Source organism: Aquimarina besae (genome assembly GCF_042434905.1).
In the GTDB taxonomy this organism is placed as follows: Bacteria; Bacteroidota; Bacteroidia; order Flavobacteriales; family Flavobacteriaceae; genus Aquimarina.
In genome coordinates this window covers 1,385,666-2,308,411 of the sequence record NZ_CP170199.1, presented here as the reverse complement: position 1 = coordinate 2,308,411, position 922,746 = coordinate 1,385,666, and the positions used below count along the sequence as shown (strand labels likewise).

Sequence of the window (922,746 nt, the reverse complement as noted above, 5' to 3'; positions counted from 1 at the left end):
TGCATTTATGGTCGCCAATAAAGTGGAGATAATTACAAAATCCTATAAAGATGAACCTGCAGCGCACTGGACTTGTGATGGTTCTCCTACTTATACTATCGAACCTCATGATAAAACCGAAAGAGGTACAGAAATCATTTTACATATCGGAGAAGATGATGTCGAATTCCTTGAAGAATCGAGAATTCGTGAGTTATTGGTTAAATACAATAAGTTTATGCCAGTACCGATAAAATTTGGTACAAAAACAGAAACATTACCAAAACCTGAAGGTGCAAAAGAAGAAGATCCTGCTCCTACTAAAGAAGTAGATAACATTATTAATAACCCAAATCCAGCCTGGACAAAACAACCAACGGATTTGAAAGATGAAGATTATAAAAGTTTTTATCGGGAATTGTATCCTATGCAGTTCGAGGAGCCACTTTTTAACATTCATCTTAATGTAGATTATCCTTTCAATCTTACAGGGATATTATATTTTCCAAAACTTGGTCAGGACATGAATTTCCAAAAGGATAGAATTCAGTTATATCAAAATCAGGTTTTTGTAACGGATAATGTAGAAGGTATCGTTCCTGAATTTTTAACGATGCTTCGCGGTGTTATTGATTCTCCGGATATTCCACTAAATGTTTCGAGATCTTATCTACAAGCTGATGGTGCTGTCAAGAAAATATCTAGCTATATCACCCGTAAAGTGGCGGATAAGCTAAATTCTTTATTCAAAAATGACAGAGAGGATTTTGAAAAGAAATGGAATGATATCAAGGTAGTGATTGAATATGGAATGTTATCTGAGGATAAATTCTTTGAAAAAGCAGACAAATTTGCGCTTTATCCTACCGTTGATGACACCTATTTTACTTTTGAAGAACTACAAGAAAAAATAAAAGAAAACCAAACAGATAAAGATAATAAGCTGGTTATTCTTTATGCTTCTGATAAAGATGCGCAACACGCTTACATCTCTGCTGCAAAAGATAAGGGATACCAAGTACTATTATTGGATTCTCCAATAGTTTCGCATTTGATTCAAAAGTTAGAAACTAGTAAGGAAAATATCTCTTTCGTACGTGTGGATGGGGATCATATTGATAATTTGATCAAAAAAGATGAGGAAACAATTTCTAAGCTATCTGATGAAGAAAAAGAAAGCCTGAAGGCAGATTTAGAAAAGGTAATTCCTGGTGAGAAATATACCGTGCAATTAGAAGCAATGGACAGTTCTGCTTCTCCATTTATGATTACTCAACCTGAGTTTATGCGCCGTATGAAAGAGATGCAGCAAACTGGCGGTGGCGGAATGAATATGTTTGGTAACATGCCAGAGATGTACAATCTGATTGTGAATACAAATCATGATTTAATCACCCAAATAAAGGATACCAAAACAGAAAAAAAGAAAGAACGTTTAATCAAGCAATCACTAGATTTAGCAAGACTTTCTCAAAACCTTCTTAAAGGAGAGGAACTCACAGCGTTTATCAAACGTAGTTTTGAGATGATTAAATAATGAAGAAGCGCTTACGTTTTTGGAACTTTTGATTTTAAAAAGCTACGCTTTAGAACATAGATAATAAAACCGCTTCGCTGTTAGATTCAGTTGGGGCGGTTTTTATTTGTGAACATGTTATTTCTTATTTTATTATTTTTACCACCTTACTACTTTCAATTTAAATAACAAGAATCATGAGAAATATATTTTATCTTTTCATCGTACTACTATTTGTTGGTTTCTTTGCAAATGGACAAGAAATTGTTTCTGGTTATTTAGATCTTAAAAATCCTGAAAATTGGGAAAAACAAGTACAATTGAGTGAAGTGCAACTAAACGGTACTGCCAATGGACACACCTACATTCCCATTGCTTCTTCTTTAGTTTCTAAAGATGGATATTTCTCATTCGACCAAAAATGGTTTGATAGCAATGATCGCATTTATAGAATTCATATTGACCCTACAAAAACATTATCGGGGAATACAGAGATCATTAAAAACGATAAGCTATTCATTTTATCCAAGAATGATTCGATTTATTTTGAAAAAGGAATGTCGCTATTTGACAATTACACTACCAATAATAAGGCGGATAAAGAATGGCAGCAACTAAAAAAATTTGAATCCAAATTCGAAAGTCTACACGATGATTTTGATACTGAAAAGTATTTACTCAGGACTAAAGGTTATGCAAAAGACTCTTTACAGATTCTTTTGGTAAAACTAATAAGTATCAAAAAATTGGATGACAAGAAATTACTTGAAAAAGATATTAAAGAAAATACTGCTTACTATGCTGGTTTATTAAAAGAATTAAAATCCAGTGATATCGACCCGGCTTTATTTGTGTATTTAGAGAATAAACTTTCTTTAATTCATAAAGATAAAATTGAGAAAAAATATTCTATCAGTATGCTTTTTAATGGTATTGTAGGATTACTTATTGTTGGTATGGTTTTTATTGTCCTAAGAAAAAGAAAAAACGATAAGAGCGAATCTTTCATATCTTTAAGTAAGCAAGAAAACACAATCAAAGAGTTAATTATTTCAGGAAAGAGCAATAAAGAAATTGCGAATGAACTTTTTATTAGCGTAAATACCGTAAAAACCCATATCTCTAATATTTACAGTAAATTAAACATCACGAGTAGAAAAGAGTTATTACTTAAAAAGTAACCGATAGCTACCAAATCAATTCATAAACTCCTATCCGGTCACACGATGTTGGTAGCGACTATTTTTTTTCAGTACATTCAAACTATCTACTATAAAGCAAAAAAAACTCCTTCAAAACGAAGGAGTCATACTATGATTTATATTTTGTTTAGTTTTTTACCATTATGGCATTAAACTTACTACAGCATTCTTTTGAGTAATTTCAGTATCTCCTTTTTTATCAGTTACTTCAGTTAATCTGGTAGTTTTTCTTACATCTGTATTGAAACCTGTTTTTTCTAATAAGCTTCTGTAAAATTCAGTTTTGGTTGTATTTACAGTTGAAGCAACTTCCTTCCGAGTATCCTTTATAGTAATATCAAAGTTATTTGCCTTTACCAATGCTTTGAAGAAATCTACTTTAGAACTTTTTATATTCTTAGTTGCCATCTGAGGTTCCTGATTAGCACCTTCTTGTGCTGTGATGGTTAGGGTAGAAAATAAAACTGCGATAGTAAAAAAGATAGTTTTCATAGTATTGGGGGCTTAATGTAACTTTGATTAACTGATGTAAATTTAAGATGAAAAAATAGCGTGTTAAAATAATTTAAAAACTTTTAGATAAAGTGATTTTTTAAACCGACGAAATACACAATTTTTACGGTTTTACCGTACAAAAAATTCGTTATATTGCTCAATTTGTAGGATTTTTTACGGTAAAAATTTTTATTTTTTCTTCAAAATGAGCAGATTATCTAATAATTTAGACATACTACTTTTTTTTAAGAAAAAATTAATAAGGATTCTTATGTATAGAATAATTAATCAATAATCAAATCCATCTTCTTCAATAACCTAAATAATGCTTTTAAACAACTGACATCATATGAGCTTATCTATCTATGTATAGATCTTATTTTTTTTCCTCCTGTCCCAGAACTTTATAACGTTGCATTTACTCCACCAATGTCTTTAAATCTTTGTTACTCAATCTTGATAAAGAATTGAACATAGCAATAATCCTTTAGAAATGATTAAAATCATACCCGTACTAGTACCTTATTACAACTTCTGAAATCCCCTTTATTTTAAATTTTAAGTTTCATTTGATTTCCTAAAAGCTAATCAGTAGAAATGAATACATCTGTTTTTAAAAAGTGGAATCTTATATTAGGTTGGACTGCATTTCTAATCGCTCTTACTGTTTATGTAAAAACAGTAGAACCAACCAATAGTTTTTGGGATGTAGGAGAATACATTTCAACCTCTTCAAAGTTACAAATCGGTCATCCTCCCGGTGCTCCTTTATTTCAAATGATAGGTGCTTTTGCTTCTATTTTTGCCGCTCATCCGGATCAAATTGCATATACCTTAAATATTACATCGGGAGTTGCCAGTGCCTTTACCATACTTTTTATGTTTTGGTCCATAAGCATACTACTCAGAAATTTGACGATTGCCAAGTCTAATTTTACAAAAAGTACTGCTATCACCGTTTTAGGAAGTGCGTTTACGGGATCTTTGGGATTTGCTTTTACCGATAGTTTTTGGTTCAACGCTGCAGAGGCAGAAGTTTATGCGATGGCTACCTGTATTCTTTCTGTTTTATTTTATCTGGGTTTATTATGGCAACGAGATATGCATAAACCCAAGGGAAACAAATGGATTATTGTTATTTCATTTATAGTAGGATTATCCTTTGGAGTACATTTTATGGGATTACTTTCGATCCCAGCTATTGGTCTGTTGTATTATTTCAAAAATTACAAAAACATTACCCTTAAAAATTTTATAGTTGCAAACCTAATCGTTGTTGCCGTATTGTTATTCATTTTTAAGATGCTGCTTCCTTATACTCTCAAATACTTTGGAACTTTAGAGATATTCTTTGTAAACAATATGGGGCTTCCCTTTCACTCAGGAACCATTATTGCCGGTATTAGTCTGATCGTATGTTTTTATCTGGGGCTAAAGTATACCAGAAAAAAATCTTATCCTTTACTCAATACTTGCTTTTTATGCATTCTATTTATTTTGATAGGTTTTTCCAGCTGGTTAATGGTACCCATCAGAGCCAATGCAGGAACTGTAATTAATGAAAACAATCCTAACAATGCCAAAGAATTATTAGCGTACTACAATCTGGAACAATACCCAAAAACTTATTTGTTTTATGGCCCTCAATTCACTGAGATCTATAGCAACTTAGATGAGACTGAGCCATACAAAGATGATAAACCCAAATATGAAAAGGATGCAAAAACCGGAAAATATGTAATTGTCAATGATTGGAAAAATGCAAATCAGAACTTAGACAATCGACACAAAACTTTGTTACCAAGGATGTGGAGTACAGAACATATCAGCAATTATATGTTGTTTAGCGGACCGCTGAAATTCTCTATCAAAGTAGAATATCAAGATGAAAAGGAACTGGTGGATACCGTTATCGATTTCCGAAAGAAATTTGCGTCCGGTGCATTAGACTATAGCGATTATCATAAATTCCTGGAATCATTTGGTCAATTTTTGGATATAGAACCTCCTTCATTCTGGGACAATGTATCCTATTTATTTCAGTACCAAATTAATTACATGTATTGGCGATATTTTATGTGGAACTTTGTAGGGAGACAAGATGATGTACAAGGTAAATTATCCTCTTTACACGGAAATTGGCTTAGTGGAGTTTCTTTTATTGATGAATACCGTTTAGGATCACAAAATAATTTACCCACCAATACAGTAAAAAACAAAGCAAGAAATACCTATTATTTTATTCCGCTAATACTAGGATTGATAGGTTTGGTATTTCAATTTAAGACCGACAAAAAGAATTTCTGGATATTACTTGTATTTTTTCTTTTTACGGGTTTATCACTAAAAATATATCTCAATGAACGACCTTTTGAACCCAGAGAAAGAGATTACGCACTGGTTGGATCTTTTTATGTATTTTCCATTTGGATTGCATTTGGCATCTATGCACTATTTGAAATTTTAAAAGATAAAATTGATGCTAAAAAATCCGCATTTATCGTAATCGTGCTTTCATTTCTCGGTGTGCCTTCTCTATTGATTTCCCAAAACTGGGATGATCACGATCGATCCGAACGGTATACGGCTCAATCCTTAGCAAAAACGTATTTATCATCCTGTCAGAAAGACGCTATTTTATTTTCTATCGGAGATAACGATAGTTTCCCTTTGTGGTATGTACAGGAAATTGAAGAATATAGAACCGATATACGAATTCTTATTACAAACCTCTTAGCTACTGATTGGTACATAGACCAAATGAAAACTGCAGCTTATGAAGGTAAACCAATCCCGTCTCAACTGGAACACGACTTCTATACCTACGGAAACAACGATGCTATTTTTTATAAAGCGGTCACAAAAGATACCATGCTTATTAAAAACTGGATGCGCTGGATCACGTCTGATGATGGTAGAACTAAAGAAAAACTTAGGAACGGAAAAACAGTGTCCACGTTCCCTACCAGAAATATTCGAATACCCGTCGATAAGGAATCGGTATTAAAAAACGGAATTGTATCCGAAGAGGATGCCGACAAAATTGTACCATATATTGATATTCATTTAAAAGGTAATTACCTTCCTAAACATCGACTGGTAATGTTAGACATCATTGCCAATAACAATTGGGAACGCCCTATTTATTTTACCGGCGGTAGTTTTGGTGATGATGACTATATCTGGATGAAAGATTATTTGCAATTAGACGGAATGACCTATAAACTTGTTCCTATAAAAACAAAGGTCAATCCATCAAACCCCTATCAATTAGGTAGAGTTCATACAGATGTGATGTATGAAAACATCAAAGCTTGGGATTGGGGAAATGGAGATAGTACAGAAATATACCACGATCTAGAAACCCGAAGAAATGGAATCTCTTATAGAACAAATCTTGGTAGACTTGCCAACCAATTGATCCAAGAAAATAAAATTGATAAAGCTGAAGAAATTCTGGATTTGGGGATCGAAAAAATGCCTTTAGATTTCTATGAGTTTTATACTCCTTTACATTCTTTTGTGAGTAGCTATTATCAAATTAACAAAAAAGAAAAAGCAAGAGCGCTATGGAAAAAATTAGCAAAAAAATATCAAGAACAGTTGGTATATTTTGCAAACGTATCTTATAAATGGCAAGAGGAAAACTTTGAAAGTATTATGGATAACGTGGCTTATTATAGAGATCTTATCGATATACTGGTAGATGCTGAGGATGAGGAAATACTGGATACCGAAATTGATACTTTTAACAGACATATACATATGTTTCCCAGATTCTTTGCTAAACAGAAAAAATCTCTACCCAGTACTAATTTAGAAGATGAAATAAATCTTTTGAAAGAGTTACAATCTGAGCAGGAAATTGAGTAAATATAGTATCTTGTCTTAGAAATTAATAATTTTTAAAAAGATGCGCTTTATACTATTCATTTTATTGACCGGAACTATTTCTCTATATGCTCAACGAGCAGATATAAACGTGAAAGTTGGTGATCCATTCCCTCCTTTTGAATTAAAAAACTTAAACAATAAAACAATTACTCTTGATGATTTAAAAGGAAAAGTTATCTTTTTAAACACTTGGTTTAATGGTTGCAAGCCTTGTGTAGAAGAGATGCCTGAACTAAATAAACTAAGAGAAAAATATAAAGATCAAGTAATCTTTTTATCTATGACTTTGGATAGTAAAGAGGAAACCAAACAATTTTTAAAAACGCATGACTATAATTTTGAACATCTGGTAGATGCAGAACCTTTTTTGAAAAATGTTCTTGGAAGTAAAGCGTTTCCAAGAAATATAATTATTGACAAAAACACGATAATCCGCAACATCGATTATGGTTTGCCTCATATAAAAAACCCAGGAGAAGAGGAACTAAAAATGGCTGATTACACTTTTTTTGAAGCATCTCTTTTAGAAGTACTATCAAAATAATTTGTTTCTTAGGATATCTAGTATATAAATGAAAAACCTCCTGACCCAAGTTTTCAGGAGGTTTTTACTACTTATCAAAAAAGGATAAGTAATTCCGTTTTAAAAAAAAATCAGTTTTACTTGATTATCCCTTAACAGGTTTTGTAGTTTCTTTTTTACCAATATGTTTAGCATAGAATCCCATCATAGCTTTATACATCGCAATAGAATTTTCTTCTTTACCAAAACCATGACCTTCGTCATATCGAACCATATAAGGCACATCAAATCCTTTTTCTCTTAGTGCTTTTACGATTTGATCAGATTCATCAATATTAACACGCGGATCGTTTGCTCCTTGCACCACAAATAAAGGCTTTTTGATTTTATCGATTTGATAAACCGGAGATACTTCTTCCATAATCGCTTTTTCTTCAGCAATATCCTCATCATACCATATCTCTTTGATAATCTTTAAATATGGTTTCCAATATGGTGGAATCGTCTTCATAAAAGTGAATAAATTAGAGACTCCAACATAATCCACACCACAAGCATAAAGGTCTGGTGTTTTGGTAAGTCCGCGTAACACAGCATAACCGCCGTGACTACCTCCATAAATTGCTACTCGATCTTTATCTATCCAACCTTGATCAATTACATACTGCAATCCATCTTCTACATCATCCATGGCTTTTCTACCGATTTGTTTAAATCCGGTTTCCAGAAATTCTCGACCATACCCTCCTGATATTCTAAAATTAACTTGTAAAGTGGCATACCCTCTGCTCGCAAATAATTGTGCCTCCGGATTGAATCCCCAAGAATCTCTGATGCCCTGTGGCCCACCGTGTGGATTTACAATTAGTGGTACTTTTTTACCATTTATTGCTTCTTTTGGTAAGGTAATATATCCGTGTATCGTTAATCCATCTCTACTTTTGAAGGTAATCGGACGCATCTCTGCCATATCATTCTCCTTGAGCTGTGGCATTAAGTTATACAACAACTTAAACTTATCTTTAACCGCATCATAAGAATAATAAACTCCATACAATTTATCACTTCGTAAAAAGATTAAGTACTTGTCTTCTTCATCTGTCTTACCAGAAATTGAATATTGATGATCAGGAAATTTCTTGGTAATTTTTTTGTGTAATTTTTTGTAATAATCACTTATAGGAACGATTACTCTTTTTTCTCCTTCATATGAGAAATAATCCAACTCATACCCTCTTTTTCTTGATAACGAAAGATTAGACACATCATAATTATCGTTAGAAAATAATTTTTTTATTACTTTATCAGCTTTAAGATCGTATAAATAAATCTGAGCTTTATCTGTTTCCAGATTCGAGACTACATAGGCGTCGTGTGGATTTTCTGTGGCATAATCATAGTTTAGTATTGAAAAGGTATCTTTCCAATTCATTTTTTTAATGATTTCATACTTGCCATCTTCTTTAGCGTAGTAAAAATCTATATTAACACCATCTCTTATTTTACCATATCCTCTAAGGTTACCATCTTTATCAAAGTTATATCCTGATATAGGGTTTGCCGCATCTTCATTTTTAAACAATTGTTTAATTTCTCCGGTAACAATATTGATCTTATAAGGCTCAAAAATCTGTTTATTATTTTTATTCATAGAGATGATCATATGATCTTTATCTTCTTTCAATCCCTCTAGAATATTAACCTGTACACCTTCATAAGGCGTTAATTCTTTCTGATCAGTACCATCTATATTTGCCGCAAAAAGGTGATAATCCTCATTTCCTCCTTTATCCATTACGTACACCAATCGCTCATTATTTGCCCAGCCATATCCTCTTATCAGTTCTTCTTTTTCCTCAATTACACGTGTAACCTTATCGGTTGCTATTTCTTTTACATATACGTGATTTTTATTGTTTTCATCTTTTTCTCTATACGAAAGATATTTTCCGTCTGGAGAAAACTGAAAACTCCTGGCTTTGGGTTTCGCAAAATAATCCTCTACAGAGTATTTGTAGTTACCTTGATCTAAACTTGCCATTTTTTCTAATTCTGCATCAGAAGAAACCAATGCTGGATTCCCTGGTATTGTTTTCTCTGATTTTTCCATTTCTAATGGTAGTTCCATTCCGCTTTGATAAAAAGTTCCTTTTAATTTATTGTTTTCAAGAGATGCTACATATTTGATCCCTGCTTGTTTAAACGTCAAAGTTAATTGATTGTTTTGAAAGACTGTTGCATCCATAGGAATTCCGGTTGCACCTTGGGCAGGGCTATCCATTTTAGAAGATAAAGCTCCTTCATTCGCTTCAATATGAAATACCAAAGGAACCTCTGTACCCTGTACAGATAATTTTCCTTTCCAGGTCCCTATTACCTCTTGTCCGTACGTTTGCATACATGCCATACAAAGTACGATCATACATACACCCAAAAATTTCTTTACTGTCTGTTTCATGTGTTGTTATTTATTGTTATTAAACATAAAGTGAAAAATTACTCCTTGTATTTTAGCAAATACATACTCAATTACTAAAGCTAAATACCTTTGCTATTAAATTGAATATAATTAGTGTAGATATCTATTGAATTAGTAATTGACAAGTGCTTTTTGTTACATTATTTCTGACATTTAACAAAAGAAAATATTTCTTAACTCGCTATTTAGGAATATATCTGTTACAATTTTCATAAAGATTATACTACTATTTATGGTTTTAGTACTTTAGAGTTATAACACAAATAACCTCACCATGAAAAGATTTTTTATAGTATTACTCTCCATTACCATACTTAGTTGTAATCAAACCAAAAAAGAAGAAAACAAGGAATCTGAAGTAAAAGAAAATGTAGACGCTATTCCTGTAGAATCCAATGGTGGAATTGGGGATGGAGCATTATCTATTACTAATCATTTTATTCAAAGTATCGAAAAAGCGCATAAGAAGGATACATTTTTACAACATAAGGCAGTTAGCTTTTATGCCAACATTATTTTTAATGGAAAAGAACATTTGGATGGAAAAATTACAATGCTCACAAATTCATCAAAAATCAGAATTGATAAAAAAGATGACAGTAAGCTTATCTATGATGGAGAAAATGTATACTTATGTCCTGCAGACGCCAATGATAAAGGTGCACGTTTTGATATGTTTACCTGGACTTATTTTTTTGGGCTCCCTTATAAGTTAAGTGATCCCGGCACCCAATGGGAAATGCAAGACGATCGAAAGCTTGATGGAGTTGTCCACAGTACGGCAAAACTCAGCTTTGAGCCAGGAACCGGTGATGCTCCTGATGACTGGTACATTATCTATGCTGATCCAAAAACAAAAGCTCTTCAAGCTGCTGCATATATTGTTACCTTTGGTAGTGATGGTGATACTAAAAATGCTGAAGCTGATCCACATGCGATACAATATAAAGAATTTACAACCGTAGATGATATTCCGTTTGCTACGAAATGGGAATTTTATGGCTGGACGTCTGAAAAAGGAATGACGGATAAACTAGGAGAAGCAACAATTACAGATATTACATTTTTAGAAGACGAAGGTGAATTATTTGATGATCCTGAAAATTCTAAGATTATAGACTGATGCTTTAAGACAAAAAAACACCGCGAAAATCGCGGTGTTTTTTCATTCACAAATTCAGTAAATTTACAATCCCGAAATTACGAATTCTTCCCAGTTTCCTATGGCTGTTCGATTACAGGTCATTTCTTTTGCACCGTTTTCCGAACTTATATATCTACCATTATTTCCTCTTAATGCATATTTGTTTCCATCTCTGCTTACCAACGTAAATTGTTCCCAAGAGCCTATTTGGGTTCTGTTACAGGTGATAGGTTTATTACCATTCTCGCTACTTACGTATTTACCATTGTTTCCCTTAAGCGCTACTTTCCCACCACTAAGTGTTATCAATTCAAACTTCTCCCATCCTTGTGCTGTGGTTCTGTTGCAATTCATAGGTTTACTCCCATTTTCACTACTTACATAGTTATTGTTATTCCCTCTCAATTCGATAATACTACCAGAAGTAACCGGCGGATACATTTTGTTGATTCCGATTACATCACTATTCGAGAGACCATTGCGTTGTGCATTGTAAGTGCTTCCATTGGAACGAACTATGGTAGGTTGGCCATTTTTCGAAAACGCATAAGATCCATACATCATTATACTTCCCAAATCCAAACTTGAAGTATATTCATTTCCATCCTGTCCTTGTTCCAAATATGTTTTAAAATTAAATTCTTTGCCGCTTTGTATATTTTCAAACAGTACTTTTATGTATTGGTCTCTGTCTTTTCTGCTTTGTTCGTGCCATAACCCAATGGCGTGACCAATCTCGTGAATTGTATTTCCGGTAGAACAACCATTAGCCAATGTAATATCCTGTCTTCCACCGATCCGTCCAACATATGATGAACAACCTGATCCACTTTTGAAGTAAACATAATTTGACTGATTCGTACGACGTACAAATCGTAAAGCAGTTTTGGATTCCCAATGAGTAATGGCACTCGTTATTCTGGCTTGATTTGGCAACCCGCTTTGAATTGAATAATACACAGTGTTATTTGGCCATCTGCCACCGACTCTACCAACACCCTTATTATTATCTGAAAGCATAATTTTAATATCACCCTCTAGTATATAATGCTTGTTGATACTTTCTACATCTACCTCATCGCCTTCTAATGTTATTCTAAGTAATTCTCCTGTTTCATCAGGAAAAGCTTGTTCTAACATAAAACTATCATACTGATTTTGCTGATCATCTGCTTCAAACTCCTGCGATTCACAAGAAATGAATAGAATGCTTGTAGTCCAAATTAGAATCGGAATATAAAAACTAAAATATTTTTTCATTGGTTTGATTTGTGTTAGGTTAAAAGTCTTCACTATATTACTAAATAGTTTTACCATGGATGTCCATAAAATACTAAGTGCCTCTAAACATTTAATAAACGAGGTTAATGAAAAAGTATTCGTTATTTGAATATCAGTTAAAAAAGAAAAATATGGAGTATCTAAGTTACTACCCTACTTATTTTTAGAAAACCTAAGCTATAGGATAACGTTAAAATGAAGAATCTTAATTATATTTTTTCGTATCTTTAAAGAACACAACTTATTCTAATTAAAATTCTCTACCATGACTTCGCTATTTAAAAAACTACAGCTTCCTCCTACTCTGGATGAGATACTGATACTTAATGAACCCGAAGGGTTTTGTGAAGAATTGGATTGTCTAAAAGATGTTATGATCAAAGAATCCTTGGTACAGGTATCAGAAGTAGATTTTGCACTGGTTTTTGTTATAGAAAAAAAACAAATTGAAAGCCGAATTGAAACGATATACCCTAAACTCGTTGGAGATGCGATTCTCTGGTTTGCGTATCCTAAAAAAAGTTCTAAAAAATTCACTTCTGAAATAACAAGAGATGACGGCTGGGGAGTGTTAGGTGATTATAATTTAGAACCTGTACGACAAGTGGCTATCGATGAAGATTGGACCGCTATGCGATTTAGAAAAGTGAGTTATATACGAAATATGACCAGAAGCAAAGATTTTGCTCTAAGTAGTGCTGGCAAAGAAAAAACCACCGGAGTTTAATGAATTGGCACTTTTATATCTTATCAGCAGTTTTTATTTTAGCTGGAATTTTTCATTTAATCAAACCGAAGGCATTTATGAGAATTATGCCTTTGTATATTCCATATCACAAGCAATTTGTATATCTCAGCGGTATTGCTGAAATCCTTGCCGGAGTTGGTTTATTGTTTTCTTCAACTAAATTTTTATCTATTTGGGCTATTATTTTGATGCTTATCGTATTTTTCCCTGTTCACCTGCATATGCTTCTAAATAAAAAAGCAAGTCTTAACTTACCGAAATCTTTGCTCATCCTTAGAATATTTCTTCAATTTGGCTTGATTTATTGGGCGTACTCTTATCTCTAAAATTATATTTCAATTTTGAATTTATTTGCTTCTCAAAATGATCCGATAACATTAAAAATGACCGATGCTAATGTTATCTATTATCCCAGTTTTTTTAATAAAAATAAGTCCGATGAGTTATTTAAAACATTACTAGAATCTATACAATGGCAACAAGACGACATCAAGTTATTTGGCAAAGTATATAAGCAACCTAGATTGACAGCTTTGTATGCTTCCAACAAAAAAACGTATACATATTCTAATATTACGATGCAGCCTCATCAATTTACAGATGAACTATTATTTATTAAAAAAGAAATAGAAAATGTATGCCCGGATGTATTTACCACCTGTCTACTCAATCTATATCGTGATGGTCAAGATAGTAATGGCTGGCACGCTGATAATGAAAAAGAATTAGGACCAGAACCTACTATTGCTTCTGTAAGTTTTGGAGAAGAAAGATGGTTTTATTTCAAACACAAAACAAAAAATCTTAAGCAAAAAATTTTATTACAACACGGAAGTTTGCTTCTCATGCGCGGAAAAACACAGGAACATTGGTTACATCAAATTCCAAAATCCAAAAAAATCTCAAACTCTCGAATTAACCTGACCTTTAGGGTAATAAGCTAACCTTAAGGTTATGATAATTTCTATACGATTTGATAGAGACTTCTCGAATAGTCTACCGATCTTACATTATAATGCTCTTTTCCCCGTAATATCAAAGTAATTAGGAGAAAGATAAGATGAATTACACACAGACTCAAAGAGTAGGTATCAAATAAGATGAAGGCCAAAAAAGAAATAAAAAGGAAGCTCCCATTAGCATTTTTTTGGTAAAAAAACCTATGATTAAAAATAATCTAATTATAAATTCTTCAAAGGGAACGTGAGCTGCCAGTGTTTCGATCAGCTCGTAATCAAACAAAGTTGTTTAAGTAAGATATGTTTCTACACTATTTAAAAAATCGGTATAAAAAATCACATTATACGTATTGTGTAACACCAAAAATATTCCATACAATATTCGTACTATTGTATATAGAAACACCCTAAATTTCATCGGAGATTTGTGTCAAAATTTTGTAATCCAAAAATACAATAGCGTTTTCTTATTTGTTAGTATAATGTAAGCTTCAACTTGTACAAACATAAAAACAACTAACTAATTATCAACAATCTTCAACATTTTTGGCAGAGAATACAAGTATAAATCAACCTATTTGTTTTGATTTTATTTTTGTAACTTTAAGACAAAAGACTTGAGTATGAATCGCTATACCTTACACGAAACTTTTGTTGTACATCAATATTCATTTGATAAATGGGAAGCGGAACCGCATAATCATAATTACTTTGAAATCATTTTTGTAGAGAACGGAAGTGGGTATCACACTATTAATGGAGTGAGATTTCGTTATAAGAAAGAAGATATTTTTTTACTGGCGCCTGAAGACACACACCATTTTGAAATAGAAAAACATTCTGCATTTACGCACTTTAAGTTTACCGAACTTTTATTTTCCAGTAAAGTGAACTTACCCGATAGACAATATTGGTTACAAAGAATTGAGCAGTTACTGCACCACCCAAATATTATTCCGGGTGATGTGATCTCGCACGAAGAAGATCGCAGTATTGTATGGGATATTCATAATGTTGTAATGGAAGAATTCAAAAATGAAAAAATATACTATCAGGAAATCATTTCGAATGCTATAAGTACGATCTTAAGTATTATTGTAAGGAATATTTCTGCAAAATACAGTGCTCATAATGGAAAAATAGCTATCAACGATTCAAGAATTGAGCAAATACTTAGCCACATTAGACAAAACGTTTATGACAACGATCTAACGAAGATCAGTTATATGGCAAAAAAGTTTAATATGTCTCAGAGTTCTATCAGTACATACTTCAAAAAAGCTACTGGAGAATCCATTCATCAATACGTAACCAAGTATAAAATGAAGCTGGTGGAATATAGATTACAAAATACCGAATTTACCATTGCAGAAATTGCTTATCAACTGGGATATACAGATGAAAGCCATCTTACTAAAACATTTAAAAAATATTTTTCTATGTCTCCGAAGCAATATCGCAAAGACCTTGCATTGAGTGATTAATTTTCCTTTTAACCAAAAATATCATTTAAAATTTTGGCTAAACGTATCCCTCCTTTTTGTAGTTGAGCTCTTACCGTAGGAAAATGGTTGTACATATATTTATACCCCAATTTCTCTCCTACATTAGCAGATTTATAAACCTTTTTTGCAAGATCCTGAGATTCATAAATCCAATCTAAAACATCACCTTTTTCTATAGCTTCTATCTCGGCGATAGATAATTCGTCTGCATTATCTGCCAATTCTGAATAACTCATTTTATAATAATCAATCATCTCGCTATCCCATACTCTGTGCAGATTAGAGCCTTCTTTAAACCAACGCACCTGAATATCATTTCCTCCTTTATCTTCTCCTCTTCCTACGTGTAATGGTTGGTGTAAATCACCAACAAAGTGTACCAGCATTTTAAGATAAAATTCTTTATCCTCTTCAGAAGAAGTTTCACTTTTTAAAACCTCAATGCATTTTTGGATACCTTGAACTAAATCACCATTCTCACTCGGTTTTTCTTGGCCATATTTCTTGTCGAAAGGAAAATTTAGATAATGCCAAGGGCTATAACCTCTAAAACGATCATCACTTTTAATTTCATCAGCATAAATTGAAACAAAGGCCAAACCCTTCCCATTTAAAAGTTTACTAATATTTCTTTTAGCTTTGTCTGTAAGATAGCTTTCTGCGATCTCACCCGTAACCCGATGTCCTGTTTTTCCCCAATCTTCTGTAATTGAAAATCCATTAAAAGAAACAAGTAACAACAAAAAAAGTATAGCGTATCGTGTATTCATTAGTTTATATTTTGAAGCAAAGATAAAAAAGGGTATGTTAGTGAATCGTTAAATGTTATTTTTATCAGAGAATATCTAAAATAAAATTAGAATTAAAAATATGATATCGTATTTGACGTTTCACAAATACGCATTTTTTAAATCCCCAAATATGAAAATACGGTTTTCAATTTTACTGATCGCCATTTCTACCTTTTGCCTGGCACAAGAGCAAACAGAAAAAGAGTATAACTCTGCAACTGTTAGAGTAAATCGTTTTATAGAAGGAACACTGGCGACGCCTTACTCTGATGATAGTGTGCCTCTAATTATATTTATTATGGATGCCGGTGCTATCAATAGAGAAGGCAATGACAGAATGTCTAAAAACGATGCTTTTAAATTGTTAGCTATTGAATTGGCTAAAAAGGGTATTGCTTCTTATCGATACGACAAGAGACTTTTTAAAATAGATGCCTATGGAATTCAGGAACATGAAATTTCGTTAGACGATTTTATAAATGATGCAAAAGCAACAGTTAACTATTTTAGGAAAAACGGAAATTATACAAAAATTATAATTGCAGGTCATGGTCAGGGTTCATTAGTAGGTATGGTTGCAGCACAAAATGATGCTGACGGTTTTATATCTATTGCAGGAAATGCTCAATCGGTGGATCAAATTGTTATCCAGCAATTAGAAAAGCAAGCGCCCGGGTTAGACAAAAGTGCAGCTGTAGCCTTTAATGACCTTAAGGAAAAAGGAAGAGCTTCAAATTACGATCCCGCTTTAGAATCCATTTTTAGTTATAAGCTACAGCCGTTTATGAAATCATGGATAAAATACACTCCTTCAGAAGAGATAAAAAACTTAGATATTCCTATTTTAATCATGCAAGGAGATAAAGACCTGCAAGTTGAAGTTTCGGAAGCGGAAAAACTAAAGGAAGCTGCTCCTAATGCAGAATATGTAATTATCGAAAACATGAATCACGTTCTCAGAGAGATAAAAGGAAGTAGGCTTGAAAATCATAAATCCTATAATGAGTACTGGCTTAAAATTATGCCTGAAGTTATCGATACTATTATTAACTTCGTAAAAAAATAAATACCTTTTTACATACACTAACCCCAATCAAATTGAATTCACCCCGCATTATTTTTTCTGATATTGATGGAACCCTTCTTAATGCAGAAAGGGAGTTATCAGCGTTAACGATCTCCGAAATAAAACGTGTAAAAGACACCATACCTGTAATACTGATTTCTTCGAGAATGCCAAGTGCTATGACGCATTTGCAAAAAGAACTAGAAATTACGCATATGCCCCTGATCTGTTACAACGGTGGATTAGTATTGGTCGACAAAAAACCCGTACATTCAACATTTATTACTACCGATGTTATAAGCAAACTTCATAAATTTAATGAAGATCATTTATTTCATATTAGCTTATATCACAATGATGACTGGTTTGTACCACAAATGGATTTTTGGGCAAATAGAGAGGCGCAAAACACAAAAGTAACTCCAATTGTGAAATCAACAAAAGACGTTATTGAAATCTGGAAAACCGAAAATAAAGGGGCTCATAAAATCATGTGTATGGGTGATGAAGAGCATATTGATAAAGCGTTTAGTTTTTTAGAAACTAATTTTAGCGATACGCTACATTTATACCGTTCTAAACCAACATATATAGAAGTAGCACATAAAAGTATTTCAAAATTAACTGCAATCGAATTACTACTGGAAACACATTATAAAATTTCTCTATCAGATGTAGTAGCATTTGGCGATAATTATAACGATATTGCTATGCTAAAAGCGGTTGGCACCGGAGTGGCGGTTGCCAATGCTAAGCCTGAAACCTTAAAAATTGCTGATGTTATCACCTTATCCGGAAAAGAGGATGGGGTTGCAACATATATTAAAAACAATATCTGATACTTGTGCTAAGAAAAATTAAGCTGACTAGAATCCTAGTCCTTTACATTGTTGTTCTATATTCTTTCGTGGGTTGCAAATCCACAGAATCTTCAGTAAAAGTAGATACTACACCTATCATCGCTTCTATAGATCTGGTAGATGTAGTTAATGATAAAGTCAAAGTAGAACTAAAAATTACAAATATAAATTCGGACACTATTAGTTACTACCTACCAAAAATTGTTCCCGGAACCTACCAAAACAGTAATTACGGTAAATACATTGAAAGCTTTAAGGCTTTTGATGACCAAGGAAATGAATTATTTGCAAAAAAATACGGCGATAATCGTTGGAAAATTAATAACGCATATCAGTTAAGTTCTATTACTTATTTGGTAAATGATACGTTTGACTCTGAAGAAACACATCAAATATTCTCCCCAACAGGCACTAACATTTTACAAAACAAAAATTTTATACTTAACCTTTATGCTTTTATTGGATATTTTGATAAAATGAAGGAAAGAAAGTACAACCTTTTCATCAAGCATCCAATAGATATGGAAGCATCCACTTCTTTAACCGAATATCTGCCTAAAGAACCAGAGATTGGAGCGCTCTACGATACAGATGTTTTTATTTTTAAGAGATATGCAGATTTGGCAGATTCTCCTATAATGTATTCCATACCTGATAAAGTGACGTTTACAATTAATGAAATCGAGGTGTTGTTAAGCGTATACTCTCCTAATAAAATGCATCGTGCGGCACAGTTGATGCCGCAAATGGAACGAATGATAAGAGCTCAAAAGAATTTTTTGGGATATATTAATACCACCAAAAAATATAGTGTCCTACTCTATCTATCCACCGCCAAAAATGATGATGCCAAAGGTTTTGGCGCATTGGAACATAACACTTCTACGCTAGTCGTACTACCAGAGTCCATACCAATAACAAAGCTCAATGAATCATTGACAGATGTAGTTTCTCACGAATTTTTTCATATCGTGACACCATTGAGCATCCATGCCGAGGAAATTCATAATTTTGATTACAACAACCCAAAAATGTCTAAGCATTTATGGTTGTATGAAGGAACTACCGAATATTTTTCATTGCTATTTCAAATTAATCAGGCACTTATAGGTAAAGATGTTTTTTTTGAACGTGTTTTGGAAAAAATAAACAACGCTAAAAGCTTTGATAACACGTTTTCATTTACAGAAATGAGCGAAAATATTTTACAAGAACCTTATCTTAAAAATTATCGTAACGTATATGAAAAAGGAGCTCTAATTTCTATGTGTATAGATATAATTATGCGAGAAAAAAGTAATGGAGCGTATGGCATTCTTGATCTTATTAAAGGATTATCAGGTAGATTTGGAAGTGAAAAACCTTTTAAGGATGAAGAACTCATTGAAATCATCAAAGAGATCTCGTATCCTGAAGTAGCAAATTTTTTAAATACGCACGTCCTTAACAATACTCCTATCGATTATGGTTTCTATTTGGAAAAAGCCGGGCTGACTTATAACACTGTAGAAATCCCTTCAGGCTATTTTATACATGAACAAGAACCGTTTATCAAAGGTTCTGAAGCGACCAAAGAAGTAGTTTTTACTGATGGTGCAGAACGTAATACCTTTTTGAAGCAATTAGGAATAAAATCCGGAGATGCTTTATTGGGTATCGGAAATAAAAAATACACGATCAAAAATATTTACGATTTATTTAGTGACTCTAGCAAATGGAATATTGGGGATGATATTACTTTTACTATCCAACGTGGTCAAAATATTTTAAAACTAACCTCCAAAGTGATTCAACCTACTGTAGAAAAAGTAATTTTAAAACAAAATCCTACCGCTACAAAGAAGCAAATCGCCATCTTAAAGAGCTGGATTAACGACTAGCTACTCATCTACATCTGATTTCGTTCAAAAATCGTATTTTGCACGCCATCTCATAACAAAAGAACTCACTCTATGGAAAATCCACCTTTTTTCACCAATGATACTATTGTTTTTGGAATTCTATTTCTATGTTTAGGTCTTGTATTTTATACATCATCAATTAAAAAAGGGTTTTGGCAAAGTTTCTATAAGTTTATTCCCGCCCTTTTACTTTGCTATTTTATTCCTGCCATATTTACTTCTCTTGGAATCATTGCTCCCGAATGGAAAGAACTGGATACCGATGGAGAACTTATAAAAAAATCATCCAGCGTTTATTATATTGCTAGTAGATATTTACTTCCTGCTTCATTAGTGTTAATGACATTAAGTATTGATCTAAAAGGAATTTTTAATTTGGGGCCAAAGGCATTGATCATGTTTTTCACCGGAACAGTTGGAGTTATCATTGGTGGGCCCTTGGCTATATTGATTATCTCCATATTCTCACCGGAGACTGTGGGTGGGGCCGAATTTGATGCTGTTTGGAGAGGATTATCAACACTAGCTGGAAGCTGGATCGGAGGTGGTGCGAATCAGGCGGCAATGCTGGAAATTTATCAATATAATCCTGATAAATATGGTGGAATGGTATTAGTGGATATCGTGGTTGCTCAAATATGGATGGCTATATTACTCATCGGTATCGGAAAAAGTAAAAAAATTGATCGCTGGTTAAAAGCCGACAGCAGTGCTATAGAATCTTTGAAAGAAAAAGTATCATCCTATGCCGAGAGTATTACGAGAAACCCAACATTAACCGATTTTATGGTAATGCTTTCCATTGCATTCACTACAGTTGGATTGTCGCATTGGGGTGCTAATGGTATCTCTGGTTTTTTATCAGCTAATTTTGAAATTTTTAATGATAAAAGCTCAGCATTATCTTCTTTTACATCGCAATTTTTCTGGATGATTACCATTGCAACTGCCATAGGAATTTTATTATCATACACAAAAGTAAAACGATATGAGGGTGCCGGAGCCAGTAAAATAGGTAGTATTTTCATCTACATTCTGGTTGCCACTATTGGTATGAAAATGGACTTAACGCAAATATTGAAAAATCCGGGACTTATTGGTATCGGTTTAGTCTGGATGCTCATACACGTTTTGTTACTAATCGTAGTTGCTAAAATTATTAAAGCACCCTATTTTTTCCTTGCTGTAGGTAGTAAAGCTAATATTGGTGGAGCAGCCTCTGCTCCGGTGGTTGCAGCTGCTTTTCATCCCTCTCTTGCTACGGTAGGAGTATTATTGGCAGTATTTGGATATGTAGTAGGAACATACGGCGCAATTTTATGTACTATATTAATGCAAATTGCTTCGGGAAGTTAGTTTTTCAATCGAATTTGTAGCATCTTTGTACTCCAATTTTTAAAATTAAAAAACCATCAATGCAACGATTTTCTTATCTACTATTTATATCTATTCTTATACTAAGCTGTAGCACCCCAAAGAAAAAAGGAAATGTTTCTGTAAGTGGAACGGTAAAGGGACTTAAAAAAGGAACGTTATACCTTCAGAAGATAGAAGATACTATTTTAGTAAATCTGGATTCATTGGTGATTAATGGCGATCCACAATTCTCATTTCAAACTGATGTTGAGGAACCCGAAATACATTATTTATTCTTAGATAAACACGATGGTACTCAGTTCAACGATCGGATTGACTTTTTTGCAGAACCAGGCGAAATTACTATCTATACCTCATTAAATGGTTTTGAAAAAGATGCTGTGATATCCGGAGGTAAGAACCAAACAAAATTAGTGGAGTATAATAAGATGAATAAACGATTCGAAGAAAGAAATCTAAGAATCATTAAAGAAGATTATGAAGCTAAGAAGCAAAATGACGAAGAAAAATTAGCCGAAAATGACAAGGCTTATAAAAACTTGTTAAGACAGAAGTATCTATATACAATTAACTTTGCTATTAACAACAAAAAGCTAGAAGTAGCTCCGTATATAACGCTTAATGAAGTTTTTGATGCCAATATCAAATACCTTGATACAGTAGCAAATTCTTTATCTCCAAGAGTTAGAAAATCAATATACGGAAAACAACTTACCAAATACATTGAAGAAAGAAAAGCCAAAGAGAGTAAAAAGGTTACCGAAAGTGCAGAGAATTAGCTATCCGTTTAGAATTTATTGAAAATATCAATCCAAAGCATTTAACTTTTTGATGTAAAAAGAAGGTAACAAACCAGTATGCTTCTTAAAATATTTGGTAAAAGAATCAGCACTTTTATATCCTAACTCTTCTGCAATACCTTGTATGCTATATGCTCTAAATCGACTGTCTTTTTTAAGACGAACAAGTACATAATTAATTCTTAAGTCATTTATATAAGCATTAAAGGTTTTTTGATAATGTGAGTTCATCACTTTTGACAGATAAGAAGTATTAGTTTTTATCTTCTTGGCAGTAGTATACGCACTACATTCTTGTTTTAGAAAATAATGTTGTTCTTCCAATTTTTTTAGTCCTTGTAAAATATTTGTTATTGTTTCTTCATTGATTTCGTTAGTTTCCTTTTTGGACTTCGATTCATTTTCAGAATCATTTGTTGATATCTGAACGGATTCTTCTTTTTCTATACTGTTTACCAAAGCTAAAAACTGCTCTTCATTTTTGTTTTTTAACTTATAAAAACGAATCAGCATAATCAGTAAAAACAGAATAACCAATAAACCACCGAGAACAAGGTATTTAAGTAAAGAATCTGCAGAACTTTTCTCTGCCTGTAATACCTCTAATTCTTTTTTAAATTCTGCCACTTCTCTTTTTCTAATACCAAGAGATACCGAATCCATAATTTTATCAAAACGAGTATTCGCCTTTTCATAATGCTCATAATAATAATTGGATCGTTCATAATCACCCAACATTTTATACGACTTAGCTAAAAACTTAAAGTCAAGCTTTGAAAAAGAATGTAAAGTCTCTGGGATACTATCGGCATCACCAAATTTTTCGATTAATTCAATTCCTCGCTTATACTTTTTTTGATTATAGTATAATTCCGCCTGAATATAATCTATAAGACTTATTCCACTAAATCCTTTATCTTTCATTTTAGCACTATCAAGATATCTCTCAGCCAAATCAAATTGTTTATTCAATACGGCGGTAGAAGCGACATATGTATACATACGACTGTATTCTGAAGAATCATTTACTTCTTTAATTCTATCTCGATAAAGACTACTGTATTTTGCTAATGAGTCTACTTTTGATATTCCATTGAACCAATAAAATCGATAGATTAAATCCAGTATCTTAATTTTTAATAAAGGGATGTCTTTTTTTATATCCGCAAAGGTTTCAGAACCTCTATCTAAGTCGTAAAAAACATTTTTTAATTGTTTCAGTCCGGCAACCTGATCCCCACTGAAGGTACTGATATAAGCAATTTGTTTTCTGCTATCTACGATTGTGAACATATCATTTTCTTGTATTGCCAGTGACAAAGCCTGTTCATATGATAACAATGACTTTGCCCATATTCCATTATAAAAATGTATATATCCTTCTAGCAACTTTTGTTTAGCTAAATAAACACCTTCTCCATAATTATTTTGCACAAAAAGATTGTAATTATCATATGCCCTTCTATACTCGTCATTTTTAAACCTAATAAAAGAAATTCTTACTTTAATATATAACCACTCAGCCTGAGTTGCGGCACTTCCTCCTGCCATTATCTTATCAGAAAGCAACTGCATTTCTTTTTTAACGACATCAAGATCCGGCTTTTTAATAAAGTAATTCAGTAATTGATAAGAAGTCTTACCAGTAAGTTCTTCAAATTCTGTTATGAATTCCTCTTGAGAACTTTTGTCCTGTCCGTAGCTAACACCAAAAAACAGGATATATAATAAAAACAAAATACGTGGCGGGATCAATCTCATATCTATAGGTATCCGTAACCTGAAAATGTTACAAAAATCAAAGATACCTTTTAATTTTACTTAGCAAAGAAGGATTGCCTATATGTTTTTGTGCAAAAATCGTCCCCAAATTTATAAAAACAGGGAATCCACTACTGAGCTTAATCAAACTTATTAAAAAACAAAAAATCCTTTAAAATAAGCAGCTAACAAGACATTTGGTCTTCCCTATTTTCCTAAAACGAGGTATACTCTACTTGTTCTTTGCATGCCTTTGTCTGTTCTTTGAACTCAGAAAACAACACCAAAAAACACCACTGTATGAAACAGACGAAGCTTTCTCAAAAAATTAAATTAATAAAATTTTTAATAGGTATTGTGGTTGGGATCACAGTGTATATCGCTATTAAAATAATCTTCTAATTATTAAAATCAATCTATAAAAAGAAAACAAATGAATACTATTATAAAACTAATTATAACCTTTTTCCTTGGATTAATAGGCACTATCTCACAAGCACAAGACTTAGCTGGTTCTTGGAAAGGAACATTAACGGTTCAAGGAACTGAGGTAGAGATGATATACAACTTCACAAACAACAATAATCAAATCGATGTTACACTAGATATTCCTATGCAAGGTCTTAGCGGCTTTTCTCTAGATGGAGCTACACTGGATCAAAATAAAGTTTCTATAACATCCAAAAAATTACAACTCAGCTATAGTGGGACTTTAGAAGGTAAAGAAATAAAAGGCACCTATAGTCAGGCAGGACAAAGTTATCCTTTAAATCTTATAAAAACTGAAAAAACAATTCCCGGAAATTCTAGTCTTCCATCGACGAAAGAAGATTTAGCAAAAATTGCAGCTTTAGAAACAGGCGACTTCAAATACTCTGTTGAAGATTTCTATAAAATGCCTGAGGCATCTAATTTTAAGCTTTCTCCTGATGGCTCATATATCTCGTACTTTAAAAGAAATGACGAAGGAAAACGTGATTTATATGTGAAAAACGTACAGAATCAAACAGAAACTTTAGTTGCTGCGCAAAAAGAGGATGTCATATTAGGATATTCATGGGCCACAAATGATCGAATCCTTTTTACACAAGATCGAGGAGGAAATCAAAACTACCACATTTTCGGAGTAGATATAGACGGGAAAAACAAAAAAGAATTAACTCCTTACGAGGGCGTAAAGGCAAGTATCGTTAAAGTATTGAGAGATGATCCTGATCATATAATTATTGAAATGAATAAGGACAACAAAAAGCAGGAAGAACCCTATAAGTTAAATATTAAAACAGCTACTTTAGAAAAACTATATACACATCAAAAAGATGAAGATCCAATACCTTCAGGAGGATATATTTTTGATAAAAACGGTGTATTAAGATCTATAACTCACATTAAAAACGGTGTAGATTTCATTTTAGACTACAAAATAGATAACACCTACACTACAATAGCTAATACTAGTGTAACAAGCGGTGAAGGACTTAACATTATAACCTTTAATTATCAGACTCCGTATCCGCATGACGCTTATATAGTCTCTAACCTGAACACAGATAAATACGAAATTCAATTATTTGATTTAAAGAAAAACAAGAAAATTAAAACAATCCTTGCAAATGCTATTTATGATGCCGCTAATTTGTCTATTTCGAAGAAAAGAAATTACGAGGTTGACTATACAGTTTATAACGGAGCAAAGGTTGAGGTAATACCCGTGAGTAAGACCTATAAGAAAGTAATGAAACGTCTTAAAAAGGAGTTTGGAGACAGACAATTCTATACATCCTATAAGTCGAACGATGAGAACATATATATGGTTACTGTTACCAGCGATAAGATCGTAGGCGAGTATTATATCTATAATGTAAAAGAAGACAGTATAACATTGCTATACAAAGTCCTACCCCACCTTAAAGAAAAGGACTTAGCACCTATGAAACCGATCAGTTTTATCAGTAGAGACGGGTTTACTATCCACGGTTATATAACGCTACCCAAAGAAGCTCTCAAAGGCAAAAAAGTTCCTGCCATAATTTATCCACACGGAGGCCCACAAGGTGTAAGGGATTCTTGGGGATTTATTGCAGACAATCAATTATTTGCTAGCAGAGGGTATGCTACAATAAATATTAATTTTAGAATTTCAGGAGGTTATGGAAAGGAATTTACCAAAGCTGGATTTAAACAAATTGGACGTAATGTTATGAATGATCTCGAGGATGGCCTGGCATATGTGATTGAACAGGGATGGGTTGATCAAGAAAAGGTCGCAATATTCGGTGTGAGTCACGGTGGGTATGCTGTATTGCGTGGATTAACTAAAACACCAAACTTATACGCCTGTGGTATAGACTATGTAGGAGTATCGAATTTGAATACGTTTATGAACACAATTCCAGCCTACTGGGAAAAATACCGAGAATGGTTTTACGCAACCTGGTACAACCCAAATGATCCAAAAGAACAAACTATTATGGATGAAATTTCTCCTTCACTACATACTGATAAAATTATAAAACCTTTATTCGTAATTCAAGGCGCTAATGATCCTAGAGTAAACATTGACGAATCGGATCAAATTGTAAGTAAATTAAGAAATAGAGGGATTGAGGTTCCTTACATGGTAAAATATGATGAAGGACATGGTTTTTACAAAGAAAACAACAGAATAGAATTATACAGAACGATTATGGGTTTTCTAGCTAGTAACTTAAAATAAATTGGATTTAAAATCATATCAATGTTAGAGCCTAAAATTTTCAAACTTTTGGGCTCTGACTAAAAAAATAAATCACTAAAAGAACTTTTACCAAACAACTGCTATAACAGATTTTACTATTATGAAAAAAGAAATAAAACTATCTAAATATCTAATCTATCTATTAATAGGTGTCATAAGTTGTATTATCACCGTCTACATCAAAAAAAATTACTTTATTAGAGATATTGCATATAACTCTATTTTTGAGAAATGTTTACTAATAATAGGGACAATAGTATTATCATTTGTAGTAATAGGAATTCACGAATTAGGTCATCTGATCACTGGTCTTTTTCAAGGCTTTAAATTTCAATTGTTTGTCATAGGTCCTTTAGGTATAAAACGGGAAGATGACAAGACTAAACTATACTTAAATAAAAACCTGGGATATTATGGAGGGATCGCTGCTACTATCCCTTCTGCGGATCACCCAGACAATGCTCAGAAATTTGCTAATGTGATTTTAGCCGGACCCATCACATCTTTATTTTTGGCCATCATTTTGATTAGTATTGGTTATTTTTTTGAAAAGCCTTTGCAATCTCTTTTATATACCTCTGGATTGATATCAATAGGAATATTTTTTGCTACAACAATTCCTTCTAAATCCGGAATGTTTTTTTCGGATAGAAAAAGATACCAAAGACTCACTAAACCGGGAAAAGATCAAGATGTAGAACTTGCATTGTTAAGAATACTAGGTAATTATTCTAAAGATAATTCATATGAGAATGTTCGTAAAAACGACATTGACACTTTAGTTTCCGACGATACTCCTTTTATCCGTTTTTTTGGTCTGTCTACTCTTATATGCTTTCAGTTAGAAAAAAACAGAATTATTGAAGAACAGGTATTAGAAGATTATAGAAAAGTATCCGAGAAAATGCCTAAAAGCATCATAAAAGCTTTTGATAAAGAAATAGAAAAATATAAAGCAAAAATTATTGAGGAAAGACGAGGTATCGTTTAAATTTGTTTTCTCTATAACATCTTTGAGATAAAGACTCCATTCATATGCTGTATTGATAAAAGCTTTTAATCCAGTACAATTCTGGTTTATGAAGTAAATCCCAACTCCTTTTAGAAATTGGGATTTACACTTTGAAGAGCCGATAGAGGGACTCCCTTCGACTGGACTCAGGGTAAACCTCTCGTCCCTTTTATAATTCTAGTCATAAAAAAATCCCAACTCCTTTTAGAAATTGGGATTTACACTTTGAAGAGCCGGTAGAGGGACTCCCTTCGACCACGCTCAGGGTAAACCTCTCGTCCCTTTACAATTCTAGCCATAAAAAAATCCCAACTCCTTTTAGAAATTGGGATTTACACTTTGAGCCGATAGAGGGACTCGAACCCACGACCTGCTGATTACAAATCAGCTGCTCTAGCCAGCTGAGCTATATCGGCAAAGCGGTTGCAAATATAATTTCTGAAATCATATTTGCAAATACTTTTTTAAAAAAAATTATAATGAATTTACTTTTTCGACTAAAGACTTTGCCGTTTTTTCTAAATCTTCCTTGATAGACTTAAAATGCTTTGAGGCATTTTCTACATTTCGGTCACTCACCCTCGCCATAAATGAGTCAAAAGATGTAATAGCCTCGTCAATAATCACTTCTGCTTCTTTTTTGTCCTTATCCGGATTATTTTCTTCCCAGATATACACTTCCTCGATAATATCACCTAATACGTAGTTAATATCCTTCTTTAGGTTTCTTTTATTTGCCATTTCTAATATATTTTATGCAAAATTAGTCTTTTAAACCATTTATCAAACGGTTTTGGTTTTAAATATAGGTCTGTAAAAGTTTTACTCCTTTTGAAACTACATTTATCTCTTTTATTGAAGCAGGAACCAAAATCGTTTCTCCAAATTGCATCCTTATTTCTTGTTCCCCAGCTTTAATAATTGCTTGACCTTGAACACACATATAAATAACAAATGAATCATAAGGTAAGTGAGAAATGAGTACTTCTCTATCTACCTCCAAAATATTTGTGATGAAATGAGGGCAATTTACTAAATCAATAAGCTGATTCATTTTTATTTTGTAATCAACCTTGTAACTAGTATCATTATTAAAATCAATGGCGTCTAAAGCCTCTTTTTGGTGTAGTTCTCTAAAATTTCCATCGGCATCTTTACGATCCCAATCATAAACCCGATAAGTAATATCTGATGTTTGCTGTATCTCTGCTAATAAAACCCCTTTTCCGATGGCATGGATCAATCCTGAATAGACAAAAAAGGTATCTCCGGCAGTTACAGGTTCATAGTGCAAAATATCTTTAATGGTTTTATTGGTCACGTGCTTTTGATACAATTCCGGGCTTACTTCTTGATTGAAACCAATAATAATATTAGCGTCTTCATCTGTCTGAACCACGTGCCACATTTCGGTTTTACCAAGAGAATTATGTTTTTGCCTGGCTATTTCATCACCTGGATGTAATTGTACGGAGAGATCTTCTTTAGCATCAATAAACTTGATCAGTAAAGGAAATTTAGTTCCGAAACGTTTAAAATTCTTCTCTCCAACCAGTTTTTCTTTATACTTAATTAGAAGTTCTTTTAACGTTTTACCAATTAAAGGTCCATTACTTACTACAGAGACATCCTCTTCTACATCACTTATTTCCCAACTTTCTCCAATAGATGAGCCTTTTGATTCTTTTCCTAAAAGATTATTCAATTTAGAGCCTCCCCATATTTTTTCTTTTAGAATTGGTTCAAACTTTAATATGTATAGTGAATCGCTATTCATTCATCATCTCTTTGACTGTTTTAATAGCTTGTTTTAAATGCTTTGAAGCGTTCATACTATTAAATTTAAGCCTTATTACTCCTAGCTTATCCACTACATAGGTTTCTCTACCAGGTAGTACACCAAAAAACCCTGCTTTTACACCAAAAAGCTTTCTAAGATTACCCCTTTCGTCGGATAAAAAAATAAAAGGTAATTTATATTTGTTTTTAAATCTTTCGTGAGACTTCACACTATCTGAACTTATGCCTATAACCTCTACCCCTTCTTTTTTGAAATCCTCATAACTATCTCTAAAGTCACAAGCTTCTTTTGTACAACCCGGAGTAAAGTTTTTTGGATAGAAATAAATCACCAGTGGTTTTTTTCCTACAAACTCATTGCTATGAAAATCACCTCCATCATCTTTTGTAGCGGTAAATTCAGGAATTTTGTCTCCTACCTGTAGTCCCATATCGTTTTATTTACCATTATAGATAACATAGTTACGCGGAGTCTCATAAAGCGTTACCTCAATATCATATTTCTTATCCAGTTTTTTGCGAAGTCTATTCCATATCACTACCGCTATATTTTCTGCTGTAGGATTTAAACTCTTGAACTCTTCTACCTCTTCATTTAGGTTTTTATGATCCATATAATCTTCTACCTCGGATTTGATGTAGTCTTTTAAAATTTTCAGATCAATTAAAAAACCTGTTTCAGGATCAATCTCTCCTATTACTGCAACAACAAGTTCATAATTGTGACCGTGGTATAAAGGGTTACTGCATTTTCCAAAAACCTGAGCATTTTTTTCGTCGCTCCAATCTTTTCTGTAAAGTCGATGTGCAGCATTAAAATGTGCTTTTCTACAGGCTTTTATTTTCATAATATAATGTGTGAATAAAATTTATCAAATATAATCTTAAACCAAGCGGTATATAGATTAGGATTTTTAACCATATCTTCTTTTATGGCTTCTATAGCCATCCATTTCCAGTCCGAAACTTCTTCAGGGTTGATCACAGGATCATTTTCATAGTGTCCAACCATTACGTGATCCAGCTCGTGCTCTGTAAGTCCATTATCAAATGGAGCTTTATAAATAAAAGATATTGTTTCTTTAAGCGGAGTTGTAAACCCCATTTCTTCTTGTAACCTTCTGGTTCCTGCCTCAATATTGGTTTCTCCTTCTCGCTGATGGCTGCAACACGTATTTGTCCATAATCCGGGTGAATGATATTTATGATGTCCACGCTGCTGTAACATCAATTCTCCTTTATTATTGAGAATAAAGACAGAAAACGCTCTATGTAACAACGCTTTTTCGTGTGCTTCGAGTTTAGGCATCAAGCCTATTTGCTCATCATTTTCATTAACCAAAATGACTTTTTCTTCTTCCATTTCTTAGTATTGGCTCAAAACTACGAAATCGTAGTAGCAATTCATAATCTATCCTATTTTTGGCATAAAATAAAGAATTGTTTACGCTTGTTAAATTGAAAAACACCTTATAAATAAGGTGTTTTGAATAGACAAAGAGTTATTCTTGATCTATATAGGGTTATTATGTATTACTTGACAATTATAAATTCACTTCGTCTATTTAACTGGTATTCAGATTTTTTGCAATTAGAATCATTTCCACAGTCATTAACAGGCTGTGTTTCTCCATATCCTTTGCTTGTTAAACGTTCTGCCGAAATACCTTTGGCTACCATATAATCTACTGTAGATTTAGCTCTTTGATCTGATAACCACATATTATACGCATCATCTCCGTGGCTATCGGTGTGTGATCTTACATCAATCTTCATCTCTGGATATTGATTCATAACTTCGATCACTTTAGCCAGTTCTACTGCCGCATCTGGTCTGATATAAGACTGATCAAAATCAAAATAAATAGGATTAAGCGATAATACTTTTGCCAGATCATCTCCAACATCAGCAGATTTTACTTTTTTGTCTAACAGTAGAGGCACATCTATCGTTTCTGTTTTGCCTGGAGTTTCTACTAATTTTTCTACGGTAGTATATGCCTCTTTTTCGGCTCTAACAAAATATTTCGAGCTACATTTTACTAAGTGATTATATGTCGCATCTTCTCCTACTGTAAAACTCTCTAACAAATTGTTACTACTATCATAAATAGAAACTTTCGTTCCAGGTAGTAATTCTTGAGTGTCTTTATCCTTTACAACACCAGCAATTGTAATCTCACAGAAGCTTCTGAGATCTTCTAGCTGCAAAAAGCTGTAAATATCATCTTTTCCTCTTCCTCCCTCTCTATTTGATGAAAAATATCCTCTTTTTGATTTATCATCAACTATAAAAGCAAAATCATCATCCGGACCATTTACAGGTTTACCAATATTAACAACCAGTTTTTCCTCATCTGTTTGTGGGTTAAGTCTGGTAACGTACACGTCTAATCCTCCAAGTCCAATATGCCCATCAGAGGCAAAATATAGGTCGTTGTTAGCACTTACAAAAGGGAACGTTTCCTTTCCTTCGGTGTTGATTCTATCTCCCAAATTTTTAGGCTCTCCGAAACTTCCGTCAGAATTAATAGCAACTTCATAAATATCTGATTGTCCCTCTCCACCAGGCATATCAGACGAAAAATACAACGTCTTTTCGTCTACACTGAGAGCGGGATGCGCCGTAGAATACTGATCGCTGTTAAATGGTAAGTTTTGTGGTGTTGTCCAACCTCCTTGTGGATTCTTATAAGAACGATAGATTTTTAATCTGTTAGTTCCCTCTTTATCATTCCCATATTTTCTACCATCATAATTGTTTCGGGTAAAATATACTGTTTGTCCATCTCTGGCAAAAACGGGGGTAGATTCGTGAAACTTGCTATTTATTTTACTGTCGAACTTTTCTATTTCAGAAAGTTCTCCATTGGTAGGATTATATTCAGCTCTGTAAAGATCCAGAAAAGGTTCTTCGTTCCACTGATGCACACTCTTTTTGAATAATAGTGTATCTCTAGAAGAACTGAAAACTACAAATCGTCCAAAAAATGCAGAACCAAAATCAGTGAATGAAGAATTAATAGAAGAGTTTTCTATTTCAAATCTTCCAGACTGAAAATCTATTCTTTCTAGATAATCTGGTTCTTCCTGAAATAACTGAGCACGTTGATCATCAGAACTTGATTCAACGAACTTTTTCATATATGTATCCGCATCATCGTAACGGCCAACTGATTTTAAGGTCTGGGCATATCTAAAATAATACTCTGGTTCTACTTCGTTTGGATAAGAATTCACTAATTCTTCATACCATTTTGAAGCTTCTTCAAATTGGCTATTGAAATAGTAACTATTCCCTAAGTTTTTATAAAGATCTGCGCTCTTATATCCCTTTTTCACTACTTTGAGATAGGTCTCTTGTGCATCTATATACTCGTATTTGTCATATTGGCTCTGAGCTGCTTTTAATTTTCTCTCTTGAGAAAAGGAAAGGTTTACAAAGAAAAACCCAATAAAAACAAACAATAACTTGTGTAATAATACCTTCATTTCGGTTTGACTATATTTTTATCTAAAATTAATTTATCTCAACTTTAATTTAAAATAGAACGCTATTTATATTTAGGTTCCGATAATTAAAAGAAGCGTGGCGTTAACATTCTGTTATACTTTCTAAACAGTTCAAAACGCAGCATAACTTCATAACTTCCGTCATTAAATTGTGTTCTTCCTAATTCGGTGGTTTCTTTATCGTAAGCAAATCCTATCATCAAAGAGTCTGACACTTGAAATCCAGCCATTGCGCTTAATGCGGCACTCCATCGATAAGCAACGCCCAACGTAAGTTTATCATATAACAAAAAATTAGCAGAAACATCAACTTGTAAAGGAGCTCCAAATACTAACTTACTAAGAACTGCTGGTTTAAATTTCACAGAGTCACTTAGATCAAAAACATGTCCCGCAATTAAATAATAGTTAATTCTTTCCTCAGCAATAAAAGTAGAAGAGTCATTACTTCCTACCGTAGCTTCCTCATCAAAATGATCTGTTTCTAATAAATTAGGCGCACTTAGACCTACATAAAACCTATCTGTATGATAATACAAACCAACCCCTACATTAGGACTTAGTTTATTATCAATATTGTTTTCGAAATTAGGGTCATTGATATCAAATTGGGATAATCTCTGAAAATCAACATTTAGTAAATGCCCTCCGGCCTTTAGACCAAAACTTAATTTTCCTCTTTCCGAAGTAGGTATGGTATACGAAAAGTCAACTCCAAAGTAAGTTTCGTCTGTCGGACCTATTTCATCATTGACAATAGAAAGTCCAAGACCTACTCTATTATTATCTCCTATTGGTGTATTTAGTGTAAGTGTCTGGGTACGTGGGGCTCCATCCAATCCAACCCATTGGCTACGGTGCATACCCATTATACTCATTACACCACGACTACCTGCATATGCCGGATTGACACTAATCGTATTATACATATACTGAGTATATTGAGCATCTTGTTGGGCATTTCCATAATTGGAAATCAAGCCGAGGATAACTAGCATAAATATCGTTAATAGTCTATTCATAAGTATCATAGTTTGATTTAGGGAATAACAAATATATACTATTCCAAATAAAATTTTATCTGTTAATATATAAGTAACCTGCTTTATACGTGTCTACTCCTCTAGCATTTATATATTCTAAAACATAGTAATATGTTCCTACCGGTAATTCATTACTTTTAGAAATGGTAACTCTTCCGTTACTGATTCCTTTAAATAATTCAACACCTGGTTGCTCGTAACCGTCCTCTTCAAATACCTGAACTCCCCATCTATTATAAATTCTAAGTGTATTATTTGGGAAATTTCTAAGCCCAACTATTCTGAATTCGTCATTAACTCCATCTCCGTTTGGACTAATACCTGTGTAAATTATAATAGGATCATCAGGATCTGTAAATACTCCTTCTATAACAGTTACTGTTTCATCCTCAGCATCACCATCATTATCCAGGTCAATATCTGTTGTGTTTGTTGGATCATCAGAAATATCTACAACATCGCTACCATTCGGATCTTGACCTGTTACAATAGCTTGATTGATAACTTCTCCAGACAATACATCTTCTGCTGTTAATACATAGGTAGCTGTAAAAGTCGTAGTATCTATTTCTCCTACCGTCAGATCAATTGGACCACCAGAGATTACAATTCCTACCAGTGGATCCGTAAGAACGATATTGTTAATATCGACATTACCTGTATTTTCTACTGTAAATGTATATAAGATTTCATCTCCAACGTTAGGAAGCTCGTCTCCGTTAACATCTACATAGATACCTGTCTTCGTTAAAGCTAAATTAGGAATTTGAGAAATAGTGGTTATTGTTGGATCATTAGTAGGATCGTTATCTCCATCTTCATCCACTGTCTCATCTCCACTATCAGAAATATCCATAACTCCTATTCCATCAGGATCTTCTCCCATCACCGTAGCGCTGTTTATGACCTCTCCGTTGTTAATATCTATTTGAGATATTGCATAGGTTGCTGTAGCTGTTCCCTGCTCTCCCGGAGCTAAAGTAGATGGAGTAACTGTAAGATTTGTACTTCCTGTAAGTATGTCATCAATAAATATATTATCTACCGTCACATTTCCAGTATTAGTAACCGTAAAAGTATATGTAATTATATCTCCAATATTTGATCCACTTGCGACTCCAGTTTTTACCAATGTTAAATCCGGATCCACATCTAAAATGGTTACGGTTGGATCATTATCTGGAATACCATCTGTAGTACCATCTCCGTTTGGTGTCTCAACACTCTCATCTCCTGCATCCGATACATCACTTACATCATCTGTTCCTGTTGGACTATCTCCCGTAGCTGTAGCACTGTTCTCGATAAACCCTGCATCAATATCAGCCTGGGTAATCGTTTGATTCGCTGTTATCGTGACACTAGCACCGGGAGCTAAACTTGCTATTGGACTTCCAACAATACTACCCGCATCTGCATTCAGATCCTCGATCTCAATATTGGTCACTGTAACATTTCCTGTGTTGGTTACTACAATATCGTACTCGATCACATCATCTAATGCAATACCTGCAACTCGAACTGTTTTGATAACACTTAAACTTGCATTTGGAGTAAGATCGGTAACCGTTGGATCATTATCCGGAATACCATCTGTAGTACCGTCTCCGTTTGGTGTCTCAACACTCTCATCTCCTGCATCCGATACATCACTTACATCATCTGTTCCTGTTGGACTATCTCCCGTAGCTGTAGCACTGTTCTCGATAAACCCTGCATCAATATCAGCCTGGGTAATCGTTTGATTCGCTGTTATCGTGACACTAGCACCGGGAGCTAAACTTGCTATTGGACTTCCAACAATACTGCCCGCATCTGCATTCAGATCCTCGATCTCAATATTGGTCACTGTAACATTTCCTGTGTTGGTTACTACAATATCGTACTCGATCACATCATCTAATGCAATACCTGCAACTCGAACTGTTTTGATAACACTTAAACTTGCATTTGGAGTAAGATCGGTAACCGTTGGATCATTATCCGGAATACCATCTGTAGTACCATCTCCGTTTGGTGTCTCAACACTCTCGTCTCCTGCATCCGATACATCACTTACATCATCTGTTCCTGTTGGACTATCTCCCGTAGCTGTAGCACTGTTCTCGATAAACCCTGCATCAATATCAGCCTGGGTAATCGTTTGATTCGCTGTTATCGTAACACTAGCACCGGGAGCTAAACTTGCTATTGGACTTCCAACAATACTGCCCGCATCTGCATTCAGATCCTCGATCTCAATATTGGTCACTGTAACATTTCCTGTGTTGGTTACTACAATATCGTACTCGATCACATCATCTAACGCAATACCGGCAACTCGAACTGTTTTGATAACACTTAAACTTGCATTTGGAGTAAGATCGGTAACCGTTGGATCATTATCCGGAATACCATCTGTAGTACCATCTCCGTTTGGTGTCTCAACACTCTCATCTCCTGCATCCGATACATCACTTACATCATCTGTTCCTGTTGGACTATCTCCCGTAGCTGTAGCACTGTTCTCGATAAACCCTGCATCAATATCAGCCTGGGTAATCGTTTGATTCGCTGTTATCGTGACACTAGCACCGGGAGTTAAACTTGCTATTGGACTTCCAACAATACTGCCCGCATCTGCATTCAGATCCTCGATCTCAATATTGGTCACTGTAACATTTCCTGTGTTGGTTACTACAATATCGTACTCGATCACATCATCTAATGCAATACCTGCAACTCGAACTGTTTTGATAACACTTAAACTTGCATTTGGAGTAAGATCGGTAACCGTTGGATCATTATCCGGAATACCATCTGTAGTACCGTCTCCGTTTGGTGTCTCAACACTCTCATCTCCTGCATCCGATACATCACTTACATCATCTGTTCCTGTTGGACTATCTCCCGTAGCTGTAGCACTGTTCTCGATAAACCCTGCATCAATATCAGCCTGAGTAATCGTTTGATTCGCTGTTATCGTAACACTAGCGCCGGGAGCTAAACTTGCTATTGGACTTCCAACAATACTGCCCGCATCTGCATTCAGATCCTCGATCTCAATATTGGTCACTGTAACATTTCCTGTGTTGGTTACTACAATATCGTACTCGATCACATCATCTAACGCAATACCTACAACTCGAACTGTTTTGATAACACTTAAACTTGGATCAACAGGATCCTGGATCGTTCCTGTGCCACTCTCGCCACCAACAGTTAAAGTAGTCGTCTCATCGCCCTCATCCAAGGCGTCTGTAACCGTAGGATACGTAACTGTAAAGTCTGTAACTCCTGCCGGAACCGTAATCGTACCATTCACGGAATCAAACGTAACTCCATTACTGAATACCGGTGTATTTGTATAATCGCCAGGGGCTACGGCACTACCATCTGCCAATACAAATGGATACGTAACTGGCTGTGGGGTGCTACCACTCAAGGTAACGGTATGTACTAAATCTGTCCCTTCGGTAACTGTTTCACTACTTACACTAGCAACTGTAGGATCGGCAGGATCCTGGATCGTTCCTGTGCCACTCTCGCCACCAACAGTTAAAGTAGTCGTCTCATCGCCCTCATCCAAGGCGTCTGTAACCGTAGGATACGTAACTGTAAAGTCTGTAACTCCTGCCGGAACCGTAATCGTACCATTCACGGAATCAAACGTAACTCCATTACTGAATACCGGTGTATTTGTATAATCGCCAGGGGCTACGGCACTACCATCTGCCAATACAAATGGATACGTAACTGGCTGTGGGGTGCTACCACTCAAGGTAACGGTATGTACTAAATCTGTCCCTTCGGTAACTGTTTCACTACTTACACTAGCAACTGTAGGATCGGCAGGATCCTGGATCGTTCCTGTGCCACTCTCGCCACCAACAGTTAAAGTAGTCGTCTCATCGCCCTCATCCAAGGCGTCTGTAACCGTAGGATACGTAACTGTAAAGTCTGTAACTCCTGCCGGAACCGTAATCGTACCATTCACGGAATCAAACGTAACTCCATTACTGAATACCGGTGTATTTGTATAATCGCCAGGGGCTACGGCACTACCATCTGCCAATACAAATGGATACGTAACTGGCTGTGGGGTGCTACCACTCAAGGTAACGGTATGTACTAAATCTGTCCCTTCGGTAACTGTTTCACTACTTACACTAGCAACTGTAGGATCGGCAGGATCCTGGATCGTTCCTGTGCCACTCTCGCCACCAACAGTTAAAGTAGTCGTCTCATCGCCCTCATCCAAGGCGTCTGTAACCGTAGGATACGTAACTGTAAAGTCTGTAACTCCTGCCGGAACCGTAATCGTACCATTCACGGAATCAAACGTAACTCCATTACTGAATACCGGTGTATTTGTATAATCGCCAGGGGCTACGGCACTACCATCTGCCAATACAAATGGATACGTAACTGGCTGTTGAGTTATACCACTCAAGGTAACGGTATGTACTAAATCTGTCCCTTCGGTAACTGTTTCACTACTTACACTAGCAACTGTAGGATCGGCAGGATCCTGGATCGTTCCTGTGCCACTCTCGCCACCAACAGTTAAAGTAGTCGTCTCATCGCCCTCATCCAAGGCGTCTGTAACCGTAGGATACGTAACTGTAAAGTCTGTAACTCCTGCCGGAACCGTAATCGTACCATTCACGGAATCAAACGTAACTCCATTACTGAATACCGGTGTATTTGTATAATCTCCCGGGGCTACGGCACTACCATCTGCCAATACAAATGGATACGTAACTGGCTGTGGGGTGCTACCACTCAAGGTAACGGTATGTACTAAATCTGTCCCTTCGGTAACTGTTTCACTACTTACACTAGCAACTGTAGGATCGGCAGGATCCTGGATCGTTCCTGTGCCACTCTCGCCACCAACAGTTAAAGTAGTCGTCTCATCGCCCTCATCCAAGGCGTCTGTAACCGTAGGATACGTAACTGTAAAGTCTGTAACTCCTGCCGGAACCGTAATCGTACCATTCACGGAATCAAACGTAACTCCATTACTGAATACCGGTGTATTTGTATAATCGCCAGGGGCTACGGCACTACCATCTGCCAATACAAATGGATACGTAACTGGCTGTGGGGTGCTACCACTCAAGGTAATGGTATGTACTAAATCTGTCCCTTCGGTAACTGTTTCACTACTTACACTAGCAACTGTAGGATCGGCAGGATCCTGGATCGTTCCTGTGCCACTCTCGCCACCAACAGTTAAAGTAGTCGTCTCATCGCCCTCATCCAAGGCGTCTGTAACCGTAGGATACGTAACTGTAAAGTCTGTAACTCCTGCCGGAACCGTAATCGTACCATTCACGGAATCAAACGTAACTCCATTACTGAATACCGGTGTATTTGTATAATCGCCAGGGGCTACGGCACTACCATCTGCCAATACAAATGGATACGTAACTGGCTGTGGGGTGCTACCACTCAAGGTAACGGTATGTACTAAATCTGTCCCTTCGGTAACTGTTTCACTACTTACACTAGCAACTGTAGGATCGGCAGGATCCTGGATCGTTCCTGTGCCACTCTCGCCACCAACAGTTAAAGTAGTCGTCTCATCGCCCTCATCCAAGGCGTCTGTAACCGTAGGATACGTAACTGTAAAGTCTGTAACTCCTGCCGGAACCGTAATCGTACCATTCACGGAATCAAACGTAACTCCATTACTGAATACCGGTGTATTTGTATAATCGCCAGGGGCTACGGCACTACCATCTGCCAATACAAATGGATACGTAACTGGCTGTGGGGTGCTACCACTCAAGGTAACGGTATGTACTAAATCTGTCCCTTCGGTAACTGTTTCACTACTTACACTAGCAACTGTAGGATCGGCAGGATCCTGGATCGTTCCTGTGCCACTCTCGCCACCAACAGTTAAAGTAGTCGTCTCATCGCCCTCATCCAAGGCGTCTGTAACCGTAGGATACGTAACTGTAAAGTCTGTAACTCCTGCCGGAACCGTAATCGTACCATTCACGGAATCAAACGTAACTCCATTACTGAATACCGGTGTATTTGTATAATCGCCAGGGGCTACGGCACTACCATCTGCCAATACAAATGGATACGTAACTGGCTGTTGAGTTATACCACTCAAGGTAACCGTATGTACTAAATCTGTCCCTTCGGTAACTGTTTCACTACTTACACTAGCAACTGTAGGATCGGCAGGATCCTGGATCGTTCCTGTGCCACTCTCGCCACCAACAGTTAAAGTAGTCGTCTCATCGCCCTCATCCAAGGCGTCTGTAACCGTAGGATACGTAACTGTAAAGTCTGTAACTCCTGCCGGAACCGTAATCGTACCATTCACGGAATCAAACGTAACTCCATTACTGAATACCGGTGTATTTGTATAATCGCCAGGGGCTACGGCACTACCATCTGCCAATACAAATGGATACGTAACTGGCTGTTGAGTTATACCACTCAAGGTAACGGTATGTACTAAATCTGTCCCTTCGGTAACTGTTTCACTACTTACACTAGCAACTGTAGGATCGGCAGGATCCTGGATCGTTCCTGTGCCACTCTCGCCACCAACAGTTAAAGTAGTCGTCTCATCGCCCTCATCCAAGGCGTCTGTAACCGTAGGATACGTAACTGTAAAGTCTGTAACTCCTGCCGGAACCGTAATCGTACCATTCACGGAATCAAACGTAACTCCATTACTGAATACCGGTGTATTTGTATAATCGCCAGGGGCTACGGCACTACCATCTGCCAATACAAATGGATACGTAACTGGCTGTGGGGTGCTACCACTCAAGGTAACGGTATGTACTAAATCTGTCCCTTCGGTAACTGTTTCACTACTTACACTAGCAACTGTAGGATCGGCAGGATCCTGGATCGTTCCTGTGCCACTCTCGCCACCAACAGTTAAAGTAGTCGTCTCATCGCCCTCATCCAAGGCGTCTGTAACCGTAGGATACGTAACTGTAAAGTCTGTAACTCCTGCCGGAACCGTAATCGTACCATTCACGGAATCAAACGTAACTCCATTACTGAATACCGGTGTATTTGTATAATCGCCAGGGGCTACGGCACTACCATCTGCCAATACAAATGGATACGTAACTGGCTGTGGGGTGCTACCACTCAAGGTAACGGTATGTACTAAATCTGTCCCTTCGGTAACTGTTTCACTACTTACACTAGCAACTGTAGGATCGGCAGGATCCTGGATCGTTCCTGTGCCACTCTCGCCACCAACAGTTAAAGTAGTCGTCTCATCGCCCTCATCCAAGGCGTCTGTAACCGTAGGATACGTAACTGTAAAGTCTGTAACTCCTGCCGGAACCGTAATCGTACCATTCACGGAATCAAACGTAACTCCATTACTGAATACCGGTGTATTTGTATAATCGCCAGGGGCTACGGCACTACCATCTGCCAATACAAATGGATACGTAACTGGCTGTGGGGTGCTACCACTCAAGGTAACGGTATGTACTAAATCTGTCCCTTCGGTAACTGTTTCACTACTTACACTAGCAACTGTAGGATCGGCAGGATCCTGGATCGTTCCTGTGCCACTCTCGCCACCAACAGTTAAAGTAGTCGTCTCATCGCCCTCATCCAAGGCGTCTGTAACCGTAGGATACGTAACTGTAAAGTCTGTAACTCCTGCCGGAACCGTAATCGTACCATTCACGGAATCAAACGTAACTCCATTACTGAATACCGGTGTATTTGTATAATCGCCAGGGGCTACGGCACTACCATCTGCCAATACAAATGGATACGTAACTGGCTGTTGAGTTATACCACTCAAGGTAACGGTATGTACTAAATCTGTCCCTTCGGTAACTGTTTCACTACTTACACTAGCAACTGTAGGATCGGCAGGATCCTGGATCGTTCCTGTGCCACTCTCGCCACCAACAGTTAAAGTAGTCGTCTCATCGCCCTCATCCAAGGCGTCTGTAACCGTAGGATACGTAACTGTAAAGTCTGTAACTCCTGCCGGAACCGTAATCGTACCATTCACGGAATCAAACGTAACTCCATTACTGAATACCGGTGTATTTGTATAATCGCCAGGGGCTACGGCACTACCATCTGCCAATACAAATGGATACGTAACTGGCTGTGGGGTGCTACCACTCAAGGTAACGGTATGTACTAAATCTGTCCCTTCGGTAACTGTTTCACTACTTACACTAGCAACTGTAGGATCGGCAGGATCCTGGATCGTTCCTGTGCCACTCTCGCCACCAACAGTTAAAGTAGTCGTCTCATCGCCCTCATCCAAGGCGTCTGTAACCGTAGGATACGTAACTGTAAAGTCTGTAACTCCTGCCGGAACCGTAATCGTACCATTCACGGAATCAAACGTAACTCCATTACTGAATACCGGTGTATTTGTATAATCGCCAGGGGCTACGGCACTACCATCTGCCAATACAAATGGATACGTAACTGGCTGTGGGGTGCTACCACTCAAGGTAACGGTATGTACTAAATCTGTCCCTTCGGTAACTGTTTCACTACTTACACTAGCAACTGTAGGATCGGCAGGATCCTGGATCGTTCCTGTGCCACTCTCGCCACCAACAGTTAAAGTAGTCGTCTCATCGCCCTCATCCAAGGCGTCTGTAACCGTAGGATACGTAACTGTAAAGTCTGTAACTCCTGCCGGAACCGTAATCGTACCATTCACGGAATCAAACGTAACTCCATTACTGAATACCGGTGTATTTGTATAATCGCCAGGGGCTACGGCACTACCATCTGCCAATACAAATGGATACGTAACTGGCTGTGGGGTGCTTCCGCTTAAGGTAACCGTATGTACTAAATCTGTCCCTTCGGTAACTGTTTCACTACTTACACTAGCAACTGTAGGATCGGCAGGATCCTGGATCGTTCCTGTGCCACTCTCGCCACCAACAGTTAAAGTAGTCGTCTCATCGCCCTCATCCAAGGCGTCTGTAACCGTAGGATACGTAACTGTAAAGTCTGTAACTCCTGCCGGAACCGTAATCGTACCATTCACGGAATCAAACGTAACTCCATTACTGAATACCGGTGTATTTGTATAATCGCCAGGGGCTACGGCACTACCATCTGCCAATACAAATGGATACGTAACTGGCTGTTGAGTTATACCACTCAAGGTAACGGTATGTACTAAATCTGTCCCTTCGGTAACTGTTTCACTACTTACACTAGCAACTGTAGGATCGGCAGGATCCTGGATCGTTCCTGTGCCACTCTCGCCACCAACAGTTAAAGTAGTCGTCTCATCGCCCTCATCCAAGGCGTCTGTAACCGTAGGATACGTAACTGTAAAGTCTGTAACTCCTGCCGGAACCGTAATCGTACCATTCACGGAATCAAACGTAACTCCATTACTGAATACCGGTGTATTTGTATAATCGCCAGGGGCTACGGCACTACCATCTGCCAATACAAATGGATACGTAACTGGCTGTTGAGTTATACCACTCAAGGTAACCGTATGTACTAAATCTGTCCCTTCGGTAACTGTTTCACTACTTACACTAGCAACTGTAGGATCGGCAGGATCCTGGATCGTTCCTGTGCCACTCTCGCCACCAACAGTTAAAGTAGTCGTCTCATCGCCCTCATCCAAGGCGTCTGTAACCGTAGGATACGTAACTGTAAAGTCTGTAACTCCTGCCGGAACCGTAATCGTACCATTCACGGAATCAAACGTAACTCCATTACTGAATACCGGTGTATTTGTATAATCGCCAGGGGCTACGGCACTACCATCTGCCAATACAAATGGATACGTAACTGGCTGTTGAGTTATACCACTCAAGGTAACGGTATGTACTAAATCTGTCCCTTCGGTAACTGTTTCACTACTTACACTAGCAACTGTAGGATCGGCAGGATCCTGGATCGTTCCTGTGCCACTCTCGCCACCAACAGTTAAAGTAGTCGTCTCATCGCCCTCATCCAAGGCGTCTGTAACCGTAGGATACGTAACTGTAAAGTCTGTAACTCCTGCCGGAACCGTAATCGTACCATTCACGGAATCAAACGTAACTCCATTACTGAATACCGGTGTATTTGTATAATCGCCAGGGGCTACGGCACTACCATCTGCCAATACAAATGGATACGTAACTGGCTGTGGGGTGCTACCACTCAAGGTAACGGTATGTACTAAATCTGTCCCTTCGGTAACTGTTTCACTACTTACACTAGCAACTGTAGGATCGGCAGGATCCTGGATCGTTCCTGTGCCACTCTCGCCACCAACAGTTAAAGTAGTCGTCTCATCGCCCTCATCCAAGGCGTCTGTAACCGTAGGATACGTAACTGTAAAGTCTGTAACTCCTGCCGGAACCGTAATCGTACCATTCACGGAATCAAACGTAACTCCATTACTGAATACCGGTGTATTTGTATAATCGCCAGGGGCTACGGCACTACCATCTGCCAATACAAATGGATACGTAACTGGCTGTGGGGTGCTACCACTCAAGGTAACGGTATGTACTAAATCTGTCCCTTCGGTAACTGTTTCACTACTTACACTAGCAACTGTAGGATCGGCAGGATCCTGGATCGTTCCTGTGCCACTCTCGCCACCAACAGTTAAAGTAGTCGTCTCATCGCCCTCATCCAAGGCGTCTGTAACCGTAGGATACGTAACTGTAAAGTCTGTAACTCCTGCCGGAACCGTAATCGTACCATTCACGGAATCAAACGTAACTCCATTACTGAATACCGGTGTATTTGTATAATCGCCAGGGGCTACGGCACTACCATCTGCCAATACAAATGGATACGTAACTGGCTGTGGGGTGCTACCACTCAAGGTAACGGTATGTACTAAATCTGTCCCTTCGGTAACTGTTTCACTACTTACACTAGCAACTGTAGGATCGGCAGGATCCTGGATCGTTCCTGTGCCACTCTCGCCACCAACAGTTAAAGTAGTCGTCTCATCGCCCTCATCCAAGGCGTCTGTAACCGTAGGATACGTAACTGTAAAGTCTGTAACTCCTGCCGGAACCGTAATCGTACCATTCACGGAATCAAACGTAACTCCATTACTGAATACCGGTGTATTTGTATAATCGCCAGGGGCTACGGCACTACCATCTGCCAATACAAATGGATACGTAACTGGCTGTGGGGTGCTACCACTCAAGGTAACGGTATGTACTAAATCTGTCCCTTCGGTAACTGTTTCACTACTTACACTAGCAACTGTAGGATCGGCAGGATCCTGGATCGTTCCTGTGCCACTCTCGCCACCAACAGTTAAAGTAGTCGTCTCATCGCCCTCATCCAAGGCGTCTGTAACCGTAGGATACGTAACTGTAAAGTCTGTAACTCCTGCCGGAACCGTAATCGTACCATTCACGGAATCAAACGTAACTCCATTACTGAATACCGGTGTATTTGTATAATCGCCAGGGGCTACGGCACTACCATCTGCCAATACAAATGGATACGTAACTGGCTGTTGAGTTATACCACTCAAGGTAACCGTATGTACTAAATCCGAACCTTCGGTAACCGTAGGACTGCTAACACCTGCAACCACAACAGGCGGAATATCCGTACAAAAATCAAATCCACCAATAGCAGAACCGTGTTGAGATCCTGTGTTACAGGTAGAACAATTTTGCCACACAATTGTTATACTTGCTATTCCATCTAAGTCCACAAAATTCACACCTATCTGGTCATTATCATTAGCTACAGAACTTCCCGTAGCGTCAATTTGTCCATTAACTTCGTTTGATGTATACGAAGGTGTAGCTGAATTTGTAAATGTTGGAAATATTGTATTACCTGCACCATCGGTTGCAGTTATTGTAAATAAGTCTCCGCTACCAGAACCATTGGCATTTATATGATATAAGTCAAATCCTATGGAATATATATTTGTGTTAAATGTTATTGTTTGTGTAATTCCAGTTGCTCCAAAACCACTAGTGAAAAATTCTAAAACTTCAGCAGCTAGATTTCCAGAAGCATTAGAATCTACAGAAGGACTTTGAGTAGAACCCGTAGTAGGCCATGTACCAAGAGTTCCTGTCTCACCAGAAAAAGTATAGGTAATATCTACGCCAGATCCATCAACATCGTTAAAAGTATTTGTTAGAGCACCATCCGGAGTCCAATCAAACTCGTCCGTTCCGTTTGGAGCAAAAGCATCCCATATTAAATTATATACAGTATCATCACAAGCAGGACCTTGATGTAATATCACTGGTGTTGGTGCAGTACAAACATTTCGACCACTATCTGTAACATTAGCATTTGATCCTAACGCATAGTCAACTCCTGTTTCTGTAACCAAACCGTTAGACAAATTAACTGTTGCAGGATCCACAGTTCCAAACTGTCCTCCATCACCACCATCTGCATTAGCGTCATTGTATGCTTCATTAGCGTCACTACAACCATCATTATCACTATCGGTATCTAAGCTATTTACAATTCCATCTCCATCAAAATCACAAGTAGAAGCAACTCTAGAAGGAAACTGAACATCATCAAAACGCACTCTATTAAACGGATCAGCATTTTGTTCATCAAAGAAATAAAATCTAAAAGTATACTGCGTATTTCCGGTTAAAAGAAAGCCTTCTAACAAATTATCAATTGTTAAATAACCATTAGGAGCCAGCATATCCCCAACCTGAATATTAGGAAAAAGAACCACAGGATTTAAAAAGCCCGGGGTATCACTCACTTCAACTGCCATTTTAAAATTACCTGCATTGAACTCCGGATCTGTGTTTGCAGCTGTAAAGAATCCCAGTGAAATCCCATCAAGAAATAAATCCTCTGATGGTGTAAAGGCCAGTTCTAAATAATCATTAGCCGCTTTTGCGTCTACAAAATTACCCGTATCCGCACCTCTAATTAAATATGTAAAAGCATAATCATCTGTTGCTTCGTCTAATCCTGCACCAAAAGTTGCAGGTTGCGAACTTGTATAATAGGTACTTGAACCTGCTGTAAAAGTAGCATCATCAGATTGTCCTCCCGCACCATTGTGGCTCCATTCTATCTGCGCAATAGTACAATTATCTTCGTCCGTATCTAAAATACCATCATTATCATCATCTAAGTCTGTAGTATCCGGAACTGTATCCCCATCCGTATCTTTTAATACAGTAATAGTAACTACGGCTGTATCACAAAAAGAAGTAGATCCCGATGGGCAAATTTGATAGGTTAAAGAGTATGTTCCGGGAGAAACGGTTCCTGCCACATCTACTGAACCTGTTGCGGTATCCAAGGTGATTCCAGGATCATCCGAACTAACTAAAGTAAGATCTATCGTAGCTGTTGTTGGTGTAGCCCCCTCAAAATCATCATTAACCAAGACATTAGCAACTGCCTGCCCTCCTACTCCTTCTACAACAGCCGTTCCTACATCATCAACTGCACTAATATCTATATCACAAGCAGAAGTATCTCCAGAATCTGTCACGGCAGAGGTCGTAGTCTGAGGACTTCCCGAAATAGATGGAACTCCATTAGCCCCCACACCTCCATTTAGTTCTCCATCACCATCTACATCAGTACTAGTAAAAGTTCCACTACCTTCAATAGCATCAAAACAGCCATCCCCATCACTATCCGTATCTAAATGATCAGGATTACCATCTGCGTCACTATTTACTGCAACGCAATAAATCAAATCGTAAAATTGTAAAGTGACATTACCAGCGTTGATAGTTTGCTTGGCAGAAATGATAGTGATAGTCCTAACAGGTCCGGGAATACTTACCAATACGCTGTTTTGTGGAGCATTGGCACCACCGGCAGAACTAACAACACTATTTCCATTAATAGTTTTTCCTGCTCCATTATCGTTTACAACAGATAATGCTATAGGTTGACTACCATCGCTTGTGGCGAAAAAATCTGATCGATCACTATTATCAAGCCCACCCCATTTAAAAACTACATCATAAACAGTTTCCGAGAAAGTTAATGTAAAGTTATAAGTGTCTCCGGCTGTAAAATTGGTATTATTTGCCTGAAGATTCACAAAATCGGTGACACCAACTGTTCCATTTACATTGGAAACACCTGAAGCCCAAGTAGCCCCCCCTTGTAATGACGCCGTAAAAGAAGCATTAACGGTACTAGTAGTACCAGAAACATCAAATGGATATACATCAGGTTGAGTAAACGGATTTGCAGTACTACTAAACGTTTGATTCAATGTTCTTGGTGTTGTAGCACAATTAAGTTCATCGGTATCTAAGATACCATCATTATCGTCATCCAGATCATCTGCATCAGAAACATTATCCCCATCACTATCTCCAGAATTACAAGGATTAATTGATCTATCCGTGACTGCAGGATCGTTAGACTGAGGGCTTCCTGAGACGGTTGGAACTCCTTCTGAATCCACATCTGAAGCATTATTAGCTAAATTATTATCAACAGTTAAATCACTAAATAAAAAATTCCCTCCACCTTCAATTGCATCAAAACATCCATCAAGATCAGAATCTGAACTTAAATAATCCGGATTACCACTATTAGATGTGTTTACAGGATCTGTTGTTGTAGCATTTACATCGTCATCTCCTCCTGTAATATCTAAACTGTTGTCCAAACCATTATCTCCAAAGGGTCCATCTGTTCTTCCGTCGTTATTTGCATCGGTAGCGCCATTAGATAATTGTCCACTTTCTTCTAAATCAAAAATTCCATCATTATCTGAGTCCAAATCCAAATGATTAGGCACACCATCTCCATCAAAATCATATACATCCGGTATTCCATCACCATTAGCGTCTGTATAATCTGTAGTTGAACCATCCCCTCCATTACCATTATCAACAGCATCCATCCAGTTAGGAATTGAGTCTCCATCTTCATCAGCACTAGGCTCATTCCCTCCGGCTTCGATTACATCCAAGATTCCATCATTATCATCATCAATATCACAAAAATCGTTGATTCCATCCCCGTTAACACCGCCATCTTGATTGGAAGTTTCAACGAAATTATAATAAGGGATGATACCTCCTTGCTGTCCCGGACCTGCACCATTGGTTACCCCGTTAGTGTGTGTACCTGCTGTACCACCATCTATAATTACATTTAGATTAGAAGGTAATGTTTGAAGATTATGTAAAAATACTCCTCCACCTCCACCGCCACCTGGACCGTGGTAATTGTTAGTATCCAAGGATTGTCCATTTCCACCGGATACATCAATATCTAAGTCACCAGAATAATTTTTCACATCAAAAGCTACAGAGCCACCGGCTCCACCACCTCCACCTCCATCTGGTGCTCCAGTCGGTGATATCAAAATGGCATCCTCTCCAGAAGCATTTATAGTTTGGTTGTTTCCAACTATTTCAATCGCTCTGATTACCACGATTCCCCCACCGTTGGATGCTTGCGAAGGGTTTCCTGTAGTAACATAACCAGGACCTCCTGCTCCTCCAAAAAACACTCTATTGTCGTTATATTGAGTATCTAAAGCATAACCTCCTAATCCACCAGCTACAGTATAAACTCCATCATCCGGGTCATTTGGAGGATTATTTGCTGGATCTTCGTCACACCAACGGCTGCCACCTATACCTCCAGCTCCATAATTGGCTCCTCCACCTCCGCCAGAGTCTCCAGATACTCCAGATCCTCCTCCATTACCCAGTGGGCCGCGACCCTTATTATTTGTCACATCAGAATCCGCAACACCCCCTCCTTTGAAAAAACTAGAATCGTCAGTTTGTGGAAGTGTATATTGGGTAGTAGGATCCGTACCACAATTATCTACAGAACCATTTGTAGTCATGGCTACTCCATTATATCCTGCACCTCTTGCGTTTATCCCAGCATTGAAAGTTAAGGTTCCTTCCACGAATAAAGCAACAATCCCCCCTTCATTAGTTGTTTCGTCATAAGGAGTTGCCTGAAGGTCACCTACAATATTAACATCCCCTGGAAAAACCGGAACCCGAACCAGTTGAACTAATCCAGCGGTATCATATGATTTTAATAATGGCGCAGAGGGAGTTATAATATTACCTGAAATGCTTTCTATATTAAAAAATTCATAGTTTCCAGCATTTCCTATGTCAGTAATTTGACCTGCAGTAGCAGTGTTAGAACGATCAATAACTGCTCCCTTCAATTGAACGATCAATATCTTATCTCCCACAGAAAACTCCGAAGCATTAGCAACCGTAACTTGATCTAAACAAGCCGGAGAAGTATCGCAAGGATCAGCGCAGCCCCCATCGGTAATACTTACAACTGATTCGTAAGAATTAATAACGCCGCTAATATTTGTTTGTGAGCTGGCACTAAAAGAAAAAATAAAAAATAAAAAACTGAAAAATAAGATTCTGGCCAAAACACAGCTTGACCATAAGAAGATTTGGGTATTTTTTTTCATATGACGATGGTTTTCTTACGTATATACGAAAACGTTAAGGTTTTGGTTTTCCTATATACCAAAAAATTAAAATTAATTGATATAAAGATCTAAATCAAGAAATTCAAACTTTTTTCAACATAATATTACGGTAAAACCGCAATATACATTATATACAAATATCATAATAGATTTATGATTTTAATATCTTTTTTCCCGTATATTTTTTTACTTTTCGATGAAATACACGATTTAAAGGCTGTAAAACATACTCGAAAAACAATAATTTCAAAATCTTTAGTTTTACAGACTTCTACCGGCTTTGTATTATTAAGTAGTATATTTGCAAACTTTAGTAATAGAACAACGATGAAATTCACTGACGAAATAAAAAGACGAAGAACTTTTGGTATCATTTCTCACCCTGATGCCGGTAAGACCACTTTAACAGAAAAATTACTATTATTTGGTGGAGCTATACAAGAAGCGGGAGCGGTAAAATCCAATAAAATTAAAAAGGGTGCGACCAGTGATTTTATGGAAATTGAAAGACAACGAGGTATCTCTGTTGCTACATCAGTATTAGCATTTGAATACCAGGGAGTTAAAATAAATATCTTAGATACCCCAGGGCACAAGGATTTTGCAGAGGATACGTTTAGGACATTGACAGCAGTTGATAGTGTTATTGTTGTAATTGATGTTGCGAAAGGTGTAGAAGAACAAACCGAAAAATTAGTTTCAGTTTGTAGAATGCGTAATATACCGATGATTGTTTTTATTAACAAACTGGATCGAGAAGGGAAAGATGCGTTTGAACTTTTGGATGAAGTAGAACAAAAATTAGGTTTGAAGGTTACTCCTTTAAGCTTTCCGATTGGGATGGGTTATGACTTTAAAGGGATTTATAATATTTGGGAAAAAAACATCAATCTTTTTAGTGGAGATAGCAGAAAAAATATTGAAGAAACTATTGAAATTTCTGATTTATCTTCTCCTGAATTAAATACTCTTATAGGTGAAGCAGCAGCCGAAACTTTACGTGAAGAAATAGAATTAGTGGATGGTATTTATCCTACATTTGATAAAGAAGCCTATCAAAATGGCAGTCTACAACCTGTATTTTTTGGTTCTGCGTTGAATAACTTTGGTGTCCGAGAATTATTAGATTGTTTTGTATCTATTGCTCCCACCCCGAGACCTAAAGAAAGTGATATTAGAGTTGTAAAACCAGAGGAAAAAGATTTTACGGGTTTTGTGTTTAAAATTCACGCTAATATGGATCCAAAGCACAGAGATCGACTAGCGTTTATCAAAATAGTTTCAGGAACATTTGAAAGAAATGTACCTTACTTGCATACCCGACATAATAAAAAGCTAAAATTCTCTAGCCCTAATGCATTTTTTGCAGAAAAAAAAGAGATTGTAGATGTTTCTTATCCTGGTGATATTGTAGGATTACACGATACAGGTAATTTTAAAATTGGAGACACACTCACCACCGGAGAACAATTAAATTACAAAGGAATCCCTAGTTTTTCGCCAGAACATTTTAGGTATATCAACAATGCAGATCCACTAAAATCAAAGCAATTAGCAAAAGGAATTGATCAATTAATGGATGAAGGTGTTGCCCAATTATTTACCCTAGAACTTAATGGACGAAAAGTTATTGGAACCGTTGGAGCGTTGCAATATGAAGTAATACAATACAGATTAGAACACGAATACGGTGCTAAATGTACTTATGAAAATCTTAATGTACATAAAGCTTGCTGGGTAGATGCGGCAGATGAAACGAATGATGAGTTCAGGGACTTTAAACGTGTAAAAAGTAAATTTTTAGCAAAAGATAAACAGGGGCAATTGGTGTTTTTAGCAGACTCTTCTTTTAGTCTTCAAATGACTCAGCAAAAATATCCATCTATCACTTTTCACTTTACCTCAGAATTCTAAAAACTATTTTAAAATAGTTTTTAACTCGTTTTGTAAAAAATAGGTGGTTAGACATTCTTAAAAAACAAAAACTGATTACATAGCAAATATGTAATCAGTTTTTGTTTTACACATAATTTAATTCTATACTAAAAATAAAATGTATCATAAAAATCTATATTAATCTTTTGAGCTATCAAAGGAACGCCTTCCAATTAGAATTTCAAAAAACAATTTGAAATCTGAGATTAAACTCCAAAAAGGGTACTTAAAAGTAGCTGGTTTATTTTTTTCAAAAAAAGCGTGACCCACCCAAGCAAAACCATAACCGGTTACCGGAACTAAAAACCATTTCCAACTCCAACCATAATAAATAGCAACAGCTATAATCACGAATACCAAAAAGGTTCCGATAAAATGTAATGTTCTACTTGTTTTATTTTGATGTTCTGTAAGATAGAATTTATAGAATTCTGAATAGGTTTTTATTCGATCAGACATATAACACGCTATTTAAAAATAAAGTTTAAGATAACAAAAATATAACTCCTTATCAAGCTCAAGCGTTTCAAAAAAAATCCGCTTGGTATTCAACCAGCGGATTTGTATTGTTTGTTATCATTATTTTAAACTATGCCTGCCCTGTCGGACCGAAATTCAAAGGAATTGGAGGTTGTTCATAGTCCTTAATTTCACCATGAGCAGCTTCGAATCGCGATACATTATCCCCTAAAGCCTTTAATAGTCTTTTAGCGTGTTGAGGAGTTAAAATAATCCTACTCTTCACCTTGCTTTTAGGTCTTCCAGGCATAATATTTACAAAATCCACCACAAACTCGGACACTGAGTGATTGATGATTGCAAGATTGCTATATACACCATCCGCGATTGTGTCGTCCAACTCTATATTTAACTGATTCTGTTTTTGTTTCTTTTCATCTGCCATTTTATAATATTTTATTTGAACACATTACGTTCTCAAAACAGAAAGCCTACCAATTGGTAGGCTTTACTGATTAATTATAATTAACTTCTTGTCGTTGTTCCATTCGATCTTCGAATTCCTCTTTAGAACCAACTATGATACTTTCATAATCTCTCATACCAGTTCCTGCAGGGATTCTATGCCCGACGATTACATTCTCTTTTAATCCTTCCAGATCATCAACTTTACCGCTTACTGCAGCTTCGTTTAATACTTTTGTTGTTTCCTGGAATGAAGCCGCTGAGATAAATGATTTAGTTTGTAACGAAGCTCTTGTTATACCTTGAAGTATTGGAGTCGCTGTAGCAGGAGTAACATCTCTTGCTTCAACTAGGTTCTTATCTTCTCTTCTTAATATAGAGTTTTCATCTCTCAAATCTCGTGGTGATATAATCTGACCTGCTTTAAGGTTTTCACTATCACCTGCATCCTCTACTACTTTCATTCCGAAAATAGCATCATTTTCCTCGATAAAGTCCGCTTTATGCACTAATTGATTCTCTAAGAAAATCGTATCTCCCGGATCCTGAATTCTAACTTTACGCATCATTTGACGTACTACTACTTCAAAATGCTTATCGTTAATCTTCACACCTTGTAATCGATATACTTCTTGAACCTCATTCACCAAATATTGCTGTACTGCAGAAGGTCCTTTGATTTTCAAGATATCCTCTGGCGTTACAGAACCATCAGATAATGGCATACCTGCACGAACAAAATCATTCTCCTGTACAAGAATCTGGTTGGATAATTTCACAAGATATTTCTTGATTTCACCAATTCTAGATTCTACAATAATCTCACGGTTACCACGTTTGATTTTACCAAATGATACAACACCATCTATCTCACTAACAACTGCAGGGTTTGATGGATTACGTGCTTCAAATAATTCTGTTACACGCGGAAGACCTCCTGTAATATCCCCAGCTTTAGCCGACTTACGAGGAATCTTAACTAATACCTTACCTACCTCAATCTTTTCATTATCATCAACCATCAGGTGAGCTCCAACCGGTAAGTTATAAGAACGAAGTACTTCGTCCCCTTTACCCATAATTAGAAGTGTAGGTATCTTTTTCTTATCACGTGATTCTGAGATTACTTTTTCCTGGAATCCAGTTTGTTCATCTATTTCTACCTGATATGTTACCCCTTGTTCTACATTTTCGTAAGCAACTTTACCAGCAAATTCTGATATAATAACTCCATTATATGGATCCCACTGGCATATACTTTGGTCTTTTTCAACCATATCACCATCTTTGATAAATAATTGAGAACCATACGGAATAAGATTCGTACTTAATACAATCTTAGTTTTAGGATCGATTACCTTAACTTCAGAAGTACGAGAAATAACAACATCTATATCATTACCCTCAGCATCCTGACCTTTTACCGTTTTCAATTCTTCAATTTCTGCTTTACCAGCAAATTTTGATTTCAATTGATTCTCTTCAGAAATGTTACTCGCAATACCTCCTACGTGGAATGTTCGAAGTGTAAGCTGTGTACCAGGCTCACCAATCGATTGAGCTGCTACTACTCCAACTGCCTCACCACGCTGTACTGTTTTACCAGTTGCAAGATTTCGACCATAACACTTCACACATATACCCTTCTTAGCTTCACAAGTAAGCGCCGAACGTACTTCTACAGACTCGACAGGAGAATTTTCTATCATCTTAGCTGTAGCGTCATCAATCTCCATACCTGCTTCTACAAGTACTTCTTGAGTTAATGGATTTATTACATCTACTAATGATGTTCTACCTGCGATTCTTGCTGCAAGACCTTCAATAATTTCTTCATTTTTCTTTAATGGACTAACTTCTACTCCTCTAAGTGTTTCACAATCTTCAACATTCACAATCACATCTTGTGCAACATCCACTAAACGACGAGTAAGGTATCCAGCATCGGCAGTTTTAAGTGCCGTATCCGCAAGACCTTTACGAGCTCCGTGAGTAGAGATAAAGTATTCAAGAATTGAAAGACCTTCTTTAAAGTTAGAAAGAATCGGGTTTTCAATAATTTCTCCACCTGCAGAATTTGATTTTTTCGGTTTTGCCATCAATCCTCGCATTCCTGTAAGCTGACGAATCTGTTCTTTAGATCCCCTTGCTCCAGAATCAAGCATCATATATACCGAGTTAAATCCTTGCTGATCTTCTCGAATACGCTTCATTGATAATTCTGTCAACTCAGCATTGGTAGATGTCCATATGTCAATTACCTGATTATAACGTTCGTTATTGGTAATAAGACCCATATTATAATTTGCAACGATATTATCAACTTGAGCGTTGGCATCAGCAATCATAGTATGCTTCTCTTTTGGGATAATAATATCTCCCAAACTAAATGATAGACCTCCTCTAAAAGCAAAATTATATCCTAGCGTTTTGATCTCGTCTAAGAAAACAGCCGTTTCCGGCACACTCGTAACTTTAAGGATATCCCCAATAATATCTCTAAGAGATTTTTTGGTCAATACCTCATTGATATATCCAGCTTTTTCAGGTACTTTTTCATTAAATAAAACTCTTCCTGTAGTGGTTTCTATAATCTTAGTTACCAATTCTCCATTTTCATCGATATCTTTTGTTCTAACTTTAATGTTAGCATTAATATCCAATCTTTTCTCATTGTATGCAATGATCACCTCTTCTGGAGAATAGAATGTTAAATCCTCGCCTTTAATTTCTAATTCTGGCGTAGACCTGCGAGACTTAGTCATATAGTATAGACCTAGTACCATATCCTGAGAAGGTACAGTGACCGGTGAACCATTCGCAGGGTTTAAGATATTATGAGAAGCTAACATCAATAACTGCGCTTCTAATATAGCCTCTGGTCCTAATGGTAAATGTACTGCCATTTGATCTCCATCAAAATCGGCATTAAATGCTGTACACACTAATGGGTGTAACTGTATTGCTTTACCTTCGATAAGTTTAGGCTGAAATGCCTGAATTCCTAAACGGTGAAGCGTAGGAGCACGGTTAAGTAATACAGGATGTCCTTTTAGAACATTCTCTAAGATATCCCAAACTACAGGCTCTTTTCTATCTATTATTTTCTTTGCTGACTTAACAGTCTTTACAATACCACGCTCGATTAATTTTCTAATCACGAATGGCTTGTATAATTCTGCCGCCATATTCTTAGGTAAACCGCACTCAAATAATTTTAACTCTGGTCCTACAACAATTACAGAACGGGCAGAATAATCCACACGCTTACCTAATAAGTTTTGACGGAAACGACCTTGCTTACCTTTTAAAGAGTCTGATAAAGATTTTAACGGTCTGTTAGAATCCGTTTTTACTGCAGAAGCCTTACGTGTATTATCAAATAAAGAATCTACAGACTCCTGTAACATACGTTTTTCATTACGTAAAATTACTTCTGGAGCTTTAATTTCCATCAAACGCTTTAAACGATTGTTACGAATGATCACACGACGATATAAGTCATTTAAATCAGACGTAGCAAAACGACCACCATCTAGTGGTACTAAAGGACGTAATTCTGGCGGAATTACCGGAACTACTTTAAGAATCATCCATTCCGGACGGTTTTCTCTATTTTTATTAGCATCACGCAACGACTCTACAACCTGAAGACGTTTTAATGCTTCTGTCTTACGTTGCTTAGAAGTTTCATTATTTGCTTTATGTCTTAATTCGTATGATAACTCATCAAGGTCAATTCGCTTTAAGATTTCGATAAGGCATTCTGCTCCCATCTTAGCGATGAACTTATTCGGATCCGTATCATCAAGATATAAATTCTCTTGAGGAAGGCTATCTAAGATATTTAGGTATTCTTCTTCTGTTAGGAAGTCCATTTTTTGTACAGGCTCTCCTTCTTCATTTTTAGCGATACCTGGCTGGATTACTACGTATCTTTCGTAGTAAATGATCATATCTAATTTCTTAGATGGCAAGCCTAATAAATATCCTATTTTATTTGGTAAAGAACGGAAATACCAAATATGTGCTACAGGCACAACTAAGTTGATATGTCCTACACGATCTCTACGAACTTTCTTTTCTGTTACTTCAACACCACATCGATCACAAACGATCCCCTTGTAACGAATTCTCTTATATTTCCCACAAGCACACTCAAAGTCCTTTACAGGTCCAAAAATACGCTCACAGAACAAACCATCGCGCTCAGGTTTATGAGTACGATAGTTGATAGTTTCAGGTTTTAAAACCTCTCCCTGTGAAGCTGCCAAGATTGACTCAGGAGACGCTAACCCTATCGAGATTTTGTTAAATCTCTTTACTGTATTCTTATCATTATTTCTTGCCATAATATATGGTTGCTTAAGAATTATTGTAATTTAAAATTGAATAATTAGATGATATATTTTGTACCCTTCGACTATGCTCAGGGTACAAAATTTCATCTATATTATTCTTCTAATCTGATATCAAGACCCAGACCTTTCAATTCATGCATTAATACATTGAATGATTCTGGCAATCCTGGTTCTGGCATAGGCTCACCTTTTACAATACTTTCGTATGTTTTAGCTCTACCTATTACATCATCAGATTTAACAGTCAATATTTCACGAAGGGTAGCAGAAGCTCCATAAGCTTCCAGTGCCCATACTTCCATCTCTCCAAAACGCTGACCACCAAATTGTGCTTTACCACCAAGTGGCTGCTGTGTAATCAAAGAGTATGGACCAATAGAACGTGCGTGCATTTTATCATCAACCATATGACCTAACTTAAGCATGTAGATTACACCCACAGTTGCTGGTTGATCAAAACGATCTCCTGTACCACCGTCATATAAATATGTATGCCCAAATCTTGGTATACCCGCTTCATCTGTAAATTCATTGATCTGATCTAAAGAAGCTCCATCAAAAATAGGGGTAGCATACTTTCTACCTAATTTCTGTCCAGCCCAACCTAAAACAGTTTCATAAATCTGACCAATATTCATACGTGAAGGTACCCCTAGTGGATTCAATACGATATCTACCGGTGTTCCGTCTTCTAAGAATGGCATATCTTCTTCTCTTACGATTCGAGCAACAATACCTTTGTTACCGTGACGACCTGCCATCTTATCTCCTACTTTTAGTTTACGTTTTTTAGCGATGTAAACTTTAGCAAGTTTTATAATTCCAGAAGGTAATTCATCTCCCACAGAGATTGTAAATTTCTCTCTACGTAAGTTACCTTGCAAATCATTTTCTTTGATCTTGAAATTGTGAATCAGATCAGCGACCATCTTATTAAGATGATCATCAGTAGTCCAAGTCCCTTTGGTAAGATGCGCATAATCGTCAACACTATTCAGCATTTTTTGAGTAAACTTCTTACCCTTTGGAAGCACTTCTTCTCCTAAATCATTGATAACCCCTTGTGAAGTTTTACCTCCTACGATTACAAATAATTTATCTACTAATTCTGCTTTTAATAATGCAAATTTTGCATCATAAGATCTTTCTAATATCGAAATATCTTCTTTATCCTGAGAGCGCTTACGCTTATCTTTAATAGCACGCGCAAATAACTTCTTATCAATAACAACACCGTGTAAAGATGGTGAAGCCTTTAAAGAAGCATCTTTTACATCACCAGCCTTATCACCAAAAATCGCTCTTAATAGCTTTTCTTCTGGTGTAGGATCACTTTCTCCTTTTGGCGTAATCTTACCTATAAGAATATCTCCAGGTTTGATCTCTGCACCAACACGGATCATTCCATTTTCATCAAGATCTTTGGTAGCTTCTTCAGAAACATTAGGAATATCGTTAGTCAATTCTTCATTACCTAACTTAGTATCTCTAACTTCTAAAGAATACTCATCGATATGAATAGAAGTAAAGATATCATCTCTAACTACTTTTTCAGAAATCACGATTGCATCCTCAAAGTTATATCCTTTCCAAGGCATGAAAGCAACCTTCATATTTCTACCTAAAGCAAGTTCTCCGTTCTCAGTTGCATACCCCTGACATAAAACCTGGCCTTTTTTAACTCGATCTCCAACTCTTACGATTGGTTTCAAGTTTATAGAAGTACCTTGATTTGTTTTACGGAATTTGATCAGGTTATATGTTTTAGAATCACTATCAAAACTAACCATTCTTTCTTCTTCCGTTCTATCATACTTGATAGTTATCTTTTGAGCATCAACATATTCTACTACTCCTTCTCCTTCGGCATTAATTAATACTCTTGAATCCGAGGCTACTTGACGCTCAAGCCCTGTACCCACAATTGGAGCATCTACTCTTAATAAAGGAACAGCCTGACGCATCATATTCGATCCCATCAACGCACGGTTTGCATCATCATGTTCTAAGAAAGGAATTAAGGATGCAGAAATAGATGCAATCTGGTTTGGAGCAACATCTGCATAATTTACAGATGATGGATCAATCACAGGGAAGTCACCTTCCATACGCGCAATTACCTTATCACTTTCTATAGTACCATCTTCTTTTAGAGGTAAATTGGCTTGCATGATTAATTTCTCTTCTTCCTCTTCTGCACTTAAGTATTTAAACTCACTTAAATCTACCTTTCCATCCTCCACCTTTCGATAAGGAGTTTCAAGGAATCCCATAGAATTCACTTTTGCAAATACCGCTAACGAAGAAATCAATCCAATGTTTGGCCCCTCTGGAGTTTCAATAGGACACAGACGACCGTAATGTGTGTAGTGTACATCTCGAACCTCAAATCCTGCTCTTTCTCTAGATAAACCACCAGGTCCAAGTGCAGAAAGTCTACGCTTATGAGTAATCTCTGCTAATGGATTTGTTTGATCCATAAACTGAGATAATTGATTCGTTCCGAAGAATGAGTTAATCACAGAAGATAAAGTCTTTGCATTGATCAAATCGATCGGAGTAAACACTTCATTATCTCTAACGTTCATACGTTCACGAATGGTACGAGCCATACGTGCCAGCCCAACTCCAAACTGCTGTGATAACTGCTCTCCTACAGTTCTTACACGACGGTTAGAAAGGTGATCGATATCATCAATCTCAGCCTTAGAATTGATTAACTCAATTAAATATTTAATGATAGTAATAATATCTTCTTTGGTAAGCACCTGCTTATCCATTTCGATATTAAGACCTAATTTCTTATTCATTCTGTATCGACCAACTTCACCTAAGTTATAACGTTGATCTGAGAAGAATAACTTGTCAATAATACCTCTTGCAGTTTCCTCATCAGGCGGTTCTGCATTACGTAATTGACGGTATATATGTTCTACAGCTTCCTTTTCAGAATTCGTAGGATCTTTTTGTAATGTATTATGGATGATCGCATAATCACCTTTCTGGTTATCTTCTTTATGGAGCAGAATGGTTTTAGCGCCAGAATCCACGATCTCATCTAAGTGATCTTTATCGAGGATTGTATCACGATCTAAAACAATTTCATTACGCTCGATAGAAACAACCTCTCCTGTATCTTCATCAACAAAATCCTCGTGCCATGTATTTAATACACGGGCTGCTAATTTACGACCTAATACTTTCTTTAATCCGGATTTAGAAACCTTCACTTCTTCTGCTAGATCAAAAATCTCTAAAATATCTTTATCTCTTTCGAAACCAATCGCACGAAACAGTGTAGTAACCGGTAATTTTTTCTTTCTATCAATATAAGCGTACATAACGCTATTGATATCTGTAGCAAATTCTATCCAAGATCCTTTAAAAGGAATTACTCTTGCAGAATATAGCTTTGTTCCATTTGCATGGAATGACTGTCCAAAGAACACACCTGGTGATCGGTGTAACTGAGATACAACAACACGTTCTGCACCATTGATACAAAACGTACCACTTGGAGTCATATAAGGAATCGTACCTAAATATACGTCCTGCACTATTGTTTCAAAATCCTCGTGCTCAGGATCAGTACAGAAAAGTTTTAAACGAGCTTTAAGAGGAACACTATAGGTAAGTCCTCTTTCAATACATTCTTGTAAATCGTATCTTGGTGGATCTACAAAGTAGTCTAAAAATTCTAGTACAAATTGATTACGTGTATCCGTAATCGGGAAATTTTCCATGAAGGTATTATAAAGACCTTCGTTTCCTCTTTCTTCAGACTTTGTTTCTAATTGAAAGAAATCCTGAAAGGATTTGATCTGAATATCCAAAAAGTCCGGATACTCAGGTCTATTCTTTACAGAAGAAAAATTCAATCTTTCAGTTTGCGTTGCTAACATCAATGGACGGAATTAAATTAAAATTTAAAAAACAGCGTATTTTAATACTTCATATTTATATACGCAAAATGGTTTAGACCTTAGAGAGAATTCTCCAGGTCTAAACCTCTATGTCAATATACGGTAAGCTTACTTAAGCTCAACCTCTGCTCCAGCCTCTTCTAATTGAGCTTTAAGAGCTTCTGCTTCATCTTTTGCTACTCCTTCTTTAATAGCACTTGGAGCATCATCAACTAAACCTTTAGCCTCTTTAAGACCAAGACCAGTTAATTCTTTTACAAGTTTTACAACTGCTAACTTAGCACCACCAGCTGCTTTAAGGATTACATCAAATTCACTCTTTTCTTCAGCAGCATCTCCGCCAGCAGCTCCACCACCAGCAGCAACAGCTACTGCAGCAGCAGCAGGCTCGATACCATACTCTTCTTTTAATATATCAGCTAACTCATTAACTTCTTTTACTGTTAAGTTAACTAATTGTTCTGCGAAATCTTTTAAATCTGCCATTTTCTATCGTTTTAAATAATTTTTTTAATTGAAATATAATTTGTTAAAAAGTGCGTACTCGCCTAAATTATCCTTCTTTTTCGGATAATGTTTTAAGAATACCAGCTATTGTACCACCACTCGACTTTAATGCTGAAATAACATTCTTAGCAGGTGACTGTAATAAGCCAATGATATCTCCGATAACCTCTTCTTTGGACTTGATATCTACAAGCGCATCTAGAGTTTCATCTCCTACAAAGATTGCTTCTTCTACAAAAGCACCCTTTAATAAAGGTTTCTCTGACTTCTTACGAAACTCTTTGATAACTTTTGCCGGAGCGTTACCGGTTTCAGAAAACATAATAGAAGTATTACCTTTTAATACATTAGGCAATTCTCCAAAATCTTTATCTGAATTCTCCATTGCTTTTGCAAGGAGCGTATTCTTAATTACTTTTAATGATACGTTAGCTTTAAAACAAGCTCTACGTAAGTTTGAAGTTGTTCCTGCATCCAAACCTGAAATATCTGCTAAATAGATATTAGAGTTTTCAGCTAACTGAGCAGTTAAGTCTTCAATTACTTGTGATTTTTCTTCTCTTGTCATAATCGTTTATCTTAATTACCCAGCAAAGTTCTTAGAATCAATCTCCACACCAGGGCTCATTGTAGATGATATATAAATTGACTTTATATATACACCTTTAGCAGCTACTGGTTTTAACTTTACTAATGTTGTTAATAATTCTTTTGCATTTCCTGCGATTTTATCAGCAGAGAATGAAGACTTACCGATTGCAGCGTGAACAATTCCTGTTTTATCAACTTTAAAGTCGATTTTACCTGCCTTTACATCAGAAACAGCCTTTGCTATATCCATAGTTACAGTACCAGTTTTTGGATTAGGCATTAAACCACGAGGCCCTAAAACTCGACCTAATGGACCTAATTTACCCATAACACTAGGCATTGTAATAATCACGTCTACATCGGTCCATCCACCTTTAATTTTATCAAGGTATTCATCTAGACCTACAAAATCAGCGCCCGCTTCTTTGGCTTCTGCTTCTTTATCCGGTGTTACCAATGCAAGAACTTTAACATCCTTTCCTGTTCCGTGAGGTAATGTTACCACACCACGCACCATTTGATTTGCTTTACGAGGATCTACATTCAAACGAACTGCAAGATCTACAGAAGCATCAAAATTTACGTTTGTTATTTCTTTTACTAAAGCCGAAGCCTCATCTAGTGAATAAGCTTTATTCTTATCAACCTTAGCTCTAACTTCTTTCTGCTTTTTAGTTACTTTTGCCATTTTCTACACGTTTTGGATTAAAAAGGAGCTTGTCCCTTTACAGTTACACCCATTGAACGAGCGGTACCGGCAATCATTTTCATAGCGGACTCTACTGTAAATGCATTCAAATCCTGCATTTTATCCTCTGCTATTGCACGAACCTGATCCCAAGTAACACTAGCTACTTTTTTACGATTTGGCTCTCCTGAACCTTTTTTCGTTTTTGCTGCTTCCAGTATTTGAACTGCCGCAGGTGGAGTTTTAATTACAAAGTCAAAAGATTTGTCTTTGTAAACACTGATCACAACTGGTAATACTTTACCAGCCTTGTCCTGTGTTCTACCATTGAATTGCTTACAGAATTCCATGATATTTACTCCGGCAGCACCTAAAGCAGGTCCAACTGGTGGGGATGGGTTTGCCGCTCCTCCACGTACTTGAAGTTTTACAACCTTACTTATCTCTTTAGCCATTTTTCTAATTTTAGATTAGAATTGTTCTATAAAGTGGAAGCAATAAGAACAATTCAGAATATATAATGTAACAATTATTATACTTTTTCTACTTGCATATAACTTAGTTCCAATGGTGTTTTTCTTCCAAAAATTTTAACCATTACTTCAAGCTTACGCTTTTCTTCATTTACTTTTTCTACAGTACCATTGAAACCATTGAATGGACCATCAATCACCTTCACAGTCTCTCCAACAGTATAAGGGATAGCAACGTTGTCAGTCTTAACAGCAAGCTCATCAACCTTTCCTAGCATTCTATTAATCTCAGCTTTTCTTAAAGGAACAGGATCTCCTCCTTTAACCTCTCCAAGAAAACCAATAACACCATTAATGGATTTTATAATATGAGGAATTTCACCAGAAAGATTTGCCTCTATCATGACATATCCTGGAAAATACACTCTTTCTTTATTAATTTTTTTACCATTTCTGATTTGAACCACCTTTTCAGTTGGTACCAAAATTTGAGAAACATAGTCTTCCATCCCCATATGAGCAATTTCACGCTCAATATAATCCTTGACCTTATTCTCTTGGCCACTTACGGCACGAACAACGTACCACTTTTTTGTATTACTAACTTCGGCCATTTTATTATGATTTAACTAAAGTGAAATAATACTCTATTACATTACTGAATACAGTATCAACTCCCCAGATAGCTAAAGAAAAAATAACTGAAAAAATAATAGTAACTAAAGTCAACCTTTGCGCCTCTGGCCAAGGAGTCCAAGTCACGTGATTTTTTAACTCGTTGTATGATTCCGTAATGTAATTTATTAATCCAGCCATCTTATTATTCTTTTCAACAACAGAAAAAAGTCTGTCATTTTAATTTCATTCAATCAGCTTCATTACTGCTAATGAGAGCCATTTAGATTTTCTTAGAATAGACTCAGAAACTCCACTAGACTAAGCTAAGGCTTCTAATCCATTACTATGTAATTCACAGTCTAACTAAAACAAATAGTAACATAGAATCTACTCGCACGGGTTGAGAGGCTCGAACTCCCGACACCTGGTTTTGGAGACCAGTGCTCTACCAACTGAGCTAAACCCGTATACATAAGTCAAGGTATTCGTCGTAACGAATACCTCTCCTTAAATATTTAAATATTTTTAGTCTAAAATTTCAGTTACCTGACCGGCACCTACTGTTCTACCACCTTCACGGATCGCAAAACGAAGACCAACATTCATTGCAATTGGCTGAATAAGCTCAACAGTAATTGTTAAGTTATCTCCAGGCATTACCATTTCAACTCCATCAGGAAGCGCGATGTTTCCAGTTACGTCAGTTGTACGCACGTAGAACTGAGGACGGTAGTTATTATGGAATGGAGTATGACGTCCACCTTCTTCTTTCTTAAGGATATACACCTCAGCTTTGAAATTTTTGTGCGGAGTTACAGATCCTGGCTTAGTGATTACCATACCTCTAGAAATTTGAGTTTTCTCAATACCTCTTAATAGGATACCAGCATTATCTCCAGCTTCTCCTCTATCTAATATCTGACGGAACATCTCGATACCAGTAATAGTAGAAGTTAACTTCTCAGCTCCCATACCGATAATCTCTACAGGATCTCCTGTGTTAGCAATACCAGTTTCGATACGTCCAGTTGCAACAGTACCACGACCAGTAATAGAGAATACATCTTCAATTGGCATTAAGAAAGGCTTATCAATCTCACGTAATGGCTCTTCGATCCAAGCATCTACTTCTTTCATTAACTCCATAACAGTATCTACCCATTTTGGCTCTCCGTTAAGAGCACCAAGAGCAGAACCAGAAACAACAGGTCCATTATCACCATCATACTCGTAGAAAGAAAGAAGATCTCTTACTTCCATTTCTACTAATTCTAGTAACTCCTCATCATCAACCATATCCACTTTATTAAGGAATACAACGATTCTTGGAATACCTACCTGACGTCCTAGAAGGATGTGCTCACGTGTTTGCGGCATTGGACCATCTGTAGCAGCAACCACTAAGATTGCACCATCCATTTGCGCAGCACCAGTAACCATGTTTTTTACGTAATCGGCGTGACCTGGACAGTCAACGTGAGCGTAGTGACGGTTAGCAGTTTGGTATTCTACGTGAGATGTATTAATTGTAATACCTCTTTCTTTTTCTTCTGGAGCGTTATCGATAGTATCGAAATCTCTAGCCTCAGAAAGACCAGCATCTGCTAATACCTTAGTAATCGCAGCCGTTAAAGTTGTTTTACCGTGATCAACGTGTCCAATAGTACCAATATTTAAGTGCGGTTTGGAACGATCAAAAGTTTCCTTTGCCATAATTAATTTATTTAATCTTAGTTATATATTAGTGTTCAATTAATGCTTCTGAACCTAGAGCCAATGACGAGATTTGAACTCGTGACCTCTTCCTTACCAAGGAAACGCTCTACCCCTGAGCTACACCGGCTTTTTAAAGTACACAATGATAAACCAGAGTCCTTCATCAAACATCGAAAGAAAACCGATTCATCATTACTTTTATCTTAAAAATCCAATGCTAAAATTGCATCAAGATTAGCTCTGTATTTTTTTAGAGCGGGAGACCGGGTTCGAACCGGCGACATTCAGCTTGGAAGGCTGACGCTCTACCAACTGAGCTACTCCCGCATTTTACAATTTTATAATTAAAATTGAAGGTTGTGGGGAGAGCAGGATTCGAACCTGCGAAGGTAAAACCAACAGATTTACAGTCTGTCCTCGTTGGCCGCTTGAGTATCTCCCCAATTGTTATCATTATTTTAGAATGAACTTCTAAATTTTGAATGCGCAAAAGTAATCAAATATTTTACAATTCAAAATTTAATTTTAAAAGCATTAATTTCCTATAAAATTAACCCTTCAAAAGAGCCGATGGAGGGACTCGAACCCACGACCTGCTGATTACAAATCAGCTGCTCTAGCCAGCTGAGCTACATCGGCTTTTCAGTATGTTTTTGAACATAAAAAAGTCCGCTATTTCTAACGGACTGCAAATGTATAGAATTTATTTATTACACAAAACAATTTTTGAAAAAAAATCATTAAACATGTGCATTTAATTTTTCCTTTCGTTTCCGTAGTTGTCTTTCTAGTGAACTAACACACTCATCCACACCCTCTTCAAAACTTTTATTTATTTTTTTAATAATAAACTCGTCCCCTGGAACACTCAGTAAAATTTCAGTAATTTTATTTTCCTTACTGCTTGTATTCATTACTTTCAAAAAAACATCGGCATGGATAATACGGTTAAAATGATTCTCCAGCTTATCCAATTTTGCCTGAGTAAAATTTACCAATTTTTGATCGACATTAAAATTTACGGATTGCAAGTTCACTTTCATAGGTGTTATTTTAATTGGTTGAACATATATTTAACGCCTTAAAGAAACAACATAACGAGTTACGCACTACTTTTTATTCCTTGGATGAGACTGCTTATACACTTTTGCTAACTGCGCTATACCCTGATTTGTATACACCTGAGTAGCGGCTAAGCTGGAATGACCAAGTAATTCTTTTACAGCATTTAAGTCTGCTCCTTCATTAAGAAGATGTGTCGCAAATGAATGTCTCAATATATGCGGGCTTCTTTTTATCTTTGAAGATGCCTTACTAAAATAACTATTTATGATTCGATATACAAGTGTTTCATAGATTTTAACTCCTTTTTCTGTTAGTAATAAAAAAGGAAGTTCAGAATCAGCAACAACCCCAGACCTCAACCCAATGTATTTATTTAAAGTAACTAATAATGAAGGTACTAAAGGAATATACCTTTCTTTATTTCGCTTGCCCAGAACCTTCACTTGTCTATTCGATATATCTAAATCCGATAATTTAAGATTAACCAGTTCTATTCTGCGCATTCCGGTTGCATAAAACAACTCTACAATCAACCTATCTCTTACACCTCTAAAATCTTGTACCTTATCCAACTCCTCTAATACATTTCCTACCTCTTGACCAGAGAATGGGATTTGTATTTTTTTAGACACTTTTAAAGCCTGATGTTTTGCCAAAGGATTTTTTTCAATCTGTTCAGATTTGAGCAAAAACTTATAATATGTTTTAAGAGAAGACACTTTTCTGTTTATAGTTCTATTAGAAATCCCCGAATCCACCAGGTGTACGATCCAAGACCGGATCTGAGAGTAATTTGACTCTAAAATATCACTCCCCCCATATTCTTTTTCATAAAAGCCAATAAAAGCTTGTAGATCGGCCTGATAGGCTGAAAGAGTATGTGCAGAATACTTTTTTTCTAAAAACAGATAATCAACAAATTCTTTTATAAACATAAAAAACCATTAGAAAACAAAAGTATAAAACTTTTAGTATCTAATGGTTTTAAATTATCTATACTGAAAAACGAAGTTTGATTTCTTTTAAAAATCAATAAACACAACGTTTCAATTCGTTTTAAATCTCTTCCTGATCTCTTAAGTGCTGAATGTACTGCGCTTTTTGGACCTGAGCTCTACGCTCTACAGAAGGCTTTGTGAACGCCTGACGCTTACGCAACTGACGCATAGTTCCTGTTCTGTCGAATTTACGCTTAAAACGTTTTAACGCTCTATCTATATTTTCTCCGTCTTTAACTGGTATAATTAACATAGTATGTACCTCCTTTCTTTAAAAATTAGGGTGCAAAGATAATACAAAAGTCTTATCTACAAAGCTTTTTTTAAAGGAAGTTAATTATTTGTCTTTTTTTAGAATTTACAACTAGTAAATCTTAAAGCAAAAACAGCTTCCTATGCGCTATTAAAAACTAATAAGAAACAAGAAACTGTATGACTTAGAGTTGCTTTCTACATCCTAACAAAGCAGGAGATGATTACTTAAGAGACCAAACTGTATATCCCTTTGGCGGCGCCTGAATTTTCACCCATCTCCCTCCTTGGGTAACAGGCTCCCATCCAGAATTACCAGTATAATCCTTTATTCTTCTACTTGACCAATTGGTTTGAATCCATCTCTCTTTCCAGGAGTTAGAATTATTGATATACACTATTAAACCATTTTTGCCACCTCCACCATTTCTTCTAGCAATATACTCATCATTATCTGTCCAAAGGTTTGTTGTACTTCCGCCTGCAAGGTTGTTATGTATCCAAATTAAATTGTTTAATTTGTTCTTATCTAACCAATCCTCATAATCTCTGTAAAAAATCGCCGGATATCCTTCGTGAGTTAAAATGTAAGCATATGCTAAAATCTTATTATTGTAAATCTCATCGGTATCGTGGTTAGCCACAAAGGTCACGGCTCTTGTTGCATTTCTTTTCCATAACATATCTCCGCTAAGCGCATTAAGATCATTACCTACAAATGCATCTCTCATTTTATAGTAACACCCAAAATCAAATGCCGACATCTGCGCCTGATCTGTCCACCACTTCAACGTATTCACATTACCATCCCAATATTCTCCTACACCGAATGCACCGGTAGAATTACGAAATTCTTTTGCAACCCAAGGAGCAAAACCTTTCACATAATCAAATCGATACCCATCAAATCCCATTGTATTTTTGTAATATTTAGCAACAGAATTACTTCTTTTCCATAACCAATCTTGAACGTACGTTTTGTTATGACTTAAATCAGGAAAGCCACCGAAAATACCACTATCTGAATTATAAGCCTCATTTGGATGAAAATCATATTTTGTACGGTTAAATTTATTTGATTTTGGATTAAACTTAGTATACGTATTCTTACCAGCAAATTCATTCCACTCTAAATCTCCTCCACTATTATGATTGATCACGATATCGGCAATCACATTCAACCCATTAGTATGAGCACGAGAGATTAAGGATTCTAATTCTGATTTAGATCCAAATCGGGTTTCTGTACTTCCCATTTGATCATATTGCCCGAAATCATAATAATCAAAAGGATCATACCCCATCGAGAATTTACCATTTTGTGCTTTACTTACAGGAGGCAACCATATCGCGTCAATACCTGCATTACTCCAGCTACTAACTTTTCCTTTGACAACGTTCCACCAAGTACCCCCTGCAGGAACATCCCAATAAAAAGCTTGCATCATTACACCTGAACCAATTGTTTTTAGTCCAGCTCTAGTAGAAATGGTTTCATCGGGTTTTACGGATTCTGTCTCTACAGTATCCAAAATCTCGTCTTTACCACACGATACCAAAAGGAGTGATACCGCTAATAAAAAATAAATGAATTTTAAAGTTTTCATAAAAAAAGTGTTTGTGTGTTAATTTTTCTAAATGTAATATTTTTACGTAATACGAAAACGATTGAAGTATTACTCAAACGTTTTCGTGTTGATAAAATTTTAACATTTACACAAAAACAATAGTCAAAAACTACTAATTCATTACTTTTTTGCATTAAAATAAGAGAAATTCGCAAACGACAGCTGTTCCCGAACTATAACAAGTAAACTTTATGGAGTGTCAAAAAGAATCTATATGTTAAAAAAACTGAATTGAGATTGTACTCCTTCTTACCAATAACAATTTTGGCAAATGAAAACAATTTCCGCCAAAACTAATAGAATTGTTCCTTTACCGCGGGTTTGTATTCCTTCTTATCAATAACAATTTTTGGCAAATTGAAAACAATTTTCGCCAAAAACTAATAGGATTGTTCCTTTACCGCGGGTTTCTATTCCTTCTTATCAATAACAATTTTGGCGAATTGAAAACAATTTTCGCCAAAAACTAATAGGATTGTTCCTTTACCGCGGGTTTGTATTCCTTCTTATCAATAACAATTTTGGCAAATTGAAAATAATTTTCGCCAAAAACTAATAGGATTGTTCCTTTACCGCGGGTTTGTAATCCTTCTTATTAATAACAATTTTGGCGAATTGAAAACAATTTTCGCCAAAAACTAATAGGATTGTTCCTTTACCGCGGGTTTGTATTCCTTCTTATCAATAACAATTTTGGCAAATTGAAAACAATTTTCGCCAAAAACTAATAGGACTGTTCCTTTACCGCGGGTTTGTATTCCTTCTTATCAATAACAATTTTGGCGATAATCTCCCTTAAGATTTCAGAAGTGCCGCCTCCTATTGGACCAAGTCTACTATCCCTGAACAGCCTTGCTAATGGATACTCTTCCATATAACCGTATCCTCCTAATAATTGCAGACATTTGTATATTACCTCGTCGGCAATCTTCGTGGACAATAATTTAGACATACTAGCTTCTTTTACCACATATTGCCCGTCGTTAAGTCTTTTTGCTATGGAGTAATTAAATTCTTTACACATTTCTATTTCGCTAGCCATATCCGCTACCGAATGCCTAAGCGCTTGAAATTTATCTATAGTTCGACCAAAGGCTTCGCGCTCACTCATATACTTTATTGCATACTCTAGCGCATATTCCGCTCTAGCGTGCGCATTTATACCCATAATTAATCTTTCTAAGGCAAAGTGCTGCATGATGTAAGAGAACCCTTTATTTTCATCACCCATTAAATTTTCTGCAGGAATCTTTACGTTATCAAAAGCTATTTCTCCCGTATCAGAAGCTTTCCACCCTAACTTATCCAGTTTTGTAGCAGAAATTCCGGGAGTATCCCTATCCATAATAAAAATACTAATCCCTTTGTTCCCAAGTTCTGGAGCTGTTTTTGCAGCTACCACCAAATAATCACTGTAAACACCGTTGGTGATAAAAGTTTTTGATCCGTTTATTATATAAGTATCGCCTTCTTTTACGGCGGTAGTTCTCATACCCGCAACATCAGAACCTCCAAATGGCTCGGATATACAAAGGCATCCGATTTTATCTCCGCTAATACTGTTTCTTAGATATTTTTCCTTGATTCTATCATCACCTTCTTTATTTACATGAGTCATTGCCAGATAGACATGTGCCCACATTGCTGCTGCAAAACCACCGGAATTAATTTTTTGCAGTTCCTCTAAAAATATGACTGTGTAAAAAAGATCTAAATCGAGCCCTCCATATTCTTCGGGATATGCAATACCAAAATAGCCCATTTCGCCGAATTTCTTCCAGATAAAACGTTCTATATCTCCAGTTTTTTCCCATTTTTCAATATGTGGAACTACTTCTTTTTGTAGAAAATCCTTAAGACTTTCTCTAAACAATTCGTGCTCTTCTGTAAAATACATGTTGTTTAATGATAACTTTGATTTATATAGCTAACATATTACTGTAGAAAATCAAAAAAACTCAAATCACGATTTAAGTATTGTCAATTTTCACAGCAATTTTTTCCGATTTTTATTTTAATGTCAAATATAACGCTATTCTATCTATTTTTTCTAAAGAAAAACCTTGAATTTTTCCTAATTCTTCAAAATTAGATATTCCGTTATTTTGTTCAATAAAGTCTTTAATGTCCAACGCAGTTTCAAAATCAAAATAAGGAACTTCCATTAACTCTTTGACAGAGGCCTTATTGATATTGATTTTCTTGATATTGTTTTTTGTTTTAACCGTATAAAGGGCTAAGATTTTATTCCGTTGATGATCGTAGAGCCCTTTTACATCTTTCAATTGTAGATCACTGATAAAACCATTTATATCATCTCTATACTTTATAATTCTTTCTGCTATAAAATCAGGAACTCCTATTTCTTCTTTTAGGATTAGAGATGTAATCTCATTAAGATCTCCTTTATCTGCGAATGGTTTTACAGGAAACCCTTGCTTTTTAAAGGATTGTGATTTTTTGGAATTTTTAACCCAATCCGGAAATTTAAATAATGGAGAGATCACAGATAATAGTGAATCTGAAACTTTGGTAACCTTTTTAAAATCTGAAACTGAATTAATCCATTTGTTTTGGTTTCTAAACTTATAAAGCCTGTCTAGCTCTTCTGTAGATAATCCTAAAACATACCCTTTATGATCAGTTATAAAATTGGGATTAAAGGGTCTTAATTTATAGGATTTCTTTTGTGCTATTGATTCTTGTCTTAATGAATCTATTTTAGATTGAAATTCAGAAAGCTCTTGAAAACTTTCTGAGTCATTCACAGTATCCGGAAAGAAATAAAAACCTAAAAGAAAACCAAAAATAAGTAACGCTAAAAGAAAAATCCCATTCCGGAAACGCCTATGTATCTCGAAATGGGATTTTATTGATTTCATTAATTAGAATTTTGTATTTAGTTTTCCCTTTTTATTGCTGATCTATATTTCCTTAATTCTTCTCGTACTTTTGGTAGTAATAAAGAAACCCCTATTAAATTAGGAACGGCCATTGCAAAGATCATTGCATCAGAAAAATCTGTAACCGCTCCAAGACTTATTGAAGCTCCAATAATAGTAAACAAACAAAAAACAATTTTATACGTTACTATATTCCTTTTTGTTTTTCCAAATAAAAACAACCAAGATTGAAGTCCATAATAAGACCAAGAAATCATTGTTGAAAAAGCAAATAATACTACTGCCACAGTTAACACGTAAGGAAACCACGGAATAACCGAGGCAAAAGCATTCGACGTTAACTGAACTCCTGATGCCGCCCCAGGATCTAAATAATTACCTGTAATTACAATAACCAAAGCTGTGATAGTACAAACAACAACTGTATCAATAAATGGTTCTAGTAAAGCAACTATTCCTTCACTAGCAGCATAATTAGTTTTCACAGCACTATGAGCTATAGCAGCACTACCCACACCTGCTTCGTTTGAGAATGCAGCTCTTCTAAACCCTTGTACTAATACACCCACAAATCCACCGGCTATACCTTCCGGAGCAAAAGCTCCTTCAAATATTGCAACAAATGCATCTCCGACTTGACCAATATTCATTCCTATAACAATCAATGCTGCCAATACGTAAATACCAACCATAAAAGGCACTATCTTTTCTGTAACGGAAGCAATTCTTTTTACCCCACCAATGATTACGATTCCAACAAAAATTGCCATTACCACTCCAAACCAAAATCCAGCACTAGGGCTCTCTATTCCGGCAATATCATTAAATATTTGAGCAGCTTGGTTACTTTGAAACATGTTTCCTCCACCAAAAGAACCTCCTATACAGAATATTGCAAAAAGAACAGCTAAAACTTTTCCTAGACCAGCGATTCCTTTTTCTGTAAGTCCTTTCTTTAGATAGTACATTGGACCTCCATATACAGTTCCATCTTCACCAATATCACGATATTTAACTCCCAAAGTACATTCTGCAAACTTAGAAGTCATTCCTAAAAGCCCAGCAACAATCATCCAGAAAGTTGCACCAGGCCCCCCTATCGTAATTGCAATAGCTACTCCTGCAATATTACCTAATCCTACTGTTCCTGATAAAGCGGCAGTTAGAGCTTGAAAATGAGAAACTTCGCCTTCTTTGCTTTCATCTTTAATAGTGTCTACAATATCACCATCAACGACATTAACGTTAGGCTGTTCCTGACCACTGTGATCATCAACATCATCATATTTACCTCTCACTACATTGATAGCAGTAGCAAATCCTCCTAGATTTATAAACTTAAAATATATAGTAAAAAATGTAGCAAACCCTAATAACATGACAACTACCCACGGAATCCCAACATCACTGGTTACAGGAATTTGATAAAAAATTGCGTTAACAAACCAACCTGTATAGTCTGCAAAAATTTCATTGATCTTTTGATCCAGACCTTTTTCCGTGGTCTCTTGTGCGAATGTTAAAAATGGAATTGTTAGTGTTAAAATTGAAAGAAGAATTCTCTTCATAATGAGTGAGTTAATTGAATTTGATTTTTTAAAAGTGAGCAAGATGCTAAAAAAAACAATTGTTTACAATAATTTAACGATTAAATCTTTGGCGCTGGTTTAAATATTAAACTCTTTATTTAATTGATGGACTTGTTCGGGGCGACCTATAATTACGATCTTGGATCCTGGTTTTAATAAAGTATCTGCACCTGGATTTACTACATATTCTCCTTCGGGTGATTTATACCCGATAATAGAACAACCTGTTTTGGATCGCATATCAATGGTACGTATCGTTCGTTCTTGTTCATCATCAAACATATCTTCAAAAGAAACCTCTTCAATATTAATGGATTTTTTACCCACGATAGAGAGATTATCTAAAAACTCTATTAAATCAGGAACTACAACTAAAGAGGCCATATGGTCTCCTCCTATCCTATCCGGCATAATTACATTATCAGCTCCGGCGAGCCTAATTTTTTTATAGGATGCATCTTGCGAAGCCCTACTAATTATCTTTAAATCTTTATTGATTTGTCTGGCAGAAAGCACTATAAATAAATTATCTGCATCTTCTGGCAACGTACATATCAAAGTGGACGCTTTTTTAATTCCTGCCTCTATTAACACATCATCTTCGGTAGCGTTCCCTTTAAGAAACAATAATGTTTCATTTTGATACCTTTCGATAACACTCTCTTCCTTTTCAATGATAATAAAATTCTTATCATAAGCCGTTAATTTTGCAGCGGCTTGTCTACCATTTCGACCATATCCTACAATAATGATATGATTTTCTAGTTTATTTATCATCTTTTGCATTTTACGATTTTGCACTCTCTGTGGATCATTTTTACGTATAATATATTCTGTTATTACCGAGACCGAATAAGCAAAAATGACTACACTGGTAGATATCAAAAATATGGTAAATAATTTACCGTTTTGATCCAAAGGCTCAACTTCTCCGAAACCAACAGTTGTCATAGTTATGACAGTCATATACAGGGCATCTATCCAACTATAATCAGAAAAATACCGAAAGCCCAAAACACCAATAGTAACTACTACAATCAATAAAATTAGTGCGATAAGTATTTTTGGTCTTCCTGAGTTGTAAAGCTTTATCATAAATCAAATACTGAAGTTCTCTTGGTATACACTAAATCTTTCAATTTCAACCAAAATGCCAAATTAAGATAAATTACAAAACCTAATCCCGCAGTGGCAAAAGTCAGATAAATAAAAAATAATCGTACGTTTTTAGCACGCATTCCTAATCTATCCGCTAACCTACTCGAAACGTAAAATCCGTTTCGCTCTAAAAAATGTCTGAGATTATAAAGCATAACGCAAAATAATTATATTATCCTAAATTACCTTCTCTATTCAATAAATAATTACCTATTGCACACTTAAGACATGCTTTTTTATCACAATAGTTTTTCTTAAGCTGGATCATGGATTGTGAATGTAATGCATCTTCAATTGTAACACCATAACTGGCATACCTATCTGTTATAGTATTTTTCTCTGGAGGCAGTTGAGATAATAGACCAAATATTTCTTCTGAAATATATCTTCCTTGACTTTTTGCATACATAAATTTTAATGGAATAATGGTATTAATTAAAATCAAATGAATGAATGCCTTAGTTAATTTTTTAGATTTACCTAAGGATTCTTTATTAAAAGTATAATGTGTATTCCAAAAATCACTTGCTGAAATATTGAATAATTGATAGAATTCAATAAGATTATCAGTGGCAATTATCTTACTAAAAAGCTGTTCATTCTTATGATAAATATTTGCTAATTGAGATATTCGAATCGTTGGAAAATTGGATGGACGTAATCTAAAGAAATGAAAAGGAAGTACTCCGTAATTCGTAAGGTTGAACTTATTCGTTAAAAAATTATACTTTTTAAGCAATTCTTGAACATACTGCTTATCGGATTGATCATCAAGCAAACCTGCTTGACCATAAAACAATGCTTCTAAATATTCTAAATCTGCCCTACATTTTCTCACTATCGAAAAATCGAAAGAATCTGCTAGACTCAGAAAAGCATCACCATTTACTTTTAAACCAAAATTCTTTGTTAAAAGTTTAAAAAGTACCGCCTCCCAATTATTTGAAGATTTCTGTAATAATTCTGTGATCAGCTTAGATTTTTGTTCTAGTCTTTCTAAATACAATCTTTCTTGCCAATTAAAAATTGTAAAATTAGAAACTTCAGAAAGCTGTGTTTCGCACTGGATCCATCTCCTATCCTGATTTCGAAATAATTTTTGGTATCTATAAAGTATTGTTTCATCTACGTAATCTTTAAGCTGTAGCGTAGGAATAACAGAATTATCTTTTCTAAAGATTTCCATATCGTCTTCCCAAACTACGTGTAATATAACATTATTATAGGCAGGGTCATTCTCGTGATGATGTGTATACCAGTCACTGGCTCTTATATGAATCTCTACATTACCAGCCCATTTCTGATCGTCAATTATTATTTGAGCATTAAAAAAATCCGGCCCCGAGTGCATCTCATTATGATCACCTACCCTCTGAAGAACAACAGGGAGCGAACTTGTAGTTTTTAAATTCGAAAAATTAAATTTTTCATATTTCCATACATAATGTAAAAGTTCTTCATTCATGATCCTATAAATGTTATTTAAGAAATTAATTACAGCTCTAACATCATGTGTATATAATTAATCAAATGTTACCTTAATTACTATACATTTTTAAGCATTGATGATAATGACGAATCAATCATTTTATTTTTTACTACTATTCTATACGTTGATAACGTCTTTATAGTAACTAGCAGCGTCTAAAAACCGTAAAAACAATATTGATATAACACCTTGAAAATCAATTTATTTAATGTAAATTAAAAAATGATTCAACGCTATACTTAACTAAATTTATTAACACAAAATCATTTTTTATGAAAACATTTAAAACCTTCGCTATTATAGCGACATTAACCATTTTATTATTTTCTTGTCAGAATAATGAGATTAATCAGTCAGAAGATATTCAAGAAGTCCCTAATGAGGTCATTTCTAAACTCCAAAAGCTCGGTGTAAACACTACTGGTGTTGTACCACATACTCAACTATTACCAGACGGTCAAAAAGAAGACGGCTGGTTGTCTCACGATATCTTTTTATCACATGATGACATTAAGAACATGCCTGATCTCCCTTCTTCTGAAGAAGAATTTTCGCAAAAACTTTATCGAACAAATAACTTAGTCCGGGTACCCAGCAGTGGACAAAGAGTTATTACGGTAAGAGGGCGCAGCCTAAGCTCAAACTTGAGAAGAGGATTAAGGCGAGCCGTTGCAAACTACAACAACCTCAACCTTAGATTTAGATTAGAATTGTCTTTCGGAAATAATAATGGTGGTAGAGATATTGTGGTATTTAGCAATTCATCTAATGGACAAGGAGGCGTAGCCGGTTTCCCAAGAAATGGAAATCCTTTTAATCGTGTAGAAATAGACGGTGGATCTACAACGCTACCAATTGGCGCTATAGAACATCTAATGACACACGAATTAGGTCATTGTTTTGGTTTAAGACATTCAGATTTTGGAACGCGTAGTTCTTGTCCCCCATTTTTACAAGGCAATGAAGGAGCAGGAAGTATTGGTGCAGTATTTATTCCAGGAACTGATCCAAGCTCTAATTCTCAGGCTTCGGTTATGAGAGCATGTTTTAGAATAAATGAGTCCGGAAACTTTTTCAGACAAGATAGGGTTGGTCTTCGAAGACTATATTGATTTAAAGAAAATAGATTGAATTATGCCGTAAAAGGGTTATTAGCAATAATAACCCTTTACTATTGAAAATTCTTCAAACTACACTTCTTTCACAAAACAAATAGTGGTATTCTCCCTCGAAAAATCATACTATCTGATCACGAATAGTAGTATTTACACCAAAAAACTCTTAAAAAACCCTTAAAATAGGCAAAAATGTACTATTGGTAAGATTTTATGTATTAATGGAAATTATTAGAATGATATCATTTCTTTACTTTGTTTTAGAAATAGGGAAGATAATTTCAAAAAACATAAAGATTTCAAAATCCTAAGCTTAGTTGAGTTTGTGTTAGGTTATAGATGGTTGTCATTTTTTGACGACCATCTTTATTTTACATAGCGTCGTAAAACTATCCTATCTGTATATCTGGATAGATGTCAAATTTATTGAAAAATGCTTTCTTAAATTTAGACGAATTAGAGTAGTTTAAGTTATCCATCACTTCTTTGATAGACAAACCTTCGGTAAAAATCATATTATAGGAACTTTCTAATTTTTTATTGTTAAAAAACTCTAAGGGTGTTTGATCATGGATCTCTTTAAACATATTAAAGAAATTGGTGCGACTCATATGCGCCATAGACGCCAATTGATCCACTCCCACAAATGGTTCGTGAAGGTTGTGCTCCAGATAATTACTCACTTTATAAATATTACCAACCTGTGAACTATTAATGTTAAAAGGATTGCTCTCGGTTTCCCACATCAAAACATCTTTCCAGAATGTTTCTAATAAACGAATTCCTCTTGCAATAAAAAATAGATAATTTTCCACTTTATCGAAGTTGGGAGCAACTATCTGATCAAAAAGTATCGATTGTTTATAAGAAAGATAAAATTTGTTAATATGCTGGTGTGAATATCTAATATATTGATCAACCTTATCTGCCATATTATTATTTTTAAGAAAGTAAGGTTTGGTGTACTTGCTTTTTAATACAATCATGATAGATTTCACATCTGCACCTTGGGGAATATAAACCCTCTCGCCTTGCTGAGCATCCATACACCTCATGTTTCCGGGAGTATATCCATCAGAATAAGTACTAATAATTTCTTTTTTATTTATTTGATGATCTAGCGAATACTTTCTAAAATGTAGAATAATATCTTTCTCGTCAATAGGTTCTCTAACATATTCTATGTCAATATTGGATTTGTAATTATTGATAAAAAGAAAAACCTCTGGAGATATTTTATAATAACTTAGATAACCTTCTCCAATTTCTGGAGGAAAATGAATTCTATCAGTGGTTCCTTCAGGATCTAATTGAGATCTAAAATACTCTCTTAATACATCTATGTCAGAAAAGTCAAACGAATATTTTTGCATAGCCCCACGATTTTATACGAACCACTTAACTTATAGATCAATTTTTTATCATAAAGTTGCGTGATAATTATCTATAAATTCGGCTTAGAGTATAAAAACAACCCCTGTATTAGTTGTTTTAACTAATAAAGGGGGTTTCTTAATATTATATAAATATAAATAATTTATTTTATATGACTGATCACATCGTATTTTGTGATGATATGGTGCTTCCCATTTTCTAAAGCTACGAGAACCGCGGGATTACCATTTTTAATTAATCCGGATATTTCATCTAGAGATGTATTCGCGCTAACTATCGGAAAAGGATCATTCATAATTTCTCTGATAGGAGTATCGCCAGTGTTTTTATCTTCGAGAAAAGCAGTAAACAAAGCACTTTCATCTACAGAACCCACAAAACCTTCACTATCCAGAACTGGTATTTGCGAAATTTGAAATTTACGCATACGTTCGATAGCATGAGAAACCAATTCTTCGGTCTTTACTGTCACCAGAGGTTTTTCTTCATGGTTTTTTACTAAATCGACTGCTGTGGATACTTCTTCTTCCAGAAAACCACGTTCTCTCATCCAATCATCATTAAACATTTTACCTACATATCGGCTACCGTGGTCGTGAAAAAGTACAACAACTACATCATCTTTTGTAAAGTGTTCTTTTAATTGTAATAATCCTTTTATCGCAGCACCGGCACTATTTCCTAAAAACATTCCTTCTTCTTTGGCAAGTCTTTGGGTATAAACGGCTGCGTCTTTATCGGTTACTTTGGTAAACCCATCAATGATTGAAAAATCCACATTTTCCGGTAGAATATCTTCACCGATACCTTCTGTTATATAAGAATAGATCTCATTTTGATCAAACACTCCTGTTTCGTGATATTTTTTAAATACAGAACCATAAGTATCTATCCCCCATACCTTAACATTTGGATTTTTCTCTTTTAAATATTTTCCAACTCCTGATATAGTTCCACCTGTACCTACACCAACAATAAAATGTGTGACCTTACCATCGGTTTGCTCCCATATTTCTGGTCCGGTACTCTCGTAATGTGCTTTTGCATTCGATGGATTATCATATTGGTTTACGTACCAAGAATTTGGAGTTTCTTCTGCCAATCTTTTAGAAACTGAGTAATATGATCTGGGGTCATCTGGTTCTACATTTGTTGGACAAACCATTACTTTTGCTCCTACTGCTCGCAGAATATCCATTTTTTCCTTAGATTGTTTATCTGCCATCACACAGATCAACTTATATCCTTTTACGATCGCTACCAAAGCCAATCCCATACCTGTATTACCAGACGTACCCTCAATAATTGTACCTCCCGGTTTTAATCTTCCATCTGCCTCGGCATCTTCAATCATCTTTAGCGCCATTCTGTCTTTTACAGAATTTCCAGGATTAAATGTTTCGTATTTGGCTAAAACCAAAGCGTCTACATCTTTTACCAAAGCATTCATTTTTACCATTGGTGTATTACCAATAGTTTCTAATATATTATTTGCGTATTTCACAAGCTTATGAATTTATTGTAGTCTCTTCTAATTGTTTTTTATGCGGTGCAAAGATACAAATACAATGTCATTAAGTAAGAGCAAGCTGGCTTATTTAAAACTACTGGAATCTAATCGCTTTCGATGGAGATATTTTAGAGATTACAAATGACGGAATCAACAACATAAGTAAGCACAAAATCATAGTTCCGATATTAAGTAAAAGAATATACCAAAAGTTAATATAAACAGGCGCAGTACTTACGTGATATGTAGCTGGGTTTAGACCAATCACCCCATACTGTTTTTGAATAAATAATAATCCAACTCCGATTAAATTGCCCCAAAACAAACCAAGAAGAATCAAATAACCCGCATTATACAAAAACACTTTTCTGATACTCCAATCATTAGTCCCCAAAGATTTAAGAACTCCTATCATAGGGGTTCTTTCTAAAATTAAAACAAGTAATGCCGTAATCATATTTATTCCAGCAACCAATATGATAATACTAATAATACCAATGATATTAAGATCAAAAAGCTTTAACCATTCAAAAATACTTCCATATTTTAAAGCTATAGTTTGCGCTTCTAAATCCGAAGGAATGCTGTTGTAGACTTCTCTACCCTTTTGGTCTATCTTATCAAAATCATCAATAAATACCTCAAAACCTCCGACTTCACCTTCTTCCCATTTATTCATTTTCTGAATATGTCTAATATCTGCAAAAATAAATTTCTCGTCAAATTCTTGAAAACCAGAATCGTATATCCCTACAATTTCAAAAGCACGAATGTTTGCCGGAATATTTGAACTAGAGTTTTTCTTTAAAAAAACTGTATTAGCTTTATCTCCCACCGCAAGACCTAATCTTGATGAGATATAAGAAGAAATTAATATCTGATTGTTTCTGGGGTCTGTAAAATCCGGCAAAGTACCATCTACTAAATACTCTTTAAAATAGGACCAATTATAATCATTCCCCACTCCTTTTACAACAACACCTTCAAAATTATCCTCTGTTCTTATAAGTCCTGCTTTGGTGGCAAACTCCTGTACGTACGCAATTCCATCAACATCTACAAAATTGGGATAAAAATGCTGATTCCTTTTAATCGGTATCAAAGATTCTATACTATTATTATTATCATAACTGGTAATAATAATGTGGCCATTGAACGCGGCAACTTTTTCTCTAATTTTGCGTTGTAAACCTATACCAGTAGCAACTGTGATCAACATCATTATCATACCAATGGCAATCGCGAAAATGGCAATTTTTATGATTGCAGATGATATGCTACTTTTATGTTCCTTACCTTTGATAAGGCGTTTGGCAATAAAATATTCGAAATTCAAAGTTATCTATGGTTTTAATCAAAAATGCATCCACCTATTTTGCATACAGGTTCAAAAATACATTTTTATTCCTTTTTATGCTGCTTATTTCGTGTGGAAGCGGAACAAAAACTTTAACTCCTACTACTTCTGAAGGTGAAAAGTCTTTTCTTCAGGAAAAAAACATCATTTCTGAAGGTCAAATACAAGATTCACTGAATGTTTTAAAACCAGTAATCGTAGGAGCTAATCAAACAGAACAATATCTACCTATTCTACAGAATAAAAAAGTAGCAATCGTGGGCAACCAGACCTCTGTGATTTTCAAGTATCCGAACCTTAAACCTCTTTTACAAAATGAAGGAATAACAGCTAATGCACTGGATCAATACACGCATCTGGTGGATTCTTTATTATCCAGAAACATAAAAATACAGAAGGTTTTTTCACCAGAACACGGTTTCAGAGGAAAAGCAGATGCCGGAGAACTGGTGGCAGATGGAATAGATATCAAAACAGGATTGCCAATTATTTCATTACACGGTAAAACCAAAAAACCTTCTGCGGCAGCACTTGCTGATATAGAAATCGTAGTTTTTGATATTCAGGATGTTGGTGCAAGGTTCTATACTTATATTTCCACGTTACATTACGTGATGCAGGCATGTGCAGAGAATGCCATCCCATTATTAATTTTAGATAGACCAAATCCTAATGGTCATTATATTGATGGGCCCACATTAGAACCGGAACATGCTAGTTTTGTTGGAGTACATCCAATTCCACTGGTTCACGGGATGACCATAGGTGAATACGCCAAGATGGTAAATGGTGAAGGGTGGCTGGGAAATGATCTTAAATGTGAAATCAACGTAATACCTGTACAGAATTATACGCATAATACCTATTATAGCCTTGCGATAAGACCATCTCCCAATTTACCTAATGATCGATCTATAAACCTCTACCCCAGTCTCGGTTTTTTTGAAGGTACAACGATCAATGCTGGTCGAGGTACCGAAATGCAGTTTCAAATTTTTGGATCTCCGGATTTCCCTATAGAGAAATATGATTTTGCGTATACTCCACAACCTAATTTTGGATCTAAATACCCAAAGCATAAAGGAGAAGTCTGTTACGGAAGAGACCTGAGAGAAACTGAACGCCTTAATGAAATTAAATTACAATGGTTACTGGAAGCCTATCATAATTCGAAAAACAAGGAAAGTTTTTTTAACACAAAATCCTTTACAATTCACGCAGGAACAGAAAAACTACAACAACAAATAGAGCAAGGATACACCGAACGCGAGATCAAGAAGACGTGGAGAAATGATTTGGAAAAATTTAAGAAAATTCGTTCTCAATACCTGCTTTATAAGTAACCAAAAATACAGATCAGAAGACCCCTGTTTTCAGGGATATCAAAAGATGGCAGAATTAATACCTTTGACTATGCCAAAATTATTACACAACATAGTTTTGTATTTTTTATTTATGCTTTGCATGACTGTTACTTCTCAAGTAAAGGATAATAACATTCCACCTTCTTTTGAAGAAGATAGTCTTTTCTATAAAGAAAAGGCGACTATTATAAAAGCTTACGAAGTTTTCAATAGCGATCAAAATCATAAAATCCCAAAAATTGCCCATCATTTACTAAAAACTGTTAAAACCGAATACGCAAAAGCAAATGCTAATTTGTTGCTAGCCTACTTTTATAAGAACAAAACTTTGATTGATTCTTCTAATTACTACGTGGAAGAGTCTTTAAAATATAATACAACAGATAATGATTCTATAAATATTAGAGGAAAAATTGCTGCTTACAATATACTAGGAATCAATTATTTATCACAAGGACTGTATGAAGAGGGTAAAAAATGGCATCAAAAGGGTATTACTTTAACAGAAAAGTACAATGAAGAGGATTTTTACTATACCCATCTGCACGGATTGGCAAGAACCTATACAGAATTAAAAAACTACGAAGAAGCCTTACGACTATACAAAGAATGTCTTTCTTATAAAGAAGACCCGGAAATTGTATACGGAAGTTACATTAACATAGGAGATATTTACACCAAACTAGGTGATTATGAAAACTCTAACAAGTATTTGAAAAAAGCAGAAAAACTGGCATTAACTGAAGATACAAGTATTGCCCTATCTATTATTGCTCTAAACTTAGCAGAGAATTCTAAGAAAACCCGGCAGTATAACTCTGCTATCAATTACTACCAGAAATCTATAGAAATATCTGATAAAAAAGACTTTAAACAAGTCTCATTAGAAGCAAACATAAATTTAGCAGAAGTATTTGTGATCCTAAAAAGATACAATGAAGCCGAAACAATACTCCAAAAATCATTATTAAAAGCTAAAGAACTAAAACTTGCCACCAAACAAATTCACATATACCAGGCGCTTTCAGAAATTGCCGTAAGAAAAAACAATTATAAGCGAGCTTTAGAGTATAATGTTTTGCATAATAAAATGGAGGATTCTATCAATCAGCTTCAAAAGAATAAAGAAATAAGCGAAATTGAAGTGAAATACCAAACCTCTCAAAAGGAAAAAGAAATCAAACTTTTATTAGCAGAAAATTCCAATAGAAACCTCGAATTAGAATTAGAAAGAGAAAAAGCAATTCGAGAAAAAGGATTTAAGAATATCATTTTATATTCATTTCTAGCACTTTTAATCCCTATTATTGGATTACTTGTCACCTATTATCAAAAAATAAGAGCGCAAAGCGAATTAAATCAAAAACAAAAAGAAATCAGCGAACAAAAAATAGCTTCTCTATTAAAAGATCAGGAATTAAAAGTTATCAAAGCTTCTGTAGAAGGACAAGACAAAGAAAGAAAACGCATTGCACAAGAATTACACGATAGTATAGGGGGAAATTTGGCGGCCATCAAACTTCAGCTAAATAATGCACCTAATAAAAATGAAGGTATTCTAAAAAAAATCAACCCACAAATTGATAATACCTATGAATTGGTTCGCAATCTATCGCATAACCTAATTCCGAAAAAATTTGGTAAAAATGGCTTTTGTGATGTTTTGGAAGAATATTTTAACAATATCGGAAGTGCCAGCAATTTAAACACCTCTTTTAGTGCATATCCCAGAGAGGAAATTGATAGCTCTCAGGAAAAAGTAAAAGATGAAAGTTTTAAGATTATTCAAGAATTGATCACAAATAGCATCAAACACTCTGAAGCTACTTCAGTTGAATTACAAATTAATCTTGTAGAAAATACATTGAATATAATGTTCGAAGACAATGGAAAAGGTTTTGATACTGATAAAAACAAAGATGGTATTGGATTTAGAAATATAAAAAGCAGACTTCAAAATGTTTCGGGTAGTTTATATATTGATTCCAGAATACATAGAGGTACCATTATAGATATTTCTATTCCTGTCGATACCAAAAGAAACAGAGATAAGATACTAATATCAGAAGGTTAAACATCTTAATCAATGAAAACAATTAAACAGATCATACCAAATTATGTAAAAGCTACTGCGGGATTGCTCTTATTGATGATTTCTATATCTGTCCAAGCACAGATCGATGGAAAACGAAAATTTCCTTATCCTAATAAAAGTGAAAGAAAAATCATCGATGAACTGAAAGCCTTAGCTGATATTCCTGAAAAGAGAGAAGAAAGTTATCAAAGAGCACATCAACAACTAAGAAAAAATGCGGTCAAAAGTGATCGGTTCAAAGCGGATTTGAGTTTAATCTTATGCTCGTATTTTAGAAGTGTTTCTCAGATAGATTCTATTAAATATTATGCAAAAAAAATAATAGAGTTAAAAGATTTTGGCAATGACACCTTAAAAAATAATATTCACGGACTTGCAAGCTTTACGCTAGGTCAGGCTAACAGCTTAACGGGGTTACCAGAAAAATCAAAAAAATGGTATTATAAAGGGATAGAACTCTCGCAAAAATATAATGACAAACGTGTTTACTACATCAACTCATTTGGGTTGGCAAATATTTATATAGCAACTGATGAGTATGATCAGGCTTTGGAATTACTGGAGAAATGTCAGGAATACAAAGAAAATAAGGAACTGGTTTTTGGCTCTATCGTAAATATTGCAAACATATATGGGTATCAGGAAAAATTTGACAAAGCGATTGAATATTATGAAAAGGCTAGAGAAATTTGTGAAAAGGATAATGAAATCAGCTGTATAGGAACCATTTCTGTAAATATGGGGATTACCTACAAAAAACTTGGAGAACTAGATAAATCTCTTGTTGCTTTTGATAAAGCTTTAGGGATTGCCAAAATGAACAAGTTTGACCGAATGCTTATTATCGGAAGTGTTGAAAAAGGACGTCTTTTGAACGAATTGAATAGAAATCGGGAAGCAGAAGATATTATGTTGGAAGGTTTAGAGGTAGCCAAAAGGATAGGATTCTTAAATGAGCAAGAAAAAATTTACCTTCGGTTAAAAGAGATTGCTATTTCTGACAATGATTACAAAAAAGCTTTAGACTATTATGAGCAATATGATAAAGTTAGCGACTCTATGCAAACGCTTGATAAAGATAAAGAAATTAATGAGCTGGAGGTAAAATACAAAACACTTCAAAAAGAAAAAGAAATACGATTTTTACAAATTGAAAACACCAACAAACAGTTGGAGCTAGCAAATCGAGAAGAAGCCATACGAAACCTGAAACTCAAACAAGAGATTGAGCATAAAGAGAATGAAATTGAAAAGAAGGAAAGTGAAAATAAAATTTTGGCGTTTCAAAACACCACCGAAAAAGCATTGAATGACAATATTATTTTAAAGAAAAATCAAGAACTAAAAGATGCACAGCTTAAGATTCAACGTGATGAAACCACTAGACAAAAGGTCATTAAAAATATTATATTATACTCTTTTCTGATCTTACTTATACCTGTCATTGGGCTATTGATTACTTACTATCAAAAAATAAGGGTACAAAGTGAACTGAGTATAAAACAGAAAGAGATAAATGAACAGAAAATATCTTCTCTTTTAAAAGATCAGGAATTAAAAGTTATTAAAGCCGCCATAGAAGGACAAGATAAAGAAAGAAAACGTATTGCTCAGGAATTACACGACAGTATTGGAGGCAATCTGGCAGCAATAAAACTTCAATTAAACAATTCTGAACATAAAAACAAAACTGTTCTTAAAGGGATAAATTCTCAGATTGATGATACCTACGAATTAGTTCGTAACATTTCTCATGATCTGATTCCGAAAAAATTTAGTAAGAACAATTTTTGCGATGTGTTAGAGGAATATTTCAATAATATTGGCGGAGCCAGTCAATTAAACACCTCATTTAACGCATACCCAAGAAAAGCAATCGATCTTTTAGAGGAGACATTACAGGTTGAGACTTTTAAAATCATACAAGAATTAGTAACTAATACAATCAAACATGCCAAAGCATCAACGATTGAACTACAGTTGAATTTAGTAGAAAATGAATTAAATATTCTTTTCGAAGATGATGGCGTAGGCTTTGATCAGAAAAAAGATGCAGAGGGCATTGGATTTAGAAATATAAGAAGTAGATTAAACAAGATATCCGGAACCATAGATATCGATTCGAGAATAAAAAGAGGAACTATTATTAATATTGAAATAACCAACGTAATTACAACCAGAGATGAAGTACAACCTAATTATAGCTGATGACCATAAAATGTTTTTAGATGGATTGCTAAGCATTCTAAATTCTGAAAATGACTATAATATTCTTCTAACAGCTAAAAACGGAAAACATATTGCTAAATATTTAGAGATCAATCCTGATGAAAAAATAGATCTGATTATAACAGATATTACGATGCCTGAGATGGATGGAATTGCTCTTAATAAGATTATCAAAGAGAAAAATTCAAAAATAAAGACATTGGTGGTAAGTATGCATAACAATGCTGATATGATTGATAATCTAATTGAACATGATGTAGACGGATATGTACCAAAAAATGCTGAAAAAGAAGAACTTCTAAAAGCTATACAAACCATATTAGGAGGCGAAAAGTATTTTTCTCGTGAGATAAAAGATATCTATATGGAAAATAAGTTTTCCAAAAAAAAGAATGAAGAAGTAAAACTTACACAAAGAGAAATTGATGTGATCACATTGATTGCGCAGGAATATACCACTCAGGAAATTGCTGATAAATTATTTTTAAGTAAGCATACGATAGAAAGTTACCGAAAGAATTTGATTGCTAAACTTAACGTAAGGAACCTCGCAGGTTTAACTAAGTATGCTATCAAAATGAATTATATACAGCATTAGTGTAAGATTACACTTCTACCTGAGACTTCTATCTTAAATTTCTGCTATAAGGCTTAGATAAAATGTCGTATTATCATTCGTTGCTGAAACCATTACCGAAACGATAACTTAATATGATCCCGTGAGTATTATTTATAGGAGTGTTTCTTAATGTTTGATTATAATTATAGAGTAATCGCCAATGATTAAACAAATAAAAACCTGCTAAGAAATTGATAGAAGTACTAGTTCTGTATCCTACCCCAGCCTCCATTTTGTTTTTATAATTTACAGTCAAATTAAGATCTGCCTGTATCGGTGCCCCGGAAACGTATTTTACAAGCACATTAGGCTTTATCATTACCTCTTGAAAACGAGATGTAAAAAACCTGTAACCCATATATCCATAGTACGGATTTTCGAGTTCTACATTATCATCGGAAGCCAAAGAGTTCCCCAAAATATTTGCAGCAGAAAAACCTATATAAATATGCTCTCTATTATATAAAATCCCAATTCCTACGGTAGGAATAGTGGTATTGATATTATTCTCAAAATTAGGATCGTTTTGTATTCCTAACTCTAGTAAGTTTTCGTTATAAAGCATCACTCCCCCCGTAATTCCGAAAGACAATACATTTGGGTTATAAGACCACCAGCGGGCACGGTTATAATTATGATCAAAAATAATCTTATATGCATAGGATGCAAATAAACTAGTAGCTGTGGTAACTCCTATCTTATCACTAGAAAATCCAGCACCTAAGCCAACATTTCGAGAATTTAGAGAAGTATTGAAGGTTAATCCTATATTTTGTGGACTTCCTTCAATTTGATTTAAATATCCCCTATTGGTAAGGGTTACATCGGTATTAGGATAAAAACCTGCATGTGCAGGGTTAATGACCACTGCATTGTAATCGTAATTTGCAAAAACCGGAGTTTGCTGACCATAAATTTTGCCTAATAAAAGTCCGTTTGATAGTAAAACCACTATCAATGATATATAGATTTTTTTCATGAATTAGCGTTTTAAAACAAGGAACCCTGTTGATTTTTTTAGATGGTTGGCACCCTCTGTTCTGATATTAAAGAAATAAGTTCCTTCAGGTAAATTATCCGCTCCAAGGCTTCTCTTTCTGTTAGCGGTTCCGCTAAACACCCTCGAAGTATTATTATAACCATTGATCTCAAAAACCAGGTCCCCCCAACGATTATAAATAGATACTTTATTGTTCGGATAGTTTTCAATACCATCAATTTCCCAAAACTCATTGATCCCATCTCCGTCCGGAGAAAAACCATATCTGGTTTCATCTTCAGGTAATTGTTCTACAAATACAGTAAGTGTATCCTCGGCAATACATCCATCATCGCTTATAAATGTAATAGTGTACGAAGTGGTCTCTGTCGGACTTGCGATTGGATCAAAAATCGTGGCGTCGGTAAGACCCGCCTGAGGAGACCATAAAACTGTTCCCGAATCTGGAGTTTCTGCGTTTAATTGCACTTCTTCTCCCTCAGTTATTTCTTCATCATCACCAGCATTTATGGTAACTGAATCAATATTTAGCCTAAAACTACATTGGGAACCATTACCGCTGGCATCCGTGGCTGTTATGGTAATTTCAACCCCTTCTAAAAACTCAGTTCCGGGTGCTGGTACTTGTACGATTTCAGGATCAGGATCTATATTATCTGTTACTGTTACCAAAGTCGAATAATCCGGAATTTCAGTGGTACGGCAGGAAAGAACCTGATGAGATAAACATATGATAACGGGTGCCTCTGTATCGGGAGAAGCAGAAACTATCATTGAACAACTATTAGAGTTCCCACTAGTGTCTGTAACGATAAACTGTATGGTCATTCCATCCACAAAGCCAGTTCCGGCTACGGGTATTTGTTCAACGACTGGATTTGTATCACAATTGTCAATTACCGAAACCAAATTGGAATAATCCGGTATTACAGATCCTACTGCTAATATTTGATCTTGTGGGCAATTGATTATTGGTGCAATTGTATCAGTTATGATTATAATCTGAACAACATTAATACTATTACCTGCTGCATCTGTAATGCTATACGTTCTGATTACTTGCCCGGCTACGGAAGTATCGTCACTTACAAAAGCTACTGTTGGAGTTCCACAATTATCAGACGCATCCGTAACCACAGAAATATCAGGAGCCGGAATATCAGACTCACATTCTACAATAATCGATGGTGGATTACTGGCTGTCGGTGCTGTGGTATCTTCTATAGTAATAGTTTGAGTTACATTGATACTATTACCTGCTGCACCTGTAACGCTGTACGTTCTGATTACTTGACCGGCTACGGAAGTATCGTCACTTACAAAAGCTACTGTTGGAGTTCCACAATTATCAGACGCATCCGTAACCACAGAAATATCAGGAGCCGGAATATCAGACACACATTCTACAGTAATCGAAGGTGGATTACTGGCTGTAGGTGCAGTAGTATCTTCTATAGTAATAGTTTGAGTTACATTGATACTATTACCTGCTGCATCTGTAACGCTGTACGTTCTGGTTACTTGCCCGGCTACGGAAGTATCATCACTTACAAAAGCTACTGTTGGAGTTCCACAATTATCAGACGCATCCGTAACCACAGAAATATCAGGAGCCGGTATATCAGACGAACACTCAACAGCAATTGATGGTGGATTACTGGCTGTCGGTGCTGTGGTATCGTTTATAGTAATAGTTTGAGTTACATTGATACTATTACCTGCTGCATCTGTAACGCTATACGTTCTGGTTACTTGCCCGGCTACGGAAGTATCATCACTTACAAAAGCTACTGTTGGAGTTCCACAATTATCAGACGCATCCGTAACCACAGAAATATCAGGAGCCGGTATATCAGACGAACACTCAACAGCAATTGATGGTGGATTACTGGCTGTAGGTGCAGTAGTATCTTCTATAGTAATAGTTTGAGTTACATTGATACTATTACCTGCTGCATCTGTAACGCTATACGTTCTGGTTACTTGCCCGGCTACGGAAGTATCATCACTTACAAAAGCTACTGTTGGAGTTCCACAATTATCAGACGCATCCGTAACCACAGAAATATCAGGAGCCGGAATATCAGACGAACACTCAACAGCAATTGATGGTGGATTACTGGCTGTAGGTGCAGTAGTATCTTCTATAGTAATAGTTTGAGTTACATTGATACTATTACCTGCTGCATCTGTAACGCTGTACGTTCTGGTTACTTGCCCGGCTACGAAAGTATCATCACTTACAAAAGCTACTGTTGGAGTTCCACAATTATCAGACGCATCCGTAACCACAGAAATATCAGGAGCCGGTATATCAGACGAACACTCAACAGCAATTGATGGTGGATTACTGGCTGTCGGTGCTGTGGTATCGTTTATAGTAATAGTTTGAGTTACATTGATACTATTACCTGCTGCATCTGTAACGCTGTACGTTCTTGTAATAATTTCCGGATTGCTATTGCCATCACTAACATCACTTATAAACGCTACTACCGGCGGTTCCCCACTATTATCTGCTTCGTCTGTAACCACTTCGATATCGGGATCAGGTACCTCGGATGAGCATTGTACGTTAATAGGATCTGGATCGCTTGCAGTTGGATCTTCGGTGTCCGCTCCATCCACAGAAACTTCAAAAGTACATTGACTTTCCTTACCAGAATTATCTGTAACTGTAATTGTAACAGTTGTATTTGCTGTTATAATAGTTCCAATTTCAGGGTTCTGGGCTATCTCAAGGTTACTGTCACAATCATCTGTAGCAGTAACAGAACCTGTATAATTAAGTAAACTAGAGCCAGATGTTATATCCTGATTACCAGGACAAGAAGTGATTTGCGGGGGTTCAATATCCGGATTGTCCTGCCCAAAAATCGTAAATATAGTAGGAGCAGGAGCATCTACATCATACCCAAATGAAGTTTCATATTTTCCAATAATGATATCATCTATATTGTCATTATTAACATCTCCGGCATGGCTTACTTTAATGCTTCTTCCCTCTCCCAAATCCAATCTAATAGAGGTCGTCGCTACTGATGAGGATAAAAGGGATACAGAAGAATCCCAATTATTTTTTCCATATAATATAGAGACCGAACTAAACAATTCAATGACCAAATCGTCTATTCCATCATTATTAAAGTCCCCGGCATATTTACAATCTCTAATTGAATTATCATCAATAACAAAACCATTGACGCCATCTAATGCACTTAGATCAACAACTGCTGGTATTGTATTTCCTCCAAAAACTATAAATTCATTTCCAACCACTAGATCCTGAAATCCATCATTATTAATATTCCCGGCACGTGAAACTTGCGCGGACAAATTTCTACCTGGAAATTCTACTGCAAATCCGTTAGTTCCATCTAGTGTTGACACTTCTACCAATGCTGGAATGTTATTCCCCCCATATATAACATATCTCCTGGCTCCTAAATTTCCTGAAATAGCTATATCATCAATCGCATCACCATTTACATCTCCTATTCCAGCCATTGCAGTACCTCCACTACCTGTGGCTTCCTTAAAACCTCGTATAGTAAACCCATTACTCCCATTAAGCTCATTAACCCTAAGAATTGCCGGAAATGTTTCGGCAGAATCAATACCATATATTATATAACAGTCACCAGTTACACTTCCTGAGCCTGATGTGATAATTGCAATATCATCCCTACCATCGCCATTTATATCACCCAAATTATCAATTACTCTACCTGCATTTTCAAAGTTATTAATCCCAATAATTGTAAAACCATTACTACCATCTAAAGTGGATATAAAAAATTCTCTTGAAAAACCAGATCTTTGACCAAAAATAACATAAGTATACCCCAACTCAGACCCTAAAGTAGTTTTCCTCGCAGGATCACTAACCATAATATCATCCACACCATCACCATTTAAATCTCCGGCACCACTTACAGAAGCTCCTGTTCTTGGTTGACTTGTAAATGGTGTGTCATTTCTAATTATAAATCCATTTGAACCATCTAAAAGACCTAAATTAATGTTAGGAGGAAAGCCCATATTTGTTCCAAAAACAATATATGCTGAACCCTCTCTTGTTATTCTTTGATTATCGTAGGGACCATCGAAAGAGGAATCTATACCTGTCGTTCCTATAATAAAATCTTGAATACCATCCCCATTTATATCTCCTGCATTATCTACATCAAGATCTTCTCCTCCGCCTGCGCGCCCCATAGCAAACTCTCCATACATTACTATACCGTTTTCTCCATTAAGATCACTTACATTAAAAGAACGCGTACTACAATCAATAGTTGAGGATGTTGTTTTAATAGAAACCAAAAAACTACAGGAATTAGTATTCCCAGATTTGTCAGTTACAGAAATAGTTACATCGGTATCACTGGTAATTATAGTTCCCTGAGGAGGAATTTGCATAAAAGTAAGTTCTCCTTCGTATGTGCAATTATCATTAGCAGTACCAAGGAAAGAAATATAATTAGGCAAAGATGAATTAACATAAAGCTGTTGATTTGATGGACAGCTTATAGATGGACTTTCTGTATCACCTAGGTCAAAAGTCCCACCGTAAAAAATGTATGCTTTACCATTTTCTGATATGAAAGATGAACTTCGAATAGCTCCTACTGTAAAATCCGAAATTCCATCATTATTAAAGTCCCCTAAATCACTTACTGCATGTCCAAAACGCTGTCTAGCAAACCTTTCATCTTCAAAAATCTGGTAGCCAACCGTACCAAAGATATCATCTGCATTTATAATATCCGGGTGTGCTGAAGAACCGAAAACAATATAAACTCCTCCACGGTTAGCCGCTCCTCCACGTGTCGCAGAAACTATGATATCTGTAATTCCATCATCGTTGACATCACTTAGACCATCTACAGCATATCCGAGGTTATTAGATGTTACATTTGAAAAAAGTTCAAATCCATCATCTCCTCTTATAGTAACACTGTTAGTACCATTTAAATCCGAAACTGTAAGCAATGAAGGAAAAGAACTTCTACCATAAATTACATAGGCTTCTCCCAGATCTCTTATATTCCTTATCCCATTATTATAATCTTTCCTTGGAGAGCCTATAATAAGATCCGTGATGCCATCGTTATTGAAATCTTCTGCGGTACCAACCGAAAAACCAAAAGTTGCGCCTTCTTCTACCCCAACAATAGAAAAACCATTACCTCCATTCAACATATTCAAATCAACGGATGAAGAAAATCCTGAATCATTTCCATATACTACGCATATTCTACCTACATTAGTTATTACTCCTTCATCATAATTTGGAAATCCTAATATAAGATCATCTATACCATCATTATTCACATCTCCTGCATTACTTACCTTTGTTCCAAAACCAGAAGACTGAGCAAACCCATTAATAAAAAAACCATTATTTCCATCCAAAACTGAAACGTCTAGGCTACTAATTGATGAATTGCCAAAAATAACATAAGAACGACCTGAATTGGAAAAAATGACATCATCTGATGGAGCAGCAATAATAATATCATCTACCCCATCGTTATTAATATCTCCAATACGACTTAAAGCATCACCGAATTGGTCTCTTTCTATATCGGATGAAATAATTATCCCATTGCTCTCGTCTATATCTGCTTCTTCGTATACAGAGGAAAATCCTGAATTTGATCCGAAAATGACAATTACTTTACCAATACCCGATGAAATAGGTACACCTATCATAACATCATCAATTCCATCTCCATTTAAATCCCCTGCCCCATCAACCGATTTCCCTAATTGACTATTTGCGCTAGTTCCTCGAATTATAAATCCATTAATCCCATCTAATGTAGATGGATCAAAAGATTCAATATTTAATCCAGATGCCCCAAAAACCACATAAGCTTCACCAACATCTTCTAAAATGTTGTCTACTGCGGGAGCTCCTATAATGACATCTGCTATTCCATCTCCATTTACATCGCCAGCATCTTTTACAGAAAATCCTAAATCATCCTGAGCATTAATCCCGTTCACTATTAAACTATTTGCGCCATCTAAAATAGACAAAGGTAATTCCGGACATCCTTGTTGACCAAAAGATGAACATACTGTACATAGCATCAGTACATAAGTCAATTTGAAGATCTTTATAAAATAAACAAACTTAAATATGTTTTTCCTTATCATATAGTTAGTTATAATTTAATTTGCAGGAACAAAATTAACCTCCTGCAGATTTAATATAACCACCATAAACCGTAGTTTTAGCAAAAAGGCACCCCCCCTGTATTCAGGGTGTTTTTTTCTAATAAAGTACTATTTGCAATAATGAACTTGTCTGACTTAACTATTATTTTTTATGTCGGATAACTTTAGAAAAACATTTCTCTCACTGTTTTCAGGGTGCTCATTTTCACTTAAAAGGGTGTTCTCTCCGGCTTAGATATAACTCATCTTTGTACTGTAGTTTTTGATAAACTTTACATCAAAACTTAGAATAATAACTAATTACTAACCCATAAAAATATATAGACATGATCTGGGGAATTTCATTGATTTTATTAAGCATTTTAGCAGTACCATCATTATTGCTTTCAAAAAAACCTAACGCAAAAGAACTTTTAGAAAAAATTGAACCATATCAAGGTTGGATTGGTTTCATATTTTGTTTTTGGGGTATTTGGGGAATCATTTCAGCAATCTTAAATCTAGGATGGCTAACTACTTATCCAATTTGGTGGATAACACTATTGGCAGGAAATATTGTTTCCGCAACGCTAGGATTTATGTTAGGCTTTGGACTAATTAATAAATTCTTTCTGTCCAAAAATGAAGCAGCCAAAGAAAAGGCAAACGAATTAAGAGCCAAATTAGCTCCAAAACAAGGAAAACTGGGTGTATTGGGACTTTTCGTTGGAGGATGGATGATCGTAGCTTCTTTCTTATTCTTTACATAAAATGTTAGTTAGTTGAAGAATGGAGAGAGCAAAAGCCTTCCTAAAAGTTTCAATGCTCTCTCCTATAACTAACTAAAGTAAAGTTTTCAGCCAAATAAACATCCGCTAATTAAAACTGATATCTCATGATTATTTTCGGAACAAGTTCTTCGACCATTCATCCGGCAAAACTTGATGGAGGTTGCTGTCCTTTTTGCAAAACTGAAAATCAAATGTGGATTCAGGGATATCGAAAATATTTTCATGTGTTCTGGATTCCATTTTTCCCATTATGGAAAAAAGTGTATTCGATTTGTAGTCACTGTAAAGGGGTGTTTGAAAAACAAGAATTTAAAAGTGAAGAACTCATCCATAGTTTTGAAACCTTTGAAAACCATAAAATTAAAATTCCTTGGTATCACTTTAGCGGTATCATCCTACTATTTGTATTAATTGCACTTCTATCCATTTTACCATTTTTAACCAAATAAAATTTAAACCACACAAATAATTACACTATGAAAACAAAACTCTTAATTCTAACCGCCTTATTTGCTCTAGGAAGTACACTAACCCTTGAAGCTCAAAGGCTCGGGAAAATTGGAAATTCATTAAAGAATCAAGTTAGTAAATCTACAAAGCCACAAAAACTAAACTCATTTAAAAGTACAATTATTAAAAAGATTGGCTCCAAAGAAATTAATGTTCCATATACCAATATCCATAACTTTTTAGACTATATGGATGGAAGCAATCAGGAAAATGTAATCGATGAGGAAAAGAAAGTTCAGGTCTACGTATGGATTCCCGTAGCTGCTAATGAAATGGGGCTAAGAATGGTATCACCAGTAGGAAAAACCAAAGCAAAAAATGCTGTTATATCAAAAGCTTATGAGCAGAATATCAAATCTTCTGATACTTTGGATGTTTCTATTGTCCTAGAGAAATCAAATATCCTCAATGCATCCGACATCAGTGAAGAAGGAGTTAATAACGCCACCTGGAAAGTGGTGGACTCCAATCAAAATGCAAAAGATATGTTGATCGACATTGATTATACCGGAAACACGGGATATACTTCAGAGCGATATATTACCAGAAAAGACGAACCATTATCTGCAATAAGCAGAGGATTATACCGTGTAAACTTTAAAGCTTTTAAATCTGATGATGAAAAAGGAACATTCCTTGGCCAGATAGGATTTCCTGTAAAAATTCCCGGAATTATAATCTCTAAAGATATCGAAGAATTAAAGAAGAAATTAAATCTATAATCCGCTGAAAAACCATTGGATATTCTCATATAATTAAGAGTATGAGAATATCCATTTCTTCAATAATCTTCTAGTACCAAATTTCCCACTACAGGATGAAAAATAATAATTCAAAAAACAAAGATGAAGAGAAGAAAAGTATTCTTGATGATATATTAGGCAATGCCCTTTCTTCCACTAAAAAATATGAAGAGACCACTGCGGGACTTGAAACTAAAAGATGTAAAAGTTGCGGTGCCGCCCGACCAAGCGATACGGATCTTAAATACTGTGATTTTTGCGGAAATCAATTTTACTAAAAACCTAACTAACTCAAAAAATGTCTTTTACCGAAACACAAGCCCAATGGGATGCTTTTCTTACGAAAATAAAGGATCGATTTTATGAAGTCCTCAATAAAACTGAAGCAGCATTACCATTACTTTTTGAGGCTACAGATTTTGAAACCACTACGTTTCATAATGCGTGGCAAGGGATCTATCTGCAGGCATCTGAATTGATATCTAAAATTGATTCTACCTGGTTTGATAAAGTCGAAGACACTTTTCTGGAAGCAGGTGTAGATGACGATGGAATACGGTTAGTTCAAGAACGAAATAAGGGATTTCAGCTTCAGCATAAGCTGGATCAGGAATTAAAATCCTACGAAGTCAGAATTTTTGCAAAAGCTTCAAAAAAACTTCTTTCCGATGTGAAAAATACTCTGGCAAAGGACTTTTGCTGTACACAATGTCAGGCAAAACTTCCTGTAAAAGATAACTTCTTTAGGTCATATTACAGCACCTGCGATTATTGCCAAACCGTCAACACATTCGAACCTGGAACGAAAGCTCGAAACATAGAACATTTTGCCATCAATGCTTTAGGAGAAGAAGCCGCTCTGGAACATTACTTACGCTATGAGGAACTTAAATTTCAGAACTACCTGCAGGATCGAGATGCTTTTGGAAAAGAAGAATTAGTAGCCCAGTATAGAAAATACATTGAAACCTATTTAAAAAAGCGAATCGAAATTATTCCGGATTATCAGGATCGATATGAGAAGGATCTTGAAGCCAAAATGTCATTGGTCATCAATTATTCATAATTCAAAAAGAAAAAATATGTCAAATTCATTTAGTAATCAACTTCGCTCTGTAATCGAGTGGCAAAACCTAACATCTGATATCCTTTTTGAAAAATGGACAGAAAGTGGTGATGAGATTAAAAATGCCTCTAAACTTATTGTTGGACCCGGACAAGGATGTCTTTTTGTATATGAAGGTAAAGTAGAAGGCGTTTTTGAAGAAGAAGGTATGTACGACCTTAAAACAGGTAATATTCCTTTCTGGACAACCATCAAAAATTTCATGTACAAGTTTGAGTCGGCCCACAAGGTAGGTATCTTTTTCTATCGAAAAGCCGAAATGCAAAATATTCGTTGGGGAACTCCTTCTCCGATCACCTATAAAGATCCTGTTTATAATTTTCCCGTTGGTTTAGGTGCCTTTGGTAATTTTTCTTTTCGGGTCACTAAAGCTGTTGAATTTTTTACGAACGTAATTGCCGCCGAAGATTATTATCCGGTAAGAGCGATACAAAAAGTAATTTTATCCAGAATTACACAGCCAATAAGTGATTTCCTTGCCAAAGCATCCTTTAGTTACATTGATATTGACAAGCATCGTAATGAAATTGCGGCATTTTCTAAAACCTCTTGTGAAACCATCTTTGATGAATTAGGCTTCGAACTGCTAGATTTTAGGATTGAAGGAACCAATTTTGATGAAGAAACCAAAACAAGAATAGGCCGAATCGCAGACATGAGTGCTGAAGCGCAGGCAATGAGAGAACTTGGGGTAAGTTACCAGGACTATCAACAGCTTGAAGCACTTAAAAACATGGCAAAAAATGAAGGTGGTGGAAATCTAGGAATGCAAATGGGCGCCGGCCTGGGGATGGGACAAATGATGGGTACTATGATGAATGGTCAGAATAATTATCAACAACAACCTCCCAACCATCAACAAAATACACCTCCACCCGCATCTGTAAATCCGGACGATCCTATGCAAAAACTGGAAAAACTAAAGAAAATGTTTGATGCAGGATTTATCGACGAACAAGAATACAAACAGAAAAAACAAGAAATACTATCTCAATTTTAACAAATAACGAATCACAAAAATCTTATAAAATGGGCAACACGCATAAATTCACAGATCATGACAAAACAGAACAAGGTCAAAAAGCAATTGCACTAGGAATAAAAAACAAACAGACATCTGCTGTGAGTAATTATGATTATACCATAAAGGAAGCGGCAGATTTTAGTTGGCCTGATATCAATCCGGATCTCATAGGTCATATAGAACCCTGGTTGTGTTATAGCAAAAATAATGATGGAACTACCGGAGGTTGGGTAGACTTAAACCAGTTTGCAAACGGACAAGAAAGAAAACTAAATGCTTGCCTACAAACTCTCGGATATCCGGAAGCCTTAAAAATTACCACTGATAAAGCAAGGAGCATAGTAGACGAAATTAGGAGTAGTGAAAATTTTGAGGAAACAGCTCAACAATATGGCTTTAAAAGTAATGAGCATTTCTCTTTAGAAGATCATGTAGCATCTGCTTTAATAGAGATTGAGAAAGTAGAAGGAAAGGCTTACGATGCGGCCGATGATTTTCTGAAGGAGCAAAAAGCAACATTAGATACACAGATGAATACTCATATTGAAGCCGCTAAAGAAGGAGGGTTATTAGACCCTATCAAAGGAATTGATATGGAAACCTGGGCTGCAGCTAATGCAAAAATAGCAGGTGGAATGGACCTGGAAGAAGTTTTAAAAGTGGTAGGTACAGAAAAACCTATTTGGGATGAAGTTTCTGCCGAGTGGACCGCCAGAATGTCTCAGGATACCACCTTTGCAATTTCAAAAGTATATGGTGATGCCTTTATGAACTCGAACATTGGTAGATTTGCAAGTTCAGGAGGAGATCAAACATCTGAAGCATCTACTTCGGCTGGCGGGAGTGCATTGGATAAAGTTACAGAGGATTTCGAATTATATATCAAAATAATGTGTCACCAGAATATGGGTGCTACCCAAGGAAAAGATGCTGTTTCGATACTTAACGAATACGGACTGAATGTAACCGACTGGAGTTCTATAGGAGCACAATGGACTACAAAAATGGCCACCGACACCCGTTTGGCGTTACAAATGGGAGAACTTATGGAAAAATATAATGCTGAATTTGCTTCAGCGACAGCAGGGGATGATATAGATTTCTAGGGTTGTTGTCTATATCGAAATGACCCGAAAGTAATCAAGAAATTCCATCACATTAGATTTAGATACTTGATAAAATCGGGTCATTTATTTTCTTTTAAATAGTATATTTCTTCTTTTAAATAACCGCTTCCCTATTATGAAACTAGACCTTACTGCATCCATAGAAAAACAACTCAAAGCTATTGTTGATGATGCCATCGCATCAGGAAAAATACAGACAGATCAACTACGTATGATCATTATTTCTCCGAACAAAACCTTTGATCTTCTTAAGGTCACTTATAATAATGAATGGGACAAATACTATTATGAATCAGAATATAATGATACAGGTGAAATTGGCTTTATAAATATTGATTCTTGGTTAGACATTGCGGACCGGGCCTTTGAAAATAGAGAACAAATATCAAATGAGTATATTGAAAAAGCTAAAAAATTTGATCATAAATATTACAAATTAAAACCGATACTATCATTTGATCATATCCAGGAAGAACCCTACAAAAGTTTTCTGGTATGTCTTCGAGAAACATTGCTACAACAAATTAGCGATGCTGTCAGTCAAGTAGCTACCTCATATGATCTCAATACGTTTCAACACGTAGTTGGTTTTATAGCCAACAAACTGGTCTTTAAAAAAGGTGGTGATGATGATAATAGAATTATTGCGTTTAATCATCCAAATGGTGCAGGGCCCTTCTATAAAGTGATGTTGAGCTTACCAAATTATAAACTGACCTATCCTTATCTTAAGTTTTACGAATCCGGATTTCATCTATTTTATCCGGAAAGTAACATATATGAAGGCCCGAATGAAGAAAGCCATATCTACACTTATGATATAGATAATTTTACTTATGGATTTCGACAATCCAAAAGAAGGGAAAGAGCGGTTTTTAGACTGAATGATGAATTTGAAGATTGGGAGCTTAGTGGTGGTCATATTGAAGAAGAGGAAGGAGATTTCTCTGAAAAAGAATTTTATGAAGCCTATAATTCCTTTCTCAGCAAGTTCCCTAATAAAAACTTAGATACGGATACGATTCCGGATCCAATTGATCGTCCTAAAGAATTTCAAAAATGGTTGGATATCATGGTTACCAACAACCTGGCAATCACATACGATCATAAACATTCGATTTATGGATACGGAGAAGAAGCTTATAAAAAAGCACTTCAGTTACTTCCGGAAACCCATCAGAGCTATATCAGTTTTAAAAAATTTCTTTCTTCTAAACTGTATGATCAGAGCAGGTATGAAGAAGCTTTGAAGGTTTTGAAGACTATCAAAAACCTTTCAGATCACGAAAAAACCCATGTGTTGGAAATTCTATACTTCCTTGAGCAAAGAGAGGAATTTGATACCATTTATTCCAACTTGGAGAATAATAGCGCAAAAAAAGATGCATTATTGATTAAATGGCTATTTGATATAAAATCTTACAGTAGTGATCCTGATAAAATTTTCAATCTTAAGACAGAAATAACAGCATATCTGGATAGCAAAATAGATTTTGATGAAGCGAACAGAGCAAGAATAGCATTGATCAAAATTTACAGTCTCACAAACGAAAATGAAGAAGCCAGACTACTATTCACAAAGCTCTACCATCCATCTGATCGTTTAATGGGATTATTTTTAAAAATTTCTGCCGACAATCCGTTCATCCTTAATGTCTATGAAGACTATTTAACTAAAGAAGAAGAAAAGAAAAATTTTGAACTCTGGTTAGAAAAACCAACACTAACCATTCCTGAAATTGATAAAAAAGAAATAGATACCGTACTTTTTAAAGACTGTTATTATCCAACCCATAAAATCAAAGACGTAAACTTAAAATGGGCAGTACCAATTGCTCCTTACAAATTTATTGCCGTTAATGATGATGAACAACTTTTTTTAGGTGAGATCACCAGCAGTTATGAGATCATAAAACATCAGGTTATCCAACTTGATAACGATGCATCCTATTCTTATTATTATAGTGATGAAATCATATATATCGCTCAATATAATAAAGGAATCTATAGATATTCTGTTCAGGATAATCAAATTTCTGAATTAAAAGGAATTATTAAAAACAAGAAAGCAGCCACGCGGTACAAAAAGATTGCAGCATCAGATGGTTTCCTGTATGCTTGTAATGATGGTTATTTAGAGATTTTCGACCTTTCGGATCCTACAAAAGATCCGATATCGTCAGAACTTTATATCGATAGTGCTTTCAGTTTATATGTTCACAATGATGTATTAGTGACAATACCGAGTTCACAAATTTTGGTTTTGATAGATATTCATGATAGAACTAATCCAACATATTTATCTTCCATTAAAGATGAGCAAACCTGTAGCAATAAACATGTAGAATTTATTGAAAATTATTTGATTGGAGGCTTTGTCATTGATATTTCCGACCCTAAATCTCCCCAATATATTTGTCATACCTGGGACGAGATTGCTCCTACGTTTTATATTTCAGAAAAACCTGAAATTTCGTTGTATAGTACAGGTGATGAACATTTGTTTAAAACGTTGGTTAAGGATAATGATGGTAAAATAAATGTAAGCAATTGGTTAGAATATATAAATAAAGACAACTTTTATTATGAAAGATTGACCAGTAATTTAGCCACCATGTATAATGGAGATACGGTTATAGGATATACTCCTTATGATATTTGTATCCTCGAAAAAGGAAAAAATCCAAAATACGAAAAGAAAAAATTTGATATTCAGACTATTCTCGAAAATATGGTTTTTGAATGCTTTGAATACATCCTACACAATCATCCTGATTTTAGGATTGGCAAGGTAGTTTTAGAAAAAAAGAGGGCCATGGTGTAATTTCTATCTCTTTTCAGCAATGTTCAAGCATTGCCACTAGGGTGAATATTTTTGATGAACCTAAGCTTCCGATTATATATAGCAATTTTAGTGTTTATGGTTATTTCAGAACTATGTTTGATGTCAATTTTGATAGCCAAGTTATGGAAATGCAATATGATCCTGAGCCGATTATCAAAAAACTTATTGAAAACCCTAATTTCGATACGATTGCTTCCAAACACGTTGCGGTCATCGTTAATGATAAATCACAATATTTACATTTTGCAGATCAAGTATGGAATCCATATAGAGAAACAGTAATTCCTGAAGACCCATCAACCGTAGAAGATATATTGTTAAGCGAAAATGATAATCTTGTCAAAAAGATGTCAAAGGATATGGCGTCTAACGATGAAATCACACAAGAACTTATCCGAATTCTTAACCTCCAACCTATCGAAGAGAACCCCTCTGTTCAAAACAATGCTATTCTTAGTAATAAAGTAATTACTGAAACCTCTGATTTTCAAAAAAACAAGCTTTCCTTTATAGATGGTCCAACCTTAAATATAAAAGAAGAAACTATAGACATTGACAAATTAAAAAATGAGGCTTTTAAGGTTTTAGCTTCTCATCCTGATAGGACAATGGTCAAAAATATTGTTTTAAACGGGGCTACATATGGAATTCCAAAACCAAACCTAACTAAGATCCGTGATCACTATACCCCAAAATCTGGTTACATCTCAATTTTAGCAAATAATTGGTATGGCTTATGGGATGAATTTTCTGAAGACCCCAAAATCAAAACTTTTTTATTGAATGTTATTGAAAAAATTGAAGATGAAAACCTAAAAGCTACCATAGCCTATAAATATAAACTCTTTACGCATCCATCTATCCACAACCACATTCAAGAATTTTTTACAGATAAATATACGGTGTTGGATTATTATCGATATACAGAGGGTGACATCAATATCTCTAAATTACCAATAGAGGCTATTAGACCCTTTGAAAATCAATTCTTAGAAATTCTAAACAAATTCGAATCTGTTGGAGATGATAAATTAGATCGTAGTACTAAAGAAATGATCGTACCCATTTGTGACATGCTTCACAAATTAGGACACGAAAAATTTCCCGAAAAATTATTAGACAAAGTCAATGCTGCCAAAAGAAATAACGAGCAATATGACGATAATTTTTTTGAAGATGATGATTATGAAAGTGAAGAAACTTTCTTATTACGAATGTACAGAAAAATACAAGTAAAAAATATTTTGTACAAATTCGATCCTGCTGAAGAAAACCCCATTTGGGATATAGATCTCCCTCCAGAACCTTATAAAAAATCCTGGTATAATACTCTTGATCTTTTATTAGCAAAGGGGGAAGAAATTTATGGTGTCGATTTCAGAAATGTTTTTATCCAAAAATTATCTGATAATATAGCCAAAGATGAGTGCTATGATCATGATCGGCTCATGGCTTTCAATTTTATTCATTATACGTATAAACATATTCAAAAAAGACCTGAGCTAGCAAGCCTCGCAGAAAAAATAGTAACTGCTATTCAGCAGAATAAAGAGAAATTCTCTGAAGAGATTGATCTCTACAATATCAAGGAAAAAAGCAAGTATGCATTATTACAAGCTGCTTGGAATGATCTAAAAAATGAAGATTGGGATCTGGCAGAAAAAAAGAGCAATGCGATTATACAGATTGATCCACAGCTTGGCCAGGTGTATTTTCTGCAAGCACGTTTATTATGGTTAAAAGAAGGAATTCCTGCATACTTAGCACAAAAAGATGAGTTCATCAAAAAAGCTTCTCACGATGCCGCCGCTCTTGCCAGACTCTATAACCTTACCGGTTGTGCCCTAGATGTAGAAAAACGGTACGAAGAATCGTTACACTATTTTAAAAATGCCGCACTTACTGCCACTAATGAACCCATGTATTTGGCTAACATTGCAGAGATTTATTACAAATTAAAAAATCCGGAAGAAGCTTTGAACTATGTGACAAAAGCAAAACAAAATGGACATTCTTCAGAAATGATGGATGAAATCATTCAAAACAAAGGAATCATAAATCTAAAGGATGCAAAAGATGAAAACTAGTCTCCTACTTATATTACTATCTATTCAAATGACAAATTCTCAAGCGATGAAACCAAATGAAGAAGTAACACAGTTAATAGAAAAAGGTAGAGATCATATAATTGAATTGGCTCTAGATCAAGCACGAAAAAATCTAGCATCTAACATGAACAAAGATGACTTTCATTTTATAACGGTAAAAGCAAGTCACAAAAGAGTATTGATTGATTTTGGATATAATGTAATGTATCTACCTAAAAACACTAGTTACTATTCTGGTATTTTGGTAGAGTTTCCATCAAAATATGTTTCTAAAAGTATCGAAAGTAATGAGGGAGGCAATACTACCTTTTATCGTCCAACATCAGAACATCTGGGCGTTATAAACTTTATAAAAAATCCAAATGGGACAAATACAGATATTTTTAACAAAGGAAAACGATGGTCACCAACGATTATTTACGAAAAAGAAAAACACTACTTGGTAGATTTTTCCGCAAGAGATCCTGAATTAGGTGGAGGATTTTCTAAAGAAGAAATCGATAAAGAAACAGGAGAAGTACTCTCTACTTTAAGCGGTCATTATGCAAGAATACCAGAAGATATAATGCCTTTAAGTTTAACCGGAGAAAAAATAGAAAAAGAGGAGTTTATTGAAATAAGGAATTAAAATACAACCTGTTCCTTATACTATTTAAGTAACCAATGTAAAACTAATTTTGATAAAAATGAATATTAAAAAAAGTATTCCCTTCAAAAATATTTGGGTTTTTCTATTTCTATTACTAGCTGCAGGCTTTTGCAATAACAGGATATTTAGTAACAAAACTATACAAAATCACGTGATCACAAATCAAGAAAAAGAAGAAAAACTTTTGTATGTAGAAATATATGGTGAAAAAGGGAGTAATATAGAAGTTCGACTCAACGATATCCCAATTAGTAAAATATCAATTACGGATGAAGGCTACGGAAATTCTGTTGCTGCTGCTGATCACTATGCAATTACGGGTATCAATACACTTTCTGTATATCCGTTATCTAAAAAAGGTATCACAACAATTCGCTTAGCCAGGTATAAAAGAGGTGATATCACAGGAAAAGATAGTGGCGAAACACTTATTGAAATTAACATCGAAAATGATGACACTCCCGTTCATCAAAAAATAGAATTGCCAGCCAGTAGAACTAGATGGTCCTGGATGGATACCGATCCAATAGATAACGAAAAAGCGAGAGAGGAGGCGATTGCTTTTTCCAAAGCTTTTTATAAAATCCTGCAGCAAAACAATATTGAAAAAATGATTGAAGCGGTAGATCCTTTACTTAATGATGAATTACTTTCTAAACCAGAGACCACAAAAGAAAAAATAGTGGAACAATGGACAGAAGGTCTAAAAATGGCGGTTACAGAAAAAGACGTTTATGATGATATAGACACCATAGAAATAGAATTAATTCCTATAGCCAATGGAAAACTCTTTGAGGTAAAACGAAAAGATGGAAGCTTTTTATTCCGTACATCTGACAACAATGAATATGTCTTAGGATTTAAAGATATCATCGGCCGTAAAAATGGTGTTTGGCAATTTTATCTTTAATCATTCATAAATCTGCATTAATAAAATCAAGGATATGAAAAACATTAAAAAATTAAAAAAACTCTCTAAATCATTCAGAGAACATATTGGACCTCATCAAATTGAAATTCCCAAAAGTAAACATTGGCAGGACATTTCAGGTACCCAACCTGTTTTTATTTTTGATTTTTTTGCTATTGAAAAATCACTTCGATATTCTATAACCTCCTACGTTTCTGAACTCTGCAAGGTGAATCTCACTTCCTTAGACATTTCCTGGATACAGGGACAAAATGAATTTTTAAAAGATGGATTACTATCTTTCTGGTTCTGGGATAAAAATCACTTAATTCCGTTTGCTTTTGTTGGTAAAGAAGCGCACAATGGACCTTTTCATCCAATAGAGGGCGTATTATTTTTAAGCACAACCAAGGAAAAAAAATGGGAAGACATGGAAGTGCTTTTGCTTACTGCCAAAGAAGATGCGGTAATTACAAAAGTAGCCAGCAGTTTTGATGAACTATCGATTCTAAAAAGAAATCCGGATCTTGAACAATCTGAACAAATCAAACAAGAAGGAAATGTGTTGTTTGGAGCAGGAGATTTTGAAGGTGCTGCAGAAAAGTTTTACGAAGCTATGATTGTAGATCCAACAAATCCGAATCCTTACAACAATATGGGAATGATTACACAAGTTGCCAAAATAATGCCAAAGCGAGGTGAATTTTTTGCACAACTCTCATATCTGGTAGATTCAGAATACACTAACGGAATGCGCGGATACAGTGGTTATCCGGCAACTAGAGGAAACTTCAAAAAATCAATTAAATTGATAAAAAAATGCATAGAAATTGAACCATCTGCACAAAACTATGGTATCCTAACCAAGTATTATTTTGTGGCAAAAAAATATAATGAAGCAAGGGAAGCCGGTGAAGAAGCGCTACAATTGGACCCTAATCATCCTGATGTTCTTGACATTATGGCAAAAATTCCCTTATGATACTTCATAAAAAAAAACAAAAATTAATATATGATAAACATATGTAAGGATCTTAATGGCATACAGGAGCATAAAGAACCAATGTATAAGGATCTATGTTTTACATTTAAAAAAATCCTCCTCATTCATATAATATTCTTTAACAGTTTTTCATATAGTCAAAATAAAGAAGTAAATGTAAAAATGAAATACGGATCTATTATAACAGTAAAACTTGGAGCAACAGTCGTTCTAGAGGACGGTCTGTCAATTTGGTTAAAGTCATTCTCGCATAAAACTTCGATACACGACAACATTTCGAAAGCGTCTGCTTATATCGTTTTATCTTTACGTGATGAAGAAACAGACGAATTTTTATCCGTATATGGTGATGATCATCTTAAATCTGAAGAAGAACTCAATTCATTCGAATATACAAGGACTGTTGAAGGAACGGATGGATTTACATATACTACAACAACTAGAAATCACCATAGATTTATCTTTTGGAAAGATTATAAAATCCAACTTAAAGAATTTGAATATGATGAATTCATTAAAATCTTAGTTACCGTCCCTCCTAAGTAATGATAACAATAGATTGAACATCAAATTTTATCTCTATTTAGTTGATTATTAAATTTTAATATATGAATGTAGAAAGCAAAAAATATAATCCTTTTAGTTATGACTAGAACGATACTCTTTCTTCTCATCTTAATTTTAAATAATCCAATGCAAGCGCAAGGTTCGAATTCTGAAATGTATGTTACAGCTGTTGCCGAATTAATTGAAGTTTATTCTACAGGCAAAAGACATGATTCTCATTTATTTACCTTTAAAATTAAAAAAATACTTTCAGGAAACACAAACGATTCTATATTTAAAACACAAGAAATTTTCAATGATTTTGGAGCATCAGACATATTTTTAAAGACAAAATCACACGCATACGATGCTGGACCTATCCGAAGTGAAGATGTAATTATTAAATACGCACCAAAAGGTCGTTTAAAATGGATTGCAGAAAAAAATAGGAGATTTAGCCTGGAAAGTTTAGAGTCACTTTTAGAAGCTTATGCTCAGAAAAACAAACTGAAAGGTAACTACAATATGCTCACCGAACGTGAAGGAAAATTATTTTTTAGTTATGGTGGTAAAAATTGGAAAGTAGCCGTAGAATCCCATACAGGTTCCGGAAATTGGATTATCTCGACAATTGATGAATAAGAATACTTAGGAAGAAAGATTATGAATTTTATCCACGTCGATTACTTTTATGTTCCAATGGCAAGAGCTCTTTCATTTTTTCAACAATATTATACGCTGCAGGACAAATAGCTACATTTTGTATGGTCAAGTTAGAGATTTGATGAAATTTCTTACGATCTGTATGCGGAAACTCTTTGCAGGCTTTTGGTCGCACATCATAGATCAAACAATAATTATCCGAAGCCAAAAAAGCACAAGGTGTTTCTTGCAATACAAAATCTCCATCCTCGTCTTTTTTCAGATATTGATCTTCAAACTGAATAGATTTCATTTTTAAATGCTTCGAAATTCGGTCCACATCAATATCCGTAAACAGTGGCCCTGTAGTTTTACAACAATTGGCACACTCCAAACAATCTGTTTGCTGAAACTCTTTGGTATGCAAATCCTGCATAAACGTATCCAAATTCTTAGGCGGCTTCTTTTTAAGCTTTGCAAAATACTTTTTATTCTCGTTCTGCTTATCTTTGGCCAGTTTCGGTAATTGATCTATGAATTCTTGCATAGCACAAAACTACGAATTATGAATTACGAATTTTCAATTAAAAACTATAATGATTGATAAAGATATTTTTGGGCTTGCTATTAAAGATTTTTACAACAAAAAATATAGCGAAGATATCGTAGTACAAGCTCCGGATTTTGACGATGATATCATACCGGTCCCTTATTTGTTTAGAACGTATGCAGAAATGCCGGAAATAGAACAAAGAGCATTGGATCTCTGTTATGGAGATATTCTGGATGTAGGTTGTGGCGCAGGCAGTCATAGTTTAGTCCTTCAGGAAGATCGAAAACTCAATGTACACGCTATCGATATCTCTGCAGGAGCTATTGAAGTTTGTAAAAAAAGGGGAATCACCAATGCTATAATTCAGGATGTTTTTAATATAGAAGAAAGACAGTACGACACGCTCTTGTTTCTGATGAATGGAAGTGGAATTATAGGAAAACTCATTAATATTGACCACTTTTTTTCTACAATCAAAAAGCTCCTAAAACCTAATGGTCAGATTCTGATAGATTCTTCTGACATTTCTTATTTGTTTGCAGAAGAAGACGGAAGTTTTTGGGTAGATGCTTCTGCAGGCTATTATGGCGAAATGCAATATAAACTGAAATATAAAAACAAAGAATCCGATTGGTTCGATTGGTTATATATTGATTATAACACCTTACAAAATGTTGCGAATGCTCATGGGTTTCTTTGTGAATTGGTATTGGAAGGAGAAAACAGTGATTATCTGGCTAAACTCACTAAGGCATCTGATATCCTTTAGTTTTTAATTTCTGAATCGTTTCATTGTATAAATCTCTACTCCATAGTTCACTAACTTCGGATACCATTAATCTCAAAGAGTCACTTTGGTTCTGAACTTTTTTTTCCACCTCAGAATTAAAAAAATCAGATAATTCCGTTTTTTGTTTGTCACTTAGTTGAGTTCTATCTTTTACCAGTTGTCTGCCTGTTTCGGATTCATAAAATATGATGAGCTGTTTAATATCTTCGTGAGTAAAATTACTGCGATAGACAGATACTAATAGTGATTTAATATTAGTAAGTGCATCTGTCTTATTACTTTGTAATTCTTCCCAAATATTAGATGGAACATTCTGATTGCTATACTGTTGTTGTAACAAGCTAAACATTTGATCAATTGCCCGGTCATACTGCTGTTCGGTTCCGTTTAATTCAAAATATCGAATCGCATCTTCGTGGTATGATCTTTGCGCCAAACTTGTGGTAACTGTTAAAAATAAAGTTAAAACAAAAACTAAATATCTCATAAATTCGTTTATTTACTAACTCATACCTCTGGAAAATCAATTTATATGCAAATTACAAAATTCTTAAGTATCCTTTTATTTACATCTCTTATACTGGTTGGGTGTTCTGATGATGACGATAATAATTTAATTCCCGCGGTTGAGTCCCCGAATGTACAACCTCTTGGAACTTCGGCCAATGATTTGCTAAGTGATACAAATTTTAGAGGATTGACAATAGAAATCGTATCCGTACAAGGCTTTGCTCCTACAACCACAGCAGTAAATACTTTTAGAAATTTCTTAGAAGATCGTCTTTTTAAACCAGATGGCATTACGATAAATCAACGCACAGTTTCTTCTTCAGGTTTATCCCCATTTAATATTGAAAAAATAAAACAAATTGAAACTACTACCAGAACCGCATTCAACGAAGGAGATGAAATCACGGTATATATCTATTTTGCAGATGGCACGAATGACACCGATGATGGTTCCAGAGTCACTTTGGGCACCGCTTATTTAAACACTTCCATCGTTATTTACGAAAGTACATTGCGTAATCTGAGCGCTAATCCTAATGCTCCTATGCTTTCTACTATTGAAGCCGCTACGCTAAATCACGAATTTGCACACTTACTGGGATTGGTAAATATAGGAACGCCTTTACAGTCTCAACATGAAAATACCGTATCCAGAGGACATTGTAACGTACAAAATTGCTTAATGGAGTCTGCCATAGAATTCGGAAACGGAATGATGGACATGCTTGGAAACGGAGTACCAGAACTTGACGCGCTCTGCATTGCCGATCTACAGGCGAATGGAGGACGGTAGTGATTAGTACAGAGTATTAAGTACTTAGTATTCTATATGCGGTTGGCAGCAGTACTAAGAAGGTAGTTTTCACTAGGAATCAAGGGTTAAGAAGTTAAGGAGTTTTTGTGGTATGAGGTATTACTTGCTCCGTACTCATTACTTTTTACTCAATAGTAACTACTACAAAACCTAATACACCTTCTCCCCACCAACATAAGTTGCATGTACTTTGATATTCGGAATCTTATCTTCTTCAATTTCCATGATATTTTCTTCCAGAATCACAAAGTCTGCAAATTTACCTTTGGTAATACTTCCCTTTTCTGTTTCCTCGAAGTTACTGTAGGCTGCCCAGATCGTCATTCCTTTAAGCGTTTCTTCTCTGGTTAATGCATCTTCTTTTTGGAAACCTCCTGCTGGATATTGTTTTAGATCTTTACGAGCTACCGCAGCATAAAAAGTATAAAACGGACTTACATTTTCTACAGGATAATCAGTTCCTAAGGCTAATTTACCCGTTTTATTCAATAATTGTTTATACGCATAGGCACCTTTGATACGTTCTTCACCCAATCGCTCATCTGCCCAGTACATATCACTGGTAGCGTGTGTTGGTTGTACACTCATCACCAAATTATCATTGAGCATTTCAAACTCTTCTGGAGCTACTACTTGTGCATGCTCTACACGCCATCTTCTATCAGATTTATCTTTTAACACCTCATAATAAGTATTCATCACCACTGCATTGGCAGAATCACCAATCGCGTGGGTATTCATCTGAAAAGGAGAACCTGCCAGTCGTTTTGCTAATGCTTTAAATTCTTTAACGCCAATTACCATTGCTCCGTGATGATTCTCCTTATCAGAATATGTTTTTTTTAATACCGCTCCCCTAGATCCCAGCGCACCATCTGCATATACTTTAAAAGAAGATACATTAAGTTTGTCAGTTTTATGAACTCCTTGCTTTAGATACTGATCTACATACGCCGGTACATTGCTCACCATGGCATACATGCGGATTTTTAATTGATCTGCTTTTTGTAAGCTATCAATAACCGCGATCACATCAGGACTTAATCCGGCATCATCTACGGTTGTTAATCCATAACTAAAATTAATTTTTTCTGCATCTTTTAGTGCCGCCACTTGCTCTGCAACCGTAGGTTGTGGAAAGATGGCTTCTACCAACTCCATTGGATTATCGATCAGCACTCCTGTTAGTTTTCCATCTTTTTGAATGATTTCGCCACCTGATACTTTGGTGTCTAATGTTATTTTAGCAAGATTTAGTGCCACCTGATTCACCAACATCGCATGACCATCTACTCTAGTTACTGCAACAGGAGTTTCGGGAAACAAACTATCCAGTTTTTCTTTGGTTGGAAATTCTTTGATCTCCCAATCATTCTGATCCCAACCACGACCGGTGATAAAAGATACTTTTTTCTTATTCTGAAAATCAACGATACGCGCCAAAACTTCATCATAACTGTTAGTACCGGTTAGATCTACTTTTTGTTGTTGTAATCCTAATCCATAAAAATGACAATGCGCATCGATCAATCCAGGCACAATGGTTTTGCCTTGGGCATCTATAGAATCTATAAATGTATAAGTTTTGCTTAGCTCTTCTAAACTACCAACAGCAGTAAATTTATCATCTTTGACAGCAAAAGCTTCTGCTTTGGGTCGTGTATCATCTACGGTATATATATTGGCATTAAAGACCAGTAAGTCCGCTGCTTCTTTAGGTTTTTGACAAGAAATAAATAGGAGTGTACTAAGACTAATAAAAAGTACTTTTTTCATGAGATGTTGAGTTTGAAATGTGTTTGCCCAAAATTAAAGATAAAAATGATGATATCAGGTTTTTATCTTTTTCTTAACTTTTTGGATGGATTGTGGGTTGGTTTTTGGGTTTTCCTCCCTACCTGGCGGATGGCAGGCAGGTCTGCGTATTAGTTGCTATCTTTTATTTTTTGCAAGCATTTCGCCATACCAAATATACAACAACCTTTGGATTCATCACTTAGCTGCTATGATCACATGTATGTTGTTGTAGTATGTTATTTTATTTTAAAAAGTTCTGGACGATGTCTTAAAACTTGAATGTATATTTTGTGGAAATTATTTTGCTCGGGACAAATATAATTTTCGAAATCGTAATTACTGTAGTCAGAATATTTTGCACGTTCAATAACCAATAAAAGCCAGTTTTCATTGTAGTTTTTCGAATACTGTTTTACTTTATTGCTTTTAGATATTATCTTTTCTGTTAACTTTTCAGGCTGAAAATCACTTACCACATAACCTTTACTAAATTGCCAAAAAGAATATCCATTGCTATATTTAATAATAGATATTCTTCTTAAAAATTTAGGTAAATTTTCTTCAATATACAGTGGTGAGGAGTTATTGAACTCAGAAGGAGAGTTATCGTGTAGAAAATCGGCTAACTTGGAACAATAAGTATCTAATTCATTCCCTTTAATCTTTATTTCATCAGCAAATTTTAAATTTACATCTATTAGGCTATTGTATTTCGAATTATAAATCTTCTGCGTTTCGTTAAGTATTTTTTGTTTGAATTGCTCTATTTTCTTGATCTTTTCTCCATTCGTTCTATAAAGACGACTGTGTTCAATACTTACATTTTTATTATTGATCATTATTTCGAAGTCTGGAGGATCGTGTTCAATACTTATCAACTTTTCGGGATCAGCTAAGTCCGAAAAAAACAGGAAATATTCTGTGTGCTCTCTTTCCGTCATTCAAGTCTTAATGTACTACAACTACTGTATAACAGAGATTGTTGTTATTTCCGTTTGTAACTAATTACAAGTATTAAAAACATCTAATTACAAACGAATTCTAACGAAACATAAATTTCCCTAAATAAAAAACCAGCCTGATGTGTCTTGCTGGTTTTTGGTGTGTGACTTACCCTTCGAGCACTTCGAAAGGCTCAGTGTGTTACCTCAGGGTTCGGGATGCTCGAGGACTGAGGCTCTCGAAGTCCGATTTATTTTATAATCGCTGGAAGAACGTACTTCTCTAGTATATTCTCAGGTTGTTGTAATAGTTTTCGGTTTCTGTAATTACCGGAAGTGATTACTACCACTGACTCCAATTCTGGAATCACACAAATATATTGACCACCTGCACCTCTTGCTTCGATCGATGCAATCTTTTTACTTCCTACCGTATAGGTTTTATGCCACCATAAATAACCATATTCATTTTTATCTTTTGCATCTTGCAGTCGTCTGTATTTTTTAAAGGATGCTCCTACCCAGTTTTCAGAAATGATTTGTTTTCCTTTCCACTGACCTTTATCCAAATATAATTGTCCAAACTTCAGCATATCTCTTGGAGTTAAATACATACCGCCTCCAAAATAAGGTGTAGTTGCTGTACTCTCTGTCTGGATGATATAATTGGTAATACCCAACGGAGCAAATAATTTTTCTTCCATATACAACTCTAATGGAGATTGTAACTTTTGATCTAAACTTACACCCAATAAAAATGGATTAGCAGATCCATAATTAGCATATGTTCCCGGATCGTGTGTCATTTTTGCTTCCAACGTAGTTTTTAACCAATAATCAGAACTCTGATAGTTATTCTCTGATGCATCACCATCCACATCTAATCCAGAACTCATCGTCAATAAGTCTTCAAAATTGATCTTTGCTTTTAAAGAATCTTTGGTATACTGAAATTCCTGAGGTATACAATCATATAGTTTTTGGTCTACACCTGCTAAAATTTTATCTTCAATGGCGATCCCAATCATCGCAGAAGAAATACTTTTGGATGCGGATCGCTGATCGTGAGAAATATTGGGGTTGTGTCCATCAAAATAAGCTTCGAAGATCAGTTTCCCTTCTTTGGCAATAAGCACACTATGAGTATTTGGCAGTACTTTATTATTTACTTCATCAATCAACTTGGATAGCAAAACGCTTGATGCTCCAACATCTTCAATACTTGCAGTAGCCCAACCATCAGTAAGCTGCGCTGGTTTATCTACGTTTTGAATTTTGGGGCCACTTGGTTTTAAGGATGATAAATCAATATCAGCACGTTTAAAATCGGTGACAGTTACCGTTTGTTTACCCAATAAAATTTCTAATCTTATGATATCTTCTAAAAGTTTGGCTCTAAATCCAAGGCCTGTTTTGTAGTCTCTAAATACGATAGCTTCACCTTCTTTTTCACTACCATTCACCCAGGTTCCTGTGAATCGTTGATCCCCAAAAAACGGATACATAGCAAGACTACCATCTCCATTATTTTCTACACCTAAATACATAGCTTGTGATTGCAAGTTATCTACCATAAAGGGATTCCAAATACCTTTATATACCTCATCAGTCTTTCGTAAAATAACGTGATACATTAAAATACCGGATTTTATAAATCCAGTGACTGCCGTTTTATCCTCTGTAAAAGAAAGATCTATAAAAATATCATTATCAATACTTCCCTCCAGACGGTTAGTATTGGTCACAGTTAGCATTTCGCTTATTGTTGACTCAGGATTCGTAATTGTGAGCTGACACAAATTAGAAGGCAACTCTTCTAAAACGAGATCAAAGCTTAGGATGTTTGTATGTGCTAATTTGCCTTCCCAGTTCCCTTCATAGGTGCTCACTCCTTTTTGCGAGCAACCTGTTAGTATGGCTGCAAAAAGGAGCACTACCGTCATTACATTTTTAAACATAGTTTTTTACTTTTTATGAGATTCAAAAGTACTTTCTTACTCCTTCAAAAAATTGTATCAGATTAACATGATACCAATTTTATTATAAAATAACGTATTCATACTTGTTCATTCTTCTCGCTATTCTCTTGTTCTAAATTTCCGTAGCTAAGGCTAGGCAAATTCATAACGGCGGTATAGCACAAAAAAGCAACTTCGTTTTCTATACGACATTTTACAAATAAATTGGTATTACAAATTTTTATTCAGGTTTTTTCTGTAAAAACTGGGATTCATTTCAAAATAGGATTTGAACACGCGATTAAAGTGACTCTGATCTGAAAAACCAGTTTCGTAAGCAATTTCGGTTAAGGAGTTTGACGAATCCAAGATCAGAGGAATTGCTTTTTTGATTTTATGTTGTCGGATATATTCGCCAAGACTGGCAGAAAGGTATTTTGGTGCTGCTCTGGAAATATGTACCGGATGTACATTTAATTGATCAGAAAGATATTGAAGACTAAGCTCCGAAGTATCGTAATGTAACAATTCTTGTAATCTAATAATCCAATCAGGAATGTTTTTGGCGTCGCTTCCTTTTATTTCTCCTAACGCTTCACTGATTTGCAACAATAATAACTCTACCGAGACTTCGCTATATTGATCTGAAAGTACAAATTCACGGTATAGTTTTGCAAAAAGTAAATGTATTCTTGGGTTTTCGATTCGTTGACTTCCTTCTAAAAGATTGATAGTTATTCCATTATTTTGGAACCAGTCCTTCTGAAACTCTAAATGAAATCCACCTGCTTTTTCAGAGTGTTTAGATCCGTAATGAGGTTCTTGCCAATTATTAAACATTAAGCTTCCGGATGGACATAAGGTTTTAGTTTTGGTATTACAATCCATCATATTACCTTGTAGCACAAACATAAAATAAGGATTCTCATGATAGTGCCAGGCTGTTTTTTCTACAGTATACTTATATTGAGATAGTAGAATACCATTAAAGGAAACTTCTGAATTTTGCTTTCCATAATATGTTCCCTCTTTTAATATTTTCATTAATTGTTAGACTTTCTGGTCAGGTTATATCTCAATATATGGAATACAAAATTCTGTAAAATTCTAAGATAGCAAATTACGCCGAACTCAGCGCTTATTATAAAAGAAGAATCTATTCATGCTAGTTATAAACCATTGAGAACACCAAACCCTTCAACTTTACTCAGGGTTCGGAATACACGAGGGCTGTACTTCAACTGCGCTCAGCATTCGGGATGTCTGAGGACTGAGACTCTCGAAGTCTGGTTTGTCAACTTTCTGCTACTTCACCTTTGAGAACCTCAGGGTTCGGATTATTCCTCTACAGAAACTGCTATGGAATCAACTACCGGTTCTATTTCTATTTCGGGCTCAGGAAAGTAGTTTTTAGTATTTTCTTCAATTATTTTTTTCAAGCTACTTAGATTTTTATCCTCTTGCTCCTTCATAGAACCAGAGATAAAAGCAACCAATGACTTTGCAAAAATACCATTCCCTTTTACAGTAGACTTTGAAGAAATTGTAGTTTTTCCGTCATTTTCTTTAAAATTTATTTCATAGTCCATATCCATAAAATCCATCGTAAAGGTCATCGCCATATGTTCGTTGGGTTTCAGCGCTGTGATAGTCTCTTCCATCATCATTTCCTCATCGTTATCTTCTACATATACTTTAGAAACAGCTCCAACCGTATTTGCAGTGCCACTTACTAGTTCGGTTCTTTTATATCCCTCGATCCATTTTGGTAAATTGGATTCATCAGACATCACTGCCCAAGCTTCATTGGCAGGCTTATTTACGGTTATTTCATTTTCGTAAGGAACGGATGGTGTTAATAATCCTCTCCCGAAAAATACCAGTGCAAGTATTATAAATAAAATTAGTAGATATTTTAGATATTTCATGTGTTTAGTTTTTATTGGTTGTTGTGAATTTTCTGTCTATCACCTTTGTAATCTTATAAATTTAATCAATTCTCTGCAAAAAAAGAAGCAGTACGTATTTGGATCAAAACCAACCAAAAAAACCATCTAAAACTTTTAGATGGTCTTTTTATATATCATTACTATAAGCAGTTCGAAGCTTTACTTAAAATTCATAAGCTCCCAAATCTATTATACTATTCTGCACTCTAGGGTTTCCTAGAAGATCCATGGTGGTCTCATTGAGCGCATTACTTCCTTTATCAATTCCAACTGCTCCGGTAGTTACTCTAAAGTCACCTTCAATACTTGGTGCGCTCATTGGGTTCAAGGAACTTACAAAATCCGGAGTATTTGTACCTACCGTGCCGTCGATATTGGTACCTCCTGCATTTATGAACTCAACCAAACTATAACCTATTTCAGTCATACTTCGTTCATCATTGTAGATGCTTTGATTAGCAATATCCTGCGTTTCACTTTGATCAAGATTAGCCCAAATGATTGAGTTAAGCATCAATGGCTCCGAATATACATTATACATACCTCCTGCAATATCTTCCGCCCTATTACCTGTTATGGTAACATTAATAAATGTCGCAGCCGACAAATTCGTATTATATATTGCTCCACCTTGAATTGCTACATTACCCGTTATACAAGTGTTAATAACTGTTGGTGAGGATTGAAAATTATACATTCCACCTCCAAATTGATCCCCGGCAACATTTCCTGCAATCAAGCAATTTATCATTGTTGGTGAAGCATTTAAAAAATTATAAACTCCACCTCCGCCTCTTGTGGCATTATTACTAATAAAAGAGCAATTCTCTATGTAAGGAGAAGATCCTCCAAGATTATAAATACCTGCTCCATATTGTCCTTCGTTGTCAATAAAAGTACAGTTCTTTATGGTCGGAGATGACTCCTTGTTAAACATACCTCCACCTCTTTCATAAGGCTCAGGGTCACCGGCATTTCCTTTAGTAATAATAAAACCGTCTAATAGAGCATCTAGGGTTAAATTGTTTGTTGTATTCTGAATTACATTATAACAATTATCAGCAGTCGTATTAGGATCTCCAATTTCACCACTTAGGATTGTTTGATGCACTATCCAGTCTCTTTGATCCAATGCTGTTTCTGTACCTGTAAAACCTCCATATATTCTCACTCCGTCTTTCATAACAAAAGATACGGTCCTATCTGTTTCTGTATCTGGAATATAAGTTCCTTGTGCCACCCAGATCTCATCGCCTTTCAAAGAAAAATCAATAGCTGCCTGCAATTCTGTAAAGGCATTCTCCCAGGATAATCCATCTCCGATACCGCTCGCATCACCAAAAACAAAAATTGTTCTATCAGAAACTTCATCTGTTCCATCACCGTCTCCATCGCCATCCCCATCCGTATTTTCATCTCCATCATTATCGCCTACAGGATCAACATTTCTGTTGTCATCATCATTAGAGCAGGAAAATAAAACAAAAGAAAAAAGGACCAGTAACGTATATCTTGTAACCATTTGTAAAACTCTTATTTAAATGTGAATTAATTGATTATGCCAAATTTATTACTTATTTCTGAAAATAGATAAAGAATTAACAGTATGCACTGATACTCTTAAGAGCTTCAAAGCGCTATCACTTCGAAAAATCACACGCTTCAGGAACTGAGATGTATTTATTTTCGATTTTTTTCATTTCAAAGAATTTGTATATCCACTGTTTCTTTCCTTTTTTAAGAGCATACTGTTCTTTAATAACATCAAAATTAAAATCTTCTTTATCATCAATCTGTTCCCAAGTGAGATACACATAATGATTTGGCATAAATGGTTTATCAAGTTTCTTATCCTTGTGGGTTATAAAATGCATATCTAGCCATTTTCGCTTCTGAGGACTTTTATATTTTTTATTTCTCTCCCTAAGCAGAATATGATTATAAACAGTATCGTTTATAACAGTATCATTTAATTTTTTAAAAAAATATTTTTTAGCTTGTTTACGATTCCATTTTGGGTTTCTTATTTTTTTGACCAAATCACAATTTAAATCAATCCTATTTGCTTTTAAAAACTCTTGCTTATCTAAATAAAAAAAAGTCTCAAAACCTATCTTATGATCAATAAAATGAAATTCTAAATCCGGATTACCTTCGTTAACTATCAAAAGATGATAATCATTATTCTTAGAATTAATCATTGCCACCTCAATAGCTATATGGTCTTCTAGGGATTTCTGCCTTGTAAATCCAATGGTGTAATCAAAAGTATAAGTTCGTTGGGCAACGACAATTTGACTGATAAGAAATATGAGTAGGACTAGTTTAATCTTATTCATTTGGGGACTTTCATTATTTATTGGACCAAAACTAACACATTTACCGTTTTTGTAGATCAACACCTCTATCTTTTTAACTAATTAAGATGATAGGTTAACTTAATAAGTTTTACTATATACTTTCTTTTCTTCAAGCTGGGTTAGTTGCTTACCATTGCCTATAAGAAACTTTGTTGGTAATGTCTCTCGATCATTAAATCGCTGTAGAAATACGATGAAATGCAGATGCGGACCTGTAGACCATCCAACATTGCCGCTATATCCAATATGCTGACCTTTTTTTATAACATCACCTGGCTGTACTTTAGCACCATCTTTTTTGATATGTGTATATTCTGCAAAGGTTCCATCAGAATGGTATACCAGAATATAATTATTAAACTTAGCACAATCAGCATTGGTACAGGTTTTATTAAAACTTTGTTCTACCAGCACTACCCTACCATCTCTGGATGCGTATATAGGTGTACCGACCGGCATCCTAAAATCCAATGCATATTCATTTGCATGAGAAATTGTTCCATTATATCCTTGGGTTACCATATGCTCAGTTCCTTTTTTATAAGGTAAATGATACGCATAATCTGTATCATAGGATTTTTGTAAATGATTGCCGTGATTATAGCGTACACTAAATCCTAATCTGATGGCCTTTTTTCTATCGACTACGGTTAGGTCTGCAATATAGAATTTGGTCGTCTGTTCCGGAACTTCTATAATTTTGATATCGCCAATACTAGAGGTAAGATTCTCTATTTTGAAATCAATTTCTACAGAAACCGGGCAAAACTCACCATTATCTGCATAGATGGTATATCCGTTATCAGTTTCTTCATAATATACCTTAAAGTTTTCCTGGGCCAAAGTGGATACTGTTAGTAGACCTAACATCCAAAAAATAACGCTCTTCATGTTCAATGCATTTCCAATTACAAGGATAAAATAGGGTTTTTATTTGGGAAATACCAATAAAGAAAGTCTTTATCCATTCAAAGATCATTTACAACATACTCAAAAACTCGGGATCGTTGATCTCTTCTTTTATAGCGATCAAAGCTTCCTTATCATTTTGATTTTTGTAACAGTAAGCTTTTACAAAACACTTTAGTTCTTTATTGGCTTCATTTACGGTAAGTTTCTCTAACTTTTTCAATACTTTTTTTGACTTACCAACATATGCTTTACTGAGTAGACGGTGCAATAAAGCTTTCTGTACTAAATTTTCATTTTTACTTTTATCAATAATTTGCTCAAAATAGTTATCACTTACTTTTAAAAAAGCAAATTTCATATTGGTATTTTTTAATGTTCTTGCAGTTTCCTGATAAGCAAGACCCATATTGAAAAGTGCCAAACTACTGTTTCTCTTTTTTACAATCGGTAGTAAGCTCTTAGAAAAGTTTTGAGTAGCCACCGGAATCTTTTTAAACTCATTTAGGTAATGCTTCGCATTAGAAAACCCTCTTTTACTCCATATTTGTTCCTGGGATGCATCCATCAAAACCACATAGGGAATCGAAGTCACATCAAAACGTTCTGACAAAGCTTTTTCCTGATCAATATTGATCTTTAGGAAAACAAATTTATTGGATAATGCGGCCATTTCTTGGGTGTTCCAAAGTTTTTTATCCATTTGTTTGCAAGGACCACACCAGGTTGCCCAAAAATCAGCGATGATCAATTTGTTTTGTTGCAGTGCTATGGTCTGTGCAACTTTGATATCATATACCCAATTGGTTTGTGCAAATCCATAACCTGTAATTAGTAATAACAGCAATACAATTATATTCTTCATAATATAATTTTGGGGATTAATCTCAAGTAATTTTTTATTATTATGGTATCTGATAAATTTTATGTACTCACAAGTAATCAAAACTACCCTCCGGGAAAATGAATAGCATATGGTGTCCATCCACTTTTTCCAGTAGTAGTTTTTTTGTAAACCATAATTCCTTCCAATCCATCGATTTTATCGTAATAGAAAAAAGCATATTGCTTATCCTTACTAAATAAAGGGATTGTGATTGCTATCTTTTTAGAACCTACCTCATATATTTTTGAGGTAGGTTTTGAAATTTTTTTTATGCCCAGTTTTTTTAGGGCTTCTCCGTCTATTAGTATAGGACTTTGTGATCTTATATCAAGCTGTTTGATATAGTATTGAATCTTATGATTATCAAAAAGCTTTTTATAATTATCGGGAAATTTTTTTAAGAGTCCAAATCTTTTAAATTTCTCTTTCCTAAAGAATTCTATAAACCAATCTTCTTCTAATATCCAAAACTCTATCTTTTTTGTTTTATCACTATTTTTTAAAGACACTTTTAGTTCATTCCATAAAAAGTCCTCAATAATATGATTAACCTCATCTTCTTCTTTAATTTCACTATTCTGAGAGAAAACGAGAAACGAGAAATGAAACAATAAAATAACTGATAAAAACCTCTTACTTATATAAAAACTATTCACATTCTTCATATTCTGATGCTGGACTTCCTTTAGGTGTTGCTGATGCTGATCCATATTCACTAGGCTCATTACTTTCTTCTGCTATTAAAATAGCAATTATTTCATCCCGTTTTTCTTCTTCTTGAATTATTTCATGAAAACTCTCAATACCGGTTAATCCAGTCCAAGCAATCGCATCATAAAAATCATCATCAAAATCATATCCTCTTTGTTCACCATAAATCTTTGCTGCGTTAGATATTTGCTCAACCAAATTTGCAATATACTTATGTTGCAAATCTACTGTAGTATCGCCTGTCTCTCGTATTTGTAAAACATCTGTACTTGCCATAAATATAGCATATACCTCTGCTAATTCAGCTAAAGTAGCATCTTCATTGTAATCTAATAAATTGTTATGTGCAGCAAACGATAGTATCGCATGTATATTCTCGTGTATTACTGTTGTAACGATAGATAAGTCCGTACCTTGTGATAAATAATCTTTATCTAATCTAACAGTATATAAACATCTACCAGAACTACAATCAGGATAAATACCAGTTGTTCCCAATTCATTTAAATCATCTTCTATATATTGAAGATCTACTTTACTATTATCGGTATCGAAAATACTAAAAAGTAATGTATTGATATCGGAATTTACATTTTTAGCATCAGCCACAATTAGTTTCTGGCAAGGATCTTCTATTTGAACAGTTATTTGAGTTAAAAACTCCTCACTATTGATAATGGCAATTGCCTGTTCTTTGGTAATTTCTTCATAGGCAAAGTCTTCTGCAATTTCATTATTCGCTTCTCTTGCAATTTCTACTGTAGTAGCATCACTTTTAAAACGCCATAAAAAATTACCCATAGTATTGACTAAATCTTGATTGGCATCAAAAAACAAGGCAAAACGTACTTTAAAATCCGTAATTTCTAAAAATTCTACCAAATCCAATTCATTGATTCCAAATTCTCCGGTTGTATTAGGGCAATCCCCTGTGTCTGTAATAGGGCAATCTTCTGTTTTTGCAATATTACTTTTACTAGCAGGGCAGTCTATAAAAATCCCTGTGGTAACACAAATAGGTCCCTGTGGCCAATCTGGCGGTAAATCCCGACTTCCGCCTGAACATTCTAAAACCACTCTTATTTTGCAACCACCACCGCCTCCGTTGGTGCCACCTGTGCTTGTTCCGCCCGTATAAGGATCCCCTGATTCTCCCGTGTTATCAGGATCAGAGTCATCAGTTCCTGAACCGGATCCGCCACCAAATCCTCCTCCTAACGTATTAGAAGTATCACTAGAAACATTTACCTCTGCACACGGACAAGGCAAATCTACCGATTTAGAAATACCCTGATTTATAAAAGTATCTAAAGAGTATTTGTTTATCTCACCTTCAAATTCATCGATTCGCTTTCTACCAAAGAATAAATCGCTGGCAAATTCCTTGGTCATTTTATATTCTAACACCAAAGCAACCGGATCACTTCCATCTTTTGATGGGTTTACTATTAAATTATAAAAAGTATGTGGCGTGGGGTTGTCCGGATAGATCTTAAAAGTGTAATTGGTATTATCATCGATATCTATTACTTCCATCACATTTTCTAACGGTATTTTACCAAAAGAAGTCTCTACATAACTACCACTACCAGCAGATTTTTGGGGTAACCCATTCATTTTGGTTGCCATAAAATTCTGTAGTGCAGGAACATCACTAACTGATACTGTGTTTACAATCGTTCCTTTTTGATTTACTGATGTATCTTCTATGGTTGTTACATCATCTTTTTGGCATGCCGATAGACATAATAGCACACTGGCTAGTACAACCAAGAATGGTTGTAATCTCACTTGTTTTTTCATCTGTTTAATTTACTTTAGGGCTCAGATGGAATTCTTGTCTAATTGTTAGAATTTCATCCAATCACAATTTAATTTTTACTTAATTTTTCCGGTTGCTAAAATAATTACAAAAAGACATACCTCGGTTACGGTTTTCCGTAAAAATTAACTTTTTTTTCACAGTAGGTAAAACCAAAAACTGTTCCAAAAAAAACAGCTGTTAAATATTTGATAAACAATAATTTAAACATTAAAAAATCTAAAAAAACTGTTCAAAAAAAACCTAACAACCCTCTTTTATCTTAACAATTTCCCTAAAACACGAGGGATATTTTCTTTTAAAAATGTCAGATTTTGGATTTTGTGGGAGTAAAAAGTTCCTATAAGCTGTGGATTCCGGTTCATATAAAAACATCCCTCTAAATCTCCCTTCTAAGGGAGGCTTTTTAGCTCCTCTCCCAAGAAGAAGAGGCTGGGTGAAGATGTTTCTCAAAATAGTAGTGGAGAAAAATTTTACCTGGACAACACTTCGACAACTGTCCTCCTTAAGTTGAATTACTGATTACTTTAGATCTCCCTATACCAAATCCTAACTAATAAATACAAACTAGATCTCGACTCCGCTCGATCTGATAGTACAATTATCAGTAATTAAACTTATACGTCACACCACCTAACACTTGTATTCCTTGCACCGGGAAGTTTACCCAACGCTCGTAGTTTTGCCCGGCAAGATTATTTCCTTTTAGAAAAACAGATAACTTATCATTAAATCGATATCCCAGGTTTACATTGGCATCAAAATAACTATCCAAGGTTATCGTCGCTTCCGGAGTTGGTGGTGCAAAAGCAATAGTTGTATCGATATCATTTCGTTCTCCTACATAAAACAATTGAGCACCGGCAAACCATTGATCTGTGATCTGATAATCTAATAAGGCAGATGCTTTTAGCTCCGGTAAATTCCAAGCTTCCTGCTCATCATCAGTATTATAACTAAAATATTCTGCAGAAACACCGAGCTTAAACTTTTTATTGATATTAAAATTCAGTTCTCCATATCCACTCAGTGTTAATATATCATCATAGCGATAGGCAAAAGAATTTCCGAAGTCATAGCCCTCTAATCGTATGGTTTGTGGTCTATTATTAACGAATAAAGCTTTATCATCTTCAGAGGCATAGCCTCCTCTAAAATTATAGCTTACTACATCAGAGATTTTTCCTTTTAATCCTACATAGGCATCAAATTGATTGTGCGTGGTCGTTAAGAACAAGGTTGGTGAGACGTATGGATTAGCCTTTACTGCATCTCTATAGGTATTTTGCTTTAATCCTCCTTCTAAACCACCGTACGCAATTACAGCTTCATCCAGCAATCGATACGAAGCAGTAACTTTTGGATAGATGAAAAAGTTGTTATCATTATTCTGACTATCAATACTATAAAATACAGCTGCTCCCAGGTTTAGAGTTAAGTTATCTCTCAATACAACCAAACTAGGTTGTATTCCCAAATTAAGAATGCTGAAATCATTAGGTGTTTGTAATACCAAGTCCAGTGGTCGGTCAAAGCTTCCTCCTAAATAATCAATAATAAAATCAGTAGTAATCAATTCGTCTGCAATTTCAAACTCGAATGTTGGTGTAAATACCGCGTGATGTTCTACCGTACTCAATGCATCTCCAAAATAACGATAATTTAGAGAAGCTCGTTTAAAATATAAATCATCAAACTGCAATTTACCTCCCAACTTGGCCCCAAAATAATTCTGTTGGGAGTCAATTGCATCAATTTCTGCTTGTGTCAATACAGGAATTTCCGGCAAGCCATACCAATTATACAATTGGTGCTCTGCTCCTACTTCTATTCCGTATGTAAAATCCTTAGTACGTGATGTGTAATTAAGATCTAAAAAAGTATTATAAAACTTATCATCCAGTTGTACGTCTTCAATCCCCCCTTGTGATGAATTATGATGTAAATACAACCCCATATTATCCGTTCGGTTGATCTGAAAATTACTATAAAACTCTGCTAATACCGAGGTGAAATTACCAAATCCTAAGGTTGCATAATTATCATACAACGGTATTTTTTTGGGTCGATCTATATTAGCTGCTCTACCTTTTGCAGGTGTAAATGTAGAAGCCACAGGAACTGAAAAAATACTATATCGTAGCTGTTTTTTCTTTTGGGTAACAGAATCATTGAGGATCGGCGTGGACTTTACTTTAAACGCATCACTAATTGTTGGTGTATACGTTTTTACAATAACCACACGCTCTGTTTCTATGGTTTTCTCTTCTTCTTTTTCTTTTTCCTGAGAAGTAATTGTAGCAATACCACACGCAAAAACACAGGTAAAAGAAATTAATTTCTTGATATATCTGGACATAAATATCTCGAGTTTATAACTGATTATTATTGTTCGGTTTGGATGGATGAATTAGTTTTTGCTTCTTCGGCTTTGATTTTTTTCAATTCGGATCTAGCCTCATCAATCACATCCTGATAATCCGTGAAGTTTTTGATCACACTTTCTAAAATATAGGTGGCTTGATAGGCATCTTCTAATCCATAGAAATTTTTAGCCATTAGAACTAAGCCTTTGGATCCGTATAATTTATAACCCGAATAGTCTTTTGCTAACTTTTGTACAGTTTCATTAGATGCCTTATAATTACCTTCTTTACTTTTAAAATAAGCATCATAATACAAGGCTTCTGCAGCAAGTTCTCCAGTAGCGATTTTTCTAACCTCAGCATACGCTTGTTTGGCTCTGGCATCATTAGCTGTTTGTAACGCTGCACGTGCAATAAATATTTGTGCATCACTTTTTACGTCATTTTGAATTTTTGGATTGTCCAAAACTTTTTCGGCATATGCGATAGTTTCCTGATAATGCACCAATTGATAATGAGATTTCATTAAATTCGATTGAGCAAATATGATATTTTGTGGAAAATCCGCTATTGCTTCTAGTCGTTCTAAAACCGGAATAGCTTGTGTATAGTTACGGTTTTCCAGATAAATCTGTGATAATCGTGCTAATGCCTGCTCTGTGAATTCCGTCCGTTCTTTTTGTAAAACAAATTCATAATGTGGAATGGTGGCTAGTTTGTCTCCTTGTTTATAAAGCAACTGCGCCAAGTAAAAATGACTCTTTAATGCGTGAAGCCCGTTCGGAAATTCTGCTAGGTACTTCTGAAAACCTGTAATAGCTGCATTATCATTATTCTCTAAAAATTGTTTTTCTGCTGATTCATAAGAAGTGTTATCAAGATCTGCATCTGTTACATCTACAAAACTTAAACCTTTTACCCAGCTAGCATATTCCTCTGTTCTACCTAAATCCACATAGATCAATCTAGCTGTATTTACAGCTTGTACTGCCTCATCCGTCCCAGGATAATCTGCTACTACTTGTTTAAATTTGGTTAAAGCACTACTCCCCTGATCACTATTATAATAAATTAATCCTTGTTTTAGTAATGCTTTGGGCACATAAGAACTCCTGGGCATCTCTTTCACCAATCGATCATATACTGCTATCCCTTTTTGGGTTTGATTTTCAGCAATATACGTATTACCCAGGGCAAAAAAGGCGTCATCGCGATAGGTAGAACGCGTATATTTTTTCAGAAATAGTTCCAAATCACTGATTTTCTTATCATTCTTCTTTACAAAGCCATAACTAATCGCCTTCTGGTAATGGGCATAATCTGAATCCGGACCACCATTTTTTATGGCCTTATTATAAGCTTCCATCGCCGGCCAATATTTACTGGAAATAAAATGACTATCTCCAAGTCTAAGATATGTGTCCGTTAGTCGTATCTCATCAACACCTCTTTTTTTAGAATAGGTATCAAAGAATTCTGCGGCTTGTAAATATTGTTTTAATTTAAAATATGTATATCCTATGTTATAGTCTATTTGGGCATACTCACTGGTGGCTGAAGCACCTTCACTTCCTTTGAATTGTTTAAATCCAATTAATGCTTCTTCAAAATCATTCTGCAAATAATCACATTCTGCTTTCCAATATATTGCTTTTGCGGTAAATCTCGGATCGGTTTGCTGTGCCAACGATTTATTAAAATACACTTTTGCATCTGCATAATTAGCTTCATTAAACAACTCTACTCCTCTAAAATAAGCCACTTTTTGATACACTATTTTATCCTCAAAATTGCGGCTACCCTCTAACAGATCCATCGCTTCTTTATAATTCTTAGAAGTGATATAAGAACTGATCAATAACTCTTGTATTTCTTCTTTAAACTCAGAATTAGGATATGTTTCAGCATAAGACAATAACACTTTTGGAGTGCTCTCATACGAGTTACCAATCTCGTAACTCAGTTTTGCATAGTTATACAAAGCGTCTTCTTTAATTTTAGCTTCAAAATCCATTTCTGAAGCATTTTTAAAAGCATTTAAAGCCTGTTGCTTTTGATTTGTTTTCAGATAAGATTCTGCAAGATGGTAATAGGCATTCTGTGCAGTAGCATTACGCCCATCAACAATTTTATTAAATTCTGAAATAGCATTGATATAATCACCCCCTTTGTAATAGGCATATCCCAATTGATAGTAATCAGTATTGTTCCATTTGCCCTTTCGGCCTTTGTAAGCTTTCAGATACGGAATCGCTTTATCATATTGTCCTAAGTTGAAATAACTCTCACCTATGATTTTGTTTAATTCAGATTTTTCTGAAGGTTTTGATGTAGGTAACTGCCTTAATCCATCATCGATGGCCTCCTGAAATTTTCCGGATTTAAAATTCATATCACTCTGGAAATACGACAAATTCTTATTGTATTTATCCAGATCCTTTACCTCATCAAACAATTTATCCGCTTCCTGATAATTATCTCCTTCATAAGCTATAAAACCAAGATAATACTTTGCTTGCGCACCATACTTGTCTGTTTCTTCGACTTTTGTCAAGAATTTTTTGGCTTCATTAAATCGTTGGATTTTAAAGTATGCATACCCATTATTGAAATTAAATTTTTCTTTTTCAGCACGGCTCATATTACCTTCATCTACCTTATCATACCATTTACGTGCGTACGCGTATTTTCCATTATCAAAATAATAATTAGCCACATCGAGATATGCAGCGTTTCTTTTGATACTAGTAGGATATTGTATCACAAATTCTTCCATCAACGCATCTGCTCCTTTTTGATTAAGCCATACCGCACAATTAGCAATGTAGTAGGTACATTCTGCATCAATATTCTCATCATCTACGACATCCCGAACTTTATCAAACAAGTTCTGTGCTGCCAGAAATTGTTTATTATTATAAAGTTCCAGTGCCTGATTAAACAGTACTAATTCGTGGGTGTAAATTGCCGATTGTTGCGCAGAAATCTTTGAAGATAGGATCGCTACAAAAAGCATCAAAGTGATGTATTTGTTCATGTAAATATTTCTTTCAAGGTTTGAATTCCGGTTTATACCAGAATACCGATTTAATAGAAATCTCAAGGTTTTCCTTGACCAATTTTTCTTAAAGTAAATATCGTTTCCCGCGAATAAATTTTGTGTTAAAGATAGCCTAATCTTCATCTTAATAACGAAATATTTTGGAGATAATTACATCAGAAGCCATTTTTTGAATCAGATATAATTTCATTTATGATTTGCGTATATTTTTTAGCACCTTGCTGGTTTAAATGATCTGCATCATACAAATCTGAATCTTCTAGTCTATAATCATCCCGTAAATTGATATAAGTGGTATTCCTGTTATTGGATTCTAGTGTCTTACAGACAGATTCAATTTTATTCCATTTTTCGGGATTCAAGGCAGTAATGTAATCTTTATGAACTGGCATTTCAACTAAATAAACTTTGCAGCCTATCGCCTTGCATCGGTCAATTATAGATTGAAGTTTGATGATATTTTGGCTAAAATCCATCAAACTATCTTCATGACTTTTTGCTCTTTGTAACGCATGCGTATGTAAATCTATCTGTCCTTTATCAACATAATAAGTACCCCATCCATTTTCATCACAACTAACTATAGTACCTTCTTGTATATATTTCTTTACCAGTTCAGACGACCAACTAAATCTTTTGCAAAGTGCCAAACTGTATTTTCTAATATCAAAGTCAGAGACAATGGGCGCTTTAATATCCATTTGATTATAATAAAAATATTTACGCCAAGTATCACCTTTCACATTTTTGGGCTGACTTAAAGTATAATAACCAATGGTCAGCACGAGATTTTTAAGGCTTGTAAGGCTATCATGATGTTTACTAAAAAGTAATTCATCAAAGTATAAGGATTGACTTATAAGGGATAAATTGAAGGCTTCTGAAGTTATAAATTCTGGGTTCATACCGAAAAAAGCGTGAGAATCTCCCAGTACCAGCGTTTCTATTTCATCATAATGTTTCGTAACCATTTTATGCTTATAAGAATAGTTGGATTCTACCTGGCGATAAAAATATTCTAATCCACCCCACGCGATTATAATGGGTAGTAAAAATAAGAACAACCTTTTCAGAAACTTTTGCATCAAAATTGAAAATAAATAAATGTTTGTAGCTCTGCACCAAAATAAAAAATCATAAAAACAATAAGATAATAAATAAGATATTTTATAGGCTTAAGTTTTATATAGGATATGTCTAACAGATGGCTTCTATCTCTTTGAATCCACTCGATAAAAATGTATAAAACCAAAAACAATAAAAACTTTTTATTTCCTTGAGGCATGGAGAATAATGATTTCGAAAAGATTTGACCTAAATATCCAAAAGCTTCTGTTATTGTTTCTGCTCTAAAAAACACCCATGCTATGGTAACTATAAAGAAAGTAATTCCGATTCTTAAAAGATCAATAAAAACTGATTTTTGGGTTTCAAGCAAGGCTTCTACTTTTGTATACTTACCTACAAAAACAGTAACTATCAATACAATTCCATGAATTAACCCCCAAAACACAAAAGTAAGATTAGCACCATGCCATAGACCACTTACTAAGAAAACAACCAAGATATTGAAGATCAATCTGTAATTTGAAACTCGATTACCTCCTAAAGGTATATACACATAGTCTCTAAACCAGGTAGAAAGTGAAATATGCCAGCGCCTCCAAAACTCTGTAAGGTTCTTTGATAAATACGGAAAATTAAAATTTTTCATTAAGTCAAACCCTAGTAATCTTGCAGTACCAATGGCAATATCGGAATACCCTGAAAAATCTCCATAAATCTGAAATCCAAAAAATATGGCTCCACAAAGCAAAGTACTGCCCGAATAATCTGTATAATTTTCGAAAATATTATTGACGATCAGCGCACAGTTATCTGCAATCACCATTTTTTTAAACAAGCCACCCAAGATTAATCGCAATCCATCTACACTTTTGGTATAATTAAAGATTCTGCTTTTCTGAAACTGTGGTAAAAGATTCGAGGCTCTTTCTATAGGTCCGGCTACCAGTTGAGGAAAAAATGAAACAAATGCAAAAAATGAAACCACATCTTCTGTAGGCTGGATTCTCTTTCGATAAACATCTATGGTATAACTCAATGTCTGAAAAGTGTAAAAACTTATCCCAACAGGAAGAACAAGTTGCACTGAACTGTAAGATATAGGTCTACCGAATAACAAAAAGACCTCTGTAAACGTTTCTATAAAGAAATTAAAGTATTTAAACGCAAAAAGAACACCTAGATTAAAGAATAGACTCACTCCCAAAAGTAGCTTTCTTTTAGTTTCTAAATTGGTTTTCAATTGTCTACCGACTATAAAATCAATAATTGAACTTAAAAAAATTAAGGATAAAAATCGCCAATCCCAAAAAGAATAAAATAGGTAACTAACTATAAGAAGAAAAACATTTTGAATTTTAATGGAGCTGCTAAATACAAACCAATATAACACAAAAACGATTGGAAAAAATAACGCAAAATCAACAGTATTAAATTGCAAAATGTATAGACTATGAATTCTCTGGAAAAATACTTAAAATCAACGTGGATAAAAAAACATTTTTAATAAATACAATGTAGTCTAAACTTTTTACTTTTACTAAAATTAATAAATTCAGAATATCAATCTATGTCCGATCCGGTTTTAAGTCTTAAAAATGCTTCGATTTACCAACGTGAAAGTTTAATTTTATCTGATGTTAATGTAGAAGTTAACAAAGGAGATTTTGTCTACCTCATCGGAAAAACCGGTACCGGAAAAAGTAGTTTTATGAAAACGCTTTATGGAGATATACCTTTAATTGAAGGAGAAGGAAGTATTGTTGATTTTGACTTAGCCACCTTAAAAGAAAATCAAATCCCCTTTCTAAGAAGAAAACTTGGGATTGTATTTCAAGATTTTAAATTACTAAATGACAGAACGGTAAAAGACAATTTACTTTTTGTTCTAAAAGCTACTGGTTGGACAGATCAAAAGGCTATGGACAGTAAGATTGAAAATGTACTGGATAAAGTAGGAATGAAAACCAAAGATTTTAAGTTTCCGTATCAATTATCCGGTGGGGAACAACAACGTATAGCCATCGCTCGAGCATTACTTAATGATCCGGAATTGATACTAGCTGATGAGCCTACCGGAAACCTGGATCCTCAGACTTCTGTTGAAGTTATGGAAGTGCTACAGGACATTAACAAAAATGGTAATACTATCCTGATGGCTACACATGATTATGCATTACTTCTTAAATACCCGTCAAAAACATTAAAGTGTGAAGGAAATAAAGTTTTTGAAGTCGTACAACGAAAAGGATAGCTTTCAAAATAATAAATAAATGCGTTTAATCACCCTTGATGATATAATAGAAACATATACCAAGTTTAGACAACGGGGCTTACCATTTATCACATCCAAACTAAACTTGAATAACATCAAAAGGACAAAGAGCGCTTTTAATGAACTAAATATACAGTCTGCTAATTGGTGGATCATTCCTAAAGTTAGAAAAAGATGGAATACAATAATAACAGGAAACCCTAATACAGAACCAGAAGAATTTGTAATGAAACGTTTTTTTAGAGAAGACAAAAACCTAAAAATGCTTTCTCTAGGCAGTGGCTTGTGTACCCACGAACTTGCTTTTGCTACATATCATAATTTTGAAGAAATACTATGCATTGATATTAGCGACCGCCTCCTCAAACAAGCAAGTATCAAAGCATCAGAAGAAAATCTAAAAAATATTTTCTTTAAAGTTAAAAATTTATATGATTATGAATTTCCGGAAAATTATTTTGATATTGTTTATTTTCACGCATCTCTACATCACTTCAAAGACATTGATCAACTTTTAAGAGAGCAATTAAAAAACAATGGGAAATTAATTATTGATGAATTTGTTGGACCTGATCGATTACAATTTCCTAAACATCAAATAACCAAAATAAACGAAGCTCTTCATTTAATTCCAAAACCTTATAGAAAAAGATTTAAGTTAGACTTATACAAGAACAAAGTTTATGGTTCGGGTATAATTAGAATGATTCTGGCGGATCCTTCAGAATGTGTAGAATCTTCACAAATCACACCTTCAATTCATAACAATTATCAAATATTGTATGAAGCTTCATACGGTGGTAATATATTAGCAAATGTTCTTAAAGATTTAGCGCATCACTTTATGGAATTGGATGAGGAAAAAGAAAAAGTACTTAGTCGACTTTTTGAATTTGAAGATGAGTACTTAAAAAACAACCCTAGTGATTTTGTTTTTGGAGTATATCTAAACAAAAAAAAATGAATAATTGTTTAATAGTCATCTTTTTTATAAACTTGTGGATTTTCTCGAATCCCCTTTTTGAATATTTTTCTTACTCCCATTCGTATTGATGAATCCAGTTTTAGAATTTGGTTTTTAAAATATTGTCCTGGTCTTGCTCTAAAAGTAGTTACGTGAAAAGACTTATCCGAGTCGATTGGTTCTGCAGAAAAATAATAATTAGAAACGCAACAACGCACTTGATCAATTTCTACCTTACTCACAGAATGCCAAGAGTTTTTATGTGTTGCCATCACCACTAGTCTGTTGTACTTAGAATGTATTGTAATAGGATCCTTTTTTAGTCCTTTTGACCATAACTCAAGATTACCACCATGATCATTAGGCCAATCAGGAGAAACATAATATAATAAATTGAGTACTCGCCATAAGTTAACATCCTTATCGTGAGAGTTATCTAAATGAGGGTTTAAAAAATTTCCTTTTCCCATCATAGAAATCCCTCCTGCATACAGGTTTTCGTCAGGTTTTACATTTTTGTAATTACATATATCGCTTATCAGGCTCACAACTCTGCTGTCCTGAAAAGCATACACCACCTCCTCTAGTAAAGGATGATACTTATCCATTTGAGCAGCTACATATTTGTATTCTTTGATACTTTTCTTGACCTTTGCATCCTTAGTTGAAGGAAATTTATCAAAAATATCCTTGGCTATTTCTTCAGGAAGAAGGTTGTCTAAATAAAAATATCCTATGCCCGATCTTGAATGATCAAAGTGATTCTTTAAAACTTCTTCATTATCTTTGAGTTTTAAAAAAATAAGATCGGCTATTTTATCTCTGTTGAGGTGACCCATGTATCCAATTACAAATTTGACCTAAAAATAATTATAAACTTCTAGTAAAGCATCTTAAATGTTATCAATTTTGATCCCTGTTTATAATTATGATGTGACTCCTCTTGTACAAGAACTTTTTCATCAGCTGAAAACATTAGATTGTACCTATGAAATCATTATTCTTGATGATTGTTCGACAAGACCTGATTTGATCAACCTTCATGGAATGGAATTGATTCCCAACTGTTCATACATCATTCAATCCAACAATCTGGGTCGAACAGCTACCAGACTTAATTTAGCAAAGATGGCAAGATACAATTGGTTATTATTTCTAGATGCTGATGTAATGCCGAAACGAAAAGATTTTATAAGAAATCTCCTGAAAAACATCAATACTAATGTTGACATTATTTTTGGCGGTGTTGATTATCAATCCGATGAACCCAATGCTGACATAAAACTTAGATGGTTATATGGTAGAAAAAAAGAAATAAACAGTGTAGACAAAAGGAATAAAAACATCTATACTTCTATTATTTCTCAAAATTTTCTTATTCAAAGAAACATGTGTTTAGAAGTTTTAAAAGAAATTGATTTAAACAGATATGGATTAGATATTTATTTCTCTTATCTACTAGAACAAAAAGAAGCCAAGGTTTTACACATTGACAATCCTACGATACATTTAGGACTTGAAAAAAATTCTTCCTTTTTAACAAAATCAATGCTTTCCATAGAAACAACTTTGTTCCTGCAAAAAGAATCAAAGATTCCTAAAAACTATAGACCTATACAAAGAGCTTATAAGCTTCTCAAAAAAACCTATACTTCTGGTTTGTTTTTTTTGTTAATTTATAAATTTGAGAATCGTATTGTTACTAATATAAAATCAGACAAACCTAGCATATTCCTTTTTGATTTGTATCGATTATATTACTTTATAAAAATTCAAAAATAATTATATGCCATTCTTTTCCATCATTATTCCTCTATATAATAAAGAAAAGCATATCGCTAACACTATACAGTCAGCACTTGATCAAATTTTCACTGATTACGAATTAATTATTATAAATGATGGTTCGACCGACGGTAGTGAGAAAATTGTGAAAAGATTTCATGACAATAGGATACATTATTTTTACACAGAGAACAATGGTGTTTCTAATACTCGAAACTTGGGGATAGAAAAATCAAACGGAAAACTTATAGCTTTTCTGGATGCGGATGATTTTTGGTATCCCAATCATCTAGAAATATTATCTAGATTATTCAAAAAATTCCCAAACGCTGGATTGTACAGTACTTCTTATGAAAAAAGATTTAACCAGAAATCTGTTCTAATAGCCAGCTTTAAAAATATTACTGCCACTAGTAAGTCTTTTAAAATTCTTGATGATTTTTTCGAATCAAGCAGTATTGATTCTATTGCCTCTTCTTCTGTATCCGCTGTACCCAAAAATATACTTATATCATTAAACGGATTTGACCCAAAGATTACACACGGAGAAGATACTGATTTATGGATTCGTATTGCGCTAAAATATCAAGTTGCTTTCGCCACCTATATTACTGCTGTTCATAATCTAGATGCCAGTAATAGATCCAAACAAGTACATATTGCAGAAAAAAAATTCTTAAACTTTTCTAAGTTTAAGAAGGAGGAGCTAACGAATCTATCCTTAAAAAAATATCTTGACTCCAATAGACATTCAATTGCCTTGCAATACAGAGCGGCTGGAGATTTTGATACTGCCAAAAAGTATACTAACAATATCGATTATAAAAACCTTAATTGGAAACATCAATTTCTAATTAGACAACCAAGAGTTATCTTAATAATTTTAAAAAAAATTCAAATTACTATTACCGATTTTTTTGGAATTCATTTATCTAGTTTTAAATAAGACAAATTGATCAAAGTCTCTGATATAATCATCTTCTTGATAAATTTCTGAAGCCAAAACCAAGCAGATGGCTCCAGATGAAAAATTCTCTAATTCTCTCCAAATTCCCGGTTTTATTAAAAGACCTTTGTCCGGTTTATTTAAAGTTACTTTACATTGTTCTATTCCATCGTGTAAAATCACATCAAAACTACCGCTTAACGGAATCAAAAACTGTGATAACTTTACGTGAGCATGTCCTCCGCGTGTAGCATCACTGGGGACATCATATAAATAATACACCCGTTTCGTTGTAAATGGAATGACATCATTCTCAATTACCGCAATATTACCTCGTAAATCTTTTATTTTCGGAATTTCTATGATCTCAATTTCCATATATCTTTAAATTTTATCTCTAGCCTTTAGCTCTTTATACTTTTGGATCCCTTTGATACCATGTAAAAATTTATTTGGTATTTCATTTAGCCGTATATATTTTTTACGAACTAAAAAGAATATATATTTTACCAACCACAAATATGCAATTTCTTTATAATACCTGTATTTTAGAGCACTCCTTGAAAAAATAATATCATCGCTTCCTTGTAGCTTACCAGAAGTTTCTTGAGGGTGAGAAACAATGACAATCGGCACATGAAAAATTTTAACCCCCTTATCATACGCACCTCTCAAAAATACATACTCTTCTCCAGTATTGAAAACGGTATTCAATCCAAAGTATTCATTATATAAAATATTAGCTTCAATTATCTTTGTTCTTTTGAATGTAATAACTAATGTATAAATAGATCGTAATGTTTTTTTAGTATGTAATCCTATTTTTGGATATATCGTAAAAGGCTTTAATTGGTCATCTACAGCTTCAAAGGAAAGGAAATCCATATCTGGATATTTTTGATGGTTCTCTACAATAATATTTTTGAAGTTAGGAACATATTTTGTATCATCATCTGCCATTAAACATACATTCCCAATAGCATTTTTTATTGCAAGATTTCGGCTTTTAGTAGTGCCGCGTTCATAAGAGTTTATAATTCTTATATTCGGCAAAGGAGAAACCAAAATCTTATCTTGATTTGTTTGGTTGATAACAAGTATATTATATTTTCTATAGTCACCCTTTTCAGCAAACATATCCTCGAGAAATATTAAGGTAGTCCTGAACATGGTAGAAATTAATATTTCAAATTCAACGGATCCCACCTGATTATCTTTTGATAGATTCATATGCAAATAAATAGCAATAATAAGTTTTAATTTTTGTTAAAACCACATTTTTTCTCTTATCTTGTTTTTAAAACTATTCCTTAAAAAAAATGCATCATTCTACGTTAGTTTCCGTAATCTGTCTTTGTTACAATCATGAAAGATACATTCAAGAATGCTTAGATTCTATTATTAATCAAACCCATCCTAACGTAGAGCTTATTATTGTTGATGATTTTAGCTTAGATAATTCGAGAAAAATAATCAACGAATGGATTAAGAATTATGATGATATAATCTTCATAGAAAATACGCAAAATTTAGGCAATACCCGTTCTTTTAATCACGCTCTAAAAAGAGCTAATGGTTCCTATATCGTCGATTTAGCAACAGATGATGTTTTATTACCTAATTTCATAGAGAAACATCTAAGCAATTTTAATATTAAAAACAATCTAAATCCAGGTATTTCTTTTTGTAATGTAGAATTAATTGATGAAGAAAATAATCATATCGGATACCATTTTGAGGTAAATGAAAAGAGAGAAGCCATAGAAAAACCGGAGGAAGGAGATGTATTTGCTCGATTACTAGATTCTTATTTTATAAATCCAGTTGGGATGATGATCAAAAAGGTAGTTTTAGATGAATTATGTGGTTATGATGAGTCTTTAGCATACGAAGATTTCGATTTCTGGATTAGATCTTCCAGATACTATGATTATATTTATCTGGATTCGGTTGTTGTAAAAAAAAGAATTTTAAAAAACTCACTGAGCACATTGTTTTTGTCTGGTGATAAAAGACAGAGACGTATGGACAATGCTACTTATATCGTTTGCAAAAAAGCTTTTATACTCATCGAGAATGTTATAGAACGAGAAGCACTTTTAAACAGAATAATTCACGAAATGAAGATTGTTACCAAAAATTTACATTTACAACTATCCCTAAAATATGTTGGTTTATATATCAAGACTAAATTTTTAAAATTTACTCCGGTTTCAATATAAACAATCGATAATTCCCTAAAGACAATTCCAACTCATCATACTTTTTAGATATGTCATTCAAAACACTGTCGTCCTGCGTTAAAAAATAACTATGGCTTTTTTGAATATCTGAATCCAAACTAATATTAGCATATCTAGCAAAGTATCCGTGTAATGGCCATTGATTATACATATTAGGAGAAATGCTTATAGTAGAATTTTCTGGCACAACTTTTATAATTTTCTGCACATCCCTGATTATGTTAACGTCGCTATTAATCGCTCCAAAATTTTTATTTATTTGCAGTATAGCAAGAAATAAGGCACAAACATTTACAATTAGAATAAGATTGAAAAGATTCTTTTTAGTATTTATAAATTCCATCATTTTTAAAAGTAAAGGCTCCATAAGCGAAGCCAATCCAATTGAAAAGATTGGATACACAGTGATAATATAGATGTAACTTTGTTTAAGACTAATCATAACGGGAAATACTCCAAAAAACGATACTATTAAAAAGGGTAGAGATTTTTGGACTTGTTTTCTGGAAAAATGAATTTTTGAAACAAACAATCTTATAAAAATAAGTAACGAAAGAAAAACAATTAATGGTTCACGTATTGCGACCATAAATGATTTTATAATATAGAAACGACTATCTACGGTAACTTCATTGTTCAAACTATTTATGATCTGAATTTCTACATATTTGGTCAAACTATCAGCAGCTTCACCAGATATTAGGTATAATAACAATATTGGTAAAACTGTGCAACTTACCAAAACTGTAGTATCGCTTACTATATCCCTCAAGTTGAATTCTTTTTTGAAAACTCCGATCCAAAATGGTAAAAACCAACAATAAAGACAGGTCAATCCCTTACTTAAAACCCCTGCGGACAGGGCTAAACCTGATAATACTATAAAAAAGTATCGATGTTTTTTCTGGCTTTTGAGATAAAAAATTATTGACAAACAGACAAATAACATCATTGTATTTTCTAAAATATTGTTAGATACAGCCCATCTAACTGCGTATATTGAAAACCAAAATAAAACAGGAACCCAAGCAGTGCTTTTATCATTTCCTATTTCTTTCCAAATTACTATTATGCATAAAAGAACTAACATATGAATACCTAGCCCATAAAAACGTTCTATAAAAATACTATCTCCGAAAATATTAAAAAAAACACTCTGTAATCCTAGTGCCAAAGGAGGGTGCCCGTGAAATTGAGGAGCAATTGTTTCTGTAAAATGAGGATACCAAAATGAACCTATATTATTTGAAAGATTTTTAGAAATAGAGGCATAAATGGATCCATCCATAAACATGCCCTCAGAGAATAAATTATCTGCAATAATGATAAGAAGTAACAATATAATTAGGATATGAAAAACTATATATTTTCTATTACTCATATGAGATGAAATTTTGTAAATAATAAGACTCACCATAATTCAAAAAAGATATCCTTATAACAGAATCTTGAGAGAAAATAACTTTACAGAATCGTGATGCATTATCTAATCTACTACTTACCACCGAAACAGATAGCAAAAACAAATCGCCACTAATTACAACTTACTTCTTATAAAATCAAAGAAATTAATTCTTTTATTTAACAAATAACCAGAATAAAAAATGGAAATAGCAAAAATTAACAAAGCAACCCAGTGTGAGTACAATAAAGAATTATCTAATTTAAGAAAGCAGCCTAGTCCCCCTAGAATAAAAGAAATGATGACCGTTTTGGCAGAAGACATCATAGTAAACTTATATTGTTTATGTATATAAAAATATACGACAACTCCATATATTGTATAATTTAATACTAAAGCTGCACCAATACCTAACAACCCATAAAGCTCATAAAATACAATCGTAACAACAACATTTAAGAAATCTCCTAAAACTTCTGAAAAAAAATAATATTTCCTATCTCCTTTTGCCAGTAACACAAAGCCCAAAGGCCATATAATTGCTCTAATCAGTACTGATAGCAAGCCGATTTTAAGTATTTCTACAACCTGCAAAAGGTCTTTAGTATATAAAATCTGAATGAACCATTCATCAAGCCAATAAAAAAGAAGAATTGCAGGTGTAACAATCAAAACAGCCATTTCTATTTGATTATTAACAAATTCTTTCAATGCACTGTGATCTCCCTGAATAGCCGTTAATCGAGGATAAAAATCAATAGACATTGTAGAGAAAATGATACCTAAATAAGAAATCAGAATAATAATGCCCGCTTCGTAATATCCTAAAACGGCTGAGTCTTCCGTAGTGTTCAGATAAACTTTAATTAAATAAGAGCAAAACTTTCCTAATATTACATTTAGAGATAATAATAAACCTAATGACAATAAAGGTTTCATTTTTATCCATAAAACCTTTTTATCCATTTTGAATGATCCAGCAGTAAAAGTTCTAGTATAATACCAACAGATCATCCACTTAATAAGGCTACCAGTTACAATTACAGGAACAATTCCTTGTATTCCTAGCAAAAAGTATAGTACTACGGTGATCAAAGCAATACAACCACTAGATATCAGATTGACTACAATAATTTTACGCAATAATCTAAATCCTTGTAAAATTGATTCTCTGTAGGTTGTCATATTAACTATGATATAATAACCTGAGAGCCCTACAAACCAATAAAAATTATCTGAAGACCCAAAGGTCCATTTACTAAGAATAGTGCTAAAAATAATGCTCAATATTGCTCCAAAAAGACCAGTATAAAACGCAATTTTTCTAATAATGTACAAGGTTTCAATCTGGCCATTATTATCATTAGAATCTATAGAAGAAATTTCACGAACAGCAACCAGATTTAATCCAAAACTTGAAACCGACTTAATTATTTCCAATGTATTTTTAACCAATCCTAGAACTCCTAATCCAGATGCTCCCAAAAAAATAGCCGTAAATTTCACGGTAAAGACATTAATTAGCATATTAAAAATATGAGTAGAACCAAAAAGCGTTAAGGTTTTTAGAATAGTTTTATGAGAGGTATCTATCTTTTCTTTGAATGAATTCATATTAATCAATTTTACACCCAAAAGAAGTATAGTGTTCCTTAAAACTACGACTCCAGTTTTGCCATCTTGTAAATGAAACATCAGAATGAGACAAAATGCTTTTTATTTGTGATGGTTGAATATCTTTTGTTACATCGCTAGAAATATCAAGCATACCATTATACCATGCCTCATTTAGAATTTTATTAAAGATAAACATATCAAAAACATCAGCATTAGTAGATTGCTCATACTTATTATTAGTGGCTGATGAAACAAAACCTGTTTTTAGCATTTCTGAAGGAGTATTAGCAAACGTAACTTTTTTATGTTCTTTTTTTGTAAACTTCAGCGCATTATAAATTTGCAATCTTTCGTCCACTACATTTTGATGATTATTCCAAAGAGAAAGAAAGTAATCTTTTTTAAAAATGGCTCCTGCAACTGCATAAATAGTATAGTAAGGAAGATGATTTTCAAATTTGCCTATATCTAAAAGTTTCATGATTTTTCTGTAATATGAATTATTGAAACCATAAAATAATAGATTATAAACCCAAGGGATTTTAGAAAACAACTTAGGTTCATAAAAACAAATTCCGTGCTTCTGCTCTATATAATTATTAGAAACTAAATCAGGGTTCCCCAACCAAAATAACTTCAAGAATAAAGTAGACTCTGATCTAAGTACGGTACTTAAATCAGAAATATCCATAGGTGTTACAAACCAATTATCATCCTCAAGTAATAAGAAATATTCTGATGTTTTTTTCACTTCTTCTTCCCAAAAATCAATAGGTATATTCCATTTTGAAGGTTTTACAGCTCCTTCGCAATAGGCTGATTTTTCCTGATAATTAGAAGAAAATACGATAGTAATTTCAGGATGTTTATGTTTTAAATAATCAAGATATTTTTTAGGAGTGCCATCATCCAGTACTTTTATATCAATTGTAGTACTTTTTAGATATCTTTTAATACTCTGAATGCATTTATCCAGATAATAAGGGCGATTAAAAGATTTTATCAAGATCTCCATTTGTTAATCTTTTGGATTACATATTGTATCTCCTCTACAGTTAAACCAGGAAACATTGGTAAAGAAACTACCTCTTCAGTTATTTTTTCGGTAATTTTAAAACGATCTTTTTGATTCACTAAAGGTGCTTTCTGTTGATGAGGAGCAACAGGATAATGAATTAAACATCCAATATGATTGTCCTCCAGATATTTACAAAATTTCTCACGCTGCTGAACTCTTACTACAAAAAGATGAAAAACATGATTATAAGAACCATCCCAAAAAGGAGTCTTCACTAGATCATTATGAATACCATAAATGTATGTGTTTGCTATTTGTCTTCTTAGTGCATTAGTGTTATCCAAATCTGTCAATTTCTCACTTAAAAAAGCAGCTTGTAGTTCATCGAGCCGCGTATTATAACCTACAAGTTCATGTTCGTATTTGTTGACTTTTCCATAATTTCTCAATTTTTGAATGATCATAGCCAGAATGCTATTATTTGTAGTAATAGCCCCACCATCACCAAGACAGCCTAGATTCTTGGTAGGATAAAAGCTGAATATCGTTGCATCTGCTAAATTCCCTGCTTTTTCCCCTACTTGGTTTACTGCTCCGTGTGCTTGAGCAGCATCATCAATTAGAATTAAATTATTTTGACTAGTTATTTGTCTGATTTTTTCCATATCTGCTAACTGCCCATACAAATGGGTCACAACTATTGCTTTAGTATCTGTTGTTAGTGCTTCAGAAATTCTATCTGGGCAGATGGTATATGTTTTTTCATCCGGTTCCACCAATACGGGCTCCAGTCCTGCATGCTTAATAGATAAGATAGTTGCTATAAAAGTGTTAGCTGCCACTATTATTTTATCACCTTCTTTTAGTTTACCCAATTCTACATATCCCTTAAGCAATATTGTAAGTGCATCTAATCCGTTTCCTGTTCCTATACAATACTTAGTACCACAGTATTGTGCAAAAGCATTTTCAAAAGAATCTACCTTTTGCCCTAATATATACTGTCCTGAATCCAGAACAGAATCAAAGGCCTCTTGTAACTGTTTCTTATAAGGAGCATTCATACGATTAAGATCTAGAAATGGTACTTTCATAAATCACTTATTTTTAGCTTTAACCTATAAAAATCCTGTGTGTAAATTTCACAACCCAATTCCTCTTTTTGTTTTAGCAAACCAAAGTTACTTTGAGTTACCGTACCCATATCAAAAAATTTATACCCTTCTTCTTTATATCTTTTAATTAAAGTAATAAAAAGAAAATCCAATGCTCTATAAACCTGACCATCATTTGTAACCGCTCCATATTGAGATTTTACTACCTCTTTGGTTTTAAAAATGGTAATGCCTGCCAACACTTCATTATCCAAACTGATCACAAATTGCTTTATATTCTGCGGAAATTTCTTTTTGAGCAAATGAATCTCCTTAAGAGAATGTACAGGTTTTGTATGATGCTTTTCTTCTAACCTTGGAGTCAATACCTGATTCCAAAAATCAGAAAAATCATCAATCTCCTCAATTACAAAACCTATATTTTTCCTTTTTTCATAATGCTTTAGTTTATTTTTATGGATATTCATAGGCAAACGGTAATCTATCGCCAGATTAAGATCCCGACGATATAATTCTGCACCTAGTTCTGAAAAGAAAAAAGCAAGCTCATTTGAAGGCTTTTGATGGTAAAAACCCGGTATTGATTTGATAATTAAGCTATTAACTTCCCGAGAACGAAGAAAATCGGTCATATCTATAAGAATATTCTTTACCTTTTCTCCTCCAATACTTTTATCCAATATCAACCCACCATAGGTCAGTCCTTGATGAGAATGTAATGCTTTGTTTTTAATATTTGCAGGAAAAACACCAACTAATTTGGTACCATCAAAAATCAATAGTGAAAAATCTTCGAATCTATCCGAATGATATTCCATAAAATCTCTATGAAAAAGGAATGTCCCATTCTTAGAACCATCTATAAAACTATTCCACAAAGAATAGTCTTCTAATTGATATTTCTTAATTGTATACGCTGGCAAAATACTAATTTAAGAAAGTGAAAATAGCCAATTTGTTTGAGTATCCGGAATATTAGCCTTATTTTTAAAGATAGGCAAAAGAGTTATGCTACTTTTTTTACAAAAAGATAATAACAATTTATACCAGCAATTGCCGTGTTAGTAATAATTATTGGCCACGACCAATTGAGTAAAACCCCATAAATTACAAAAGCCACGCACCCCACAATGTTTATAAGACGAAGTTTTTTAATGTCGCTCATTAAAAAGGATACGAGTACCATGAATGATGCGAAATATCCAACTAATTCTGTTATGAAATTTTGATCTAAAAACATAAATAACTGTATTTTATCGATAAAAAAATACATTTTACCGATATTTTAAAGATTTTTACAAGTCCTTAATAGGTTTAAGAAATTACATTTACCAAAGGAAAAAACTGATAGAATAATCAATTTTCCTTCAAAAAACGAATTGATCCCAAAACCATAATTACCCCAAAATTTTGACAAAAAATCCCGAGTTTCCTCGGGATTTTTTCTTTATATATTTTAGAAACCAGATTAAACGATCTTATTTCTTTTACGTTCTACTTCTGTTAAGAATACTTTTCTTAATCGTAAATGATTAGGAGTTACCTCTACATACTCATCTTTCTGAATATATTCTAAAGCTTCTTCTAAAGAAAATTTTATTGCAGGAACGATCTTTGCTTTATCATCTGCACCAGATGAACGAACATTACTCAACTTCTTTGTCTTCGTGATGTTCACAACCATATCATCTCCACGAGAATTCTCTCCTATCACCTGTCCTTCATAAATATCCTCTCCCGGATCTACAAAAAACTTACCTCTATCTTGTAATTTATCTATTGAGTATGGTATTGCAGAACCTTTCTCCATAGACACTAATGAACCATTAATACGACCAGGAATATCTCCTTTAAGTGGTTGATATTCTTTAAAACGGTGTGCCATAATCGCCTCACCAGCGGTAGCAGTCAGTAATTGGTTACGTAATCCAATAATACCTCTAGATGGAACTAAAAATTCACAGACCATACGATCGCCTTTAGCTTCCATACTTAGCATCTCTCCTTTACGCATAGTTACCATTTCTACAGCCTTACCCGATACATTTTCTGGTAAATCAATGGTTAATTCTTCAATCGGCTCACACTTAACACCATCAATTTCTTTAATGATTACCTGTGGTTGTCCGATCTGTAATTCATATCCTTCACGACGCATTGTTTCGATCAGAACAGATAAGTGAAGTACACCTCTACCAAACACTAAGAATTTATCAGCACTATCTGTCTCATTAACTCTAAGTGCTAAGTTTTTCTCTAATTCTTTCTCTAATCTTTCCTTAATGTGCCTTGAAGTAACAAACTTTCCATCTTTACCAAAAAACGGAGAATCGTTAATAGTAAATAACATACTCATTGTAGGCTCATCAATTGCAATTGTCTTTAATCCTTCTGGATTTTCGATATCAGCAACAGTATCTCCAATTTCGAACCCTTCTAAACCTACTAAAGCACAAATATCTCCAGCTTCTACTTTATCAACCTTCATTCTTCCTAAACCTTCGAAAGTATGAAGCTCTTTAATCTTGGATTTCTTGATGGTTCCATCACGTTTCACTAATGAAACCTGCATTCCTTCAGTCAATGTTCCTCTTTGTAAACGACCAATTGCGATACGCCCGGTAAACGAAGAGAAATCTAAAGATGTAATTAGCATCTGTAAAGTTCCTTCTTCAACTTTAGGAGAAGGAATATGTTCCATCACCATATCTAATAATGGTTCTATACTATCTGTTTCTTTCTGCCAATCATCACTCATCCAGTTGTTCTTAGCAGAACCATATACTGTAGGGAAATCTAACTGCCACTCTTCTGCTCCTAATTCGAACATTAGATCAAATACCTTTTCATGCACTTCTTCTGGTGTACAGTTTTCTTTATCAACCTTATTTATTACTACACAAGGTTTTAAACCAAGATCAATTGCCTTTTGCAAAACAAAACGTGTTTGCGGCATGGGTCCTTCAAAAGCATCAACCAATAATAATACACCATCGGCCATATTCAATACACGCTCTACTTCTCCTCCGAAATCGGCGTGACCCGGTGTATCGATAATATTAATTTTTGTTCCTTTATACGTTACAGAAACATTCTTTGAAGTAATAGTGATTCCTCTTTCGCGTTCCAGATCATTGTTGTCCAAAATCAAGTCCCCTGTATTTTCGTTTTCACGAAACAATTGACAGTGATACATTATTTTGTCAACCAAGGTAGTTTTACCGTGATCTACGTGTGCAATAATAGCAATGTTTTTTATAGCAGTCATATACGCCTGAATTTAAGGCTGCAAATGTACGTTATATTTTAATAGGTTTTACACTAAATTAAAAATATTAAAAAATACTGAAAATCAAACACTTAAAACCTGTGCCTGAGGCTATTTATTCTTTGAAACCTAAATTATGTATCAGAACTTTATGATAGGTATTTTACTAACAAAAAAGAAAAATAGATTGACTAGCGCAATAATTGTATTAACCATCTTATTTCTTGTCATATAATCTTTTCATTCAATTAGTAAAACAAGTATCTTTGCGTTCTTAAACTATCGATATGGAACTTTCTAAGATTAAGAACCTAAAAAACCTGGACGCTGATAACTTTTTCCTCCTTGCAGGACCGTGTGCGATTGAAAGTGAAGAAATGGCGTTACGAATAGCTGAAAAAGTGGTAGAAATTACAGCTAAACTAAAAATTCCTTATGTTTTTAAAGGATCATTTAAGAAAGCAAATCGTAGCCGTATTGATAGTTTTACAGGCATCGGAAATGAAAAAGCGTTAAAGATTTTACGTAAAGTTGGAGAAACCTTCCAAGTGCCGACCGTAACAGATATCCATGAAAACAACGATGCTGTCATGGCAGCCGAGTATGTTGATATTTTACAAATTCCTGCATTTTTGGTTCGACAAACAGACTTAGTGGTTGCTGCTGCCAAAACCGGAAAAACGGTAAATTTAAAGAAAGGACAATTTATGAGTCCCGAAGCTATGCAACACGCGGTTAGAAAAGTACAGGATAGCGGTAGTGATCTGGCTATGATTACAGATAGAGGAACTATGTTTGGATACCAGGATATGATTGTTGATTTTAGAGGAATCCCAACAATGAAGCAATATGCGACAACTGTTTTGGATGTAACTCATTCTTTGCAACAACCTAATCAGTCTAGCGGAGTAACAGGTGGCAGACCCGATATGATAGAAACAATCGCACGAGCGGGAGTTGTAACTGGAGTAGACGGTTTGTTCATAGAAACCCATTTTGATCCGGCAAATGCAAAAAGTGATGGAGCAAATATGCTCGATTTGAAATATCTTGAAAAACTATTGAGTAATCTGGTAGCGATCAGACAAACGGTTAATTCGTTATAAACTTTTCGTTTCTGTACGTAAAGGCTTGCTGTAGAATCGCCACAAAGATCTCTTCATTTATTTCCTCAGGTTTCCAATAGCGTAACGACTTTACATATTTTCTTTTGTCCGTCACTAATTTATCCGCGTGATCGGTAAAGTATTGAGCACCCCAAAAACCGACATCAACATATCCTTTTGTTACATTTAGATAACAAACAGGACTCTTGCCTACATAATAAAAAGGCACTTTCCATTTAAATAATAACTCAGCTTCTGGTAATGTAGCTTCAATAATTACTTGCAAATGAAGTAACATAGTCTTAAACGGCTCCGGTTGATTTAAAATATACTCCTCTGCTGGTTTCACGGAATAGCGATTTTGATCAGCTAAATCTAAAAAATCATTTGCACAATTCAATAATTTAATTTTACTTTGTATTTCAAAGTACTTTTAATATGAGCACAGAAGATTATTTAAAAGATATCACAGAGATCAAGGATATGATGAACAAATCATCTCGATTTTTCTCTTTAAGTGGATTATCCGGAATCCTTGCAGGAATCTATGCGATTATCGGCGCAGCTTTTGCGTATTATTTGGTAAGTATCAGCGGAAGAGAATATTTAATTCTGCACGGAAAAATTTTCAATTACATCTTAATTGATCTAATCGGCATTGCTTTTTTAAGCATTGTTACAGCAGCTATATTAAGCAGTAGGAAAGCCAGAAAAAATAATGAAACCCTATGGAACAGTGCTTCTAAAAGATTGCTTACCGCCTTTTTGGTTCCATTAGTTACTGGAGGAATTTATATCTTAATCAAGATCTACAGTAATCATTATGGTCTAACAGGTTCTTTGATGCTTATTTTTTACGGATTAGCATTAGTGAATGCTTCAAAATATACGATTGGTAATGTAAAATATTTAGGGTATGTTGAAATTATATTAGGCTTAATCTGCGCAGTATATCCGGGTTATGGGTTTTGGTTTTGGGTTTTGGGTTTCGGTGTGATGCATATTATTTACGGAAGTTTGATTTACTTTAAGCACGATAGGTAAAAAGAATTTCCAATTTTGTAGAAATAAGAGATGAAAAATATAATCGGCAACATAAACAAAGCATTTGATCATCGGATTCGGTTAGGAATAATGTCGGTTCTGATGGTGAATGAATATGCCGATTTTAAAATGTTGAAAGAGTTATTAGGTGTCACTGACGGTAATTTAGCAAGTCATACCAAGGCATTGGAAAAAGAAGCATACATATTTGTCGAAAAATCATTTATTGGAAGAAAACCTAATACACGATATAGCGCAACCAAACAAGGTCGAGAAGCTTTTAAAAAACACGTAGAAGCCATTGAAAAATTATTAAAACAATAAAAACACACCCAAGAAATACTAATTCGGTAAACCGCATTGTATTTCAATCCCTCTCAAGAGGGAATCAACAAAACATATTTTTTTTATTATTTTACTTTGAATTTCAAAGTACTTTAGAAACAAGAAATGAGATCATTATTATTAGAAATATTATACGAATGGAGTAAAATCCCATATCAAAAATGGTTCAAAAAAGAGGAACCTTGGGATATTTCGGTATCACAATTATTGAAATTCCCAAAAGCCAGTCTTGGGTTTCACTTGGGAAGTTTTCTGCTTCAGCACGATTTCTCACCGCAACCCAAACTCGAAAATCACGATGTATTTCATGTACTAACCAAAACAGGAATTACCGTTCCGGAAGAGATATCCATGCAATACTATCTGTTAGGCAACGGTAAAAAAAGTGCATACCTCTTTACTGTCATCCTTGTTGGTACTCTAGTCTATCCAGACAAATTAAAGATGTTTAGCAATGCTTTTAAAAAAGGTCGAAATGCGTATGCATTCCATCAACTGGATTTCAAAAAATTATTACATCAATCCATAAACACTATACGAACCACATTTTTAATAGCTACCATATGCAAATAAAACAATCCGTAAATCGAAATGCTTTGATCATAGCAACCTTTAGCTTCTTATTTGGCACTATACTTTTACTAATACAGCTGATCACCAATTCGGAAAACATAATAATCTTCGGACTTTTTTATGTTTTGATAACGATGGTTTTAAATAGTATTACGCTTATTGGTGTTTTGGCAAATGCCATTGTAAACTATCATTGCTTTAAAGAAAACCTAAGTACTGTACTCATATTCTTGCTCAATATCCCCATTGCTATTGGGTACTTTCTAATCGTCATTAATAATCCTTTTCATAACGCTTTTTCACAATGAATTCATTCCAAAAACAAGTACCTTTTATCAAAGGATTCAGTATCGCAGTAGCTTTTAGTGTTGTGCTGCTTTTGATAAGAATTATGCGAGTAGAATCTTATTTTTTCTTATTCTTAGTGTGGAACTTATTTCTGGCCTGTATTCCTTACGGAGTAACGACCTTATTGAGCTTTAGCAAAATCCATAAGAATAAATTTCTATTTGCAATAGGTTTTATCTTTTGGCTTGCCTTTTTGCCCAATGCTCCCTACATCCTTACAGATTTACAACATATCCGCCTAAGCACGTTACACTCTGTTTGGTTTGACGTATTACTCATCTTATCGTTCGCGATTAATGGTTTGATCATAGGTTATGCTTCTTTGCGAACTATGCAGGAACTCCTTTATCAATATTTTTCAAAAAAGACGACCTACTTCATCGTTCATCTTACACTCTTTTTATCTGGTTTTGGAATTTATATGGGTAGAATATTACGATGGAATAGCTGGGATTTAATTCAAAATCCACTGGATATTTTGGGCGATATATTTCAGCGAGTCATATTTCCGATAGAACATATAAATACATGGTCATTCACAGTAGGTTTTGGTGGTTTTTTAATCATCACATACCATCTTATCCATTATTACACACAAGAAAATAATTAAAATCAAAACAAAACAAATTTCAAAAGTTATGGAAAATCAAAAACAAAAAAAGTCTTTCGGACAATGGATAAAAACTTCTATCACTGTTCGCATGTTGATGGTAGGCATACTCATTCTGGTATTATTAATTCCCTTATCTTATATCAAAAGCCTGATTCAGGAACGTGCTTACCGGCAAGAAGAAGTAGTAAGCGAGATAAACCAGAAATGGGGAAATGAAGTTTTATTATATGGCCCAATACTGAAAATCCCTTACAAAACCCATAAGTTTAAAAAAATATGGGATGAAAAAACGAAAGCCTATCTGCAGGAAGATATGGTATCAATTCATCATGCTTTTTTCTTTCCGAATACTTTGGATATAAACGCCAATGTTGAATCCGAAAATCTCGGAAGAAGTATTTATGAGTCAGTTGTATATACGGCTGACATGAAGATTAAAGGTTCTTTTATCGCTCCAAATTTTGAAATTCAGGATATCAAGCCGGAGGATGTTTTATGGAATAAAGCGACTATACTTATCAACTCTACCAATGCTAAAGGAATCAGAAGTAATCTTGAATTAAAAATTGGTTCTGAAAATTACCCATTACAATCAAAATATACTCAAAACTCTAACACCAATAGATTTGAAACTAAATTCTTAAAGGAAACATCTTTACCTAAAAACCGTGTAGTAAATTTTGAAATGGATCTAAAGGTAAACGGAAGTGAGCAATTACGTTTTATACCCGTAGGGAGAGAAACCGATGTAGCTATGACCTCCAATTGGGCTTCACCAAGTTTTAATGGTAATTATCTACCAGATACTAAAACCAAAGAAATTACAGAGAATGGTTTTAAAGCAAAATGGAAAGTACTACAAATCAACAGAGAATTTGAGCAGGAATTTTTTGGAGAATTACCATATATTAATTCCTCCGCTTTTGGAGTAAAGTTACTCATTCCTGTAGACGAATATCAAAAAAGTGAACGCGCTACAAAATATGGATATCTGGTAATAGCTCTAACATTTTTGGTGTTTTTTCTCATACAAACCGTAAGTAAAGTACATATTCATCCGTTCCAATATCTAATGATTGGATTAGCACTTACCATGTTCTACACCTTATTAATTTCTATTTCAGAACATTCAAGCTTTCTGTATGCATACGCAGTGGCCGGAATTGCTGTTGTCTTACTCATTTCAATTTATACCAAATCTATCTTAAAAAGTCTTAGATTTATGGGATTTATTGCTGCATCACTAATTGCATTATACACTTTTATTTTTGTGATTATCCAATTAGAAAGTTATGCACTACTGGTTGGAAGTATTGGATTATTCTTAATACTCGGGACTATTATGATGGTGTCCAGAAAAATTGATTGGGGAGAATAAAAATCATAAAACAATATTAAATGATAAGTAGAATGAATATATCAAAAAATAGTTACTACTACATATTTGGGATATTTCTTTTTGTATTGCTAAAATTTGGATTTAGGCAATCGAATTTACAAGATCTCACTTTTTTAATCAAACCTACAGATTCTCTTATAAGTATTATAACGGGATCGACATCAGTATACTTAGAAAATATCGGATATTACCATCAAAAACTTGATATCATTATCGATAAGTCTTGCGCTGGCTTTAATTTATGGACAATTCTGTTTCTATTAATATTATATCCGCTAATCACTTATGTAAATTCGCACTCAATCAAAGTAATAATGATGCCGATAGTTTTATTACTTTCTTTGGTTATTACAATCCTTGTGAATACTTCAAGGATTTTCGTTTCTATTGTTTTACAAAATAAGCTTAGTGAAATTCTACATCTTCAAACTGACTTGATTCATGAAGGCTTAGGCATTCTAATTAATTTATCATTTTTAATACTTACCTATTTAATTATTGATACAATAATCAAAAAATATATCTGTTATGTACAACTTACGTAATCCCAAGTGGTTGCTTCTTATCAATACTCTACCAATTGTATTAATATTCTTACTTTTTTGGAGTCAGTTTACCATCATAAAAAGTCTTCTTGAAAATTCGAATCTCCAATACTGGAAGATATTTGGAAGCATTCTCTTGCTATTAGGGCTGCTAAATTTAATTTATACCACATTTTTAATCGTTCGAAAAAGAGAAGTCTCTTACATTTACGGATGGATTGCCTTATCGCTTTATATTCCCTTTATTTATATATACAGCCAATATTCAGATCAGATCATCCCATTTTCGATACCAAGATGGATGGTATCGGGTAATATTGTTTTATATCTAGGCACTTTTTTAATGCCCTCCTTAGTTTATTCTCTATTTATTATTGTTCTTCAGCTTACATCCAAAAATAAGAATCATAATGCATTGATCAATTTTTTTGCGGCTATCGCAGTTCCCATTTGTTGGTATGTTTTTTCGCAAATCATTATTCCATTATGGCAGCCGTTTGATCACCAATTTGGCATTCACACTATACTCATATTCATTATTATTGGAACATTATTTTTTTTATTTTTTGTGATTCGCGGAGTATATATTTTGACTATAAAAAAGGGGGCAACCTGGAAAAAATATCATCTAATCTGGAAAATCCCTATAGCTATTTTATTTCCTCTTTTAGGGCTAGCTGTTAATAACGGATTATTATTTAATCAATACGGAATAAATGATTCAGGAATTTTTGGAAATTTCACGAGTAGTTGGTTCTACATCTTAGCGGTAATAAATGGAGTTTTGGTATGCTTACCTGATATTAAAAATAACACATACCAAATTTTGGTATTCGCAGGAAGAAGTATAACATTCTCTTATACCTTTTATTTCTTTATGGTTTTCCTTCCTTTTCTCCCTTTATCTGTTATTGCAATTGTGGCAGTTGGAATTGGATTTTTAATGCTTACTCCGTTGCTTCTTTTTATCATCCACGTTCAGGAACTCCTGAAAAATTTTGCCCAACTGAAAAGTCGAATTTCCCTTAATGTACTGCGAGGTACTTTTGTTTTAAGTTTTTTAGTAATTCCTTTATGCATTGCAATTGTCTACAAATTTGATCGATACACTCTAGAGGAAACATTAGACTATGTATATACACCTAACTATTCCGAAAATTATTCAATCGACACTAAAACCTTAAAAAAAACCATTCAAACTATCAAGGAACATAAGAAAAACAGAAATGATGATTTTTTAGCAACACGGCAAATTCCATATTTATCATCTTTTTATAATTGGATGGTACTGGATAATCTTACGTTATCTAATCCTAAAATAGACGCTATCGATCATATCTTTTTTGGAACACCTCCTGAACAACTATGGTATGATCAATTAAGAAATGATCAGGTACATATTTCTAATATACAAAGTGAAAGTAGCTACGATAAGACCCAGGATGTTTGGAAAAGCTGGATTCATCTCGAAATAAAAAATCCCAGTTCTGATAGATTTAAGGAATATGCAACTACTATAAAATTGCCAGATGGAAGTTGGATTAGCGATTATTATTTATATGTTGGAGATAGAAAAGAAATGGGAATATTAGCAGAAAAGAAATCCGCAATGTGGGTGTTTTCGCAGATAAGAAATGAGAATAAAGATCCTGGAATTCTATATTATCTTACCGGCAACAAAGTGGCTTTTAGAGTTTTTCCTTTTACTGAAAATGAAACCAGAAAAACCGGAATCGAATTCATACACAAAGAACCTATTACCTTACAAATTGATAACCATTCTGTAACTCTAGGTAGTGACACAAAGGGAAAGGTCGACCGTACAATAGATATGGCTGGTTTGAGTTATATTCCTTCTAAAATCAAAAACACCTTACCGTCGACACAAAGAAAACCGTATTTTCATTTTCTGGTTGATGCTTCTTCAGGTAAGGAAGATTATATTCATAACTTCAGTGATCGAGTTCAGAAAATAATGAATAAATATGGCGAACAAACTACAGAGGCAAAAGTTAGTTTTGTAAACACCTACACTTCCTCTCATATAACCTTAGATGATTGGAAAAGGGAATTTGCACAACAATCCTTTGAGGGAGGGTTTTATCTGGATAGAGCAATCAAAAAAACCTTATCTGAGTCTTATCAAAATCAGAAAGATTCTTATCCTATCATCGTAGCAGTAACAGACACCTTAAATCATGCTGTGCTAGATAAAGATTTTTCTGACTTTAAGGTTGCATTTCCGGATCACGATAGATTTTATAATCTTACTGAGAATGCTGTGCTCGAACCACATTCTCTTTTAGACAACCCAAAGAAAAAAATAGAGGATTCTATTCCGGTAAGATTTGATCAACAAGTCCTTGTCTATAAACATAAAGATCAATCCGTAACTTATCTTCGTGATGACAATAATCCAAGTATTATTCTCAAAAATGGTTCCTATACCAGTAGCGAAGATTCTATTGCTGAAAAAAAATGGCTTAATGGATTAATAATGCAAGGTATGTGGTTATCTCAGACATTTTTTCCAGAACAGGGAAAAGAAAATTGGCTACAACTGGTAAAAAGTAGTTTTATTTCCAAAATAATGACTCCGGTAACCTCCTATATCGTTGTGGAGAATGATGCACAAAAAGCAATTCTAAAAAGGAAACAAGAACAAATATTATCAAGTAATAAAAATCTAGACATTGGAGAAGACACAGCTAGAATGAGCGAACCTCATTTTTTTGTGTTGGTGGTTTTGTTTGGTATATTTCTCTGGTATAAAAAAAGACAAAAATCGAAAACCTTACTGTAGTAGGTATGATAATAGCGTGTTTCAGATTTTTAAAGCACGCCTTTTTTTAAAACAAAGATTTGTTTCTTTTCGAAATTGTGTTTCAAAAATAAAACCAGTACTTTTCGTTTTTAAATAATTTCCAATCCAGATTGAATTGATCAAATAAAGACACCCATGAAAAAGATCACGCTCACAACACTTATTGCTATTTCTACTTTGTCTATTTTTTCTTGTAAAAAAGATGTTGACAAAAAGATCATCACAGAAGAAATAAAATTCACAAAAGAAGGAGAACTTTCTATTTACTCTGTAAAAGATTCTATACCTACTAAAATTGTTGCCTTAGATATCGAAATTGCTGATAATGATTATGAAAGAGAAACAGGCTTAATGTATCGTAAGTCGATGGAAGAAAAAAGAGGAATGTTTTTTATTCAGGAGAATCTAAGACCTCAAAGCTTCTATATGAGAAACACACTGATTCCGCTCGATATTATTTATGTTGATGATCAATACAAAATTGTGAGTTTTCAAAAAAACGCAAAACCATTAGATGAAACTTCGCTTCCCTCAATAAAACCTGCAAAGTATGTTTTAGAAATCAATGCTGGATTATCGGATCAATGGAATCTTAAAGAAGGGGATTCTATTTCTTTTAAAAGTATCAACTAAAATTACAATAAACATTCCTTAATGGAATGCGATAATGTTGGTTTGTTTACAGCACAATTCACTAGTCAAATATCCCTAACTTTTCCATATATAAGATTTTGAAAATCAAATATCAAAGCATCATATGGATTCAAAAATTAAAAAGGTTGTTCGCGTAGGTTACGGTGCAAAGGGCATAGTATACGCTATAACCGGAATTTTAGCGTTTATGACAGCCTTTAATATGGGAGGTGAAAAGGCAGGGAAACTACAAGTTATTCGGTTTTTAGAAGAGCAATCTTTTGGTAAAATAATCTTGGCAATATTAGGACTTGGACTTATTTGTTACGCTGTTTGGAGATTTATACAAAGTATTTCTGATCCAGAAGAAATTGGAACCGACGGTAAAGGAATCGTAAAAAGAGTTAGTTTTTTTATAAGCGGTGCCGTTTATTTAGCTCTGGGATTCTTTTCTATCATTGAAATTTTTAAGGAGCCTGGTCACACTAATAATTCTTCAAATTTAGGAAATTATTCATCCTATATTTTTATTGGTATTGGAAGTGCACTGGCTATTAAAAGTATATACCAATTCGTGAAAGCTTACAAAGGAGACTTTCTCAAAAAATTCAATATTTCAAAAATATCCAGTGTTACTCTAAAAACACTTTTAAAAAGAATTGGATATGTTGGATTGATTTCTCGGGGTATTGTAATTGCCATAATAGCATATTTCTTTATAAAGGGTGGAATGAATGCTACTTCATCCTCTTCTGGTGAAATAAAAGGAACAAGCGAAGCTTTCTCTTTCATACAACAAAATACATCCGGTCCTTGGATTTTTGGATTGGTTGCTTTAGGACTTCTTTGCTACGGCATTTATATGTTTGCTATGGTAAAATACAGATCCTTTGATGACTAACTCCAAACAAAAAAATCCCTGAGCCAATAACTCAAGGATTTTTTGCTATCTTAAACATAAAGATTTTTACTCTTCAGTTTTCTTCTTTTCTTTTAGTCCAACCTTCTTTACTGTATCATACATTACTGGAGTTGCAATGAATAATGAAGAATACGTACCTACTAGAACACCAATAATTAACGAGAACATAAATCCTCTTAATGGCTCTGCAAAAATGAAGATTGCAATCAGTACTAATAAAGTAGTTAATGAAGTATTCAACGTACGGCTTAGCGTACTGTTTAATGCTCCATTAATATTCTTATCTAAGGTCCAAGTAGTATGTTCTGCAAAATATTCACGGATTCTATCAAATACAACCACCGTATCATTCAGAGAGTATCCAATAACCGTTAATATTGCTGCGATAAATGCCTGATCTATTTCCATATTAAATGGCATAAATTTCCAAGTTAATGAGAATACACCTAATACTACTAAAACATCGTGGAATACAGCAGCAACAGCACCTAAACTAAATTGCCATCTTCTAAATCTCAATAAGATATATAAGAATACTACGATTAACGACCCAATAACTGAAATATAAGCGGCCTGCTGAATATCATCTGCAATGGTTGGCCCAACCTTCATAGAACGCATAATCCCCTCTTGTTTATCTTCATCTCCATTAGAGAATTCTTCATAGTTCATTCCATCTGTTAAGTAAGGCTTCAATGCAGTAAACAAAGAATTAGAAATCTCAGAATCTACAGCTTCGCCAGTTTCATCTACCTTATATTTAGTCGTAATTTTTAACTGATTATTAGCTCCCAAGGTTTTGGCCTGCGCGCTACCAAAGACAGCTACCAAATCCTTTTCTACATCAGACGGAACAACATCCTTAGCAAAACGAACGGTATATGTTCGACCTCCAACAAAATCTACACCTTCATCCAAACCTTGTGTAAATAGAGATCCTAATCCCGCGAAAATGATAACAGCCGAAATAACATAAGCAATCTTTCTTTTTCCTAAGAAGTTAATATTTACATTCTTAAACAAGTTCTTAGTTGCAGCTGTTGAAAATGCCAATTCCTTACCGTTCTTACCATATCCATCAATAAATAATCTAGTGATGAAAATAGCAGTGAATAATGAAGTAAGAATACCAATTAATAAGGTAGTTGCGAATCCTTTAATAGGTCCTGTACCGAAGAATAAAAGAATTAAACCAGTAAGACCTGTAGTTATATTCGCATCTAAAATCGATGATAATGCATTATTAAAACCATCTTTAATCGCATCGACCTGAGACTTCCCTTTAGCCAGCTCTTCTTTAATTCTTTCAAAGATAAGTACGTTTGCATCCACAGACATACCAATCGTTAATACAATACCTGCAATACCAGGTAATGTTAATACCGCTTTTAATCCGGCTAATACTCCAAAAATAAACAAAATGTTTACTACCAAAGCAACATCCGCGAATGCTCCTGCTTTACCATAGTAAAAGATCATCCATATTAGGATCAATACTAATGCAATACCAAAAGACATAATACCACTATCAATCGCTTCCTGTCCTAAAGAAGGTCCAACTACTTCACTTTGTATAATGTCTGCAGAAGCGGGTAATTTACCAGCTCTTAAAACATTTGCTAAATCTTGTCCTTCTTCAACTGTAAAGTCTCCAGAAATTTCACTTCTACCACCTGTAATAGCTCCTTTAGAAACTCCCGGTGCAGAGTACACAATATTATCTAATACAATTGCAATTTGTCCTCTTGTCTGAGAAGCTCTTCCTGTCATTTCTGCCCATTTCTTAGCTCCTTTTCCATCCATCTGCATAGTTACTACAACATTGTTAAGCTGATCGTAAGATTGTGCAGCATCTGTGATTACTCCTCCACTTAGTTCTGGAGTATCATCACGATTTCCTTTTAAGGCATATAGATCTACTCTTTCACCTTCTTTTTCAGGCTTACTCCAAGCAAATTTTGTAAATCGCAACGATTGCGGTAATAAAGCTCGGATGTCTTTTCTGTTAAGGTATTCATCAAATTGTTCTACATCTTTTATAGCAACAGAAAACAATGCTCCCGGAACAGATGGAGCTCCAATTAGATCATTGATTGGATTTACTTGCTCTTCAACATCTGTAGAGTCTTCAGAATCTGCTAGTAATTTTTCAATTTCTGCATCTGCATCTGTTTTTGTAGTATCTACCTGAGCAGAATCGACAGCTTTCTCAGATTCTGCTACTTCCTCTTCAACCTCTTCTTTTGAATCTTTAGCGTCTAATTCGCTCTTCAGCTTATCATTCATTCTTCTTATAAAAAGTCCAAGCTCCTGAGAGCTTTCAACGTCCCAAAATTCTAATTGCGCGGTACTCTGTAAAAGTTTCTTTACACGATCCACATCTTTTGCTCCCGGTAATTCTACCAAAATACGTCCGGATTCTCCCAAACGTTGGATATTTGGCTGTGTAACCCCAAACTTATCAATACGCTTACGCAATACTTCGAATGCAGAAGTTACTGATTCGTCAATTTTTCTTTTTAAAATCGGTTTTACAATATCATTCGACATATCAAAAGTGATGTCATCACTTAAGTTTTTATTTGCAAAAATATCCGGTGATGCTAATTGTGCATCCGGTATTTTTTCAAACTCAATAAAAAAGTCTTCTACATATGTATTTTGACTATTTTTCTGAGTTTCGTCTGCAGCATCTAATGCCTGAATAAAGGCAGGGTTTTTAGAATTATTAGCCAATCCTTCTAAGATATCCCTAACAGAAATTTGTAGAATAACATTGATTCCTCCTTTAAGGTCAAGTCCTTTATTAAGTTCCTTAGCTTTAGCGTCGTTATAACTGAAGTTTGCAAAGATCGGATCCTTACCTATAGAATCCAGATAATTACGTTCTGCTGCTTCTCTTTTCTTAGAGTAATCCTCAACAGTTTCCGGAAATTTATTAATGGCATAAACTTCAGCCTCTTTTTCTTTTGTATATGTTAGGTAAGTAAATGATAATTGGTAAATACATACCAATCCAAATAAAATCGCAAATACTCTAACAAGTCCTTTGTTTTGCATTGTTTTTTATTTTGGTTGAATCTTTCTAATGAATAATTCCAAGAATTAGTCAAAATTCAACAATTATTTAATTAATATTCTATGATTAATAAGCTTTGTCACGATTTGGACATTAGCATATAAAACTCAATGACCAAGAGACCAGATGATCTCTTTCATTACCAGTTTAAATGTTTGATTTTTTGGATTTCTACAATAAGAACTCCTTTAGGAAATAGGTCCGGCTCTTACTTCTGGGATCTTATAAGTAATGTTATCAATAGCAATTGAGATTGCACTGTTAACTTTTTGAGCTAATTTTAGTAAGGCATCAATATGACCGGCTTTATGCTCTGCTACAAAACTATGGCCATAAGAACCAGAAGCTCTATCTTGTTTTTGTTTTACTTCTAAAACATAGATTCCGTTAAAATCTGAATCAAGGTCTGCACTTTTTTGAATTTGATAGACATCCAGATTATAATGTGATGAATCTCCATCAAAAGGGGATGACTTCTGAGTGCTACCTTCATCATAAAAAGCGTGATTCAGAGCGACTTTTCGTTCGTTAGAAAGTATTTTTTTTATACTCTCTACATCTGCATCGCTATAATAGGCAATCTTAAGTCTGCCATTATGTGGTTCTTTTGATATTCTTGTGTTGGTAACTCCTATGGATTCCAATTGCTTCTTTACAATTGCAATTGCATTTTGAGCTTCGAGAGAAGTTACTTCGACATCAGTAAATTCTAGAACAATTTCTTGATTAGGCACAACAGTTTGCTGCTGCATTACAACAAGCAATGCAACTGCTGAAATTAAAATCTTGAAATACCATTCTTTTTTCACGGCGCAAATATAGAAAAATTAAAACTTCATTACTAAAGTCTTTTTATAAATAACAATTAGCATCATACTCATAAACTCTATCGCTCTGCTTTTATTTTATTTCTTTCACCTTAACTTCAACAATACTCATTTTAGGTATTGAACCCGACATCAGGATGTTTGCAAAGTCTTGAGCTTCTTCTACCGTAAAATCTCCAGATATTTCAGAACGACCTGCGTGTATCGGGCCAGCTGATACACCAGGCGCACTGTATACCTGATCATTTAAAACAATGGCGATGTTGGATCGTTCCTGAAAAGCTTTACCTGTTAAGTCTTCCCATATCGCAGCTCCTTCTTCATTCATCTGCATAGAAATTACTGGTCTTTCGAATGAATCATAGTTCATAAAGGCATCTGTCACCACATCTCCGCTAAGCGCAGGTTTACCTAGTCTATTTTTCTTAAGAACATATAAAGGAAAATATCCTGTTCCCTTTTCTTTTATACCCCATAAAAACTTTACGTATCGTTTCTTTGCAGGTAAGGCTGATTCAACTCCCTTCATAGAAAAATATCTATTTACTGTGGCTGTATCCTTTTCTTCTACGGAAAACAAAATAGGCCCTCCCGGATATCCGGATTCTTTGATTAAATCTTGGAAAGGATGTGCAACAGAATCCTTATTTTTTACTTGCTCATAAACCTTTGCAAGAAACGAGAACATTTCTTCATTTTTGTAGGTTTCATAAAAATCCAATTTTCCAGGATTAACTAGATACCTATTAAATCTTTCAGTTTGGTAAAAAGTAGTAACTGTAATCTTGATTTGATTTTTTTCGGGTATCGATAAAAATTCAGAGTTCACAGCAATTTTTTTTAGTCTTTTTTGCAATTTTTGAACGATTGAATTGAGCTCCTGATCTGTATTCACAGTCTCGTCTAATTCTAGAGTGATTTCAATAACTTTATTGGGCTTTGGACCATAATCGCAAGAAATCATTAACCATAACAGCAGGAGGATTCTTGTAGATATTTTGAATATGCTAAAGGATTTTTTGAACATATATATTTATTTAAACTCGTATTATGTATTAGAACTTTGTAATGAGAATTGAAAGCACCATGAAATATGACATTTTCTAAGTTTTAGCATAGCATCGCTATGGTTACATTTAAAAATGTAGGGAAACGGTATATTTTGCAGTGATTTCAAGATGTAATAAATTTTCTAATGCATAATGCGGGTAAAAGACAAAGAGCCACTAATAAAATAGCAGCCCTTATATCTTATCTTGAATTTTGATTGACTATAGTTCTAGCAATCCATTTGTTTTCTTTACTCCTTCTGCACTTTCTGCAAGCTTTTCTTTTTCAGCATCAGTTAGTTTGATTTCTACTACCTTCTCAATACCATTTCTACCTAATACCACAGGTGCTCCAATACATAAATCATTCAACCCATATTCACCTTCTAGTAAAGTAGAACAAGGAAAGATCTTCTTTTGATCGCAAGCTATTGCTTGTACAAGTCCAGAAACTGCCGCTCCCGGAGCATACCAAGCAGAAGTTCCTAGTAAACCTGTAAGTGTAGCTCCACCTACTTTAGTATCTGCTGCAACTTGTTCTAAACGATCTTCTGAGATAAATTCTGAAACCGGCACGCTATTTCTTGTTGCTAATCTTGTTAATGGCACCATTCCTTTGTCACTATGACCGCCGATCACCATTCCATCTACATCAGAAATAGGAGCTCCTAATGCCTCAGCTAACCTATATTTGAAACGCGCACTATCCAAAGCGCCGCCCATTCCTATAATTTTATTTTTCGGAAGATCCGTTGTTTTATGTACCAAATATGTCATCGTATCCATAGGATTACTAACTACTATGATAATTGCATTTGGAGAATGCTCAATTAAGCTAGAAGAAACAGTTTTTACGATTCCGGCATTGATTCCAATCAATTCTTCACGTGTCATCCCTGGTTTACGAGGAATCCCTGATGTTATTACAGCAATATCACTTCCTGCAGTTTTTGAATAATCATTGGTAGTTCCTGTTATTTTGGTGTCAAAACCATTTAAAGAAGCTGTCTGCATCAAATCCATTGCTTTACCCTCTGCATATCCTTCTTTGATATCTAACAATACTACTTCTGAAGCAAAATCCTTAATGGCGATATACTCGGCGCAACTTGCACCTACTGCACCGGCTCCTACTACTGTAACTTTCATTATCTCTATTTTTGAATGTTAATTAAAATTTTTTGCATCGCGAAAATACGAATTCTTTACCGATTTCTTTACTCTTCAAAATGGTTAATTATTGATAAATGATATTGGTCAGAATTCAGATAAAAACTACACTTTTTCTCATAAAAAAAGGTTCGTAAAATTACGAACCTTACAATAAGTTTCATTTTCATTTTACCATCCAAAATTTAATCCGATAGACAGGTTTTGGTAGTTTTGAAGTGTATAATCCAGATTCGCTCTAAAGAACCCTAATTTCACATTAGCACCAATAGTTGCTTTGAGACCCGAAGTTTTATTGTCCACAGAGATTGGATCCTCTACTGTTTGCGAAGCCAGAGGACCATTTTCCACTTGGTAAGTCCCTAAAATATCTGCCGTACTATTTCCTGTATAATATCCAAATCCCCCGTAAAAATTAAACTTTGGAAGCTTTGTAGAAATGATACCACTCACCAACCAGGAATTGGATTTTAAACGGATTTCCTGATCTGCTCCATCTATTCCACTGTCTGCGGTAAAATCATAAAATCCTCTTACATTAGTATATCCGATTAATCCGGAAAACCTAAACGGAAGCCTTTTCCAAGAAAAAATCCAATCTGTCAATTCGTGTTGTACCGCCAATCCATACAAGAAAACTTCGGTGTTTTCTCTGATAGCAATCTTAGGTAAAAATCTTGCCTTAACCTCGGTACTTCTGGAAATCCCCATAGAACCTTGAAGAAATGCTGTAGGTGCAATATTAACTTCTTGTCCACCAATACCGTCTGGCAATGTAATTTCTACCGGAGTTAATTGACCTTGATCTAACACCACAACGATATCTCCTCTATTACCACCAAATGCATTCGCTACAAGTTGACTTGGCGGACCTTCCCTAAATTCAACTCCATCATACTCAGCTGTATTCAGAATAAATGATTGTTTTTCTTCTCTTACAAACGAAAGGTTTCCAACGAAACCTACTTCAAAACGCCATAATTTCTTTACTTCTGCTGTTTTATACCAACCATTGGACATACTATTTACCAATGCTTCTCCGGCAGGAGCGAAGTAATCTGTACTAAAACGCTGCGCGTTTTCAATACCTAGTTCTAACAATTGATCTACATTGGTTTGTGCATATGAAACTTTTATCGAAAGTATCATAAAAAGTAGTATTGTTTTTTTCATCTGCTTGTATATTATTTTTCAATTATCAGATGAAATGTACAAAGCAAAATATTTAAAAGATAAAATACTTTGACACGCTCATTTCATAAGATTTGGGTGTTATAGGCGGAACAATATATAAAAAAATCCGCTATACAGTGTACAACGGATTTCAATCTTAAATTATTAAGAGATACTTATATTATGCATCAATGTTTGCATAGATCGCATTTTTCTCGATAAATTCTCTACGAGGCGGTACCTCATCCCCCATTAGCATAGAGAAGATTCTGTCTGCCTCGGTTAAATTATCTATAGTCACCTGACGCATAGTTCTAAATTCAGGATTCATAGTAGTGTCCCACAACTGTTCTGCATTCATCTCCCCAAGACCCTTATATCGTTGGATCTTAGTATTTTCTCCAAATTCCTGAACAATTCTATCGCGTTGATCATCATTCCACGCATACTGTTTCTTAGCTCCTTTTTTAACTAAGTATAACGGCGGAGCAGCAATATAAATATGGCCTGCTTCAATTAATTCTTTCATATATCTAAAAAAGAACGTTAGAATAAGTGTCGCAATATGACTACCATCAACGTCCGCATCACACATAATTACTATTTTATGGTAACGCAATTTAGAAAGATTCAATGCTTTGCTATCCTCTTCAGTACCAATAGTAACTCCTAGCGCCGTAAAAATATTTTTGATCTCTTCGTTCTCAAAAACTTTGTGATGCATGGCTTTTTCTACGTTTAGGATTTTACCTCGTAAAGGAAGAATAGCCTGAAACATTCTATCGCGACCTTGTTTAGCGGTTCCACCTGCAGAATCTCCCTCTACCAGAAACACCTCGCATAATGCAGGATCCTGCTCAGAACAATCTGATAATTTACCAGGAAGACCACCAATACTCATCACGGTTTTTCGTTGTACCATTTCACGAGCCTTTTTAGCTGCGTGTCGAGCTTGTGCTGCAAGAATTACCTTTTGAACGATAATCTTAGCATCGTTAGGATTCTCTTCTAGATAGTTTTCCAACATCTCTGAAACCGCCTGAGACACAGCCGAAGTAACCTCTCTGTTTCCTAATTTGGTTTTGGTCTGACCCTCGAATTGTGGTTCTTGGACTTTTACCGAAACAATAGCCGTTAGTCCTTCTCTAAAATCATCTCCTGCTACTTCGAACTTTAACTTGTCCAATAATCCAGAAGCATCAGCATATTTCTTTAATGTCGACGTAAGTCCTCTTCTAAAACCCGAAAGATGTGTACCTCCTTCGTGAGTATTAATATTATTAACATAAGAATGTAAATTCTCTGCATAAGAATCATTATAGATCATAGCCACTTCTACAGGAATATCATTCTTTTCCCCTTCCATAGAAATAACATCTCCAATAATAGCATTACGACTGGCATCTAAGAATTTAACAAACTCTTTTAACCCTTCTTCAGAATGAAATGTTTCTGTAACAAAATTTCCGTCATCATCGGTATGACGTTTATCTGTAAGAGTTATGGTAATTCCCTTATTAAGATATGCCAGTTCTCTCATACGACTGGCTAACGTATCGTAATTGTACTCTAATGTCTGCTGGAATATTGTGGCATCCGGTTTAAAAATAACAATCGTACCGTTAAAATCCGTATCACCGGTAGATTTTACAGGATATAAAGGCTTTCCTCTTTCATATTCTTGCTCCCAAACTTTTCCATCTTTGTGTACAATTGCGTGTAAGTGATCAGAAAGCGCGTTTACACACGAAACACCAACTCCGTGAAGACCACCAGATACTTTATAGGAGTCTTTATCAAACTTACCTCCAGCTCCGATTTTAGTCATCACTACTTCTAGAGCCGAAACGCCTTCTTTTTTATGTATTCCAACAGGAATACCACGACCATTATCTTTAGTAGTTATAGAATTGTCTTCATTTATTGTCACATCTATAGCATCACAATGACCAGCCAGAGCCTCATCAATAGAATTATCTACTACTTCATACACCAAGTGATGCAATCCTCTTACTCCCACATCTCCGATATACATGGACGGTCGCATGCGTACATGCTCCATTCCCTCTAACGCCTGAATACTATCGGCTGAATAATTACTTTTCTTTGCTTCTTCGCTCATAAATCAGCTTTAATTAATTACAATTTTTGGTCAACAAACAAAGATAAAAAAAGAGAGAATGGTTCAAAGGATTTTATAAGATATGATTTAAAGAGTTATCAACAATTAGTTAAGAATAGTACGAGAAAACGAAAAAAACCTCTTAAAAGCGATGAAAATGACCTTAAAATGGATTTAAGACTTATTTAATAATTTCTTTTATGAACCAAATGCTCTTACAATGATTTGTAAATAAACATTTTAAAACAAAAAGCACTTTGATATTCGTAATGTAAACAATTTATAAAACATTATAAAATTAAAAACTAACTACTATAGAATTATGATTCAAAATCTTTTACCACAACGCTTTCTCAATCAACCCCTACGAATAATAAAAGCCGACTAATTTGAAGAACATCATTAGCAATATTATCAATTCTTCTCGTTAAAGAAATGCGGTATAAATTCCGTGCAATTAAAACAATGTAAAACACACAATCAACTAATTTATTTTAAAATGAAAACTAAAAAATTGATCAATTTTGGAAAAGCGGCCGTTATTTGTCTAGGGCTTTTTACAAGTTCTTGTACAAACGAAAGTTTTGAAGAAATATCTGGAAACCAAGAGACTGAGTTAGTCAAAAAATTCTTTAATGACGATGTTGTACTCGTTGAAGATTTAGGAGATGGCACTTATTTAGGTGGTGATATTATTTATGAATCCAGACAATTAACGGATCAAAGAATTGGATATGATCCAAATCCCACTCCAGATCAAGAGCTTGATGAAAGACTTGGTTTCTACAGAGGCGTACAAAAGTGGCCTAATAATACTATTATTTATGTTTTTGACGGCAATTTGACCAATAATCAAAGACAAGTTTCTTTAAATTCTATGCAGGAATGGAATACCAAAACTAATATAAAATTTAAAGAAAGAACCAATGAAGACTATTATGTAACCATTACTAACAGTGGTCGTAATTGTAATTGTGCAAGCGCCAACCTTGGTGTTAACGGAAACCGTGGTCGAATTAACATGGGGGTTCAAACCAGCGAAGTAGTAATGATCCACGAAATAGGACATACTCTTGGGTATATTCACGAGCAAACTCGTTCGGATAGAGACAACCACGTAAGAATTCTTTTTGAAAACATACAAAGTGGAGCTGAAAGTCAGTTTAGAAAAAATGAAAACTCTGTAAATATTGGTGCATTTGACATCAAATCTACTATGATGTACGGAGCATATACATTTAGCAAGAATGGGCTGCCAACCATCGTTCAATTAGACGGTACAACGCATCCAAGAAGAAGACCAGAGTTATCCGCAGGTGATATCGCAGGAACTAACCAGATCTACCCTGCCGGAGACGGTGACGGAGGTGACGGTGGCGGTAACGGAACTGATATATGCGATGGAGTTGACGAATGGTCTAGCAATGCTAATTATCGTGTGGGTGATAGAGTTACCTATCGGGGATCTTTATACGAAAGAGATTATTACAGATGGAATCGATTAGGAGCTTGTGGTGATACGCAGATTTCTGATATTTGCGATGGTGTAGCAGCATATAATGGGAATACAAACTACGCTGCTGGAGATTTAGTAACATATAATGGTTATTTATACAAAAAACTAAGCAACGGCGGATGGTCTAATCAAGGTAGATGTCAAAGCAACTAGAAGATCAAGCAACCAAATAATAGTAATAAACAAAAACCCTGGGAATAAATTCCCGGGGTTTTACATCTCAATTAACTCAACTTTCAGCGACTCAAGCTGAAATTCTTAAATTCCTTTTATTTTATTCTACAACTTGATCTAGTAAATAAGCATCATCGTGAACGTTTGCAACCGCTCTTCCGCTTGGATCATTCATGTTTTTGAACGCTTCATCCCACTCTAAGGCTATTTTCGTACTACAAGCTACTGAAGGTTCTTGTGGAACGCTTAGAGCTGCAGCATCACTTGGAAAATGTTCCTCAAATATCGATCTGTAGTAAAACTCTTCTTTATTTTGTGGTGTTTGAATCGGAAATCTATAGTGTGCATTTGCCATTTGCTCATCTGTCACCTCTGTTGCAACAACTTCTTTTAACGTATCAATCCAACTATATCCTACCCCATCAGAGAATTGTTCCTTTTGTCTCCACGCTACACTTTCCGGTAAATAGGATTCAAAGGCTTTACGTATTACCCATTTCTCCATTCTTTCACCGTTGATCATTTTATCTTGTGGATTAATACGCATTGCTACGTCCATAAATTCTTTATCTAAAAAAGGGACTCTTCCTTCAATTCCCCATGCGGCCAGTGACTTGTTTGCACGCAAGCAATCATACATATGTAATTTATCCAGTTTTCGCACAGTTTCTTCGTGAAACTCTTGGGCATTTGGCGCTTTGTGGAAATACAAGTAACCACCAAATATCTCATCTGCTCCCTCTCCAGACAACACCATTTTTACACCCATAGATTTGATAACTCTTGCCATTAAATACATTGGAGTTGATGCTCTAATCGTAGTAATATCATAAGTTTCAAGATTATAAATAACATCTTTAATCGCATCCAATCCTTCCTGAATTGTGAACTTAATCTCGTGGTGTATAGTACCTATGTGATCAGCAACTTTTTGAGCAGCTGCAAGATCAGGAGATCCTTCTAAACCTACAGAAAAAGAATGTAATTGTGGCCACCAAGCGTCTTTGGTATCTCCGGACTCTACTCTTTTCTCTGAATATTTTTTTGCAATTGCCGAAGTAACCGATGAATCCAATCCTCCTGATAACAATACACCATAAGGAACATCAGACATGAGTTGTCTATGTACAGCATCTTCTAGTGCTTGGCGTACTTCGTCAATACTTGTTTGATTATCTTTTACAGCATTAAAATCAGACCAGTCTCTAATATACCACTTGGTCAGTTCGCCTTTTGTACTATCTAAATAATGACCTGGAGGAAATAATTCTATTTTATTACATACCCCTTCCAACGCTTTTAATTCTGAAGCTACGTAAAAGGTGCCGTTTTGATCCCATCCCATATATAAAGGAATAATTCCCATATGGTCTCTCGCTATTAAATATGAATCTTCTTCTGCGTTATATAATGCAAAAGCAAATATCCCATTAAGGTCATCTAAAAAACCTGCTCCCTTTTCTTTATACAACGCTAAAATAACTTCACAATCCGATTCTGTTTGAAAACTGTAAGCACCTTCAAACTGTTTACGGATTTCTCTGTGGTTATAAATTTCTCCATTGGCCGCCAAAACCAACTTTTTATCTTCGCTAAACAAAGGTTGTTTCCCTGAAACAGGATCAACAATAGCTAATCTTTCGTGAGCTAAAATTGCTTTCTCGTCTGCATAAATCCCACTCCAATCCGGACCTCTGTGTCTTATCTTTTTTGACATTTCAAGTAACTGAGGTCTTAAAACTTCTGCTTTTTCTTTTAATTCAAAAGCGCAAACTATTCCACACATATTCTTCTTTTTCTATTAATTGAGAAGTCAAATATGGAATTATCATTACATTATATAAACATAAAACCCTTTATTACTTTTAATTTGTAATATATTTTACTGATTTATTGATTGAACATAACTTTTTATGGCAAAAAAACAAATAAAAGTATCAAGTTGTTATCAAGGTCTTTTAACAGAACTTAAAGACGGGATTAACATTTCGTATATATGTTCAAACATATCTTTACATTGGTTAAAAATTAAAACACGAATTATGAAAAAATCACTCTTATTGGCAGTTATCATGTTTCTGGGAACTGTAGTTTCCATCAATGCCCAAAAATTTGCTGGTCTACAGAAAAGTCCAACAGATATTTCTTACGCTAAAACTGATAGGAATGCTAAACCAGACATCAAAGTTATTTACAGCAGACCTCAAAAAAAAGGTAGAACTATGTTAGGCGATAAAGTTCCATATGGTAAAGTTTGGAGAACAGGAGCTGATGAAGCAACGGAGATCAAACTTTTTAAGGACATGAAATTAGGAGATGAAACAGTAAAAGCTGGAACCTATTCTTTATTCACTATTCCTGGAGAAAAAGAATGGACAATTATACTAAGTTCTGATCTGGATGCATGGGGAGCTTATTCGTATAATGAAAAGAATGATGTCGCAAGAATTCAGGTACCTGCTGCAAAAGGAGATGAGCTTGAAGCATTTTCAATTGCGTTTAAAAAAGTAGACAATGGATATCATATGGTATTAGGATGGGAGACTACAAGAGTTGAAGTTCCTTTTTATATGTAACACTGGAAAATGTAAAAAGTAAAACGAGGATGTCTTTCAACATCCTCGTTTTTATTTTGTTTAAAAAACCTTTTGACTAGAAAGGTTCCATAATTATTTCACTGAAATAATAACTATCGATGGATAGCGTGACTCGACGCTCCTGGTAATTCTTTAAGAAAGTCCATGACAATCCTAAAAGTTAATCTGAATTTAGTGTAAAATAGCCCCATAATATTTCCAATTTATTTAATAGCAAGATACTACCTAAAAGACTTAAAATCAACATTTTTAACAAAAAATGTAAGAACTTTTAGATGTAAAGTAATATTTAATCGATCAACAACATAAATTTTATTTATACTAGTAAAATACATTCCTACATACCTATCAAATTCCATTCAGAAAAACGAAATCGTTTTAAAATAACATAAAAATACAAGTATTTATTCCTATGATTCTCAAAAACTTATATTTGTAATTAGGGTGATTACATTATTATCCATTTATCTATGGATGGCGTGACTACTAGCGGCTGGTAATTGCTTTAAAAAAATTCTTAATCCCTTAATATCTATTGTTAAAATACCGTAAAAAAACTTCATAATAAATTGATTTTTAATTATTTAAACAAAGATAAAACCATACCCCTCTCTTAAATAAAATTTAACAGGCAGAAAATTAAATTTTAGACAAAAGGGTTGATATAAAAGTCAAAATAACAAATATAAAATTACACCGATTGATTTTACAAAGAATTTACCTACAAACTAAAGCAGTTTGCTAGGGGCTTATCCCCCTATTTTTAAAATCATTATCAAAAAATAACTACTGTTTTAAAGACTTTAAAACAGTAAAAAACCTGATTTCACATAATTATACTCAATAGTTTAACACTATTCTTTCTAATATACCCAACAAAAAAGGGATTACCGAAATAGATAATCCCTTTTTACATTTTTGTAAAACACATAGAATTTAAGTTTATGTATCTACTTTATTAGTGTCTTATAACGTAACTAGAAGCCGAAGGCAGTTCTTTAATAAAACTGATAACGGATTTGAATTGTAATCCTAAGATAGTGTAGAAATTTTTCATAGTAAATTGTTTTAAATTATTTACATAAAATTAACAACTACTTTAATGATTTTCAAGGATATACGTTAAAAAGAATCATATTTTTGACAAAAATTACCATATTATCGACTAAAAAAACGAATGTACGAATTTTTTGAAAAAATATGTAATCTTAATCCTACTTTTAAGTTTTATTTGATAAGGGATATTTCCCTAAACATTATGGTAAAACCGTAAATATAATAAACTGTAGATTTAATTTTCATTCAAAAAAGCAGAAAACCGTAATCCCAATATGCTAATTATGGAATATTCAGATATTTATGAGTTTGAAGGGATACCTTCCACTTAGGGTTTTTCATTACATAATCCACTATTAATGGAATTACTTTGTCTCTCACACTCCACTCCGGCTGCAAATACAGTACACAGCTTTCAGAAACCTGATCAGCCTGTTCTTCTGCAAAGTCAAAATCACTTTTATTGTAGATTATACACTTAAGTTCATGCGCTTTAGGGTATATTTCCTTGTTAGGAAGCTTTACCTTTTTTGGTGATAGGCATATCCAATCCCATTGTCCCGTAAGTGGGTAGGCACCTGAAGTTTCGATATGGGTTTTAGCCCCTTTACTTTTTAATCCTTTAGTCAGTGCTGTCATATCCCAGGTTAAAGGTTCTCCACCGGTAACCACCACCACATCACTAAATTTCACAGCATTTTCAACAATGATACTCGTAGCTGTAGGCGGATGCAAATCAGAATTCCAGCTTTCTTTTACATCGCACCAATGACATCCTACATCACAACCACCTATTCTTACAAAATAAGCCGCAGTACCTTTATGATATCCTTCACCCTGTATTGTGTAAAATTCTTCCATAAGCGGAAGCATTTCACCATCATTCACCAATTTTTCTATACTTTCTTGCATAAGGATGCAAAGGTAGATAATAAATTACGAATGATGAACGACGAATTACGAATCTTAAAGCAAGGTTACTTACTTTTAAATTTTATATAGCCTCTTGACTTTGGTTAAAATTTTAATATATAATCATCTTATTTAGATTTGGCCGCAATACACTCAATCTCAATTTTTGCTCCTACAGCCAAACCTTTTGCCGCAAACGTAGTTCTAGCAGGTTTCTGAGGAAAATACTCTTTATATACTTCGTTAAACGCTGCAAAATCATTTATATCGGCCAATATCACTGTACACTTTACCACATTGTTCAGATCTAAATTATGATGCTTTAACACCGCTTTGATATTTTCTAATGTTTGTCGTGTCTCCTGCTCTATGCCTCCAGAAACTAATTTGCGCGTTGTATGATCCATACCAACTTGACCAGAAAGAAAATACAAATCCCTCACTTGAACGATATCCGAAAATGGAGCGTTGACTTTTTTAGGTTCATGGGTTTTATGAAAAATAACCGGAGGATTTGATTCAGAATTTTTCGTGCAGCTAAAGAAAAAAGTGATTAAAAGAATAAAGAAACAAGTTTTATACATTGCAATGAAAATTGAAATTTATCAATTATAAAAGTAAGTTATAATTTTCTTCGCCTCTATAGATTGATTTAAAAATTATACATTTACCTAAAACAAAACCACATTCATTTCTATAGAATAGGTAAGATTCTTATTTTTATCAAAATTTACATCGACTATGAGTAGTACTCAAGAATTCTTTGATCATATACAAAAAGGATACACTACCAAAGGTGATTTTATTGCCTTAGGAGCAGCAATGCTCAATGGAGAAACGGTAACAAATGCTCACGTTAAGATCCCTTTAAAAACCTTAAACAGACACGGCCTAATTGCCGGTGCCACCGGAACAGGTAAAACCAAGACGTTACAGGTTTTGGCAGAGAACCTAAGCGAGCAAGGAATCCCGGTGTTACTAATGGATATTAAGGGAGATCTTAGTGGATTAGCTGCTGCAAGTCCGGGGCATCCCAAAATCGATGAAAGACATGAAAAAATTGGTATCCCATTTGAAGCAAAAGATTTTCCGGTAGAAATTCTTTCACTATCAGAACAGGATGGAGTTCGCCTCAGAGCTACTGTTAGTGAATTTGGACCGGTTTTGTTTTCCAGAATATTAGATGTAACAGAAACCCAAGCTGGTATTATTGCTATTATATTCAAATATTGTGATGATAACAAACTACCTTTATTAGACTTAAAAGACCTTAAAAAAGTACTTCAGTTTGCTACTCGTGAAGGAAAAGAGGAACTAGAAAAAGATTATGGTAGAATATCTACGGCATCTACAGGTGCAATACTTCGAAAAATAGTCGAACTAGAACAACAAGGAGCAGATCTGTTCTTTGGAGAGAGATCATTTGATGTACAAGATTTATGTAGAGTAGATGATGATGGAAGAGGCTTTATAAACATCATTCGATTAACTGATATTCAGGATAAACCAAAATTGTTCTCCACATTCATGCTAAGCCTTTTGGCAGAAGTGTATAGTACATTTCCGGAACAGGGAGATAGTGGTAGACCAGAGTTGGTTATTTTCTTAGATGAAGCACACTTAATATTCAAGCAAGCTTCTAATGCTTTGATGGATCAAATAGAAAGTATTGTTAAACTAATCCGTTCTAAAGGTGTGGGATTATATTTTGTGACTCAAAACCCTACTGATGTTCCAGATGGTGTACTAGGGCAATTAGGATTAAAAGTACAGCACGCCCTTAGGGCATTTACAGCAAAGGATCGAAAAGCTATTAAACTTACTGCAGAAAACTATCCTATTTCTGAATATTATGATACTAAAGAGGTTCTGACATCGTTAGGAATTGGAGAAGCTTTGGTTTCTGCTCTTGACGAAAAAGGTCGACCGACGCCTCTTGCTGCAACGATGCTTAGAGCACCTATGAGTAGAATGGATATTCTTTCGGAAAGTGAATTAAAAAACCTTTTAAATAAATCAACACTCTCCAAGAAATACAATGAAGATATTGACAGAGAAAGTGCCTATGAGATTCTTAATGAAAAAATAGAAAAAGCTGAAGCCGAAGAAGCCAAAGCTGCTGCAAAAAAAGAACGAGAAAAACTAGACCGAAAATCATCGAGCCCACGTTCTGGAAACAGCAGATCAAGCACTACAGAAAAAGCTGTTATCAAAGTGCTCACCAGTGCTACTTTTATTAGAGGCGCACTTGGAGTTTTAAATAAGTTATTGCGCTAAACACAAAACAAATATTTGATTAACCTTGGGAATAATTCACCAATTATGTTTAAAAAAATTAGTTCTATTTTAGTTATCTGTTTTACTATAATAAGTTGTCAGAAAGATAAAAAACAAGATCCCTTCGAGATTTCTTATAATAGGATAGGTAACCTAACAAATACCACAAAAGTAAATCAACTGGACTCTATCTATGCCAATGACTCTATAGTTAAACTTTCTAAAACGGATCAATTCATAAGCGTCTCTGGTGCAATTGAAATTTATGAAAAAGGTGGTGCAAAATTATTAACATTAGAACCTAAAAAGGAAAACGATCCTGCATCTGTAATTGAAAGTATCCAGATTATTGATCCTAGATTTAAAACAGCCTCGGGATTAGCTGTAGGGGGAGTGTTTAAAGACGTGAAAGACAACTACAGTATCTCTAAAATTAATAATATGTTGAGTACTGCAGTAATCTTTGTCGATAGCATACAAGCCTCTATCACAATCGACAAAAAAGAATTACCTAATGAACTAAAATTCAATACAGATCAAAAAATTGAAGCTTCGCAAATTCCGGATTCTGCAAAGATTAAATATTTAATTATTAACTGGGACTAAAATTAATTCTTGACTACTAAACTAATGAGCAAGAAATATCAAATTCAAAAATCTCCTTTTGTAGTACCCACTACAGATGGAAAATTAATCGAAGAACATTTTGGAAAAGCAACTGATGGTAATTCTCAAATTAGCATTGCTCATATGATTGCCCCGCCAGGTTGGAGTGAGCCCTTTCAAACTCCCGAGTTTGATGAATACACTTATATAATTAGAGGAAGAAAACAATTTATTATTGACGGTGAAAAGGTTATTCTAAAATCCGGGCAGTCTATTAAAATAGAAAAAAACACAAGAATCAAATATGCCAATCCTTTTGATGAGGAATGTGAATATATCGCCATTTGCCTTCCTGCATTTTCTATAGAATCTGTACACAGAGAAGAATTATGAAGGAGACCTTAAAAAAGTACATCCCGATGTTGATCGGAAAACAACTTTTATTTTTGTTCTTTTTCAATAAAAAAAAGGCATTACACAAAGCCTTTATCTTATTCTCCACACCTCTCAAAGGGAAAGTGCTACCAGATCAGGAATATTTTCTTGAAGAGGCCGAAGACGAGGTGATTTCAGTAAATGGAAGTTATCTACAAACGTATCGCTGGGCTAATATGGGAGAAACCATTTTGATGGTACACGGCTGGGAAAGCAATAGTCATCGATGGAAAACACTCATAGAAAAACTACATCAACAAAACTATAATATCATTGCGTTTGATGCTCCTGGACACGGTAATTCTTCCGGAAAAAGATTTAATGTCCCATTTTATACAGAATGCCTTCAGAAAATGGTAGAGCTCTACAGACCTAATTACATTATTGGACATTCTGTTGGCGGAATGACTACCATATTTCATCAATATAAATTTCCAAATCCCGAAATAGCAAAACTAGTGGTCCTAGCACCTCCTACTGAGCTTGAAGTAATCATGAAAAATTATCAAAACACACTAAAATTATCTGACAAATTCATGAAAGCTTTAAGTCAATATTTTAAAGATAAATTTGGTTTTCATTTTGAAGAATTTTCTGTTGCCGAATTTGCAAAGAATTTGAACCATTCTGGATTACTGATTCACGACAAGTATGATGACATTGCTCCTTATTCAGGAGCCCAGAAAATTCAGAAAAACTGGTCTAATGTAAAATTTATTACTACCGAAGATTTTGGACATTCATTATTTTTTGATGAAGTAGATGATATGATCATTGAATTTTTGAAAGAATAAATTTTATGATCACCTTTGCACTGTGGAAAAATCAAATTTAATAAGACTTAATAAATTTCTAAGTGAAGTTGGATATTGCTCTCGTCGAGAAGCAGATAAACTAATTGATCAAGGTCGAGTTACTTTAAACAATAAAGTACCTGAAATGGGTACTAAGGTAGCTCCTGGCGATGAAGTAAGGGTTGATGGTGAATTAATCAACAAACCGAAAGAAAAACACGTATATCTTGCTTTTCATAAACCAGTAGGAATTGTCTGTACCACAGCCCAAAATGAAAAAGACAATATTATTGATTTTATCAATTATCCTAAACGTATTTTCCCTATTGGCAGACTGGATAAACCAAGCGAAGGCTTAATATTACTTACCAGTGATGGTGACATTGTTAATAAAATTCTCAGGGCCAGAAACAATCACGAAAAAGAATATATTGTTACCGTAAATAAGCTAATCAGCCCTCAATTTATTAAGAGAATGAGTAATGGTATTCCGATCTTGGATACGGTTACACGCAAGTGTAAGGTCGAGCAGATCAATAAATATGATTTTAGGATTGTACTTACTCAAGGTTTAAACAGGCAGATTCGAAGAATGTGCGAATATTTAGGATATGAAGTTACAAGACTGAAACGTATTCGGATTATGAATATCCACTTGGATACACCAGTTGGCGAATGGCGTTATTTAACAGAAAAAGAATTAAATATTATCAATTCTGATGTAGGAGATTCTAGTAAAACAGAAGAGGCTTCCTTACTTGCGGATAATAAACCGAACAAGAAAACAAACACCTCCAAAGAATTTAATTCAAAAAATCAACAAGGACAGACTCACAAAAACAGAACTTCTACCCATTCCGGAAAACGAAAACGAAGTGACCGAAAACGTTAGGATTCGCTGTTAATTATATCCTAATTCTCAATTCGTGTTATTTATTAATATTCCAAAATAAGTAAATTACTTTACGAATCAATTCATCCTCCCAATGAAAATAATACTGGTAAGTTTACTAATATTTACTTCTATTACGATTAACGCCCAGAGTGAATACGAACCCTCAGCAGCATTCCCTTTTGGAAGACCGAATCCAAAGGCCCCTAAAGAAATAAAAGATTTTCATCCTTTGATCGGTATATGTGATTGTAATTCGCAGACAAGAAATCAAGATCAATCGTGGGCAGAACCCAATAAAATGACCTGGGAGTTTAAATATATAATGAATGGAACGGCTGTTCAAGATCAAACATTGAAAGAAGATGGCAAACATTCGGGTAGTATCAGACAATTTATCGCAGATAGTAGCCGATGGTTTGTTCATTATTATTCTAATACCTCACCTACTCCTATACTTTCTGCTTGGGAAGGCAATAAAAAAGAAGATAAAATTATTTTGTATCGTGAGCAAAAAGCGCCTAATGGCACGGATGGCTTTTATAAAATTAATTTCTATGATATTAATGAAGATGGTTTTAAATGGTTAGGAGAATGGGTAAATACCAATGAAACATTTTCCTTCCCAACTTGGAAAATAGCATGTACAAAACGTAAAGACACCAAAAAACTATCTGATAAGCAGCAAATTGAAACTGTTATAAAATCCTTTTCTACTGCATATCTAAAGCAAGATTATGAAGCAATTGCTCAGATTTATACAAAAGACGCTAAAATATTCCCGAACAATAGTGCTATTATTTCAGGATATGAAGCCATTAAAAAGCGCTGGTCAAGCTCATCAGGTTATACCCCGCTAGAACACCAAATCGTACCAGAAGAAATTGTTGTGCTTGGCGATAACGCTTATGATTATGGATATTATCAAGGTAAAAACAAAAACGATGACGGAACTGAGGTAAGTTATAAAGGAAAGTACGTTGTTGTTTGGAAAAAAATCAATGGTAACTGGAAAATGTATTTAGATATTTGGAATAGGGTACAAGAATAATCTTTACATTCAACGCTTAAAATTACTTAAAACAACTTACACCTATGAAAACACTTTCTCCTTTTCATCTCGCAATCCCAGTAGATAATTTAAAGCTAGCTAGAGATTTTTACAATAACATATTAGAGCTTCCGGAAGGAAGAAGTAGTGATCACTGGGTAGACTTTAATTTTTTTGGACACCAATTAGTGATTCATTATAAACCAAAATCAGAATCCGAAACCAAACATCATAACAGTGTTGATGGTAAAGAGGTTCCAATACCACATTTTGGAATTATTCTGGAATGGGATATCTGGCAAAAATTCTCTAATATGCTTTCCGAGAAAAAAGTAGCATTTGTTATCGAACCTTATATAAGATTTTCAGGAGAAGTTGGAGAACAAGCAACCATGTTTTTTTATGATCCTTGTGGCAATGCTCTTGAGTTTAAATCTTTCAAAGATCCTTCTCAGATATTTGCTAAATAAATTCCGATAAATACTTTTATCTTTTCATGCTCAGAGCGATTTAAATAAACAATCGTTAAAAACAGACCTTTTTTTATTTAAATCTCTGGAATGTTAAAGTTTTACTGCAAATTCTTATTATATTCTGCCCTAATAAGATTACAACAAAAAAAGAATGGATTTTATAGAGCCCCTAAAATACGGTGTACCGTGTTTTTTAGCATTGATTTTAGTCGAATTAACCTACAGTAAGACACACGACCATAAAGATCTATACAACTGGAGAGACTTGAGAGCAAGTCTTACCATGGGAATAGGGTCTGCAATCTTAGGTCCTTTAGTAAAAACCGTATTCTCCATTATTCTTTTTCATTTTGTCTACAATCTTTTCAATCCAGAGATTGATGGCATTAGAACGAATATTATGGGCTGGGAATCATTTGGATTTGCTTGGTATGTTTGGTTGCTATGTCAATTAGCTGATGATTTTACCTATTACTGGTTTCATAGACAGAACCATATGGTACGAGCATTATGGGCAGCTCATATTGTACATCATTCTTCAGACAATTTTAATCTGGGGACTGCTGTTCGTAATGGTTGGTTCACTTTACTCTATAAACCCCTATTCTACATGTGGATGCCTGCAATTGGTTTTGATCCTAATATGGTAATTGTATGTTTGGGTATTGAAGCTTTATGGCAATTTCAATTACACTCTCAATACATACCTAAAATGGGGATTATAGAAAAGATCTTCAATACGCATACGATGCATCAGGTTCATCACGCTAAGAATGTCGAGTATATGGATAAAAACCACGGAGGATTCTTAAACATTTTTGATAAGATATTCGGAACCTGGAAAGAACTGGATGAAGAAATCGAAGTTCAATATGGTGTTACTCACGCCCCTAATTCATACAACCCTTGGGTGATTCTCACCCACGAATACAAAGACATTTGGAACGACACCAAAAAATCTAAAAATTGGTATCATAAGTTTATGTATATTTTTGGTCCCCCTGGCTGGAGCCACGATGGCAGCACGCTTACTGTAAAACAAATGCAGAAAGAACTCGAATTAAAAAAACGGATGAGTACACAATCGTAATCCGTTTTTTATATTTATATTTCTTGCTATGAATTATCAAGAAATTATACGTAGACAAAAAGCTTTTTTTAATACCAACGCTACTAAAGATATATCGTTTAGAATTAAACAACTTAAACTCTTAAAAAGCGTAATTCTAAAAAACGAAGAGCTGCTATATGAAGCTATTTATAGTGATTTTAAAAAATCAAAATACGAAACTTACACTACAGAATTAGCAATCATTTATCACGAGATTGATATTGCCTTAGTAAAAGTTAAAAAGTGGGCCAAAAGAAAACGTGTATCAACGGGTTTAGCAAATCTACCTGGTAAGAGTTACATCATCCCGGAACCTTTGGGAACTGTTTTAGTAATGGGTGCCTGGAATTATCCATACCAATTATCCATAGCTCCTGCAATTGCAGCCATCGCAGCCGGATGCACTGTAATCATTAAACCCAGCGAGATTCCGTCTCACTCTTCTGCAATTATGTCCAAAATTATTGGTGAAAATTTTGATGCGAACTTTTTAAAAGTTATTGAAGGAGGCGTAGAAGAAACTACAGCATTACTAAAAAATAAGTTTGATAAAATATTCTTTACAGGAAGCACACAAGTAGGAAGAATTATCTATCAAGCTGCAGCCAATCATCTTACACCCGTTACGCTGGAATTAGGAGGAAAAAGCCCTGCGATTATAACGAAAGATGTCAATATCGATATGACTGCTAAACGCCTAGTTTGGGCAAAATTTTTAAATACAGGGCAAACTTGTATTGCTCCAGACTATGTGATGGTTGAATCTTCTATAAAAAATGATTTGTTAGAAGCTATCAAGAACCATATAGAAAGTACCAAATACAAAATCGAAAATCAAAATTACACTCAAATTATCAATCAAAAGAATTTTGAAAGACTTCAAAACTTGATTGAAAAGGATAAAATATATTTTGGTGGTGAATCTGACATAGAAAATAGAGTAATATCACCAACCGTGATGATTGATGTTTCTTTTTCGGATAAAGTGATGCAAGAGGAAATCTTCGGCCCTATTTTACCGGTACTATCTTTTGACGATATTGATAATGCCATTACTGATATTAAAACCTTGTCAAAACCATTATCCTGCTATGTTTTTACAAAAAACAAGAACGTAAAAAATAAAATTCTACATGAAATATCATTTGGCGGTGGGGCTGTAAATGATGCAGTTATGCATTTTATGGAGCAGAATCTCCCTTTTGGCGGTGTTGGTAATAGCGGTATTGGCAACTACCACGGCAAAGCAGGTTTTGATACCTTTTCACATTTCAAGGGTATCCTTCAAAAAACGTTTTGGATTGAGCTCAATCTCAAATATTCGCCTTATACAAGTTCTAAATTGAAATGGATGAAGAGGCTTATTGGGTGATATGCTTCAAAAATTAAAATCTACCGATAAAAGAAAATAACGTGGAATCAAGTTACTTTGATAAACTGTGGTTGAAAAATCTGAGTTCTCAATTTGCTCAAAAACGCGATTATCTAACAAATTCTTTCCAATAAAACGTCCAGAAATCCACCTTACGTTTTTTGGTTTATATTTTACACTAAAATCTAAAAAAGAAAAATCTTCTGCTCTTTTTAAATCAGGTTTAAAATAATCAAAGGTAAAAGTGCATAACCAGCCTTTTGCAGGCCTTATGATTGTTCGTAATGAATTCTTAATAGCCTTATTAGCATTAGAATTTTGCCTATCTATAGAGAAGTTTGTTGAAGTGTAAGTGAAAAAATTTTCAAAATTTATAGGAATTCTGAAAGCCGTCTTAGCAAATATTTCTCCGGTAAGGTTGGTAAATTCACCATTTCTTATCTCTGATTGATTAACTACATTCTTAAATTCTGATATGGTATACTGAGAAGACAACTTTAGTGTCGTTTGCATAAACCTAAGGTACCTTTCTACTGATCCATTCATAAACCAACTGTCTAAATTTACTGGAGATTGAAAATAACTAAGGCTTGTAAAATTTGGATTGATCTCTACATTAGACAGAAAAGAATTTTCTTTTGTCACATATCCCACCACTGCTGTTAATTCTATGTTATGATATAAATCATCTAACCTATATCCTACATTATAATTTTGACTCTTTTGAAGTTCAAGAGACCTTTGGTTCATTAGAATTGTCCTATTATCAATCAAAACTCCATTAGAAAACAAATAATTTTCTTCTGGAGTATTTTGTTCATAACTCCCAGAAAAATTGAATTTAGAAACTCTATTGACTGAATAAGTAATATTAAGTGATGGTTCTACAACAAAAGCTTCTTTACTTTGGTTTACCACGCTACTAAAATTATCTTTGATTCTTTGATCTACATATCTAAAAAATATAGATGGCTCTATTTTAAAAGCGTCATTTTCATATGCCACTGATAGCAGGGAAAAATAATTGCTTTTTTGATACACAAAATTGTTTTCAAAATCTTGAAGCTTTACATCATTTTCGAATAAAAAAGATTGATATTGATATTCTTCAACATCTAATCCTGCTGTCAATGCATATTTAACAATTCCCTTCCTTCCTAATAAAACCAATTTATTATTAAAAGTTTCCTTTCTAAACTCACTAAATTGATCATACTCATTTACCACATTCTCTTCAGAAAAGAAATTACCAACAGTATTAAAATTCTGCGGGATATTGTTAGTAGCATAGGATGATATATATTGAATAGCATTGGTGTTATTTAGTTTATGTGTATACTGTAAATAATTATTCAACAAAAAATCTTCAGATCTTAAGCTTGTAATAGAGGGACTATCTTGATTTCTGATAAAATTATTAAATATTTCCTGATCATTTTTATTGAGAGAAACCTTTAATTCTAGTAAAGACTTTTTTGTGGTATTGATGGTAAATTCCAAATCTAATCCTTTTGCGTCAGGTTTTTGTGTAATCTGATTGATATCGGTATAACTAAAATTATCAGTGTTTGTAAAAAAAGAATTTTGAAACTTCTCTTCTCTAAATACTTCATCTTGCAAATAATTCATATTTGCTTTTATTTTTGCATTTTTAGACAACTTATACAGTACATTATAACTTCCATTATAAGCATCATCAATTTTTGAGCGTTTTACCCCCAAAACATTTTGGATAGGACTTACATTAACAATCTGTTTTCCGGTTACATCACTTTCCGGCTCAGAGAACACATTTCCAGCGGTGTCATCAAACAAAGAATAATTACCTGTATTGCTATATGAGAATACACCAAAAGATTTAAGTTCTGATGACACCCCTATTAAAGTAGTTGTGATATCCGCATAATCTTTATCACCATATCCATAACCCGCATTTGCCGTTCCTGAATAATCAGCTCGGTTCTTCTTCAATTTAAGATTTAAAGCAACGGCATTAGAATTTTCAATGTCTTTAAGTAATGGGTTTTTAGAATAATTTTCGATTGCCTCAATCTGATCAACCATGTCAATTGATATATTCTTGGTACCAATCGTATATTTACTACCAAATAAATCATCTCCATCCAGGTTCACCGCAGCAACTTCCTTTCCTTTATAGCTTATTTTACCATTTGCGGCTACTTCTACTCCTGGTAGTTTATTTAGGATATCTTCTACTTTACGTTCTGTACCATCTTTATATTTCTCAACATTAAAAACAACTGTATCTTTTTTTATTCTAAATTTTCTACGCTCAGAAATAACCACTTCATCAAGTTGTGTAGTTTTTGGATACATCGTTATGATAAAATTGTATGCCTTATTTACATCAGGATTCACAATGCTATCTACAACTTTTTCATAGTTTAACGCATTAATCTCCAGATATACAATTTTATCATACTTCTTTTTAAAAGTATAATTGATTGCTCCATTTTTATCCACTATAAAAAACTCCGAAATATTAGAGATGTTTTTATCTTTCTTTACTAAAACACTTGCATTGGAAATTATTTCTCCAGCATATCCTTTTATAGTTCCTTTAATTTCTTGTGATTTAGCACTGAAAGAAATCAGGAGAGCGAAAGTAAACCAACTATATAATTTTAACTTCACTGTTTTAATACATTCTGTTTTTTTACAATTAATAAAAGTATTCACTTATTCCTCATAAAAATCTATTTTTTCTAATGCTTCAATGAGTCCCTCCGGAATATCTATTATTTTTCTTACCCAATGATATTGACCTAGCGCAAAAGAAAATGAAACTGTCCCTCCTTCTTTCTGTAGCATTTCTGCGATAGTTTTTGCTTTTCCTATTTTTAATTCTTCAACATAACGCTTCATAAATTTTTCATAAGCATCATATTCCATGACATCTAGATAGGTAAAATGTTCCTTAATCATATTAGTTAATTTTTCATTTTCCCCCTTTTTAACACTAATCAGCTTAAGTGAGGTTTTTCCTGTTAATTCTTCTACTTCAATAATAAGACCTGGCAATCCATTGAGATTTAAGGGCCCTTTACTTATTGGAATCTGAGGAGTAAACCAAGCTACATATTTTCTTCCGTGAAAATTTAATACTGCTTCCTGGCAAACATATTCTTTAATTTTTTTTGTATTCCCAGTTAACTCCCAATTCAATTTTTTTTGCACATATGAATATCTTGATCCACCTTTTAGTGCAGGCCAAGGTATTCGTACAAAACATTTTTGAGTATTTGTATGCATAATAGTAGAGATATCATCATTGGTGACATAATGCATAAATTCTCCATTTTCATCATATTTGATCCCAGCGTCTCTTTCGTCAAGTATTTTAAAAAAACTTTCATCAGCATCTACAAGTAGTATACTTTCCAATTTTACATCATATGAATCCGTGTATTCATATAATGCAGAATAGGTGTTTTGTGCTAATAATGTGTCTAAGCAAAGTAAAAAGACAAATAAGATATATTTTTTAAAAAATCTCATATTATTTTCTTTCATCAATTGAATATTTAAAACAACATCCAAGAATGTGATAATTATTATTTTATAAACAAAAGGTTTGCCAACACATATAAAATGATTGACAAACCTTAAAAAAGTTATTATTGAATACTAGCAATAATAGCATAAGTTCTAGCAAGACTACAAGCATAACTAGCGTTATTACTTTCAACACAACGTGTCGCCGAAAAACCATTATAGGTTGCTGTACAACAAGCTCCAAAATCTTCATTGGTCTCTAAATTTGCATCAAGAGGCTCGTTGGTAAAACTCATCATTGTTCCGGCCAAGAATAGCCCTAAAAATACTTTTTTCATGTTTAAAAAGTTTTAAATTATTAAAATAGGTTAAAATTATCCAATGGGATAACATATATAAGTGTCTTAACATATGGATATGTTACCACCAAAATGTGAATAATTTTTTCAAGCCCCTAAAATATGTAAATAGCACATAAAAATATTACGGTAAAACCTTAAAAAATAACCGGCCTATTCTTACAAAATAGAGAAATTTCCCTACCTTGGTTTTCATCGCAAAATTCACACTAAAACTTTATAAAATAATTGATCTTAAAACAGTTGTAAAAAAACCATCTCAAAACCGTTGTACTAATAAATGAAACAATATATGAATTTGTGATGCTTTTGGTTGAGTTTGTGAATGCTAACTTTTTGTTCAAAAACGTCAAATTTAGCTCACAACGTGACTACACTTTCTGTTTTTTGCCTTCGAGTAAAGATAAAATATGTTCTTCTATCTCATCAGTGTCCCAAATACTTTCGATGTTATCAAGCTGCATAATTTCGTTCATAATTTTTGCTTGTTGATCACCAATTTCCAAAGCCTCTGCATACGGTCTATGCGTAAAGGTTACTCGTGTATATAAAGGAATCCACTTATCAGGATATTTTTCTGAGAATCTTTTTTCAATTTTTTTCCTTAGTAGAAAATCAGGATCTGCAGTTTTACTGCTCATTTCCATAAAGTTACGATAGGAAAGCTCTGCAATAGCATCTGCACTTGGCTTTCTAACCTCTTGATACTTTTCAAAAATTTCTTGCCAGTCCTCACCATTGTATTCTTCAATAATATCATCAAGGATTGATATATCTTCAAAACCTGCATTAATTCCTTGTCCGTAAAATGGTACAATAGCGTGAGCAGAATCCCCTACCAATGCCACTTTATCCCAATATGTCCAGGGATAACATTTCATGGTTACCAAAGCACTGGTTGGATTATTTTTAAAATCTTTTAGTAATGTGGGCATCAATTCCAACGTATCCGGAAAATGTTTCTTCCAGAATTCTATTACTTTATCCTGATTCTTAAGGCTCTCGAAAGAATTTTGACCCTCGTGTGGCATAAACAAAGTACACGTAAAACTTCCATCAAGATTAGGCAAAGCAATCAACATAAACTTACCTCTTGGCCATATGTGAAGTGAATTTTTATCAAGTTTATGTGACCCATCTTCATTTGCAGGTATACGAAGTTCTTTATATCCAGCATCCAAAAAATCCTGAGAGTAATCAAACCTGCTTCTTCGCTGCATTTTGTGCCTAACTCTGGAAAAAGCGCCGTCACAACCAAAAATCAAATCGTACTGATATTCTTGCCAAGCTCCTTTTTCGGTTTCTCCTGTATATATTTTAGCCTCTGGCAGATTAACATCCCATACTTTTTCATTAAATCTGAATATCACTCCAGATTCTTCTGCCAGCGTAATCATTTTACGATTTAATACTCCTCTAGAAATAGAATAAATAGCCTCTCCTTCTTTACCATAGTACTGATGATATTCGGGCTGACCATTAACGTGCATAGCTCTTTTATCCATAGGAATAGCAAGCTTTCTGATTTCATCCCCTATCCCTACTCTATCCAAAGCTTTCCATCCCCGTACAGACATTGCCAGGTTTATCGAACGCCCACTAAACTCAACCTTTCTTATATCAGGTCTTCTATCAAAAACCGTAACATGATGATTTCGTTTCTTCAAATAGATTGCTAATAGTGAACCGGCTAAACCACTTCCCACAATAGCTATGTTTTTTGCTTGCATACTTTTTTGTGATTCCAGTTTGTCAAAGTATGAAAAGGAACTACTTTGTAAGATCCGAGTTTTAATGTCCTTGACAAACCAGCTCTATTTATTAGAGCTTATGCAAACATTAAAACCTTCAACAAATGTAAAAAAATTATCAATGAATTGTTATTTAAAAGCTTTAATCCCGAATAATAAGGGAAATAATTTGTCTGAGCTCTCAAACATTCCATCTTTATTTTTTATTAAATTCGGAAAAATATTATAAGGCGATTGATCATATTCTCTGAGATACTCTATAGTTAATCCTGCTTCAGACAAAGAAGACACCACCTCGCCTAATCCATGATTCCAGCCATACTCCCTGCTAACCATTTTAGAATTAAGATCGGCATAAGTACCTTGGTATTCCTCATAAATTGCTTCTTTTTGGTGATAACCATATTTAATTTTAGGCATGTCATCAAGATAATCAAACATCCAGACGATCGGATGAAACTCTATCATATAGAATACTCCTCCTTTTTTTAATCTTTCAGCAATCATATGGCCCCAAGGCTTTAGATCAGGCAACCATCCTATTACTCCATAACTCGTAAAAACGATATCGAATTGATCTTTTATGTGATATGAAGTATCTAAAACATTACAGCAAAAAAACTGAGCATTTAATTTCAATTCCGAATTTAGTTTTCTTGCCAGATCAATCCCTTTTTCAGAAATATCGACTCCTGTACATTTAGCTCCCATCCTACTCCAGCTTAATGTATCTTGTCCGAAATGACATTGTAAATGCAACATCGATTTCCCTTCTACATTACCTAGAGCATTTAACTCGTACTTCTTCAAAGAACTTTCGCCATTTTTAAAAGATACTAAGTTGTAAAAATCACTGGATGCGTGTACATCCACTTTCTGATCCCAGGTAGCTGCATTTGTTTTGAAATATTTATGAAATTCGGCTGACATCATAGTCTTGTTTTAGGTTTTTAAATATAGCGAAACATTATAAATTCTTGCACACTTATTAGTCAACGCTAAAAAACCTACCTGTTTCGTTCAAGTCAAATTTTATCAAAACCTTAAGAATTTAGATCGTTTCAAGTATTGCAAGGAGGTTTTAGATTAGTTAATTTTAGGCTAATGAAACTTACCGCACAAAACCTTCAACAAATTCCTGAGTTTATTCAAGTACCTAATTATCAATTGGAATGGTTAATTGATAAATCGATTATTAAAACTTTGGAGCAAGGAAACTATCTTTTTCGGAAAGGAGATCCTATTGATCAGCTTTTTATTGTTTTAGAAGGTAAAATTGATGTGAAAGTTGAGCAGAACGGAAACTATAAACATATAGCTCATATCGATAAAAATGAAATTGGTGGACTACTTCCGTTTTCGAGAGCAAGCTCGGCAATTGGTTTTGGTCAAGTAATTGAAGACAGCAAAATTCTAGCATTAGAAAAATCTTTTTTTAAAGAGATGATTTCTGATCACTATGAGCTTACTGAAAGCTTGGTTCATAAAATGACTACGCGCGTAAGAGAATTTACCAAAGATAATGTCCAGGCAGAAAAGATGATGTCTTTAGGGAAATTGTCTGCCGGTTTAGCTCATGAACTCAACAATCCTGCCTCAGCAATGGTGCGAAGTGCAAAAGCTCTGAAAGAACATTTGGCGAATGTCCCCGAAAAATTTAAAAGAGTAGTTTCTATAAAAGCCACGGAGAAGGAAATAGATATTATTAATGATATTCTTTTTGAAAAACTAAACAACCGACCCGAAAACAACATGAAACTGAAAGAGCGAAACGAAAAAGAAGATGAATTAGAAGAGTGGTTAGAAGATCGTGGTGTAGATAATGGTTACGAATTAACTGAAACATTATTAGACTTTTGTATAGGTATAGAAGCAATGGAAGAAATTTATGAAGCTACCGGACAGAAAAACTTTCCTCACGCTATAGAATGGATCGAAAATGTATTAACTACAGAAAAAATGGTGGATGAAATTGGTGAAGCTTCAGACAGAATTTCGAATTTGGTAAGCTCTATAAAAAGTTATACACATATGGATCGTGCACCGGAAAAAGTATCAACTGACATCCATGTCGGTTTAAAAAGTACACTTACCATGCTCAATCACAAAATGAAAAAGAAAAATATAACGCTCGAAAAAGATTTTCAAGTAAACCTGACCCATCCAAAAATCTTTGTCAGCGAAATAAATCAGGTCTGGACCAATTTATTAGATAATGCAATTGATGCAATGAATCATTCTGGTGTTTTGAAAATAAAAACTTCTGAAGATCAAAAATTTGTAAAAGTCGAAATAATTGATGACGGAGAAGGAATTCCGAAGGAGCATCTCGATAATATTTTTGATCCTTTTTTCACTACAAAGCCTATTGGAGAAGGGACAGGAATGGGTTTAGAGGTAGTGCAAAGAATTGTGAATCAACACACTGGTAAAATAACAGTAGACTCGAAAAAAGGAGAAACCAATTTTACTGTGTATTTACCTAATAACTAAAAAATTCATGAAAAAAATAACTGACATAAAAGGAAGCTTTCGGTTACACAATGGTGTAGACATGCCATATTTTGGATTGGGGGTATATCAGTCAAATAACGACCAAGAAGTTGTTGATGCAGTAGAATGGGCTTTAGAAGCAGGATACCGCCATATAGATACCGCAAGTATTTATAAAAACGAAGAAGGGGTTGGTAAAGCTATACGCAATAGTAGTGTTCCAAGAAAAGACATTTTTGTTGTGAGTAAAGTTTGGAATTCTGATCAAGGATATGATTCAACACTAAAAGCTTTTGATAACAGCCTGAATAGATTAGAACTCGATTACCTTGATCTATATCTTATCCACTGGCCTGTTAAAGAGAAATACAAAGATACTTGGAAAGCCCTTGAAAATCTGTACAAGGAAAAACGAATCAGAGCTATTGGCGTGAGCAACTTTATGAAACATCACTTAGAAGATCTTATGAATAATTCAGAAATTAAACCAATGGTAAATCAGATGGAGTTTCATCCATTTTTAGTTCAGCAAGATCTTATTGATTTCTGTAATCAAAATGGGATTCAGTATGAAGCTTGGTCTCCGATGATGCAAGGAAAGATTTTTGAACTGTCAATTTTGGATGGTTTGGCCAAAAAATATAACAAAACAGTAGCGCAGATAGTTCTAAGATGGAATCTACAAAAAGGAGTGATCACAATACCAAAATCTTCAAAACAACATCGTATCATAGCTAATGGTAATCTATTTGATTTTGAGCTGTCTATAGAAGACGTCAATTACATAGATTCTCTGGATAAAAATGAGAGAACCGGACCGGATCCTGATAATTTCAATTTTTAGTTAGTTTTAAATTAAATTATAATGAAAAAACCTATCATATTTGCTCTTGATGATGATACACAGGTATTACGTGCAGTTACCAGAGATTTAAAGTCAGAGTATCGAAAAGAGTACCGCATAATGAGTACCGAATCTGCTAAGGATGCTTTGGAAGCCCTAGAAGATTTAAAAAAGAAAAACGAAATCGTTGCCTTGTTTTTGGTAGATCAGAGAATGCCCGAGATGCTAGGAGTAGAATTTCTAAAAGAAGCTAAAACTTTTTTTCCCGAAGCAAAGAAAGTACTCTTAACAGCCTATTCAGATACAGATGCAGCGATCAAGGCGATTAATGATGTGCAGTTGGATTACTATCTAACAAAACCATGGAACCCACCAGAAGAAAAACTATACCCCACCTTACACGATTTATTAGAGGCTTGGCAGGTAAATTATCAGCCGGAATTTGATGGGATTAAAGTAATCGGTTATCAATACTCTCCAAAATCACACGATATTAAGGATTTTTTGTCAGGAAATCTATTCCCATTTCAATGGTTAGATGCAGAAACCAGTGACAAAGCCAAAGAAATTATAGAACTGCATAATTTATCACCAACTGACTTACCGGTAATCTCATTACAAGATGGTAGTTGTTTCAAAAACCCGGATATTGTTGAGTTGGCTACGGCACTTGGCTTAAATGCGCATCCACAAGATAATTTATACGATGTAGTAATCATTGGAGCCGGTCCTTCTGGATTAGCTGCCGCTGTTTATGGTGGGTCAGAAGGTCTAAAAACTTTGTTAATCGAGAAACACGCACCTGGTGGTCAGGCAGGAACAAGTTCGAGAATAGAAAATTATCTGGGATTTCCCAATGGTCTTAGCGGTCAGGAATTAACGCATAGAGCCATTACACAGGCCAAACGTTTTGGAATAGAGTTTCTATCGCCACAAGAAGTTACTTCTATCACAGAAAAGGATGGGTATAAAAGTATTTCTCTAGGAAATGGAGAATGCATTAGTGCAAAAAGTGTAGTGATTACCACAGGTGTAAATTATAGAAAACTTGAGGCAGAAGGAATAGAAAATTATACAGGTGCCGGTATTTATTACGGCTCTTCTATGACCGAGGCGCAGGCATGTACCAATAAAGAAGTATACATTGTAGGTGGGGGTAATTCTGCCGGGCAGTCTGCGGTTTATCTTTCCAAATTTGCAAAAAATGTATATATCTCAGTTCGTAAAAAAGATCTAACCAGTGGCATGTCCAGCTATCTCATCGATCAGATAGATGCTATTGATAATATCACATTGTTAAGCCATACCAACGTCACCAAAGCTATTGGAGAAAATGAAAGGCTTACTGCTTTAGAACTAACCAACAGTATAACTTCTGACACCAGAAAAGTAGACGCGGATGCATTATTCATTTTTATCGGGGCCAAACCATATACAGACTGGATTGCCTTGGATATTATAAAAAACGAGAGAGGGTTTATAGAAACGGGTAGGGATATGAATCGTTACAAGAATTTTAAAAAAATCTGGAAAAAAGATCGGGAACCTTTTTTATTAGAAACTTGTAGCCCAGGTATCTTTGCATCAGGTGATGTAAGAGCTGGCGCAATGAACAGAGTGGCTTCTGCAGTAGGAGAAGGTGCCATGGCTATAAAATTTGTTCATGAATATCTAGCAGAAAACTAAGCTGGAAAAACCAAACCTGAAATTTACATATTTGGGAAATTTTGACAACCGGAAGATAAAAAAAGTAACATTTAAGACTTTGTCTTACGTATAAAAACTAGAAACGACTGGGTTCATCTCAAAACTTGTCAAGGTCGTAGAGTAATCTAATGTTGAGATTCTGTATCTAAAAAAACACTCAGGTAAACAGGCGTTAGGGTATAATTATTATATAATTATATCAGAAGAACCTAAAAAATTGGGGGTGATTTAAGAATATAAATTCATAATAAAACATGAAACCTAAAGCTATGTAACATCCTAACGCCACAGATAAAAAACGATATTTTTTTTTGTTACAATTAGTTTTTTTATAACATATTTTATAACCACTAATCATTACATTGTAGGGAATTTAGAATCTAAATCTTGTTTAAAATTTTAGGTGTTTAAACATATCAGAATACTTTCTTTTTAAAAATACATCAAATTTGTAAGCTTTCGCAACTAAATTCGATCTAAAGTAATAACAAAGTGTCTTAAGTTTTATTGATTAAGTATAAGAAATATCTCATTTTTTAAATCAAAAGGAATTATTGACATTAAAGAAGGAAAAACAGACCTTTTAGCCAAGTTATATTTGCCCCAACTTTGTAATATCAAAATGATTATTAACGCGAAAATACTTTTCGAAAAAATACGGGTATGAAAACTTTATATAACAACACCAGAATAACATTAATGATAGTTTTTTTCATGACAGCTTTCTACAGTCAAGCACAAGATAAACTATATAAAACCCAGCTAGAAACTGTATACCTTCAAAATACTAAAGAAATAGTATACAAAAATACGTTTAGCGATTATAACAGTAGTTTAATCGCTTTAAAAAAAATAAATTTTAAAAAAGAAATAAAAAAATCGAAGGGAAAAAACAACTATTTACTTTTTGTTTCTGATAAAAACAATATTGAATTATTCAAAGATTCTTACCTGAAAATCATACGGAAAGCAGCAAACAGAAGTCAAAGTCCAGAAGCTTTCCAGATCTTTTTAAATGATAATCTACCACAATTAGGTCATCAATTCAGCTTAGATAATAATCTCGATAAATTGTATTTTATTTCAAGAAAAGATACCTTTAATGGAAGAATAGACGCGTTACCCAGTGTTCTATAGTAATAACACAAACTCTAACAAACTAAAATGAAGAATGTCTTACCCCTTGTATTAAGAATCGCCGTTGCAATTATTTTAATACAAACCCTTAGATTTAAATTTACTGCACATCCGGATAGTGTATATATCTTTTCTAAAGTTGGCTTGGAACCATACGGTAGAATCGGAATCGGAATCGCAGAACTGATTGCCGGTATATTATTATTAATTCCAAAAACTGTTTGGATCGGAGCTACGTTAACACTTGGAGTTATAGGTGGTGCCATTTTTATGCATCTTACAAAATTAGGAATCGAAATTAATAATGATGGTGGAATCCTTTTTATCACTGCCGTAATAACTTTTATACTAAGTGCGATTATTTTGTGGTTAAAACGAAAAGAAATACAGTTTTTCTAACCTTAGAAATTAATATATCATATAACTAGAACCTCCATTATTGGAGGTTTTTTTATGCCCGGGAAAAATTGACAAGTCTTCGGGAAAAACCAACATTACCAGAGCCATTCTATTGAGTCATCTTTGTACTGTTAATTTAAAATAATATAACAATGACAGCACATAATAAATCAATATTCAATTTAATAGAAATTTTCCGTCAGGGAAAAAGACAGATTATAAAAGGCCTGAATGCAAAAACACATTGTGATCAAAGAAGTCATCACGATTTCTATTGTGACGCCGAGAGGCCTTTTATAAATACCCAAAAATAAAGAAAAGGAAAAATTGACAAGTACTTGGGAAAAACCAACATTTTAAAATGAAGATTGCTGTTGCACCTTTGTCTTGTCAAATTAAAGGACAGTTAAAACAAAATATAAATCCATCCTAAAAAAACAAATTTAGGATATCATAAAAACAGAAATCATGATAACATTTAATGTACCAACAAGAGAAGAAGTAAATACAACAAATCAAGCAATTTTTGATAACCTTACAAATGCACTAGGTTTTGTCCCTAACTTGTTTGCTACCTACGCTCATAGCGAAACTGCTTTAGAAAACTATTTAAACTTATCCAATGCCAAAACCTCATTAAGAGCTAAAGAAAAAGAAGTCGTAAACTTGGCTGTAAGCCAGGTAAACAACTGTTTATACTGTTTATCAGCACACACTGCTATCGGAAAAATGAATGGTTTTACTGATGAACAAATATTAGAATTAAGAGCTGGATATGCCTCTTTTGATACTAAATTGGATGCTTTAGCAAAATTAGCTAAAAATATTACCGAAAATAGAGGTCGTGCAGATCAGGATGTAGTAGAAAAATTCTTTGCTGCCGGATATGACAAAGGAAATCTAATTGACACTATCGTATTGGTAGGAGATAAAACAATCTCTAACTATATCCATAGCACTACACAAGTTCCAGTTGATTTTCCAGTAGCACAACCACTAGAAACTACACTAGCGTAAACTAAATAACCACTAATAAATAACCACTTGCAAATTCTGGGAAGAAAGTATTAATCATTAAAAAATCTTTCTTCTCAGAAAAACCAAAAATCATTTTAAATAATAATAAATATCAAAATCATGAAAAAGTTAATCACATTATTCACATTTGTTTTCGCAATTACACTAAGTGCATCTGCACAAGAGGTTAAAACAGTTTCTTTAGAACAAACTAAAGGAGAATTTACTCAAAAACAGCTTACACTTTCAGAAGGAAGTTATGTTTTTAATATCTCGAACAATAACTCAGGAACAGATGTAGGTTTTGTATTAGTACCGGCGGGAAAAGATGCTTCGGATCCTAAAAATCATATTCAGGAAGCGTATGTAACTAAAGTTGTTGCAGAAGGAAAAACAGAAAGCTCTAAAAAAGTAAGCTTACAAAAAGGTGAGTACAATTACTTTTGTCCTTTAAATAAAACTCCACAATACAAATTGATTGTAGAGTAATTACCCGAAAATAACCTTTATACCATATAGAATACTAGTATATCTAAACCCTAAAACCTTGTTAATTCAATTTAGCAAGGTTTTAGTTTTCTATATTTTAGCCAAAAACTAACTCAAGATGAAAAATATCATAGTATTATCCATATTCTCTTTGTTCATCATAGCTTGTAATCAAAAAACTAAAAAGGAATATAAGTATGAAAATGATACAGAAGAGGTAACGGATTCAGAAACAGTGAAAAGTAAAATCCCAACAACCGCCGAAGCTATTGCAAATGCTAATGGTTTTGAGAATTGGGACAAAGTAAAAGAAATAAAGTTCACTTTTAATGTAGATCGCGATAGTAGCCATTATGAACGTACCTGGAGTTGGAAACCTAAAAAAAGTGAAGTCACCCTAACTACTGAAAAAGATACGATTACCTATAACAGAATAAGTATTGACAGTACTTCATTAAAAGCTGATCAAGGATTTATTAACGATAAATATTGGTTATTAGCACCCTTTAATCTAGTTTGGGATCAAGACAATTTTACATCAGAACACGAGGCAAAAGCAGTTGCTCCTATAAGTGCAAAAGAAATGCAAAAATTTACTATCGTTTATAAAAACGAAGGAGGCTATACTCCCGGAGATGCTTATGATTTTTATTTTGAAGGCGATTTTAAGATTAAAGAATGGGTATTTAGAGAAAAAAATAAAAAAGAACCCTCTTTAATTACTTCCTGGGAAGATTATGAAAATTTCAATGGTATAACCATAGCCAAAACGCATAAACGTAATGAAGGTGATTGGAAACTTCATTTCACCAATATTGAAGTGATTACAGAGTAGTTTTGACCCGGCGAAACCCAAGTATTATGTTTTGGTCCTTTTTGAAATAAAGAAGGTGACCGCCAAAGCTATTAAAGAAGCTACCAGCAAAGCAGTAAAACTAAGTTTTAAACTATCAATTTTAGATAATAATCCTAGAAACGGCGGGCTGACCATAAAACCCAGATAGCCAAATCCCGCGACAAAAGATATTCCCTTTGCAGGAGAAACTCCCCTTGTTTTTCCAGCCAATCTAAATAGTTCAGGTATAATTACTGAAAAACCTAGGCCTACAAGACCGAAGCCCACTATCGATAGTATTAATGTACCACTAAGTACTGCAAAAAAACCACAGGCACTGATCATACATCCACTGATAATTATTGATAAAGATCCGAAGTGTTTACTCACTCCATCGCCAAAGAAACGACCTAATGTCATCATAACCGAAAAAGCTACAAAACCAAAGCCCGAAATTTTCTCTGAAGAAATTTTTACAACATCCTGTATATAAAGTTTACTCCAATGTTCTATTGCACCTTCGCTCCCCATAATTAAGAAAGCAACAACAGTTAGTCCAAATAGTGGTCTTATAAGTGAAAGGTCAAAAGATTTTTTTGAACGTTCTTCTTTCCTTCCTTTCATTGCTATGTATTCTTTACAGACTAATATATTGGTTACAATGACAAATACTGTAGCGCATAACATATGCGTGAAGGGTACTTGAACGTAAGTAATCAACAAACTACCTATTCCTGCCCCAATCACTCCGCCCAAACTAAAAAATCCATGAGAAGCAGACATGATATGAATATCATCCTCCTGCTCAATTTCAGATACTAGTGCATTCATTGCAATATCGGTTAAACAAGCAGATAGGCCAACAACAAATAAAATCAAACAAAGTAAGATATAACTTTGAGCAATAATTGGCATTAGAAATAATAAGGAAAATAATATGATACCAACCAACGTTACCTTACCTACTCCAAATCTTGCTATAATTAAAGAAGCCAAGGGAATCATCGCCAAGGTACCTAATGCAAAACAGAAAAGGGCAATACCTAGTTGTGCATCATCAATTCTTAATTTTTGTCTTACGTATGGAATATAAAGCACCCAAGTGCCTGTCATAATATTTAAGGATGCAAAGACCCATGCCGGTCCGAAATATCGTAATCTCGTAATGATTAAGTATAATGAATTCAATTTTTACTATTTAAATTCTATTTTTAATTCCGAAAAATCATCAAAAATATCCTCTATGCTCCTACAAAATAACCTAAAACCAAATTAAAATATCCCTTTAACATCAAAAACACCTACGTGTTTCATCTGTACTTCCATAAAACAGTTGATTAAATAAATTATCTGGATTTTTTTTCTAAAATTCCGCGTTTCAGAATTTGTCCAAACTCATACATATCTTCATAAGAGCAGTAAAATGGAGCAGGTGCTAATCGAATCACATTAGGTTCTCTCCAGTCTGTTATCACTCCGTTTTTCATCAAATAATCAAAAAGTTTTCTCCCTTCTCCGTGAAGAAAAACTGATAATTGGGTACCACGTTCTTCCTGATTTGATGGTGTAATAATCTCAAAAGTACTATCTACCTCAGCATCAATTTCTTTTAATATAAACTCAAGATAGGCAACAATGATATTTCGTTTTTTGATCAAAGCTTCCATTCCTACTTCATCAAATAATTCTAACGAAGCGAGATAAGGAGCTAAAGATAAAATAGGTGCATTACTCAATTGCCAAGCGTCTGCATTGGGCATGGGTTCAAACTCCGGCTTCATTAAAAATCTTGATTCTCTTTTGGTTCCCCACCATCCTTCAAATCTAGGGATATCTTTTTTATTATGAAATCGCTCATGAATAAAACATCCAGACGCATTTCCCGGACCACTATTCATGTATTTATAACTACACCAAGATGCAAAATCCACATCCCAATCATGTAGTTTTAATTCTATATTACCGGCTCCGTGTGCCAGATCCCAACCAACAAAAGCACCAACGTCATGCCCCGCTTTAGTAATGGTTTTCATATCAAAAACCTGACCTGTATAGTAATTAACTCCACCTATCATAATTAAGGCACACTCCTCTCCTACTGATTGAATCGTAGCCAGTATATCTTCTATCCTAAAATTATGTTCCCCTTTTCGTTTTTTGATTTCTACAATCGCATCATCAGGTTCATATCCGTGAAATCGAACCTGACTCTGCAGCATATATTGATCACTGGGAAAAGCCTTTTCTTCGCAAATGATTTTATATCGTTTTCCCTTGGGTCTATAGAAAGAAACCATCAATAAGTGAAGATTCACCGTAAGCGTATTCATCACAGTAATTTCTGAAGGTTTAGCTCCTACAATTTTACTTAATGGCTTGGCCATACGCTCATGATAATCCCACCAAGGTTTATCTGCATAAAAATGCCCTTCGACCGCAAGCTCTGCCCAATCCTTCATTACTTCATCTACATATTCCTTTGTGTTTTTAGGTTGAAGCCCTAAAGAATTTCCTGTGAAATATATAACCTGCTTACTATTTACTTTAGGAAAAAGAAATTGATCTCTGTAAGATTTTAATGGATCTTTTTCATCTAATTTTTTGGCAAATTCTCTACTATTTTCGAATTGCATTTTTGAGTTTTGATTCAAAAATACAGATTACAGTCGAGATTATATAATCTTTTAAAATTGTCTCTAAAATAATGGGGAAATTACCCTTATTTTAGTATCTTACTAGCGCACTAAAACCAATAGACACAAAAACAAACAGACCTATATCCTGAGTGTCTATAAATGTTCAGGTATACAATATCATCTTAAACTCATATTCTAATGAAAGAATTAAAAAAATTAGACAGTGTAAAAACAATTAGTAAAGAAGTTCAGAAAAATATAAATGGCGGACATTGCCCCCCTTGTGGACCTGGAGAATGTGGCCAAATTATTTTCCCGGGGCCGGATTGGTTTTGCGCGCCTTGCTAGTGGTAACCAATAAGCATTCATCACAGAAAATGTAAAAATTTTTCAATTGCAGTAGTTTTGTATGAGCTACTGTAATTTTTTAATAAGATCTCTACTTTTTCAAAATTATGGTTTTATCTATCCTGTAAAATGGTTTTTAAAACCGATATTGCTTCTTCCTTTTTATTTTGATTTAAATATACTAAAGTCTTATTCCAATATACTGATGATCGGAATTAATTAATATAAATATTAGCTTTGCCAAAAAAAAGTTACATCCATGCACTTTTTACCTGAAGCTTTAGACACCTATGTAGTAAATCATACAGAAAAGGAACCTGAATTGCTACAACAATTGACCCGAGAAACGTATCAAAAGATATTGCAGCCCCGTATGCTTAGCGGTCCTTATCAAGGTCGTGTTTTGAGCATGATTTCTAAATTGATTCATCCAAAGAATATTTTGGAAATTGGCACCTATACCGGGTATTCAGCTTTATGCCTAGCAGAAGGAATGCAAAAGAATGGTGTTCTGCACACCATCGATATCAACGAGGAACTGGAAGATTTTCAGCGTAAATATTTTGATCTGTCTCCATATGGTCGTCAAATATATCAGCATGTTGGTGATGCAACTGAGATCATACCAAATATGGATATAAAATTTGACTTAGTTTTTATTGATGCCGATAAACCCAATTATTCTAAATATTTTGAATTAATCATTAGAAAAATGAATCCAGGCGGTATCATTTTATCTGATAATGTACTTTGGAGCGGAAAAGTAATTGAAAAAGTTGCAGAAGATGATATCTCTACAAACGCGCTCTTAGCATATAATCAGCTTTTGGTGGAAGACCATCGAGTTGAAACTGTAATGCTACCGATTAGGGATGGTTTAACTATTAGTCGAGTATTATAAAAAAAGTGGAATCTAAATCGAATAGATTCCACTTCTCACATATATTAGTAACTACAATTGCTAATTCATATTCTATTGTACTGCTTTGAGAGCGTCGATATTACCAAACCCAAATTTACTATTACGATTAGGATAAAACTCCCCGGCTCTCTTTAACTTATCCAACACTTGAGCTCTAGTCATATTAGGATTACGAGCCCATACCAACGCTGCGATACCAGCTGTCATAGCAGTTGCTACAGATGATCCGCCAACATACGACTGGGCACCATTATTAAATCCTAATACTGGTACAGTTCTACTAGTATTACTTGCTCTTTGCATAATGATGGTAAAGTCAATTTTACTACCATCGTGGCAAATATCACAACGATTATACCCATTATCTTTTAATCCCGTTACCGCTACTGTTTCGCTCATACTCGCCGGGAAGATCACACCGTACCAGTTCGTAAACGTAGTAGAAGTTCCTCCCGCTGCCATAATCAATTTACCTTTACCATAGGCATATCGCACCGCATCTTTTACATTACCAATAGACCAAGGATATCCAATAGACATGGAGATTATTTTAACATCGCTTCTATTGCCTAACGCTTTTAGCGCATTACTGACTCCTTTACGTTCGTGATAATCATTTAAAACCACATCTTCTGTTCCTCTATATGCAACTAAATTCGCATTATAGGCAACACCAACTGGCATAAAATCATTATTTCGTGGAGAAGCTAAGGCGGATGCCATCTGTGTTCCGTGACCACATCTGTCATTAGGGCCATCTACGTTATTTGACCACCACCAAGGAGAATCAATAAATGTTCCGTAACGTTGTACAAATCTTCCATTAGAAGCACCATCATTGAACCCACTTCCTAAAAGACTTTGGTTTGCAGATAGTCCGGTATCTATAAGTCCTACTGTAATACCAGCTCCTGTACTAAGACTCCAAGCATCATCAATATTGTGCTTTTTGAAATTCCAAGGTAATCTTGCATTTGGAGAGATCACACTATAATCACCGCTATTGATGGATTGCCCATTTTGACTGCATCCGGCCGATTTTTGTTGCACCGCCTCTTGCAGATAAAAACCATAACCGTTTGGCTCCAAATATCGAATATTATCCATTGCTTTTAATTCTGAAATAGTTTTAATGTTGGTTATCTTAACATCTAAAACATTTAAAAGCTCATCTTCTGCTACTTGAAAGCTAGAACGTGTTACACCTTCAGTATTCTGGATGGTACTATATATATTCTCTATAATAGTATTTAATCTTGACGATCGCTGTGTGCCATCGATAAAGCTCTCGCCCTTTTCACCAAAACCGATGGTCAATACTTCTCCTCCGTGCATTACCGCGCTGTAAAGTATATTATCCGGCGCAGTGGTCCAATTTAAATCACCATTTTGCTTGAGTTCTGTTTCTATAAACGAATTAATCTCTTCGATTGAAAGGATTTTCTGAGAGGTAACGCTTTCGTCAATAATTTCGGCTGGATCGTCTTTAGAACATGAAACGATAAGGAATAGCCCCAAAATTAGAGTAATAATTTTTTTCATTTTAGTATAAGATTAATGAGTTTGTGTGTTATCGATATTTTAATAGAGATACTTTCCTTAAAAACACCAATAATTATCATTTAGTTAATTTCAGTACTAATTTATTAAATAAAATTAAATTATTATCATATTATTTTGAAGAAATCATAAAAAACAAAGCGTTACTATGCTTGCATAGGAGTATAAAATAGTGTTAGATACCAATGTTTACTAGGGTTCTACGGAAAAAGACTACAAAAAATATTTACTGCAAAAAAAACATCTTTTTTTACTTAGAATGCTAAAAAAATAGCTTTTAGTTTATCAAATTGATAATAACTGGAATACTTAAATTAGAATTTACGTTTTACTGGACCAGTAATTTCCTCGATATCATCTTTAACCTGATTGATTTCTTTTTTGATATCTGTAGTAATAGAGGAAGGAATGTCTGTATCTATACCGTGCTTTTCTGCACTTTTAGTAATTTCAGATTTGATATCATTTGTAGCGTCCTTTACAATACGCATTCCTTTACCCAAACCTCTTGCGATTTCAGGTATTTTATCCGCACCAAAAACCATCACCAATATAAAGACAATAAAGGCTATTTCGGTTCCGCTAATAAATAATGGTAATGTAATCATATCGATACAAATATAGCTACAATTATGTACAGAAAAAAGCCGTTCGTGATCACGAACGGCTTAAATCTATAATTTAAGTTTTTTTTAGCTTATTGGCCTTTCACTTTATCTTTGAATTTATCAAATTTTCCAAGCTTCTTGTTCTGCGGCCAGCTATTATTAGAGGTGTCTATATCGGCTGTTTCCTGATTAGGATCTACAACTATTTTAGAAATTGCTTTTTCTGATGCTATGGCTCTTTTTACAGCATCGTCATTCTTTCTCCAAATTTCTGCCGGATAGGTTATCATTTCAGAAGTTCCATCTTCATAAGTATATTCTACGATTAATGGCATAACTAATCCTCCTGGTTTTTCGAAAGTAACTTCATAAAAATATTTTGGCTCTTTCAAAACTTCTCTCTCCTCTACTGAAAAATTATCGATCAAATATTCTTTGAGTGTTTTAGCATCTTCAATAATATTCCCATTTTTCTTGATAGTCTCATACTCTGCACTGCCTTCTTCTACCATAAATACTAATGGTCCAAAATCTTCGATTTTAGCTCCTCTTGCTGCAGCAAAATCTTTAGCTCTCTGATTTGGCTCTTTTGAAACTACATATTTCTTAACATCTTTTACTCCGATATCCGTATAATCGGTAGTGTAGAACCATCCTCTCCAGAACCAATCTAAATCCACAGCAGAGGCATCTTCCATAGTTCTGAAGAAATCTTCTGGTGTTGGGTGCTTAAACATCCATCTCTGGGAATATGTTCTGAACGAATAATCAAAAAGGTCTCTACCCATTATCGTTTCTCTAAGGATATTTAACCCAGTTGCAGGTTTAGAGTAAGCATTGGAGCCAAACTGATGGATATTATTGGATTGAGACATAATCGGAGAAATAAAGCTTTGATCACCGCTCATATAAGGAACTATCTTGGCTGCCGGCCCTCGCCTGGAAGGATATTTTTTCAAAGGAGTAATCGCATCTGGATACCACTCTCCAAAATCCTGTTCTGCAACATATTGAACAAAAGTATTTAACCCTTCATCCATCCAAGTCCATTGACGTTCGTCACTATTCACAATCATCGGAAAAAAGTTGTGCCCTACTTCATGAATAATGACACTCATCATTCCGTATTTTGTACGATCACTAAACTTACCTTCTTTATCCGGTCTTCCGTAATTCCAACAAATCATAGGATATTCCATTCCTTGATTCTTGGCGTGAACAGATATCGCTTTGTGGTAAGGATAATCAAATGTCATTCTACTATAAGACTTCAATGTACTTGCTACTACTTTTGTAGACCAATCTTCCCATAGAGGATTTCCTTCTTTAGGGTACATAGAAACCGCCATCACATCTTTCCCTCCTATTTTAACCGCCATCATATCCCAGATAAATCGTCTGGAAGTTGCAAATCCGAAATCACGTACATTTTTTGCACTAAGTTTCCAGGTTTTTTTATTTTCAGAAAAAGATTTTTCTTTTGCTTCTGCCTCTTTTTGGGTAACTATTACAACGGGCTTTTCATATGATTTTTTTGCTTTGTTGTAACGATCCATCATTTCTTTTGTAAAAACCTCTTTTCTATTAACCAATACACCAGTTCCGTCTAAAATATGATCGGCAGGCACCGTGATATTCACGTCAAAATTTCCAAACGGTAATGCAAATTCTCCTCTACCCCAAAACTGATGATTTTGCCAACCTTCTACATCATTATATACTGCCATTCTTGGATAAAACTGAGCAATTACATAAGCTCTATTGCCATCTTCAAATTCCTCATATCCGGATCTTCCCCTGCCGTTAACGTGATCGTTAATATTATACCACCAATCGATAGAAAACACAAATTTGGCTCCAGATGCTAAATGTTTTGGCATCTCTACGCGCATCATTGTGCCATTGATAGTATATTGTAAAGGCTTACCTACTGCATCTTTTACAGCAGTTATGTTAAATCCTCCGTCAAAAGGTTCACCTAGGTATTTTCCAACAAACCTACTTGGTGGATCCGCTGCATCTACGCCAGTTGGTTGAATCAACGGAGTTTTTGATTTTTTGGAGCGCATATTCTGATCTAATTGCACCCATAAAAACTCTAAATTATCCGGAGAGTTATTGGTGTAGGTAATAGTTTCTTTACCGGTAAGTTTTTTGTTTTTATCATCAAGCTCGATATCCATCTTATAATCTGCCTGCTGCTGATAATAAGCAGCTCCAGGTGCTCCAGAAGCAGTTCTATACATATTAGGAGTTGCAAACTCATCATACATTTGCTTAAACTTGTTTTGATTTGTATGCCCTAGCTCACGCTTTGGTTGGTCTTCATTTTCGTTTTGTGCATACAATCCAGAAACAAAAAATGTTACTGAAAGAATAAAAAGTATTTTTTTCATTAGAGTGTAATTGTGTTTTGTAATAAATCGCAAAATAGTTGTTTTTTAAAAGTTTAATCATTTATTCACTAAACTTTAACACGCCTGTATCCTTTTCTTTTTCTAAGATCAGACTTTTACGTTTTTTCCCTTTTTTTACGTGAATAATATTCTGTTGTTCTTCAAAGAAATCCATTAGAGCTTGATTGGTTACCGATATTGTTTCGAAAGAAGTCACATTTTCTACTTCCAGATAACACAGTACAAGATCATTATCGTATTCTTTACCAATAAAGCTAAAAACAACCGGTTGATCATTAACTATAATATTCAACTTCTGTTTTAAATATGTCCTCAAGTATTGATCTACTTTGGCTTCTTGTTGTTCTGAAACTAACTCTATCGTTTTATCATATCGTTGTCTCAAGACTTCTTCTAAGTCGTCAATAAATATCCTGGAAATAATTTGTAATGACTTTTGTTCTTCTCTATACTCGATTTGAGTGACACTTACATAGAATTTATGCATTATACTAAATGAACTTAAAACGATCAAAAGTATAGGAAAAATAAATAGTAGTTTCTTCATCTGTAATATTGTAATAGCAAGTAAATGTACTATTTTGACATAAAAAATTATGCCAAAAAACTCCTATTTTATAAAATTGTCGTGTTGCTAATCAATTTCTTTATAATCTTTATATAGTTTCGCTTTTTCCTGAAAGAATTCCAGTAATGATAGTCTTTTTGTGTTTTTTAGTAAGTTTTCGAAGTATTGATCCTCTGAGCAATAGTTGACAAAATCAGAAATCAGGTTTTCGGGCAAACCCAGGTCATCTGTAAAAAATGTTTGGTTAAACGCTGTTTCACCTTTTTCGATCAATGATTCCAAATCTGCCAGCTCCTTTAGCTTTTTGAGCTTCTTCAGTTTCCCATTTAAACTATTTAATAATAAATCGATTGGACCTGAGCTTGCGGTATATATTCTACGTTCCTCTATGGTTGGTTGTTTTATATTTCGAACAGGTAATCCTAAAACCCTTGTATCCAGATGTGGTTGTACTTTAATATCTCTTGTATCCTTATCAATATTTCCTGAAAGGTTTATAGTGCTTATATTGACCTGATCAAGTTTTTGTATAACAGGATATAATTGTATTCTAAAATTACCATTATCCAGATCATTTTCTGAAACTATGACGGAGACAACTTTGTATTGAACCGAAGAAAAAATAATGGAATCATTAGCCTCTGAAGGGATTTCGAAATAGCCATTTTGATCGTTTGTAGCACCTATTTTCTTCGTATAATTTACAATATTGATTGCAAAACCTTCTAAAGAATCGGCTATGATTTTTCCTTTTAATCGTTGCGATTGACCAAAAACATTATTTAAAGTAAAAAGAATAAAAAGAAAAGATAAAATTTTAGCCATAGACTGAATTAATTTATGACTAAAATCCAAAACAGAATTAAACCATTAGTGTTTTACTAAACGATCTTTAAACTTCGTCATATCATTTCAACAGAAAAGACGAAAATCGATCTCAGGTGTTGCGTAATTATTTTAACTACACTATTGTCGTTGTTTATAAGCTTTACTTTGAGAAACCAAGAATTCTATTAAATTCAATTCATTTCCCTCTTCCAAATATGTTTTATTAAGCCCATTTTCTTCAGCAAAAAATATAAAATCATTAATCTGATCTATTTCCAGAGCCAAATTTGTCTTGAAGAATTCGTCATTGTACATTTTTCTGACTTTCACATCGATATCATCAGCAGTTTTGTTTTTATTTTTATCCTTATTTTGAAAAACAACTTTAAAAAGATTTACAAAATTTAGTCCGTAAATCATTCTATCTTCCAGAAAAACTTTATTTTCTAATTCTGAAAGTTCATCAGGTGTCCAATTATAATCTGTATCATTAATTCTGTCTGAAGTAAGTTTAGCCACTTCGTCAATTCCACTCTCTGAAACATCAATTTTTTTCACATCAATCGAAACGTTCCCTAGTAAATCATAAGGTGTTACAATTACTTCTTCCAAAAGATTGACCGATTCGTTTAAAAAAATATTCAATCGCCTATTATCTAACACTCCTTTATCTATTAATACCACAAACTTTTGATATTGCATAGCGATCACCTCTAACTTATCATTGGTTCCTACACTAATTCTAAAGCTACCCTGATTATCTGTGATAGTACCCTTTTTTGTAGTAAGATTGTATACTACTACTCCTTCTACGTCATCACCAATTGGTGCGCTGATCCGGCCATCAATCATAACCCGAGAAGTAATTTGTGCAAAAGAAAAACTTACAGTAACACAGATAAGAAGTAAGGATAATTTCATTTTCATAGGAAGCAGGATTAAATTTGTTTTATGGAAGATACTATATTTTTCATTATGCTAAGAAGATTTCTTTATAAGAAAACGTTAAACTACCTTTACTAAAAAACAACTACATGCAAAATTGTATCATAGCCAGTACTTCTACTATTCACGGAAGTGGTCCATTAGAATATTTATTTGATGCTTTAAAAGAACTTTTTGCTAATTCTGAAGAAATCCTTTTTATTCCCTATGCGCGTCCAGGAGGAATTTCATTGGATGAATACACTATCGGAGTTAATAATATCTTTAAGAAAATTGATAAAAGAATTCTGGGTATTCATATGTTTTCTGATATAACGGAAGCATTTAGAAATACACAGGGAATTTTTACAGGTGGAGGAAACACTTTTCTTTTAGTAGATCAATTGTACCGTAACAAAGTTCTTCAACCGCTTAAAAACGCAATAGAATTAGGTACGCCTTACCTAGGAACCAGTGCCGGAAGTAATATCTGTGGTCTGACTATGCAAACCACTAATGATATGCCAATTGTTCATCCGCCCAGCTACAAAACATTAGGTATTATGCCTTTCAACATCAACGCTCATTATCTAGATCCCGATCCAAACTCTACACACAAAGGCGAAACCCGGGAGACTCGGATCAAGGAATTTCATACCATAAACCCTCAACCTGTTGTAGGACTCCGAGAAGGAAGTTGGCTTAGAATTCATCAAGATGATATAGTTTTAGAAGGTAGTTTATCGGCAAGGATTTTTGAACAAAATAAAACCCCATACGAAATTGTTTCAGGTAGCTCTCTTCTACAATTAAATTAAATTATATTATGGACTATCAGAAAATTCTTGACAGGATTGAGTCTGAAACTTTAAACCGAACTATTACGGGAAAAGTAGCTACTTATATTCCGGAGTTAGCCAAAATTGAGGGTAACAAATTAGGGATGCATTTATACTGTATCAATTCGGGCCACTACGGTTTTGGAGATGAGAATGAACGGTTCTCAATACAAAGTATTTCTAAAGTATTCTCATTAACTTTGGTTATGTCATTATTGGATGACGAGTTATTCGAAAGAGTCCATGTCGAACCATCAGGAGATCCTTTTAATTCTTTAATTCAATTAGAATATGAAAACGGAATACCAAGAAATCCTTTTATCAATGCCGGCGCTCTGGTTATTTCGGATATCTTGGTTTCGATATTTAAGAACCCTCAACAAAAATTCTTAGAATTTATTCATAAAATTACTGGTGATACGACTATCAAGATCAATTCAAAAGTATTTGAATCTGAAAAGAAATACAGTTACCGAAATGCCTCTTTATTAAATCTTATGAAATCATTTGGTAACATAAAAAATGACATAGAAACTGTTTTAGACCTTTACATTTATCAATGTTCGGTAGAAATGTCGTGTAAAGAACTAGCCACTGCATTTATGATCTATGCAAACTCTGGAAAAACCCTTTCTGATGATATTGAAATAATTTCTTCGAGAAAAGTAAAACGAATTAATGCTATTATGCAGACTTGTGGTTTTTATGACGAGGCTGGAGAATTTAGTTTTAGGGTTGGCCTACCAGGAAAAAGTGGTGTTGGTGGCGGAATAGCAGCGATTCACCCAGGTCATTATGCGGTTACGGTTTGGAGCCCACCACTGAATCCAAAAGGTAATTCTGAATTAGGTATGTATGCACTAGAAAGGTTGACAACCTTGACGGGGTTTTCTATATTTTAGAGAGTAAAATTTGCCTCTGGTCACAAAAGCTTTAAATTTACATTAGTAGCAATATAAATACTCAATGAATCAAATACCAAAAAAGAAAACGCTGTATTTCCTAATTATAATGGTTATCGTAACGACAATTACTTACCTTAATCATTTTGATAATGCATTTCATTTTGATGATATGCACACCATTGTCGAAAATCCAAATATCAGAAGTTTAAAAAATATTCCGAATTTCTTTACAGACGGAACCACGATAAGCTCATTGCCTCAGAATCAAGCTTATAGACCAATACTTACTATTTCATTGGCTATTGATTATTGGTTAGGTAATGGATACGATTTGTTTTACTTTCATTTGAGTTCTTTTATTCTATTTTTAATTCAAGGAGTGCTTCTCTTCTTTTTCGCTTTTAGAATTCTCAATATATCAAATAAAGACAAGTTCAATTTCTATATTGCTGGTGCGATTACAGTTTGGTATATGATTCATCCCGCAATGGCAGAAACTATTAATTACATCATTGCACGTTCAGACTTGCAATCTACTTTCTTTGTAATACTTGCATTTGTTCTCTATCAATATTCAAAAACTTGTAAAAAATATTATTTGTATTTGATCCCTGTAATAATTGGTGCATTATCGAAACCCACTGCAATAATGTTTGCTCCATTATTTGTGATCTACGTTGGATTTTTTGAAGAAGAGATTAGCTTTAGAAACATTATCGAATTCTCTAAAAAATCAAAGTTACTTAGAGTTATAAAAGTTTCCTCACCCTCTATTATGGTTTGTGCAGCGCTCTATATTTTTCAGGGTTATATGACTCCAAACTCTTTTAGCACTGGTTCATCAGAAACCTTTAGATATCTAATTACACAACCTTATGTAATTTTCTATTATTTTGGAAGTCTCTTTTTACCAATACATCTAAGTGCTGATACCGATTGGACATTACTGGAAAATATATGGTCTTTTAAGTTTTTCTTTGGCATATTTTTCCTAATAATTCTAATCGTAATCGCGATTTTAACTTTCAAAAAGAAAAGCTACTATCCGATCACATTTGGAATATTGTGGTTTTTTATTGCACTGGCACCTACATCAAGTTTCATTCCATTAGCAGAAGTAATGAATGACCATAGAATGTTTTTTCCATATATTGGATTAACTCTTGCCGTAGGGTATTCTATCTGGCTTTTAATCGGAAACCTTAAAAAAAGATATAAATTTGATATTAAATATGCTGCTGTTATCATTTCCACTTTACTCACGTTATATGGTTTTGGGACATACCAAAGAAATATTGTTTGGCACGACGAAGAAAGTCTTTGGAAGGATGTTACCATAAAAAGCCCGAAAAATGGAAGAGGATTAATGAACTATGGGTTGACAAAAATGGCAAAGGGTGAATACCAAATTGCGGAAGAATACTTCATAAAAGCATTAAAGTATACACCCAATTATCATACGCTTCATATAAACCTTGGTATACTGAATAACGCTAAAGGCAATAAAAAGGAGGCTGAAAAGTATTTCGAAAACTCTATAAAATATGGCCCAGGATTTCATAGTTCATGGTTCTATTACGGACGTTATTTTAGCGAAAACCAAAGAAACAAAGAGGCAATAAGCAAGTTAAATAGGTCATTGGAGATATCACCAAATCATATACCAACCAGACTACTATTGATGGAAAATTATTTAGAGCTGGAAAATTGGAATGAACTGAATAAACTTGCACAGAATACATTATTAATTGATAAAGAGAATAAAAAAGCGCAATCATTTCTATTGGCTAGTGTACAAAAAATAAACAAACTAGATCTGGAAGAAAATGAAATACAAAAAAACCCAACCCCTGAAAAATATCTAGACCTAAGTTTAAAATATTATCAAAACGGTCTTTATCAAAAATGTATACTTGCTGCAGAAAAAGCATTAAAGCTAAACAAAGACTTTGCAGCAGCATATAACAATATCTGTATCGCACAAAATCTTTTAGGCAATTTTGACAAGGCAGTTTTAGCTTGCGATCAAGCAATAGAATTAAATCCAAATTTTCAACTAGCAAAGAACAATCTACAAGATGTATTATCAAGAAAAAGTAAAATTGATGAACTTACCAAATCTTTAGAAGCTAATCCTAGTGAAGCCAACTATCTCAACGTAACATTAGCTTATTATAACTACGGACTTTTTAACAAATGTATAACCTTAGCTGAAGAAGGAATAACAAAACACCCAACGTCAGATAACTTGTACAATAATCTATGCGCCTCATTCAATGCAATTAAGCAATGGAAAAAAGCAATAGATGCAGGTAAGAAAGGTTTAGGGATAAATCCACAAAACACACTTCTTAGAAATAACTATAATTATGCCCTAAGCAATAGCAAACAATAAAACCCATGGATTTAAAATTAACTAAAAAACAAAAATTAGCTTTAGAACTTCTTCTCTTCTTAATAACTCCCTTAGTCTTTTTTATTTTCACCGTGATTAAAAATAAATCTGAACTTCAAGAATCTGAGGGCAACTCCATCATTCAAGAACAAATAGCTGCGCAAGAGACTGATTTAATTAATCAGGGACTAAACTATATAAATAATGGGCAGTATCAATTAAGTATAGAAACGAACTTAAAAATTCTTAAAATTAATCCAAGAAATAAATTTGCTTTAAATAATATAGGATTTGCTTATGCGAACTTAAAGAATTGGGATCAGGGCATTATATACTGCAAGAAAGCTCTAGATATAGACCCAGGTTTTCAACTTGCAAAAAACAATCTCAATTGGATGCTCCAAGAAAAGGATAACCAACCCTAAAAGCCTTCTTTAGTTAATTGCTCTTTTGACCATCTCAAATTATTTTTTGCTAATTGAAAATCAGGACTAAGTTCCAAAGCGTTTTTACAAGCATTGATAGCATCGTGGTATTTTTTTAAAGCATTATATGCTGAACAAATGTTATTGTAAGCAACTGCATTATCTTTATCAATCTTAAGCAATTCCTCACTTATTCTTATACAATCATCATAGTCACCTAATTGATAATATTTAAGACTCAAGGCGATATATTGATCAACAGATAAAGGTTTATCATCAAGTTGTAGAATACTATCTTCTGAAAATTTTAAATTATTCTTAGCTAGTTGAAAATCTGGATTTAATTCCAAAGCTTTTTCGCAGGATTTTGCAGCTCTCTCAAACATACTAAGCGCATTATATGAAGAACAGATATTATTATAGGCTATACTGCTATTAGGATTCAAATCAATAGCTTTTTTAGATGCTTTAATACAATTAACATAATCTTCTTTATTATAATAAAGCAAACCTAGTTGGATGAAACCTTTGGAATCTGGTTTTTGCTTCAGCTGTTCTTGTAGTTTTTTAATACCATCTGGTTTAAAATTATTTTTTACAATAGCACATACAGGTACTTCATCCACATTAATTGAATATACTGAGTTTTCAGGAGGCCAGTTTCTTAAAAGGCTTTTATTATACTTAGCCTCTGATAACAGGACTATAGAATAATCCCAATAAGAAGATTTTTCTGGAGCAATAACGTGATTCAAGTTGGAAGTTTTACCTAAAAAATATGATGCTTTAAGTTGATCACCGTAATATAACCTTACTCTGACAGGTTTCTTATCATCCGATTCGGCATTATTCTTTAACCATTCGACAGCCGGTTTGACAGCTACACCCCAATAGTCAATTTCATATTTACCAAAAGCTCCTTGTATCCCACCAATGATTGGATTATAGTATAAAGAATGAACAGGGTGATTGGTCATTAAAAACTTTAATGGTTGCAATAACAAAAACAACAACAAGATGTAAACAACTCGCCTGCCCATTTTATTATTTTGGAGTATTATTAGCTTGTTATATGCCAGAGAAATCATAACAATTAATGGGGGTGTCAGAAACAAAAACTGACGTGCATTGTCATAATAATTTGGTTTCCCCACAAGAATTAGAAAGAGAGGAAATAAGCCTGTAAACAAAACAACTGAGTATTGCAAAGTTTTAAACTTTTCTGTCTTATAATAGATTACAGGAATTAAAAACACCCCTAAAAAAAGGTGTAACGGGAGTTGTAGATATAATAGGTACTTGATTGGGTAATACCAAGGCATTTCAAAACTGCTCTTCCATTCTCCTTCAAATAATTGTATAGCCTCAAATCCTTTAAAATCCTTTGCTGCGATGAATAATTCAACCAGCCCTGTAAACGGATTAGTTTGTAAATATGGCCATAATATACCTGTACCTAAATATCCCAATAATCCTATAAGGGTAATTTTTAAAAATAACAAAAGGGATTTCTTAATAACCGACTTAGTTAACTTATTTTGATAGTTTTTTACCAACCACCAAAAGAAAACCGCCACCATAATTTGCCCAATAAATACAAGCCCAAATAGCCTGATATTTATTAGTATAGAAATATTTATTATTAAGCACAAAGATCTTTTAAGAGTGACTTCTGGAAGTTCTTTTAACAACTTAACAAGGTGATAAACACAAATAATATAGAAAGTTGCAAATGGAATATCTTTTGGATTATACATTGACTGACCGAACAATAGTGGTGAAAGCAATGCAAATACCAATGCAAAAAAACCTGTTTTCCATCCACCAAGTTCTTTACCCAGTAACCCACAGAAGAAAAACAACAAAACCCCAAATAAGGCACTTAAAAAATTTCTGAATTCATAAACCCCTGTAATCGGCTGATACTGATATAAAAAATTTGCAACTAGATCAAAAAAACCTCCAAAGCCATTCATTCCCCGCACCTTATTTTGTTCGTCGATAGATATGTCAAGAAGATTTCCATGCTCGTCAAGCGGACTTAATGCAGCGGAATTGTCTTTACCTTTAAAATAATCCAAAATCCTTTCCCCATGTTCCTGATGCACTTTAGCATCTTCAATAATACCATAATCAAAACTTAAAATTGGCATTAGGAATACCAGTAGCAAGCTCAAAACAATAAAAGCTGTTTTGTACTTGGTTCTAAGAATGGATGCTAATTTGAGATTCATTATGAATTAATTTTACTGAAGAATCTTTTTATCAATTCGACTATTCGGTCTTGATGTGTCATATCTAGTTCGTAATATAGAGGAAGCCTTACTAAACGATCAGCAAAGTGATCGCAATGAGGAAGTTCTTGCGATCCACTATTCTGACCGTAAAAAGGACTCTTATGCAAAGACAAATAATGGAAAACACAATGAATATCGTATCCTTTTAAAAACGCGATAAACTGTGTTCTTTCTTCAATATCTTTACATACCAGATAAAATAGATGACCATTTACAGATGCATCTTCTGGGATATACGGGAGTTGTAAAAAGTTATTCTCTTCTAATTGCGCCAAGCCTTTCTGATAATTAAACCATAACATTTTTCTTCTGGTTTGAATTTTTGCTAAGTTTTCTAATTGCGCATACAAAAAAGCCGCTGTAACATCTGATGGAAGAAAAGATGAACCTATATCTACCCAAGAATATTTATCTACCTCTCCTCTAAAAAAAGCAGAACGATTAGTTCCCTTTTCCCAAATAATTTCTGCTCGTTTATCAAAACGTTCATCATTTACAACCAGCATTCCTCCTTCCCCTGAAATGATATTTTTTGTTTCGTGAAATGAAAAAGCTGCCAAATGCCCAATACTACCTAACGGTTTTCCTTTATAGTAAGAGTCAATTGCTTGCGCAGCATCTTCAATAACATAAACATTGTGTTTATTGGCAAGATCCATGATCTTATCCATATCACATGCAACTCCTGCATAATGAACCACAACAATAGCTTTTGTTTTTTGTGTAATTAACTTTTCAAGATGATTAGCATCTATATTTGGATTATTAGTATAACTATCTCCAAAAATGATTTTAGCTCCTCTTAAAACAAATGCATTTGCCGTGGACACAAATGTATATGATGGCATAATTACTTCATCTCCCGGTTGTATATCCACCAGTATCGCCGCCATCTCCAGAGCATCTGTACAAGAAGAGGTTAACAGACAATTGCGAAAACCTATTTGTTCTTTAAAATAGGTATGGCATTTTTCTGTATAATAGCCATTTCCTGAAATTTTACCACGAGCAACTGCATCTTTAATATAATAAAGCTCGTCTCCAGTCATATAGGGTTTATTAAAAGGGATCATATTCGATTTATTTATTATGGCTGTCTGAACTCCAAAAAAAATGTGCTTTTTTATCCTTCCATTGCAATTCACCAACTTTTTCCCAGGGTGAATTTATATTTTTTTCAAGCAAATCTCTTTCCCATTGAAAAGATAAAGCTACTTTTTTTCTAACAATTTCAAACTTTTGAATTTTTGATAAATCTACATCATTGCGATGCATCCAAAAAGAAGTATAGTCTATCATACCCTTTCTAAGTGAGTATGCATTTTCTTTTACATAAGGCATATTTACTCTAAAAATCCAATATGCGTAACTACCTCCAGAAACATACCTATCAGCCATTCCTCTCTCATCTAATATTGGAAGTAATTCCCCTTCATATTTTATAGTGTAAACATTGTTATATCCTATTAAATGAGAATCCACAAAAACATCATGATGGGTAATTCCAAAATATTGCTTTGAAATCTTGTGAACCGCTGCATCAAATTTGCCAGACCCAAAAAAATTATGATTTACCTGAATTTGAAGAAAGAAAGCCAAAATCATAACTAATACGAAAAACTTATCCCGTATTTCATGATAAGGAACCCCTTTAAAATCAACAAGTTCTATGGTGCTCTTGTCTTCTGAAATCTGATCTAAGGAGCCAATAAATGTATTTTTGAATAAAACAACTCCGGACAACCAAAGAATAAGATAGCACAGAGGTGACGATTTACAGATTATTGGAAGTAATGCATTTCCGGTATATTTTTTTTGATCAGAATCAGCTAAAATTAAATCACTTTGAAACACTACATCGTCACTTGCAGAAAAACTTTCTTTGCTCTCAACTCTAATTGCTTTGAAAATATCAAGACATTGAATAAGAGTAACAAGTTTAGCTATAGACAAGTTTCTTTTATCATAAAACAAAGTTAGTTTCGGTTGTTTGTTAATTATTTTTTTCCATAATAACCCCCAAAAGGTAACTGGCACCATAATCAAATAAATGGCGACATAGCCCATCGCAAAGTACGGAATAGGAAACTCCATAGCTATTCCTAAATGTAAACCTAAACCTATAAGTAGAAGAAAAACTCTGTATCTCTTATGCCAGAATAAAAAAATGAACATAAACTCAAATAACATAGTTAAGTAGGATAAAAACTTAACTAGAAACTCTTGATTCAAAAACCATTGATTCTCAGAAATAGTTATGTGCGGTATGGACGAAGGCAACCATACTCCCAAGCCTTTAAGCCACATGGGTGAATATATTTTATAGGTAAAAGCAGAGTCAAAATAAAACAGACCTATCCCCACAAATGCAGGTAATAAATAATTTATTTTTGCCACCTTTTCTATTTTATAATTAATTCCTTTTTCAATACACCGAAACTTCATTCGAAGAAAATCTATTGATAACACCTTCTGAATGGGTAGAAATATTAGCAAAAAATTTACTCCGGTATATGTATAAAACATATGATATTCATATGTAGTCATACTGGAAATAAATACTATGGTGAACACATAGTTCAGTATAGCTGAAATTCTTGTGTAATATCCAACAACCAAAAAAGAAATAATGACCATCCACAACAAAAACAATAATGTGGTATCAGGGAAGTTAACATCTAGGTATGGTATTTTATCAAAATAAAGCTGACGGTAATTAAAAATATTGAGGATTTCTAATAGAAAATTAATTCCATAGCCAATTCGGAATATCCCTAACCCAATAGGTGATATTTTTTTAAATAAAAATTGATATAAAAGTCTTAACATACGTTATTCATTTTTATTTTTTATTCAATTTGGCTGGCACCCCGACATAGGTACCTTTTTCAGTGATATCTCTTACTACAACCGCCCCCGCGCCTATTTTCACATTCTGCCCAATGGTAATATTATCGATTACGGTACAATTAATTCCCAAGATTACCTGTTCACCCACTATAATAAAACCAGCTAGAGCCACTCTTGGTGATAAGAAACAATGCGAAGCTATACTGGTATGATGGGCGATTGTGCAACCAATATTCAACAAGACATTATTCTTAATTACAACATGAGCATCAATAGCAGAATTTGGGTATACAATGACACCCTCACCAATTATTGCAGTTGGATCTACCCAACAAGAGGAATGTATAATTCTGGCAAATGGAATTTTGTCTTTATAAATATCATAAAAATTAGCACGTGCCGCCATATGCTTGTATCCAATACCAATCATTAAATGCGTAATTTTTTTTTGAGAAAAACTCTTTAATATATCCTGTGTCCTTCCCAACACGGGACAGCCGGTGATATTTGACTCGCCTGTAAAATCGTCAAAAAAAACAACCTGTTCAAAGTGCTTATCTGTTATTGCATAATGAGCAATTTGTTGACCCAAATGTCCAGCACCAATGATTCCTAAAACACTATTCATAGATATAATTTAAAACTTCATTAAGTGAATCTATTCTGTATGTTGATGACGGAAAAATACAGTCTCTGTCGATTAAAAGTGAATTAATGCCTAGTTTTATTGACGGTTCTATATCTAATTTAATAGAATCTCCAATATAAAGTATTTTATTAGCATCAACATTAATATGCTCTAATGTCTTTTGATAAAAATCTACACTAGGTTTAGCCACTCCTAATTCTTCAGACACTAAAATATCACTAAAAAAAGGATCAAAAAAATGATCTATTTTTTCTTTCAATGTATTATTAAAATTGGATATAATTCCCTTAGGAATTTCTATTTTTTTTAGTATGTCGGTATCAGAAAACTTTTCCCAAGGCAAATAAGAACAACGTTCAAATAATTTTTTCAACAAATCACGGGTTGGAATTACTCCCAATAAATACAGTAATTCAGTATTAAAATAATCATAAAACTTCCTGCTTGTCCTATCAGGAAAATGAATAACCTCAGATAATAGTTTATGTTTTCTCTTAAATTCGATACTTTCTATGAAGTATCCTTCCTTTTCGAGTACCTTTAAAAAGGTACTATAAAAAGTAGGCTTATGCAAAAGTGTTCCTGCAACATCAAAGAGAATGTATTTGTATTTACTCATTTTAATATATAAAGTGTTTAAAAGAATTATCATTAAGGTCTTCAAAAGACGTTGCTTCTGGATAAATAATATCCATCAAGATTCTTATAGCTACGGCTTTGGGATTTTTGATGTTAACATCATCAGGAGATATATCATATAAATACTCTTGCACTGCATATTTTACATCTTGAAAACCTAAATTGTGTCTTATCGAATTTGTACCTGAAATCCTGCAATTTATTTCAAAAGGGTACACCTGCGAAGTACTATCTATTATACTTTGAATATTAAAACTTCCTATAACACCTTTGAGCTTTACGATTTCTTCTGCTATTTCTTTTAATTTATCATCATATGAATTATTCAATATTATTTTAGAGGTTGTTCCATTTTCTAATGTTCTTTCCATAGAACAAACACCATGAATTTCTTGTTTTTTATTTACATAGACCGCGGTAGTAACTTCTTTGCCATTATACAATTTCTGTATCATATAATCGTCCCCCAATCTAGAAATATTTTTTGGGTTTATTATAATACCTCTGGATCCTCTACCTTTCCTAGGTTTTGCTATAACTTCTTTTTCAGAGTTATCGTACTCTTTCGGCAACCAGGATTTAGCAAAAGGAATATCATACTTATCAAAGAGCTTCCAAGTTAAATACTTATCTAAAAATTGTTTTGAAATTTCTGGATCTGATGCCAATATAAAAGTATCTAACTTACCCTTACAGAAACCCAAATAATAGATCTCGTAGTCTGTTGATGGAATAATCATATCCACCTTCTGTTCCTCTACAATTTTTGATATTTCAGTAAGATAATTTTCTTCATATGCATACGGAACCTGATAAGTTTTATCACATAAATGATTCCCCGCAGTAAATGATGAAATATCGCATCCAATTAGTTTTATAGAGAATTCCAAATTTTTGATATTACGTAAAATACCTTGTCCTACATTACCTCCTATACCCGTTACTAATATTGTTTTTGTATCCATAGAGCGGTTTGCCTTAATTGTTCTTTAAAGATATTAGTTCTATTGATACCTAATATTTTGTTAGTACTTGAATTGTCATAAAAAAAGCTTCTACTAGCATCTTCCTTTTTATAAACAATACTTACATCAGGGAGAAAATCTTTAATCATAGTTGCCACTTCATAATTAGAATATGACCTGTTTCCTACTGCTAATAGTGGAATATTCGTTTTTTTTTGCATCGCTTTTTCTAAAATCTCTGCTACATCTTTTACATATACATAATTCTGCATTCTACTTCCATCTCCGTATAAACATATTTCTTTCTTACTTATAGCACTAATAATAATCTCTGGTAAAAAAGTCCCCCGATTCATTCTTTCACCAAATAGGGATGAAATTCTAACATTTATTCCTCCTCCTTTATGATTTTTTACGATTAATTCTGCCCATAATTTCGAAATACCATAGCTGTTTTTTGGGTTTACTGCAGATTCCTCGGTAATAATTTTTCCAGAATTTTCATATAAAGCTACTGAAGAAGCATGAATAATTTTAGCGTTTTGAAATATTTTAGAAATAGTTTTCAATAAGTAAACATTTACCTTGTAGATCTCATTTATCTCTTCTAAACTTTCTTTAAAACTGATATGAGATGTGATATAAAAAATACAATCAACAACAGGCTTCTGTTCTAAAAATTCATTAATCCTTATTTGCCGAAATTTATTAGAGAGTCTATAGCTTCTTTGATGATAAACCTGAATAACATCATCATATCTCGAACTTAATTCAACTAATAAAGCTTGAGCTAAAAAGCTATTGCTCCCAACTATTGCTATTTTCATTTTTGCTTAAATATTAGTAGTATCCTTAATTGAAAAAAGTGGTCGAGATTTTGACTCCCTATAAATGCGCCCTATATATAGAGCCAAAAGTCCTATAAAGAAAAGCTGTATTCCCAATGATAAAATTAGGAAACCAAAAATTGATGGCCAGCCAGGTTGGAAATCTACAAAAAACAACTTCACTATCAATATTACAAACAAAGCTAGTGTTCCTATTAAGGCTAAAAAAATACCAAATCTAACCGCTAACTTTAACGGAAGTTCTGAAAAGTCAAAAATAGCATCAAAGGCAAGATTCATTTTTCTTTTAAAATTGAATTTACTCACCCCTGCAAATCGCTCACGTTGCTCTATTTCTATAACCGATTGATTCATTCCTATATGCATAAATATACCTTCAATGAAACGGTTTTGCTCTTTATACATCAAAAACCTCTCTGCAAAGTCTCTATTAAAAATTCTCATTACCGCTAATCCTCTTGGTAAATCTAATCCAGTGTATTTATCTAGTACGGACCAGAATATTTTTGAAAAAAATCTATTTTTCAGACTGTCTTTTTTTTGTTTTCTTACTCCAAAAACCAAGTCATATCCTTTTTCTATTTCAACAATAAAATTCTTAATTTCTTTGGGAGGGTCTTGTAGATCAGGATCCATATAAATCAAGTACTCACCTTTAGAATAATTAATGCCTGCAGTCACCGCAGCCTGTTTACCGTGATTATATGATAATTCTAACAGTTTAATATTATCATTTTCCTTAGCTTCATCTTTTATTAAATTAACGGTATTATCAGTACTCCCGTCATCTATGAAGATAACTTCGTAGTTAATCTTTAAAATATCCAGCTCCTCAACAACTTCTTTAATAAATTGATTAATCACCTCTTCTTCAAAATATACAGGTACTACTAAGGACAATTTGATATCTCTACTCATAATTATTATTAGAACTTAACCGTCTATTTGTAAATTAGTTTTCATCAGATTTTTAAAAAGCTTTCAGACTTTTTTTTATAAATTAAATTAATTAGTAACTCAATAAAATCAATAAGCATCAAAATCCAGTGCACTAAACCTAACTTCAGAAGATTTAAACTTTCTATTCTTACTACTAAGATCCTTAAAAATTAAATTTAAAGGAGAAGGTCTAAATCTTGAAGGAATATCAAAATAAAAGGATTTCTTCCAGTCTATATTATGATTAATACCAATCCAGAGTCTAATAGGTCTAAAACCTAATGGATGATTCTTATTAGGAACAAACTGTTTTTCTCCAAAATCTCTAAGTACAGCTTGAATAAAGAGATTATCAGTCCTCACCGACACTCTTCCTTTTTTCACGTGATAAGGTAATTCAGGATTTGATAAGCGCCAATGTAAAGAAGCTTCATCCCAAATTCTCTCAAAAATGAAAGTGTCATTCGCATCTTTATATGCAACCTTACCTAAACCAAGTTTAGCTTCCAAACTTCCAGCTAGCTGAAAATCTAATTTTTTCAAAAAACCTGGAGTGCTCTGAGCATTAGCAACTCCAACCACAAAACTATAACCTTCATCAATCGCGAGGTCGTAACTTTTTTGAGCTAGAGTCGTAAACAATCCCTTCCCTCTATGATTAGGGTGAGTTGCTGTATTAAGCGAAAGCAACCCTTTTTCTTCTTTACCATCTATACAAGCTTTTAAAGGCATTAAAGCATAATGAGCTGCTAATTGATCCCCTAAATATGCATTGTAACCGATCATAGGACCAATGGGATTATCGGCATATTGCCAGCGAACAAATTCCTTGGTAAATTTTTTTGTATTTGGAAAAGTCCCCTGAAGAACATTGCTTATTTCCTCAATTGAATTATCATCTGTTTGGATAGGTTTAAAAGTATAATTCATTTATATCCTATATAATCTTAATTTTTTAAATTTATTAATAATAAATCTAAATGTCTTGCATCTATGAATTTTTGATTCAAAAAATATCAATCATTTTTCTCTAAAAGCTCTACAAAACTTTTATATGTAATAATCTTTGGTTGAAAAACATCCATTATTTTGTGCAATCTTGGAAAAACTCCCTTTCGGTTACAATACAAAAGTTGATTATAAATTCTATTATTATCAATTCCCGGATGCATAAATCTTTCTTGATCAGTATCAATATCATAAGGATGAAAATAACTGGTAATAGCTCTGCCCTCTTTAAAATGTTGGCTAAAACTTTTCTTAATCATAAAAAAAGGTAAAAATCTAAAATAAACACCTCCTGAAAATGGGACCTTAAAAAAAGAACTTTTTCGCAAGCTCATAGGTATTTCCCAAAGATCTTCTCCCATTTTCTTAGGTTTTTCACCAAAATTCTCCCACCCATATAGAGGATTCTTAGCAGGAAGTATGGAACTGGAATAAACAAAATTCATATCGGCAAGTACGTCATATGCCCAAGAAGTTTCTTTGGTGATAGAAAATATAGGTGCTCTGTAGCCTATTACTTCATTGGCTCCTGCCTTCAATAAGTTTTCTACATTACGAAAAACATCATCTCTAAACTCACTTTCTGTTTGATTTGTTACCGGAATATGTTGATTTGAATGACAGGCTATTTCATGTCCTTCATCTACAATCATTTTAATGAGATCAGGATAATGTTTAGGAATATTCCCAACAGTAAAAAAAGTAGCCTTAGCGTTATATTGATTTAAAAAAGTTAAATATTCTTCTACCAATGCTTCAACACTTGCCTTATATTGCAATCCGTTTTTTATTCCAAAGCGAACATCCTCTAGATCAATACTAAATAAAAACAAATTGTTTTTCATCAACGATCATTTTAACTTTTAGACTCAATTTGTTGTTTCAATAATGCTATCTCTTGCGCTAACTTTTTATTCTGATCTTGAAGTTTAGAAACAACTACACTTAAGTACAAAAGATAAATAAATATAACAAACACACTAGTAGTAAAAACAAAGTTTGGAGGCTCATAAATTCCAAGCAATCCCGAAACAAAATCCAATCCCTTTCGCCAAAATGAAAAAAGAATCAAAAAAAATGTGCATACTATCCATACCACAGAATATTCTTCCCTTAGCTTACCTTTAATAATCAATCGAATGACAAAAAACGTAAATAATAAGCTAGCTATAATGGCCAAAATCTGAATCTTCTCCATCAATTCTTTTTTGTAGTTAAAAAATAGAAGTTTAATTCCTACTTTCTCCGAAATTTAATTCTTATAAATGTATAAAAAATAGCTAAGGTAACTTTGATCATATAATAAATTGATGAAACAAAATTGATGGAAGAAACACCTCCTTGCCGTTCTTTCATAACAACTGGCGCCTCCACCATCCTAAGATTATTAAGAGAAAATAAAACTATTGATTCAGGTTCAGGATATTCATCAGGGTAATAATCACATACGATTTTTAAAGCTTTTCTATCTATCATTCTAAAACCTGATGTACAATCAGTTATCTTAACATTTAGAATTACCTTATTTAATAACATAAAGTATTTAATTCCTAATCTACGTAATTTCGTTGATTGGAAGCCCTCATTCTCAATAAAACGAGAACCAATAACTACATTAGATTGATTATGAATTAATAAAAACAATTTTTCTATTTGATCTGCAGGGTGTTGCCCATCGCCATCTACCTGAATTGCGTAATCATAATTATTTTCATAAGCATAAATAAAACCAGTTTGAACAGCCCCTCCTATGCCCAGATTAATAGGCAAATCTAAAGAAACACAGGGTAAAGAGTGAATAATCTTAGAAGTATTATCATTTGAAGAATCATTAACCACTATCGGATCTATAACAAAAGTTGAGTTTTGTATTTCTTTAATAGATCTTACAACTTTAACAATGCTTTTTTCTTCATTGTAGGCAGGTATAATAGCTGCAATCCGAATCACTGATAATATGCTTATGTTTAATTACAAATATAAAACAACTAATTAATAACAGAGCTTTTTATTAACACAATGAGTCGTCCTAAAATAGGTTGACGGTTTTTAATAATTTAAATTAGACTAGAGAAGCTATCTTCTCTGGTTTTTTGTTATGTGCAAAATTAGGTGTTTTCGTATTAAGACTAAGGTGAGGTCTTTTATTATTATAAGTATTAATGGATTCAATAATTAATTATTTGAGCTCATTTTGATCCTTGCATTGATATATTAAGAACTCATTTTTCAATATTCCATTAATTCTTTCGGCTAATGCGTTTTGATAGCAATCATATCCATCAGTCACCGATGGAGTCACATCAGTGCGTTTTAATTACTTCTGATATATAGAAGAATAATACTGTAGTCTTCTATCAGAATGATGTAATAATTTAGTTGACTAGTCCTAAATATTAAAAAAGCCTTAACAATACTTGATAAGGCTTTTTTTTGAGCGGGAGACCGGGTTCGAACCGGCGACATTCAGCTTGGAAGGCTGACGCTCTACCAACTGAGCTACTCCCGCCTTTAATAAAGCAAATGTATTGGAATTCTTTAAAAATCAAAATTAAATTTAAAAGTTTTTTTAACAGATTGATTTAAATAAAAAACCCTTTAACATTCTATAAAACCGCAATAATAATTGATTTACAACAGCTTAATTAAAGATTAAAAAATGATAAAAACGTATTTTATCGAAAAAAAATGCGGTTTATCGAATAAAAAAAGTATTTTTGCCTTTAAGAAAATATTAATATATTAGCACATTATCTATTTTTACTGAGACAAATAGCTAATTTTGTTTAAACAAATAAATTACGTAAAAACCCCAATCCAAAAGAGGTAAAACTCTTTTAAAAAGAAATTTCCTACTGCCTATGAAGGTAAAATTACTTCTTTTCATATGTATTTTATTGCCAATTACCTGTATCTATTCTCAGGTAAAAATTGGAGATAATCCTGATCAAATAGATTCTTCTTCTATATTGGAGTTAGAAAGTATTGATAAGGCTTTTGTTTTAACAAGGGTTACCTCTACCCAAATGAACGCTATTACTCCTTTAAACGGTGCTTTAGTTTACAACACAGATGATAATTGTATATTTCAGTACAACAATAATAGTTGGACAAGTTTATGCTCTGGTAACGACAATCAGCAACTAAGTTTTAATAGCACCACAAATATTTTAACCCTTGAAAATGGAGGGGCAGTTGATTTAACTTCATTAATTAATGATCCAGATCCGGACCCAACTAATGAAATACAAATATTAAGTCAATCTGGAAACACGATTACTCTATCTAATGGTGGTGGAAGTGTTAACGAAACAATATCCACCCTTGTAGATAATGGCGATGGCACTTTTACTTATACTTCTGAAAATGGTACGATAACCAATATAGGAGTCGTAGGCGCTACAGGAAATACAGGAGCTACGGGAGCCACTGGAGCAACGGGTGCAACAGGAAGCACTGGTGCAACTGGAAGCACAGGAGCAACAGGTGCAACAGGAAATACAGGTGCAACAGGAAGTACTGGAGCGACGGGTGTAACAGGAAATACAGGAGCAACGGGAAGCACTGGAGCTACAGGAGCTACAGGAGCAACAGGAAATACTGGAGCAACTGGAAGCACAGGTGCTACGGGAGCAACAGGTAACACAGGAGCTACAGGATCAACAGGAAATACAGGAGCTACGGGAAGCACTGGAGCTACGGGAGCAACAGGAAGCACTGGTGCAACAGGTAACACTGGAACTACGGGAAGTACAGGAACTACAGGAAGTACTGGTGCAACAGGAAATACAGGAGCTACGGGTGCAACAGGAAATACAGGAGCAACTGGAAGCACGGGAGCAACAGGAAGCACGGGAGCAACAGGAAGTACGGGTGCAACTGGAAGTACGGGAGCAACGGGTGCTATAGGAAGCACTGGTGCAACAGGAGTAACGGGTACAACAGGAAATACAGGAGCTACGGGTGCAACAGGTAACACTGGAGCTACGGGAAGTACAGGAGCTACGGGAAGCACTGGAGCTACGGGAGCTACAGGAAGTACTGGAGCAACGGGTGCAACAGGAAATACCGGTGCAACAGGAAGCACTGGAGCCACAGGAAGCACTGGAGCAACAGGAAATAGAGGAGCTACGGGTGCAACAGGTAACACTGGAGCAACAGGTAACACTGGAGCTACAGGAAGTACAGGAGCTACAGGATCAATAGGAAACACTGGAGCTACGGGTGCAACTGGAAATACAGGAACTACAGGAAGCACAGGAGCAACAGGAAGCACTGGTGCAACAGGTAGCACAGGAGCTACGGGAGCTACGGGAGCTACGGGAAGCAATGGAGCTACGGGAGCAACAGGAGCTACGGGAAGCACAGGTGCTACAGGAAGTACTGGAGCAACGGGTGCAACTGGAAATACAGGAGCAACGGGAGCAACGGGAAGCACTGGAACTACGGGAGCAACAGGTAACACTGGAGCAACTGGAAGCACAGGAGCTACAGGAAATACAGGAAATACAGGAGCTACGGGAAGCACAGGAGCTACAGGAAGTACTGGAGCAACGGGTGCAACTGGAAATACAGGAGCTACGGGAGCAACAGGTAACACTGGAGCTACAGGAAGTACAGGAGCTACAGGAAGCACTGGAGCAACAGGAGCAACTGGAAGCACGGGAGCAACGGGAAGCACAGGTGCTACAGGAAGTACTGGAGCAACGGGTGCAACTGGAAATACGGGAGCAACGGGAAGCACTGGAGCTACGGGAAGCAATGGAGCTACGGGAGCAACAGGTAGCACAGGAGCTACGGGAAGCACAGGTGCTACAGGAAGTACTGGAGCAACGGGTGCAACTGGAAATACAGGAGCAACGGGTGCAACTGGAAGCACAGGAGCTACGGGAGCAACAGGTAATACTGGGGCTACAGGAAGCACTGGAGCTACGGGAAGTACAGGAGCAACGGGAGCTACAGGTAATACGGGAAGCACAGGTGCTACAGGAAGTACTGGAGCAACGGGAGCAACGGGAAGCACTGGAGCTACGGGAGCAACAGGTAATACTGGGGCTACAGGAAGCACGGGAGCTACGGGAAGTACAGGAGCAACGGGTGCAACAGGAAATACAGGAGCAACTGGAAGCACAGGAGCAACAGGAGCTACGGGAAGTACAGGAGCTACAGGAAGCACAGGAGCTACAGGAAGTACTGGAGCAACGGGTGCAACTGGAAATACAGGAGCTACGGGAAGTACAGGAGCTACAGGAAATACAGGAAATACAGGAGCTACGGGAGCTACAGGGACTACGGGAAGCACAGGTGCAACAGGAGCAACGGGAAGCACAGGTGCTACAGGAAGTACTGGAGCAACGGGTGCAACTGGAAATACGGGTGCAACAGGTAATACTGGAGCAACTGGAAGCACAGGTAGCACTGGAGCAACGGGTGCAACAGGAGCTACAGGAAGCACCGGCGCAACAGGAGCTACAGGAAGTACTGGAGCAACGGGTGCAACAGGAAATACAGGTGCAACAGGAAGCACTGGAACAACAGGAGCTACGGGAGCAACAGGAAGTACAGGAGCAACGGGTGCAACAGGAAATACAGGAGAAACGGGTAGCACTGGAGCAACGGGAAGTACGGGTGCAACGGGTGCGACAGGAAGCACAGGAGCAACGGGAAGCACTGGAGCAACGGGTGCCACTGGAAATACTGGGGCTACAGGAAGTACTGGTGCAACAGGAAACACAGGAGCTACGGGTGCAACGGGAAGTACTGGTGCAACAGGAACTACGGGAAGTACAGGAGCTACAGGAAGCACAGGAGCAACTGGAAGCACGGGAGCTACGGGAAGCACAGGTGCTACAGGAAGTACTGGTGCAACAGGAAACACAGGAGCTACGGGTGCAACGGGAAGTACTGGTGCAACAGGAACTACGGGAAGTACAGGAGCTACAGGAAGCACAGGAGCAACTGGAAGCACGGGAGCTACGGGAAGCACAGGTGCTACAGGAAATACAGGAGCAACAGGTAACACTGGCGCTACAGGAAATACAGGAGCTACGGGTGCAACGGGTGCAACTGGAAATACTGGTGCAACAGGAAGCACTGGCGCGACAGGAAATACGGGAGCAACTGGAAGCACAGGAGCAACAGGAAATACAGGAGCAACAGGAAATACAGGAGCAACAGGAGCTACAGGAAGTACTGGAGCAACGGGTGCAACAGGAAATACAGGTGCAACAGGAAGCACTGGAACAACAGGAGCTACGGGAGCAACAGGAAGTACAGGAGCAACGGGTGCAACAGGAAATACAGGAGAAACGGGTAGCACTGGAGCAACGGGAAGTACGGGTGCAACGGGTGCGACAGGAAGCACAGGAGCAACGGGAAGCACTGGAGCAACGGGTGCCACTGGAAATACTGGGGCTACAGGAAGTACTGGTGCAACAGGAAACACAGGAGCTACGGGTGCAACGGGAAGCACGGGAGCAACTGGAAGCACAGGAGCCACGGGAGCAACGGGAAGCACTGGAGCTACGGGAGCAACAGGTAACACAGGAGCAACTGGAAGCACGGGAGCAACGGGAAGCACAGGTGCTACAGGAAGTACTGGAGCAACGGGTGCAACTGGAAATACAGGAGCAACGGGAGCAACTGGAAGCACAGGAGCTACGGGAGCAACAGGTAACACTGGAGCAACAGGAAGTACAGGAGCTACTGGAAGCACTGGAGCAACTGGAAGCACGGGAGCTACGGGAAGCAATGGAGCAACGGGTGCAACAGGAGCTACGGGAAGCACAGGTGCTACGGGAAGCACAGGTGCTACAGGAAGTACAGGTGCTACAGGAAGTACGGGAGCAACTGGTGCCACAGGAAGTGCAGGTGCAACCGGTGCTACTGGAAGTACAGGTGCAACCGGTGCTACAGGAGATACAGGAGCAACTGGTACTACAGGGAACACAGGAGCAACTGGTGCTACAGGAAGCACAGGAGCAACTGGTGCTACAGGAAGCACAGGAGCAACCGGTGCAACAGGAAATACAGGAGCAACTGGTGCCACAGGAAATACAGGAGCAACTGGTAGTACAGGTGCAACCGGTGCTACAGGTAACACAGGCGCAACTGGTGCCACAGGAAGTACAGGAGCTACAGGAAGTACGGGAGCAACTGGTGCCACAGGAAATACAGGTGCAACTGGAGCAACTGGTAGTACAGGAGCAACTGGTAGCACAGGAGCAACTGGCGCTACTGGAAATACAGGAGCAACGGGAGCAACGGGAAGCACTGGAGCTACGGGAAGCACTGGAGCTACGGGAAGTACAGGAGCTACAGGAGCTACAGGAAGTACTGGAGCAACGGGTGCAACAGGAAATACCGGTGCAACAGGAAGCACAGGAGCTACAGGTGCAACAGGAAATACAGGAGCTACAGGAAGCACTGGAGCAACAGGAAGTACTGGAGCAACAGGAAATACAGGAGCAACTGGAAGCACGGGAGCAACGGGAAGCAATGGAGCAACGGGAAGCAATGGAGCAACGGGTGCAACAGGAGCTACAGGAAATACAGGTGCTACGGGAGCAACAGGTAACACTGGAGCAACTGGAAGCACAGGAGCTACAGGAAGTACTGGAGCAACGGGTGCAACAGGAAATACAGGAGCTACGGGAGCAACAGGTAACACTGGAGCTACGGGAAGTACAGGAGCTACGGGTGCAACTGGAAGCACAGGAGCTACAGGTGCAACAGGAAATACAGGAGCTACGGGTGCTACAGGAAGCACTGGAGCAACAGGAAGTACTGGCGCCACAGGTAGCACAGGAGCTACGGGAGCTACGGGAAGCACAGGAGCTACAGGAAGTACTGGAGCAACGGGTGCAACAGGAAATACCGGTGCAACAGGAAGCACAGGAGCCACAGGAAGCACTGGAGCAACAGGAAATACAGGAGCTACGGGAGCAACAGGTAACACTGGAGCAACAGGTAACACTGGAGCTACAGGAAGTACAGGAGCGACGGGAGCAACGGGAAGCACTGGAGCTACGGGAGCAACAGGTAACACTGGAGCAACTGGAAGCACAGGAGCTACGGGAAGTACAGGAAATACAGGAAATACAGGAGCTACGGGAGCAACAGGTAACACTGGAGCAACAGGTAACACTGGAGCAACAGGTAACACTGGAGCTACAGGAAGTACAGGAGCTACAGGAAGTACTGGAGCAACGGGTGCAACAGGAAATACCGGTGCAACAGGAAGCACAGGAGCCACAGGAAGCACTGGAGCAACAGGAAATACAGGAGCTACGGGAGCAACAGGTAACACTGGAGCAACAGGTAACACTGGAGCAACAGGAAGTACAGGAGCTACAGGAAGCACTGGAGCCAAAGGAGCAACTGGAAGCACGGGAGCAACGGGAAGCACAGGTGCTACAGGAAGTACTGGAGCAACGGGTGCAACTGGAAATACGGGAGCAACGGGAAGCACTGGAGCTACGGGAAGCACTGGAGCTACGGGAGCTACGGGAAGCAATGGAGCTACGGGAGCAACAGGAGCAACTGGAAGCACAGGAGCTACGGGAAGCACAGGTGCTACAGGAAGTACTGGAGCAACGGGTGCAACTGGAAATACAGGAGCAACGGGAGCAACTGGAAGCACAGGAGCTACGGGAGCAACAGGTAACACTGGAGCAACTGGAAGCACAGGAGCTACAGGAAGCACAGGAGCAACTGGAAGCACGGGAGCTACGGGAAGCACAGGTGCTACAGGAAGTACTGGAGCTACAGGAAGTACAGGAGCAACGGGAGCAACGGGAAGCACTGGAGCTACGGGAGCAACAGGTAACACTGGAGCAACTGGAAGCACAGGAGCTACAGGAAATACAGGAAATACAGGAGCTACGGGAGCAACAGGTAACACTGGAGCAACAGGTAACACTGGAGCAACAGGTAACACTGGAGCTACAGGAAGTACAGGAGCTACAGGAAGCACTGGAGCCACAGGAGCAACTGGAAGCACGGGAGCAACGGGAAGCACAGGTGCTACAGGAAGTACTGGAGCAACGGGTGCAACTGGAAATACGGGAGCAACGGGAAGCACTGGAGCTACGGGAGCTACGGGAAGCAATGGAGCTACGGGAGCAACAGGAGCAACTGGAAGCACAGGAGCTACGGGAAGCACAGGTGCTACAGGAAGTACTGGAGCAACGGGTGCAACTGGAAATACAGGAGCAACGGGAGCAACTGGAAGCACAGGAGCTACGGGAGCAACAGGTAACACTGGAGCAACAGGTAACACTGGAGCAACTGGAAGCACAGGAGCTACAGGAAGCACAGGAGCAACTGGAAGCACGGGAGCTACGGGAAGCACAGGTGCTACAGGAAGTACTGGAGCAACGGGTAGCACTGGAGCAACGGGAAGTACGGGTGCAACGGGTGCCACTGGAAATACTGGGGCTACAGGAAGTACTGGTGCAACAGGAAACACAGGAGCTACGGGTGCAACGGGAAGTACTGGTGCAACAGGAACTACGGGAAGTACAGGAGCTACAGGAAGCACGGGAGCTACGGGAAGCACGGGAGCTACGGGAAGCACAGGTGCTACAGGAAGTACTGGAGCAACGGGAAGCACTGGAGCAACGGGTGCAACAGGAAGCACTGGAGCAACGGGTGCTACAGGAAATACAGGAGCTACGGGTGCAACTGGAAGCACTGGAGCTACAGGAAGCACGGGAGCAACGGGAAGTACAGGAGCAACGGGAAGTACAGGAGCTACGGGTGCAACAGGAAGTACTGGAGCAACCGGTGCAACAGGAAGTACAGGAGCAACAGGAAGCACAGGAGCAACGGGAAGTACTGGTGCAACAGGAGCTACGGGAAGTACAGGAGCTACAGGAAGCACAGGAGCAACTGGAAGCACGGGAGCTACGGGAAGCACAGGTGCTACAGGAAGTACTGGAGCAACAGGAAGTACAGGAGCTACAGGAAGCACTGGAGCAACTGGAAGCACGGGAGCTACGGGAAGCACTGGAGCTACGGGTGCAACAGGAAGCACGGGAGCTACGGGTGCCACTGGAAATACTGGAGCTACAGGAAGCACTGGAGCAACAGGAAGCACGGGAGCTACAGGACCTCAAGGAGATCCTTCTACTGATGATCAGTTTGATGACGAAGTACCGTTAAGAACTCCAATAGATGTGAATGGTGTTTCTACAGATCCAAGTCCAGTAAATGAAACAAATGTACAAGAAGTTATTCAAGCAATCGCTCCAATTACATCAAGAGCAGCAAGAGTATTCTATCCTCCTTCAATAGAGATTGATGCTTCAGTTAATGGAACTTTCTCTGTTAATCTTTATTCAATGTATACTGCCCAATTTGGAAGCCCAACTGCGGTAAGTGCAGGCGCTCCAGCTACGGTACCATTGTACGCGGCAACAGATTTATATTATTACGTGACTTTTGCAGATCCTTCGGTATTTGATACAACACCTGGAGCCATGACAATAACTGCTGATGGAGTATTAACATATACTATTGTGGGACAACCAGCAGATTATAATACCCTTATTAATGTAGTATTTGTTGTAAAATAATACAATAGCAGATTGGTTACCAATGAAAGGAATAAGTAAAAACATATATTATCTGCTTTTATTTCTGCTGATGGCTTTACCCAATGTTGATGTATTTGGGCAGGATACATTTTTGGATGATTTTAATCCAGCCATTTATACCGGAAATGATGGGACACAAAATTGGAATGGAGGTTGGACAGAAAATGACTTTGGAGGAACAGATCCTGGAGCAGGAAGCATCCGAATTAATGGAAATCGCTTAAGATTCAGAAATTTCGACTCTTCTAATTTCCTTTTTATTTTAAGAAATTTAGATCTATCAGCTTATACCGACGCAGTATTAACTTTTGACTATGATAGATCGAACGGAAACGAAAGTGTTGGCGCATTCTTTTTGAATACTACCACTGGGAATTACGATTTTGTCATCGGAACTCCAACAGGTGGTGGTGCTACGGGTAGTTTATCATTTACTATTCCTGCATTATATATCAACGCAAATTCGTCTCTACTATTTTTTTCCAACAGTGGAGATTGGGGTAATAATGAGACTGTTTTTATTGATAACGTCCTGATTACAGCTACTAATACAACACCAGAAATAGCAATAAATGATGTTGCGGTTAATGAAAATGCAGGAACCTTAGATTTTACAGTTTCTCATACTGGTGGTACTACTACCGGTAGTTTTACAGTGGATTACATTACTGTCAATAATACTGCTGTAGCTCCCGGAGATTATACACCTACCTTGATTCCAAATACAATTACTTTTCCTGGAACCAGTTTAAGTACACAAACTATTTCGATCCCAATTATCGATGATAATATTGCGGAAACTGCAGAAACATTTTTTGTAAATCTGAGTAATCCTAGTGATGGTTCGGTAACCATTACGGATGCACAAGGTATAGGCACGATTAATGCAAATGATCCTATTTCGCTGACAATTAATGATGTATCGGTTAATGAAGCCGCAGGAACAGCTGTATTCACAGTTACCGCATCCGGAGGTTCTTTAACAGGTGGATATTCCATTGATTATGCCACGGCAGATAATACTGCCACCACAGCTGGTAATGACTACACGAATACCTCCTCTCCTCCTTCTCTAATCTTCGCAGGAACACTTGGAGAAACTCAAACAATTACTGTACCTATTCTGGATGACACTATTTTTGAAGGGGATGAAACCTTTTTTGTAAATCTAAGTAATTCAAGCAGTCCTCTGGTCACAATAACAGATAATCAAGGAATAGGAACTATAGAAGATAATGAAGCTGGGATCAGTATCAATGATATATCTATAAACGAAAACGCGGGTAATGCAACTTTTACTGTTACGCTCACAGGAACGGTTTCAGGAGGTTTTACTGTAGAATATGCCACAGCTGATGCCACTGCGATAGCACCCTTGGATTACACGGGAACCACAAGTCCTAATCCTATTTTGACATTTACCGGTACCGATGGAGAAACTCAAACCATAACGATCCCAATAATAAATGACACAGATTTAGAAGGAAATGAAACTTTTTTCGTTAACCTGAGCAATGCAAATAGCATTTTAGTCACTATTACCGATGCACAAGGGATAGGAACAATCATTGACGACGAAGTTCCTTTTATTATCACAGACACAGTTACCGATAACACCTGTAGTGGGATTTTTGTAGATTCGGGTTCCATAAATGGATCATATAGCAACAATGAATCTATCACTTATACCTTATGCCCTGATACTCCAGGAAGTTCAATTGTGTTAAATTTTACTTCGTTTGACGTAGAAGATACTTTTGATTTTTTACAAATTTATGAAGGCACCACGACTACAACTTTAATCGATAGTTATGACAATGGTAACATTCCAACAACCATAATATCTTCTGACCCTTCCGGTTGTTTAACGTTTATATTTTCTTCAGACGGTTTGGTTACAGGAACCGGTTGGCAGGCTACGATATCGTGTACATCTTCAACATCTAGTTTTGTTACCGTAAATAATGTAACCGTAAATGAAAGTGCAGGAACAGCTACATTTACCGCTACTTTTTCCGGGGGTAGTATTCCAGGTGGATTCAGTGTAGATTATACAACTATTGATGATACGGCTTATGCCGATTCTGATTTCGTTTCTACCTCTGGTACCTTAAATTTTTCAGGTGCTCCAGGAGAGACCCAAACCATTACAGTTCCGATTATTAACAACACTTTTGCCGAAAATACAGAAACATTTTTTATAAACCTCAGTAATTCCAGTTCGTTATCAGTTGGATTGATTAATGGAATAGGAACCATATTAGACGATGGAGATCCTGCAATCGGTGATGATATTCCGCTTGCACTGTTTGATGATTTTAGTGGATATTATGATTATGCGTTAACCGCAGGAACATTAAGAACAGCAGATGAAGGTGTTGATCCGTGTTCCATAACGACTTCTTCATCCAACACCCTTACGACGCCCATATTAGCTGGATCTACCATAGAAAGAGCATATTTAACCTGGGGGCATTCTGGTCCTGCTGCAGATGATGTAGTTACGTTCCAGGGCCAATCAGTTACCGCAGATCTGGTTAATACAGCATTTGGTGCTTATTATGGAATGGTTAGTGATGTTACATCGATAGTTAGTAGCTTACCTGATCCCTCAACCGCAACATATACCTTTACGGATTTAGTAATCGATAATGGAGCTTCATATTGTGGTTCTGTAGTTTTTGGAGGATGGTCCTTATATATATTCTATACCAATCCCTCTTTACCGGCAGTAAGTATCAATATGTATAACGGTTTTGATGCGCAAGGAGGTGGAACTGGAGCAACTGTAACATCAAGTTATACCCTAGATGGATTTTTCGCAATTGGATCGTCAGGCTCGAAAACTTCGGTATTATCGTGGGAAGGAGATCCTACCAGAACCGGAAATGAAATTATATCGGTAACTACGACCTCTGGTACAACCAACTTAACAGGAGATGGTGACAATTCTCCTACGCTTGCAAATGTTTTTAATTCCACAATATACGATGACACAGCTAGCCCTGTCATCAATGATTCGTCTCTATTTGGTTTTGATTTAGATACCTATGATATTTCATCACTCATCGGACCTGGTGAAACCACCGCAACAACGAATGTACAAACCGCTGGTGATTTTGTGATTCTCAATTCTGTATTATTAAAAGTCCCTAGTAATTTAATAACAGGAACTGTTTTTGAAGACGTTAACTATCCCGGAGGAGTAGGAAGGGATCTTGCTACATCTTCTGGAGTAGGAATAGAAGGAGTTATCGTAGAGCTATATGATAATACAGGTCTACTTGTAGATTCTGATGTTACTGATGTAAACGGGGACTATAGTATCGGTGGAATGGCTAATGGGACTTATAGTTTACGAGTAGTCAATAACACAGTACAATCCACCAGAGGAGGAGGCGCTACCTGTACAACTTGTTTACCTGTTCAAACATTTAGATCTGCTTATACCGCTAGTACTCTCAGCACTTTTACAAGTGAAATTGGCGGGGCTAACCCTGCCAATGAGGATGTTGCTGCTGGCACGCTTACTGGAGCACAAACAGTTTCAACAATTGAAATAACTAGTGAAGGTGCTGTTGATATAGATTTTGGTTTTAATTTTAATACTGTTGTAAATACCAATGCCGACGGACAAGGATCATTGGGTCAATTTATCATTAATTCTAATAATTTAGACGAAACCGGACTTAATATTGAAGCCAACGGTATTTTTGATCCAGGAGCCGGAGAAGATACATCAATCTTTATGATCCCTCCTACTGGAGATCCATTAGGTAGGACGGCGGATACGAACTTTGCCAGTGGATTTTTTGATATTAATTTACCAAATGTTTCTCCATTAGATATAATTACAGATGATTCCACACATATTGATGGTCGGACACAAACAGCTTATTCCGGAGATACAAATACAGGAACTGTGGGTTCTGGAGGCACCACCGTAGGAATTTCATCTACCGCCCTGCCAAACTATAATCTACCCGAAATACAAGTACGTAGTGATAATGGAGATGTTATACAAATACAAGCTTCAAACACTGTAATTAGAAATCTTGCGGTATATGGAGGAAACAGAAGAGCCATTCGCCAAGATTTGGGTACAGGAAATCTGATTACTGAAAATCTTTTAGGTGTAAACGCTCTGGGAGTTGTTGGCCCAGTTGGTGTAGTGAGCTATGTAGACGATGGATTTGAAATTAGTGGTGGAACAGTCACTATTGATGGCAACTACATCGCTTCAAATACTGATTTTGGAATTTCAGTTAATGGAGGAACATCGACGTTGATTCAAAATAATCATATTACAAACAATGGTTTTAGAAATTGTGAATACAATATCAGAATAAACAATGGTAGCGGAGTTGTCATACAAAACAACCTAATAGAAAACTCTGCCTCAACCGGAATTTTCGATAATCAAGGTGATGTAACCATTACAGAAAACACGATAGCTACAGCAGGAAGTGATACTGGTTGTGCACAACTAAGCGGTATCAATTTAGTTCAAAGCAACTCTTCTGTCATAAACAACATTATTAATGCAAATGCAGGATCTGGCATTGCATTAACAGGAGTAACAACTTCAGGAAACTTAATTTCTCAAAACTCCATTTTTGCAAATGGAACTTTTGTAGATGCTTTGGGTATCGATATTGCTGATAATGGAGTAACCATAAATGATATAGGCGATACCGATACGGGACCCAATGGAAGCCTGAATTTTCCTGTTTTCGAGTCAGTAACGGTAAGAGGAAGCATCCTTAAAATAGTGGGCTGGTCTCGTCCTGGTGCTACCATAGAAGTTTTTCTAACTGATATCAATCAGGGTACAGCCAACGCCGGTGACAATCAAATAGCAGGACCATTGGGAGCTGTATCACAAGATTATGGAGAAGGTCAGGTCTATTTGGGGACCGGTGTTGAAGGAAGTGGTGGCGATGTAGATAATACTACATCTTTATATACAGTTACAGACGGCAATACCGATAATACGAATAAATTTAATATCAGTATCACATTAGGATCAGCAATTCCTCCGGGAAGTATTATAACTGCTACTGCCACCGTATCCAACTCGACTTCCGAGTTTGGAAACGGATTTATAGTTGGGGTTGGAACAGTGATCACTAACAGGAGAATTACCTATAGAGTTAAACCAAATTAAATTTATTTATACAAAATGGTTACCTTTAAAATTATTAAATATAAAATATAACTTTTACCCTATTGATATTTAGTTTTGATCTAAATATTTTAAAGAGATACAACATAATAAACATCGTCATAATGAAAAATCTACAAACCCCTATTTATCCGCTTCTGATCATTGACTATAGTTAATAACATTTTTCTTTATTAGAGAATATCCAAAAAAAGAATGAGATTCTCCCTATTTTAAAGAACAACACACTGTGGAACTTAAACTCTTAAAATGCAATTCATCGATACAAAACTGCATTTTATCGGTTAATTATCTAATTATTATCGAATAAAAAGAAGTTAGATTACTTTTTTTACTTATATTCGCGTAATAATATTACTCGAAAACCGTAATTAAATGAAACCCCAAAATAAGCTTACCTATATTTTCCTTCTTGGCTTATTGAATATTAATGTATTACTATTCTCTCAACAGGCTTTTCATAACTATGGAAATGTACAAATACATAACAATGGACAAATAGGATTCCACACGAATGTTACAAACGATGGTGATTTTGATCAAAACGTAGGATTTGCAGGTTTTTATAATCAAAATAGTCTTACCGTTTCTGGAGATAATAGGCCTATTTTCCATGATATGGAGATAGATGTTACTGATAACTTGTTCTTAGAAGTTCCTGTTGGTGTAAATAATTTTCAAGAATTTACCTCAGGAAAAGTAATTACACCCAGAGACCAAAAAAACATATCCTTGGACTATATTAACGACGCTCCATATTTGGGAGAGAACGATGAAAGACATGTTGATGGATATGCAACCATTACGGGACAGTTAGATTTCAGTTTCCCGATTGGTGATGATTTTCGTCATAGACCCATTCGTATCGAAAGTCAGGCCGCTAATAACACTGCAAGAGCAGCTTATTACTTCGAAAACCCTAATTTTCCTAACTTTTTTTCTGAAAACTTTGATACCTCCAATTATGATGAATTATTATTTGGAATTAGCATCTTTGAGTTTTGGGATTTAGACGGTAACGAAGGAACAAGGATTACACTAACTTGGGATGATAATAGCAATATTCCTACTCTAGTTGATGACCCTGCAGATCTAAGAGTTGTAGGCTGGCATAAAGTACTCAAAAAATGGGTAAATCTTGGAAATACTGATTTTTCGGGAGATTTAGATAATGGTGAAATTACATCTGATTTTGTATTGCCTGATGATTATGAGGTTCTTACCTTTGGATCATCCAATAGAATTTTAGATGGTGATTTAGAAATTTTTACAGCTGTTTCTCCAAATGGAGATGGTTTTAATGATACGTTTACTATTCAAGGACTTGCAAGATTTCCAGAAAATGAGCTCTTTATCTACAATCGCTGGGGTGTTTTAGTATTCAATAAAAAGGCTTATCACGAAAACCAAAATTTTGCTGGAGTATCTGAAGGAAGAGCTACCATTTCAAAAGACAGTAATTTACCGGTAGGAACGTATTACTATGTTTTGAATATTGAAGGTGCTAGAGACAGATCCGGTTATTTATATATCAATCGATAGGAATTTCTAATTCCGAAATTCAATACGTAGGTATTGACATCACTTTTAAACTTTTCCAATCACAACTAACTTATTTATCAGATTTTAAAATCTTGTTAAATATTAGATACTTTTTTAAAAGTATCAAATTTGTTGTTCCTTATATCGTGATATTTTCCAAAAATAATTATACTTTTAACTACAATATGAAATATAATCATAAGAACACATGAAAGAAAAATCAGGTAAAATCCAAGATATAATAGATAAGAAATTTCTAGAAGAGCGTAGCGTATTCCTATGGGGACAAGTTGATGATAAGTCTGCAAAACACGTTATAGACAGATTGATGTATCTGGACATGATTAGCAACGATGAAATTAAATTATACATTAACAGCCCAGGGGGTTATGTTACTTCTGGATTTGCTATGTACGATACCATTAAGGCATTAAAAAGTCCTGTTTCAACGATTTGCTCCGGGTTAGCAGCCTCTATGGGATCGATTCTCCTAAGTGTAGGAGAAAAAGGACGTAGATTTATACAACCGCATGCCAAGGTAATGATACATCAACCTAGTGGTGGGGCAAGAGGTCAAGCTTCTAATATAGAAATTCAGGCTACAGAAATTTTAAAAACTAAAGAGTTAAGCGCCCAAATTCTTGCAGATAATTGCGGACAAGATATTGAAAAGGTATTAAAAGACTTTAATCGCGATTACTGGATGGACGCACAGGAATCTATAGAATATGGCATCGTAGACGGAATACTGTAATAATCCCTATCTATTTTACTGTAAATATTCAACTTATAAGATAATCATACACCGCAGCGTGCTAATAATATAATATGCAGCTGCGGTGTATCATTTTAATTTCTTAAATTACAGATGTATATCAAATATCATTAAGGTCATTCTTTCCGTAAAACATCTAATTTTTTGCTTATGAAGAGAAAAGAATTTATTCAGGTAAGTACTCTGGGGCTTATGGGATTATCATCTATATCATTGGCTAATTTTCAATCAAAAATTACAAAATATGACTTAATGGGAAAAGGAAATCCTACACTTGTCGGTGAAGGATATAAGCTGCGAAAAAAAGCAGATCAAGCCTTTAAAAAAATGAAAAGTGCTGCTTTGGAAGAAGGCATTAAAATCAAAGTTGTCTCTAGTTATAGAGACTATGCACATCAAAATCGGATATGGGAACGTAAATACGAAAGATATACTGCTGGCGGTTTATCACCAATGAAAGCCATTAAAAAAATCATTGAATACTCCACTATCCCAGGTACTTCACGTCATCATTGGGGTACAGATTTGGATATTGTAGACGGAAGTGCCAATCAACCAAGAGATGTTCTTCTTGAAAAACATTTTTATAATGGAGGTCCTTTTGCCAGATTTAAAATGTGGATGGATCACAACGCCAACGATTTTGGTTTCTATCTTGTCTACACTAATAAAAAAGGCAGAAAAGGTTTTAAATATGAGCCATGGCATTACTCCTATGCTCCTACTTCAATAGCAATGCTAAAAGAATTTAAAAAACTTGATATAAAAAGTGAGTTACAAAAAGCTGTATTAATGGGTAGTTCTAATTTTACTTCAGAATTTATCCAGCAGTATATGGATCAAAATATACTAGATATTAATCCTAAATTATTGTAGTATATACTAAAATCAATTTCTTTAAGTTATATAAAACAAATCCAATATCTTATGAAAAGTGTTTTGAAGTTTTTTTATATCACATTGATAATCATTACAATAACTTCATGTGCATCAGAAGATGACTCTGTAACCACTGATGGAGAAACCACAGAACTTTTGAACGAAACTAATATTTCTGATGAAATTTTAAGACTCGTTAACCTACATCGCCAAGGACTTGATTTATCTTCGCTATCCAAAAATGCAACAGCAGAACAATTAGCCATTGATCACACAAAATATATGATTTCTATAAACCAAATCAATCACGATAATTTCAATCAAAGAGGAAACGTTTTAAGTGATCAGGAGAATGCAACCGGAACAGCCGAAAACGTAGCAAGATTTTATACAGATGCACAAAGTGTAGTACAAGGCTGGCTTAACAGTCCGGACCATCGAGAAAATATAGAAGGTAATTATACGTATACAGGTATTTCTGCAATTAAAGATCAAGATGGCAGATACTATTATACCCAACTTTTTTATCGCTAACCATGCATCAACTATGCTAATTAGCACTATTCGTGTTCTATAGCCCGAACACAACACCTCTAGTAGTTGCTTACCAAAAATGATATTTTTATATTTATTGGTAAGCAACTTTTATATTTAGTAACTTTAAAAGCCATTAAAACAGGTTTCACTAACTAAAAAATATTTCCATGAGACGTAGTGGATTTAAAATAAGAATACTCATAGGACTTGCTATTGTCGCTTTTGCATTCTTTAAGAAATGCAATAACAAAACGCTGAACGAGTATACTAATAGAGTGCAAAACATTAACATGACTACGGATCAGGAAATTGCCATCGGCTTGCAAAGTGAACCTGAAATAACCAGACAACACGGAGGTCTTTATCCAGATCAGAAACTGCAAGATTATGTGGATAACATAGGGAACAAACTTATTGATAACACGATGGCAAAGGATTCGCCATATCGGTATGAATTTCATCTATTAGCCGATCCCAATACAATTAATGCTTTTGCTTTACCTGGTGGTCAGATATTTATTACCTATGCCCTGTATTCAAAATTACAGAATGAAGATCAGCTTGCAGGTGTTTTAGGGCATGAAATTGGTCACGTTTTGGGCAGACATTCTGCAGAACGAATAGCAGAACACGAATTTTGGAAAACGATCTCTACTGGTGCCTCTGTGGGTGCTGATGCAGGAGGAATTGTTAGTGGTATTGGACAAAATGTTCTATTGGGTAATGGTAGAGATGATGAGTTAGAAAGTGATAAACTAGGTGTTTTATTTATGATTAATTCTGGTTATAACCCTCAGGAAATGATTGGAGTTATGCAAATTCTAAAAGAAGCAGCCGGTCCTAATCGCGTTCCTGAATTTCAAAGCACCCATCCTGATCCTGATAATCGCATAGAAAAAATTCAAGAAGCTATAGACGAATATAGCACACAATAAAAAACTTCGCTTTGCATTCAACATAGCGAAGTTTTCTTACCTATTCATTTCTATCTGTGTTAGGATAGCTCTTTGAGTAGAGCCATTGCTTCTTTGGCATTCGATAGTTCTGCAAATTTCATAGCAGTATTCCCATTTTTATCCTTAGCTTGAATGTAGGCTCCTTTTCCTACTAACACTCTTATGATGTCGACTCTGTTATATCGAGCAGCATACATAAGAGGAGTTTTCCCTTCAGATCTTAGATTTACATCGCTTCCTTCCTCTATCATTTTTACAACGGTATCAAAATCTCCTTTAATAATTGCCATAATAAACGGATCTTTTTGAGAGGTAGTTAGTTCATAATTTTCTTTCTCAATATTCTCTATTGTTGATGAAGCGAAACCAACAGACATAATGAAAATGATCATCAGTACGGTTAAAAGTGTTTTTTTCATAATGTTTTTAATTATTCAGGTTAGTAAAAAAGGGCCATTATTCTTAAAAAAAATATAACAATAACGCACTACTTATAAATCTTTAAATTACATAACATATACCAATAAATAGCATAAAATTTTGATAATATTTTATAATTTTAACTTTTTAAAAACAAATATTTCAATTAATATCAAAAATAACAGTGTTTAAAACAATCAAATCAACCTATGAGAGTTCCAAGTTTTTTCTTTTTAAGAAGAATTTAATTATCATCATAAAACCAAAGTAAATTCTAAGAATACTTTATTTTGAACCTTAACTATTAGAAATCATTAATGGTTCCTCAAAAAAAACATTTATATAAATAAGTAGAAGCCCAATATATGAAGAACAGTCACTTACTAATTTTTGGGTGCTTCTGTTCTATATCGTAATTTAGCTTCTTGATATGATTTTCAATATTATTTTAATGAAGATTGAAAAACATCAAATTTCTAATCAAAATGAACAAAAAAGTAATCTTAATGATTCTGGATGGATGGGGAACATCTCCAGATCCTAAAGTTTCTGCAATCGACCACGCAAAAACTCCTTTTATAGATAATCTATATACCAAATATCCCAACGCGGCATTAAGAACGGATGGTTTGCACGTGGGGCTTCCTGATGGACAAATGGGAAACAGTGAAGTTGGTCATATGAACCTGGGTGCAGGAAGAATTGTATATCAGGATTTAGCCAAAATCAATCTGGCTATTGAAAATGATACTTTAAAAAATGAAAAAAGTTTAGTTGATGCCTTCAATTATGCTAAAGAAAATAATAAGAATATTCATCTGCTGGGACTGGTTAGTGACGGTGGAGTGCATTCTCATATAAATCATATCAAAGGACTATTAGATGCGGCAAATGCTTATGGATTAGAAAAAGTTTTTTTGCACGCTTTTACCGATGGTCGTGATGTGGATCCAAAATCCGGAATAGACCATATCAAAAATATTAAGGAGCATATGAAAGCATCTACAGGTAAATTAGCTTCTATTGTTGGACGATATTATGCAATGGATCGAGATAAACGATGGGAACGGGTTAAACTTGCCTATGATCTGATTGTAAACGGGATTGGAGAATCTTCTACCGATGCAATACAAAGCATTCAGACAAATTACGATAACAATGTAACTGATGAATTCATAAAACCTATTGTACTAGAAGAAAACGGATCTCCTGTGGCCACTATTAAGGAAGATGACGTAGTATTATTTTTTAATTTCAGAACGGATCGTGGTCGAGAACTTACTGAAATGCTATCGCAATCAGATATGCACGAATACAATACGCATAAATTACCATTGTACTATGTTACTATGACTAATTATGATGAGAATTTTAAAGGAATAAAGGTAATCTACGATAAGGCCAACATCACTGAAACTCTGGGAGAAGTTTTATCCAAAGCTGGCAAAAAACAAATCCGAATTGCAGAAACCGAGAAATATCCCCACGTTACGTTTTTCTTCTCGGGCGGTCAGGAAGAACCTTTTGAAGGAGAATCCAGAATTCTCAGAAATTCACCAAAAGTAGCTACCTATGATCTAAAACCCGAAATGAGTGCTTATGAATTGAGGGATGCATTAGTACCAGAATTACAAAAAGCGGAGGCAGACTTTGTGTGCTTAAACTTTGCTAATGGTGATATGGTAGGTCATACAGGAGTGATGGAAGCAGCGATTAAAGCCTGCGAAGCGGTAGACGAATGTGTAAAAGATGTTGTAACAACGGGATTAGATAATGGATATAGCATTTTACTCATTTCAGATCACGGTAACTGCGAAACTATGATTAATCCTGATGGATCACCGCATACTGCGCACACCACTAATCCGGTGCCTTTTATTTTGATTGATAAGGATAATATACAAATAAAAGATGGTGTATTGGGTGATATTGCTCCAACAATTTTAGAGCTTATCGGAGTAGACCAACCTGCTGCTATGACACAAAAGTCTTTACTTTTATAAACACACAAACGGTTTTTAACTAGGAGCAGCTACACTCGAGGTGTAGCTGCTTTTTTAATACTAAAAATTTCATTTTACTATATTTAACATTTTATTATTAATATTTATAAAAAGTATACGCAGCGAAATTCATTTTCTTCAGTTATTACTGAAAAGAGAGTAAGCACTAACCCTTATTCATGAATAAAGACGAGCAAGACAGACTGGTAAAAGCTTGTAAAAAGCATAACCGGGATGCCATGGAAAAAATATATAATGCTTTTATGCCCAGAATGCTTGCGGTAGGTTTTCGCTATTGTAAAAACCAATCGGATGCAGAGGACATCGTGCAAGATGCTTTTATCAAAGTGTTCAAAAACATAAAAAAATATAAACATAACGGAACGTTAGGAAGCTGGATAGAAAGAATTGTAATTAATTGTGCAATCGATCAATGGCATAAAACTAAAAAGACGGTGCTAATGAACGACTCAGAATTAATCGAAGGAAATAAAACTACAGAATTAGACGAGATTGAAAAAGAGCATCTTTCTAAACAACTATCTTCTGAAAAGTTGAGAACATTAATTAGTGATTTGCCAGAACAATATAGATATGTACTTAATCTGTACGCTGTTGAAGGATATTCGCATAAAGAAATAGGAAAAATATTGAAAATAAAAGAAAGTACGTCCAGATCGAATTATACTAGAGCAAGGAAAAAACTTTTAGAAAATATGAGAGCCATCGGAATTGAAAAATACTAATCGGCATCTAGAAACCAGGAGCAAATGAAAGAGGATAAAGACCTTTTAAAAGAACTTTTACAGACAAAATTTAAAGATGATATTATGCAATCATCTGATGATAATTTTGATCGTATTTTTGAGGCTGTCCAGGAAAAACCGGATGATAAAGGTTCATTTTTTTGGTATACTGTAGGTGTAGTTGTTTTAATACTTATAGGAGTAGTCACTTTATATTACTTTAAAATAAATAAAGTGTCAAAAATAAATAATGAAGAAATAACTACAGAAATTCCTTTTCAAAATGAAAACAACATCCTAGTATCTAAAACGAAGGACAGTGTATCCAATACAGAAGAAGATAACAACACTGTTACTAAAGAAAATAAAACGCCAGAAAACACGATACAACCCAAGAAAAATGTTATGGTAAAAAAAGTAGATGTAACTACTTTACAACCAGAAGATGAAATTATTGAAAAAGGTGTCATAACAGTTACCTACACTGCCTCTGATAAATATGCCTCTACAGAAAACACAAAATACAATAGACTTCCGGATTCAAGTACTATTGTGGTTAGAAAGAATAGTAAAGTAAATTTTACCGCTACCAAACAGGGATATCGGAGAGCTGATGTGACCGGCACCATCTTTTTCAATATAAAAAGTAATGTACCCGAACCCTTTATAGTGTTTGGAAAACATTGTAAAATTCAAATTACCGGTAATTCATTTGCGATACATTCTACCGCCGAAGCTGATTTGATGACTCTGGTAGACGGTTCTGCTAAAGTCGTACATAATATTACGAAAGAAGTAAAAAATCTTGTTCCTGGTCAAAGTCTTTATGTCGCTACAAATAAAGTGTATGTTTTAGATAAATCTCCAAATCGTTTTGCCTGGAAAACAGGAATTCTGCATTATCAAAATAGCAGTATCGAACAAATAATCAATGATCTAGGAGAAAGTTATAATGCTAAAATCATTCTAAAAGATGCCAACATCCTGAACTGTAAATACTCAGGATCTTTTGAAAAAGCAACTACTGCCAAGGTACTGACCGCTTTAGTAAAATCACTGGATTTACAGATTACCAAAGAGGATGATGTATTTATGATCACTGGTAAAGGATGTAGCGAATAATATTGACTATTATTTCGTATATCAAAAATAATTCAGATCCCATAAAGGATTTGTTTCAAAACCCTATACGCTCCAAACACAAAACTATGATCACTTCAGGACAAGAACATCCTTGAATCAGACCTCAAACAAATAGAAGAGATATTACTTTGATTTTGAATTTATTGAAAATATAATTTAAGTTTTTACTTTACGTAAAGAAGAATAGGAACCATCCATTAAATCATTAGTGATATATAAGTTCTAACATCAAAGTTATGATCATTATTATAGATTCCAGCCTACGCTGAAATGACAAGCTTACCTTATTCTTTGTTTGTCTTTATAGCATAGGCCAGAATCCATATTTTTCAAAATCATACTATAATTATTTCTCATTAAAATATAAAAGCGTTTTATCTTGCAAGTGATTGTTTTGAACTACCTCGTAGAATGATTAAGTCTGAAAAAAAAAGTATAAAAAAACCGCCTGTAAGTAGGTCTACAGACGGTTTTCAAGTTTAACTAAACTACCTATTATAAATCAAAAACAATAGAGTCTCCATTATCACCAGTTAATGTCACTTCTTTATCACAAGCTCCATCTCCAAAATCGATGTTAAAATTCACACCAAAACTACTAGAAAAGTCCAATGATCCTTGAACCGGGTATCGTAAGAAATTGTATCTATTAAAACATGCTACTTTATATACCAAAGGCGCACCTGATACAGACTCTGATCTCATAAAGAATGTCTGAGTAATTCCTTCCACATAAGAAGATTCTTGCAACGTTATCACCTCATCCGCTGTAAAACGATTTTCAAACTCAAAATTTCTATTCGCTGTATAACGATAAGAATCCCCATTAGGCTCTGTTATCACTCCATCTATTCTAACGTCAAAAACTTTGGTTGTTTCCGTACTTAACTCGGCTTTTTGTTCTGCAATTCTGTAACCATCAAATGTATAGCCTTCTGCTCCTCTAACGTTTTTAAATACTGTAGAGTCTTTCCACTTCTGATTAAAAACTCCAGCTACGTAATACTCCAATTTACCTGTCCAATCATCAAACTGACATTGCTCTTCGGTATAGTCTAGAATCATTCTGTTATAGTAATCATACTCCTCAAAACCTGAAACTGGGTTGTCTGCAAAAGGAATCAATAAATCAATAGAAATACAACCATTGTTAGAACTTTTAGATGAATTCTGCACTTCTAAAGAAGCCTGCTCAGAAATTAAATCAAAACTATCCATCGCTACATCAAGACTATTATACATCTCAAAATTTTCTTTATCACTATTCTGAATAGATACATTATCATCTATATCCTCAGCACAACTTGCCATTAATCCTAAAGCTACTGTACAAATCAAAAATTTTCTCATGGTTTACTTTTTTTAAATGAATATTATATTGGGTTTTCTATCTATTAAACCTGAAAAACTAAAAACGCTGCGTGCATTTTTGATTTTTTTTGATTCTCATTGAAATTTTTTTTAGAAAACCCAAGTCCAATAAGGGCTCAGCCGCAGTAAAAAAAATTAGAAACAAGTAAGAAATATCAAGAATTAACAATACCATTCTTTGCTTTTTGTAAAACAGATTAAGAATCCAATAAGAATAATATATCTGCATTCTTATAAAGATTAAAATTATATCAATTGACTGAATCTTAATATTCTTTGTAAATTTGCCTTCCGTAATAAGGATATTATGATCATTACCAAAACACGTGAAGAAATTGAATTAATGCGAGAAAGTGCGTTGATCGTTTCTAAAACATTAGGAATGTTAGCTACCGAGGTAAAGCCAGGAGTAACTACCTTACAATTGGATAAATTAGCAGAAGAATTCATACGAGATCACGGCGCCATACCGGGGTTTTTAGGATTATATGATTTTCCCAATACATTATGTATGAGTCCAAATGCACAAGTAGTTCACGGCATACCTAATAACACTCCGCTGGAAGAGGGAGACATCATTTCAATAGATTGCGGAGCCATCAAAAATGAATTTTATGGAGATCATGCGTATACGTTTCCGGTTGGAGAAATATCTCCGGAAGTAGAGCGATTATTGAAGATCACTAAAGAATCTTTATATGTCGGCATTGCAGAACTCAAAGTTGGTAAACGTGTTGGTGATGTTGGATATGCTATTCAGAAATATACTGAAGAAGCCGGTTATGGAGTAGTGAGAGAACTTGTAGGACACGGATTAGGTCGAAAAATGCACGAAGATCCGGAAATGCCAAATTACGGAAGACGCGGAAGAGGAAAAAAATTTATCGAAGGGATGGTAGTTGCCATCGAACCTATGATCAATATGGGTACGCATCGTATCAAACAATTAAGAGATGGTTGGACGATTCTTACAGCTGATGGAAAACCAAGTGCTCATTTTGAACATGACGTTGCTATTGTAGATGGTAAGCCAGAGATTCTTTCTACATTTAAATATATATACCAAGCATTAGGTATCGAATCTGATGAAGAAGATGCATTTAGACAAGAATTATTAGCTTTGTAGTTACGATACTTTTCTTTCTTTCACGAAGTTCCTCAAAGAATTCATAAAGGCTCACAAAGAAAAATGACAGAAGATGAAATATCTAAAATTATTATTGGTTGTGCGATAGAAGTACATAGAAACCTAGGACCAGGTTTACTTGAATCTGCCTATCAGGAATGTCTGTGCTATGAGCTGAAGAAGAAAGGCTTAAAACTTCACAAAGAAAAACCCCTACCAGTTATCTATAAAGATATTAAACTTGACCAAGGGTACCGAATTGATATTTTAGTTGAAAATAAAGTAGTAATAGAGTTAAAAACAGTTGAACACTTTACGGATGTCCATTCTGCTCAAGTTCTTACATATTTAAAACTTGGAGGGTTTAAACTTGGTCTTCTTATTAATTTCCATGTAAGTTTGCTTAAAAATGGAATCAAACGTTTTATTATGTAAACTTTGTGAAACTTTGAGACTTCTTTGTGTCCTTTGTGTAATCTTTATCCATGAAAAAACTCTTTAAACTTATATTAAATACGATTCCAAGGCCGCTTTTAATTCGTTTGAGTTATTTGGCAAGACCAGTAATTTCTTTCTTTCTTAGAGGAAATAAATTTACGGATCCAATTGATGGTAAAAGTTTCTCTAAATTTTTACCTTATGGATACGGAACACAAAGAGACAATGTACTTTCTCCCTCTACCCTTTCGTTAGAACGCCATCGGCTACTGTGGCTTTACTTGCAAAATGAAACAGATTTTTTTACAGCCAACGCGAAAGTGTTGCATTTTGCACCCGAACAGGCTTTTTACAAAAGATTTAGAAATTTAAAGAATCTAGAGTACACTACTACCGATCTTAACTCTCCTCTGGCTGATGTAAAAGCAGATATTTGTAACCTTCCTTTTGCTGACGATGCGTATGATGTCATATTCTGTAATCACGTGTTAGAACATATTCCTGATGATACCAAAGCGATGCAGGAATTATTAAGAGTTCTTAAACCTGGCGGAATGGCAATCTTACAAATCCCGCAAGATCTAAGCAGAGCAGAAACTTTTGAAGATAACACGATCACAGACCCTAAAGAAAGAGCTAAAATTTTTGGACAATATGATCATGTAAGAGTCTACGGAAGAGATTACTTTGATAAACTACGATCTATTGGTTTTGAAGTTAATGAAGTTGATTATACGAATCAATTACCAAAAGAAGAAGTTATTAAATATTGTCTTGCTCCCGGAGAAATACTTCCGGTTTGTTATAAGGCATAATTTGATCTACCTATTTTATACTTTTTTATCAGTATTTTCTATACCTCAGAAATCCTTAATTAGAAGTTTTTATTTTGTTTTAATATCAAAACGATACAGTTGTAAATCGCTATTACATTTCAATATGAAATAACGACGATTGAAAGATATAAGTGTTTTGTTTCCCCACTAATAATTAGACATTAGCGTCATCATTTAATCAAAGTATTAATTAAAAATTGAACAAATATGTCTCCTGCTGATGTTTTTTCTTTTGCAAATATGACTGCAATGCCCATGTGGATTCTTATGATCCTACTACCAAAATGGAAAGTAACAAGATTCTTAATTGATTTTAAAATAATCCCATTACTGTTATCAATTGTGTATGTTATCTATATTTTTCAAGCTATACAAATTGGCGGAGGAATGGATTTTGGAAGTCTCGCTTCTGTTATGCAGCTATTCACCGAAGAACATGCAGTACTGGCAGGCTGGGTACATTATCTGGCTTTTGATCTCATCGTAGGAATGTGGATACTGAATCAAAATAAAACATTAGGAATTCATCAATTATTAATAGCTCCTTGTCTTTTTGCTACATTCATGTTTGGCCCTGTTGGCTTTCTACTTTTTATGATTCTTAAGGCAATTAAACAAAGTAAGTCATGAGATATCTACGCCAAGTATTTAGCACTGTAAAAAAAGAAAGCTCTGTAATCTATTGGGCAGTATGGATCAATTTCATGATTGCTACTATATGTCTCATCGGATTATTTGTAGATGATCGAACCTTGTCTGGAGTTAATGTTTGGATAAAACCACTTAAATTCTCCATCTCAATTGCTATTTACACTTTGACTGTAGGGTATTTAACGACTATATATCCATACTCTAAAAGAAAGAAGAACATTTTAAATAATATCGTTGCCTGGACATTATTATTAGAATTAGCAATTATTTTTTATCAGGCATCAAGAGGTGTCCCATCTCACTATAACGAGTCTACTCCCTTTGATGCTATACTATTTTTGGGAATGGGGTTTTTCATCGGAATCAATGTGTTAATCATGGTATTGTTCATTTTTGATACTATTCGATTGAAATTAAAAACGACAAAGTCTATTCAATATGCATTATTAATGGGCTGGTTAATTGTATTCTTTGGTAGTTGGGTAGGCGGTGAGATGATAACTCAAATGTCTCACAACGTTGGTTCTGCTAACAGAGGAGAAGGTTTGCCTTTGGTTAATTGGAGTACCATAAGCGGAGATTTACGGGTGGCACATTTTTTCGGATTGCACGGAATACAAATAATTCCGTTATTCGCATTATGGGTATCCAAAAAATGGAAGGTTTCTAATAGAAACCAGATCTTTATAGTAGTATTTTTCGGATTACTGTATGCTTCTTGGATTGGTTTCACATTTTACCAAGCCAAACAAGGAATCCCATTACTTAAATTATAATAAAACCAAAGATGTTAGTCAATAAAAAGAAACGTATAAAGTATTTAGGTTTTGATGACTTTTGGTTTATTATTGTTGGTATTCTGATTCTAAGTTTTATCACATACTTTCTTTTTAATAATTCTTTTGAAAGTTATTCCCTAAGTGAAGCTATTATCCGATGGAACATCTCACTATTCTTTTCAACCTGTGATTGGTTTATCATTCGTGCTATAATGATTTTTTTAAGAAAGAAATATCCCAGCTTTGAAGATAATCTAAAACGTATCATTCTATTCTTTATCGCTATTGTCACCACAGTTGTTGTAGTAGATGTGGTTGGTGGTATGTTAATATCTTTTATCTGGAATATTAACTACAATCCTGTTTCCAGAGCTAAAATATTAGTGCCAATTATCCTAATTAGTACAATGACTATGGCGATATACGAAGCAATTTATTTCTACATACGGTTAAAGAAATCGATTAGAGAAGAAGAACAAACCAAGCAGATGATTATACAGGCACAATTGGATGCCCTTAGAAATCAAGCGCAACCACATTTTTTCTTTAATACGCTCAATACACTACGAGATATCATCGATCAAAATTCTAAAGACGAGGCAACCGATTTTGTAGATAAATTATCAAACGTATATCGTTTTATACTAGAATCCGGAAACGAAAATATGATTTTACTTAGAGATGAATTAAAATTCGCAAAATCATATATCCATATACAATCCGAGAGATTTGGAAACAACCTACGGGTAGTTTGGGATATTCCGGATAACTCATTACGTTCTATGATCATACCAATGAGTCTTCAACTTTTATTGGAAAATGCCATAAAACATAACGTAATTTCAAAAGCAAAACCTTTAAAAATAGCGGTAGAAGTAAAAAACAACTTTCTAACAGTGACGAATAAGATTCAACCAAAATCAACTCAAATACCTTCTACAAAGGTCGGGCTTAAAAATATTGAAAAGCGTTACACGTTGATTTCAAACGAACCTATCAACATTAAAAATGATTCAACCCAATTCATTGTTTCCCTTCCGTTATTAAAACCATCTGACAAAAAAAATAAGTATGCAGATATTAATCATTGAAGATGAACCACGAGCAGCGAATCAATTACAGAGTAAACTTGCAGCCTGTAATTTTGAGTATCAGTTATTAAATATTATTGATACAGTTGAAGATGCTGTACTTTGGTTTGAAAAACATACTGCTCCTGATTTAGTTTTTATGGATATTCAGCTGGCAGATGGATTAAGTTTTGAAATATTTCAAAAAATAGATATTGATGCACCCATTATTTTTACCACAGCTTTTGATCAATACGCCATTCAGGCATTTAAAGTAAATAGCATCGATTATTTACTAAAGCCAATTCAGGAAGAGGATCTAAATCAAGCATTATTGAAATTTACCAAGTCTAATAAAAAACCTTTTGTGGATCCTACCGTCTTAAAAAAACTTCTTGACAGTATGCAAACTAAGGCCACCCGTAGAGAAGGAATATTGGTAAAAGAAGGAAGTGGATTTGTTCAGGTTAAAATTTCGGATCTTTTATATTTCTATTCTGAAGACAGCATCACTTTTGGGGTAACTTCTATAAAAAGATATATCATTAATGAAACCCTGGATCAACTATTTGATTCTTTAGATGTTAATCATTTTTTCAGAATTAATAGAGGACAAATAATTTCAAAGAATTCAATTCAAAAAATTGATCCTTATTTCAATCATAGATTTAAACTTTCTATACTAAATTCTAAAGATCAAGAATTTATAGTAAGTCGGCAAAAAACCGGTGATTTTAAAGAATGGTTAAATAGGTAGCTTTTTTAGTTTTGGATAGATGAATCGTTAGAAAAACCATTAATACTAAGTGTTTTAAGTTCGTTTTCCTCATTCTCATAAATAAAATACACTTTTAACTCTGGATGTGTGTTTAAAAACTGTTTGGATTTTTCTAACCCCATAGACATAAGGGCGGTGGCATAGGCATCAGCTTTCATACAGCTGTTAGTTAATACAGAAACACTTAAAAGATTCGATTTATGAGGATATCCTATTTTTGTATCGATTATATGAGCATACTTATTACCGTTCTCATCTATCTTAAATTTGCGGTAACTTCCCGAAGTTGCCATCGCTTCATTTTGTAAAGAAAGCACTTTGCTATACGATTGTGTTTGATCAAAATTAGGATCTTCTACTCCAATTTTCCAAGGCTTTTCTTTGATTAAATTACTTCCTTTACCTTTAATCTCACCTCCTATTTCTACCAAATAATTTTTAATCCCTTTAGCTTCTAAAAACTTAGCAAAAACGTCTACTGCATACCCTTTTGCCAATGCATTGAAATCCAGAAAAGTATTCTTATGTTGCTTGACAATCTTATTGTTTTTCAGTGTAACCTTATCTAAACCCACAGAAATAAGTAAACTGTCTATTTTTAAGCTATCTAAAGCAATTATTTTTCCTTCTGGACCAAAATCCCAGGCATTCACCAAAACCCCAATAGTGGGATCAAATACACCTTGAGTTTCTTTATAAATCTCTTTTGAAGCACGGAATACTTTCTTAAAATGATCATCAACAACAATGGTGGTATCTCCTCGATTGATCTTTGAAATATCAGAATCGTCCTGATAAGTCGACATCGAATTATTAATTACATGAATAATACTATCATAAGATTTAGCAAAGTCGACCTCTTTTGTTTCTATAAACTGAACCGAAAAAGTAGTGCCGAATGCGGTACCACTTGTATAATTTAAATATTGCCTGGATTCTTTTTTGCACGATAAAAAGCTAGTTGCTAAAACAAAAAACAAGAGAAGGTTACGCATTATACTATTTAATTAAGGTGTGTTTCTACCAATTGTAATCCTGCGTATTCCAGAACATATTCTTCATTTAAGAAAACAGGTTTGCTAGGGTTCTCCGAATTCTGTAATCCGACACCTGCATAAAATACCTTTGCCTCTTGTTCTCTGGCGTGCTTTTTAAAAGCTTCCATCCAAACCATATCATAATTATGTGGATTATCAGGATATGATATTGCTTTTACTATTACAAAATATCGTTGATTAGACGCATCAATACATACAAATTGCGGATGTTTACCTAATTTGCTATTGATAGCAATGAATTCAAACCCTTTTTTTTCTAATTCTTCTCCAACAATGTTCATTGCCAGATTATGAAGCTCTTGTTTCGTAAGTATTCTTGTCATAGCATTACAAAGATACTATAATAAAGGTATTTGATTTAAAATTTTAAACTTCCAATCTCAACTTCGTCTTCTTCTTTTCCTAATGTAACAATGCTCACTTTTTTGGATTCATTTTTCTTTCCATAATTGGTAAACATAGTTACTTTCAATATAGTTGGTCCGGATATCTTTTGAACATTATCAGAAAAATAATCAATCATTACTTTATAATTACCCTTGACAGCATTTTTAAGCATAAATTCTTCAGGACCATATCCTTCTGTCATATCATTAGATAATCTACCTCCTATTTTTGTTTCAGAATTCTTATAGTATCCTTTTTCTTCATTTGGATCTATTACCCATAAATCTATATCCGTATCATTGTGATTCCAGTCGATCACCACTCGAACATCTACAGGAGTCTCATTAAAAGTATTTTTAGCTAATTTAGGCAACTTCAATTTCTTTTTATACTTATACACCAGTCTATTAATTTCTACATACGCTATTTGTTCTATACCTAAAAATCGCTCATCCTCATCTTTCTCTAACAAATCCCCGTTATATACTTTGTATAACAAATCGAAACTCTTTTGAAACTCACCTATATTTTCATAAGCTAGTGCCAAATCTCTATAGGATTGTGGTTCTTCGGTTCTTAATTCTAACACTTTTTCATATACCATGACCGCCAAATCATATTTACTAAAATATTCCAGTTTATAAGCCAAGGCTCTCATTAATTCGTGATTATCTAAATCCACTTCCATAAGATTGGTTAGTATTTTGATTGCTATCAAGGGCTCATCTCTTTTATCAAAAAAATCTGCTACATCAAGATAAAAAGAAGGTGTGTTGGTGTATTGACTTCGAATTTCTATATATTTTGCATACGCCAAGTCAACAGTTTTTTCTTTTGCTAATATCTTTAGATAAGGAGCATCGGGATTCCAAGATTTTAATGTTATTTGGTCTGAAATTTTTTGATTTAATTCTTCAATCTTTTCAAACTTCTTTTCTTTTCCTTCTTTAGTTACAATTACAATTACGCCATTATTCCCTCTGGCGCCATATAATGCTACACCACTCTCCTCTTTTAAGATTTGTATCGACTCTATGTTGTCTGGGGATAATTGATTCGTTGGATTTCCTTTTACAGGGACACCATCTACTATATACAATGGTTGAAAATCATTAGAAATAGTTGACACACCTCTAACTACAACCGAAGTATTCGCTCCTGGTTGATTTTTATCCACAAGAACTCCTGCAACAGCTTCAGAAAATGACTCAGATACTACAGTTGTAACTGATGCTGTTATAGATTTTTTCTGTTGTGTTCCATATCCCATTACTACAACTTCTTCTAAATGAGCAGTATCTTCTTCTAATTGAATCCGCAAGGTATTAGCATTCCCGACAGTAATTTTTTTGGATGCAAACCCTATATACGAGATTTCCAATTCTTGCTGAATCTCTGCATTGATACTAAAGTTACCATCAAAATCTGTTTGAGTACCATTTGTAGTTCCTTTTACCAAAACATTTACGCCTGGTAATGGCAAGCCCGTATTATCAGTTATCGTTCCAGAAACTACTTGTTTTGATGGATCAAGTATCGCTCTATTCATTTCAATTACGGAGGTACTGGTATTAGCAACTGTTTCTCGAAGGGTATCACTACTGGCGTTTTGCTCAATATTATGATTAGGGTTTGCGTTCCTTGAATGATTTTTAGGTTTTGCTTTTTCTGTTTTCTTGGGAAATTTTGTGGTGTACCATTTACGTAGATTTTCATAACCCTTAAATAAATCTTCCCTTCTTTCTTCTAGCTCTTCTTTTTTATATTGTACTTCTTCTTCAATAGCTGTAATTTGTTCTTTATAAGCTACTTTCAATTCTTTCGGAGGCTCTATACGATACTTCACATAATCTTCTATTCTATCTAAAATTAGCATAGAAGTAAACTCTGTAATTAACTTATATTGTTTTGCCAAGGATACGATCTTTTCCTTATTTCTCTTTTTATCCCTATTTAAGGAAATAAGTTTTTGTTTTGCCCATAGTCTTATTATGGTTTTATCCTGTGCTTCAGAAGTAGTAGAAACCTGAATTTTATTTGTTACCTTATTTTGGTATCCAAAAAGCAATGTAACCGTTGTATGCTCTCTAAACTTACCTGTTAAAGAAAAATCAGACAGCACATTTGTATTTTGATTCGGATATACTTCTTCTACTTTATCGTTTTTTGCTATTCCCAAAAACTGATAGGTTTCATGCTTCAAAATTTCTAGTGCATTTTTTGGCGAAAACCGGATTAGATTTATATAATTCCCCCCAGATCTCGTAGCAATACTATTCATATACTCATGATCCCCAGAAACTGAAGAATTAATTGTATAAATACTTTTATTAATTTTCTTATCAAATCCTCCCAGATTGATTAAGCCATCTGTAAAAAACAAGACCTCTTCAGATTTTATTTTTATCTTATTTAAGAAGCCTAAAGAGGTACCTCCATCATACGTCACTTTTTCTATTTGTTCCTTTAAAATTGACCAATTACCATTAGCAACCGTAAACATTTTATTGAAATGCATAGAATTACTAAAAGATATAAATTGAACATCAACATTTTGTAAATAACCAAAATACAAGTCTAATAGTTCTAACTCTTTTTTAGTCTCTCTATGATTATTCGAAAACGATGAATCCCATAAGATTGTTACACTTTTTGGTTTTTCTTTTAATCTTGAATTTGGCTCGAATTGCTGATTTATATAGAAAAAATCGTTGTAGGTTATCACCTGTCTTGAACCTAAAATTTTCGGTATATTCACTAATATAGAAGAAGAGGCCACATAATTCTTTTTATATATCGAAGCCTGATATTTATTATCTTTTTGAACAAAAGCTACATCATTATTAGTAACCTTAGGCTTTTCACTTCCATATACGTTTATATCGACAAAAAACTCATCCATACGATTTGTAAAACCAAGAGGCAAATCATAAAGTCTAGAATCGTCCGTGTTAAACAACTCCTGCTCATAAGTAATTATAATATTCTTATACCCTTTTGGTAAAATTGGATAAATTCTTGCTTTATAATTATTCCCCTGAGTCTTTTCCAACAGCCCCGGATCTATATTTTGTCTTACTGTGCTCTCATAAGCTACTCTTGCCAATTCTTTCTCCACAATAACCGCTGCTCTCATTTCTCCATTAACATCCATTTCAAAACCAGAAACTGATTGACCTTGTCCCAAAGGAAAAATCAATTCTCCTTCTAAGGTTCTATCCTGCTCATTAAAGAATTTCATATCATAGGTAGTGGTTGCAAAATTTCCTATAATTTTTACATCTACTTTTAATACTGAAAGTTTTAATTGGACAGAATCATTTAGTTGGATAACCGGTGCTTCCTGACAATACAATTTTATAAAGGATACAAATAATACGAGCAGTAATGATTTTTTCATAATTGGCTATTTTATATTTGTGGTAAAGCTCAGGATTACCTTGCCTGCACAAAACCCAAAATGAGGGAAGTCATCTTTTGGTTGAGTAAACTAACTTTATTTGAACCTGATAAACCTAGCTTCTTCAAAGTAGTAGCTAGGTGTATACACAGGCTCATCTTCCGTAAATCTATACCACGGGGATATACTGGTGTCTTCAAAATTTTTAAGCAAACAAACGCTTTGAGCTGGAGTATTGCCTTGAGCCAATAAAAACAGTTTGTCTCCCCGATCATTAATAACCTCATCAACTATAATTTCGATGTGTCCGGGAGATCCAGGTTTTACTAACATATCACCAATGGTTAAATTCTTTATTTCAACTTTAGGTAATTCTGTATATAAAGACAAAGTACCTGCATACGTATAAATTAGATTCAAATATTTATAAAAGTTAGCTTTAGAAGAGTTGGGTGTAGCTGTTCTATGAAAAGTTACTGTATTTCCCTTGATTTTTGGTCTGTATCCTTCTGCATATTTCTTCCAGGAACAATAATGACCAGAAGTAAAATTAAAGCCTATTTCATCCTTTCTATCCGCATCCCATAAATACTCTGCTCTCATCCTCATTAAGGCATCAGCACATTGTTGTAATCCATTAGCCGGAACAGGAACTTCTAAAATGGCATCATGCCAATGCTGAGCAAAATATTTGGTGTCATCATAGTTAATTATAGGTACTCCGTGCTTTTTTAATCGATAATTTCGAAGATATTTCTGAAAGGAACCTTTCGGATATTCTGTTCTTTTATATCCCATCGGAACTAATACTCGAGTAGAAATAGAATCTCCTTGTTCATTTATAAAATTAGGAGCTGAAACGGCATTATTAACGATACCCTTTATGTGATTTGTTAGATGTTTTCCTTTGAATGTTGTTCTAAAAATGAAAACTGCAGCGGCTATTACCACTACTACAATGATGTACTTTTTCATCTATCAATCTGTTTAAATCTCACAAAAACAAAAAAACCGATACTGCGTATCGGTTTTTAAAATATATAAGAGACACACCGTGTCTATCCTCCAAAGTCATCAAATCTGATATTCTCGTCCGGAATACCAAAATCTTCTCCCATTTTCTGAACGGCCTTGTTCATCAACGGTGGTCCACAGAAGTATAATTCTATATCTTCTGGAGCTTCGTGATGATTAAGATAATTATCGATTACACAGTTATGAATGAATCCTACAAAACCATCTCCTTCTTCATCATTGATATCTTTCTTTACTTTCCAGTTATCTTCCTCTAACGGTTCTGATAATGCCAAGTAAAATTTGAAGTTCGAAAATTTATCTTCTAATTGTTTAAAATGATCTAAATAGAATAATTCTCTTTTTGAACGTCCACCATACCAATAAGTAACTTTACGACCTGTTTCTAATGTTTTGAATAAGTGGTATAAATGAGAACGCATTGGTGCCATTCCTGCTCCACCACCTACATACAACATTTCTGCTTCAGATTCATTGATAAAAAACTCTCCGTAAGGTCCAGAAATAGTAACTTTATCACCCGGTTTTTGTGCAAAAATATAAGATGAGGCTACACCTGGATTTACATCCATCCATCCATTTTTACTTCTATCCCAAGGCGGAGTAGCAATACGCACATTAAGCATAATTTCTCTTCCTTCTGCAGGATAAGAAGCCATAGAATAAGCTCGTTCTACAGTTTCATTATTTTTCATCACTAATGGCCATAAACCAAATTTATCCCATTCTGCCTGAAACTTATCCGGAGTATCATGCTCTTCTGGGTGGGCAGTGATGTCAATATCGGAGTATTTGATCTCACATGGCGGAATTTCAATCTGAATATATCCTCCGGCTTTATATCCCATATCTTCAGGAATTTCTACTACAAATTCTTTTATGAAAGATGCAACATTGTAATTACGAACAACAGTAGCTTCCCATTTTTTAATCCCGAATACTTCTTCCGGAATCTCAATGTTCATGTCTTGTTTTACCTTTACCTGACAAGCCAATCTCGCACCATGCTGTAACTCTTTACGAGAGAAATGTGGTGTTTCTGTTGGTAATGCTTCTCCTCCACCTTCTAATACGTGGCATTCACACTGAATACAGGTTCCTCCACCACCACAAGCTGATGGTAAGAATATTTTTTGACTTCCTAAGGTAGATAATAAAGTACCACCCGAGGCCACTTCTATCTCCTTCTCTCCATTAATAGTAATTTTAACCGGTCCTGACGGTAGTAATTTATCTTTCGCAAATAATAAAATCCCTACCAATACAAGTGTAAGTACCAAAAACGAAATAATGGTGATAGCGATTGTTCCAATTGTTGACGCTAAAAATATCATATTATTTAAGTGTTGTAACGTTAGTATTTTCTGCTACTTCTTTCGAAGTTTTTTCCTCTACCTGAACAGTTTCTTTTTTCTGAGCTTCTTCTTCATCACCTCCTGTTAGCATTCCACCGAAACTCATAAATCCAATTGCCATTAAACCGGTGAGGATAAACGTGATACCCAAACCTCTTAAAGGAGCTGGTACATTAGAGTATCTGATTTTTTCTCTAATAGCAGCTATTGCCAAAATTGCCAAAAACCACCCAATCCCAGATCCGATTCCATATACTGCTGCGTGAGAAATCGTAGCAAATTCTTTTTGCTGCATAAATAAGGACCCTCCCAGAATAGCGCAGTTTACTGCAATCAGTGGTAAGAAAATACCTAAGGAATTATATAATGAAGGTGAAAATTTTTCTACAATAATTTCTACCAATTGTACCATAGTTGCGATGGTAGCAATAAATAAAATAAAGGTTAAGAAACTTAAATCATAATCCGCATATTCTGGTCCTAACCAAGTCAACGCTCCTTCTCTAAGAATATACTTATCTAACAAGAAGTTTAAAGGTACTGTTATGGCTAAAACGAATATAACCGCAGCACCAAGACCTACAGCCGTAGAGACCTTTTTAGATACAGCTAGGTAAGAACACATTCCTAAAAAGAATGCAAATACCATATTATCTATAAAGATCGATTTTAAAAATAATTCTAAATATTCCATTTTATATTAGTTTTTGGTTGTTAACTATAATTGAAAGTTATATACTTCCAACTACTCATCACAACTATTGACTGCTTCTAGTGATCTTCTATTAAAGCTTTATTTCTACTTCTTTGAATCCAAATAATAATTCCTACCGTAATTAATGCCATTGGCGCCAATACCATAAAACCATTATTCTCATAGCCATAAGCATAGACTCCTGTCTTCTCAATTGGGTCTCCTAAAACCTTTATTCCGAATAATGTACCAGATCCTAATAGCTCTCTAAAAAAAGCTACAATGATCAACAATACACCGTATCCTGCTGCATTTCCTATGCCATCAAGAAAGGATTTCCAAGGTCCATTACCTAAAGCAAAGGCTTCAAAACGTCCCATAATGATACAGTTTGTAATAATAAGACCAATAAATACCGAAAGTTCTTTACTTAATGTGTACGCAAATGCTTTTAACACTTGATCTACTACAATTACCAAAGCAGCTACCACAACTAATTGAACAATAATTCTAATTTTAGACGGAATAATATTCCTCATTAACGAGATGACCACATTACCGATTCCTAATACAAAAATTACAGAAATCGCCATAACTATAGATGGCTTTAACTGTGCAGTAATTGCCAACGCAGAACAGATACCTAATACCTGTATCGTAATCGGATTGTTATCTGCCAGTGGATCGGTTAATAATTTTTTATTCTTTTTCGAAAATAATGGCTCTCTAGGCTCCTTTACTTTGACTTCAACTTTTTCTTCTGTTACTTCGGCCATAGCTTATTTTTTTAAATTTTGGAAATAAGGCTGGTACATTTTTATACCTTTTTTTACCATTGCGGTAACACCATCACCAGTGATCGTCGCTCCGGCTAAAGCATCGACCTCATTGTCGCTTTTATCTTCATTCTTAGGATCAGCATTTCCCTTCTTCACAGTCACACCCGCATAATCTCCTGAAGCATTCAAAATACTTTCTCCAATGAAATCATCTCTAAAATATGCTTCTTTTATATTTGCTCCAAGTCCAGGCGTTTCTCCTTTATGATCAAAAAATGCTCCTTTTACTTTGGTAAAATTTTTATCCAAAGCCACATAACCCCAAATCGCATCCCAAAGACCATTACCTCTCATAGGTATGATGTAATATTCTTCACCATCCTTTTTACCAATAAACAATGGCATTTTTCGCTGATAGTTAGGATCTTGTTTTACCTTATCATTTTCTTTTTTAACTTCAATTGCAAAAGCCTCTGTAGTTTGTTCTGCCTGATTGCCTGTTACAAGATACTGACCATTTTCTCCAACATACTTGTTAAACAGGTCTTCTGCTTGCTCAGCCGGAACAAACTCATTAGAATCTTCAGGATCAGTAATCCCCATAGCAAAAAGAATATTTTGCTGTTTTTCTGTTCTCTTATTTGCAGCTATATTTTCTTTTAATGAAGAAGCCGTAAATGCCAATAATGAACCTACCACAACCACCATTGCCACTGCAAAAATGATTGTATATGAATTTTTATCTGTATTAATCGCCATTACTAAGCTGTTTTTAATTTTAGACGTTTCATTCTCTTCTTAATGTTTCCTTGCACTACGTAATGATCAATTGTAGGGGCAAATACATTCATTAATAAGATTGCTAAGAATACTCCTTCTGGATATGCCGGATTAAATACACGGATCAATATAGAAATAAAACCAATCAAAAATCCATAAATCCATTTTCCTTTATTAGTTTGAGAACCGGAAACAGGATCTGTAGCCATAAATACCACTCCGAATGCAATACTACCAATAATCAAATGCTGCCAAAATGGAGTACTCATCAATCCGTAAAACTTGCTACTTTCGGTAATCCAACCTGCATCTACAACTCCGTTAAATATTAATCCCATCACAGCTGCACCTACAAAACCACTCAAAATGATTCTCCAGCTTGCTATTTTGGTAAAAATTAAAAATGCAGCACCAAGTAAAATTAATAATTTAGAAGTCTCACCAACAGATCCCGGAATAAATCCGTAGAATGCTTCTGAAATAGAATAAGCTACTTCATTACCTTTAGCTCCAACAGTAGTGAGAATTTCTTTTCCCTGAGCAAGTCCACCTAGAATAGTTTCTCCCGAAATTGCATCCGGTTGTTCAACGGCTCCGTGCACCCAAACTTTATCTCCAGACATCCAAGTTGGATATGCAAAGAATAAAAATGCTCTGATGGTTAAGGCTGGGTTTAGGATATTCATTCCTGTTCCTCCAAAAACTTCTTTACCTATAACAACACCAAAAATAACCGCTACTGCTAACATCCATAAAGGGATATCAACAGGAACTATCAGTGGAACTAACATACCGGTAACCAAATATCCTTCTTCTACTTCGTGTCCTTTTATGACAGCAAACAAAAATTCAACCGCAAGACCAACTCCGTAGGAAACTACAACCAGTGGTAACACTGTCCAAGCTCCTAAAACAAAATTATCCCAGTTGATAAAATGCTCGAATAAAGAAAATTCCTCAGGAAAACCATTTAAGGCTGAATAATGCTGGTAACCTGCGTTAAAAATCCCAAACAACAAACAAGGAATCAAAGAGATGATCACTGTATTCATTGTTCTTTTCAGGTCATCTGCAGCACGAATATGCGCTCCGGAATGGGTAGTTTCGTTTGGTAGATATAAAAAAGTATGGAGTGCATTGAATGCAGGCGCCATCTTTTTGTCCTTATACTTAAGTTTTAAGTTATGTAATTTACTTTTTAAACCCATGACTTTATCCTATTTCTTTTAACATTAAATCTAGTCCTTCTCTAATGATCTCTTGATGTGGCTGTTTAGAAGCACATATAAACTCGGTCAATGCAAAATCCTCTGGAGCCACTTCGTACATACCTAATTGTTCCATGGCATCAAGATCATTCACCGCACAAGCTTTTAGGATTTGTAAAGGATAAATATCCATAGGAAAAACCTCTTCATATGCACCTGTTACTACAAAAGCCCTATGTTCTCCGTTGGTATTAGTATCCAAATCATACTTTTTATTTGGAAACAACCATGAAAACGTTAATGCTCTTGATGGAGAGATTTTATTAAAAATCGGTTTGTTCCACCCAAAAAACTCATAATCATTCCCTTCAGGGATTACCGTAATCATATCATGGTAAAATCCGAGGTTTCCATCTGGTTTTACGTTATCACCAGTAAGTACATTACCACTAATAACTCTGATATTACTATCATTTACTCCGGAATCATATACTACTGAAGAAACCTCAGCTCCAATTCTGGTTTTAAAATATTTTGGGTTTTTCACAGAAGATCCTACCAATGCAATAATTCGCTCAGAATTGAATTTTCCAGACAATAACAGTTCGCCAATAATTACCAAATCTTGTGGATTTACAATCCAAACAACTTCTCCTTTGTTTATAGGATCTATTTTGGCAATTTGCACACCTACATTTCCAGCTGGATGTGGACCACTTACTTGATGCAAGATAATATTATCTAAGCCTGAAAAAGGTGAATCTCCTTTTTTACCTATAGATACGTGAACATCACCTTCTGTCAACTTACTCAAAGCAGTAACAGCCGCCTGAAGCTCATTTTCTTTTCCTGCCAATACGTATTCTAAATCGGCGGCTAATGGCGCCGTAGCGTAAGCAGAGATAAAAATTGCTTTTGGCGCAACATCAGGATTCGCAATAACATCATAAGGACGTTGTTTGATGAAAGGCCAGCATCCCGCAGCTAATAAGTGCGACTTTACATCTTCTCCACTCATTGCTTTTACATCCTTGGTTCCAAAGTCTGCAAACTGCTGTTCTTTATCTGCTAAAATCTTAAATGCTAGTATTTTTCGTTTAGCACCGCGAACAATTTCCACAACCTCACCACTTACCGGTGAAGGAAACAACATTTTTTCATTAGTTTTAGAGTGGAAAAGTGGTTCGCCGGCTTTAACTTCTGTACCTTGCTTAGCAATAACTTTGGGTACGATACCGTGAAAATCGTCAGGCTTAATTGCGTAAACATTGCTTTTGGTAGCTTCTGCAGTAATCTTTTCTGCCTCGCCAACCAGCTTAATGTCCAAGCCCTTTCTGATACGAATGTCTTTTGACATATTTGTAGTCTATGTTAATTAACTAAAAAAATCGTGCAAATTTACTAATTAAAACACGTAAGTAAAAGCACCATCTATTATAAGATTTTATTTATAACGTTTCTAAATAAGGTTTTTTCAAACCTAAAAAATAAGCAGGCTTATTCAGGCACACATTTTGTTTATCTTTACACGGTTAACTCGTAAAAAATGTCAAAAAAACTTAAACAATTCCTAGTAATTTTAGCATTATCCGGAAGCTTTACATCATCTATAATTGCTCAAGAAATCGTAGAAGAAATACAACCTCCAGATTACATAACTACTATTCAGCTTTTTGGTACTGAAGAATTCTCGGGAACTCCGATTATCAAACTCGGAGAACCTTTGACTATAAAGTTTGATGATATTAACGGCAATGAAGCAGATTATTACTATAAAATAACACACTATAATTTTGACTGGACACCATCAGTTTTATACAAGAACGAATACCTGAACGGTTTTGATGACATTAGAATTGTAAATTATGAAAATTCTTTCAACACTTTACAACTATACAGCCACTACACTTTAAGAATACCTAATGAGGATACCAGAGGTCTAAAAGTGAGTGGAAATTATATGATCGAGATCTATAACGATGATGATGACATTGTTTTTTCCAGAAAATTTATTGTGTATGAAAACTTGTCTAATGTAAAAGTATATACCAAAAGATCCCGAGATTTAAAATATATAAACACCAGACAAGCCGTTCAGTTTGAAATTAGCTCTCCCAATGAAATTTTAAAAAACCCGAAACGTACGGTTAAGACATTAGTTATACAGAACAATGATTTAAAAAACGCAATTACAGATCTAATTCCACAATTTACCATAGCGAATAGTTTAGTGTACAAATATGATACGCAAGCCAGTTTTTGGGGTGGTAATGAATATCTTTTCTTTGACAGCAAAGAGGTACGATCCACAACTGCCAATATCAGGAGCATTGATCTGCAAGATATCTATAATAATTATCTATACACAGATATTGTAAGAGCTAATAGAATATATACGTACTACCCTGATATCAATGGTAATTTTGTAGTTAGAAATTTAAGAGCTGAAGATAGCAATACTCAAGCTGATTATGTCTGGATGCATTTTTCTTTAGAATGCTATGAACCACTAGATGGCGGTGAAATACATATTTACGGTAATTTCAATAATTATGTTACGGATGCATCTACCCGATTAACTTACGACAAAGAAAATGCCGTATACACTTCTAAAAGACTTTTCAAACAAGGCTTTTATAATTATAAATATGTCTTATTAAGACCTGACGGAAGCATAGAACCCGGATTCATTAGTGGTAATTTTGATGAAACTGAAAATGAATATGTGGTAATTCCTTATTACCGAGCTCCAACTGCCAGATATGATCGTGCCATTGGCAAAGGAGTAGGAAATTCAAGAAATATAACAAATTAACAAGGTAAGATCTCAGGTCTCACCTTGTTAATTACCGGCTTACTATATTATTGCACCACAACTTTTAATGTCTCTTGTTTTACTCCATTAAGATAGATTGAATAGAAGTACATTCCTTTAGCATTTACCTGATTTCGATTCAATAGTATTCTTTGTTCACCAGGCTCAACTCTTTGCTTATATATTACTTTTTGTTGCCCTAAAATATTAACCGCTGTAATTTCTAAAACTCCATCGTACATTGCCTGAAAACTTAATATTGACTCCCCTTGAATCGGATTAGGAAAAATGATAGTTTTTTGCTCTCTGGCTAAATCGAAATTATCCACTGGCCGGGTAGCAACCCATTCTTCATTCTCTGAAATCTGGGTACAGGAAGAGGGACAAGTATCGGTCCAGAATCCTACATACTTCCCATTATCGATGTAGCCTGCGGTAAACCATCCGGTTCTGTTTCTAGCCAAATCAATAGTCTGCATTCCATTACCGTCATTAAAAACAATCCCTATATCATCCGGCAAAACTCCATTAGGAACCACAAAAGACCATTTTTTCCAAGGTGAACCCGCTATCGTTTCCATGGTTTGACCTGGCCAAACGGCAGTATTTTCTAGGGTAACATTTCGGTTACTATCAAACACATAGATATTCGAGGCACCATTCCAACTATAGGTAGGTGTTTTGAAATATATATCTAATAAAATTGCATCCAATCCTTCACAATTATTTCTACAGTTATCGCTCCAAACACCATCTTGATACCATCCGCTTGTGCTTCGCGCTAAATCATCTGTCTGATTTTCATTACTGTTAAAAACCATTCTTACCTCATCAGCGCTGACTCCTTCCGGCAAGATCAATGTGTATTGATACCAATTAGTCGTAGGATAATTGCTCATTTCTTGCCCTGGCCATTCGTTCGTACTTATTAAAGTCGCATCAGATATTGAGCTAAAAAAGTATACGTTTACTGTGTTTTCCCAACCTGCTGGTTTATAAAAATTAAAAGTAATTTCTGTCAAGGCTTCCGTAGTAACTGATGTGATTTCACTTGATACCGACTCATTCCCTTGTCTATCCTTTGCTATTATTCTGAATTGATACGTGGTATTAGGAGACAATCCGCTAATAACAGCAGTATTTCCTCTTACAGACTTTACAAATGACATACCTTCATACACTTCATACTCAGTAACACCTACATTGTCAGATGAAGCCTCCCAGTCTAAAGTGACCGAAGATTGACTAATATCAGACACCTGCAAATCAGTGGGAACAGAAGGAGCTATAGTGTCAAGTTCAAACTGTATCTGTAAAGGCACTTTCCAAACACCCCTACCATAGGTAGCTGCTAATAAAACTTGGTCTTTTAAATTAATTTCTAAATCTCTAACCGCTACATTAGGAAGGTTGGTGGAATAATTTTGCCAAGGCTGATCTCCATTTTTAAAATACACTCCCAAATACGTTCCTAAATAAATAGATGCTGTTCCTTTATGATGTCGTATCACAAATTTTCCTTCCGAAGGAAGATTCCCTGTTATATCAGAAAAATTATTGCCTTGATCCGTTGACCTGAATACTCTTCCGCCAGAACCGGAAGTAGTTGCATATATGATTTGATTATTATCATTATGAACCTCTACCGAAGTAATAAATCTATCAAAGCTATGCACCAGCGACCAATTAGCTCCACTATCTTCACTTTTGTATAAATTCTGGCCTTCCGCGATGTAAATTATATTAGTATCCGACGGATCCAGTTCAATATGTTCAATATTACTACCTCCGAAATTGAATGTTGTCTGCTTTTTAAAAGAATATCCCTCCAGCTTATAAAAACTGCTAAATCCAGCATATAAATTACCATTACGATTAGAGACCAAGGGGGTCACCCAATTTCCTCGCTCTGGCCCTGATGCCACGTATGTTCTTGTTTTACCCCTGTCTTTCGTCTTATACAAACTACCTCCAAACTGTATGAATCCGTAGTATGTATTGGAGTCATTACCCTGAACAGCACAATCCATGCCATCTGCTCCGTGATAGACATTCCATTTTGATCCATCCAAAGCATATCCTCCATTGTCTTGTAATCCACCCACTAAGTGATCCGCACTACTATTTTCTGAAACTGAAATCTTATAAAACTGGCCTATCTGTAACCCTTTTGTTAAATCAGTAAATGAACCTCCATTATTAGTAGATTCATAAATTCCCCCATCACTACCACATAGTAATCTACCATTATAATAACGTAAAAAATGAATGTCCGCGTGAGTGTACGTCGGTTCTGTTGGAAAATTCCATCGGTTTATACGGGTAAAGTCGTCTCCTCCATTAGTTGATTTCCAAACATTAAGACATCCTACAAATACAATATTAGGATCCTGATCAGAAACTGCCAGGGCCAGATCATACCAGGCTTGCGTACTCTCTAAAATATTCTCTGTTTCTTGTGTCTTAAAAAAATTTGTACCACTATCAGTAGATTTATACAGACCTTGAAACGAGGCAGAACCATCTTGGGCAGCACTTAATACGTAGACATACTCTGGATTTGCAGGAGTTACATCAATTACCAATCGCAATGAATTGATAGGTAATCCGTTTTGGACAACATAAAAATTATTGCCTCCATCTGTAGACTTATAAAAAGTATTTGATGTTACTGCATATATAATATTGGTGTCCTCTGGTTTTATTTTGATATCTTTTATGTTCCCAGATAACGTTTTAATCCAGGTGGCACCGGCATCTTCCGTTTTATAAACACCTCTGGTAGTAGCTACCCAAAGTTTATTAGAATTATTTGGATCTATATAAATATCGTTTCCTATTTCATACTGATCGCTTGGATCTAAACCTGTCTTATTCCAAGTATATCCCCCATCAGTTGATTTTAAAACACCAACACCTAACGCGTCACTAGAATCATCATCTCCGGTTGAAATATAGATGATATCAGAATTATGATAATCTATAGCTATACCTGAAACTCCAATCTGTGGTAAATAATCAGATAACGGCTCCCAATGCACACCACTGTCTATTGATTTCCAGATTCCTCCGGCCGGTGCTCCAACATACATTACATTGGGTTGATTTGGGTCAATGATTGCAACATTCACCCTACCCTGACCAGGTGACCAAGAATTAGAACCATCGTGATCAAAAGGTCCCATTGGTAGCCAGGTATTGGTTATTTTTTGTTCAAAATTTTGATGTACTCGTTTCTGTTCCCAAATATTCCAGTAGAAATCTGGTGTTGGTAACGTTCCATCTGGTAATACAGCATTCTTGTAAAACTCTTGCCATCTCATAAAAGGTTTGTACCCACTCCCTTTAACAGTATTATCTTTATCTTTCCAAAAATGATTAAACGAGTTTACGACTTCCTGAAATTTAGGAGTATAACTGGCATCTGATTTTCCCTTTGCTGCCAATTTGTGCATCCAAGGCGCATCTGCATTGTATTGTGAATTTACAGGGGTGATATTCAAAAAAACGAATAACAACACAAAAGCTGTTGGTAAAAAGAATATTGGTTTTTTCATCTGTCTGGTTTGAAATATTTAATAAACACTGCTGTTATACCGTAATACAACCACCCAAAAATACGTATCAACCATCCCAAAAACCAGTAGCCTAATTAACATAAACCCCAGTTAACATACTAAAAAACAATAATTTAAACACAACTTTATCGTTAGAGGTTAAATTATTTTTTTCGACAAAAAACTCAAAGTATTAGCCTAAAAACAGTACAAAAAACGTCCTAAAACGTTGTAAATATTTTTTCCTACAAACGAATTCTATCGTTTGCGTTTTTTATTAACTACCGTTTATACACTTGTGGTGCGCTGTTTTCTAAATTTTTATGATTTGTAACGAAATACTATTACTTTAGTCCAATTACGCAAACCATCAGCCGAAAAATGAAAGAAAAGGGGAGATTTCTTAAAAAATACCGAGGAAACGAATGTTTAAATTGTCACGTTCCTTTGGACATTGTAGATCGTTATTGCCACAACTGTGGTCAAATTAATACGACCAAAAAACTTTCATTTAAGGATTTTTTTTACGAATTTTTTGCCAGCATGTTTTCTTATGACTCCAGGCTAAGACACACGATAGTTGGCTTACTATTTCGTCCAGGAAAGATTTCCAAAGATTATATAGAAGGCAAAAGAGTAAAGTATGCCAACCCATTTAGGTTTTACCTAAGTGTCTCTATTCTATTTTTTATCATTAACGGACTTTTCATCGATTTTGATCAAATAAAACTTCAATTTAACAGTGACCAAAAGAAAGCAGAAGAAGATACCAAACGTTCAAAAATAGGTATTGTAGAAATTCGCAAGAGCCCGACAGACTCCACAAAAACATTTGAGAATTCTTCCAAAGAAGTATATTTTACAGAAGCTCAGTTAGATTCCATGAATTTGTTCACAGCGATAGAAAAACGCTGGAAAACCTATAAATCTCATTATAAAAAAACCAGAGAAGTAGTAGCTACAATTGCTTTGGATAGTTTAAAACATGAACAAAACACATACACTAAATATTTGTACACCAGAAGTATTAAAACCAAAAACTTAAGTGATAACCCAATGGAATTATTTGTGTTTGTTTTTAATAAACTTCCGTTTATTATTTTTTTCTTTCTCCCCATTTTTGCTCTCTTGATGTGGTTGTTATATGTACGAAGGCCTTTCAACTATATGGAACATTTGGTTTTTATCTTTCATACACAAACTATGTTTTTCATTTTGATGGGAATTGCAATTTTGATTGATCAAATTACCAAAAGTGAAATAACGTCCAGCATTGCGATGCTCGTTTTTCTCTTTTATTTATATAAAGCCATGCGCAAATTTTATCAGCAAGGAAGGGCCAAAACTATTGTTAAATTTCTGTTAGTGAACGTATTATTTTTTATCTTAGCAGGATTGGGATCCGTTATTACCATTATTGGATCTATGTTTATTTTTTAATATGGTTGAGCAAATAACCAGTGGCATAAAAATTTCGGTGGACACCACCTTTGAGGGTACGTTCTTTAAGAACTACAAGATCCATTTTGCCTTTGGGTATCGTATCACCATAGAAAACCAAAGTAAAGATTCTGTACAACTCACTTCTCGTTTTTGGGAGATCAAAGACGCATTAAGCAACACTGAAATAGTTGAAGGAGAAGGAGTTATTGGAAAGAAACCTGTGCTAAAACCAGGTGAATCTCATACTTATAATAGCGGATGTTTATTAAGTTCACCCTTTGGAGCGATGAAAGGCCATTATAATATGGTAAATTTTACCACCACGAAAAAATTTAAAGTCATGATACCCAGCTTTAAATTGAGTGCTCCTTTTGCACTAAACTGAGTTTCTTTACCAAATCAAACTTCACCACCTTATCTTCTTGTTCAATGTGACAATATTTACAATGAGAATCGTATATAAATCGATATGTTTTAGTGTAATCAAAAGTTGATTTTGGTTCAAAAAGACCTCTAAAATCTTCTTCGCCATAAGCTGTATATCTACTGATTTCAAATAAAGATTCCTGAGAAGATTTTCTTAAAACAAAATACGCACCACTGCCTGTGCCTGATAGAAAATCGGCGTTTTCTAAAAAATCTGGTAGCACTGTTTCTTTTTTCTTGCCTAATTTTGGTGCTCGTTTATCAAAATAATTGGTTAGATTTTCTATAAAAACAGAGTTTGGATATTCTATCAAAACACCATTTTCTACCTGAAATATTTTATTCTCCATCGAACCTTTTTCCACATTACCCAAAGGACTTGGAGTAAATAATTTATTGCGTAAGAGAGGGGTTCTAATACTTGATTTATCGGTACTTTTTAAAATTGTATCTGTTACGATTCGCGAACAATTGCTACCTTCTTTCCTAAAAGTAGAATATGGGATACTTCCTTTATTCTGCATTTCAAGAACATAAGCTTTGGCTTTATCATAGAATATATAATCACATACAGAAGCTACTAAACGACCGCTACCGTGTGTTTTCTCCGGATTTGCTTCTAACCATAACAGAAATTCTTCAATATTAGCAAGCTTTCCCTCTTTTGTAAATGTTGCTTTAAATGGTATCTCTAACTCAACATCTGTTACTGCGCTTCTTACCCTTCCTTTTCCAGGAGGAGTAATATATCTTCCAAAATCGTAATACTCTGCAATACCCGTTTTATTTTCGATCAGCACAAATGCGGCGTGACCGGCTTTGATAATACCATTCTTACCCAAACCAAAAAATTGTAACAAGCTAGTGGATTTCTTCTCTTCGTCAGAAAAACGAACAAAAGTATCAGGAAAAGCGAGAGAAATTATTTTGCCCGTGTAATTCATCACACGTTTAAAATTTTAGTTATACTTATTTTCAAAAGATTTATTTAGTATCAGTTCCAGTTAAGCAGTAATTGCCTCAAAAGTAACAACATTTACTTCCTTTTTCTGAAGGTCTTCATAACGCATAGAAAGCTCTTCCCCATTTTTAACAATCTGAGTTATGCTTCTGGTTTTTAGAAAACCTCGATCAATCTGCAGGTCGATGTCTTTATCACCAATTCCAGCATTTTTATGAAAATCTAATAGCATGTCAACACTTAATACGTTTGCTTTCTGGAATACGTCAAACCAATCTTCTCTTGTTTTCTTCATTTCAGGAGTATACAAGGTAGAAGAGGACCAAATATGGGTTTCTTTTTCTAAAGCTCTGACATGTTTTTGTCTTCCGTCCCAAACTAGTTCAAAAAACTCAAGATCTGATTTCCAATTCGCCGCAACTATGGTAAAAGGCTCGATTCCTGTATAATCATATTCAGAAATGGCTTTTTTCAAATGGTCTGCACTCAAAAGATCTTTTACCACTACTCCTCTACTTTGTCTATACGACACCGATCTTTCGTGGATTTCGAAACCTCCATTAAGAAGGCAAATCATGGTATTTTTATCACTCAATCCTATCCATGTCCCTCCCGCTACGGCGTCTTTCGGAAATAGCATTCTAGTTTTATCAACTTGATAAAATTCCGGAGCTAATGTTTTACGGTTTATGGCCTCATCACGATTAGAGGTCAGTATAAAACCGTTTTCTTGGGTGGGGATCAACGTTACTGTACACATAGATTTTTGGGTCGGATAAATTTCGTACAACTTACAAAAAAAAATACATATCATACATGTTTATAAAAGGTTAAAATCGGTAATACCCTTCATAATTTCCTATCTTTGCGGCTTTAAGTATTCGAACACATCTTACAAATCAAACTAAATACACAAGATCATGGGAAAAGGTTTTTTTCAAGTTCCAACAGCAATCAATGAGCCTGTAAAATCATATGCTCCGGGAACTCCTGAAAGAGAAGAAGTTCTGGCAACCTATAAAGCAATGTATAATGCTACTGTTGATGTTCCTTTATATATTAATGGAGAGGAAATCAGAACAGGAGATACAGGAACAATGTCACCTCCACACGACCATAAACATCAATTAGGAACCTATCATAAAGCTGAAAAGCAACACGTTCAAAAAGCTATTGACACTGCTATTGAAGCTCGTAAAAAGTGGGCAGATTTAGCCTGGGAACAACGTGCTGCCATTTTTTTAAGAGCTGCAGAACTAATCGCTGGACCTTATAGAGCTAAGATCAATGCTGCTACTATGTTAGCACAATCTAAGAATATTTTTCAGGCAGAAATTGATGCTGCTTGTGAGTTTATAGATTTCTTACGTTTTAATGTAGAATTTATGACTCAAATCTATGAAGATCAACCAGATTCTACTAGTGGAGCATGGAACCGATTAGAGTATAGACCACTAGAAGGATTTATCTACGCGATCACTCCATTTAACTTTACTGCCATTTCTGGAAACTTGCCAGCTAGTGCTGCCTTAATGGGAAACACAGTGGTTTGGAAACCCAGTGATAGCCAAATCTATTCTGCAAAAGTGATTGTAGATATTTTTAAAGAAGCAGGAGTGCCTGATGGTGTTATCAACGTAGTTTACGGAGATCCGGTAATGATTACAGATACCGTATTAGCGAGTCCTGATTTTGCTGGAATTCACTTTACTGGTAGTACGCACGTATTTAAAGATATCTGGGCTAAAATCGGAACCAATATCCATAACTACAAAACCTACCCAAGAATCGTAGGAGAAACAGGAGGAAAAGATTTTATCGTAGCGCATCCTAGTGCAAATGCCAAGCAAGTAGCTACAGGAATTTCTCGTGGTGCTTTTGAATTTCAGGGACAAAAATGTAGTGCAGCATCCAGAGCATATATTCCTAAAAGCTTATGGGCTGATGTAGAAAAATACTTAAAAGCAGATATCAAATCCTTTAAAATGGGATCACCAGAAGATATGAGCAACTTTATTACCGCTGTCATCCATGAAGGTTCTTTTGATAAGCTTGCTAAGTATATTGACCAGGCAAAAGAAGATAAAGGAGCAACCATCATTGCTGGTGGTGGTTATGATAAATCCAAAGGATACTTTATTGAACCAACCGTTATCCTTGCAGAAGATCCAAAATACACTACGATGTGTACAGAGCTTTTTGGACCTGTTATCACTATTTATGTATATGATGATAATAAATGGGAAGAAACTTTAGCATTAGTAGATCAAACTAGTGAATATGCATTAACTGGAGCTATTTTCTCTACAGACCGATATGCTGCTGCACAAGCTACCAAAGCGTTAGAAAATGCTGCCGGTAATTTCTACATCAATGATAAACCAACAGGGGCAGTTGTAGGACAACAACCATTTGGTGGAGCCAGAGCATCCGGTACAAATGATAAAGCTGGATCATACCTGAACCTTTTACGTTGGGTATCACCAAGAACGATCAAAGAAACATTTGTAACTCCAGAAGATTACAGATATCCTTTCTTGGGAGAATAATTTCTAGTGAAGTATATAATCCACAAACCGTATATCATTTTTTGGAGTTTGATTCCAATCTTATTGATATACGGTTTTTCTTTTGGCGAAAAAACAATGGATATCAATGTGCACGATACGTATTTTGTCATCTCTATCACACACGTTTTTAATCTCATTTCTCTTTTTTTTGTTGTTATTGGTTTAGTATATTATACTATCAACAAGCTGAATACAAAAAGAAGACCATTACTGACTATCATCCATCTGCTAGGTACACTTGGTGGCATATTCATCCTTTTATTACTTCCTTTACTTTTCCCTTCTGAATCGGACTGGTATTCTGAAGAATTTAAAAATGGAGCAATAAAAGAAAACTTACTAATAACCCAACTAGTTATCTTCACAATCATATTAATCGTTCAACCACTACTACTCTTCCATCTGATGATTAGTTTTTTTAATAAGATTTCCAAATAATAAACTTTTCCATAAAAACAATTACAAACACTATCTTTAGGCAAACATCGATATACGTAAAAGCATACGCTACACTCCATGAATCAAAAAAAAACGCCCTGGTATTTTTTAGTATTACTGATTTTGGCTGGAGAATCTGTATTTATTCTTCCTTTTGTACTCGCACGAGTCTTTAGACCCACAGTACTCGAAGCCTTTAGTTTGGATAACCTACAGTTAGGACTTTGTTTTTCTGTATACGGAATTGTCGCTTTGTTATCCTATCTTTTCGGTGGTCCTTTGGCCGACAAGTTTTCCCCGAGAAAATTGATTGCGGTAGCCTTATGGATGACTGCGCTGGGAGGATTGGTTTATGCTACGTTTCCGGGATACACTACGTTAAAAATACTGTATGGCTATTGGGGATTTACTACCATTTTTTTGTTCTGGGCGCCAATGATCAAAGCGACCCGAGTTTGGGGTGGATCCACCTCTCAGGGAAAAGCATTTGGGTTTCTTGATGGTGGTCGTGGATTAGTAGGAGCACTATTTGGCGCGATGGGTGTGTTTATATTTTCATTATTTACTGCTTCTGATGTTGCACAGGCAACCCTTTCAGAAAGCAGAGCAGCATTTAAACAGGTGATATTGGTGTCTTCTGGTATTGTGAGTCTCGTGGGTATTCTCGTATGGTTTTTTATGAAACTAGATCAAAAAACCGAACAAGAAATCATACTTGAAAAAATCACCATCTCACAAATTGCGCAAGTACTACGATTGCCCTCTGTTTGGTTATTGATGATCATTATTTTATGTGCTTATGTAGGCTATAAAATCACTGATGTATTTTCTTTATACGCCAAAGATGTGATGTTATATGACCAGGTACAATCTGCTCAAGTGGGCACTTTTTTGCTATTTATACGTCCTGTGATTGGGGTATTGATTGGTGTATTGGCAGATCGTACACAAACCACGTTCTGGTTAGTGGTTAGTTTTGTGATCTCTTTCTTTGGTTCTTTATTGTTTGCTTTGGGTCTCATCACAGCATCCGCAACTAGCTTATTTTTTATATCCATATTGGTCGTCGCAACCGGAGTCTATGCTGCCCGGTCTTTATATTTTGCAGTAATGCAGAGTGGTCAGATTCCATTGGTACTTACCGGAACAGCGGTGGGACTTATTTCTTTAATTGGATATACCCCGGATATCTTTGCCGGTGCTGCGATGGGCTATTTGTTGGACAACGCACCGGGCATACAAGGACACCAACATGTGTTTTGGATGTTGGCTTTATTTTCCTGTATTGGTGGTATTACTGCTTGGCATTACTATCGTTTATTTAACAAGAAGAAGTAAATCTGATTTCTTATTTTTGAATTATAGGGAATTTTACGTTTCTTTATAAAATTGTAACTTACGCTACACTTACGTACACAAAAGTTTATAAATAGTTACAAACGGCCACAATCAAAAATTATAATTGAAACCTAGGCACAAGTACTTATACAGACATTTTGTGAAACATTCCCTACATCATAATATGACTAATTCCTCGAACTAACGAAGAGAAAAAGACACTGAAAAAAGGAAAAAAACGATTAACTGATTATTAATAACTAAATTTAACGTTAATCGAGATTAAAAAATCAACCTTAAAATATGAGTAAAACTAAAATATTGTGTCTTATTGGACTCGCACTTTTCGTCATTAGTTATATAATGTTTTCACAAGGTTCTGTATTCATTTATTCTCAGAAACCGATTGATTTTGCTCATTGGATGAACTTGATAGGTGGAGCATTACTAATCAATTTTAACAATGTGTTCCCTAAAAATAAAATGAACTCAGTTGCTTCTTTTTTAACAACTTTAGGGGTATTTGGTAACGTTGGACTTTGTGCTTTAGATTTACTGATGTGGAGCTATGGAAATGATTTTGCTGGGAGAGCAGAATTAGGTAATCAAATTAGCAATACTCCTTCAATATTTTATCCATTCCAAGTACTTGGACCTTCATTTCTGCTAACAGGATTATCGCTACACGCTTGGAATTTTATTCGAAGGAAGCCATTTATCTCATTATTAGTTATCATTGGCGCACCCTTAATTGGAATTTCGTTTTTCGTTTTAAAGAATGGTATCCTAATGGCTATTTGTTGTTTATTATTTGCATTGGGACTTGGGCTACTTTTGTTTCAGTCGGAAAACAAATCATTTGACGGAAAAAGTGAATATACCAAAAACGATAAATAAAAAACGTTGCACAAAGATTTGTATATTGTATTTGCTTCCTTTGGGAAACAAACGCACCATAAAAGAAACGTTGTAAAATATTATGAAAAACTCATCGATAGTTTTAATAGCATCCATTTGCTTATTCTCTCAAACCTCTTGCGAACAAAAAAAGGAATCGAAAATTAATTTTAAAGATTTTGAGATTAGATTATCAAAAGATGAGGAACCGCCATTAATTTTTGAACTTAAAACGGAAAATGAAACTCAATACTTTGTCGAAAATCAACCAAAAAAATGGAAGGGATTAGCCAACAAATCTGAAACAACAATCGGAGTCTATGAATGGAAACTATTTCCACACAATAATATTGAATTTGAATACCCAAGAACATATTCATTTGAGGCAAAATTATCAATAACCAATGACATTTGGACTTTATCAGGCAATGATTTTACAATCATGGTTATAAGACCAATTGTAGAAATGGATGTAAAGGAATATGTCGATGAAATGATAAGCCAATTCGGACAATCAAACTGTTCAACTGAAGAAATAACTGAACAAATAAATTCTTCAAAGTTGAATGGAATAAAACTGTCTGTTACTCTTGCAGGAATTAATCTCGAATTAAATGTTTTCGAAGTAGTTGATAATAATGGAAAGAAAAGTCTGCTTGTATTTCAAGATTCCTTGACCCAGGCAAAAGAAAATAGCAAAGAGTCAAACAAAACAATGGAAAGAATAAAACAGACTTTTAAAATCAATTAGTAAAGTTTTACAACAATTTTTATAACATATTGTTTACGAATTTGTTACTGGGTAATTATTGCAAAATTTACCATCTTGTTTCCTTAATCGGAAATTCAGTATAGTTTTCCACAACAAGCCGTACACAAATATATTATCGTATAAAAAATGAAAAAAAATGAAACCGAAAAGATGATCCATTTTCTCTACCGGATGTCCATGTACGTTAGCGATATAACTCGAGACAATATAGTTTTTTTTATGCACGGGGCTGATTTCGGTAAACGGAGAGAGCCACATTGGACGAAATTGTTGAATGAGTTTATAAGGATCGAATATAAAATTGAAGGACGAGCAATGGGTTGGCCTCATCAAGTTGAATTGTTAAGTAAGCGAGAAGGAATTGAATGGAATGAAGGATTTAAGAAACTGATGCTTGAGATGATTAACAAATCTGATCAAATACCATTTACTAAGAAAATGCAGAACTGGATTAACGATTTAGAGAACTGAAAATTAAATACGTTAGCCAACATAAGCAAACGTTAAAACCTACTTAATTCTTACAAAAAATAAAATATCAATCCAATAAAGATTTATTATGAAAATCAACATCCAAAACCTGAAAAAAAATAATGATTTTTCACCTTCATTTAAGTCTGCTAAAATCCCTATATTTGGTTAAGAGAGGTATAAAATCACTTTTTGGCTTTATGTATTCATCTCATACAATAGAAATTGTAAAAGCATTTCGTGAAATAGCATTATAGCCCCAAAATTTTAGATGATCATTTTTTTTAAAATCCCTTTAACCAACAAATAGAAAATACAAATTGTTTCAGAAAACACAGAGGTTCGATTATTAAAAGCTACAAGCTAAGTACCTGCTTAGAGAATGAGGAAGAAATAAAGAAAGAAAGAAAAAGCAAGTGATTTTATAATTAAATGACAAAAGATTGATAAAAAAAATAATTGCATATCTTTTAATTTCTTCTTGCAGTTGCCTTATGAGCTCTGCACAAGTCAATATTGACTCACTAAAGAGCATCTGGAAAAACACTTCCCAGCACGATACCATCCGTTTAAATGCCATCAACCAGATGGTCAATGAGGGCTATCTATATTCTAAACCAGATAGCGCATTTTATTATGCACAATTACAATATGACTTTGCAAAAAGCAAAGGGCTCAAAAAACAAATGGCCAATGCAAGGAACATGCAGGGAATCTCTCTAATGTATCAAGGCAAATATGACCTTGCTAATGATCATTACACACAGAGTTTAAGCATTCACGAAGAAATAGGCAATAAAGCCGGAATAGCCAACACCTTAAATGGCATAGGAAACAATTTTAGGGATCAAGGAGATTTTAGCAACGCTCTAAAATGTTACAATCGCAGTCTTAGGATTAGAGAAGAAATAGGAGATAAAAAAGGAATTTCTGCATCATTAAACAACATAGGCGTTGTTTATTATAAACGCGGTGACTACACAAAAGCTCTTGATTACCATAATCGTAGTTTGGCCATTAAAAAAGAAATGGGTAATAAAAAGGGAATGGCCTATAGCTTTATCAATATGGGGATCAATTACTTTGAACAAGGTGATTATGTGAATGCCATAGATTATTACAGACGTGGTTTTTCTCTGGTAGAAGAAATAGGAGATAAAAGAGCTATGTCTAGTACCTTAAACAACATAGCGCTGATATATACGAATCAGAATGATTTTGAAAATGCCCTTAAGTATCACAATCAGAGCCTGGCCATCGCCGAAGAAATGAGTGATAAAAAAGGAATTATAGGCTCCCTTAATAATATCGGACTCATTTATAATAAATTAAACAATAGCAAAGATGCTTTTGATTATCTATTTCGTGGTTTAACTATTAGTACTGAAATCGGAGAAAAAGAAGGGATCGCAACTTCTTTAAATAACATTGGAAAAGTCTATTTTGATCAAGGTAATTATGAAAAGGCCAAAGACTTTTATAACCGTAGCTTAATACAAATGGAAAGTATAGGTGAGGTTGGAAAAACAACAAAAATCCTAAGAAACATTGGTGAAAACTATAATGAGTTAGGTGATTATAACAATGCCATCGCATATAACAAACGTGCATTAAATCAGGCGCAAGAAATACGAAACATCATAGAAATAAAAGAAGCAGCACACGCGCTTTACAATAGTTATAAAGCAACCGGAAATTCGCGTAAAGCTTTAGAGATGTTAGAAATTTATATAGCAAAAAAAGACAGTATTGACAGTCAACAGAATCAGCGCGAGGTTATCCGTCAGGAGTACAAGTCTTCTTATGAAAAAAAGGCAATGGCAGATAGCCTAGCTTTTGTAAGAGAACAATTGATAAAAGATGCCTCGATTCAGGTTCGTGATGCGCAATTAGAGAAATCAAAAATCCAGCAAATAGCTTTATATGGTTGTTTGGCCTTAACATTGCTTTTCCTGATGTACGTTTATAGTAGATATCGACTTTTACGTAGGCAAAAGCTTATTATTTCTAAGCAAAATGAGGATATCACCACTGCAATGGAACAACTCAAGCAAAGTAAAACTCAATACAAAGGTTTATTTTCTTCTTTACCTGATGCATTACTCGTTTTTGATTATGATGATAAAGGAATCATAAACGATTGCAATGATGTTGCTGTAAGCTTGTTAGGAAAAAAAACTAAAAACGAACTGATTGGTCATTCTCTATTTGAAATATCATCAAAACGTCAGCTTGGACATAAAAACCCTATCAACTTAAAAAAAGACAAGGTTAAAAAGTTGTCTCCAACTCAAACCTCATCATTTGAATTTGAAATTGATAATGCTGATGGAAGTAAATCTCCGGTATTAGTTTCGATGTGCGTTATAGAAGTAAAAGGTCGTAATCAGGTATTCGCATTACTTAGGGATATTTCTGACATTAAGATCTATCAAAAAGAACTTGAAACATCCAAAACTGACTTAGAATCCACCTTATCAAAACTTCAGGATACGCTTAAAGAGTTAAAAATAAGTAAAGACAAATTAAGTGAAGTCAATAAATGGCTTGAAGATAAAGTAACCGAAAGAACTTTAGAATTAGAGATTGCCAATAAAAAACTAATAGGGCTTGATAAGGCTAAATCGCAGTTTATCAATATTATTAGCCACGAAATAAGAACACCATTAAATGGTATTATCGGAGGTCTTAGTCTTTTAAAAGATTCTAAGTTATCTGAAGAAGCAGCCTCTTTAATCGAAATTTTGGACTTATCTGCCTCAAGACTAAATGATTTTTCAAAAAAAGCTCTGGATATAAGTCTAATCAATGTTTATAACAAGGACATCCTAAAACCAGAAGAAGTTAAAGTAAGGGACATTATAGAAAATACTGTACAACAGGTTACACTTGAAAAAAACGAAAAAGAAGTTACCTTTAAAACAGAATTCAATACGGATATCGATATTATAATAGTCGACTCTAGCTACTTTGGTAAATCCCTTTTTCATATCATTCATAATGCTATGAAATATTCACCAAACAAAGGCACCGTTTCTGTTCTGGTAGATGATCACGATCATAACCTGGTGATCACAGTAAAAGATGAAGGAGATGGTTTTGAAAAAGGATTTACAATTACTAACAATGTGACATTTAGCAATAAAAATCACATCGATGATAATCCTGGTTTAGGCCTTTATTTGGCAAATCAAATTATAGAGATACACGGCGGACATATGGAAAATGGAAATAATGATGACAAAGGAGCCTTTGTTAAAATTTACATTCCAACAACCTCATAAATTCCAGAATATAATGCATCACAAATCTGCAAATCTAAACTATCTATATTGACGCTTGTATAAAACCGTGATCTCAACACAATTGATCATTCTATTTATAACTTATACTTTACCGGAAGGTGGACTACTTTTTTAGTTTCGAAGAAGTCTTCTTTAAAGTAATCCGTTAAACTGTATTCTGTTGCTTTTGGAAACAACGCCAACTCTTCGGTTAAATCCCCTCCTTTGAGGTACAAAATACCATTCGGTAATTCATGGTTTGATTTCTTGGTTACATTTTTACGCACCCATTTCACAAAATCAGGCATATTAGTCACAGCTCTGCTCACGATAAAATCAAAACGATCGTCAAACGTTCCTGCCCTTCGTTGCTCTGCTTTTACATTTTTTAGGCCTAAAGCACTAGCTACTTCATTAACCACTCGTATTTTTTTTGCAATTACGTCGACTAAATAAAAATTGGTTTCAGGAAACAGTATTGCTAACGGTATTCCTGGAAATCCCCCTCCGGTACCTACATCCAATATTTTCGAACCTGCTTTAAACGTTTGTACTTTGGCAATACCCAAAGAATGCAGTACATGGCGCTCATACAAAAGATCGATATCCTTTCTGGAAATCACATTGATCTTCGCATTCCAATCCTTATATAATTCACCAAGCTGCTTGAACTTATCTATCTGATCGTCTGTTAATTCGGGGAAATATTTGAGTAGTATATCCATGAAGTACATTTTAAAGCGCAAAAATACATGTAAACTTCTTATATTTTACTACTTTTTAAGAAGTTAAAAAAATATAAATACCTAACTTTACCGAATAAATTATGACAAAAAACGTTAGGTCATAAATTACAAAGCCCATGACTACACCAAACGTAAAATTTAGCCGAGCGGATTCCGCAAAATTTTTCAGAACTCTGAACAAGCGCGTGAATCAATATTTCAAAGAAAATAATATTAAGCGAACAGGAAACTGGAAACTACACTTGAAAACAATCGTCATGTTTTCTATTTTCCTAACACCCTATTTTCTAATCCTTACGCTAAACATCTCTCAATGGTGGATGTTATTATTGACGATCATTATGGGAGTTGGTATGGCCGGTGTAGGAATGAATGTGATGCATGATGGAAATCACGGATCCTATTCTTCAAAAAAATGGATCAATAAATTAATGGGAAGCAGCCTTTATATCCTAGCTGGAAATGTATATAATTGGCAGGTGCAACATAATGTACTACATCATACCTACACAAATATTCACGGTCATGATGAGGATATGGATGCCGGAAGAATCATCCGTTTTACGAAACACGCAGAATGGAAACGTTTTCATAAATTTCAACATTACTATTCTGTGTTCTTATATGGTTTATTGACCTTTAATTGGGCGATTACCACTGATTTTAAGCAAACAAGAAATTACCTGAAACGCAAGCTGTCTTATGGAAAATTGCCTAGCCCTTTGAAGCAATGGAGTACCGTAGTGATCACTAAGATGATTTATGTAATGATTTGGATTGTAATTCCTATGCTTATTTTGTCTATTGCCTGGTGGAAAATCCTAATAGGATTCTTCATCATGCATTATGTGGCAGGACTTATTTTGAGTATAGTATTTCAGCTAGCGCACATGGTAGAAGAAGCACAGATGCCGCTACCCGATACAACAGGTACAATGAAAAATACGTGGGCGATTCATCAGTTATTTACTACGGTGAATTTCTCTACAAAAAACAGATTGGTTAACTGGTTTACCGGAGGACTAAATCATCAGGTAGAACACCACATTTTTCCGAATATCAGTCATGTACATTACACTAAAATTTCTAAAATAGTAAAACAGACTGCTCAGGAATTCAATCTACCGTATAACGAATATAAAACCACCCGCAAAGCGATTTTGGCTCATTTCAGACATCTAAGAGAAATGGGAATGAAACCCGCGATGCAACCATAACTTTTATTTACCAATTACCAAAATGAGCACACAAGTATCGGAAATGAGTATTCAATTATCAGACAAGATCAACAAATTGAAAGCTTCTGCTACATTAGCCATGGCTGCCAAAGCTAGAGAACTAAGAGCAGAAGGAAAAGACATCATTGGCTTAAGTTTAGGAGAGCCGGATTTTAACACACCGGATTTTATTAAAGACGCAGCCATACAGGCAGTGAACGACAATTACAATTCGTATACTCCGGTGGATGGATATGTAGAATTAAAAGATGCGATTATCACTAAGTTTAAAAGAGATAATAATTTAACATATGATCGCTCTCAGATTGTAGTTTCTACAGGTGCAAAACAATCTTTATACAATGTAGCTCAAGTGTGTCTTAATCCAGGAGATGAAGTTATACTGCCTTGCCCTTATTGGGTAAGTTACAGCGATATTGTAAAATTAGCAGAGGGTGTTCCGGTAGAAGTAAAAACCTCTATTGAGAATGATTTTAAAATGACTGCAGCACAGTTAGAAAAAGCGATCACTCCAAAAACTAAAATGATCTGGTATAGTTCTCCTTGTAACCCGAGTGGATCTATCTACAGTAAAGAAGAATTAAGAGCCCTGGCAGATGTTCTACAAAAATATCCGAATATCGTGGTAGTAAGTGATGAGATCTATGAGCATATCAACTATGTAGGTGATCACGCATCTATGGCGCAATTTGATGATATGTATGACAGAACTGTCACTGTAAACGGTGTAGCTAAAGCTTTTGCTATGACTGGATGGAGAATTGGTTATATCGGAGCCCCACAAGTTATTGCCAGAGCTTGTAATAAAATGCAGGGACAAGTGACTAGTGGAGCAAATTGTATTGCTCAGCGAGCGGTGATAACAGCATTAGAAGCACCAGTTAGTAAAATTCAATATATGGTTGATGAATTTAAAAATCGTAGAAAACTGATTTTAGATTTATTAGCTGAAATACCGGGCTTTGAATGCAACGAGCCCGAAGGCGCATTTTATGTATTTCCTGATGTTTCTTATTACTTTGGAAAGAACATTAACGGAACAACCATAGAAAACGCTTCAGATTTTTCTATGTTCTTATTGGAGCACGCAAATGTAGCAACAGTAACCGGAGACGCTTTCGGAAATGGAAACTGTATCAGAATTTCTTATGCCGCCAGCACCGAACAAATCAAAGAAGCGATAGATAGAATAAAAAAAGTGGTAAGCTAGTTTATCAAAATCATACAACTTTTATAAAAAAACCGATAATTCCATAAAAATTATCGGTTTTCTATTTTTTTAAAATAAATCAACGTTTTTGGAGTTATTGTAATCTTAGTATTTTAATTGTTTTGGGGAAAACATTGAAGTCAGAAATCATTGTAGTTTGAACATAAATAACAATCTTAAAACCTGTATTTGTATTTATGGACATTCTAGAAAAAGAACGTATTGTTCAAAAAAATGTGCTTCAAATTTTCAAAGAAAATTTCAAAGCTCCATACTCAGAAGATGAAATCTTAAATTACACCCCTTCGGATGTAGAGGACACTGCTATATCCTATTATGAGACGATACTGGATATTTTTTATATCGAACCAAAGTATCTTCAAAGCGTAAAAGGAAAGGTAAAAGACACTATTAAAAAAGTAGCCGAACTTTGGAGCATTAATCCATATGCTTTTGGGCCTTGGGAAGAGTCTTTCTGATTGTATCTGCCTACTGTAGTAATATATACTTGAAATAAACTTAAGAATGGTTTTTTTTTGCTCCACCCACACCAAAGGAGAGGTTTAGCAAAGATGTTTTTCACTTTGTAATCAGTTTAAAATTGTTTCAAATTAACGTTATGCTATTATGCTAAGTTCGATTAGTTTTAGGCATGTCATATAAGCGTCACTTCGAATAATTTTTCGTAGTAAAATGAAGAAAAATTTTATTGAGAATAGCTTTCCGGTACTAAAATATAAAATACTTGTTTTTAAAATAAAATTCTTAACAGAATTTCACCCAAACTAACGTATTTCAGATTAGTTCAACTCAAGGTCATTACCTATTTCTCCAGAAGAAAGGAGTAAGCAAAATCAATACGGTAAACAATTCTAATCTTCCGATCAGCATTAAGAAAGAACACCACCATTTTCCGAACGCCGGTAAGACATCAAAGTTATTCACTGGACTAAGTTTACCTAATGCCGGACCCACGTTTCCTAGAGAAGAAGCTGCTCCACCAATGGCGGTTTCAAAATCCAATCCTAACATCCCCAAAACTAGAGACCCAATAATAAATGATAACATATAGAGTATAAAAAATGCTAATATGTTAAATACAATTTCTTTTGAAACAGCTCTTTGATTGTATCGCACCGGCAATACTGCTCTGGGATGTAATGTTCTTTTAAATTCCAGAATACCGTTTTTTATAGTGATAAGGTGTCTTACAATCTTCATACCTCCGGCAGTGGAACCAGCAGAACCTCCTAAAAAGAATAAACCAAAGAAAACGATCTTTAAAAAAGGAGTCCAAACAGTAAAATCAGCTGACACAAATCCAGTAGTAGTTACAACCGCCAACACCTGGAACAAAGCGTGTCTAAAAGCACTCTCGGCTTCACCATACACCATCGGGTGATCTATTACAGAATTAGCAGGATCCGCTTTGAGATAGATAATCAAAGCTGATACGGCAGTAAAAGCAACCAGGAAAATGATATACCACTTAAATTCTTCATCTTTCAGAAACTTCCCAAACTTACCTTTAAAGCCAAAATAACTTAATATAAAGTTCATTCCTGCCAGAAACATGAACAACATGATAATATATTGAATCAAAGGCTGATCATTCCAATATGCCACACTTGCATTTTTTGTAGAAAAACCACCTGTAGATAATGTGCTTAAAGCGTGATTAATAGCATCAAAAAAATCCATTCCTGCAACCTTGAGCAAAACAGTTTCTGCAGCTGTATATCCAAAATAGATTAACCATAACCTTTTGGCTGTATCAGTAATCCTGGGATGTAATTTATCGGCACTAGGACCGGGTGCTTCGGCTGCAAATAGCTGCATCCCTCCAATACCCAGTAGCGGCAAAATAGCCACAGCTAATACAATAATTCCCATCCCGCCAATCCAATGTGTAAGGCTACGCCAAAAAAGAACTCCTTTGGGCACAATCTCTATTTCATTAAGAATGGATGCCCCGGTGGTCGTATATCCGGACATCGTTTCGAAAAAAGCATTAGTAAAGGATGGTATGGCTTCAGAAAATATATAAGGTAAGGTACCGCTTAAAGACATGAATATCCATCCAAAGGTCACTACAATATAGCCTTCTCTTTTATTGATTGATTTGTCATGTTCTCGAGTAAGAAACATTAAAATAATCCCCACAAACATTGTAGACAATGAAGCTAACATAATTTGCAATGTAACTCCATCCTTATAGATAAAACTGATGATGGTTGCTATCAGCATGAATCCCCCGTTACAGAGCAACAATAGCCCCATAATGTGAGTGATAATTTTAAAGTTTAGTCTGGACATCTTACAAGAAAAGATTTTCTATTTTCTTAATTGATTTTGGCAAACAACATACCACTACTCTATCACCAGCTTTTATGTAAAAGCCTCCGAGCGGAATCATTCCTACACCATCCCTAATTACACCGGCAATTATCGCAGAACGCGGAAAATCTAAATCTCTAATTAAGTTATCACTTACTTCAGAAGTTGGTTTTACAATAAATTCCAACAACTCAGCATTCATATTATTCAGTTTTGTCATCGCCACAACCTCTCCTTTTCTGATAAACCTGAATATGTTATTAGCTGCTAATAATTTTTTATTAATCAAAGTATCAATTCCAATAGAATGTGATAATTGAAAATAATCCATATTTTCTACCAAGGCGATAGTCTTACGAACTCCTTTTGATTTAGCGACAAGGCATGACATGATATTGGTTTCAGAATTACCGGTAACAGCAATAAAGGCATCCATATCATCAATATTTTCTTCTTCCAGCAATTCTACATTACGACCATCTCCATTTATAATCAATGCATTTGGAAGATCATCTGCCAAATCAAATGCTTTGTCCTTATCACTTTCAATTAGCTTTACTCTAAATTTATGGTCGCATAGATCGCAGGTAGTTTTATGACCAATTTTACTGCCGCCCAAAATCATTACTTTCTTGATCTGCTCTTTTACCTTACCCGTTAATTTGTAAAGCTCTTCTACCCCACCTTTGGAAGTGACAAAATATACCTGATCTCCTTCTTTAAACTTTGTATCCCCTCTGGGAATGATGGTATATTGTGTTCCCGACCGTTGAATGGCTATCGGCATAAAATGAAGTTCCGGAAAAATCTCTGCTGCTTCACGTACCGTTTTATTTACAAACAATGCAGTTTCGGATAAAGTAGTACCAACCATGGTCAACGCACCGTCTTCAAACTCATAACTATCACTAAAAGCTGATTGATTTAAGAGTAGTTCAATTTCACTGGCCGCCAAAGCTTCCGGAGAAATTAATTCATCAATACCAAATTTGATAAAACCAACTTCGTCTTTATTTTCAATAAACTCTGTGTTGGAAATTCTTGCTATTGTTCGTTTCGCACCGAGCTGTTTAGCTAAAACACAAACTGTAATATTCGTTGTTTCACTAGAGGTAACACTAATTACCATATCTACACTCTGAACTCTGGCATCTTTTAGAATACTTATGGATGTAGCGTCTCCTTTAATGACCCTAATATCCAAATGACTATCTGCATAATTTAGGCATTCTTTATCGGGATCGATAAGCGTAATGTCCTGAGATTCAAACGAAAGTAATTTTGCCAAATGAAATCCTACTTCACCAGCCCCGGCAATAATAATTTTCATCCGTATTTTTTATTATTTATCATCAAAAGATAAAATTAAACTTCAGTAAAAACTTATTTTTCCAAGTGAAAAATTTCTACTGAAAAATAAAAGCCTACAAAGATAATGGAATTTCAGAAACTGGTGAAATAATTAGGAAATAGTACGTTACCTAAGTAGTTATTTATTTAAACACAAAACAATCTTCTTAATCAGGTTGTTAATAGGCATGAATTAGAAGCCAAAATCGGTAATGATTCCTTAACAATCAATATTGAGAAGTTGTTTTATTCAGAATAAAAGTTACTTTTAAATCAAATATTTTCTTTTAAAATGAATAAGATACTATTTTATCTAGCCTTTACATTAATATTCGGATACAAGGGTAATTCACAAACCAGTATTAATCTCGAAGCGATAGACACAAATTTTAGCCCAAGTAATTTCGTGGCACCTTTTAAGGAGCACAGCAAAAATTTAAATAACGAGCTTGATGTTTTATCCCAAAAGATTTTCGATCAAAAAAATGCGACAAAACAAGATACATTAACTTATAAAAAGATCAATCTTGAATTATCTGAAATAAATATTTTTAAGACTGATACATTATTTCATCTTATCGATAAAGAAAAAATGTGGAGTGACGAAAATATTAAAAAATGGGCAATAAGTTATGATATGATGTCTTATTCCAGTTTAGACTCTACCGCTCATTTTAGACATATTTATTTTCCTAAAGTTAGCTTTGTCGAAAATTTGGAAGGACAATTAGTTGTTTTAAGTGCCACAACTTCATATCAAAAACCTAACCCAAAAGAATTTGAAGAATTTTATAAGCTTCTATCAAAAAAGTTTGGAGAACCACAAAAAAGAAAAATCAGGTCTTTAGGAAAAGACAAATATACTTTTGAATGGATTGGTGATAAATTTGTTTATCAAATGGTGTCGCATACCAACGAAGCATCCTTTAAAGAAAACAAGCACAATCTCCGTTTTTATGTTGTTCATAAAGAGTATAATGATTTTGTGAAAGGTAAAATCTCTTCGGGCGACTGGATTGATCTAAAGTAATTACATATCTTCAAAATGATGTTAATACACTGAGTTGAAAATAGAGCTTTGAATTACTTACCGTAACAAAATGACAATCTTTTCCTACGATCCGTATCAAAAATGTATATTTGCCTAAATTTTTTTGAATGTCAGAAAAGATAACTCCATATAAAGACAAAAAAACAACCAAAAAAGAGCAGGTTACCGAAATGTTTGACACAATCTCGGGTAACTATGATGGTCTTAATCGAGTAATTTCTTTCGGTATTGATGTAAAATGGAGAAAAAAAGTAGTGAAAATTGTTAAGAATTCTAAACCAACAAGAATTCTGGATGTCGCTACAGGAACTGGTGATTTAGCTATTAACCTTGCTGAAACGGGTGCTTCAGAAATCATAGGACTAGATATCTCTGCCGGTATGCTGGCAGTAGGAACAGAAAAAATTAAGGCAAAAAAATTGGATCAGATCATTTCTATGGTCAAAGGAGATGGAGAAAGCATGCCTTATGAAGAGAATTATTTTGATGCCATAACGGTAGCTTTTGGTGTACGAAATTTTGAAGATTTAGAACAAGGATTAACAGAAATACTCAGAGTATTAAAACCTGGAGGCACGTTTGTTGTCTTAGAAACCTCTGTCCCTACCAAAACTCCCTATAAACAGGGATACAAACTATATTCTTCAACCCTTTTACCCTTGATCGGAAGAATATTTTCAAAAGATAGATCGGCATATTCATACCTTAGTGAAAGTGCTGCTGCTTTTCCTTATGGTGATGCTTTCAACAATATTTTGAGAAAAATCGGGTTTATAGAAGTCGAGGATCATCCGCAAACGTTTGGTGTTGCCACAATTTATACAGCCACAAAATAATATGAAAAGACTTTTTATAGCAATAGCTGTTATGGTATGTACTCAGAATGTGAGTGCACAATTATTTTCTAAAGAACGAGTTAGAAATCTTCAAAACTATGACAAACCTCGATTAAGTTGGGGATACATTCTTGGTTTTAACAGCTACGACTTTAATTTCGATTATAAAGCTACTCCAGAAGGAGAAGACCCTATTTTGGACGGAGATGTTATAGTGACCCAATCCATAGGTTTTAATGTAGGATTATTAGGTAACATGAGAATTAATGACTATCTGGATCTTAGATTGGAACCCCAGGTCTCATTTGTTAGAAGAGATCTCACCTTTAATTCTCCGGATATTGATGCGAACCAATCTGAAAGAGAGGTTACCTCTACATATGTACATATCCCGTTATTATTAAAAATTTCTACAAAAAGATTAAATAACTTCAAGCCTTTTATTGTTGGAGGAGTTTCGACTTCTCTTAATTTATCAAGTAATGAAGATAATCCTGACGATAACAGTGTAGGTCAGTTTAGAACCAAAACAAATACCAATTATTTTGAGCTTGGTTTCGGAATAGATTTTTATCTGTTTTACTTCAAATTCACTCCGTCTATTCGCGGTGTTTTTGCCATGTCTGATGAGTTGGTTGCTGATGCGGACCCCAATAGTCCTTACACTTCGGCTATCGATAAAATGTCATCAAGAGGAATTTTCATCAATTTTACTTTTCAGTAGAGTAGACTTAGGCACGTCTAAATTCATTTAAAATAATAGCCGCGGCAGTAGCTACGTTTAGACTTTCTGTCTTTTGGATCTTTCCAAATCTAGGTATGGCAATTCTTTTGGATACCAATTGCTCTATTTCTGGTGATACCCCGTTGGCTTCATTACCCATGATAATTACCCCTTGATCAGATAATTTTTGTTGATAAATAGTCTGTCCATCCATGAAAGTCCCATAGACAGGTATTTCTTCCTTTCTATTGATCAAAAACTTGTGTAGATCGGTATAGATAATATTTACTCGGGTTACAGATCCCATAGTAGCCTGAATGACTTTTGGATTATAGCAATCTACTGTTTTTTCAGAGCAGATTAAATCCGTAATTCCGAACCAGTCACATAACCTTATGATCGTGCCAAGATTACCAGGATCACGAACATCATCTAGGGCCAAAATTAATCCCGTATTATTTACAGGTTTTGTTTCTGGGATATAAAATATAGCCAAAGCTACCTGAGGTGTACTGAGAAAACTAATGCTCTTTAACTCTGCTTCTGTAACGATAAAGGTGTGATGAGAAGATGTTTCAAAATAGGAAGCATCAGATGCAAAAAGCGAATGAAGTTTTAAACCAGCATCCAAGAACTCACTAATCACCTTTTTACCCTCTGCAACAAACAATCCATGTTGTTTTCGGTATTTTTTTTGATGTAAACTATGTATTAATTTCTTTTGGTTTTTGCTAACCATACAAATAATGTATTTTTGACACAATAATGACTCTGGATTGAAACACCTGCTCACAAAAATAGTATTTGTTATAGTATCTACAATTTTTTTAATTTCATGTAATGCAATTAAAAGAGTGCCGGAAGAAGAATACCTGCTAACTAAAAATGAAATTTTTGTTGATAGCACTAAAACCAACGACACTAAACTATACAACCAATTATATCAAAAACCTAATTCCAAGCTTGCCTGGACTCCATTTAGATTGCATATTTACAATCTTGCTAAAATAAATCCAGACTCCTCTTATCAAAACTGGTTGTATAAAAAACCTAACCGAGAAAAAAAGTTAACCAATCTTTTATCAAAGAAACAGGTATATCGATTGGGGGCTGGCTACGCAGGAATCAATAATTGGTTAAAAAAAACAGGTGAAGCTCCTGTTATTGTTGATGAATCCAAGGCAAAGCGTTCTGTAAAAAGATTAGAATCTTATTACTGGAACAATGGATGGTTTAACATAGAAACCGATTATAAAATTAATTATGGCGAAAATCAGAGAGCATCGGTTTCATATTTTGTCAAACCTCACAAACCATATTTTATTGACTCTCTTTATACCAAAATTGAATCCAAAGCTGCGGACTCAATATATAAACTGCATGAAAGCGAATCCTCTATAATTTCTGGAAAACAATACAGAACACTTGATATTGAGACTGAAATGGAAAGATTAACGCGTTTGTACAGAAACTCCGGACTCTATCATTTTGAAAAAGAATTTATAAAATTTGATGCCGACACCATCAATACCAATCAAAAAATTCGACTCAATCTACTTATTAAAAACCGACAGATTACCGAAGGTGAACACATCACCAAAATCCCATTTAGGGTTCATAAAATCAGTAAAGTAAATGTCTTTACCGATTATTCTTATAAGAACAGAAACGAAAAACCTAAGGATAGCGCATTTTATAATGGATATAAAATTTACAGCTACGACAAACTAAGATATAAGCGTAAAGCCATAGCCAACTCAATTCTGATAACGCCTGGAGAAATATTCAGAGACAGAGACAGAACCCTTACTTATAATCAAATTAGCAATCTAAAAACATTTAAATACCCCAACATACGATATAGTATAGATCCTGACAATCCAGAAGGAACTGACCTTATCGCCAACGTGTTGTTGACACCCCGAAAAAAATACAGCACCAATGTAGAATTTGACGTATCCACTTCAAATATTCAAGTATTTGGTATTGGTTTTAGCGGATCCTTTTTGATTAGAAATGTTTTTGGAGGTGCAGAAATTTTCGAAATCTCAGCCAGAGGAAGTGTTGGTTCATCAAAAGATCCCGTAGACCCGGATGGTCAGTTTTTTGATATTTCAGAAATTGGAGTTGATCTTAAACTTTCATTTCCTAAAATCATATTTCCTCTTCAAACAAGGAAAATTATTCCGAAATATATGTCTCCAACAACCAACCTCATTTTTGGAATTAATACCCAACAAAACATTGGTCTTGACAAACAAAATGCATCCGGAATATTTAATTATCAATGGAAACCAAGCACAAAACTTACCCATCAGATTGATCTGGTAAACGTTCAATATGTTCGGAATTTAAATACGGGCAATTATTTTAATGTATACTCTAACTCATTTAATAGGTTAAATAATATCGCAATTGAAGTTCTGGATACAGATTCACCCTTCTTTGATCCCGAAAACGCAGATCGAAGTGTATTAACTATCCCAACAGGAGCTAATAGTTTTATAGCACAATCCCTAGGAGATACACCGAATACAGATTTAACACCGGATCAACTACAAGAAATCAGAAATATCAACGAAAGAAAAGATCGACTGACAGAAGACAACTTGATTTTTGCATCCAGTTACACCTATCTAAAAAATAATCGTGAAAATTTGTACGACGAAAATTTTTCTAGGTTTAGAGCAAAAATAGAGTTTGCCGGAAACGTATTAAACACATTTTCCAACAATATAGGATTAAACAAAAACTCCAATGAACGTTATGAAGTTTTCGGAGTAGAGTTCTCTCAATACGCCAAAACAGAATTAGATTATATCAAACATTGGGAATTGGGCAGAAAAAATGTATTAGCTTTTAGAGCGTTTGGTGGTATCGCTCTACCCTACGGAAATGCAAACAGTATTCCGTTTGCCCGAAGTTTTTTTGGCGGAGGGCCTAACGACAATCGTGCGTGGTTACCTTATGATCTTGGACCAGGGAGCAGTGGTGGAAGAGACGAATTCAATGAAGCTAATATGAAAATAGCGATCAATGCAGAATATAGATACAACATTTTGGGCGCTTTAAACGGTGCGTTCTTTGTGGACGCGGGTAATATATGGAACGTGTTAGACAACGTCGAGGAAGAAGATGCCGTTTTTTCAGGATGGAATGATCTTCAGGAAATTGCAGTAGGGAGTGGTTTAGGCTTACGTTACGATTTTGACTTTTTTGTAGTGAGACTTGATCTGGGATTTAAAACGTTTAATCCAGCAAACATTGAAGATCAACGATGGTTTAAAGGTTATAATTTTTCAGAGGCCGTTTACAATGTGGGTATTAATTATCCTTTCTAAAAACAATCTCATTTTCGTCTTCAAATATAAAATTCGTTACGTATTATTTTATTATTTTTGTAGGCTTATTAACTAAAAGTAAATTATGAGTCACAACATCAAACCAGGAGTTGCTACAGGAGACGAAGTACAGGCTATCTTTAAGTACGCTAAGGAAAAAGCTTTTGCTTTACCCGCAGTAAATGTAATTGGATCCAATTCAATTAATGCTGTATTAGAAACTGCTGCAGAACTAAACTCACCTGTAATTATTCAATTCTCTAACGGAGGAGCGCAGTTTAATGCAGGAAAAGGGCTTTCTAATGAAGACCAAAAAGCGGCTATTGCGGGAGCTACAGCAGGTGCCAGGCACGTACATTTAATGGCCGAAGCTTATGGAGTACCAGTAATTTTGCATACTGACCACTGTGCAAAAAAATTACTTCCTTGGATAGACGGATTATTAGATGCAGGAGAAGCTTTTTATAAAGAAACAGGAAAACCTCTTTATAGTTCTCATATGATTGATTTATCAGAAGAACCATTAGAAGAGAATATCGAGATTTGTAAAGAATATCTTGCTCGTATGAGCAAAATGGGAATGACTTTAGAAATTGAACTTGGTATTACAGGAGGAGAAGAAGATGGAGTAGACAATAGCGATGTAGATGATTCTAAATTGTATACGCAACCTGAAGAAGTTGCATACGCCTATGAGGAATTAAGTAAAGTAAGTGACAAATTTACTGTTGCAGCTGCTTTTGGTAACGTACATGGTGTTTACAAACCTGGTAATGTTAAATTAACTCCAAAAATCCTTAAAAATTCTCAAGAATTTATTTCTGAAAAATATGGTGTAGGACATAACCACATCGACTTCGTGTTTCACGGAGGAAGCGGTTCTACCTTAGAAGAAATTAGAGAATCTATAGGATATGGAGTCATTAAAATGAATATTGATACAGATCTTCAATTTGCATTCTGTGAAGGTATTAGAGATTACATGACCGGTAAAATCAACTACCTAAAAACACAAATAGGGAATCCAGATGGTGCCGATGAACCGAATAAGAAGCATTATGATCCTAGAAAATGGTTAAGAGAAGGAGAAATCACCTTTAAAAACCGTCTTAAAAAAGCTTTTGAAGATTTAAATAATGTAAATACATTATAATAAGATAGAAAACCAAGCTGAAACTCAATCATAAACAAAGAGTTTCAGCTTTTTTAATACAAACAATTTATGGCTTGGTTTAAGAGAACTCAAAAAGGTATACAAACAGCTACTGAGGACAAAAAAGATGTTCCTAAGGGACTTTGGTATAAGTCCCCAACTGGTAAAATAGTTGATGCGGAACAATTGGAGAAAAATTTTTATGTGAGTCCGGAAGATGGATACCACGTAAGAATAGGTAGTAAAGAATATTTTGAAATTCTTTTTGATGACAATAAGTTTAAAGAATTAGATAAAAACTTATCTTCTAAGGATCCTCTTAAATTCGAAGACAAAAAGAAATATACAGATCGTCTTAAGGATGCTCAAGAAAAAACAAATCTAAAGGACGCTGTAAGAACCGCTGTGGGTAAATCAAACGGCAAGGATCTTGTAATTGCTTGTATGGATTTTGCATTTATCGGAGGTTCTATGGGAAGTGTTGTTGGAGAAAAAATTGCACGAGCGGCCGATTATGCGCTCAAGAACAAGATTCCTTTTATGATTATTTCAAAATCAGGAGGAGCTCGAATGATGGAAGCTGCCTTATCATTAATGCAATTAGCAAAAACCTCTGCAAAACTTGCACAGTTAGCTGATGCCGGTATTCCTTATATCTCCTTATGTACAGATCCGACTACCGGAGGCACTACAGCATCATTCGCCATGTTAGGAGATATTAACATAGCAGAACCGGGTGCATTGATAGGTTTTGCCGGACCACGTGTGGTAAGAGATACCACCGGAAAAGAACTTCCTGAAGGTTTCCAAACAGCAGAATTTCTAAAAGAACATGGGTTCCTTGACTTCATCACTCCAAGGCAAGATCTAAAACAAAAGATAAACTTGTATTTAGACCTAATTCTGAATAGACCTTTATCGTCTAATTAAATTCAAACAGTTTTAAAACGATATTTATTTAACCCGGTTTTTACCGGGTTTTGTTTTATAAAAAACATATCAAATTATGTAACGCACTGTATATTTAAATCTGAAAATAAGTTGGTCAGATAGAAATCAAAGAGCACAAAAAAAGCACCTCTTAAAAAGGTGCTTTCTATTATACATTTTTAATCTTATAATATAATCTCTCTTTCCTCACCATCAGAGTTTGTAAATACAGCTTTATTATCGCAAGACCCATCACCATAGTCTAATGACCCACTAAAATTTGTTCTCACTAACTCTACTATTCCACTCACCAAAAATCTACAGCTAGCTTCACGGCGTATAGGTGTTGTAATCGTAGTACTATGAGTGTTTCCATTTGCAAAATTAGTTTGCCACTCACCAGTAATTAAGAAAACATTATCTCCCCAATTACCATTAAAAGCGCCTTCAATCCATTCCCGCGTTTTAGAACCAGTTCTAGAAGCTTGTGTGCCATCAGTGAATGTTATTGTAAAATCGAGATTCATCGAATATTCTGGATTGCCATTATCATTTGACTTAAGTCTTGTAATGGTTCTGGAACCTGCAAACTGAACATCATCAATAAAGAAATCCTCTAAACTATAATTAATCACTAAAGACATGGCTTCTACATTTAATTCGTATGACATAAAAATCTTTCCTTTTACAATGTGTCCACTTCTTACTTCACAACCTTCTGTTCCAAAATCGATAGTTACATTCTTAGAGGTACTTGTTAATTCTATAGTAACCGTAGCACAATCTGGTAAAAATCGATTATTACTATTTTTAGCCAAACCTTCTTCATCTTCAAAACCTTGTAATGTAAGATCACTTAATACCTCTGCCCCGTCATCAATTGTTGCCGTAAGTGCTGCTTCCTGACTATCTATACCATCTAGTGGTAACTGATCTGATACTTCTTCACTATTACACCCTACTAAAATAATAGAAAAGAATGCAATTAAACCAAATTTTAAAATGTTGTTCTTCATTGTATTAATTTTTAATGTTACCCTTCTAGGACTTAATTGTTTACAAAAGGTTTAATAGAAAATGTTTTTTTTACAAAAAGTATTTCTAAATTAAAAAGTATTATATTTGCACGCTGATAGCAGAATGTTATCTATACATAAAAATCATTTAAATAATATTGGAATGTATTTAACGAAAGAAGTTAAAGAAGAGATCTTCTCAAAACACGGAAAAGGTAAAAACGACACCGGTTCTGCAGAAGGACAAATTGCACTGTTTACACACAGAATTACACACTTAACTGAACACTTAAAAAAGAATCGTAAAGATTATAATACTGAGCGTTCGTTAGTAAAGTTGGTAGGTAAGCGTAGAGATCTTTTAGATTATCTTATTAAGAAAGATATTATGAGATATCGTGCAATAGTAAAAGAATTAGGATTAAGAAAATAATCAAAAAAGAGAGGCTGTATGCCTCTCTTTTTAATTATACTCATTTCCTTATTTATAGAATTTAAAATAAAAACATTTTGATTATTTAATAATTAAAATGAACGCCTTAGTTTTTCATTGGTCGCGCACAACTACAACAACAACACAACCTTGTCCGTCCGAGTAAGACGGAAACCAATGTTTAATTAAACTTATGGTAATTCGAACTCTATATGATATTCGGATTATTTACATAGGTTAGAATCAAAAAAATATGATTCCAAAAGTTTATAGAGAGGTTATAGACCTTGGTGACGGTAGAGAAATATCTATTGAAACCGGAAAATTAGCAAAACAGGCACACGGGTCTGTAGTTGTTCAATCAGGAAAATGTATGATGTTATGTACTGTAGTTTCTAACTACAAGTCTGCAGATGTAGATTTTCTTCCTCTAACAGTAGATTACAGAGAAAAATTTGCTGCGGCAGGTCGTTATCCAGGTGGTTTCTTCAAAAGAGAAGCAAGACCAAGTGACGGAGAAGTTTTAACAATGAGATTAGTAGACCGTGTATTGCGTCCACTTTTCCCAAAAGATTATCATTCTGAAACACAGGTAATGATCCAATTAATGTCTCACGATGATGACGTTATGCCTGATGCAATGGCAGGATTAGCAGCTTCTGCGGCGATACAATTATCAGATTTTCCTTTTGAGTGCCCTATTTCTGAAGCCAGAGTAGGACGTATTAATGGTGAATTTATTATCAACCCAACAAGAGCGCAGTTACTAGAATCTGACATCGATATGATGATTGGTGCTTCTGCAGACTCTGTAATGATGGTTGAAGGAGAAATGGATGAAATTTCTGAAGAGGAAATGACAGAAGCTATCAAATTTGCGCACGAAGCTATTAAAGTGCAGTGTGCAGCTCAGGTTAGATTAGCAGAAGCATTCGGAAAGAAAGAAGTACGTGAGTATGAGCCAGAAAGACAAGATGAAGAGCTAGCTAAGAAAATTCATGAGATGGCATATGATAAAGTATATGCTGTAGCAAAACAAGGATCTTCAAAACACGAAAGAGGTGCTGCTTTTGCAGAAATCAAAGAAGAAATAAAAGCTACTTTTACTGAAGAAGAATTAGAAGATTTTGGAGATCTAATATCAAAATACTATGCAAAAGCAGAGAAAGCTGCTGTTCGTGATCTAACATTAAATGAAGGATTACGTCTTGATGGTAGAAAGACTACAGAAATCAGACCTATATGGTGTGAGGTAGATTATTTACCATCTACTCACGGTTCTTCTATATTTACAAGAGGAGAGACTCAGGCATTAGCTACGGTTACTTTAGGAACATCAAGAGAAGCTAACCAAATAGATATGCCATCATATGAAGGAGAAGAAACATTCTATCTTCATTACAACTTCCCTCCTTTCTCTACTGGAGAGGCTAGACCAATTCGTGGAACATCAAGAAGAGAAGTAGGACATGGTAATTTGGCCCAGCGTGCACTGAAAGGAATGATCCCAGAAGATTGTCCTTATACAGTACGTGTGGTTTCTGAAGTATTAGAGTCTAATGGTTCTTCTTCTATGGCAACAGTTTGTTCTGGAACTATGGCACTTATGGATGCCGGTGTTCAATTGAAAAAACCAGTTTCTGGTATCGCGATGGGGTTAATCTCTGATGCTGATTCTGGAAAATATGCCGTACTTTCAGATATCTTAGGTGATGAAGATCATTTAGGAGATATGGATTTTAAAGTAACCGGAACCGCCGATGGTATTACTGCTTGTCAGATGGATATTAAAGTAAAAGGGCTAAGTTACGAGATTTTGGTAAACGCCTTAAAACAAGCTCGCGATGGACGTTTACATATTTTAGAAAAACTAACAGATACGATTGCTACTCCTAATGCAGATGTAAAAGCGCACGCTCCAAAAATGGTTACCAGAACAATTCCTGGAGAATATATTGGAGCACTAATTGGTCCTGGAGGTAAAGTGATTCAGGAATTACAAAAAGCAACTGGTACTACTATCGTTATCAATGAAGATCCTGTTACTGAAGAAGGTATTGTAGAAATTTTAGGAACGGGTCAAGAAGGAATTGATGCAGTATTAGCAAAAATAGATTCTATAACTTTCAAACCAACGGTAGGAAGTGTTTATGAAGTGAAGGTAGTAAAAATGCTAGATTTTGGTGCTGTAGTAGAGTACACAGAAGCACCAGGAAATGAAGTGCTACTTCACGTATCTGAATTAGCTTGGGAACGTACTGAAAATGTTAGTGATGTTGTAAAAATGGGTGACATCATGGATGTAAAGTACTTCGGAGTTGATCCAAGAACTCGTAAGGAAAAAGTATCTAGAAAAGCTTTGTTACCGAGACCTCCTAGAAAAGAAGGTGATAAGCCTAGAGGTGACAAACCTAGAGGAGATCGAAAACCTAGAAATGACAAAAAAGAAGACTAAAAATTCTTATAATTTATAGTAAAACGCCTTCAAAAAAAATTGAAGGCGTTTTTGTTTTCCAAAAAAAGATTGATTTTTCAAAAATGAGTAGTATATTTGTTTTGGTTAACCAATTTGGTCAACCAATTTATGAATTAAAAAATAAAAGCCCTAGACTATGAAAAATCCACATCTTAAGGTACTCACCTTTATGCTTGTAATGATAATTTTTCACAATCAAGCCTACTCTCAGATTGTAAATAACGCATCAGAATTGCAAACAGCTATTACAAATGCGTCAGCAGGAAGTACTATTACTCTAGCAAATGGAACCTGGACTGATATAATTATTAATATAAATAAAAACGGAACTCAGACAAATCCTGTTACTATCAAAGCAGAAACACCGGGATCTGTTTTTTTTGAAGGAAACTCCAGAGTCAGCATGGGCGGTTCTTATATTATTTTTGAAGGGGTAGTTTTTCAAAATCCTTCAAATTTGGTGGTTAATGGTAGTACCATAGAACCGGTAATTGAACTAAGAGATTCCAGCAATAACGAGTGTGATCATTGTACTATTACGAATATTAAAATAGATAGCTACAACGGTACAGTCACACAAGAATTGCTAACATTTAAATGGATTATTGTTTATGGGCAATACAACGAAATAAGTTTCTGTTCATTTATAGGTAAAAATGGCATTGGAAGCATCATAAATGATAATAGAAATGCTACTTCTACTGAGTTTGCCGAACCGGACTTTACAAAAATACATCACAATTATTTTGCAGATCGTACGCCGGTGGGTGTAGTAAATGATGAAAATGATCAAGACGCTATTAGAATAGGAAATAGTGGTACATCATTACACCCATCCAATACCGAAGTATACAATAATCTATTCTATAACTGGTCTGGAGAGGTGGAGATCATATCTAACAAAAGTGGTGAAAACAAATATTACAATAATACTTTCAGAGATTACCAAGGTACACTGACCCTAAGACATGGAAATGATTGTGAAGTGTATAATAACTTCTTTTTTGCTCAAAACAACCTTTTCTCGGGTGGAATACGAGTAATTGGAGAAGGACATAAAGTGTATAATAATTATATTGAAGCCGTAAATTCTGAAAAACCAACTGGAGGCACCACCAAGACAGCTGGTGCTATTAATGTCTCCAATGGACGACCTAATTCTGCACTCAACGGATATTATCAAGTAAAAAATGCTACTATTGTCAATAACACATTTGTTAATTGTGATTATGGTTTTAGAATAGGAACTAATGTTGGAAGCGACTTAACACTAGCTCCAGAAAATCTTATTATCGCTAATAATATAATGATCAATACAAGTGAAAATGCTGTTGATGAACAAACGACACCTATAGGCAGTTCTATATATGAAGGGAATATTACACAAAACGGAACTTGGGATCTTACGAACGGAGCAAATAACAATCAAACTGTTTCTTCTGGCTTATTAGATAGCTCTACAGATTTTTACCGCTTAGGATCAGGAAGTGCCGCTATTAATGCTGCAGTTGGCACCTATTCATTTTTAACCCAAGATATTTTAGAAGGAAATCGTTCTGGCACTCCTGATGCTGGAGCTGAAGAATTTAACTCTGGTGGTTCTCGCATGCCATACACCACCGCAGATGTAGGTGTTTCTATTGGTTTTGGTGGCACAGGTATTGCCAGCCCTAGATTAACAACCAATCCTACATCCATAAATGTAGCCAGAAGTGCAGGGAGTACTTTATTTAATATTGACACCAATGTTGATTGGACCATTACAAATAACGCAGATTGGCTAACACTTAATATCACCTCAGGAAGCAACTCTACAATGGTTACGGCTAATTTTACAGAAAACAATACATCTGCATCAAGAACAGCAACTGTGACGATTAATGAGGTTGCAGGAGGAAGTAATTTAACTACCATGTTAACCATAACACAGTCAAGTATATTCGTAGAAGAAATTACAATTGCCGGAGCAACTGCTATAGGAACTGAACAAGGAAAACCAAATGTAGGTCCAGAGTTTGCCTGGGATGACTCCATAAATGCTGCAGAATATTGGACAGGAGATGCTAATACAGAACCAGAAGTTTCTATAACCTTTGATCTATCCTGTATCAGAATTCTAAGTCAAATAGGAATCCACATACTAAAAGCTGACGAAAGAACTATCAACTTTGATATTGCTGTTTCTGATGATGAAACAGGTCCATTTACTAATGTATTAACCAATCAAGACAGTGCAATCGAAACAGGCGCAGAAAATACAGAACAATTTTTTGATCTTAATAATGTAACAGGTAGATATCTAAAATTCACCTCTAACGGAAATAGTGCCGGATCCGGTTTTGCAAGTATTGTAGAAGTAAATATTTATGGGAATCCAGCTTGTGATTCTTCGCTGGGAGTAGACGACAATCCTCTTTCTTCTAAAGGAATTTTATTATATCCTGTTCCTGCAAAAAACCAACATGTTACAATCAAGGGAAATAATATCCTCGGATCTGTAGAAGTATATGATTTAAGAGGAAGAGTTATCCTAAAAAAACAAATCAACAGTAACCTAGGTCAAATAGAAACAGATAAGTTAAGTACTGGAACCTACATTGCCAAAATACAAGGAGCTTATGGTCGCTTTATTATTCAATAAATAACAAAAAATAGCAAACCGTCTTTAACTAGAAATATCTAAGACGGTTTGTAATATTTCTAAAAAAGTCTTCCTAACACAACACCGAACTGAAATCCATATACGCTTTTAACTCCATTCACATTACCATAGGTGGAAAATTCGAGACCAACCACACTATTGAATGTATATCTCAGTGATATTTTAGAAAATCCTCCAAAAATTATTTTCTTACTTTCCTTTATTCTCTTATAATCCAATGATGGGCCAGATGAATTAGGAAAGCAGAAACCACCAAAACCGCAAGATGAAGCTGGTGAATATTCAGCAGCATACTCGTAATCTTCACTATAAATTATCGAAGGACCAAGCATAGCAAAGAATTTAAGTGATCTTTTCTTGTTAAGAGCAAAAGACTTAAACACATTAGGCGATAAAGCATACAAACTATTATCTCTTTTACTACTGTAAGGAAATCTTTTTTCAATTCGTTCTGGTAATTCGGTCCCTTCAAAATTTTCTATCTCATCAATAGAAGGAATTCCTTTTGCACTTTCGGCAGTATAGGCAGACCTCGTAAAATCAAATCCATAGCCCCATCCATTCTTGCGCTCAAACATAATACCGGCATAAATATCCAACTCATTACTTTCATCACTAGCTATACTGCTTAATCCGTTAGTAAAGGCTATCGGTTTTTTTTCACTTCTTGATTTTTTATTGGTTTCCAAATCTTGACTATGGCTGTATTTTGACACACATAGAAATAAAATTATTACACTGATCAACTTTTTCATCATATTAAAATTTATTGTTTAGTGATTCAAACATAATGTCAATGCTTTACTTATAGTTGTCAAAATCGCGAGTATGAAAGTTTACTCTTGCGATAATCGCAAAGCACAGTGACGATTGACATCAATTAAATCTATATTGAAATACAATATTCCCCATATAGGTCGTATTAATCTTGTTGAAGTTTATCTCCGGATTAATACCAAATGAAAAACCTCTGGAAGAATCAATCATTAATCTCAGATCGACAGGGATTCCAATAACCGCTTTTGTGTCATAATCCGACTCAGAAACTACCCAATCTTTATATAGGTATATTCCCAAACCAGTATGAGCTTCAATCCTAAACCATTTTAAAATAGAAAACTCTCTACCATAGAGTATATCATAACTATTAAAATAGGCATTTTCGCCATCATCTCCACCAAAAACACTTATCTCTACATCCATTCCAAGATCTATATCAAATGAAAAAAGATGCTTTTTATAAGCTACCGATAGTCCTGCTGATACCGTTGGTCCGGCTTGATTAAGGCTAAAAGGATCATCAATGGTTCTAAGATCTGAACTGTAAATTCCAAAACCCGCAGTTATTGATTTGATCTTTAATTTGTTTTTCTCTTTTGGGCTTTCTTGTCCGTTTATATAATTCATAGTTAATAAAAGAACCATACTAAGTGCTATTAATTTTTTCATAAAAATTGTTTTTAAAACTGTTTAGTATTCCAAACATACTGGCTAATCACCTATTGTAATTGCTAAAAACACCAGTATGAAATTTTGTTTTCGAGGTATTCGCAGTTAAGTGTTTGTGCAGTACTAAAAGTTATCGCAGTTTGATATAGTGTTTTAAAAAAGTCTTCCTAGTACTACTCCAAATTGATCTCCCAATACACTCTTAACTCCATTTACGTTACCATAGCCAGAAAGTTATAACCCTACTACCTTATTGAAAGTATATCGCAAAGACATTTTTGAAAATCCTCCGAAAATGAATCTTTTGTCTTCTTTAACCCTCATATAATCCACTGATGGGCCCGTAATCAAAAAACCAAAAATTGAAGACCCTGATGAATAAACCGGTGCGTACTTATAATCTTCGTTATAAATAATTGAGGACCTGCGGAAATATAAAGTTTGAGAGATTTTTTATCATTTAGTGAGAATGATTTAAAGATATTTGGAGACAATGAATACAGTCGGTTGTCTCTCACTGCTGAACGAGATTGTATTCTTGTATCATTTGGCAAAACCGTACCTTGAAAATTTTCAATTTCACTGATGATAAGATCCCCTTTTAGACTAGATGGCCTGTATGAGGATTGAGTCACATCTACTCCATAACCCCATCCATTCTTTCGCTCCATCCAGAATCCAACAAATCCGTCTGAGTCTTCTTTTGTTTCATTTAGAACTGTGCTGACTCCAAGGGAAAAAGCAAACGGTTTTTTAGTAGTCCCTAAATCTTGGCCATATCCAAATCTAAAAACGCATAGTAGTAATACAATAAGTTTAATAATTCTTCTCATTATAAAAGTGTCATTGTTTAGTGAATCTAACATACTTGTCATCCTGTAACTAAAGTCGTCAAAAATATAAGTGCAGAATTTTGTCTTTGTGATAATTGTACTCAGAAAATAAAGAGCTTCTTAACTTATAAGTTTTGAATACGCTCTTTATTTGTCTAAAAAAGTTGATAGGTGATTCCGATTTTATGAGATCTTATTCCTATACTTTGATTCTCTTGTGTGTCGACCTGTGTAGATTGTATTAAATAGCTTATTACTAATCGTTTATATCGATAACTTATCATGCCGCCAATAATTGACGCATCCGTATCTCTTATTGTGTTTAAACCTAAGAACACACCTAAACTTATAGAGTTATTGGTGTTAATCTTATGCACCACTTCACTTTCTGCAATAATTGTAAAAAACGATTTCTTATTAAATACATTATAATCTTGAAAAGTGACATCTTCAATTTCTTCTAATTTATCCTGATAGGGCCCAAACTCATAGTTATATATAACTTTTAGTCCTATCGGTCTAAACTCAAATTTAGAAGTTGATACCTTAAAATTAGCCCCCGCTTTTAGTCCTACGTTATAAAAATCTAACTTTTCATCTAAATCTACAATCGGAAGGCCTGTAGTAGTATCTAACTCCTCCCCTTTAAAGGTAAACGTACCGTATGCCGCACTACCCCCATAAAATAAATTTAACCACTTTCGCGAAAAAGATTTGTATACATCCAAGGATGCTACAGTTTTTCTATCATCTTCCTCTTGTCTAAATTGTTCCTGTCTTGCTATATCTATGGTTCCTGATACATAAACTTCAGAAGTATTCTCTCCGTTATACAATGGTTTTGCGACGTACGAGTTTACCGAGCCATTACTAGCAGCAGTATAGGCTTTAAACGGTCTATTGACCGAACAACTAATCAAGGAATGAATTACTCCTAAAAGTATCCCTACTTTAATACATTTTTTGATCATAAAATTTTTAAAATTGTTTAGTGGTCCAAACATACAAGCCATTGGTAAATTAAAGTTGTCAAAAACACAAGGTTTGAAATTTTTCTTTGCGATAACCACAACTAGAAAGTCATTACAAAAAAACACCTCCATATAATGAAGGTGCTTTTTGAAAATGGTTTTTAAAGTTTTATGATGCGATTCCCAATTTTCTTAAATGCGCTAGATGTGAAATAATTCCGCCTACATACGTAGTTTGATTTGGAATAATGTGATAGTCTAATAATATTTTATAAAGTATTTTATTAAGTTTTGGATAATATATGTGATGAATATGAGGAAATAAATGATGCGCAATATGGTTATTAAACCCTCCGAAAACGAAATTCGCAAATCGACTAAACGGATAGAAATCGTTAGAACTTTGTATTTGGTTCATCAACCAAGAAGTTTTTATAAATCCGAGATCATCAGTTTTTGGATACTCTACCCCTTCTATATGATGTGTCATAAAAAAAGTAAATAATAAAAATATAGATTGGAAAAGATGCATGATAAGGAAACCGATCAAAATCATATACCAATTATGTTCTATACATACTAGTGGTAAAACTACTATATAGGTCAGGTAAAAAATCTTTTGATACCAAAAAGAAATCTTATATTTCACTGACTTCATTTTTCTGGGAGTTTTACTAAAAAAAATTTTTAAATCCTTGATAAATATCCAGAACAAAGAATATGTGGTATATAAAAGTGGTGCATACCAATGCTGAAACCGATGGAACCATTTCTTTGGACTATCAGGAACCACTCTGATTAAGTTTGTTATCTCCAAATCTGTATCATAACCCTCTACATTAGGTGCGTGATGATGTGAGGTTATATGTCTATCCTTCCAGGACTCTGCGTGCGCACCAACCAAAGTGTACAATAAAACAAAACAATGATGATTTAGCCTCTTACTCCTAAAAATCGTATTGTGAGAAAAATCATGAGCAAAATTAAATGCAAATAATAATGAAGTCATTCCATAAATCACATATGCCATAATCAACAGCAATGGATGATTCACGATATAAAGACTTATATACATCATCACAGTAAAAACTGAGTAAAAAGCACCTTTGAAAAGAATTTTTCTTCTAAATCGATAAGGACAAAAATTTAGTGTATTCTGGACTTCTTTCTGGATAAAAAGAAATAGTTCAGTATGAGCCTTATGGTGTATATGTTTAGATTTCATAAGTAAGAGGTTTAAATTCTTCTTGTGTTCCCATTTTCTTCAAAAACCTGAAATGTGATTTCAACGCCTGACCATACGTCATTTCCATATAAACCACATTATATTTTTTTGCTACTTCTCTAAATATTGGTAACAATTTCAAATAATGCACGTGACAAATATTAGGTAATAAATGATGTAATGCGTGAGCATTAAAACCTCCTAATACCCAATTCAAAAATATACTATCTACATTGTAATCCACAGAAGTACACATTTGTAATTTTGGCCAACTCATATTTAGCTTTCCTGTCGAATCTACTTCAGGATGCATTACATAATCAGATAAATGCGACACTCCTAATACCGATGTGAATATTATAGATATCAGAAAATGGTTTAAAAGAAATGCTATCAAAATGTATTGCCATCCAAATGGTAACACCACAATAGGAATTACAATCATATATGTTACATATCCAATCTTGAAAAATAGGAGCTTAACGATTTCTAGTACCGGAATCGTTATTTTGATCGTTCTGCTAGATCGATTAAAAATCATTAAAAACTCTCTAAATAAAAACCAATTAAGCGAATAAAAGAGATATAAAAAAGGAACGTATAGATACTGAAACCTATGATACCAACGTAATTTTTGACTGGTAGTCATTCTTACTAATGGGTTATTTAAAACATCAATATCACTTCCTTCAATGTTAGTGTATAAGTGATGAGATTCATTATGATTTTTGCCCCATACATACGCATTATTTCCTTGTAGATTAAAGCTTAATTGAAACAATAGTTTATTCCAAAATTTACTTTTTACTACAACTCCGTGTGCGGCATCATGGGATACATTAAATGCATTTAGCAATACAGATATACCGAGGCCAATGTAAAAAACAAAAAATAGCCAAACATTGGTTGAAGAAAGCATCAGAAAATAAAATAAAAACACTAAAACGAAATACAGAATTATTTTAAAAATCATCTTTCCATTTCCAGTTCTACTTATTTTATTACTTTCAAAATAATTGCGGATTCGTTCGTTCAACTCTTTGTAGAATTCTGACCCTTCATCCTTTGAAAATTTTATTTTTTTCATAATAATTTCATTTTTAAAATTTAACAAATCGATACCTTCGTGATACTCTCAAACATTTGCTTAGTATCTCGATAGTATTAGTAACTGATTAGTATGGATTAGTTGTTTAGGCGGATTTATACAATCCAAAGACATAGATTATGCAATGGGACGGTATGAGCCTGAAGTCTTATTTTTTCTTTCTCGCAGTAATATCTTTAAAAACGCCCATTTTTACCCTTCCGGTTTTAGACAAAAAGATCAGTAGCTGTTCTTTTCCTGAACGCGTATTAATTTTTTGTGTTCGCCAATGTCTAATAAAGGAAAGCAAAGAGTCAACTCTATTGCAAGATGAAATGCTAAAAATTCCATCCCTAAGTGATCCTTTTATATGTTTTGAAATCTTTTGAGTTTCTGATTTCATTAAACTAATTTTTAAGGTTTCCTTATCTAATAATTTAATACGTGTATATAATTTCTCTTTTACCGGAATAAGACCAACCAAGTCGCCAGTAAGTACATAAAACGCCTCGAATCCATAGTCCCCTTCGATGCTTAAGTTGCTAGTGATTTTTATGATTATGTTGTTTTTGATTTTACTTTCTTTTTAGAAAACTGCCAATTAATAAATGGCAAGGAACGTCTTTCATTCTTGTTCCAAAGACCGATTTGGATGCCTCTTAAGCTTTTTGTGTTATTTAGAATTCCAATTTGGATTCCTTCAAATTTTTCACTTTTAGCATCAACATCATTCCAGACACCAATCTGTAACCCTTTAAATCTTTTAAAATCATTAAACCCTGATATCTGAACGCCCTTACCATCTAATACATAGCTTCCGAGATATGCTAACAAAACACCTCTCAATTGATATGTAGAACTACCGCTAACGGCTAACTGGATTCCATTGATTTTATACGAATAATTACCAAATCCAGAAATCGAAATTCCGTTCATTTTCCGTAAAGCCTGAATCCCTCCCGAAACGGAAACCCCATTAATATCGATAAATGATAAAGTTCCTCCAGAAACATTTATCCCATTCACTATTTCTGTAGGTTTTCTATTAAAATAAGATTCAAACTTACTTTCCTCTTTGGGTAAACCTATTCGTGGAGTAAAAAATATAGAAAACCCTCGACCAAAAGGTTCAATTCGAATTCCATTTGATTTCGTTGTTTCCCAATCTGGTTCTACTTTCTTCTGAGCTAAACCAACAGATAAACCATAAATATCTTTATTAGGACTATTAAACAACCCAATTGGAAAAACGGTTTTACGTTCCTGTCCAAAAGTTATTATTGTTAAGAATAGTGCTATTAATATTACAATTTTGTTTTTCATTTTTCTTGTTTTAAAAATTCAACAAGTCAAAACTATTGTGATAATAACAAGGTTAAAGGCAATAATCACGAATAGAAAATTATTTTTTTGTGATTATCACAAATTCCTTGTGATTCAATTCATTAACTAATCATTTGTGTCATTCTGTACGCAACCTTTTATAAGTATCCGGTCTAATTGGGTGAACCAATGTAAAATCGTAGTTATGAAAAATATACAAAAAGTAATACTGGCATTATGCTTCTTATTTCTATCCTGTGAAAATGAACCTTTCGAATCATTGGTAGAAAAAATTGATGTAAACTCTGAATTATATGATAATCTCAAAGCAATATCAGAAGCTACAACAGAAAATTCTGAAACCGTATGCTTAACCTTTATTTATCCATTCAACATATACATATATGATAATAATGATAAAATCACCGAACGTAGGTTTGTTAATCACAATGATGAATTCATTGCACTTCTGGAGCAAATGGAACAGGGTAGTTCGATCGGAATGAGTTATCCTATTTCTGGCATGACAGATGATGGAAATACAATTAGAATCAACAACAATTCGGAGTTGAAAGAAGCAATAGAAGCCTGTATAGAAGAACAAATTATCGCATTATGTAATGATACCTTAGAAGAAGATTGTGTTTGGAAGATTACCTCTCTAAGCCAAAATACTGCCTATGATACTTCATTATTATCATTTTATGATGATGGTACTGGCGTTTTTTATCACAGCGGAGATTCTTTTAGAACCACCTGGATCACTTTATATATCGACAGTCAACTTTATGTAAATATAAATCTAGAAGAAGATACTACTGTTTCTGAAGATTGGAATTTTAATTGGGAAGCCACCTTTGTTGATGAAAACACTATTCTTATTAATAGTATGGAGCAAATTTTTGAAATTAAGAAAATATGTAATATCGAAAACAACTGCGACTATCTAGAATTTAGAGAATGCGAAGTTGATTCAACCCAAACTGCTAACTTCATTTTTGAGGATTATATCACGTGTATAACTTCTTTTAGGCATACAGATACAAATGAAGATTATATTCTGTCATTTTACGAAACCGAGAGTGACGCAGAAGATCGAATCAATGCTTTATCACCTTCGGGTTATGAAAACATAACCAATCCTCAAATCATTTTTGTAAATATTGCTTCATCAGAGGAAGTTATGGATACCATAAGAATAGTACTGTATGCATCGATTTGCGAAGAAGAAAATTAATAATCAAATATAATTTGGTCGGGGTTAGCCAATTTCTATTTTGATCAGTTACCATGGCGTGAATACGATTAGAATGTTTTGCGCTATGGTTAACTAAAGAACAGTAAAAACTAAATCATACAAACTTAATTTTAAAAAAATGATACTTTAACGCAACTTTTGACTTTATTTCAGTCTAGTAGGTGGAAGATGCTTTAAAAATAAGAACTTACAACACACAAATAATCCTTTGGACACCAGAGAACTCATAAAAAAATGTAAGAAGAACAATAGAGAAGCGCAAAGTGAATTGTTTTATACCTATAAAGATAAACTTTTTGCATTGTGTTTAAAGTATTGCAAAAACCGAGAGGAAGCCGAAGATATTCTACAAGATTCTTTCTTAACGATCTATAAAAAAATCAAGCAATATAAAGACAAAGGATCTTTTGAGGGTTGGATGAAAAGAATCACTATTAACAAAGCGATCGACAGATATCACGATAATTTTTTTATAGACATTCCTATTAAAGAAGATCTTATCTGTGATACTGAAATTGACAGTGACGATTTTACCCTTTCTATTGATCAACTATTAGCATTCGTTCAGGAATTACCTGATCAATATCGGCTGGTTTTTAATTTATATCAATTGGATAATTATTCTCATAAAGAAATAGCTGCAATGCTTAAAATATCAGAAGGAACTTCTAAATCAAATTTACATAGGGCAAAACTACAACTGAAAATGGCAATTTTATCTAAAGTGTATTCTCAAAAAAAAATAGCGGTAAGTAATGGGTAATAAAAAAGACATAGGAAACTTTTTTAGAGAGGAGCTTGGTGATTTAAAGCAATCCCCGGAAAACCTTATTTGGAAAGATCTGGAAAAACAATTAGATAAAAAGGACGCACAAAGAAAAAGAAATATTGCTATTCTCTTAAGTACTGCCTCTATGGCATTGATAATTCTTTTCATAACCTTTAAAGAACAGTTCAATACAAATGAAAGTACAGATGAAAATTTTTATAACTCTCAAATAACAGATGTAGATTGTATAGATCATAAAGAAGCCTTAACAGAAGTTTGTCTCGATAAACCCAACCAAAAAGAAACAAACAGTAAAACTACTTTTATCACCGATCATAACAATCACGATCCATCTATTATTTCTACTAATAAAACAAAGACCACTAGTAATTTTACATTTGATCCTATCAGAAAAATCGAAAACAAATCGGTAATTACATCTTTCACAACATCAAAAAAAACAGAGAATTCGTTAGTACAAGAATTCATTAAAAAAACCGACAACTCAAAAACCTCACCTACAGCATTCAATCTTACTGATATATCAAAAAACGATACTAAACTTCCTTCAGACACCTTGAACAAAATCGAAGAACAAGAACAACAACATGAAGAAAAGATAAAACCCGTAGAGATTGCTAAGGAAATAGATAAAAACAACATAGTCCAAAAAGAGAAGGATACCTTAACCCCAGAGGTTCCTTTACCTAAAAAAGCATTTGAAAATTTTATGCTATCCGTTCACGCAGTACCAACATATTCTTTTGGATCCGATGGTTCCTTAATTAGCGACAGAAACTCCAATCGGAGTAAATCAGGAATGGTAACCCTAGGTTACGGTGCTACTATGACCGTTAATATTAGTAAAAAAATAGATTTAAGGATTGGATATAACAAACTAAAAACAAGCATAACAGAAAAAGATATTCCAGGTTCGGAAGTATCAGATGTGCTAAGAGATGCTTCTATCGTTTTGGATAACGAAATTCAACAAATGGTCGACAGTACTCAAACCGTTAATTTAACCCAAATGGCTAGTTACGATGAGTTTTCGATAGGGTTAGGGTATAAATTAATAGATAAGAAAGTTAAAGCATCTGTAATTATGGATGCGAGTCTTTTAATTTTAGGAAAAGATAACATTACACTTAAAAGTAATGTTAATGATATCAATCTGGGTAAAAATGATAATTTACAATCTACCAGTTCGAGTTTAAATCTTGGAATGAATATAAGATACCCACTTTGGAAAAATGTTTATATCCACGCAGAACCTATAGTAAAATATCAGCTCAGAAGTCTAAGTACTAATTCTCAAAGCTATCGTCCATTTTTTACTGTTTTAAATATCGGGCTTTCTTATAAATTTTAGAATTACCTCCCCTTTTAATCAGCTTATCTACAACTTAAAAGCACCCTTTATTTGCGATAAACATAAAAATCACAAGGCTTAAAATAATTATTTGTGAAAATCGCAAAATTTAACTTTTTTTTCTATATTACTTTGCTCTATAAAACCGCATCAATCATTATAACAAGTAAGAATGATACAAGAAAAATTCTTAGAACTCATTAAAAAACAAATCAGTTCTAAAACCTCATTGATAGACGAAGTTGCAACCGCCCTAGATATAAGCTATGATGCAGCGCATAGAAGGATCAGTAAGAAAAGTAAAATATCTTTAGAAGAAGGGGTGACTTTAGCAAAATACTTTAGTTTATCTATAGATCAGTTATTCTCTAGCGAGGATGAGCATATTGTAGCTGTAAAAAAAACAGCACCAGTTCGGGATATGGAAAGTTTACTCGCATATTATGAAAATTCATTTAAATCTTTATCTCCATTAATCAATAACCCGGATGTAGAAATGATTTATTCGGCTAAAGATTTACCTATTTTTTATACATCTGATGATAATTTACTTTCGAAGTTCAAAATGTACGTTTGGCTTAAAATTATGGATTCAGAACTTAATGATGTTAGATTTACTGGATTTAATCCATCATTATCACTTATAGAATCCGCAAAACGTTTAGGAAATATGTACAATGATCTTAATTCTACTGAAATATGGGATATTACAACGATCAATAGCACCCTGAAACAGATACACTTTTATTTTGAATCCAATTCACTGACTTCAAGAGATGCCTTAGAAATATGTGATGATCTACAGAAATTAATATCAAAAATTTCCAAAAAAATAATCGATCAAAAAGATAATTTCAAATTCTATTATAATGAATTATTACTTATGAATAATCGCGTTTTGGTCAAAACACCATCCGAAACATCCTTATATGTTCCCTTTACGATTCTTTCTTATTACAGAACTAATGATGTGAACACCTGCAATCAAGCAGAACATTTTCTGAAAATTCAAATGAATGGGTCAAAGTTATTAAGCACTGCCGGTGAAAAAGAACGAAATCTATTTTTCAACAAGATGTACAAAAAGATTGATGCATTAAGATCACTTATTATTGCCAAAAATGTTTTGGAATTCGAATAATATGCAATAGAACGATTGAGAATTCTAACGAAATAAGGACTCCAATTTTTATGAAAAAACAGAATTTCAAAAAATAATTTTACCTTTTTGTAACATTTTAGTAACCCCTTACGTATAATAAATAAATGCAAAGCCCTAAATATTCACAAATAAAATTTCAAGGAGAACATAGATGAGACAACTTAAGATTACGAAGCAGGTAACGAATCGTGAGACTGCATCGCTGGACAAGTATTTGCAAGAAATAGGTAAAGTAGATCTTATTACTGCAGATGAAGAGGTAGAATTAGCTCAGCGAATAAAAGCTGGTGACGAAAGAGCCCTTGAAAAATTAACGAAAGCTAATCTAAGATTCGTGGTTTCTGTTGCAAAGCAATATCAAAACCAAGGACTTACATTACCAGATTTAATTAACGAAGGTAACCTTGGGTTAATAAAAGCTGCTAAACGTTTTGACGAAACCAGAGGTTTTAAATTCATTTCATATGCTGTATGGTGGATTCGTCAATCCATTTTGCAGGCTTTGGCAGAACAATCACGTATTGTTCGTTTACCACTTAATAAAATTGGATCTATTAACAAGATCAATAAAACGTATGCATTCTTAGAGCAATCTCATGAACGCCCGCCAAGTGCAGAAGAAATTGCAAAAGAACTGGATATGACAATTAATGACGTAAAAGAGTCAATGAAAAACTCTGGTCGTCACGTAAGTATGGATGCGCCTTTAGTAGAAGGAGAAGATTCTAACTTGTATGATGTGTTAAACTCTGGTGAGTCTCCTAATCCTGACAGATCTTTATTACACGAATCCCTTCGTACCGAGATAGAAAGAGCACTAGAAACACTTACTCCACGAGAAGCTGATGTGATCCGTTTATATTTTGGTTTAGGTGATCAACATCCGATGACTTTAGAAGAAATTGGAGAAACTTTTGATCTTACAAGAGAACGTGTTCGCCAGATTAAAGAAAAGGCAATTCGTAGATTAAAACATACATCTCGTAGTAAAATATTAAAAACATATTTAGGATAACTTTTAATTTCCTAAATTGCGATTACAAACAGTTTATAACATAACTGTTCGTTTTTTGATTGATGAATGACCTCCGGCTGATTACCGGAGGTTTTTTCATGTGGTATTTCTATCGTCTATTTATAACAAAACCATAATCAATTGTTTACCAATTAATTATAAGCTTATCCATACAGTTTTTGTGGTAAAAAATCGTATCTTTAAGTAAGAACTAGATACCATGTGGCGAACTATTAGTTACGTAAGTACCGCTGCCCCATCCCTTACAAATTCTGACTTGAGCACCTTGTTTGAATATGTTAAGGAGAACAATAACAGCCGAAACATAACAGGTATATTGATGTATTCTGATGGTAATTTTTTCCAGGTTCTAGAGGGAGAAAATGAATTGATACACGATCTTTTTGTAAAAATACTTGAGGATTCCAGACATTATAATGTGATTAAAATTTTTGATCGCGAAATTGCCAATTGTTCATTCTCTAAATACCACTCTTCTTTTAAGGTTATTGGCGAAAAATCTAATCATAAAGAACTGCAAGATTTCTTAGAAGAAGAGAAATCACATAATCCAGATAGTTACAAAAACATATCCTATCTCGCTAATAAATTTATGAAGCTTTCATAGTACACTATTGCCTTGAGATTTTTTTAAAAACAAAAATCAACTAATAATCTCGAATTAAATTTAACATAAAAATTCCCATATAAAATAATATTTTCATCTGTAAAATAAGTATCTTTAAATAAGATGAAAAACAATACGTGGCAAACAATAAGTTATGTAAGTACTGCTAATCGATCTTTAACAAGTTTGGAGATTAAAGAATTATTCGATTATGTTAAGACCTATAATAATAACAACAACGTTACCGGTATTTTGATGTATTCTGATGGTAATTTCTTTCAAATTCTTGAAGGTGAAAAGACAATAATTGAAGAATTATTTAAAAGAATATCTTCAGATTACAGACATCATACTATTATTCAAATTTTTAATCACGAAATGGCTAAACCTACCTTCACCAAATATGATGCTAAATTTAATGTTGTTTACGAGCAATGCAATCCATCAGAGCTGCAGATGTTTTTAGAAAAAGAACGATTAAACAATCCTGAGACTTTTAAAAGTGTATCATATTTAACAAATAAATTTATGAAGCTTTCTTAACCGTAGTTTTAAAACTTAAATAGTACTTTTGCGGGAAACAACACAATTTTATGGCTTCAAAATTAATTGCCCCTTCGGTATTAGCAGCTGATTTTGCTAATTTACAACGTGACGTAGAAATGATCAATCATAGTGATGCTGATTGGTTTCATATTGATATAATGGACGGTGTCTTCGTTCCAAATATTTCGTTCGGAATGCCAGTTTTGCGCGATATAGCTAAGCACGCCACAAAAACAATCGATGTGCATCTAATGATCGTGGATCCCGATAGGTATATTAAAACTTTCGCTGATTTGGGAAGTAACGTCTTAACCGTTCACTACGAGGCTTGCACCCATTTACATAGAACGTTACAAGCTATAAAAGCTGAAGGCATGAAAGCTGGCGTAGCCATAAACCCTCACACCAATGTAAGCTTGCTTGAAGATACCATCACTGATATTGACTTAGTATGTATAATGAGTGTAAATCCGGGTTTTGGAGGACAATCTTTTATAGAAAACACTTACAAAAAAGTACGACAACTTAAAGAGATTATTAATCGTAATAATGCCAATACTATGATCGAAATTGACGGAGGAGTCACTAATAAGAATGCTAAGCAATTAGTAGAAGCCGGAGCAGATGTATTAGTAGCCGGGAGTTATGTTTTTAAAAGTGAAGACCCTATCCAAACCATAAAAGGATTGAAAGAGATAATTGCTTAATGAAACCCATTGATCTTGTCATTATAGGAGGAGGCCCAATTGGTATAGCATGCGGTCTGGAAGCACAAAAAAAGGGACTTGACTATCTTATCATAGAAAAAGGCCCTATTGTTAACTCACTTTTTAATTATCCTGTAAATATGCAGTTCTTCTCATCTTCAGAAAAACTGGAAATTGACGATATTCCTTTTATTAGCAATGAGGCAAAGCCGAAAAGAAATGAAGCATTAGAATATTATCGTAGGATTGTTACGACTAATAATCTGAAGATACATCTTTTCGAAAAAGTAATATCTGTAAACAAAGAAGAAAACATTTTTAATATAAAAACAGAGAAGCAAAACTATACCGCACTACATATTATCGTGGCTACCGGATTTTATGATATCCCAAACACTATAAATGTCCCTGGTGAAAAATTGCCAAAAGTATCACATTATTACAATGATCCACATTTTTATGCCAAACAAAAATTAGCTGTTATTGGTGCCAGTAATTCTGCAGTAGATGCTGCGCTAGAATGTTATAGAAAAGGAGCGGATGTGACTATGATTGTAAGAGGTCAAGAAATTGGTAAACGTGTTAAATATTGGGTAAAACCAGATATTGAGAATAGGATCGCAGAAGGCAGTATTAAAGCTTATTATAATACTACAGTAAAAGAGATACAACCACGGCAAATCATCCTTACTACGGATAATGGTGAAGTTATTATAGAGAATGATTATGTGCTAGCATTGACTGGTTACATGCCTAATTTCGATTTTCTTCAAACGATTGGAATTGAGCTTTCTGATGATGAAAAAAAGTATCCGAAATATAACGAAGAAACCATGGAGTCCAATGTTGATAATTTATACCTGGCCGGAGTAATTTGTGGAGGTATGGATACGCATATCTGGTTTATAGAAAACTCTAGAATACACGCCAAAACCATCATGCAAAATATAATCTCTAAACAAAATGCCTCTTAAAGAACCTTTAGCAAGGTTTAGAACAAGATCCAAAAACTGATTACATGATCTTGAGATTTATAATGAGAAAAATTTATATCATAAGCCTACTTCGAGTCAATGGTCACTGGCAGAATTATATGATCACATTATAAGGGTCACGATGACTAATCAACTTCCAAATTTCCAGAAATGTATTGAGAATGATATCAAAAAGGGGAAACCCAAATATTGCTGCATATTTTGGTTTTTAATTGTAACATTCCTCCTGTCCGTACATTTAAAGTGGAATCTTTTTCATCAAGAATGGTTTCTGATTTTACTCAACAAATACTAGAAAGAAAAATCTTAGAAACCAGCTTTAAAGAATTTATAAAGAAAGTTTTTATCGAAAGAATCCTTGATTAAGAGCTCAGATAAAAAATAAAACATATCCATCCATTTTTTGGGATGATACTTACGGCAAAATGGTTTTCTATCATTGAAATACATACATACCACGAACGCCAAAAGAAACGCTTGGAAGAAATTAACAATAATTAGAAAAGGCTGCTTTTACAAGCAGCCTTTATAGTTTTTATATTCATCGGCTCATATGTCCTAACTTATAACTTAGTCATTTGATAAAATACTAAGTATATACCAGAATAGTAACATAAGTGAAGCAAATAATCCTAAAGAAGCACCTACATATTGATCTTCAGAATATTTATGTACCATATTGGATGTTTGATATAGTATAGATCCTGAAGCCAGAACCACCATTCCTACACTAAACCATAACCCTAAATTAAAACCAAATAACATTCCAGCTACAATCAACCCTAACGCAATGAAAAATCCTATGGTTAGCATCGATCTGAGGAAAGAAAAATCTTTTTTTGTTATTAACACTACTCCAGATAATCCAGTAAATAAGGATAAGGTTAATATGGCAGCCTGATTCAAAATATTACCACCTCCATTTTCAGCAATCATCATTGCTATTCCTATTAACGGAATAAAAATGAAAGCTTCTGCAATTACATATAAAAGCAATCCTAGATATTGTTTTTTAATATCATGCGTTTTATGCGCCATTTTTTCGGCATAATTAGTTGCCAACATAAATCCACCCAACATTAATAACCATCTCCATCCTTGTGTCATCGAAAAGGCAAACTGCACCAATGGTTCTATCTGAAAAAACACCCATTCTACGATAACAAATAACAAAACTGCCATTGCCAAATGTGTATATGTTTTTTTATAAAAAGCCACTCTTTTATCATCCGTCAGTGTACTTACTACCGGTGCTACTTGTTGAAATTCTTCCATTGTATTTCTTTTTTATTAAAATTATTTCGTTTGATAAATATACTTTTTTATCATTTTATATAAGTGTCATTATTAAACTAAATGTTACCTAAATTTTTTCAATTATTTTGAGAACTCATCGATATATGTTTATGAAACTAATATTTTGATTCAAAAGATTATTGTACGCAAAGCTGTTTATTGGCGCTCAAAATATGTAAAATTTAACATTCGACTTACATACATATAAATATCAGGAAATTGTTTCCTTAGTTTATCTGGAGATTCCATAAAAACTTCCACCAATACTGCAATAAATTCAAATTTATCCGTAAATGCATAATCTCTTAAAATCTTAGACTCGATGATTTTATTTCTTAATTCGACAGAAGATAAATGCTTTTCTAGTTCTAAGAATGTATCATGAAAAATTTCAGAACTTATATTATTACTTTTTATTGAACAATAATGTATGGCGTGCGTTATTTCGTGAATTCCCAAGTTCACTCCATCCTCTTGATGCAAGTTTCCTATTTTAAAATGCTCCCAGGAAAACACCAAAGCCTTAGATCTTGGATTAAATTCTCCATTATTTTGTGTCTTATTTAAAATAGAATAATAAGAAGATGGATATAGAATAATTGTATCCACGTACTCGAGTAGGTAGTTGCGCATCCCAAAAGTCAATTGAATAACGGTCATTGTCACTTGCATTCTCTTGTGATCATCTACAACAAGGCCTTCTCTACCTACGAATTTAGTGGTTTCTAAAAACCGAACCACACGATGTTCAAAATACTGCATTCTTCTTTTATCCAATTGTTTATAAAAAATATTGGATTGTAAGATGGGAAGTAAAGAATTAGGTAATTTTTTACGAAACGGATAGAAATGTACAAAAAACGGCTTTTTATAAAACTTTACATATACTGTTTCTAAATATCGAGAGACATAATATACACATATCGAAACAATAACTATTACTAATAGGACCCCAAGAAACTTAGGAATCGCGGGTTCTGGTTGTTCCTGAAAAGATACAGTGTATAAAAAATTACAACTCAAAAGGGCTTAGTAGGTTTATAAAAGCACAAAATAGTGCTTTTAAGGTAAAAACTCTGTTAAATCAATTACTAAACGTTAATCCACCCCCTGATAGTATTGAAAAAAGAATTAAAAGCTTACTAAAAAATGTGTTAGATTATCGTCAGAACCTAAATTTAATTTTTTTCTAAGCTTATGTCGGTTGACATCTACACTTTGGGGACTGATTCCTAATAAAGGAGCTATTTCTTTGGATGATAAATTCATTTTAAGATATGCGCACAACCTTAAATCCTTAGAAGTCAAACTTGGATATTGCTTTGATAATCTTTCATAAAAATCCTGATGTGATTTATCAAAATTAATTTTGAACAATTTACTCTCTTTGTCAGTAATATAATATTCTACGAGCCTTTTTAAATCGGTGTAATTACGATCCTGTGATCGATTTTTAGAAGATTCCTGAATTTTAACAATTCTATCCCTAATTTTTTTTAGAATCTTGTTTTTATTGAGATTTACATAAGCAATTTGCGTAAGCTCTCTGCTTTTTGCTTTTATCTCATCTTCCAATTTAGAATTCTTGAGTTCAATGATTTTACGTTCCTGTTCTAATCTTTGAGCTTTGTATTCCTCTTCTTGTTTTTTTAATTTCTCTTCCTTTTGTTTCAATAATTTAATTTCTTGTTTCTTCATCTTATAACGATTCACAGAATTCGCGAGAAGGACAATACCAGCAATTAGTAAAACATATAAAGCATAAGCAAATTTAGTTCTATATATCGGAGGTTTTATAGTAAAAGAAAAAGCGGACTCTTTGAGAACATCATCATATTTTGCTTTGACATAAAAAGTATAATCTCCTTCTTTTAAGTTATAGAAGGTATGCTCTGTAGAAGTCGTCCAATTATTCCATTCCTGATCATTAACTTTTGATTGATAAGTTACCTTTTTACCAAAAATAGGTAATGAATACTTTATTTTAAGATCATTATCCTGAAAAGGAATTTCTGATTTCTCTGAGTACGACACATTACTATTGACCGACACAAAATCACGTATCAACACATTATTTGTAGCATCCTTTATTGATGTTATATTATCTCTAACATATACCGAAAAACCATTATATATAGGAATGAGTTCGTGCTTATCGTCTATTGTAAATGCATTTAAAACATCGGGCACTAATTGATCTTGTAATTCCTGAAGGTTTATAACTTCATCATCATTTTCAACAACGACATTTGTATTATCTAAATACCAAATTTCATTATTCTTTTTAAGAATTCGAGGTGAGTATCCCTTATTGTCACCCAACGGCTTCTTTGAAAAGGAATTGTTTTTTGAACTATAGGTATAAGAATTGAAAGCAGATGAAATGATTATTTCATTATCAACTTTGGACATTGACAGGACGGTTCCTTCAAAGTCACTTAAAGGAAAAAAAGCCTCTTGAACCAGTGTTTTCGAATTAAAATCTAAACGAAATTTAAGCAATCCTTCAGAACGTAATGCCAACCATATGTAATTTTCTTTATCTACCTCCAGATATCTAACTGATTTATTAAAGCCCTTGAGTTGATACTCTTTATAGTTGTCACCTATCTTTTCGTACAAGGATACTCCGTTATAATTGGGAGATAAGATAAATTCCTGGTTACGATACGTAAAATTTCGAAAATCCCAAGCTCCGTTGCTAAAACCCATTTTTTTTAGCACTTTGTCATTCAATGTATAAGCCCCGGTATCATGACCCACAAAAACCTCATTATTAATAGAAGCTATATTCCATACCTGACCGTTTAATAGTAATTCAAAATCGTTGGTTTCTGCATACGGATCTCTATTCAAATAATATAAACCCTGATTAGTTCCTACATAATAATAGTCTCTATTTTTTATTGCAGCATATGTGGTTCCTAACTTACCGTAATAATCGTAAAAGTATTTTAGCGAAGAATTTAGTTTTAAATAATCTACTCCATAGTCCAATGCTAACCAAAGGTTATGCTCTCCATCTTGAAATATAGACAATACCGTGTTATTCTGTAAACCCTTTAACTTATTTATATTTTCGATTTTTTGATTATCAATATCCAAAATATATAATCCATTTGACACGGTGCCTAGAGCTACTCTGCCGTCCTGCAGTTTTAAAAACGAAAAAATCTGTGCTTTTTTAACTTCTTGAGAAAAAGGAAAGTCTATGGGAACAGCTTCTCCATTATCTAATTTATAAAGACCTTTTGTATCAGTTATTAATAACAAATTATCACCTATGTTCGTCACACCAATGATATTAGGATTTAACGCCGTATTATTATAAATAGGTAATAAACTTGTCCCAGACAACTTAAAAACACCATGTTTACTATCATTTACATAAAGATCGTTATCTATTTTATAACTCCACTTAAAACAACAAGGTGCAGGAATTTTAGTGATGATATTACCTTGATTGATATATAAATTACTAAAAGTTTGAAATATTGCTTCGTTGTTAATTTCATGAATCCGCCAGCACTCTTCTATGCTTTCAGAAACATTTTTATCATCACCATTCAATAATGAAATGTCATAGGTGTTATATCCTTTATTATTTAACAAACCAAAATACCCATCTGCACCGAAATATATTGAATCATTATTCTTAACAAATAAACTTCTATTTACCATCGCATTATTCGTTGCTACAGAATTCCATTCGCTACCATCAAAAATTAAAACCTTGTTCTCGTTTGCTATATAAATGTTTCCATCTTCATCTTGTCCTATATCCCACGATTGTGCTCCAAACCCCATTGACTTAGTATCATAATGAGTGATCTCTGGTAAAATTTTATTTTCGATTGTTTGGGAAAAAGAAAGGAATTGAAATAGAAAAAATAAAGGGTAAATACGATTCATTCAATACTATCTTTATACTAGTGCAGTCTCTCAAATATAGCGAAATTAATCTTAACATGTCTTATAAAATTATACTCAAAACAAATTCAATAAACTTCCTTAATTTTTTAATTTCATCAAGAAATAAGAAACTTACTTAATAATCGTATTATTTTCTAATGTCCATATACCTCTTCAACACAGATATAAAGACCAATAGAGATGTACTCCATAAAAGGGTTCAATGATATTTATCATTCGTTTTTAAAGTATTACAGATTATTTTTATGAACTGAATAACTCTTTAAGATATGCTCGAAAGATATCTACCCATTTTTGTGATCCTGGCTATCCTCTCTGAAATTTTGGGAACTGTTGGAGGTTTTGGTTCATCCGTATTCTTTGTTCCTGTCGCGAACTTTTTTTTAGATTTTCAAACTGTACTTGGACTTACTGCATTATTTCATTTGTCCAGCAACATCACAAAAATTGCTTTTTTTAAAAAAGGATTTGACAAAAAATTAGCATTATCACTAGGTATACCCGCCATTTTGTTTGTCTCTGTAGGTGCTTACCTAAGTAAATATTTTGATCCTAAAATACTCACTTGGTTTCTTGGTTTCTTTTTAATTGGGTTAAGCCTTCTTTTCTTAATCTTTACTCAACTCAAAGTAAAATCCACCACAAAAAATGCTGTTTTAGGAGGTACCTTATCTGGTTTAAGCGCTGGACTTCTAGGTACAGGAGGAGCGATCAGGGGTATTACCATGTCTGCATTTAAAATGAACAAGGATACGTTTATCGCTACTTCTGCAATAATAGATCTGGGAGTCGATTTTAGTCGAACAATTGTATATTATTTTAATGGTTATATAAAACAGGAAATATTATATTTAGTTCCAATCTTGATTGTGGTTAGTATTTTAGGCACCTGGATAGGAAAGAAAATTTTAAATAGGATATCTCAGGAACAGTTTAGACGATTTGTCTTATTTCTTATTCTGTTTATTGGAATTGCTAGTATCCTGATTAATTTATAATCTTAAGAGTTTTGGAAGATATTCTAAAGCCTTTCCGTCTCTTTTTTCAAAATATTCCTTTGCATGTTTTGGCAACCAATAATTATCTATGAAATTAATAAAAACTGGTAATAATTGATTACTATACTGTTTCACTTCTACTTCCTGTCCATTAGGAAGTCTATGTAAATACATTTTATATTCTCTGTTATACTTCGGAAACTTTTCTTCGAGATATTTATCGAAATGAAGACCAACACTTACATCTGGTCTCATCTCTTTACCGTCTATAGCATAATTTGGTAAAATATAGCCTTCTTGTTCAAAACGTCCGTACAATCTGATAAAAAGTTCACTCAACACTGAAAAATAACCAGGCGCTACTCGATCCCAGTTATCATTAAATCTTAGTACAAAATTGGGGATTTCTAAACGTTTTGTATTATAATATCCTCTGACTCTTATCAATGGTAATACTTGATTCGTAACCCATTTTCTAAATTTTTTTGCGCTATTGGTCTCACTTCTAAAAATTAAAGCATACAAACCACTTTCTGAAATCAAATTCACATTTTGCATTCGACCACCCTTATAAATCTCAGTTGCAAAACGTTCTTCAGGATCTAAGGAACTCCATATTTCTTTTGGGTTTTTCAGTTCTAATATCGTTGTGACCTCATCTGTAATAAACCATATCTGGTTATCTATTTCTATAGAGGTCAATTGTTGAAAATAGTTGGTGTTTTCTTTTTTAGAGATTGTTGAGTCCATTACCTGAATTTTACTGATAACACATATTATGAAGCTCCTACAAGCTTAAGAAATTCATATACCAAAAATGCTGGCCAGACTATTGCCTTAAGAATACCTAACACACCCATCCAAAAACTGCTGGCGTGACTTATATAATAAATTAATGCTCCAATAATTCCTAATCCGTATACAGTATTTGAGGAGGCTTTTTTTTGTACTTTATCCTTCATTTTGTAGTATGTTTTGTACCTTAACTGTTCTGCATTCTACCTATTGCGCAGCTAACAAATGATCTTGCCTTTCTTCCCAAATTATTAGTATCATTTACCAAAGGATATCCAAGCCTGGTTAGTTCTTTTTGAACGGTTTCAATTCCTTCATCTGTATCATAACTAAAAGAAACTGTACAATCATCTGTGTTAACGGAAATATCTCTGACTCCTTTTAGAGAATGTAGCTTTTTTGCTATCGTACTTTCACAGCCACTACATTTTAAATTCTGAATTTCTACGGTTGTTTTCATCTGTTCTTTTTTTATTATTTCTTCATTATCGGAAGGAATTCGTCATAGAAGATTTCGCCTATTATTGATTTCAATGTTATGACTCATTTCATAATCACATTTACCCCGCGTAAAAATAAGGCTCATCGTATTCTATTACTATGACTATTATCAGACTTTTAAGATATTTAAATGATAGATATCATTTTTATTAGGTAACAGCAAATTTATCTTTATAGACATCATACGTATAAAATTTATGACACAATCACTAAGAATAGTAGAAAGAACAAAAGCTTTTTTTACAGAAATTGGCGACTTGTCATATTTCTCAATTCGTTTTTTTAGAGAAGTCTTCACCAAACCATTTGAATTTCAGGAACTCCTACGTCAATGTTATCACATCGGTAATCGATCTTTACTACTGGTTGGTGTAACTGGTTTTATACTTGGATTAGTTTTTACACTGCAATCCAGACCTACACTAATGGAATTTGGAGCAGAGTCTTGGATGCCTTCTATGGTTGGTATCTCTATCGTAAGAGAAATTGGACCAGTAATTACTGCATTAATTTGTGCAGGTAGAATAGGTTCGGGGATTGGCGCAGAACTAGGATCTATGAAAGTTACCGAGCAAATCGACGCCATGGAAGTATCAGGCACAAACCCATTTAAATATCTCGTAGTTACCCGTATCACCGCTACAACACTCATGCTACCCTTACTTATCATTTTTGGCGATGCCATTGCTCTTTTTGGCTCTGCAATTATAGAGAATCTAAAGGGAACTGTATCTTATCAATTGTATTTTAACCAAGTTTTTGATGCCATAAATTTTAGTGATATTATTCCTGCTACGATAAAATCGTTCTTTTTTGGTTTTGCCATTGGACTAGTTGGATGCTACAAGGGCTATCATTGTAAAAAAGGAACCGCAGGAGTAGGAGAAGCATCAAATTCTGCAGTGGTGTACACTTCAATGTTATTATTTGTGATTGATTTTATTGCTGTATTTGTGTCAGACATTTTTTTTGAAATTTGATATGATAAAAAACACGTCAAACATATCGCCCGTCTTAGAACTTAAGGAACTACGAAAAAGTTTTGGTAATAATCACGTATTAAATGGGTTTAGTTTACAATTATTTGAAGGAGAAAATCTTGTGGTTATGGGTAAATCCGGTTCAGGAAAATCGGTAATGATTAAATGTTTAGTGGGTCTAATGCAAGCAGATAGCGGCAGCATCAGGATTAAAGGCCAGGACATAACTGTATTAGGACAAACCGAATTAGATCTTTTACGAACAGAAATTGGTTTTTTGTTTCAAGGAAGCGCTTTATATGACTCTATGACCGTAAGGGAAAATCTGGAGTTTCCGTTACGCAGACATAAAGAAAAACTAAAAATGCAAGAAACCACAGAAGCTTTAGTCATAGAAGCTTTAGAAAATGTTGGTCTGACAAATGCTATTGATTTAATGCCAGCAGAGCTGTCAGGCGGTATGCAAAGACGCATTGCGCTTGCAAGAGCCCTGATATTAAAACCTAAAATTATTTTATATGACGAACCCACCACGGGATTAGATCCTATCACTGCCAAAGAAATTATCCAACTGATGCGAAGTATTCAGAAAAAATATGGGACATCATCTTTGATAATAACTCACGACGTAGATTGTGCCAGAGTAATTTCTAATAGAATTATTCTGTTGGTAGATGGAATTAATTATGCTCAAGGTACATACCAGGAGTTATCTCAATCTGATGATCCCCAGGTCAAAGCTTTCTTTAAACACTAAGTGACAAATAAAATCAGTTATTATGCAAAAATCAGCTTCACAAAAATTCAAATTAGGTGTTTTTACAGTGATAGGAACATTATTGTTGGTAACTGCGCTTTATTTTGTCGGAAATCGCCAGAATTTATTTGGTAGAAGTATCAAAATCAAATCAGAATTCACCAATGTAAATGGTTTGCAACTAGGAAATAATGTACGCTATTCTGGGATTGATGTAGGAACTGTAACTAAAATTCAGATGATAAGCGACTCTAGAATTATGGTAGAAATGCTTATTCAGGAAAGTATAAGAGAACATATTAAAAAAGACGCGGTAGCTACCATTGGATCTGATGGGTTGGTTGGTAATATGATTGTCAATATTATCCCTCGAGAAAGTAAACTACCTTCGGTGATATCGGGTGATACTATAAAATCCTACAGCAGAATTGGGTCTGATGATATGCTTACTACGCTTAATGTGACCAACGAAAATGCCGCTTTGCTCACTGCAGACTTATTAAAAATAACTACAGAAATTATTGAAGGTAAAGGAACATTGGGTTTATTGATCAATGATTCAACTATGGCGCAAGACCTGAAGCAAACGATATTTCAACTAAAAAAAACAAGTACTGGAGCATCGAAAGCTATTAATGAACTAAATGATATTATTTCGTCTATTAACAAAAATGAAAGCGTTGCCGGTGTCCTACTAACGGATAGTATATCTGGTCAAAAAATGAAAACAATTGTTAGTAATTTGGAACAATCCAGCGTAGATATAACTGAAGTTACTAAAAATCTTGATTCGGTTTTAAAAGAGGTTGTTTCCGGAAAAGGCGCATTGCGTTATTTAACAGAGGATCAATCATTGGTTCAGAATATAGATTCTACAATGAATAACATAAAAGAGGGAACGAACCGATTTAACCAAAATATGGAAGCACTGAAACATAACTTCTTCTTTAGAGGATACTTTAAGAAACAAGAAAAAGAACAGAAGAAAATAAAGAATTAATCCTAAAATCATTAATATGAAAATTGAACATCTTGAAGAACGGATAATTGACTACCGAACCTCTATCAAAACCGTGGTTGATAAACGATTGCTTTGGAAAACAACAACAAAACCATTACTGATCAAAACATTAAAAAGCATTGTAAAACTATATCATATCGGTTGGAAAGTTCAGGAATTGAGCTGGATTCATAATAATGAAGCAGTCAATATCACTTTTGACTCTTTTCCAGAAGAATTGATAGATTGTACAAACCAGATTCCTGCATTTCAATTTTTACCTGGCGGGGCATTGATTTTTTCTCAAGCTTATAATGGTGATGTCTATGTTTTTATGCTATTCCCAGAAGTTGAAAACGCAACACAGGAAAGTAATATGATAGAATTGGGCATCTATACTCCCGAAACCATTACTGAAAAGCTAATTATTGAAAAAGCAGATGAATTCCTAAAAGAAATGATCCGGTGGGAGGTACCAACACTCAAAACCAAAGTAGGTTTTTCACAGTGATTCTTCAACACTCTTATACCTAAAACAATCAAATTTTGATAATATCCGTTGGAGTTTCTACCAGAATCGTGATATCTCCCCTTATAGCAATAGGCTGTTTCAGGATTCCAGGATTATGCCTGATCATTTTTATCCAATCATCAGAAGAAAAATCATGATGCTCAAAGTTTTTTTTATAAGATGGATGATCCTGATTTACCAGGTCTTTAATTTCTATACCCAACCTATCGGCAATTTCGGCAATCTGTGTTCCTGTTAAGGGTGTTTTTAAAATGTCAATTTGTTGGATAGGCAATCCTTCTGCTTTTGCGTAGGCCAGTGTTTGCTTAGCTCTTACAGATTTAGAGCTATAGAACAAAGTTATTTGTCGATTGGATGTTGCTATTTCTCCCATAACCTTTATTAATTTTTATTATGAGTAATGATATGATGTTTCAACAATTGATTTAAACTTTCTAAGTAATCGGACAATAGTTTTTCTTCCATTTCTTTTGTATTGATTGCAGGAAGCGTAAGAGGTTGTTCTTCCAAAAATTTATACAACTCAGGATACCTTGTCTCTATCAAGGTTGTTAATTCATTAATCTGGATGATTAAATATTCTGGAGTAGCCATTACCTTTAATATTTTTAATTTCGATAGATCCTAATGTAGTGTAAAGAAACTTGAATTAATATGATATTTATCACACCAAAAGCATGCAACAATCAGATTATCAATTAATAGCATTTGCAATTTTATAATCTACAACAGTTGATTCAAAATATTCAAACTTTTGCTTTTTGAGATTCCAAATGGCAGTCATGGATTCTGGAATTAATAATCCATCATAGTTTTTGTATGCTCCGACTTCTCCAGTAAAATCTTCTAATGTAAGATCTCTATACCTTTTCGTTTCAAAACGATCTATCAATCCATTTTGATTAAAAAAGAAAAAACCTTCTAGCGTAAGATCTCCTTTCACCATAGTAGCTTTTACACTTGTGATATCCATTGTTTTCCAAGAAATATTAGGATCCAAAAACCCGATAGGGAACCAAATTAACTCTCCTAAATACCTTCCTAATGAGCTTTGATCTACCTCTAATCCCGAAAGTTGAGCTACATTTTTCAGGCCCAAAAAACTAACTTTTACCTCGCCTTTAGCATTTATACTCTTATCTCTAATGAGCATCGGTAAGCTTTTTGCTTTCCATATAAATCCAGAATTCGTAGAAGACATATATTGAGTTGCTGTAAACTGTATCCATTTTTTATCAGGATTATCTCTTATTCTTCCCTTTTGGTTGAATACAACATTACAATGTTTTAGTTTACCCACTACTCCAACTTTAATCAAATAGTTTTTCACTAAATCAGGAAGTGTATCCAAATCTTCTAATAAAATCTTATCGTTAGATTTTATGTTAGCATCAAAAAGAACTTCTTTTTCTTTTTCTACATTACTGTTAAATGACGAAATCCCAACTATACCCACTACTGTTAGTAAGATTACAATTCCAATAACTATCGATAAAACCATTTTTACCACTTTTTTCATTATGATCACTTTCAATTAAAATTAAGTTAGTCTATACTTAATCCAAATGAGGAAAATCATACATTCATGTAAACCTTGAGAACCACTTACTGATTTATGTCATTTTTATTTTAGGTATTATGTTATAGTTTCAGTACAAAATTCGTATAAGCCATGAAAACTATTTTATATGCCACAGATTACACAGATCATTCTTTATCCGCTTTGCAGTATGCGTATGATCTTAGTACCAGAATAAAAGCAGAATTGATAATATTACACGTCTTTGATATTCCATCATTCTCGGGTACGCTGATCATAAGCCCTTTGAATAAAACGGTAAAAAGAGCGTATGCAGAACAAAATTCTATGATAAAAAACTATTGTGCAAAGCATCTGGGAGATGATTTTGATGATAATAACGTAAGAACCTCTGTTATCAAACACATGTCGGTTGTAGATGGTATTCTTGAAAAAGCAAATAGCTTATCTGCTGATATGATCATTGTTGGTATAAAAGATGAAAATAGCAAGCGTGGTCTGCTAGAGGGAGATATCGCCAAAACATTAATTACCAAAGCTCCTTGTCCTCTTTTAGTGATTCCGGATAAAAGTAGTGCTAAGCAGATAAAACATTTGGTATATGCCACTGATTTTGAAGAAAGAGACATTTTTGCTATTGAAAAATTAGCACATCTGGCCTCGCCGTTTGATGCTCAAATTCACGTAGTACATATTTCTACCAAAGACACAGAGGACGAAGAAAGTAAAATGGCGTGGTTTAAGGAAATGGTCACTCAGAATGTAAATTATCCTAATTTAGACTTTGATAATTTGATATCTGATAGTATTTATGATAAACTAAACATTTATCTAAAAGATAAAAAAGCAGATCTGATATCCCTTTTAGAACGTGAAGATAAAGGCTTTCTGAAAAAACTATTTCATAGAGATTTAGTAAAAAAAGTAGAATCCCATACTTCCATACCAGTGCTAAGTTTCAATTCTTAATGTAAAATATCATTGTTTTACAATCAAGTATTACTTTTCTAGTATTTCTAAATCAGGTTTTAAAATACGACCATCGCCCATTTCGATGATTCGATCGGTTTTATTTGCAAAATCAAGATCGTGTGTAACTACTAACAACGAAAGTCCTTGCTCGTGACTTAATTGATTAAAAATGTTAAAAACATTATCAGAGTTATAACTATCCAAATTTCCGGTCGGTTCATCGCCCATAATGATTGATGGATTGTTGATTAAAGCCCTGGCGATAGCAACCCGTTGTTTTTCTCCACCCGATATTCTTGATGCTCTTTTTTTTGCAAGATGATCTATCTTTAAAACTTTTAGTTTTTCTATTGCATCATGCTCAATTTCCTGTACTGTTTTTTCTCCTAGTTTTTTGGCAGGTAGCATAACGTTTTCTATAACTGAAAACTCGGATAACAAATAATGAAACTGAAATACAAAACCAATGTGTTTGTTTCTAATGTAGGAGAGTTGTTCTCTTTCTTGCCCCGTAACAAGTTTATTGTTCAGGAACAATTGTCCTTCGTAATCTGTATCCATTGTAGATAAAATATAGAGCAAGGTTGATTTACCACATCCGGATTTCCCCATGATTGACGCAAACTCTCCCTCACGAACCTTAAAACTTATGTCTTTTAATACATGAAAGAGTACGGGTTTTTTAAAATATTTATTGATCTTTTTTGCTTCGAGAACTATTTCCATAATGTTTCATTATTGGCCTCTTATAATTCTAACAGGGTCTATTTTTTTCGCTTTCCTTGACGGTAAATAGCCCGCCAAGAATGTAGAGATCAGTGCAAACGTAATCCCAATTACGTAGAACCAAGGATTATGATTAATTGGATAGGTCTCTACTGTCGGCAATGCTTCTGTCTTAAAAGGTATACGATCAATGGCACTGGACAAGATAAAACCTATGAACAACCCTAAAACCCCACCAACTACACCAATGATCATAGCCTGACTCATAAAGATTAATTGCACATCCTTACCAGAAAATCCAGTAGCTTTTAGGATCGCAATATCATTCATCTTCTCATATATAAGCATATTCAAAATATTATAAATCCCAAATCCTGCCACTATGAGTAAAGTAATAGAAACCGCATAGGTAATTAAATTTCTAATCGCTGTCCCAGTCTCGAATTGCGCATTAGCAGTATTTATATCGACTGCTTTGAGCTTAAACTGCTGTTCGATTTTTTTTGCTAAAGGAATCGATTTATTAATGTCATACAATTTCACGTTAATGTCGGTAATATAATTTTCTGCTTCTCCTAGTATTTTTTGTACCGTTTTTATGTTAGTAAAACTCTGAATATTATCAACATCCGCAATACCGCTCTGAAATATCCCAACGATTTTAAGCGGAAAAACATCTCCTTTTATTGGACTTATCTGTACCCGATCACCAACATCCAACGACATTTTATCTGCAATTCCCGAGCCTAGTAAAATACTATTTTCATTATTCTTTAAATCTTCAGGTTCACCTTTGACTATATAATCTTTGAAATTGAAAAGCTCTACCTCTTTCATAATATCAATCCCAGTGATATTGCCTCCAATTTCTATTGATCCTGCTATGTAGAATGCCTGTGTCCTTATTTGGGGGATAGCACCACGTACTTCTGGATTTTTATTCAAATAATCAATTATTGGCAAGACATTATGGATCCGCTTTTGACTTTGTTTCGGTTTAACAGAATGTACAACATTCAGTGTATTCTGAAACTCTTCATAGAGATCTACAGGCTGTTTTTCTGAAGGTTCAATTTCATTATAGATATGAATATGGGGAGTTTGATTAAGTATCAGATCATCAAGCATTCCGTTTAGTCCGGTCATAAAACAAACCAATGTAATGTATGCACCTATACCAAAAGTTACTCCAAGTGCAGCCGTAGCAGTCTGTTTGATCTTGGTAACCAAATGCGTTTTGGCAATGTTCAATATGACTTTCCAGTTGATCATTTGTCAGGTTTATAAACCCAGGTTTCTTTTGTAATTCCAGATAGGATTTCTACCATATCCATACTTTGTAACCCAATTTCGATTTCTTTGATACCATTTTCTGTTTTCACCTTGGCGTTATCTGTTATGTAATGTTTCGGAATGGTTAACACTTGTTTTTTATGTGCAATAATGATATTCGCCTCGCCTGATAAGCCCGGATACAAAACTTCTGGACTTTTATCAAAAAGGGCTTCTACCATAAAAGTCTGATTTCTTTCATCTTTTTTAGGATAAATTTTATTCACTTTAGCCGTAAAAATCTTTCCATTATAAGCGTCTAGTGTTACGATTACCTTTTGATCTTTGTTCAGTTTTACGATATCCACCTCATCGACTAACATTTCGATTACAAAAACTGTAGCACTACCAATGGAAGCAATTGGTTCCATTGTGTTTACGATTTCTCCAGAATTTTTGTATAACGCATACACTTTACCGTTGATCTTACTGTTTACGGTAAAATCTTTGGTAGTTATCAATGAAGTTTTATAATTATTTTCTGCCTGTTTAAGTTGTGTTTTTAATTCGTCTTTGGTTCTGTGATATTTATTCCTTAAAAGATCTAAAGAATTTATAGAAAGCTCATACGCTAATTTCTTGGTGTCATACTCTACTTTAGATCCTATCTGTTGGTTCCATAAGTTTTTTTGTCGACAATAATTAATAGAATCATTAATCAATTTAAGCTCTGCTGAATGAATCTCATCTTTTATTCCATTAAGAATTGCAGCATTTCCGTTATAGCTTTTCCGGGCAAGTTCTAAGGACAGCTTAGCATTTTCTGTATTTAATTTTGGATTGCTATTGATAATCTGTAATAATGGAGTTTCTTTTGTCACAATATCGCCTTCTTCCACCAGGTTTTTATCCAGAATACCATTCACCGCAGCATATACCTCATATAAGCTATCCGGCTGAATGGTAACAGATGAATATACAGATTCTGTAATATCAGTAATGATGGGTTGTATCTTTTCCTCTTTACCGTCGCAGGAAACCAAAAAAGAACCAAAAAAGAGTACGACCAAGAATCTATACATGGGTTGATTTTTATTCAAATTTCAACGAAAACATAGTGTTTCGGAATGATATATATCATTTTTAAAAAGAAACAGAGTAGCTATTTTTGAGATAGATTTAAAATTATATAACGATGACAATAAACATTCAATTTGTACAAATGCCAACTAGTGAATATATGGAGGGATATGTACAAGAGAAACTCGAAAAATTGTATAAAAAATATGATTGGATCATCAAATCTGATGTGTTTTTTAAAAAAGAAAATGATCCAAAAGGAAATGGAAAAATTTGTGATATGGAATTAAGTCTTCCCGGTCCAAAAATATATGCAACTTCTAATGAGAAAAATTATGAGCTGGCGGTGAAAGAAACACTAAAGGATTTAGAGAGACAACTGAAAAAAAGGAAACAAGAAATGAAACCTTACATCTAAAATAAAAACCCAAAAACTGATATTTGTCATATTTTATCTAAAACAAACAAACTACTTTGGTACGGTAGTTAAATAACAGTTCTTTAGTATAGTGATTAGTTATAAAACAGATTTTTAATTGTAGAAATATAATTGAGAATCTTAGGAGATATTAGAAATATTTTTAAACAGTTATTAATTCTAGAATGGCTTTAGTCATAAAGTAGTATTGTAGAATACGTACGGTTTATCATATTCTTAATATCTTTAGGAAACAGGGATGTTTAAGCATCCCTGTTTCTATCTTACATAGTAAAGACATAGGCGAATATTCTTGCGAAGCAATAGAAGTCGAAACAGAGAAATTGACTATATTTTTTCAAGAAAATAACCTGATTTCGATATTTAATTATAAATGGAACATTGAAGGTAATCGTACCGAAAAATAAAATTAATTTCTTTGTTGGAAACAGGTAGGTGTACGCTTACCTGTTTCTATTTGTAAAATACTGAAGTCGGCAAGCCTAACAATCCCAATCACTTGTGATATTTATCATTTCATAGAAGGTACAAAGCTATTATATTCATTCTGCTTATTAAAAATAGTTATGATATGAAGTACTATCTTAATACATCCATCGATAAAATATCTTTTGAAGAAGCTATAGCTAAAGTAATTCATGAACTTAAAAATGAAGGTTTTGGGATATTGACTAAAATAGATATGAAAGCTATTCTCAAGGAAAAGTTAGACGCAGACTTTTATAACTATACTATTTTAGGAGCTTGTAATCCTTCTTTTGCTTATGAAGCCCTGCAAACAGAAGATAAAATTGGTACGATGCTTCCTTGCAATGTAATTGTGCAAGAAAAAGAAAAAGGAACCATAGAAATTTCTGCAGTAGATCCTAAAGCGTCTATGATTTCTGTAGAGAATAAAAATTTAGCCAGAATAGCAGAAGAAATAAGGGGTAAGCTAAAAAGAGCCATAAAAAGCTTGGACTAAAAACACTCCTCTTCAATATATTCTCATTGTATCTCTACTTTTAGTACTTCTGCTTCTTGATGTATTATTAGTTCTCAAACCTCTATTTGTTGTGGTACCTCTATTTCTCGTAGTTGTTGTATTTCTACTTCTTGCGGTTCTACTTCTGTTGTATCTTTCTCTATTATCGCTATGGTAACCTCTGATATTATCACCATAATAATCCCGTATTCTTACATAGCGTGATCTTCGTAAATTAATATTATTATATCTGGGAGGAAGTACACTAAGCGTTATCCATACACCATTATCCAGATATATATAATTTCTAAGTGATAAATCGTAATAAATCATATAATCAGGAAAATAAACATAGCGTACCATTTCTACTCGATTAGGATAAAACCACGGTGGCAGAGGTGCATCAGATCTGGATGTAATAATAACCGGTCCGCAGCTTCCTATGATCCATAAACTTACTACGATAATTACGATATACAACTTACTTTTTTTCATCACTACTGTATTTGTATTCTCTTCAAGTTAATTAAGAATAGAGCAAAAATAAATGACATATGTCACTGATATATTAGTGAAAAAGAGATTATAAATATTGGAATATTTCTGTACTATTTTTGTTGTCTCGATCTTCCGAAACCATATATAAACTGTGCGAAAAAACCTTTAGGTATCTTTTCATCACCAGGAAAACCAATTTTAATAGTACCACTATCTTCGGGTATATAATTGGTTTTAAAAATATAATCCCAGAGACTTAAACTAATTCCGAAATTCACACCATAAGAACCTTTTGGTAAAATATAAGAATGATGATATAAATGCATCACCGGATTGTTGAGAATGTACTTTAATGGACCCCAGGTAATTTTAATATTTGCGTGGTTCAAATGGCCGATAGCTATTGCCATAAAATGCACAATATAAGCTTGTTCCAGCTCAAAACCACCTAAAATCATTATCCCAATTGTCTTTAAGGGTTTATAGAATATATTTTCCATCCAATGATAACGAAGATGTGCTGCAAAACCCATTTCCTTTACTGAATGATGAATTTTATGAAACCTCCAAAAGAATGAATATTTATGAAGTAACACATGTGTAAACCACTGTACGAAATCTAATATGATAAAAAAGACAACTAGTTGACCCCATTTGGGCAAAGCTGATATATCAATTAGGGTTAAGCTCTTTGCAGAAATCCCTATATCACTAAAAAAAACACTTAGTAATTCATAAAATCCTCCGATTACAATCGCGAAAACAAAAAAATTGAAAAACATGTAAAATCCATCTAGCCAAAAATCTTTTCTAAAAATGGATTGTTCTTTCCGCCAGGGAAAAACTATTTCTAAGCCCCAAACCAACATTGAAATTGTTATCAGACCCCAAAAATAGTTTGTATACCAAGGAACGTCAAATAGTATCGAATTCCATGTCCATCTAATATTATCTACAAAAGCGTCTATAAATGCACTTACATACTTTTCCATACTATCTCGCTTTTTTTTAACGATAATATCATATTACTATGATAGGGATTGCTAAAATAAGTCTTTTTATAATTATTAAATTATTGATCTGTTATGTTAAAGTTTTAAAAGTACAGAAAGTGATCAGTTATTGCAGTAACAAAAGTTACACTTGATTTTTTTTTTGGTAATTACAGCTGATTATAGTCGTTCAAATATTCAAATATTTTAATTCAGATTTAAATCCTTTCTGGCTAAATAAAAATCCACTTTTTCGCAAGATTTATCTTGAATCCTGTCTTCCATTTCTGTCAATGTCTTTGGTGGTGGAACGATTACTTTGTCTCCTTTTTTCCAATTTAGAGGTAATGCCACTTTATATTTATCAGAAATCTGTAACGCCTCTAGTGCTCTGAGGATTTCATCCATATTACGCCCTACATTTAATGGATAATACATGATAAGCCTTATTTTTTGATACGGATCTATGAAAAATACGGCTCTTACCGCTGCAGTTTCACTTTCATTGGGTTGCAACATACCGTATAATTTAGCTACCTTCATATCAATATCGGCTATGATCGGAAAATCCAAATAAACTTTTGTTTTTTCAAGTACATTATTCACCCACGCAAGATGAGAATGAATGCTATCGATACTTAATCCTATCAACTTTGTATTCAATGCTTCAAACTCCTTACGGCGTTCTGCAAAACCACTTAATTCTGTGGTACATACGGGAGTAAAATCTGCAGGATGTGAAAACAAAATCACCCATTTACTTTCGGCAAATTCAGAAAACCTTAGTTTACCGTGAGTAGTTACTGCTTCAAAATCCGGTGCATTATCCCCAATTCTAGGTATCATATTTATTTCTTTGTCTGGTGTTTCCATGATTCTTTTATTTTTTAAAAAGTTAATTAATCACATTCATCAATCGCAATTGCCAGTTATTATTCTTTGTTTTTACTGCAACGAGGTGAGGTGAAACTATATGTGACTCTATCGCAGGACGCCATTTCATTTTCTCTTTTGTTAAAACCAAATTTTCAGGGCCTTGTAAATGCATTATTACGTTCCCAGAAGGATCAATAATCACTTCATCATAACTATAAGACACCACTTTTTTAAGTAATAGATCATTAGTCCCTAATTCGTCTTTAGAAACCTTTAGAACAATTGCGTTTCCATTTTCAAAAGTGGTTGCATTTACAAATTCAGGTTCAATAACCGTCTTTCCACTTTTATCGATATATCCATAATAATAAATACCTTTAATCATCTTTTTAATCAAACATCTTCCTTCATAAAATGCTGGATAAGGTATCGGTTCTTTATATAAATTCTTCTTTTTGGATTTTGGATCAATCTCTGTTGCCCAAACCAAGTCATCCCTGTAATCGATTACGATTTCTCCCTTAGCATCTATAAATGCCCAGGTATTACCTTTTCTTATCGCCGATAACTCTTCATGAAAAGGTGTGATCTCGTCTATGTTTATGGTAATCTGTCCGATACTTATAGAAGGAAAGATAACAACACTTACAAATAAAATAAATACATTTTTCATTACTAACTTATTTAGGTTTATCCTCATAATGTATAACCTAAAGTGATCACATACAATGAGAAATATCATATCTGACAGTATTGATAAAAACACGAATAAAACATTGTTAATCTGATAATTATCATTAAAAAACGAGTGCCGATAGCGTATCTTAACTACTAGAACTAACAGATGTTAGCTTTTATATATAACACAAAAAACATAACGTCATGAAAAAATTAATTTTGGGTCTATTTATTCTGGGACTGACCCTCCCTTGCTTTGCACAAGAAGTGGAAAAACTCGAAGAAGTTATTGTTATAGCCACTAACTACAAATACCTGAATGAAGTAAATGAAGAAGCTGCGGATATCCCTGTAAAATTACTTGAAAAAAAAGTAGCAACTTATGATCTTAAAGGTTCAGATTTTTATCAGGATGAATATGACCTTTACTACGTTTCGTTTTACATCCCGGAAGGTAAAATTCTAGCAGCATATGACAAAGATGGAAATGTATTGAGAACCATTGAAAAATTTAAAGGTACAAACCTCCCTCCTGCTATTTATACAGCAGTAACAACCAGATTTCCTGGATGGGCCATAACAAAAGATGTATATTTAGTTAATTACCATAACAAAAAAGGAACTACCAAAAAGTATAAGCTACGATTAGAAAATGGTGATAAAATGATCAAGGTAAAAACTGATGAAGATGGTAATTTTCTATAGGTCAAATCAATTCTAAAAATAGAAGAGGGATTGCTATTGCAGTTCCTCTTTTTATGGATTTTTTAGTATAAAATTTCAAAAAACTGATAAAATAATGGATCAGCTTCGTCAAAAGAAATCTCAGAAACTTCAGCAAACTTTGGCCCATTTTTGCACCACTTGATAAATGCTTTGAGTTGATTTTCTTCTCCTTCAGCTTGGATATAAACACTACCGTCTGATAGATTTTTTACTGTACCTTTTATACCTAACTCCATTGCTTTTTCCCAGGTACTTTTTCGATACCATACTCCCTGCACTTTTCCTTTAACCAAAATATTATAATGCTTGAGCATAAAATTATGTTTCTATAAACCGTTCTAAAAAAGTTGAAAGATGAAAGTTAACGAAAAAACAATTAAAAATTCCCCAAATTGACAAAAATCAGTTCTTAAAAATCAAGTCTTTTGTACATTATTTTATCTAAAAAAAAGATATAAATAATTTGTTTTTATTAACTTAGAAGTAATTCTATTTATACCCCTATAATCCGAAATTAACCTGTCTTAAGATATCGAATGACTACCCTCATATTTGGGTTATTCTTTAGTTACTTACATTTTTTATATCGTAACAAATAAGACAAAATGAAATATTCTGTTGTCATTGTAGAAAATCACACCCTACTCTCTCAGGCTTTATCTGATTTAATCAATGGGTTTTCTAGATGCAAGGTGCTATATACTTGTAGAAACGGAGAGGAACTCATCACCCGATTTAAGAATAAAAAAAATATTCCCGAGATTGTACTACTGGACATTAATTTACCAAGGATGAACGGGATTGAAACCACATCCATGTTAAATAAAGAGTTTCCAAAAGTTAAAGTTTTAGCACTTTCGACCGAAAGAAATACAAAGACAATTCTAAGAGTTTTAAAAGCCGGGGCAAAAGGATATCTTCCAAAAGATACAGAAAAAAGTATTTTAGAAAAGGCACTGATCGAAGTTCAGGAAACCGGATTCTACCATACTAAGGATGTGACCAGCTTATTACTGCAATCTTTATATGCTGAAAAAGAAAATAATCGAGTCTTAAAAGAACGAGAAATCGAATTTGTAAAACAAGCTTGTACAGAAAAGACCTATAAAGAAATTGCGAGTGATATGTGTTTGAGCCCAAAAACAATAGAAGGTTATCGGGATGCCGTTTTTGAAAAGCTAAATTTAAAAAATCGAACAGCGATGGTACTCTACGCGATACGCAACGATATATTTACTCCATAGAAGGCATTAAATTGCATCGTTTTCTATGAACTCCCCCTATTGTAAATTATAAAATGACCTTAGAAAAAAACAGCATTAAAAATCATATCCTTAAGATTTTTAGGAAGCTCATCTCTAATGTCTTGCATCTCTCCAGGTGAAATATATCTTCTTAATACAAAAAAGGTAGTATGAATATAATGCTCTGCGATTTCATTGGATTCGAAGTCATATATAGATGTAACTCCATCAAAAGACCTCACTAAATCTATAAACTCTTCCATATGCTTTATGCGCGGTTTTTTCGACTTTATAGACCAACCGTTTACATACACAGCTTTTAAGAACATAGGTAGCTGTGCCATCAACTGTATAGATTCTTCTATCGAGATCATTTCTCTTAATCCGTGCAATACAGCAGATAAAATTCGTCCTGCTCTATCTGGATCATCAATCAAGTCCATTTCCTTAGCATACTCCTTTAAAAAAGTATTTGCTTCTACCGCGAATTGATTAAAATTGAGTGCCATAATAAGTCATTTTAGTTCCTAATTACTTGTAAATAATTGATTATTAAATTTATAGCCTTATCCCAAAAATTAATATGATAATTATCATATTAATTCCTCCAGACATCTTCTAATTTTGATTCTGTAAAACAATGAAACATGAAAAAAATTCTTGTCCCTATTGACTTTTCCGAGCATTCAGAATATGCTTTACAAGTTGCCGCTGATATTGCAAAAAAGCAACAAGCAGAAATTATCGTATTACATATGCTCGGCTTATCAGAAGCTATTCTCACAAAAGACGAAGCTCAAGAAGCTGCAGAAGCAATTTATTATTTAAGACTAGCAGAAAAAAGATTTAAGACGTTCTTAGATAAAGAATATCTAAAAGGCATTAAAATCACAGAAACTGTACAGAACTATAAAGTATTTAGCGAAATAAATGAAGTAGCTAATGAAAATGAAGTTGATCTTATTGTGATGGGTTCTCATGGTAGTAGCGGATTGAGTGAGGTATTTGTAGGTTCTAATACAGAAAAAGTAGTTCGTACTTCTGAAATTCCGGTTTTGGTCATCAAAAATCAGATTGATAAATTTAACATGAAAGAAGTAGTATTTGCTTGTGATTTTAAAATGGAAAATATCCGTGCGTATCATAGCGCCAAGCGATTATTCGGCTTATTCAATGCTACTTTACACTTAGTATATGTAAATCTACCAGGTGATCGATTTAGAAATTCAGATCAAATTGAAGAGCGAATAAAAGAATTTCTTTTTAAAGCTGATTCCGGTAATTTGGAAAATTTTGATAAAGTAGTGGTACAGAATGATTATTCTGTGGAGAGCGGTATTTTTAACTATTGCCAAAAAATAAACGCAGATGTTATCGCCATACCAACTCACGGCAGACGTGGATTATCACACTTCTTTAATGGAAGTATTGGAGAGGATATTGCTAATCACGCAAATAAACCAGTAATTACATTTAAGATCTAAGATTATATATATTTTAAAGTTGTGTTTGTATGGAACCGTCTGAAAATTGTCTTTTCAGATGGTTTTTTTATAATGTCCCCAATGCTATTTCTATCATTTTACTAAAAGTGGTTTCTCGTTCTTCAGAAGTAGTTCTTTCACCAGTTACTAGAGAATCTGAAATGGTGAGAATAGCCAATGCCTTTACATTAAACTTTGCTGCAATTGTATATAGACCAGCAGCTTCCATTTCTACACAAAGCACTCCAAATTCTGCCCATTTTTTATAGGAATCAAAATCATCTTCATAAAACTCATCTGCGGATAAAACATTTCCTGCCTTTATAGGAATATTATGCTCACGAGCATATAAAGCAGCTTTCATAAACAGTTCAAAATTAGCTGTAGGAGAATAATCAGAGTTGATAAATCTAGAATTATTAATTCCGGATGTAGAAGATGCTGCCATAGCAATCACTATATCTCTTAGTTTAACATCTTTCTGATAAGATCCAGAAGAACCTACCCTAATTAAGTTTTGTGCACCAAAATCATTAATCAATTCATGACAATAAATTAATGAGGACGGAATACCCATCCCTGTTCCTTGTACAGAAACTCTCTTACCATGATAACTACCAGTATATCCCAGCATTCCGCGAACCTTATTATAGCATACCGGATCATCTAAAAATGTTTCTGCAATCCACTTTGCCCTTAAAGGATCTCCAGGCAATAAAACAGTTTCTGCGATCTCTCCTCTCTTTGCTGCGATATGTGTACTCATATGATTTTATTTTGAAGTGACAAGGGCTACCCCTGAAGAGGTTCCCAAACGGGAAACACCCATATTTATATATTGTTTAGCAGTTTCAATATCTCTTATTCCACCAGAAGCTTTTATTCGTATCTTATCCTTGGCAATAGCTTTCATCAGCATTACATCTTCTATAGTAGCACCGCCAGTTCCAAAACCTGTCGATGTTTTTATATAGTCTGCTTCAGCTTCAATCGATAATTGACAGGCTATTTTCTTTTCTTCATCAGACAAATAACAATTCTCAAAAATGACTTTTAACACATGATCTCCAATGGCTTTTTTGATCTTGGCAATCTCATCACGCACAATTTCATGATACCCAGATTTAAGCAATCCTATATTCAGAACCATATCAATCTCATTTGCTCCATCATCAATACATTGCTTAGCCTCATATATTTTGGCTTTGGTAGTCATTCCTCCTAAAGGAAATCCTACTACGGCGGCTATTTTTACATCCGTTTTCATTAACTCACTACAAGCCAAACCAACATAAGCTCCGTTCACACAAACCGAATAAAAATTATGGTGTTTAGCCTCTCTACATAACTTTGTGATATCTGCTACCGTGGCTGTTGCTTTTAGAATAGTATGATCGATATACGTATTAAGTTCCATAACTATTTATAAGAATTTATAACGCTAATAATATCATTCTTTTGCAAAACTCCTGATTGCCTCCAGAGCTGCTTTCCTTTTTTGAATAAGAGCATTGTTGGCACACCTCTCACTTGGTATTTTGCTGCCAAAGGCTGATTCTTATCAACGTCTATTTTTACAATTTTCACCGCAGATCCTAGCTCATCTTTTACTTCTTTTAAGATTGGTGCCAATACTTTACAGGGACCACACCAATCTGCATAAAAATCAACTAATACTGGTGTTTCTGAATCAATAATATTGCTAAAACTATCTTTCATCTGTTTATGATTTATTATTTTTAAAGAGTTACACTTCGACTCAGCGAAGTGCAGGGATAGGATCGCCAATTAATCATATCAATGGGGATAATCCAGATTTTTATGGCTAACTTCCTTTTTGGTTTCTATTGATAAGCTGAAAATACTCTTTTTTTGTAAAAACATATTCATAGAATTTAAAAGAATATAAGATCCATCCAAAAGCGATAATAAAAATATCTCGCTGGTATACCCCTCTATAATCTGAATGAGTAAACATCAAATAGGATAATATTAACGCGATAACTCCTACCCATATCGCTAACAATTTTTGATATTTCCATCGAGTAATGAAACTTAGCACCAGGCAGTAAGAACAAAACGAAATTCCTGTTATGGTCGAAAAAACAGAATGTAACTCATTTTGAAACGAATCGTAAACGATACCTCGATCAATAGGCGCATGCAGGAATATAGCCGTCAGAAATAGTGAAATACAAAAAACAAATAATACTAAAACCTGGAGGTGAAAATCTTTCAAAAGTCTATAACCGTTAATAAACGTAATTGCGCTGAGCATTACAAATATTAAATTCATAATCCAGTTATTTGGAGTTTTTTGAGCTCCTAATTCACTTAAAGTATTTTCTGCAATACTATATTGTGGATCTGAAAAAAAAGGCAGCACAAATGCTATCAATAGCATAACGATATAAATTATCCAAAAAAGTAAATAACTCTTGTCTAAAACTCTTGGTAACATAATCAACCTATCAATGGTTTATCATTATATACTTTGATCAGATGCAAAATTTTATGAATCGGAATCTCAATAGAATAGGTTCCTGTATATGAAGGACAAATGATGCAATCATCAAAATAGAATGCTACAGTATCATCATTAACCACAAAATTGTTTTTATACACCTTGAAATCTTCTTCTGACAGCTCCCAACATTCGTAATACAATTCTCCAGAATTTATACTATTAGATATGATTTTATTAATGGTTGAAAGTAATTCTTTTTCAGAATTATCAATAAAAAAATCATTATAATAGATGAATTTATGGTTACCAAGATCAAAGTTCAGACACTCAAACATATATGTAGAATGTTTCATTCCTGAGTAATAGTTTTCTTTATAAAGTAGTACACTGATTAGGTTACTTTTTACCGAATATATTTTATAATCAATAATTCGTTTGTCCATACATCTCCCGATTCCGAGAGAGTCACAAAATATTACTTTATCTTCGAGAATTTCATTTTCTGTAGCTTCTATATTTAGGTAATTTTCTGCAAAGAAATCATTAAATCTGGTGTGATTAGTATCGATCTCTTCGTTGAGATAAGGGTATTTATAATCTAATATATATAGATCTTCCTCCTTGTAAAACTTTTTGGCAATTACTAATTCTTGTAGTTTTTTCTGATCATCTTCTGTTTCAACGAGACGCTCTACTTTAATGGATTTTGTTTTTTCTTGATTTAGTTCCAGACTTTCTTCAGAAAAGTAGTGAGTGCTATCTATAGTCTGATCACGTATTTGTTCGCTCTCTGTAGTATCTTTTTGTGGATTTTCTCTTATTTCAGTTCTTTTATTGCACGCCATCAAACTTACTATAGCAATTGTGATGATTAAGGTTCTCATATAGTCGATTTTAATTTATATAAATGTAGTTTCGAGAATGATCAAAAAATATGATATCAATCAGTAAACAGACAATAAAAAGGCGAGTTTCCTTTTAAGAAACCCGCCGTTATAAATAATTAAGTATGTAAAATATTAAAACAAGCCGTTACCAATAATTATTAAGCTATTTACTACTAAACTCAAGATAAGAAGGTCTAATACCAATTTAGGTTTCTGAACTGTTAGAATCGCAGCGTTATGTGCATTACATACTGCTACCGTAAGAAATACCAATAGCATTTGTATAAGACCATTACCATCAAATAAGGTAGTCATAATAGCGATAGATCCTAAACAAGTTGAGGCTATGATGGCCAAAGCAGAATATCCTATATAGTTTTCAGTAAAATCGGCATTTATTTTTGCATATAAAGTCATAGTAAATAGTTTTTTAATTTGATGTAAAATTAAAGTCTCTATTCAGAATTAAATATGACCGTTGTCAGTTTTAGAAAAAATCTAATATCTCAAATTTTTGGAGTTTTCATTTCAACTTTTACTTTTTGTTGTCCAACTAATTCTACAGTAGTTGAAGCAAACCTGACTTTATCATCAGTTTTAAGAACTTCCTCGTAGATCCTTTGATGTAGCAGATCCTTAACATATCTTCTTTTTTTATAATCTACGATATATCTAAGATTCAATTGTACCCAATTATCTGTTATTGTTATAGAAAGACTTGGTTCTACCTTTGCATCTTCAATATAATATCTTTTTACGACATCATTCCATTTTGATCTGGATTCAATTGCATATTTTGATAAAATTTCGGAAGCCACTTTTAGCATTATCGATTTTGCTAATTCTATATCAGAATCGTAATGTACTGGAAGATCGAACTCATCCCAGATAAAAGGGAAATCTTTAGAATAATTATAAACAGGCCCCTTGAATACAAAGGCATTACTTAATTTGACAATTCTACCGCTGTAATTATCTGTACTTACCCATTTGCCTATCTCCATCATAGTCGTATAGATGCTATCGACATCAATAACATCTCCTTTTATCCCATTAATTTCAATCCTATCTCCGGGTTTATAGACTTGCACTAAAAATATATAAATAGAACCCGCAATACTTAAAATTAATTCTTGTAAGGTAAAAGCAATACCAGCAGTAAAAAGACCTATAATGATGGTAAAATCTTTAATATTTCCTGTAAAAAAGGAGAACGATAAAATAATTAATAAAATGTAACCAATAATCTCAACTCCTTTTTGAGATTTATATCTGGTAGTAGTATCTGGAAGGTTTTTCCTTAGAAAACTTCTTATAAATCGAATTATGAAAACAATACATAAAACCCATAAAAGGTATTTCAAAATACTGGTTGCCGTAGGATATTCTGATAACCATTCGTTTATAGCTCTAATTGATTCCATAAATATTATATCGCCCTACTTCTGTTAAAATCTTTCATACATATTTAATCTATTCTTTAGCATATTCATTTCGTTTTGAATCTTATGAACTTTTTCTAATAATCTTATGATTACTTCAACTCCTTCAAGATTTATTTCCAGCTCTTTATGAAAAAGTAAAATTTGCTCAAGTCGGGGTAGTTCTTCCAGGTAAATAAATGATGTTTGTTGAAAGGTAATTATTTCTATCAATCCAAACTCCTGTAAGGAGTGTAAAAACGAATGTTCTATTTCGTGACTTTCACAAAATTCTATAACGGGTATAAGATGCTCCTCTGCCATAACAATTTAGATTTATAGTCTGGATAATTCTCTAAATAATTCTTTTTGTTTTGGGGTCAGGTTTTTTGGTGTTTTAATAGTGTAGGTAATGTATAAATCTCCAAACTGCCCTTCTTTCTTGTATAAAGGGAAACCTTTACCTTTCAATTTAACTTTTGTGTCATTTTCTGTTTCCGGTTTCACCTGTAGTTTCACTCTTCCATCAAGGGTATCGATCATTATTTCACCACCCAAAACCGCAGTGTAGATATCTATGTCCTTTTTCAAATATAAGTCTCCTTTATCACGTCTAAAAGGAGTTGTATTTTCTATGATAAAAGTTATATATAAGTCACCGCTGGGTCCGCCTCCAATCCCTGGGCCACCGTGACCTTTGATTTTGATCGTCTGTCCGTTTTCTACACCGGCCGGAATGTTAATTCTAATATTTTTCCCATTCACCGTAAGCGTACGTTTATGACTTTTATAAACATCCATTAAATCAAGGCGTAGTTCAGCATTGTAATCTTCTCCCCGAAACTTTACCTGACTTTGTCTATAACTTCTTCCCGAACCCCCAAACATAGATTCAAAAAAGTCTGAAAAGTCACTCTCAGAAAAATCACCTTGATACTGTTGTCTTCCCGACCTTGCATATTGCTGTTGCGACTGTCTGGCTTTTTCAAACTCTTCAGCGTGTTTCCAATCTTTGCCATATTGATCATACTTCTTTCGGTTTTCGGCATTGCTTAATACTTCATTGGCTTCATTAATTTCTTTAAACTTTTTTTCTGCCTCTTTATCATTTGGATTCAAGTCCGGATGATATTTTCTAGCTAACTTTCTGTACGCCTTCTTAATATCACTTTCTGTCGCATTTTTAGAAACACCCAGTATTTTATAATAATCAACAAACTCCATATGAACGATAAGGATTGGTTATTACTCTTGAAAAATCAACTGAAGTCTTCCCAGCATCATCAATTCGGATTTATTTTTACCAGAAAAAGCGTTAGCAATGCTATTTGAGGTATTCCATATTAATTGTTTGATCCTATCTGTAAAAAGGGAAGTATTCTCTTTATAGAACGATGCAAATTCATTGAAACAGTTCTCTGCCTCTAGCTCTTTATAATCCAACCAGTCAAAAACAATTTCAATCTGGAAAGCAGCATCTGCTCCAAACTCATCCTCTAGATCATCTACAGCCAACCATTCGGATTTCACCAAATTTCTTAACGACAGATATTCTGATTTACGAACTATTTTATCTGCAGCTGCAATCGAGTAGAATAATTTTCCTAAGTTTTGATAAAATGTAATGCCTATATTTTCAGTTGTATCCATATCCTAAAATTATTATTTATTCTATAAATTTAAAAAGTAGTCTTTTGTTTTTTTATGATAAAAATCAGTTGTACTATCTAGTAATTAGATTAGATTGAATTAGCATAAACTCACTTGTATTAGGAAGATCAATAGCTCCTACAAGTTGATTGTTTCTGGTAACCGGAAAAAAGTCCTTCTTTTTTGTGTTGATCAACATAAAAACTTCTTTTAATTCTACAGTAATCTCTATAGAAGAAAATGATGTATCCATTACTTCCTTAACCTTAAGGTTTTTATTGTTGGAGTTATTTAAAATATCTTTGTGGTGCAGAATCCCTAATATATTCTCTTGCTCTACCACCACAAAATTTCTTTCGGTACTCTTAAGCAATATTTCGATAACATCCTCTATAGTATCCTCAGGACTCAAAACAGTGATATTTGTTAACATGGCTTCTTCTACTTTATGCCCTTTGATAAGGGCAAGTTGCTGTACCATTTTATTCTCGGCATTGGCACCAAAATAGATAAACAATGCAATAAGTATTAAGAATGGATTATAAAATACTCCAATAATTAAGAATATAAAGGCAATGACCTCTCCCAATCCTGCAGCTATATTAGTGGCTCTAACCCTACTTATTCTCATAGACAGCAGTGCCCGAAATACTCGCCCGCCATCCATTGGAAATGCAGGAATAAAATTAAATAGTGCCAAAATGATATTTACAGAAAATAAATACAAAACAATATTCTGCAAGGTCACACGGTCTAGCGAAGTTTCTAAGCTGCTAGCATCGTGACCAGTAAATAGTTGAATCGGAACAAAAAAAGCTAACAGGAGAGCAATTACAACATTTACGGCAGGACCTGCTAGCGCAATCAATAATTCTTCTTTAGGGTTTTCTGGTATAGTCTCCATTGATGCTACTCCTCCGATCGGAAGCAGGGTAATCTTTTTGGTATCTACCCCAAATTTTCTAGCCGTTAAAATATGACCAAATTCGTGTAGTACTACACATACGAATACCAAAAGAATAAAAAAAATGCTCATCATCACGTTTTGAAAATCTCCTCCACTTTTGAGCTCTAAGAATGTAACCCAAACGATAATTAATAAAAAGGTCCAGTGTACTTTTATTGCTACGTTAAACACGCGACCTAAATTGAGTGATCCTTTCATAATTCATAATTTTTGGTTAAAGTATCTAAACAAGGGTTAATAAGAAATGACAGATATCATCATTATAGGTTTTTTAGCCTATATTTGTTATGCAATTATTATCGGTCAACCTCAACAATTTTCTGAGCCGAAATAGTACTAAAACTGAAAAATCAAACGTAAGCCATATTGTAAATCCTATGTTGCAGACCAGCGAAAACACATTTGATATTCTTGCTGAAGCTATCTCGGAGGGTGTTATCATTGTCGATGAAAATCAAACAATCGTAGCAACCAATACTGCTGCAGAGGAGATGTTTAATTACAATAAAGGAGAGCTCAAAGACCAACCTCTTAACATTTTAATTCCTCAAGAATACCGCGGTAGTCATGGAGGGCATTTCAAAAGTTTTTTACATAAAAGCGAAAAACGAAAGATGGGAAGAGGCCGTGATATATATGGAGTTCGTAAATGCGGGAGTTCTTTTCCGGTTGAGGCAGGCTTAAGCCCTTTTGAAATCTATGGAAAAAGATTTGTTATGGCCCTAGTAATGGATATTACTATCCGTAAAAAAGCCGAACAGCAATTAAAACATTGGGCAACTATATTTGATGAGTCATTAAACGAAATATTCATATTTGACGCGGAATCTCTAAAATTTGTAGATGTAAATCGAGGAGCACAAAAAAATATAGGATATTCGTTGGAAGAGCTTAGAGAAATTACTCCTATTGATATTAAACCCAATTTTAATAAGCCAAAGTTTCTGGAGCTTATTGAACCATTACTTCAAAAAATTGAAGAAAAACTTCAATTTGAAACGGTACATCAGCGAAAAGATGGGACTACTTATCCTGTAGAGGTACATTTACAGCTATCCACCTTAGGAGATCAATCTGTTTTTGTAGCAATCATCTTAGATATAACAGAAAGAAAACAATACACTGAAAATCTTGAAAAAACCGTTAAAAAAAGAACACAACAACTTAGCGAAGCTTTAGCCAAAGAAAAAGATCTGAACGAATTGAAAACTAAATTTCTGTCTTTGGTTTCTCATGAGTTTAAAACACCATTAAGTGGAATTCTAACTTCTACAACGCTCATTGGAAAATATAAAGAAACCGAGCAACAAGAAAAAAGAGACAAACATCTTACTACTATCAAAAACAAAGTAAAATATCTAGATAACATCCTAAACGATTTCTTATCTGTAGAACGTCTGGAAAGCGGAAAAGTAAAATATAAGTTTACCACATTCCCCTTGAGTAAAGTGGTCAATGAGGTTATCTATGATGCCAACATGTTGTTAAAAGATGGACAAAGAATAAAATATCCACAGGATATTGATGAATATATCATTGATTTTGATGAAAAAATTTTGGAATTAGTATTGACCAATCTTATCCGCAATGCAGTCAAATACTCAGGAGAGCATACCGAAATTGATCTTCAGGTAATTTTTGAAAACGATTTACTTATATTTCACGTTATTGATCAAGGAATAGGAATCCCAGAAAAAGAGCAACAATTCATCTTTAATCGATACTTTAGAGCAGAAAACGCCTTATTAGATCAAGGTACCGGAATCGGATTGAACATCGTGAAAAGTCATTTGGAAAATCTAGGGGGTAGTATTACTTTTACAAGTAAAGAAAATCAAGGTTCAACCTTTACAGTAAAAATACCTGCAGCAAAGCAATCATAACCAATGATGAAATAAGCCATAGAAATTTATGTTGATACTCATCGATATAATTCATCTGGCGATTCCATCCTTGCGCTGAGCTAAGTCGAAGTGTGACAGATAAAAAGCAATAAATATAGACAGATGAAAACCATTCTATTAATAGAGGACGATACCGCGCTTAGAGAAAATACAGCAGAGCTTTTGGAGTTGTCTAATTATAAAGTGATTACATCACCAAACGGAAAAATAGGTATTACCAAGGCAAAAGAAGAAAAACCAGATATTATTGTATGTGATATTATGATGCCAGAAGTTGATGGCTATGGAGTTTTGGAGGCATTATCACACGATGCTAATACCAATCAAATTCCTTTTATTTTCTTATCTGCTAAAACAGAACACAAAGAGATACGCAAAGGAATGGACCTAGGTGCAGATGATTATCTAACTAAGCCTTTTGAAGAAGATGAATTACTAAGTGCTATAGAAAGTCGTTTGGCAAAAGCCCAGATCATTTCTAAAATTTTAAAGGAACAAATTCCTGCTCCAAAAGAAGATTCAGAAGATGGTCTTAGAAGCTTACACGAGCTCAAAAATTTTTTTGATGATCACGGCGATATTGTAGAATTCAAAAAGGGTGAATCTATTTTTAAAGAAGGGGATCATTCTAATAAAATCTACTTGATCCTAAAAGGAGTTGTAAAAACACACAAAATGGATGAAAATGGTAAAGAACTTATAACAGCCCTCTTCAAAGAAGATGATTTCTTAGGTTTCACTTCATTTATAGATAACACACCCTATCAAGAATCTGCCACTGCTGTAGAGGACACAGAGTTAGCCGGTGTATCCAAAACTGATTTAAAGGATATACTAGAAAAAAGTAAGAATATTTCTTTAGAGCTTATGGAATTATTAAGTGATAATCTTTCTGAAATAAAAGAACAATTATTACAGATGGCTTATAGCTCTGTACGGAAGAAAACTGCGCAAACTATCCTTCAATTTGCACAGGTTCTCAATAAAAAACCGGAAGATAGCATCAAAATATCCAGAAACGATCTAGCTAGTGTTGCGGGTATCGCTACCGAAAGTTTAATAAGAACGTTATCAAGTTTTAAAAAAGATGGCCTTATCGAAATCGAAGGTCGAAATATCAAGATTTTAGATCTTAGCGGACTTCAGCTCGTAGAATAAAATTTATCCAAACTGATTTTTGTCATACTTTTCATAAATACATCCTAATACATTTGTTGCATTAGAAAGTATTAACAATGAAGAATATCCTTATTCCGACGGATTTTTCGGAAAACTCATGGAATGCAATTACGTATGCCTTGTCTTTTTTTAAAAAGGTAAATTGCAATTTTCATTTGTTGCATGTTTCTCCTTACCAAGAAGTGATTGGGAATGAAACTCTTTTTGAATCTGAAGATCAAGTTGTAGAAAAAGTGACTCGTAGCGATAAAGAACAAATGCAATTGCTACTCAGAAAAATTCAAAAATTACCCTTAAATACCAAACACCGTTTCTTTACGGTTAATGAGCATATTTTTTTTGTTGATACAATCAGAAAACAGGTTGAAGAAAAGCAGATCGACTATATTGTAATGGGTACCAAAGGTGCTTCAGGATTGAAAGAAAAAACTATTGGCAGCAATACAAGTGATGTGATTACCAAAGTTAAATGTCCGGTACTTGTAATACCTGAAAAAGCAAAATACAATAGAATCAATGAGGTTGCTTTTCCTACTGACTATAATATTTTTTACAGGAACAGGGTATTAAATACTATTACCGAAATTCTGGATTTAAATCACGCAGCACTAAGAGTGCTTCATATATCTAAAAAAGAGAAGGAACTCAGTGATTTACAAAAAAAGAACAAGGACTTTCTTAATGATTACTTAGGTGAAAGCACAGAACATAGTTTTCACTTCTTATCCAATCCTAATATTGAACAGGCGGTACAATGTTTTGTAGAAAGCAGAAATATTGGTATGATTACCATGGTCGCCAAAAACCTTAACTTTTTTCAACGAATTTTATTTCATCCAACAGTAGAAAAGATAAGTTATCATATCAGCATCCCTTTTTTAGTACTACACGAATAGAAAAATCCAAAAAAAATCAATTATATGCATGCTAATTTAGTAGACAAATATAATGTACCGGGTCCTAGGTACACAAGTTATCCAACAGTACCTTATTGGGATAATGATAGATTTTCATTAAAAAGTTGGACACAATCAGTACAAAAATCATTTATTCAGAGTAATGATTTAGATGGAATAAGTTTATACATTCATTTACCTTTTTGCGAAAGCATGTGTACTTTTTGTGGGTGTAATAAACGTATAACCAAAAGACATAACGTAGAAATACCATATATCAATGCTCTCTTAAAAGAATGGGAGTTATATGCTAATCTGTTCGAGACTAAACCAAAGATTAAAGAATTGCATTTAGGTGGAGGAACACCTACGTTCTTTTCGCCTGAAAATTTAGAATACCTAATTAAAGGATTATTTTCATCAGCTAAATCAGCTTCAGCGTGCGAGTTTAGTTTTGAGGGGCATCCAAATAATACGACCAGAGAGCACCTACAGGCCCTATATGATGTTGGATTTAGAAGAGTAAGTTTTGGTGTACAGGATTATAATGAAACTGTTCAGAAAGCCATTCATCGTGTACAACCATTCGAGAATGTTAAATATGTTACCGAAACTGCAAGAGATATAGGCTATACTTCAATCGGACATGATATTATCTATGGATTACCCTTTCAAACCGAAGAAGCTGTAAGCCAAACCATTCGAAAGACTAAAACGTTATTACCCGATCGATTAGCTTTTTACAGCTATGCCCACGTTCCCTGGCAAAAAGGAAACGGTCAACGTGGATTTAATGAAATGGATCTTCCCACTGGAGCACAAAAACGAAAACAATACGAAATTGGTAAGGAACTATTATCAAAAGTTGGATATGAAGAAATTGGCATGGATCATTTTGCCTTAAAAAGTGATTCGTTATATAAATCTATGACAAACAATAGTTTACACCGTAATTTTATGGGCTATACTGTTTCTAAAACTAAAATGATGATAGGGTTGGGTGTATCGTCTATAAGCGATAGCTGGTATGGTTTTGCTCAAAATGTAAAAGGAATAGAAGAATATCAAAATTTAGTTGATCAAGGAATCATCCCTGTATACAGAGGACATATACTCACCAAAGAAGATGAGATTATAAGACAACATATCCTAAATCTTATGTGCCATTTTGAAACAGATTGGAGTGTTAACCTGCTTCATTTTGATGAATTAGCGGATGTATCTGCGCGTTTACGAGAAATGGAAAATGATGGTTTGGTAGAGATTACGAATCACGATATAAAAGTGACAAAAAAAGGTCGGCCATTTGTGCGTAATATTTGTATGGCTTTTGATTTAAGATTACAACGCAAAAAACCAGAAACTCAGTTATTCTCTATGACTGTTTAGCTTGTTCATTTAGCTATAAAATTGTTGGTATGTAACCAATGTTACTGTAATCCATATTTAGTGAAGTTATCTTTATATATCAAAATTACAGTACCATGAAAACACATTATCAAATACTTATTATAGGCGGCGGTACCGGTGGTATTATGACTGCTACACAGCTCATAAAAAAAGATAAAAACCTGGATATTGGACTTATAGAACCCGCTAATACCCATTATTATCAACCTGCGTGGACATTAGTTGGAGCAGGCACCTATGATTTTGACAAAACGGCTAAACCTATGAGTAAGGTCATGCCTAAAGATGCCATTTGGATTAAGGATTATGCAGTAGGTTTTGATCCTGAAAACAATTTGGTTTCAACAAAATCAAGTGGAAATATAACGTACGACTATTTAGTAATTTCTCCTGGACTCGTCATAGACACCTCTCTTATTGAAGGGTTGCAAGAAGCATTGGATAAAGGCATTGTTTGTAGTAACTATACAGATCCAAAACATACCTGGCAGGTCATTAAAAATTTTAAAGGAGGCAACGCAGTATTCACACAACCTACTACTCCGATAAAATGTGGAGGAGCACCACAGAAAACTGCCTATTTGGCCGCAGATTACTTTAGAAAACAAGGATTATCAAACAAAACAAATGTCGTTTTTGCTACACCAGGTTCAGTAATTTTTGGGGTGAAACCCATTCGAGAAACTCTGATGAAAGTGATTCATAGATATGGGATACATTTTAAACCTTTCTATGCACCCTTTAAGATTGATCCTGATAAACAGCTTATATATTTCAAATATACAGCACCCGACAATAAACGATCAGAAATTAGCCCCGGAAACATACTATCCGAAACTATAATAGATGATACTGTTATCGAAATGCCATTCGACATGCTCCATTTGGCTCCTCCGCAAACTGCACCAAAATTTATTAAAGAATCTGTTTTGGTCAATGAACAAGGTTGGCTGGATGTGGACCACCACTCTCTTCAGCATGTCAAATACAAAAATATTTTTGGTGTTGGTGATGTTACTGCATTACCTACGGCAAAAACCGGAGCTGCCATAAGAAAGCAAGTACCAGTTGTCGTCGACAATATTTTATTATTAATAAATCACAAAAAGGCTACCAACACATCTTATAATGGTTATTCTTCTTGTCCGTTAGTAACCGGATACGGTAAAATGGTATTAGGAGAATTTGATTATGATAATAACTTTACTCCGGACCCTAAACTAAAACAATTATTAATTTTTGATAGCTCTAAAGAACATTGGAGATTGTGGATTCTAAAAAAATATATGCTACCCTATCTCTATTGGAACAAAATGATGAAGGGAAAAAATGTGTAATTCTCATAAGATCTAATAAACTTTAAAACTATAATCAAACAAACCTGAAACATTTGCTTTTCCGAAATATTTTAATATCTCACGAGAAAGCAAATGTTTCAGGTTTTAGTAATTCTCTAAAATGCAATAGTTTTTATTGAATCATCACATTGATATCCACCAAATGTTTGCCTTCAGGATGCGTATTCGGTTCATTTTTATAAGACTCGTACATCATTGCAGAAGGCACCAGGTTTTTACTCTTTATAAATTCAAAAACTTCATTCCAGGCATTCCCATATTCGCTAGGTAGAATTTCAAAAGAACCTACAACATAAGATCCTTCGGGTATTTCCATAATTTGAATGTCACCATCGGCTTTGGTATGTTCAGGAACTGTAAAACCTACATATATTCTTTGTTCGCTTTCAGGTACGGCACTAGAATCATCAGGATAAACAGTTATAGCTCCTATATCCGAAGTATGCATTACATCTTTTGATTGCATCCATTCCATTACAGAAGTAAATAATTTACCAAAAAGCTGGGTATTGCCCTGATAGGGACCTTTGTGTTCAATAAATGCTAACTTCTTTTTAGGAAGTTTTTCTATGCTGATATTTGATATGGTAATAGACATAACGATTTATTTTAGATTAAAAGTAGACTTAATTTAATTCAATAAAAGACAATAAGCTATGACTTTGATCATTCTTGTTTGAAAATTGAGAATCTGTTTTTTTTATAGAATTTATTCCATACTATTTTGTGTTTTCAGTATTTTTCAAAAATGATATACGTCATAACAAATGATCTAATTTCATACTAAATTGTAGTAAATTTAAATCTTAAGATCATGAGAAAGCTAGTATTATTTTTCGGATTATTAACCATAGGAACTTCAACTCTAACCGCACAAAACCTAAACCCAGAACAAACTGTTTTGATGTATGTTGACGGTGATATGCTGGTAGTAGTTGATAAGGCAGTCACACCTTTACAAGAAACCATAATTTTGGACGATTGTACCGTTCTAAATCCGGACGGAACATTTCAGGCTATGGATGGATATCAATCTCGTTTAAAAGAAGGTGAAATTATGGATATGTATGGTATCGAATATCGTAATGAATATCAATACCGATATAAGACTAAAAAAGAAAACAAAGGTCTTAATGAAGCACAACTTGAAATGAGATATCAAAAAAAGCTACATTATATAAAGCTATCGGGGAAAGTATACCAAGTTATTAATGAATCTCAAAAACGATTACGTAAAAATCTCAATTTAAGCAATGGAATCGTTATTGATCCTTACGGTATTTATAAAGAATCAGGAAAAGAACAAGTACGACTAAGAGATGGAGAATGTCTTACTCTAAATGGAATACAATACGAAAACAGTTATGAGCAAAGAAAAGATTTGGTTAAAAATATCAAGAAACCAGACACAGAAGTTCAATAAAATGATATTGTTACAAATACTATCACATTGATTTCTATGACAAAACCAAATTGTTTTGATATACAGTTTGGTTTTGTCATAGAAATCAAAATGACAAAAAATATTACTCTTTCTAGGTCTAATTTTTTATTGATGACATTCGAAGTTAGTGGATACCGTTTCTGTAGACTGTTTAGGAGAAACATACGGAATCCCTAGGCCCATTCCTCGCATAATAAATAATATCCCCATCATTACCACAAAAACCGGAATTGTTTTTTGAATATATTTTCGAATCCACTTCCCTTTCAACAAATTTCTTGCATAAACCACAACCGTCATTAGTGGTATGGTACCCAATCCAAAAAGTACTACATACATACTACTTTCTATAACATCGCCTATAGCGACAGCGGCAAAAACTGCCATATATACCAACCCACAGGGTAAAAACCCATTTAAAAAACCAATCGTTAAAAAGGTATCAGGAGTTTTCTTTTTAAGTTCTTTTCCTAATGCACTCTTAACTTTTGATATAATTTTATAAACAGGTTTGGAGAAGTTGTACTTCATAAGTACCGGTGAAGGAATCAAAACGAATAGAATCATTACAATTCCGATTCCAATTGACAGTCCTTGCTGCATTCCGAAAATATTCATGCTTTTTCCTACAATACCAAAAAAGAAACCAATCATACTATAGGCTAGCAATCTACCTAAATGATATAGAGAGATTTGAAAAATTTTCTTTATACCATTCTTTTGATCCAGCGGTAACATAAAAGCAATAGGGCCGCACATTCCTATACAATGAAAACTTCCTAAAATACCTAATATGAATGCGGAAAATAACATTTAATAAGTAAATGATTCTTTAAATAAATAAGAAGTGTTCTCATACTCCCAATTTACCGTAATATTCCATCGCCCTTCTATCAATTGATTTTTGGAAACCAATATTTCAGAACTCTGTAACGTTATTGGAATTTTGAAATCCAACTTTTTATTAGACGGACGATATAAAGAAATGGTTCCGGATAATTTTGTATAGTTTTTGTCTTTTGGAAAGGTAACCAGTAATCCCTCTACAATCCTTTTAATTTTTACATTACTTTCTAATGCATTTCCATTTTCTTCGGCATTGATTTCTTGTTGAAAAGCTAATTCCTGTTTGTAGTAATCTTCTGTTACCAAATCGTGTTCGAACTTTTTTTCTGTATTCATTCGTACAACAAAGTATAGAATGAAACTTATAAATCCTATAAATACCAGTACAATAGCAGTACCCCAGTTTATTTTCATCTTTTATATATTTTGATTATAAAACAGGACTTAGGAATCGAGATTTTAACAAATCTCTTTTCCCGTTAACCCCTTATAGTTTGTCCTGTTTACTATGTTTATTCTCAGTTTTATTCTTTTGGATTCCAGCCTACACTTCGACAAGCTCAGTGTGACACGCTGGAATCCATTAATTGTCTTTATTATTTTCATTTCAATCGAGCAAACTCATAACTTAACTTCATCAACCCTCTATGTCTGCTTTGGCGGACATCTCTCCCAAAGGGAAAGAAGCTGAAATTATTCTTTGATTATAAATTTTAACTTGAGTTTTATAATCCTCAGCTAACAACTACCTATAGCTTCTTGGTCCAAGAAAAGTAGTAGTTGTTGTTTCTACCAGTTTTTCATTAGAGTATACACCTATTTTCACTTTATCTTTATCACCACTTAAAGCAGATTCACTGATTTCTATAAATAATGTTCCTTCTGCCAGCCCCTGTTTAGGTAATATAAAGTTTTTATGAGTTACGAGTTCAATAGTTCCTTTATGAGATAATAATTCAAAATGGACATTTTCGATCTCCTCAATAGTTTTATTGACTAGCTTATAAGTATACACATTACTAATCATATTATTATCTTTCCTTTCATACAACTGCCCTGGTAGTCTTAAAATATTAGCTTCGATATCATTCCTTAAAAAAGACATTCCTAAAAAAACACCTATTAATATTACCAACACTGCCGTATATCCTTTGAGACGTGGAGTAAACTTAAATTTCTCTTTTTTTGCTATATTATCCTCACTGGCATAACGAATTAATCCTTTTGGTAAGTTTACGCTTTCCATTATATGATCACAAGCATCAATACAAGCTGTACAGTTAACACATTCGAGTTGCGTGCCATTGCGAATATCAATTCCCGTAGGACACACATGTACACATTGAAAACAATCTATACAATCTCCTTTTCCAGTAGTAGGTCTATCTTCATTTTTCTTAAACTTTGCGCGGCCAGCTTCTTTTTCGCCACGTTTATAATCGTATGCAACAACGATGGATTTGGCATCCAATAAAACTCCTTGTAATCGACCATATGGACAGGCAATGACACAGACCTGTTCTCTAAACCAGGCAAATACAAAATAAAAGACTCCTGTAAATATGAGCAACGAGATTAATGTGCTCACATGCTTAAAAGGACCGTCTATAAAAATGTACTGAATCAGGGTATCGCTTCCGATCAGATACGCCAAAAACACATTGGCAATCAAAAATGAAATAATAAAAAACACAAACCACTTGAGAGTACGTTTTTTAATTTTATCCGCATTCCAAGGTTGCTTATCTAATCGTATTTGCTTACCTCTATCACCTTCTATCCAATATTCTATCCTACGAAAAACCATTTCCATAAAAATGGTCTGCGGACATATCCAACCACAGAATAACCTACCAAATGCTACAGTAAACAAGATTACAAAAACCACACCTATAATCATAGAAATCACAAACAAATGAAAATCCTGCGGCCAAAAAGGCGCACCAAAAATATTGAAACGACGCTCCAACACATTGAATAACAGAAACTGATTTCCATTTATTTTGATAAACGGAGCAGAAAACAAAAAAAGAAGTAGTCCGTAGCTGACCCATTTACGGTACTCATAGAATTTCCCGTTAGGTTTTTTAGGATATACCCAAGCACGTTTCCCTTCTTCGTTTATCGTACCGATAGAATCTCTGAATGTTTCGTTTTGCGGTGCTTCCAATTTGGATTATTTTCTACGGTTTAATTTTATTATACTGTCAGTTCAAGCGCAGTAGAGAACTACTTATTCTACTAAGGACAAAACATCTCGACTCCGCTCGATGTGACAGCTGGTTTGTTTACTTAAAGGTGTTATCATATTTATTACAAGCAGATTATTCATTAACCACCACAGCAGTCGAATCTGTAACCGTTTCCGGAATTTCTTCTTTTGGAACATCTTCTTTTGGAGCATCTGGATCAATCCAAATCTCACCTTGTGCTTCTTTTGGTTCTGCCGGAGTTGTTCCACCAAGCGTGATCACATAACTTGCTACTTGGGCCATTTCGGCTGGCTTCAGAGTTTGTTTCCACGCTACCATTCCTTTTCCATCTCGACCTCCTTCAGAAATGGTACGGAATACATTTTTGATACCGCCACCTAAAATCCAATTTGGATCTGTTAGATTAGGTCCAATACCACCTCCTCCGTCTGCTTTATGGCAAGCCACACAATTAGTAGTAAAAATGACTTTCCCTGCGTTAATGTCTGAAGTTTCGGTCAGTAATACGACTGTGTTTACATCGACTAAATCTTTCGCGGTCTTTTTATATTCTTCTATTGCTACTAATGCTTCAGCTACTTCAGTTTCGTATTCTTCTGCTTGCGTATAATCATTAAACACATGAAAACGTGCTAGATATATCACGCCAAACACAATGGTTACATAGAAACCATATACCCACCAAGGCGGAAGATTATTGTCTAACTCTTTGATTCCATCATAATTGTGGTCCAAAATAATCTCACCTTCCTCTTCTACAGGTTTACTGTCCACTAATTTTAAATAGGTGTCTTTTACCCATCTAAATTGTTGTTCTTTTTTAGCATTATGTGCTAAGGTATAACGTTCCTGAGCTTCTGGTTTTAATGACTTAAACAATACGCTTCTCAACGCTTCTACACAAATTTCAATAGCGATCGAAAACAACAAAACGATTCCCAAAATTCCCCAGGCAAGTGGTTCTGTAACAAATGCTGATTCATCTCCCGAATCTACAGCCCATTCTATTAAAAAATATGCTATTAATAAAAGAATAATGACTCTTATATAGGATACTGTACTTCTCATAGTATTACTTCTTTTTCGTTTTCTGAATCAAGCGGAATCTCACTTACTTCTTTGATATGTTCTTTTTTTGCTGAAATTACCCACCAGAATAAGGCGGTAAAAAAGATGAAAAATATGAGTAGTGATATGATAGGATATACCTCTATACCTTCGATACTTTCCAAATGTCCTTTTATGAATTTAAACATGATTTTTTGCTTTAGTTTGAACTTGCGGTTTCATTTTTAACTTTGATATCCGTTCCTAATCTTTGTATATAGGCAATGAGGGCGATCACTTCTCGGTCTCTCATCTCTATGAAATCCAATCCATTTTCTTTTGCATATTTCTTATCAGCTTCATAGGTTTTTGCAAAATCCGGATCATCGTACAGGTTTTTCTCTATTTGCGTAGCTTGTTCGTCCATCCATTTTTGCGCTTTGGCTATTTCTTCCGGTGTATAAGGAACTCCGAGCGTTACCATAGCTTCCATCTTGGATTCTGTATCAGATCGATCTAATTCATTCTTAAGCAACCATTTATAACTAGGCATAATGGATCCTGATGAAGTACTCTGTGGATCATAGAAATGATTGAGATGCCAATTGTCAGAGTATTTTCCTCCAATTCTCATCAGGTCAGGACCTGTACGTTTACTTCCCCATAAAAACGGATGATCGTATACATACTCTCCTGCCTTAGAATATTCTCCGTAACGTTCTACCTCACTACGGAAAGGTCTGATCATCTGAGAGTGACAAGACACACAACTCTCTCTGATATAAAGATCTCTTCCTTCTAATTCTAGTGGTGTATATGGTTTTACACTGGTGATGGTTGGTATATTAGAATCTACCATCAATGTTGGTATAATTTGTACAGCACCACCAATTAGTATGGCTATCGTAGCAAAAATGGTTAATTTCACCGGTCTTCTTTCTAACCAAGTATGATATCCTTCTTTTGCTGTTCTATGTTTTGTTACTTTGGTTAATGGAGCAGCTTCTGCCAATTCATCTGTAACTGTGGCTCCGGCTTTTATGGTTTTAATTACGTTGTACAACATAATAAACATCCCAAAGATGAACATACTACCACCGATAGCACGCATCCAGTACATTGGGATAATTTCATTCACTGTTTCTAAGAAATTACCATATACTAAACTTCCATCAGGGTTAAATTGTTTCCACATAGAAGCTTGTACAAATCCTGCTACATACATTGGCAATGCATACATTATAATACCTAATGTACCGATCCAGAAATGTGCGTTTGCCAATCCTGTAGACCATAGTTTGGTTTTAAATAATTTCGGAATTAACCAATACGCCATTCCAAAGGTGAAGAAACCATTCCAGGCTAAAGCACCAACGTGTACGTGAGCAATTACCCAGTCACTAAAATGTGCAATCGCGTTTACATTTTTTAAAGAAAGCATAGGCCCTTCAAACGTAGCCATACCATATCCTGTAATAGCAACTACCATAAATTTAAGTACAGGGTCTGTACGCACTTTGTCCCAGGCGCCTCGCAATGTTAATAATCCATTGATCATACCGCCCCACGACGGTGCAATCAACATCACAGAAAAAGCAACTCCCAGATTTTGTGCCCAGTCCGGCAAAGCCGAATACAACAAGTGGTGTGGTCCTGCCCAGATATAAATGAATATTAGAGACCAAAAGTGAACAATCGACAATCGATAAGAATACACTGGTCTGTTTGCTGCTTTTGGAACAAAGTAATACATCAATCCTAAGAATGGCGTTGTAAGGAAGAATGCAACCGCATTATGTCCATACCACCATTGTACCAAAGCATCCTGAACACCCGCGTATACCGAATAACTTTTTAGCGCACTCACCGGTAATGCCAAACTATTAAAGATATGCAGCACAGCAACCGTTACTACTGTTGCCAGATAAAACCAAATGGCTACATACAGATGACGCTGTCTACGTTTTAGAATGGTACCAATCAGGTTCCAACCAAAAACTACCCAAATAAGCGCAATGGCAATATCAAAAGGCCATTCTAGCTCTGCATATTCTTTAGAACTTGTGTATCCCAGAGGCAGCGTAATGGCCGCTCCTACGATGATCAACTGCCAACACCAGAAATTAATGTTACTAAGCGTATCATTAAACATTCGTGTTTTTAGCAACCGCTGCGTAGAGTAATACACTCCTGCAAATATGGCATTACCTACAAAGGCGAAGATCACCGCATTGGTGTGCAATGGACGTAACCGTCCAAAACTCAACCACGAGATACCATCGGTAAGATTAGGGAATAAAAACATAAACGCCAGTAGCAATCCGACTGACATTCCTACAATACCCCAAAGCAAAGTGGCGTACAAGAATTTTTTTACGATTTTGTTATCGTAATAGAATTGTTCCATTTTCATATTATACTTGATTGTTTTTAGTGGGTACCGAAGATTTTTCTTTAGATTCTGTAACAAGCTCATCATCAAAAAGCATTCTGACTGATGGCGTGTATGTATCATCGTATTGACCATTCTTTACAGAGAGTATAAAAGCCACAAAAAAGACAATGGCTACAACGATACTGATAGTTAACAAAACATAAATAACACCCATATAGCATTTAATTATACGCCAAAAGTATGTGTGAACATTTTCTTAAAAAATGACATTTATCAGGTTTTGATATGCTTGTTTGTAGTAGGAATTGTCAGCGCTGGTCAGATCAATTATTATAATTTAAAAAAGGCACTAAAAAGGAGTACGAAAACAAGTCTTTTGCATTTGGGGAATTTTTGATTAGTTTAAATATTTTGGACTCTAGCCGTTGCATAAAACGTTTATTATACGTTTGAAGATTGTTAGCTTGGGATATTTGAGAAATATGCGTAATATGTAGGTGTATAAACAGTTGGTGGAGCATTTAAGAAAAAATTGAGAATATCATTAATGGCAGGATTAGGATTTATTTTTATTTTTTTACCGATTTCAGCAATACTGCTTCTATTATGGATTTCCACTCGAAAAAAGTTTTTCAAATTTGCGCTGATTGGAATGTGGGGTGGAATGCTATTGTTATGGATTTTGTCTGCTGTACTTCGGCCATTCTTTACCAAAAAAGTACTTGATAAATCGGATTTTTATGGAGAATATATAATTGACCGAAATTATTTTCCTGGAAAACAAGCTGATTGGCAGTACAATAATTTTCGATTTGAAATAAAAGAAAATGATTCGATATATTTTTACGTAACAGAAGGAAAAATAATAACCGAAACCTATGAAGGAAGCGTATCCACTCTAACACCTTATCAATCTGCGAGACTTGTGATTGAAATGGAAAAACCTTCTCATCATATATTGACAACTAATCCGACTATATATCGTGAAGTTTGGGACTTTTTTATGGTATTTAATTCACCGAAATTTCACAATATGTATTTCCGAAAAGGAGAATGGAAAGAAATTGAAAAACAAGAATGACCAAAGAAAAATATTTAAAAATTATATCTATATCATCCTATTCATTAATTATTCTAATGGGACAAATGATAGGTATCCCTTTTATCTTTTGGCTTATATGGACAAGTTTTGAATTTGGAAATAATGACCAAATATTTGCAGTTTTAGGACTTATTGGTCTAATTCTAAACTTTACTAAATATTATAAGAGAACAATTATAAAAATAATGAGTTTTTCTTTGATGCTTATTCCAATTATTAGAAGATTAACAGAAATACCTCTTGAAAAGTTTAATTATCTCGCTTTTCAAATACCTTTAATTATTTTTAATATTATCACTATAGTTATAATATTAACATCAATCTGGTCGAAAAAAACTCACCGCAACACGGTGTATAAATCATAGCTAATAAGAGCTAAATCGAACCGAAAGGTTTGTGTATATTTAGAAAGTCCACCAAATTTTTAATTTGGCTTTTAAAAAGAGAAAAATTAAAAACAAAATATAAAAATTCGGCTCTGTGTTTATCCGAAAAGTTAGTGTCTTTTTGTATGCTACGTTTCACCAACAAATCCGTAATGCCTCATATTAACCAATTAAAAACACTGATGATAAAAATTAAATTATTTACAGTCATAACTCTGTCGCTTATTTTAAATTCTTGTCATGGACAAAAAAATAAGAATGAGTTACAACCTTCAACCTCAGTAAAGAAATTGGAAGAGAATATATCAAATGCTAAAAATGATGAATACTCTTTTTTTTCAGATTCCAACAATCAGATAAGTCAAGTCATCAGAACTATATTTCAAGATAGCAAAGGTGACATTTGGTTTGGAGGAGAAGGAGGTGCTTTTAGATTTTCTCATAATTCGCTTACTCATATTGATAGTATAAGAAGTAAATCAGGAAAAAGGGTAACCATAAAAGACATTGCGGAAGACAATAACGGGAAAATATGGTTAGGACATACCGATGGCATAAGTAGTATTGACGGAAATACTGTGACAAATTATTATGAATCAGATGGATTAATCAGTAATGATGTTTGGTCTATTGCTGCCGATAAAAATGGTAAGATATGGGTTGGAACTATAGATGGTGTTTGTATTTTTAACGGTCAAAAGTTTACGGAATTTGTTCTTCCTGAAGGAAAAATAGACCCTACTTTAGGTATTTCTAGCACAAAAATGGTTCATAGTATTTTCGAAGACAGTAAAGGCACACTATGGTTTAGTTCAAATGCCGGGCTTTTTTCATACGCCAATAATTCACTTACAAATGTTTCTAAAGAAGTAGGAATTCAAACGAATTTTGTCAATGAAATATTCGAAGATAAAAATGGTGAATTATGGGTCTCAACAAAAATTGGACTATATAATTTAACAAATGGTAAGGCAAAAAATATTACAAAAGGGAAAATTGAAACAGGAAAAGGGATAGGAAGTATAGCCGAAGATAAAGATGGTAACCTATGGTTTGTTTCAAATCAGCATTCTTTGTATACGTATAACAAAGGAATATTAATTGAATACAAAAAAGCAGAAAATAACAAAGGCCCAGTAGTTTTTAAAATATTGAAAGACCAACACAATAGACTTTGGTTTGTTGGGTTTGGCGGTGCTTTCAGATTAGAAAATGGAAAATTTATTAATGTAACAAAGAATGGACCTTGGTAAAAATGGTTTACGTTATAAAATGAAAGTATAAAGTAAAAATCAGCAAAAACCGAAAGGTTTGTGAATAGAAACTACCTGCTACTTATAAAAGAGGCGATCAACATTAAACATATAGCACATGAAAACTAAATTGTTACTTCTGATACTCATAATTCTGACTTATTCTCAATGTAAAGAAATAATAAAATCAGATTATTCAGAATCCGAGAAAAGCTATATTACAGCTCAAATCCAAAAAGAAATTGATACTCTCATTTTAGCGGTTAGCACAAAGAATATTGATTTATATATGAAAAAAATGCCCCAAGATTTTGTGATATATGATGAAAATGGCAGTCAAATATCACGAGAACAACAAAGAGAATTTGCACTACGTGATTGGTCAATAATAGATACCACTTTGAACAATGCTATGATTATTGATAGCATTGACTTTGTATCCATAGATAGTATTTATGTATATACATTTCAAAAATGGGAACGTTTGATGTTTCAAAGAGATGGCATTACAGTAGACACCGTTTTGACTACCCAAAAACATAGAGAACTTTGGAAAAAAAGAGATGCTGAATGGATTGGATATGATGTAGAAGAACTCGGAGGTGAAATATTCATCAACGGTCAAAAATATGATCCAAATTAAGCCCTGCAGATAACAGGAAATCTCAACCTATAAAAGCCGTTGAATACAAGAAGGTAGGTAAAGGGACATCCATTTGAAAAAAGTAAAAATATTCCTTTTTTACAAAAACTTTAATGAATTTAGTAACTAATCATTCTGTTTCGTTACTAATTCTATATGAAGCTATTGACACAAGAATATAGAGAACACTGGAGTCTATTAAGCAAAATACTATTTAGAACGATATTTACGTACTTTACGCTTTATGTACTTCTCATGGTATTGAGTCCACTTTTTGAAACACCATTTAGATGGATTGGTAAAACAATTTTTGAAATACATTACGAATATGACGTAAGTGGTTATGGTAGTGGAGATCACACTTTTGCATATTTAACATTATTTGTAACTGTAGTTCTAACCGCAATCACCAGTATTATTTGGAGTATTGTAGACCGAAACCGTAAGAGTTACAACAAGCTTTTATATTGGTTTATCGTATTTCTGCGTGTTGTTTTAGTAGCTGCAATGCTTCTTTATGGCTTTGTGAAGGTTTTTAAGCTTCAATTTCCATCGGCTTCATTGACACATTTACTTGATCCTTTAGGTGATTTTTCGCCCATGGGATTAGCTTGGACGTATATGGGTTTTTCGAAAGGCTTTAATGTGTTTGTTGGCTTTATGGAAGTACTTGGTGGTTTACTCTTGATCCCTAGACGAACACAAACACTTGGTTCATTCATAATTATTGGTGTAATGACTCAAGTTGCTATGATGAATTTCTGTTATGATATTCCTGTCAAATTATTTTCAGTTCATTTAATACTTATGGCTTTAGTTATTTTCACAACAGATCACAGGTTTTTACGTGTATTTGTTAAAAATAAAGCCGCAGAAGCATATCATTATTATCATCCTATTAAAAGCGCTAAATATCACAAAGTAATATTTTGGATGAAATCTATTGGGATATGCATTCTTGTTGGTTTCATTTCATTTAATTTTTATACAACCGAAAGCCATAGAGGAAACGACCGAAAAAAACCATTACTATACGGTATCTGGGAAGCATCCTACTTTGTGAAAAATGGAGACACACTCCAACCCTTAATTACGGACGGTTATAGATGGCGTTATCTCATCGTTGATTTAAAAGATGTAGCAACTGTAAAAACAATGGATGATCGAAAACATCAATATAAATTTATAACCGATTCAACGTCTCAAAAAATAATGATTCATAAAAAAGATGCTGAATCCAAGGAGTATAATTTCAATTATAAGAATCCAAATTCAGAATTTCTTCAACTCGATGGAATTATAGAAACCGATACTTTACATATTATATTCTCTAGGAAAAATCATAAAAAATTTAATTTAAACTCTCGTGGTTTTAATTGGATTAACGAACGTCCTTACAATAAATAAATTTTATGGAATTGCTATATACTAGGTGAATGTTTGTGATTTCATAGTATACAAAGTTGGTCAGTTTATATAACACTAACAGTCGAAATATATTCAACTTTCCACCACTCTATTCTTAAAAAGTTACAGCTCAATTCCCTTTAGTTTTCCCAAAAAACATCCCAAAACACCAGTATTTTGGTTAAAATATGTTAAAATAGTACCTTTTTATACATAGTACTGTAACAAAATTAAAACATCGGCGTCTAGTAAGTATATAACAATTTAAAACAACAGAAATTATGAGAACATTAGACAGCAATCAAATCACTAAAAAATTAAACAACACAAACGGAAATATCTGGAACAACAAAAGACGTTATAGATAATCAAAACAATTAAAATTCATCAATCAACCTTTCCGTCTATGGCGGATCAAAAAACAATCAACATCATGAGAACTTTAGACAGCAATCAAATCACTAAAAAATTAAACAACACAAACGGAAGTATCTGGAACAACAAAAGACGTTATAGATAATCAAAACAATTAAAATTCATCAATCAACCTTTCCGTCTATGGCGGATCAAAAAACAATCAACATCATGAGAACTTTAGACAACAATCAAATCACAAAAAAATTAAAAGACACCAAAGGAAATATCTGGAATAACAAAAGACGTTATAGATAACCTAAACCGTAACAATTCATCAATCAATCATCAATCAATCATCAATTATCAATCAAAAAACAATCAACATCATGAGAACATTAGACAACAATCAAATCACAAAAAAATTAAAAGACACCAAAGGAAATATCTGGAATAACAAAAGACGTTATAGATAACCTAAGAAGCATAAGACACCCGCCTGCCAACATCAGGCGGATAAAACTAATCATCATGAGGACTTTAGAAAACATCAGATCCAGAACGCGAAATATTGCCACTCCCCAATATAATAAGTTCGTAAATTATATCAATCAATTCTATGATTATGAAGGAAATATTATTACCGGAAATAAAAGATACACCTATCAAGTGGAACGATAAAACCAAAAGCTGAATTTTAGGATACACTCCAAAATTCAGCTTTTTTATTTGTATTACTTCAATCCAATAAACCTCTTACTTCACCGGTTATAAAGTGTTTTAAAACATCAAATGTCACGCTGAACTTGTTTCAGCATCTTATAACTAATTATTGCTCAGATTTTGTTAAACGAGACCCTGAAACAAGTTCGGGATGACAACAAACATTGTATTATTCATATGGATTCTTATTAAAGCTACCTTTCCACATTTCCTACACTTTTTATTTAGATTTAAACTGCAATTTTCCTGTTTCTATTTTAATCGCTGTTTTTGCCAAAATAGTAAAAACAAAAGCTCCCAATGCCCAGATACCCAAAGTAACTCCCATCTCAATTCCTGTAGGTGTGTATTCAGCAATTTTACCATAAGGTCCCGGAATAAACCCCGGAACGATTAAACCGAATCCTTTTTCAATCCAAATTGCAACAAAAAGTACAAAGCAGCAGAAATATAACACCTTGAGATTGTTTCGTAGTTTACCAAACGTAAGTAAGACTGTTGCCAATACATTTAGCGGAATTGCCGTCCATATCCAGGGTAACAATGCGGTTTTACCATGCAATCCAAAAAATAAATAATATGCACTCTCACTATGATGTGTAGGTGCATAAAACTCTTTAAACAACTCCGATACCAACATAATGAGATTGATCTGAGCCGCAACCGTCACAATCATTCCGATTTTTTTGATGGTTTTATCTTCAATTTTAAATTCTGTAAAAGATCGGATAATCGCCAATACCAGAATAATCAACGCCGGTCCAGCAGCAAAAGCAGAGGCTAAAAAACGAGGTCCTAACAACGCATTATTCCAAAAGGGTCTTGCCTGTAATCCCTGGTACAAAAATGCAGTCACCAAGTGAATCGCCACAGCCCAAAACACCGATAAAATAGCTCCGGGAATATATATTTTGGGGTTCGGAACTTTTCCCTGATATCGTCTAAATAAGATATAAAATGGAATAGAAATATTTAGAAACAAATATCCATTAAGAACTAGCACATCCCAGGTTAGCATAGAGTTTGGAAAATTAAACACACCAATTCCCGGAATCATATGCCATAATACAGAAGGGCCACCCATATCGGCTACTACAAAAGCCAAACACATAATCAATGCTGCTACGGCAAGTCCTTCTCCAATAAGTACCGCTTGTTTAAAATCAATATCTTTTAAAACATAGGTTGGCATCACCAGCATCACTGCAGCCGCCGCTACACCCACTAAAAAAGTAAAATTCGAAATATACAATCCCCAGCTTACTCTGTCCGTCATTCCCGTTGCACTTAATCCAAATTCTAATTGCACTGAATAACAATACATTCCCACAAGCATGACGAAGGTTAAAAATGCCATCCAAATGTGGTATTTTTTTGATCCTTGAGTAGTGGTATCCAAGCTATCTTTAACTAAACTTTTAAAAACTTTGAGTCGTCTCATTTGCGTTTTGCTTTAAACGTTGTACTAATTTTGACTGCTTTTTCATTTTCTTTGCTCGCCCAAAGAAAACGAAACAAAAGAAAAGGCGCTTTTTCCAAGGTATTTTTCAGTTTTACTGAAAACCAGATTTGTTTTGCTAAAATCTTTCCAAGGCTTCAAGATTTATTTACGCAAAAACAAATCTTATACTGGTGGAAAAAGATTTTCAAAGCGCTGCTTTGGAACGTTAACTTTTCTAAAAAATGCTTTTAATTCTTTAATCTTATCAATCCATAAAATACCAGAACTTAGGTTCGGTACCTAGGTCTTCTTTTAGTCTAAACACTTTTTTGTTTTCTAGTACCCATCTGATTGTACTATCAGGATCTAATAAGTTACCAAAAATCCGTGCACCAGTTGGACAAGCATCTACACAAGCAGGGTTTTGGCCAGCCCTGGAACGTTGTACACAAAAAGTACATTTTTCCATCACTCCCTTTTTACGCATACGATTCCCTAAATAGTGTTGATTTTTATTAATCTCATCCTCTGGAACCTTTGGTGTACTCCAATTAAATCTTCTTCCGTCATATGGACAGGCAGCCATGCAATAACGACATCCTACACACCAATCATAATCTATCACTACCAATCCATCATCTTCACGCCAGGTAGCCTGCACCGGACATACATCCACACATGGCGGATTATCACAGTGAAAACATTGAGTTCCCATATAAAAATGTCCCTCGGCCGGCACTTCGTGATAATAATTATCATCTGCTTCATTAAAATTAAACCCTTTACCATCCTTCATTTCGTGAATACGTATGTATTGCATTTGCGAGTTCCTGTCTTGATTATTTTCTTCCACACACGCACTCACGCAATCCATATATCCTTGACATTTAGAAATATTAAAAGCATATCCAAACAATACATCTTTCTCAGCATTGGTAGATGACATATTGATGGGGTTTCCTTTTCTCAATTCATAAGATCTCATCAGTCGATCCACAGTCCCTTTCTTTTCTTCATCAGTCATCAGTTTATAGTTTCCTTTAAACTGTTCTTCCCAATCAATCTGTGCCTTTTCTTTAGCTTCATCATCTGCAACTACACTACAGGAACTACTAACTGCTCCAGCTCCAATTAATAAACTTGCTGTTAATTGTCTAAAAGCGGTTCGTCGATCCATTTTTACATCAAAAACCTGATCAAAACCATCTTTTTTACGTTCTTCACCAATAGAAGCATCTACGGCAGCATCAAAGAATTCCTTGTCACTAATTTCAGATACACTATGAGAACCACATCCACCGGAAGTTTTTCCGCAACCGCAGGACCCTTCAGCTTCTTTTTTACGACTTCCCAGATTTAGTGAAAACCATTTTTTGTTATTTTGATCGTTCATAATTATATGGATGATATTAACTATTCTCTTTCTTTTACTTTCTGGGTATTGTACCTCGATGGCCATCTGGTCTCAAAACCAGGTTTATGAGGATTATGACAATTTACACAAGTCATTGATGCTCTTGGAGACGCCCAACCCGCTACCTTTTTACCGTGTGCACCGCCTTTCCAATCACTAAACTGCTTGGTATGGCACTGACTACAAAGCTTATCACTTCTGTTAAAATCTATCTTGCTACCTGTTAAGCTTTTTAGATTATTCATATCCTCCCCATTATGGCAGGTAATACAATTCATAGTACTCAGATCTGCATGTGCCAATTTTATATCCCAATGCGCCTTTTTTGCAGCATCGCTATTTTGCATTTCGCTAAGCGGTTTATTATGACACTCAATACAGGCATAGGATTTTATTTGACTTTTACGCTCTGGAATTAAGAAGGTATGCTCCCCGTCTGTGATTTCTATGGTATGAACTCCTTCTAAATACTTTTCTGAAGAAATGGGTGTACCTTGATAGTTTTTACTTTCGGCTTCTATCTTATCCGTGATGCTATGATATTCACTTTCGCTATGCTTACAAGAAAATAGTATAAACGTAAGTAGAAAAGTAACTCCCAGAATGTGTGCGCTTCTATATCTATTCATCATAAGTATTGTTTTCTCTTGTAAAAACTTCTATATCTGTAATCACTCTATCACTTGGAACGTGACATTGTCTACAATTGATTCGCTCTGGGTGCGTAACCCTGATTTCTTTAGGAGCAGCCGGTCCTGCGTGACAAGCCAGACAATTTTCTCTCATTTGGATTGGATGAGGAATTATTGGTGGACTACCAGGTAAGGCATTGTTAACACCAACTATAGGTGCTTGCACCTTAGCAAAATTTGTTTCTGCAAAGAGCACATCCGTATTTTGTGGTGTATGACATTGTCTGCAATTGATCATTTCAGGATGTGGTGTCACCGGTGTATAGGCATTAAACTTTGGTACAAAACCTCCATTTTGATGACATTGCAGACATGCTTTTCCTCCCATAGATCGCTCTCCTTTCAGTAATGGATGAGGAATACTAGGTGGTGCACCATAATATGCTCTATTATCATAATAGGTTTCCAAGGTTCTCTGATGATTTTCATCTATAGGCATATTTGCATAATCCAACGCAAGTTCCGCATTTCCGAACACCCCAATTTCTAAAGGGATCAATATATCGGAATCTCCACTTTCTATGGGAATGTACGCCTCTTTTAATCCGGTTTGGTAGCTATAATTCCAAATGATAATAAAAGCTACAAATAAGAGGGTGAATAATGATATGATACCAAGTCTTTTCCTCATAGCTTAGGCTTTTTCTACTTTAACTGCACATTTTTTATAATCAGGTTCTTTAGAAATCGGACAAAAAGAATCTAATGTGATGTCATTAATCAGCAAGTTTTCATCAAAGAATGGCACAAAAACCTGCATCGGTGCCGGCACTCCTCTTTCATTGATAGAGGCTGGCAATACAATTTCTCCGCGTCTGGTGGTCAGTTTTACATTATCTCCTGTTTTAATCTGCATGCGTTTAGCATCTTCTGGATGTAATTCTACATAGGCGTGTGGCATCGCTTTATGCAACACAGGAATTCTACGAGTCATAGATCCAGTGTGCCAATGTTCTACTACACGACCTGTATTTAACCAATATGGATATTCATTATCCGGTTCTTCTGCAGCGGGTTCATAGGGTCGTTGCCATATAACCGCTTTTCCGTCAGGTTTTCCGTAAAAATGAAAATCTTCTCCATTACTACAAGCCGGATCATATTTGGCATTAAATCTCCATTTAGTAGATTTTCCATCAACATAAGGCCACAATACTCCCGACTCTGATTTAAGTACTTCTAAAGGAGCCATATTGTGTTTCTTGTTGTCATGATGCTTACGATATTCTGTATAAATTTCTTCTATATGTGTTTCTTCTTTGTAATAGAATTGCTTTTCATATCCCATACGCTTTGCAACTTCTACAATTTGCCAGGTATCACTCATAGCTTCACCAGGAGGATTTACCATTTGTTCAAAATGTTGCGTTCTTCTTTCAGAATTTCCGTAAAGTCCTTCTCTTTCGATCCACATCGCAGATGGTAAGATTACATCTGCTATATCTGTGGTAGGTGTTGGGTATATATCCGAAACTACAATAAAACGTCCTTCTTTTTTGGCACCATCTCGGTAGCGCTTTAGCTTGGGCATAGTTACCATTGGATTAGTCACCTGTATCCACATAAAACGGATATCTCCTCTGTCCAGCGCCCGAAACATTTCTACCGTGTGATAGGTTGGTTTAGGATCAATATTTCCTACCGGAACATCCCATATTTTGGCAGCAAACTCTCTGTGTTTTTTATTCATCACCACACCGTGTGGTAATTTATGAGTTAATGTTCCCACTTCTCTTACTGTACCACAAGCACTAGGTTGTCCCGTTAGTGAAAATGGACTATTACCAGGAGTAGAAATTTTTCCGGTTAGTAAGTGAATATTGTATACTAAATTATTAATCCAGGTACCACGTGAATGTTGGTTCATTCCCATACACCAAAGTGACATTACCTTTTTGTTAGGGTCACCGTAAAACGCTGCCATATATTTTATATCCTTAGCGGATACTCCGGACATTTTCTCAACTTTTTCCGGAGAATAATCTTCTAAGAATTTTTTATAAGCTGCAAAATCAATCTTCTCAGGTTTGTCATTGAACTTATAATTGTCTTCTAGTCCATATCCCATGTTAGTAAGTCCCTTGCTGAAATTACAGTGCTTTTCAACAAACGATTTATTCACCCAACCGTTTTTAATAATCTCATAACAGATCGCATTCGCTACTGCCAGATCTGTTTGCGGTAAAAATAAGATGGACTTATCAGCAGCCATACTGGTTCTGGTTGTACGCGTTGCAAAATCTATAATTTTCACTCCTCTCTTCAGACGTTGATCCAATAATCTTGAGAATAATACCGGGTGCATTTCGGCCATATTATTCCCCCAAAGAAAGAATACATCAGCGTGATCAATATCTTCATAACATCCCATAGGTTCATCGATTCCAAAAGAAGTTAAAAAGCCTGTTACCGCGCTCGCCATACATAAACGTGCATTGGCCTCTACATTATTGGTTCCGATACATCCTTTGAAAAGTTTAGAAGCTGCATATCCATCCGGAATTGTCCATTGACCGGATCCGTAGATTGACACGGCATCTTTACCGTGATCTTTGATCGTTTCTTGCATTTTAGAAGCGACAAGATCCAGCGCTTCTTCCATAGAAGTTTCTACATACTTGCCATTCTTCTTCACCAAAGGTTTTGTTAAACGATCTTTCCCATACAATGCCATGATAGAATGATATCCCTTTACACAGCAAAGACCTTTATTTACGGGAGATTTTGGATCTCCTTTTACCGCCACTGCTTTTCCATTTTCAGTACCGACTAATACACCACAACCTACTCCGCAAAATCGACAAGGTGCTTTTTTCCAATCTAAATTAGCGCTGTTTGGAATTCCTTTTTCTTGTTCATCAGCAAACAAAATTCCGGGAAACATAGTCGCGGCTGCCGTCATTGCAGACAACATTGCCATTTTTCGGATAAAACTTCTTCTATTGGTTAGAGATGTATACATAGTACTAATTGTTTTGAGGTGTATTAAATCCAGATACCATTGCCAGTAATTTCAAGCTTTCTATCTTTTCCAATTTTTCCTTCAGAATGGCTTCTTCGGATTTGTTCTCTGTCTCTGTGATTAAGATGAGGATGTCTTTATTTTGAGCAGGCATTACTTCGCATTGATCCATTTTAGATAATGTTTCAATAAGTTCATTTTTTTTACCTGTATGTGGATGTGCTAAATAACTTTTGATTGGCATATTGTTCAGTTTAAAGCTTCTTTTGTTATCACTTGATTCATATTAATTCTCCGCTTTATTCTTTTTAAAATCTGTTGTAAAAAGATTTGGGTTAATAATCAATTGAGCCCAAGCCCAGTTGTTGGTATTATCATTAGGTCTTCCTCCTTTGATAAGACTCATGCTTTCGGAAGCGAACATATGAGAATATCCAAGGTTCAGCTTTACATTTTTTATGATTTTCTTTGTAAAAACAACATCTACCTCTGTTCCCAGATATTTATCTTCGTCTCCGGTTAGATCTGCATTCGCCATAAAGTAATGTCCTTTTAGTAATAAGCTTGATGCTGATCCGGTTTTAAAAACGAATTTAGCATACACATCATTCAGCCCTACATTATCAACGTGATTACCCACATAGAAGTAGTCCATAAATCCATTAAATTTATGATTCGTACCATAAAGCGGGAAGAAAGATTTGTTTTTACTATCACCATCCTGATCTGTACCACTTAATACCTCAATTCCTAACCCATACAAAATATTACCAGGTTTATAAGTAGCTTCCAAAGCGATCTGGTATGCACTCAGATCTGTATCACCATCTGCTTTTCCAAATTGATAATAAGCGCTACCTGCAAGATTCACTTTACTAATAGGAAACTTAAAATAAGAACCCGCTGTATGCCTATAGAATGTTCCATCAGGTTCGTCGTTATTAACTCCTGTGAATTTTTGGAATCCGGTGTTAAGGAATAAAAAACTAGCTGAAGATTTTTCCCAGGATTTCTTTAAATAGGCATATTGCAGGGCCTTGTAGGTAAAAAATCCCTGAATTGTAAATCCGGTTCCTTCATTAGCTTGTCCTTGCTGACTGAAGGCTGCGCCTACATCTGCCTTGAACGTATTATTATTGTATTTTATCAAAGCAGCATCGTGAAAACGTCCTTGCATAGCCCAATCGAGCTCTCCAAAAATTCGCTCATCATCATAAGAGATAACTTGTCTCCCGGCTTTTAGAGACCATTTTTCATTCAGAAATACTTGTGCCCACGCCTGGAATAATGAAAAAGAATCATTACCATCGCTTATTAATATCTGGCGTGTGTCTCCCCAAGTACTCACATCCTGAACGCTAACAAATAGCTTTAGTCTTTCTTGTGCATAACCGATATTCAATCTGGTACGTTGCGTAACAAAGGCTGCAGGATCCGCGTCATCCGGAAACAAGTTATTGAAACCGTGCCTGTATTCGAACCGAGTTCTTAGATCGGCATCGATGGTAAGTTGAGAAAATAAATTGTTGGTGAAAAAGATTAAAAATAGAACAGGTAAGCATTTTACTATTTTCATAAAAGAGACTATTTATTGGTAGTATACAAATGTTGTTCTATAATTTTTGAGAAAATATGACTTTCGTCATTTGTTAAACATATATTAATTAATAATCTTCTAAAATAATTCTAATCCGAAGAATCTTAACAATCACTTTACAATTATGAAATTTTCTTAAACTATTTAAGAAGAGCTAGTTATTCTAAAGAATCCAATAGATGATTTTATATAGATCGAGGACCTCATCTTGACAAAAATTTATAAATTGAATACCCAATGAAAGAATCAATTGCTTCTAAAATCGAAGGAACCGTTACTAATTGGTTTTCTAAAGATTCCTCTCTAGGGTTTTTGCTTGTTACTATGGTCATTATTGCGATGGTTTGGGCAAACTCACCTTGGAGCGATTCTTATTTTCATTTGTTCGAGACTAAATTTGTTGTTGGTTTTGAAAACGCTCCTATAAAAAATTCACTTCATCATTGGATTAACGATGGACTTATGGCTCTTTTCTTTTTCTTAGTTGGATTAGAAATCAAAAAAGAAATCATTAATGGAGAACTTTCTTCTTTAAAAAGTGCGTCGCTTCCAATTTTTGGAGCTTTAGGTGGGATGATTGTTCCTGTCATTATATTTTTATTGATCAATAATACGGGGGAAGCTTCTGATGGCTGGGGAATCGCTATGGCAACAGACATTGCCTTTTCTTTAGGTCTAATTTCTTTAGTGTCTTGTAGAGTTTCTACCCAGCTCAAAACTTTTCTCACCGCACTAGCAACCATAGACGATATAGGAGCTATACTAGTGATTGCTATTTTTCTGACTCCTCATATAGAATTTAATAATCTTCTAATCGGTGGTATTTGTTTCCTAATTATGGGAATCGGAAATATTATTGGAATACGAAGTATTTGGTTTTATATCCTTGTTGGAATTCCCGGTCTTTGGATCTCATTACTTTTTTCTGGTGTGCATGCAACACTAGCGGGTGTTTTAGCTGCGTTTACCATTCCTGGTCGTACTAAACTAACCGAAGGAAAGTATAAAGAAAAACTAAAATTATATGTTACTAAGTTTAATTTGATTTGGAAAGAAGACAGTTCTCTACTGAGTATTCAACACCTTAATGTAATTGAAAAAGTGATCGCATCGAGTAAGGATGCGCTGACACCTCTTCAACATTTAGAACGGAAAATCGCACCCTTCATTAATTTCACAGTCCTTCCTTTATTTGCATTAGCAAATGCAGGTGTAAAAATTGAAGGAGACATCTTAGATCTCATATTCCATCCTGTTTGCTACGGTATTATTATTGCTCTATTTATCGGGAAATTACTGGGAATTGTTGGTTTTTCATATATCGCAACCACTTTTGCTCAGGCACGTTTACCTGGTCTTACGAACTGGAAGAAGATGGGGGGAATCGGTTTGTTTGGAGGTATCGGCTTTACGATGTCCTTGTTTATCGCAGAATTGGCATTCACAAATGAGGTACTATTACAACACGCGAAAATTGGCGTTATATTAGGATCATTCCTTTCTGCAGTTGCCGGTATACTTTGGTTAAGCCTAAATACCAAAAAAATCAATCAATATGATGAAGAGGAGTCTATCGAACTGTTAGAAAACCCAATAGAATTATTACCAAATAAATAGTTATAAACTCTTTCTGGTACAGATGCTGGAAATAGATTATTTTACTGTATTCTAAACTGATATTGCAATACGAACATCCACTTTCGATCTCCTTTTTCAATAGTGTTTCCAATATCAAAAAAAACGGGTCGATTTTGTGCATTCAAGGTAAATTTGGATAAGTGTCCGTTTAGAAAATAGTTGATCCCTATATCGTAAGAAATCATAGGATCATCTAAACGATCAAAATCAGAATATTGAATTCTGGCATACGGTTGTAGTTTTCCTTTATCTCGGTTTTTTCCTATTCCGCCTAACAAGTATCCCATTTGATAAAGTACTGAAGTTCCGGTTCCTATAACAGGATAAGAATTGCCTTTCCCATTAAATGAAGTACTTTCAGGATTCAATCCATTCGTTGGGTTATTAGCCCCAATCGAGCGTATGTAATTGGGTCCAAAATCATACTCAAAGAATCCTACATAAGCACTTAGTGCTGTCCCTTTCTCTCTATTAATAGGTACATCCATAAATGCATCTGCTGCCAGTAAATTCATATCGTGAAACTTCTCTTCTCCTCCATTTAAAGAACACAAAGCATCCTGTTGATACTTAAATCCAAACCCAATATTTAAAACCGCTTTTTTTCCTAAATATGTTCCACGGTGGGAAGCGTATTTATTGCTTTCAGGTTGCAAAAATTCATATTTTATGTATCCGGCATATTGCAAATCAGCGTGAGTATTCGCAAATTCTGCGATCCCTTCTGCCGGTTCAATTTCATTCTGAATAGGAAATGGTTTAGAAAGGATAAAACGATAATCTACATTATGAATTTTACCTTTGGTATAAATACTCAGGTTTCGCAATAGATCATCTGTCGTATTTACGGTAGGGAGCGCCAAAAACGGAACATCCATTATCATCAAATTTGATGTATTAGGAGCAGAAAAACGAGATAATCCATTCCATAAAGATTTACCTCCACCAATCGTTAGTTTATCTGAAAAACTATACTCGGCATATGCATCTAAGAGTTTTATAGTAGTTTCTCTCCCAGATAAATAATTCAAGTTATTGGTTCCTACTTGCGTATAGACAAACAGTTTTTCTGTAAGTTGTCCTTTGATTGCTAATCGAAACCGACGTAAAGAAATATCTGTTGTTGTATTTTGTAATTCTTCGGAAACCGTGCTTCCCGGATTATTCTGATTGACTCTTCCCCATAACTGAAGGTATGTATGTAATCCCAGCCATCGAGTATTGTCATCATTTAAATACCATTGTAGCGGTTTATTCCTAAAAGGGGTCGTTTGTTGTTCCTGTGAAATGGAATATTGAGAAAAGAGGAGAATGATTCCTATTAAAACAGGAATTGTTTTTTTATAAATCATGTAATAATGTGCCTGGTTAGGGCCGTGGTGGTTTTGTTGGAAAATAGTGAATGAACAGTGTCACACTGATACCGCCATCAGGAGTGTCCCCAATTTTGCGGGACACTCTTCTGACAGTATTTAGAAAATTAGTATTTAAGTGTTAACGAATGTTCTGTATTAAATGTGCTCACTTAAGTGGTGGTGCTCATCAATTAGCGGTCCTCCTTCTATAATTTGCTGAGAAGCTTGATTGGCAAACTTTTCAAAATTAAGATGGAAAGAATGAGCTAATTGTATTGCTTTACTTATATAAGCTCCTTTTTGAGACCAGGTATTCATTGGATCCAAAATTTCTGTAGGTACCCCTGGACAATATTCTGGTATAAAAAGACCAAAAATTGGGTGCTGCTCAAAATTGACTTTATTTAATTTTCCTTCCAGAATTGCTGAGATCATCGCTCTTGTATGTCTTAATCGTATACGAGATCCTACTCCGTAAGGACCTCCACTCCATCCTGTATTGATCAACCAAACATTTACATTAGCCTCCTCCATTTTTTTACTCAACATTTCTGCATACACTGTTGGATGCAATGGCATAAAAGGTTCTCCAAAACAAGCAGAGAATGATGGAACCGGCTCTGTAATTCCAGCTTCTGTCCCTGCTACTTTAGCGGTATAACCAGAAATAAAATGATATGCAGCTTGACCGGGAGTTAGTTTAGATACCGGAGGTAATACCCCAAATGCATCACAAGTAAGAAAGAAAATATTCTTAGGATTCTTTGCATAGGATGGTTCTTGTATATTATCAATATGATAAATTGGATAACTTACACGAGTATTCTGAGTGATAGAGCTATCTTCAAAATCCACTTCTCCATTTTCTTTGAAAACTACATTTTCTAATATGGCTCCGGGTTTAATAGCTCTATAAATGTCTGGTTCTTTTTCTTCTGTTAGGTCGATTACTTTTGCATAACACCCTCCTTCAAAATTAAAGATTGTATTTTCTGCAGTCCATCCGTGTTCATCATCTCCGATGAGTTTACGATCGGGATCCGCAGATAAAGTTGTTTTTCCTGTTCCTGATAATCCAAAGAAAATAGCGGTATCTCCCATTTCTCCCACATTTGCAGAACAGTGCATTGGTAATACATTTTTTTCAACAGGAAGAATCATATTTAATGCAGAGAAAATTCCTTTTTTCATTTCTCCTGTATATGCAGAACCTCCTACTAGTGCGATTTTTTTGGTAAAGTTAAGGATAGAGAAGTTTGCTTGTCTGATTCCGTAGGCAGCTGGATCTTTTGCCTCATATCCGGGAGCACATAATACCAACCACTCTTCTTCAAAATTCTCCAGTTCAGATTCCTCAAAACGTAAGAACATATTATAAATAAACATATTAGACCAAGGATATTCTGTGATCGTACGTACATTCATTTTATATTCGGGATCCGCACATACATAGGCATCTCTTACATATAGCTCTTTCCCAGACATGTAGTTAATAATCTCATCTTGTAAAAGATCAAACTTATCCGGATCGATAGGTTTATTAGTTTTTCCCCACCAAACCTTATCTTTGGTGTAGTCATCTTTTACTAAGAAACGGTCTTTTGGAGATCTTCCTGTAAATTTACCGGTGTTGATAGCGAGTGTACCATTAGAAGTTTCTCTACCCATTCCTTTTTCGATGGTAATTTCCTGTAGTTTTTCTGGAGAAAGGTTGTAATGGACCGTAGTGTCTTTTAATCCATATTTCTCTAGATTGACATTTGCGTTTAATACATTTTCCATTTTCTAAATAATTTAAATTTTAATACTATGTTGGTTACACCCGTTTATAATGCATAAACTGGGTTAAAAGGGCCATATGACTGGCACTAATAAAAGGGTTACTATAAAAAACAATAACAATAAAGGCGCTCCTACTTTTACATAATCAAGAAACTTATAACCTCCTGCCGACAGTACCATAGCATTGGTTGTAGTTCCTACAGGTGTAAGAAATGCCGTAGATGCACTTATCGCCACAGTAATCATTATTGGTTTTGGGGAGATCCCCAAATTGGTAGCAGCTAGTATTGCTATAGGAGCCATTAATACTGCTGTAGCAGAATTATTGATTGTTTGACTAAATGTGGTTGTCAATAAAAACACACCTCCTAACAGTGCTATTGGATGGATGGCCCCCAAATATTTTACCAAACCATCCGCAGCCAGTTGGGCAGCACCTGTTTTCTGTAATGCAATACCCATAGGTATCATAGCCGCAATCATGATCACACTAGTCCAGCTGATTCCTTTATAAGCTTTGTTAATAGGAACACATCCGGTAATCAACGTAATGCCTGCACAAATCAGAGCAGCTATCGCTCCAGGAACAATTTTAAATACAAGTAGTACAATCATTAAAACCAATGTTCCTAAGGCAATGAATGATCTAGGTGTAAGGTTTTCAACATTTTTAGCCATTCCTTCGGGGCTTCCGCAAATGACCAAATTCTCGTACATCTCCTTTAAATCACCTATATTTTCCCAAGATCCTCTGATTAAAAATGCATCACCTGCTTTCACCTTAATTTCTTTATCCTCTAAAGGCTCATTATTTCTAGAAGCCCCCAATAATTGAATTTTGAATCTCTCGAAATAATCTCCAATCTTGATTTTTCTTCCTACAAATAGAGACTTAGGAGTTACTATCACCTCTGCCATACCTACTTCCTGATTGATCAAATTATTTTTTAATTCTTCCTCAATCGGATCTAATCTCCACAACCCTAACCTGAATTCAATCATTATTTTATTGATCGCTTCGGTTTCACCTTTTACGGTAATGATATCGTGATACTTAAACTCGGTATCTTCATCTGGAAACTCAATAAATGCCGGGTTTTTTTGGAATAAATTTGGATGCCTTCGTTTCAAGCGAATGATCGAAATATTGTATTTTTCTTCAAAATCCCAATCTTTTATTTTGGTTCCTAATAAAGGTGAAATAGAGCGGACACGTAATCTGAAGTAATTCTGATCTACGCGATACGCTTCAATCCACTTATGCAGTTCGGAGTCAATATTTACAGGTTTATTCCGGGTTTTGTAACTAGGCAACAATTTATATCCGAAGTATCGAAAGTAAATGATCGCTATGATCAATAGTGGCAACCCTATCAAACCAAATTCAAAGAACGAAAAACCGGTAAATCCTTGTTCTATCAAAGCATTGCTAGCAATGATATTTGGCGGGGTACCAGTTAAAGTAAGTAGTCCACCAGTATTGGATCCAAATGCTACCGGCATTAATAATTTTGAAGGCAATGTTCCTATATTCCAAGCTGCAGAAATTGTAACCGGAAGTAACGTGGCCACTGTACCCGTATTACTTACAAATCCAGACAATACTCCTGATCCAAGGGTTACAATTATTAATAATTTTGGAACACTTTTTCCTGCCCATTGTATGAACTTGTTGCCTGCCAGCGCTGTCCACCCTGTTTGAGACAATCCTTCTCCTATGATAAAAAGGGCAGCAATCATGATTACCGTGGTGTTACTAAAACCACTAAAAGTTTCTGTAACATCCAGAACGCCTGTCAAATACAGGCTAAGCATCGATAACAAGGCTACGACATCGGGGGGATATTTACCCCAAATAAATAAACCAATTGTTATCACAAAAATGATTAACATTATATACATCTCAATCTCTTTTTTGATGTTGATTATTCAGTGATTAAAAAGCTTTTGATAAGCTTTAACTTAAAATTTCAGTCTGAATTTTAATCAATTGTCAAAAGAGGAATTTCTGTATGTAGTGTTAATAATTTAGTTAACCTTCCTTCAGAAGGCCCATTCTTTTTAGCATGATTTCTTGGTAAAATTGCCAATAAATCAATTTCTTTTTCTTTTATATATTCAAAGATCCCTTTCTCAATATCAGTATTCTCTTGAAATGTATGATGTGAATAGAAATTCTCTAGATAGTATTCTATCGCATTTTCATTTTTCTCATCAGCAGGAGTATATCCATAGCATCCATTCTCATTACAAATAGTTAACACATGAACTTGTGCGTGAAAACGTCTTGCTACATCCAATAAGGTTCCCAGAACTTTTGCATCTTCTATCTCTTTTTGACCCAGTATTAATGCTATTTTTTTAACTCCGAATTCTTTGATGTTTTCAGGAATCGCAATAACAGGAAAATCTGCTTCCAATGTTAGTCTAGAAGTATTGGTAGTAGCTGATTCATCTTCAGCTCCTTTAGTACCCATAATAACCAAATCAGCTTGAAACTCTTTTTGCGTTTCTAGAATATTATCTATCAGATCTCCTGATTTTATTACTGATTTAATCGTGCCTCTAAAATATGGATTGTCTTTTTTAATTTTTGTAATTGTTTCATCCAACGTATTATGAATAGAAGTATCTTCTGACATATCCGTAATATGAGTCAATAAAATCTCAATTGACTTGTCATCTCCTGCAAAGTTTATTGCATAGGCTAAAGCACTTTCTGTGGTGGCGGATTGGTCGAAAGGAACAATAATTTTAGTGATATCTTTCATAATCTTTTTTTTAGTTTTAGGATCTAGTGGTTATCCCGGTTCGTTGGTTTTATACTACAAAGGTTAGCTTATTACTAAAGGTAAAAAATGACATTTATCAGCTTTTACTATCTATTTCTTTCAGAATTTTGTTAGAAATAGATTATTAATAATTGATTCAGGTACTCATGAAAAAAAACTTAGGAAAAATTGATTCAATAATCAGAATCATTCTCGGTATCGTATTGGCTTACTTATTCTATAATAACTATATCGCTGGAACGATAGGAATCGTTTTGCTTTCTATATCCGGTGTCTTAGTCATTACAGGATTTATGGGTTGGTGTCCTTTGTACCGACTTTTAGGAATAAAAACCTGTCAGGTTAAGAGTGGACTGACTGAAGATTAACAACATTAACCATCTTGATACATTATAAAAAAATTGGCACACCGTCTTTTTTTGTAAAAAGTGAGGTCATCTCTTTGATGTTTTTGGTATAATCTATACATGAAAATTCATCAAAAAACATCAGCTTTGAGAATATTTAATGTGTTTAGACCAACTATAATCAGACCTCAACTTATATCTGGTAATACGTTTAAAGCCAACTAATGGATTGTGCTCTATAAATTCTATTTGAAAAGGTTTGATTAGATATCCGCCCCAACATTCAGGTTTCGGAATTTCTTTATTTTGAAACTGAGTCTTGTATTTTTTTAAGCGTTTTTCTAATGTTTCTCGAGAAGTGATGACCTTACTCTGATCAGATGCCCAGGCACCCAACTTACTGCCTTCCGGACGAGATTCAAAATATCCTTCTGATAAATTTTCCGGAAGCTTTTCTGCCTTGCCAGAAATAAAGACTTCTCGTTTTGATTGTATCCAGTTAAACAAAACAGAAACATTGTTATCTTGGGCAATTGCTTTTCCCTTCTCACTGTTATAATTCGTAAAGAATATAAATCCTTCCCAGGTAAAACGTTTTAGCAGTACTACTCTGCTTTTAGGAAAGCCATCTAAACCTTTAGTTGACAATACCATTGCATTAACCTCATCTTCAGGATGTGCTTTTTCTACTTCTAAAAACCATTTCTGAAAATGTTCTATGGGGTTATGATTATCGGACTTATTCATTAATCTGTGCCTTTTATTTTTCTTCCATTCCAATTGGTTAATATCGTTACGTAGACAACAACCGATATAGAGCTTAACGGCATTAATATCGCAGCAATAATTGGCGATAATTGTCCGGTAACAGCAAAATATAATCCAATAGCATTATATAAAAACGATAATATAAAACTCGATTTGATAATATCAATTGACTTTTTAGAAATGTTGAGATACTTTGGTATTTTATCAAATTGAGAAGCGTCTAGAATTGCGTCGCAAGCTGGAGAAAACACATTTACATTTTCTGAAACCGCAATACCCACGTTACTCTGCGCCAAAGCACCTGCGTCATTCAACCCATCACCAATCATAATTACTTTTTGTGTTGACTCCTGTAATGATTTGATATAATTTAATTTGTCATCAGGTTTTTGGTTAAATAACAATAAAGTACCTTCTGGTAGTAATTGTTTCAAATGTTGCTTTTCTCCTTCATTATCACCGGATAGAATAGACAGTTTATAATCCTTGGTTAACGTATCAAAAACTTTTTTTACATTCTTCCTGTATTGATTATGAAAAACATAGCGCCCTTTGTATTCGTCATTTGCGCTTATATGAACATTTGTGTTTTGTATTCCCGACTGTTCTTTATTTCCAACAAAATTTGAGGAACCTATTTTTATAGTGCTTTCTGCTAATCTGGCTTCGATCCCTTTACCTATATGTTCTTTATATTCGTCAAGGGTTAGTATATCATGTTCCTCAAGTAGATCATACAAAGCTCTACTCAATGGATGGTTGGACGCTCTTAATGTGTTTTTAAGTAATGATTCTTCCTCTGTGGTCAATTCCATTCCTTCATAATTTATTTTACTTGAGGTATTGGTGGTTATGGTTCCTGTTTTATCAAAAATCATACTGTCTGCGTGTGCCAGTTGTTCAATAACATCTGCATTTTTAAGATAAAATTTATTTTTGCCAAAAATTCGCAGCATATTACCCAATGCAAAAGGTCTTGCTAATGCCAAAGCGCAAGGACAAGCTATTATCAATACCGCTGTAAAGACATTTATGGCTTTTGAAGCATCATACAATAACCAAAAAGTCATTGCGACGACTGCTACACACAAAATAACGATCGTAAAATGTTTACTGATAGTATCTGTTAGATTTGTAAAAGATGCAGACTTATCCTTAGTAAACACATCATTACTCCATAAGCGCGTGAGATAACTTTGTTCTACCGTTTTAGTAGCTTCAATTTCGATAGCACCATACAGCTGCTTTCCTCCTGCAAAAAGTTTATCTCCGCATGTTTTAGTAACTGATTGACTTTCTCCGGTTACAAAGCTATAATCAATTCTGGCTGTACCTTTCATTAATATTGCATCTACAGGTATTAATTCTCCATTTCTAATAAGCAGCCGATCTCCTTCTTCAATATCATAAACCTGTATACTTTCTTCTTTACTTTTTTTACTGTTTTTATCAAATAATAACCGTGTCACAGCAATTGGAAAATAAGATTTATAATCTCTCTCAAATGACAAAAATGAATATGTTTTTTGTTGAAAAAACCTACCTAATAATAAGAAAAACACCAACCCTGTAAGACTATCAAAAAACCCGGTACCCCAATCAAATATGATCTCGGTAGTACTTCTTAAAAAGAGAACAGCAATACCCAAAGCAATGGGCACATCTATATTTAATATTTTAGATCTTAATCCCTTAAATGCAGAGATAAAATAGTCTTGTCCCGCATAAAAAACAACCGGTAAAGAAAATGCAAACATCAACCAGCGAAAAACATGTTTATATTGTTCCAGCCAATATTCTGAGACCTCAAAATATTCTGGAAAAGACAAGAACATTACGTTACCAAAAGCGAATCCTGCGACACCTAATTTATAGATCAAGCTTCTGTTCATATGTTTTTGCCCTTCAGAATAGTCATTAAGACTTATATAAGGTTCATATCCAATAGTATTAAGTAAAATGACAATCTCTTTAAGTGTAATGTTATCATTATTAAAAGTAATTCGAACGGTTTTCTTCGGAAAATCAACTTGAGAATTCATAATTGAAGATTCCAGTTTATATAAATTTTCTAATATCCAAATGCAAGAACTACAATGTATATGTGGAATATACAATGTAATAATCTCTGTGTTACCATCCTTAAATTCAATTAATTTTTCAGCAATAGCAGGAGTATCGAGATAATCGTATTTTTTTTCAATTTCTTTAGGAATGGCACCAGGAGCTGATTGTAGGTCATAATAAGAGGATAAATCATTACTCGAAAAAATATCATATACAGTCTTACAGCCATTGCAACAGAATATTTTTTGGTCAAAAGTAATAGCTAAGGTATCACAATCATTCCCACAATGATAACACGTGGATTCTATCATACTTTTCTAATTTGATTACAAAAGTGAAAAAGACCTTAGGCATATAATATGATAAAAATCATAGTTTTACCCCTAATGACGATTTAGTTTTGGCATATCACCATAATACTATCAAAGATGAAAAAGATTTTATTACCTACAGATTTTTCGGATAATGCCTGGAATGCTATTGATTATGCCGCCGAACTTTTTAAGGATGAAACCTGTACTTTTTATCTTCTAAACGTGTATAGTAAAATAATTTATGAGTCTGTACATCTTTCTGATATCCCCTCGGAGCGTACTATAGAAAATACCGTAAAAGCTAATGCCGTAACTAATCTGAAGCACTTAAAAACAACAATCACACATACGAACCCTAATCAAAAGCATCAATTTGAAATAATTGCTGCTTTGGGGTCGCTAACAGATGTGATAGAGGATGTAGTAAAATCCGAAAAAATCGATCTCATCGTGATGGGGACAAAAGGTGCTACAGGAACCAAAGAAGTATTTATGGGGAGTAACACAGTACGCATTATTAATTCTGTAAAAAAATGCCCAGTACTAGCAGTGCCGGATAATTTTACATTTACCGTTAAACCTTCTGAAATCACCTTTGCAACAGACTTTACCCATTTTTATAGTAAAGAAGAATTAAGCCCATTACTTGAGCTCGCCAAATCTTTTAATGCAACGATCAGAATCGTTTATGTACAGACCGAAGATGGTTCATTGACTGAAGAGCAGAAATTTAACTTAGGAATGCTACAGAAATATTTTAAAGACATTAAATATTATCAACATACCTTAACCAAAGGCGATTCCGTTTCAAAAACTATCAGGATTTTTACAGAAGAACTTGATATTTATCTGTTAGCAATGTTAAATTACTCTCATAGTTTTGTAGATAAATTAACTAGAGAACCTGTCATAAAAACAGTTGCATTTCACACACAGGTTCCGCTTTTAGTCATACCAGAATTAGGAATGAGTGCTGCTTATTCTAAAACAATCAAGAAAGGTTCAAGTTTAGAAGAAATACAATAATTTGATATAGAGATCTTAAATTCTTTTACAAATCTTGATCTCTCTTTATCGGACGATCTTCATAGAAATCTTCAAAAGTTTTATCTGTAGAATATTGATCTGTTAGAACTTTATATACCATTAATATTACCATTAACTGGCCAAAACAAGTAAGATAAAATACCCAGCCAAACTCAACATCCATCGTCACCATAATGGTGATTAAGAACAACAATAGTGTAGTAATGATGATCATTACCATTCCCGAAATTTTCATAACTATTTTTTATTTAAAAGATAAAAAAAATGGAGCATACTTCTTCTTAAGATTTAGCCAAATTAAAGTTTCAGCTGATAAAAATCATAGTTTCTAAGCTTCTGGTTTTCTAGTTTTGAAAGAACACCTAAGAATAACTGTACAATGAGAAAAATATTGATCCCTACTGATTTTTCAAAAAACGCAATGAATGCCATTCAATATGCTGTAGAGTTATTTAAATATGAAAAATGTGAGTTTTTAATTTTTCATGCTTACGCCGATGAAGTATATGATCATAACGCTTTAGTTTCTCGTGAAATTTTGGAAGATTTAAAAACAAAGACACAGGAAAACTCTGACAATGAACTAGCCAAAATTCGTTCGCATATTGATCAGATCTCTCCCAATCCAAGACATCAGTATGAAACGATGTCAGTTTTCGGAACTCTTATAGATGAGGCTAATGATCTGGTAGACGATCAAAATTTTGATATTCTTGTCATGGCCACCAGAGGTAAAACAGATGACCGTGAGATTACATTTGGCAGTAATACGTTACAAGTACTTAAATATGTAAAATGTCCAGTACTGGTAATACCTGAAGATTGCAGCTATGATCCACCAAAAAATATTCTTTTCCCTACCGATTATATGTTGCCTTACAAAAGAAGGGAATTAAAATTACTAAGTACCTTAACCAAAAGCTTCAGGTCTTCGATTCACTTTTTACATATTTCAAAATATAAAAAACTATCTATAAGACAGGAAGACAATAAAGATTTTTTAAAAGAATGTTTGCCCGATATAGAACTATTATTTCATACACAAGAAGACACTGACATTACAACAGCAATTAATGAATATATTGAACAAAATAACATCAACATGTTAGTGATGATAAACTCAAGGCACTCGTATTTGGAATGCGTATTATATCAATCAACCATTGATAAGATTGGACTACATATCAAAATACCATTTCTAGCGATGCAAAACTTACAAAGAAACTAAAATTAGGAAATTATGAAACGGATCTTATTACCTACCGATTTTTCTGATAACGCTTATAATGCGATACGTTATGCATTACAATTTTTCAGGAATGAAGAATGTAAATTTTATCTCCTCAATACTTTTACACCTGTATCCTATAATGTAGGATATCTGATTGAAAACCCAATGCCTTATGGTATGGAAGACATCGCAATGATGAATTCAAAAAGGGATATCGAAAGAACGGAAGAGAGAATAAAAAAAGAGTTCAATAATCCAAAACATACCTTTGAAAGGATTTCAGCATTTAATATGCTGATCAATGAAATCAAAGATGCAGTAGATCGTTATGATATTGATCTTATCGTTATGGGTACCAAAGGAGCTACCGGAGCCAAAGAAATTTTTATTGGTACTCACACAATGTATACAATCAAAAAAGTAAAGTGCCCAGTTCTGGCTGTTCCTTCTGATTTTGAGTATGAAGAACCCAAAGAAATTTTATTTCCTACAGATTATTATCTTAGCGCGACTAATAAATACATCCCTCTGATCAAAGATATTTGTGACCGACATGAATCGAGACTTCATATACTCAATGCTTATTACGGTGTCTCTTTAAATAAAGATCAAAAAACAACAAAAGAATTTATAGACACTTATTTTACCAATAATGCACATATTTTTCACATCGCAGATGGAATGGATGTTATAGAAGCGGTTGAAGATTTCCAAAAAATGAATATTATAAACATGCTGGTTATGGTTCATAACAAACATTCGTTTTTTGAAAACCTATTATTCAAACCAGTAATCAATGAGATAGCATACCACACTAATATTCCGTTTTTAGTAATTCCATCAGAAAAACGAATAGGATCCAATCCTAAAGAAGATGAGGCTGGTAAAAAAAGAAAAGAAAAAGAAGATGAGGGTTTAGCAGTATAAATAACCTACAGTACCTGAGCAAAAACTCATCTAGTTCTTAAAATAAATAATGTGATGGTTATATAATGTTTCGATTCATCTTAAATAAAAGATCGGAAATAACAAGTAGTACAACCAGATCAACCCTATAGAAACAAAGTTATCTTACTAAATACATCATAAAAAGATGAAAAGAATTTTGGTAACAACAGATTTTTCTGATAAGGCATGGAACGCTTTGGTATATGCAATGGATATGTACCAAGACATTCAGTGTGAATTTCACGTGCTTCATACCTATGATCTCAATTCGGTTAGACTAGCTACTACATTAAGTTCGCAAAGAGTTGGATATTTTTATGAATCTATTAAAGTAGAATCAGAAGAAGGGTTAAAAATGACGCTGGAAGATATAAAAAATGCCAATCCTTCTCCAAAACATGCTTTCAAGAAAATTTCAAAACCCGGTTCTTTAGTTAAAGCTTTGAAGCAAATGACCGAAAATCATCAATTTGATCTTATTCTAATGAGTTCTAAGGGTACTACAAGTTCAAAACAGATTTTCTTAGGAAGTAATGTTAAGAAAGTACTCGAAAACGAATTTCATTGTCCAATTTTGATTGTTCCCGAGGAGGCTTATTTTGAAAAAATTAGAAACATTGCTTTTGCCACCAATTTTGAAAGAATCTATCATAAATCAGAAGTCAGACCCATTATAGATATAGCAAAACATAACAGTGCTACTGTAAGGATGATTCACATTTATGATAAACCAAAATTAAGCACTGTACAGCGCTACAACTCAACCACTTTAGAAAACTTTTTTAAAAATGTGAAATTTGATTTTCACGTAATACCGGAATTCTCAACCATTGAAAGAGGAATCCAGGCTTTTATCGAGGAGTTAGAAATAGATCTATTAACAATGATAAAATATCCACACAGTTTTATTGAACGCTTGACACGAGAAGAAGTAATTAAAAAAATGACGTTTACAACCAAAATTCCGTTCTTAGTCATTCCAGCAGATCATATGTAATAACCTCAGCATAGTATCTATTTTCTGCTACCAATAGTATCAAACATAGTTTTTCGGCAATATGAGAATTGTCATAGTATTCCTGATTTTTTGGCGATAGTTTTATGAAGTAATTAAAAACCAAAGAACCATGAAAAGAATACTTGTTCCTACAGATTTTTCAAATAATGCCTATAGTGCTCTTTTTTATGCTGCCAGATTATTTCAGCATCAAGCGTGTCAATTCTTTATTCTCAATACTTTTGAGGTTAAAACCCCAGTTTTTACAGGTAGAATAGATACCAGCAAAGGAGATCAATTATATCAAAAGCTAAGCGCTCAATCTAAAGAAGGACTAATAGAAACTTTTCATTCGATTATCAGAGATACTGATGATCTTGACCATACTTTTGAAACCATTTCTGTTTCTAAAGATTTGACAGAAACCATTAATAAAACCATCAAAAAAAAGAATATTGATATGGTCGTTATGGGTACCAAAGGTGCAACCGGTATTTCAACCCTGTTTATGGGTAGTAATACCGTTAAAGTAGTTCAAAAAATACATAACTGTCCCGTTCTAATGGTACCAAATGGATATAAATTCGAGAAACCATTACAGATTGCGTTTCCGACGGATTTTAGAAGGTTTTACATTGCAGAAGAATTAAAACCGTTAATCGATATTGCATCATTGTTTAATGCTAACATAAGAATTTTTCATGTTAATGAAGAAGAGAAGTTAGATGATATTCAAGAACACAATTACACTTCTTTAAAAAATCATTTGGCAGATTTCACACATAGTGTCCATTGGATATCAAAAGGTGGCCAAAAGTCAAAACTTATTAATGATTTTATAGATGATTTAGACATTGACTTATTAGTGATGGTAAATTACAGACATAGTTTAATGGAAGACATTACCCACGAACCTGTTATTAAGAAAATAGGATTTCACCCATCCGTTCCTTTCTTGGTTATACCTGATGCCAGCTGATAATTATCATAGTTTTCTGCTCAAAAAGTTTTTACATTATAGTTATTAATTCTTAAAATCTATTCTCATGAAAAAGAAAATCTTACTACCCACGGATTTTTCTAAAAATGCCTGGAATGCTATAAGTTATGCTATTGAGCTTTATAAAAATGAAGAATGTGATTTTTATATTCTCAACGTATTTAATGCCACCGGTTATGCCCTGGAAAGCATGATGGTACCAGAACCGGGAGAAAAAACATATGATGAAGCCAAAGAAAAATCAGAAAAAGGATTGGCAAAAATTTTAGAAAGACTATCCTTTAGAGACGATTATCCGCTTCATAATTTTTTTATGATCTCGCAGTTCAATAGTCTTGTTGAAGGCATCAAGGATATAGTAGATAAACAAGATATTGAAATGGTCATTATGGGAACCAAAGGAGCTACTAATGCAAAAGATATCGTATATGGTAGTAACACGGTTTTAGTAATGGAGAAAGTAAGAAATTGTCCAGTTATGGCAATTCCTGAAAATGTGACCTACGCCAAACCAAAAGAAATTGTATTTCCTACAGATTATAAAACAAATTTTAAAAGAAGAGAATTGCAATATCTTATTGAAATAGTCAAAATTAGCCATGCAGCTGTACGTTTTTTATATATATCTAACGACGATACTTTGACAGAAGAACAAAAAAATAATCAAAAACTTTTACAAGAGTATTTTGAAGATATTCCTCATACATTCCACATCTTACACAATGTTGATGTAAAGGGAGGTTTAAGTTCATTTGTAGAAAGCAGAAGTAGCGATATGATTACTTTCATCAATAGAAAACATAGCTTTTTCGGAAGCATATTTTCCAGACCCATGGTAAAGGACCTCGGATATCACTCTAAAGTACCAGTATTAGCATTGCACGACTTGAAAAATTAAAATCTATTAGTTATGAAAAATACAGGAATATGGATGGACAAAGAAAAAGCCCTTATCATAGAGGTCCAGGAAAATACAGAAGATACGACCACTATTTTTTCTGAAATAGAAGATTATCGTATCCACGGCGGTTCAGGTTCACGGTTTAAAGGAGGACCACAAGATGTGGTGCAAGACAGTAAATATCTGGAACGCAAAAAGCATCAATTTAAAGCGTACTTTAAAAAAATAATCCCTTATATCGAAAAGGCCGATAATGTTGTAATTTATGGTCCCGCAGAAGCTGGTGAAAAGTTTTATAAAGAATTAGCAACAAATTATAAGAATATAGCTGAAAAAATAAAAGCTGTTCTCAAAGCAGATAGCATGACCGAAAATCAGACCAAAGCCCTGATCCGGGATTATTTTAAAAAACCCAAACAACGCTTGATTTAATACATTTTCCAATATTCATCTTTTGGTACGATATCCATGAAAAACGAAGATTTCGACATCCTAAAATCTTCTGGAGAAAAAGTGAAATTCTCTTTAAGCAAACTACAGAATTCACTAAAACGAAGCGGTGCTGACACTAAAACCGTTACACAAATCATTGATACAGTTAGAGATGAACTATACCAAGGCATCTCTACAAAAGAGATATACAACAGGGCATTTGCCTTACTTAAAAAACAAAAAACTGTTTTTGCTTCAAAATACAAACTCAAGAAAGCGATTTATGAACTCGGCCCTACCGGTTTTCCATTTGAAAGATTCGTGGGGGCAATCCTAGAATATTCAGGATATCAAGTAAGCATCGGTCACATATTATCTGGTAAATGTGTTTCTCACGAAGTGGATGTAATTGCTAAGAAGAATAGTGATTATATGATAATAGAATGTAAATTTCATAGTGAAGAAGGACGTAATTGTAATGTTAAAATACCGTTATACATACGTTCTAGATATATAGATATTCTCAATAATTATAAAGATAAAGAAACGGAAGACATAAAACCCAATCAAGGATGGGTTGTAACGAATACTAGATTTACCAAAGATGCCATTCAATATGGCAAATGTGCCGGATTGTATCTCCTAAGTTGGGATTATCCAAAAAACAATGGACTTAGAGACCGGATTGATCGTTTGGGCTTATATCCCATAACTGTATCAACCCTTTTGACCAATAGGGAAAAACAATTTTTGTTAAGCAGAAATGTTGTTTTGCTAAGACAATTGATAGGAGATCTGTTTTATTTAGATCATCTCGGTATCTCTGAGAACAGAAAGCAAAAAATACTTCACGAAGTAAAAATGCTATGTAACGTATAAAAAGATCTGCATATGGTATCAGTTAAAATTCACTTCTTAGGAGCTGCAAGAACTGTCACAGGGTCTAAGTTCTATATAGAAACCCCACAAAAGAATATTTTGATTGATTGTGGAATGTTTCAAGGTATTAAAGAACTACGAGAACTCAATTGGAAAGAGTTTCCTGTGGATGCTTCTGCTATCGATATTGTTCTTCTTACTCACGGACATCTGGATCATACCGGATATCTACCAAGACTAGTGAAACAAGGATTTCAAGGTGATGTTATCGGTACTGCCCCGACCTTAGCAATCACAGAAATTATTTTGCGTGATAGTGCTAAAATTCATGAAGAAGAAGCTGAAAAAGCAAATAAAGAAGGGTATTCTAAGCACAATCCCGCGTTACCTTTTTATACTGTTAGAGATGTAGAAAAAACATTACAATATTTCAAAGCACAAGAAAAAGACAACTGGATTTCTATATCAGAGGATATACAATATAAATTTAAATATAATGGGCACATCATAGGTGCTTGTTTTATCGAATTGAATCTTTTTGGAAAAACCTTGGTTTTCTCAGGCGATGTGGGACGACCGGATGACTTATTATTGAGACCGCCGCAAAAACCGGATTGGGCAGATTTTCTGTTTATAGAAAGTACTTATGGTAATAAATTACATCCTGATCAAAATGTTGAAGAAAAGTTGATCGAATTAATCAATGAAACCCTTTATCAAAGGGGAACATTAATTATCCCTTCTTTTGCTGTAGAACGTTTACAAACCTTGATGTATTTATTATGGAAACTGTACCAAAAAAACCGAATTCCGGATATTCCCATATTCGTAGATAGCCCGATGGGAAATAATGTCTTATCTGTATTTGAACGATTTCCGGATTGGCATAAATTACCTATGAAAGACTACTATGCCCTATGCAATCATATTAATATTGTTACTTCATATAAAGAAACCTGGGAAGTCATTGATAATCCAAGACCCAAAATTGTAATTGCAGGTAGCGGAATGGTAACCGGAGGAAGAGTGTTGACTTATTTAAAACAATTGGTAGATGTAAACACCACATCAGTCCTTTTAGTAGGATATCAAGCCGAAGGAACACGCGGCAGGCAATTACAGGAAGGAGTTCACGAAATAAAATTATTTGGCAAATACTATCCTGTAAAAGCTAAGATACATCATATTGAAAGCTTATCTGCTCACGCCGATCAATTTGAATTATTAGATTGGATCAGTAAGATCAAAAATATCCCGGAAAAGGTATTTCTAATTCACGGAGAACCTTCAGCTTCAGAAGCATTTAACAACAAACTAAGAGATACCCTCCATTGGAAAACTTATATTCCAAAAATCAATGAGACACAGGAGATAATTGTCTGAAAATAAAACAATAACCTGATTTTTATCATTTTTTACATTTCAATTTTTAACTAGCTTACTTGTATATAGCATAGTTAATTAACTCGTTGCTTATTTTGAAAGAAATGCTAAATAAAAGCGTCAACCTGTCTACCAAATTGTATAGATATCGAACGTAGCTTTTTTGATCCAAAATCTTCTTCTCGATACATCTGTCCGTGACATTTGAATCGACGAATGTTGAATGAAAAAATCATAATGTACAACAGGTACATTAATCTACACGTAATCTTTTAAAAATTAAAACCATGGCAACCGAAATAAATACAACAAATAAAGATCTTAGAGATATTCATTTTGATACGTTAGAATCAAAATCCAGTTTACAGTTTATCGAAGGTGAAGTACTATTTATTAACCAATTACTACACTCTTACGTTTTTGAACCAACAACACCTAATCTTTTCGAACGATTACAAGAGTTCAAACAAGAAATTAGTCGCATAGAAAAAGAGATAGAAATATTGAATGAAGAAATACGAAAGCACGAAAGTGATTTAGGCGGAATGCTTGAATGTGATACCATTTCTTGTGATCATTATTACTATGAAGAACATGAATCTTTAAAGAATCGTTTTAATAATTTTTATAAGGATTTCAGAAAGCTAAAATCTGAAGTATTCAATTACGCTGGTGGCATTTTGAAGCATAATAAAAAATAGCGTACGAACTGATATTTGTCATAGTACAAATCAACCTAACCAATTATCTTTAAGACACTTGAAAACAAAATACTTAACATTAAAACCTAAACATTATGTCCATAATCAAATTTAACAGAAACAGATTCCCCTGGTTCAATGACACCATCTCTAATTGGATGGATACTGATAACTTTTTTGCAGATGACTTTTTTATCAAAGACAGAAATTTACCCGCAATGAATGTTAAAGAACATGAGAATGACTTTGAAATTGAACTAGCCGTTCCTGGTTTTTCAAAAAAGGATATTGAAGTAACCATGGAAGATGATGTACTACATATCTGCGCAGAAAAACGCAAAGAAGAAGTAGAAGAAGAGAAAGATTACACTCGTAGAGAATTTAATTATAACTCTTTTGACAGAAAGTTACAATTACCTACTAGTGTAGATCAAAATGAAGCTGTAAAAGCCAAATACAAAAATGGTGTTCTGACACTTAATCTATTGAAAAAAGAAGAAGCCAAAGTACAGCCTAAAAAAGTAATTGAGATAGAATAATCTCAAAATTTTCGGCAGAAAATAATTTTGGGGGAGTTATTTTCTGCCGTATCATATGTTTTCTACTGATTTTTAAAATAATCTTTCTTAAAACCTACCTATAAACTGGTTACTTACAGCTGACTTCAAATAAACTATAAAATGTAAACAGATGAAATCGAAACAACCCAATATCAAATATATAGAGTGGAAAAGCGCAGAAGAATTGCACGAAGCTTCTCTTCATTGGATCTCTGAGTTAAAGTTCATCAAAGATGAACAGCATTTTTTAGATGAATTAATAGAAAATTATACTATACAACTAATTTCAGAAAAAACTTTTGAGAAGAGTAGTGAGATAATTAATGAACTCAATCAAAGTCAAAAAAACCTGAACCCCTTACTAAAAAAAGTAATTAAACATTGTAATGAACTTACTATTCTGGTTGACGGTATTGATCAACCTGCCGAAGAAAAACAATACAAAGAACATCATCAAAAATTAGTGGTAGAAGTGAGTGCATATTTTGAAACCTATAAACAAACAAAAAGAAGAATATTTGATCTAATCAAAAATATTATCAAAAAAGGGAAACAAAAACGATTATTAAATTAACAGCATAGGTATTTGATAAGTATACTAAAAAAATTAGGGTTTATTCTTATAATGCTCGGTGCAGGATTCTGGGCTTGGTATGAATATACGTATTCTATGGATACGGTGATTCCTTTTGAGGTTAACGATGCTAACGCCAAAACGAAAGTTTTAATAGCATCTCAAGGTAGCCAGTTTAAAGATTCTGTAGTTAAAGGAATTTTGAGACGATATGAAAAGGATACGATTCATTTTAAAGTAATTGATGTATATACCTTGTTTACTGTAAATCTAGAAAAGTGGGATGCGTTAATATTTATAAACTCATGGGAGTATGGAAGTCCGCCTCGTAATGTAAAAAGATTCATAAAGAATCATCCCGATCAATTAGATAAGCTCATTATTTTATCCACTGTTGGGAGCAGTAATATCGCATTGAAAGATGTAGACGTGATCTCTGGAGAATCAATTATTGAAAAAACGTCTGTTTATACTGACATTATAACAAATCGACTTAATCAAATAATAAAAAGAAACAATGAATAAAATACGCCTTCATATCATAATAGCAACTATAGGATTATTAGTAAGTTGCTCATCAAGTGAGCTAGTAGAAGTTTGGAAAAATCCTGATATTGATACTTTTGAGGCCAATAAAGTATTGGTAATAGGAATGACAGCCGATACCGATGGAAGGAAAGTATTTGAAAAAAAACTGACCCAAGCGCTTAAAAAAAACGGCGTTGCAGCGGAAAAAAGCCTTGATTTTTTTGAAAAATCCTTTACCCAGTCACCCAAAACCGAAGAAGATCTATTAGCCATAGAGGGGCAACTGCTGGAAGCTGGTTTTGACGCAATTCTATTATCCAAAGTACTTGCTATAGAAGATAAAGTCACTGTAGTACAAGCCTATAGAAATCTGGACAAAGATTTTAAAAGTTTTAAAGACGATTATTACCAAAACCAAGATATTTACTACGAGGATGGTTATTATGAAGAATATGAGGTCTATCACGCAGAAACTTCCTTATATTGTATATGCCCTGATAAAGAAAGAGAATTAATCTGGAAAGGATCTATTGATATTACAGAACCAGAAAATATAAAAAAAGCCGTAGGAGATTATGTAAAAGTATTAATCTGGGCTCTGAAAGGTCAAAAACTATTAATCATTGAAGAAGAACTGAATAATGAAGATATTGATATATAGCGCCAAGGACTTTGAAATTCCATTTCTGGAAAAAGCAAATAGTGATGTATATCAAATCAAATACATTCCTGAAAGACTAACTTCCAAAACGGCAATGCTCGCTCTAGGATTTGATGTCATATCCATTTTTTCGGCAGATGATGCTTCTTCAAAAGTGTTAGAATTATTATACGATTTTGGAGTTAGGTATGTCTCATTACGATCTGCCGGCTACGATAATATACACTTAAAAACAGCACAAAAACTAGGAATAAAAGTTGCTAACACACCAGAATATTCTCCTAATGCCATTGCAGAACACGCAGTTGCTCTATTGTTAGCTTTAAACCGTGAACTTATCCTATCCAATAAGCAAGTTCATAACTACAATTTTTCTCTGAGCAACCTGGTAGGATTTGATCTTCATAACAAAACCGTTGGAGTCATAGGAACCGGAAGAATTGGGAAAGTAATCGCTAAGATTATGAATGGTTTTGGCTGTAAAGTGATTGCCAACGATATCGACAAGGATGTCAGTTTTGCAGAAAAGTACAATATTCAATATCTGGAACTTTCAGAACTATGTCGACAATCAGATATTATTATGCTCAGTGTTCCTCTTAATTCAGAAACACACTATATGATCAATGCAGATCTTATACAGTTCATGAAACGCGAGGTTTTTATCATCAATATTGCCAGAGGTGCTGTAGTGAATACTTCAGAAATATTGGAAGCACTTACGTGGAAAAGGATTGCAGCTTACGGAGCAGATGTATATGAGTATGAACATAATGTATTCTTCTATGATCGATCTCACGCAAAACCAAATGATAAATTATTAAGAAACCTAATGGATTTACCCAATGTTCTGATCACACCGCATCAGGCATTTGCCACTAAAGAAGCTTTAACTAATATTGCTGAAACTACTTTTTATAACATCAACTGTTGGCAACAAAACAGCACTCCAAAAAATGAACTTACCAAGGAACTAGTGCGGTAACTTCTCTTTTAACAACCCATATACAAAAGTTCCTGCAATTGATGCACCAATTACAATTAGAATGGGTAAATAACCGGCTCCTACCAAAACAAACATAGGACCAGGACACGCTCCTGCCAATGCCCAACCTAATCCAAAGATAATTCCACCCAGTAAATACCGACTAAAACTTTTCTCTTTTGGCGCGATGGTGATCTTTTCACCATATACTGATTTTACATTGAATTTTTTAATCAATTGAACCACAATAATACCCAGACCAACTGCAGCCCCAATAATTCCGTACATGTGAAAGGATGCAAATTGAAACATTTCATAAATTCTAAACCAAGATGCTGCTTCTGATTTAAACAAAACGATTCCGAAAAAAATACCAATAAGTAAATATATAATAGTGCGCATGTATCTAAAATATTAAGGGAAAAATTAAATGTATCATTGCTAAACCGCCAATAAAAAACCCTACAACTGCAATAAGTGAGGGTATTTGTAAATCACTCAGACCAGAAATCGCGTGACCAGAAGTACATCCACCGGCATAACGTGCTCCAAAACCAACCAAAAATCCTCCGATAATAAGTATAGCCAAGATTTTTGGATCTGTAAAAGCATCATTAGAAAATAGTTTTTCTGGTAAATAAGCATCACCGGCACTGTAAAATCCTTTGGACTGAAGATCAGTTACTACTTTAGGATTTAAAACAACATCTGTAGAATTCGACAAAAAATTTTGAGCTATAAAGCCTCCGATAATAACCCCTAAAACTACTACAAGGTTCCAGCGTTGCGCTTTCCAGTTAAATCTAAAAAAACCAGCGGCTTTTCCTGCCCCGCATATAGTACACATTGTTCTAAGATTGGATGACATACCAAACTTTTTACCAATCATTAGCAATAGAAACATCACTAAAGCTATTAATGGTCCTGAAACGTACCAGGGCCAAGGTTCATATATCCAATTCATTGTTATTCAACTTTTAATTTTTGATTTATTTATTTATTTCAAAGTTCTTTCTAATTTTCTGAATCCACAGAAAATAAAATTCTGAGTTGTATCGAAGGGAGTTTGATGATCTACATAAGCGCATTTTATCTTTTCGAAATATGGTTTTACCAAATTATTCATCGACTCTTCTGAATACTGTTTGACATCAATTCCACTGCATTTGGTCGGACCTTGTTCAGAAAAACTACCGACTACCAATATTCCATTTGGGTTTAGGTTATTTTGGATAGACTTTATATAATTATCAATCTCTGCCTTGTCAGTAAGAAAATGTGATGTTGCTCTGTCATGCCAAAAATCATAGGTTTCTTTTGGTTTAAAATCCACAATATCTGCCACAATCCAAACTACATTTTCTGCAAGTATTCCTAACCTTTCTTTTGCTCTTTTTAAAGCAGTTTCAGAGACATCGAGAACAGTAATATCTGTATATCCCAATTGCAAAAGATGATCTACCAAAAAACTATCTCCTCCTCCAACATCAATAATTTTTGCGTTTTTAGGAATTTTAAAAAATTTAATGAAATCCAAAGAAGTTTCCGGAGACTTTTGATACCAGCTTACATCCTTTAGCTCTTTAGTTTTATAAACATGCTCCCAGTGATTTTTTCTATCCGACTCCTTCATTTATAGTCTTCGATTTTATTTCAAAGTAGAAGGACAGACATAATCTGTTGTATCCATACCTGCTGCTTTCATTGCTGCAAAACCACCTGCTACATCGATAAGATTATGAATACCTCTACTCTTCAAAATGGATGCTGCAATAACAGATCTATATCCTCCTGCACAGTGTATATAAAAAGTTTTATTCTCAGGAAAATCATTCATATATTCATTAATAAAATCTAATGGAGAGTTTTTGGCTTTATTAAGATGTTCTGCAACAAATTCACTTTCTTTTCTCACATCAAAAACTTCAGGCTCTTCTGTGTTTAATTTATTTTTAAGTTCCTCTGCTGTTATTGATGATATGGTATCATAATCTTTACCTGCATTTTTCCACGCATCCAAACCTCCTTTAAGATATCCTAGAGTGTTATCAAATCCAACTCGAGATAATCGGGTAATTGTTTCTTCTTCTCTGCCTTCTGGTATTACCAATAAAATAGGTTGTTGTACATCTGCAATTAAAGCGCCTACCCAAGGAGCAAAGCTACCGTCAATTCCAATAAATATAGATCTTGGGATATGCCCTTTTACATATTCATTTTGATGTCTAACATCCAATACTACAGCCCCAGTTTCATTCGCTAAAATCTCAAATTCTTCGGGGGATAATGGTTTTGTTCCTCTTTCCAAAACTTCATCTATATCCTCATAACCTTCTTTGTTGAGTTTCACATTTAAAGGAAAATATTGTGGTGGTGGCAGTAAACCTTCGGTCACTTCTTTTACAAACTCTTCTTTAGTCATATCTGCTCGTAACGCATAATTCATCTTCTTTTGGTTTCCTAAAGAATCCACCGTTTCCTTCATCATATTTTTACCACAAGCTGATCCCGCTCCGTGAGCCGGATACACAATCACATCATCTGCCAAAGGCATAATTTTATTTCGTAAGCTATCAAACAGCGTCTCTGCCAATTCTTCTTGAGTCATATCTGCCGCTTTTTGCGCTAAATCAGGTCGCCCTACATCTCCTAAGAACAAGGTATCTCCACTAAAAATAGCATGATCTTTACCATTTTTATCTCTTAGTAAATACGTAGTACTCTCCATGGTATGTCCCGGAGTATGAAGTGCTATTATCGTAATATCACCAAGGATAAACTCTTGTCCATCAGTTGCGATGGTTGCCTCAAAAGACGGGTTCGCATTGGGACCATAAATGATCTCAGCGCCTGTTTCTTTTGCTAAAGTTACGTGTCCACTTACAAAATCTGCATGAAAATGAGTCTCAAAAATATATTTGATTTTAGCCCCATCATTTTTTGCTCTTTCGATATATGGCTTTACTTCTCTTAGTGGATCTATAATCGCTACTTCTCCTGCACTTTCTATATAATAAGCGCCTTGTGCCAGACATCCTGTATATATTTGTTCTATCTTCATATCTTTTATTCTATTTTAAACTTCGTAAACCGAAGTGTATGGTTTCATTATTTATGCTCAAAAATACAACTCAAATTACCTTTTTACAGTAACAATTGTTACAAATCATCAAGATATCAATTCTTTGATTAGAATATAAATTCCCATCACCAGAACAAACCATCCAAATCCTTTTTCTAATTTTTTACCTTCAATAAAATTAGAGATATACATTCCTATAAATATCCCAATAATCGAAATGCCGGTAAAGAGCGTGAGGAAACCCCAATCAATCTCCAGGTTTTCGACATCACCCAAAAATCCTATTAATGATTTTATTGCTATGATAAGTAAAGATGTAGCCACCGCTTTTTTCATCGGTAATTTTGCAAATAACACCAAAGCCGGAATAATTAAAAAACCACCTCCTGCTCCTACAACACCTGTTAAAGCTCCCACAACCAAACCCTCGACGAGGATCAATGGGTAATTATAAGAAATGTGCTCTTCTTTTTCTTGTACTTCTTTTTTATTTTTTATCATAGAAATCGAAGCCATCAACATGATGATTGCAAAAAACACCATGATCCCAATATCTTTGGTAATGGTGAAGTCAACTATAGAAAAAAGTTCGTCAGGTATTGCCGGAACCAAAAACTTTCTGGTCAGATACACAGCGATAAAGGCAGGAATTGAAAACACAATAGCGGTTTTGAAACTAACCAATCCTTTTCTTAGGTTTTTGATTGCTCCAACCAGGGCAGAAGATCCTACCACAAATAACGAGTATGCTGTTGCAGTAACTGGATTGATATGCATTATGTATACAAAAACGGGAACGGTTAATATAGAACCCCCGCCTCCTATTAAACCTAATACAACGCCAATAGTTAATGCTCCTAAATAACCCAATACTTCCATTATCTCCATTAATTATTTTTAGACAAAAATAAACTTGGATGAGGGTAAGCACAGTAACATTAGTTACATAGAAGTTAACTATTTAATTTTTCAGCTAAATAAATTGAATTAAAAATTAGACTAATCAACTATGATTAAAACTTCTTTTCATTTTCTTTGCTCGCACAAAGGGTACCCTGATAAGAGTGCGCCAGATGAGGCGCTGAAAAACAAAAGAAAAGACACTTTTTTAAAGCTACGCTTTAGAATGCGAATCCACAACAACCTAATTCATTCATTAACTTCAAAGACTCAAAATTTTAATACTATTGCGATTTAATTTTATCTTGCCTTCTACCTCTAATTTTTTGAGTAATCTGGATATAACCACACGAGAAGTATGCAGGTCATAGGCAATTTCCTGATGGGTATTGTTCACCACGTTTTCATTATTGACTTTGGTTTTATCTTTCAGATATTTTAGTAATCGCTCGTCCATTTTTAGAAAAGCAATACTATCGATGGTTTCTATAGCTTCCATTAATCGTTTATGATAACTTTCAAAAACAAAATTCCTCCAGGATTTATACTTTGCTGTCCATTCTTCCATTTTACTGACAGGAATCATGATTAATTTAGAATCCGTTTCTGCGATCGCTTTTATTTCGCTTTTATGATGACCTAAGCAGCAAGATAATGTCATTGCGCAGGTATCACCACTTTCCAAAAAATATAATAGTAATTCATCACCATCCTGATCTTCTCTCAATATTTTGATTGCACCACTAATGATTAAGGGCATGGACTTTATATAACTTCCGGGTTTTATCAATTCATTGCCTTCCTGAACTTCTTTAAAAGTAGCTACGCTATTGATCTCTTCTAGAAGTGCATCTTCAAAAAGATGTCCATACTTATTTTTAAGTTCCTGAATCATTGTTCTTGTTGTTGTTTTTGATTCTCAAAATATTGTGCTAATTGTTGTTTGGCTTCTTCATATCCCAAATGAAATACTTTATCCAGATTTCCACTACTAAAAATTCCGTGGTTAATTAATTGTTTTGGCTGAATCACAAGATCACAAAGTTTAAACTTTGTTTCAGAATTTGGCATAGCCCGCAAATAGTAGGCACGCTGCATCACATTATATGAATGTTTAAAATCAGATATTTTTGGTTTTTTAATGGGCGTGACATCAATTCCGATAATCATATCACAATGCGCTTGTAAGGGTTCTATCGGAAAGTTATCTAAAATCCCACCATCAGAATACAATTGATCTCCAATTTTTACAGGAGAAAATACGCCGGGAAAAGCTGCTGACGCTAATATCGGTTTAATTAATTCTCCTTTACTAAAAACCTTTACTGTTCCTTCTACCAAATTGGTGGCGGTGATAAAAAGTTTTTTCTCTAAATTTTCAAAAGAATTCTCTGGAAAATAATGAATCAAGTCTTCGGCATATTTTTCAGAATCCAAAAATCCGGCTTTCTTTCTGGTAAATCTGTTTAATTTGAACAACGGTGTTTTTCCAAAAAAATCTTTGATTTCTTCTATGGTATATCCGGCTGCATATAATGATCCAACAATAGCACCGGCACTGGTACCAGAAACATAACTTGGAATCAAACCAATTTCTTCAATAGCTTTGATAGCTCCAATATGTGCAACTCCTTTAAACCCTCCGCCAGAGAGTACCAAGCCAATGTTTTTTGAGGTCTCCATATATTGATTTTTTTTACAAAACCGGACTAAAAATTTTAGCCACTCCTTCTTTTAACTTTTCTATCCAAGGTCTGCTTGCAAAAGTAGTATAGTCCAGCTGAATACTTTGTTTACAATCGCTTAAAAAATCATTTTTTAATTCTTCTGCAAAAGAATCATCATAGATTACCACGTTTACTTCATAATTCTGCTCAAAACTTCTCAAATCAAGATTGGTAGTACCTACAGAAGAAACAGTATCATCGACAACTATTGTTTTGCTATGAAGAAAACCATCTGAAAACAGGTATATTTTAACTCCAGCCTCCAACAGTTCTTCAAAATAAGATCGTACACACCATCTTACTATCTTACTATCAGAAATATCAGATAATAACAATCTTACTTCTACTCCGCTTAATGCGGCCACTTTTAATGCTTCGAGAATGGCTTCTCCCGGGATGATATAGGGATTGGCGATATACACGTACTCTTTGGCCTCATTGATCAGAGAAAAATACAGTTGTCTAGTAGCAGAAAAATCTTCATCCGGACCGCTATGTACCGTTTGAGCAGTCATATTGCCCATTTTTTTATACGTTGTGAAATATGATGGACTCAAAATATCTTCGTGATTACTGATCAGGAACCAATCCATTACAAATATTGCCTGTAAACTATGTACAACTGGCCCTTCTAGCTGTAAATGCATATCATGCCAGATCCCTAAATCAGGGTCGCCTTTTACATATTTATCGGCTACATTGATCCCACCAGTAAAGGCTATTTTATTATCCACCACGATAATTTTGCGATGGTTTCTATAATTTAAAGACGATAAAAATTTACCAAACTTCACCGGTAAAAAACTATAGATCTCTACTCCTGCTTTCTGAAGTTTTCTGATATACTTTTTGCTTAGTGATCTACTGCCTATTCCGTCGTAAAGAATACGTATTTGCACTCCCTCTTTTAATTTTTGTTTGAAAAGTTCGAACAGCCCTTCTGCTAATTCTCCATCCTCAAAAATATAATATTGCAGATGAATAAAATGTTTTGCTTTTTTCAAACTATCAAAAATAGCTTTAAATGTGGCATCACCATTCTTAAGAAGCTTTAGCTTATTTCCTGCACTTGGAGCGAATCCACAGTTCATTGTAATAAGTTTGATAAGCTTACGATGTTCCTGGTACTCTTCATCTGTAACAGACTCATAATGGCTTTCTGCTTTTTCTAAATAGGAAATGATTTCATCTGTTCGTTTTAATTGAAACAGCTTGTTCTTTCTTCTGTTTCTACCTAACAGCAAATAGAATAACATGCCTCCGACAGGGATCGTAAAGATGGCTAACATCCAAGCCAGGGTTTTGGTTGGACGTAAACCGTATAATATTAACTTAATTACGATTACTGATCCTGCTAAAAAATATAGAATAAGAAAAACAACATACAGCATCGGTTACAAGTTTTTCTACGGTATCAATTATGCATAATAAGCAAAGGAACTCTAGTACCGTAACTTATTTTGGAAGTCTCTGAGCCGTGAAAAAATCTTTCGAGAAATGTTTCTCTATGAATAAACATGGCATTCATATCCACATCCATAATTTGCACAAAACTGTCGATAGCCAAAGCAGTAGGCACATTGGTAATAGAATGAAAGGTGTGATTGATATCCTTAAAGAAGTCTTTTAAATGTTTTTTATCATCAAATTCTGCTATGGTCACCGTATCATCTTCTTTGATCTTCAAAATTCTTAGAGCAGCTTTGTATTTGATCAGCGTATCTACCAATGGTTCTATATTTTCCGTTTTGAAGTGATCGTTATAATCAATCGTATATAAGACCGTTTTTGGGCTTTTATAAGTATATCCCTGCGGAATCACCAATACCGGACAATCCACCTTGCGGATCACATTAAGCGTATTACTACCAAAAACCACCTCTCTAGCTCCTGTGGCACCATTAGTTCCCATAACGATAAGATCGATGTCTTTTGACTTTACCACTTGATTGATCGCATCTGTAAAAATATCGTAGTCTGTTAGTGCGTGAAAGGCATAATTCTCATTGGTAATTTTCTGTTTCAACTCTTCGACCAATAGACTTAGCTTTTCTTTAGAGCCTTTTAAAACCGATTGATGTATGGAAGTATTTGCCGGAGCCGCCATCAAATCATCTGTCATATAATTGGAAGCTTTTTGGACATTGAGCACGTAAAATGTACACAACTCATTTTTAAAGAAAGCCAGCGCATAATCAATCGCATTTCTTGCATTCTCTGAAAAGTCGGTAGGTAACAGGATATTTTTCATCACTTAAGATTTTATAAGATAAAAATAACCCAGGTGGCACGGAGTAACTATGATATTTGTCAGGTTGGGGTTTGTGGGCGTGGTTGGAAAGCATTACTTCTAGAAGTCTCTCAACTTCATAGAATATGAAATAAGGTTAAAATCAAAATAACAGCTCCTGTGGTAAATTTTTTCTTTTTTAGTATAACTATTGCTAAAACTACTAATTATAAAACAAAAAGTATATATTAGTAAATGATCACTCAAAGCCTGCCTTGTCAGTCAGACAGGTCAGGAGACTTTGAGGAGCGTGGGGAATATTTTTCTTCGTTTTTACTAGTGTTATCGGAACGCCACTCCAGCAAATCGTAGCACGTATAGTTTAATATCTCGATTGAATTTGAAATCAAATCTCTGGACTTGTTTTTAACTTCATCAGAAATTTTAAAACAATTGTTTATATTGGCAGACTAAATAAATAATTCTAACATGAAAAGAATACGCTTACCAATCCCTGTATTATTATTACTTATTTTGTTAGTCTTTATATCTTGCAGTAGTGACGACGCTACAAACTTGCAACTAAACAAAATTACTTTTGGAGATCAAACATTTTCTTTAAATAACGCTAATACTTATTTGCTCAGGGATGAAGCAAATGCAACCTGGAAATATAGAACCTATGCAATCTCTGATGGAACTTATAGAGATGATGGGACTAATGGATGGAATTTAGAAAATTACGAAAACGCCACATTTTCTCTTGTGCTAGAGATAGCTATTAAATTGGGGGAAACTCCTCAAATACTTACTACTGGCGAATACCCTCAATGGCATAACTGGAGAGAAGCCGCCGAAAGTGATGATATCATGATTAGCTATGTTCGTATGGGAACTGCTAATGAAATTTTTGAAACACAACAAGAAGCTGAAGGTAATACTCATCCAGCAGTTATTGTTTCTGGAGGACTCAATGATGGTGAAAATATTAGATTAAAATCGGAAGGAGTAATGAGATATGAAGATAGCGAAAATAATATTTCTTTCCCTATGTTTTCGTTAACTTTTGAAGGAACTGTTATTGATAAAATAAATTAGATGTTCCCTTTTTGAAACCACCCGCTGCACAAAGTCTCCCGACTTCGCGGAAAACACATCGATGATATACCAAAACAATGCGCCCAACATCAAAAAGTGATGTTTTGTACAATAACGACCGTTTTATATACTTAGGTTATAAAATAGCACAGCTCCGCATTCTATGTTAAAATCCAAGTAAAATTTTAACATAGAATGCAGTGCAGAGGATAGACGTTACGGAGTTTAAAGTTCAATGAAACGATTACATACATTATAATTTTACTTTTTAAATTAGCGCCTTCTACCAGAGTATGTCATTGCCTCTCCTTTACCAAAAGCATAGCTTAATCCAAAAGTAAAAAAGCGTCCACGTCTCCCAAAATTGTAGGTTTCAAAAGTAGGTTGGTTTACAAAACGTGCTTGAATTCTGGAAGCAAAAACATCACGGATACCAAGATTGGCTACGATTTTCCCCTTTAAGATTTTTTTGCGCATACCAATATCTAGAAAGGCAAAGCCACTTTGTTCCCCTTGTACAGTTTCAAATCCAGAGCGGTAGTTTCCATTAAATTCTAAATCAATATCTGCAGGTAAGCCGATTTTTGAACCTAACCTCGTAGACCATTGATTCCCTGTAAAGTCAAAAATCTGGCCTTCAAAAGCCCCTTTCCTATCAAAATAATTAAAGTTAAAATCCCCGGTAAAAGTTAGCCACTTTGTGGGACTGTATTTTCCATTAGTTTCAAAACCTATAGAAGAATTTGTGCCAATATTCTCGGGTGTAGTAAAATTCACGTTATCAACAAAAGTCGATACCCGTTCTACCACATCTGTTGTATAACGATGATACAAACTGGAACTCATACTCGCCTTTCCAATTTTATAAATACTTGTTAGCTCATAAGAATTGGTAAATTCAGGTTGTAATTCTGGATTTCCGGTTCGGATGTTGAAATTATTTCTAATGTTGAAAAAAGGATTCAAATCCCAAAGCCTAGGTCTAAAAATTCTTTTAGAATAACCGGCTTGAAGCGAAAACTTCTCACTAATAGTATAAGAGGTGTGAAAACTAGGGAAAAAATTGGTGAAATTTCGCGAGTTACCTTCATTCGTATTTGCTAATAATGTTTCTAAATTAGTATTTTCTACTCGTAGACCTCCTTTAACTCCCCAGATTTTATTTTCATAAGCTATAGTTCCATAAACTCCCAAAACCTTTTGATCCCATTCAAAATCATTCGTTAGATTTTCATTGATCACAAATTCTCCATCTATAAAATCCTCCACCTTAAAATCATTGCCCACATCATTTATAACATATTGTGCTCCGGTCTCTATGGTATATTCTTTAGTTAATGGGTTGGTATAATCTGCTTTGAAGGTGAAATCTGCTTGTTGAAAATTAGTAGCAGTGCGTTGATTGTTATCTACATTTTCTCCTTCAAGTGTAGTATCTGTAAATAATGAAGACTGATCTTTTCCAAAAAAACTACCCAAAGCACTTAGTTGGAACGTATGGTCTTCATTATTCTTAAACTGTTTTTTCCAATTAAATTCATACTGCCATTTGGGGTTGGTCGCTTCCGTATTTTCGTCTCGAATCCATCGCGACACTAAAGTATTACTAGCTTCAAAAAAGCGAAAGTTAGTTTCAGAAGGTTGGTCTTCGATTTCGTAGGCAAAATTTCCTGAAAGAGTAAAAACGTTGTATTTATTCAAATGGTAATCTGTACCTAAGGTAATATTGAAAAAGGTTTCATTCCTAAATTCTTCTCCCTCACTAAAAACTACTTCATTATTTGTAAGATTTCGGTTGATCGCTTCGTTATCTCTAGGCAATGAACGGTAACCAGCTCCCATTTGAGTAAACAGGTTAAATTTTTCGGTTCTACGATTAAGACTAAACCCTATACTATGATTATCAGGTATACCTGTATTAAGCGACACAGAACCATTCCAACCTTGCTTTTCTTCTTTTTTCAGAATGATATTTAGAATTCCTGAAGTACCTGAGGCTTCATATTTTGCCGAAGGGTTAGTGATCACCTCAATACTTTGGATCATATCTGCAGTGATGGTTCCAAGAGCATTACTTGATTCATCAGCCAATACAGAAGGTTTTCCATTAATCAGTATTTGAACTCCTCCTGCTCCTCGTAAACTTATTTCTCCCTCTATGTTAACATTAACCGAAGGTACGTTATTAAGCACTTCTAATGCACTAGCTCCCGTGCTACTTAGATCTTTACCGACATTAAAAACACGTTTATCCAGTTTAAACTCCGTTTTAGAAACTTCTCCTCTAACTATCACCTCATCCAATGTTTGGCTGTCTTGATAAAGTTTAATGGTGCCCAAATCAACTTTTTTTCCTCTTACCTCAAAATCACGAAGTTTTACAGTTTTAAAACCCATAAAACTGATTTCTACATAAATATCTTTTTGTACGGTTTTTATTTCAAAAGCACCTTGATCATTTGTTATTGCTCCCGAAATAGTGGTGTTAGTATTTGTATCATTTAACACAACTGTGGCATAAGGTATAGGTTGACCAGTTTCAGCTTCAACTAACAATCCTGAAACTAGTATTTCTCCTTCTTGAGCCCAGATTTGAACTGTACAAAATAATAGTATTAAAAGGAATCGTATGTTCATTATATATGTGATTTTAATGTCATCACCCCAAAGGAAAGAATAAGAAAAGACTTATAAAAATCTACCTAGGTAAACAGCTATTATAAGCTGATAAACAGCAGTATTGTCATTTACCTCTATATATTTGTCGTTTGCGGATTGTTTTTGGATGATCACCTTGTAAATCTGAAAGTTGGACGAGCAAAAAACTATATTTGTTATTATGCTTTCTGCAAAATGAAAAAGATATTTTTAAATAAAGAGATTTGGTTCCAGGTTATATTGCATATCGTGGTATTCATTTTCTATTCATTTGACCGCCGTAATCCCGAAATACAACCCTATCAGTATGTTTTTTTTCTAAATTTTGTATTAGCCGGTCTCGCAGTTAATTACATACTTCTTCCTAAATTTCTTTATCCCGGAGCCTATTTAAAGTTCATAATATATGTTGCCTTAGTCACAGCGTGGGTAATTTTTGTGGAAGAAGCTATATTAGAAAAAATCTATTTCCCCGATACCCGAGGTGCCAGGTTTCTAGGTGTAGGATATAATCTTATGAGCACTTTACCCACTTTATCAGTCTTGGCAGGATTCAAGTTTGGTTGGGATGCCCTTATAAAACAAAAAGAAGTCAAAGAATTAAAAGACTCTGTAAAAGAAAGCGAACTCCAATTCTTGAAGTCGCAAATTAATCCTCACTTCTTATTCAACAATATGAACAACCTGTATTCATATGCTATCGAAAAATCTCCACGTACACCAGAGCTTATTCTAGAGTTATCCGGTGTGTTGCGTTATATGCTATATGAGTGCAAGGCTAAATACGTTTCACTTTCTAAAGAGGTGGAACAGTTAGAAAACTTTATCAATTTAGGACGTTTGCAAATAGAAGGACGTGGTAAAGTTACCCTATCTAAATCGATTACTCAATCAAACTTTAGAATAGCTCCTTTGATTTTGATTGTTTTTATTGAGAATGCATTGAAACACGGAAGTTCTAGTCAAACGAGTGATATCATTATCGATGTAGATATTAAGGTTACCGAAGACGGTTTACTTTCTTTTACGTGCTCAAACAATTATAAAACAGGAACCAATACAAATAATTTAGACAGCGGAATTGGCTTAGAAAATGTAAAAAAGCGACTTGCCATTATGTATCCTAAGGCACACACATTACATATTAATGCTGATAAAAAAACATACGAAGTTAAGTTAACTATGGATCTAAAAAAGTCTCGATAAGAATGAAGTGTATCATCATAGAAGACCAATTGCCAGCACAACGTATTTTAAAAAAATATATTGAAGACACAGGTTCGCTTATACTCGTCGGAACTTTTACTGATGCTCTGGAAGCTATGGGAATCATAAAATCCAATGAAGTAGATATCATTTTTTTAGATATTCATTTACCAAAAATATCAGGCATCGACTTTTTAAAAACGCTATCCAATCCACCTCAGGTGATTCTCACAACCGCTTTTCCGGATTATGCTTTGGAGAGTTATGAATTTGATGTGGTGGATTATTTATTGAAACCATTTTCATTTCAGCGATTTATTAAAGCTATTTCGAAGGTCGAGACCAAGCAACAAAATTTAGTTCTAAGTACAGAGAACATAGAAATGAATGAAGTATATGTGAAAGTAGGCTACGACCTGGTGCGTATTCTTATTGATGATATTGCTTATATTGTATCTGATGTAGATTATACAGAACTTCATCTACAAAATAAAAAGCACGTATCATCCGAAAGACTGCACTATTGGGAAGAACTTTTGCCCTCGAAAAAATTTATGAGGGTACATAAATCATACATCATCAACAGCACAAAAATTGATAGAGTATCCGGGAATCAGATTTATTTAATACATCAGAAAGCAATTCCTTTAGGCAGGGCTTATAAGAATAATTTTATGAAAAAATTCTTGTAGGAAGAAATTATATTTATATATCGATCAAAAACAAAAAGAAAATCAAGGAACTTTATAGAATATTTGATAGAGATTAATAAAAAATCTAAAGTTCAATAAAACGATGGAAAATTATAAAATTTTACTTGCTGTATCATTAATTCTCCTTCTGGGATCTTGCGAATCGGATGATGACAATAATTGCCCTGATATAATTGAAATAGTGACCGAAGAAGACCTAGAATTGGCAGAAAGATGTGGATTAGATCCTGCTCCACCACTTGGAAAATATTGGGTCTCTAAAAATTATAAAAAAACATTAGAAGTTCAATAACCCGGTACTATGAGATTATGGAAATTAAGCTGTGTTAGAAGTTCCGGAAAGGCATTAAAAGGAATGACTGTTGAAATAATTACAGAAAGGCCAGAACCTTCTTCGGATGAGATTAGCCAAGCGGTTAATAGAAAATATGGAATTAAGTCTACAGGATTCAATATATCAAGTTCTAATTGGACCATGGAAATAGTATAAAATTTCTGAACAACTGCCTTCTGCTCTAAAAAAATTACTCTTCTAAGCTTGAAACATACTACACTTTTCTATTTTTTTATTAAAAAAATGAATATCCTGGGTAACAGAACTCTCATTCTGGTAACATCGTGATATAGTTAATATAATTTTAGTAGTTCTTCTTAAAGGAATATGATCAATTATAAAACTATTTTTTATTAATTTAAATGATATACCCATGAAAAAAAAGACATTAAGCAAATTGAAATTAAACAAAAGTGTAATCTCTAATTTAAACTTAAATAAAATATCTGGTGGTAAGGTTGTACTAATGACTGAGCAATCTCCGGGTTGCGCTAGTAAAGCTGGGCTATGCGAATCGAGAGATTGTGATGACACATGTGAAAATTCATTTGCTCCTGGATGTGTATGTTCGGAGAATGTTTGCTAAAAACGAAAAAAAAGTAAATAATAATTAGCATCAACTCTAAATAGCGTTAAAACAAAAAAACGACTTCAAATTTATGAAGTCGTTTTTTCGATAAAAGTTTTGGAGCAAAATGCAATTATCCTTTTCAAACAGTATAACAAGAAATTTGTTAATTCTTTTCAAAAGTTAAAAGATCCGTCCCTCCGTTTCCGCCACTAACATGACGTAAATCTATTTTGGAACTGCTTCTCATTAAAATTTCCCAATCTTCGGTTAGTTCGCTAAAATCAGCCGGCGCACTAAAAGCAATGTTAAAGTCAATATCGTCATCGCTACTGCTATCGTCACTGCTGCTATCATCATCTGTAACCGACCAGGTTCCATTAACTGTGGTTGTTCCATTATCCGCAACTAAAGTACCATTGGTGTTGAAAGTAAAGTTATAACCGGTAAAATTAGCTGTTTCGTTTTCACCAGAATCTACAAAGCTGGTGATTCGCCACGTTCCCGACTGCACCGTATTTGTAATTAGTTGTATTTCGGCACTGTTATCATTAAGGTTCATTCCATCATCGTCGTCAGAACAGGTTGAAGACATTAATGAGAAACTGAGCATTATGAGTACACTGTAAAAAAATCCTTTTTTCATGATTATGTTTATTTTATTCGTTAAATCTTCTGGTTAATTATTACAATCACTTTCAAACCTAAGTCGATCATCTCCCAATCTCAAGTCGACTTTTGTTTCATTTGCATATTGTTCAATTTCGTGTAAAATCCAATTGTTAGTAAAGTCAACCAAATCAGGAATATTAACAGTTACCGCAATGCTATTACCGGTTCCGTTACTTTCCCAAGTTCCAGAAAAATTGTCATTACCAGATACCGCTGTTAATGTGCCATCTGTTGCAAAATTGAAAATATATGATGCATATTGATCTTCCAGGTCCATATCATTGCGCTCTAATTTATCCACAGTCCAGTTAGAACATCCGGTTAAAATAGTTGCAAGCTGATCGGTGTTACAATCATTACAATCATCATCATCGTAATCATAATCATCGTCTTCATCACAATCGTCTTCGGCTTCTTCAATAATGTCTTCTAACTGGATAAGATTTCCTACCTGCATTGTTGACCCATCAGAAAGAATAACAGTAATAGGAAAATCAACACTAACAATTACATTGTCTTCTAAGTCATCGATAAAGTCGTATAGCTGACTATCACTGGTGATCGTTACATCTCCTATAAGATCATTATTAATATCAAAAAGGGAGGCGGTGATCGGATACTGAAAATCTATACATTCTATATCATCATCTTCTTCATCTTCTCCATTACAATCATCAGAAAAACTTTGGAGTTCTGAACTATTATTAATCGTAATTTCAGAAAAATCGCTTAAAACAATCACGATCGGAAAGCTAAAGGTAAGCGTATCATCATCATCTTCTAACTCGTCAAAAATATCTTCTACTGTGTCCAGACCTTCTTCATTGGTAATGGTAATTTCTAAGCCATTTGCAGTAACGGTCACCGGAAATTTAACAGTAAAGCAATTGGAACGATCGAGAATATTGTCTATAGAGCCGTCGTTCATAGAAGTACGCTGAATCAGGTTGGCTACTTGAGAGTTTGCAACCAGTACTTCCTCCTCTGGTGCTTGTTCAAATTCTCTCTCTTCTGATCTACAAGATAACAATAGTGTTACCGTAAGAACTATCGAAAAACTAAATTTTAAAATTGATTTCATGATTTGAGTTTTAAATTATGTACTACCAAGACAACTTACCTTCAAAAAGTCCTGAAAAAAATCAAAAAAATAATTTCTACCTTTATATCCTATCAAAATCAAACCTCTTTTGGAAGAAGAAACAGAACAAAATATTTGTGATAAAAAAGTCTTTTCGAGATTATATGAAAAATATTCGAAAGACCTACATGATTATATTTATTACAAATACGGAGAACGTTTTGACCCAAACGATAAAACTCAAGAAGCGTTTATAAAGCTTTGGGAAAATTGTAAAAAAGTAACATCGGCAAAAGCTTTTTTATTTACTACTGCCAATAACCTAACACTTAATGAGATTAAACATCAGAAGGTGGTCTTAAAATATCAAAAGCTAGCGCCAAAACACTATACCAATGAAACTCCCGAATTTTTAATGGAAAAGGATGAGTTTCTTAAAAAATATCAAAAAGCAATCAGTAACCTATCTGAAGAACAACGCGTTGCATTTGTATTAAATAAAATAGAAGGAAAAAAGCATCAAGAAATCGCGGAGTTGTTGGGCGTGACCAAAAAGGTTGTAGAATACCGAATATATAGCGCATTTGATAAGCTCAAAAGCGAAATAAAAGGATTTAAAATAAAATAATCAGGAAAAATAGAGACTTAGTTGTCCTATACATAACAAAGAAGATAAATTGCCTAAAATGGACAAAGAATACTTACTAAAAAAGTGGTTGTCAGAAGAAGAGCTTACTGAAGAAGAGATGGCTATCTTTAAAGAAATGGATGATTATCAATTGCATGTAGATATGATCCAGGACATTCAACAATTTAAAGCTTCCAACTTTTCAAAGGTTGATGACTTTAAAACTTTAGAAAAACGCTTGCAACCAAAAGAAGTTTCTGTAAGAAAACTACCTGGGCTTACACCGTTATTAAGAATAGCAAGTGTGTTTGTGATTGCTTTTGGCGTGTATTTTCTGTTCTTTTTTAATAGTAATTTACACATTCAAACGTTAGCCATCGAAAAGACAACAATAGAACTCCCGGATTCTTCTATCGTTACTCTAAATTCATTATCAGAGATCAGATATAGTGAAAAGAACTGGGATCAAAACAGAAAGATTAATCTGGATGGCGAAGCATTTTTTGAGGTTGCAAAAGGCGCTAAATTTGATGTAGTGACCTCAACGGGTACTGTAAGCGTGTTAGGTACAAAATTTAATGTAAAGCAACGTGAGGATTATTTTGAAGTAAAGTGCTTTGAAGGTGTTGTACAAGTGAAACACCAGAAAAAGACAAAAAAGTTAATAGCTGGAGATACCTATCGTCTATTAAAAGGGGTTATCACATTTGACAAAACTACTTTACAAAAACCACAATGGACAAAAAACATAAGCAGCTTTAAAGCCGTTCCTTTGAGAGAAGTATTGAAAGAACTAGAAAGACAATATAATATTAAAATTACTATTGATAGTAAAGAATCTGAACGCCTTTTTACCGGTGGTTTTATACACGACAACCTTGAAAATGCCCTAACTTCTATAACAGAACCATTAGACTTAATGTATTCTTTGAAAGCATCTAATCAAGTCATAATACAGCGTAGTGATCAATAAAAAGGTATGTTTCATAATTTTTATATCCTTATTCCTCTGTACCATAATTAGGGGACAGAATACTAATGAAAAAAAGTATCTTTCTGAGATATTGATCTCTTTACAAAATAAGTATAACCGTCAGTTTAATTATGAAGAAGAAACAGTAAGAGACATAAGAATCCTGCCTCCTGATCAAGGGTTACCATTTGCTGCTATAATTAAGTATTTACAGAATACAACCGGGTTATCCTTTTTAATAGCTAACAATAATTTTGTATTTATAAAAAAAAAGAAAGAAGGCTGGGTAGCTTGTGGTTATCTCATTGATAAAGATTCTCAAGAACCCTTAATCAGCGCTTCTATTCAATCAAAAGATCAAGCCATTACGAGCAAATCAAATGGTTATTTCGAATTGACAATAAAAAACAAAGCTGAACTGATAAAAATCCGTCATCTTGGATATCAAGAAATTATCTTACCCTACAGTAAATTTAATTCGGATAACTGCACGACCATACCTATGTTGAGAAAAGAAGAACCTCTTTCTGAAATTGTTTTATCAACATATCTGATAAAAGGGATCGATAAGCTTACCGATGGATCTTTTGAGATAGATTTTTCTAAATTTACTATATTACCAGGTCTTATAGAGTCTGATGTTTTACAGTCTGTACAAGCTTTTCCTGGTATACAAAGTAGTAATGAAACCGTTTCTAACCTTAATGTTAGAGGTGGAACCCACGATCAAAACCTATTGTTGTGGGATGATATTAAGATGTACCAATCCGGACATTTTTTTGGTTTGATTTCAGTATTTAATCCAAATATTACCAAAAAAGTATCTCTGTATAAAAACGCAATAGACGCACAATATACTGATGGCATATCCAGCACCATTTCTATGCAAACAGAATCCAATGTAAACTCAGATTTCAAAGGCAATATAAGTTTAAGTTTTATTGACTTCAATGGCTTTTTGGATATTCCAATAAGCAAAAAATCATCACTACAGATAGCAGGTAGAAAATCTTTGAGCGACCTTGTTAAAACTCCTACGTATAACACCTATTTTGATAGAATTTCTCAGGATACCGAAGTAGAAACAAATCTGGCAGCCGTTAGAAATTCTGATAAAGAGTTTAATTTTTATGACTTTTCGTTTAGATGGTTATATAAAATAACAGATACTGATGAAATCAGACTTAATTTTATCACTATTGATAACGATCTCGTATTTAACGAGAATAGCACCGTTAATAACATACCACGATCTATTGAGAGCAGTCTATCTCAAAATAGTATTGCAGGAGGACTGCAGTATAAAAAAACTTGGAGCGATCGATTTCAAACCAATTTTCAGATTTATGAAACAGATTATACGCTAAGAGCGTTTAATACCAACTTAATAAGATCTCAGCGACTACTGCAGGAAAATATAGTTTCAGAAACCGGAATAAAACTTAACAGCACCTACAATTTGTCTGAAAGATTACGATGGGATAACGGCTACCAATTTATCGAAACAGAAGTTACCAATCTTGATGATGTAGATGATCCTTTGTTCAGGTTATTAATTTCAGAAGTACTCAGAACACACAGTGCGTTTTCTCAGGTATATTATAGTTCAAAAAACAACTTCACCAATCTTAGCTTTGGAATTCGATATAATTATCTGGATAAATTCAAAAAAAGTCTGTGGGAACCCAGATTAAACTTCAATCAAAAATTTCTAAATAATTTCACATTTGAAGTTCAAGGAGAATTAAAAAACCAAAATACTTCTCAGGTCATTAATTTCCAGAATGACTTTCTGGGAATAGAAAAAAGAAGATGGCAACTTTCTAATAATGATTCTATTCCCATTATAAGAAGTAAACAAGTTTCTGCAGGTATTATGTATACTAAAAATAATTGGTTGGTAAGTGTTGAAACGTATTATAAAGATGTAGACGGTATTACCGCGCAAAGTCAAGGGTTTCAGAATGATTATGAAAATATAAAGACTGATGGTTCTTATACTTCGAAAGGTCTTGATTTTTTGATCAGAAAAAGGTTTAATACCATCAATCTTTGGTCCAGCTACTCCTACCTTAATAGTGATTATACCTTTAATTCTCTTCCGGAAACTGATTTTCCGAATAATTTTGATATCACGCACAGTATTGGTTTTGGTTCGACCTATTCAAAAAACAACTTAAAAATCTCAACAGGTTTTTTCTGGCACTCCGGAAATCCAACTACAATACCAGATCCGAATAATCCTGTCACCGATGACAAAATAAATTATGGACCATCCAATGGTAATCGACTAAGAGAATACTTCAGAATTGACCTTTCTGCCCGTTATCAATTTGACCTGGGTAAAGATCATCAACTAGAAATTGGTGCTGCTGCCTGGAATATTTCAAATCAAAATAACATCATCAATAGTTATTATAGGGTAAATACTGATGTACAAGTAAAAGAGATTAGACAGAATGCTCTTGGATTTGTTTCAAATTTCTTACTTAGGTTTAGATTTTAACATCGGTAATAAAGTAAGTTCTAAAACTAATCTCTTTCTTCAAGTGTTAATTTTGTTTAAACTTTTAAATTAAATATTAAACATTTCATATCTTTATTAAAAAAATAATGTTATGGAATTAGTTGAAAAAGCTTTAGAGTTCGAAAAAAGAACTATGAGTAATATGACTACCAGTGATAGAGTAAAAGCATCTAGAGAGGCAAAGTCCCTGATTTTAGCGATCAATGAAGTTTATAAAAAGACAAAGGATCATAAATTAATGGATGTGATGAAATTACTTACGGCCAAAAAAAGAAAAATAGAGAAACGTCTTAAAGGGGTTCCTACAGTTTAAATGATCATCATAAAAATAGCCAAGTATGTTACTTGATACCACATATAGTAATAAAAAAAACAAAGAGCTTATTAATGAATTGGTAGGAAAGCCATACTCATTGTTAAATTCAATCAAACTTAATGGTATTGGCTCCAAACGTATGATTATTGATGAAGTTAGTCCTAACTTAAAGAAATATTTGAATACAGTTTCTGATATTAACTATGGTAGCATAGAGTTACGACCTGGTGGAATTTTAATCGCTATTAATAAAGGATTACAAAATTTTACCTGGGTTATCCCCTACTACCAGTTTTATCTTTACAAAACCAATGGAATTAGTATTCACGCACAAGGTAAGTTTATTCATTTTAAAAATAATCGGACACATCAGGAAAATGCACCTTTTTTCAAGAAACTGATACGATTAAAGACTGAATATGATCAACAGTTTCCGCACGTGGACTCAATTTAAGTTTCATCTTAAAACAATTAGCTGATGACTAGCGAATTAAATGTACTAGGCACTCCACTGGTATCTTGCTGTAATGATCCGGTAACTGGCTATTTTAGAGATGGATTTTGCAGAACTACAAATCAAGATACTGGTACGCATATCATTTGTGCGATAATGACTTCAGAATTTCTGGAGTATACAAAATCCAGAGGAAATGATCTTTCTACTCCCATGCCATATTGGAATTTTCCGGGATTGAAACCGGGCGATAAATGGTGTTTGTGTATTTCAAGATGGTTAGAAGCTAAAAAAGCGGGAAAAGCTCCGCTTATTATTCTGGAAAGTTGTCATCAAAAAGTTCTGGAATATACCAATTTCGAAACGTTACTCGATTATAAATATACTTTGTAATCCAATGTTTATCATCTAGATTTTTATCAAAATCCGTCAATTCGAGTATCTGCATCAGGTGGATGTATCGAGAGTAGGATTTTGAATTTGAAGAGCTATTCTCGATAGCACGACTGAACTTGACTAAGTACATTTTTGCTTCATTTCAATAAATCAATTGCATTGACGCTTTTCTTGTACATTTCGTTCAATTCGTTCAAAAAGCACAACTACTTTTATAATGTACTTATTTAAATTCTGAAGTAAATTCTTCAACTATCAAGCCATCTTCTAATGTTTTGACGATCCCTAGCGCCGCACGTTCACCAGATATCATCGCTGCATTAAGGGATCCATTTAATAATTGATCCCCTGCTAGAAATATGGTACTGGTTAATTTGGTTTCAGTTTCCGATAATTCATATTGCAAATTTTGCAATTTGGGTAATGCTTGTTTGATATGATAACGTTTTAAAAATTTGCCTGCTATGATTCCGCAAAATTGTTCTAACTCTTTACTCACCCTTTCTATTAAAAGCTTTTCACTAAGTTGGTGATCTTTTACAACAGTTACGGATAGCAACTCCTTTTTTGGAGTTACTGAAGTTTTTAGACTAGTATGGTAAAAAATATTATTGATCAAAGCACCTTGATCGGCGATCAATCCAATAAGAGGTTTATCAATTACTCTATTATCTGCCTCAAAATACAAAGTATCACAGGACTTCCAGGCTATCTCCTGATTATGAAGGTTAGCGATAAGTTGATGGGCTTGAGTCGCAACAATTGTTAAATGACTCATCAGCTCTTCACCATTGTCAAGAAGTATACTCCCATCCTTGACTTGTTGAACGTGGGAATTGTATAAAAATTTTGTTGTCTTTAGCCTTGAAACTAATTGAATTGGAATTGCCTCGATTCCATCCTTTGGTAATACTGCATTACCTTCGCCAAACATTTTATACACAAACTGAAACATACGACTGGAGGTTTCTAGATTGGGTTCTAAAAAAATCCCGCTGAAGAATGGTCTAAAGAAATTATGAATCATTTCTTCAGAAAATCCATAGTGTTGTAAATACTTTAAAGTACTTGTTTCTTTTTCATTAAAAATAGAACTAATTGACTTCTTTTTTAGCAGAGCATTCAGCCGGAGTACCTTTATTTTATCTGAAAAATTCCCAATATTAGCAAACAACGTTGGAATCATAAGAGAAGGGTTCCTAAGTGGATCACCAATGGTTTTTATCTTTCCTTGGGCAAAAACAGAAGCCCCAGATAAAAATTTTTGTAAAGATAATTCCTCAAAATCCAGATATTTTTGAGCTGCAGGATATGCTGTTAATAATACCTGAAAACCATGATCTAGTTGATATCCATCTATTATATCAGTCTTAACACGACCACCAGCACGATCAGTAGCTTCGATAACCACAGGTGCATAGCCGTGATTTTCTAATACCTGAGCAGCTATTAAACCACTGATACCGGCACCAACAATATGTATTTTATACTCTTCCTTTTTCATATACTATATCTTATAGATATTCTTAAAAATCTCTTTTAAAATTAGCTGAATATCCGTCTCATCCCAAATATACAAAGGGTTCTGTGTTGCTAATGATAGGGTTTTGTTAATTTTTGTTTAGTTTTAAAACGAGCGCTTCAAACGTTTCATAAAAAACAAAGTCAATACCTTAAAAATAGTCTGATCTACTTATAAATTACATACCTTGTAAAAAGTTTAATGGACACTACTAAAAACCTTTTGAGCACATTTTTTATGAGCTTTATTAGTTTTTTTATATTATAATCCTCAGAGAATGACTATAATCAATGGATAAACAAAAATTATTATGGCAAGTCAGTCTGTATAGTCCGGAATTTACAACTGTGCCTTTGAGGATTTTTTTATTTTAGTTTCATAGGGTTCATCCTATGAAAATTTCTTCTACGAACCTATATACTGAAGGTGTCAACAACCAAAATAGCAAAGTTAAAACTTTGTAATTATTTCGGTTTGTCAGATACCAAAGCTTTTGATTCCCAGGATACATAATACAATTATAAATCAATTAAAAAAGTCATTGTTCGACAACTAATCATTTTTTTGATTATAATTCTTATTATAAGATCGTATAACAAAAACAATCCAGGCAAGAAAAATAGTGGTAACTATGATAGAATATAAAATTACTGGATCCATTATGAGTTGTTTTTAAAATAATTAAGGAAACCCAAAACTGTAGGTGCCCATAAACCAATAAAAATAGCTTCCAGATGTCTACCACTACTAAAGGAATAATGTGACAAACAAATAATCCCTAGAACAGTTATTAGTAGGACGACATTCATCAAACCCACCTTTTTTACGAAGTTTTTAATCATATTTAATATAAGAATTAATATTTTATTTATAGCATTTGTTTGAAAGCAAATTTTTTTTTGAATTTACATTCTGTTTAAACTATTGTTAAAAACTTTAAACAAATATACAATATACTCTAACTTTACCAAAATTAAACGAGAGAATAACATAGAAGTCTTTAAAATAAGCAATGTTATCATCTATAAAAACTTTCCTCATTTATGATCAAAAACGCAGAAAATTCTTCTGAACGAAAAGTAGCTATTATTAGAAGAGAACATTTTAATGCCGCCCACAGGTTACATAATCCCGACTGGACTGAAGAAAAAAACAATAAAGTTTTTGGAAAATGTAATAACCCAAATTATCACGGACATAACTATGAGCTTGAGGTTAAAGTTATTGGTTTGGTTCAACCGGAAACCGGTTATGTCATAGACACTAAAATACTATCAGATCTCATTAAAAACCAAATAACCAATCGCTTTGATCATAAAAACCTGAACTTGGATGTACCGGAGTTTAAAAATTTAAATCCCACAGCAGAAAACATCGCTATCGTAATCTATGATATTTTAAGAGAGCATTTGGATCAAAAACTAGAGCTCAAAATTAAGCTTTACGAAACACCTAGAAATTATGTTGAATTTCCCTATTCATAAGAATCATAGGTATTTGCCATTGATGAACAAATAGTAATACTAAAATATTAGACGATGAAAATAATTAGCAAAATTAAGACAGCGCCAAAAAAATCAATTATTCAGTTAGACAATTCTACAGAATCTATTTATGGTATTAACATAAATAACCTGGAGGGTAAGGCAATTGACTTAACTGACTTTAAAGGTAAAAAGATATTATTTGTCAATGTAGCATCTAAATGTGGTTTTACCAGTCAGTACAAAGATTTACAAAAACTATATAACACATACCAAGATAACCTTATGATTATTGGAGCTCCCTGTAATCAATTCGGTAAACAAGAACCAGGAAATAGTTCCGAAATTCTATCATTCTGCGAACGTAATTATGGTGTAACATTTCTTATAACTGAAAAGATAGATGTTAAAGGGAATAATCAGCATCCACTTTATGGTTGGTTAACAAGTAAACAAAAAAATGGCAAGAAAAATTCTAGTGTAAAATGGAATTTTCAAAAATACTTGATTGACGAACAAGGTGAACTCATAGATTATTATTTTTCTACAACTAGCCCGATGAGTTCGAAAATAACAAAGCATCTTAAATAAATACTCTTTCATAGCACTGTTATATTAGTGTCAAATTAATAACTACTAGCTTTTTAAACGTTCAAAAAATGAAGAGAATTACTTTTGAAAAGACAAGTCGTGAAGAATTCTTAAGAAATTTATTTTGTTTAATCAATTTAACTAAACTTTAAACAAAAATTAAGTTTATTAACACAAGTCCCTGCTTATCTTTGAAAAAAACTTAACATTATGAAAAAATTATTTTTAACGGCATTTTTGTTAAGCGGTTTACTAGTTACTGCTTCTTGTAATAACAACACTAAAAAAGACAAAAAAGAAACTGAATCAGTAGAGAAAGAAACTGTTGAGGTTAAAGAAGAAAAGGTTGTTAAAACACCAACTATAGTTGGTGTGGCAGCTGGCAATGAAAATTTTACTACGTTGGTTACTGCGGTAAAAGCCGCAGGATTAGTGGAGACACTTAACGGAGATGGACCATTTACAGTTTTTGCACCGGTAAACGATGCTTTTGCTAAGTTACCAGAAGGTACAGTTGATGGTCTTTTAAAACCTGAAAGTAAGGAAACACTTACTGCTGTATTAACATATCACGTTGTATCTGGCAAATTTATGGCGGCTGATGTGGTTAAAGCCATTAATGATGGCGGTGGGACTTTTACAATTACAACCGTACAAGGTGGTACATTAACAGCTTCATTAGATGGAGATAGTGTCATTCTGACTGACGCTAAAGGAGGTAAATCAAAAATTATTTTAACCGATGTTGATGCTTCAAATGGAGTGATCCATGCGATCGACACGGTAGTTATGCCTTAAATTATCAATCACTTCTAAAGTGGATTAACCCCTTCTAATTTTTTTAGAAGGGGTTTTATATTTCTTATCAATATCCTTCATCTAGTTGGATACAGAATAACTTATAGTTTTTTAAATAACATCTATCATAGCATCCGGAACTAGACATTTTCTATTGTTGGAGTAGTTCGATAGCGCGATCTATTCCACTATCTTTTTCCTCTTGAAAATCTAGGGTTGATAAAAAAGGTACTTGATTTTCTTGATTTGTTGGTCCAATTCCAACAACTTCAAAAACTTCTCCTTGTGCGTCACTATAAACTTCATTAGATAGTCCCACTTTTGCTCCATTAGGCAATACGTGCTCAAGAACAGTAGAAAAAGCGCCATTGGTATGCTCTCCTACAATAGTTACATATGGTAAATCTTTCATACATAATGTAAAAAGTTCTCCTGCGCTTATGGTAAAGGGACTGGTAAGCAATATGATATCTCCGGTGAATTGAAAATCTCCGCGAGGTCCTACAGAAAAGGATTTGTTTTCTGTAAAACCGTCTCCCAATCTAGCTTTTTTGAAATAAGAAACTCTTTCTTGATCCATAAAACGTGAAACCATGTTTAAAGCTGCTGTATCATAACCACCATCGTTAAAACGCAGGTCTAAAATCAGTTTAGAAATTCCTGATGTCGAAACATCCTCCATCACCCTATCTAATAAAGTATTTAATGCCGGGAGTTCATCATTAAAATTCGTTCCATATCCTTCCATAGTTAAGATATTAATATATCCAATATCATCATTGATTAATCCCCAAATGATATTCTCTCTTTCATCTATCTCAAAATCTCCTCCTAAATAATCGGTTACTATGGTTACTAATTTTTCATTACCAAGATCAAAAAGATCATTAATATTTGTTAGAACAAGATCTCCACTTAGGTTCGCATTGAGCCTTTCCAATAATTTTGGATCTCCAGATCGAATGTCAACACCCACTGCTTCATCATAGATATTTACATGTCCATCTTCTAACAAATAAGCTAGTTCTTCTATAGTGTCATATAAATTATCTGTTGTGACTTGCGCTCTTAAGTTTTCGTACTGAGACCAATCAATATTTCTGGTTTCAAAAAAAGCATAGTAGTCATTAAAAATATTCCAGAAATGGTCAAAATTCACCTTTGGATCTTCTGTGTTAGAAATCATGTTTGGAAGGCAATTTGGATTTTGATCTAATAATCGGGTAAAAATCACATCTGAATCTGATAAATCAGAAGTTCCGATAATTTCGTTTTCATTTACCTGAGTTAATGTAAATCCAAAAAACTCTACTGGAATAAAATCATCATCCCGAATGGAACATCCCGCAGTGTTTATGTTATAAAATATATCTTTCCCATCTGTAAACTCAAAAATGTATCCTTTATCAGCTACGAACCAAAATCCATTAATTAAATCTTCTGTAGGAAGAGAGGTGTCATCATCAGATTGACAAGAAAACATAAACAACACCAGGAAACATAGATACCATTTTTTAATAATTGTAAAAGAGATTTCTTTTTTGATTGCATATAACATCATAATTCTAATTTTTTATTTTTTTTGAAAAGCAAAAAGTGAAATATTGTATAAAGACCTAGAGGATGGTTTTATTAAAACTGAAGAAAACTGAACCTGGTTCTTATCGCACTGTATTTAAAAAAGATATCCAATTTTGAGATTAAGATAAGGTGTCAAACCAATTTCTCTACCAGTACTGTTTCCAAAACCAAGTCCAACACCTATTCCTGCTTCGTAATTAAAATGATTACCAATATTTCTTCTAATTCCCCAGCTTATTGCTGTAAATGGATGACTTGACAAATTTCTATCAGTACCAGTATCAGCATTGTCATAAAAATAGTAACTACCTCGCAGCGATACATAATTGCCACTGTTACCATCTATTCTTTTGCCTTGATTTGCTCGTTTGTTTAAATTATAATACCAACGTGGTTCTAATGCTACTATAGGTAATGAATAACCATTACCAACTTGGGTGTCATTACCATCTGCCCACAAACCTACTATTGCTATTCCTGCTTCACTTCGCAAAGCAACTTGGTTGGATATTTTTAATTCATTATGAACCCACAAACCCATAACTCCGATTTGAATTCCAAAGGTTGATTTTTCTACGGATGCTTCTTGTACATTTTGTGAAAATCCAACATAAGAACTAAGGACTAACAATGAAACAATAACTACTTTTTTCATTTTTATATTTTTTGTTTACTGATGTAAATGTATCAGGAACAAAAAACAAAAAGAGTGATTTTAGCGATGAAGAAGTGCTAAAACATTGAAATTATACGAATCAGGACGTATTTTGAAGCTTTCTGAAAGCGCCTGGAGACATTCCCAAACTGGTATTGAAAGTTTTGTAAAAGGCACTTTTGGATTTAAAACCAGCTTCCATACCAATAGCTTCTATAGAATATTTATTAAATACAGGATTATGCAATAGATTTTTTGCAGCTTCAATTCGATATTCATTTACAAACTGAACAACGCTTCTATTGATTTCCTGATTTATAATCTGTGATAAATATCCTTCGCTTGTTTCTAATCTGGTTGCCAAATCCAATCGACTTAAAAGAGGGTTTTTATATAACTCCTCTTCTTCCATCAATGTATATAGCTGGTTCATAATTTTCGAAACCGTGGTTTCGTTTATTCGCTTTTTTATTGGAGTATTATCGACCTTTCCTGAAATTAAATATCGTTGTATCTCTTCTTTTTGAACTATAATCTGTAGTTTGAAGATACCATAATATAATATCCACCATAATAAAAAGGAAAGTAGTATCCATAGAAAGTTCATAGTATATGCTGAATCATACATATAAAACTCTATATTAGACAAAAGCCAGCATATAATAATACATATGAGAAAAAGGTTTAAACGTAATAACCAACCCCTTTTTTCTTCTGAAATCGAATTAGATTTGTTGATTAAACTCCTTCCCCACAAGATTAAGAAGATATTGTAGATGAGAGATCCTTGATCCTTTATATCAAACACCAAACTATCGATATCTGAATTATAAATATTAAAACCCTCTTGTAAAAAAACAGTAGAAATTTCAATTATCAGAGAGCATAAGAAGGGAAAATACAACCATTTGTACCAGCCTTTTTTAAGATATTCATGCCGAATTTGAATTAGAAAATAGGTAAATAGAGTAACTGCAACCAAAAACTCGAATGCAAAATTGGATAAAAGTTCTAAAATACCATATTCCGGATCATTCCAACTTAAAAAGGTTAATATTGCTATTAGGAATATTGATAAAGAGAGATAGTTATTCGCATGACTTTTATAAAAAGAAGTAGTAACTAACGATATACTTATAAAACATCCTATAACTACACTTGCTAAAATCGTAAAATCTAAAACTGTAGTGCTCAATTTTGTTAGAAATTAATAATAAATATTCAACGAGTAGCAAATATTAATTAAGTGTATATATTTTATATCTCAAGAACAACATATCAAATTAATAACTATAAATATTCTGGGATATTACAAGATTCTTTTTGTTTTGGAATAAATATAAGCTGATTTGATATTTCTCCGGGACAGCTAATCCTAATCTAATGCAAAATAAAGCCAAAAGTAGCATTGACTTAATTTATTCTGACCTAATAATTCTAATAAAGGACACTTTTTTAAACCGCTATATTCAAAAAAGTTGAGTACAAAAATAACAAAGCTATCATTTTACAGTATTGTTATTTTATTAAGTAAAAAGTAGCAAAATTACAGTAATCTATAAATGGACGAGAACAATAGATTTTGAAAAATTAAAAAACTACAAACTTGAATAATTTACAGGAAATAAATAAAAGTAAAAGGTGTTTTCCAAAAATTCTTAAAAAAAACAGGTCTCTATTCAAAAGACTCATCAAAATTTAGAACCTTATTCTCTAATTGCCATCAAAACTTTTGATTTCAAGTTTTAGGATTGAATATCGTTCTTCTTGACAGGCTTGCTTCTGCAATAAAGAAACCACAAGCTATTGCTTTTGTTCTTTATTTTATTCTGAAGCTTCCAACTAGGCTTGCATTTCTATAAAATAAAAGTAGGCAGAAGTCTTTAAGAAATAAATAACTCAATAGTACAATAGAAATCTGTATTTTTTGTTTTGTTGTATACCAATTTAGATCTGATAAGGTTTCAACGTTCTGAGATTGCTGTAAAAAATTACAATTTATTAAAATTCAGCAATGGATTTTGCGTAAATTTCGTGAGTTTTCCTTTTACATTAATAGGATCACTGTAGGTATGTAGAAAATTATCAAAAAATCATCAATCAAATCAAAGTATCACTTCAATTACAATGGTAAAAGAAGCAAATCAAAAAATCATCAAAGGCATCAAAAACGGGGATGAAAAAACAATTAGTGCCTTTTATGAAAAGTATTTCCCCAGCATTAAAGATTATATCCTTAATAATTCGGGAGACATTACCGACGCAAAGGATGTTTTTCAGGATGCATTGGTCATTATATACCAAAAGATCAAAGAAGACGATTTAAAAATTCATTGTGCCATTGGAACCTATCTTTATGCGATTTGCAAAAACATCTGGCTAAATAAACTCAGAAAAAATGGCAAAATTTTGCTTAGAGAAGACATCATGACTCTAGATGAAACAGATACGTCTACTATCCTAGATGACATAGAAAGAAAAGAAAAAATCGCTGTTATTCAAAAATATTGCCTGAAATTAGGTAGTGGATGTAGAGAGATTTTATTACTTTTTTTTAGTGGCTACAGCATCAAGGAGATTTCAAAACTAAAAAACCTTACAGAAGGATATACCAAAAAAAGAAAGTTCGCGTGCCAACAAAAATTGACAGCTATGATTGAAAAAGACCCCTGCTTCATAGAATTAAAAGCATCATTTAAAAACAAATAATTATGGAAAAGACACAGGAATTATTTGAGAAAATTGATGACTATCTAAACAATCGTTTAACAGGTGTAGAAAAAACAGATTTCGAAGTTTTGATTGCATCTAATGAAAAGTTACAAGAAGAAGTTGAAAAATATGAACTTATAAGAGAGGCTTTAGCCGATCAGGAGGCTATCAATTTTAGGAAAAAATTAATTGATATTGATCGAAAATTAGAAAGTCAAACAAAACAATCAAACTTATCGTTACCATCTTCCGCCGTAACCTCAAATAACAATAGATATTGGAAGATTGCTGCAATGCTGGTAATTTTATTAGGTATATCTTCATTATTCTTTTTATTTCCCTCAGATCAGCCAGACCTTTTTGCTCAAAACTACATTGCTTATCCTATTCAGGATGTCACTAGAGGTGAAAACCAAGTTGAAGAATTTAAGACAATAACATCCCTTTATAATAACGGAGCTTATAAAAAAGCCATCCCCCTATTGGAAGAACAAATAGAAAACGCTCCAGTAGATGAACGAATGAAATTATACCTAGGCAATTGCTATTTAAATACAGACCAGGAAAAAAAGGCATTGTTCCTGTTTACATCTTTTAAAGAAAACAGTCCATATTTTTACGATGGCCAATGGTTTACAGCGCTTACATACATTAAAAGTAAAGATTTTGCAAAAGCAAAACCAATCTTAGAACAACTCTCAAACAGCGCTAATCTTTACAAAAGTAAAGCAGAGAATATTTTAAAGAACATTAAATAATCAGCTCCGCAAATATCTTTTAACTCCACCCGGGGCATCTAAAAATATGAGAAAGTGTCAATAATGAATATATAGGGACAATAAATTTATGATTTGATAAATCAAGTTTATTTTCAGTCTCTATTTTTAATAAATATTAAGCACCACATATCATTGTTTTACGTTTATTTACACAAACACACACATCTAATGAATTCACTTATTTTCAACTACAATGTTCGCCATTGGGTTATAGTAATTATCCTTTTATTTTTAAATACGTTAAAGGCTCAGGTAGCTGTAGACACTACATTGGCATATCAGTATTATCAGAAAGGAGATTCCTTACTAGCCGCCGCAAACTATAAAAAATCCAATGAACAGTTTGCTAAAGGAATTGATATTTATAAAGAAAATCATACTTGGGAAAGAGTTGCCGATGGTTATAATAAAATATCTAAAAACTATTACGAAAAGGATGATATAGAATTGTCCAAAAAATTTGCCAGTAGTGCGTTGAAAATATGTAAAAAATCTTTGGGTAAAGACACAAAACAGGAAGCGGATGCTTATTTTAATCTAGGAGATTATTATAAAATAAAATACGATTATGATAAAGCTCTGGAGTATCATACAAAAGCAATGAACATAAGAAAAAAGATATTTCCAGCATTACATGAGGCAATTTCTCAATCTCATGTTTCCTTAGGAGTAAATCACTTTCGTAATCAAAATATAAGTGAAGCGCTATCACATCACGAAAAGGCACTGAAAATTGATTTAAAAATTTTTGGAGAAAAAGATAAAAAAATAGAGCTTCACTATCGTGATATCGGAATCATTTATGGGTCATCAGGAAATCTATACAAATCCATTGAATATTTCAAAAAGGGAATAGAAGTGCTCACTCACGATATTGATAGTAATCAAAAACAATTGGGTGTCTTATATTCTAATATCGGTATTTCATATTTTTATCAAAATCAGTATGAAAATGCATATGAATACTATGTTAAAGCTTTACCACTGATAAAAAAGCATAATGACTTAAGAATGCAGTCCGTAATTTATCTAAATTTAGGATCTGTCTTATTATTTTTAGATCAACCACACGAAGCTATTTCCTATTCCAAAAAAAGCATCACCCTTACCTCTTCATACCATAATAATGAATATCACAAGTATAATATCTATAATTATATTAATCTCGGCAACACCTATAGATATTTAGAAAAATATGAAGAAGCAGAAAATTATTTAATAAAGGCACTTGATATCGCAAACAAATTATATGACAAAGATCATATGGATATTGCAAAAGTTTACCAACAACTAGGAGATTTATTTAGAAACAAAAAAGATTATTCAAAATCAATAGATTTTTATCATCAAGCATTAAGGATTACGAAAAACATCTTTGGAGAAAACAACTCAAGTGTCGGTAACATATACCGAAAATTAGGTCAGTTATATCAAGAAAAACATAATTTTGAAACGGCTATATCATTTTACGAACAAGGCTTAGAGATTTTTAAGAAATATTATCCTAAACAAAAAAACAGGATTGCTCAATATTATTTCCATATAGCAAATACTCATAACGACAATGGAGAATACCTTAAATCCAATGATTACTATGATAAGGCTATAAAGGAAAATTTGAAATCTAAGTTTTCAAAAACCGATGAAAATGTGACAGAAATGATTCCAGAAAAATATGATGATATCAATGGTTTGATACGTACTATGCTAGGAAAATCAAATGTGCTATTACTTTTATACGCAACAGAAATGAAAAATACCTATATAGAGGAAAGTATATCACTATTTAGGCAAATAGATAAATTAATAAACTACCAAAGACAAAACTTATTACATTATCAAGATAAGGTAACTTACGCGGAATTTTCCGAAAAACTATGCAAAGGAGGAATTGTAGCGCAATATCTATCTTATAAAAATTCACAATCAACTTCGGATTTTGAAAATCTTTTTTATTATGCAGAAAAAAGTAAAGCCATTACGCTTAAGGAATTATTAACACATTCGAAAGTGGTGAATTCAGGTAACAACAAAAAATTTGCAGATTTTGAAAGAAAAATAAAAACAGATCGATCTCACTATAATTCTCAGATTACAAAAGAACAGTCAAAGGATTCTTTTGATCTATCTAAAATAAAAGAGTACGAAAACAAGCTTTTTACTTTACAAAGACAGCAAGATTCATTAACTGAGAATATCAAAAACCAGAATCCGAAATATTATCACTTACAACACACGAATAATATCCTTTCATTAGAAAAAACCAAACAAAATCTATTACCTAATCAAACCCTTATAGAGTTTTTTGTAGCAGATAGTACAACATATGCCTTTACTATTTCTAAAAATCAATATGATGTAAAAGAATTACAAACCCCTAAACTTGAAGAGCAAATTACCTCTTTTCGCAAAGCAACCACAGATCAAGATCATCAACAATATAAAAAACTAGGTCTTGATTTATATAAATTGTTGATCGAACCGATAAAGGATCAATTGGTAGGTGATGAATTAATCATTGTTCCGGATGAGAGCCTGTGGCACCTTAATTTTGATGTATTGCTTACCAAACCAAGTGATGCTTCAGAACCAAGTAAGTTTCCTTATTTGTTAAAAGATTATGCTATTTCTTATGCCAATTCGGCTACGTTGCTCTTTGATCCTTTTGAACAAAAAACAACAGATGCCAAACAAGAAGGATGTCTCGCTTTTTCATTTTCAGATTCTACTCAAACAGTAGAGAACAATAATATGAGCCTGGTAACACTAAGAGCAGCCGGAGATGATCTACCGGGAACCCGAAAAGAGATCAAAGCCATTTCTGAAATCGTAGATGGACAATACTTTTTTGGAAATAATGCAGACGAAGCTAACTTTAAAAAACATGCGAGCAACTACAAAATTTTACATCTGGCCTTGCACGGTGAAGTTGATAATGAGCGTCCGGAAAATTCTAAACTTTATTTTACGAAGAGCAAAGATACAATCGAGGATAATTATCTCTATAGCCACGAATTGTTTGCACTAAATATCCCAGCAGTACTTACCGTATTAAGTGCTTGTAATACCGGAACCGGAAAAATCGCGAAAGGCGAAGGAATTATGAGCCTAGGAAATGCTTTTCAGTATGCGGGCACTAAAAGTTTACTACTCAGCAGTTGGGAAGTACCAGATGTTACTACACCACAATTAATGCAAAACTTTTATACCAACTTAAAAGATGGAATGAACAAATCCAAAGCCTTGCAACAGGCTAAATTACAATATATGGAACAAGCTGACATCTACAAAGCAGCTCCATTTTATTGGGGTGGATTCTATCTGGTAGGCGATCCTACTCCTATTGATTTAGGAGGATCGAATTGGTGGATATGGACATTAGTAATAGGTGGATTGTTTTTAATAACCTTATTCTTTTTAAAACGAAAAGGAAAAAACGCATAACCACAACTACTAATGAGAACATTATTGATTATAACCCTCGTTTTTACATCAGCATTGTATAAAGTTTCTGCACAAATAGAAAATGACACCTTGATTGCAACACAGTATTATAAAAAAGCAGAAACGCTATTAAATAGTAGAGATTATAAAGCTTCTATTAATTATTTTGAAAAAGCGCTTTTCATATACAAAAAGGCACAAAGTTGGGAAAAGGTTATTAGTTGTTACAATAATATTGCTGTAAATCAAAGGCGAACTCGGTTATACGATGAAAGTGTTAAAAACCTTCAAACTGCTTTGAAGCTAAATCGTCTCCATCTAAAACCTAATAATATTTTACAATCTAAAACATTAGCTCATCTAGGGCTATACTATGATATAAACGGGGAGTATGATAAGGCATTTCATTACTTTTCAAAAGCCTTGCAAATTCGAGAAGAACTGTTGCCAGAAAATCATATTTTATTGGCTCAAATTTATAAATCCATTGGAATTGTCTATGCTGAAACAGACCAAATTGAAAACGCACTGCATTACTTTAATAAAGACCTAGCTATTAAAAAACTAAACTTGGGAGAAAATGATCCTGAATTAGCAGCGTCATATATTAATTTATCTGTGTTATATAATCAGTTGCGTGAATTTGAGAGCAGTTTAAATTATTGTAAAGAAGCATTGGAAATTCTTGAACTATCAGAAGAGGAGGACAAAAACGCATTGACATATATTTATAATTCGATTTCAATGACATATGAGGATTTAGGAAGGTATGAAGAAGCATTGGATTTTCATAGACTAAGGCTAAAATTATATTTAAGTATTTCTAAATCTCATCCAAATATAGCATACGTTTATGAAAGCATAGGTGGAATATATACTAAAAGAGAAGACTATGAAAAAGCACTAGCGTATATTAAAAAAGCTGATTCAATCTTAAGTAAAAGACTAAAAAAAGATAGCGAAGGAATGGCGTCAATTAAGAGGAGTTTAGGTCTTGTTTATTTGGGCATGGAATCGTATAATAAAGCTTTATTAAATTTTGAGCAATCTAACGCTATATATACAAAAATATATAGAGAAGGCCATTCTAGCCTTGCTTCTGGTCATTCTGCAATTGCGGATGTTTATCTTGAGCAAAAAAAATATCAATTAGCTGAAGAATATTATCTAAAATCACTAAAGTCATATGCTCGTATATTTGGAAACAAACATCCTTATGTTGCAATTCTGTATAATAAATTAGGGATATTATATCTGAATCAAGGACAAGACTATAAAAAGGCATTAGAATATTATGAGAACGCCTTAATGGCCAATAGTAAAAGATCAAAAAAACACAGTTTTAATGACGTTATAAAACCAGAAGATTTTATAGATCATCTGGTTTCTTTTTCCTCCCTTTTAGGTAAAGGTAGGGTGATGCAAAAATCTTATGAAGGGAACAATGATCTTAATACTATAAAAAATTGTATTTCTACTTATGACCAAGCGCAAGAGTTAATAGACTATAAAAGACTAACCTTAAATGGTTATGAAGATAAAATTCAATTTTCTGAAAAAGCGCAATTACTTTATAAAGATGGCATGGATGCTCATTATAAATTATTTAAGAAGTCTAAAACCATTGAAAACAGGAATAGACTATTTGCTTATTTGGAAAAAAGTAAATCCAATACATTGAAAGAACTGTTACTATGTAATCCTTCTGAACTGTCTTCAAATTTGCTTGACACACTTATTATAGAGGAACAAAAAACTAGAAAGCGACGATTATATTATAAATCTAAAATATTAATAGCGAATAGTGAAAAGAAAAAAGATTCTTTTAAAATTAATAAATGGGAGGTGATGCTTTTCAAATTAAATAGAAAACAGGATTCTATAAATAAAGTATTAAAAGAGAAACATCCTAAATATCATCACTTAACGTATGAGAACACAGTTATTTCAATAAAAGAAATTCAACAGAAATTAACTAATAACCAAACCCTTATAGAGTTTTTTGTAGCAGATAGTACAACATATGCCTTTACTATCTCTAAAAATCAATATGATGTAAAAGAATTACAAACCCCTAAACTAGAAGAGCAAACTGCTGTATTTCGTAAAGCAATTACAGATCAGGATCATCAACAATATAAAAAACTAGGTCTTGATTTATATAAATTGTTGATCGAACCGATAAAGGATCAATTGGTAGGTGATGAATTAATTATTGTTCCGGATGAGAGCCTGTGGCACCTTAATTTTGATGTATTGCTTACCAAACCAAGTGATGCTTCAGAACCAAGTAAGTTTCCTTATTTGTTAAAAGATTATGCTATTTCTTATGCCAATTCGGCTACGTTGCTCTTTGATCCTTTTGAACAAAAAACAACAGATGCCAAACAAGAAGGATGTCTCGCTTTTTCATTTTCAGATTCTACTCAAACAGTAGAGAACAATAATATGAGCCTGGCCACACTAAGAGCAGCCGGAGATGATCTACCGGGAACCCGAAAAGAGATCAAAGCCATTTCTGAAATCGTAGATGGACAATACTTTTTTGGAAATAATGCAGACGAAGCTAACTTTAAAAAACATGCGAGCAACTACAAAATTTTACATCTGGCCTTGCACGGTGAAGTTGATAATGAGCGTCCGGAAAATTCTAAACTTTATTTTACGAAGAGCAAAGATACAATCGAGGATAATTATCTCTATAGCCACGAATTGTTTGCACTAAATATCCCAGCAGAACTTACCGTATTAAGTGCTTGTAATACCGGAACCGGAAAAATCGCGAAAGGCGAAGGAATTATGAGCCTAGGAAATGCTTTTCAGTATGCGGGCACTAAAAGTTTACTACTCAGCAGTTGGGAAGTACCAGATGTTACTACACCACAATTAATGCAAAACTTTTATACCAACTTAAAAGATGGAATGAACAAATCCAAAGCCTTGCAACAGGCTAAATTACAATATATGAATCAAGCTGACATCTACAAAGCAGCTCCATTTTATTGGGGTGGATTCTATCTGGTAGGCGATCCTACTCCTATTGATTTAGGAGAATCGAATTGGTGGATATGGACATTAGTAATTGGTGGATTGTTGCTATTAGCGCTATTCTTTCTAAAACAAAAACATAAAAATATATAGTTCTATGGAAATTCTTTTTCAATCAAATTTATTCTAAAATATCTAAAAACAACAAACTCAAAGACACCCATAATTTGCTAATTAGAAAGCAATTCCTTTAATTTTTGAGCATACTTTATTCTAGCTTTTGTTAATTCATTATTGACAAAAATGATTAACTATTGTTGTTCTTGTTAGGCTCGCTTCTGCAAATAAGAAACCACGGTAGGTATCGTCTTTGTTTTTTATTCTATTTTAAAGCTTCAACCTACACTTAGCCTTTCCATAAAATGAAGAACCACGCCATTTGGCGTGGTTTCTTGCTTAATGTGACCGTGGAGGGATTAACTAACGTTGATCCCTACAACGCTCCGCGTTGATAATCACAAAAAGAATCACTTCACAAGTTTCAAAAAAAGAAGCGAGCTTCATTTCTGAAACTCGCTTATAATTCACATTTTTTGTGATTCATTCGTGACCGTGGAGGGATTCAAACCCCCAACCCTCAGAGCCGAAATCTGATGCGCTATTCAGTTGCGCCACACGGCCAATTTCATATTAAGATAATTTACTTTTTACTATAGTAGAAATGGTTTTTCCATCTGCTTTACCCGCTAATTGTCCAGAAGCCATCCCCATTACCTTACCCATATCTTTCATTCCGGTTGCACCAGTTTTAGCAATGATATCCATAATTACTTTCTCAATTTCTTCCTCGTTCATCTGTTCTGGTAAAAATTGCTCAATGACCTTTGCCTGATCAATTTCCGGCTGTGCTAAATCATCTCTTCCTTGTTCCGAAAAAATAGCTGCACTATCCTTACGTTGTTTTACAAGTTTTTGTAATAGTTTTAGCTCCTGATCCTCTGTCAATTCTTCTTTGGCTCCGCTTTCTGTCTGGGCTAGTAAAATTGCTGATTTAATAGCACGTAATGATGCTAGAGCATTGGTGTCTTTAGCTTTCATCGCTTCTTTCATCGCTGTCATTACTTTTGCTTGTAAACTCATAGATAATTAGTGTTAATCTTTTGGATTGCGAAGATAAAAAATAAACCGATAATCTATTTTAGAATATCGGTTAATCTGAAAACTATTTTAATAATTCTTAATCGACATTATCATGGAGAAAAGAATTGTTTTTTCGTAATTGAATATCATCATTGCTATCTGTACCTAAAGAAGTTCTAGACAACTCAGAGGATCCGGGTTTTGAATCTACATCTAATCCTGCACGCTTATAAGCAGGCTCTTTCTCTATTTCGTCAATATTAGATGCGTTATTTCTAAATTTATAATTAAACTCTTTCATTTTAGCTCTACGTTCTGCAGCTCTGGCTTTCAAAGTTTCAGAAATTGGCTGATCTATCGGGTCAACATTTTCAGAAGGCTCTGGTTCTGGAGTTGGAGCAATCGTTTTCTTTTCAAAGACGATTTCTTTATCCTCTTCTATCACCTCTGCCTCAGGCTTTGCTTCTGTTAACCTTTTTTCTTCTTCCATGTATTCCTCCAGACTGTACTTGCGAACACCACCAGATTCAGTTTCATTTACAGGAACTACTTCTATAGGTTCATTCACCTCTACTTCTAAAATATCGTCTGTAAGATCAAAAACAATTGGTTTTTCTTCTATTTCTTTTGGTTTTGAAGTCGTACTTTGCTCAAAGGTTGGTTGATTAAGTTCTTCTTCATTTCCGTTTACCGGCATATCAAATGCTAATGTAAACTGATCTTCTTTTTCTTTTGCTTTTTCAGCAGCGGTTACTTCATTAGCATCATTCACCTCAATTTGGTTGATGATATCTTGAGCATTAATAATTACAAAATCACCCTCTGATGAAAAAGGACTTACCACTTCTGCATCTACTACATCCAAATTTTTCAAAAATTCTGTAGTTGGCAATAGCAATGATTCTTTGATATTTTCTTCCTCTTCTTCTATCAACTCATGTTTGATAATTGGCTCTTCTTTCACCTCTTCTTTTTGTGGTAATGGTGCTATCACAGGAGTTGTGCTTGCTGTTGACTTAGGAGTTAAATCCTGAGTTGTAGCTCGCTGCTCCTCTTCTAAAGTGTGGATAATCTTTTTTGTTTCAGTATTTACAATCTCGTCTTGCTGCTCCACATTAAATCCGGTTGCAATTACAGTTACAGAGATCGCATCTTCTAATGATTCATCTTCTCCAACCCCCATAATGATATTAGCACCGTGACCGGCTTCTTGCTGGATATGATCATTAATTTCTCCTATCTCATCAATAGTGATTTCTTCTTTTCCGGACACGATTAATAGCAATACATTTTTAGCACCAGTAATTTTGTTATCGTTAAGTAACGGTGAATCTAATGCTTTTACAATAGCGTCGTGAGCACGTTTAGCACCAGAGGCATTAGCAGACCCCATAATTGCCGTACCACTATTACTTAATACAGTCTTAGCATCACGTAAATCAATATTCTGAGTATAGTGATGTGTTATTACCTCAGCGATTCCTCTGGATGCTGTTGCCAAAACTTCGTCTGCTTTAGAGAAACCAGCCTTGAACCCTAAATTACCGTATACTTCGCGTAGCTTATTGTTGTTAATAACCACTAAAGAATCAACGTGCGCACGTAGTTTTTCTACTCCTAACTGTGCTTGTTCGTTACGCATTTTCCCTTCGAACTGAAATGGAATCGTAACAATTCCTACGGTTAGGATATCTAATTCTCTTGCCATTTTCGCAATGATAGGTGCCGCTCCCGTACCGGTTCCTCCACCCATACCAGCCGTGATGAATATCATCTTGGTATTGGTATCTAACATTCTTTTAATCTCTTCGTAGCTTTCTACTGCAGATTGCTCACCAACCTCTGGGTTAGCACCAGCTCCTAATCCTTCTGTAAGAGACACTCCCAACTGTATCTTATTTGGAATAGGGCTATTTTCTAAGGCTTGTGCATCGGTATTACAAATAACGAAATCAACTCCTTTGATTCCCTGCTGGAACATATGATTGATGGCATTACTACCACCTCCTCCAACTCCAATAACTTTAATTACATTTGATTGATTCTTGGGTAAATCAAAAGAAATGTTTTCGAACTCCTCATTGTTACTCATAATTGCTAATTTTCTGGTTCTCTTACTTTATTTTTTAATATCTTTCTTTGTTCACGATGGAACTATATAATTTTCTTACAACTACTCGGCATTATCCAAAAATTCCTTGAACTTCTCAGTCCATTTTTCAAGGATATTTTTTCTAGGTTTTTGATCAACAACCGGTTTTTCTTCTTCAATACCTTCTCCTTCAACGATTGGTGTTTCTTTCTTAATTTCTTCTTCAACCAATGCCTCTTTTATGGCAGCTTTTTTCTGTTTGCTAATATGCACAAGACTATCCATTACTAATCCAACCGCAGTTGCATACATTGGGCTTGTGGTTTCTGGATCACTGTTACCTGCCAGATGCTCATTAGGATATCCTATACGCGTATCCATACCTGTTATGTACTCTACTAATTGTTTTAAATGTTTTAGCTGAGAGCCTCCACCTGTAAGTACAATCCCCGCAATTAATTTTTTCTTGGGTGACTCATGACCATAATTCTTAATCTCTAAAAAGACTTGCTCAATAATCTCAACAACTCTTGCATGGATTATTTTAGAAAGATTTTTAAGCGTTATTTCTTTAGGCTCTCTACCTCTTAATCCCGGAATAGAAACAATCTCATTATCTTTATTTTCTCCCGGCCAGGCGGATCCAAATTTGATTTTAAGCAATTCTGCCTGTTTTTCAATAATAGAACACCCTTCTTTAATATCTTCGGTAATTACATTTCCTCCAAAAGGAATTACGGCTGTATGACGGATAATTCCATCTTTAAAAATGGCTAAATCGGTAGTACCCCCACCTATATCAATCAATGCTACACCCGCTTCTTTTTCTTCCTGACTCAGTACTGCATTAGCAGAAGCTAGTGGTTCTAACGTTACGTCTGATAATTCTAATCCGGAACTTTTTACACATCGACCAATATTACGAATGGATGTTACTTGCCCGACCACTACGTGGAAATTAGCTTCCAATCGTCCTCCATACATTCCTACAGGTTCTTTTATTTCGGCTTGACCATCAACTTTATATTCTTGTGGCAATACATGTAATATCTCTTCACCTGGTAACATAACCAGTTTATGAACTTGATTACACAATGTATCAATATCCCCTTCATCTATTACAGCATCTGCATTAGGACGTGTTATATAATCACTATGTTGCAGACTTCTGATATGTTGACCCGCGATACCAACAGTTACCTCACTAATTTTTACTCCAGAAACACTCTCTGCTTCCTGGACTGCTTGTTGGATGGATTGTATGGTTTGGGTAATATTATTTACAACACCACGATGTACCCCCAGACTTTTGGATTTACCAACGCCCAATACTTCCATCTTTCCATACTCATTATATCTGCCCACCATAGCAACAATCTTTGTTGTTCCTATGTCTAATCCCACCGCTATTTCATGCTCTTCTCTTCCCATATTGGTATTATTTAATTGTACACACAACTTGGTTTCTAAACTGTAAACTGACTTTTTTATACTTATCGAGCGTTTGGTCTTTTAACGCTTTTTGATAAAAAGCTTTAAAATTCTTTACCTTACTATCCAATAATTCTACCTTTCCAAAAATCACTTTAAAATCATATACTCTAACCTCTAATTCGTAATCGCCACTTAGGTTTCTATACACGCTTACTACGTGCTTTTTTAAAAATTCGTCTTCCTGAATTTTTTTCAACAATGGAAAAACTTCTGAAACTTCTCGTTCGGAAACATTACTAACCAGAGGAACGTGAGCTGAATAATTATCTGATAATGGCATCGTATTACCGGTGATATCAACATAAAAAGGTACAACGGCATTGACTCTGGCGATCGGAGTTCGCTGTTTAATTCTTGCCTTAAGTTGTCCATTTACAGTAAGATACACATCTGAATCCTCAATCATTTTGTGTGCATCCAGCCCCTTCTCTACAATATTCAAAACTAAAATTTCTTTACCTACGTCCGTCACCCCTACCTGATTTTGTATTAACAATTTATTAACCGTTAATTCATTGATGTATGGATTCTGTTCTTCTATAAATTCTATTTCTACTTCTTTGATCTTTCTGCTTTCATTTCGACTACCTGTAAATGCGAAAAGAAATGCGATTAACGCTACAAGACCAACAAACTTTATGTATCCTAAAATCCTCTTCATGCTTGTAATAATGCTTCTTTTATAGTACTTACTTCTTCTCCAATATCACCAGCCCCAACCGTAGTGATCACTTGGGCTTTACTTTTTAATATTTCTTCTATCAAATTATCTTTAGAAACTATTTTTTTCTTTTTCAAGTTTATCTTATGTAATAACCATTCTGAGGTTACTCCTTCTATGGGCAGTTCTCTTGCCGGATAGATATCCAATAAAAGCAATTGATCAAATTGACTCAAACTCTCTGCAAAATCAGCTACAAAATCCCGAGTACGTGTATATAAATGAGGTTGAAAAACAGCTAACACTTCTTTTCCAGGATGCATCTCTCGTATCGCCTGATGCAGCGCATTAATCTCTGTAGGATGATGTGCGTAATCGTCTATGTATACTAAATCTTCTGTTTTAATCTGATAGCTGAAACGTCTCTGAACGCCTTTAAAAGAAAATAAAGCCTTTGCTAAGGCAGCGGTTGGGGAGCCATATAGCATTCCCATAGCAAAGGCGGTAACAGCATTTAACAAGTTGTGTTTACCTGGCAGGTTTAAATGCAAATCCTTAATGAGTTGAGTTGGTGTTTTTAAATCAAAAATATATGTACCATTATCAATTCGTACATTATGAGCACAATAATCAGATCCATCGTTTATCCCATAGGTATCACCAGAAAGTGGTAATCCATTACGAACCAAAAGATGATCTTTTGCTCTGGATGAAAACTCCACAAACGATTCTTCTAGCGCATTTGCTTTTTTATAAATATCCAGATGATCAGCATCCATAGAGGTGATTGCAACTATATCAGGATATAATTGCAAAAATGACCTGTCAAATTCATCTGCTTCTACCACAACTACTTCATTTCCTTCTAAAATCAGATTAGAATTATAGTTCTCACTGATTCCCCCCAAAAACGCTGTGACCTTAGCCCCACTCTCTTTTAATAAATGCGCTAAAATTGTTGTTGTAGTAGTTTTTCCGTGAGTTCCTGCCACTGCCAATGTATAGGCTCCTTCGGTAATTATGCCCAACACTTCGGCTCTTTTCTTAATTAAAAAACCTCGATCTTTTAGATAATTCAGTTCTTGATGTGAGATAGGAATTGCAGGTGTATAAATAACTAGTGTTTCATCAAGATTCAAAAACTCTTTTGGTATAGCTTTGATATCATCTTTAAAATGAATCAGAATTCCTAACTCTTCTAAATCTGATGTAATCTGGGTGGGTGTCTTATCGTATCCTGCAACATCTTTACCTAAAAACTTAAAATACCGTGCAAGCGCACTCATACCGATACCCCCGATACCAATAAAATATATATTCTTTATGTCTTTTAAGCCCTTATTCATTCTTTAGCGCTCTGTCTTTTCGTTTTCGATAATTTTCTCAATTTCATCGACTATATCCTTGGTTGCATTAGGTAATGCCAGTTTTTTTATAGCATGTGTCAATTTAATCTGCATTGCTTCAGATTCTAATAACTGCGTCATTGTTTTCTTAAATTTTTCATCCAGCTCACTTTCCTTTAGCATTTTGGCGCCATTTTGACTTACAATCGCATTCGCATTTTTCGTTTGATGATCTTCTGCTACATTAGGAGATGGGATGAATAAGATTGGTTTTGCTACTATACATAATTCTGAAACCGAACTCGCTCCTGCCCTGGAAATGATGACATCAGCCGCAGCATACGCCAAATCCATAGTGTCTAAAAACTGGTGTACTTGTATATCTCTGTGATCATTATATTTTTTATATTCTTCAAAATATAATTTACCACATTGCCAAAGTACCTGAATTTCCTTGTTAGCAAAAAACTCAAGTTCTTTTTCTATCAGCTGATTAATCCTTCTTGCACCTAAGCTCCCTCCTATGACCAAAACTGTTTTCTTTTCAGGATCGAGATGATACTTGTTCAGCGCATCCATTCGTTTCCCTTCGATTTTCAAAAGATCCTGTCTAACCGGGTTTCCTGTTTTTATGATCTTATCATTTGGAAAAAAACGTTCCATATTATCATAAGCGACACATATTTTAACTGCTCCTTTCGCCAGCCATTTATTGGTAATACCCGGAAAAGAATTCTGTTCCTGAAGCACTGTAGGAATATTTGCAGAGTTTGCCATCTTTAACAATGGACCACTAGCAAAACCTCCTGTTCCTATAACCACATCGGGCTTAAATCTTTTGATGATTTTTCGAGATTTCCATAGACTACTAACTAATTTAAAAGGAAACAACAAATTACTTAAGGTCAACTTACGCTGAATACCGCTAATCCATAAACCTTCAATCTTGTAACCAGCTTGCGGAACTTTCTGCATCTCCATACGATCTTTGGCACCTACGAACAATATATCAACTTCCGGATGTCGATTCTTCATTTCATTGGCAATAGAGATCGCAGGATAAATATGTCCTCCTGTTCCTCCTCCAGATAATATAATTCTTGGGTGCTGCTTCATATTGCCTCGCTTAAAACCTCTAATGGATTTTCTTCTTTAGAATCTACATCGTTCTCTTTTGTACCTTCAACATCAGACTGCTCCTCTTTTATCATTTCTTCTCTATTACTACTTATACTTAACACCATGCCGATTGCCATACATGTCATCCAAATAGACGTTCCTCCACTACTTACTAAAGGCAGTGTTTGCCCTGTTACCGGAAATAACTCTACAGCAACAGCCATATTAATCAATGCCTGAAAGACTATAGGCAACCCAACACCAATCACCAATAGTTTACCAAAAACATCAGCGCTTTTATGTGCGACAATCACCAACCTAAACAATAACATCAAATAAAGAAACATTAGAAAAACTCCTCCTACCAACCCCCATTCTTCTATAATAATAGCATAAATAAAATCTGAAGAAGATTGTGGCAAAAAGTTTCTTTGAACGCTTTTACCAGGACCTTCTCCGAAGACTCCTCCTCTGGCGATCGCAATTTTTGCACGTTCTATCTGATAGTCCTCTGGTGTATCTTTATCATTAAAAAAGTTTTCTGCTCTGCTTACCCAGGTATCAACCCTATTAGGAAAAGCATCCGGAAAAGCCTTCGCTGTTAAAATGAAAAACGTAAGTGCTAATAAACCGGTACCTAGCACTACGATAATGTGCCTTAAAGGATATCCTCCTAAAAACACCAACATAATTACCATCGAAAAGATAATTGCTGCGGTAGAAAAATTAGCCGGTAATATTAACATCAAAATGATAAAAACAGGAAGCCAAAGTGGAATCAAAGACTCCTTAAAAGATATTTTTTTATCTTTTACTTTTGATAAATATCTGGCCACGTAAGCCATCAAAACTACTGCTGCTAAAGTAGACGTCTGAAAAGTAACCCCTACAAAAGGTAAACGGATCCATCTACTAGCATTTGCTCCTCCTATGGTGTTATTCTGAGCCATTGTAAACAATAACAAGACTACAACAACCGGCAACATTATAATGGAAAGTCCTTTAAAATAATGATACGGAATTTTATGGACCCAGTACATAATTCCAAAGCCTAACAGTAAATGTGCGAAATGCTTTATTAAAAACACAAAAGTATTTCCATCCCCATATAGATATGCCAAATTACTACTAGCACTATAAACAGGAAGAAATGAAAACAATGCCAACAGGGCAACTATTGCCCAAATTGCCTTATCTCCTTTTATATTTTTTAAAACCTTTGTCACGATATTTTATTCTTTATTTTTTGTGGGTGTTTTGAAATTTTTCTCTACATCGGCTACAATTCTCTTACTGCTTCTTTAAACTGTCTCCCTCTTTCTTCATAATTTTTAAAGAGATCGAAACTTGCGCAAGCAGGAGACAACAACACATTTTCATTTCGTTCTGCTATTTTGTATGCCATACTCACTGCCTCTTTCATCGACTGGGTTTCCAAAATATTATCTACACAATTACCAAAAGCATTGATGATTTTCGTATTATCCACACCGAGACAAATAATCGCCTTTACTTTTTCATTAACCAAAGGATACAATTCTGTATAATCGTTCCCTTTATCAACACCTCCAACAATCCATACTGTGGCAGACTTCATAGCATCAAGTGCATAAAAAGCTGCATTTACATTGGTTGCCTTGGAATCATTAATGTATTGAACATTGTTAATTTTTAGCACATTTTCTAATCGATGCTCAACGCCGTGAAAATTCTCAAGACACTCTCGTATTGTAGTCTTTCTAATTTTCAATAATTGTGATACCGTGGCTGCTGCCATTGCATTTTTCACATTGTGATTCCCCTTTAATGCTAAGTCTTTTGTTGGCATGGTAAATTCGTTGTTATCTATTGTTATTTTTATGTTATCTCCTTCCAAATACGCCCCGTTTCTTACCTTTTTCTTTAGTGAAAACGGTAATAATTTTGAACGAACAGGATGCTTTTCTATATAATCAGCAATTACTTCATCATCCGCATCGTAGATGAAATAATCACTTTCTGTTTGATTCATTGTTATTCTAAATTTTGAAGCGATATAGTTTTCAAACTTATACTCATATCGATCTAAGTGATCTGGTGTAATATTTGTTAGCACAGCAATATGCGGTGCAAACTTTTTAATTCCGTCGAGCTGAAAACTACTCAACTCTAACACATAATGCGGAGCATTGTTTTCTGCCACTTGCTTCGCGAAACTGTCTCCAATATTTCCTGCCATAACAATATCTAACCCACCGTTCTTCAGCACGTGATGCGTTAACATTGTGGTAGTAGTTTTTCCATTACTTCCTGTTATCCCAACAATTTTAGCTGATGTAAATTCTGAAGCAAACTCAATCTCCGAGACTACAGGAATTCTATTTTCAAGTAACTTTTGAACCAAGGCTACCTTATCAGGGATTCCCGGGCTTTTCATCACTACATCTGCATCGAGAATTTTATTTTCTGTATGCTTTTGCTCTTCCCATTCGATTTCAAAATTTTTAAGAACTTCTTTATAATGATCTGTGATCGTTCCTTTATCTGAAACAAACACTTCAAACCCTTCTTTCTTCCCTAGAATAGCTGTTCCTACTCCGCTCTCTCCTGCACCTAAAACGACAAGTCGTTTTTTAATTTTTGAATTATGATTCACGATTTCCGATTTCTCATTGTTTTTATTGAAGCAACAACTATTGACAATAATTCATTTGCTTTAGTTTTTTTGCTCCATATTCTTTAGTACTTCTTTCACAAATCATTAATCTAAATCTTATCCCTTAAATCCTTATCTGACTTTTAAAGTAATCACAGCAATAATTGCCAGAAAAATTCCGATGATCCAAAATCTAGCTACAATCTTACTTTCATGAATCCCCTTCTTCTGATAATGATGATGTAATGGTGACATTAGAAATATTCTTCTTCCTTCTCCGTATTTTTTTCTGGTATATTTAAACCAACTTACTTGCATCATAACCGATACGGTTTCTATAAAAAAGATTCCGCATACAATCGGAATCAAAAATTCTTTTCTAATCGCTATGGCGATTACTGCTATTATTCCTCCAATTGTTAAACTGCCAGTATCACCCATAAAAACTTGTGCCGGATAGGTATTGTACCATAAAAAACCAACCAATGCTCCTGCAAACGCAGCTATGTAAATAGTCATCTCACCAGAATTTGGGATATACATTACATTGAGATAATCAGAAAAAACGATATTACCCGACACCCAGGCAAATAATGCAAGCGTGAGTACAATAATTGCAGAAGAGCCAGCTGCCAAACCGTCGATACCATCTGTAAGATTAGCACCATTAGATACCGCTGTTACAATTATAATCACAATAGGAATAAAAATTATCCACGCATAATTAGCCAAACCTGGATTGATCCAAGTAATTAAACTAGCATAATCGAATTCGTTATTCTTAATAAAAGGCAAGGTTGTTTTTGTAGATTTAATTGCAGGATTAAAATCAGACTGGCTTTCTGTTGTTACCGCAGTTGCAACTTCTTCTACATCAGAATTAACCTTTTCCTCTTTAATGGTAATATCACTATGAAAATACATAGTACACCCAACGATAATACCAAGACCTACCTGACCTATTACTTTAAATCTTCCTGCTAATCCTTCTTTATCTTTCTTTTTTATTTTTAGATAATCATCTGTAAAACCGATAACACCCATCCACAAAGTGGTTATAATCAAAAGGATGATATAAATATTATCGAGTTTAGCGAAAAGTAGGGCAGGAATCAGTGTCGCTAAAATGATTATAATCCCTCCCATCGTTGGAGTACCTGCTTTTTCTGCTTGTCCATCCAGCCCAAGTTCTCTAATACTTTCACCCATTTGTTTTTTCCGAAGAAAATTTATGATTCGTTTACCATAAATAGTAGAGATCAATAGCGACAAAATAATTGCCATAGCTGCTCTAAATGTGATAAACTGAAACAAGGATGCTCCAGGGAACTGGTATTCACTTTCTAAATATTGAAATAAATAGTATAACATATATAGTATTACCTTTTATCCGACTTGAATCCATTGAGTCATAAAGGATTTATTTACTTTCCTAGTTTTTTTAGTTCTTCTCTAACAATTTCAAAATCATTAAAATCTATTCGCTTGCCATTGGTCTCCTGATAGGTTTCATGACCTTTGCCCGCGATTAAAATAATGTCATTCTCTTCTGCAAATTGACAAGCAGTTCTTATTGCCTGTTTCCTATCGGTAATTGAAACTATCTTTTTATAATTCTGCGGCTCCACTCCCTTTTCGATATCTCCAATAATTTTTTCCGGATCTTCAGTTCTGGGATTATCGCTGGTAAAAATCACCTTATTACTTAATGCTGAAGCGATGTTTCCCATTAAAGGTCTCTTACTTTTATCTCGATCTCCACCACAACCCACAACTGTAATTAGTGTTTCGTTATTTGTTCTGATGTCATTAATCGTTTCCAATACATTTTTTAAAGCATCCGGAGTATGCGCATAATCTACAATCGCAGTGACTTTTTTATCAGAAATCAAATACTGAAATCTACCACTAACGCTTTCCAGGTCACTTAATAATTGTAAAGTTTCTAAAGTTTCTAAGCCTAGAAGTTCAGCTGTTCCAAAAATTGCTAACAGATTGTATGCGTTAAAACTTCCGATAAGCTTTGTCCAAACGTCATTATCATTAATTTTAAGCAGCAAACCACTTAAGCCATTCTCTAAGATTTGCCCCCTAAAATCTGCATACGACTTTAGCGCATAGGTATATTGTTTAGCCTTGGTATTCTGAAGCATAAAACTTCCGTTTTTATCATCATTATTAGTTAATGCAAAGGCTTTACTTCCTAATTCATCAAAAAATATTTTTTTTACGTCTCTATACTCCTTAAAAGTATTATGATAGTCCAGATGATCATGGGAAAGATTGGTAAACACTCCTCCTTCGAACACCAAACCTGCTGTTCGTTTTTGATCAATTCCATGAGAACTTACTTCCATAAAACAATATTCCACCCCTGTATCATTCATTTCTTTCAGGTAATAGTTTATTGTTAAAGAATCCGGAGTTGTATGTGTAGCTTTGTATTCGATATCATCCACCATTATTTTAACAGTAGAAAGCAATCCAACCTTATAACCAGCCTTTTTAAATAGTTGATATAACAATGTTGCGATGGTTGTTTTTCCATTGGTTCCTGTTACTCCTACTAATTTCAAATTCTCTGAGGGTGCTTCATAATAATTGGCTGCAATAATTGCCAATGCTTTTTGTGCATCTTCTACCTGAATATATATCAAACCATCGACCTGCAGTTTTGGCATAGATTCACATACGATAGCAATAGCACCTTTGTTAATTGCTTTTTCAATATAATCGTGTCCATCTGCTACTGTACCCTTGATGGCAACAAACAGATCATCTTGTTCGACTTTTCTTGAATCGAACTCAACCTTATTTATCTCTGTAGTTGTATCACCAATAACAGCATTTATAGGTACCTTATATAAAATGTCTTTAATCTCGATCACGATAATTCTATCCTAATGGTTTGATTGGTTTGTACTTTGGTTCCTGGTTCTATAGATTGACTCTTTACTTTACCAGAGCCTTTTACTTCTACCTTTAACCCCATATTTTCTAAAAGAGAAATAACATCCATTGCCGGCATACCCTCTAAATTTGGCATTATGGTTTTATATTTTCTAGCTTTCTGGAAGTATTCATCATAACTTTCAGATATTTCCTTACTTTCTACAATGTTTGGAGACACTTCATCTACCACGGGGATATCGTTATAGACTTTTAAGGCTATCGTTTTGAAAACAGGAGCCGCAACGATATTGCCATAATACCCTTTCTCTTTATTTGGTTTGTGGATAACCACAATACAGGAATATCTAGGATCTTCTGCTGGAAAGTATCCTGCGAAAGATGATATATACTCTCTCTCTTTATCTTTTCCGTAATTGCCCCAACAAGTGCCTGTTTTACCAGCTATCTGAAAATTTTCTGTATGTATATTATCAGCTGTTCCTCTGATTACCACATTTTTCATCATATCCTGAACAACCTTTGCAGTTTCTTTAGAACATATTGCAGGATTGAGAATCTCTTTATCGAATCTTTCTTTCGTACGATCCCAAGCCTTTACTTCTTTAATAAATCGTGGCTTTACCATCTCTCCATCGTTGGCAATTGCGTTGTAAAAAGCTAAGGTTTGCAATGGGGTTAACGCAACACCGTATCCGTGAGCCATCCAAGGCAAAGTAGTGCCGTACCAATCTTTATCTCCTGGATAAGGAATTTTTGGTTTCCCTTCTCCCTTGATAGACAAACCTAAAGTTTTATGCAATCCCATGTTCATTAATCGGTTTACAAACTTTTTTGGGTCATCTTTATAATTTTCATCAATTATTTTAGCAAATGCAGTGTTCGATGATAATTCAAATGCTTTTGCAGCAGATATTTTCCCATATCCTCCCCATTTAGAATCCTTTACTACTCTATCATAAAACTTAACACGACCATTTTCTGTATCTACTACATAACTAGAATCAATCACTTTATCTTCTAAAGCTGCCACCATAGCCATTAGCTTAAAAGTGGATCCCGGCTCGTGAGATTCTCCGACTGCATAATTTAGCTTTTCATAATATTTACCAGCTTTGGTACGCCCTAAATTAGAGATTGCTTTTATTTCACCGGTTTTGGTTTCCATAACTACCACAGTTCCATGTTCTGCTTCAAACTTTTCTAATTGAGCTAATAAGGCGTGGTGTGTTATATCCTGAACATTTACATCAATTGTAGAAATCACATCATATCCATCTTGAGGTTCTACTTCGTTTGCATCCCCAATAGGTTTCCACTGGTTCTTTGCAATTTTTTGTTTTTTACGCTTTCCTTCTTTCCCTCGTAAGAATGGTCCATACGCACCTTCCAACCCAACTCTGGTGTAATACCCTTGATCATCTCGACGCTCATAACCAACCGTTCTTTCTGCAATTTTTCCGATAGGATGTTCTCGAATAGTACGCTGCTCTACAATCAATCCTCCCCGATTTGCCCCATACTTTAACAAAGGAAAATTCTTAACGCGCATATATTGAGAGTAGCCTAAATTCCTTCTTATCAGAAAGTATCTATTTTTATTATCACGGGCGCGTCTAAGTACATCATCGTAGTATTCGGCAGATTTTCCGAACTCCTTTGATAAAGCCTTTGCCAAATCGGCTATATTTTCTCTAAAATCTTTGTCTGTTACAGTTACTGCGTCAAAACGAATATCATATTTTGGTACAGATGTAGCTAATAAATTGCCCTTGCTATCATAAAGGTTACCCCTGTTTGCCGGAATGTCGAATGTTTTAAAAACACGTTGTTCACCTTTGGCGCGGTACATATCTCCTTCTATAAATTGTGTTTTTGCAAGTTTTACCACTACCAAAATTGCGAAGATGAACATACATCCCGCAATGAAGTATAACCTATTTAATATGTTCTTGTCTTTAACTGCCAAAACAATTCTATTCTTTAACTACTATTTTCTGTGGTGGTCTTGTTGGTCTTTTTATTCCTTTTTTGGTCATTTTTTCTATAACTGAGGATTCCATCTTAAGCTGCATCAATTCTGTTCTGCCATCTACGAACTGTGTTCTTAATTCGCGTACTTCATTATTTAACTTTGCAATTTCATGAACTTTGCTTTCTGCATTGTGAGAACTGGCAATCATAATAATCGCCAGAAATGACAAAAAGAGTAGCATACGCCAGTTTTTCATTGCGTCATCAGCAATAAGAAACTTTCCTTTTAATATGTCGTAAACCGTCTGCTTCATATTCTTTCTGCTATCCTTAATTTTGCACTTCGTGCTCTATTATTTACTCTAATTTCTTCCTCTGAAGGAATAACCAATCCCCCTACTTTTTTAAAAGGCACTGAAAAGTTACCGTACAAATCCTTTTCGGGTTCTCCCTCAAACATCCCACTCCTGATAAATCTTTTTACTAACCTATCTTCTAAAGAGTGATATGATATAAGACTAATCCTACCTCCTTTATCCAATAAACCCTCTGTTTGCAGTAAAAACTCCTTAAGCACCTCTATCTCCTGATTTACTTCAATTCGTATAGCCTGGTATATTTGTGCCAGTATTTTATGTTCTTTATGTTTTACCATAAAGGGTTTTAAGATTTCTTTTAATTCTGCACTGGTTTTTATTTTCTTCTCTTTTCTATAGTTTACAATGGCCCTGGCCAGTTTTGGAGCGTTTCTTAATTCTCCATACTGCAAAAACATAGCCTTTAAGTCAGACTCCTCATATTCATTAATTACCTGATATGCCGACAGCTCTCCATCTTGATCCATCCTCATATCTAAATCTGCTTCAAATCTTGTTGAAAAGCCTCTTTCTGCTACATCGAACTGATGTGATGAAACTCCAAAATCTCCTAAAATACCATCTACTTTTTTCACACCGTGAAAACGAAGAAAGCGTTTTATAAACCTGAAATTCTCATTAATCAACACAAAACGCTCATCGTCAATAGCATTGAGCAAAGCATCTTTATCCTGATCGAAAGCATACAATTTACCTTGAGCGCCTAATCTTTTTAAAATCTCTTTGGAATGCCCTCCACCCCCAAAAGTTACATCTACATAAATTCCATCGGGCTTGATTGCAAGCCCGTCTACGGTTTCTTTTAATAAAACCGGATTATGATATTCCATCTGTTTCATCATCAAATCCCATTACTTCTTCTGCAAGATCAGCAAAATCAACAGCAGCATCATCAATTGCTTTTTCATACTGCGCCTTATCCCATATCTCTATAATATTTACCGCAGATGATAACACCAGCTCTTTTGTTATCCCGGCAAAGCTTACTAAATCCTTAGGTATAAGAAGACGCCCGGTAGCATCGATCTCCACTACTTTAACTCCCGCTGTAAACCGTCGAATAAAATCATTATTCTTCTTTTTGAATCGGTTAAGCTTATTCATTTTTTGCATTAAAAGATTCCATTCTGCCATTGGATACAATTCTAAACAATGCTGAAAAACAGCTCTTTTTAATACAAAACCTTCTTGCAACACCGGAGAAAGTTGCTTTTTAAATGCTACAGGTATCATCAGACGTCCCTTAGCGTCTGCTTTACATTCATATGTACCTATAAGATTTACCACTTTTATTTACTTGCTGCTATAATTAGTCAAATATATTGAAAAAATTACCACTTTTTACCACAATCTACCACATTGTTAATAAGTTGTCGTTTATATGCAAGCCAAAAACATTGATCATCTTCATTATTTTATGGATTAAAAGAATATAGTTTTATCTATAAAATATTGGTTATGACCCTTTAATGATTAAAAAAAAAGGCTGATCAAAAAAATCTAAAAAAATCATATCGCAGTATTGATAAAAAATCTTCAAACTAATTATGAAAATGCTATATTTGCTTTTAATTCTTGTAAGAAGTATTAATGAAGCACGAATTAAAGAAAGACGGAAAATTCAGTTATCTCGAGCTAGGGGAAGGTACTCCAATCGTAATTTTACACGGATTGATGGGCGGTTTAAGCAACTTTGATGGTGTAAGCACTTTTTTCCCAGAAAACGGATACAAAGTCTTGATACCAGAACTTCCTCTGTACGAAATGCCATTAATTAAAACCAGTGTTGGCACGTTTGCCAAATACCTAAGAGACTTTATTGATCAACTAGGCTACAAAGAGGTGATCCTTTTGGGTAATTCTCTTGGTGGACATATTGGATTATTATGCACAAAAATGTTTCCCGAAAAAGTCAAAGCTTTGGTAATCACCGGTAGTTCTGGGCTTTATGAAAGTGCTATGGGTGAAAGTTATCCAAAACGTGGTGATTATGAATATATCAAAGCCAAAGCAGAAAATGTATTCTACGATCCAGCAATCGCCACAAAGGAAATTGTTGATGAGGTTTATGCTACTGTTAACGATCGAAATAAATTAATACGTACTCTTGCGATTGCCAAAAGTGCTATTCGACATAATATGGCTAAAGATCTACCTAACATGAAAACACCAACTTGTATTATCTGGGGTAGAAATGATAATGTTACTCCTCCTGAAGTGGCTGACGATTTTAATAGACTACTTCCTGATTCTGATTTATATTGGATAGATAAATGCGGGCACGCCGCCATGATGGAACACCCAGAAGAGTTTAATCAACTATTATACAATTGGTTACAAGATCGTAATTTCTAATTACAAAACCCATGAAAATTAATAGCGCTGAATTTGTAATGAGCAACAGCGATGTGGCAAAATGCCCTAAGAACAGTTTACCTGAATATGCCTTTATTGGCAGAAGTAATGTAGGTAAGTCTTCACTAATTAATATGTTAACTAATCGGAAAAGTTTAGCAAAAACATCCGGTAGACCAGGAAAAACTCAACTCATTAATCATTTCATCATTAATAAAAATTGGTTTTTAGTAGATTTACCAGGTTATGGCTATGCCAGAGTTTCAAAGTCCTCTAAAAAGGTGTTTCAAAAATTTATTACTGCATATTTTTCTAAACGAACCCAATTGGTTTCTGCTTTTGTTTTGATTGATAGCAGACATGAACCCCAAAAAATAGATTTAGAATTTATGCAATGGTTAGGAGAAAATCAAATCCCTTTTTCCATAATTTTTACCAAAGCAGATAAACTTACAAAGACTAAGCTCCCTCTAAATATTGAAGCTTATATTAGTGAAATGCTTAAGTATTGGGAAGAGATGCCTAACTATTTTATTACCTCATCGTCCTCTGGACTTGGCAGAGACGAAGTTCTCAATCATATTGAGGAGATAAATCAGCAAATAAGTGATAATAATTAAATCAACTTTTTGCTATTCAACTAAAAAGAGCTGCAATTTGTTACAGCTCTTTGTATGATTAACAACCACTATTAGTAACTGGTTTTTTTTTTAAAAACTTATCGCACTACTAACTGTTCAATAGCGGTGTTTCCGGTATTCTTGTCAACTACAGATACCAAGTATACTCCAGATCTTAGTCCACTTACATCAATTCTTACAAATCTTCTTTTATTAATGACATCAACATTTACAGGGTTTCCAGACATATCATATAATTTTACCTCGAGATCACTAATCGTAAATCCCGTTACAATTACAAAGGTAAATCTAGAGGCCGGATTTGGAAAAACTCTTACATTCAACTCTCCAAGACCTTGGCATTCTATGCTATTTCCATCTCTTCGCACTACTCCAATGGAATTTGATAAATCGTATACTCCAGACAAGTCAGTTAAAGCATTATTTCCTGGCTGTAGACCTTCGATCGTAGCATAACTAAGATGCCAAATCAAACATGTCCCTACTCCTGCTCCATCAAAATCCACACCTTCTACAGCTTCTAATGTAGGAGGAAGACCCAGAATAAGTCCCTGATCGTCTGTAATCACCCAAGTAGCATTACTACCAAAATTTCCGGCTAAAGAAATACCACTTACATTATCAACTTCTCCGTCAACACAAAAAGCAAAAGGACCTCCAGAAATCTCTCCGCCGTCTACTGCTTCGTTACGTACTACTTCAATTGAATTTGACAGATCAAAACAACCTGATAAATCAGTTAATGCATTGTTCCCCGGTTCTAAACCTTCCAAACCTTCTTCATAACGAATATACCAGATCAAACAAGTGCCTACACCAGCTCCATCAAAATCTACTCCTTCTAAAGCATCAATAGTGGGTGGAAGACCCAAAATAAGTCCCTGATCATCCGTAATCACCCAAGTTGCATTGCTACCGGAGCTACCAGATACAGAAATACCAGTTACATTATCTGCTTCTCCGTCCACTACAAATTCAAACGGACCTCCAGCAATTTCTCCACCATACGGGGCATTTCTGATCACACTAATTGAGTTGGATAAATCGTACGCTCCGGACAAATCAGTCAAAGCATTATTTCCAGGTTCTAAACCTTCGATCGTAGCATAACTAAGATGCCAAATCAGGCATACTCCTGCTCCAGCTCCATCAAAATCTACACCTTCTACAGCATCTAATGTAGGGGGAAGGCCTAAAATCAACCCCTGATCATCTGTAATCACCCAAGTAGTGTTGCTACCCAAATTTCCGGATAATGAAATACCGCTTACATTATCAATTTCTCCATCAACACAAAAAGTAAAAGGACCACCAGAAATTTCTCCGCCGTCTATATTGTAGTAATTATCGTGAATAGTTTCTTTTGCACTAGCAAATAAAAAAGTGCCAACAAAGAAAATAAAAGTAAATATCTTTGTTAAGGAATTTGAATGAGATACATTGGAATTAATCTCTCTTAAGAAAAGTAAAAAAGTCTTCATTTTAGGTAAGTATTAAGTTTTAAGAAATTTGTGTGATCAAGTTATGATCATAGTCAAATTTATTACCTAAAAAACAACGAAAGTGTTAGTTGCCTAACACTTTACTATCTGATTAACAGTTACCTTACTTATTTTTCTTTTAACTCTAGTTTTTCTGCAAAATAATCACAAAAATCCTTCATAGTTGCAGACATTTTTTCATCTTGTGTTGCTCTGTTAAAAGTTTCACTCATTGAAACAAGGGTTTGATGAAAGAATATTTTCATTTCATCAACAGGCATATCTTTTGTCCACAAATCGATTCGAAGGCTCTCTTTATTTTTGTGATCCCAAACCGACAACAACATCGCTTTTGTCTCTTCATTTTCTATTCCGCCATCTTTTGCGGTCCAGTTCAATTTTTCTGGAACTCTGTTTTCGTCTAATTCTATATCAATTTTAATTTCGGATCTATGCATTTTCACCATTATCTTGCAGGTTTATATTTTGAAGTATTAAAAATCGTTTCAGCATCTGTTAGTAATAATTGCCGCAAAGATACATCGTTATTTTTCATGTATGAATTTACTATTTTCCAGCCAATATACTGACCAATTCTATCAGGTGCTTCCTGATCAATTTCTTCTAAATAAAATTTAGAAAATGGACCAGGATAAAGAAACCTAGGTAATAATTCGGCATCTGTACTATATAAAAGTCGACGATCGATAAAATATCTCCAAATTTCTTCTTCATTAGCTTCTGCCCAGGCCAATTGTTCTTTTGTATATGCTATTTTCTCGTGATCTGCAATATTAGGAAGAAACAGATTCTTTAGATACATTTCTTTCCCATAATAAATCATGTTGGCCAAAAAGGTTCTATCACGTGGTAACTCAACTAACTGCCTAGCATACATAGTAGCTACATCTGGCAAAATCTGACTTTTTATAAAACGATTTTTAAGATATGATTGTATACCACTATAAAAATGGTGGTTAGCACCAAGGTAAGTATCTAAAGAAATGATCAATAAATTATCAGATAATATAACTTTTCTTTGATAATCGACATTTGATGTCACCGTAATTACCCTTGGTATTGTCACTTCAGGAAAATAATATTTAATATGCTGCAGTAAAGATTCAAGCTGCTCTTTTTCTTGAGAAAAGCTACTAAATGCTTTTTCTACTTCTTTATTAATTTCTAGTTGTATGGTATCTTTAGTCTTTTGGATCCATATACTATCGTGATCCTTTTCGGGAAAAAAGAATGGATATTTGGTTTTAACATCTGCTAAATTTTCGGGAGTAACGTCTGCAAAAATTCTATCAAAACGTTCAATACCAATATCTACAGGTATCGCCGCTATCTCTTTTTCGATTTTGTTTTCATTAGCACAAGACAAGATTATGCAAAAAACTACCGCTATTTTTAAAAAATTATTATACTTCATTCGAAAATTATAATATCTAAACAAATAATTACTCTTACTCTCTAACGCTGTCTTTTTTTATTAATTTTATAACCACAAAGGTACTATTATCAAATTATGTTTTACAATATCATATTTGATTTAATCCATAGTTATTAGAACACACATCATTTAAAAAATAAAATATGCAAACTGAAAAAGTAATTGACTACATCGTTAACTGGTTAAAAGATTATGCCGTTAAAGCAAATATAAATGGTTTTGTTGTAGGAATTAGTGGAGGAATTGATAGCGCTGTTACCTCTACTTTATGCGCCAAGACCGGCCTCAATGTATTATGCGTGGAAATGCCTATACATCAAGCAGAAAGCCAAGTAACTAGAGCACAGGAGCATATTTCGCAATTGAAAGAGCGATTTGATAAAGTATCAGACACACGAGTAGACCTAACACCAGTATTTGAAGAATTCAAAAAATCCGTACCAAACAGTGAATCTGAAACAAAATTACATCTTTCTCTAGCCAATACCAGAGCTAGATTAAGAATGACTACTTTGTACTATTTGGCAGGTATACACGGCTATTTAGTTGCAGGAACAGGTAATAAAGTTGAAGATTTTGGTGTAGGCTTTTATACTAAATATGGTGATGGTGGCGTTGATATAAGTCCAATAGCAGATTTATTAAAGAGCGAAGTTTATGAATTAGCAAGGGTATTACAGGTACCTGATTCGATTCAAACTGCTACTCCAACCGATGGTTTATTTGGAGATAGCAGAAGTGACGAGGATCAAATAGGAGCGAGTTATGACGAACTGGAATGGGCTATGAAAATGAAGGACTTAGGCAAGAAGAGTGACGATTTTTCTGGTCGAGAACAAGAAGTTTTTAAGATTTATTCCCGTTTAAATACGGTAAATCAACACAAAATGCTACCTATTCCGGTCTGTGAAATACCCGTTAATCTGATTTAATTAGCGTTTTGTCGATAACTTCATAAAAAAAAGTTTACGACTGTTAGTTCTTAGTAATTTTGCAGTGAAAACAAATATCAGAATTACCCCTAGAGATGTTAACCCCTTTAAATTAAAAATTAACATTTATCAATTGTAAACAAGAATGACAAACGTACTAATCGCAGATCATCATCCTATTACTAGAAAAGGGATCGCTTCTTTGCTTAGAAACTCTGAAGATTTTGAAATCATTGGAAAAGTAAGTAATGGAAACGAAATGTATGATATTTTAAAATCTAATACTCCTGACATTCTGATCATGGAATTAGACTTGCCGCAAATAAACGGCATCATGGCTTTGCGAACCATTAAAAAAGAATTTACAGGAATTAAAGTAATCATTTTTAGCTCTCATCCAGAGGAAATGTATGCACTAAGTGCTATCAAAGCTGGCGCGTCTGCTTATTTATCTAAAACTGTAGCTACAAAAACTCTTAAGAAAGCCATAGAGCGTGTTGCCCGTGGTGGTATTTATCTCAATGATAATTTAACTCAGCAACTAGCTAATGGAAATACCAACGAGAATAATATGGTAGTGAAGTATAAAAAATTATCTTCTCGAGAAATTGAAGTATTAAATCTATTGTCTTCCGGAAAACGTAATAAAGATATTGCCAGCACTTTGTCTATAAACGAAAAAACGGTAAGTACCTATAAAACCAGACTACTTAAAAAACTAAAGGTGGATAATCTGGCTGATTTAATTCATCAATCAAGATTATTACATATTAATTAAATCACTCGATTTAGTTTTCTATATAAAAGTTTTTTTAATGTCTGATAATCTCTAATATCTTCTAAAATATTGAGATTATCATCAAAATTTTGGGCTTTCACTTCTTGTGAAAGCTCATTTATTTTTTCGTTAATCAAGAACCTGCGTAGATTAAGGATAGTATCAGAAACGTACTGAGATACCGAGTGTTCTTTTTTCTTGACATGAATTTCTTTATCAGACCACCGATGTAATGAATGACGTTCTTCATCCATCATAATCTCTGTGATTTCATATGCAACCTCTGGTGGAATTTGATTGATAAAATGTTCAATCTTAAACTCCTCTTGCTGATTTAATTGGTCTATTAAAGTTTTATAAACTTCCTTAAAAGTACTTTGTGTAAACTCTATTTCATCTTCCTGCAGATCTAAATATATCTTTTCAAAAACCTTTGTAGTATATAGTTCGGGCTCTAAAAAAAGTTCTCCTTCTTCATTTTCTTTCATTACTAAATCTTCAAACTCTTCTTCGTGAGTTCCATAGAGTAACAAGATTTCAATAATCTTTTTTTCAAGACTACTTTGTTCATTTATCTTTGGTTGTTGTTGCGTTTGATGGGGTACTACTTCTAGTGATTTTTTAACTTCTTTTGTTTGCTTTCGCTGATCCTTGATATCTATGTTACGAATTTGAGCCAGAGTATCGAAAAGTACGTCTTCTGAAATATCCATAATACGTGAACACTCTTGTACATAAATTTCGCGCTTAATGACATCAGGAATTTTCGCAATACTAATCACCATATCACGCACCAACTCAGCTTTTTTGATTGGATCTGTTTTTGATTCTTCTTGTAAAAGAGAAGCTTTGAATCTTATAAAATCCTGAGCATTTTCTTCTAAATACAGTGTAAGCTCCTCAAGCGTATTTTGTTTTGCAAAACTATCAGGATCTTCACCTTCCGGAAAGCTACACACCTTTACATTCATTCCTTGTTCCAGGATCAAATCGATTCCTCTGATTGAAGCTCGCATACCCGCAGCATCACCATCAAACAAAACCGTAATGTTCTTGGTAAGCCTATTTATCAATCTAATTTGGTCCGACGTAAGCGCAGTTCCTGATGAAGAAACGACATTCTTAACTCCTGTTTGATAAAACTGAATGACATCGGTATATCCTTCTACCAGAAAACAATTATCTTCTTTGGCAATGGATTGTTTTGCGTGATATATCCCATATAGTACTTTACTCTTATGATATATTTCGCTTTCGGGTGAATTTAAATATTTAGCAGCTTTCTTTTCATTCGTCAAAATTCTTCCTCCAAAACCTAACACCCGACCAGACATAGATTGAATCGGAAACATCACCCTTCCCTTAAATCGATCAAACTGCTTTTCTTCTTTGACTATAGTAAGTCCAGTTTTTTCAAGAAATTCTAATTGATATCCCTTCTTAATAGCTTCTGACGTAAATGCATCCCAACTATCGGGTGAGTATCCCAATCCAAAATTTTTGATAGTTTCCTCTGTAAAACCTCGTTCTTTAAAATAGGATAGACCTATAGCTTTACCTTGCTCTGTTTTATGTAGTATGTTCTGAAAATATGTATTTGCAAACTCACTGACCAGATACATGCTCTCTCGCTCGTTGGCCTGCTCTTTTTGTGCATCAGTCTGCTCTGTCTCCTCGACTTCGATGTTATACTTTTTTGCAAGATACTTTATAGCTTCAGGATACGTAAAATGTTCATGTTCCATTAAAAAAGCAACTACATTACCTCCTTTTCCGCTAGAAAAATCTTTCCAGATTTGTTTTACGGGCGAAACCATAAAAGAAGGTGTGCGCTCTTCACTAAATGGGCTTAAGCCTTTAAAATTACTTCCCGATTTTTTTAACTGTACAAAATCCCCTATCACCTCTTCTAATCGAGCAGTTTCGAATACAGCATCTATGGTTGATTTATGGATCATTAAGTACTAATTGGAATTTTACATAATAGGCAAAAATAATACAATTCTTCATACTCAAATCATAATTCTTTCCATAAACAAAAAGGCTGCCTAATAAAAGACAGCCTCCTTGTGGCTAAATTATCACTTCTATAAATTATTATTCTGCGATCACAAATTTTCTTGTTATCTCAAGCTCTTCTTTATCAGAAGTAAAACGAATAAAATATGTACCTGAAGCTAAATTGCTAATATCGATTTGTTGTTGACTACCTTGATTGGTAATTTCTTTCACTAATTGACCATACATAGAGAAGATCTTAACGTTATCAATAGTTCTATTACCAGTGGTTACGTTAAGTGTTCCTTTTGCTGGAATGGGATAAATTTTAAATGCATCTGCATCTTCTGAACGAAGACCACTTAATGGATACGTATCTAGTCTTGCGCCTCCACCTTCTATACAGAAATCAGTCGCTTCAGAGCCATCAAATTCACCTCCACTTACAATTACTCCAGCATCACTGGATAATGTATAAGAACCGTTACCAAATCCACAGCAAATACCATCACCAAATGAATCAAGAATAGTAAAGGTATACGTATCGTTAGCCAGATCTGTGAATGTTTCTGTTACAGTAGACCCATCAGGGTTAGCGGTAGAATAGCTATCAGAAGCTACTACAGTTCCTCCAGAATTTGTTAAAGTCCAAGAAGTTTCTTGAGGATAATTATCAAATGTAATACTTAGTGTAACGTCTCCAGAAACACAATCTCCACCTCCGGGTCCGCCATTAGCAGATACTTGTACATTATCAATAGCAGCATCTGCTCTCCAGGTACTACCGGTAATTCTATTAAATCTTAACTGTGTTCCAGTGCCTACATAATCAGCTAAATCGATGTTTGCAGTCTGCCAAGAATTCCCTTGGTTACCACTCCTAGTCCAAATAGTTGTCCAAGTAGTTCCTTCATCATTACTAGCCTCTACACTTAACGTTCCAAAATTATTGGCACCAAACATGTGATACTGGAATGAGAAAGAAGCTGAAGCTGCCCCAGTAAGATCAAAACAAGGAGAAGTTAGGATAGCTTGCTTATTAGGAAAACCTGTTCCGTTACCAGAAGCTTCTACATAAATATAACTGGAACCATCAATAGCACTAGCAGGACCGGTTCTATTAGAAGGTGTTCCTCCAGAATTAACAGTCCAGTCAAGGTCATCGCCAGAATCTTGTGTCCAGGATCCAACTCCTGCTTCAAAACTTTCAGCGTAAGGAGGTAAAGTTCCATCCAAACATCCAGAAGCTACAGGAGTCGTCACACTAATAGAATCGCTTGCTGCAGACTCATTTCCAGCAGCATCTCTGGCTATAACAGTAAATTCATATGTCGTCTCTGCAGAAAGTCCTGAAATCACGGCTGAAGTATCTGAAACAGTTGCTACCACTACTCCATCTTGCAATACATCATATTCTGCAACTCCTACATTATCTGTAGATGCATCCCAACTAAGTGTGGTTTGTCCTGCAGTAGTGTTAGAGGCTGTAAGATTTGTTGGAGCTGACGGAGCTTCTGTATCGGGAGCTTCTGTGGTTACTGTTAATGCATCACTAGCGGCAGACTCATTTCCTGCAGCATCTTTTGCAATTACTGTAAAATCATAGGATGTAGACGGAGATAAACCAGAAATATCTGCAGAAGTGGTAGCGACTGTTGCTACTAACACTCCATCCTGAAATACATCATATGCTGTTACTCCCGTATCGTCTGTGGATGCATCCCAACTAATTGTAGTAGAAACATCAGTGGTATTTGATGCCACTAGATTTGTTGGAACTGATGGAGCTTCAGTATCTGGCGTATCTGACATTAAATTAAATGCCACTACGTGATTTTTTCTAAATCCAGCATCAAAATATTCTGCAGTATGCCAGAAGGTCATGTCATCTGTAGGATCTATCGTCATATGACCATAATCACCATATCTAAAAGAAGGATCTACCTGAGTTCCATCTACTGCACTCTGCTCTACAAGAGTCATAGTCCCAACCGGATCACTGGCAAGTCTACCTGTATAGCGAATAGAAGGGAAAACAGAGGTGCTTACCACTGTATAGGCTAATCCTATATTACCTTGACCATCCATAGCCATACTACCACAAAAAGCACTCAAACCATCAGGTTGCACATACGTTCCTTCCTGAAAAATAGTCCAAGGTTGTCCGTCTGCCGTCTGTCTAAACTCATACCAACGAATACCTGCAAGGTCATCGTTACCATCCAGATCAACCGCAAAATTAAATATCATCGAATTATGGGTTGGAAAACGTCTATAAGTGGTCATATACAACATAGTAGCCTGTAATGCATCTATGTCATTTCCGCTTGGTTGTGGTAGATTAGAAAAAGAACCTCCATCAAATACACTATCAAATGGAGCTGTCAGAACTTCTTGAGGCTGAGAAATCGTTGAATTAGCAACATTTGTCCAATCTACATCTGTAGTCCATACTTTTACGTGATCTTGAGATACTCCAGCCCATCCGTCATCTTGTAAATAAATTACCGAATGCCCTGCGCCTACAGGAGGCAGCGTAGGTCCAGTAGCACTAGATCCTCCTGGACTATAAAAACCGCTGGTAGTGATACCTGGTAAAGGGAAACCAACAAACTGAGCGTTTGGATCTCCTACTAACATTAAATCTCTTTCTACAGCATACACAACCTCGCTGGTATCTGCAGAACTAGAATCTTTATTAGCAGTAATATAATATCCGTCGCTCCATATTGATATTTTTTCATAATCAGGGAATGACCCTGTATTAAATCTGTAAGTAAACCATCCGTCATTAACGGGGTCAGGGCCTTGTCCAACCGCAATTAGAACACCATTAGGGGTATTACTAAACTGCATAATAACGAACCGCTCTGCATAATTATCATATATTACTATTGGATCTCCTAAACTTTCTCCTGGAAAAATCGTCGCGAGAGAAGCTTCAGCCAACAGAACATTTCCTGCTCTATCACGAATTCCAAAACCAGAATTAAATGCATATACATAATGATTAGGACCAATTGCTCCCGTCGGATCCGTAGGAGTACTAAATCCTTGATGCGATTGAAAATTAGCAACCTCGGTAGAAATGGCCATTCTTGCAGATTTTTGTTGGAACTGCATCAATGGGTCCGGTTGTCCCGCTACAGGAAGACCTTTTCCAGGAACATAGGTGTTTTTACCTCTTCTTTTTTCCTGACCGTGTTTTATCATTCCTTTAGCGGAAATAATATTATCCATTTTTGATAATGGGGGAATACTTCTAACATATTCAGCTTTGCCAAATAAGCTAGCTTTCTGGGGGTACTTCTGAGCAAAAAGCCCAAAACTAATGAGCATAAAAAATGCTACATAATAGAATTGTGTTTTCATATATCTAAAATTTGGTTAACAATTACTTCACTGAACCAATTTTAGCATAAATATTAATTCTTAAGCTCGAGATAAGGGGGACTTATATAAGCTGAGCACACTATCAATCCTTAAAAAAATCATAATTTCTAAGAGTGCTAAATATATGTTATTTACCAACGGAATAAAAAAAATAGATGTCATAAAATACTTACAATCAATAGGTTACTTTAAAACCGTAATTCATATATGGAATTCATATACACTCATTTATTTAACAATAGGTGCTTTTTTGTGTATTATTTAACAAAAACTAAATAACTCTATTTTTCATAGTATATTAGTAGAGCATGCTTCACCCCTTATAAAATATGGGTAAAATAAAACATTACGTTTTGAAAAAAAGAAAAAGAGTTGTAAATCAATACAACTCTTTCCCCACCAAAATAGGCTAACACTTAAAAATGAAATTAAAGCTAAAATCAAATTTGTTATATTCTATAAACGTAAAATCTATAGAGAACCTTGCCGATTATGGTAATTCTTAAAGGTCAAAACGCAACCCTAAAGACACATTGTTCTGATCTATCGCCGCGTTTTTAAAAATTGGAGATACATCATATTTCAGGTATAGCGACATATCTCCAAAACCCATGTATGTGCTTACACCATAAATTAAATCGCTCGTATTGTAGTCTCTTTTAATTTTATCTTTTACCCTATCACCGTTTTCTTTGTACTTTAATTTTTGACGAGTACTAATATTCGCACCAACGTATCCTCCCAATCCAATTCTAAACTTTCTTGCTGTTAAAAATCTAAGTTTTTCTTCTGTTTCAACTCTTTTTGAAGGACCGAACTCGAAATGTAAAGGAATAACAAGATTATCCATTCTAAACTTTGATTTGTCAAGCTCTAATCTAAACTCTTCAAGCTCTGTTTGATCTCCATTTTCAACAAAATACCGGTTATCTGTCGGTTTAAGACCGTTAGACTGGTATGAAATACCATATTTTATTCGCATAAAGTTAGAGTTTTTAAAAACTCGGGTTTTCCAGGCGAGTCCTAATTCAAAAAACCTACTTCCTGCGATCTTATAATCAGAATCATCTAAGGACTGACCGTCTACAATAGCATTATTTAATCCAAAAGCTACTACTAAATCAGAATATGTGCGTCTATCATATCTTATTTTATCTTTCTTTCCATTTTTTAAATTAATTCCGAATAAGATATCACCATCATCTTTATCCTTAGCTCCTAAGCCAATAGAAAGCTTCGTTTTACCATCGGCTAAATACTCACTATCATTTCTTCCGAGAAGAGCAATTTGGTTATCTATTATTGCCAACCTATTTTCGATATTTAGTGCATATTTCTGTGCGGCATCTTCCTTTAGTTTTTGAGCTTCTTCATTCGTAATCTCTCCTTCAACCAACCGCTCATTAATTGCCTCCACTTCTTTCTTAAGTCCTTCTTTTTCTGCTATAACTACAGCTTCTTTTTCTTGTTTTAATTCCTCAATTTTATCCGAATTTTTCTCGCTCTGTGCATTTAAAAAAAAGACATTGAGTGTCATTGTCGTTAAAACGACATACATTATTACTGTTCTCATAAATATTAGATTTTGCTTACGATTCCCTCTCACCAAAGAGAGGGAATTCATAAGACTTGATTGATGAATGTTTAATTATCTCTTTCTGCCACAGAAGTTTTTAATTTCTCGAAACCTGTCTTAAGCGCTTCAAAAACACGATCCTTGAATGACTCATCTAACTCATACTCTACATCTAGAAGTAGAGTTGATGCACTTACTGTATTAGATTTTAAAATTCGTTCTGTTGTAATTTCTTGCTGAGCTTTGCGCAATAACGCATCAACCTCTTTATCTGTAACGACCTCATTACCTGCTTCAATTTCCTTCACTTTTGCTATCAAACCTGCTACTTTACTATCTATTATACTAGGATCAACGAACTTTAAGGTTTGGTCTTCTCTTACAATTTCCTCCTTAATCGTATCAATTTGCATCACAACGACTTCTGTAGTAGAATTATTAATGGAATGTTCCTCAAAAAAAATGTTATTATTGACATCAGCTTTACTTTTTGCTTTACTGACTCTCTTTTTTATTTCGGTTGGCACTAAATCACTATTCTCTGCCATAACAACAGGTTCTTTGACCAATTCTTTATCTTCAAGATTTTTTGATGGTACAGCTTCGAGTTTTTCAGTTTTTAGGGTTATTCGGTCTTTCGACTGATTCTCTTTAGAAACTTCTTTTTTGGTATCAACAAGCTCGATAGGTTGAAGCTTTTCATTAGAAGTAATAAAGACAGTGGAAAGAATCAAAAACCCAGTAATACTGGCTGCGACACCAAACCACCAATAGCTCTTTACCTTTTTGTGACTGTTTTTATTGTTTAATTGTTGTTCTAATTTATCCCAAGATCCATTAGACGGTTGTATGGTGCGCTGCTCCAACTTCTCTTTTATGCTATCTTCAAATTTTAATGGCGCCATTACTAATACTATTTTGTTGGTTTAACTTTTGCTGTAACATTTTTCTTGCCTTGAATAACTGAGATTTTGACGTGCTTTCACTAACTCCAAGCATGGTAGCTATTTCGTTGTGTTTATATCCTTCTACAGCGTATAATACAAACACCATCCTATAACCTTCTGGCAAATTATCTATCAATTCCTGAATCTGTTCTACTTCTAATTCTATATGAATATTGTTCCAAGATGCCTCATTACTAACAGGAATATCTTCTGTAAACAATATTTGTTTTTGTTTTCTCAAGAATGAAATAGACTCGTTTACCATAATCCTTCGTATCCATCCTTCAAAACTTCCTTCAAAATTAAACTGTTTCAAATTTTTAAACACCTTAAAAAAGCCACTTAGCATCACTTCTTCAGCAAAATGAATATCCCGAATATAACGTCTGCAAACACTCAGCATTTTAGGTGCATATGTGTCATACAGCAGACGCTGTGCATCTCGATGCTCTTTGATAGCTTTTTTAATGAGCTGTGTTTCGTTTTTATAAAACTGAATAACTTTCAAAGTAATAATCAATTATTTAAGACCCTCTATTTACATAGACGAAGTATGAATCAAAAAGGTTGCCTGACACGACAAAAAAATTACTTTTCTTTGTCAGACCCCTTAATATCATCTATAACCCACTGCAATTCTAAGTCTTCATTATTTAGAGTGCTTTTTATTGGAACATCTGGTTTAATACCATAACCATCCGGTTCTATAGTATAAGGTGCATTTATTTTCATTAAACCTACACGCATATTAATTTTAGAGTGGGGCAACTCTACCTTTGCATAAACTCCAGCCACTGTACCATTATAAGCTCCTCCCGTCTCTTCTCCAACAAAAATTGCTCTCTTGGTTGCTTTTAAATGTGTTGACAGAATACTACTAGCCGAAAAACTTTCTCCGTTAATTAAAACATATATTTTGCCATTATAAGTAGTAGGTTTAGGCTTTCTTAATTTACTATGTTTGAATTTAAAATAAGCTTCTTTATTTTCTCTTTTAACCTTAAAAATTTGATATATCCCCAATACCGGTGACAAAACAACAGCTGCTGTTTTTGTAGGCCAGGATTTTGTGTGAAAATAAGGATATAAAAAACTAAGTCGTCCGGTCATTTTTGATTTCTCTATGAATATATATTCTTTATCCGTCAAATAGGAATATAAATCATCTATTTCAACTAACCTACCCCCTGTATTACCTCTAAGATCAATTATTAAATTTTTACATTTCGCAGAATCAATTTTGGCAAAACTTTCTTTATAAAATTCTTTATAGCCTCCGTTGGTAAAACTTCTAATTTTCATATAAGCTACAGGTGTCTCTGTGTCCGACTCTAAAAAATTAAAATTTCTATGATACTCCCCAGTTCTTTTGTTAAATCCATATTTGTGATTCTTTCTATATAATTTCTTTCGCTTTTCTTTAGCAATTTTCTTGTCCGATTTGCTAAGTTTTTTCTGAAGTGAGATAGTAGTGTCTTTTTTAGCAGGAGCTTTTATTTTATCAAAGTTTGCATAAATGTATTTCGTGTATACACTGTCTTTGAATTTAAGATTCAGTAATATACTGTCCTTTTGTATATGGGTATTAGAGTAAAAAAAACCAAAACGACTTCCAATGAATTCTGGAATAAAAGTCTCATTATATCCGTCACTGGCATGAAGTGTTCTGAAACCACCTAATAGATTACTAACCTTTTCATTATCTACAGCAATCACTTCTGAACCTGGCAATAATGTGGTGTCACCCTTAAAAACTTGTTTTACAAACAATTTGTCCTCTGCGGTATGAAATGATAAGGAATTAAAAGGTGAGTCTCTTTTTCCTTTTTCTTTTATTTCTTCTTTAGATTGTTTTTGACCAGGAACATGAATTGAAAGATGCCCTTGCTTTATACTGGTAATTACTGGAGCAAATACTTTATAAAATTCTTTGGATGTTAACGGCTCTGTTAGTTCACTCTTTAGATCTACTATCTTTTTATCTAATTCATCTTTTGAGACATACCAATGTATATCGGGATGTAGTTTTTTTAGTTTTTTGTAAGCATAATCGACGTCTTGACGCAGTTCATTAGGACTATGGGTTTTACTAATTTGTTGATTGAATTTTTCTACCGATCCACAACTGGATAATATTACAATCCCAGCGTATAAGAATATTTTTTTAGTCATTAATGGTATATAGTTTAATTATGATGAATCTCACTTCTTAGATAAAGACGCCCAAAAAGACCAAACGATTGCCTAGGCCTAAAATTAGTTATTAACCCTCAAAACTAATACCAATATTTTTGTTTTGGAAACTTATCCTTTAAAAGAGTCGTGATGTAGTCTAAAAGAAGGACTACTTTTTACGATCAATTACGTAATTGACCATTAATTCTAAAGATGCTTTATATTCAGATTCAGGATATTCTAACAGTATAGCTAGTGCATCTTCTTTGAATTTATTCATAATATGGGTTGCATACTCAAGGCCACCACTTGTTTTTACAAAATCAATAACTTCTTTAACTCGTTTTTTATTTTTATTATGATTTTTAACAGAATTAATGAGCCATTTCTTCCTTTCTTTCGTACAATGGTTTAGGGTATAAATTAATGGCAATGTCATTTTTTGTTCTTTGATATCAATTCCGGTAGGTTTCCCTATTGCAGTATCACCATAATCAAATAAATCATCTTTAATCTGAAATGCCATACCTATTAGTTCGCCAAATTTTCTCATCTTCTCCACAGAGTCAGAATCGGGTTCTACAGAACAGGCCCCCAGACTACAACAAGCAGCTATTAATGTGGCAGTTTTCTGACGAATAATTTCGTAGTAAATTTCTTCTGTAATATCGAGATTTCTTGCTTTCTCAATTTGCAACAATTCTCCTTCCACAATCTCTCGAACCGCTACAGAAATGATTTTTAACAAATCAAAATCTTCATTATCGATACACACTAGCATCCCTTTGGATAGTAAATAATCCCCAATAAGTACTGCTATCTTATTTTTCCAAAGTGCATTGACTGAAAAAAAGCCTCTACGGCGATTAGAATCATCTACCACATCATCATGGACAAGGCTGGCTGTATGTATCAATTCTATAACAGAAGCTCCGCGATAGGTGCGTTCTGCTATTTCGCCTCCAGATACCATTTTAGCAACCAGAAAAACAAACATTGGACGCATTTGTTTTCCTTTCCTATTGACGATATAATGCGTAATTCTATTGAGCAGCGCTACTTTTGAATACATTGATTGCGAAAACTTTTGTTCAAAAAGTTCCATCTCATCAATTATAGGAAGTTTTATTTGCTCAACTACTTTCAATCTGAGGTTGATAATTTTGTTTTCTAACTAGTTGCGAAGATAGTATAATCCTTATTGAGGGTCAAAACAGATTATGAATAATTAACATCGAAAACTGAATTATGACTTATTTGCCAATTGCCCACAAGCAGCGTCAATATCTTTTCCTCGGCTTCTTCGGACATTTACTACAAAACCCTTGGATTCTAAAGCTTTAATGTAATTTTCGATTGCAGCATTAGAAGCTTGCCGAAACTCTCCATCATCTATAGGATTGTACTCGATGAGATTTACTTTACAAGGAACATATGAACAGAATGTAAGCAATGCATCAATATCTACTTTTCTATCGTTAATGCCTTGCCAAACTACATATTCATAAGTGATACGACTATTGGTTTTCTTGTACCAGTATTCTAGGGCTTCTCTGAGATCAGTAAGCGGAAAATTTTCGTTAAATGGCATGATGCTAGTCCTTACTTCATCGATTGCAGAATGCAAAGAAACGGCTAACTTAAAACGTACCTGATCATCTGCCATTTTTTTTATCATCTTTGGCACTCCCGACGTCGATACTGTAATTCTTTTAGGCGACATTCCTAAGCCCTCAGGAGAGGTTATTTTATCGATAGCCTTTAAGACATTGTTATAATTCATCAGAGGTTCTCCCATGCCCATAAAAACTATATTGGATAATGGTCGATTATGATACAATCTACTTTCATTATCAATAGCAACCACCTGATCATATATCTCATCGGGATTAAGGTTTCTCATTCTTTTAAGTCTTGCGGTAGCGCAAAATCTACAATCCAAACTACATCCAACCTGAGAAGAAACACAAGCCGTTGTTCGAGTTGGAGTCGGTATTAGTACTGATTCGACAACCAATCCGTCATGGAGTCGAACCGCATTTTTTATAGTACCATCCGCACTGCGCTGCATTTGATCTACCCTAATATGATTGATCACGAAATGATCTTCCAGTAGCTGTCTGGTAGCTTTTGAAATGTTAGTCATCTCATCAAAACTATGAGCACCTTTGTTCCAGAGCCATTCATATACTTGATTACCCCGAAAAGCCTTATCACCGCTTGCTACAAAGAATTCTCTAAGTTGCTCTTTTGTGAGCGCTCGTATGTCTTTCTTTTTTGACTTCATTGCATTGCAAAAGTATGCAAAAGATAAATGCCTGTCTACCTGAAAGCCTAAACTATTTTGGAAATTATAATGTTGGGATGATATATTTAGAATTTAACCGTACGGAAGTCTTCTCGGTTATCTTTTAGTGAATTTTCCACACGTTTCCACTGGTGAACACCACCGCCTCCTTTGTATCTAACATTTAGTACATTCATATCATCCTCATCTATCCAGATTTGACAGGAAGATACTTTTCCGCTTCTTATATCTGTAAACCGACCATCTGCATATTTAAGTTCACCTTTACTCCTTAAGTTTTTAATAATAACTAAACCTTCTACCGGTTGGTTTTTATCGTCACCTTCACACTGATAACAAACAGCATCTCTTTCTGATTGACGTAGCATGCGTTGAATAGAACCAAAAACTTTATTTTCTATCATATACAATTGAACAATATTGATGGCCACTCCTGTTTTTTTATCATAAGCTTTCCATTGACCCAATATTGGATTAGCATCAAAAGAGCCTAATAAATCTTCTTTTAGTTCTACGTCCACAGGGTTATCACCTAACCATATTTTAAAAAGAGCTTGTTTAAACTCTAAGCAATCCCTTACAGAACCAAGTCTTTCGGTATTTTTATACAGTGTAAGTTTCTTATCTGCTGTATAAATAATTTTAAAAATTTCATATTTGTCAATTGAACTTGGAAGAAGTTTAAGAAAATCTCTAATTTGATCCTCCATCAAATAACTATTACCATCTGTAGCTCTTTCTAATCCATTCCTAATTATTTCTTTTATCTCTTCATTAGAAACATCAGCAATGGTTTTTATAGTAAGTGCCATGGTAGTATTTTTATCCGCAACCATTAGTCCATCCTCAACACCATCGACCTCGAAATCAAGATATAATCCAATAGCGTATAGTCTATCTCTTTCACCAGCTCCATTCAACATGAGTTCGGCGTTCTCAAAAACATCAATGTCATTGAAATGAAGATCTCCCACCTTGGTTTGAGAAAATGAAGAAAAGGTTACAAAAAATAAAACGATGTGTAATATTCTATTCATAGGTTATTAGTTTGGTTCACTAATTTATTTAAGGCATTCGCAATAAACGACTAATATCTTAAAAAGAAGAACGGTTCATTCGTTACACCCTTCTTTTTCGATAAAACACAAATTTAATCGATATAACGCTAGAAAAAATTACGGCAAAACCGTAATTTTTTCTTAAAAGTTCCGCAAAATACTCATTTTTTATGGAATAAGCATTATAACCTTTTAATTTTTAGATATCTACATCAAATCCTTTTAAAAGAACTTAGTAACTAACAGTGAAAAAACTATATTTTCCAACGTAAATCTTCAAATGAAAAAAACTCTATTTTAAGATAAAAATAGAGTTTTTAAAAATTTTGTTTAAAACAAGTTTAAATGATCAGCATAGCATCACCATAAGAATAAAACTTGTACTTTTCTTTAACCGCTTGTTCGTATGCTTCTTTAATAAAATCGTGACCTGCAAAAGCAGAAACCATCATCAATAAAGTTGATTTAGGGGTATGAAAATTCGTAATCATACTATTTGCAATGCTAAAATCATAAGGAGGAAATATGAACTTATTTGTCCATCCCCTAAACTCATTTAAAGTTTTGTCTGAAGAAACCGAACTTTCAAGAGCTCTCATTACAGTAGTCCCAACTGCGCATATTCTTTGTTTATTGGCAATACCCTTATTAATCGTTTCGGTAGCGTGAGCAGTTATATATGCTTCTTCACTATCCATTTTGTGTTTTGAAAGATCTTCTACCTCTACAGGGTTGAAAGTTCCCAAACCAACGTGCAGCGTAATTTCTGCAAAATCCACACCTTTTATTTCCAGACGTTTCATTAGGTGTTTAGAAAAATGCAAACCAGCAGTAGGTGCAGCAACTGCCCCTTCATTCTTTGCATAAATTGTCTGATATCGTTCTTCATCTTCAGGCTCTGCTTCTCTTTTTATATATTTAGGCAAAGGTGTCTCCCCTAAATCTGTAAGCTTTTGCCTAAATTCATCATAAGACCCATCGTATAAAAAGCGAAGTGTACGACCTCTAGACGTAGTATTATCAATCACCTCTGCAACAAGACTTTCGTCATCTCCAAAGTATAATTTATTACCGATTCTTATTTTACGAGCAGGATCAACCAATACATCCCAAAGACGAGTTTCTGAGTTTAATTCACGTAATAAAAACACTTCAATTCTAGCACCGGTCTTTTCCTTATTACCATATAACCTGGCCGGAAAAACTTTAGTGTTATTAAGAACCATCACATCGTTAGGTTCGAAATAATCTATAAGATCTTTAAATTGTTTATGCTCAATAGTTTGATCTTTTCGATTGAGAACCATTAAACGAGCTTCATCCCTATTTTCTGATGGGTATTCTGCTAATAAATCCTGTGGAAGGTCAAAATTGAAATGTGATAACTTCATTAGTGTTTGTTTTTTGGAGGTGCAAATATACAATCTACAAATAGGGGTTGTCAAGTAAATGAGCAGATATATTTTTATTTATTCTACTTTGAAATCTAATTTCTTTAAATCATTCCAAAAATCAGGATAGGATTTTGATACTACATCCGCATCATTAATAAATAGAGTGGTTCTTAAAGCAAGCGGGGCAAATGCCATAGCCATCCGGTGATCATGATAGGTATCTACAGACATATCTGGTTTAATGGATGTAGCAGGAGATAATTTTAATGTATCTTCTGTTATAGTTACTTCTCCTCCTAATTTTTCAATTTCTGTTTTTAAAGCCTCCAATCTATCTGTTTCCTTTATTTTAAGTGTATGTAAGCCTGTCAAATAACAACCTTTACCTAATCCAAAACAAGTGACCGCGATTGTTTGTGCAATATCCGGTGAGTTCGACAAATCTAATTCCAACATTTCTGGATAATTGGACCCAGTAGTTTTAGCTAAAGTAATTGTATTATTATGAAAAGTAGTTTCTACTCCCAATTCCTCGTAAATTTTGGCTAAGATCGAATCTCCTTGATAGCTCTTTTTCTTATAACTTCCGAGCGTAACCGATCTATTTTTGGACAGGGCTACCAAGCTATAAAAATAAGAAGCAGAGCTCCAATCTGACTCAACCACAACTTTTTTCGGAGAAACAACTTTTACTGGATTAATCGTAATGAGATTATTTTCAAAGCCACCAGAAATCCCAACTTCTTTAAGTAAATGTAAGGTCATCATTATATAGGGTACTGAAGTAACTTTTCCTTTAAGCTCAATTTCCAAACCAGTAGGTAGAGAGGAAGCGATTAGCATTAATGCAGATATATATTGACTACTTACATTAGCATCTAAAGCAACCTTGTTCGTTTTCGGATCTTTTCCAAAAATCTTAATTGGAGGAAATCCTTCTTCTTTTTCATAGCTAATGTCGCATCCCAATTGTCTTAGCGCATCTACGAGAATTTTAATGGGGCGCTCCTGCATTCTTTTACTTCCGGTCAAAATGGTTTGTCGACCTTGCTGTACTGCAAAATATGCGGTAAGAAAACGCATAGCAGTTCCCGCGTGATGAATATCTACAACCTCTGTATCACTTGATAATGCAGCCTGCATAAGTTGTGAATCATCGCTATTAGATACATTCTCAATTTCTATTTCAGGATATAATGCCTGCAGAATCAATAATCTATTAGTTTCGCTCTTGGATCCTGTAATTTGCAGGGTATTACTTTTAATATTCGAAATGTGGTTTAATTTCAAATTCATCTTTTGTTTGATTTGCGTTTTCTTAATTCAAAATAATATCCTAAAATCATTCCATATACTAATCCCCCGACGATTCTGGACAGCATATATCTTACCCAAAGACCATTTTTTATTTTGGCATCTAAAAAAGTTTCAAAAGCTAAACCCTGATATTGCATTAAGTGCTCAATTATACTAAACAACACTACAAAAACAAGCCCTAATGACCCAACTGAAATCCAATATTTTTTGGAAGAAATGATAGATTTAAACATTATTTTAATTTGTCGTTATTGTGATGCCGATCGTGATCTCTTTTTGTTTTCAAATCAAGCTTTTTATCAAAAGCTTCCTGTAGATCAACTCCTGTTTGATTTGCCAGACATAAGACAACAAACATTACGTCTGCCAATTCCTCTCCTAAATCCTTATTTTTATCACTCTCTTTTTCGCTTTGTTCTCCATATCGCCTAGCTATGATTCTAGCCACCTCCCCTACCTCTTCGGTAAGTTGTGCCATATTGGTAAGTTCGTTAAAGTATCTGACCCCATGATTTTGGATCCAGTCATCAACTGCTTTTTGTGCATTTTTGATATTCATTTTTATATTTTTTTAAGAACTACTTGTTCGTTTTCTTTCTGTATTACCTGATTATAAAATTCCTTTACAGCTTGGTAATAGCTTGCTGGAATTACCGGAGCTGTAATGGTTTCGTCTACCACAACCTGAATTACGCCGTTAGTAACATTAGACCTAAAGATAAATTTACCCATATTATTTGGAAGTTTAAGTGCGGTGGATTTTGGACATTCAACCACTTCGTACCCTTCAGGTATTTTAATATTTACCATATATTTATTAGAAAAACTATACCCAAAATCTATTGGATATTTTCTATCATCTGACTTAAAAACATTCTCCTTATCCCTCAAAAATAACAAAGGTGAAAAGAATATCTCGTCTTCAATCGTTTCAATTTGATCTTCTACTATAAAATTGAATTTTTCGTTCACTTCTTTACCAAGTTCTTTGACTCCTTCCACCGTGTATTCTTCTATTTCGGAAATGCCAAATTCATTTTCAAATCGTTTTGTTTTATCCTCATTATCCTTTGCTGCATTCTCTACTCTGAAATCATGAGCTATATAATCCCTATGATTCACACTTACTTTTCCTTTCGCAATTCCCTTTTCATTAAGTTGACACTGCAATCTGTAAGCCTTTACTGAAGGTTTATCTGGTCTAAAATCTACTAGTTGGGACGTCCTATTTTCGGCTATAACTCGCCCCATTCCTCTAATTATCCTATCTGGTAGAATATTTAACATACCATATTTATCGGATGCATCTAAATAGAAGATTTCTTTATCAGATATCTTAACTCTAGCAAGCACGTAGTTAAATCCACTAATTGTTGGAAAAAGAGCTACTGGACTATCACTTGAACTACAAACAACGGGGTGAGCTTGCAAACCAGCATATCGCAACATAGATACTAGTGTTAAATTAATATCTGCTACGTTTCCTTTACCCTCCTTATAAGACTTTTTAGTTCCTTTGTATGTAAATACACCTCTCATTTCGTTCCAGGTCATTTTATTTTGAAGGTATTTAAAAATAACTTTCATTTTTTCATGAGGATTATAAACTCCTGCAATCAAACTATCTATATCATTTTTAAAATAATTTGTTTTATTCAATTGATCTCCAAAATTCGAACTGTTAAAGATATTCTTAATAACATCATCCCATGTTGTGGCTCTATGATCAATTGCTCCATATCGATATTTAATGTAGGCTAACTCATAATTTATTGATGAAATATAATTCTTTGAATTCCCACAGTACGGTTCTTCCTTGAAAGCCGGAACATTTATCGAAATTATTTTGTCTGTTAATTCTTTATATGAATCCCCATATTGGTTCAACCACTTATCCGATTCTGTTAAATTTATTGGCAAATAACCCGTTGTTACTTTTTTAAAATTAAAATACTCTGGTGTTATAATTTCAATATCTTGCTTTTTAATTGGGATACTTTCTTGTAAATATATCTTTCCAACATTAAAAAGAAATGGTGAAACGATTTTGTATTTAAATTCTATCACCGAGCCTTCTTGCAAAGATGGCATGGTAAATGTTATCTCTTCAATATTTTTTGAATGCTCGGTAGTAAATATTCCATCTTCTTTTAATTCTGTTTTTACTATTGAATCCTTTTTAAAAGAGTAAGTAGCTCCTTCTAAATAAAGTAATTTCTCAGAATTGCTGGTACGATTAAACAAAAGAATTTCTTGACTCGCGTGGTCAAATCCATTCTTATTATAAAGTTTTATACGTTTATGCACTTCAGTAATTAACCTAAAACCATTGCCTTTATGATTTTGGATATGTTTCTTCTGCGTCTCGAAAAGAATAACTGCATTCGCTGAGCTATCAAGAGGATATGATTTTTCTAGTAATTCTTCTTTTGAAACTTTACCGAACTTGTATTCCTGCGCTTTCATATTAACCGAAAAAGCAAGAAGCACAAGCATTATTATTTTTTTCATTATCGGACTATTATTCTTTTGGGTATTTTAATACGAATTTTGATCCTTACAACAGATAAGACTCAGTCATAAAGATCAATAATTCTATTTAGATTTTTTTAAGAACTACTTGTTCGTTTTCTTTCTGTATCACCTGATTATAAAACTCCTTAATAGCCGGATAATAGCTTGCCGGAATTACTGGAGCTGTAATTGTTTCATCTACCACAACCTGAATTACACCATTAGCAACGTTAGATCTAAAGGTAAATTTACCCATATTGTTTGGAAGTTTAAGTGCAGCGGATTTTGGACATTCAACCACTTCATAACCTTCAGGTATTTTAATATTTACCATATACTTATTAGAAAAGCCGTATCCAAAGTCTACTGGATATTTTCTATCATCTGACTTAAAGACATTCTCTTTATCTCTTAAAAACAATAAAGGCGAAAAGAATATCTCATCCTCTATGGCTTCAATTTGATCTTCTACCGTAAAATTGAATTTTTCGCTCACTCCTTTTCCATACTCTTTAACACCATTGACAGTATATTCTTCTACTTCAGTAATTCCGAAGTTGTTTTCAAAACGTTTTGCTCTGCTTTCATCATCCTTTGCTGCATTCATTACCCTGAAGTTATGTGCTAAGTAATCTTTATGATTTACGCTTACTATACCTTTAGCCACTCCCTGGTCATCAAATTCACATTGTAGTCTAAAGGCTTTTACAGAAGGCTTAACAGGTCTGAAATTTACCATTTGGGATGTCCCATTTTTGGCAATAACTCTTCCCATACCCTTTATTATTCTATCCGGCAAAACATTAGGCACACCATACTTGTCTGTAGCATCTAGATATATTACAGCTCCATCTGCTAATTTAACCCTACTGATTACGTAATTAAATCCATCAATGGTTGGAAAAAGCGGTATGACCATATCGCTAGTACTACAAATCACGGGATTTGCATCAATACCGGCTTCTAAAAGCATAGAAGTAAGCATTAAGTTTATCTCTGCTACACTACCTGTATTTTCTTTGTACGCCTTTTTAGTGCCACTGTTCGTAAAAACACCTCTTCTTTTATTCCACGTCATTTTTTTCTTTACATAGTCATAAATTTTTACGGTCTTATCTAATTGACTATTCAGTCCATTGATCAAATTAGCGATATCTTCCTTATAGTAATTACTTTTTTTCAGTTCTTCTCCAAACCTTGAACTCTCATAAATTGTTTTAGCGACATCCTCCCAAGTCGTAGAACGATAATCGGCTGGTTGATTAGGATACTTTACATAAGACAACTCATAATTAATAGAGGATATGTAATTCTGTATATTACCAGAATAAGGCTCATATTTAAATGCAGGTATGTTTGAAGAATTGACTTTATTAATATTAATCCTGTAATCCACTTCATTGGTAGAATATTGAGTATTTCTACCCAGGGCGCTAACACCACCTGATCTTGATTTTGAAGTGAGATTAATAATATCTTGCGTACTGGATTCTTTAAGATTAATTGGTAAATATCCTGTAGTTAACTTTTTAAAATTAAAAAACTCCGGCATTTTTACCTGAACCTCCAGCTTTTTTATAGGAATCACATTTTGCAGATAAATCCTATCTATGTTATATATAAAAGGAGAAGTAATTTTATATTTAAACTCGATAACAGAACCTTCTTGTAAAGATGGCATGGTAAACTTAAGCTGATCCTGATTTTCTGTATATTCATTTTCGAATATCCCATCTTTCTTCAATTTGGTTTCTACTACTTTATCTCCTACATAAGAATAGGTTTTCCCTTTAAGGTTACTTATTTTTTCCTTGGTACCTCCAGACTTATATAATAATATTTCCTCAGTCGCAAAATCAGAACCTTCCTTCGTGTATAATTTTATTCGTTTAAAAACTTCGGTAATTAACTGAAATCCATTTTGTTGATTAAAACTGTAGTAAACATTTTTATTTTCATATAGGATCGCCGCATTCACCGAGCTATCCAGAGGATATGATTTTTCTAGTAATTCTTCTTTAGAAACTTTACCGAATTTGTATTCCTGCGCAATGATATCTGATGATATAATCAGAAATACAATAACTATTATCTTGTATAATTTTCCCATTGTTATGTATTAGTGGTTACTGTTGTTTAAGTACTATTTTTGTTTTATCTGTCTTACGAATGTTAGCCATGAACTGTCTATATTCTTCGTATTTTTCTTTTGGGTATTTTCCATCATTTATTTTTAGTTTTCTGGTAAACTTCAATTTTGATTCATCTAACTTTTCAAGATGGTAAGAATATGTTCCGAAAATAGTTTCTAATTCTTTGGGCTCCGGAAGCTTATTAGCTTCATAACCTGAAGGTATATTAATGATATATTCGTCAGAATCTACATATCCTCTGGAAATAACCAATGGCGTTTTTCTGTTTTTGTATTTAGGATTTTTATTTTTTACTCGATTAAAGGCATTGGGAATCACTAGGAGTCTGCTTCCGGTCTTTGTTGCATAATTCCTTGCATTTACTTTTAGTTTTTCTTGATAGCTAATATTATCCTTGTCATCCTGTAAATCCAAAGACAGGATATTTAAATTGTTTACATAATCCCAATATTCCTTAAAGTATAATTTTTGATCTTTAACAGGCTTTAATTTTGTCAAATATCTCCAATCATATTGCAACCCTTGGGAAACAGATACGATGTCTGCGACCATGGAAGCATCGGGTTGCAGAAAAATGTTGGCAGTAGTATGCGATGTATTTTCTTCGGGACTATATTTTTTAGTTCTTTTGATTTCTCCTCCTTCCGGTTTGATCACAAGCACGTTTCTATCATCAGTAAAATCGCCGATAAAATTAAACGGAGCAGTCTGGCTGGTACATTCTAACCATATATCTTCTTCTTCATCGGGTACATTTAAGATAACGTGATTTCCTTGCATAGAAGCAAAATCAGCATCAATATCTCTTTTATCAGAATCCCCATAGACTACGGTATAATACGCTGGAATATCTTGACTTTCTAAGAGCGCTTTTGTATAATTTGTTAAGGCTTTACAATCTCCATAACCTAATCGATCTACATCTTCTGCCATCATAGGCATCCATCCACCTATACCTAACTGTACACTTACATATCTGGTTTTGTTTTGCACATATTCATAGATGATTTTTGCTTTTTCTTTTTTAGAACCTGCATTTGCTACTAATTCAGAAATCTTACTAATGACTGATTCGGGTAATTGATCTCTTCCTGATACTAAATTTTGATATTGCCATTTACCCATACTTGTCCAATCATCCGCTGCGCCTTCGACATTAACTAAAGAAAAGTTCCCTAGGGTCACTTTCCCGTTAGGTGCAACATCTTTAAAAGAAGGACTCTTGTATTCTTTTTTTATGGCAGGGACTTTGGATATGACGTAAGCTATTTCCTGATCTCCTTTTGTAATTTCTATCGGATATCCATCAAACGATTTTTCTTTTGTTCTTAATGGAATTTTCTCTGGATTTATAACTTTATATGAAGCTTTTTCTACACTTAGATGATAATTTGCTATTGGAAACCAAGGCTCTATAAAAGCTGTATTTTTGGTCTCTACTTCGCTTTCATAAACCATTGTGTAGGGATAGCCAGTAGGCGTATGATCAAAATAAATAAATCGGTTATCACCAATAAGAGAAAAACCATCGTACATACTTCTATCACTAAAATCTTTTCTCTTATACTTTTTAATTTCTTGTCCTAAAGCGTTATAAACTGTAGCTCTAGCTTTTTTAATTTTGGTATCCGGATCGTAAGGCTCATAAGAATCTGCGTGACGATTTCCATATTTATTTAAAACTGTGACAATACGTTTTGTTTTTACGGTAACAGAGCTTATTGAATTCACTTCAATCACTATATCCTCTGATCTTACAATCGCATTTGCATTTTCAGTAAGGATAGAATCTATAAGTATGGCTTGTAAACTTAGATCATCTTGAGCTTGTGTTCTTGCGAAAACACATAGAAAACCCACAACTAGGAATAGCTGTATTTTTTTAATCATATGAAATTTATTTTGGGGTGTTTATTTATTCTTTACTTTTTGTATCAATTATGATGGTAACCGGTCCGTCATTAAGAAGCGAAACCTTCATATCGGCTCCAAATATACCTGTTCCAACATTTTTACCTAAATCTAATTCTAGTTGCTTCACAAACTCTTCGTATAACGGAACTGCAATTTCGGGCTTTGCTGCTTTTATATAGCTCGGCCTGTTTCCTTTACGTGTACTAGCGTGCAATGTAAATTGACTTACAACAATTGCTTCTCCGTTTATATCCTTTATACTTTTGTTCATCACGTCGTTATCATCTCCAAATATTCTTAACCTACATATTTTACCAGAAAGCCATTCTATATCTTCCATATTATCTGAATCTTCTACACCAATCAATATTAAAAGACCTTCGTCTATTTGCGAGATCATTTCTCCTTCAACCTCTACAGATGCCCTAGACACTCTTTGAATTACCGCTCTCATTATGTAAGTGTCTTAAGAGAACAAAATGTTACCATCGAAATGCAAAAAAATAGATTAATCTTCATTATCGTAATTATTTTTCCTGTAATGCTCTTCTTCTCCTTCCAGAATTTGCAGGTAACTTTTATACCTGGACCAAGGAATTTGTTCGTTATCCAAGGCATCTTTAACCGCGCATTTAGGTTCATTAATGTGAAGACAATTATTAAATTTACATTGCTCCTTAAGTTCAAAAAATTCGGGGAAATAATCACCTAGCTCTTCTTTATCTATATCTACAATACCAAATCCTTTAATACCGGGAGTATCAATAATCTTAGCATCAAAACTAAGATCGTACATTTCTGCAAAAGTAGTTGTGTGTTGACCTTGCTGATGCTGGTCGCTAATCTCTGCAGTTTTAAGAGATAAATCAGGTTCTATCAAATTAACTAACGTAGATTTCCCGACACCACTATGACCTGAAAACATACTGACTTTTCCTTCCATTAAGGATTTCACCTGATCAATATTCTTGCCTGTTTTTGCAGAAATACCAATGCATTCATACCCTATTTTTCTGTATAAAGCAGCTAAATATTTTATTTCGACAAGCTCCTCTTCATTATAGGTATCTATTTTATTAAATAGCAGCACTGCTTTGATATCATACGCTTCTGCCGTTACCAAAAAACGATCAATAAAAGTTGTAAATGTTGGTGGATTATTTAACGTAATCAATAAAAAAACCACATCAATGTTTGCGGCAATGATGTGGGTTTGTTTTGAAAGATTTACAGATTTTCGGATTATATAATTACGGCGTTCTCTGATATTTTCGATCACACCGGTTTCTGTATCATTCTTAGTTTCTAACTTAAAATCTACTATATCACCAACGGACACAGGATTGGTACTTTTAATACCTTTTATCCTAAATTTACCCTTTATTCGGCACTCGTACACCTTACCGTTATCTGCTTTTACGGTATACCAACTTCCGGTAGATTTATATACAGTTCCTGTCATAACCGCAAAGATGCAAATAAATCTCTATACGCAATAAGCATTCTGAATATTTAAGATCTAGCAACTTTTTCCTGATGATTGATTGATTCCTGGTGAATGGCTTTGTATATTCTTAAAATGAATTCCTCACTCAACCCTTTTTCTTCTCCTTCAAGGATCATTTTACCTAGAATTTCATTCCAACGTTTGGACTGCAAAATAGCTACATTTTGTTTTGCTTTCGCTTTACCAATCTCGTCTGAAATTTTCATTCTTTTAGATAAAATATCTAATAATTGGTTGTCCGCTACATCTATTTTTGCACGCAATTCATTTAAGGTTCTTTGGTAAGCCTCATCTACGCCAACTTCTTTACGAATTTTTAAGTTTTTCATATGCTGAATTAAAGTATCCGGTGTAATTTGCTGTGCAGCATCACTCCAAGCGTTATCGGGATCATAGTGCGTTTCTACAATTAATCCATCAAAATTAAGATCCAACGCTGTTTGTGAAAGATCAAAGATCAAATCTCTTCTTCCCGCAATATGTGAAGGATCCAAAATTAAAGGTAAATCCGGAAAGCGATTTTGTAAATCAATCGGTATCTGCCATTCTGGAATGTTGCGATATTTTGTCTTTTCATAAGTCGAAAAACCTCTATGAATTACTCCTAAATTTTTAACATCGCAGGTATACAAACGTTCTACAGCACCCAACCAAAGAGATAAATCAGGATTGATTGGATTTTTTACAAGAACAGGATTATCAATTCCTCTACAAGCCTCTGCAATATCTTGAACTATAAACGGAGAAACTGTACTTCTTGCTCCAATCCATAAAACATCTACGCCGTGTTCTAATGCTAATTCCACGTGATGCGGATTTGCTACTTCTGTAGCTATTTTCATCCCGGTTTCTTCCTTGGCGCGTTGCAACCACTTCAAGCCTAAAGCTCCCACTCCTTCAAAGTTACCCGGTCTTGTTCTCGGCTTCCATATTCCTGCCCGTAAAACGGTAGCATCAGAATCCTTCAGCTGATGTGCTATTTTTACTACTTGTTCTTCAGTCTCTGCACTACAAGGACCTCCAATAACCAAAGGGTGATCCAAGTTATATTCGTCCAACCAGTTTCTTAGTTCTTTTTTATTCTCCATCTTTATTTTTTAATTCTTTATTAGTATTAGTTTTAGGTGGTTATTTTATGATATTCCTTTCAGAATTGCTTTTATATGATTCGTATCTTCCATTTCTTTATAAATCTCGACAAAATTATCCTCTTCCATTAATTCTTTAAATTGTATAAGATTTGCAATATATTCATTTAGAGTTTCGATGACATTCGCCTTATTATGTTTAAAAATTGGCGCCCACATTTCTGGAGAACTTTTTGCCAATCGAACGGTAGATGCGAATCCACTGCCAGCCATATCAAAAATATCCCTTTCATTTTTTTCTTTTTCAATCACAGTTTTTCCAAGCATAAAAGAACTGATATGAGATAAGTGCGATACATATGCTATATGTTTATCATGGGAAGCAGGATCCATGTAACGAATTCTCATTCCTAATCTGGTAAAAATTTCCATCCCCTTTTCCTGCAGTTTAAACGCTGTTTTTTCGACTTCACAAATAATATTGGTTTTCCCTCTATACAAATTCGCAATAGCTGCTTGAGGTCCAGAAAACTCAGTTCCGGCAATAGGATGTGCTGCCAAATAGTTTCTTCTTTTAGGATGCTCACTTACAGATTGACACAACTTCTCTTTTGTAGATCCCACATCAAACACTAGACACTCATCAGTGATCTTATCTAAAATCTCCGGCAAAAGTTTGACCGTGACATCAACTGGTATGGCAGTAATAACTACATCCGCACTATCTAATTCATCTAAACTTGATTTTTTATCTATAATTCCCAAAGACAGTGCCTTATCCAGATGATTCTCACTCTTATCAATACCATAAATCACTGCTTCATTAAAAGCAGCTTTTATATCAATAGCAAATGATCCTCCGATTAACCCTATTCCTATGACGAATACTTTCATTTTATTTGCGCGTTACAATTTTTGATTTGCGATAGTATTATTCGCAATTTGTAATTTTTCTTTGTTAAATCTTCCTATGGCTTCTTTTATATTTTCTTTAGTCACACAAAGTGAAAAACGAATATATCCTTTGCCATTACTTCCAAAAATGTCTCCGGGGGTAATAAATATATCTTTCTGATATAAAATATCATCAATGAACTCCATGGCATTTATACCCTTTGGTAATTTTGCCCAAACAAACATTCCTGTTGCTGTTTTATCATACGTACATCCAAGCATAGTAGCTAATTCCCAGATCAACTCTCTTCTTTCTCTATAGATCGTATTCATCTGTGTATACCAACTATTAGAAATGTTTAATGCAGCAATAGCTCCTTTTTGGATTCCTTGAAACATACCACTATCCATATTACTCTTTACTTTAAGAATAGCATCAATTTTATCCTTGCTTCCGCTCACCATTCCTACTCTCCATCCTGCCATATTGAATGTTTTGCTCAAGGAATTTAATTCTAAAGCAACCTCTTTAGCACCGTCAATAGACAAAATACTTATGGGACTATCATTTAAAATAAAACTGTATGGATTATCTTTTACCAACAAAATATTGTGCTCGCGTGCAAAAGCAATTAGTTTTTTAAACAATTTGACATTTCCATTAGCACCGGTGGGCATGTGCGGGTAATTAATCCACATTATTTTCACTTTGCTCAAATCTCTCTTTGCCAAAGCTTCAAAATCAGGTTCCCATTCATTGTCGGCTACTAAATCGTAGAATATCGGTTTGGCACCTACCAAATTGGTAACCGATGTGTATGTTGGATATCCAGGATTTGGAACTAACACCTCATCACCTTCATTCAGATATGCCAGGGATATGTGCATAATCCCTTCTTTGGATCCCATTAGAGGTAAAATCTCGTTTTCCGGATTTAAAGACACCTCATATTTGTTGCTATAAAAATCAGCAATTGCTTGTCTCAATTCTGGTAATCCTTGATAGCTTTGATATTTATGAGCGCCATCAACAACAACCGCATTTTGTATTGCTTCCACAACTTCTTTAGGCGGATCCAAATCAGGGCTACCTATAGCCATATTCAAAATAGGTTTTCCTGAAGCTGCTAAAGCTCTTACTTCACGTAATTTTTTAGAGAAATAGTATTCCTCAACTGTTTCTAACCGTTTTGCCGTCTGAATGCTCATCCGTTTTGATTTTTATATTCTCCTAAAATTTTAAGTTCTAATGCCATAATTTTTAATATGGAAATAGCTTTTTGATAATCCTCATATTTATTAAAGGTAACATCTACAAAGAATGAATATTTCCAGGGCATATCGATTACCGGTAATGATTGGATCTTTGTAAGGTTTAATCTGCAATCACTCATTACGTTGAGCACAGTAGCTAAACTCCCTCTTTTATGGTCCGTCAAAAACTTTAATGATGCTTTATTAATTTCTTCTTTATTAACACCAGAATCTTCTTTAGTATGCAGTATAAAGAAACGTGTACTATTTGATTTAATCGTTTGTATCTCTCTTGCTAAAATATGCAGCTTGTAAATATTAGCCGCTGTTTCACCAGCCACCGCTGCAACACCTCTTAATTGCTGTTCCTGAATTCTTTTTGCAACATCTGCGGTATCTGCATCTTCCACCAATTTAATATGAGGTTGCCCTCTAAAAAACTCTTTGCACTGTAACAATGCCATAGGATGAGAATACACCTCTTTTATATCAGAAATCTCTTGCCCTTCTAAAGCCATCAAACAATGATGAATCGGTTGAAAGTATTCTCCACAGATCGTCAAATCGTGCTCATCGATATACGCATAATTAGGAATTATAGATCCTGCTATAGAATTTTCTATAGCCATTACAGCATCTGTACTTTTCTTATTTTCTAGACTATGAACCAGTTCCTGAAAAGACATGCATTCGTCAACATCCACTTCATTCCCAAAATATGCTTGTGCAACTCCGTGATGATAAGAACCTCTTATTCCTTGTATGGCAACTTTCTTTCTCAAACGTTTTAAATTTTTACCTCAAAAAAAAATCCCGAATTTTCATCGGGATTCTAAATTTATAAATTTTACTTATTCATTTACATAGTTATCCCGATCTTACTTTTAAAATAAAAGAAGAAAAAATAAAATCGGTTCCAAGTAAACAAATTGTTCATTGTTGTTTCAATATTATGGTGCTAAAGTAGCCAAAACTATCTCTTTTTAAAACAAATTTTCATTTTTTTCATAGATTCAAACCTATTATCATTAAATATTAATTTTTTAATGGAAATGAATAACAATTTTTAAATAAAAATTAAGTAATCATGAGAATCTTTTATGTTTTTGAACACTAACAAACGTTAGTAATTATATTACTCCCAGCTCTTTACCAACTTTCGTAAATGCTTTTACGGCTTTTTCTAGGTGTTCGCGCTCGTGTCCTGCTGATAATTGCACTCTGATCCTAGCTTTTCCTTGAGGTACGACAGGATAGAAAAAACCAATTACATAAATACCCTCGTCTAGTAGTTTAGCAGCAAACTCTTGTGCCAAGGTAGCTTCATATAACATCACAGGAACTATTGGATGATCTCCAGGAACAATATCAAAACCTGCGGCAGTCATTTCTGACCTGAAATACTTGGTATTCGCTTCTAATTTATCTCTAAGGGCTGTAGAAGAACTTAATAAATCCAATACCTTTATGGAAGCTCCTACTATTGATGGGGCTACTGTATTAGAAAATAAATACGGTCTGGAGCGTTGTCTTAACATTTCTACAATTTCTTTTCTTGCTGCAGTGAATCCTCCTGAGGCACCGCCAAGTGCTTTTCCATAGGTTCCTGTTATAATATCGATTCTACCCATTACGTTTCTATATTCATGGGTTCCTCGTCCGGTTTTACCAAGAAAACCTGTAGAATGACATTCATCGATCATTACCATCGCTTCATACGTATCTGCCAAATCACAAATCTTATCTAATTGAGCAATCGTTCCATCCATAGAAAATGAGCCATCTGTTACAATTAATATTCTTCTGGCCCCCTTTGCAGATTTTAATTGTTTTTCAAGATCGACCATATTATTATGCTCATATCTAAACCGTTTTGCTTTACATAAACGGATACCATCTATAATAGAAGCATGATTTAGAGAATCAGATATAATCGCATCATCTGCAGTAAGAATAGGTTCAAAAAGACCACCATTTGCATCAAAAGCAGCAGCATACAAAATACAGTCTTCCATACCTAAAAACTCAGCTGTTTTTCGTTCCAATTCCTTATGGATATCCTGAGTACCACAGATAAAGCGGACAGAAGATAATCCATAGCCGTGTGAATCAATAGCATCTTTACCAGCTTGAATTACATCGGGATGAGACGATAAACCTAGATAATTATTTGCACAAAAATTTAAAACGTGTTTTGTGTTTGTCGTATCAATTTCTGCTCCCTGAGGTGTAGTAATTATTCTCTCGGATTTATATAATCCGGCAGATTTAATATCATCCAGTTCTTTTTGTAAATCTTCTTTTATATTTGAAAACATAGTGATTCTATTGTTTATTTTTAATTTCTAGTAACTTTATTTCGAATTCTATAATCAAAGGATTTATAGCGTTAAAATTTCTTTATTTCTCGAACCCTTTTTATATTTGTCTTCTAATTTTTGAATCATTATTTCTGTGATATCTTTCAAATTAAACTGTGATTTCCATCCCCAATCATTTTTTGCAGAAGTATCATCAATTGATTTTGGCCATCTTGATGCGATCTCCTGTCTAAAATCAGGTTCATAGCTAACTTTAAAATCAGGATATAATTTACGAATTTCAGCAACAATTTCTTCTGGAGAAAAACTAATCCCTGCAATATTATAAGAAGTTCGTAATTTAATATTTTCTTTTGGAGCCTCCATCAATTCTATAGTTGCCCTTATGGCATCATCCATAAAAATCATTGGAAGCGTAGCATCCGCTTTTAGAAAACAACTGAAATCTTCTTTTCGCACCGCTTTATGATATATATCTACTGCGTAATCAGTTGTTCCTCCACCTGGTAATGATTGGTATCCAATAACACCAGGATAACGAATCGATCTTACATCAAGTCCATATCTAAGAAAGTAATACTGGGCCCAATTCTCTCCAGATGCTTTACTCATACCGTAGACCGTAGCTGGATTCAAATAGGCATCATTTGGTGTATTAGTTAAAGGAGCTCCTTCTCCAAAAACCGCGATAGAACTGGGAAAAAATACACGATCGATATTATTATTTCTGGAAACCTCGAGAACATTGAATAACGTCTTCATATTAATATCCCAAGTGTTCAAAGGTGTTTCTTCTCCTTTGGCAGACAGGATAGCGGCAAGATGATATATTTGGGTAATACCATATCTTTCTACCACTTCTTGAACCCTATTTCTGTCAGTAGCATCAATAACTTCGAAAATTCCTTTACAATCCTCACTTTTTTTTAGATCTGAGGCTATAACATTTTCTATGGTATATTTTTTCTGAAGCTCTTTTGTCAATACAGAACCTAATTGTCCGTTTGCACCAATTACCAAAATTTTCGTATCCATATACTTTTTAAAATTTTAACACTTTACAGCATTATTCACTTACTAAAATAAGAATAACGACTTTTATATCCGAAAATTCACATAAACTAAGTAATTATTCCTTTATTTTTATAATTAAAAAGTTATATTTACTTTAATCATATACTAATTTTACTTATTAAAGTAATTTTTTTGACTATATTATGGAGCAATTAGATCAAACAGACATTACTATTTTAAGAATCCTTCAGAAAGATTCTAAAAAAACCGCTAAAGAAATAGCAAAGATTCTCAACCTGACCCCTTCTCCTGTTTATGAGCGAGTTAGAAGATTAGAAAAACAAGGATTCATTAAAAAATATGTAGCAATCCTTGATAAAAAACTTATAAACAAATCAATCACAACCATTTGTCAGGTATCTATGCGCTACCACAACGAAGCGTTTATTGAAAAGTTTGAAGAACAAATCCAAAATTTAGAAGAAGTTCAGGAGTGTTATCATATGGCTGGTCAGGTAGATTTCATATTAAAAATTCACACCCAAAGTTTAGAAGAATATCACGATTTTGTAAAGACAAAACTTTCTAAAATTGAGAATATTGGAGTCCTAAACAGCACCTTTGTTTTAAAAGAAATCAAACATTCTTCTGAGTTTTACATCTAGAAATAAGGATAATTTTTTAAATTCTTAATTCTTTAGGTTTTACACGTAAAATCGATAGAAACTTGTATATATTTTTATTAACTTTCATTATGAATTACTTAGTTATGAAAAAAGCCTCTTCCATATTAGCTTTATTGTTTCCAATAATTATTTTTTCTCAAAGCTCTCAGTATCATATTACTTCTTATTTAGATGAAGGCACTAAAGCGCCCAATACACATTATATTGGAGAAGCATGGTTGAGTTCATTGTTTAAGGATGATGAAGATTTGAAATATAATATTACAAAAGCAACATTTAGAGCAAACTCAACATTGGATTGGCACAAACACTCATCACCTCAGGTATTAATTATTTTGGATGGCCAAGGATATTATCAGGAAAGAGGAAAAAAACCTATAGTAATCAAAGCCGGAGATATTGTAAAATGTAAAAAAAATATTGAACATTGGCACTCATCCACTAAAGATAATGATGTAACCTATTTAGCATTATATGCTGGAGATAAACCTACACGGTGGACTGAAGTTCTTACACAAGAATATTATGACAACATCGCAGAGGAGCTAAAACGTAAATAAGAAATGGTTCATTACGTTTTTTGATTAGTATTGGTTTAAAATTATTCTCTTTTTATAGTGAAAACAATTTACTGATTATCAAACATATAGGTTGATTCTGATTTTAGATAGCCAAACCTTACCAGTATTTAAGCATAAAAACTATAAATTTAATTGAATATTCATACAATAATTATGCATTTATGTACTTTTGAATATAATCGATTCAGGATAGAAAACTATGTCAATTTCAGTATCAAATATTTCAAAAATATATAATAAACAAAATGCTTTAGAAGGAATTACTTTTGAAGTAAAAAAAGGAGAAATTGTTGGATTTCTGGGTCCCAATGGAGCGGGTAAATCAACAATGATGAAAATTCTAACTACCTTTTTGAATCCATCAGAGGGAAAAGCATTGGTAAATGGTTTTGACATTCATACAGAAACAACAGCGGTACAAAAAAGTGTGGGATATCTACCAGAGCATAACCCTCTTTATCTAGAGATGTTTGTAAGAGAGTACTTAACTTTTAACGCTCAGGTTTATAAAATTTCAAAATCCAGAATTGAAGAAGTAATTGAATTAACCGGTCTTACGCCAGAAGCCAACAAAAAAATAAATCAATTATCCAAAGGATATCGTCAGCGCGTTGGTTTAGCCTGTGCCTTATTACATGATCCCGAAGTATTAATTCTTGATGAACCGACAACCGGACTTGACCCAAATCAATTGGTAGAAATAAGAGAATTGATCAAATCAGTCGGTAAGAAAAAAACAGTTTTCCTTTCTACGCATATCATGCAAGAGGTAGAAGCTATGTGTGATCGGGTAATTATCATCAATAAAGGTAAAATAGTAGCAGATAAAAACCTCAACGAGATGATGGACCAAGCTGATCAAATTGTAGAGGTCGAATTTGACTATCGGGTTGAAGAGGCTTTTTTATTGAAGCTTGACAAAGTGAAAAATGTTAAAAACATACAAGGATTTGTGTATGAATTAACTTTTGACACTACCAGTGATATGCGCTCTGCTGTTTTTGACTTTGCTCACGATAATGAGCTAAAAATCCTTCAGCTTTCCAGAAAAAACAAGGACTTAGAGAGTTTATTTAGGGAATTAACAAAGTAATTCAATTGTGAACATATATTAACTAGCTTTTTCAAAATCATGCAACACCTCTTTTAATGCTTTAACAGTAACTGGTTTTACAATATAATCACAGACACTCTCATAAGATTTTGCTCTATGAACATCCTCTGGATCCACAGATGAAGAAACTATGTAAATTGTTATTTTCTTTCCGCAGGGGATTTTAACAAACTCATCCAGAAACTGCCATCCATCCAATATTGGCATATTTAAATCTAATAAAATGACATCTGGTAAGTTTTGATTTTGAGCAATAATAGATTTCAAACCTTCTAATGCTTCTTTTCCATTTTTAAAGACAAGAAGATCATTACAAAAATCAATAATCTCTATAATTCGCTTAATACCGAAAACAAAAATTGGATCATCATCAATAACGCAGGCAATATCAATCTTTCTCATACTTCATAAAAATTTTAAAAGTTGTTCATCAATTCTAAAGAATTATCTAAGGCTAGGCTAGGTTTTAAGAGAAATGAAACATTCAACTGGCTGCTTTAAAATCATTCAGTATATCGGTTAACACACTGATTGATATCGGCTTGTCTATATAGTTACTCACCATTTCATACGATTTTGCTCGTAACGTATCTTCCGGATCGATAGAAGAAGAAGCAATATATATAGTTATTCTTTTATTGCATGGTAGTTTGACAAATTCATCCAGAAATTGCCATCCATCCAAAATCGGCATATTAAGATCTAGAATAATAACGTCTGGCAAACTATCTTTCAATGACATGATTGATATTAAATTATCCAGCGCTTCCTGACCATTACTGTATACTAAAACACTATCACAAAAATTAATAATTTGCATGACCTTTTTAACTCCATATATAAAAATGGGATCATCATCGATTACGCAGGCTATATTAAATTTCTCCATGTTTAAGATATATTTCAAAGGTTGTTCCTTCATTGATTTTACTATGTACTTCGATCTTTCCACCAAGAGCTTCTACCTGATTTTTCGTAATAAACAATCCTATTCCTCTTGAGTCGGGGTTATTATGAAATGTTTTGTACATCCCAAATAGCTTGTTTCTATGTTTTTTGAGATCTATTCCGATTCCATTATCCTCTATAACTACTACTACAAAATCTTCATCACTTTTAGCACTTAGATTAACAAAGCTTTTTCTTTCGGGGGAGCGATATTTAATACTATTTGTTATGAAGTTTAGAATAATACTATCTAAATAGGCCGGAATACCCTTAACAAAGATTCCTTCCGGGATACTATTTTTGATGTCCACCTCAGCATCAATAGCAATACCTTCAACCGTATGAACTACGTTATCCATTGCTTCTTTCAGATGAATTGAAGTTAGGTTATCCCCTAGTGTTGAATTATTTATTAAAACTACCTCATTTAAATGTCTTATGGTATCTGAAAGCTTACCTGAGGCGCTTTTAAATAGTTGAATAATTTCAGATTCTTTTGCTGCAGGATTCTCCTTAAGGTAAATATCTAACAACATCTCAAAATTACCTGCATGAGATTTTAGGTTATGTGATACGATATGAGCAAAATTGCGTAAGCGCTTGTTTTGGTCCTCTGTCAATTCTAAAATTGACTTGAGTTCTTTTTCTGCTTTTTTAATTTCACTAATATCAGCGGCAACGCCTAGATACCCAATAATGGTTCCTTGCTCTTCAATTGGAGTTATTGTCAATTGCACCGGGAACCGTGTTCCATCTTTTTTAACATATGTCCATTCTCTTGTAAAATGACTTTCTTTGTCAGCTATTTTTGAAAATACATCAAAGCCTTCAATTTTTTCATTTAAAGATTCTGCAAGTTCTTTTATCACTTCTTTTATTTCTTCATCTAGGTGCAAGACGGTAAGAATCTCTTTATAAATCAATTCTTCTTTTTTATATCCTAGCAAATTCTCTGCCCCTGTATTGAAGGTTGTGATATACCCTTCTGTATCTGTAGAAATAATACTAACATTATTACTAGCCCCCAAAACGCCTTCTAATTTTGCCAAAGCTCGTTGAAGATTTTTAGTAACGCCTATTCTTTTACTGATATCCATTATCTGAGAGACATAATAAAGAGGATTTTGATTTTTATCTTTAACGATTGATACCGATAAAAGTGTATAAATTGTTTTTCCTGTTTTATCAATATATCTCTTCTCTAAGCGGTAATACGGAATTTTTCCTGCTGTAAGCTCCTTAAGTAATTCTAAATCTTTCTTCAAATCCTCAGGATGCGTGATATCGTGAAAAGTCATATTGGTTAACTCTTCCTTTCGATAACCGACCATTTCGCAAACTGCTTCGTTCACCTCTACCCATCTTCCATTTAAATCAATAATTGCCATACCAATGGCAGCATTTTCAAAGTTTCCTCTAAAAGCCTCCTCACTTATTCTCAGTTTGTCTTCTGCCATCTTCCTATCGTTAATATCATGCATAGCTACGACCGCGCCTGTAATTTCGCCATCAAGCCCTTTTAACTGCGAACCATTTGTAACCACTGTCCTAACTTTTCCTGATGTCGGTTTAATAACGATTTCTTCGTTCTGAACGTGCTCTCCTTTTAAAGCTCTTAATAACGGAATATCTTCTGGTGATAATGGTGTCACCGTATCAGATTTATATAGACCATAATACTGTGATAACTTCTCGGGGGGGACCGGTTCTACCGGCAATCCGTGCCATTCTTTAGTTGCCTTGTTAAATAGGGTTAACTTACCATTTTGATCACAGGATACAATCCCTACATCAATAGTATTTAAAATAGCTTCCAAAAACACTTTCCTCTCTGCATTAACTGCTTCAGCTTCCTTTAATTTTGTAATATCTGATGTATGCATTAAAATACCACCAACACGTCCCTCAGTATTATACCAAGGCCGAAGTTCCCAAGAAATCCATTGTTTTGTTCCGTCGTCTCTTTCAAAAAAATCCTCATCCTTTTGTAACGTATTTCCTTCAAGGCATTCTTCATAATTGGCCTTCCATTTTATGTCAATTCTTGGAAATACCTCATAATGTGATTTACCAATGATATTTTGACCTTCAATATTATAATCTTCGAACCATTTTGCCGATGCCGCCAAATATTTCATATCTCTATCAAACATGGCGATTGCACTAGGCGCTTGGCTCACAAATAATCTATTTTTTTCTAGAGCTTTTTTATTTTGAGTTATATCTACGTGAGATCCAACCAACCATTCGGGATTTCCCTCCTGATCCCAACTTGTTATTTTCCCTTTTATGAGCACCCAAATCCATTCGCCATTTTTATGTTTCATTCTAACTTCACACTCATAATTTGGGGTGAGCCCTTCATAATGTGACTGAAGTATTTTTGTAGATTTTGCGTGATCTGAGGGATGCATAAAATTGACCCAAGTATTTAAAGATATAGGTTGCAGTTCCAATAATGAATAACCCATTATCTGCGCCCATTGCTCGTCAAAAATTACTTCTCCTGTTCTTAGATTCCATTCCCACGTACCCAATTTACCTCCATCCAGAATTTCTTCATATTTTTCGACCTGTTTTTGAAGATTTTCTTCTGCTTTTTTTAATTCAGTTACGTCTGTATGGGCTCCTATCATCCGGATAGGTTTTCCCTGATCATCACGAATGGCAAATCCTTTACAACGAATCCAAACGGTATGACCTAATTTATGAGTGTAACGAACGATCTGATCGTAAGGATAGGAGGGATCTTGTGTATGTTTAGCAAAATTATCCAACGCTTTTTTAAGATCTTCCTGATTAATAATATCCTGCCAAGCCGATGCTTTGTGTGGCATTTCAGTTGGATCATACCCTAGTGTAGTCCAAAATTTCTTATTCATCCACTCATTTTCAGGATTATTCAAATCCCAAAACCATAGACCATCTAGTACAGAGTCTTGAATAAAATCAAAAATTTTATCATCCTTCTTGATCAGCTGATAAAGTTCTTGGCGTAAATAATTTTCATTTAAGTGTACGTAATCCCTGGGCGTAGTCTTTTTGCTATAGGCCATACCATATTTGTTAATATTCAAATCTTAGATAAACGGGGTTATTAAATTTACGCAATTTAGATCATTACACAATGAGGTATAAACTTTAAATAAATATGGTAAAACCATAAATACAAAAATAGGTAAATACAGGATTTTAAATGATTATTTTGTTATAAAAATTTGATTATCAGTTATTCATAAATTAATAGAAAAGAAAGTCTTATGAAAAAAAACGCAAATGAGCTCAGGATTACTTCAAATCAGCAAACGGGAAAAATCCCTTTTTAAGGCTAAAATTATAAAAATGTAAGAAATTACCTAAATATCAGCTTTCCTGTAAAAAATTCTTCCACCTCAATGTTCGGAGGGACATTCACTGAAATAACGTCTCCCGTACTTCGTATTTCTCCTGTAATAGATTGTTGTGGATTAACGATAATTTTATTGGTACCTCTATGAAAAATAGAGACGCTTTGGGCAAGAAGATCTACACCTTCGAATCGTCCTGTGCCAGAGAAAAAACCAACACTCAGATTTTCAACATTTCCTTTGATAAAAAAAGTGCCGATATTATTACCTACCACGCTCAAATTTTGACTATCTACTTCCAAGGTAAAAGTACCAGTAGTATTTCCTCCATTATCTTCATTAAAATCCTCTATCAACAACCTCAAGGAAGGATATCTTAAAACTCCATCAGAAGAAATATCAAACTGTGTCTCACTTCTAATTTCTGTAATGTTTGGAGCAGTTACAAAGATTTTGGTTTGATTAAAATCTCGCACAAAATTACAGTCGTTTGTATTAGTCAAAATTAAACGATTTCCTTCTACAACTGCGGAGACTTCATCCAGCAAATTATCTCCGGTTTCAATAATAACAGAAGTTTCTTGTTCTTCTTTAAGAATCAATTCTACCCCAGGATTCACCAAGATTCTCGTAAAATCTGAAACTTCGATCTCTTTTCTTACGATATCACCCGTCCGTTGAAAACAATCGATAGCATTTTCTGTATCACAAGCAACTAGAAGCAAGCTTATTACTACAAGAGTTATTTTTTTCATAATCTGTATCCAATTGAAAATTCTACCGCCTCTGCTTTTGCAGCATGTGATCTTACCGTAATCGATCCAAATATATTTTTACTAAAATAATAACGTGCTCCAAAACGATTATAGACTTGTCCTTCAAAATCATAGGGATAATAAATGTAATATCCAAGTTGGGTTAATATTGATATTTTATTAATTCTTAATTCATGTCCTAAAAAGACTCCAACTCTTTTTGAATCTTCATCACCCGTAGTTCCGTCTTCAAAATCACCTGTAGACCTAAAATCTATAAATCTTTCTAGAGCTTCAGAAAAAAACAATTCCGCTCCTAATTGAACACTACTCTTTTTATTGAGTCGCTTATCTGCAAAAGCTCCAAAAGTATAAAACGGATATTGCCCGGATCCTACCACATCACTTTCATTAATTCCTCCTCTAAATATAAACCCATAACCAATAGGTTCTGTGCCTTTGACAGCTCCTTTTCCTTTTTCGACATATTCTGGATATTCGGTATCTAATATATAATTAAGACCTACATTAAAAACAAACGTATTCGTGCTTTTGTTTGGTGCTTTAACATTCGCATTGGAGTAGTGAATCACGCCAATACCAGCCTGAATACCAAGCCCACCAATTAAATTTTCTCTTTTAAGGTTTAACATTGCAAAAGTAGAACTCATAAAATGCGAACCGTAGGCAACATTTCTAAAATTATCATCTTCATCATAAGGCTTTGTTGTATATGCTAATCCTTGCCCTAATCTCAGCATTAAAATACGTTTAAAGAAATAAAAATTATAATGTGCATAGAGTCCATAGTTTTCACCCAAGAACTCATTATCCATGTTTTGATAGATAAATGATACACCATAATCGGGAGCATTATATAATCGTTGCCATTCTTTGGTTCCAAAAGTTTTTCGGTTGGCAGACAGTATAACCCCCATTGGATGCCCTGTGATCAAATGTGATATATCTGGATTATGTTTTAAAATTGTGCCATAGAAGTTGTTGACATCGAAACTATAATATGCTTTATTGTGATCAGAACCTGTCTGGTCTTTGTATTGCGCAAAACCTTGAAGAGAAATAATAAAAAAAAATATAGTAGTCCGTAAAATCATTCCGACAAATGTAGTAATACTTTTTAAACGCTCTTGTCAATTCTAACATACTGTTAGAAATAAACTTAGAACAAAATAAGTGTTTTATTAAAACAATCAATATCCTGGATTTTGAATTGTATTGGGATTTAGATTAATCTCAATCTGCGGTATTGGCCAGATAAATTCGTGAGATTGAAAATCCTTCACATCTCCTGGGTTTTCATTATTAAAGGAATTAATTGTTGATTCTAGTTTTTGTGTTCTTATTAGATCATCTTTGCGATGTCCCTCGAAACACAATTCCACCTGACGCTCCTTAAGAATTGCCTCTAAAAATTCTTCTTGATTTAACCCCTCTGTTAATTCATAATTCGCTGCACCAAAGGCACGTCTTCTAACCATATTAACTGCTTCGTAAGCAGCCGGTGTGGGCCCATTAATTGCATTTTCAGCTTCTGCAATCAATAAAAGAATATCCGCATAACGTAAATAAGGAAAATCAAAAGATTCACCATTTCTAACAAGTGGTGATGATACATTTTTTTTAAATTTATAAGGTCGCCAATCGGTTATATCTTCAGTGTTTGTTACCATACCATTTTGTACTGTAAACGTAGCTATATTTTGATTAAACCTTTGATCATTTGTATTTAATGGAAAATCTATCGGACCTTCAAAATAATTTTCTATGAAACTAGGAACCAATAGTAGATTATCTTCTATAGCTAATCCCAAAGGACCCCAAAGCACACCATAGTTACTCCCTTCATTAGGGTTATCTGCACTAAAATCTATTGAAAAAATAACCTCACTATTATTCACTTCATTTGACACATCAAATACATCTTCATAATTCGTTTCTAAATTGAACTCACCTCTAAGCTTTTCAAATTCCTCTAATGCCTTTTGATACTTATCAGTTTGCAAAAGCGGAAAACCCGCCATTTGGATATATACCTTACCCAACAATGCTTGAGCTGCTGCTACTGATGCTCTATTATTAGGACCAGAAACCACTAGATTATCTTGAGCATACTCTAAATCTTCAACTATCAAATCATAAACTTGTTCTGTATCCTGAATGAAGATAGGAGGATTACTAATATCAATATTATTTCCAGAAGTAATCAAAACTGGATTACCATATAATTTTACCAAATTAAAGTATAATAAAGCCCTTAAAAATCGTAGTTCACCAGTAAGTAACTCTTTATCTATCTCTGGATTAGAAATCGGATCAAATAATTCAAGAAATTCTAGTCCTGTATTAGCTTCTATTATAGTTTCATAATGGCTAACCCAAACCTCATTTATAATCGAATTGGTTGGCGTGAGTTCAAATTTATCTAAGTCTCTATAAATAGAAGAAACTGTAGTATTCGTCGAAACGATATCTACTCCTATATCCCCCCAATACATTGAGTAACCACCAGAATCAAAAAGCATATCATCTTTTAATCTGGTATAAATAGTATTAATAAGAAAATTAATATCCAAAGGATCTGGTTCAATAACCACTATACCATCTACTAAAATGGTAAGTAAATTAAGTTGACCAGATTCTATAACAAATTCTTCATTTATTGTATCTCCTGGAACGCTAACAATAACAGTATAGGTACCCTCAGATAAGTCCTCAAAAAACACCTCACCATTTTCATTTGTAATTTTTTCAATATCGTTAGGTAATATTTTAACAATAGCACCTAAAACTGTAGTATTATTTTCGGTTAGTACGGTTATTTTTATATCTCCAGTTCGCACCTGAATATCATCATCGTTTTTACATCCAAAAACAGCAAAAACGAAAACGATGAGAAAAAAAAATCTATTTTTCATCAAATCACTTATTAAATTACATCGCCACAAAATAAAAGTTTATTTATGAGTAATTAAAATACTTCTGAAGCTATTTTCTTGATATTATCCGATTTACCCATTGAATAATAATGCAAAACAGGTACTCCATATTCCATCAATTCTTTAGACTGTTGTATTGCGAATTCGATACCTACTTCTCTTACTTCTTTATTTGTTTTGCAGTTTTCTACTTCTCTCACTAATTCATCCGGCATATCTAATTTGAACACCTGTGGTAAAAGCTGCAGATGTCTTTTTACAGCTACAGGTTTAATTCCTGGAATAATAGGTACTGTGATTCCTGCTTCTCTTGCCCTTTCTACAAATGCAAAATACCTTTTATTGTCAAAAAACATTTGTGTTACCACGTAATCCGCTCCTGCATCAACTTTATCTTTTAATCTTCTGATGTCAGCATCCATTGATGGTGCTTCCAAATGTTTTTCTGGATATCCTGCCACGCCAATGCAAAAATCAGATTGATTATCACTTTCAATTACTTCGTGAAGAAAACGTCCGTTATTCATATTTACGATTTGTTTTACCAATTCGTTGGCATAGCTATGTCCTCCATTTGTAGGATTAAAGTATTTTTCTTCCTTCATGGCATCACCCCTAAGCGCCATTACATTATCGATCCCCAAATAATGACAATCAACTAGCAGATACTCTGTTTCTTCTTTGGTAAAACCACCACAAAGCACATGTGGAATAGTGTCTACATTATACTTATGGGTTATAGATGCACAAATTCCAACGGTTCCCGGACGCATCCTGGTTAACTTCTTATCCAATAACCCTTCTCTGTCGATGTAAATAAATTCTTCTCTAGAAGTTGTTACGTCAATAAAAGGAGGTTTAAATTCCATTAGCGGATCTATATTATCATAAAGCTCCTGAATGCTTTTGCCTTTTTGAGGAGGAATTAATTCAAAAGAAAACAAGGTTTTTCCTTTTGCATTTTTTATATGATCTGTAACCTTCATTTTTAAAATTTGTGGTTCTTAATTTTTTACATTTTGGCGATCAAGCGGGCTACCCGCCTAACTGCGGTGAGCAGGCAGGTTCGCTATATCTTTTTGTACTGTCCAAAGCCTTTCGACTCCACTCTGAGGACAGTAAAAAAAGTATACCGCTTCTATCCCTAGCGCAACACTCCTAGAGCAGAGAAGCGTTAAGTTTAGTCTATCAAATTGGGACTCAGCCATTTTTTAGCATATTCAAAATCAACATTTTTTCTTTCTGCAAAATCTTTTACCTGATCTTCTTTTATTTTGCCCAGTCCGAAATATCTTGCTTCGGGATTCGCAAAATAATAACCTGATACAGATGCTGCCGGCGACATGGCCAATCCTTCCGTAAGCTCTACTCCTATTTTTTCTTTCACTTGTAACAATTCCCAAATGGTTAGTTTTTCAAGATGATCTGGACAAGCCGGATAACCCGGTGCCGGTCTTATTCCTTTATAAGATTCTTTAATTAATTCATCGTTAGAGAGCTCCTCTTCACTGGCATATCCCCAATCCTCTTTACGTACTTTTAGATGTAAAAACTCTGCAAAAGCCTCTGCTAAACGATCCGCCAATGCTTTAATCATGATTGAATTATAATCATCGTGATCTGCTTCAAAAGCTTCGGCTAATTCTTTTGTTCCAAAACCTGTTGTTACACAGAAACATCCGATATAATCCTGTTTGTCAGATGCTTTGGGCGCAATAAAATCCGCTAGTGCAAAATTAGGTTTACCTTCGTGTTTCTTAAGCTGCTGCCGAAGTGTTCTAAACTTAAAGCTATTTGAATCCGATATAACCTGTATATCATCATCGTCTACAGTATTTGCCTCAAATAAACCATACACAGCTTTTGCTTTCAATAATTTTTGATCTAATACTTTTTCTAACAATTGTTTCGCATCTTCGAATAAAGAAATAGCCTGTTCACCAACGACCTCATCCGTTAATATCGCAGGATATTTACCATGTAAATCCCAAGACCTAAAAAAAGGAGTCCAATCAATATAAGATTCCAGTTTCTTCAAATCAAAGTCTTCTATAACCTGAACACCTAGTTTATTAGGCATAACAATTTCTGAAGCAGACCAATCAATTGAATATTTATTTTTTCTTGCTTCTTCTATAGATAAGTATTCTTTTTGTTTTGTTCTTTTAAGGAAACCTTCTCTGAACTTTTCATAATCTTCTTTCAGTTCTCCTACATATTTTTGGTTACTTCTCTTATTAAGTAAATCTCCAACTACTGTTACCGCTCTGGATGCATCGTTTACGTGTACCACTGCATTTTTATACTGCGGATCGATTTTGACTGCTGTATGTGCTTTAGAAGTTGTTGCTCCACCTATCAATAATGGCACCTTAAAATTTCTACGTTCCATTTCTTTGGCCAAAAACACCATTTCATCTAAAGATGGGGTTATTAAACCACTTAGCCCGATAATGTCTACTTGTTCATCAATCGCGGTCTGGATTATCTTTTCTGGAGGAACCATTACTCCAAGATCCACTATCTCATAATTATTACATCCCAATACTACAGAAACTATATTTTTACCGATATCGTGAACATCACCTTTTACTGTCGCCATCAGTACTTTACCTGCGGATCCGTTTCCTTGAGCCAATTGGGGATTCTTCTTTTTTTCTTCTTCAATATAGGGCAACAAATGAGCCACTGCCTTTTTCATAACTCTGGCAGATTTTACTACTTGCGGTAAGAACATTTTACCTGATCCGAATAAATCCCCAACAACATTCATTCCGGTCATCAGATTGCCTTCTATTACTTCGATAGGTTTATCCGCAGCTTGTCTTGCTTCTTCTACATCTTCTACAATATACTGGTCAATTCCTTTTACCAACGCTCGGGTTATTCTATCTTGTAAAGGCTCTTCTCTCCAAGAAAGGTCTGCCGTTTTTTCTTTACTAGTCCCCACAACAGTCTCAGCAAAATCTAACAACCTTTCTGTAGCATCATCTCTGCGATCCAGAATTACATCTTCTACACGCTCAAGCAGATCTTTAGGAATATCGTCATACACTTCGAGCATTGCAGGATTTACAATCCCCATATTCATTCCCGCCTGAATAGCATGATATAAAAACACCGAATGCATTGCTTCACGAACAGGGTTATTCCCTCTAAATGAGAAAGACACATTACTTACACCTCCACTTACGCTACAATGTGGCAGATTCTCTCGAACCCATCTCGTAGCTTCAATAAAATCAATAGCATTTTTTCGATGTTCTTCCATTCCGGTTGCTACCGGAAATATATTTAGATCAAATATGATATCCTCCGGAGGAAAATTTACATGATTCACTAGAATATCATAGGATCTTTTGGATATTTCTATACGACGCTCATAATTATCGGCCTGACCAACCTCATCAAACGCCATAATAATTACAGCAGCTCCATATCGCTTGATCTTTTTAGCATGTGCAATAAATTCTTCTTCTCCTTCTTTAAGACTTATAGAATTCACTACACATTTTCCTTGAACAACTTGTAAACCTGCTTCAATAATATCCCATTTAGAACTATCTATCATAATAGGAACTCTAGCAATATCAGGTTCTGCCATAATAAGATTTAGAAACCTTACCATAGCTTCTTTTCCATCAATCAAGCCGTCATCCATGTTGATATCGATGACCTGTGCTCCGCCTTCTACCTGATGTCTTGCAATGTCTAAAGCTTCATCAAATTTCTCCTCTTTTATTAAACGAAGGAATTTTCTAGAACCTGCAACGTTAGTCCGCTCTCCAACATTAATAAAATTCGTTTCTGCTGAAACAATCATAGGCTCTAGCCCAGATAATTTTAAATACCTTCTAGTTGATGGTTGAGAGTTGTCTGTTGATAGATTCTGTGATTTATTTTCTATCATCCCTTATTTTTTTATAATAGTTTATAAATCCACTTAATAGCTTTTTACATTTTAAAATCTGGATCAAAAGAATTTCATGATCTTTAATTCGAATATAATTCTGATCCAAAGCCAAATAAGAGTGTGTCTCTAATTCGTATAACGATCCTCTTGAAACATGTAAAAACTGCAATGTATCCGCTGAAGTTCTTCTTCCAGAACCTTCAGCTATATTTGATGGTATGGAAACTGCACTTCTTCTCATCTGACTTGTTAATCCATATAATTCATCCTTAGGAAACTCTTTTGTTACTTCATACAAAATATTAACTAATATTCTTGATTCTTTCCAAACCTCTAATTCTAAATACTCCATAAACTAAAAACTATCAACTGTTAACTTTCTTGGTTTATAGTTTTTAGCCAATTCGGCAATTGCTTTTATGTGTTCTGGTGTGGTTCCACAACAACCTCCGATAATATTGACCAGACTTTTATCCATATATTCTTTAATCTGATCAGCCATTTGTTCTGGAGTTTCATCATACTCACCAAACGCATTTGGTAATCCTGCATTAGGATGTGCGGAAACCGCAAAACCTGCTTTTTGGGCTAATACCTCGAGATGCGGAGTCAATTGACTAGCTCCCAAAGCGCAATTGAACCCAACGGATAACATCGGAATATGTGATATCGAAATCAAAAAAGCTTCGGCTGTTTGTCCCGATAATGTACGACCACTTGCATCGGTGATGGTCCCACTTACCATAATAGGAACTTCTATATTTCTTTCATCCTTCACTTCTTCTATCGCGAATAGTGCTGCTTTTGCATTTAAAGTGTCAAAAACAGTTTCTACCAAAAGAATATCCGAGCCACCATCCAACAATGCTTCTACTTGTTGCTTATAGGCAACTCTTAGCTCATCAAAAGTGACGGCTCTAAATCCTGGATCATTTACATCAGGAGACATGCTTGCTGTTCTATTCGTTGGACCAATGGATCCTGCTACAAAGCGTGGTTTATGAGGCTCTTTTGCTGTAAATTCATCTGCAACTTCTTTAGCTATTTTGGCTGATTGAAAATTCAGTTCGTAAACCAACTCTTCCATTTCATAATCTGCCATCGCGATTGTTGTTCCTGAAAATGTATTTGTTTCTACTATATCAGCACCAGCCTGAAAATATAAACGATGCACTTCTTTGATTGCTTCCGGTTGCGTAATGCTTAACAAGTCATTATTTCCTTGAACAGGAACAGCCCAATCTTTAAATCGTTCTCCTCTGAAATCTTCTTCTGTAAACTTATGACGCTGTAGCATGGTTCCCATAGCGCCATCAAGCACCAAAATCCTTTCTCCCAATATTTTTTTTATGTCTTTCATTTAAAATCTAATATTATCGTGAATTTCAGTTTATATTTGGACAAGCCCCATATGACTGTTAGAAATCACAAAATATAATTAGTTCTTTACAACTAAAGAATTACTAATAAGTTTCAAGAAAAATAAATGGAAATAGCGACGCTATATATCATTGTTATCTATTTCGCTTTAAAGCGAATAGAACGTAGCACCTTCTTTAACAGATAAAGGGTTGCTAAGGTTTCACAGGGTCTATTCCCTCCACCTTTCTTGATAACATTATTAAATACTTATAAGAACTGCACAGCTTTTGCTGTTATTCTGGTTACAAATTAAAGGCATAGCCTTTTGTTTTGCAAGTTTATTATACTTTTTTAAGATTCTGGAGCTAATTCAATTTCCAAACCGTCTAATTCGGGTGTAATTGGAATTTGACAACCCAATCTGCTATTATCTTCTACATAAAAAGCTTCGGCAAGCATTAAATCTTCATCCTGACTCATTTCAGGAAGCTCGTGATCCGACAAAATATAGCACTGACAGGATGCACACATGGCCATACCACCACAAGTACCTTCTACAGGAAGCTCATAAGCTTTACAAACTTCCATAAGGTTCATAGCCATGTCGGTAGGGGCTTGTACTTCGTGCAATTTTCCTTCTCTATCTTTTATTTTTATGGTTACATCTGCCATATTTCTTTGTTTATTTTCCGCAAATATAAGTAAAGACCCCACAGATTTTAAAAACCTGTGAGGTCTAAAAACAAAATTATTTTATTTATACGATTGCTTTCACTACTTCTTTTTTAGCTTCTTTTTTAGAACCATCAAATCCTTCTACGCCTCCAACAGTCGTGTATTTCATTACATACTTCTTATCCGGAAAAATTCTTTGATATGCGCTCTGACACATAATAGCGGCTTCGTGAAATCCCGAAAGAATTAATTTCAACTTTCCTTTATAGGTATTCACATCTCCGATCGCATATATTCCGGGAATGTTAGTCTGATAATCGTAAGAGTTATCGACTTTAATTGCATTTTTTTCTATTTCTAATCCCCAATTAGCAATGGGTCCTAACTTTGGAGATAATCCGAATAATGGAATGAAATAATCTGTATCTACATTGATATCGCCTTCTGTTTTATGTTTGATACCAACACCGGTTACGTGATCTCCTCCTTTGATTTCTTTTACTTCTGCTTCGGTGATTAGATTTACTTTACCTAACTTAGTTAATTCTGCAACTCTTTCTACAGAATCTAATGCTCCTCTGAACTCATTTCTTCTATGTACTAGAGTAACTTCGCTTGCCACTTCTGCTAAGAAAATAGTCCAGTCTAAGGCAGAATCACCTCCTCCTGCAATCACAACTCTTTTATCTCTATATACTTCTGGATCCCGAATAATATAAGCAACTCCTTTATCTTCAAAATCAATAATGTTAGGAATAGGTGGTTTACGAGGCTCAAAAGAACCTAAACCTCCGGCTATAGCAACTACAGGGGCATTGTGTTGTGTTCCTTTATTAGTAGTCACTAAAAAAGTATCATCTTCTAACTTCTCAATAGTTTCAGCCCTTTCTCCTAAGGTAAATCCAGGTTCAAAGGGTTTTATTTGTTCCATTAGATTATTCACTAAATCTCCTGCGAGAATTTCAGGAAACCCGGGAATATCATATATTGGTTTTTTAGGATATATCTCTGAGCATTGACCGCCTGGTTGTGGTAATGCATCAATAAGATGTGTTTTTAATTTTAGTAATCCAGCTTCAAAAACGGTAAATAAACCAGTTGGTCCCGCTCCTATGATTAGAATATCAGTCTTGATCATGTTCAACTTCTTTTTTTCCTATTAATCCTTTGGTAAATTCATTAAGTGTTTCCACTTTTTCCTCGAAATCACCTTTTATTGTTTTTCTATATTCATTTAAATTTTTGACTAAATCATCAATATTTTCAGGAATCACTTCTTCAAAAAACTGACGTAGTCGTTTGGCTGTTGTGGGTGACTTTCCATTAGTCGAAATAGCCACTTTCACATTTCCTTTGGTTACTATACCTCCCATATAAAAATCACAATATGGAGGATTGTCCGCTACATTAACCAATTTACTTCTTTTTCTGCAGTCTTTATACACTTGTACATTAACCTTAGGAACGTCTGTAGTAGCAATCACAATATGTTTCCCTTTTAGAAAACGTCTGTGATATTTCTTTTTAATCATTTCTACCCCAAACTTATTTGCCAATCTAACTGTATCTTCTCGATACATTGGAGACACCAAGGTTACTTTAGCATCAGGACTAGATTTCAATAAGAACGTAAGTTTTTCTTCGGCTACATTTCCTCCTCCTACGATTAGGATTTCGAGGTTTTTAACTTTCAGAAAAACCGGATATAAATTATTTCTTTCTTCCATCTTTATAGCTATCCTGAACTATCAAGATACGATTTCTTCTTTTATTTCCTTAAAAATTGAAGCTAATTTCGCTCTTTGCTCGACTACATCACCTATCACAATAATAGCTGGTGATGACAGTTCCTTTTCCAAAACAACTTCTTCTATAGTTCTAATTGAGCCAAATCCAAACTTCTCATTATCAGTAGTTCCGTTCTGTATGACAGCTACCGGAAGATCCTGTTTATTTTCGGCTGCAAAGATACTAACTATTTCGTTTAGCTTACTCATTCCCATCAAAATTACCACAGTTGCATTCGATTTCGCTGCCAGGCAAACATCCTGTGATAATTTATGGGATTTAGTAGTTCCGGTAATTACCCAAAAACTTTCTGACGAACCTCTTTTGGTCAATGGAATACCCTGATATGCCGGTACCGCCAAGGATGACGATATTCCTGGAACCATATCTGTTTCTACCCCAAACTCTTGAACATAGTCAATTTCTTCTGCTCCACGGCCGAAAATAAATGGGTCTCCTCCTTTCAACCTTACTACGTGCCCGTGACTTTTGGCTCTACTAACAATCAATTCATTTATTTGTTCTTGCTGATATGCATAACATCCTTTTCTTTTGCCGACGAAGATCTTTTCTGCGTTAGGTGCATAAGCTAATAAAGTTTCGTTGATGAGTGCGTCATACAACACCACATCTGCAGACTCTAATGCTTTGATTGCTTTTAAGGTAATCAAATCCGGATCTCCAGGACCTGCTCCGACTACTGTTAATTTTGGTGTTTTAACACTCATTCTTATTTACTTATTATCCTTATAATAAAGGTTTTACAACTCTGTAAAGATATTATACATTTTCTACTTCGAGCGCTCTAAACGCTTGCACTTTTTGTAAAAATTGGCTTGCTTTTTTGATATAATCCACCGCAAAATCCTTGCTCGGTGCGTTTTTTTGAATCTGATATATCAAATCTGCAAATGTCCCATCCAGACTGATCTTTCCACTAGCAACAAATTCTTCGTCAAATTGACTAATAATACCTGCGTGCGTATTGGTCTTTTTATTTTCTGCCAACAATAATGCTTTAGCAGAATTCACTAATGAGCTATAGGCATGATATACTGCATCAGAATATATCCCATTTTCAAAAGACCCTTTTGCATTCTCAATCTTTTCTTCGCTTTCTAAAAACAACGTGGCAATTAAATCAATAACCACACCTGCACATTCTCCAACTCCAATGGCTTTTACATATTCCTCTTCTGTTCCCCAATCAATAAAATCTTCTTGAGTCAGATTATCAACATTAGATAAATCTGTAAGGAAATTATAAAAATATTTTTCTCCTTTATCCGCATAGTAGTCTACAAAGGTCTTACCATTTGCATTTTCTTCAAAATCGTTAAGTATTCTACGTAATGCTTCTGGCCCTCTTCTGCTCGGTATTTTTACAACTTTATCTGCAAAACGACCTTTTCCATCACCCAAATTTCCTCCTCCTAATAACACTTGCAAAGCCGGAGCTACCAATTTATCTTTGGTTCTTACTGACATTCCTTGGAAACCAATATTAGCCATATTATGCTGTCCGCAAGCATTCATACATCCACTAATTTTGATTACCAAGTCTTCTTTCTCCAAATATTGTGGATATTCGGTTTTGATTACTCTTTCTAACTCCTCAGCAATACCTGTACTGCTTGCAATTCCTAAGTTACACGTGTCGGTTCCGGGGCATGCGGTAATATCCACTGCTTTGTTATACCCTGCTTCTACAAAACCAAGCTTCTCCAATTCCTGATAAAAAAACGGGAGCAATCCTTCTTTTACAAAGGGAATTAAAATATTTTGCCGTAGTGATAATCTAATTTCTCCAGCAGCATATTTCTCGACCAAATCAGCCAACAATCTAGCTTTATCTGTATAAAAATCACCAAGTAAAACCTTGATTCCAACAGCAACATATCCCTTTTGTTTTTGAGGTATTACATTTGTGGATTTCCATAAATCAAAAGCTTCTTGATCCTTAATTTCTACTTTAGGAATTTCTACAGAAACCGGAACAGATGACACATATGCTTCCGCGTCGATTGCAACCGTTTTTTGAGCAATTGCTTTATATTCTGCTTCTACTAGTTTTTTGAAAGCTTCTACACCAATATCCTTAACCAAAAACTTCATTCTTGCTTTAGCTCTACTTTTTCGCTCTCCGTAACGATCAAAAACCCTTAATACTCCTTCCATTAAAGGAATGATTTTATCTGATGGTAAAAAGCTATATAATTCATCTGCATGTCTTGGTTGCGAGCCTAATCCACCTGCGAGCATTACTTTAAATCCTCTAACACCATTTTCTATTTTAGCGATAAAACCGAGATCGTGCATATACGATAAGCCTGTATCTTCTTCTGTTCCAGAAAAGGAAACCTTAAACTTACGCCCCATTTCCTGACATATCGGATTTCTTAAAAAGAAACGAAACAACGCATCTGCATATGGAGACACATCAAACGGTTCTTTTGGATCAATTCCTGCGGTTTCTGAAGCCGTAACATTACGAACCGTATTACCACAAGCTTCTCTAAGTGTTACATCATCTCTTTCTAACTCTGCCCAAAGTTCTGGGGTTCTATTAAGATCCACATAATGAATCTGGATATCCTGACGGGTAGTAATATGCAATCTCCCTCTGGAATATTCATCAGAAACCTCACAAATTCTTCGTAATTGATTGCTCAACACCTTTCCGTATGGTAACTTGATACGAATCATTTGTACTCCTTCTTGTCTCTGACCATATACTCCACGAGCTAAACGAAGGCTACGAAATTTCTCTTCATCAATCTTCCCTTTATGGAATTGCTCTATTTTATTAGCTAATTCAATAATGTCTTTTTGGACAATCGGGTTTTCTATTTCTGTTCTAAAACTTTGCATATTCTTTCGTATTTCGACTTTTAAAAAAAGACATACTTCTGACTTTTGTATAAAGGTTTTCTTTTCTAAAATTCCAGTTTTTCTTCTTCTTGGTTAAAAGCTTTTATCTAATCGATAAAACCTACTCCCGAAGTATTATTGGTTTGAGAATCTATTAATATAAATGATCCGGATGCTTTATTCTTGCTGTAAGAATCAATAGCCAATGGTTTACTTAATTGTATCTGGACCTTTCCGATATCATTAAGGCTTAATGAATTTTTTGCAGTATCTTCTCCAGAGAAATCGGCAGCAATTGTTCCTTCGATATTTTTTACTTTGGCAAGAATCCTGCTACTTCCACTCTGAATGAAATAATTAGTTCCAGGATTTAGATCCCTGCTATCCATCCAACAAATAGTAGCAGTTAATTGTTTTTCTATTCGAGGTTTTTCTGATGATTTTACAATCATATCCCCACGACTAACATTTACGTCATCTTCTAATGTAATCGTACACGAACTACCTCGGCCTGCTGTGTCAAATTTTCGATCAAAAAAGAATATCTCTTTTACTTTAGATGTTGTTAGTGAAGGTAATACTGTTACTTCATCACCTACAGAAAGTTCTCCTCCATATAATTTACCTGCATATCCTCTAAAATCGTGAAATTCATCCTTTTTTGGACGGATTACGGTTTGTACAGGAAAACGAACCTCTGCTTTTTCGTAGACATCCTGAGCATCTAATTCTTCTAAATGTTCTAACAATGTTTGACCTTGATACCAAGGAGTATTTTCAGATACACCTACTACGTTATCACCTTGCAAAGCACTCACCGGGATAAAGGTTATGTTCTGTTCTTTGTAAGTACTTTTTGCAATCAATTTCTCGAAATCCGCTTTGATTGTGTTGTATTTTTCTTCAGAAAAATCAACAAGATCCATTTTATTGACAGCAACAATAACATCTTTAACTCTTAATAAATTATTGATAAAGAAATGCCGGTACGTTTGCTCAATAACACCTTTTCTAGCATCTACTAGAATGATCGAAGCTTGAGAAGTCGACGCACCTGTCACCATATTTCGGGTATATTCTATATGACCCGGAGTATCGGCGATAATGTAGCTTTTTGTTTTGGTAGAAAAGTAAATATGAGCAACATCGATTGTGATGCCTTGTTCTCTTTCTGCTACTAATCCATCGGTTGCTAAGGAAAAATCCAGATAATCAAATCCGTTAGCTTTACTTCTAGTTTCAATGGCTTCTAATTTATCTGTGGTTAACGACTGGGTATCATATAAAATTCGACCAATTAAGGTACTCTTACCATCGTCTACACTTCCTGCTGTTGCTATTTTTAGTACTTGCATATAGCTTTTTTTAATCATCTAACTGAAATCGCCCCCTCCGCCTTTCGGCACGTCCTCCACAAAGGGTGAGGAGATTTGATAATCTTACAATTTTTAATACAATATTTCCTGTTTTGTATTTCTCTTTTCTACATTAGAAATATCCTTGTTGTTTTCGTTTTTCCATGGCAGCTTCGGATCTTTTATCATCGATACGCGCTCCTCTTTCTGAAATTGTAGATTCTCTAATTTCTGCTACCACCTTATCGATTGTAATTGCATCAGAAAGTACTGCTGCAGTACAAGACATATCACCTACGGTACGGAATCTAACCAATCTCTCTTCAACTAATTCATCATCCTCTCTATGTACTACATCATCTTCTGCCGACCATATCATTCCATCTCGGATAAATGTTTTACGTTTATGTGCAAAATAAATAGAAGGGATTTCGATTTCTTCTTTTTGTATATAACTCCAAACATCTAGCTCTGTCCAATTACTGATCGGAAAAACCCGAACATTCTGACCTAAATCGATCTTTCCATTTAAATGATCGAACAACTCCGGGCGCTGATTCTTTTCATCCCATTGTCCAAAATCATCTCTTACAGAAAAGATACGTTCCTTTGCTCTGGCTTTTTCTTCATCTCTTCTGGCTCCACCAATCGCAGCGTCAAATTTAAATTCTTCTAAAGCATCCAAAAGTGTCGTAGTTTGTAAGCTGTTGCGACTGGCATACTTTCCTTTTTCTTCGATCACTTTACCTTGATCTATAGAATCCTGGACCTTTCGAACGATTAACTTCACTCCAAGTTCTTTCACCAATCGGTCTCTAAATTCTATAGTTTCTGGAAAATTATGACCGGTATCTATGTGAAGTAATGGAAAAGGAATCTTGCCCGGATAGAATGCTTTTTGGGCTAATCTAACTAAGGTGATGGAATCTTTTCCACCTGAAAAAAGTAATACCGGTTTCTCAAATTGAGCCACCACTTCTCTAAATATATAAATCGCTTCGCTTTCTAAAGGATTCACCTTTAGAACTGATTTTATTGCTGAACCATTGAGCTGCTCTGTTTTCTTTTCTAATACTTCCATGCTATGCTTTTGCTTCATTTATTAGTTCGTATGAATCCCACATTCCCTGTTATCTAAAACCTTTGTTGGATCAAAATACTTAAATTCGTTTGGTAAATTATGTTGCTCTAAATACACGTCTAATTCGGCATCACTGTAGTAATAAAAAGGACTAACCTTTAAGACTCCATCACCTCCTAAACTCAAAATATCCAAAGAATCTCTCAAGGCAGTTTGCCCTTTTCTTAAATTTGTGAACCATACATCAGGTAGAAAATCTGCCATAGCCCTTTTGAAAGGTTCTAGTTTTACTTGCTCCGTAAATTCTTTATGCTTCGGGTCATCAATATCAGGAATCCCCATCACCACATCTCTATGAGCAGAGGTTTGTTTAGGTACATATAGCCAAATATTGAGATTCAATAAATGAATAACTTCTTCTGCGTGCTTGTACGTATTGGGAGTATTATATCCTGAGTCACACCATATTACCGGAATATTAGAAAGTGACTTAGAACAAACATGTAAGATGGCTGCCTCATAAGGTCTGAAATTGGTAGTAACCACAGGTTTTTTCGCATTTAAAATAGCCCATTGCGAAATCTCTAATGGAGTTTTATCCTTTAGCGATTTATTCAAGTTTTCTATTTCCTTTTCTGTAAATTTCATTCTTAGTTTTCTATTTCTGTCACTTTATCAATAGTTGAGAAGTAAGAGTACTGTTATCTTCCCCATTTGATACGATTCCAGATTCTTTCATGAAAGAAATATAGAATCATTTTTGTTATAAAATCAATTGATGCGATTGAAGTAGCCAACGCTATTTTACCTGTTAACACATATGAAACTATTAGCGTATCTAGGGTACCAACCACTCTCCAACTTACCGCCTTTGCCACACTTCGCAAAGGTTTCTCTGAAGTCCTATCAGTCTCATACGATGTTTTTTTCGTAGCTACTTTATCTAATATCATTTGATCTACAATCATTATATCTTAAAAACCCCATTACCCTATCGGAATAGTAGATTATTAAACAAATGTATATATAAAATTCTATTCTTTAGTCCTAAAATCCCTAAAATATTACTAGAAATGAAAGAATTATGATATTATTAATAAAAAGCCTAGTGATTTACTAGATTATTATAATATCCCATAAAAACCAAAAAAAAGACACCTAAATCATACCCAAAGCTTGCTCTAAATCTGCAATAATATCATCAATATGCTCTAACCCTACTGAGCACCGCACCATTCCATCAGTAATACCAACGGCTAATTTGTCTTCAACAGCTAATTTGCTATGCGTTGTAGAAGCGGGATGTGTAACAATGGTTCTGGTATCCCCCAGATTTGCAGAAAGTGAGCACATTTTGATACTATCAAAAAAAGTCTTTCCGCCTACTATCCCATTTTTAACTTCGAAAGCGACAATGTTACCGCCTAATTTCATTTGTTTCTTAGCTATATTATATTGAGGATGCGATTTTAAGAAAGGATATTTTACCCAATTTACTTTAGCATGTGACTCTAAAAACTCAGCCAATTTTAAGGCGTTTTCACAATGTCTGTCCGCTCTTACCGCTAAAGTCTCCAAGCTTTTCGATAATATCCAGGCATTAAATGGTGATAAAGCAGGTCCTGTATTTCTTGAAAAAAGATAAATCTCTCTGATCAATTCTTTTTTACCAACGGTAACACCTCCCAACACACGGCCCTGACCATCAATTAATTTCGTAGCGGAATGGATTACCAAGTCTGCTCCAAATTTTATCGGATTCTGTAAATATGGAGTCGCAAAACAGTTATCAATAATCAATAGCAACTTATGTTTCTTCGCAATCCTGCCTAATAATTCTAAATCTAATACATCAACTCCCGGATTCGTAGGAGATTCTGCATAAATAATTTTAGTATTTGGCTGAATCATTGATTCTACGGTATCAATTTCACTCACCGGAAAATAACTAGTTTCGATATTCCACTTTGGAAAATACTTGGTAAATAGGGAATGTGTAGAACCGAATACAGATCTGGCAGAAACAATATGATCTCCGGCGTTCAACAAAGCCGCAAATGTAGAAAACACAGCTGCCATTCCAGTAGCAAAAGCATAACCATCTTCTGCTACTTCCAGTTTACAGATTTTATCAACAAACTCTGTAGTATTAGGATTGCTAAAACGGCTATACAAGTTTCTATCTTTCTCTTCGGCAAAAGCAGCTCTCATTTCTTCAGAATTTTCAAAAACAAATCCCGAAGTCAAATACATTGGAGTCGAATGTTCTAAAAATTGAGTTTTTTCTGTCTGCGTTCGTACCGATTGCGTTTCAAAATTTTGGCTTTTTAAGCTCATACTTCTTTGTTATTTACAACTACTTTATAGTGAATCGTTGCAGTTGGTTCTAATGTCTTTGATACCGAGCAATATTTTTCAAAGGATAATTGTGCTGCCCTTTTTGCTTTCTCTGGAGCGATCTTCCCTTCCAAATATACAGTTACTACAATCTCCTTGAATGGTTTAGCCCCGTCAACTTCTATTCGGGTTCCATCGACCTGAGCTCTATAATCTGTAATTTCTTGTCGTTGTTTCTTTAAAATAGAAATCACATCAATCGCACTACATCCCGCTACGCCCATTAAAACATATTCCATAGGACTTGGTGCTAAATCGTGCCCTCCAACTTCAGCTTTGCTATCTATATAAGTCTTATGTCCTCTTTCGTTTTTTAATTCGAAATGATAATCATTGTCAATTCTTTTTAATTCTATTTTCATTGTATCTCTTTTATTTATTTTATTTAGACGTTACCCGAAGACTTCGACTCCACTTTGACAACACTTCGACAAGCTCAGTGTGACAGCTCAGTGTGGCATTTCAGGCTAGGGCTTTCTTCTGTATCTTTTTATTTGGAGTACCTCAAGAACCTCAGTCCGCCAAATAAAAAAGGATGCTATATCAAATGTTTTACTTTCACGATTTCTTAAAACAAAAAAAATCATAATTGATAACCCAATTCACTATCCTTTTTCTGTTAATCTCAAAATATCTCCAAAAACTCCTCTCGCAGTAACTGCCGCACCTGCTCCTGCTCCTTGAATAACTATGGGTTGATCTCCATATGATTCTGTATAAATTTCGAATATTGAGTCGGAGCCTTTTACTTGTCCTAACGCACTACTTTCTGGAACAGAAACTAGTTTGACATCTAAAATTCCTTTTTCTTCAAATAAATCTCCGTGTAAATCTCCAATATATCTAAGTACATGGTTTGGTTTCTGCCCTGATTTTATTTTTTGATACACCAAATCTAATTCTTTTAACCTTTCTAAAAACTCATTTACCTCTCCTCCTCTCAGATTTTCCGGAATCAGATTATGAATAGCGATATCTTCAAATTCATTACTCAAATCCAATTCTCTTGCTAAAATCAATAGTTTTCTTCCTACATCATTTCCACATAAATCTTCACGAGGATCAGGTTCTGTAAACCCTTTATCTATAGCCTCCTGCAAAACCTCGCTAAAAAGTCTCTCCTCTTTAGAAAAAGTATTAAACAAATAACTTAAAGATCCAGAAAACACGCCCTTGATTCTAGTGATATTTTCTCCAGACAAATGCAAAAGTCTGATGGTATCAATCAGCGGTAAACCTGCACCCACATTGGTTTCATACAAATACTGCTTTTGGTGTTCTTCTAGTTTTGATCTTAATTGTTTATAAAAACCGAAACTTAATGTATTAGCCACTTTATTTGAGGAAACTAAATCGAATCCGTGTTTTACTAAAGTGATATAGTGACTGGTGAATTCTTTACTAGCGGTATTATCAATGGCAATTAAATTTTCTAAATGATGTATATCAGCAAACCTAATGACATCCTCTATTTTGTATTGAGATCCTTCTTTTACATCTGCTCTCCAAGAAGTTCCAATTCCATTTTTATTTAAAAGAATTTTCTTTGAATTTGCTACGGCAAAAATATTCAGGTCTATTTTTTTTCTTTTTTCGATATCCTTAGCAGATTTTAATATTTGATCAATCAATGTTCCTCCCACTAATCCGTGACCAAATACAGCAATATTTATCTTTTTTGCAATTCCGAAAATTTCTCCGTGGATAACATTAAGAGCCTTATGCAGTTGACTTTTATATATCACAAGGCTTACATTTTTTCCGGAAACTGTGTTATTAAACAGTAATGGAACCACTTGGTTCTTAATCAATGCGTTATAAGGTTTATGAAAAGTGCTTAAATCCTGCCCGATTATAGAAATTACTGACACATCATTTTCTACGGTAATTATATTTACGTCTTTCTTGTACAAATCTGCTTCAAACTCTTGTTCCAAACCTTTTCTAGCCTCTTTAGCACGTTCTGCATCAACAACTAAACCAATTCCTCTTTCTGAAGAACCTTGAGAAATAATACTTACACTAATGTTTTTATGTGCTAGCGCTTTAAATATTCTGGCATCAACACCTACTTTTCCTAACAAACCTCTTCCTTCTAGATTAATTAAAGAAACATTTTCTAAAACCGAAAGTGATTTGATTCCATTTCCATGGTTTTCTGCAGTAATTAATGTTCCTTCATTTTTAGGGTCAAAAGTGTTTAAGATCCTTAACGGAATATTTTTCTCTATTAAAGGAATAATCGTCTTTGCATGCAAAATATTAGCTCCAAAATAAGCCAATTCATTTGCCTCTATAAATGATAGTTTTTTAATTTTTTTTGCATCCAATACTAAATCAGGATCCGCTGTATAAATACCATTTACGTGGGTAAAATTTTGCAATTCTTCTGCATCCAGATAATTAGCCAATAAGGCTGCTGTATAGTTACTACCATTTCTGCCAAGTGTAGTCGTTTCATTATTCTCATTTGATGCGATAAAACCGGTTACTACATTTACGGTAGTACCATTATATTTTTTAAAATGTTCAATCACATTTTGTTTTGATAATTTATCCAAAGGTTGTGCTTCACCAAATGCACCATCGGTTTTAATTAACTCTCTACTATCGGTAAAGTGAGCATTAATACCTTTTTCTTTAAGGATGTGTGTAATCAATTTTGCAGAAATTACTTCTCCTTGTGATAACACCTGATCCTTGATCCTTTTGCTATAATCACCCAATAGAGATACTCCTTCAAAAAGCTTTTGTAAGGTTTCAAATTCTTCATCCGCATTGAACGATGAGTAATCAGACAATTGATATTTTTTAAAGGCCTCTAATTGCTGTTGATAGCTTTCATTTTTAACTGCTTTATTCAAAATGTCCTCTAACTCATCTGTAGACTTTCCTCTTGCAGAGAGTACCACAGTTATTCTTTCGCCGTTAAGCACTTTATGTTCAATGATATCGACTACTTTATCAATTCCATCGCCATTTGCCAGCGATTTTCCTCCAAATTTTAATACTTTCATTGCGATCTTATATCAAAATATCTCTTGCAACAACTCACTAAGTTGTTCAAATTCTATTAAAAAAGCATCGTGTCCATGCACGGAATCAATTAAATGATGCCAAACGTTTTGTTTTACTTGCTTTAATTCATTAAAAGTAATTCTATCCTCTGCGGCAGTAAAAAAACCGTCAGAATTCACACTGATGATGTGAATATTAGATTGGATAGTACCAGCAATCTCTTTAAAACTGCCTCTTCCTGTTGTAATATCTATATTCGCTAAAATGTGATTTAATTTCTTATACGATGAAAGAGTAAATCGTTCGTCCAATTTTTTTCCATGATGCAATAACCAACTTTCAACATTATACATATCCATTTCATTATTATAACTTCTGTCAAACTTTTGTTTAAATGATTCAGGAGACCTGTAAATCAGCATCGCGTGTAATCGAGCATCATGTACCGGGTTTTCAGAATTTAACAGAATCTGTTCCTGCACAAGACAATTAGCTTTTAACCAATCGGACGATTTCCAGTCCGTTGCGACCGGAACTAAATGCTCGATCAAATTAGGCTCTAAGGCAGCAAGTTCCCAGGCAATCCCACCTCCTACCGATCCACCGATGGCTGCATGAAGTTTAGCAATGTTCAATCGTTTTAATCCTTTTGCAAAAATCGCAGCGATGTCTCTCGCATTAAAAAGTTTATAATCAGAAATTAAATTTTCTGTTTCTCTATCATACCCATTACCCGGAATATTAAAAGACAGAATAGTGTACCTGTCAGTGTCAATACATTTCCCTTTGCCAATCAATCCGTTCCACCAACCATTTGGACCACAAACCGTTGAATTACCAGTCAACGCGTGATTGACTAGAACCACCGGAGCATCTTGAAGAGGTCTTCCAAATACTTCATAAGACAATGGTAATTCATTAATAATCTGTCCTTTTGTGGTGATGAAATTTAATATTTGAACTTTTTGGAGCATAAACTAGGTCATTTTAACAACTTGTGATAGAAGTTCTTACAATCTGCAAGTAAAGTATGGTAAACTCGGTACTAAAAATGATTATTTTACTTTTTCGGTCACTTCGACAAATGCATTTTTTAAGTCGGTTTTTAAATCTTCTATATCTTCTAATCCAACCGAGAGTCTAATCAAATCTTGAGTAACTCCTGTAGACTCCTGTTGTTCAGAGCTTAATTGCTGATGGGTAGTACTTGCGGGATGGATTATCAATGACTTAGAATCTCCGATATTTGCCAATAAAGAGAAAATCTTGGTTTCATTGGCTACTGTTTTAGCAGCATCAAAACCTCCCTTAATACCAAAAGTTATAATACCACTTTGCCCTTTTGGAAGGTATTCTTTTGCGAGCTTATGATAAGGATCATTTTCTAATCCAGGGTATTTTACCCACGCAACTTCATCCTGATCTTTTAACCAAGTAGCTAATGACAATGCATTTTCACTATGTTTTTTAATTCTGATTTCTAGAGTTTCTAAGCCTTGTAAAATCTGAAAAGCATTGAACGGGCTTAAAGCAGCTCCATGATCTCGCAACCCTTCTATTCTAACCTTTGCAATAAATGCTGCAGGACCTAAAGCATCGTGGTACACTAATCCGTGATATCCAGGAGAAGGTTCTGTAAACTCAGGAAATTTACCACTTGACCAATCAAAAGTTCCCGCATCAATAATTACACCACCAAGCGAAGTTCCGTTACCACTGATATATTTAGTTAAAGAATGAATTACGATATTCGCTCCATATTCGATAGGGTTTAACAAAGCTGGTGTCGCTACGGTATTATCTACAATTAATGGGACTTTATATGCTTTTGCCTCTGCAGAAATCGCTTTAAGATCTAAAACATCTAGCTTTGGATTACCCAAGGATTCTACAAAAAATGCTCGGGTATTTTCTTTTACGGCATTTTTAAAATTTTCTGGATTTGATGGATCCACAAAAGTTGTCGTAATTCCAAATCTGGGGAGTGTAACATTTAATAGATTATAGGTTCCGCCATATAAGCTGCTAGAAGCCACGATATGATCACCGGATTTTAGTAAGGTAAGTAGTGCCGTGTTAATTGCGGCCGTCCCAGATGCTGTTACCACTGCTGCAATGCCTCCTTCTAAAGCGGCTAAACGTTGCTCAAGAATATCATTGGTTGGGTTATTTAATCGGGTATAGATAAACCCAGGCTCTGATAAATTGAACAAATTAGCTGCGTGATCCGCATTATGAAATACGTATGATGTAGTTTGGTAAATAGGAACTGCTCTTGTTCCTCCGTTTAATGTTACATCGTGGCCAGCGTGTAAAGCTTCTGTTGCAAATTTTTGTGCACTCATAATTTTCTATTTTAAATTTTAAATAATTAATAAAATTCAAATACATCAAACACTAATTAGTGTGTGGTTATAGAAAATTAAAAAGAAAGGAAAACGACAATTACAAGAATAGCAATTGCATTTAGTTATCTTTTTCGTCAATGACGAATAGAATTTAGCACCTTCTTTACGAATAAAGGGTTGCTAAGGTTTCATAGGGTCTATTCCCTCCACCTTTCTTAATAACTTACTAATATGTATAAGAAACTTCGAAACAAAGCTAGTAATAATTTTTAATATCAAAACAATTTGTTTGAAAAATTGTTTTGATCGGAAAAATCAGCCATAAAACGAATTTATTATTGGAAGAAAATTAATGATCCGTTAAATACTTTCGAATATTATCATTTTTTTTACCTTTGCCGAAATGGTAAAAAGGGATAGATTTGACTGATTGCAACCCTAAGAAGCTGAAAATAGTAGTATTCAAACAAGAATATGTGATAAATTCAGTAAATAAATGCTAAAGCAGTTCGATATTATATAGTTCTTGTCGAAAGCTTCTTTATTGCAATCCAGTCATAATTTATTGTAGTTTATTCTATAAAAACAAAAAAGAATGGCATATTTATTTACTTCAGAAAGCGTATCTGAAGGACATCCGGATAAGGTAGCAGATCAAATTAGTGATGCTTTATTAGATAACTTTTTAGCTTTTGATAAAGATTCAAAAGTTGCTTGTGAAACGTTAGTAACTACAGGTCAAGTAGTGCTTGCGGGAGAGGTTAAATCCAAAACATATCTTGATGTACAGCAAATTGCACGAGAGGTAATTAATGAAATCGGATATACGAAAGGAGCTTATCAATTTAGCGGTGATTCTTGCGGTGTAATATCTCTTATTCACGAACAATCTCAGGATATTAATCAAGGTGTTGATAGAGAAACCAAAGAAGAACAAGGTGCAGGTGATCAAGGAATGATGTTTGGATATGCCACTAAAGAAACTGAAAACTACATGCCATTAGCTTTAGATATTTCTCATAAGATTCTTATAGAGTTGGCTAAACTTAGGAGAGAAGGTACCGAGATTCCATACTTACGTCCAGACTCTAAAAGTCAGGTTACTATAGAATATAGTGATGATAATGTTCCACAACGCATAGTGGCGATTGTAGTTTCTACCCAGCACGATGATTTTGACATAGATGATGATGTGATGTTGGCTAAAATTAAAAGCGATATTGTTTCTATATTAATGCCAAAAGTAATAGCTCAATTACCAAAATACGTTCAGGATTTATTTAACGATCAGATAACCTATCATATCAATCCTACAGGCAAGTTTGTTATTGGAGGCCCACACGGAGACACGGGGCTAACCGGTCGCAAAATAATTGTCGACACCTATGGTGGTAAAGGAGCTCACGGTGGTGGGGCTTTCTCTGGAAAAGATCCTAGTAAAGTAGATCGTTCTGCGGCTTATGCCTCTAGGCACATAGCCAAGAATTTAGTGGCTGCAGGCGTTGCAAGTGAAGCATTGGTGCAAGTTTCATATGCTATTGGAGTTGTAGAACCCACTTCAATCTTTGTAGACACGTATGGCACTAGTACTTTAGGTATTACAGACGGGGAAATTGCTGAGAAAGTTGCTAAAATTTTTGATATGCGACCTGCTGCTATCGAAGAACGCCTTAAACTACGTAATCCTATTTACAAGGAAACCGCTGCTTATGGACATATGGGAAAGGAACCAAAACTGATCACCAAAGTTTTTGAAAGTCCGTACTCCGGTAGAGTAGAAAAACAGGTAGAATTATTTACCTGGGAAAAATTAGATTATGTAGATCAGGTAAAAAAGGCGTTTCAAATCTAAATTTATAATTAATTTCACGTAAATTTGTAGCCTCCAATACTTTATAGAATATTTCTAAAATAATCAAGACCTATTTTAGAGATCAGATACTATAAGAAAACCTACGAATACTAAATCATTGAAGAGACTTTTGTGGTAAACAAATATCTTTGACTCCAATGATTAAATGATCAAAAAAAGTATTGAAATGAGATTAAAAATTGGAATCACTCTTACATTGTTTTTTATTTACAGTCTTTCCTATGGACAAGATTATAAAAACAATACAAAATCCATTAAAGAAGTTGATATCAAGATCGAAGAAGGACAATATAGCGCAGATGATTCTTTAGCTGCGGATAGGTTAATCATCGAAAGTCCTGATAAAGCTGATTTAACATCAAACTATACTGCTTTTACAGATGAAGAATGGATAAAAATTAAAAGGCAAATCCAAAATAATAAAAAAAGAGTTATCAATAACAATGAGGTTTTTGTTTCTAAAACTGTGGATACGGTTTATGTTACCGTTCCAAGTTTTACCAATAAATCTCAATTATCAGGTTGGTAAAACTTTAAGATATTATCAGAATAAACTAAGGACCGCTATTGATAGTGGTCTTTTTTTATTACCTAGAATCGTTCTAAAAAGCTGTTTTTCTATCTAAAGGGGGTAATTCCTAAACAAAAAAGGGTTGTTTTCCCTCTGGTAACACTCTTTCATAAACCTTAATTTAGCTACTGTAAATCAAATGATTATAAAATAAAAAACTATGAAATTAAGAATATTAATAATGATAGCTTTGATATGGATCGGACAAAGCGCATTTGGGCAAACTACAGAATCAAAAAATAATTCGACCGATAAGAATTCGAAAAGCACAACAGTATTAGCTAAGGACACTTTGATTACTAATGTTTCAGAACAAGAATCATCATCTAAGGATAATAGCCTTTATTATAGTGAAAAAGAGTGGAAAAAAATAAAACGACAAATTCGAAGAAATAGAAAAAGAATTACAAGCAGTAAGGAGGGAATACATACTTCTAAACGATTAGACACGATCTATTTGGAAATTAAAGTCCCTGCAACAAACACACAAATTACCGATTGGTAGATCCTTTAAAATCTATCATTATAATCACAACGATTGAGAGATATTTTTTTATTAAAAATAGGGGTATTTACCTGTCATTAATATTATGGTTTTAATGTAAATTGGGTTCAAATTTTATTCGTAGCTTCATACAAACTTTACTGACGACTATTTTATAGCCTTTGCTATGGTATTATTTAATTCGTTCTCTTGCGCTTAAGTAATTAAAAAATAGAATATTAACAACTTAAAACCATACCCGTCATGCCAAAGTCAAATTATTGCTTAATCGATCCGGATGGAGGTTCTCTAAAAGTTAGAGTAACCGCTAACAACGGGATTAGATCAGGATCTATTTTTGTTTTATGGGAAATCCAGAATGGAAAATGGGAAAAAAAAGAAAAGTTTAAAGTCATTACTGGTGATGATGGAGTTGATGAGTTTATTCTGTTAGAAAAACCGGATGATATTGAAAATGATTCTCTCGCCTGGTCTATAAATGCCTGTTCTTCTACTAACAATGTTTTACGAGGAGAATTTAGTATTACAATTATTCAGGATGGAAAAGATCGCTGGAACAAAGAATCCTCTCGCCTTGTTCCAAAATGTTCAGATGGTAAACAACTTCAATTTGGAAGTCACGTTATCTTTAAACACATGATTTCAGAACATATCTCAACCGCTGACTTATGGAAAGATACAGAATAAGTTTAGGTATATTACTATTCTTGTTGATGTTCATTGGATATTCACAAGAGACTGAACAACCAGGAGATAATCAGGATGCGTATACTTTTAAGCTTGATTATAATGTTCCAGAAAGTCCTGCGTTTGCCGTTTTGGATGCTAATCCAACCACCATTATGCGCGCAAGTACTCCTCAGGAGATTATAACGCATTTAGCTAGTAACTTTTTAAGTGGCAATGAAGTAAACCCTGGATTGGCTTTTGACTTCAACCCGTATCTTACATTTGGCGGAAGGCTAAAAAGTGTAAAAGAATACAGGAATAGTTATGGAAAAAGATTTCTTGCTAACTTACAACTATCTTTTGCCACTATAAACTCTCAAGACTTTCCAGATGATCTTTTATTCTCAGGAGGATTACGGGCAACGCTTTTTGACAGCAAGGATCTTATGTTTGATGAACAGTTAGGAAAAGATATTGATGGCGCTTTAAGCTCTGGTGGAACTGATCCTGGACCTATGAATGATAATAATCAAGGAACCGTGGTAGATAATCCTGCACTTAAACAAGCATATGTAGATGCCAAAACTCGTTATATGAATAAACCAGGAGGTTCTCTTGCACTTGGTTATGCTATTGCCGGTAGAGCAAGAGATAATTCATTTAAAACTGATAGTATTGTTACCTATAGGCATCAAGCCTGGTTAGTAGGACAGTATGATTTGGGCAGAAGTGGTATGAGTATTAATGCCATGGTAATGTATAGATACGATCAGACTCCACAAACTACAGACAATGATGGTTTGGTAAGCGGTATTGCGCTTAGAAAATACGGTCAAAAACTAATTCTATCTGCAGAAATCTATCACGACAGCATGACAGAAAGCATTGATTTTGGTGGATATGCAGAAGCCTATCTTATTCCGAGCATTACCCTTTTTGTATCGCTCAAAAAAGAAACAAATAGTATTACCGGTGATGAAGATGTAGTTTTAAAACCAGGTATCAAATGGAATTTTAGTCAAGCTAAAAAATAATACGCCTCCCCACAGATTAGCAAACATCCCCAAAGATTTTAAACAACTTATAAAGTAAAATAAGAAATCATGGGAAAAACACTACGTGTCTGCCTTGCAATGGGTGGAGGAGTTTCGTTAGGCTCGTTTTCAGGGTCAGCATTAACAGAAGCATTAAAGTTATTAGTGCTTTACGGAAGGGATACTAACAAAAAAGAATATGATCAAGTCATTGTAGACGGAATGAGTGGTGCTAGTGCAGGAGCAATTGCGCTAACCATTATGCTCAAATGCCTTATTGATTACCGTTCGATGATCCCATTATTTAGTGATCAACTTACTGAAAATGATCTTCTTGATGAAATCATTAAAGAGTATTTTGGAGGAGATAGTACAAAAGCAGAAAAACACAAGAATAAATTTGAAACCTTAAAAGCACTACAACTTGCCCAAAAAATTCAATACAAATTATGGGTAGAAGAAGTGGATTCAGTAAAACTCTACGGAGGTAAAACTGATAAAAAATATGTTGCTAATCCAACAGAATCATTTTCTTTATTAGACAGAAAATTATTAGAAGATCTCACAAAGAAATATCTAATGACATCAGATGGTGTGGATATTTCGAGAAGGCAGCTTCTAGATCCAAATCGGGTGATTTTTGCTTGCTCTCTTACTAATCTCCTACCTATTGAAGTCGATTTTTTAAAAAAAGGAGTTACAAAAAATGGTACTAATGGAAAAGATAAGTTACAGCGTAATTTCCTAAAATCTGTCGGATCTGAAAACCATTCTGAGTTACGAGTGATAGATTTCGTTTTCGATGAAGATGCCATAAACCAGGAAGAAAAAGAAACAGATTCCAGATGGTTGAAGTTTTGTAATACACCCAATTCAAATATTCCTACCCAATTTCGGATAACAGATAAAGCCGCCTGGGCTACTATTTCGGCTTCTGCCCTGGCCTGTGGGGCATTTCCCATTGCATTTGAGCCTGTACTCCTTAAAAGATTTAAACAGGAATTTGGTGATAACAATGGCAACACAAACTGGCCATCATCGTTTATTGAAATACAAAACGAAATAGAAGAATACAAATCGGATAGCGCCAACATTTTTAAAGAAAATAGTTTCTTTGCCGAAGAGGGTAATAACAAATTGAATTATGAATGCTTCAATTTCCCGTATATTGATGGAGGGACATTTAATAATGAACCTATACGAGAAGCTTTTAAAATAGGTTCTTTCCAAGATTTTGGTCGTAATACTCAAAATGAGGAAAGACTTGTCCTCTTCGTAGATCCTATTGTGAGAAAAGAACAATATCACTCATTTAAAGTTTCTGCGTTCTCGCCGGTAAAAGTATCCGGAAGCGAAGTATCCTTTAAAAAAGAATTAGGTAAGCTTTTTGGAAATACTTCAAGTATTCTAGGTGTCCTCACTAATCAGGGGAGTATCAAAGAAGAACACAAAATAATCGATATTAAAGAAAACTTCGCATTAAGAAAAACTATTTTCAATTATCTGGATGCGAATACGGATATGAGTAGTAATCTAAATGTTGAAATTATTGCCACGGCTTTCAACAAAATTGCGAAAAACTTAACAAATGGTATTATTTCACTTGGAACCAGAGATCCAATGGAATATTTTTTAGCTGAAATCAGAAAGAATTGCGAGGATGAGAATGGTAATCAAATGGCTTGTTTTCAAATACTAAAAAAAGACCTAGTAGAACTCAAGAAATTAATTGACCAAAAAATAAAAAAATCAGAAACTCTTAAAATCGATGATGCATACAGAATTTTAAAATTGGAAACTAAAGAAGATAAAAATGGATTTGCCCAAACAGTTTTTAAAGTAATCGCAGATTTTGCACTCAATACCGACGGAAAAAACGAGAATGCATATCGTGCTGCAATACTACCGGTAAATAAAAACCTGGACACCATAGAGTTACCAGGTAGCGAAATTGAAGCATTTGGAGGTTTTGCATCATTCAAAGCACGTAAATATGCTTTTGAATTTGCCCGTCTTAGCACACTATTTTCTCTTAAAGAAAGTAAAGGTGGATTTCGACCTAACAGTGCCTTTATCGCAAATGAAGGATTTAAAAACTTAGAAAACAACATAACAAACAAAATCAAAAACATCGATTTCTTTACCAATGGAAGCCAATATGCGGGAGAATTAGAAAATCATCTTTTTAATCCTTCAGTTGTTCGTTTAAAAGGAGTTTTATTAAGCAATAAATACTTAAGATTTATTCTTCTTAAAGTTCCGTTTGTGGCCACCTCTCTATTAGGAACTGTAGCTATGCCACTTGTTTCTATTGGGTTATTTGCAAGTTCAATTTTCAAAAAATCACCATGGAAAGGTTCTAATATCGTAAACAATTTCATTAAGAAAAGTGTAGATCAAATTAATTACTTACCATTAGAACCAGTAACTATTTCTATTCTAAGTGATACTAAGCTCAACAAAAAGTTACTTGTACGTTGTGCTGATGGTAAAGTAGAAAAACGAGAAGCAATTGAGCGGCCGTTTCAAGTTTCTGAACATAAGACCAGATATCAATATTATTTTCAGGTATCTCTCTTAGAATATATCAAACAAGCCAATTCAATACGTCCAGAAACTGTATCCCAAAATGTTGAATCTTTAAAGATCAATTCTCAATTGATACAACGACTAGGATTGTCACTGTCTGGTAAAGTAAGAATACCAGGCAATATTGACGGTAACTTGAATCCTGAAGATAAGCGCAAAGAAATAGAGAAAAATTATTCGGATATTATTACAGAAATGCGAATTGACAGGGTAAATCTTCCATTACTTAATAACGCGATCAATGACCCGTCGACAGCGCTGCATTATTCGCTAAAAAATATTAATTACCACGTAAATCCATTACTGGAAATTGATCTTCAAAAACTAACCGAGGGATGGTATTTTAAAGAACAAACAGAATCGTTGGACAAAAAACTACAGCGCAAGACAGTAGCTTAGATCATCAGTATTTGATGGTTACACTGAAATAACCCCATAGATTATGGGGTTTTCACCTCTTTATTTGTTAATGTTCTAATGGTATTTTTATAAAACGTAAAAAAATCATTCACCAATGTTTTCCAAAAAAGTAGTAGTATATCCGTTACTCTTTGTAGCACTGTTTATTCATGCTCAAAATTATAAGTTTCATCATTACACCTTAGAAGATGGTTTGTCACAAGAAACCATAAATGCAATTATAAAAGACTCCAGAGGTTTTTTATGGTTAGGGACACAAGATGGACTCAATCGATTTGACGGTGATCGCTTTGAAATTTTCAAAAATGAGGAACTTCAAAATAGTATTTCAGGAAATCATATCACTAAGCTTCTCGAAGATGATCTGGGAAACATTTGGATAGGAACAGGTAATAACGGGGTTTGTGTTTATGATCCAAGCACTAAATCGATTAGAAGAATACATGATACAACGATCGATATGAGTGCAGCCTGCTCGGGTATAGCCAAGGATAATAAAGGAAATGTTTACATATCATTTTTTAATCAAAGTCTGGTAAAAATATCGAGATCTGATAAAAGTTCCCTGGAAATCAACGAAATCGAATTTTTTACTAAAATTTCGGCTACTATTTCCAGTTTGAATATTATTAACAACACTCTTTTTGTTGGCACTAAAGAAGGAAATCTATTCTATAGTGATCTAGACAGAAACGGTACTAATTTCAAAGAATATAAACACGAACATAATTGGAGAAACATCAAGTCTATTGTTAGAGACACATATGGGCAAGTGTTAATTGGCACTGATTCTGGACTCTGGAAACTAAACTTTCAAGAAAAGACTAGCACACAATTAAAAATTAAAAGTGATCCGTCTTTTACCAATCTCACCATTGCAGATATCATTGTAAACGCTGACAATATATGGGCAGCTACTGACAATGGGCTTTATCATCTAAAAGACTATAAACAAGACCTTTTGGAATTTGATACTTTTAAAAGGTATAGAGGAGACAACAATTTAAGCAACACCATTTCCTCAAGTAATGTACATTGCTTGTATCAGGACGACGAGTTTTTATGGATCGGAGCAAACAAATTGGATGTATTAGAATTCAACCCTCCTGTTTTCAGGACGCTTCAAAATTCAGATGTAGGCTGTTCTAAAAAACCATTTGTAAACAATCACATTTATTCCATTTTAAAAGAAAAAAAAAGGACCTGGGTAGGAACCAGAGGTGGAATGAACCTAATTACGAATGATAGCACCTATAACTTCAGAAAAACTGATAAACCCAACTCTATTGCATACGATGTGGTTAGAGGAATTGAAAGAGATATTGATAATAATTTATGGATTGCTACTACAAAAGGAGTTTCTATTCTCAATCTCAAAAAATTCTCACCAGACGGTCCTAATTTTACACCCCTTCTTCACAATCCCGTAGACGATTCTTCGCTTAGCGAAAATAACACCAGATCCATATTTGTTGATCGGGATCACAACATATGGATCACAACTTTCGGAGGAGGAATCAACTTATTTACGGGTGACGTGAAAGCAGAAAAATTTAGCTTTAAACATTTTAAAAACATTCCGGGCTATGATAACTCTATAAGTTCAGATTTGGTATTAACGATGATACAAGACCACCAAAAAAACTACTGGATCGCAACCAAAAACGGGTTAAACCGATTGAATTTTGAAGACGATAATTTCGAAAAACCATCTTTTAAAACATTTAGAAATATACCCGGAGACACAACTTCTTTGTCTAATAACTCTGTTTTGAGTGTATTTGAAGATTCTGACCACGTGCTATGGGTAGGTACCCAAAACGGGTTACATAAGTTTGATGCCAGTAAAGAAACTTTTAAAGTTTACGGTAAAAAAGAAGGATTGCTTAATCCGGTGGTTTATAATATTCTAGAAGATGAAAATAAAAATCTATGGATGAGCACCAATTTCGGTCTATTTCGTTTCAATAAAAAAACTGAAATCTTTTCAAATTTTAACTCAGGAGATGGATTACTAAGCACAGAATTTAATCTGGGAGCTGCATTTAAGGATCCAAAAACCAATGAATTGTACTTTGGTGGCATCGATGGTTTAAACTTTTTTAAACCGGAAAAGGTTTCTGACCTTGATAGAGAAGGCGCAATACTATTGACAGAACTTAGGATCAAGAATAATATAGAAGTTCCTTCTGCTAATGATACTTCGGTACTAAAGAAAAATATCATTACAACCAAGAGTATTCAATTAAAACACGATCAATTCCCTTTTTATCTAAGTTTTTCTAACATGGATTTTAGAGCTTTTAAAAACAATAAATATCTCTACAAACTTAATCCTGTTGATGATACTTGGAATGATTTATCCAATACTCAAGAAATACAATTTCCTAGCCTTTCTCCAGGAACCTACAAATTACAAATACAAGGAAAAACTAGAAATCAAATCTGGGATAAAGATCCATTGGAACTGGAAATAGAAATTCTTCCTCCCTGGTGGAAAACAAACATAATGTATACAGTATATATTTTAATAATCGTTTTTATTCTTTTTACGATACACCGATTTTTATTAGCAAGAAAATTAAACATTCAGGAAGCTCAAAAACTCAGAGAGATAGACGAACAAAAAAGCAAATTATATACCAATATTACGCACGAATTCAGGACTCCATTAACTGTTATTTTAGGAATAAATAATACGTTAAAGGAACGTCTGGCATCCAATAAGTGTTCTCAATATCTCGAACATTGTGAGATGATACGTAGAAATGGAAAAAACATGCTACAGTTGGTAAATCAAATGCTAGACTTGGCAAAACTGGAAGAAGGAAAATTAAAACTACATTTACAACAAGGTAATATCGCCGAATTCTGCCGGTATATTGTTTCGAGCTATTCATCACTTGCCGAATCTAAAAATATATCAATAGCTTTTTATACGGAACAAGAAAATATCCGCATGGATTTTGATCAGGATAAAATACAACAGATATTATCTAATCTCTTAACCAATGCCATAAAGTTTAGTGATTTAGGATCTGATATTGTGGTTCATCTTCATCAGGAAAATGATGATTTTATCCTAAAAGTAAAAGATTCAGGAAAAGGAATTCCTAAAGAAAAAATAACGCAAATCTTCGATCGATTCTATCAAGTAGAGCACGTAGACAAAAAAGAGCAAGCAGGAACTGGTATTGGCTTATCCCTTACAAAAGAATTAGTTACCTTAATGGACGGCAATATCGAAGTTGACAGCACACTGCATCAAGGGTCTATTTTTACTGTAATCATACCTATTACTAACACCGCAAAAGTTACCGCAGAATTTTCAATGAATAAAAAACCGTCACCAAAGACAAAAACATATCCACAAGAAACAGCACAAAACATAAAAAGCAAAAACGATCGACCACTTGTTTTAGTAGTGGATGACAATAAGGATATTATACAACTTTTATCAGTTTCTTTAACAGATAGCTATAACGTAGTTGCTGCAAGTAACGGTAATGAAGGAATGGAAAAAGCAACACAACTCATCCCTGATATCATTATTTGTGATGTGATGATGCCAGAAAAAGACGGACTGGAGTTATGTGACATCCTGAAAAAAGATGAAAGAACCAGTCATATTCCTATCATTTTATTAACGGCCAAGGTGACCGAAAATGACAAAATTGCGGGCTTACTGCACGGTGCAGATGCTTATCTCCACAAACCTTTTAGCAAAACAGAGTTGCTTGTACGTATCGAAAAACTGATTTCTCTTCGCACAATCCTTCAACAAAAATTTTCATTGAATTCTTCTTGGCAAACAGTTTCGGATAAAAAGATGAATACTAAAAACAAAGACTTCATTGATAAAGTACTTACGAGTATTGAAAAAAACCTGGATAATACTAATTATGGTAAACTGGAACTCTCAGAAGATTTACATCTTAGTGAATCACAAGCTTATAGAAAGATCAAAGCAATTACTGGTTTTTCTACAGCAATCTTTATTCGAAAAGTACGTTTACAAAAAGCTAAATTTTTACTACAAACAACGGATCATAATGTTTCTGAAGTATCGTATATGACAGGCTTTAGTAATCCAAGTTGGTTTTGCAAAGCTTTTAAAGAAGAATATGATCAGCCACCCAATGCAATGCGAAACTCTTTGGTATCCAATTAATACAAACGTTTTTCTTCTTTGAATTGCAATCATAGTACATGGATTTTTTTTGCAGCGCAATGATACTTCAAATCTATGAAGAGATACTTCCATTCATTTAGTAAGGTTCAGATTAATATTGTTTCGAGAACGAAATACGATCTCATAAAACAGTATTCATCTAAACATACAAAATCATGAAAACAATTGAAAAAAAAGATCCAAAGGGAAAACAAGGAGAAAAAACAGGTAAAAGAAAAACAGCAGCCCGTAAAACCCGACCAAAAGTAAAAACAACAACAGGAAGGAGTGGTAGATCTCCTCAAAAACCGCAAAAAGAAGCCGTAACTAAAAAACCGGTAAAAGACATTATTAAAAAAAGACCTCAGCAAACCCAGCTCAAGGATAAAACCATTGCCAAATTTAAAAGAGACAACACGGAGGTAAAATATGTGGTACAAAAATCTAATAAAAAACGTGCTGCACAAGCCAAAACTACTACATCTAACCTGCCAGAAACCAAAGAAGAGGTGATAAATGATTTGATCTGTACTACAAAATATGTTGAAGAAAGTGTAGAAAATGCAGATCAATACATCCTAAGTCCATTATCCAGTATATGGTTGGGTGCGGCAATGAACCTAGACGATTTAAACAGAGGTGTTTATTCTAATAACACAGAAGATAGAAGACCTATCACCATCTCTAATAGTTTTGGATATGCCGGTGAGAATTACAAAACCATACAAAACCCGAGTAAGCACAAAGTTCATCAGGCGACGGTTTCGTTAAAAAATCAAGAAATCGTTCAGAATCCCGGTACGCAAATGCAATTTGATCTATTCGAGGTAAACTCTAGTGAGCAATTAAAACTCCATTTTGGAGCAGAAGCACAGATCGGGTCAGTTAACATAGCAGGGGCTTCAGATTTTAATTTTACTACCACAAACAAAAATTATATGGCGGTATTTAAACAAGTATTCTATACCGAATCAGTTTCGCCAATAGATAAAAGTAAATTTTTTAAAGACAGAGCGGCAAACGACAAAGATATTTATGTTTCATCTATTGCGTGGGGAAGATTAGTTTTACTCACCATAGAATCCAGTTCTTCAGAACAGGAAATTTCTGCAATGCTCAATGCTACCTTTGGAGAAAGAGTAAGTGCAGAATTTCAGGCAGAGTACGAAAAAACGGTTAGTGAATCTAATATCCAATTGTATATTTTGGGTGGTGGATCGCAATCTGCAGGTACTTTAATTTCGGATTTATCCCAGTTAACCAGTTATATTTCTGACAATTCAGAATATCATCCACTTAATAATCCGGGTAGTCCGATTATTTATCAATTTACTTCTGCCGGATCCGGAGCTTTAACCAGTGTATTGTCTTCTACATCTTATCCCCTACAAGTATGTGTTCCATATACAGGAAAATATGAAGTAGAAATTCAAAATATTGAAGTGGTTAAAAAGAATAAAAACAAAAACCTGAATGTGTATGGTAAAGTGACCGTTAAGGCATATACAAAAATGAAGAATAAAACTTCTGGAAGTTATTCAAATCCACCGGGAGGCGCAACCGCCTGGAACGAAGGAAAGAAAGAAGCAGTAAAACTTGGTGAAGGCGAAAAAGAAAGGATCAAATCCAAAAAAGTATTGACGTTTGATAAGCTTACTGAAATCGACGATAAAGCGTCTTACATAGAAATCAAAGGAGACTTATCCGAAAAAGAAGCATTGAAATCAGACCATCTGGGAGTGAAAACAAAGAAAATTTATATCTATGACCTTCCTAATTACGCTTCATCTGCGGGTAGTATAAATGATGATAATTATTTAGAATTTAGAGACGGAAAAGGAATTATTAGAGTAAACTTTGGTATTAAATCATTAAATAGTTATTAATAAAACTCTCCGGAAATATTTTAAGAGGCTGTCTAAAAAGCAACTTTACTATGTCAAACTGAGCTTGTCGAAGTTTTTAACTTTTTGCTTTTCAAAATGTCTTCGACAGGCTATTAGTTTAGTATTCTATATTTATAGGAAGTTTAATCGTATTAAATTTCTGAAAAACCAGAAGGAAAAGGTGAACTATTTCGACTCTTAGACTTCGAGATCTATCCTGAGCATTAGTCCTTTCCCTTCTTAGGTTTTGGTACCATTTAGAATGTTAAGCTTAAGACTTATTAATAGCGTTAGTACACAGACCTTTTGGCTTTTCAGGTTTTTAATAGCTAAATTAAAGTTATGAAAAAACTTATTGTAGGGATCGATATCTCTAAAGATACTTTAGATTTTTGTATACTAGTGGCTTGTGATGTGCAGATCAAAGACAAAGGTGTTTTAAGCAATGAACGGAAAAGTATTATAAAGTGGCTCAGTCAATTTGAAAAACATCAAGTCATTTTTACTCTGGAACATACGGGGCATTATGGTTCGATCTTAGTCCATTGTTTAAGCGAGCTAGGGTTTACTTTTTATTTGATCAATCCCTTGGAATTGAAAAAATCATTAGGTATTCAAAGAGGCAAAAGTGATTCAAAGGATGCCTATCGTATTGCTGAATATGCTGTCACCAACAAACACAAGTTGACTCCTTTTAATCTACCTACCGAAAACCTAAGCAAACTAAAAGCCCTTATGACAGCTAGAGAGCGTTATGTAAAGATATCCGTACAGATTCAAAACAGTCTGAAGGCCAATACGATATTGAACGAGTCGGTTGATGTAAGAATGCTAATCAGGGAAGAGAAAAAGCAGTATAAGTCTATTGAGAAAAGTATCAAAAAGATTGAAGCTGAGATGCTGAAATTGATCAATCAGGATAAAAGCCTAAAGGATAGCTATAGAAAGATTACAAGGATAACTGGTGTGGGTCCGATAATTGCTATGAAGTGTATCGTGGAAACAGAAAACTTTATCAAGTTTCAAAACGCTAGAAAGTTCAGCTGTCACTGTGGTCTTGCGCCTTTTCCTTATAAGTCAGGAAGCAGTATAAGAGGGAAAACCAAAACCCATTTTTTAAGAGATAAATCATTAAAAGCAATGTTGACTAAAGGAGCCATTAGTGCAATACAACACGATCCACAGATCAAAGCATATTACAAAAGAAAGATTGCTGAAGGCAAACATCATATGAGTGTGAAAAATGCAGTAGCAAACAAATTAGTACTTAGAATTTTTGCAGTAGCCAAAAGAAATGAGCCTTTTGTAAAATTGGTAGCATAAAAATTTGCTTTTGTCTTAGAATGCTCAGTCTGACAATTTTAGATTGTTTACGCTTTTTAGACAGCTTCTTTTTATGTATTAAATAACCTATAACAAAGATTGTTTTCATCTTTTTTAAAGAAGATTGAGTATTCTTAATGCACTACTAAAACCCTTGCAAACACTTGTTTCAAAGACAATTCATTTTCTGATTTGCAACAATAACACATGCTATTTTTGATCATAGAAAGGATACTGCAACCTTTTGAAAATATACTACAATTCCATCCTCCTGATTCCTTCTAATATTGCTTTTGAAATCGAGATACAAAAAGAGTATCAAATCAAATAATAATATTTTAATTCTAAACATTATGAAAATCAAAATCACATTTGACAAATTGTATGTGACGGACAACGGGGATCCATCACACGAAACAAACGGAGAATTGTATTACAGTTTTAAAGTCAATGGAAAATCATTGATTAGTAGATCAAAAAGTAATCCGAAAAAAGTAAAAGACAAGGCGACTATCCAACTAAATAAATGTAAAGAACTGGATGTAAAAGACAACGAAACTATTAAAGTTAGTGGATATGTAGGAGACTCAGACAAAGGATTTAACGGAAAAGATGAGTATGATGACTTTTCTGTTATTTTAAAGAATTCTAATAACTGGAAAGAAGGGAGTAACTCCGTACATCTGGTAGATGGACGACTAAACGTTACGTTATATTATGAGGTAGAAATAGAAGGCTCTACAAACACCACAGGCCTCAATACACCTAAAAAATCGGCTTCGCTTACTTTGGTGTCTTTTGATGATAGCAAATTCTACAACTTAGTTCAGAATGCTCATAACAACTATAGTTTAGGTTTTGAAGGCTATGACAAAAGTGTGTTAATGAAAAAAGTATACACCTCCTTTCCAAAACCAAGTGAACACGTTAAAGATACTACAAAGAAAAAGTTTCTTGAAAAATTAACCGAGCTAGCAGATAATGGATATTTTATTGATGTTATCATCCATAGTCACGGGACTTATGAAAAAGTCACACTGGATGACGGAGAAGTAATCACCAACAATGATATCCAAAGTCTTGCTACCGGAAAATATGCAGGTGGTAAATTTCCATTACGTATGGTATATATGGTAAATTGCAATGGGTCTACACTGAATAACAATTTCATCAACGCCGGTGCCAAAGCTGTGTGTGGAGCCAAGTTTATCAACTTTATGCCTAATCAAGCCAACAAGTTCATCAGGGAATGGAATGATGGAGAGCGTTTTGATACGGCGATTAGGAACTCTGACACGGCTTCTTCCAGAACGGTGATGCATTCCTTGATTGTAGCTGATTCGAAAACAACAAAGTTTGAACCTAAATGTAAAATCTTTAGTACGGTTCTAGGTAAAAGCGATTGTGCAGAAGCCTACTTTACCAAATTCTGGTTAGCTAAAAAAGAGTATGACTCTAATAAAAGTGGAAAAGACAATATGAACGCATCTTCAAAAATGATTATTTCTGGTGATGCAGGATTGCGAAAAGCAGATAGACCTTCGTGGTAATATAACTGTTATATCAGATGTGAATAGTGTTAAAGGATTTAAGTTACTTCGAGTTATACCGATTACAATCTGGATCGTATCGAGAAACATTTTGAACTATAAATTTTCTTTGTTTTCGATATACAGAATCAATGATTTGGCACTCCAACAACAAAAATTTTTTAACATTATTCACATTATTTCATTTGTTAAAGAATAGGCGTAATTTTTGATATCTTTTCAAAACTTAAAAACATCTTGTTATGAAAACTGATACATACACCAAATCTGTATTGACTATTATTGCTGTTTGTCTAAGCATTATCGTGCTAAAAGACATTGATATCATTCCGAAAGCGTATGCTGAAGGTTCAACTACTACCTTATCAAACTATGGATTAGTTCCTGTTAACGAAGACGGAACAATCACCGTAAAGTTGGACACTTCTAATGAAATTGATGTAAACATAAAAAGCATTAGCACGTATGATAAGCTTAAAGTAGATCTCAACCAAATCAGCACCAGTGAAGAGTTAAATGTAAATATCGATGAAATAGGCGGTAGCTATGTTTCAAGTGGTGGACCTATCAAAGTAAAAATCCAGAATTGATTCTGGATTTTTGTTTTCGTTAATTTCATATTACCAAACTCGCTCGGAGTAAAAACAACTCCCCTTATTGCTGCATCTTCAAATAGTAATCTACAGAATGCTTTCCTGAACCGTAAAACAAAAAGAAAACACATAGTAAAAACACCACACTGGCAATAACCAAATTGGCCACGTTCATTTCTCCGACAAAATTGATAACAATTGCCCCGATTAACAGTGGTAATTGTGCAGCCACCGACCAGCGAGTCAATAAACCGAAAGCAATTAGAATACCACCAATTAAGTGTGCAGGAGCAACATAATGAATGACGATCATACCACCTGCAAGATTCTGAACGGGTTTAAGTAAGTCTACTAATATCTGACTATTGCTAATGAAGTTGATGCCTTTTAAAAATAAGAACACCCCTAATGCAATTCTAAGAAGATCTAATGGATAATATGTATGGGCATTAGCCCATTTATTTAATGACTTTATAGTTGGCATAACGAAACATGTATTGATTAGACCACTATAAGATACTGATTTTTAACGTTATAAAAAACTAAAAGAGTAAGATACATGGAGACTTATTGTCCACACGCAACCGATGTGATTTTACCTAAAGCTGCACCAATTTTATGTAAAACTTCCTGATTTTCAGTGATTCTGTGGCGCTGCTGTAAATAGTCTGGATTGTTATAAGAAACTCTCACGATATTTTCTACATCTTGCCAAACCATAATTTTCTGAGGAAGATCTAATCCAGTGCTTTGTGAATTCTGCATTAAAGGAGTCCCAAGTTTGGGATTCCCAAACATCACAATTCTAGTGGGGCGTAAATCCAGACCAACAGAAGCGGCGTTTGCCTGATGATCCAATTCTGCAACAATTTTCAAATTTGGATTATTGTTAATGACTTCAATGAGCTTATTATAAGTTTCTTCAAAGCTTTTTGTACTTTCTTTAGTGATAATTCCTTGCTGTAATACTGTTTGCATAGGTTCTGATTCGTTTTTTGTTTTAGACGAATCTTTCTCATTTTGATTACAAGATATCAAAGTCAAAACCACGAGAAAACCGAATGCTATTCTTTTCATTTACTATTATTTTTGAAACAAGGCTTGATTATCGCTATTTGCATAATCACAATCGTTGGAATTTATATACCACACAACCTTAACATTATCACTAAATTCATCACTTTTATCTACTTCAGAATGATCCAAATACACTTGTGTAAGTTCACCTGTAGTTCCTAAAACAGCATTCCAGTAATGAGTTTTTACAAGGTTTATGTGATGCTGTTCTCTGGATGGTGCTTGCCCCATAATTCTGGATAACTGGGCATATACGTGACCTTTATTAATAGTTAAAAACTGACCTTCTGCTGCATGTTCGACCGCAAAAACTCCGGTAAGCCCGTCCTTTTTGTACTCACTGTATACTCCCCAACCGACTCTTATTTCACAGCCTTGGCGAACTGCTTTTTTCAAATCCTCTATATCGCCTGATAAGGGGTTTCCTTTCTCGTCATTGCTATATATAATTTGCCATCCTTTGTTTTGACTTACTAAACTTTTTTTTTGCGTTGTAGAATTACACGAACCTAACGCGATCAACAAAAGTAGTAGTATACTATCCCTAAACATCAAGTTACTTTTTGTTTAAAGATAATCTAAAACCAAAACAATTTCTAATTCTGTAAAAGATTAACATATTCTTAGAAAAAGTTTTTTACTGAAATGAGAGAATTTTATTTTTTACCTCATATGCAAATAGCGAAAACCTTATGACGATAAGTTATCTAATCGTGTGACTCTCTGATCAGTATTGTTTACAATTAGATGGAAAACAATACCACATTATCTGGCCATCTCAAACTCTATTCTGGATACCTGCCGATTTGGCGTCATAAGGCTCAAAGAGAAGGCTTCGAGATATAGAAACACTATACCAGACGATTTAACACACTTAGATTTCTATCCTTTAAACCGGATATTAATGATAAAATAATGAGGAATTTTAAAATGAACTCCTAATTTATGAGTAGGAACCTCGGATTGTGCCACCTCGCAATAAGAAGAAAAACCGTTCTCGTGCACCGTAGGAGTTATTATTGCCAGTACAGGATTTTCTTTTTCTATATCTATGTTTACTTTTGAATTACTCCCCAAAAAGTCTTTGAGTGCATAAGTATCAGCTTCATTGTATAGATTATAATACATTTTTTTACTCCTGAATCCTTTGCCGTGCATTTGTACTTTAAGCTTTCCATCTCTCAGCTTTATATAGAAACTTAGTGTTTCTTTTTCAGTGTTTATTTTAAAATAATCGGTTTCTGTACCGTCAAAAAGTATATTTCTTGAAGTTTCCTTGCCGTGATTATATTCAATAATTTCAACGATATATGATTTGTCTTTTATGTTTTTTCCTTCAAAAATTAGCTTCTCTAAAAAAATATTCTCGAAATTAATAAACCCTTGCAGGTCTTTATTTTTAAATCCATATTCGCTGGAAACGGTTGTAACGGCCTGAGAAAACCCAAAAGTTGAAACTACTAAAAAAAGAATTACGGTATAAAATTTTGAACTCATAACAAATATGTTTTTTGATGATATTATTTGGTTAAAAAAAGCTTACCTTATCGAAAGGTATTATCTATAAAACTCCTTATTTTGAGGAGATTTTTTAATCTAGGTTTAAAATTAATATTGTTTAGAATTGCACGAAAAATAGGTCCAAATTGGCAAACATTTCTATAAATTATACTTGACACTCAATATCCAAAATCGAGGTTGTACAACATAGCTCGAAGTAGTATTGAAAAGTTCGTTAAAACTATCCCGATTGATACTTTCGGTATTCAGGAGATTTGTGACCGAAAACTTATATTCCCATTTACTGTCCGGTTTTTGATAAAATACTTCTGCATCCCAAAAACTATATTCATTTAAGGTAGTACTCGCGTCACTGTAGTTATAATAACTATAGGAGGATTTTAGAAAAAATCCCTTGGCAAAAGCCCAATCTAATCTTGCAAATGGACGGCTAGTATAAAAAGTGCTCTCTGCACCATTATTGTCATAATTATTAACAGTGATACTATAACCCAGGTCAAAATTTGGGCCTTTTTTAAAATTTGTAGACCATTCTGTTTGGTATGTCTGTGTAAGACTTATACTCTCACTTGGCAATGTGTTTACAATATTGTTAAAGCTGGACCAACTTACATTTGCAGATAAATTTCCTTTGATCTTTCCAAAAGTTCTTGTGAAATTTCCATTTACCGAAAGTACCTGATCCGCTAAATTAGAATTGATTGGTGTATTTACCCTATTAATGCCGGTAACTATGCTCGTGTTTTTTATAGGATTACGTCTATTGGAGTAAGTTATTCTTGCAAAAATGTTGGTGTAATTAAACATATTAAAACTAAAATAGTTTAGGGAATAGTTATCATATAATGCATTCTCCAGGTTTCGATTTCCCTGCGATAAAGAATTATAGTTATTAAATACATACCCTGCTACAAGATTATTGACATCCGTATAATTGGTAGTAATCGAATAATTAAATCGAAGGCTCTCGCTTTTTTTAAACTGAACCAATGCAAAGAAATCAGGCAATACCAGCCATTCGTTCCGGTTGATGGTGGTTCCTAATTGTTCATCTCTAAGGTCATAATTATGAATGCTAATCCCTGGATTGAATGTAAAAACACCTGTGATGAATTTGTAATGTAATCCTGCGTATAGATCCCTAAAATTATAGGTTACATCATTGTTAAATTCGTCTGTCTCAAAGTTATTCCGGTTTCCGGTATCCAAAATTTGAAAAATCTCGGAATCAAAATTTTGAGTGCTCAATGTTGATCCCAATGTAAAATTTAGGTTACTTTTTTTATTCAACACATAGTAATAATCCAGTTTTACATCCAATTTACTAGTTTGTACATTTTTTTGTTGATTGATATTATATCGTTCTGATTCTTCTAAAGGATCATAAGTATCTGCATCAGGATCATTGGGATCATTAATTTGCGTAAAAACACCTCTAAAAGGGATTTCTGATCTAATAGCATTGTAAAAAGGATCCTCTTCTTGGAATAGGTGTTGCGCTTCCAAAGAAAAGATGTTTTTAGCGTCTAGGGTATAATACGCATTTAGGTTCTGTTGGATCGAAAAAGGCGTGTTCTCTAATCTTTCGTTAATGTCTTCAGAAATATCTCCTCTTACCGAAAGAAATGTATCATCCTCTTCTTGTGTCGACAGTTTTCCAAATACATCGTAGTCTAATCGAAAATCATTATTAGGCCTATAACTTGCACTCATTTTTAACAACCCTAAAGTACTTTGCTGTTGTGTATTATCAAAAGTCTCTTCTATCGTATTGTCTGCTGGATCTGGTGTATCATCGATATAGGTTCTTCGGGTAGTGGTGATCAGATCTGTTTTAGTATTACTCACAATTCCATACCCGCTTATGTCTAATTTCTTGTTGGCAAACAGACTAAAATTAGCTGCTCCAAATTTGGTGTTAATCTCATTGGCACGGTCATTTTGTAATACGGCAAAAGCCAAGTCATCTGTGGTAATATTAAAAGATGTACCTCCTCTATTTAAGTTTCTAAAACCACCTGTAAAATTGAAGTAATCCCTTCTGGTAAAAGGCACCTCTCCAATATCATTAAAATCTGTAAGGATATTAATACTATACTTTGGACTGTAATAAAAAAGCTTTGGTTTTATTAAATATCGTTCTGTTTCTCCTACACCTGCTCCTGCAGTTATTTCGCCAAACCAAAAGTTCTTTTTTCCTTCTTTTAGTTTGATATTAATCGCTACTTGATCTTGGTTATTACGTAAACCACGCATTTGCCCCACATCTTCATAATTTCTCAATACTTCTACTTTATCCAAAGCATCCGCGGGTATATTTTTGGTGGCTAGTTTAGAATCTCCGTCAAAAAAATCTTTTCCTTCTACCATTACTTTAGAAACTGTTTTCCCTTCTACTTCTATTTCGCCATCCTCATTGACTTCGATTCCGGGTAGTTTTTCTAACACATCTCCAAGTTTTTTTTCACTTCCGGTGGTAAATGAATCTGTATTATAGACAAGGGTGTCTCCCTTAACCACCACAGGCATTTCATATACAATTTCTACTTCATCCAGACTGTTCTCTTCTGATCTCATTTCGAAATCCGCAGTGATATTGGTGGTGGATATAACCACTGTTTTATCATCAGTTGTAAGACCAATAAAACTAACTTTGAGAATATAGGTTTCATTCGCAGGAACCGAAATTTTGTATTTCCCCTGATTATTAGTAATTCCATAAGCGGCCATAGCATTGTCTGCTTGTTTATATGCAATGACGTTTGCCATTTCCAGTGAACTACCTAAAGAATCTTTGACAAATCCGCTAATCTGAACGTTTTGTGCAGACATAGTGATTCCGGCCAATAATATGGCAAACAGTACTATTTTGTTCATTTTTTTGATTGATTTATGACATTGTCATTATTTGACTTTTATACTGAGTCTCTAAGCCAGTAGAAGACCAATAAAGTCTTTATTTTCATTACACTATAACAACACTTTGACAACACATCGACAGGCTTGTCCTGAGCATTCTAAGACAAAAGCAAATTTTTATGCTACCAATTTTACAAAAGGCTCATTTCTTTTGGCTACTGCAAAAATTCTAAGTACTAATTTGTTTGCTACTGCATTTTTCACACTCATATGATGTTTGCCTTCAGCAATCTTTCTTTTGTAATATGCTTTGATCTGTGGATCGTGTTGTATTGCACTAATGGCTCCTTTAGTCAACATTGCTTTTAATGATTTATCTCTTAAAAAATGGGTTTTGGTTTTCCCTCTTATACTGCTTCCTGACTTATAAGGAAAAGGCGCAAGACCACAGTGACAGCTGAACTTTCTAGCGTTTTGAAACTTGATAAAGTTTTCTGTTTCCACGATACACTTCATAGCAATTATCGGACCCACACCAGTTATCCTTGTAATCTTTCTATAGCTATCCTTTAGGCTTTTATCCTGATTGATCAATTTCAGCATCTCAGCTTCAATCTTTTTGATACTTTTCTCAATAGACTTATACTGCTTTTTCTCTTCCCTGATTAGCATTCTTACATCAACCGACTCGTTCAATATCGTATTGGCCTTCAGACTGTTTTGAATCTGTACGGATATCTTTACATAACGCTCTCTAGCTGTCATAAGGGCTTTTAGTTTGCTTAGGTTTTCGGTAGGTAGATTAAAAGGAGTCAACTTGTGTTTGTTGGTGACAGCATATTCAGCAATACGATAGGCATCCTTTGAATCACTTTTGCCTCTTTGAATACCTAATGATTTTTTCAATTCCAAGGGATTGATCAAATAAAAAGTAAACCCTAGCTCGCTTAAACAATGGACTAAGATCGAACCATAATGCCCCGTATGTTCCAGAGTAAAAATGACTTGATGTTTTTCAAATTGACTGAGCCACTTTATAATACTTTTCCGTTCATTGCTTAAAACACCTTTGTCTTTGATCTGCACATCACAAGCCACTAGTATACAAAAATCTAAAGTATCTTTAGAGATATCGATCCCTACAATAAGTTTTTTCATAACTTTAATTTAGCTATTAAAAACCTGAAAAGCCAAAAGGTCTGTGTACTAACGCTATTAATAAGTCTTAAGCTTAACATTCTAAATGGTACCAAAACCTAAGAAGGGAAAGGACTAATGCTCAGGATAGATCTCGAAGTCTAAGAGTCGAAATAGTTCACCTTTTCCTTCTGGTTTTTCAGAAATTTAATACGATTAAACTTCCTATAAATATAGAATACTAAACTAATAGCTTGTCGAAGGGCTCAGGGTGACAGCTCAGTGTGACATTGAAATCCTATTATACTTAACTACCTATAATTTTAATACAAGTACTAATTCCTGCGTCCTCTGCCCAGACTACCTCTTTCTCTTCGTTGTGTGCTAAACTGCTCGATCATTTCTTCTACTTTCTCTTTTGTGATATCATCAAATTCCTTTTGAGACACTTCTTTTCCTTTAGTGGGTGCTTTAATTTCTTCTTTTTCTTTAGTATTTAGCACTATCTTATTACACAACACGGTAGTTCTTCCTTCCTGAATCTCTAGAATCAAACCCGGTAATCCCCAATAAGATCCCGGACCTTGATTTACCGGAATCTCGGGAGTATACCAGGCAATTACCTCTATTTCGTTTGATGTTTCGGATCCATTCTGGAGATTTTGGTTATTTGCTTGATTATCTACACCGTTTTCTCTTTGTTCTCTTTGTTCTCTGGCTTTCCTTCTCATCGCTCTCCAATCCATAAGTTCATTTACATTTTTGGTGGTGGTTGCCTTAAAACAAGTATAGTTTCCTATTTTCTTTGTTTCATTTACTAAGGTCCAATTGTATGTTACTAATGCGTCTTTGATCAAAAAGTTTTTACCATAAAATTCGCGTTGATCACAGTATTGACCTTCTTTGATATTTTTATAGTAATTGTTAGATGTAAAACCGGAAAGCATGGCTCCCCATCTTCCACCTCCGTCAGATGCGTCTAATTGTGCTTCTTCTTTGTACGTAGCTGCGCTTTTATTAAAAGTGAGTATAAACGTTTTTTCTAAAGCAGATTTCATTCGATCTGCAATCGCTTTTTTCTGGTCCTCAGACATTTGTCGTCTTCCAAAATCCATATCCATACCTGTTTTACTGAAATAATAGGCTTTCCCTTGAAAATCCTGTGCTGTTGCTAAAATGGTGGTAAGTATACTTACCCACGTGATTATTGTTTTCATGTTAGGTAGTTTTAAATTTTTTAGACTTAAGTATCCGTCTGCGGTTTAACCAACGAAGGTTAATTATATCTTAAAAAACTACCTAATATGAAATATCTGATTCGCTTTTTGATTGATGAGTGTTGATTATCCTCCTATTCTTATTTGCATACTATTTCCACCATCTCGATGTGGTCTTCTGTCGTGCATCTCCTTCAATTTTTTCTGTAAAATCTCTTCGAATTTAGTCTCTGAAACGACTTTGCCTTTGGTTGGAGCCGTAATCTCTACCTTTTTCTTCGGATTCAGTACTATTTTATTGCATAGCATACTTTGTTGTCCATCATTAACCTCCAAAATTAATCCGGGTAATCCCCAAAAAACAGAAGGGCCATTATTAATTGGAATTTCTGTAGTATACCAAGCTGTAATGGGGATTTCTACCTCTTCTGTTTTGAGATCTTCTTCAGCTTCATTGAACGAAATATTTCGTTGCTGCTGCACCATTCTTTTGGCAGTGGCTTTGTAACAAGTGTAGTTTCCTATTTTTTTGGTTTCATTTTCTAATTTCCAGTTAAACTTCGTAAGTGAATCTTTGACCAAAAATAGTTTCCCCAACATATCCCGTTGTGCAACAAATCGTTCTTCTTTATTATTTTTATATAAGATATCCGAGGCTCCGGATCCTGCAACCATTACTCTCACTCCCGTTGCCGGCTGCGGGGTTCCTAAACGTTCTTCTTCTTTATACACAGATTCGGTTTTATTAAATTGTAATGTATACTCTTTCTGAAATTGTTTTTTCATCATTTCATGAATCTGTTTTTGCATTTCAGAATTTACTTGTGTACTGTCTAACTGAATATCTAATTTTCTATTCGTCTGGTAGGTAGCAATCCCTTGAAAATCCTGTGCAACGATGTTTTCAGCAATGAGTAGAATGAATAACACTATTAATCTTATCATAATTGTATCTTTTTGTTATTGAAAAATTTTTGTTCGATGAAATTATTCTTTCACAAAGATGAAGAGTAAATATGAACCAAACCGTTAACCAGTGTTAACGAGTGTTAAGCGATAGTTTTTATCTAAAATAAGTACCTTACTTTTGAATTATGAAGAAAAGAAACTACAAAACGATATTATACTTTATTGGCTTTGTAATTATTGTCACTATCGGCATACAGATATATTGGAACTACATCAACTACCAATCCGGCAAGCAGCAATTGATTAATGAGGTACAGATCAGCCTGGATAATGCCGTAGATCAATATTTTACCGAATTGGCTGAGGAAAACACCATAAGTTTTATCACTAATGATTCTGCCAACCAGATCAATAAGACTCTTAGATTGGATAGCCTCATACAAAAGATCGATATCTCAAATAATAACTTTACAAGGTTAGATTCTATACGTTTTAAAATAGATACGTCCTACTCGGATTTAGATTCTTTAGAAACTTGTCGCCATATTGAAAATCTTACTTTAAGAGACACAAAATCACTACGCTTTTCCAGAAACTTTATTTTATTAAAGAGTAAAGACTCTGTTCAGGATGTTTTCAAGACACTCACTTCTAAAATCATTGTTTCTCTTACACAAGACTCCATTGGACTTCAAAAAATAGATACATTACTTAGAGAAGAACTATTACGTAAAAAGGTGAACGTAACATACGGACTGAAACTTGATCCCGAAAGACTCCCCGTTAAAACTCTATACGACGATGTAATTGCATCAGCCTCTTTATATACTGCGTCTAAGTCGGCTTATCTTCCTAAATCCAGCAAGCTCGAACTTTACTTTACTAATGAAAAACTTATTATTTTTAAAAAGAATTTATTAGGTATACTATTATCTTTCTTATTGGCAGGAACCGTAATTGCCTGTTTGCTTTTTTTATTAAAAATCATCAATCATCAAAAACAATTAGCCGAGCTAAAAAATGATCTCATTAGTAATATTACACACGAGTTTAAAACTCCTATTGCAACCATCAGTGCGGCATTAGAAGCTATCCAAAATTTTAATCAGGAAAATGATCCTGAAAAAACCAAAAAATACGTACAAATGTCTTCCAATCAATTGGAAAAATTAAATACGATGGTAGAAAAGATTCTGGAAACCGCAACGCTGGATAGTGAAGAATTACAACTTAATATAGAAAAAATAAATCTAGTAAATCTTATTGACAGCATCACCAAAAAGCACCAGACCAATTCTCCTAGCAAACAGATAGTATTTACTGGTATACACGATACTATTTGGAAAAAAGTTGATCCATTTCATTTTGAAAACGCCATCAACAATATCGTGGACAACGCTATCAAATATGGTGGTGACACTATTGAAGTCAATTTAAAAAATATAAAATCTACGATTATTCTTGAGGTAATAGATAATGGAACCTCATTAACAAAAGCCCAAAAAGATAAGATCTTTGAGAAGTTTTATCGTGTACCCAAAGGGAACACGCACGATGTAAAAGGATTTGGTATTGGATTATTTTACACCAAGACCATTATTGAAAAACACGGAGGAACTATAGAATTATTGCTCGAGCAAGAACGAACTAATTTTAAAATCACTTTACCTAATGGCTGAAATTATTGACATCGTACTGGCTGAAGATGAGCCTTCTTTGGGGCAAATTATCAAAGAAAGTCTGGAAACCAGAAATTTTAAAGTACATCTTGCGCAAAATGGAGAAGAAGCACTTGCTCTATACAAATCCGTTAGCCCAAAACTATTGGTGCTGGATGTGATGATGCCTAAAAAAGATGGTTTTACATTGGCCAAAGAAATCCGATTAGAAGACGACATCATCCCGATCATATTTCTAACAGCCAAATCCCAAACACAAGACGTAGTAGAAGGTTTTACGATTGGCGGAAATGATTATCTCAAAAAGCCTTTTAGTATGGAAGAGCTGATTGTTAGAATTAATAATCTACTACACAGAACTAAAACACAACAAAGTGCTGAAGCATTAACCATTGGAAAATATATTTTTGATTTTCCAAAACAGATACTGACTTACGAAGATACATCGTATCCACTTACGCATAGAGAAGCACATTTATTATTTCATTTGGTAAAAAACAAAAACCAAGTGTTGGATCGTTCTATGATTCTTAAGAAACTTTGGGGTGATGATGATTTCTTTAATGGCAGGAGCATGGACGTATTTATTACCAAACTTAGAAAAAAACTAAAACAAGACGATACCATCCAAATTATTAATGTGAGAGGATTTGGGTATAAATTAGTTTGTTAGAAGTTTCAAAATATCTTTTGAACTTGCTGCGATGGCGAGAATAATAATTAGAGGTGTTATCAAACAGCTTAAGAGCCCTAAAATTCCTAGTACTTTATTACCCTTTATAATAGTTTGGATTCCAAAAATAATTCCTAAAACAACACAGAGTATAATTAATAATAAAATACACAAAGTTAATAAAACCAATACCGTTTCTTCGTCCTTATTATTAGTTGACACCAACGTAAAAGCTACAAGAGACAAGATTGAGAACAGTCCTAAAAATATGGATATATATTTTCTATATTTCAATGATAAATGATTTAGAATTGCAGACAACTCCCTTCGCTCCCGCTAGTCTTCGACTAGTGGCGTCCTTACTTTTTTAATCCTAATAAGTATCCATCACTATCAATTTCAAGAATAGTCTTATCATCCTGATAATTTCTAGCACTACTATATTTGTAATCTACTGGATCTGTTACAAAACCTGACTCTACCGGATTATTATGGACATAATCTATTTTCTGCTGAATCACTTTATCACTCCATAACTCAATTGGTTTGTTATGTTGTTGCCAGAATTGTCTATTAGTTATCGTAGCATTGTTTCTACCAGCCTTTTCAAACATCCATAATAGCCATTCTTTCCTGCTTTCTTGTGGATTATCTTCTATTGCTTGTATTACCTTCTTCGAAGTATACTTCTTAAAATCTCTAATTAAACCAGATGGATCTTCATTACCTGAACGAAAAACTAAATGAATGTGACTTGGCATAAAACAATAGGCATAAACCTCCATATTTTTTCTTTTCTACAATAATCAATACTGTTAGCCAAAATCACTAAGTACTTTTCTCTAGTGAAAACATCAATCCAGTACACCGTAGCAAAGCTTACAAAATACAATCCTGACTTGTTATGAAATTTATAGTTTCTACTCATCATACCAAAATACAAAAAGCTATACCAATTACAGTATAGCTTTTGCTTCTTATTTTATTTACTCTTTCTTGCCAATTTTTGACGCCACTAGTCACAGACTAGCGGGAGCGGGGGCGAGGTTAATTATAATTATCAATCAATTTTTTATAAAATGACTCTAGCTCTAGATTTTTACTCGATAATTGATCATAAAAATCTGAACTCATCTTCACAAACTCTTCTACGCTAACAACATCATTCTCAAAAAAGGTTTTTAAATTGTTTTCGGAAAAGTTTTCTTTTTTCAAACAAATAACCGCTATTTCCCAATTTCTATCCCCATAAATAACCAAATCTAAATTTTGAGCATATATGATAATCTTATTAGAATTATAAATTAACGCATCAGCTTCGTTATTATCAGGAGCTTCACTAAGTTTTTTTATATAACTGCTGTACTCTTCTTCTGAAAAATCAATAATATTAAATGATCCAAAATTTTTGAAAAAATAATTTTCAGGATCAGGATCAAGAGTATAAAATGTAAAATGATCCTGCTTTCTTTTGTTAAGATATTTTTTTAAAGATTCAAAAAAGTATTCAGAAAATAAATATTCAAAATCACAAAAACTGAAATTTGAGTAAGCATCTTTAAATATCATATCTGGTAATTTAACATCTTTATTAATAAGAATGTTTTCTACCTCACTTTTTTTATCTTTATATATCTCTTCTTTTTTTATAAATACACTATTCTGGATCATTTTCAAGTCTAATTTTTAATGTTGTTTTGCCTCCGTTTTTAGAATAATCAGCACTTGGCTTGCCTGTAGTTTTTGAGTTATCTCTTACACTATAGTTATTACTACCATTATTATAATTTGTAGCTTTACCATCCTTTGAAACGCTCTTTTTATATCCATTGGCTTCTAAATTTGATCCAAATTCACTTTTTGTAACATCTGTTTCTACATTTTGAACACTTTTGGCCCTCCCTTTATTTTTTCTGGCAAGTCTTTTATAATCAGACATTTTTTTAGCAGCCTTTTTAGGATTTAAAACTGCTAATATTACAACAGCAACAATAGGACTAACTCCAGCTTCTTGCATTATAGCATCCGCAACTTCTCCTGTAGCATCTCCTAAATCAGCTTCTTGTATTCTAGGATCGCCTCCTGCTTTCATACTGAATCTCGATCCTGGTCTTTTAAAATTAATATCGACCTCGCAACTTGAACATTCTTGTTCTGTAGTTTCTACAACTATTTCCTCTGTAGATGTTATATTACCATTCTCATCAACAGTATCTACATAATCAGTTGTGTCACCCCCATCGCTATTAACCCAAGTTAAAGTACCATCAGTACCCTTTTGCCATCTGTCTGACGGAGCCATTCCATCAGGATCCATAAAATAAATAGGGTTATCAAAAGCATAGTTATACGGAGAGTGTCTACGCATTTGCTCTGCCAATGGATCAAGATTCATCCATCGACCTAATGATGCATCATAATTTCTAGCTCCAAAATCTAACCATCCTAGTCCTAATTCGTTATTCTCTTCTTTCCCAACAAACCCATAGTTATGTTTCCGTCCAGTAATGGTATTATTATATCCTTTATGTTGTAGTCCAAAAGGATAATAGTTTTTTTCTTCTAGTATCTCTTGAGCAAAATCTCCATCACCATCTACATCGGCGTTATTTCTAAGAACGTCTATTTTACCATCATTATCCTTATCTGAGTAACTCAGTCGGATATTGCCCAGATGGTCTTTATGCTGGTAAATATACATAAAAGTTCCATCACTTTCTGGTTCTGTATAACCTTCTGGGTGATTAAAGAAAGTTAATTTGGTTTCATCAGAGTTGTAAGGTCCAGGAGGGAGATTATTACTATAACTAGCATTGTAGATGTAATTACCCGTATATTCAGTAATATTTGTCAATGCATTATTCACTACCCTTTTTCTCAGCTTGGCTCCTGTGGCATCATATACATAATTAATGGTATTGTAACTTACGATTTCCCCAAATTTTCCTCCTGGCGTTACTGTTTTTATAGAGATCTGCTCGGGTAGGTTCAAATGGTTGTAGGTAATACTAGTAATATCTTTGTTGTTATCAACTGTCATATTTCCATTGGCATCATACACAAAATCATTGTTGGTATTGGTTCCATCTTTAAAACCATACCCATCACTACCGTTATCTATTACTTTTAACAGTTTATTTCCTGCATCATACCTGTAATCCAAATCATCCATTACCCCATAAAAAGTCCCCCATCCGTTAATAGTTACGTGACCGTTCCTTTTTAGGTTCATAATGTTTCCATTCTTATCGTAATTGATGTTGGACAAACTATATCTATTATCTGTGGTATTATCGATAGCAGATTTGATTCGATTTAAAGGATCATAATCATAACGGTACCATCGTTTTGTATTATCGTTAGCAGTTTTCCACTCGGTTTCTGAGATATTACCATTGTATAATGCTTTTGCCGCGTGCGTGGGCGTATCATAATTGATCTTAAACGTAAACAAATCATCACCGATGTTATTTACATCATTGATATCGGTCAACCAACCACGTATATTGTATTTATAATCTACGGTTTGTAATGGAGCCTGCTCTGCATTCCCTACCTTTTTGCTTTCTAATTGACCAAGTTCATCGTATACATTATGAGCGATCAACTCCTCTGCCTGGTTATTGATCTGTTGTTTTTGGGTCAATAACCTACCCATATGATCATAGGTAAAAGTGTCGGTGGTCACAATAGCAGCATTACTTCCTTTGGTATGATTAGTTTTTACTTTTAATGGTTTCCCTGTAAAGTCTAATTGCATTTCTGCTTTATCCGTTGTATCCAGATAGTCATTACGCGTACCTGTCCAAATAACCTGTCCTTTGATATCGTATGCAGTGACTGTAGTAATCCATTGATTAGTGCCCAATACTCTTACTTTTGACCCCGTTGCCAGTCCCTTGGTGGAGTTGGTCGTATTTACTCCATACACAGTAGTAGGTTTGTTCATTCCATCACGATCAAAGGTATAATTATCGTAATAGTTGATAGTGTAAATCTGTACTATTCCATTTTGTGGATATGCATCATTGCTATAATACATTCCTGTACCTGCTATTGTTGTATAGGAAGTTTTTTTGGTTTCAAATTGCGCAACAGTTGCTGCTGCATCAATCGCTTGCTGCAATCCCGCACGTGTAGTGACAATCGGGTATTTGTATAACCCTGTATACACTACCCTTCCAAAGACATCATATTTGGTAAATAACCATTCTCGTTTAGGTCGTTGTACGGGATCCTGGGTAAGAATGGGTTGATCCAACTTGTTATAGATGATATATTCCCAACCCTTACCGGGGATTTTCTTTTCTACCAATCGGTTTCTACTGTCATATTTATATTGATATCCCAGCTCATTGAGTTCTGTAGTAGATACTCCGTCAATAACATTCACTTTTGGAGGCAGTACATAAGTAAGATTTCCGAAATCGTCATATACATAATAGGTATCGTGGGCACCCCCATCCCCTCCAGAAGGTTCAGGACTATTGAAGGTGCGTTTCAATACAACTCTTCCTAGCTTATCAGTATACTCTTCTGTAGTGTGGTTTTTACCATCAGCAGCTACCCAGTTTTCATCTTTGGTAATGTTTACAAATAACTCATTTTCCGGATAATCTCCTACTTTTTGTAACATCGGAATCACAGTATTCCCGGCATAGAAATCTACTTTAAAATAAACCACATCATCTGCCGCTACATTGGTTCTTCGATCTAGTTTGATGGTGTGATCATCTCCTAAAGTTTTTGCCTTCCAATCTAATCCGGGTGCCGCTTGTTTTAAAGGCCTATTTAGTGGAGAAGGTTCTACAACAGTTTCTGAATATGGATTGGTCGTATTCTGATACTTTGGGGTATTGTAAAAACTATTGAGTTCTGCTAGCGGATCTGTATAAATTGCTCCATTTTGTGTTTGATCTGACGCATAAGGCAAATATTCTCTGGTTTGTCTTCCGTAATCATCATACTCGTAATGGGTGATGATGTCCTTTGGTTTAGATTGCTGGATTAATTGATTTATGGGCGCTCCATTACCGTCAACTTTGGTTAATACTGGATTCCAGAAATATTGCTTTACATTCACATCAGTAGCATAGTACAAATAGCTTCTGAATTGTGAAGTCGTAGTATTATTTCTCCACTTAAAATCGTTTCCATTTTTCACCTTCGTACCATTAATATCGTAGACTCCGCTGATTCCGCTATTACCTCCTGTATACGTATGTGGATGTATTACCCCCACCAATAAATACCACTGGTTTAGGTTTGGCATATCACCAACCAAAAAATATGGATTATTATTAGCGGTACCACTCAGATTATTTACATTACGCGTACCGTGATAGGTATTTCCGTTTTGTGATCCGGTTCGTTTTACCCAAACCGTATACCGATAGGCTACATTTTTATCTACTGGGATATAATCAGTATTCCATCCACCGTCAGCATCATTATTGGTGTCGTTTCCACAACGCCAAAGCAACGATTGTTCTCCAAAAGGGTTGGTACCATAGATTCTTTGATTATCCACCGACTGACCATTCATATTAAATAAGGGTGTGTGTCCTCCACCAGCTGTCCAGTCGTCTGTCCAGTCCAGGATATTAGTATCTTGTCTTTGTCCACCTGCTCTAACGGCTACCGACTGTTTCGCTCTACCCAATCCATCGACATAGTTGACCGATACGATTTTATCACTCTCTAACACCTGGGATTGTTCTCCTTCTTTAACTTCTGTTTGATAGGAAGTGGTCTTTACGTAATTTTCTGTTGTTGTCTGCGCACTTAATGCTGTACATACTAGTACAGCAATAACTAAAAATATATTTCTCATCTTTATTACTGTATTAGTTGTTTTTATAATTGTACTCATTCTCTGAAAGGATATTTCCATCCTGATCTTTTACTTTTTCTAATCGTTGATGCTGGTCATACTCATAATACATCGTATATCCTTTTGGATCTGTCATACTGGTTACTCCAATTTGAGGATCGTAGGTGTAATAACTCATCTGAGCATTCGCAAAAAACGAATGGTTTCTTAAGGTTTCAAATTGTGATCGTAGCGTAGCTTCTTTGGTACTGCTGTTTTCTGTATTAGAAGCTGTTTGTATCTGATTGATTAAACTGGTCACCGCTGTCGGCATACCTGTATAGCTGGCATTGGCTATTTTTGCGATTGGATATCGATCCTGATACCCCCAGATATAAATCAGGGAACTACCGTCCGGTTGAGAAACTTCTAAGGGGTTACCGTGGCTATCATATTTTTTATAGTACATACGATCTTCTAGTGTAGCAGTTCCTTTGGCAAACTGTACTTTTTCCGGTAAAGCGATGCCTTGCCCCCAATCTTTATAATATGTTTTTTTGGTAGCAAGTTTGATAGCTTCACCATTAGATTTTATGGTCTTGTTCTCTGCCTGTACAACTTCGGTAAGCCGGTTGTTATTGACTAGCAATTGATATCCGGGATCTGTAAAATCTTTGGGGTAGTAAAACGTACTGCTTTGCGTAGCACCATCGATTCCTGTAGTTGTATTGGTCCTTAATAAAAAATCTACCGAAGGATCATATTCCATTTCATTAACAGCGGTAGTGGTACGATCTCCAAAATACTGGGTAGATTTTACCTGAATGGTGTTTCCTGCCATTCCTTGCATCAAGTTTCGTTTTAATGCCAAAGTAGAAAGGTCAAACCGTTCAATACAGATCGCTCCAGGTGCATTACATCCGGCTGGTCTTTGAGGGTAATAAAAACCACCTCCGGCAACGATACCATTACCTGCACCGGCACTACCAAAACCACCGCCTCCCCAGGCAGGCTCTAAATAACGGTAACGATACTTGCTAGTAGAAGCATCATAATAAATCTGTATGTATTTAATGCTGTTATTTTCGTTATGGGTTAGTGAAAGTCCCGCTGTAGAAAAATACAGCTGATCTTCATAAGTATTCTCTGTTCTGGATAGGGTATCATTTAAAGCAGTGTATACAGCATTATTTTTCTCCTTACCTACTTTAAAATCAGGAATAAAACTATTGGTAAAAGGACGGATATTAAGATTTACAATACCATCAGACCCCGTATTAAAGTGATGGGTTACATACCCATTATTGGTACTTGCATCTTCTATATTTTCATCGAACACCGATACTGTTTTATACACCACGTGGGGTTGGTTACTGGACGCTCCTGATAGACGATGTAAGGTATACGCTGTAGGAGTATCAGGTTCTGTTGTAATAACTTTGGATGTGGTATAAACTAAGGTAGGATTAAATATAACCTTACCAGGAGCATATACATATTTTTTAGCAGAAGCTTTTTGTCCGTTACTACTAAAGTTTACAACTCTTTTAATACGCAACCCAGCTTTTAAATAATTGCCGTTACTTTCAGATTCGTCTATTTGTTCCTCTCTAAATACTCGAACACTTGAGGTCCCAGGAAGTGAATTCACTAAAGTAATTTGATAGGTACCCGCGTCAAGGAAGATTTGTCTTCTATCCGCCGTACCATAATTGCTCCATAGAAGATTAACTCCAGGCTGTCCTGTAGATTGATTTATAATTAGATTATAAGCAATAGGATTGGGATTGTAAAATGGGTGATTTGATTCAGGATCAGGTTCTGTTGGAGGCCTGCTAAAAATAAAAGCTTCTCTATTTCCTTGGCCACTAGTTTCATACTCTAGCTCATAATAATACGGTTCTTCAATGGTAAATATTGAATGTCTAATTTTAGGAGCACTGCCAAATTTATCTTGACAATAATCACCACAAACATTATTGTTAGAAGAATCAAGTCCTCCTGTTAGACTTGCTCCCCCATACAAAACATCTCTTGTAACTGTAGTTGTCGAGGATCCACTTGAAGCTCTATGTTGCTCGTATTCGAATGAAGTATAGCCACCGGTTGGATAGGTGATTTTAGATAACATACCGATTCTGGTTTTAGAAAAATCGGCTGACCGGTCTGCACCTGTATATGTATCACCATTTCTTCGATAAGATGGATATAACACAGAATTATTTTTTCCATTGTAATACCCCATATAATCCTGTGACAAGGATTTTCTTGAAGGCAAACTGGCTGCGTTGTAATAGTCTAGTTTATATCGTTGATCCAAGGCATTACTTTGATTGGTAATCTCCACTGCATCTAGTTTTAACCGGATATCTTCCAAGTTGCTATTAATAGGATTTGCGGTTGGACTAATCCCAAAATAAGAATGAACAAACTTGATTTTTTTTAGAATAGCGTTTGAAGGAGAACTAGCCTGAGGTCTATAAATCAGTAATTCATCTAATCCGCTTGGTGCAGTTAACGCAAGATCGTATCTGTTTTTTAGTACGGTAGAAACAATTAATTTCCCATTATGTTTTACCTGACTTAAAAAAGACTGGTTCAACTTGGTAATTGGTTGAAATGTGGATCCGCCAGGGTTAGTAAACGTATTTCCTCCAGGATTCTCTGGCATTGGATAGATCGAATGACTTACCGGAGAAGAAGAGAAAGGCTGGTTCCAATAGCCTGTACTAGTATAAGTAAACTCGTAAACATCCTTCAGCGTAGGTGATTCCATTTTAGTCAACAACCAGGAAGAAACATATTCTTTGATCACTCCTCCACCTGCACTGGCATCATTGCCCTGGCTATGGGTTTCTTCTTTTTCTTCAAAGTAATATGTAGTACCATTTTCACTGGTAATGGTCCAATGACGAATGTATCCAGATCTATAATACGCTACCTTAGTTCTTGGGTTTTTCAACCCTCTGGCTTCTAAAGTTTCCATATCAATCACCACCATTTCGTTCAATCCAGGCGCCTGAACACTAAAATAGTCTTGTTCAATATCCTTATACCCTTTGTTTACACTTTCCAGAAAATAGAAGTAATCGATAGCTTGTTGTTGGGTGTCAAAAGAAAAGTTATTGGCTGTGTATTCTAAAACTTTAGGCCGTACAGCATTATGAAAAATCGTTTGGTAATCAGAATTGATATAATCGTCAGGCATGCCATTAACAATCCTGGATACCCGCCCACCAATGGTAAGGTTCCAACTTAATCCCACCCAGGAAGCTTGTTGTTCTACCTTAATACCCTGAGCATCATAACTCAGTTGCATAGATAATGGTAATTCTTGTCCGGGATATTGATATAACGGAATGCTTACATCCGCAGTTCCTGTATACAGACTTACCGGGGTGTTCCCAAATTTGGTCAAGGTAGCAGCTTCAGGAGCAGTAGCCGCACCGGCAATCCTAGAGACCTCTCCGCTGTAATCCACATTAAGACTTCCGCCGCCGGGAATATTTTGGCTGTAGATATTAAAGCTGATTAGTAAAATAATCAACAAAACAATTTTCCTCATAATAATTGTACTTAATAATTAATCTGTTACTTACTTTTTTTTGCGGCGGCAAACCTACGGGAAAAAATCCTTTCTTACAATTGAATTTTTCTCCTGCAATTTATCGTTATCCAAGGTTTAGGTTCAAGCACCTAATTTCAGGATGAACAGCACAAAGCTTATCCTCTATCAACAACTCTTTAATCATTTTTAACAATTTAACAATGCTGAAAATGATTAAATCTAGAGAAGAAGAATTCACCGCTTCATATGTATGTGTCGTATGAAATAGATATGTTACCATAGATTTTCGATTTTTTTTAGAGTTTATTTTCCAGAGGTTAAAATTCTATCGTTTATATCCAAGATAAGAATGGAGGAGACTCCTACTAAAACATTGTGTTTAAAAGAGCTGCTCCTGTAGTTGCTGCAAAAGGAAGATTTACTTTGATTAGGTCTGGATTTTTTTTTAAAATTCAATTTCAAAAACAAGACGATACCATCCAGATTATTAATGTGAGAGGATTTGGGTATAAATTAGTTTGTTAGAAACGGTCTTATTTTTGTACTTTGCTTGTTTATGAATAAAGTAATATTCCTTTTAGTTCTAATTGGGTGCAGTACTCATAGTTATACCCAAAGAAATGTAGTAGTACAAGATTCTATTTCGCTAGAAGCCGATCAGTTTTCAGGAATCGATTCTTTTGGAGCTGTCTATTACACAAAAGACAATATATTTTATAAACAATGGAATAATCAGCAATGGCAGTTTGGTGATTTCATCTTAGGTCAGCTTACCTATGTATCCATCCTAAACCCTCTTAAAATTGTGTTGTTCTACGAACCGTCTAATACTGTAGTATTAATAGACAAGTATTTGAATGAAATAAATCGGATTAATTTCAATACGATTTCAGAGTTTAAAAATACATCATTGGTTTCTCCCGCAAATGATAATAGTATTTGGCTTTTTGACAATAATACCCAGCAATTAGAAATATTCAATACCATTACCAACAAACCATTGGTCACAACACAACCAATTAATGAAATCCCATCTATATTACGAAGTAATTTTAATTACTGTTGGACACTTACTTCAGAAGCTATTATAAAATTTAATATTTATGGTAGCTTGATGGAAAGTATTAAAAATGAAGGATTCACAGATTTGAGAATCATCAACAATGATATCATCTTACTAAAAGAGAATAATTTGTACTATCGAACATCGGCAACAGGTAAAACAGAAAAAATAAATCTTCCTGAAATTCCTGTAAAACAGTTTTATGTTACTAACGAAATCCTTTATATTTACGACCAAAGTAAGATTTACAGTTTTGACCTAACATCCCCAAAAAATTAATCTATTATGCACATAGCCATTGCAGGAAATATTGGTGCCGGAAAAACAACGTTAACTAAATTATTGGCAAAACACTATCGATGGGAGCCTCAATTTGAAGATGTACTCGAAAATCCCTACTTAGAGGATTTTTATAATAAAATGGAGCGATGGTCTTTTAATCTTCAGATTTATTTTCTAAATAGTCGCTTTAGACAGATTCTGGAGATTAGAGAAAGTGGAAAAGACATTATACAAGATAGAACCATCTATGAAGATGCATATATTTTTGCACCAAACTTGCACGCGATGGGATTAATGACGAATCGAGACTTTGAGAATTATAAATCATTATTCGATCTGATGGAGAGTGTAGTAGAAGGCCCTGACTTACTTATATATTTACGCAGTAGCATCCCTAATCTTGTGGCACAAATTCATAAACGAGGTAGGGAATACGAAAATACTATTAGTATTGATTATCTCAGTCGATTAAACGAACGTTATGAAGCCTGGGCACATGGGTATGACAAAGGCAATCTGTTGATTGTGGATGTAGATCATCTTAACTTTGTAGACAATCCCGAAGATTTAGGAAATATCATAAACCGAATTGATGCAGAATTAAACGGATTATTCTAAAAATACAAAGACCTTTCTTAATCGAAAGGCCTTCTTTTTTTAAACTTAGATTAACAAGTTTCTTTTTCTACTTTAACGTCTTAAGACTGTTGCTCTTCTTCAGTTTCAGTTTCCTCCTTTGTATCTTCGTTTACTGCTTTTTCTAAAGATTTATCGAGCTCCTCACCAGCTTCTTTAACTGCTTGTTCTGCCTCTTCTTTAATCTCGGCAGCCTCTTTTACAGCTTCATCCGTAGCATTTTCAACATCTTTTTGTAATTCACTGGTTTCTTCTGTGGCATTTTCAGCTTCTTTATTCGTATCTCTACAAGAAACAAACATCACATTTAAAGTAAATAAAAACGCTAAGGCTAACATTACTTTTTTCATAATATAAAAATTTTAGTTGTTATTATACTGCTATAACGGTATTCTATGCGTGCTATTTCTATTACCTTGGTAATCTTTTCACAAAAAATCTTAATTTTTTTAACATAATGAATTTCAGTGGTTTATTATAGAGTATATGAAGAGATGATCTTAAATGCGTTAATCAAAATGGGATATACATTATTGATTAAAACCAATAGATCTTATTTTGCAAATAAAAATTAGTAGATGAGTTTTTATAAATTATATGATTTCCTAAGGGATCTCCAAGCAAACAACAACAAAGAATGGATGGACGCGAATAGAAAGCGATATCACGAAATTAGAGATTGGTATATCAACTGGTTAGACAAAATAAACCAAAAATTAGCTGACATTGATCCCGAATACCATGATACTCCTGGTAAGAAAGCGATAAATCGTATCAATAATAACCTGCTATATCATCCCAACAAACCAACGTACAAAGATCATTTTGGAGCTGGTTTGGATCAAAAAAGCAAGCAGGGAGACTTTTATATTCATTTGGGAACTTCTGAATCCCTGATTGCAGGTGGTTATTGGAAACCTAATAATAAAATTTTAAAAAGTATCAGAGACGCAATCGACTATAACGGAGAAGAGTTTCTGAAAATAATAAATAAGAAAAGTTTTAAAGACACATTTGGCGATTTGATTGATACAGAAGAAAAACTCACCACATCTCCGAAAGGCTTTTCTCAGGGTCATGCATACATTGACTTACTAAGACATAAAACATTTGCGGTAGAACATCGACTGACTCAAAAAGAAGTGATGCAAGACGATTTTGAAGAAAAAGTAATTACTATATATAATGAAATGCTTCCATTTAGAAGATACTTAAATGAGGCAGTAACTGTGTAGATTTATTTTATTTTCTCGTGTAAATATTCTACAATCATATCGGTTGCTCCTGTATTGCTATTAATAAAATGACCTGCAATCATGCCGGTCTGTTGTCTAAACTTTTTGTTATCGATCAATCTATTCATAACATCAGAAAATTCGGATGCACTTGATATTGAAAATAATCCTGCCAGTTTTTGAAGCTGTTTTGCTTCTCTAAATTTTTCAAAATTCTGACCGATAACAATCGGAATTCCAAAAGTGGCAGGTTCCAATATATTGTGCAATCCCGAAGTTCCCATAGCTCCGCCTACATAAGCAATATCTGCATAACTATATACTCTAGATAAATATCCTATCGTATTCATAATAAAAACCTGATAGTCGTTTAGCGTCTTTTCTTCTTTATCAGAGAAGAGTATTGTTTTTTTAGTCAACTTTTGCTTTAGTGCCTGTATACTATTATCTTTTATTTCGTGTGGCGCAATAATAAAACACAAATCACCTGATGCCTGATTGACAAAATCAACAAATATCTCCTCATCTTCTAACCAGGAACTTCCAATGACAACGCAAAGTCGATCATCGATAAATTCTGAAATAAAATCAACGTGATTATCCATTTCGATTTGATGAGAAACTCTGTCAAAACGGGTGTCACCACTTATAGTTACATTATTAAAACCTACCTGATTTAGTAGCTTTTGAGAAATAGTATCCTGAACGAAAAAGTGACCCACCTTTCTTAAGGCATTTCGCATGAAGCCTCCATACCATTTAAAAAATGCTTGGTCTTTTCTGAAAACTGCAGATATGATAACAATAGGTATCGACTTGTTGTTAAGTTCCTTTAAATAGTTTGGCCAGAATTCATACTTCACGAAAACAGCAAGTTTGGGCTGCACCAACTTTACAAATTTTCTGGCATTAGCTTTCGTATCTAAAGGTAGATATACAATGACATCGGCGAGTGTACTGTTTTTTTTTACTTCATATCCAGATGGGGAGAAAAAAGTAACTAACAACGTGTGATCCATATATTTTTTCTTTAGTATCTCCATCACCGGAACTCCTTGCTCATACTCTCCCAAAGAGGCACAATGAAACCAAATTACCTGATCATCTGATTGTATTCTTTTTTCCAATACTTCAAAAACTGTTTTTCTGCCTTTTACAAACAATGAAAGTTTTGGACTTATGCTACCAATAACGGGAAGCATAGAATTGAATAATGAGATAAGAAGATTGTAGAAAAAATTCAAAAGTTATGATTTTATATGCTGCTAAAATACGGCTCTTTCTATTAAAAAACATGCAAACCACCTGTTCAAAAAATCAATTTATCAAATTCACAAAAAAACAATGAAATTCCTATTTCCATAAATATATAATTGAAATTTTACATTTTTAACAAAATTTATTCAATAAAATTATTAATTTAACACCAACTATCACACAAACTCATTATTATGAAATTAAAAATTACTTTAATTGCATTCCTTTCCTGCACATTATTATTTTCACAGAATTTTACAGAAGTATACCTTCCCAAACCGGATAATCTAAATCCATTTTTTATTGGCCCTCTTTTTAAATCTACCATTCATTATGGAGTTACACCTCCAAACTATAACGGAAAAGTACTTGTTTTTAATCACGGTTACATTGACTTGAATCAGAATCAATTTTTATTTGATAATTCTTTTTATCAAAAAACGTACGATGAAGGTTATCAAGCTGTTTTCGTAGCTACTACCAGAGGTGGGGGTTTATGGGTTAATGGAGAATTACTAGCAGAATCTATTGATCTCATTACAGCAAAGTATAATGTATCTGAAGTATCTATTATCGCCCATAGTAATGGCGGAAAAGCAGCAGAAGCAGCCATGATCCGATACAAAAAAAAAAACAAGGTAAATCAGGTATTTGCATTAGGAACACCCTACTGGGGAACATATTTAGCAGACATTTCTCAGATGCCTTGGTTAAACTGGGCATGGCGATTGACAGGATTAAACGAAGGAGCCAGAACCTCTACTACTTATTATTGTAGAGATGTTGTACGTCCCTATCTTGATAGTAATCCCAATAATGAGCCCGAAAAATTTATTGTATTAGGTGCCTCCGGTTATTTTAACGGATCTAACCTTTTGGCTAGAGTAGCTTTTACAACTACTGGTGGAATTTTATTACCTGTTCAAGGCGCAAATGACGGCGTGGCTCCTTATAGAAGTACGTTAAGACCTGGTGCAGAATATGTGTTCAAGAAGAATGATTTTCGTGCTTTTTTTGATCATATCGATGTAAGTTTGGGACAATTTAGCTGGCCTTACGTAAAATCATATTTACAAAATCCTTCTCAAAGAAGCCAACAACAATTTGAAACTGAAAATCTTTCTAATTTTATCACCTCCAGTAACTATTATATCATTCATTCTGAAAATGAATACGAGCAAATTACATTAGATAAAAATTCCTCTTTTGCAGTTGCAGAAATTATTCACGAAAACCCTAAAGCAGAATTTCATGGTTTCGACATAAACCAACAACCAATACGTCTAGTAAAAACTTATCAAGAAGAAGATCACAAAACCGTAATTCCTTTATCTTCTAAAAATAGTAAGCTAAAAAGTGATTCTAGGTTTGCTGCCTTTGTTAAACAAAATAATGGAATCACTATGTCTTTAGAACATCAAATCAAAAACAACTACCCTACTTTAAAAGTTGATGTCGTATCAGATAAAAAAAACGAAAATTTACTTCAAAACACCAAAGTACGGGGTGTGATCATTAAAACATCCAGGATTGATGGTACTGCATTACAAAGCGATCCTGAGATCATTACTTTTGATAAAAAAAATGGTAGTTATTATTTCGACACTAATCACTTGGAGGAAGGCGTTTATAGTTTATTTCTTAACTCTGAGAGTGAAAATAATTTTAGAAGGAGTATCATTTCTGGATTTGTAGTTGGAGATATTAAAAAAGCTCTAAGCGAAACAGAAAACACCAATCTCATAAACGAAACCGAAAAATCTATTAAAATTGCTCCTAATTCTGTCAAAGATTACGCGGTATTATCACTTCAGGGATATTATGTTTCTGAAAAACTATCTTTAAATGTCTTTGATATTACCGGTAAAAGAATTTCTGATTTTACAATTCCTGCTAAACAAAATTCGCAATATGATATCTCTCAAAAACTACAGCGATTATCACCTGGGATCTATCTTTTACAGGTAAATGACTTTAAAATAATAAAGTTTATAAAAGAATAATTTTATAAATATCTGAAAGAAAAGCTATTGCCAATAGGATCCTCTTGTAGAGTATTCGTTAATAAAAAACAGATCAAAACCTGGGATCACATTGGCAATCGTATCATTATTTTGTACTTTCGTCAGGTTACAAAACACATCCTATGAAGAAGATTCAAATGGTTGACCTAAAGGGTCAATACAAACAAATAAAAGAACGTGTAGATGCATCAATTCTTGATGTTATCTCATCAACAGCTTTCATCAATGGACCCGAAGTACATAGTTTTCAGAAAGAACTAGAAGAATATCTAGAGGTGAAACATGTGATACCTTGTGCTAACGGAACAGATGCTTTGCAGATAGCCATGATGGGATTAGGTCTTAAACCGGGAGATGAAGTGATCACAGCAGATTTTACCTTTGCAGCTACTGTAGAAGTAATCGCGTTATTACAACTTACTCCTGTATTGGTAGATGTAGAACCGGATTCTTTTAATATTGATCCAGAAGCAGTTAGAAAAGCAATTACACCAAATACCAGAGCAATTGTTCCGGTTCATTTATTCGGGCAAGCTGTTAATATGGATGAAATTATGACCATTGCTAAAGAACACGATTTATATGTAATCGAAGATAATGCACAAGGAATTGGTTCCAGTTATAAGTTTGCAAATGGAAAAGTAGCCAAAACAGGAACCATTGGCCACGTATCTTCAACGTCTTTTTTCCCTTCTAAAAATTTAGGATGTTACGGTGATGGTGGAGCTATTTTTACCAACGATGATGATTTGGCTCATACCATTCGCGGAATTGTAAATCACGGAATGTACGAAAGATATCATCACGATGTAGTTGGTGTAAACTCTAGACTGGATTCAATACAGGCTACCGTTCTGAGAGCAAAACTGCCACATCTTGATGGTTATAATAATGCCAGAAGATCTGCCGCAAGAAAATACAACAAAGCTTTTGAAGGCATTGAGCATATCATAACACCACAAGTTAAAGGAAACAACTGTGGAACCGGTGAAGAAGTAATTTGTGATACTTGTAACTGTCACGTATTTCATCAATACACCCTTCGTGTGCCCAATATAGATCGTGACGCATTGGCAAAACATTTAAATGAATCAGGCATACCTTGTGGTGTATACTATCCAATACCCCTGCATAGCCAAAAAGCTTATCAAGATGATCGCTACAAGGAATCCGATTTCCCGATTACGAATCAATTGGTGAAAGAAGTCATCTCATTGCCTATGCATACAGAGCTGGATGATGAGCAAATAGATTTTATAACAAAAACTGTTATTGAATTTGTTACGAAATAAAATCAATAAATTACAAGAGAAATATCGTATACCATTGTAATCTAATCGATATTTCACAAATTATCCCACATACTCCTAGTTTATATAACTGAAAAACAACCAATAAAACCCACGATGGATTCACTTTGCATCTGTTATAACTTAGTTGATCATGAGAACCTTTCTGGAATTCCCCCTTTACCAGAAGCATATATCGTACCTGTAACTGATGATCACCTTGGCTATGTAGAAAAACAAGCTACTTCTGCTACCTTAAAAAGTTTAGAAATACCATATTTAGATACCGCTCACGAACAATTGCTGGAAATATGTGCCAGTCTAAAAATCCCTGTTTTAGAACAACAGTTCAGACCAGCCAAAAAAAGAAAAACATTTGGCCTAGCAGATATTCTTAAAGATCCTAAAATAAAACACGTAGTTATTAACTATGTCAATAAAAAGCTTGCCGTTTTTTATACGCTAATAGTTAAAAACAAATATGCAGTTGTGCTCAATGCACAAAGAAAAGACCCGTTTGAGGTACATCGATTAGCAATTGGTAAAAATACTCTAAATCCAATTTTAGAATTCACTAAAACAGACGAAGGTATTGACTATGCTTTTACCCTAAATGCTGAAGATAAAATAATGATTCCCAAAAATCATAGTATTCAGATTTTATTAAACGAACCTTCCTGGATTATTTTAGACAAGACCGTTTTTCATATTGATAATCTAAATGCAAACAAGTTAAAACCATTTTTTAGCAAAGAAAAAATAACTATTGCCAAAAAACATATCAAAACCTATTTGAATAAAGTGATCATTCCAGTAATAAAAAATGTAGATGTTATTGCCAATGGTTTCGAGATTATTACTCTTACTGACATCGCATCATATGGCATAGAGATTATTCAAGATTTTATAAAAGAAATTTTTGTTGTAAAAGTAATTTTTAATTACGGACAAGCTACTTTTGACTTTAACAGTCCAAAGCAAACTTCGTCTAATGTACAATTTGGAGAAAATGAAGAAATACTGATCACTCAAATCAAAAGAGATCACGAAGCTGAAAAAGAAATTATAAAATTATTAGAATCTAAAGGCTTGTCCACCAATACTAGTCTTTTGCTGGAAACGGAAACTAACGAAGATCCTTTGGCTATTTTTAATTGGGTGCAAACTCATCAAAAAGAGCTTGAAAAAGAAGGTTTCCAAATTGTTTTACCAGACCTTGAAAATAGAATAATAAATCTTGATCCACATAAAATCGAGATTCAAAGTAAAAAAAAAATGACTGGTTCGATGTCAAAGGAATAGTTGTTATTGGGACTCAGGAAATTCCTTTTTCGAAATTCATCAAATACATAAAAGAAAATAATCGTTTATTCCCAATAAATGATAAATCAATCTTTATCATTCCATTAGAATGGATGACGCGTTACCAGAAATTAGCTGATTTTGGAAAAATAAATGATGAAAGTATTCTTGTAAACAAAGGGAATTACACACTATTGAAAGACTTGATTCCTCCGCAAGAGCTTGAAATCACTGATACTATTGATGTAGTTTATCAACCTTCTTCTAAATTGAAAGCCACTTTAAGACCTTATCAGGAGGAAGGAGTAAAATGGTTAGTAAAACATAACCAAAACCAATTAGGAGCTTGCCTTGCTGATGATATGGGATTGGGTAAAACATTGCAAACCATCGCCACACTGGTTTTTATCAAAGAACAACTTACGCCAGAAACAGAAGCACCTAAAACAATTGAACTAGACCTATTTAGCAATCCATTAGAAATCAAAACATACCTAAAAGCTCTCATTGTTCTGCCTTCTTCCTTGGTTTTTAATTGGGCTCAGGAAATATTAAAATTTGCTCCTCATCTTACTATTACCTTGTATACCGGCAGTGACCGAAAGAAAATCATTCCGTATCTGGAAACTTATGATATCATACTAACTACATACACTACCCTATCAAAAGATATCTCCATTCTAAAAAAAACAAACTTTACCTATTTAATTACAGATGAGAGTCAACAAATTAAAAACAAAGAATCTAAAATATTTAAAGCTATAAATGAAATTAATACATCTAATAAAATTTCATTAAGTGGTACACCTATAGAAAATTCGTTATCGGATCTTTGGTCTCAGATGGAATTCATCAATCCCGGTATGCTAGGAAGTTATCCTTTTTTTAAAGATCATTTCAAAATACCTATAGAAAAATATCAAAACGAAGATCGTATCAGTGAATTAAAGACATTGATCGATCCTTTTATACTAAGACGTACTAAGGAACAAGTCGCTAAGGATCTACCTAAGATATCCGAACAGATCATATATACCGAAATGCTAAGCGCACAAGAAAAGGCATATGAATCCCAAAAATCAGCTGCAAGAAATTTATTACTGGGGATTGATATGGTTTCTACAAACAAGATTCATATCCTAAATACCTTAACTAAACTACGACAATTAGCTAATCATCCTAAATTAGTAGATCCACTAACAGAAGACTCCTCTGGCAAGTTCAAGGATGTTAGCTCGTATTTAGAAACTTTAGCAAAATCGAACAAAAAAGTTTTAGTATTTAGCTCTTTTGTGTCCCATCTTCATCTTTATCAGGATTGGTGCAAATCCCAAAATATTTCCTTTGTAAGTCTTACCGGTAATACGAAAAGTACTGACAGAGAAAAAATAGTTAATGAATTTCAGGAAAATGATTTAATTTCTTTATTCTTTATTTCCTTAAAAGCAGGTGGTGTAGGCCTCAACCTTACCAAAGCTTCATACGTTGTTTTACTAGATCCCTGGTGGAATCCCTTTATAGAAAAACAAGCTATTGCCCGTGCACACCGTATCGGACAACAAAATAATGTCATGGTAACGCGTTTTATCACTAAAAATACCATAGAGGAAAAAATTCTTCACTTACAAGAACAAAAACAGCATCTTTCGGATGAAATTATAGATGTCAATACAATTCCGGATTATATAGAACACGATTTAGCAGAACTATTAAAATAAGTATCCGGGCGTTCGGGCGAGCTATCCACTATATCTTTTTGGTTTTTAAAAAACTAAAAAGGATTCCGTTCCTATCCCTACCTAGTTGTCAGGCAGGTCTAACGCAAAACTTAGCCCATCTTTCAAATTATAATTCGTAACAAAATGGACTACCCGACGTCTATTAAGAAAATAATTACACTTTATGAAACATATTTTACCACTCCTTGCTTGCATCCTAAGCTTTTGTTCCTGTGCTTCTCAAGAATCTGTTATTGTCGAAAAGAATGAAATAAATCTGGAAGACTACCCTAAATTATATACAGACTCCAATAAAACAACATTCACTAACAAATTTCATTTTCTAAAAAATGTTACTGTTTATGAAATAACATATCTAAGTGATGGATTAAAAATACAATCGTTTGCTGCTGTACCAAAAAAAGAAGGAAAGCATCCTGTGATTATATACAATCGAGGTGGAAACCGTGATTTTGGAGCGCTAAACATAAAGACCGCAATAGGTCGATTCTCTAAATTGGCCAGTGAAGGATATATCGTAATCGGTTGCAACTATAGAGGATCGGGTAAAAGTGAAGGAATGGAAGAGTTTGGCGGTAAAGATGTAAATGATATTTTAAACCTCAACAAAGTCATTAATGAGCTACCTGAAGCAGATACTACTCGTGTGGGAATGTATGGTTGGAGTCGTGGCGGTATGATGACCTATATTGCATTAACAAAAATGAACAATATAAAAGCAGCAGTTGTTGGTGCCGGAAAATCTGACTTGAGAACTATCGACAGACCCGAAATGGAGAAAAAAGTGTATGCCCAATTGATTCCGGATTACTACCAAAATAAAGAAGCTGAACTTAAAAAAAGATCCGCAATATTATGGGCAGATAACTTTTCTACTGAAGTGCCAATACTTATATTACACGGCAATGCTGATTGGAGAGTAAAGTCTACGAATTCGTTACAATTAGCTTTAGAATTTGAAAAACACAGAATTCCGTATAGATTAAAGATTTATGAAGGAGCAGATCACGGTATCACCCAATTTAGAGATGAAAGAGATCAAGATGTATTGGATTGGTTCAATAAATATCTAAAAGGTTCTGCTGAATTACCAAATATGGAATTTCATGGTAGATAAATTACTCTGAACAGCCGTAATTCTAAAAGAAATCATAATCTGTTCATCAATTACAGTATTTTATTTTAAATTGTTGTTCTTATAATTAAGCACAAATCCATTCACAAACAACTTTACACAATTTATAATCTTATGAAATTCTTTTACACCTTACTTTTTGCTCTGATAAGTATAACACTTACTGCCCAAGACACCTATCTTCATTGCGGAAAATTAATTGACACCAAATCAGGTAAAATGCTAACCGAAAGAACAATCGTTGTTTCCGGAAATAAAATCAGTAAGGTCGAAATTGGATATACCGAAGGAGAAAGCGGTGATGTTATTATTGATCTAAAAGACAAAACGGTCATGCCGGGACTTATTGATATGCACGTGCATATGGAAAGTGAATCTAACCCAAAGGCATATTTAGAGCGCTATACAAACAATGAAGCAGATGTAGCATATAACTCAGTGGGATTTGCAAAAACTACCTTAATGGCAGGATTTACAACGGTAAGAGATCTTGGAGGAAGTGGAGTCAACATTGCATTAAAAAAAGCCATCGCACAAGGAAAAATTGATGGCCCAAGAATATTCACTGCTGGAAAATCATTGGCAACAACCGGAGGTCACGCCGACCCGACGAACGGAGGAAACAAAGCTTTGATAGGAGATCCCGGTCCAAAAGACGGTGTCGTAAACAGTGTCGAAGATGCTAAAAAAGCGGTTAGACAACGCTACAAAAACGGAGCTGATTTAATTAAAATTACTGCAACCGGTGGAGTCTTGAGTGTAGCCAAAAGTAGCTCTAATCCTCAATTTACTGTTGAAGAAATAAAAGCTATTTGTAAAACCGCTAAGGATTACGGATTTCATGTGGCTGCTCACGCACACGGTGACGAAGGAATGCAACGTGCCATTATTGGTGGTGTAACTACCATTGAACACGGTACGCTAATGAGTACTAAAACAATGGATTTAATGAAAAAAAATAAAGCCTATTTAGTACCAACGATCACTGCAGGAAAAGAAGTTACAGAAAAAGCAACCATAGCAGGGTACTACCCGGATGTAATTGTTCCTAAAGCGCTCGAAATTGGACCACAGATTCAAGATACATTTAAGAAAGCGTACAAGCGTGGTGTGCGTATCGCGTTCGGTACAGATGCCGGTGTTTTTAAACACGGACAGAATGCCAAAGAATTTGGCTATATGGTAGAAGCCGGTATGCCCACAGTAACAGCAATACAATGTGCCACTATTGTAAATGCAAAAGTGTTAAACAAGAGCAACGAACTAGGTCAGATTGCTCCTGATTTTATTGCAGATATCGTAGCCGTAAATGAAGATCCTACGGATGACATAAAAACAATGGAAAATGTAGTATTTGTAATGAAAGAAGGCAAAATCTATAAACAATAATTTCATTTTAACCAGCATCGGGATTCATTACAAAACCACACTTTTGTGAAAAAAATATCACAATATATTATTCCGGCAGTCATTGTATTATTTGGAATATTCTATATGTATACGAAATGGTCTGCTGCGGGTGAAGGAGATACTGCACCTGATTTTGAAGCTTCTTTGGTTGATGGAGCGCCTTTTAAACTTTCTGACCTACAAGGTAACTATGTACTCTTGGATTTTTGGGGTTCCTGGTGCCCTCCTTGCTTAAAAGAAAGCCCGGAGTTGGTAGCTCTGCATAAAAAATATGCTGAAAATCTAACTATCGTAAGCATTGCTTTGGAGAAAGACTCAGAATCCTGGAAAAAAGTAGTTTCCAAATTTGGATATACCTGGAAACATCAAATAGTTGATCAAAATAGATTTGTAATGCTATCCGATATTGCCAGAAAATATGGTGTTTCAGAAATTCCGGCTAAATTTTTGATTTCACCAGAAGGAAACCTGATCGGAAACTATTCTTTTAAACAGATAGACAGTTTATTAACCAAAGTCAGTTTTAACCAATAGAAATATGAAAATCAAACATATATATCTTGTATTGATTGTCGTTATCATTTTCGGATGTAAGGAATCAATAAAAAATTCTGGAAACACTCAAGAAACTGAATTAAAAAAGACTGAGACCGACACAATTATAAACAAAACAACTGCACAACCTAACGTACACGTTTTAGAAAAACCGTTTGAAATAGCCGGTTTGAACCGAGACCGACAGGTGCGTATCTATTTACCAACCAATTACAAAAAATCTGAAAAAAAATATCCGGTACTTTATATGCACGATGCACAGAATCTTTTTGACAAGTTTACTTCGTATGCAGGTGAATGGGAAGTAGATGAAAGTCTCAACCAACTTGCAAAAACTTCTGGAATAGAATTGATTGTGGTAGGAATTGATAATGGAGCCGAAAAACGTATGAATGAATTGAGTCCTTGGAAAAACGACCAATTTGGAGCGGCAGAAGGTGAAGCCTATATGGAATTTATTGTAAAGCAAATCAAACCCTATATCGATAATAATTACAGAACATTAAGCGATACAGACAATACCGCTATAATGGGAAGTTCGATGGGAGGATTGATATCACATTACGCAACGTATCAATATCCGGAAGTCTTTGGGAAAGTTGGAATTTTTTCTCCTTCCTATTGGTATGCTAACGATGTTTTTACATTTACTAAAACAAATCCCATCCCAAAAGAAACCCGATTATTTCTATTAGTTGGAAAGAAAGAAGGTGACGGAATGTCTGAAAACACAATAAAAATGTATGATCAAATTCTTTCATCCAAACATCCGAAAGGCAATATACAAATGATAATAGATCCTAAGGGAGAACACAATGAAGCTCTCTGGAAAAAACACTTCCCTGCAGCCATTAAGTGGTTGTTTGCCAATTAAAAACAAAATTCGCATATATGATGAAAACAATTAAAATTTTTCTTCTGCTAGCGACGATCTCGGTATCTTCACAGAGTCAGGAAACCAATCTTTCTATATTTAATAACCTAGTAGGTAAAGAATGGAAAGCTGAAGGAATCTGGGGAGATGGTACCGTATTTAAACAAGAGACCATCTTTACATTTGACTTAGATAAAACCTTGATTATTGCAAAATCTAAAGGGTTTACTAATAAAGACCAAACCCAGTATGGATGGCGTAATCATGGGATCAGAAAGTTTGATACTCAAACGAAATCTATCAAATTCTGGGAATTTGATGTATTCGGTGGAGTGACAGAAGGTATTGTATATGTTGATGGAAAAAACCTGATCTATCAATATCAATATGGAGAATCCCTAATCACTGATATGTGGGAATATGTAAACGATCATACCTACAATTTCAAAGTAGGAAATTATACCGATGGGAACTGGAAACAGATATATTTGGAAACACAGTTTAAAGCCTTAAACTCCAAGTAATAAAGATCATTAACTTTTTTTATTAAAAAATTGTCCTTCATAATATTCCATAAAAAACCCCGAAATCAAAAGAAGTCGAGGTCTAAAATTCTAATATCTATAGGATTCTAAATGGAAGCCGCTATAGTTTCCATAGATCTATCTACTTTTTTCACTAATCCAGATAACACTTTTCCAGGACCAACCTCTGTAAATGATGTAGCACCATCCTTGATCATATTTTGTACACTCTGCGTCCATTTTACAGGAGCTGTTAATTGTGCAATTAGATTTTTTTTGATTTCTTCAGGATCCGTAACCGCGGTCGTTGTTACGTTTTGATAAATCGGACACGTTGGTGTATGAAAAGTTGTAGCTTCTATGGCAGCCGCTAATTCTTCTCTTGCAGGTTCCATTAACGGTGAGTGAAAAGCTCCTCCAACGGGCAATACCAATGCTCTACGAGCACCTTTTTCTGTCATTAGCTCACAAGCTTTTTCAATTGCTTCTACTTCTCCCGAGATGACCAACTGACCCGGACAATTATAGTTTGCGGCTACCACTACCCCGTCAATCTCTTCGCATCCTTTTTCTACAACTTCATCATCTAACCCTAGTACAGCGGCCATAGTTGAGGGCTGTATTTCACAAGCATGTTGCATCGCCAAAGCTCTTTTAGATACCAAACGAAGTGCATCTTCAAAATTTAATGTTCCATTGGCAACTAATGCAGAAAACTCTCCTAAAGAATGTCCTGCCACCATATCCGGCTGAAAACTATCTCCAAGTACTTTACTTAAAATCACTGAATGTAGGAAAATTGCCGGCTGCGTTACTTTTGTTTCTTTTAGCTCATCCGCAGTACCTTCAAACATAATTTTAGTAATTTCAAAACCTAAAATTTCATTAGCCTTGTGAAAAAGTTCTTTAGCAATTTCTGAATTTTCGTATAAATCCAGACCCATTCCTGAAAATTGAGCCCCTTGACCAGGAAAAACATATGCGTTCATGTATTGTGTTTTTAAATTTTAACAAAAGTAAGTATTATACTGAAAGTGGGTATAAGTTAACTGATAGAATTTTTACGAATACTTTTTCAAAATACGTGTGACACTATTAAAATAAGTTCGACCAAAAAGATTAAGATGCACTAGTAAATAGTATAACTGCCAGATATCAATTCTTTTTTTCCAATCTTCAATTAATGGAAAAGTTGCATTATATACTTTAAATAATTCTTGATCAAAACCTCCAAAAAGATGCATCATAGCGATATCCATTTCTCTTGATGCATAAGCTACAGCAGGATCTATTAGGCAAGGAAAACCTTTGATGTCAACCATAAAATTACCGCTCCACAGATCGCCGTGAATCAAATTTGATCTCTCATTTGGGATCTCGGTTTCAAGATTGTTGTAAAAACTATCCAAATTTCCAAAAGAAAAACCTTTTTGAAACGCCATCTCTAACTGTGGCTGCAAACGCTGTTCAATGTAAAACGCTGATGCTGTGAGACGTTTTTTGTTACTCTGCGGTAAACTTCCAATGTAGTTATCATTTTCAAAACCAAAATAAGGTTTGCTTTGCTTATGCAAAAGCGCAAGTTGTTTACCAAAAACAAACCAGAAATCTTCTAATTGTTTTCCAGAGTCAATATATTCTAATAACAAAAATGCTTCATCATTACTGCTTCCATAATGTAGTACTTGAGGAATCGTAAAAACGTTAGCTTTTCTCAATTCCTGAAGGCCTTTGGCCTCTGCTTCAAACATTTCTGGAAACTTCAACGCACTATTTAATTTGGCAACTAATTTCTTCCTGCTTGTAATCAACAAATAAACTTCATTAATATCTCCTCCTGAAAGCGATTTCGTTTTTATAATTTTTTCGGAAAGAAAATTTTCGAAGTGAGATATGAGTTTTTTTGAAAGCAACTATCACTTCTTTTTATACGTTATATAGGTAAATCCAAAATTATGCCTTTCATCTGCTCCGTGAAGTTCTTTACTTTCGGGTACCCAGATTTCAGGATCAATTTCTGGGAAAAAAGTATCCGCGTCAAATTTTCCATGCACCCTGGTTAGCTCAATACGATTCGCATATTCAAGCCCTATTTTGTAAATCTCACCACCACCGATAATAAACGGTTGCGGGTCATCTTTTGCTACTTCTAGTGCCTCCTCCATCGAGTGTACAACTATTGCTCCATCAGGTCTGTACTCAGGATTTCGTGTTATTACCACATGCACACGATTTGGTAATGGTTTTGGAAATGACTCAAAGGTTTTGCGCCCCATAATAATATGATGTCCTGTTGTAAGTTCTTTAAAACGTTTAAAATCATCCGGTAAATGCCAGACCAAGTCATTATCTTTACCTAGTGCATTATTTTCTCCGGCAGCTGCAATCATAGTTATTATTTGATCAGCATTTTGTCTCACAGAATTCTCTATAACTTTGGGGTGCTGCTTTTTAATAAACTCTTCCTTCTTTTTAATCAATTCATCTTTTGGGTACATAAGGTCCACATCCTTTTGAATTAATTCTATTTCGGCCTTTTGTTTTGCGATCAATCGCTCCATCTGATTACTCGTCCATTCGGCTCCCATAAATTTGTGAAACAACCAAACGTTGCAAAAATGTAATACAAAAAGAAATGCCCAGCAAACTACTACCACAGCATACCAATCTACTCCAAAAAAGGTGATCTCTTTACCAATTCCGATCAACAAATTAAGAATAACAAAAAAAACAGATCCTACTGCAAACACTATAAAATGCTGAAATAGTCTTTTCTTTTGAACTACTCTTCTGCGCGCGTGCTCGTACAATTCTCGTTGTACCGGATCAATTTGTGGAGTTTCTTTTCTTTTTGAAAACATTTTAATAGTACCTTAGTAATGCTTGATTCATATATCAAAGTAAATATAAAGGTTTTGACAAAAAGCCCTAAACGAACTTATGAAGAATTTAAGAAAAGAATTTCCTGTACTATCCCAAAACACCTATCTCAATACAGCATCCTCTGGATTATTATATGATTCTCTGTTAGATTACAGACAAGAACACGATCTTGATTATTTGATCGATGGTAGTATTTTTAGAGATGGCCAAGAAAAATTTCTAAATACTGTAAGAAAAACAATTGGAGATTTTTTTGGTTGTACCCCAGAAAATACCGTGCTCGTTCCTAACTTTTCTTTAGGCTTTAATATGATTCTTATTGGACTAAAAAAAAGCAATAAAGTCTTACTGCTTGATAAAGATTATCCCTCCATAAACTTTGCAGTCACCAGTAAAGGATTTGAAGTTTGCTACGCAAAAGTAAATTCAACTCTCGAGCAAAATATTGAAGAAGCTGTAGCAGTGCACAAACCCAATATTTTAGCATTTAGTTTAGTTCAATATACAAATGGTATTGTTGCGGATCTTGATTTTCTTAAAAGATTAAAATTAGAAAATCCTAGTCTTTTAATCGTAGCAGATGCAACACAATTCTGCGGAACCAGAATCTTTGATTTTAATCTATCCGGAATCGACATTTTAGGATGTAGTGGTTATAAATGGTTATTAGGAGGTTATGGTAATGGATTTTTACTATTTAAAGATTCTATTCTGGATGAAATCACCCCCAATACTTACAAAAAAGCAGCATCGAGCTCCATCCACCATCCGTCCTATACCAACTTACGAGCCAGGTTTGAATGTGGCCATTTAGATACCTTCAACTTTGGCAGTCTACAATACTCCCTAAAATTCCTATCTAACATTGGAATTTCAGTAATTGAGAAAAGTATAATTGAACTAGCCAATTACACAAAAACTGAACTGGATAAACTAAACCTTTTGGATAATGAGGTGAAAGATCGTAATAGCCACAGCTCTATTTTTAATATTAAAGGAGATCCGAAACTATTCAACATACTTAAAGAAAAAAATATAATCACAGCTCTTAGAGGCGAAGGAATTAGAATTAGTCTTCATTTCTATAACACAAAAGAAGATGTAGCTAATTTACTTGACACACTACATCGTTATCGTTAATAACTTACTGAAAATCCGAGAGTTTCCTCTTTATTCTTTTCAAGTTTTATACTAATTTCACTTAAATTTTATTAACCGGAAATTTTTTAAAACTAAAATCATGGCAATATCTAAGCAATATTTAAAGTCAAAACCAATCTGCAAAGTAACTTTTTCGGTACCTGCAAAAGAGGCTACTTCTGCTAGCGTAGCTGGAGAATTTAATGAGTGGAATCCTGAAGCAACACAACTAAAAAAATTAAAGAACGGTACGTTCAAAGGAACTTTAGACCTACCAAAAGATCAGAAATTCGAATTTAAATATGTAGTAGATGGAGAATGGACTAATGAATCTGAGGCGGATGGTTATCAATGGAATGACTTTGCAGCTGCAGAAAACAGTTTATTAGTACTGTAAAAAAAATCAAATTGAGGTTGTAGTCATCTAATCTACAACCTCAATGCCTTTCCAGAATGCCACATAGCCCTTAATTTGTTTTGCCAGATCACTTGTTTCAGGATAATACCAAGCGGCATCTTTATTTTCTTTACCATTTACGTCAATGGTGTAATAAGAAGCTACTCCTTTCCATGGGCAATTTGTATGAGTTTGGCTTGACTTAAAAAACTCTTTCTTTATAGATTCAGGAGGAAAATAATGATTATTTTCTATTACCTTGGTTTCGTTGCTTTCCGCAATCACCTGATTATTCCAAATTGCTTTCATGATGTCATTTTTAAATTAAAAAAATCTATTTTGACTTTTTAAACACATAGTTTTTATAATATTGATGTTTATCAGTAAAAGATTTGGTTACCTCTAAACCTGATTCTTCTGCCAACCATTTAACGGTATCATCATCATACTTCTGCGAGATCTCTGTATGAATACTCTCCCAGGGCTCAAAGTGAACTTGTAGAGATAGACAATCAATATCTACTGTTTGCTTTTTAGTGCTTACAAGATAACTTTTTGCAGTACCACTTTCGGGATCATAAACCTCCCAATGAATAAAAGCATCCAGATCAAAATTACCACCAAGTTCTTTATTGATTCTTGTTAAAACATTTTTGTTAAATGCTGCGGTGACTCCTGTTTTGTCGTTATACGCATCCAAAACTTTCTGCGGATGTTTTTTTTGATCAAAACCCATAAAGATCAAGTCATCAGGGTGCATAGCATCGTTTAGCTTTTTCAAAAACCGAATAGCCCTAGGATGTAGCAAGTTACCAATATTAGAACCAAGTACCATAATCACTTTTTTACGATCGCTAATATGCTGTAACCGATCCAAAACCTCAAAATACTCGCCAATTTGTCCTTGAACATCAAGCTCTGGAATTTCTTTAGCCAAATTCGTTAATAATCCATCAATAGCATTTTCACTAATATCTATTGGGTGGTAGGTAACATCGTATTTTTTATTTATTAATTCATTTAGTAAAATCTTGGTTTTTTTTCCATCACCTGCTCCCAACTCTACAAGATCAAAACCTTCTTTATCTGAGTCAAAACTTTGTAAAATATCTTTCTTATGTAGTTGAAAAATATCATACTCTGCATTGGTAAGATAATACTCTGGTAATTCCATTATTTGCTGAAAGAGTCTATCTCCAATTTCATCATAAAAGAATTTAGAAGATAAATATTTAGGAAAAGCGGTAAGTCCTTCGTGTACTTCTTTGCCAAAAGTACAAGTCAAGACATTTTGATCTTTTGAGTTCATGTATTTAGGTTATTTATTTTTTACTAATCGTAAACCATTGAATTGCCATCTAAGCTGAGGATGAAAAAAATTACGATATGTAGCTCTTGTGTGATTATTAGGTGTTGCGACAGAACCTCCTCTTAATACTTTTTGATTAACCATAAATTTCCCATTATATTCACCGAGGGCTCCAGGAGCTTTGGCATAGTTAGGATATGGTAAATAAGCACTTTCTGTCCATTCCCATCGTACTCCCCAATTAAAATGTGATTGGGCGACTTCCCATTCAAATTCGCTTGGAAGTCGTTCTCCTTTCCATTGTGCAAAGGCAAAGGCCTCATAATAAGAAATATGTGTTACCGGTGCATTTGGATTTATTTTTTTTAATCCTCCTAAAGTATATTGATGGTATTCTCCTTCAATGTTATGCCAATATAATGGTGCTTTTATGTTATTATTTTCTAACCAATCCCAGGCTTCAGCATGCCATAAGAGACTATCCTGATAACCTTTATTATTGATAAATTCTAAATATTCAGAATTTGTAACCAATCTATTTGCTATTCTATATTGCTCCAGGAATACCTTGTGAACTCCTAACTCATTATCATAACAAAAGTCTTTTCCGCTATAACCAATGTCATATAGCCCCTCATTTATGGTATGATATATCGTGGAAGGTTCCATCGTTGGATTTTCTAAAAAAGTATCATTATACTTAGGCAATAATGGGTTATTACCTAAAATATATTTAATATCCGTGAGTAATAATTCTTGATGTTGTTTTTCGTGATGTATACCTATCTCAACAAGATCTCTGATTTTTTGGCGTACATCACCTTCCAGAAAAGATTTTAAATGAGAGGTAACGTAATCTCTATATGTATAGACTTCTTTTACTGTCGGTCTGGAAAGGTTTCCTCGATTTGTTCGTATTACTCTCTTTCCTATACTCTCATAATAACTATTAAAAACAAAAGCAAAGTCATCGTGAAAACGAGTATAACCAGTTTTGTATTTGGAGAGAATAAATTCTTCAAAAAACCAAGTTGTATGTCCTAGATGCCATTTTGGAGGAGAAACATCTACTATCGGTTGAACCACATAATCTTCGGTCTGCAATGAGGAACAAATTTCTTCTGATTGAGCCCTGGTCTCTATGAAAGAAGAAAGTAAACTATCAGTAATAACCATAAAAAAAAGTGTATTCGATTTACGAATACACTCAAATTTAATCATTTTTATTCTTTGACTACTTTATAGTAGAGTTAATCCATTGTTAAATCTCCCCGATATTCTATTGAGGTTTAATAAAAGTTATTGGCACTTCATACGCTATTGCGATCGGTTTCTTACCCCACTTTCCGGGTTTCATCTTAGGAATTGTTCGAATAATTCTGACTGCCTCTCTTTGAAGATACCTATGAGCTCCTTTCACATCAAGTACTTCTGCCTTTCCTTTATTATTTATTATAAATTCTACTGTTACGGTTCCTTCTAATCCGTCTTTTTCCGCTATTTCAGGATATCTAAAGTTTCTTATGATATGGTTTCTTAAACTATTATCAAAACATTTAATAGGACTCTGCCTGGAATTTTCACATTTAGGCCATATAGGTGTGATCCCTTTTTCATTAGCATTCTCTTTGGACAGAATTACGTTATCCTGAGCCAATAAAAATGTTGAACATAAAATTGTTGCGACAAGTAGTAGTTTCTTCATTGTAATTCAGTTTAAATTTTGGGGGTTAAACTGCAACTGCACCTTTTATATGAGGGTGCGGATTATAGTCTTCCAATACGAAATCATCAAAAACGAAGCCAAAAATATCTTTTACCTCCGGATTTATCTTTATCGTTGGTAATTTTCTTGGTGTTCTCGACAACTGCAATTCCAATTGTTCTAAATGATTATTATAAATATGAGCATCTCCAAACGTATGTATAAACTCTCCTGCTTCATATCCACATACTTGTGCCATCATCATTGTAAACAAAGCATAAGATGCAATATTAAAGGGCACTCCCAGAAATATATCAGCACTTCTCTGATATAATTGGCAAGACAATTTTCCATCCGCTACATAAAACTGAAAAAAAGCGTGACAAGGAGGTAATGCTGCCTTACCATTGGCAACGTTGTCTGAAAAAGATTTTGAAGTATCTGGCAAAACACTTGGATTCCAGGCTGAAACCAGCATTCTTCTACTATCTGGATTATGTTTTAATGCTTCTACAATTTCTTTAATCTGATCGATTTCATCACCATTCCAATTGCGCCATTGGTGTCCGTAAACAGGTCCTAAGTCCCCATTTTCATCTGCCCATTCGTTCCAAATACGGACCCCATTATCCTGAAGATATTTTACATTGGTATCTCCGCTAAGAAACCATAATAATTCATGGATAATTGATTTAAGATGTAATTTTTTTGTGGTCACCATCGGAAAACCCTTACTTAGATCAAAACGCATTTGATATCCAAAAACACTTTTCGTTCCAGTGCCTGTTCTATCTTCTTTTTCATTGCCATTTTCCAGCACGTGGCGTACCAGATCCAAATATTGCTTCATACTCCCTTTCTAACTTTCTATTGGGTTTCTTAAAATTATACTAATTCAATTCAAATATACAAAAAATAGATTTCCAGATATCTAATAATAGGTGGATTATGAAATAGTTATAAAACCCATTAGATAATTACATTTTAAATAAGAAAAGTCTTTGATTTTTATCCTATAATCATTCCCGCAATCGTGGCTGATAATAACGAAGCAATAGTTCCTCCTATTAAAGCTTTCATACCAAATTCTGATAATGTTTTTCGTTGTCCTGGAGCGAGCGAACCAATCCCCCCTATTTGAATTCCAATAGAGGCAAAATTTGCAAAACCACATAACATATAGGTTGCCATAATTACTGATTTGTTGTAGGTAAAGTGTAAAGCATTTGAAGTTTCCTTTAAATCTGCTAATTGGATATACCCTACAAATTCACTGGCTGCCAATTTGATACCCAATAACTGTCCCATAAGCATGACATCTTCCTTTGCTACACCAATTAACCACATTAAAGGGGCAAAAATAGTTCCTAAAATAGATTCCAAGGAAAATTTATCATAAGGTGTGTGCTCCGCAATAAAAGCACTAAATGTAGTAACCTCTCCAATCCAACCTAAAATTCCGTTAACCATCGCTATTAAAGCTACGAATACTAACAACATAGCCCCCACATTCGCGGCAAGCTTCAGTCCCTCTGTAGTTCCATTAGAAATAGCGTCCAATACATTAGACCCTATTTTATCCTGAGTTACTTCTATAGCACTATTTATTTTTTCTGTTTGAGGGAATAAAATCTTGGAAACTACTATTGCACCCGGCGCAGCCATTACAGAAGCGGCCAAAAGGTGTCTAGCAAATTCCAACCTTAACTGTTCATCGTTACCACCTAAAAACCCAATATAGGCTGCTAAAACACCACCTGCCACCGTAGCCATTCCACCTACCATGACTAGTAGTATTTCAGAACGTGTCATTTTTTCTAAATACGCCTTTATCATTAAGGGAGCTTCTGTTTGTCCTAAGAAAATATTACCGGCAACACTTAAACTCTCTGCGCCGGAAATTCCCATTAACTTCGTCAATACCCAAGCCATCCCTTTAACAACTACTTGAATAATCCCAAAGTAAAACAAGATAGATGTTAGCGCTGAGAAGAAAATAATGGTAGGCAATACTTGAAATAAAAAGATAAAACCATAGCTATCTACATCCATCATTCCGCCTAGCAAGAATTCACTTCCTGCTTGTGTGTATAATAAAATTTCATTGAAAATTTTACCCACGAAATTGAAGATTGCCTGTATAAATTCCACTTTCAGCACTCCAAAAGCTAAAAGCAGTTGTCCTACCAATCCGATTCCAACTGTTTTCCAGTTAATTTCTTTTCTATTACTACTAAACAAGAAGGCAATCACCAACAATACAATCATTCCTAGCATTCCTCTCCACAAACTAGTAAAAGAAAATCCTTGGTTAGGAATCAGCTTATTACTCTCAGCTGAGGATGAAACAACCACAACTTCTTTCTTCGCAACCAATTCATATGAAAGATTATTTTTTAACAAAACCAACGTTGAATCAGTAAGGTTCTGGACTTTATATTTGATGATAGAATCCTCTACTTTTTCTGGGAATAATAGTAACACATTATTCTGAGTTATATAGTCCCCATTTAGCTTTTCTGAATTGTTATTGAAAGTATAAGAAAACTGTCCTTGTTCTAGATGCAAATAGTCTTTATCACTTACTGTAAAAACATTCTCAGATGATCCCTCTATGTTTTTTAGAATCCATTTTTTCTCAATTGATTGAGCTGATAAAATCGTAAATGCACATAATGATAACAGGAAAGATAGTAGTCCTTTTTTCATAAAAATAGAAGTAATATTAATGTATTAAGGAAAAATGTGGTAAAAGAGGTCAAAACTAACCTCGTTTCGAAATTTCATCCCTGATTCTTGCGGCTAATTCATAATCTTCATTGGCTACGGCTTGTTCAAGCATACGATTTAATTCTTCTAAAGACAAATCCTGATAACTTGTTTCCTTACTCGCCATCTCTACATCATCAGAAATCAACTCGTCAACCAAAAGACTTTCAGGATCATCTTCCCCTTCTTTTTTAGGGTTTACTTTTAGATAAATTCCCGCCTGATCCAAAATATTCTTATACGTAAATATTGGAGCCTGAAAACGCAATGCAAGCGCAATAGCATCGCTAGTTCTAGCATCAATAATCTCTTCGATCTTATCCCGTTCACAGATAATACTTGAATAGAAAACTCCATCTACTAGTTTGTGAATAATTACCTGTTTCACCACCACATCAAATCGGTCTGCAAAATTTTTGAATAGATCGTGGGTTAACGGACGAGGAGGCTTGATCTCTTTTTCTAAAGCTATTGCAATGGATTGTGCTTCAAAAGCACCAATAACGATTGGCAGTTTTCGCTCTCCATCTACCTCACTTAAAATCAACGCGTACGCACCATTTTGCGTTTGACTATACGATATTCCTTTTATGTTCAGACGAACTAAACTCATAGTAATTTCAATAAAAAAAGGCTGTTTGAACAAACGGACTTTTACCTAAGTTCAAACAGCCCTTGATTGGGCACAATTTATGAAAATTATGCGTTATTCGCCTTAAATTCCTTTAATTTTTCAATTAACTGCGGTACCACTTCAAAGGCATCGCCAACAATTCCATAATCTGCAGCCTTAAAGAATGGTGCTTCAGGATCATTATTAATTACTACTTTTACCTTACTGGAATTTATCCCTGCAAGATGCTGAATTGCTCCTGAAATTCCTACGGCAATATATAAGTTTGTAGCCACTGGTTTTCCTGTTTGACCAACGTGTTCTCCGTGAGGTCTCCAACCCATATCACTAACAGGTTTAGAACAAGCTGTTGCCGCTCCAAGAACATCTGCCAATTCTTCTATCATTCCCCAGTTTTCTGGCCCTTTAAGACCTCTTCCTCCAGAAACAACCACTTCTGCATCCGCAATAGACACTTTATCTGTTGCCTTATCAACAGAAGTAACATTTACAGTAAAATCTTCATCAGACAAAGATGGTTCAAAAGCCTCAGCTGCAGCAGCTCCCGAAGTTTCTTTTAATCCAAATGCATTATTTGATAATCCTATAAGTTTAACATCTGTTGTAATCTCGGTAATATTAAAAGCCTTATTAGTAAATGCGGATCTTTTTACTGTAAATGGAGAGCTGCTATCTGGTAATGCTACTACATTAGAAGCGTATCCCGCATTAAGATGTACAGCTAATAAAGATGCTAAAAACTTACTGTCTGCACTAGAACTAACCACTACTACCTTAGCATCTTCTTTTTCTGCTGCTTGTTTTAGAGTATCTGCGTATGCTTTTGCATTAAAAGTAGCTAGTTTGTCATTTTCAACTTCTAATACTTTATCAACTCCATACTTACCAAGCTCACTGCTATCTGCTACATTAAAACTTACAGCAGTCACGGTAGTACCCAACATATTTGCAACTTCTTTTGCATAAGACGCTACTTCGAAGGCCGCTTTCTTAAATTTTCCTCCTTCACTTTCTGTGTATACTAAAACTGACATATATACTATTTTTTTATGTTGACCTATTACAAAATAGGTATGAATTTATACTTTTATATTGCTTTAGCTTCGTTATGTAATAACTCTACTAATTGACCTACATTATCAGGAGAAACTAAAGTAACCTCCCCTTTTGGAGCAGGTTTTTCGAACTTAACAGCCTTAGTTTCCTGCGTTGCTTCTATTGGCTCAACGACATTTAGAGGCTTTTTACGAGCCATCATAATACCTCTCATGTTAGGTATGCGAAGATCACTTTCTTCTACTAAACCTTTTTGACCACCGATTATAAGAGGTAATTTGGCTGTTGATGTCTCTTTTCCTCCATCAATTTCGCGAATAGCTGTCGCCGTATCTCCCTCTATTTCTAACCCAATACAAGTGTTCACAAAATTAGCACCTGTAAGAGCAGCTAACATTCCAGGGACCATACCCCCATTATAATCAATTGATTCTCTACCAGCTATAACCAAGTCGTAACCACCATCCTGTACAACTTTCGCAAGCTGTTTTGCAACATAAAAACCATCTGTAGCCTCCGTATTCACTCTAATTGCATTATCCGCTCCGATAGCTAAAGCCTTTCTTAGCGTTGGCTCTGTTTCTGCACCTCCAACGTTTACCACATCTACTGATGCACCTTGCTTTTCCTTAAACCACATAGCACGTGTTAATCCAAATTCATCATTTGGATTAATAACAAACTGTACTCCATTTGTGTCAAACTTAGTGTCACCTTCCGTAAAATTAATTTTAGAAGTAGTGTCTGGCACATGGCTAATACAAACTAATATCTTCATTTTATATAGGTATTTTTTGAGAATTTAATAATAAAAGCGAAAGTACAAATAAAATGTCGAATTTACTATGCATGCATAGTAAATTTTTCAAAATTCAGTGATGGTAAAGGGTATTAATTGCTACTTTTGCCATTCGTATAGCACAAAAATAATTAATTTATAGATGAAAACGATACAATTCAGAGAAGCAATTTGCGAAGCAATGAGCGAAGAAATGCGCCGAGATGAGTCCATTTACTTAATGGGGGAAGAAGTAGCTGAATATAACGGAGCATATAAAGCTAGTAAAGGAATGCTTGATGAGTTTGGACCTGAAAGGGTCATCGACACTCCAATATCTGAACTTGGTTTTGCCGGTATTGGTGTAGGCAGTGCTATGAATGGTAATCGACCTATCATCGAATTTATGACATTCAACTTTTCTTTGGTTGGTATTGACCAGATTATTAATAATGCGGCAAAAATGCGACAGATGAGTGGAGGTCAGTTCAATATCCCTATCGTTTTCAGAGGTCCTACTGCTTCGGCAGGACAACTAGGAGCTACGCATTCGCAAGCTTTCGAGAACTGGTTTGCTAATACTCCAGGACTAAAAGTTGTTATTCCTTCTAATCCAAAAGATGCAAAAGGATTGTTAAAATCTGCTATTCGTGATAATGATCCGGTTATTTTTATGGAGAGCGAACAAATGTATGGTGATAAAGGAGAAGTACCCGAAGGAGAATACACCATCCCATTAGGAGTTGCAGAAATAAAAAGAGAAGGTACCGATGTCACTATTGTTTCTTTTGGAAAGATCATCAAAGAAGCTTATAAAGCCGCCGAAGAGCTTGCAAAAGAGAATATTTCTTGTGAAATTATAGATTTAAGAACTGTTCGCCCTCTTGATCTTGACGCAATTTTCACTTCAGTTAAAAAGACAAATCGATTAGTCGTACTTGAAGAAGCCTGGCCTTTGGCTAATATTGCCTCTGAAATTACATATCAGGTTCAGTCTAATATTTTTGATTATCTGGATGCCCCGGTTGTAAAAATAAATACAGCAGACACTCCAACCCCATACTCACCAGTATTACTTGAAGAATGGATACCTAATAGTAAGGATGTCGTTACTGCGGTTAAAAAGGTGATGTACAAAAACACCTAACATTTACAAAGTCACACAAAGACATCTTTAAATTTTTATTAAAAAATGGCTTGAAATTTGATGATTTAAGGGGAATATATAAAACTACCGATTTGATTGAAACATCGAAATACTAAATATTAAGTTTTTAAAAGTTGCATTCGTTTCCCAAACTGAAAAGGATATGATTTTATTTTTAAAAAGAGTAGGGTATTTTTTAATTCAAATGTTTTAAGTAAAATCTCGTTAGAATTGATTAAACTGCATTATAGACTTGTGGTTAGTGTTAAAGAAAGGACTTAACTGTTCTTTTTTTATTTTAAAACACGGGGAGTGTTTTAACAAAATACCGAGGTAATAATGATTAATTTAATTATAATTTTTTTTAAAAAAAGTAAATGAAATATTGGGTTTTAGGGTTATTATTTTTTGCTTTTAGCAACTCTTTTATTTTGGGGCAGACCAAAGTTAGTGGTCACGTTTATGACAGTAACAAACAAGCTATACCATTTGCCAACATCATATTTGTTAACTCCACTGTAGGAACAATTACCGACGAAAATGGTAATTTTTACATGGAATCGGATGAAAATCATAGCAGCATAAAAGTTTCATTTCTTGGTTTCGAAACAAAAACTGTTAAACTTACGAAGCGAACCACTTACGAAATGGAAATAATTTTGGAGGAAGAAGCTGCCTCTCTGGATGAAGTTGTTATATATAAAGGTAAAACTTCTAAAAAAAATAATCCTGCTATAGACATCTTGCGAAAAATTTGGGACAACAGAAGAGAAAATGGCGTTAAAAAATTTAAGCAATACAATTACGATAAGTATGAAAAATTGGAATTTGACCTGAATACTATTGATAGTGCTTTAATAAACAGCAGAATTTTCAATGGAATGGAGTTCATTTTTGAAGATATAGATACATCCAGAATTACAGGAAAGACGTATTTACCAATTTTTCTAAATGAGGCAATTTCTAAGGTATATGGTGATAATGAGCTTAATGAGTTTAAAGAAGTCCTTAAAGGCAATAAAAATGCCGGCTTTAGCGATAACCAAACGCTTATTGCCTTTGTAAAAGATTTATATTCCGATTATGACATTTATGATAATTACTTAAAATTCTTTGACAAAAGTTTTACAAGCCCTTTATCAAGAACTGGTATTAACGTGTACAATTACATCCTATCGGACAGTGCATATATTGGAAATAAATGGTGCTATAACATTATTTATTATCCGAGGAGAAAGAATGAGCTCACATTTAAAGGTGATTTTTGGGTAAACGATACGACATGGGCTATCAAAGAAATCAATCTTGAGGTGACCAAGAGTGCCAATATCAATTGGGTAAAAGATTTATATATCGAACAAGAATTTGATGTACTGAACGATTCCATATTTTTAATTACCAAAGACTATTTCCAATCAGATTTTGCCTTCAACAAAAAAGAAAAATCAAGAGGGGTTTATGGAAAGAGAACAACATTATACGATAACTATAAGTTTGATCAAAAAAAGGATAAGAAATTCTATCAGAGTCAGGTAGACCCTTATGACCAAGATATTTATAACAGAGATGATTCATTTTGGTCAAATGCTAGAATGGAGGAACTGAACAAGGATGAACAAAAAGTTTATAAACTTCTAGACACTCTTAGAACCGTAAAAGCCTTTAAAAGACTCTATAATATAGGTACAATTTTAGCAACCGGATATGTAGAATTTAACGGCTGGGACTTTGGACCTTTGTTCTCTACAGTAGGTTATAATCCTATCGAAGGATTCAGATTAAGAGCGGGTGGACGTACTTACTTCACAGCAAATGATCGCTGGAGAATTGAAGGGTATGGAGCTTATGGTTTCCGAGATAATAAATTTAAATATGGTATTTCCGGAAAATACTTGGTAGACCGTAAATCCAGATTAGTTGTTTCTGCTGGTAACAGACGTGATGTGGAACAACTTGGAGCCAGTTTAACAAACACCAACGATGTTGAAGGTAGAAGTTTAGCCTCTTCTTCAATTATTGCCACAGGAGACAATAATAGATTGACTTCCATAAATCTATCTGCCTTTTCTATGCAAATAGAACCCAGAAAAAACTTTACGGTTGGGGTAACCGGTTCCTTTAGAACACTAAAACCTGCCGATAGAAACCTATTTAGTTTAGATTTTTTTGATCCCGACACCGGCGAACTTAAAACTGAGATTAAACAAGCTGAAATTGCAACTACATTGGCATACTATCCAGGAAGAAAAACTACGGGATATGGTGTAGATAGAATCGTAGTCAATGATGGTGATTATGCGCAACTCTTTCTTAATTATGCTGTAGGCTTAGATCATATTCTCGAAAGTGATTTTGAATATCAAAAACTTCAATTTTTCTATCGACAACCTTGGAATATCGGTGGCTTTGGTGTTTTAAACAGCTCTATAGAAGTTGGTAAAACCTTTGGAGAAGTCCCGCTTGGTTTATTAAGCGTAGTTCCTGGTAACCAGACATATTTATCCATTCAAAATACATTTCCCTTATTAAATTTTTACGAATTTGTAACAGACACATATGCCTCTGTTCATATGGAACACAATTTTAATGGAAGAATTTTTTCCAGAATACCACTACTAAGAAAGTTAAACCTTCGAGAACTGGTAGGTATTCGTGGTGTATGGGGAGAACTATCTGATGAAAACCTACTTTTAAGTCAACCATCTAATGAAACCCTTATTGCTCCAGATGACGAAATATATTGGGAATACAGTCTTGGGGTTGGGAATATTTTCAAAATTTTTAGAATTGATTTTCATTTTAGAGGAAATTATTTTGATAATCCCGACGCTCGTGATTTTGGTGTCACGGGATCTTTTGGATTTTACTTCTAAAAGTTAGGATTAAGGCAATTTTTTCTCACATTTAAGTATTCATTTTGTTTGAAATACCTTCAGATCGGTTTTACGAAAACCTTTTAGGTTACCATAACATTAAAATTTAAGGTATAAAGCTGTTATTTTTGGTTATAAATTTTAACCAACCCCTTGTAATACTTATATTTGCCGCCCATAAAAATGAGAATAAGATTATGAGCGCAGCAACACGCGAAAGTTTCGATGTACTAATCGAAATCCCAAAAGGAAGTCGTAATAAATACGAATACGATTTTGACATAAAAAAAATCAGATATGATCGCATGATTTTTTCATCAATGATGTACCCTGCAGATTATGGATTTATCCCGGAAACTATGGCATTAGATGGAGATCCATTAGATGTTTTAGTGCTTGTAACAGAACCTACCTTTCCTGGTTGTGTAATGGAAGTGAAACCGATTGGTGTTTTCCATATGGCCGACGAAAAAGGTCCTGACGAAAAAATTATCTGTGTACCGGTATCTGACCCAATTGCTAGTCGATTAGCCGATCTAAAAGAGATGAACCCCCACCTTTTAAAAGAAATCGAACACTTTTTCCAAGTGTATAAGGATCTTGAAAAAAAGAAAGTAGATGTTGGAGGTTGGGGCAATATAGACGAAGCCAAAGAAATTATCAAAGCGTGTGTAAAGCGATTTGATGAATTAGAAGATAAACCTAAAGGATTATTTAGTATCTACTAAATTAAATTCTAAAATCTCTAAAAAAGCGCAATATTTAATCAAAAATATTGCGCTTTTTATATTTAGATGAATTTACTACTTTTAGCAGCTAATTAACTAAAAACACATTTAATGGAATCAAATATGATTTACATGCCAATTGTTTTGGCATTACTAGGGCTAATTTACATGCTGGTTAAAAAATCTTGGGTAATGAAACAGGATGCCGGTGACGGTAAAATGAAAGAAATTTCAGATCATATCTATGAAGGAGCCTTAGCTTTTTTAAATGCAGAGTATAAATTACTTTCAGTATTTGTAATAGTAGTAAGTATATTGCTTACGATTGTTTCTTTTATAGTACCCACTACTCATTGGTTGATTGTAATAGCTTTTATTTTTGGCGCCGTTTTCTCTGCTTTTGCCGGTAACATAGGAATGAAAATAGCTACCAAAACGAATGTAAGAACGACTCAAGCTGCTCGTACCAGTTTACCAAATGCACTTAAAATTTCTTTTGGAGGAGGTACTGTAATGGGATTAGGTGTTGCTGGATTGGCGGTTTTAGGTTTAACCGCTTTCTTTATTTTGTTTTTTCACTTCTTTATGGGCGGAGAATGGACCAACACAATGGATATGACTATTGTTCTTGAGACCTTAGCTGGATTCTCTTTAGGAGCAGAATCTATTGCGTTATTTGCTCGTGTTGGTGGAGGAATATATACTAAGGCAGCCGATGTAGGAGCTGATTTAGTAGGAAAAGTGGAAGCAGGTATACCAGAGGATGATCCTCGTAACCCTGCTACAATAGCCGATAATGTTGGGGATAATGTTGGGGACGTAGCTGGTATGGGTGCCGATTTATTCGGTTCATATGTTGCTACAGTATTAGCAGCAATGGTACTAGGAAACTATATCATAAAAGATATGGGAGGAAATATTGTAAATGAAGGATTTGGTGGAATTGGCCCAGTACTACTACCTGTAGCAATCGCAGGAGCAGGAATCATTATTTCCATAATCGGAACCATGCTTGTTAAAATAAAAAGTAACGATGCTAAAGAAGCACAGGTTATGGGTGCGCTTAATATTGGCAACTGGACATCTATTGCGCTTGTAGCCGTATCTTGCTTTGCATTATGTACCTATATGCTTCCAGAAACCATGAAAATGGAATTTTTTGGTGAAGGACTTAAAGATATTTCTTCAATGCGAGTATTCTATGCAACACTCATAGGTTTATTTGTAGGAGGAGTTATTTCTGCTGTTACGGAATACTATACAGGATTAGGCAAAAAACCAATTTTAGAAATTGTTCAAAAATCAAGTACCGGAGCCGGAACAAACATTATTGCAGGTTTGGCAACAGGAATGATTTCCACTTTCTCTTCTGTTTTGTTATTTGCCGGTGCTATTTGGGCATCCTATGCATTTGCAGGATTCTATGGAGTTGCAATGGCGGCCTCTGCCATGATGGCAACTACTGCGATGCAATTAGCTATTGATGCTTTTGGACCAATCGCTGATAACGCTGGAGGAATTGCAGAAATGAGCGAACAAGAACCAATAGTAAGAGAACGTACTGATATCCTGGATTCCGTAGGGAACACAACTGCTGCGACAGGAAAAGGATTCGCAATAGCGTCTGCGGCTTTGACATCATTAGCTTTATTTGCTGCGTATGTTACCTTTACCGAAATTGATGGGATCAATATCTTCAAAGCTCCAGTATTGGCAATGTTATTTGTTGGAGGAATGGTACCGGTAGTATTCTCTGCATTAGCTATGAATGCTGTAGGAAAAGCAGCCATGGAAATGGTATACGAAGTGCGTCGCCAATTCAAAGAAATTCCCGGAATCATGGAAGGAACTGGCAAACCAGAATATGACAAATGTGTTGCAATTTCCACAAAAGCTTCCTTAAAAGAAATGATGTTACCAGGATTATTAACCATTGGTTTCCCATTAGCAATTGCTTTTATTCCGATGATTTTTGGAATGGATAGTCAAGCAATTGCAGAAATGTTAGGAGGTTATATGGCAGGAGTTACCGTATCTGGTGTTTTATGGGCAATTTTTCAAAATAACGCTGGTGGGGCTTGGGATAATGCTAAGAAATCCTTTGAAGCAGGTGTAGAGATCAACGGAGAGATGACCTATAAAGGATCTGATGCCCATAAAGCTGCTGTGACTGGTGATACCGTTGGTGATCCTTTCAAAGATACTTCGGGACCATCTATGAACATATTGATTAAGTTAACTTGTCTTATAGGACTTGTGATTGCACCTATACTAGGAGGACACACCACAGAAACTGCGGTAGCAACAAATGAAATAGAGGTAATTGAAACTAAATCGTCTTCCAATAAAGCTGAAAAACAAATTGAAGTTCAAATAGATATGGATGGTGAAATAGCCAACGCTATGATTACCATTACGAAAACTGAGAATGGTAAAACTTCTACTGAAACTAAAAAATTACAAGGAACAGAAGAAGAAGTGAAAATCCAAATCGAAGAAATTAAGGCTTCTCTTAAATAATTCTAAAAGCATTATACTGAAAGAACCTCGCTAATTAGCGGGGTTTTTTATCTTTACGGTTAATTAACCAATATATGTTCAAAAAAAAACCATTGCGAATTAATTCTTATCTGGGTTACGGAACAACCAAACGGCTCAGAGCAACAGGTCGAGCATTAGAGGATGAAAACGTGAATTTTGATGGTAATACAAGAACATTAAAAACTTTACGAAATATCTACAGACAATTTGAAAGTGACGAAATTAGAAATGCCAACATAGAACTAAAGCTATCTAATGGAAAAAATTTTACCACAAAAACAGATGCAGAAGGATATTACCATTTTGACGAAATTTTATCTGATGGAGAAAAAATGGTCGATAAAGAAGGATATATTCCATACTTGATTTCATATCAAAACGAGGGAAGTAAAAAAATTCTTCAATCAAATATTTTTAAAGGAAAAATGTTAGTTCCATCTAAGGAAGCTGCTTTCGGTGTGATCAGTGACATAGACGATACCATTTTACATACAGGTGTTGCCTCATTATTTAAATGGAGAGTAATTGCCAATACTTTTTTTAAAAATTTTGATAAGCGACTGCCTTTAGAGGGAACTGTTCAGTTCTATCAAAAGCTTAAGCTTAGCAAAGAAAACATACCAGTTAATCCAATCTTTTATGTTAGCAACAGTCCTTGGAACCTGTATGACTATTTAACAGCTTTTCTTAAAAAACATTATTTCCCCGAAGGGCCAATATTACTTAGAGACTTTAGAACACCTTTTGATAAAACACCGAAGCCCAAAATACCACACAAACAGTCCGAAATTCTAAATTTACTAAATATCTATCCAGATCTAAAATTTATACTAATTGGAGATAGCGGAGAAAAAGACGCAGACATATACACAGAAATCGCGAAAAAATACCCGGATAGAATTTTGGCTATTTATTTAAGAAGTGTCAATCACCGGAGAAAAGAAAAACGAATTCAGAAAATAATAAACACTTACAGCACAACACCTATACTTCTGGTTCATTCATCGCTTGAAGCAGAATCCCACGCCAGACAACAAGGGTTTATTAGTTAATTCTTTAAGCTTCTGACCTCAGAAGTTAATGCCGCCATTGCATCTTGTAATTGTTTGATACCCGATGTATCAGGATTAGTATCAATATTAAAACTTAGTTTACTATTCACCTCCCATAACTCCACAATTTGATGAGTTTGAATCGTGTATGGTAAATAATCGGCATTTATAGAAATTAGCGTCAGCACTGAAGAATCTTCGCTTTTCCTTACTTTTTTAACTACCACACTATCTTGTAACACTACCACATATAGCGCATTACTTCTTAATTCTGAAAGATTATTGACAGCCTTTCCAATCACCCATTCTTTGGGTTCTAATACTGGTAACATACTATCCCCTTCTACCTGAAATCCACGATACGTAGCATTTCTATATTCTGGAAGGGGGATATCAAACGCAGGCAACTGTTGGTACCAATCTACATCTTGCACATTATGAGGATAACCCGCAGCAGCCTTTACATTAACCAATACAATATTTTCATTGTTTTCAGAATCTACAGTTATGACTTTTGGAGTAACATCTCCGTTATGCAACTGAATTTTCTTTTGTTCACTTTCACCAAACAACCAAAGAGGATTCACTCCAAACTCCTTAAGCAATTTAGAAACTACTTTTCCCGAAATTTTAGTTTTCCCTCTTTCTATATCCGCGGTAGAATTTTTAATATTTAAAATCTTAGCAAAATCAGATTGGGTAAAATGATTTTCTTCACGAATTGATTTAAAACGTTGAATGGTTTGGTTAGTTAAATTATCCATACAACTCCAATTTATTTATTTGTATACATTCCTGTTACTTGATTTGGGATAATTACATAACAAATATACTATTTTTTGGAATATTTCCAATTTTAACACAATTTGATTTTTATTTTATTGGAATATTTCCATAAATTTGGAAAAATTACTAGCTAAACCAGATCCTTATGGCATCACAAATCATTTTACATCAACCAGAATCAGAAAAAATAATTCGATACTCGTTAAATAATGCAATTCCCGCAACTGACGAATTACATAAAACATTATCCGAAAAAGGTTTACATTTTGCGCGAAATTATAAGCTTTACAACTATACTTTTGATTTTTATTCACCTCTTTTAAAAATTGCCATTGAAATTGACGGATATGCCCACGAATTTTCCGATGTATATAGTAAAGATGCACCCAAAAAATTATATATACATTCCCTGGGAATTACTGTTCTACGTTTTACAGATTATCAAATACTAGTAGATATAGAAGAAATTATTAGAACCCTTAAACATCAAATAAAATTGATAAAACGCAAGAAGTATGTCGTTTGAAAGAATTCGAGAAAAACTTTCAATATTAGCAGATGCTGCCAAATATGATGTATCCTGCGCAAGTAGCGGCGGTAAAAGAGGAAATACCCAAAAAGGTTTGGGCAACAATACAGGGATGGGTATATGTCATAGCTATACAGAGGATGGCCGTTGTGTCTCTTTATTGAAAATACTCCTAACCAATCATTGCATCTTTGATTGTGCCTATTGTGTTACCAGAAAAAGTAATGATATAAAGAGAGCGGCATTTAAAATTCAAGAAGTTGTAGACCTAACTATTAGTTTTTACCGAAGAAATTATATTGAAGGATTGTTTTTGAGTTCTGGAATTTTTAAAAATTCAGATTACACCATGGAACGCTTAGTTGCTGTAGCCAGAAAGCTTCGTTTAGAAGAGAACTTCAATGGATACATTCATTTAAAATCGATTCCAGGAGCCAGTGATGAACTTATGAAAGAAGCAGGATTGTATGCTGATCGCCTTAGTGTTAATATAGAGATCCCCACCGTATCCGGTTTAAAGCTGCTGGCACCTGATAAAAAGCATGAGGATTTTATAAAACCCATGCAAAAGGTTAAAAATGAAATCATTCAATTTCAAGAGGAAAGAAAAATTATAAAAAGTACACCCAGGTATGCTCCTGCAGGCCAAAGTACACAAATGATCATTGGCGCTACTGGAGAAAGTGATAGAGATATTATGTACTCTGCCACCTATTATTATAAAAAATTCAATATGCGTAGAGTATATTATTCGGGGTATGTTCCTGTAATTACGGATAATCGTTTACCATCTTTAACCACAGAAGTTCCGATTCTCAGAGAAAATCGGCTTTATCAAACCGATTGGTTATTGCGTTTTTACGGCTTTTCTGTCAATGAATTATTGAACGATGAATATAAAAACCTAGAACTTGACATAGATCCTAAACTAAGTTGGGCGCTTAGAAACTTGCACGCTTTCCCTGTTGATATAAATAAGGCAGATAAGAGAATGTTGGCAAGAATCCCGGGTATCGGAATGCAATCTGTTTCAAAAATATTACAAGCCAGAAAATTTAGAAAATTAGATTGGTCACATCTCAAAGCTATCGGTATTGCATTAAATAGGGCAAAATATTTTATTGTTTGTAACTCAAAAGATTTTCATCACTACGATTGCACACCATTACTTTTAAAAAATAAAATTCTGAAAAACTCTAAGAGCAAGCATTCAAAGCACTTTAGTAATCAACTAAGTCTTTTTTCATAATTAATAATGAATTCTCAAACCATTTTAAAATATGACGGAAGTTTTGATGGTTTTTTAACCTGTGTTTTTACTGTATACGAACAAAAAATTATCTCCCCTATTATTCAAAAAGAATCCCAATCTGATCAACAACTATTCTCGACCTCAGAAACAATAATTACAGATAAAATAAAATCCACAAGAGTATGGAATGGAATGAAAGCAAACATTTCATCCTCTCAACAAAAAATCATATTCAAGGCTTTTTTAAGCGAAATTAAAGGGGTAGAAAATACTTTACTGGCTTACATTCAAAACATATTTGCTACCCAAAAATCGAACCTAATTGATTACAGTGACAAAAATATTCTTGGCATCACTCAGGTTGCCAAAATGGTAGGTAGAGAGAAACATCGAATGGAAGCCTTTGTAAGATTTAAAAAAACCAAAGATGATATTTACATAGCAACGGTTGAACCAGACTTTAATATATTACCGCTACTAATTGATCACTTTAAAGATCGATATGCAGATCAAAAATGGCTTATTTATGATATCAAAAGGGCCTACGGAATTTATTATGACCTATGCACAGTAGATATTATCACTTTAGATTTTTTTTCAAAATTAAATACCACTATACGTAAAGACAATTATGCTGATAACGAGTTAGAATTTCAATATTTGTGGAAAACCTATTTTAACAACGTAAATATAAAATCCAGGAAAAACTTAAAACTGCATACACAACATCTTCCAAAACGTTACTGGAAATACTTGATAGAAAAAAACGATATATAAAATAAAATGTTAAATTTGCCGTTCAATAACCCAATTAACTATATCTATCAATTATGAAAAGATTATTTTTAGGAGCAATTGCTCTAATGCTAACAGTTTCAGTGACCTCTTGTAGAGATACAAAAAAAGCAGAAGACGCTGCCAATGATGCTGTAGAAGAAGTACAAGACGCAGCAGATGACGCTAAAGAAGCTGCTGAAGAAGCTGTAGAAGATGCTAAAGACGCTGCTAATGAAGCAATGGAAGATGCACAAGAAACTGTTGATTCAGTAAAAGCTGCAGCAGGTGATGCTGTTGATGCTGCCAAAGATGCTGCCAATGATGCTGTTGACGCAGCCGAAAATGCAGTTGATGATGCTACAGATGCAGTAAAAGAAGGAGCTGATAAAGCTGCTAACGCTTTAAAAAAGCAATAATATACAGATTAGTATATATATAAACCCTCCTGGAAAATTTCAGGAGGGTTTTTCATTTTAATCGTGCCACTCTATCTTTTGTTCAATAGGATTTCTCTTCGAACTGAGCAACTCATCTTTGTCGTAATTGCCTAGATACATAAAGCCCAAACATTTTTCTCCTTCTTCAAAATCAAAAAAATCACCCATATATTTTATTAAGTTCGGACTACTCCAATAGCACCCAATCTCGTTAGCAGTGCAGGTAAGCCACATATTCTGAACAGCCATTGCAGTAGCAGCAATTTCTTCCCATTCAGGTACTCTTTCTTTGGGGTCGCGTTGCATGCAAATGGCAATAATAGCACTTGCAGCTTTACATTTATTCTTAATTTTTTTATGCTTAAAAGGAGAAAACTTTTCGTCTGAAGTGATATCTGTATAAGTATCGGATAAAAACGTTCCAAGTCTATCTTTAGCTTCTCCTCTTACTATTTTAAATCGCCAAGGTTCGGTTAAACGATGAGTAGGAGCCCAATTTGCATTTTCCAACATCATTTGAATAAAAGCTGTGGAGACAGGTTTTTCGTTATATTGCGAAGGAAAGATTGCTCTTCGCTGTTTAATAATCTGATTTAAATATTCATTATTCATGCATTTTATGTTTTTAATGTAAAGTTATTATTAATATTGAGACCAATAAAGAATAAATTTAAGTTATAAGTTTTTGAATTTTCGAACCCGTTTACATACAACTGAACAACTTGACAATTTATCCTTATCCGGTCCTGCTTTACTAGAGACCTTATCAAGTTTAAAGCTAATTAATAAGCTTTTTGGAAACCATAAGCAGATTGCAAAAAGTGTTTTGGAATATTGTTTAGAACAACCAGGAAAAAAATGCTATCGAATAATCGATTTAGGATGTGGAGGTGGGGATAGTGTGTATCATATTTCTAAAAAAACCAACCTAAAAGAAATTAATGTTTCCTTTTTGGGAATTGACGGTAATCCACAAAGTATTGCCGTCGCCAGTACCAAATATGCACGAAATGATTATATAAAATTTAGCACAGCAAATATTCTAGATAGTTCGTTCTCTGTTCCCTATTGTGATCTGATCATAAGTAGCCATTTTGTCTACCATTTTAAGGATGATGAATTGATAACTTTTATAAAAAAAGCAAAGCAAAAAGGAGTTAAGCATATGATTTTTAGTGAATTGAAAAGAAGCAGTACGGCTTATTTTTTATTTAAATTTTCGAGTGTAATTTTACCAATTTCGAAGATTGCTAAAAACGATGGCTTAATAGCTATACAAAGGGCGTTCACCGTTAAGGAATTAAAAAACATATTAAAACAGAGCGGTGTAAAAAACTATACGGTTGAGGAAAAAATTTGGTTTAGAACCATTACAAAAATTGAACTTTAATTATGAAGGGTACCTTATTAAACATTTTGATTACATTGAAACAAACCCCAAAAACTGTCGTACTGACTTATATTATAATTTATTTTATTTGGGGTTTAGGAATGAATGCATTTGGCACTGAAATGGAAATTGCCAGATTTGCTAATTGGTGGCAAATCATTACCTGTTATATTTTGTATATGGTGCCTATTTCTATTTTACTAAAAGACTATAACTTTTTCAATCAATATGCATATGGATTGGTGGCTATGGGAATATTAGAGTTTTTAGGGTATTGGTTACAGACCTCTTATGTCTATCCCAATAATATATTAGATCAGTTATTTAATCCTCAAAACTTCAGTTTAGGAATGGCACTATTTTTTGCTTTATATTTCCCCGCAGGTAATTGGCTGGTCGATAAGACTCATAACATATTATTTAAAGGACAAATGACAAAATCATCTTCTACCTTACAACAAGAATGAATTGCTGCTTTCCTTGTTTTTTAACCCGATACTTATCCTGTATAGCTTTAGCCCCTTTTAGATCCAATGAATCTTTTACATACTCAATCCAATCCTGTCGATGTACAATTGCATTATCTAGCACAACATCTGTAAGATTGGCATCCTCAAATCTGGTCCCCCACAAGGTTGCTTCCGTTAAATCCGCCTCTGTAAGGTTTGCTCCATATAATTTGGCATTGGTTAAATCTGCACTCAACAATTCAGAATTACGAAGATTAGCATTGGTTAAAACAGATTGTTTCAGATTTGCATCAGATAGATTTATTTTTTCCATGTTAGCTTCAATTAATTCACTTCGTTCTAAATTGACCGCAGGCAAATTAACTTCGGATAGATTAGAGTGATTCAAATTGATATATTTCATATTTACTCCCCGACCCAAATAGATATCTTTAAAATACGTATAACTAAAATCAGATGCATCCAGAATCTCTCTATAAGATTGATCAGCTAAATTACTTCTGATTAAGCTAAATAACAATTGTCCTTTTTCTGGACTTATCTTCTCATCGATAAGCTCTCCGTCCTCCTCATATTTATATGGTTTCATTGCTCTGGTAAGACTAGCAATTCTAGCTTCTAGAACAGGGCTAATATTTCGCTCGCTGGATCCCTTGTATTTTAGCTCCTCACTAAGATCAGATAATAAATTATCCATAATAAAAACCAAAGAAGATCTTCTTTCAGCTTCTATTAAAGCGTTTTGATTACCAACTAATACATTTTGATTAATTACCAACCAGGTTTGAAACATTAATATCATAGATGGAATCAGCGTGACAAATAACCCAAAAAGACCAATTCTGGTAATACGCCAAATGATATTAGAGGATACATCAGAAACCGTATCAACGGATACTGTTTTAGTTTCTTTATATTCTGTAATTGCATTATTAATGCTTTTTTTAAGCCTAATTCCTAAAAGCGGCACGCTTGACTTTTTTAATAACCAGAAACCAATACTCTTTTTCTTTTCTTTCCTCTTTTTTATCTGGTCTAGTTTGTCCTGTAATTGCTGCTTTTCTTTCTCTAGCTGCTCAATTCTTTGTTGCTCGGTCACTTTATTTTAGATTTTGGGATTTTGAAGGTTCAATATATTAAAGTTATATGGTTCATCCCAAAATAAAAGAAAGCCTTTTTTATATAAAAAGGCTTTCCTAATTTAACATAATAAAACATACTCCAATAGATGGATCTCTCACTTCATATAATTAGATATATCATCTGAAATGTTTTCAATTAAAGAATTTTGTTCATTTTGATCCGCCTGATTAATGATTTTAGCTAACAGATGTACATAACTCGCCACATATTCCCTCTTTCTAGTGTCATTTACGTACTCTTTACCTTCTACTACTATAAACGTAATTAGATTACGTATGATCTGTCTTAAATCTGAAACACTTAGTTCTTCCTTTATCATATAAACTTTAGACTTATTTCTAAAACTTATATTAAATTAGAGTTCCAAATTATTAAAAATGAATATGAAACATTATAAAAACAGTAATTTCCGATAAAAAGCAATTTTTATCGATTTAGAGAAAATTCCCTATTGAAGTCAACAATAAATATCGAAAAAATGCAATAAAAGTAATTTAAGGATCTCAGTAGCACGATATTTTTTCCCGTGCGAGGTAGTAAATTAAAAGTTACATAAGCCAATGGAGAACATCTTTGAAATGTAACGATTAGATATGATCTCCCTAAAAAGGTTTGGGATAAAATAGAACAACTGTATGCCCAAATGCCAGGATGGCTAGGTTTCGGCACAAAAGATATAGGCTATGCTGGCATACCTCATTGGTTTAGTTTTGATGAAGATGAAAAACACATTGTTGCTTCTATTAAACCAAGCAGACTTCAATTTGAGGCAAAAATGGATCATCAAAAATGGATCTCCTGGAAAACACAATTTAAAAAAATTGCTTAAGAAATATTGCGATTCAAAGTAGGAGAAATAGAAGAAGGCAAAGTCGGTGATGAAATTGAGTGGTTGGATTGATTAAAAACCGGCTAAAAATATAGGTCTAATCCCATAGTAATTTGAAACCTTACTCCATAAAATTAAAGTCTAACAGTAGATTATCCTCTTACGAACAACAGAATAAAATGAGGTAATATTGAAACTATGTTGAAACCAGCGACAAATTAAACATTTGTAAAACAAAACATGAAACGACCAAAAACAAAGAAACCTCCTGATTATTAGGAGGTTTTCTTCTGTACTCGGGACGGGACTTGAACCCGTACGAACTAATGTTCATTGGATTTTAAGTTCTATGATAATAACACTTTAAACAACACTAATCAACGCTAATTACCTATAAAACCTATACAAAATAACATTTCATTTACCATTTAAGTTTACTGAAATCATCTAAAAACACTCTAAATGTTTTACCTATGTTTTACCCTAATTGATTATCTTAGCTTAAAACAATATTAAAAATGGCTTCAGTTAAAACGGTTTTACACCCAAAACAGGATAAAGGAAATAAGGTCTATCGTCTAGCTATACGAGTTACCGCAAATAGAAAAACCAGTTATTTATATTTGGGACATAATATAGAACTCAAAGATTGGAATGAACAAAATAGCACAATAAAAAAATCACATGTCAAATACGCTCAACTCAATCGTTTAATTCGAAAAAAATATGATCAACTGGAAGATCTTATCTTTGAATATGAATCTTCTAAAAAAGTTTATTCTGCTAAACAAATTACTTCCTTCATTAAAAACAACAACCAGAATAAAACCTTCTTTGAGTTATCAGAAGAGTACCTAAACAACCTTGAAAAAACAGGTAAGCTCAAAAGGGCAAAGTCTGACAGAAGTAGAATCAACAGTATCAAAGAATATTACAAAAGTACCAACTTGACAATTAATGAAATTGACATCATCTTTTTGAAGAAACTCAAAGTATATCTTATTTCTTATCAAGGAGTATCAGAAAGAACAGTGATGAACATTTTTGTTTTAATCAGAACACTTTATAACATTGCAATTAAAGAAGGAATCGTTAAACCAGAAAATTATCCTTTTGGAAAAGGTAAAATCCAAATAAAGTTTCCTGAGACTATAAAAATAGGGCTAGAAGATTATGAAATAAAAGCTATTGAAAACTTAGCCCTCGAAAAAGGAACCTCTATTTATCATACCAGGAACGTATTTTTATTCTCTTTCTATCTTGCCGGGATAAGGATTTCTGACGTCTTGGAGATGAAATGGAACTCAATTAAAGATGGAAGAATCATTTATCAAATGGGTAAAAATGATAAAGTCGATTCTTTGAAACTACCTGAAAAAATTATTCAAATATTGGAAGACTATCAAAGTCAAAAAAGAAATGATAATGACTATATATTTCCAGAATTAAAAAAAGCGAATCAAAAAAATCCTGAAGATATATATAGAAAAATTAATACCGCGGTTAAAAAATTCAATAAATACTTAAAAAAAATCGGAGAACTTGCTGAGATAGACAAAAAAATAACTACTCATATTGCTCGGCATTCATTTGGCAATATAGCAGGCGATAAAATATCTCCTCACATGTTACAAAAATTATATCGTCACTCCCACCTTTCCACCACCATCGGATATCAAGGGAATTTTGTTCATAAAGAAGCTGATGATGCTTTAGATAGTGTCTTAAACTTTTAGCATGCTTGTTACCAAACAGAACTTTGTTATTACATAATTAAACCTTATTGTTTTTATGATATAGACGGATCGGTTCTGTTTAATAATTTGATTAGTGTTTGAAGGGATAATGTTTTTCTTCTTCTATGTATCATTGAATGACAATTTGCACAAAGTGGTATTAAATCTTTTATTGGGTCACACATATAGCTTGAATTAATTTGATACAATGGAACTCTATGATGAACATGTATATAATTCTTTCCAAGTTCCCCATATGTATCTTCAAAATCGAATTGACAAGCTTGACATTTAAACCCATAATGCTCTAAACATTTTTTTCGAGCTTCTGGATTCCGCTCATACGCATTTACGGTAATAGTATATTTTGCACCCTCCTCAAATGATTGGTAGCTTGGAATTTCTTCTGCAATATTGTTTAACCCATAAATAGATGATGCAAAATATTCACCATCAATTTGTATTAACTGTTTTTCTTCTAACACTGGATCAAACCTACTAATTTTTGAAGGCCCAATTCCTTCTTTATTTTTGTTTTCATCGGAATGATATATCTTAAATGTCTTAAGGATGTAGTTATTATTTAAAATCAAACCAATGTGCTCCAATGATTGCTTATAACCCCTGTTCTTCTTATTTTTATTGTTATATTCCCAAGAAGGGCTGAGTATTAATTCTAACGCTCCATTGTCTAAAGTGTCCCAAGCTCCGAAGATTACTATTTTTTCCGTTTCATTAATAAATGACCAACTCCAATTCCAATTTTTACAAGTTGCTCGTTGCTGCTCTATAAATTGTTTTCGTGTCATTTCATAAATATATTAACTACCAATCTATTTATGAAGAAGAAATGAAGTGCATGTTTATTTGAAACTTTTTTCATTTTCATTAAAAACCTTTAATATTATATTCTAAAGGTTGATTCCATAACGGTTCTCTGAAAAAAAGCTATCCTTAATTTCTAATTCATTGATTTTGACTTTGGACTTGGTTATATGTATAGCTGAATTATTTAATTTCGTATATACTTCTAAAATAGTAAATGGTAATTCATTTTTAAAAAAGTTAATATTTTTATTTAGATTTTTTTGCAGATCATTTTCGGATGTAACATCCTTAAATCTAACCTTCACATACTCATTTTTATCTAGATAAATATCCAATTGCTTACCATTAGGCGGACATCTAACATCCCTAATATCCCTTTTAGATTCCCAAACATTGTCTGTGATCTTAAATCTAACCTCTTGTTCGAGATTTAAGACCTGTATATTTAATCTCTTATAACCTTCGGAATCTGTGTTAAACCATATCTCTAAAACACCATCTATTCTAATTTCACCTTCCCTATTATTATAAAATAAATTATTTCCAGATTTTAATAGAATTTTTTGTCGTAAATATTCGAAGTCAGCTTTTAAGGCTTGAATTTCCCCTTTTTTATTGGCTTTATAGCTAATCAACTCTTCTTTAGTAAAAACATTAGCATCTGCTTTTTTATGATGTGATGGACATAAAGCAATCATACCTTTAGGATCATGATGATTTTTAATATGCCAAGGAGGATCAAAATGATGGTATTCTAAATAAGGGATTTTACATCCTTTTATAGCACAAAGAAAACCTGTTTCTTCTCTTAAAACTCTTTGTACATCTGCTGGTGGTGTTCTGTTCATTTAGAATCGTTTTATTAAACTTCATTGTTTTCTTTTTCTTCACTAAATATAGACCTTATAAAAATCATTTGACTTTTAACTGACTTCCTCATAATTATTTTATAAAGTAAATTAATAATAAAAAAAATAGGAACTAAACTTATAAACATAATCACTAAGTTTAAAGGAATAGGGCTATCTATATAATCAAAATTTCCATTAAAGATTTCTATCCAAAGGTAAATTCCATAACCAAAAATTGCGCCTTGGATTATTATAGCTCCCAAACCAAAGAGAATACTTTTAACCGTAAAATTGTGCTTTTTTTCATTCATTAATCTATTGATCCTTAAATATTCCTGTCTTTAAATATTCTGATTTTTCTCTCTGATTTGGAACTGATGTTGAAGTTGCTTGAAATGTTGTGTTTATCAAAAAAAAGAACTTTGTCTCCTACCTTCAATTAAAATTTTACTGACTTCAGTTATCAGAACCTTATATTCTTACAAAAATTCTAAGTTATTTGAGCCTATTCCGAATTTTAAATCAAATGTTAACATGGAACTATTTTTTTAAGAGAAATTAAAAGTTGGATCAAGTTTGTGTTCTTTCATTCCAATTCGAAAAATTGAATAAGTTACATTTTTGAATGGATCTTCATAATTCCCCGTGACTAAATCTGCATTTGAAACGTTGGAGGGCACTAATTTTCCATAAGTAGGATAGTAAAATGCATTTGAATTGATGAATGTATTAAAATCTTTCCCTTTGGCCAATACACAAAAGCCAGGAGCTAAAGAACCTATTTTAATTCTTTGACTACCTCCGGTATAATCCAATTTAGCCTTTTCAGAAAGAGCTAGCCTTAAAGGTCTACTCTTAAATAGTATTTCAGGATCCGATTTATCTAACTTATTTAATAATTCATCAATCATATTAATTGCATTATTAGTAATTGCAGGAAACCCTAAGGTAGAAGTAAGGGTTTTTCCTGAATCTGATTGAAGAAATTTGAAAATTCTTTGCCACCATTTTGGTTCTCTATGCTTAACAACTTCAAAAGTCATTTTAGCTAATCCTCCTGGGATTTCAATAGGTCTGTTTCCAAATGCTTGTTTAAAATCTGCTTTCAAATCTTTCGGATCAGCAGGTTTGTTTTTTGCCTTATTATATAAGTCAAGTCCTGAAGCAATACTCCAAAAAGCAGTATCGAAATATTTGTCAGTAGAATCTTTATCTTTTCCGATATTTATACGCATAGTAGCTTTAGAGTTTTTATCAACTTGAACATTTTTAGCTATATGGAATGATTGCATCTCTAAATTCATTAATATATCTGGCTCTTCATTACTTCCTTGTATAGATGATGTAACTTCAGAGGATTCTAGTATAGCTGGCCCGTCTATTTCATTTGATAGTTGAAAAGCAATGAATTGATCAGCTAAATCATTTTCTTTTAAAGAAGTTCCTTTAGCTGTATAAGTTACAGCGCCTCTATTCTTTGGGAGGCCAAAAGTTGCAAAATCTGGACTTTCGATTATTCTTTTTAAATTATCTAAATCATCCACTAGTAATTCGGGAGTTAGAATTTCATTCTCTTTAAATTCAAATAGTTTCATTGTATTTTATTATTCAGTTAAATTTCCTGTAAATGAAGCTGTCGCTGGATCATATTCAATTATTCCTTTCTTTTTATCTCCTACTGAGTTTCTTAAATAAACCTCTATCGGGCTTTCAATCTTTTGTCTTTCCTGATAATAAAAATTTTGGAAATAGTAATTCAATAGAAATGAATAGCAAAAAAACACTGTCCATTCGTCTATTCCAATTGATGGCACTTCATAGCTATTTGGTTTGTAATTATGAAGGTCTATTTTATCATCATTTAATCCAAAAGAATAGTCTGAATGAGCAAACGCATTTCTAAATTGTGATCGATAACCATTCGTTATAATTTTTGAAATTTTTAGAGACTTCGCTCGAAATCCATCCCTAAGAGTATCCCGAATTAAAAGTTGTTTTGAATCTCCGTTTCGTGCGTCTGGAATTTTATAGGTCCATTGATAATCATTTCCATTACACAAGTCCAATAATTTAGTTAGTTGTTTGAGAAAATTTTTTGATTCCCAAATGTGTGTATACATCATCAATTCCATGGTCAAACTTTCTTTGGAATCAGACGTATTAAATTGAGAGAATGAGTAATACGTTTTGAGATATTTTGTCAAAAAATCAATTCTATGACTATCAATTAGATAATCCATCCTATTATCAATAACATAAGGGGATATTTTGGCTCCTTCATAATTTTCAATAAATGATGCATTACATAAAAATAAATAATAGTCATTTTTGTCCTTTTCATTAGCCTTAGCAAATTCAAAAGCTTCTTGTATAGCATTTTGAACTTCAATATCAATAAGTCTAAATTCGTTTGTCTTAATCATTTTTTTTAAGAATGCTTATAACCTTTATTTCTAATATTTAATAAACTTTTATCTGTAAATAAAAGATTTACGTCCAACCTTTAATTAAAACTCTTCATTGATTTTTTTATCTATGCCTTTTTCTGCGATAAATGCACCTTGTACTTTTAGTTCAATCTTATCTCCCTGTTGAATTCCCGCTTGTTTTAAAGACATATTTTCGTTATTAATAATTGTATTATCTGCTATTATTAACCAATCCAAAGAACTATAAATATCAGTGTTATATTTTAGATATTTTTCAAATTCAAAATACTGTACTAGGGAGTTCTTAAGTTTGTTGACTTTCATTTTATTTGATAACACAAGGGGTTTTCGGATTTCCCATAGATTTGATTCAAAAATTACGTTAATTGTATCATTATCCATAAGGTTTATTTTTAATTTCGTGATTTTTTGTTCTAAATTATCAATAGGGAGAATTTCTAATTGGTTTAAAAATTGGTGATGCGCTTTATTTCTTTCTTCAAAAAATTTAAATGCATATCCAGCTACAATTAATAATATTATAATACCAATAATACCGTTTACAATTTTAAAAAGAAATTTAGCATTATTATCTTTTGAAACTTTACCTAGAGCTTCTTTAATTCTGTTTTTGAAGAGTAAGTAAAATATAAGAACTACAAATCCAACTAAAACCAAAGGGTCAGATAGATATTCAGCTATATTACTAAATCCATTAATATTAATAAATATGTTCATTTTAATAGATTAATCTTAATTAATAAATAACCCCATACCCGAAGAATTCTTCAGATATGGGGTTGGTTCTAATTTACGTTGCTTCTAAATTAACAAAATAAATTAAATAGACTATTTTTTCCCTTAAATTTTTACGTGTTTTATGTAAAATGCAATTTATGTTTGCAAATTTCAAGAATACTACAAAAGAGGAATATTTAGATAAATAGTAGTCCATTTAAGTGTTAAATCGTAAACTTAAAAAATGAACCGCTTTATTAAACTCGCTAAGTTTTATTCCTTAGTTTTTAATAATAGTTCAGTTTAATGACTAGTTTAAAAAACTTAATTTAATAGTGACATCTAAATTATTCAGCGAAAAAGCAATTGGTTTTTTACCTTTATTCTCTGACCAGTCAATAGAAGATCCTTGCAATCAATCCCTCCAATGATTACTCCAGTATTAAGATCGTAAACGAAAAACATCCCACAATGAATGACTTCTTCAAAACGGATAAATTGCATTCGATCCAAAATACAGACCATCGCTTCCTTTTCTATGACTTCTCCACAAAAGTTTGTATATCTTCTTGTCAAGATGGCTTTTCGCCCTTTCCACCAGAAAGAGCTTTTTAGATTGTACTTTATAATGTCGATCCTATGTCTATCGATAAATAGGTGTAAGTCGCGGATAATCTCTTTTGGGGAATCTTTCATATAGTTAAATGTAAAACTAAGTTGTAAAAAAAATCTAATGCTTTAATTTACTTTAACAACTTTTTAAACAATCCTTTTTTACGCTCTAGAACGATTGTAAATAAGCTATCCGCCTGTGATCCTTGGTTATAGAACTTGATTTCTGCTACAGCTCTTTTTCTTCGAAATAGGTTCCAAGGAGATTTGCCCGGTTTTTTGTAATAGTAATAGATATCAAAGTTGTGAGTAATCTTATAGTTAGCCATAAGTGTATCAAGTTCGGGAATATACAATCCTTCAAAGTTCAGATCAGGATTATGAATCCCAAACTTTTTAGCTGGAAGAGGTTTTAAGTCATTAACTACATAAACCGTATCTTTTCCTTTCGCTTTGAATTCCCCTTTAGTAGAAGATTTTACCGCAGAATAACTGATCAGGTTTCGCTTCAGGTTTCCAACTTCTTTTTTCAGTATTTGTCGGAGTTCTTCATTCATCACCAGTTTTACATTTCGAGCATTAATCTCAGCTATTTCTGCTCTGGCTCTACTTTTTCCTTCTTTATCTTTCCATTTTTCAATCTCCCGGAATTGTGCATTTTGGATTTCTCTAAAATCGCTGACTTTCTGGCGTTCCCATCTCCATTGAAAAAATAGAATTCCTATCAAGATCATTAAAATCACTGGTAGTAATTTCCAAATCGTTTTTATAAGGTTTATATAATATGTCATACCATTTATATTTGATGTTGCGGTTCTAATTCTGAAGAGGTCTCTGAAGCTCCTATGATATTTTTTGTGAAAATGTTGTATTTGATTCCCGTAATGCCATATCTATTTTTAGTGGTAACAGCATAGTTGTTTCTAAAAGTGTCATCCACTTTGATAACTTCTATATTGATCCCTGCATCAAAAAGTGGCGCTGTTCCCCCTCGGATAGTTTTGCCTGTTGTGCGCTGAAAGATGACAATGAAAATGGTGTTAGGATATTGCTTTCGTAAACGATCAAAATCCTGAGAAGGTAGCCCTGTCTTATTCCAACTATCAATGATGATTACATCAAAGATGCCAACGGCACTCGTAATGGTGTCGTATCCATCCGGTAACTGATCTGCTCGTGAGATACGGGTTCTATTTTCTGGACTCAGGTATTCATCTTTCATTCTTGTAATCAAGTCTGATTTCCCACCGATCTCTAGGGTAAAAATGGCAACACTATTCCCAATGCTTGCAAAGGCATCGGCTAATTGATACGTAAATCGGGTCTTACCACTCCCCTGATCCCCTTCTATAGTGATTGCTAGTTCAAACTTTTCTAAATCCCCTAACAATTCTCCCATCGCTCCGTGTAATCGAAAAGTCGAAGTGTTATTTGTGCCTAGCTGTTGGTCAAAAGAAGTAAATAATCCATTCTTTTTAGGATGAATTATAGAGATATTTTTGGGTTCTTGTGATCGAATACTATCTAAATCACCTAATCCTATAGTGTTAGTTTGGTTTACTATTTTTTGAAGTTCCAATCGCCATTTTCGGTTGATAATAACTTTAACTTGTTGTGCTAAGATCATTTCATTATGTTGCGCTATCAGTTTATGCTGCAATTGATCTATATGGGATGCATACCGGTCATCTTTGGTGATTTCTTTATTGGAGACTGCTTTTTGTAGTGCGTGGATAAATTTCTTCAGATCATCCTTAGATTGAATAGTTCTATGCATTTTCAAAAAATCTCGAATAAACAAAACAGAAACACTGGCTATCAGGTTTGTTTTATCATCAGTAAAAAGATAGGCATTTAGTTCTTCCAAATATAAATCTATAGTTTCTTTAATCTCTGGTTCCTGGAAATAGAATTCTTGTGCTTCCAGAAAGAACTGATGTCCTTTTTGTAGGATTTTTGGTAATCCCGTTACATTGACCTGAACGATGGCATCGTTATAATTCTCAAATGAAATATGTTGTTTTTCCATTCGGTAATACTACAAAGGCACTCAATGACCGCTTCGGGTTAGGTTGGTTTCGTTCGGGATTTGTTATTTTTTAAAGAAAGAAAAACGAAGCCTAATTGCCTTAGATTTCAGCAACATAGTTGCATTTGAATTTTCGTTACTTCCGTTTAAAGATGTTATCATTTTTGTAATGTCGTAATTTGCTGTAAATACCTCTGTCTTCTTTTTATCTCTCTTTCCTTTGGTTACACTAACAGTTTGTTCTATGGACTGAGTAAACCATTTATGTTTCTTAGAATATTTGGTTAGTATATCTGATGGATAGCTGCTTAATAGAAACTTACCTTTGATTTTAGATAATAAATTCAGTAAACTGATGAAATCCTGTCTACTATATCCTTTATAGTGTCCCATATCAGAATTAAAATAAGGAGGATCAACATAAAAGAAGCTTTCCTTCGTATCCCTACTTTTTATAACGGCAAGCGCATCATTACATTCAATATCAACTAGATCCAATCGTTCACAGATATCTCTAGTAAATCCATTTTTCTTATTACGTATAGTCCTAGATACTCCATTAGATTTTCTCTCATAGGCATAGCCTCCAAAAATACGAGAAGAAAAACTCATATTTGTTTGTACCCAAAATGCCCACGCTTTTTTAACAGTATTCTTTTCTTTAGGATTCTGAAGAATAGCTTTTGCTTCTGTATGTAGTTTTCTACTATGTGGAGTAGATTGAATCATTTTCTGGAGTTTAGTAAACTGAAGTTTACAGACTCTATAAAAATTAACCACTTTTCCATCCAAATCGTTAATTACTTCTACGGGACTTGGCTTTTTAGCAAAAAATACAGCAGCTCCACCTACAAAAGGTTCGCAGTATAAATTATGTTCAGGGAATAGCGATAAGATACGTTTGGTTAAATTTTGTTTACCTCCATAATAGCTAACCGGAGTTTTACCAATCTTTCCGAATCCATCTAATGGCGGGGTCACGGTCAAAGACGGATTTGTATTTATATTTGTTTTCTTATAAATGTTACTTGCTTTTATTCGTTCCCCAACTGTATTTACTACTGGAGTACTAACCGCATTTCCGATCAGTTGATAACGTCTACTATCACTAAGTTCAATTTTCTTATCATTCTGAATACCAAACTTAGTCCAATAATCCGGAAATCCCTGCAACCGTTCGCATTCTAAAGGGGTTAATCTGCGGACATTTCCCGCATTGAGTAAAAGGTTTTCATTCTGAGGATGTGCAGTAATAGCGCCTATCTTATTATAAGTTCGCGGTACAAATTGTTTCTCTTGGAATGGTGTATAATCTTTTCCTTTCATTTGATTTGCCTTTCGGATTCTTCTAGCTTTTTCGGTGCGTTCGAACCTCAATGGAACCCAATCATCCAGTAGCAGGTTATCTTTTTCTACTCCTGTGATGCAATTCGTATTCCCATCTTTTCTAAATTCAACTTTTGATCCTCCTTTTGTACTTCTACCATTTCTAACTGTGAAAATGTAAGGGGAATAGTTTCCGCTACTCCCTACTCTGGTATCAATTGTTGAAGCAATGTTGGTTTGCGAGAGTTTTCTTGGAGTGCAATTTTCAGTCTTTTGACAGCTTTTTCCGATAGGAAATATTTGCGGTCTGGGTTTTGTTCTAAGTGATCCGACAAGGTAGATGCGCTCTCGATTCTGGGGGAGAAACCAGGTAGTATTAAGCAATTGCCATTGGATGTCATATATCCCAAGGTTGGCAAACGATCTAAGTACGATTTCAAAGTCTTTGCCCTGGTTACTGGAGAAAAGCCCTTTGACGTTTTCAAAGATAAACAGACTGGGTTTATAGAGGTCAAGAATTCTAATTGCTTCAAAAAAGAGTCTGCTTTTACTTCCTTTAATACCTTCCCGTTTTCCAGCCATCGAAAGATCCTGGCATGGGGAACCGAAGGTGATGATATCCGCTTTTTCGATGGTGTCTTTTTTGATGTTTTCGATAGGTCCGACATAGGTAGATTTTTTAAAGTTGTACGAATAATTAGCAATGGCAAAAGGATCAATTTCGCTGAAGTAGTGTTTTTTAAGCTTAAACCCGGCTTCCATCAATCCTTTAGGGAATCCTCCAATGCCAGAAAACAAGTCCAATAAAACTAGCTCTTTCATAATTTTCCTTCTTCAGCAAATGAATAGAAGCCATTCTTGGTGAGGATTATGTGATCCAATAACTCAATATCCAACAGCTCTCCAGCCTTTTTAATTTTATTGGTGATGACGATGTCTGAATTACTGGGTTTTAAAGCTCCGGATGGATGATTGTGAGCAATAATGATACTAGTAGCTAAACTTTTCAGCGCCACAGAAAAGAGAATTCTTAGATCAACAACACTTCCTTTAATACCACCAACAGAATGTCTATGATATCCTAGTACTTTGTTGCTGTTGTCTAAATAGAGAACGAAGAATTGTTCTCTAATTTCGATAGTGTTCTTTTTGTAAAACTTGGAAACCGTGGTAACTACGTCTTTTGGAGAACCTATTTTTCCTTCAACTCTTCTTTTTCTTGAAAAAGTGATGTTAATCTCTGGAATAGGTGTGCTATTAGTAGATCCTTTTAAACCATCTAATCCACTTATGGTATAAGAAGAATTTTTTGAAGTTGCTCCAAGTACATGCTTCTTAGATTTTAGTTCTTTGGATGCTCTTTTGATAGCATTGGTCCATTTTTCTCCTTTTTTTCGGATTTGTTTGGCTCTTTTGCTGATGTGGGTAACCGTAATTTTTCCTTTTTTCATTACTTGAGTATATCTTCGTAATTCTAGGGAAGTGCAAAAAAATGGTTTCGGGTTGGGTTCGCATAATACCTGAAAAAAGAAAAAAGCGACCAGAGGCCGCTTTAAATGTTTTCACAACGGAATAATCCTTATTGTGAATTGCTTTCAGTTTCGTAAAGATACAAATTACATTAAAATAAACTGTGGTTTTCCACAATACTATAATTATTTTTTTTTGCTAAATTGAGGGAAATTTACACATATGAAAAAAATATTGGGGTTAGACCTAGGAACTACTTCTATTGGATGGGCACTTGTAAATGAAGCAGAGAATGATAATGAAACATCAAATATAATAAAACTCGGGGTTAGGGTCAATCCTTTAACCGTAGATGAAAAAACAGATTTTGAGAAAGGACGTCCCCTTTCCACTAATGCAAATAGGACTTTAAAACGCGGAGCTAGACGTAATCTTCAGAGATATAAACTAAGAAGGAAAGAGCTTATTAAGATTTTAAAGGATAAAGGTTTTATTGCTGATGACTCGCCCCTTACGGAAATAGGAAAAAACACCACCCACCAGACACTGGAGATCCGTGCTAAAGCAGCAAGAGAAAAAATTGCATTAGAAGATCTTGCTAAAGTCTTTTTATCAATTAATAAAAAAAGAGGATATAAAAGTAGTCGTAAAGCCCAAAATGAAGAAGAGGGTCAGGCTATTGACGGGATGTCTATAGCCAAAAAACTATATGAAGAGAATTTAACACCAGGACAATATGCCTTACAAATTATTGAAAAAGATGGAAAATACATTCCAGACTTTTATAGATCTGATTTACAGCAGGAATTTAAAAAAGTATGGAATAAGCAAAAGGAGTTTTATCCAGAAATCCTCACTCAAGTTTTATATGATGAATTACAAGGCAAAAACAAATCTCAAACCTGGGCTATATGTGAAAAGCCTTTCAATATAGTGGGGATAAAGCGGGTGGGTACCGCTAAAAGCAAAAAACTTGAAAATTATCAATGGCGTGTAAAGGGTTTGACTGAAATGATAGAATTGGAGCATTTGGCTATTGCTTTACAGGAAATAAACAATAATATAAATCAATCCAGCGGATATCTAGGGGCTATTTCTGATAGGAGCAAGCAATTGTACCTCAATAAAAAAACAGTAGGACAATATTTATACAAACAAATTGTAAAGAACCCACACACCAAATTAAAAAATGAGGTATTCTACAGACAAGATTATTTGGATGAATTTGAAGCTATTTGGAATACACAATCTCAATTTTACGATATACTTACCGAAGATTTAAAAGAAAAAATAAGAGATGTCATCATCTTCTATCAAAGAAAGTTAAAATCGCAAAAGTCACTAATTAGCTTTTGTCAATTTGAAAGTTGGGAACAGGAGTATGAAGAAAAGGAAACAGGAAAAACCAAGAAACGAATCATAGGTAGGCGGGTAATTCCAAAATCGTCACCTTTATTTCAGGAGTTTAAGATATGGCAAAACCTGAATAACGCAGTTTTTACCAATCCTGAAACCAAGCAAGTAATAGACGTAAAAGATTTGGATAATGAAACAAGAAAACAACTTTTTGATGAATTAAATCTAAGAGGTGATCTATCTTATAAGGATTTGCTTAAAGTTCTCTCCAATGAAATGGATCTGGGGAAGCTAAGTATCTGGAAATCCAATTTTGAAAAAATAGAAGGAAACAGGACGAACCAAGCACTTTTTAGTGTGTTCCAGGAAATTTCTGAACGGGAAGGTTATGGTGCTGATTGGAAGAAGAAAACCTCTTTTCAAATAAGAGAAGAATTAGAAAGTACCTTTCCTGAGATTGGGATCGATCCCAAGATTCTAGAATTTGATGGTCTCCGGAATAGTTTTGACAAACAAGCTAGTTATCAGCTGTGGCATTTATTGTATGCTACAGAAGAAGATGATAAAATATCGGAAGAGGATAGGTTGATCTACGGAAATTCAACGGTTACCCTAAAGAAAAAACTAAAAGAAAAATTTGGTTTTAAACCTGAATATGCTTCCCTCCTTACAAATATTCCTTTCCAACAAGATTATGGTAATTTGTCAGCAAAAGCTATTCGAAAAATTATACCTTATTTGGTTGATGGTCATAAATATTCTGAAGCCTGCCAACTTGCGGGATACAACCATTCAAAAAGTTTAACCGCACAGGAATTAAAAGACCGTGTACTTAAACCAAAGTTAGAACTACTTAAGAAAAACAGTTTGCGAAACCCTGTAGTGGAGAAGATTCTGAACCAGATGATCAATGTAGTTAACCAAATTATAGAAACTTACGGCAAACCCAATGAAATAAGAATTGAGTTAGCGCGTGAACTTAAAAAATCTGCTAAAGAACGGGCAGAAATGACCAAGGGTATTGCGGATGCCACAAGGCGCAACGATGAAATCCGAAAAGTAATACGACAAAAATTCGGCATCCCCAATCCAACCAAAAATGATGTTATTCGATATAGACTATATCAAGAGTTAGCATCAAGGGGACACAAAGATTTGTTTACAGACACTTATATAAGCCCTGATAAGTTATTTTCTAAAGACATAGATATTGAACATATCATTCCAAAGGCTTTATTATTCGATGATTCGTACTCTAACAAGACCTTGGCATTTAAAAACGATAATCTCCAAAAAGCCAATCGTACAGCCTATGATTTTATTTCACAGGATTACAGCTCACAATTAGAAAATTTCGTAGAACGGGTTGAAACCCTGGCTAAAGAGGGGCATATAAGTCGAGGTAAAAGAAATAAATTATTGATACCCCAGTCAAAAATCCCTGATGGTTTTATTGAACGTGATTTAAGAAACAGCCAATATATTGCTAAGAAAGCAAAACAAATGTTTTTTGAAGTGTTTGACGATGTAATTACCACCACCGGAAGTATTACTGATAAATTACGTGAAGACTGGGATTTAATAAATATCATGAAAGAGCTCAACTTGCCTAAATATCGAGCGTTAGAGCTTACGGAATTTGAGGAACGGCTAAACAAGACAACAAATAAACTGAACAAGCACGAGGTCATTAAGGATTGGACTAAACGCAATGACCATCGCCATCACGCTATGGACGCCCTGACAGTTGCCTTTACCACCCGAAATCATATACAATATATCAATAACCTTAACGCCAGACAGGATACTACAAAAGATAATCATCCTATTATTAAAAATATTGAAAGCTTAATTATATCGCAAAATGAAAAAGGCAAGCGTGTTTTTAAAAGTCCGCTCCCCAATTTTCGTGAAAAAGCTAAACAGCATATTGAAAGTATTCTGGTAAGTTTTAAAAACAAGAATAAGGTTGTTACCAAAAACAGGAATAAAACGAAGAAAAAAAATGGGTTGCTTAAAAAGGTTCAACTTACTCCCAGAGGTCAATTACATAAAGAAACCGTGTACGGAAAATCCAAAAAACCGCTTTTAAAACCCTCTAAACTTAATAAGCGATTTACATTAAAAGAAGTTAATCTTATTATAAACAAAAAAGAACGAAATTTAGTTTTAAACCATCTATCCAAATATCAAAACAAGCCAGATGTCGCTTTTGATATAAAAACCTTGAAGAAAGATCCTATTATCAACAAAGAAAGTCCATTACAGGAGGTATTGTGTTTTGAAGAAATTTTTACCATCCGGAAGGACATTAATTCTGATAATTTTAAAAATGCTAAGCAAATTGAAAAAATTGTAGACGAAGGTGTCAAAAATGTTTTAAAAGTGAGAATAGCAGAATTCGGTGGCGACTATAAAAAAGCTCTTTCTGATTTGGATACTAACCCAATTTATATAAATGAAGAAAAGGGAATAACAATTAAACGTGCCGCCATTACTGGGGTAAGCAATGCCGAACCGCTACATACCGCTAAAGATCATTTAGGACAACTTTTACACAATGATGATAACAACGAGATTCCAGTGGATTACGTAAGTACTGGCAACAACCATCACGTTGCAATTTACAGAAACCCTGATGGCGAATTGGACGATGAGATCGTTTCTTTTTATGACGCAGTTATTCGAAGGAACGCTAAAGAACCAATCGTCAGGTCATTTAATGAAAAGGGTTGGCCATTACTTTTTAGTTTAAAGCAAAACGAAATGTTTATTTTTCCTGATGAAGATTTTGACCCTAACGAGATTGATATTTTAAACCCAGAAAATCAAAAGCTAATTTCGCCAAACCTATATCGTGTTCAGAAAATATCGAAAGTAACTTATGGCACATCAGCAGTGCGGGATTATGTATTTCGACATCATCTTGAAACAGAGACTATTGATGTAAAAGAATTAAAAAATTCTGCATATAAAGCTATCAAAAGCTTGGGAAATCTTGATGGAATAGTAAAAGTTCGAATGAATCATATCGGAAATATTGTTCAAACAGGAGAATACTAATTTTTATGATAAAACGTACACTATTTTTTGGAAATCCAGCGTATTTAAGCACACGCAACCAACAGTTGATAGTCAATTTTCCTGAAGATGAGAAAAAAGAAACCACTATACCCATTGAAGATTTAGGTTATGTTATACTTGAAAACCCTCAGATAACTATAACTAATGGATTACTAATGAAATTGGTTCAGAACAAGACCGCGGTTATCACTTGTGACAAACAGCATCTCCCTTGTTCTTTCTTACAACCTCTAGTTGGGCATAGCGAACAGACAGAAAGATATCGGTATCAATTAAATGCCAGCTTACCCTTAAAGAAAAACCTCTGGCAGCAAACGGTTATTGCAAAAATTGAAAATCAGGCAGGTCATTTTTTACATAGATCGAAAAACGCTCTACGCCTTAAACGCTATGCCAAAGAAGTAAGAAGTGGTGATCTGGGTAACCAAGAAGCTTTGGCTGCAGCATTTTACTTTCAAAATTTGTTTGATCTTGATGGTTTTAGTAGAAATCAAAAAGGAGTTCCGCCTAACAATTTACTAAATTACGGTTATGCTATTTTACGAGCTGTCACTGCCAGAGCATTAGTTAGTAGTGGTTTATTACCTTCAGTTGGAATTTTTCATCACAGTAAATACAATGCTTATTGCCTTGCAGACGATATTATGGAACCATATAGACCTTTTGTTGACTTGATAGTCTATGATATCGTTGAAAGTGGTTGCCAAATTGAGGATTTGAATAAAAGCATAAAATCCGACCTGTTGCTTATACCAGCTATAGATGTAGTAATCGATGGTAAGTCAAGTCCTTTGATGAATGCAATGAGTCGGACTACTACAAGTTTATATGAATGTTTTGAAGGCAGTCGCAGAAAAATTCTTTATCCCGAATTTAAATAATTCTCATTAACAAAATAAAAATGTTTGGAATCTTATACAACTCGATTAAATCAATATAGATCTATGTGGGTACTTGTATTTTTTGATTTACCCACCGAAACCATAAAAGAACGTAAGGCAGCTACACGATTTCGTAAGAATTTGCTTGATGATGGTTTTGGAATGTTCCAGTTCAGCATTTACTCACGGTTTTGTCCGAGTCGAGAGAACGCTGCAGTACATATCAAGCGAACTAAGAATGCATTACCCAAAAAAGGAAAGGTATGCATTATGCAAATAACCGACAAACAGTTTGGTATGATGGAGTTATTCAATGGTCAAAAAGAAATTGAACCAGAACCGCCGTCACAACAACTCGAGTTGTTTTAGAGACTTAAAAACAAGTGTTACGATAGTTATATAGTTCTCAGAAAGGTAAAATAACCAATCACAACAATACTCACAAAAAACAGGATACCAATTGGTTACAACAAGTATCCTGTGAATCATCCATAAAATTACAGAACTGAAAGCAATTCACAACTGTGATTATGGATTCCTATTGGGATTTCCACCTGTGAATCATCCATAAAATTACAGAACTGAAAGCAATTCACAACGAACAATATGAAAACCAAGACTAGTAACCCCTGTGAATCATCCATAAAATTACAGAACTGAAAGCAATTCACAACTAGTAAGTCCCAGAGCAACATTTGACGGTTCCTGTGAATCATCCATAAAATTACAGAACTGAAAGCAATTCACAACACTTGGGAAGTAATGAAGAACATTTTTGAAACCTGTGAATCATCCATAAAATTACAGAACTGAAAGCAATTCACAACAATCTTCCATATTAAACATTTCACCTTTTACCTGTGAATCATCCATAAAATTACAGAACTGAAAGCAATTCACAACGGAGACATTGTGGTTTTTTGGAGGGGTAGACCTGTGAATCATCCATAAAATTACAGAACTGAAAGCAATTCACAACTATTATTTTATCAAAGGTTATTCTGGTGTACCTGTGAATCATCCATAAAATTACAGAACTGAAAGCAATTCACAACTCCACAAGGGCATCCCTTGCAGACGGTTTCCTGTGAATCATCCATAAAATTACAGAACTGAAAGCAATTCACAACTGGGCATTGTATTTTAAGAATTTCATTGGCCCTGTGAATCATCCATAAAATTACAGAACTGAAAGCAATTCACAACTATTTTAAATAACTCGGTAAAAGATATATCCTGTGAATCATCCATAAAATTACAGAACTGAAAGCAATTCACAACCGGCAGCTGGTAGAATATTGGTATTGTCTACCTGTGAATCATCCATAAAATTACAGAACTGAAAGCAATTCACAACATTTTGATAACGAGTATAATCGCGAAATCGCCTGTGAATCATCCATAAAATTACAGAACTGAAAGCAATTCACAACGATGCCGTTGTTAAGTTTGATAATGAAAATCCTGTGAATCATCCATAAAATTACAGAACTGAAAGCAATTCACAACTTGTTTCAACGTTTGGTTAAACACTTGTTTCCTGTGAATCATCCATAAAATTACAGAACTGAAAGCAATTCACAACACATCCAGATCTAATATTTCAGAGAGATCACCTGTGAATCATCCATAAAATTACAGAACTGAAAGCAATTCACAACTAAGACAAGATCAAAATCAAATAGTTTTTGCCTGTGAATCATCCATAAAATTACAGAACTGAAAGCAATTCACAACAAGGTAGCCGGTGAACCGTACAATTTTGAACCTGTGAATCATCCATAAAATTACAGAACTGAAAGCAATTCACAACGATAAACACCGTTGGTGTAAAAGTGATTACCTGTGAATCATCCATAAAATTACAGAACTGAAAGCAATTCACAACCAGTCACAGTATATATCAGAAGTTTCTAACCTGTGAATCATCCATAAAATTACAGAACTGAAAGCAATTCACAACAAACTATCCTCTGAAAGAATATTTTTGTGTCCTGTGAATCATCCATAAAATTACAGAACTGAAAGCAATTCACAACTTTGCTTTATCAGAAGAAATCTCTATTGCACCTGTGAATCATCCATAAAATTACAGAACTGAAAGCAATTCACAACATACCTGTATTTATGATGTTTTGGAAATCTCCTGTGAATCATCCATAAAATTACAGAACTGAAAGCAATTCACAACACCTGGTTATGCCATAAGTCCTGCCATTGGCCTGTGAATCATCCATAAAATTACAGAACTGAAAGCAATTCACAACAGTAGGGCCTGTATAGCCTTTTGAAAAATGCCTGTGAATCATCCATAAAATTACAGAACTGAAAGCAATTCACAACGTATTCATTCAAAGTATTAAAACAGGATCCCTGTGAATCATCCATAAAATTACAGAACTGAAAGCAATTCACAACTCTTTTAAGTATAGAGAAAGTTTTTATATCCCTGTGAATCATCCATAAAATTACAGAACTGAAAGCAATTCACAACACAAGACACAGATGCTGCAAATCGATTAACCCTGTGAATCATCCATAAAATTACAGAACTGAAAGCAATTCACAACTTATTCTTTTCAGAAGACGGATCTGCAAATCCTGTGAATCATCCATAAAATTACAGAACTGAAAGCAATTCACAACTGCGCTTGGTACTGGGGTCTTTTTTAATTTCCTGTGAATCATCCATAAAATTACAGAACTGAAAGCAATTCACAACAACATAGGTATGGAAATGGAAAAAGTATTTCCTGTGAATCATCCATAAAATTACAGAACTGAAAGCAATTCACAACTGAAACGCATTTAATGTATCAATATACTGCCTGTGAATCATCCATAAAATTACAGAACTGAAAGCAATTCACAACTACTTCTAATACAGCTAATTTATATTTCTGCCTGTGAATCATCCATAAAATTACAGAACTGAAAGCAATTCACAACCTTTGGGGAAAGTTTAATCTTCCTTATGAACCTGTGAATCATCCATAAAATTACAGAACTGAAAGCAATTCACAACAAAAAGAAGTAACAAAACAATTTAAAAAACCTGTGAATCATCCATAAAATTACAGAACTGAAAGCAGTTCAAAACGGATCAGGCGATAATGACTTAAATGAATTTCCTGTGAATCCTATAATATAAAACTATAGAATTAATAAACTTTTCCAAACAACTAAAAACACTTTAACTATATAGTTTTATTAAGGTTCTCCCAACCGCTCAAACAAAAAACGCACCACTTCCGGCCTTAAAAGTTTGGTACTTTTTTTATATCCAAACTGTTTGAGTTCTTCCAAATAAGTATGTATCCAGGAAGAGAATGTTTTTGTACAAACATTATATAATGCTGCCAATTCATACTTATAATATGCTTTGATCTTCACAGGTTCTTCCCCTTCGTAATATGTCACTTTCATAATCCTAATTTTTGACAATTTCTCCCGTCATTACCTTCCAGATCGTGTGGGGTATTAATTCTCTCAAAAAGGTATCGAAGTATTGGTTTACAACAATCATTCCTTCTGCCGCGGGGGTTTGTTTTAATTTTTTTAGCAGTCTTTTAAAATGGTTCAGATCAGTACTACTTAAATTATGATCATTGCGAGCAATAAAATTCTCCAACCGCTGAAGCTGTTGCTTTGTCAGTTTCTTTTTTGAAGTACTGAGCTCCCAAGCAGCTAATAAAACTCCCTGACTATGTTTTTGGTTTAAATAAGTATGGATATCAGTCTTTGAACTGACTTCCATCTTTTTAAGAAATACACCGTGCATATCCGTAATAGCAAATAGTTTCTTTTTCATCTATCTGATATTAAAGTTGTCTTTCCATTTCGGAATTAAATCTCCTGAAGTATGATCATTGTCATAGGTGATCTCCTCAGGACCATCAAATATAAGCACTCCACCAATAGTTTGAATAGCAATACCTGTTTTGGAGGATATCACCTCCAATTGCGCTACAAAATCTTTAAACCTTTCTTTGTTAGAAAGCTGCGATATCTTTTTCTTTTCCTTTCGGTTTTTTAGATGTTTATTCCATAATGCATCTGCATCCTTTTGAGCCGAAGTCTTTGAACTATACACTCCATAAATCATATCCGTTTTAAGACCTCCCCTAAATTGATTAAGAAGCCCGTTTATATCATTAGGATATCCGGAGAAAACATCTACTTTTTCAGAGATAGCTTTCGGCTTATATACCACGTAGAATTTTTTAAGATCTAATTTCATTTGTTTTGGTTTTATTTAAGCGAACCTAATCTTCAAAATTTAGAGATTCAATTGTTTGATGATGAAGATTTGTGTATGCATTCGATTCTTTGATCAATTCTTCACCTAGAAAATTACCTACAAATCCTCCAATCAGGATAAAGGGATAGGTTTCCTTTGGAGAGTACTGTTTAGCTACTATAAAACCAAGCATACTTCCAACTAGAGCTAAGGCTGCTTTTTGAGTGTTTTTAGATACTTTCATCAGTTAAATCTGTTTAAAAGTAAAAGTCCGCTTGTTGCTAATAAAGTTCCCCAAGCTACCTGTCTTAAGATTCTCCTTCGCTCATCCCTAAAATCAATGAGGGTTACTGTAAACTTATTTCCGTACTGTCTACGATGCTGTTCAGATAGATATAAAAACCTATTAAAATCTTCAGCATTGGCAAAGACCAAACACCCTGCGGAAAAGTTATCAATGACCTGAGTAGTCCCCTCTTTTCTGGCCCTGTGGATGTTTATTCCAAAATTACCTATGTCTTTCACTCCCGATTCAAACCATTTAAACAATCCTTTACGTTCATAATTTCTGATAACCGTAACTGGTTTGGTTTGGATAAGAGCATTATAAATCCCACGATGTAGCCCTAAACTATAGGCATCAATATATTGGCCTTTCTTCAGAAATGCAGTTCCTTGTGGATGCATAGGATTATCTAACCAATATTGTCCAGGATCCGTTGTAGCTTTAAACATATGGTATACCCACTTTCCTTTCTCATTGGTATAGAAAACATGTATCTCATCATCAAAACGATTGCTCCCCATAAAACGACTACGATACCCAACAATATTGAGTCTATACGGTTCTTTGTATATCTTGTATCCTTTACTTTGTAGTATTTGTAAGCTCTTTCCCAGCATAGTTATTGATCGGCAGCGGTTTGCAGTTTTTATGGTAATTTTTGCCTGTCGGTGCTACCGACTACCTATAAAATCTGAGACTGCCCATATTTGTTTTTTAAGTCTTCGTTTTCGGTAAACACCATCACCTTCACGGGATCCGTCATCATTGGTATTTCCTTCTATTGTAACGATATATTTGTTTCCCCACTGATCTACAAAACCAATATGAGCAGGACGATTAAGTTTATGATACCAGATCAAAAAAGCATCACCTTTCTGCGGAGTTTTCAATTCAAACTTTCCTCTCTGATAAATACGTTTACTTTTAAGCGCATAACTAGGAACCCAGCCACTTAGTGGTGCTTTTACTCCTGCATTTTGATAACACCAACTGACCATGGCTGCGCACCACGCATATCCAGGACCTAAATCCACACTCGCCAGATACATTTCTACATGAGGACCTCTATTAGCACCTCCAGTTTCACGAACTCCTACTTGGGAGTCATACAATTCTTTTACACATGCTCTCGTGTATTGTTCTTCATCTTGAATTTCTGTCTGGCTTACAAAGCCCTGGCCAATAAGGCTACTGCAAACAAGAAAGCAAAGAAGATAAAAGTGGATAATTTTAGTTTTTGCCATGGTGTTATGGTATTAAAATCGTTTCTAAAATGATGATCTAGATAGTTTTCTGAAGTAGGCCAGATGAGTTTCATCAGGATCCGTACAATACCGTGAAGGATAAAAATTCCGATGATTGCAAACAGATATACCTGAAATACTCCCGCATCATAAGTTCCTGCGGTTGGGTCAATCCATCGAAGGAACACTGCACTATGAATCCAAAGAATAAGCCCTACTGCTAATGAAGAAAACTCTCTCCAAACCTTGAAATAACCACATAGTGGTTTTAATAATTTTAAATTTCGTTTAAACCATTTTATTAGCTGTTTCATACTTTTTTACTTTAAAATTTTACATTTAGAATTTTTCAGATGTACCTTTCAAATAGAAGATAGATTTCTGGTTGGAGCAAAGACGGTTTCTCCTGATTGGGTTAGTATTCTAGTGATACCATTTTCCATTCCTGTGATATATCCTATCACTGTATTTGGGACTAGTTCAGGAACAATAAAAGATCCATCCGTAGCTTTAAGCAATGTAGGTTTAACCGCTATGGCCATATTCCATTCATTATTTACACGATCTTGATTATTTTCAAAGGTGTCGATGACACCTAGTCCTGGTATGAACCATATGCCCCTTGCGTTTTGTTTAAGTCCCATACGTCTAAACTCTGACCGAATTTTTACTTTCTCTAGCTCTTTTTGTTTGAATGCCACACTTAGTAGGGCATTTACCAAAGAAGTTACTCTAATGCCAACAATACGTACTCCCTGAAAAAAAGTACTCACGGATTGATACTGGGGTACAGAACTTATTTTCTTGAGTCCATTTAATACCCCAAATAGGTTCCTTTTATTAGCAGCATCTATAATTTCTTTGGAGATAGACGCAGCATCGAATCTCGATGATGTAGTTTTGCCTACTAAACTTGTAAATTGACTTTGTGTTATTGCTGATGGAAACCCAGCAGCTCTCAATGCTCGTTCTGTACCTTTACCAAAAATACTATCCACATGTCCATTTTTGAAGCTGGTTTCTTTGATGATCAAAGCAGCCTGACCACCTTTAGCCAGCAGTGCATTCTGTATCATAGCAACCAAAGAACCTCTAGCTCCTCGTTTCAGAGGAAAACTACTATTAGCAGCCACTGGCAAATTTGGTGTCATAATAATATCTTCAGAAGGAATGGTAATAGGATCATTTATCAAACCACGTTTTGTAGCAGCTTTATTTCTGAAGTGACTGTAGGCAAGATACCCTAACCCTAATGCTACGCCACCTCCAAGTCCTATCATTACTATTTGCTTTTGAGTAAGTGGTTTCTTTTTTGGGTGTGCGCCTCGTTCTTTCTTTCTTCTTCTGACCGCAGTCGTTGTATTTCGTTTCATGGGTCTTATGTTTTTGAATTAATGATTTCATTGGCTATTGCAAACTCTTCTGTAGTAAGTTCACTTTGCAAGTCGGCTACTAGATTTCTACCTTCTAAATCCCTATAAGCACGTTGCACCTTACGCATCATACTGGCGGTAGGGATTTGTTCTAAGGTTCGAAACAAACTTTCCTCATCCGTTCCCCATCCAAAAGCATTGTCATTTTCAAATGCCATCACTAATCGAATCGCAAAATTGGACGGGTTTCCTTCGGTTAAAGCTTGAACTTCTCGAATATCTCTTTTGAACTTGCGCCCCAATGCACGAATCCCAAAAAAAGCAACAGCTCCTAATCCTGTAGCTAGTAAGATCGAGGTAGTTTGCTGACCAAATGTGATCTTTGGCCTTTGTCTTATTGCTGCGAGTGCTGCTGGGGAAATTGCCATCGGTTATCCTTTTTTAATCTTCATTTTGACCAAATTCCGGATGAAGGCATCGTTTAAGAATAGTTGTTCCATTTTGATAATGCCTTTGGCTCCAAAATTCCTATTCATCGTTTCAAAAGCTTTTTTTACCTGGTGTGCTTCTGTTTTGTCTTTTACTGCTATGTTTACCGTGATTTGTGCTTCCATTGTTTTTGTTTGTTTTTTAGTTTCAAAGTTTCTAAGAATCAAAGTTCACTCAGTAACTATGTCACTTTGATTCTTTGATTCTGTTTTTCCTTTTAATTGATTTAAGTAATACGCTATTTTCTGTATCAGTCCCTGGTCATCTTTAATCTGATCCCCTAACTGAAGCATTAGCTGTACAACCTGTTCAAATTGCTCTTCTGTAAATACTTCACTTAAATGATTTAAAATTTGAAGTAAGTAATCCTCATTATCACCATAATTTATATTTTCAGTTGCATCGCTGATGCCCAAACTCCCCAGTGTTCCTGCAATCCCTTTCATCTGATTTGGGTACTGTCTGGCTAATCCTGAGATTGCACCAGGGAGAAGAGCTTTTCCTAATTCAACAAAGCCTAACTTTTTAACCAGAGCTTCGATCTCTTTTTGTTTTTCTTCTGTTTCCTTTTTGGCATCTTGAAGGTTTTTCTCCAATGCTTTTATTTTTAATTCGGAGTCTGAAAAGGACTTTTTAAGTTGTTCATGATCACGTTTTTGAAGTTCTTCTTGAAGCATACTATGTACCTGATGCTGCACTCCATTCAACGTTTCCTCACTTTTCTTACTAATCCTTTCCAGTTTCTGTTGAAGATGCCTGTTTTCCATCGATAAGCGTTGGATAGTCAATTGATCTTTGAGTGCAGGTTCTGATAAATCGCCTCCATTAGTTACAGATAAGTGCCGAATTCCGTCTCCGTTAACAGTGGTTTGTAACCCCTCCAACTTTGAAGTTTCTTGTTGAAGCTTATGTCGTACATAAGCACTGGCATTCTTGAAACCCAATTTCTTCATCTCCATAAGCTGATTTTCATTTAACCGAATGGATCCCATCATTCTATTTCGCTCTGTCATTATTTTTACGTTTTTAATATCACCTGTAAAAAGCGAATGGTACGTTGAAATTTTCGGGTATTAATAATTTCTATTCGATCTCCGTGTTCATGAGCATTCTCCACAATTCCCTGCGTATACCAATTATCATAGCGCCCATAATCCGATTTTACTATTAATCCCCAAGCAATGTAAGTAACCAACCAGATTTCATTATTTGACTGAAATTTCAACATGCCATTTGGTGGAATCATAAATTCACGATATACGATTCTATAGTTTTCAAACCCTCGTTCTCTAGCTCTTCTATCTGCATAATGCAGCGCAAATTCCTCACGCATAGCAAGTCTTCTTTATTAATATCCTTTATTCAGGGAAAGATTATTATCCAACCCTAAGACAGATATCTGTTTAGTGATTCATTTTAAGCCCATTATTGTGGCTGGCAGTTCTTCTATGAGTAGCCATATAGTTACCTCGTATGGGTAGCTGGCCTGTCCGTCATCTTGATAAAATGCGGTGATATAATCGGTGTTACCAGATTCGTTCACAGGGATAAGCTCTCGTTTATCTGGTATTTTCAATAATCCCAATCCCTTATCAGCAGTGAGTTCTTTCTCAATTACTTTCGAAAAAGTATCTTCCGAGTGAAGTTGCTGCTCTTTATAGAAAATCCCTCGTTTCTGAAATAATGATAGCGTTCCTAAAACCATAACCGCTCGTATAAATTATGTGTACTCTTCAAATGTTATAAAAGCATTTCCCGTGTAAAGACCACTCCATAAAAAGAAAAGATCAGGATTGCATTGTCCTTCGAACTGTAGGCTTAATTGTTTGTAATCTTCCAATGGTTCTAAAAAACCATCCCCTTGATAAAATGGAAGTCTCTCAGTTGCAGAGTGTGCAAAATACCACCATCCTGTAATCTGTTGGTCTTCATAAATATCTGGTGGATATGCACTGTTATATTCAATACCATTATTTAATTGAAGAAAACGATCATCTTCCATTTTAGAATCAGTAATCCCGAAGTAGTATCTTGGAGTTATTGGAGTATCACTACACTTTTTTTCAACCATAGAAGTCACTAAAAGCGCATTTACTTTAGAAGTAGTAAATGGAAGTTTTGCCCCTGCGTTCAAAAATTGATTTTCCCTTTCGATTAAAAGTTTTATAGGGACAAACTTCCTACGCACTATAACCGTGCCGTTGACACTTTTATTGTTTTTTCCTTTGATTATACACTTCATAATAGTTTTTTATTTAATGTCCATTGTGGATTTCTTCCCAAATATGGTCTATGACCGTTCTTGAATTAGGATCACTAAGGTTACCATATATCCTCTTTCAAAAGTGGCATTGCTATGATCTTTATCTTCAAATCGTACTTTTACAGAAAGGTCTCCAGGTAATACATCTCCCAATTCAAAGAAGCGTTCTCTTGGAGCAACACTTAATGAAGACATTAGTATCTTACTCTCAAAACTATCAGGGAAGAGTTCCTCTCCACCAATTTCAATCCGCTGTCTTCCACGATAGTACAATCGATCCGGATAATCCGATATCAATTGAATCCCTTTAACAAGCTTCGTATGTTTCGGTAACTCAAAATTATCTACCGTTATCAGTCCGTTTTGCTTTTCCACTTTAAAGGAAAAAACAACCCTTGTTTCTTTTGTGTTTTCTTTTTCTTCTGTATTCATCCAACAGTATTAAACATTAAATTATTCAATTTTTGACTGTCAGCCTCAGACTAGGCTGGGACGGTCGCTGTTCCGGCCAGTACCACTTTTATGAGTGCTTTCTCCGGTGCATCATCACCGAGCTCGATATTGAATTCGAATTCCTCATCATCACGAATAAAGCGTGGGCTTTCTAAAAAGTAAGTTCCTAGATTCAGCATCGTATTACCGTCAGTAGCGAACTCCTGCATCGGGCGTTCATCGATAATGATCTTCTTATTGGCTATCAGCGAGAAAACACCATTCTGTAATCCACCCACTTTTTTGATACTATCAAAATTGGTTTGCTTGATCACTCTTTTGAGTTCAGAATCACTTCCTGGAAGATCTCCTTCTATTTCTGCTGCCAAAAGGATAATACGATTGCATAGGAAAAGGCGATCCTTTTGAAGCTTAGCCTGTGTAACGTTTGTGATTCCAATCTCTTTAGCATCTTGGGTTTCAAACATATCAATATTGGCTTTGTTCCCTGCAAACTTGATTGCATAATATGCAGTATCTGCTAGTTGTAGTCTCCCTTCTTTAATACCTGTAGCCACTTTAACCATTGCAGGATCAAACTTTTTTGCCTGATCTCTGAGGGAGATATGAGCATTCACAATTTCTAAGAATTGTGATCTTGAGCTTTTTTTCATTGTATTCATTTTATATAAGTATTTAGTAATGAGTATTAAGTAGTGAGTACAAAATATTAAGTTGTTATAGTCTTATATTCTATACTTTGTATTAGAATCAAGCTACCGCATTGAGTTCGGAGATATCTTCAGCTCCGCTTAATTCCATCATATCGATTCCATTTACATCTTCGGCGATCATCCTTCCATCAAAGCCATTGGCAAAGTCCCCTTGAACATCGATGGTAGGTAATGGTTCTCCGTTTTCAATCTTACGGATAATCTCATCCACTTCACTTGTATCAAAATCTCCTGTATCGGCTACTTCAGACCCCATGAAAACGAGTGGACGGTCTTCGATATTTCCAAGTGCAAGTTTCTGAGCAAGGGATGGTGAAAGCTTATCTAGATATAATTTTTTACCAATGGCTTTTAGGGAATTGACAGCTCTGTCTTTGGCATCATCCAGATTATCCTTAATCCCATCAACGCCATTATTAGCTTGTGATTTCCCTCCAAACCCATTAGAGAATGCCATTCCCACTCCTGCGGAAGTGATCCAGTCTTTACCGTAGTAGGCTCCCCCGAAAATGGTCAGCGCACCAAGCGCGAGAGAGTACCTTCCTACGGCTGATCCAGCCACCATTCCTAATACACCTGTGCTGAGATGTTTCCCAACTTCCAGTAGGCTGCCTTTTGTATTTGATTTTGTTTTCATTTTAAATTTTGTTTTAATTGTTTATAAAAGTGCTTTTGCCACTAGTTTTTCTGGAGCTCTTCGGCTTATACTTTTACGACTTCGGGCTCCCCTATTTTTAGTAAACCTTCCTAGTTCATCTCTTTGCATGGTTTTTAGCCTTCGCCTACTGGGAGTTCCAGATATTGGTCTGGATGTTTTCTTTTTACCCGATCTTAAAGCAATAGCCACTCCTGTTCCTACTACCAATAATCCTGCTCCAACAAGAATTGGTGTTTTATGCTTTTTAAAAAAGTTTTCCTTTTCCAGAGCATTTATATTTGTGTTTTGAGGCAATGTTTTATTCTGAGAAATTACTTGCGGATTCATAGGACGTCCCGGAAAGGGAGGCGTAAAGTTCTGTACAGGGAACTGCTGAAATCTAGGGTCCCCAAACTTCACAGGAGGCAATTGCATTTGAGGAACTTGTTTTGGTTTTTTAAACAGACTTTCTGCCTGCTCTTTTACCTCTTTTCCTTTGGTGAAAATATTACCAATCTTACCAACGAGTGCTGCAACTCCTGCAACCGCACTGGTCGCTGCCGCGATAGATGCACTACTGGCAATTGCTCCTAATCCTTCGATCTGTATTTCATTGTTTAAGAAAGCTTCTACCACATCAGGATCAGATTCTACTACAAACTTTTCAAATGGATCATTGAAAACATCTGGCTCTCCATCATCGAATGGGCTTCCCAATGCGTATCCACTTAGTGGCACTTGCTTATCCTTATTACCTTTTCCTTTGAGAATAGCTTTTTTAAGGTTCTTTTTCTTACCTCCAGCCATTTCATAAATCTTCTCCGCTTTAGAAATAGCTTTTCTCATCTTGTTAAACTTGTTTAAATCCCCTCCTCGTTTTCTTGCCTCAGCTTCACTCAAATATCCATAGCGTAATTTCTCAGCTACCTTGAACAAGTTAATTTTCATAGCTAACAGAAATCCATTTCTAAGCAAGATCGTGGCAGGATTTAAAAAACGATTGAATGTCTTAACCACAGGTTTGATCACTTTATTACCAAACTTCTTGAGTCCTTTTCCTATCTTTTTAAAAAAGCCTCCAAGTCCGTCAATCACATAGATGTTTTCGTCTATATCTGCATACATCACCACATTTCCTTCATCGTCCAATATCTCATAAGCAATCTCTGGGGAGTTAGAGACTCCATTTACTATCTCACTCGTACCTTTAATTTCTGTTATATCTAAAGCATCTAATCCCGTGGCACCGAAGCCGTCTAATCTGTGTAATTCCATATCCTAACTATTTATGAGTGAGGTCAAAATCCCCTTTTATTATTTATTTTGTTTGTTTTTGTTCGCCTTGCGTGTATTATTTCTGGCACCCCCAGTTTTGTTTCTGGCACTTTCAGTCAATAACTTTAATACTCCAATTCCTGCTGCTACTGATATCCCTGAAAGGATTAAAAAGTTCAGTAGATTAAAATCTTTTTTAGGTGTTATCGTTTTGATCTGTTTTCCATTATCCAATCGAAAAGGAGACAAGACTTTCCCTTTTTTATCGATCACAAAAGGTTTTATTTCTTTAGAATGATCAGCAATAACTTGTGGTAATTTTTTATGGGAGATAATTTTGTGCAAAGGAATCGGTGATTCCTCCAATGCATCCAGACTTATATCCGCCATATCAACCCCACTCAATGTCCCCAAGCCATCGATTGATATATTCCTTTTAGCCAAGACTATGTCTTGTTTTTCGGAGTAGGGGACTTCGTAATTGAACTGATCCGCCACACAATCGATGGTAATATGACCATTCGAAGTAGGAACAATTGGATATACATGTTGAAAATGATGTTTCCCCCCGTATTTGGTAATCCTCATCTTAAATGGAATCCCAAGATTGGTAAGGATACTTCCTATAAATACAGTATAGCAATCACAATCTACTCCTGTCATTCGATCTGCCCAAGTCCTTGAAGGTCTGCGCACCTGTTCTACTCCTGTTTTATCCATTTTGTATTGGATATGCTGATACACGAAATCCCAGATATTCCTACTCGTGTCGGTTACGTCGGAACCTTTTAATATAGCTGCCAGCATCCGGGTATCTGATAAAGTATCTTGTATGACGAGTTTCATTAGTTGTAGGGTATCTTCCAACTTGGCTTTTCCAGAACCTACAATAACTTCATCCCTCCCGACACTCTTTGGAATCAAATGATCAAAGCTTGTTGTAGCATTTATATGTCTTTTATGTTGTGCTTTCATCAGAGTTGTAGGATAATATTCTCGGTTTGTTCGTAGGGCAATCCGTTAACACGGGTGATGATCTGGGTTTGAATATCTAAGGCGATTGGATTTCCATTGCGGATATCACTGACAACTCTGGTCCCCAATATCTGGATTAGTGTAAGCCATCCTGCGGATTTAATATTCAGATCAAAATCCTTTTGGCTGTTTTCTGAGATTTCAATCACGGTATTCTCAACAGTAGAGCTTCCGAGTAGCTTGTTATTATGTAAAATTTTGACAAAAGGATGTTGTAACCGCAATGCTACTGGATTGGGATTCTGTAATTGTACCATAGCTTTTAATTCGATACCTGTAAGGTTCACCTTATGGATCCGTACCCGAATTCTGGAAGTGATATTCGTACTCGCTTTTTGCAAACGGGATAAATATCGTATCGAAAAAAAAGTGGCTAATCCACCAGCGATCCATTTAAACATTTTGTCCTGATTTTCAGTCAAAGTAACCTAGAAAAAATGGATGAAAAAAGGACGTAATATTCTTTGGAAAATAAAAGTTGTTTTTTACAAAAAGAGTAGTAAATTAGGAATGCATGGAGGGTTTTGAAGTACTTTTTTATGTATTGAAACTCTTCACAACACTAATACACATTAAACGACATTAATAAACAATAGCACATGCGATTTACCTTCAAAACAAAACAAGAATTAAGCGAATTTTTAGGCATCAGCCGACAAACGTTACGAAGAAAACTGAAAGAAATTGAAGAATTGGATACGGGGAGAAGGCAATTATTGTATCCATACGAGGTGCGATTAATTCATAAATTCTTTGGGGTAGATGAATGAATCACTTTTATTGAATATTGCTATTATCGGTTAGACATCCGTTGTAATATATTTATTTCTCTCTTTTCAGTATCATTTAATAGCTTATTTCGATTGCATACCGATGTTATAAAGCTGGATTCAATTCCTGTTTGTTTACTGAAATGTTCTGATTTTATAGCATACACCAAGTAAGTTTCTCCTAATCGGAACCGATATCCACAACTTGCATCACTGCGAGCCGATAAAATATCCAACCTAGTTACTTTACTTTCTCCTTTGATTATTTTAGTAACCTCAAAAGTGTAAATAATCGGGCCTCCAGAATAGATACTCGATGCATAGCTAAGGATTTCTTTCAGATCAACAACTATTCCAGTTATGATGAGTTCTGCATTTTCAAACGCTTCTTTTATCTTTTTACGAAATGGCAATTCATTTGATACACAACTACATGGTTTAACGGAGCTTAAAGGGAACAATAGGAATAATAGAATTAAAATGATTTTGATTTTCATAAAACCCGAGAATTAATATTTTACTCAAAAGAACAACTTTTTTAAAAAATACACCTGTAATATTTAGGGAAGACCACTTGTGATTTAGCAAACCGTGTTTAAAAGAAAACTTGGATCTACCTAATATTCCTATCTTTTTTAGAAAAATCCTGATAACAAACAACTCAAGTGTAAAACATGTTTTCCAAATACAGGGTATCGGTTTAGTCCCATTAAAATGATGGTTTACATTTGTTTTCTAGAGATCTTTCCTAAAAATGGAAAACATGTTTTCCACATATTTTTATCTTCTGAGTGTGTGGCCTTTAAATTCGATGATGTTGAACATTGAAAATAAACGATCATAGATATGCCCTCCATATTTCTCCCCGAATTCTGCTAGTGCATCTTCCAGATTATTCTGATCATCACCGTCACGGTAATTACAGGTAATATAAGTTTTCCCTTTTTTGTTATCATAACGTTTCTCAAGGATATCGCGAATGAGATTAACTTTCCCGTAATTGGAAGCTTCCCGTTCTTTTTTGACATCATCGATATACAAGCCTTTGGCATAAGTAAGGCGATGATAGAACTGGTATTTAGAGCTTTCTGAAAAAGTCCGATCTGCTCCAATCCGTTCGTATTCTGTGACCAGATTATGAGCCTTGTACGCCTTGAATCGCATGGGCATTTTGTAATAGTCAAATACCAATCCGAGAGCTTCCATAATTGTAGTCTTTCCGTTTCCATACCCTCCTATGATGAGTAACCCTTTGTTAAAGCTTGGTTCTAGTTTTATCCCACTGGTATAGGTGATTAGTTGTTTACGATTGAAAAATCTAGCATCCCTAGCAAAGTATTCGATAATCGGTGCTATATTGGCTAATGTATCTGGTGTTTCCATAAACATTTTTTTGTGAGCTATTCTGTACGCAATTTTAAATAGTTTCCACAATAGACTTTTGGTAACAACAACTAATTCATCGCCATTATGAGTTTTAAAAGTATTTTCTTGCGGTTTTTTATCTTTATCGTATACTCTGCGGTTTTGATTGTTTTTATCGCTTAAAATTGATTTAAAATTATCCATCCCATCCATACGTTTTGGATGAGATGGAAGTCTGTTTTTATCTTTTGCCATACTGCTATCGGTTGATAGAAAACTTCTTTTTCTGATCCATTTCAGTAAAACGTAGCTGCCTCAGTTTGCCAACCCAATCTGTCTGTCTCCAAGAACTAGTATATCCTCTCCATCCATGAATACGCTCTTGAGAAGCTCTTTTGTAAGCCATATACGCTTCACTTTGAAGGACGAATTCTTCAAGTTCTCCACTAGAGCCTAATTTTTGAAGAAATGCTTCTACCTTTCGAAAACGGACCATCCCGTTTTGAGAAAAGAAAACTCCAAGTCGTTCTTTGAAATTGTCATTGGCTAATTTTTCAAATTTTGGAATTTCGACCCCTTCTATAATATTATTTACATCTTCATTTTCATTTTCATTTTCATCTTCAATTTCATTTACATTTACATTTTCATTTACATCTTCATTTTCTAAAAAAAGCGTTCCCTGATCACTTCCCTTGAGAAAGCGATCAGCGATCTTGTTTATATAATCCTCGATTTCCTCTTTATTTAAAAGGCTTTCAAAGATAAATGGATAATCAATCTGCTTTTTTATTTTCTCTTTTTGTGATTTGCGAAGTTTTTTTGCCGTAGAATGATGTCGAAACCAATTCCCTACGACGGCAAAAACTGCTTTTTTTCCGAGATAATTGGTTCGCTTTTTGGCTTCGATAAACATTCTGCGGTTGACAATCTTTCCTTTTAGATCATCGCTAAACAGTTCGCATGTAGGGTCGCTACTCTGGTTAAAAACACTCGCATACGAGACGAACTTTTCGCTTACTTCTTTCCAAATGGGTTCAAATTCTGACTGCTGTAAACGAACCAATCGAGATAGTTTCTTGAGATTATCAGGTAAAAAACCTCTACGGTGCTGATAACATAAAAGAATAGTATATACTCCGATTTCTTCTGGAGATAAATCAGCGGTCCCTTCTAAAAAATCATTGGTGTACCATAATACTGCCGGATCTTTTTTCATAATTAAAATTTTGTTTGTAATGAGATAAAAAGGGATGGTCTTTATTGTCCAACCATCCCATACTGAATCATAAGTAGTTAAGAGATTTTTTGACTCTCCAAATATTTAATAAGGCTTCTTTTGGAATATAGTACCCTGCGACCGTGCTGATACCATTCAATGACTTTTTGATCCCTTAAGTCATACAATCTATTTCTACTTTTAAGCCCTAATAACCTTAGGGCATCCTTAGTCCCAATGAAATCTTTGGATTTAGCCTTTGCATCTATTGCATCTTCCTTGGCTTCCCGCATTACTTTATACATCATGCCCATTAATTCTTCCATCATTTTATAATAGGCTTCTTTTTCAAATATGATCAATTCCATATCTAAGTTTTGGTATTTTAACTGTTCTACTTTGTTTGAAGTGGATGCGAAGACCTGTTTTCAAAAAATAACCGAATCATTGTTGCAACTAAGGATCCTGTGACCATCGATTTTTGAAAAGTCCGAGCTTGAAATATTTTCTCGAACACCGCTTCAGCATCTTTGAGATAAAACAAATACAAAAAATTAAACCAAAACAGTTGTAAACCGGTTGTACAACCCCTAAACACCTGGCATAAATTCTTGGAATACAATTATTTACAATTTTTATAATGTTGAATTTTAACACAAATAACCTGTAATCCGTTAACAAACAGCTCAAAAAATGCTTTGGAAACGTCAATTTTACGTTTCAAAACACAACTTGGAACAACCCCTAGTTTTACTGGGGCTTCCTCTAAATTGTTAAAACATTAACACTTTTAAATGTTTTTTGACATAAAATATTAATCGAAATCTTGTCTTTTACTTAGATGGATTACGATTGGAAAAAGGTTAGTCTTTTACATTTGAAGACTATTTATGATTTCGCAAAGTATACTCTTTTCGATAATGCATGTTTGATCGTTCAGATAACTGTTGTATTTAAATTTACAACTATACTTAGGTTTTCCTTTTAAGATTTTCAAGTTTGTATAGCATTATCCTTAAAATACCATCTACAGATCGGAATGTGGCTTTGTTGATAGAATAATAACGATTACTGAGGCTTTCTACTGAAATAGTGTTAGATTTTTTAGTCTTGAATGAATCTGAAAGAAAATGGAAAAAGTTTTTTTTGGAGCCCTTTAGAATATCTGACTCATACATAAGACGTGCAATTAGGGATAATTCTGAAACAGTAAGTTCAATCATTTTTTTCTCTTGATTTATAGACGATTTTAAGTTTTCTTCCTCGGTATCAGAGCTAAATTTAAGATTTGTTTTAAGCAGTTTAATTTCCTCATCCAACCATATGAGCAATTGCTCTTTTAATGAGGGTAAGTTAGAATTGTATCTTTGGGTACTGGTAATACTAATAGTGACCACATTCCTTTTCAATAAATAAAGTTGTAGTAGCTCATTTCTGGAGTTTAAGTTTTCCAGTTGGGATCTAAAATGATTTTCGATAAAAAAGAAGATATTAAAAGTATTAAATTCCAGACTTATCAGAACCTTACAAATCGTTTCAAATGATGGTTTAGGTGTTTTTGTTAGTAGCTTTTTAAATACTTTTAGATACGTTATAAGATAAGCCTTATTTTCATAAGATAGGATAGGTAGTTCGTTATTCCTTATTCTTAGCAATGGCGCAATAATCATCTCACAGAATTCTTTGGAAATATCTGTTTTGTGCAATTTTGTGATAATAATATCAGCCAGTCTTTTGTTTTTGTATATAAACCAAAGCTTTTGCTGATGGGATACTGGCAAGGAGTAATCAAGATATTCATAAAAAATCTGCTCTAAGTAATCCAAAATGTTATCCAGAGTTTGATAGATCAGTTTAAATATATCACTATCATTCATATCTGGGGAAATATGAAATTTGGATAATTCATTTTCCCTAGATAAATAGTTGTTTTCTATGATCTGTCCGTAATTAAGAACTAACCCTTGATAATTCTGAACTATAGATTTAATTTGTTCTTTTTCCGAATAATTTAAAAATACCCTTTGATGAAGTTCCCTTTGGATTTTTTTTTGTGTATCCGACAATAATAATTTGTAAAACTGGAATCTTACGGAACGGATATCTTCCTTTGAACTTGTTAAAATTTTTTGTCCCCCATCTTGTACTAAATTTTCAATAGTTGTATGATAGTATTCTCTTGTTTGTTGGTTGGTCAATGGATGTAGATCTTCGTGAAAAAGACGATAGAGTATATCTAATGATTCCATAGACGATTTGTGTTTAGTTATTTTTTTTCCCTTATTGAGTATTTATGTTATCATCATTATTGATTTTTAAATTATGTAAACGGATTATTATACACCTTTTAAAGGCTAAGCAATAGTAATTTATTTGTCATCATATCCTTTTTTGAAATTCGATGTGATTGCAGAAATTGTTTCACTTTATGTTCCTCTGGGGTATCTTGTATATATTCCAGTAAATTTCTTTTAGTCAACTTACTAAGCTCTAATGGTGCGTATTTGGTTTTGAAATAGTAAGTTTCCAATAAACCATAGTTTAACAACCCTCTTTTTTGCTCTTTATAGATATGGATCCAAGTATTTGATCCAACAAATTCACAAAAATTTCCATTAGGAAGAATCGTAAATTGTAATGGATCCACATCCTTATTCCTATCAATTTCTGAATTGATAATACGGGCAATCCCTTCTCTGGTAATAGGGCTTTTCGTTTGAAAAAGCAATATTTCGATTTTGTGCAGAACGTCAAAGACTTCAATCTTTTGCATTCCTTCGAAGTTTTGCATGACTTTATATAAAAGTTGTTGTTCTTGTTTCATTTTTTTCTATTTTGATTGACTCCAGAAAACCCAACCAAGCGTGAAATTTAAAACAGGGACAAAGGTTTCCTGTGTATCACTAAATCCATATCCCGCACCTGCCTCAAATCTGAGGTTTAGTTTTTTCCAATAAGTACGTTGTAAACCATATACAACTGCTATGGAGATGTAATAGGCATCATCAGGATCGATATCATCAAATAATGTATCAGTATGTGTATAGGTATTTGCCAACCCGAAGTAATTAGCATTATTATTACTGGTGTTTTTTCCTTTTCTTGCTCGTCTCTTAAAATTGTAATAATATCTATAGTCAATATCTAGCACAGGATACACCACAAAACGAGTTTCATTAAGTTCCTCATTTTCTATGCCACCCAGTTCTGTTCCTAATTGAAGACTTATAGTCGTATTTTTTGTGATGGCTCTCTCATACTCCAAACCTGGAGTAATCAATAAATTTCCTTTTAAAAGATGTTTGGTAGTTTGCGGAGTTGTGTCTTGTGCTGAAATTGTAATTGAATTCAGTGATAATAGTATAATCAGTATTTTTTTCATTTTATTCGATGGAGTTTCTATTACTATAGTGTTATTAAAGGCTAATGCGTTACCATGTGCCTATAATATTTATAGCCAAATATTATAGCATAAATTTCTTCCCAAACATGTTTATGGGTGTGTTTTGGAGTAAAAATTATCTAGTTACTAGGTTTTCTTTTAACCGTTTTGATATTTAAGTATCCGATTATTTTGAGTTAAATTGAGTTTTAGTTTTTAAAACTAGTTCTGGATTACATTCTATTCTGGGGTTTAGGGATGTAAAACCTTTGTTTTTGTAATAGACAAAATCGTCTTTGGAATATATTTTATAGAATAGAACTAAAAAAAATAGTAAAACTTCAATAGGGATAGTTTCTTGAATAAACCCATAATATTTTTCCGATCCAAATTTGGTAATCTTGTCTTGTTTTACGATACCCACGTTTTTCTTAGACACGAAAAGACCAGTTAAAAGGTTTTCTTGAAAAATGAAATCATAAATAATATTCTTGTATTTAATATTAATTTCTTTTGAAGATTGTTTTATTTCCAAAATGGCGTTATCAAAAGATCCTTTAAAAGCTGTTTCTGAGAAACTATTACCGGTTATTCTCAATTTACCCTTTTTGTTATCAAACCTGATATTGAATTCTGTTTTATGATGTAGCAAATTACTTCTTACTACAATCTCTTTTTCCATCCCCAAAAAATTAATGGAGAATTTTTGAAGAATCAAAAAATAAGGTGTTTTGGAAAAAACAAATTTATTCATAAACCAGTTCTGTTTTACTTAAATATTCGCCTAATTTTTTATTCCATACTAAAACAGGAATTATATATAATATAGGCACTATCAATTCTAATAGATTAAATAAATTTCTTAAAACAATTTTAATTAAATTTAAAAAACTTTTCTTTTGAATATCTAACTTTATCTTAAAAATATTTTTACCAACCGTTGTTTGGAAAAAGAACTCAGGTAAAATAAAGTATAGGTAAAAAACTCCTAAAAATATACCTGTATTGATAGGAACGTCTGTGAATTTGGTAAAATTATTTTCAATTAGTGTTGTAATATAAACGATAAATATAATCAAGGATATGTCCACTACAGTAGCTAAAATTCTTTTTATTTTATTATTCATAATTATTCTTTTTATTTTTAAGTGTAAAAATATTAGAGGTTTGAGCATCTTTGAAAACTATTCAAAAGTAAATAAATTATATTCAAAAGATGCTCAAAAAAAGTTGTTTAGTTTAAGGTTTAAATAGGGATTTCCATGCTTGCTCAAGTTGAATGAAATTGACTCCTATACTAATTTTACCAATGGGGGTTTTAAATTTTCCTGCTAAATCAGTTTCATCAAACAGATCTGCTGTTCCGAAGTTCCCAATCCCAAATTTTGTTACTGGTCTCCCATTAAAAAGTGTCCAACCTATTCCTCTTGTATTTCTTAGAATAGACCCAACACCTCCAAAAGATATTCTATCTTTTTGTAAACCTCCGTTGAAAACAAAATGACCTTTCAAGAAATCATACCTCTCAAAATCTGGTAATTCAAAATTTCGTAAATTCTTAGTTACGTTGTTGAATCTTACTTCACTTACATGTCCTCCAATATCAAAATCTATTAAACTTGTTGCCGGTGGCCCTAGGTGAATTTTTCCATCAATACCAAGGAACTTAAGTTTAATTCGATCACGGCCAGAATAGTATTCTAATCTTGCTACATCTGCTCCTATATCAAAATGAAAGTATTTAGTAGCTTTAAACCCTAAACCGATTCCATATCCTGCTTCATACTTAACTCGAATAGAATCATAAACTCCTGAAAGAAAGTTTGTCCAATTGCAACAATCTCCCGAAGAACCTCCATTACTCATAAAAACAGAACTTATAGCAGGGCTAGGTGCTATCAATGGATCTACACTTACTGTAGTCTGAGGCATTTTAACTATTGGATTGGGTTCTGAACCACCACCAAACCATCCACGCACCCATCTACCAACTTCTCTAAATGGTCTAGTAAAATCATTATTGAAGAAATCTTTCATTCCCCAGCTATCCCAATTGGTAGCTATACTGGCGATAGCTCCTCCCAGAACACTTCCTCCCATTCCTTCTCCCCATCCTGAACCTTCATCTTCGTACATCTGACCTGTAGGGTCAGTATACATTAATGGATTGTTCAATACATAACTATATCGATTATAGTTTTGTGTATTGTATGGATTCTGTATAAAATTATCCGGCGATAAGAATCGTTGCATTGTAGGGTCATACATACGACCATTCATATGAATAAGCCCCACTTCTACAAAATGTTCGTGCCCAGTGTACCCTCTGTCTAATAGACTGGTGTGATCAAACCATCCTCCTTTTACAGAATGATATGCGTCTATGGTTCCCCAAGCTCCAAACCTTCTGTGTTCCTGAAATTCCCCTTTAGTCTGCGTGCCAACCATTACTTCTTTAGTAATGTTTAAAATGCTTCCCAAGTAATCTCTTTGCAGATAGTAATCAGCTTTTTCATTACCTTGGTTGGTCATTTGTTCAATAGTGACCATTGGAGCAGTATACGCATCACCTCCTTTAAAGAAAATAAATTTATAGCTGTTATCTTCTTTATTATGAATGATTTCGGCTGGAATTATCGTTGCATATTGTTTATGATATTTGCGATCTTCTTTATTTTTATCCAAACCACCATACCAGGCATTTACACGATTGCCCATAGGCCCATATTCAAAGCTTACCCTTCCTCTTCCTTCTGCATAAACATCAACAGGCTTTTTAAATGCATTGTAAGAGATTTCTTGTCTTGCTCTATTTCGAAAATAGTTTTGTCCAGTAAAATTAAGGGTGATATCCTTCATTTGATATCGCTTACTACCTCCCTGATAGGTAATGTCACCAATCTTAGAATTTTTAGTGATCCTACCAGAACCATCATAAGAATTGGTTTTTCCGTAAGGTCCACTAATCGATGTCAATCGATCTAAAGCATCATATTCAAAGTTTTCACTATAATTCGATGTGTACGCACCAATTGAAGTTTTATGAGATCTACCTGCTAGTGTCCCCCTAACTGCATTAAAACTATAGTTCTGTTCGATATGGTTTTCATTTCGCTCAGGATCATATACGGCATTTTTCTTTAGGTATCCATAGGTGTCATATTCCATTAATTCCTCTTCACCTGTAACAAACTGTATACGATTTATCTGTCCACGCGCATTCACCTTTTTTATTTTCCATTGGTCAAATCCGGTAAATGCTCCGTGAGCATTGTAATTATATGTTACACTGCTACTACTACTTCTTCTGCTTACATCGGCATTGTAGGTTTCCTTCTTAACTCTGGAGAATGTATCATACTCATAGCTTTTAGAAAAAAAAGCTGTGCCATTATTTTCTGTTACCTGTTTCGGTCTCAAATATTGATCGTATTGATAATTGTATTGATAGGTTTTACGATTAATAGCGTCATTTCCACTAATACCAGTCACTAGTTTAGTTGTATTGTCATAGGTATAAGTAGTTGTCATATCAGTTAAATCACCTTTAATTCGGCTACTTAATAAGCTACCTGTGCTGGAATATGTATTGGTAGTAATTCCTTTAGGAGAAGTTTGCTGTAAGATCTCATTAAATCCATTATAGGAATATGTATATATCCCTGCAGAAGGGTCGGTTAGTTTGGTTTTACGTCCCCAACCATCCTGTTCTATAATTTGTGTGGCTCCTTCATAAGAAGAAGTTTTCAAGTTTCCATTTCCAAAATAAGTGTATTGAATAGTACCACCTGGATCATCTACCCTTGTAATATTCCCTAATGCATTTCTGGTTGTGGTAACTGATTTAGTACCATCGTTAACAGTTATTGCCAAACCATTATAAGTATAGGATACCGTTTTTCCTGTATAATGATTCTCTCTTTTTATTCTACCATATAGATCATATTCTATAGTATTCCATTGAGAAGGAGCATTTCCAAAATGAGGTTCACTGCGTCCGCTAATCCTGTCTAAAGCATCATACTGATATGTAATTTGTGACCAATTACCGTCTAAGGACTTCTTTCGCTCATATATCATTCTTTGTAGCTCATCGTACTTAGTTTCTGATGCGCCTCCATCATCAGAAATAATCGAGACTACATATTGATTATTAGTTTCTGTATAACTAGTTCTACTACTATTCCCCAGAAAATCTGTTACTTTTATAGGTCGATTCCAAGCATCATATTCATACAGTGTTGCCTGATTATAAGGATTGATTTCCTTTTTAAGCGAGGCAGTATTGGTATTATATTGATAAGTAGTTTCTAATCCTTCAACATCTTTGGATTTAATTAAAAACCTACCAGATGAATCATAAGTAAACTCAACAGTTCTGCTGGATTCTCCATATGGAGTCGTAGTAATTTTAGTTGTGTTCCCAAATTGATCATAGGTATAAGTTTCCGCATCAAACTGCGTACCGTTGCCTTTGGTCTGTAAAGAACTAATTAATGCTCCAGTATAGGTGTATCTTTCTTCTGAACTAAAAGATTGAGAACCAATAGTTGATCTAACAATTTTCTTAGTAGGTCTTCCGATATAATAATTGTTACCTGTGCTGTTGGTATATGTAAAATCGGTAACTATACTACCGTGACCGGAATAATTGGTTGTTATTTTTATTGGATTATTATAACCATCGTAAGTAGAATTAGATGTTGTACTAGTCCCTTCTAATTGATTTTGAGTAGTAGTAGAAGTGTTCCATATTTTGAACACTTTATTAGCAGAAAGATTATGTTCATATGCATACGTGGTTTTATAAATATAATCGAGAGGAATTGAGCCAAACCTTTGAGTATATGGGGTTTGATATTCTTCCACTATTGCACCACGTAAATTAAAATCTTGAGTTGTGTTTATAAATATTCTATCAGCCGTTCCTGTATGCCAGTTGCTCCGTGAAAGGTATTGAAATCCTCGAAAACCCAGACCTTGTAAATGAGATACAGCGTTTCTGTAATAAAATGTTTGAAACGCAGAAGGAATTCCTTCTACTTTTCTTTCCAAACGTTCTACGATTTGAATACCTGACGCTGCTGAAATGTCAACATTAGGATACACCTGTTCAATACTAGAAGCATATACACTTTCGTTGTTATATTCTTGTGAGTTTAAAGTAGAGTAATGTATTTCATACTCAACTCCGTTATTATTGATTTTACGAAGTGACGGAGGTTTAGCATTGGTTTTGAATGAGTGTATCCATTTATCACTAATCGTAGCAAACTCCAATCCGTAGTTGGGTCTGTCAGGGGACAGAAACACAGGAATTGGTAAATGCCTTAGATTTCCTGTTTTATCTGTATGGTTTGAAGGTTCAAACCTTAGTCTTCCAGCGTCTCTTGAACCATAAGCATTATAATATATTTTAACTCTTTGAAAACCGTTGGAACTATTATTCAGTGTTCTTGTACTATAATCAACGATATCTGTTCTTCCGTCATTGTTAATATCAACAGGAATTAGAGTATAGCCATACATTCTACCTTCTGTGGCATTCCAATAACTTTCTCTATAAGTAAAAAGCTGGTCTCGTGTAAAAATTTTAAAATTCTTACCCGTGGAGATGAAAGAGTAATAAACTTTAGAGTTGTCTTTCTTTGGCGTAATAAATTCAGTTTTACCATCACCATTGTAGTCTCCAACAAGAATAGGTTTATCTCCTTTAATAAAACTACTGATCGTGTGTGAAAGTAATTCTAATCTACCCTGACTATTAACTGTATATACGTGTACACTCCCTTCTGTAAAATGAAGAATATCAGTTTTACCATCACCGTTAAAATCCGCAGGTATTAGTCTATCATTGATTCCTAATGATTTTTGTAATCTTCCTACAGACGAAGTAAATCCAGAAGTAATTCTTCGATCAAGTTTTATTAACGTTACGTTTGAGCTGGAAACAGTTGAACTATTGCATTTACAACAATCACCTAAAATTGGAATTTTCTGGCCCTTAGATTCTGAAGTTTCAAACGGTTGATCTCCAATCTCTATGCAGTCTTGTGAATCTTCATAACAATTTGTAAAGGTATATGGAGTGTTAATTGCTATTACTTCCGTTAACCCATCACCTGTAAAATCACCCGAGATATATTTTTGATTTACCCTATTTCTATTTGATCCAAAATTACAGCTTAACATATTTACATATGTTGGAGCATTCCAAGTTTTTTCGTATTGAAGTATAGGACTAGAGAATCCATTTGAGTACATTTTGAACTTCACCTTATTATCTGAAGTATTTTGAACAACCGTAAACCCCTGTCCTGGTAAAATTTTGTTCTGGTGGTTTAACCAAGTAGTTGGGAATATATTTGAAAAACTTCCTGAATTGACTGTGATAGGAATACTAAAATTATCACCCTTAAACAGATAAAATTTGTCCTTAGATTTTGGATATACCATAAAATCCATTTTGCCATTCCCGGTCAAATCCAAAGATACGGTCTCTGCATTTCTCTGCTCTATATTAACTACTCCAAGATTTGATGTTGTTAATGCATAGTTGGGAGTACTTGTACCAGATCCAAAATAGGAGAACATAATAGGCGTATGAGCGCTCCCATAATCTCCAGAAAACTCTTGAATTTGTTCTAGCCTATCGACAATAGGGTCTTGCAAATAAGCATAAGTTAATTTGTAGTTTCTATATGGGATACCGTTGCCAACTACTTTTATTTCTATTAATTTATTTCTTCGAGTAAATAATATTCCGTTTACATATGAGGCATCCTTAACTGTTCTGTTTTGATATTCGAATTGGACTTCATTAACTGGCGAAGCACCACCTTTTGAACCATATTGTATTTTAGAGATTTGAAGGATGTTGTCCTGGGTGGTATATTGAAATGTAGTACGAATTCCTTGAGGGTTTTCAATAGTAGTAATCGCATACTCCAACTGCGACTTTGTGGAGGCTGTACTACCATAATATGCTGTTGATCCGTCTGGATATTTTACAATGAAATATGAAGGGCCGTAAGATGCTCCATAGGAAGAAACTCCCACAGATGTGATTTTTAAATTCGAATAATTTTCAGTTTGATATTCTGCTCCACTACCTCCATATGTGCCAGATTTTAAAATTAATCGTTGTCCATCCAATGCAAAACGATCAAGAGTATCAAAGTCAACAGGGTCTTTTACTCCATCATGGTATTGCGTAGAGGGTATTCTCGTGATTGTAGATAATCCTGAAATACTCCAACCATATCCAGCAATACCATTAGTTCCTTGGCTATTGTAGGATAGAGCAATTTTAGGAGTGACTCCACCTATTCCTGGAGGAACGGCGATAGGTACAGTATAGGTTGCTCCTCCCGTGAGTGAAACCGATAAGTCCCCAATAGTTCCCCCAACTCCGGAGTTATTGTTTTTATCTAAATTAACAATATTGGAATTAGAATTACTATTTTGTTCATTAATAACTTCTTCTGACTCAACCGTGGCTGAATGTTTTTCGTAAGTGAATTCGTCAATCGGATTCAAGTTAGTAGCATCCTGTGCCTGTAATTGTAACCCTAAAATGAATACGAAAAGAGTAAAAATAGATTTGATGTATAATGCTTTCATCTACAGTGATTTTTAAAGGATATTTGTATGATATGTGGATCTTGTTATAACTTAATGATCTTTTTATGCACTTTCTTTACAGTTTCATTATTCAGATAAAAAGTAACTACGTACAATCCTGTTACTTTTCCTGATAGATCAATGCTCAAAGAATTTCCCCTGGTTCGTTTAATGGGTGTTTTTTCGCTGGTCATCAAGCTGATCAGTTCGATGTCGGTGATTTGCTCAGAAAACATAGGATCCCAGCGCAGTGTAGCTGCACCTGCTGTAGGATTGGGAGATACGGAGAACTGGTTTTCAATTGTCTCTGCTGTAATTTCCTTTAAGGGTTCTTCTATAGATGGGATACTATCGGATGTAAAAGTGTTTATACTTCTGGAAGCTGTACTTTCTTTTCGGAGCATTTGGTTGCCCGATGGATCATAAGAAAAATCCAATACCGTTTGGGAATACCCCACAAACCCCGATAGCAGGATGAATACATAAAAAAGTGATTGTTTCATAGTTGATGATTTAATGGTTATTGATTCATTTTTTAAAATTGTTTTACTTAAAGTTTAGACAATAGATACCTGGGCCTTATAAAAAGCTGTTTTTGACTTTCATAAGAAAATCGAACTAAATGGTTGGGGTATTTTAATCAGTTAAGAGGTGTCATAACCTTATCTTTATGTTCTTTACTGATCGGTATTTTCAAACGGTTTTATATCATAAAATAAGCCTTGGTTATTATTATGTGTCATTAAGAATGGATATGTTACCTCTGTTTTCGATTTTTTTTCAAAATTTACACGATATTCATTTCAGTGAAAATAGTTATATGATCATTTTTACGAAAAGGAATTAGACAACCGCTCCAGTAGTTGCAGTAAAATACATTATAGACCGTTCAAATATATCCAAACCGATAAATTTCTGAATAGCTGTTATTGCCAACTTATTTAATTTTATAGACTTCATAAATTCGTATCATTCTTCAATTCGTTTTGTTGTAGTATTACAACATAGGAAAACATTCAAATCTAGTTTAGATAGTCACAAATATATGGGGAGAATTTACGTTATTGCAAGAGAAATAAGTCGTGATTTATAAAAGGCGGGTGATCATTTATAAATAACGACAATAAAAAATTTAATTCAACTATTTGAATTTCAGTTATTTACAAAAAAGTAAATTAGTATAGTTTGAATAGAATCGATATAATCTATTTATAGTCTTAAATGCTTAGAAAAATTAGGTTAATATTATTTATAGGGATTTTTTCTCTAAAGAATGTAAGATCTCAAGAGGATAATAATATTAGTTCAGCCAAATCTTTGATTTCTAAAAGTTTTTCTGAACTATACTCTGATTTTAAAAAATACAATGAACTTAGAGATACAACAAATGCTAAAAAGTCAGCTGTGTCTTATCTAAACAAGGCCAAAGCAAATAATGATTTAATGTCACTTGTAAGGGGGTATAAATATGTTGCAAGTTTGTATGAGGACGATATAAAAATAAAGTATTTAGATAGTGCACTTAATATCACCAATGATAATAGTTTTATTAGATCATATTCTGCCTACATATATTTTGACAAAGGAAATACGTACTACAAAAGAAGAAAATTTAAGGATGCTATCGATAATCTTTTAAAATCCAATTCTTTAGCAAGAAAATATAACTACACAGAACTGAAATTTGACAGTAACTATTTAATTGCTGTTTTGACGGATAGAATTGGTAATCACAAAGATGCTATCAATATTCATCAAGAGTATCTAGAATACAGCCGAAATAATGAGAAGATTGACAGTTCACGTTATTTAAAAACTTTGTTTGGTCTTGTCGTTGCGCATTCTAAAAACAATCAAATAGAGACTGCTTTGGCTTTAGCTGATGAGGGGTTGATCGCATCTCAAAGATCCAAAAATGATGAATTATATTATCATTTTCTGTTATCTTCTGGAGTACTGAATCATCAAACAAAACAACATAAAGAATCCTTAAACTGTATTAATAAATCTCTGAAGTATTTCCTTTCAGTTGATAACAAACCTAATTTAGCTGTGGCTTACTTCTATAAAGGCAAAACACTTTACGATTTGGGTGATCGAGAAATTGCTTTAGAATATTTTAAAAAAGTTGATACCATTTTTAATACTCAAAGGGATATATTGCCTGAACTTAGAGAAGGCTACCAAATTTTGATTGATCATTACCAAAAATCTGATGACCTAAGACAGCAGCTTCTTTATACAAATAAATTAAGAGAAGTGGATAGCGTTTTAAATCAAAACTATAGGTATCTGCAGACAAATATTATACAAGATTATTATACTCCACTATTGATAAATCAAAACTTGGAAAACAAGAGTAAAAGTTTCTGGAAGATAATATTTGTTATAGGTGCTTTACTTATTTTAAGTGTTGCGGCATTTATTTATAGTAATAGTAAAAAAAGATTATATCAAAAGAAGTTTGAGATGCTTATCGCAAAAAGCAAGGATGAGGGCAAAGTAACATCCCTTCCCCAAGATCAAATCAAAAATAGTCCTAATATTCCAGAAAATATTATCAATAGCATAATCAAAGGATTAGAGAATTTCGAACGTAACCATCATTATATTAATAGCAAGTATACACTTAACCTATTAGCTAAAGAGCTACAAACGAATTCGTCATATCTTTCTAAAACGATCAATAGTATGAAAGATAAAAGTTTTTCACAATATATTAATGATTTAAGAATTGATTATACTATTGAAACTTTGAAGCATACCAGAAAGTACGATCTATATACTATTAAAGGAATTGCAGAAGAGGTTGGCTTTAAGAGTAGTGAGTCCTTTTCTAAGGCCTTTTATAAAAGGACGGGAATATATCCTTCTTATTTTATTAAAAAATTAAAGAAAGAAGGTCTTGATTTATAAATGAAGACCAAAAAACCTATCTCATAAAATAAATAATCTATTGATTTACATAAATTTGAAAAAATTAAAACTATTAATAAGATGAAAAAAAGAAAACTAATTCTTAGAAAAAGTACTATAACTAAATTAACAAAAATTCAAAAAAATAAAATTTGGGGTGGAACAGGAGGAGCTGATGGAACAGAAACAGTTGATGGTGGTGACACACAAAATAATGATAATGATTGTTTTCTTTTTTCGATTTTTGAATAGTTTAATTGAAATAGATCAATTGAAAGACACCTCGGGAAACCTCGAGGTTTTTTTCTCGTAAAAAGTTATGATGTTTTAAAATTAACTCATAAGTCTTTAGTTGACTTATTTATAATTCTAATATTTTGGGTAAAATTCACTTTAGAACCAGGAGAATAGCGTGTTTTAGTTTTATGAGTATTTTTGTTTTCTTCTCTTGTAATAGAGATAACATTATTGTTGATGAATATTCAGATTCTTTGGATAGGGTTAAAAGTCTTCACGATACTAGCAATGTGACAAAAAATTGGTTTAAAAAAGACCTAAATGATGATAGAATTCCGGGCATAAGTCTCAATAAATTATATCAAACTCTTTTAAAAAATAGATCAGGTTCTGGTTGTGTAATAGCTGTAGTAGATATGGCAATGGATATAAGTCATGAAAGTCTCGGAAATGCCATTTGGGTCAATAAAGATGAAATCCCCAATAATAAAATTGATGATGACCGTAATGGCTATATTGACGATGAGAGAGGTTGGAATTTCATTGGTAATACAAAGAATGAAAATATTCTATTTGCAAATTATGAATATACTAGGGTAATTAAAAAGTATCAAGATAAATTTAGAGATAAATCGAAAAGCGATATTCCTGTAAACGATTTGGATAAATTCAATTTATTTTCTAGAGCCCTAGAAAAGTATGAAAAAAGAAAAAAATATGCTTTTCAAGAAAAAAAATACATTGACGAACTAGAACAAGAATTTAATCAATCGATTGAAACAATACAGTTATATGACAAGAGTATCCAACTGAATCCTAATGATTTAAAGGTTCTAAGAAATAAGTATCCAAATGACAAAAAATTAATCAAAGCAATTAACTTTATTCTTAAAAAGAAATTAACCGAATCCTGGGTAAAAAATTATAAGTTGAAAACATACGAAAGGATTAACAAATTACTGAATTTAGAATATAATGAAAGGCTCATCTTAGGAGAGAATTCATCTGATCTAAATGATTCTATTTATGGTAATAATATTGTTAATGGTAATTTAGACTTATTTGATCACGGCACAAAAATTGCCGGATGTATTGCTTCAATAGTAATAAATGAAAACGTAAATAATAGTATTGAAATAATGCCTATAGCTATTTCACCTTTTGGTGACGAACACGACAAAGACATAGCTTTGGCAATAAGATATGCGGTGAATAATGGTGCTAAAGTAATTAATTTAAGTTTTGGAAAAGAGTTTTCGCTTAATCCTGAATGGGTGATTGACGCGCTGAAATACGCAGAATTGAATAATGTTTTAGTTATAAAATCTGCAGGAAACGATAATTTGGATTTAGATAAATCCTATAATTATCCAGACGACTCAATGGATAGAGATAAAAAAGAGGTACACAATTTTATACGAGTAGGTTCAACTTCATATTTTCTAAATGAAAAATTTAGAAGTACCTTTAGTAACTATGGTAGAAGTGAAGTAGATATTTTTGCTCCCGGTGAAAAGATTTTTACCTCAGTGTCTACAGAGGAAAAATATTCTTATGTTAGTGGCACATCAGTTGCAACTGCAATAACCTCCTCATTAGCAGGCTTGTTATATTCTTACTATCCTGATTTATCAGTACAGCAAATAAAAAACATTATTCTTGAGTCGGGGGTATCTTATAATCTGGAAGTCGATATTTCTAAAAAAGGTGATATCTTTAAAAAAACCAAATCCTTCAAAGAACTCTCTAGTTCGGGCAGCTTACTTAATGCTTATAATGCATTTATTATGGCAGAAAATTATTTAGAAAAAAAATAGAAAAAATGAAATCAAAAAATATAATTATTGCAGTCCTAGTTCTTATCATTCTAAATTTTAGTATCGCGATAATTCCTCATCTAATCGTCAAACCCTTGTGGGTACCAAGAACAGATGGTCTTAAAATTGCAACTATTTTTGAAGCTCTGTATACCCTTGTAATACTTCCTTTAATACTTCTGTATTTAAATAAAAAGGTAAATAAAAAACTTAGATTAGATAATTTTTTGATCAATTCAATATTTATTCTAGTCGCAATATATCTTTCTAGTCATTTCCACTATCAAAATTTTGCAGATATGACAGGCAAAGGTGATAATCCAGACCAAGGTACCTATCTGATGAAAGTAACCGTATTAATCGGCGGAATGATAATTTCGATAATAGGCATTGGATTAAAACTTCGTAAAGACAAGAAGAAAAAAATTAATTATTCATAGGGTAATTACTTATTAATATTTGGAATTTACGCGGTGAAATGAATTTTATCGGCCCTTTCAGAAAATATAAAATATCCCTCTTAGGTTCAATTATCTTCTCAAACCTCTTAATTCCCTACAGGAATATTTCTCCTCATAGCTTTTACAGCAAAAGAATATATAAGATTTAGAATCAAAAAAAACAAAACCTCGTTTTCGACTACTTTGAGTCAAAAACGGAGTTTTGTTTTTTAATTTATCGTTATGAACTTTCTAATTTTACTGGGGCTTTCTATTTTCTAGAAATCCCTTTATCTGCAAAGCAGTGTTACAAAAGTTTTACCTATGTTTTACCCAAAAACATAAAACCTAAATATTTGCATTCTAAAAAACGACCAAAAACAAAGAAACCTCCTGATTATTAGGAGGTTTTCTTCTGTACTCGGGACGGGACTTGAACCCGTACGAACTAATGTTCATTGGATTTTAAGTCCAACGTGTCTACCAATTCCACCACCCGAGCGTGGTATATATTCTCAGAGCGAAAGACGGGATTTGAACCCGCGACCCTCACCTTGGCAAGGTGATGCTCTACCCCTGAGCTACTTTCGCAGTTATTTTTATGAACTTTGCAATTCGTTATTGCGGATGCAAATTTAAAACATTTCTAGTAATACCAAAGTCTTTTCTAAAAAAAGAATAAAAAACTTTACACCGATGAAGCTTTCTTCCTGGTTAACATACGTTTAATCTCATTCAATTTCATCAAAGCCTCCACAGGAGTTAACGTGTCTATATCAATATTTACAATTTCTTCCTTGATTTCTTCCAATAATGGATCATCAAGATTAAAGAAACTTAATTGTAATTCGTCCTCTTCTTGAATTCCTTTTATTTTATCAGTTAATTCTTCGCTACTATGAGATTTTTCTAATTTCTTAAGCATCTTATTAGCTCTATGTAATACTTGTTGTGGCATTCCTGCCATTTTAGCCACATGAATTCCAAAACTATGCTCACTTCCACCAGGAACTAATTTTCGCAAAAAAAGTACATTATCCTTTAATTCTTTGACCGCTACGTTATAATTTTTTATACGATCAAAAGTTTCGCACATTTCATTCAATTCATGATAATGTGTTGCAAATAATGTTTTCGGCCTTGCTGGATGTTCATGGAGAAATTCACTAATGGCCCAGGCGATTGAAATTCCATCATACGTACTGGTTCCACGACCAATCTCATCAAGCAACACTAAACTCCTATCTGATATGTTATTTAGAATATTTGCCGTTTCATTCATCTCTACCATAAATGTAGATTCTCCCATAGAGATATTATCACTTGCTCCTACCCTTGTAAATATTTTATCTACCGCTCCAATCTTGGCTTCATCTGCAGGAACAAAACTTCCCATTTGAGCTAATAAAACGATTAATGCGGTTTGCCTTAATATCGCAGATTTACCACTCATATTAGGACCTGTAATCATAATCATCTGCTGATCTTCTCTGTTCAAACAGACATCATTTGCTATATATTGTTCTCCGGGAGGTAATTGCTTCTCTATTACCGGATGACGTCCATTTTTAATTTCAAGAATATGAGAATCATCGATAACAGGACGTGTATAGTTATTTTCTTCTGCCAACTGGGCATAAGAACACAAACAGTCTAATTGCCCTATTAAATTAGCGTTTAGTTGCACCGGCTTGATATATTCATTCATCCACACAATCAAATCACTAAATAATTGCTGCTCTAATAACAGGATTTTTTCTTCTGCTCCCAGGATTTTAGCTTCGTACTCTTTTAATTCTTCAGTGATATATCTTTCTGCGTTTACCAATGTTTGCTTACGTATCCAGGTTTCAGGCACCTTATCCTTATGAGTGTTTCTTACCTCAATATAATATCCAAAAACATTATTGGAAGCTATTTTTAGAGAAGTAATACCGGTAGCCTCTGTTTCTCGTTCCAGCATTTTATCCAGATAATCTTTCCCGGAAAATGCTATGGAACGCAATTCATCTAATTCATCGAGATATCCATCTGCTATAGTATTTCCTTTTAGGATATTTACCGGTGCTTCCTCATTTAAGGTCTCCTTAATTTTAGTTCTCAACAACTCACAGTCGTGTAACGTATCGCCTATCACTTTTAACGCCTCATTATGACTATTAGCAGCTTGTGCCTTTATTGGAACAATAGCTTCCAAAGAGTTTTTTAATTGAACAACTTCTCTGGGGTTTACTTTTCCGGTAGCCACCTTAGAAATCAAACGTTCAATATCTCCAATCTGCTTAATTTGATGTTGGATTTTCTGAAGCAAGGTCTTATTTTCCAAAAAATACTGTACTACCTCGTGGCGCTTTTGTATACTTGCTATATTCTTAAGAGGCAATGCCAACCAACGTTTTAAAGTACGACCACCCATCGGAGAGATGGTTTTATCAATAACATCTATTAATGTTACTGCATTAACAGCATTAGGATTATACAACTCCAGATTACGAATGGTGAAACGATCCATCCATATATATTCATCCTCTGCAATACGCTGAATAGCCGTTATATGTTGTAATTTATGATGTTGTGTCTCACTTAAATAATGAAGAATTACTCCAGCCGCAATAACTCCTTCATGCAAATGATCCACTCCGAAACCTTTTAGAGAAGTAGTTTCAAAATGAGCATTCAAGGTTTCATTTGCATAATCCGTCTTAAACACCCAGTCTTCTAAGCAAAATGTATGAAAATCACTTCCAAAATCTTTTTGGAAAGACTGCTTTTTTGGTTTTGGAATTAAAACTTCACTCGGATTAAAATTTCGTAAAAGTTTATCCATCTGTGCTACATCACCCTGTGCAGTTAAGAACTCTCCTGTTGAAACATCCAAAAATGCAACACCAAGTTCTTTTTTACCATAATGTAATGCACACAGAAAATTGTTTGTTTTACTTTGCAGCACCTCATCGTTAAGTGCAACACCAGGAGTTACTAACTCTGTCACACCTCTTTTAACAATAGTTTTAGTTTGTTTAGGATCTTCTAATTGATCGCAAATAGCAACTCTTTCTCCTGCCTTTACCAGTTTTGGCAAATACGTATTTAACGAATGGTGCGGAAACCCAGCTAAAGCTGTTTCATGCTCACTTCCATTACCTCTTTTGGTCTGAACAATATTGAGAATAGCAGCAGCTTTGATAGCGTCTTCGCCAAAAGTCTCATAAAAATCCCCTACTCTAAACAACAATAATGCGTCAGGATATTTAGCCTTAATCGCATTGTATTGCTTCATTAACGGAGTTACTTTCTTTTCTTTTTTTGCTGCCAACAGGATATAATTTTTCTACTGTGGCTAAAGTAGGTATTCTCTATTTTTTTTTGAAACGTAGTGAAAAGGAGTTATTCATTTTTATTCACAATCCAGTTTCAATGAATAAATGATATTTTTGCCATAATGGAAAAGAAAAGAAAATTAAAAAATAGCGAACTAGATCGCAAAACAGTGGCTGAATTTAAAGATGCAGAAAAAACTCCGCTGATTATCATCCTTGATAATATCCGAAGTCTTAATAATATTGGATCTGTGTTTAGAACGGCAGATGCTTTTTTGATTAAAAAAATATACCTATGCGGTATCACTGCAACTCCACCTCACAAAGACATTCAAAAAACCGCACTGGGAGCGACTGAAACTGTAGCTTGGGAATATGCCGAAAGCACTATAGCACTTATAACAAAACTAAAAGCTGAAAATGTACGTATCCTTTCTATAGAACAGGCAGAAAATGCAATAATGTTACAAGATTTCAAACCAGAACCCAATCAAACTTATGCAATTGTTTTTGGTAATGAGGTAAAAGGAGTGCAACAAGAAGTAGTTTCTGCTAGTCATAAGGTCATTGAAATACCGCAATACGGTAGCAAACATTCTTTAAATATTTCTGTGAGTGCCGGGGTTGTGATATGGGACTTGTTTAACAAACTTGTTTAAAATCCAAACTTCTTTTCCTTCTTATGGCTATCGCACGCAACCATTTAATATGACATCCATCTATTACTTGAAAATAAAAAGAGAAAACCATGAAAAAGAAAATTATCACTACAGTAAAATTATACGTAGCATTTACACTGGTATCAGTAATCGCTTATAGCTGTTGCCCAGAACAAACTTTTCAGCTCCAGAGCTTCGAAAGTTTAGAAATTTTTCAACTTGCCACACAAGACATCCAGGATCCTGTAACTACTGTAACCGATGAGTTTACTTTACTGGCTAGATTTGGAGAAAACACCTTTACTACAGCTACCATTGATTTCAACTTCATCACTTCTGCTTTTGCTACATCCTGCGATAATGACACTTTTTTAAACCGATTAAATGAAGAAAGTCTTGTTGTAAGTCTTGATAAAGAATTTATCTATGACGGCAATACCATTCCTGCCAATTCAAATCTGATAGACATTACCGAAATTGCCAATAAAACTGAAGTTTTTTATGATCTCATTCAGATTACTTTTTTAAACGATTTTCTGGAAAAATCTCAATTTGAAAATCAAGAATACACTTTTACCCTATATGTAGAAACTACTGATGGTTTTGAATTTGAAAAACAGGTATCTGTAACCTTAAACCTGTAATGAACAACTGGGAAGTAGGCATTCCAGATTTTGTTTTGTAAGTTTAGGGCTAACTAACGCAATTCAAAATCCAACTATGAAATATCTCAGTACACTTCTGGTCATCTGTCTGACTTTACTAAGCTGTAACCAAAAACAAAAAACTTCTAATAAAGAAGAATCAATGACAGAAGAGCAACTTATTGCAAAGGCAAAAGAAATTCATAAAAATGTGATTACCTTGGATACTCACTGTGATATTAATATTAAAAACTTTACAGACTCCATCAATTACACCCAAGACCTGAATTCTCAAATTACTCTTCCAAAAATGAAAAAAGGCGGATTAGATGTAGCTTGGTTTATTGTATATACCGGACAGGATTCATTAAACACTGAAGGATTTCAAAAAGCACATAAGATTGCGATGTCTAAGTTTGACGCCATACACAGATTAGTGGATTCCATAGCCCCTGATCAAATAGAATTAGCATTGACTTCTGAAGATGTTCGTAGGATTCATAAATCCGGTAAAAAAGTAGCAATGATCGGAATCGAAAACGGCTATCCGATTGGTACCGATATTAATAATGTGAAAAAGTTTTATGATCTTGGCGGAAGATATATGTCCTTATCTCATAACGGACATAGTCAACTCTGCGACTCTAATACTGGCGAAGCTGACGATATATGGCTACATAATGGCCTAAGTGATCTTGGAAAAGAAGTTGTTGCCGAAATGAATAAATGGGGTATGATGATTGACGTATCACATCCATCTAAGGAATCCATGCGTCAGATGATCGAGCTTTCAAAAGCTCCGATTATTGCTTCTCATTCTTCTGCCCGAGCATTGTGTGATCATAGTAGAAACTTAGACGATGAACAATTGCAGTGGTTAAAAGAAAATGGCGGTGTGGTACAAACCGTTGCTTTTACCTCTTATTTGAATACTGAAAAGTTTGAAAAGAGAGTGGTTAAAGAAGTAGAAATTGGAAAACAAATAGCAGATTCTATGGGAGTCACTTGGCTAGAGCGAGAAGAAGTTATGAAATTAAGTTCTGAAGATAAAGAAACTTATTATGATTTTCTTGGGAAAATGGCAGCAATCAGAAGAGTAAAGATCAAAAAGATGAAAGACTTACCTCCTGCTGTTGATGTGGTAGATTTCGTAAATCATATTGATTATATGGTTGATAAAATCGGCATTGAACACGTAGGTATCAGCTCAGATTTTGATGGTGGTGGTGGAATCGAAGGATGGAGTGATGCTTCAGAAACCTTTAACGTCACTTTAGAATTGGTAAAACGCGGATATACCGAAGCACAAATAGAAAAACTTTGGAGCGGCAATTTACTTCGTGTTTTAGATGAAGTTCAAGAAGTTGCTATTGAGCTACAAAAGGGATAGATTATTCGATCAACCGATTTAAAATCCAAATATAATCTTCACGATTGCTGATAAAATCCTTATCAGATATATCTATGATTCGAACATTAAAGTGTGCTTGTGATTTGATGAATTGCAAGTACCCTTTGTTAATTTTGTTTAGATATTCTGCTGGAATTTTCTGTTCATACTCGCGACCTCTCTTTTTTATATTTTCCAACAAACGTTCCGTGTTTTGATATAAATATACATACAAACCAGGCTTTGGCAAATCTCGATACATTATATCAAAAACCTTCTTGTATAGTTTATACTCATCTTCCTGCAAAGTTACTTGAGCAAAAATCAATGATTTAAACACATCATAATCGCTTACTACAAAATCCTTAAATAGATCAAATTGCCCTATATCATCCTGAAGTCGTTGATATCGATCTGCCAAAAATGACATTTCCAGCGGAAAGGCATAACGCTCCATATCCTCATAGAATTTTGGCAAAAAAGGATTGTCGGCAAAACGCTCTAACACCAACTTAGCGTTAAACTCTTGAGCAATCAGATGCGCTAAACTTGTTTTACCGGCTCCAATATTTCCTTCTATTGTTAGATATTGAACTGCTGATAAAAAATATTTTTGTTTAGGATTTAAAAGTACCTCATTAAGTTTGGTAATATGAGAAGTATCTTTAGTTAGCTCCAATAACTGATTTACAGTTTTATAGAACACAGGGTGCTCTTTTGTTCCTGCTATTTCTGCAAGTGGCTCCAATACAAATCTACGATCCTGAAATGACGGATGGGGAACGACCAACTTGTCCGTTTTTAGAACACCTTCTGAAGAAAAAATAATATCTAGATCAATAGTTCTTGCTTCATAACCTTCTCCATCTGTTCTATTTCTTCCTAATGAATTTTCAATTTCTAAAAGTTTATCCAATACTTCTGAAGTAGGGTCAAAAGTCTTTACCAAAATACAGGCATTATAAAAATCGTCACTACTAAACCCCCAAGCCGGCGTTTGATAAACCGCCGAAATATCCAACACATCTCCAATACTGTTGTATATTTTATCAATCGCTTTCTGAAGATAATCCAGTCGATCTCCCATATTACTTCCTAGTGAAATATGTATATTATATGATGTTTTCAATTGTGGAAATTTATTTTCTGATCAGAACTCTGTACTTTTAAGAGCAAATTAAGGAAAACAAAATCACTCCACCTTATTTTTGTGCCAAGTGTTATTAACTAATTATATTTTGAATAAAACTTCCCTGAATCTTAAAGATAGAATAGTCGCTTACAGAATTTACTTCATACTTGGAGCTTTATTCATTTCTTCATTAGTCGTTTGCAATCTTATTTTTCAAAAGTTCTTTCAATGGGATTTTTTCGGAATTTATACCTTTACAATTAGTGTCGGTTTAATTCCTTATCCCTTAACTTTCCTAATAACTGATATTGTAAGTGAAATTTATGGTAAAAAGAAAGCTAATCTTATGGTTACAGCAGGAATTTTTGCCTCTGTATTTTCCCTCTTAATTATCTACTCGGCATCTTCTGTAACTGCTTTTATAGATCCTGGAACTGATCCAAACCTTCAAGTTGATGACGATACTTTTAATTTAGTTTTTGGGAAAAGTATGATTTCAGTTTTTGCTTCTATGACCGCCTATCTTTTTGCCCAGTATATTGATATCAAAATTTTTCATTTTTGGAAACGTATTACTAAAGGAAAGCACTTATGGATCAGGAATAATTTTTCCACCTTTCTCTCACAGTTTATAGATAGTACTATTATCATTTCGCTTTTATGTTTTAATGGGATTTTTTCTTGGGACAATTTTATCCCCTTTGTAATGAGTGGTTTTCTTTTTAAGGTAATCGTAGCCACTTTAGATACACCACTGTTGTATGTTTCGGTTTTTGCTCTTAGAAAAAGATTCAAACTGCAACCAGGAGGAGAATTAAACCTTGAATATTAAAAAATCTAACAAATAGTTAACTCAAAAATAGCAACATCGTACCTTTGTATATCGTTACTTTACACAAAAGCAATTAAAATGATCAAAAAAGCTCTTAAAATCTTCGGAATTCTTTTAATTCTATTAGTCATACTCATCATTTCGCTGCCCTTCTTGTTTGGAGGAACAATCAAAGATAAGATCCGTTATTTAGCAAATCAACACGTGAATGCAAAAGTAGATTTTACAGATGTGGATATTAGTTTGATCAGGAGCTTTCCACAAGCATCTGTTGTAATAGATGAACTATCTATTATTAATTTTGAACCTTTTGAAGGAGATACACTTGCCTATGCAAAAACGATATCGCTTGACATGTCTATCAATGAATTGTTCAAAGATGCTTCAGAACCAATAAGTGTTCAAAAAATTATTATTGATGAGGCCAATATAGCTATCAAAACAGACTCATTAGGAAATTCAAACTTTAACATTACAAAAAAACAAGATAAAACGGAAGTTGCTACAGAAGACAAAGGAGACTCTTTTATTTTTGAACTAGATCATTATGAAATAAACAACAGCAAACTTTTGTATAAAGATGAAATCAGCAAGGTTGCTCTTATAATGACCAATGTAAATCACAGTGGCGATGGCTCCTTATCTGGTGAAAATGTAATACTTGACACGCAGTCAAGCTCAGAAGTTTCCTTAATTCTGAATGATACCAAATATCTAAACAAAAATGCGCTAAAACTGGATGCAGACCTTGAATTAGATCTCAAAAATCAACGATATGCTTTTAAAGAAAATAAGGCCTATGTAAATCAACTCCCATTAGAGTTTGAAGGATTTGTACAACTTTTTGAAAAATACACAGAAGTAGATCTTAGCTTTAAAACACCCTCCTCGGATTTTAAGAATTTCTTAGCGGTGATCCCAGAGGCATATGCTAAAAACCTTGATGGAGTACAAACTACCGGAGATTTTTCTGTAAATGGATCTATAAAAGGAAAAGTAGATGACACACACATACCAAAAATGGATATTAAAATAGCCTCTAACAATGCCTCTTTCAAATATCCTAATCTTCCGAAAAGTGTTCAGAATATTACCATAGATACTCAAATCAAAAACGATACTGGTCTTGCTGATGACACTTATGTAAAAATTGATAACTTAACTTTCAGGATCGATCAGGATACGTTTGCCGCCAAAGGTAGTTTACGTAATATCACCCAAAATATGATAGTTGATATGGCTGTGAACGGAACACTAAATCTTGCTAACTTAGACAAGGCATATCCTCTGAAATTAGAACAACAACTAAATGGCATCCTAAGAGCAAATGTAAACACCAATTTTGATATGCAATCTTTAGAAAAAGAACAATATCAAAACGTGAAAAGCTCTGGAACAGCCAGCCTAGACAATTTTACCTATGCTTCTCCAGAGTTACCAAATGAAATAAAAATAAAAAAAGCCAATGTAAGTTTTAAGCCAAAGACCATTACGTTAGACAAAATGCAAGTGACTACAGGAACATCAGACCTTACTGCAGAAGGTACTATCAATAACTTGATGGGCTTTTTATTTTCAAAACAAGATCTCAAAGGAAATTTTAATGTTAGTTCTGAAGTTTTTGCAGTAAATGATTTTATGGTAGCCCAAAATGAATCTACAGCAGTAGAAGTTGACAAAACAAATGAAGAAGCTCTCCAGATTCCGTCTTTTATTGATGCAACATTAAACTTTGATGCTAAAAAAGTCCTTTACGACAATCTCGAATTAAAAAACACAAAAGGAAGTGTAAAAATAAGTGATGAAACTGCCTATTTACAAAACGTAACATCCGATCTATTTGATGGAGGACTTGCTTTTAATGGCAAGGTATCTACAAAATCTGAAACTCCTAATTTTGGAATGAACTTGGATCTAAGCCAAATAGACATTGCAAAATCCTTCTCGAGTCTTGAATTATTACAAGGTTTAGCACCAATAGCAAAGGCTCTTACCGGTGCATTAACGACTCAAATAAACCTTAATGGTAATCTAAATAAAGATCTAACTCCTGTACTAAATTCATTAAAAGGAAATGCTCTGGCAGAAATATTGGACGCTCAGGTCAGCACAGCACAGACACCATTATTGTCTAAACTAGATAGTCAACTAAAATTTTTAGACCTTGACAAGTTGAGTCTCAAGGATATTAAGACCTCTTTAAGTTTTGATGACGGTAAAATTAATGTAAAACCTTTTGATTTTGACATTAAAGGAATTAAAGTGACCGCTGGAGGTACACATAGTTTTGATATGAGCATGAATTACAACGTATCGTTAGACATTCCTGCTAAATATTTAGGTAATGATGTTGGTGGGTTGATTTCTCAACTTAGCGATAAAGAAGTGAACGAAATGAAAGTAGCCCTACCGATTGGTATATCAGGTAATTTTTCTAATCCAACGATAAATCTTAACACCAAACAAGCCGTTACTCAATTAACACAACAGATCATAGAAAAACAAAAAGAAAAGGCTAAAGACAAAATTCTCGATAAAGGTACCGGTGTACTTACAGATTTATTGGGTGGATCCAACAAAGAAAAAGATTCTACAAAAACAACAACAGATGAACCAGAAGACAAACTTAAAGATGCTGCTAAGGATATTTTAGGCGGATTTCTTGGTAAGAAAAAGAAGAAAGACACTACAAAAACCAAAAACTAACCCCCTGAATAACATAAGTAAATCATTCGTTTTTTTATCATTTCACTAGTCAAAACAGAGAATATCTCCATTTTACATAAAATTCTCAACAATGATTTAGTAATAGAGTCTATTAATTTTTTTAAAGCGTATTTCTTACTACATTAGCCTTGGGATAACACAAAATAAGGGTAAGCTTTTAATTGGATTCAGCAATCAGGTATGAACCATTTAAAAAATTAGAACCCATTGATACTTCGCAAAAGACATCCGAGGTTTACAATACCTCCTTCAGTAAAAAACTTAGCTTCGTACACAATAAATTTATTAAAACTGAATTAACTATTTAGTAAAGTCATATCTAACAGGTCAGAAACCTATAGTTATAATTTTACTCTCAAAATACTAAAACCCCCATAACAGTTATGAGATCCACAATTTTATCCCTGACAATACTGATATTTTCCTCATCTATCGTTTCATCTCAAAATATCATGAATGATGATTCTATGAAATGGATGAAAGGATGGACTAATTTCGATCCTAATCACGAAGCATATCCTCAAGCAGACGAAGACATACCCACCATAATTGATCAAGATGTTTATCTTTCAAATGATTCGGTTTATTTAATGTCTGGCAATGTTTATGTTACTAACGGAGCTACATTGACTATTCAAGAAGGAACCATCATTCGATGTGATACCGAAATAGAAACGAGCCTTATCATCAGTAAAGGATCAAAACTAATTGCCAGAGGCCTTAACGGGCTACCCATTGTTTTTACATCTAGTAAATCCCCAAAAGCGCGTAAGAGCGGAGACTGGGGTGGAATTATTATTGCTGGATCAGGAACAATTAATTCTCCATCTGACGCAGGTATCATAGAAGGTAATTTTTTACCACAATATTCATTGTATGGAGGAAATAATGATAATGAAATGACTGCAATTATGACCTATGTAAGAATTGAGTATGCCGGTAAAAAAATCAATAGATCTAAGGAGTTAAATGGACTTTCTTTATATGCATTAGGCAAAGAATCTATCCTAAATAATATTATGATCAGCCACTCTGCAGATGATTCATTTGAATTTTTTGGAGGAAAGATTGATATGAACAACTTGATTTCATATAAAGCCAAAGATGATGACTTTGATTTTACATTAGGGTTTCAGGGGGAATTATATAACATTCTGGCTATAAGACACCCATATATATCTGACGTTAGCGGATCTTATGCTATTGAGATCGATGGATTCGACAAAAAATTAGGAATGACATCACAGGAATTATCATCAGTAATTATAAGGGATGCCACCCTAATTAATCTATCTGACAGCAGCAACTTCAAGCATACTAAAGCTGCCATTTCATCAAAGAATCTGGCACGGTTAAACCTTACCGATACCAAAATCTCCGGTTTTGCAAACGTGGTCAAGTTTGATAAATCATATACCTCATTTACAACCTTAGAAAAATCCTTTTCTTTAGAGAACAGCATTTTTAATGTTCACGATACCAATGTACTGGTTCCTTTAGAGCCAAAAACTGAAGCTCAAAAATTGCTAAAGTATAATATGTTTACAACGCAATTTAAAAACGTGACTGATTTCTTTGAGAAACCTCTAGATTCTAAAAACCCAAAATTTACACTTAAACAATCTCGTGACACGTATACCGTCACACAATAAGATAACATTGCCATAATTAATACCCATATAATGAAATCAATTACCATAGTATTAACCTTGTTTCTAGCCATTACCAGTTTTGCTCAATCCAAAAAAAATATATTTTTTGACCAAAACACACTTATCACAAAGTTTCATACCATTGATGAGCTAGAAGATTTAAAAAAAGGAGAACTGGTTAAAATATATATAGAGCGCGCCAATGAAATTATTACCGTTCTTCCCTATATAGCATTAACCAATGAAGCAGATGTAAGCCTTTCGGATATTGGAATTAAAGAAAACTCTGATAATCTAAAACTATTAAAAAAACATCACGAAACCACTACAGATGCTTTTGAAAGCACTAGTAACTTAATCACTGAATTCATACCATATGCGGATACCGAAAAAATAATCTGGTCTATTTTATATTATGAAGAAATGATTAAAAAAATCCGAATAGGAGTCAATGGAAATTTTTAAAAGTCAAATATCCTAACTTAGAAAAACAGCTTTTTTAGCTGTTTTTTTTCTTTTTTTCTAATCATACGAAGCATCATCGAAGCATCCTTAATTGATCACGAAAGTAAAGAAATACAGAGCCGAATTTTATGAGAATTCTGTAAATGACACAGACAAAAAAATGTTAATAAATGATTTTTAATATAATCTTCATTTCGTTTGTTCGTAGTAAATAATGTCACAAACAGATAAATTGTGAGTTTTTGATAATTCTTCTAATGTGGTTTAATAAAGTGTAAGACATAAATCACGGAATTATTAAAAAAGGGAAACTACTTAGCATATTTATATCTATTGTTGTTTCTATTTCTATTTTATCCCAAAATAATTTCAATCCTAATACTATGAAATGGACAAGGGATTGGACATACTTTGAGTCAAACGAGATTAATTATCCTAATAATGACGAACAATTACCTAATGTAATAAACAGCGATACATATCTAAGAAGTGATGTTGTGTACCTTATCTCTGGTGATGTTTACGTAACAGATAATGCAACACTGACCATACAAAAAGGAACACTTATAAAAGCAGATACCGAAAACGCTACTAACTTAATTATTACTAAAGGCGCAAAACTTATTGCTGACGGAGGTAAGAATGCACCGATAGTATTTACCTTCAACAAATCACAATATTCTAAAAAGAGTGGTGATTGGGGAGGAATTACCATAATTGGTTCTGGCAAAGCAAATACTATAGAAGGGGAAGGGATTATTAAAAGAAAGTTTAATCCTTTGTATTCCATATTTGGTGGAAACGACATTAATGAAGAAACCACAATCCTTAGATATGTTAGAATTGAATACGCTGGCAAATCAACAATGGCCGCAAAGATTTCATACAATTGATGAGCTGCAAGACCTTAACAAAGGAGCATTAATAGAACTTTACTTAGAACGTGCTAAAGAAATTTTTATAGTACTCCCTTATTTATCTTTATCAAATAAATCAGGAACCAGTCTTGGCGATGTTGGGATCAAAGAAGACTCTGATCATATAAAAGTAGTTGAAAAAAATAACGAAATAGCAGATAGAGCATTCGTTTACACGGCCAATACCATAAAAGAACTTGTTCCATATTCTGATACTGATAAAATTATTTGGGCAGTTCTACATTTTGAAAAAATGATTAAAAAAATGCGTTTAGGCAAAAACGGAAACAGTTAGGCTCGTAATGTCATCCTAAAAAAAATTGTTCATAGTGCTTTTTATACTCTTTGTCGATAGTCTAGTGTTCATAAAATTGCCTTTCTAGGCAAAAAAATTTAACCAACAGTATCAAGCTTATTGAATTTCGAAATAATCTTTTAAACATAACTTATTGATAAACAATTCTTTAAAAACAAACCATTAGCAAGCACTTCCGTTAATCAGGGAAAAATCCCAAAAGTTAAATATTTCCAAAAAAAGCATAAGAAGATTATTAATATATTGATTTTCAATACCCTAAATGTTAAAAAAGTAGGAAATAGACTTCTAAAATTTTATTAATTAAATACTAAATATCGACAAACGTACATTTATTGCGGTAAACACGTAATTCAAATTAGAAAAACCTTATTAATTTAGTGTTCGTAAAAATGAAGAAAGATTTTTCTTCTATTTTATTAACCCCAAAATTTCAATTTATGAAACTAAGATGCGTTTTCATTACATGTACGTTATTTTCCTTTTTTATTTTTAATTCATTTGCCCAAGAATTTGACAAAGATGATAGTAAATGGATAAATGGCTGGACAGATTTTACGCCTAATGCAACAATTTATCCAGATGCCGATGAAAAACTACCTAATATCATAGCAGATGATACTTTTTTAAGTAATAAGACAACTTACTTACTCTCTGGTGACACTTATGTTATTGGTAATGCCACATTAACCATAGAAGAAGGTACAGTCATAAGAGGTGATCATCAAAATCCAGGTACTCTAATTATTTCCAGAGGCTCAAAACTTATTGCTGTTGGTTCAGAAACGAATCCTATAGTTTTCACTTCTAATAAAGCGCCTAAGTCTAGGGCAAGTGGAGATTGGGGAGGAATTGTTATCGCCGGTTCCGGAAAAGTTAATACAGTTTCAGGAAACGGAGTTTTCAGTGGAGGATTTAATACGCAATACTCTGTCTATGGTGGAACTGCGTACGATGAACAGACTGCAATTATGCGATACGTAAGAATAGAATTTCCAGGAAACAAATCTAAAAGTACAGAAAACATTAATGGATTATCTTTATTTGGTATTGGAGCTGCATCCATTATCGATCACGTCATGGTTAGTTATTCAGGGCAAGACTCCTTTAATTGGACAGGTGGTAAAAATAATTTAAGAAACATGCTTTCATTCAAAGCAGAAGATGATGATTTTCAAATCTCTAAAGGCTTCAAAGGTGATTTGGATCATTTAATGGCAATTCGTCATCCGTATATAACGAGTCCTAAAGGATCTTATGCGATCGAAATTGATGGATATGATAAAAATCTTGGTTTTACTCGACCTGATGCCATAACAGATGTAACCATAACCAATTCAACTTTTGTTAATCTTTCTGACAATTCAAACTATATACACACAACATCAGCTATTTCAGCAACTAATAGAGCCCTTGTTTACATCCATAATTCTAAAATATCAGGATTCCTAAATGTAGTTAAGTTCGATCAATCATACACGTCGTTAGCAGTAATTGAAAGAGCTTTCAAAATGGATAATAGCTTTTTTAATATTCATGGAGATGGTGTTGAAGTATCTTACCAGCCGAACAATGGTATTCTGGATATTTTAAAATACAATAGGTTCACTCAAGACTTTGTAAGCGTAGATGTATTGTTTGAAGATCCTAATGACAAATTTGCTCCTAAGTTTCAGCTTAAAAAAGCGATGAACAATTATATGGTTATGCAATAGCAATTATAAAAACACAGCTTTTTTTGTTCCAGATCCCCAAAATCTAATATAGATACTAATATATTAATGTAACATTATGCTTAAGTCAAGATTACTTATTGGTTTTATCTCTTTTCTCTTTTTTCAATATACACATAGTCAGAAAAGAGATGAAGCCGTTTTCTTTATTCAAAAAGATCAAATAAACAGATTTCATACTATTAGTGAGCTAGAAAATTTAAAAAAAGGTGACCTAATTAAAATTTATCAAGATAGAGTTAGAGAAATTATGACAGTTATTCCATTCCTATCATTAACCAATGAACCGGATGTGCGTCTTGGTGATTTAGGTATCAAAGAAGACTCTGATCATATAAAATCACTCAAAAAAAGCGTAGAAGCAACTCAAGAAGCCATTAGCACCGCAGAAACCTCTATAGAAGAATTGGTGCCTTATGCCGATACTGAAAAGATAATTTTAACTATTCTATATTTTGAAGAAATCATAAAGAAAATGAGAATAGGTGTGAATAGAAGTTTTTGACCATTCAAGTTTATTAAAAAAACTGTATCTTTTTGTAAAGTCAAAAAACACTTCCAAAAGAAAATTCGTTTACTATATTTTTTTACTGTAATATGTAAGTTTGATCAAAAAACGAATACTAAGAGGATATGATTATTGTATATCTCATTCTCGGATTCTTTACCTCTACAGTTGGTGCTCTTCCACTTGGAGCTGTAAATATTGCTGTTATCAACACTACATTACAAGAAGATCTAAAACAAGCCTTTAGGATTACACTGGCTGCCGGCGTGGGCGAAGTAGTATTAGCTTTTTTTGCTTTACACTGCAGTATGGAACTTACCTCCTTTTTTGAAAATCATCAATGGATACAGGTAACTATTATCTCTTTATTTTTAATTATCGGAATTTACTTTTTGATAAGAAAAAAGAGGAAAACAGTTTCTGAAAATACATTTAAAATTAAACCAGAAAAGTCCAAACTTTTTATAGGTTTCTCCCTTGCCGTTTTAAACCCTCCAGTAATTTTATATTGGATCGTAGCGATATCTCTCACAAACAAATACATTTTTCAACTTACCCAGCATACTTCGTTAATCGCTTTGTTTCTTTTCTTTTCTGGTATATACCTTGGAAAAATCACCACGCTTTATTTTTATAGTCAATGGGGTAATAAAATGGCACAAAAATCAGATGATGCCAAAGTTAAATTATTCAAGATTATTGGTGTAGTTCTCATTGCTATCTCTTTAGCTCAAGGAGTAAAATTGTTAATTCTGTAATGTGCGCAATTTATACACTTTTATAACTGAATTATACTATTCTTTGTTTTTAAAATCTCATATTTTTGCAGCTGAACTGCAGAAAAACTAATGGCAAAAAAAAACCTCAACCCTACGCTATCATTATCTAAAAACGAAATGAAACAATATGGATATACCATTATAAATCATATTGTAGAACATTTTGATACACAGGACACCAAAAAGCCAGTGGCAATAGCTACCCGTGAAGAAATGGACAACTTACTAGCTGAAGAGATTCCTCACTATCCAACCAATGCCGATGAGGTATTAGATTTTGTTATGAAACATGTCATACCACAGAGCACAATTGTTTCTCACCCAAAATCATTTTCTTTTGTACCAGGGCCAAGCAATTATATTAGTGCAATGGCAGATACCATAGCTACCGGATTCAATATTTTCTCTGGCGGATGGGCTGCTTCTCCGGGTGCTGCAGAACTGGAAATATTAACTATGAACTGGTTATTAGAAATTTTTGGTTTTGGTACCAAAGAAGGAGGTGGTATTTTCACAAGTGGTGGGTCTATGGCAAATCTAACAGCTCTGGTTACTGCTAGAAGGATAAAATGCGGAGATGACTTCTCTAAAGCTGTGATTTATTTATCAGATCAAGCGCATTCTTCAAATATAAAAGCCATCAAAGTAATTGGTTTTAAGAAAAGTCAAATAAGAATTATTCCAACAAATCTGGAATTCAAAATATCCCTCAATAAATTAAAAAATGCCATCGCAAAAGACCGCCTACAGGGATTAGAACCATTTTGTATAATTGCTTCTGCAGGTACTACCAATACAGGAACGGTAGATCCATTAGATGAAATTGCTAACATCTGCCAACAAGAAAACTTATGGTTTCATATTGATGGTGCCTATGGCGGTGCTGCAATATTGGCTAAAAACGGAAATAAGTTGCTAGAAGGAATTGAAAAAGCAGATTCCTTAACAGTAGATCCACATAAATGGTTTTTTCAGCCCTATGAAATGGGATGCTTATTGGTGAAAAATCATAATTGGCTAAGTGGAACTTTTAGTGAAAAACCCGAGTACTTGAGGGACGTAGAAGGCAATGAGTCCGAAATCAACTTTTACGATCACGGAATTCAACTTACCCGTCGTTTTCGTGCGTTAAAATTCTATATGTCGTTAAAAACTTTTGGTCTGGATTCATTTAAAAAAGCTATTCAGTATAATATAGAACTTGCAGAAAAAACAGAAGCAATACTGAGGAAAAGTCCAAAATGGGAAGTTATTTCTCCTGCAACCCTTGCAGTTATTAACTTCAGGTTTAATCCAATTGACAAAAACTTATCAGAAGGTGAGATTGATATAGTTAACAAGAAAATTTCTGAAAAAATGATTAAATCCAGAGAAGCATTATTGGTCACAACAGTGCTTTTAGGACAGGTGGTTTTAAGAATGTGCTTAATCAATCCCAGAACAACTATAAATCATATCACGGAGACTATTGAGCAATGTGAGTTGCATGGAAATGAATTATTGACAATAAAAACCCCCAGCTAGATGATAGTCAACTGCACAACATATCCTTCGCTATTCCTAACATTAAAAACAGTATTGTCTTCAAAAATGAGATATTGACCTTTTATACCTTTCAGAATACCAGAATATTCGGGAGTTTTTTCTAGATTAAGACTCTTTAATTTATTAGGATACTCTAATACCGGAAAATTAAGTGCTGTTTCTTTATTATTTTCTATAAAATACTCTTTGACTTCGTCAGGTATAAATTCTTTAAGCCTATCCCTGTAGACCGTTAAATCCTCGTCTTCAATATCGTTTTTAAGCATTTTTCTCCAATTTGTTTTATCAGCAACATGCTCTTTTAAAGCTACCTCAGTAATACCTGCAAGATATCGATTAGGCACTTCTACAATCTCTATAGCCTCATGAGCCCCCTGATCAATCCATCGGGTCGGGACTTGAGATTTTCTGGTTACACCTACTTTAATATTACTGGAGTTTGCTAAATATACAATATGAGGTTGAAGCTGTACTTTTTTTTCAAAATCTAAATCCCGATCTTCAATATCTAAATGTGCAGTACTTAATTCCGGACGCATTACCCATTCCCCTACCTGAGGTTGATTAAAAAAGTCATCGTAACAATACCCTTGTCGATAGATTTTTTTATTCTCGCCGCAAGCCAAGCACTGATATCCCACAAACTTTATAGCTACCTTTTTATTTAACAACTGATTCACGTGAATAAAATCAGATTCAAAAACTAAATAGTACTGAATTGGGTTTCCGATCTCGGTCTGCATTTTGGTAAGTACTCCCTGATATTGCATAAAAGTTCTGTTATAAATTATAATCTATCAAAAGATTGCGATATTTTTTATTATTTTAGTTTCCGATGAAAATCAACCACACAATCATATTAATGCTAATTACAGCCTAAAGATACATCAAAAAATGCCAATCCCATTAGTCAACTCGATCGCTAGCTGGTTTCTAAAAAAGCGTTTTCATCAGATGGAGCTTTTTCTAAAATATCCTAATGAGGTACAGCTGGAATTATTACACGTTCTGCTTGAAACGGCCAGAAATACAGAATTTGGTAAAAATTATGATTTCTCATCTATTCATAATTATGAAACTTTTAAAGAGCGTGTTCCAATTCGATCATATGAAGATTATGAAGATATGATTGAGCGTAGTAGGCTTGGAGAACATAATATTTATTGGCCTACCCCGATAAAATGGTTTGCAAAATCCAGTGGAACCACGAATGCCAAAAGTAAATTCATCCCCGTTAGTCAGGAGTCTTTAGAAGATTGTCACTACGCCGCTGGAAAAGATCTTTTATGCATGTATCTCAATAACAACGAAAATTCTAAATTATTTACCGGAAAAAGCTTACGTCTAGGTGGAAGTAAAGAGTTATATAAAAAAAATGGAACGTCATTTGGGGATTTATCGGCGATTATTATTGACAATATGCCATTTTGGGCAGAATTCAGTTCAACACCCAGCAACGAAGTTTCTTTAATGAGTGATTGGGAGATTAAAATGATGGCTATCGTAAATGAAACCATTCAGGAAAATGTTACCAGTCTTGCCGGTGTACCTTCTTGGATGCTGGTTTTATTAAATCAGGTACTGGAGACTACCGGAAAAGAGCACCTTTTTGAAATATGGAAAAATATGGAAGTGTATTTTCATGGAGGTGTAAGTTTTGAACCTTATATGGATCAATATAAAAAGATACTTCCAAGAGATTCTTTCAGGTATTATGAAATTTACAATGCATCCGAAGGCTTTTTTGCTATTCAGGATCAAAACGAGTCGTCAGAATTATTATTAATGCTTGATTACGGTATTTTTTATGAATTTATACCTATGGATACTTATGGTACAAACGATGAAAAGGTTATTGCATTAAGTGATGTTGAAATCGGAAAAAACTATGCTGTTATTATTACCACCAATGCTGGTTTATGGAGATACAAAATTGGAGATACAGTTCGTTTTACCTCAACAAACCCATATAGAATCAAGGTATCAGGGAGAACCAAACACCATATCAATGTATTTGGAGAAGAGCTAATCATAGAAAATGCTGAAGAAGCACTTAGGAAAACCGCAAAAGAAACGGGTAGTGAGATTATCGATTATACCGTAGCTCCTATTTTTATGAAAGGAAAAGAAAAGGGGGCTCACGAATGGATGATTGAATTTAAAAAACACCCAGAAAATCTTGAATATTTTGCAAAAATTTTAGATCAACACCTTCAAAACATCAACAGCGATTATGAAGCCAAGAGATATAATAATACTACATTGAATTTACTACAAATCAATGAAGCCCGATCTCATTTATTTTATGATTGGTTGAAAAAAAATAACAAACTTGGAGGTCAACATAAGATTCCAAGACTCTCTAATTCTAGAAAGTACATTGAAGAGTTACTGATTTTGAATAAAGCACAGTCATATTCTATTTAAAATTGATCAAAACACACTTTAGCTTTAAAACAGGGTAAAATTCCCTAATCCAAAAATTTAATTTACGGTTTTAACGTAAAAAATATACGTAAGAAAATCTATTTTTTGACAAAATTTGAGTAGTTCGTCGATTAAAAAAAACGATTGAACTAAAAAATAAAAAATATCTTTTTCACACCTCCTTTTCGTATTAAATTTGTTACCAGTTAGTTATAATTCAACACAGTCCCAAATATGAAAAATTTCTTACTTAGTATTGTTTTTATTTCAGTTTCTTTAATAAGTACCGCACAAGAAGTAGATATTACATCTAAAGATAACAATTCTAAAAAAGAAGTTTTTGCTAAAAATATTACTGTTTTAAAATCTTGTCTAAAAAATTCGATTAACGACAGTGACAAGATTTGCTACGGAGAAACCTCTAAAGTCGCATTTTACGAAGTACTGATTGCTAAAAACGGCTTTAATATTGAACTCAAAAATAGTAAGGATTTGGTTATAAAAAATACCGAAGAAATTATTTCTAAAAAACGTGATGAAGTACTGTACTCAGAGGAAGATTAATTTTCTAAAGCTTAAGATTTCAAGCAAAATTTATTACTGAGTCTACACCTATACTAAAAGAGATTATAATACCTATACAAACAAAAACTCCTTAAGCTTTTAATAACTTAAGGAGTTAGTTTTTTAGACTTGTATATATTCATATACGAATTAAGAGACCGCTTTTAATTTGTTTATGGTGGACTTATTTAGTTTTTTCTCTGCATAATCCTTTGTTACTCTTAATTCGGTTTCTTGACTCTCTGGTAGTTCATACATAGCATCCGTTAATATGGCTTCACATAAAGAACGCAAACCTCTTGCACCTAACTTGTACTCTACTGCTCTTTCTACTATATAATCCAGAGCTCCAGGCGTAATTGTAAACTCTATGCTATCCATCTCAAAAAGCTTTTTATACTGCTTTATAATGGCATTTTTAGGCTCCGTAAGAATAGCTCTAAGTGTCTCATTATCTAAAGGGTTCATATGTGTTAATACTGGTAAACGACCAATAATCTCTGGAATTAATCCAAAATCTTTTAAATCCTTAGGAATTATATACTGTAATAAGTTATCCTTTTCTATGACGTCTTCAGACTTAGAAGCACTGAAGCCCATAGCTTGCATATTCAGACGTTTTTGTATAGCTTTCTCAATTCCATCAAATGCTCCTCCTGCAATAAAAAGTATATTCTCAGTATTTACTTCAATAAACTTTTGATCCGGATGTTTACGCCCACCCTTAGGCGGAACGTTAACCACGGTTCCTTCTAATAATTTAAGTAAGGCCTGCTGTACTCCTTCTCCAGAGACGTCTCTTGTGATACTTGGATTATCACTTTTACGGGCAATTTTATCGATCTCATCAATAAAAACAATACCTCTTTGAGCTTTTTCAAGATTATAATCCGCTGCTTGTAATAAACGTGTAAGAATACTTTCTACATCTTCACCTACATATCCAGCTTCAGTAAGTACCGTAGCATCCACAATAGCCAAAGGCACGTTAAGCATTTTCGCGATTGTCTTTGCGATTAGTGTTTTACCTGTACCCGTCTGTCCAACCATTATGATATTACTCTTCTGGATTTCGATATCATCATCAGTATTAGGTTGTAATAAACGTTTATAATGATTGTATACAGCAACAGACATAACTTTCTTAGTAAATTCCTGTCCAATCACGTATTCGTCCAAAAATTTCTTAATAGCCATTGGCTTACGAAGCATTAATTCAGAGCTAAGTTCTCCTGCTTCTTCATCTTTTGCTTCTTCCACCACTATTCCGTGAGCCTGTACTATACAACGATCACATATATGCGCATCTAAACCAGCAATAAGCAAATTGGTTTCCGGTTTCTTTCTTCCACAAAACGAGCATTCTAAATCTTCTTTCGGCATAATTATCTATTTCAAAATCCTGTCTATAACCGCGGTATGACAGACTTGTTTCTAGGGGTGCAGACTGTATGTATCTGCCATTATTAATTTAAATAAATTATTCTCTTGTCAATATTTCATCAATCATTCCATACTCAAGAGCCTTATCAGCTTTCATCCAATAATCTCTATCACTATCCTCATACACTTTTTCATACGTCTGTCCAGAATGTTTAGCTATGATCCTGTAGAGTTCTTCTTTTAATGTCAAGATCTCTCGAGCTGTGATTTCTATATCACTAGCCTGACCCTGCGCTCCTCCCAGAGGTTGATGGATCATCACTCTACTATGAGGCAATCCAGAGCGCTTTCCTTTTTCTCCTGCACATAATAATACAGCTCCCATAGATGCAGCCATTCCTGTACAGATGGTTGCTACATCAGGTTTAATAAATTGCATCGTATCATAAATACCTAATCCAGCATATACGCTTCCTCCAGGAGAATTTATATAAATCTGAATATCTTTTGACGAATCTACACTTTCCAAAAACAATAATTGAGCTTGTATGATATTTGCTACCTGATCATTGATTCCGGTACCTAAAAAGATAATACGATCCATCATCAAACGAGAGAATACATCAAAAATAGCGACGTTCATTTGACGTTCTTCTATGATATTTGGTGTCATCCCAGTTGGATACATACTACTAATTATCTTATTGTAGTAATTACTGCTTATACCGTGATGCTGTGTTGCGTATTTTTCGAATTCTTTTCCGTAATTCATATGTTCTTTTTCTGAAATTTTATTTTTATAAAAAAGGCGTTAACCAAATCATGGTTTAACGCCCTAAATATAAGTATAAATTCCTTATGAAGTATATGTTGATTATTTGTAAACTTCTTTTACAAAGTCCTCAAAACTAACTTCTTTTTCCTTCAATTTAACATTCTCCTTATAGTAGGCTAGTAATTTCTGACTCATAAGTTGCTCAGAAATTCTTTTTACCTCTTCCTGATTAGATAAAATTCTGGCAGCAATATCTTCTAGCTCTTTATCTTCTGGTGACATCTGACCGAATTGTGCCATTTGACCTTTAATCAAATCTTTTGCATATTCTTTTAATTCTTCAAAAGTAACCTGAAGATTATTATCATTAATTATTTTTCCTTCAATTAACTGAAAACGCAATCCCTTTTCACTTTTCTCATACTCATCTTTTGCCTCATCTTCTGTCAACGGTTTCTCTCCTGTTGCTTGAATCCATTTTTGCAAAAACGCTGCTGGAAGGTCGAATTTAGTATTTTCTAAAACGCTCTCGGTAACATCATTTAGTAATTGTTGATCGGATTGTTGAACAAATTGACGATTAGCATCTTCTTTAATTTTCTCTTTTAACTCCGTAACTGTTTTAACAGCATCCTTTCCATACAGTTTATCAAACAATTCCTGATCGAGATCCGCCAATTCCTGATGATTGATCTCAGAAATTGTAAAAGTCACTTCGATATCTAACCCGTGTGCCTCGTCGTGCTCTACCTTAAGAGCATTCATCAAATCGTGATCGTCTGCAAATAAACCTTTTGTTTTTAAGGTAAGAACATCACCAACTTTAGCACCAATAAATTTATCTACGTTTTTCTTACCTTTTATTTTATCTAAAGAAATGGTAGTTTGATTATCAATCCCTTTTTCCTCATTTTCAAAGGTACCAGTGATCAAATCTTCTTTTTCTGCACTATCCTTTGAAACTAACTTTCCATACTGCTTCTGGATGGTTTTAATCTGATTATCTATCATTTCATCAGTAGCAACAATTTTATAATGAGTAATTGGTTTTTTACCGTTAAATTTCACTTCAAATTTTGGCGCTAAACCTAATTCAAACTCAAAAGAATAATTATCGCTATCCCAGTCAAAGTTTTCTTGCTCCTTAGGTAAAGGATTACCTAAAACATCTAATTTTTCTTCAGTAAGATACTTATTAAGAGCATCTTGCAACAATTTATTTACTTCGTCTACCAAAACGGCTTTCCCATATTGCTTTTTAACCAATCCCATCGGCACATGACCTTTTCTAAAGCCCGGAATATTGGCGTTCTTACGATAATCTTTAAGGATACTATCCACCTTATCACTATAATCTTCTTTTGCAATATCTACTGTTACTACAGCATTTAAATCGTCTAATTGCTCTTTTGAAATATTCATTATCTCTACTTTTTTGTACTAAAAATCGGGTTGCAAAAGTAATACTTTTTTAGAACTCAACAAAGTTTTAACTTCCTGAAAAACAGTTAACTTTTATCTTTCTTCAAAATAGAGTATAATATTGATTGAAACAGGGATAATAAAACACTAAATACTATTGCCCATAACCAGCCATTTACACTAAATCCTGAAACAAAATGATCTGCAATCAGTATGATAGCCGCATTGATTACTAATAAAAATAAACCCAATGTCAATATCGTAACAGGTAAGGTTAAAATAACCAATAAAGGTTTTACAATGGTATTTAATATAGCTAAAAGTACTGCTACAATAAGAGCGCTCACATAATTATCGATTCCCACCCCGGGCAAAATCTCTGCTAAAACCAATACAGCAATAGCACTAAGAATCATTTTTATTAAAAATTTCATGTCTGTAAAATTAATAAGTTATGAAAGTACTGAAAATAATATACAAAAAAACCTGCTATAGAAATAATAGCAGGCTCTTATTTTATTTAGAAAAAAACCTTAGTTTACTTCATTATTAAGTGTGATCGTTCCATAATCTCCTGGATTAACCGAAGGTAAAGCAGCACCATAAGTATCTTCTATTTCATCTAATATTGCATTAGTTAAAAGCGCATGTGCTCTAGGTGTAGGATGTACTCCGTCTAGAGAAAAACCTCCACCAGTCACAAAATCAGAAGTTACCACTCCAGAGTCGAATGGAATACCTCCACCAGCTGCTTGTGATAAAATTGTCTTTACGTCTACAAAAGCTAAACCATTAGCAGTAGCCACGTCTTTGATTGTAGCATTAAAAGAGGCTTGCGCACTAGCAATAGCAGCTTGCTCCGCTTCCGTCAATACATCTGCATCCCCTAATGGCACAGAAACACCTGTAATTAGAGTTCCGTCTCCGGTCAAGTCCACTCCAATGTTACCAGCAGATGTCAACGGGATTAAATCCGCAGAAGTCGCTTGTCTAAGTTGAGCAAGAAGTCCAGCCGTTTGAGCATCCAGATTAAATGGAGGCCCTTGAATTGCTGCTGATATATCAGTCAAGGATTCGTCTACTATTGTTACAAAATTCTGTCCAGCTTCAAAATTAATCTGCCTTTTTACCGCCTCTGCAGGAGTAATTAAACCAAATTGAGCTAACCCAGGAAGCACCTGAGTATTATAAGCTACAAACTGGGAGTTTAAAAATGCCGCAGTTTGCGCATCTAATGGTACTGCATTGGTGGGTACAGTAGTAAAAAACGGCAAAGACGTTACACTTGGCAAATTTAGCAATACTCCCTTAGCTCCATTGGAGGTAAGTTTTGTAACTAAGCCTCTATACACAATATCAAAAGTAGCATTGTTTGTTATATCATTTGATCCATAATTAGCTGGATTTCCTTCTCCGGTTTCATTGTGATCTTCACCAACTCCTCCAGAAGTAGCAAAACTAAGGATATCATTATTTCCAATCCATAAACTAAAAAATGTAGGATTCTGCGCTACAGCATCATCAATTACCGTGGCATCAGCCGAAGAAGCAAACCTAGCATAATATGGATTTGCCGCACCAACAGCAACACCAGCAACATTACCATATCCAGGAGCATCTAAATGATAACTTTTAGCACCAGGCACTCCCATATTATTAAAAGAAGTTCCTAAATTATTAGAAATTTCTGTGGTTGGAGTAGCTCCCGTATATATAGCAGGGCCAGGATTTCCTTCTGCATCAAAAGCCAAAACAAACCTGTTGTTTAAAATCTGTGTCCCTCCTAATAAAGCTCCACCGGTGTTATCTGCCATTAACGGTTGTGTAAATTCTCCTCCACCAGCCAATGCAAATTGCTGAGATAATATATTAGGATACGAATTTTCCTGACCGGTAATATATAATGCACCATCCGCAAAACCAGCTGTTAAGGAATTCCCGACAGCCACATAATTAGAGAAATCTGCTTCGCCACTGGTATATACTCCTGCTTCATCTATTGGAGCGTCAAATTCTGGTTCACACGCTACTAAGCCTAATGCCAGAATTGCTAAATATTTTATATTATTTTTCATCTTACTATTATAATTTATAAGTTAAACCAAGTCCTGGCGCGAATGCGCTTGATTTATAAGTCCCTCTGAAAGGAACATTTTGTCCATTCTCCTGATAAAAATCATAAGATTCGTTTACCTCTTCAAATCTTAGGTAGAAAAAGGAAGCATCAATTGCCAACTTAGGAGTAATAGCAAAACTTACACCACCTGTAAATCCTTGAGAATCGTTACGTGGAGTTTCTGGAGCAAAAAATCCAGACTGAACAGGTGACTCATCAATATAATAACCTGCTCTTAGAGATATTTTGGAAGTAGCATCATACTGTAGACCGAAACGATATACAGAAGAATTTTTATAATTACGTGGATTTAAAGAAGTAGCGCCATTACCAAACTGGATATCTAAAGACTCATATACATCCCAGAATTGTCTGTTATAGTCAAAAGCAAACAACCACTTTTTATGAAATTGATAAGAAAGTCCCACCGTTAATTCTGCAGGCAACGGTAATTCTGCGTTAAACGTTGTAGTCCCATTAGAAGGAACACCAGGAGCAGTAGTCACAGGAAAGTTTGCAAAAGTAGCCTCTCCTCCTTCAGCCTCCAAAATAATTTCACTTCGGTAACTAAATCCTAATCTAAAATTCTCAGTTGGATTGAACATAGCACTTACACTCCATCCCCAGTTACTAACTCCGGTATCATCAACAGTAATATTGGAGCGATTACCTTCTAAATCCGTTGTGGTCCTATTCGCATTACGGTTAAAATTTACAGAACCCGTAACAAATATTGGACCACCACCAATACTAAATTGATCAGAAAGCTTAATAGAAACAACAGGCTGAATATAAATTGCAGCTAAGTCAATATTATTTACTAAATGAGAACCTGCCCAATCCGTTGGCCAAGTAACTTCACTACCATAAGGTGTATATACCCCAAGACCTAATGCTAACCAGTCATTTACTTTATACGATCCATATAAATTTAATGGGGTTCCAACAGAACTATCTGTTTCAGAAGAAATCCCAAGATCTGAATTTTGATAAATTACATCTGTAAAAATACCACTTGCTCCCGCACTTATGTTCAATTTATTTTCCAAGTAGACAAGACCCGCCGGGTTAAAGAATACCAGCTCTGCACTATTCACCACAGCAACACCTGTGTGCCCCATAGCCATCGCTCTCTGCCCTTGCACACTAACTCTATATCCACCAGCATACGTGACAAAGGTCACTGAGGCAAATAGAACTAATAATAGTAGTTTTTTCATAATTAATTAGAATTGTTTTTGTTTTTTTAGAATATTTAAAATTGATGCACCAAAATTAGCAGAAAATACCATTTATACAACCTATTCATTAAAATATTATGCATACATAACATTTTTTATTTAAATTTTAATAAATTCTAACACTGATGTCAAAAATTCAGTTGGATTTTCTGCATGCAACCAATGCCCTGCCTTAGAAATAGTTCTGATTTGTGATTTTGGAAATTGTTTTTTTATTTGTTCTTCATCTTCGGTTAATATGTAGTTAGACTTTTCTCCTTTTAGAAAAAGAGTATCAACCTGAAAAACAAAATCTTTGGGTAATTCCAATCCGATTTCTGCAGAATTTTGCATCAAACCATCTAGGTTGATACGCAATCCCAGTTTCCCTTTTTCTTTCCAGAATAAATTTTTCATCAAAAACATCCGAACACCTACGTCCTGAACATATGCACTCAATGCTTTATCCACTTCTCCTCTACTTTTTAAAACCTCAAAGTCCAAAGAACTTAATCCGTCTAATATGTCTTGATGATGCAAAGGATAGTGTTTGGGGCCTATATCTGCTATAATTAACTTATTTATAATTTCAGGATGGTGAACAGCAAAAAACATTGCAGTTTTACCGCCCATAGAATGCCCCATCAAGATTATGTTTTTCAGATGATTATCTTTACAATACTCTAATAAATCAGAAGATAAGAGTTCATAATTAAATTCATCACTATGAGGACTCCTACCGTGATTTCTTTGGTCTATCAGGTGTATCTGATACCCAAATTCCGATATTTTCTTTGCCAGGGTTTTCCAGTTATCGCCCATACCAAGAAAACCATGTAAAATTAAAAACGGAGTTCCCTCTCCGAAGACGTTTGCGTGCAACTTCATACTTTCAATTATTTTAGCCTATGCAAATACATATTAACTACATTTTCTAGCCCAAGGTATAATGATTCGCTAATTAACGCATGACCTATAGAAACTTCTAATAATCCAGGTATATTATCCTTGAAGAATTTAATATTATCCAAAGAGAGGTCGTGTCCTGCATTGACACCAATACCTAAGTCAGCTGCTAACTTCGCACACACTGCATAAGGAATAATGGCATCCCGATTTCCTTTGGCGTATTCTGATGCAAAAGTTTCTGTGTATAATTCTATTCGATCCGTTCCGGTTTCCTTTGCTCCCTCAATCATTTTTTCTGCAGGATCAACAAAAATTGAAGTACGTATCCCGTTGTTCTTGAATTCTGAAATCACCTCTATTAAAAAGCTTTTGTGTTTTACTGTATCCCAACCTGCATTACTGGTAATTGCATCCACAGCATCAGGAACTAGAGTAACCTGGGTAGGTTTTACTTTTTTTACTAATTCAATAAACTTTGGTATAGGATTTCCTTCAATATTATACTCTGTGTGAACGACGGGTTTTAAATCATAAGCATCCTGATATCTTATATGTCTTTCATCCGGCCTGGGATGAATTGTAATTCCTTCTGCTCCAAAACCCTGTATATCAGCAGCAACTTTAAGCAAATTAGGAGTGTTACCTCCTCTTGAGTTACGTAAGGTTGCTATTTTATTGATATTAACACTTAATTTTGTCATAGTTTTTGATATAACTTTTAATAAAAAGCAAAAATACGAACTTGAGAGTGCCTTGGTTACATATTTTTGATTAATTTGCATAAAAAGCCCCGGGAATATGAAGACAAGCTTATACATCATAAATGAAATAGATCCGCTGGTGACAACTGCTAAAGTTGCCGACGCGCAATTCTTGTTCAATGAACTAACCTATACTCATTTTCCAGTTTTAAAGGATGATGTGTATATTGGATGTATATCAGAAGCTGATGTAAGATGTTTTGAAACTGAAAAAACTTTGGAATCATACTTATATGCTTTGGAAGGTTTCTTTGTTAGAAATGATGCCAACTGGTTAGATATTCTAGAGTCTTTTGCGCAAAATAATTCTAACATTATGCCGGTTCTGGATGATGATAATCGTTATCAGGGATATTTTGAGCTGAGCGATATTATGAATCTTTTTAACGACACCCCTTTTTTAAGTGAACCTGGTAACATTTTAATTGTAGAAAAAGGTGTTTTAGATTATTCGTTTAGTGAAGTTTCACAAATTGTAGAATCAAACAATGCTAAGCTATTAGGACTTTTCATTTCTAATATGGAGAATGATGTTGCACAAATTACTCTAAAAATAAATGATAGCGATATCAACAACATTGTTCAGACCTTTAGAAGATACAGCTATAACATTGTCTCTAAACATCAGGAAGACTCATTTTTAAACAACTTAAAAGAAAGATCAAAGTATTTAGAAAAATACCTTAACATATAGGATTCCCTAATTCAACCAAAACCATAACAAATCAGTTCATAATGAAGATAGGTATTTACGGCCAATTCTATCACGAAAAATCAGGAATATATATCCAGCAACTGTTAGAAGCATTGGACAAAAATAATATCGAAGTAGTTATCGAGAAAAACTTTTTGGAACTCATCAATCTTCACGATGATATCGATAAAAGTTATTCTCACTTTAGCACTTTTGAAGAACTGGATCACTCGTACGATCTTTTTTTTAGTATTGGTGGGGACGGAACGATATTAAAAACTATTACTTATGTAAGGGATTTAGGTATTCCTATTGCAGGTATTAACACGGGTAGATTGGGCTTTTTAGCGACCATCCAAAAGGAGGAAATAAAAGATACGATCGACCTTATCCTTGATAAAAAATATCATATCTCGCCAAGAACAATTGTTACCATAGACACTGTTCCACATTCAGATGAGTTTGGAGTACTTAATTTTGCAATGAATGAAATTGCGGTTAGCAGAAGAAATACAACTTCGATGATAACAGTGCATACAAGTCTTAATGATGAGTTTTTGACCTCATACTGGGCAGATGGACTCATCGTCTCTTCTCCAACCGGTTCTACAGGGTATTCTTTGAGTTGTGGAGGCCCTGTAATGATGCCTGACGCAGAAAGCATGGTACTTACTCCTATCGCACCGCATAACCTCAACGCACGACCGCTGGTTATTCCTGACGATAAAGAAATTAAGTTACAAGTTTCTGGAAGAGAAGACTCTTACCTTGTGTCTCTCGATTCCAGAATACACACATTACCTAATGAAACTACGGTTGTTATTAAAAAAGCCCCATTTAAAATTAATATGGTCGTTTTGGAGGGTGATAGCTTTTTGAAAACTTTACGAAAAAAAATGCTTTGGGGAGAAGATAAGCGTAATTAAACAATAAAATCTACTAAAAAGTGTTTTTTAATTCATACTATTTTACTCAAATTCTTGTGTAGTAAAGTTAATTGTTATATTTGCAAACTTTTGAAAATCTATGAGATACTTAGCAACCTTTGTATTAATTTTATTTTTTGGGCAATCTATCACCTCACAAACGTATGAGGTTGGACTAATGGCAGGTGGTTCTAATTATATTGGAGATGTAGGATCAACCTACTATATATCGCCTAATGCACTTGCTATTGGAGCCATTGGAAAATGGAACCGAAGCAAAAGACACGCATTTAGAGCTTCTTTTTTATATGCCAACCTTAAATCTAATGATTCCAGAGGAGACGACAGAAGGGCCCAAAGAGGGTTTAGCTTCAATAATTCGGTTAAAGAATTATCTGTTGGTCTAGAATTTAATTTCTGGGAATGGTATCTCTACGATGGACAACCACAATTTACTCCATATCTGTATACAGGCTTGACCGGTTTTAACTATAGCGCTAAAGCAGTCGACCCAAATAACGGAAATCAAATAAGTGCGTATAGCGAAAAATGGAACGCAGCCATACCAATGGTGGTTGGAATAAAGAAAACGATAGGAAGACACTGGGTCTTAGGTGCAGAAATAGGTGCAAGATATACATTCACCGATAATTTGGATGGAAGTAATCCGGACAATGCATTTGGAACAGGATTTGGTAATTTGGATAATAATGACTGGTATGTATTTACCGGTATTACATTATCCTACACATGGGGACGTATACCGTGTTATTGTGCATTCTAAAAAATGATTGATAAAGAACAACTTAACTCTAATATCCCGAAGCACATAGCCATTATTATGGATGGTAATGGAAGATGGGCAAAAAAGAAAGGCTTTTTTAGAGCGGTAGGCCACGAAAATGGAACAAAAGCAGTTAGAGAAGCTGTAGAAGCTGCAGCTGAAATAGGGGTAAAATATCTTACTTTATATGCTTTTTCCACTGAAAATTGGAACAGACCTAAACTAGAAGTGGAAACTTTAATGAAGCTTTTAGTAAATTCTTTGAAAAAAGAAATCAAGACACTTCAAAAAAATAATATCCGATTGAATGCCATTGGAAACCTACAGGCATTACCCCAAAAAGCCCGAACAGAATTACTGGAAGTTATTGAAAAGACTAAGGATAACAAACATATGACACTTTCCTTAGCTCTTAGTTATGGTAGTAGAGAAGAGCTTATAAAAACTATTCAAGAAATAAGTAATAAAGTTAAAAATAATGTACTTTCGCCACATCTTATAAATGAAGCAGTCATTAATGAGCATTTGTATACTAAAACACTACCAGATGTAGACTTATTGATACGTACCAGTGGAGAACAACGTATTAGTAATTTCTTATTATGGCAGATTGCGTATGCAGAGTTATATTTTACCGAAATATTATGGCCGGATTTTAAAAAAACAGATTTATTTGAGGCTATTTTAAATTATCAACAAAGAGAGAGAAGATTTGGAAAAACTAGTGAGCAGCTTAGTTAAAAAGATGATAAAAAAATTACCCATTACGTATTTTGCATTTATTGCATTTCTATTCAACACAGTATTACTTTCAGCACAAAGCTTACCCGGAACGACAGGAAAAGAATATATCATAGGTGATATAAAGGTGACTGGAATGTCAACCTACAGTGAAAATACCATCATAACGTTCACCGGACTGAAAAATGGGGAAAGAATCGCGTTGCCAGGAGACAGGATTAGCCAGGTTATTAAAAAACTTTGGGATCTTGAATTATTTAGCGATATCAATTTTTATATCACTAAAGTCGAAGGTGAAAAAGCATTCCTTGAAATCAATATTCAAGAAGTACCAGAATTAAATCAGGCCCGTATTGAAGGAGTGAGAAAACGAAAAGCTGAAGATCTTATTAAAGATAACGGTCTTAATCCTGGAACAAAGGTTACAGAAAATCTTATCACTACCACACGAAATTTCATTACCAATAAATATCGTAAAGATGGTTTTTTAAACACCAAAGTTATTATCAACACTACACCTGTAAAAGACACTGTACCAACCAACAAGGTAAATATGCTCGTTAGAATTGACAAAGGTGATCGTGTAAAAGTTGATAAAATAAGAATTGACGGAAACGAACAATTTTCTGATAATAAGGTGAGGGCTGCTATGAAGAACACCAAACAGAAAAAAATCTGGAGATTCTGGAAACGTTCAAAATACATTAAAAACGATTACCAAGAGGACAAGGAAAGCATTATTAGCAAATACAAAGAAAAAGGTTATAGAGACGCCCGTATTACTTCTGATTCATTGATCGTAGAAGATGACAACAGCGTTTCATTAAACCTTTCTATCGAAGAAGGAAACAAATACTATTTTGGAGATATTAATTTCTTAGGAAACAGTGTTTATACAGACAATCAATTGGCAAGACAGCTAGTTATTAAAAAAGGAGATGTATACAACGGAGTGCTTCTAGAAAAACAAATTGCAGATAACACTAAACCAGATGCTAACGACCTTACTAACTTATATCAAAATAATGGATATTTGTTTTCTAATATAGATGCTGTAGAAACCAATGTTAAAAATGACACTATAGATTTCGAAATTAGAATTCGTGAAGGAAAACTTGTACGTTTTGATCATATAACCGTCACAGGTAATGACAAAACAAATGATCACGTTATTTATCGAATCCTGAGAACCAAACCTGGTCAGATTTACAGCAAAGATCTTGTAGTTAGAACAGTTCGAGAAATTGGACAATTAGGATTCTTTGATCCTGAGCAATTAGAACCTCAATTTAAAAACGCCGATCCGCAAGCAGGAACTATTGACATAAACTATCCGGTTGTAGAAAAAGGAGCAAGTCAGATCGAGCTTCAAGGTGGTTTTGGTGGAGGAGGTTTTGTGGGAACACTAGGGTTAGCGTTCAGCAACTTTTCTATCAGAAATATCTTTAACAAAGAAGCTTACAGTCCCTTACCTATGGGTGATGGGCAAACACTTCGTATAAGAGCGCAAGCAAGTCAGTTTTTTCAAACATATAGTTTATCATTTGTAGAACCTTGGTTAGGAGGAAAAAGACCTTTCCAGCTTTCTACCTCTTTTTCTCATACCATTCAATTCTTATTCAACAATAGAACAAGAGATGTCGACAGAGATAGTAAGTTCTTGATAACCGGTGGATCTATTGGTATTGCAAAAAGGTTAAATTGGCCTGATAACTATTTTACTTTGTCGCAAGCATTAAGTATTCAGCATTATAATCTAAAAAACTATAATACCAGATTATTTACATTTGGTAATGGTTCCTCAAATAATTTAGCATATACGATAGGTATCAACAGGAATAATACAGCCGTAAATCCAATTTTCCCAACGTCTGGATCCGAGTTTAATATCATTGCCAAACTTTCGCTTCCTTACTCATTATGGGATGGAAAAGATTATAGTGCCTTGGCCGAAAGAAGATCAGATATTGAAGAACAACTGAACGATAGAAATTCGGGATTGGATGTTGATGAAATTCAGGATTTAGTGACCGAAAGAGGAGAAATTGACCAAGAACGCTTTGACTGGTTAGAATACTACAAAATCAAATTTGATGCAACCTGGTACACCTCACTTACGAAAATAGGAAAACAACCCTTAGTGCTTAGGACTCGAGCTGAGTATGGTTTTCTGGGAGCCTACAATAATAATAGAGGAAACATTCCTTTTGAGAGATTTTTCTTGGGGGGAGATGGACTGGGTGCCACAGCACTAGACGGAAGAGAAGTTGTAGCGCTAAGAGGATATCCAAATCAATCAATTATACCGTTAAGTAGAGCTAATGACCCAGATTTTATAGAAGATGGGGCAACAATTTATAATAAATATTCGTTAGAGCTTCGTTATCCAATTACTCTAAAACCATCAGCATCTATTTACATGCTGGCATTTTTAGAAGGAGGAGCATCTTATGATAGCTTTAGAGGATTCAATCCATTTCAATTAAACCGTTCTGCCGGAGCAGGTTTACGTATCTTTATGCCTGCCTTTGGTTTGCTGGGTATAGATTTTGGGTACGGTTTTGACCCAATACCGGGTACGACTGGAAATAATGGATGGGAAACTCATTTTATCATAGGACAACAATTTTAATTTTGGCACGATTATTTCTATAAACAAAACAGGATCATGAAAACAAAAGTTCTTTTAGTATTATCAGCTATCCTTTGGTTATCTTTTTCCAATTCGGCAGAAGCTCAAAAAGGTATTAGAATCGGTTATATTGACATGGATTATATATTGGAAAATGTACCCGAATATAATGAAGCATCCGCAGATCTGGAAAGCAAAGTTCAAAAATGGAAAGTAGAAATTGAAGCTGAGTTAAAAGAAGTAGAACAAATGAGAAAAGATCTCAATAACGAACGTGTGCTACTTACCAAAGAGCTTATTGAAGAAAGAGAAGAAGATATTTTCTTTAAAGAAAAAGAAATATTAGAATATCAACAAAAAAGATTTGGACCTAATGGAGATTTATTTCTTCAAAAAAAGAGATTAGTTCAACCGGTTCAAGATCAAGTTTTTGTAGCTGTTCAAGAAGTTGCAAAGAATAAAAAATATGATTTTATATTTGACAAATCTGCAGATTTGGTAATGCTTTACTCTGCCGATAGACATGATATAAGCGATCAAATACTATTGAGAATCAACAGAGCTTCTAAAAGAAAGCAAATAAATAGTAAAAAAGAAAAAAAGGCGTTAGAGCGTGCTGAAAAAAGAAATGTTGAACAAGAAAAAGAAGTAACTGACAGAGAAAAGGCTACGTCTCAGAAACAAGCGGAGAGAGAAAAATTATTGGCAGAAAGAAGAGCGGCTAGAGACTCTATCAGAGCAGCTAAGAAAAAGGAATTTGAAGCAAGAAGAGCTAAACTTCTGGAAGCACAAAAAAGAAAGAAAGATTCTATACAAGCGCTAAAAGAGCAATTAAAAAAAGAAACACCCTCTAATAATGATGATGGTGAGACAAAGGAAAATGATGATAATTAGAAAAATTAATTTTTAAATTTATAACACACTTAATATTACTGAAAAATGAAAAAGTTTAGAACCCTATTTGTAGCTTGTGCATTCATCCTAGGAGCCTCAAGTTTTGTAAATGCGCAATCCAAAGTAGCACATATTGCTTCTCAGGAACTAGTAGAAGCCATGCCTGCTTTTAAAGCTGCTAAAAGCGAAATCGAAAAGCTAAACAAGACATACGAAGCCGAAATCAGAAACATGGTTTTGGAATTACAGAATACCATGAAAAAGTATCAAGCTGAAGCTCCTACCAAAACTGAAGAAGAAAATGCTAAAAGAGCTCAAGAAGTTCAGGCTACAGAAAAAAGTATAGGAGATTATAGACAAAATGCTTTACAAGATCTTCAGAAAAAAGAAATTGAATTACTAAAGCCTATTTATGAAAGCGCACGTGTTTCTATCCAAAAAGTAGCAAGAGCACAAGGTTTTCAGTATGTATTAGATTCTACTACAGGAACAGGAGTTATCCTTGCTGATGGAAAAGATTTAATGGCAGATGTAAAGAAAGACTTAGGTATTTAGAAAACTACCTTTTTGATAAAAAGCGGTGAGAAAAACTTTTTTCTCACCGCTTTTTTTATGAAATATCGGCTATAATACAATTCGCAGCTTCTTAATTTAAATACACATAAAAGCATTTTAAAAAAAATCTGATTTTTCATCAAATATTGGGTAACCTCTTTAGAGTATGAAGGTATTAATAGTAGGATATGTGATAGAAACACAAATCATTTATTAACCTTAATTTTTTTTAACATGAAACAAATCATTTTATTCATTGCAATTGCAACTCTTACACTCTCGTGTAGTAAAGATTCTATCGATTCAATCGAAGAGGTAAATCAAAACAAAGAATTAAAAACTTATTCATACGTGTATCAGGGAAATAGATACGACCTGAAAATAGATTTTTCTGATCCAGATCAACCAGAATTACAACCTGGCGAACATAACGAGTTTATGGAAAAAGTATTTGATCTTCCAAACCTAGTCACTATAATTACTGACGATAATGATCATATTTATCATCTTTTTGATGATATGGAAGCATATAAGAATTCTGATTTTAAAAAAGAACTCAATAACAATCCAACCGATACTGATACTGACAGGAGTTCAAATATTGGTGCTGATGTAAAGCTTTTTTGGGATATAAATTATGGTGGCTCTTCTATTAGTTATTCTGCTTTCAGCTATACAGAAATAAGCAACTTACACGAAATAGGTTGGGGAGATAAAGTAAGCTCTATAGAAGTGAATGGTTATAACGCAGAATTCTATTTTTATGAAGATACTAGATTTAGAGGAAAAGTGATAGGTACAGTACACGGTACTTATCCGTACGCTCCAACAACATCGTATTGGAGAGATCTAAGACGGAACAAAATGAATTCTACTCCCTGGAGCAGAAGTTGGAATGACAGAATATCATCCCTAATAATCATCAAACGATAATTATGTGATTTTTACTATTCAATAGTATAATTTGGATGCGAGATATAATATTCCTATCTAAATTTTATTTTAAATTGAATAAATAATTGTTACTATGAAAAAGCAATGAGGGATAAACTCATTGCTTTTCTTATTTTTGGCATATTACTATATAATTTCATGAACGATCAGGCAATTGGCATATTTGACTCTGGTGTAGGAGGCACTTCAATTTGGAAAGAAATTGCCATGGCCATGCCTAACGAAAATACCATATATCTGGCAGACAGCAAATATGCTCCATACGGCAAACGAAGTAAGGAAGAGATCATTGATTTAAGCATTAAAAACACCAAAAAACTACTTGATCTTAATTGTAAAATCATCGTTGTTGCCTGTAACACGGCAACAACGAATGCCATAAAAATACTTAGAGAAAAATTCAATATTCCGCTTATTGGTATTGAACCCGCAATAAAACCAGCTGCTCTTAATACTAAAACTCAAAAAGTTGGTGTACTTGCAACGAAAGGAACATTATCCAGTAAATTGTTTGCTAAAACCTCTGATGAATATGCTGCTAATATAGAAGTGATCGAAGTTATTGGCACCGGACTGGTAGAACTAATTGAGGAGGGTAAAATACAAACGACAGAAATGCAACATCTGTTGACATCCTATACGCAACCTCTTGTTGAAAAAAATATAGATTACCTAGTCTTAGGTTGCAGTCATTACCCTTACCTGATACCGCTGTTAAAAACCATACTTCCTCCTCAAATTGACATTATAGACTCTGGAGAAGCTGTTGCTAGACAGACAAAAGTCATTCTTTCTAAAAATAATCTTCTAAGCGCTTCTGTAAAAGCAGGAACACACGCCTTTTATACCAATGGATCATTAGGTGTTTTACAAAAAATACTACAGACAAGCGATACCTCTTTTACACTGAAGGCTTTAAATTTTTAAAAACGTAAGAATTAACCTTCTAAATTTAAATTTTAAAGTTAAAAAAGTGTTTTTTAGCGAATTTTAACACTTTTCATCATTGTTGGAATTGTTTTTTTTCATTTATTTGATAATCTGTTGATTATTAAGTTTTTAAATTAAAGCAGATACTAATAAACTTTTACCCCTAAATCCCTGATTATGCAAAAAAGCATTGTAACGCTTTTTGGACTCTTTTGTATCACCTTTTCTATGGCACAAAATAATGTTCAAATTGATGGAAGATTAAAGCCACATTTGGATTTGTTTTTTGAGTATTGTAAAGAGTATAACATTGAATATTATGATAAGCTGTTTGAGCTAAAAAATATTGATATCGTTGATACTCTGACAGTTTCTCCGCAGGGCTCTACGCTCGGAATGCTCACCAGAGACAAAAATAACAAAGTAGAAAACATTGTAATTAGCTGGGTAGCTATGCTAGATCAGGAAATATTAAAAGTAGTAGCGTTTCACGAATTTGCGCATTATTTTCTGGATTATGAAAAACATATTTGTGAGGATTGCGGAGAAATTATGGCAGTTGTCAATACCAGTTATTTTGATATTATTAAAGATTGGGACAATCAGGTGAAGACACTATTTCTAGATTCACCTCTATATAAAAAGCGAAAAAGAGTAGCATACCAAGATTCCACTACGCGACAAGATGTACTAGCCAATTAATTTTTTTCCTATTTAAAATAATCTAGCAAGGCGCCCTTTTTTGAAGCAGACACCAGCAGTTCCTTACCCGAGTTTAATTGAACGCTGCCTCCTTTACCTTTCTTGTAACGTATAATCGCATTTACATTGACCAAATAACTTTTATGTATTCTAACAAATCCTTGATCCGTCAAAGAATCTTCAAAATACTTTAAAGTCTTACTGACCAATTTTTGACCTTGATGAAGGAATATTTTGGTATAGTTATCATCTGCCTGACAATATAAGATTTCGGCAACTTTCAATACTTCAAACCCATCCTGTTGTGGTATTGTAATTTTTCCATCAGCGGTGGCAGATATTTTGGGTGTTAACACCTTATCCTGTAGTTCTTTTTCGCGTTCTTTTATATGAGTCACATGATCAACAGCTTTAATCAAATTATCAATCGCAATTGGTTTTAAAAGATAATATGTAGCTTGTGCATTGAGTGCGTCAACCGCGTAATGGTCATACGCTGTAACAAAAACTGTCTCAAAGGTTCGTTCAGGTACTTGTTCTAACAAATCGAAAGCGTTACCGTAAGGCATTTCTACATCAAGAAATAGTAAATCAGGATCATTAGATTCTAGAATTTTTAGTGTTTCAGGCACACTTGCTGCTTCACCTATCACTTTTACCGAAGGACAATATTTGTTCAGATAATTTTTCAAGATTGCTCGACTATTAGCCTCATCATCTACTACGATTGCAGTCAAATTCATAGTTTTTTAGATTTTATCGTTATTTACACTACCTTTTTATTGGTCTTTTTTAAGTGTCAGCTTCACTTGAGTTCCTCCTTCTTCTTCTATCAAATCCGAGATAAAAACATCTACTTTGTCTTTATACATTGTATTAAGTATATTAATCCTTTTTTTAATATTACTCATTCCTTGAGACTTTTGCTTCTTTTGATTTAATGTTTTTAGCGCTTTAGATTTCTCCCTTCCGATCCCGTTGTCGGTAATTACAATTTCGATGGTATCGTGATTCTTTTTATTAAAATGTATAGAAAGTAATCCTTTTTCTTCCTTATATCTCAAACCATGCCAAACAGCATTCTCTACATAAGGTTGAAGCAGCATAGGAGGAATCATATATTGAGTAACATCGATCCCCGGATCAACTTCTATAACGTAGTCAAATTTATCCTGAAATCTAAAATGCTCTAGCTGTACATATAATGATAACAACTCTATTTCTTTTTCCAGAGGGATAAAATCTTCTTCACTATTTTCTAATACGGCTCTCATCAACAATGAGAAATCTGTCAGGTATTTATTTGCCGCTCTTTCGTCACTTGTAGCAATAAAAGTATTCACAGAATTAAGTGCGTTAAAAATAAAATGTGGGTTCATTTGAGAACGCAACGATTTAAGAGCTAATAAATTATTAGCATATTGATGCTGTTTTATATTACGATACATAAGATACGCAGCAAAAAATAACAGTATAGATAATCCAATCAATGAATAGATAATTATTCTTTGCTGTCCTGCCAGTTCCTGAGCTGCAAACGCCAATTTATACCTGCTTTCATTAAGCTCCCTATCTTTTTCTAATGTAGCAATACGATTTGCCTTCTGGACCAACTCTCTACTAAACCTAGCTGCTTGTGATATCTCCTGGTCTTTTTGTACGTATAATTTATCAATGATGACTTCATATTCCTTAAAAGCCTCTGAGGCTTTTTCTAGCTCTCCTTTTTCTCTATACACCTCTCCTAACTTTCTGGTGGCATCTTTTTGAACAACCAAATCATTTTCTGACTCTGCTTGTTTAATACTTTCCTCCAGATAAGGTATTGCTTCGTCATATTCAGATTGAGCTGCAAAAGCATTTGCTATTTTGTAATTCTGCACCTGAGAAGTAATCGCACGATCTTCAATATTAGCTGGATCAGAAGGAATACTTTCATTTTTTATCTGACTTGGTTTCAAGTTTTTTTCTGCTAAATCCTGAATATCTTCTAACGCCTCTTTTCGTAGCTGTATTTCTTTATCGAAGCTATTATTTTTATTGTAGAAATCGGCCGCTTTTGCTCGCTGTCTGGCCGAAGTTTTTTTACTTCTTTTACTGGCCAATTGCACCGAATTATCAATATACTCCTCGGCATCGTTTAGGTTTCCTTGAATCTGTAGTATTTCTGCCAGTTTAGAGTTTAATTCAATTATAAAATCTTCTGACTTATTTTTTTGTGCAAAAGATAGGGCAATGTTGTAATTATTAACAGCATTTTCGTTATTACCGGATCCTTTATAACTATCTCCCAACCCAGCATAAACTTGAATTCGCTGCTCGGCTTGTAATCTAGACTTCTTTAATTCATCAAAAGTACGTAAAGATGATTCATAGTTTTCAGCTTGTAATTGTGCATTCCCTAGTTTAATTTTTACGTCAGCATTATATTTATTACTTAAACTGGTAGCATAATTACTTTCAGCTAAATCTGGTTGTTTCCAATACGCATTAATATCTCCTAAAGTTTCAAAAAGTTCTGCCTTTTTCTCATCTGCAAAAGTATCTCCATCCTGTATCGTCTCGAGTGCTTTTGTAATATAATCAATACTGGTTGTGGCGTCCTTTTTCATAGAGTTTCTAGCAGCAGCAAGATACTCCCCGTAAGCTGCAGACAATTTTTTTTCTTTTTTTTCTCTCTCTGCGCTAGAAGATATTGGTTCTTCTTGTACCTTAACATCAATTCTTTCAGCACTCTGAATAGTATGGTAAATTGTATTAAAGTTATCGTGACTAATCACAATTTCATCTCCTATTTTAGCCTGTATTTTAAAATCTCCCAAATTATCAGTGCGGTATACTCTCCCACCAACCACAAGAATCTCTACATTCTTAAGAGGACGAAGTGTTTTTTCTTCTTTAACTGTACCACGAATGGTCATAGTGCGCTCTGATGTTTTTCGAAACTCGTTCTGCGCGAAAAAAGTATTAGGCGATAGCCAAATTATTAATAAAACTAAACAAAATTTATTCATTACATTAATTATAATCAAGGTAAACTTAACCCATTTCTGTGGGATAATAAAATCAGAATTTAAGGACTTACCTGTTTTCTAATAACTTTTAAGTAATAAAAAAGTACTTCCCTAACTGATCTTGCTTTTTTACTCATTGATAAGAACTTCTTACTCATTGTTCATTTTTGTTCTGGAAAGTTCGTTCTAGTTTTAGCCTAAATTAAAAGATCAAAAATTATGAAGAATATATATGTATGGAGTTTATTATGTTTACTAATAGTTCCTGTTTCCTGTAATGCAAAAAACAAGGGTAATTCTGAGTTAGCACTGAAATCCAATAATTCTTATGAGATTTACACTTCAAAAACAGACCCTGACACAAGAAACATTCAGGTCGCTTTATTATTGGATACCAGTAACAGCATGGACGGTCTGATTGATCAGGCAAAAGCTCAGTTATGGGAAATCGTAAATGAACTTTCTTATGCAAAATGTGGTCATTATAAAATAAAACTACAAATTGCCCTGTATGAATACGGCAATGATCGTTTACCATCACAAGAAGGTTATATCAGACAAGTGCTCCCGTTCTCGGATGATCTAGACGAAATATCCAAAGAGCTTTTTGCATTGACAACAAATGGAGGTAATGAGTATTGTGGTAAAGTGATAAACACTTCGATAAACCAATTAGATTGGAAAAAAAACAATAATCATCTAAAACTAATTTTTATTGCCGGCAACGAACCTTTTACCCAAGGTCCTGTAAACTATAAAGATGCTGCTATTGACGCAAAAGAAAAGGATATCACCATTAATACCATTTTTTGTGGCAACTACAAACAAGGCATAGAAACCAAATGGAAAGACGGAGCAGACACAACCAATGGTGAATACAGTGCTATTGATCATAACAGAGAAACAATACACATAGCGACCCCTTATGACGATATCATCTTACAATTAAACAGAAGATTAAATAACACATATATTTACTATGGTAATGAAGGCTCCAAAAAAATGAGCCTACAAGCCGAACAAGATAATAATGCTCGGTCATACAGTCCTGCTAACGCTGTCAGCAGAACTGTTAGTAAAAGTTCAGGGTTTTACAAAAATAAAAGTTGGGATCTTGTAGATGCCGCAGAAGATAAAAATTTTGAGCTAGAAGAAATTGTAAAAGAAGAATTACCACAGGAATTAAAAGGTAAGTCTAAAACAGAATTAAAACAATATATCGACGAAAAAAGTAATGAGCGAAAAGAAGTGCAGCAAAAAATACAGGAGTTGAATAAGAAGCGAATAGAATACATCAAAAATAATAGTAAAAAGGATGATTCTAATCTTGAAGCTGCTTTAATTAAAGCAATAAAAACTCAAGGAGAAAGAAAATCTTTTAGTTGGAAATAATAATAAAAACAGAACCGATGAAAATAAGTTTAATACTTTTTCTAATACCCATTACTATGTTGTCTCAAAAGGAAGATAAATTACAAAAGTCAAAAGTAGATTATAATTCATTTTTGGAAATTAGCGAAGAAGTTTTGAAGTATAGAGAAACAAGGTTGATACCTCTTGATACATTTCTTAACTTTAATAAGGATCCTGAAACTATTTTACTGGATACAAGATCAGAAGCTGCGTATAAACTAAAACATTTAGAAGGAGCTGTCCATTTAAACTTCTCTGATTTTACCGAGGAAAAACTAGCAAAGATCATTCCTGATAAAAAAACGAGAATTTTAATTTATTGCAATAATAATATAGATGGCGACCCTATCAGTTTTCCGACCAAGAGACTACCCTTAGCGCTGAACATTCCAACCTTTATTAATCTTTATGGATATGGTTATAAAAATATATACGAACTATCTTCATTAGTTCCTATACGAGATAAACGCCTAAAATTTACTGGCGCAGAAGTAAAATAAATAAAAAGACTAGCATTATTGACTAGTCTTTTTTTATCTAAAAAAATGTCTCTATTAATTATTTACCGCAGGACAATGACAATTCCAACGTTCTTTACGCTTTCCAAAATCATACCCCAATGTGAGTTGGTGGAAACCTCCGTTACTTAAAACCACAGAGTTAGATTGATAACTGTACGTATAACCTACCATCCACTTCTTATAGTTTATACCCAAAAACGGTGTAATATATTGTAATTTTTGGCTTTCAATTTCTGTACCGGTTTGAGAAAACTCTGCTCCATCGAAACTTCTTCTATATGATAAACCTCCCCATAGAGTAACAAGTTCACCAAACCTTCTATACACCTTTAAATTGGCATCAATAGTACTTTCCATGGTTTGATCGGTAGCTTGATAAAGTATAGATGGCTCTAAACTCCAAGGACCGTTTGCTAGTCCAAATACATATCCTGTAGAAAAGATATAGCGTCTTTGGTTGTTAGGCTCTCGTATTGTATTGTTAGGATTATCAAATTGTCGTCTGGTTGATGGTAATATATTTTTTACCGTAAAATGAGCAAACCAATTAAGATAATGATAAGACATCCCAACATCTATATTAAAATAAGCAGCTTTTTGTATGAGATTATCGCGAAATGCAGGATCGGGGTCTTGATCATCCTCTAATCCCGTAATATCCAGATTAGATTGGATAAATGCACCACTGGTACCAAAAGACAACATATTGAGATCTGTACGATCGCGAGAAAACAACAAATGATATGCAAACGTAGCAAACACTCCTGTCTGAGTAAAAGGACCATTTTCATCTTGATATATAATAGCCCCCAGTCCTACTTTGTCACCTGTTCGAAAATTAATATTTGCAGATTGTGTATTGGGCGCATTATTAACGTCAAACCACTGTTTTCTTGCAGTAAGCCTAATTTTATTAGCATTTGAAGCCCCAGCCATTGATGGATGAACCAAATATAAGTTATCTGAAAGATAATCTGCATACACCGGAATTCCTTCCTGAGAAAAAATAAATTGTGAGGTCAGAATAATAAGCAACAAATAGTATTTCTTCAAATTCATTAGAGGCATTATGTTTAAAAAGGAAAAACTAGGTTAATTATTTCAATATAAACTATTTAATCCTGCTTATATTGTGGGGCTGTAATATTTCTTTTCCCAAATCAAAATATTATTTATTGCCGGCTTCAAATATATAAATTTTTACCAGAATATAACTTTTCGCCCTAGTATTAAAACATTCTTAATCTTATAAACCCTACTACAAAGTGGTATTACTTTTTAGTAAATTTGCTAAAAATATATCCATGGAAAAGAATTTTGAAATAAAAATTGAATCTACTTCAAATCCCAGCATTATAAAATTTGAGGCTAATTATTTTTTGACCGAGCATACAAGCTATGAATTTGAAAATATTGATCAGGCCCAAAATTCTCCTTTAGCACAACAGCTGTTTTACTTACCTTTTGTAAAGAGAGTGTTTATCGCGCAAAACTTTATAGCGATTGATAAATATAATATTGTGGAATGGACAGATGTGCAGCAAGAAGTTGCAGAACAAATAAAGGAATATTTAAATAGTGGACAACCTGCAATTAATGAAAGTTCAACTACAAAGAAAATGCCTATAACCATTTATGCAGAAAGCACTCCTAATCCTGCCGTACTTAAATTTGTAGCGAATAAAAAACTAGTAGCTTCTGGACATGAATTTAAAAATATTGATGATACCAAAGAAGCTCCGCTAGCAGAAAAATTATTTCATTTCCCATTTGTAAAAGAAGTATATATTGATGAGAACTATATTTCTATCAATAAATATGATATGGCAGACTGGAATGATGTTACTATGGAAATTAGAGAGTTTTTAAGAGACTACCTTGAACAGGGTAAAGAGGTGCTTTCGGAAAATGCTACAGTTTCTAAAAACCAAGTAGAAAAGCAAGCAGAAGCTGCTTTTGAAAAATTAGACGATACCTCGAAAGATATTGTAAATATTATTGAAGAATATATCAAGCCTGCTGTTGCCAGTGATGGTGGCAATATTATGTTTGACTCTTATGATCCAGTGAGTAAAGGAGTAAAAGTGATATTACAAGGTGCTTGTAGTGGATGTCCTTCTTCTACTTTTACCTTAAAAAACGGAATAGAAAATATGCTTAAGGAAATGCTAAAAGATAAGGTCGCATTTGTAGAAGCCATAAATGGGTAGTTCGTCGGATTATCTTTACTCATATCGAAAAACCATATAAATAATAATGGATATTATTCAAAAAAGACCAAACTATCTCGTATCTTAGAGAACCTTTTATAAAATATTAACCAAAAAATTATTAAAATGGCAATTGTTAAAGTAATAGAAGTAATAGCATCATCAGAAAAAGGTTGGGAAGACGCAGCCAAAAACGGAGTAAAAGAAGCTGCAAAGACAGTGAAAAACATTAAATCCGCTTGGATATCTGACCAGAAGCTAGTGATTAAGGATAATGAAATTAAAGAGTATAGAGTAATACTGAAAATTTCTTTTGAAATTAATTAAAAAAACCACACGTATATTATTTAAAGCATCTCAGAAATCTGAGATGCTTTTTTTATTAAAAACAGATCTGATACGATATCGTATTTATGTAAAAGACCTTATGGGCAATCCTTAACGTTTGTCCGCAAAAAAAGATATTCCTTTTTAAAATTCTCCACTTTCATCAAGTTTATTATTAGAATCAAACAATCTTTTCCCTTAATACCCAATCAAAAAAACTTTTGTAATAATCATAAAATCTGAGTTTTACTACCAAAATTGAAACTTTTTCTTACAATATTTTCTTTTTTTAATCTTTTATTTACTGTTAAACCATAATAAAAAGATGTTAATTATGCAATAAAATAAAAGATAACAAACGAATATTTTGCGAAAAAACGAAATACTTTATCAAATAAGTAAAAATAACCCATTAAAAGTTGATTTTTTGCATATAATATTGCGTTTTATTAAATTTACATTAACCTAAATCTAATTGCCGTGAGAAAAAAACTACATTTATTATTTTTATCAATCTCCCCGATTTTATTTGCTCAACTTCCACAATCTTTAGTGGAACCTGCGGAAATGGTAGCTACTTTTGATGAGTATAATGGTTCTGTCTATAAAAACTTCAGATATAAAGATGCTAGTGTTATAGACGAGAAGTCAGGAACATTCGACACTAAGCTCCGTTATAATACATATACCGACGCTTTAGAACTTGAAAAAGGAGATGAATTGTTACAACTGGTGAAGAATCCAACATCACACGCAAGAATCGATGGAGATTATTATTATTACTGTGATTTTAAAACTCAGCGCGGATTAAAAAGATCAGGATATTATGTTCTCGTAGAACTAAATGATCGATATAGAATCTACAAAAAATATGATTTAAAAATTAAAAAACCTAACAAAAACGGAGCCGCTAACGGGAATGCCACTCCTGGAAAGCTTAGTATTCAAACAAAATACTTTCTTGAAGAAAGAGGGGTTATTATGGAACTCCCTATGAATAAGAAAGAAATTTTAGCAGCACTTAGTGACAAAGAAGATGAACTCAAAAAATATATGAAAAAGGAAGGTATTAAAGTTAAGAAAGAAGAAGACTTAATACGGCTTGTTTCCAGATATAACGCGTTAAAAACTACAGATGGAAGCAGTTCCAGAAGTTTATTTGTTAAATACTAGAGCAGAACACATTTATCATCCTAGTATTAAGAACCAATTATTAAAAAACAAAAACACCTCACGATGACCCATCAGAGGTGTTTTTTTATTTTTATAAAGTTACATTTTTTTAGTAAAAGAATTTCATCTTTAAATTTCCCATAGCTATAAAAGCCAAACACTTAAATTTTTACACAACCAAGCTATACTCATTTTTATGCATAAGAAATAAAAATTCTTTACTCCTTTTATTGACATTAAGATGAAAAAAAAGCGACTTTTTCATCTTTAAGAGTATTCCTTTACCTAAATCAATTGAAGTAATTTCTTACAAATTTATAACGTTTTCGTAACCAAAACTACTGTTTTACCATAAATAAACGATGTTATATTTTCAGCAAAAAAGAATATTTCCCACTAATACACTGATGAAAAAGTTAATCCTTTGAATAATCCGTAAAAATTATGTATTAAAACTCATATTTTTGTATTTAAACCTTCATTTTGCTACATTTATTTCACCTAAATCAATAAGCCGTGAGAAAAATATTACAATTTTTGTTTTTAGCAATATCGCCTATTTTGTTTGCGCAACTTCCGCAATCTTTATTAGAGCCAACAACGAGAGTAAGTACATTTGATGAATACGATGGTTCTATATTTGAGAGCCTTCGCTACAAAGATGCAAGTGTAATTGATGAGAAGTCAGGAACTTTTGATACTAAACTTAGGTATAATGCATATACAGATGCCCTGCAACATAAGGATGGATCAAATTTGTTCGAATTAGTTAAAAGTCCTACCACCCATGCCCGAATTGATGGTGACTATTACTATTATTGTGATTTTAAGACCCAGCGTGGTTTGAAAAGACCCGGATACTATGTTCTGGTAGAATTAAATGAACGCTATAGAATTTATAAGAAGTATTCCGTAAAAATCACAGAACCTAATGCAAAAGGATCGGTTAGTGGAACCGCAGCCCCAGGTAAAGTTCAAATAAAAACGAAATACTTTCTTGAAGAAAGAGGTGTCATCATGGAGTTACCAATGAATAAGAAAGAAATTCTTGCTGCACTTGGTGATAAAGAAGAAGAATTAAAAGCCTATATAAAGAAAGAACGTATTAAGGTTAGAAAAGAAGAAGATCTTATCCGACTGGTATCAAGGTACAATGCATTAAAAAGTAGTGATGCCAATCCTTCAAGAAGTTTACTTAGCACTCGATCCAGAAGAGATTAGTTACATATAAAAACTTCCAAAAAATATTATTAGCCATTTGCCATAGGTAAATGGTTTTTTTAATAACAAAGGTGGAGTTAGTTTATGCAACATTCTTTACCAATGTCTAATACATTTCAAAACTCCTATCAGCATCGTTAATTACGTTAAAAACGTATTTTATCGATGTTTTTTACCTTTAATCCAATTATTTTAGTATATTGTAGTATTAAAAAAAATTAATATGCGAAATTTATTACATATGCTAATATTTTTAACAACTTCTACCTTATTAGCACAATTGCCAGAAGAATTATTAAGGGTGACAGAGGAAACAAAAGTTTTCGAATCTTATGTAGGAACAGTTTACACAGATAAAAAATATCAGGATGCTACCGTCATCGCTGAAAAAATTGGGACATTTGATGCTCCTATACGTTTTAACATATTTAATGATGCACTAGAATACACAGATGGTTCTAATCTTTTTGAAGTTATCAAAAGCCCTACAACCCATGCGCGAATTGGTAATGATTATTTTTACTATTGTACATTTAAAGATGAACGTGGTTTTAACCAACACGGATATTATGTGTTATTAGAATTAAATGAGCAATATAGAATATACAAAAAATACGACTTAGAAGTTACGGAACCAAAAGACATGGATAACAATACAGGCTCCGCTCAAATTGGTAAAATAAAAACTAAAGAAACGTATTATTTAGAAGAAAACAATACGGCGATAGCGTTACCCACTAAAAAAAGTGACCTACTAGAAGCCTTTTCTGACAAAAAAGAAGAACTAAAAGCATATATTAAAAAAGAAAAAATAAAAACAAGAAAACCTGAAGATCTAGTGAAATTGGTAGCTAAATACAATGCATTAAAAAACATTGATGCTAACCCGTCACGAAGTCTTTTAAGTAATAGGGCTCAAAATAACTAACGTCTTCGAATTTATTACTTAAAAACTTCTTATAAGCTATTGTTGCCATCTCATTTGCAGATGGCAATTTTTTTAGAATAAATTCTGCATTCTGATGATTACAAATTTCAGTGAATTTTGTTACTCCATTTCCGATGAAGTACACTTTATTTTCTCTTAAATAATCTTGATAAGAAGTTTCTGTTAGCACTTCTGCCTCAATAGGCCTTAACTGATCATACTCATTGGAAAACACTGCAGAGTATACTTCCATTCTCCTTGCATCGATCATCGGTATTATCACCCCTTCTTTTGATTTGACTTGTAACGCCAGAGAAAGCAATGTACTCACAGAAATTAGTGGTATTCCTAATCCGTAAGATAATCCTTTTGCTGCAGAAACTCCAATTCTCAACCCTGTGTAAGACCCAGGACCTTTGCTAACTGCAATTGCATCAAGATCTGTAAAACTTAATCCTGACTCACTGATCACTTGCTCAATAAAATGATGTAAGCGCTCAGCGTGGGAATATTTAGTATCGTAATCTTCTTTGGACATCACTACTTTTCCGTCACCTACGATAGCTACGGAACAATTAGTAGTAGAGGTTTCTATACAAAGGATGTAGGTCATCTCTGAAATTTATGTAAAAATACCCTTAATTATATAATTATTCCTCGGTCTTTTCTTTCTTCTTTTCAGAAGTTACTTTATCACCAGTTTTTAGCGTTTTGGTAACAACGTTGTACGGTCCAGTGATTACTTCTTCCCCAACTTGTAAGCCTTCTGTAACTTCAATATTACTGTCATCCTGAATACCCGTTTTTACAACTCTTAGCTTGGCAACTTCACCATCTTTTACAAAAACACATTCAAACTTTTCATCAGACTCGGTAAGTTTTTCTTTTGTGTAAGATCTTTTAGCTTTGCTTGAAGTATCACTTTTAATTACAATGGCACTAATTGGAACCCCAATAATATTTTGTCTTTTATTAGTAATAACATCAACTGTAGCTGTCATCCCAGGCCTGAAAGGGGAATAACTTTCTGGTTTGTCTTTTACTAAATCTTGATAAGATTCTTCGAGTATACGGACCTTAACTTTAAAATTCGTTACCTGATCAGCACTTAATGTACTTTCTGCAGAGTTTGCAATTTCTGTTACCAATCCCTTAAATTGTTTTTTAAGATATGCATCAACTTCTACAATAGTAGAATCTCCTAGAGCCACTTTTACGATATCATTTTCATTCACATCAACCTCAACTTCCATATTGCTTAAATCAGCAACTCGCACAATTTCTGTTCCGGCCATTTGTTGAGTACCTACTACTCTCTCACCTAATTCTACAGACAGTTTAGAAACCGTTCCGCTCATAGGAGCATAAATAGTTGTTCTGCTCAGGTTGTCTTTTGCTTCATTTACTGTTGCCTGTGCGCTTTTGACACTATAAAAAGCTGATTGTTTGGCGGCTTCTGCTACTTCGTAGGCTGAGACAGAGGTATCCCATTCTGCTTTAGAAATTACTCCCTTATCAAATAATTCTTTATTTCGCTCATAGCTTAACTTAGCTTCTTTAAGACTTGCTTCTGCCTGCCTTAACCCGGCTCTTACATTTTCTAAAGCCGCTTGGGATCTATTTAAACCCGATTGAATAATATCAGGATTAATTCTTACTAAAAGATCTCCTTTATTAACCTGTTGCCCTTCTTTGATAGGTAAATCGATAATTTCTCCTGAAACTTCAGATGATAATTTAACTTCTACTTCTGGTTGAATTTTTCCTGTAGCAGAAACCGTTTCTACAATATCAAGTTTTTCAATTTTTGATATTTCGACTTCCTTGAGGTTTCCGTCTTTACCAAACCATCCTGCCTTTTTACCAAAGACAAGCCCTATAACCAAAACGACCACAACTATTAAAATGATTAGTAAAGTTTTTCTACTCATGATATACCTTAATATTAATTCTGTTGTATGAAATTACAACCTTTTCATCTGTAGCCCAAATAGAGACCACCTTTTATTTATAATTTTATATCTGCTAGTTTTATTCCGAAATAAAGTTCTAACACTTTAATTTTAAAAATGTAATCAAATTTTGCCTGTACTACATTACTTTGTGCATTTTCCAGTCTGAACTTAGACTGGCTAAAGTCAAATGCATTGGTTCTTCCTACGTCGTAACGATCTTTTGCATATTCATATGCTCTTTCTTGAGCTTTAACTGCAACTAAGGACGCTTCATAAGCTTCTGCTGACCCCTTTGCATCCAGATAAGCTTGATATACATTACTATCTAAATCCAATTCTGCCTGCTCTAACTGAAACTCAGTTCGCTTTACATTGATTTTACTTCTCTTTACAGCATTTCTTGTGGAAAAGCCATTAAAAATTGGTACGTTTAATGACAATCCATAAGAAAGGGCATCGTTATTATATAGCTGTTCAATAAATGGTGTTGGCCCAACTTCCTTTAACAGGATATTAGGTCTATTCGAAAACACGGTTTCTCCAGTACCTTCTACAGTACCGATTTCGTCAAATGGGTTTGCAGTGTCAAAGCCGTCAAATTCGAATGTGTTATTTCCAACTTCACTGGTATTGTATCCAAAAGAACCATTGAGAGTAGGATAATAAGCGCCTTTTGCTATTTCTAAATCTTTTTCTGCTATTAACTTATTCTGTTCGGCGATTTGAACCTCATATCTTGCTTCACGTGCACTAGATCTTATTTCGTCTATGGATTTGTTTAGTATTGAAGCCGAAGGAACCAGATAATCTTGATCAGCTATATCAAATTTTTCATAATCTTTTATCAATAATGTTTGTGCTAGTCCTACGCGTGCGATTAAAACTGCATTTTCTGCCTGTACTATACGTGTTAACTCATCTGCAGATGTAGCTTCAATTTCTAACAAATCTCCTTGTGGCAATACACCAGCATCCACTAAATCCTTAGTTCTTTTAAGTTGTTCTAAAGTGATCTCGTGCTGTTTCTCAATTACCTTTAAAGATTCTTTATTTAACAGAACTTGCAAATAACTATTGGCTATAAACAAGGCAATATCATCTTTTGATTTACCAAGATTATATTGACTCAATAGCTTATTCAGTTTTGCACGCTGAAACTGTTTTACATTTCTCAATCCGTCGAATAAAGTAATTCCTAAGCTAACTCCATATGATGAGGTTCTAAAAGTAGCTGTTTGATTCGTATTTGTAATTGGATCCAATGCCAAACCTGATCTCCAGAAGTTTGAAGCCTGCGCATTAAGGGAAGGCAGAAAATTACCCAATGCATCACTTTTATCAATAGCTGCATTATCTACATTAAGGGCAGACTGCTTGATGGTTATATTATTTTCTAAGGCATATTCAAGACATTCTCTTAATGTCCATTTTTTCTCCTGTGCCTGAATCGTTAACATCCCAAAAAGGGCACAGCAAATAATCGAAATTTTTACTTTCATCTGTTTTTCTTTATTTTCAGAGGTCAGAACGAAATTGAATCAAACCTTGTTTTCGCTTTAAATACTGGTTTAGATTTTATTTCACAATACCTATTTGTATACTATTGATAGTTGTTGTTACACTTATTTATAAAAAAATATGTTTTTTTCGAAAAAAGCCTATAATAGGGTTAAAAATAGGCATTATAATTTTTAGTCGTCTTTCTAGTTTTGACTTCCTTCAGGTTCGATTTTTACAGGTTCTGTTTTATTCCAAACTTTAATTTCATCCTCCTCTGTAACACCAGATAATATTTCTACATTAATTCCATCAGACAAACCAATTTGGACTTCTCGTTTCTCAAATTCCTGGTCCCCTGTTTTAATCTCTACAAAAGGTTCTTCTGTCTCTCTGTCAAATTGCAACAAAGCTTCTTTGATTGCTAGAACATTTTCTTTCACATCTAATACAATAGAGGCATTCGCGCTATAACCAGCTCTCACAAAGTACTCATCATCCAGAAATACTTCTCCTTCTATTTTAAATTGAACCGCGCCTTGTTCTTCATTTCCTTTTGGTGCAATGAATTTTAGTTTTGCATCAAACTCTTTATCTCTGATCGCGCCCAGGCTTACTTTTAAAGGCATATCTATTTTAAGTTTACTCACTTCTGCTTCATCAACTTTACCTTCAAAAATCATTTTGCTTAGATCTGCGATGGTAGCTATTGATGTTCCAGCATTGAAGTTGTTACTCTCTATTACCTGATCTCCTTCTTTTACCGGAATTTCTAAAATGGTTCCGGATACAGTTGCTCTAATATTGGTATTTGCAGAAGATGAACCTCCTGCAGAACCTAATCGTATGATTTGTAGATCACTTTGTGCATTAGAGAGATCTTGCTTTGCTTGATTATAATTTAATTCAATAGCATTAAAATCCTGACTAGAAATTACTCCTTTCTCAAAAAGGGCTTTATTTCTTTCGTATTCTGTTTTTGAATTATTTAAAAGAATCTGAGCATTTTTTACCCTTCCCCTGGCACTATTTAGCGCTTGTTCATTAGGTACTACTTTTACTTTAGCAATTAAATCTCCTGTCTTAATGGGATCACCTTCTTCTACAAATATCTTTTCAATGATTCCTGATATTTGAGGTTTGATTTCTACTTCGTCCTCTGGAATCACTTTTCCTGTTGCTACCGTTTTCTCTTCTATGGATGTTCTAAAAGCTTTTTCTGTAGTAAAAACTATAGGTGATTTACTATTAGAATCTATAAGATATTTACCAGAAAACCCCAGTAAAGCTATAAAAACTATTACTAATAAAATTTTAAAAAACTTCTTCATTATTGATTGATTAGATTATTTTGATTGTTATTTTATTCTTCTCTTAATGCTTCAATTGGTTTTATACTTACCGCTTTTTGTGCCGGAATCAGACCGATAAGTGTTCCTAAAAGCACAATAGATAATAATGCTCCTACTACGGCAAAGAAATCTACTGTTGGGTTTAAAATTGGTATATCTTCATTATTACCGATAGCGGAATTAATTGCCCATAACACCAATGTACCAAACACAAAACCAATAAGACCTGCTATAAAAGTTAGCATAATGGATTCGAGCATGATTTGACCCCTAACTTCTGAAGGTGTAGCACCCAAGGCTCGTCGTACTCCGATTTCTCGAGTTCGTTCTTTAACGGTAATCAACAGAACGTTACCTATTGCGATCACTCCAGCTATTAAAGTAGCAATACCTACTATGTAAGTGATCAATCGCATACCTCCCAAAAAACCATTAATCTTTGCTACTTCCTCTCCTAAATTAAAACTTCCGAACGCCTGATCATCATCAGGATGCACATCGTGCATTCTTTTCAGCGCTGTTTTAATGGTTGCTTCTGTATTTACAATATTTTTATCTGCCTTAGCGGTAATCACCATCCAGGATATATTTCTTCCCTGATTAAAAATAGTTTGAAATGTTGTAAAGGGTAAAAATATAGAGTCATCCCCTTCAAATCCTTGCTGGGTAGGTTTATACACTCCAATTACCTTAAAATAAATCCCGTTGATCCGCACAAAATCTCCTATAGCATTTTCCTCCTTATCGTAGAATTGCTTATATATATCTTCGCCAATTACACATACTTTACGCTCGTACTTAATATCCTCCTCATTGATGAATCTTCCTCCATCAAATATTTTTTTCTTGGATACTTTGTCTATCGTAGGATAATCTCCGAATACTTGAAAAGCTCCTGATTTTGATCCTCTTACAAACTGACCCGGGGGAGTACCCCATCTTCCGGTTACATTACGAGGCGCTATGTATTCTATATCATCGATTTTAGACTCTAGGGCTTCTACATCATCTAAGGTTAGTTGCATTCTTCTTCCTCGTTTAAACCCTTCATTAGGAATACTGGTTTGTTGCCCCCATAAAAACATGGTATTGGTTGCAAAATCGTTAAACTGGCTTCGAAAACTATTGTCAAGACCTTTAGCTAACCCCAATAGAATTACAAATAAGAATACCCCCCAGGTAACGCCAATAACCGTGATTATAGTTCTTACTTTATTTTTACGAATTGCTCCGTATATTTCCTGCCAGGTATCTCTTTCAAATATAAACTTCATATCACCCAATTTTTATTATTCGTCTCTCAAAGCGATTATAGGTTTTATTTTTGCAGCTCTTCTTGCCGGTATGTAACCCGCCAATAATCCGGCAAGTATTAGGATAATCGTTGCTATTACAATTACTCCCGTTTCTACTTTTGGATTTAGAATAAAAAAATCTTCTAAGCTATTGCCAATCAATTGCAACCCAAAAATTCCTAAAATCAAACCAATATATCCGGCTATAGAAGTAATTAAGACAGATTCTTGTAACACCATAACGATAATTGATCTGGGTGATGCCCCAAGTGCCTTTCTTATCCCAAGCTCTTTTGTTCTCTCTTTGATGCTAAATGTCATGATATTACCAATCCCGATAACACCCGATATCAAGGTTCCTATTCCTACTATAAAAATTACAAAATAGATACCTCCTAAAATCACCATGGTTTCTTTCATGTTTTCTACAAAGCTTCGAACTCTAACAGCGCTTTGATCATCAGGAGCCACATCAAATCTCTTTTTGAAATCTCTTTCGATTTCTTTGGTAAATGCAATAGCTTGCTCAGAGTTCATTGCCATATTATAGGTAATATTGATCTGATCTACGTAATCGTTATTTCCAAAAAGTAATTGCGAAGTTTTATACGGCATATAAATTATACGTTCCTCATTGTCTCCTCCACTATCCTGAAAAACTCCAACAATTTTATAGGCAATCCCATCAACATCCAAAGTTTGTCCTAATGCATTTTCTTTTTTAAAAAGATCTTTTTCTACCAGTCTGCCAATAACAATATTTTTTGCACGATCTTGTAGATCTGCTTCGTTAAGGTAGCGACCTTTCATCATAATAGTTTTTTCAAGATATTGATGATCAGGGTGTACTGCTCTTATACTGTAGCTTCCTGATTCTTTATCGTGCTTAGCTAAACCATTTCTATAAATTCTGGGGGTGGCGTATTCAACTTTTCCAAGATAATTAGAATTTATAAAATCAAAATCTTCGTTTTTGAACTGAATCTGTCTATTTTCCTGAAAACCCTTATAAGCTTTTGAAGTTCTGCCGCCTCTAATGAAAATTACATTTTGGGCGTCATCAACAAAACTACTTAGAAAACTATTCAGCAAACCATTTCCTAGCCCGAGTAACACTGTAAAAATTAATATCCCTAAAGCGACTGTAAATCCAGATAAAAAAGTTCTTAGTTTATTTTTCCCGATGGCTTCAAATATTTCCTGCCATCTATCTCTATCAAACATATTGCGATGCTCTTACTTGTTCCACAGGTTTATCTTCTACAATAACACCATCTTTAAGATGGACAATACGTTTACACATATTGGCTATATCTTCTTCATGAGTAACTACCAATATGGTTTTTCCTTCATCATTAATCCCTTGAATTATATCCATTACTTCATACGATGTCTTACTATCCAAAGCTCCTGTCGGCTCATCAGCTAAAAGCACTTTGGGGTCAGCTGCGAGTGCTCTGGCAATAGCAACCCGTTGTTTTTGACCTCCTGAAAGCTCGCTTGGCAAATGTGTTGCCCATTCTGCCAATCCGACTTTACCCAAATAGCTCATCGCTTTTTCGGTTCTCTCTTTTCTCTTTTTTCTTTGATAATACAGAGGCAGCGCCACATTTTCTAACGCTGTTTTGTAGTTGATAAGATTGAAAGACTGAAATACAAATCCTAAAAACTTATTTCGGTATTGCGCGGCTTTAGTCTCATTTAATCCTTTGATTGGCACTCCGTCCAGATAATAACTTCCACTATCTGCTTCATCCAACATTCCCAAAATATTAAGTAAGGTAGATTTTCCTGAACCGGAAGAACCCATAATAGCGACTAATTCGCCTTCTTTTACGCTAAAATTAATACCCTTAAGTACGTGAAGAGAATTGCTCCCCATTTGGTAAGATTTGTGTAAGTCTTTAATTTCGATCATACTTCAAGATTAAAATTCATAAAGTGTAAATAACACTCTTTTTCTTTTGATCAAGACTCACCTACTTTACTTACTACATATATTCTAGCAGATCAATTTTCTAGTTTTCCCTCTAGAAATAATTTGGATTGGTTAGTGCAGTCTTACCTCATTAGACTTCTACTACTGTAGTTTTGTTACACTATACTGTGTTATGAAAATGTTAAAGGTTATTAAGTCACTAAAAAAGTTGCTAATTACTTTCCGAATTTTTCTTCTTACCACGATAGAGTACATATCCTATTATACCCATGAGTATGTACGGAATAATCATTAAATAAACGATACCGTTATTGATCCCTCTTGCGGTTTCCTGTCCTTCTTCGCTTTCAAGCACTGCTCTACACATAGCGCATTGCGCATCTAGCGAGATGGTAAACAGCATAAGTAAAATCAATATATAGTACGTCTTGCGTGTCATTATAAATTCTAGAGTACGTAGAAATAATTTATTAAACTTTAAAAAATTAACTATAATATGGCGAAATCATTAGATATACAATAACTCCTGAAATTGCCACATATAACCATAATGGAAATGTTATTCGAGCTATTTTCTTGTGCTTATCAAATCTTTTGGATAAAGCTCTTACATAAGTAACCAGAACAAATGGAATTACTACGATGGACAATAAAATGTGTGTGATTAAAATAAACAGATAGATGTATCGTACTGCTCCTTCTCCACCAAATTTTGTAGAATCACTTGTCATATGGTAAGCTACATACATCAATAAAAACAAAACCGAGCATAAGATAGCAGATTTCATGAGGTTTTCGTGTAGCTTGACTTTTTTGTTCTTAATCGCCCAAAATGCAGCCAAGAGTATTATTGCTGTCAACCCATTAATACTTGCATAGATCGGTGGCAAAAAAGTTAATGGCTCTACATCAAAACCCATTTTACGCAAATTGACACCAAATAAAGCTGCAACCGCTATGGGGATTGCAACAGATAATATAACTATCCACTTATTATATTTATTTTCTAATTCTGATGTATTATTAACCATCTTTTTCTAGTAATTTTTTAATATCCTGTAACAAGATTGTAATTTGCTCCTCTTCGCCGTTTTCATCTTTCTTTTCTTCTACTCCAATTGTTCCTCTGTAATAGATTAAAGGGTTTCCTGAGGCATCGTAACGTGATCTAATGTATCCTTCTTGATCAATCAAGGCAAAATATCCATTATGCTCAAATCCACCGGGGACTTCAGGGTTTTCTGCCGCATAAATATTAAATCCCGCATTGGCGAGCTCATACAAATCCTCTCTTTCTCCAGTAAGCAGATTCCAATCCGGATTGGTAATTCCATAGTTTTCTGCATATTTCTTTAATATTCTGGGTGAGTCCCGTTTTGGATTGATTGTAAAAGAAGCAATACCAAAATTCTCATAACCCTTAAGTTCATTCTGTAAGTACACCAAATTACGGGTCATTTTTGGACAAATAGTAGGACAACTTGTAAAGAAAAAATCTGCTACATATACTTTTCCCTTATAATCGTGATTAGTAATTATCAAACTATCCTGATTCAAAAAAGCAAACTCTGGAACTTTTCTTGGTTTTTCATTTATTTTGATATACGAGAGTTTTTCATTCGTAACAGGGTTTTGAGCACTCATTCTATCATTTTTTACAATAGAAGACTGTTTTACCCTATTTACAATTCTAGGAATAAAAATAATTCCAAAAATTAAAATAATGAATGATATACCAACATATGAATATTTTTTCATAACCTATTTCTCCTTTCGATCTGCTTTATATTTTTTAAGTGCTAAACGATACTCAGCCAAAATCACTTTTACGTCATCTACCATCACATTGTTTAAATCTGCTACTGAGCTTGAATCATAGCCATAGACTTTAGGTTCTCGTTTATCTAAATTCTCTTCTCTGCCTCTTAAGTTAGCCTCTTTATCTATAATAAAAACATAGTTTGTAGCGTATCGCTGATCCAATTTGTAGGGAGTCTTGAGACCTTTGAATAATTGTTGTATACTTTCTGGAGTACCAAACAGAAATTTCCAACCAGACACATCTACAATATCATCTAATTGTCCCAAAAGTTCTTTGGCGGCATTTTCACTACCGTATGGTAAAATCATTACAAATTGAAAATCTCTAAACTCATAATTTTTTTTATAGATTTTTTGATTCAGATTAAATGCGTTGCCTTTTTTATTGAATGCATCTTCTCCAAAGAAACCTAATATTGTAATCTTATCTTTTAACGCAATTTGTTCTCCTGTAAGACTTTCGAAGTTATCAAGGTTTCCTATTGACTGCTCTAAAACCGGAAGCTTAGAAAAGTTGTCTACTGCTGAAGCAAAAAAAAGATACACCACTAAAGGCATAATAAAAAGTATTCCAAGAACTAAAAATTTTTTCATCAAATCTGAGACTTTACTTCGACTGCAAAAATAAAAAAGACGGTTAAAACCAACCGTCTTTTGTTATCTTTTATTATGCTTTTAACGTATGTATAGAGCATCTTATTTAGAAGTCCCAACTTTTATATCCTGCTTTAAATACTTCATAAATATAATCACCTTCTGTCAGCAGTATAAAAATCAGATAACTTATCAAAAATACAGCGGTCCAAACTACTGCTCTTCTCAAGCCTTTTGTCTCACCTTCCATATGCATAAATGACCAGGTAATATAATATGCTTTGTATATCGTTAAAATTATAAAGATCCAGTTTAGTAATTTCATACTAATCAAAGTGGTCTCTATTAAAAAGGCAGGCTTTATTATACCTAGAATTACTTCTACTATCGTCACTACAGATAATAAAATAAACACTTTCCAGATTCTAGCCGTATTCGATTCGTGATGTGCAGTATCGTGTGCCATAATATCTATTCTAAATTCTATTATTTATTAAACCAGGTAGAAGAATGTAAATACAAATACCCAAACTAAATCTACAAAGTGCCAGTAAAGACCAACCTTTTCTACCATCTCGTAATTCTTTCTTTTTTCGTAGGTTCCTAATATTACATTAAAAAATATGATAATATTGATAACTACTCCAGAAAGTACGTGAAATCCGTGAAATCCAGTAATAAAGAAGAAAAAGTTAGCGAATAAAGGAGTACCATATTCATTATGAATTAAATTAGCCCCTTCTACTATACCAACAGCATCTGTATTTAATCTTCTTAAAGATTCCTCTCTAGACAGTACTGTTTTCTCCCCAGTTTCAGTTAATATCTGTGTTCTTATTAAAAGATCACTTCTTTTGGAAAAACCAGCTTTTATTTCTTCAATTGTATAGGTAGGAAGCGGCTTTTCTGATTGATACCAAATTCCATTTTTATCTTTATGCTGTACTCGCTCCTGAGGCTGTTCTATAGCTATATCGTGCAATGCCACTCTATGACCTTCGGTATCTACAAACTGTAAAATCTGACCTCCTTTTGTCTCAACAGCACCATATTCACCTTTAATAAAGTTTTTCCATTCCCAAGCCTGTGAACCTACGAAGATAGCACCCCCGATTATTGTTAAAAACATATAAAGAATTACTTTCTTTTGTTTCATCTGATGACCTGCATCCACAGCTAATACCATAGTTACAGATGAAAAAATCAATATAAATGTCATCAATGCTACATAATACATCGGTGCATCTACTCCATGTAGAAACGGAAAGTGATTAAAAACTTCATCGGCAATCGGCCACGAATCAATAAACTTAAATCTCGAAAAACCGTAAGCAGCAAGAAACCCAGAGAATGTAAGTGCATCAGACAGGATAAAAAACCACATCATCATCTTACCATAACTCGCCTTGAGTGGTTGATTACCTCCACCCCAGATTTTGCCTTCTGTACCTGTATTAGTAACAGTTGTTTCCATATATAGAATTTGGTATTGTTAAATTTTCCACAAAAGTAATCAATTTTATTATCTAACGAAATATAAAAATAAAAAGAGATAAACCCACAAAACATCTACGAAATGCCAGTACATAGCACCCAGTTCTAAACCAAGGGTTTGCCCTCTTTTATACTTTTGTTTAAAATGATTATAAATTACGACTAAAAGCACTACCAGCCCGACAATTACGTGAACTATATGCAATACTACAATAATATACAAAAAAGTAGGAACAATGTTAGCAGACGGACCTGTAAAATAGTATCCCTGAGACATAATATCAGCAAAGCCTTGAAACTGTAGAAAAACAAACAGTATTCCTAAGCTTAAGGTAGTTAACAATAAAAGTGAAGCAAACCCTCTATTTTCATTTTCGATAGCCTTTTTAACAAGAAATAAAGCTATACTACTAGTCAGCATCACAAAAACACTTATTATGAACGCATTAGGAAATATTAGATCTGTTAACCAGTCTTCTCTTGTTTTACTAACCACATATGCACTGGTAAGTCCTGCAAAAGTCATGGTCATGCTTACCATTCCAAACCACATCATGGTTTTCTTTGCTCTCTTCTGTTTTTCAGTTGTGGTTCCTTGTGTTAAATCCATGCACGAATAAATTTATCTACTACATAAATGATTTGCAATAAAGTAATATAAGATACGCTAGCCAACATTAACTGTTTGGCTGTTTTGGCATCTTTACTTCTATATAAACGGATTGCGTACCGAAGTAAAAACAAACCTAATACGAAAATTAAAACTCCTGAAACCGGTGTTAAATACAATTTTCCGGTAACACCAAAAACTGGGATTAACGAAGCGACGACCGTCCACAATGTATAAATTATTACCTGCGTTGCTGTCCCTTTATCTCTTTTCCCGGTAGGTAACATAAAAAAGCCTCCCTTTTTATAATCTTCGAACAAAAACCATCCAATCGCCCAAAAGTGTGGAAATTGCCAGAAAAACTGTATCATAAACAATGTTCCCGGTTCAATACCAAAATCATTGGTAGCAGCAACCCATCCCAACATAAATGGAATCGCTCCAGGAATTGCACCCACAAAAACAGACAAAGGTGTTTTAGTTTTTAATGGAGTGTACAAACTAACATAGATGAATATCGAAATAGCCCCGAACATTGCTGTTTGAGGATTAATAAAATACAAGACTGAAATTCCCGATATAGTAAATACTGTAGCAATTATAAAAGCAGTACTTACAGACATTCTACCTGACGGAATTGGCCTATTCTTGGTTCGATCCATTAAGGCGTCGAGATCTCGCTCTATAATTTGATTAAAAGCATTAGATGCCCCAACCATAAAATAGCCTCCAATTGATAACAATACTAATGTACTCCATGAAATTGTATCAACTCCTAACAAGTAACCTGCTACTGAGGAAAACACAACGCTTAATGCTAATCGCATTTTAGTAATTTCCTTAAAATCCTGAATAACAGAAACTTTGGCAGTATCGACTTGGGTTATACTCAAATTTTGCACGTTTACTATAAAGCTTTTTTAAAAAGTGGTGCAAAGATAGGCCTTAAAAGCATTTTAGACAACTTATAACTATTTATAATTCACCTTTTAACAACTGTTTTAGTAAAACTCATATCGCTAACTACCACAGACAGATAATTTTTATTATAAAAAAACCCAGCTTAAACAAGCTGGGCGATTTCTAATTAATAACTTTAAAGGTGATGGGTAAAATATAATTCACTTTTACGGGTTCCCCTCCAATCTTTCCTGGTTCCATCCTAGAGAACTTTTTCACCACTCTTCTTGCTTCTTTTTCTAGTACAGGATGAGGAGCCCTGACCTGTACTTCCTTGATCATCCCATCAGTATCCACTTGAAATTGTACGTGGATTCTTTGCAAACCTTTTAGTCCGTACTCTTCCCCAAGGTCAGCATTAAACTTTCTTGATACAATTGTTTTAATCTTACTAGAAAAGCAAGCTATTCTTTCTTTGTTATCACTATACTCTTCACAACCTGGATAGATAGGCGCTACAGCAACCTCGTCAATTGGATAAACAATCTTCTCATCTCGACCTACTTCGATAATAGAATCAATAGGAATTGCTGTCGATTTATTGTTATCGTTTTCACCTATAAGCTGCTTTTTAAGCTTTTGTAATGCAACCTTATTGTCCACTATCTTTGGTTTGGTCCAATCTGGTTCTCTAACCGTTTTGGTTTTGAAAGTTACTTTACTCTTAGGCTGTTCTTCAACCTTAAAAACATCTATAGTAAAACTGTTATCATTCGTTTCAGTTTTACCTGTGTAAGTTGGCGCTATGGTCGACACAGATGTATACATCTCAAATCCCACATAGACACACAAAAGACTTGCGATAAGTCCGATCTGAAAGTTTACCAATGTACTTTTTCGTACATTAGCATCGTGCTTGTTACTCATACTATTTAGTTTTAACGTTACAATTAAAATCTGAATCAACAAGCATACCAAAAAGGAATCCCGTTTACGATTATCGTAACGGGATTCTAATATTTCTGTCTGTAATCGAATGTAATATACTATCCTATTAATCCTGAATTTTAAAAACGATGGGTAATTGATACTTTACTGTTACCGGTGTTTTACGCTGCATACCTGGCGTCATCTTAGGGAATAATCCTATAACTCTTTCTGCTTCTTTTTTAAGCTTAGGATGCGGGGCCCTTACTTGTATATTCTGAATAGTTCCATCGGCAGCTACGTCAAACAAGGTATATATTCTTTGCACACCACTCAATCCGTAATCATTCCCAATTCCTGTATCAAACTTTCTGGAAATAATTTTACTGATTTTTTCTGAAAAACAGGCTGCTCTTTCCTTATTAGTTTGAAGTCCTTCGCAACCAGGAAAAACGGGCACATCCTCTACTACTGAAAAAGGAACATTTTCAGGAATTTCCTCTTCTTCTTCTTCTCCAATAGTCTCAGGATTAAACGGAGTCGAATCGACAGGATCCTCACTCTTAAACTCTTCCTTCACATCATCAATAACTGTATTATCATCTACTACCTCAAAATCTGTAGGATCTGGAATTGGGTCTGGCTGTTTTTGAGCTACCACTTTTTGTTCCGGTTCCTGATAGACTTCAAACTCTCCATTCCAAATAAATGGTTCATTTTCTAAGGTAATTGGATCTGAAATTACCTTGTCAATGGGTTCTGAAGTATACACCTCAAACATTACATAGGTAAATAAAAGACTTGCTATAAGTCCAATCTGAAAATTTACCAATGTGCCTTTTCGCACATTAGCTTCATGCTTGTTACTCATATTATTTAGTTTTAACGTTACAGTTATTACTAAACACAACAAGCATACCAAAAAAAATTCCTCTTTGCACATACAAAGAGGAATCTTTTATATTATTTAAGAATATATGTTTTTTATTAATCCTGTACCTGGAAAACAATTGGTAACGAATACAGTACACCTACTGCTTTTCCTCTTTGTTTACCTGGAGTCATTTGTGGAAGCATTTTTACTACTCTCTGAGCTTCTTTTTCTAGTCTTGGGTGTGGACCTCTTGCCTGAACACCTACTATATTACCGTTTCGATCTATTTTGAAACGAACATATATTCTGTTTACTCCAGAAAGACCTAATTCACTTCCTAACTCTGTATTAAATTTACGGTTTACAAACTTCTTAACCTTATCACTCATACATTTCTTTTTCGCTGCATTTCCAGACTCTTTTTCACATCCAGGGAAAACTGGTACGTTTTCAATTACAGCAAAAGGAACATCTGCGATTTCTTCTTCTTCTTCAACATCTTCAACTTCTTCTACTTCTACGATTTCCTCCTCCTGATTCGTTTCTGTAGATTCAATAATTGTTTCTTCCACTTCCTCTTCATCTTCTACAACATCAATAATTTCTGGTGCTGGTGGTGGAGGTGGTGGAGGTGGTGGAGTATTTAAGTTTTGAGTAATCGGAACTTCTTCTTCCTCCAATTCATCAAGATTCACCTGACCTATATCAATATTATTTCGATCATAGGTTTTCCACTCTATACTTTGCCACGTAACAAACAAAACTAAAATTAGACCTAGTTGTAAAAACAAGGCGCTTTTTTTGGTCAAATCTGCTTTCGGATTTTTCTTAGGTTCCATATTACACTGTTATTATATGATTGCTAAAATAGCTAATTTCTTTTGTAAATTCCAACTAAAGATAAAAATGTAAAACAAAAAAATACAATTTTTAACTTTTAAAGCGTCTTACTAATTATTCGATTGTTCTTAAATAATAGTATGTAACAATTATCTAGGTCAACAAACCTTTCACACTAACCAACTTATTCTTAAGTACTTTAAGAAGTATTATTGCAAAAATAATGCCACCACTGTTTGCCAATACATCATACCAATCAGGACTGCGATAACTGGTGAGTAGCGCTTGTAGCATTTCCATTAAAACACCAAACAAAAACCCAAAAACCGAAGCTCTTATCAAGCTTTGCAAAAAATTTTTTCTTTGTTTTACTGAATAAAAGAAAAATAAAAACCAGACTATTGTAAAAACAAAGTATGCCAATAAATGCCCGATTTTATCGCTTGCTATCACCTTAATATCTACAGGTATGAATATCCTTGCCAGCGACAACCAAGCTATTAGACTCGTATAAGCGATCGCAAGGACTAGCAGATATCTATGCGCCAATAAGGTCTTTATACGCATCCGCAGATAAAAGATTATCAATTTCAGAAGTGTCCGCTATCTTTATCTTTACCATCCATCCTTCTCCATATGGATCATTATTAACCAATTCGGGATCACTTTCTAAAGCCTCGTTAAACTCAGTGATTTCTCCTGTTAATGGAAGAAACAGATCAGAAACAGTTTTTACAGCCTCTACGGTACCAAAAACTTCTTCTTGCTCAAGTTCTTCACCAACGGTTTCAACTTCTACATAAACGATATCACCTAGTTCACTCTGTGCAAAATCTGTGATCCCAACCGTTGCGATATCTCCATCTATCTTAATCCATTCGTGATCCTTTGTGTATTTTAATTCTGAAGGAATATTCATCCGAAAAAGTATTTAAAAGTTGTTATTATTAAGAAGACGAAAATAAATCTATTTTATCAAATTTTAGAAAAACAGCATCAAAAATTATTAAAAATTAATTCATCTATGATTTATACAGGAAAAAGTGCTACCCATTATTTTCGCAAGAATCTTAATTTCCAAAATTATACCTAAGCGTAAAACCTCCTCTTATGGTAGTCTGCGGAAAAGCAGTAGATATTGAATACTCAGAAAAAGTATGATCATAAAACAACAAAGCGGTGAGATTCTTACTTAATGCATAGTCTGCGGTAAACTTAATCCCATAAATATCCTGCCCGGCGGTTACTTGTGTATTATCAATATCGAGATATCTAATTACCGTTTCGTTTTGACGTAGTGATAAATCTGCTCTAAAATTCAAATCACTCTTTAACGTTGTCTTTTTACCTGCAATTTTAGTAACAAACGTTAGGTCCTGTAATCTATAACCCAATCCGATAATATATTCGTTCCCTTGAATTTCTGTCAATAAATTATTATCAAAACTTAGAGATAATGCTCTATCTTTTTTCCATTCTGCTAAAATTTTAATAGAATTTTTCATTTCCATATCCAAACGAATGAGCGGGCTAAACTGTTCTGTAAGGTTTACGTTAGCATACAATTGAGGGTTTTTAAAATTCTCCCCTTCATCTAACTCATCAGGATTATTAGGATTATACTCCAGATTTGTTTGAAATTGATTAATCGTATAATTCGCTCGGTATCCGTGTGCCATAGAGAATCGTTTAAAACGTTTCTTAAACCACTTTAAATTCATCAAACCAGTATATTTAACATCCCAGTTCGGAAGCGGCACATCTCTAAATGCTCCTTTTTGTATACTTCCTGCGTCTGCACCAGAGTAGGCTGCAAGAAAAGCAGGTAATAACACTGCCTGATTTGACCTACCATATCCATCAGGAAAACCATCTCCATCAGAATCTGTGGTAACTCCTCTTTCTGCTGCTAAACGTCTTGCAATAATTAATCTATTTTCTCTAAACTTATCAAATGTTTCCGAGCTAAACTCATCGCTCTTTTTAAAAGCAGTTTTGATCAACAGTGTAGAGATTGTATAGTTACCAAAAACATTTGGAGTTAGTGAGGTATACGGATCATCTAAAATAATATTACCAATGTTATCCAGATTTACTTTATAATTCTCGTTATAAGTTTCAGAGTAATTTCTACTAGCACTGACATCGATTTTAAGGTCTTTTAGTAAATCCACAGAGGCTTGAACGTTTAGTTGTCTTCCTTCAACTTCTCTATATTGCTGATTAAAATTTGGGAACAAGGTTAACCAACCATTTCTAGCGGCAAGATCTCTTATTTCTGCCTGACTACCAAAGGTGAAGCCCGCGGTAGGTTTTAAAGTTCCTACAAAACCGGGTTCGCGCAAATATCCGGGTAAGAAAATACCATTATCCTGTTGGTAATTCACATTTACTTTCTTTACAGCAGTAACTAATCCAATTGCAGTGTTCAAAATTTTATCACCTACAGTTAGCTTACTGGATTTTTTCTTGGTTCTCTTTTTGCTGTTGCTGGCTAAACCTGGCTTAGCCTCCTCTTTTTCTTCATTTTCTTTCGAGTTTTTTTTCTTTTTTGCTCTATTTCTTCCAGGTTTCTTTTTAGTTAAACCAACATATTTATACAGCGTTCCCATATCCAGAGAACCATTTACTGTATGTACATTAGCATTCTGTATTGTATTTCCTAAATCTGGGATTCCGTCTAGAGTTTTTAAAGCCTCACTACCTTTGGTCCATTGAAAATCAGCAGTATATGAATATGTAGCTCTCATGAATTTAAACAGCGGTATTTTACTAAAAGGTATCTCGTAATTTACCTGTAACTGCTGACTATGAAAGTTAGGATCTCCTATATCGAACAATCCACTCCATACACCAATGGATTCATCAACTCTACCTTCATCATCAATAAAATTCTTCACAATTCTATTATTGGCAGAGTTAAAGCTAAAATTAAGAGATTTTGTCAAATTATAATTAATCCCGTATTGCCAATCAAATAAAAAGTTTCGTTGCGTTAGTGCTTGCGGTGCAATGCTCCCGGGCTCTAAGGTAATATCTCTAAAAACTTGCTCATTAAATTGTCTTGTAATATTAGAGTTTACCGAAACACTTGTAGGCAAAAGGTTGAAATTGAAATCTTTTAAAAGGTCAAAATACTTACTTTTTCCTAACAACTTTATTTTCTTAAAAGGCTCGACTTCTTTTGGTTGAAAACTAAAATCATAAGTCCCCCCTAAACGAACGCCTTGTTCTAAGGAGTTTTCGATTTCGAAATCGTGGTGATCTGTTTGATTATAAGTACCAGAAAAAGCAAAATTTTCTACGTCATATGGCATTGGTTTTGAATCACCTGTTCTTTCTTTACGAAGCCCAATTACATTAAAACTTTGTCTTTTCGTATAATTAACTGACTGTTTTCTAATTCTTTCTTTCTCCTCTGGATCTGTTTCTCTATCCAATCTGTCCTCCAGCTCAAGATCTAAAAATTCTGGATCGTATTGTGGTGTAATCAACTCTTCTCCCCTACTATAATTGAATGGAACCTGTATCCCCCATTTCTTAGGTAACAACTGTCCCAAGTTTACATTAGTGGTCAGATCATATTGTTTCACATCTTCAATACTTCTCTCATTGGGTCCTTGTTCTATGCCTCCAAAACCTATAGTACTAATTCTTCCTGAAGCACTCACTGTTGCAAAATCAGCAATATTTGCATCTACACTTCCTACAGTGGCCCAACCACCTTGGTTTTTGAGGTCGCTTAAACGCATTTCATTAAACCAAACCGAACCTGATTCAGAAGAATCACTTGAGTTTTTTACACCAACCATCATTATTTGAACATCTCCAAAATTAGGATTCCCTTTGATTCCAACTCTTAAATTATTTGGACCATCAAAAAAGTTAAGTTCTGAGCTGTTTAATGATGGGTCTCCTATGACGGTAGCTTTAATCTCTTGAAGAAATGCTAAAGGAAGATTCAGTCTATTGTTCGTAGGCCATACTTCTTCCGCATTTCTAGTATTGATATCAGAGACTTCTAACGGCAACTCTATTTCATAAAAGTTATTGGTAAAATCATTCCCCATCCTGATAAATGCGGTCAATTCTCCGTCCTGTAAAGAATTTTGTTCAGGCAAGTTTTCTGCATGTAAGAACATTTCCAGGTTTTCGTATTGACGCATATCTACATTAAAGTTTTTGTAGACACCGCGACCATCACCGACCTGAAGATCATTTACCGTTAACGCTAATGATCTTTCATCCTCTCTTATAGTCGTGTTGTTATTGATCAACTCCTCTCTTCTTACCCCCGGAGGTGTAACATAATTAGGTGTTTCTTCAGAACTTACAGAAGTTACGATTACATCATTTCCATTGATATTTAAGCCATTTGTTGGATCATTAACAGTATTACCCGCCTGTATATACCTTCTGTAATCGCCCCGAACCAGATCCAAAGTGGCAAACCTTAAAATCACTGGCTGATCAAAGTCGGTTACTATCATTCTCATAAAACGAACTGACCTAAAGTCATTTTCGCCAATATTCTGTCTACCTGTAGGTTCGTAAATTGGGATTTTAAATCGAAGCCATTTATATCCGTGACTCTGACCGTTCAGTACTGTCCTTGTATCTTCTCTTTTGTCTGTTATGTATCCGGTACCACCGTCATTACCAATATCCATTCCCTGAAAAATAGGGATTTCATATTCGTAATAACTATCGATGGTGTTCATCGTATTATCCCGGTTTACATCTTCGGCGGTAGGAAATGTAGTATTTCCTCGATCATCATTAGCTACGCTTGTAGGAGAGTTTCCTTGAGCACCGTTGTAATCTCTATACCTGTCGACAATGCCGCCTTCTGCCTGCAAGAAATACCTATAATTATCATTTGCCGGATCTTCTGGATCAAAAGCCGGAAACTCTGTAGCTTCTTGACTATCGTCTAAACCATCGTACCCTACATCTTGATTTTGTCTTGCCTGCCCTTCAGTATCAAACGCATAAATCAATGATTGATTGATTGGAACCTTACCAAATTCTGTTGCAAATGTGTCTTCATCAGAACCATCTGCCGGCAACCCGTTTTCATATTGTTTTCTTCCATCCTTTAAAACATCCTCACTAATGTTTCCTAGATTAAAGATAATCTTTCCACTTGTTGCATTAGTCAACGGACTTTCTCCTCCTCCCGGATCAAAAAAGGGATCCATCAACCAAAACTCAATAAACTCTACATTCGATTGCTCGAAATTCGTAGAGGTTAATTGCCGCATTATTCCACCAAAATTATCTTCGGGATTTGGCAACACATTATCCGTTGCATTATTATTATAGTTATACGGACCACGTTCTGAGGGTCTATAATATAAATCAAGAGGAAACAAAGCCAATGTTTGGCCCTGAACTATATCAAGATCTGGAAATATCTCATCGTTAAAAACTCTTCTGGCAGGATTAAATGCTAAATCCTCATCAGTGATACCACTTGGTCTCCCGTTGCTGTAGAAAATTGGATCTATTGTATACCAAGATAGGTCAGCTCTTCTAAATCCTGATTCAATACCTGTTGGTACGACCTCTTCATTTGGGTTATTAGAACCAAAACCAATAGGTACACTGGATAGTTCCCAAGACAATGCTGAACTTACATCAATTTGTGTTTGAGCTCCTTCAAAATCATCAATATAGGTGGTAACTTCGCCCCCAAAATCTGCACCTCTTGGAGCTCCTGCGAATAGATAAGCGCCCTCTGCTCTTACCGAAATATTCGAAGGTACATCTGTATCAATATTAGGTAACTTGTTTACCATTCTGGTAAGAAATGGTACTTCTGTAGAATAGTTAAGATTGAAGCCTAGTAATGTATTATTAATGGGTTCGAAATTATAACTGGATTTTTGAGTGATTGGTCTTTCATTAAGGTTTAGATAGGTACCACCAATTATAAAGTCGTCGCTAAATTTATGTTCAATATTTAATCCTGTAAATCGTTTGGTTTGTTGTCCGAAAACTGCATTATTTTCTGTAGAAACCTGAATAGGTGTATTAGACGCCAGCAATGCTTCATCCAGAATATTTACTCTTCCTAATTGATAATTTACTGTATAATCTACACCTTCTTGCAAAGTTCGACCTCCGGCGGTTACTGTCACCGATCCTTGTGGAACATTAAAAGCACCTAGAGGAATTCCATCTTGGCCAGAAGATTTATACCTCCCTTTTAAACGGAAATATTGATTCTCTGCAGCTTGCTGACGTGCAATCACTTTTGTCTGTGTGTATAGTTCTCTAAACACGTACTTACTCTGGTTTCCGTTATAAGCCGCTGGATTTGTATAATCATTTGGATTTGGAGCCCCATCATTATCCAACTTATTAAAAAGGTGTTGTCCAAAGGGTTCTACTGTAGTAAAAATGACCCTTCCATTTTCGGGATCTATGGTTAAACCTGGTACATAATCAAAGAATCCGTCTCCCGCCCCATCTGCTCCTAATACGGGGTCATTGTTGGGGTTCAAACGATCCATATTAAAAACCGTCAGTAATCTGGTCTGTTCTACATCATCAGGTAACGGGACAGCGGCGTTTTCGGCCTGAGTGATGTAATTAACCGCAGAAGGGTTTGCATACACTATATTTAACCTAAAATCTTCTGCACTTAATCTAAACGCCCCCGTGTTATAGATGTTTTTCATCATCAAATCCCAGATTGGAAGATCCACTCTAAATATTGGGCTTTTTAGCATTTTTACGATCAAACTATTACTGGATCCTGATGGTACTCCTCCGTTCGAGTCATTTCCTACTGTGGCATCAACCCCATCATTAGCAAATTCTCCAACCTGATAGACCGTACCTCCAGAGGTATATTGAAAAGCAACCGCCAATACCTCATCATTATTCAATTTTTGATTTAAAGAGATATATCCTAGTTGTGTATTTAGTGTATATTCATTAGGGTTTAATTGTCTGGCATTTTCTAAAATCGCGTAATCCTCACCTTCGCTAAAGCCAGAAATTGCTCCTGTAAATCCTCGCTGTACAGTGGATATTTGTCTTACTGCATCTGTTACAGGCCCTGCAGGTCCAATAGCAGTGGGATCTAGATCATTATTCCCATTATCAGGGAACGCTCCTGCAGGTTGATTGAACAATGATGCTGGAATAGTAACATTTCCAGCTACAGGTGATTCTCCAAGATCTTGTAGCGCTACAATATTTCTTGCATCGGTTAAGGTTTGAGCGCTTGTTGCTCTATTTGTAACCCAAACTTCTATTCTTGTAATTTGAATATTGTTATTGATGAACGGATAATTAGTAAGTGCATTATCATATGTATCTCTAAAGAAATGAGATAAGAAATAGTGTCTATTATCGTCGTATTCTACAGCTTCTATTTCAAAATCTTCAACAGTTCCTCCTCCTTGAACGTTCACTGATCTGGTTTCGGATCGCTGTTCAGAATACACTGCAGTTACCATTGTTCTACCAAATTGTAACCCAAGTTTTGCTCCAAAAAGACTTTGAGAACCTTGAATAAGTGAATTATTTATCGGCATCGCGACATTTCCAATCTCTATGCTTCGTATAATATCATCCTCTGTTGGAGTGTACTCTAGTTTTATCTGATTTTGAAAATCAAAAGTAGATTCAGTATCGTAATTTGCTGTTATCTGAAGTCTTTTCCCAACTTTACCAAGCAAACTTAAACTGATTCTTTGATCAAAATCAAAGGTAAAATTACTTCGGTTTCTAGGAGAAAATGCTGGATTATCCTGTTTTGTATATAATATTCCCAAATCCATTTCTACAGAACCCTGCGGAATTATTTCGATTTCGCTTCCGCCGAAAATAGTTTCGAAAAAATTAGAGTTTACATAAAAAATAGGAAGAAGATTCTTCCGTTTTTCTTCACTTCCATCAGTTTTTCCACTAAAAGCACTTATTTTTTCTTTAAAATAATCTCTTCGCTGTTCTTCTTCAACTAATGTTTCAAATTCCTCTGGAGTAAGAAAAAGAGGATATCTCACATTAAACGATCCTAACATCTCGCGATAAATATAGCGATTGGTAATCGGATCATATTCATATTTTGAGACAATACTATTAGGATCAGGAAGTGAAATTTCACCCAGAGAAAAGGTAGTGCTGGTAGAATCTCTAACGGTCTCGTTCTCCTGACCAAAAAGAACTCCACTATATAGTGCAATTAAACAAACTAATCTCTTTAAAAATTTAAAATGTAAGGAATGTAACGAACTCAATGCTTTTACAAATTTTTTAGTGCTTGTTTAATAATATTTTCTACGGTTTCAGCGGGGTTAGTTTTTAGGATCCTGTCAACAACCTTTCCTGTTTGTTTTCGATTAAATCCAAGGGTTTCTAAAGCAGATAACGCTTCATCCTTATTAGTATTGTTTAGGGACATAGAAACTTCATCAATATCGTAAACTTTAAGAATTTTATCCTTTAGATCAATAATTACCCGTTGGGCTGTTTTTGCTCCAATGCCTTTGATAGACTGAATCGTTGCGACATCGTTAGATGCAATAGCATCTTTGATCTGATTGGGATGTAATGAAGACAACATAGTTCTGGCAGTGCTAGCCCCGATACCTGAAACAGAAATTAAAAGGCGAAAAATTTCACGTTCTGATTTTTCTGCAAATCCAAACAATGTATGTGAATCCTCTTTTACCTGAAGATGCGTATATAATTGTAAAAGTTCTTGATCGGGTAATAGCGAAAATGTATGTAACGAAATATGGAGAATATATCCTATTCCGTTACAATCAATTATTACATCGGTAGGATTTTTCTCTACAAGTCGCCCCTTGATTTGTGTAATCATTAGTTAAATGAATGTTAAGCTTTCAAAAGTAATAAATTTATACTACAATGTGGTTCAAAAAAAACAAGCTTCAAAACTAGAGTATTTTTGAAGCTTGTTAGGTTATTTTGCTTTCTTTATTAATTGTTTCTATACCTCGTCAGAAACTAAAGAAAATATTTCTTTCTCCCTTTTTTCTTTCTCTTGGGCATCAATAACAGCCACAGCAGCAACGTTTACCATTTCTTCAACACTTGCTCCAAGTTGAAGTATATGAACAGGCTTTTTCATTCCCATCATAATGGGTCCAATTGATTCTGAATTATTAAGTTCCTTTAACATTTTATACATACTGTTTGCAGAATCTAAATTGGGAAACACTAAGGTATTCACTTTTCGCCCATTAAGTTTAGAAAAAGGAAATTTATCCTTTCTCATATCTCTATTCAAAGCAAAATCCATTTGTAACTCTCCATCTACGACTAAGTTAGGGTAATAACGGTGCAAATAGGAAACAGCGTCTTTTACTTTAGAAGCATTTGGATGTTTTGATGACCCAAAGTTGGCGTAGGATATCATTGCCACCACAGGATCCACTCCAAACATTTCTACTGTTCTTGCTGTCATCTGAGCAATTTTTGCCAATTCTTTTGAAGTAGGATCAATATTGATAGATGTATCACTTATGAATAAAGGACCTTTATCAGTCATCATCACATTCATAGTAGCAATACGTGAAGCTCCTTTTGCCAAACCAACGAGTTCCAGCATCGGTTTTAATACAGTAGGATAACTACGAGAATAGCCTGATAAGAGGGCATCCGCATCTCCTTCATTTACCATCATCGCGGCAAAATAATTACGCTCTCTCATTAAACGCTGCGCCCCATATAATGTTATTCCCTTTCTTCTATGATCTTCCCAGTATTTCTCTGCATATTTATTTTTTCTATCAATTTCTTCATCTGCTTTAGGATCGATTATAGTGACTCCGTTAGGATCAAAATCAATCTCCTTCATTAATTCTAAAATAACATCTTTTCTTCCTAATAAAACCGGAAAAGCAATCCCTTCTTCTTTTACAGTTTGCGCAGCTTTAAGTACATCCAGATGATCTCCTTCTGCAAAAACGACTCTTTTTGGATTAGACTTAGCCCGATCCATCAATAATCGTACTAACTTATTATCATTACCCATTCGTTCTAATAAGTCGCTCTCATACTTATCCCAATCCTGAATTGGTTCTGTTGCAATTCCACTCTCCATTGCGGCTTTAGCCACCGCCGGGGGTACTTTGGCAATTAAACGAGGGTCAAAAGGCTTAGGTATGATATAATCTCGACCAAAATTAAGTCGGGTTTCGCCATAGGCTATATTTACCTGTTCCGGTACCGGTTCTTTTGCCAATTCAGCAAGGGCTTTTACAGCTGCCATCTTCATCTCTTCGTTAATTCCGGTTGCCCTCACATCTAATGCTCCTCTAAAAATAAAAGGAAAACCAAGTACATTGTTCACCTGATTAGGATGATCACTTCGACCGGTTGCCATGATGATGTCTTTGCGTGTATCTATTGCCAGATCATAACCAATTTCAGGATCAGGATTTGCCATTGCAAATACTATTGGATTATCGGCCATAGACAATAACATTTTTGGATCTACCAGATTAGCCATAGATAAACCGATGAACACATCGGCATCTTTCATAGCATCTTCCAGTGTATCTAGATCCCTAGTTGTAGCAAACTCGGCTTTCTCTGGTGTCAGGTTTTCTCTATCCTTGCGAATCACACCTTTACTGTCGGTCATTACGATGTTTTCATCTTTTGCACCAAAGGCTTTATAAAGTCGTGTACAAGAGACTGCCGCTGCTCCTGCTCCACTCACTACAATTTTAACATCTGCTATATTTTTTTCGGCAATTTCTAAAGCATTTAATAGCGCAGCTGCAGATATAATAGCGGTTCCGTGCTGATCATCGTGCATTACCGGAATATCCAATTCTTCTTTTAGTCGTCTTTCGATTTCAAATGCTTCGGGCGCTTTAATATCCTCCAGATTAATTCCTCCGAAAGTGGGAGCAATGTTTTTTACAGTTTCAATAAATGCATCCACATCTTTGGTATCTACCTCTATATCAAAAACATCAATATCAGCAAATATCTTAAATAACAGTCCTTTTCCTTCCATTACAGGTTTTGAAGCTTCGGGTCCGATGTCTCCAAGTCCTAAAACCGCAGTACCATTAGATATCACCGCGACAAGATTACCTTTTGCGGTGTATTTGTATACATTAGCTGTATTTTTTTCGATTTCCAAACAAGGTTCTGCCACTCCGGGAGAATATGCCAGAGACAAATCTCGTTGGGTAGCATACTTTTTGGTAGGAACTACTTTTATTTTACCAGGGGTAGGTTTGGCGTGATAAATTAGTGCTTCTCTTCTTTTACTTTCGATACTCATACTAAATCAATAAAAATTGTGTGCTATACAAAGGTACAAGTATGTATGAAATGCAAAAGATAAAACCTAGTTAACTTTAAAAAAATAGAAAAATTAGAAAACTTATTGGTTTTTTATGAATTTTATTACGAATTGCATAAAAATTAATCTCTTTTGCTAAATATAACATCAGGATCTATCAACTGATCTAATTGAGTCTTTAGTTTTTCATCTAATACATCTAATCCCAACTGATAAGAAGCATTCATCCATCCAAATCCGCTAGGAGTAATATAATCGAACTCAGTACCTACATTGCCATATTCTGCATATACTTTATGTGTACATTTTACCACGTCGTATTTTTCGGGTATCGTACCGTTATAATTAACTGCATTTTTTGTAATCATCCATAGCCATCGATACACAAGTTCCTGGGCTTCTTCTTGATACCCATAATTCATAAGACCTCTCCAGATGATCATTTGATGTGGTGCCCAACCATTAGGATAATCCCATTGTCTCTGTGGTGCGTTAGGATCTTCTTTATTTGCAATATCGGTAGTAGCCGCTACACCTCCTTTTTGAACTAAATTATTAAATAAGTTTTTTACCAAGGAAGCAGCCTGCTCTTGAGAACATACGCCAGCCCAAAGCGGATAATAATTAGTTGCCGATTCTATCTGCTGCTGCGTTTTGGTAACAAAATTATAATCATAGTACGCTCCTTTTTCCTCATCCCATAGCAGATCATTCATCCGTTCTTTTCTTTTCGCTGCTTTTTCTAACCAAAAAGAAGATATATACTCCTCAGAATTGATAACGAATTTATCCTTAAACGCCTCTTTGATCAAATAGGCGATGTCCAACTCATACTTATACAAAAGGCTGTTAATTCCTACCGTATTAAGATCAATACAAACACCATCTAATCTATTAGACGTATCGTGACCACTTTCTCTCATGGATCGATCATGGGTAAAATATAAATCAAGCCCTTTATCTATAATTTCTCCAGTATTGTACTTTTTTGTAAACTCATCCAGACCTAAGTTATAATTTTCTGCATACTTGGTTAATATAAAATCGAAATGACCTTCTTCGGTTTCTGGTGGGATTCCAATTCCTTCTCCATAGAAACGACTTAATCCATTATTTGTAAGTCTTATGCCTTTTTCCATCCAAACAGTTTCGTATTCCTTTATGACCATTTTTAGATTATACGATAACCAATCTCTTGAAACTTTAGGATTTTGCTGATATATTTCCTTTACTAAGGAACTATAAAAAGGTGGCTGTGTTCTGGTTAAATAATAACTTCTATTTGCATTTAAAATTTTACCATAATGCTCAATCTGATACCCAAAGTTATCTGCCATCGACATGGCCAAATCTGTTCGATTATCAATTAAAAGACCAATAGATTCAAAATAACTATCCCAACCATACATTTCATTAAATCTACCACCGGGAACAACGAACGGCTTTGCTCTATAATTTCCATTTGCATCTGTATAATGAGCTAAATTTAAAATACCAGAAACTTCATTTAGTGTTTTTACATATTCTGGAGTTATGTTCTCAGGCAATGTGATTACGTTCAGTTTAGGAATTTCTGATTTTATAGATTGAAAATACGTAATCGCTTCTTTATCACGATATGGAATATATAACCTAAAAGTATCAGTCTGTGATTTAGTATCTTCTAATACTTTTGCTAATCCGGCTTTATCAACTGATCTAGTTAAGTTATCCCAATATCTTGTTCTGATTAATCTTGAAATCCGGCTGCTTGGAGGTTCAGTAATTTTTTCGAAAGATATCGTATCTCCTTTTTCGGCGATTGCTAATTCCTGTAGTAAATTAGATAAATGATACGTTCCTTGTATGATATGTGATTCTCCTTTAGCATCAATAAATTCAAACTTCTTCGGTCCTTTATCATCGATCGTAATTTTTTTATCCCCATCCGTATCTTCTTGTAGGATTAATTTATCCAGAGTTTGCTGATGGTTTATATACTCCGTTTTTTTTTCATTCTTACATGCTAAAAACATCATAAAAAGTATCGGGAGTAGAATGATATACTTACACTTTATATCTATCATATTTTATCAATTAATGTTACCAAAAGAATCCAACAACCACAGCGGTTACAATTAGAAGAATCACTGACAAAATTCTATAATTTTTATACCAAGGCAATCCTGCAAGATCTTTAGATTCCTCTCTAAACATTTCTCTTTTATAGGTATACTCTTTTACCTGTTGCTCTGACTGAGGTTTAGTAGCTAAACTTACAACCATATGAAGTACGACACAAATTACAAAAAGCCACGTTGCTTTTGCCAGAAAATGTAATTCGTTTACTGCAGGAACCCAATCAAATGTTTGAGACAGGATCATTAGAACAGCTAATGAAAACCCGGTTAACAAACTAACAATAGATCCATTTCCGTTGGCACGTTTCCAGAACAGTCCCAACACAAATGTGGAAACAGCAGGCGGACAGGTGTAAGCAATGACTAATTGCAGGTATGTCCATAATGAATCGCTTACACTTTCAATAAACGGAACCCAGGAAATTGCCAACACTACCAAAATTACCGTAGTAATTTGACCGACCCTTACTAATTGTTTGCTGGTAAGTTCTGGTTTTAGTTGTTTTACAAAATCCATCGTTACTAATGTAGACGCAGAATTAAAAGTTGCAGAAACTGATGACATCATTGCTGCCATCAACCCCGCTACTACCAATCCCAAAACTCCAACAGGTAGTAACTGAAATAGTAATACCGGATAGGTAAGATTAGGACAATCAGAAAGATTATTACAGATAGTTCCATCTGTTAAGGCATAATTAAGGCTTGTAATATCTAACGTGCTAAACAATAATAAAGCGAGTACCCCTGGTACGACCATAATAAAAATCACTGGTAACTTAAGCAACCCTGCAAATAAGGCTCCCCATCGCCCGTGATTGAGATCTTTTGCTCCCAAAACTCGTTGCACCATAAACTGATTATTGGCCCAAAAGTAAAACCCAAGTAAAGGTACTCCGGTTAACAATCCCCACCAAGGCATAAATTCATCATTATCGGGTCTCACCAAACTAAACACTTCATCAGAATTTGCCGGTATATATTTTCCTTCGGCTAAACGGTCTCCAAAATTTACTTCTCCAGCAGATAACATAGTGTCTAATTTTGCCATCATTCCGGACCATCCACCACCTAATTGATCAAATGCAAAATATGTTAACAGACAAGATCCAATAATAAGTAATACTGCTTGGATCACCTCTGTTTGGATTACAGAATTTAATCCTCCAGGAATCGTATATGCCGCAGCTGCAACCGCCAGAATTACCAGGATCAAGGTAGAATCCATAGAAGGGAATAATAATGTCAATACTATTTTACCCACATACAGCCCTGCGGCCGTATCCACCAAAATATTACCCACAACCGTAATAAATGAGAAATAATATCGGGATCTTTTGTCATATCTGCGCTCTAAAAACTCTGGCATGGTGTAAACTCCCGATCTCAGATAAAAAGGAAGAAAGAAAATCGCAAAAAAGATCAGTACAACAACGGCAAACCACTCATAGTTATATACATTTATATTTGTCTGATAGGCATCGGAGGCTAATCCGACTAATGTAGAACTAGAAATATTTGCAGAAAACAAGGCTATCCCAACGATTGGCCAGGTCATGGTTCTTCCTCCTAAAAAATAGTCTTCAGAACTCCCCCGTTTAGATTTTGAAATTCCGTAGATAATAATCCCGATGAGATATACTACTATAACAGTAATATCGATATAAGATAATTCGTTCATGTGTGAAATGTTTAATGCTTTACGTACTTTTTAGCTCTTTAGTGTATTAAATATTAGAATGATTTACATACCAATCATTTAGTTTTTTAGCTAAAAACCTGATGAATATACAAGATTATCTTAAAATTTATGTGATTTTTTAGATCAAAAATCTATACATAATCTATGCAAACGTTTGTATTATGAAATTATCAAACAGCCAAAGACTTTATTTGAGAAAATCAATATTTCGTTTTAGACCAGAAAATTTAGTTCGTTTTACTGCAGATTTCTGAAATACTTTAGAAAAAACCTCTTGAGTAATTTCTTCCCAATCTCTTTTGGTCATTGCCAACAATTCTGGTTTAGGATTAAAAAGAGGTTCATTATGTGGTTTTGAAAATCGATTCCAAGGGCATACGTCCTGACACACGTCACACCCAAACATCCAGTTATCAAACTGACCTCTGTAATGAGCTGGGATTTCGTCCTTTAACTCTATGGTAAAATAAGAAATACATTTACTACCATCGACCACATACGGATCTACAATTGCTTGGGTCGGACAAGCATCTATACAAGCTGTGCACGTTCCACAATGATCGGTTACAGGTAAATCATATTCTAGTTCTAGATCTACAATCAATTCTGCTATAAAATAATAGGATCCCACTTTTTGGGTAAGCAGGTTACTATTTTTACCAATCCATCCTAAACCACTTTTTGCAGCCCAAGCTTTGTCTAAAACAGGTGCCGAATCAACGAACGCTCTACCGTGTACTTCTCCTATATTTTCGGTAATAAATTCCTGAAGCTTTTTTAATTTTTGCTTTATTACCTGATGATAATCCTGACCGTAAGCGTATTTGGAGATTTTAGGAGCATTAGGATCTTTTTGTGTTTCAGAAGGATAATAGTTCAGTAACAGTGATATGACACTTTTTGAACCTTCTACCAATAATGTCGGATCTAGCCGTTTGTCGAAATGGTTCTCCATATACGACATTTGCCCTTGCATATTATCGCTCAACCATTTTTCTAATCTTGGAGCTTCTTGCTCTAAAAATTCCGCTTTACTTACTCCACAAGATAAAAACCCGAGACGCTTGGCTTCGCTTTTAATTAATTGAGTATGCAAGTTTGTATTGCTCACCAGATGTTACCTTTTTTCAAATTTCAATATAGCATTTACCGGTTTTAAGGTAATCAATGGTTTAATTTTTATTTCGGAAATCGAAGTAGAAATTTTATACTTTTTCACTATTTCACTTACAGTATAAATCATTTCATACATTGCAAAATTACTACCTACACACATTCTGGGACCTGCTCCAAAAGGAAAATACCAATCAGAATATTCTTTTTTATGATCGGAATGAAAACGATCTGGATTAAAAACCAATGGGTCATTCCAGAAATCCCGGTGTCTGTGTATCTCATAAAATGAAATAAGAACTGTTGTTCCTTTTGGTAACGAAATACCATTGTACGAATCTTGTTCTATACTTACACGATCTGAGAAATATGCCGGTGGATATAAACGCATCGCCTCCTCAACACATTGTGCAGTATATTTATTCTTTTCAAACTGCTCCATTAACGCTAATTCTTCTAAGCCCTGAGCGTCAACTTCGTTGTATACTTTATCCTGAATCTCGGGATGCAACGCTAATAGACTTAAACAAAAGGATAATGCGTTTGAGGTAGTTTCGTGTCCTGCTACAAACAAAATAAGAATTTCATCTATTAGCCTTTCATTATCCATTCTACCGCCGTCCTCATATGTTGAACTCAATAACATATCTAAAAGATCATCATATGAATTTTTTGATTTCCTTCTTTCTTCAATAATATTATTCAGAATATCTCTAGCCTCCTGTGTTAAAGTAAGCGTACTCTTAATTTGACCACTAAGGCTAAACCACCATCTTTTATAAGGCTGTCTAATTTCTTTTATTAAAGATTTCTGAGCAGCCTCCGTAATGTGTTGAAGCCTGGCCATTGTATCACCAGTGTCTGTATAACTAAAAAGAGATTTTGCAACCACCTTAAAAGCCAAATCATTCATTAAAGGATAGATATCCATAGAAACATTAGGTTCTATTTTAACGAGTTCTTCTTTAATACTTTGTCTTATTGTCTTTGCTATTAAATCAATCTTTTTTTTGTAAAAAGCAGGTTGAATCAGTCTTCTCTGTCGTAACCAATGTTCTCCATTAGAAGTCAGTAAACCATTTCCAATATATTTCCCTAAATCTTTAGTCTGAAGTGTTGATTTATGGTACTTACGATGTTGATTTTGTAACATATGTTTGGCAAAACCTGCATCTCTGGTAAAAATCACAGAGTTCCCAAATCCTAAGCTCACTTCAAAAAAATCTCCATATTTTTCGAAATTCTCACGATGAAATGGCAATGGGTTGCTTAAAATCCTTTTTGCATTTTTCAGCACTTTTAAAAAGGAAACTTTTGGAATTACCATATTTCTTTTTGTTGGTTATAAAGAATAAGTATTAGAACAACCCTCCTTGAATACCTCCTTTTATGCGTCCGAGATGTTTATACGCTGCCTCGGTAACTTCTCTACCTCTAGGTGTGCGCATTATAAATCCTTGTTGAATTAAAAAGGGTTCATATACCTCTTCTATGGTTTCAGCACTTTCACTTACTGCGGTTGCAAGAGTTGTAATCCCTACAGGGCCTCCTTTAAACTTATCTATCAATGTAGTTAAAATTTTATTATCCATTTCGTCAAGACCGTGTGCATCTACATTAAGCGCTTTTAATGCAAATTTCGAAATCTCAATATCAATCTTACCATTACCTTTTATCTGTGCAAAATCCCTAACTCTTCGAAGCAAAGCATTAGCAATCCTAGGAGTACCTCTACTTCTTCCTGCTATTTCAATCGATGCCTCCATAGAAATGGGAACATTGAGAATATGTGCACTTCTTTCTACAATTGTAGCTAATAATTCTGTTGTATAGTACTGCAGCCTAGATTGGATACCAAACCGTGCTCTCATCGGAGCCGTTAGCAAACCAGATCTTGTAGTAGCGCCTACAAGAGTAAAGGGATTTAAATTAATTTGAACCGTACGCGCATTAGGACCACTTTCAATCATAATATCGATTTTATAGTCCTCCATAGCAGAGTATAAGTATTCTTCTACAATCGGACTCAATCGATGAATTTCATCGATAAACAATACATCTCTATCATCCAGATTGGTCAACAAACCTGCTAAATCACCGGGTTTATCCAAAACAGGGCCCGAAGTAACTTTAATTCCAACACCCAGCTCATTAGCTAGAATATGAGCTAATGTAGTTTTACCTAAGCCCGGAGGTCCGTGAAACAGCGTGTGATCTAGTGCCTCATCTCTTAGGTTAGCAGCTTGAACAAAAATCTTTAAATTCTCGAGAACCTGATCCTGTCCAGAAAAATCTTCAAAAGCAAGTGGTCTTAAAGCCCTTTCTATATCCAGATCCTCATTAGAATAGTTTTCGTTCGATGGATTCAGGTTTTCGTTCATAAATAATAAATTTCAATATTCTCTAACAAATATAACATACTAAGCTTGAAAAATTATTTTGATTTAACATCAAATCTTTTGAAGCCGTTTTATTTGCTTTTAAATCCGATCATAACCTTCACTCAAATAGTCCCTCGACACAAAAATAATCACTGTTCTAAATAAAACTAGAAACGTTATTTTTTTCAAAGGGTTTAGCACTTATTAAAAATTTTAAATAAAACAACATAGCCACAACATCTGCCGAATAGATAACCGCTTCAAAAACTGAGTTTTGATAATACAATTCTTGTATCGGAACCAAAGCATTTACCAAAATACAACAACTTGCAGCAATTAATAAATAATAAGAATGAGTATATCGATTTCTTAAATAAATCAGAAAACAACACCCTAAGAAATAGAATAACGAAACTATAATCATTATTGCATAAAAAATAGAATTTTTGAAACTAGGCATTGTCAAGCTAAAAATTGAAAAAGCAAGATACAGAACCAATAACGAAGTTATAAACACAGAGGGAGATACTAGCTCTTTGTACTTGAAGTTTCTAAAGGAAATAAATGGTATTAAAAGATGAGAACTTAACAGATAATATGCTGACAAGAGCATAGCTATAAAATCAAAAAAACCATCAAAATCACTTAGAACAAGTATATCATTTAAAATGATGATCACAATAATCATCGGATATAATACACTTACTTTTTTTTTATTCTCTAAATAAATCCAAATCAATGCTAATGAAGAAACTGGTTTTATATAAACCAATTCTTCGTTACCAAAAAACAGCCCACAGAAAAAAACCACGATTATGGTTATATAACAAAAAACGTGTGCTAGGGACAAAGAGTTCAAATATTTGTTACCGTTTTAATATTACTACAATCTAACTTAATGAACCACTAAGGTACTATTTTCATTAATTCAAAAAAACATTCACGGTATATAAAAAGAAAGACCCTTTTGAACTTTTGTCAAAAGGGTCCTTTATTAACTCTTAAAAAATTTTAATGATGTAACTCTTCTTCTCCATCCTGTAATGGAACGATCTGAGAAACAAAATCCTGTCCAGGAATTACATATTCGCCATCTTCTCTTGTCTTGCTATAATCATAAGGCCATCTGTATACGTGAGGTATAGCTCCAGGCCAGTTACCGTGTAAATGTTCTACTGGAGTAGTCCATTCCATGGTATTAGAATTCCAAGGATTCTGCGTTGCTTTCTTTCCGTAGAAAATAGAATGTATAAAGTTATATAAGAATACCAATTGAGCAGCTGCTGTAATCAAAGCAAAAACTGTAATTAGTACGTTTGTATCCGCTAAATCATCAAAATATGGGAACGCACTGTTTGTATAATAACGACGTGGTAAACCTGCCATTCCTATAAAGTGCATTGGGAAAAATACTCCGTAAGCTCCAATCGCAGTTACCCAGAAATGCACATATCCCAAATTTTTATTCATCATCTTACCGTACATCTTCGGGAACCAATGATACACTCCTGCAAATAAACCATATAGCGCAGAGATACCCATTACCAGGTGAAAATGGGCTACTACGAAATACGTGTCGTGTACATTAATATCCAATGTACTATCTCCTAAAATAATCCCCGTAAGACCACCTGTAATAAATGTAGAAACCAATCCTATAGAAAATAACATTGCAGGGTTGAGCTGCAAATTACCTTTCCAAAGTGTTGTTATATAATTAAATGCCTTAACCGCAGAAGGTATTGCAATTAATAAAGTTGTAAAAGTAAATACTGATCCTAAGAATGGATTCATCCCCGAGATAAACATATGGTGACCCCAAACAATAGTAGACAAAAATGCAATCGCCAAAATCGAAGCTACCATCGCCCTATATCCAAATATTGGCTTACGAGCATTGGTTGCTATAATCTCTGAAGTAATTCCTAAGGCTGGCAACAATACAATGTATACCTCTGGATGACCTAAAAACCAAAATAAATGCTCAAACAGCACCGGAGAACCTCCTTGGTTATGTAATACCTCTCCTGCTATATAAATGTCACTTAGGTAGAATGAGGTTCCAAAACCTCTATCCATTATTAATAATAAGGCAGCAGATAGTAATACAGGAAATGATACAATACCAATAATAGCAGTTACAAAAAACGCCCATATAGTCAAAGGCATACGAGTCATCGACATCCCTTTAGTTCGTAAATTAATTACTGTTACAACATAATTTAATGATCCTAACAATGAAGAAGCAATAAAGATTGCCATAGAAACTAACCATAAGGTCATACCTGTTCCAGAACCTCCAATCGCTTGTGGTAATGCACTAAGAGGTGGATAAATAGTCCATCCGGCAGATGCAGGTCCAGCCTCTGCAAAAAGAGACAATACCATAATGACACTACTAAGGAAAAATAACCAATATGAAACCATATTCAAAAATCCTGATGCCATATCTCGCGCTCCAATCTGTAAAGGAATTAAGAGGTTACTAAAAGTACCACTCAATCCAGCTGTTAAAACGAAAAACACCATGATAGTACCATGAATTGTAACTAGTGCTAAATACATACTTGGATCCATCACACCATCTTGTCCAAACTTGCCCAACAATACTTCAAAGACTGTAAACTTGTGATCAGGCCAAGCTAATTGTAATCTAAATAACAAGGACATGGCAATACCAATAATACCCATAATCAAACCAGTAATCAAATACTGTTTAGAGATCATTTTATGATCCTGACTAAAAATATATTTAGTAATAAATGTCTCTTTATGATGATGTCCGTGATCGTGGTCTTCTGCATGACCATCTACGTGTGCTATTGCTGACATACGCTATAATTTTTTATTAAAATATATTAATTTTTCTTTTTCTTTTCTTCCTTAATTACTTGCTTGAGCAGATAACTGCTCCTTGAACGTTTGTTGTTCTTTTAACCAAGCATTATAATCTTCTTCAGACTCTACTACAATTTTCATTTGCATATTGTAATGCGAAGCCCCACAAATTTTATTACATAACAAATAGTAATCAAATTCATAATTTTCAAGAGCTTCGTCTCCGGCTGCAACTAAGTCTTTACTTTTCTCTCTTCTAATTTTGTTTATCGTTGCAACTTTCTCCACCATAAACTCACTGTTACGCATTTCTTCAGAAGTCATGGTGGGTGTATATGAAAACTCTGTAATCATACCCGGAACCACATTCATTTGTGCTCTAAAAAATGGCATATAGGCAGAATGCAAAACATCTTGCGAACGCATTTTAAAGATTACCTTCCTGTTCACTGGTAAATGTAGTTCATTTACAATCTTATCATCCATACCATAAGAATCTGATGCATCAAGTCCTAAAGTATTTACACCTTCTATAAAACGAACGTTTGCTTTTCCTAATACATTATCCTCTCCAGAATACCTAGCCCTCCAATCGAACTGGTATGCATACAATTCTATTATTAGAGGATTCCCTTCTTCTTCATCAATATTCATAATATCTGTCCAGGTAAACAATCCGTATATGATCAATCCTGCCAAAACAATTACGGGTATGATTGTCCAAATAAACTCCAACTTATCATTGTCTGCAAAAAACAATGCCTTATTGTTTTTGTTACCTCTGTATTTGTATGAAAAGAAATGCAATAATCCCTGAGTAATGATCTGAACAAACATAATCAACACCATTGATATTAACATCAATCTATCATATTCAACTCCGTGCTCTGATGCAGACTCCGGAAGGAAAAAACTGTTATATTGTACAAAACAAAAGATTGTTAAAAGGTATATAAATATCACAAAAGCAAGCATCAACTTACCTTGTAAGTTATTATCCTTGTCATTAGCTACCTGAGAATTATCTGCATCTTTAGCTTGAGACAATTTCAATATTTTTGACATCTGCCATAAGGAGATCCCAATAAGCGCTACAACTACTATGGTTAAGAATACAGTCATTTTTTATCTATCTTCTTTTTTACAATCTATTTTTTAATAATGAAAGTGTTTACTTTCTTCGATATATGGATTCCCTTTTGCTAGTAATGGTGCTTTGGTTAGTGCTTTGAATACTACAAATAAAAATAATCCTAAGAAAAGCATTACTGCACTAATTTCGGTAATACCAATGAACCAAGATTCTCCCACAGTGGCCGGCATAACCATATTGAACACATCCACATAATGCCCACACAAAATAATAATACCTGCCATTACCACAAACCAATTAATACGTTTGTAATCACTGTTCATTAATACCAATAGTGGGAAAATGAAATTCATTACCAACATTCCAAAGAATGGTAGTTTATAATCCTCAATACGAGTAATAAAGTATGTTACCTCTTCAGGAATATTAGAGTACCATATCAACATAAACTGAGAAAACCAAAGATACGTCCAGAATATACTAACACCGAACATAAATTTTGCCAAATCGTGAATATGACTATTATTAACGAACTCTAAATATCCTTTTGATTTTAGGTAAATTGTTATCAACGCAATAGTTGTTATACCCGATACGAATAAACTTGCAAATACATACCATCCGAATAAGGTACTAAACCAATGCGGATCAAAACTCATTATCCAATCCCAAGACGCCATAGATTCTGTATATATAAAGAATACCAAGAAACCAGCAGAGATTTTAAAACTCTTTTTATACCACTTATTACCCGTTGCATCTTCGTCTTGTTTTCTAGAATATTTCACTGCAAAATGACGATATAACATCCAACCTCCTAAGAAAATAGCTGCTCTGATTAAAAAGAACGGTACATTTAACCATCCACTTTTTCCTGCGATTAAAGCATCGTATTTATCGCTAGAAGGATCTATTAACTCAGAATCCATCCAATGAAAAATATGATTCATATGGAATCCTGAAAACATCAAAATAACAAATAAAATGATCCCTCCGGGAACTAAATATGCCGTTATAGCCTCCATTACTCTAAATAATACGGGAGACCAACCAGCTTGAGATGCAAACTGAATCGCATAAAATGCCAATACACCAAGCGCAATCATAAAGAAGAAAAACGCCGCTACATACAATGCAGCCCAAGGTTTATTTTGTAATTGATGCAATACGTGAGTATAATGTTCATCTCCACTATGGTGGTCCTTCTCTAAACCATTTTCTGCGTGGATTGTATTTCCTTTGTGAATTTCAGCAGCTTGTGAATCCCCGTGACCACTTCCATGGGCATCGTGACTTGCCATCATTTCTTTTACCTCTTCAATAGAACTCGGAGCCGAAAGAAAACCTATAGTAAGGCCTATTGCACCAACCACCACAAGAATGATAGAAAATAATTTTAATTTACTTGATAGCGTATACATATTTATATAATATCGTTATTCTTAACTATTATTAATTAGTGAGTTTCTTCGATTTCTTCAGGTCTTTTCTCCACAGCAGGAATAAGACTTGAAGGCGCATCGCTTTCTTTATCTATTCTAGGTGTCTTCCCCTCAAGATCCGCTTTTAATTTTTCAACATATTGTACGATTTGCCATCTTTCTTGCTCATCTGTCTGTGAAGCATATGAACCCATCGAATTTATACCATAGTACATTACGTGATAAATACTACCTTCAGTAATCGCCCTTCCTACATCATCATAACTAGGAACCCCAAGAATTTTTTCTCTTTTTACTAAAGTGCCTTTTCCATCTCCCTTGGTTCCGTGACATATAGCACAGTAGATATCATACAATGCCTTACCTGCTTCCTCATTTTCTGTGGTATAACGGATTGGGTTCTTCAGAGAGTCTTTTGCCAATTGATAACCTTCAGGTGAATTCTTAAAATCGTATGGCATCCATCCTCTTGGCACAGAACCTTCTACAGGTAACATAGCTTCCTGATCTCCTGGAAAAACACTGTATTCCCCATAAGCTTCATAACCTATTGGTTCATACATATTAGGCATATATTGATAATTAGGTTTAGAATCTTTCTGACAAGAGACGAAACTTATTATCACTATTGCTACTACTATTATATTTAAACTATTCTTCATTATTACTAATGGTTATCTTCTTGCTTATCTATTATCTTGATTTCTACAGCGCCTGTGTTACTTAAGAAAGTGGTCATTGTTTCCACATCGTGGTTACCAGCATCTACTTCCATCAAAAAATGATCATCTGTAGTTCTCACATCGGGGTTTTCAGCTTCTTTAAATGGCCATAGCTTACTTCTCATATAGAAAGTGATTACCATTAAATGCGCTGCAAAGAACACCGTAAGCTCAAACATAATCGGAACAAAAGCCGGCATGTTTTCTATATAACTAAAACTTGGTTTTCCCCCTATGTTTTGCGGCCAATCTTCGATCATTATGTAATTCATCATGGTGATCGCCACTGTTAATCCAACACATCCATAAAGGAAAGATGTAATCGCTAACCTTGTAGGTTCTAATCCCATTGCCTTATCAAGACCGTGAACAGGAAAAGGTGTATAAACCTCTTCAATATGATAATGCTCTTTACGAACCTGCTTTACAGCGTCCATCAGGACATCATCATCTGTATATAATGCATGTATAACTTTAGATGCCATACTTCTAGTTGTTTTTTAATTTTTCAGCTTGCCCAGCCCAATCATCGCGTTGTGCTCTGCCTGGGAAAGATCCTGTGATACTATCTAATAAATTGTATTCGGTTTCGGTCATTTTACTTACCTGATCAAACGTAAAAATACCTAGCTCATTCAGTTTCACCTCCATTACCGGTCCAATCCCGTTAATCTCTTTAAGATCGTCCGCTGTCTGAACATTAGGATCAAAAGAACCAATGTTACCTAATAGACTATCCAGATTTTTTTGGGTATCTTCTGAATCTATATCTTTTACAATCGTCTCAGAAGAAACTTTTACTCCAACTTTAGGAAGCTCGTCTCTATGATCTATACCTGCTTCTCTAAGCTTTTTATATTTTTCACCTGATGATTTCAAAATTGTTTTCACCTCTGCTTGTGCAATTACAGGGAAAGTACGCGCATATAACAAGAATAACACAAAGAAAAATCCAATTGTTCCGATAAAGATACCGATATCTACAAATGTCGGCGAAAACATTGTCCAAGAAGATGGTAAATAATCTCTATGTAACGAAGTTACAATAATCACAAAACGTTCAAACCACATCCCGATATTTACAACGATAGAAATGATAAATGAAAACATTATACTTCTTCTCAACTTAGGGAACCACATAAACTGCGGAGAGAATACGTTACAAGACATCATAGCCCAATATGCCCACCAATAAGGTCCTGTTGCCCTGTTCAAGAAAGCATACTGCTCATATTCTACACCAGAGTACCAAGCTACAAACAGCTCTGTAATATACGCCACACCCACTATAGAACCTGTAATCATAATTACAATATTCATTAATTCTATGTGCTGTATTGTGATATAATTCTCTAAGTTAGATACCTTTCTCATAATAATAAGAAGTGTATTTACCATAGCAAATCCAGAAAAGATCGCACCTGCCACGAAATATGGAGGAAAAATCGTTGTGTGCCAACCCGGAATCACCGAAGTTGCGAAGTCAAAGGATACAATGGTATGTACAGAAAGTACTAATGGTGTTGCTAAACCAGCAAGTACCAAAGACACTTCTTCAAATCGTTGCCAATCCTTTGCTCTACCACTCCATCCAAAAGAAAGTATACTATATATTTTTTTATTAAAAGGTGTGATTGCACGGTCTCTGATCATTGCAAAGTCAGGCAATAATCCAGTCCACCAGAATACTAAAGAAACGGAGAGGTACGTAGAGATCGCAAATACATCCCAGAGTAATGGTGAGTTAAAGTTTACCCATAAGGACCCAAACTGGTTTGGAATTGGTAATACCCAATATGCCAACCAAGGACGTCCCATATGAATAATCGGAAACAAACCTGCTTGAATAACCGAAAATATTGTCATTGCTTCCGCCGATCTGTTAATCGCCATTCTCCATTTTTGACGGAATAAAAGTAATACAGCAGAAATAAGCGTTCCCGCGTGACCTATACCTACCCACCAAACAAAGTTGGTGATATCCCAGGCCCATCCTACTGTTTTATTTAATCCCCAGGTTCCAATACCTGTTGATACTGTATAAATTATACAACCTATTCCCCATAGGAAAGCAAAAAGAGCGATAGAAAACACAATCCACCAAGATTTATTTGCTTTACCTTCAACTGGTGCTGCCACATCCACAGTTACGTCGTGGTACGTTTTATCGCCAGTTACTAAAGGCTTTCTTATAGGTGCTTCGTAATGAGACATAATCCTTTATAATTGAATTGATTCTTTATTTAGTTAATTAGGCTTCTGAAGTATTTCTTACTTTTGTTTGATACATCACATTTGGTTTAGTACCCACGTGCTCAAGTAAGTGATACATACGTTCATCCTTTGTTAATTTAGCTACCTTGCTATCTTTATCATTAATATCTCCAAACGTCATTGCTCCAGAAGAACAAGCAGCTGAACAAGCAGTTTGAAACTCTCCGTCTTTTATAGCTCTTCCGTCTCTCTTTGCATCTAAAATCGTCTTTTGAGTCATTTGGATACACATAGAACATTTTTCCATAACCCCTCTTGAACGAACAGTTACATCAGGATTCAACACCATACGCCCTAAATCATTATTCATATGATAATCGAATTCATCATTCTTATTATATAAGAACCAATTGAAACGACGTACTTTATATGGACAGTTGTTTGCACAATATCTAGTACCAACACAACGATTATAAGCCATATGATTCTGACCTTGTCTGCCGTGAGACGTAGCCGCTACAGGGCATACAGTCTCACAAGGAGCGTGGTTACAATGCTGACACATTACCGGTTGGAACGCAACCTCTGGATTGTCTGATGGCATTTCCATCTCTCCAAATTCAGATAACGAACTACCTAATCCAGCGATCGCATCTTTTTTATTATTATCACCTTCAAAACTTTCTTCTGAAGAATAATAACGATCAATGCGTAACCAATGCATATCTCGTGATCTACGTATTTCAGACTTACCAACAACAGGAACGTTGTTTTCAGCGTGACAAGCGATTACACAAGCTCCGCATCCTGTACAGGCGTTTAAGTCTATAGAAAGGTTAAAATGATGCCCAATAGAACGATCAAATTCATCCCATAGATCCACTTCTGGAGAAGTAACTTCGTACTCTATATGATTTTTACTCACTTCAGGAACTGCATTCCATTCGTGTTTATCTTTTGTATTAAATATCTCTAGAGTCGTTTCTTTTATAATATCTCCACGACCCATTAAGGTATTGTGCAACTGAACGCACGCAAATTCATGTACACCTTCTGCCTTTGAAAGAGTAGCCACTTGCACTGCATTTTGATTTTGATACAATGGATAAGCGTTTACACCCACCTGCATCTCCTCTTTTATACCTTTTGCCTTACCATATCCTAAGGCTAAACCAATAGAACCTTTTGCTTGTCCCGGTTGTATAATTACAGGAGCAGTAACACTTACCCCATTAACCGTGATTGTAGCATAACTTCCGTTAAGAGCACCATTGGCCACGTTTTCATTTATTAATTCCAACGACTCTGCATCTGCTCTGGATACCGTTAAATAATTATCCCAAGAAGCTCTGGTAATTGGATCCGGCATCTCTTGCAACCAAGGGTTGTTTGCCTGTTGTCCATCACCTAATGCAGTTTTTGTATACAAAGTAAGTTCTAATCCGTTTGACTTTGCTGTAGCCAGTCTTCTGGCAGCTGCACCTACATTAGGACCAGCTTGAGCTTCTAATTCTTCAGAATCTCCTTCAGGAGTGGTTATAGCAGTCTCTAACGATTCTTTCGGAAGCACCGGTTTAACCAATACCCCATCGTGCAATGCCTGATTCCAAGAAGTTCCACCAAGAACCCCAGTCCAAGCATCTTTGATATAATCATTATACGCGGCAGTATTTCCAGTCCATTTTAATAGTGTTTCCTGAAACTGTCTGGTATCAAATAAAGGACGAATAGTAGGCTGCATCAAACTGTAGCTACCTTTCTTTAATTCTACATCTCCCCAAGACTCCAAATAATGCGGAGTTGTGGCCACATAGTTACATAAAGAAGCTGTTTCGTCGTTATGCATACTAAAAGCGACAGATATATCAACCTTTTTAAGTCCTTCTACAAATTCGTTTGCATTTGGAAGAGAATATGCCGGATTTACACCCGCTATCAGTAAACCTCCAACGCGTCCTGCATTCATGTCTTTCACTAACTGAGCAACAGCTTTTGCATTACCCTGACGTATTTTACGAGGGGTATTTTCATTAAAAGCTTTACTTGCAATATGCTTATTGATTGCTAAAACCAATAATTGCGCATCTATATCTTGAATTCCTGAAACAACAACAGCGTTGCTTCCGGCTTTTTGAATTTGTTTTGCTGCCTTCACAACCTCGGCATCCAATCCAGCATCCAAAGATCCTTTAGACCCTGCTCCAGTCACATACTTATACAAAGCTGCTAACACCTGCTTTTGTTGAGTAGGAGTTGCCTTTACTCTTCTATCCGCATTTGCTCCAGAAAGAGACATATTAGCCTCAAACTGGATATGCTTTGACATTTTACCATTTTTTGGAACACGCCCCTGAGCATAACCTCCATCATATCCACCACCTTGCCAATCTCCTAAGAAATCTGCGGCAACACTTACGATCGTATTTACTTTAGAAAAATCGTAATCTGCTAATGCCCTTTCACCATACATCATCTCATAAGCATCTAAAGCTTCACTAGACGAAACTGCATCATAAACTACATGAGAAACATTATTATATTTCGATTTGAATTCAGCTATTAATTTAGACGTTGAAGGACTGGCAAAAGTTTGAGTTAATAAAACGATTTGTTTACCACCTAAACTATTCAATTTAGCACCAACCTCTTTATCCAATTCTTCCCAGCTAATATCTTCGTCGCCCTTTTTAGGTCCTTGTAGACGCGTACTATCATATAGAGACAAAACCGATGCATGCACTCTGGCATTAGCTTCTCCATTAGAAGTAGCTAGGTTATTATTCTCGACTTTAATTGGTCGACCTTCTCTAGTTTTAATTAAAACACTTGCAAAATCAAAACCATCAGCAATTGTAGTCGCGTAATAGTTAGCAACACCAGGAACAATTCGTTCGGGCTGCACAACGTATGGTATCGATTTAATCACTGGGCCTTCGCAAGCTGCAAGAGATGCAGCTGCTGTACTAAAACCTACATATTTAAGAAAATCACGACGAGAAGTCGAAGAACTCTCCAGAGATGACTTATCTCCTAAAAACTCATCCGTAGGAATCTCCTGAACGAATTCATTTTGTTGTAGCGTCTCAACAATAGAGCTATTTTCGTTTAGCTCTTCAACACTTTTCCAGTATTTCTTGTTTGATGACATATATAATTGATATTAGCTTCTTACTTATTTTTTCGCTTTAACGAATAAATCATTATTAATAGTGGCACTTACCACATTCCAGACCGCCCATTTGAGCCGCTGTTAGTTTATCTACTCCATATTTCTTAGATAACTCTTTATGAATTTTATCATAATATTCGTTACCCTCTACTTTTACATTGGTTTCGCGATGACAATTGATACACCAACCCATAGTTAAAGGAGCGTGTTGATACATAATCTCCATTTCTTCTACAGGACCATGACATTTTTGACACTCAATCCCTGCAACAGTAACGTGCTGAGAATGGTTGAAATATGCAAAATCCGGTAGGTTATGAATACGAACCCATTTCACAGGCTCAGTTTCGCCTGTATACGACTGCGTATTCTCATCCCAACCAACAGCTTTATAAAGCTTCTTGATTTCTCCGTCGTAAAATTCTTTGGAATACTCCTCAGTTGCTGTAGTTTCTGCGACTTCACTTATAGATTTATGGCAGTTCATACATACATTCAACGAAGGAATTCCAGAATGCTTGGAAACTCTAGCCGAAGAATGACAGTACTTACATTCTATCTGATTTTCTCCCGCGTGAATTTTATGAGAGTAGTGAATTGGCTGAATAGGCATATAACCCTGATCCACACCTACCTGCATAAAATAACCGTAAACAAAGTATCCACTAGCCAGCAGTAAGAATATCGCTGAAACCAGTACTAAAAATTGATTTTGTACAAAGGCTTTCCATAATGGAGTTCTCTTCTCTGCTTCTGGTAATTCCACTCCATTAGCTTCTGCAAAACTTCTAAGTGTTTTATTTACTAAAAACAACACTACAACCAGCATTAAGAACACCAAAGCCAAAGCAGCTAGAACTACGTTTGAAGAAACACCTGAACCTCCAGCTGAACCAGCAACAGGAGCTACAGTTGTAGCAGCAGGTAACGGCTCTGCTTTAGGCACCATTACATATGCCAAGATATTGTCAATATCTGTGTTTGTCAATTGAGGAAAAGCATTCATAGGAGTTTTGTTATACTCCTCCCAAATAGCAATAGCCTGAGCATCTCCTGATGCGATCAAAGCTGCACTATTTTTGATCCACGAATACAACCATTCTCTCTCATACTTATCTGCAACTCCAAAAAGAGCTGGCCCCGTCATTTTCTTGTAACGCTTGTGACAAGCAGCACAAAGCGATTTAAACAAAGCTTCTCCTTTTGCAACATCTCCACCACCATTAGTGGATTCAACAGCAGCAGCTTCCGTTGTTGCCGCTTCTTCCTGCGCAAAAACTGGATTCAATAAAGAGAATAAAAAAACAGTTCCTAGAAGTAGGAGTTTTGAGGCTGAATTTCGGTATTTCACCTGTTTCATATTATAAAGTAGAATTATCGTCTAAATTTTGGTATGGTTTTTTCATTATTCGTAAAAAATGATGTCAAAACCATGTCCATTTAATTCGTCAGCAAAAGTACTATAATAAGTCGATTTTAGAAATGTTAGCGAACTGTTAAGTGCTAATTTATAATAATTCTAAATAATATTTTTAAAGGAATTTGAGTTATTAAACTTTACCTTTGTGTCAAATCTATTTGTAATGAGAATTTTAAACAAAAAAAACAACCTTTTGCTATTAGGTTTTTGTTTTACAGGAATGACTTATTTAAGTGCTCAGGACTCCACAAATTTGGATAATCCAACTGTTTTTACCACAATAGAAATAGCCCCTCCTACAGAACCAACCGTTACTATCAATCAAGATCCCAGGATCAAACAGTTGCTTGATATTAAAACAAAAATGGATAAAGACGGGCTGCTAAGTGAGAATTATAGAATTCAGCTTTATAATGGAAATATGAATGAGGCTCAAAAAGTTCTACAAAAAGCAGAGACCACATTTCCTCAATGGAAAACAGACATTAAGTGGGAAACACCGGATTTTAAAGTGTGGATTGGCAACTATAGAAGTAAGTTAGAAATGGACAGAGCTTTGAAAGATATCAAAAAAGAATTTGCAGGAGCATTTCCTTTTAAGCCCGAAAAAAACTAAACCTTTCTGTTTAATATTTAAACGACAAAGCCTGATCAAAAGATCAGGCTTTGTCGTTTATAAAATGTAAGTATTTATAATTTCTTCTTCACAGCTACTTCCTGGAAGGATTCTATCACATCACCTATCTTGATATCATTATAATTCTTGACTTGCAATCCACAATCGTATCCTTTAGAAACTTCTTTTACGTCATCCTTAAATCTCTTTAAAGAAGCAAGCTCACCTGTATACACTACAACACCTTCTCGGATCAATCTTATCCCTGCATTTCGGATAATCTTACCTGTCTGAACCATACAACCCGCAATCGTACCTACTTTAGATATCTTGAAGGTTTCTCTAATCTCTGCAGTACCGGTAATTTCCTCTTTCATCACTGGAGAAAGCATTCCTTCCATTGCATCTTTTAGATCATTAATCGCATCATAAATAATCGAGTATGTTCTGATATCAATTTCCTCTTTATCAGCAACCTGTCGGGCATTACCGGCAGGCCTTACATTAAACCCGATTATAATCGCATCCGATGCTGATGCTAATAGCACATCGCTTTCTGTAATAGCTCCTACCGCTTTGTGTATTATATTTACGTGAATTTCTTCGGTTGATAGCTTTTGGAAAGAATCTGTCAACGCTTCTACCGAACCATCCACATCACCTTTAAGAATAATATTCAATTCTTTAAAGTCTCCGAGAGCAATTCGACGTCCAATTTCATCTAATGTAATATGTCTTTGTGTACGTACAGATTGTTCTCTATGCAATTGTGCCCTTTTTGAAGCGATATCTTTTGCTTCTCTTTCATCTTCGAGTACACTAAACTTATCACCCGCTTGAGGCGCTCCATCCAGACCCAATATAGACACTGGTGTTGAAGGTCCGGCTTCTTTTACGTCCTTCCCTCGTTCATCCTGCATTGCTTTTACCTTACCGCTATTCTTTCCTGCCAATACATAATCACCCACTTTCAGTGTACCGGTTTGCACAAGAATTGTAGAAACATATCCTCTACCTTTATCAAGAAAAGCTTCAACTACAGTTCCAGAAGCCAATCTATCAGGGTTTGCTTTTAATTCCAATATTTCAGCCTCTAAAAGCACTTTTTCTAAAAGTTCTTTCACTCCTTGACCTGTTTTGGCAGAGATATCGTGAGATTGGATTTTTCCACCCCAATCTTCTACCAATAAATTCATAGAAGCAAGCTTTTCTTTTATCTTTTCTGGATTAGCCTCTGGCCTATCCACTTTATTTATTGCAAAAACAATCGGAACTCCTGCCGCCTGGGCATGACTTATCGCTTCTTTCGTTTGAGGCATTACATCATCATCTGCAGCAATCACGATGATTGCTAAATCTGTAACCTGCGCACCACGTGCACGCATTGCCGTAAACGCTTCGTGACCAGGAGTATCTAGAAATGCTATTTTTTGTCCATTATCTAGCTGCACCCCATAAGCACCGATATGCTGGGTAATTCCACCACTTTCTCCTGCAATTACATTCTCTTCACGAATGTAATCCAATAAGGATGTTTTACCGTGATCAACGTGTCCCATCACTGTTACTATTGGCGCTCTGGAAACCAGATCTTCTGGTGCATCTACAATTTCTTCTATAGATTCTTCGATATCTGAGGTTACAAAATCTACCTCATAACCAAATTCATCTGCAACGATAGAAAGCGTTTCTGCGTCCAAACGTTGGTTCATTGTCACCATAATACCAAGTGACATACAAGCCGAAATCACCTTAGTTGTAGGCACATCCATCATAGTAGCCACTTCAGAAACAGTAACAAACTCTGTTACCTTAAGTACTTTACTCTCTTGTTCTTGTTGAGCTACATCATCCTCTGCCTTCTGACGGTGTTGATCCCTCTTATCTCTACGATATTTTGCAGCTTTGGATTTGTTAGATTTACCCTGTAGTTTTTCAAGAGTCTCTCTAACCTGCTTTTGTACTTCTTCTTCGCTTGGCTCTTCTTTAACAATAGCGGGTCTTTTTCCTTTTCCTGGACCACGATTACCCGGCCCTCTGTTTCCTGGACCACGATTTCCACCTTGTCTGTTTCCAGGACCACCAGGTTTAGATCCGCCATCCTTACTTATTCTTCTACGGCGTTTTTTTGCATCTCCGTCAGAAGATTTATCAGATTTATCTTCCTTCTTTTTAGCAGGTTTTTGAAATTTAGTTAAGTCAATTTTCTGACCTGTAAAATTAGGACCGTCTAATTTCTTGTATTGTGTTTCAACTTTTTCAGATTCTGCCTGAACTTCAGGTTCTTGAGTAGCTGAAGTATCTTTTTTAGAAGTTTGTTGCTCTGTAGGTTTTAAAGCTTTTTTCTGCTCTAAGTCGATAGCAGCCACTTTAGCTATTTTAATACCTTTCTTAGCAGGTCTATTTGAAACTATTTCAGGTTTCTTTTGTTCCTCTTTAACCTCCTCCTTTTTAGGAGTTTCTGTTACTGCTTTTTCTTTGGGCTGTTCTGCAGTTTCTTGTTTTTTATCCAACTCAATCTTCCCGACTTGTTTAGGTCCGGTTAATTGGGCTTTAGCTTTCACAACTTCACGAGCCTCAGCACGTTTACGTTTTTCTTCTTGTTCTGTCTCAATCTGTACTCGCAGTGCTTCTTTTTCTTTTCTTTTTTCCTCACCAACCTCTTTTGAAGCCACCTTTTTACTCTTATCTGTCTGGAATTCATCAAACAAGAGCTGATAGATCTCTGAAGAAATTTTTGTGGTAGGACGCGAGTCTATCTCATGACCTTTTGAATTCAAAAAGTCAACAGCCCGATCTAGCGAGATATTGAATTCGCGTAATACCTTATTTAATCTCATTGTTTTTGCTTCAGCCATAAATGCCTCTCTATTTTTTGCTCAAATATAAATTAATTGAAGTTATTAATCTTCAAATTCTGATTTTAATATTCTAATAACCTCACCAACAGTCTCTTCTTCAAGATCTGTTCTCTTTACTAAATCTTTAATGTCTTGCTCTAAAATACTTTTAGCGGTATCTAATCCTATTTTAGCAAACTCTTCTATAATCCAAGAATCAATCTCATCAGAAAACTCTGATAATTCTACATCTTCCTCAACACCTTCTCTAAACACATCAATCTCATAACCAGTCAATTGACCTGCTAATCGAATATTATGTCCTCCTCGTCCGATAGCCTTGGAAACCTCTTCAGGTTTCAACATTACCTCTGCACGATTGGCCTCTTCATCCAGTTTTATGGATGTAACCCTTGCAGGGCTGAGAGCTCTGGTAATGTATAATTGCAGATTATTTGTGTAATTGATGACATCAATATTTTCATTCCCTAATTCTCTCACGATTCCGTGGATACGAGATCCTTTCATACCTACACACGCTCCGACAGGATCTATTCTATCATCATAAGAATCGACTGCAACTTTTGCTTTTTCTCCAGGTATTCTTACTACCTTCTTCACTGTTATCAGCCCATCAAACACTTCAGGGATTTCTGACTCAAACAATTTCTCCAGGAATAAAGGAGATGTTCTGGACATAATGATTGCTGGTTTATTACCTTTCAGCTCTACAGACTCGATTACTCCTCGTACATTTTCTCCTTTTCTAAAAAAGTCTGAAGGTATTTGTCTGTCTTTAGGTAAAATAATCTCATTACCCTCATCATCCAACAAAATGATGGCTCTATGACGGATATGATGAACTTCTGCCGTGTATATTTCTCCTTCTAACTCTTTAAATTGCTTGTAAATATTGGTATTATCGTGTTCGTGTATTTTTGAAATCAGATTCTGACGTAGTGCCAGAATTGAACGCCTTCCTAGGTCAATCAATTTTACTTCTTGCGAAACATCTTCTCCTATTTCAAAATCAGGTTCTATTTTGCGCGCCTCAGAAAGTGATATTTCCTGATTTCCGTCTTCAACTTCTCCATCAGCAACTACAACACGATTCCTCCAAATTTCTAAATCCCCTTTATCAGGGTTTATAATGATATCGAAATTATCATCACTACCAAATTTCTTTTTTAGTGCATTTCTAAACACATCTTCTAAGATCGCCATCAGCGTAACACGATCGATTAACTTATCATCCTTAAATTCTGAAAATGATTCTATTAATGCGATATTTTCCATATCAATCTATAATTAAAATGTTATTATAACTTTTGCTTCTTGTATTTCGCTATACGAAATACTCGCTTCTTTAGTTACTGTTATTTTTCCTTTACCAACCGGTTTAGGCTCTCTTGTTTTCCAAACCAATGTTATATTGTCTTCAGTTGCAGCAGTTAACTCACCTTCTATGGTATCATTAATATCTGTTTTTACCTTAAGTTTTCTACCAATGTTTTTTTTATACTGACGCTTATGAGTTAATCCTTCTGAAACTCCGGCAGACATCACTTGTAAAGAAAAATCTTCTTCTTCTCGATCCAAATTATGTTCAATTGCCCTACTAACTGCGATACAATCTTCTACAGTAACGCCCTGATCACCGTCAATAATAATTTCAATACTATTTCCAGGATGTATCTTTTGCTCTATTAGAAACAGCGAAGGCTTTTCTAACAACGCTTCTTCTAATAAATTTTGAACTTTATCTTTTAACGACATAGGTAGATAAAAAGAGGGGACTTCTCGTCCCCTCCATCTGGTTTTTTAATTTCAACGGTGCAAAGATAGTAATAATATCTTAGATTCAAAATCTAGTTAAGTATGAATTTATTCGTAATTTTAAATAACTATTGGTGATTTACTACTTACTTAAGCTTAAATTCAGAATTAAAACCTATTTTATTAACATACTTCTTTTAAATTATAAGTAAATAATACAGAATCAATTAATTTTATTGACAATTATTTTAAACACACCTTAATCATGATTAAAAAAATTCTAGTACCTACAGATTTTTCCTCTCAAGCCGAAAGTGCTTTAAAAGTTGCTGCGCAAATTGCGAAAAAAAACAACTGTCAAATTTACCTTTTGCACATTTTAGAAATGCCCGTACATTTGGTTGACTTAATGTCATCTGGAGCATCGGCTCCTGCACCAGAAGCTATATTTTTTATGAAACAAACTCATAAGAAATTCGAGGAAGTCTTGGCTAGTGATTATTTACAAGGTTTGGAAGTATTTGAAACGGTTAGTTTTGAGGATGTTCTTAATGGGATTATGGATTCTTGTAAGAAAAACGATATAGATATGATCATCATGGGCTCTCACGGTTCTTCTGGTTTTGAAGAACTATTTATTGGGTCAAATGCAGAAAAAGTTGTTAGAACATCTGAAAAACCAGTACTTGTAATTAAAGAAGATTGTGATATATTTAGTATTAACGACTTGGTATACGCGACCAACTTCGATGATGAAGATAAACCATCCCTTATTGCAGCTTCAGAGTTTGCAAAACAACTGAACGCCAAACTGCACCTAGTATGGATAAATACTGCCAATAGTTTTAAGACTACTAGTCAAACTGAGCAAAAAATGAATGGAATGATTTCTGGCCTTCCTATTGAAAACTATACCTTAAACATTTACAACGACATTAATGTAGAAAAAGGAATTTTAAATTTTGCGGATTCTGTCAATGCTGGTCTTATTGGAATCAGCACACATGGAAGAAAAGGCTTGTCCCACTTTATCAACGGAAGTCTTGGTGAAGACGTGGTAAATCACGCAAAAAGGCCTGTGCTAACATTTAAGATCTAGTTACAAAAGTAAAAAATAAATACACAAAGGGGAGCGACGTACTTGTACTGCTCCCTTTTATATTGATCTAATAAAACCTCCCACAGACTTTGTATAGTATAAGCTCTGTATTACACTCAGGATAAATCTTAGACACCTGACAGTAATAATGCACTGATTTTCATTATTACACCTTTAACTCTACTAATAAAAAAAGGAACAACTTTAAATTAGCTGCTCCTTTTATGTTGGTCTACTAGGGCTCGAACCTAGACTCTTCTGGACCAAAACCAGACGTGTTGCCAGTTACACCATAGACCAATGCATCTTTGCGGGTGCAAATTTAATACATTCTTTTTGCCCTGCAAATATTTTTTACAAAAAAATACACTTGGTGCATTTTTTAACAATTAAACAAGGATGAATTAAACCGTATATCACTTAAAATATAAACTTCTGTTAAGCGTTTGCTAAAAAAACCAATAGAGAAGTATTTTTATTACTAAATTCGCCACACTTTATATAACAGAAATATCTTATGAACACATTCAACTTTAAAAAGTGGAATAAAATATTAGGATGGTTAGTTTTTACCATTGCATTGTGCGTTTATTATCTTACCGTAGAACCGACTGCTAGTTTTTGGGACGCTGGTGAATATATAGCTACCTCATCTAAGTTACAGGTAGGACATCCTCCCGGAGCTCCTTTATTTCAAATGATCGGAGCTTTTGCTTCAATATTTGCGTCGGATTCCACTCAGATAGCGTTTGTAGTGAATATGACTTCTGCTTTTGCGAGTGCATTTGCTATACTTTTTATGTTTTGGTCCATAACAATTTTAGTTCAAAAGCTAATTATTAAAGAAGAAGAATTCACTGAAGGTAAAGCCTTAGCTACTCTTGGAAGTGGATTAGTGGGTGCATTGGCATTTGCCTTTACAGATAGCTTCTGGTTTAATGCAGTTGAAGCTGAAGTGTATGCCATGGCCACCTGTATTTTATCGGTACTTTTCTATCTGGGGTTACTTTGGGAAAGAGATATGCATAAGCCAAGAGGAAACCGCTGGTTGATTTTGATTGCATTTATTGCAGGACTTTCTTTTGGAGTTCACTTCATGGGGTTACTTTCGATACCTGCCATAGGATTGCTTTATTACTTTAAAAATTACAAAGTCACCGTTAAAAACTTCATCATTGCCAATATTGTAGTAGTTGCGATACTTTTATTTATTTTCAAATTATTACTCCCTTCTACTTTAAAGTTATTCGGATGGTTCGAAGTAACCTTTGTAAATAGCTTAGGAATGCCTTTCAATTCTGGAACCATATTTTTAGCCTTAGCGATTGCTGTAGCATTTTACTACATTTTAAAATATACCCGAAAGAAAGCTTATCCTCTGATTAACTCAGCCGTTTTATGTGTGCTTTTTATATTTATCGGTTTCTCTTGTTGGATTATGTTACCAATCAGAGCAAATGCAGGAACAGTTATCAACGAAAATAACCCAAATAATGCTCGTGAATTACTTGCCTATTACAATTTGGAACAATATCCAGAAACTCATTTATTTTATGGACCACAATTTACAGAAATATATGCAGGGTTAGATGAAGACAATCCCTATGAAGACGATAAACCCAAATATGAAAAAAATCTGAAAACGGGAAAGTATGACATCGTAAATGACTGGAAAAATGCCAAGCAAAATATTGATGATGATCATAAGGCTTTTCTTCCAAGAATGTGGAGCACTGAGCATATCGCTAACTATATGGATTTTACCGGTCCCATTAGATTTACCATAAAGCCAGAGTACCAGGATGAATCTGAATTATTAGAAGCGGTAACTCAATTTAGAAGAGAATATGCTGTTGGAAAACTTGACAATGATGATTACAACAAATTTTTACGCTCTTTTGGAGATTATTTAGATATTGAAAAACCTTCTTTTGCTTCTAATATCCGATACCTAATAGAATATCAAATGGGATATATGTACTGGAGATATTTTATGTGGAATTTTGTTGGACGACAAGATGACAATCAAGGAAAATACACAAATTTAGAAGGAAACTGGTTGAGCGGTATTAAATTTATAGATGAACTGCATCTTGGATCCCAAGATAATTTACCAAGTGACGTAACTAAAAATAAAGCACGTAACACCTATTACTTCTTACCATTACTACTTGGACTTATCGGATTTGTGTTTCAAATGCAACGGGACAAAAAGAATTTCTGGATCTTATTGGTCTTTTTCTTATTTACCGGTTTAGCGTTAAAAATATATCTTAATGAACGTCCTTTTGAACCAAGAGAAAGAGATTATGCATTGGTGGGATCTTTTTATGTTTTCGCAATTTGGATTGGTTTTGGTGTTTACGCTTTATTTGATTTACTCAAGAATTCGTTAAAACCCAAGTTACTAGCCCCTATAATAACGGTTGTATGTCTACTTGCTGTACCAACTCTATTAGCCTCAGAAAACTGGGATGACCACGATCGTTCCAATAGATATACTGCTCAGGCTATGGCCAAAATGTATCTTCAATCTTGCCAACAAGATGCTATTCTTTTTACAATAGGAGATAATGATACATTTGCGCTATGGTATGCTCAGGAAATAGAAGGATATCGAACAGATGTGCGAACCGTGAATACTAGCTTATTTGCTACAGATTGGTATATCGATCAGATGAAACGCGCGGCATATGATGGCAAACCTATTCCGTCTCAACTGACACACGATTTCTATAGATTTGGGAACAATGATGCTATTTACTATAAACCCATAACCAGAGATACCATTCCCATAAAAACTTGGATGGATTGGATACAAAGTGACAAAAAAGAAACTAAAGGAGATCTACAAAATGGGAAACAGGTGAATACGTTCCCTTCTAAACATATCAGAATTCCGGTTAACAAAGAAGCGGTCCTTCGAAATGGAATCGTTCCTCAAAAAGATGCTGATCTTATTGTACCATATATAGACATCCATCTTAAAGGAGATTTGTTATTTAAGAATCGTCTACTCATGCTCGATATTATTGCAAATAATAATTGGGAAAGACCTATCTATTTTACCGGTGGTAGTTTTGGGGATGATGATTACTTATGGATGAAAGACTATCTTCAATTGGATGGTGTCACTTACAAATTGGTTCCAATCAGAACACCTATAGACAAACGAAACCCGTATGATATGGGACGTATCGATACAGATGTAATGTATAAAAACGTAACAAGCTGGGATTGGGGAAACAGTGAAGACCCAAATATCTATCACGACCCGGAAACACGTAAAAATGCTATAACCTATAGAAGCAACCTTGCTAGATTAGTTGAAGCACTTCTCAATGAAGGCAAGAAAGAAAAGGCCGAAGAGATTCTTGACTTGGGAATGGAAAAAATGCCTATTGAATTCTATGAGTATTACACCCTGTTAGAACCATATGTGACCGGATACTATGAGGTTGGAGAAAAAGAAAAGGCACGTGAGCTATGGAATAAAATTGCTAAGAAATATCAAGAGCAATTAACCTATTTCGGAAGCCTAACACTAGAACAACAATATGAATATGCTAGTGAAATTGTAAGTAATGTAGAAAGGTATCGAAGTGTGGTGGATTTATTATTGATCAATCAGGACAGAGACATGATTGAAGAAAAAGCAGAAGAATTTAATAGGTATCTTCGCCTATTTACCAGACTTTATTCTGAAGACGAGGAATATGATAATCCGGATACACTAGAACGAAAAGAACAAGATCTGGAAAAAGAATTTTTAGATAGCCTACAATCACTTGATACGTTAGAAAATACATCAAATTAGTAAATTAGTAGGGTCTTATAATTGCATAAGACCCTTTTTTCATATTTAATTTGGATATCATACCCACTAAAACACCTAACAGTGTTAAACTACTGTTCCCAAATTACGTCTGGGATTTTTATACAAAGGATGAGACAAAGATATATCTTACCTTTGACGATGGACCTATTCCGGAAGTTACTGAATTTGTATTGGACCAACTTAAACGTTTTAGAGCAAAAGCTACATTCTTTTGTATTGGGGAAAACATAGAAAAACACCCTGACATTTTTAAAAAAATCATTGCGGCCAATCATAGTATCGGAAATCATACCATGAATCACTTAAAAGCCAGAAAAAATGATCTTTCGACATATATAAAAAACACTTTGGATTGCGAAAAGAAAATCGCTGAACATTTAACAACAGAAAATAAGCTTTTTAGACCTCCCTATGGACAACTTAGCAAATCCAAACTAACAGAGCTAAGAAACCTTGGATACCAAATTATTCTATGGGATGTGTTATCTAAGGATTGGGATAATAAAGTATCTCCAGAAGAATGTTTTCGCAACGTTACCAATAATACTAAAAAGGGTAGTATCATTATTTTTCACGATAGTATAAAAGCATTCAGAAATCTAAAATACACTTTGCCAAAAGTATTGGAATATTTTACAGAAAAAGGATATATTTTCGAAAGTATTTAGAAAGTGAGGGGTCTCAAAAACTAAACATATTCTTTCATTAGACCGATAAGCGTATTAGCGTCCTGCTCCCCACTCTGTCTCCAGACCATTTCTCCTTTTTTATAGATCATCAGGGTTGGAAGGCCTTTGATTCTTAGAGCTGTCGCTAATTCTTCGTTTTTATCCACGTCTATTTTTATCACCTTAGCCTTATCACCAAGAGCAGCGGCCACGTCTCTTAGTACGGGATGCATAGAAACGGAAGGCTCATTCCATTCTGTATAAAAATCCAGCAAAACAGGGACATCAATACCAATTAACTCTCCAAACTTTGACATGTTTTAAAAATTTTATTTTCTTACGTTAGTATACTAACGAATAAAGCTTCAATATAATTGTAAATATAACATTTTCTATGAATTAAGTGGGCTTGGAACCTTTTCTCAACTCTATAACGGTTATTTCAGGCCATATCCCAACTCTACCAGGAAAGGCATGAAAGCCAAAACCTCTATTTACATTGAGATAACGTCCCATTTCATCATACATACCAGCCCATTGTTTGTACACATATTGAACCGGACTCCATTTCAAAAAACCTGGGATTTCTATACCAAACTGAAATCCGTGCGTATGACCGCTTAGCGTAAGATGATAGTGATCATCATGTTTTTTCACCTCGTATTCCCAATGGGAAGGATCATGGCTTAATAGAATCTTAAAATCATCTTTAGAAACACCCTCTGAAGCCTTGGCTAGATCTCCGGCTTTTTTAAAATTATGCCCCCAATTTTCAACTCCAACAATCGCAATACGCTCACCGTCTTTCTCTACAAAAGCATTTTCATTAAGTAATAATCTAAAATCAATTTTGGCGTGTACCTCCTTTATGGCCTCGAAATTAGCAGCTTTTTCTTCTTCTGTGTCCCAAGTTACATATTCACCATAATCATGATTACCCAAAATAGAATACTTTCCGTAAGATGGCTTTTTCAATCCTTTAAAAGTATCTATCCAATCATCCATCTCACTTGCCATAGTATTGACAATATCCCCGGTAAAAACCAACAAATCTGTTTGTTGTTGGTTGATTAGATCCACAGCATATTCAATTTTGGCAACTTCGTCAAAACTACCCGAATGTATATCAGAAATTTGAGTCAATCTAAATCCATCAAATGCACGAGGTAAATCATCAAAATAAAGAACGTGATTAATTACTTTAAAGTTATATTTCCCCCTGAATATCCCATGAACCAATCCCGCAAAAGGTATCGCAGCAACTCCCAATGCGATTTGACTGACAAACTTCCTTCTATCAGGTAAATATTGAGTAGCACTTCCATCAAAAAATGTATTTGTCAAATAGGTATATCCTGCAATACATAATCTGATAATATCTTCTCCAAACATGAACAACACTAAAATCAACTTAGGTACTAGAGTCACCAACAATAAACCGCTAGCTCTGAGAGAGTATTTTGTAGGGCCTACGCTTCTGTCATAATTGGCAAAAACATAGATCACATACCCTATAATGCACAATGAAAGTATCAAATACATTATCTGGAACCACTGATTTTTTGTTACAGTCCTTACTACCTGATAGGCATATATTTCGATGAGTACATATAATATTACGGGAATGATCCAGCGCATAAAACCTGTGAAATTTATTGAACAAACAAAACTATCCTACCTTTTATCAATCCCGCCTATATTTAAGTAAAAATTAACGAATTAGGAACGAATCAAAAGAAAATTGACTAATTAAATAATCTCCTATTGGTATAACACTATAAATCTTAGAATTTTCTTTCATATGTAAATTTTTTATTCGTACCTTCGTCGTACCATTTAATTATGGGGATTTACAAAAAAAATCTACAATATTTAGAAAATATTACTATCGTATTTATAGCAATTGATAACATTGTTATCAATTTTATTTTGGGGCGAAATGCCGTCATTCATTGACGGCATTTCTTATTTAGTAAATTTTCAATCCATTTTCATTAATCTTCTTTTTATATTGCATTTATAAAAACTAAACATATATCATGTCACAAAAACGTCTTTTCCTCCTGGATGCCTATGCGCTAATTTTTCGAGGCTATTATGCTCTAATAAAAAATCCAAGAATCAATTCTAAAGGTCAAGACACCTCTGCAATAATGGGTTTTATGAATTCTCTATTTGATGTAATAAAAAGAGAAAATCCGGATCATCTTGCGGTTGCTTTTGATAAAGAAGGCAGTAAAGATCGAGTAGAAATATTTCCAGAATATAAAGCCAACAGAGATGAAACTCCAGAAGCTATCAAAATTGCCGTTCCTATTATTCAGCAAATATTAAAAGCGATGCATATCCCCATAATTGAGAAAGCTGGTGTAGAGGCTGATGATCTAATCGGAACCATAGCAAAACAAGCTGAAAAAGAAGGATATCAAACCTATATGGTAACCCCGGATAAAGATTACGCTCAATTGGTGTCTGAAAACATCTTTATGTATCGCCCTGCACGAATGGGGAACGGTATTGAAATTTGGGGCATTCCAGAAGTACAAAAAAAGTTCGAAGTAGAGCGTCCGGAGCAGGTAATTGATTATTTGGGAATGATGGGAGATGCTGTTGATAATATTCCCGGATTGCCGGGTGTTGGAGATAAAACTGCAAAAAAGTTTATAGCCGCATATGGATCTATGGAAGGACTCTTTGAAAATATCGATCAACTGAAAGGCAAAATGAAGGAGAAAGTAGAAGCGAATAAAGAATTGGGGCTTCTTTCTAAAAAATTGGCAACTATTCTACTGGATTGTGATGTAACTTTTGATGCTAAAGACTATGAAATCTCAACTCCGGATGCTAAAAAAGTAGAGGAAATTTTTTCAGAATTAGAATTTAGAAGATTAACAGATCAATTTAATAAAATATTCTTCCCTTCAGATAGTTCTGCGTCAACTTCTAATACGACCTCAACTTCAAAAAAACATGCTGAACAAGCTGGTGCAGGACAATTTTCATTATTTGGTGATCAACAAGAATCCTCTGGAGGAACAGACTCTTTTTCAGGCAGAAAAAGCATTTCAAATACAGAACATTTTTATCAGTGTGTCCAGCCAGGAATGGCAATGAAATTATTTCTTCAGAACCTTCTAAAACAAGAGAATGTTTGCTTTGATACAGAAACAACTGGCCTAGATGCTCTTACTGCAGAATTAGTTGGTATTGCTTTTTCTTGGGAAGCAGGAAAAGGATTTTACATTCCGTTTCCTGAGGATCGAAATGAAGCGCAGGAACTTATTGAACAGCTGAGACCATTTTTTGAAAATGAAGATATTACCAAAATTGGTCAAAACTTAAAATACGACATAAAAGTATTAGCCAAATACAGCCTTGAAGTAAAAGGAAAACTTTTCGATACCATGCTAGCTCATTATCTTATCAATCCTGATATGAGACATAATATGGATGTACTTTCTGAAACATATCTGAACTATACACCTGTTTCTATTACAGAATTGATAGGGAAAAAAGGAAAAAACCAGCTATCGTTTAGACAGGTTCCTCAGGATCAGCAAACAGAATATGCTGTAGAAGATGCTGATATCACATATCAATTAAAGGAACATTTTACTCCAGAGCTTAATGAGGCCAATATCCTATCTTTATTTGAAAACATTGAAATTCCTTTACTAAGGGTGCTTGCCGACATGGAAATCGAAGGAATCAATTTAGACAAAGAATTTCTGGAATCCCTTTCTGAAGAATTAGATAATGATATCAAAACGTTAGAATCTAAAATCTATGAGGAAGCTGGAGAAGAATTCAATATTGCATCACCGAAACAGCTAGGAATTATTCTGTTTGAGAAGATGAAATTGGTAGACAAACCAAAAAAAACCAAAACAGGACAATACTCTACGGCAGAAGATGTGCTTTCTTACCTGGCTAAGGATCACGAAATCATTCAAAACATATTAGATTATCGCGGATTAACCAAACTAAAAAGCACCTATGTAGATGCATTACCAAATCAGGTAAATGAGGTTACAGGACATGTTCATACAGATTATATGCAAACTGTAGCCGCTACCGGTCGATTGAGCTCTAACAATCCTAATTTACAGAATATACCTATCCGAACAGAGCGAGGCAGGCAAGTGAGAAAAGCATTTGTACCCAGAAATAACGAATATACTTTGCTAGCAGCAGATTATTCTCAGATAGAATTACGAATCATTGCAGCACTGAGTGAAGAAGAAACTATGATCAACGCTTTTAAAAATGGAGAAGACATTCACGCTTCTACCGCTTCAAAAGTATTCAATGTAGCAATTGAAGAAGTGACAAGAGAACAACGTAGTAATGCCAAGACTGTTAACTTTGGAATTATCTATGGGGTTTCTGCCTTTGGACTAAGTAATCAAACAGACCTTTCCCGAGGTGAGGCTAAAGAATTGATTGACACATATTACAAAACCTACCCCAAACTTCGCAATTATATGAGTGAACAGGTAGATTTTGCAAGAGAGAATGGTTATGTACAAACAGTGTTGGGAAGACGCCGTTATTTAAAAGATATCAACTCTGCAAATGCCGTTGTAAGAGGAGCTGCAGAACGAAATGCTGTAAACGCTCCAATTCAGGGTAGTGCAGCCGATATTATAAAAATCGCCATGATTAATATTCATAAGAAACTAAAAGAAGGTAATTACAAAACCAAAATGCTACTCCAGGTACATGATGAATTGGTTTTTGACGTTTACAAACCTGAATTACAGAATATGCAGTCCCTTATAAAAACAGAAATGGAAAATGCTTATCAACTTGCTGTGCCACTAGATGTTGATTTAGGATTAGGTGATAATTGGCTAGAAGCTCATTAAAACTGTAACTACTTTCAATTATTACATACTGATATATTAAATTAACAAACCAATCATTATTTATTTTTATGGAACAACTATTTACACTCGATAGTTTATTTACCCTATGTATGCTGGTTTTACTACAAGCAGTATTAGGTTTTGACAATCTTTTATACATTTCTTTAGAATCCAAAAAAGCACCTTCAGACAAACAAAGTTTTGTTCGAAAAATGGGTGTAGGACTTGCGATTATACTTCGTATTGTGCTACTTTTTGTTCTCATGTCATTGATTCAATTTTTTCAAGATCCTTTTTTAAGTTTACATAATAATAGTATCATTGAATTCGAATTTAATGTCCACAGTATTATCGTGCTAGCAGGTGGTGTATTTATAATTTATACAGCTATAAAGGAAATCTGGCATATGATGTTACTTAATGAACATGAGGAAACTCATAAAGATGTCCACAAAGGATCTACCAACAAGATCATTTTTTGGATCGTGATCATGAACCTGGTATTTTCTTTTGATTCTATTTTAAGTGCTATGGCATTGACCAGTCATATGGAATATGTTCCTCAATTAATTTTAATGTCTATCGCTATCATTGTGGGAGGTATTTTAATGATCGTTTTGGCTGATAAGGTGTCTAATTTCCTTCAGAAAAATAGAATGTATGAAGTGTTAGGACTTTTCATATTGTTCATCGTAGGAATTATGTTATTATCTGAGGGTGGTCATTTAGCACATTTACATTTATTTGATAATGCCATTACGCCAATGAGCAAAACAACCTTTTATTTTGTTATCATAGTCTTAGTAATTGTAGACATTGTACAAGGACGCTATCAAAAGAACTTGTTAGCTCAGAAAAAACGTAATGAAGCGATGATTAAAAGTAAGGATACATAATAATTTTTAAAAATGTAGAATTTATAAAAAAAGCTTCTTTACAAGAAGCTTTTTTTAATATTACATCTATTCCTGAGAACTATTGTCTTGTAAAAATCAATGCAACTTCGCCCAAGTCTTCTACCACATCTGTAAAAGACAAACTAGTCTCAGTTAAGGTAATTGTTACTGTTCTAGGATCCATTCCGTTAGCCTCAAATGTTAGTTGATCACCTTCTAGGCTCCAAGTTCCTGTTTCTGTAAGAGTCATACCAGTGCAGCTTGCTGTTACTACAGGTGGCACTCCTAGTTCTACATTTACATCAAGCTCACTTGCAGTCTGATCATAAGTGTTATCATCATTTACTACGATCATATCTTCAAAACAGGGTAGCTCATCTAGTAAGTTAGAAGAAGCTGATCCGTTCATATCAAGATCTAAAGGTAAAGCTCCGGATGCAGAAGTAAGCTCCCAAGTACCAACGAGCGAAACAGTATCCGGGCTAACATCACCTCCATCATCATCATTACTACAAGAAGTAAAAACTAATGCAAATGAGATTAAAAAAAGAAAAAAATTGTGTTTCATAATTTGAGTTTTAATTACTAACGGTTTGTTGTGAAATATTAGTGTATACAAAATTACTCTACACCTCTATGAAATAAATAATATTTGTACTTACCTTTCTTTAGTTGCAGTAAAAAAATCATAATAGTTCAAAAACGTAGGAATAACAGGTCCATTAAAAGGGTTAGGGCCATTAAACAACACACATATACCGATCTTATTTTCTGGATCAACCATTAACTGTGTTTTGTATTCATTTACATTTCCGCCGTGGTAAATGATGGTTCTGTTTCTATAATCCAACACTCTCCAACCCTTGGCATAGTATGAATCCGTAACACCATCCCACAAATTCACGTACGTATCCTTTTGGCTTGTACAGATCATTGGATTAAAAATCTCTGTTAGACTCTCTTGCGAAATAATATCTGGTCGATACCCTAATAACACCTTTAAATACTCTGCCATATCCGAAATTGAAGCATTAATTCCACCGGCAGCCGCTACATTGTAATAGTTTTTATGCAGATCAGTAAGATAATACTTCTTTGAATAATGATTCCATTTATGAGGTAAAGCAACATTAGAATTGTTCTTAATATCTTCATACGTACTGGAGGCATTTTTCATTCCAGCCGGCACAAACAATCTTTCCTTAAGCAGGGTATCAAAAGATTTTCCGGTAGCATTTTCCATCATCTTCTCAACCACCGAAAAAACAGCATTTTGATATTCATAGTCGGTTCCTTCTCTGGCAACAACTCCATTTCTTTTAAAATTGGAAATAATACTATTTAAAGACAACCCCCTGTGGATAAGCTTGGAATTTGAGTATTTATATAAGCCGGCAGTGTGAGATAAAAGATGATTTACTTTTAGCCTTCTTGCTTGTGCTTTGTCTTTTAAATCAAAATTACTAACAGACTCTTTTACTCCCTGATCCCACGTCAGCTCCCTATTATCAACCAGATTTCCGGCAAGAACTGAGGTTACTCCTTTGGATAAGCTGGCGATTCTAAACACTGTGTTTACATCTACGGAATCTGTGGTATGAATTTCTTTTACTCCAAAACCTTTTTTATAGATAACAGTAGAATCTTTAACAATCACTATAGCTGCTCCAGGACATTCTGAGATATTAAAATTTGTAGCAAAAAATTTCTCATAATGATCCAGAAAGAAGGATAAAGAATCTGTTTTTGAAACCGCAGGTTCTTGCACAACTATTACTTCCTTTTCATTAGTTTTAGAAGTAGTACAACCAATGATTAAAAACGAAATAAAAAGTCCTAGAAAGTTTTTCATACATCAACACTATAAACCGCTGCAAAATACATGTAAAAAACTTTTATGTAAAAAATCTAAGTCCCTTTTTATAATTTATAATACAAATCTATAGGTCGCCTTAATTAAAAATGTGTTTTCTGGTTGCTGTCCTAAAATCTGATTGTCTAAACTCCTGAATAAATGATCCCTCGGATCTCCAAATCCGGTAACACCTTGGGACCAGACCAAGAAAATTTCTGAACCAGGAATGTACTCCCATCTTACTACCAGATTAGAGCGAAACTGTACAAATGCAAAATCAGGATTACTAATGGTGTAATCCACTGTTCCATCTCTATTTTCATCTATAGAATATACATCATCAGCAAATGAAATCTGATTATTATCATACAAAGTTACTCTTTCGTTTAAATCAGACGCAATAGGATTATTCACATAATTAAAATCTGTGTAGGTGCCTCTGGAAATAAAGGGCTGTCCATAATATTGAATAGTTAGATTAGGATTTATATTATAATTTAAGCGAATACTTGCGCTTAAGGTCTGTTGATCTATCCTTGCAGTAATATAACGAGGTGTTCCGTCAAAATCTGTCTCGGTTACATATTGAGTCTTGTTGGGGTTTTTCTCAAACTCCGGATCTATAGACATACTAAATGCATCAAATGGTTGATATCGCATGCGTAACACGTATCGATGAAACGTAAAATTATTTTGTCGAGCACCAGAATTCACATATCCCATCGTGAAATTAAACTTCTTTCTACTATCCGAGCCAAAAAATAGAAAAGCAAAATTCTCTTCAGAAAAACGCCATCTTGGACCTCCTCTTAAGATAGTGTTTGTATAAATCCTAGGCTTATGAGCAGCTCCCACTTCTGTCCACCAGTTATTCTGGTAATTAATATAGCCATTAAACTCATATTGGATTCTGTTATAATTCCCTTCAAAATCAAAAGCAGACGATTGCTCAAAATTTACATTAGCTCTTCTATAAAATTTTGTAGGTTTTAAAAAAAGATAACGAACATTCGCAAATTGCCTGATATCATCAGCTTGCCTTAAGAATCCAACGTCATTCAATTCTAATTCTGGAGATCTCCAGAACACGCCTGCAGTATATCTCCAGTTTCCCCCACCAGATTTACCTCCTATTAGTTTTCCTCCTGTTCCGGTAAGGGATGTTCTATTTGGATCTACTTCTACATGATCTGCATCTACCCTCTGAAATAGGTGCGTTAACTCATTCTGTGTTGCTGTAATAGCTTCTTTAGATCCTTCTACGTGACTTGTTACAATGTTTCCTTCAATAAAATATTTTCTATCTTTCCAGTTATGTCTAAAATCCAATCCACCAGTATAGGCCGATTTCCTTAAAAAGTTTAAATTATTTTCTCTCAGCCCAACCAGTTCTGAAGTCTCATCTGTATCAGGATTATCATAATCTATATTCAATATATCACCCAGATTTCGATTTGTGGCTGTAAAAATACCTCCTATATAGCTATTACGATCATTAAAATCCTTCTGCACTCTTCCCACAAAATAATTCGTTAATGGTTCCACTATGGTCTCCCTTCTATTCCCATCGGCATCTTCGATCTTCGCGATTTCTCTTTCAGTTATACTTTCCAGCACTCCAATTGACCAACCGTCTTTGGTTTTACCACTAAATTTTGCCGCACCCAAAATCGTCGTATTAGTCGGTCGATCAATAAACTCTGTATTGATAGGACTCGAACCCACAGAACCTTGTGGACTTCTACCAATTCTCCTAGAATAAAAAACATTATCCTGGCCGTTAGCAAAACGATAATCAAAAATATTTTTGTTTTCAACGAAGAAAGGACGTTGTTCTCTAAAGAAAATTTGAAAGCCATCTAAGGCAATAGCTGCAGGATCTGCTTCTACCTGACCAAAGTCGGGATTGACAGTCAAATCCATGGTAAGATCATTGGTTATTCCAATTTTCGCATCAAGACCACCGTTCAATTTAAAATTGTCTCCATCTCTAAACGGGTTTCCATCTTCTTCAGGAAAAGTATCATATTGCACCACACCAAAAGGCTGAACCTCTAGTTGTTTCTGTGGTTCAATATCAATTAATCCTCTTAATTCTCCAAACTCACTCACCCATCCAGGAGCATCCTGTGGAATTCTTTGCCATACAGATCTCTCTTCTTTTCTAAAAAACCGCCTAGTTAACTGAAGCCCCCAAACCTGCTCTTTACTTTTTCCAAACTTTAATTGACTTAAAGGAATTTTAACTTCAGCAGTCCAGCCCTTATCATCAATGTTGGTAGCCGTGTACCAGATAGGATTCCAACTACCATCCCAATTATTACCGTTATCAGAAATAAATTCATCTCCTTTTACACCTGCTGCGGTAATGGTAAATGAAAAACCAGTTCGCTTGTCGTGATAACTATCCAGGTTAACTTCTACCCAATCTCCTGCAAAACCATCTCTTCTTGACAGGCGTTTTTCTATTTTATCAGGCTCACTATCGTAACATCGATAAGCGATATATAAATATTTCTGATCGTATAAGATTTTAAATTTTGTTTGTTCACTGGGTGGAGTATTTTCATCGGGTTGATTCTCTATGAAGTCTCCAGACCAAGCTACCAAATCCCAGCTTGGTTCTTCAATAATCCCATTAATTGTTGGTGCTTCTAATCCATTGAGAGGTTTGGTTGTATAGACCCTCTTTTTTACACTAGTAGAGTCCTGTGCATTCATAAATAAAGTAAAAAGGGTTACCCCCATTACCTGGATAATGCTTTTCATGTTGATTAGTTTTGTTGATTGATGTTTAATAGAGGACATAAATTATGAATCTTTGTCACAGTTATCTTTCTTATTTAATAAAATATTAACACGAAAAGCAATTTTTGTTTAGCACAACGCTAAAAATTTCATTAGAAGATTGATGTATCTGAAAACCAATGGATCATAGTTATAAAATAATATCCATACCTATTTGCTATCTAAATATATAATTGTACATTTGCACCCCTATTTTATATAGGAAAGGAATGTTTAATTAGTAAAATTAGTTAGTGTGGACACATTAAGTTACAAGACAGTATCTGCCAATAAGGCAACCGTTTCTAAGGAATGGGTACATATAGATGCTGAAGGACAGACTTTAGGACGTCTATCTTCTGTAGTAGCAATACTATTGAGAGGAAAGCATAAGCCTAACTTTACCCCACACGTTGATTGCGGTGACAATGTAATTATTACAAATGCCGAAAAAATCAACTTAACAGGAAAAAAGTGGACAGATAAATCATATATCCGTCATACTGGTTACCCTGGAGGGCAAAGAAGTCTTACTGCTCAGGAGTTATTTGACAAAAACCCAGAGCGTTTAATCGAAAAAGCGGTTAAAGGAATGTTACCTAAAAACAAATTAGGAGCAGAATTATTCCGCAATTTAAAGGTATATGCCGGAGCCAATCACAACCAAGATGCTCAGCAGCCAAAAACTATTAACTTAAACGAATTTAAGTAATGGAAGTTATTCACAAAATTGGCCGAAGAAAAACGGCTGTAGCTCGAGTTTACCTTAAAGAAGGTTCCGGAAAAGTTACGATCAACAAAAAAGATCTTAACGACTATTTTCCTACTGCTACATTACAATACAAAGTGAACCAACCTTTTTCTCTAACAGACAATGAGGGTAAGTTTGATGTAAATGTAAATGTATATGGTGGTGGTATCACAGGACAGGCTGAAGCTGTTCGACTGGCAATATCCAGAGCAATGTGTGAGTTAGACCAAGAAAACAGAGCAATCCTTAAACCAGAAGGTTTATTGACCAGAGACCCAAGAATGGTAGAGCGTAAAAAATTCGGACAGAAGAAAGCTCGTAAGAAATTCCAGTTCTCTAAACGTTAATTTATTAAAACAGTATTTGTTGTTATCCCCGTAAGGGAGTTAGTTTAGCATCTAAATACTCAAGGCCGTATCAAAATGATAGCCACTTGGGTATTGCTAATTCAACAGAACGTAAACTATTACAAAAATGGCAAACAATATCGAAGTAAAAGACTTACTTGATGCAGGTGTACATTTTGGTCACCTGACGAGAAGATGGGATCCTAATATGGCACCATATATTTATATGGAGCGTAATGGAATTCACATCATCAATCTATATAAAACAGCTGCAAAGATTAATGAGGCTAGTGAAGCTTTAAAGAAAATCGCGGCATCTGGTAGAAAAATCCTTTTCGTTGCTACCAAAAAACAAGCGAAAGAAATCGTTGCTGAGAAAGCAGCAAAAGCTAACCAACCATACATCACAGAAAGATGGCCTGGTGGTATGCTTACCAACTTTGTTACTATTCGTAAAGCAGTTAAAAAAATGGCTTCTATCGATAGAATGAAGAAAGATGGCACTTTCAACACTTTATCTAAGAAAGAGCGTTTACAAGTAGATCGTTTAAGAGCTAAATTAGAAAAGAACCTAGGCTCTATATCTGATATGACTCGTCTACCTGGTGCATTATTTGTAGTAGATATTACTCGAGAACACATTGCAGTAAAAGAAGCTCAAAAATTAAACATTCCAATTTTTGCAATGGTTGATACGAATTCTGACCCACGTCAGGTACAGTATGTAATCCCTGCAAACGATGATGCTTCTAAATCTATTGACAAAGTAATGACTTATGTAAGTGATGCTATTATCGAAGGATTAAGCGAAAGAAAAGCTTCAAAAGAAACACCTAAAGCAGAAGCTCCAGCCAAAGCTGAAAAAGCAGCTGCACCACCAGTTGCAGAAGCTCCAGCAAAAACAGAGGAAGCACCAGCGGTTACTGAAGCTGCTAAGCAAGAAGAAGAATAAACATTCATTGATTGCTTTCAATCATTAAAAATTATAAAGTTAAAGTCTAAGCATTACAGCTCAACTTTAATATAAAATTAATGAGTCGTTTAGTTCTTTACTTTCGTAGTAATCATAACTAAACGACTTATTTTTTTACACAAACACATTAAATATTTAAAGATATGGTTAAGATAACCGCCGCAGAAGTTAATAAATTAAGAAAAGCTACAGGAGCAGGAATGATGGACTGCAAAAAAGCATTAGTTGAAGCTGAAGGAGATTTCGACAAAGCAATAGATGTATTACGTAAAAAAGGACAAAAGGTCGCTGCTAAAAGAGCAGACCGTGATTCTTCTGAAGGAGCTGCTATTGCAAAAATTAATGCAGACAATACTGTTGGCGTTGCTATAGTTCTAGGTTGTGAAACAGATTTCGTTGGTAAAAATGAAAGTTTTGTTGCGCTAGCAAATGAATTAGCGGAGTCAGCACTAAATTATTCTTCTAAAGAAGAATTTTTAGCTTCAGACTTTGGGGGCATGAGCGTTGCAGAAAAATTAGTTGAGCAAACTGGTGTTATTGGTGAAAAATTAGAAATCAACGCATTTGCTAGATTAGAAGCTCCTTATGTTGGTTCTTACGTTCATATAAACAAAATTGCCGCCCTAGTTGGACTTTCTGCCAAAGTAGATAAGGCTGATGTGTTAGCAAAAGATTTGGCTATGCAGATTGCTTCTATGGGAGCTACAACACTTTCTTATAAAGATTTTGATCCTGCTTATGTAGCTTCAGAAACTGAAGCTAGAATTGCTGTCATCGAAAAAGATAATGAAGAATTGGGTCGTTTAGGTAAAACACTTAAAAATGTCCCTCAATACATATCTATGTCTCAACTTACTCCTGAAGTTTTAGCAAAAGCAGAAGAAGATGCAAAAGCAGAACTAAAAGCAGAAGGTAAGCCAGAACAAATATGGGATAGAATTCTTCCAGGAAAAATGGAAAGATTTATTTCTGACAACACTACCCTTGACCAGGAACAATGTCTTCTGGATCAAAACTTCATCAAAGATGAAAAAATAAATGTGGCTACGTATGTTGAATCATATGGTGATGTTAAAGTAACTTCGTTTGAAAGAGTATCTTTAGGTTAATAGCCTTTTAACAGGATATTATTTATTCTGATAAAAATCAAAAACCGCTTCAATTGAAGCGGTTTTTTTTCATCATTTTTCGAAATATTATTTCGATAGTGCATAAAACATTTTTCTAAACATTTTGGACCCCTCCAAAATGCTACCCCAAAAAAGACTAACTCCCCAATCAGCCTAGAATCCATATCACACAACGGTGATTATGCATATTCTTAAAAAACATTTCATCACTTTTTCAAAAAATACCTCTCATCTCCCCTTTTTTGTTTTCCCATTACAAACGTATAACATTATTCAAAGCGAATCAATAGCTACATCAGGGGAAAAGAACCCTTTTTTATTAAAAAAATTTCATTTTATATGACTCCTATTTTCAGGTGAAGCCTCACCTTTCAATATTAAAGTATTTTCTAAATTAAGAATATCATTATATTTGCACCAGAGTTCAAGCAAATGATGAAATACAAAAGAATATTACTTAAATTATCAGGAGAAGCCCTGATGGGAGAACGTCAATATGGTATTGACCCTAAAAGATTAGCTGAATATGCTCACGAAATCAAACAAATCACTGATAAAGGCGTAGAAGTAGCTATAGTTATAGGTGGTGGTAATATTTTTAGAGGGGTAGCTGGTGCCAGTAAAGGAATGGACCGAGTTCAAGCAGACCATATGGGTATGTTAGCGACTGTAATTAATGGGCTAGCGTTACAAAGTGCACTTGAAGATGCTGATATACCAACAAGACTACAATCTGCCATAAAAATTAATGAAGTTGCAGAACCATTCATTAAGCGAAGAGCAATTAGACACTTAGAAAAAGGAAGAGTAGTTATTTTTGGTGGCGGAACAGGAAACCCATATTTCACCACGGATTCTGCCGCAGTATTACGAGCCATAGAAATTAACGCAGATGTTATCCTTAAAGGAACAAGAGTAGATGGGATTTATACTGCAGATCCTGAAAAAGATTCTCAAGCTACTAAATTTGATTTTATTACATTTGATGATGTTTTAAGCAAAGGACTTAAAGTAATGGATACAACAGCATTTACATTAAGTCAGGAAAATGAATTACCTATTATAGTTTTTGATATGAATAAAGCTGGAAATTTACTAAAAGTAGTTTCAGGCGAATCTATCGGAACAAAAGTTAACCTATAACAAAACAATAGTGGCTCGTTTTTTGATCTACTGAAAAGAAAAGAATTATTTTAAGATGAACGAAGAAGTAAATTTTATTCTGGATTCAACGAAGGAATCTATGCAGGGCGCTATCGCCCATTTAGAAAAACAGTTAATTGTAATCAGAGCAGGAAAAGCATCTCCAGCTATGCTTAGTGGTGTTATGGTAGAATACTACGGTAATCCAACCCCTTTAAATCAAGTGGGAAATGTAAGTACTCCTGATGCCAGAACGATTACAGTTCAACCTTTTGAAAAATCACTTATTCAGGAAATCGAAAAAGCAATTTTAATGGCCAATCTCGGTTTCAACCCAATGAATAATGGAGAAAGCGTAATTATTAGCGTTCCTCCGCTTACAGAAGAACGTCGTAGAGAATTGGTGAAACAAGCAAAAGCAGAAGCAGAGGACTCCAAAGTTGGTGTGCGTAATGATCGTAAAAATGCCAATAACGAAATTAAAAAATTAGAAAAAGAAGGATTGTCTGAAGATATGGCTAAAAATGCCGAAACAGACATCCAGGAATTAACAGATAAGTATATAAAGAAAATTGATGATATGCTTGCTGTTAAAGAAAAGGAAATTATGACAGTCTAGTATACAATAAGCACTGCTCCTGAAGTATTTTAGCCGATAAAGTACTTCAGGATATCTTCAATATTTATGAATCAATTCGGATAATGCAAAACAAACTTTTCTGTTTATTATTTTTTACTCATTTTGTTTTACTATCTCAAATTAGCATTACCGGAAAAGTAATTGATCAAAGCACTAATAAACCCCTACCATTTGCAACTGTAAAGACAGCTCATAATGCCTATGCTCTCACCTCCTCTAAAGGTGAGTTTGTCATAAGGTGTGATAGCTATCCGGTGAATTTAACAGTTAGTTACATTGGTTACACAACTAAAAACTTTTCTATTAAATCCGAAGACATCGTAAAAGTAGAGATACTTTTATCTCCAAAACCAGAAAGCCTAGAAACCGTAAAATTAGACATTCCTGGTAGCATCGCTTCCAATATCATAACACAAGCTATTGCCAATAAAGCAAATAACAACCCGAACAAAACTTTATCAGCCTATAGTTATAAAACCTATAATAAATTTAAAATCACCGAAGATAATCAGGCTCGTTTTGCAACACCAGATACTACCAAAGTAGATATGGAGCGTATCTTTAACGATGCCCATTCTTTTCTTTCCGAAAAAATAAGTCTTCATGAATTTAACAAGGGTCGGGATGAAAAAGAAACTGTTCTCGCCACTAGAATGACCGGGTTTGAAAAACCTATTTACAATGTTCTGGGAATCAAAATTCAATCCAACTCTTTATACGAAGAAAATTATGTGATCTTTAATAATAGATATGCAAGTCCATTATCCAATCGAGCTCTTAATAATTATTATTACAAAGTATTAGATACCACACAAGGTAAAAGACCAGCATATGTGATTCTCTTTCAACCAAGAAGATCTAAACGAATTGCAAGTCTTGAAGGTGTGTTATATCTGGATATGGAAACACTGGCCATACAAAAAGCCGTTGCAGAACTAAGAGGAGAACTTAATGTAATGGTAACTCATGATTTCAAATATAATGAAGAAGAAAAATTGTGGTTTCCTTTAAATCAGGAAGTGACTATCAGACCAGGAATAGGAAAACAAAAAGTTACTTTGTTTGGAGGCCAAATATCTGTGGGACGACTAGGTAACGACAAGAAAAGTTTCACAGGTAATAATGATTTCCTTGTTTCAAAAACTGATTTCTTTGCTTATGAAACGAAGTTAGACACCAAAATAAAACGAAACCAATCCGCGATAGAAATAGATCCGGATGCAACCACCCGTACCGAAGCTTATTGGAATACGTATAGAACTAGTGCTATTACAGAAAAGGACCTAAATTCATTTCCTATTGTAGATAGTATAGTTCAAGCCCAAAATATAGAACGAAGGATAAATGTAATCCAGAGTTTTAATATTGGATATTATCCCGTTGGTTTTTTTGATTTTGATCTTACCTATCCTATTAAATACAATAATTTTGAAGGCTTACGCCTAGGGTTAGGAGGATTGACTAATGAGAAATTATCCAAGCGATTTCGAGCAGAAGGCTATTTGGTGTATGGATTTAGAGATGGTAAATTCAAATTTGGACTAGGAGGTGGTTTCTTGCTTAATAAAGATTCTGGATCTTGGTTAAATGTAAATTATACAGATGACCTTAGAGAGGTTGGGAGCTTTTTTTATTTAACAGACCGACGTGTATATTCTTTATTCGAACCTCGTTTAGTAAATATAGATTTCTACTACAAACATAGAACCTGGAGCACCAGTTTACAGCACAGAATATTACCTAAATTACTATCAGAAACTCAGTTCTCCGTTAGTAATATAGATCAAACTGGCGGGTACACCTATTTAGATGATGGTGAGGTTTTTTCACAATACAAAACTGCAGAATCAACCATCGCTTTACGATGGAGTCCCTTTAGTAAATTTCTAAAGACACCAAGTGGTTTTAGAGAAATACAAGACGGATATCCTAAAATAACAGCTCAATATACGCAAGGATACAAAGGATTATTTGACAGTGATTTCAGTTATAGCAAAATAGGAGTCAAAGCAGAATATATCATCGACCGCCTTAACCAATCAAGTACCAGCTTTTTGCTAGAAGCGGATATTGCAAGCGGCGATGTTCCTCTTACTCACTTATATCACGCCTATCCAAATGCACCAACAAAGGAAACAATCTTTCAAAGATTTTCTGTAGCAGGACGAAGAAGTTTCGAAACCATGTATTTTAGTGAGTTTTTTAGTGATCGTTTAGCGACACTACAAATCAGACACAGACTAAGACCCTTTAAAATTGCCAGTTGGCTTAAGCCCGAAATGGTATTTATCACCAGATATGCGATCGGTGATGTAAGCAACCGGGATAAACACCAAGGTGTAGGCTTTAATTCTCTTCAACACGGTTACCAAGAATCAGGGTTTGAAATTAATAAGCTTTTTGCTGGATTTGGATTGAGTTTTGCCTATCGATATGGAGCCTATCATCTACCAAAAGTTGAAGACAATATCGCCTTTAAATTCACTTTTTACCTAAAGCTTTAATCGATTAGTATTTATTTATTTTCTTTTAGAGATTTTTTAAGTAATGAAACCTCAAATTCTTACATTTGCAGAAGGAAAATAGAGAATGGCAAAGTTATTAACTTTCGGGTTTTGGAATACATTAGCTGGAATTATACTCCGCAATAGAGCAGCGATATTTATAGTAATTATTGCAATAACGGTTTTTCTAGGATTTCAGTGGAAAAATATGCGTTTTTCATTTTCTGAAGCAAATCTTCTTCCGGACGATCATGAAGTTAATATAAAATATCAAGAATTTCTAGACAAATTTGGTGATGAAGGTAATTTGATAGTAATGGCTGTAAGCGACAGCTCACTATTCACTCCTACAAAATTAAAAGCCTGGAACGATTTTAATGATTCTTTCAAACAATACAGCGAAATAGATCTGGTAATATCCGTTAGTGACTTAAAAACACTTAAAAAAAAGGATAATCCCGCTAGATTCGAACTTGTTTCATTTATAAAAGACACCAGCTTTACCGCCGAAAATGTTGCTGAATATCAAAACGAACTTTTCAACAAACTGCCTTTTTACGAAGGGCTCATATACAGTAATAAATCCAACACAATACAAAGTGCCATTTACCTTAATAAAGATATTGTTAATACGATCGTAAGAAAAAAATTCATTGAAGATATTTTAAATCCTAAAGTTGAAGAATTCGAAGAGAAATTCGGAATGGATGTAAAAGTATCTGGTATGCCTTACATAAGAACGATGAACTCACAGAATATCATGGATGAGATTCAGATTTTTATTTTGGCGGCATTACTGGTTACTTCGCTAATTTTCTTTTTCTTTTTTAGATCTTTCCGAGCCACTTTTATCTCTATGACCGCTGTGATCATAGGTGTTATGTGGGCATTTGGTTTATTGGGGCTCTTGCAGTACGAAATAACAGTACTTACAGCTATTATTCCTCCTTTGGTCATTGTAATTGGTATTCCTAACTGTATTTTTCTGATCAACAAATACCAACAGGAGATAAAAAAACATGGTAATAAAGCAAAATCTTTGCAACGTGTCATTACTAAAGTAGGAAACGCAACACTTATGACCAACGTTACTACTGCCGCGGGTTTTGCAACTTTCGCTCTAACAGAAAGTAAATTGTTGAAAGAATTTGGTATTGTAGCCGCTTTAAATATTGTTGCCTTATTCATTTTGTGTCTGCTGGTCATCACAATCATTTACAGCTATATGCCACAACCTAAAGAAAGGCATTTAAAACATTTAGGAAAAAGATGGGTCGAAAGACTGGTTAACTGGATGGAACACGTGGTCAAAAATCAGCGTATTGCTATATATACCACTTCTGTCATTATACTAATTGTGAGCATTATAGGAATTTACACGATAAAAGTTTCTGGAAGCTTGTTAGAAGATATGCCTAAATCAGCTGGTTTTTTTAAAGATATAGAGTTTTTTGAAGATGAATTTGATGGCATCATGCCCCTAGAAATTTTAATCGACACCAAACGTAAGGAAGGAGTTCTTAAATTACCTACTTTACGAAAAATGGCTCAATTAGAGGAACTTCTAGAAGAAACACCAGAGTTATCGAAGCCTATTTCTATTGTTAATCTGGTTAAATACGCCAAGCAGACGTATTACAATGGAAATCCTAAATACTATCAGCTACCCACGAGCCAGGAACGGAACTTCATTTTACCTTATGCTAAAAGCTTCGAGTCTGATGCAGGTGCAATGAATAGTTATGTTGATTCTACCGGTCAGTATGCCAGAATTACAACTTTCATGAAAGATGTAGGTACTGAAGAAATGGAAAGAATAGAAGCAAATTTAGCACCTAAATTGGCAAAACTATTTCCTGAAGATCGGTATGAAGTCACGTTTACCGGAAAAGCATTAATTTTTCAAAAAGGAACCACGTATCTAGTTTGGAATCTTATTTTTTCATTAGGTCTGGCCATTATACTCATCGCCCTTTTTATGGCCTGGATGTTTAGATCTTTTAAAATGATTGTCATATCCTTAATACCCAACTTACTTCCTTTGTTAATGACGGCTGGTTTAATGGGCTTTTTAGGGGTTCCGATAAAACCATCCACGATACTAGTTTTTAGTATTGCTTTTGGTATTTCTGTAGATGACACTATCCATTTCTTAGCCAAATACAGACAAGAACTAAAATCAAATCATTGGAGAATACGTAAATCTGTGTTCGCTGCCTTAAGAGAAACCGGAGTTAGTATGTTTTATACCTCTACGGTATTGTTCTTTGGTTTTTCTGTATTTATGATCTCTAGCTTTGGCGGAACAAAAGCTTTAGGTGGATTAGTATCTGCAACACTATTATTCGCAATGTTAGCTAATTTATTACTGTTACCTTGTTTGTTGCTTTCATTAGAAAGAAGTATTGCTAACAAAAAAACATTAAAAGAACCCGCCTTAAAAATCATCTCCAATGATGATGATGACGAACTTTCTGAAGAAATACAAAAAGAAAAGTAAGGAGTCGTTTTGATCTATTTCCTGTAACAAAAAGAAAGCCTCGCCGGTAAACCAGCGAGACTTCGTGTAAGATAGATTACCCCAAAACCTATCGAACTAAACTTAACGTAAACACAATCGTCATAATTGCTTATGCAAGATACGTTCCCTTTTTGTATTTTAAAATACCTTTTAGGGGGGGATTTCCCCCTTACGATAAAAAAAACCAAGTTTTAACATTTATTTAATAGTACTTAACCGGTAATTATTTTTCAAAAACCTCATTTTCAAGTAATTAAATTAAAAATACGTGTAGGAATATTTATTGACACTCCTAAAAAAACCTTGAAAAAAAGTGGTTTTTTCCCCAAAAAAACCTGGTTTTACGGTTTTAACATAGAATTACATTTAAAAAAACCGTCATATTTTTTATTGTTCTAAAAAAAATAGTTTTTCTTAAACAAGAAGTTTGCAAACTACTTAATCTTAGAATTATTTTTTTTGAAGAATAACATTATGTATCAATTGGATTAAAAAATTATCTTTGCTCCTTAAAATTTCACAAATCAGATCTGTTTACTGAAAACGAGATAAAGTATCTTATAAATTGATTAAAATAAACTTAGTATTCGTATTAAAAAGAAAACAATACTGATATACTAATCTCATCCGACCGATGTAAAACAAATAAAATTAAATTGATGAAACATACTAAAGTAATAGACGTATTAGAAAGTGATAAATTATTACAACCTGTAATCGTGAAAGGATGGGTTCGTTCGTTTCGTAACGATCGTTTTGTAGCCATAAACGACGGGTCTACCATCAAAAATGTTCAATGTGTAATTGAGGATAATTCCATTGACACTGCTATTACTGACAAAATAAATATTGGGGCCGCACTTACAATAACGGGTACCCTTGCTGAAAGTGAAGGAAAGGGACAACGCGTAGAGATAAAAGTTACTAGTATAGAAATAGAAGGAGAAGCTGATTCTGAAGAACTAAAACTAACCATCCTATCTCCAAAACGTCATAGTCTGGAAAAACTTAGAGAACAAGCCCATCTTAGAGTTCGTACGAATACCTTTGGGGCTATTATGCGTTTGAGATCAAAGCTATCCTTTGCGATACACGAATATTTCCAAAAAAATGACTTTTATTATGTTCATACACCGGTTATTACTAAAAGTGATGCAGAAGGAGCAGGAGAAGCTTTTAAAGTAACAAACCTAGATCTTAATAATGTCCCTAAGGACGAAAATGGGGAAGTTGATTATAAAAAGGATTTTTTTGGTGCTGAAACCAATCTTACGGTTTCAGGTCAATTAGAAGCTGAAACATATGCGATGGGATTAGGCCAAGTATACACCTTTGGCCCTACATTTCGAGCAGAAAACTCTAACACCTCTCGACATCTGGCAGAGTTCTGGATGGTAGAACCAGAAGTTGCTTTTTGTGATCTGGATGGCAATATGGATCTTGCAGAAGACTTCATAAAATATGTCATACAATATGTACTGGATAATTGTCAAGATGATCTGGAGTTTCTAGAAGATAGACTAGTACAGGAAGACAAACAAAAACCACAGACAGAAAGAGCCGAAATGCTGCTTAGAGACAAGTTAAAGTTTGTTTTAGAGAACAACTTTAAGCGAGTAAGTTATACAGAGGCAATCGAAATACTTAAAAACTCTAAACCTAATAAGAAGAAGAAATTTAAATTTCCTATCAATGACTGGGGGGCGGATTTACAAAGTGAACACGAACGTTTTTTAGTTGAAAAACATTTTAAATGTCCGGTCATCTTATTTGACTATCCTGCAGATATAAAGTCTTTCTATATGAGACTTAATGAAGACGGAAAGACGGTAAGAGCCATGGATATTTTGTTTCCTGGAATAGGTGAAATAGTCGGAGGTTCTCAAAGAGAAGAGCGATTGGATGTTTTGAAACAAAAAATGGCTGCTTTAAATATACCAGAAGATGAATTATGGTGGTATTTGGATACTCGCCGTTTCGGAACTTGTAAACACAGTGGCTTTGGATTAGGTTTTGAGAGATTAGTGTTGTTCGTAACCGGAATGACCAACATTCGTGACGTAATTCCTTATCCACGGACTCCATTAAATGCTGAATTTTAAGACGTAGATCAATTTCTATGTTTCTTTAATAAAATCTCAGAAATTAGATCGTCCATTATTTTTTGGCTACCATCTAATTTTTGAGATTTATTTTTTGCTTTCTGGATTTTATCATAATGCGGAACCTTACCAGTTTCTGCCAAAAACTTTATAGTATCTTCAAAAAAAGTATTTAGTATCGGCATCACATATTGACTTCGGGTATTTGTATCCCTGAGTCTTAAAAACTTTTTTGCATACGCCAAAAATAACTGCGGATATTGTGCAAAAGTTATGATGGCTTCTGTAAAATTCTTGTGTACTTCCATTTTACTGGGAGAATTTCTAAATTTCAGTTTAAAAGTATCAATATGTTTGAATGTGTACAAAACAGCACTTTCTTTAATGAAAGTACCGTAATCACGGATCGAATAATAGTAAATCTCCATCCCAATATTAGTATTTATAATGAGTACCTCATCACCAATACTATCCCTAAGAAAAGACTGAAAGGTTTCTGCAGCTGTTGATGACATTAATAATCTTCTTTTAATTGCAGTAGACCTTATATTAAGAGATTTTATATTTTTTTCCGCATCCGCTATACTCACCTTGTAACTTTCAATAATTCACCAAAATCAATTCCTTGATTCTCTGCATGCATTTCGGCTGTATGTCCGTTATTGTCCTTTGCAGAAATATCCGCCCCGTGCTGAATTAATAATCGCATGATCTCTTTCTGACCAAATGTTGCTGCAAAAATTAATGCGGTAGCATCATTATAACTTTTTACATTGACATCAGCCCCTTCTGCTATTAATAATGCTGCTATTTCATAATTTCCTTTAAAACTAACACCCATTAATGCAGTGTTGCCCGAAGCATCTTGCTCGTCGATATTAGGACCATAACTGAGAATAAGTTTAACAATGTCTAAAAACCCATAATAAGAGGATAACAAAAGAGGTGTAGAGCCTCTCTCATCTTTTATATGTACTAGGTTTTTATCCTTTTCGAGAAAGCCACGAACAGCTTCCAAATTTCCAGATCTTATGGCATTAAAAATAGTATCCATTGGTTTATCGTTGTCGTTATTAAGAAACAAATACTTACTTGTAATTCGTAAGACTTGTTTTTTGAAGATATCAAAAAAAAATACAGGAATACTGTAATTAGCAGAATTTTATCATTTTAAGCATAAAAATCTATATAGAAATTGATAAGACCTTACAATCATTCTTCTATCCATTTTCTAAAACCAGCAGTATTAGAAGAACTGGTCATTACCTTATCTTTTACCCCTTTTAACTGTATCAATAATCTATTTTTGAAATGATTTTCCAAAGTTTCAATATATTCGATATGTATAATTTGGCTTCTGTTTATTCTAAAGAATTTCACAGGATTTAGCTGACCAATTAGAACACTTATTTTTTCTGTGATTGGGTGTGTTTTCCCGTAATGATCTGTTGCTATACAAAAATCACCAGATGCCGTAATCAGACTTACATCAACAACATTGAGCAACTGAATACCTTTACTCCTTTTAATTACGAAACGTTTTTTATAATGATCTCGGCTTTGCTGTATTGATGATCTCAGAATATTAATTGTAGCGTCGTCTATCTTGTTATAGGCTCCCTGTTTAAATAAGGATTGATACTTTTCTAAAGCTCTTTTAAAATCTGATTGAGAATATGGTTTCAAAATATAAGCTATACCATTGGTGTTAAACGCCTGGAATAAGTATTCATCATGTGCTGAGCAAAAAATTATAGGACAATCTACATTTACATTATTAAATAAATCAAATGATGTCCCATCTAACAACTGAATATCTGACAATATGAAATCGTATTTATTATTTTTTAGAAATCTGGATCCATCCGCAACAGTACGAGACCAATCGTGAGAAATAGGTTCTTCAAAAAAATCATCTAAATTTGATGTTAGTTTTTGATATGCCGGAATTTCATCCTCTAAAATTAGAATATTCATAGTCTTAAGATTCATTACTTAACTTCACAATAGGGATAGAAACTTTAAATTTTGATGCTGTATTAATAACCAGCACCTTTTGATCTGATAACAATTTGTATCGGGTCTTTAAATTCTTTAAACCAGTTCCAAAGGATTCTTCTTCAGATTGAATTTTAGATTTGGTATTAATCACCGTTAGCAAATCCTCTTCTATTATTATGTCTACGTCGATACTATTATTATTTAGTGCCTTATTATGTTTTACAACATTTTCGAGTAATGTTTGAATTGAACCTGTTGGAATAAACTTATCATCAAAATCGGTATTCTTATGTATCTGAAAATTATAATCGTCTCCAAACCTGGTTTCTATTAAAAATATATAATTCTCTGCAAAACCAACTTCCTCAGAAAGTTCCATCACCTCTGCATCTTTTGTTTGAATCAAATAACGGTAAATTAATGATAAGCGATTAATATACTCTTTGGCTTTTGTAGTATTATGATCAATTAGCGCGTCTAACGTATTCAAATTATTAAATAAAAAATGAGGATCAATCTGAGAACGTAATAGTTTCAATTCATTTTCCTTTTGTTGTTTTTGTACGTTAAAAAACTGAGCTTGGCCTTCGTAGAATTTTTTAGCCAATAAAATACCAAAGATAAAACCCGCATCATCCGATAGCCTAAAAAAACTCTTTAATATGAAATCGTACCATTTCGGAAACTTGTTCCAATCACCACCACCACTCCAAAATCCAGCTGTATAATCAATCGCTCCAAAAAAACACATGACAATCAGACCAAAAAACACAAATTGAGCATATTTCTTTTCCTTCACTATGTAACTAGGAATAAGCCAATACATAAAAGCAAGAATGACAATAAAAGAAAGCGCTGCTGCGACCGGAATATCAATAATGTATTCGATAAAGTCATTATCTTCTCTGTAATAATCAATACAATTAAAAAGAATTGTAACCGAATATATTATCCCGAGTAGGGTAAAATCTGACTTATTAAGTTTAGTATTCATTCGCTAAGTATTCAGAATTTTAGATTTTCGCATACGCCTAATCATCCATCTTATAAAAAACACCAATACAAGAATAAGTAAAATCGCGAAAACGGCGATGGTACCATAGAGTTTTGTATGACCCGGATCTGCCATTAAATAAAAAAACATGTCTTGTCCTAGTTGTTCACCATACTCAGAATTCGTAAATAGCACATATCCCCAGTCCTTTTCTGTATCCAAAAGGAACCAGCTGGTAAATCCAATGTTATTGCCGCCGTGGCAATACACATTAGTCAAAGGTAAATTAATATGCGTAAAACCTAACGTATATCTCACGTCAAACTCGTCATAAGGCACTTTAGAATGTGGTTTTAACAATTCTTCATAGCTTTCATTTGATAAAACATCTTTATTCATGACAGCAACCATCCATTTAGAAAAATCTAAAGATTCTGAGTGTAAAGAAGCAGGTGCCGAAAAGATGCTGTCTTCTTTCTTAACCCAATAATTATTTTTCCAATCAACGCGGTTGTTGTTTTCGTCATAAGGTTCTGCCTTGTACTTTCTTGTATAATCATTCTGAATGTAAACTGTATGTTCCAGTCCAATTGGCTTTCCTATTCTTTTCTGAAATTCTGTCTCCAAGCCTGCATCATCTGTGTTTAAAATGTGTTTCAATACCTGCGTTACATATTGATACCCTTCTCCAGAATAAAAATAATCTGTACCTGGTTCGAATTGAATTTTTAACGTATTATCCTCATCATCTTCTCTCCAATTCTGAAAACCCGTTTGATGACTTAATGCCATTCGTGCTGTTATTTTTTTATAACGCTCATCATGAGCAATATCAGGATACTGCAAGTATTGATATAAAGGCTTATCCAGGTCAAGAACTCCTTCTTCTACAAATGTCATTACAAAAAAACCAAACACAGGTTTTGATATAGAAGCTCCTTCAAAAATAGTTTGCTTTGTGACTGGTAACTTTTCTTCTACGTTAGCATATCCATCTATTTTATGATATACCACTTCTCCATCGTTAATTAAAGCAATAGAAATCCCAGGAATATTATATTCAGCCATTTTGGATGTAATAAAAGTATCTAAAGAATCCATTGGAATATCAAATCCTAAATAACTATCTACTGAATCATTATTTGTTGAAGTACAACTGGTCATTACATAACCCATCAGTACAATGATTCTAAACTGTTTTACAAAATTTTTCATACTATTTTTTAGTTTTTATCATCAATTCTATCCCTTTCTTCCTCTGAGACATTGCTTCTCTTTTTATTTTTACTAAACTTAGATCCAAAATTATAGTTCAACTGAAGAAAAATATTTTGCCTTGGCCAATCATTAACAATTGTTGCATTTACATTATCGTAATTGATGCTTCCAAAGAATTTTCTATTTAGAATTTCTTCAAATTCGAGGCTTACTTTTAAGCGGTCCTTCATAAATTTCTTGCTTATTGCCAAATCAATACCTGCTATCCATTTGTACTCTATCTGACCTTCTAAACCGCCTGTAGAATAATATCCTGAGATTTCAGAGTTTATCCCCCAAGGTAATTGATATTCAGCACTTGTATACCAGGTTAGATTCCATCGTGATAAATCCAATGCTGGTGTTAATCTCTCAGAGGTATATTCATTATAATTCACGATGATACCGGTATATCCATCTAATCCTTTTATAAAATCTAACGGACCAAATAAACTAGCAGTAAAATTGTTATTCTCCGCTAGGTTGATAACCGAACGAGAAGTTTCTGCAGAAGTATCATTTTGGGTGATAATTTCGAATAACGCATCGGTAGTTTGCCCATAACTAACACTAAAAAACGGCTGATCCTCATACGTAAGGTTCAAGCGAAAGCTATTGGTAAAAGCAGGTTTCAGGTTTGGGTTTCCTTCTTCAAAAGTAAAAGGATCATAATAGTATACAAAAGAATTAAGAGAACTATATGATGGTCTTTGAATTCGATAACTATATGCAACATTTACTCCAATCTCTTCAGTTATTTCCCTTCCTAAACTTAGACTGGGAAACAATTTAGAAATCTTTCTGGATCTTGTTTCATTCTGTGTAACTGAAATACCTTCGGTATCACTTTCTTCCCAACGCAATCCTCCTGAGAATGACCATTTGTTATATTTCGCGTTAAATTTTGAATACACTGCCAGAATACTTTCATCTATCAAAAAACGATTACTTTGATTCTCGTTATTTATAAATTCTCCTTGATCATTCTCCGTTAAGGCTTGTAAATCACTATCAGAATTCACCTGGGAATACTTTGCTCCTAATCCCCAACTAAAATTATCGTTTTGTGTTCGTTTATAATCTCCTTGATAAGTAAATATTTCAAAATCTGCATTCTGAAAGTAACGTTGATTATTATACTCTATTGGACTTTCTTCTATTTGAAATAAATTATTTTCATTTTTAAACATATAATCTATATAACTAAAATCCAATGTTATTTTATTCTTCTGATCATCATACTCGTAATATGGATTAAATGTATAGGTGATTCGATCTCGATCATAGCTATTATCGGTTAATAGTGTTGCTGATGTATTTCCGTTGCTGACAGTAGTATTATTTTTAGTAATCCGATCTGATAAAGACTGAATTCTGTTAGCATTAATACCAATAGTATTTGTATTATTTACATAATAATCAACCCCACCGCTTAATCGATATGTCTCGGGATCAAAAGGTGAAATCGATGTTTGATCATAGGTTTCATCTAGAACTTGCCTCGATATGATCAAATCCTCCCTCCAAGAAGACCGATTATAACCTGCACTCGCCTGCCAGTTGAGTTTATTTCTATAACTAGCAACAGATGCACTCGTACCATAAGTAAGGTCATCGACATATCCAATAGTACTACGTATATTCCCGTGAGTCCCCAATTTTACATTTTTCTTTAAAATGATATTTACAATTGGTCCAGATCCTTCCGCATCGTATTCAGCTCCCGGTTGCTGAATCAGTTCTACTCTCGCAATGTTATCTGCTGGCATTTCTCGTAACAGAGAAGCAACATCCATATAATCAGTTGTTTTGCCGTTAATAAGTATTCTAATATTGCTCTGCCCTCCATAATTTATATTTCCATTTGTAACAATAACACCTGGAACCTTTTTCATTACATCTTGTAGATTAGTATTGATCATTTCAGACTTTTCGATATCTACAATTAGTTTTTCTGCGGTTTGCTTAATAATTGGTTTTTTGTAGGTGATCAATACTTCATCTAGCTGCTCTGATTGTAACACAAAATTCATTACCAACTCACTCCCTGTATTACTAAGACTAAAAATTTCTGAGATTTTAGTATCATAACCAAGCATCGATACCTCTATCCTATAACTACCTGCTTTAATGTTTTCGAAGAAGTACTCACCTTTTTCACTTGTAGCCATCGCCGAAATTGCGGTATCTGTTTTATCTTGGTAAAGAATAACATTTGCAAAAATGAGAGATTCTTGATTTTGATCCGATACATTCCCTTTAATTGAGTTTTGTGCGCACATCGTTTTTACCACGATGAGCAAAATAATTATTAGTGTTTTTTTGAATTCCACAACTTTTCGTTTTTTGATTGATGATGGAACAAATGTAGATTCGCTCTACCCTATTTTAAAGTAGATTCTGCTCAATCGGGTCAAAATACAGTTGAATGTGTTTTTACAATAGACTGAAAAAACAAAAAAAGGAGCTACTCGCTCCTTTTTTTGTTTACTGAATATACCAATGAAACTAGCCTAACTTCTCTTTCATTCTAAGTAATTCTTGCTCTATCATTTGTAGTTTGCCTTCCATACCATCTGCAAACTCAGGAATACGTTTACAAAACACATAGCGAACACGCCACATTTCTTTAATTTCGGAAATAGGATATTCTTCATCCTCAATATTTTTATGATCCGCACGTAATACCACACTATTCTTAGTAATGTAAAGCCTTCTGAAAATCAGTTTTGTATCGGTTAAAGCAACTACCAAAGTTCCATTATTTAATTTCTTTATAACATCAGAAGGTACTTTCTCACCGATAACAACATCTTTTGGATAAAAGCCTTGATCGTGATTGGTCATTTCTAAATTTAGTACGGTATATCCTCTAAACTCTTTAGCCGGATTGACAGGTAACTGAATAGTTGGCAGTTCTTTTATAAAGTTACTTTTATCATATAAAGCTATATACTCTCCAGAAGTACTTTCGGTTATACACGGAATTACTGCAAATTGCTCCCGCTTTATATCCTGTGCGTAGGTGGTAAGATCTCCCTTAAACTTCAGAAGTTCATTAACAGTTAATTCTCCGGTTAGCAACTTATCAATTTCTATGCTAAAATAATTAGCTATTTTGATAATAGTATCAATTTTAGGTTCACTTCGCCCTTCTTCATAAGCTCCTAATGTACCGCGTTTCAGGTCAAAAAGCTCAGCAAATGCTTGCTGACTTAAACTTTTTACACTCCTAATTTTTTTAATATTTTTTCCAAAAAAAGACATTTTTGCTAATTTTATTTGCAATTATAAAAATTTATCGTACTTTTACACTAACAATATTAGCTAATATATTTAATAAATGCTAATTTTAGTAGAAATACTTTATTAAAGTATCTTGATTTTGGGCGAAATCATATGTGTACTAAAAATTTTAGCAAACAACTAATTCATTAACTTAAAAAACAACATACTCATGATATCCATCGTACAATATCTTGCCAATTTAGCTGTCGATATAGTAGAAAAGTTATCGTACTTTTTGTAATATTGATACTAGGTCATAAAAAAGAAATAAATTACTAATAATCAATCGAAAACAACCATCAAATGCAAGATCATTTTCAACAGGTAAAAGATTATTTACTGAAACTTAATTTCAATATCATTCATGAAAATAAAGGAGATGGAATTATAATGATCAGTAAAGAGAACGAAGGGATTAAAAATCTCATTCTTGGTGTAGCATTACCCATTTTAATTATAGAACAACATATTTTCAATATTAAGAATAAAAACGAACTCGTATATCGAAGCTTACTTCAAAAAAACAGGGATATCGTTCATGGAGCATTTGTTCTAGACGAAACCGGAGAAAAAGTAATCTTCAGGGATACATTACAATTAGAAAACCTAGACCTAAATGAATTAGAGGGAACTTTAAATTCTTTAGGCTTACTATTAAGCGAATACTCGCAACAAATTATAAATTTTTCAAAATATTAATACTATGAACTTTTTCAAAAGACTATTTAAAATAGGTGAAGCTGAGGCAAATTCTGCTATCGATAAAATGGAAGATCCTATTAAAATGACAGAACAAGGGATCCGTGATATGAAAATAGATCTCGAAAAAAGCCTGGAGGCTCTCGCGCAAGTAAAAGCATTAGCTATCAGATCTAAAAACGACACCGAAGAATATGCAGCCAAGGCAGAAGATTATCAACAGAAAGCTATGCTGATTCTAAAAAAAGCACAAAATGGAGATCTTGATACTGCCGAAGCAGATAGGTTAGCAAAAGAAGCATTGATCAAAAAAGAAGAATCATTGCAGCACGTAACTCGTGGCAAAGGTGAAACAGAAAAGTTTGATGGTTCTGTATCTCAACTCGAAAAAAATGTAGAAGAGATCAAACAGAATATTAGCAAATGGGAAAATGAGCTTAAAACCCTGAAAGCACGGGTAAAAGTATCTGCAGCTACTAAAAATGTAAACAAACAAATGGCAGAAATAGATAGTTCTAGCACAGTTTCTATGCTGGAGCGTATGAAAGACAAAGTAAATCAGGAAGAAGCATTGGCAGAAGCATACGGTGATATCGCGAACGCATCAAAATCTATTGATGATCAATTAGACAAAGCGGCTGATATTACAAAGAGTAATGCAGAAGATGATTTGGCAAAGTTAAAAGAGCAACTTGGAATGAAAGATTCATAGGCCCTAGTAAAAAATCCCTGAAAAAAGGGTAACAAAATAGCGTCTAGTAGCACTAACTTGCAGCAGTGAAAATTAAAACTGTATAGAGTTTAAATTTTAAAATCAACCAATGATAGACTTTTTTCGCAGTATCAAATACTGGAAAAGCAAAAGCCTAATTTAATAACTAAAACATTGAAAGAATTATTTGACATAGCAATATCGACCGTTAATTTACCATTAACAATACTATTTGGTTTATTAATCTTGTATTGGCTTTTAACCACACTTACAGGGTTGGATTTAGATTTCTTTGATGCAGATATTGACGTAGATGTAGATGCAGACGTTGATATGGACATAGATGCGGATACAGAATTTGATGCTAGAGCAAATTTGGATGTTCAGGATATTTCCAATACTGAGGTAAAAAAAGAAGATGTAATAAGACGTCGTGGTAAATTGAATTTCTTTCAGATATTTTTAATTTATTTCAATTTTGTAGGACTTCCTTTTATGTTCACCTTTACATTTTTTGTTTTGTTTTGGTGGGCGATCACAATGACCGGAACCTCAATCACTCATAGTTATAATAATGATTTTGGATTTGTCTTTTTCTTTGGAGGAATTATTCCTGCATTGATCATCACAAAAATAATCACTACGCCTTTTAAACGATTTTTTACAAATTTCAACAATAAAGGAGAAAGTAAATTAGAGTTATTAGGAAGACAAGGGGTTTTACAAAGCCCTCTTTCCGGAGAAAAAATTTCAACTTTAGAAATTAAGATCAAGTCAGACCCTATAAAGGTGATGGTTAAATCTAAAGATGGAATAGAAATACCAGCTAATACATCAGTGGAAATTATAAATCAAGTAAAAAACAAACAACTATATATCGTTCAACCATTAAACTACTAAAAAATTATGAGTAATGTAGCATCAATAGCCATCGTTGTGGTGGTATCATTAGTACTACTAATAGTACTATATTTTATTATAATTGCGATTTTCTATAAGAAGATTCCTCAAGGAGAAGCTATAGTAAGAACTGGATTTGGAGGAACAGCAGTAGCTTTTGATAAAGGTCTTTATGTAATTCCCGTTCTGCATAAAGTAGAAATTATGGATATTTCTATCAAAAAAATTGACATCGAACGAACCGGCCTGAATGGACTTATATGTAAAGATAATATTAGAGCAGATATAAAAGTTGCTTTCTTTGTAAAAGTAAATAAATCTGTAGAAGACATTATCAATGTAGCACAAACTATTGGTTGTAACCGTGCATCCGAAATCGACACATTAAGAAGCCTATTTGATGCAAAATTCTCCGAAGCTTTAAAAACGGTTGGTAAGAAATTTGAATTTGTAGAATTATATGAAGCAAGACGTGAATTTAGAGATGAGATTGTAAATATTATTGGTACAGATCTTAATGGATATATATTAGATGACTGCGCTATTGATGACCTAGAACAAACGTCCCTTAGCGTGATGAAACCAGATAATATTCTGGATGCAGAAGGTATCAAAAAAATCACCGAATTAACTGCGGCTCAAAATATAAAATCCAACCTTATCAAGCGTGATGAAGAAAAAATAATTCGCAAACAAGATGTAGAAGCACGCGAAGCTATTTTGGAATTAGATAAGCAATTAGCCGAAAAAGAAGAACAACAACGAAGAGAAATAGCAAATATCAAAGCGCGTGAAGAAGCCGAAATACAAAAGGTTTCAGAAGAAGAAAGATTAAAATCAGAAACCGCACGTATCTCTACAGAAGAAAAGGTAAAAGTTGCAGAAGAAAATATGCAGCGTCAAATCATTGTTGCGGAGAAAAATAAGCAACGTACAGATGCTGTAGAGACAGAAAGAGTAGAAAAAGACAGGATGTTAGAAGCTACAGAACGTGAACGTATCGTTACGCTTGCTCAAATTGAAAAAGAAAAAGTAGTAGAAGTTGAGAAGAAAAACATTCAGGATGTGATTCGTGATCGAGTAATGCTGGAAAAAGGTGTGGTAGAAGAGCAAGAAAATATGAAAGATATTGAAGCTTTTAAAACTGCAGATCGTGAGAAACATGTAAAAATTACCATTGCCGAAGCAAATGCAGAAGAAGCATTAATTGCAACCATAAAAGCTGCCGAAGCTCAAAAAGAGGCTGCTAAACAAAAAGCGGAAGAAATTAATATCGAAGCATTAGCACATAAAGAAGCTAGCGAAAAAGAAGCGGCTGCAAGAAAAACATTAGCAGAAGCACAAGCAAAAGAAGAAGCTACTATTGGTATGTCTGAGGCTCAGGTAATGCACGCAAAAGCAGAAGCTCACGAACGTCAAGGAATTGTAGAGGCTTCAATTATTGAGAAAAAAGCAAAAGCGGAAGCTGCTGGTATTTCTGCAAAAGCAGAAGCCTTAAAAGAAGAAGGAATTGCTGAAGCTGAAGTAATCAAAGAAAAAGCACTTGCCAAAGCAATTGGTGATAAAGAAATTGCACTAGCAGAAGCTGCCGGAATCGAAGAAAAAGCAGAGGCTATGAAAAAACTGGATGGTGTTGGAAAAGAACACGAAGAGTTTAAATTACGATTAGATAAAGAATTACAAGTAGACTTAGCCGAAATCAATATCCAAAAAGAAATTGCATATGCTCAGGCAGATGTGATTGGAGAAGCATTAAAAGCTGCTAACATCGATATCGTTGGTGGAGAAACCATGTTCTTTGATCAAATTATTGGACAAGTAACCAAGGCGAAAGGATTTGACAGACTTGTTAAGCATTCGGATACTGTAAAAGATGTAAAAGATGCAATTCTGGGAAGTGATGATATAAAAGGAAATCTTTTAGAAAAAGTAAAAGAATTTGCTACTAAATACGGAATCTCTTCTGAAGATATAAAGAACCTCACGATCGCTAATATTTTGATGGATCTGAAACAGAAATCTACTAATGAAGAAGAAAACACTTTGTTTAGTAACCTGTTTAATTTGGCAAAAGGCTTAGGATTATCTGACAAAAAATTGAAATAATATTCAAAAAAGTTCTCCTCCTTAAAAGGAGGAGAATGAATTTCGCGAAGCGAAAGAAAGAGAAGGTTAGAAATCCCCAATACTTTATGAATACTATTATAAATACATTTTTAGACCCATAAAAGTCAATCCCTGAAAGTCTTGAACTCTCTTTGGGGTAGCGAGTGATTGACTAGATGGGATTTGTTTAACTTTTAAATACGGTTTACTATGGGATTTGGAGGAACGCAAGGAATGATAACTTCCTTGAAAAATAATAGTAGAATAGACAAACGAGAAGCTTTTGACGGATGGACTCATTCTGATAAAAAAAGTAAGGGAATAACAGTAGAACCTGTTTCTGAAAAAGTCTTAAAAGATATTAGGAATAAGATTCAGCTGCAAAATCGAACGACAACTATAAAAACCTTGTTGGTTATTGGAATTGGAATTGTTATAATGTTTTTGGTTATTATTCTAAAAGATCATTGAAGTATAATTTGTAAACTGAAAACCTATGAGTGCAATTTCGGGAATGAACATTTCGATGAAGAATAATAATCGAAGAGTTAAAAAGAAAGCCTTTAGCCACATCAGGAGAGAATCTGGCACGGAAAGTCAAGGAATTGAAACAGAATCTGTTTCTGAAAAAGTTTTAGAAGAAATTAGAATTAAACTAAAACAACAACAAAAGGCAGGAAATAGGCGAAATATAATTATCGGAATCATCAGTGTATTCATTTTCGTACTGCTTTTCTGGGTAATTACATATCATTATCAAAATGATCCAGGAGTTAGTTTTGGTCCTTTTAGATAACAAAAATGAAATGAATTATGAGTAGAAAGTATTTAGGACTACTAACGGTATTAGTAGTAGCAGTTGGCGTTTTAGCATTCAATAATTATAATAATAAAGCAGGATTGGTAAAAAACGGAGTCATAACAACAGCAGTTATAGAAAAAATCTCAAAAAATAAGATTGATAACGAATTCTCCCCTACCGTAGAGAATATCCATATCAAATACTTTTATACTATCGATTCCAAAAAGTATACAAAAACAGAAGAAATTTCGAAACATGAGCAGGATCTCTATTTCACTAAAAAACGGAAAGTAGGAGATTCTGTAAAAATTATCTATGATTCAGAAAAGCCGGGCAATTCTAGAATGAAAAAGATAAAATAATAGATGATAACTGACATCCACTTTTCAGAAAAACAAAAATTTAACCAATCTTGGTTATGGGTCTTGATACTAATTTCTGGAATTGTTGTCTTAATAACTGTGGGTAATGATAAAGGCTTGATGACAACTACATTTATAATTACTGCTTGTTCCTTTGCTTCAGTGATTTTAATTTTTTCTTTGATGAAACTAGAAACACTGATTAAAAATGATGGAATCTATGTCCGTTTTTTTCCATTTCATATTAAGTTTATTCGATATGAATGGACTACAATCGAACAACTATATATTAGAAAATATGATCCAATTTCTGAATACGGTGGATGGGGAATAAGAATGAACCTTAGAGGAAAGGGGAAAGCCTTCAATATTTCCGGAAATAAAGGGTTGCAATTGGAATTTCTAAATAATAAAAAATTATTAATAGGAACCAATAAGCCTAATGAACTTTCTGAAGCTTTGAAAAAAATTGGCAAACTTTAATCAACTCTGACTAAAAACTAGAGTAACAACTATGGAAGAAACCAACACGAATAACATACAACTAGACGGTGGAACCTATGAGATCATTCAGAAACGTTTACAAAAACAAAAGAGTGAGCTTCAAAATCGTTTAACTCAATTAAATGACGCGCGAAAAGTGATTTTTGGTAGTGTAGAGACCAAACTTATCGCCAATAATCGTATTAATACAGAGAATAACTGCATCGCTAGAGACATTGTTACTATTGGCAAATTTTGTCTTTTTGGATATAATGTACATTTTGGATTAAGAACGGAGATAAAATTGAATGATGTATTCAGTATCTATACATACGATAATGATCATTTTGTAAATAAAAAACTAGACCTCATCAATGATCCGGTTTTCATTGATGACTTCACCAATCTTTATAAATACTATCGTAATACCATCTTTTCGAAGTTTGCTATTGTTGGCAATTATCTACATATGGTATTTCAGTTAAGCGAAAGCGTTTCTGATATCAAAACTTTCAAATGGTTAATCAATGAAGGTACACTTACTTATATAGACAACCGAAGCGAACACGAATTTAAATTTCCGGAACAATATGAATTTAAATGGAAAGAAGTAACACGAGACATGCATCGGTACGGAACGCATCCGCATATCTCTATACTAGATAAGGTTTTTGTTGAAACTGTTGGTGGTGATCTTACGATTAAAATTGAAGACAATACAGATGACGGAAAAGGGATCTACGATGAAGCGGTAGAACAAGTAGACCAAACACTAGACGATGGGCAATATCGATATGCGGATCTTGGTAATCTGATAGCACTGGAAATCAAACCTTTTCAGGAAGCACCTCGTTATTTTGTTTATAACCATAAAGTGCAGGAAGTAAAAAAGATTGAATGTATCAAGGATGCGTGTGTACTTTTGCCAGATGATCAAGGAATTATTTATCCCAATGGATACTATTTGCAATCAGGAGAAGTAAAACTTTTTACAAACGAAATCTCTAATGTTCAATTTCAGGAAAAAATCAGCTCTCCCAACGGCGAGGATTTCTTATATGTTTTTTATGAAAGTGAAAAAGGGCTGTACACCCTAATGTCCTATAATGTAATAGAACAAGAAGTAAAAACACCTATTATCTGTAATGGTTTTACCATTTTAGAAGGAGGAGAATTGTGTTATTTCAAAACAGAAGACGAACAAACAAAACACCATATAATTCAGATATGGCAAACCCCATTTTTGAAGGGAAATGAAATTCCTTCAGAACATACGGATACCTTACTATACAAAATAGGAAATAAGGATATTGTAAAAGCGATGGCAGAATGTCACGCATTGATCACCTTATTAAATAAAGAAGATAGTTATGATGGTTTATATGATGATCTTGCTAAATCCTCTAACGATATTATCGATAGCTATTATTGGATTCGAGAAGAGGACACGTATCGACTTGATATTCCGTTGGGCGAAATTAGTAATGCTGCAAACTCTGCTATCGATGAGTTCGAAAAAGTTGTACAACTTCGTAGAACTGCTGCTAATGTCACTAAAGAAACCCAAGAAACCGCAGAAGGTATCTTTAGTAAAATAAAAAGCAGTTCCTTTAGATCTATAGATGACTTTGTACAGGTTTTGTCACAACTAAGAACTTTGCGTGGTGAAGTTATTGGATTAAATGACATTAGATACGTTGATAAACAATTTATCACTGATCTCGAAGCTGAAATTGCAAAACAAACGGATAAAATCTCACAGCGTTGTGTACAATTCTTACTGGACGACAAGGCACTACTACCCTATCACGCGCGAGTAGAAGAAAAACAGGAAGCACTTGAAGCAATTAAAAAAGTAATAGAAGCAAAAAAGCTAGAAGAAGAAGTAAATCAAATAGCTAAAGATCTGGAAATGTTGATTGATATTGTTTCCAATCTTCAGATTGAAGACACTTCGCATTCTACTAAAATCATTGATAATATATCCTTGATTTTTGCGACGATCAATCAGTTAAAAGCAGGGATCAAGAATAAGATAAAATCCCTTGGTAGTAAAGAAGCGAATGCAGAATTTGCTGCTCAACTTAAACTAGTAGATCAAAGTATCATTAACTATTTGGATATCGCTACTACTCCAGAGAAAACAGATGAACTATTAAATAAGGTTTCCGTTCAATTAGAAGATTTAGAAGGAAGATTCGCAGATTTTGAAGAGTTTATTACTCTTATCATCGAAAAACGTGAGGAAGTATATAATGCTTTTGAAGCCAGAAAAAGTAGCCTTATTGAAGCCAGAAATAAAAAAGCCGTTGCACTGGAAAACGCAGCAAACCGAATACTAAAAGGTGTTACCAAAAAAGCATTAAGCTTTGATTCTGTCGCTGACATCAATGGTTATTTTGCATCTGATCTCATGATCAATAAACTTAGGGATATTATCTCCAATTTAATGGAACTTGATGATGCAGGTAAAGCTGAAACTATAGAAACTGCCCTAAAAGTAGCTAAAGAAGATGCTACCAGAAAACTAAAAGACAAGCAAGATCTTTATGAAGATGGCGAAAATATAATCAAACTTGGAAAACATAAGTTTGGTGTAAACAAACAGCCCTTAGATCTTACCATTGTATTTAAAGACAATAGCCTACAATATCATCTGACAGGAACAGATTTCTATCAGGAAATCAAAAATGAAACATTATTAAAATCTAAAAAATACTGGGATCAAGAATTAATTTCTGAAAACCAAGAGGTATATCGTTCAGCTTACCTGGCTTATAAACTGTTTACGACTAAAAAGGAAGAGCTTATAAACTTAGGAGAAAACGAATTACAAGAACTTATAAAATCCGAAAGTAGTAAAAACTATGCCGAAGGATATGTAAAAGGAGTTCACGATGTGGATGCGGCAAAAATTTTAAAAGTTTTAGTAAGTAAAGATCATGACCTTGGATTATTGCGATTTGATTCTTTGTCTAGATCGTATGCACAATACTTTTGGCATAGCTTAGAAGCAGAAAAGAGAACATATTGGAATGATACCATAAAAGCATCAGGAGAAGTTCTGGAAATCTTTTCTGACAGTAAAGAATATCAAACCGTACTATCTGATTTAGAAAAAGAGATTGTTACTTTCTCCGACGAGCAAAAGCTATTTGACAAAAAACATAGCAACGCTATTAGCAATTATCTTTTTGCCGAACTACAAACAGATGATGTATTTTGCATTAGTCAAACTGCACACGAACTTCATCAGGCTTTTATATTTGAATTAGAGAAGAAAAAGGTAGCCACTAAGTTCAAAAAAACTTTAGAAGCTACCCGCGGAAAAAATCAGAAAGATATTATCAGATTGGCACTACAATGGGTAACTGCTTTTCTGAAAACCTATCATTCTGAACGGATTGATTATGCACACGAAATTATTTGTATCCTGTTGTATAAAAAAGAATCTATTTCAGAAGTAATTCATATAAATCCTTCTCAGAGGATAGAAGGATTAAAAGGAAGTCATCCCACTATACAAGAAGGTAATTTCGAATTTAATTATCATCAGTTTATTACTCAATTATCTGACTTTTCTAATGTCGAAGTTCCGGCATTTGAAGCATATCGCGAAGCAAAACACACGGTAACGGAAACATTAAAAGAGCAGCTAAAACTAGAAGAATTTACACCTAGAGTTTTATCCTCTTTTGTTCGTAATAAATTGATTGATCAAGTCTACCTTCCTTTGTTTGGAGATAACCTTGCCAAACAGCTGGGAAGTGTTGGCGACAACAAGCGTACAGATAGAATGGGTATGTTATTGTTGATTTCTCCGCCTGGATATGGTAAAACAACCTTGATGGAATATATGGCTAATCGCCTGGGATTGGTATTTATGAAAATCAATGGCCCCGCTATTGGCCATGAAGTTACTTCGGTAGATCCAATGGCTGCTAACAATTCTGCAGCACGTGAAGAACTTAAAAAACTGAATCTCGCATTCGAAATGGGTAACAACGTGATGTTATACCTAGACGATATTCAACATTGTAATCCTGAGTTTTTACAGAAATTTATTTCACTAGCAGATGGTACCCGTAAGATTGAAGGGATCTATAATGGCAATCCTAAAACCTATGATTTACGCAGTAAGAAATTCTGTGTGATTATGGCTGGAAACCCATATACCGAAAGCGGAGATAAATTTCAGATACCTGATATGTTGGCCAATAGGGCTGATATCTATAACCTGGGAGATATTATTGGTGATACGGCAGATTTATTTAAATTAAGTCTCATCGAAAATGCATTAACCTCAAATCCGGTATTGCATCAGTTAAGCAGTAAATATTTTGAGGATATTTACGGATTAATTGAAATGGTGGAAACGGGTACGCAAGAAGGCGTTGAATTAAAAGGAAATCATACTAAACAGGAAATACAGGACTATCTGTCGGTACTGGAAAAAGTGGTTACCATCCGGAATACGGTGATGCAAGTAAACGCTACTTACATTAAATCGGCAGCGATGGAAGATTCATATCGTACCGAGCCATCTTTCAAACTACAAGGATCATATCGTGATATGAGCAAATTGGTTTCTAAAGTAGTTCCAATCATGAATGATAAAGAATTACAAACCCTACTCCTATCACATTATGAAAACGAGTCACAAACCTTAACCAGTGCAGCGGAAGCCAACCTTCTCAAATATAAAGAACTGACTAACAACATTACACAAGAAGAGATTGTAAGATGGGAAAGCATTAAAGAAACCTTTATAAAAAATAATAAACTAAAAGGTTTTGGTAATCAAAATGAAATGACGCAGGTTCTTGCACAAATGATGCAGTTTAGCGAACATTTATCCGGAATTCAGGAAGTATTGAAGAAAGGGTTGGAAAAATAACGATTCCTTATTCCAAACTTATTCTGGAATCTATGTATAAAAATTGAAATATCATTCCGGATCCCAGCCTACGCTGGGATTGCAAACCATACAAAATAAAGTAAAATACAAACATTGTCATTCTAGAATTGTTCTGAAATCCACTTTCATACATGTACCTCCATTTGGATTTCGGCGTAGATTGATATCCACCAAAATAGTATTAATAATACTTCTTACACTCTATCAATCTTTCTTAAAACATTAATAAATTAATAAATATTTATTAATTTTACATAAGCACTTATATAAATACTTATGCAAGATAAATTACAGGAATTTGGTGAATTGGGATTAGGATCACGTCTAAAACGATTAAGTGATTTTATGATGAAGGAAATTCAGTTGGTATATGATGCTGCTCATATTGATTTTGACCCATATCTATTTCCAATTTTCAAAGTAATTATTGACCAAAAACAAGCCACCACTACCGATATACAAGAAGCGTTACACTACACTCAACCAGCTATTACCCAAGCATTGAAAAAATTGATGGACAAAAAACTCGTCACCTATAAAACAGATCCTATAGATAAACGAAAAAAAATATTTAAACTTTCCAAAAAAGGATCATCACTACACAAACAAATGATTCCACTTTGGGAAATTATGGATCAACAAGTCAAGTGGTTAACAGAAGGTAGCACCACTAGTCTTATAAAACACATTAACCACTTAGAAAACCAATTAAAAGAAAAATCGCTACACCAACGAATCCTAGAAACCTACAACAGATAATTTATGGAAACTTTAAAGAACATTACCATCATACCTTTTGACCCTAAATACGCAAAAGATTTTGCTGATCTTAATGTAGAATGGTTAGAAAAATACTTTGTAGTTGAGCCTCATGATGTAGACTTACTACAACGGTGCGAAGAAACAATTATCAATAAAGGGGGACATATTTTCTTTGCTAAATCAGGAGATGAAATTTCAGGCACTTTTTCTCTTATTAAAATCCAAGAAAGAGTATATGAATTAGGAAAGATGGCAGTATCTCCTAAATTTCAAGGGCAAAAAATCGGCCAGCAGTTAATGTCTTTCTGTCTTGATTTTGCTAAAAATCAGAACTGGATAAAACTCATCCTTTATTCAAATACCTTACTAGAAAATGCGATACATATTTACAGAAAGCATGGTTTTGTAGAAATTGAGCTAGAAAAAGATTCTCCATATCTAAGAAGCAATATAAAAATGGAGTTAATTCTATAAAGTATTAAACCGTCTTAAGCGAATATTGCATAAGACGGGTTTTTTTTGATACGTTGTTCTATTAAAATTCTTTAGATATACGGTAATTTCTCCCGTAATTATTATCCCAATAATCAACACCATCTACCTTATATACCACTGCGTACTCAACAGCATCAACAGCTCTGTCTATAAGTACAGAATTGTGCCATCTCTCTATCCCAAAATAATTCGGACTAATTACATAATATCCAGGAACTGGTCCGTAATCAGATCTCGGTTCCAATGATAAAAATTGGTAAGAAGCCCAGTTATCAGTAGTATATACCACACCAACTTCCTTGTTATCACCAATATTACCTTTAACATCTACCAATATGTTAAATGATCGTTTCTGATTCGAATGATAATATATTCTCGAAAACTCCTGATCCACACTTACTTTTAGGTTGTCACCAAATCGATATCCTTGAGGCCTTGTAAACACCCAATAATTTTCTCCGTTGTTGTTATCCCAATAGGTTTTTCCGTTTACCTCATATTTTACAACAAATTCCTTTACATACTCAGTTCCTATAGTTTGTAAACGTGTAGTCCAAATCTCGCTTTGATCATCGATGTTAAAACTATAAGACAGTGGTATTTCTCCCCAATCGCCAGATTGTTTTTTGTGATATATGCTCACCTTTTTCTCATATCCTAGGTTTGCCACTTTTACTGTAAATTTTTTGAGAAAAAAGGTTTCACCGGAATCTAAATTCATATTATGATCCCAAGCTTTAATTAAAGTAACAGGTTTCATCGTTTTGCTAGATACTTCTTCAATAGTATCTTTTACTTCTCGCGATTCTATAAAATCATCTTCAACTGCACAAGAAGAAACAACAAGAAATACTAGTAAATAAATAATTTTTTTCATTTTAAAGATTTTGATAATAGTTGATTATAAATTAAATATACATTCCAAGTACAACTTTACAACCCGTTAGTAATATCTTTAGAGTCCACCATACAAACACACATGTAAGGCGGACTCATTCATTAAATAAATGTCTCTATTTAATTAATTATACGTTTTTATTGTCACGGTATAATTTTTACCATAGTTATTATCCCAATATTCATTTCCATTAACTCGATATACTACAGCATATTCTACCTCATCCTCTGTGGCGTCTAGTCTAGCATATCCCTGCCATCTTTCCACATTATAACTGTTCGGACTTTGAATAGTAAAAAACGGTCCGTTGCTCCAAATAGATCTAAACGTTAGTGGTAAATACTTTTGGGTTTGCCATCCATCAGAGGTATATATGACTCCTACTTCTTTTTCTGGTGCCAGATTTTTGACATCTACAGTCACGTTTAATGTATTTTTATCATCGTAAGGAAAATAAGATAATGACACAAAATCAGTATCTACGCTTACGGCAAGATCAGATTTGGCAAATAGAGCACCCTCACGATTTTCCATTACATAATTAGCTCCTTCATTATTGTCCCAATACGTATTACCGTTTACTACATATTTAACAACAAATTCGTCTGCGTATATCTGTGTAGCACCAAAAGCACCATTGACATACTCACCGGTCCATAATTCTGTTTGTCCATCAATGCTCGCAGTATAAGACAATGATATTTCATCCCAAGCACCATCAATTCTTTCGTGATAAATAGAAACCTCTTTGTCATATGCCAGATTTGACACCTCCACCGAAAACTTATGGTAGTACGATGTGTATCCTCTATAAGAACCAGATGATTTCCAAGCTTTTACCAATTGTACCGGATTTGAGTTTTTAGCAGCTACTGAAATTTTATTAATGTCAGTTGTTTGATTATCGATTATATCCTCTTCTGTACTACAGGACAGCACCCATAGACTCAGTAATAAATAAAAATACTTTTTCATTGTTGTTTAGTGATTTGTGATTGTTTTATAATTAATATGTTATCTTGTTTAAAGTATAATTATTGCCATAATTATTGTCCCAATATTCCTGCCCATTGACTTTATAGACGATGGCAAATTCAATAGACTTTACTTCATCGGGCACTCTAATGGTTGCAGAATAAATATCTACATCAAATTGATTAGGACTCATTATATAATGGGCATATCCAACTCTAAAATACCTTTGATAACTTAGAGGAATTGTATTCTTTGTTGCCCAACCATCTGTAGTATATATCACCTCTGCTGTTACAGCAGCTCCATAATTACGTTTCACATTAGCATTAATAGCAAAAGATAAACCCGTAGATCTTGTAAAACTTTTATTGAGTTCTATATCTATTTCTGGTGATAAATATCCTCCTACATTTACAAGCATACTGTAATTTTTACCATTATTATTATCCCAATATGTTTCGCCATTAACCGTATATTTTACTACAAATTCATCGCTATATAATTCATAATCGGGTGTCACCTCTCCTACCCAAATTTCTTCATCATTACCAATAGATTGTTCATACGTTAGTGGGATATCAACCCAATCACCACTATACGTTGCGTGATGAATAGTTACTTCTTTTTGATAAGCCAGATTTTTGACCTTTACTTTAAACTTCCTTTGATAGTTTGTATGTACCGGACTACTTCTGTTTGCTGTCCAAGCGCTCAATAACTTTACATTATCAGAACTGGCTTTTTCTGATAGTTCGATCGATTTCATTTCAGAATCCATTTGCTCTATATCCGATACACAGGAATACATTGTCAGGATCACACTAAGCACAATAAAAAAATTTCTCATGATCTTGGTTTTTAGTTTAAGATGTTGGTTGTAAAAATTACTTTTCGAAAAGTTTAGTTCTTAGCTTAAATAGCTACTATGAAGTAAGCGAATAAATAATCAGACAGCAATTTAATGAAGCATATTTAACGGCTTTTTTAACGAAAAACGTTTTCGGAAAATTTATAATTTAACATTTCTTTAGTAAAAAAAATTTGATATTATAAAGTATCGTAATCTCAGGCTTTTTTGGTGAGAAAACCCCTATTTATAACGAAAATATTTCGTGTTATTTTCCGAAAATTTTTAGTACAATATTCTGTAAATTTGGCAAATACGAAAACAAAACCATTTTTTTGTAGTAATACAAAAAAGAAATTCTACCTAAAATAATTCAATATCATTTAGTACTAAAACAGAAAAGAACGGATATATTTCTTAACAAAAAATTCTGAAAACATTGTTACCAGATTACGCTTGATTCTCTATTTATAGTGGAAAAAAATTTCCGAGATTTAGATTCAAACTAAAATAGATCCACATTTAAATTTTCATTGCTTTTGAGGAAAGGGATTGGATGTAAGTGTTGTTTTAAAAAAAAATACATCCCTCTAAATTTCCCTTTTATTTAGACAAACTCAATGACCTAAAGAGGGACTTATTCTCATCTTTAATTCCAAATCTGAACCAAACCATTTAAACTTCCTTCCTTTAAGTTGCTGAGTATATTCGAGGTAGAAGAAAGAACTGAGGATGCTTGTTCTCTAAACATAAAAAACATCTCCCTAAATCCCTCTTTAAAGAGGGACTTGTCACAAATCGCAATTCTTAAAAAGAATATATATTAACCAAGAATTACTTACTTTACCGTTCATTAACATTGGTTATTAAAGTGACATTACAAAACATACTTCCATATACCCCTGAAGCAAGAGAATTAGCAAAAGTTCTTAGGAGAAATATGACTAAAAGCGAAAAAATAATTTGGAAACAGGTTAGAAAGAATCACCTTGGCATTCAATTTTTTCGTCAATTTCCAATATTAGAGTATGTCGTGGATTTTTATGCTAAAGAAATTGGTCTAGCCATAGAAATTGATGGAAGTTCACACGATACTCAATTTCTTGAAGACAGTCATAGACAGGGTCGAATCGAAGAACTAGGAGTGAAATTTATTTGATTTACAAATGAACAAATTTTAAGTGATCTAGAAACAGTTCTTGTAGAACTTAAAGAAGTCATTAAAAGTCTTAAACAGTAATAAATCATACTGTTTTTCAAATTACTCATAAGAACATCTCTCTAAACACCTCTTCGAAGAAGGACTTTACTTATTCTTATGATTAAAATTCAAATACAAACGCTTTAACTCCTCTCCTTTGAAGGAGAGGCTGGGTGAGGATGTTACACACAGTTAAAAACATCCCACTAAATCTCCTCACCACGGCAAGAAAACCTCATTTAACCCATAGAAACAAAGGAGATTGATGTTCTTCAGAACAAACACAACCGTCAATCCACTTTTTCCTTTAGGGGTGTTTCCCCCTTTTTATAAAATCAAGTTAAAATTTTGACTGGATGAAAAACCTCTGAAAACTCCTTTAAACCCGAAAATTACCCTATTCTCGATGTGATTGGTATACTTATAAATTTTTTAAAACTATTTAAAATGGTATTTTTAATTCTTAAAACTTAGTAAATCTAAGTTTTTAACTAACTATTATTTTGGCAAGAGTCAAAATCACACAAATACTTAATAAACCTATATCAAAAATGAAACGACAAACTAACCCAATTAAAAAGTATGTACTAATTGCTTTTGTATTCATTCTAGCTTCCTCTTGTAAGGAAGCATCCCAGAGTACAGAATGCCCGGAACTCGAAGATTGTAAAAAGAAAATTGAAGCATACGAAAAGGAAATTTCAGCATTAAAAGCACAACTGGAAGATGTAGTTGATGGAAAGCAAAGAAGACCTGAAAATATTATCCAGTCTGATTTTGCTAAAGAAATCTATCACCTATATGACAAAAGAGAAGAACTGATTAATGAAGTGACAGGACAAGACGGAGATGGAGAACCCTTTAAGGCTACCAGATCTCTATTTTATGATATTAATGATTTACAGAAGTACATCAGATATGTAAAAGAAAAGTCCAGAAAGGCTAACGTAAGACCTTCAGGGTTTAGGTTTTACTTTGCTCTATATCCTGACAATTATGTGCGTGATAGAGAAAATAAGAAGTATGCAAAACGACAAACATTTTTTATAGCTCCAACGGTGAGAAAAACAGTAAACGGAGAAGTGATGGATTTAGGCTATACGTTGGATAATGAATTTAATGTAGAGTTATTAACCGAAAAAATCGGATTGGATAGTAGAACAGGGAAAGATGGAAAAGTCTATCAAAAAGCTGGTTTTTTTAATTTGAATCTAAATTCCTTTGAGGAAGAAAACAGTTTAATCGCCAATGAGCTCGCTGGTTCGCCACCAATGGGAAAAGATGAATAAACGATAATGAGTTTAAGTAACGAATTTTTAAATTTACTTATTAAATTTGGTATTGGGGTAGAGTTATTAGCTGCGATAACAGCTACGATATTCTATCCCAAATATAAAAATTCGTCTATCTTAAAGTATTTTTTATTTTTTTTGTGGTATGTAGCCATTAATGAACTGATTGGATTATACATAAGATTGGATCAAGAAGTAAATGCTATATTGTACAATATTTATTATGTAATAAATTTTTCTTTTTTCTTTATTCTGTACAGAAATTATTTGAACAATGTAAAAAATAAAAAACTTGTTATAATTCTTTGTACAGCTTACTTAATTTCATTCATAATAAACGGCTTTTACGAAGACTACCTAACTGAACATCAAAGATTTCCATACATTATAGGCTCTTTTTTTCTGGTTATTACAATTATTTTATACTTTTTCGAAGTATTAAATTCTGAAAAAGTTTTACACGCAAAAAAAAACCTACTCATTTGGATTAGCTTTGGACTCTTAATTTATTTTGTTGGTAATCTTCCGTTCAGGATTTTACGAAATTACTATGAAGAGCTTACTGATGCTACTGTATCCTTTCTTGTAAAGTTTACATTGACTGTGGTAATGAATATCTGTTTTATTATTGGATTTATATGGAGCAACAAGAAACAGCAATACTAATAGCCACTGTAGTGCTTATAGCATTAGTTGTGCTTATAATTACACTTTTTTGGGTATTCCAAAGAAGAAAAAACAGTCTGTTGCTACAACAAAAAGAAGCAGAAAAAAAGTTCGAACGAGCCATTGCCGAGACGCAAATAGAAATTAGAGAAGAAACCTTACGAAATATTAGCTGGGAGTTACACGATAACATTGGACAATTACTTACTTTGGCAAAAATACAAGTAGATGTAGCGAAAGAAGACCCTAAAAGACTTTCGGAAGTGACAGAAACCATTACCAAAAGTCTAACGGAGTTAAGAGCCCTATCCAAATTAATCAATCCGGATGCTATCAAAAGTTTGAGCCTAACAGAAGCTATTGCCTTAGAAGTAGAACGATTTAATCGCCTTCAGTTCATAGAAGCAACTTTGAGCAGTAATACAGAAGTAAGAACTCTGGATGATAAGGCTGAAATTATCATTTTTAGAATATTACAGGAGTTTTTTAGTAATACCATTAAACATTCTAAAGCTTCTACGTTAAGCGTAAATGTACGTTACGATCAAGAAAAATTGGTCATCCACGCAAAGGATGATGGCGTAGGCTTTGAAATGAAAGATCTAAAATCCAGAAACAATATCGGTATTGGATTATGTAATATGCAGAATAGAGGAAAATTAATAAATGCCAAAGTAAGTCTTGATTCTGCAAAGGGAAAAGGAACTTCAATTACCTTAACCTATCACTACAAAAAACTAGTGGCGGAAGAGGAAGTTGATTCATATAATTAAAAGATATTAATAAGTAATGTTTCTATGTCACACCTAGCTTGTCGAAGTGTATAGAAAACAAAAAGTCTTCGACAAGCTCAGACTGACAGATTAGGTTTCATTAAACTTTTTGACGAAGGTTTGTTCACACAAAATATAAACTCATGAAATATTCAGTAGTTATTGTAGAAGATCACATCCTATTATCACAGGCACTCGCAGGACTGGTAAACGGGTTTTCTAAATTTAAAATATTATACCTGTGTAAAAATGGAAGAGAGTTACTTACCCGGTTGAAGGATCCTAAAAACATTCCGGATATCGTTTTAATGGATATTAATATGCCTATTATGAATGGTATTGAGACTACGATTGCGCTTAAAGAAGAATATCCACAAGTAAACGTTCTGGCACTTTCTGTAGAAGAAGATGAAAAAACCATTCTTAAAATGCTGAGAGCAGGTGCCAAAGGATATTTGCTAAAAGACACCGAAAAAAGTATTCTCGAAAATGCATTAGTAGAAGTGCAGGAAACCGGTTTTTATCATACCAAGGATGTTACTAACTTATTATTAGGTTCGCTTAATCCAAAGAAAGAAAACAAGGTACAATTAAAGGAACGAGAGATGGAATTCATCAAACACGCCTGTACTGAGAAAACATATAAAGAAATTGCAAGTGATATGTGTTTAAGTCCTAAAACCATAGAGGGCTATAGAGATTCTATTTTTGAAAAATTACATCTCAAAAACAGAACAGGATTAGTGATCTATGCAATTAAAAATAAGATTTTTATACCTTAATATTTACTATAACCAACATTCCTGTAATCCAAAAAAACATGTCTTTGTAAGATAATAAATCGATTTTGGCGCGTTTATTGATCGATTGCAAAAAATAGTTTTGTATCACACATACAGAATTAGCACTTTTTTAATAAAACTAACCATCGATTACCTACAGGAATACGCCGTATTTTGTTTATTTTTGTGAGTATAAGAACATTGACATTTTTATGCTAAAGCAACAATTAAATTTTAAACTTTCTCAAAAACTTTCTCCACAGCAAATTCAGTTGATGAAGCTAATTCAGCTTCCTACACAGGCTTTCGAACAGCGTTTAAAGCAAGAGATGGAAGAAAACCCAGCATTGGATACCGGTAAAGAAAAAGCTGATGAGTTTGAGGATGCTTTTGGCAATGAAAGTTCAGGCGAAGATGATTACGGCACAGAAAAAATCGAAACAGATATCAATGTAGATGAATATCTAAGTGACGATGAAATACCTAGTTACCGCTTAAGCTCTAATAATTATAGTTCTGATGATGAAGAAAAGAATGTTCCGTATGCTTCTGGGACTTCATTTCATCAACATCTGGTAAATCAATTAAACACATATAGGTTTAATGAAGAAGAGCGTGAAATTGCAGAGTTTTTGGTAGGAAGTATTGATGAAAGTGGATACATCAGAAGATCTGTTTCAGATATTCTGGATGATCTTGCATTTACTCAGAATGTCTACACCACCGAAGATAAAATTGAAAGCATTTTAAAAACAGTTCACCAACTAGACCCTGCAGGTGTAGGTGCCAGAAATCTTCAGGAATGTCTTTTGATTCAGTTAAATAGAAAAGAAACCACACTCCCGATTAAACTAGCTACGCAAATCCTAGAAAAATCGTTTGATCATTTTAGCAAAAAACATTACGATAAGCTTTTAACAAAATTTGACATATCAGAAGATTTGTTAAAAGAAGCAATCGAAGAAATCGAGCATCTTAACCCAAAGCCAGGAGGAGCTTATGCTGGGAACAATAAACTCATAGAACACGTAGTACCTGATTTTACCATCAGAATTGTGGATGGAGAATTAGAACTTACCTTAAATGGCCGTAATGCACCAGAATTACACGTGTCCAGAGAATACAATAACATGCTTCAGGGCTACAAAGCAAGTAAAGAAAAATCTAAATCACAGAAGGATGCAGTGATGTTTATCAAACAAAAACTGGATGCTGCCAAGTGGTTTATTGAAGCTGTTAAACAAAGACAGCAAACACTTTTTTTAACGATGAGTGCAATAATGCACTATCAAGAAAGTTATTTCTTAAGTGGAGATGAGCGTAATCTAAAACCTATGATCTTAAAAGACATAGCAGATGAGATTGATATGGATGTAAGTACAGTTTCTAGAGTAGCTAACAGTAAGTATGTAGACACTCCTTATGGAACTAAACTTATCAAAGAATTTTTCTCAGAATCTATGACCAATGATCAAGGTGAAGAAGTTTCAACGAGAGAAATTAAAAAAATACTGGAAATAACTATAGGAGAAGAAGATAAGAAAAAACCTCTCACTGACGAGAAGTTAGCAAAAATCCTTAAAGAAAAAGGATATCCTATCGCCAGAAGAACTGTAGCCAAGTATAGAGAACAGTTAGACATTCCGGTTGCAAGGCTACGAAAAAAGATATAATGAACTTTTTACTAAAAAGTATTTCATATATTTTTCACCCATTATTGATGCCAATAGCTGGCTCAGTAGTTTATTTTGTTACCGCTCCCAGGTTTATTCCGGAAAATATTATTCAGGCTAAAATCTTTGGCTTGATAGTCGTTACTATTCTTATTCCTATCGTTCTTTATTTCTTTCTTAGAACTACTGGATTGATCACCTCGATTCATTTGGAAGAAGCAAGACAGCGTAAAATCCCGTTACTGATGCAATCGTTTTTATTACTTCTAGTAATTAAAATGATCATTGATGTATATAATTATCCCGAGCTATACTTTTTCTTTTTAGGAGTATTATTATCGTCTCTTAGTGCCATTTTTATCGTCTTTTTTGATATTAAGGCTAGTTTGCATATGATGGGGTCCGGAGCGGTTACCATGTTTACTATTGCACTTAGCATACATTTTGAAATGAATCTTATATTACTTATTGCTAGTATGATCATTGCTAACGGTCTTGTAGCGACATCAAGACTTCACGTTAAGGCACATAGCAACCTCGAACTTATTCTTGGATTTTTAGTAGGTGTAATTCCGCAAATTACATTAGTTAATTTTTGGTTATAGAATGTAAAACATCAATCCTATCTTAGCAACATTTAACCCTACCTCTTCATTACCAACTACCGCATCACTATTAAAAAGCGAATTCAAACTATAATAAAAATGGAAGTTAAATGTATTCCACCCAAATGTAAAAGTAGCTCCAAATCGCCAACGATTTAATTCATCAATCTTTGTTTGTACCACCTGATTGCCTGGTTGTTCAAATTTTGAATTAAAATAATACAGATAACCCACTCTTAATCCTGTGTAAATCCTCCAAAACTTATGAGTTTCAGGCACAGAAGTTCTCCACCTAAATTCTAAAGGTGCCTCAACAAGATGCGTAATAAATCTATTTCGATCAAAATCTACACCTTCAAGACTACTAAAAATACTCTGACCAGTCTCTTCATCTTCACCAATAAACAAGTTTTCGCTATAGGTATTGATGGAATACCCTAACCCAAGTCCAATCGCTACATTACGCCTTTTATTTATTGGCATGTCTCTGGTGAATCCCAGGTGAAATCCTCCTGAAAATCCAGACTGACCAATATTTGAAGGTGTGTTCCAAAGAAGATTAAATGTTAGTCCAACGTAAAACTGATCTTCTCTATATAGAGAATCTGATACCTTTTCTTTTTTCAAACCAAGACTATCCGAAATAACTTCCTGTCCAAAGCCTTTACAGGTAAGGAGAAAGAGACCAAAAACCAAGAAAAAATGCTTGGGCCTATTTATACTTTTTGAAATCCATTCCATATAGGTTACTAAAATAAATTTATTTCTTTAGAAAATAGACCTACTTCGTAAAAAACAACCAGAATTAAAAATCCCGTGTAAAATCACGGGATTCTATTAAACGTTAACCATACGATCATTGTCTGTGATTTACCGCCTCTACGGTTCTTGTAGTATAATTAACTCGAAGCATATTTACATTCCGTAATTCTTTTTTGATGTCACCAACGAGCCCCATTTTAGTATTCTTATCTACTTTTAATGCCGTGGTCACATAAGACCTAACTTCTTTTGGTTTAGCCTTAAGCTCTTCCAAAATAAATGGCTTAATCTCGTTAATATTGGCGAACTTATCATTGAGCTGAATCCTAGCCTCTGTTCCAACATTCTTATACCTAGAACTAGGTTTGCCTGCATAAATATGTATCACCATATTTTTTTTATCCAATTTTTCTACTTGATCCGCGTAAGGGAGTTCATTATTTACTATCAAGGTATCGTTTCGCATTACGGTGGCAACCATAAAGAAAAACAATAACATAAAAACGATATCAGGCAAAGATGCGGTTGAAATAGGCGGTAATTCTGCTTTTTTACTTTTCTTAAATATAGACATATTGCTTTTTTTTTAGATATTACAATGATGAAGTAATAGGTTCAGCTTCGGAAAGCTTTTCGGGGAACAAAGATTGAATCTGCCTTATTTGGTCACGAAGCTTTGTTTTATTTCCAGAGTAATTAGCATCTTTAAGTTGTGTTTTCATATGCTCAAAGGATACTCCAAATACTCTTTGCGCCTCTCTATTCCTTAATTCAGTATACGCACTCACCAGCTCATTCTGAACCGCAATGTAGGCTTCATAACTTGTCTCTCTGCTGTTGATTAAAGAGATGATCGCCCTATTGGGATTATCTGAAGATTTAGAATCCCGTTTACCCTTACAGTAACTACAATACTCTGTTTCATCTCCTCCACCATTATCTAAAAACGCAATAGCAGCTTCTTTTAGATCCTCAATACGTAAAGGTTTTTTCTCTACAAACAATTCATTAGCCTGATTAATTTCAACCCTAAATAAGTTCTTTTCTTTAACCTTAACTTCAGGTTTGACTTCTTCGGGAGGTGGAGGCAATCTTCTACTGATTCCGTAATCGGTTTCAATGGTTGTACTTACCAAAAAAAAGATAAGTAATAAAAAAGCGATATCCGCCATGGATCCCGCGTTCACTTCTGGTGCTAATCTTCTAGCCATAATAATACATATTTAGTTAATAATTACTTACTAGATCAACAAACTGTGAATCTGAAACAAGGCGGTATTATTAAGAAGAGTAGCATTCGTACCATTAAACGATCACAAACGTTTTCTGGAGAATGTAAATAACGAATCCTAGTATATACTAGAACCGCTATGGATATACAACTGTATCACTCCTATTATTTCAACACCACTTACTTTTGGAAGGCTAGATATTGATCACAAACAGATCACAGTTATAAAGTTTAGCACAATTGTTATGCCATTATACAATGAAGTTTAATTGTTAGAGAAAAATTAAATTTTCTTATATAAAATAAAAAACCCACTTATCTCAGATAAATGGGTTTTTGTAATTAATAAATTTCTTTAACCTTTACTGATTCAGGTTATCGGTTGCATCACCTTGTCTTGTGGTATAGTTAATTTTTAGCGCTTGAACTTCTCTCAATTCTTTCTTTATATCGCCAACAAGACCCATATTTGTATTACCGTCAACCTTTAGTGCCGTAATTAGAAATGGCACCTCTTCCTCTCTTTTAGCAGCTCTTTCTGCCAAAACAAAAGGTTTAATATCACTTACTTCAGCAAACTTATCGTTTAACTGAATTCTAGCTTGCGTTCCTGCACTTGCCGCATATCGTGAGCTCGGCTTTCCTGCGTAAATATACATCACTAGATTTTTCTTATCCAATTTTTCTGTTTGATCTGCAACTGGAAGTCTATTCTCTATTTTAAGATTATTCTCCCTCATCACAGTAGCCACCATAAAGAAAAACAGTAACATAAACACGATATCAGGTAAAGATGCTGTAGAAATAGCGGGTAAATCACCGCTTTTTTTCTTTTTAAATTTAGACATAACTACGTTTTTATGTTATACTTATTTCTTCGGTTCAGCTTCAGAAAGTTTTTCTGGATACATCAATTGAATCTTTTTTATCTGATCTTTTAATCTATCCTTACTTCCGGAATAATTTACATCGTTTAAATCTGCTTCCATCTGCGTAAATGTCTTTCCAAACAACCGCTCTGCTTCCCTATTTCTAAGTTCGGTGTAAGCCGCAACTAATTCATTTTGCACTGCTATATAAGCCGCATAACTGGTTTCTCTATTGTTACGTAAAGAAATTACCGCTTTTTCCGGATTATCTGAAGAACTAGGACTTTTTTCACCCTTGCAATAGCTACAAGCTTCGTCTCCAGTTCCACCACCATTATCTAAGAAAGCTACAGCAGCAGCACGCAAATCCTTTAATTCCATTGGGGACTCTTCCACCAAAAGGTCATCATTCTTATTTAATTCTACCACAAAAATATTTTTCTGCTTAAGAATCGGAGGCTCTACGGTTTCGTCTAAAGGCGGTGGTAGTTTACGACTAATACCTCTATCCGTATCAATGGTTGTAGTAACCAGAAAGAATATTAGAAGTAAAAACGCAATATCCGCCATAGAACCAGCGTTTACCTCTGGTGCTGATCTTCTTGCCATAATTATTTACCTATTAATTTTTTAACTCCTGATAACAACATCAGGCCCACTGCAATTGCAGCTAAAAAGTAGAAAGCATATAAACCTGTTCCTACTAGTTTAGATCCACTTTCAGATAGTACTTCACCATCTTTCATTTCTGTTTCTACACCTTCAGCCATTGCATACCCAATACCGATGATCACTAAAAACGCAACGATACCTATACCTGCCTTTTTAAGACCTGCAGGATTTTTAGCTAAAGCAGAGAAAACAGCAATTAATGTAGCTATTATAATAACCACAAAAATCACAAGTGTAAGATTATACATAGGACTTACCAATGAAGTAGCTTCTGCAAAAGCTGACGAAGATGTATCTTTCACCAAATCTTTTGCTTCTGTAATACCATAGTTATCCATAAGTGTAGTAAAGTTACCATTCATTAAGAACAATAATACCGCACCTATAGCACCGATGGCTAGTACAACGTATGATAAAATTTTTGAAATTTTCATGTGACTAATTTTTATTAGGTTGTTAACACAGTACAACCTGTTTTTAATAATAAATAAACTTAAATCTTCTAATCGGTTTTGATATGAGCAAAACCCCTTATTAAGTATTTATTATTTTTTGTTTTTGTACGCTACTAACATATCGATTAAAGTGATCGATGCATCCTCCATATCGTTTACTATACTATCAATCTTAGCAATAATGTAGTTATAGAAAACCTGTAATATAATTGCAACAATAAGTCCAAATACCGTAGTAAGAAGTGCTACTTTAATACCACCTGCTACTAATGATGGCTGCATATCTCCAGCTGCTTCAATTTTATCAAATGCGTCAATCATACCGATTACCGTACCCATAAATCCAAGCATTGGAGCTAAAGCGATAAATAAAGATACCCAAGATACATTTTTCTCTAACTGTCCCATTTGAACACCTCCGTAAGCAACTACTGCCTTCTCTGCAGCATCAATGCTCTCATCAGCACGATCTAGTCCTTGATAATAGATAGAAGCTACAGGTCCTTTTGTGTTTCTACAAACTTCCTTTGCTGCTTCTACTCCACCGCTATTTAAAGCATCTTCTACGTTTTGTTGTAGTTTCTTACTATTGGTAGTAGATAAATTTAAAAAGATAATTCTTTCGATTGCTATCGCAAGACCAAGAATCAAACATAAAAGAACGATTCCCATAAAGCTAGGACCTCCTTCTATAAAACGTTTTTTCAGGTTTTGGTGAAATGATTCTTCCGCTGCCGCAGGCTCATTTGCATCCTGAATTGTAGTTGTTATTGGAGCAATTAATAATTGCATGTTTGCCGTTAACTGGGCCGGAGCAGTGGCTGCTTGTACATTACCGAAAGCCATTACTGTTGCGATTGCCAGAATAGAAAATAGTCTTTTCATTGCGCTGATTCTTAATTTTAATTAGTTAAAAGGTTAAAGATAAAAAAATATTACAAAATCCATTAAAATTTTAATAATAATGCAGAGAGGAAGGGATTCGAACCCTCGATACGCTTTTGACGTATACACACTTTCCAGGCGTGCGCCTTCGACCACTCGGCCACCTCTCTATTAAAAATTTTGTCCAAAAATGGTTGAGCAAATAACAAAAAAAATGTTAACTACTAAAATTTGGGGCGTTAATTTTCTGACATTTCACCTCGTAGTGAAGTTTCATAAATGGTTTTGAGGACTTTAAGCGGCAATTTTTCTCCCAATAAATACATTAGTTTAGCCACAGCTGCTTCTGTCGTGATATCTTTTCCTGAAATTACACCCGCCTTTTTCAATGCGACACTAGTATTATACTTCCCCATTTCTACACTTCCTCCAGCACATTGAGTGACATTTATAATTGGGATGCCTTTTTTTATTTGTTCGGAAACCATATCCAAAAACCATTTTTTAGTAGTTGTATTGCCAGATCCATAGGTCTCCAGAATTATACCTTTTATGGCTTCTGAAGAAAAAATACTCTTTAGAATCGTTTCATTTATCCCCGGAAACATTTTAATAACAATAATATTATTATCAAAATGTGTATGATAAACCATTTTCTTTCGTCGATTTACCGGTTGTAAATAAGTGGTATTTACTTTTAGATGGACCCCCGATTCGACCAAAGTCGGATAATTAAGTGATTGAAATGCCTTAAAATGCTCAGCATTGATCTTGGTAGTTCTATTTGCCCTAAGTAATTTATATTCAAAATACAATCCTACTTCAGTAATTACAGGTTTGCCTTTTTCTTGTAAAGCTGCAATCTGAACAGCTGTGATCAAATTTTCTTTAGCATCTGTCCTTAAATCCCCAATAGGTAATTGAGATCCCGTGAAAATAATTGGTTTTCCCAAATTTTCAAACATAAAACTTATTGCGGAAGCAGTATAGGACATGGTATCACTTCCGTGCAAAACAACGAATCCATGATACTTTTCATAATTATCATTAATGATCCCACCCAATTCCTTCCATCGTTCGACATCCATATCCGAAGAATCAATTGGTTTCTTAAAACTAGTAGTCTCTATTTGGCAGTCCAACTGTTTTAGCTCAGGAATATTAAGCAATAGTTCGTCAAAATCAAAAGCGACCAAAGCGCCTGTATCAAAATTTTTAACCATCCCAATGGTGCCACCGGTGTAGATTAATAAGATGTTGGGTGAATTTTTCATTGCAACTTTATATATAGTCGTTCTTACAAATGAACAAAATTTAAACTACAATCCATGACCTTATATTCCGAATATCTCCTTGGAGTTTTGTGTAGTAACTTGGGCAATTTCTTCTGGCGATTTATTATAAATTTCAGATAATTTATCTACCACATTAACCAAATACGAACTTTCATTTCGTTTACCGCGATAAGGAGTTGGTGCTAAGTAAGGTGCATCTGTCTCCAAAACGATATGTTTTAAAGAAAGTTCATTCAAAAAGGTATCTATTTTTCCATTTTTAAAGGTTACGACACCTCCAATACCTAATTTCATATTATATCCAATAGCACGTTTTGCATCTTCAATGCTACCGGTAAAGCAATGAAATATTCCATACAAATCTTCTCCTTTCTCCAGTTCTAAAACCTCGAATACTTCTTCAAAAGCATCTCGACAATGAATTACTATGGGCAATTGATACTTTTTTGCCAACTGAATTTGATGTCGAAAAGCCTCTTGTTGCTGTTTCAGAAACGTTTGATCCCAGTACAAGTCCACTCCTATCTCTCCTACTGCATAGAATTTTTTATCAGAATCATGATCAAAACGCTTTTCCAATTCTTCCTCCACATGACGCAACTCCTCTTTATAATTTTCTTTTACGTGTGTAGGATGCAAACCCATCATTAAAAAAACATTATCAGGATATTGATTTTCAATGTTATACATGGATTGGGTATAACCAGAATCAATAGCAGGAACAAAAAACCGTTTTACTCCGGCAGACATAGCTCTTTGCATCATCTCATCCTGATCATCTTTAAAAGATTCGCTATAGATATGGGTGTGTGTATCGGTAAGTATCATGCCGCAAAAATAACCAAATTTCGAAGAGATATGTAGCTGTTAGTTATAAATAAAAATTACAATTTTCTCAGTAGTTTTTGAGCTTGCTGATAATCTTCTGCATCTTTTGGTATTTGCTTTAACAAGTATTTACATCGATCAGTATTTTTCTGCTTTAATTGATTCAAAGCTTCAAACCAGATAGCTCTATTTTGGTAAACAGATGTTCCCTTTATCAGTCTTTCAAAGACTTCGGACGCTTTAGCATGTTTATTCTGTTCTAATAGACTAATTCCTAAGTAAAAAAGATATTCGGAATTATTTTGATCTTTTTCTAACAGTTCTAAAAGATACTTTTCTGAGTCTTCATAGCTTTCAGAGTTGAACGACATCTCAGCTTTCTTAAGTATTTCATCCTCAGTTCCTCTTTCAGCAATAGACAATGCTGGTATTGATACAAAATCACTGTATACCGGATCGTTTTTGGTAAAGGTGTATATCCCCAAAATAATTGCGATACTGGCAGCAATGGCATATCCCCAGGAAGGTATTCTTATTACTTTGGTTTCTTTTTTACGTGGTTTTTTATCAAAAAACGAGTCTCCAATTACCTTTATGTTCCTTTCTAACTCCGATTCTTTTTGAATATCCAGATTCGATTTTAGGTAAGAATTCCATTCATTATATAATTTAAATTCTTCGGCAAGTTGAGCATCTTCTTCTAATATTGTAGATAATTCCTTTTCTTCATCATCAGAAAGATCATTGCCTATTTTTCGTTCAAAAAGCTCATATTTTTCTTCTGGGGTCATAACAAATTCTTTATTTGATTATACTTAGGAGAGCCCTGAACCATTTTTGTCAGCTGACCAATACATAGCGATTTTTTCTTACGGACATATCCATAAGATTGCCCTAATTTTAACGCAACTTCTTCCATAGATTTGATTGTAAAAGTAGCCTTAAGTAACTCTTTACACGCCTTTCCTAGTTGATCAAAGACTTCTGCAAAAAGCTCATTTCTAGCTTCAAAAACCAAGGCATCCTCTGCATACCGATCACTCTCGTCATTTATAGATACGACCTCCTCATTAATTGTTACCTCTTTAGAGGTATTCTTTTTTAGCTCATTCAACCATTTCCGTTTACAAAGTAAAAAGAAATAAGCATCAAATGGACAGGTAAGTACTAATTGCTTTTCTTTTGCTTGTCTATATATTGTCATCAAGGTCTCCTGAATAACATCTTGCGCCTGAGAGTCATCGCCGTTATTCTTTTTTATATACCCAACAACTTTGGGAGCAAATTTTTCATACATCTCTTTAAGAACTATACTGTCATTCTTTAAGAGGGCTTCAATATATTTCTGATCAGCATGCGCTTTATTATTTCCCATAAATGATTGGTCTGAGCAACTAAATTAAAAAAGTTTTTAAGAAAAAGGGTAACAAAAAATTAGTGTTGTTGATATGAAGATGTAAACAACAAAATTTAGAAAGTCCAAAAAGGGCCATTAAAACTAAAAACATGAAAACAAATAGTACAACAATTACATTACTGAAGGATAGTAAGAATGTAAAAAAAACAATGATTCATTTATTATTTTTAGGTTTCGCTATACTTTTATTTGCAAGCTGTAGCAGCAATGATGATAATGATATTATAATTGAACAGGTTTTAGGTGGATTAGAATTAGAAACTGAGATTTTAGAAAATCGAGAAGAAGCTTTGCAAACCTTCACACTTAATGATGGAACTGGACAGGTATATGGCGAAGAGGGCACCATTCTATATTTTCCACCAGGGAGTATTGTAGATCAAAATGGAGATCCGGTTACCGGTAACGTTACTGTAGAACTTATAGAAATCTATGACAAAGCAAAGATGCTGCTTACTAAAATGCCTACAAACGGTAAACGTCCCAATGGAGACGTAGAAACACTTATATCCGCTGGGGAGTTCTATATTAATGCAACACAAAACGGAGAACAATTAGAAGTAGCAAATAATTTCCAATTGTTTGCACCTGCTGATGAATTTGATGAAGATATGAGGTTATTTGATGGTCTGGATAATGATTGTGACGGTGATGATTTAGAATGTGATATTGTATGGGAAGAAGACGAGCAAGGTGGATTGGAACCTATGCAAAGGGAAGGTCCAAACGGAGAAGGAGTTAGCGGATACGGAGGTTTTCTTAGCAACTTTGGATGGACAAATATTGATCGTTGGTTTAACGATCCACGACCTAAAACAGTTTTATACGTAGACGTACCAGAAGGTTTTGACAACACAAATAGTAATGTTTACGTATCCTATGATGGTGAACCAACTGCGCTGGCTTTATTAGATATTTATAATCCCGACACTGGTCTTTTCTCTGAACATTACGGATTGATTCCTATCGGATTAGAAGTACATATCATTTTTGTATCAGTACAAGATGATCAATATATCTATGCAATCCAGGGAATCACTATAGAAGAAGATCACGTAGAAGTCATTGGAAGTACAAACACTGGAACAGAAGCAGAATTGGCAGCATTGATAAACGGTCTCCCGTAAAAAAACACTCACACTGGAATATGCATATTAGGTAATGGGGGTTACAGCAAATTTCAGCAAAAATTCCGGAAGATTATCTTCCGGAATTTTAATTCTTAAAAATAGAAATGTAGCTGATTTAACTTTTTGTTTATCTTTATTAACACTAACAACAAATCATGAATAGATTTTCGGCTTTACTGATACTTATTTTCTTCCCTTTTTTCTGTGTTGCGCAAATATTGACTAATGATACGATTCCCAGAATAGCACCAATATCTTATGAAATTGAAGGGAATCAGGTTGTGTACAGTGCAGAAATGCCGGCGCTTAATCAAATTGCAGGCGCTCCCAAAGCTTTTTACACCTACTATTGGGAATTTGGTGATGGTCAATATAGTTTCAAAGAAAAGCCTGTACATACATATGGTAAGAATGGAACTTATGAGGCTAAACTTTGGGCAACAAACAATTACGACAACGGAAAACCTCCTGCATCCAGACCAAAATCTGTGACTATCAGCGATGCTTACGATGAGGCATCTACAGAGAGTAACTCTCCTTTTACAGAAGATGAAGATCTGATATTAAAAAGAAATCGGGAGCCAATTCCGGATCAGGAAATGGTATTTATCACTAGTTATAAGAACAATAATAATTATGTATCCAGCGGAAAATTATATTTATTCTATAATGACTTACGATTTAAGAATGATAATTTCACTATAGAAGATACTAGACTACATCACGACGAGCGCATAGTTCCTCTAGATGCTGTTTCTTCTGTACTTCCGGAAAATGACGATCATACTTTGTTAGCCTCTAACAGCATTTCTTTTTTGAAGTCTAAAACACTTTTTGTACAAGATTCTACCAAACGAAAAAACTTTCCACTTACGCTGGAAGAATCAAAAGCCTTATATCGAAGTTATCAAATCATAGAATTTGACGATATGAAACCCGGAGAAGAACGCAATATCTTTAGAACACTGAAAACCACTCCTGAAATGATCAAAGATACCAGTGCTATAGTCACTATAAGAAGTGTCTATGTGCCTGACAACAATTTTGATGATCATACTGTAAAAGATACAGAAATGGAGATTGTAACTTCTCATGATCCTAACAAAATGTCTTCTAATGGATGGTTAATGAACTATCGTTTGGTAAGATTTAAAAGATTAAAATTCAAAGTACGTTTTCAAAATAATGGAGAAGGACCAGCCAATACGATCAAACTAGAAGTAGATACACCCGAAATGTTCGATAAATCTACATTGAAAATTGATAGCATGTATCCGGAATGTCCAATTTGCCCAAAAGAGCGAGAAGTAAATTACAGTTGTCTGGATACCATTTTACAAAAAGACAAAATCATCTTCCAGTTTAATAGAATTTATCTTCCCGGAAGTGAACAAAAGAATGTAGAAGAGATTGATTCTACTAAAGGTTTTGTAAAGTACTCTATGAAATTCGGTAAAAACTTTCACAAAAAAAAGACGAGGAGCAGAACTGCTATTTACTTTGATAAAAACGAACCTATAATTACTAATTATGCCACTACCCGATTCTTACCGGGAATTTCGATTGGAGCTAAGGCAGGATACATTACGGTACCCGAATTAGATAATCAAAGAGAATATTTTGTTGGAGCCACATTATCACCATTTAAATCCTACAGAGGATATTATCAGGCCGAACTATTCTTTTCATCCGCTTCTTACGATGAAACCAGAAATTTTGAAACACGCAATATTAATCCAAATGGAACAGTTGATTTACTCCGTTTTTCTGAAAGTAATCAATACGATAATATCACGATATATGCCGTTCCTGGATCCTTTCGATATAATTTCAATAATTATTTTGCTATGGGGGCTGGTGTACAGTTAAAACTGGACCTTACTAGCACCAACAAACAAGAAACCACAGGCGAAGGTTTTTTTATAGATGTTGATGGAACAGAATTTCCTAATCCAGATGTAAACACATTTTCTGCTCAGGAAATAGATGATAGTTTTACGAACCTTCAAACCGGAGTTTTTATAGGCATGAATCTGGGAACCGTGAGGATTGGACCTAGTATTGGTGTGAGGTACGTTTATAACTTTGATACTCCAAATTCTCAAATTCAGTTTTATGGGATTTGGAAATTTTAGAGTAATCATTTTGCTTATTCTTTTCCTTACTTTAGGAAATGAACCACTTTTTTCCCAACAAAAAACAAATACTTCAGAATTTTTATATACTCAATTAGATGATTTTTTAAAACAGCCGTCAAATTCAAAATTAAATCGATTAAGCAAACTTATTGCTTCTAAAGAAAATCAACTTGTTACCAAAGAAGACAAACTTGCATGGGTAATTGTTCATAGCAATATGGGATATTATTACAATCAATTTGGAAGCCTCCCCACAGCCATTATGTATTACGAAAAGGCCTGGAAAAACTTTTATGATAACAACCTTAAGGATTATGATATCATTGAAAATTGCTTACAACCTTTGGGGAATCTATATATTAAAATTGGAGATCTCCAGAAGGCAGAAAATACAATCACTAATTACTTGTATCTGGCAGAACAATCTCAACATACTGACAAAATAATTGCTGCAATCACCAATTTATCTATTGCATATAATAATCAAAGTAATTTTCTAAAAGCAATCAAAATTCTCAAAAATGGCGAGAGATTAGCTCCAAAAAACGTAAATATCCTTACAAATTTGGCCACTAACTACTTAGATTCCGGATCAATTAAGGAAGCAGAAAGCTATGCTAACAAGGTAATTTCTATAGATGCTTCTCAGGTCAATGCTTACCAGATTCTAGCAGCAGTAGCCTTAGAAAATAAGGATCTACAAAATGCCCAAAGTTATATTCAAAAGGCAAAATATCAATTGTTGAAAAACCCAAATACCTCTTCCCGAGATTTTGCTAAATGGCAACTGGCTTATATCGACGTTTTACTTTCGAAATCTGCATATGCTGAAGCCTTGTTTAACATAAAAGAAATCTATGCCTCTCTCCTACCAGAATATTCAATGGAAATGAATCTTCCTACAACAGAAATGCTTATAGCAGATAGAATTTTACTAAAAACGCTAGATGTTCAGACTTACATTTTACAACAACTCAACGATCCAATTTCAGCAATTAAAGTATATGAAGCAGCTTTTGAGGTAAATTCAAAGTTGAATCAGGCATATCCTATACAAAACACAAAGATCCTTCAGCATAGCCAAAACAGAAATCGAACCGAAAGCTATATTGATCTTTTATATACGATCCATACTAAAACCAACGATATAAAATATGTCGTAAAAGCATTTGAAGCAGCAGAAAACTCTAAAGCTCCTTTTGTCAATGAAGCATTACTATCTAAACAACTACTATTACAGTATAAAAACGATTCGTTAGTAAATAAAAACAAGCAACTTACTAGCGAAATGGCGACTTATGACACTTATATCCTAAAAGAAAGGCAAAAGGAAGACAAGGCTAACATCTCACAAATTCAAAAATGGATGTCGGCATATGAAATGAAATCTATAGAGTTTAAGGATGTAACTCAAGAACTTCAGAAAAAATATCCCAATCTTCTTTTTAAACAAGAAAAAATCTCAATTACTGAGCTTCAAGAAAAACTAAAACAAGATGATCTTACTCTGATCGAATATTTTTTTGGAAAGAACACCTTATACCAGTTTAAAATTGATGCTGATTCAATTGAAATAATAGAAATTGAAGATATTGAGCATTTTAGAAATATCACCCAGAACTATATACGTTATTTTAACAATGCCTCTACTATTACCAATAATGTAAAGGGTTTTTCGGAAAGTAGTTTTGACCTATATCGTATTCTAAATATACCTAACACTAAAAACCTATTAATCATTCCTGATGGACTGCTTAATTTTATTCCCTTTGAAACATTATTGACCAAAAAAAGTGATGTTTTAAGTTTTAATAGGATGCCTTTCCTTCTAAAATCAAGGATTATAAATTACGAAATTTCGGCAGGAAAATATTTAAAATCCAATTACAGCAAAAAGGAAAAAAGTATACTTGGTATATTTCCGGTTTTTGAAAATACCCAGCTAGAACTTTCCTTTTCTTTAGATGAGCAACGTTATATACAACAAAAATTTTCTGGAGTATATTTAGAAAAAGGAGAAGCTACCTACACTCGTTTTCTAAAAGAAGTAGAAAATCACTCTATTATACATTTGTCTACACACGCTGAAGCAGGCAGTTTTTCCAGACCTGCTTCTATACAATTCAGAGATCAAAATATATTGGTAAATCAGTTATACGGATTACAATTAAAAACCGACTTAGTTGTGCTGAGTGCTTGTGAAACAGGCATTGGCACTTTAGCAAAAGGAGAAGGTCCGCTTAGCATTGGTAGAGGGTTTCAATACGCAGGAGTACAAAATGTATTATTTTCTCTGTGGAAAGTAAATGACAAAACCACTTCCCAATTAATGCAGCGTTTCTACCAAAACTTACATCAAACCAACTCCTATGTTCACGGATTACATCAGGCTAAAATAGATTTCCTTGAAGCAAAAGAAATTTCCAATACACAAAAATCACCTTATTACTGGGCTTCATTTGTGTATTATGGAGTTCATCAACCTCCAACCGAATCAACATCTAATTGGATATTTATTATCGGAGGATTCTTATTAATTATACTATTTTTGTTCGTGATTCGACAAAAATTAAAATGACAACACTTCGCCAGTTTCTAATTGAAAAAGAATATCATCGCATTAAACTTGTGTATACCAAAACCAATCATTTTGAGGTTAAAGCAATGCTTAATGGCATAGAAGGTAATTTTATTGTAGATACCGGAGCATCTAATTCGTGTGTTGGTTTTGATGCAGTAGAAAAATTCAATCTTTTTGCACAAGATAGTGATGTAAAAGCTGCCGGGGCCGGGGCCACAGATATGCTAACACAACTCTCTAAAAGAAACACACTACAATTGGGCAAGTGGTCTAAAAAAAGTATTTCACTTATTTTGTTTGATCTTAGTCACGTTAACACTGCCCTTATAGCGCATCAAGCAGAGCCTGTGGACGGGATTATTGGTGCGGATGTTTTAAAAAAGGGAAAAGCGATCATAGATTATGAGAAAAAGTGTTTGTATCTCAAGTAGATCATTTCTTGAATCATCTTTTTTTTGTTGTTATAAAAAGATTTTACAAAAGCAGTAAATCACAACAAAATAGCATCACTCCTCAAGATTATATGGGGAAAATACCTTGAAAATCAGCGCATTAAACTACTCTTTTGCCGTAAAAAAACGGATTTAAAACTATAAATGTTAATTTTTTTACTTAGCTTTAAGAAAATATTAAGACTTTGTTTATCCTCTTAAAAACCTAATAAGCCTATTGTAGAACTTTACATACCCCTTTTTATGAACCGAAGAAATTTTCTAGCATCAGGAACACTAACTGCCGGTGCTTTATCGCTATCTCCTACCTCTATTTTTGCAAATGACAATTCTATTTCTCTTTTTTCCATAGGGAAAGGATTTAATAGAATCTCTGATCAAATTTATCTACTACCCGTTAACTCATTATCCTACCATGCATTAGAAGCACATAAACTACTGCTTCAAAAACTTGATGAAAAAGGATATAGTTATAACCCCGCTGAAATTGTTAAACTAAGCGAAAACTGTTATGCGATTCCACTCAGTAAAAACCCACTAATTGGTTTTAAAACTAAGGAAATTGCTTTATTAATAGAACATCAAGGAACATATCAACATCATATTCTTAACGAACCAACATCTAATGCATTTAATTCTTTGATTGAAAACTTTAGTAAAAGTGCCGATGCCCACGGATTAAATCTAGATACACTTCAGTTTATTTCCCCTAATGAAGTTATTGCTGCATCTTTTGGAAAAGAAAATACATTTACATATAAAAATGTAAGTGGAAATACAATCACGCTAAAAGGTTCCTCAAAAAAGCAAATAGCTGTCATCAGCTAACGCTTTTGCCAAAATTCAGGTAGTTATACGTATTTATTTTTTCTAATACTCTATTTAGCTTTGGTGAATTGGGATGTTAGAAGAAATCATTCGAATATTTCAATTAGAAAAGCTGGATTCATCTCCGGTAAATTATAAAACATGAATTCATGAAAATCGTACTTATCGGAAGCTTTCCTGTTTGTCTATCTGTCTATAAGTATCTATCAAAAGATAATTATTTGGACGCAGTAGGTTTTCAAGAATCCGAAGTACCTCATCCTAAAAAGAATTTCTGGTATACCGCTATCCAAAAAGAAGGTTTGGATATGTATCTTATTAATAAACAAAATATCCAGGAAGGATTCAAAACCTGGTTAGAAAACAAAACTCCTGACTTGGTATTGGTTTGTGGTTTTTCTATTAAAATTCCTAAAGAGGTGCTGACCATACCAACTTATGGTTTTTTAAACGTGCATTTTGGAAAATTACCAGAAAATAGAGGCCCAGACCCACTATTCTGGTCAATCAAACAAGGGCAAAAGCAAACTGCGATTACTATCCATCAAATGGATACCGATTGGGATACCGGGAAAATTTTAATCGAACAACCAGTACCATTAATCCCAGGAGAGACGTTGGGCATGGCTAATTCTAAGATGAGTTATATGCTGGGAGAACTCACCCAAAAAGTTTTAGAATTAATAGTTGAGCCAAAAAACTTGAAGCCTCAATCAGATAAAGGCATTGCATACTATACCAGACCTATAGAAAAAGATACTACAATTTATTGGGAGACACAGACTGCAGATGAAATAGAACAATTGGTTAATGCTTGCAACCCCAAATATGGTGGTGCTACTACCTATTATCAGGGATCTCCTATAAGAATTATAGAAGTTTCCCCTGTAGACAGTCAACCGCTACTAGGTAAAACCACGGGTGAGATCATACACGCACATCCACAAGAAGGATTGTATGTGTATTGTAAATACGGAAAAATATTAAAAATTAATGCTATTAGTTCTGATGCTGGTATTTTATCAGGAACTAAATATGTGCATCTAGGAGTACGACAAGGGCATTGTTTCACAACTAGCTTACAAAGAAAACAACAAACAGTCTTGTAAACGGCTGTAATTACTAAATAACTAATTTATTAATCTTAAAATCAATTCAATATGGAAGGAACAATAGGAGAAGTTCGCATGTTTGCGGGTAATTTTGCACCAAGGGCCTGGGCATTTTGCGAAGGGCAATTATTGCCAATTTCACAGAATACAGCACTATTCTCTATTATAGGAACTATCTATGGGGGTGATGGAAGAACAACCATGGCATTACCAGATCTTAGAGGTCGTGTACCTATCGGTCCTGGTAATGGACCAGGTTTAAGCAGCTACAGAGAAGGGCAGCGAGGCGGAACAGAAACGAACACCTTAAATGTTACTCAAATTCCAGCGCATAACCATTTCGGCGCTGTAAAAGTTAGCTCTGCGAATGCATCAGAAAGCACACCATCAGCAAATGCATCGATTGCAACTCCTGGAACGGGGTCAGGAAGATCCTTTACTCCTACTTTAGGTTTTAACACTGCAACCCCAGATGTTACATTAAACAATCAATCTGTACAAACAGGAAACACTGGAGGAGGTCAATCTGTAAATAACATGCAACCTTGGTTATCTTGTTACTATATCATATGCCTACAAGGAATTTTTCCTTCTAGAAACTAAATTTTTAATTAATTTAAAACAAAACATTATGGAAGGAACCATTGGAGAAATAAGAATGTTCGCAGGTAATTTTGCACCAAGAACTTGGGCATTTTGTGATGGGCAACTATTAGCTATTAATTCTAATCAAGCATTATTTTCAATTTTAGGAACCACTTATGGTGGTGATGGAAGAACTACCTTTGGACTACCAGATCTAAGAGGTCGTGTACCTATCAGTCCAGGTAATGGTCCAGGATTAACACCTAGAAATTTAGGACAACGTAGTGGAACTGAAACCAATGTTCTTACTACAAATCAGCTTCCTGCACACAGTCATACTGGATCTGTAAAAGTGAGCTCGGCAAATGCCACAGAAAGTACTCCTACTGCGAATGGCTCTGTAGCAACGCCAGGAACAGGATCAGGAAGATCTTTTAGTCCTACTTTAGGCTTTAATGCAGCAACACCTGATGTTACATTAAATAGTCAATCAGTTCAGACTACGAACACAGGAGGAAACCAAAGTGTTAATAATATGCAACCTTGGTTAGGAATATATTATATCATTTGTTTACAAGGTATTTTCCCTTCAAGAAATTAATAATATCAACAAAACAAAGAGAGAACGAATCAATCTCTCTTTGTTCACTATAAAAATAGTATGATAGAAACCACCAAACATCCTGTAGAAGAATTACACCGAATTGGACAGTTTTTATTGGACTCTAATGAGTCTAACGAAATAGCTAGTGTGTTAGAACTACATAATTTCTATGATCAATTTTTATACAATCATCACTATGATAAAAGTGACTCGAAGGATATATTCCTTGAGCACGGGGTAGCGCTTTCTACAGACAACGCTGCCGATTGCTTAAAAGACTATAAAAGGACTGCCCGATTTATCAAAGGAGTTCATAATGCTATCACCTATACACTATCGAAATTCTCTAAAACTAAAATAAATATCCTATACGCTGGTTGTGGCCCTTATGCTCCATTAATTTTACCATTACTTTCTTTTTTCAAGACGGAGCAAATTTCAGTCACATTACTTGACGTTAATAAAGATTCATTAAATATTGTAGGAGCAATAATTTCCGAATTAGATTATCAAAACTATATTTCTGAAATTATTACTGCGGATGCCACTAAGTATAAGTACCCCAAGAACAAATCATTGCATCTCATTATTACAGAAACAATGTTTCATGCCTTGACGAAGGAACCTCAAGTAGCTATCACAAATAATCTGGCGCCTCAACTGATAAAAGGAGGCGTTCTGGTCCCTGAAGAAATTAAAGTATCACTGGGTTATTCTTTTTTTTCCAAAGAGCCTTATTTAAATCAATATGGCGATGAATATTATATTAGTAACACCGAAAAAGAAACAAAAAGACGAATAATTCAACCCTTATTTAATATTAGTAAAAAGGATAATAAAGATATTTCAAAGAATCAATCCTTTTATTTCGAAAGTCCTTGGCAGTCAATCCCTGAAAACTATGAAGAAACCCCAGATATATGTATCTATACACAGATTAAAGTTTTTGACAGGACAACATTAGAGAATGAAGATTCATTAATAACCAACCCTTATTGTATTGGATCTTTGCACAACATCACAGAGCGCTCTAAATTTAAAATTAAATATAACATTAAGAATATCCCCAAATGGGAAATATCAACAATTTAAAATCAACAAAATGAAACAGTTATACCTTACTTTTTTTCTAATCACAATGATAGGTATGCATTGTGGTTACTCTCAATTTACTGAGACTTTTGAGGCCTTAACCGATGGTACTTCCACGTTTACGAATGGTGGTCAATCATTTACTACTACTAATACTATGGTTAGTTTTGGTATTCCTGGGTTTGGATCAGGGGGATCTGATCGTTGGATAGAAAGCGCTACAGCTGGTCCTGGAATATATTCTATTCAAACAACCGGTGGCTCCGCATTCACAATGAAAAATATAGATATTTATGTTTCTTCTGATGGCGGTAATAACCCTACAGCTAATGGAACCTTCATTCTAAGGGGTAAATTAGGAGGAAGTACAGTCTATACAATTACTAAAACTTCTGGTTTTCCTACAGATTTTACTGGTGATAACGGATTCTTTAATGTTGACCTAGCAACCGACGGTAGTTCAGATTTTAGCCTTACAAATATTAATGAACTTGAATTAGAAATTACATCAAGCTTCAATTATATAGCTGTGGATGATTTTGCTTTTGGTCCAGAAGAAGTTGCAGCAGATACCGATCCGCCATTTATAGCCAGTATCGTTAGAAGCGGAACACCGCCAACTACAGCTGATTCTGTTGATTTTGTTGTAACCTTCAATGAAAATGCAAACAATGTGACCACAGACGATTTTTCATTAGACGCTACAGGTGGTGCTATGGGAACTATCTCTGCTATAAGTGGATCAGGAACTACTCATACCGTAACAGTAAGCGGAATAAGTGGGGAAGGAACTGTAAGTGTTGACTTAAATGCCAGCACAGATATTACCGACGACCTAGGGAATGGAAACGGAACTAATGGAAACGTTCCTGCATTCACTGCCGGTGAAATACATACGGTTTCTGTTTGTTTTTTGGAGTCATTTGAAGATTTTAATGTTAATGACAATACTTTTGGCAGTAATGGATTGCCTTTTAATGCTACTGGCTTAGATATTGAAGAGGCTACAGGTGCTGGAGCTAGTAGCTCTGACAAATTCTTGGACAATGACGGTACAGGAGCCGGAACCTTTTCTATACAGACAACTGGAGGTGAATTGTTCACGATGAAAACTTTAGACTTATACCTATCATCTATTGCAGCCGGAACAAATCCAACCAATGATGGTACACTTACGGTTAACGGAAAAGTTTCTGGAGCTACAGTATACACGATAACAAAAACATCTGGATTTCCAACGACAACATCAAACGGAGATAATGGATTCTTTAATCTTAATTTTGCTACCGATGGTGCTGCTGATTACACCACAACTAACATAGATCAAGTGGAGATTATTATCGGAAGTGCATTTGTCTATGTAGCGATTGATCATTTTGAATTTTGTGAGCAAGGTATTGTCGATACATTTGCTCCAGAAGTACTAAGTATAGAAGTCGCCGGAACTCCTACCTCGTTAGATACATCGGTTGATTTCACGGTTACTTTTAATGAAAATGTTATTAATGTTACTACAGATGATTTTACTTTAGATACAAGTGGAACTACCGGAAATATTACCGGAGTTACAGGTGCCAACAATATATATACAGTTACTGTGGATAACATTACAGGACAAGGAACCATTAGTATTGATCTTAATGGTTCAACGGATATTGAAGATGCTTTGATGAATAGCGGACCTCCAGCTTTCACTGGCGGTGAAAATCATATCGTATCGGACTGTTTTATTGAAGATTTTGAATCCTTTACACCTAGCGCTACATCTATTACTAGTAACGGAGTTCCTTTTACGTTGACAAATGGACTAGATGTATTCAATATTGATGGTGCCGGAGTTAACGGATCAAATGATTTCCTTGATAATGAAGGGAGCGGTACCGGTGCTTATTCAATCACTACCACCGATAACTCAGTGTTCACTGCAAATACGATGTTTGTTTATGTGTCTTCTATTGCAGCAGGAGGTTCACCTACAAACGATGGTACCTTAACAATAAGAGGCAAGGTGTCAGGTGCAACAGTATTCTCATTTGATCTAAATAGCGGAAACACAACTTTTCCTACAAATGTAAGCCAAGGCAACAATGGATTTTTTCAAGTGGATTTTGCAACCGCAGGAGCGTCTGACTTCAGTACTATTGACGTAGATGAAATTGAAATTGAAATTTTTACAAGCTTTGTATATTTGGCAATTGATAATTTTGAATTTTGTCAGGACACAACAGCTCCTGTTGATCCTATTGTAACAACACCGTCAAGCTCGATCACAGTAAATGCAAATACGCAAACAATTTCTGGTACACACGCAGAAAATGGAATTACAGTAAACGCCTATGCGGATACCAATAACGATGGAATGGCGGACAATACAACTTCCTTAGGGTCAGCAACGGTAACTGGAAATGCTTGGAGCTTTTCTGTAAACCTTACCGCTGATAGTGACAATAATTTTGTAGTACAAGCAGAAGATATTTCAGGAAATACTTCTAATGATGTAGATGTACCTACAATTATCGAAGATTCAATGACACCAAGCGGATATACCGCACTTATCGACCAAGCTCCTATTAACTCTACAAACGAAACAGCTGTAAGCTTTACATTTGCAGCCGCCGAAGTTAGCACAACGTATAATTATACTTTTACTTCTTCGGGTGGAGCAGGATCGGTTACCGGTTCTGGTGTTATCGCAACTGCTATTGATCAAATCACCGGAATTGATCTAAGTGGATTAGCTGATGGAATTATAACTCTAAGTGTTACACTTACGGATGATGCTGGAAATACAGGTAGTGCAGCAACCGACACAGAAACTAAAGATACAGGAGCACCAACAGGATATAATGTAACCATAGATCAAAGTCCTATTAATTCAGGAAGCGCAAATACGGTAAGTTATACGTTCTCCTCAGCAGAAGTTGGAGCTACGTACAACTATACTTTTACCTCCTCTGGTGGTGCAGGATCCGTTACTGGTTCTGGAGTTATCGCAACAGCTACTGATCAAATTACAGGAATAGATCTAAGTGGATTAGCTGATGGTACCATAACTTTAAGCGTTACGCTTACGGATATTAATGGAAATACTGGTAGTGCTGCAACGGATACAGAAACTAAAGAAACGATAAGACCTAGTGTTACAATAACTTCTACAGAAAGTCCTGGACCCACTGGAGCCGATCCAATACCTGTAACCATTACTTTTTCTGAAAGCGTTACTGGATTTGAAATAACTGACCTTATTGTTGGAAACGGAACGCCTGGTAATTTTGCCGGTTCAGGAACTACATATACTGCTGACATCACTCCTTCTGGCGCTGGTCCATTAACCATCACCATAGATATCAATGCAGATGTTGCATTAGACAGTGGAGGGAATGGAAATACTGTCGCTTCTCAATTTAGCATCGATTTTGATAACACATTAAGTATTAATGATGAAATATTAGCAAATGGTCTAACTATTTATCCTATTCCGTCTATTAACAGTGTTAATTTATCAGGAGAGACTAGTTTAGGCTTACAAAGAGTAGAAATTTTTGATATTCGAGGTACATTGATCATTTCGCAGAAATTAAATGTTAACAGTAGGCTACACACTATAGATATTTCTTCCATACATTCTGGTTTATACCTTATGACGGTGTATTCAAAAACAGGATCTACTACCAAAAGAGTAGTTAAACGATAAACTATTTTTCAATTAAAAGTTAAGAAGCCAAGGTTTAAATCTTGGCTTCTTTTTTTACTCCATAAAAAGAAAAACTTAAACTGATGGTATATCCAAACTTTGTTATGAAGGTTTAACGTAATAAAAGCTGATGTTTTATTAATTAAAGTAGAACAAATGCTATTGTTATATTAAGAAAACAAGGAAGCATCAAATTTTAAAGTAATTGGAAGCTGTAATAGATTAGATTTTCCAATACATCATCCAGATAAACATGATAGGCTTATTAAAAAGCCCTTTGGACAGGCAAAAAGGATTACTTCGATACTGTAACTATCATAAATCCAGAAAAAAGATATGATCCCTTCTTAACTATAACAATCAAGTATTTTTACCTATTTCGTTACCCTCTGATTCCTAGTATCTTTGAACAATGATAATAGATATAATGACCCCAAATAAAAAAAGAAATATAATGATAAAAGTAATCCCCGTTGTCGTTTTAGCACTAATTTTAATTGCACTAGGTATGAATATTTATCTTTTATACAGGTTTGTATAATCTGAAGTCTTTTACATTACATACCGGTTCTAATAGCTTCTACAGGATCCAATCTAGCTGCCATCCAGGCTGGGAAAATACCCGCTATTAAACCAATTAAGGTTGACCAAAACATACCCCAGAACATATTGGAGCTAGAAAGGACAAACTCAAAATCTCCGGTTAATTGAGAAGCTCCTTTTGAAATCAACCATACTAGTACGAGTCCAATCAATCCACCAAAAATGGCTAGAATAACTGCTTCAAATAAAAATTGAAGTAATATAAATTTTCTTTTAGCGCCCAATGCTTTTTGGATTCCTATAAGATTTGTTCGTTCTTTTACGCTTACAAACATGATATTCGCAATACCAAAACCTCCTACCAACAAAGAAAACATTCCAATAAATCCACCTATTTTGGACATAGTTCCTGTAATATTATCTATAAAATCCGTAAAGCCCTGTAGCTGATTTACAAAAAAATCATCGATATCATCGGGTTTTAATCCTCTGTAAGATCTCATTTTTTGAGTAAGTGAAGCTACAAACTCGGGCACATCACCACTAGATTCGGGTTTAATAATTATCATAGGAAATGTAAACTTATTGTTATCGCCATAAATTCTTCTCACAAGATTAACCGGTAATATGACCGAAGTATCTTTGGAATCCCCAAAAAGACCGCTTCCTTCTTTCTTTAGAACACCTATCACCGTGAACTTTCTTCCGTATACACGAACTTTTTTACCAATAGGATCACTCGTGCCAAATAAGCTATTCGCTACTTCATCTCCAATTACAATAACCGGAGCTCCTCCTACAGATTCCTGTTCATTAAAAAACCTTCCTTTAACAACCTGTAATTCTTCGATCTCGTAATAATCGTGCGTAACAGGTGCCATACTCACATTGCTAATACTTTTATCATTGTACTTTATCGTCTCCTGACCAACATTCAATAAAAAACTAGCCGCTTTTACATCAGGCATCGTTCTTTTGATATACTGGTATTCTTCAAAAGTTACGTCAGGAAACTGTTCTCTCTTCCAATCAGGAACCTGAGTAGGTCCAAAAGAAATTCTTGTAAGATATATGGTACTATTATCTAAAGAACTAATACTTCCTTTTATTTCTTTCTCTAAAGAATCAACAGCAGCCAGCACACCAATAATGGAAAAAATACCTATGGTGACCCCTAACAAAGAAAGAAAGGTCCTTAATTTATTGTTTCTAAGAGCATTAATCGCAAAATTAAAACTCTCTTTTAGTACTCTAAGATAAATAAGCATATGCTATTTTTTGAACAATATAAAGATAGGACGTTTTCCTTATAATTTTGTTACAAAATAACTAAAACAATTACACATAATGGGTTGTCTAATTGGCAACTAAATTGCTACTTTTGCGCTTTACTAACTAAACACTGTCATGAGCAACACAAAAACCGCTAAATCTGCATTGATTTCTGTATTCAGTAAAGAAGGATTAGCACCTATCGTAAAAAAATTAGATGAGCTTGGTATTACCATATATTCTACCGGTGGTACCGAAAAATTCATTAAAGACCAGGGAGTAGATGTAATTCCTGTAGAGGATGTTACTTCTTATCCTTCCATTCTTGGTGGAAGAGTAAAAACATTACACCCAAAAGTGTTTGGAGGAATTCTAAACCGCCAGAATAATGATAGCGACGTAGCAGAGTTAGAACAGTATGAAATTCCACAAATTGATATCGTAATCGTGGATTTATATCCTTTTGAAAAAACGGTTGCATCAGGAGCTTCTGAACAAGAGATTATCGAAAAAATTGACATAGGAGGAATTTCTTTAATTAGAGCAGCTGCTAAAAACTTTGCTGATGTTACCTGTGTGGCTTCTGTTGATGATTATGCTGAATTTTTAGAAATTATTTCGGAAGGTAATGGTAGCATCTCATTAGAAGATCGCAGACGTTTTGCCGCAAAAGCTTTTAATGTTTCTTCTCATTACGACAGTGCAATTTTTAATTATTTCAATAGTGATCACGAAATTGCTTCACTTAAAATAAGTGAAACCAAAGGAAAAGTGTTACGCTATGGAGAAAATCCACACCAAAAAGGATTTTTCTTTGGAGATTTTGATGCTATGTTTGATAAGTTACACGGAAAAGAATTATCCTACAATAACCTTCTTGATGTAGATGCTGCGGTCAACTTGATGAATGAGTTTACAGGAGAAGATCCTACTTTTGCAATCCTGAAACATAACAACGCCTGTGGATTAGCTCAACGTTCTACTATCCATCAAGCATATGTAGATGCATTGGCTGGTGATCCGGTTTCTGCATTTGGTGGCATCTTAATTAGTAATTCTGAAATAGATGCTGCTACAGCCGAAGAAATTCATAAATTGTTTTGTGAAGTAGTCATCGCCCCTTCTTACAGCAACGAAGCTTTAGAAACACTAAAAGGAAAGAAAAATAGAATCATACTGATTCAAAAAAATATAGAACTACCAAAGACTCAAGTGCGCTCTTGTCTAAATGGTGCTTTAGTACAGGATAAAGATTTAAAAACTGATGCTAAAGAAGACTTAAATACGGTTACCAAAGTAGCACCTACAGACGCGCAAGTAGAAGATTTATTGTTTGCATCTAAAATTTGTAAACATACTAAATCTAATACGATTGTATTTACAAAAGGAAAACAACTCTTAGCAAGTGGAACCGGACAAACATCCAGAGTAGATGCATTAAAACAATCTGTAGAGAAGGCAAAATCATTTGATTTTGATCTTAACGGTGCTGTTATGGCAAGTGATGCTTTCTTTCCGTTCCCTGATTGTGTAGAGCTTGCAGACAATGCCGGCATCAAAGCGGTAATACAACCTGGGGGTTCTATAAAAGATCAATTAAGTATAGATTATTGTGATGCAAACGGAATTGCAATGGTAATGACTGGAACACGTCATTTTAAACATTAATTTTAGTACATTTACTCAATTCTAACCCTTTTTATTGTTTTATATGGGATTTTTCGACTTCTTTACTGAAGAAATTGCAATCGATTTAGGTACAGCGAATACCTTAATTATTCATAATGACAAAGTGGTGGTAGACAGTCCATCCATTGTAGCCAGAGATATCGTGTCTGGAAAAATAATTGCCGCGGGTAAAGAGGCTGCGATGATGCAAGGAAAAACGCACGAAAACATAAAAACGATAAGACCGCTTAAAGATGGAGTAATTGCTGATTTTGATGCCAGTGAAAAAATGATAAGTATGTTTATCAAGGATATTCCTGCATTAAAGAAAAAAATATTTACTCCAGCCCTACGCATGGTTATCTGCATTCCATCCGGAATTACAGAAGTAGAAATGAGAGCAGTAAAAGAAAGTGCAGAACGTGTAAATGGTAAAGAAGTATATCTTATTCACGAACCAATGGCTGCTGCCATTGGTATTGGTGTCGATATCATGCAGCCAAAAGGAAATATGATTGTTGATATCGGAGGAGGAACCACAGAAATTGCGGTTATCGCTCTCGGAGGAATTGTTTGCGACAAATCTGTAAAGATTGCAGGTGATGTATTCACCAATGACATTATTTATTATATGAGAACTCAACATAATTTATATGTCGGTGAGCGAACTGCTGAAAAAATAAAAATACAGATCGGTGCAGCAACTGAAGATTTAGAATTGCCACCAGAAGAAATGAATGTTCAAGGTCGTGACTTGCTAACTGGAAAACCAAAACAGGTGCAAATCTCATTTCGTGAAATTGCGAAAGCGCTAGATAAATCTATTCTAAGAATTGAAGATGCTGTTATGGAAACGTTATCACAAACCCCACCAGAACTTGCAGCCGATATTTACAATACCGGAATTTATCTTGCAGGAGGTGGATCAATGCTAAGAGGCTTAGATAAGAGGTTGTCTCAAAAAACAGATTTACCGGTTTATATTGCTGAAGATCCGCTAAGAGCAGTTGTAAGAGGAACAGGAATTACCTTAAAAAACATTAATCGCTATAAAAGCGTATTGATTAAATAATTATCTTGAGAAAACATAAGTAGTATATACCTAAAATTTATTTTTTACGTTATTCTGCTTTAGTTGTTTTTAAACAATATTAAGAGCATTATTCTAACAAGATTATAATTTATTTGAATTTAGTATCCCCATAAAGCATGCAGCAGATTATTAATTTTTTAATACGGAATAAGAACTTTCTGTTATTTCTGCTATTACTACTTCTATCGCTTATTCTAACTTTGCAATCGCACACCTACCACAAGAGTAAGTTTATTAGTTCTACCAATTTTCTTACAGGGGGAGTGTATGGATGGAGATATTCTATTAGTAATTACTTTGGGCTTAAAAACAAAAATGAACGTTTGTTAGAAGAAAACGAGTTACTTCGTAATCAAATAAGTTGGTTAACAAATGATACCATTTCCACAAAATATGTAGACACCACCTCATTTAGTAAGCCGTTCACCTTCATTAAAGGAAACGTATATAAAAATGACTATAGCAAAATTGACAATTATATTCTGATTAATAAGGGAGAAAAAGATGGGGTTGAGCCGGATATGGGGGTTATTACAGATAAAGGAATTGTTGGAATCGTAGAAAACACTTCTCAAAATTATAGCAGAGTTATTTCGATACTTAATAGCAACTCGAGAATTAATGCCGGTTTAAAAAAATCAAATCAATATGGGTCTCTGGTATGGAACGGTATCGATCCAAATATAGTGCAACTAGAAACAGTACCTAGACAAGCTGTTTTACAAAAAGGAGACACTATTATTACCAATGGTCGTTCTACTATATTCCCCAGAGGTATAGGAATTGGCACAATCATCAACTATAAATTAGATGAAAATCAAAGCTATTTTTTAATTGATGTGCAACTGTTTAATGATATGACTGATATTGGATTTATATATGCAATAAAAAGTAACGATGCTGTAGAAATCGAGTCTTTAGAAAATCCAAAATTAGATGAATAATAATGTTCTTTTATATATTGGCAGATTCTTAAGTCTGGTATTTGTTCAGGTATTTATCCTTAATCATATCAATTTTTTAGGATACCTTAATCCATATATTTATATCATTTTTATACTATTAGCTCCGATCAATATTAACAAGAGTTTATTTCTTTTCCTAAGTTTTATTCTAGGGTTAACTATAGACCTGTTTGGAGATTCTGGAGGTGTGCACGCAGCTGCCTCTTTAGTAATAGGATATTTGCGACCTGTTATTCTAAGATCTGTTTTTGGTTTGAGTTACGAATTTCAAACGGTTAAACTAAGTAACGTTGGTTTTGGACAGCGACTTGCCTACGTAACTCTTATGGTATTCATACACCATTTTATACTTTTTTCTCTAGAAATATTTAACTTTTCTCATACACTATTATTAATAAAAAAAACGTTATTTTCTAGTCTATTTTCAATCATAGTCATTATGTTGGTTTTGGTATTGTTTAGAAGAAAAGATTCATGAGAAAATTACTACTATATCTTATAATAATTAGCACAGGTGTCGTCTTTATTGCAAGGCTTTTTTATCTGCAAATTTACAACACTTCGTTCGCAGCCTTATCAGAAGATAACGCAATAAAAGTATTGTATGACTATCCTCAAAGAGGAGCGATTTATGACAGAAACGGCAAGCTTTTGGTTACTAATCAACCCTCATATGATGTGATGGTGATACCAAGAGAATTAAAACCTTTTGATACATTAGAATTTTGCTCTATCCTCAAAATAACAAAAGATAAACTTGTTAAACAATTGCAAAAAGCAAGAGCGTATTCTCCCAGAGTGCCCTCGGTGGTTATTCCTCAATTAACCAAGGATGAGTATGCGTATCTACAGGAAAAAATGCGGAAGTTTGATGGTTTCTATATTCAGAAACGCTCCCTTCGAGATTATCATACAGAAAATGCCGCAAATGTACTTGGCTATATTGCAGAGGTAAACGAAGGGCTTATTAAAAAAGATCCGTACTACCTCTCTGGAGATTTAATCGGTATGCAAGGCGTAGAAAAACAATACGAAAAAGAGCTTCGAGGAATTAAGGGAATAAAAAGGATACAAAAAGACAGATTCAATCGTGATATTGGACCCTACAAAGAGGGTAAATATGACACACTACCTGTTAATGGAAAAGATCTTACCATTACTATTGATGAAGAATTACAGAATTATGGTCAAAAGCTAATGCAAAACAAACGCGGCGGTATTGTGGCATTAGATCCCGCCACCGGAGAAATTCTTACTTTGATTACTGCTCCGACCTACAAACCAGAATTATTGGTTGGTCGTAAAAGATCCCCTAATTATACAAGATTACATTATGATTCTATTTCCAGACCTTTATTTGATCGGGGTGTAAAAGGAGAATACCCTCCAGGATCACCTTTTAAAGCGATCACTGCACTTATAGGGTTACAAGAAGGAGTTGTAGATACCAAGGAAAGTTTTTCTTGCAATCATGGCTTCAGATATGGAAAAAAAGCGAAACTTGGTTGTCATGCGCATCGAAGTCCTCTGAGCATGATCCCCGGAATTGCACAATCTTGCAATGCGTATTTTGCCAATGTTTATCTAAGAAGTATTTACAAATATGATACTCCTCAGGAAGGCATTGACAACTGGGAAAAACATGTCGAAAGTTTTGGATTAGGAAACTATCTGGGCAATGATTTATCAAGTGGGAGTAAAGGCTTAGTTCCAAATTCTAAATTTTATAATAAACAATATAACTATCCAAAATATAAGTGGTATCCAACCGCTACCATATCCAATGCAATTGGGCAGGGAGAGGTACTGGCTACACCAATACAGCTGGCTAATATGACAGCTGCCATTGCTAACAGAGGGTATTTTTATACTCCACATATTATTAAGGCAATTGACGGAAAGCCAATTTCCATAGAGAACTTTACCAAACCAAAATATACAACAATAGATAAAGAACATTTTGAACCGGTAATTGAAGGAATGCATCAAGTATATGTTCAAGGTACTGCTGCAGCATTACAAGTAAAAGATATAGATATTTGTGGTAAAACAGGTACTGCAGAAAATTATACTGTAGTTAACGGGGAGCGCATGCAACTCACAGATCACTCTGTTTTTATTGCATTTGCACCAAAAGACAATCCAAAGATTGCACTTACTGTATTTATTGAAAATGGCTATTGGGGGTCCAGATATGCTGGTAAAATCGCCAGTTTGATGATAGAAAAATACATCAAAGGATCTATCTCCAGAACAGATTTGGAAGATTGGGTTCTTTCGCACAGCCTGGAAGAAGAATATGCAAAACCTTACAGTGGGGAACCATTTAAAATCAACCAATAATGGCTAAATCAACAATTGTTGCCATAGATTGGTTAACCGTACTTCTGTTCTTGTTATTGATCGGTTTTGGATGGGGTAATATTTACTCTGCTTCATACAGTGATCAATCTTTCTCTTTGACTGATTTTTCGCAACCATACATCAAGCAATTATACTGGATAGTTTTAAGTATTGTTATTATTATTGTTACCCAAGCAATAGAAACTAAATTCTATGAACGTTTTGCAGGTTTATTATACGTTGTCTCCTTAGTCTCTCTTCTTGGACTGTTTTTATTTGGAAAGAATGTTAACGGAGCTACATCTTGGTACGCCTTCGGTCCGGTCGGCTTACAACCTTCAGAGTTTGCTAAAGCTGCTACTGCATTGGCGTTGGCAAAGTTTCTAAGTGATATGCAAACAAACATTAATTTGATCAACCATCAGCTAAGAGCTTTTTTGATTATAGCGTTACCGGCACTGTTCATTATTCCACAGCCAGATCCAGGTAGTGCACTGATATATGCTGCTTTTTTCTTTCCATTATATAGAGAAGGATTAGCTGCAACGTATTTAATCATCGGAGCTTCTGCAGCTGCTCTTTTTATATTAACGCTATTGTTTACACCTCTTTGGGTAGTTATTGGAATTGCTACCATTATGATCTTGATTCTCATCAAAAACAGAAAACATAAACCCAAATATTCTAGATATTTACTTACCATTATAGTAATTACAGGTTTTTGCTTCTCGGTAAACTATATCTTTAATAATGTTTTTGAACAAAGACATCGTGACCGTTTTAATATTGTTTTAGGAAAAGAAGTAGATTCTAAAGGTATTGGATACAACACGAATCAAAGTCAAATTGCGATAGGCAGCGGCGGATGGACAGGAAAAGGATGGAAAGAAGGTACCCAAACCAAAGGAGGTTTTGTTCCAGAACAACACACTGATTATATTTTTAGCACTGTTGGAGAAGAATGGGGTTTTTTGGGTGCCACCTTGGTAATAATTTTATTTGTTGCACTACTTATCAGACTATTGTATTTAGCCGAAAGACAAAAGTCACAGTTTAGTCGGGTCTATGGATATAGTGTGGTAGGTATTCTATTCTTGCATTTTGCCGTCAACGTAGGGATGGTTACAGGATTGATTCCAACGGTAGGAATACCACTTCCGTTTTTTAGCTATGGCGGATCGGGGTTATGGGGATTTACTTTGTTACTTTTTATTTTCATCAAACTAGATGCAAACCGGGTAAATGAATGGTAATACTTCTTAGAATTTCCAGCCTTTTTTACTAATAGAAGCTTCCAGCTGATTTTCAATGGCATCCGGTAACTTTGGGAAAAAATCAATTCCCGTTAACTTTTCAATGCTATCCGTCGATACGATAAATTGGTCCAAGGGTTGATCGGTATCTTGATTAGGAATCAAAAATGCAATCATTTTAGAGTTTTTATTTAAAATCACCTTATAAAAATATTTTGGCACAGAAACTGCTTCATAACCAATGGTTTGTAAATCATCGCTTAAAACCCCTCCGGTAACTACATAAACTCCATCATATTTGCTTGCCCAGTAACGAACTTTTTGTTCTAAATCATTCCAGATACCGGCATTGAACTCGTGATTCTGGGGAGAAACATTTGATGTAAGAAACGTTTCTTCAAAAGCATCATAAGTAAATCTTCTATCTCCTGCCGGGCATAAATGACCTCGGTCATATCCAGAATTTTTATAATTTCTCCAATCAGCCGAGGAAGTTCTTACTTTGGTATCGACTTCAAAGAATGGCCGTTTGAATTCATTTTTGGATACATGTTCCTGTTTTAGTTCGTAGGCCACCCATTCGGGTTGCTCGTGCTTTTCGGAGTACGATAATGAATAATGTTTGTGAGTAACAATTACACCTGTCGTAGACGTTGGAAGATAGAAAAAACTATATTCCTGATCTTCTTCACTATAAGAGCTATTCTTTTGGTCAGCCGAATCAACATTCTTTTCGATATAATAAAAACCAACGGTTACTATTAACACCAACAATGGATATATATACTTTCTTTTCAAATTTTCTTATTAAAATGATTTACCGAATGATGAACAAAAATATCAAAATCAATATATATTCTTCTATCGTTCAACTTTTAAAATTTTAACTATCCAATCGGTCAATCAAATTGTAGTTTGTGATATAAAAACAACAATAGACTAAACTTTAACATAAAATCAATCTTAGATTTTATGCATGTTTTAAATATTACTAATGATTTGATTTTCAATAATTTAATACAAAATATTAACATAAATAAAAACTAAAATTACGGATAATCCTTTTTTATTTTATGTAGTATCCTCGTCCATATTGTCTTTAAAAATCTCTATTTTAGAAAGCTTTTTAAACTAAATGACGTTTCGAAAATTACAGAAAAAGTTTAAAAAATATTATGTAAGTAGATTTGGGGTAATCAACTTATGCTATCTTTATCAGAAGAAAGCACACAAAACAAAAACATCTTAAAGGATTCATGAAAAATAGTATTGAGAAAATAGTTGAAACTGTTCTTATCCAAAATAGAATTAGTAACTATGACAAAAAAGATTTAGAACTACAATTACAAATACATCCAAACTATCCAAGTTTTCAATCTATTACTGATACACTAGATTATTTTGATATTGACAATATCGCTGTAGAAGTGCCTGTAGAAGCATTGGATCAACTTCCAGAAAGCTTTGTTTCACTAGTTAAAAAAGACAATGCAGAGGAAATTGTTTCCGTGATCAACAAGAACGGAAGCATTGAACTAAAGCATACAGATCTAGACAATAAAAGATTTAGTTATGATGAGTTCAAAACGATCTGGGTTCCTAAGGTAATCGCTGTAGAACACAATGCTGGAAAAAGCAACTTATTTTCTAAAGAGTCCTTAATTCATAACATTCTGTTTGGAGCGCTACTTTTAGGTTCTATTGTTGCATTGGTAACCAGACCTTTTGATTTATTTCAGATATTGTTTTTGATAGTATCAATCTCAGGTGTAGTATTTAGTCTTTTTGCTGTTAGAGAGAGTTTGGGTATACAATCTAATACTATGCACCAGTTTTGTACTTCTGTTGGAAATTCAAATTGTGGGGATGTAATTAATAACAATACAGGAAAATTACTTAAGAATTTTTCACTGGCCGACGCAAGTATTGTTTTTTTCGGTATTCTTACGATTTATCAATTGTTTTACGGTTTTAACAGTGTTTTATTGTTACCTAGTCTTATAGGAATTCCTTTTATCCTTTATTCTTTGTATTCCCAAGCATTTATTATAAAAAAATGGTGCGCTATCTGTATTGCTATAAGTGCCCTATCTACCGGTTTAATCGTTGTTGCGTTACTAGGTCTCTCTTTTGATTTCACAATAGCCGCAATAGCGACTTTTATTATGGTTTCTGCACTGATCACTTTGGGTTATATGGAAGTCAAGAAACATATGGTTGAAAATAAAGAGTACAAAAGCGACAACATAAAGCTCAACCATTTTAAACGTGATAGACAAATATTTGAGCACTTATTAAGTATCTCAGATAACGTTCAGGATACCAAATCGATTTCAAATGAAATAGTTTTAGGAAACCCTAACGCTAGCTTTAAGATTATTAGTCTAACCAATCCTATGTGTGGTTACTGTAAAGGGGCTTTTGAGGCTTATACTCGCGTATTAAGAACGATGAGTGAACAGCTACAGATTGTTATACGGTTAAAAGTATCATTGGACGATCTTGACAATCAAGCTACTCAAATAAGTTTGCGCTTACTAGAAATATATCATTCTGAAGGACCTAAAAGTTTTATTGAGGCGTATAGTGAATGGTTTCAAGATAGAACTTTTACGAATTGGATCAAGAAATATGGCACGCCTAAAAACGATGAGCAACATATTGAAGTCCTTCAAAAACAATCAGATTGGGCAGAAAAGAACAATTTGTTCTATACTCCTGCTTCTCTGATTAACAAATCTATATACCCCAAAAAATATAGTTATGACGAATTCTTTCATTTTACCAGTATGATGATTGAAAATGAAAACGAACATAATTATAGTGTAAAAGAAGATTCTGTAGGTGTCTAAATCGGATGATATAGTACAGCGTTCTATAGACCTGTAGTTCCAGTATATGATACTTGCTTTTCTTTTTTTACGAACATTTTTGTAAAAAGACGTAATACTCTTTTTCTTCACACACTCACTCAGACATAACCCCCGAGTGTCTTTAAATTTTCGGGGGTTTTAAAACTCTTAAAAACCTAAACTATGTTAAAAACAATTCTACATCTGGACAAAGCTCAAAAATTGAGTAAAACCCAACAAAAATTAATTTCAGGAGGTTACATCCCTACTTTAGAACAATTCTGTTGTGGACCTCGTTCACAAGGGTGGTGGATACAGCAGTATCCTTTTTTAGGAAACGACCCATATTATACATGCACCGATGATGTATGCAATGGTGGAGCCTGGTAATAATTAATTATTTACTTTTAAAACCTATTATTATGAACCGAATTAAAAAGATTACGGGAGCTAAAACGCTTTCTAAAAAACAACAACAAGATGTGCACGGAGGAGCCCTAATTTTTTCTGCAGCCAGTAACCGAGGAAGAGGTTGTAAACCTTTATTGAGTTGTTGCTATCACAATGGAACGAGTTGGGTACAGGGACCTCCTTGTTTCTAAGACTTATCTATGCCATTTGAAATTTAAGTTTACTTAAAAAATTAATTTACAACTGGTATTATGCCGATCAAACAAAAGGATTGAACTATTAGGTTTAATCCTTTTGCTTTTTACTACCCTTTTACATCCAATGCATCTCGTAACGCATTACCAATAAGCATAAAGGCCATCACAAGACTCATAATACCCAGTCCGGGAATTATTGCCAGATAGGCTTTGCCCAAAATAATATAAGAATAATGATCTTTGATCATAGCTCCCCAACTCGCCATGGGTGGTTGTGCACCAATTCCGAGAAAACTCAATCCACTCTCAATCAATATTGCCGCCGCAAAGTTAGCTGCAGAAATTACTATAACAGGAGCCAAACTGTTAGGAAGTATGTGATTGCTAATAATCCTGAAATGACTAAAGCCCAGGGCTTTTGCTGCAGTTATATACTGCATTTGCTTTATACTTAATACCTGGCCCCTTACAACCCGGGCTACCTCTACCCACATCGTCAACCCGACAGCTATAAAAACTTGCCAAAAACCTTTACCCAAAGCTAAGGTGATTGCAATTACCAAAAGTAAGGTTGGTATTGACCAGGTTACATTAATCAACCACATGATGAACACATCGATTTTCCCACCAAAATAGCCTGCAATTGCGCCCAAAGATATTCCTAACAGTAAAGAGATAAATACAGCTACAAAACCAATAGAAAACGAAATTCTAATACCAATAAGCATTCTACTTAAGAGATCTCTTCCATACTTATCAGTTCCTAAAATAAAAGTTCTATCCTCAATAAACTCTTTTTCTATATCATCTTTTGTATACTGTTTAGGAAAACTCGTAAGCTCAATTCTTTTAGAAATGCCGGTCAATTCACCTTCTGTGTAAGGTGTAACTTCCAGAAATGATTCTTTGAAACGATAACCTTCAATAGGAATCTCTGTATCCATATTTTTGGAACCAAAAAACAACTTACTGAAGTATGATTGATCAGAAGACGATCCTGAAGGTATCGTTAACATTTTAACAGAAAACCCCGGACTTTTAGAATGAATGGATAAATGCATTTGGTTAGCATTCTTAGAACTATCCGGAGCTAATATATAAGCAATTATAGCCGTCAATGCACAGAGAACAATAAACCAAAAACTCAAAACGCCCCAAAAATTCTTTTTAAATCTTTGGAGCGCTAACTTTGATAATGAGTTTGATTGCGTTTTCTGCATTAAAGCGCCTTAATTCTTTAGTGTCAATGGATTTTTGGATCGACGTATATTATTGATCTTCATATCTTCTAAAACGCTTAAAGCCTCTTCTACATATACATCTTTACTAAGACTTTGATGCCATCTACTTCTTTTTTCCTTCAGGATTGTATCTTTCTCCATCAGATCCTTTTCATAAGGGAGAGATTCGAATGTTAAATTAGTTTTATAATCATTAAGACGTTCAAAACGTTCTGCCTGCTTTTCATTGAGTTCAATATTGGCTTTATACTTATTAAAGTTCAATGAATATTCATTTATATCTCGCTTTTCTCTAACCCACTTGGCATTCTCTTCTATTAGCTTAAGTTGGTCATTTGTTGCCATACGAGCTTTACTTTTATTAATAGTTTGATCAAAATCGATATAACCATCCCATAAGGTATAATCAGCAGCAGGAATCTTATCCCACGGCAGAGGGTTTTCTTGATCTTTTTCGCCTATGTCAATATAGCTGTAACGATCTGGAACAACAACATCACTCTTCACGCCTTCTAGTTGGGTTGAACCACCATTTACTCTGTAGAATTTTTGAGTAGTTAACTTTAATGCACCTAAATCTCCAAAATCGTTACTTCGCATCCATCGATTAAGGTCCATCACATTTTGTACAGTTCCTTTCCCATAAGTTTGCTTACTTCCTATAATAATAGCTCTTTTATAATCTTGCATTGCAGCCGCTAATATTTCTGAAGCGGAAGCAGAAAGTTCATTAACCAAAATAACTAATGGTCCATCCCATAAGATATTTCTGTCTTTATCACTCAATACTTCGGGAGATTCTCCTTTTGTTCTCACCTGCACTATAGGACCTTTTTCTATAAACAATCCTGCAATATCAACAACCGTTTGTAAAGAACCACCGCCATTATCTCTTAGATCTATTACAAGACCTTCCATATCCTGCTCTTTTAGACGTATGATCTCTTGTTTTACATCTTTGGCAGCATTCCGTTGATTGTAATCTTGCATATTAAAATAAAACTTCGGTAAGTTTATAATACCATAGTTTTTATCATTCTTTTTAACCAAAGAGGATTTTGCATACGTTTCTTCAAGCTCCACGACGTCTCTAACAATTTCAACGTTCTCTATAGTTCCATCTACCTTTTTAACAGTTAGCGTCACCTTTGTTCCTTTTGGTCCTTTGATTAAGCTTACTGCGTCATCTAGCCTCATCCCCACAATGCTTACCGGCTCTACCTCATCTTCCTGTTTAACTCGCATTATTAAGTCTCCTACTTCTACTTTATTGCCTCTCCAAGCAGGACCTCCAGAGATAATTTCAACAATTTTTACATTGTCATTTTTTTTCTGCAGCCTAGCTCCTATTCCTTCTAATTTGCCTGACATAGCAATATCAAAACGATCTTTATCTTGGGGAGCAAAGTAATATGTATGGGGATCGAATTCTTCTACAATTGAATTAATATAGATTGAGAACCAATCTTTTCTTTCCAAGTCATCGGCAAACTCAAAATATTCTTTTAAAGAAGTCTTTGTTAATTCTCTAGACTCTTCTTCCAGCACAACAGCAGACTTTCTTTTGAAATTTTTATTTTTTGTCAGAGAATCGATTTGCTCATCTACTTTATCGTAATAACTGGACAACGCGTTGAATTTAAGTTGTAATCTCCAACGATTTTTCATTTCCTTCTTGTTGCTAGCATACTCTAACTTATCATAATCTGTATTTATGGATTCTTCTTTTTCAAAATTAAAAGGGCTCTCTAATATTTCTTTATAAAGCGATCTGGCTTCATTCATTCGTTGTTGAAGTCTTTCATAAGTAAGATTAAAAAAATCAATTTCCTTATCTCTAATCTGATCATCAATTAAGTTTTCGAATTTTTTAAATTCTTCTATGTCACTTTTATAAAAATATCGTTTCAAAGGGTCTAATGCATCAATATAATCTACAAAAACGTTCTTAGAGAAATCATCATTAATATCCTTTGCATCATAATGCCCTTTACTTAACACATAACTAATAAGATCTATTAGTATACGGTCTTTATCCGGATCATTTTCAATTTTTGTTGTAAAGCTACAGGAAGCAGCTGATACAATTACGGTAAGCATTAATACCAAAAAACTCTTTTTCATACGCTCATTTTTAATTTAGGGGTGTCCTTGGCAAAATACATTAAAAATCGTGCCAATAAGAGGTAATATTACTAAATTTTTCTTAAAACAACTAATAATGTATGCTACTGATTACGAATAATATATTTAGAATAAAAAAAATGTATTTTTACCGTTGAAAAAAAAAGACTATGTCACAAAGAAAACCGTTGATTTTAGTAACCAATGATGATGGTATTACAGCGCCAGGAATAAGGACATTGATTAGCATTATGAATGAAATAGGTGATGTTTGTGTGGTGGCTCCAGACAGTCCTCAGAGCGCTATGGGGCATGCAATTACGATTAATAGCACTTTGCATTGTGATCCAATAACGATTGACAAAAACGCTCCTCAGAAAGAATACAGTTGTTCCGGAACTCCGGTGGACTGTGTCAAAATGGCAACCAGAGAAATATTAAATCGAAAACCTGACCTTTGTGTTAGTGGCATCAATCACGGTTCTAATTCTGCAATAAATGTTATTTATTCGGGTACAATGAGTGCAGCCGTAGAAGCAGGTATTGAAGGAATTCCTGCTATTGGGTTTTCTTTATTGGATTATAGTATGAATGCCAATTTTGAACCTTGCAAAAAGTACGTAAAGACAATAGTTGAAAATGTACTTACCAATGGATTACCGAAAGGAATAGTGCTTAATGTAAATATCCCAAAACTAGAGGAAGATGACATCAAAGGTGTCAAAATCTGTAGACAGGCAAATGCACATTGGGTAGAAGAATTTGATAAGAGAACCAACCCAATGGGAAGAGATTACTATTGGCTTTCAGGGAAATTTATTAACGAAGACAGAGGAGAAGATACGGATGAATGGGCATTGCATAACGGATATGTTTCCATTGTACCTACACAATTTGATCTTACCGCACATCATTTCATACAAGAACTAAACAATTGGCCGTTACATGATTAAAAAAGAAATTCTAATTGGTTTTTTTATAGGGATATTAGCAAATGTTAGTGGTATGTTGCTCTACATATTATTATTTTCGGAACAAAGTATCAAAGACACCTTAAAAATAGCACAACAAAATAACTATTTAGGAAGTCTAATCGCATTAGGAGCAATTCTTAATCTGATTATTTTCTTTTTGTTTTTAAAGCAAAACAAACCTTACAGAGCCCGTGGCGTACTTCTTGCTACACTCATAGCAGCTGTTGGTATCGCAATTAGTAAATTTAGTTAACCTATGGAGAAAGTATATCTAAAATGAAGTATTATCTGATAGCCGGAGAAGCATCAGGCGATTTACATGGTGCAAACCTAATGAAGTCTATTATCAAAGAAGATCCCTATGCAGAATTTAGGTTTTGGGGAGGCGACCTGATGCAGAATGTCGGAGGGTCTATGGTAAAGCACTACAGAGAACTGGCTTTTATGGGATTTATAGAAGTCGTACTGAATTTATTTACCATACTTAAAAACATCAAGCTCTGCAAAAAAGATATCCTTAGTTATCAACCAGATGTAATTGTCTTTATTGACTATCCGGGATTTAATCTGCGTATTGCTAAGTGGGCAAAACAGAAAGAGTTTCGCACTCACTATTATATATCTCCTCAAATTTGGGCGTGGAAAGAGGGAAGAATCAAGAGTATCAAGAAATGTATCGATGCTATGTATGTAATCTTACCTTTCGAAAAACCATTTTATGAAGACAAACACAATTTCCCGGTTAATTTTGTAGGACATCCGTTAATTGATGCCATTGCAAATCATCAACAAATTTTACCTGAAAAATTTAAGACCCTGCATAATCTAGATGACAGACCAATTATAGCAATACTTCCTGGAAGTAGAAAACAAGAAATAAAAAAAATGCTTGAGGTCATGCTGAGCATCGTTGATGATTTTCCTCAATATCAATTCATCATCGCAGGTGCGCCTAGTCAGGACCCAGAGTTTTACACCCCATTTATAAAGAAGGAAGGTGTGCATTTGGTTATGAACCAAACTTATGATTTACTTAGCTTAAGCAACGCTGCTCTGGTTACTTCGGGAACAGCTACATTAGAAACTGCATTATTCAAAGTTCCGGAGGTTGTTTGCTATAAAGGCAGTGCTATTTCTTACCAAATTGCCAAACGAGTTATTCATCTAGAATATATTTCGTTGGTGAATCTCATTATGGATAAAAAAGTAGTTACTGAGTTGATTCAAGGTGATTTCAATACTAAAAAACTAAAAGAAGAACTGACAAGCATTCTGGATGATTATAAAAGAGCTGTTATGTTTCTGGATTATTACGATCTTGAAAAGAAATTGGGAGGGAAAGGAGCTAGTGATAAAACTGCTAACTTGATAGTAGAAGCCATAAAATAAAAACTAATAAAATGAATACAAAGAATTTACTTTCAGCTTTATTCGTTCTTGGTATTATACTTTCTTCCTGTGGAGGTGGAAAAAAGAGTGCGGCTGTAAGTTCTCGGAATGTTAAAAAGACAACAAAAACCAACGTTGAAGCTAGTCCCAAAAAAAAGATAAAGAGTATCGTAAATTATGCTAAAACTTTTGAAGGGACACGCTACAAATATGGCGGAACTACTAAAAAAGGAATGGATTGCTCTGGGTTGGTCTATACATCCTTTAAGCAAGGTGAAGTCATCCTACCAAGAACTTCCAGGGCGATGTCTACTCAAGGAGATAAAATTTCTCTAAAAAATGTTACTATTGGTGATCTATTATTTTTTAAGACTAATAAAAATAAGGATAGAATTAACCACGTCGGATTAGTGATAGCAACAGGAAAACGAATAAAATTTATCCACGCCTCTACGTCCAAAGGAGTAACTATTTCAAGTCTAGAAGAAACATATTGGAACAAGTGTTTCGCTCAGGCCAGAAGAATTTTATAGTAAAAACTTCATTTTTTGACTTTCCTTTTATTAATTTTTTAATTGAAATACATTAAATTAGTAACCTAAACCTCTTATTTAAAATGGAATACTCTTTAGACCCAATAGAAGTAAAAAAAGTTATTGACGCCAAGGTTAATGGCAAAGAATACGATCATGATCAATTTATCTATTATCATTTGAATAGAAATCTTTTTAATGTAAAAAAGGAAGTCACAACACTTACGCATTTGATAGGTAACAAGTTTAGGGATAATAAAGGGTTTATTTGGGAAGAGGCATCCAGATTTAAAAACTGGTTTCATACTCCAAAGTCGAGATATTTCGGAAGTCTCCTTGGTGCTAAACCATACAGCAGAAAATTCTTGCGTTTAGATAAAGAAACGGGTATCGGGGGTGAGTTCGAAATGATTATACGCCACGATGGTAAAAGAATAGACGCATTAACTCACGAAGGATATCAAGAAACCTATAATTTTGGTCCAACGGCAAATATGAGTTTACATAAACTTCTGGATGTTGATCCACACGGTCCTCATCCTGATTATACCGTAAAGATCGATACAGGAAGCGTGACTATCAAAGACAAACAACAACAACTTTCCGGTACCAGAAGAAGACGAAACCGCATTGGAAAGTAATTTTCAAGGTAGATTTCTAATTTTTTTTCATCAAGCCAAATATAATCTAGTCTCTGGCTTTTCTAGCTACGTTTAACTCCACCAATCATTGATCTGGTTAGTCTATTGATATCCATAATTTTCTCTTGAAAAAAAGCTTTTTAAATATGTTTAGAATACAAAAACTAAAAATCCTTTTTACGATTCGATATTCCCAGTTCTAATCCCACGGGCTTTATATTATTCAAAAAAACTTCGGTTAGGTAGGTAACATATGCATCTATTTAGACACGATTAATTACAGGTTTTAAGAAACACCTGCTAATTAATCAGTGACCGGTGCATAAATTACTTAATATTCCTTTTTTAATACTCACCTTTTCTTTAGTGATTGGGATTGTTTTTGGGCATAACATCTCGATAAACCTTAACCTCATTATTATTCTTCAAATCATTGCAATTATTGGTTTAGCCAGTTGTTGGTGGTATGCAAAAAAAATATTTCACAGTGCAACGGGATTCACCATTTTAGTATTTATCAATTTTACTTTTTCTGGAATTATTTTGGTAAACATACATTCTCCGGAGCATAATCAAAATCATTATATCCATTTTCTAGATGAGTTTCGAACGGACCAGGTATCGATTAGTTTTCAAATCAAAGAACGTTTAAAACCCACTACCTACTATGAAAAATACATCGTTGAAATACAATCAATCGAAAACAAAAAAATTGTTGGGAATTTATTATTACAATTACCTAAAAGTAGTATAACGGTTCCTCTTATCACTGGAGAATCTTTTATATGTTTATCGCAAATAAAACCAATTCCCGGTCCCCTAAATCCTCATCAATTTGATTATGCTTCCTACTTAGCGCAGCAATACGTTTTTCATAAAATAACAACTAATTTTAATAAATTAATTTCAACCAATTACTCAGTATTTTCTATATATCGCTTTGCAGCTTTGGTTAGAACAAATATCAATCTCAAACTAAACAACTACAGTTTTAACAAAAAACAATTATCAATCATCAATGCATTACTACTCGGACAAAGACAGGATATTGATAACGAAACGCTTACAGACTACAAAAACGCGGGAGCCATTCATATTTTAGCAGTTTCAGGTTTGCACGTTGGTATTCTTTTAATGTTATTACAAATTATCCTGAAACCGTTAGATCGTTTCAGTAAAAATGGTAAGATCATCAAAACTTTTCTAGTGATTATCCTACTGTGGTGCTTTGCCGTAATCGCTGGTCTTTCACCTTCCGTTCTTAGGGCTGTAACTATGTTTTCTTTTATCGCAATCGGTTTGCATATTCGTTCTAAAACCAGCATATATAATGCACTGATTGTTTCTATATTTATATTATTATGTATTCGTCCTTTATTACTATTTTCTGTTGGATTTCAGTTGAGCTATATAGCCGTATTTTCTATTGTATGGATACAGCCTTCCTTCGTTAAATTATACAAGCCTCGATTTTATGCAGACAAAATTCTTTGGGAGACTTTTACAGTTACTATTGCCGCACAGCTGGGTTTATTTCCTCTAACATTGTTTTACTTTCATCAATTTCCTCTTCTCTTTTTTGTAGCGAACCTAATCATCATTCCATTCTTAGGTTTTATATTAGGTTTTGGTATACTCGTCATTATTTTATCTCTGATCCAAATCTTACCAAATTGGCTGGCGACCACATTTGGAAAATGCATAGATGCTATAAATCTTACAGTACATTTGGTTGGAAAACAGGAGGATTTTTTACTTACCGAAATTCCATTCTCCTGGAGAATGCTTATTCTTGGATACTTCTTCATTATTTCTCTCATATTGTTTTTAAAAAAGAGAAGTTATACCCGAACGTTGCTAATTGCCATTAGCATTAATTGTTTTCTGCTACTCATGAACTATGAAAAGTATATGTGCAATAAAAAGGAAGAACTTGTTATCTTTCATAATCAACGCGAAACAATCATTGGAACGCTTCAACCTGAAAAATTAAGAATATACAGCAACGATTCCATTACTGAAAAGAATAAGGAATTCATTTTGCAAGGCTACATCACCGAAAACAATGCGCAACTCAAACCTCAAAAGAAGCTAAAGAATGTATATCGATATAAATCAAAAACCATCTTGATCATTGACAGTGCAGGAATTTACAATTTAGAAGGTTTACAAGTCGATATGATTGTTTTATCCAACTCTCCAAAAATTCATTTAAACCGAATGATCACCATTCTTAAACCGAAACAAATTATCGCAGACGGCAGTAATTATAAAAGTTATCTAGATCAATGGGAAATCACTTGTAAAAAACAAAATCTCCCTTTTCATCGAACAGATAAAAAGGGAGCTTATATTTATAAATAAAGTAGCTTATAACATTGCTAACTGTTCTTCTATTTCCTCTATCGGTGTAGCTAGGATTTTTTGAACGATCTCGTGCAAATCAGGAATGACGCGTTTTGCCATTTTTGTAGGACTATTAAATAAGATAGTAATTCCTAAATCTTCCTGCGGAAATATCGCAATCTCACTTCTATAACTATTTACGTGACCTCCGTGATGAATCATTCTGCTTGATTCACCAGTTTTGTTGTTTTTAAAATCGTGAATACGCCATCCGTGCGCATAATGCGATGCTTGGTGACCTGACCATTTTTGGTAATATTTGCTTCTGCCAGGAAGATCAATTACAGGATTAAATACGTTCTTTAGTCCGTCATTGCTCATCACCGAAGGATTATGACCTAACAAAAATCGCATCCATTTCGTCATATCAGTTACACTGGCATTAACACCACCAGCTGGTATAGCATTAAAATATTTTTGATTGATCTTTAAAGATCTCCAACCACGTCCATATCTTCTATGAGGCATTGCAATATTGCTAGCATTCTTGATAGATTCATAGTCTGTAGAAGCTGTATTCATTTGTAGTGGCTTGAATATTTTCTCCGCAATAGCATCTCCATAAGACATTCCGCTTACTTTTTCAATCATTTCACCACTTAGCGCAAAAATCGCATTTTGATAACTATAAATTCGACCAGGTTTATCAATGGTAGGGATACTCTTAAATTGTCCAGCGATAGTTTGAAGATCTACACCATCTTCTACCAGATTAGTAAAACTATGGTAAGGAAGTCCTGATGAGTGAGATAAAATATGAGATAACGTAACACTATCGGTCCACTTTTTGCTTGCTAATTGAAACGATGGCACATACTGATTTACTTTATCCTCCCAATTAAGCAATCCCTCTTCAACGTATATTCCGGATAAAACTCCTGCAAATCCTTTTGAAACTGATCCAATCCTAAAGATGGTTTCTGCATTTACAGTGTCGTTTAAAGAAACATTTCGTTTCCCAAACCCTCCTGAGTACATTACAGAATCGCATTTTACAATCCCAACGCTTGCGCCGATGAACTTCTTTTGTTTAAAAGCCTTATTGAAATATGCTGTTATTTCTTCTTTAAGAAGTTGTCTTTGTTTATCAGATATAGGATTCTTAAAGAAATCCTTCATAGGTTCTTGTCTGGAAATTTCTTGTTTTATCTTTTGAGGTGCCTTTATCTCGTTAGCCGATAGCAAAGGAAATAAGGATACAATCAACAACAACATTGTAGGGGCAATGAAGAAACGTTTTTTCATAATAGGTTAAGCTCTGTCGAAATATTTGAAACCAAAAATTTAGGGAGGGATTCAAATACTATAAATTAACGATTTGTTTTATTAATTATTTTAAATTTGCTCAAATATAACGATTATATGCATATATCATCGTTGAAATGCACATTTTTTCAAAATTTAACACTATTTAGCTATAAAATAACTTTTTTAAACAATATTTTGTAAGAAAAAACTTTCTATTTGTATTCTGTAGATGTAATTTAGGATTATTTTATACCAGCCTTATATCCTCTTTAAAAAGCATATGAATATATTCTGCATGAATGTCTGCGTGATGTTTATTTTCTAAACAATGAAATAACAAGTGAATTAAGCCATAATCTCCTAAACAATCGCGATACTCATCTTGATCTTTATTCTTCACCCAAAGAATAAAACTACACAAATGTCCTATCTCTCCAATTTTTTCAGGGTTTTTAAGGCATTTTTTAAATTCACACAAGTTCATAAGCGCGTACTCATTGTACTTTTGTTTACAAAAGTTATAATCAAATGTATGCTTATAAGATCTAAGCTTTCTGTTTTGTATTTCATACTTAATACCACTCATAAGGTATATTTATTCAATTAGGTATCGGTGTTATACATAAACAATGTTTATACTATAAAAGCAAAACACACTCCTAATTGTATTTTTAAGATTCTTTTAATGAAATTTAACGAATCTTTATATTGGGAATATTTCCAATACGAAGATACAAAATTTGGAAATATTCCTAATTACGTTTCGCCACATTTGTTTTATGGTCTTTCCGTTACTAAGAGAGATTAAGTGTTGACCTCTATAAAAAATCCCCTTTATCAAACTGATAAAAGGGATCTTATGTATTTATTAAAAATATACTATTAATTGCTAAACGTACTTACAAATGATTGCTCATATTTCTGCCAGGCATCTGCGCTAGTCAATTTTTTATAATCATCGTTATAAATCATCTTTAGGTAAAGCTCTAACTGTTTTGGTGTTTTGTATCCAACAACGGGTGCTATTAAATTCCCTTTTTCATCAAAGAAAACAATACTTGGATATCCACTTATTTTGAGAGCGTTTGCAAAAAAATGTTGACTATTTCTTCCTTTTCTGTCGGGATTGTAGTTAGGATTAGTATACGTAAAATCATTATAATGAATTTCTTCGGTTCCTTCCCCATTAAACTTTACCGCATAATAATTTTTATTTACGTAGTCGACCACATCCTTATTATGAAATGTTTTTTTGTCTAGCAATTTGCAAGGGCCACACCAATTGGTATATACATCCATGAAAATTTTTTTAGGAGTTTTCTTTTGTGCCTCTAATGCGTCATTCATAGACATCCAATTAATCTCCTGTGCCTGAGTCGGCAAAACAAATAGTAATCCGATTAGAAAAAGTAGGTATTTCATATGATTTAAATTTGGTTCTACTTATTAGTCGAAACAAAAACTGTTCCTTATTAAAAACTTTACCCGTTTTTGGGTAACGGGTAAAGTAGTGTTTTTAGTATTAACGGATCCCGTGCATTAACTTCTTTAATAATGGGTTTAAAATCATTATTAAAGCACCAGCAGCAATAGGAACTATAGTAAATATCAGAAAAAACGTTGATAAATTATAATTAGCCGTAACTTCATCAATCATTCCTCCCAATGTTCCTGCAGCTTTTTGACCTATTGCTATTGCCAGATACCAGATCCCAAACATAAAGGCTATCATTCTACCGGGAACTAACTTACTCAAGTAAGATAATCCGACTGGAGATAAACACAATTCTCCTAAAGTATGAAACAAATATGCTAAAATTAACCAAATCATACTAACGGATGCTGTCTTTGCACCTTGTGGTATTCCTGAAGAACCATACGCTAATAATGCAAAACCGAAGCCTAACAACGCCAATCCAAAACCGTATTTAAAAGCTGCACTAGGGTTATACTTACTCTCCCACCATTTAGAAAATAATGGAGCCAAAGCAATGATAAAAAATGAATTTAAAATCCCAAACCAGGTAGCACCTACCTCGGTGGTATCCTTGCTAAACTCATTATTCAATTTCCAAATCACAATTCCCCAAATAATAATAAAAGATACAGATAGCACAACATTAGATATACCTATCTTAGAAAATGTCTTTTTAAATAATAAATACAAAACCCAGGAAATAATAGCTAGAGGAACTACTGTTAGGATAGCATCTATACTTTTAAAAATTAGGGCAGAAGAACCTGTAAGATCCCTTGCCGTGTAATCCCTAGCAAAAATATTTAAAGATCCAGCAGCCTGTTCAAATGCTGCCCAAAAAAATACAGTAAAGAAAGCAAAAATCGCAACTGCAATCATTCTGTCTCTAACTGTGGTACTATATCTAATAATTCTTGAAATAATTAAAAACAAAAATAATAATACTCCAAATACGATGACAACCGTAGGGCCTTCATAACCACCCATAGTGAAGTCAAACAAATTGACATTTCCAATTTTAGACATAGGATCATTAATCAACCAAGTAAATCCTATGATTGCGCTAACTGCGATTAAAATTTTATCTATAGTTGTAAAAGGATTAAGTTTATCTCCTTTTTCCAAAACTACTTCTGTTTTTGCTTCTTTCTTAGGTTTTGCTCCTATTTCGCCAAACAAAGGATTTGCCAACCAAAATTGAATCATTCCCAAAAACATAAAAATCCCTGCTAATCCGAAGCCTAATGCCCAACTAAAGTTTTCTCCCAGGTAACCACAAAGCATAATTCCAAAAAATGCTCCTGCATTAACTCCCATATAAAAGATGGTATATGCACCATCTTTTTTAGCGTCATTACCTTTATACATTTCTGATATAATCGAAGTAATATTCGGTTTAAATAAACCAGTTCCTAATACCAATAATCCTAATCCAATATACAAGGTAGTTTCTGTTTCGAATGCCATAGAAACGTGTCCCAAGGTCATTATTAAGCATCCAATAGTAACTGCCCAGCGATATCCCGTTATTTTATCGGCAATATATCCACCTAAAATAGGTGTCAAATATAAAAGTGATGCATATGTTCCAAATAAAGCTAATGCGTGTTCACGTGGCCAATTTGCCCAACCCGGATTTTCTCCAAACAGTGGTTGCGTCAAAAATATCACCAAAAGTATCCTCATCCCATAGAAGGAAAATCGCTCCCACATTTCTGTAAAAAATAGTACGAAAAGTCCAGCAGGATGTCCTAGAACTTTGTCTTTAAATAAGTTTTCTATATCCGTGTTCATAAATAAACTTAGTTATCAGCTAATTCAAAACCTTCTGCTTCTTCATCCGTAGTTCCTTGTTTTAGGTCTTCAGCTTTATGGGTTAGTCTCTTTAAAGGTTTGAGTAATAAAATTACCAGCAAACCAAATATTACACAGAAAATAGTTATACCTGAGAAAATAGTTAATTCTCCAGCTTCCGACGCAGATTCTCCAATTAATCCAGCAACCTTATTCCCTAATCCAGTCGCTGCAAAATAAACACCCATCATTAATGCTCCATATCTTACTGGTGCAAGTTTAGTGATAAATGATAATGCCACTGGAGACGCACAAAGTTCCCCTATAGTATGAAATAAGTAAGCTAACACCAACCAATACATAGCAGATTTACCTAATTCTTCGTATTGCATCGACGCAAAAACCATGAACACAAATCCTAATCCCATAATAATAACTCCAGTCGCCATTTTAAATATGGAAGATGATTCCTTATTTCTGTGTTTCCACCAAAGCCAAAAATTAGCTACAGGAACCGCAAACAATATGATGTAAAATGGATTAAAAAATTGAAATACTGCCGCTGGTATCTCATACCCCATAATCATTCTTTCGGTTCTATTTTCCGCATATAAATTCATTAATCCGCCTGCTTGTTCAAAAGCCCCCCAAAAAACAATTACAATAATAAAAGATAATAATAATACTATATATCTATCCTTTTCCACTTTGGATTTTAGATCACCATAAATTGTGACCATCATTCCAACAACTAATGATAAAAACAAAAAGAAAATAACATACGCGATTTTCTGTTTCTCTATGAAGAAATAAGCAATTGCTGATGAGGAAATTGCCAAACCAACGGTAGTTATTAAAGGTGTAGTAGATGTAAAAAGAGTTCGAAAAATTTTACCTATAGAAACGTTATCATCATTCACCTGAACCTTTTCCGGTTTATTACCAACATGAACTAAAAATTTTTGCCCGGACATGTAAACCAATTGACCTAATACCATACCAATTGCAGCTAACCCAAAACCTGCGTGCCATCCGTATTCATTTGCTACGACAGCAACAACTAAACTAGCCAATGCAGCTCCTACGTTTATTCCAATGTAAAAAATTGAAAAACCTTTGTCTCTTCTTTCATCTCCAGGCAGATATAATCCTCCAACCAAAGTCGAAATATTTGGCTTTAACAAGCCAACTCCTGAAATAATGAGCGCAAGTCCCGTATAAAATGCCCACATTTCTTCAATAGACAGAATTCCATGACCAGCCACTAATAAAAGACCTCCAATCATCACAGAACGTTTTTGACCTAAGACTTTATCCGCTATTATTCCTCCAGGAATGGAAGCTACATAAACTAACATTGTATACCATCCATACAGAGACAAAGCTTCAACATCCAACCACCCCAAACCAGGATTATCACCAACAGTTTGTGCAGTTAGATATAAAACCAATATTCCTCGCATTCCGTAATAAGAAAACCGCTCCCACATTTCTGTTAAAAAAAGGATATATAATCCAATAGGATGTCCAAAAAGCTCTTTTTGATGAGCTGCTTTAACTGTATTTGCCATTATGTTAGTTTAATTAAATGAAGTTGTTTAATGATTTATAAGTTCTCTTTAATAAAATTGGTCATCTTAGTATACAAATGTAATCGAGTGTTACCTCCGTATATTCCGTGATTTTTATCAGGATAAATAGCCCAATCAAATTGTTTATTTTTCTGTACTAACGCTTCTATCAATCGCATCGTGTTTTGTACGTGCACGTTATCATCTGCGCTACCGTGTACTAGTAAGTATTTACCTTTTAATCCATCTACAAAATTGATAGGAGAATTGTCGTCATATCCTTTGGCATTCTCCTGCGGCGTCATTAAATATCGTTCTGTATAAATAGTATCATAAAATCTCCAACTTGTCACCGGTGCTACTGCAATACCCATTTTAAAAGTATCCGGTGCTTTGAACAAACAATTACTAGACATAAAACCTCCATAACTCCAGCCCCAAATTCCAATTCTGGAAGCATCAATATATGGCAAAGCTCCTAACTGTTTTGCTACCGCTATTTGATCCTGAACTTCAAGATTTCCTAGATCATTTTGAGTCACTTTCTTAAATTTTGCACCTTTAAAACCAGTTCCTCTTCCGTCTACACAAACCACCATATATCCTTGTTGTGCTAACATCATATACCAATAATCGTTAGCTCTGTTCCAAGAATTTTTAACTTGCTGAGATCCTGGTCCCGAATACTGATACATAAACAACGGATATTGTTTAGCAGGATCAAAATCTTTAGGCTTAATGGTCCACATATTCAAGGTTTCTCCATTTATCTCAATAGTAGAAAATTCTTTTGGTCTTACATCGTATTGAGCTAGTTTGTCTTTGAGTACTTGATTGTTTTTGATTTCGCGAATCACTTCTCCGGTTGTTGCGTTGTTTAACGTAAATTCGAAAGGAGTAGTGGTATTTGAGAAATAATTGATGTATTGACTAAAATCAGCACTAAAATCAGCATCATTCGTTCCTTCTTTGCTGCTTAAACGTTTTTTGTTCTTACCGTCAAGACCTATCGCATAAATATCTCTGTTGATATTTTTATTTTCAACACTTTGATAGAAAATTCTCTTGTTTTTTGGATCGTACCCGTAATAGTCAGTTACTTCCCAAGAGCCAGTAGTTACCTGATTCATAAGTTCTCCGGTCTCTTTATAATGATAGATATGGTTATATCCATCTTTCTCACTGGTCCAGATGAAGCTATTATCCTCTAAAAATGTTAGATTATCCGTGATATCAATGTAAGCTTCGTCTTTTTCATTGAGAACAATCTTTGGAGTCTTTGTTTTGGCATCCACAAAAATTAAATCCAGATTATTTTGATGTCTGTTTAACACTTGTACACTCAAAATATCCGGATTAGAAGACCATTTTATTCTAGGAATATAGAAATCTTTATAATCTCCAAGATTCACCTTATCTAATGACATGCTACTCAAATCGGCGATGTGCAATGAGACTTTTGCATTTTTTTCTCCAGCCTTTGGGTACTTGAACACATCCTGTTTTTGGTATAGTTCAGCGCCATATACATCCATAGAAAACTCTGGAACCTCTTTTTCGTCAAATCTTATATAGGCTACTTTGTTACTATCAGCACTCCAGTCAAAAGCTCTCACAAAAGCAAATTCTTCCTCATAAACCCAATCTGTAATACCATTGATGATTTCATTTTTCTTTCCGTCATCAGTTAGCTGAATCTCTTCTCCGGTAACAAAATTTAAAACATAGATGTTATTATCCATTACATATGCCAGTTTGCTCCCGTCAGGAGATAACGCAGGTGATTGTATTTTTTGGTCGCTAATTTTAAAACTACTATTGGATGGTACGTCAAAAATATGGTATATACCTTTGGTAGAATGACGGTAAATTTGCTCTAACTCGCTTGCTAGCAATATTCTTTTTTCGTCTTTGCTAAATTCGTAATCCTGAAAATATTTCAGATCATCAATAAAAGACGAATTAATTATTGTTTTTACTTTTTCTCCTGTTGCATAATCATATACTTCTATTGATGTATTTCCAGAAGTATCATCTCTTTCTAGAACTGAATATTGTGTTCCGTTATTCATTGAATGTAAAGACTCTAATCTTTCTGTGCTAAACGCTCCTCCCCATATTTCTTCCAGAGTAAAGGCTTTGTCCTGACCTATGGTCAGAAAGCTTATAAATAATGCTATCCCAAAAAACAATCTGGTTATCTTCATATATTACTTTTAAAAAATTTGTTAACGCCAAGAATACTAAAAAATCCGTGAAAAATACAACAATTGACGTTAAATACAATAAAAAGCAGTACGGGAAAGCAATATTTGTTAACATATCATCAATGAAATTATCTTAAAACATCAAAAGGTTTTCCTTACAAAAAACCTTAAAATATATTTTATAAATTATCAAAAATCGGTTGATACCAAACAGAATAGTATCTTTGACCTCTGATTGTAAAAAAATAATATGTCTCCAGTGGTTTCCGGCTTTTCTAAGCTTTCTAAATCTGATAAAATCAAATGGTTGGTTGAGCATCATTTTAACAATGATCAAAATACGGTTGATATTCTTAAAACTTATTGGAACTCTGACAAAAAGCTTCAGCAGTTACATGACGAGTTTACAGAAAACACCATTTCTAATTATTACCTACCATTTTCTGTAGCCCCTAATTTTTTAATTAATGGCGAGCGATACACTATCCCTATGGCTATAGAAGAAAGCTCTGTAGTTGCTGCAGCTAGTAAAGCGGCTAAATTTTGGCAAAACAGAGGAGGTTTTAAAGCTGAAGTATTATCCACCGTTAAAGTTGGACAAGTACATTTTACATATACAGGAGATACTGAAAAATTAAGAATATTTTTTAAAGATAGTAAATCGGAACTTATTGCCTCTGCTTCTCATATTACCAGAAACATGGAAAAACGTGGCGGTGGTATTCTTGATATTGAGCTTAGAGACAAATCTTCAGAAATTGAAAACTACTACCAACTGCATTGTACTTTTGCCACCGTTGATGCGATGGGAGCTAATTTTATCAATTCTTGTTTGGAGCAATTTGCGGATTTTTTGATAAATGCTGCTAAAGTTTATGAAGGTTTTTCTGAATTAGAGCAGAAAATAGAAATCATTATGAGCATTTTATCGAATTATGTTCCTGATTGTCTGGTTAAAGCTTCTGTTTCTTGTCCGATCCAAGATTTACCCGCAGTTGGTGATTTATCTCCTCTTCAATACGCACAGAAATTTGTAAGAGCCGTCCAGATTGCAAAAGTAGAACCTTACCGTGCTGTCACACACAATAAAGGTATCATGAATGGAATTGATGCTGTAGTCCTGGCAACCGGAAACGATTTTAGAGCTATAGAAGCTGGAGCACACGCTTATGCCTCCAGAAACGGTACATATACCAGTCTAACAGATGCAACAATTGAAGAAGATACTTTCCATTTTTCAATTCAAATTCCTCTTGCTTTAGGAACCGTGGGAGGGTTAACTTCGCTTCATCCCTTGGTAAAACTTGCATTACATCTTTTAGGAGACCCTAATGCAAAAAAACTGATGCAAATAACAGCAGTTGCAGGTCTAGCCCAAAATTTTGGAGCTATAAACTCACTCATCACTACAGGAATTCAGCAAGGACACATGAAAATGCACTTAATGAACATATTAAACCAGTTTGAAGCAACAGATGAAGAAAAGGATCAACTTGTAGAATATTTTAAAACCAATACCGTAACTCATAGTGAGGTAGTACAACAAATTGAAAAACTGAGACGTTAACTAGTTAATGAAAAAATCCTTTTACAGTCACGGCAAACTTCTACTCACTTCAGAATACTTAGTTCTCGACGGTATTGAGGCACTGGCTTTACCTACAAAAAAAGGACAATGGCTTTCTGTTGAAGAAAACAAATCTGATCAACTTATCTGGAAAAGTCTCGATCACGAAGGACAATGTTGGTTTGAAACTAAGATCAAACTCCCTCTAATAAGTTCTGAACAAAGTAATATTCTAGAAACATCAATACTTACCGATGAAGAAGGATTAGGTATTACAGAAACACTTTTAGAAATATTACAGGTTGCTCAAGAATTAAATCCAGAATTTCTATCCAATGAAAAGGGCTTTACAGTAGAAACCCGTTTAGAATTTAATCGCAATTGGGGGTTAGGCTCCTCTTCTACTCTTATTAATAACATAGCACAGTGGGCAGAGATCGATGCTTTTAAACTGCTAAAGAAAAGTTTTGGAGGAAGTGGATATGATATAGCCAGCGCACAACATGAGTATCCAATTGTTTATACCCGAAAAGAAGAAAAACCCATAGTTAAAAAAGCAAATTTTGACCCTGCCTTTAAAGATCAACTACATTTTGTATACCTTAATCAAAAGCAGGATAGCAAACAATCTATTAAGCATTATCAATCACTACCCTTAAAGGATTTTGACGAAGCTGCAGCTAACATAAAGACCATAACTGATGCCATTTTAAACTGTTCTTCTTTATCAGCATTCTGTGTACTCATTGATCAGCACGAAGCAATAATTTCAAAAGTCATAAAAACTCCCACGGTCAAATCTACCTTGTTTTCGGATTATGAAGGAAGTATTAAAAGTCTTGGTGGTTGGGGAGGTGATTTTGTGCTAGTAACCGGATCGAATTCAGATATGAAATATTTTAGAAATAAAGGGTACAATATTATAATTCCATATTTAGAGATGATATTGTGACCTATCGAATTTTAATAAACTACTATACTTTTAAGATTTTTTGTAGCTAATCACTTCTTATTTTCTATATAAAATATCTTTAATTTTGATATTTCGCTTTACCACCGATCTCTTAAAAATATCAATAAAATCAATATATACAATGATTTTAGTGAAATGATTCCTTTCTAAAGCAATATGTACATAATTTGTTAAGACATCTACATTAATACTTTGCACTATTCTTTTTTAATTTTGCTCCTCGCCACAAATCCTTGAACACACTAATGATACCATAAAGTTAGTTAAGGATGGCAGCAAGAATTAAAAAAAACAAATCTCACGAAAAAGTTTACTTAAAATTACGTTTAGTTTTTCGTGATTTTCCAAACTTTATGTTTTTAAAGATTTGCTAATAGTCTAATTTTCGCAGCGAAATAATTAATTAAATATTTAAACTCAACAGAAATTTAAAACTTAACTTATTGTCCCAATGAAAAAGAGAATTTTATTCACCACTGCCTTTTTATTATTTATGATTCCGTTGGTCAACGGTCAGATCATCTATAGCGATAATTTTGATGAAGCCGTATTAAACATAGAATCATCTAGTTCCTACACATCTTCCTTATCCGGAGGTAATTTAGTTATCACAGGTAATGGTACAGCAGGGGATTTTGATCCAATAGTATACACCTTGCACAACTCAGGAACAGAAACATCTATTGACATTTCTGGTAATGAAACATTATTCATTAAGGTTTCAGGAACCTCCAATCCTAATTTAAGGATTGATATTCAGGACGAAGATGGTTTTGTAACAAATCTTAATGCCCAATCTTCAAGAATCGACAATTCATTAACTATTTATGAATTTAATTATTCCAGCAGTCTGCAAGACGGAGGATACGGAGGTTCTGATTGTACGCAGGCTACTGCTCCCTGCCCAGTTGATCCTTCAAAAATTCGGTTTATACAGTTTTTTGTAAATCCCGGCACTAATGCAGGTCAATACAATGGTACAATTACTATAGATTGGATTTCTTTTGGAGAACCTTTGGAAACTCCACCGCCTCCATCTGCTTTTGAAGTTCGCTATAATCAAGTTGGATATTTAGTGGGAAGAAATAAAACGATTAGCATTGCAGCAAGTGGTAGTTTTAGTAATCAGGCCTTTACCATATTGGATAGTGGTGATAATGAAGTAATGTCTGGAACTACAGGAGCATCTTCTTTATGGAGTGACTCGGGAGAACACATTGTACACGTAGATATCTCGTCAATAGATACCGAAGGAACTTATAAATTTCAAATTGATTCTGAAGAAATTACCTTTAAAGTAAGTAATGATGGATATGCTGAACTCAGAGAAGAAGCTTTTAAATACTATTACTACAACCGTGCTTCTACAGCCTTAGAAGCAACACACGCCGGAGTTTATGCCAGACCAACAGGAATACCTGACAATATAGTACGTGTTCATTCTTCTGCGGCTTCAGCTTCCAGACCTACAGGAACGATAATTTCCTCTCCCAAAGGTTGGTACGATGCAGGAGACTACAATAAATATATCGTAAACAGCGGAATTAGCACCTACACATTATTAGCAGCTTTTGAACACTACAAAACCGAGTGGGAAAATCTACAATATAACATTCCGGAGCAAGGAGGCAACCTCCCAGATATTTTGGATGAGGTACTATGGAATCTAGATTGGATGTTGACTATGCAAGATCCGGTAAGTGAAGGTGGTGATGGCGGAGTTTATCACAAATTAACAGCTAAAAACTTTTCTGGTAGAATAATGCCGGCTCAATACAATCTAGACAGATACGTAGTGCAGAAATCTACTGCTGCGGCTTTAAACTTTGCCGCCGTTACTGCGGTAGCATCCAGAATATTTGCAGATTATGAAAGTGTACGACCTGGATTTAGTGATCAGTTAGAGCAGGCTGCAAAAGATGCATATGCGTGGGCAAAAGCAAATCCAGCAATATACTATCGTCAGGGATCCGGAACACCGGTATCAGATATCAATACTGGAGAATATGGCGATTCTAACGTTACTGATGAGTTTCAATGGGCTGCTGTTGAGTTATTTATCACTACCGGAGAAGCAATTTATCAAAATGACATAGATGTAAGTTCTATTGGAGGAGGAACTCCAAGCTGGCCATATAGTGATCCTTTAGCACTTATTTCTATTGCACATCACGCCAGCAGTTTAAACGGTTCTATCAATGTAACCCAAGCCAATAATACCTTGATTGGTACTGCGAGTCAGTTAAGAGATCGTGTTAATTCTTCTGCGATGAAAATTACTATGGAAGGCAATGACTATTCATGGGGAAGTAACGGGGCAGTTGGAAATCAGTTAATATTATTAATAAGAGCGTATGAACTCACAGATGATGAGTCCTATTTAGAAGCTGCGTATACGGCTATGGACTATATTTTCGGTAGAAACGGAACCGGATATTCTTACGTTACCGGTTTTGGTGATAGACAAGTTTTTGAACCGCATCACAGGATATCTGATGCAGATGGTGTTTCTGCTCCTATCCCAGGTATGATTGTTGGTGGACCGCAAAATGAAAATAATCCAGACTCAGGTGATTGTGCAGGTTCTGGAGTTAGTTTCCCATCGAATCAGCCAGCTTCAAAATATGTAGATCATTGGTGTTCGTATTCTACAAATGAGATTACTATTAACTGGAATGCTCCTTTAGTGTATGCAATGCACGCTTTAGATTTTTATCAAAAAGAAGCACTTACTCTCTCGGTTGATACTTTTGAAACATCATCTAAAGCATTTGAGCTTTTCCCTAATCCAACAAATCAAATTTTAAATATTAGGTTTGCTGTGGCTTCCGGTTCACCCTCTACTATAGACATCTACTCTATTCAAGGAAAAAAGATATTGTCTAGTCAATTAGACACCACTGAATCGACTTTAAATATTGGAAACCTAAGTTCCGGTCTTTATATGGTACAAATCACCACAAACGGAAAGAGCGAAACCGCTAAAATTGTTAAGCGATAAGTCAAAAAACTTGTAATAACCGTCTAAACTAATTCCAAAAAAAGCCACTAAACTAATCGTTTAGTGGCTTTCATATTTTTGTTCATAAATAATAACTTAAAGCTCTAATGCTTTTGTTACATTATTATCCATCAATAATTCTTCAGGGTTTTCTAATGCTTCCTTAACCGCTACCAAGAACCCAACGGATTCTTTACCATCAATAATTCTATGATCGTACGACAGGGCTACATACATAATAGGCGCTACCACGATTTGACCATCTCTTACGATTGGTCTTTCTACGATATTGTGCATTCCTAAAATGGCGCTCTGTGGAGGATTAATAATAGGAGTTGATAGCATACTACCAAATACTCCACCGTTAGTGATAGTAAAAGTTCCTCCCGTCATTTCATCAACAGTAATTTGCCCCTCGCGAGCCCTTATAGCCAATCTTTTTACTTCGGATTCAACACCTCTAAAGCTTAAATTCTCCGCATTTCTTATGACAGGAACCATCAAACCTTTTGGTCCCGAAACAGCAATACTGATATCTTGAAAATCATAAGAAATCATCTCTTTACCATCGATCATCGAGTTTACCGCAGGATACATTTTTAAGGCTCTTACACAAGCCAATGTAAAGAAAGACATAAACCCAAGGCTTACTCCATGTTTACTTTTAAAGCTTTCTTTATATTGTTTTCTTAAGTCGAAAATTGGTTGCATATCCACCTCATTAAAAGTGGTCAACATTGCCGTTTCATTTTTTACAGAAACCAACCGCTCTGCTACTTTACGACGTAGCATAGATAGTTTTGTGCGAGATTCTCCTCTGCTTCCAGGTCCCGGAGTCCCCATAGATGGCTTTGCTTCTATAGCGTCTGCTTTAGTAATTCGTCCGTCACGACCTGTACCTTTCACTTGAGAAGGCTCTATACCTTTTTCCGCTAATACTTTTTTAGCTGCCGGAGAGGCTGTACCACTAGCATAGGTTTCTGTCTTTGCAGGAGCTGGTGTTTCTGATTTAACAGGCTCAGGAGTTGCTTCTTTCTTTTCTTCGGCCTTTGGAGCTTCGTTTGAAGTGTTACCATCTGGCTTGGCAGCATCTGTATCTATAAGGCATACAACTTCTCCAACTGCTACCGCATCACCTTCTTCCGCCTTTAGCGTTATGATACCACTAGCCTCTGCGGGAAGTTCTAATGTTGCTTTATCACTATCAACTTCTGCTATAGCTTGGTCTTTTTCTACATAATCACCATCTTCTACAAGCCATTGAGCAATTTCTACTTCTGTAATAGATTCTCCCGGAGAGGGGACTTTCATTTCTAAAGCCATAATTCTTAATTTATACTTTAAATCGCATTCGCGAAAATATTTCTATTTATCGTTATTTTACCTTACTATTTCTTTTTTCTTTTTTGATTCTCTTTTGTTTTATCAAAAACATAATCAATCACTTCCTGATGTCTTCTTTTGGATCTTGTTGCACTACCAGCTGCCGGAGCACCATAAGGTCTTCTACTAGCAAATCTAAAGGAGCTTGCATCGTCATAATGCATCAAAATATGGCTTAGTGCCCCCATATTACGAGGTTCTTCCTGAGCCCAAACTACATCATCTGCTTTATATTTTTTAATGATCGCATCCATTTCTTTTATCGGAAGCGGAAATAATTGTTCTATTCTTACCAAAGCAACATCTTTTCTCTCTAGTTTTTCCCTTTCTTCTAACAGATCGTAGTAAAATTTACCTGTACAAAATACTAACGTTTTGGTATCTTTTGCTTTTGCTTCTGGGTCATCTATAACCGTTTGAAAACTTCCATTTGCCAATTCTTCTTTAGTAGAAACTACTTTTGGATGACGTAATAAGCTTTTTGGTGTAAAAATTATTAAGGGTTTGCGATAACCTGCCTTCATTTGCCTTCTTAACAAATGAAACAAGTTAGCTGGTGTGGTTACATCGGCCACAAACATATTATCCTTTGCGCATAACTGAAGATAGCGTTCCATTCTTGCGGAGGAATGTTCTGCTCCCTGACCCTCATAACCATGTGGTAACAACATTACTAATCCATTCTGTAGTTTCCATTTATCTTCTGCAGAGGATATGTATTGATCGATCATAATCTGAGCACCATTGCTAAAGTCTCCAAATTGAGCTTCCCAAATGGTCAAGGTATCAGGGCTAGCCATAGCATACCCGTAATCAAACCCTACTACTCCATATTCTGATAACAACGAATTATAAATGTAGAAATCACCTTGATCACCTTTAAGGTTATTTAGCAGTAATACTTCTTCTTCACTATCTTCCACTTTCACCACTGCGTGTCGGTGCGAGAATGTTCCTCTTTCTACATCCTGTCCACTCATCCTAACATCATACCCTTCTTTTAATAAAGATCCGTAAGCTAATAACTCTCCCATCGCCCAATCCAACTCGTCCTTCTCAAAATACATGCTGTGTCTCTGATCAATCAATCGCTCGATTTTACGAAGAAACTTTTTATCAGATGGTAGCTTAGTAATCACTTCTGCAATTTCAGTAAGATCTTTTTTAGGATATGTTGTGTCTACAGCTTCCATCATCTCATCTTCCTGCACTCTAGTAAAACCGGCCCATTCATCTTGCATAAACGGAGTAATTACTGTTTTTTCCTGTTTACGAGAATCTTCTAATTCTTCTTCGAGAGAAGCTTTATATTCTTTCTCAAGCTCAGCTACAAAATCTTTGTTAATAATTCCTTCAGCAATCAATTTTTCAGCATAAATATCTCTAGGGTTTTTATGCTTTGCAATAGCTTTATATAATTTAGGTTGTGTAAAACGAGGTTCATCACCTTCGTTATGACCGTACTTTCTATATCCCAACAAATCGATAAATACATCACGTCCAAAATTCATTCTAAAGTCCAATGCAAAATTAGTTGCGTGTACCACAGCCTCTGCATCATCAGCATTTACGTGAAGTACTGGTGACAATGTCACCTTACCAACATCTGTACAATAGGTAGATGAACGTGCATCCAAGTAATTGGTGGTAAACCCTATTTGGTTATTCACCACTATATGTATAGTTCCACCAGTTCTGTAACCATCTAACTGTGCCATCTGCACAATTTCATATACTAATCCTTGACCTGCAATAGCGGCATCCCCGTGCACTACAATTGGTAAAACCTGAGATATATTTTCTTTATAATATTTATCTTGTTTTGCTCTGGTAATTCCTTCTACCACTGCTCCTACTGTTTCTAAATGCGATGGGTTTGGAGCAATGTTCATATTAATTGCTTTACCAGAATCGGTTTCGCGTTTAGAAGTCCATCCTAAATGATATTTTACATCTCCATCAAAAACTGCTTCCTCATAATCTTTACCATCAAACTCGCTAAAGATATCTTTAGGACTTTTTCCAAAAATATTGGTTAAGGTACTAAGACGACCTCGATGCGCCATCCCCATAACGAACTCCTTAACTCCCATATCTGCAGCCTTCTCTACTAAGGCATCCAGTGCGGGGATTAATGATTCTCCTCCTTCAAGGGAAAAACGTTTTTGTCCTACATATTTAGTATGCAAAAAGCTTTCAAAAGAGACCGCTTGATTCAGTTTTTTAAGAATATGTTTTTTCTGTTCTGAAGAGAATTTGGTTCTGTTGGTATTAAAGTTTACCCGTTCTTGTATCCATTCTCTTTCTTCCGGATTACGGATATACATATACTCAACACCGATAGCATCACAATAAATTTGTTCTAGGTGTACAATAATGTTGCTTAATGTATCTGGTCCCAGCGCGATGATCTCTCCGGCATTGAATACTGTATTGAGATCACCTTGACTTAATCCAAAATTTTCTAAAGCAAGAGAAGGATGATATTTTCTTCGTTCTCTAACCGGATTTGTTTTGGTGAATAAATGTCCACGTGTTCTGTATGCATCAATAAGACGCACTACTTGAAACTCTTTCTGAACATTCTCGGGAACTGCAACTGTATTCTGTGAGTCTTTTTCAATATAAATGGTTTCCCCAGAGCCATCTGCACTTTCTAATCCAAAATCAAATCCTTGAAAAAATGCTCTCCAACTAGGTTCTACACTATCTGGGTTTTGCAAATATTGATCATATAAATCTGCAAAAAATGCGGTATTAGCCGCATTCAAAAATGAATATTTATCCATATGTAAGTATTCAACCGTCTTTTTATTATAAAACATCACAAAAATACAATAATTACAGTATATTGAGTACCCAATTATATATATTTATTGTAACATTTTTTTATAAATTTAACAATGAAAGTGTTTCTTGTTCAGAAAATCAAATTCCTAACCCTATTTTTCTCAATTTTACTTTGCCTCCAAATAGGATATTCTCAGGATGATAATTTTTGGTCACATGTTAGAATTGGAGGAAATATCGGAATTGGATTTACTGATGATACTTTTAATGGTATTTTAGCTCCTTCTGCCATATATGACTTTAATCATCAATTCAGTTTAGGTTTTGGGCTTAATTTTGGATACACGAACGCGCGCAATTTTACGGCTACCAATTATGGCGCAAGCCTAATTACTTTATACAATCCTTTTCCTGCATTACAATTATCGGCAGAATTCGAGCAAATGGGAGTAAGCAGAAGTTTTGAGATTGAAGGTAGAGATATCAACGACGATTATTGGTACCCAGCGCTATTTCTTGGGGCTGGTTATAGGGTAGGGTTTGTGAGTGTTGGCCTGCGGTATGATGTTTTATATGATGACGATAAAAGTATATACGCGAGTGCTTATGCTCCTTTTGTGAGGGTGTTTTTCTAAAAAAGCATACTATAACCCTAAAAATTGCGTTCTTAATCTATAAGAATCTACCAGTTATCTAATAAACATGGAGATCACTATGGATTTAGGGTATTTTCTTTATTTTAGACATCATTTTACGATTAAAACCCCAAAATACAATGAAAAAGTATCTTCTAATGCTCTCCATAGGGATAGCGATGTCATCCTGTTCCAGCAGCAAAAAAACAGTTTCTACAGAATTTGATCCTAATAATAATCCATATTATGTAAAAAAAGGAAAAAAAGAATCAAATGAAATAAGTGATCCAAAAATACAGGGAAAAATAACCGATATCATCGAAAAACATCTTAATATTTCCATATCATCTATTGCCATATCACCGATAACTTTAACAGACTCTGGTTATCATTGGAAATTTATGAATGTAAGAAATGGAAAGAGTTTTATAGGATCCACCGACCTTAATTTTGAATCTGTTAAAATAGTAAAGAACACCAAAAAAGCAAACACTCAAGTTTCTGATTTTTAAAAATTCAAATTCTTTTACCAAATGTGAAATATGCATTTAGGTTTTTGATTGGAATAGCTTTCTAACTTTTTTTCAGCTTTTCTGAGTATACGATATTTATAACGTACATCCTCGATATCCTCAGAACAGTTCGCTTTTTTGAAAGTAAGTTTATTGAAATAGTCCTTGTCCCAATCTGAAAGTTTTTCACCGTGTTTTCTTTCAAAACAAATCTGATTAAGATTTTTTTGAAAAAACATTCGTTGTTCTGTGACTTCTATAACTTTCTCTATACTGGTCGAAGATACTCCCTGGCTACTTTGTTTATACAGGGTATTCATAAACATTTCTTCAGAAATCGATGTTTTTATTCTCAAAGAATCATTTTTTAAATAATAATTTTCCAGAAACGAATTATTACCAAAGCCCTGTTTGTAAATATGTGTAATTAACAGCAATTGTTCATTTTCATAGTACAATTCTATTCGTCCTGACAAATCTTCTGAACATTTATAATACTTTGTTCTATTCTTTATTAAAGTATCTTTCGTTGCAATTCTATCCAGTAAAACTTCGTAAGAGGTGTTGAAAATATCAAAGACATCCTGACCTTGTGCAAAATTTACGTTAAAAAAGGATAGCAATAAAATGCTAGTTAATACTTTCATAAGATTATCTAATATTATAATTGACTTCTGAAATATACCTTTTGCCATTCTCTTTTTAAAATCAAAAATGCGGCATATTTTGCGATAGCTATACTCTCTTCAGACTTGCATTTTTTGATATCACTTTCAGACACATCCACCGCATACAATAAATTTAAATAATCATTAAACGCATGATCTAGTTTGTCTAAAAGAACTTTTTCAATTTCTAAAAAAAGCTCTTTTGGTTTTGCCTGTTGATTTACTTCATAATCAATTCCAGCTCGATTAATATCCTTCTGAAGTTGCAGAATTAGCTGAGGATATAGATCAGATGCCACAACCTGCTCTACCAACTGTTCTATCGATATTATGTTTACATAGTTAGACACTTCTATTCATTAATTGTTCTCCAAAAGCACGCAACACTGTCTTTTTTTCTTCAGAAATAGACAAATTATTTAAAACTCCAAAGGCTTTTTTAGTATACTTTTCTATTTCTAATCTTGTTTTCTCTTTTGCTCCTGTAGCTTCAAAAATAGCCTTCACAGTTTGTACTTTCTCTGAGGGGTTTTCCGGATTCAAAGAAAACAAACCTTCTAACTGTTTTTTTACATTACTATCTGCACCTTCTATCGAGGTCAAATACAGAAAAGTTTTTTTGTTCTCTATAATATCACCACCTACTTGTTTTCCAAAAGTTTCCGGATCTCCAAACGCATCTAGGTAATCGTCCTGCAGCTGAAATGCAAGCCCTAATAACCTTCCGAAATCGTAAATAGACGATTTACAAGTATCAGAAGCCTCTGCAATGATAGCACCCATTTGCATAGCTGCCGCTACCAATACAGCCGTCTTATACTCAATCATTTTGAGATATTCTGGAATCGTTACATCCTCTCTAGTTTCAAAATCAATGTCATACTGCTGTCCTTCACATACCTCTATAGCCGTTTTGGTAAACAATTTGGCTAATTGTTTAAAAGTATCTCCATTATAATTTTCAAAGAGTTGATAGGCATTAATCAACATCGCATCCCCAGAAAGAATACCGGTATTTATATCCCATTTTTCGTGAACAGTCTCCTTTCCTCTGCGTAATGGAGCATCATCCATTATATCATCATGAACTAATGAAAAATTATGAAAAACCTCAATAGCCAAAGCTGCATCTAATGCTTTTTCATAGGAACTACCAAAGATTTCTGATGTCATTAAGACCAAAGTTGGTCTTAGCCGTTTTCCTCCAAGATTTAGGATGTATGAGATAGGCTCATAAAGATTCTTTGGTTCTTTTTCTAAAGTATTTTTCGATAAGTACTCTAAAAAATATCTCTGATAATCTGAAATGGTGTGCACTATTGTTTTTTTTATGCTAAAGTAAATGAATCTTTTTAAATGATGTATAGCAAACCTAAACTCAAATCACATTAATCTATTTAACAGGACGTTAGGTCAGTGTTAAAAAATTGTGAAACTTAGGAAACTTTTAATGTTTTTAAAGTTTCCTCTTGTACATTTGCACGAATCATTTAAAACCCTATATGAAGGAAAAAATAATTGAAAAAGCGAATGATATGTTCTTGAGCCTAGGTTTCAAGAGTGTTACCATGGATGATCTTGCTTCAGAAATGGGGATTTCTAAAAAAACGATCTACGCACATTTTCAAAACAAAACGAAGTTAGTAGAAGCCACTACCGATCATTTATTTTGTTCGATTAGTGATGGTATCGATGCTATTTTAGAAGAAAAACAAGAACCGATAGAAGAATTATATGCCATCAAAGCTTTTGTCATGCATCATCTGAAGGACGAGAAAACATCGCCACAATATCAACTTCAAAAATACTACCCCAAAATACACAACAGCCTAAAAGTAAGACAGTTTGAAACCATGCAAGAATGTGTGATCGAAAACCTAGAAAGAGGAATAAAAAAAGGGGTTTTTCGCAAAAATATAAATGTTGAAATTATATCTCGTCTCTATTTTATGGGAATGACCGGAATTAAAGATCAAGAAATGTTTCCGAGCCAGGTCTTTCCTGTTTCTAAACTAATGACAGATTATCTGGAATATCATATTAGAGGAATTGCAACCGAAAAAGGATTAAACATTTTAAACAAGCTAATAAAAGAACAATAAATTATGAGAAACCAACTCTGGTCCTTATGCTTCTTTAGTTTATTCACTGTATATGTTCTGGCTCAGGAAACTCCTGTTTCTTCCCAGTATACATTTACTTTGAACGAGGCTATAGAGTTTGCCTTAGAAAACAGCTACCAATCTATCAACGCAAGACGAGATGTAGCTAAGGCATTGAAGCAAAAATGGGAAACTACTGCGACAGGCCTGCCACAAATTAACGCAGCTATTGATTACCAAAACCAATTAAGACAACAACCTATTTTATTTCCGGAAATAGATCAATCTACAGGGCAACCTATTGAAGGACAATTTCAAGAATTTTTCACACCACAACAACAAGCCTCTGCAACTGCCACTTTATCCCAGTTACTTTTCGATGGATCTTATCTTGTAGGATTAGAAGCTGCTAAAAGCTTTTTACAGTACAGCAACGATTCTGAAGAAAAAGTACAACTCAATGTTCGTGAGAGTGTTATCAATGCTTACGGAAGCGTTTTAGTTTCGCAAGAAAGAGTAAAAATTCTACAAAAAAATAAAGAAACTCTAGAAAAGAACTTTGAAGAAAGAAAAACAATTTTCGAAAACGGATTAGCAGAAGAAGAAGATGTGGAGCAATTACAAATTACCTTACTCCAGATTACTAATCAATTAAATAATGCGAAAAGGTTATCCGAAATAGCATTACAAATGTTTAATCTTACCATTGGAGTCGATGTGGATTCTACTACTATTTTAGCGGATAATCTTGATAGTTTGACCATCAAAAATGTTGATCCATCTATCGGACTGAAACCATTCGCAATTGAGAATAATATCGATTATCGATTAGGATATTTATTAACCGAACAAAGAAGACTAGAACTAAAACTAGAGAAGAGTAAAGCGTTGCCCAAATTATCTGCTTTTGTTAATTATGGTACAGCAGCATTTGATAATGATTTTGTTTTTTTCGAAAGTGAAACAAGATGGTTTCAATCCTCTGTATTTGGTGTTAGTCTTAATATTCCAATCTTCAGTTCATTAGGCCGAAGTGCCAAAACTCAAAGGGCAAGAATAGCTTTTGAACAAGCCAACACCTCTTTTATTGAAGCGCAACAGCAGATTCAACTTCAATATAACAGTACGCTAAGCGACTATCAACTTTCTTTGGAAACGTATGAAACCTCTAAACAAAACCTTGCGTTAGCAGAAAGAATAGAAAATAAAAATCAAATCAAATATACTGAAGGACTGGCTTCCAGTTTTGAATTACGACAAGCACAACTGCAACTCTACAGTGTGCAGCAAGAGGTGCTTCAAGCAATGCTGACCATTATTAATAATAAAGCCAAACTGGAATCAATTCTCAATACACCAAATAACTAATTACACTCATGAAAAAGATACATATCATATTATCTGTATTTCTCCTTATAATTTCTTGCGGGCAAGAAGGCGGAAAGTCTATAGAAAAAGTCATTGAAAAAGGTGATTTGTCTGCCATCAGAGCAAAGAGAAGTGAAATTGTTGCAGAGCAGCAAGCTGTAGCAAACAAATTAAAACAACTGGACGAAGCAATCGCTTCTTTAGATACGATTAAAAAACTACCTCTGGTAACAACAATAACTGCAAAAGATACTTTATTTACACATTATCTAGAGCTACAAGGAAGTGTAGAAACTAAAAAGAATATTGTACTATATCCGGAAACCGCAGGAACACTGGTAAGAGTTTTAGTAAAAGAAGGGCAACGTGTTTCTAAGGGACAAACTTTAGCAAGAATTGACGATGGTGGTCTTAGTCAGCAACTAGCACAAATGGAAGTTCAGGCCGAATTGGCAAAAACAACTTTTGAGCGTCAGAAAAAATTATGGGAACAAAAAATAGGGTCGGAAATACAATACCTACAGGCTAAAACAAATTATGAGTCTACAAAAAATGGAGTTGAACAGATGAAACGGCAGTTAGCAAAATCTGTTGTAAGCGCTCCTTTTTCAGGAATTGTAGATGATATTATGGCAGAACAAGGAAGTGTGGTAGCTCCTGGACAAACGGCATTGATCCGTATTGTAAATCTGGATGAGATGTATATAGAAACTGAAGTTCCTGAGAGCTATATTTCAAGTATTGTTACTGGAAAAGAAGCTAAAGTGTATTTTCCTGTTTTAGGTAAAACCATCGATGCCAAAATCCGTCAGGTAGGAAATTATATCAACCCAAATAACCGTTCATTTACTGTAGAAGTTGCCATCCCTAATAAAAACGGAATGATCAAACCGAATCTTACAGCTAAAGTAAAAATTAATGATTACACCAGCGAAAATGCCATTTTAATTCCACAAAGTATCATTTCAGAAAACTCAGATGGCGACCAATATACATACATTGCCAATAGCAAGGATGCTAAAAACATTGCTAAAGCTAAAAGAGTTATTGTAAAAACCGGTAAAACCCAAGGAGATTATATCGAAATTCTAGATGGAATCAATAATGGAGATGCTATCATCAGCGAAGGAGCAAGAAGCGTAAAGGATGGCCAAAAAGTAGAAATCATAAACTAAATCGTATGGAAAAGAAGAAGAAAAATGTAGATAAAGAGTTTATACTATCCTCTTGGGCCATTGATAATCCAACAACTATCTATGTAATGATAGGAATTTTTCTGGTTTTAGGTTTATCAGCATACTTCTCGATGCCCAGAGAAAACTTTCCTGAGATTAACGAGACTAAAATTTACATTAGTGTCCCATATCCAGGGAATACTGCAGAGGATATAGAAAGACTTATCGTTGATCCTTTAGAGGATAAGTTAAAAAACGTTAGTAATGTTGTTGAAGTTATTTCAACATCCCAAGAAGATTATGGGATCATTACGGTAGAATTTGACGATGGTCTTACCGTTACACAAGCAAAGCAAAAGGTAAAGGATGAAGTAGATTCTGAAACTGCTAATGAGGACTGGCCAACATTTAATGGCGCTAAAGTGGAACCTAATGTTTTTGACCTGAGTATCTCTGAAGAAACCCCGATTATGAACATCAACATCACAGGAGATTATCCTGTTGATAAATTGAAAGAATATGGTGAATATCTGGAAGATGAGATTGAAGATCTTTTAGAAATCAAAAAGGTTGACATTAGAGGAGCACAGGAAAAAGAAGTTGAGGTTGCCGTGGACATTTATAAAATGATGGCCGCAAAAGTAAGCTTTGATGATGTGATCAATACGATTAGAAATGGAAACGTCACTATGTCTGCAGGAAATATGATTACAAGCGGACAACGCCGAACTATTAGAATTCTCGGGGAAATTGACAGGCCTTCGCAACTAGATGATTTTGTAGTAAAATCCCAAAACGGTGCCGTGTATTTGAGAGATATTGCAAAAGTAACGTTTAAAGAAGAAGATAAAACCACCTATGCCCGAGAATTCGGGGATAATGTAGTCATGTTAGAGGTTAAGAAACGTTCTGGTAAAAATATGGTGGAAGCAGCGGAAAAAATTAATAAAATAGTCGCCGATGCAAAAGAAAATGTATTCCCCACAGACCTGAACATAAGTATCGCGAATGATCAATCCTCTAAAACAATCAATCAGGTGGATGATCTGGTAAATAACATCATTTTCGGTATTATACTGGTTGTGGGAGTTTTACAATTTTTTCTTGGGTTTAGAAATGCATTGTTTGTAGGTTTTGCAATCCCGATGTCCATGTTTATGTCATTTATGATATTGTCTTTATTTGGATATACCATGAATACGATGATTCTTTTTGCATTGATTATGGGATTAGGAATGCTGGTAGATAATGGTATTGTGGTCGTTGAGAACGTGTATCGTTTGATGGAAGAAGAAGGTATGTCTCGCATCGAAGCTGCTAAAAAAGGAATCGGTGAAATTGCTTTTCCCATCATTATATCTACCGCAACCACTGTAGCAGCATTTTTACCTTTGGCTTTTTGGCCGGGAGTGATGGGAGAGTTTATGAAATATTTTCCTATTACGCTTTCTGTAGTTCTAGGTTCTTCCTTATTCGTGGCAATCTTTATTAACTCCATGCTGGTATCCCGCTTTATGGAAATTGGAGAAAAAGTGCTTACTGTAAAACAACTGATTAAAATAAGCATTATTCTTGGTGGATTCGGAATCTTTATTTTAATTTTTGGAGGAACAGTCAGAGGTTTGGGGACCCTAATGATTTTTACAGCCATTATGTTCTGGTTCTATCGTTTTGCATTAAAAAATGCAGCACTTTTCTTTCAAAGACGCATTTTAACCTGGCTTGAAAACAGTTACCAACGATTTTTAAATTTCGCATTAAAAGGGTGGAGATCTTACGGATTTGTAGCCGGTACTTTTCTTTTATTGTTTATTGTATTTGGCATGTTTGGGGCCTCTATAGAAAGTCAACGTACAAAGGTTGAATTTTTTCCGGATAATACTCCAAATCAAATTATTGTGTATATCGAATATCCTCAGGGAACCGATATTAATAAAACTAACAAAATCACCAAAGAGATTGAGAAACGGGTATATGCGGTGATCAATGATGAAGAATATATTGAAGGTGATGATTATAATTATCTGGTAGAAGCTGCAGTATCACAAGTTGGTGAAGGAGCCGGTAACCCTCAAACGGATGGTGGTAGTAGTGCAGAAATGCCGCATCGTGCTAAAATCATTGCAGCGATGAGAGAATACAAATTCAGAAAAGGGAAAGATTCTGAAGTACTTCGACAAAAAGTACAGGATGCTCTAAAAGGAATTTATCCGGGGGTTGCCATCTCTGTAGAAAAGGATGCGGTAGGACCTCCAGCAGGATATCCGATTAATATAGAAATTGAAGGTTCGGACTATGATGAATTAATCAACATAGCAGAAAAAATGAGGAACTTCATTAATGAAAAGAATATACCTGGAATAGAAGAACTAAAAATAGACGTCAACAAAGGAAAACCCGCTATGCAAGTGGTTGTGGATCGAGAAAAAGCTGGTGAATTGGGTGTTGCTGCAGGGCAGGTTGGAAATCAATTAAGGCGTTCGATTTTTGGTGAAAAAGCCGGGGTCTATAAAAAAGATGGAGAGGATTATGATATCTATGTTCGTTTTGATGAAGACAATCGATATAATACCAGTGCTTTGTTCAATCAAAATATCACATTTAGAGATCCGGCTTCAGGTAAACTGAAGGAAATTCCTGTTTCTGCCGTAGCTTCTCAAAAAAACACCTCATCATTTAGTGCAATTAAACATAAAGATACCAAAAGAGTGGTAACTGTATATTCAGGGTTACAACCCGGTTATACCGATGCAGGAGCCATCGTATCTCAAATACAAACCGAGATGGCAAGCTTTGAAGAATTGCCTAAGAGTGTAAAAATAGATTATACCGGACAAATTGAAGAACAAAACAAACAAATGTCTTTTTTAATGGGAGCATTTTTCTCAGGACTTGGATTGATTATGCTATTATTAATTTTTCAATTTAGCTCTATATCAAAACCTACCATTATCATGCTAGCTATATTTTTAAGCTTTATAGGGGTTTTTGGAGGTATTCTTATCACAGGCGCAGCATTTGTGATTATGATGACCATGATGGGAATTATATCACTTGCAGGAATTGTAGTAAACAATGGAGTGGTATTACTAGATTATACACAATTATTGATTGATCGTAAAATGGTAGAACTAGATCTTGATGATGATGAATTATTACCTAACGAAGAAGTTAGAAAATTAGTCGTACAAGGAGGTAGAGCGCGTTTACGACCCGTAATACTAACGGCAATCACCACCGTACTTGGATTAATCCCATTAGCGGTCGGTTTCAATGTAGATTTCTTTTCTTTATTTACAGAATTTGATCCTAAAATCTATATTGGTGGAGACAACGTAATTTTCTGGGGACCATTAGCTTGGGCCGTAATCTATGGTTTGATCATCGCTACGTTTTTAACACTGATCATCGTGCCTTGTTTGTTCTTTATTGTACACAAAGTGAAAGTAAGATTTAGCAAAAAGAAAATTGTTGAAGAACTCTCTACGCCCGATGAGGATATTGCTATAGGATCTCCTGCTACTACATAAAGTAAGCAGGATTCATTATAGACAAAAAAAGCCGCGAGTTCGCGGCTTTTTTTGTCTATACGCTTTTTAACTTTTGCCATTTACAAGATCTAAAACGAAAAAAATAGCCCTCAACAGGTAACATTTATTGTAACGATGAAACGTATTAAAAAGGATATTCATTTTAATCCACAACAAACTTTGTATGAATAAGATTACAATTAATGTTAAAGTTCTGAAAGTTAGAATTTTCCCTTTGCTATTTGTTAAAAAAAACTTAATTTCGCCATCCCAAAATAAGCCCCTGTATTGAATAAAACATTACTACACCTACTGGTTTTGCTTACTTTCCCCGTTTTTGGTCAAAATTTAGATCAAATAGGAAAGGCTCCTTTGGTCAAAATAAATGGGGGTATTTCTGCTAATTCTGTGTATTATAATGGAACTGCTAACCGAGAACCCTTCACATATTTCCTAAATGGTAACCTGAATTTCAATATTAGTGGGGTTTACAATATCCCTTTATCATTTTCATACACCAACCAGGATTTCGCTTATAGCACACCTTTTAAAATCAACAGATTAAGTATTCATCCGTCTTATAAATGGGTTGCCACTCATATTGGAGATGTAGCGATGACTTTTTCTCCCTACACAGTTAGTGGTCATCAGTTTACAGGTTTTGGAACTGATCTAACCCCAAACGGACCTTTTAAGATCAGCGCATTGTATGGAAGGTTTTTGAGGGCAACAGAATATAATTCAGCAATACCCGAAGCATTACCTGCGTACAAAAGAATGGGATATGGATTGAAAACCTCCTATGATTTTAATAGATTTAATATAGGGCTGATCTTTTTTAAAGCTAAAGATGAAGCTTCTTCACTGGATATACCGATTCCTGATGATTTAAACATTGATCCAAAAGAAAACCTGGTCATAAGTCTGGAATCATCTGTAGAAATAACCAAAGGACTAAATTTTAATCTGGAAGTGGCCCAAAGTGCGGTCACCGAAAATCTGGAAGATGAAGAAACTGACTCCAATGCTAATGTACTAGGATTTCTAATCAAAGAAAGAGCATCTACCGATTATTATACCGCTTTTAATGCAGACTTGACTTATTCCTTCGGAAAAGGCAGTCTTGGCGTTGGCTATGAACGTATCGACCCAAGATACCGAACCTTTGGAGCCTATTTCTTTAATAATGATCTGGAGAACATCACCGTAAATGCAACGCAGGAATTATTTAATAATCGGGTTTCCTTGGCAGTTAATGCCGGCTTACAAAGAGATGATCTCAGAAACGAAAAAGAATCACAATCTAACAGAATCGTAGCTGCTATAAATGCTACTGTAAAGGCATCGGATCGATTAAATATCGCTGCTGCTTACTCTAATTTTCAATCCTACACTAATATCAGAACGGCTTTTGATGTTATTAATGAAACAGATCCTTTAGAAAATCTGGATACGCTGGATTTTAAACAAGTATCACAAAATGCTTCGCTTACTCTTGGGTATGTCCTTTCGCAAAGCAAACAAAAACAACAAAACATTGGATTAAACCTAACCTATCAGACAACCAAAGACGAACAGGGAACTGCAGATGCCACTAACAATAAAACCGATTTTTATAATGCAGGAGCAAATTACTCAATTGCGTATCCTGAACGTGCCTTAACAATTAGTGGAGCTGTTAACGCCGCTTACAACGTGATTGAAGAAAACGATGCATTAACTTATGGACCTACCCTATCAATAAATAAACAATTTTTTGACAAAAAACTGAGAACCGGATTTTCAGCTTCGTATAATGAAAGTCTTGCCAATGGAGATTCTCAGGGAAATGTTATGAATTTTAGGGCAAATGCAGGTTATGTGTACAAAGAAAAACACAATCTCAATCTTAATGCATTGGCACTATTTCGTAATACCGCAAATACTTCAAATGCTAATGACTTTACAGTTACATTAGGATATAGCTACTCTTTTGATGTAAAAAAGATAGACGTTCGTTTCAAAAGAAGAACTTCAGAAGAGTCTAATCAAAAGTCAACAGACACGCTTCAGAAACTAGAAGAGAAACTGAAGAAAGAAAAAAATGATCAACAGAATTATTTTCGATTCCGTTACAGAGGAGAAATTTATGACAATAATGCATATGGGGTTGCGGATCAGATTGCATCGATAGCTCAAAAAGAGTATTATGATAATGAAAATGCTTTTGCCAAAGAAAAAATGAAGGCATTATTCTCAGAACTAAAAGAAAAAGCCATAACTGATGAAGATTTTAAGAATCTGGCCATCGATTTTCTGGATAGCATTTATATGCGTAAAGATTACATCCCTGTTTATCAATCCCGTTTACAATCTGTTTTAATCGGTTTGCAAACAGAGTTGAAAAACAAAGATCAAAAAATGAAGGATGTGTATGCGAAGACAAAATTCGAACTAGAAAATCATCCGCTCCATACTCTTAGCCAGGCCGAAAAAAATAATGCTTCAGAGGAGGAACAGTTTGAGTACATGAAGATGGCCACAAGATATAGAGTAGAAGGAGAAAAGTTTGAAGCGTATCTGTTTTTAAGAATTGAAATTGACAAATTACTGAATGGGAATACCCTGGTCAAGAGTCAACCTCATTTCCAAAAAATAAAAGAACTCACTCAGGAACAAACCTTTGGGATATATACTGAAGAAAAAGATTTAGAAAAAATTAACATATATTTAGAGGAACAAATTATCATCTATTTTGATGAACAGTACCGGAAATCTGATGAATAGATCAGAAATGTCAGACTGAGCCTGTCGAAGTCAATATGAAAAAGGAAACTTAGATAAGCTTCGACACTTGCCCGCATTAGGAGGAAGCTTAGCTTGACAACAGAACTAAAAACAAAATAGATTATAATTCCCCAAAATAACCTATGAAGAAACAACTACTTATACTCATAACATTGGTACAGGTAACATTTGCGTTAGCGCAAAATTTTCCTGTTCGTGTGACTCCGCAGGCTATTCCACCCTACCCTACCAATTTATCGGGATATGCCAATTCGGGAACTATGAATAGCCCATTAAGGGTTCAATTGGTGTTAAACGATGTTACTGCTTCAAGTAGAGAAGTACGATTATCAGTTTCTATTGAAGGCAATGGATTAAACGCTAGCAGCGCGCCTGTAGTCATTGGTGCCCCAACACTGATCCTGGATGGAGGAATCCCGTTAAACCTTACGATTGCAGAACTAGCACCTTATTTTGAACAACAAAACTTGCAAGGAATCTCTTCTGTACAGTATAATAATTCATTACCTGATGGTTCTTACAGATTCTGTTTTGAAGTGTTTGATGCTTTTAACGGTAACAGATTATCATCCCAAAGTTGTGCAACTGTATTCCTGATCAACAATGATCCTCCATTTCTAAACAAACCGGATAACGAAGCAAAAATTTCAGAACAAAATCCTACCAATATTATTTTTCAATGGACCCCCAGGCACATCAATGTTCCTAATGTATCCTATGAATTTAGTATTGTAGAAGTCTGGGATCGTTATATGGATCCACAAGCCATATTTTTGGCATCCCCACCTTTATATCAGGAAATCACTACGAATACCAGCTTATTATATGGTCCAATCCAGCCATTATTACTGGCCGGAAAAAGATATGCGTGGCGGGTACGTGCTTTTGCCACCAATAATGGCGAAGAAGTTTCGGTATTTAACAATAATGGAAATAGTGAAGTTTTTTGGTTTGATTACCAGGCCAACTGTCAAATCCCTACAGGAATTCAGGTACAAGATGTAAGCATGACCAATGCTACGATTAGTTGGGTTAGTCATCCGGAACACTTAGATTATACAGTACAATATCGTGAAGCCGGGAGTAATCGCTGGTACAGCAAAACAACTCCCAGAGATTATGTGACCGTAGATGAGTTCAAACCGGATACCATATATGAATATCGGGTTGTAGGTAATTGTACTCAAAATAGTTTTGGAGAATCCCCTATAGAAACCTTTAGAACATTAAGCGAGGAACTAGCCGAATATGCGAATTGTGGTATAGATCCGGATCCGGTAGACCTTTCCAATCAGGAACTACTTACGACACTTTATGTCAACGATGTATTTACTGCCGGTGATTTTCCTGTCTATGTTAAAGAAGTTTCAGGTTCTACTAGTTTTACCGGAGAAGGCTATATCAGCACGCCTTGGTTGGCAACCGTTCGTATTCCGGTAAAATTCCAGAATATCAAGATCAATACCGATATGAAACTGGTCGATGGTTTTGTAGTGACCACCTATGATCCTAATTGGGGAAGTATAATTGATGGTGATGTCATTATTGAAATCATTACTGGAGATGATGGCGATACCCAAGTGATTACTGTGGATATGGATATCGATGAAATACAAATCGATGAAAATGGTAATATCATTTTGATAGGTGCTGATGGAACCGTTTCTGATCCATTCGATGGAGGTAATGATATTATATTTAATGGTAATAATAATGAACAATGGCGCGTAGATGCCGATGGAACAATTACTCAAGGTGAACAAGCAGAAGGTGGTCCTGCCACACCAACAAATACCAACGGTATCTCTAATAGTGGTGTCAATGAAATTACAGCAAGTGGCGTTATCGTAACTTTTAACAATACCAATGGATATTACAGCTTTGATACCGTGCCCGAAAATGCAGGAGGTTCTATAGCCAATGCGTATGATAAAGTACCTGTAACCAGTGGTGGCGAATACTACATTCCGTATAAAGCGATTGCTGCCCTACCCAATCGCCCTACAGATTTTATAACTGCAGAGGTGTCTTTTTCTAACGACGATCATACCGCTTCTGATATTATTTTTAAGACCCAAGAAGGTACCAAAATACAAGCCAACTGGCAAAGTGATAGTACCACAGCAACTCTTTCATTGCAAAAAACTTTTGATTTTGCAAAACAGCAAATCATTGCCACGGTAAAACCAAAAGACTCAACCGCAAAATATACGGTGGCAGGAGCCACTAATTTATGGCATTTGGCCAATCAGGAGGTTACGGGTATTAACGTACAATTGATCTCGGTAAATGGCGCAAGTTTATCCGGTATTGGGGATCGTATTAATGAGATCTATAATCCTGCAGGAGTTCGATTTAACGTTACTTCTGCTACGCCAATAACCGTCACAGATACTGAGTTAGATGTAGGTGACAGTAGTTTACTATCGCAATATACTGAAGGTGAAAAAGCGTGGATCAGCCAGTTTAAGGCATTACCCGGCTACAAAAGAGACACCTATTATTTATTTGTAACAGACATCCCTCCTTCTGACTCCGATACAGAAGGTTTTATGCCGCTGAAACGACAGTTTGGATTTGTATTTGCAGGTGATGACAGAGGAAGAACGGCTGCCCACGAATTAGGCCATGGAGTATTTGGGTTAGAACATCCGTTTACCGAATACAATACCACCGGAACCACTAATTTATTGATGGATTACGGCACCGGTATCCAACTATCTCATATGGATTGGGAAAAGATGCACGCTCCGGGTATTCAGATCTATTGGTTCCAAGGGGATGAGGATGGGGAGTTTAATGCAACAGAATACCTAACAGGGAATGCAGTAGTTCCCGGAACATTCAATCAATATGCTAGCGTTAATACTAATAATAGTATCTCTTTCATCTCTCCTGCAGGTAAAGTTTTTTCTATTCCCATCAATGCTCAGGATGTTACTTTCCATCGAAATGGTTATTTATTTGCATTTACCGTCGAAGAAAATGGAAAACTAGAAAGATATGTGGCTGCTAGAGGACGTAAAAATGGTCAGGAAGTGTTTATGGGCTATTTAAAAAGTTTAGGCAAAAGTGACACTTGGACTCAAAGAGCCTTCCAAGACGATTTTTCTAGATATCTAAGTGATAAGGTTATAGTACACTTAGGAAAGCTTAAAAGAACGTCTGAAACTTGTGGTATAGATCTTTATAAAAAACAAAATTACACAAACACCGTAGATAAAGATAGCTGGAACAGCGGAGGTCGAGAGGAGTCACTAATAAAGGAAAGTCTAGTTGGAGGGCTTGATCCATATGAGAAAAACATAACAAGTCCAGATGCTTGTGATTTATGTCCGGATGGAAATAAGTTTTTTAATGACTTTAGTTACTTAGTAAAAGATGAAGAAGATAGAGAAGCCTTATTTGGCATTTCTAAAATGGTTTGTTCTACCGGAGAAGATAAGATTGATTACAACATTTTAGTTGCGCAACTAAACAAAGACTTTCAAGAAGAACTTAGTGGAATTTTTTGGGGGAGTAAAAAGGCGTTTTTTATTAAAGCAAGAGAGAAATTCTGGGAACAGAATAATGCTTTGGCGCTTTATCTAAAAGCCATCCAAAAAGTAAATACAAATATTTCTTCCTATCAGGAAAAACTAAATACAACCGCAACTAAAGAAGACTTTTACGCTGCTTTGTATTATCTAAATAATGAGTTCATCAACTCTTTAAGTTACGATGAAATATATGATTTATTAGAATTCATATTTAAAAACAATGTATTTATATCCGAAGGTTTCTTTTCCATTGTTAATGACGATGTTTCTTTAATTGAGAAACTATTAAATTCATTGAATAATGATGAATTAAGTCAGTTAATAACATCAGTGCTTACTGATCAAGACATTTTTAATGATGAAATTGACAAAGAAAAGCAGCGATATTTCATGTTTGAGATTATTAATGCTACAACAAAGGAATCACTTTCTTCAATTGATCTTACCCTTAAATTAATGGTTTTAGAAATGTTGCTTGAAGAAAGTTTGAGTAATATGTTTGGAAATAATGAAGATGCGATTGTTACCAAAGTAGTTTCATCGGTTAAAGGGGAAGAGGCTCAGGATTTCTTTATCGAATTAGAATCTTCTGAAAATTATAATATAGATGGTAAACCACTATTATATAATCTAAAAACTAAACTAAGTGATTTTCTAAATGATGATAGTTCGTATACAAAATTCTTTTTAGAATTAAATAGATTATCAAACGCAATAAATAAATCCAGTAACGGTGAGCTGGACATTAAAACAGCAATTACTTGGGATGTTAAGCAGCGTGACTTTGCCTTAGTTGCATTTGTTGAAAACAGAAATGATTACAAATTTCAATACAATAACAATACGCACAAAGTAAGCATCAAAAGATGTGTTGAGTTCGAATATACCTATGATGCACGTACAGACAATATTCAAAAAACTTGTAAACAAGAAGAATACTTATTGCCAGAAGGAAGTTCTCCATTTGACTTAGTTGGAGTATTAATTCTTAATGATGTTTCACCCCTGGCTAGTGACTGTAGGGATGGAATTGGCAAAAATGAACTATGTGGACAACTATTAGTAGTTCCTGCTATATTCATTGATTATCTCAATGAAAATGTAAATACGCGAAGGTGGAAGAATTTAGGCTGGAATGTATTCAACGTTACCATTACTGTAGTAACATTTGGTGAAGGGGCATTAGCCATTAAAGCAATACAAGGAGCAGCAGCAGGAACCAGAGCTTCTGTTACATTCCAAAAATCGTATCAATTACTGGATTTTGCTTATACCGCTGCTAATTTAGGATTTGGGGTTACTCAAACTGGCCCATCTGAATGCCAAAACTTATCAGATCCAGATGAAATCAAAAAATGTGAAGAAAAATGGAAGGAATGGAATTACATAGGTTTGGCATTGACAGCTAAGTCTGGTTTAGATCTTACCGAAAATATAATCAAAGCAGCTGTTAAGCTTAAAAACCTTTCCAAAGAGGAAATTAAAGAGTTCATAGAAGCAATTAGGTTAAAAAAGTATAAAAAAGCAGTTTCCGAAGATGAAGTAGGAAAAACTTTAGATGAACTAGAAGACTTAATCTATAAAAATGATGATTTAAAAAGAAAATATGAGAGTCTTTTAGCTGCTTCTAATACAGATATACCTTCTTTCAAAACAAAGTTCTTAGAAAAACTTAACGGATATTCCGACAATCTAACCGGATTAAAAAATTGGGTGAGTCAGTTGGATGAGGCTAGTGCATCGCTATTACAAAAATTAGATAATTTAGGAGATGATATTGTAAAATTTGGAAATGATTTTGATTTCAATAACACAAGTTCTGTTTCTAAATTTATAGATGATCCTTATCTTGTAGATGCTTGGAAAGTGCTGAAAGAATTCCCTACGATTAGAGTTAAGGAGGGCAACATCGAAGTTCTTTCTCGAGTTAGTGGAAGATTCCAGTATAATAACAAAAACTCCTTCGAAGGTTTAGATGACTTATTTAACGGGAGTTCCGCTAGTAAACAGCGATTAATTGATGGGCTTGCAGAAGTTGATAGAATATTTGCGGATAAATCACTACCCGTACGATTTAGTGGAATCAAAAAGGGTGAGGTAAAAGTAAACACTATAGATGGAAAAGGCGAGGAAATTGCCCGTTATATCGACGAAGAAATCAAACTGGTCAAGAAAAAGTTCCTAGAAACGGGAACTGCAAAAGGAGAATACGAGGGAACAGATATTCTTCAGAATGGTAATGAGGTTGGGTTTAAAAAACTAACCAATGAGGTCGATGATACTTGGAAATACTTTGACCCGGTAGGATCAACTGGAAATTCATATTCTGGAAAAGACCTAGAGATAAAATATACCGAAGGTTCAATGGCCGAGTTCGAAAAAGGAGTTAAATACCTTAATGAATCACAAAGGTTAGAATACGAGGTATTCGTTCAATATGATAGGATTGTTGACTCAAATGGCAATCTTGTTAACACTAAGGGTAGTGTTGAGATTAGAAACGACGGATTATCCTATGATACTGATAAAGCAATTTTTGTTATGAGTGAAAATGGAAAGATTTATATATCAAAAAATAGAGCCTATGGAGAATTCCATCATTCAAGCTTCTTGTCTGGCGAAAAAATTAGTGCTGCTGGTGAAATAACCATCGAGAATGGAATTATAAAAATTATCTCCAACGAAAGTGGTCATTATAAACCAAGTCTAACAATGGTTAAAAGTAATATGTTAAAAGAGCTGAATGACCGTTCATATTTCTCTGTTGGGGATAACTCCGAAGAAACCATTCAATTTATATCAGGATTTTAATATGATAGAGCGTAAAAAAAATCTAATAGGAATTTTATATCAAACCTATAATACACCTTTGAGCAGAATAAATACACTCAGAGATTACTACAATACATTCAACAAGGTGAATATCCAAAATTTAGATAAACAAAGATTTAAAAATATACTAGATGAATTGAATTGGGCTATTTCAAATCCAGACTATGACTTTAATACAATTTTACAAACAGATTATTCCAATAAAGAATTATTAAAGTGGTTTAAGATATATCGAAAAAATGTGGTTTTTATCTTAGAAAATTATGAAAAAGGGAAATACACTCTAACAGCCCAAGATGTCCCAAGAGATTTAGAACTCTAAACAAATGAAAAACCTATTGGATTACATATTAAAATTTGGTTGTTTATTTACTTTAAGCATATTTCTGGCGCTTAAGGTTGGACCTTATTTTATATGTTTAAAATCAATAGAAAAATCTAAAATTAAAGAATACGAAGGTGTTGAGGAATTAAGATTAACACTAATTAATCCTATTGATGTAAACTATATAAAACTTAATGTTCTGTTATCTGATAATAACACATATACCAAAATATATCGGTTAAAAGATAACAAGCATAAAGAATTATTTGAATTTTTGGAAGAACAAAACATAAGTATATCAAATCTTACTATTGATACATTTCCAATAGAAGTGCCTAAGAAAAAATTAAATCAAATTGACAAAGTACAAATGCATGCCGACGGCAGCAATGTAATTAATAAACTGATTCTAAATAATTATTATCTCGTTGGTCAAAAGGGTTCCATTTTCAAGAATGTGTCATTTATTATCCTGGGCGTATTTTTTATACTATTAGGTCTTTTACTTTTTTTCTCCAGCATTAACCTTTTAGTAACAAATATTAAGATTTATAGAAGAACAGGAGAAATCCCAAAACTATGGAATACTATAGATAGCAAAATAGAAGCTTGGAAATACATTCTAGGAAAAAATAAAACTAAAAAAGACTTATAAAACCCAAAATATGAAACAATACTACCTACTATTGTTAATACTACTCCTGGCTTTTCCTGTATTGGCAAGCACGGGAGAAGGTGACTCCAAAAAAGAAACAGCCAAAGAAACAACTACTCCGGTGCTGCCACCTATTATGATGAGTCGTTCTTTTGCAGCGTTGGATCTTAAAATTGAAAAAGATATAAAGACGCTGGTAAAAAGTTCTGAAGGACAGGATTTTTGGCAAAATGAGCTATATGATCGTTTTGAAAGTGATACCACAGCCAATAACCTAAGAGCCAAAGCAGAAGCGGTGATCGATGAACTGATCGAAGGAGATAAGTTTTTAGAATCTTTAAAAGAATATCTAACCGGGCAACAACCTGTAACCTTACCCATCGGAATCAAGAAAAAAGTAGGTAATTCTGATTTCATAATGGGCGTAAGTCAGATAAAGATTGGTAAAGAGTATTCTGAGTTAGAAGTTTTTGTAAGATTACTACTCCCTCAGGTAGATGATACCGGTAAACGTCGTCAGTTATTTTTTGGAGCCAGCGGAGTAAAACTTTCGCATAAAGGTGGTTTGTTTGGGGATGCAGATTTGGTATTATTAGGAGATGTAGGTATACCATTTCAGGGAAAAGAAATTATGATGGTACTCAAAGGAGGTTTTGATCTGCAAACCGGGGATTTAAACAAAAAAACCTATGTAACCATTGACTGTGATGGCTTTAAAGAATTGGGATTAGCGGTAGATGTAGAATTTTCCAGAAACAAATTGTTGCCCGTTACAGCAAATAATAAAGTAGACAACTCCAAGATTCCCGGCACCAACCGATTAAAAAAGGTAACCACTAGTTTTGAATTGGTAGCCAGTGACTGGAATGATATTTTGGTAGAGATCAATATGCCACGATTTCAGGTGCCTTCTCTAAAAAATACCATTTTTGAGCTTAATACCGCCATCTTTGACTTTAGTGACCTTAGGAACTCGCCCAATATGCAATGGCCTAAGGATTATCAAAAAAACTATTTGATAGCAGGTGAAGAAGATTTATGGCGTGGTGTCTATGTGCAATCTGTCACGATCGTATTACCCGAGCAATTTCAAACAAGAGATAGCAATAAACGTATCAGTTTTGGGGCAGAAAAACTGTTGATTGACAACAATGGAGTCTCCGGAAATTTCGAGGCAGAAAACATTCTCCCTATTAATGAAGGAAGTGCGGACGGGTGGCAATTTTCTGTAGATCGACTGCAACTTAATTTTGTAGCAGGAAGCCTTTCCGGAGCCGGATTTGGTGGGGCCATGGTCTTACCGGTGACTACAGAAACAGTTTCAGGAACCCAAACAGAGAAATACCTGGATGATAATGGAGATGAAAAAAGTAGGTTAGCAAAAATAGAGTATGAATCAGGTGCCACGGTACTGGTGTACAATGCTATCATAGATCCCCTTAACGAAGAATATGTATTGAATGCAAGTCCCGAAGAAAGTATTGCATTTAATGTATTTCAGGCCAAAGCCACACTAACCGAAAATAGTTTCGTTGAATTGAAATTTATTGAAGGTAAATTTAGGCCCAAGGCCAACTTACACGGTAATATGGCAATCAAGGGATCGAATAGTGGATCATCATCAGCTACAGCAACGGCAGATTTCCAAGGAATTACCTTTCGGGATTTTCAGTTGCAAACCGTAAGCCCGATTATTTCGATCGGTCACGCCGGATACACCGGTGAGGTTCGTTTTGGTAACTTTCCGGTAACCATCTCAGAAATTGGTATCAGAGCCGAAGATAACATAGCCGCCTTGGATTTTACCGTTTCGATCAACCTCATGGGATCCGGAGACGGAGGTTTTGCCGGTGCAGGAAGTTTATCCATCGAGGGAGATCTGAAACAAGGTGATGGATATGAAAAATGGAAATTTAAAAGAATCAAACTCCGACGCGTAGAAATTGCGGCCGACATTGGATTCCAGATAGAAGGTTTTGTCGAATTCAGAGAAGATGATCCTATATATGGTAACGGTTTTGCAGGAATGGTCAAAGCTACCTTTAGTGGTGGAATTGCTGTAACCATTAGTGCAACTTTCGGAAAAACAGACTTTAGATACTGGTATGTTGATGGACTGGTAGAGGGCCTCAATATCGTTATTCCACCGGTTTTTGCCATCACCGGATTTGGTGGTGGAGCTTCCTATCGTATGAAAAAAGAAGGTTTTAGTTCTAATATCGCATTAGGATCTTCCGGGGCACAGTATGTGCCTGATCGAGATTCAGGACTCACCGTAAAAGCCATGATGCTCTTCTCTATCGCTAATGGAGACAGCCTGGTCAATGGTGGATTTGGTTTCGAAATGGCATTTAACAGTAGTGGCGGAATCAATAGGGTCAGTCTTTACGGAGAAGCACATATGCTGCAAATACCCGGATTTGACGATGCCGGAGATGAAATCACAGAAAACTTTGGTGGGATTATTGAAAATGAAGCACAAATGCCGGATGCTGTAGAAAATCAATTAAAAGAAACCGATTTGATTGAGGCTTCCAAAGCAATTTATCCGGCGGTAATGACCGGACAGAAAGGACTGAATGCCTATATGGCGATCGAAATGGATTTTCAGGCAGATACCTTTCACGGGACATTTGAATTGTATATCGATGTTTTGGGTGGTGTGTTCAAAGGTGTCGGACCTGGTGGTCGAGCTGCCTGGGCGGTGATTCATTTCGGACCGGGAGAATGGTATATCCATATCGGAACTCCTTCGGATCCGGTAGGAATCAAAATAGGAGTCGGTAGTGTAGCTTTAACTTCTAAAAGTTATTTTATGATGGGTGACTATATGCCGCCATCTCCTCCGCCTCCTCCGCAAGTGGCAGAGATTTTAGGACTTGATGCAGAAGTATTGGATTATATGCGTGATGAAAATGCTTTAGAGGCAGGACGTGGTGTTGCTTTTGGAGCCAGCCTGGATTTTGATACGGGTGATATGACATTTTTAATGTTTTATGCACGATTTAATGCGGGATTTGGTTTTGATATTATGGTCAAAGATTATGGAGATACGATCTGTAGAGGAAGTGGACAAATTGGTGTAAACGGATGGTATGCCAATGGACAAAGCTATGTATATCTACAGGGATCACTAGGCATAAGTTTCAAGCTATTCGGAAAGAGAAAAAGAATTCCTATAATCGAAGCCGGAGCAGCAACGTTGATGCAGGCCAAGTTACCAAACCCTGTCTGGTTTAGAGGATATATTGGCGGCTATTACAATTTATTAGGTGGATTAGTAAAAGGACGTTTTAGATTTGAAATGCAATTTGGAGAAGAATGCGATGTGGTAAGTGGCGGATCACCTTTGGCTGATATTAAAATTATCGGTGGTATTTCTCCGAGGGACAAAACGAATGAGGTAGATGTTTTTGCAATACCACAAGTGGCATTTAATATGCAGATTGGATCTGAAATTCGGGTAGAAGATGATGATTTTAATGTCAACTATTATCGTTTCAAACTGAATGATTTCTGGATCAAAGATGAACAGGGAAAGATTATTTCCGGAGAACAAAATCTCAATAATAACAATGATTTGTTAAGTTTTACATCAAACGAGATTTTACCTCCGCAAACACCCATGAGCTTGCATGTCTCAGTTACTTTTGAACAAAAAGTAAACAGACAATGGGTACCAGCTACTTATAATGGCGAGGTGCTCAAAGAAGAAGAGACCATCACTTTTACTACAGGTACAGCACCTGATTATATCCCGCAGGAAAATATTGCTTATAGTTATCCGGTTATTGGGCAAAAATACTTTTTCCCAAAAGAATACAATAAAGCCTATATAAAACTGAAACAAGGGCAATCCTATTTGTTCAATTTAGAGGAAGGATGGACACAGCGCGCTTACTTTGCAGATGAAAATGATATGGCCGTAGAGAGCACACTTTCTTATAACGCCGGAGAGAAAAAAGTAACGATTCCGCTACCGCAAATTGAAAATGCTAAAGAATTTACCTTAAAATTATTAACGCTTCCACCTAACGCAACGGCTAGTACTACGACTGAAACCTATACCACTACCGGTAATGGTGAGAATACAGCAGAAATACGAAATGTAAGTATAGAAGGTTTATCAACCAATCCGGATACTATTGAAATGTTGTCCTATGAATTCATTACCAGTACTCATAATACATTTAGGGAGAAAATAGAAAATAAAGACCTCACAGAATCCATACGTGAAATACTTTTTTCTGATGTTCATAAGCTTCAAGCAGAAGTTGCTGATAGCGAAGGTTTCGATATAACCGAATTGATTGGTAGCAAATACTCTGAAAATCAGCCACTTATTCAAGTAGAAGCTGTACTGGATGATGCGTATTACCAAAACGAAATATATCCACTACTCTACAAAAATTATCCGTTAGAAAATAGATTTAGAGTAGATAGGGATATTTCTGAAGTAGGATTACCACCTAAAAAAGGTATGGATCAGCTAACCTGGTACCAAACATTTCTAGAAAACGATATAAATAGTGGGTATCTCAGGGAACGACTACCTCATACTTACAATTTACCTTTATATTATAAATCAGATTTTATTGATTTAAGATATAAGTTGATAAAAGCATATGTAGACTACAACGGAGATTACTTGGATAAAATAGAAAAATATCAAAATATAATTAATGAACCCTTCCCTTATATCAAACCTGGTAATTATAACAGTACTTATAAATACGTATTACCCGGAGGAATTAAAGGAACATCCGCTAATTTTATGTATGTAAATCCAAATTAACCCTTCCACACCTGTCCGCCTATGGAGGACAGGGTGACAAATAGTATAGGTTAGACTGAGGTTGTAGAAAACATTATGGAAAAAAGAAATTAAAATATAAAAAGAAACGAAATGTCAGACTGAGCTTGTCGAAGTCCTTTAATTACAAAAAAACTTTGATGCGCTTCGGTAAGCTCAGCATGACAACAGAGATAAAAAAATACAAAACGATGTCTCACTGAGTCTGCCGAAAGGCTTTTATAGAACAATTTGCTTCGACAAGCTCAGCATGACATCAAAACATAACAAAATAAGAACGTTGTTACACTGAGCTTCCTACTGAGGCGGACGAGTGTCAAAGTGTTGTCGAAGACAAAATGAAAACGAAAAAATGAAATTGTATTATGTATATATCATCCTATGTAATGATGATTCCTTTTATATAGGAATTACCAATAATTTGAACAGGAGATTATATGAACATAATTCAGGAATTGATTAAAATTGCTATACTTTTAAAAGAAGACCTGTCCAGTTAAAATGGTTTGAATCCTTTATCGATCCAAACGAAGCTATTAAAATTGAAAAACAATTAAAAGGTTGGAGTAGAAGAAAAAAGATAGCATAGATTGAAGAAAATTGGGATAAACTAATTGAGTATTCGAAAAACTATACTCAGTTTAATAACAAAAATTGAAAAATGAAAACGAATGTCACACTGAGTCTGCCGAAAGGCTTTTATAGAATAATTTGCTTCGACAAGCTCAGCATGACAACAGAGATAAAAAAACACAAAACGATGTCTCACTGAGCCTGTCGAAGTGTTATCGAAGTGTTGTAGAAGTTTAAATGAAGAAGTAAAGTTGTAAAATATTGAAAATGAATAAAAAATTAATCATAGCGATACTTATGCTACTTTTCGGGTCGAAAATTTCCTTTGCTCAATCAGAGGAACAACCACCGGAAGTTCGGGTTATTGCCAGAGTACAAGAAGATCGAATATTACTTCGTTGGACTTTGAACACACCGGTTTCCTGGCGTAAAGGAAATCGATATGGATATACGCTGGAACGCTACACTGTATCCAGAGATCGAAAAACACTCGCTACCCCTGAAAAATTAATTATAGGTCAAAATTTTATTCCTGCGCCTATGATGGAATGGGAAAGTATTGCTGAAACCAGTGATAACGGAGCCATTATGGCACAAGCCTTATATGGCGAAAGTTTTGTGGTCGAAGGTGGTGGCGGATTTGCTTCTATCATCAACAAAGCCGAAGAGCAACAACAACGTTTCGCCTTTGGATTGTACGCCGCAGATCAGGATTTTGAGATTGCTAAAAAAGCAGGATTGGGATATGTAGATACTAATGTAAAATCTAATGAAAAGTATTTATATAAGGTAATATCAAACATCCCGGAAACAGAATTAGCGACCAAAGAAGGCGGGGTTTTTACCGGAATTATAGATTATGAACCATTACCGGAACCGGTTGATTTTGTAGGGATTTTTCAGGATGGTGCCACCTTACTCAGTTGGGATTCTAAATTACTAAAAAATACCTACAATAGTTATATCATAGAACGATCTGAAGATGGAAGCACCTTTAAAAAACTGGGAGATTTACCTTACACTGCTATTAATAGAGATGAAAAAGAAACTGCACGCACAGTATATGTCGATTCCATCGTTAATAACAAAAACTATTTATACAGGATAAAAGGGGTGTCCTCGTTTGGAGAGATAGGTCCTGCCTCTACTGTTGTAAAAGGTGAAGGAAAAGAAGTCCTGAAATATGTACCGCATCTTAAAACCAAACATATCAAATCAGAAGATGAGGTAGAACTGACCTGGACATTCCCTGAAGAAGGAAACAATGCGATTACCGGATTTACCTTAAAGCGATCCGACACAGATCGTGGTGCCTACATACCGGTGATTACTAACATTCAGCCTACGGCAAGAAAAATAAGTTATGATAAATTAAGGGCTTCCAATTATTTTAAAATTACTGCGAACGGTAAGAATAACGATCAGCGCGACTCTTTCTCTATGTTGGTACAACCAATCGACTCCATTCCTCCTGAAAAACCTGTTGGACTAGAAGGAAAAGTAGACAGTACCGGAATGGTAACACTAAAGTGGACTGCCAATAAAGAAGAAGATCTGTTGGGATACAGAATTTATCGGGGAAACTTAAAAGGTGAAGAGTTCTCTCAAGTAACCACTTCTCCCCACACAACAAACAAGTATGTAGATACCGTGAACGTAAAAAGTTTGAATAGCAAGGTTTATTATCAAATTATGGCAGTAGATAAACGTTATAATATGTCTGATTTTACTGAAGTTTTAGAATTGGTGAAACCTGATTTGATTCCACCGACTTCTCCTGTATTTAAATCGTATAAAATACTAAATGGGTCAGTCACCCTGGAGTGGGCGAACAGCTCTAGTGAAGATGTAGAAGGTCATTATATATATAGAAAAGCAAAGGATGAAAATAACTGGCAACTTATCTATACCGATACTAAAAATAAAAAAACTACTTTTGCAGACAGCAAAGTAGAAGAAGGGAAATATTACAGTTATACCATTTTGGCAAGAGATATCAGTGGCTTAGAATCTCAACCATCCCCTCCGGTATCTGTATTGATCCCAAAAACTACTTTAAAACCAGCAGTAAAAGGGTTTTATGGCAACGTAAACACCTATGACAAAACCATTTTACTAAGCTGGCGATATAAAGAAAAAGAAGTGTCGGGTTTTGAACTATTTCGAGCTATTGATGATCAACCTTCTTCATTATATCGGGTACTTCCTGCAGGAACCAATAGGTTTACGGATGCAGGATTGACCATTAATTCTTCATACAAATATATCATCAGGGCTGTTTTTTATGATGGTACATACTCTAAGTATAGTACGATAACTGTAGAATATTAGTGAATATGAGGAAATTATTACTAAGTGTACTTTTTGGTTTGATAAGTTTATTCAGTTTTGGACAAACCCCTAATCAGACCATATACTCTATGAGTTTTGAACATAGGATAATGATTCAAATTTCTGGGTATGGCGGCCCTCCGGATCAGATAAGAAATTTTGATGTCAATCCTTTTGTAAGTATAACATCCCCAATCGATGTAATATCGACAAATGGTAGACGATTGGATATAATCAATACTTCTAATACAATTATTAAAGATATTCAAGAAAGAATACATAGAGATGAGGAGGGAGAAAACTATTTAGTAGTTGTAAATAATTGCTTTTTTAATACCGGTCCGAACGCTTGCAATAGTCCAAGGTTTAGAACTAATTTAAACATAGGTTTATATGATATGGTTGAATATGGCAATGTAAATTCAACAAATGTTGACAGGGTTGATTACAATTCCCCAAGAACCTATTACAAAACTTGGCTGCTACCATTTGTTCCAAAACCGGGAGAATATGAAACAGAAAGCACTAGGTCTCTTACCCAAAAACTATTTGAAATGCCAGGACAGGATGTAGAGGATGGATTTTGGGAATATTCAATTGGTGGTGCTCCTTTTAAAGAAATAACAAATCCTACGTACAGAAGTAAGTTTCCTTTAGACCTTACTGTTGAAGAATTTGATGCAATTATCCCTGAAACTATAGATTTTGGGAATACTCTTACCTTACGCTTTATGCTTTTTGGAAGTGGTTCTAGTGAATTTTATAGAGTCGGAACTGCTACATTCTTACCCCCAGGAAATATTGTGATAAGAGAGAAAACAGAAGCTCTAGAAACCTATGTATTCAGCATATCTGCTCCTCAATCCCCAATAACCTTAGGTTTGACCACTGAGAAAACAAATTGCTCTGATGGTGTTGACGGAGGATCTTTTACGATAGAATTAAACGAAACTATTGAAGCCGGACAGAAGCTTAATTTTAATCTCTATGGTCTAAATCCTGTCATTCCCGTGATGGATAGAGATGTTTTTGCTTCGGATATTCAGGAAATCAATGGTAGATTCTTTTATACGTGGGAAAATCTAGCCGCTGGTCAGTACAGAGTTCAATATCAGTTAGACCCTAATGGAACTCTAGAAAACCCTAGTAATGATCCGTTAATCTTTGATATAGGCACACCAGACGAAGTGGAATTTAACACGTCTTCAAACAACATTTCCTGCGTTTCTGGTCAAGGAACTTCTAACGATGGAAGCATAACTATTAGTGGAGTTACTGGTGGAACACCACCCTATCAATATAGTATCAATGGTAGTGGTTTCACCTCTTTTAGTGGTAATAATATTACGCTATCCCGTGGTGCCGGAACCTACACCATCAGGGTTAGAGATAGCAACAATTGTGATGGAACTTCGGGAGGAAATATTTCAGTTACAGAAACGATCAATCCCGCCACTGCTATTACGATTGCAACTACTCCTTCTCCTGTTACCAATGTTACGGCTTTTGGAGGAAATAATGGTAGTATATCTCCAAATGTTTCAGGAGGAACTACCCCGCCGCTTACCTACAGTTGGACAGGACCCAATGGGTTTACCGCTTCTAGTAAAAATATAACCGGACTGCGTGCAGGGACTTACACTTTAACCGCCAGAGACAACCCGGAAGGATGTAGCACCTCCAGAAGTTTTACAGTTACAGAACCTCCATTGTTTCAATTCACTACCGAAATTGCTAGTAACGTAACTTGTGGCGATAATAACCCTTCTAATGATAATGGAACAATTACGGTAAGAGCAATCGGTGGGCGACCAAACTATAGCTATGAATTATTTTTAAGAAATGCATCTAATCAATATATATCTCAAGGTGCTACTCAAACGCTAGGTAATGGAGTTGATTTTGAAAGATCAAATTTATCTGCTGGAATGTACAGAGTTACCGCAACAGATAATGGTGGAACCGGAATAACAATTAGTACAGATCTTGAAATCACCGTACCACCAGTTTTCTCATTTAGTACTAATAAAACGGATGTACTTTGTAGAGGGGACTCAACAGGAAGTATAGATCTTACAATTTCTGGTGGAAATACAGGTGCTTATTCTATAGTAAGATGGACTTCTGATTCTGGAACAGTATATAACCAAGAAGATCTAATCAACATTCCTGCAGGACTATACACATTAGAGTTAGCAGATGCTTTAGGATGTACACCTGTAAACCCCGCTGTTGAATATTTTGTAGAGATTATTGAACCACCAACAGCTGTCATCACAAGTATTCCTGTAGGAGGCTTGCAAAATCCAAGTGCAAATGGTGCTGCAGATGGTAGTATTAATATAGATGTTAACGGAGGTACTAATGGAACCTATACTTATTTATGGTCTAAAAATGGGGATCCAGGATTTAGTAGAACTACCCAAGACATCTCGGGTTTGTCCGATGGAGTATACAATGTAACGGTTACAGAAAATGTAACAGGTTGTAGTGATCAAATCCTAGCTATTTCTATAGAGGAGCCTGCACCACTGGTAGCCTCTATTGCGATAGAAACAGAAATTTTATGTTCTTCTGGTCCTAATTCCACGGGAGCTTTACGAGCGAGTGCAACAGGTGGAGTTCCTAATCCAATTACTGGATATAGCTATCAATGGTTTAGAAGAAATGCATCCAACGCATTTGTTTCAATTGGTCAATTTAATGAAAATGCCACCAATTTATTAGCAGGTTTTTATCAAGTAGAAGTTACCGATAATAATAGTATTTCTAACCGTTCAGCTACAATTGAATTAGAAAATAAACCAGAAATTGTTATAAATAACATTACCGTAACTAATGTTACCTGTTTTGGAGGAAATGATGGGACAATAACCATTAATGCAACTGGAGGAACTGGCGTTTTAGAATACTCTATCGATAATGGAGCCTCATACCAAACCAATAACACCAACACCTTCACTTTTAACGGTTTATCTACAAACGCTTATGAAATTATTGTAAAGGATGCTAATGATTGTGAATCTTCCGTATTTACAGAAATCATTACACAACCCACTAATCCAATTACCATTACGGGTACTGAAACTGACGTAACGATTTTTGGGCAAAACACAGGTTCAATCACAATAGATATTACGGGTGGTAATAGTGGATATACCTATAGCTGGACAGGACCAAATGGATTCTCCAGCACAGATGAAGACATCTCTAATCTGTTTGAGGGGACTTATGTGGTTACAGTACGAGACAGTCGTTTCAGTACTACTCCGGACAATGCCGGTTGTACTGCAACCGAAACCTTTACAATTACAGAACCGGACGAATTATTGGTAACCATTAATTTTGAAACACCGGATAGTGATCTCAAATGTGACGGTGATGATAATGCAAGAATTCTGGCAACCGTAACCGGTGGGTTTACTCCGTACACTTATAATTGGTTTAAGGAAACACCTACAGGATCCGGAGTTTTTACTGCACTATCAGACACTTCAGCATTGCTGATTGGTGCAGATGAAGGAAATTACCGAGTAGAAATTATTGATCCTGAAGGAGCTACAGCTTCTGATGAGTTTTTAGTGGAAGATCCGGACCCTTTAGAAATTAATTTTACGGATACTGATGTAGATTGTTTTGGAGATGCAACCGGAGCTATCGACATTACGGTTTCAGGTGGAACACCGCCTTATCGATACCTTTGGTCTAACGGAGCAACTACAGAAAATATTTCCGGGCTTTTATCGGGTGATTATACGGTAACTGTTACAGATGCTAACGAGTGTACGCTTTCTTCTGCAACCATCAATATTGGACAACCTATTGCTCCTCTCGAAATTACGAATGAAAGTGTGGTAGATCTTAGCGGTTTTGAAACCGCTAATGGTAGCATCAACATCACAGCTGCCGGAGGTACAAGTCCGTATACCTATGAGTGGCGGGTTCAAGGATCTTCAACCATCATTGGTACTTCTGCTTTAATCGAAAACCTGGCTTCAACGACCTATGAAGTGACCATTAAAGATGCTAAAGAATGTATACTGATTCGGGATTATTTTGTAGACGAACCGGATTTATTAGAAATTACCAATATACAACTGGATAATCCTTTGCAATGTTTTGGCAATAGCACCGTTTCTCTAACGGCTACAGTATCTGGTGGAGTGACGCCATATACATATCGATGGTACGAACAATCAAATCCATCTACTACCCTTTCAGGTACCAATGCAATCACAGATCGCGGAGAAGGAACTTATATCTTAGAAATTATCGATGCCAATGGAAATCGAACATCCCAATCAACTCCTATTGTCAACCCACCCTTGTTGGAAGCAACCTATACTTCTGAAAATGTTTCCTGTTTTGGAGGAAATGATGGCAGTATAGACGTTACAGTTACAGGAGGTACCGGAGCTTACAGTTTTTTCTGGAGCAATGATGAGAATAGTGAAGATGTTTCAGGTCTTTCTGCTGGCACATATACGGTTACTATTGAAGATGCGAATCGTTGTAGAACAGATCTTACTATCACCATTACGGAACCTCCAGCTGAATTAAGTATTGCTGATTTTTCTATAATAGGTGCTTCCGGAAACGGATTATCCAATGGTAGTATAGCAGTTACTCCTACAGGTGGAACTCCGGACTATAGCTATAGCTGGACAGATAGTAATAATAACCCTGTGGGGACAGATAACAATATTCTTGACAACATTGGAGCAGGAACCTATTTTCTAACACTTAGGGATGCTAAGGATTGTATTCTTGGACCTATCTCCTATACCGTTGGGGAACCTGATCCTCTTATAGTAACGATATCAGATACTCCTATTCCCTGTTTTGGTGAAAATGGTGAATTATTTGCAAATGTAACCGGAGGGGTTTCCCCATACAGCTACCAGTGGTTTGATGCTTCTGATATTGAAATTAGTACGTCCAGCTCATCAGGACTTATTCCTGATGGTGTGTATCGCGTGGTCGTAACGGACACCAACACCAATCAGACTGAAGTAAATAATATTGATCTTAGACAACCAAACCTACTCGAAATAATATCCGTTGATGTAACAGATGTTGGGTGTTATAATGGAAATGATGGAAGTATACAGATCACGGTAAATGGAGGAACCGGAAACTACACCTATCAGTGGAATACCTCTGGCTCTAGTACAAACACACTCACCGGAATTGCGGCCGGGAATTATACCGTGACAGTTACAGATGAAAACAACTGTTCAGTGAGTAGTCTGATGATTCCTGTTGGCCAACCGCTACGATATGATATTGTCAATACATCGATCATTAGACCTTCAGGCACTGGAACTTCAGACGGTAGTATAGCCATTACGATTACCGGAGGAGTAGCTCCCTACACCTATGAATGGGCAGATAATCTGGGAACCGTAATCCAGTCTGATACCAATGTATCTTTGCCATCGAGTACATTGGCTAATCAATCCGAAGGTGTTTATACTATTTTAATAACAGATAGCGACGGTTGTACCCTTACAGAAACTTACAATCTGGCAAATCCCGGAGAATTGTTGGTAGAGATCACCCAAACACAAGAAATAAGTTGTTTTGGTGGGAGTGATGGAATCCTGGAAGTTATTACTACCGGTGGTATTGGGGGTAACAACTATGAGTGGTACAATGCCAATACCAATATACAAATCGGCAGCTCAAATATCCTTAACGGGGTTGCTGCAGGATCCTATTATATTATTGTAAGCAACGCTGAAGGTATCAGTGAGCAAAGTGCAGTATTTATGGTGGGACAACCTTTAGCCGTCACCGGAAACTTAGTTGGTGATGATCCAGATTGTTTTGGAGGAAATGACGGAAACATTACTATTTCTGCTACAGGTGGAAATGGAAGTTACGAATATCGATATAGACTTACAGGAAATTTGTATAGTGGATGGATTCCTTTTACCGCCGGAGCCAATTCACAAATTACCGGACTAGTGGATGGCACTTATGAAGTACAGTTAAGAGATGTCAATGGTTGTAATTATGAAGACTCTGGAAATATAGGAACACTAAACATATCATTAAATGAACCGGATCTTTTAGTAATCAACCTGCTTCAAATCAACGATCCAACAGGATTTGAATTGAGTAATGGTAGTATTATTACATCTATTGCTGGTGGAATAGCACCTTATACCTATCAATGGAGTGATAGTAATGGATTGCTTTCAGAAACTTCTGCTACGCTTTCTGATATTGGTGACGGGATGTATACATTGTTGGTTACGGATGCGTTAGGATGTCAAACTTCTGAAACGTATACTTTGACCCAACCGGATGAATTGTTGGTGACAACAGAAATCGTAAATATTGTTCTCTGCAATGGCTATAGTGGCGGAAGTATCCGAGCTTTGCCAACCGGAGGAGTAGGTCCTTATGCTTATCAATGGTTTGAGGTGAGTAATCCAACAGCCATTGGCAATGCACAAGTTTTAGAAGGAATTCCTGCAGGCACTTATTATGTGATCATCTCGGATTCTCAATCTAATACGGTACAAAGTAGTAACGTGATTGTTTCAGAACCGGACACCTTAGAGCTTTCACTTTCAGCAGATTTTATACTTTGTGGTGATGGTAATGATTGGTCCATCGAAAGTGCTGTGACCGGCGGTACTGCACCTTATACCTATTTTTGGACAGGTGTAAACCAAAGCACTCCAAATCTTGTCAATGTCCTGCCAGGAACATACATTCTGGTTGTCAGGGATAGTCAAGGGTGTAGTACACAAGAAAATATCACCTTATCTCCGCCGGAAATGCTAAGTACCTCGTTTATCTTAACGGATCCGACATGTTTTGATGGAAATGATGGAAGTATCGATGTAACTCCGGTAGGCGGAACTCCTCCTTATACCTATTTTTGGGATACCGGAGCTACTACAGCAGACCTGTCAGGACTAACCTCCGGATCATATTCTGTAGAAATATTTGATAGCAAAGGTTGTTCGATCATTCAGGATTTTGAGCTATCAGATCCTGCAGAGTTGATCATTGATATTGGTCCCGACAAAACCTTATGTCTTGGACAATCCTATACTATAGATGCTTCTATTGATGATCCTTTGGCTACCTATTTTTGGCAATCCGATAATGGATTTACTGCGAATACAGCAGAAGCAACTCTTTCTGAAACCGGAAGTTATACCGTATCGGTAACCACAGCTTTAGGATGTATCAGCACTGATACCATCGAAATATTGGCGCTGGAAGATGAGATCTCGGCCGAATTTTTGGTCTCCACAGATTTATTTGTAAATGAAAGCTTTGTAATCGTAGATGTTAGTAATCCATTGCCCGATACGGTTGAATGGATACTTCCGGAGGCAGCAACATCGATTGATATCACAGATCGTTATGCCGAATTGCGATTTGACCAACCCGGAGAATATGATATTACTTTAAGAACTACTATGGGAGATTGCGAAACCTTCTTTACCAAAAGAATTACGGTAAGAG

The 922,746-nt window shown here is 34.4% G+C and carries 773 protein-coding genes, 12 tRNA genes, 3 pseudogenes, 2 CRISPR repeat arrays and 2 riboswitches (2 of these 792 only partly in view); of the genes and pseudogenes, 347 read left to right on the top strand and 441 right to left on the bottom strand.

The features are described 5' to 3' along the window. Positions 1 to 1,516, top strand: the 3' portion of a protein-coding gene (htpG, locus tag ACE94K_RS09965; protein WP_378183612.1) for a molecular chaperone HtpG. Its footprint begins 371 nt before the window's first position; only the last 1,516 of its 1,887 coding nucleotides appear in the window; its start codon lies off the left edge, out of view; its stop codon occupies positions 1,514 to 1,516. A gap of 176 nt (positions 1,517 to 1,692) precedes the next feature. Next, a complete protein-coding gene (locus ACE94K_RS09960) occupies positions 1,693 to 2,676 on the top strand; it encodes a response regulator transcription factor (protein WP_378183609.1) in 984 nt (327 codons plus the stop codon). Between the two features lie 162 nt (positions 2,677 to 2,838). On the opposite strand, the gene ACE94K_RS09955 is transcribed toward ACE94K_RS09960, so the two are convergent. Next, positions 2,839 to 3,189 carry a hypothetical protein gene (locus tag ACE94K_RS09955; protein WP_378183606.1) on the bottom strand — a complete coding sequence of 117 codons (351 nt, stop codon included), beginning with the start codon at positions 3,187 to 3,189 and terminating at the stop codon, positions 2,839 to 2,841. A 600-nt stretch (positions 3,190 to 3,789) separates the two neighbouring features. On the opposite strand from ACE94K_RS09955, the gene ACE94K_RS09950 reads away from it, so the two are divergent. Together ACE94K_RS09950 and ACE94K_RS09945 are read left to right on the top strand one after the other, a co-directional pair. After that, entirely contained in the window at positions 3,790 to 7,065 is a 3,276-nt protein-coding gene (locus ACE94K_RS09950) for a DUF2723 domain-containing protein (RefSeq protein WP_378183603.1), read from the top strand. Positions 7,066 to 7,105: 40 nt separating this feature from the next. Next, entirely contained in the window at positions 7,106 to 7,630 is a 525-nt protein-coding gene (locus ACE94K_RS09945; protein ID WP_378183600.1) for a TlpA family protein disulfide reductase, read from the top strand. A gap of 124 nt (positions 7,631 to 7,754) precedes the next feature. Here the strand turns inward: ACE94K_RS09945 and ACE94K_RS09940 are convergent, their stop codons facing one another. After that, positions 7,755 to 10,067: a S9 family peptidase gene (locus tag ACE94K_RS09940; RefSeq protein ID WP_378183597.1), complete on the bottom strand. Its 2,313-nt coding sequence runs from the start codon at positions 10,065 to 10,067 to the stop codon at positions 7,755 to 7,757. Positions 10,068 to 10,362: 295 nt separating this feature from the next. On the opposite strand from ACE94K_RS09940, the gene ACE94K_RS09935 reads away from it, so the two are divergent. Further along, the gene (locus tag ACE94K_RS09935) at positions 10,363 to 11,211 is read left to right on the top strand and encodes a DUF6503 family protein (RefSeq protein WP_378183594.1); all 849 of its coding nucleotides are present in this window, start codon (positions 10,363 to 10,365) and stop codon (positions 11,209 to 11,211) included. A gap of 63 nt (positions 11,212 to 11,274) precedes the next feature. Here the strand turns inward: ACE94K_RS09935 and ACE94K_RS09930 are convergent, their stop codons facing one another. Next, the gene (locus ACE94K_RS09930; RefSeq protein ID WP_378183591.1) at positions 11,275 to 12,492 is read right to left on the bottom strand and encodes a M12 family metallopeptidase; all 1,218 of its coding nucleotides are present in this window, start codon (positions 12,490 to 12,492) and stop codon (positions 11,275 to 11,277) included. A 286-nt stretch (positions 12,493 to 12,778) separates the two neighbouring features. On the opposite strand from ACE94K_RS09930, the gene ACE94K_RS09925 reads away from it, so the two are divergent. The 4 genes from ACE94K_RS09925 (at position 12,779) to ACE94K_RS09910 (ending at position 15,704) form a co-directional block, all read left to right on the top strand. Next, complete coding sequence (locus ACE94K_RS09925; protein WP_378183588.1) at positions 12,779 to 13,240, top strand: hypothetical protein; 462 nt, start codon at positions 12,779 to 12,781, stop codon at positions 13,238 to 13,240. After that, positions 13,240 to 13,587 carry a DoxX family protein gene (locus ACE94K_RS09920; protein WP_378183585.1) on the top strand — a complete coding sequence of 116 codons (348 nt, stop codon included), beginning with the start codon at positions 13,240 to 13,242 and terminating at the stop codon, positions 13,585 to 13,587. Before ACE94K_RS09925 ends, ACE94K_RS09920 begins: the two co-directional genes overlap by 1 nt. Positions 13,588 to 13,602: 15 nt before the next feature. Beyond that, positions 13,603 to 14,205, top strand: coding sequence for an alpha-ketoglutarate-dependent dioxygenase AlkB (locus ACE94K_RS09915; RefSeq protein ID WP_378183582.1), 603 nt, complete (start codon positions 13,603 to 13,605; stop codon positions 14,203 to 14,205). 638 nt (positions 14,206 to 14,843) lie between these two features. Further along, a complete protein-coding gene (locus ACE94K_RS09910; RefSeq protein ID WP_378183579.1) occupies positions 14,844 to 15,704 on the top strand; it encodes a helix-turn-helix domain-containing protein in 861 nt (286 codons plus the stop codon). An 8-nt stretch (positions 15,705 to 15,712) separates the two neighbouring features. Here ACE94K_RS09910 and ACE94K_RS09905 read toward each other — a convergent pair whose 3' ends face one another. Beyond that, positions 15,713 to 16,495, bottom strand: a complete 783-nt coding sequence (locus ACE94K_RS09905) for a S1/P1 nuclease (RefSeq protein WP_378183577.1) — start codon at positions 16,493 to 16,495, stop codon at positions 15,713 to 15,715. A 151-nt stretch (positions 16,496 to 16,646) separates the two neighbouring features. On the opposite strand from ACE94K_RS09905, the gene ACE94K_RS09900 reads away from it, so the two are divergent. The 5 genes from ACE94K_RS09900 (at position 16,647) to ACE94K_RS09880 (ending at position 22,499) form a co-directional block, all read left to right on the top strand. Further along, entirely contained in the window at positions 16,647 to 17,582 is a 936-nt protein-coding gene (locus tag ACE94K_RS09900; protein WP_378183574.1) for an alpha/beta hydrolase, read from the top strand. Between the two features lie 32 nt (positions 17,583 to 17,614). Further along, on the top strand, positions 17,615 to 18,421 hold the full coding sequence (locus tag ACE94K_RS09895) for a Cof-type HAD-IIB family hydrolase (protein WP_378183571.1): 807 nt from the start codon (positions 17,615 to 17,617) through the stop codon (positions 18,419 to 18,421). 5 nt (positions 18,422 to 18,426) lie between these two features. Then, the gene (locus tag ACE94K_RS09890; RefSeq protein WP_378183569.1) at positions 18,427 to 20,322 is read left to right on the top strand and encodes a peptidase M61; all 1,896 of its coding nucleotides are present in this window, start codon (positions 18,427 to 18,429) and stop codon (positions 20,320 to 20,322) included. A gap of 72 nt (positions 20,323 to 20,394) precedes the next feature. Beyond that, a complete protein-coding gene (locus tag ACE94K_RS09885; protein WP_378183566.1) occupies positions 20,395 to 21,699 on the top strand; it encodes a DUF819 domain-containing protein in 1,305 nt (434 codons plus the stop codon). A gap of 59 nt (positions 21,700 to 21,758) precedes the next feature. Continuing rightward, positions 21,759 to 22,499, top strand: a complete 741-nt coding sequence (locus ACE94K_RS09880; RefSeq protein WP_378183563.1) for a DUF4369 domain-containing protein — start codon at positions 21,759 to 21,761, stop codon at positions 22,497 to 22,499. A gap of 27 nt (positions 22,500 to 22,526) precedes the next feature. Here the strand turns inward: ACE94K_RS09880 and ACE94K_RS09875 are convergent, their stop codons facing one another. Beyond that, positions 22,527 to 24,281 (bottom strand): helix-turn-helix domain-containing protein, encoded by a 1,755-nt coding sequence (locus ACE94K_RS09875; protein ID WP_378183560.1) that lies wholly within the window; start codon positions 24,279 to 24,281, stop codon positions 22,527 to 22,529. A gap of 433 nt (positions 24,282 to 24,714) precedes the next feature. On the opposite strand from ACE94K_RS09875, the gene ACE94K_RS09870 reads away from it, so the two are divergent. Beyond that, the gene (locus ACE94K_RS09870; protein ID WP_378183557.1) at positions 24,715 to 26,997 is read left to right on the top strand and encodes a S9 family peptidase; all 2,283 of its coding nucleotides are present in this window, start codon (positions 24,715 to 24,717) and stop codon (positions 26,995 to 26,997) included. A 121-nt stretch (positions 26,998 to 27,118) separates the two neighbouring features. Then, on the top strand, positions 27,119 to 28,009 hold the full coding sequence (locus ACE94K_RS09865; protein ID WP_378183554.1) for a M50 family metallopeptidase: 891 nt from the start codon (positions 27,119 to 27,121) through the stop codon (positions 28,007 to 28,009). Between the two features lie 363 nt (positions 28,010 to 28,372). Here the strand turns inward: ACE94K_RS09865 and ACE94K_RS09860 are convergent. The 9 genes from ACE94K_RS09860 to ACE94K_RS09820 form a co-directional block, all read right to left on the bottom strand. Further along, positions 28,373 to 28,446, bottom strand: a tRNA-Thr gene (locus tag ACE94K_RS09860). A gap of 58 nt (positions 28,447 to 28,504) precedes the next feature. Next, positions 28,505 to 28,771 carry a hypothetical protein gene (locus ACE94K_RS09855; protein WP_378183551.1) on the bottom strand — a complete coding sequence of 89 codons (267 nt, stop codon included), beginning with the start codon at positions 28,769 to 28,771 and terminating at the stop codon, positions 28,505 to 28,507. Positions 28,772 to 28,829: 58 nt separating this feature from the next. Continuing rightward, on the bottom strand, positions 28,830 to 29,807 hold the full coding sequence (locus ACE94K_RS09850) for a type I phosphomannose isomerase catalytic subunit (RefSeq protein WP_378183549.1): 978 nt from the start codon (positions 29,805 to 29,807) through the stop codon (positions 28,830 to 28,832). Further along, on the bottom strand, positions 29,800 to 30,261 hold the full coding sequence (locus tag ACE94K_RS09845) for a peroxiredoxin (RefSeq protein WP_378183546.1): 462 nt from the start codon (positions 30,259 to 30,261) through the stop codon (positions 29,800 to 29,802). The genes ACE94K_RS09850 and ACE94K_RS09845 overlap by 8 nt, the downstream gene beginning before the upstream one ends. A gap of 6 nt (positions 30,262 to 30,267) precedes the next feature. Then, on the bottom strand, positions 30,268 to 30,678 hold the full coding sequence (locus tag ACE94K_RS09840; RefSeq protein WP_378183543.1) for a 6-pyruvoyl tetrahydropterin synthase family protein: 411 nt from the start codon (positions 30,676 to 30,678) through the stop codon (positions 30,268 to 30,270). Next, complete coding sequence (gene idi, locus ACE94K_RS09835; RefSeq protein ID WP_378183540.1) at positions 30,675 to 31,193, bottom strand: isopentenyl-diphosphate Delta-isomerase; 519 nt, start codon at positions 31,191 to 31,193, stop codon at positions 30,675 to 30,677. Before idi ends, ACE94K_RS09840 begins: the two co-directional genes overlap by 4 nt. A gap of 170 nt (positions 31,194 to 31,363) precedes the next feature. Then, complete coding sequence (locus ACE94K_RS09830; RefSeq protein WP_378183537.1) at positions 31,364 to 33,322, bottom strand: OmpA family protein; 1,959 nt, start codon at positions 33,320 to 33,322, stop codon at positions 31,364 to 31,366. 86 nt (positions 33,323 to 33,408) lie between these two features. Beyond that, positions 33,409 to 34,365: a type IX secretion system membrane protein PorP/SprF gene (locus ACE94K_RS09825; RefSeq protein ID WP_378183534.1), complete on the bottom strand. Its 957-nt coding sequence runs from the start codon at positions 34,363 to 34,365 to the stop codon at positions 33,409 to 33,411. A gap of 55 nt (positions 34,366 to 34,420) precedes the next feature. Next, the gene (locus tag ACE94K_RS09820; protein ID WP_378183531.1) at positions 34,421 to 50,785 is read right to left on the bottom strand and encodes a Calx-beta domain-containing protein; all 16,365 of its coding nucleotides are present in this window, start codon (positions 50,783 to 50,785) and stop codon (positions 34,421 to 34,423) included. 348 nt (positions 50,786 to 51,133) lie between these two features. Here ACE94K_RS09820 and ACE94K_RS09815 point away from each other — a divergent pair, with 348 nt between their 5' ends. Further along, positions 51,134 to 52,720: a peptide chain release factor 3 gene (locus tag ACE94K_RS09815; RefSeq protein ID WP_378183528.1), complete on the top strand. Its 1,587-nt coding sequence runs from the start codon at positions 51,134 to 51,136 to the stop codon at positions 52,718 to 52,720. A 159-nt stretch (positions 52,721 to 52,879) separates the two neighbouring features. On the opposite strand, the gene ACE94K_RS09810 is transcribed toward ACE94K_RS09815, so the two are convergent. The 26 genes from ACE94K_RS09810 to ACE94K_RS09685 form a co-directional block, all read right to left on the bottom strand. Continuing rightward, the gene (locus ACE94K_RS09810) at positions 52,880 to 53,200 is read right to left on the bottom strand and encodes an Mpo1-like protein (RefSeq protein WP_378183525.1); all 321 of its coding nucleotides are present in this window, start codon (positions 53,198 to 53,200) and stop codon (positions 52,880 to 52,882) included. 130 nt (positions 53,201 to 53,330) lie between these two features. Next, positions 53,331 to 53,645, bottom strand: coding sequence for a DUF3467 domain-containing protein (locus tag ACE94K_RS09805; protein ID WP_378183522.1), 315 nt, complete (start codon positions 53,643 to 53,645; stop codon positions 53,331 to 53,333). Between the two features lie 70 nt (positions 53,646 to 53,715). Beyond that, a complete protein-coding gene (gene rpoC / locus ACE94K_RS09800; RefSeq protein WP_378183519.1) occupies positions 53,716 to 58,017 on the bottom strand; it encodes a DNA-directed RNA polymerase subunit beta' in 4,302 nt (1,433 codons plus the stop codon). Positions 58,018 to 58,118: 101 nt separating this feature from the next. After that, entirely contained in the window at positions 58,119 to 61,928 is a 3,810-nt protein-coding gene (rpoB, locus tag ACE94K_RS09795) for a DNA-directed RNA polymerase subunit beta (RefSeq protein ID WP_378183516.1), read from the bottom strand. Positions 61,929 to 62,057: 129 nt separating this feature from the next. Further along, the gene (rplL, locus tag ACE94K_RS09790; protein ID WP_378183513.1) at positions 62,058 to 62,435 is read right to left on the bottom strand and encodes a 50S ribosomal protein L7/L12; all 378 of its coding nucleotides are present in this window, start codon (positions 62,433 to 62,435) and stop codon (positions 62,058 to 62,060) included. Positions 62,436 to 62,502: 67 nt separating this feature from the next. Further along, positions 62,503 to 63,024: a 50S ribosomal protein L10 gene (gene rplJ / locus ACE94K_RS09785; RefSeq protein ID WP_378183510.1), complete on the bottom strand. Its 522-nt coding sequence runs from the start codon at positions 63,022 to 63,024 to the stop codon at positions 62,503 to 62,505. Positions 63,025 to 63,039: 15 nt separating this feature from the next. Continuing rightward, the gene (rplA, locus tag ACE94K_RS09780) at positions 63,040 to 63,735 is read right to left on the bottom strand and encodes a 50S ribosomal protein L1 (protein ID WP_378183507.1); all 696 of its coding nucleotides are present in this window, start codon (positions 63,733 to 63,735) and stop codon (positions 63,040 to 63,042) included. Between the two features lie 17 nt (positions 63,736 to 63,752). Further along, the gene (gene rplK, locus ACE94K_RS09775; RefSeq protein WP_378183504.1) at positions 63,753 to 64,190 is read right to left on the bottom strand and encodes a 50S ribosomal protein L11; all 438 of its coding nucleotides are present in this window, start codon (positions 64,188 to 64,190) and stop codon (positions 63,753 to 63,755) included. Between the two features lie 77 nt (positions 64,191 to 64,267). After that, positions 64,268 to 64,822, bottom strand: coding sequence for a transcription termination/antitermination protein NusG (nusG, locus tag ACE94K_RS09770; RefSeq protein WP_027393796.1), 555 nt, complete (start codon positions 64,820 to 64,822; stop codon positions 64,268 to 64,270). A 4-nt stretch (positions 64,823 to 64,826) separates the two neighbouring features. Then, entirely contained in the window at positions 64,827 to 65,024 is a 198-nt protein-coding gene (gene secE, locus ACE94K_RS09765) for a preprotein translocase subunit SecE (protein WP_378183499.1), read from the bottom strand. A gap of 196 nt (positions 65,025 to 65,220) precedes the next feature. Continuing rightward, positions 65,221 to 65,293 (bottom strand) — tRNA-Trp (locus tag ACE94K_RS09760). A gap of 58 nt (positions 65,294 to 65,351) precedes the next feature. Further along, positions 65,352 to 66,539 carry an elongation factor Tu gene (tuf, locus tag ACE94K_RS09755; protein WP_378183496.1) on the bottom strand — a complete coding sequence of 396 codons (1,188 nt, stop codon included), beginning with the start codon at positions 66,537 to 66,539 and terminating at the stop codon, positions 65,352 to 65,354. Between the two features lie 58 nt (positions 66,540 to 66,597). After that, positions 66,598 to 66,669 (bottom strand) — tRNA-Thr (locus tag ACE94K_RS09750). A 127-nt stretch (positions 66,670 to 66,796) separates the two neighbouring features. Then, positions 66,797 to 66,869 (bottom strand) — tRNA-Gly (locus tag ACE94K_RS09745). Between the two features lie 33 nt (positions 66,870 to 66,902). Further along, positions 66,903 to 66,984: transfer RNA gene (locus ACE94K_RS09740), tRNA-Tyr, on the bottom strand. 123 nt (positions 66,985 to 67,107) lie between these two features. After that, positions 67,108 to 67,181 (bottom strand) — tRNA-Thr (locus ACE94K_RS09735). Between the two features lie 101 nt (positions 67,182 to 67,282). Then, a complete protein-coding gene (hpf, locus tag ACE94K_RS09730; protein ID WP_378183493.1) occupies positions 67,283 to 67,585 on the bottom strand; it encodes a ribosome hibernation-promoting factor, HPF/YfiA family in 303 nt (100 codons plus the stop codon). Between the two features lie 66 nt (positions 67,586 to 67,651). Next, entirely contained in the window at positions 67,652 to 68,542 is an 891-nt protein-coding gene (locus tag ACE94K_RS09725) for a tyrosine-type recombinase/integrase (RefSeq protein ID WP_378183490.1), read from the bottom strand. A 121-nt stretch (positions 68,543 to 68,663) separates the two neighbouring features. Continuing rightward, positions 68,664 to 68,858 (bottom strand): 30S ribosomal protein S21, encoded by a 195-nt coding sequence (gene rpsU, locus ACE94K_RS09720; protein WP_025743950.1) that lies wholly within the window; start codon positions 68,856 to 68,858, stop codon positions 68,664 to 68,666. A gap of 223 nt (positions 68,859 to 69,081) precedes the next feature. After that, on the bottom strand, positions 69,082 to 70,464 hold the full coding sequence (locus ACE94K_RS09715) for an alpha-amylase (protein WP_378183486.1): 1,383 nt from the start codon (positions 70,462 to 70,464) through the stop codon (positions 69,082 to 69,084). A gap of 745 nt (positions 70,465 to 71,209) precedes the next feature. Continuing rightward, positions 71,210 to 72,382 (bottom strand): acyl-CoA dehydrogenase family protein, encoded by a 1,173-nt coding sequence (locus tag ACE94K_RS09710; RefSeq protein ID WP_378183483.1) that lies wholly within the window; start codon positions 72,380 to 72,382, stop codon positions 71,210 to 71,212. Between the two features lie 112 nt (positions 72,383 to 72,494). Then, a complete protein-coding gene (locus ACE94K_RS09705; protein WP_378183480.1) occupies positions 72,495 to 73,367 on the bottom strand; it encodes a helix-hairpin-helix domain-containing protein in 873 nt (290 codons plus the stop codon). Between the two features lie 17 nt (positions 73,368 to 73,384). Then, positions 73,385 to 74,956, bottom strand: coding sequence for an alanine/glycine:cation symporter family protein (locus ACE94K_RS09700; RefSeq protein ID WP_378183477.1), 1,572 nt, complete (start codon positions 74,954 to 74,956; stop codon positions 73,385 to 73,387). Positions 74,957 to 75,055: 99 nt separating this feature from the next. Beyond that, positions 75,056 to 76,072 (bottom strand): potassium channel family protein, encoded by a 1,017-nt coding sequence (locus tag ACE94K_RS09695; protein ID WP_378183474.1) that lies wholly within the window; start codon positions 76,070 to 76,072, stop codon positions 75,056 to 75,058. Continuing rightward, positions 76,069 to 76,290: a PspC domain-containing protein gene (locus ACE94K_RS09690; RefSeq protein ID WP_280931121.1), complete on the bottom strand. Its 222-nt coding sequence runs from the start codon at positions 76,288 to 76,290 to the stop codon at positions 76,069 to 76,071. The genes ACE94K_RS09695 and ACE94K_RS09690 overlap by 4 nt, the downstream gene beginning before the upstream one ends. A 17-nt stretch (positions 76,291 to 76,307) precedes the next feature. Next, positions 76,308 to 77,600, bottom strand: coding sequence for a DUF2851 family protein (locus ACE94K_RS09685; protein ID WP_378183471.1), 1,293 nt, complete (start codon positions 77,598 to 77,600; stop codon positions 76,308 to 76,310). A 296-nt stretch (positions 77,601 to 77,896) separates the two neighbouring features. Here ACE94K_RS09685 and ACE94K_RS09680 point away from each other — a divergent pair, with 296 nt between their 5' ends. Beyond that, positions 77,897 to 78,736, top strand: coding sequence for a M57 family metalloprotease (locus ACE94K_RS09680; protein ID WP_378183468.1), 840 nt, complete (start codon positions 77,897 to 77,899; stop codon positions 78,734 to 78,736). Between the two features lie 392 nt (positions 78,737 to 79,128). On the opposite strand, the gene ACE94K_RS09675 is transcribed toward ACE94K_RS09680, so the two are convergent. The 3 genes from ACE94K_RS09675 to ACE94K_RS09665 all read right to left on the bottom strand — a co-directional run bounded on the left by ACE94K_RS09675 (position 79,129) and on the right by ACE94K_RS09665 (position 82,980). After that, positions 79,129 to 80,112, bottom strand: coding sequence for a helix-turn-helix domain-containing protein (locus ACE94K_RS09675; protein WP_378183465.1), 984 nt, complete (start codon positions 80,110 to 80,112; stop codon positions 79,129 to 79,131). A gap of 164 nt (positions 80,113 to 80,276) precedes the next feature. Then, positions 80,277 to 81,638, bottom strand: coding sequence for a pyridoxal-phosphate dependent enzyme (locus ACE94K_RS09670; RefSeq protein WP_378183462.1), 1,362 nt, complete (start codon positions 81,636 to 81,638; stop codon positions 80,277 to 80,279). Positions 81,639 to 81,738: 100 nt separating this feature from the next. After that, complete coding sequence (locus ACE94K_RS09665; RefSeq protein WP_378183459.1) at positions 81,739 to 82,980, bottom strand: ABC transporter permease; 1,242 nt, start codon at positions 82,978 to 82,980, stop codon at positions 81,739 to 81,741. A gap of 8 nt (positions 82,981 to 82,988) precedes the next feature. Between ACE94K_RS09665 and ACE94K_RS09660 the strand changes: the two genes are divergently transcribed. Genes ACE94K_RS09660 through ACE94K_RS09645 form a run of 4 tightly spaced genes read left to right on the top strand, consistent with a single transcriptional unit; the run spans position 82,989 to position 89,287 of the window. Continuing rightward, positions 82,989 to 84,344, top strand: a complete 1,356-nt coding sequence (locus ACE94K_RS09660; protein WP_378183456.1) for an exo-beta-N-acetylmuramidase NamZ domain-containing protein — start codon at positions 82,989 to 82,991, stop codon at positions 84,342 to 84,344. A gap of 46 nt (positions 84,345 to 84,390) precedes the next feature. Beyond that, positions 84,391 to 86,439 carry a tetratricopeptide repeat protein gene (locus tag ACE94K_RS09655; protein WP_378183453.1) on the top strand — a complete coding sequence of 683 codons (2,049 nt, stop codon included), beginning with the start codon at positions 84,391 to 84,393 and terminating at the stop codon, positions 86,437 to 86,439. 12 nt (positions 86,440 to 86,451) lie between these two features. After that, entirely contained in the window at positions 86,452 to 88,668 is a 2,217-nt protein-coding gene (locus ACE94K_RS09650; protein WP_378183450.1) for a tetratricopeptide repeat protein, read from the top strand. Then, positions 88,643 to 89,287 carry a response regulator gene (locus tag ACE94K_RS09645; protein WP_378183447.1) on the top strand — a complete coding sequence of 215 codons (645 nt, stop codon included), beginning with the start codon at positions 88,643 to 88,645 and terminating at the stop codon, positions 89,285 to 89,287. Before ACE94K_RS09650 ends, ACE94K_RS09645 begins: the two co-directional genes overlap by 26 nt. A gap of 73 nt (positions 89,288 to 89,360) precedes the next feature. Here ACE94K_RS09645 and ACE94K_RS09640 read toward each other — a convergent pair whose 3' ends face one another. Both ACE94K_RS09640 and ACE94K_RS09635 read right to left on the bottom strand, forming a co-directional pair. Beyond that, complete coding sequence (locus tag ACE94K_RS09640; RefSeq protein WP_378183444.1) at positions 89,361 to 90,287, bottom strand: PorP/SprF family type IX secretion system membrane protein; 927 nt, start codon at positions 90,285 to 90,287, stop codon at positions 89,361 to 89,363. A 3-nt stretch (positions 90,288 to 90,290) separates the two neighbouring features. Next, positions 90,291 to 96,425 (bottom strand): gliding motility-associated C-terminal domain-containing protein, encoded by a 6,135-nt coding sequence (locus tag ACE94K_RS09635; protein ID WP_378183441.1) that lies wholly within the window; start codon positions 96,423 to 96,425, stop codon positions 90,291 to 90,293. Positions 96,426 to 96,823: 398 nt separating this feature from the next. Between ACE94K_RS09635 and ACE94K_RS09630 the strand changes: the two genes are divergently transcribed. From ACE94K_RS09630 to ACE94K_RS09565, 14 genes are all read left to right on the top strand, one after another. After that, complete coding sequence (locus ACE94K_RS09630; protein WP_378183438.1) at positions 96,824 to 97,246, top strand: hypothetical protein; 423 nt, start codon at positions 96,824 to 96,826, stop codon at positions 97,244 to 97,246. A 125-nt stretch (positions 97,247 to 97,371) separates the two neighbouring features. Beyond that, on the top strand, positions 97,372 to 97,716 hold the full coding sequence (locus ACE94K_RS09625; protein ID WP_378183435.1) for a zinc-ribbon domain-containing protein: 345 nt from the start codon (positions 97,372 to 97,374) through the stop codon (positions 97,714 to 97,716). A gap of 27 nt (positions 97,717 to 97,743) precedes the next feature. Further along, positions 97,744 to 98,499, top strand: coding sequence for a LipL32 family surface lipoprotein (locus ACE94K_RS09620; protein WP_378183432.1), 756 nt, complete (start codon positions 97,744 to 97,746; stop codon positions 98,497 to 98,499). Positions 98,500 to 98,594: 95 nt separating this feature from the next. Continuing rightward, on the top strand, positions 98,595 to 98,798 hold the full coding sequence (locus ACE94K_RS09615) for a hypothetical protein (protein ID WP_378183429.1): 204 nt from the start codon (positions 98,595 to 98,597) through the stop codon (positions 98,796 to 98,798). A gap of 20 nt (positions 98,799 to 98,818) precedes the next feature. Further along, a complete protein-coding gene (locus ACE94K_RS09610) occupies positions 98,819 to 99,586 on the top strand; it encodes a hypothetical protein (protein WP_378183426.1) in 768 nt (255 codons plus the stop codon). Between the two features lie 16 nt (positions 99,587 to 99,602). After that, complete coding sequence (locus ACE94K_RS09605) at positions 99,603 to 100,646, top strand: SPFH domain-containing protein (RefSeq protein ID WP_378183423.1); 1,044 nt, start codon at positions 99,603 to 99,605, stop codon at positions 100,644 to 100,646. A gap of 29 nt (positions 100,647 to 100,675) precedes the next feature. Beyond that, a complete protein-coding gene (locus tag ACE94K_RS09600; protein ID WP_378183420.1) occupies positions 100,676 to 101,776 on the top strand; it encodes a DUF6620 family protein in 1,101 nt (366 codons plus the stop codon). A 136-nt stretch (positions 101,777 to 101,912) separates the two neighbouring features. Then, complete coding sequence (locus ACE94K_RS09595; protein WP_378183416.1) at positions 101,913 to 104,621, top strand: hypothetical protein; 2,709 nt, start codon at positions 101,913 to 101,915, stop codon at positions 104,619 to 104,621. A 41-nt stretch (positions 104,622 to 104,662) separates the two neighbouring features. Continuing rightward, on the top strand, positions 104,663 to 106,729 hold the full coding sequence (locus ACE94K_RS09590) for a tetratricopeptide repeat protein (RefSeq protein WP_378183413.1): 2,067 nt from the start codon (positions 104,663 to 104,665) through the stop codon (positions 106,727 to 106,729). Further along, a complete protein-coding gene (locus tag ACE94K_RS09585; RefSeq protein WP_378183410.1) occupies positions 106,719 to 107,378 on the top strand; it encodes a hypothetical protein in 660 nt (219 codons plus the stop codon). The genes ACE94K_RS09590 and ACE94K_RS09585 overlap by 11 nt, the downstream gene beginning before the upstream one ends. 58 nt (positions 107,379 to 107,436) lie before the next feature. Continuing rightward, complete coding sequence (locus ACE94K_RS09580; RefSeq protein ID WP_378183407.1) at positions 107,437 to 108,309, top strand: hypothetical protein; 873 nt, start codon at positions 107,437 to 107,439, stop codon at positions 108,307 to 108,309. Positions 108,310 to 108,343: 34 nt separating this feature from the next. Then, positions 108,344 to 109,291, top strand: coding sequence for a tetratricopeptide repeat protein (locus ACE94K_RS09575; RefSeq protein ID WP_378183404.1), 948 nt, complete (start codon positions 108,344 to 108,346; stop codon positions 109,289 to 109,291). Positions 109,292 to 109,321: 30 nt separating this feature from the next. Continuing rightward, positions 109,322 to 109,858, top strand: coding sequence for a hypothetical protein (locus tag ACE94K_RS09570; protein WP_378183401.1), 537 nt, complete (start codon positions 109,322 to 109,324; stop codon positions 109,856 to 109,858). Between the two features lie 99 nt (positions 109,859 to 109,957). Beyond that, positions 109,958 to 110,500: a hypothetical protein gene (locus ACE94K_RS09565; RefSeq protein WP_378183398.1), complete on the top strand. Its 543-nt coding sequence runs from the start codon at positions 109,958 to 109,960 to the stop codon at positions 110,498 to 110,500. Between the two features lie 28 nt (positions 110,501 to 110,528). Here the strand turns inward: ACE94K_RS09565 and ACE94K_RS09560 are convergent, their stop codons facing one another. Further along, positions 110,529 to 111,047, bottom strand: a complete 519-nt coding sequence (locus tag ACE94K_RS09560) for a YkgJ family cysteine cluster protein (RefSeq protein WP_378183395.1) — start codon at positions 111,045 to 111,047, stop codon at positions 110,529 to 110,531. Between the two features lie 49 nt (positions 111,048 to 111,096). Here ACE94K_RS09560 and ACE94K_RS09555 point away from each other — a divergent pair, with 49 nt between their 5' ends. Then, positions 111,097 to 111,822 carry a class I SAM-dependent methyltransferase gene (locus ACE94K_RS09555; protein ID WP_378183392.1) on the top strand — a complete coding sequence of 242 codons (726 nt, stop codon included), beginning with the start codon at positions 111,097 to 111,099 and terminating at the stop codon, positions 111,820 to 111,822. Here the strand turns inward: ACE94K_RS09555 and ACE94K_RS09550 are convergent. After that, positions 111,800 to 112,330 (bottom strand): DUF2059 domain-containing protein, encoded by a 531-nt coding sequence (locus ACE94K_RS09550; protein WP_378183389.1) that lies wholly within the window; start codon positions 112,328 to 112,330, stop codon positions 111,800 to 111,802. The genes ACE94K_RS09555 and ACE94K_RS09550 overlap by 23 nt on opposite strands. A gap of 45 nt (positions 112,331 to 112,375) precedes the next feature. Here ACE94K_RS09550 and ACE94K_RS09545 point away from each other — a divergent pair, with 45 nt between their 5' ends. Beyond that, the gene (locus tag ACE94K_RS09545; protein WP_378183387.1) at positions 112,376 to 113,146 is read left to right on the top strand and encodes a hypothetical protein; all 771 of its coding nucleotides are present in this window, start codon (positions 112,376 to 112,378) and stop codon (positions 113,144 to 113,146) included. Positions 113,147 to 113,317: 171 nt separating this feature from the next. On the opposite strand, the gene ACE94K_RS09540 is transcribed toward ACE94K_RS09545, so the two are convergent. The 15 genes from ACE94K_RS09540 to ACE94K_RS09470 form a co-directional block, all read right to left on the bottom strand. Then, positions 113,318 to 114,943, bottom strand: a complete 1,626-nt coding sequence (locus ACE94K_RS09540) for an amidohydrolase (protein ID WP_378183384.1) — start codon at positions 114,941 to 114,943, stop codon at positions 113,318 to 113,320. Between the two features lie 257 nt (positions 114,944 to 115,200). After that, entirely contained in the window at positions 115,201 to 115,905 is a 705-nt protein-coding gene (locus tag ACE94K_RS09535; protein WP_378183381.1) for a hypothetical protein, read from the bottom strand. Between the two features lie 251 nt (positions 115,906 to 116,156). After that, positions 116,157 to 117,863 (bottom strand): serine hydrolase domain-containing protein, encoded by a 1,707-nt coding sequence (locus ACE94K_RS09530; protein ID WP_378183378.1) that lies wholly within the window; start codon positions 117,861 to 117,863, stop codon positions 116,157 to 116,159. Positions 117,864 to 118,094: 231 nt separating this feature from the next. After that, positions 118,095 to 118,907, bottom strand: coding sequence for a helix-turn-helix domain-containing protein (locus ACE94K_RS09525; RefSeq protein ID WP_378183375.1), 813 nt, complete (start codon positions 118,905 to 118,907; stop codon positions 118,095 to 118,097). A 293-nt stretch (positions 118,908 to 119,200) separates the two neighbouring features. After that, entirely contained in the window at positions 119,201 to 119,791 is a 591-nt protein-coding gene (locus ACE94K_RS09520) for an SRPBCC family protein (protein WP_378183372.1), read from the bottom strand. A 184-nt stretch (positions 119,792 to 119,975) separates the two neighbouring features. Next, positions 119,976 to 121,334, bottom strand: a complete 1,359-nt coding sequence (locus ACE94K_RS09515; RefSeq protein ID WP_378183369.1) for a choice-of-anchor Q domain-containing protein — start codon at positions 121,332 to 121,334, stop codon at positions 119,976 to 119,978. Between the two features lie 118 nt (positions 121,335 to 121,452). Beyond that, positions 121,453 to 122,151, bottom strand: a complete 699-nt coding sequence (locus ACE94K_RS09510; RefSeq protein ID WP_378183366.1) for a hypothetical protein — start codon at positions 122,149 to 122,151, stop codon at positions 121,453 to 121,455. 99 nt (positions 122,152 to 122,250) lie between these two features. After that, entirely contained in the window at positions 122,251 to 123,063 is an 813-nt protein-coding gene (locus ACE94K_RS09505; protein ID WP_378183363.1) for a M23 family metallopeptidase, read from the bottom strand. Between the two features lie 88 nt (positions 123,064 to 123,151). Then, entirely contained in the window at positions 123,152 to 123,946 is a 795-nt protein-coding gene (locus tag ACE94K_RS09500) for a thioredoxin family protein (protein ID WP_378183360.1), read from the bottom strand. An 83-nt stretch (positions 123,947 to 124,029) separates the two neighbouring features. Then, the gene (locus ACE94K_RS09495; protein ID WP_378183357.1) at positions 124,030 to 124,632 is read right to left on the bottom strand and encodes a hypothetical protein; all 603 of its coding nucleotides are present in this window, start codon (positions 124,630 to 124,632) and stop codon (positions 124,030 to 124,032) included. Next, the gene (locus ACE94K_RS09490) at positions 124,616 to 126,481 is read right to left on the bottom strand and encodes a hypothetical protein (protein ID WP_378183355.1); all 1,866 of its coding nucleotides are present in this window, start codon (positions 126,479 to 126,481) and stop codon (positions 124,616 to 124,618) included. Before ACE94K_RS09490 ends, ACE94K_RS09495 begins: the two co-directional genes overlap by 17 nt. A 623-nt stretch (positions 126,482 to 127,104) precedes the next feature. After that, a complete protein-coding gene (locus ACE94K_RS09485; RefSeq protein WP_378183352.1) occupies positions 127,105 to 128,859 on the bottom strand; it encodes a TonB-dependent receptor in 1,755 nt (584 codons plus the stop codon). 26 nt (positions 128,860 to 128,885) lie between these two features. After that, positions 128,886 to 131,903, bottom strand: coding sequence for a tetratricopeptide repeat protein (locus tag ACE94K_RS09480; protein ID WP_378183349.1), 3,018 nt, complete (start codon positions 131,901 to 131,903; stop codon positions 128,886 to 128,888). Positions 131,904 to 132,082: 179 nt separating this feature from the next. Further along, positions 132,083 to 133,012: a hypothetical protein gene (locus ACE94K_RS09475; RefSeq protein WP_378183346.1), complete on the bottom strand. Its 930-nt coding sequence runs from the start codon at positions 133,010 to 133,012 to the stop codon at positions 132,083 to 132,085. Further along, positions 133,012 to 134,235, bottom strand: coding sequence for an MBOAT family O-acyltransferase (locus ACE94K_RS09470; protein ID WP_378183343.1), 1,224 nt, complete (start codon positions 134,233 to 134,235; stop codon positions 133,012 to 133,014). The genes ACE94K_RS09475 and ACE94K_RS09470 overlap by 1 nt, the downstream gene beginning before the upstream one ends. A 327-nt stretch (positions 134,236 to 134,562) precedes the next feature. On the opposite strand from ACE94K_RS09470, the gene ACE94K_RS09465 reads away from it, so the two are divergent. Both ACE94K_RS09465 and ACE94K_RS09460 read left to right on the top strand, forming a co-directional pair. Further along, a complete protein-coding gene (locus tag ACE94K_RS09465) occupies positions 134,563 to 135,246 on the top strand; it encodes a cell division ATP-binding protein FtsE (RefSeq protein WP_378183340.1) in 684 nt (227 codons plus the stop codon). A 19-nt stretch (positions 135,247 to 135,265) separates the two neighbouring features. Continuing rightward, a complete protein-coding gene (locus ACE94K_RS09460) occupies positions 135,266 to 136,231 on the top strand; it encodes a class I SAM-dependent methyltransferase (RefSeq protein WP_378183337.1) in 966 nt (321 codons plus the stop codon). Between the two features lie 8 nt (positions 136,232 to 136,239). Here ACE94K_RS09460 and ACE94K_RS09455 read toward each other — a convergent pair whose 3' ends face one another. Beyond that, positions 136,240 to 137,070 carry a 2OG-Fe(II) oxygenase gene (locus ACE94K_RS09455; RefSeq protein WP_378183334.1) on the bottom strand — a complete coding sequence of 277 codons (831 nt, stop codon included), beginning with the start codon at positions 137,068 to 137,070 and terminating at the stop codon, positions 136,240 to 136,242. 58 nt (positions 137,071 to 137,128) lie between these two features. Here ACE94K_RS09455 and ACE94K_RS09450 point away from each other — a divergent pair, with 58 nt between their 5' ends. Beyond that, positions 137,129 to 138,013, top strand: a complete 885-nt coding sequence (locus ACE94K_RS09450; RefSeq protein ID WP_378183332.1) for a glycosyltransferase family 2 protein — start codon at positions 137,129 to 137,131, stop codon at positions 138,011 to 138,013. 4 nt (positions 138,014 to 138,017) lie between these two features. After that, positions 138,018 to 138,962 (top strand): glycosyltransferase family 2 protein, encoded by a 945-nt coding sequence (locus tag ACE94K_RS09445; protein WP_378183329.1) that lies wholly within the window; start codon positions 138,018 to 138,020, stop codon positions 138,960 to 138,962. Here the strand turns inward: ACE94K_RS09445 and ACE94K_RS09440 are convergent. After that, a complete protein-coding gene (locus ACE94K_RS09440) occupies positions 138,945 to 139,340 on the bottom strand; it encodes an FdtA/QdtA family cupin domain-containing protein (RefSeq protein WP_378183325.1) in 396 nt (131 codons plus the stop codon). The genes ACE94K_RS09445 and ACE94K_RS09440 overlap by 18 nt on opposite strands. Before the next feature lie 6 nt (positions 139,341 to 139,346). Then, complete coding sequence (locus tag ACE94K_RS09435; protein ID WP_378183322.1) at positions 139,347 to 140,099, bottom strand: glycosyltransferase family 2 protein; 753 nt, start codon at positions 140,097 to 140,099, stop codon at positions 139,347 to 139,349. 182 nt (positions 140,100 to 140,281) lie between these two features. On the opposite strand from ACE94K_RS09435, the gene ACE94K_RS09430 reads away from it, so the two are divergent. Then, on the top strand, positions 140,282 to 141,184 hold the full coding sequence (locus tag ACE94K_RS09430) for a glycosyltransferase (RefSeq protein ID WP_378183319.1): 903 nt from the start codon (positions 140,282 to 140,284) through the stop codon (positions 141,182 to 141,184). On the opposite strand, the gene ACE94K_RS09425 is transcribed toward ACE94K_RS09430, so the two are convergent. The 6 genes from ACE94K_RS09425 to typA form a co-directional block, all read right to left on the bottom strand. After that, positions 141,165 to 142,586: an ArnT family glycosyltransferase gene (locus ACE94K_RS09425; protein ID WP_378183316.1), complete on the bottom strand. Its 1,422-nt coding sequence runs from the start codon at positions 142,584 to 142,586 to the stop codon at positions 141,165 to 141,167. The genes ACE94K_RS09430 and ACE94K_RS09425 overlap by 20 nt on opposite strands. Positions 142,587 to 142,742: 156 nt before the next feature. Beyond that, complete coding sequence (locus tag ACE94K_RS09420; protein ID WP_378183313.1) at positions 142,743 to 144,221, bottom strand: oligosaccharide flippase family protein; 1,479 nt, start codon at positions 144,219 to 144,221, stop codon at positions 142,743 to 142,745. Between the two features lies 1 nt (position 144,222). After that, a complete protein-coding gene (locus ACE94K_RS09415; RefSeq protein WP_378183310.1) occupies positions 144,223 to 145,239 on the bottom strand; it encodes a hypothetical protein in 1,017 nt (338 codons plus the stop codon). After that, entirely contained in the window at positions 145,227 to 146,336 is a 1,110-nt protein-coding gene (locus ACE94K_RS09410; protein WP_378183307.1) for a DegT/DnrJ/EryC1/StrS family aminotransferase, read from the bottom strand. The genes ACE94K_RS09415 and ACE94K_RS09410 overlap by 13 nt, the downstream gene beginning before the upstream one ends. Then, positions 146,333 to 147,280: a GNAT family N-acetyltransferase gene (locus tag ACE94K_RS09405; protein ID WP_378183304.1), complete on the bottom strand. Its 948-nt coding sequence runs from the start codon at positions 147,278 to 147,280 to the stop codon at positions 146,333 to 146,335. Before ACE94K_RS09405 ends, ACE94K_RS09410 begins: the two co-directional genes overlap by 4 nt. A 545-nt stretch (positions 147,281 to 147,825) precedes the next feature. Next, positions 147,826 to 149,625 (bottom strand): translational GTPase TypA, encoded by a 1,800-nt coding sequence (gene typA / locus ACE94K_RS09400; RefSeq protein ID WP_378183302.1) that lies wholly within the window; start codon positions 149,623 to 149,625, stop codon positions 147,826 to 147,828. Positions 149,626 to 149,912: 287 nt separating this feature from the next. Between typA and kdsA the strand changes: the two genes are divergently transcribed. Then, entirely contained in the window at positions 149,913 to 150,731 is an 819-nt protein-coding gene (gene kdsA / locus ACE94K_RS09395) for a 3-deoxy-8-phosphooctulonate synthase (RefSeq protein ID WP_378183299.1), read from the top strand. Here kdsA and ACE94K_RS09390 read toward each other — a convergent pair. Further along, a complete protein-coding gene (locus tag ACE94K_RS09390) occupies positions 150,718 to 151,080 on the bottom strand; it encodes a DUF1801 domain-containing protein (protein WP_378183296.1) in 363 nt (120 codons plus the stop codon). The genes kdsA and ACE94K_RS09390 overlap by 14 nt on opposite strands. Positions 151,081 to 151,169: 89 nt before the next feature. Here ACE94K_RS09390 and ACE94K_RS09385 point away from each other — a divergent pair, with 89 nt between their 5' ends. The 10 genes from ACE94K_RS09385 to ACE94K_RS09340 all read left to right on the top strand — a co-directional run bounded on the left by ACE94K_RS09385 (position 151,170) and on the right by ACE94K_RS09340 (position 159,956). Continuing rightward, the gene (locus tag ACE94K_RS09385; protein ID WP_378183293.1) at positions 151,170 to 151,775 is read left to right on the top strand and encodes a hypothetical protein; all 606 of its coding nucleotides are present in this window, start codon (positions 151,170 to 151,172) and stop codon (positions 151,773 to 151,775) included. Between the two features lie 30 nt (positions 151,776 to 151,805). After that, positions 151,806 to 152,099: a winged helix-turn-helix domain-containing protein gene (locus tag ACE94K_RS09380; RefSeq protein ID WP_378183290.1), complete on the top strand. Its 294-nt coding sequence runs from the start codon at positions 151,806 to 151,808 to the stop codon at positions 152,097 to 152,099. Positions 152,100 to 152,225: 126 nt separating this feature from the next. Then, the gene (locus ACE94K_RS09375; protein WP_378183287.1) at positions 152,226 to 152,693 is read left to right on the top strand and encodes a hypothetical protein; all 468 of its coding nucleotides are present in this window, start codon (positions 152,226 to 152,228) and stop codon (positions 152,691 to 152,693) included. After that, positions 152,684 to 153,001 carry a hypothetical protein gene (locus tag ACE94K_RS09370; RefSeq protein ID WP_378183284.1) on the top strand — a complete coding sequence of 106 codons (318 nt, stop codon included), beginning with the start codon at positions 152,684 to 152,686 and terminating at the stop codon, positions 152,999 to 153,001. Before ACE94K_RS09375 ends, ACE94K_RS09370 begins: the two co-directional genes overlap by 10 nt. Beyond that, on the top strand, positions 152,998 to 153,651 hold the full coding sequence (locus tag ACE94K_RS09365; protein ID WP_378183281.1) for a DUF1361 domain-containing protein: 654 nt from the start codon (positions 152,998 to 153,000) through the stop codon (positions 153,649 to 153,651). The genes ACE94K_RS09370 and ACE94K_RS09365 overlap by 4 nt, the downstream gene beginning before the upstream one ends. Positions 153,652 to 153,679: 28 nt before the next feature. Next, on the top strand, positions 153,680 to 155,032 hold the full coding sequence (gene creD, locus ACE94K_RS09360; protein WP_378183279.1) for a cell envelope integrity protein CreD: 1,353 nt from the start codon (positions 153,680 to 153,682) through the stop codon (positions 155,030 to 155,032). 20 nt (positions 155,033 to 155,052) lie between these two features. Continuing rightward, positions 155,053 to 155,598, top strand: coding sequence for an exosortase K (gene xrtK / locus ACE94K_RS09355; protein ID WP_378183276.1), 546 nt, complete (start codon positions 155,053 to 155,055; stop codon positions 155,596 to 155,598). Further along, complete coding sequence (locus ACE94K_RS09350; RefSeq protein ID WP_378183273.1) at positions 155,582 to 158,401, top strand: MSEP-CTERM sorting domain-containing protein; 2,820 nt, start codon at positions 155,582 to 155,584, stop codon at positions 158,399 to 158,401. Before xrtK ends, ACE94K_RS09350 begins: the two co-directional genes overlap by 17 nt. 156 nt (positions 158,402 to 158,557) lie before the next feature. Continuing rightward, positions 158,558 to 159,055, top strand: coding sequence for a DUF192 domain-containing protein (locus ACE94K_RS09345; RefSeq protein ID WP_378183270.1), 498 nt, complete (start codon positions 158,558 to 158,560; stop codon positions 159,053 to 159,055). A 124-nt stretch (positions 159,056 to 159,179) separates the two neighbouring features. Beyond that, positions 159,180 to 159,956 carry a DUF1206 domain-containing protein gene (locus ACE94K_RS09340; protein ID WP_378183267.1) on the top strand — a complete coding sequence of 259 codons (777 nt, stop codon included), beginning with the start codon at positions 159,180 to 159,182 and terminating at the stop codon, positions 159,954 to 159,956. A gap of 66 nt (positions 159,957 to 160,022) precedes the next feature. Here the strand turns inward: ACE94K_RS09340 and secDF are convergent, their stop codons facing one another. The 6 genes from secDF to gyrB form a co-directional block, all read right to left on the bottom strand. Further along, entirely contained in the window at positions 160,023 to 163,037 is a 3,015-nt protein-coding gene (gene secDF, locus ACE94K_RS09335) for a protein translocase subunit SecDF (protein ID WP_378183264.1), read from the bottom strand. Between the two features lie 207 nt (positions 163,038 to 163,244). Continuing rightward, the gene (locus ACE94K_RS09330; protein WP_378183261.1) at positions 163,245 to 163,865 is read right to left on the bottom strand and encodes a hypothetical protein; all 621 of its coding nucleotides are present in this window, start codon (positions 163,863 to 163,865) and stop codon (positions 163,245 to 163,247) included. Positions 163,866 to 163,956: 91 nt separating this feature from the next. Then, positions 163,957 to 164,910 (bottom strand): hypothetical protein, encoded by a 954-nt coding sequence (locus ACE94K_RS09325; RefSeq protein WP_378183258.1) that lies wholly within the window; start codon positions 164,908 to 164,910, stop codon positions 163,957 to 163,959. A 244-nt stretch (positions 164,911 to 165,154) separates the two neighbouring features. Then, positions 165,155 to 166,081, bottom strand: a complete 927-nt coding sequence (gene mdh, locus ACE94K_RS09320) for a malate dehydrogenase (RefSeq protein ID WP_378183255.1) — start codon at positions 166,079 to 166,081, stop codon at positions 165,155 to 165,157. Positions 166,082 to 166,273: 192 nt separating this feature from the next. Beyond that, positions 166,274 to 167,275 carry a DUF6588 family protein gene (locus ACE94K_RS09315; RefSeq protein ID WP_378183252.1) on the bottom strand — a complete coding sequence of 334 codons (1,002 nt, stop codon included), beginning with the start codon at positions 167,273 to 167,275 and terminating at the stop codon, positions 166,274 to 166,276. Positions 167,276 to 167,456: 181 nt separating this feature from the next. Next, positions 167,457 to 169,397 (bottom strand): DNA topoisomerase (ATP-hydrolyzing) subunit B, encoded by a 1,941-nt coding sequence (gyrB, locus tag ACE94K_RS09310; RefSeq protein WP_378183249.1) that lies wholly within the window; start codon positions 169,395 to 169,397, stop codon positions 167,457 to 167,459. A gap of 499 nt (positions 169,398 to 169,896) precedes the next feature. Here gyrB and ACE94K_RS09305 point away from each other — a divergent pair, with 499 nt between their 5' ends. After that, positions 169,897 to 171,066: a M12 family metallopeptidase gene (locus ACE94K_RS09305; protein ID WP_378183246.1), complete on the top strand. Its 1,170-nt coding sequence runs from the start codon at positions 169,897 to 169,899 to the stop codon at positions 171,064 to 171,066. A gap of 121 nt (positions 171,067 to 171,187) precedes the next feature. Here the strand turns inward: ACE94K_RS09305 and asnB are convergent, their stop codons facing one another. After that, complete coding sequence (gene asnB, locus ACE94K_RS09300; protein WP_378183243.1) at positions 171,188 to 172,873, bottom strand: asparagine synthase B; 1,686 nt, start codon at positions 172,871 to 172,873, stop codon at positions 171,188 to 171,190. Between the two features lie 256 nt (positions 172,874 to 173,129). On the opposite strand from asnB, the gene ACE94K_RS09295 reads away from it, so the two are divergent. Next, the gene (locus tag ACE94K_RS09295) at positions 173,130 to 173,663 is read left to right on the top strand and encodes a DUF2911 domain-containing protein (protein ID WP_378183241.1); all 534 of its coding nucleotides are present in this window, start codon (positions 173,130 to 173,132) and stop codon (positions 173,661 to 173,663) included. Between the two features lie 1,359 nt (positions 173,664 to 175,022). On the opposite strand, the gene ACE94K_RS09290 is transcribed toward ACE94K_RS09295, so the two are convergent. Beyond that, positions 175,023 to 175,652: a 7-carboxy-7-deazaguanine synthase QueE gene (locus ACE94K_RS09290; protein ID WP_378183238.1), complete on the bottom strand. Its 630-nt coding sequence runs from the start codon at positions 175,650 to 175,652 to the stop codon at positions 175,023 to 175,025. 128 nt (positions 175,653 to 175,780) lie between these two features. Further along, positions 175,781 to 176,236 carry a RidA family protein gene (locus ACE94K_RS09285; protein WP_378183235.1) on the bottom strand — a complete coding sequence of 152 codons (456 nt, stop codon included), beginning with the start codon at positions 176,234 to 176,236 and terminating at the stop codon, positions 175,781 to 175,783. A 157-nt stretch (positions 176,237 to 176,393) separates the two neighbouring features. Between ACE94K_RS09285 and ACE94K_RS09280 the strand changes: the two genes are divergently transcribed. The 9 genes from ACE94K_RS09280 to ACE94K_RS09240 all read left to right on the top strand — a co-directional run bounded on the left by ACE94K_RS09280 (position 176,394) and on the right by ACE94K_RS09240 (position 184,663). Next, positions 176,394 to 177,929 (top strand): helicase HerA-like domain-containing protein, encoded by a 1,536-nt coding sequence (locus tag ACE94K_RS09280; protein ID WP_378183232.1) that lies wholly within the window; start codon positions 176,394 to 176,396, stop codon positions 177,927 to 177,929. Between the two features lie 45 nt (positions 177,930 to 177,974). Further along, positions 177,975 to 178,535, top strand: a complete 561-nt coding sequence (locus ACE94K_RS09275) for a hypothetical protein (RefSeq protein ID WP_378183229.1) — start codon at positions 177,975 to 177,977, stop codon at positions 178,533 to 178,535. 24 nt (positions 178,536 to 178,559) lie between these two features. After that, positions 178,560 to 178,928 (top strand): cupin domain-containing protein, encoded by a 369-nt coding sequence (locus ACE94K_RS09270; RefSeq protein ID WP_378183226.1) that lies wholly within the window; start codon positions 178,560 to 178,562, stop codon positions 178,926 to 178,928. Beyond that, positions 178,925 to 179,764 carry an alpha/beta hydrolase gene (locus ACE94K_RS09265; RefSeq protein WP_378183221.1) on the top strand — a complete coding sequence of 280 codons (840 nt, stop codon included), beginning with the start codon at positions 178,925 to 178,927 and terminating at the stop codon, positions 179,762 to 179,764. The genes ACE94K_RS09270 and ACE94K_RS09265 overlap by 4 nt, the downstream gene beginning before the upstream one ends. Positions 179,765 to 179,786: 22 nt before the next feature. Next, positions 179,787 to 180,656 (top strand): 23S rRNA pseudouridine(2604) synthase RluF, encoded by an 870-nt coding sequence (gene rluF / locus ACE94K_RS09260; protein WP_378183218.1) that lies wholly within the window; start codon positions 179,787 to 179,789, stop codon positions 180,654 to 180,656. A 94-nt stretch (positions 180,657 to 180,750) separates the two neighbouring features. Continuing rightward, on the top strand, positions 180,751 to 181,707 hold the full coding sequence (locus ACE94K_RS09255) for a YybH family protein (protein WP_378183216.1): 957 nt from the start codon (positions 180,751 to 180,753) through the stop codon (positions 181,705 to 181,707). A 44-nt stretch (positions 181,708 to 181,751) separates the two neighbouring features. After that, positions 181,752 to 182,177, top strand: a complete 426-nt coding sequence (locus ACE94K_RS09250; protein ID WP_378183214.1) for a VOC family protein — start codon at positions 181,752 to 181,754, stop codon at positions 182,175 to 182,177. 154 nt (positions 182,178 to 182,331) lie between these two features. Then, positions 182,332 to 183,270 (top strand): sterol desaturase family protein, encoded by a 939-nt coding sequence (locus ACE94K_RS09245; protein WP_378183211.1) that lies wholly within the window; start codon positions 182,332 to 182,334, stop codon positions 183,268 to 183,270. A gap of 28 nt (positions 183,271 to 183,298) precedes the next feature. Further along, positions 183,299 to 184,663, top strand: coding sequence for an aldehyde dehydrogenase (locus ACE94K_RS09240; protein ID WP_378183208.1), 1,365 nt, complete (start codon positions 183,299 to 183,301; stop codon positions 184,661 to 184,663). Positions 184,664 to 184,669: 6 nt separating this feature from the next. On the opposite strand, the gene ACE94K_RS09235 is transcribed toward ACE94K_RS09240, so the two are convergent. The 5 genes from ACE94K_RS09235 to ACE94K_RS09215 all read right to left on the bottom strand — a co-directional run bounded on the left by ACE94K_RS09235 (position 184,670) and on the right by ACE94K_RS09215 (position 191,219). After that, a complete protein-coding gene (locus tag ACE94K_RS09235) occupies positions 184,670 to 187,318 on the bottom strand; it encodes a hypothetical protein (protein ID WP_378183205.1) in 2,649 nt (882 codons plus the stop codon). Between the two features lie 45 nt (positions 187,319 to 187,363). Further along, positions 187,364 to 188,197 (bottom strand): GLPGLI family protein, encoded by an 834-nt coding sequence (locus ACE94K_RS09230; RefSeq protein ID WP_378183202.1) that lies wholly within the window; start codon positions 188,195 to 188,197, stop codon positions 187,364 to 187,366. Positions 188,198 to 188,301: 104 nt separating this feature from the next. Then, complete coding sequence (locus ACE94K_RS09225; protein ID WP_378183199.1) at positions 188,302 to 188,517, bottom strand: hypothetical protein; 216 nt, start codon at positions 188,515 to 188,517, stop codon at positions 188,302 to 188,304. A 392-nt stretch (positions 188,518 to 188,909) separates the two neighbouring features. Continuing rightward, complete coding sequence (locus ACE94K_RS09220; RefSeq protein ID WP_378183196.1) at positions 188,910 to 190,268, bottom strand: FAD-dependent oxidoreductase; 1,359 nt, start codon at positions 190,266 to 190,268, stop codon at positions 188,910 to 188,912. 150 nt (positions 190,269 to 190,418) lie between these two features. Further along, positions 190,419 to 191,219 carry a class I SAM-dependent methyltransferase gene (locus ACE94K_RS09215; RefSeq protein WP_378184255.1) on the bottom strand — a complete coding sequence of 267 codons (801 nt, stop codon included), beginning with the start codon at positions 191,217 to 191,219 and terminating at the stop codon, positions 190,419 to 190,421. Positions 191,220 to 191,393: 174 nt separating this feature from the next. Here ACE94K_RS09215 and ACE94K_RS09210 point away from each other — a divergent pair, with 174 nt between their 5' ends. From ACE94K_RS09210 to ACE94K_RS09175, 8 genes are all read left to right on the top strand, one after another. Beyond that, the gene (locus ACE94K_RS09210; RefSeq protein WP_378183193.1) at positions 191,394 to 192,782 is read left to right on the top strand and encodes an ATP-binding protein; all 1,389 of its coding nucleotides are present in this window, start codon (positions 191,394 to 191,396) and stop codon (positions 192,780 to 192,782) included. Positions 192,783 to 192,789: 7 nt separating this feature from the next. Continuing rightward, a complete protein-coding gene (locus ACE94K_RS09205; protein WP_378183190.1) occupies positions 192,790 to 193,626 on the top strand; it encodes an aldo/keto reductase in 837 nt (278 codons plus the stop codon). 21 nt (positions 193,627 to 193,647) lie between these two features. After that, a complete protein-coding gene (locus tag ACE94K_RS09200; protein WP_378183187.1) occupies positions 193,648 to 195,312 on the top strand; it encodes an FAD-dependent oxidoreductase in 1,665 nt (554 codons plus the stop codon). Positions 195,313 to 195,996: 684 nt separating this feature from the next. After that, complete coding sequence (locus ACE94K_RS09195; RefSeq protein WP_378183184.1) at positions 195,997 to 196,470, top strand: hypothetical protein; 474 nt, start codon at positions 195,997 to 195,999, stop codon at positions 196,468 to 196,470. A gap of 27 nt (positions 196,471 to 196,497) precedes the next feature. Further along, on the top strand, positions 196,498 to 196,869 hold the full coding sequence (locus ACE94K_RS09190; protein WP_378183181.1) for a DoxX family membrane protein: 372 nt from the start codon (positions 196,498 to 196,500) through the stop codon (positions 196,867 to 196,869). Between the two features lie 468 nt (positions 196,870 to 197,337). Next, complete coding sequence (locus tag ACE94K_RS09185) at positions 197,338 to 197,886, top strand: carboxymuconolactone decarboxylase family protein (protein ID WP_378183178.1); 549 nt, start codon at positions 197,338 to 197,340, stop codon at positions 197,884 to 197,886. A gap of 120 nt (positions 197,887 to 198,006) precedes the next feature. Then, the gene (locus tag ACE94K_RS09180) at positions 198,007 to 198,375 is read left to right on the top strand and encodes a cupredoxin domain-containing protein (RefSeq protein WP_378183175.1); all 369 of its coding nucleotides are present in this window, start codon (positions 198,007 to 198,009) and stop codon (positions 198,373 to 198,375) included. 118 nt (positions 198,376 to 198,493) lie between these two features. Continuing rightward, on the top strand, positions 198,494 to 199,210 hold the full coding sequence (locus ACE94K_RS09175; RefSeq protein WP_378183172.1) for a hypothetical protein: 717 nt from the start codon (positions 198,494 to 198,496) through the stop codon (positions 199,208 to 199,210). A 24-nt stretch (positions 199,211 to 199,234) separates the two neighbouring features. Here the strand turns inward: ACE94K_RS09175 and ACE94K_RS09170 are convergent, their stop codons facing one another. Both ACE94K_RS09170 and kynU read right to left on the bottom strand, forming a co-directional pair. Next, positions 199,235 to 200,398, bottom strand: a complete 1,164-nt coding sequence (locus ACE94K_RS09170) for an MFS transporter (protein WP_378183169.1) — start codon at positions 200,396 to 200,398, stop codon at positions 199,235 to 199,237. 158 nt (positions 200,399 to 200,556) lie between these two features. Next, positions 200,557 to 201,843, bottom strand: coding sequence for a kynureninase (gene kynU, locus ACE94K_RS09165; RefSeq protein WP_378183166.1), 1,287 nt, complete (start codon positions 201,841 to 201,843; stop codon positions 200,557 to 200,559). Between the two features lie 610 nt (positions 201,844 to 202,453). Here kynU and ACE94K_RS09160 point away from each other — a divergent pair. Next, positions 202,454 to 203,095, top strand: a complete 642-nt coding sequence (locus ACE94K_RS09160; RefSeq protein ID WP_378183163.1) for an O-methyltransferase — start codon at positions 202,454 to 202,456, stop codon at positions 203,093 to 203,095. Between the two features lie 72 nt (positions 203,096 to 203,167). Here ACE94K_RS09160 and ACE94K_RS09155 read toward each other — a convergent pair whose 3' ends face one another. The 6 genes from ACE94K_RS09155 to ACE94K_RS09130 form a co-directional block, all read right to left on the bottom strand. After that, positions 203,168 to 204,658 carry a S8 family serine peptidase gene (locus ACE94K_RS09155; RefSeq protein ID WP_378183160.1) on the bottom strand — a complete coding sequence of 497 codons (1,491 nt, stop codon included), beginning with the start codon at positions 204,656 to 204,658 and terminating at the stop codon, positions 203,168 to 203,170. A gap of 332 nt (positions 204,659 to 204,990) precedes the next feature. Further along, complete coding sequence (locus ACE94K_RS09150; RefSeq protein ID WP_378183157.1) at positions 204,991 to 205,284, bottom strand: twin-arginine translocase TatA/TatE family subunit; 294 nt, start codon at positions 205,282 to 205,284, stop codon at positions 204,991 to 204,993. Positions 205,285 to 205,373: 89 nt separating this feature from the next. Further along, a complete protein-coding gene (locus ACE94K_RS09145) occupies positions 205,374 to 207,680 on the bottom strand; it encodes a M1 family metallopeptidase (RefSeq protein WP_378183154.1) in 2,307 nt (768 codons plus the stop codon). 61 nt (positions 207,681 to 207,741) lie between these two features. Beyond that, complete coding sequence (locus tag ACE94K_RS09140; RefSeq protein ID WP_378183152.1) at positions 207,742 to 208,248, bottom strand: DUF6702 family protein; 507 nt, start codon at positions 208,246 to 208,248, stop codon at positions 207,742 to 207,744. 87 nt (positions 208,249 to 208,335) lie between these two features. After that, positions 208,336 to 209,094 (bottom strand): hypothetical protein, encoded by a 759-nt coding sequence (locus tag ACE94K_RS09135; RefSeq protein WP_378183149.1) that lies wholly within the window; start codon positions 209,092 to 209,094, stop codon positions 208,336 to 208,338. Positions 209,095 to 209,235: 141 nt separating this feature from the next. Beyond that, complete coding sequence (locus ACE94K_RS09130) at positions 209,236 to 210,024, bottom strand: carboxypeptidase-like regulatory domain-containing protein (RefSeq protein ID WP_378183146.1); 789 nt, start codon at positions 210,022 to 210,024, stop codon at positions 209,236 to 209,238. A gap of 107 nt (positions 210,025 to 210,131) precedes the next feature. Here ACE94K_RS09130 and pepE point away from each other — a divergent pair, with 107 nt between their 5' ends. The 4 genes from pepE (at position 210,132) to ACE94K_RS09110 (ending at position 214,585) form a co-directional block, all read left to right on the top strand. Then, positions 210,132 to 210,839 carry a dipeptidase PepE gene (gene pepE, locus ACE94K_RS09125; protein ID WP_378183143.1) on the top strand — a complete coding sequence of 236 codons (708 nt, stop codon included), beginning with the start codon at positions 210,132 to 210,134 and terminating at the stop codon, positions 210,837 to 210,839. Between the two features lie 8 nt (positions 210,840 to 210,847). Continuing rightward, positions 210,848 to 211,762, top strand: a complete 915-nt coding sequence (locus ACE94K_RS09120; protein ID WP_378183140.1) for a glutaminase — start codon at positions 210,848 to 210,850, stop codon at positions 211,760 to 211,762. A gap of 64 nt (positions 211,763 to 211,826) precedes the next feature. Next, positions 211,827 to 214,160, top strand: coding sequence for a tetratricopeptide repeat protein (locus ACE94K_RS09115; protein WP_378183137.1), 2,334 nt, complete (start codon positions 211,827 to 211,829; stop codon positions 214,158 to 214,160). 5 nt (positions 214,161 to 214,165) lie between these two features. Next, positions 214,166 to 214,585 (top strand): tetratricopeptide repeat protein, encoded by a 420-nt coding sequence (locus ACE94K_RS09110; protein ID WP_378183135.1) that lies wholly within the window; start codon positions 214,166 to 214,168, stop codon positions 214,583 to 214,585. Here ACE94K_RS09110 and ACE94K_RS09105 read toward each other — a convergent pair. The 15 genes and pseudogenes from ACE94K_RS09105 to ACE94K_RS09035 form a co-directional block, all read right to left on the bottom strand. Then, positions 214,582 to 216,819 carry a hypothetical protein gene (locus ACE94K_RS09105; RefSeq protein WP_378183132.1) on the bottom strand — a complete coding sequence of 746 codons (2,238 nt, stop codon included), beginning with the start codon at positions 216,817 to 216,819 and terminating at the stop codon, positions 214,582 to 214,584. The genes ACE94K_RS09110 and ACE94K_RS09105 overlap by 4 nt on opposite strands. Continuing rightward, positions 216,819 to 217,955 (bottom strand): dTDP-4-amino-4,6-dideoxygalactose transaminase, encoded by a 1,137-nt coding sequence (rffA, locus tag ACE94K_RS09100; protein ID WP_378183130.1) that lies wholly within the window; start codon positions 217,953 to 217,955, stop codon positions 216,819 to 216,821. The genes ACE94K_RS09105 and rffA overlap by 1 nt, the downstream gene beginning before the upstream one ends. A gap of 7 nt (positions 217,956 to 217,962) precedes the next feature. After that, positions 217,963 to 219,711 (bottom strand): hypothetical protein, encoded by a 1,749-nt coding sequence (locus ACE94K_RS09095; RefSeq protein WP_378183127.1) that lies wholly within the window; start codon positions 219,709 to 219,711, stop codon positions 217,963 to 217,965. Positions 219,712 to 219,724: 13 nt separating this feature from the next. Next, on the bottom strand, positions 219,725 to 220,360 hold the full coding sequence (locus ACE94K_RS09090; protein ID WP_378183124.1) for an acetyltransferase: 636 nt from the start codon (positions 220,358 to 220,360) through the stop codon (positions 219,725 to 219,727). Further along, entirely contained in the window at positions 220,353 to 221,000 is a 648-nt protein-coding gene (locus ACE94K_RS09085) for an HAD family hydrolase (RefSeq protein WP_378183121.1), read from the bottom strand. Before ACE94K_RS09085 ends, ACE94K_RS09090 begins: the two co-directional genes overlap by 8 nt. A gap of 1 nt (position 221,001) precedes the next feature. Continuing rightward, positions 221,002 to 221,985 carry an ATP-grasp domain-containing protein gene (locus ACE94K_RS09080; RefSeq protein WP_378183118.1) on the bottom strand — a complete coding sequence of 328 codons (984 nt, stop codon included), beginning with the start codon at positions 221,983 to 221,985 and terminating at the stop codon, positions 221,002 to 221,004. Further along, the gene (locus ACE94K_RS09075; RefSeq protein ID WP_378183115.1) at positions 221,964 to 222,812 is read right to left on the bottom strand and encodes an NAD-dependent epimerase/dehydratase family protein; all 849 of its coding nucleotides are present in this window, start codon (positions 222,810 to 222,812) and stop codon (positions 221,964 to 221,966) included. Before ACE94K_RS09075 ends, ACE94K_RS09080 begins: the two co-directional genes overlap by 22 nt. 6 nt (positions 222,813 to 222,818) lie before the next feature. Then, the gene (locus ACE94K_RS09070) at positions 222,819 to 223,751 is read right to left on the bottom strand and encodes a glycosyltransferase family 2 protein (protein WP_378183112.1); all 933 of its coding nucleotides are present in this window, start codon (positions 223,749 to 223,751) and stop codon (positions 222,819 to 222,821) included. A gap of 108 nt (positions 223,752 to 223,859) precedes the next feature. Next, entirely contained in the window at positions 223,860 to 224,702 is an 843-nt protein-coding gene (locus tag ACE94K_RS09065; RefSeq protein WP_378183109.1) for a GNAT family N-acetyltransferase, read from the bottom strand. An 86-nt stretch (positions 224,703 to 224,788) separates the two neighbouring features. Further along, positions 224,789 to 225,625: a polysaccharide deacetylase family protein gene (locus ACE94K_RS09060; RefSeq protein ID WP_378183106.1), complete on the bottom strand. Its 837-nt coding sequence runs from the start codon at positions 225,623 to 225,625 to the stop codon at positions 224,789 to 224,791. Between the two features lie 11 nt (positions 225,626 to 225,636). Further along, positions 225,637 to 225,978, bottom strand: a complete 342-nt coding sequence (locus ACE94K_RS09055) for a DUF2304 domain-containing protein (RefSeq protein ID WP_378183103.1) — start codon at positions 225,976 to 225,978, stop codon at positions 225,637 to 225,639. A 38-nt stretch (positions 225,979 to 226,016) separates the two neighbouring features. Next, positions 226,017 to 226,730 (bottom strand): glycosyltransferase family 2 protein, encoded by a 714-nt coding sequence (locus ACE94K_RS09050; RefSeq protein WP_378183101.1) that lies wholly within the window; start codon positions 226,728 to 226,730, stop codon positions 226,017 to 226,019. Between the two features lie 112 nt (positions 226,731 to 226,842). Beyond that, positions 226,843 to 227,151: pseudogene (locus ACE94K_RS09045) on the bottom strand (integrase core domain-containing protein); the annotation flags it as partial. Between the two features lie 65 nt (positions 227,152 to 227,216). After that, positions 227,217 to 227,289, bottom strand: a tRNA-Gly gene (locus ACE94K_RS09040). 843 nt (positions 227,290 to 228,132) lie between these two features. Continuing rightward, the gene (locus ACE94K_RS09035) at positions 228,133 to 228,399 is read right to left on the bottom strand and encodes a hypothetical protein (protein ID WP_378183098.1); all 267 of its coding nucleotides are present in this window, start codon (positions 228,397 to 228,399) and stop codon (positions 228,133 to 228,135) included. 2 nt (positions 228,400 to 228,401) lie between these two features. Here ACE94K_RS09035 and ACE94K_RS09030 point away from each other — a divergent pair, with 2 nt between their 5' ends. From ACE94K_RS09030 to ACE94K_RS08985, 10 genes are all read left to right on the top strand, one after another. Beyond that, positions 228,402 to 228,689 carry a hypothetical protein gene (locus ACE94K_RS09030; RefSeq protein ID WP_378183095.1) on the top strand — a complete coding sequence of 96 codons (288 nt, stop codon included), beginning with the start codon at positions 228,402 to 228,404 and terminating at the stop codon, positions 228,687 to 228,689. 54 nt (positions 228,690 to 228,743) lie between these two features. After that, positions 228,744 to 228,986 (top strand): hypothetical protein, encoded by a 243-nt coding sequence (locus tag ACE94K_RS09025; RefSeq protein WP_378183092.1) that lies wholly within the window; start codon positions 228,744 to 228,746, stop codon positions 228,984 to 228,986. Between the two features lie 18 nt (positions 228,987 to 229,004). Next, positions 229,005 to 234,944 carry a hypothetical protein gene (locus ACE94K_RS09020; RefSeq protein WP_378183089.1) on the top strand — a complete coding sequence of 1,980 codons (5,940 nt, stop codon included), beginning with the start codon at positions 229,005 to 229,007 and terminating at the stop codon, positions 234,942 to 234,944. Between the two features lie 14 nt (positions 234,945 to 234,958). Then, positions 234,959 to 235,357, top strand: a complete 399-nt coding sequence (locus ACE94K_RS09015; protein WP_378183086.1) for a hypothetical protein — start codon at positions 234,959 to 234,961, stop codon at positions 235,355 to 235,357. Positions 235,358 to 235,379: 22 nt separating this feature from the next. Then, entirely contained in the window at positions 235,380 to 240,545 is a 5,166-nt protein-coding gene (locus ACE94K_RS09010; protein WP_378183083.1) for a beta strand repeat-containing protein, read from the top strand. Between the two features lie 393 nt (positions 240,546 to 240,938). Beyond that, positions 240,939 to 242,105: a gliding motility-associated C-terminal domain-containing protein gene (locus ACE94K_RS09005; protein WP_378183080.1), complete on the top strand. Its 1,167-nt coding sequence runs from the start codon at positions 240,939 to 240,941 to the stop codon at positions 242,103 to 242,105. 208 nt (positions 242,106 to 242,313) lie between these two features. After that, a complete protein-coding gene (locus tag ACE94K_RS09000) occupies positions 242,314 to 242,859 on the top strand; it encodes a ClpP family protease (protein ID WP_378183077.1) in 546 nt (181 codons plus the stop codon). Positions 242,860 to 243,030: 171 nt separating this feature from the next. Then, positions 243,031 to 243,756 (top strand): M15 family metallopeptidase, encoded by a 726-nt coding sequence (locus tag ACE94K_RS08995; protein WP_378183074.1) that lies wholly within the window; start codon positions 243,031 to 243,033, stop codon positions 243,754 to 243,756. A gap of 51 nt (positions 243,757 to 243,807) precedes the next feature. Beyond that, the gene (locus ACE94K_RS08990; protein WP_378183071.1) at positions 243,808 to 244,293 is read left to right on the top strand and encodes a CAP domain-containing protein; all 486 of its coding nucleotides are present in this window, start codon (positions 243,808 to 243,810) and stop codon (positions 244,291 to 244,293) included. Positions 244,294 to 244,463: 170 nt separating this feature from the next. After that, on the top strand, positions 244,464 to 245,231 hold the full coding sequence (locus tag ACE94K_RS08985; protein ID WP_378183069.1) for a M48 family metalloprotease: 768 nt from the start codon (positions 244,464 to 244,466) through the stop codon (positions 245,229 to 245,231). Between the two features lie 59 nt (positions 245,232 to 245,290). Here the strand turns inward: ACE94K_RS08985 and ACE94K_RS08980 are convergent, their stop codons facing one another. Next, positions 245,291 to 245,671 (bottom strand): ankyrin repeat domain-containing protein, encoded by a 381-nt coding sequence (locus ACE94K_RS08980; protein WP_378183066.1) that lies wholly within the window; start codon positions 245,669 to 245,671, stop codon positions 245,291 to 245,293. Between the two features lie 486 nt (positions 245,672 to 246,157). Between ACE94K_RS08980 and gpmI the strand changes: the two genes are divergently transcribed. From gpmI to ACE94K_RS08965, 3 genes are all read left to right on the top strand, one after another. Next, the gene (gene gpmI, locus ACE94K_RS08975; RefSeq protein ID WP_378183063.1) at positions 246,158 to 247,675 is read left to right on the top strand and encodes a 2,3-bisphosphoglycerate-independent phosphoglycerate mutase; all 1,518 of its coding nucleotides are present in this window, start codon (positions 246,158 to 246,160) and stop codon (positions 247,673 to 247,675) included. Positions 247,676 to 247,854: 179 nt separating this feature from the next. Then, positions 247,855 to 248,421: an RNA polymerase sigma factor gene (locus ACE94K_RS08970; protein ID WP_378183061.1), complete on the top strand. Its 567-nt coding sequence runs from the start codon at positions 247,855 to 247,857 to the stop codon at positions 248,419 to 248,421. 24 nt (positions 248,422 to 248,445) lie between these two features. After that, positions 248,446 to 249,543 carry a FecR family protein gene (locus tag ACE94K_RS08965; RefSeq protein ID WP_378183059.1) on the top strand — a complete coding sequence of 366 codons (1,098 nt, stop codon included), beginning with the start codon at positions 248,446 to 248,448 and terminating at the stop codon, positions 249,541 to 249,543. 516 nt (positions 249,544 to 250,059) lie between these two features. Here ACE94K_RS08965 and ACE94K_RS08960 read toward each other — a convergent pair. After that, positions 250,060 to 250,914, bottom strand: a complete 855-nt coding sequence (locus ACE94K_RS08960) for a hypothetical protein (protein WP_378183057.1) — start codon at positions 250,912 to 250,914, stop codon at positions 250,060 to 250,062. Between the two features lie 328 nt (positions 250,915 to 251,242). On the opposite strand from ACE94K_RS08960, the gene map reads away from it, so the two are divergent. The 7 genes from map to ACE94K_RS08925 all read left to right on the top strand — a co-directional run bounded on the left by map (position 251,243) and on the right by ACE94K_RS08925 (position 256,592). Next, on the top strand, positions 251,243 to 252,061 hold the full coding sequence (gene map, locus ACE94K_RS08955) for a type I methionyl aminopeptidase (RefSeq protein ID WP_378183055.1): 819 nt from the start codon (positions 251,243 to 251,245) through the stop codon (positions 252,059 to 252,061). Positions 252,062 to 252,124: 63 nt separating this feature from the next. Then, positions 252,125 to 252,496, top strand: a complete 372-nt coding sequence (locus tag ACE94K_RS08950; protein WP_378183052.1) for a GxxExxY protein — start codon at positions 252,125 to 252,127, stop codon at positions 252,494 to 252,496. Positions 252,497 to 252,546: 50 nt separating this feature from the next. After that, positions 252,547 to 253,314, top strand: a complete 768-nt coding sequence (locus ACE94K_RS08945; RefSeq protein WP_378183049.1) for a class I SAM-dependent methyltransferase — start codon at positions 252,547 to 252,549, stop codon at positions 253,312 to 253,314. A 228-nt stretch (positions 253,315 to 253,542) separates the two neighbouring features. Then, positions 253,543 to 253,965, top strand: a complete 423-nt coding sequence (locus ACE94K_RS08940; RefSeq protein WP_378183046.1) for an ABA4-like family protein — start codon at positions 253,543 to 253,545, stop codon at positions 253,963 to 253,965. Beyond that, a complete protein-coding gene (locus ACE94K_RS08935) occupies positions 253,962 to 254,762 on the top strand; it encodes a hypothetical protein (protein WP_378183043.1) in 801 nt (266 codons plus the stop codon). The genes ACE94K_RS08940 and ACE94K_RS08935 overlap by 4 nt, the downstream gene beginning before the upstream one ends. A gap of 11 nt (positions 254,763 to 254,773) precedes the next feature. After that, positions 254,774 to 255,856 carry a sensor histidine kinase gene (locus ACE94K_RS08930; protein WP_378183041.1) on the top strand — a complete coding sequence of 361 codons (1,083 nt, stop codon included), beginning with the start codon at positions 254,774 to 254,776 and terminating at the stop codon, positions 255,854 to 255,856. Then, positions 255,837 to 256,592, top strand: coding sequence for a LytR/AlgR family response regulator transcription factor (locus ACE94K_RS08925; RefSeq protein WP_378183038.1), 756 nt, complete (start codon positions 255,837 to 255,839; stop codon positions 256,590 to 256,592). The genes ACE94K_RS08930 and ACE94K_RS08925 overlap by 20 nt, the downstream gene beginning before the upstream one ends. 5 nt (positions 256,593 to 256,597) lie before the next feature. Here ACE94K_RS08925 and ACE94K_RS08920 read toward each other — a convergent pair whose 3' ends face one another. The 10 genes from ACE94K_RS08920 to ACE94K_RS08875 all read right to left on the bottom strand — a co-directional run bounded on the left by ACE94K_RS08920 (position 256,598) and on the right by ACE94K_RS08875 (position 268,666). Then, positions 256,598 to 257,608 (bottom strand): FAD:protein FMN transferase, encoded by a 1,011-nt coding sequence (locus tag ACE94K_RS08920; protein ID WP_378183035.1) that lies wholly within the window; start codon positions 257,606 to 257,608, stop codon positions 256,598 to 256,600. Positions 257,609 to 257,616: 8 nt separating this feature from the next. Next, positions 257,617 to 257,994: a Na(+)-translocating NADH-quinone reductase subunit F gene (locus ACE94K_RS08915; RefSeq protein ID WP_378183032.1), complete on the bottom strand. Its 378-nt coding sequence runs from the start codon at positions 257,992 to 257,994 to the stop codon at positions 257,617 to 257,619. A 35-nt stretch (positions 257,995 to 258,029) separates the two neighbouring features. After that, positions 258,030 to 261,458 (bottom strand): VIT domain-containing protein, encoded by a 3,429-nt coding sequence (locus ACE94K_RS08910; RefSeq protein ID WP_378183029.1) that lies wholly within the window; start codon positions 261,456 to 261,458, stop codon positions 258,030 to 258,032. Between the two features lie 96 nt (positions 261,459 to 261,554). Further along, the gene (locus ACE94K_RS08905) at positions 261,555 to 262,433 is read right to left on the bottom strand and encodes a DUF4846 domain-containing protein (protein WP_378183026.1); all 879 of its coding nucleotides are present in this window, start codon (positions 262,431 to 262,433) and stop codon (positions 261,555 to 261,557) included. Between the two features lie 83 nt (positions 262,434 to 262,516). Beyond that, positions 262,517 to 263,827 (bottom strand): NADH:ubiquinone reductase (Na(+)-transporting) subunit F, encoded by a 1,311-nt coding sequence (gene nqrF / locus ACE94K_RS08900; RefSeq protein WP_378183023.1) that lies wholly within the window; start codon positions 263,825 to 263,827, stop codon positions 262,517 to 262,519. A gap of 1 nt (position 263,828) precedes the next feature. After that, positions 263,829 to 264,542: an NADH:ubiquinone reductase (Na(+)-transporting) subunit E gene (gene nqrE / locus ACE94K_RS08895; RefSeq protein WP_378183020.1), complete on the bottom strand. Its 714-nt coding sequence runs from the start codon at positions 264,540 to 264,542 to the stop codon at positions 263,829 to 263,831. Positions 264,543 to 264,619: 77 nt separating this feature from the next. After that, positions 264,620 to 265,318 (bottom strand): NADH:ubiquinone reductase (Na(+)-transporting) subunit D, encoded by a 699-nt coding sequence (locus ACE94K_RS08890; protein ID WP_378183017.1) that lies wholly within the window; start codon positions 265,316 to 265,318, stop codon positions 264,620 to 264,622. Between the two features lie 3 nt (positions 265,319 to 265,321). After that, on the bottom strand, positions 265,322 to 266,080 hold the full coding sequence (locus tag ACE94K_RS08885; protein WP_378183014.1) for a Na(+)-translocating NADH-quinone reductase subunit C: 759 nt from the start codon (positions 266,078 to 266,080) through the stop codon (positions 265,322 to 265,324). A gap of 2 nt (positions 266,081 to 266,082) precedes the next feature. Beyond that, positions 266,083 to 267,309, bottom strand: a complete 1,227-nt coding sequence (locus tag ACE94K_RS08880; protein WP_378183011.1) for an NADH:ubiquinone reductase (Na(+)-transporting) subunit B — start codon at positions 267,307 to 267,309, stop codon at positions 266,083 to 266,085. A gap of 4 nt (positions 267,310 to 267,313) precedes the next feature. Beyond that, a complete protein-coding gene (locus ACE94K_RS08875) occupies positions 267,314 to 268,666 on the bottom strand; it encodes a Na(+)-translocating NADH-quinone reductase subunit A (protein ID WP_378183008.1) in 1,353 nt (450 codons plus the stop codon). 189 nt (positions 268,667 to 268,855) lie between these two features. Between ACE94K_RS08875 and ACE94K_RS08870 the strand changes: the two genes are divergently transcribed. After that, positions 268,856 to 270,124, top strand: a complete 1,269-nt coding sequence (locus tag ACE94K_RS08870; protein ID WP_378183005.1) for a DUF5103 domain-containing protein — start codon at positions 268,856 to 268,858, stop codon at positions 270,122 to 270,124. A gap of 47 nt (positions 270,125 to 270,171) precedes the next feature. Here ACE94K_RS08870 and ACE94K_RS08865 read toward each other — a convergent pair whose 3' ends face one another. Continuing rightward, entirely contained in the window at positions 270,172 to 273,681 is a 3,510-nt protein-coding gene (locus ACE94K_RS08865) for a starch-binding protein (RefSeq protein ID WP_378183002.1), read from the bottom strand. Positions 273,682 to 274,062: 381 nt separating this feature from the next. Between ACE94K_RS08865 and ACE94K_RS08860 the strand changes: the two genes are divergently transcribed. After that, positions 274,063 to 275,121, top strand: a complete 1,059-nt coding sequence (locus ACE94K_RS08860) for a DUF3667 domain-containing protein (RefSeq protein ID WP_378182999.1) — start codon at positions 274,063 to 274,065, stop codon at positions 275,119 to 275,121. 1 nt (position 275,122) lies between these two features. Continuing rightward, the gene (gene apaG / locus ACE94K_RS08855) at positions 275,123 to 275,509 is read left to right on the top strand and encodes a Co2+/Mg2+ efflux protein ApaG (protein ID WP_378182996.1); all 387 of its coding nucleotides are present in this window, start codon (positions 275,123 to 275,125) and stop codon (positions 275,507 to 275,509) included. On the opposite strand, the gene ACE94K_RS08850 is transcribed toward apaG, so the two are convergent. Both ACE94K_RS08850 and ACE94K_RS08845 read right to left on the bottom strand, forming a co-directional pair. Continuing rightward, positions 275,478 to 276,494 (bottom strand): DUF6695 family protein, encoded by a 1,017-nt coding sequence (locus ACE94K_RS08850; protein ID WP_378184253.1) that lies wholly within the window; start codon positions 276,492 to 276,494, stop codon positions 275,478 to 275,480. The two genes, apaG and ACE94K_RS08850, sit on opposite strands and share 32 nt — an antisense overlap. Before the next feature lie 60 nt (positions 276,495 to 276,554). Beyond that, positions 276,555 to 277,271 (bottom strand): NRDE family protein, encoded by a 717-nt coding sequence (locus ACE94K_RS08845; protein ID WP_378182993.1) that lies wholly within the window; start codon positions 277,269 to 277,271, stop codon positions 276,555 to 276,557. A gap of 160 nt (positions 277,272 to 277,431) precedes the next feature. Between ACE94K_RS08845 and pruA the strand changes: the two genes are divergently transcribed. The 7 genes from pruA to ACE94K_RS08810 all read left to right on the top strand — a co-directional run bounded on the left by pruA (position 277,432) and on the right by ACE94K_RS08810 (position 286,281). After that, positions 277,432 to 279,060, top strand: a complete 1,629-nt coding sequence (gene pruA, locus ACE94K_RS08840; protein WP_378182990.1) for an L-glutamate gamma-semialdehyde dehydrogenase — start codon at positions 277,432 to 277,434, stop codon at positions 279,058 to 279,060. Positions 279,061 to 279,066: 6 nt separating this feature from the next. Beyond that, positions 279,067 to 279,519 (top strand): hypothetical protein, encoded by a 453-nt coding sequence (locus ACE94K_RS08835; protein WP_378182987.1) that lies wholly within the window; start codon positions 279,067 to 279,069, stop codon positions 279,517 to 279,519. A 78-nt stretch (positions 279,520 to 279,597) separates the two neighbouring features. After that, a complete protein-coding gene (locus ACE94K_RS08830; protein WP_378182983.1) occupies positions 279,598 to 280,857 on the top strand; it encodes a nitrate/nitrite transporter in 1,260 nt (419 codons plus the stop codon). 303 nt (positions 280,858 to 281,160) lie between these two features. Beyond that, a complete protein-coding gene (locus ACE94K_RS08825) occupies positions 281,161 to 281,754 on the top strand; it encodes a hypothetical protein (protein ID WP_378182981.1) in 594 nt (197 codons plus the stop codon). A gap of 82 nt (positions 281,755 to 281,836) precedes the next feature. Then, positions 281,837 to 282,505, top strand: coding sequence for a hypothetical protein (locus tag ACE94K_RS08820; RefSeq protein WP_378182978.1), 669 nt, complete (start codon positions 281,837 to 281,839; stop codon positions 282,503 to 282,505). 291 nt (positions 282,506 to 282,796) lie between these two features. Further along, positions 282,797 to 282,997 (top strand): hypothetical protein, encoded by a 201-nt coding sequence (locus tag ACE94K_RS08815; protein ID WP_378182975.1) that lies wholly within the window; start codon positions 282,797 to 282,799, stop codon positions 282,995 to 282,997. 443 nt (positions 282,998 to 283,440) lie between these two features. After that, positions 283,441 to 286,281, top strand: coding sequence for a tetratricopeptide repeat protein (locus ACE94K_RS08810; RefSeq protein ID WP_378182972.1), 2,841 nt, complete (start codon positions 283,441 to 283,443; stop codon positions 286,279 to 286,281). A gap of 95 nt (positions 286,282 to 286,376) precedes the next feature. Here ACE94K_RS08810 and rsmG read toward each other — a convergent pair whose 3' ends face one another. Beyond that, complete coding sequence (rsmG, locus tag ACE94K_RS08805; protein ID WP_378182969.1) at positions 286,377 to 287,006, bottom strand: 16S rRNA (guanine(527)-N(7))-methyltransferase RsmG; 630 nt, start codon at positions 287,004 to 287,006, stop codon at positions 286,377 to 286,379. 137 nt (positions 287,007 to 287,143) lie between these two features. On the opposite strand from rsmG, the gene ACE94K_RS08800 reads away from it, so the two are divergent. From ACE94K_RS08800 to ACE94K_RS08790, 3 genes are all read left to right on the top strand, one after another. After that, a complete protein-coding gene (locus ACE94K_RS08800) occupies positions 287,144 to 288,244 on the top strand; it encodes a fatty acid desaturase family protein (protein WP_378182966.1) in 1,101 nt (366 codons plus the stop codon). Positions 288,245 to 288,287: 43 nt separating this feature from the next. Beyond that, positions 288,288 to 289,475 (top strand): pyridoxal phosphate-dependent aminotransferase, encoded by a 1,188-nt coding sequence (locus ACE94K_RS08795; RefSeq protein ID WP_378184251.1) that lies wholly within the window; start codon positions 288,288 to 288,290, stop codon positions 289,473 to 289,475. Positions 289,476 to 289,672: 197 nt separating this feature from the next. After that, a complete protein-coding gene (locus ACE94K_RS08790; protein WP_378182962.1) occupies positions 289,673 to 289,954 on the top strand; it encodes a hypothetical protein in 282 nt (93 codons plus the stop codon). 340 nt (positions 289,955 to 290,294) lie between these two features. On the opposite strand, the gene ACE94K_RS08785 is transcribed toward ACE94K_RS08790, so the two are convergent. After that, positions 290,295 to 291,791 (bottom strand): TrkH family potassium uptake protein, encoded by a 1,497-nt coding sequence (locus ACE94K_RS08785; RefSeq protein ID WP_378182959.1) that lies wholly within the window; start codon positions 291,789 to 291,791, stop codon positions 290,295 to 290,297. 1 nt (position 291,792) lies between these two features. Continuing rightward, complete coding sequence (gene trkA, locus ACE94K_RS08780; protein ID WP_378182956.1) at positions 291,793 to 293,142, bottom strand: Trk system potassium transporter TrkA; 1,350 nt, start codon at positions 293,140 to 293,142, stop codon at positions 291,793 to 291,795. Positions 293,143 to 293,454: 312 nt separating this feature from the next. Between trkA and ACE94K_RS08775 the strand changes: the two genes are divergently transcribed. From ACE94K_RS08775 to ACE94K_RS08765, 3 genes are all read left to right on the top strand, one after another. Continuing rightward, the gene (locus ACE94K_RS08775) at positions 293,455 to 294,192 is read left to right on the top strand and encodes a hypothetical protein (RefSeq protein ID WP_378182954.1); all 738 of its coding nucleotides are present in this window, start codon (positions 293,455 to 293,457) and stop codon (positions 294,190 to 294,192) included. Positions 294,193 to 294,320: 128 nt separating this feature from the next. Continuing rightward, complete coding sequence (ubiE, locus tag ACE94K_RS08770) at positions 294,321 to 295,049, top strand: bifunctional demethylmenaquinone methyltransferase/2-methoxy-6-polyprenyl-1,4-benzoquinol methylase UbiE (protein ID WP_378182951.1); 729 nt, start codon at positions 294,321 to 294,323, stop codon at positions 295,047 to 295,049. A 1-nt stretch (position 295,050) separates the two neighbouring features. Then, positions 295,051 to 295,773: a porin family protein gene (locus tag ACE94K_RS08765; protein WP_378182948.1), complete on the top strand. Its 723-nt coding sequence runs from the start codon at positions 295,051 to 295,053 to the stop codon at positions 295,771 to 295,773. Between the two features lie 7 nt (positions 295,774 to 295,780). On the opposite strand, the gene ACE94K_RS08760 is transcribed toward ACE94K_RS08765, so the two are convergent. Beyond that, a complete protein-coding gene (locus ACE94K_RS08760; RefSeq protein WP_378182945.1) occupies positions 295,781 to 296,512 on the bottom strand; it encodes a TrmH family RNA methyltransferase in 732 nt (243 codons plus the stop codon). A 115-nt stretch (positions 296,513 to 296,627) separates the two neighbouring features. Between ACE94K_RS08760 and ACE94K_RS08755 the strand changes: the two genes are divergently transcribed. The 3 genes from ACE94K_RS08755 (at position 296,628) to accD (ending at position 301,197) form a co-directional block, all read left to right on the top strand. Beyond that, positions 296,628 to 299,114, top strand: a complete 2,487-nt coding sequence (locus ACE94K_RS08755; protein ID WP_378182942.1) for a BamA/TamA family outer membrane protein — start codon at positions 296,628 to 296,630, stop codon at positions 299,112 to 299,114. Positions 299,115 to 299,199: 85 nt separating this feature from the next. Beyond that, entirely contained in the window at positions 299,200 to 300,267 is a 1,068-nt protein-coding gene (gene fbaA, locus ACE94K_RS08750; RefSeq protein ID WP_378182939.1) for a class II fructose-bisphosphate aldolase, read from the top strand. A gap of 69 nt (positions 300,268 to 300,336) precedes the next feature. Continuing rightward, complete coding sequence (gene accD / locus ACE94K_RS08745) at positions 300,337 to 301,197, top strand: acetyl-CoA carboxylase, carboxyltransferase subunit beta (protein WP_378182936.1); 861 nt, start codon at positions 300,337 to 300,339, stop codon at positions 301,195 to 301,197. Between the two features lie 185 nt (positions 301,198 to 301,382). Here the strand turns inward: accD and ACE94K_RS08740 are convergent, their stop codons facing one another. Beyond that, entirely contained in the window at positions 301,383 to 302,213 is an 831-nt protein-coding gene (locus ACE94K_RS08740; RefSeq protein WP_378182933.1) for a hypothetical protein, read from the bottom strand. A 163-nt stretch (positions 302,214 to 302,376) separates the two neighbouring features. On the opposite strand from ACE94K_RS08740, the gene rpsO reads away from it, so the two are divergent. The 3 genes from rpsO to ACE94K_RS08725 all read left to right on the top strand — a co-directional run bounded on the left by rpsO (position 302,377) and on the right by ACE94K_RS08725 (position 307,763). Then, entirely contained in the window at positions 302,377 to 302,646 is a 270-nt protein-coding gene (rpsO, locus tag ACE94K_RS08735; protein WP_378182930.1) for a 30S ribosomal protein S15, read from the top strand. A 253-nt stretch (positions 302,647 to 302,899) separates the two neighbouring features. Continuing rightward, entirely contained in the window at positions 302,900 to 305,101 is a 2,202-nt protein-coding gene (locus ACE94K_RS08730; RefSeq protein WP_378182927.1) for a polyribonucleotide nucleotidyltransferase, read from the top strand. A gap of 157 nt (positions 305,102 to 305,258) precedes the next feature. Further along, positions 305,259 to 307,763: a chondroitinase-B domain-containing protein gene (locus tag ACE94K_RS08725; RefSeq protein WP_378182924.1), complete on the top strand. Its 2,505-nt coding sequence runs from the start codon at positions 305,259 to 305,261 to the stop codon at positions 307,761 to 307,763. A 59-nt stretch (positions 307,764 to 307,822) separates the two neighbouring features. On the opposite strand, the gene ACE94K_RS08720 is transcribed toward ACE94K_RS08725, so the two are convergent. The 8 genes from ACE94K_RS08720 to ACE94K_RS08685 form a co-directional block, all read right to left on the bottom strand. Then, complete coding sequence (locus ACE94K_RS08720) at positions 307,823 to 308,539, bottom strand: hypothetical protein (protein ID WP_378182921.1); 717 nt, start codon at positions 308,537 to 308,539, stop codon at positions 307,823 to 307,825. A gap of 121 nt (positions 308,540 to 308,660) precedes the next feature. After that, positions 308,661 to 309,233 (bottom strand): hypothetical protein, encoded by a 573-nt coding sequence (locus ACE94K_RS08715; protein ID WP_378182918.1) that lies wholly within the window; start codon positions 309,231 to 309,233, stop codon positions 308,661 to 308,663. A gap of 347 nt (positions 309,234 to 309,580) precedes the next feature. Further along, positions 309,581 to 310,066: a hypothetical protein gene (locus ACE94K_RS08710; protein ID WP_378182915.1), complete on the bottom strand. Its 486-nt coding sequence runs from the start codon at positions 310,064 to 310,066 to the stop codon at positions 309,581 to 309,583. A gap of 155 nt (positions 310,067 to 310,221) precedes the next feature. Continuing rightward, positions 310,222 to 311,169, bottom strand: a complete 948-nt coding sequence (locus ACE94K_RS08705) for a hypothetical protein (RefSeq protein ID WP_378182913.1) — start codon at positions 311,167 to 311,169, stop codon at positions 310,222 to 310,224. 37 nt (positions 311,170 to 311,206) lie between these two features. Then, positions 311,207 to 312,262, bottom strand: coding sequence for a fatty acid desaturase family protein (locus tag ACE94K_RS08700; protein WP_378182910.1), 1,056 nt, complete (start codon positions 312,260 to 312,262; stop codon positions 311,207 to 311,209). After that, positions 312,252 to 313,349, bottom strand: coding sequence for a fatty acid desaturase family protein (locus ACE94K_RS08695; RefSeq protein WP_378182907.1), 1,098 nt, complete (start codon positions 313,347 to 313,349; stop codon positions 312,252 to 312,254). Before ACE94K_RS08695 ends, ACE94K_RS08700 begins: the two co-directional genes overlap by 11 nt. Positions 313,350 to 313,518: 169 nt before the next feature. Then, positions 313,519 to 313,752, bottom strand: a complete 234-nt coding sequence (locus ACE94K_RS08690) for a hypothetical protein (RefSeq protein ID WP_378182904.1) — start codon at positions 313,750 to 313,752, stop codon at positions 313,519 to 313,521. Positions 313,753 to 313,907: 155 nt separating this feature from the next. Then, positions 313,908 to 314,672, bottom strand: coding sequence for an LA_2272 family surface repeat-containing protein (locus tag ACE94K_RS08685; protein ID WP_378182901.1), 765 nt, complete (start codon positions 314,670 to 314,672; stop codon positions 313,908 to 313,910). 205 nt (positions 314,673 to 314,877) lie between these two features. Here ACE94K_RS08685 and ACE94K_RS08680 point away from each other — a divergent pair, with 205 nt between their 5' ends. The 9 genes from ACE94K_RS08680 to ACE94K_RS08640 all read left to right on the top strand — a co-directional run bounded on the left by ACE94K_RS08680 (position 314,878) and on the right by ACE94K_RS08640 (position 323,103). After that, entirely contained in the window at positions 314,878 to 315,909 is a 1,032-nt protein-coding gene (locus ACE94K_RS08680; RefSeq protein WP_378182898.1) for a hypothetical protein, read from the top strand. Positions 315,910 to 316,138: 229 nt separating this feature from the next. Beyond that, positions 316,139 to 316,693, top strand: coding sequence for an RNA polymerase sigma factor (locus ACE94K_RS08675; protein WP_378182895.1), 555 nt, complete (start codon positions 316,139 to 316,141; stop codon positions 316,691 to 316,693). Further along, the gene (locus ACE94K_RS08670) at positions 316,686 to 318,071 is read left to right on the top strand and encodes a hypothetical protein (protein WP_378182892.1); all 1,386 of its coding nucleotides are present in this window, start codon (positions 316,686 to 316,688) and stop codon (positions 318,069 to 318,071) included. The genes ACE94K_RS08675 and ACE94K_RS08670 overlap by 8 nt, the downstream gene beginning before the upstream one ends. A gap of 172 nt (positions 318,072 to 318,243) precedes the next feature. Then, positions 318,244 to 319,212, top strand: a complete 969-nt coding sequence (locus ACE94K_RS08665; protein ID WP_378182889.1) for a hypothetical protein — start codon at positions 318,244 to 318,246, stop codon at positions 319,210 to 319,212. A 172-nt stretch (positions 319,213 to 319,384) separates the two neighbouring features. Then, a complete protein-coding gene (locus ACE94K_RS08660) occupies positions 319,385 to 320,248 on the top strand; it encodes an RNA polymerase sigma factor RpoD/SigA (RefSeq protein WP_027395748.1) in 864 nt (287 codons plus the stop codon). 220 nt (positions 320,249 to 320,468) lie between these two features. Next, positions 320,469 to 320,876, top strand: coding sequence for a BLUF domain-containing protein (locus ACE94K_RS08655; protein WP_378182885.1), 408 nt, complete (start codon positions 320,469 to 320,471; stop codon positions 320,874 to 320,876). A gap of 123 nt (positions 320,877 to 320,999) precedes the next feature. Continuing rightward, positions 321,000 to 321,419 carry a BLUF domain-containing protein gene (locus ACE94K_RS08650; protein ID WP_378182882.1) on the top strand — a complete coding sequence of 140 codons (420 nt, stop codon included), beginning with the start codon at positions 321,000 to 321,002 and terminating at the stop codon, positions 321,417 to 321,419. A 50-nt stretch (positions 321,420 to 321,469) separates the two neighbouring features. After that, positions 321,470 to 322,129, top strand: coding sequence for a ribulose-phosphate 3-epimerase (rpe, locus tag ACE94K_RS08645; RefSeq protein ID WP_378182879.1), 660 nt, complete (start codon positions 321,470 to 321,472; stop codon positions 322,127 to 322,129). After that, a complete protein-coding gene (locus ACE94K_RS08640) occupies positions 322,129 to 323,103 on the top strand; it encodes a YpdA family putative bacillithiol disulfide reductase (protein ID WP_378182876.1) in 975 nt (324 codons plus the stop codon). The genes rpe and ACE94K_RS08640 overlap by 1 nt, the downstream gene beginning before the upstream one ends. 591 nt (positions 323,104 to 323,694) lie before the next feature. Here ACE94K_RS08640 and ACE94K_RS08635 read toward each other — a convergent pair. From ACE94K_RS08635 to ACE94K_RS08625, 3 genes are all read right to left on the bottom strand, one after another. After that, positions 323,695 to 324,399, bottom strand: a complete 705-nt coding sequence (locus tag ACE94K_RS08635; protein WP_378182873.1) for a Bax inhibitor-1 family protein — start codon at positions 324,397 to 324,399, stop codon at positions 323,695 to 323,697. A 177-nt stretch (positions 324,400 to 324,576) separates the two neighbouring features. Beyond that, entirely contained in the window at positions 324,577 to 325,443 is an 867-nt protein-coding gene (locus ACE94K_RS08630) for a zinc-dependent peptidase (protein ID WP_378182871.1), read from the bottom strand. Between the two features lie 108 nt (positions 325,444 to 325,551). Next, positions 325,552 to 328,332, bottom strand: a complete 2,781-nt coding sequence (locus tag ACE94K_RS08625; protein ID WP_378182868.1) for a LuxR C-terminal-related transcriptional regulator — start codon at positions 328,330 to 328,332, stop codon at positions 325,552 to 325,554. A gap of 290 nt (positions 328,333 to 328,622) precedes the next feature. Here ACE94K_RS08625 and ACE94K_RS08620 point away from each other — a divergent pair, with 290 nt between their 5' ends. Next, entirely contained in the window at positions 328,623 to 329,351 is a 729-nt protein-coding gene (locus tag ACE94K_RS08620) for a sulfite exporter TauE/SafE family protein (protein WP_378182865.1), read from the top strand. Here the strand turns inward: ACE94K_RS08620 and ACE94K_RS08615 are convergent. From ACE94K_RS08615 to ACE94K_RS08605, 3 genes are read right to left on the bottom strand one after another with little or no spacing between them, the layout of a single operon-like run. Next, positions 329,346 to 330,101: a Bro-N domain-containing protein gene (locus ACE94K_RS08615; RefSeq protein ID WP_378182862.1), complete on the bottom strand. Its 756-nt coding sequence runs from the start codon at positions 330,099 to 330,101 to the stop codon at positions 329,346 to 329,348. The genes ACE94K_RS08620 and ACE94K_RS08615 overlap by 6 nt on opposite strands. 26 nt (positions 330,102 to 330,127) lie before the next feature. Further along, positions 330,128 to 330,313 carry a hypothetical protein gene (locus tag ACE94K_RS08610; protein WP_378182859.1) on the bottom strand — a complete coding sequence of 62 codons (186 nt, stop codon included), beginning with the start codon at positions 330,311 to 330,313 and terminating at the stop codon, positions 330,128 to 330,130. A 20-nt stretch (positions 330,314 to 330,333) separates the two neighbouring features. Continuing rightward, positions 330,334 to 330,606: a heavy-metal-associated domain-containing protein gene (locus tag ACE94K_RS08605; RefSeq protein WP_378182856.1), complete on the bottom strand. Its 273-nt coding sequence runs from the start codon at positions 330,604 to 330,606 to the stop codon at positions 330,334 to 330,336. Positions 330,607 to 330,844: 238 nt separating this feature from the next. Here ACE94K_RS08605 and ACE94K_RS08600 point away from each other — a divergent pair, with 238 nt between their 5' ends. Genes ACE94K_RS08600 through ACE94K_RS08585 form a run of 4 tightly spaced genes read left to right on the top strand, consistent with a single transcriptional unit; the run spans position 330,845 to position 333,895 of the window. Then, the gene (locus tag ACE94K_RS08600; RefSeq protein WP_378182853.1) at positions 330,845 to 331,627 is read left to right on the top strand and encodes an MlaE family ABC transporter permease; all 783 of its coding nucleotides are present in this window, start codon (positions 330,845 to 330,847) and stop codon (positions 331,625 to 331,627) included. 1 nt (position 331,628) lies between these two features. Beyond that, positions 331,629 to 332,384, top strand: a complete 756-nt coding sequence (locus tag ACE94K_RS08595) for an ABC transporter ATP-binding protein (RefSeq protein ID WP_378182850.1) — start codon at positions 331,629 to 331,631, stop codon at positions 332,382 to 332,384. Between the two features lie 22 nt (positions 332,385 to 332,406). Beyond that, positions 332,407 to 333,384: an MlaD family protein gene (locus tag ACE94K_RS08590; protein ID WP_378182847.1), complete on the top strand. Its 978-nt coding sequence runs from the start codon at positions 332,407 to 332,409 to the stop codon at positions 333,382 to 333,384. A gap of 16 nt (positions 333,385 to 333,400) precedes the next feature. Beyond that, positions 333,401 to 333,895 (top strand): hypothetical protein, encoded by a 495-nt coding sequence (locus tag ACE94K_RS08585; protein WP_378182844.1) that lies wholly within the window; start codon positions 333,401 to 333,403, stop codon positions 333,893 to 333,895. A 28-nt stretch (positions 333,896 to 333,923) separates the two neighbouring features. On the opposite strand, the gene ACE94K_RS08580 is transcribed toward ACE94K_RS08585, so the two are convergent. The 3 genes from ACE94K_RS08580 to ACE94K_RS08570 all read right to left on the bottom strand — a co-directional run bounded on the left by ACE94K_RS08580 (position 333,924) and on the right by ACE94K_RS08570 (position 335,435). After that, entirely contained in the window at positions 333,924 to 334,289 is a 366-nt protein-coding gene (locus ACE94K_RS08580; protein ID WP_378182841.1) for an arsenate reductase family protein, read from the bottom strand. An 8-nt stretch (positions 334,290 to 334,297) separates the two neighbouring features. Next, positions 334,298 to 334,510 carry a hypothetical protein gene (locus ACE94K_RS08575; RefSeq protein WP_378182839.1) on the bottom strand — a complete coding sequence of 71 codons (213 nt, stop codon included), beginning with the start codon at positions 334,508 to 334,510 and terminating at the stop codon, positions 334,298 to 334,300. Positions 334,511 to 334,610: 100 nt separating this feature from the next. Beyond that, the gene (locus tag ACE94K_RS08570; protein ID WP_378182836.1) at positions 334,611 to 335,435 is read right to left on the bottom strand and encodes a DUF6544 family protein; all 825 of its coding nucleotides are present in this window, start codon (positions 335,433 to 335,435) and stop codon (positions 334,611 to 334,613) included. Between the two features lie 153 nt (positions 335,436 to 335,588). Here ACE94K_RS08570 and ACE94K_RS08565 point away from each other — a divergent pair, with 153 nt between their 5' ends. Further along, the gene (locus tag ACE94K_RS08565) at positions 335,589 to 336,425 is read left to right on the top strand and encodes a universal stress protein (protein WP_378182833.1); all 837 of its coding nucleotides are present in this window, start codon (positions 335,589 to 335,591) and stop codon (positions 336,423 to 336,425) included. Positions 336,426 to 336,455: 30 nt separating this feature from the next. Here the strand turns inward: ACE94K_RS08565 and ACE94K_RS08560 are convergent, their stop codons facing one another. From ACE94K_RS08560 to ACE94K_RS08550, 3 genes are read right to left on the bottom strand one after another with little or no spacing between them, the layout of a single operon-like run. Continuing rightward, on the bottom strand, positions 336,456 to 337,154 hold the full coding sequence (locus ACE94K_RS08560; protein ID WP_378182830.1) for an ABC transporter ATP-binding protein: 699 nt from the start codon (positions 337,152 to 337,154) through the stop codon (positions 336,456 to 336,458). Between the two features lie 9 nt (positions 337,155 to 337,163). Beyond that, on the bottom strand, positions 337,164 to 338,426 hold the full coding sequence (locus tag ACE94K_RS08555; protein ID WP_378182827.1) for an ABC transporter permease: 1,263 nt from the start codon (positions 338,424 to 338,426) through the stop codon (positions 337,164 to 337,166). Then, entirely contained in the window at positions 338,423 to 339,508 is a 1,086-nt protein-coding gene (locus ACE94K_RS08550; protein WP_378182824.1) for an efflux RND transporter periplasmic adaptor subunit, read from the bottom strand. The genes ACE94K_RS08555 and ACE94K_RS08550 overlap by 4 nt, the downstream gene beginning before the upstream one ends. Positions 339,509 to 339,621: 113 nt before the next feature. Between ACE94K_RS08550 and hpf (ACE94K_RS08545) the strand changes: the two genes are divergently transcribed. Together hpf (ACE94K_RS08545) and ACE94K_RS08540 are read left to right on the top strand one after the other, a co-directional pair. Then, positions 339,622 to 339,924 (top strand): ribosome hibernation-promoting factor, HPF/YfiA family, encoded by a 303-nt coding sequence (hpf, locus tag ACE94K_RS08545; RefSeq protein WP_378182821.1) that lies wholly within the window; start codon positions 339,622 to 339,624, stop codon positions 339,922 to 339,924. Between the two features lie 592 nt (positions 339,925 to 340,516). After that, positions 340,517 to 340,909 carry a DUF302 domain-containing protein gene (locus ACE94K_RS08540; RefSeq protein ID WP_378182818.1) on the top strand — a complete coding sequence of 131 codons (393 nt, stop codon included), beginning with the start codon at positions 340,517 to 340,519 and terminating at the stop codon, positions 340,907 to 340,909. A 12-nt stretch (positions 340,910 to 340,921) separates the two neighbouring features. On the opposite strand, the gene ACE94K_RS08535 is transcribed toward ACE94K_RS08540, so the two are convergent. The 4 genes from ACE94K_RS08535 to ACE94K_RS08520 all read right to left on the bottom strand — a co-directional run bounded on the left by ACE94K_RS08535 (position 340,922) and on the right by ACE94K_RS08520 (position 343,948). Further along, on the bottom strand, positions 340,922 to 341,404 hold the full coding sequence (locus ACE94K_RS08535) for a hypothetical protein (RefSeq protein WP_378182815.1): 483 nt from the start codon (positions 341,402 to 341,404) through the stop codon (positions 340,922 to 340,924). A gap of 113 nt (positions 341,405 to 341,517) precedes the next feature. Beyond that, on the bottom strand, positions 341,518 to 342,399 hold the full coding sequence (locus tag ACE94K_RS08530) for a sterol desaturase family protein (RefSeq protein WP_378182812.1): 882 nt from the start codon (positions 342,397 to 342,399) through the stop codon (positions 341,518 to 341,520). Positions 342,400 to 342,606: 207 nt separating this feature from the next. After that, positions 342,607 to 343,272 carry a peroxiredoxin gene (locus tag ACE94K_RS08525; RefSeq protein ID WP_378182809.1) on the bottom strand — a complete coding sequence of 222 codons (666 nt, stop codon included), beginning with the start codon at positions 343,270 to 343,272 and terminating at the stop codon, positions 342,607 to 342,609. A 22-nt stretch (positions 343,273 to 343,294) separates the two neighbouring features. Continuing rightward, complete coding sequence (locus tag ACE94K_RS08520; protein WP_378182806.1) at positions 343,295 to 343,948, bottom strand: WG repeat-containing protein; 654 nt, start codon at positions 343,946 to 343,948, stop codon at positions 343,295 to 343,297. Between the two features lie 209 nt (positions 343,949 to 344,157). On the opposite strand from ACE94K_RS08520, the gene ACE94K_RS08515 reads away from it, so the two are divergent. Continuing rightward, positions 344,158 to 344,658, top strand: a complete 501-nt coding sequence (locus tag ACE94K_RS08515) for a nicotinate-nucleotide adenylyltransferase (protein WP_378182803.1) — start codon at positions 344,158 to 344,160, stop codon at positions 344,656 to 344,658. A 62-nt stretch (positions 344,659 to 344,720) separates the two neighbouring features. Here ACE94K_RS08515 and ACE94K_RS08510 read toward each other — a convergent pair whose 3' ends face one another. Further along, positions 344,721 to 344,993, bottom strand: a complete 273-nt coding sequence (locus ACE94K_RS08510; protein ID WP_378182800.1) for an acylphosphatase — start codon at positions 344,991 to 344,993, stop codon at positions 344,721 to 344,723. A gap of 291 nt (positions 344,994 to 345,284) precedes the next feature. Here ACE94K_RS08510 and ACE94K_RS08505 point away from each other — a divergent pair, with 291 nt between their 5' ends. Beyond that, positions 345,285 to 345,923, top strand: coding sequence for a response regulator (locus ACE94K_RS08505; RefSeq protein ID WP_378182797.1), 639 nt, complete (start codon positions 345,285 to 345,287; stop codon positions 345,921 to 345,923). 59 nt (positions 345,924 to 345,982) lie between these two features. Here the strand turns inward: ACE94K_RS08505 and ACE94K_RS08500 are convergent, their stop codons facing one another. After that, positions 345,983 to 346,432: a DUF2267 domain-containing protein gene (locus tag ACE94K_RS08500; protein WP_378182794.1), complete on the bottom strand. Its 450-nt coding sequence runs from the start codon at positions 346,430 to 346,432 to the stop codon at positions 345,983 to 345,985. Positions 346,433 to 346,570: 138 nt separating this feature from the next. On the opposite strand from ACE94K_RS08500, the gene ACE94K_RS08495 reads away from it, so the two are divergent. Then, the gene (locus tag ACE94K_RS08495; protein WP_378182791.1) at positions 346,571 to 347,407 is read left to right on the top strand and encodes a universal stress protein; all 837 of its coding nucleotides are present in this window, start codon (positions 346,571 to 346,573) and stop codon (positions 347,405 to 347,407) included. A 67-nt stretch (positions 347,408 to 347,474) separates the two neighbouring features. Here the strand turns inward: ACE94K_RS08495 and deoD are convergent, their stop codons facing one another. The 11 genes from deoD to ACE94K_RS08440 all read right to left on the bottom strand — a co-directional run bounded on the left by deoD (position 347,475) and on the right by ACE94K_RS08440 (position 354,997). Beyond that, complete coding sequence (gene deoD / locus ACE94K_RS08490; protein WP_378182788.1) at positions 347,475 to 348,173, bottom strand: purine-nucleoside phosphorylase; 699 nt, start codon at positions 348,171 to 348,173, stop codon at positions 347,475 to 347,477. A gap of 6 nt (positions 348,174 to 348,179) precedes the next feature. Continuing rightward, positions 348,180 to 348,824: a deoxyribose-phosphate aldolase gene (deoC, locus tag ACE94K_RS08485; RefSeq protein ID WP_378182785.1), complete on the bottom strand. Its 645-nt coding sequence runs from the start codon at positions 348,822 to 348,824 to the stop codon at positions 348,180 to 348,182. A gap of 2 nt (positions 348,825 to 348,826) precedes the next feature. Continuing rightward, a complete protein-coding gene (gene trxA, locus ACE94K_RS08480; RefSeq protein ID WP_378182782.1) occupies positions 348,827 to 349,126 on the bottom strand; it encodes a thioredoxin in 300 nt (99 codons plus the stop codon). A 106-nt stretch (positions 349,127 to 349,232) separates the two neighbouring features. Further along, positions 349,233 to 349,811, bottom strand: coding sequence for a DUF998 domain-containing protein (locus tag ACE94K_RS08475; protein WP_378182779.1), 579 nt, complete (start codon positions 349,809 to 349,811; stop codon positions 349,233 to 349,235). A gap of 59 nt (positions 349,812 to 349,870) precedes the next feature. Continuing rightward, complete coding sequence (locus tag ACE94K_RS08470) at positions 349,871 to 350,758, bottom strand: RsiV family protein (protein ID WP_378182776.1); 888 nt, start codon at positions 350,756 to 350,758, stop codon at positions 349,871 to 349,873. A gap of 135 nt (positions 350,759 to 350,893) precedes the next feature. Further along, on the bottom strand, positions 350,894 to 351,178 hold the full coding sequence (locus ACE94K_RS08465) for a hypothetical protein (protein ID WP_378182773.1): 285 nt from the start codon (positions 351,176 to 351,178) through the stop codon (positions 350,894 to 350,896). An 89-nt stretch (positions 351,179 to 351,267) separates the two neighbouring features. Continuing rightward, positions 351,268 to 352,185, bottom strand: a complete 918-nt coding sequence (locus ACE94K_RS08460) for a mechanosensitive ion channel family protein (protein ID WP_378182770.1) — start codon at positions 352,183 to 352,185, stop codon at positions 351,268 to 351,270. A gap of 24 nt (positions 352,186 to 352,209) precedes the next feature. Then, a complete protein-coding gene (locus tag ACE94K_RS08455) occupies positions 352,210 to 352,506 on the bottom strand; it encodes a chaperone modulator CbpM (protein WP_378182767.1) in 297 nt (98 codons plus the stop codon). A gap of 12 nt (positions 352,507 to 352,518) precedes the next feature. Then, positions 352,519 to 353,406, bottom strand: coding sequence for a DnaJ C-terminal domain-containing protein (locus ACE94K_RS08450; RefSeq protein WP_378182764.1), 888 nt, complete (start codon positions 353,404 to 353,406; stop codon positions 352,519 to 352,521). Positions 353,407 to 353,427: 21 nt separating this feature from the next. Then, a complete protein-coding gene (locus ACE94K_RS08445; RefSeq protein WP_378182761.1) occupies positions 353,428 to 353,832 on the bottom strand; it encodes a hypothetical protein in 405 nt (134 codons plus the stop codon). 73 nt (positions 353,833 to 353,905) lie between these two features. Continuing rightward, on the bottom strand, positions 353,906 to 354,997 hold the full coding sequence (locus ACE94K_RS08440) for a site-2 protease family protein (RefSeq protein WP_378182758.1): 1,092 nt from the start codon (positions 354,995 to 354,997) through the stop codon (positions 353,906 to 353,908). Between the two features lie 179 nt (positions 354,998 to 355,176). Here ACE94K_RS08440 and ACE94K_RS08435 point away from each other — a divergent pair, with 179 nt between their 5' ends. From ACE94K_RS08435 to ACE94K_RS08415, 5 genes are all read left to right on the top strand, one after another. Beyond that, on the top strand, positions 355,177 to 356,682 hold the full coding sequence (locus ACE94K_RS08435) for a PAS domain S-box protein (protein ID WP_378184249.1): 1,506 nt from the start codon (positions 355,177 to 355,179) through the stop codon (positions 356,680 to 356,682). 123 nt (positions 356,683 to 356,805) lie between these two features. Further along, a complete protein-coding gene (locus tag ACE94K_RS08430) occupies positions 356,806 to 357,861 on the top strand; it encodes a response regulator (RefSeq protein ID WP_378182755.1) in 1,056 nt (351 codons plus the stop codon). Positions 357,862 to 357,938: 77 nt separating this feature from the next. Further along, complete coding sequence (locus ACE94K_RS08425; RefSeq protein ID WP_378182752.1) at positions 357,939 to 358,778, top strand: universal stress protein; 840 nt, start codon at positions 357,939 to 357,941, stop codon at positions 358,776 to 358,778. A gap of 24 nt (positions 358,779 to 358,802) precedes the next feature. Continuing rightward, the gene (gene hemN / locus ACE94K_RS08420) at positions 358,803 to 360,167 is read left to right on the top strand and encodes an oxygen-independent coproporphyrinogen III oxidase (RefSeq protein ID WP_378182749.1); all 1,365 of its coding nucleotides are present in this window, start codon (positions 358,803 to 358,805) and stop codon (positions 360,165 to 360,167) included. A 95-nt stretch (positions 360,168 to 360,262) separates the two neighbouring features. Then, the gene (locus tag ACE94K_RS08415) at positions 360,263 to 361,525 is read left to right on the top strand and encodes an FAD/NAD(P)-binding oxidoreductase (protein ID WP_378182746.1); all 1,263 of its coding nucleotides are present in this window, start codon (positions 360,263 to 360,265) and stop codon (positions 361,523 to 361,525) included. A gap of 133 nt (positions 361,526 to 361,658) precedes the next feature. Here ACE94K_RS08415 and ACE94K_RS08410 read toward each other — a convergent pair whose 3' ends face one another. Beyond that, the gene (locus ACE94K_RS08410) at positions 361,659 to 362,144 is read right to left on the bottom strand and encodes a GyrI-like domain-containing protein (protein WP_378182743.1); all 486 of its coding nucleotides are present in this window, start codon (positions 362,142 to 362,144) and stop codon (positions 361,659 to 361,661) included. Positions 362,145 to 362,360: 216 nt separating this feature from the next. Between ACE94K_RS08410 and ACE94K_RS08405 the strand changes: the two genes are divergently transcribed. Beyond that, a complete protein-coding gene (locus ACE94K_RS08405) occupies positions 362,361 to 362,969 on the top strand; it encodes a DUF6799 domain-containing protein (protein ID WP_378182740.1) in 609 nt (202 codons plus the stop codon). A gap of 126 nt (positions 362,970 to 363,095) precedes the next feature. Here the strand turns inward: ACE94K_RS08405 and ACE94K_RS08400 are convergent, their stop codons facing one another. From ACE94K_RS08400 to ccoS, 7 genes are all read right to left on the bottom strand, one after another. Continuing rightward, positions 363,096 to 363,803 (bottom strand): sulfite exporter TauE/SafE family protein, encoded by a 708-nt coding sequence (locus ACE94K_RS08400; RefSeq protein ID WP_378182737.1) that lies wholly within the window; start codon positions 363,801 to 363,803, stop codon positions 363,096 to 363,098. Beyond that, a complete protein-coding gene (locus ACE94K_RS08395; RefSeq protein WP_378182734.1) occupies positions 363,804 to 364,250 on the bottom strand; it encodes a FixH family protein in 447 nt (148 codons plus the stop codon). 331 nt (positions 364,251 to 364,581) lie between these two features. Next, complete coding sequence (gene ccoG, locus ACE94K_RS08390; protein WP_378182731.1) at positions 364,582 to 366,006, bottom strand: cytochrome c oxidase accessory protein CcoG; 1,425 nt, start codon at positions 366,004 to 366,006, stop codon at positions 364,582 to 364,584. Between the two features lie 154 nt (positions 366,007 to 366,160). Continuing rightward, positions 366,161 to 367,117 (bottom strand): cbb3-type cytochrome c oxidase N-terminal domain-containing protein, encoded by a 957-nt coding sequence (locus ACE94K_RS08385; RefSeq protein ID WP_378182728.1) that lies wholly within the window; start codon positions 367,115 to 367,117, stop codon positions 366,161 to 366,163. After that, positions 367,114 to 367,305: a CcoQ/FixQ family Cbb3-type cytochrome c oxidase assembly chaperone gene (locus ACE94K_RS08380; protein ID WP_378182725.1), complete on the bottom strand. Its 192-nt coding sequence runs from the start codon at positions 367,303 to 367,305 to the stop codon at positions 367,114 to 367,116. The genes ACE94K_RS08385 and ACE94K_RS08380 overlap by 4 nt, the downstream gene beginning before the upstream one ends. Before the next feature lie 11 nt (positions 367,306 to 367,316). Then, positions 367,317 to 369,509 carry a cytochrome-c oxidase, cbb3-type subunit I gene (ccoN, locus tag ACE94K_RS08375; RefSeq protein ID WP_378182722.1) on the bottom strand — a complete coding sequence of 731 codons (2,193 nt, stop codon included), beginning with the start codon at positions 369,507 to 369,509 and terminating at the stop codon, positions 367,317 to 367,319. Position 369,510: 1 nt separating this feature from the next. Continuing rightward, entirely contained in the window at positions 369,511 to 369,705 is a 195-nt protein-coding gene (gene ccoS / locus ACE94K_RS08370; protein WP_378182719.1) for a cbb3-type cytochrome oxidase assembly protein CcoS, read from the bottom strand. A 318-nt stretch (positions 369,706 to 370,023) separates the two neighbouring features. On the opposite strand from ccoS, the gene ACE94K_RS08365 reads away from it, so the two are divergent. From ACE94K_RS08365 to ACE94K_RS08345, 5 genes are all read left to right on the top strand, one after another. Further along, positions 370,024 to 370,572: a hypothetical protein gene (locus ACE94K_RS08365; protein ID WP_378182716.1), complete on the top strand. Its 549-nt coding sequence runs from the start codon at positions 370,024 to 370,026 to the stop codon at positions 370,570 to 370,572. Between the two features lie 559 nt (positions 370,573 to 371,131). Then, on the top strand, positions 371,132 to 372,232 hold the full coding sequence (locus tag ACE94K_RS08360) for a two-component regulator propeller domain-containing protein (protein WP_378182713.1): 1,101 nt from the start codon (positions 371,132 to 371,134) through the stop codon (positions 372,230 to 372,232). 118 nt (positions 372,233 to 372,350) lie between these two features. Continuing rightward, on the top strand, positions 372,351 to 372,875 hold the full coding sequence (locus ACE94K_RS08355) for a hypothetical protein (protein WP_378182710.1): 525 nt from the start codon (positions 372,351 to 372,353) through the stop codon (positions 372,873 to 372,875). Positions 372,876 to 373,031: 156 nt separating this feature from the next. After that, entirely contained in the window at positions 373,032 to 374,282 is a 1,251-nt protein-coding gene (locus ACE94K_RS08350) for a DoxX family protein (RefSeq protein ID WP_378182707.1), read from the top strand. A gap of 885 nt (positions 374,283 to 375,167) precedes the next feature. Next, positions 375,168 to 375,317: a hypothetical protein gene (locus ACE94K_RS08345; protein WP_378182704.1), complete on the top strand. Its 150-nt coding sequence runs from the start codon at positions 375,168 to 375,170 to the stop codon at positions 375,315 to 375,317. Between the two features lie 262 nt (positions 375,318 to 375,579). Here the strand turns inward: ACE94K_RS08345 and dsrP are convergent, their stop codons facing one another. The 7 genes from dsrP to ACE94K_RS08310 form a co-directional block, all read right to left on the bottom strand. Next, on the bottom strand, positions 375,580 to 376,800 hold the full coding sequence (gene dsrP / locus ACE94K_RS08340; RefSeq protein WP_378182701.1) for a sulfate reduction electron transfer complex DsrMKJOP subunit DsrP: 1,221 nt from the start codon (positions 376,798 to 376,800) through the stop codon (positions 375,580 to 375,582). A gap of 265 nt (positions 376,801 to 377,065) precedes the next feature. Then, positions 377,066 to 378,193: a 4Fe-4S dicluster domain-containing protein gene (locus ACE94K_RS08335; RefSeq protein WP_378182698.1), complete on the bottom strand. Its 1,128-nt coding sequence runs from the start codon at positions 378,191 to 378,193 to the stop codon at positions 377,066 to 377,068. Between the two features lie 20 nt (positions 378,194 to 378,213). Then, a complete protein-coding gene (locus ACE94K_RS08330; RefSeq protein ID WP_378182695.1) occupies positions 378,214 to 378,846 on the bottom strand; it encodes a cytochrome c3 family protein in 633 nt (210 codons plus the stop codon). Further along, a complete protein-coding gene (locus tag ACE94K_RS08325; RefSeq protein WP_378182692.1) occupies positions 378,836 to 379,537 on the bottom strand; it encodes a multiheme c-type cytochrome in 702 nt (233 codons plus the stop codon). The genes ACE94K_RS08330 and ACE94K_RS08325 overlap by 11 nt, the downstream gene beginning before the upstream one ends. A gap of 3 nt (positions 379,538 to 379,540) precedes the next feature. Further along, positions 379,541 to 381,868, bottom strand: a complete 2,328-nt coding sequence (locus tag ACE94K_RS08320) for a molybdopterin-dependent oxidoreductase (RefSeq protein ID WP_378182689.1) — start codon at positions 381,866 to 381,868, stop codon at positions 379,541 to 379,543. Positions 381,869 to 381,872: 4 nt separating this feature from the next. Continuing rightward, entirely contained in the window at positions 381,873 to 382,112 is a 240-nt protein-coding gene (locus ACE94K_RS08315) for a hypothetical protein (RefSeq protein WP_378182686.1), read from the bottom strand. A 42-nt stretch (positions 382,113 to 382,154) separates the two neighbouring features. After that, entirely contained in the window at positions 382,155 to 383,444 is a 1,290-nt protein-coding gene (locus tag ACE94K_RS08310) for an alginate export family protein (RefSeq protein ID WP_378182683.1), read from the bottom strand. Positions 383,445 to 383,702: 258 nt separating this feature from the next. On the opposite strand from ACE94K_RS08310, the gene nhaA reads away from it, so the two are divergent. Then, positions 383,703 to 385,082: a Na+/H+ antiporter NhaA gene (gene nhaA / locus ACE94K_RS08305; protein ID WP_378182680.1), complete on the top strand. Its 1,380-nt coding sequence runs from the start codon at positions 383,703 to 383,705 to the stop codon at positions 385,080 to 385,082. Positions 385,083 to 385,123: 41 nt separating this feature from the next. Here nhaA and ACE94K_RS08300 read toward each other — a convergent pair whose 3' ends face one another. The 4 genes from ACE94K_RS08300 to ACE94K_RS08285 all read right to left on the bottom strand — a co-directional run bounded on the left by ACE94K_RS08300 (position 385,124) and on the right by ACE94K_RS08285 (position 391,011). Further along, positions 385,124 to 386,455 carry a hypothetical protein gene (locus ACE94K_RS08300; RefSeq protein ID WP_378182676.1) on the bottom strand — a complete coding sequence of 444 codons (1,332 nt, stop codon included), beginning with the start codon at positions 386,453 to 386,455 and terminating at the stop codon, positions 385,124 to 385,126. Between the two features lie 159 nt (positions 386,456 to 386,614). After that, positions 386,615 to 388,240, bottom strand: coding sequence for a phosphoenolpyruvate carboxykinase (ATP) (gene pckA / locus ACE94K_RS08295; RefSeq protein WP_378182673.1), 1,626 nt, complete (start codon positions 388,238 to 388,240; stop codon positions 386,615 to 386,617). Positions 388,241 to 388,303: 63 nt separating this feature from the next. Further along, positions 388,304 to 390,142, bottom strand: coding sequence for an SLC13 family permease (locus tag ACE94K_RS08290; protein WP_378182670.1), 1,839 nt, complete (start codon positions 390,140 to 390,142; stop codon positions 388,304 to 388,306). Between the two features lie 80 nt (positions 390,143 to 390,222). Then, on the bottom strand, positions 390,223 to 391,011 hold the full coding sequence (locus tag ACE94K_RS08285; RefSeq protein ID WP_378182667.1) for a universal stress protein: 789 nt from the start codon (positions 391,009 to 391,011) through the stop codon (positions 390,223 to 390,225). A gap of 167 nt (positions 391,012 to 391,178) precedes the next feature. On the opposite strand from ACE94K_RS08285, the gene ACE94K_RS08280 reads away from it, so the two are divergent. Further along, the gene (locus ACE94K_RS08280; protein WP_378182664.1) at positions 391,179 to 391,400 is read left to right on the top strand and encodes a DUF2892 domain-containing protein; all 222 of its coding nucleotides are present in this window, start codon (positions 391,179 to 391,181) and stop codon (positions 391,398 to 391,400) included. A 120-nt stretch (positions 391,401 to 391,520) separates the two neighbouring features. On the opposite strand, the gene pdxH is transcribed toward ACE94K_RS08280, so the two are convergent. Then, positions 391,521 to 392,126, bottom strand: coding sequence for a pyridoxamine 5'-phosphate oxidase (gene pdxH, locus ACE94K_RS08275; RefSeq protein WP_378182661.1), 606 nt, complete (start codon positions 392,124 to 392,126; stop codon positions 391,521 to 391,523). Continuing rightward, a complete protein-coding gene (locus ACE94K_RS08270; protein ID WP_378182658.1) occupies positions 392,126 to 394,525 on the bottom strand; it encodes a heavy metal translocating P-type ATPase in 2,400 nt (799 codons plus the stop codon). Before ACE94K_RS08270 ends, pdxH begins: the two co-directional genes overlap by 1 nt. Before the next feature lie 117 nt (positions 394,526 to 394,642). Here ACE94K_RS08270 and ACE94K_RS08265 point away from each other — a divergent pair, with 117 nt between their 5' ends. Beyond that, positions 394,643 to 395,554, top strand: coding sequence for a universal stress protein (locus tag ACE94K_RS08265; RefSeq protein WP_378182655.1), 912 nt, complete (start codon positions 394,643 to 394,645; stop codon positions 395,552 to 395,554). Positions 395,555 to 395,579: 25 nt separating this feature from the next. Here ACE94K_RS08265 and ACE94K_RS08260 read toward each other — a convergent pair whose 3' ends face one another. Next, a complete protein-coding gene (locus ACE94K_RS08260; protein ID WP_378182652.1) occupies positions 395,580 to 395,810 on the bottom strand; it encodes a hypothetical protein in 231 nt (76 codons plus the stop codon). Positions 395,811 to 395,954: 144 nt separating this feature from the next. Here ACE94K_RS08260 and ACE94K_RS08255 point away from each other — a divergent pair, with 144 nt between their 5' ends. The 14 genes from ACE94K_RS08255 to ACE94K_RS08190 all read left to right on the top strand — a co-directional run bounded on the left by ACE94K_RS08255 (position 395,955) and on the right by ACE94K_RS08190 (position 407,355). After that, on the top strand, positions 395,955 to 396,803 hold the full coding sequence (locus ACE94K_RS08255) for a universal stress protein (protein WP_378182650.1): 849 nt from the start codon (positions 395,955 to 395,957) through the stop codon (positions 396,801 to 396,803). A 12-nt stretch (positions 396,804 to 396,815) separates the two neighbouring features. Beyond that, positions 396,816 to 397,733, top strand: a complete 918-nt coding sequence (locus ACE94K_RS08250) for a universal stress protein (RefSeq protein WP_378182647.1) — start codon at positions 396,816 to 396,818, stop codon at positions 397,731 to 397,733. A 166-nt stretch (positions 397,734 to 397,899) separates the two neighbouring features. Further along, positions 397,900 to 398,751, top strand: coding sequence for a universal stress protein (locus tag ACE94K_RS08245; RefSeq protein ID WP_378182644.1), 852 nt, complete (start codon positions 397,900 to 397,902; stop codon positions 398,749 to 398,751). A 130-nt stretch (positions 398,752 to 398,881) separates the two neighbouring features. After that, complete coding sequence (locus ACE94K_RS08240) at positions 398,882 to 399,730, top strand: universal stress protein (RefSeq protein WP_378182641.1); 849 nt, start codon at positions 398,882 to 398,884, stop codon at positions 399,728 to 399,730. A gap of 67 nt (positions 399,731 to 399,797) precedes the next feature. Further along, a complete protein-coding gene (locus ACE94K_RS08235; RefSeq protein WP_378182638.1) occupies positions 399,798 to 400,649 on the top strand; it encodes a universal stress protein in 852 nt (283 codons plus the stop codon). A gap of 12 nt (positions 400,650 to 400,661) precedes the next feature. Next, positions 400,662 to 401,084 carry a hypothetical protein gene (locus tag ACE94K_RS08230; protein WP_378182635.1) on the top strand — a complete coding sequence of 141 codons (423 nt, stop codon included), beginning with the start codon at positions 400,662 to 400,664 and terminating at the stop codon, positions 401,082 to 401,084. Between the two features lie 36 nt (positions 401,085 to 401,120). Further along, positions 401,121 to 401,963, top strand: coding sequence for a restriction endonuclease (locus ACE94K_RS08225; RefSeq protein ID WP_378182632.1), 843 nt, complete (start codon positions 401,121 to 401,123; stop codon positions 401,961 to 401,963). 12 nt (positions 401,964 to 401,975) lie between these two features. Continuing rightward, positions 401,976 to 403,346 carry an MBL fold metallo-hydrolase RNA specificity domain-containing protein gene (locus ACE94K_RS08220; RefSeq protein ID WP_378182629.1) on the top strand — a complete coding sequence of 457 codons (1,371 nt, stop codon included), beginning with the start codon at positions 401,976 to 401,978 and terminating at the stop codon, positions 403,344 to 403,346. A 287-nt stretch (positions 403,347 to 403,633) separates the two neighbouring features. Further along, on the top strand, positions 403,634 to 404,047 hold the full coding sequence (locus ACE94K_RS08215; RefSeq protein ID WP_378182626.1) for a hypothetical protein: 414 nt from the start codon (positions 403,634 to 403,636) through the stop codon (positions 404,045 to 404,047). A 95-nt stretch (positions 404,048 to 404,142) separates the two neighbouring features. Further along, on the top strand, positions 404,143 to 404,586 hold the full coding sequence (locus ACE94K_RS08210; RefSeq protein WP_378182623.1) for an Hsp20/alpha crystallin family protein: 444 nt from the start codon (positions 404,143 to 404,145) through the stop codon (positions 404,584 to 404,586). A gap of 151 nt (positions 404,587 to 404,737) precedes the next feature. Continuing rightward, the gene (locus ACE94K_RS08205; protein WP_378182620.1) at positions 404,738 to 405,181 is read left to right on the top strand and encodes a hypothetical protein; all 444 of its coding nucleotides are present in this window, start codon (positions 404,738 to 404,740) and stop codon (positions 405,179 to 405,181) included. 12 nt (positions 405,182 to 405,193) lie between these two features. Then, positions 405,194 to 405,706 carry a hypothetical protein gene (locus ACE94K_RS08200; RefSeq protein ID WP_378182617.1) on the top strand — a complete coding sequence of 171 codons (513 nt, stop codon included), beginning with the start codon at positions 405,194 to 405,196 and terminating at the stop codon, positions 405,704 to 405,706. Continuing rightward, positions 405,699 to 406,370: a hypothetical protein gene (locus ACE94K_RS08195; protein WP_378182614.1), complete on the top strand. Its 672-nt coding sequence runs from the start codon at positions 405,699 to 405,701 to the stop codon at positions 406,368 to 406,370. Before ACE94K_RS08200 ends, ACE94K_RS08195 begins: the two co-directional genes overlap by 8 nt. Next, a complete protein-coding gene (locus ACE94K_RS08190) occupies positions 406,351 to 407,355 on the top strand; it encodes a 2-hydroxyacid dehydrogenase (protein ID WP_378182611.1) in 1,005 nt (334 codons plus the stop codon). Before ACE94K_RS08195 ends, ACE94K_RS08190 begins: the two co-directional genes overlap by 20 nt. Here the strand turns inward: ACE94K_RS08190 and ACE94K_RS08185 are convergent. The 9 genes from ACE94K_RS08185 to ACE94K_RS08145 form a co-directional block, all read right to left on the bottom strand. Continuing rightward, the gene (locus ACE94K_RS08185) at positions 407,344 to 407,757 is read right to left on the bottom strand and encodes a DUF6691 family protein (protein ID WP_378182608.1); all 414 of its coding nucleotides are present in this window, start codon (positions 407,755 to 407,757) and stop codon (positions 407,344 to 407,346) included. The genes ACE94K_RS08190 and ACE94K_RS08185 overlap by 12 nt on opposite strands. Before the next feature lie 4 nt (positions 407,758 to 407,761). Next, complete coding sequence (locus ACE94K_RS08180; protein WP_378182605.1) at positions 407,762 to 408,319, bottom strand: YeeE/YedE family protein; 558 nt, start codon at positions 408,317 to 408,319, stop codon at positions 407,762 to 407,764. A gap of 33 nt (positions 408,320 to 408,352) precedes the next feature. Continuing rightward, complete coding sequence (locus tag ACE94K_RS08175; RefSeq protein ID WP_378182602.1) at positions 408,353 to 408,988, bottom strand: class I SAM-dependent methyltransferase; 636 nt, start codon at positions 408,986 to 408,988, stop codon at positions 408,353 to 408,355. Between the two features lie 15 nt (positions 408,989 to 409,003). After that, positions 409,004 to 410,416 carry a rhodanese-like domain-containing protein gene (locus ACE94K_RS08170; protein WP_378182599.1) on the bottom strand — a complete coding sequence of 471 codons (1,413 nt, stop codon included), beginning with the start codon at positions 410,414 to 410,416 and terminating at the stop codon, positions 409,004 to 409,006. A 108-nt stretch (positions 410,417 to 410,524) separates the two neighbouring features. Further along, positions 410,525 to 411,325, bottom strand: coding sequence for a sulfite exporter TauE/SafE family protein (locus ACE94K_RS08165; RefSeq protein WP_378182596.1), 801 nt, complete (start codon positions 411,323 to 411,325; stop codon positions 410,525 to 410,527). Positions 411,326 to 411,599: 274 nt separating this feature from the next. Continuing rightward, positions 411,600 to 412,232 (bottom strand): Crp/Fnr family transcriptional regulator, encoded by a 633-nt coding sequence (locus ACE94K_RS08160; RefSeq protein WP_378182593.1) that lies wholly within the window; start codon positions 412,230 to 412,232, stop codon positions 411,600 to 411,602. After that, a complete protein-coding gene (locus ACE94K_RS08155) occupies positions 412,229 to 413,020 on the bottom strand; it encodes a patatin-like phospholipase family protein (RefSeq protein WP_378182590.1) in 792 nt (263 codons plus the stop codon). The genes ACE94K_RS08160 and ACE94K_RS08155 overlap by 4 nt, the downstream gene beginning before the upstream one ends. A 13-nt stretch (positions 413,021 to 413,033) precedes the next feature. Continuing rightward, the gene (gene cls, locus ACE94K_RS08150) at positions 413,034 to 414,455 is read right to left on the bottom strand and encodes a cardiolipin synthase (protein WP_378182587.1); all 1,422 of its coding nucleotides are present in this window, start codon (positions 414,453 to 414,455) and stop codon (positions 413,034 to 413,036) included. Positions 414,456 to 414,478: 23 nt separating this feature from the next. Then, positions 414,479 to 415,315 (bottom strand): universal stress protein, encoded by an 837-nt coding sequence (locus tag ACE94K_RS08145; RefSeq protein WP_378182584.1) that lies wholly within the window; start codon positions 415,313 to 415,315, stop codon positions 414,479 to 414,481. Positions 415,316 to 415,783: 468 nt separating this feature from the next. Here ACE94K_RS08145 and ACE94K_RS08140 point away from each other — a divergent pair, with 468 nt between their 5' ends. Further along, complete coding sequence (locus tag ACE94K_RS08140) at positions 415,784 to 416,392, top strand: hypothetical protein (RefSeq protein ID WP_378182581.1); 609 nt, start codon at positions 415,784 to 415,786, stop codon at positions 416,390 to 416,392. A gap of 273 nt (positions 416,393 to 416,665) precedes the next feature. Here ACE94K_RS08140 and ACE94K_RS08135 read toward each other — a convergent pair whose 3' ends face one another. Further along, a complete protein-coding gene (locus ACE94K_RS08135; RefSeq protein WP_378182578.1) occupies positions 416,666 to 419,029 on the bottom strand; it encodes a TonB-dependent receptor domain-containing protein in 2,364 nt (787 codons plus the stop codon). A gap of 216 nt (positions 419,030 to 419,245) precedes the next feature. Between ACE94K_RS08135 and ACE94K_RS08130 the strand changes: the two genes are divergently transcribed. From ACE94K_RS08130 to ACE94K_RS08115, 4 genes are all read left to right on the top strand, one after another. Beyond that, complete coding sequence (locus tag ACE94K_RS08130; RefSeq protein WP_378182575.1) at positions 419,246 to 420,256, top strand: sensor histidine kinase; 1,011 nt, start codon at positions 419,246 to 419,248, stop codon at positions 420,254 to 420,256. Between the two features lie 2 nt (positions 420,257 to 420,258). Continuing rightward, the gene (locus ACE94K_RS08125; protein ID WP_378182572.1) at positions 420,259 to 420,948 is read left to right on the top strand and encodes a LytR/AlgR family response regulator transcription factor; all 690 of its coding nucleotides are present in this window, start codon (positions 420,259 to 420,261) and stop codon (positions 420,946 to 420,948) included. Between the two features lie 103 nt (positions 420,949 to 421,051). Continuing rightward, positions 421,052 to 421,261, top strand: a complete 210-nt coding sequence (locus ACE94K_RS08120; RefSeq protein WP_378182570.1) for a hypothetical protein — start codon at positions 421,052 to 421,054, stop codon at positions 421,259 to 421,261. Between the two features lie 9 nt (positions 421,262 to 421,270). Beyond that, complete coding sequence (locus tag ACE94K_RS08115) at positions 421,271 to 421,459, top strand: hypothetical protein (protein WP_378182567.1); 189 nt, start codon at positions 421,271 to 421,273, stop codon at positions 421,457 to 421,459. 578 nt (positions 421,460 to 422,037) lie between these two features. Here ACE94K_RS08115 and ACE94K_RS08110 read toward each other — a convergent pair. Both ACE94K_RS08110 and ACE94K_RS08105 read right to left on the bottom strand, forming a co-directional pair. Continuing rightward, positions 422,038 to 422,517, bottom strand: a complete 480-nt coding sequence (locus tag ACE94K_RS08110) for a hypothetical protein (protein WP_378182564.1) — start codon at positions 422,515 to 422,517, stop codon at positions 422,038 to 422,040. A 33-nt stretch (positions 422,518 to 422,550) separates the two neighbouring features. Continuing rightward, positions 422,551 to 423,624 carry a hypothetical protein gene (locus tag ACE94K_RS08105; protein WP_378182561.1) on the bottom strand — a complete coding sequence of 358 codons (1,074 nt, stop codon included), beginning with the start codon at positions 423,622 to 423,624 and terminating at the stop codon, positions 422,551 to 422,553. A 109-nt stretch (positions 423,625 to 423,733) separates the two neighbouring features. Here ACE94K_RS08105 and ACE94K_RS08100 point away from each other — a divergent pair, with 109 nt between their 5' ends. The 6 genes from ACE94K_RS08100 to ACE94K_RS08075 all read left to right on the top strand — a co-directional run bounded on the left by ACE94K_RS08100 (position 423,734) and on the right by ACE94K_RS08075 (position 428,915). Beyond that, complete coding sequence (locus tag ACE94K_RS08100) at positions 423,734 to 424,252, top strand: RNA polymerase sigma factor (RefSeq protein ID WP_378182558.1); 519 nt, start codon at positions 423,734 to 423,736, stop codon at positions 424,250 to 424,252. 58 nt (positions 424,253 to 424,310) lie between these two features. Beyond that, entirely contained in the window at positions 424,311 to 425,225 is a 915-nt protein-coding gene (locus tag ACE94K_RS08095) for a FecR family protein (RefSeq protein ID WP_378182555.1), read from the top strand. A gap of 91 nt (positions 425,226 to 425,316) precedes the next feature. Next, a complete protein-coding gene (locus ACE94K_RS08090; protein WP_378182552.1) occupies positions 425,317 to 427,731 on the top strand; it encodes a TonB-dependent receptor plug domain-containing protein in 2,415 nt (804 codons plus the stop codon). A gap of 112 nt (positions 427,732 to 427,843) precedes the next feature. Beyond that, entirely contained in the window at positions 427,844 to 428,065 is a 222-nt protein-coding gene (locus ACE94K_RS08085; protein WP_378182549.1) for a hypothetical protein, read from the top strand. A gap of 25 nt (positions 428,066 to 428,090) precedes the next feature. Then, positions 428,091 to 428,522: a hypothetical protein gene (locus ACE94K_RS08080; RefSeq protein ID WP_378182546.1), complete on the top strand. Its 432-nt coding sequence runs from the start codon at positions 428,091 to 428,093 to the stop codon at positions 428,520 to 428,522. A 24-nt stretch (positions 428,523 to 428,546) separates the two neighbouring features. After that, the gene (locus tag ACE94K_RS08075) at positions 428,547 to 428,915 is read left to right on the top strand and encodes a DUF2237 family protein (RefSeq protein WP_378182543.1); all 369 of its coding nucleotides are present in this window, start codon (positions 428,547 to 428,549) and stop codon (positions 428,913 to 428,915) included. 226 nt (positions 428,916 to 429,141) lie between these two features. Here ACE94K_RS08075 and ACE94K_RS08070 read toward each other — a convergent pair whose 3' ends face one another. Beyond that, a complete protein-coding gene (locus tag ACE94K_RS08070; protein WP_378182540.1) occupies positions 429,142 to 430,422 on the bottom strand; it encodes an NAD(P)/FAD-dependent oxidoreductase in 1,281 nt (426 codons plus the stop codon). Positions 430,423 to 431,483: 1,061 nt separating this feature from the next. Between ACE94K_RS08070 and ACE94K_RS08065 the strand changes: the two genes are divergently transcribed. From ACE94K_RS08065 to ACE94K_RS08055, 3 genes are all read left to right on the top strand, one after another. Continuing rightward, a complete protein-coding gene (locus ACE94K_RS08065) occupies positions 431,484 to 431,924 on the top strand; it encodes a 6-pyruvoyl tetrahydropterin synthase family protein (protein WP_378182537.1) in 441 nt (146 codons plus the stop codon). A gap of 54 nt (positions 431,925 to 431,978) precedes the next feature. Next, positions 431,979 to 432,515, top strand: a complete 537-nt coding sequence (locus ACE94K_RS08060) for a glutathione peroxidase (RefSeq protein ID WP_378182534.1) — start codon at positions 431,979 to 431,981, stop codon at positions 432,513 to 432,515. A gap of 210 nt (positions 432,516 to 432,725) precedes the next feature. Next, positions 432,726 to 433,313, top strand: coding sequence for a fasciclin domain-containing protein (locus ACE94K_RS08055; protein WP_378182532.1), 588 nt, complete (start codon positions 432,726 to 432,728; stop codon positions 433,311 to 433,313). A gap of 151 nt (positions 433,314 to 433,464) precedes the next feature. Here ACE94K_RS08055 and ACE94K_RS08050 read toward each other — a convergent pair whose 3' ends face one another. The 3 genes from ACE94K_RS08050 to ACE94K_RS08040 form a co-directional block, all read right to left on the bottom strand. Further along, positions 433,465 to 434,874 carry a S41 family peptidase gene (locus tag ACE94K_RS08050; protein ID WP_378182529.1) on the bottom strand — a complete coding sequence of 470 codons (1,410 nt, stop codon included), beginning with the start codon at positions 434,872 to 434,874 and terminating at the stop codon, positions 433,465 to 433,467. A gap of 114 nt (positions 434,875 to 434,988) precedes the next feature. Beyond that, positions 434,989 to 435,549: a hypothetical protein gene (locus ACE94K_RS08045; protein WP_378182526.1), complete on the bottom strand. Its 561-nt coding sequence runs from the start codon at positions 435,547 to 435,549 to the stop codon at positions 434,989 to 434,991. 100 nt (positions 435,550 to 435,649) lie between these two features. Beyond that, positions 435,650 to 436,744: a helix-turn-helix domain-containing protein gene (locus ACE94K_RS08040; protein WP_378182523.1), complete on the bottom strand. Its 1,095-nt coding sequence runs from the start codon at positions 436,742 to 436,744 to the stop codon at positions 435,650 to 435,652. Positions 436,745 to 437,676: 932 nt separating this feature from the next. Here ACE94K_RS08040 and ACE94K_RS08035 point away from each other — a divergent pair. The 4 genes from ACE94K_RS08035 (at position 437,677) to ACE94K_RS08020 (ending at position 445,625) form a co-directional block, all read left to right on the top strand. Further along, entirely contained in the window at positions 437,677 to 438,258 is a 582-nt protein-coding gene (locus ACE94K_RS08035; protein WP_378182520.1) for an RNA polymerase sigma factor, read from the top strand. 2 nt (positions 438,259 to 438,260) lie between these two features. Then, complete coding sequence (locus tag ACE94K_RS08030) at positions 438,261 to 439,019, top strand: tol-pal system YbgF family protein (protein WP_378182517.1); 759 nt, start codon at positions 438,261 to 438,263, stop codon at positions 439,017 to 439,019. A 189-nt stretch (positions 439,020 to 439,208) separates the two neighbouring features. After that, positions 439,209 to 442,484, top strand: a complete 3,276-nt coding sequence (locus tag ACE94K_RS08025) for a CHAT domain-containing protein (protein WP_378182514.1) — start codon at positions 439,209 to 439,211, stop codon at positions 442,482 to 442,484. 12 nt (positions 442,485 to 442,496) lie between these two features. Next, positions 442,497 to 445,625 (top strand): CHAT domain-containing protein, encoded by a 3,129-nt coding sequence (locus tag ACE94K_RS08020; RefSeq protein ID WP_378182511.1) that lies wholly within the window; start codon positions 442,497 to 442,499, stop codon positions 445,623 to 445,625. Between the two features lie 454 nt (positions 445,626 to 446,079). On the opposite strand, the gene ACE94K_RS08015 is transcribed toward ACE94K_RS08020, so the two are convergent. The 15 genes from ACE94K_RS08015 to mraZ all read right to left on the bottom strand — a co-directional run bounded on the left by ACE94K_RS08015 (position 446,080) and on the right by mraZ (position 462,507). Continuing rightward, positions 446,080 to 446,153, bottom strand: a tRNA-Arg gene (locus ACE94K_RS08015). 9 nt (positions 446,154 to 446,162) lie between these two features. After that, positions 446,163 to 446,612: a GatB/YqeY domain-containing protein gene (locus tag ACE94K_RS08010; protein ID WP_378182508.1), complete on the bottom strand. Its 450-nt coding sequence runs from the start codon at positions 446,610 to 446,612 to the stop codon at positions 446,163 to 446,165. Between the two features lie 97 nt (positions 446,613 to 446,709). Then, positions 446,710 to 448,704, bottom strand: a complete 1,995-nt coding sequence (gene ftsZ / locus ACE94K_RS08005; RefSeq protein WP_378182497.1) for a cell division protein FtsZ — start codon at positions 448,702 to 448,704, stop codon at positions 446,710 to 446,712. Positions 448,705 to 448,785: 81 nt separating this feature from the next. Next, positions 448,786 to 450,135 (bottom strand): cell division protein FtsA, encoded by a 1,350-nt coding sequence (gene ftsA, locus ACE94K_RS08000; protein ID WP_378182495.1) that lies wholly within the window; start codon positions 450,133 to 450,135, stop codon positions 448,786 to 448,788. 7 nt (positions 450,136 to 450,142) lie between these two features. Continuing rightward, entirely contained in the window at positions 450,143 to 450,859 is a 717-nt protein-coding gene (locus tag ACE94K_RS07995; protein ID WP_378182493.1) for a cell division protein FtsQ/DivIB, read from the bottom strand. Beyond that, the gene (gene murC, locus ACE94K_RS07990) at positions 450,856 to 452,205 is read right to left on the bottom strand and encodes a UDP-N-acetylmuramate--L-alanine ligase (protein WP_378182490.1); all 1,350 of its coding nucleotides are present in this window, start codon (positions 452,203 to 452,205) and stop codon (positions 450,856 to 450,858) included. Before murC ends, ACE94K_RS07995 begins: the two co-directional genes overlap by 4 nt. Before the next feature lie 3 nt (positions 452,206 to 452,208). Further along, a complete protein-coding gene (gene murG / locus ACE94K_RS07985; RefSeq protein WP_378182487.1) occupies positions 452,209 to 453,321 on the bottom strand; it encodes an undecaprenyldiphospho-muramoylpentapeptide beta-N-acetylglucosaminyltransferase in 1,113 nt (370 codons plus the stop codon). Continuing rightward, complete coding sequence (locus tag ACE94K_RS07980; protein ID WP_378182484.1) at positions 453,318 to 454,550, bottom strand: FtsW/RodA/SpoVE family cell cycle protein; 1,233 nt, start codon at positions 454,548 to 454,550, stop codon at positions 453,318 to 453,320. The genes murG and ACE94K_RS07980 overlap by 4 nt, the downstream gene beginning before the upstream one ends. Before the next feature lie 53 nt (positions 454,551 to 454,603). Beyond that, on the bottom strand, positions 454,604 to 455,959 hold the full coding sequence (murD, locus tag ACE94K_RS07975) for a UDP-N-acetylmuramoyl-L-alanine--D-glutamate ligase (protein ID WP_378182481.1): 1,356 nt from the start codon (positions 455,957 to 455,959) through the stop codon (positions 454,604 to 454,606). Positions 455,960 to 456,091: 132 nt separating this feature from the next. Continuing rightward, positions 456,092 to 457,330: a phospho-N-acetylmuramoyl-pentapeptide-transferase gene (mraY, locus tag ACE94K_RS07970; protein ID WP_378182478.1), complete on the bottom strand. Its 1,239-nt coding sequence runs from the start codon at positions 457,328 to 457,330 to the stop codon at positions 456,092 to 456,094. Between the two features lie 53 nt (positions 457,331 to 457,383). Then, positions 457,384 to 458,847, bottom strand: a complete 1,464-nt coding sequence (locus ACE94K_RS07965; protein WP_378182475.1) for a UDP-N-acetylmuramoyl-L-alanyl-D-glutamate--2,6-diaminopimelate ligase — start codon at positions 458,845 to 458,847, stop codon at positions 457,384 to 457,386. Further along, a complete protein-coding gene (locus ACE94K_RS07960) occupies positions 458,844 to 460,838 on the bottom strand; it encodes a penicillin-binding protein (RefSeq protein WP_378182472.1) in 1,995 nt (664 codons plus the stop codon). Before ACE94K_RS07960 ends, ACE94K_RS07965 begins: the two co-directional genes overlap by 4 nt. Positions 460,839 to 460,845: 7 nt before the next feature. Continuing rightward, complete coding sequence (locus ACE94K_RS07955) at positions 460,846 to 461,157, bottom strand: FtsL-like putative cell division protein (protein WP_378182469.1); 312 nt, start codon at positions 461,155 to 461,157, stop codon at positions 460,846 to 460,848. After that, on the bottom strand, positions 461,154 to 462,050 hold the full coding sequence (gene rsmH, locus ACE94K_RS07950) for a 16S rRNA (cytosine(1402)-N(4))-methyltransferase RsmH (protein WP_378182466.1): 897 nt from the start codon (positions 462,048 to 462,050) through the stop codon (positions 461,154 to 461,156). The genes ACE94K_RS07955 and rsmH overlap by 4 nt, the downstream gene beginning before the upstream one ends. Next, positions 462,037 to 462,507, bottom strand: coding sequence for a division/cell wall cluster transcriptional repressor MraZ (gene mraZ, locus ACE94K_RS07945; RefSeq protein WP_378182463.1), 471 nt, complete (start codon positions 462,505 to 462,507; stop codon positions 462,037 to 462,039). The genes rsmH and mraZ overlap by 14 nt, the downstream gene beginning before the upstream one ends. Positions 462,508 to 462,810: 303 nt before the next feature. Between mraZ and ACE94K_RS07940 the strand changes: the two genes are divergently transcribed. Together ACE94K_RS07940 and yihA are read left to right on the top strand one after the other, a co-directional pair. After that, positions 462,811 to 463,575 (top strand): alpha/beta fold hydrolase, encoded by a 765-nt coding sequence (locus ACE94K_RS07940; protein WP_378182461.1) that lies wholly within the window; start codon positions 462,811 to 462,813, stop codon positions 463,573 to 463,575. Between the two features lie 11 nt (positions 463,576 to 463,586). Further along, entirely contained in the window at positions 463,587 to 464,195 is a 609-nt protein-coding gene (yihA, locus tag ACE94K_RS07935) for a ribosome biogenesis GTP-binding protein YihA/YsxC (RefSeq protein WP_378182458.1), read from the top strand. 98 nt (positions 464,196 to 464,293) lie between these two features. On the opposite strand, the gene ACE94K_RS07930 is transcribed toward yihA, so the two are convergent. From ACE94K_RS07930 to gldB, 3 genes are all read right to left on the bottom strand, one after another. Continuing rightward, on the bottom strand, positions 464,294 to 465,697 hold the full coding sequence (locus tag ACE94K_RS07930; protein ID WP_378182455.1) for a T9SS type A sorting domain-containing protein: 1,404 nt from the start codon (positions 465,695 to 465,697) through the stop codon (positions 464,294 to 464,296). Between the two features lie 128 nt (positions 465,698 to 465,825). Then, positions 465,826 to 466,164, bottom strand: a complete 339-nt coding sequence (gene gldC / locus ACE94K_RS07925) for a gliding motility protein GldC (RefSeq protein WP_378182452.1) — start codon at positions 466,162 to 466,164, stop codon at positions 465,826 to 465,828. Next, positions 466,164 to 467,132 (bottom strand): gliding motility lipoprotein GldB, encoded by a 969-nt coding sequence (gene gldB, locus ACE94K_RS07920; RefSeq protein ID WP_378182449.1) that lies wholly within the window; start codon positions 467,130 to 467,132, stop codon positions 466,164 to 466,166. Before gldB ends, gldC begins: the two co-directional genes overlap by 1 nt. A gap of 164 nt (positions 467,133 to 467,296) precedes the next feature. Between gldB and nadE the strand changes: the two genes are divergently transcribed. Both nadE and ACE94K_RS07910 read left to right on the top strand, forming a co-directional pair. Continuing rightward, positions 467,297 to 468,085, top strand: coding sequence for an NAD(+) synthase (gene nadE, locus ACE94K_RS07915; protein ID WP_378182446.1), 789 nt, complete (start codon positions 467,297 to 467,299; stop codon positions 468,083 to 468,085). Between the two features lie 145 nt (positions 468,086 to 468,230). Continuing rightward, entirely contained in the window at positions 468,231 to 468,863 is a 633-nt protein-coding gene (locus ACE94K_RS07910) for a response regulator (protein ID WP_378182443.1), read from the top strand. On the opposite strand, the gene dnaG is transcribed toward ACE94K_RS07910, so the two are convergent. From dnaG to ACE94K_RS07790, 24 genes are all read right to left on the bottom strand, one after another. After that, a complete protein-coding gene (dnaG, locus tag ACE94K_RS07905) occupies positions 468,860 to 470,821 on the bottom strand; it encodes a DNA primase (RefSeq protein ID WP_378182440.1) in 1,962 nt (653 codons plus the stop codon). The two genes, ACE94K_RS07910 and dnaG, sit on opposite strands and share 4 nt — an antisense overlap. Before the next feature lie 139 nt (positions 470,822 to 470,960). Then, positions 470,961 to 474,233 carry a fibronectin type III domain-containing protein gene (locus tag ACE94K_RS07900; RefSeq protein ID WP_378182438.1) on the bottom strand — a complete coding sequence of 1,091 codons (3,273 nt, stop codon included), beginning with the start codon at positions 474,231 to 474,233 and terminating at the stop codon, positions 470,961 to 470,963. A 523-nt stretch (positions 474,234 to 474,756) separates the two neighbouring features. Continuing rightward, positions 474,757 to 475,827: a hypothetical protein gene (locus tag ACE94K_RS07895; protein WP_378182435.1), complete on the bottom strand. Its 1,071-nt coding sequence runs from the start codon at positions 475,825 to 475,827 to the stop codon at positions 474,757 to 474,759. A gap of 71 nt (positions 475,828 to 475,898) precedes the next feature. After that, entirely contained in the window at positions 475,899 to 476,735 is an 837-nt protein-coding gene (locus tag ACE94K_RS07890; RefSeq protein WP_378182432.1) for a hypothetical protein, read from the bottom strand. Continuing rightward, complete coding sequence (locus ACE94K_RS07885; RefSeq protein WP_378182429.1) at positions 476,716 to 477,285, bottom strand: RNA polymerase sigma factor; 570 nt, start codon at positions 477,283 to 477,285, stop codon at positions 476,716 to 476,718. The genes ACE94K_RS07890 and ACE94K_RS07885 overlap by 20 nt, the downstream gene beginning before the upstream one ends. A gap of 80 nt (positions 477,286 to 477,365) precedes the next feature. After that, a complete protein-coding gene (locus tag ACE94K_RS07880) occupies positions 477,366 to 478,949 on the bottom strand; it encodes a S41 family peptidase (RefSeq protein WP_378182426.1) in 1,584 nt (527 codons plus the stop codon). Positions 478,950 to 479,121: 172 nt separating this feature from the next. Next, positions 479,122 to 480,099 (bottom strand): polyprenyl synthetase family protein, encoded by a 978-nt coding sequence (locus tag ACE94K_RS07875; RefSeq protein ID WP_378182423.1) that lies wholly within the window; start codon positions 480,097 to 480,099, stop codon positions 479,122 to 479,124. Positions 480,100 to 480,198: 99 nt separating this feature from the next. After that, the gene (gene rlmN, locus ACE94K_RS07870; RefSeq protein ID WP_378182420.1) at positions 480,199 to 481,239 is read right to left on the bottom strand and encodes a 23S rRNA (adenine(2503)-C(2))-methyltransferase RlmN; all 1,041 of its coding nucleotides are present in this window, start codon (positions 481,237 to 481,239) and stop codon (positions 480,199 to 480,201) included. A gap of 86 nt (positions 481,240 to 481,325) precedes the next feature. Continuing rightward, the gene (locus ACE94K_RS07865) at positions 481,326 to 482,297 is read right to left on the bottom strand and encodes a chalcone isomerase family protein (protein ID WP_378182418.1); all 972 of its coding nucleotides are present in this window, start codon (positions 482,295 to 482,297) and stop codon (positions 481,326 to 481,328) included. Positions 482,298 to 482,659: 362 nt separating this feature from the next. Continuing rightward, positions 482,660 to 483,709, bottom strand: a complete 1,050-nt coding sequence (queA, locus tag ACE94K_RS07860) for a tRNA preQ1(34) S-adenosylmethionine ribosyltransferase-isomerase QueA (protein ID WP_378182415.1) — start codon at positions 483,707 to 483,709, stop codon at positions 482,660 to 482,662. Between the two features lie 78 nt (positions 483,710 to 483,787). Further along, positions 483,788 to 485,008, bottom strand: a complete 1,221-nt coding sequence (locus tag ACE94K_RS07855; RefSeq protein WP_378182412.1) for a 3-phosphoshikimate 1-carboxyvinyltransferase — start codon at positions 485,006 to 485,008, stop codon at positions 483,788 to 483,790. Further along, positions 485,005 to 485,262 carry a hypothetical protein gene (locus ACE94K_RS07850; RefSeq protein WP_378182409.1) on the bottom strand — a complete coding sequence of 86 codons (258 nt, stop codon included), beginning with the start codon at positions 485,260 to 485,262 and terminating at the stop codon, positions 485,005 to 485,007. Before ACE94K_RS07850 ends, ACE94K_RS07855 begins: the two co-directional genes overlap by 4 nt. Then, positions 485,262 to 485,588, bottom strand: a complete 327-nt coding sequence (locus ACE94K_RS07845) for a nucleotide pyrophosphohydrolase (RefSeq protein ID WP_378182406.1) — start codon at positions 485,586 to 485,588, stop codon at positions 485,262 to 485,264. The genes ACE94K_RS07850 and ACE94K_RS07845 overlap by 1 nt, the downstream gene beginning before the upstream one ends. A gap of 2 nt (positions 485,589 to 485,590) precedes the next feature. Next, entirely contained in the window at positions 485,591 to 487,540 is a 1,950-nt protein-coding gene (locus ACE94K_RS07840; protein ID WP_378182402.1) for a DUF3857 domain-containing protein, read from the bottom strand. 88 nt (positions 487,541 to 487,628) lie between these two features. After that, positions 487,629 to 489,653 (bottom strand): transglutaminase, encoded by a 2,025-nt coding sequence (locus tag ACE94K_RS07835; RefSeq protein ID WP_378182399.1) that lies wholly within the window; start codon positions 489,651 to 489,653, stop codon positions 487,629 to 487,631. A 16-nt stretch (positions 489,654 to 489,669) separates the two neighbouring features. Beyond that, entirely contained in the window at positions 489,670 to 491,586 is a 1,917-nt protein-coding gene (locus tag ACE94K_RS07830) for a DUF3857 domain-containing protein (RefSeq protein WP_378182396.1), read from the bottom strand. A 25-nt stretch (positions 491,587 to 491,611) separates the two neighbouring features. Next, positions 491,612 to 492,064 (bottom strand): D-aminoacyl-tRNA deacylase, encoded by a 453-nt coding sequence (dtd, locus tag ACE94K_RS07825; protein WP_378182393.1) that lies wholly within the window; start codon positions 492,062 to 492,064, stop codon positions 491,612 to 491,614. Positions 492,065 to 492,118: 54 nt separating this feature from the next. Continuing rightward, positions 492,119 to 493,072 (bottom strand): ribosome small subunit-dependent GTPase A, encoded by a 954-nt coding sequence (rsgA, locus tag ACE94K_RS07820; protein ID WP_378182390.1) that lies wholly within the window; start codon positions 493,070 to 493,072, stop codon positions 492,119 to 492,121. A 50-nt stretch (positions 493,073 to 493,122) separates the two neighbouring features. Continuing rightward, positions 493,123 to 494,205 carry a chorismate mutase gene (locus ACE94K_RS07815; protein WP_378182387.1) on the bottom strand — a complete coding sequence of 361 codons (1,083 nt, stop codon included), beginning with the start codon at positions 494,203 to 494,205 and terminating at the stop codon, positions 493,123 to 493,125. Positions 494,206 to 494,250: 45 nt separating this feature from the next. Further along, on the bottom strand, positions 494,251 to 495,099 hold the full coding sequence (locus ACE94K_RS07810; RefSeq protein ID WP_378182384.1) for a prephenate dehydrogenase: 849 nt from the start codon (positions 495,097 to 495,099) through the stop codon (positions 494,251 to 494,253). Between the two features lie 12 nt (positions 495,100 to 495,111). Beyond that, positions 495,112 to 496,308 carry a pyridoxal phosphate-dependent aminotransferase gene (locus tag ACE94K_RS07805; protein WP_378182381.1) on the bottom strand — a complete coding sequence of 399 codons (1,197 nt, stop codon included), beginning with the start codon at positions 496,306 to 496,308 and terminating at the stop codon, positions 495,112 to 495,114. After that, positions 496,305 to 497,135, bottom strand: a complete 831-nt coding sequence (locus ACE94K_RS07800; RefSeq protein ID WP_378182379.1) for a prephenate dehydratase — start codon at positions 497,133 to 497,135, stop codon at positions 496,305 to 496,307. Before ACE94K_RS07800 ends, ACE94K_RS07805 begins: the two co-directional genes overlap by 4 nt. Before the next feature lie 348 nt (positions 497,136 to 497,483). After that, positions 497,484 to 498,671, bottom strand: a complete 1,188-nt coding sequence (gene kbl, locus ACE94K_RS07795; RefSeq protein WP_378182376.1) for a glycine C-acetyltransferase — start codon at positions 498,669 to 498,671, stop codon at positions 497,484 to 497,486. Positions 498,672 to 498,734: 63 nt separating this feature from the next. Beyond that, positions 498,735 to 499,709, bottom strand: coding sequence for an NAD-dependent epimerase/dehydratase family protein (locus ACE94K_RS07790; RefSeq protein WP_378182373.1), 975 nt, complete (start codon positions 499,707 to 499,709; stop codon positions 498,735 to 498,737). 182 nt (positions 499,710 to 499,891) lie between these two features. Here ACE94K_RS07790 and ACE94K_RS07785 point away from each other — a divergent pair, with 182 nt between their 5' ends. The 3 genes from ACE94K_RS07785 to gldA all read left to right on the top strand — a co-directional run bounded on the left by ACE94K_RS07785 (position 499,892) and on the right by gldA (position 502,048). Further along, positions 499,892 to 500,353 carry an Lrp/AsnC family transcriptional regulator gene (locus ACE94K_RS07785; RefSeq protein WP_378182371.1) on the top strand — a complete coding sequence of 154 codons (462 nt, stop codon included), beginning with the start codon at positions 499,892 to 499,894 and terminating at the stop codon, positions 500,351 to 500,353. Between the two features lie 89 nt (positions 500,354 to 500,442). After that, positions 500,443 to 500,934 carry a cupin domain-containing protein gene (locus ACE94K_RS07780; protein ID WP_378182368.1) on the top strand — a complete coding sequence of 164 codons (492 nt, stop codon included), beginning with the start codon at positions 500,443 to 500,445 and terminating at the stop codon, positions 500,932 to 500,934. Between the two features lie 220 nt (positions 500,935 to 501,154). Next, positions 501,155 to 502,048 carry a gliding motility-associated ABC transporter ATP-binding subunit GldA gene (gldA, locus tag ACE94K_RS07775; RefSeq protein ID WP_378182365.1) on the top strand — a complete coding sequence of 298 codons (894 nt, stop codon included), beginning with the start codon at positions 501,155 to 501,157 and terminating at the stop codon, positions 502,046 to 502,048. Between the two features lie 18 nt (positions 502,049 to 502,066). Here the strand turns inward: gldA and ACE94K_RS07770 are convergent, their stop codons facing one another. The 24 genes from ACE94K_RS07770 to ACE94K_RS07655 all read right to left on the bottom strand — a co-directional run bounded on the left by ACE94K_RS07770 (position 502,067) and on the right by ACE94K_RS07655 (position 530,881). Continuing rightward, positions 502,067 to 502,471, bottom strand: a complete 405-nt coding sequence (locus ACE94K_RS07770; RefSeq protein WP_378182362.1) for a response regulator — start codon at positions 502,469 to 502,471, stop codon at positions 502,067 to 502,069. 82 nt (positions 502,472 to 502,553) lie between these two features. Next, the gene (locus tag ACE94K_RS07765) at positions 502,554 to 502,958 is read right to left on the bottom strand and encodes a two-component system response regulator (protein ID WP_378182360.1); all 405 of its coding nucleotides are present in this window, start codon (positions 502,956 to 502,958) and stop codon (positions 502,554 to 502,556) included. Then, a complete protein-coding gene (locus tag ACE94K_RS07760) occupies positions 502,945 to 506,073 on the bottom strand; it encodes a PAS domain S-box protein (RefSeq protein ID WP_378182357.1) in 3,129 nt (1,042 codons plus the stop codon). The genes ACE94K_RS07765 and ACE94K_RS07760 overlap by 14 nt, the downstream gene beginning before the upstream one ends. Before the next feature lie 296 nt (positions 506,074 to 506,369). Beyond that, complete coding sequence (locus ACE94K_RS07755) at positions 506,370 to 507,119, bottom strand: head GIN domain-containing protein (protein WP_378182354.1); 750 nt, start codon at positions 507,117 to 507,119, stop codon at positions 506,370 to 506,372. After that, on the bottom strand, positions 507,116 to 508,234 hold the full coding sequence (locus ACE94K_RS07750; RefSeq protein ID WP_378182351.1) for an acyloxyacyl hydrolase: 1,119 nt from the start codon (positions 508,232 to 508,234) through the stop codon (positions 507,116 to 507,118). The genes ACE94K_RS07755 and ACE94K_RS07750 overlap by 4 nt, the downstream gene beginning before the upstream one ends. 96 nt (positions 508,235 to 508,330) lie before the next feature. Then, positions 508,331 to 510,055 (bottom strand): RagB/SusD family nutrient uptake outer membrane protein, encoded by a 1,725-nt coding sequence (locus ACE94K_RS07745; protein ID WP_378182348.1) that lies wholly within the window; start codon positions 510,053 to 510,055, stop codon positions 508,331 to 508,333. 53 nt (positions 510,056 to 510,108) lie between these two features. Then, a complete protein-coding gene (gene metF / locus ACE94K_RS07740; protein ID WP_378182345.1) occupies positions 510,109 to 511,062 on the bottom strand; it encodes a methylenetetrahydrofolate reductase [NAD(P)H] in 954 nt (317 codons plus the stop codon). Between the two features lie 194 nt (positions 511,063 to 511,256). Then, positions 511,257 to 513,986 (bottom strand): methionine synthase, encoded by a 2,730-nt coding sequence (gene metH / locus ACE94K_RS07735; protein ID WP_378182342.1) that lies wholly within the window; start codon positions 513,984 to 513,986, stop codon positions 511,257 to 511,259. Further along, positions 513,973 to 514,341, bottom strand: a complete 369-nt coding sequence (locus ACE94K_RS07730; protein ID WP_378182340.1) for a four helix bundle protein — start codon at positions 514,339 to 514,341, stop codon at positions 513,973 to 513,975. Before ACE94K_RS07730 ends, metH begins: the two co-directional genes overlap by 14 nt. Before the next feature lie 3 nt (positions 514,342 to 514,344). Further along, entirely contained in the window at positions 514,345 to 515,349 is a 1,005-nt protein-coding gene (locus ACE94K_RS07725) for a homocysteine S-methyltransferase family protein (protein WP_378182337.1), read from the bottom strand. 151 nt (positions 515,350 to 515,500) lie between these two features. Next, a riboswitch (SAM riboswitch) is annotated at positions 515,501 to 515,608 on the bottom strand. A gap of 94 nt (positions 515,609 to 515,702) precedes the next feature. Continuing rightward, positions 515,703 to 516,023, bottom strand: coding sequence for a 2Fe-2S iron-sulfur cluster-binding protein (locus ACE94K_RS07720; protein WP_378182334.1), 321 nt, complete (start codon positions 516,021 to 516,023; stop codon positions 515,703 to 515,705). 85 nt (positions 516,024 to 516,108) lie between these two features. Continuing rightward, a complete protein-coding gene (locus ACE94K_RS07715; protein WP_378182331.1) occupies positions 516,109 to 517,164 on the bottom strand; it encodes an NAD(P)/FAD-dependent oxidoreductase in 1,056 nt (351 codons plus the stop codon). Continuing rightward, positions 517,151 to 517,753 carry a bifunctional precorrin-2 dehydrogenase/sirohydrochlorin ferrochelatase gene (locus ACE94K_RS07710; protein ID WP_378182328.1) on the bottom strand — a complete coding sequence of 201 codons (603 nt, stop codon included), beginning with the start codon at positions 517,751 to 517,753 and terminating at the stop codon, positions 517,151 to 517,153. Before ACE94K_RS07710 ends, ACE94K_RS07715 begins: the two co-directional genes overlap by 14 nt. A gap of 21 nt (positions 517,754 to 517,774) precedes the next feature. Beyond that, complete coding sequence (gene cobA / locus ACE94K_RS07705; RefSeq protein WP_378182325.1) at positions 517,775 to 518,542, bottom strand: uroporphyrinogen-III C-methyltransferase; 768 nt, start codon at positions 518,540 to 518,542, stop codon at positions 517,775 to 517,777. Between the two features lie 52 nt (positions 518,543 to 518,594). After that, entirely contained in the window at positions 518,595 to 520,685 is a 2,091-nt protein-coding gene (locus ACE94K_RS07700; RefSeq protein WP_378182322.1) for a HEPN domain-containing protein, read from the bottom strand. 107 nt (positions 520,686 to 520,792) lie between these two features. Beyond that, entirely contained in the window at positions 520,793 to 522,040 is a 1,248-nt protein-coding gene (locus tag ACE94K_RS07695) for a sulfate adenylyltransferase subunit 1 (RefSeq protein ID WP_378182319.1), read from the bottom strand. 133 nt (positions 522,041 to 522,173) lie between these two features. Next, positions 522,174 to 523,121 (bottom strand): sulfate adenylyltransferase subunit CysD, encoded by a 948-nt coding sequence (cysD, locus tag ACE94K_RS07690; RefSeq protein WP_378184247.1) that lies wholly within the window; start codon positions 523,119 to 523,121, stop codon positions 522,174 to 522,176. A gap of 21 nt (positions 523,122 to 523,142) precedes the next feature. Further along, on the bottom strand, positions 523,143 to 523,769 hold the full coding sequence (locus tag ACE94K_RS07685; protein ID WP_378182316.1) for a phosphoadenosine phosphosulfate reductase family protein: 627 nt from the start codon (positions 523,767 to 523,769) through the stop codon (positions 523,143 to 523,145). 53 nt (positions 523,770 to 523,822) lie between these two features. Beyond that, on the bottom strand, positions 523,823 to 524,074 hold the full coding sequence (locus ACE94K_RS07680; protein ID WP_378182314.1) for a DUF2061 domain-containing protein: 252 nt from the start codon (positions 524,072 to 524,074) through the stop codon (positions 523,823 to 523,825). Positions 524,075 to 524,279: 205 nt separating this feature from the next. Next, complete coding sequence (locus ACE94K_RS07675; RefSeq protein WP_378182311.1) at positions 524,280 to 525,458, bottom strand: trans-sulfuration enzyme family protein; 1,179 nt, start codon at positions 525,456 to 525,458, stop codon at positions 524,280 to 524,282. Then, positions 525,455 to 525,880, bottom strand: a complete 426-nt coding sequence (locus ACE94K_RS07670; protein ID WP_378182308.1) for an OsmC family protein — start codon at positions 525,878 to 525,880, stop codon at positions 525,455 to 525,457. Before ACE94K_RS07670 ends, ACE94K_RS07675 begins: the two co-directional genes overlap by 4 nt. A 243-nt stretch (positions 525,881 to 526,123) precedes the next feature. Further along, entirely contained in the window at positions 526,124 to 528,535 is a 2,412-nt protein-coding gene (gene thrA / locus ACE94K_RS07665) for a bifunctional aspartate kinase/homoserine dehydrogenase I (RefSeq protein WP_378182305.1), read from the bottom strand. 12 nt (positions 528,536 to 528,547) lie between these two features. Beyond that, positions 528,548 to 529,510 carry an alpha/beta fold hydrolase gene (locus ACE94K_RS07660; RefSeq protein ID WP_378182302.1) on the bottom strand — a complete coding sequence of 321 codons (963 nt, stop codon included), beginning with the start codon at positions 529,508 to 529,510 and terminating at the stop codon, positions 528,548 to 528,550. Between the two features lie 81 nt (positions 529,511 to 529,591). Next, positions 529,592 to 530,881, bottom strand: coding sequence for an O-acetylhomoserine aminocarboxypropyltransferase/cysteine synthase family protein (locus tag ACE94K_RS07655; protein ID WP_378182299.1), 1,290 nt, complete (start codon positions 530,879 to 530,881; stop codon positions 529,592 to 529,594). Positions 530,882 to 531,003: 122 nt separating this feature from the next. Next, positions 531,004 to 531,109, bottom strand: a riboswitch (SAM riboswitch). Positions 531,110 to 531,479: 370 nt separating this feature from the next. On the opposite strand from ACE94K_RS07655, the gene metK reads away from it, so the two are divergent. From metK to ACE94K_RS07600, 11 genes are all read left to right on the top strand, one after another. After that, entirely contained in the window at positions 531,480 to 532,736 is a 1,257-nt protein-coding gene (gene metK / locus ACE94K_RS07650; RefSeq protein ID WP_378182296.1) for a methionine adenosyltransferase, read from the top strand. A gap of 187 nt (positions 532,737 to 532,923) precedes the next feature. Continuing rightward, complete coding sequence (locus ACE94K_RS07645) at positions 532,924 to 533,286, top strand: hypothetical protein (protein ID WP_378182294.1); 363 nt, start codon at positions 532,924 to 532,926, stop codon at positions 533,284 to 533,286. Between the two features lie 202 nt (positions 533,287 to 533,488). Beyond that, entirely contained in the window at positions 533,489 to 533,833 is a 345-nt protein-coding gene (locus ACE94K_RS07640; protein ID WP_378182291.1) for a hypothetical protein, read from the top strand. Between the two features lie 243 nt (positions 533,834 to 534,076). Further along, positions 534,077 to 534,520: a hypothetical protein gene (locus ACE94K_RS07635; RefSeq protein ID WP_378182288.1), complete on the top strand. Its 444-nt coding sequence runs from the start codon at positions 534,077 to 534,079 to the stop codon at positions 534,518 to 534,520. Then, entirely contained in the window at positions 534,502 to 535,536 is a 1,035-nt protein-coding gene (locus tag ACE94K_RS07630; RefSeq protein WP_378182285.1) for a hypothetical protein, read from the top strand. The genes ACE94K_RS07635 and ACE94K_RS07630 overlap by 19 nt, the downstream gene beginning before the upstream one ends. Positions 535,537 to 535,605: 69 nt before the next feature. Beyond that, positions 535,606 to 538,524: a patatin-like phospholipase family protein gene (locus ACE94K_RS07625; protein WP_378182282.1), complete on the top strand. Its 2,919-nt coding sequence runs from the start codon at positions 535,606 to 535,608 to the stop codon at positions 538,522 to 538,524. A 115-nt stretch (positions 538,525 to 538,639) separates the two neighbouring features. Then, a complete protein-coding gene (locus ACE94K_RS07620) occupies positions 538,640 to 542,716 on the top strand; it encodes a two-component regulator propeller domain-containing protein (protein ID WP_378182279.1) in 4,077 nt (1,358 codons plus the stop codon). A gap of 176 nt (positions 542,717 to 542,892) precedes the next feature. Then, complete coding sequence (locus ACE94K_RS07615; RefSeq protein ID WP_378182276.1) at positions 542,893 to 544,602, top strand: thiol-activated cytolysin family protein; 1,710 nt, start codon at positions 542,893 to 542,895, stop codon at positions 544,600 to 544,602. 342 nt (positions 544,603 to 544,944) lie between these two features. After that, positions 544,945 to 545,925 carry an IS110 family transposase gene (locus ACE94K_RS07610; protein WP_378174882.1) on the top strand — a complete coding sequence of 327 codons (981 nt, stop codon included), beginning with the start codon at positions 544,945 to 544,947 and terminating at the stop codon, positions 545,923 to 545,925. Between the two features lie 353 nt (positions 545,926 to 546,278). Continuing rightward, complete coding sequence (locus ACE94K_RS07605; protein ID WP_378182273.1) at positions 546,279 to 547,475, top strand: hypothetical protein; 1,197 nt, start codon at positions 546,279 to 546,281, stop codon at positions 547,473 to 547,475. 242 nt (positions 547,476 to 547,717) lie between these two features. Further along, positions 547,718 to 548,065, top strand: coding sequence for a hypothetical protein (locus ACE94K_RS07600; RefSeq protein ID WP_378182270.1), 348 nt, complete (start codon positions 547,718 to 547,720; stop codon positions 548,063 to 548,065). A gap of 64 nt (positions 548,066 to 548,129) precedes the next feature. On the opposite strand, the gene ACE94K_RS07595 is transcribed toward ACE94K_RS07600, so the two are convergent. The 8 genes from ACE94K_RS07595 to ACE94K_RS07560 all read right to left on the bottom strand — a co-directional run bounded on the left by ACE94K_RS07595 (position 548,130) and on the right by ACE94K_RS07560 (position 556,824). Next, the gene (locus ACE94K_RS07595) at positions 548,130 to 548,552 is read right to left on the bottom strand and encodes a DoxX family protein (protein ID WP_378182267.1); all 423 of its coding nucleotides are present in this window, start codon (positions 548,550 to 548,552) and stop codon (positions 548,130 to 548,132) included. Positions 548,553 to 548,635: 83 nt separating this feature from the next. Continuing rightward, positions 548,636 to 549,145 carry a DUF302 domain-containing protein gene (locus ACE94K_RS07590; protein WP_378182264.1) on the bottom strand — a complete coding sequence of 170 codons (510 nt, stop codon included), beginning with the start codon at positions 549,143 to 549,145 and terminating at the stop codon, positions 548,636 to 548,638. A gap of 6 nt (positions 549,146 to 549,151) precedes the next feature. Beyond that, complete coding sequence (locus ACE94K_RS07585; protein WP_378182261.1) at positions 549,152 to 549,697, bottom strand: hypothetical protein; 546 nt, start codon at positions 549,695 to 549,697, stop codon at positions 549,152 to 549,154. 330 nt (positions 549,698 to 550,027) lie between these two features. Continuing rightward, positions 550,028 to 550,642, bottom strand: coding sequence for a hypothetical protein (locus ACE94K_RS07580; RefSeq protein ID WP_378182258.1), 615 nt, complete (start codon positions 550,640 to 550,642; stop codon positions 550,028 to 550,030). Between the two features lie 162 nt (positions 550,643 to 550,804). Next, a complete protein-coding gene (locus ACE94K_RS07575; protein WP_378182255.1) occupies positions 550,805 to 553,543 on the bottom strand; it encodes a carboxypeptidase-like regulatory domain-containing protein in 2,739 nt (912 codons plus the stop codon). A 159-nt stretch (positions 553,544 to 553,702) separates the two neighbouring features. Then, complete coding sequence (locus ACE94K_RS07570) at positions 553,703 to 554,683, bottom strand: IS110 family transposase (protein ID WP_378174882.1); 981 nt, start codon at positions 554,681 to 554,683, stop codon at positions 553,703 to 553,705. Positions 554,684 to 554,997: 314 nt separating this feature from the next. Beyond that, the gene (locus tag ACE94K_RS07565) at positions 554,998 to 555,879 is read right to left on the bottom strand and encodes a GLPGLI family protein (RefSeq protein ID WP_378182252.1); all 882 of its coding nucleotides are present in this window, start codon (positions 555,877 to 555,879) and stop codon (positions 554,998 to 555,000) included. A 126-nt stretch (positions 555,880 to 556,005) separates the two neighbouring features. After that, entirely contained in the window at positions 556,006 to 556,824 is an 819-nt protein-coding gene (locus ACE94K_RS07560) for a GLPGLI family protein (RefSeq protein WP_378182249.1), read from the bottom strand. Between the two features lie 149 nt (positions 556,825 to 556,973). Here ACE94K_RS07560 and ACE94K_RS07555 point away from each other — a divergent pair, with 149 nt between their 5' ends. After that, complete coding sequence (locus ACE94K_RS07555; RefSeq protein WP_378182247.1) at positions 556,974 to 558,467, top strand: sensor histidine kinase; 1,494 nt, start codon at positions 556,974 to 556,976, stop codon at positions 558,465 to 558,467. Beyond that, positions 558,460 to 559,140, top strand: a complete 681-nt coding sequence (locus tag ACE94K_RS07550; RefSeq protein WP_378182244.1) for a response regulator transcription factor — start codon at positions 558,460 to 558,462, stop codon at positions 559,138 to 559,140. Before ACE94K_RS07555 ends, ACE94K_RS07550 begins: the two co-directional genes overlap by 8 nt. A 359-nt stretch (positions 559,141 to 559,499) precedes the next feature. Here the strand turns inward: ACE94K_RS07550 and ACE94K_RS07545 are convergent. From ACE94K_RS07545 to ACE94K_RS07530, 4 genes and pseudogenes are all read right to left on the bottom strand, one after another. Continuing rightward, a pseudogene (locus ACE94K_RS07545) lies at positions 559,500 to 560,068 on the bottom strand (transposase). 119 nt (positions 560,069 to 560,187) lie between these two features. Beyond that, positions 560,188 to 560,811 (bottom strand): hypothetical protein, encoded by a 624-nt coding sequence (locus ACE94K_RS07540; protein ID WP_378182241.1) that lies wholly within the window; start codon positions 560,809 to 560,811, stop codon positions 560,188 to 560,190. Continuing rightward, positions 560,798 to 564,973 (bottom strand): DUF6443 domain-containing protein, encoded by a 4,176-nt coding sequence (locus ACE94K_RS07535; RefSeq protein WP_378182238.1) that lies wholly within the window; start codon positions 564,971 to 564,973, stop codon positions 560,798 to 560,800. Before ACE94K_RS07535 ends, ACE94K_RS07540 begins: the two co-directional genes overlap by 14 nt. Before the next feature lie 13 nt (positions 564,974 to 564,986). Continuing rightward, complete coding sequence (locus tag ACE94K_RS07530; RefSeq protein WP_378182235.1) at positions 564,987 to 568,517, bottom strand: hypothetical protein; 3,531 nt, start codon at positions 568,515 to 568,517, stop codon at positions 564,987 to 564,989. A gap of 559 nt (positions 568,518 to 569,076) precedes the next feature. Here ACE94K_RS07530 and ACE94K_RS07525 point away from each other — a divergent pair. Both ACE94K_RS07525 and ACE94K_RS07520 read left to right on the top strand, forming a co-directional pair. Further along, the gene (locus tag ACE94K_RS07525; RefSeq protein ID WP_378182232.1) at positions 569,077 to 569,862 is read left to right on the top strand and encodes a hypothetical protein; all 786 of its coding nucleotides are present in this window, start codon (positions 569,077 to 569,079) and stop codon (positions 569,860 to 569,862) included. A 6-nt stretch (positions 569,863 to 569,868) separates the two neighbouring features. Next, the gene (locus tag ACE94K_RS07520; protein WP_378182229.1) at positions 569,869 to 570,483 is read left to right on the top strand and encodes a deoxynucleoside kinase; all 615 of its coding nucleotides are present in this window, start codon (positions 569,869 to 569,871) and stop codon (positions 570,481 to 570,483) included. A gap of 80 nt (positions 570,484 to 570,563) precedes the next feature. Here the strand turns inward: ACE94K_RS07520 and ACE94K_RS07515 are convergent, their stop codons facing one another. Continuing rightward, positions 570,564 to 570,851, bottom strand: a complete 288-nt coding sequence (locus ACE94K_RS07515) for a hypothetical protein (protein ID WP_378182226.1) — start codon at positions 570,849 to 570,851, stop codon at positions 570,564 to 570,566. Positions 570,852 to 571,079: 228 nt separating this feature from the next. On the opposite strand from ACE94K_RS07515, the gene ACE94K_RS07510 reads away from it, so the two are divergent. Continuing rightward, positions 571,080 to 571,736, top strand: a complete 657-nt coding sequence (locus ACE94K_RS07510; RefSeq protein WP_378182223.1) for a DUF2461 domain-containing protein — start codon at positions 571,080 to 571,082, stop codon at positions 571,734 to 571,736. Positions 571,737 to 571,738: 2 nt separating this feature from the next. On the opposite strand, the gene ACE94K_RS07505 is transcribed toward ACE94K_RS07510, so the two are convergent. Continuing rightward, positions 571,739 to 572,980, bottom strand: coding sequence for a 3-deoxy-D-manno-octulosonic acid transferase (locus ACE94K_RS07505; protein WP_378182220.1), 1,242 nt, complete (start codon positions 572,978 to 572,980; stop codon positions 571,739 to 571,741). 207 nt (positions 572,981 to 573,187) lie between these two features. On the opposite strand from ACE94K_RS07505, the gene ACE94K_RS07500 reads away from it, so the two are divergent. From ACE94K_RS07500 to ACE94K_RS07460, 9 genes are all read left to right on the top strand, one after another. Further along, entirely contained in the window at positions 573,188 to 574,996 is a 1,809-nt protein-coding gene (locus tag ACE94K_RS07500; RefSeq protein WP_378182217.1) for a hypothetical protein, read from the top strand. A gap of 143 nt (positions 574,997 to 575,139) precedes the next feature. Then, positions 575,140 to 576,309: a DegT/DnrJ/EryC1/StrS family aminotransferase gene (locus ACE94K_RS07495; RefSeq protein WP_378182214.1), complete on the top strand. Its 1,170-nt coding sequence runs from the start codon at positions 575,140 to 575,142 to the stop codon at positions 576,307 to 576,309. A gap of 114 nt (positions 576,310 to 576,423) precedes the next feature. After that, a complete protein-coding gene (locus ACE94K_RS07490) occupies positions 576,424 to 577,608 on the top strand; it encodes a hypothetical protein (RefSeq protein ID WP_378182211.1) in 1,185 nt (394 codons plus the stop codon). A 113-nt stretch (positions 577,609 to 577,721) separates the two neighbouring features. Then, positions 577,722 to 579,326 (top strand): DEAD/DEAH box helicase, encoded by a 1,605-nt coding sequence (locus ACE94K_RS07485; RefSeq protein WP_378182208.1) that lies wholly within the window; start codon positions 577,722 to 577,724, stop codon positions 579,324 to 579,326. 184 nt (positions 579,327 to 579,510) lie between these two features. Continuing rightward, positions 579,511 to 580,464 (top strand): alpha/beta hydrolase family protein, encoded by a 954-nt coding sequence (locus ACE94K_RS07480; protein ID WP_378182205.1) that lies wholly within the window; start codon positions 579,511 to 579,513, stop codon positions 580,462 to 580,464. A 132-nt stretch (positions 580,465 to 580,596) separates the two neighbouring features. Further along, the gene (locus ACE94K_RS07475; protein WP_378182203.1) at positions 580,597 to 581,871 is read left to right on the top strand and encodes an amidohydrolase family protein; all 1,275 of its coding nucleotides are present in this window, start codon (positions 580,597 to 580,599) and stop codon (positions 581,869 to 581,871) included. Positions 581,872 to 581,916: 45 nt separating this feature from the next. Then, entirely contained in the window at positions 581,917 to 582,426 is a 510-nt protein-coding gene (locus ACE94K_RS07470) for a TlpA family protein disulfide reductase (protein WP_378182201.1), read from the top strand. Positions 582,427 to 582,430: 4 nt separating this feature from the next. Continuing rightward, a complete protein-coding gene (locus ACE94K_RS07465; RefSeq protein WP_378182198.1) occupies positions 582,431 to 583,321 on the top strand; it encodes an alpha/beta hydrolase in 891 nt (296 codons plus the stop codon). Between the two features lie 17 nt (positions 583,322 to 583,338). Continuing rightward, positions 583,339 to 583,845 (top strand): hypothetical protein, encoded by a 507-nt coding sequence (locus ACE94K_RS07460; protein ID WP_378182196.1) that lies wholly within the window; start codon positions 583,339 to 583,341, stop codon positions 583,843 to 583,845. Positions 583,846 to 583,952: 107 nt separating this feature from the next. Here ACE94K_RS07460 and fabD read toward each other — a convergent pair whose 3' ends face one another. The 3 genes from fabD to ACE94K_RS07445 form a co-directional block, all read right to left on the bottom strand. Next, positions 583,953 to 584,834, bottom strand: a complete 882-nt coding sequence (fabD, locus tag ACE94K_RS07455) for an ACP S-malonyltransferase (RefSeq protein WP_378182193.1) — start codon at positions 584,832 to 584,834, stop codon at positions 583,953 to 583,955. Positions 584,835 to 584,906: 72 nt separating this feature from the next. Further along, complete coding sequence (locus ACE94K_RS07450) at positions 584,907 to 585,758, bottom strand: fructosamine kinase family protein (protein ID WP_378182190.1); 852 nt, start codon at positions 585,756 to 585,758, stop codon at positions 584,907 to 584,909. Between the two features lie 3 nt (positions 585,759 to 585,761). Further along, on the bottom strand, positions 585,762 to 586,706 hold the full coding sequence (locus ACE94K_RS07445) for a dihydrofolate reductase (protein WP_378182187.1): 945 nt from the start codon (positions 586,704 to 586,706) through the stop codon (positions 585,762 to 585,764). A 79-nt stretch (positions 586,707 to 586,785) separates the two neighbouring features. On the opposite strand from ACE94K_RS07445, the gene ACE94K_RS07440 reads away from it, so the two are divergent. Together ACE94K_RS07440 and ACE94K_RS07435 are read left to right on the top strand one after the other, a co-directional pair. Continuing rightward, the gene (locus ACE94K_RS07440) at positions 586,786 to 587,868 is read left to right on the top strand and encodes an aminotransferase class V-fold PLP-dependent enzyme (protein WP_378182184.1); all 1,083 of its coding nucleotides are present in this window, start codon (positions 586,786 to 586,788) and stop codon (positions 587,866 to 587,868) included. Between the two features lie 100 nt (positions 587,869 to 587,968). Then, the gene (locus ACE94K_RS07435) at positions 587,969 to 588,265 is read left to right on the top strand and encodes an isoamylase early set domain-containing protein (RefSeq protein ID WP_378182181.1); all 297 of its coding nucleotides are present in this window, start codon (positions 587,969 to 587,971) and stop codon (positions 588,263 to 588,265) included. 27 nt (positions 588,266 to 588,292) lie between these two features. Here ACE94K_RS07435 and ACE94K_RS07430 read toward each other — a convergent pair whose 3' ends face one another. The 9 genes from ACE94K_RS07430 to ACE94K_RS07390 form a co-directional block, all read right to left on the bottom strand. Beyond that, positions 588,293 to 588,574: a DUF427 domain-containing protein gene (locus ACE94K_RS07430; RefSeq protein ID WP_378182178.1), complete on the bottom strand. Its 282-nt coding sequence runs from the start codon at positions 588,572 to 588,574 to the stop codon at positions 588,293 to 588,295. Between the two features lie 25 nt (positions 588,575 to 588,599). Further along, positions 588,600 to 589,574, bottom strand: coding sequence for an L-histidine N(alpha)-methyltransferase (locus ACE94K_RS07425; protein WP_378182175.1), 975 nt, complete (start codon positions 589,572 to 589,574; stop codon positions 588,600 to 588,602). Between the two features lie 9 nt (positions 589,575 to 589,583). Continuing rightward, positions 589,584 to 590,750, bottom strand: a complete 1,167-nt coding sequence (gene egtB / locus ACE94K_RS07420; RefSeq protein ID WP_378182172.1) for an ergothioneine biosynthesis protein EgtB — start codon at positions 590,748 to 590,750, stop codon at positions 589,584 to 589,586. A gap of 103 nt (positions 590,751 to 590,853) precedes the next feature. Continuing rightward, on the bottom strand, positions 590,854 to 591,279 hold the full coding sequence (locus ACE94K_RS07415) for an energy transducer TonB (protein ID WP_378182169.1): 426 nt from the start codon (positions 591,277 to 591,279) through the stop codon (positions 590,854 to 590,856). Between the two features lie 25 nt (positions 591,280 to 591,304). Then, the gene (locus ACE94K_RS07410; protein ID WP_378182166.1) at positions 591,305 to 592,129 is read right to left on the bottom strand and encodes a thymidylate synthase; all 825 of its coding nucleotides are present in this window, start codon (positions 592,127 to 592,129) and stop codon (positions 591,305 to 591,307) included. 158 nt (positions 592,130 to 592,287) lie between these two features. Then, on the bottom strand, positions 592,288 to 593,988 hold the full coding sequence (locus ACE94K_RS07405; RefSeq protein ID WP_378182163.1) for a NupC/NupG family nucleoside CNT transporter: 1,701 nt from the start codon (positions 593,986 to 593,988) through the stop codon (positions 592,288 to 592,290). A gap of 55 nt (positions 593,989 to 594,043) precedes the next feature. Then, positions 594,044 to 594,661 carry a bifunctional nuclease domain-containing protein gene (locus ACE94K_RS07400; RefSeq protein ID WP_378182160.1) on the bottom strand — a complete coding sequence of 206 codons (618 nt, stop codon included), beginning with the start codon at positions 594,659 to 594,661 and terminating at the stop codon, positions 594,044 to 594,046. An 86-nt stretch (positions 594,662 to 594,747) separates the two neighbouring features. Continuing rightward, positions 594,748 to 595,716, bottom strand: coding sequence for an electron transfer flavoprotein subunit alpha/FixB family protein (locus ACE94K_RS07395; RefSeq protein ID WP_378182157.1), 969 nt, complete (start codon positions 595,714 to 595,716; stop codon positions 594,748 to 594,750). 53 nt (positions 595,717 to 595,769) lie between these two features. Continuing rightward, positions 595,770 to 596,516: an electron transfer flavoprotein subunit beta/FixA family protein gene (locus ACE94K_RS07390; protein ID WP_378182154.1), complete on the bottom strand. Its 747-nt coding sequence runs from the start codon at positions 596,514 to 596,516 to the stop codon at positions 595,770 to 595,772. 163 nt (positions 596,517 to 596,679) lie between these two features. On the opposite strand from ACE94K_RS07390, the gene ACE94K_RS07385 reads away from it, so the two are divergent. The 5 genes from ACE94K_RS07385 (at position 596,680) to ACE94K_RS07365 (ending at position 604,857) form a co-directional block, all read left to right on the top strand. Then, positions 596,680 to 597,663 carry a pyruvate dehydrogenase complex E1 component subunit beta gene (locus tag ACE94K_RS07385; protein WP_378182152.1) on the top strand — a complete coding sequence of 328 codons (984 nt, stop codon included), beginning with the start codon at positions 596,680 to 596,682 and terminating at the stop codon, positions 597,661 to 597,663. A 377-nt stretch (positions 597,664 to 598,040) separates the two neighbouring features. Next, positions 598,041 to 600,536, top strand: coding sequence for a DUF5686 family protein (locus ACE94K_RS07380; protein ID WP_378182149.1), 2,496 nt, complete (start codon positions 598,041 to 598,043; stop codon positions 600,534 to 600,536). 197 nt (positions 600,537 to 600,733) lie between these two features. Beyond that, positions 600,734 to 601,264 carry an inorganic diphosphatase gene (locus ACE94K_RS07375; RefSeq protein ID WP_378182146.1) on the top strand — a complete coding sequence of 177 codons (531 nt, stop codon included), beginning with the start codon at positions 600,734 to 600,736 and terminating at the stop codon, positions 601,262 to 601,264. Between the two features lie 111 nt (positions 601,265 to 601,375). After that, on the top strand, positions 601,376 to 603,784 hold the full coding sequence (locus ACE94K_RS07370; protein WP_378182143.1) for a sodium-translocating pyrophosphatase: 2,409 nt from the start codon (positions 601,376 to 601,378) through the stop codon (positions 603,782 to 603,784). Between the two features lie 74 nt (positions 603,785 to 603,858). Next, on the top strand, positions 603,859 to 604,857 hold the full coding sequence (locus tag ACE94K_RS07365; RefSeq protein WP_378182140.1) for an App1 family protein: 999 nt from the start codon (positions 603,859 to 603,861) through the stop codon (positions 604,855 to 604,857). Here the strand turns inward: ACE94K_RS07365 and ACE94K_RS07360 are convergent. Then, on the bottom strand, positions 604,854 to 605,621 hold the full coding sequence (locus ACE94K_RS07360; RefSeq protein WP_378182137.1) for an XRE family transcriptional regulator: 768 nt from the start codon (positions 605,619 to 605,621) through the stop codon (positions 604,854 to 604,856). The two genes, ACE94K_RS07365 and ACE94K_RS07360, sit on opposite strands and share 4 nt — an antisense overlap. Before the next feature lie 167 nt (positions 605,622 to 605,788). Between ACE94K_RS07360 and ACE94K_RS07355 the strand changes: the two genes are divergently transcribed. From ACE94K_RS07355 to ACE94K_RS07340, 4 genes are read left to right on the top strand one after another with little or no spacing between them, the layout of a single operon-like run. Next, positions 605,789 to 606,169 (top strand): DUF559 domain-containing protein, encoded by a 381-nt coding sequence (locus ACE94K_RS07355; protein ID WP_378182135.1) that lies wholly within the window; start codon positions 605,789 to 605,791, stop codon positions 606,167 to 606,169. Then, positions 606,159 to 607,421, top strand: a complete 1,263-nt coding sequence (locus ACE94K_RS07350) for a putative DNA modification/repair radical SAM protein (protein ID WP_378182132.1) — start codon at positions 606,159 to 606,161, stop codon at positions 607,419 to 607,421. Before ACE94K_RS07355 ends, ACE94K_RS07350 begins: the two co-directional genes overlap by 11 nt. A gap of 6 nt (positions 607,422 to 607,427) precedes the next feature. Continuing rightward, positions 607,428 to 608,201, top strand: coding sequence for a TIGR03915 family putative DNA repair protein (locus ACE94K_RS07345; protein ID WP_378182130.1), 774 nt, complete (start codon positions 607,428 to 607,430; stop codon positions 608,199 to 608,201). 53 nt (positions 608,202 to 608,254) lie between these two features. Then, a complete protein-coding gene (locus tag ACE94K_RS07340) occupies positions 608,255 to 608,617 on the top strand; it encodes a hypothetical protein (protein WP_378182127.1) in 363 nt (120 codons plus the stop codon). Between the two features lie 57 nt (positions 608,618 to 608,674). On the opposite strand, the gene ACE94K_RS07335 is transcribed toward ACE94K_RS07340, so the two are convergent. Next, on the bottom strand, positions 608,675 to 609,250 hold the full coding sequence (locus tag ACE94K_RS07335) for a nitroreductase (RefSeq protein ID WP_378182124.1): 576 nt from the start codon (positions 609,248 to 609,250) through the stop codon (positions 608,675 to 608,677). 73 nt (positions 609,251 to 609,323) lie between these two features. On the opposite strand from ACE94K_RS07335, the gene ACE94K_RS07330 reads away from it, so the two are divergent. Together ACE94K_RS07330 and ACE94K_RS07325 are read left to right on the top strand one after the other, a co-directional pair. Then, the gene (locus tag ACE94K_RS07330) at positions 609,324 to 610,028 is read left to right on the top strand and encodes a methyltransferase domain-containing protein (RefSeq protein WP_378182121.1); all 705 of its coding nucleotides are present in this window, start codon (positions 609,324 to 609,326) and stop codon (positions 610,026 to 610,028) included. 2 nt (positions 610,029 to 610,030) lie between these two features. Further along, positions 610,031 to 610,495, top strand: a complete 465-nt coding sequence (locus ACE94K_RS07325; protein WP_378182118.1) for a hypothetical protein — start codon at positions 610,031 to 610,033, stop codon at positions 610,493 to 610,495. On the opposite strand, the gene ACE94K_RS07320 is transcribed toward ACE94K_RS07325, so the two are convergent. Both ACE94K_RS07320 and ACE94K_RS07315 read right to left on the bottom strand, forming a co-directional pair. Further along, a complete protein-coding gene (locus tag ACE94K_RS07320) occupies positions 610,476 to 611,597 on the bottom strand; it encodes a pentapeptide repeat-containing protein (protein ID WP_378182115.1) in 1,122 nt (373 codons plus the stop codon). The two genes, ACE94K_RS07325 and ACE94K_RS07320, sit on opposite strands and share 20 nt — an antisense overlap. Positions 611,598 to 611,735: 138 nt before the next feature. Continuing rightward, a complete protein-coding gene (locus ACE94K_RS07315; RefSeq protein ID WP_378182113.1) occupies positions 611,736 to 611,960 on the bottom strand; it encodes a hypothetical protein in 225 nt (74 codons plus the stop codon). A gap of 324 nt (positions 611,961 to 612,284) precedes the next feature. On the opposite strand from ACE94K_RS07315, the gene ACE94K_RS07310 reads away from it, so the two are divergent. After that, positions 612,285 to 612,470, top strand: a complete 186-nt coding sequence (locus ACE94K_RS07310; protein WP_378182110.1) for a hypothetical protein — start codon at positions 612,285 to 612,287, stop codon at positions 612,468 to 612,470. A gap of 518 nt (positions 612,471 to 612,988) precedes the next feature. After that, positions 612,989 to 614,206 (top strand): tyrosine-type recombinase/integrase, encoded by a 1,218-nt coding sequence (locus ACE94K_RS07305; RefSeq protein WP_378182107.1) that lies wholly within the window; start codon positions 612,989 to 612,991, stop codon positions 614,204 to 614,206. Between the two features lie 53 nt (positions 614,207 to 614,259). On the opposite strand, the gene ACE94K_RS07300 is transcribed toward ACE94K_RS07305, so the two are convergent. From ACE94K_RS07300 to ACE94K_RS07250, 11 genes are all read right to left on the bottom strand, one after another. Next, complete coding sequence (locus ACE94K_RS07300) at positions 614,260 to 615,015, bottom strand: HNH endonuclease (RefSeq protein WP_378182104.1); 756 nt, start codon at positions 615,013 to 615,015, stop codon at positions 614,260 to 614,262. Positions 615,016 to 615,117: 102 nt separating this feature from the next. Further along, positions 615,118 to 615,882, bottom strand: a complete 765-nt coding sequence (locus ACE94K_RS07295; protein ID WP_378182101.1) for an HNH endonuclease signature motif containing protein — start codon at positions 615,880 to 615,882, stop codon at positions 615,118 to 615,120. Between the two features lie 14 nt (positions 615,883 to 615,896). Then, entirely contained in the window at positions 615,897 to 616,196 is a 300-nt protein-coding gene (locus ACE94K_RS07290) for a hypothetical protein (protein ID WP_378182098.1), read from the bottom strand. Positions 616,197 to 616,433: 237 nt separating this feature from the next. Then, positions 616,434 to 617,480 (bottom strand): hypothetical protein, encoded by a 1,047-nt coding sequence (locus tag ACE94K_RS07285; protein ID WP_378182095.1) that lies wholly within the window; start codon positions 617,478 to 617,480, stop codon positions 616,434 to 616,436. Between the two features lie 9 nt (positions 617,481 to 617,489). Continuing rightward, entirely contained in the window at positions 617,490 to 618,308 is an 819-nt protein-coding gene (locus ACE94K_RS07280) for a hypothetical protein (protein WP_378182092.1), read from the bottom strand. 84 nt (positions 618,309 to 618,392) lie between these two features. Next, entirely contained in the window at positions 618,393 to 619,052 is a 660-nt protein-coding gene (locus ACE94K_RS07275) for a hypothetical protein (RefSeq protein ID WP_378182090.1), read from the bottom strand. A gap of 351 nt (positions 619,053 to 619,403) precedes the next feature. Then, on the bottom strand, positions 619,404 to 619,748 hold the full coding sequence (locus ACE94K_RS07270; RefSeq protein ID WP_378182087.1) for a hypothetical protein: 345 nt from the start codon (positions 619,746 to 619,748) through the stop codon (positions 619,404 to 619,406). A gap of 47 nt (positions 619,749 to 619,795) precedes the next feature. Then, positions 619,796 to 620,455 (bottom strand): hypothetical protein, encoded by a 660-nt coding sequence (locus tag ACE94K_RS07265; protein WP_378182084.1) that lies wholly within the window; start codon positions 620,453 to 620,455, stop codon positions 619,796 to 619,798. Between the two features lie 5 nt (positions 620,456 to 620,460). Continuing rightward, positions 620,461 to 621,693 carry an antirestriction protein gene (locus tag ACE94K_RS07260; RefSeq protein ID WP_378182081.1) on the bottom strand — a complete coding sequence of 411 codons (1,233 nt, stop codon included), beginning with the start codon at positions 621,691 to 621,693 and terminating at the stop codon, positions 620,461 to 620,463. Between the two features lie 63 nt (positions 621,694 to 621,756). Beyond that, complete coding sequence (gene dcm, locus ACE94K_RS07255; protein ID WP_378182078.1) at positions 621,757 to 623,841, bottom strand: DNA (cytosine-5-)-methyltransferase; 2,085 nt, start codon at positions 623,839 to 623,841, stop codon at positions 621,757 to 621,759. Then, positions 623,838 to 624,470: a RadC family protein gene (locus ACE94K_RS07250; protein WP_378182075.1), complete on the bottom strand. Its 633-nt coding sequence runs from the start codon at positions 624,468 to 624,470 to the stop codon at positions 623,838 to 623,840. The genes dcm and ACE94K_RS07250 overlap by 4 nt, the downstream gene beginning before the upstream one ends. Before the next feature lie 241 nt (positions 624,471 to 624,711). Between ACE94K_RS07250 and cas9 the strand changes: the two genes are divergently transcribed. The 3 genes from cas9 (at position 624,712) to cas2 (ending at position 630,179) form a co-directional block, all read left to right on the top strand. Further along, positions 624,712 to 628,908, top strand: coding sequence for a type II CRISPR RNA-guided endonuclease Cas9 (gene cas9, locus ACE94K_RS07245; RefSeq protein WP_378182072.1), 4,197 nt, complete (start codon positions 624,712 to 624,714; stop codon positions 628,906 to 628,908). 5 nt (positions 628,909 to 628,913) lie between these two features. Beyond that, a complete protein-coding gene (gene cas1 / locus ACE94K_RS07240; protein WP_378182069.1) occupies positions 628,914 to 629,810 on the top strand; it encodes a type II CRISPR-associated endonuclease Cas1 in 897 nt (298 codons plus the stop codon). A 63-nt stretch (positions 629,811 to 629,873) separates the two neighbouring features. Beyond that, complete coding sequence (cas2, locus tag ACE94K_RS07235; protein ID WP_378184245.1) at positions 629,874 to 630,179, top strand: CRISPR-associated endonuclease Cas2; 306 nt, start codon at positions 629,874 to 629,876, stop codon at positions 630,177 to 630,179. A gap of 108 nt (positions 630,180 to 630,287) precedes the next feature. Next, positions 630,288 to 631,773: a CRISPR direct-repeat array (repeat unit 46 nt; unit sequence CCTGTGAATCATCCATAAAATTACAGAACTGAAAGCAATTCACAAC). 485 nt (positions 631,774 to 632,258) lie between these two features. Beyond that, a CRISPR array of direct repeats spans positions 632,259 to 632,910; the repeat unit is 46 nt; unit sequence CCTGTGAATCATCCATAAAATTACAGAACTGAAAGCAATTCACAAC. A 110-nt stretch (positions 632,911 to 633,020) separates the two neighbouring features. Here the strand turns inward: cas2 and ACE94K_RS07230 are convergent. The 20 genes from ACE94K_RS07230 to ACE94K_RS07135 all read right to left on the bottom strand — a co-directional run bounded on the left by ACE94K_RS07230 (position 633,021) and on the right by ACE94K_RS07135 (position 644,219). Next, positions 633,021 to 633,236: a DUF4248 domain-containing protein gene (locus ACE94K_RS07230; RefSeq protein ID WP_378182066.1), complete on the bottom strand. Its 216-nt coding sequence runs from the start codon at positions 633,234 to 633,236 to the stop codon at positions 633,021 to 633,023. Between the two features lie 4 nt (positions 633,237 to 633,240). Further along, a complete protein-coding gene (locus tag ACE94K_RS07225; protein ID WP_378182063.1) occupies positions 633,241 to 633,621 on the bottom strand; it encodes a hypothetical protein in 381 nt (126 codons plus the stop codon). Beyond that, positions 633,622 to 634,050: a hypothetical protein gene (locus ACE94K_RS07220; protein ID WP_378182060.1), complete on the bottom strand. Its 429-nt coding sequence runs from the start codon at positions 634,048 to 634,050 to the stop codon at positions 633,622 to 633,624. It lies immediately after the preceding gene. Positions 634,051 to 634,075: 25 nt separating this feature from the next. Next, positions 634,076 to 634,294 carry a hypothetical protein gene (locus ACE94K_RS07215; protein ID WP_378182057.1) on the bottom strand — a complete coding sequence of 73 codons (219 nt, stop codon included), beginning with the start codon at positions 634,292 to 634,294 and terminating at the stop codon, positions 634,076 to 634,078. Continuing rightward, the gene (locus ACE94K_RS07210) at positions 634,294 to 634,953 is read right to left on the bottom strand and encodes a hypothetical protein (protein ID WP_378182054.1); all 660 of its coding nucleotides are present in this window, start codon (positions 634,951 to 634,953) and stop codon (positions 634,294 to 634,296) included. Before ACE94K_RS07210 ends, ACE94K_RS07215 begins: the two co-directional genes overlap by 1 nt. A 54-nt stretch (positions 634,954 to 635,007) precedes the next feature. Beyond that, positions 635,008 to 635,580 (bottom strand): CHAP domain-containing protein, encoded by a 573-nt coding sequence (locus tag ACE94K_RS07205; RefSeq protein ID WP_378182051.1) that lies wholly within the window; start codon positions 635,578 to 635,580, stop codon positions 635,008 to 635,010. Then, a complete protein-coding gene (locus ACE94K_RS07200) occupies positions 635,502 to 635,894 on the bottom strand; it encodes a hypothetical protein (protein ID WP_378182048.1) in 393 nt (130 codons plus the stop codon). Before ACE94K_RS07200 ends, ACE94K_RS07205 begins: the two co-directional genes overlap by 79 nt. A 48-nt stretch (positions 635,895 to 635,942) precedes the next feature. Beyond that, a complete protein-coding gene (locus ACE94K_RS07195; RefSeq protein ID WP_378182045.1) occupies positions 635,943 to 636,953 on the bottom strand; it encodes a hypothetical protein in 1,011 nt (336 codons plus the stop codon). A gap of 5 nt (positions 636,954 to 636,958) precedes the next feature. Next, positions 636,959 to 637,381 (bottom strand): hypothetical protein, encoded by a 423-nt coding sequence (locus ACE94K_RS07190; RefSeq protein ID WP_378182043.1) that lies wholly within the window; start codon positions 637,379 to 637,381, stop codon positions 636,959 to 636,961. A gap of 3 nt (positions 637,382 to 637,384) precedes the next feature. Beyond that, entirely contained in the window at positions 637,385 to 637,567 is a 183-nt protein-coding gene (locus tag ACE94K_RS07185; RefSeq protein WP_378182040.1) for a hypothetical protein, read from the bottom strand. A gap of 45 nt (positions 637,568 to 637,612) precedes the next feature. Next, on the bottom strand, positions 637,613 to 638,455 hold the full coding sequence (locus tag ACE94K_RS07180) for a hypothetical protein (RefSeq protein ID WP_378182037.1): 843 nt from the start codon (positions 638,453 to 638,455) through the stop codon (positions 637,613 to 637,615). Positions 638,456 to 638,460: 5 nt separating this feature from the next. Then, complete coding sequence (locus tag ACE94K_RS07175) at positions 638,461 to 638,775, bottom strand: hypothetical protein (protein ID WP_378182034.1); 315 nt, start codon at positions 638,773 to 638,775, stop codon at positions 638,461 to 638,463. Between the two features lie 78 nt (positions 638,776 to 638,853). Next, positions 638,854 to 639,147 (bottom strand): hypothetical protein, encoded by a 294-nt coding sequence (locus tag ACE94K_RS07170; RefSeq protein WP_378182031.1) that lies wholly within the window; start codon positions 639,145 to 639,147, stop codon positions 638,854 to 638,856. A 15-nt stretch (positions 639,148 to 639,162) separates the two neighbouring features. Next, positions 639,163 to 639,684 (bottom strand): hypothetical protein, encoded by a 522-nt coding sequence (locus tag ACE94K_RS07165; RefSeq protein ID WP_378182028.1) that lies wholly within the window; start codon positions 639,682 to 639,684, stop codon positions 639,163 to 639,165. Between the two features lie 48 nt (positions 639,685 to 639,732). After that, on the bottom strand, positions 639,733 to 640,137 hold the full coding sequence (locus tag ACE94K_RS07160) for a hypothetical protein (protein ID WP_378182025.1): 405 nt from the start codon (positions 640,135 to 640,137) through the stop codon (positions 639,733 to 639,735). 50 nt (positions 640,138 to 640,187) lie between these two features. Further along, positions 640,188 to 640,811, bottom strand: a complete 624-nt coding sequence (locus tag ACE94K_RS07155; protein WP_378182022.1) for a hypothetical protein — start codon at positions 640,809 to 640,811, stop codon at positions 640,188 to 640,190. A gap of 97 nt (positions 640,812 to 640,908) precedes the next feature. Next, positions 640,909 to 641,436, bottom strand: coding sequence for a hypothetical protein (locus ACE94K_RS07150; RefSeq protein ID WP_378182019.1), 528 nt, complete (start codon positions 641,434 to 641,436; stop codon positions 640,909 to 640,911). Between the two features lie 93 nt (positions 641,437 to 641,529). Beyond that, a complete protein-coding gene (locus ACE94K_RS07145) occupies positions 641,530 to 642,783 on the bottom strand; it encodes a hypothetical protein (RefSeq protein WP_378182016.1) in 1,254 nt (417 codons plus the stop codon). Between the two features lie 39 nt (positions 642,784 to 642,822). After that, entirely contained in the window at positions 642,823 to 643,758 is a 936-nt protein-coding gene (locus tag ACE94K_RS07140) for a hypothetical protein (RefSeq protein WP_378182013.1), read from the bottom strand. Further along, a complete protein-coding gene (locus tag ACE94K_RS07135) occupies positions 643,758 to 644,219 on the bottom strand; it encodes a hypothetical protein (RefSeq protein WP_378182010.1) in 462 nt (153 codons plus the stop codon). Before ACE94K_RS07135 ends, ACE94K_RS07140 begins: the two co-directional genes overlap by 1 nt. Before the next feature lie 198 nt (positions 644,220 to 644,417). Here ACE94K_RS07135 and ACE94K_RS07130 point away from each other — a divergent pair, with 198 nt between their 5' ends. Next, positions 644,418 to 644,588, top strand: a complete 171-nt coding sequence (locus tag ACE94K_RS07130) for a helix-turn-helix domain-containing protein (RefSeq protein WP_378182007.1) — start codon at positions 644,418 to 644,420, stop codon at positions 644,586 to 644,588. A 23-nt stretch (positions 644,589 to 644,611) separates the two neighbouring features. On the opposite strand, the gene ACE94K_RS07125 is transcribed toward ACE94K_RS07130, so the two are convergent. From ACE94K_RS07125 to ACE94K_RS07075, 11 genes are all read right to left on the bottom strand, one after another. Next, positions 644,612 to 645,085: a hypothetical protein gene (locus tag ACE94K_RS07125; RefSeq protein ID WP_378182004.1), complete on the bottom strand. Its 474-nt coding sequence runs from the start codon at positions 645,083 to 645,085 to the stop codon at positions 644,612 to 644,614. A gap of 283 nt (positions 645,086 to 645,368) precedes the next feature. After that, positions 645,369 to 646,208 (bottom strand): hypothetical protein, encoded by an 840-nt coding sequence (locus tag ACE94K_RS07120; RefSeq protein ID WP_378182001.1) that lies wholly within the window; start codon positions 646,206 to 646,208, stop codon positions 645,369 to 645,371. Positions 646,209 to 646,212: 4 nt separating this feature from the next. Further along, positions 646,213 to 647,172: a DUF1376 domain-containing protein gene (locus tag ACE94K_RS07115; RefSeq protein ID WP_378181998.1), complete on the bottom strand. Its 960-nt coding sequence runs from the start codon at positions 647,170 to 647,172 to the stop codon at positions 646,213 to 646,215. Between the two features lie 77 nt (positions 647,173 to 647,249). Continuing rightward, entirely contained in the window at positions 647,250 to 647,540 is a 291-nt protein-coding gene (locus ACE94K_RS07110) for a helix-turn-helix domain-containing protein (protein ID WP_378181995.1), read from the bottom strand. A 603-nt stretch (positions 647,541 to 648,143) separates the two neighbouring features. Further along, positions 648,144 to 649,421: a hypothetical protein gene (locus tag ACE94K_RS07105; RefSeq protein ID WP_378181992.1), complete on the bottom strand. Its 1,278-nt coding sequence runs from the start codon at positions 649,419 to 649,421 to the stop codon at positions 648,144 to 648,146. A 98-nt stretch (positions 649,422 to 649,519) separates the two neighbouring features. Further along, positions 649,520 to 649,996 (bottom strand): hypothetical protein, encoded by a 477-nt coding sequence (locus ACE94K_RS07100; protein WP_378181989.1) that lies wholly within the window; start codon positions 649,994 to 649,996, stop codon positions 649,520 to 649,522. A gap of 6 nt (positions 649,997 to 650,002) precedes the next feature. Continuing rightward, positions 650,003 to 650,554 carry a DUF3575 domain-containing protein gene (locus ACE94K_RS07095; RefSeq protein ID WP_378181986.1) on the bottom strand — a complete coding sequence of 184 codons (552 nt, stop codon included), beginning with the start codon at positions 650,552 to 650,554 and terminating at the stop codon, positions 650,003 to 650,005. Positions 650,555 to 650,741: 187 nt separating this feature from the next. Beyond that, positions 650,742 to 651,308 carry a hypothetical protein gene (locus ACE94K_RS07090; RefSeq protein ID WP_378181983.1) on the bottom strand — a complete coding sequence of 189 codons (567 nt, stop codon included), beginning with the start codon at positions 651,306 to 651,308 and terminating at the stop codon, positions 650,742 to 650,744. Further along, positions 651,301 to 651,681, bottom strand: coding sequence for an RDD family protein (locus ACE94K_RS07085; protein WP_378181980.1), 381 nt, complete (start codon positions 651,679 to 651,681; stop codon positions 651,301 to 651,303). The genes ACE94K_RS07090 and ACE94K_RS07085 overlap by 8 nt, the downstream gene beginning before the upstream one ends. A 112-nt stretch (positions 651,682 to 651,793) precedes the next feature. Next, a complete protein-coding gene (locus ACE94K_RS07080; protein ID WP_378181977.1) occupies positions 651,794 to 658,177 on the bottom strand; it encodes an FG-GAP-like repeat-containing protein in 6,384 nt (2,127 codons plus the stop codon). A 44-nt stretch (positions 658,178 to 658,221) separates the two neighbouring features. Next, positions 658,222 to 658,680: a hypothetical protein gene (locus ACE94K_RS07075; protein ID WP_378181974.1), complete on the bottom strand. Its 459-nt coding sequence runs from the start codon at positions 658,678 to 658,680 to the stop codon at positions 658,222 to 658,224. Between the two features lie 718 nt (positions 658,681 to 659,398). On the opposite strand from ACE94K_RS07075, the gene ACE94K_RS07070 reads away from it, so the two are divergent. The 4 genes from ACE94K_RS07070 to ACE94K_RS07055 all read left to right on the top strand — a co-directional run bounded on the left by ACE94K_RS07070 (position 659,399) and on the right by ACE94K_RS07055 (position 663,587). Then, positions 659,399 to 661,093, top strand: coding sequence for a helix-turn-helix domain-containing protein (locus ACE94K_RS07070; protein WP_378181971.1), 1,695 nt, complete (start codon positions 659,399 to 659,401; stop codon positions 661,091 to 661,093). Positions 661,094 to 661,174: 81 nt separating this feature from the next. Beyond that, positions 661,175 to 661,345 (top strand): class I lanthipeptide, encoded by a 171-nt coding sequence (locus ACE94K_RS07065; RefSeq protein ID WP_378181968.1) that lies wholly within the window; start codon positions 661,175 to 661,177, stop codon positions 661,343 to 661,345. Between the two features lie 173 nt (positions 661,346 to 661,518). Continuing rightward, positions 661,519 to 663,147 carry a S8 family serine peptidase gene (locus ACE94K_RS07060; RefSeq protein ID WP_378181966.1) on the top strand — a complete coding sequence of 543 codons (1,629 nt, stop codon included), beginning with the start codon at positions 661,519 to 661,521 and terminating at the stop codon, positions 663,145 to 663,147. A 5-nt stretch (positions 663,148 to 663,152) separates the two neighbouring features. Next, entirely contained in the window at positions 663,153 to 663,587 is a 435-nt protein-coding gene (locus tag ACE94K_RS07055) for a hypothetical protein (RefSeq protein ID WP_378181963.1), read from the top strand. A 418-nt stretch (positions 663,588 to 664,005) separates the two neighbouring features. Here ACE94K_RS07055 and ACE94K_RS07050 read toward each other — a convergent pair. From ACE94K_RS07050 to mutS, 3 genes are all read right to left on the bottom strand, one after another. Then, positions 664,006 to 664,089: transfer RNA gene (locus tag ACE94K_RS07050), tRNA-Leu, on the bottom strand. 17 nt (positions 664,090 to 664,106) lie between these two features. Further along, positions 664,107 to 664,178, bottom strand: a tRNA-Gly gene (locus ACE94K_RS07045). 97 nt (positions 664,179 to 664,275) lie between these two features. Further along, the gene (mutS, locus tag ACE94K_RS07040) at positions 664,276 to 666,867 is read right to left on the bottom strand and encodes a DNA mismatch repair protein MutS (protein ID WP_378184243.1); all 2,592 of its coding nucleotides are present in this window, start codon (positions 666,865 to 666,867) and stop codon (positions 664,276 to 664,278) included. 162 nt (positions 666,868 to 667,029) lie between these two features. Here mutS and ACE94K_RS07035 point away from each other — a divergent pair, with 162 nt between their 5' ends. The 3 genes from ACE94K_RS07035 (at position 667,030) to ACE94K_RS07025 (ending at position 669,600) form a co-directional block, all read left to right on the top strand. Next, entirely contained in the window at positions 667,030 to 667,566 is a 537-nt protein-coding gene (locus ACE94K_RS07035; RefSeq protein WP_378181959.1) for an RNA methyltransferase, read from the top strand. A gap of 89 nt (positions 667,567 to 667,655) precedes the next feature. Then, a complete protein-coding gene (locus ACE94K_RS07030) occupies positions 667,656 to 668,210 on the top strand; it encodes a hypothetical protein (protein WP_378181956.1) in 555 nt (184 codons plus the stop codon). A gap of 76 nt (positions 668,211 to 668,286) precedes the next feature. Further along, entirely contained in the window at positions 668,287 to 669,600 is a 1,314-nt protein-coding gene (locus tag ACE94K_RS07025) for a dipeptidase (RefSeq protein WP_378181953.1), read from the top strand. A gap of 1 nt (position 669,601) precedes the next feature. Here the strand turns inward: ACE94K_RS07025 and folK are convergent, their stop codons facing one another. Next, positions 669,602 to 670,729 (bottom strand): 2-amino-4-hydroxy-6-hydroxymethyldihydropteridine diphosphokinase, encoded by a 1,128-nt coding sequence (folK, locus tag ACE94K_RS07020; RefSeq protein WP_378181950.1) that lies wholly within the window; start codon positions 670,727 to 670,729, stop codon positions 669,602 to 669,604. Between the two features lie 109 nt (positions 670,730 to 670,838). Between folK and ACE94K_RS07015 the strand changes: the two genes are divergently transcribed. The 10 genes from ACE94K_RS07015 (at position 670,839) to ACE94K_RS06970 (ending at position 682,185) form a co-directional block, all read left to right on the top strand. Beyond that, the gene (locus tag ACE94K_RS07015; protein ID WP_378181947.1) at positions 670,839 to 671,564 is read left to right on the top strand and encodes a queuosine precursor transporter; all 726 of its coding nucleotides are present in this window, start codon (positions 670,839 to 670,841) and stop codon (positions 671,562 to 671,564) included. Between the two features lie 78 nt (positions 671,565 to 671,642). Further along, on the top strand, positions 671,643 to 674,270 hold the full coding sequence (locus ACE94K_RS07010) for an AsmA-like C-terminal region-containing protein (RefSeq protein ID WP_378181944.1): 2,628 nt from the start codon (positions 671,643 to 671,645) through the stop codon (positions 674,268 to 674,270). A gap of 404 nt (positions 674,271 to 674,674) precedes the next feature. After that, positions 674,675 to 675,943, top strand: coding sequence for a hypothetical protein (locus tag ACE94K_RS07005; protein WP_378181941.1), 1,269 nt, complete (start codon positions 674,675 to 674,677; stop codon positions 675,941 to 675,943). Positions 675,944 to 675,973: 30 nt separating this feature from the next. Then, positions 675,974 to 676,408 (top strand): hypothetical protein, encoded by a 435-nt coding sequence (locus ACE94K_RS07000; RefSeq protein ID WP_378181938.1) that lies wholly within the window; start codon positions 675,974 to 675,976, stop codon positions 676,406 to 676,408. A 383-nt stretch (positions 676,409 to 676,791) separates the two neighbouring features. After that, positions 676,792 to 677,301 (top strand): hypothetical protein, encoded by a 510-nt coding sequence (locus ACE94K_RS06995; protein WP_378181935.1) that lies wholly within the window; start codon positions 676,792 to 676,794, stop codon positions 677,299 to 677,301. Continuing rightward, complete coding sequence (locus ACE94K_RS06990) at positions 677,243 to 677,620, top strand: hypothetical protein (protein ID WP_378181932.1); 378 nt, start codon at positions 677,243 to 677,245, stop codon at positions 677,618 to 677,620. The genes ACE94K_RS06995 and ACE94K_RS06990 overlap by 59 nt, the downstream gene beginning before the upstream one ends. A gap of 461 nt (positions 677,621 to 678,081) precedes the next feature. Beyond that, a complete protein-coding gene (locus ACE94K_RS06985) occupies positions 678,082 to 679,356 on the top strand; it encodes a hypothetical protein (protein WP_378181929.1) in 1,275 nt (424 codons plus the stop codon). A gap of 76 nt (positions 679,357 to 679,432) precedes the next feature. After that, entirely contained in the window at positions 679,433 to 679,879 is a 447-nt protein-coding gene (locus ACE94K_RS06980) for a hypothetical protein (protein WP_378181927.1), read from the top strand. A 128-nt stretch (positions 679,880 to 680,007) separates the two neighbouring features. Further along, on the top strand, positions 680,008 to 680,640 hold the full coding sequence (locus tag ACE94K_RS06975; protein WP_378181924.1) for a LysE family transporter: 633 nt from the start codon (positions 680,008 to 680,010) through the stop codon (positions 680,638 to 680,640). Between the two features lie 90 nt (positions 680,641 to 680,730). Further along, entirely contained in the window at positions 680,731 to 682,185 is a 1,455-nt protein-coding gene (locus ACE94K_RS06970) for a pyridoxal phosphate-dependent decarboxylase family protein (RefSeq protein WP_378181921.1), read from the top strand. Here the strand turns inward: ACE94K_RS06970 and ACE94K_RS06965 are convergent. Further along, positions 682,182 to 682,976: a DUF2797 domain-containing protein gene (locus tag ACE94K_RS06965; RefSeq protein WP_378181919.1), complete on the bottom strand. Its 795-nt coding sequence runs from the start codon at positions 682,974 to 682,976 to the stop codon at positions 682,182 to 682,184. The two genes, ACE94K_RS06970 and ACE94K_RS06965, sit on opposite strands and share 4 nt — an antisense overlap. Before the next feature lie 124 nt (positions 682,977 to 683,100). On the opposite strand from ACE94K_RS06965, the gene ACE94K_RS06960 reads away from it, so the two are divergent. Both ACE94K_RS06960 and ACE94K_RS06955 read left to right on the top strand, forming a co-directional pair. Next, positions 683,101 to 684,633 carry a GH3 auxin-responsive promoter family protein gene (locus tag ACE94K_RS06960; protein ID WP_378181916.1) on the top strand — a complete coding sequence of 511 codons (1,533 nt, stop codon included), beginning with the start codon at positions 683,101 to 683,103 and terminating at the stop codon, positions 684,631 to 684,633. A 234-nt stretch (positions 684,634 to 684,867) separates the two neighbouring features. Next, on the top strand, positions 684,868 to 685,197 hold the full coding sequence (locus ACE94K_RS06955) for a hypothetical protein (RefSeq protein ID WP_378181913.1): 330 nt from the start codon (positions 684,868 to 684,870) through the stop codon (positions 685,195 to 685,197). A 150-nt stretch (positions 685,198 to 685,347) separates the two neighbouring features. Here ACE94K_RS06955 and clpX read toward each other — a convergent pair whose 3' ends face one another. The 8 genes from clpX to ACE94K_RS06915 all read right to left on the bottom strand — a co-directional run bounded on the left by clpX (position 685,348) and on the right by ACE94K_RS06915 (position 693,723). Then, on the bottom strand, positions 685,348 to 686,580 hold the full coding sequence (gene clpX, locus ACE94K_RS06950; RefSeq protein ID WP_378181910.1) for an ATP-dependent Clp protease ATP-binding subunit ClpX: 1,233 nt from the start codon (positions 686,578 to 686,580) through the stop codon (positions 685,348 to 685,350). A gap of 97 nt (positions 686,581 to 686,677) precedes the next feature. After that, the gene (clpP, locus tag ACE94K_RS06945) at positions 686,678 to 687,352 is read right to left on the bottom strand and encodes an ATP-dependent Clp endopeptidase proteolytic subunit ClpP (protein WP_378181907.1); all 675 of its coding nucleotides are present in this window, start codon (positions 687,350 to 687,352) and stop codon (positions 686,678 to 686,680) included. A 102-nt stretch (positions 687,353 to 687,454) separates the two neighbouring features. Then, the gene (gene tig / locus ACE94K_RS06940) at positions 687,455 to 688,777 is read right to left on the bottom strand and encodes a trigger factor (protein ID WP_378181904.1); all 1,323 of its coding nucleotides are present in this window, start codon (positions 688,775 to 688,777) and stop codon (positions 687,455 to 687,457) included. Positions 688,778 to 688,863: 86 nt separating this feature from the next. After that, the gene (locus ACE94K_RS06935; protein ID WP_378181901.1) at positions 688,864 to 689,211 is read right to left on the bottom strand and encodes a phage holin family protein; all 348 of its coding nucleotides are present in this window, start codon (positions 689,209 to 689,211) and stop codon (positions 688,864 to 688,866) included. Positions 689,212 to 689,310: 99 nt separating this feature from the next. After that, positions 689,311 to 690,852: a G-D-S-L family lipolytic protein gene (locus tag ACE94K_RS06930; RefSeq protein ID WP_378181898.1), complete on the bottom strand. Its 1,542-nt coding sequence runs from the start codon at positions 690,850 to 690,852 to the stop codon at positions 689,311 to 689,313. A 7-nt stretch (positions 690,853 to 690,859) separates the two neighbouring features. Further along, the gene (locus tag ACE94K_RS06925) at positions 690,860 to 692,113 is read right to left on the bottom strand and encodes an OmpP1/FadL family transporter (RefSeq protein WP_378181895.1); all 1,254 of its coding nucleotides are present in this window, start codon (positions 692,111 to 692,113) and stop codon (positions 690,860 to 690,862) included. Between the two features lie 120 nt (positions 692,114 to 692,233). Further along, positions 692,234 to 693,001, bottom strand: coding sequence for an alpha/beta fold hydrolase (locus tag ACE94K_RS06920; RefSeq protein ID WP_378181892.1), 768 nt, complete (start codon positions 692,999 to 693,001; stop codon positions 692,234 to 692,236). Positions 693,002 to 693,009: 8 nt separating this feature from the next. After that, a complete protein-coding gene (locus ACE94K_RS06915) occupies positions 693,010 to 693,723 on the bottom strand; it encodes a pyridoxine 5'-phosphate synthase (RefSeq protein ID WP_378181889.1) in 714 nt (237 codons plus the stop codon). A gap of 97 nt (positions 693,724 to 693,820) precedes the next feature. Here ACE94K_RS06915 and ACE94K_RS06910 point away from each other — a divergent pair, with 97 nt between their 5' ends. The 10 genes from ACE94K_RS06910 (at position 693,821) to ACE94K_RS06865 (ending at position 703,595) form a co-directional block, all read left to right on the top strand. Continuing rightward, the gene (locus tag ACE94K_RS06910) at positions 693,821 to 694,477 is read left to right on the top strand and encodes a CBS domain-containing protein (protein ID WP_378181886.1); all 657 of its coding nucleotides are present in this window, start codon (positions 693,821 to 693,823) and stop codon (positions 694,475 to 694,477) included. Between the two features lie 41 nt (positions 694,478 to 694,518). Then, positions 694,519 to 695,403, top strand: a complete 885-nt coding sequence (locus tag ACE94K_RS06905) for an NAD kinase (protein WP_378181883.1) — start codon at positions 694,519 to 694,521, stop codon at positions 695,401 to 695,403. Between the two features lie 100 nt (positions 695,404 to 695,503). Further along, on the top strand, positions 695,504 to 696,187 hold the full coding sequence (locus ACE94K_RS06900) for a DUF6089 family protein (RefSeq protein ID WP_378181880.1): 684 nt from the start codon (positions 695,504 to 695,506) through the stop codon (positions 696,185 to 696,187). 3 nt (positions 696,188 to 696,190) lie between these two features. After that, positions 696,191 to 696,928, top strand: a complete 738-nt coding sequence (locus ACE94K_RS06895; protein WP_378181877.1) for an isoprenyl transferase — start codon at positions 696,191 to 696,193, stop codon at positions 696,926 to 696,928. A gap of 4 nt (positions 696,929 to 696,932) precedes the next feature. Continuing rightward, positions 696,933 to 699,560: an outer membrane protein assembly factor gene (locus ACE94K_RS06890; protein ID WP_378181874.1), complete on the top strand. Its 2,628-nt coding sequence runs from the start codon at positions 696,933 to 696,935 to the stop codon at positions 699,558 to 699,560. A gap of 36 nt (positions 699,561 to 699,596) precedes the next feature. Then, on the top strand, positions 699,597 to 700,454 hold the full coding sequence (locus tag ACE94K_RS06885) for an OmpH family outer membrane protein (protein ID WP_378181871.1): 858 nt from the start codon (positions 699,597 to 699,599) through the stop codon (positions 700,452 to 700,454). 45 nt (positions 700,455 to 700,499) lie between these two features. Then, positions 700,500 to 701,009, top strand: a complete 510-nt coding sequence (locus ACE94K_RS06880) for an OmpH family outer membrane protein (protein ID WP_378181868.1) — start codon at positions 700,500 to 700,502, stop codon at positions 701,007 to 701,009. A gap of 234 nt (positions 701,010 to 701,243) precedes the next feature. Beyond that, the gene (locus tag ACE94K_RS06875; RefSeq protein ID WP_378181865.1) at positions 701,244 to 701,942 is read left to right on the top strand and encodes a hypothetical protein; all 699 of its coding nucleotides are present in this window, start codon (positions 701,244 to 701,246) and stop codon (positions 701,940 to 701,942) included. Positions 701,943 to 702,047: 105 nt separating this feature from the next. After that, positions 702,048 to 702,890, top strand: a complete 843-nt coding sequence (gene murI / locus ACE94K_RS06870; protein WP_378181862.1) for a glutamate racemase — start codon at positions 702,048 to 702,050, stop codon at positions 702,888 to 702,890. A gap of 180 nt (positions 702,891 to 703,070) precedes the next feature. Beyond that, the gene (locus tag ACE94K_RS06865; protein ID WP_378181859.1) at positions 703,071 to 703,595 is read left to right on the top strand and encodes a hypothetical protein; all 525 of its coding nucleotides are present in this window, start codon (positions 703,071 to 703,073) and stop codon (positions 703,593 to 703,595) included. Positions 703,596 to 703,603: 8 nt separating this feature from the next. Here ACE94K_RS06865 and ACE94K_RS06860 read toward each other — a convergent pair whose 3' ends face one another. After that, positions 703,604 to 704,338 carry a LytR/AlgR family response regulator transcription factor gene (locus tag ACE94K_RS06860; RefSeq protein WP_378181857.1) on the bottom strand — a complete coding sequence of 245 codons (735 nt, stop codon included), beginning with the start codon at positions 704,336 to 704,338 and terminating at the stop codon, positions 703,604 to 703,606. A 36-nt stretch (positions 704,339 to 704,374) separates the two neighbouring features. Beyond that, positions 704,375 to 706,609 carry a histidine kinase gene (locus tag ACE94K_RS06855; protein WP_378181854.1) on the bottom strand — a complete coding sequence of 745 codons (2,235 nt, stop codon included), beginning with the start codon at positions 706,607 to 706,609 and terminating at the stop codon, positions 704,375 to 704,377. Positions 706,610 to 706,828: 219 nt separating this feature from the next. Between ACE94K_RS06855 and ACE94K_RS06850 the strand changes: the two genes are divergently transcribed. Both ACE94K_RS06850 and ACE94K_RS06845 read left to right on the top strand, forming a co-directional pair. Then, entirely contained in the window at positions 706,829 to 708,001 is a 1,173-nt protein-coding gene (locus ACE94K_RS06850) for a VWA domain-containing protein (RefSeq protein ID WP_378181851.1), read from the top strand. A 17-nt stretch (positions 708,002 to 708,018) separates the two neighbouring features. Next, positions 708,019 to 708,522 carry a rhodanese-like domain-containing protein gene (locus tag ACE94K_RS06845; RefSeq protein WP_378181848.1) on the top strand — a complete coding sequence of 168 codons (504 nt, stop codon included), beginning with the start codon at positions 708,019 to 708,021 and terminating at the stop codon, positions 708,520 to 708,522. 54 nt (positions 708,523 to 708,576) lie between these two features. Here ACE94K_RS06845 and ACE94K_RS06840 read toward each other — a convergent pair whose 3' ends face one another. Next, positions 708,577 to 709,602, bottom strand: coding sequence for a type IX secretion system membrane protein PorP/SprF (locus tag ACE94K_RS06840; RefSeq protein WP_378181845.1), 1,026 nt, complete (start codon positions 709,600 to 709,602; stop codon positions 708,577 to 708,579). Positions 709,603 to 709,847: 245 nt separating this feature from the next. Between ACE94K_RS06840 and ACE94K_RS06835 the strand changes: the two genes are divergently transcribed. The 5 genes from ACE94K_RS06835 (at position 709,848) to ACE94K_RS06815 (ending at position 714,402) form a co-directional block, all read left to right on the top strand. Beyond that, positions 709,848 to 710,753 carry a NifU family protein gene (locus ACE94K_RS06835; protein WP_378181842.1) on the top strand — a complete coding sequence of 302 codons (906 nt, stop codon included), beginning with the start codon at positions 709,848 to 709,850 and terminating at the stop codon, positions 710,751 to 710,753. A gap of 126 nt (positions 710,754 to 710,879) precedes the next feature. Further along, positions 710,880 to 711,080, top strand: coding sequence for a dodecin family protein (locus ACE94K_RS06830; protein ID WP_378181839.1), 201 nt, complete (start codon positions 710,880 to 710,882; stop codon positions 711,078 to 711,080). Positions 711,081 to 711,560: 480 nt separating this feature from the next. Then, positions 711,561 to 712,253: a hypothetical protein gene (locus ACE94K_RS06825; protein WP_378181837.1), complete on the top strand. Its 693-nt coding sequence runs from the start codon at positions 711,561 to 711,563 to the stop codon at positions 712,251 to 712,253. Between the two features lie 516 nt (positions 712,254 to 712,769). Next, positions 712,770 to 713,474, top strand: a complete 705-nt coding sequence (locus ACE94K_RS06820; RefSeq protein ID WP_378181834.1) for a hypothetical protein — start codon at positions 712,770 to 712,772, stop codon at positions 713,472 to 713,474. 223 nt (positions 713,475 to 713,697) lie between these two features. Beyond that, the gene (locus ACE94K_RS06815; RefSeq protein ID WP_378181831.1) at positions 713,698 to 714,402 is read left to right on the top strand and encodes a hypothetical protein; all 705 of its coding nucleotides are present in this window, start codon (positions 713,698 to 713,700) and stop codon (positions 714,400 to 714,402) included. Here the strand turns inward: ACE94K_RS06815 and tsaB are convergent. From tsaB to ACE94K_RS06630, 37 genes are all read right to left on the bottom strand, one after another. After that, entirely contained in the window at positions 714,356 to 715,015 is a 660-nt protein-coding gene (gene tsaB, locus ACE94K_RS06810; RefSeq protein ID WP_378181828.1) for a tRNA (adenosine(37)-N6)-threonylcarbamoyltransferase complex dimerization subunit type 1 TsaB, read from the bottom strand. The genes ACE94K_RS06815 and tsaB overlap by 47 nt on opposite strands. Positions 715,016 to 715,052: 37 nt before the next feature. Then, positions 715,053 to 716,333: an efflux RND transporter periplasmic adaptor subunit gene (locus ACE94K_RS06805; RefSeq protein WP_378181825.1), complete on the bottom strand. Its 1,281-nt coding sequence runs from the start codon at positions 716,331 to 716,333 to the stop codon at positions 715,053 to 715,055. A gap of 77 nt (positions 716,334 to 716,410) precedes the next feature. After that, positions 716,411 to 717,856, bottom strand: coding sequence for a TolC family protein (locus ACE94K_RS06800; protein ID WP_378181822.1), 1,446 nt, complete (start codon positions 717,854 to 717,856; stop codon positions 716,411 to 716,413). 204 nt (positions 717,857 to 718,060) lie between these two features. Continuing rightward, positions 718,061 to 719,185 carry an efflux RND transporter periplasmic adaptor subunit gene (locus ACE94K_RS06795; protein ID WP_378181819.1) on the bottom strand — a complete coding sequence of 375 codons (1,125 nt, stop codon included), beginning with the start codon at positions 719,183 to 719,185 and terminating at the stop codon, positions 718,061 to 718,063. A 32-nt stretch (positions 719,186 to 719,217) separates the two neighbouring features. Next, positions 719,218 to 720,480 (bottom strand): ABC transporter permease, encoded by a 1,263-nt coding sequence (locus ACE94K_RS06790; protein ID WP_378181816.1) that lies wholly within the window; start codon positions 720,478 to 720,480, stop codon positions 719,218 to 719,220. A 15-nt stretch (positions 720,481 to 720,495) separates the two neighbouring features. Further along, positions 720,496 to 721,725, bottom strand: coding sequence for an ABC transporter permease (locus tag ACE94K_RS06785; RefSeq protein WP_378181813.1), 1,230 nt, complete (start codon positions 721,723 to 721,725; stop codon positions 720,496 to 720,498). Further along, positions 721,718 to 722,419, bottom strand: coding sequence for an ABC transporter ATP-binding protein (locus ACE94K_RS06780; RefSeq protein WP_378181810.1), 702 nt, complete (start codon positions 722,417 to 722,419; stop codon positions 721,718 to 721,720). The genes ACE94K_RS06785 and ACE94K_RS06780 overlap by 8 nt, the downstream gene beginning before the upstream one ends. Before the next feature lie 232 nt (positions 722,420 to 722,651). Continuing rightward, entirely contained in the window at positions 722,652 to 722,843 is a 192-nt protein-coding gene (locus ACE94K_RS06775; RefSeq protein ID WP_378181807.1) for a hypothetical protein, read from the bottom strand. A gap of 82 nt (positions 722,844 to 722,925) precedes the next feature. Continuing rightward, positions 722,926 to 723,471, bottom strand: a complete 546-nt coding sequence (locus ACE94K_RS06770) for a DUF420 domain-containing protein (protein ID WP_378181804.1) — start codon at positions 723,469 to 723,471, stop codon at positions 722,926 to 722,928. Further along, positions 723,464 to 724,198 carry an SCO family protein gene (locus ACE94K_RS06765; protein ID WP_378181801.1) on the bottom strand — a complete coding sequence of 245 codons (735 nt, stop codon included), beginning with the start codon at positions 724,196 to 724,198 and terminating at the stop codon, positions 723,464 to 723,466. Before ACE94K_RS06765 ends, ACE94K_RS06770 begins: the two co-directional genes overlap by 8 nt. A gap of 3 nt (positions 724,199 to 724,201) precedes the next feature. Next, on the bottom strand, positions 724,202 to 724,855 hold the full coding sequence (locus ACE94K_RS06760) for a hypothetical protein (RefSeq protein ID WP_378181798.1): 654 nt from the start codon (positions 724,853 to 724,855) through the stop codon (positions 724,202 to 724,204). A gap of 106 nt (positions 724,856 to 724,961) precedes the next feature. Then, positions 724,962 to 725,321, bottom strand: coding sequence for a cytochrome C oxidase subunit IV family protein (locus ACE94K_RS06755; RefSeq protein ID WP_378181795.1), 360 nt, complete (start codon positions 725,319 to 725,321; stop codon positions 724,962 to 724,964). A 27-nt stretch (positions 725,322 to 725,348) separates the two neighbouring features. Next, complete coding sequence (locus ACE94K_RS06750; protein WP_378181792.1) at positions 725,349 to 726,329, bottom strand: cytochrome c oxidase subunit 3; 981 nt, start codon at positions 726,327 to 726,329, stop codon at positions 725,349 to 725,351. Between the two features lie 48 nt (positions 726,330 to 726,377). After that, the gene (locus tag ACE94K_RS06745; protein WP_378181789.1) at positions 726,378 to 726,959 is read right to left on the bottom strand and encodes a heme-copper oxidase subunit III; all 582 of its coding nucleotides are present in this window, start codon (positions 726,957 to 726,959) and stop codon (positions 726,378 to 726,380) included. Further along, complete coding sequence (gene cyoE / locus ACE94K_RS06740) at positions 726,950 to 727,852, bottom strand: heme o synthase (RefSeq protein WP_378181786.1); 903 nt, start codon at positions 727,850 to 727,852, stop codon at positions 726,950 to 726,952. The genes ACE94K_RS06745 and cyoE overlap by 10 nt, the downstream gene beginning before the upstream one ends. A gap of 190 nt (positions 727,853 to 728,042) precedes the next feature. Then, entirely contained in the window at positions 728,043 to 728,786 is a 744-nt protein-coding gene (locus tag ACE94K_RS06735; RefSeq protein ID WP_378181783.1) for an energy transducer TonB, read from the bottom strand. Positions 728,787 to 728,913: 127 nt separating this feature from the next. Beyond that, positions 728,914 to 729,657 carry an energy transducer TonB gene (locus ACE94K_RS06730; protein ID WP_378181780.1) on the bottom strand — a complete coding sequence of 248 codons (744 nt, stop codon included), beginning with the start codon at positions 729,655 to 729,657 and terminating at the stop codon, positions 728,914 to 728,916. A gap of 116 nt (positions 729,658 to 729,773) precedes the next feature. Further along, on the bottom strand, positions 729,774 to 730,499 hold the full coding sequence (locus tag ACE94K_RS06725) for an energy transducer TonB (RefSeq protein ID WP_378181777.1): 726 nt from the start codon (positions 730,497 to 730,499) through the stop codon (positions 729,774 to 729,776). Between the two features lie 154 nt (positions 730,500 to 730,653). Then, a complete protein-coding gene (locus ACE94K_RS06720) occupies positions 730,654 to 731,067 on the bottom strand; it encodes a VanZ family protein (RefSeq protein ID WP_378181774.1) in 414 nt (137 codons plus the stop codon). Further along, the gene (gene gcvH / locus ACE94K_RS06715) at positions 731,039 to 731,419 is read right to left on the bottom strand and encodes a glycine cleavage system protein GcvH (protein WP_378181770.1); all 381 of its coding nucleotides are present in this window, start codon (positions 731,417 to 731,419) and stop codon (positions 731,039 to 731,041) included. Before gcvH ends, ACE94K_RS06720 begins: the two co-directional genes overlap by 29 nt. Positions 731,420 to 731,570: 151 nt before the next feature. Continuing rightward, entirely contained in the window at positions 731,571 to 738,755 is a 7,185-nt protein-coding gene (gene sprA, locus ACE94K_RS06710) for a cell surface protein SprA (protein WP_378181767.1), read from the bottom strand. Positions 738,756 to 738,760: 5 nt separating this feature from the next. Further along, positions 738,761 to 739,342 (bottom strand): Holliday junction branch migration protein RuvA, encoded by a 582-nt coding sequence (gene ruvA / locus ACE94K_RS06705; RefSeq protein WP_378181764.1) that lies wholly within the window; start codon positions 739,340 to 739,342, stop codon positions 738,761 to 738,763. A 129-nt stretch (positions 739,343 to 739,471) separates the two neighbouring features. Beyond that, positions 739,472 to 741,784, bottom strand: coding sequence for an NADP-dependent malic enzyme (locus ACE94K_RS06700; RefSeq protein WP_378181762.1), 2,313 nt, complete (start codon positions 741,782 to 741,784; stop codon positions 739,472 to 739,474). 143 nt (positions 741,785 to 741,927) lie between these two features. Then, positions 741,928 to 743,871 carry a trehalase family glycosidase gene (locus ACE94K_RS06695; RefSeq protein WP_378181760.1) on the bottom strand — a complete coding sequence of 648 codons (1,944 nt, stop codon included), beginning with the start codon at positions 743,869 to 743,871 and terminating at the stop codon, positions 741,928 to 741,930. 16 nt (positions 743,872 to 743,887) lie between these two features. Next, the gene (locus tag ACE94K_RS06690) at positions 743,888 to 745,606 is read right to left on the bottom strand and encodes a sodium:solute symporter (protein ID WP_378181757.1); all 1,719 of its coding nucleotides are present in this window, start codon (positions 745,604 to 745,606) and stop codon (positions 743,888 to 743,890) included. Between the two features lie 208 nt (positions 745,607 to 745,814). Further along, a complete protein-coding gene (queG, locus tag ACE94K_RS06685) occupies positions 745,815 to 746,738 on the bottom strand; it encodes a tRNA epoxyqueuosine(34) reductase QueG (RefSeq protein ID WP_378181754.1) in 924 nt (307 codons plus the stop codon). Positions 746,739 to 746,744: 6 nt separating this feature from the next. Further along, positions 746,745 to 748,067, bottom strand: coding sequence for a cytochrome P450 (locus ACE94K_RS06680; protein ID WP_378181751.1), 1,323 nt, complete (start codon positions 748,065 to 748,067; stop codon positions 746,745 to 746,747). A gap of 31 nt (positions 748,068 to 748,098) precedes the next feature. Further along, positions 748,099 to 749,121, bottom strand: coding sequence for a Holliday junction branch migration DNA helicase RuvB (gene ruvB / locus ACE94K_RS06675; RefSeq protein ID WP_378181748.1), 1,023 nt, complete (start codon positions 749,119 to 749,121; stop codon positions 748,099 to 748,101). A 157-nt stretch (positions 749,122 to 749,278) separates the two neighbouring features. Beyond that, on the bottom strand, positions 749,279 to 749,932 hold the full coding sequence (locus tag ACE94K_RS06670; RefSeq protein WP_378181745.1) for a hypothetical protein: 654 nt from the start codon (positions 749,930 to 749,932) through the stop codon (positions 749,279 to 749,281). 200 nt (positions 749,933 to 750,132) lie between these two features. Continuing rightward, entirely contained in the window at positions 750,133 to 751,953 is a 1,821-nt protein-coding gene (locus ACE94K_RS06665) for a cbb3-type cytochrome c oxidase subunit I (protein WP_378181742.1), read from the bottom strand. A 51-nt stretch (positions 751,954 to 752,004) separates the two neighbouring features. Continuing rightward, on the bottom strand, positions 752,005 to 753,081 hold the full coding sequence (locus tag ACE94K_RS06660) for a cytochrome c oxidase subunit II (RefSeq protein ID WP_378181739.1): 1,077 nt from the start codon (positions 753,079 to 753,081) through the stop codon (positions 752,005 to 752,007). A gap of 33 nt (positions 753,082 to 753,114) precedes the next feature. Next, complete coding sequence (locus ACE94K_RS06655) at positions 753,115 to 754,473, bottom strand: quinol:cytochrome C oxidoreductase (RefSeq protein ID WP_378181736.1); 1,359 nt, start codon at positions 754,471 to 754,473, stop codon at positions 753,115 to 753,117. A gap of 35 nt (positions 754,474 to 754,508) precedes the next feature. Next, positions 754,509 to 755,156 (bottom strand): c-type cytochrome, encoded by a 648-nt coding sequence (locus ACE94K_RS06650; RefSeq protein ID WP_378181733.1) that lies wholly within the window; start codon positions 755,154 to 755,156, stop codon positions 754,509 to 754,511. Between the two features lie 5 nt (positions 755,157 to 755,161). Then, entirely contained in the window at positions 755,162 to 755,701 is a 540-nt protein-coding gene (locus ACE94K_RS06645) for a DUF3341 domain-containing protein (protein WP_378181730.1), read from the bottom strand. A 4-nt stretch (positions 755,702 to 755,705) separates the two neighbouring features. Next, positions 755,706 to 757,433 (bottom strand): NrfD/PsrC family molybdoenzyme membrane anchor subunit, encoded by a 1,728-nt coding sequence (gene nrfD / locus ACE94K_RS06640; RefSeq protein ID WP_378184241.1) that lies wholly within the window; start codon positions 757,431 to 757,433, stop codon positions 755,706 to 755,708. Between the two features lie 34 nt (positions 757,434 to 757,467). Then, positions 757,468 to 760,578: a TAT-variant-translocated molybdopterin oxidoreductase gene (locus tag ACE94K_RS06635; RefSeq protein ID WP_378181727.1), complete on the bottom strand. Its 3,111-nt coding sequence runs from the start codon at positions 760,576 to 760,578 to the stop codon at positions 757,468 to 757,470. A 55-nt stretch (positions 760,579 to 760,633) separates the two neighbouring features. Further along, complete coding sequence (locus tag ACE94K_RS06630) at positions 760,634 to 761,959, bottom strand: c-type cytochrome (RefSeq protein ID WP_378181724.1); 1,326 nt, start codon at positions 761,957 to 761,959, stop codon at positions 760,634 to 760,636. A 223-nt stretch (positions 761,960 to 762,182) separates the two neighbouring features. On the opposite strand from ACE94K_RS06630, the gene ACE94K_RS06625 reads away from it, so the two are divergent. Next, positions 762,183 to 762,635, top strand: a complete 453-nt coding sequence (locus tag ACE94K_RS06625; RefSeq protein ID WP_378181721.1) for an SPOR domain-containing protein — start codon at positions 762,183 to 762,185, stop codon at positions 762,633 to 762,635. Between the two features lie 74 nt (positions 762,636 to 762,709). Here ACE94K_RS06625 and infB read toward each other — a convergent pair whose 3' ends face one another. From infB to rimP, 3 genes are read right to left on the bottom strand one after another with little or no spacing between them, the layout of a single operon-like run. Further along, the gene (gene infB / locus ACE94K_RS06620) at positions 762,710 to 765,493 is read right to left on the bottom strand and encodes a translation initiation factor IF-2 (protein ID WP_378181718.1); all 2,784 of its coding nucleotides are present in this window, start codon (positions 765,491 to 765,493) and stop codon (positions 762,710 to 762,712) included. A gap of 45 nt (positions 765,494 to 765,538) precedes the next feature. Beyond that, entirely contained in the window at positions 765,539 to 766,771 is a 1,233-nt protein-coding gene (nusA, locus tag ACE94K_RS06615; protein WP_378181715.1) for a transcription termination factor NusA, read from the bottom strand. A gap of 12 nt (positions 766,772 to 766,783) precedes the next feature. Next, on the bottom strand, positions 766,784 to 767,251 hold the full coding sequence (gene rimP, locus ACE94K_RS06610) for a ribosome assembly cofactor RimP (RefSeq protein ID WP_378181712.1): 468 nt from the start codon (positions 767,249 to 767,251) through the stop codon (positions 766,784 to 766,786). 265 nt (positions 767,252 to 767,516) lie between these two features. On the opposite strand from rimP, the gene ACE94K_RS06605 reads away from it, so the two are divergent. Beyond that, the gene (locus ACE94K_RS06605; RefSeq protein WP_378181709.1) at positions 767,517 to 768,350 is read left to right on the top strand and encodes a universal stress protein; all 834 of its coding nucleotides are present in this window, start codon (positions 767,517 to 767,519) and stop codon (positions 768,348 to 768,350) included. Positions 768,351 to 768,577: 227 nt separating this feature from the next. On the opposite strand, the gene ACE94K_RS06600 is transcribed toward ACE94K_RS06605, so the two are convergent. Then, a tRNA-Gln gene (locus ACE94K_RS06600) sits at positions 768,578 to 768,650 on the bottom strand. A gap of 217 nt (positions 768,651 to 768,867) precedes the next feature. Here ACE94K_RS06600 and ACE94K_RS06595 point away from each other — a divergent pair. Together ACE94K_RS06595 and ACE94K_RS06590 are read left to right on the top strand one after the other, a co-directional pair. Next, positions 768,868 to 772,167: a DUF2723 domain-containing protein gene (locus ACE94K_RS06595; protein WP_378181706.1), complete on the top strand. Its 3,300-nt coding sequence runs from the start codon at positions 768,868 to 768,870 to the stop codon at positions 772,165 to 772,167. Positions 772,168 to 772,217: 50 nt separating this feature from the next. After that, positions 772,218 to 772,856 (top strand): polysaccharide deacetylase family protein, encoded by a 639-nt coding sequence (locus ACE94K_RS06590; protein WP_378181703.1) that lies wholly within the window; start codon positions 772,218 to 772,220, stop codon positions 772,854 to 772,856. Between the two features lie 20 nt (positions 772,857 to 772,876). Here the strand turns inward: ACE94K_RS06590 and ACE94K_RS06585 are convergent, their stop codons facing one another. Both ACE94K_RS06585 and ACE94K_RS06580 read right to left on the bottom strand, forming a co-directional pair. Beyond that, entirely contained in the window at positions 772,877 to 773,173 is a 297-nt protein-coding gene (locus ACE94K_RS06585; RefSeq protein WP_378181700.1) for a thioredoxin family protein, read from the bottom strand. Between the two features lie 82 nt (positions 773,174 to 773,255). Continuing rightward, positions 773,256 to 774,494 carry a metallophosphoesterase gene (locus tag ACE94K_RS06580; protein WP_378181697.1) on the bottom strand — a complete coding sequence of 413 codons (1,239 nt, stop codon included), beginning with the start codon at positions 774,492 to 774,494 and terminating at the stop codon, positions 773,256 to 773,258. A gap of 398 nt (positions 774,495 to 774,892) precedes the next feature. Between ACE94K_RS06580 and polA the strand changes: the two genes are divergently transcribed. Both polA and ACE94K_RS06570 read left to right on the top strand, forming a co-directional pair. Next, entirely contained in the window at positions 774,893 to 777,724 is a 2,832-nt protein-coding gene (polA, locus tag ACE94K_RS06575) for a DNA polymerase I (protein ID WP_378184239.1), read from the top strand. A 68-nt stretch (positions 777,725 to 777,792) separates the two neighbouring features. Further along, complete coding sequence (locus ACE94K_RS06570) at positions 777,793 to 778,620, top strand: TerC family protein (RefSeq protein WP_378181694.1); 828 nt, start codon at positions 777,793 to 777,795, stop codon at positions 778,618 to 778,620. A gap of 79 nt (positions 778,621 to 778,699) precedes the next feature. Here ACE94K_RS06570 and ACE94K_RS06565 read toward each other — a convergent pair whose 3' ends face one another. From ACE94K_RS06565 to ACE94K_RS06555, 3 genes are all read right to left on the bottom strand, one after another. Next, on the bottom strand, positions 778,700 to 779,188 hold the full coding sequence (locus ACE94K_RS06565) for a lipocalin family protein (RefSeq protein ID WP_378181691.1): 489 nt from the start codon (positions 779,186 to 779,188) through the stop codon (positions 778,700 to 778,702). A gap of 90 nt (positions 779,189 to 779,278) precedes the next feature. Continuing rightward, on the bottom strand, positions 779,279 to 780,472 hold the full coding sequence (locus ACE94K_RS06560) for a serine hydrolase domain-containing protein (protein ID WP_378181688.1): 1,194 nt from the start codon (positions 780,470 to 780,472) through the stop codon (positions 779,279 to 779,281). Between the two features lie 75 nt (positions 780,473 to 780,547). Continuing rightward, positions 780,548 to 783,244 (bottom strand): DUF5916 domain-containing protein, encoded by a 2,697-nt coding sequence (locus tag ACE94K_RS06555; RefSeq protein WP_378181685.1) that lies wholly within the window; start codon positions 783,242 to 783,244, stop codon positions 780,548 to 780,550. A 274-nt stretch (positions 783,245 to 783,518) separates the two neighbouring features. On the opposite strand from ACE94K_RS06555, the gene rplM reads away from it, so the two are divergent. From rplM to asnS, 9 genes are all read left to right on the top strand, one after another. Further along, on the top strand, positions 783,519 to 783,974 hold the full coding sequence (gene rplM, locus ACE94K_RS06550; protein ID WP_378181682.1) for a 50S ribosomal protein L13: 456 nt from the start codon (positions 783,519 to 783,521) through the stop codon (positions 783,972 to 783,974). Further along, entirely contained in the window at positions 783,974 to 784,360 is a 387-nt protein-coding gene (gene rpsI / locus ACE94K_RS06545; RefSeq protein ID WP_378181679.1) for a 30S ribosomal protein S9, read from the top strand. The genes rplM and rpsI overlap by 1 nt, the downstream gene beginning before the upstream one ends. A 127-nt stretch (positions 784,361 to 784,487) precedes the next feature. Continuing rightward, on the top strand, positions 784,488 to 785,312 hold the full coding sequence (gene rpsB / locus ACE94K_RS06540; RefSeq protein WP_378181677.1) for a 30S ribosomal protein S2: 825 nt from the start codon (positions 784,488 to 784,490) through the stop codon (positions 785,310 to 785,312). Positions 785,313 to 785,476: 164 nt separating this feature from the next. Beyond that, positions 785,477 to 786,442 carry a translation elongation factor Ts gene (tsf, locus tag ACE94K_RS06535; protein ID WP_378181674.1) on the top strand — a complete coding sequence of 322 codons (966 nt, stop codon included), beginning with the start codon at positions 785,477 to 785,479 and terminating at the stop codon, positions 786,440 to 786,442. A 456-nt stretch (positions 786,443 to 786,898) separates the two neighbouring features. Further along, on the top strand, positions 786,899 to 787,606 hold the full coding sequence (gene pyrH, locus ACE94K_RS06530) for a UMP kinase (RefSeq protein WP_378184237.1): 708 nt from the start codon (positions 786,899 to 786,901) through the stop codon (positions 787,604 to 787,606). Between the two features lie 55 nt (positions 787,607 to 787,661). Further along, the gene (gene frr / locus ACE94K_RS06525; protein WP_378181671.1) at positions 787,662 to 788,225 is read left to right on the top strand and encodes a ribosome recycling factor; all 564 of its coding nucleotides are present in this window, start codon (positions 787,662 to 787,664) and stop codon (positions 788,223 to 788,225) included. An 83-nt stretch (positions 788,226 to 788,308) separates the two neighbouring features. After that, positions 788,309 to 790,750, top strand: coding sequence for a DUF5686 family protein (locus ACE94K_RS06520; RefSeq protein ID WP_378181668.1), 2,442 nt, complete (start codon positions 788,309 to 788,311; stop codon positions 790,748 to 790,750). 85 nt (positions 790,751 to 790,835) lie between these two features. Further along, on the top strand, positions 790,836 to 793,250 hold the full coding sequence (locus ACE94K_RS06515) for an RND family transporter (protein ID WP_378181665.1): 2,415 nt from the start codon (positions 790,836 to 790,838) through the stop codon (positions 793,248 to 793,250). Between the two features lie 680 nt (positions 793,251 to 793,930). Beyond that, on the top strand, positions 793,931 to 795,373 hold the full coding sequence (asnS, locus tag ACE94K_RS06510) for an asparagine--tRNA ligase (protein WP_378181662.1): 1,443 nt from the start codon (positions 793,931 to 793,933) through the stop codon (positions 795,371 to 795,373). Positions 795,374 to 795,381: 8 nt separating this feature from the next. Here asnS and ACE94K_RS06505 read toward each other — a convergent pair whose 3' ends face one another. The 7 genes from ACE94K_RS06505 to ACE94K_RS06475 form a co-directional block, all read right to left on the bottom strand. Beyond that, positions 795,382 to 795,888, bottom strand: a complete 507-nt coding sequence (locus tag ACE94K_RS06505; RefSeq protein ID WP_378181659.1) for a hypothetical protein — start codon at positions 795,886 to 795,888, stop codon at positions 795,382 to 795,384. 71 nt (positions 795,889 to 795,959) lie between these two features. Then, positions 795,960 to 796,457, bottom strand: a complete 498-nt coding sequence (locus ACE94K_RS06500; protein ID WP_378181656.1) for an ankyrin repeat domain-containing protein — start codon at positions 796,455 to 796,457, stop codon at positions 795,960 to 795,962. 128 nt (positions 796,458 to 796,585) lie between these two features. Beyond that, positions 796,586 to 797,350, bottom strand: coding sequence for a LytR/AlgR family response regulator transcription factor (locus tag ACE94K_RS06495; RefSeq protein ID WP_378181653.1), 765 nt, complete (start codon positions 797,348 to 797,350; stop codon positions 796,586 to 796,588). Between the two features lie 4 nt (positions 797,351 to 797,354). Beyond that, positions 797,355 to 798,368, bottom strand: coding sequence for a sensor histidine kinase (locus ACE94K_RS06490; protein ID WP_378181650.1), 1,014 nt, complete (start codon positions 798,366 to 798,368; stop codon positions 797,355 to 797,357). Between the two features lie 3 nt (positions 798,369 to 798,371). Continuing rightward, positions 798,372 to 799,583 carry a serine hydrolase domain-containing protein gene (locus ACE94K_RS06485; protein WP_378181648.1) on the bottom strand — a complete coding sequence of 404 codons (1,212 nt, stop codon included), beginning with the start codon at positions 799,581 to 799,583 and terminating at the stop codon, positions 798,372 to 798,374. A gap of 8 nt (positions 799,584 to 799,591) precedes the next feature. Continuing rightward, positions 799,592 to 801,958, bottom strand: a complete 2,367-nt coding sequence (locus ACE94K_RS06480; RefSeq protein ID WP_378181645.1) for an outer membrane beta-barrel protein — start codon at positions 801,956 to 801,958, stop codon at positions 799,592 to 799,594. Between the two features lie 175 nt (positions 801,959 to 802,133). Continuing rightward, entirely contained in the window at positions 802,134 to 802,892 is a 759-nt protein-coding gene (locus tag ACE94K_RS06475; RefSeq protein WP_378181642.1) for a helix-turn-helix domain-containing protein, read from the bottom strand. A gap of 324 nt (positions 802,893 to 803,216) precedes the next feature. Between ACE94K_RS06475 and ACE94K_RS06470 the strand changes: the two genes are divergently transcribed. The 11 genes from ACE94K_RS06470 to ACE94K_RS06420 all read left to right on the top strand — a co-directional run bounded on the left by ACE94K_RS06470 (position 803,217) and on the right by ACE94K_RS06420 (position 815,131). Further along, positions 803,217 to 803,612: a molecular chaperone Tir gene (locus tag ACE94K_RS06470; RefSeq protein ID WP_378181639.1), complete on the top strand. Its 396-nt coding sequence runs from the start codon at positions 803,217 to 803,219 to the stop codon at positions 803,610 to 803,612. A 4-nt stretch (positions 803,613 to 803,616) separates the two neighbouring features. Continuing rightward, a complete protein-coding gene (locus tag ACE94K_RS06465) occupies positions 803,617 to 804,324 on the top strand; it encodes a PspA/IM30 family protein (RefSeq protein ID WP_378181636.1) in 708 nt (235 codons plus the stop codon). 174 nt (positions 804,325 to 804,498) lie between these two features. After that, positions 804,499 to 805,224, top strand: a complete 726-nt coding sequence (locus tag ACE94K_RS06460) for a hypothetical protein (RefSeq protein WP_378181633.1) — start codon at positions 804,499 to 804,501, stop codon at positions 805,222 to 805,224. Positions 805,225 to 805,230: 6 nt separating this feature from the next. Continuing rightward, complete coding sequence (locus tag ACE94K_RS06455; RefSeq protein ID WP_378181630.1) at positions 805,231 to 807,330, top strand: flotillin family protein; 2,100 nt, start codon at positions 805,231 to 805,233, stop codon at positions 807,328 to 807,330. Between the two features lie 210 nt (positions 807,331 to 807,540). Next, positions 807,541 to 807,801 (top strand): hypothetical protein, encoded by a 261-nt coding sequence (locus ACE94K_RS06450; RefSeq protein ID WP_378181627.1) that lies wholly within the window; start codon positions 807,541 to 807,543, stop codon positions 807,799 to 807,801. A 25-nt stretch (positions 807,802 to 807,826) separates the two neighbouring features. After that, positions 807,827 to 808,126, top strand: a complete 300-nt coding sequence (locus ACE94K_RS06445) for a hypothetical protein (protein ID WP_378181624.1) — start codon at positions 807,827 to 807,829, stop codon at positions 808,124 to 808,126. A 17-nt stretch (positions 808,127 to 808,143) separates the two neighbouring features. After that, positions 808,144 to 808,494: a DUF3592 domain-containing protein gene (locus ACE94K_RS06440; RefSeq protein WP_378181621.1), complete on the top strand. Its 351-nt coding sequence runs from the start codon at positions 808,144 to 808,146 to the stop codon at positions 808,492 to 808,494. 3 nt (positions 808,495 to 808,497) lie between these two features. Further along, positions 808,498 to 808,977: a hypothetical protein gene (locus ACE94K_RS06435; RefSeq protein ID WP_378181618.1), complete on the top strand. Its 480-nt coding sequence runs from the start codon at positions 808,498 to 808,500 to the stop codon at positions 808,975 to 808,977. 31 nt (positions 808,978 to 809,008) lie between these two features. Continuing rightward, complete coding sequence (locus ACE94K_RS06430) at positions 809,009 to 813,874, top strand: DNA repair ATPase (protein WP_378181615.1); 4,866 nt, start codon at positions 809,009 to 809,011, stop codon at positions 813,872 to 813,874. 297 nt (positions 813,875 to 814,171) lie between these two features. Then, on the top strand, positions 814,172 to 814,654 hold the full coding sequence (locus tag ACE94K_RS06425; protein WP_378181612.1) for a MarR family winged helix-turn-helix transcriptional regulator: 483 nt from the start codon (positions 814,172 to 814,174) through the stop codon (positions 814,652 to 814,654). 3 nt (positions 814,655 to 814,657) lie between these two features. After that, positions 814,658 to 815,131: a GNAT family N-acetyltransferase gene (locus ACE94K_RS06420; RefSeq protein WP_378181609.1), complete on the top strand. Its 474-nt coding sequence runs from the start codon at positions 814,658 to 814,660 to the stop codon at positions 815,129 to 815,131. 61 nt (positions 815,132 to 815,192) lie between these two features. On the opposite strand, the gene ACE94K_RS06415 is transcribed toward ACE94K_RS06420, so the two are convergent. From ACE94K_RS06415 to ACE94K_RS06405, 3 genes are all read right to left on the bottom strand, one after another. Then, the gene (locus ACE94K_RS06415) at positions 815,193 to 816,029 is read right to left on the bottom strand and encodes a hypothetical protein (protein WP_378181605.1); all 837 of its coding nucleotides are present in this window, start codon (positions 816,027 to 816,029) and stop codon (positions 815,193 to 815,195) included. Between the two features lie 144 nt (positions 816,030 to 816,173). After that, complete coding sequence (locus tag ACE94K_RS06410) at positions 816,174 to 817,025, bottom strand: hypothetical protein (RefSeq protein WP_378181603.1); 852 nt, start codon at positions 817,023 to 817,025, stop codon at positions 816,174 to 816,176. A 31-nt stretch (positions 817,026 to 817,056) separates the two neighbouring features. Next, the gene (locus ACE94K_RS06405) at positions 817,057 to 817,872 is read right to left on the bottom strand and encodes a hypothetical protein (RefSeq protein WP_378181600.1); all 816 of its coding nucleotides are present in this window, start codon (positions 817,870 to 817,872) and stop codon (positions 817,057 to 817,059) included. An 871-nt stretch (positions 817,873 to 818,743) separates the two neighbouring features. Between ACE94K_RS06405 and ACE94K_RS06400 the strand changes: the two genes are divergently transcribed. From ACE94K_RS06400 to ACE94K_RS06375, 6 genes are all read left to right on the top strand, one after another. After that, positions 818,744 to 819,031 (top strand): endonuclease domain-containing protein, encoded by a 288-nt coding sequence (locus ACE94K_RS06400; protein WP_378181597.1) that lies wholly within the window; start codon positions 818,744 to 818,746, stop codon positions 819,029 to 819,031. Between the two features lie 593 nt (positions 819,032 to 819,624). Continuing rightward, a complete protein-coding gene (locus ACE94K_RS06395) occupies positions 819,625 to 820,362 on the top strand; it encodes a hypothetical protein (RefSeq protein ID WP_378181594.1) in 738 nt (245 codons plus the stop codon). Positions 820,363 to 821,003: 641 nt separating this feature from the next. Next, positions 821,004 to 821,804: a sensor histidine kinase gene (locus ACE94K_RS06390; RefSeq protein ID WP_378181591.1), complete on the top strand. Its 801-nt coding sequence runs from the start codon at positions 821,004 to 821,006 to the stop codon at positions 821,802 to 821,804. A 143-nt stretch (positions 821,805 to 821,947) separates the two neighbouring features. Continuing rightward, entirely contained in the window at positions 821,948 to 822,586 is a 639-nt protein-coding gene (locus ACE94K_RS06385; protein WP_118459212.1) for a response regulator transcription factor, read from the top strand. A 212-nt stretch (positions 822,587 to 822,798) separates the two neighbouring features. Next, positions 822,799 to 824,259 (top strand): RNA polymerase factor sigma-54, encoded by a 1,461-nt coding sequence (gene rpoN, locus ACE94K_RS06380; RefSeq protein WP_378181588.1) that lies wholly within the window; start codon positions 822,799 to 822,801, stop codon positions 824,257 to 824,259. Next, positions 824,259 to 824,864 (top strand): hypothetical protein, encoded by a 606-nt coding sequence (locus ACE94K_RS06375; RefSeq protein WP_378181585.1) that lies wholly within the window; start codon positions 824,259 to 824,261, stop codon positions 824,862 to 824,864. Before rpoN ends, ACE94K_RS06375 begins: the two co-directional genes overlap by 1 nt. Here the strand turns inward: ACE94K_RS06375 and ACE94K_RS06370 are convergent. The 12 genes from ACE94K_RS06370 to ACE94K_RS06315 all read right to left on the bottom strand — a co-directional run bounded on the left by ACE94K_RS06370 (position 824,859) and on the right by ACE94K_RS06315 (position 833,236). Then, on the bottom strand, positions 824,859 to 825,605 hold the full coding sequence (locus tag ACE94K_RS06370; protein ID WP_378181582.1) for a porin family protein: 747 nt from the start codon (positions 825,603 to 825,605) through the stop codon (positions 824,859 to 824,861). The genes ACE94K_RS06375 and ACE94K_RS06370 overlap by 6 nt on opposite strands. A 115-nt stretch (positions 825,606 to 825,720) precedes the next feature. Beyond that, positions 825,721 to 826,200 (bottom strand): ExbD/TolR family protein, encoded by a 480-nt coding sequence (locus ACE94K_RS06365; RefSeq protein WP_378181579.1) that lies wholly within the window; start codon positions 826,198 to 826,200, stop codon positions 825,721 to 825,723. Positions 826,201 to 826,219: 19 nt separating this feature from the next. After that, the gene (locus ACE94K_RS06360) at positions 826,220 to 826,837 is read right to left on the bottom strand and encodes an ExbD/TolR family protein (RefSeq protein ID WP_378181576.1); all 618 of its coding nucleotides are present in this window, start codon (positions 826,835 to 826,837) and stop codon (positions 826,220 to 826,222) included. A gap of 382 nt (positions 826,838 to 827,219) precedes the next feature. Then, the gene (locus ACE94K_RS06355) at positions 827,220 to 827,705 is read right to left on the bottom strand and encodes an ExbD/TolR family protein (RefSeq protein WP_378181573.1); all 486 of its coding nucleotides are present in this window, start codon (positions 827,703 to 827,705) and stop codon (positions 827,220 to 827,222) included. Between the two features lie 21 nt (positions 827,706 to 827,726). Then, positions 827,727 to 828,335, bottom strand: a complete 609-nt coding sequence (locus ACE94K_RS06350) for an ExbD/TolR family protein (RefSeq protein ID WP_378181570.1) — start codon at positions 828,333 to 828,335, stop codon at positions 827,727 to 827,729. A gap of 2 nt (positions 828,336 to 828,337) precedes the next feature. Then, complete coding sequence (locus ACE94K_RS06345; RefSeq protein WP_378181567.1) at positions 828,338 to 828,832, bottom strand: phosphoethanolamine transferase domain-containing protein; 495 nt, start codon at positions 828,830 to 828,832, stop codon at positions 828,338 to 828,340. A gap of 111 nt (positions 828,833 to 828,943) precedes the next feature. Then, positions 828,944 to 829,738: a MotA/TolQ/ExbB proton channel family protein gene (locus tag ACE94K_RS06340; protein ID WP_378181564.1), complete on the bottom strand. Its 795-nt coding sequence runs from the start codon at positions 829,736 to 829,738 to the stop codon at positions 828,944 to 828,946. Between the two features lie 82 nt (positions 829,739 to 829,820). Further along, positions 829,821 to 829,908, bottom strand: a tRNA-Ser gene (locus ACE94K_RS06335). 69 nt (positions 829,909 to 829,977) lie between these two features. Then, complete coding sequence (locus ACE94K_RS06330; RefSeq protein WP_378181561.1) at positions 829,978 to 831,012, bottom strand: asparaginase; 1,035 nt, start codon at positions 831,010 to 831,012, stop codon at positions 829,978 to 829,980. A 60-nt stretch (positions 831,013 to 831,072) separates the two neighbouring features. Next, positions 831,073 to 831,861, bottom strand: coding sequence for a TatD family hydrolase (locus ACE94K_RS06325; protein ID WP_378181557.1), 789 nt, complete (start codon positions 831,859 to 831,861; stop codon positions 831,073 to 831,075). Positions 831,862 to 831,917: 56 nt separating this feature from the next. Beyond that, positions 831,918 to 832,652, bottom strand: a complete 735-nt coding sequence (locus ACE94K_RS06320; protein WP_378181554.1) for a tol-pal system YbgF family protein — start codon at positions 832,650 to 832,652, stop codon at positions 831,918 to 831,920. Then, a complete protein-coding gene (locus tag ACE94K_RS06315; protein ID WP_378181551.1) occupies positions 832,649 to 833,236 on the bottom strand; it encodes an RNA polymerase sigma factor in 588 nt (195 codons plus the stop codon). The genes ACE94K_RS06320 and ACE94K_RS06315 overlap by 4 nt, the downstream gene beginning before the upstream one ends. Positions 833,237 to 833,367: 131 nt before the next feature. Between ACE94K_RS06315 and ACE94K_RS06310 the strand changes: the two genes are divergently transcribed. The 10 genes from ACE94K_RS06310 to ACE94K_RS06265 all read left to right on the top strand — a co-directional run bounded on the left by ACE94K_RS06310 (position 833,368) and on the right by ACE94K_RS06265 (position 847,494). Then, positions 833,368 to 834,405, top strand: a complete 1,038-nt coding sequence (locus ACE94K_RS06310) for a hypothetical protein (protein WP_378181548.1) — start codon at positions 833,368 to 833,370, stop codon at positions 834,403 to 834,405. Between the two features lie 158 nt (positions 834,406 to 834,563). After that, positions 834,564 to 836,543 (top strand): PKD domain-containing protein, encoded by a 1,980-nt coding sequence (locus ACE94K_RS06305; RefSeq protein ID WP_378181545.1) that lies wholly within the window; start codon positions 834,564 to 834,566, stop codon positions 836,541 to 836,543. Beyond that, on the top strand, positions 836,524 to 839,124 hold the full coding sequence (locus ACE94K_RS06300) for a CHAT domain-containing protein (RefSeq protein WP_378181542.1): 2,601 nt from the start codon (positions 836,524 to 836,526) through the stop codon (positions 839,122 to 839,124). Before ACE94K_RS06305 ends, ACE94K_RS06300 begins: the two co-directional genes overlap by 20 nt. Continuing rightward, on the top strand, positions 839,121 to 839,558 hold the full coding sequence (locus tag ACE94K_RS06295) for a retropepsin-like aspartic protease (protein ID WP_378181539.1): 438 nt from the start codon (positions 839,121 to 839,123) through the stop codon (positions 839,556 to 839,558). Before ACE94K_RS06300 ends, ACE94K_RS06295 begins: the two co-directional genes overlap by 4 nt. A 264-nt stretch (positions 839,559 to 839,822) precedes the next feature. Further along, complete coding sequence (locus ACE94K_RS06290; RefSeq protein WP_378181536.1) at positions 839,823 to 840,407, top strand: hypothetical protein; 585 nt, start codon at positions 839,823 to 839,825, stop codon at positions 840,405 to 840,407. Between the two features lie 149 nt (positions 840,408 to 840,556). Next, entirely contained in the window at positions 840,557 to 841,516 is a 960-nt protein-coding gene (locus ACE94K_RS06285) for a methionyl-tRNA formyltransferase (protein ID WP_378181533.1), read from the top strand. A gap of 51 nt (positions 841,517 to 841,567) precedes the next feature. Further along, positions 841,568 to 842,122: a phage tail protein gene (locus ACE94K_RS06280; RefSeq protein ID WP_378181530.1), complete on the top strand. Its 555-nt coding sequence runs from the start codon at positions 841,568 to 841,570 to the stop codon at positions 842,120 to 842,122. A 28-nt stretch (positions 842,123 to 842,150) separates the two neighbouring features. After that, positions 842,151 to 842,705 carry a phage tail protein gene (locus tag ACE94K_RS06275; protein ID WP_378181527.1) on the top strand — a complete coding sequence of 185 codons (555 nt, stop codon included), beginning with the start codon at positions 842,151 to 842,153 and terminating at the stop codon, positions 842,703 to 842,705. Between the two features lie 60 nt (positions 842,706 to 842,765). Continuing rightward, entirely contained in the window at positions 842,766 to 843,800 is a 1,035-nt protein-coding gene (locus ACE94K_RS06270) for a hypothetical protein (protein WP_378181524.1), read from the top strand. A gap of 10 nt (positions 843,801 to 843,810) precedes the next feature. Then, entirely contained in the window at positions 843,811 to 847,494 is a 3,684-nt protein-coding gene (locus tag ACE94K_RS06265; protein WP_378181521.1) for a beta strand repeat-containing protein, read from the top strand. Positions 847,495 to 848,051: 557 nt separating this feature from the next. Here ACE94K_RS06265 and ACE94K_RS06260 read toward each other — a convergent pair. After that, positions 848,052 to 849,305 carry an ABC transporter permease gene (locus ACE94K_RS06260; RefSeq protein ID WP_378181519.1) on the bottom strand — a complete coding sequence of 418 codons (1,254 nt, stop codon included), beginning with the start codon at positions 849,303 to 849,305 and terminating at the stop codon, positions 848,052 to 848,054. 139 nt (positions 849,306 to 849,444) lie between these two features. On the opposite strand from ACE94K_RS06260, the gene purH reads away from it, so the two are divergent. The 6 genes from purH (at position 849,445) to rodA (ending at position 856,631) form a co-directional block, all read left to right on the top strand. Next, positions 849,445 to 850,977 (top strand): bifunctional phosphoribosylaminoimidazolecarboxamide formyltransferase/IMP cyclohydrolase, encoded by a 1,533-nt coding sequence (gene purH, locus ACE94K_RS06255; RefSeq protein WP_378181516.1) that lies wholly within the window; start codon positions 849,445 to 849,447, stop codon positions 850,975 to 850,977. Between the two features lie 43 nt (positions 850,978 to 851,020). Beyond that, positions 851,021 to 852,049 (top strand): rod shape-determining protein, encoded by a 1,029-nt coding sequence (locus ACE94K_RS06250; RefSeq protein WP_378181513.1) that lies wholly within the window; start codon positions 851,021 to 851,023, stop codon positions 852,047 to 852,049. Between the two features lie 137 nt (positions 852,050 to 852,186). After that, on the top strand, positions 852,187 to 853,014 hold the full coding sequence (gene mreC, locus ACE94K_RS06245) for a rod shape-determining protein MreC (RefSeq protein ID WP_378181510.1): 828 nt from the start codon (positions 852,187 to 852,189) through the stop codon (positions 853,012 to 853,014). Then, positions 853,007 to 853,513, top strand: a complete 507-nt coding sequence (mreD, locus tag ACE94K_RS06240) for a rod shape-determining protein MreD (protein WP_378181507.1) — start codon at positions 853,007 to 853,009, stop codon at positions 853,511 to 853,513. Before mreC ends, mreD begins: the two co-directional genes overlap by 8 nt. After that, positions 853,510 to 855,378: a penicillin-binding protein 2 gene (mrdA, locus tag ACE94K_RS06235; protein WP_378181503.1), complete on the top strand. Its 1,869-nt coding sequence runs from the start codon at positions 853,510 to 853,512 to the stop codon at positions 855,376 to 855,378. The genes mreD and mrdA overlap by 4 nt, the downstream gene beginning before the upstream one ends. Beyond that, positions 855,378 to 856,631: a rod shape-determining protein RodA gene (gene rodA, locus ACE94K_RS06230; protein ID WP_378181500.1), complete on the top strand. Its 1,254-nt coding sequence runs from the start codon at positions 855,378 to 855,380 to the stop codon at positions 856,629 to 856,631. Before mrdA ends, rodA begins: the two co-directional genes overlap by 1 nt. A gap of 6 nt (positions 856,632 to 856,637) precedes the next feature. On the opposite strand, the gene ACE94K_RS06225 is transcribed toward rodA, so the two are convergent. Further along, positions 856,638 to 857,429, bottom strand: coding sequence for a DNA/RNA non-specific endonuclease (locus ACE94K_RS06225; RefSeq protein WP_378181497.1), 792 nt, complete (start codon positions 857,427 to 857,429; stop codon positions 856,638 to 856,640). Positions 857,430 to 857,887: 458 nt separating this feature from the next. Here ACE94K_RS06225 and ACE94K_RS06220 point away from each other — a divergent pair, with 458 nt between their 5' ends. The 3 genes from ACE94K_RS06220 (at position 857,888) to ACE94K_RS06210 (ending at position 860,085) form a co-directional block, all read left to right on the top strand. After that, positions 857,888 to 859,483 (top strand): vitamin K epoxide reductase family protein, encoded by a 1,596-nt coding sequence (locus ACE94K_RS06220; RefSeq protein ID WP_378181494.1) that lies wholly within the window; start codon positions 857,888 to 857,890, stop codon positions 859,481 to 859,483. Positions 859,484 to 859,666: 183 nt separating this feature from the next. Beyond that, entirely contained in the window at positions 859,667 to 859,873 is a 207-nt protein-coding gene (locus tag ACE94K_RS06215; RefSeq protein WP_378181491.1) for a hypothetical protein, read from the top strand. Positions 859,874 to 859,905: 32 nt separating this feature from the next. Next, positions 859,906 to 860,085 carry a hypothetical protein gene (locus tag ACE94K_RS06210; RefSeq protein WP_378181488.1) on the top strand — a complete coding sequence of 60 codons (180 nt, stop codon included), beginning with the start codon at positions 859,906 to 859,908 and terminating at the stop codon, positions 860,083 to 860,085. 113 nt (positions 860,086 to 860,198) lie between these two features. Here the strand turns inward: ACE94K_RS06210 and ACE94K_RS06205 are convergent, their stop codons facing one another. Both ACE94K_RS06205 and ACE94K_RS06200 read right to left on the bottom strand, forming a co-directional pair. Then, positions 860,199 to 861,311 (bottom strand): ABC transporter permease, encoded by a 1,113-nt coding sequence (locus ACE94K_RS06205; RefSeq protein ID WP_378181485.1) that lies wholly within the window; start codon positions 861,309 to 861,311, stop codon positions 860,199 to 860,201. Between the two features lie 9 nt (positions 861,312 to 861,320). Further along, a complete protein-coding gene (locus tag ACE94K_RS06200; RefSeq protein WP_378181482.1) occupies positions 861,321 to 863,456 on the bottom strand; it encodes a carboxy terminal-processing peptidase in 2,136 nt (711 codons plus the stop codon). Between the two features lie 170 nt (positions 863,457 to 863,626). Here ACE94K_RS06200 and surE point away from each other — a divergent pair, with 170 nt between their 5' ends. The 6 genes from surE to ACE94K_RS06170 all read left to right on the top strand — a co-directional run bounded on the left by surE (position 863,627) and on the right by ACE94K_RS06170 (position 869,357). Then, complete coding sequence (gene surE / locus ACE94K_RS06195; RefSeq protein WP_378181479.1) at positions 863,627 to 864,409, top strand: 5'/3'-nucleotidase SurE; 783 nt, start codon at positions 863,627 to 863,629, stop codon at positions 864,407 to 864,409. Continuing rightward, positions 864,402 to 864,683: a hypothetical protein gene (locus tag ACE94K_RS06190; RefSeq protein WP_378181476.1), complete on the top strand. Its 282-nt coding sequence runs from the start codon at positions 864,402 to 864,404 to the stop codon at positions 864,681 to 864,683. Before surE ends, ACE94K_RS06190 begins: the two co-directional genes overlap by 8 nt. A 23-nt stretch (positions 864,684 to 864,706) precedes the next feature. Beyond that, a complete protein-coding gene (lpxB, locus tag ACE94K_RS06185) occupies positions 864,707 to 865,819 on the top strand; it encodes a lipid-A-disaccharide synthase (RefSeq protein WP_378181473.1) in 1,113 nt (370 codons plus the stop codon). An 11-nt stretch (positions 865,820 to 865,830) separates the two neighbouring features. Next, positions 865,831 to 866,352, top strand: coding sequence for a C40 family peptidase (locus ACE94K_RS06180; protein ID WP_378181470.1), 522 nt, complete (start codon positions 865,831 to 865,833; stop codon positions 866,350 to 866,352). An 83-nt stretch (positions 866,353 to 866,435) separates the two neighbouring features. Beyond that, positions 866,436 to 866,993 (top strand): hypothetical protein, encoded by a 558-nt coding sequence (locus ACE94K_RS06175; protein WP_378181467.1) that lies wholly within the window; start codon positions 866,436 to 866,438, stop codon positions 866,991 to 866,993. Between the two features lie 318 nt (positions 866,994 to 867,311). Next, positions 867,312 to 869,357, top strand: a complete 2,046-nt coding sequence (locus ACE94K_RS06170) for a ComEC/Rec2 family competence protein (RefSeq protein WP_378181464.1) — start codon at positions 867,312 to 867,314, stop codon at positions 869,355 to 869,357. Positions 869,358 to 869,363: 6 nt separating this feature from the next. Here ACE94K_RS06170 and ACE94K_RS06165 read toward each other — a convergent pair whose 3' ends face one another. The 6 genes from ACE94K_RS06165 to ACE94K_RS06140 all read right to left on the bottom strand — a co-directional run bounded on the left by ACE94K_RS06165 (position 869,364) and on the right by ACE94K_RS06140 (position 877,696). Continuing rightward, positions 869,364 to 870,644, bottom strand: a complete 1,281-nt coding sequence (locus ACE94K_RS06165; protein WP_378181461.1) for a serine hydrolase domain-containing protein — start codon at positions 870,642 to 870,644, stop codon at positions 869,364 to 869,366. A gap of 250 nt (positions 870,645 to 870,894) precedes the next feature. Then, a complete protein-coding gene (locus tag ACE94K_RS06160; RefSeq protein WP_378181458.1) occupies positions 870,895 to 871,233 on the bottom strand; it encodes a hypothetical protein in 339 nt (112 codons plus the stop codon). A 296-nt stretch (positions 871,234 to 871,529) separates the two neighbouring features. Then, positions 871,530 to 872,069 (bottom strand): thioredoxin family protein, encoded by a 540-nt coding sequence (locus ACE94K_RS06155; RefSeq protein WP_378181455.1) that lies wholly within the window; start codon positions 872,067 to 872,069, stop codon positions 871,530 to 871,532. A 100-nt stretch (positions 872,070 to 872,169) separates the two neighbouring features. Then, complete coding sequence (locus ACE94K_RS06150; protein ID WP_378181452.1) at positions 872,170 to 873,918, bottom strand: peptide MFS transporter; 1,749 nt, start codon at positions 873,916 to 873,918, stop codon at positions 872,170 to 872,172. Positions 873,919 to 873,926: 8 nt separating this feature from the next. Next, positions 873,927 to 875,489 carry a peptide MFS transporter gene (locus tag ACE94K_RS06145; protein ID WP_378181449.1) on the bottom strand — a complete coding sequence of 521 codons (1,563 nt, stop codon included), beginning with the start codon at positions 875,487 to 875,489 and terminating at the stop codon, positions 873,927 to 873,929. A gap of 35 nt (positions 875,490 to 875,524) precedes the next feature. Then, on the bottom strand, positions 875,525 to 877,696 hold the full coding sequence (locus ACE94K_RS06140; protein ID WP_378181446.1) for a S9 family peptidase: 2,172 nt from the start codon (positions 877,694 to 877,696) through the stop codon (positions 875,525 to 875,527). Positions 877,697 to 877,946: 250 nt separating this feature from the next. Between ACE94K_RS06140 and ACE94K_RS06135 the strand changes: the two genes are divergently transcribed. The 3 genes from ACE94K_RS06135 (at position 877,947) to ACE94K_RS06125 (ending at position 883,237) form a co-directional block, all read left to right on the top strand. Continuing rightward, positions 877,947 to 879,263, top strand: coding sequence for a hydroxymethylglutaryl-CoA reductase, degradative (locus ACE94K_RS06135; RefSeq protein WP_378181443.1), 1,317 nt, complete (start codon positions 877,947 to 877,949; stop codon positions 879,261 to 879,263). 7 nt (positions 879,264 to 879,270) lie between these two features. Beyond that, positions 879,271 to 880,215, top strand: coding sequence for a GYDIA family GHMP kinase (locus ACE94K_RS06130; protein WP_378181440.1), 945 nt, complete (start codon positions 879,271 to 879,273; stop codon positions 880,213 to 880,215). Between the two features lie 472 nt (positions 880,216 to 880,687). After that, positions 880,688 to 883,237 carry a glycoside hydrolase family 9 protein gene (locus tag ACE94K_RS06125; protein WP_378181437.1) on the top strand — a complete coding sequence of 850 codons (2,550 nt, stop codon included), beginning with the start codon at positions 880,688 to 880,690 and terminating at the stop codon, positions 883,235 to 883,237. Between the two features lie 96 nt (positions 883,238 to 883,333). On the opposite strand, the gene odhB is transcribed toward ACE94K_RS06125, so the two are convergent. Then, positions 883,334 to 884,560, bottom strand: coding sequence for a 2-oxoglutarate dehydrogenase complex dihydrolipoyllysine-residue succinyltransferase (gene odhB, locus ACE94K_RS06120; RefSeq protein WP_378181434.1), 1,227 nt, complete (start codon positions 884,558 to 884,560; stop codon positions 883,334 to 883,336). A 65-nt stretch (positions 884,561 to 884,625) separates the two neighbouring features. Further along, entirely contained in the window at positions 884,626 to 887,409 is a 2,784-nt protein-coding gene (locus ACE94K_RS06115) for a 2-oxoglutarate dehydrogenase E1 component (protein ID WP_378181431.1), read from the bottom strand. A gap of 114 nt (positions 887,410 to 887,523) precedes the next feature. Here ACE94K_RS06115 and ACE94K_RS06110 point away from each other — a divergent pair, with 114 nt between their 5' ends. Together ACE94K_RS06110 and ACE94K_RS06105 are read left to right on the top strand one after the other, a co-directional pair. Beyond that, positions 887,524 to 888,045, top strand: a complete 522-nt coding sequence (locus tag ACE94K_RS06110; protein WP_378181428.1) for an alpha-ketoglutarate decarboxylase — start codon at positions 887,524 to 887,526, stop codon at positions 888,043 to 888,045. 140 nt (positions 888,046 to 888,185) lie between these two features. Continuing rightward, positions 888,186 to 888,557, top strand: coding sequence for a hypothetical protein (locus ACE94K_RS06105; protein ID WP_378181425.1), 372 nt, complete (start codon positions 888,186 to 888,188; stop codon positions 888,555 to 888,557). 14 nt (positions 888,558 to 888,571) lie between these two features. Here ACE94K_RS06105 and ACE94K_RS06100 read toward each other — a convergent pair whose 3' ends face one another. Genes ACE94K_RS06100 through ACE94K_RS06090 form a run of 3 tightly spaced genes read right to left on the bottom strand, consistent with a single transcriptional unit; the run spans position 888,572 to position 890,542 of the window. After that, positions 888,572 to 889,204, bottom strand: a complete 633-nt coding sequence (locus tag ACE94K_RS06100; RefSeq protein WP_378181422.1) for a hypothetical protein — start codon at positions 889,202 to 889,204, stop codon at positions 888,572 to 888,574. A gap of 14 nt (positions 889,205 to 889,218) precedes the next feature. Beyond that, positions 889,219 to 889,575 (bottom strand): hypothetical protein, encoded by a 357-nt coding sequence (locus ACE94K_RS06095; protein ID WP_378181419.1) that lies wholly within the window; start codon positions 889,573 to 889,575, stop codon positions 889,219 to 889,221. Further along, positions 889,568 to 890,542, bottom strand: coding sequence for a polyprenyl synthetase family protein (locus ACE94K_RS06090; protein WP_378181416.1), 975 nt, complete (start codon positions 890,540 to 890,542; stop codon positions 889,568 to 889,570). Before ACE94K_RS06090 ends, ACE94K_RS06095 begins: the two co-directional genes overlap by 8 nt. Before the next feature lie 185 nt (positions 890,543 to 890,727). On the opposite strand from ACE94K_RS06090, the gene ACE94K_RS06085 reads away from it, so the two are divergent. The 12 genes and pseudogenes from ACE94K_RS06085 to ACE94K_RS06030 all read left to right on the top strand — a co-directional run. Further along, complete coding sequence (locus ACE94K_RS06085) at positions 890,728 to 891,327, top strand: TetR/AcrR family transcriptional regulator (RefSeq protein ID WP_378181413.1); 600 nt, start codon at positions 890,728 to 890,730, stop codon at positions 891,325 to 891,327. 3 nt (positions 891,328 to 891,330) lie between these two features. After that, positions 891,331 to 892,695, top strand: a complete 1,365-nt coding sequence (locus ACE94K_RS06080) for a TolC family protein (RefSeq protein ID WP_378181410.1) — start codon at positions 891,331 to 891,333, stop codon at positions 892,693 to 892,695. 8 nt (positions 892,696 to 892,703) lie between these two features. After that, positions 892,704 to 893,870 (top strand): efflux RND transporter periplasmic adaptor subunit, encoded by a 1,167-nt coding sequence (locus ACE94K_RS06075; protein ID WP_378181407.1) that lies wholly within the window; start codon positions 892,704 to 892,706, stop codon positions 893,868 to 893,870. Between the two features lie 5 nt (positions 893,871 to 893,875). After that, entirely contained in the window at positions 893,876 to 897,400 is a 3,525-nt protein-coding gene (locus ACE94K_RS06070; protein WP_378181404.1) for an efflux RND transporter permease subunit, read from the top strand. 288 nt (positions 897,401 to 897,688) lie between these two features. After that, the gene (locus tag ACE94K_RS06065; RefSeq protein WP_378181402.1) at positions 897,689 to 900,166 is read left to right on the top strand and encodes a hypothetical protein; all 2,478 of its coding nucleotides are present in this window, start codon (positions 897,689 to 897,691) and stop codon (positions 900,164 to 900,166) included. A gap of 143 nt (positions 900,167 to 900,309) precedes the next feature. Further along, positions 900,310 to 906,537 (top strand): fibronectin type III domain-containing protein, encoded by a 6,228-nt coding sequence (locus ACE94K_RS06060; protein WP_378181399.1) that lies wholly within the window; start codon positions 900,310 to 900,312, stop codon positions 906,535 to 906,537. A 1-nt stretch (position 906,538) separates the two neighbouring features. Beyond that, positions 906,539 to 906,880 (top strand): hypothetical protein, encoded by a 342-nt coding sequence (locus ACE94K_RS06055; protein ID WP_378181395.1) that lies wholly within the window; start codon positions 906,539 to 906,541, stop codon positions 906,878 to 906,880. 4 nt (positions 906,881 to 906,884) lie between these two features. Next, a complete protein-coding gene (locus tag ACE94K_RS06050; protein ID WP_378181392.1) occupies positions 906,885 to 907,538 on the top strand; it encodes a hypothetical protein in 654 nt (217 codons plus the stop codon). A 10-nt stretch (positions 907,539 to 907,548) separates the two neighbouring features. Further along, positions 907,549 to 912,333 (top strand): hypothetical protein, encoded by a 4,785-nt coding sequence (locus ACE94K_RS06045; protein ID WP_378181389.1) that lies wholly within the window; start codon positions 907,549 to 907,551, stop codon positions 912,331 to 912,333. A 370-nt stretch (positions 912,334 to 912,703) separates the two neighbouring features. Next, positions 912,704 to 912,940: pseudogene (locus ACE94K_RS06040) on the top strand (GIY-YIG nuclease family protein). A gap of 251 nt (positions 912,941 to 913,191) precedes the next feature. Next, entirely contained in the window at positions 913,192 to 915,255 is a 2,064-nt protein-coding gene (locus ACE94K_RS06035) for a hypothetical protein (protein WP_378181386.1), read from the top strand. Between the two features lie 5 nt (positions 915,256 to 915,260). Beyond that, positions 915,261 to 922,746, top strand: partial view of a T9SS type A sorting domain-containing protein gene (locus tag ACE94K_RS06030; protein WP_378181384.1) — the 5' portion only. Its footprint extends 293 nt past the window's final position; the window shows 7,486 of its 7,779 coding nt (coding positions 1-7,486); the start codon lies at positions 915,261 to 915,263; its stop codon lies beyond the right edge, outside the window.

Bases quoted from the DNA above. Each gene is read 5' to 3' on its own strand.
- ACE94K_RS09960 (WP_378183609.1), top strand. From the start codon at position 1,693: ATGAGAAATATATTTTATCTTTTCATCGTACTACTATTTGTTGGTTTC.
- ACE94K_RS09955 (WP_378183606.1), bottom strand. From the start codon at position 3,189: ATGAAAACTATCTTTTTTACTATCGCAGTTTTATTTTCTACCCTAACC.
- ACE94K_RS09950 (WP_378183603.1), top strand. From the start codon at position 3,790: ATGAATACATCTGTTTTTAAAAAGTGGAATCTTATATTAGGTTGGACT.
- ACE94K_RS09945 (WP_378183600.1), top strand. From the start codon at position 7,106: ATGCGCTTTATACTATTCATTTTATTGACCGGAACTATTTCTCTATAT.
- ACE94K_RS09940 (WP_378183597.1), bottom strand. From the start codon at position 10,067: ATGAAACAGACAGTAAAGAAATTTTTGGGTGTATGTATGATCGTACTT.
- ACE94K_RS09935 (WP_378183594.1), top strand. From the start codon at position 10,363: ATGAAAAGATTTTTTATAGTATTACTCTCCATTACCATACTTAGTTGT.
- ACE94K_RS09930 (WP_378183591.1), bottom strand. From the start codon at position 12,492: ATGAAAAAATATTTTAGTTTTTATATTCCGATTCTAATTTGGACTACA.
- ACE94K_RS09925 (WP_378183588.1), top strand. From the start codon at position 12,779: ATGACTTCGCTATTTAAAAAACTACAGCTTCCTCCTACTCTGGATGAG.
- ACE94K_RS09920 (WP_378183585.1), top strand. From the start codon at position 13,240: ATGAATTGGCACTTTTATATCTTATCAGCAGTTTTTATTTTAGCTGGA.
- ACE94K_RS09910 (WP_378183579.1), top strand. From the start codon at position 14,844: ATGAATCGCTATACCTTACACGAAACTTTTGTTGTACATCAATATTCA.
- ACE94K_RS09905 (WP_378183577.1), bottom strand. From the start codon at position 16,495: ATGAATACACGATACGCTATACTTTTTTTGTTGTTACTTGTTTCTTTT.
- ACE94K_RS09900 (WP_378183574.1), top strand. From the start codon at position 16,647: ATGAAAATACGGTTTTCAATTTTACTGATCGCCATTTCTACCTTTTGC.
- ACE94K_RS09885 (WP_378183566.1), top strand. From the start codon at position 20,395: ATGGAAAATCCACCTTTTTTCACCAATGATACTATTGTTTTTGGAATT.
- ACE94K_RS09880 (WP_378183563.1), top strand. From the start codon at position 21,759: ATGCAACGATTTTCTTATCTACTATTTATATCTATTCTTATACTAAGC.
- ACE94K_RS09875 (WP_378183560.1), bottom strand. From the start codon at position 24,281: ATGAGATTGATCCCGCCACGTATTTTGTTTTTATTATATATCCTGTTT.
- ACE94K_RS09870 (WP_378183557.1), top strand. From the start codon at position 24,715: ATGAATACTATTATAAAACTAATTATAACCTTTTTCCTTGGATTAATA.
- ACE94K_RS09865 (WP_378183554.1), top strand. From the start codon at position 27,119: ATGAAAAAAGAAATAAAACTATCTAAATATCTAATCTATCTATTAATA.
- ACE94K_RS09855 (WP_378183551.1), bottom strand. From the start codon at position 28,771: ATGGCAAATAAAAGAAACCTAAAGAAGGATATTAACTACGTATTAGGT.
- ACE94K_RS09850 (WP_378183549.1), bottom strand. From the start codon at position 29,807: ATGAATAGCGATTCACTATACATATTAAAGTTTGAACCAATTCTAAAA.
- ACE94K_RS09845 (WP_378183546.1), bottom strand. From the start codon at position 30,261: ATGGGACTACAGGTAGGAGACAAAATTCCTGAATTTACCGCTACAAAA.
- ACE94K_RS09840 (WP_378183543.1), bottom strand. From the start codon at position 30,678: ATGAAAATAAAAGCCTGTAGAAAAGCACATTTTAATGCTGCACATCGA.
- idi (WP_378183540.1), bottom strand. From the start codon at position 31,193: ATGGAAGAAGAAAAAGTCATTTTGGTTAATGAAAATGATGAGCAAATA.
- ACE94K_RS09830 (WP_378183537.1), bottom strand. From the start codon at position 33,322: ATGAAGGTATTATTACACAAGTTATTGTTTGTTTTTATTGGGTTTTTC.
- ACE94K_RS09825 (WP_378183534.1), bottom strand. From the start codon at position 34,365: ATGAATAGACTATTAACGATATTTATGCTAGTTATCCTCGGCTTGATT.
- ACE94K_RS09820 (WP_378183531.1), bottom strand. From the start codon at position 50,785: ATGAAAAAAAATACCCAAATCTTCTTATGGTCAAGCTGTGTTTTGGCC.
- ACE94K_RS09815 (WP_378183528.1), top strand. From the start codon at position 51,134: ATGAAATTCACTGACGAAATAAAAAGACGAAGAACTTTTGGTATCATT.
- ACE94K_RS09810 (WP_378183525.1), bottom strand. From the start codon at position 53,200: ATGTCTGATCGAATAAAAACCTATTCAGAATTCTATAAATTCTATCTT.
- ACE94K_RS09805 (WP_378183522.1), bottom strand. From the start codon at position 53,645: ATGGCAGATGAAAAGAAACAAAAACAGAATCAGTTAAATATAGAGTTG.
- rpoC (WP_378183519.1), bottom strand. From the start codon at position 58,017: ATGGCAAGAAATAATGATAAGAATACAGTAAAGAGATTTAACAAAATC.
- rpoB (WP_378183516.1), bottom strand. From the start codon at position 61,928: ATGTTAGCAACGCAAACTGAAAGATTGAATTTTTCTTCTGTAAAGAAT.
- rplL (WP_378183513.1), bottom strand. From the start codon at position 62,435: ATGGCAGATTTAAAAGATTTCGCAGAACAATTAGTTAACTTAACAGTA.
- rplJ (WP_378183510.1), bottom strand. From the start codon at position 63,024: ATGACAAGAGAAGAAAAATCACAAGTAATTGAAGACTTAACTGCTCAG.
- rplA (WP_378183507.1), bottom strand. From the start codon at position 63,735: ATGGCAAAAGTAACTAAAAAGCAGAAAGAAGTTAGAGCTAAGGTTGAT.
- rplK (WP_378183504.1), bottom strand. From the start codon at position 64,190: ATGGCTAAAGAGATAAGTAAGGTTGTAAAACTTCAAGTACGTGGAGGA.
- nusG (WP_027393796.1), bottom strand. From the start codon at position 64,822: ATGGCCGAAGTTAGTAATACAAAAAAGTGGTACGTTGTTCGTGCCGTA.
- secE (WP_378183499.1), bottom strand. From the start codon at position 65,024: ATGGCTGGATTAATAAATTACATTACGGAATCATACAACGAGTTAAAA.
- tuf (WP_378183496.1), bottom strand. From the start codon at position 66,539: ATGGCAAAGGAAACTTTTGATCGTTCCAAACCGCACTTAAATATTGGT.
- hpf (WP_378183493.1), bottom strand. From the start codon at position 67,585: ATGAAAGTGAACTTGCAATCCGTAAATTTTAATGTCGATCAAAAATTG.
- ACE94K_RS09725 (WP_378183490.1), bottom strand. From the start codon at position 68,542: ATGTTTATAAAAGAATTTGTTGATTATCTGTTTTTAGAAAAAAAGTAT.
- rpsU (WP_025743950.1), bottom strand. From the start codon at position 68,858: ATGTTAATTATACCAGTTAAAGACGGAGAAAATATAGATAGAGCGTTA.
- ACE94K_RS09715 (WP_378183486.1), bottom strand. From the start codon at position 70,464: ATGAAAACTTTAAAATTCATTTATTTTTTATTAGCGGTATCACTCCTT.
- ACE94K_RS09710 (WP_378183483.1), bottom strand. From the start codon at position 72,382: ATGTATTTTACAGAAGAGCACGAATTGTTTAGAGAAAGTCTTAAGGAT.
- ACE94K_RS09705 (WP_378183480.1), bottom strand. From the start codon at position 73,367: ATGAAATCAATAAAATCCCATTTCGAGATACATAGGCGTTTCCGGAAT.
- ACE94K_RS09700 (WP_378183477.1), bottom strand. From the start codon at position 74,956: ATGAAGAGAATTCTTCTTTCAATTTTAACACTAACAATTCCATTTTTA.
- ACE94K_RS09695 (WP_378183474.1), bottom strand. From the start codon at position 76,072: ATGATAAAGCTTTACAACTCAGGAAGACCAAAAATACTTATCGCACTA.
- ACE94K_RS09690 (WP_280931121.1), bottom strand. From the start codon at position 76,290: ATGCTTTATAATCTCAGACATTTTTTAGAGCGAAACGGATTTTACGTT.
- ACE94K_RS09685 (WP_378183471.1), bottom strand. From the start codon at position 77,600: ATGAATGAAGAACTTTTACATTATGTATGGAAATATGAAAAATTTAAT.
- ACE94K_RS09680 (WP_378183468.1), top strand. From the start codon at position 77,897: ATGAAAACATTTAAAACCTTCGCTATTATAGCGACATTAACCATTTTA.
- ACE94K_RS09675 (WP_378183465.1), bottom strand. From the start codon at position 80,112: ATGCAAAAATATTCGTTTGACTTTTCTGACATAGATGTATTAAGAGAG.
- ACE94K_RS09660 (WP_378183456.1), top strand. From the start codon at position 82,989: ATGGTTTTAATCAAAAATGCATCCACCTATTTTGCATACAGGTTCAAA.
- ACE94K_RS09655 (WP_378183453.1), top strand. From the start codon at position 84,391: ATGGCAGAATTAATACCTTTGACTATGCCAAAATTATTACACAACATA.
- ACE94K_RS09650 (WP_378183450.1), top strand. From the start codon at position 86,452: ATGAAAACAATTAAACAGATCATACCAAATTATGTAAAAGCTACTGCG.
- ACE94K_RS09645 (WP_378183447.1), top strand. From the start codon at position 88,643: ATGAAGTACAACCTAATTATAGCTGATGACCATAAAATGTTTTTAGAT.
- ACE94K_RS09640 (WP_378183444.1), bottom strand. From the start codon at position 90,287: ATGAAAAAAATCTATATATCATTGATAGTGGTTTTACTATCAAACGGA.
- ACE94K_RS09630 (WP_378183438.1), top strand. From the start codon at position 96,824: ATGATCTGGGGAATTTCATTGATTTTATTAAGCATTTTAGCAGTACCA.
- ACE94K_RS09625 (WP_378183435.1), top strand. From the start codon at position 97,372: ATGATTATTTTCGGAACAAGTTCTTCGACCATTCATCCGGCAAAACTT.
- ACE94K_RS09620 (WP_378183432.1), top strand. From the start codon at position 97,744: ATGAAAACAAAACTCTTAATTCTAACCGCCTTATTTGCTCTAGGAAGT.
- ACE94K_RS09615 (WP_378183429.1), top strand. From the start codon at position 98,595: ATGAAAAATAATAATTCAAAAAACAAAGATGAAGAGAAGAAAAGTATT.
- ACE94K_RS09610 (WP_378183426.1), top strand. From the start codon at position 98,819: ATGTCTTTTACCGAAACACAAGCCCAATGGGATGCTTTTCTTACGAAA.
- ACE94K_RS09605 (WP_378183423.1), top strand. From the start codon at position 99,603: ATGTCAAATTCATTTAGTAATCAACTTCGCTCTGTAATCGAGTGGCAA.
- ACE94K_RS09600 (WP_378183420.1), top strand. From the start codon at position 100,676: ATGGGCAACACGCATAAATTCACAGATCATGACAAAACAGAACAAGGT.
- ACE94K_RS09595 (WP_378183416.1), top strand. From the start codon at position 101,913: ATGAAACTAGACCTTACTGCATCCATAGAAAAACAACTCAAAGCTATT.
- ACE94K_RS09585 (WP_378183410.1), top strand. From the start codon at position 106,719: ATGAAAACTAGTCTCCTACTTATATTACTATCTATTCAAATGACAAAT.
- ACE94K_RS09580 (WP_378183407.1), top strand. From the start codon at position 107,437: ATGAATATTAAAAAAAGTATTCCCTTCAAAAATATTTGGGTTTTTCTA.
- ACE94K_RS09575 (WP_378183404.1), top strand. From the start codon at position 108,344: ATGAAAAACATTAAAAAATTAAAAAAACTCTCTAAATCATTCAGAGAA.
- ACE94K_RS09570 (WP_378183401.1), top strand. From the start codon at position 109,322: ATGATAAACATATGTAAGGATCTTAATGGCATACAGGAGCATAAAGAA.
- ACE94K_RS09565 (WP_378183398.1), top strand. From the start codon at position 109,958: ATGACTAGAACGATACTCTTTCTTCTCATCTTAATTTTAAATAATCCA.
- ACE94K_RS09560 (WP_378183395.1), bottom strand. From the start codon at position 111,047: ATGCAAGAATTCATAGATCAATTACCGAAACTGGCCAAAGATAAGCAG.
- ACE94K_RS09555 (WP_378183392.1), top strand. From the start codon at position 111,097: ATGATTGATAAAGATATTTTTGGGCTTGCTATTAAAGATTTTTACAAC.
- ACE94K_RS09550 (WP_378183389.1), bottom strand. From the start codon at position 112,330: ATGAGATATTTAGTTTTTGTTTTAACTTTATTTTTAACAGTTACCACA.
- ACE94K_RS09545 (WP_378183387.1), top strand. From the start codon at position 112,376: ATGCAAATTACAAAATTCTTAAGTATCCTTTTATTTACATCTCTTATA.
- ACE94K_RS09540 (WP_378183384.1), bottom strand. From the start codon at position 114,943: ATGAAAAAAGTACTTTTTATTAGTCTTAGTACACTCCTATTTATTTCT.
- ACE94K_RS09535 (WP_378183381.1), bottom strand. From the start codon at position 115,905: ATGACGGAAAGAGAGCACACAGAATATTTCCTGTTTTTTTCGGACTTA.
- ACE94K_RS09530 (WP_378183378.1), bottom strand. From the start codon at position 117,863: ATGTTTAAAAATGTAATGACGGTAGTGCTCCTTTTTGCAGCCATACTA.
- ACE94K_RS09525 (WP_378183375.1), bottom strand. From the start codon at position 118,907: ATGAAAATATTAAAAGAGGGAACATATTATGGAAAGCAAAATTCAGAA.
- ACE94K_RS09520 (WP_378183372.1), bottom strand. From the start codon at position 119,791: ATGAAATATCTAAAATATCTACTAATTTTATTTATAATACTTGCACTG.
- ACE94K_RS09515 (WP_378183369.1), bottom strand. From the start codon at position 121,334: ATGGTTACAAGATATACGTTACTGGTCCTTTTTTCTTTTGTTTTATTT.
- ACE94K_RS09510 (WP_378183366.1), bottom strand. From the start codon at position 122,151: ATGAATAAGATTAAACTAGTCCTACTCATATTTCTTATCAGTCAAATT.
- ACE94K_RS09505 (WP_378183363.1), bottom strand. From the start codon at position 123,063: ATGAAGAGCGTTATTTTTTGGATGTTAGGTCTACTAACAGTATCCACT.
- ACE94K_RS09500 (WP_378183360.1), bottom strand. From the start codon at position 123,946: ATGAAGAATATAATTGTATTGCTGTTATTACTAATTACAGGTTATGGA.
- ACE94K_RS09495 (WP_378183357.1), bottom strand. From the start codon at position 124,632: ATGAAGAATGTGAATAGTTTTTATATAAGTAAGAGGTTTTTATCAGTT.
- ACE94K_RS09490 (WP_378183355.1), bottom strand. From the start codon at position 126,481: ATGAAAAAACAAGTGAGATTACAACCATTCTTGGTTGTACTAGCCAGT.
- ACE94K_RS09485 (WP_378183352.1), bottom strand. From the start codon at position 128,859: ATGTCCAGATATATCAAGAAATTAATTTCTTTTACCTGTGTTTTTGCG.
- ACE94K_RS09480 (WP_378183349.1), bottom strand. From the start codon at position 131,903: ATGAACAAATACATCACTTTGATGCTTTTTGTAGCGATCCTATCTTCA.
- ACE94K_RS09475 (WP_378183346.1), bottom strand. From the start codon at position 133,012: ATGCAAAAGTTTCTGAAAAGGTTGTTCTTATTTTTACTACCCATTATA.
- ACE94K_RS09465 (WP_378183340.1), top strand. From the start codon at position 134,563: ATGTCCGATCCGGTTTTAAGTCTTAAAAATGCTTCGATTTACCAACGT.
- ACE94K_RS09460 (WP_378183337.1), top strand. From the start codon at position 135,266: ATGCGTTTAATCACCCTTGATGATATAATAGAAACATATACCAAGTTT.
- ACE94K_RS09455 (WP_378183334.1), bottom strand. From the start codon at position 137,070: ATGGGTCACCTCAACAGAGATAAAATAGCCGATCTTATTTTTTTAAAA.
- ACE94K_RS09450 (WP_378183332.1), top strand. From the start codon at position 137,129: ATGTTATCAATTTTGATCCCTGTTTATAATTATGATGTGACTCCTCTT.
- ACE94K_RS09445 (WP_378183329.1), top strand. From the start codon at position 138,018: ATGCCATTCTTTTCCATCATTATTCCTCTATATAATAAAGAAAAGCAT.
- ACE94K_RS09440 (WP_378183325.1), bottom strand. From the start codon at position 139,340: ATGGAAATTGAGATCATAGAAATTCCGAAAATAAAAGATTTACGAGGT.
- ACE94K_RS09435 (WP_378183322.1), bottom strand. From the start codon at position 140,099: ATGTTTGCTGAAAAGGGTGACTATAGAAAATATAATATACTTGTTATC.
- ACE94K_RS09430 (WP_378183319.1), top strand. From the start codon at position 140,282: ATGCATCATTCTACGTTAGTTTCCGTAATCTGTCTTTGTTACAATCAT.
- ACE94K_RS09425 (WP_378183316.1), bottom strand. From the start codon at position 142,586: ATGAGTAATAGAAAATATATAGTTTTTCATATCCTAATTATATTGTTA.
- ACE94K_RS09420 (WP_378183313.1), bottom strand. From the start codon at position 144,221: ATGAATTCATTCAAAGAAAAGATAGATACCTCTCATAAAACTATTCTA.
- ACE94K_RS09415 (WP_378183310.1), bottom strand. From the start codon at position 145,239: ATGGAGATCTTGATAAAATCTTTTAATCGCCCTTATTATCTGGATAAA.
- ACE94K_RS09410 (WP_378183307.1), bottom strand. From the start codon at position 146,336: ATGAAAGTACCATTTCTAGATCTTAATCGTATGAATGCTCCTTATAAG.
- typA (WP_378183302.1), bottom strand. From the start codon at position 149,625: ATGACTGCTATAAAAAACATTGCTATTATTGCACACGTAGATCACGGT.
- kdsA (WP_378183299.1), top strand. From the start codon at position 149,913: ATGGAACTTTCTAAGATTAAGAACCTAAAAAACCTGGACGCTGATAAC.
- ACE94K_RS09385 (WP_378183293.1), top strand. From the start codon at position 151,170: ATGAGCACAGAAGATTATTTAAAAGATATCACAGAGATCAAGGATATG.
- ACE94K_RS09380 (WP_378183290.1), top strand. From the start codon at position 151,806: ATGAAAAATATAATCGGCAACATAAACAAAGCATTTGATCATCGGATT.
- ACE94K_RS09375 (WP_378183287.1), top strand. From the start codon at position 152,226: ATGAGATCATTATTATTAGAAATATTATACGAATGGAGTAAAATCCCA.
- ACE94K_RS09370 (WP_378183284.1), top strand. From the start codon at position 152,684: ATGCAAATAAAACAATCCGTAAATCGAAATGCTTTGATCATAGCAACC.
- ACE94K_RS09365 (WP_378183281.1), top strand. From the start codon at position 152,998: ATGAATTCATTCCAAAAACAAGTACCTTTTATCAAAGGATTCAGTATC.
- creD (WP_378183279.1), top strand. From the start codon at position 153,680: ATGGAAAATCAAAAACAAAAAAAGTCTTTCGGACAATGGATAAAAACT.
- xrtK (WP_378183276.1), top strand. From the start codon at position 155,053: ATGATAAGTAGAATGAATATATCAAAAAATAGTTACTACTACATATTT.
- ACE94K_RS09350 (WP_378183273.1), top strand. From the start codon at position 155,582: ATGTACAACTTACGTAATCCCAAGTGGTTGCTTCTTATCAATACTCTA.
- ACE94K_RS09345 (WP_378183270.1), top strand. From the start codon at position 158,558: ATGAAAAAGATCACGCTCACAACACTTATTGCTATTTCTACTTTGTCT.
- ACE94K_RS09340 (WP_378183267.1), top strand. From the start codon at position 159,180: ATGGATTCAAAAATTAAAAAGGTTGTTCGCGTAGGTTACGGTGCAAAG.
- secDF (WP_378183264.1), bottom strand. From the start codon at position 163,037: ATGCAAAACAAAGGACTTGTTAGAGTATTTGCGATTTTATTTGGATTG.
- ACE94K_RS09325 (WP_378183258.1), bottom strand. From the start codon at position 164,910: ATGTTCAAAAAATCCTTTAGCATATTCAAAATATCTACAAGAATCCTC.
- mdh (WP_378183255.1), bottom strand. From the start codon at position 166,081: ATGAAAGTTACAGTAGTAGGAGCCGGTGCAGTAGGTGCAAGTTGCGCC.
- ACE94K_RS09315 (WP_378183252.1), bottom strand. From the start codon at position 167,275: ATGAAAAAAACAATACTACTTTTTATGATACTTTCGATAAAAGTTTCA.
- gyrB (WP_378183249.1), bottom strand. From the start codon at position 169,397: ATGAGCGAAGAAGCAAAGAAAAGTAATTATTCAGCCGATAGTATTCAG.
- ACE94K_RS09305 (WP_378183246.1), top strand. From the start codon at position 169,897: ATGAAAACTAAAAAATTGATCAATTTTGGAAAAGCGGCCGTTATTTGT.
- asnB (WP_378183243.1), bottom strand. From the start codon at position 172,873: ATGTGTGGAATAGTTTGCGCTTTTGAATTAAAAGAAAAAGCAGAAGTT.
- ACE94K_RS09295 (WP_378183241.1), top strand. From the start codon at position 173,130: ATGAAAAAATCACTCTTATTGGCAGTTATCATGTTTCTGGGAACTGTA.
- ACE94K_RS09290 (WP_378183238.1), bottom strand. From the start codon at position 175,652: ATGCAAGAAAGTATAGAAAAATTGGTGAATGATGGTGAAATGCTTCCG.
- ACE94K_RS09285 (WP_378183235.1), bottom strand. From the start codon at position 176,236: ATGTATAAAACTTGTTTCTTTATTCTTTTAATCACTTTTTTCTTTAGC.
- ACE94K_RS09280 (WP_378183232.1), top strand. From the start codon at position 176,394: ATGAGTAGTACTCAAGAATTCTTTGATCATATACAAAAAGGATACACT.
- ACE94K_RS09275 (WP_378183229.1), top strand. From the start codon at position 177,975: ATGTTTAAAAAAATTAGTTCTATTTTAGTTATCTGTTTTACTATAATA.
- ACE94K_RS09270 (WP_378183226.1), top strand. From the start codon at position 178,560: ATGAGCAAGAAATATCAAATTCAAAAATCTCCTTTTGTAGTACCCACT.
- ACE94K_RS09265 (WP_378183221.1), top strand. From the start codon at position 178,925: ATGAAGGAGACCTTAAAAAAGTACATCCCGATGTTGATCGGAAAACAA.
- ACE94K_RS09255 (WP_378183216.1), top strand. From the start codon at position 180,751: ATGAAAATAATACTGGTAAGTTTACTAATATTTACTTCTATTACGATT.
- ACE94K_RS09250 (WP_378183214.1), top strand. From the start codon at position 181,752: ATGAAAACACTTTCTCCTTTTCATCTCGCAATCCCAGTAGATAATTTA.
- ACE94K_RS09245 (WP_378183211.1), top strand. From the start codon at position 182,332: ATGGATTTTATAGAGCCCCTAAAATACGGTGTACCGTGTTTTTTAGCA.
- ACE94K_RS09240 (WP_378183208.1), top strand. From the start codon at position 183,299: ATGAATTATCAAGAAATTATACGTAGACAAAAAGCTTTTTTTAATACC.
- ACE94K_RS09230 (WP_378183202.1), bottom strand. From the start codon at position 188,197: ATGAAAGAAAATAATATGAGATTTTTTAAAAAATATATCTTATTTGTC.
- ACE94K_RS09225 (WP_378183199.1), bottom strand. From the start codon at position 188,517: ATGAAAAAAGTATTTTTAGGGCTATTCTTGGCCGGAACAATGATGAGT.
- ACE94K_RS09220 (WP_378183196.1), bottom strand. From the start codon at position 190,268: ATGCAAGCAAAAAACATAGCTATTGTGGGAAGTGGTTTAGCCGGTTCA.
- ACE94K_RS09215 (WP_378184255.1), bottom strand. From the start codon at position 191,219: ATGTCAGCCGAATTTCATAAATATTTCAAAACAAATGCAGCTACCTGG.
- ACE94K_RS09210 (WP_378183193.1), top strand. From the start codon at position 191,394: ATGAAACTTACCGCACAAAACCTTCAACAAATTCCTGAGTTTATTCAA.
- ACE94K_RS09205 (WP_378183190.1), top strand. From the start codon at position 192,790: ATGAAAAAAATAACTGACATAAAAGGAAGCTTTCGGTTACACAATGGT.
- ACE94K_RS09200 (WP_378183187.1), top strand. From the start codon at position 193,648: ATGAAAAAACCTATCATATTTGCTCTTGATGATGATACACAGGTATTA.
- ACE94K_RS09195 (WP_378183184.1), top strand. From the start codon at position 195,997: ATGAAAACTTTATATAACAACACCAGAATAACATTAATGATAGTTTTT.
- ACE94K_RS09190 (WP_378183181.1), top strand. From the start codon at position 196,498: ATGAAGAATGTCTTACCCCTTGTATTAAGAATCGCCGTTGCAATTATT.
- ACE94K_RS09185 (WP_378183178.1), top strand. From the start codon at position 197,338: ATGATAACATTTAATGTACCAACAAGAGAAGAAGTAAATACAACAAAT.
- ACE94K_RS09180 (WP_378183175.1), top strand. From the start codon at position 198,007: ATGAAAAAGTTAATCACATTATTCACATTTGTTTTCGCAATTACACTA.
- ACE94K_RS09175 (WP_378183172.1), top strand. From the start codon at position 198,494: ATGAAAAATATCATAGTATTATCCATATTCTCTTTGTTCATCATAGCT.
- kynU (WP_378183166.1), bottom strand. From the start codon at position 201,843: ATGCAATTCGAAAATAGTAGAGAATTTGCCAAAAAATTAGATGAAAAA.
- ACE94K_RS09160 (WP_378183163.1), top strand. From the start codon at position 202,454: ATGCACTTTTTACCTGAAGCTTTAGACACCTATGTAGTAAATCATACA.
- ACE94K_RS09155 (WP_378183160.1), bottom strand. From the start codon at position 204,658: ATGAAAAAAATTATTACTCTAATTTTGGGGCTATTCCTTATCGTTTCA.
- ACE94K_RS09150 (WP_378183157.1), bottom strand. From the start codon at position 205,284: ATGATTACATTACCATTATTTATTAGCGGAACCGAAATAGCCTTTATT.
- ACE94K_RS09145 (WP_378183154.1), bottom strand. From the start codon at position 207,680: ATGAAAAAAATACTTTTTATTCTTTCAGTAACATTTTTTGTTTCTGGA.
- ACE94K_RS09140 (WP_378183152.1), bottom strand. From the start codon at position 208,248: ATGAAGAAACTACTATTTATTTTTCCTATACTTTTGATCGTTTTAAGT.
- ACE94K_RS09135 (WP_378183149.1), bottom strand. From the start codon at position 209,094: ATGGCTAAAATTTTATCTTTTCTTTTTATTCTTTTTACTTTAAATAAT.
- ACE94K_RS09130 (WP_378183146.1), bottom strand. From the start codon at position 210,024: ATGAAAATGAAATTATCCTTACTTCTTATCTGTGTTACTGTAAGTTTT.
- pepE (WP_378183143.1), top strand. From the start codon at position 210,132: ATGCAAAATTGTATCATAGCCAGTACTTCTACTATTCACGGAAGTGGT.
- ACE94K_RS09120 (WP_378183140.1), top strand. From the start codon at position 210,848: ATGGACTATCAGAAAATTCTTGACAGGATTGAGTCTGAAACTTTAAAC.
- ACE94K_RS09115 (WP_378183137.1), top strand. From the start codon at position 211,827: ATGAATCAAATACCAAAAAAGAAAACGCTGTATTTCCTAATTATAATG.
- ACE94K_RS09110 (WP_378183135.1), top strand. From the start codon at position 214,166: ATGGATTTAAAATTAACTAAAAAACAAAAATTAGCTTTAGAACTTCTT.
- ACE94K_RS09105 (WP_378183132.1), bottom strand. From the start codon at position 216,819: ATGAATCTCAAATTAGCATCCATTCTTAGAACCAAGTACAAAACAGCT.
- rffA (WP_378183130.1), bottom strand. From the start codon at position 217,955: ATGATCCCTTTTAATAAACCCTATATGACTGGAGACGAGCTTTATTAT.
- ACE94K_RS09095 (WP_378183127.1), bottom strand. From the start codon at position 219,711: ATGTTAAGACTTTTATATCAATTTTTATTTAAAAAAATATCACCTATT.
- ACE94K_RS09090 (WP_378183124.1), bottom strand. From the start codon at position 220,360: ATGAATAGTGTTTTAGGAATCATTGGTGCTGGACATTTGGGTCAACAA.
- ACE94K_RS09085 (WP_378183121.1), bottom strand. From the start codon at position 221,000: ATGAGTAAATACAAATACATTCTCTTTGATGTTGCAGGAACACTTTTG.
- ACE94K_RS09080 (WP_378183118.1), bottom strand. From the start codon at position 221,985: ATGGATACAAAAACAATATTAGTAACGGGTATAGGAGGTAATGTAGGA.
- ACE94K_RS09075 (WP_378183115.1), bottom strand. From the start codon at position 222,812: ATGAAAATAGCAATAGTTGGGAGCAATAGCTTTTTAGCTCAAGCTTTA.
- ACE94K_RS09070 (WP_378183112.1), bottom strand. From the start codon at position 223,751: ATGAGTAGAGATATCAAATTGTCCTTAGTAGTACCTGTATATTTTGAA.
- ACE94K_RS09065 (WP_378183109.1), bottom strand. From the start codon at position 224,702: ATGAATTATACTTTTAAACCTATCCAAACAGATGATAATTCAATTGAG.
- ACE94K_RS09060 (WP_378183106.1), bottom strand. From the start codon at position 225,625: ATGAAAAACAATTTGTTTTTATTTAGTATTGATCTAGAGGATGTTCGC.
- ACE94K_RS09055 (WP_378183103.1), bottom strand. From the start codon at position 225,978: ATGGAGAAGATTCAGATTTTGGCCATTATAGCTAGCTTATTATTTACG.
- ACE94K_RS09010 (WP_378183083.1), top strand. From the start codon at position 235,380: ATGAAAGGAATAAGTAAAAACATATATTATCTGCTTTTATTTCTGCTG.
- ACE94K_RS09005 (WP_378183080.1), top strand. From the start codon at position 240,939: ATGAAACCCCAAAATAAGCTTACCTATATTTTCCTTCTTGGCTTATTG.
- ACE94K_RS09000 (WP_378183077.1), top strand. From the start codon at position 242,314: ATGAAAGAAAAATCAGGTAAAATCCAAGATATAATAGATAAGAAATTT.
- ACE94K_RS08995 (WP_378183074.1), top strand. From the start codon at position 243,031: ATGAAGAGAAAAGAATTTATTCAGGTAAGTACTCTGGGGCTTATGGGA.
- ACE94K_RS08990 (WP_378183071.1), top strand. From the start codon at position 243,808: ATGAAAAGTGTTTTGAAGTTTTTTTATATCACATTGATAATCATTACA.
- ACE94K_RS08985 (WP_378183069.1), top strand. From the start codon at position 244,464: ATGAGACGTAGTGGATTTAAAATAAGAATACTCATAGGACTTGCTATT.
- ACE94K_RS08980 (WP_378183066.1), bottom strand. From the start codon at position 245,671: ATGAAAAAAACACTTTTAACCGTACTGATGATCATTTTCATTATGTCT.
- gpmI (WP_378183063.1), top strand. From the start codon at position 246,158: ATGAACAAAAAAGTAATCTTAATGATTCTGGATGGATGGGGAACATCT.
- ACE94K_RS08970 (WP_378183061.1), top strand. From the start codon at position 247,855: ATGAATAAAGACGAGCAAGACAGACTGGTAAAAGCTTGTAAAAAGCAT.
- ACE94K_RS08965 (WP_378183059.1), top strand. From the start codon at position 248,446: ATGAAAGAGGATAAAGACCTTTTAAAAGAACTTTTACAGACAAAATTT.
- ACE94K_RS08960 (WP_378183057.1), bottom strand. From the start codon at position 250,914: ATGAGAAAATTTTTGATTTGTACAGTAGCTTTAGGATTAATGGCAAGT.
- map (WP_378183055.1), top strand. From the start codon at position 251,243: ATGATCATTACCAAAACACGTGAAGAAATTGAATTAATGCGAGAAAGT.
- ACE94K_RS08950 (WP_378183052.1), top strand. From the start codon at position 252,125: ATGACAGAAGATGAAATATCTAAAATTATTATTGGTTGTGCGATAGAA.
- ACE94K_RS08945 (WP_378183049.1), top strand. From the start codon at position 252,547: ATGAAAAAACTCTTTAAACTTATATTAAATACGATTCCAAGGCCGCTT.
- ACE94K_RS08940 (WP_378183046.1), top strand. From the start codon at position 253,543: ATGTCTCCTGCTGATGTTTTTTCTTTTGCAAATATGACTGCAATGCCC.
- ACE94K_RS08935 (WP_378183043.1), top strand. From the start codon at position 253,962: ATGAGATATCTACGCCAAGTATTTAGCACTGTAAAAAAAGAAAGCTCT.
- ACE94K_RS08930 (WP_378183041.1), top strand. From the start codon at position 254,774: ATGTTAGTCAATAAAAAGAAACGTATAAAGTATTTAGGTTTTGATGAC.
- ACE94K_RS08925 (WP_378183038.1), top strand. From the start codon at position 255,837: ATGCAGATATTAATCATTGAAGATGAACCACGAGCAGCGAATCAATTA.
- ACE94K_RS08920 (WP_378183035.1), bottom strand. From the start codon at position 257,608: ATGCGTAACCTTCTCTTGTTTTTTGTTTTAGCAACTAGCTTTTTATCG.
- ACE94K_RS08915 (WP_378183032.1), bottom strand. From the start codon at position 257,994: ATGACAAGAATACTTACGAAACAAGAGCTTCATAATCTGGCAATGAAC.
- ACE94K_RS08910 (WP_378183029.1), bottom strand. From the start codon at position 261,458: ATGAAAAAATCATTACTGCTCGTATTATTTGTATCCTTTATAAAATTG.
- ACE94K_RS08905 (WP_378183026.1), bottom strand. From the start codon at position 262,433: ATGAAAAAGTACATCATTGTAGTAGTGGTAATAGCCGCTGCAGTTTTC.
- nqrF (WP_378183023.1), bottom strand. From the start codon at position 263,827: ATGATATTTTTAGCGTCAACAATTGGAACAATCGCTATCACCATTATT.
- nqrE (WP_378183020.1), bottom strand. From the start codon at position 264,542: ATGGAATATTTAGAATTATTTTTAAAATCGATCTTTATAGATAATATG.
- ACE94K_RS08890 (WP_378183017.1), bottom strand. From the start codon at position 265,318: ATGGCCGAAGTAACAGAAGAAAAAGTTGAAGTCAAAGTAAAGGAGCCT.
- ACE94K_RS08885 (WP_378183014.1), bottom strand. From the start codon at position 266,080: ATGGCGATTAATACAGATAAAAATTCATATACAATCATTTTTGCAGTG.
- ACE94K_RS08880 (WP_378183011.1), bottom strand. From the start codon at position 267,309: ATGGGTTTAAAAAGTAAATTACATAACTTAAAACTTAAGTATAAGGAC.
- ACE94K_RS08875 (WP_378183008.1), bottom strand. From the start codon at position 268,666: ATGTCAAAAGACATTCGTATCAGAAAGGGCTTGGACATTAAGCTGGTT.
- ACE94K_RS08870 (WP_378183005.1), top strand. From the start codon at position 268,856: ATGTCAAAAAAACTTAAACAATTCCTAGTAATTTTAGCATTATCCGGA.
- ACE94K_RS08865 (WP_378183002.1), bottom strand. From the start codon at position 273,681: ATGAAAAAACCAATATTCTTTTTACCAACAGCTTTTGTGTTGTTATTC.
- ACE94K_RS08860 (WP_378182999.1), top strand. From the start codon at position 274,063: ATGAAAGAAAAGGGGAGATTTCTTAAAAAATACCGAGGAAACGAATGT.
- apaG (WP_378182996.1), top strand. From the start codon at position 275,123: ATGGTTGAGCAAATAACCAGTGGCATAAAAATTTCGGTGGACACCACC.
- ACE94K_RS08850 (WP_378184253.1), bottom strand. From the start codon at position 276,494: ATGAATTACACGGGCAAAATAATTTCTCTCGCTTTTCCTGATACTTTT.
- ACE94K_RS08845 (WP_378182993.1), bottom strand. From the start codon at position 277,271: ATGTGTACAGTAACGTTGATCCCCACCCAAGAAAACGGTTTTATACTG.
- pruA (WP_378182990.1), top strand. From the start codon at position 277,432: ATGGGAAAAGGTTTTTTTCAAGTTCCAACAGCAATCAATGAGCCTGTA.
- ACE94K_RS08830 (WP_378182983.1), top strand. From the start codon at position 279,598: ATGAATCAAAAAAAAACGCCCTGGTATTTTTTAGTATTACTGATTTTG.
- ACE94K_RS08825 (WP_378182981.1), top strand. From the start codon at position 281,161: ATGAGTAAAACTAAAATATTGTGTCTTATTGGACTCGCACTTTTCGTC.
- ACE94K_RS08820 (WP_378182978.1), top strand. From the start codon at position 281,837: ATGAAAAACTCATCGATAGTTTTAATAGCATCCATTTGCTTATTCTCT.
- rsmG (WP_378182969.1), bottom strand. From the start codon at position 287,006: ATGGATATACTACTCAAATATTTCCCCGAATTAACAGACGATCAGATA.
- ACE94K_RS08800 (WP_378182966.1), top strand. From the start codon at position 287,144: ATGACTACACCAAACGTAAAATTTAGCCGAGCGGATTCCGCAAAATTT.
- ACE94K_RS08795 (WP_378184251.1), top strand. From the start codon at position 288,288: ATGAGTATTCAATTATCAGACAAGATCAACAAATTGAAAGCTTCTGCT.
- ACE94K_RS08790 (WP_378182962.1), top strand. From the start codon at position 289,673: ATGGACATTCTAGAAAAAGAACGTATTGTTCAAAAAAATGTGCTTCAA.
- ACE94K_RS08785 (WP_378182959.1), bottom strand. From the start codon at position 291,791: ATGTCCAGACTAAACTTTAAAATTATCACTCACATTATGGGGCTATTG.
- trkA (WP_378182956.1), bottom strand. From the start codon at position 293,142: ATGAAAATTATTATTGCCGGGGCTGGTGAAGTAGGATTTCATTTGGCA.
- ACE94K_RS08775 (WP_378182954.1), top strand. From the start codon at position 293,455: ATGAATAAGATACTATTTTATCTAGCCTTTACATTAATATTCGGATAC.
- ubiE (WP_378182951.1), top strand. From the start codon at position 294,321: ATGTCAGAAAAGATAACTCCATATAAAGACAAAAAAACAACCAAAAAA.
- ACE94K_RS08765 (WP_378182948.1), top strand. From the start codon at position 295,051: ATGAAAAGACTTTTTATAGCAATAGCTGTTATGGTATGTACTCAGAAT.
- ACE94K_RS08760 (WP_378182945.1), bottom strand. From the start codon at position 296,512: ATGGTTAGCAAAAACCAAAAGAAATTAATACATAGTTTACATCAAAAA.
- fbaA (WP_378182939.1), top strand. From the start codon at position 299,200: ATGAGTCACAACATCAAACCAGGAGTTGCTACAGGAGACGAAGTACAG.
- accD (WP_378182936.1), top strand. From the start codon at position 300,337: ATGGCTTGGTTTAAGAGAACTCAAAAAGGTATACAAACAGCTACTGAG.
- ACE94K_RS08740 (WP_378182933.1), bottom strand. From the start codon at position 302,213: ATGAAGAACAACATTTTAAAATTTGGTTTAATTGCATTCTTTTCTATT.
- rpsO (WP_378182930.1), top strand. From the start codon at position 302,377: ATGTATTTAACGAAAGAAGTTAAAGAAGAGATCTTCTCAAAACACGGA.
- ACE94K_RS08730 (WP_378182927.1), top strand. From the start codon at position 302,900: ATGATTCCAAAAGTTTATAGAGAGGTTATAGACCTTGGTGACGGTAGA.
- ACE94K_RS08725 (WP_378182924.1), top strand. From the start codon at position 305,259: ATGAAAAATCCACATCTTAAGGTACTCACCTTTATGCTTGTAATGATA.
- ACE94K_RS08720 (WP_378182921.1), bottom strand. From the start codon at position 308,539: ATGAAAAAGTTGATCAGTGTAATAATTTTATTTCTATGTGTGTCAAAA.
- ACE94K_RS08715 (WP_378182918.1), bottom strand. From the start codon at position 309,233: ATGAAAAAATTAATAGCACTTAGTATGGTTCTTTTATTAACTATGAAT.
- ACE94K_RS08710 (WP_378182915.1), bottom strand. From the start codon at position 310,066: ATGAGAAGAATTATTAAACTTATTGTATTACTACTATGCGTTTTTAGA.
- ACE94K_RS08705 (WP_378182913.1), bottom strand. From the start codon at position 311,169: ATGGAGGTGTTTTTTTGTAATGACTTTCTAGTTGTGGTTATCGCAAAG.
- ACE94K_RS08700 (WP_378182910.1), bottom strand. From the start codon at position 312,262: ATGAAATCTAAACATATACACCATAAGGCTCATACTGAACTATTTCTT.
- ACE94K_RS08695 (WP_378182907.1), bottom strand. From the start codon at position 313,349: ATGAAAAAAATAAAATTTTCAAAGGATGAAGGGTCAGAATTCTACAAA.
- ACE94K_RS08690 (WP_378182904.1), bottom strand. From the start codon at position 313,752: ATGAAATCAGAAACTCAAAAGATTTCAAAACATATAAAAGGATCACTT.
- ACE94K_RS08685 (WP_378182901.1), bottom strand. From the start codon at position 314,672: ATGAAAAACAAAATTGTAATATTAATAGCACTATTCTTAACAATAATA.
- ACE94K_RS08680 (WP_378182898.1), top strand. From the start codon at position 314,878: ATGAAAAATATACAAAAAGTAATACTGGCATTATGCTTCTTATTTCTA.
- ACE94K_RS08670 (WP_378182892.1), top strand. From the start codon at position 316,686: ATGGGTAATAAAAAAGACATAGGAAACTTTTTTAGAGAGGAGCTTGGT.
- ACE94K_RS08665 (WP_378182889.1), top strand. From the start codon at position 318,244: ATGATACAAGAAAAATTCTTAGAACTCATTAAAAAACAAATCAGTTCT.
- ACE94K_RS08660 (WP_027395748.1), top strand. From the start codon at position 319,385: ATGAGACAACTTAAGATTACGAAGCAGGTAACGAATCGTGAGACTGCA.
- ACE94K_RS08655 (WP_378182885.1), top strand. From the start codon at position 320,469: ATGTGGCGAACTATTAGTTACGTAAGTACCGCTGCCCCATCCCTTACA.
- ACE94K_RS08650 (WP_378182882.1), top strand. From the start codon at position 321,000: ATGAAAAACAATACGTGGCAAACAATAAGTTATGTAAGTACTGCTAAT.
- rpe (WP_378182879.1), top strand. From the start codon at position 321,470: ATGGCTTCAAAATTAATTGCCCCTTCGGTATTAGCAGCTGATTTTGCT.
- ACE94K_RS08640 (WP_378182876.1), top strand. From the start codon at position 322,129: ATGAAACCCATTGATCTTGTCATTATAGGAGGAGGCCCAATTGGTATA.
- ACE94K_RS08635 (WP_378182873.1), bottom strand. From the start codon at position 324,399: ATGGAAGAATTTCAACAAGTAGCACCGGTAGTAAGTACACTGACGGAT.
- ACE94K_RS08625 (WP_378182868.1), bottom strand. From the start codon at position 328,332: ATGAATCGTATTTACCCTTTATTTTTTCTATTTCAATTCCTTTCTTTT.
- ACE94K_RS08620 (WP_378182865.1), top strand. From the start codon at position 328,623: ATGCTCGAAAGATATCTACCCATTTTTGTGATCCTGGCTATCCTCTCT.
- ACE94K_RS08615 (WP_378182862.1), bottom strand. From the start codon at position 330,101: ATGGACTCAACAATCTCTAAAAAAGAAAACACCAACTATTTTCAACAA.
- ACE94K_RS08610 (WP_378182859.1), bottom strand. From the start codon at position 330,313: ATGAAGGATAAAGTACAAAAAAAAGCCTCCTCAAATACTGTATACGGA.
- ACE94K_RS08605 (WP_378182856.1), bottom strand. From the start codon at position 330,606: ATGAAAACAACCGTAGAAATTCAGAATTTAAAATGTAGTGGCTGTGAA.
- ACE94K_RS08600 (WP_378182853.1), top strand. From the start codon at position 330,845: ATGACACAATCACTAAGAATAGTAGAAAGAACAAAAGCTTTTTTTACA.
- ACE94K_RS08595 (WP_378182850.1), top strand. From the start codon at position 331,629: ATGATAAAAAACACGTCAAACATATCGCCCGTCTTAGAACTTAAGGAA.
- ACE94K_RS08590 (WP_378182847.1), top strand. From the start codon at position 332,407: ATGCAAAAATCAGCTTCACAAAAATTCAAATTAGGTGTTTTTACAGTG.
- ACE94K_RS08585 (WP_378182844.1), top strand. From the start codon at position 333,401: ATGAAAATTGAACATCTTGAAGAACGGATAATTGACTACCGAACCTCT.
- ACE94K_RS08580 (WP_378182841.1), bottom strand. From the start codon at position 334,289: ATGGGAGAAATAGCAACATCCAATCGACAAATAACTTTGTTCTATAGC.
- ACE94K_RS08575 (WP_378182839.1), bottom strand. From the start codon at position 334,510: ATGGCTACTCCAGAATATTTAATCATCCAGATTAATGAATTAACAACC.
- ACE94K_RS08570 (WP_378182836.1), bottom strand. From the start codon at position 335,435: ATGAAAAAAGTGGTAAAAATGGTTTTATCGATAGTTATTGGAATTGTA.
- ACE94K_RS08565 (WP_378182833.1), top strand. From the start codon at position 335,589: ATGAAAACTATTTTATATGCCACAGATTACACAGATCATTCTTTATCC.
- ACE94K_RS08560 (WP_378182830.1), bottom strand. From the start codon at position 337,154: ATGGAAATAGTTCTCGAAGCAAAAAAGATCAATAAATATTTTAAAAAA.
- ACE94K_RS08555 (WP_378182827.1), bottom strand. From the start codon at position 338,426: ATGATCAACTGGAAAGTCATATTGAACATTGCCAAAACGCATTTGGTT.
- ACE94K_RS08550 (WP_378182824.1), bottom strand. From the start codon at position 339,508: ATGTATAGATTCTTGGTCGTACTCTTTTTTGGTTCTTTTTTGGTTTCC.
- hpf (WP_378182821.1), top strand. From the start codon at position 339,622: ATGACAATAAACATTCAATTTGTACAAATGCCAACTAGTGAATATATG.
- ACE94K_RS08540 (WP_378182818.1), top strand. From the start codon at position 340,517: ATGAAGTACTATCTTAATACATCCATCGATAAAATATCTTTTGAAGAA.
- ACE94K_RS08535 (WP_378182815.1), bottom strand. From the start codon at position 341,404: ATGAAAAAAAGTAAGTTGTATATCGTAATTATCGTAGTAAGTTTATGG.
- ACE94K_RS08530 (WP_378182812.1), bottom strand. From the start codon at position 342,399: ATGGAAAAGTATGTAAGTGCATTTATAGACGCTTTTGTAGATAATATT.
- ACE94K_RS08525 (WP_378182809.1), bottom strand. From the start codon at position 343,272: ATGGAAACACCAGACAAAGAAATAAATATGATACCTAGAATTGGGGAT.
- ACE94K_RS08520 (WP_378182806.1), bottom strand. From the start codon at position 343,948: ATGAAAAATGTATTTATTTTATTTGTAAGTGTTGTTATCTTTCCTTCT.
- ACE94K_RS08515 (WP_378182803.1), top strand. From the start codon at position 344,158: ATGAAAAAATTAATTTTGGGTCTATTTATTCTGGGACTGACCCTCCCT.
- ACE94K_RS08510 (WP_378182800.1), bottom strand. From the start codon at position 344,993: ATGCTCAAGCATTATAATATTTTGGTTAAAGGAAAAGTGCAGGGAGTA.
- ACE94K_RS08505 (WP_378182797.1), top strand. From the start codon at position 345,285: ATGAAATATTCTGTTGTCATTGTAGAAAATCACACCCTACTCTCTCAG.
- ACE94K_RS08500 (WP_378182794.1), bottom strand. From the start codon at position 346,432: ATGGCACTCAATTTTAATCAATTCGCGGTAGAAGCAAATACTTTTTTA.
- ACE94K_RS08495 (WP_378182791.1), top strand. From the start codon at position 346,571: ATGAAAAAAATTCTTGTCCCTATTGACTTTTCCGAGCATTCAGAATAT.
- deoD (WP_378182788.1), bottom strand. From the start codon at position 348,173: ATGAGTACACATATCGCAGCAAAGAGAGGAGAGATCGCAGAAACTGTT.
- deoC (WP_378182785.1), bottom strand. From the start codon at position 348,824: ATGGAACTTAATACGTATATCGATCATACTATTCTAAAAGCAACAGCC.
- trxA (WP_378182782.1), bottom strand. From the start codon at position 349,126: ATGAAAGATAGTTTTAGCAATATTATTGATTCAGAAACACCAGTATTA.
- ACE94K_RS08475 (WP_378182779.1), bottom strand. From the start codon at position 349,811: ATGCTATTGATAGCATTTGTGCTGCCTTTTTTTTCAGATCCACAATAT.
- ACE94K_RS08470 (WP_378182776.1), bottom strand. From the start codon at position 350,758: ATGAGAACCTTAATCATCACAATTGCTATAGTAAGTTTGATGGCGTGC.
- ACE94K_RS08465 (WP_378182773.1), bottom strand. From the start codon at position 351,178: ATGACTTTATATGCAAAAATAAATGCCGATTTTACTGAAAACTATATA.
- ACE94K_RS08460 (WP_378182770.1), bottom strand. From the start codon at position 352,185: ATGGAATCAATTAGAGCTATAAACGAATGGTTATCAGAATATCCTACG.
- ACE94K_RS08455 (WP_378182767.1), bottom strand. From the start codon at position 352,506: ATGGCAGAGGAGCATCTTATACCCGTTATAGAATTTTGTGAAAGTCAC.
- ACE94K_RS08450 (WP_378182764.1), bottom strand. From the start codon at position 353,406: ATGGAGTTTGTTGATTATTATAAAATACTGGGTGTTTCTAAAAATGCG.
- ACE94K_RS08445 (WP_378182761.1), bottom strand. From the start codon at position 353,832: ATGGATACAACTGAAAATATAGGCATTACATTTTATCAAAACTTAGGA.
- ACE94K_RS08440 (WP_378182758.1), bottom strand. From the start codon at position 354,997: ATGAAAGGATCACTCAATTTAGGTCGCGTGTTTAACGTAGCAATAAAA.
- ACE94K_RS08435 (WP_378184249.1), top strand. From the start codon at position 355,177: ATGTTGCAGACCAGCGAAAACACATTTGATATTCTTGCTGAAGCTATC.
- ACE94K_RS08430 (WP_378182755.1), top strand. From the start codon at position 356,806: ATGAAAACCATTCTATTAATAGAGGACGATACCGCGCTTAGAGAAAAT.
- ACE94K_RS08425 (WP_378182752.1), top strand. From the start codon at position 357,939: ATGAAGAATATCCTTATTCCGACGGATTTTTCGGAAAACTCATGGAAT.
- hemN (WP_378182749.1), top strand. From the start codon at position 358,803: ATGCATGCTAATTTAGTAGACAAATATAATGTACCGGGTCCTAGGTAC.
- ACE94K_RS08415 (WP_378182746.1), top strand. From the start codon at position 360,263: ATGAAAACACATTATCAAATACTTATTATAGGCGGCGGTACCGGTGGT.
- ACE94K_RS08410 (WP_378182743.1), bottom strand. From the start codon at position 362,144: ATGTCTATTACCATATCAAATATCAGCATAGAAAAACTTCCTAAAAAG.
- ACE94K_RS08405 (WP_378182740.1), top strand. From the start codon at position 362,361: ATGAGAAAGCTAGTATTATTTTTCGGATTATTAACCATAGGAACTTCA.
- ACE94K_RS08400 (WP_378182737.1), bottom strand. From the start codon at position 363,803: ATGTTATTTTCCGCATTCATATTAGGTATTTTAGGAAGTTTTCATTGT.
- ACE94K_RS08395 (WP_378182734.1), bottom strand. From the start codon at position 364,250: ATGAAAATAAACTGGGGTACTGCTATTGTACTGGTATTTATAGGATTT.
- ACE94K_RS08385 (WP_378182728.1), bottom strand. From the start codon at position 367,117: ATGAGAAGTACAGTATCCTATATAAGAGTCATTATTCTTTTATTAATA.
- ACE94K_RS08380 (WP_378182725.1), bottom strand. From the start codon at position 367,305: ATGTTTAAATTCATAAAAGGACATTTGGAAAGTATCGAAGGTATAGAG.
- ccoN (WP_378182722.1), bottom strand. From the start codon at position 369,509: ATGAAAATGGAACAATTCTATTACGATAACAAAATCGTAAAAAAATTC.
- ccoS (WP_378182719.1), bottom strand. From the start codon at position 369,705: ATGGGTGTTATTTATGTTTTGTTAACTATCAGTATCGTTGTAGCCATT.
- ACE94K_RS08360 (WP_378182713.1), top strand. From the start codon at position 371,132: ATGCCTCATATTAACCAATTAAAAACACTGATGATAAAAATTAAATTA.
- ACE94K_RS08355 (WP_378182710.1), top strand. From the start codon at position 372,351: ATGAAAACTAAATTGTTACTTCTGATACTCATAATTCTGACTTATTCT.
- ACE94K_RS08350 (WP_378182707.1), top strand. From the start codon at position 373,032: ATGAAGCTATTGACACAAGAATATAGAGAACACTGGAGTCTATTAAGC.
- ACE94K_RS08345 (WP_378182704.1), top strand. From the start codon at position 375,168: ATGAGGACTTTAGAAAACATCAGATCCAGAACGCGAAATATTGCCACT.
- dsrP (WP_378182701.1), bottom strand. From the start codon at position 376,800: ATGAGACGACTCAAAGTTTTTAAAAGTTTAGTTAAAGATAGCTTGGAT.
- ACE94K_RS08335 (WP_378182698.1), bottom strand. From the start codon at position 378,193: ATGAACGATCAAAATAACAAAAAATGGTTTTCACTAAATCTGGGAAGT.
- ACE94K_RS08330 (WP_378182695.1), bottom strand. From the start codon at position 378,846: ATGATGAATAGATATAGAAGCGCACACATTCTGGGAGTTACTTTTCTA.
- ACE94K_RS08325 (WP_378182692.1), bottom strand. From the start codon at position 379,537: ATGAGGAAAAGACTTGGTATCATATCATTATTCACCCTCTTATTTGTA.
- ACE94K_RS08320 (WP_378182689.1), bottom strand. From the start codon at position 381,868: ATGTATACATCTCTAACCAATAGAAGAAGTTTTATCCGAAAAATGGCA.
- ACE94K_RS08315 (WP_378182686.1), bottom strand. From the start codon at position 382,112: ATGCCAATCAAAAGTTATTTAGCACATCCACATACAGGTAAAAAAAAT.
- ACE94K_RS08310 (WP_378182683.1), bottom strand. From the start codon at position 383,444: ATGAAAATAGTAAAATGCTTACCTGTTCTATTTTTAATCTTTTTCACC.
- nhaA (WP_378182680.1), top strand. From the start codon at position 383,703: ATGAAAGAATCAATTGCTTCTAAAATCGAAGGAACCGTTACTAATTGG.
- ACE94K_RS08300 (WP_378182676.1), bottom strand. From the start codon at position 386,455: ATGATTTATAAAAAAACAATTCCTGTTTTAATAGGAATCATTCTCCTC.
- pckA (WP_378182673.1), bottom strand. From the start codon at position 388,240: ATGGAAAATGTATTAAACGCAAATGTCAATCTAGAGAAATATGGATTA.
- ACE94K_RS08290 (WP_378182670.1), bottom strand. From the start codon at position 390,142: ATGTATATAATGTTAATCATTTTTGTGATAACAATTGGTTTATTTATT.
- ACE94K_RS08285 (WP_378182667.1), bottom strand. From the start codon at position 391,011: ATGAAAGATATCACTAAAATTATTGTTCCTTTCGACCAATCCGCCACC.
- ACE94K_RS08280 (WP_378182664.1), top strand. From the start codon at position 391,179: ATGAAAAAAAACTTAGGAAAAATTGATTCAATAATCAGAATCATTCTC.
- pdxH (WP_378182661.1), bottom strand. From the start codon at position 392,126: ATGAATAAGTCCGATAATCATAACCCCATAGAACATTTTCAGAAATGG.
- ACE94K_RS08270 (WP_378182658.1), bottom strand. From the start codon at position 394,525: ATGATAGAATCCACGTGTTATCATTGTGGGAATGATTGTGATACCTTA.
- ACE94K_RS08265 (WP_378182655.1), top strand. From the start codon at position 394,643: ATGAAAAAGATTTTATTACCTACAGATTTTTCGGATAATGCCTGGAAT.
- ACE94K_RS08260 (WP_378182652.1), bottom strand. From the start codon at position 395,810: ATGAAAATTTCGGGAATGGTAATGATCATCATTACTACACTATTGTTG.
- ACE94K_RS08255 (WP_378182650.1), top strand. From the start codon at position 395,955: ATGAGAAAAATATTGATCCCTACTGATTTTTCAAAAAACGCAATGAAT.
- ACE94K_RS08250 (WP_378182647.1), top strand. From the start codon at position 396,816: ATGAAACGGATCTTATTACCTACCGATTTTTCTGATAACGCTTATAAT.
- ACE94K_RS08245 (WP_378182644.1), top strand. From the start codon at position 397,900: ATGAAAAGAATTTTGGTAACAACAGATTTTTCTGATAAGGCATGGAAC.
- ACE94K_RS08240 (WP_378182641.1), top strand. From the start codon at position 398,882: ATGAAAAGAATACTTGTTCCTACAGATTTTTCAAATAATGCCTATAGT.
- ACE94K_RS08235 (WP_378182638.1), top strand. From the start codon at position 399,798: ATGAAAAAGAAAATCTTACTACCCACGGATTTTTCTAAAAATGCCTGG.
- ACE94K_RS08230 (WP_378182635.1), top strand. From the start codon at position 400,662: ATGAAAAATACAGGAATATGGATGGACAAAGAAAAAGCCCTTATCATA.
- ACE94K_RS08225 (WP_378182632.1), top strand. From the start codon at position 401,121: ATGAAAAACGAAGATTTCGACATCCTAAAATCTTCTGGAGAAAAAGTG.
- ACE94K_RS08220 (WP_378182629.1), top strand. From the start codon at position 401,976: ATGGTATCAGTTAAAATTCACTTCTTAGGAGCTGCAAGAACTGTCACA.
- ACE94K_RS08215 (WP_378182626.1), top strand. From the start codon at position 403,634: ATGGCAACCGAAATAAATACAACAAATAAAGATCTTAGAGATATTCAT.
- ACE94K_RS08210 (WP_378182623.1), top strand. From the start codon at position 404,143: ATGTCCATAATCAAATTTAACAGAAACAGATTCCCCTGGTTCAATGAC.
- ACE94K_RS08205 (WP_378182620.1), top strand. From the start codon at position 404,738: ATGAAATCGAAACAACCCAATATCAAATATATAGAGTGGAAAAGCGCA.
- ACE94K_RS08195 (WP_378182614.1), top strand. From the start codon at position 405,699: ATGAATAAAATACGCCTTCATATCATAATAGCAACTATAGGATTATTA.
- ACE94K_RS08190 (WP_378182611.1), top strand. From the start codon at position 406,351: ATGAAGATATTGATATATAGCGCCAAGGACTTTGAAATTCCATTTCTG.
- ACE94K_RS08185 (WP_378182608.1), bottom strand. From the start codon at position 407,757: ATGCGCACTATTATATATTTACTTATTGGTATTTTTTTCGGAATCGTT.
- ACE94K_RS08180 (WP_378182605.1), bottom strand. From the start codon at position 408,319: ATGAATTGGATATATGAACCTTGGCCCTGGTACGTTTCAGGACCATTA.
- ACE94K_RS08175 (WP_378182602.1), bottom strand. From the start codon at position 408,988: ATGAAGGAGTCGGATAGAAAAAATCACTGGGAGCATGTTTATAAAACT.
- ACE94K_RS08170 (WP_378182599.1), bottom strand. From the start codon at position 410,416: ATGAAGATAGAACAAATATATACAGGATGTCTGGCACAAGGCGCTTAT.
- ACE94K_RS08165 (WP_378182596.1), bottom strand. From the start codon at position 411,325: ATGGAGATAATGGAAGTATTGGGTTATTTAGGAGCATTAACTATTGGC.
- ACE94K_RS08160 (WP_378182593.1), bottom strand. From the start codon at position 412,232: ATGATTCAGGAACTTAAAAATAAGTATGGACATCTTTTTGAAGATGCA.
- ACE94K_RS08155 (WP_378182590.1), bottom strand. From the start codon at position 413,020: ATGGAGACCTCAAAAAACATTGGCTTGGTACTCTCTGGCGGAGGGTTT.
- cls (WP_378182587.1), bottom strand. From the start codon at position 414,455: ATGCTGTATGTTGTTTTTCTTATTCTATATTTTTTAGCAGGATCAGTA.
- ACE94K_RS08145 (WP_378182584.1), bottom strand. From the start codon at position 415,315: ATGAAAAATATCCTGTTACCTACCGACTTTTCAGAGAATGCAAGAAAT.
- ACE94K_RS08140 (WP_378182581.1), top strand. From the start codon at position 415,784: ATGAAAAGAATACGCTTACCAATCCCTGTATTATTATTACTTATTTTG.
- ACE94K_RS08135 (WP_378182578.1), bottom strand. From the start codon at position 419,029: ATGAACATACGATTCCTTTTAATACTATTATTTTGTACAGTTCAAATC.
- ACE94K_RS08130 (WP_378182575.1), top strand. From the start codon at position 419,246: ATGAAAAAGATATTTTTAAATAAAGAGATTTGGTTCCAGGTTATATTG.
- ACE94K_RS08125 (WP_378182572.1), top strand. From the start codon at position 420,259: ATGAAGTGTATCATCATAGAAGACCAATTGCCAGCACAACGTATTTTA.
- ACE94K_RS08120 (WP_378182570.1), top strand. From the start codon at position 421,052: ATGGAAAATTATAAAATTTTACTTGCTGTATCATTAATTCTCCTTCTG.
- ACE94K_RS08115 (WP_378182567.1), top strand. From the start codon at position 421,271: ATGAGATTATGGAAATTAAGCTGTGTTAGAAGTTCCGGAAAGGCATTA.
- ACE94K_RS08110 (WP_378182564.1), bottom strand. From the start codon at position 422,517: ATGAAAAAAGGATTTTTTTACAGTGTACTCATAATGCTCAGTTTCTCA.
- ACE94K_RS08105 (WP_378182561.1), bottom strand. From the start codon at position 423,624: ATGAAATCAATTTTAAAATTTAGTTTTTCGATAGTTCTTACGGTAACA.
- ACE94K_RS08095 (WP_378182555.1), top strand. From the start codon at position 424,311: ATGGACAAAGAATACTTACTAAAAAAGTGGTTGTCAGAAGAAGAGCTT.
- ACE94K_RS08085 (WP_378182549.1), top strand. From the start codon at position 427,844: ATGGAATTAGTTGAAAAAGCTTTAGAGTTCGAAAAAAGAACTATGAGT.
- ACE94K_RS08080 (WP_378182546.1), top strand. From the start codon at position 428,091: ATGTTACTTGATACCACATATAGTAATAAAAAAAACAAAGAGCTTATT.
- ACE94K_RS08075 (WP_378182543.1), top strand. From the start codon at position 428,547: ATGACTAGCGAATTAAATGTACTAGGCACTCCACTGGTATCTTGCTGT.
- ACE94K_RS08070 (WP_378182540.1), bottom strand. From the start codon at position 430,422: ATGAAAAAGGAAGAGTATAAAATACATATTGTTGGTGCCGGTATCAGT.
- ACE94K_RS08065 (WP_378182537.1), top strand. From the start codon at position 431,484: ATGATCAAAAACGCAGAAAATTCTTCTGAACGAAAAGTAGCTATTATT.
- ACE94K_RS08060 (WP_378182534.1), top strand. From the start codon at position 431,979: ATGAAAATAATTAGCAAAATTAAGACAGCGCCAAAAAAATCAATTATT.
- ACE94K_RS08055 (WP_378182532.1), top strand. From the start codon at position 432,726: ATGAAAAAATTATTTTTAACGGCATTTTTGTTAAGCGGTTTACTAGTT.
- ACE94K_RS08050 (WP_378182529.1), bottom strand. From the start codon at position 434,874: ATGATGTTATATGCAATCAAAAAAGAAATCTCTTTTACAATTATTAAA.
- ACE94K_RS08045 (WP_378182526.1), bottom strand. From the start codon at position 435,549: ATGAAAAAAGTAGTTATTGTTTCATTGTTAGTCCTTAGTTCTTATGTT.
- ACE94K_RS08035 (WP_378182520.1), top strand. From the start codon at position 437,677: ATGGTAAAAGAAGCAAATCAAAAAATCATCAAAGGCATCAAAAACGGG.
- ACE94K_RS08030 (WP_378182517.1), top strand. From the start codon at position 438,261: ATGGAAAAGACACAGGAATTATTTGAGAAAATTGATGACTATCTAAAC.
- ACE94K_RS08025 (WP_378182514.1), top strand. From the start codon at position 439,209: ATGAATTCACTTATTTTCAACTACAATGTTCGCCATTGGGTTATAGTA.
- ACE94K_RS08020 (WP_378182511.1), top strand. From the start codon at position 442,497: ATGAGAACATTATTGATTATAACCCTCGTTTTTACATCAGCATTGTAT.
- ACE94K_RS08010 (WP_378182508.1), bottom strand. From the start codon at position 446,612: ATGAGTTTACAAGCAAAAGTAATGACAGCGATGAAAGAAGCGATGAAA.
- ftsZ (WP_378182497.1), bottom strand. From the start codon at position 448,704: ATGAGTAACAATGAGGAGTTCGAAAACATTTCTTTTGATTTACCCAAG.
- ftsA (WP_378182495.1), bottom strand. From the start codon at position 450,135: ATGGGAAGAGAAGAGCATGAAATAGCGGTGGGATTAGACATAGGAACA.
- ACE94K_RS07995 (WP_378182493.1), bottom strand. From the start codon at position 450,859: ATGAAGAGGATTTTAGGATACATAAAGTTTGTTGGTCTTGTAGCGTTA.
- murC (WP_378182490.1), bottom strand. From the start codon at position 452,205: ATGAATAAGGGCTTAAAAGACATAAAGAATATATATTTTATTGGTATC.
- murG (WP_378182487.1), bottom strand. From the start codon at position 453,321: ATGAAGCAGCACCCAAGAATTATATTATCTGGAGGAGGAACAGGAGGA.
- mraY (WP_378182478.1), bottom strand. From the start codon at position 457,330: ATGTTATACTATTTATTTCAATATTTAGAAAGTGAATACCAGTTCCCT.
- ACE94K_RS07955 (WP_378182469.1), bottom strand. From the start codon at position 461,157: ATGAAGCAGACGGTTTACGACATATTAAAAGGAAAGTTTCTTATTGCT.
- rsmH (WP_378182466.1), bottom strand. From the start codon at position 462,050: ATGGAATATCATAATCCGGTTTTATTAAAAGAAACCGTAGACGGGCTT.
- ACE94K_RS07940 (WP_378182461.1), top strand. From the start codon at position 462,811: ATGAAGCACGAATTAAAGAAAGACGGAAAATTCAGTTATCTCGAGCTA.
- yihA (WP_378182458.1), top strand. From the start codon at position 463,587: ATGAAAATTAATAGCGCTGAATTTGTAATGAGCAACAGCGATGTGGCA.
- ACE94K_RS07930 (WP_378182455.1), bottom strand. From the start codon at position 465,697: ATGAAGACTTTTTTACTTTTCTTAAGAGAGATTAATTCCAATGTATCT.
- gldC (WP_378182452.1), bottom strand. From the start codon at position 466,164: ATGGTGAAAATGCATAGATCCGAAATTAAAATTGATATAGAATTAGAC.
- gldB (WP_378182449.1), bottom strand. From the start codon at position 467,132: ATGAAGTATAATAATTTTTTAAAAATAGCGGTAGTTTTTTGCATAATC.
- nadE (WP_378182446.1), top strand. From the start codon at position 467,297: ATGCAAACTGAAAAAGTAATTGACTACATCGTTAACTGGTTAAAAGAT.
- ACE94K_RS07910 (WP_378182443.1), top strand. From the start codon at position 468,231: ATGACAAACGTACTAATCGCAGATCATCATCCTATTACTAGAAAAGGG.
- dnaG (WP_378182440.1), bottom strand. From the start codon at position 470,821: ATGATCCATAAATCAACCATAGATGCTGTATTCGAAACTGCTCGATTA.
- ACE94K_RS07900 (WP_378182438.1), bottom strand. From the start codon at position 474,233: ATGAAAACACAATTCTATTATGTAGCATTTTTTATGCTCATTAGTTTT.
- ACE94K_RS07895 (WP_378182435.1), bottom strand. From the start codon at position 475,827: ATGAGAACAGTAATAATGTATGTCGTTTTAACGACAATGACACTCAAT.
- ACE94K_RS07890 (WP_378182432.1), bottom strand. From the start codon at position 476,735: ATGGCGCCATTAAAATTTGAAGATAGCATAAAAGAGAAGTTGGAGCAG.
- ACE94K_RS07880 (WP_378182426.1), bottom strand. From the start codon at position 478,949: ATGACTAAAAAAATATTCTTATACGCTGGGATTGTAATATTATCCAGT.
- rlmN (WP_378182420.1), bottom strand. From the start codon at position 481,239: ATGAAGTCAAAAAAGAAAGACATACGAGCGCTCACAAAAGAGCAACTT.
- ACE94K_RS07865 (WP_378182418.1), bottom strand. From the start codon at position 482,297: ATGAATAGAATATTACACATCGTTTTATTTTTTGTAACCTTTTCTTCA.
- queA (WP_378182415.1), bottom strand. From the start codon at position 483,709: ATGAAGTTATCACATTTCAATTTTGACCTTCCACAGGATTTATTAGCA.
- ACE94K_RS07855 (WP_378182412.1), bottom strand. From the start codon at position 485,008: ATGAATTTGAAATTAAACCACATTTCGAATATTAAAAGTAATACCCTG.
- ACE94K_RS07850 (WP_378182409.1), bottom strand. From the start codon at position 485,262: ATGTTTAAATCTATCATTTCTTCCAAAAAATATTGGATTTCAGTTGGG.
- ACE94K_RS07845 (WP_378182406.1), bottom strand. From the start codon at position 485,588: ATGAATATCAAAAATGCACAAAAAGCAGTTGATGACTGGATCCAAAAT.
- ACE94K_RS07840 (WP_378182402.1), bottom strand. From the start codon at position 487,540: ATGAAAAAAATAATAATGCTTGTGCTTCTTGCTTTTTCGGTTAATATG.
- ACE94K_RS07835 (WP_378182399.1), bottom strand. From the start codon at position 489,653: ATGGGAAAATTATACAAGATAATAGTTATTGTATTTCTGATTATATCA.
- ACE94K_RS07830 (WP_378182396.1), bottom strand. From the start codon at position 491,586: ATGATTAAAAAAATACAGCTATTCCTAGTTGTGGGTTTTCTATGTGTT.
- dtd (WP_378182393.1), bottom strand. From the start codon at position 492,064: ATGAGAGCGGTAATTCAAAGAGTGTCTAGGGCATCTGTAGAGGTTGAA.
- rsgA (WP_378182390.1), bottom strand. From the start codon at position 493,072: ATGACAGGAACTGTATATAAATCTACCGGAAGTTGGTATACCGTAAAA.
- ACE94K_RS07815 (WP_378182387.1), bottom strand. From the start codon at position 494,205: ATGGAGAATAAAAAAGAACTAAGAAACTGGTTGGACGAATATAACTTG.
- ACE94K_RS07810 (WP_378182384.1), bottom strand. From the start codon at position 495,099: ATGAAAGTATTCGTCATAGGAATAGGGTTAATCGGAGGATCATTTGCT.
- ACE94K_RS07805 (WP_378182381.1), bottom strand. From the start codon at position 496,308: ATGAGCATTCAGACGGCAAAACGGTTAGAAACAGTTGAGGAATACTAT.
- kbl (WP_378182376.1), bottom strand. From the start codon at position 498,671: ATGTTTTCAAATATAAAAGAAGATTTACAAAAAGAACTGGATGATATT.
- ACE94K_RS07790 (WP_378182373.1), bottom strand. From the start codon at position 499,709: ATGGATACGAAAATTTTGGTAATTGGTGCAAACGGACAATTAGGTTCT.
- ACE94K_RS07785 (WP_378182371.1), top strand. From the start codon at position 499,892: ATGGAGCAATTAGATCAAACAGACATTACTATTTTAAGAATCCTTCAG.
- ACE94K_RS07780 (WP_378182368.1), top strand. From the start codon at position 500,443: ATGAATTACTTAGTTATGAAAAAAGCCTCTTCCATATTAGCTTTATTG.
- gldA (WP_378182365.1), top strand. From the start codon at position 501,155: ATGTCAATTTCAGTATCAAATATTTCAAAAATATATAATAAACAAAAT.
- ACE94K_RS07770 (WP_378182362.1), bottom strand. From the start codon at position 502,471: ATGAGAAAGATTGATATTGCCTGCGTTATTGATGATGATCCAATTTTT.
- ACE94K_RS07765 (WP_378182360.1), bottom strand. From the start codon at position 502,958: ATGGAGAAATTTAATATAGCCTGCGTAATCGATGATGATCCCATTTTT.
- ACE94K_RS07760 (WP_378182357.1), bottom strand. From the start codon at position 506,073: ATGGCCTATAGCAAAAAGACTACGCCCAGGGATTACGTACACTTAAAT.
- ACE94K_RS07755 (WP_378182354.1), bottom strand. From the start codon at position 507,119: ATGAAAAAAATAACTCTTGTAGTAATAAGCTTGCTTCTAGTTGCTTGT.
- ACE94K_RS07750 (WP_378182351.1), bottom strand. From the start codon at position 508,234: ATGATTTTACGGACTACTATATTTTTTTTTATTATTTCTCTTCAAGGT.
- ACE94K_RS07745 (WP_378182348.1), bottom strand. From the start codon at position 510,055: ATGAAAAATAGATTTTTTTTTCTCATCGTTTTCGTTTTTGCTGTTTTT.
- metF (WP_378182345.1), bottom strand. From the start codon at position 511,062: ATGAAGGTTACAGATCATATAAAAAATGCAAAAGGAAAAACCTTGTTT.
- metH (WP_378182342.1), bottom strand. From the start codon at position 513,986: ATGATAGAAAATAAATCACAGAATCTATCAACAGACAACTCTCAACCA.
- ACE94K_RS07730 (WP_378182340.1), bottom strand. From the start codon at position 514,341: ATGGAGTATTTAGAATTAGAGGTTTGGAAAGAATCAAGAATATTAGTT.
- ACE94K_RS07725 (WP_378182337.1), bottom strand. From the start codon at position 515,349: ATGAAAGACATAAAAAAAATATTGGGAGAAAGGATTTTGGTGCTTGAT.
- ACE94K_RS07720 (WP_378182334.1), bottom strand. From the start codon at position 516,023: ATGGCAGATGTAACCATAAAAATAAAAGATAGAGAAGGAAAATTGCAC.
- ACE94K_RS07715 (WP_378182331.1), bottom strand. From the start codon at position 517,164: ATGATCAAGACTGATATTCTAATCATAGGAGCGGGACCAACTGGTTTA.
- ACE94K_RS07710 (WP_378182328.1), bottom strand. From the start codon at position 517,753: ATGGAAGAAAGAAATAATTTATATCCGGTTTTTCTGAAAGTTAAAAAC.
- cobA (WP_378182325.1), bottom strand. From the start codon at position 518,542: ATGAGTGTTAAAACACCAAAATTAACAGTAGTCGGAGCAGGTCCTGGA.
- ACE94K_RS07700 (WP_378182322.1), bottom strand. From the start codon at position 520,685: ATGCAAAGTTTTAGAACAGAAATAGAAAACCCGATTGTCCAAAAAGAC.
- ACE94K_RS07695 (WP_378182319.1), bottom strand. From the start codon at position 522,040: ATGCAAGTACTAAAAATAGCAACAGCAGGAAGTGTAGACGATGGTAAG.
- cysD (WP_378184247.1), bottom strand. From the start codon at position 523,121: ATGGAAGTATTAGAAAAGAAAACAGAGCAGCTCAATGGTTCAGCAATA.
- ACE94K_RS07685 (WP_378182316.1), bottom strand. From the start codon at position 523,769: ATGAAATTTACAGAAAAGGAAATAGAAAACTTGAATAAATCGCTAAAG.
- ACE94K_RS07680 (WP_378182314.1), bottom strand. From the start codon at position 524,074: ATGATATTAGATAAAGTAGCTACGAAAAAAACATCGTATGAGACTGAT.
- ACE94K_RS07675 (WP_378182311.1), bottom strand. From the start codon at position 525,458: ATGAGCTTAAAAAGCCAAAATTTTGAAACGCAATCGGTACGAACGCAG.
- ACE94K_RS07670 (WP_378182308.1), bottom strand. From the start codon at position 525,880: ATGAAAATAGAATTAAAAAGAATTGACAATGATTATCATTTCGAATTA.
- thrA (WP_378182305.1), bottom strand. From the start codon at position 528,535: ATGAAAGTATTAAAATTTGGAGGAAAATCGCTGGCAAATGGCGATGGA.
- ACE94K_RS07660 (WP_378182302.1), bottom strand. From the start codon at position 529,510: ATGCTCCAAAAAGTTCAAATATTAAATTTCATCACCACAAAAGGACAG.
- ACE94K_RS07655 (WP_378182299.1), bottom strand. From the start codon at position 530,881: ATGAGTGCACAAAAATTTGCAACAGAAGCTTTACACGCTGGCCACGAT.
- metK (WP_378182296.1), top strand. From the start codon at position 531,480: ATGGCATATTTATTTACTTCAGAAAGCGTATCTGAAGGACATCCGGAT.
- ACE94K_RS07645 (WP_378182294.1), top strand. From the start codon at position 532,924: ATGAGATTAAAAATTGGAATCACTCTTACATTGTTTTTTATTTACAGT.
- ACE94K_RS07640 (WP_378182291.1), top strand. From the start codon at position 533,489: ATGAAATTAAGAATATTAATAATGATAGCTTTGATATGGATCGGACAA.
- ACE94K_RS07635 (WP_378182288.1), top strand. From the start codon at position 534,077: ATGCCAAAGTCAAATTATTGCTTAATCGATCCGGATGGAGGTTCTCTA.
- ACE94K_RS07630 (WP_378182285.1), top strand. From the start codon at position 534,502: ATGGAAAGATACAGAATAAGTTTAGGTATATTACTATTCTTGTTGATG.
- ACE94K_RS07625 (WP_378182282.1), top strand. From the start codon at position 535,606: ATGGGAAAAACACTACGTGTCTGCCTTGCAATGGGTGGAGGAGTTTCG.
- ACE94K_RS07620 (WP_378182279.1), top strand. From the start codon at position 538,640: ATGTTTTCCAAAAAAGTAGTAGTATATCCGTTACTCTTTGTAGCACTG.
- ACE94K_RS07615 (WP_378182276.1), top strand. From the start codon at position 542,893: ATGAAAACAATTGAAAAAAAAGATCCAAAGGGAAAACAAGGAGAAAAA.
- ACE94K_RS07610 (WP_378174882.1), top strand. From the start codon at position 544,945: ATGAAAAAACTTATTGTAGGGATCGATATCTCTAAAGATACTTTAGAT.
- ACE94K_RS07605 (WP_378182273.1), top strand. From the start codon at position 546,279: ATGAAAATCAAAATCACATTTGACAAATTGTATGTGACGGACAACGGG.
- ACE94K_RS07600 (WP_378182270.1), top strand. From the start codon at position 547,718: ATGAAAACTGATACATACACCAAATCTGTATTGACTATTATTGCTGTT.
- ACE94K_RS07595 (WP_378182267.1), bottom strand. From the start codon at position 548,552: ATGCCAACTATAAAGTCATTAAATAAATGGGCTAATGCCCATACATAT.
- ACE94K_RS07590 (WP_378182264.1), bottom strand. From the start codon at position 549,145: ATGAAAAGAATAGCATTCGGTTTTCTCGTGGTTTTGACTTTGATATCT.
- ACE94K_RS07585 (WP_378182261.1), bottom strand. From the start codon at position 549,697: ATGTTTAGGGATAGTATACTACTACTTTTGTTGATCGCGTTAGGTTCG.
- ACE94K_RS07580 (WP_378182258.1), bottom strand. From the start codon at position 550,642: ATGAGTTCAAAATTTTATACCGTAATTCTTTTTTTAGTAGTTTCAACT.
- ACE94K_RS07575 (WP_378182255.1), bottom strand. From the start codon at position 553,543: ATGAACAAAATAGTACTGTTTGCCATATTATTGGCCGGAATCACTATG.
- ACE94K_RS07570 (WP_378174882.1), bottom strand. From the start codon at position 554,683: ATGAAAAAACTTATTGTAGGGATCGATATCTCTAAAGATACTTTAGAT.
- ACE94K_RS07565 (WP_378182252.1), bottom strand. From the start codon at position 555,879: ATGAAAACAATAATCACGTGGGTAAGTATACTTACCACCATTTTAGCA.
- ACE94K_RS07560 (WP_378182249.1), bottom strand. From the start codon at position 556,824: ATGATAAGATTAATAGTGTTATTCATTCTACTCATTGCTGAAAACATC.
- ACE94K_RS07555 (WP_378182247.1), top strand. From the start codon at position 556,974: ATGAAGAAAAGAAACTACAAAACGATATTATACTTTATTGGCTTTGTA.
- ACE94K_RS07550 (WP_378182244.1), top strand. From the start codon at position 558,460: ATGGCTGAAATTATTGACATCGTACTGGCTGAAGATGAGCCTTCTTTG.
- ACE94K_RS07540 (WP_378182241.1), bottom strand. From the start codon at position 560,811: ATGATCCAGAATAGTGTATTTATAAAAAAAGAAGAGATATATAAAGAT.
- ACE94K_RS07535 (WP_378182238.1), bottom strand. From the start codon at position 564,973: ATGAGAAATATATTTTTAGTTATTGCTGTACTAGTATGTACAGCATTA.
- ACE94K_RS07530 (WP_378182235.1), bottom strand. From the start codon at position 568,517: ATGAGGAAAATTGTTTTGTTGATTATTTTACTAATCAGCTTTAATATC.
- ACE94K_RS07525 (WP_378182232.1), top strand. From the start codon at position 569,077: ATGAATAAAGTAATATTCCTTTTAGTTCTAATTGGGTGCAGTACTCAT.
- ACE94K_RS07520 (WP_378182229.1), top strand. From the start codon at position 569,869: ATGCACATAGCCATTGCAGGAAATATTGGTGCCGGAAAAACAACGTTA.
- ACE94K_RS07515 (WP_378182226.1), bottom strand. From the start codon at position 570,851: ATGAAAAAAGTAATGTTAGCCTTAGCGTTTTTATTTACTTTAAATGTG.
- ACE94K_RS07510 (WP_378182223.1), top strand. From the start codon at position 571,080: ATGAGTTTTTATAAATTATATGATTTCCTAAGGGATCTCCAAGCAAAC.
- ACE94K_RS07500 (WP_378182217.1), top strand. From the start codon at position 573,188: ATGAAATTAAAAATTACTTTAATTGCATTCCTTTCCTGCACATTATTA.
- ACE94K_RS07495 (WP_378182214.1), top strand. From the start codon at position 575,140: ATGAAGAAGATTCAAATGGTTGACCTAAAGGGTCAATACAAACAAATA.
- ACE94K_RS07490 (WP_378182211.1), top strand. From the start codon at position 576,424: ATGGATTCACTTTGCATCTGTTATAACTTAGTTGATCATGAGAACCTT.
- ACE94K_RS07485 (WP_378182208.1), top strand. From the start codon at position 577,722: ATGACGCGTTACCAGAAATTAGCTGATTTTGGAAAAATAAATGATGAA.
- ACE94K_RS07480 (WP_378182205.1), top strand. From the start codon at position 579,511: ATGAAACATATTTTACCACTCCTTGCTTGCATCCTAAGCTTTTGTTCC.
- ACE94K_RS07475 (WP_378182203.1), top strand. From the start codon at position 580,597: ATGAAATTCTTTTACACCTTACTTTTTGCTCTGATAAGTATAACACTT.
- ACE94K_RS07465 (WP_378182198.1), top strand. From the start codon at position 582,431: ATGAAAATCAAACATATATATCTTGTATTGATTGTCGTTATCATTTTC.
- ACE94K_RS07460 (WP_378182196.1), top strand. From the start codon at position 583,339: ATGATGAAAACAATTAAAATTTTTCTTCTGCTAGCGACGATCTCGGTA.
- fabD (WP_378182193.1), bottom strand. From the start codon at position 584,834: ATGAACGCATATGTTTTTCCTGGTCAAGGGGCTCAATTTTCAGGAATG.
- ACE94K_RS07445 (WP_378182187.1), bottom strand. From the start codon at position 586,706: ATGTTTTCAAAAAGAAAAGAAACTCCACAAATTGATCCGGTACAACGA.
- ACE94K_RS07440 (WP_378182184.1), top strand. From the start codon at position 586,786: ATGAAGAATTTAAGAAAAGAATTTCCTGTACTATCCCAAAACACCTAT.
- ACE94K_RS07435 (WP_378182181.1), top strand. From the start codon at position 587,969: ATGGCAATATCTAAGCAATATTTAAAGTCAAAACCAATCTGCAAAGTA.
- ACE94K_RS07430 (WP_378182178.1), bottom strand. From the start codon at position 588,574: ATGAAAGCAATTTGGAATAATCAGGTGATTGCGGAAAGCAACGAAACC.
- ACE94K_RS07425 (WP_378182175.1), bottom strand. From the start codon at position 589,574: ATGAACTCAAAAGATCAAAATGTCTTGACTTGTACTTTTGGCAAAGAA.
- egtB (WP_378182172.1), bottom strand. From the start codon at position 590,750: ATGGTTATTACTGATAGTTTACTTTCTTCTTTCATAGAGACCAGGGCT.
- ACE94K_RS07415 (WP_378182169.1), bottom strand. From the start codon at position 591,279: ATGAAGAAACTACTACTTGTCGCAACAATTTTATGTTCAACATTTTTA.
- ACE94K_RS07410 (WP_378182166.1), bottom strand. From the start codon at position 592,129: ATGAAGCAATATTTGGATCTGGTACGCCACGTGCTGGAAAATGGCAAT.
- ACE94K_RS07405 (WP_378182163.1), bottom strand. From the start codon at position 593,988: ATGAAAAAAGGACTACTATCTTTCCTGTTATCATTATGTGCATTTACG.
- ACE94K_RS07400 (WP_378182160.1), bottom strand. From the start codon at position 594,661: ATGAGTTTAGTTCGTCTGAACATAAAAGGAATATCGTATAGTCAAACG.
- ACE94K_RS07395 (WP_378182157.1), bottom strand. From the start codon at position 595,716: ATGTCAGTTTTAGTATACACAGAAAGTGAAGGAGGAAAATTTAAGAAA.
- ACE94K_RS07390 (WP_378182154.1), bottom strand. From the start codon at position 596,516: ATGAAGATATTAGTTTGTATTAGCCATGTGCCAGACACTACTTCTAAA.
- ACE94K_RS07385 (WP_378182152.1), top strand. From the start codon at position 596,680: ATGAAAACGATACAATTCAGAGAAGCAATTTGCGAAGCAATGAGCGAA.
- ACE94K_RS07380 (WP_378182149.1), top strand. From the start codon at position 598,041: ATGAAATATTGGGTTTTAGGGTTATTATTTTTTGCTTTTAGCAACTCT.
- ACE94K_RS07375 (WP_378182146.1), top strand. From the start codon at position 600,734: ATGAGCGCAGCAACACGCGAAAGTTTCGATGTACTAATCGAAATCCCA.
- ACE94K_RS07370 (WP_378182143.1), top strand. From the start codon at position 601,376: ATGGAATCAAATATGATTTACATGCCAATTGTTTTGGCATTACTAGGG.
- ACE94K_RS07365 (WP_378182140.1), top strand. From the start codon at position 603,859: ATGTTCAAAAAAAAACCATTGCGAATTAATTCTTATCTGGGTTACGGA.
- ACE94K_RS07360 (WP_378182137.1), bottom strand. From the start codon at position 605,621: ATGGATAATTTAACTAACCAAACCATTCAACGTTTTAAATCAATTCGT.
- ACE94K_RS07355 (WP_378182135.1), top strand. From the start codon at position 605,789: ATGGCATCACAAATCATTTTACATCAACCAGAATCAGAAAAAATAATT.
- ACE94K_RS07350 (WP_378182132.1), top strand. From the start codon at position 606,159: ATGTCGTTTGAAAGAATTCGAGAAAAACTTTCAATATTAGCAGATGCT.
- ACE94K_RS07345 (WP_378182130.1), top strand. From the start codon at position 607,428: ATGAATTCTCAAACCATTTTAAAATATGACGGAAGTTTTGATGGTTTT.
- ACE94K_RS07340 (WP_378182127.1), top strand. From the start codon at position 608,255: ATGAAAAGATTATTTTTAGGAGCAATTGCTCTAATGCTAACAGTTTCA.
- ACE94K_RS07335 (WP_378182124.1), bottom strand. From the start codon at position 609,250: ATGAATAATGAATATTTAAATCAGATTATTAAACAGCGAAGAGCAATC.
- ACE94K_RS07325 (WP_378182118.1), top strand. From the start codon at position 610,031: ATGAAGGGTACCTTATTAAACATTTTGATTACATTGAAACAAACCCCA.
- ACE94K_RS07315 (WP_378182113.1), bottom strand. From the start codon at position 611,960: ATGATAAAGGAAGAACTAAGTGTTTCAGATTTAAGACAGATCATACGT.
- ACE94K_RS07310 (WP_378182110.1), top strand. From the start codon at position 612,285: ATGCCAGGATGGCTAGGTTTCGGCACAAAAGATATAGGCTATGCTGGC.
- ACE94K_RS07305 (WP_378182107.1), top strand. From the start codon at position 612,989: ATGGCTTCAGTTAAAACGGTTTTACACCCAAAACAGGATAAAGGAAAT.
- ACE94K_RS07300 (WP_378182104.1), bottom strand. From the start codon at position 615,015: ATGACACGAAAACAATTTATAGAGCAGCAACGAGCAACTTGTAAAAAT.
- ACE94K_RS07295 (WP_378182101.1), bottom strand. From the start codon at position 615,882: ATGAACAGAACACCACCAGCAGATGTACAAAGAGTTTTAAGAGAAGAA.
- ACE94K_RS07290 (WP_378182098.1), bottom strand. From the start codon at position 616,196: ATGAATGAAAAAAAGCACAATTTTACGGTTAAAAGTATTCTCTTTGGT.
- ACE94K_RS07285 (WP_378182095.1), bottom strand. From the start codon at position 617,480: ATGAAACTATTTGAATTTAAAGAGAATGAAATTCTAACTCCCGAATTA.
- ACE94K_RS07280 (WP_378182092.1), bottom strand. From the start codon at position 618,308: ATGATTAAGACAAACGAATTTAGACTTATTGATATTGAAGTTCAAAAT.
- ACE94K_RS07275 (WP_378182090.1), bottom strand. From the start codon at position 619,052: ATGAACATATTTATTAATATTAATGGATTTAGTAATATAGCTGAATAT.
- ACE94K_RS07270 (WP_378182087.1), bottom strand. From the start codon at position 619,748: ATGAAAGATTCCCCAAAAGAGATTATCCGCGACTTACACCTATTTATC.
- ACE94K_RS07265 (WP_378182084.1), bottom strand. From the start codon at position 620,455: ATGACATATTATATAAACCTTATAAAAACGATTTGGAAATTACTACCA.
- ACE94K_RS07260 (WP_378182081.1), bottom strand. From the start codon at position 621,693: ATGGAAAAACAACATATTTCATTTGAGAATTATAACGATGCCATCGTT.
- dcm (WP_378182078.1), bottom strand. From the start codon at position 623,841: ATGAAAGAGCTAGTTTTATTGGACTTGTTTTCTGGCATTGGAGGATTC.
- ACE94K_RS07250 (WP_378182075.1), bottom strand. From the start codon at position 624,470: ATGAAAAAAGGAAAAATTACGGTTACCCACATCAGCAAAAGAGCCAAA.
- cas9 (WP_378182072.1), top strand. From the start codon at position 624,712: ATGAAAAAAATATTGGGGTTAGACCTAGGAACTACTTCTATTGGATGG.
- cas1 (WP_378182069.1), top strand. From the start codon at position 628,914: ATGATAAAACGTACACTATTTTTTGGAAATCCAGCGTATTTAAGCACA.
- cas2 (WP_378184245.1), top strand. From the start codon at position 629,874: ATGTGGGTACTTGTATTTTTTGATTTACCCACCGAAACCATAAAAGAA.
- ACE94K_RS07230 (WP_378182066.1), bottom strand. From the start codon at position 633,236: ATGAAAGTGACATATTACGAAGGGGAAGAACCTGTGAAGATCAAAGCA.
- ACE94K_RS07225 (WP_378182063.1), bottom strand. From the start codon at position 633,621: ATGAAAAAGAAACTATTTGCTATTACGGATATGCACGGTGTATTTCTT.
- ACE94K_RS07220 (WP_378182060.1), bottom strand. From the start codon at position 634,050: ATGAAATTAGATCTTAAAAAATTCTACGTGGTATATAAGCCGAAAGCT.
- ACE94K_RS07215 (WP_378182057.1), bottom strand. From the start codon at position 634,294: ATGAAAGTATCTAAAAACACTCAAAAAGCAGCCTTAGCTCTAGTTGGA.
- ACE94K_RS07210 (WP_378182054.1), bottom strand. From the start codon at position 634,953: ATGCTGGGAAAGAGCTTACAAATACTACAAAGTAAAGGATACAAGATA.
- ACE94K_RS07205 (WP_378182051.1), bottom strand. From the start codon at position 635,580: ATGGCAAAAACTAAAATTATCCACTTTTATCTTCTTTGCTTTCTTGTT.
- ACE94K_RS07200 (WP_378182048.1), bottom strand. From the start codon at position 635,894: ATGAAACAGCTAATAAAATGGTTTAAACGAAATTTAAAATTATTAAAA.
- ACE94K_RS07195 (WP_378182045.1), bottom strand. From the start codon at position 636,953: ATGAAACGAAATACAACGACTGCGGTCAGAAGAAGAAAGAAAGAACGA.
- ACE94K_RS07190 (WP_378182043.1), bottom strand. From the start codon at position 637,381: ATGGCAATTTCCCCAGCAGCACTCGCAGCAATAAGACAAAGGCCAAAG.
- ACE94K_RS07185 (WP_378182040.1), bottom strand. From the start codon at position 637,567: ATGGAAGCACAAATCACGGTAAACATAGCAGTAAAAGACAAAACAGAA.
- ACE94K_RS07180 (WP_378182037.1), bottom strand. From the start codon at position 638,455: ATGACAGAGCGAAATAGAATGATGGGATCCATTCGGTTAAATGAAAAT.
- ACE94K_RS07175 (WP_378182034.1), bottom strand. From the start codon at position 638,775: ATGCGTGAGGAATTTGCGCTGCATTATGCAGATAGAAGAGCTAGAGAA.
- ACE94K_RS07170 (WP_378182031.1), bottom strand. From the start codon at position 639,147: ATGGTTTTAGGAACGCTATCATTATTTCAGAAACGAGGGATTTTCTAT.
- ACE94K_RS07165 (WP_378182028.1), bottom strand. From the start codon at position 639,684: ATGAAGTGTATAATCAAAGGAAAAAACAATAAAAGTGTCAACGGCACG.
- ACE94K_RS07160 (WP_378182025.1), bottom strand. From the start codon at position 640,137: ATGAATACAGAAGAAAAAGAAAACACAAAAGAAACAAGGGTTGTTTTT.
- ACE94K_RS07155 (WP_378182022.1), bottom strand. From the start codon at position 640,811: ATGAAAAAAAGCTCAAGATCACAATTCTTAGAAATTGTGAATGCTCAT.
- ACE94K_RS07150 (WP_378182019.1), bottom strand. From the start codon at position 641,436: ATGGTGGCTGGATCAGCCGTAGGAAGGTACTCTCTCGCGCTTGGTGCG.
- ACE94K_RS07145 (WP_378182016.1), bottom strand. From the start codon at position 642,783: ATGGAATTACACAGATTAGACGGCTTCGGTGCCACGGGATTAGATGCT.
- ACE94K_RS07140 (WP_378182013.1), bottom strand. From the start codon at position 643,758: ATGAAAGCACAACATAAAAGACATATAAATGCTACAACAAGCTTTGAT.
- ACE94K_RS07135 (WP_378182010.1), bottom strand. From the start codon at position 644,219: ATGTTTAAATGGATCGCTGGTGGATTAGCCACTTTTTTTTCGATACGA.
- ACE94K_RS07130 (WP_378182007.1), top strand. From the start codon at position 644,418: ATGCGATTTACCTTCAAAACAAAACAAGAATTAAGCGAATTTTTAGGC.
- ACE94K_RS07125 (WP_378182004.1), bottom strand. From the start codon at position 645,085: ATGAAAATCAAAATCATTTTAATTCTATTATTCCTATTGTTCCCTTTA.
- ACE94K_RS07120 (WP_378182001.1), bottom strand. From the start codon at position 646,208: ATGGCAAAAGATAAAAACAGACTTCCATCTCATCCAAAACGTATGGAT.
- ACE94K_RS07115 (WP_378181998.1), bottom strand. From the start codon at position 647,172: ATGAAAAAAGATCCGGCAGTATTATGGTACACCAATGATTTTTTAGAA.
- ACE94K_RS07110 (WP_378181995.1), bottom strand. From the start codon at position 647,540: ATGGAATTGATCATATTTGAAAAAGAAGCCTATTATAAAATGATGGAA.
- ACE94K_RS07105 (WP_378181992.1), bottom strand. From the start codon at position 649,421: ATGGAATCATTAGATATACTCTATCGTCTTTTTCACGAAGATCTACAT.
- ACE94K_RS07100 (WP_378181989.1), bottom strand. From the start codon at position 649,996: ATGAAACAAGAACAACAACTTTTATATAAAGTCATGCAAAACTTCGAA.
- ACE94K_RS07095 (WP_378181986.1), bottom strand. From the start codon at position 650,554: ATGAAAAAAATACTGATTATACTATTATCACTGAATTCAATTACAATT.
- ACE94K_RS07090 (WP_378181983.1), bottom strand. From the start codon at position 651,308: ATGAATAAATTTGTTTTTTCCAAAACACCTTATTTTTTGATTCTTCAA.
- ACE94K_RS07085 (WP_378181980.1), bottom strand. From the start codon at position 651,681: ATGAATAATAAAATAAAAAGAATTTTAGCTACTGTAGTGGACATATCC.
- ACE94K_RS07080 (WP_378181977.1), bottom strand. From the start codon at position 658,177: ATGAAAGCATTATACATCAAATCTATTTTTACTCTTTTCGTATTCATT.
- ACE94K_RS07075 (WP_378181974.1), bottom strand. From the start codon at position 658,680: ATGAAACAATCACTTTTTTATGTATTCATCCTGCTATCGGGGTTTGTG.
- ACE94K_RS07070 (WP_378181971.1), top strand. From the start codon at position 659,399: ATGCTTAGAAAAATTAGGTTAATATTATTTATAGGGATTTTTTCTCTA.
- ACE94K_RS07065 (WP_378181968.1), top strand. From the start codon at position 661,175: ATGAAAAAAAGAAAACTAATTCTTAGAAAAAGTACTATAACTAAATTA.
- ACE94K_RS07060 (WP_378181966.1), top strand. From the start codon at position 661,519: ATGAGTATTTTTGTTTTCTTCTCTTGTAATAGAGATAACATTATTGTT.
- ACE94K_RS07055 (WP_378181963.1), top strand. From the start codon at position 663,153: ATGAAATCAAAAAATATAATTATTGCAGTCCTAGTTCTTATCATTCTA.
- mutS (WP_378184243.1), bottom strand. From the start codon at position 666,867: ATGAAGCAATACAATGCGATTAAGGCTAAATATCCTGACGCATTATTG.
- ACE94K_RS07035 (WP_378181959.1), top strand. From the start codon at position 667,030: ATGGAAAAGAAAAGAAAATTAAAAAATAGCGAACTAGATCGCAAAACA.
- ACE94K_RS07030 (WP_378181956.1), top strand. From the start codon at position 667,656: ATGAAAAAGAAAATTATCACTACAGTAAAATTATACGTAGCATTTACA.
- ACE94K_RS07025 (WP_378181953.1), top strand. From the start codon at position 668,287: ATGAAATATCTCAGTACACTTCTGGTCATCTGTCTGACTTTACTAAGC.
- ACE94K_RS07010 (WP_378181944.1), top strand. From the start codon at position 671,643: ATGATCAAAAAAGCTCTTAAAATCTTCGGAATTCTTTTAATTCTATTA.
- ACE94K_RS07005 (WP_378181941.1), top strand. From the start codon at position 674,675: ATGAGATCCACAATTTTATCCCTGACAATACTGATATTTTCCTCATCT.
- ACE94K_RS07000 (WP_378181938.1), top strand. From the start codon at position 675,974: ATGAAATCAATTACCATAGTATTAACCTTGTTTCTAGCCATTACCAGT.
- ACE94K_RS06995 (WP_378181935.1), top strand. From the start codon at position 676,792: ATGAAATGGACAAGGGATTGGACATACTTTGAGTCAAACGAGATTAAT.
- ACE94K_RS06990 (WP_378181932.1), top strand. From the start codon at position 677,243: ATGTTAGAATTGAATACGCTGGCAAATCAACAATGGCCGCAAAGATTT.
- ACE94K_RS06985 (WP_378181929.1), top strand. From the start codon at position 678,082: ATGAAACTAAGATGCGTTTTCATTACATGTACGTTATTTTCCTTTTTT.
- ACE94K_RS06980 (WP_378181927.1), top strand. From the start codon at position 679,433: ATGCTTAAGTCAAGATTACTTATTGGTTTTATCTCTTTTCTCTTTTTT.
- ACE94K_RS06975 (WP_378181924.1), top strand. From the start codon at position 680,008: ATGATTATTGTATATCTCATTCTCGGATTCTTTACCTCTACAGTTGGT.
- ACE94K_RS06970 (WP_378181921.1), top strand. From the start codon at position 680,731: ATGGCAAAAAAAAACCTCAACCCTACGCTATCATTATCTAAAAACGAA.
- ACE94K_RS06965 (WP_378181919.1), bottom strand. From the start codon at position 682,976: ATGCAATATCAGGGAGTACTTACCAAAATGCAGACCGAGATCGGAAAC.
- ACE94K_RS06960 (WP_378181916.1), top strand. From the start codon at position 683,101: ATGCCAATCCCATTAGTCAACTCGATCGCTAGCTGGTTTCTAAAAAAG.
- ACE94K_RS06955 (WP_378181913.1), top strand. From the start codon at position 684,868: ATGAAAAATTTCTTACTTAGTATTGTTTTTATTTCAGTTTCTTTAATA.
- clpX (WP_378181910.1), bottom strand. From the start codon at position 686,580: ATGCCGAAAGAAGATTTAGAATGCTCGTTTTGTGGAAGAAAGAAACCG.
- clpP (WP_378181907.1), bottom strand. From the start codon at position 687,352: ATGAATTACGGAAAAGAATTCGAAAAATACGCAACACAGCATCACGGT.
- tig (WP_378181904.1), bottom strand. From the start codon at position 688,777: ATGAATATTTCAAAAGAGCAATTAGACGATTTAAATGCTGTAGTAACA.
- ACE94K_RS06935 (WP_378181901.1), bottom strand. From the start codon at position 689,211: ATGAAATTTTTAATAAAAATGATTCTTAGTGCTATTGCTGTATTGGTT.
- ACE94K_RS06930 (WP_378181898.1), bottom strand. From the start codon at position 690,852: ATGAAAAATAATATAAAATATTTAGCAATTCTGGCATTAGGCTTAGTA.
- ACE94K_RS06925 (WP_378181895.1), bottom strand. From the start codon at position 692,113: ATGAAAAAACTACTATTATTAGTTCTATTTGCCTCAGTGACCTTTGTC.
- ACE94K_RS06920 (WP_378181892.1), bottom strand. From the start codon at position 693,001: ATGAAGTTGCACGCAAACGTCTTCGGAGAGGGAACTCCGTTTTTAATT.
- ACE94K_RS06915 (WP_378181889.1), bottom strand. From the start codon at position 693,723: ATGACAAAATTAAGTGTTAATATCAATAAAATAGCAACCTTACGTAAC.
- ACE94K_RS06910 (WP_378181886.1), top strand. From the start codon at position 693,821: ATGAAGACAAGCTTATACATCATAAATGAAATAGATCCGCTGGTGACA.
- ACE94K_RS06905 (WP_378181883.1), top strand. From the start codon at position 694,519: ATGAAGATAGGTATTTACGGCCAATTCTATCACGAAAAATCAGGAATA.
- ACE94K_RS06900 (WP_378181880.1), top strand. From the start codon at position 695,504: ATGAGATACTTAGCAACCTTTGTATTAATTTTATTTTTTGGGCAATCT.
- ACE94K_RS06895 (WP_378181877.1), top strand. From the start codon at position 696,191: ATGATTGATAAAGAACAACTTAACTCTAATATCCCGAAGCACATAGCC.
- ACE94K_RS06890 (WP_378181874.1), top strand. From the start codon at position 696,933: ATGATAAAAAAATTACCCATTACGTATTTTGCATTTATTGCATTTCTA.
- ACE94K_RS06885 (WP_378181871.1), top strand. From the start codon at position 699,597: ATGAAAACAAAAGTTCTTTTAGTATTATCAGCTATCCTTTGGTTATCT.
- ACE94K_RS06880 (WP_378181868.1), top strand. From the start codon at position 700,500: ATGAAAAAGTTTAGAACCCTATTTGTAGCTTGTGCATTCATCCTAGGA.
- ACE94K_RS06875 (WP_378181865.1), top strand. From the start codon at position 701,244: ATGAAACAAATCATTTTATTCATTGCAATTGCAACTCTTACACTCTCG.
- murI (WP_378181862.1), top strand. From the start codon at position 702,048: ATGAGGGATAAACTCATTGCTTTTCTTATTTTTGGCATATTACTATAT.
- ACE94K_RS06865 (WP_378181859.1), top strand. From the start codon at position 703,071: ATGCAAAAAAGCATTGTAACGCTTTTTGGACTCTTTTGTATCACCTTT.
- ACE94K_RS06860 (WP_378181857.1), bottom strand. From the start codon at position 704,338: ATGAATTTGACTGCAATCGTAGTAGATGATGAGGCTAATAGTCGAGCA.
- ACE94K_RS06855 (WP_378181854.1), bottom strand. From the start codon at position 706,609: ATGAATAAATTTTGTTTAGTTTTATTAATAATTTGGCTATCGCCTAAT.
- ACE94K_RS06850 (WP_378181851.1), top strand. From the start codon at position 706,829: ATGAAGAATATATATGTATGGAGTTTATTATGTTTACTAATAGTTCCT.
- ACE94K_RS06845 (WP_378181848.1), top strand. From the start codon at position 708,019: ATGAAAATAAGTTTAATACTTTTTCTAATACCCATTACTATGTTGTCT.
- ACE94K_RS06840 (WP_378181845.1), bottom strand. From the start codon at position 709,602: ATGAATTTGAAGAAATACTATTTGTTGCTTATTATTCTGACCTCACAA.
- ACE94K_RS06835 (WP_378181842.1), top strand. From the start codon at position 709,848: ATGGAAAAGAATTTTGAAATAAAAATTGAATCTACTTCAAATCCCAGC.
- ACE94K_RS06830 (WP_378181839.1), top strand. From the start codon at position 710,880: ATGGCAATTGTTAAAGTAATAGAAGTAATAGCATCATCAGAAAAAGGT.
- ACE94K_RS06815 (WP_378181831.1), top strand. From the start codon at position 713,698: ATGCGAAATTTATTACATATGCTAATATTTTTAACAACTTCTACCTTA.
- tsaB (WP_378181828.1), bottom strand. From the start codon at position 715,015: ATGACCTACATCCTTTGTATAGAAACCTCTACTACTAATTGTTCCGTA.
- ACE94K_RS06805 (WP_378181825.1), bottom strand. From the start codon at position 716,333: ATGAGTAGAAAAACTTTACTAATCATTTTAATAGTTGTGGTCGTTTTG.
- ACE94K_RS06800 (WP_378181822.1), bottom strand. From the start codon at position 717,856: ATGAAAGTAAAAATTTCGATTATTTGCTGTGCCCTTTTTGGGATGTTA.
- ACE94K_RS06795 (WP_378181819.1), bottom strand. From the start codon at position 719,185: ATGAAGAAGTTTTTTAAAATTTTATTAGTAATAGTTTTTATAGCTTTA.
- ACE94K_RS06790 (WP_378181816.1), bottom strand. From the start codon at position 720,480: ATGAAGTTTATATTTGAAAGAGATACCTGGCAGGAAATATACGGAGCA.
- ACE94K_RS06785 (WP_378181813.1), bottom strand. From the start codon at position 721,725: ATGTTTGATAGAGATAGATGGCAGGAAATATTTGAAGCCATCGGGAAA.
- ACE94K_RS06780 (WP_378181810.1), bottom strand. From the start codon at position 722,419: ATGATCGAAATTAAAGACTTACACAAATCTTACCAAATGGGGAGCAAT.
- ACE94K_RS06775 (WP_378181807.1), bottom strand. From the start codon at position 722,843: ATGCTGTTTACCATCTCGCTAGATGCGCAATGCGCTATGTGTAGAGCA.
- ACE94K_RS06770 (WP_378181804.1), bottom strand. From the start codon at position 723,471: ATGGTTAATAATACATCAGAATTAGAAAATAAATATAATAAGTGGATA.
- ACE94K_RS06765 (WP_378181801.1), bottom strand. From the start codon at position 724,198: ATGAAAAAATATTCATATGTTGGTATATCATTCATTATTTTAATTTTT.
- ACE94K_RS06760 (WP_378181798.1), bottom strand. From the start codon at position 724,855: ATGAAAAAATTTTTAGTTCTTGGAATACTTTTTATTATGCCTTTAGTG.
- ACE94K_RS06755 (WP_378181795.1), bottom strand. From the start codon at position 725,321: ATGGCACACGATACTGCACATCACGAATCGAATACGGCTAGAATCTGG.
- ACE94K_RS06750 (WP_378181792.1), bottom strand. From the start codon at position 726,329: ATGGAAACAACTGTTACTAATACAGGTACAGAAGGCAAAATCTGGGGT.
- ACE94K_RS06745 (WP_378181789.1), bottom strand. From the start codon at position 726,959: ATGGATTTAACACAAGGAACCACAACTGAAAAACAGAAGAGAGCAAAG.
- ACE94K_RS06735 (WP_378181783.1), bottom strand. From the start codon at position 728,786: ATGAGTAACAAGCACGATGCTAATGTACGAAAAAGTACATTGGTAAAC.
- ACE94K_RS06730 (WP_378181780.1), bottom strand. From the start codon at position 729,657: ATGAGTAACAAGCATGAAGCTAATGTGCGAAAAGGCACATTGGTAAAT.
- ACE94K_RS06725 (WP_378181777.1), bottom strand. From the start codon at position 730,499: ATGGAACCTAAGAAAAATCCGAAAGCAGATTTGACCAAAAAAAGCGCC.
- ACE94K_RS06720 (WP_378181774.1), bottom strand. From the start codon at position 731,067: ATGCGTATAAAGACCTTATTGGCGCATAGATATCTGCTAGTCCTTGCG.
- gcvH (WP_378181770.1), bottom strand. From the start codon at position 731,419: ATGAATATTCCTTCAGAATTAAAATACACAAAGGATCACGAATGGATT.
- ruvA (WP_378181764.1), bottom strand. From the start codon at position 739,342: ATGATTACACAAATCAAGGGGCGACTTGTAGAGAAAAATCCTACCGAT.
- ACE94K_RS06700 (WP_378181762.1), bottom strand. From the start codon at position 741,784: ATGAGTATCGAAAGTAAAAGAAGAGAAGCACTAATTTATCACGCCAAA.
- ACE94K_RS06695 (WP_378181760.1), bottom strand. From the start codon at position 743,871: ATGATAGATATAAAGTGTAAGTATATCATTCTACTCCCGATACTTTTT.
- ACE94K_RS06690 (WP_378181757.1), bottom strand. From the start codon at position 745,606: ATGAACGAATTATCTTATATCGATATTACTGTTATAGTAGTATATCTC.
- ACE94K_RS06680 (WP_378181751.1), bottom strand. From the start codon at position 748,067: ATGGTAATTCCAAAAGTTTCCTTTTTAAAAGTGCTGAAAAATGCAAAA.
- ruvB (WP_378181748.1), bottom strand. From the start codon at position 749,121: ATGAACGAAAACCTGAATCCATCGAACGAAAACTATTCTAATGAGGAT.
- ACE94K_RS06665 (WP_378181742.1), bottom strand. From the start codon at position 751,953: ATGTCAGCAATAGCACACGTAGATGGTCATGCAGAAGACCACGATCAC.
- ACE94K_RS06660 (WP_378181739.1), bottom strand. From the start codon at position 753,081: ATGACTGTATTCTTAACCATAGTAGTTGTAGCGCTTATTGGGATCTCC.
- ACE94K_RS06655 (WP_378181736.1), bottom strand. From the start codon at position 754,473: ATGTATACGCTATCAAGTAAATTAAAATTATTTTCTATCATTCTTGTG.
- ACE94K_RS06650 (WP_378181733.1), bottom strand. From the start codon at position 755,156: ATGAAGAATAGTTTAAATATAATAGTAGTAGCAATAGTGATAATAAGT.
- ACE94K_RS06645 (WP_378181730.1), bottom strand. From the start codon at position 755,701: ATGGCATCTAAAGTTATACATGCATTATATACAGATGATGATGTCCTG.
- ACE94K_RS06635 (WP_378181727.1), bottom strand. From the start codon at position 760,578: ATGTCATCAAACAAGAAATACTGGAAAAGTGTTGAAGAGCTAAACGAA.
- ACE94K_RS06630 (WP_378181724.1), bottom strand. From the start codon at position 761,959: ATGAAACAGGTGAAATACCGAAATTCAGCCTCAAAACTCCTACTTCTA.
- ACE94K_RS06625 (WP_378181721.1), top strand. From the start codon at position 762,183: ATGAGAATTTTAAACAAAAAAAACAACCTTTTGCTATTAGGTTTTTGT.
- infB (WP_378181718.1), bottom strand. From the start codon at position 765,493: ATGGCTGAAGCAAAAACAATGAGATTAAATAAGGTATTACGCGAATTC.
- nusA (WP_378181715.1), bottom strand. From the start codon at position 766,771: ATGGAAAATATCGCATTAATAGAATCATTTTCAGAATTTAAGGATGAT.
- rimP (WP_378181712.1), bottom strand. From the start codon at position 767,251: ATGTCGTTAAAAGATAAAGTTCAAAATTTATTAGAAGAAGCGTTGTTA.
- ACE94K_RS06605 (WP_378181709.1), top strand. From the start codon at position 767,517: ATGATTAAAAAAATTCTAGTACCTACAGATTTTTCCTCTCAAGCCGAA.
- ACE94K_RS06595 (WP_378181706.1), top strand. From the start codon at position 768,868: ATGAACACATTCAACTTTAAAAAGTGGAATAAAATATTAGGATGGTTA.
- ACE94K_RS06585 (WP_378181700.1), bottom strand. From the start codon at position 773,173: ATGTCAAAGTTTGGAGAGTTAATTGGTATTGATGTCCCTGTTTTGCTG.
- ACE94K_RS06580 (WP_378181697.1), bottom strand. From the start codon at position 774,494: ATGCGCTGGATCATTCCCGTAATATTATATGTACTCATCGAAATATAT.
- ACE94K_RS06570 (WP_378181694.1), top strand. From the start codon at position 777,793: ATGGAACAACTATTTACACTCGATAGTTTATTTACCCTATGTATGCTG.
- ACE94K_RS06565 (WP_378181691.1), bottom strand. From the start codon at position 779,188: ATGAAACACAATTTTTTTCTTTTTTTAATCTCATTTGCATTAGTTTTT.
- ACE94K_RS06560 (WP_378181688.1), bottom strand. From the start codon at position 780,472: ATGAAAAACTTTCTAGGACTTTTTATTTCGTTTTTAATCATTGGTTGT.
- ACE94K_RS06555 (WP_378181685.1), bottom strand. From the start codon at position 783,244: ATGAAAAGCATTATCCAGGTAATGGGGGTAACCCTTTTTACTTTATTT.
- rpsI (WP_378181679.1), top strand. From the start codon at position 783,974: ATGGAAGTTATTCACAAAATTGGCCGAAGAAAAACGGCTGTAGCTCGA.
- rpsB (WP_378181677.1), top strand. From the start codon at position 784,488: ATGGCAAACAATATCGAAGTAAAAGACTTACTTGATGCAGGTGTACAT.
- tsf (WP_378181674.1), top strand. From the start codon at position 785,477: ATGGTTAAGATAACCGCCGCAGAAGTTAATAAATTAAGAAAAGCTACA.
- pyrH (WP_378184237.1), top strand. From the start codon at position 786,899: ATGAAATACAAAAGAATATTACTTAAATTATCAGGAGAAGCCCTGATG.
- frr (WP_378181671.1), top strand. From the start codon at position 787,662: ATGAACGAAGAAGTAAATTTTATTCTGGATTCAACGAAGGAATCTATG.
- ACE94K_RS06520 (WP_378181668.1), top strand. From the start codon at position 788,309: ATGCAAAACAAACTTTTCTGTTTATTATTTTTTACTCATTTTGTTTTA.
- ACE94K_RS06515 (WP_378181665.1), top strand. From the start codon at position 790,836: ATGGCAAAGTTATTAACTTTCGGGTTTTGGAATACATTAGCTGGAATT.
- asnS (WP_378181662.1), top strand. From the start codon at position 793,931: ATGAAACATACTAAAGTAATAGACGTATTAGAAAGTGATAAATTATTA.
- ACE94K_RS06505 (WP_378181659.1), bottom strand. From the start codon at position 795,888: ATGTCATCAACAGCTGCAGAAACCTTTCAGTCTTTTCTTAGGGATAGT.
- ACE94K_RS06495 (WP_378181653.1), bottom strand. From the start codon at position 797,350: ATGAATATTCTAATTTTAGAGGATGAAATTCCGGCATATCAAAAACTA.
- ACE94K_RS06490 (WP_378181650.1), bottom strand. From the start codon at position 798,368: ATGAATACTAAACTTAATAAGTCAGATTTTACCCTACTCGGGATAATA.
- ACE94K_RS06485 (WP_378181648.1), bottom strand. From the start codon at position 799,583: ATGAAAAATTTTGTAAAACAGTTTAGAATCATTGTACTGATGGGTTAT.
- ACE94K_RS06475 (WP_378181642.1), bottom strand. From the start codon at position 802,892: ATGTCTTTTTTTGGAAAAAATATTAAAAAAATTAGGAGTGTAAAAAGT.
- ACE94K_RS06470 (WP_378181639.1), top strand. From the start codon at position 803,217: ATGCAAGATCATTTTCAACAGGTAAAAGATTATTTACTGAAACTTAAT.
- ACE94K_RS06465 (WP_378181636.1), top strand. From the start codon at position 803,617: ATGAACTTTTTCAAAAGACTATTTAAAATAGGTGAAGCTGAGGCAAAT.
- ACE94K_RS06455 (WP_378181630.1), top strand. From the start codon at position 805,231: ATGAGTAATGTAGCATCAATAGCCATCGTTGTGGTGGTATCATTAGTA.
- ACE94K_RS06450 (WP_378181627.1), top strand. From the start codon at position 807,541: ATGGGATTTGGAGGAACGCAAGGAATGATAACTTCCTTGAAAAATAAT.
- ACE94K_RS06445 (WP_378181624.1), top strand. From the start codon at position 807,827: ATGAGTGCAATTTCGGGAATGAACATTTCGATGAAGAATAATAATCGA.
- ACE94K_RS06440 (WP_378181621.1), top strand. From the start codon at position 808,144: ATGAGTAGAAAGTATTTAGGACTACTAACGGTATTAGTAGTAGCAGTT.
- ACE94K_RS06435 (WP_378181618.1), top strand. From the start codon at position 808,498: ATGATAACTGACATCCACTTTTCAGAAAAACAAAAATTTAACCAATCT.
- ACE94K_RS06430 (WP_378181615.1), top strand. From the start codon at position 809,009: ATGGAAGAAACCAACACGAATAACATACAACTAGACGGTGGAACCTAT.
- ACE94K_RS06425 (WP_378181612.1), top strand. From the start codon at position 814,172: ATGCAAGATAAATTACAGGAATTTGGTGAATTGGGATTAGGATCACGT.
- ACE94K_RS06420 (WP_378181609.1), top strand. From the start codon at position 814,658: ATGGAAACTTTAAAGAACATTACCATCATACCTTTTGACCCTAAATAC.
- ACE94K_RS06415 (WP_378181605.1), bottom strand. From the start codon at position 816,029: ATGAAAAAAATTATTTATTTACTAGTATTTCTTGTTGTTTCTTCTTGT.
- ACE94K_RS06410 (WP_378181603.1), bottom strand. From the start codon at position 817,025: ATGAAAAAGTATTTTTATTTATTACTGAGTCTATGGGTGCTGTCCTGT.
- ACE94K_RS06405 (WP_378181600.1), bottom strand. From the start codon at position 817,872: ATGAGAAATTTTTTTATTGTGCTTAGTGTGATCCTGACAATGTATTCC.
- ACE94K_RS06395 (WP_378181594.1), top strand. From the start codon at position 819,625: ATGAAACGACAAACTAACCCAATTAAAAAGTATGTACTAATTGCTTTT.
- ACE94K_RS06390 (WP_378181591.1), top strand. From the start codon at position 821,004: ATGGAGCAACAAGAAACAGCAATACTAATAGCCACTGTAGTGCTTATA.
- ACE94K_RS06385 (WP_118459212.1), top strand. From the start codon at position 821,948: ATGAAATATTCAGTAGTTATTGTAGAAGATCACATCCTATTATCACAG.
- rpoN (WP_378181588.1), top strand. From the start codon at position 822,799: ATGCTAAAGCAACAATTAAATTTTAAACTTTCTCAAAAACTTTCTCCA.
- ACE94K_RS06375 (WP_378181585.1), top strand. From the start codon at position 824,259: ATGAACTTTTTACTAAAAAGTATTTCATATATTTTTCACCCATTATTG.
- ACE94K_RS06370 (WP_378181582.1), bottom strand. From the start codon at position 825,605: ATGGAATGGATTTCAAAAAGTATAAATAGGCCCAAGCATTTTTTCTTG.
- ACE94K_RS06365 (WP_378181579.1), bottom strand. From the start codon at position 826,200: ATGTCTATATTTAAGAAAAGTAAAAAAGCAGAATTACCGCCTATTTCA.
- ACE94K_RS06360 (WP_378181576.1), bottom strand. From the start codon at position 826,837: ATGGCTAGAAGATTAGCACCAGAAGTGAACGCGGGATCCATGGCGGAT.
- ACE94K_RS06355 (WP_378181573.1), bottom strand. From the start codon at position 827,705: ATGTCTAAATTTAAAAAGAAAAAAAGCGGTGATTTACCCGCTATTTCT.
- ACE94K_RS06350 (WP_378181570.1), bottom strand. From the start codon at position 828,335: ATGGCAAGAAGATCAGCACCAGAGGTAAACGCTGGTTCTATGGCGGAT.
- ACE94K_RS06345 (WP_378181567.1), bottom strand. From the start codon at position 828,832: ATGAAAATTTCAAAAATTTTATCATACGTTGTACTAGCCATCGGTGCT.
- ACE94K_RS06340 (WP_378181564.1), bottom strand. From the start codon at position 829,738: ATGAAAAGACTATTTTCTATTCTGGCAATCGCAACAGTAATGGCTTTC.
- ACE94K_RS06330 (WP_378181561.1), bottom strand. From the start codon at position 831,012: ATGAAAAATTCACCCAACATCTTATTAATCTACACCGGTGGCACCATT.
- ACE94K_RS06325 (WP_378181557.1), bottom strand. From the start codon at position 831,861: ATGATACTTACCGATACACACACCCATATCTATAGCGAATCTTTTAAA.
- ACE94K_RS06320 (WP_378181554.1), bottom strand. From the start codon at position 832,652: ATGACCCCAGAAGAAAAATATGAGCTTTTTGAACGAAAAATAGGCAAT.
- ACE94K_RS06315 (WP_378181551.1), bottom strand. From the start codon at position 833,236: ATGGGAAATAATAAAGCGCATGCTGATCAGAAATATATTGAAGCCCTC.
- ACE94K_RS06310 (WP_378181548.1), top strand. From the start codon at position 833,368: ATGAAAACAAATAGTACAACAATTACATTACTGAAGGATAGTAAGAAT.
- ACE94K_RS06305 (WP_378181545.1), top strand. From the start codon at position 834,564: ATGAATAGATTTTCGGCTTTACTGATACTTATTTTCTTCCCTTTTTTC.
- ACE94K_RS06300 (WP_378181542.1), top strand. From the start codon at position 836,524: ATGGGATTTGGAAATTTTAGAGTAATCATTTTGCTTATTCTTTTCCTT.
- ACE94K_RS06295 (WP_378181539.1), top strand. From the start codon at position 839,121: ATGACAACACTTCGCCAGTTTCTAATTGAAAAAGAATATCATCGCATT.
- ACE94K_RS06290 (WP_378181536.1), top strand. From the start codon at position 839,823: ATGAACCGAAGAAATTTTCTAGCATCAGGAACACTAACTGCCGGTGCT.
- ACE94K_RS06285 (WP_378181533.1), top strand. From the start codon at position 840,557: ATGAAAATCGTACTTATCGGAAGCTTTCCTGTTTGTCTATCTGTCTAT.
- ACE94K_RS06280 (WP_378181530.1), top strand. From the start codon at position 841,568: ATGGAAGGAACAATAGGAGAAGTTCGCATGTTTGCGGGTAATTTTGCA.
- ACE94K_RS06275 (WP_378181527.1), top strand. From the start codon at position 842,151: ATGGAAGGAACCATTGGAGAAATAAGAATGTTCGCAGGTAATTTTGCA.
- ACE94K_RS06270 (WP_378181524.1), top strand. From the start codon at position 842,766: ATGATAGAAACCACCAAACATCCTGTAGAAGAATTACACCGAATTGGA.
- ACE94K_RS06265 (WP_378181521.1), top strand. From the start codon at position 843,811: ATGAAACAGTTATACCTTACTTTTTTTCTAATCACAATGATAGGTATG.
- ACE94K_RS06260 (WP_378181519.1), bottom strand. From the start codon at position 849,305: ATGCTTATTTATCTTAGAGTACTAAAAGAGAGTTTTAATTTTGCGATT.
- purH (WP_378181516.1), top strand. From the start codon at position 849,445: ATGAGCAACACAAAAACCGCTAAATCTGCATTGATTTCTGTATTCAGT.
- ACE94K_RS06250 (WP_378181513.1), top strand. From the start codon at position 851,021: ATGGGATTTTTCGACTTCTTTACTGAAGAAATTGCAATCGATTTAGGT.
- mreC (WP_378181510.1), top strand. From the start codon at position 852,187: ATGCAGCAGATTATTAATTTTTTAATACGGAATAAGAACTTTCTGTTA.
- mreD (WP_378181507.1), top strand. From the start codon at position 853,007: ATGAATAATAATGTTCTTTTATATATTGGCAGATTCTTAAGTCTGGTA.
- mrdA (WP_378181503.1), top strand. From the start codon at position 853,510: ATGAGAAAATTACTACTATATCTTATAATAATTAGCACAGGTGTCGTC.
- rodA (WP_378181500.1), top strand. From the start codon at position 855,378: ATGGCTAAATCAACAATTGTTGCCATAGATTGGTTAACCGTACTTCTG.
- ACE94K_RS06220 (WP_378181494.1), top strand. From the start codon at position 857,888: ATGAAAAATAGTATTGAGAAAATAGTTGAAACTGTTCTTATCCAAAAT.
- ACE94K_RS06215 (WP_378181491.1), top strand. From the start codon at position 859,667: ATGTTAAAAACAATTCTACATCTGGACAAAGCTCAAAAATTGAGTAAA.
- ACE94K_RS06210 (WP_378181488.1), top strand. From the start codon at position 859,906: ATGAACCGAATTAAAAAGATTACGGGAGCTAAAACGCTTTCTAAAAAA.
- ACE94K_RS06205 (WP_378181485.1), bottom strand. From the start codon at position 861,311: ATGCAGAAAACGCAATCAAACTCATTATCAAAGTTAGCGCTCCAAAGA.
- ACE94K_RS06200 (WP_378181482.1), bottom strand. From the start codon at position 863,456: ATGAAAAAGAGTTTTTTGGTATTAATGCTTACCGTAATTGTATCAGCT.
- surE (WP_378181479.1), top strand. From the start codon at position 863,627: ATGTCACAAAGAAAACCGTTGATTTTAGTAACCAATGATGATGGTATT.
- ACE94K_RS06190 (WP_378181476.1), top strand. From the start codon at position 864,402: ATGATTAAAAAAGAAATTCTAATTGGTTTTTTTATAGGGATATTAGCA.
- lpxB (WP_378181473.1), top strand. From the start codon at position 864,707: ATGAAGTATTATCTGATAGCCGGAGAAGCATCAGGCGATTTACATGGT.
- ACE94K_RS06180 (WP_378181470.1), top strand. From the start codon at position 865,831: ATGAATACAAAGAATTTACTTTCAGCTTTATTCGTTCTTGGTATTATA.
- ACE94K_RS06175 (WP_378181467.1), top strand. From the start codon at position 866,436: ATGGAATACTCTTTAGACCCAATAGAAGTAAAAAAAGTTATTGACGCC.
- ACE94K_RS06165 (WP_378181461.1), bottom strand. From the start codon at position 870,644: ATGAAAAAACGTTTCTTCATTGCCCCTACAATGTTGTTGTTGATTGTA.
- ACE94K_RS06160 (WP_378181458.1), bottom strand. From the start codon at position 871,233: ATGAGTGGTATTAAGTATGAAATACAAAACAGAAAGCTTAGATCTTAT.
- ACE94K_RS06155 (WP_378181455.1), bottom strand. From the start codon at position 872,069: ATGAAATACCTACTTTTTCTAATCGGATTACTATTTGTTTTGCCGACT.
- ACE94K_RS06150 (WP_378181452.1), bottom strand. From the start codon at position 873,918: ATGAACACGGATATAGAAAACTTATTTAAAGACAAAGTTCTAGGACAT.
- ACE94K_RS06145 (WP_378181449.1), bottom strand. From the start codon at position 875,489: ATGGCAAATACAGTTAAAGCAGCTCATCAAAAAGAGCTTTTTGGACAT.
- ACE94K_RS06140 (WP_378181446.1), bottom strand. From the start codon at position 877,696: ATGAAGATAACCAGATTGTTTTTTGGGATAGCATTATTTATAAGCTTT.
- ACE94K_RS06135 (WP_378181443.1), top strand. From the start codon at position 877,947: ATGTCTCCAGTGGTTTCCGGCTTTTCTAAGCTTTCTAAATCTGATAAA.
- ACE94K_RS06130 (WP_378181440.1), top strand. From the start codon at position 879,271: ATGAAAAAATCCTTTTACAGTCACGGCAAACTTCTACTCACTTCAGAA.
- ACE94K_RS06125 (WP_378181437.1), top strand. From the start codon at position 880,688: ATGAAAAAGAGAATTTTATTCACCACTGCCTTTTTATTATTTATGATT.
- odhB (WP_378181434.1), bottom strand. From the start codon at position 884,560: ATGGCTTTAGAAATGAAAGTCCCCTCTCCGGGAGAATCTATTACAGAA.
- ACE94K_RS06115 (WP_378181431.1), bottom strand. From the start codon at position 887,409: ATGGATAAATATTCATTTTTGAATGCGGCTAATACCGCATTTTTTGCA.
- ACE94K_RS06110 (WP_378181428.1), top strand. From the start codon at position 887,524: ATGAAAGTGTTTCTTGTTCAGAAAATCAAATTCCTAACCCTATTTTTC.
- ACE94K_RS06105 (WP_378181425.1), top strand. From the start codon at position 888,186: ATGAAAAAGTATCTTCTAATGCTCTCCATAGGGATAGCGATGTCATCC.
- ACE94K_RS06100 (WP_378181422.1), bottom strand. From the start codon at position 889,204: ATGAAAGTATTAACTAGCATTTTATTGCTATCCTTTTTTAACGTAAAT.
- ACE94K_RS06085 (WP_378181413.1), top strand. From the start codon at position 890,728: ATGAAGGAAAAAATAATTGAAAAAGCGAATGATATGTTCTTGAGCCTA.
- ACE94K_RS06080 (WP_378181410.1), top strand. From the start codon at position 891,331: ATGAGAAACCAACTCTGGTCCTTATGCTTCTTTAGTTTATTCACTGTA.
- ACE94K_RS06075 (WP_378181407.1), top strand. From the start codon at position 892,704: ATGAAAAAGATACATATCATATTATCTGTATTTCTCCTTATAATTTCT.
- ACE94K_RS06070 (WP_378181404.1), top strand. From the start codon at position 893,876: ATGGAAAAGAAGAAGAAAAATGTAGATAAAGAGTTTATACTATCCTCT.
- ACE94K_RS06060 (WP_378181399.1), top strand. From the start codon at position 900,310: ATGAAGAAACAACTACTTATACTCATAACATTGGTACAGGTAACATTT.
- ACE94K_RS06055 (WP_378181395.1), top strand. From the start codon at position 906,539: ATGATAGAGCGTAAAAAAAATCTAATAGGAATTTTATATCAAACCTAT.
- ACE94K_RS06050 (WP_378181392.1), top strand. From the start codon at position 906,885: ATGAAAAACCTATTGGATTACATATTAAAATTTGGTTGTTTATTTACT.
- ACE94K_RS06045 (WP_378181389.1), top strand. From the start codon at position 907,549: ATGAAACAATACTACCTACTATTGTTAATACTACTCCTGGCTTTTCCT.
- ACE94K_RS06035 (WP_378181386.1), top strand. From the start codon at position 913,192: ATGAATAAAAAATTAATCATAGCGATACTTATGCTACTTTTCGGGTCG.